Origin of the sequence: Pseudomonas sp. P9_35 (genome assembly GCF_034008205.1) — a bacterium.
Lineage (GTDB): Bacteria > Pseudomonadota > Gammaproteobacteria > Pseudomonadales > Pseudomonadaceae > Aquipseudomonas > Aquipseudomonas kilonensis.
On sequence record NZ_CP125373.1, the window covers coordinates 5,089,205 to 5,947,500 of the forward strand.

An 858,296-nucleotide genomic window follows, 5' to 3' on the forward strand; every position below is an offset into this window, starting at 1 on the left:
GTTCGGTGGCAAGGAAACCTACAGTGAGCTGCTAAGCCCGCGCCCGGCCACGGACAAACCCGGTCGATGCTGGCCCGGCGGTCACGCCGCTACCGGGTTCACGTTGTTTGCGCTGTTCTTCGTCCTGCGCGACCGCCGCCCACGCCTGGCCCGCCAGGCTCTGATATTCGCCTTCACGTTGGGAACGGTGTTCTCCCTGGGGCGAATGATGCAAGGGGCGCACTTCTTTTCCCACAATGTGTGGACAGCGGTGTTCTGTTGGCTGATCTGCCTGGGGTGTTACTACTACATCCTGTACCGACCGGCCGTCATGACTGATCGCGTAGCGCTGAGCCAGCCCGCCAACGCCTGAAAGCGTCTCGGACAAACCCTGTGGGAGCAAAGCTTGCTCGCGATCGCAATGGCAGCTTCAGCATCCTGGCAAGCTGACCCACCGCAATCGCGAGCAAGCTTTGCTCCCACAGAGGCAGCTGGGTCCAGCTCGATGCTGGGCAAACCCAAGGCAATAAAAAACCCCGCTTGCTTTCGCAGGCGGGGTTTTTCGCTACAGGGGTAAGGCTGGCTTACATCATGCCGCCCATGCCACCCATGCCGCCCATGTCTGGCATGCCGCCGCCAGCTGGAGCGTCTTCCTTGATTTCAGCGATCATCGCCTCGGTGGTGATCATCAGGCTGGCAATCGACGAAGCCGCTTGCAGAGCCGAACGAGTCACTTTGGCTGGGTCCAGGATACCCATTTCGATCATGTCACCGTATTCGCCGGTAGCAGCGTTGTAACCGTAGTTACCCGAACCCTGCTTGACCTTGTCGACCACAACGCTTGGCTCGTCGCCGGAGTTGGCAACGATCTGGCGCAGCGGCGCTTCTACAGCGCGACGCAGCAACTGGATGCCCACGTTCTGGTCATCGTTGTCGCCTTTGAGTTCGCTGATGGCTTGCAGGGCACGAACCAGTGCCACGCCGCCGCCAGGTACCACGCCTTCTTCAACGGCTGCGCGGGTAGCGTGCAGGGCGTCTTCAACGCGGGCTTTCTTCTCTTTCATTTCAACTTCGGAACCAGCGCCAACCTTGATCACTGCAACGCCGCCGGACAGCTTGGCCAGACGCTCTTGCAGTTTTTCACGGTCGTAGTCGGACGAAGTGTCGGCCACTTGCTGACGGATCTGCAGAACGCGAGCCTGGATGTCAGTCTCAACGCCGGCACCGTCGATCACGGTGGTGTTTTCCTTGGACAGGATCACGCGCTTGGCGTTACCCAGGTGCTCCAGGGTGGTGCTTTCCAGGCTCAGGCCGATCTCTTCGGAGATAACGGTACCGCCGGTCAGTACGGCGATGTCCTGCAGCATGGCCTTGCGACGGTCGCCGAAGCCTGGAGCCTTGACGGCTGCGACTTTAACGATACCGCGCATGTTGTTCACGACCAGGGTCGCCAGGGCTTCGCCTTCAACGTCTTCAGCCACGATCAGCAGTGGGCGGCCGGCTTTGGCAACGGCTTCCAGCACTGGCAGCATTTCGCGGATGTTGGAGATCTTCTTGTCGACCAGCAGGATCAGCGGACCGTCCAGCTCGGCAGTCATGGTCTCTGGCTTGTTGACGAAGTACGGGGACAGGTAGCCACGGTCGAACTGCATGCCTTCTACAACCGACAGTTCGTTTTCCAGGCCCGAGCCTTCTTCAACGGTGATCACGCCTTCTTTACCGACTTTTTCCATGGCTTCGGCAATGATGTCGCCGATGGAGTTGTCGGAGTTGGCGGAGATGGTGCCTACCTGAGCGATTGCCTTGGTGTCAGCGCATGGCTTGGACAGGGCCTTGAGCTCTTTGACAATGGCGATGGTCGCCTTGTCGATGCCGCGCTTGAGGTCCATCGGGTTCATGCCGGCAGCGACGGCTTTGAGGCCTTCGTTGACGATCGATTGAGCCAGGACGGTAGCGGTGGTGGTGCCGTCGCCGGCGTCATCGTTGGCACGGGAGGCAACGTCTTTGACCAGTTGCGCGCCCATGTTTTCGAAGCGGTCTTTCAGCTCGATTTCTTTGGCTACGGAAACGCCGTCCTTGGTGATGGTCGGAGCGCCGAAGCTCTTCTCGATGATCACGTTACGGCCTTTCGGGCCCAGGGTCGCTTTTACTGCGTCAGCCAGGACGTTGACACCGGCGAGCATTTTCTTGCGGGCGGAATCGCCGAATTTAACTTCTTTAGCAGCCATGATCGATATTCCTTAAATACTTTGTAGTAACGGGAAAATGGGCGGGGGAATCAGCCTTCGAGAACAGCGAGGATTTCGTTCTCGCTCATTACCAGCAGGTCTTCGCCGTCGACTTTCACTGTGTTGCTGCCGGAGTAAGGGCCGAACACAACCTTGTCACCCACTTTCACGGCCAGCGCACGTACTTCACCGTTTTCCAGTGCCTTGCCTGGGCCTACAGCGAGAACTTCACCGTGGTTGGCTTTTTCAGCAGCCGAACCTGGCAGGACGATACCGCCAGCGGTTTTCTTCTCTTCTTCGCTGCGACGGATGACGACGCGGTCATGCAGAGGACGAAGCTTCATTGTCGATCTCTCCTAATTTTTGGTTTTCATCGGCCGGTGTAGTCCCGGCGGGTTTAACAAAGCCGGCGGAGCCGGGTGCGGTTCGTCAGTCGAACCGCGGAAGTCTGTCCGGTGTCACCACCGGAAACCTTGCGGTGACCGTTACATAAGGGCGCACAAGTGGATTACAAGGGCGGGGACAGAAAATTTTTTACTCCGTGCCACCAAAACGAACACGGCGCCCGAAGGCGCCGTGCTGATGGTTTTACTTGGAATCGCGGTGTTCGAATTCGCCTTCGATCACGTTGGGCTCGCGGCCCACAGGCTCGCGCGGCGCCGGCCCGCCACGGGGTTGGAGGTCATCGGCGAAGGCGCGTTGACGCATCGCCTGCTCTTCGGCGCGCTGGCGCATTTTATTGGCCAGCAGCCTCCGGGTGAACGGCAACAGCATGACCAGGCCCAGCACGTCGCTGATAAAGCCTGGCAGGATCAACAGGCCGCCACCCAGGGCCAGCATCAGGCCTTCGAGCATGGTCTGGGCGGGCAGCTCGCCGCGGTTCAGGCTTTCACGGGCCCGCAATGCCGTGGCAAGGCCGGCGATACGCAGCACGAACACGCCGAGCATCGAGCCGAGAATGACCAGCAGCAGGGCCGGGAAAAACCCGATCGCACCGCTGACCTTGACGAATACGAACAGCTCCAACACCGGGAACAGCAGAAAGAGCAACAAAAAAGGGCGCATCAAATGGTTCCTCAACGCAAGAATGCCTTGCTATGAAACCCTAAATGACGTCGCCCTTTCGTGAATTCAAGCGTCGACTTCCGCATTTTTTGGCCATTGCTCGGCGTGAGCCAGATAAACCAAGGCTTCGCGCACTTGTGTCGGGGTGTTGCAAGGCGTCGGAAACGCCAGCCAGTGCAGGCCCTGGCCAATGCGCAAGTGCATGCCCTCGCTATCTATGCCCGCCAGTTGTGCCGGTTCGCTTTTCGGCAGGCCGGTCAATTCCACGTAATGGGCGATGGCCTTGGCGTGATCGGCATTCATGTGCTCGACCATGCTGGCTTCGGCTTTGCCGGCGAAGGGATTGGCCAGGGTGAGCTGGTCGATCCAGTGGATAGCGCCAAAGCCGCCGATGTAGCGATGGCGCACCGGCTCGAGCACCCAGAAATCGAAATCATGGGCCTTGTGGTAGTTCTGCGAGTCAGGGAAATAGCGGTAGTAACGCTCAGCGGCGGCCTCGATGGCGCCACTGTCTTCGAGTTTGCGGGCCTCGGCCAGGTAGGTCAGGCGCCCCACGGCCTGCACATCCTCGGCGCCCCGCTCGCCCACCAGCATCGAACACTTGGGGTCTTTCTGCAGATTGTGAGTGTGCTGGGCGATACGGCTGATCAAGATCAGTGGCCGGCCTTGTTCGTCCAGGCAATAGGGCACCACGGAGCCGAACGGAAAGCCGGGCATGGATTTGGAATGAGTGGCGAGCACTCCACGGTATTCCTTGAGCAGCAGTTCCCGGGCATGCTTGGCAGCTTCAACGCTCAACTTATGACTCCTTTAATGAAATCCGTCTAGAAAACGGTCAGGCGACTGGAGTAATGTTCCGGTACACCGATAGGACAGTTCTCGTGTGCAACCGGGCTACACCGTCGCCAATCGAGAGACGTCCCAAAAGGTCCCCTCCATCGCTGCGCCACCTGGACATGAGCATGCAACTCACTGACAAAGTAATCATTATCACCGGCGGTTGCCAGGGCCTGGGCCGCTCCATGGCCGAGTATCTCGCGGGCAAAGGCGCAAAGCTCGCCCTGGTGGACCTCAACCAGGAAAAACTCGACCAGGTAGTTGCCGCGTGTGTAGCCAAGGGCGTCGAGGCCCGGGCGTATCTGTGCAACGTTGCCAATGAGGAGCAGGTCAGCGACATGGTCGCCCGGGCCGCCGAGGACTTCGGCGCGATCCACGGCCTGATCAACAACGCCGGGATCCTGCGTGACGGCCTGCTGCTCAAGGTCAAGGACGGCGAAATGACCAAGATGAGCCTGGCCCAGTGGCAGGCCGTGATCGACGTCAACCTCACCGGTGTATTCCTGTGCACCCGTGAAGTGGCGGCGAAAATGGTCGAGCTGAAGAACAGCGGCGCCATCATCAATATCTCGTCGATCTCCCGCGCCGGCAATGTCGGCCAGACCAACTACTCGGCCGCCAAGGCCGGTGTGGCCGCCGCCACTGTGACCTGGGCCAAGGAACTGGCGCGCTACGGCATCCGTGTCGCCGGCATCGCACCGGGCTTCATCGAAACCGAGATGACCCTGGGCATGAAGCCCGAGGCCCTGGAAAAAATGACCTCGGGGATCCCGCTCAAGCGCATGGGCAAGCCTGAGGAGATTGCGCATTCGGCGGCGTATATCTTCGAGAACGACTATTACACCGGTCGGATTCTGGAGATGGATGGCGGGTTGCGGATCTAAACCTACCGCCTAACAAAATGTGGGAGCAAGCCTGTGGAGGGCAAAGCCTGTGGGAGCATAGCTTGCTCGCGATAGCGGTTTTAAAGCCAACAGAGATGTTGGGTGTGATGCCGTCATCGCGAGCAAGCTATGCTCCCACAGGTTTTGCTCCTACAGGCTTGCTCCCCACATGGATTGCAGTTCAGCCGATCAATCGTCGCTGACGGTGATGTTTGGCATCGCCGGTGACGCAGCCTCTTGCAACACGATCCGCGCGCCCACGTGGCGGGCCAGTTCCTGATAGACCATGGCGATCTGGCTGTCCGGCTCGGCGATGACCGTCGGCTTGCCGCCGTCGGCCTGTTCGCGGATCAGCATCGACAGCGGCAGCGAAGCCAGCAATTCGACGCCGTACTGGGTCGCCAGTTTTTCCCCGCCACCTTCGCCGAACAGGTGCTCGGCATGCCCGCAGTTCGAGCAGATGTGCACGGCCATGTTTTCCACCACGCCCAGCACCGGGATGTTGACCTTGCGGAACATTTCCACACCCTTGCGCGCGTCCAGCAAGGCCAGGTCTTGAGGCGTGGTGACGATCACCGCACCGGCCACCGGGACTTTCTGCGCCAGGGTCAGCTGGATATCGCCGGTGCCCGGTGGCATGTCGATCACCAGGTAATCCAGGTCGCCCCAGGCGGTTTGCGTAACCAGTTGCAACAGGGCACCGGAAACCATCGGCCCGCGCCAGACCATCGGCGTGTTGTCATCGGTCAGGAAGGCCATGGACATGACTTCCACGCCATGGGACTGGATCGGCACGAACCACTTCTGGTCCTTGACCTGCGGTCGGGTGCCCTCGGCAACACCGAACATGATGCCCTGGCTCGGGCCGTAGATGTCTGCATCGAGAATCCCGACCTTCGCCCCTTCACGGGCCAGGGCCAGGGCCAGGTTGGCCGCAGTGGTGGACTTGCCCACGCCGCCCTTGCCCGAGGCCACGGCGATCACGTTCTTGACGTTCGCCAGCCCCGGCACCTGCGCCTGGGCCTTGTGGGCGGCGATCACACTGGTGATGTCGACTTTGGCGGCGCTCACCCCGTCCAGGGCCTCGATCGCCATTTGCAGCATCTGCGCCCAACCGCTCTTGAACAGGTCGGCGGCGTAGCCGATTTCCAGCTGGACACTGACGCGATCGCCCTGGATGTCGATGGCGCGCACGCATCCGGCGCTGACCGGGTCCTGGTTCAGATAAGGGTCGGTGTACTGGCGAAGGACGGCTTCCACCGCTGCGCGATTGACGGCGCTCATGGGCAACTCCGATAGCAAGACTTGAAAACAGGCCGCTATCCTACGCCGCGCATGCTTTTGTGGCGACCCGATTAAGGGCGACGAACGCTCTTGTGGCGAGGGAGCTTGCTCCCGCTGTGTGGGAGCAAGGCTTGCCCGCGATGCAGGCGATGCGGTCTTTCAGAAATCGAGGCGCCTGTTTCGCGAGCAAGCTTTGCTCCCACAATCCCCTTGCCACAGGTTGTGCCTACGCTGTTACCAGACGATGCATCCCGAAACAGCCCCGAAGGGTGAAAAAAAGCCGCCAGCGCTTTATAGTGGCCGACCTCCGTTTCATCAAGTAGCCGAGCCCCATGTCCGAGCCACGCAAGATCCTCGTCACCAGCGCCCTGCCCTATGCCAATGGTTCGATTCACCTCGGCCATATGCTGGAGTACATCCAGACCGATATGTGGGTGCGCTTCCAGAAGCATCGCGGCAACCAATGCATCTATGTCTGCGCCGACGACGCCCACGGTTCGGCCATCATGCTGCGCGCAGAAAAGGAAGGCATCACCCCGGAACAACTGATCGCCAACGTCCAGGCTGAACACAGCGCCGACTTTGCCGAGTTCCTGGTGGACTTCGACAACTTCCACTCCACTCACGCCGAAGAAAACCGTGAGCTGTCGAGCCAGATCTACCTGAAACTGCGTGACGCCGGGCACATCGCCACCCGTTCGATCACCCAGTATTTCGACCCGGAAAAGAAAATGTTCCTGGCCGACCGCTTCATCAAGGGCACCTGCCCGAAATGCGGCACTGAAGACCAGTACGGCGATAACTGCGAAAAATGCGGCGCCACCTACGCACCGACCGACCTGAAAGACCCGAAATCGGCGATTTCCGGCGCGACGCCGGTGCTCAAGGACTCCCAGCATTTCTTCTTCAAGCTGCCGGACTTCCAGCAGATGCTGCAAGCCTGGACCCGCAGCGGCACCCTGCAGGACGCCGTCGCCAACAAGATCGCCGAATGGCTCGATGCCGGCCTGCAGCAGTGGGACATTTCCCGCGATGCGCCGTACTTCGGCTTCGAGATCCCCGACGAGCCCGGCAAGTATTTCTACGTGTGGCTGGACGCACCGATCGGCTACATGGCGAGTTTCAAGAACCTCTGCGACCGTACGCCGGAGCTGGACTTCGACGCGTTCTGGGGCAAGGACTCCACCGCCGAGCTGTATCACTTCATCGGCAAGGACATCGTCAACTTCCACGCACTGTTCTGGCCGGCAATGCTTGAAGGTGCCGGTTTCCGCAAGCCGACCGGCATCAATGTCCACGGCTACCTGACCGTCAACGGCCAGAAAATGTCCAAGTCCCGCGGCACCTTCATCAAGGCCCGGACCTACCTGGACCACCTGTCCCCGGAATACCTGCGCTACTACTACGCGGCCAAGCTCGGCCGCGGCGTCGACGACCTGGACCTGAACCTCGAAGACTTCGTGCAGAAGGTCAACTCCGACCTGGTGGGCAAGGTCGTCAACATTGCCAGCCGTTGCGCCGGGTTCATCCACAAGGGCAACGCCGGGGTCCTGGTCGCCGGCAATGCCGCGCCGGAACTGACCGACGCCTTCCTGGCGGCCGCGCCAAGCATCGCCGAAGCCTACGAGTCCCGCGACTTCGCCCGTGCCATGCGCGAAATCATGGCACTGGCCGACCGCGCCAATGCCTGGATCGCCGACAAGGCCCCGTGGTCGCTGGCCAAGCAGGAAGGCAAGCAGGACGAAGTCCAGGCGATCTGCGCCCTGGGCATCAACCTGTTCCGCCAACTGGTGATTTTCCTCAAGCCGGTGCTGCCGCTGCTGGCCGCCGATGCCGAGGCGTTCCTCAACGTCCCGCCATTGACCTGGAACGATCATCAGACGCTGCTGAGCAACCATCAGTTGAACGCGTTCAAGCCGTTGATGACCCGTATCGACGCGACCAAGGTGCAAGCCATGACCGACGCCTCCAAGGAAGACCTGGCCGCCAGCCAGACCGACACCGGCGCGCCTGCCGGGAACGGCGAACTGGCCAAGGACCCGCTGTCGCCGGAAATCGAATTCGACGCCTTTGCCGCCGTTGACCTGCGCGTGGCGCTGATCGTCAAGGCCGAGGCCGTCGAAGGCGCCGACAAGCTGCTGCGCCTGACCCTGGACATCGGCGACGAGCAACGCAACGTGTTCTCCGGCATCAAGAGTGCCTACCCGGACCCGGCCAAGCTCGAAGGCCGGTTGACGATGATGATCGCCAACCTCAAGCCGCGCAAAATGCGCTTTGGTATCTCCGAAGGCATGGTGATGGCGGCAGGCCCCGGCGGCGAGGAAATCTACCTGTTGAGCCCTGACAGCGGCGCCAAGCCGGGCCAGCGGATCAAGTAACGCGACCGCTTGCTGCACCGATCCCACAGTCGCCTTGCAGGTGGCTGTGGGATTTTCATATCTGGCCCACGCCCCCGGCGTGCCGGATAATGCCTAATCTTGTAACAGGTCCTTTGTCGCCAACACACCCATGACCGAAATCGTCCTCACGCTGTTCAGCGCTGCCCTGATCAACAACCTGGTGTTGCACTGGCCGCTGGGCGTCGATCCGCTGCTGGCGGTCAACGGCAGGAAGCAGGTACACGCCCTGGGCCTGGCGACGGCATGCCTGATGCTGATCGTCGGCACCCTGGGCTACCTGATCGATCATGGGCTGCTGGCACCGACCAACCTGGTCTCGCTGCGCCTGTTGGCCTGGCTGTCCTTGAGCGTGTTGCTGATTGGCCCCTTGCTGCGCCTGCTGGCACGCTGGCGGCCGGCAATGCCGTTCGAGGGGTTGTGGCCGCTGTTGCTGGGTAATGCCGGCATACTTGGCGTCACACTGCTCAACGGCCAGGATGACCGAGGCATGGGCCACGCCATCGCCCTGAGCCTGGGTGCCGGGCTGGGGTTCTGGCTGGTGCTGGGCCTGTTCGACGATCTGCGCCAGCGCACCTTCAATAACGATATTCCCCTGCCCTTTCGGGGCCTGCCGATTCAGTTGATCAGCGCCGGACTGATGGCGGTGGCCTTTCTCGGATTGCGTGGGCTGGTCAAAACATGAGCCTGATTCAACGTATCGACGCCCTGCTGCCGCAGACCCAATGCGGCAAGTGCGGCCATCCCGGGTGCAAACCCTACGCCGAAGGCATCGCCCAGGGCGAGCCGATCAACAAATGCCCGCCCGGGGGGCGCGAAACCATCGCCGCCCTGGCCGAGCTGATGAAAATACCGGTGTTGGAGCTGGACACCAGCCGCGGCGTGGCCCCGGCGCAAGTCGCCTTTATCCGTGAAGCCGAATGCATCGGTTGCACCAAGTGCATCCAGGCCTGTCCGGTGGACGCGATTGTCGGCGCCGCCAAGCTGATGCACACCGTCCTCATCGACGAATGCACAGGCTGCGATCTGTGCGTGGCGCCCTGCCCGGTCGATTGCATCGAAATGCATCCTCTGCCGACCGCAAACGTGCTGCCGATCGTCGGCGGCCTGGCCTTCAGCGTCGAAGAACAGCAGGCGCGAACCGCCAAGCGCAATCATGCCCGGCGCCGCTTCGAACAACGCAATGCGCGCCTGCGCCGCGAAGAAGAGCAGCGCCAGGCCGAACGCCTGGCTCGAACCCAACGGGCGGCGCAGGCCCAGGCTCAAACCCAGGACCCGGCACTCGACCCCGTGCAAGCCGCACTGGAGCGCGTACGCGCGCAAAAAGCCGCCACTGCCGATGCCGCCTTGAAAAAAGCCAAGGTCGACCTGGCCATGAGCCGGGCGCAGTTGAATAAATCCTTGAAAGCGTTCGGCCACCCGCCAACCTTCGAGCAGCAATCGCAACTGATCGTGCTGCAACGCCAGTTCGAAGCGGCCGAACAGGCGCTGAGCCAACTGGAAAACGCCGCACCCACACCCACGGCCGCGCCAGCCCCCGCACCGACGCAAAACGCCGAGCTGAAGCGAGCCAAGATCCAACTGGCGATGCGCCGCGCCGAACTCAGCAAAGCCCGGGCAGCTACAGCATCGGATGAACAACTGCAGGCATTGGAACAAGCGGTGAAGGATGCCGAACGCCAGGTGGACGTCCATGCCGCCTCTTGAGCCCGTGGACGAACGGCTGCGCCAAGCAATGACGCGAGTGTTGCTGGCAACGCTGCCCGGCGTGCTGGCGTTGCTGTGGTTCCATGGCTGGGGCGTGGCGCTCAACCTGCTGTTGTCCGGCGTCACTGCGCTGGCAATCGAGGCGTTGGTGCTGCGCTTGCGACGCCAGCCACTCAGGCCCGACCTGAGCGATGGCAGCGCGCTGGTCAGCGCCACGCTGCTGGCCCTGGCCTTGCCGGCCTATTGCCCCTGGTGGCTGACCGTCACGGCGGCCGCCTGCGCCTTGCTGTTCGGCAAGCACCTGTGGGGCGGCGTCGGCAGCAACCCGTTCAACCCGGCAATGCTCGGGTACGCCCTGGTACTGGTGGCGTTTCCTTCCCAGATGAGTCACTGGCCGGCGCTCCATGGCATGGGCCTGTCTGAAGGCTTGCAGCAGGTATTCGGCGCTCATCCAGCGCCCGATGCCTGGGCCGGGGCGACCGCACTGGACAGCCTGCGAATCAACACGAGCCTGACCGTCGATGAACTGTTCGCCAACGATCCGGCGTTCGGGCGTTTCGGTGGCCGGGGTGTCGAATGGGTCAACCTGGCCTTCCTGGGGGGCGGTCTGTTTCTGCTGCAGCAACGGGTGTTCAGTTGGCATGCGCCGGTGGGCATGCTGCTGAGCCTGTCCGTCGTCAGCCTGCTGTGCTGGAACGGTTCGGGCTCCGACTCCCATGGCTCGCCGCTGTTTCATCTGTTCAGCGGCGCAACCATGCTCGGCGCGTTTTTTATCGCGACCGAACCGGTCTCGGGTGCCAAGGCTCCTCTCGCCCGCCTGCTGTTTGGCGCGGGCATGGGATTGCTGGTCTATCTGATACGCACCTGGGGTGGCTACCCCGACGGCGTGGCGTTCGCCGTGTTGCTGATGAACCTCGGCGTGCCGGCGCTGGAGCGGTTTGCCGAGGCGCGACAACGGCGGCCACTGACATGAACAATCCCGTCGGCGTGGCAATCCTGACCTTATTGATCGGCCTGGGTATCGGTGCCACTTACCTCACGCACCTCGGCACCGCCGGGCGTATCGAGGCCCAGCAGCAAGCACTGGCGAACAGGGCCTTGCTCGAGGTGCTGCCCACCGACCACTATGATAACCAGCCGTTGGCGCACCCCGTTGTCACAACTTCGGTGCCCCTGGCCCATAGCACGCTGCTGGGTGGCTACCTGGCGACTCGCAGCGGCCAACCCAGCGCCGTGCTGCTGCGTAGCCAGGCGCTGGGCTATGAAGGCAGCATCGAATTGCTGGTCGCCATCGATCCACAGGGCCGGTTGCTGGGCGTCAAGACCCTGCGCCAATCCGAGACACCCGGATTGGGCGCGGCGATTGCCGGCTGGCCGAACGCCTGGTTGCAGACCTTCACGGGTAAATCACGCCAGGCACCTGATGACAGCGGCTGGGCCTTGAAAAAGGACCAGGGGCAGTTCGATCAACTGGCAGGCGCGACAGTGACGTCCCGGGCGGTCCTCCAGGCTGTTCACGATGCGCTGCGTTACTTCGACGAGCACAAGGCTCAGTTGACGGGGGTGGCGGCCAATGAATAAGCCATGGGGACTGATACACGGCCTGCTGCTCGTCCCCTTGGTCGGCGCGAGCGACTCGCTGGTTGGCGCGCTGGGGTTATGGCTGGCCTGGGCCCTGGTTCTTTTCAGCCATGGCTTGGCAATGGGGCTTGTCCGGCAACACCTGGCAGCCTGTCAACGGCTGCTCGCCTCCCTCGTGCTGGCCGCTACCCTGAGCACCTGCATTGGCCTTGTCGGCCAGGCCTGGGCACTGGAATTGTATCGACCGTTGAGCCTTTACGTTGGCTGGATCGCCCTGAGCTGCGTAGCGCTGGAGCATGAGGGCTTCTTCGTTGACTCTCGCTGGCCCGGACGCCTCAGGTTGGCCGGGCTGTTTGGCCTTTTGATGATCAGCCTGGGCGCCGTGCGTGGGCTGATCGGCAGCGGCCTGCCCCTGGCCTTGCTCGCCCCTGGCGGGTTCATTCTGCTCGGGCTGCTGTTGGCGGCCCGACAGGCCTGGAGGGCCGCCAAACCCCATTCATCCGCTGAGGAAATGCCGCGCCCATGAACGCCGCAAAACGCCTGGAAATATTTCGTCGCCTTCACGAGGACAACCCGGAACCGAAAACCGAACTGGCCTATTCCTCGCCGTTCGAGTTGCTGATCGCGGTCATTCTGTCAGCCCAGTCCACCGACGTCGGCGTCAACAAAGCCACGGCCAAACTGTTCCCGGTGGCCAATACGCCGGAGGCGATCCATGCCCTGGGCATCGAAGGACTGTCCGAATACATCAAGACCATCGGGCTGTTCAACAGCAAGGCCAAAAACGTGATCGAGACCTGCCGCCTGCTGATCGAGCGCCACGACAGTGAAGTCCCGCAGACGCGCGAAGCGCTGGAAGCCCTTCCGGGCGTCGGCCGCAAAACCGCCAACGTCGTGCTCAATACCGCGTTTCGGCAGTTGACCATGGCGGTCGACACCCACATTTTCCGCGTCAGCAACCGCACCGGGCTGGCCCCCGGCAAAAACGTGGTGGAGGTCGAGAAGAAATTGATGAAATTTGTTCCCAAGGAATTCCTGCTGGACTCCCATCACTGGCTCATCCTTCACGGCCGCTACGTTTGCCTGGCGCGCAAGCCTCGCTGTGGCAGCTGCCGAATCGAAGATTTATGCGAATACAAGCACAAGACCTCCGACGATTGAGGCGCTATTGCTTTTATCGATCCATCGATTGAAAAAATCTTTTTTACCCGCCCGTGGTTTATCGATATAAGGAGCGCCAATGGCAGTCTTAGCCTGGAGTCGAACCCATGAGTGCTGGCAAAGAACAACTGGATGTAGAAGACGAATTCATCGCCACTGAGGCCGACGACGTCGAACCTGTGGTCGTGGAAGTGGCGAAAACCAACCTGAGCAAGCGCCGCACCATTGATAACCTGCTGGAAGAGCGTCGCCTGCAGAAACAACTGGCCGATTATGATTTTGACCTCTGACACGTAAAAGCCTCCCTGATGGAGGCTTTTTACTGAGTACGCGTAACCCGAAAACTCACACCAAGCCATTGCGCTGCGCCAGTTCGATCAGGTCGACCAGCGAACGGGCATTGAGCTTCAATAACAGGCGCGTCTTGTAGGTACTGACGGTCTTGTTGCTCAAGAACATTCCATCGGCGATCTCCTTGTTGGTCTTTCCGCGCGCCAGTTGCTGCAAGACCATCATTTCCCGCCCCGATAATCGATCGACCATATCGGACTCACTGGCATTACCCAGACTCGACCGCACCGTATGCAATGCCTGGTTGGGAAAGTAACTGTAACCAGACAGTACTGCCTTGATTGCACTTAACAACTCGGTAAGATCCTGTTGCTTGCATACATACCCGGCCGCCCCTGTCTGCATGCAGCGCATCGAAAAATGTCCCGGCGCCTGGGAAGTCAGCACCAACACTTTCATGGGTGAAGGAATGGTCGTCAGGCGGGCAATGACTTCCAACCCGTCCAGCTTCGGAATACCAATATCGAGAATGACGATATCGGGCATAAGCTCGCGAGCAAACTGTAACGCATCGACGCCATTATCGGTTTCGGCAACGACTTCATAACCATGACGCTCCATCAGCAAACGTACAGCAAGACGAATGACGGGATGATCATCCACGATCAGCACTTTATTCATGGGCAAATCCAACTTCGCTGTTCGAATTTTTAGAGCACGCACAATAGCCTAGTCATTTCTACCTTGGCATGCTGCCCCCCCCTGAACGCTCGCACCGAGAGACAGAACCTACAAGCTATACAGAAAACTCCTACAAATCGCCGCAGAAAAAATGTGTCATGGATTTTTTTACTGAGAAGGAATGACCTTTCTTAACAATTCGGTAACCCTGTGAACAATGCGCTTTTCACCGCCCCACCCACCTATGGGCAGCCCATTGAAAAGTTATTCACTCATAGAAAGTAACTGAATTATTTACTGTTAAAACTGCCTTCCACTCACTTAAGGAAGGGAAATCCTATATAAAACATACTCAGGCGCCTGACATCCAACATGGGCAGCCATTGCGACCATGCCTATATTTATTCGGCATGGACAACCACTTTCCAACCCACTCACCGAGCACAAGTATTCCATGAGCATTAACCATGAACAAACCTTTGAAGACTATAACCAACCCCATGACCCTCATCGCCATATTCGCTACTTTATCCGAAACTTCCGCAGCGATTTCCCTGCCCTTTCTGGATGACCAGGATCGTGAATATTATCTGTGGTTCCTGATCAGCTTTCCTTTTTACCTATTGCTGCTTTTTTTCATAACGCTCAACTTCAATTACCGTTCCTTGTATTCACCTTCGGATTTTCGCAAGAACAAACACTTCATAAAGACCATGGATGATTCGCCCTGTCGACGCAAACGACAACTACGTCGGGCGGACGACGTCAAGGAACTGCTGGTGATACGTCTTCATCGACGCAGGCGCGAACCAGACACCCTTTGTATCGTATGCAGCCAATCGAAACGTCCGATCGAGACTTGTCGATCAAGACATTTGAAACACGCCGGCATCGTCGTGTACGTCATCTACAGCAACGCAGGCCTGGCAACGCACAGGCAGGATGAATGAGCGAGCGGGGGAAGCGCCGCAACAAAGGCCACACAAAAAAAAGGGCAAAAAAAACGGCCTGCTCATGGCAGGCCGTTTTTCATGTCACCAGGGTCAGAACAGCTTGCGACCCTTGTTCGCCGCGATGCGCATGCGCAGGGCGTTGAGCTTGATGAAGCCGGCCGCGTCAGCCTGGTTGTAGGCACCGCCGTCTTCTTCGAAGGTCGCGATGTTGGCATCGAACAACGACTCGTCGGACTTGCGCCCGGTGACGATCACGTTGCCCTTGTACAGCTTCAGGCGTACCACGCCATTCACGTGAGCCTGGGAGGCGTCGATCATCTGTTGCAGCATCAGGCGCTCTGGGCTCCACCAGTAGCCGGTGTAGATCAGGCTGGCGTACTTGGGCATCAACTCGTCTTTGAGGTGAGCCACTTCGCGGTCCAGGGTGATCGACTCGATCGCCCGGTGGGCGCGCAGCATGATGGTGCCGCCCGGGGTTTCGTAGCAGCCGCGGGACTTCATGCCCACATAGCGGTTTTCGACGATGTCCAGACGACCGATGCCGTGTTCGCCACCGATGCGGTTCAGGGTTGCCAGCACGGTGGCCGGGCTCATCTCAACGCCGTCCAGAGCGACGATATCGCCGTTGCGATAGGTCAGTTCCAGGTATTGCGGGGTATCGGGAGCCTTCTCCGGGGAGACGGTCCAGCGCCACATGTCTTCTTCGTGCTCGGTCCAGGTGTCTTCCAGCACGCCGCCTTCATAGGAGATGTGCAGCAGGTTGGCATCCATCGAGTACGGGGATTTTTTCTTGCCGTGGCGCTCGATCGGAATCGCGTGCTTCTCGGCGTAGTCCATCAGTTTTTCACGGGACAGCAAGTCCCATTCACGCCACGGGGCAATGACTTTCACGCCTGGCTTGAGGGCATAGGCACCCAGCTCGAAACGCACCTGGTCGTTGCCTTTGCCGGTGGCGCCATGGGAAATGGCATCGGCGCCGGTTTCGTTGGCGATTTCGATCAGGCGCTTGGCGATCAACGGACGGGCGATGGAGGTACCCAGCAGGTACTCGCCTTCGTAAACGGTGTTGGCGCGGAACATCGGGAACACGAAGTCGCGGACGAATTCTTCGCGCAGGTCATCGATGTAGATCTCTTTGACGCCCATGGCCTGGGCCTTGGCGCGTGCAGGCTCGACTTCTTCGCCCTGCCCCAGGTCAGCGGTGAAGGTCACCACTTCGCAGTTATAAGTGTCCTGCAGCCACTTGAGGATCACCGAAGTGTCCAGGCCGCCGGAATACGCCAGAACGACCTTGTTTACGTCCGCCATGCCATCACTCCACGGGTTGTACGGAAAGCCGGGAAGTCTAACGTCCAGCGCGGATAATTTACAGGGGCGCGACAGCTTATGACGACGAAGCGACAGATTATGTCGATTGCGCGACGGTCAAAATCGACTCAGGACGTCCGCGCCGTCGCCCCAGCGGGCGTCTTGGCCGGCGCTGCGGTTGGCGCCGGAGCCTTGGCGGGCGCCGCAGCGGGCGCGGGCTGCGCGGCGGGTGCCTGCGGTGCCGGCGCATCAGTCGGCGCCACGCGCTCCAGGCGCACGACTACGCGACGGTTCTTGGCTCGGTTGGCGGCGTTGGTGTTGGGCACCAGGGGATAACGCTCGCCGTGGAAGCGCAGGGTAATCTGCGACTCCTGGAAGCCATTGGCCTTGAAGAAGTCCTGGACCGCCAGGGCCCGGCGGCGTGACAGCTCACGGTTGGTCAGGCGGTTGCCGCTGTTGTCGGAGTGGCCGTCAAGCTCGACATGATTGACGCTTGGATCGGCCTTGATGAAGTCGAGCATCACCTGCAGCTGTGCCTTGGCATGGGCATCGAGCTCGACAGCTTCGCCAGGGAAGCCGATCTGTGTCTGCTTCACCTGCTCGAAATTCTTTGGCAACAGTTTTGCCACGCAGCCTTGATAGTCGTTGAAGGCCTTGCTGAAACGCACCGGCAGCAGGCGGACTTCCGAGACTCGCCCGTCCTCGGTGTTGCGGCGCACCACGGGGCTGCGACCTTCCATCAGCCCACTGATCAAACGGCCAGCCTGGACCTGGGAGCTGTTGAACAGTACGTCGCCGCTGCCGATGCTGACCGAGCCCAGGTTGATATCGCCCCGCCCCGGCTGCCATGGTGCGGCGGCCGCCAGCAAGGTTGCCGAACCGCCGCCAAGCATCGGGTTATAGGTCTTGAGGCGAAACGTCGCCTGTTCGCCCGCCCGGCGCACGAATTCGCCACTGCCAAAATCAGCGATCGGCTGGCTCAGCCGGCACTCGAACTTGTCACCTTCGACCGTCCACTCAATGCTCTCCAGACGGGTCTGGAAAGTGAGCGCCATGGCGGGAAGGCTGGCAAACACACTGAGCAAGGCTAGATAACGCTGGCGCACGGGAGGCTCCACTGACTTTTATACAAAGATCGACGCATGCCGAGGGCATGACGCCTGTCCGGCGCACTGCACGGATTCGTGGCACACCTGTAGGAGCTATCGGTAAGTTGTGCCAGAACTTGATAGCGGGTGCCTGAATCGGTCTTTTCCGGTAGCATTCCCACAGTTTGACCCGCCTGGAAGCCCCCCAATGTCCGACCGCCTGACCCTGCTGCGTCCCGACGACTGGCATATTCATCTTCGCGATGGTGCTGTGTTGACCCATACCGTCGCCGATGTCGCGCGCACCTTCGGGCGCGCAATCATCATGCCTAACCTGGTTCCGCCAGTGCGCAACGCCGCCGAGGCCGACGGCTATCGCCAGCGCATCCTCGCCGCACGCCCTGCTGGCAGCCGCTTCGAACCGTTGATGGTGCTTTACCTCACCGACCGCACCCAGCCCGAAGAAATCCGCGAGGCCAAGGCCAGCGGCTTCGTCCATGCCGCCAAGCTGTACCCGGCCGGTGCCACCACCAACTCCGATTCCGGCGTCACCAGCATCGACAAGATCTTCCCGGCGCTGGAGGCCATGGCCGAAGTCGGCATGCCGTTGTTGATCCATGGTGAAGTCACCCGGGGCGACGTCGACGTGTTCGACCGCGAGAAAATCTTCATCGACGAGCACATGCGCCGCGTCGTAGAGCGCTTCCCGACCCTCAAGGTGGTGTTCGAACACATCACCACCGGCGATGCCGTGCAGTTCGTCAACGAGGCCCCGGCCAACGTCGGCGCGACCATTACCGCCCATCACCTGCTGTACAACCGCAACCACATGCTGGTGGGCGGGATCCGGCCGCACTTCTATTGCCTGCCGATCCTCAAGCGCAATACCCACCAGGAAGCCTTGCTGGACGCCGCCACCAGCGGCAGCGCCAAGTTTTTCCTCGGCACCGACTCGGCACCCCACGCCCAGCACGCCAAGGAAGCGGCCTGCGGTTGCGCCGGTTGCTACACCGCCTATGCCGCCATCGAGATGTACGCCGAAGCCTTCGAACAGCGCAACGCGCTGGACAAACTCGAAGGCTTCGCCAGCCTGCATGGCCCACGCTTCTATGGCCTGCCGGTGAACACCGATCGTATTACCCTGGTCCGTGACGAATGGACCGCCCCCGCCAGCCTGCCTTTCGGCGATCTGGCTGTCATCCCGCTGCGCGCCGGTGAAAAACTGCGCTGGCGCCTGCTGGAGGAAAACGTGTGAGTGAAGATCATTTCGACGACGAACAGGACGGCAACGGTGGTTCGGGCGGCGCCCGTCACCCTATGGCTGCTCGGTTCCGTGGCTACCTGCCGGTCGTCGTCGACGTAGAAACCGGCGGTTTCAACTCCGCCACCGACGCCTTGCTGGAAATCGCCGCGACCACCATTGGCATGGACGAAAAAGGCTTTGTGTTCCCTGACCACACCTATTTCTTCCGTGTCGAGCCGTTCGAAGGCGCCAACGTCGAAGCAGCGGCCCTGGAGTTCACCGGGATCAAGCTCGATCACCCGTTGCGCATGGCAGTCAGCGAAGAAACGGCCCTGACCGACATCTTCCGTGGCGTGCGCAAGGCGCTCAAGGCCAACGGTTGCAAGCGAGCGATCCTGGTCGGCCATAACAGCAGCTTCGACCTGGGCTTCCTCAACGCCGCCGTCGCGCGCCTGGACATGAAGCGCAACCCGTTCCATCCGTTCTCCAGCTTCGACACCGCGACCCTGGCTGGCCTGGCGTACGGCCAGACCGTCCTGGCCAAGGCGTGCCAGGCCGCCGATATCGATTTCGATGGCCGTGAAGCCCACTCGGCCCGCTACGACACCGAGAAGACCGCCGAGCTGTTCTGCGGCATCGTCAACCGGTGGAAAGAGATGGGTGGCTGGCAGGATTTCGACGACTGACTAGTAGAGCCATTGTGGCGGCCCGTGGGAGCAAAGCTTGCTCGCGACACAGGCGACTCGGTTTTTGAAGACCGCATCGCTGCCATCGCGGGCAAGCCTTGCTCCCACAGATAAATCACCTCGCCATAAGGTTCTGTGTTTCAGCCGACAAGTTTGAAACACCCATAAAAAAACCGGCCCATCATGAGCCGGTTTTTTTATGCCTCGGTGCGCTTACAGCTTGTCGCTGTGCTCGCCCAGGTAAGCGGCAACGCCTTCAGGCGAAGCGGTCATGCCCTTGTCGCCTTTTTTCCAGTTGGCCGGGCAGACTTCGCCGTGCTCTTCGTGGAATTGCAGCGCGTCGACCAGACGGATCAGTTCTTCCATGTTACGGCCCAGTGGCAGGTCGTTGATGATCTGCGAACGGACAACGCCTTTGTCGTCGATCAGGAACGCGCCACGGAAGGCCACGCCGCCTTCGGATTCAACGTCATAGGCCTTGGCGATTTCGTGCTTCATGTCGGCAGCCATGGTGTATTTCACCTGACCGATACCGCCATTGTTGATCGGGGTGTTGCGCCAGGCGTTGTGGGTGAAGTGCGAGTCGATCGAAACAGCGACCACTTCGACGTTGCGCGCCTTGAAATCATCCATGCGGTGATCCAGTGCGATCAGCTCGGACGGGCAGACGAAGGTGAAGTCCAGTGGATAGAAGAACACCAGGCCGTATTTGCCTTTGATGGCCGAGGACAGGGTGAAGCTGTCGACGATTTCGCCGTTGCCGAGGACGGCTGGAACGGTGAAGTCTGGGGCTTGTTTGCCTACGAGTACGCTCATTGGATATCTCCTGATGTAATAGCGTGAAAACAAGGTCCGGGCCAGCCTGCCACCCTCAGGCGACAGCCCTGTGACACGAACCCGCTTGCAAGGGCCGATCATCATACACCGCGCATTTGGACTGTCTTCAACGGTTTTTCGGTGGTATCGAAAAATCGCCGTCCGGTTTCATGTCGCATCAGTCGTCCTGGATAAACCGTTCGTCAGCCCGGCAACGCTCTGGCGCAAGACCTTGAGAAACCACTTTGACAATCATTCTCGTTAACATTAAGATCCGTCTCAATTGAGTCACAACCAGCGACGGTTCTCACTTATGTATGTATGCCTCTGCACTGGCGTCACCGACGGGCAAATCCGCGAAGCGATCTACGAAGGTTGCTGCAGCTATCGCGAAGTCCGCCAGGCCACCGGCGTAGCCAGCCAATGCGGCAAATGTGCCTGCCTGGCCAAGGAAGTGGTTCGTGAAACCCTCGCCAAAGTGCAAACGGCACAGGCCTCGATCCCCTACCCGGTAGAATTTACCGCCGCGTAATAACGCGTAATAAATAGTTTTCAAGGAACCGGACCCAGTGTCCGGTTTTTTTATGCCTGCAAATCAAATGCTTAGCGTCCAGACGCGGAACACAAACATTCTTATTCCGATTAATTTTCATTTATTATTCAATAACTTAGGTTTGACACTCGTAAATGCGCGGCTCAAACTCTGCCTTATACACAGCTATTACAGGGCAGGCCTCATCATGAAAGGCGACATTACAGTCATCCAGCATCTCAACAAGATCCTTGCCAATGAGCTGGTCGCGATCAACCAATACTTCCTGCATGCGCGCATGTACGAGGATTGGGGCCTGAACAAGCTGGGCAAGCACGAGTACCACGAATCCATCGACGAGATGAAGCACGCGGACAAGCTGATCAAGCGCATCCTGTTCCTCGAAGGCCTGCCGAACGTCCAGGACCTGGGCAAGCTGCACATCGGCGAACACACCCGCGAGATGCTTGAGTGCGACCTGAAAATCGAGCGCGAAGGCCACAAGGACCTGAAAGTCGCCATCGCCCATTGCGAAAGCGTTGGTGACTTCGGCAGCCGTGAACTGCTGGAAGACATTCTCGAGTCCGAGGAAGAACACATCGACTGGCTGGAAACCCAACTGGGCCTGATCGACAAAGTCGGTCTTGAGAACTACCTGCAATCGCAGATGGGTGAAGAGTAAGTTTCTCCGAAAGCAAGCCACTAAAAAGCCCCGCCCTCTTTCGAGAGGCGGGGCTTTTTATTGCCTGGGTTTCCAGGCCCACCTAAATCCACTGTGGGAGCGAGCTTGCTCGCGATAGCGGTGGATCAGGTAAGAAATACTGACTGACCTACCGCTATCGCGAGCAAGCTCGCTCCCACATGGTTTCATACATCCATGAATCAGGCTTCGGTCTTGTTCGCCGCCGCTTTTTCTACCGCTTCCTTGATCGTGGCCTGCAGAGAGCCGTCAGCGGCCATCTCGGTCATGATGTCGCTACCACCGATCAGCTCACCACCCACCCACAGCTGTGGGAAGGTTGGCCAGTTGGCGTACTTGGGCAGGTTGGCGCGGATTTCCGGGTTCTGCAGGATGTCCACGTAGGCAAACTTCTCGCCACACGCCATCACAGCCTGAGCAGCCTTGGCCGAGAAACCGCACTGTGGCGCGTTCGGCGAGCCTTTCATGTAAAGCAGGATGGTGTTGTTGGCAATCTGGTCTTTAATCGTTTCGATGATATCCATGGAGCACCTCGGCTTAAAACTTTTGCGACTTAAGTTGTCGACACGGTGACGCATTGTAACGGAAAGCCGAACCTGCTCCAGAGACAATTTTACGCAGCGGCCACCTTCACCGGAACGCCGTTAAGCGCCGCGTTGCCGGACAACTCATCGAGCTGACAATCATCGGTCAGGTCGTTGGCGCTGGAGCCCGGTTGCCCGCTGGCAATGGTCATCTGCACGCCTGGCCGGGCATGACCCCAGCCATGGGGCAGGCTGACCACGCCTTTCATCATGTCCAGGCTGCCCAGCACCTCGACTTCGATGACGCCCACCCGCGAACTGACCGTCACGCGCTGCCCGTCCTCAAGACCGCGACTGGCGAGATCATCCGGGTGCATCAGCAACTGATGACGTGGCTTGCCCTTCACCAGTCGATGAAAATTATGCATCCAGGAGTTGTTGCTGCGCACATGGCGGCGGCCAATCATCAGCAACTCGTCCGGTTTTGGCGCCTGCAACGCGGCAAAGCGCACAAGGTCGGCAAGAATCACCGCTGGCGCGGCCTGCACACGTTGGTTTTCGGTTTTCAGGCGTGCTGCCAGGTTGGGCTTGAGCGCACCGAGGTCGATGCCATGGGGATGATCGAACAGGGTCGTCAGGGACAGCTTGTGCGGAGAGGCGTCGCCATACGCCCCGCTACGCAGGCCGAAATCGATCATCTGCGCCGGCGGCATGGTCGGCTTGAGTTCCTTGCCGGTTCGGGCGGCAAAGGCCTTGGCCAGGCCGACGAAGATTTCCCAATCGTGCAGCGCACCCTCGGGCTTGGGCAGGATCGCCCGGTTGAAACGGGTCACGTTGCGCACCGCGAACAGGTTGAACGTGGTGTCGTAATGATCGTTCTCCAGGGCCGAGGTCGAGGGCAGGATCAGGTCGGCGTAACGTGTGGTTTCGTTGATGTACAAATCGACGCTGACCATGAACTCCAGCCCGTCCAGGGCCTGTTCCAGTTGCCGCCCGTTGGGTGTGGACAACACCGGGTTGCCGGCCACGGTGACCAGCGCACGAATCTGGCCTTCACCCTCGGTGAGCATCTCCTCGGCCAGGGCCGACACCGGCAACTCCCCTGAGTACTCGGGACGCCCGGACACCCGGCTCTGCCAACGGTTGAAATGCCCGCCCGAGGTGGTAGCGACCAGGTCCACCGCCGGCTCGGTGCACAGCGCCCCGCCCACCCGATCAAGATTGCCGGTGACCAGATTTATCACCTGGATCAGCCAATGGCACAGCGTGCCAAACGCCTGGGTCGAGACCCCCATCCGCCCGTAGCACACCGCTGACGGCGCGGCGGCGAAGTCCCGGGCCAATTGCCAGATCTGCGCTGCCGGCACCGCACAGAGCGGGCTCATGGCTTCAGGCGTGAACGTGGCGACGGCCTCACGCACCTCGTCCAGGCCGTCCACCGGCAGGTGACTGTCACGGATCAGGCCTTCGCTGAACAATGTATTGAGCAAACCAGACAGCAGTGCAGCATCACCACCGGGGCGTACAAAGACGTGCTGGTTGGCAATGGCCGCCGTTTCGCTGCGGCGCGGATCGACCACCACCACCTTGCCGCCACGGGCCTGGATCGCCTTGAGGCGCTTCTCCACGTCCGGCACGGTCATGATGCTGCCGTTGGAAGCCAGCGGGTTGCCGCCCAGGATCAGCATGAAGTCGGTGTGGTCGATGTCCGGAATCGGCAGCAGCAGGCCGTGGCCGTACATCAAATAGCTGGTCAGGTGATGGGGCAGTTGGTCCACCGAAGTCGCCGAGAAACGGCTGCGGGTTTTCAACAGGCCCAGGAAATAGTTGCTGTGGGTCATCAGCCCATAGTTATGCACGCTGGGGTTGCCCTGGTAGACCGCCACCGCGTTCTGGCCGTGGCGCGCCTGGATATCCGCCAGGCGCTCGGCCACCAACGCGAAGGCGTCGTCCCAGGCAATGGGTTGCCATTCATTGCCAACGCGCTGCATGGGCTGGCGCAGCCGGTCTGGATCGTTCTGGATATCTTGCAGGGCCACCGCCTTGGGGCAGATGTGACCGCGGCTGAAGGTGTCCAGCGCATCGCCCTTGATCGAGGTGATCGCCAGGCCCTGGCCGTCGGTTTCGGTGGTTTCGAGGGTCAAGCCGCAGATGGCTTCACACAGGTGGCACGCACGGTGGTGGAGAGTCTTGGTCATGGCCAGTCTCTGTTTTATTCGTGGCGGGCGCTTTCGGCCGCGGGAACAAAACTATGGCGCGTGATTCCCGGCAGCGCCAGCGACGTTCGTCCTGTGAATTGCCGGGCATCAGGCCCACCGATGAGAGGGCGTCAAGGCTGATCGGAAGGCGGTGCCAGCATCTGGATTTCTTCGACGGTTTCCACCTGCTCCTGGGCAATGGGCACACCCGTGAGCTCGCCAATAAGCCGCCAATGCTCGTCGAGGCCGCTGCTGATAGTGGCCATGCGGTCGATCATCCGACGTCCCGCAGCCTTGGTCACCTCATCATCGCTGCGCAGCAATTCGAATGACATGGAAGTCACCGAAGCCGTCAGGTGCGTCAGCGAGCGTGCAGTCAGCCCCAGCAATTCCATCAATTGTTGCTCTTTCGAATCCATTTCGGGCTCCTGTGCCGCTGAGGCTCATTTATAACCCAGGCCTTTGCATTAGGAAATGTTTCACAGCCACCAGCAGACAGGCGAAAGGCTGGGACGCCACGGCGCAAACCGACTCTCATCCATGGCACGCCCGCCGCGCTTGATTGCCAAGCCAAGCAACGCCAGTGTACAAATGGGTCGCTGCTGTCAGGAAACCGGCCACAAATATGCCATCGCATTCGCGTGATGGCCTCGCTGAAATCCCCAAAAACCGTAGCCCTATTGGTAAGACGCGACATTTAATTATAAGATCGCGCCTTCCCCTATTTCGTCGCCCCGTGCGGCTTTTGCCGCAGGTCTCGCCCGTTTTTTGAATAAACAAGGCTTTGAGCATCTGCGGTCAGTTACAAAAAGGTAGTCAATCATGAGCGCAAGGCACTTTCTCTCCCTGATGGATTTCACGCCCGATGAGTTGCTCGGCGTGATCCGTCGAGGCGTGGAGCTCAAGGACCTGCGTAACCGCGGCGTACTGTTCGAGCCCTTGAAAAACCGCGTGCTGGGGATGATCTTCGAGAAGTCATCGACCCGCACCCGCATCTCTTTCGAAGCCGGCATGATCCAACTGGGCGGCCAGGCGATCTTCCTGTCGCCCCGCGACACCCAACTGGGCCGCGGCGAACCCATCAGCGATTGCGCCATCGTCATGTCGAGCATGCTGGACGCGATGATGATCCGTACCTTTGCCCACAGCACCCTGACCGAGTTCGCGGCCCATTCCCGCGTACCGGTGATCAACGGCCTGTCCGACGACCTGCACCCCTGCCAGTTGCTGGCCGACATGCAGACCTTCCTCGAGCACCGTGGCTCGATCCAGGGCAAGACCGTGGCCTGGATCGGCGATGGCAACAACATGTGCAACAGCTATATAGAAGCGGCGCTGCAGTTCGACTTCCAACTGCGCGTTGCCTGCCCCGAAGGTTTTGACCCCAATGCCGAGTTGCTGGCCAAGGCCGGGGACCGGGTGACCATCGTGCGTGATCCCAAACAGGCCGTGGCCGGTGCGCACCTGGTGAGCACTGACGTCTGGACCTCCATGGGCCAGGAAGAAGAAACCGCCAAGCGCCTCGAGTTGTTCGCGCCGCTGCAGGTCAACCGGGCTTTGCTCGACCTGGCGGATGCCGACGTGCTGTTCATGCACTGCCTGCCGGCCCACCGTGGCGAGGAGATCAGTTTCGATTTGCTGGACGATCCGCGCTCGGTGGCCTGGGACCAGGCAGAAAATCGACTTCACGCGCAAAAGGCACTGCTCGAGTTCCTTGTCGAGCCGGCGTATCACCACGCATGAGCCATTCGCTGCTGCTGAATTTGCATGACCTGGCCTGCGGTTACCAAAACCAGCGGGTCGTGCAGAACCTCAACCTGCACCTCAATGCCGGCGATATCGGTTGCCTGCTCGGTTCGTCCGGGTGCGGCAAGACCACCACGTTGCGTGCCATCGCCGGCTTCGAACCAGTGCACGAGGGTGAAATCCAACTGGCAGGGGAAACCATTTCCCGCGCCGGTTTCACCCTCGCCCCGGAAAAACGCCGTATCGGCATGGTGTTCCAGGACTATGCCCTGTTTCCCCACCTGAGCGTGGCCGAGAACATCGCCTTTGGCATTCGCAAGCATCCGGACAAGGATCGCGTCGTCGAAGAGTTGCTGGAACTGGTCAACCTGAAGCACCTGGGCAAGCGCTTTCCCCATGAGTTGTCCGGCGGCCAGCAACAGCGTGTGGCCCTGGCCCGCGCGCTGGCACCAGAACCACAACTGCTGTTGCTCGATGAGCCGTTCTCCAACCTCGATGGCGAGTTGCGACGCAAGCTCAGCCATGAAGTGCGGGATATTCTCAAGGCCCGCGGCACCAGCGCGATCCTGGTCACACACGATCAGGAAGAAGCCTTCGCCGTGAGTGATCATGTCGGGGTATTCAAGGAAGGTCGACTGGAACAGTGGGACACGCCCTACAACCTGTATCACGAACCGCTGACACCATTCGTCGCCAGCTTCATTGGCCAGGGCTACTTCATTCGCGGCCGGCTCGACAGCCCGGAATCGGTGCAAACCGAGTTGGGCACCCTGCGCGGTAACCGAGCCTACACCTGGCCCATCGGCGGAGCGGTGGATGTGTTGCTGCGCCCAGACGATATCGTCTACGCACCGGAGAGCACGCTCACCGCCAGCATTGTCGGCAAGACCTTCCTGGGCGCTTCAACCTTGTATCGCCTGCAATTGCCCACAGGCGCGCAACTGGAATCGATCTTCCCCAGCCACGCCGACCATCAGCTCGGGGACAGTGTCGGCATCCGCGTGGCGGCTGAACACCTGGTGCTGTTCCAGGCCTCAGGCAGCACCGCGGCGCACATCCCGCCGGTGGACAGCGGTGTGCGGCGCTATAGCCTGTAGGAGCTGACGAGTGGAACGAGGCTGCGATCTTTCCCCAGCCACTTGAATTTCAAGCGAAAGATCAAAAGATCAAAAGATCGCAGGCTTCGCCAGCTCCTACAGGGCGCAAACCAGCGGGGAATGCCATCAACCCAGCATCAACGTCCCACTGGCCACCAACGTCGCATTCCCGCCGATCTTCACCCGCTCACCCTCCAACCGGCAGAACAACGCCCCGCCCCGGGCCGAGCATTGGTAAGCCGTCAGCCCATGCTTGCCCAAGCGTTTGGACCAATAGGGAATTAGGCTGCAGTGGGTCGAGCCGGTGACTGGATCTTCGTTGATGCCGATCGCCGGGGCAAAATAGCGCGAGACAAAATCATGCTTGCTCCCCGGCGCGGTCACGATAGCGCCGGGCCAAGGCAGCTTTGCCAGGGCCGCCATGTCCGGCTTGCAATCGAGCACCGCTTGCTCCGACTCCAGCACCACGAACAGTTCGTTGGAGCTCAGCACGTCCACCGCTTCGACACCCAAGGCACTCTGGACGGCCAAGGACGCGCCCAACTCGGCAGGCACGACGGCCGGAAAATCCAGCCACAACCGGTCACCCTCGCGCGTAACGCTCAACGAACCGGACTTGCAGATGAAATCCAGTCGTTCGACCGTTTCGTGGTAGACCTCGAACAGTACATAAGCGCTGGCCAACGTGGCGTGCCCGCACAGAGGGACTTCGGTGGCGGGCGTGAACCAGCGGATATGCCAATGCTGGCCTTCACGCACCAGAAACGCGGTTTCAGCCAGGTTATGTTCGGCGGCGATCTTCTGCATCAAGTCATCGGCAAGCCAGCCGTCGAGGCGATAGACCATCGCCGGGTTACCGCCGAACGGCCGGTCACTGAACGCATCGACCTGATGAAACGCAAGCTGCATGGCACTTCTCCTTTTTTTGATGCGCCAGCATGCGGTGCAGCGGCGCAGCTTATCCAGTGACAGATCAGTAGAATTTTCACCCTACAGAGCCGATGAAAACACAGATAAAGCTCAAGCCTTACCCCTGTGGCGAGGGAGCTTGCTCCCGCTTGGCTGCGCAGCAGCCACCCGGCTCTATTCAAGCACGCCCAATATCGGCAAACACCGCCCCGGTGTGCTCCTTCAATACCGAAGGCGCCAACTCGACTTCCAAGCCGCGCCTTCCCGCACTGACAAACATACTGGCGAGCGGCTGTGCCGAACTGTCGATAAAAGTGCGCAGGCGCTTCTTCTGCCCCAGCGGGCTGATCCCACCCAGTAGATAACCGGTCGAACGCTGCGCAGCGGCTGGGTCGGCCATCTCGACCTTTTTCACCCCGGCGGCATGGGCCAGGCCTTTCAAATCCAGGCTTCCGGCCACGGGCACCACCGCCACCAACAGCTCACCCTTTTCGCTGGCCGCCAACAACGTCTTGAACACCTGCGCCGGATCCAGGCCGAGCTTTTCCGCCGCTTCCAGGCCGTAGGACGCGGCCTTGGGATCGTGTTCATAACTGTGGATACGATGTTCGGCGCGCACTTTCTTAAGCAGATCCAACGCGGGTGTCATGACTGCTCCTGACAAGGAAATGAAAAAAGAGTGGCCGGATTCTAAGCCATCGCCAATGAAAAGGCTTGGGACGGGGTCGCGAGTACCGGTACCCCACCGTCAGTGGAAGAGTCATTCACGCCACGAATAGTTGAAATGTGACCGACGGTTCACTTTCGACCTTTGACACCAGCGTTTCTTGTCTATATTTTTTCGAAACTGAAAGTCATATCGCAGGTCTCAAGCAGCAACCCGAGATCAGGATGGGGATCCTGCCTCGGCGGAGATCGCGCAATCGAGCTTTATCGAAGGCGCAGCAAAACAACAAAAAACCGAGGTTTGAATGACAACTGCTTTACAACAGCCGTCCCTGTCCAGCCAATGCCTGGCTGAATTCCTGGGCACTGCCCTACTGATTTTTTTCGGCACTGGTTGCGTCGCGGCCCTCAAGGTAGCGGGTGCCAGCTTCGGTTTGTGGGAAATCAGCCTCATCTGGGGTGTCGGTGTCAGCATGGCGATCTATCTGAGCGCGGGCATTTCCGGCGCCCATCTCAACCCCGCCGTCAGCATTGCCCTGTGCATTTTCACCGGCTTCGAAAAGCGCAAACTGCCTTTCTATATGCTCTCCCAAGTGGCCGGCGCTTTCTGCGGCGCACTTCTGGTCTACACGCTGTACAGCAACCTATTCTTCGATTTCGAACAGTCTCGGCACATGATTCGAGGCTCCGAAGCCAGCCTCGAACTGGCCTCGGTGTTTTCCACCTACCCGCACGCCGCACTGTCCACCGGCCAGGCCTTCCTCGTGGAGGTGATCATCACGGCCATCCTGATGGGAGTGATCATGTCCCTGACCGATGACAACAATGGTTTGCCTCGCGGCCCACTGGCGCCACTGCTGATCGGCCTGTTGATTGCGGTGATCGGCAGCTCCATGGGGCCGCTGACAGGCTTTGCGATGAACCCGGCGCGGGACTTCGGTCCTAAACTGATGACTTTCTTCGCCGGCTGGGGTGAAATTTCCCTCACGGGTGGACGCGACATCCCGTACTTCCTGGTTCCGATTTTTGCCCCGATTGTGGGTGCGTGCCTGGGTGCTGCGGCTTATCGCGGCCTGATTGCCCGCCACCTGCCCAGCGCCATAACTGCTACAAAGGATGCAGAACCGGCCATTGACGGCAAGCCCAGAACATCCTGAAACAGTCGGCGCAGGCTCCTGCCATTCCAGCCTGCACCGTGGCTTCTTCCCTAATTTACGTCCCAAGGCAATCGACATGACCGATATCCAGAACAAGAACTACATCATTGCCCTCGACCAGGGTACGACCAGCTCGCGGGCGATTATCTTCGACCGTGACGCCAACGTGGTCTGCACCGCCCAGCGCGAATTCGCCCAGCATTACCCGCAGGCCGGCTGGGTCGAACATGACCCCATGGAAATCTTCGCCACCCAGAGCGCGGTCATGGTCGAAGCCCTCGCCCAGGCCGGCCTGCACCATGACCAGGTGGCCGCCATCGGCATCACCAACCAGCGTGAAACCACCGTGGTCTGGGACAAGACCACCGGCCGGCCGATCTACAACGCCATCGTCTGGCAATGCCGCCGCAGTACCGAAATCTGCCAGCAGCTCAAGCGCGATGGCCACGAGCAATACATCAGCCAAACCACCGGCCTGGTCACCGACCCGTACTTTTCCGGCACCAAGCTCAAGTGGATCCTGGACAACGTCGAAGGCAGCCGCGAGCGTGCGCGCAACGGTGAACTGCTGTTCGGCACCGTCGACAGCTGGCTGATCTGGAAATTCACCGGCGGCAAGGTCCACGTCACCGACTACACCAACGCCTCGCGCACCATGCTCTTCAACATTCACTCGCTGGAATGGGACGCGAAGATGCTCGACATCCTCGACATCCCCCGCGAAATGCTCCCGCAAGTGAAATCGTCCTCGGAGATCTATGGCCGCACCAAGAGCGGCATCGCCATCGGCGGCATTGCCGGCGACCAGCAGGCGGCGCTTTTCGGCCAGATGTGCGTGGAGCCAGGCCAGGCGAAAAACACCTACGGCACCGGCTGTTTCCTGCTGATGAACACCGGCAGCAAGGCCGTCAAATCCAATCACGGCATGCTCACCACCATCGCCTGTGGCCCGCGCGGCGAAGTTGCCTACGCCCTGGAAGGTGCGGTCTTCAATGGCGGCTCCACGGTCCAGTGGCTGCGCGATGAGCTGAAAATCATCAACGATGCGCTGGATACCGAATACTTTGCCAACAAGGTCAAGGACAGCAACGGTGTGTACCTGGTGCCCGCCTTCACCGGCCTGGGCGCCCCGTATTGGGACCCCTATGCCCGTGGCGCGCTGTTTGGCCTGACCCGTGGCGTACGCGTCGACCACATCATTCGCGCAGCGCTGGAGTCGATTGCCTACCAGACCCGCGACGTACTCGATGCCATGCAGCAGGATTCGGGGGAACGCCTCAAGGCCCTGCGCGTGGACGGTGGCGCGGTGGCAAACAACTTCCTGATGCAGTTCCAGGCCGACATCCTGGGTACCCAGGTCGAGCGCCCGAAAATGCGTGAAACCACCGCCCTGGGTGCTGCGTATTTGGCCGGCCTGGCGTGCGGCTTCTGGGGCAGCCTGGAAGAACTGCGCGGCAAAGCGGTGATCGAGCGCGAATTCGAACCGCAACTGGACGAGCAGGCGAAGGAAAAACTCTACGCCGGCTGGCAGAAAGCGGTCAGCCGCACCCGCGATTGGGAACCCCATGAAGACGCTGAATAAAGCCTTATAAGGTTCTGAAACTGGTCGGGAGTGGATTCCTGCGGCATCATGGGCAAATTTTGTACGGCAGCCCAAAGGAAGCCCCATGAATCTGCCTCCCCGCCAACAGCAAATCCTCGAACTGGTCCGCGAACGCGGCTATGTCAGCATCGAGGAAATGGCGCAGCTATTCGTCGTCACCCCGCAAACCATTCGCCGCGATATCAACCAACTGGCGGAAGTGAACCTGCTGCGTCGCTACCACGGCGGCGCCGCCTACGATTCAAGCGTGGAAAACACCGCCTACGCCATGCGCGCCGATCAGATGCGCGACGAGAAGCAACGCATCGCCGAAGCCATCGCCGCCCAGATCCCCGATCATGCCTCGCTGTTCATCAACATCGGCACCACCACCGAATCCATTGCCCGGGCGCTGCTCAATCACAACCATCTGAAGGTCATCACCAATAACCTGCACGTGGCTTCGATCCTCAGCGCCAAGGACGACTTCGAAGTCCTGATCGCCGGCGGCAACGTACGGCGTGACGGCGGCGTGGTGGGCCAGGCCAGCGTCGACTTCATCAACCAGTTCAAGGTCGACTTCGCCCTGGTGGGCATCAGCGGGATCGATGAAGACGGCAGCCTGCTAGACTTCGACTACCAGGAAGTGCGGGTTTCCCAAGCCATCATCGCCAACGCCCGACAAGTGCTGCTGGCGGCGGACTCCAGCAAATTCGGGCGCAACGCCATGGTCCGCCTGGGGCCCATCAGCTTGATCGACTGCCTGGTGACCGACCAGCAACCCGTGCCGGCCCTGGCGCAATTGCTGAGCCAGCACAAGATTCGGCTGGAGGTGGTCTGACCACCTCCTCAATACCCTGTGGCAAGGCTGCTGTGGGAGCATGGCTTGCCCGCGATGAAGACGACACAGTTTCTACATAGAACGAGGCGCCTGTTTCGCGAGCAAGCTTTGCTCCCACAAATCCCTCTCGCCAGCGTGCCCAGGCACCTTCTTCTTCCTTACATGTTCGAAAATTTTCCTTTCAGCTTCTCTTGATCAGTATTTTCAATCGAAGTTAACTGGCTGTTGCCGTCTTTATGGGCTAGTATTTTCGCAAATGAACATTTATGTTCGAATTCAAATATTGCGAACAAGAGCCCGAGGCTAGCCGATGCCCACTTCTACCTTGCCTACGCCCCCTCTCGCCGAGGTTTACGACATCGCCGTCATTGGTGGCGGTATCAACGGCGTGGGGATTGCCGCGGACGCTGCCGGTCGCGGTCTTTCGGTGTTCCTTTGCGAAAAGGACGACCTGGCCAGCCACACATCGTCGGCCAGCAGCAAGCTGATCCACGGTGGCCTGCGCTACCTCGAACATTATGAATTTCGCCTGGTGCGCGAAGCGCTGGCCGAGCGCGAAGTGCTGCTGACCAAGGCCCCGCACATCGTCAAGCAAATGCGCTTCGTATTGCCTCACCGCCCGCATCTGCGTCCGGCCTGGATGATCCGCGCCGGCCTGTTCCTCTACGATCACCTGGGCAAGCGTGAGCAGCTCGCCGGCTCCAAAAGCCTGAAGTTCGGTGCCGACAGCGCATTGAAAAGCGAGATCACCAAAGGTTTCGAATATTCCGACTGCTGGGTCGACGATGCGCGGCTGGTGGTACTCAACGCCATGGCCGCCCGGGAAAAAGGCGCACATATCCACACCCGCACGCGCTGCGTGAATGCCCGCCGCAGCAAAGGCCTGTGGCACTTGCACCTGGAACGTGCCGACGGCAGCCTGTTTTCGATCCGCGCCAAGGCACTGGTCAACGCTGCCGGCCCGTGGGTCGCCAAGTTCATTCGCGATGACCTGAAGCTGGAATCGCCCTACGGCATCCGCCTGATCCAGGGCAGCCACCTGATCGTGCCGAAACTCTACGAAGGCGAACATGCGCACATTCTGCAAAACGAAGACCAGCGCATCGTGTTCACCATTCCGTACCTGAACCAGTTCACCCTGATCGGCACGACTGACCGCGAATACACCGGTGACCCGGCCAAAGTGGCGATCACCGAGGGCGAAACCGATTACCTGTTGAAGGTGGTCAATGCCCACTTCAAGAAGCAGATCAGCCGCGACGATATCCTGCACAGCTATTCCGGGGTGCGTCCGCTGTGCAATGACGAATCCGACAACCCATCGGCCGTGACCCGCGACTACACCCTGGCGCTGTCGGGTGGCGGTGAAGAAGCCCCCTTGCTGTCGGTGTTCGGCGGCAAGCTGACCACCTACCGCAAACTGGCCGAATCGGCGATGGCGCAACTGGCCCCGTACTTCACCCAGATGCGTCCGAGCTGGACCGCCGTAGAGGCCCTCCCCGGTGGCGAAAACATGACCACCCCGCAGGCGCTGTGCTCGGCGATCCGCGACAAGTTCGACTGGCTGCCAACCGACATCGCCCGCCGCTGGGCCACCACCTACGGCAGCCGCACCTGGCGCATGCTCGAAGGCGTGCACAACCTGGGCGACCTGGGTGAGCACATCGGCGCCGGGCTCTATACGCGCGAAGTCGACTACCTGTGCAGCGACGAGTGGGCCGTCGATGCCCAGGACATCCTGTGGCGCCGCAGCAAGCTGGGCTTGTTCACCACCCCGGTCGAGCAGGAGAAACTGCAGCAGTACCTGGACAAGGTCGAGCACAACCGCCGCAAGATCGAAGCGGCCTGAACGCTAGCCCGCTGAACCCAAAGCCCCTGAATCCTGCGATTCAGGGGCTTTTTGCATTCTGCAATACACCGCCGCCCCCTGTGGGAGCGAGCTTGCTCGCGATGAAGCCAGCACATTCAACCTCTGTGACTGACCCACCGCTATCGCGAGCAAGCTCGCTCCCACAATGGATTGATGCGGGCCCAAAGCATTCGGTTTTCCGAACACGACCCACCAGTCAGTTCGGCTAACCGGATGAAGCAGGTCGCAAAAAACCTGAAACAAAACATTAATTACCTTTAAAAACAATGTATTACGCAGATATGACTGGCCTGGCACGAGTCATGCTCTACACTCCTGGAGACGAATGCCTGTACGCCGACACAACAGGAGCTGCCAGGCACTTCGAAGTACTCAGGGCCGACAAACCGGCCGAAATAAAAAAAACAATGTCGAGGAAACATCGATGCGTATCGTTCCCCATCTCCTGGGCGCAGCCATGGCTGCCGCTCTGATCAGCACTCCGGTTTTCGCAGCCGAACTGACCGGCACACTGAAAAAGATCAAAGAGTCCGGCGTTGTCACGCTTGGCCATCGCGACGCTTCCATTCCGTTTTCCTACATCGCGGACGCTTCCGGCAAACCGGTTGGCTACTCCCACGATATCCAGATGAAAGTCGTCGAAGCGCTGAAAAAAGACCTGGACCTGCCCAACCTGCAGGTCAAATACAACCTGGTCACCTCGCAAACCCGTATCCCGCTGGTGCAGAACGGCACCGTGGACCTGGAATGCGGCTCCACCACCAACAACGTCGAGCGTCAGCAGCAGGTTGACTTCTCCGTTGGCATTTTCGAAATCGGCACCAAGCTGCTGTCCAAGAAAGATTCCAAGTACAAGGATTTCGACGACCTCAAGGGCAAGAACGTCGTGACCACCGCCGGCACCACGTCCGAGCGCATCCTCAAGGCGATGAACGCCGACAAGCAGATGGGCATGAACGTCATCTCCGCCAAGGACCACGGCGAATCCTTCCAGATGCTGGAATCGGGTCGTGCCGTCGCGTTCATGATGGACGACGCCCTGCTGGCTGGCGAAGCCGCCAAGGCCAAGAAAGCCGATGACTGGGCCGTGACCGGTACCCCACAGTCCTACGAAATCTATGGCTGCATGGTGCGCAAAGGCGACGAGCCGTTCAAAAAGGCTGTCGATGACGCCATCAAGGCCACCTACGCTTCGGGCGAGATCAACAAGATCTACGAAAAATGGTTCATGCAACCTATCCCGCCAAAAGGCCTGAACCTGAACTTCCCGATGAGCGACGAACTCAAGGCACTGATCGCCAAGCCGACCGATAAAGCGGCTGACGACAAGAAATCCTGATTTCTGACTAACCTTATCTCCTGAAGGGGCCCGGCCCTTTCAGGGGATGGTCACTCCCTGCTGGCAAATCTGGAAACACTCGAACCGGTGGCTGTCGAGCCGATCGCGTGTGCCTGGCCTTCAAGTCGGGCGGGAACGGAGTTTCCCCAGGCGGGCATTTGTACATCGAACGATCTGAGGGGAGACCCTAATGAATTACAACTGGGACTGGAGCGTGTTCTTCAAGTCCACCGGCGTGGGCAGCGAGACCTATCTCGACTGGTACGTGTCCGGCCTGGGCTGGACCATCGCCATCGCCGTCGTAGCCTGGATCATCGCCCTGCTGCTGGGCTCGGTGCTAGGCGTCATGCGCACCGTGCCGAACCGGCTGGTGTCTGGCATCGCTACCTGCTACGTGGAACTCTTTCGTAATGTGCCGCTGCTGGTTCAGCTGTTCATCTGGTACTTCCTGGTGCCGGACCTGCTGCCCGCCGATATGCAGGAGTGGTACAAGCAGGACCTGAACCCGACCACCTCGGCCTACCTGAGCGTCGTGGTGTGCCTGGGCCTGTTCACCGCCGCCCGTGTTTGCGAACAGGTGCGTACCGGTATCCAGGCGCTACCACGCGGCCAGGAATCCGCCGCCCGTGCCATGGGCTTCAAGCTGCCGCAGATCTACTGGAACGTGCTGCTGCCCCAGGCCTATCGGATCATCATTCCGCCGCTTACCTCGGAATTCCTCAACGTCTTCAAGAACTCCTCCGTGGCCTCGCTGATCGGCCTGATGGAATTGCTCGCGCAGACCAAGCAGACCGCCGAGTTCTCCGCCAACCTGTTCGAAGCCTTCACCCTGGCCACGCTGATCTATTTCACCCTGAACATGAGCCTGATGCTGCTCATGCGCATGGTCGAGAAGAAAGTCGCGGTGCCCGGCCTGATCTCCGTGGGGGGTAAATAATGGAACTCGACTTCACTGGCATCATCCCGGCCATTCCCGGTTTGTGGAACGGCATGGTGATGACCCTCAAGCTGATGGCCTTGGGCGTGGTCGGCGGGATCATCCTCGGCACGATCCTGGCGCTGATGCGCCTGTCCCATAACAAGCTGGTCTCCAATATCGCTGGCGCCTACGTCAACTATTTCCGCTCGATCCCGCTGCTGCTGGTGATCACCTGGTTCTACCTGGCGGTACCGTTCGTGCTGCGCTGGATCACCGGCGAAGACACGCCAATCGGGGCATTCGGTTCTTGCATCGTGGCGTTCATGATGTTCGAAGCGGCGTACTTCTGCGAAATCGTCCGGGCCGGCGTGCAGTCGATTCCCAAGGGCCAGATGGGCGCCGCCCAGGCACTGGGCATGAATTACGGCCAGACCATGCGCCTGATCATCCTGCCCCAGGCGTTTCGCAAGATGACCCCGCTGCTGTTGCAACAAAGCATCATCCTGTTTCAGGACACCTCGCTGGTCTACACGGTCGGCCTGGTGGACTTCCTCAATGCTTCGCGGGCCAGTGGTGACATCATCGGCCGCTCCAATGAGTTCCTGATCATCGCAGGTCTCGTGTACTTCACCGTCAGCTTTGCCGCCTCGCAGCTGGTCAAGCGTCTGCAAAAAAGGTTCGCCGTATGATCTCTATCAAGAACATCAACAAGTGGTATGGGGACTTCCAGGTACTGACCAATTGCAGCACCGAGGTCAGCAAGGGTGAGGTGGTGGTGGTATGCGGGCCGTCGGGTTCGGGCAAGTCCACGTTGATCAAGTGCGTGAACGCCCTGGAACCGTTCCAGAAAGGCGACATCGTGGTCGATGGCACGTCCATCGCCGACCCGAAGACCAACCTGCCGAAACTGCGTTCGCGCGTGGGCATGGTGTTCCAGCATTTCGAACTGTTCCCGCACCTGACCATCACCGAAAACCTGACCATCGCGCAGATCAAGGTGCTGGGTCGCAGCAAGGAAGAAGCCACCAAGAAAGGCCTGCAACTGCTTGAGCGGGTCGGCCTCTCGGCCCACGCCCACAAGCACCCGGGCCAGCTCTCCGGCGGCCAGCAGCAGCGCGTGGCGATTGCCCGTGCCCTGGCAATGGACCCGGTGGTGATGCTGTTCGACGAGCCGACCTCGGCCCTCGACCCGGAAATGGTCAACGAAGTGCTCGACGTGATGGTGCAACTGGCCCACGAAGGCATGACCATGATGTGCGTGACCCACGAAATGGGCTTCGCCCGCAAAGTGGCGAACCGGGTGATCTTCATGGACCAGGGCCAGATCATCGAAGACTGCAAGAAAGAAGAGTTCTTCGGCGACATCAGCGCCCGCTCCGAACGCGCGCAGCATTTCCTTGAGAAAATCCTGCAGCACTAAACAACACCGCTCCCCACTGTGGGAGCGAGCTTGCTCGCGATGACTGCCTACGGATCGACCATTGTGTTGCCTGACAGTCCGCTATCGCGAGCAAGCTCGCTCCCACATAGGGATCGGAGTTGGCTTGTCGATTTGTGTAGTGGTTGACCCAAGGCTTCTGTGATGAAATGCGACCCCACCCTCTATCGCGCCGCGCCGCCATCACTCGCCGTGAAACCCCGCCTGATCCGCCATCTGTTCCTGCCGCCACTGGTCATTGCCCTGATGATCGGCCTGGGTTACCTCGGCTTCTGGATCAGCGAGCACTATGGCGTACGCGGCCTCGCCGAGAATGGCGAGCGTCAGTTGGAACTGCACGCCCGTGCGGTCGAGAGCGAGATCAGCAAGTACACCTACCTGCCCAGCCTGCTGGAGCTTGAATCAAGTGTCTCGCAACTGCTCGACGACCCGACGCCCGAGCACCGCAGGACCGTCAATGAATACCTCGAAGGCCTGAACCGTCGCAGCCGCAGCCGGGCCATCTACGTGATGGACACCACCGGCCGGGTGATGGCCACCAGCAACTGGCGCGATGTCGACAGTTACCTGGGCGAAGACCTGTCCTTCCGTGCCTACTTCCAGAATGCCGTACGCGGCCAGCCGGGGCGTTTCTACGGCATCGGCAGCACCAACGGCGAACCCGGCTACTACCTGGCCCATGGCCTGGAGCAACAAGGCAAGATCATCGGCGTCGCCGTGGTCAAGGTGCGCCTCGAAGCCCTGGAGGAACGCTGGCAGCGTGCGCGGCTGGAGGCGTTCGTCAGTGATGAGAACGGCATCATCATCCTGTCCAGCGACCCGGCGCGGCGGCTCAAGTCGGTTCGCCCCCTGAGCGACGACACCAAGGAACGCCTGGCCCGCAGCCTGCAGTACTACTGGTTCCCGCTCAATGAACTGGTGCCCCTGGCCCGGGAACGCCTGGCCGAAGGCATGGAGAAGCTGACGTTCCCGGCCAACAGCGAACTGGTGTCCGACGAGCGCGCCATCAGCTACTTGTCGCAGACCCGGCCCTTGAGCGATACACCGTGGAATTTCACCCTGCTGACCCCACTTGAAGACCTGCGTCGCCAGGCGATCAACCAAGGCATCCTGGTGGCCGTGGCCTTCGCCCTGGTGGCATTCCTGTTGATCGCCTGGAACGAACGGCGCAAGGTCATCGCCACCCGTCTCGCGGCCCGGGAAGCCTTGCAGCAAGCCAACAACCAGCTCGAGCGTCGGATTACCGAACGCACCACCGACCTGCGCGCCAGCAACGAACGACTCAAGGGCCAGATCCGCGAACGGCGGCAGGCCGAAGAGACCTTGCGCCGGGCCCAGGACGAATTGGTCCAGGCCGGTAAACTGGCGGCCATCGGGCAGATGTCCACCAGCATCGCCCACGAACTCAACCAGCCGCTGGCGGCACTGCGCACCTTGTCCGGCAATACCGTGCGCTTCCTGGAACGCGGCCAGCTGGACATCGCCAGCGCCAACCTCAAGACCATCAACGATTTGATCGACCGCATGGGCCGGATCACCGCCAGCCTGCGCGCCTTTGCCCGGCGTGGGGACGACCAGGGCCAGGCCAGCCTCGGCAAAGGTGTCGAGGCCGCGCTGCAACTGCTGGGCGCTCGTCTTGAAAGCTTGAACATCCAGATTCATTCCAGCTTCGACGACGTCCAGGTGCAAATTGACCAGACGCGCCTGGAGCAGATCCTGGTGAACCTGATCGGCAATGCCCTGGACGCCATGCAGACGCAACCCGAACCGCAGCTGTGGCTCGAAGGCCAGGCCGGCGATGGCAAATATCGCCTGCGCGTGCGGGATAACGGCCACGGTATTGACCCAGAAGCACGCAAGCATCTGTTCGAACCCTTCTTCACCACCAAACCCGGCGAACAAGGCCTGGGCCTGGGCCTGACGCTTTCCGCCAGCCTGGCCGCCGCCACGGGTGGATACCTGGGCGTCGAACACCCGGTCGAGGGCAGTGGAACCACGTTTGTCCTCAGTTTACCGTTGGTAAGCCTATTACCTGCCGAGCCGCTATGAACAACGACCTGAGCGTACTGATCGTCGAAGACGACCCCCATGTCCTGCTGGGCTGCAAGCAGGCGCTGACCCTGGAAGACATTCCCTGCATCGGCGTGGGCAGCGCCGAAGAGGCCCTGGAGCGCGTCGACGATAACTTTGCCGGCATCGTCATCAGCGACATTCGCCTGCCGGGCATCGATGGCCTGGAACTGCTGACCCGCCTCAAGGCGCGGGACCGCAGCTTGCCGGTGGTGCTGATCACCGGCCACGGCGACATCTCCATGGCCGTCGGCGCCATGCAAAAAGGCGCCTATGACTTCATGGAGAAACCCTTCTCCCCTGAACGCCTGGTGGACGTCGCCCGCCGTGCCCTGGAGCAGCGCAGCCTCGCTCGGGAAGTGTCATCGCTGCGTCGGCAATTGGCCGAACGCGATTCCCTGGAAGGCCGGATCATTGGCCGCTCACCCGCCATGCAGCACCTGCGCGCGCTGATCGCCAACGTCGCCGACACCTCGGCCAACGTGCTGATCGAAGGTGAAACCGGCACCGGCAAGGAATTGGTCGCCCGTTGCCTGCATGACTTCAGCCGACGCCACGACAAGCAGTTCGTCGCGCTGAACTGCGGCGGCCTGCCGGAGAACCTGTTCGAAAGCGAGATTTTCGGCCACGAGGCCAATGCCTTTACCGGTGCCGGCAAACGCCGGATCGGCAAGATCGAACACGCCGACGGTGGCACGCTGTTTCTCGACGAAGTGGAAAGCATGCCCCTGCCCTTGCAGATCAAGTTGCTGCGCGTGCTGCAGGAACGCACCCTCGAGCGCCTGGGCTCGAACCAGAGCGTGGCCGTGGATTGCAGGGTCATCGCCGCCACCAAGTCCGACCTGGACGAAATGGGCCGGTCCGGGCAGTTCCGCAGCGACTTGTATTACCGCCTCAACGTGGTGACCCTGGAACTGCCGCCACTGCGCGAGCGGCGCGAAGACATCCTGCAACTGTTCAAGCACTTTCTCCAGCAGTCGTCCCTGCGCTTCGACCGCACGGTGCCGGAGTTGGACAACCAGACCCTGTCGAACCTGATGAGCCACGACTGGCCGGGCAACGTACGCGAACTGCGCAACGTCGCCGAGCGTTACGCCCTGGGCCTGCCGGCGTTCAAGCGCTCCGGTGCCAGCGGCGGCAACCAGGGCCTGGCCTTCGCCGAAGCAGTCGAAGCCTTCGAGCGCAACCTGCTGGTGGACGCCCTGCAACGCAGCGGTGGCAACCTGACCCAGGCCAGCCTGGAACTGGGCATGGCCAAGACCACGCTGTTCGACAAAGTCAAAAAGTATGGCTTGAGCCATTAATCAACTGGGCGGGAAACTGTGGATCTGATTTTCAAGGCAGCGCTCGGTGCAGCCGTGGTGGTCATCCTGGCGATGCTGGCCAAGACCAGGAACTATTACATCGCCGGGCTCGTGCCGCTGTTCCCGACCTTCGTCCTGATCGCCCATTACATCGTCGGCAAGGGCCGCTCGGTGGACGACCTGAAGACCACCATCGTGTTTGGGATGTGGTCGATCATTCCGTACTTTGTCTATCTGGCAACGCTGTACGTGATGGTCGACCGCATGCGCCTGGAGGCGTCCCTGGCCGTAGCGGCGGTGGCGTGGCTGATGGCCGCGACGGTGCTGGTCAGCGCCTGGGTAAGCATCCACGGCTAATCCCTGTAGGAGCTGCCGAGCAACGCGAGGCTGCGATCTTTCCTTGGACACTTGAGTTTCTAGCGAAAGATCAAAAGATCGCAGCCTCGCGTTGCTCGACAGCTCCTACACAGTTCCTACACAAACCTGTGATCAATAACCGACGGTAAATCGCGTCCGCGAAAACTGCGGTGTTTCCACTTCATCGATCATCGCGATGGCGTAGTCGGCAAAGCTGATCCAGCTACGCCCGGCATCGTCGAACAGCAGGTGATTCTTGCCGAGGCGAAACTGCTCGGTGCGCTCGGTTTCGACGAACTCTGCCGAAGGCGAAAGGAAGGTCCAGTCCAGGTCTTGCTCCTGGCGCAGTACGTCCAGGAACAATGCTCCGGCGCTGGCTTCGGCCAGGTATTCCTCCGGGAAGCCATCGCTGTCGATCACACGAGAGCCGTCCGGAAGCAACAACGAACCGGCCCCGCCGACCACCAGCAAACGCTTGACCCCAGCGGCTTTCACCGGCGCGATGAGCTTGTCGGCCGGCACGCTGGCAAAGTGGGCCGCGCTGATCACCACATCGTGATCGGTCACCGCCGCCGTCAATGCCTCGCTGTCCAATACATCCAGTTGCTTGCTGACCACCCCGGCCCTTTCACCGATTTTCGCGGTGTTGCGGGCAATGGCCGTCACGCTGTGACCACGGCGCAGGGCTTCTTCCAGCAATTGGCTGCCGGCGCGACCGGTGGCGCCGATGATTGCGATTTTGCTCATGGTGTTCTCCAGTGATTACACATAGGGGCTATTGAAGCTGTGCTCGAAACGGGCATGACAAATCTTTTCGGTATGTACACCGTTGTGGCGAGGGAGCTTGCTCCCTCGCCACAGAAGCGCAGAATCAGGGTTGTCACCACTTCATCTCGCCCTTTGCCACCTTGGCACTGAGCTCCAGGGAACTGTCTTCACCCAGGTTCGGGTAGCGTTGCTTCATGGCTGCGATCAGCGCGGCGGAATCCTTGGCCTTGGCGGTTTCTTCATCGAAGGCCTTGATGTAGCCCGCGGTGAATGTCACCGGGGCCAGGGACCGGGCGCTTTCACCCAGGTAGTGGCCCGGGATCACGGTGTTCGGTTGCAGCTTTTCAATACCGGCGAGGGTCGCCAGCCAGTCCTTGTGGGACTGCGGCGTCTGGGTGTCAGCCATCCAGACATGAATGTTTTCGGCCACCACCACACCGCCTACCACGGCCTTGATCGATGGAATCCACACGAAACTGCGGTCCGGCTGTGGGCCATCGAGGCCGACGATCTGCAAGCGCTGGCCTTCCAGGGTCAGGCTGTCGCCCTTGAGCACCTGGGGCACGATGGCTTTGGCCGGGGCATCGGTCTTCAGGATCGGCCCCCAATATTTCAGCTTGCCGTCCATGGTCTGCTTGATGTGCGCGACAGTCGGCGCGGACGCCAGCACCTTGGCCTCGGGGAACGCGGCGGTGAGGGTTTCCAGACCAAAATAGTAGTCCGGATCGCCGTGGCTGATGTAGATCGTGGTCAATCGCTTGCCGCTGGCGCGAATTTTTTCCACCACCTGTGCGGCCTGGGTCTTGCCGAACTGGGCGTCCACCAGGATTGCCTCTTTTTCACCGCTGACTAAAACCGAAGTCACCGGAAAAACCGCCGCCGCGCCGGGGTTGTAGACGTCCAGCGTCAGGCCGGCGGCCCAGGTCTGGGCGGTGAAGGCCAGGGCGGCGGTTGCCAACAGCAGGCGCTTGAGTGGGATAAATCCGGTCATGGTGTGCTCCGTTGTCCAAAAACCCGTCAGGGGAATGAGACTGAGCTTAGTGACCTGACTCGTTTCAAAAAATGCGATGATCGAACATAGTTTGTTTCTGAAATCGGGCAGATCATGGATCGTCTACAAGCAATGCGGGTGTTCGTCACGGTGGTGGACCTGGGCAGCCAGTCGGCGGCGGCCGAGCATCTGGACCTGTCGCGGCCGGTGGTGTCGCGGTATCTGGCGGAGCTGGAGGACTGGGTCGGTGCCCGGCTGATGCACCGCACCACTCGCAAACTGAGCCTGACGGCCGCAGGCTCCGAGATCCTGCCGCGGTGCCGGCAGATGCTCGAGCTGTCCGGCGACATGCAAGCCGCCGTCAGCACTCCGGACGATGCGCCACGGGGCATGTTGCGCATCAGTGCCAGTACCTCGTTCGGCCAGGCCCAACTGGCGAGCGCCATGGCCGAATACGTCAAGCGCTACCCAGGGGTGAGCGTCGACCTGCAAATGCTCGACCGCACCGTGAACCTGGTGGATGAGCGCATCGACCTGGCGATCCGCATGAGCAACGACCTGGACCCGAACCTGATTGCCCGTCGCCTCACGGTCTGCCGCTCGGTGATCTGCGCCTCGCCACAGTACCTGCGCGAGCACCCGACACCGCTGCGCGTGGAAGACCTGAGCCGGCACAACTGCCTGACCCACTCCTACGTCGGCAAGAGCCTGTGGCATTTCGAGCAGGACGGCGAGCAGGTCTCGGTGCCGGTGCAAGGTAATATCAGCGCCAACGAAGCCAGCACGTTGCTTCAGGCAACGATAGCCGGTGCCGGCGTGGCCATGCTGCCCAGCTACCAGGCCGGCGCCCACATCAAGAACGGCGAACTGACCCGCCTGCTGCCCCACGCCGAACCCCGCCGGATGAACATGTACGCGGTGTACGCCTCACGCAAACACATGCCGTCGGCACTGCGCAGCCTGCTGGATTTTTTGGTGCTGAAGTTTCCCGAGATGCCGGAGTGGGATGTGGGGTTGTAGCTGCCACTTGTGAACGCCTGTGTGGGAGCGAGCTTGCTCGCGATAGCGGAGTGTCAGCCACCCATTTAATGACTGATACACCGCCATCGCGAGCAAGCTCGCTCCCACAATGGAGATCGGCGTATGACCAGGATTTCACCATTAGCCCGCCCCAAGGCATACTTGCGGCCCTCCGAGTTCCAGAACCCATCGCCCCATGCGTATCCACGTCAGTTTCATCGACCGAGTTGGCATCACCCAGGAAGTCCTGGCCTTGCTCGGTGGGCGCAATCTCAATCTGGATGCGGTGGAGATGGTGCCGCCCAACGTCTACATCGACGCCCCGACCCTCAGCCCGCAAGTACTCGACGAGTTGCGCGAGGCGCTGTTCAGCGTGCGCGGCGTGCAGGCGGTCACCGTGGTGGACATCCTGCCGGGCCAGCGTCGGCACTTGCAGCTCGACGCCTTGCTCGCGGCCATGACCGACCCGGTGCTGGCCCTGGACAGTGCCGGCAAGGTGCTGCTGGCCAACCCAGCGCTGATTGCCCTGTACGGGCGTGAACCGGCCGGGGAAAGCGTGGCCGAGCTGTTCGGTGACGAGGCCTTGCTGGACGCCTTGCTGGAGAACGGTTTTCGCTTGCCGCTGCGGGAAATCACCCTCAACGGCCAGACCTTGCTGCTGGACGCCACGCCCATCACCGATGCCGGCGCGCTGCTGACGCTGTATCAGCCGAACCGCATCGGCGAGCGCCTGTCGGCACTGCATCACGATCACGCCGAAGGTTTCGACGCGCTGCTGGGCGAATCCCCGGCGATCCGCACCCTCAAGGCCCGGGCCCAGCGGGTCGCGGCGCTGGATGCACCGCTGCTGATCCAGGGCGAAACAGGCACCGGCAAGGAACTGGTGGCCCGGGCGTGCCACGCCATCAGCGCCCGTCATGGCGCACCGTTCCTGGCCCTGAACTGCGCGGCATTGCCGGAGAACCTGGCGGAAAGCGAACTGTTCGGTTATGCCCCCGGCGCCTTCACCGGAGCGCAACGGGGTGGCAAGCCAGGGCTGATGGAGTTGGCGAACCAGGGCACGGTATTCCTCGATGAAATCGGCGAGATGTCGCCGTACCTGCAAGCCAAGCTGCTGCGCTTCCTGAACGATGGCAGCTTCCGCCGGGTGGGCGGCGACCGGGAAATCAAGGTCAACGTGCGGATCCTCAGCGCCACCCACCGCAACCTGGAGAAAATGGTCAGCGAGGGCTCGTTTCGCGAAGACCTGTTCTATCGCCTGAACGTGCTCAATGTCGAAGTCCCGCCGCTGCGGGAGCGCGGCCAGGACATCCTGCTGCTGGCGCGTTATTTCATGCAGCAGGCCTGCGCGCAGATCCAGCGCCCGGTCTGCCGCCTGGCCCCCGGCACTTACCCGGCCCTGCTGGGCAACCGCTGGCCGGGCAACGTGCGGCAATTGCAAAACGTGATCTTCCGCGCCGCGGCCATCTGCGAAAGCAGCCTGGTGGACATCGGCGACCTGGACATCGCCGGCACCTCCGTGGCGCGCCAGGGCGATGTGGAAGTCGAAAGCCTGGAACAGGCCGTGGAAAGCTTCGAGAAGCACCTGCTCGAAAGCCTCTACGTCAACTACCCCTCCACCCGCCAGCTCGCCAGCCGCCTGCAAACTTCCCACACCGCGATTGCCCATCGGTTGCGCAAGTATGGGATTTCCAACAAGCCATAAACCCGCCGCAATCCCCTTGTGGGAGCGAGCTTGCTCGCGATGACGGTAGCCCAGTCAGCCATAGGTTGGCTGACACACCGCTATCGCGAGCAAGCTCGCTCCCACAGGGGTTCTGTGTTGTGGTTGAGAATCGCGTTAAAAACGACCTCCACCTGTACTGAAAGCGCTACAGCGGAACGATATCGATACACTCATCGCTAAGCAGCGCTGCGCAAGGCTTTGATCCCACAACGATTTTTTCCAGCCTCCCAGCTGTAGCGATTTCGCTACAGCGAAGTCGGTCCAAGCTTCGACAAAACCAGTCAAACCGTTGATATGTAAGCAATTATTAACATTGGCCGCATTCTTGCTATGGGTATTAGCATTCGGCCGGGCCAAGCCCCGCGCCTTTCTTCGCGTCCACCAGACGATTCTGGCCCCAGGAGTTTCCATGAGCGAGTTGCGTTTCACTGAAGATCACGAATGGCTGCGCACCGAAGTCGACGGCAGCGTCACCGTCGGCATTACCGCTTTCGCGCAGAACGCATTGGGTGACGTGGTTTTTGTGCAACTGCCTGAATTGCAGGCCTATGAAAAAGGCGCCGAAGCCTCCACCGTGGAGTCGGTCAAGGCCGCCAGCGGTGTGTACATGCCCCTGGACGGTGAAGTGCTCGAAGTGAACGACAAACTCGACGCCAGCCCGGAGCTGGTCAACGAAGATCCGATGGGCGAAGGCTGGTTCTTCCGCTTTAAACCGATCGACGTCGACGCAGTGGCTAAGCTGTTGGATCAAGACGCCTACGATCGCCTGATCAAAGCCAACGCCCAAGCCTGAGGAGCGCCATATGACCGTTAATCTCGGCACCGCCAACGAATTCATCGCCCGCCACATCGGCCCGCGTGCCAGCGACGAGCAAGCCATGCTCGAGCGCCTGGGCTACGACTCCCTGGAAGCCCTGAGCGCCAGCGTCATCCCGGAAAGCATCAAGGGCACCAGCGTGCTGGACATGGGCGACGGCCAGAGCGAAGCCGATGCACTGGCCTCGATCAAGGCCATCGCCGCCAAGAACCAACTGTTCAAGACCTACATCGGCCAGGGCTACTACAACTGCCATACGCCGTCACCGATCCTGCGCAACCTGCTGGAAAACCCGGCCTGGTACACCGCCTACACCCCGTACCAGCCAGAAATTTCCCAGGGCCGTCTCGAAGCGCTGTTGAACTTCCAGACCTTGATCAGCGACCTTACCGGCCTGCCGATCGCCAACGCGTCCTTGCTCGACGAAGCCACCGCCGCCGCCGAAGCCATGACCTTCTGCAAGCGCCTGAGCAAGAACAAGGGCAGCAACGCGTTCTTCGCCTCCGTGCACAGCCACCCGCAAACCCTCGACGTGCTGCGCACCCGTGCCGAGCCCCTGGGCATCGACGTAGTGGTCGGCGATGAGCGCGAACTGAGCGACGTCAGCGGCTTCTTCGGCGCGCTGCTGCAATACCCGGCCAGCAACGGTGACCTGTTCGACTACCGCGAACTGACCGAACGCTTCCACACGGCCAACGCCCTGGTGGCCGTGGCTGCGGATCTGCTGGCCCTGACCCTGTTGACCCCGCCAGGTGAGTTTGGCGCCGACGTGGCCATCGGCAGCGCCCAGCGCTTCGGTGTGCCGCTGGGCTTCGGTGGCCCGCATGCGGCGTATTTCTCCACCAAGGACGCCTTCAAGCGCGACATGCCGGGCCGTCTGGTCGGCGTTTCCGTGGACCGTTTCGGCAAGCCGGCCCTGCGCCTGGCGATGCAGACCCGCGAGCAACACATCCGCCGCGAGAAAGCCACGAGCAACATCTGCACCGCCCAGGTGCTGCTGGCCAACATCGCCAGCATGTACGCCGTGTACCACGGTCCCAAGGGCCTGGTGCAAATTGCCAATCGCATCCATCACCTGACCGCGATCCTCGCCAAGGGCCTGGGCGCGCTAGGGCTCAGCGTCGAGCAAGAGAGCTTCTTCGACACCCTGACCCTGCGCACCGGCGCGCAAACCGCTGCCCTGCACGACAAGGCCCGCGCACAGCGCATCAACCTGCGTGTGGTGGACGCGCAACGCCTGGGCCTGTCCCTGGACGAGACCACCAGCCAGGCTGACGTCGAAGCCCTGTGGAAGCTGTTGGCCGACGGCAAGGCGCTGCCGGACTTCGCGGTACTGGCCGCCAGCGTGCAAAGCCGCATTCCGGCCGAGCTGGTGCGCCAATCGGCGATCCTCAGCCACCCAGTGTTCAACCGCTACCACTCCGAAACCGAGCTGATGCGCTACCTGCGCAAGCTCGCCGACAAGGACCTGGCCCTGGATCGCACCATGATCCCGCTGGGTTCCTGCACCATGAAACTCAACGCCGCCAGCGAAATGATCCCGGTGACCTGGGCCGAGTTCGGCGCCCTGCACCCGTTCGCCCCGGCCGAGCAGAGCGCTGGCTACCAGCAACTGACCGACGAGCTGGAGGCCATGCTCTGCGCCGCCACCGGCTATGACGCGGTGTCGCTGCAACCCAACGCCGGTTCCCAGGGCGAATACGCCGGCCTGCTGGCGATCCGTGCCTATCACCAGAGCCGTGGCGAAGACCGTCGCGACATCTGCCTGATCCCGTCCTCGGCCCACGGCACCAACCCGGCCACCGCCCACATGGCCGGCATGCGCGTGGTCGTGACCGCCTGCGATGCCCGCGGCAACGTCGACATCGAAGACCTGCGGGCCAAGGCCATCGAGCACCGCGAACACCTCGCCGCGCTGATGATCACCTACCCGTCCACCCACGGTGTGTTCGAAGAAGGCATCCGCGAAATCTGCGGCATCATTCATGACAACGGCGGCCAGGTGTACATCGACGGCGCCAACATGAACGCCATGGTCGGCCTCTGCGCCCCAGGCAAGTTCGGCGGCGACGTGTCGCACCTGAACCTGCACAAGACCTTCTGCATTCCCCACGGCGGTGGCGGCCCGGGCGTCGGCCCGATTGGCGTCAAGTCACACCTGGCACCGTTCCTGCCGGGCCACGCCAACATGGAACGCAAGGAAGGCGCGGTGTGCGCGGCGCCGTTCGGCAGCGCGAGCATCCTGCCGATCACCTGGATGTACATCCGCATGATGGGTGGCGCCGGCCTCAAGCGCGCTTCGCAACTGGCGATCCTCAACGCCAACTACATCGCCCGTCGCCTGGAAGAGCACTACCCCGTGCTCTACTCCGGCAGCAACGGCCTGGTGGCCCACGAATGCATCCTGGACCTGCGTCCACTCAAGGACAGCAGCGGCATCAGCGTCGATGACGTGGCCAAGCGCCTGATCGATTTCGGTTTCCACGCGCCGACCATGTCGTTCCCAGTGGCCGGCACGTTGATGATCGAGCCGACCGAAAGCGAATCCAAGGAAGAGCTGGACCGTTTCTGCGACGCCATGATCTGCATCCGCGAAGAAATTCGCGCGGTGGAAAACGGCAGCCTGGACAAAGACGACAACCCACTGAAGAACGCCCCGCACACTGCGGCGGAAATCGTCGGTGAATGGACCCACCCTTACAGCCGCGAACAGGCGGTGTACCCGGTGGCGTCGTTGATCGAAGGCAAGTACTGGCCGCCTGTGGGCCGGGTCGACAACGTGTTCGGCGACCGCAATCTGGTCTGCGCCTGCCCGTCGATCGAAAGCTACGCTTGACCTGAAGGGGGCGGGTTTGCTCGCCCCCACCAGACACGCCGCATCCCTTGTGAAAACACTTTCCCAGGGGAAACCACAGCCCCTGTGGGAGCGAGCTTGCTCGCGATAGCGGTGTGACAGCTGACAGAGATGTTGACTGACACTCCGCTATCGCGAGCAAGCTCGCTCCCACAAGGAACCTGTACCCGACTTCATAATCGTCGATCCTCATAAAAAGAAACCGGAGAAACACCATGTCGTTAAGCGTGTTCGACCTGTTCAAGATCGGTATCGGCCCTTCCAGCTCCCATACCGTCGGCCCGATGCGTGCCGCTGCCCGTTTCGCCGAGGGGCTGCGTCGCGATGACTTGCTCAATTGCACCACCAGCGTCAAGGTCGAGCTCTACGGCTCGCTCGGCGCCACCGGCAAGGGCCACGGCAGCGACAAGGCCGTGCTGCTGGGCCTGGAAGGCGAGCATCCCGACACCGTGGACACCGAAACCGTCGACGCCCGCCTCCAAGCGATCCGCAGCAGCGGTCGCCTGAACCTGCTCGGCGAACACTCCATCGAATTCAATGAAAAGCTGCACCTGGCGATGATCCGCAAGCCGTTGGCCTTTCACCCCAACGGCATGATCTTCCGCGCCTTCGATGCCGCAGGGCTGCAAGTGCGCAGCCGCGAGTACTACTCGGTCGGTGGCGGCTTTGTCGTCGATGAAGACGCGGCTGGCGCCGATCGCATCGTCGAAGACGCCACGCCCCTGACCTTCCCATTCAAGAGTGCCAAGGACCTGCTGGGCCATTGCAGCACCTATGGCCTGTCCATCAGCCAGGTGATGCTGACCAACGAAAGCGCCTGGCGCCCCGAAGCCGAGACCCGTGCCGGCCTGCTGAAGATCTGGCAGGTGATGCAGGATTGCGTGGCGGCCGGCTGTCGCAACGAAGGGATTCTGCCAGGCGGGCTGAAGGTCAAGCGCCGCGCCGCGGCGTTGCACCGCCAGCTGTGCAAGAACCCCGAAGCCGCACTGCGTGATCCACTGTCAGTGCTGGACTGGGTCAACCTGTACGCCTTGGCGGTCAACGAAGAAAACGCCTATGGCGGCCGCGTCGTCACCGCGCCTACCAACGGGGCGGCGGGTATCGTCCCGGCCGTGCTGCATTACTACATGCGCTTTATCCCCGGGGCCAGCGAGGATGGCGTGGTGCGGTTCCTGCTGACCGCCGCCGCCATCGGCATCCTGTACAAGGAAAACGCCTCCATCTCCGGCGCCGAAGTCGGTTGCCAGGGGGAAGTGGGCGTGGCCTGTTCCATGGCCGCCGGCGCCCTCTGCGAAGTGCTCGGTGGTAGCGTGCAGCAAGTGGAAAACGCCGCCGAGATCGGCATGGAACACAACCTCGGCCTGACCTGCGACCCGATTGGCGGCCTGGTGCAGGTGCCATGCATCGAACGCAACGCCATGGGTTCGGTGAAGGCCATCAACGCGGTGCGCATGGCCATGCGCGGCGACGGGCATCATTTCGTCTCCCTCGACAAAGTCATCCGCACCATGCGCCAGACCGGCGCCGACATGAAAAGCAAATACAAGGAGACCGCCCGCGGCGGTCTGGCGGTCAACATCATCGAATGCTGATGCGGCCTCACTTCCACATTTTTTCCAGGAGCTGATATGTCCACCGAACAACTGCTGAAGACCCCGCTGCACGCGCTGCACCTCGAACTCGGCGCCCGCATGGTGCCGTTCGCCGGCTACGACATGCCGGTGCAGTACCCACTGGGGGTGATGAAGGAACACCAGCACACCCGTGATCAGGCCGGGCTGTTCGACGTGTCCCATATGGGCCAGATCCGCCTGACCGGCGCAGGCGCCGCCAAGGCCCTGGAAACCCTGGTGCCGGTGGACATCATCGACCTGCCGGTGGGCATGCAGCGCTACGCCATGTTCACCAACGAGAACGGCGGCATCCTCGACGACCTGATGGTCGCCAACCTGGGCAATGACGAACTCTTCCTGGTGGTCAACGCGGCCTGCAAGGACCAGGACCTGGCCCACCTGCGGGCCCACATTGGCGCGCAGTGCAGCATCGAGCCACTGTTCGAAGCCCGCGCCCTGCTCGCCCTGCAAGGCCCGGCCGCCGTCGCCGTGCTCGCACGCCTGGCGCCGGACGTGGCGAAGATGACCTTCATGCAGTTCCAGCGCGTCACGCTGTTGGGCATGGACTGCTTTGTCAGCCGTTCGGGCTACACCGGTGAAGACGGTTTCGAAATCTCGGTACCCGCCGCCGATGCGGAAAAACTGGCCCGCGCCCTGCTGGCCGAGCCGGAAGTCGCGGCCATCGGCCTCGGTGCCCGTGACTCCCTGCGCCTGGAAGCCGGCCTGTGCCTCTACGGCCACGACATGAACACCGAGACCACGCCGATCGAAGCCAGCCTGTTGTGGGCGATTTCCAAAGTACGTCGTGCCGACGGCGCCCGCGCTGGCGGTTTCCCCGGCGCTGAAACCGTATTCGCCCAACAACAGGGCGGCGTGAAGCGCAAACGCGTCGGCCTGCTGCCCCAGGAACGCACACCAGTGCGCGAAGGCGCAGAGATCGTCAACGAAGCGGGCGAGATTATCGGTGCGGTGTGCAGCGGCGGTTTCGGCCCGACCCTGGGCGGTCCGTTGGCGATGGGTTACCTGGACAGCGCCTATGTCGCACTGGATACGCCAGTCTGGGCCATCGTGCGTGGGAAAAAGGTGCCTTTACTTGTAAGCAAAATGCCATTCGTCCCACAACGCTACTACCGCGGCTGATTGACTGTTTCTATAAGTAACGCGATTGCGTTATACGTGCACTAATGTGTAACGCAACCGCCATAAAAAGGTGCATATCTTTAGACATTGAACAACGCTTATAACGGTCGCAAACAATTGAACTAGCCTATCGAATAAGCTCCGCCCGGTGGTGTATGTAAATGCTTGCAAGCTGAGCAAATACGGGGCTTCCCCGGGGGGTTGTTTTTTCATTCGTAGTTGGCGTAGAGTTTGGTCACTGTGTTTGCATGGGTCGCTTGGAATCGTGACCTGGGCAGTAGCTTATGAAGTTCGCTACATCCCGTTCGACGTCTCTTACTTTCCTGCAACCCAGCCCCAGTACTCTTTCATGCGAAAGAGGCTGTCATCAATTTTAGCGTCAAAGGAAATAAGAAAATGTCTCAACGTCAGAGCGGTACCGTCAAGTGGTTCAACGACGAGAAGGGTTTTGGTTTTATCACGCCTGAAAGCGGTCCGGACCTGTTCGTGCATTTCCGCGCCATCCAGGGCAACGGCTTCAAGAGCCTGAAAGAAGGCCAGAAAGTCACTTTCGTTGCTGTGCAAGGCCAGAAAGGCATGCAGGCTGACGAGGTTCAAGCAGAAGCCTAAGGCTTTCGCACACTAAAAAGCCCCTGATTGATATCAGGGGCTTTTTTATGGGCGTAAATCCGTAAAATGGCTTCTTTTTTCGTCCGAGGCCGTCATGCCGAAACACCTGCTCACCCCCCAGGGCGACTTTCCTCCCGCCGGCCTGGGTCGTCGCCTGGCCGCGATGTTCTATGACTTCTTACTGTGCACCGCGCTGCTGATCGTCACCAGCGGCGCCTACAAGATGATCCAGATGGCGATCATCGGCGAAGAAAAAATGCGTGCCCTGACCGAAGCCGGCGCACTGGACGGTGACCCGCTGCTATCCACCGTGCTGCTGTTCGTGCTGTTCGGCTTCTTCGCCAAGTTCTGGACCCACAACGGCCAGACCCTGGGCATGCAGGTGTGGTGCATCCGCGTACAGAATGCCGATGGCACGGCCATCAGCCTATGGCAGGCGCTGTTGCGGTTCGTGGTATCGATTGCGTCATTGCTGCTGGTGGGGCTGGGCTTCATCTGGGTGCTGTTCGACAAGCGCAAGCGCAGCTGGCATGACATCTACTCGGATACGCAGTTGGTGCGGATTCCCAAGAAGACCAAGTAAGAACACCACGTCAGTGGGTTTGATCGTTCCCACGCTCTGCGTGGGAATGTAGCCCGGGACGCTCTGCGTCCCAAAAAGCCGAACGCGGAGCGTCCGCGGAGGCGTTCCCACGCAGAGCGTGGGAACGATCAACGTCTTGAAGCCTCAGCCTTCCAACAGTCAGGCATTGCCCGCCAGCTTCATCCGCGCCGCCTGGGTGAAGTCCAGCATGCGCTTGAGCGGGCGAATCGCCTGGGGGATCAGCGCCGGGTCGACGAAGATCTCGTTGGCACCCTCCTGCAAGCTCTTGAGCGTACGCTCCAGGGTATTCATCGCCATCCATGGGCAGTGTGCGCAACTGCGGCACGCCGCGCCGTTACCAGCGGTAGGGGCTTCGATGAAGACCTTGTCCGGGCACAGCTGCTGCATCTTGTAGAAAATGCCCCGGTCGGTGGCGACGATCAGCGTCTTGTTCGGCAGCGTCTGGGCCGCGGCGATCAATTGGCTGGTGGAGCCCACGGCATCCGCCAGTTCGATCACCGACGTCGGCGACTCCGGGTGCACCAGGATCGCAGCGTCCGGGTACAGCGCCTTCATGTCCTCCAACTGTTTGGACTTGAACTCTTCGTGGACGATGCAGGCACCGTCCCAGAGCAGCATGTCGGCGCCGGTCTTGCGCTGGATGTAAGTGCCAAGGTGCTTGTCCGGGCCCCAGATGATCGTCTCGCCGTTGTCCATCAGGCTCTCGACGATTTCCAGCGCGCAACTGGACGTCACCACCCAGTCGGCCCGGGCCTTCACTGCCGCCGAGGTGTTGGCATACACCACCACGGTGCGCTCCGGATGCTGGTCGCAGAACGCCGAGAACTCGTCCACCGGGCAGCCCAGGTCCAGGGAGCAGGTGGCTTCCAGGGTGGGCATCAGCACACGCTTTTCGGGGTTGAGGATCTTGGCGGTCTCGCCCATGAACTTGACCCCCGCCACCACCACGGTCTTGGCGGGGTGGGCATTGCCGAAGCGGGCCATTTCCAGGGAGTCGGACACGCAACCACCGGTCTCTTCGGCCAGGGCCTGGATGATCGGGTCGCAGTAGAAGTGCGCGACCAGCACCGCGTCCTGAGCCTTGAGCTCGGCGGCGATGGCGGCGCGGTACCAGGCCTCTTGCTCGGCGGTCAGCGGCTTGGGCTGCTTGGCGTCGAGGTGGGCCTGGACCAGAAGGCGTTCGGAAATTTGCGTCATGTTCGCAAGACCTGCAAGCGCGTTTAGCGCGAAAGTCGAGTATACACCCGGCTCCGGACCACTCGGGTACCGCCGGGAAAGTGGGTATCAATCAGGCACGGGACAGCGTGAAGCCGGCAAGGCTACAGAATATCCCGTCGATGCAAAAGATCATTCTGACCTGTACCCGACCCTGGAACCGGACGCGCGCCCCAGCAAGGGCAAGCTGACCGAAATGTAATCACCTGCCCGGCCGGCTTATGTCATCTTCTTTTCAAAGCGACACAGGGGGATTGCCCCCGTGTTCGCTGCGAATCGACTGACGGACTTCCATCGTATGCAAACAAAAACTTCCCGGCGAACCTTCGTAAAGGGCCTGACTGCCGGCGGCATCCTTGGCGGCCTGGGCTTGTGGCGCGCGCCTGTCTGGGCGGTCACCGGGCCGGGCCAGCCCAACGTCCTGAGCGGCACCGAGTTCGATCTGTTCATCGGCGAAAGCCCGGTCAACTTCACCGGCCACCCACGTACCGCCCAAACCATCAACGGCGGCATTCCCGGCCCGCTGCTGCGCTGGCGTGAAGGCGACACCGTGACCCTGCGGGTGCGCAATCGCTTGAAGGATACAACCTCCATCCACTGGCACGGCATCCTGCTGCCAGCCAACATGGACGGCGTTCCGGGGTTGAGTTTCAAGGGCATCGAACCCGACGGCATGTACGTGTATCAGTTCAAGGTCCGGCAAAACGGCACCTACTGGTACCACAGCCATTCCGGCTTCCAGGAACAATCCGGGGTCTACGGCCCGCTGGTGATCGACGCCAGGGAACCGGAGCCCTTCCAGTACGAACGGGACTACGTGGTGATGCTCACCGACTGGACCGATGAAGACCCCGGCAACATCCTTCGCAAGCTCAAGAAACAGTCGGACTACTACAACTACAACAAACGCACCGTCGGCGACTTCATTGACGATGTGGGCAAGAACGGCTGGGCCAGCACCGTGGCCGATCGCAAGATGTGGGCCGAGATGAAGATGAATCCCACTGACCTGGCCGATGTCAGTGGCGCCACCTACACCTACCTCATGAACGGCCAGGCGCCGGACATGAACTGGACCGGCCTGTTCAGGCCTGGCGAACGTCTTCGCCTGCGCTTTATCAACGGCTCGGCCATGAGCTATTTCGACGTGCGCATTCCCGGCTTGAAGATGACGGTGGTGGCGTCCGACGGCCAATACGTCAAACCGGTGAGTGTCGATGAGTTTCGGATCGCCGTGGCCGAAACCTATGACGTCATCGTCGAACCGACCGAGGAGGCCTACACCCTGTTCGCCCAGTCCATGGACCGCACCGGCTATGCCCGCGGCACTCTCGCGGCCAGGGCCGGGTTGTCGGCACCGGTGCCGCCCCTGGACCCGCGGCCATTGGTGACCATGGACGACATGGGCATGGGTGGCATGGACCACGGCAGCATGGCCGACATGGGGCAAATGAGCGGCATGGACCACGGCTCGATGCAGGGCATGGCCGGGATGGACGACAGCTCGATGCAAGGTATGGATCACAGCCAGATGCAGGGCATGGGCGACATGGCCGGGATGGATCACGGTGCCATGCAAGGCATGGACGGCATGCTCTCGCACCCCGACACCGAGAAAGACAACCCCCTGGTGGACATGCAGGCCATGAGCGTCAAGCCCAAGCTCGACGACCCGGGTATGGGGCTGCGCGACAACGGCCGCAAAGTGCTGACCTACTCAGACCTGCGCAGCACCTTCCCCGACCCCGACGGCCGCGAGCCGGGCCGTACGATCGAGCTGCACCTGACCGGGCACATGGAGAAATTCGCCTGGTCGTTCAACGGCGTGAAATTTTCCGACGCCGCGCCGCTGCTGCTCAAGTACGGCGAGCGACTGCGCATCGTGCTGATCAACGACACCATGATGACCCACCCCATCCACCTGCACGGCATGTGGAGCGACCTGGAGGACGAGAACGGCCAGTTCATGGTGCGCAAGCACACCATCGACGTGCCACCGGGCGCCAAGCGTAGCTACCGCGTCACCGCCGATGCCCTCGGGCGCTGGGCGTACCACTGTCATCTGCTGTTTCACATGGAGATGGGGATGTTCCGTGAAGTTCGGGTGCAGGAATGAGGAGCCGACCATGACCAGTGTTTTTCAATACCCCATGGCACTCATTGCCAGCCTGACCCTCGGCGCCACCTCGGCCTGGGCGGCGGGCAACGACATGCAAGGCATGGATCACAGCCAGATGCCCGGAATGGACCATAGCCAGATGCAAGGCATGGACTCGATGCAGGGCATGGAACCCATGCAATCAGCGCCGACCAGCAGCCGCACGCCGATCCCGGAACTGACCGCCGCCGACCGCGCCGCCGTCTACGAGGATCATGGCGGACACGCGATGCACGACAGCGCTATCAATTCGTTTTTCCTCATCGACCAACTGGAGTGGCAAGACGCCGATGACGGCAGCGCCCTGAGCTGGGATGCCTCCGGCTGGATCGGTGGCGACATTGATCGTTTGTGGCTGCGCTCCGAAGGTGAACGCCTCAACGGCAAGACCGAAGAGGCGGAACTTCAGGCCCTGTGGGGCCACGCCATCAGTCCTTGGTGGGACGTGGTGGCCGGCGTACGCCAGGACTTCAAGCCGGGCGATGCGCAAACCTGGGCCGCCTTCGGCGTGCAAGGCATGGCGCTGTACAACTTCGAAGCCGAAGCCACCGCGTTCATCGGCGAAGGTGGCCAGAGCGCGGCGCGGCTGGAAGGCGACTACGACATCTTGCTGACCAATCGGTTGATCCTGCAGCCCACCGCCGAGGTCAACTTCTATGGCAAGAACGACCCCGCACGCGGCGTCGGCTCAGGGCTGTCGGACACCGAACTCGGCGTGCGGCTGCGTTATGAAATACGCCGCGAATTCGCCCCCTACATTGGCGTCACCTGGAATCGGGTCTACGGCAACACCGCCGACTACGCCCGTGAAGATGGCGAAGACCGCAGCGAAGCCCGCCTGGTGTTGGGCGTGCGCATGTGGTTCTGAGCCACTGACCTGTTTCACTCAAAACTAAAAAACCAAGCTGTAGGAGTCCTTGCATGTCATTCATCAAAACCGCTGTTGTCGCTGTCGCCTTGTCCACCGGCCTGTTGGTCTGTGGCCTGGCCCAGGCCCACCCGAAACTGCTGTCCTCTACCCCTGCCGAAGGTGCAGACGGGGCGGCACCGGCAAAAATCGAGCTGCATTTTTCCGAAAACCTGATGACCAAGTTTTCCGGCGCCAAGCTGATGATGACCGAGATGCCCGGCATGGCGGCGCATTCGCCCATGCCTATGCCAGCCAAGGTCTCCGGCAGCGATGACCCGAAAACCATGGTCATTGTCCCGAATGGTCCCCTCACCGCCGGCACCTATCAGGTCCAGTGGCGCGCGGTGTCGTCCGACACTCACCCGATCACCGGTAACGTCACGTTCAAGGTGAAGTGAGTTGATGAGCGACTCGATCAACATTGCCCTGCGTTTTGCCCTGTATTTGGATCTGATGTTGCTGTTCGGTCTGGCCGCGTTCGGGCTCTATAGCCTGCGAGGCCAGGAGCGGGTGTCGGGTGCGCAGTTGCCTTTCACACCGCTGCTGCTGATCTCGGCGGTGCTGGGCGGGTTGCTCTCCTTCGCCGCCATGGCGTGCATGGCCTGGGCCATGAGCGGTGTTTCAGACTGGGCCGAACTGTGGCCGCACATTGAAATGATGGTGTTGGAGACCGACGTCGGTTCGAGTTGGACACTGCGGATAGCGGCGCTGCTGCTGGCCGGTGTCGCCGTGACGCTCAATAAACGTTGGCCGACCGCCAGCCTGGGCCTGGTCATGCTCGGCGGAGCCGTGGCCTTGGCGACGCTGGCCTGGGCAGGGCACGGCGCCATGGACGAAGGCACACGCCGCAACTGGCACTTCATCACCGACTTCCTGCACCTGTGGGCGGCGGGTGGCTGGGTCGGGGCCTTGGCCGCGTTTGCCCTGCTGCTTCGCCAGGCCGAACCGCAGTTGGCGGTACTGGCCCGGACATTGACCGGGTTTGAAACCGCCGGGGCGGTGATCGTGGCGGTCATCAGTGTGACGGGAGTGGTGAATTATCTGTTCATCGCCGGCCCAAGCGTCGAAGGGTTGCTGGACAGCACCTACGGTCAGTTGCTGGCGCTCAAGCTCATCTTGTTCGCCGCCATGCTGGTGTTCGCCGCGTTGAACCGCTTTCACCTGAGCCCACTGCTGGAGCAGGCTCGACAGACCGGCCAGCACAGGGTCGCGGTGAATGCCCTGCGGCGCAGCATGGTCCTGGAGTTCGCTGTGGCGGTGACCGTCCTTGGGTTGGTGGCGTGGCTGGGGACGCTGAGCCCGACACCGGATTAAACCTTCCCCTCTGTGGGAGCGAGCTTGCTCGCGATGGCGGCAATACATCCACATCAATGTAAGCTGACCCACCGCTATCGCGAGCAAGCTCGCTCCCACAGGGATGGGCATCGAACATTTAATTCTCGGACAAGCGCCTGTAGCGCCATCGAATTTTTAAATACCTCTTTCCGATTTTCAATTTGCCCACAACGACTGCAGCCGGCCTAAATGCCCTTTTGTCCAGCAAAGGCGGCTCCATGGAAAACATTCGAACCTCAACCACCCACGCCATCTGGCTGATGGTCAGCATCGTCTTGGTGGCGCTGAACCTGCGGCCCTCGATGGCGGCGGTCGGGCCGTTGTTGTCGGCCATTCGCGGCGAGGTGCCCTTGAGTTTCAGTACCGCCTCGCTGCTGACCATGTTGCCCGTCATGGCGATGGGCCTGGCGATGTTCCTGGGCATGCGCATCGCCCTGCGCATCGGTGAACACCGCACCATCGTGCTGTCGCTGTTGATCATTGGCATCGCCACGGCCTCGCGCTTGTACCTGGACAGCGCCGCCGGGTTGATCGCCAGTGCGATCGTGGCCGGGCTCGGGATCGCCTTGATCCAGGCTGTGATGCCGGCACTGATCAAGTCGCGCTTCGCCGACAACGTCTCGCTGTTCATGGGTTTGTACGTCACCTCCATCATGGGCGGGGCGGCGATTGCCGCATCGTTTTCACCCTTTGTCCTGACGCAGACCGGCAGTTGGCGCGTCGGCCTGGCGATCTGGGCATTGTTGGCGCTGGTCGCCCTGGGCTGCTGGTACGCCCAGCGCTCGAACATCACGCCCTTGCCCGAAACAGCGTCCCGGCATCACGAAGCGTTTTCCAGCAACGCCCGGGCCTGGCTCCTGGCGATTTTCTTTGGCCTGGGCACCGCCTCCTACACCTGCGTGCTGGCCTGGCTGGCGCCGTACTACGTGGAAAAGGGCTGGAGCGAACAGCACGCTGGCCTGCTGCTAGGGTTCCTCACGGCAATGGAAGTGTTATCCGGCCTGGTCACTCCGGCGATTGCCAACCGCAGCCGGGATAAACGCCTGGTCCTGACCGTCCTGCTGGCCCTGATCATCGGCGGCTTCTGCGGCCTGATCCTCAGTCCGGAACGCTTCAGCCTGCTCTGGGCCTGCCTGCTGGGGCTGGGTATCGGCGGCCTGTTCCCCATGAGCCTGATCGTATCCCTCGACCACCTGGACAACCCACGCCGGGCCGGTGGCCTTACCGCGTTCGTGCAGGGTGTCGGCTATCTCATCGCCGGCCTCTCGCCATTGATTGCCGGGATGATCCGCGACCAATTGGGGAGTTTTGAGTGGGCCTGGTGGTCGCTCACGGCGGTCATGGCGTTGATGATGGTGATGGTATTGCGCCTGGACCCGAAACATTACGGACAGCACATCCGCTGAATTTCCAGTAGGAGGACTTGATAGGTTGAAGATTTAGCGGGTGCGACTTGGCGTTACTATACCTGCCAGGATTTTTACCTCGTAAGGGAGCTACGCCTTGTCCGTCACGCCTGACAGAACCTTCGCTGAAGTGCTAAAGCGAACCGTCAAACGCATTCTTTCCTACTGGACTCAAATTACGGTCACTTTCGGCCTGCTCGCGACGGGGTTAGGGTTCATCACGCTGTATCTCTATACCCGCACGATTGGACGTATCGACCTTTTCATGCCGTCGATTGATGTGAAGTCTGCGCTGTTGGTCTGGGTCGTGCTGGTCCTGCTGCTGATGCTTTCATATCTATTCATCCTTGGGGGAACCACGTGGATGTTCGGCTGCTCGGTTTTGCTTTTTTCTAATTTGAAAGATGATCAACCGAGAGTCCTGTTTTATCTGACGATCCTGACCGTGGTGGGGTTTAGCGCATTCATCTGGGCTACCTTCTTCCCACCCATACTATTGAACGCCTGGGAGACATTTATAGCGTTGCTCCTGATCGTCTTCGTTGTGTGCTGGCTCATGTACGCCGTCACACCTTTCAAGAGAATTGTCAGGAAAAGCACACTAGTCCAAGCCAGGCTGAATCGCGCCCGCTTGAAACGCTTGGAGACCCACAAGCAAACAAAGAAGAAGCGTTCGCCGCATAAGGCGACCCGCCCGCCGAAAGCCTGGCTGAAAAAATGGTACGCGTTTGCGCACGGAAATAAGACGGCGTCCGCACGGCTCTGGATAAAAGAAAAATGGCAGCGATTCCTGTCATGGATAAGGGCTCGCAAAGCACTCGGGCTCGTCACGCTGCTCTCGTTCTCCATATTCCTGACGGTGATCTTCGCCGCCTTTCCAATCCTTTTGACGATACGTTCCTATATGGAGAGGGAAACGCCCGACACCGTCCCCTACGTGGCGGGCGTTTCCTGGCTGACTCTCATCTTCACGCTGTTACCGGTCATCATATTTTATTGTTTCAAGGGGGATATCTACAGGCGGACCTTCAATGGCCTGGTCGCAATGATCCTGGCCTTCTGCGTCTTCACATTGCTCTCGCCAGGCAGTTTGAGCCAGATCACCTACATCGCAGCAGGAGGCTTATCGGTTCGCCAACAAACGGCGGAGCGATACGCCTTGCCAGAAGAGATAAAACTGCAAGACCTGAGCGCGACCATGTGGAAAACACGTCAGGTTGCTGCGCAAAAAATAGAAGTCGAGGCGTTCCAGTTGTATTCCTTTGGGGACGTACTGTTACTGTGCCCAAAAGACATGCTGTCACTTGAACTCAAAGAACTGAAAAACTACTCGAAGTTCTGTGTCAGCACGCTCAATAGCAAGGTTGTGCGCAAACCTCGGCTACCGGTATTCGCCAGGAAACCACAGAAAGAATGGGCTTGCCGGGTGCCCTCATGGCAGATCCAGGCAGGACGTTGGCTCGCATGGGAAGCGCTGGTTCCTGGCGTTCATCGCTCCGCGTCGGGCGAGAAAAAGGGCTGAAGGCCCTGGCAGTCGTGAGCATGGCGACTGCTCCACGACAGGACTACTGACTCCCTGCCCTTGGGCGGGGGGACGCTGAATTTCAGGCAAAAAAAAATCCGGAAATCCTCACTTTCGTGGGCCTTCCAGACTTTTAAAACTGCAAAAAATGGTGGGTCGTGTGGGATTCGAACCTACGACCAATTGGTTAAAAGCCAACTGCTCTACCAACTGAGCTAACGACCCGCTGTGTGGTGGCGCGTATAATACTGATTTCTAAGGACTATTCAACACCTAGTTTGAAATAAATCAAAAATAACGGGTTGGATCGCTCACACCCGCCGCCGCAAAGCCTTCTGCGCGCAGGCGGCAGCTGTCGCACTTGCCGCAAGCACGGCCCTGATCGTCGGCCTGATAGCAGGAAACAGTGAGCCCGTAGTCCACGCCAAGCTTCACACCGGCCTTGACGATGTCGGCCTTGCTGAGATTCTGCAACGGCGCCTGGATGCGGAAACCCTGCCCTTCTACGCCGGCCTTGGTCGCCAGGTTCGCCATGCGCTCGAAGGCTTCGACGAACTCCGGGCGGCAATCCGGGTAACCGGAGTAATCCACGGCATTGACGCCGATGAAAATATCACGGGCGCCCAGCACTTCGGCCCAGCCCAATGCCAAGGACAGGAATACGGTGTTACGCGCCGGCACATACGTCACCGGGATGCCTTCGCTAGGCGCCTGCGGCACGTCGATGGAGCTGTCGGTCAAGGCCGAGCCACCAATGCCGTTGAGGTTCAGGCCGATCACTTTGTGTTCCACCACGCCCAGGTCCCGGGCCACTCGCTCGGCAGCGTGCAGTTCTGCGCGGTGGCGCTGACCATAATCGAAACTCATGGTGTAGCAGCGGTACCCCTCGGCATGGGCCATGGCCACGACGGTGGCCGAATCCAGGCCGCCGGACAACAGGATGACCGCACGTTTTTCTGCAATGTTCGAATGTTCAGTCATATCAGCGCCCCGGCTCGTCGTTCCAAAGATATTTATGCAGCTGCAGTTGCAGGCGCACCGGCAGGTTATCCGCCACCACCCAGTCCGCCAGGTCCCGGGCGCTCAAATCGTGATGGCTCGGCGACAACAATACTTCGCCGGCCCGCTGGTCGAGCCCGTACTGGATCAGCTTGGACACGGCCCAGTCGTAATCTTCCCGTGAACAGATCACGAATTTGACCTGATCGTTGGGGGTCAGCAACTCGATATTCTCGTAACGGTTGCGGTGCGCTTCCTTGGAGCCTGGAGTTTTCAGGTCCACGACGCGACTGACGCGCGGGTCGACAGCCGAGATATCCAAGGCGCCGCTGGTTTCCAGGGAAACCTCGTAACCGGCATCACACAACTGCTTGAGCAAGGGGATGGCGTTGGGTTGCGCCAATGGCTCGCCGCCCGTGACGCAGACATAACGCGGACGATAACTGGCCACTTGCTCAAGGATATCGTCGAGGGTTCGCAAGGTGCCGCCGCTGAACGCATAGGCACTGTCGCAGTATTGGCAACGCAACGGGCAACCGGTGAGGCGCACAAATACTGTGGGCAGCCCAGCCGTCCGTGTTTCACCCTGCAACGAGTAAAAAACTTCGGTGATTCTCAATGTGTCTTGCATAGTCGCCACGGGCGTAACAGCTAAACAGGCTGTCCGCCTCCGTCAGGCACTTCAAGGAACCCCGCCAACGCGCAGATCCCAAAAAGCGTGTTTCATAAAAAGGGCGTGAATTCTAACGAAAAAACCCGCGACAGGCGCGGGTTTCTTCAAAACAGGTCAAGCCAGCTTACATGCGTTGCAGATCACGCTGGGCCAACTGGGCGGCAGATGTACCCGGATATTGGGCCACCACCTGCTGCAGAATGCCTTTTACCTTGTCGGTGTGACCGAGGCGGCGCTCTACATCAGCCAGCTTGTACAGCGAATCCGGCACCTTGGCGTGCTTGGGATACAGTTGCGAAACCTTGGCGAATGCCTGGCCGGCACCTTGCAGGTCGCCCTTGGCCAGGTTCACTTCGCCCAACCAGTATTGGGCATTGCCCGCGTACTGGCTGTTTGGGTATTTGCGCAGGAAAGCGGCAAAGGCCTGGCTGGCCTTGTCGAAATCCTTGGCCTTGATCAGGTCGAAGGCAGCATCGTAATAGAGCTTTTCCTTCGCCGGATCAGCCGGCTCGCCACCGGCGGCAGGTGCTGCGGGAGCAGCTGCCCCCGCGCCTGCGGCTGCACCGGGGGCGTTCAAGTCGCCACCGGCAGGAGAATTCTCAGGAGTCGCGGCAGGTGCAGGTGCAACGCCGGTTCCTATGCGCCGATCAAGATCCTGGTATCGCTCCAGGTTTTCCTGCTTCATGCGCGAAATATCATTCTGCAGAACTTCGATCACGCCTTGCTGGCGCGAAAGCTGATCCTGCATTTGCTGGAGCTGGTTGAACAGCTCGCCCTGTGCCGAGACAGGGGCCGAAACCCCTCCCCCGGCATAGGCGCCGTTCGTACCGTAACCTGCAGGCGGATAGCTGCTCCCGCTATTGTTATAGCCGGCATCGTTATCGACCACAGGAACCGCAGCCCACGCCGCAAGCGGCGCGAGGCTGAGAGCCAGAACAGTTACAGCACGACGGCACGTTCGCATGACGAATTACTTACGCAGTTCGACGCGACGGTTTTGAGCCCAGGACTGCTCGTCGTTGCCGGTAGCAACTGGACGCTCTTCGCCGTAGGAAACCAGTTCCAGCTGAGCTGGGGAAACACCTTGCAGTACCAGGTAGCGTTGAACGGCTTTCGCACGACGCTCGCCCAGTGCCATGTTGTACTCACGAGTACCACGTTCGTCGGTGTTGCCTTCCAGAACAACGCGAGCGCCGTTCGACTTCAGGTCTTTGGCGTGAACGTCCAGAGCGCGCATGGCTTCTGGCTTCAGGTCCGAGCTGTCGTATTCGAAGTAGAAGGTGGTGATTGCGCGCAGAGCAGCTTCTTCGCTCAGGGAGCCGTCAACTGCACCGGTGTTAGCGCCGTAACCAGCGTTTGGATCAACAGCGCCTTCACCGGCATTGTCGCCGCCTTTGGACGAGCAACCTACAGCTACAGCCATGGCCAGAGCCAGCGCAGCAAATTTACCAAACTTCAGCATTTCCATCGTGAAACTCCTAATGAACCCCAGTGTGTTAAGTAAAACGTATAGCGCCGCGTCAGTTCAGGTAAGGGGACCAGGACGGTTCTCTGACTTCGCCTTGAGCGGTAGGAAGCGGGAGCCTCACGCGTCCATTAATGGACACGAGCATCAAGACTCCCCGGCCCTGCTGGCGGGTGGCGTAGATTACCATGGTGCCGTTGGGCGCAACAGTGGGTGACTCGTCCAGAGTGCTATCAGTGAGGATTTTTACGCTACCGCGCTGCAAATCCTGGGCCGCCACCTTGAAATTAGTGAAACCATCCTGGCGATGGATCATCACCAGGGTCTTTTCATCTGCCGACAGTTTAGGGTTGGCGTTGTAGTTACCGACGAACGTCACGCGTTCGGCACCGCCACCACCAGCACTGGTCTTGTAGATCTGTGGTTTGCCGCCACGGTCGGAGGTGAAGTAGATGGTCGAGCCATCCTTGCCCCAGAACGGTTCGGTGTTGATGCCCGGGCCATTGGTGACGCGGGAGATCGAACGCGAAGCCAGGTTCATCACATAAATGTCCGGGTTACCGTCCTTGGACAGTACGAACGCCAGGCGCGAACCGTCCGGCGACCAGGCTGGCGCGCCATTCAGGCCTTCAAAGTTGGTGATCTGCTCACGACGACCAGTGTCGATGTGCTGCACGAAAATGCGCGGACGCTTCTGCTCGAACGAGACATAGGCGATGCGCTTGCCATCGGGGGCGAAGCGCGGCGACAGGATCGGCTCGCGCGATTGCAGCAAGGTCACCGCACGCGCGCCGTCATAGTCGGAGCGCTGCAGGGTGTAGCGGGTGTTGTTCTCGGAGAAGCGCTCGGCCGTCACGTAGAGCATGCGCGTGGAGAACGCACCCTTGATGCCGGTGAGTTTCTCGAACGACTGGTCGGCGATGTAGTGCGACATGTCGCGCAACTGATCGACACTGCCCGACACGCTGCCGGTCAGCACTTGCTGTTCGGTGGCGACGTTGAACAGGGCGTACTGCACCTGCAGGCGGCCGCCAGCCGGAACGATGCTGCCGACCATGATGTACTGGGCGCCCAGGGCCTTCCAGTCACGGTAGATGACTTCGCTGACCTGGGTCGGCAGGCTGATCATGTTCTGCTTCGGAATCGGCGCGTAGTAACCCGAGTTGCGCAGGTCGTTGCCGATGATTTCCGCCATGTCGTCCGGCAGGACGCTACCGCCCTGCCAGCCGAACGGTACGACGGCGATCGGGGTCGCCCGGTCGCTGCCGCTGGTGACCAGGATGTTCTTTTCCTCTGCTACCGCTATCCCTGCCAGGCAGCAGATAACGACCAGCATTGATCGAAGAAGGTTTCTCACAAGGCTAGATCCTCAGGTGTGAATGTCATCTTGAATGAACGATAGGGAGCAAAGTCGCTCGGTTTCATTCCTTGCATTTCCGTCAATCGCCCAATGTTCTTGACCGCTGCGACCGCCGAAGCGTCGAACGGACCGTCACCACTGGACTTGGCGACGCTGACCGAGGTAACCGTACCGTCGGGCAACATGCCGATTTGCAATACTACCGTCATGCCTTTGCGCGCCGAAGGGGGACGAGCCCAGCCTTCTGCCGCTCGTGCGCGAATCAAGTCATCGTAGCTGCCGGCGACTTCATCGCCCTGCTCATCAGCCAATGCCTGCTGGCGCTCCGGCGTGTCGGAAAGCAGATCTGCCAAGGCCTGGGCCTTTTTGTCTTCGGCGGATTTACGCGCTGCATCCTGGGCCTTTTTCTTGGCGGCGTCGGCGGCGGCTTTCTTCTTCGCGTCCTCGGCGACTTTCTTTTTCGCCTCGTCAGCTTCAGCTTTTTTCTTGGCGTCTTCGGCCGCTTTCTTCTTCGCGTCCTCGACGATCTTCTTCTTCGCTTCTTCAGCGGCCGCTTTCTTGGCCTCTTCTTCAGCAGCTTTCTTGGCTTCTTCTTCGGCTTTCTTCTTGGCTATATCAGCCAATTGTTTCTCTTCTGCCTTTTTGGCCTCGGCGGTTTTCTTCGCTTCGTCGGCTTTCTTGGCTTCGTCAGCCTTTTTCGCCTCGTCCGCTTTCTTCGCCTCATCGGCCTTCTTGGCTTCCTCGGCCTTTTGAGCCGCGTCCTCTTTCTTTTGTTCCGCAGCCTTTATCGCTTCCTGCTCGACCTTCTTCTGCTCCATCTGCTCGACTTCAGTCTGGCGCGCGGCGGATTTCTTCGCCTCACCGGCAAGCTTCTGGTTGGTCTGGGTGGTCGCCTGGCTTTTCGACTTGAGCTGGTACAACGTCGCCTGCACGATCGGCTTGGCCGGCGGCAGCTCAGGGGTCATGGCAAAACTGACGAACAGCATGCCGAACACCAGTACGTGCAGACCGATTGCCAGGACACTAGGCCAGAAGTAGCTTTCCGAGGCGGACGGCTCTCGCTGTTGCTGCATCAGGGGGCCTCGGTGATCAAGCCAACATTACCGACCCCGGCTTTCTGCAGGCCGCCCATGGCGCCCATCACGGCACCGTAGTCGACGGTCTTGTCACCGCGAATGAAGACCTGCGTGCGCTTGCCTGCATCGTTGCCGACACGAATGATCTTGGTCACCGCATCGGTCATCTGCGGCAAGGTCATGGCCCGGTCCTGCTGCTTCTCGGTGTCGACTTCGCTGCCAAGGTTCCAGTAGTAGGTCTTGTCAGCCTTGATCGAAATGGTCAGTACCTGGGTGTTGTTGTCCTGCGGCAAGGCTTCGCTGGAAACCTTGGGCAGATCGACCTTCACGCCCTGATTGAGCATCGGCGCGGTCACCATGAAGATGACCAGCAGCACCAACATCACGTCGATGTAGGGCACCACGTTCATCTCGGCAACCGGCTTGCGCTTGTTTCGGGCTCGAGCGATTAAAGCCATGGGGAAATACCTGCTTATTCTTCGCTGGTGTGCACTTTGCGGTGCAGGATCGCCTGGAATTCATCGGCGAAGGTGTAGTAACGGCTGGTCAGCGCTTCGCTACGGGCAGCGAAGCGGTTGTAGGCGATCACGGCTGGAATGGCCGCGAACAGGCCGATGGCGGTGGCAACCAGTGCCTCGGCAATACCCGGGGCTACGGTGGCCAGGGTCGCTTGTTGGGCAGAGGCCAGGCCACGGAAGGAGTTCATGATCCCCCACACGGTGCCGAACAGACCGATGTACGGGCTGACCGAACCGACGGTGGCGAGGAACGACAGGCCCTGTTCGAGTTTTTCTTCCTCGCGGGAGATGGCCACGCGCATGGCACGGGCCACGCCCTCCATCACCGCTTCCGGGTCAACCCCTGGCTGCTGGCGCAGACGGGAGAATTCCTTGAAGCCGGCACGGAAGATCTGCTCCACGCCCGAATCCGGGTCCGGGTTGCTCCCGGCCTGACGGTAGAGCTTGGACAGGTCGATGCCGGACCAGAAGCGCTCTTCGAAGCTCTCCAGGGCACGGCGACCGGCGCGCAGCATGTTGCTGCGCTGAAAAATCATGATCCATGAGGTCACCGATGCGGCTACCAGGATCAGCATTACCAACTGCACCACGACGCTGGCATTGCTGACCAAGCTCCACATGGAGGTATGGTCGACGACGTTAGCTTCCACGCTTTATCTCCTGCTCTGAGTGTGTACCCGCGCCGCTCACGCCGGCAAAGGCCGCACGTAGAGCTTCGGGAATGGCCCGGGGTTTCAAACTATGGGTGCGCACACAGGCCACCAAAAACTGCCCTTCACAGAGCAGCACGTTATCCGTAGCCCGCCTGACCTGCTGCTTGAAACGCAGGCTGACACGGTTCAATTCGATGACATCGGCACTTACCACCAGTTCGTCGTCCAGTCGCGCCGGCGCGTGGTAGCGCGCTTCGCTGGAATGCACGACGAATAACAGGTCCTCCCCTGCCAGCGCGGATTGGGCAAAACCCAGTTCCCGCAGCCGTTCGGTTCGAGCCCGTTCCATAAACTTGAGGTAATTGACGTAGTAGACGATGCCGCCAGCATCGGTGTCCTCGTAATAAACGCGACAGCGATGTGCGAACGACTCCAGCCCGTTTTGCGCGCGCATACTCTAGTGCTTACTCCTCAGGTTGCCAATCGGCCAGGCAACTGTTTTTTCATTCTCGAACGCATTGACGCTCCAGGCGTCGTCTGGGACAGCACGAACTGGAAAAAAGTCGGCGTACAGAGCTCGTTCAATCGTCCACGGCATCGAGGAATTCGTCTACCACCGGCATCTCACCCATTCGTGTCGGGATGTTTAAGCCAAAATGCAGATAAGCATGACGGGTCACCACGCGCCCGCGAGGGGTACGCATGATGTAGCCCTGCTGGATCAGGTACGGTTCCAGCACATCTTCAATGGTGTGGCGCTCTTCACTGATGGCCGCGGCCAGGCTGTCCACGCCCACCGGGCCACCGTCGAACTTCTCGATCATGGTCAGCAGCAGGCGCCGGTCCTGGTGGTCGAAACCACGCTCGTCGATGTCCAGCAGGTTCAATGCCAGGTCGGCAATCGGCTTGGTGATGTGGCCCTTGGCCCGGACTTCGGCAAAATCCCGGACCCGGCGCAGCAGGCGGTTGGCGATCCGCGGCGTGCCCCGGGCACGCCGGGCGATCTCATACGCACCGTCCGGATCCAGCGGCAACCCGAGGATGCCCGCCGAGCGGCTGACAATCGTCGCCAGGTCGGCGTTGTTGTAGAACTCCAGGCGCTGGACGATACCGAAGCGGTCCCGCAACGGGTTGGTCAGCATGCCAGCGCGGGTGGTGGCGCCCACCAGGGTGAAGGGCGGCAGGTCCAACTTGATGGAGCGTGCCGCCGGTCCTTCGCCGATCATGATGTCGAGCTGGAAATCTTCCATGGCCGGGTACAGCACTTCCTCGACGATCGGCGACAGCCGATGGATTTCGTCGATGAACAGCACATCATGGGGCTCAAGGTTGGTCAGCAGCGCCGCCAGGTCACCCGGCCGCTCAAGGACCGGCCCGGACGTGCTCTTGATCGAGACGCCCATTTCCTGGGCAATGATGTTGGCCAGGGTGGTCTTGCCCAGGCCCGGCGGGCCGAAGATCAAGGTGTGGTCCAGCGACTCGCTGCGCCCACGGGCGGCCTGGATGAACAATTCCATCTGCTCGCGCACGGTCGGTTGACCGATGTAGTCGGCCAGGCTGACAGGACGAATCGCGCGGTCCTGGATTTCCTCGCGGTCACGGGGCGCGCCCGTGGCGGCGATCAGGCGGTCAGCTTCAATCACTTAAATCATTCCCTTCAGGGCACGACGAATCATGTCTTCAGTGCTCAGGCCTTTTTCCTTGATAGCGGAAATCGCCTTGCTGGCTTCCTGCGGCTTGTAGCCCAGGGAGATCAGCGCGGTGACTGCATCGTTTTCGGCGCTGACCGCAGGCGCAGGCGCGTCCGGCTGGTTCGGCACCAGGGCGAACATCGCCGGCACCGCCTCCCAGGCCTTGAAGCGGTCCTTGAGTTCGACCAGCAGGCGCTCGGCGGTTTTCTTGCCCACACCCGGCACCTTGGTCAGGGCCGAGGTGTCCTGGGACTGCACACAACGCACCAATTCATCGACTTCCAGGCTCGACATCAAGGCCAGGGCCAGTTTCGGGCCGACGCCATTGAGACGGATCAGTTCGCGAAAGAAGTCCCGCTCGCGCTTGCCGACAAAGCCATAGAGTAACTGCGCATCCTCGCGCACGACCAAATGGGTGTGCAGGGTCAGCGGCTCGCCGACCGACGGCAAGCGATACAGCGTGGTCATGGGCACTTCCAGCTCATAGCCCAGGCCGTTTACATCCAGAATCAGGTGCGGCGGCTGTTTTTCAGCCAGGGTGCCGCGCAAGCGTCCAATCACGTTTCAGATCCTTGGGTGTTGGCCAGCCTGCTGGCTGGCGAGTAACAGCCCGTGCATGAAGGCCGACGACACAGGCGCAAGATGCTCGGGCTCACGAAAGATTGCGCTGATGCTATCAGAGACGCAGGCGCCCGCCACGACTGCGTGCGGTTCCCAGGCCGTGAGGCAACAGGCTGGAACGGGTATGGGCATGGCAAATGGCAATGGCCAGGGCGTCGGAGGCATCGATCTGCGGCTTGCTGACCAGTTTCAACAGGTGCATCACCATCATTTGCACCTGCTCCTTGTTCGCCGCCCCGGTTCCGACGACTGCCTGCTTGACCTGGGTCGCGCTGTACTCGGCGATTTCCAGGTTTTCCTCGGCGCCGGCAACGATTGCCGCGCCCCGGGCCTGTCCCAGCTTCAAGGCCGAGTCGGCGTTGCGCGCCATGAAAACCTTTTCGATGCCCATGGTGACCGGGCCGTAGGTCTGGATAACTTCGCGCACGCCGCGATAAACGATCTGCAAGCGCTCGTGCAGTTCACCCGCCCCGGTGCGGATGCAACCAGACGCGACGTACACGCAGCCGCGCCCGGTATCGCGAACCACACCGTAGCCGGTGATGCGCGAACCAGGGTCGATACCAAGGATTAAAGTCATAGCGCCTGCGGTTTGAAGGGGAGTTATCCAGACCTGTGGGAGCGAGCTTGCTCGCGATGGCGTCGGGTCAGCAAGCACTGTGTTGACTGACGTATCGCTATCGCGAGCAAGCTCGCTCCCACAGGTTGATCATTGGCAATCGTCAATATTTGAACAGGCCTTCTCAGCCGAGCTGTTCAGCCACCGACTCCGGGATATCCGCGTTAGAGTAGACGTTCTGCACATCGTCCAGGTCTTCAAGCATGTCGATCAGCTTGAGCACCTTCTCGGCGCCTTCCAGGTCCAGTTCGGCACTGGTGGTCGGCTGCATGACGATCTCTGCGTCGGCAGGCTTGAAGCCGGCCGCCTCCAGGGCGTTGCGCACGGCATAGAAGCTGGCGAACGAAGTGAACACGTCGAACGAGCCGTCTTCGTGGCTGACCACGTCATCGGCGTCGGCCTCCAAGGCCGCTTCCGTCAGGGCATCTTCATCGAGGCCCGGCGCGAAGCTGATCTGCCCCTTGCGCTCGAACAGATAGGCCACCGAGCCGTCGGTGCCCAGGTTGCCACCGCATTTGCTGAACGCGTGACGCACGGCGGCGGCAGTACGGTTGCGGTTGTCGGTCATGCATTCGACCATCACCGCCACACCGCCCGGGCCATAACCTTCGTAGGTCAGCTCTTCAACGTTGTCGGCCTCGGTCGCACCGGCGCCACGGGCGATGGCCCGGTCGATGATGTCACGGCTCATGTTGGCACCCAGCGCCTTGTCCAGGGCCAGGCGCAAGCGCGGGTTGGAACCCGGGTCGCCGCCACCCTGGCGGGCCGCGACCGTCAGCTCACGGATCCACTTGGTGAAGATCTTGCCTCTCTTGGCATCCTGACGTTCTTTGCGGTGCTTGATGTTCGCCCACTTGGAATGACCTGCCATAACTCGCTCCGTTTCTCTTTGGAACATTGCCCGCCCTGCGCGCACGCAGTGGCCGGCAATCAGAAATATCGACCCCAATGAAAAGGCGCATCCGAAGATGCGCCCTCTCAGGTGCCAGCCTTACTCAGCCTTTGGCTGTTCACGCAGACGAATGTGCAACTCGCGCAATGCCTTGGCGTCCACCACACCCGGCGCCTGGGTCATGACATCGGCCGCGCTCTGGGTTTTCGGGAACGCGATCACTTCACGGATCGACTGGGCGCCGGTCATCAGCATCACCAGGCGGTCCAGGCCGAAGGCCAGGCCACCGTGGGGCGGTGCACCGTATTTCAGGGCGTCGAGCAGGAAGCCGAACTTCTCTTCCTGCTCGGCTTCGTTGATGCCCAGCAGGCGGAACACGGCCTGTTGCATTTCCTTGCGATGGATACGGATCGAACCGCCACCCAGCTCGGTGCCGTTCAGGACCATGTCGTAAGCGCGCGACAGAGCGGTGGCCGGGTTGGCCTCCAACTCTTGCGGCGAGCACTTCGGCGCGGTGAACGGGTGGTGCAGCGCCGAGAAGCTGCCGTCGTCGTTTTCTTCGAACATCGGGAAGTCAACGACCCACATTGGCGCCCACTCGCAAGTCAGCAGCTTCAGGTCGTGACCCAGCTTGATGCGCAGCGCGCCCAGGGCTTCGCTGACGATCTTGGCCTTGTCGGCGCCGAAGAACACGATGTCGCCGTCAACCGCGCCCACCCGATCGAGGATCACATTGAGGTTGGCTTCAGGGATGTTTTTCACGATCGGCGATTGCAGGCCATCAACACCCGCGGCGCGCTCGTTGACCTTGATGTAGGCCAGCCCCTTGGCACCGTAGATGCCGACGAACTTGGTGTAGTCGTCGATCTGCTTGCGCGGCATGCTGGCCCCGCCAGGAACGCGCAGAGCTGCGATACGGCATTTCGGGTCGTTGGCCGGGCCGCTGAACACCTTGAAATCCACTTCCTTGAGCTGGTCAGCCACGTCCACCAGCTCCAGCGGGTTACGCAGGTCCGGCTTGTCGGAACCGTAGCGGCGCATGGCCTCTTCGAAGGTCATGTGCGGGAACTCGCCGAATTCCAGACCCAGCACTTCCTTGAACAGGTTGCGGATCATGCCTTCGGTCAGGCCCATGATGTCTTTTTCGTCGAGGAAGCTGGTCTCGATGTCGATCTGAGTGAACTCAGGCTGACGGTCGGCACGCAGGTCTTCGTCGCGGAAGCACTTGGCGATCTGGTAATAGCGGTCGAACCCGGCAACCATCAGCAGTTGCTTGAACAGCTGTGGCGATTGCGGCAAGGCGAAGAAGCTGCCGGGGTGGGTACGGCTCGGTACCAGGTAGTCGCGGGCGCCTTCCGGCGTGGCGCGGGTCAGGATCGGCGTCTCGACGTCGAGGAAGCCGTTCTCGTCCAGGTAACGACGGATGCTGGTGGTCATGCGCGAACGCAGGCGCAGCTTCTCGGCCATTTCCGGGCGACGCAGGTCGATGAAGCGGTAGCGCAGGCGGGTTTCTTCGCCCACGTCGGAGTATTCGTTGAGCGGGAACGGCGGGGTTTCCGATTCGTTGAGCACTTCCAGTTCGTAGCCCAGCACTTCGATCATGCCAGACGCCATGTTGGCGTTGCCGGCGCCAGCCGGGCGCAGACGCACCTTGCCGGTGACCTTGACCACGTATTCGCTGCGCACGCGGTCGGCGGCGGCGAAGGTTTCAGCGCGGTCCGGATCGAACACCACCTGGGCCAGGCCTTCACGATCACGGATATCGAGGAAAATCACCCCGCCATGGTCACGGCGACGATGGACCCATCCGCAAAGAGTAACTTCCTGACCTTCCAGGCTTTCGTTCAGTTGGCCGCAATAATGGCTGCGCATCATGATAGTGGTTTCACTTCTCGTAATTCGAAATTCGGTTGGAGGACCTGCCCGTGCAAGCACTCGCGCGTGTTCAACTCAATCAGCTTTGTCGCCACCGGCCAAATTCTTCTTGGCGCCGGTCTTGAAGTCGGTTTCATACCAGCCTGTGCCGCCGAGGCGGAAACCAGGCATGGACAGCATCTTTTTCAGTTCTGGCGCCTGGCAGGCAGGGCAGTCGACCAGCGGTGCCGCGCTGATCTTTTGAATGGCTTCCATCTGATGACCACAGGAAGCACATTGATAGTCGTACATCGGCATGGGGTTGTCTCGGCGATCAGGTTACTCGCGCAAAGGCTGGGCTTTGCGGCAAAGAGCGGGATTATATCCATTAAATGCGGCCTGTGCAGCCGTAAGACCGCGTGTAGGAGCTGACGAGTGCAACGAGGCTGCGATCTTGCCCCAGACACTTGAGTCGCAAGCGAAAAATCAAGATCAAGATCAAAAGATCGCAGCCTTCGGCAGCTCCTACGCCCCACCATGCTCCATCCCGGCGTCCTTCAAGCTGTGCACCACGCAGACCACACGCACCAGCGCGCTGAAATTGCGCACCCCGCCATGGCGCAGGTGCACCTCCCTGTCGACATGGGACAACAACGTACTGATGGAACAGCGGTTGAGCTGGGCCATGTCGCCGAGGATATCCCAATAGACCTGTTCCAGCCGCAGACAGGTGGCGAACCCGTTCAGACGAATGGATCGGGCCAGGGGACGCACCAGCTGCATGTCGAACCCCCTGACGAACGGATCGACGCGGATGGACTGAAAGCGTCCACGCACACCCTCCTCCGGTTCTTTTCCTTGAATCATACCGTTGACACTCCTTTGCCATACGAGCCTCTCAGTTGGAACACTCCATCTGTGGCTCTATGGAAGCTCAACGGCATCGCCAGTTCCAGACGACTTTATGACCATGGGCGTAGGACAAGCCAACAGCAGGCAGGCGACGAATTACGTCGTCCTACACGCCGCACGCTGGGAATGTGGCCCACGCCACGTCATCACTTGCCGGATCATGTCTTCGGCACCCGGCACGCCTCCCTCTTCTTTAATAGAAGAAAGGCGCGCGTACACCGAGTAAGCACCGGCGGGACTTTTCTGGCCGACGAACAGCGCGGTACGTGCCCGTAACGAGTTTGAGAAGGCCGGGGCTTTGCTGTTAAATAGGCAGTGTGTCGCTACGCTTATTTTCCCGGGTGTGGCGCATAGGCTGATTCGGGTACGTGTCCAACGCCTCTCATTGTTTCGAAGCGAACCGCCCCCGACCAGCTCTTCCTTGTGATCTGTCTTAACCGTGAGCCAATCAAAATGTTGAAAATCGTCCACTTGCTAATGGGCGCAGCTGCCCTGCTGCTGTCCTTCATCCCTAGCCTGGGTTCCGAAGCCACACCTTACCTGCAACACCCCGATGCACTGTACCTGGCCTTTTTCGGCCTGCTCAACCTGACCCTTGCACCCGTCATTCCTTACTGGAACAAAGGTCCACGTCACCAACTGCAAAACCTGGTCAGCGCCCTGCTGGTGCTGGCCGTCGCCCTGCAAACCCTGGCCCTGCTGGCGCCCATGCCGGAAATCGGTGGTCAACCGGCCATTCTGTTCAGCCTGGGCGCAGCACTGCTCGCCGTGGCACTGCACCTGGCCGTCAGCTTCTACAAGAAGTCGTCGCCGGCCGCCGCTGCGCAGAACTACGACATGTCCAACCGCGATACCGGCACGGTGAAGTGGTTCAATACGTCCAAGGGGTTCGGCTTCATCTCCCGCGACTCCGGCGATGACATTTTCGTGCATTTCCGGGCCATTCGTGGCGAAGGCCATCGCGTCCTGGTGGAAGGCCAGCGCGTGGAGTTCTCCGTAATGAACCGCGACAAGGGCCTGCAGGCCGAAGATGTGATCGCCGCGCTGCCGCGCCGCTGATCCCAGCGTAAAAAAACCGCGATGCAGCCTGGCTGCTCGCGGTTTTTTATTGCCCGTCAAACGAGAGTCGGGCCCAGTCAGTAGTGAGGCGGCGGCGCCTCTTCTTCGAACGACTCGAACTGCCCGACCATTTCTTCCTGGCGCTTGAGCAACGCCGCCATCTGCAGCTGCAGCCGCTCGACGATCCGCTGCTGCTCCACAAGCACATCGTTCAATGCCTGGATGGTGTCATCCTGAAACGCCAGGCGGCTTTCCAGATCGGTTACGCGGTCTTCAAGGTTCATGGTTCAACCCTCCAGAAACTTGAAATCATCGGTCAAGGCCACTCGCAACCGTTCACGAATGGCCGCGACCTGCCCTGCATTATAAGGCTGGGCCGAGTGCTTGCCCCAGACCGGCGCAGGCCAGGCGGCGTCATCACGCTTACGCACGATGACATGCATGTGCAATTGACTGACAACGTTACCCAAGGTTGCAACGTTCATCTTGTCGGCATCAAACGAATCCTTGAGGGTTTCGGCCAACGCCGTGGTTTCTTTCCACAGCTGCTGTTGATCAGCGTCATCCAATTGAAACAATTCGCTGATATCTTCCCGCCGCGGTACGAGGATGAACCACGGGTAGTTCGAATCGTTGGACAAGAGCAATCGGCACAACGGGAAATCACCGATGGGCAATGTGTCTTGTTGCAGTCGTGGATCTAAAGCGAACACCGCGTGTACTCCTCGCTCGTTATCGGTTCTGCCCGGTTTGGCGGCCCGCAGGCCTGCATCGGACTCAGACGCGCAGCATACCTGCGAACGCCGGATCGATCACTGCGTACCGTCCTGATGCCCGGTCTTCGAATGTTTTTTTCAACACACCGCATCAACCTGTGCAAGCTGACGCACCAACACGGCGCAGGCGGCACGACAGGGTCCTGACAGGACCGTGCCAGGGCTCGGGAAAGGCATCGAGGCTGTAAGATTTTCGTACAGCTTGAAAATTTTTTGCACCAAAACTGCACAGTGCGTCTACGCTCAGTGCACAAAGTATCCGTGATTTACTCACTGGGTAGGGTGAACCGGTAACGTTTTTGATTGTCTTGCCACGTTTGCCGGCGTCAAACACGAGAGCCGCACACGAGTCAACCCTATTTAAAACAAGGCCTTTGGAGCCCGGTTTCATGAGGTTTCACCGAGTCAATCGGTAAAATGTGAAAAAAATGTAAACGAAATCCGGGTTTGAGCATGCTTGTTGCATTCATCCCCGCACTGTCCAAAGGACCCGCCGGAAATGGGAACCTGCCGACATACAAATTAAAGTGGCAAGGCTGCCCTCAGGAGCTTCAAACGCGGTAATGACGGACTCTTTACACCGATGCCGGAAAAGAAAAAACAACATTAAAGTTGTGAATACGGTTGCGTCGGAACAGCTGAAATGCGACATGGATCGAGCCATTGGCGACATGGTCGTAAAGAAGCTGAAAGGTTGAATGGGCAAGTATCGCCAATAGGGTCGGCGTGATATAAGTTTGCGCCGACACAAAAAGAAAGAGCCGCCCAGATAATAAAACAGGTGGGACGGCAGTACTCTTCTAAAACCAAAGGAGCAAATCACGATGCGCGTGATGAAGTGGAGCATGATCGCACTGGCAGTTGCAGCAGCAGCCAGTACTCAAATGGCCTCGGCCGCACCTTTCGTAAGTGACCAGGCTGAAGCCAAAGGTTTTGTTGAAGATGCCAGCGCTAAACTGCTGCTGCGCAACTACTACTTCAACCGTGATCGCAAAGATGGCGCAACCGATCAGAAAGACTGGACCCAAGGTATCTGGGGCAACTTCAACTCCGGTTACACCCAAGGCACCGTAGGCGTCGGCGTTGATGCGTTCGGTTACCTGGCAGTCAAACTGGACGGCGGTGACGGCACTGGCGGCACCGGCAACATGAGCCGCGATGCCGATGGCCACGTCAACGACAGCCAAGGCAAAGCCGGCGCGGCGGTTAAATTCCGCGTCTCCAAGACCGAGCTGAAAGTCGGTGACCAGCAGCCAAGCACTGCCCCAGTGTTCGCTGTCGGTGGCTCCCGTGTCCTGCCTCAAACTGCCAGCGGTTTCCAACTGCAGAGCAGCGAAGTCAAAGACCTTGACCTCGAAGCCGGCCACTTCTACTCGGCAACCAGCCAGGACCGTAACGCTCGTGATGGCGGCCTGTTTGCAACCTACGCTGGCGTAGAAGCCAACACCATCGACTACGCTGGTGGTAAATATGCATTCAGCGACAACCTGAGCGCATCGATCTACGGCGCCCAGCTGGAAGACATCTGGAACCAGTACTACGGTAACCTGAACTACACCATCCCAATGGGTGGCGATCAGTCCCTGAACCTGGACGGTAACATCTACCGCACCACCGACACTGGCAGCTCCAAGGCTGGTGAGATCAGCAACACCGCGTTCTCCCTCGCAGCTGCTTTCTCGTTCCTGAAAGCGCACACCATCACCGTTGGCTTCCAGAAAATCAACGGCGACACGCCGTTCGACTACATCGGTGTAGGCAAGAACAACCGCGGCGGCGACTCGATCTTCCTCGCCAACTCCATCCAGTACTCTGACTTCAACGGTCCTAACGAGAAATCTGCCCAGGTCCGTTACGACATCAAGATGGCTGAGTACGGCGTTCCTGGTCTGAGCTTCATGACCCGTTACGTTAAAGGTTGGGACATCGACGGCACCAACACTCCAGCAGGCAGCCCTTACGCTGGTCTGTACGGTGCAGACGGCAAGCACAACGAAACCAACTTGGAAGCCAAGTACGTTGTTCAGTCTGGCCCGGCCAAAGATCTTTCCTTCCGTGTTCGTCAAGCCTGGCACTACGCTAACGCTGACGAAGGCGAAGGCGATATCAAAGAGTTCCGCCTGATCGTCGACTACCCGATTTCGGTTCTGTAATCACCGAAAGCTAGTTCGCGGTAATCAAAAAAAGGCCCATCCTCGGATGGGCCTTTTTTATTGGCTTTAGTTAACCGACCCACTCTTTCTAAAAATCTGATCAAGCGGTCAAACATGAGCCGAACGACTGATCGTTACACCGATGTCGATTCCTGAACCACCCGAATCACTCGCTGTGGAAACGGAATATCAATACCGGCGTCCTTCAAACGATCGCGCGCCTGCTCATTGAGCATGAAGATCACGCTCCAGTAATCCGCCGTTTTTACCCATGCCCGCAACGACACAGTGATCGAACTGTCGCCCAAGGTGGAAATCACCGCTTCCGGTGCTGGATCGGCCAGCACGCGCTCATCCTTGGCCAACGCCAACAACACCTCCCGGGCTTTCTGCAGGTCAGCCTGATAATCCACGCCGACATCGAACACTACCTTGCGGGTCGGCTGGCGATTGGTGTTGGTGATGATGCCGTTCGACAGATTGCCGTTTGGCACGATGACGGTCTTGTTGTCACCGGTGCGAATCACGGTGTGGAAGATCTGGATGCTGTCGACCGTACCGGCCACACCCTGGGCTTCGATCCAGTCACCGATGCGGAACGGGCGAAACAGCAGGATCAGCACGCCACCGGCGAAGTTCGCCAGGCTACCTTGCAGGGCCAGGCCAATCGCCAGGCCGGCCGCACCGATAGCGGCGACGAACGAAGTGGTTTCCACACCGATCATCGAAGCGACACTGACGATCAGCAATATCTTCAGGATGATGTTTGCCAGGGTACTGATAAACCCTTGCAGCGCCAGGTCGGCGTTACGCAAAGCCAGCAGCGCACCCAGTTTCTGCGTCACCTTGTTGATCAACCACCAGCCGATGGCCAGGGTGATGACGGCCAGCAGCACGCGGCTGCCGTATTCCATGATCATGGGGATCCAGGTCTGGGAAGCCTTGACCAGGTTGTCCACTTCAGCATTCAAATCCATCTTTCTCTCCTATTCCTGTTGCACGCGGCATTTTGTGGCGCGGAGATTTATCCCCGCGCCACAATGTTTAATACAACCCAGTATCAGTCGCGGAAGTTGTTGAATTGCAGCGGCATGCCGAATTCCTTGCCCCGCAGTGCCGCAATGGCTTCCTGCAAGTCGTCACGCTTCTTGCCGGTGACTCGCACCTGCTCGCCCTGGATGGCGGCTTGCACCTTGAGCTTGGCGTCCTTGATATGAGCGACGATCTTCTTCGCCAGCTCCTTGTCGATGCCTTCCTTGAGCACGGCTTCCTGCTTCATCAGCTTGCCCGAGGCATAGGCGTCCTTGACCTCAAGGCACTGCACGTCGATCTTGCGCTTGACCAGCGCCAGCTTGAGGATCTCGATCATCGCCTCGAGCTGGAAGTCGGCCTCGGCGGTCAGGTTCACGGTCAGGTCTTTTTCCTTGAACTCGAAACTGCCCTTGCCCTTGAGGTCATAACGACGGTCGAGTTCCTTGACGGCGTTTTCAACCGCGTTGGTGACTTCGTGCTTGTCCAGTTCGGATACCACGTCGAATGACGGCATGTAGTGTTCTCCAAATAAAAAGGCGCGCCAGTATCAACGGCGCGCGCTTGGCTTGTGGTTAAAATCGGGCTCATTATAACGGCTCTTTTCCTGCCGACACTGCGAGCCCTCAGATGCCTGCGCCAATCCGAGTAAAAAACTGATGTCTACCACCTGGCATGTCCTGGGGGCCGGCAGTCTCGGCACGTTGTGGGCCACGCGCCTGGCCCGGGCCGGGTTGCCGGTTCGGCTGGTGTTGCGCAACGAAGCCCGCCTGCAGGCCTACCGCAGCGCCGGCGGCCTGACGCTGGTGGAACAGGGCCAGGCGCAGAGCTACCCGATACCTGGCGAAACGGCGGACAACCCGGAACCGATCAGGCGCCTGCTATTGGCCTGCAAAGCCTACGACGCGGAAGCGGCCGTGGCCTCGGTGGCCCATCGCCTGGACGCCGAATCGGAACTGATCCTGTTGCAGAACGGCCTCGGCAGCCAGGATGCGGTGGCCAATTGCGTCCCCCAAGCCCGTTGCCTCAGCGCCTCCAGCACCGAAGGCGCGTTCCGCGACGGTGACTGGCGCGTGGTATTCGCCGGCCACGGCTACACCTGGCTGGGCGACCCTGCTCACCCAGTGGCGCCGTTCTGGCTCGACGACCTGGCCGCTGCCGGCATTCCCCACGAGTGGAGCGCCGACATCCTCACCCGGCTCTGGCGCAAGCTGGCGCTCAATTGCGCAATCAACCCGCTGACCGTGCTGCACCACTGCAAGAACGGCGGCTTGCAGGAACACCGCTGCGAAGTGGCGACCTTATGCGCAGAGCTCACCGACCTGCTCGAACGCTGCGGCCAGCCCGCGGCGGCCGAAGATTTGCAGCCGGAAGTCGAACGGGTGATCCAGGCCACCGCCGCCAATTACTCCTCGATGTACCAGGATGTCGCCAATCGGCGCCGCACCGAAATCAGCTACTTGCTCGGTTATGCCTGCAAGGTCGCCCAACGCCATGAACTGAGCGTGCCGCACCTGGAACAACTGCGACAGCGACTGATTGTCCACTTGCACAACCTCGGATTGCCCAGCGACTGAGCAGCGGCTACGCTGGCCCTCGTATTCCTTTTTAGCGACGAGTCTGATGCCATTGCGCCAGCGCCTTGAAAACCTCCCGGTCGGCCAGAAACTGCTGGCCGCCCTGTTGGTGTTGTTGACCACTGTCCTGCTGGTGGCCAACCTGACCTTTATCAGCGCCGCCTACTACATCTCCCAGGAAAGCATGGCACCCCAGGCCCTGCAGACCATTGGCCGACTGGTGGCCAATCCGAGCCTGATCTCCGACGCCCTGCAATCGCCACAAAGTGCCCAGCGCTTGCTCGACGAGCTCAACAGCTACGCACCGCTGCGGGCGGCGGCGCTGTACGACGGCCAGGGCGAACGCCTGGCACAACTGCAACAGGGCGAAAAGCTCAAGCTGCCGGACCAATACCGCAACATACAAACCTGGCAGGCGGGCGAATTTCGCAGCAACCAGGTCATTACCCTGCCCCGCCCCGGCACGCTGCCCGGCCATCTGTTACTGGTGGCCAGCAGCGAATTGCCGACCGCGTTCTACACCGGCACCCTGACTGCCAGCCTCGGCATCCTGATTTTCAGCGTGTTGCTGTGGCTGATCATTGCCCAGCAGATCAAGCGCCTGATCACCCAGCCGATTCATCAACTTGAAGAACTGTCACGCCAGGTCACTCGCGAAGAGAACTATGCCCTGCGTGCCGCACGCGGCAACCACGATGAGATCGGCAGCCTGGCCGAGGCGTTCAACACCATGTTGTCGCGGATCGAAGCCCGGGAGCAGCAACTCAAGCGCGCGCGGGACGATTCCCAGGCCGCCTACGACCAGGCCCAGGGCCTGGCGGAAGAAACCCGCCATACCAATCGCAAGCTGGAGCTGGAAGTCCAGGTGCGCAGCAAGATCGAGAAAAAGCTCACCGGTTTCCAGAATTACCTCAACAGCATCATCGACTCCATGCCGTCGGCGCTAATCGCCCTCGACGAGCAGCTCTACGTCACCCAATGGAACCAGGAAGCCAGCGCCCTCTCCGGCACACGGCTGGACGAGGCGCTGAACCAGCCGATCTTCCTCGCTTTCGAACCGCTCAAGCCGTACCTGCCCCAACTCAAGCAGACCGTCGAGCAGCACACGGTGGCCAAGATCGAACGCGTCACCTGGACCAAGGACGACGAAGCCCGCCACTACGCCCTCACCTTCTACCCACTGATGGGGGGCGCCGGGCGTGGCGTGGTCATCCGGATCGATGACATCACCCAGCGCCTGTCGCTGGAAGAAATGATGGTGCAATCGGAGAAAATGCTCTCGGTCGGCGGCCTCGCGGCGGGCATGGCCCATGAAATCAACAACCCGTTGGGCGCGATCCTGCACAACGTGCAGAACATCCGCCGACGCCTGTCGCCGGAACTGCCCAAGAACCTCGAACAGGCCGAGCTGCTGGGTATCCCGTTAGAGGAGGTCAATCGTTACCTCCAGGGTAGGGAGATCCCGCAGTTGCTCGACGGCATCCAGCAAGCCGGCGCCCGGGCGGCAAAAATCGTTACCCACATGCTCAGTTTCAGTCGGCGCAGTACCCGGCAAATGGCGCCTTGCGACCTGCCCGCGCTGATCGACCAGGCAGTGGAAATCGCCGGCAACGACTTCGACCTGGCCATCGGCTTCGACTTCAAGGGCCAGGCGATCACCCGTCAATTCGATCCGAACCTGGGCCCGGTACCCGGTACGGCCAACGAGCTGGAACAGGTGCTGCTCAATCTGCTGAAAAACGCCGCCCAGGCGATCCATCAACGCCAGGACGACAGCGAACCGGGGCGTATCATCCTGCGTACGCGGTTGAATCCACCGTGGGCGGAAATCCAGGTCGAGGACAACGGCATCGGCATGAGCGAGAACGTGCGCAAACGCACCTTCGAGCCTTTCTTCACCACCAAGGAGATCGGCCAGGGCACGGGCCTGGGGCTGTCGGTCTCGTACTTCATCATCACCAACAACCACAAGGGCCAGATGGAAGTGCAGTCGGCGCCGGGTCAAGGCACCTGCTTCACCTTGCGCCTGCCCCTGGCGGGCACTTCGATGGTGCCGCAGGAAAACAGACAACTGGAGCGCTGAGCATGGGTTTTCGCCTGTCGAAGATTTACACCCGCACCGGCGACAAAGGTGAAACCGGGTTGGGCGATGGTCGCCGCGTGGCAAAGGACCACCCACGGGTCGAGGCCATCGGCGAAGTGGATACACTGAATAGCCAACTGGGTTTATTGCTGGCCGGGCTCGCCACTGAAACGACCCGACATCCGGGGCTGAAGGAGGTCAGTGACGTGCTGGCGCCTTGTCAGCACCGTCTGTTCGACCTCGGCGGGGAACTGGCGATGCCGGCTTATCAGGCCTTGAACGTCGCGGAAATCGAGCGGCTGGAAGCGGCGATCGATGGGTGGAACGAGGAATTGGGCCCCCTGGAAAACTTCATCCTGCCCGGTGGCTCGACGCTGGTAGCCCAGGCCCACGTCTGCCGCAGCCTGGCCCGCAGCGCCGAGCGGCGTTGCCAGCAACTGAACGCCATGGAACCGCTGGCCGGGCCGGGGCTGGCCTATATCAATCGGTTGTCGGATCTGCTGTTCGTGGCCGCGCGGGTCATTGCCCGGCGGCAAGGGGTGGCGGAAGTGCTTTGGGTGGCGGCGGCCAAGCCTGGGGGCTGAATCGTTCTTGAGGCCGCCATCGCGAGCAAGCTCGCTCCCACACGGGATCTTCGACGCTCACAGAACCCCTGTGGGAGCGAGCTTGCTCGCGATGGCGTCAGCGGTTACACCACAAAATCAAGCCTCAGGCCAAAACGCCCGAATCCCCGCCACACCCTGCGCCCCGGCCTCCCAGGCTTTTTGTCGCTCGCCAGGCCCGACTCCGCCCAACAGATAAACCGGCCTGTTAAAGCCCTCGATCAACCGCGCCGCCTCTGCCCACCCCAACGGCTGTGCGTCAGGATGGGTCTGGGTCGGTTGCACCGGCGAGAGCGTGACGAAGTCCACGTCCATCTGCTGCGCCAGGGACAGTTCCTCGGCGTTATGGCAGGAGGCCGCCAGCCAGCGGTCCTTGCCGAACGGTCGACCGGCCGCAGCATGCTTGCGCAGTTGTGCGGCGGTAATGTGCCAGCCAGCGGAAGGAAAATCCCCCAGCCATTCGAACGGCCCCTTGAGCATCAGCTGGGCCTTGCCGGCACACAGCCCCGCCGCGTCCACCGCCAGATCGCGGTATTGCGGGTCGTAACCATTGGGGGCACGTAGCTGGACCAACTTGATCCCACCGGCAATCGCCTTCTGCATGCCGCGCAGCAAGGCCGGCGTCTCAAGACCTTCAGGGGTAATCAGGTACTCGCCCGGCAAACGGGCCGCCGCGACGATCGGCTGATTGGCGGCCGGAAACTCATAGTTCGTCAGGTCGCGGGCCGTCACCCAAGCCAACGGCTGCCCTTCGGCACCGTGGGGCTCACCGGTGAACGCAGAGACTTCCCAGACATCCAGCAACACCTGTTTGTCCGGGTAGTCGTGACGCACCTTGATCAACGGTCGAGCAGCCTCGACGACAATGCCCAGCTCTTCATGAAGTTCGCGGGCCAGGGCGGTTTCGACGGACTCATCGGCCTCGACCTTGCCACCGGGGAACTCCCACAGGCCGCCCTGGTGCTGGGTGTCGGCCCGTCGGGCGATCAGGATTTTACCGGCGGCATCGCGGATGACCGCCGCCGCCACATGGACTCGTTTCACCGCGCAGTGTCCTCCAGGCCAGCTTGTTGCCACGCCTTGAACGCTGGCCATTGATATAGGGTTTCGACGTAGGCCTCATCGACCTCCGACAGTTTCACCTGATAAGTGCGCAAGCGCACGGCAACAGGAGCAAAAAACGCATCGGCCAGGCTCACGCGGCCAAACAGATAGGGACCGGTTTCGGTCGCCGTGGCACGGCATTCGGCCCATAGCGCCAGCATCCGCTGGATTTCCGCCTGCACATCAGATGGCATCGGCGACAACGGCGCATCGTGCAGCAGGTCCATGGGCATGTGGCTGCGCAGGGCAAAAAAACCGCTGTGCATCTGCGCACAGGCCGAGCGTGCCTGGGCCCGGGCGGCCACATCCTTGGGCCAGAGACTGGCCTCGGGAAACTGTTCAGCCAGGTATTCGGCAATCGCCAGGGAATCGGCGATCACGCCGAACTCGGTCTTGAGCAACGGGACCTTGGCCGTGGCCGAATACTTGAGCAGCTTCTCGCGGGTGTCGGGTTGATCGAGCCTGACCAGCTCTTCGGTGTACTTCGCGCCGGTCAGCGCCAGGGCCAACGCGCCGCGCAGGGACCAGGAAGATAGATCTTTGTCGCCGATGATCAGGTGCAGGCTCATGTGGATTCCTTTCTTGTGGTTCTGAGGTGTCTGTTCTGGCGCCATCGCGAGCAAGCTCGCTCCCACAGTGGATCGGTGGTGTGAACACTTTCTAAGTCACCCAACAAATCCCTGTGGGAGCGAGCTTGCTCGCGATTGGAGCAGCTCGCTCCCGGGCCTGTTAAGTCCGGTACTCAGCGTTGATCTTCACGTACTCGTGGGACAGGTCGGTGGTCCAGATGGTTTCGCTGCAATCCCCCCGTCCCAGCTCGATACGGATGGTGATTTCTTCCTGTTGCATGACCGCCGCGCCCTGGGCTTCGGTGTAGGTCGCAGCGCGAGCGCCTTGGCTGGCGATGCAGACTTCACCGAGGAACACGTCGATCTTGCTCACGTCCAGCTCAGGCACGCCGGCACGGCCAACGGCGGCGAGAATGCGGCCCCAGTTCGGGTCGGAGGCGAACAGCGCGGTCTTGATCAGCGGCGAGTGGGCCACGGTGTAGCCAACATCCAGGCATTCCTGGTGATTGCCACCGCCGTTGACCTGCACGGTCACGAACTTGGTCGCGCCTTCGCCGTCACGGACGATGGCCTGGGCCACTTCCATGCACACTTCAAACACCGCCTGTTTCAGAGCCGCGAACAGCGGGCCGCTGGCTTCGGTGATTTCCGGCAGGCTAGCCTTGCCGGTGGCGATCAGCATGCAGCAGTCGTTGGTGGAGGTGTCGCCGTCGATGGTGATGCGGTTGAACGACTTGTTGGCACCGTCGAGCATCAGGTCTTGCAGCACCTGGCGCGAGACTTTGGCGTCGGTGGCGATGTAGCCGAGCATGGTCGCCATGTTCGGGCGGATCATGCCAGCGCCTTTGCTGATACCGGTGACCGTGATGGTCACGCCATCGTGCTCGAACTGGCGGCTCGCGCCCTTGGGCAAGGTGTCGGTGGTCATGATGCCGGTGGCGGCCGCGGCCCAATTGTTTTCCGACAGGTCATCGAGCGCGGCTTGCAGCGCGCCTTCGATCTTCTCGACCGGCAGCGGCTCGCCGATCACGCCAGTGGAATACGGCAGCACCTGGCTGGCATCGACACCGGTCAGCTCAGCCAGCTTGGCGCAAGTACGCTCGGCAGCGGCCAGGCCTGGCGCGCCGGTACCGGCGTTGGCGTTACCGGTGTTGGTCAGCAGGTAACGCACCGGCCCCTGCACGCGCTGCTTGGCCAGGATGACCGGCGCGGCGCAAAAGGCATTGAGGGTGAACACGCCAGCGACCGTCGAGCCTTCGGCGCAACGCATGACCACGACGTCCTTGCGCCCGGGGCGCTTGATGCCCGCCGAGGCAATACCGAGTTCAAAACCGGCAACCGGGTGCAACGTTGGCAACGGACCAAGACCAACAGCCATGAATGCGCTCCTAAATGAGATGTCTATCGACGCCGTCCTCATCGAGACGGCGAATCAAAATGGCAAAACGCCGCGACGGATAAAATCCGGTCGCGGCGCGGGTGGTTCAGCGTTGGAACGGGTTTATTGGATCTGCCCGTGGCAATGCTTGTATTTCTTGCCCGAACCGCAATAGCACAGTTCGTTACGGCCCAGCTTCTGCTCGTTGCGCACCGGTGCGGTCGCAAGGGCGACATCCACATCGACGCCCTCTTCGGCAACCACTTCCAGGCCCGGGGCTTCGGCGTGTTCGAACTGCATGCGCGCAGCCAGGGCTTCGGCTTCCTGGCGCAGGCGGGCTTCTTCTTCGGCCGGGTCTTCGCGGCGAACCTGAACGTGGGACAGCACACGGATCGAGTCGCGCTTGATCGAGTCGAGCAACTCGGAGAACAGCGTGTAGGACTCGCGCTTGTACTCCTGCTTCGGGTTCTTCTGGGCGTAACCGCGCAAATGGATACCGTGACGCAGGTGGTCCATGGTCGACAGGTGGTCTTTCCACAAGTCGTCCAGTACCCGCAGCACAATCTGCTTCTCGAAGGAACGCAGCGCCTCGGCGCCCGCTTGATCTTCCTTCTCGTTGTAGGCCGCGATCAGTTCGGCCAGCAGTTTCTCGCGCAGGGTTTCTTCATACAGGTGATCGTCTTCGTCGAGCCATTGCTGGATCGGCAATGCCACGCCGAAATCGTTCTGCAAGGCGGATTCCAGGCCGGCGACGTCCCACTGTTCCGGCAGCGACTGCGGCGGGATGTGGGCGCTGACAGTGGCGTTGAGCACGTCCTGGCGGAAATCGGCGATGGTTTCGCCAATGTTGTCGGCGGCCAACAAACTGTTACGCATGTGATAGATCACTTTACGCTGTTCGTTGTTGACGTCGTCGAACTCGAGCAATTGCTTACGGATATCGAAGTTGCGGCCTTCGACCTTGCGCTGGGCCTTCTCGATGGCGTTGGTCACCATGCGGTGCTCGATCGCCTCGCCTGGCTGCATGCCCAGGGCCTTCATGAAGTTCTTCACCCGGTCAGAGGCGAAGATGCGCATCAGGCTGTCTTCCAGGGACAGGTAGAAACGGCTGGAACCGGCGTCACCCTGGCGACCGGCACGGCCACGCAGCTGGTTGTCAATACGACGCGACTCGTGACGCTCGGAAGCGATCACCTGCAAACCGCCGGATTCGAGTACCTGCTGGTGACGTTTCTGCCAGTCAGCCTTGATCTGCGCGATCTGCTCTGGGGTCGGGCTTTCCAGGCTGGCGACTTCCACTTCCCAGTTGCCACCCAAGAGGATGTCGGTACCACGGCCCGCCATGTTGGTGGCGATGGTCAGCGCACCCGGGCGGCCGGCCTGGGCGATGATCTCGGCTTCCTTCTCGTGGAACTTGGCGTTGAGGACCTTGTGCTCGATGCCTTCCTTGTTGAGCAGGGCGGACATGTGCTCGGAGGTCTCGATGGTGGCGGTACCCACCAGGATCGGACGGCCCTGGGCCATGCCGTCCTTGATGTCGTTGATGATCGCCGCGTACTTCTCTTCGGCGGTCAGGAACACCAGGTCGTTGTAGTCTTTACGGGCCAGCGGCTTGTTCGGCGGAATCACCACCACTTGCAGGCCGTAGATCTGGTGGAACTCGAACGCTTCGGTATCAGCGGTACCGGTCATGCCGGACAGCTTGTTATACAGGCGGAAGTAGTTCTGGAAGGTGGTCGAGGCCAGGGTCTGGCTCTCGGCCTGGATGTTCAGGCCTTCCTTCGCTTCGATGGCCTGGTGCAGGCCTTCGGACAGGCGACGACCCGGCATGGTACGGCCGGTGTGTTCGTCCACCAGTACGACCTGGCCGTCCTGCACGATGTATTCGACGTTGCGATGGAACAGCTTGTGCGCACGCAGGCCAGCATAAACGTGGGTCAGCAGGCCCAGGTTGTGGGCCGAGTACAGGCTCTCGCCTTCGGCCAGCAAACCAATACGGGTGAGCATTTCCTCGACGAACTGGTGACCCGCTTCGTTGAGCTCGACCTGACGGGTCTTCTCGTCAACGGTGTAGTGCCCGGCCTGGGTCACTTCGCCTTCGACTTCCTCGACGTGCAACTTGAGCTGCGGGATCAGTTTGTTGATCTCGATGTACAGCTTGGAGCTGTCCTCGGCCTGACCGGAAATGATCAGCGGGGTACGGGCTTCGTCGATGAGGATGGAGTCGACTTCGTCGATCACGGCAAAGTTGAGTTCACGCTGGAATTTTTCTTCCATGCTGAACGCCATGTTGTCGCGCAGGTAGTCGAACCCGAATTCGTTGTTGGTGCCGTAGGTGATGTCGGCAGCGTAGGCGGCGCGCTTCTCTTCCGGCGGCTGGAACGGCGTGACGACGCCGACAGTCAGGCCGAGGAATTCGTAGAGCGGGCGCATCCAGTTGGCGTCGCGACGGGCCAGGTAGTCGTTGACCGTCACTACGTGCACGCCCTTGCCGGACAGCGCGTTGAGGTACACGCCCAAGGTCGCCACGAGGGTCTTGCCCTCACCGGTACGCATTTCGGCGATCTTGCCTTCGTGCAAGGTCATGCCGCCGATCAACTGAACGTCGAAGTGGCGCATGCCCATGATCCGCTTGCCGGCTTCACGGGCGACCGCAAAGGCTTCAGGCAGGAGCTGGTCAAGGGTTTCCCCCTTGGCGATGCGGTCCTTGAATTCGGCAGTCTTGGCGCGTAACTGATCGTCCGAAAGGGCCACCATTTGCTCTTCGAAGGCATTGACAGTCTGTACCGTCTTGAGCATGCGCTTGACTTCACGCTCGTTCTTGCTTCCAAAAAGTTTCTTTAACAAAGGCGCAAACATATCGGCAGGATCTTCCACACTAAAGGGATGGAGGGCGGCCCCGTGAGTCGCCCGTGCAGCCCTCATGGCCGCATGCGAACGAGCATTCTACCCGGAAACGATGGAGAGGAAAGTGGCGTTATTCCACGATGCTGGCACAGCGCTGTGACGGGGCTTGCATAAAATAAGGGCTTTTGCGCGAACTTCAACCCATCCAGAGCAGAAGTTACTCATTGATTGTGCAGCCAAAAGCCGCTGGGCGAGAGGGTCGAGGCGCATCCGGCGCTTTCTGCTACCATGGCGCCTCTGTCACTTGCGGTATTCATTCATGGCCTTTCGCCCTCTTCCAGCCAAGGCGCCCGCCGTTCTGCTGCGCGAAGCCAAGCCGCTGAAAGCCATCTTTGGCCACGCCAAACGCCTGGGTCACCTGCAACGCCTGCTCGACAGCCAGTTGCAACCGGCTGCGCGCAAGCATTGCCACGTGGCCTCCTGGCGCGAAGGCAGCTTGCTGCTGATCGTCACCGACGGCCACTGGGCCACACGCCTGCGCTATCAGCAAAAACGCCTGCTGCGCCAACTCCAGGTCTTCGAAGAATTCGCCAACCTGACACGGATCCTGTTCAAGGTACAACCGCCCACCGTCCAGGTCGGCGTCAAGGGGCACACGCTGGATTTGTCCACCGACGCCGCCGCAACCATTCAAGCCACGGCGGATGGCATCAGCGATCCCAACCTGCGGGCGGCGCTGGAGCGGTTGGCGGCGCATGCGCGGCCCAAGGATTGAGATTTTCGGCGGCAGTTAGATAGCTATCGCGAGCAAGCTCGCTCCCACAGGGGATCTGCGGCGGGCACCTGTTTCGTGCACGACGCCGATCCCTTGTGGGAGCGAGCCTGCTCGCGATAGCGGTGACTCGGTCCTGACTACCGGCGCTTGCTGCCCCCCAGCAACGACCCCATCAACCCACGCACCAATTGCCGGCCCAACTGATTGGCCGCCTGGCGCATTGCCGATTTAAGCGCCTGGCCGGCTGCCGTGCCGAGGAATTCCCCGGCCTTTTCGGTGAAGCTCGGTTCTTCCGCCGTCGGCTTGCCCGGCGCCTCTTCGGCCTGCGGTTCCAGCCCTTTGCGGCCCATCAGCACTTCATAGGCCGATTCGCGATCAATGGGCTTGTCATAGCGCCCTTGCAACGGTGAACTGGCGATCAACCCGGCGCGCTCGGCTTCGCTCAGCGGCCCGATGCGCGATTGCGGTGGCGCCACCAGCACGCGCTGGACCACTTCCGGCGTACCTTTTTCCTGCAAGGTGCCCACCAAGGCTTCACCGATGCCCAGTTCGGTCAGCACCGCCAGGGCATCGAACTGCGGGTTGGGCCGGAAACCGTCGGCCACCGCCCGCAGGGATTTCTGCTCCTTGGCAGTAAAGGCCCGCAACCCGTGCTGGATGCGCAAGCCCAACTGCGCCAGCACGTCGTCCGGCAAGTCGCCCGGCGACTGGGTCACGAAATACACCCCCACGCCCTTGGAACGGATCAGCCGCACCACTTGCTCCAGGCGCTCCTGCAAGGCCTTGGGCGTGCCGGCAAAAAGCAAATGCGCCTCGTCGAAGAACAGCGCCAACAGCGGTTTGTCTGCATCGCCGCGCTCGGGCAATTGCTCGAACAGCTCAGCCAGCAGCCATAACAGGAATGTCGCGTAGACCTTCGGCGCCTCGTGGACCAGGCGGCTGGCGTCGAGCAAGTGGATGCGGCCACGGCCATCGCTGGCCGGTTGCAGGATGTCTTCGAGCTGCAAGGCTGGCTCGCCGAACAACGCGTCCGCGCCCTGCTGTTCCAGGGTGGACAAGCGTCGCAACAACGCCTGGCTGGAACCGGTGGTCATCAAGGCCGCGTCGTCCCCCAGCAACTCGGGATTGTCCTTGAGATGGTTGAGCAGCGCCTTCAGGTCCTTGAGGTCCAGCAGCAACAGACCTTCGCGGTCGGCCACCTTGAACGCGGCGTAGAGCGCCGACTGCTGGCTGTCCGTCAGTTCCAGCAGACTGCCGATCAACAACGGGCCCATTTCACTCAAGGTGGTGCGCAGTGGATGACCGGACTGGCCATGGATATCCCACAAGGTCACCGGGTAAGCCTGGGGCTTGTGGTTGAGCCAAGGCATGCCGGCGATGCGCTCGGCGATCTTGCCCTGGGGGTTGCCCGCCGCGCCCAGGCCGCACAGGTCACCCTTGATGTCCGCCGCGAACACCGCCACGCCGGCATCGCTGAACATTTCGGCCAGGCGCTGCAAGGTGACGGTCTTGCCGGTACCGGTGGCACCCGCCACCAGACCATGACGGTTCGCCAGGCGCATGGCCTGGGCGATGGGCTGGCCGCTAAGGTCGGCCCCGATAACGAGTTGCGATGAGTCAGGCATGTGGTCACCCGTGGTGTTTGCGATATGACGCCATTTTGCACGTTTATATAAAAGCATGCCTGGCGCATTAAGCCCCTGGCGCCAGGAATAATAGCCGGCGAACCAGGACTGGCCCTATCGCGAGCAAGCTCGCTCCCACATGGGATCGGTGCCCCTCCTGTGGGAGCGAGCTTGCTCGCGATAGGGCCCTGTCAAACCCGGCAATACTCCACTGACACCCCACCCCCACAACCCCAACCGAACATCTATTCTTACTAAAGGTCAACACAGGAGAACACTGACCGGAGGGACGTTCATCGTGCATATAGCGGACATAACCATGTTCTACGCCCCCGCCAGCGGAGGCGTGCGCACTTATCTGGATGCCAAGCACCGGCGCCTGGGCGATCGGCCCGGTATTCGCCACAGCCTGTTGATCCCCGGCGCGCATTTGAGCGAGCACGATGGGATCTACAAGGTTCCTGCCCCTGCACTGCCGTTCGGCAAGGGCTATCGCTTCCCCCTTCGCCTGGCCCCCTGGCGCAATGTCCTGCGCGATCTACAGCCCGATCTGATTGAAGTCGGCGATCCCTACCTCACGGCCTGGGCCGCACTGGATGCCCGTCGCCAGCTCGACGTGCCCGTCATCGGTTTCTATCACTCCGACCTGCCACTGCTGGTCAGCAACCGCATGGGCAACTGGTTCACCCCCAACATCGAAGCTTATGTCAGCAAGTTGTACGGCAATTTCGACCGGGTCCTGGCGCCGAGCCAGGTCATGGCCGACAAACTGACCGGGTTGGGGGTCAAGAACGTCTACGTGCAACCGTTGGGCGTCGACCTGCAAACCTTCAACCCGGCCGCCCGCGACCCGGAGCTGCGCGCCGAGCTGGGCATCGCCGAAGACGCGCGCCTGCTGATTTTCGCCGGGCGCGGCTCCAAGGAAAAAAACCTGCCGGTGCTGCTCAAGTGCATGAAACGCCTGGGCGAGCGCTACCACCTGCTGCTGGTGGGCTCGTCGATGCCCGCCTTGGTGCCGGACAACGTCACGGTGATCGATGAATTCTGCCCGGCACCGCAAGTCGCCCGGCTCATGGCCAGCTCCGATGCCCTGCTGCACGCCGGCGACCAGGAAACCTTCGGCCTGGTGATCCTCGAAGCCATGGCCAGTGGCATTCCCGTGGTGGCGGTGGCGGCCGGGGCCTTTACCGAAATCGTCGATGAAGACTGCGGCCTGCTGTGCACACCCAACAATCCACAGGCCATGGCCAATGCCGTGCGCCAACTGTTTGCCGAAGGCTGCCAGCGCCGTGGTGTGCTGGCGCGCCAGCATGTGGAGCAGCATTACGCCTGGGATACCGTGGTCAACAGCTTGCTGGGGCACTACTACGCGGTGCTCGGCGGGCAGATGCCACTGCTGGCCAATGGTTGAGGTGAGGTCCGTGTCGATGAACCGCTCGCCCCGCGCGCTCCTGCTGGTGCTGCACGACGTGGCACCGCAAACCTGGCCCGACTACCAGCCCTTCGTCGAAGCCGTCGACGCCCTCGGCCAGGTGCCGATGACCTGGTTGGTGGTGCCTGACTTTCACCGCAACAACGCCCTGGAGGCTCACCCCGGCTTTCGGCGCCTGCTCGACAGCCGGGTCGAGCGCGGCGACGAACTGGTGTTGCATGGCTACTACCATTGCGACGACGGCCCTGTCGCCCGCCACCCCAAGGACTGGTTCATGCGCCGGGTCTATACCCATGAGGGTGAGTTCTACAACCTGTCCGAGGCCGCCGCCCTCGCCCGCCTGCGCGCCGGTATCGAAACCTTTGAACGCTACCACTGGCCGTTGGAAGGTTTCGTCGCCCCGGCCTGGCTGATGAGCGAAGGCACGCGCCAGGCCTTGCGCCAGTTGCCGCTGAGCTACACCAGCGACACCCGACACCTTTATCGCCTGCCTGACTTCACCGCCATCGATGCGCCGGGGCTGGTCTGGAGTGCCCGCAGCGCCTGGCGCCGTGGCCTGTCGAAAGTCATCAGTGACCAACGCGAACAGCGCTGGCGCCAGGCCCCGGTGATTCGCCTGGGCCTGCACCCGGTGGACATGCGCCATGCCTTTTCCCGGGACTATTGGCTGCGCACCCTCGAACGCCTGCTCAACGACGGTCGTGTACCCATGACCAAAGTCGACTGGCTGGCGACCCAGGGGCTGCGGGCCCGCAGCGCCGCATGAAACGGCTGATCTGGTTGGGCGCCGCCCTGCTCACGGCGCTACTGGTGCCGCTGCTGGTCGGTGGCGGGGAAATGTGGTCGCGGGTGCAGCGCTTTCCCTTGCCGCTACTGCTGGCCATGCTCGGCATGATCGTGCTGTGCTGGGGCTTGAACTCCGTGCGCTTGCGCCTGCTGCTGGGGGAGCACCGTGGGCGCATCGGCGCTCTGAAAAGCATCGGCGTGGTGATGTCCACCGAGTTCGCCATGTGCGCGACGCCCGGTGGCAGTGGCGGCCCACTGACGCTGATGGCCTTGCTGGCGCGCAACGGCGTGCGCCCGGCCCATGGCAGCGCGGTGTTTGCCATGGATCAGTTGAGTGACTTGCTGTTCTTCCTCTGCGCCTTGGTGGGCATTCTGTTTTACGCGCTGTTCCAGAACCTCAGCCAGCGCATGGAATGGATGCTGGCGTTAAGCGCGATTTCATTGTTTGGCGGGTTGTTCGGCTGCGTGCTGGTGGCCCGCTATCACCGCAGATTGATTCTGCTGGGCGCTCGACTGCTGCGCCACTTGCGTGTCAAAGCTGTCACCCGTCGGCGCTGGGCCCGCAAGATCCTGAGCTTTCTGGCGGCGTTCACCGACACCTTGAAACTGCCAAAACAGACACTGTTCCAGGTCTTCGGCCTGACCTGCCTGCATTGGGCGCTGCGCTACAGCGTGTTGTACCTGGCATTGAAGGGGCTGGGGGCAGATTTGCAGTGGGCCTGGAGTTTCCTGATCCAGATGCTGTCCCTGAGCGCGGGACAGTTCAGCCTGCTACCGGGCGGCGCCGGGGCGGCCGAATTGACTTCCGCGGCGCTGCTGGCACCCATGGTGGGCAAATCTACCGCGGCGGCGGCGATTCTGATCTGGCGGGCGGTGACCTATTACTTTTATCTGGTGGCCGGTGGGCCGGTGTTCTTCCTGATGGTCGGGCGGCCGTTGCTCAAGAAACTGATCAGGCTCAGACAGGCCTGACGTATCACGGCTTCTGCTCGGGCTCGTCCTGGGGATGCAGTTGTTCCCACAATTGCGCAGCATCGGGAAACTCAGTGCCGTCCTCCGGGCCCAACGCATCTGGGTCATAGCGGCTGAGGCAGCCCTCGCCCAGGGTCGCCGGCGCCTTGGAGGTGGCTTTGTCCAATGGATCGGTCATGGCGCAATGCTGCTCCCGTAAGAAGGTTGCATGAATGCTGCGCCTGTAGGAGCTGACGAGCGAAGCGAGGCTGCGATCTTTCCCCTACCGCTTGAGTCTCGAGCGAAAGATCAAAATCAAAAGATCGCAGCCTTCGGCAGCTCCTACAAGTGCCCAAAGCCAGTCAGAACACCACGGTCTTGTTGCCGTGCACCAGCACCCGGTCTTCCAGGTGATAACGCAGTCCCCGGGCCAACACCATCTTCTCTACGTCACGGCCGAAACGCACCATGTCTTCGATGCTGTCGCTGTGGCTGACGCGCACCACGTCCTGCTCGATGATCGGGCCGGCATCCAACTCTTCGGTCACGTAGTGACAGGTGGCGCCAATCAGCTTCACACCACGCATCGACGCCTGGTGATACGGCTTGGCACCGACGAACGACGGCAGGAAACTGTGGTGGATGTTGATGACCTTATGGGCGTATTCGCGGCACAAGGCCGGCGGCAGGATTTGCATGTAGCGGGCCAGCACCACCACCTCGGCATCGTGCTGCTTGACCAGCCGCGAGACTTCGGCGAACGCCGGCTGCTTGTCCTGCGGATTGACCGGCACGTGGTAGTAAGGGATGCCGTGCCATTCCACCATGCTGCGCAAGTCGTCATGATTGGAAATCACACAGGCGATGTCGCAATCGAGCTCATCGCTGTGCCAGCGGTGCAACAGGTCGGCCAGGCAGTGGGACTCACGACTGGCCATCAGCACCACGCGTTTTTTCTGCGCGGTGTCGGTGATACGCCAGTCCATCGAGAACTCTTCGGCAATGGGGGCGAATGCTTCACGGAAGGCTTCGATACCGAAGGGCAGCGAATCGGCACGAATCTCGTGACGCATGAAAAACCAACCACTTTGATTGTCCGAGTGATGGCTTGCTTCGGTGATCCAGCCGTTATGGGACGCCAGAAAGTTACTGACTTTAGCAACGATGCCGACGCGGTCCGGACAAGCAATCACCAGACGAAAAGTGCGCATTAGGGAAACTCCAGAACTTCGCAAAGGCGGCCATTCTAGCCATTGCGCGGCAAAACTGCAGTATCGATGAGACGCCAAATCTCGACGACGGCCCCAAAGCCACGACCGGCGTGGCCCGGGAAAGCAGGCTATATGTGTGAACAGATGTGAAGACTCTGTCGCGGTATTTAACTGCAACAGGCGTTTTTGTGGCGCAGCACTAATTAATTAAATAAAACACCGGTTAAATGTTTACTTGATGAAACTGTCTGATTACTATTGCCGCACTGTGTCCTTGTCACCCGCGTCCTACATAAGGTAGTCCACATGTCCTTGATCAATGAATACCGCGCCACAGAAGAAGCTATCAAAGAACTGCAAGCTCGCCTGAAAAACCTGTCCCAAGACGACAAACTGCAAACCGAGCTTGAATTCGAAGGCAAACTGCGCACTCTGATGGGCGAATACTCCAAGTCGCTGCGCGACATCATTGCCCTGCTGGATCCAGAAGCCAAGTCGAGCAAAGCACCACGTGGCGCCGTGAAAACTACTGGCACCAAACGCGCTCGCAAAGTTAAGCAATACAAGAACCCGCACAACGGCGAAGTCATCGAAACCAAAGGTGGCAACCACAAGACTCTGAAAGAGTGGAAAGCCAAGTGGGGCGGTGACGTGGTGGAAGGCTGGGCAACCCTGCTGGGCTAAGCCTCACCGGTTCGCACCGTTCTTAGCGAACAAAAAAACGCCAGCGATTGCTGGCGTTTTTTATGCCTGTCATCTTTTTACTTCATCACGGTTCAAGGCTTAAACGTTTGCGCAATTGCTGACTGTAGCCCTGCCACTCCCTGAGTACTTCTTGCTGCACGGGTGTAGACAGAGCCATCCACTCCCCCATCGCCGCATCAAAACTTTCCAAGGTATTAGGCGCGCCCCACTCCGGGGATGACAGCCGTTGTTGACAGAAAAGTCTCCAACGCGCCTGCTCTTCAGGACTCAACGTGTCTGGAAAGTTGCGCGCGCGATATCGGAACAATAGTTCTGGCAAACGCTCATCATCGAAAGGCCAGCGTTCTTGAGCCAATTGCGCGGGGTCAGCCATACGCACTTGTTCACATAAACGTCGATCGCGATCCCCCAGAAAGCCCGCGTATAACTGTTGCTCGGGATCCTCGCTGGCGGTGAAATCCTCCCGACCATAAATAGCCTGAAGTTTATCCTGCCAAACTTTCTGTGCGTCAGTTAGCCGCAATGCCCGTTGCTGATAGCCCTCCATGTCCAATTCCAGTCGCTGCTGGTCCTCGGCACGCAGCACCGACAATGGCGCGATCACCGGGCATTTGTTGATATGGATAAGCTTGAGCGGCACCGGCAACTCACCTTCGAGCAATTCTTCACGGCGGGTATATAAACGCTGGCGCAGGCTTTCGGCATCGTCGTCCAGCAGGCCCTGGGGGTCCAGGTGCAGGTCGCAGACGATCAGGGCGTTGCGATTTTTCGGGTGCCAGGCCAGCGGCAAGACCACACCGATGTAGTTGCGCGCCGCCGAGAAGCGACCGGAAATATGCACCATGGGCTGCAACAGGCGAATCTGGTCCATCACCTTCTGTTTGCTGCGTAACTGGAACAGCCAGTCGTAGAGCCGGGGCTGCTGCTGACGGATCAGCCGCGCCAGGGCGATGGTCGCGCGCACGTCCGACAACGCATCGTGGGCCTGGCCATGGTCGATGCCATTGGCGGCGGTCAGGCGCTCGAGCTTGAGGGTCACGCGACCGTCTTCTTGCGGCCAGACAATGCCTTGCGGGCGCAGCGCATAGGCCGCACGCACCAGGTCGATCAAATCCCAGCGACTGTTGCCGCCCTGCCATTCCCGTGCGTACGGGTCGAAGAAATTCCGATAGAGGCTGTAGCGGGTCATTTCATCGTCGAAGCGCAGGGTGTTGTAGCCGGCGCCACAGGTACCGGGCGCGGCCAGGTGGCCGTGGACACGGGTCATGAAATCGGCTTCGCTCAAACCTTTTTCGGCCAGGCATGTCGGGGTGATGCCGGTAATCGCACAGGCCGCCGGATGCGGCAGGATGTCATCGCTGGGCCGGCAATACAGGTTCACCGGTTCGTCGATTTCATTGAGTTCGAAATCGGTACGGATACCCGCCACCTGCAAGGGCCGGTCGCAACGCGGGTTGATGCCGGTGGTTTCGTAGTCGTACCAGAAAATGGAAGTCACGGGCTGTTCCTGAACTGAAGACTGGCGAAGTCTAGGCGCTCGAACCCGCCTGCGACCAGCAGTCCTGTAACTTTTGAATGCCAACACAGGGTTCCACCACCCACCCCATGTGGGAGCGAGCTTGCTCGCGATAGCGGTGGCTCGGCTTGCATCCATGTTGAATGGACTGCCGTCATCGCGAGCAAGCTCGCTCCCACAGTTGATCTGCGCTGCCCACTGACTCAATGCTCACCACCCTCCCATGTGGGAGCGAGCTTGCTCGCGATAGCGGTGGGTCGGCTTGCATTGATGTCGAATGGATTGCAGTCATCGCGAGCAGGCTCGCTCCCACAGTTGATCTGCGGTGCCCACGAATCCTGTTGCAAACCATAAATGACACACACAGCTCTATCGTTTGCCCGCACGAAGACTGCTAGCATCTGGGCCGAGATTGAACATTCGGTCTGGCCCATCACAGGTTGCCCATGCTCGAGACACCAGCACTGCAAAGGAACGCGACGCTGCCCGCGCCCCTGGACACGCGCTATCAGGTTGAAACGCCCGAAGGCATCGACCTGCCGCTGCGCCCGGCGGGACTGATGCCGCGTGCAATCGCCTTCTCCATCGACCTGGGCATACGCGGGCTGGTCCTGGGGCTTTTCTTCCTGGTCCTGGCGTTTTTCGGCGAACTGGGGATGGGCCTTGGGTCCATCCTGCTGTTTGTCGTCAGCTGGTGGTACATGGTGCTGTTCGAGGTGCTCAACCAGGGGCGCTCTCCCGGCAAGCAGATCATGGGGCTGCGCGTGGTGCAGGACGATGGCCGGCCCATCGGCTGGTCGGCGTCGCTGATCCGCAACCTGCTGCGTTTCGTCGACATGCTGCCCTTCGGCTACACCTTCGGGGCCATCAGTTGCCTGCAGCATCCGGCGTTCAAGCGCTTGGGCGATCTCGCGGCCGGCACGCTGGTGGTGTATCGCGAACAGCCGGTCAAACGCCCCGCCTTGCCGATGGCCCCGCCGATACGCACGCCTTTCACCCTCAGCCTGAATGAGCAACGCGCCGTGCTGGGCTTCGCCGAACGCCAGGCAGAACTGTCCCAGGCGCGGGTCAGCGAACTGGCTGCCATCCTGGCCGCGCCACTGAACGTCCAGGTGCCAAACGCCGCGGCCGAACTCAATGGCGTCGCCCGCGGCCTGCTGGGGCCAACATGAAGCAAAGCCTGTTCGAAAGCCGTCACCAAGGGGAATGGGAGCACCTGACCCGGCAACTCGACCAACTGGAGCGCAGCCGCAGCGTGCCCCAGAGCAGCGACTTCCCTGCCACCTACCGACGGCTTTGCCATCACCTGGCACTGGCCCAGGCCCGGGGCTACAGCAGCTTGCTGGTCGACACACTGCAACAATTGGCGTTGCGCGGTCACCAGCAACTCTATCGGGACCGCAGCCGGCCCTCGGCCAGTCTCTCGGCGTTTATCCTGGCCGGTTTTCCCCGACTGGTGCGTGAACAATGGCGATTCGTGCTGGCCGCCAGCCTGATGTTCCTGGGCAGCCTGGTGGGCATCGGGCTGCTGGTCTATCTGTTCCCGGAACTGGTCTACAGCGTGCTCGGCGCTGACGAAATCAGCCAGATCCGCAGCATGTACGACCCTGCGTCCGGGCACCTGGGGCGCTCGGTCGAGCGGGCCGCCAGCGAGGACTGGGTCATGTTCGGTTACTACATCATGCACAACATCGGCATTGCCTTTCAGACCTTTGCCAGTGGCTTGATATTTGGCCTGGGGAGCGCGTTTTTCCTGTTTTTCAATGGCCTGACCATTGGCGCGGTGGCCGGGCACCTGACCCAGATCGGCTCCGGGGGAACGTTCTGGTCGTTCGTGATTGGCCACGGCGCCTTCGAACTCACCGCCATCGCCCTGGCCGGGGCCGCAGGCCTGCAGCTGGGCTGGGCCTTGATTGCGCCGGGACGCCTGACCCGAGGCGAGGCCTTGCGGCTCGCGGCGGGCAAAAGCGTGCTGATGATCGGCGGTGTGATGCTGTTCCTGCTCATTGCCGCGTTCATCGAGGCCTACTGGTCTTCCAGCGCCGTGACGCCCGCCACCAAATACACGGTGGGCGCCTTGTTGTGGCTGTTGGTGATCAGCTATCTGTCGCTTGCCGGACGGGTCCGCCATGCGCCTGAGTGACGCCACCGTCGTCATCCGCCCACGCACCACCTGGGAAGCCATGGACCTTGGGGTGTTGATGAGCCAGCAGCATCGCCGCCTGCTGATGACCAGTTGGGCGCTCATCACGCTGCCGGTGTACCTGTTGCTGACCCTGCTGCTGTGGGACTCACCGTCGCTGGTGGTGATGCTGTTCTGGTGGTTGAAGCCGGCCTTCGACCGGCTGCCGCTGTACATTCTGTCCAAGGCACTGTTTGGCGAAACCCCCACCTTGCGCCAGGCGTTGCGCCAGTGGCCTGCGCTGCTCAAGCCGCAGTTGCTGGCCAGCCTGACCTGGCGCCGGCTGAGCCTGAGCCGCAGCTTCCTGATGCCGGTGGTGCAACTCGAGGGGCTTAGCGGTGAGGCGCGGACGCAGCGCTTGCGGGTACTGCTGCAACGCAACCGCGGCGCGGCGCAATGGTTGACCATCATCGGCGTGCACCTGGAAACCGCCTTGTGGTTCGGCCTGATGGCCCTGTTCTACCTGTTCGTGCCGCAACAAGTCGAACTGCAATGGGATTGGGAGACGCTGGTGTCAGCGGCCGAGCACGACTGGTTGTGGTTCGAACACCTGGTCAACTTCCTCTACCCGCTGCTGCTGATCTTGTGGGAGCCGGTGTATGTCGCCTGCGGCTTCAGCCTCTACCTGAACCGGCGCACGATCCTCGAGGCGTGGGACATCGAACTGGTGTTCCGGCGCCTGCGCCAGCGCCTGAGCGGCGTGGCCCCGGTGTTGATGCTGCTGGCGCTCATGCTGCTGCCGCTGACGCCCCCGGCATTTGCTGCAGAAGACAGCGACGCCCCCGATAGCCCGCGGCTGCTCAACCAGCCCCTCACCAGCGAAGCCTCCCGGGACGGTATCAAGGCAATCCTCGACGCCCCACCGTTCAAGAACCCCGAGACCGTCATCCGTTATCGTTTCGGCGAAGAAGCGACCGAATCCCCCGAGACCGAGACCGAGGCCAAACCGAGCTGGCTCAAGGACCTGTTCAAATGGCTCGGCAGCCAACGTTTCGACATCGCCGCCGCACTGATCCAGGTGGTGCTGTGGGCCTGCCTGGTGGCGGCAATCGTCTGGCTGGCCTGGCGCTACCGTGAAAGACTCAAGGCCCTGGCCAATCGCCGACCGAGGCAGCGCCTGCCGGTGGAACGCGCCGTACCGGCGCGCATGTTCGGCCTGGATATTCGCGAAGAGAGCCTGCCCGCCGACGTGGCCACCAGCGTCGAACAACTGTGGGCCACGCAACCCCGTGAAGCCTTGGGCCTGCTGTATCGGGCGCTGCTCAGCCGGTTGCATCATGACTTCAAGATCCCCTTGAAGCCGGCCGACACCGAAGGCCAGGTGCTGGAACGCGTCGAACAGCTCAAGCAGGACAACCTGCTGGGCTTCAGCAAAAACCTGACCCTGCATTGGCAGAACATTGCCTACGGGCATCGTCCACCGCCGACACACCTGCAACAGGAATTGTGTGACGGCTGGCGCCAACTGTTCGGTCCGGGAGCCTCTCGATGAGCCGGCACGCAGGGTGGCTGATCGGCGCCGTGCTGGCCGCGCTGGTGTGCGCATTCGGCCTCTACCTCTACACCAAGGCCGAGCCCTATGAAGAGGTCGTCGAGCACGGCCCCTCCCCTGAAGCCCAGGCCAATCCTTACCTGGCCGCCGAACTTTTCCTGCGCCAGCGGGGTATCAATGTCGAGCATGCCAACAGCCTGGACGTGCTGCCCACCCTGGAACCTCGCCAGCACAGCCTGCTGTTGCTGGGCGAGCGAACCCACATGACGCCACGGGAAGTCGAACAACTGATGAACTGGACCCGGGCCGGCGGGCGCTTGCTCTTCGTTGCCGAAGCCTTGTGGGACGACAGCACCGGCAGCAGCGGCGACCTGCTGCTCGACCGCGTGCGCCTGCGGCAACTTTTGAGCAAGGACCTCAAGGAACCGGCCCCTGAATTGATCAAGGACCATTACCCGGAACTGACCAAGCTCTACCTGGAAGACGAAGAGGCGCCGGCGTATATCGGCTTCGACACCGACTTCCACCTCGAAGACCCGCATAACCTGGCCCAGGCCTGGGCCAACAGCGCGCTGTCGACCCATATGATGCAGTTGAACCTCGGCCTCGGCTCGATCACCGTGATCACCGACGCCGAGCTGTGGAAGAACGAGTCCATCGACCAGTACGACAACGCCTGGCTGCTCTGGTATTTGAGCGCCGACACGGACGTCACGCTGCTGTTCAACAGCGACCACGACAACTTGCTGACCCTGCTGCTGCGCTATTTTCCCCAGGCATTGGTGGCACTGCTGGCCTTGATTGCCCTGTGGTTCTGGCGTTCAGCGGTGCGCCATGGCCCACTGCAACAACCGGCCTCCAAGGCGCGGCGTCAGTTGGAAGAGCATGTGCAGGCCGGCGCCGGTTTCCACCTGCGGCACAACGGCCAGGAGTACCTGTTGCATGCCTTGCAACAAGACGTGCTGCGCCGGGCACGTCATCTCCACCCAGGCTTCGAACAACTGGCCGTCGCCGAACAATGGCAGGTACTCGCCCGCCTGACCCGACAACCGACGCGAGCCATCAGCCAGGCCTTGAGCCCACGGCCGAAACAGCGCCCGTCCCGCGCCGATTTCTGCCGCCAGGTTGCCCATTTGCAAACCCTTAGGAATGCCTTATGACTGAACAGAACGAACCTGTCGACGGCCAGGCCCACGCCGCCCAACAGCGCCAGCGCGCCAGTCAGTTGGCCCAGGCCATCCGCACCGAGCTGCGTAAAGCGGTGGTCGGCCAGAGCGCGGTGATCGACGATGTGCTCACCGCGCTGATCGCCGGTGGGCACGTGCTGCTCGAAGGCGTTCCCGGGCTGGGCAAGACCTTGCTGGTGCGGGCCCTGGCCCGGTGTTTCAACGGCGAGTTCGCGCGTATCCAGTTCACCCCCGACCTGATGCCCAGCGACGTCACCGGGCACGCGGTGTACGACTTGCAGACCGAGCAGTTCAAGCTGCGCAAGGGCCCGGTGTTCACCAACCTGCTGCTGGCCGACGAGATCAACCGCGCACCGGCCAAGACCCAGGCCGCGCTGCTCGAAGCCATGCAGGAACGCCAGGTCACCCTCGAAGGCCGCGCCCTGCCCATCAGCCAGCCGTTCATGGTCCTTGCCACCCAGAACCCTATCGAACAGGAAGGCACCTACCCGCTGCCGGAAGCCGAGCTCGACCGGTTCATGCTCAAGGTGCGCATGGACTACCCGGACGCCGACCAGGAGCTGGACATGGTGCGCCAGGTCAGCCGCTCGACCCGCGCCGACATGCTCGACGTGCAGCCGCTGCGCATGGTGTTGCAGGCCAAGGACGTGCAAGCGCTGCAACGCATTGCCAGCGACCTGCCGATGGATGATCAGGTACTCGACTACGCCGTACGCCTGGCCCGCACCACCCGCAGTTGGCCGGGCTTGACCCTCGGCGCCGGCCCGCGTGCGTCGATTGCGCTGGTCCGTTGCGCCCGGGCCCGGGCGTTGTTGCGTGGCGGCGAGTTCGTCGTGCCGGATGACATCAAGGGCTGCGCCCTGGCCGTGCTGCGCCATCGCGTGCGCCTGGCGCCGGAACTGGACATCGAAGGGCTGTCGGTGGACCAGGTGCTGGGGCAACTGCTCGATCAAGTGCCGGCGCCGCGGTTGTGATGAGGGCGTCTGTGCCAAGCGTTCTTTTTGTGCCAGGAATACCTTCTATGGCAGGAATGTCTTCTGTACCAGGAATGCTATTTGTGCCAGGAAAATTCTTTGTGGCAGGCATGCTTTTTGTGGCGAGGGAGCTTGCTCCCGCTGGGCTGCGAAGCAGCCCCCAAGTTCTATCTGACACACCGCCAGGGGACGCTGCGCGTCCAGCGGGAGCAAGCTCCCTCGCCACAGGAAACCTCACTGCAGTAAATTTCCTTGCCAAGGCCAACATCCCCTGCAAGGGCACGCACCCATGAAACCCTCGCGCCTGCTGCTGACCTGGCTCGCCGTGCTGCTGGCCGTGAGTATCGTGCTCGGCGCGCTGCGGGCGTTGGGCATGGCGGTGCCATCGGCGCTGCTGTCGATCAACTGGGGGCTGCTGTTGGCCTTGCTGGCCCTGGCGCTGCTCGACGCGGTGCGCGTCAGGCGCCTGCCCTCGCCGCGGGTTCAACGGCAGATGCCCGGCAGCCTGGCCCTGGGACGCTGGGGGGAAATCCGCTTGAACATCAGCCATGACGTTGCCCAGCCGTTGCACGTGCAGCTCTTCGACCATGTACCCAACGGCCTGGACTTCGAAAACCTGCCGCTGTCGGTCGAGCTGCAACCCGACCAGCGCAGCCAGGTCGGCTACCGCCTGCGCCCGCTCAAGCGCGGGCACTTCGCCTTCGAACATTGCGAGATCAACCTGCCGAGCCCGCTAGGCCTGTGGACCGACAAGCGTCTGCTGGACGCGGTCGATGAGACTCGGGTCTACCCGGATTTCGCCAGGCTCTACGACGGTCAACTATTGGCGGTGGACAACTGGCTGAGCCAGCTCGGCATCCGCCAGCGGCAACGACGCGGCCAGGGCCAGGAATTCCATCAACTGCGCGAATTTCGCGAGGGCGACAGCCTGCGCCAGATCGACTGGAAAGCCACGGCCCGCCATCGCACGCCGATTGCCCGGGAATACGAAGACGAGCGCGACCAACAGATTATCTTCATGCTCGACTGCGGCCGGCGCATGCGCAGCCAGGACGGCGAGTTGTCGCACTTCGACCACGCCCTCAATGCCTGCCTGCTGCTCAGCTACACCGCGCTGCGCCAGGGCGATGCCGTGGGCCTGAACACGTTCGCCAGCGATCAGACCCGCTACCTCGCCCCGGTCAAAGGCACCGGCCAGCTCAACGTGTTGCTCAACACCGTGTACGACCTCGACAGCAGCCAACGCCCCGCCGACTACCAGGCCGCAGTCACCCAGCTGTTGGCCCGGCAAAAACGCCGGGCCCTGGTGGTGCTGGTGACCAACTTGCGGGATGAGGACGACGCGGATCTGCTCGCGGCCGTCAAACGCTTGGGCCAGCAGCATCGGGTGCTGGTGGCCAGCCTGCGGGAAGAGGCCCTCGACCGGTTGCGCCAGACGCCGGTGCAAACCTTGCCCGAGGCCTTGGCCTACTGCGGGACGGTGGATTATTTGAATGCACGGGCCGAACTGCACAAGCAGTTGGCCGCCCACGGCGTCCCGGCCCTGGATTCGCGTCCTAGTGAATTAGGTGCGGACCTGGTGACCCAATACCTGGCCTGGAAAAAGGCTGGGACGGCCTAGGTCCTACAGCGAGCCGGCAAAACTCCGGCTGACTACAGCGTCTTGCGCAACGGACTACAGATCCGCCAGAATCCGCCGGCTTGTGCGCTTTGACGTCGCCCCGTAACTTGATTCGCGTCGCTGATATCCAGCGATCGGGTTTAGTCGCCCGGGCAGTAGTAGCGTGTGCACAAGCGTCATCCAGTCAGGCCTCCCTATCCCTGCACTTGATGGTGGCTGTACGCAGGGCGCTCTCGGGCGCGCCGGTTTTGCTACTCCTCCCGGTCGACTAACCTGCGTATAGCCGCCACCCCCATCGTTTAGTCGCGAAAAAGTGACGGCTCCATTTCTAAAGGAGCAGTAAATGATCAAGCCGACCCCAAATCCACCCCACGAAACCCTCGACCCCGAAAAGCTCGACGAAGCCGCTCAAAGAGCCCTCGACTACTACCTCAAGCCCAACCACGGCCAACCCGACAAAAGGCCTTACAAACAACCGGACTACTTCATCGTCGCCCCCGACGCCGACCCCGAAGGCATGCTCGCGCACACCTACGAAACCTTCTGCTCGGTGAGCACGTTGATCCTGGATTTATCGGAAGACCTGGAAGGCGCCCCGCGCAACCTGGCCCTGGCGATTCACCAGATGGGCGAGATGGGGGTGTTGTTGCTGGAGAAGATGCTGGATAACGAGGCGAAGGTTCAGCGCTAGAAGAGGTGTATGAGAAACCTGTGGGAGCGAGCTTGCTCGCGATAGCGGTGGATCAGCTTGCAGCAATGCTGAATGTATCGCCGCCTTCGCGAGCAAGCTCGCTCCCACAAAGTGTTACGCCAACAAAAGTGACCGGGGCTCAGGCCGATTCCGGCAACGGATAAAAACTGAAATATTGCTGCAATGCGCTGATCAGTTGCCCGTACTCCGGCGGCGCCCATTTCAGGCTGAAACCGGCGTCGAAATGCTGCGGCGTCACGTCTTCGTGGCACCACAGGCAATTGGCCCTGAGCACAATGTTCTGCTGCGGTCCCTCATCGGCAGGGATTTTCAGGAGCAGGTCAAAGTCCGCGCCGACCATTAACGGTAAATGGCTGATCAGCATCAGGCCATCTGCGGAGACATTGCCCAGGAAACCGATAGGCCTGCCGTTGACACCATTGAACACTCTCAGGAAACACGGCAGCTGATGCCGTTCGATTCGCCGCTTTTTGTACATGTCCTGTATCGCTTTTTGAACGACCCCGAATCGGGGCAACCTGATACTTCGGAACGAGCACACGCCAGCTCGCTCTCCCCGATCCCGGTGCCAGACGCTCACAAGCGTTCAGGCCCTAGTGCTGCCGGTCACAGGTGCCGCTTGAAGTTAGAGATTTAGCTCTAATGACGATTTGTACAAATATAGCTCAAGGTGGTGTGGAGGCCAGTCCTTGTGCAAACCTTTCATAAACAAAAACATGCCAGGCGCTTGTGGCCGGGGATCGCCCCGGCCAATGGCTTGGTGAGCCTGTCAGGACGCCGTCGGGCGGATCGCCGAGGCGCTGCGGGTCGGATAATGGCCCAGGCTCTGCAGGGTCTCGAGCCGGGCGCGGGCGCGGAAGGCGTATTCACTGTTAGGGTATTGCATGATGATGAACTGGTAGGTCTGCGCCGCATCGACAAACAGCTTCTGCCGTTCCAGGCACTGGCCGCGCAGCATCGAGACTTCCGGCTGCATATAGCGGCGGGCACGGCTGGCGCGGTCGACCTGGGACAGTTCGAGCATGACCTGCTCGCAATTGCCGCGGTCATAGGCCTTGTAGGCCAGGTTCATGTGATGGTTCATCGACCAACGGGTGCAGCCCGTGACGCTCAGGGCCAGGGCAACAAAAAGCACGAATCGCATGGGAGGTTCTCCTGTCTTGAGCTCTGTATCGACCTGGCTGGGAAAATCTGTAGGAGCTGCCGAAGGCTGCGATCTTTTGATCTTCCGCTTGGGATCCAAGTGCCTGGGGAAAGATCGCAGCCTCGTTGCACTCGGCAGCTCCTACAGGATGAGTTCACATGACAAAGGGGTCACCGCGTCACAAAAGGCGCAAAAATTTTCAGGAATGTTCATTTCGAAAAACAAACGAAAAAGTAGTGCATATGAACAATGACTACACCCAAAGAGCATAGTAGCCTTCGCTGGCGCTTGAACTTGAGGAGTCTTGCATGTCCGTCCGTCGCACCAAAATCGTCGCTACCCTTGGCCCGGCCAGTAATTCGCCGGAAGTTCTCGAACAGCTGATTCTGGCTGGCCTGGACGTTGCCCGCCTGAATTTCTCCCACGGCACCCCCGACGAGCACAAGGCTCGTGCCAAGCTGGTGCGCGACCTCGCCGCCAAGCACGGCCGCTTCGTTGCCCTGCTGGGTGACCTGCAAGGCCCGAAGATCCGTATCGCCAAATTCGCCAACAAGCGCATCGAGCTGAAGATCGGTGACGCCTTCACCTTCTCCACCAGCCATCCGCTGACCGAAGGCAACCAGCAGGTGGTCGGCATCGACTACCCGGACCTGGTCAAGGACTGCGGCGTGGGCGACGAGCTGCTGCTCGACGACGGTCGCGTGGTGATGCGCGTCGAAACCGCCACCGCCACTGAACTGCACTGCGTCGTGACCATCGGCGGCCCGCTGTCGGACCACAAAGGCATCAACCGTCGCGGCGGTGGCCTGACCGCTCCGGCCCTGACCGAAAAAGACAAGGCCGACATCAAGCTGGCCGCGGAAATGGAAGTCGACTACCTGGCCGTGTCCTTCCCGCGTGACGCTGCTGATATGGAATACGCCCGTCAACTGCGCGACGAAGCCGGCGGTACTGCCTGGCTGGTGGCCAAGATCGAACGCGCCGAAGCCGTGGCCGACGACGAAACCCTCGATGGCCTGATCAAGGCGTCCGACGCCGTGATGGTGGCCCGTGGCGACCTGGGCGTGGAAATCGGCGACGCCGAGCTGGTGGGCATCCAGAAGAAGATCATTCTGCACGCACGCCGCCACAACAAAGCGGTGATCGTCGCGACCCAGATGATGGAGTCGATGATCCAGAACCCGATGCCGACCCGCGCCGAAGTGTCCGACGTAGCCAACGCCGTACTCGACTACACCGACGCCGTGATGCTCTCGGCCGAGAGCGCCGCCGGCCTCTATCCGCTCGAAGCGGTGCAGGCCATGGCACGCATCTGCATCGGCGCTGAAAAGCACCCGACCAGCAAGACCTCCAGCCACCGCATCGGCAAGACCTTCGAGCGCTGCGACGAGAGCATCGCCCTGGCGACGATGTACACCGCCAACCACTTCCCGGGCGTGAAGGCGATCATCGCCCTGACCGAAAGTGGCTACACGCCGCTGATCATGTCGCGCATCCGTTCCTCGGTGCCGATCTACGCGTTCTCCCCGCACCGCGAAACCCAGGCGCGCGCGTCCATGTTCCGTGGCGTCTACACCGTGCCGTTCGACCCGGCCGCCCTGCAACCGGGCGAAGTCAGCCAGGCGGCGGTGGATGAACTGGTCAAGCGTGGCGTGGTGCAGACCGGCGACTGGGTCATCCTGACCAAGGGCGACAGCTACCACACCATCGGCGGCACCAACGGGATGAAAATCCTGCATGTTGGCGACCCGATGGTCTGAGTGACCGAGCGCTGAAAAACAAAAGCCCTGCCATGTGAATGGCGGGGCTTTTTGGTTTTTGCTCTTGGAGAATGTAGTGCCTGAACTGCCGCTATCGCGAGCAAGCTCGCTCCCACAGTAGGTTTGTGGTGTTCATGAATAATGTATTCAACACAACCTCCCTGTGGGAGCGAGCCTGCTCGCGATAGCGGTGGGTCAGATTGCATTGGTGTTGAATGTGCCGCCGCCATCGCGAGCAGGCTCGCTCCCACATTGGGATTTGTGGTGTTCCGCGATTTTTCGACCGCCCCCCAATCCCCTGTGGGAGCGAGCTTGCTCGCGATAGGGCCAGTCCAGCCGCTGCAAAACCCAATGCCTGTTGATAGACCCCGACAACGCCGCTACCGCCTCGGGCGAGCGCAGCCGTTGGGTGAACCGCCTGTCAATCACCTCGCGCAACTGTTCCCGGCCTGGAAACGCTCAACCACGGGGCAGGAAGACGTCGGCCAGCAGTTGATTGCGCGGCAAACCGGCCAGGTACAAGCGCTTGGCAAAGGCCTCGACCCGGTCAGGATGGCCGCAGAGCAAGGCTTGGGTTTGCCGTGAAACAAGGCGCAGTTGCGCCAAGGCGGACGGCGCCTCGGCTGCGCTCAGCAGCTCCACGGTGAGGTTTTGATGCTTGGCCGCCAGCGCCGCCAGGGGTTTGGCCAGGTAATGCCCGGCCGCATCATGGGCCACGTGAATAAGGCGAATCGCGCCTTGATGCTGCTGGCGCAACGCTTCGCGCAGCAAGCCAAACAACGGCGCCAGGCCGGTGCCGGCGGCGAGCAGCCACAACGGCCTGTCGTGCCAGTCGGGGTCGTAATGCAGGGCACCGCCGCGCAACTCGCCCAGGCGGATCGGATCACCGGCCTTCATCTGCCGGGCCGCATCAATGAACTGGCCGGGCTCGCGGCAATCGAGGTGGAACTCCAGGAATCGGTCTTCCTCGGGCAGGCTCGCCAGGGAATACGGCCGGGCCACGTCACCAGTCCACAGCACCAGGTGCTGCCCGGCCTGATAACGCAGCGACCGCTCGGGGGTGATGCGCAGGCGCAGGACCTCGCCACCGAGCCAATCCACCGCAGCTACGTGAGCGGCCTGGCCGTCGCGTTGCGGGTCGAAGGTGTGGATCTGCACATCCTCGACCACCTGGCATTGGCAGGCCAGCCGCCAGCCCTGGTCGCGTTGCGCCGGGTTCAAGGCGTCGGGACGACTGTCGCGCACATCGCCGCCCACGCACTGCACCAGGCACGCGTGGCAACTGCCGGCACGACAACTGTAGGGCACTGCCACACCAGCGCCGTTCAAGGCGTCCAACAGGTTACTGCCCGCCGCCACCGTCCATTGCCGACCGGCGACTGTCAGTTCAGGCATCGACGTTCTCCCAGGCGGCAGCGCACCGATTTCGACCGTCTCGCTTGGCACGGTAAAGGGCCTGGTCGGCACGCTGCAACGCGTTGTCCAGGTCATCGCCCATTTCCAGCATCGTCATGCCCGCCGACAAGCTGAGGGCGCCGACCTGCAGGCCGATCAGCTCGACTTCAGTGAACGCCAGCCGCAGCCGCTCGCAGCAGGCCGTCAGGCGCTGGGGGTCGCAGGCGGGCAGCAGCATGACGAATTCCTCGCCGCCATAACGAGCCAATACATCGCCCTCGCGCAGGCACGCCGTGGCGACCGCGGCAAATGCCTGCAGCACCTGGTCGCCAGCAGCGTGGCCGTGCAGGTCGTTGATGCGCTTGAAATGGTCGAGATCGATCAGGGCCAGGCCATGGGCGATGCCGGGTCTGAGGGTGTTGAGTTCGCGCGAAGCGAGGCGCAGGAAGTGCCGGCGATTGAACAGCCCGGTCAGCTCATCGGTGGCCACCAGGTCTTCGAGCTGGCGCATCATCCCGCGCAAGGTGTCCTGGTGCGCCTGCAGGGCAAACCGCCGCTGGCGCATGCGCTGGCGTGAGGTCTGGACGTAGCGGGCGTAGAACACCAGCCACACCAGCACAAGAAACAGCACAGCCACCTGCAACCCGGCCAAGGTGGGATCGGGAAGCCGGAAGAAGTAACCGTCCCACAGGGTAATAGCGGTGAAGCTGATAAACACCAGCGCCGCGCAGCGCACAAAGGCCCGGCGTGACAGGTGAAACAGCCCGAACAGCAGGATCAATACATAAAACACCAGGAACACGCCCCGAGCCTGGTCCAGGTGCGCCATCATCCAGGTCTGCCAGCCCAGGCCGATCAACACCTGCGCTTCGGTAAGGCTGGGGTCGGCGAAGCGCAGGTTACGGTCGGTGATAAACAGCGCGAACAGTCCGGCCTGGCACAGCACCACCAACACGCTGCCGATGATGACATCGCGCAACGAATCGAGGTAATGACCACTGAAAAATGCCAGCCACAACAAAACCAGTGCCAGCGCGTACGTCGCGGTCGCCAAAGCGAAGCGTTTCAGCAAAAGACGTTGAATGGCGTTATGGGTCAATCGTTGACTCACCATGGGAAAGGAAACTGACAGGAGGCGTCCTACGCTACAGGCCAGACGCCACTTTAGTGGCGTGTAGGACAAATGACCATTCAATTCTGGAGCAGAAAAATGGCGTCAAAGCAATGGCCTATATTGACGCAGTGTTTTGAGGCCTGACACATAGCCTGCACATCGCCCTGTTGGGCTGTGGGAGCAAGGTTTCTGTGGGAGCAAAGCTTGCTCGCGATGCAGGCGCCTCGATTCCCCGGGAGACCGCGTTGTCTTCATCGCGGGCAAGCCTTGCTCCCACAGAAGCTTTGCTCCCACAGTCTTGCTCTCACAGCTCGCTCCCACAGGGGGCCGGCCTGCGATATACTGCCGCGCCTTTTTAGCGTCGCGCCAGCATGCCCGGCGTGCCTTATAGAGGTGCCGCCCGTCGACCGATGCACCCAAGCGGCCGGCACCTTATTGAATGTTCCCGTCTTTAGAGAGGAGCGCGACTCATGACCGTGATCAAGCAAGATGACCTGATACAGAGCGTTGCTGACGCTTTGCAGTTCATTTCCTACTACCACCCCGTGGATTTCATCCAGGCGATGCACGAGGCCTACCTGCGCGAAGAGTCGCCGGCAGCCCGTGACTCCATGGCGCAGATCCTGATCAACTCGCGCATGTGCGCCACCGGCCATCGGCCGATCTGCCAGGACACCGGCATCGTGACCGTGTTCGTGCGCGTGGGCATGGACGTGCGTTGGGACGGCGCGACCATGAGCCTGGACGACATGATCAACGAAGGCGTGCGTCGCGCCTACAACCTGCCGGAAAACGTCCTGCGTGCCTCCATCCTCGCCGACCCGGCAGGCGCACGCAAAAACACCAAGGACAACACCCCGGCGGTCATCCACTACTCCATCGTCCCGGGCAACACCGTGGAAGTGGACGTGGCGGCCAAGGGCGGCGGCTCCGAGAACAAGTCGAAGATGGCCATGCTCAACCCGTCCGACTCCATCGTCGACTGGGTGCTGAAAACCGTTCCGACCATGGGCGCCGGCTGGTGCCCACCGGGCATGCTCGGCATCGGCATCGGCGGCACCGCCGAGAAAGCCGCGGTCATGGCCAAGGAAGTGTTGATGGAATCCATCGACATCCACGAGCTCAAGGCTCGCGGCCCGCAGAACCGTATCGAAGAGATGCGCCTGGAGCTGTTCGAGAAGGTCAACCAACTGGGCATCGGTGCCCAGGGCCTGGGTGGCCTGACCACCGTGCTCGACGTGAAGATCATGGACTACCCGACCCACGCCGCCTCCCTGCCGGTGTGCATGATCCCCAACTGCGCCGCCACCCGTCACGCCCACTTCGTGCTCGATGGCAGCGGCCCGGCGTCGCTGGAAGCGCCACCGTTGGACGCCTACCCGGAAATCGTCTGGGAAGCCGGCCCGTCGGCCCGTCGCGTCAACCTCGACACCCTGACCCCGGAAGACGTGCAGAGCTGGAAACCGGGCGAGACCGTGCTGCTCAACGGCAAGATGCTCACCGGCCGCGATGCCGCGCACAAGCGCATGGTCGAGATGCTGAACAAGGGTGAAACCTTGCCGGTGGACCTCAAGGGCCGTTTCATCTACTACGTCGGCCCGGTCGACCCGGTAGGCGAAGAAGTCGTCGGCCCAGCCGGCCCGACCACCGCCACGCGGATGGACAAGTTCACCCGTCAGATCCTCGAGCAGACCGGCCTGTTGGGCATGATCGGCAAATCCGAGCGCGGCCCGACCGCCATCGAAGCGATCAAGGACAACAAGGCTGTCTACCTGATGGCCGTCGGCGGCGCCGCTTACCTGGTGGCCCAGGCGATCAAGAAATCCAAGGTCCTGGCGTTCGCCGAACTGGGGATGGAAGCGATCTACGAGTTCGAGGTCAAGGACATGCCGGTGACCGTTGCGGTCGATAGCAAAGGCGAGTCGGTACACATCACCGGTCCTGCCATCTGGCAGAAGAAGATCAGTGACAGCCTGGCGGTCGAAGTGCAGTAACAGGCATTTTGGCGCGGTGAAAAAGGCCGGTGGGGCGACAAGCCCACCGGCCTTTTTTTGTGCGCAGATACCGAAAAGGCGCTTGCGCCCTCCGAGGGCGTAGGTACGTAGGAGCGTAGGAGCTGTCGAGTGCAACGAGGCTGCGATCTTTCCCCAAACACTTGAGTCCCAAGCGGAAGATCAAAAGATCGCAGGCTTCGCCAGCTCCTACAGGGCTCAGGGCGAGCGATGGCGGTGGTACAGGCCCCAAGACGTTCCAACATGCTATCGTGCCCGCCCGACTTTCCACTGGTTTACGCCAGCATGCTGCCGACTACCCGTACCTTGCGTCTGTCGTTGTACACCTTGCTGATCCTCACCGGCGCGGCCGTTGCCGCCACCCTCGCCGTGCGCCACGCCGAACGCGCGGCCCTGGAAGAAGACGCCAGCCGGGCCAACCAGCAGTTGGCGCTGTACGCCACTTCGCTGCATACCCTGATCGAACGCTACCGCGCCCTGCCCGCCGTGCTGGCGCTGGACCCGGAGTTACGCTCGGCCCTCAAGGGGCCGGTCAGCGCCGCGCAGCAGGATGCGTTGAACCGCAAGCTGGAACAGATCAATGGCGCCGCCCAGTCATCCACCCTGGAATTGCTCGACCACACAGGCCTGGCCGTCGCGGCCAGCAACTGGCGCCTGCCCAGCAGCTATGTCGGGCACAACTATGGCTTTCGTCCGTATTTCCTCCAGACCCGCACCCAGGGCACCGGGCGTTTTTATGCGGTGGGCGTGACCAGCGGCATCCCGGGGTACTTTCTCTCCAGCGCCGTGACCGACGACAACGGCGAGTTCCTCGGCGCAATGGTGGTAAAGCTGGAGTTTCCGGAGCTTGAGCGCGAATGGCGCCAGGGCAGCGACACCCTGCTGGTCAGCGATGCCCGGAGCATCATCTTCATCGCCAACCGCCCGGGCTGGCGTTATCGCCACTTGCAGCCGCTGAGCGACAGCGACCGCGCCGAGCTCAAGGCCACCCGTCAATACGACAAGCAACCGCTGCAACCGCTGGTTTACGAGCCGTTACGGCGCTTTGACGACAATAGCCATCTGGCCCGGGTCGAGACCCCCGATGGCTCGACGGACTACCTGTGGGAATCCTTGCCGCTGACCGCCGAAGGCTGGACGCTGCACTTGCTGCGCCGTCCGCAGATCGCCTTCGAAGACCGGCGCAATGCCGGGCTCGCGGCCGCCGGGTCGTGGCTGGCGCTGGTGTTCCTGCTGCTGTTTCTCAACCAGCGCTGGCGCCTGGCAAAATTGCGCCAGCGCAGCCGCGAAGAGCTTGAACGGTTGGTCGAAGAACGTACCCGGGATCTGCGCACGGCCCAGGACGGGCTGGTGCAATCGGCCAAGCTGGCGGCACTGGGACAGATGTCCGCGGCCCTGGCCCATGAAATCAACCAGCCCTTGACCGCCCAACGCATGCAATTGGCGACCCTGCGCTTGTTGCTCGATCACGGCCGGGTCGATGACGCCTACAAGGCCCTCAAGCCGGTGGACGACATGCTGACGCGCATGGCCGCCCTCACCGGTCACCTGAAGACCTTTGCCCGCAAAAGCCCCAGCGGTCTGCGCGAACGCCTGGACCTGGCGGCGGTGGTCGACCAGGCGCTGCAATTGCTGGACACGCGCCTGCGCGACGAACAGATCAACACCGTGCTGCACGTGACTCGACCGGCCTGGGTGCGCGGCGATGCGATCCGCCTCGAACAGGTGTTGATCAACCTGCTGCGCAACGCCCTCGACGCCATGGCCGACCAACCCATCAAGCGCCTGGAAGTGCGCCTGGAGGCCGATGAGCAATTGTGGCGCCTGACCGTCAGTGACAGCGGCACCGGGATCGCCGAGGAACACCTGGCCCAGGTGTTCGATCCATTCTTCACCACCAAGGCGGTGGGCGATGGCCTGGGCCTGGGGCTGGCGGTTTCGTTTGCAATCATCCATGAATCCGGTGGACGACTGACGGCGGACAACCATGAGCACGGCGCGGTATTCTGCGTGACCTTGCCCATTGATCAGGAGGCGCAACTGCATGCTTGATTCAGTCATGGTCGTGGATGACGAAGGCAGCATCCGCAGTGCCGTCGAGCAGTGGTTGAGCCTGTCGGGGTTCCAGGTGCAGTTGTTCAGCCGCGCCGACGAATGCCTGGCCCGGTTGCCGGAGCATTTCCCCGGGGTGATCCTCAGCGATGTGCGCATGCCCGGCCTCAGCGGCCTGGAACTGTTGGCCGAAGTGCGCCGCCGCGATCCCGACCTGCCGGTGATTCTGTTGACCGGCCACGGCGACGTACCCATGGCCGTGGAGGCCATGCGCGACGGCGCCTACGACTTCCTGGAGAAACCCTTCAGCCCCGAAGCCCTGCTCGGCAGCCTGCGCCGGGCCCTGGACAAGCGCACCCTGGTCCTGGAAAACCGTCGCCTGCATGAACAGGCCGACGCCCGGGTCCGACTCGATGGGACGCTGCTGGGGGTTTCCCGTGCGTTGCAAAACCTGCGGCGCCAGGTGCTGGACCTGGCCGCACTGCCGGTCAACGTGTTGATCCGCGGCGAAACCGGCAGCGGCAAGGAACTGGTCGCCCGTTGCCTGCACGACTTCGGCCCGAGGGCGAGCAAACCCTTTGTCGCGTTGAACTGCGCGGCCATTCCCGAGGCACTGTTCGAAGCGGAGCTGTTCGGCCACGAAAGCGGCGCCTTCACCGGCGCCCAAGGCAAGCGCATCGGCAAGCTCGAATACGCCGACGGCGGCACGCTGTTTCTCGACGAAATCGAGAGCATGCCCCTGGCCCAGCAGGTCAAGTTGCTGCGGGTATTGCAGGAACAGAAGCTCGAACGCCTGGGCTCCAACCAGAGCATACAGGTGGACCTGCGCATCATCGCCGCCACCAAGCCCGATCTGCTGGACGAAGCCCGGGCCGGGCGTTTTCGCGAAGACCTGGCCTATCGCCTGAACATCGCCGAGCTGCGCCTGCCGCCGCTGCGTGAACGGCGCGAGGACATTCCCTTGCTGTTCGAACATTTCACCCACAGCGCCGCCGAACGCCTGGGCCGCCCCGCCGCGCCCCTGAGCGGCCCGCAGTTGAGCCATCTGCTCAGCCACGACTGGCCCGGCAACGTGCGGGAACTGGCCAATGTCGCCGAACGCCAGGTGTTGGGGCTCGATCAACTGCCCGTCCTGGAGACGGAGCCGGGCCAGTCCCTCGCGGCCCAGCAGGAAGCCTTCGAAGCCCAATGCCTGCGCGCCGCCCTGACCCGGCACAAAGGTGATGTGAAAGCCGTGCTTGAGGAACTGCAACTGCCGCGCCGCACCTTCAATGAGAAGATGCAGCGGCATGGGTTGAGTCGGGAGATGTTTTTGTAGGGCCGGCTGAATTTGCTGTGTCTGTACCGGCCTCATCGCGAGCAAGCTCGCTCCCACAGGGGCCTGTGTACACCGGCCAAAATGTGAGAGCAACTGTCTTGGATGGTTTATTTAGCCATCCTTTCCAGGGACAGCAAGACTCCCACAGGGGCATGTGTACACCGGGCAAAATGTGGGAGCGAGCTTGCTCGCGATGGGGCCAGTACAGACAACAGACCTCCCCTGCATAAGCGGATTCCCGCCCACACCCCCAACCACAATGAGCGGCTTTCCGCTCATCCAGCGCCATGCCCCCCTCTAAACCGGCCCTCCAGCAACTGGCACAGCTCCTGCTATAGCCCTGTCAGGCTGCGTTCCAACGCGCTCCACAAAAACAATTAAACGAAGGATCCTTCAATGGACAACTCCAACGCCCTGCCCATTGGGTCGGCTGCCGCGCCCGCCCGTGAAAGAACCACCGCCAGCCGCATCAAATCGATCTTCAGCGGCTCGGTCGGCAACATGGTCGAGTGGTATGACTGGTACGTCTACGCCGCATTCTCGTTGTACTTCGCCAAAGTCTTCTTCCCCAAGGGCGACACCACCGCCCAATTGCTCAATACCGCCGCGATCTTCGCTGTAGGCTTCCTGATGCGCCCGATCGGCGGGTGGTTGATGGGCCTGTACGCCGACCGTGCCGGTCGCAAACGTGCGTTGATGGCGTCGGTGTACCTGATGTGCTTCGGCTCGCTGATCATCGCCCTGAGCCCGAGCTACGAAACCATCGGCGTCGGCGCACCGATCCTGCTGGTGTTTGCCCGCCTGCTCCAAGGCCTGTCGGTGGGTGGCGAGTATGGCACCTCGGCGACCTACCTGAGCGAGATGGCGACCAAGGAACGTCGCGGCTTCTTCTCCAGCTTCCAGTACGTGACCCTGATCTCCGGCCAGCTCATCGCCCTGGGCGTGTTGATCGTGCTGCAACAGACCCTCACCACCGAACAGCTGTATGCCTGGGGCTGGCGCATCCCGTTCGCCATCGGCGCGCTGTGTGCGGTCGTGGCGCTGTACCTGCGACGCGGCATGGAAGAAACCGAGTCGTTCACCAAGAAGGAAAAAGCCAAGGAAAGCGCGATGCGCACCTTGATGCGCCATCCAAAAGAGCTGATGACCGTGGTCGGCCTGACCATGGGCGGCACCCTGGCGTTCTACACCTACACCACCTACATGCAGAAATACCTGGTGAACACGGTCGGCATGAGCATCTCCGACTCCACCACTATTTCCGCCGCCACGCTGTTCCTGTTCATGTGCCTGCAACCAGTGATCGGCGGGCTCTCGGACAAGATCGGACGTCGGCCGATCCTGATTGCCTTCGGCATCCTCGGCACCCTGTTCACCGTGCCGATCCTCACCACCTTGCACACCATCCAGACCTGGTGGGGCGCGTTCTTCCTGATCATGGCCGCGCTGATCATCGTCAGCGGCTACACCTCGATCAACGCCGTGGTGAAAGCCGAGTTGTTCCCCACCGAAATCCGCGCCCTGGGCGTCGGCCTGCCGTACGCACTGACCGTGTCGATCTTCGGCGGCACCGCTGAATACATCGCCCTGTGGTTCAAGAGCGTCGGCATGGAAACTGGCTACTACTGGTACGTGACGGCGTGCATCGCCGTGTCGCTGCTGGTGTACATCACCATGAAAGACACCCGCAAACACTCGCGGATCGTGACTGACTGATGAGTGTTCCTGCAGTTACTGCAACGGTGACTGCAATGGCCCCATCGCGAGCAGGCTCGCTCCCACAGGGTTGGCGTAAATCCCTGTGGGAGCGAGCCTGCTCGCGATTGGAAGCGACTCGGTTTCAAGTCAACTCAGCAGTGCCCTGCTTGCCATAACGGTTCTGCGCATAGGTTGCGCCAGCGATCATCGCAATCAATATCCCCGCCAGCACCGCCGACGAACCGATGGTGCCGAAGTCCAGGCCACCCTTGTCATGAGACTTGGTCATCAAGTCGCCCAGCGTCGCTCCCAGGGGGCGCGTCAGCACGAACGCGATCCAGAACAACACCACCGACGAAATACGGGTGAAGTACTTGAGCAGCACGACCACGGCAATGGTCGAGCCGATCAGCAATGCGCCGCCAGCAAAGCCCAGGCCCGAATCGTCGGCCAGGTAATCACCGAGTGCGGTGCCCAAGGTGTTGGAAAACAGAATCGCCATCCAATAGAACATCTCGCCGCGAAAGGTCTGCACCTTGGTGACGTTGAGCGAATCCCCACTCAAGCGCCAAGCCGCGAAAATCGCCAACAGAATCGCAATCAGGATCATCGACCCTGTGGCGTAACCCAGCTCAAGGGTGCGATCCATGAAATCGGACATCGTGGTGCCCGCAGTGCTGGTGGACAGGATCACGATCCAGTACAGCATCGGCTTGTAGGTCTTGGCCATCAGTTGCGTAACCAGCGTCAGGACGAACACGCTGATCAGAATCAGCGAGCTGATGGCGTAACCGACATCAAGGGTCATCGACAGCAAATCCCCTGCGGTTTCGCCCAGGGTCGTCGCGCAGATCTTCATGACCCAGAAGGCCAGGGTAATTTGGGGCAATTTATTCATCGCAGGGCAATCTCCAGTGTGTGACGGCAGGCTCTTGGTGGCCACGGGGGGCAGACTGGGGATGCGTGGGTGAAAAACAGGTCGGGAATGTATGAAAAATCTGTCACACACGCCAAAACAGCGATTAATCACCCGTTAATGCTGACGCCGCATCTTGGACTCACCTGATCGATGACCTGCGCGATGTTCGCTCCGACGATGGAAGCGAATGACATACGCCGCCCTTAATATCTATTTAATCGATTGCTTTTAGCATTAATTTGCACATTTTAATCAATTTAGTTGGCGTGGCATTCAATCCATGCAAGACACATCGCCAACGAATCCGGAGTGACCACCATGAAAACCAAACTGATTGCCGCCCTGACCTTTTCTGTACTGGCCAGTAGCGCCTTCGCCGACGATGGCTTCGACCGCACCGGCACAGCCGCTTTTATCGCCACTGCCCACGAACGCGTCGGTTCAGCCACCGTTGCCAAGAAAAATGAAAACCACGCCATTGAGCCCGCCGTCGCCGCCGATGGCTCGGACCGTGCGGATGCGGCGTCTACCAACTGATCCCATTCATCACTACACCCTGTGGGAGCGAGCTTGCTCGCGATGACGGTGTGTCAGCCAAAATATTTTTAGCCGATACGCCGCCATCGCGAGCAAGCTCGCTCCCACAGGGTTTTAGGCTGCTGACAAAACGGGTTGATCGCTGCACTATCGTCGGATCCCTCCCAATAGCACCGGACCTGTACATTCTCATGCCCGACGACATCCACTACTACGAACCCACCCAAGGCCACGGCCTGCCCCATGACCCGTTCAACGCCATCGTCGGCCCGCGCCCCATTGGCTGGATTTCGTCCCAGGATGCCGAAGGCCGCCTGAACCTGGCGCCCTACAGTTTCTTCAACGCCTTCAACTACATTCCGCCGATCATCGGGTTCTCCAGCGTCGGGCGCAAAGACAGCCTGAACAACATCGAACAGACCGGCGAATTCGCCTGGAACCTGGCCACGCGCCCGCTGGCCGAGCAGATGAACCAGAGCTGCGCGATGGTCGCGCCAGAGGTCAATGAGTTCGAACTGGCGGGTTTGATGCCGGCGGCGTCACGGGTAATCCAGGTTCCGCGCGTCGCCGAAAGCCCGGTGTCCTTCGAATGCAAGGTCACGCAGATCATTCAACTGCAGCGGGCGGACAAAGGGCTGGTGCCAAGCTGGCTGATCCTCGGCGAAGTGGTCGCCGTGCATATCGCCAAGTGGCTGTTGAAGGATGGGGTATACGACACCGCCGCCGCCGAGCCGATCTTGCGCGGTGGCGGGCCGGCGGATTATTTCCAGTTGGGGCCTGAGGCGTTGTTCAAGATGCATCGCCCAAAGTAGGAGCAGCGCGATCCCCTGTGGCGAGGGAGCTTGCTCCCGCTGGGCTGCGAAGCAGCCCCTTTTCTGGTGGGTGCTTCGCACCCAAGCGGGAGCAAGCTCCCTCGCCACAAAAGCATTCCCATCAATGCTGATTTACCAGACCAACCCGCCCTCCTCGTCGACACCCTTGAGGTGGGTCAGCTGCAGGGCTGCCGCTTCATCGGCTTTAACCGCGGTCTCGAAGGTCTGCTCTTCAAGGATCTTGTTGAAGCGCGGCGCACCTGAACCGCCGATGGCCTTGGTGGCAATGGCGGCATGGTAGCCGCCGCCTTCCTTGGGAACGACTGCGGAAACGGCTTCAAAGGTTTCAAAGGCTTTACGTGCCATGTCTTGTGCATCCTGGCGGTGGAAAATGACGCTCATTAAACCTTCAACCGGCCAGTTTGTGTACCTGCGCCCGGCACCCTTCGGTCGCCTGGGCGGCGGAGACTTCCCTGAAGGTATGAAAATCCAGGCTGCTCACCACCAGGTCCTGCACCAGCTCGGCGAAAATCGCCATGGCCGGTGAATTGAAGTAGGCATCCATCGACGACTGATTGACCCACAGCCCCGACACCAGCCACAAATCAGCGTCACATTGCGATTGCTGCAAGGCAAAGTGCAAACAACCGGGAGCCAGGCGCGAGGGCGCGATCAGCGTACTCAGGCGCGCCCCCAGTTGCCTGGAGCAACCGGTACGGGCCCGGACGAAAGCCATGTGACTGACGGGGATCTGTGTAGTCATGTTCAACCCTCCCAGGTAATCCGTTGTGCAGCCGGGGACAGCTGCGACAGGATCAAAGGTTAAGCGCCACGACGCCAGTTTCGTTAGTCGATTCCTGCCGACCCATTGCACAATCCTGCGCATCGGTATCACAGAATTTGCCATCGATCCGGTCGAAACCCGGGAAGTTGAAACAAAAGGTTTCAAGCAAGTTTCCATAGCATTGCAGCGTCATGGCCCCTTGCACCGTGCAGGATCAGGCAAGCTTTCAACAGGATGTTGCTATCGCTGCGCCTTGCACAAACATAAGCTTTTGTTCATCGCTCCCTATCGCCTGAGGATCCCGGCATGTCGCCACTCGACCACGCCCACGTCCCGCTGGACACGTACCTGGAACAACAGCGCGCCGAACTGGCGTCGATCATCGACCGCAACACCAGCGAAGACGGCAGCTACGCCACGGCCATCGGCTCGCTGAATCTGTCACGGCACAGCCAGCCGCATAAGTTCGCTCCGGTGTTGGCACAACCGGCGCTGTGCATCATGGCCCAGGGCAGCAAACAGGTGCGCCTGGCGGATGAGTTGTTCAACTACGACCCACTCCATTACCTGGTGGTCTCGGTCTCGATGCCGTTGAGTGGTTGCATTGCCGACGTTTCGCCCGAGCAGCCGATCCTGGCCCTGCGCCTGGATATCGACCCGACGGAAATCACCGCGTTGATCGCCGATGCCGGCCCCTTGGGCGTGCCGACCCGCCCCGCCGGGCGTGGGCTGTACGTCGAACGCCTGGACACGCCGATGCTCGACGCCGTACTGCGCCTGGCGCGGTTGCTCGATACACCGAAAGACATCGCCATGCTCGCGCCGCTGGTTCGCCGGGAAATCCTCTATCGTCTGCTGCGCAGTCCCCAGGGCTATCGGCTGTACGAAATCGCTATCGCCAACAGTCAGAGCCATCGCATCAGCCAGGCGATCAAATGGCTCAACGGCCATTTCGAACAGCCGCTGCGCATCGATGACCTGGCCCGGGAAGTGAACCTCAGCGTCTCGACCCTGCATCACCGCTTCAAGGCCATGACCGCCATGAGCCCGCTGCAATACCAGAAGCAACTGCGCCTGCAGGAAGCCCGCCGGCTGATGCTCGCCGAAGGGCTGGAAGCCTCGGCGGCGGGGTATCGGGTGGGTTATGAAAGCCCTTCGCAGTTCAGCCGCGAGTACAGCCGGTTGTTCGGCGCGCCGCCGTTACGGGATCTGGCGCGGTTGCGGATGACTGTTTGACCCTGGATTTTGTGTTGACTGGGCCGGCCCCATCGCGAGCAAGCTCGCTCCCACAGGGGCTCCCTGTTCACAACAATCTATTGTGGGAGCGAGCTTGCTCGCGATGAGGCCAGCAAAAACACCTCGTCTCTTGAACTCAGGCACCGAGCAACCGACACGCCTGCGCCGGTATGGTCACCGACACCGCATGCCCAATCCCCAGGTCCATGCCCTGGCAAGGCGTGCTCAGCGCCGTGAACGAGATTCCGGAACATTCCACCGTGGTCTCGACGGTCGCACCGATGTCCCGCACGAACGTCACCTTGCCCAGCAACCGGTTACCCGCCGTGGCCTGGGGCGAGGACAGTTGCAGGTCTTCGGGGCGCACCAGCAACTTGATCTTCTCGCCAGCGATGACGCTATGGCTGGCCGGCACGTCCAGCGTGTCCCCGCCCGGCAGCCCGACCCGGCCATTGCCCAGGGTGGTCGCCGGAAAAATGTTGCCTGAGCCGATGAAGTCGGCGACGAATTCATTGGCCGGGTGGCGGTAGATCTCGATCGGCGTACCGACCTGCTGCACCCGATGTTCCCCCAGCACCACGACGATGTCGGCCATGGTCATGGCTTCGCGTTGATCGTGGGTCACCAAAATAGTGGTGATGTTCAACCGCTGTTGCAGTTGGCGGATTTCCACTTGCATCGACTCGCGCAACTTGGCGTCCAGGGCCGACAGCGGTTCGTCCAGCAAGAGGATCTTCGGCCGGGCGGCAATGGCCCGGGCAATCGCCACGCGCTGGCGCTGGCCGCCAGACAGTTTCGCCACGGGCCGGTCGATCATCGCCTGGAGCTGGATCAGTTCCAGCAACTCCACCACCCGCGCCTGTTGCTCGGCCTTGCCCACGCCCCGCAATTTCAGCGGATAGGCAATGTTCTCGCCGACGGTCATGTGGGGAAACAAGGCCAACGATTGAAACACCATGCCGAAGTTGCGCAGGTGCGCCGGGGTGTGGCCGATGTCTTGGCCATCCAGGCGGATTTCGCCGCCGCTGAGGCTTTCCAGGCCGGCGATCATGCGCAGCAAGGTGGTCTTGCCACAGCCCGAAGGCCCGAGAAAACACACCAGCTTGCCCTCGGGCAAATGCAGATTCACGTCCGTGACCGCGCAGGCCGAGCCGTAATGTTTCTCGACGTTTTCCAGTATCAGTCCAGTCATGTCTTCACCTCGAAATCAAAAGGAAACGCCGCCCTCGCCCACCAGCTTCTCCAACGCCCAGATCAGCACGAAGTCGATCAGCACGATGAGCACGGCAAACGAGAAAACGGTGGGGTCCAGCGACGACACGGTGCGGCTGTACATCCAGATCGGCACGGTCATGACATCGATGGTGTAGAGGAAATAGGTCACGGTGAATTCGTTGAACGAGACAATGAACGCCAGCAGCATCCCGGCGAGAATCCCCGACTTCATCAACGGCACCACCACATCGACGATGGCCCGCCGTGGTGTCGCCCCGAGCATTCGCGCGGCTTCTTCGACTTCGCTGCCGATGCCGAGCATGGCGGCGGTGCAGTTCTTCACCACGAACGGCAAGGCGAGGATCACGTGGGCAATGACCAGCCGCGAGGTGGTCATCTGGAATGGCAGGCTGTCGAATACCAGCAGCAGCGCCAACCCCAGCACCACCATGGGAAACACCAGCGGCAGCGACATCAGTTGCAACGCCACGGCCTTGCCACGGAACTCGCAACGGGTCAGCGCGTAGGCCGCCGGCACTGCGATCAGCGTGGCGAAAATCATCGTCAGGCAGGCCACCAACAAACTGGTGCCCATGGCCTGGCCCAGGCTCAGTACATCGCTGGCATCCGGCGATACGAAGGTGTGCCAGGCGGCCCGATACCATTGCAGGCTGTAGCTGCTTGGCGGAAAATCCAGGTTCGCCGCGCCGCTGAAGGACATGACGATCATGGTCAGGATCGGCAGCACCGCCAGCAACAGGATGAAGCCCGACAGCAGCCCCACTGCGCGTCCGGTTTCACCGGGCAACAGCGCCTGGCGTTTTTTGCTCAACGCACTCATTGAGAAGCCTCCAGCATCCGCCGACGACGGCCGGTGAAATATTCGGACAGGGTCATGATCATCAACGTGGTGACAATCAGCACCACCCCGGCGGCGGACGCGGCGGGCCAGTTCATCAACGGGGCAATCTGGTCGTGGACCATCACCGCCAGCATCGGCACCCGCCGACCGCCCAACAGCAGCGGCACGACAAAGCTGCTGGCGTTGTAGGCAAACACCAGCGTCGCGCCAGTGATGATGCCCGGCAGGCTCATGGGCAGCACCACTTGGCGAAACACCTGGAAGCGGCTGGCGCCGAGGGTGGCGGCGGCCTCTTCATAGCTGCGGGCCACGCCACGCATGGCGCTGGCGATGGGCAGCACGGCCAGCGGGAAGGCCGTCTGGACCAGGCCCATCAACACACCATTCTGGTTGTACAGCAGCATGATCGGCCGCTTGATCAGGCCCAGGCCCATGAGTGCCTGATTGAGCATGCCGGCAGGGCCGAGGATCACCAGCCAGCCATAGCTTTGCAGCAGCAGGTTGACCAACAGCGGCAACAGCACCGCTGCCAGGAACACCCGCCGCAACAACGGCGAGGCCAGGCGCGACATGGTGTAAGCCACGGGGATCGCCAGCAGCACGGCGATCACCGCGCTGATCAATGCAAGGCGCAAGGTCAGCAGCAGGGACTTGAGGTAATAAGGCTCCAGCAACTGCCCGTAGCTGGCGAGGCTGAACCCACTCCACTCCGCGCCCTTGGTGCCGACGCTCATGCGCAGCACCAACAGGCTGGCAGCGATCAGCACACCGAGAAACAACATCGACGGCGACAGGAACAGCCAGGCTCGGCGGGTGGGTGAGCTCTCCCGGGGTGGACGCATGGGCGCGACGCTCTGGTGATGGGTTAACGGTAGGTGTTCCATGGCAAGATCTCGTCAGTGGAAAACGACAGAAAAAACACAATCTCAAAACAACCCAATTCCCTGTGGGAGCGAGCTTGCTCGCGAAGGCGACGGCACCGTCAGCATCTCCAGCAACTGAACCACCGCTATCGCGAGCAAGCTCGCTCCCACACTGGCTCTCGGATGGGCCGAAAGACCAATGCACACCGCAATTCCCCTGTGGGAGCGAGCTTGCTCGCGAAGGCGGCGGCACCGTCAACATCTCCAGCAACTGAACCACCGCTATCGCGAGCAAGCTGGGTCTCGGGCGGTCACAGAGGCCGCGTACCCCTCAATTTCTTATGCCGGGCAGGCGACGTGCAGCGTTTGTTTCAGGAAGAGAAGATTTCCGTGTACCGGCGAATCCATTGGTCATGCACCGTCGCCAGGAAGGCGTTGTCGTGCATGATCGCTTTGTCGGCGATTTGCTCCGGGGTGAGGATGTAGGGGCTCTTGCGCGCTTCGCTGGAGATGATGGCCTTGGCGTTGACCGGGCCGTTGAAGATATCTTCGGCCATCTTGCCCTGCACCAGCGGGTCGAGGGAGTGGTCGATGAAGGCGTAGGCCAGGTCGGTGTCGCCCGGGCGATTTTTCGGCATGACCGAGAGCATCAGGTCGGTGTAGAAACCTTCCTTCATGCCGAACGTCGCCCCCAGGCTGTAGGCCGGGTCGCGGATCTGCTTGGGGAAAAACGCCGGAGCGTACAAGCCGCCCATGTCCAGGGAGCCGGTGCGAAACAACTCGGCGATCTGGTTCGGGTTTTCCCCCAGGGTCACCACCCGGTCCTTGAGCTCGGCGAGTTTCTTGAAGCCGGGTTCGATGTTGTGTTCGTCACCACCGGCCAGCTTGGCAGCGATGATGATCAGGTCCATGGCCTCGGTCCAGTTCGGCGGCGGCAGGAAAATGTTCGGCGCCAGGTCCGCATCCCAAAGCGCGGCGTAACTGTCCGGCGCCTGACTCAAGGTCCGGGTGCTGTAGACCAGGCTGTTGCACCACAGCAGGTAACCAATGCCATGGCCGCCGGCACCCGTGCGGTATTGCGCCGGCACGTCGGCCAGGTTGGGAATGCGGTTGAGGTCGGGCTTTTCCAGCAACCCGGCGGCGGCCAGGCCCTCGGCGCCGACGCCGGCCAGGGTGATGATGTCGTACTGCGGCCGGTCGCCACCGGCCTTGAGCTTGGCGACCATTTCCGAGGTACTGCCGGTGCGGTCGGCAATGACCTTGGCCCCGGTCTTGGCCTCGAAGGTGGCTGCGATGTTGCGCAACGCCGCCAGCCCGGTGTCGTCGGACCAGGTGAGCAGGCGCAGGGTCTTGCCGACGAACCGCGTATCGCTGGCCCGGGCGCTGATGAAAGGCACGCTCATGGCGGCCGCCGCTACCGAAACCACACTTGCAGTCTTGATGAATTGACGTCTGTTCAGATCATGCTCGCCCATGGAGGACTCCCTTTATTCTTTTAAGTATGAGGTGGGTAAAAACCGTTGCGCCCGCACCGTTCGACGTCGAGCAAAGCCCCGTACCACAAGGGTTTCACCGCCGCCTGCGGCCATCCTGAGGTTGTGCAAAATCCCTGACTATCGAAAAAAACTCATTGGAGCCATGTTCCTGGCGCATGCCTTTTTTCGAGGCATGCGTGACCTGAGAACGTGCCGTCAGACCGCCCGGATCACATGCTTGATTTCCTGAAACGCGGCCAATCCCCAAGGCCCCAATTCGCGACCCAGACTGCTCTGCTTGTAACCGCCCCACGCCGCCTGGGGAAAAATCACCTGGGGCGCGTTGATCCACACCAGCCCTGCCTGCAAAGCGTTGGCCACCTGTTCGGCAGCCGTCGCATCACGGCTGACCACACTGGCCACCAGGCCGAAACGGCTGTCGTTGGCCTGGGTGATGGCCTGCGCCGGGGTGCTGAAACGGCGCACGCACAGCACCGGCCCGAAGATCTCTTCGCACCACAACGCACTGTCCAGGGGCACATCGGTGAAGATTGTCGGCTGTAAAAAAAAGCCGCGCGACAGATGCGCGGGCCGCTGCCCACCGCACACCAGCGTCGCTCCGGCGCTCAAGCCTCGGTCGATGTGCCCCAGCACCCGCTGGTATTGCGCCTGGTTGACCAGCGCACCCATCTCCACATCCGGGTCAAACGGGTCGGCCACGCGGATCGCCTCGGCGCGGGTCTTGAGCCGTTGCAGGAATTCATCGGCCAGTTCATCCGCGACCAGCACACGACTGGTGGCCGAACACATCTGCCCGGCATTGAAGAAACCGCCGCCACAGGCCAGCTCCACCGCCAAGTCCAGGTCAGCATCGGCCAGCACCAGCAGAGACGATTTGCCGCCCAATTCCAGGCTCACGCCCTTCACCGTTTCCGCCGCCCGTTGCATCACTTGCACACCCACCGTATTGCTGCCGGTGAAGGAAATCTTTGCCACGCGCGGGTCCGCCGCCAATGGCGCCCCCACTGCCAGGCCCGTGCCGCAGACCAGGTTGAACACCCCGTGGGGCAAACCGCATCCGGCGATGATCGAGGCCAGTTCCAGCTCCGGCAACGGCGTGACCTCCGAAGGCTTGAGCACCACGCAGCAGCCGGCGGCCAACGCCGGGGCGAGTTTCCAGGCCGTGGTGACCATCGGAAAATTCCACGGCACGATCAGGCCGACCACGCCGCAAGGTTCGCGGCGCAGGCGTGCGCTGAAATCAGCACTGGGCAATGCCAGCGGACTGTCTTGCCGAGCGTCCAGGCCTTCGGCCAGTTCGGCGTAATACTCGAAGGTGGCGACCACATCGTCGACATCGATGGCCGCTTCGAACAGCGGTTTGCCATTGTTGCTCGATTGCAGGTGCATCAACCGTTCACGAGCGTCCAGCACGCCAGCGGCAATCCGGCGCAGGACCGCGCCACGCTCGGCGCCGGTGGTGCTCGACCAGTGCGTGAAAGCCTGGGTCGCGGCGTTCAACGCCTGATCGACGGCGCGTTCATCGCCGCCATAAACGGTGGTCAGCAGCGCTTCGGTCGCCGGGTTGATCACCCGCAGCGGTTGATCGCCGGCCAGCCACTCACCGTTGATGTACAGCCCGTCTTGCGTCGTAGGGAAATTCATTTCGACACCTGCGCCATCCAGGTTGCCTGGTCGATTTCGATCAGCGTCGGGCCCTGCCGGTCGCAAGCGGCGAGTAACGCATCGTGCAGTTGCGCCACGCCGTCGATGGCTTCGGCAGCGCAGCCCAAGGCCTTGGCGACGCCGATGAAATCCGGGGTGTAGATGTCCACGCCCACCGGTTCGATGGCGCGGTTGACCATGTATTTCTTGATCTCTTCGTAGCCCTGGTTATTCCACAGCAGCACGATGACTGGCGTGCGCGCTTCCACGGCGCTGGCCAGTTCCGGCAGGGTGAACTGCAACCCGCCGTCGCCAATCAAACACACCACCGCCGGGCGACCATGGCCCTGGTCCTTGCCACCAAGCCAGGCGCCAATGGCCGCCGGCAAGGCGTAGCCGAGGGTGCCGTAGCCGGTGGATGAATTGAACCAGCGGCGTGGCTGCTCCGGGTTGAAGGTCAGGTTGCCGGTGTACACCGGTTGGGTCGAATCGCCGACGAACACCGCCTCCGGTAGCGCTTGCAAGACGGTGTCGAGAAACAAGGTCTGGGCGCGGGTCGCCTCGTCCCAACTGCCTTGAAGATCCGCGCGCAACCGGGCGGCACGCGTCGCTCCCCAATCGGCGCGGCGCTCGGCCAAGGGTTGCCGGTCCAGCTCATCAAGCAAGGCCCGGGCGGCGACACGGGCGTCGGCCACCAGCGCCAGATGCGGCGGGTAGTTGCGCACGGTCTGGTCCGCGTCGATGTCGATGCGCAGCAGCGCACCGGGGATCTCGAAGCCGCCGGCAAAGGTAATGTCGTAGTCGGTCTCGGCCAGTTCGGTGCCGATAGCCAGCACCACATCCGCCTCAGCCACCAACGCGCGAGTGGCGACCAGGCTCTGCGTGGAGCCGATCAGCAACGGATGCTGGGACGGCAACAGGCCCTTGGCATTGATGGTCAACGCCACTGGCGCGCCAAGACGTTCGGCCAGTTCGGTCAATTCGGCCGCCGCGTCGAGGGCGCCGCCGCCGGCCAGGATCAATGGCCGCTTGGCCGATGCCAGCCTCGCAGCCATTTGCGCCACGGCACTCGGCGCAGCACCGGCGCGGTTGATGTTCACCGGCACGCTGGCGAGCAAGGCATCGGCGTCTTCAACCAGAACATCCAACGGGATTTCAATGTGCACCGGCCGCGGGCGCCCAGCCTGGAACACGGCAAACGCCCGGGCCAGCACGCCGGGCAATTCAGCGGCGGACATCAGCGTGTGGGAAAACGCCGCGACACCGCCCACCAATACAGCCTGGTTCGGCAGTTCATGCAACTTGCCGCGCCCGCCGCCCAACTGGCTGCGCGACTGCACGCTGGAGATCACCAGCATCGGGATCGAATCGGCGTAGGCCTGGCCCATGGCGGTGGTGATGTTGGTCATGCCGGGGCCGGTGATGATGAAACACACGCCGGGCTTGCCGCTGACCCGGGCGTAACCGTCGGCCATGAAACCTGCGCCCTGTTCATGACGCGGCGTCACATGGCGGATGCTGGAACGGGCCAGCCCGCGGTACAACTCGACGGTGTGCACGCCAGGAATGCCGAACACCTGCTCCACGCCATATGCTTGGAGCAACTTGACCAATACTTCGCCGCACGTCGCCATTGCCATTGCCTTTTTCTTGTCGTGTAAAGGACCTCGCACAGCCTGCGGCGGGACCCTTTTTTGTCTTGGGAATGGCGTTATTGGAACGGGCAGGCCATAGCGGCAACAATGGATAAAAAGTCATACTAGCCATGTCCTCACGTCATGGCTTGGATCCGAAATGAAACGACTTCCCCCGCTGCCGGCGCTGCACACGTTTCTGATCACGGCCCAATGCTGCAACTTCACCCGGGCCGCCGAACAACTGCACATCACCCAGGGCGCGGTGAGCCGGCAGATCGCCGGGCTGGAAGATCACCTGGGTTATGCGCTGTTCCAGCGCCAGGCACGCGGCCTGAGCCTGACCGCCGAAGGCCAGGCATGGCTACCCCGGGTGCAGCAGGTGTTCAGCCTGATCGGGGACGCGGTCGAGCAGGTCGGCGAAAAACGCCAGACCCTGCAACTCAAGGCCCCCACCTGCGTGATGCGCTGGCTGCTGCCGCGCCTGTTGCAATGGCAGAAGGAACGGCCGGACGTGCCGGTGGAATTGACCACGACGGTCAGGCACGGCGTGGATTTCCAGCGCGAAGCCTTCGACGCCGCGGTGGTCTATGGCCCACCACCCGACGCCTCGCTGGCGTGCGTGCATCTGTTCGATGAACAACTGACGCCCGTCTGCTCCCGCACGATCCTGGAAGGCCCGGTGCCGCTGCGTGAACCCGCCGACCTGCAACAACACCTGCTGTTGCACCCCACCCGTGACGAGCGCGACTGGAACGCCTGGCTGAAGGCAGCCGATGTGCACTTGAGCAATGTCAGCAAGGGCCAGCATTTCGAAACCCTGGACCTGGCGATGTCCATGGCTTCCCAAGGCACGGGCGTGGCGATTGGCGACTGGTCGCTGATCGGTGACGACCTGAGCGCCGGCCGGCTGGTGATGCCGTTCGAGCTGAAGGTCAAGACCGGGCTGGGTTATCACCTGGTGCATCCGCACAAACCCCAGGTGTCAGGGCCGTTGCAGGAGTTGATGGGGTGGTTGGTGGAGCAGGCACGGGCGCGGTAGCAACTGCCCCCTTCAAGGGTGAATGAAACTGTGGCGAGGGAGCTTGCTCCCGCTTGGGTTGCACTGTAGGAGCTGCCGAAGGCTGCGATCTTTTGATCTTGATCTTTCGCTCTTGATTCAATTGCCAGGGGAAAGATCGCAGCCTCGCTTCGCTCGACAGCTCCTACAGGCCCAGCGGAAGCAAGCTCCCTCGCCACAAAAGCCGGGCAGGCCTCAAGCCATCAGGGTTATCAGAGCAGATTAGGCGCCTGCACCGGCTCGATCTGCGCCCAGTGCGACGTGTCTTCGCGGTGCTGCTGCAGATACGGCAACACGGCCCCCAGCAACGGCGCCTTGAACGCCTCCTGGAAACGATGGGCCAGGCCCGGGATCAGCTTCAACTGGCTGCCCTGGATATGCGCCGCCAGATGCACGCCGTGCATCACCGGCAGCAAAGGGTCGGCGGTGCCGTGGACCACCAGCGTCGGCACCCGCAGTTGATTGAGCAGTGCCACCCGACTCGGCTCGGCCATGATCGCCATGATCTGGCGCTTCACGCCTTCGGGGTTGAAGGCCCGGTCATAGGCCACGGCGGCCTGATGCAGCAGCACCTGGCGATCATCCACCACCATCGGGCTGCCCAACGCGGCCAGCAGATCGGCCTGCTGCTGCAGGGCCGCTTCACGATCCGGCGCACTGCGCCGCGACAGCAACTGCACCAGCGCGGCGCTGGGTGCGGGCAAGCCTTCGGCCCCGGAACTGGTCATGATCAGGGTCAGGCTTTCGACCCGCTGCGGCGCCATCGCGGCCATGTGCTGGGCGATCATCCCGCCCATGCTCACGCCCAATACGTGGAAGCTTTGCACCTGCAAGGCGTCCATCAGCCCCAGCCCGTCGTCGGCCATGTCGGTCAAGGTATAAGGCGCGGCCACGGGCAAGCCGAGTTTGTAGCGCAGGGCTTCGAAGGTCAGGTTGGCGCTGCCGGGGGCCTGGCGCCAGGTGGACAGGCCGACGTCGCGGTTGTCGTAGCGAATCACTCGGAAACCCTGCTCGCACAGGGCGACCACCACTTCGTCCGGCCAATGGATCAACTGCCCACCCAGGCCCATCACCAGCAACAACGCCGGATCCGAGGCACGACCAACGCTCTGGTAGGCCAGGCTCACCTGATCCAGATCGACCCGTTGGGTCGCAACATTGATGTCACACCGAGAAGCCGCCATCGACGGCAGGCCGAAAAACAACGCGGCCAGGAAAATGAATACACGCATGAAGAAACACCGAAACGCAGAACCCCAGTAGAGCGCGAGTCTGATGAAGTTTGTTCAAGCGCGCTGCCACAGTTGCGTGACAGTTTGATGAAGATTGCCGAATGGTTACTTTTGAAGCTATGTGGGCCCTCTGTGGCGAGGGAGCTTGCTCCCGCTGGACCGCGAAGCGGTCCCAAAACGCTTCAACCTCGAAATATGATCAAGGCATGGAATTTTGGGGCTGCTGCGCAGCCCAGCGGGAGCAAGCTCCCTCGCCACAAAAAGCTCCCTTGCCAGAAACATGGTGCTCGGCCACAACATCCGAGTCTCAGGCCAGCTGGCTACGCAACTGCCGCGCCGCCGCCACCATGTTCACCAGTGCTGCTTCCGTTTCCGGCCAGCCCCGGGTTTTCAACCCGCAGTCGGGGTTGATCCACAGCCGTTCGGCGGCGATCCGTTTTACCGCCTTGCTCATCAACGCAACCATCTCGGCCGTGTCCGGCACCCGTGGCGAGTGGATGTCGTAGACGCCCGGGCCGATGTCGTTCGGGTAGTCGAACGCCTCGAAAGCCTCCAGCAACTCCATGTCCGAACGCGAGGTCTCGATGGTGATGACATCGGCGTCCATGTCGGCGATGGCCTTGATCACATCATTGAATTCGCTGTAGCACATGTGGGTATGGATCTGGGTTTCATCAGCCACCCCCGACGCGCACAAACGGAACGCGTCAACCGCCCAATCCAGGTACTCCTGCCATTGCCCGCGACGCAGCGGCAACCCTTCGCGGAACGCCGCCTCGTCGATCTGCACAATCTTGATCCCGGCCTTTTCCAGGTCCAGCACTTCGTCGCGCAGGGCCAGGGCCAGTTGTCGGGCCTGGACCTGGCGCGACACGTCTTCGCGGGGGAACGACCACATCAGCATGGTCACGGGACCGGTGAGCATGCCTTTCATGACCTTGTCGGTCAGGCTTTGCGCGTAGCGGATCCAGTCGACGGTCATGGCGCTCGGCCGACTGATGTCGCCATAGATGATCGCCGGTTTCACGCAGCGCGAACCGTAGCTCTGCACCCAACCGAAACGGGTGAAGACGTAGCCGTCCAATTGCTCGGCGAAGTATTCGACCATGTCGTTGCGCTCGGCTTCACCGTGCACCAGCACGTCCAGGCCCAGGCGTTCCTGGATCTGCACGGCATGGCGGATCTCGGTGTGCATGGCGTCCTGATAGTCATTGGCCGATAGCTTGCCTTGCTTGTAGGCCTGGCGCGCCAGGCGAATCGCCGGGGTCTGCGGGAAGGAGCCGATGGTGGTGGTGGGAAAGGCCGGCAGTTTCAGACGGGCGCGCTGGTGTTCGATGCGTTTGGCAAACGGCGAACGCCGCTGGCTGTCCTGTGGCCCGATTGCCGCCAGGCGCGCCTGGACCGCGGGTTTGTGAATGCGCGCCGAGCTGGCGCGACTGGCCTGCACCACGCGGCTATCGGCCAAGGCCTGCTGCACAGCGGGGGCCTGTGGATCGTTCAGGGCATCGCGCAGCACCGCGACTTCACCACACTTCTGCACGGCAAAGGCGAGCCAGCTCTTGAGTTCCGGATCGAGCTGGTCTTCGCGCTCCAGGTCCACCGGGCTGTGCAGCAGCGAGCACGAGGTGCTGACCCAGAGATTGTCGCCAAAGCGCTCCTGGGCCGGTTGCAATTGCGCCAGCGCCTGTTCCAGTTCGCAGCGCCAGACGTTGCGCCCGTTGACCAGGCCCACCGAGAGAATCTTGTAGGTCGGCAGGCGGTCCAGCACTTGGCCCAGTTGTTCCGGGTCACGTACCGCGTCAATGTGCAAACCGTCCACTGGCAGGCTCACCGCCAGGCCGAGGTTGTCTTGCAGGCCACTGAAATAGGTGGCGACGAGCTTTTTCAATGGCGAGTACTGGAGGATGTGGTAAGCCCGCTCGAAGGCGCTCTTCCAGGCCAGGGGCAGGTCCAGGGTGAGGATCGGTTCGTCGATCTGCACCCATTCCACGCCCTGGGCCTTGAGGCGGTTGAGGATCTCACCGTAGACCGGCAGCAGGCGCTCCAGCAGGTCGAGCTTGTCGAACGCCTCGCCCTTGGCCTTGCCCAGCCACAAGTAGGTCAACGGACCGATGATCACCGGTTTGACCTGATGACCCAAGGCATGGGCCTCGTCCACTTCGTCGAACAACTGTTCCCAGCTCAGGGCGAAGGTCTGGTCGGCGGAAAACTCCGGGACCAGGTAGTGGTAGTTGGTGTCGAACCACTTGGTCAGCTCCTGGGCGTATTGCGCCTGGCCGTGGTCGGCACCGCAGCAACTGGTCGTGGCGCCACGGGCCATGGCGAACAGGGTGTCGAGGGTCGGCCGGCCCTGGGCATTCAAGGTGCTGTGGAAACGCTGTGGCACGGCGCCCAGGGTCAAGGAGTGGCTGAGCACCTGGTCGTACCAGGCAAAGTCGCCGACGGGCAGCAGGTCGATGCCGGCGTCTTTCTGCAATTGCCAGTGCCGGGCCCGCAGTTCGCGACCCACCGCCTGCAACGCGGCCGGGGCCAGGTCGCCCTTCCAGTAGGCTTCGAGGGCTTTTTTCAGTTCGCGGTCGGCGCCGATGCGCGGGAAACCGAGGGTGTGGGCCAGGGCCATGGTGTGCGTCCTCCTGTAAAAGATGGCGCCATTGTCGACAGCAGACCCTGCATGAGACAAACTCAACCTTTTCGTGTTGATCACAAGTTTTACTCATGGAGCAACTCCGGTGCTTGAACTCCGTCACCTCAAGACCCTGCACGCCCTGCGCGAAGCCGACAGCCTGGTCGAAGCCGCCGAACGCCTGCACCTGACCCAGTCCGCCCTCTCCCACCAGTTCAAGGAACTGGAAGAGCGCCTGGGCATGCAGTTGTTCGTGCGCAAGACCAAGCCGGTACGATTCACCAGCGCCGGCCTGCGCCTGTTGCAACTGGCCGATGCCGCCCTGCCCTTGCTGCGCGGCGCCGAACGGGACATCGCCCGCCTGGCTGGCGGCACCGCCGGACGGCTGCACATGGCCATCGAGTGCCATAGCTGCTTCCAGTGGTTGATGCCAACCATCGACCAGTTCCGCGATGCCTGGCCGGAAGTCGAACTGGACCTGGCCTCGGGCTTCGCCTTCGCGCCGTTGCCAGCCCTGGCCCGGGGCGACCTCGACCTGGTGGTGACCTCCGACCCGCTGGAGCTGGCCGGCATCACCTACGTGCCATTGTTCACCTACGAAGCGATGCTCGCCGTGGCCAACCAGCATCGACTGGCGGGCAAGCCCTACATCGTGCCCGAGGACTTGATCAGCGAAACCCTGATCACCTACCCGGTGGAGCGCGACCGGCTGGACATCTTCACCCGTTTCCTGGAACCGGCCGACATCGAACCGGCCCAGGTGCGCACCTCTGAACTGACGGTGATGATGATGCAACTGGTGGCCAGCGGTCGCGGCGTCTGCGGCATGCCGCACTGGGCCCTGCATGAATACAGCTCGCGGGGCTACGTGAAGGCCAAGCGGCTGGGGGAGAAAGGCTTGTTTGCCACGCTGTACGCGGCGGTGCGCACCGACATGCTCGACGCGCCGTACATGCGCGACTTTTTGCTGACGGCCAAGGACACGTCGTTTTCGACATTGGATGGTGTCAGTGCCGTGCGCTGACTGCTTTTGTGGCGAGGGAGCTTGCTCCCGCTTGGGCGCGAAGCGGCCACAAAACGGGTCTGCTGCGCAGCCCAGCGGGAGCAAGCTCCCTCGCCACAAAAGCTCCATCACTCAAATCAGTGGTCAGCTCAAAGTTCAAGCCACATATGGATTTTGTCGTGGTATTCGTCGCCCACGCAGATCGCCATCGGCTCAAGGCCATACAGGACGAAGCCGCAGCGCTGGTAGAGCTTGAGCGCCGGGTCGTTGCCGGCGGTGACGGTCAGTTGCACCAGGCGCAGGAAGGGATGGCGCCGGGCTTCGGCGAGGGCGGCTTGGACCAGTTGGTAGCCGAGCCCGCGGTGGCGCTGTTCATCGGCGACGTACATGCCGAACAGCAGCGCCTTGTGTCGGGCTTTTTCCCGAGGCTCCAGGGCCAGGCCGACGATGCCGACCAGCTCTTGCTCGACAAACGCCCCCAACAACACATCGAGCCGGCTGCCCAGGCGTGACTCCCACCAGTTGATAGGCAGCTTGGCCCGCTCGGTGACGCTGGAGGTGAAGGCCTGCGGGTGCAATGCGTATGCCTGGAGCATCAGCTGGCGATACGCCTGGGCATCGCCGGCCCTCAACCGTCGGATGCTCACGCCGAACGCCGTTGCTCAAACATCAGGCGCAACGCCAGCGCACCGAGGACAAACCCCATGAAGTAGCGCTGCGCCGCCAGCCAGGTCGGGTTGTGGACGAACCACGAGGCAATGCCGGCAGCGAACAGGGCGATCAACAGGTTGACGCTGAAACTGACGCTGATCTGGGTCAGCCCGAGGATGATGCTCTGGGTGAACAGCGAACCGTGTTCCGGGCTGATGAACTGCGGGAACACCGACAGATAGAACACCGCGATCTTGGGGTTCAGGGCGCTGGTGAGAAAGCCCATGGTGATCAACTTGCGCGTCGAGTCCGCTGGCAACTGCTGGGCCTCGAAAGGCGAACGCGCGCCCGGCTTGACGGCCTGCCAGGCCAGCCACAACAGGTACAGCGCACCGGCCCATTTCAATACTTCATAGGCCACGGGCACCGCCAGGAACACCGCCGTCAACCCGGCGGCCGCGGCGAACATGTGCACGAAGAACCCCGCCACCACCCCCAGCAGGGAGGTGACGCCGGCCTTGCGGCCCTGGCAGATCGAACGGGAGATCAGGTAGATCATGTTCGGGCCGGGCGTCAGTACCATCAGCAACGCGGCGGCGGCGAAAATCAACAGGTCCGGCAATGGAATCATGAGCATCAGTCCTTGAGGCGTGAATCAGCAGGTAGCGAGAAGTGTCGCTCGATAAAACGGCAGGATCACCTCGCCTGTCAACGGTGCCAGCAAAAGATTGCTGTCGAGGACCGGGTCGATCCAGCACACCTCTTCAATTTCGGCAGCCGGCGAAACCGGGGCGTCGATGCTCAGCAAAAACACCTCGGCCTGCACGGTAAACCCCGGTTCGTTGGCCGCCGGCGCGCTGAACACGCCCAGGTAACGGGCCTGTGCCGGGTCGATCTGCAACCCAAGCTCTTCTTCCAGCTCGCGGGCCAGCGCCTGCACCGGTTGTTCATGGGCCTCGATCTTGCCGCCCGGCTGCATGAAGGCCCGGGTGCCGCGCTTGCGCACCAGCAGGGTTCGACCGTCGGGCCCGAGCAACAGGGCGGCGGCGATGCGGATGAGGGAAGTGGTCATGGGTAATCGAAGCCTTGGCCGGGAAATGGCGGGGAGATTACAGCGCGTAGGGGTGGGAGCAAAGTCTGGTGCGGGACTAAAAATCAGCGCAGTTTCCCTGTGGTCAGTTTCGACCGATTGGGGTTGGTGTGTATATCCGTTGCTGCGGTCACGGCGACTTAGGGTTCCGCCCTGACGGCGGCTCACTTTTGAGAAGCGCAAAAGTAAGCAAAACGCTCATGCCCCACCACTCGGCACCTCGCTCAGGCTCGGTGTGCCCTCACTCCGGCATTGCTCCGTGGGCCCGCCGCGAAGGGCCATCCATGGCCCAGCGCGGCTACCTCGGCATCCATGCCGAGGTGCCCACTGCGCAACGCCTGCGTTCGGCCAGCGTGGTTAACGGGGCGCCGAGATCAACGTCCACCGCGAGGCGGCCTAGTAGCCGGCCTGGCTCTTGCGGTCGTACACCTCATCAGATCTGTGGGAACCATCAGATCTGTGGGAGCAAAGCTTGCTCGCGAGGCGGCCTGACAGCCGACCTGGCTCTCCCGGTCGTACTCCGGTCCAATTGTGGAAGCGAGCCTTCTCGCTTCTGCGCGCGGTGTGGTCAGGGTTGTGTATTGACGTTATCCAGCATCCGATTCGCCAATAAAGCGCCCAGCTCGATCAGTTGCTGAATGCCAAGGGCAACATGGCGTCGCGAGCCTTTAAGGTCGAAGGCAAGGTCGCTGACCATGGCATCGGCTGAGGCCAAAGTTTCGCTGAGGTTGGCCAGCAGGCTTTCGGTGTCGACACCGGCCACGACGGTGAACAGTTGACCTGAGGGCTTTTTCTTTTTGGCTTGAGGCTTGGGGTCGAGATAATGGTCGATGGCGCGCTTGGCGGCTTCATCGAGTTCTTGGGGATCGGTTTCGGGGGGATTGGGTGTGGCTTTGAACATAGGGTGACACTCCGTCTACAGGTTGGAGCTGCCACGTTCGTTTCCAAGCGAGGGGTGGCAGCCGTACGCAGGTTGGAAAACCGGGGTAAACGAGCCCGACAGACCCGAAGGTCTCCCGCGCACAGCCGCCATAACGAAAGCATGGTCAAAAAACGACCGCAAGCATACGTCATGAAGGGCGCTTTCGCGCCGTCTACTTATCGGGTTTCCAAGCCCGGCCGCTGAATTTGCAGCGACGGGAAAAGACTAGCGACAGCCCTTCCCACCCGGCAACCGCCAGAGTTCGTCGGAAAAATCTGCTGCAACCCGGAGGATTGTCCGACCATTCCCACAATCCTGGTCGGCTGTCAGGCCGCCATCGCGAGCAAGCTCGCTCCCACACAGGTTTTTGGTCGTTTATAAGATCCGTGTCCACCGCCGATCCCTGTGGGAGCCGAGCTTGCTCGCGATAGCGATGGGTCTGCTTGCATCCATGTTGAATGTGCCGCCGCCTTCGCGAGCAGGCTCGCTCCCACAGTTGGATTGAAGTACAGCCGCCAGAGACAGGTCGGCTGTTAGGCCGCCTTCGCGAGCAAGCTCGCTCCCACAATGGGATCGGGGTACGACCGGAAGAATCAGGTCGGCTGTAAGGCCGCCTCGCGAGCAAGCTTTGCTCCCACAGATCTGACGGGTGTACGACCGGGAGAACCAGGTCGGCTGTTAGGCCGCCTCGCGGTGGACGTTGATCTCGGGCGCCCCGTTAACCACGATGGCCGAACGCAGGCATTGCGCAGTGGGCACCTCGGCATGGATGCCGAGGTAGCCGCGCTGGGCCATGGATGGCCCTTCGCGGCGGCCCACGGAGCAATGCCGGAGTGAGGGCACACCGAGCCTGAGCGAGGTGCCGAGTGGTGGGGCAAAGCGCTTTTGGTTACTTTTGGCTGGTCCGGCTCCCGGCTCTTCCAAAAGTGACCCGCCGTCAGGGCGGAACCCTAAGCCGCCGTTACCGCAGCAACGGATATGTACCCAACCCAACCCAACCCAGACCCCAGTCACCCCAAAATCGGCTTCGGCGCCGTAGGGTCGGCCTGCTCTTCGGGGATCTTGACGAACACGCTATACCGCGCCCCCTCCATCGCTTCGAAGGCAATGAGTTTTTCGATCAACGGCCCGCTCAGGATTTTGCCAGCGTTGAGCAGCAACATGCCGTTGTCGGCATTGAGGTTGCGCGCCAGGATCATCCCCGCGGTCAACTCGCGCGTGGTGGAGACTTGTACCGTCGGGTCCGACAGGGTCACGTCTTCCAGGTATTCGGCACACGCCTGGATGAAATCCTCGATCATATCCGGGTCGTACAGCTTGCCCGCGTACTTGCGGATGTAGACCAGCGCTTCGTCGCTGTTCATCTGCCGCTCCAGGATCAACCCGCGCTGCAGCTCGATGAAGTCCACCGCCAGTTTCAACAGCCGCGAACCGAACGGAATGGCCTCGCCCCGAAGGTGCTCGGGGAAACCGCTGCCGTCCCAACGCTCCTGGTGATGGCGAATGATCCGCGCCGCGTCCTTCATCGGGTCCAGGGTCATCAGCAGCGATTCGCTCTGCTTCGGATAGGCCCGATAGAGCTCAAGTTCGTTGTGGTGCAGCAAGTCGGCAGGCGTGACCATCATGTTGTCGGTCCAGCTCAGCTTGCCGATGTTGTAGAGCGCCGCGGCCATGGTCAGGTCGCGGTCGGCGGACTCATCGAGGAAATGCAGCCGGCTATAGACCCTGATCAACTCGATGATCTGCCGGTTGGTCTGCTTGGCCTTGGGCAGGCGCAGGTTGGCGATCAGCGAAAACACCTCGGTGCTGGTCACATAACTGCGCTTGAGCTCGTCATAGGCCAAATCGAGCATGTCGGCGGTCTGCTGCAGCTCGGAGGTGCGCGACGCCACGCGTTTTTCCAGGGTGGCGTTAAGGGTCTTGAGTTGCTGGTTCTGCTCGCGGTTCAGCGCTTCGAGGCGCTGGCGCTCGCTTTCGGAATGCTGGTGGGACAGGGCCTGGCGCAAGGCCTGCACCAGTTCCTCATCGTTCCAGGGCTTGCTGAGGTAGCGATAGAGCTGCCCCTCGTTGATGGCCTTGGTCATCATGTCCACATCGGCATAACCGGTGAGCAGGATGCGCAAGGTCGATGGGTACAGCTTGCGGATTTCGGCCAGCAGCGTGGCGCCATCCATGTTCGGCATGCGCGCATCGGTCATCACCAGGTCGACCGGCCGCTCCTTGAGAATTTCCAAGGCCTTGGCGCCACTGTCGGCCAGCAGAATCTCGTACGGCTGGCTGCGCAATAGCCGACGCAGGCTATTGAGGATCGACTCTTCGTCATCGACCAACAGCACCGCTGGTTTCCTTACCGGAACATCCGGCGATTGATCTTCCATTTGAAACCCCCCTCCTATTCACGACAACCGTTCTACCTTACCCCCGAAATACAGGCTAGTAGATTGCGAACATTTAGACACATTTGCCATCACTGGCCGAGCGTATCCCGATGAGACGACTATGCTGTATCCCATGAAGGGCCAAGTACAGGCCGAATACTCATGCCAGCGAAAGGGATATCAGATGTTCCCAGGGTTCTATAGTCAGCATCAAAGTGGTGCACGGCCATGAGCCTGCCATTGGATAAAACCAATCGGCGGATCCTGATCGTCGACGACACACCGACCATCCATGAGGATTTTCGCAAGATCCTCAGCCCCCAGGCGGACGCCAATGACCATCTGAGCAGCGCCGAAGAAGCACTGTTCGGCTCGCCCGTGGCGGTCTCCGGCACGAGTTTCGTGCTCGATTCGGCGTTCCAGGGCATGGAAGCCCTGAACAAGGTCGAAACGGCACTGGCTCAAGGGCAACCCTTCGCCATGGCGTTCATCGACATGCGCATGCCGCCGGGGTGGGACGGCCTGGAAACCATCGAGCGGCTGTGGCGCGCCGACCCCAAGCTGCAAGTGGCCCTGTGCACCGCCTACTCGGACTATTCCTGGGAAGACATCGCCGACCGCCTTGAACTGGGCGATCGCCTGCTCATCCTGAAAAAACCCTTCGATGCCATCGAGATCCGCCAGATGGCCTGCACCTTGACCGTCAAATGGCAGATGACCGAAGACGCGGCGCTGAAAATGGACATGCTCGAGCGCGCGGTCGAGGAACGCACCCGCGAACTGGCCGACGCCAACATCATCGTGCAGAACAGCCCGACCATTCTCTATCGCCTGCGGGGCGAGCCACCGTTCGCATTGATGTACATCTCCCACAACATCACCAAGTTCGGCCATTCCGCAGCGCAACTGACCAACTCGCCGGACTGGGCGCAAACCCTGATCCACCCCGACGACCAGGAGAAGGTCCATGAGGCCATGGTCCGCGTCCTGGACCGCGATTCCGCAGGGGCGTCCATCGAGTTCCGCATGCACACCGGCGACGACACGTTCCGCTGGGTGGAGAACCGCTACATTCCGGTGCGCAACGAGCAAGGCCTGTTGCTGGAAATAGAAGGCATCATCCTCGACATCACCGAACGCAAGCTGGCCGAAGAAAAAATCGCCCTGCTGGCCCGCACCGACGGCCTGACCGGGCTGGCCAACCGCGCCACCATGATCGAGCGCCTGCACCAGGCCTTCGCCGCCGCTCGTCGGGGTGCCGCACCGTTTGCGATGTTCTACCTGGACCTGGACCACTTCAAACGCATCAACGACACCTTGGGCCACCCCATCGGCGACCTGCTGTTGCAGGAGGTCGCCGCTCGCATCAAGGCCTGCACCCGGGAAAACGACGTGGTGGCGCGCCTGGGCGGCGACGAGTTCGCCCTCCTGCAACTGGATGTCCATGAAGCGACCCATTGCGCCGCGTTGGCGGGCAAGGTCCGCGATGCCCTCGTGGCGCCGTATTCCCTGGACGGCAACGATGTGCGGATCTCGGTGAGCATCGGCATCGCCCTGTACACCCCGCAGAGCCTGAGTGCCGACAGCCTGATGGCGCAGTCCGACATGGCCCTGTACCGCTCCAAGGAAAAGGGCCGCAACCAGTACCACTTCCATAACGAGGAAATTAACCAGGAAGTCACCGACCGGGTCGCCCTCGCCAATGACCTGCGCCAAGCCATTGAAAACAACGAACTGCACCTGCACTACCTGCCGGAAGTCGACCTCGGCACCGGCAAGATCCTCGGCATGGGCGTGCAAGTACGCTGGAACCACCCCCAACGTGGCTGGCTGGAACCGGCGGCCTTCATGCCCGCCGCCGAGAAAACCGGGATCATCATCGGCCTGGGGCATTGGGTACTGGACCAGGCTTGCCAACAAATGCGCCAGTGGCGCGACCAGAGCATGGCGCCTCCCGTGATCGCCATCGACCTGTCCCTGACCCAGCTCAAGACCGGGCCGGAACTGATCTACGACGTGCTGCGCACCACCGCGCGCTGGGAACTGGCGCCCTGGGACCTGCGCTTCGACGTCACCGAAGCCACCCTGGCCCAGACCAAGTGGACCCACAACGACGTGCTGCCGCGTCTCTGTGAATTGGGCGTGCAGATCGCCATCGATGATTTCGGCACCGAGTACTCCTCGTTCGATTACCTCAAGACCTACCGGGTCAATCACCTCAAGCTCGCCCAGCGTTTCCTCGACAGCGCCAACGCCGACCCCGAGAACGCCACGACGTTGCGGGCGATCATCAACTTCGCCCGGGACGTGGGCATCGGGATCATTGCCGAAGGTGTCGAGACCCAGGAGCAACGCACCACGCTGATGTCCAGCGGTGGAGCGATGCAGGCCCAGGGGCATTACTTCAGCACCGTGGTCGACAGCGGCCAGGCCGCCGAACTGCTCAAGGCCGGCACCATCATTCCCGCGACAGACCACTGGACCCGACCGGCGAGCCAGCTATCGGAGAGCAATCCATGAACCCCATGTCGGTACCTGCCAACCGGCGAATCCTGGTGGTGGACGACACGCCCGCGATCCATCAGGACTTTCGCAAGATCCTCAGCCCCAGCGCCGGCAGCGATGACTCACTGGACGATACCGAGAGCCTGCTGTTCGGCACCCCACAGGTCAGCCGGCTGCAATTCCAGATCGACTCGGCCTACCAGGGCGAGGAAGCGCTGGAACTGGTCAAGCGCGCCCAGGCCGAAGGCCAGCCCTATGCGCTGGTGTTCGCCGACATGCGCATGCCACCGGGCTGGGACGGCCTGCAAACCATCGAGGCGCTGTGGGAGGCCGACCCGCGCCTGCAAATCGCCCTGTGCACGGCGTTCTCGGACTACACCTGGGAAACCATGTCCGAACGGATCGAGTTCGACGATCAGTTGCTGATCCTCAAGAAACCCTTCGACACCCTGGAAATCCGCCAGATGGCCAGCGCCATGACCTGGAAATGGCAGCTGGCCCAGGATGCGGCGAGAAAAATGCGCAGCCTGGAACGCACGATCGAAGAGCGCGTCCAGGAATTGCTCAAGGTCTCCCACCTGCTGCAATACGACGTGCTCACCGAACTGCCCAACAGCATGTTGCTCGGCGATCGGCTGACCCAGGCCATGGCCCAGTGCCGCCGGCACGATCGGCAGCTGGCGGTGATGTTCATCGGCCTGGACCGCTTCAAGCGTATCAATAACGCGCTGGGCCATCCCGTGGGCGATGAAATGCTCAAGCGCGTGGCCCGGGCGCTGGCGACCGTAGTGCGCGAATCCGATTCGGTGTTTCGCTACGGTTCCGATGAATTCGTGGTGATACTGGGAGATGTGGTCGACCCGCAACAGACCAAAGGCGTGGCCGACAAACTGCTGGCGGCCATCAGTTCCCCGCAACCCATCGACGGCCATGACCTGACCGTCACCGCGAGCCTGGGCATCAGCGTGTACCCCTCCGACGGTTTCGACGCCGTGGCGCTGATCAAGAAAGCCGAGACAGCGATGCGTAACGTCAAGGAAACCGGCCCCAACGACTACCGGTTTTTCACCGAAGACATGAACCGCCGGGCCCGTCAGCAACAGACCATCGAATCCGGCCTGCGACTGGGCCTGCAACGCAAGGAGTTCGTGCTGCATTACCAACCCAAGCTCGACCTCAAGAGCGGCAAGGTGGTCGGTGTCGAGGCGCTGGTGCGCTGGAACAGGCCGGATCATGGCCTGGTCTATCCCTCGGATTTCATTCCGGTGGCCGAGGACAGCGGCCTGATCGTTCCGCTGAGCCAATGGGTGTTGCAGGAAGCCTGCCAGCAGGCCTGCCGCTGGCAAGCCCAGGGCATGCGCCCGCTGTACCTGTCGGTGAACGTCTCGGCCATCGATTTTCGCCAGCGCGGCTTCGTCGAAGGCATCGCCCGCACCCTCAAGGAAACCGGCCTGGCTCCGACACAGTTGGAACTGGAGATCACCGAAAGCGTCCTGATGCAGAACGTCGATACCACGGTCGCCATCCTCAAGGCCATCAAGCAGCAGGGGATTCGCCTGGCCATCGACGACTTCGGCACCGGCTATTCGAGCCTGAGCTATTTGCAGAAATTTCCGGTGGATGTGTTGAAGATCGACCAGTCGTTCGTCGGTGACCTGAGCATCGACAGCAACGACGCCAAGCTGGTGAGCACCATCATCAGCCTGGGCAAGAGCCTGAACCTGCACATCATTGCCGAAGGGGTGGAAACCCGTGAGCAGCTTGAGTTTCTCAAACAGCACCACTGCGAGGAGGTCCAGGGTTATTACTTCAGCAAGGCCGTCGAACCGCAGGCCTTCGCCGATTGGATGACCGAGTGGGAAAAACGCCAGAACCCGTTTTCGTGAACACCTGAGTGTTATCAACCAAAGTTTCAAGGAAAGCATCCCATGGCGTTACATGGACTGATTCTGGCTCTCGGCCTGCTCGTGGGATCAAGCGTGACCGCTCACGCCGAACCACTGGACGAACCCCTCAAACCCCTGCCACCGGTTCCGGCCCTGGACCCCAAGCGCGTCCAACTGGGGCTTCGGCTGTTCAATGACCCGCGACTGTCGGTCAACAACACCCTGTCCTGCGCCAGTTGCCATCACCTGGACAAGGGCGGCGCCGACGACAAGCCGTTTTCCCTGGGGTTCGACGGCAAGCCCGTGGAGGTCAATACACCCACCGTGTTCAATGCCGGGCTGAACTTCCATCAGTTCTGGGATGGCCGCGTCGAAACGTTGGAAGAACAGGTGCACTTCGTGGTGATCAGCCCCACGGAGATGGCCAATACCTGGGAATCGGTGGTCAAGCGCATCGCCGATGACCCGGGTTATAGCAAGGACTTCAAGGCGGCCTACCCCGACGGGGTGAACGAGCCCAATATCCGCAGTGCCCTGGCCGATTACGAGCGCACCTTGCAGACACCCAATTCGCGCTTCGACCAATACCTGCAGGGCAATACCGACATCCTCACGCCCCGGGAAAAGTTCGGTTACCAGCGTTTCAAGGAGTACGGCTGCATCGCCTGCCACCAAGGCGTGAACATCGGCGGCAACATGTTCCAGAAGTTCGGGGTCATGGGCGACTACATCAAGGACCGGGGCAACCCCACCCGAGCCGACGAAGGACGCTACAACATCACTGGCGATGAGGCCGACCGCCAGGTCTTCAAGGTGCCGAGCCTGCGCAACGTGGCCGTCACCGCCCCGTATTTCCATGACGCGTCGGCGCCGACCCTGGAACACGCGGTGGAGGTCATGTTCAAGTACCAACTGGGCCGTGAGCCCCTCAAGAACGATACGACCCTGATCGTCGAGTTCCTCAAGACCCTGACCGGCGAATCGGAGGGCAAGCCTCTATGACCACTCTCCGTCGCCTCGGTCTTGCATTCATCGGTCTGTTGCTGGCATCGGTCCTGCTGTTCATGTACATCAATTCAGGGGCCCAGCAGGCCGCCTCGTACATTGAGTCCCGGGACCTGATCCGCCTGCTCAAGCAGCAAGACGCCATCTGGGACAACGAAGTACTCAAGTCGCGGATCGCCCTGACCCACAACTACGACCCGCTGGTCTCCCCCCTGCACGAAATGTCGCGCCTGTGGCAGCGCCTGGACGCCATCGAATCGGAACCGGGGCGCCATGGGCCGTCACTCTGGGAGGCCCAGCGCGACGAATACCTCAAGGCGGTCAAGGAAAAAACCCGTCTGGTAGAACAGTTCAAATCCCATAACGCGGTGTTGCGCAACTCCCTGGCCTTCCTGCCCACCGGCGAGGACGACATCCAGGGCCAGTTCGCCCGGCTGCCCGACACGTACAAACTGGAGTTGCAGAGCGTTGCCATCGACACTTACGACCTGTTGCTCAGCGCCATGGAGTTCGCGCAGCTCAGCTCCCCTGAGATAGCAGCCCAGGTCCTGTTGGGCTTGAACCAGCTGGATATCAACAAGGAGCGCCTGCCTGAGGGGTTGCTCAACTCCGTCGAAGTCCTGCGCAGACACATCGGGGTGATCCTGCGCGAACAGCCACGGGTCAATGAGTTGTTACTGGGCATCGAAGCGATCCCCTTGGCCAGTCGCCTGGACACCATCACCCAACTGCTCGAGAAAGACCAGGCAAAAGCCGCCGCCAAATACGAGCGCAACCACGTTTACCTGCTGGTGTTCGCCACGGTCCTGGTGCTGATCCTGATCTGGCTGGCAATCCGGCTGATACGCAGCTTCGCCGAGATCAAGCGGGTCAACAACGCCCTGCAAACCGCCAACGACGAGCTGGAGCAACGGGTCGAGGAGCGTACCCGCCAGCTCAAGGACACCCAGAGTGAATTGATGGACACCGCCCGCCAGGCCGGCATGGCGGAAATCGCGACCAACGTGTTGCACAACGTCGGCAACGTCCTCAACAGCGTGAACATCTCCGCCGACCTGGTCAGCCGTAAACTGCGCAGCAGCAAGGCCCTGGGGCTGGGCAAGGCGATGCAACTGTTCAACGAGCACGCCGATGACCTCGGGCACTTTCTCACCGAGGACGCCAAAGGCAAGCTGCTGCCCGGCTACCTCAACCAACTGGTCGAGGCCATCGCGCTCGAGCAACAGGGCCTGACCGACGAACTGGCCCAGTTGAGCAAGAGCGTGGACCACATCAAGGACATCGTCTCCACCCAGCAATCCTATGCCGGGGCCAACAGCCTGCTGGAACCTTTGGTAGTCAGCGAGCTGCTTGAAGATGCCCTGCGCATGAACTCCGGCGCACTGACCCGCCATCATGTTACGGTGATCAAGGAATACGGCGAAGTGCCGCGGATCATGGGTGACAAGCACCGCTTGCTGTTGATCCTGATCAACCTGATCAGCAACGCTAAATACGCCATGGCCGGAGTGTCCAACCATGCGCGGAACATGACCCTGAAGGCTGCCGTCGTCGATGGACAGACCCTGCAAATCAGTGTCAAGGATGAAGGCGAAGGCATCCCGGAGGAAAACATGACGCGTATCTTCGCCCACGGTTTTACCACGCGTAAGGAAGGCCACGGCTTTGGCCTGCACAGCTGCGCATTGGCGGCCATTGAAATGAACGGCCAACTCACCGCCCATAGTGAGGGGCCAGGCACGGGGGCAACGTTCCAACTGCAACTGCCCCTGAAACTTGCAGAAGGTGAGCCATGAATAGCATGAGTAACCGCCGTATCCTGTTGATCGACGATACACCCGCCATTCATGAAGATTTCCGCAAGATCCTCACCCCGGAGGATGACAGCAACGCTGACTTGCTGGACATGGAAAGCGCGCTGTTCGGCGATGCGCCAAAACCTGCCGCCACGGTGTTCGAACTCGACTCGGCCTATGGCGGGCAGGAAGGCCTGAACAAGTTGCTGGAGGCATCGGCAAAAGGGCGTCCTTATGCCCTGGCCTTTGTCGACATGCGCATGCCCGAAGGCTGGGATGGCGCCAAGACCATCGAAGAACTATGGAAACGCGACCCGTTGCTGCAAGTGGTGGTCTGCACCGCGTATTCGGATTATTCCTGGGATGAACTGCTCGACCGCCTGAACGGCCACGACCGTTTGCTGATCCTGAAAAAGCCATTCGACAACATCGAAGTCCAGCAGATGGCCAACACCCTGACCACCAAATGGGAAATGACCTCCCGTGCGCAACTGAAAATGAACAAGCTCGAAGATCTGGTGGAACAACGCACCCAGGCGTTCAAACAGGCCAGCGAGCTGCTGCAAATGGAGATCGACGAACGCAAGATGCTGGAAACCCAACTGGTGCAATCGGAAAAGCTCGCCTCGCTGGGCCAGTTGGCGGCCGGGGTGGCCCACGAAATCAACAACCCGATCGGTTTCATTTCTTCCAACCTGGGAGCGTTGGACGGCTACTTCGGCAAACTCCAGGAAATGCTCAGCGCCTACGGCAGCGCCGAGGAGGCCATCGCCTCGCCGGAACTGGTGGTGAGTTTGCGCAAGCTGCGTGAACAGGTGGAGCTGGACTTTCTCGTCGAGGACATCCCCCTGCTGATCAAGGAGTCCAAGGATGGCATTGGCCGGGTCGGGCAGATCGTCAAGGACCTGAAGGACTTCTCCCGCGTCGATTCCAGGCAGGAATGGCAGATGGCCAATTTGCAGCAGGGCATGGATTCGACGCTGAACATCGTCGCCAATGAAATCAAGTACAAGGCCGACGTGGTCAAGGAATACACGCCGTTGCCGGAAGTGGAATGCCTGCCGTCGCAGATCAACCAGGTGATCATGAACCTGATCGTCAACGCCGCCCAGGCCATCGGCCCCGAGCGCGGCACCATCACCCTGCGCAACGGTGTTGGTGACGAAACCGTCTGGATCGAAGTCGCCGACAACGGCTCGGGCATCCCCCCCGAGACCCTGCAGAAAATCTTCGACCCGTTCTTCACCACCAAACCCATCGGCCAGGGCACAGGGCTCGGGCTGTCGTTGTCCTACGGCATCGTGAAAAAACACAACGGCGAAATCACGGTACGCAGCGAAGTCGGCGTCGGCACTACCTTCCGCGTGGAATTGCCGGTGCGGCAGATGAAGCAGGCGAGCTGAGCCCCCCGGCAGTTCAAATTGTGGGAGCGAGCTTGCTCGCGATAGCGGTGGGTCAGTCAATGCAGGTGTTGAGTGTGCAACCGCCATCGCGAGCAAGCTCGCTCCCACAGGTTTTTCTGGCGCTCATAAACTGTGATTCCAGCCAATACGCAGCCCCTGTGGCGAGGGAGCTTGCTCCCGCTCGGCGGCGCAGCCGTCGCAAACCGGCTGACGCGGTCTACCTGAATGATCGCAGCGATCCAATTGGGGCCGCTTCGCAGCCCAGCGGGAGCAAGCTCCCTCGCCACAAGCTGCATTCCAAGCTAATGTCTCGCCAATCGCTCCCCCCAAGGAAACCGTATGAGCCTGTCTTTGCTGAGTCGTTACGCCTTCTTTGCCGGCTGTGTCATCTTCACCCTGGCCAGCCTGCCGTTCCTGCAACACGACTGGCTTTGGCCGCTCGCGCTGGTGACCGGGCTGTTGAGCCTGCTGGGGCTGTTCGACCTGCTGCAAAGCCGTCACGCCGTGCGTCGCAACTATCCGATCCTGGGCAATATCCGCTACCTGGTCGAAGGCATTCGCCCGGAGATCCGCCAGTACCTGCTCGAATCCGACAGCGATGCCCTGCCCTTCTCCCGGGCCCAGCGCTCGCTGGTGTATTCCCGGGCCAAGAACGAAAGCGCCGACAAACCGTTCGGCACCTTGATCGACGTCTACCAGACCGGCTTCGAATTCATCGGCCATTCCATGCGTCCGGCACCGTTGAGCGATCCCAGCGGTTTTCGCGTGACGGTCGGCGGCCCGCAATGCACCCAGCCGTACTCAGCGTCGGTGTTCAACATTTCGGCCATGAGTTTCGGCTCCCTGAGCGCCAACGCCATCCGGGCGCTGAACCAGGGGGCCAAGCTGGGCAACTTCGCCCACGACACAGGTGAAGGCAGCATCAGCCCCTACCACCGCGAACACGGTGGCGACCTGACCTGGGAACTGGGCAGCGGTTATTTCGGCTGCCGCACCAGCGACGGGCGCTTCGACCCGGAGCGCTTCGCCGCCCAGGCGCAGGACCCGCAGGTGCGGATGATTGAAATCAAGATGAGCCAGGGCGCCAAACCCGGCCACGGCGGGATCCTGCCCAAGCACAAGGTCACCCGGGAAATCGCCGAGACCCGGGGCATCCTCATGGGCGAGGATTGTGTTTCGCCGTCACGTCACAGCGCGTTTTCCACGCCGATCGAACTGATGCAGTTCGTCCAGCAACTGCGCGAACTGTCCGGCGGCAAACCGGTGGGCTTCAAGTTCTGCCTGGGGCATCCGTGGGAGTTCATGGGTATCGCCAAGGCCATGCTGGAAACCGGGATCCTGCCCGACTTCATCGTGGTCGACGGCAAGGAAGGCGGTACGGGCGCGGCGCCAGTGGAATTCACCGACCACATCGGCGTGCCGTTGCGCGAGGGCCTGCTGTTCGTGCATAACACGCTGGTGGGCCTGAACCTGCGGGACAAGATCAAGCTCGGCGCCAGCGGCAAGATCGTCAGCGCCTTCGACATCGCCAGCGTCCTGGCCATCGGCGCCGACTGGGCCAACGCCGCGCGCGGCTTCATGTTCGCCATCGGCTGCATCCAGTCGCAAAGCTGCCACACCAACAAATGCCCCACCGGCGTCGCCACCCAGGACACCCTGCGCCAGCGCGCACTGGTCGTCCCGGATAAAGCCCAACGGGTCTACAACTTCCACCGCAACACCCTCAAGGCCCTGGCCGAAATGCTCGCCGCCGCCGGGCTTGAGCATCCGTCGCAATTGCAGCCCAAGCATCTGGTACGGCGCATGTCGGCCACCGAGGTGAAGTTGTTCTCTCAGTTGCATGTGTTTTTGAAGCCGGGGGAATTGCTGACGGGTGAGGTCAATGGGGCGTTTTATTCGCGGATGTGGCAGATGGCGCGGGCGGATAGTTTTGAGCCGCTGGAAATAGCCGCGGCTTAAGCACCGGATATCTGCTGGTGCGCACCTGCTTTTGTGGCGAGGGAGCTTGCTCCCGCTGGGTTGCGCGTAGGAGCTGCCGAAGGCTGCGATCTTTTGATCTTTCGCTCAGGACTCAATAGTCTGGGGAAAGATCGCAGCCTCGTTGCACTCGACAGCTCCTACAGAGCCGAGCGGGAGCAAGCTCCCTCGCCACAAGGTCCTTACGCCTCTCAAGTGCACTGCATTACCCGACTTTTTACGCCGAACCCACAACGCACCTGTAAGTTCTGACAGTAGACGCCAACTTCCTCACGATTGACCATCCACCCCGATGGTTCGCTCGTCATGGAAGGTGCTTATGTTGACCCGACGCGATCTGGTTGGTTTTGCTTCGCTTTTTGTGGCATTGGGTTCGGTGAGGTTTGCCGTGCGGCGGCTGGACAATCGTCGCCAAGCGTACCGAAGGTCTAATCCCATGGACTGGACCCACCTGGTCTCGGCAATCTTGCTTGGTATGTTGATTGTCGCCACATGGCTTGCTTCCATTGCCCAAGCCAATGAACGCACTCAAAAATCACAAGAGGACGCGGCATTCATCGAACGGTTGATCGGGCAAATGACCCTTGAAGAAAAGGCCGATCAACTGACCCAACTGAGTGTACTCACCATACCCACCGGCCCAATCGAAGACGCCAATGACCCCAAAAAAATCGGCACCTCAAAGGCCGGTTCGCTATTAGGTGCCTATGGCGCCGAAAACACTCGAAGATTGCAGCACGAAGCAGTCCAAGGCTCGCGTCTGCATATTCCGCAGTTGTTCTCGTTCGATGTGATCCACGGTTTCCGCACGATATTTCCCGTCCCATTGGCCGAAGCGTCGGCCTGGGACCCAGACCTGTCGCAACGAACCGCCAGGGCCGCCGCAGTCGAAGCAACGGCCAGCGGCCTTCATTGGACCTTCGCCCCTATGGTCGATATCGCACGGGATTCGCGTTGGGGTCGAGTGATAGAGGGCGCCGGTGAAGATCCATTCCTGGGGGCTGCCCTCGCCGCTTCGCGTGTACGAGGATTTCGCGGTAAAGGTCCCCCCGACACCTCGTCAATACTGTCTACAGCCAAACATTTCGTCGCTTATGGCGCGGCCGAAGGCGGCCTTGACTACAACATTTCCGACCTGTCCGAGCGCACATTGGAAGAAGTCTATCTCACGCCCTTTCGGGCCGCTGTCGAAGCGGGCGTCGATACGATCATGCCCGGTTTCAATGAAGTGGACAGTATGCCGATGCACGCCAACAAGAAACTGCTCAAACAGAAGCTGCGCGATGAATGGGGCTTCCAGGGAGTCGTCGTCAGTGATTGGGCGGGCATAAGGGAATTGATACCGCACGGCGTTGCCTCCGTTCCCCGAGAGGCTGCGCGACTTGCTCTCAATGCGACTGTTGATATCGACATGGTCAGCGGTGACTACAACGCTGAACTACCGGCACTGGTGCGCAGCGGTCAACTTTCACAAGACGCTATTGATGGAGCCGTGCGTCGAGTGCTTCAAGCGAAGCAGCGTCTGGGCCTGTTCGACGACCCATATCGCTACAGCGACCCTACCCGCGAAAAAACGCAGTTGCTCCAGCCCCCCACACGCGCGCTGGCACGAGAGGCCGCGCAAAAATCCATCGTATTGCTAAAAAACGACGATGCGTTGCTGCCACTCTCAAAGAATCTACGCAAGCTCGTCGTGGTGGGCGCCCTCGCAAATGACGGTGTGTCCAGCTTGGGCTCCTGGAGCGCTGACGGTCGTGCCAGCGAATCAATCACCGTACTGGAGGGGATAAAGCGCGCCGTATCGCCCATGACGGAGGTTGTCTATGTCCCGGCGGCCTCTCCCGGCAGTACGGACACCTCCGGCATTGAAGAGGTTCAGCGTGCGGTCGTGGATGCCGATGTGATCGTGGCTGCGCTGGGAGAAACGGCAGACATGAGCGGCGAAGCACGAAGCCGTACTTCCCTTGGCCTGCCAGGAGCGCAAGATGCGCTGGTCGCGCAACTGATCAAAACAGGCAAACCTGTGGTAGTCGTCCTAATGAATGGACGTCCGCTGGCCATTCCCACCGTGGACGAACATGTTCCCGCGATACTTGAGGCTTGGTTTTTGGGTACCGAAATGGGCCACGCAGTGGCGGACGTACTTTTCGGTGATGTGAACCCCAGCGGAAAGCTACCTATTACCTTCCCGCGCACGGTGGGGCAAGTTCCTATCTATCTAGCCCGCAAAAACACTGGGCGACCGCCGAGCGGCACCAATGCATACGCCTCAAGCTACATCGATTCCAAGTGGACGGCTCTCTACCCGTTTGGTCATGGCCTGAGCTACACCACATTCACCTATGGAACCCCGAGACTCAGTAAACAGCGCTTGGCCTTCGATGAAACATTGACCATCCAAGTAGATGTTCAGAACAGCGGTCAACGAGCCGGAGAGGAAACCGTGCAGTTGTATCTACGGCAAGACGTCGCGAGCATCACGCGCCCGGTGCGCATGCTGCGCGGTTTTTCCAAAGTCAGACTCGCTCCAGGAGAAAGCACAACCGTCAGCTTTCTGCTCGATCAGGACGACTGGGCGTTGCTCAACCATGACCTCTTGCGATTCGTGGAGTCAGGCATTTTTACGGTGTTCATCGGCGGCACTTCTGCCACTGATAATCAGGCGAAGTTTGAAGTCATCACCAGTGCACAACTGACCGGCCCCGGTCCAGCCATCCCACGCACCTTGCGTGATTAATCGATGCGCTGAATGAGCCATCACGGCGTTTGCTGAGTTGCACGAACTAGTGACCGGCTGAACTCGTCTCGACCTGGGCGGGTGCCGCTTTAAGGGTAAACAGTGAGGCATTCATCTGCCCATCCACAAAGGTAACGGTCTTTTCCCAATCTTTTTCCGGGAGTGGGCTGGCATCAACTGACATCCCTACCCACCAAACCCTGTTTCCACCTTGAGTTAACACCTTCAACTGATTGAAATATATCCACTGACTTCCTTCGGAAATGAGGGCGTTCCCCCCCTGTTCCAAGGCGTCCAGATCATTGGCTTTGAATGATGAGATATAGAACTTCGGCTGTATGCCCGTGTGATTGTAATAAGCGAATGGCAAATACCAGATGGCATTATCCAATACGATCTGGTCGCCCGGCCGAGCCGCTTGCCTAACCTCAGCTGCCAACCCGTCAAGTCGGAAATCCGTTCTTAATTCAGTTCCATTCAGGCCGTCCGCTTGCCGATACACCGTCAGCAGTCCCTGTACTTCTGCTGCTGCCATAATCATGATGGCCAAGCACAAGGTCGTAGGTCGCAGCCCCACTGCATCCAGCGCGGCTGAGAGCAGAAGCGGCAACCCGACTGCAGCGAAGACCAAGTAGCGCGGAATGAATAGCGGGGCAATCAACGACATGAAGGCCAGCGCGAGGACGGGAATAAAAAAGTAACCGGTCAATAACACACTGAAGCGATGCAGACCGGTGTCTTTCCAGACCAGCAGCGCTGCGCAGGCGATCACCACCAACCAAGGCAAAACGCGAGTAAGCGACGATTGCCCCTCCCAGATTGTCATCACAGTGAACTGCCAGACAACATTCACAACCGCCTGCCAAGTGATAGCCGGTATCCAACCAAGCCCCGGCCGGCCTGAGAGATGATCGATGAAATGAGGTAGCCAGGGCAGAAACAGGACAAGGATTGCACAGCAGACCAAAATCCAGAGGCGCGCGGAGAGTACATTTGGACGCGCCTTCAAGCGACTCAGCCAATAGCACCCATGAACCAGCACGCCCAATGCGGCGAAATAATGCGTGTAAAAAGCGGCCGTCATCAACAGCACATAAATGGCTGGGAACCGCTTTTTTTCTGGTTCTTTAACCCAGCACACCAACGCCACGGTTGCGCCCATCAGCCAGAATCCGAGCAGGGTGTACATGCGCGCTTCCTGGCTGTAACGAATCGAAATCGGCAGCAACACCAATAGCAACGCAGCCATCCAGGTTGCTCTTCGCGTGGCAACCAGGCTCATCAACTTTATGCTCAGCAAAACCGAGCCCACGTCGGCTATCACACTGAGCGATCTAACAGCCAAGACCCCGTCGCCAAACAAAATCATCCAGTAGTGCAGCGCGAGGTAATAAAGCGGTGGGTGAATATCTCGTGCCGTAATAGACCAGATCTGCCACGGCTCGTGCCTGGCAAGCAGGATGCTAAAGGCCTCGTCGTACCAGATCGCCGGTGTTGTGATGCCGTAAAAACGTACGCACAGCGCCAGGACCACAACGGCTGCCAAGGCTGCGCCGTCGACGAATCGGCTGGGAGGCTTTCCTGAATAGGCTCGAAAGTTAGTCACGAATAATCACCGACCCGTTCGCAAATGCTCTCGTCAGTTCCACGCACGCCCGACTCTCCCCGAACTATTTCCCTGATGACGTACCTCGGACGATGCTTTGTCTCTAAATAGATCCGTCCGACGTACTCACCCAACACACCAATACCAATCAGCTGCACACCACCCAAAAACAAAATCGCGGTCATCAAGGATGGATAACCGGGCAGATCGTTTCCAAAGATCAGCTTGTCCAGCACCATGTACCCGGCATACACCAGCGAAACCAATGAAATGAAACCGCCGAGGTAAGTCCACAACCGCAACGGCACAGTGCTGAACGACGTGATGCCTTCGAGCGCCAAATTCCATAACTTCCAGCCGTTGAATTTGCTGCTACCAGCGGCGCGACCGGCGCGGTCGTATTCGACAATGACAGTGGTAAAACCGGCCCACGACAGCACACCCTTCATGAACAATTGATATTCGGGAAGGGTCTTGATCACCTCCACTACCTTACGGTCCATCAATCGGAAGTCCCCTACGTTACGCTCGATATGGGGAGAAGCGATCCGATCCAGCAAGCGATAAAACAGCGCAGCACATCCACGCTTCAGGTAACTGTCGGACGAGCGATCACGACGCTTGGCCAGCACTACCTCGGCGCCCTTTTCCCATTCGGCAACAAGCTTGGGAATAACCTCGATGGGGTCTTGCAGGTCGACGTCCATTGGAATGACCACGTCCCCGCTGGCGTGCTCGATCCCGGCAAACAAGGCGGGCTCCTTGCCGAAATTTCGGGAAAAACTGATCAACACAACCAGGTTATCGACCAGCACGATGTCACGGGCAAGCGCATCCGTCTGGTCAGCGCTGCCATCGTTTATGAATATGATTTCGACGCTGTAGCCGGCCAACGCCGGATGCTGACGGACACTCTTGTAGAACAGTCCCAGGGTCTGCTCTTCATTGAACACCGGAACGATCAGCGAGATCTTCATGGACGGTATCCACGAAACACCACGAACCGGGAGAGCAAAAATCCGAACACCAAGCTCAACAGCGAAAATACCGCCACCGTCAGCAATCCATGGAGCCGCCAGCGGTCTCCCAGATAACCCACGGCATAACTGAGCGCTCCAATGACACATAGGAAAGTGACATACCCCGTTACCGAGAGTTTGGCCTCGAAGGTATAGAGCGCATTGAGGTAATAGGAAAAGGAAGCCGCCACACAGAACGCAGCAAGATTGCTGGTCGACTGATCGAGACCGACCGCTACGCGCAGCACAAAAAATATCTGCCAATGAAGCAGCGTATTGGCGAGGCCGACCAGTGAATAAGTAAAAAAAGTGCTCCATCTTGCTTTTCGGGATTCGTTCATGGCTGCTGAGAGGCACGAAGCGATTTGAACCGGAACAAGCTGTACCCCATCGCCAGGTTCAATAGGCAATACAAAGCCACCGTCACCCATCCAGGCGAACCCAGGCCATCGCCCATCGAGCCGACCGCGTAACTCAATATCCCCATCAAACCATTGCACAGCAAATAGCTGCGCCATGACTCTCCGGGCTCGAAGATGTACAACGCATTCACATAAAACGAAAACGCCGCCGCCACGCCGAACGCCGCGAGGTTGCTGCTCCCCTGAGTCAGTCCAACAGCGCCATACAGCACGAAAAAAACCTGGCAATGAATCAATCCATTGACCAGTGCGATAACCATCAACGCAGAAAAACCGTTCATTGTGCAGCCTTGCCATTCGCCAATTGGCGGGCTTCCAAGCTAGGCCAGGGTCCTGCGGTGGTCTACTGTCAGATCTTACAGGTCGGGTACTGACTCCGACGGACGGTCAGGCTGACGCCTACAAAAAAGCCCCGGTCATCTGACCAGGGCTTTCTTTTTTACCTCGCGCTTTATCTTACGAAACCGAACGCACACCTCCCCGCACATCCTCAGTCGGTTGCAACTTGAAGGTATAAAACAACACCGTCAGCAACACCAGGAACGCCGGGCCGACATACAACGCCACGCGGGTATCCGGGAAGTACGCCATCAGGCCCACCACCAGCACCAGGAAGGCCAGCGCCAGGTACGAGCTGACCGGGTACAGCCACATGCGGTATTTCAGCGCCGCACGCTCTGAAGCGTTCAGGCTTTTACGGAACTTGAGTTGGGCCAGCAAGATCATCACCCAGGTCCAGATCGCGCCGAAGGTGGCAATGGACGTCACCCAGACGAAGACTTTCTCCGGCACCAGGTAGTTGAGCAGCACGCCCAGCAGCAACGCGGCGATGGACAGCAGCAATGCGCGGCGCGGTACACCGTTGGTAGAGGTCTTGGCGAAACCGGCCGGGGCCTGGCCGTTCTGCGCCAGGCTGTAGAGCATCCGCCCGGTGCTGAAGATCCCGCCGTTGCAGGACGACAGCGCGGCAGTGATCACTACGAAATTGATGATGCCGGCGGCGGTCTTGATGCCCAGGCGCTCGAAGGTCATCACGAACGGGCTGCCCTGGGTGCCAATTTCGTTCCACGGGTAGATCGACAGGATCACGAACAGCGCGCCGACGTAGAACAACAGGATCCGCCAGAACACCGAGCCGATGGCGTTGGGGATGGTTTTCTGCGGGTTCTTCGCCTCACCGGCAGTCAGGCCGATCATCTCCACGCCCAGGTAGGCGAACATGACCATTTGCAGCGACATCAACACGCCTTGCACGCCATTGGGCATGAAGCCGCCGTGGGTCCAGAGGTTGGAAATGCCCAGGGCCACGCCGTCGTTACCAAAACCGAAGGCGATAATGCCGACGCCGCCGATGACCATGGCGATGATGGTGACGATCTTGATCAGGGCGAACCAGAATTCGAACTCACCGAAGGCCTTGACCGCGATCAGGTTGATCGAGCCCATGCTGACCAGCGCGGCCAGGGCCCAGATCCAGCGGGGTACATCGGGGAACCAGATGCCCATGTACACCGCCACCGCGGTGATTTCCGCCACGCAGGTCACCAGCCACAGGAACCAGTAGTTCCAGCCGGTCAGGAAGCCTGCCAGTGGGCCGAGGTAGTCCTGGGCATAGCGGCTGAACGAACCGGCCACCGGGTTATGCACGGCCATTTCGCCGAGGGCGCGCATGATCACCAGGATCGCCAGGCCGCCAATGATGTAGGACAGCATGATCGCCGGACCGGCCATTTCAATGGCCTTGGCCGAACCGAGGAACAGCCCGACACCGATGCAGGCGCCGAGCGCCATCAGGCGGATATGCCGCTCACCGAGTTCACGTTTGAGCGGACCGCCCTGAGCGGTCTCGCCATGGGGCAGATGATTGCCGACAGGCATAGGGATACAACCTCGTCTTGTTATTGGATTAGCCCCCGAGCGTCCAAAGCCACAGGCCGATAGGCCTGCCACCTTGCCGAAGCCGGGTCTGTCTTGTGGACGGACCGTCCTGTGGAACGACAACCTCAGGATCAGCGGGCCATGCAGTATAAAAAGCCAGGGATAGAGAGTTTCACTGTAAAACCTGTGAAATTCAGGGATAAGCCTGCGCCACAAGTGGCTTTTGGAGAGGCGTTGTCTGGGATGACAGGTCATACGGAAACGGCGCCGAGTATTGCACAGCATTGGTGCAGCGTCATGTATGGACGCAGACCGATGGCTCTAGTACAAGGCTTTCAGGCACCACTTCACCTTGTGGCGAGGGAGCTTGCTCCCGCTCGGCTGCGCAGCAGTCGCCAGCTTTTAAAAGCTCAAAAACGAGGGCGGCTTCGCCACCCAGCGGGAGCAAGCTCCCTCGCCACAAGAGCTGCTAGAGCCATACTGTGTCCCAGAGCGGGTAATCGCCAATGCGATCCACCAGCCCCGCCCGAAGCGGATTGGCGATGATGTAGCGGGCGGAGGGCTTCAGATCTTCGTTGTCGCGGATCGCGCGGTCATGGAAGCCGCTTTGCCAGAAGGCGCCTTTTCTATTCATTGCTCGATTGATTGTGAGGGTGCTGCGGGATTTGACTACCTGCATCACATGCGTGAGCTGAGCTTGCTCTAGCTGCACCAACCAATGCAGGTGGTCCGGCATCACAACCCAGGCCAGCGAATTGACCTGACCTCGCTCATGAACCAGGCGCATTTCTGCCACCAATAAGCGGCCCAGTTGCAAGTCGTTGAAGATCGGTGTGCGTTGGTGAACGACCGCAGTGACGAGGTAGCCTCGCCCCGGTTCCGAAGAGCGTCCGTGACGCAAGCGATGAGAGTTTGGGCGTGAAGGATGCATTCCTTGGCTTCCTATGGTTGGAGGATCTACCTACGGTAGCTTCGCCTGCGACGATCCGACGCGATGATGGTTGAGCGACTTTTCCGAAAACGACGTAATCCCCGTGGCGAGGGAGCTTGCTCCCGCTGGGCGGCGAAGCCGCCCTCGCTTTTCAACCACTGAAACTCTTCAACCATGCCACCGTTGCGTCTGCTGCGCAGCCGAGCGGGAGCAAGCTCCCTCGCCACAAAAACGCCTCAGACCATGACGGCCGCAAGCACCTGTGCATTCTTCACGCAAGGCTGGCAACTCCCCATCCTGAAGGCACACCGACCGTGGCGAGGGAGCTTGCTCCCGCTGGGGGGCGAAGCCGCCCTCGCTTTTCAACCGCTGAAGCTCTTCAGCCATACCACCGTTGCGTCTGCTGCGCAGCCGAGCGGGAGCAAGCTCCCTCGCCACAAAAGCTCGTTGGCCAGCGGCATCCCACAAGTGCTTGTGTATGGACTTACCCATAATTTCCCCTCCCCCCACGCCAACCACCGTCTAAGCTTCAAGCAAGTCCGATCAATCTGCGTGAATGGATCAGTCGACTATGGGCGCTTTGTGGCAAACCGATTCGAATGAACCTGTGGTCCCGACTGAACGTATGGAAGAAGCGCCTTTACCTCAAAAAAAACGCCGCGCACGGCATGGCTGGCGGGCATTCTGGTTGTTGCTGCTGATTATCGTGGTGGTGGTCGGCCTGGCGGTGGCCAAGGAAATGCGCACCTCGCGGTTTCAGGCCCGGGAGATCAGCAAGTACGCCACGGCCCTGAGCTATGCGGTGCAGCCGGGGCCCAGCGATGCCATCGTCTATCCGGGCGCAGGCCCGTTCGACCGGCGCTTGGGCTACAGCGCGCTGGGGGAATTCCTGCCGCGCCTGCTCAAGCGCGACTACGTGATCCAGGCCCAGGCGCGGTTCTCGCCGGCCTTGATGGGCTACGTCGAGAAAGGCCTGTTCGTGCCCTATTCGGAAAAGATCCAGGCCGGCCTGACCATCACCGACTGCCGCGCCGCGCCGGTCTATCAGTTCAAGTACCCGCAGCAACTGTATGCGAACTTCGAAGCGATCCCGCCGGTGGTGGTGCAGAGCCTGTTGTTTATCGAGAACCGCTTCCTGCTCGACCCCAAGCAACCTCTGGCCAACCCGGCAGTGGACTGGCCGCGTTTCGGCATGGCGGCCTGGTCGCAAGTCGCCAAGCTGTTGAGCCTGCCGGGGCAGTCCGCCGGGGGCAGCACGTTGGCGACACAACTGGAGAAGTACCGTCACTCGCCTGAGGGCCTGACCGTGTCCGGCGCGGAAAAAATCCGCCAGATGATTTCCGCCAGTGTCCGCGCTTACCAACCCGGCCCGCAAACCCTTGAGGCGCGGCAGCGGATCATCCGCGACTACCTCAACAGCGTGCCGCTCTCCGCCGTGCCCGGGCATGGTGAAGTCCATGGCATGGCTGAAGGCTTGCGGGTCTGGTACGGCGCCGATTTCAAGCGGGCCAATGAACAGCTGTTCAGTACCGCCACCGACCCCAAGAGCCTGGCGGAAAAAGGCTTGGCCCTGCGGGAAATGCTGTCGTTGATGATCGCCCAGCGCCGCCCCTCCCATTACCTGTCCAAGGGTCACGATGAACTGGCGCGCCTGACCGACAGCCACATCCGGCTGTTGGCGCAGAACGGCGTGATCGATGCGGCGTTGTCCGAGGCGGCCCTGGCGAGCCAGGTCAGTTATCGCGACTGGATCCAGGACCCGACCGTCCAGCCCAACGAAACCAACAAAGGCATCAGCGCCGCCCGCAGTCGCCTCGCCGCCCTGCTCAATCGTCCGCTGTACGACCTCGATCGCCTCGACCTCTCCGCCACCAGCACCTTGCAAAGCGACTTGCAGGCCCAGGCCACCGACTACCTCAAGCGCTTGGCCGACCCGGCCTTCGCGACCGAGATCGGCCTGATGGGCGAACGCCTGCTGACCCCCACCAGCACCACCCAGGTGCGGTACAGCTTCACCCTGCTGGAACTGACCCCCGACGGCTCGCGCGTGCGAGTGCAGACCGACAGCACCGACCAGCCCTTCGACATCAACGAAGGCAGCAAGCTGGAACTGGGCTCCACCGCCAAGTTGCGGGTGCTCACCACGTATCTGCAGATCATCGCCGAGCTGCACGAGCGCTATGCCCAGCAAACCCCGGCGGCATTGAATAAAGTCGACATCGCCGAGCCGGACCGCCTCTCCCGCTGGGCCGTGGACTACCTGATCCAGAACACCGACCGCAGCCTGCCGAAAATGCTCGAGGCCGCGCTGGACCGGACCTATTCAGCCAGCCCCGGAGAAGCGTTCTTTACCGGTGGCGGGCTGCACACCTTCCACAACTTCCGTAACGAGGACAACGGCCGCATCCCCACGCTGCGCGACGCCCTGCGTGAATCGATCAACCTGCCGTTCATCCGCCTGATGCGCGACCTGGTGCGCTACGCCACCTATGCCGGCCCCAATAACAGTTCCGAGCTGCTCAAGGACGACAAGGACCCACGCCGCCAGGAATACCTGGCCCAGTTCGCCGACCGCGAAGGCACCTCGTTCCTGCTCAGGTTCTGGAAGAAGTACCAGAAAAAGGACACCGGCCAACGCCTGGAAACCTTCCTCGACGGCATGCGCCCTACGGCGATCCGCCTGGCCGCCGTACACCGTTATTTCTTTCCCAACGACAGCCAGGAAAATTTCAACCGCTTCGTACGCGCGCACTTGAAATCGGCCAAGAGCGCCGAAAAACTCACCGACGAACGCCTGGAACGGCTCTACCAGAGTTACGGCCCCGGCGCCTATGACCTGCCGGACCAAGGCTTTATCGCCAAGGTCCACCCGCTGGACCTGTGGTTGATGGGTTACCTGCTGAACAACCCCGACGCCAAGTTCAGCCAGATCGTCAAGGCCAGTGAGTTCGAGCGCCAGGAAGTCTACAGCTGGCTGTTCAAGAGCCGGCACAAGAGCGCCCGCGACAGTCGCATCCGCACCATGCTGGAGATCGAAGCCTTCCTGGATATCCACCAGCGCTGGCAACAAGTCGGCTACCCCTTCGACCACCTGGTGCCGTCGCTGGCCACCGCCATTGGCAGCTCCGGCGACCGCCCCGCCGCGTTGGCGGAACTGGTGGGCACTATCCTCAACGATGGCATCCGCAAGCCCGCGCTGCGCGTCGACAGCCTGGACTTTGCCGTCGGTACGCCTTACGAGACACGGCTGGTGAGCAATCCGGATAACGGCAAGCGCGTGATGCCGGTGGAAGTGGCCCAGGCCTTGCGCGGTGCGCTGTCCCAGGTGGTGGATGCCGGCACCGCGAAACGCGTGGCCGGCAGTTTCAAACTGGCCGATGGGACACCGTTGGCCATGGGTGGCAAGACCGGTACCGGCGACAACCGCATCGAAGCCATCGGCTCCGGTGGGCGGGTGATCAGTTCCAAGTCGATCAACCGCACCGCCACCTTCGTGTTCTACATCGGCGACAGCCATTTCGGCACCCTCACCGCCTTCGTGCCAGGCGCCTCGGCGCAGAACTTCAAGTTCACCTCGGCCTTGCCGGTGCAGGTTCTCAAAGGCATGGCGCCGTTTCTCTCGCCCTACTTGCAGCCGGGGACTCATACCCAGTGCAAGCCGTTGGTGGCGAGCGAATGACGTGTACAGGGATCCTGGATTAAAGAGTTACGCGAGGAACTGCATCGAAGATGACAGTGAAGTTCGCGGTGTACAGCCCCCCGGACCAGTGAGGGATGCCATAATTAACCGGGTTGATGACCATTTCCACCTGAGTCCCTGGCGTAGACGTGGCATCATCTACTACTTCTTGAGGCGCATAGCCCAACAATACGTTATTGAACCAGACGCGCAAAGGTCTGATCACGCTACCATTAGACAGATCAGGGCGTCCCTCAAGGTAAGCATGAACCGAGCCGTCGGTATTCTTTACATCAAAGGTATGGCGTATGGAACTCAACTCGTAGGTTACAGGGTTGTAATACATGTACTCATCGTTACCAAAATCCGGATTGCGTGGCTGCACATGAAACTGTTTATTAGGAATGTTCGCTGTAATATGAATAGCCGTCTGTGCGTTATCGGCAGCGAATATTAAAGAGGTATTCAAGGCCGCGACGCCAAGTACGGTCGCGCAGAGCAATTTTCCAAACATGTTTAACTCCTGTTGATAATATTTTAAACAATGAAAGGTACACACCCGCCTAAACGGCCAGCACCTTTTAGTTTTGACCTGCTTTGCAGGCCGGCGGGAGCAAGTGCTCTCGCCACGTGGGGCCAGATAGGCCAACGTTCTTCAAAGGGCTACGGCGCCACCGCATCGAACACCATGTGCACCGTGCCGTAATAGTCACCCGGTTTGTATTCATCGTCGGGCTTGATGGCGGCGATTTCCAACGGCACCTGACGTCCAGGCCGGGCCTCGATGGCCGATACGACCTGGGTCGAATCCAGGGTCAGTTCAACGTTGTTGAACTTCACCCGCAGGTCGATTCGTTCACGGCCATTGGACAAATACGCCTCTTCACTCAAGCGTGCGCCGATGGAGCCATTGCTGTTCTTCACCTCGTAGGTCGCCCGCAGTGGGCTGAGCTCATTGGTGATGGTGCTGAACGGCAAGCGTTGTTCGCGCTGGACTAGCTGCGGGTCGAGGGGCAGCACATAAAAATCCGCCGTCGGAATGGTCACGTAGAGCTCGAACGTCTCCCGCTCCACCGCCCCCCAAGCCGAAACCCAGGGTAACGTCAACGCCATCACTGCAAGAGGGCATACCGTTTTCTTGAACATTTTGATTACCTTTGGCATCAGCCTGGGTTCGACGAAGGTGATCGTCACCCCTTGATCTCGATGTTTTTGGTCACGCCGCCTTCGATCAACGTGAAGCGATATTCACGGCCCGCCTCCTTGTCGAACGAAAACGTGCGCCCGGCCATGACGTGGTGTTTGGTGGTGGGCCGGCAGTCGTTTTCCTGCTTCGCGACACAATCCTTGAACTCATCGATAATCAGGACGCTATTGCCGTTGTTGCGCATCAGGTAACGATCGGGGTTGTCATCGATCACGGTCTCGAAACGGGTATCCTTGGGCCGCACGAAAAACACCGTGCCGTAGCCCGCCAGGACCTTGACCCCCGCCTCCACGCGTTCCTTCTTGTACGCTTCGCGCTCTTGCTCGCTGACCGCGAACTCATCCTCCGCCTCCGGCACTACCGGCACAAAACGCACGCGGAAATAGCGCTCCTTGTCGCGGTTGCCCATGAACAGCAACCGCGTGCCCTGCACCCCGTTGGCCGGTACGATCAGCCGCGCCGGGCTGGCCATCAGGCCGTCCCTGGCCGTGACGCTGGCCTGGTTCTGCAAGGGAACTTCCTGATAGGTGCCATCCTGGTTGTAGATGATTTCCAGGATGTTGACCTTGACGAACGCCGTGGACGTCCCGCCGTTGAACACCCGTTTCATGTAGGTGCTTTTGTCGCCGTCGAGGTAGTCGTAGACCACCCCGACACCGATCTGCGGCCCGGCCTGGGCCACGCCGCAAAACAAAAAAACACCCATCCATGCCAATAACCGTTTCATCACTTTTTCAACCTCTGCACTAAACACAATTCACTGAATATTGCCGGCCCGCGGGCCCATCAAACTTCCGAATCCCAGATCACCGTGATATTGCCGATGTAGGTCCTGGCGCCACCGTCCAGCATCTCCTCGACACTCGCTTGGGCGATCTCGAAAGAAAGATTTCCCGGCTGGCGATCGACATAAACATTGGGCAAAAACAACTCTGTACCGCTGCCATCTCGCAGCAGGCGCCGTCGGTTGACCGGTTGACCGGCGAAGTCGGTCAACCCATCAGGCAGGCTTACCCGGACATCCACCGGTACGGCATGACCGGAGCCGGCTTCGGAGATCGCACACGTATTGCCACTGATGTATTGGCACTCGAGCGCCATCTTGAAGCGTGAGGACGTCGAGATATGAAAGCGCTGCTCACGAAACAGCCGAGTCGGTTTGTGCCCGCTGTTCAGCCAGGCTTGCCAGCCTTCCGATGGCACCAGTTCGACCCGGTTGCCGCCGGGCGGGATTTCCACTTTGAAGGCATGCTCCACATCGAGCTTGAAATTGAGCGTGAGCGCCGAATCGTTGGGCAGCATGACATCGCCCATGTCCAATTCCCGACCCGGCCCAATACCAATCGTCACATCTCCCGTGTACTGGCCTGCGGTCATTCGCATAGGGTTGGGCATGCGCAGTTCATAGGCAAAGTCCACGTAGGAATAGGCCATGCTGGGAATCAGATATTGGGCTTTTTTGGCGCACACAGTTTCCATCGGCGTCCTCCAGAAGAACTCGTAATAGTTCTCCCCGAAACGGCCAAAACCGCTCCAATGACAGCCTGTCGGGGGGTAACCCCAGTTGTCGGTCCACAATTTGGTGTGAGCGGTGCCTGGATCCACGCCCCCGCCCACCAGATCGACGACACTGCCGGGGAATTGGTATCGAGAGCCTATGCCGACCCAACGCACTTGAACGATCTCGGTTTCGCCCGTACCTGAATGAACGATTTGCGCCGTGCGCCAGTTGGCGGGCACTTGAAACATTGCCCCCTGCCGAGGATCTGTGTGCCCGGCCTGAATAGCCCTGATGGAATTGACACTCAGCGGCAGCCGGACACTGAACATCTTCCACATCTGGCATTGCGAAGGCAGTTCTGCACAATAACCACTCATAGGGGTGGTATTGAGAAAAGCAGCCTCCTGAGGCTTCGACGGATCCGGCCTGAACACCGCGCTGATGTCTTGGGTAACGGCATTGGCCATGGGCACGCAAGCAAACAAAAACGTTGAAACCACACAGCGCTCGACTAGCGGTGATCCTTTCATTGGTACGACCTCATTCAATTCCGTTGAATAGACCAAGTTCTTTTAAATCTCTGAATCCCAGATCACCGTGACGTCACCGGTATAGGCCTTGGCGCCGCTGTCCAGCATCTCTTCGACGCTGCTACGGGCCACTTCAAAGTGCAGGGTGCCCGGCCTACGATCGACGTAGAAACCCGGCAGGAACAGTTCGGTACCGCTGCCGTCACGCAGCAACCGGCGACGATTGACCGGTTGTCCGGCGGCGTCGGTCAAGCCATTGGGCAGGGTCACGCTGACGTCCACTGGCACGGCATGGCCGGTGCCGGCTTCGGAGATCGCGCAGGTATTGCCGCTGATGTATTGGCATTCGAGGCCCATCTTGAAACGTGATGAGGCGGAGATATGGAAGCTCTGGTCACGGAACAGGCGCGTGGGTTTGCGACCGCTGTTCAGCCAGGATTGCCAGCCTTCCTGGGGGACCAGTTCGACCCGGTTGCCGCCGGGGGGGACTTCGACTTTGAGGGTGTGTTCGACGTCGAGCTTGAAGTTGAGCGTGAGCGCCGAATCGTTGGGGATCATGACATCGCCCATATCAATGTCCTGCCCTGGCCCAACGCTATAGGTCAGCGACCCGGTGTATTGGCCGGACGACATTTTCAGTGGGTTGGGGGTGCGCAGCTCGTAGGCAAAGTCCAGATAGTTGTAGCTCATGGCAGGGATCAAGTATCGGGCCGTTTTCCCACACACACCTTCTGTCGGCACCTTCCAGAAAAAGGCATAACTCGTAATGTTATAGAGTGAAACACCGCTGTATTGACATGGCAAAGGCGCATACACCCATTCAAGACCGCTCCATAACGCCCGGTGGGCTCCCCAAACGCTCGCGCCGCCACCTACCAATTCGATCACACTATTGGAGAACAATTGTCTCGACCCAAAGCCGGACCAGCGCACTTCAACAGTTTCTATTTCGCCCGTCCCCGTATGGGTAACTTGTACCGGACGCCAACTGGCAGGCACTTTAAACATCGCACCTTGCCGAGGATCTTCATGATTCGCCTGGATAGGACTGATCGTATTGGCAGAGAGACGTAATCGAACGCTGAACATTCCTGTCGCCCTGCAGTCCGACGGTCTATCTGCGCAGTAACCACTGATAGGCGTGGTATTGAGAAAGGTATTCTCATTGGGCTTCGATGGGTCAGGCCTGAACAGAGCGCTGATATCCTGGGTCAAGGCATTGGCCGCAGGCACGCACGAAAACAACAACACCGAGACCACGCTGCGCACTGCAACCGATAAGGGTTTCATTTATACAACCTCATACATCAAGACAAATCACTGCAAATAGGTAGGTGAGCAATTCACTTGTGGGAGCAAGGCTTGCCCGCGATGCAGGCGCCTCGCTCTTCAGGTGAATTGCGCTATCGTTCATCGCGAGCAAGCTTTGCTCCCACAGTTTCAGGAGCAAGCTGTGCTCCCACACTCTCATGAGCGCTGCTTCGCCCCGGCCTCGGCCAGCGTCGTATCGGCCAGGGTGTCCGGCGTGCAGCGCAAGTCACCGATCATCAACACGTCGCCTTCGCGATCGGCGTTGTCCGGGTCGAGGCGGAAGCGGCAGAACAACTCGCTGCCATAACGCACCTCCAGGGTGGGCGAGCCGGCATTCATTTCCATGGAGAAGAACCCGTCCGCCTCGCTGACACCGCGACTGGCGTGATTGATGACGTGATGCCCCTTGAGCGGCTGCCCTTGTTCGTCCAACAGACGACCCAGCACGGTCACGGTTTTCATCACGCTGACCTTGCGGTAGTCCACCCCGCCCTTGTTCAGGTGATAACGGGTGCGGGACGGCTCGATGTTCGCCGCTGGCGGATGCACGCCGTCGAAATCGAAGGTCACCATGCTGTTCTTGTAGGCGGTGATCGGCACGAAATTGCGGCCCGGGTGCAAGGTGGTGCTGCCGCCGGTCAAGTCGTCGGCCCGCAGGATGATGTCGTCCAGGTCGGTTTCCACGTCGACGATCATGCCGGCACCGCGTCCCTGGGGCACGCCGGTGAAGGCGGCTTTCTGCCCGCCCACCGCCACCGTGCTGCTCAGGTTCAAACCGCCGGTGAGGTTGTCGTTGTAGGAGGAACGCTGGATGAAGCCATCGCCGTACATCGACTCGGTCATGAAGCTGGCGATACCCGACAGCCCCACGCCATAGGTGTCGGCCAGCGCCGTGGCGGAGACGCTTTGCAAGACGTGGTCTTCCAAGTTGCGGCGATATGAAACCGAGGCATTGTTGTCCCGCGCGCCATCGCGCGAAGTGCGGGTGCCAACGCTGCCCGACCAGTACTCACCCGGCCCGCCCAACGCCACGCTGACGCTCAGGTCCACGCCTCGATTGCGTCGGTCGTTGGTACTCGACGTGCCGGGGCGGTCGAACACGGACAGCCGCCAGTTGGCATCGCTGCCACGCAGCGCGGTGCGTTGGGTCCAGCCCAAGTCCAGGCCGGTGCCCTGGACGTTGCCTTCGCTGTAGGCCAACCGGCCGTTGATGGAGTTCTTGTTGCTCAAGCGATGATTGACCGACAGCGATGAATTGCTGGTCTGGCCGACGTAGACGTTGCGCTGGCGGATACGGGTGCCGTCCGACAAGGTTTCGTAGGTGTTGCGGGTGTCGAGCCAACTGCGGTTGTGACTGGCGACGATGCTGCCATGGCCGTAGCTGTACAGGCCTTGCAAGTCCATGCCGGTGCCGTACTGCTGGGTCTGGTAGACGTTGGCGTACAGGCTGGTGTTGCTGGCGAGCGTCCAGTCGATCGAAGTGCCCACTTGCAGTTTGTCCTGCACCTGGCGCGTGGACGCACCGAGGATCACCCGTGGGTGCAGCAGGTAGTTGACGCCGACGCCGGCGGTCGTGAAACCCGAGGGCTGATCTTCCCAGTTGCTCCACAGCCGGGTTTCGCGACCGGCGAACAGGTTATAGCGCCAGCGGTCCTCGGTACTGTTCCAGTTGTTGGGCTTGTAGACCAGCTCCTGGCTGGTGGCGGTGGTTTGCCCATCTTCAATCAGCCGCACTTCCACTTCATAGATACCGCCGGGCAACGGGCGGGTGTCCAGGCTCTGCAAGCCTGCGCTGACGGCCTGGGTATTGATCAGCAGGCCGCTGCGATAAATTTCCACCGACGCCTGGCGGCTGGCGGTGACATAAATGGGGTAGACGCTGGGCTTGGGATTGTCGATCACCAGGCTGTCGGAGCTGCCGTACATCACCCCCAGCGCGGTGTCCGGGTTGGCGCCGAACGAACGGATCTGGCGATTCAAGCCATCGGAACTGGGCGTGAAGTAACCCAGGCGGAAGAAATTGCCTTCCATTTCCCGTTGGGTATAGAGCTCATGGACCGCGTGGTAGAGCTTGTCGTCCGGCCCGCCAAGACGCGAGAGCTGAAGGTCCAGCGACTGGCTCCAGTTGCCCACGCTGGAACTGGCGTTGAGGCCATAACGTCCGCCGGTGTCCTGTTTCTGGCCACCGTTGATATTGAGTTGGTTATTGAAGATCAGGCCGAGGCTGCCGCCTTCCGGCTGATCGTAGAAACGCTTGGCTTCAGTTGCGCGCTCGACATCCTGGGTCAGGATCGACACCAATGAATTCTCGAGGCTGTAATGCACGGCCAACAGCCCGCCGGTGCAGTTGGTTTCACACGCGCCCAGCACTTGTCCCTGCTTGAGGCGTTGCTCCCATTGTTCGCGCTCGACGGCCTTTATCGTGCTGTCTTGCGTTTCGGTGAATTCCAGCAAGGTAATACGATCATCCCGCGTCAAGACCACCATGGCTTCACCGAGATACTGTTGATTGAGTTCAATACGAACCGCGAGTGGCACATCGAAGAAGTGGGCTTCAAACTCCGCCGGCAGGCCCTTGGCCTGGGACAACAGGCTTCTTGGCGTCGTACCGGGGGCGATTGGCGCGGCCAATGCTGTCGCGCACAAAAACAGCGCGAGCGCACCTGCGATGGGTGTCATCGGAAACATCAACGGATTCTCATATTCAGCGTGCTATCGGGGCGTTTCAGGTACAGGCCGACCGGCTGGGGAGGGCCGGTCGGCCTGCGGCGATGCCCATGGGCGAGGAGAGACTCACCGGGCAGCGAATGGCCTTACGGGCGCGGCACGGCGTCGAAGATGACGGTCATGTCAGCGGTGTACAGGCCGTTCTGGGTGTCCAGGGGCCTGGCCGGGACGATGGTCATGTCGGCCTGGGTGCCTGGCGTGGAGGTCGCATCGTCCACCACTTCCTGCGGTGTGGCGGTCAGGATGACGCCGTTGAAGGCGGTGGTCAGGGCGATGGAGTTGCTGCCGTTGTACAGCGCAGCCGGGCCGCCTTCGATGTAGGCGTTTACCGAACCTTCGGTGTTTTTCACGTCGTAGGTCTGGCGCAACGAAGTCAAGGTGCCGCTGACCGTGTTGTAGCTCATGACTTCGTTTTCACCGAAGTCAGGGTTGCGTGGCTGCACATGGAACTGCTGGGTCGGGATGTTCGCAGTGATGTGGATCGACGAGCGAGCATCACCGGCAGCAAATGCCAGCGAAGAACCCAGGGTGGCGGCGACCAGGGCAGTACTGGATACGAGTTGTTTGAGCATGTTGTTAACACCTGTTCTTGGCATAAAGAGAAAGGTTGAAGTAGCAGCTCAACAACAACTTGATCTGCTCCTCCAACGCCGGGGCATGATCGACTCTTTGCAACTAAAAAAAAGCAGGCAGATTCCCACAAGCGTGTAGTAAATCCGGCACACGAATGCGCGAAAAATACCCGACCTTTTATAAAACTTAAGTTTGTATGTCAGAAACTACCCACACGCCCAGCAGCAGCGCGGCGTCCTTCAAAGTCAAGAAAAACCGCAGCAAAATCCCATCATCCGCTGCCATATCGTATTCAGGTAAGGTCTTGTTTCATCAGAATTAGCCGGCAACGAAACTAGATATATCTTAGTTCCAAGGCATATCCAGCTTCAAAGATATATCTCACGGCAAAGTTATATCTCAGCCCTATCTTGCGCAGAACGGAGAACGCATATGACAGACCCTTATTCCCATTTCAAACGCGAATACGAACACGACGGTTTCGAACAACACCCGGTGCGCCGTGAACGTAACAGCCGTGCCCCCCGGGTCTTTGCCGCCGGTGACCTGAAGTCGCTGTCTCTGGCGCTGATTGCCGAACAACCTTGCCACGGTTATGACCTGATCCGCCGGATCGAAAACATGTTCGACGGCGCCTATAGCCCCAGCCCCGGTGTGATCTACCCGACCCTGTCCTTCCTGGAAATGAGTGCAATGGTCACCTGCGGTGTCGAAAACGGAAAAAAATGCTACAGCGTGACCGATGCCGGACGTCTATCACTTGAGGACCAGGCCCAAACGCTGGATGAGGTGCGCACGCGCATTGAAATCAGCAAGCGCATATTGCGCGGCCATGATCGTCCCCCGGAAATCCATGAAGCGGTGTATAACCTGCGCCATGCCCTGCAAAAGCACCCTGGCCACTGGAGCCCGGAAGAAATCCGGCGGGTGCGCGACCTGCTCAACGACACCGCCAAAGCCATCATCGACGGCCCCGACCGTCCACCTGTCTCGGAGTCAAGCCAATGACCGAAGTCGATCCAAACACCATTCACCGTGTCAGCCACGAGATTAAACGCCGTCGCCTGCAAGTGTTGCGTGTGGAAGACCTGACCCCACGCATGCGCCGCATCACCGTCGGCGGGCCGGAACTGGCCGGGTTCGCCAGCCTGGGTACGGACGATCACGTGAAATTACTGTTCCCGCAGAACGCCGAGGAACACGCCGCCCTGGAAAACTTCAGCCCCAGCATCGACAAGGCCCAGGGCCCGATGCCCCAGATGCGCGACTACACCCCGCGCCGCTATGACCTCGATACCCTGGAGCTGGACATCGATTTCGTGCTCCACGGCGACGGCCCCGCCGCGACCTGGGCGGCCCAGGCAACGCCCGGGCAATACCTCTACATCGCCGGGCCACGGGGCTCGATGATCGTGCCGGACATCTTCGACAGCTACCTGCTGATCGGCGACGAAACCGCCCTGCCCGCCATCGCCCGTCGCCTCGAAGGCCTGGCGTCCAACCGGCGTGCCCTGGTGGTGGTGGAAGTGGAAAACGGCGCCGAGCAGCAGATTCTCCAGAGCCCGGCGCAGGTGCACGTGATCTGGGTGCTGCGCGAGGGGCGCCAGGACAACCTGCTGCGCACCGTGCAACAGCTGGACATGCCCGGCGGCAAGCTGTACGCCTGGGTCGCGACCGAGAGCAAGGTGTCGCGGCAGATTCGCAAGGTGTTGCTGGAAGAGAAAGGCCTGGACCAGGATTTCGTAAAGGCGGTGGGGTATTGGAAGCTGGATGACAGTGAGGAAGATTGAGGGACTGACGGCGGCTGTAGGAGCTGTCGAGTGCAACGAGGCTGCGATCTTGTCCCAGACAGTTGAGTCGCAAGCGAAAGCTCAGGGTCAAAAGATCGCAGGCTTCGCCAGCTCCTACAGAGCCCAGCGCGAGCTTGCTCCCTCGCCACAGGGCCATCGCGGTCCTTTAATGTCTTGATCAACCTTCCACCAGGTACCCCGCCCCATGCTTTTCCTGCTCGCCTACATCAGCAGCGTCGTGCTGATCAACTTCGCGTTTTCCGCCGCGCCGCACCTGGACGTCATCTGGTCGGCCTGGGGCGGCCTGGTGTTTATTCTGCGGGACATGGTGCAGACCCGTTTCGGCCACGGCGCTATCGCGGCGATGCTGGCGGCGCTGGTGTTGTCCTATGCCACCTCGGACCCGACCATCGCCCTGGCCAGCGCGACGGCGTTCGCGGTGTCCGAGTGCATCGACTGGCTGGTGTTCACCATCACCAAGCGCCCACTGCATGATCGGTTGTGGATCAGTTCGGCCCTGAGCATTCCCCTGGACACGTTCATCTTCTTCGGCCTGATCGACGCCCTGACGCCCGCCGTGGTGATCACCGCCCTGCTCTCGAAATTCGCCGGGGTCACGGCCGTCTGGCTGATCATGGCCTGGCGTTTACGCAAACAGGCCATCGCCGGGCGGTTCATGTAAAATGCCGCGCTTTCTCCCATGGGAAGCTCGCCCGGCGCGCAACCCGCGATGATCCGCTCCTGTTTGAGGACCTTCAGATGACCCGTATCGGAACCCCATTGTCGCCCACCGCGACCCGCGTTTTGTTGTGTGGCAGCGGTGAGCTGGGCAAGGAAGTGGTAATCGAACTGCAGCGCCTGGGCGTCGAGGTGATTGCCGTGGACCGCTACGCCAACGCGCCGGCCATGCAAGTGGCCCACCGCAGCCATGTGATCAACATGCTCGACGGTGCTGCCCTGCGTGCGGTCATCGAGGCCGAGAAGCCGCATTTCATCGTGCCGGAAATCGAAGCCATCGCCACCGCCACCCTGGTGGAACTGGAAGCCGAAGGCTTCACCGTGATCCCCACCGCCCGCGCCGCGCAGTTGACCATGAACCGTGAAGGCATCCGTCGCCTGGCCGCCGAAGAGCTGGGTCTGCCGACCTCGCCGTACTTCTTCGCCGACACCGTGGAAGACTACCGCAAGGCCGTGGAAACCTTGGGTTTCCCATGCGTGGTCAAGCCGGTGATGAGTTCCTCGGGCAAGGGCCAGAGCCTGCTGCGCAGTACCGATGACGTGCAAAAAGCCTGGGACTACGCCCAGGAAGGCGGCCGTGCCGGCAAGGGCCGGGTGATCATCGAAGGGTTCATCGATTTCGACTACGAAATCACCCTGCTCACCGTGCGTCACGTCGGCGGCACCACGTTCTGCGCGCCGGTCGGCCACCGTCAGGAAAAGGGCGACTATCAGGAATCCTGGCAGCCACAAGCCATGAGTCCGGTGGCCCTGGCCGAATCCGAGCGCGTCGCCAAGGCAGTGACCGAGGCCCTGGGTGGTCGCGGCCTGTTTGGCGTCGAGCTGTTCATCAAGGGTGACCAGGTGTGGTTCAGCGAAGTCTCGCCGCGCCCACACGACACCGGCCTGGTGACGCTGATCTCCCAGGACCTGTCGCAGTTCGCCCTGCATGCCCGCGCCATTCTCGGCCTGCCGATCCCGCTGATCCGCCAGTTCGGCCCGTCGGCCTCGGCGGTGATCCTGGTGGAAGGCCAATCGACCCAGACCGCTTTCGCCAACCTGGGCGCGGCCCTGAGTGAACCGGACACCGCCCTGCGTCTGTTTGGCAAACCGGAAGTCAATGGCCAGCGCCGCCTGGGCGTGGCCCTGGCCCGCGATGAGTCCATCGAAGCGGCCCGTGCCAAGGCGACCCGCGCCTCGCAGGCCGTCAAGATCGAGTTGTAAAAACCCAAGGCTGAGCACAGTCCCCTGTGGCGAGGGAGCTTGCTCCCGCTGGATGCGTCAGCATCCCCTGCGGTGTGATGGCTGGCAAAGCAGGGGGCCGCTTCGCAGCCCAGCGGGAGCAAGCTCCCTCGCCACAAAAGCTCAGCACTGCGACAAAAAAAGGCGACACCCGCAAGGGTGTCGCCTTTTTCATGGTCGCCGGTTGAGCTTAATCCGGCAGTTTGTAGGCAATCACATAATCGCCCTGCTTGGTGCCCAGGGAACCGTGGCCACCGGCAACAACCAGCACATATTGCTTGCCGTCCTTGCCGGTGTAGGTCATCGGCGTGGTCTGGGCGCCGGCTGGCAGGCGGCCTTCCCACAATTGCTTGCCGTTTTTCACGTCATAGGCACGCAGGTACTGGTCGAGGGTGCCGCTCAGGAACGCCAGGCCGCTGGCGGTGGTGAACGTGCCACCCAGGCTCGGAACGCCCATGCTCAGCGGGATCGGTACCGGCGAGCTGTCACGCACGGTGCCGTTCTTGTGCTTCCACAGGGTCTTGTTGGTGGTCAGGTCCACGGCCGCCACATAACCCCACGCAGGCGCCTGGCAAGGCAGGCCCATTGGCGAGAGCAGCGCTTCGAGGATCACCCCATATGGCGCGCCCTTGTTCGGCTGCACGCCTTCGGTTTCGCTCTTGCGCCCCGGGCCACCAGCCACTTCGGCGGCCGGCACCAGCTTCGACTTGAACGCCATGTAGCTCGGGTTGACGAAGGCGATCTGGCGCACCGGGTCCACCGAAATGCCGCCCCAGTCGAACACGCCGAAGTTACCCGGGTAGACGATCGAGCCTTGCAGCGACGGCGGCGTGTACATGCCGTCATAGCGCAGCGACTTGAAGTCGATCCGGCAGAGCATCTGGTCGAACGGGGTCACGCCCCACATGTCGCGTTCCTTGAGGACCGGCGGCACGAAGTTCAGGTCGGACATCGGTTGGGTCGGCGAGGTGTGGTCGCCTTCCACCGCGCCCTGGGGCACCGGGATTTCCTTGATCGGGATGATCGGCTGGCCATTGCTGCGGTCCAGCACGTAGATGCTGCCCTGCTTGGTCGACGCCAGGACGGCCGGTTTCACGCCATCGGCAGTCTTCATGTCCATCAGGGTCGGTTGACCGCCGACGTCCATGTCCCACAGGTCGTGGTGGGTGAACTGGAAGTACCAGCGCACTTTACCGGTGGCGATGTCCAGGGCGGTCAGGCCGGCGGAGTATTTTTCCGATTCCGGCGTGCGCAGGCCTCCGAACTGGTCGGGGGTCTGGTTGCCCATCGGCAGGTAGAGCATGCCGAGTTTTTCATCGACGCTGAACATGGACCACATGTTCGGCGAATTGCGGGTGTAGGTCTTGCCCTCGGCAATCGGCGTGGTGTCGTCCGGGTTGCCGCTGTCCCAGTTCCACACCAGCTTGCCGGTATGCACGTCGTAGGCACGGATGACACCGCTTGGCTCGTCGGTGGAGACGTTATCGGTGACGTGGCCGCCGATCACCACCAGGTTCTGGGTGACCGCCGGTGGCGACGTGGAGTAGTAACCGCCGGCCGTGAAACCGCCGATGTTGGCGGTCAGGTCGACCTGGCCCTTGTCGCCGAAGTCTTCGCACATCTTGCCGGTGTCGGCATTGAGGGCGATCAGACGGGTGTCGGCGGTCGGCAGGAAGATCCGCCGTGGGCATACGGTGCTGGCCGGCGTGGTGCTGGCGGCACCCGTAGGGCTCTGCTCGGCAGAGGCGTACGCGGCGTCATCGTGATAGGTCACGCCACGGCAGGTCATGTGGGCCCAACCCTTGAAGTTCTGCGCTTTTTGCGTGGAAAGCTTCGGATCGAAACGCCAGATTTCCTTGCCGGTATCTGGCTCCAGGGCAATCACCTGGCTGTGAGGCGTGCACACGTAGAGCATGCCGTTGGCCTTCAGCGGGGTGTTTTCGGCAGTGGTTTCACCCGGATCGTTCGGCCCTGGCAGGTCGCCGGTGCGATAGGTCCAGGCCGGCACCAGTTTGCTGACGTTCTCGGGGGTGATCTGCGCCAACGGCGAATAGCGGTCGCCATGGGCACTGCGCCCGTAGGAGTTCCAGTCGCCGTCCGGCATGGCCGGTGCGGTGTTAGCCATGCCCGGCACGCTGTCGCGGTCCAGTTGACCCTTGACCTCACCCGGGGTGGTGAACTGGCTGGCGAGAGCGGCGATACCGGCGATGACCACGGCGGCGCCCAACGTGCGGGTGCCCATGGCCGAGGCATCGGCGGTCAACAGCGGGCGGCGGAACCACGGCAGCAACATGACGATGCCCAGGGCAAACAGCATCGCCAGGCGCGGCACCAGTTGCCACCAGTCCAGGCCCACTTCCCACAACGCCCACACGGTGCTGGCGAACAGCACCAGCGCGTACAGGCCCAGGGCCGCGCGACGGGCCATGATCAGCAACACGCCGGTCAGCGCCAGGCCGATACCGGCCAGCAGGTAGTACAACGAGCCGCCAAGCGTGCTCAGCTTGACTCCCCCGGCCAGCAGGGCCAGGCCCATCAATAGAAGCAGAATGCCGAGCAGACTCGGTAGCAGACGGCTTCGACTCAAAGCACCCTCAGTGCTCATAGTGTGTTTCTCCGTGACGTTTTAAGGAGTCCCGCGCAAGTAGTCACTGTAGATGACGATCTTGCGGGGGCATGGTTCAGTTGAAAAAAGGCAAATTCGGTTGCCGCGATCCCTTGTGGGAGCGAGCTTGCTCGCGATGGCGGCGTGTCAGTTGGCTTCGATGTTGAATGTGCAATGGCTATCGCGAGCAAGCTCGCTCCCACAGGAAGTCAACGAGACAGCGCTGTCTTTCAGGGTCAGGACATTGAGCATTCATCAGATCGTTTAGTGGGAATAAGCTGGACGCAGAGGCTTCGGCACAACAGAAGAAGCGTTTCAGCAGGCGGCGCAAGGATAATGTCCTGCTCTCAATAGAGAAAGGGCTTTTGCTGACATGAATCATCTCGGATTCGGTAACAGTGCGCCTGGCGCTGGCGGCCATGATGAAGGCTATGCTTCCACCAAAGGGGCACCTCGGCTAAGGTGCGCGGCTTTACACCTTTAGCGCGAAGGCCTCCCATGACCGAACCCAACAACAACCCGCTGCACGGCGTGACGCTGGAGCAGATCCTCAACGCCCTCGTGCAGCACTACGAATGGTCGGGCCTGGCCGAACGCATCGACATCCGTTGCTTCAAGAGCGACCCGAGCATCAAGTCGAGCCTGACCTTCCTGCGCAAGACGCCGTGGGCGAGGGAGAAGGTCGAGCGCCTGTACATCAAGTTGATGCGCACCAAACGGCCGGTCTGAGCCGTGGGAAGTGACCAGGGTCGTCACCTCACGCTGCGACAGCGTTTTGTCTGCGTGACGGCACTGCTGGGCTGGGTGGGATTGAGCATCCAGCTGTACCTGATCCTGCTGGGACGCTGGGAACTGGACGCGAGCCTGCTGGGCGGGCTGGTGAGTTTCTTCAGTTTCTTCACGGTCCTGACCAACACCCTGGTGGCCGTGGTACTGACCTGGGAACTGACCCCTCGGGAGTCGGCGGCCCGGCGCTGGTTCCTGCTACCCAGCGTGTGCAGCGGCATCGCCGTGAGCATCGCCCTGGTCGGCCTGGCCTACAACCTGCTGCTGCGCCACCTCTGGCAGCCCGAAGGCTGGCAGTTCGTGGCCGACGAGTTGCTGCACGACGTGGTGCCCTTGCTGTACGTCGCCTATTGGTGGCTGTGGGTGCCCAAAGGCACCTTGCGCCTGGGCCACGTTGGGCTTTGGGTGATCTACCCCTTGGTGTATTTCGCCTATGTCCTGCTGCGCGGGGATCTATTGGCGGCTTACCCCTACCCTTTCATCGATGTGGCGAACCTGGGTTATCCACAGGTGTTCATCAATGCCGGGGGGATATTGCTGGGGTTTATCGCGATTGCGCTGGGGGTGGTGGGGGTGGATCGGTGGGCATCGTTGAAATAGAGGCCTGCAGAGCACATAGCTGTGTGAGCCAAACCTGTGGGAGCAAGGCTTGCCCGCGATGAAGATCACGCGGTTTACCTGAAGACCACGGCGCCTGCATCGCGAGCAAGCTTTGCTCCCACAGGTAGGTGTCCCACAGGGGTTTGTATTCCATCTCCGGTATCACCGCCTGGCCGGCAACATCCACACCAACCCACTGGCCTTGGCCCGTTCATGACACAACGCCAAGACACCGCGGCGCTCCTCGTTGTCCATCCGGCTCCACCGGGTGATCTCCGCCACGGTGCGCTGGCAACCGGTGCAGACGTCGTCATCGTCCAGCGCGCAGATGTTCACGCAGGGCGAAGGCACCGGGCGTTCAGGGGCGCTCATGGTTCCTGCTCGAACAGGTCGCGGGCGTAGCGCTGGGAGTTGTGCACATAGTGCGCCGCGCTGGCCTCAAGCATGTTCTTCTGGGCCTCGGTCAGTTCACGCACCACCTTGCCGGGCGAGCCCATCACCAGCGAACCGTCGGGAATTTCCTTGCCTTCGCCGATCAGCGAGTTGGCGCCGATGATGCAGTTCTTGCCGATCTTCGCGCCGTTGAGAATCACCGCGTTGATGCCGATGAGGCTGTAGTCGCCCACCGTACAGCCATGGAGCATGGCGTTGTGGCCGATGGTCACGCCGGTGCCGATGGTCAGCGGATAACCCATGTCGGTGTGCATCACCGTGCCGTCCTGCACGTTGCTGTTCTTGCCGATCAGGATCAGTTCGTTGTCACCGCGCAATACGGCGTTGAACCAGACATTGGCGCCCTCTTCGAGGCGGACTTTGCCCACCAGCGTGGCGTTGGGCGCGACCCAGCTCTGTGGGTGGGTTTCGACACGGGCATCGCCCAGGCGGTATTTCATGAGGGTCCTCGGGTCATCAGGTATTGATGTAGCTTTTGGGCGGTGTGTGCAGGTCGATGTCGGCGTCGTACAGCAGGTTGACCAGTTCGACGATCATGATCGCCGTCAGGCCCCAGATCTTGTACTCGCCAAACCGATAGCTGGGCACGTACCAACTACGGCCCTGGTAATCGATCCGGTGCGTGTGTTCACGCGGATCCTTGCGGAAAAACTCCAGCGGCACACTGAATACCGCAGCGATCTCGGCATCGTTGGCCTGGTATTCGACGTAGTCCGGAATCACCCCGACATACGGCGTGACCTTGATACCGTGCAGCGAGATCAGCGGGCTGAGGGGACCGATCACCTCCACCAGGCCGGGCGGCAGGCCGATTTCTTCCTCGGCTTCGCGCAGGGCGGTGAAGATCAGGTCCGGGTCTTCCGGGTCACGGCGCCCGCCGGGGAACGCCACCTCGCCGCCATGGGTCGAGAGGCCGCTGGCGCGCAGGGTCAGTACCAGCTCCGGTTCATCGCTGCGGGTAATCGGCACCAGCACCGCGGCTTCAGGGAAACGTTGGTCGGTCTGCAGATCGTGCGGGGTATGGTTGCTTACTCGATGCAGTAGCTCGTCCAGCATGAGACTTCTCGATTTGTTCGCTACCTTGCATCATGCACCAATCGTTCAAGCGGCCCAACCCCCGCACCGCGCCGTGTCGCGAAACGACAACTTGCCGCACCGGCCTACGCACGCCAAGATAGGCGCAGCATTCAGGAACCCAAGCATGAAATTCTGCAGCCAGTGCGGTAACCCGGTGACCCAACGCATACCCGAAGGCGACTCGCGCCTGCGTTTTGTTTGCGACACCTGTCACACCATCCATTACCAGAACCCCAACATCGTGGCCGGTTGCGTACCGACCTGGGGCACTAAAGTCCTGTTGTGCCGGCGCGCCATCGAGCCGCGGCGCGGTTACTGGACGCTGCCGGCGGGCTTCATGGAGAACGGCGAAACCATCGAACAGGCCGCCGTACGCGAAACCGCCGAAGAAGCCTGCGCCCGGGTGCGAAACTTGAGCATCTATACGCTGATTGACGTACCGCATATCAGCCAGGTACATGTATTCTTCCGCGCCGAACTGGTGGACGAGGATTTCGCCGCCGGGCCCGAGAGCCTGGAAGTGCAGTTGTTCGAAGAAGCGGACATTCCTTGGGACGAGTTGGCTTTCCGTACGGTGGGCCGCACCCTGGAATACTTCTACGCGGACCGCCGGGCGGAGGATTACCCCGTGCGATCCGAATCGATCCCACCGCTGGCCCAACCTGCCAACACCTGAAAAAACCAATCCAATATAGCCGCGACACCTCCTAGGGATATCGTTTCAATGCGCTGGTTGCTTGTCCTGTTCTGCTTGTCGTTCACTGCTATGTCCCAGGCCGCTGCGGTGGGAACCTACAACGGCAAGGTCATCGAAAAAGTGCTGGTGCTCAAGTCCGCCCATCAATTGCAATTGATCAACGACGACAAGCCGCTCAAGACCTATCGCATCTCCCTGGGCAAGGGCGCCAAGAAAGGCCCCAAGCTGATCGAGGGCGACAAGCGCACCCCTGAAGGCTTCTATTGGCTGGACTGGCGCAAGACCAGCGACCGGTTCTATCTGTCGATGCACATTTCCTACCCCAACATCAGCGACGCCGCCCGCGCCCGCCGCGAAGGCGTGGAACCAGGGGGGATGATCATGATCCACGGCACGCCGGATTCGGAAGAGAACCCTGAGCAGTTGTTCCACACGCTGGACTGGACCGATGGCTGCATCGCCATGCGCAATGTGGACATACGCGAGGTGTGGAACCTGGTGCCGGATGGGACGATGATCGAAATCCGACCGTAACACCCTTTTTTGTGGCGAGGGAGCTTGCTCCCGCTGGGTTGCGCCTGTAGGAGCTGTCGAGTGCAACGAGGCTGCGATCTTGCCCCAGACACTTGAGTCTCAAGCGAAAGATCAAAAGATCAAAAGATCAAAAGATCGCAGGCTTCGCCAGCTCCTACAGAGCCCCGCGCGAGATTGCTCCCTCACCACAGGTTACGTGGCATCAAGTCCGAAGCTCTACCCGGTCCAAGGCTTTGTTCGCCAACAACGTTCCCAGCTCGATCATCTGCGCCACGCCCAACGCCACATGCCGCCGCGAACCGTCCAAGTCAAACAGGAGGTCGCTAAGCACCGCATTGGCCGAGGCCAGGGTTTCGCTGAGGTTGGCTAGCAAGGTTTCGGTGTCAACGTTGTCCGATACGCTGAACAACTGCACCGAGGGTTGGGGGTCTGGTTCGCTGTCGTCGGGCTTGAGGTAATGGTCCATCGCGCGGTCGGCGGCTTCTTTCAGCTTTTCGGGGGCGTAGTCGCCGTAGGGGAAGGTGGAGGTGGGTTTTGGCATGTCAGAATTATTTTTCAATTGAAGCTCCTTTAAATTAATGGAGCCCAGGACAAAACGTCCGGGCCTATTGCCCCTTGATTTTTTTCGGACGGTCAAACCCGGTCGCTGAATTGGCAGCGACACCCAAAGGCTAGAGCCCTACCTTCCGAGGGACAACCTTAAAAACATGTCGGAAACTTCGGTGCGTCTGACAGACCAAGCGGTGATCATTCACACAACAAAAAACCGGCCGAAGCCGGTTTTCGAGGATGGCGTTTGGGCTTACACAAACGCCGCGCGCTGCTCAGCCTCATAATGCCGGGTCTGGAAAGGCAAGAGGGTTTGCACCTTCAAGCCAAGACCTTCATTCAATCCCCAAGAGAGAGCGAGTTCATCACGGCGTCTGCGAAGCGCAACAGCGGTTTGTGAGGTTATGGCTTGCTTGGGTGTCGAGCGTAAAAATAGCTCGAGGGCTTTGAAGACTTCCAATGCACGACTGTCCGTGACACACGAAAATCGGGTGAGTCGTTCGAGCAGATAGCCTGCACGACGCAGCTCGATCTCATCAGTGTGCTGACTCAGAAAAGCTTGAGCTGCGCTTATCAAGTCCGAGTTGGAATACCAGACAGCCTTGGCCGCGCTCACGAGTGCGGCATCATCTGCGTGATCCAACGGGCTTTTGACCAATGTGTCCAGAGCGGCTGAGAGGACGTGGCCGTTAGCAGGCTTCGCCATCTGTATTCTCCAAATAATCTTGCAAAATTTGAGTAAGAACAGAAATTGGAGGCTCTTTGTTGCCAACATATACATCAATTGCCTGCAATGCCAGTCGACGCAGCTCAGTGGTCAATATGAAGCCGGCCCTTAGGAGCGCCATGATGTCGCCAATATCCTGATCCGTTGCTCTGCCCAACTTCGAAATCGCAATATCTACAGGGGCAGCAACGTGAACGTGTAGAGGAGACTCTACCGGGAACTCTTCAAGAGGGAGGCTTCGAGCCCAATAGTCCTCGTGAATCGGACCAAAGCTAGTGTTGTATTGGAGGTCGTAGTTGAGCTCCATCAATCGGCCGGACTTTTCGTCGACAAATTGCTCAGGCACTTCCGCAAGTAACGTTCGAAGATGAAAGCCTTCTGGAAGGCTAGCCTCATAAATTTCGGCGTCAACGTCCGTGGAGACACGATGGTTTGTATAAAGGTGCACTGCACACCCACCAAAAACGATGACTCTGACCACCCCAGGCACTGCATTCTCAGAAGTCAGCTCCGCTTCGACGGACTTGAACATTGAAACCAAAGCCTGTCCCAGCGCGGTACTTGTATTGAGGTGGGGGGCGATCGTATCCGGCATTTCCATGTTTGAACCTCAGAGGCTGATGTTGCTCCTTGAAACTGGGATCTGCCACTTGGCCTTGCCAAAGAGCAGTGAGCGATCCCTGCGTTTGGAGATGTAGGCCCCGAAAACTAGAGCCCCCGTTTCTGAGGGACAACCTTAAAAACATGTCGGAAACTTCGGTGCGTCTGACAGACCAGCCATCTGATCAGGGATGTTTCGCACAAATTCAGATTGGCTTTTTTTGGATTGAATTGGGTACATATCCGTTGCTGCGCTAACGGCCACTTAGGGTTCCGCCCTGACGGCGGGTCACTTTTGGAAAGAGCGCCAAAAGTAACCAAAAACGCTCTGCCCCACCACTCGGTGCCTCGCCTAGGCTCGGCATGCCCTCACTCCGGCATTGTTCCGTGGGCCCGCCGCGAAGGGCCATCCATGGCCCAGCGCGGCTATCCCGGCATCCATGCCGGGATGCCCACTCCACAATGCCTGCGTTCGGCCATCGTGGTTAACGGGGCGCCGAGATCAACATCCACCACGAGGCGGCCTGGTAGCCGACCTGGTTCTTGGTGGGACCGCGTTTCTCCTGTGGGAGCGAGCCTGCTCGCGATGAGGCTTGCAGACCAACATCCATGTGACTGAACCACCGCCTTCGCGAGCAGGCTCGCTCCCACATTGGATCTTCAGCAGACACAATATTCGTGTGCACCCGGAGTTCCTTTGTGGGAGCGAGCTTGCTCGCGATAAGGCCAGCAGCCCAACATCCATTTGACTGAACCACCGCCATCGCGAGCAGGCTCGCTCCCACATTGGATCTTCAGCAGACACGATATTCGTGTGCACCCGGAGTTCCTTTGTGGGAGCGAGCTTGCTCGCGATGAGGCCTGCAGCCCAACATCCATGTGACTGAACCACCGCCATCGCGAGCAAGCTCGCTCCCACATCGGATCTTCAGCAGACACAATATTCGTGTGCACCCGGAGTTCCTTTGTGGGAGCGAGCTTGCTCGCGATGAGGCCTGCAGCCCAACATCCATTTGACTGAACCACTGAGGTGGTCAACTTTTTCCGGACACCTCAATCGGTGTTTTCAGGCTGTTTGCCGCTCGTACTGATTGGGCGGCAAATAGTCTAACGATGAATGCATTCGTCGTTCATTGTAGAACCGCACAATGTAATCCGTGACGTCCTTGATTGCTTCATCATGGTTGGCATAGTCTTTCCTCCAAACGCGCTCCATCTTCAGGTTCAAGAAGAAACGCTCCATGACTGCGTTGTCCCAGCAGTTGCCCTTGCGGCTCATGCTGCAGCGCAAGCCATGTCGTGTCAGCAAGGTTTGGTAAGTAACGCCTGCATACTGGCTGCCCCGATCTGAGTGCGCGATCAGACCCGGTTCAGGCTGTCTCTGTGTGATGGCCAGTTGCATAGCGCCGCACACCAACTCTGCGCGCATATGCGGTGCCATGGCCCAGCCCACGATCTTGCGTGAATACAAATCCATGACAGCCGCCAAGTACAGCCAGCCGCTTCGGGTGCGAATATAAGTGATGTCAGCAACCCATGATTGGTTGATCTGCTCGGGATTGAACTGGCGGTTGAGCAGGTTCTCAGCTACCGGGAAATTATGATTACTGTCGGTGGTATGAACGAACTTGCGCTTCCAGATCGGGCGTAAATCCTGTTGTTTCATCAGCCGACGGACCTTGTGCCGCCCAATGGATACACCATCGCTACGCAGCGCTTTCATCACCCGACGACTGCCATAACAGTGCTCATTGGTCATGAACGTAGCTTTGACCCGAGCTGCAATCGGACAGACAGCTTTTGGCTTAAAAGACCGCTGACGAGCTTCATAGAACCCCGAACGGCTGATCCGCAAAACCCGGCAGATACGTATTAGCGGGTAGGCCTTGCATTGCATTTGGTGAACCAATTGGTGGATCACTTCAATTCGCGGGCAAAGAAGGCCGTAGCTTTTTTTAATATGTCGTTGTCCGTCTTCAGCTCGCGGATCTGCTGCTCAAGCTGACGAATACGCTGTTGCTCGCTGGTTAACGGTTTGCCAATCCCTGTACCACCTAACTGCTCGGCTTGGTACTGCTGGACCCAGCGGCGCACGGCCGTGTCACTCAAGTCTAAATCGGTACAAACGGAGTTCACGCTCAGGCCCTGGTCAACAATCATCTTGCAGACTCTTAGCTTGAAAGCGGCGTCGAATTTTCTGTACTTCTTGGTCATGGAATATTCCTCAATAGGTGTAGTTTCACCTATTGAGGTGTCCGGGACTATTAGACCAGCTCACACCGCCATCGCGAGCAAGCTCGCTCCCGCATTTAATCTCCAGTGAACACAAAATTTATGTGGGCTTGCTCGCGAAAGCGGTGGGTCAGCTTGCATCAGTATTGGGTGTACCGCCGTCTTCGCGAGCAAGCTTTGCTCCCACAGATCTGACGGGTGTACGACCAGGAGAGCCAGGCCGGCTACTAGGCCGCCTCGGCGTGGACGTTGATCTCGGGCGCCCCGTTAACCACGATGGCCGAACGCAGGCATTGCGCAGTGGGCAACCCGGCATGGATGCCGGGTTAGCCGCGCTGGGCCATGGATGGCCCTTCGCGGCGGCCCACGGAGCAATGCCGGAGTGAGGGCATGCCGAGCCTAGGCGAGGCACCGAGTGGTGGGGCAAGAGCGTTTTGCTTACTTTTGCGCTTCTCAAAAGTGAGCCGCTGTAAGAGCGGAACCGTCAGCAGCCGTGACCGCAGCAACGGATATACACACAAAACCCACACCCAATAAAAAACCCGCTGATCCAATCAGCGGGTTTTTCATTTAAGCGGAGAAGATCAAAAATCCTCCAACCGCCACACCTCATACGCCGGCGTCTCATAGGGATGGCTGAGCTTCAAAGCCACCACCACCGCACGAATCAACTCATCAGCAACGACAAGCTCCACCTTCCATTCCTCGACCTGCTCAACCTGCCCCGCCTCGCCAATGAACGGCTGGCTGCCGTCCAGAGGGCGAAACTGGCCCAGGCCCAACACTTGCCAGGCGCAGTGCTCATAGTCGCCGATTCGCCCGCCACCGGCAGCGAATACGGCGCTTTTGACCACGTCCAGATGGCTGGCCGGGACGAAGAAGCAGAGCTTGTACACCGCCTTAGTTCACCCAGACGCGCGCGTTGCGGAACATGCGCATCCAAGGTGCGTCTTCGTTCCAGTCATCCGAACGCCACGAGTTCTGCACCGCGCGGAACACACGCTCCGGGTGCGGCATCATGATCGTGACGCGGCCGTCGCGGCTGGTCAGGCCGGTGATCCCGCGCGGCGAGCCGTTCGGGTTGGCCGGGTAGGTTTCGGTGACCTTGCCGTGGTTGTCGACAAAACGCAGCGACACGCAACCGGACAAGTCGGCTTCGAGCAGCGCTTCTTCGCTTTCGAATTCCGCGTGGCCTTCGCCGTGGGCGATGGCGATCGGCATGCGCGAACCGGCCATGCCCTGCAGGAAGATCGAATTCGACTCCTGCACCTGGACCATCGCCACGCGGGCTTCGAACTGCTCGGAACGGTTACGCACGAAGTGCGGCCAGAACTCGCTGCCCGGGATCAGCTCGTGCAGGTTGGACATCATCTGGCAACCGTTGCACACACCGAGGGTGAAGCTGTCGGTGCGCTCGAAGAAACCCTGGAACGCATCGCGGGCGCGGCTGTTGAACAGCGCCGACTTGGCCCAGCCTTCACCGGCACCCAACACGTCACCGTAGGAGAAACCGCCACAAGCGACCATGCCCTTGAAGTCGTTCAGGTCGACACGACCAGCGAGGATGTCGCTCATGTGCACGTCGATCGCGTTGAAACCGGCGCGGTCGAATGCCGCCGCCATTTCCACCTGACCGTTGACGCCCTGCTCGCGCAGGACCGCCACTTGTGGGCGAATGCCTTTCTTGATGTAAGGCGCGGCCACATTTTCGTTGACGTCGTAGCTGAGCTTGGCGCTCAGGCCCGGGTTGTCTTCTTCCAGCAGCGCGTCGAATTCCTGCTCGGCGCAGTCGGCGTTGTCGCGCAGGCGCTGGATCTGGTAGCTGGTTTCCGCCCACTGGCGCTGCAACAGGCTGCGCTGGCCTTCGAAGACGGTGTCGCCGTTGAAGGTGATGTTGATGTGGGCGTTGTTGATCGGCTGGCCGATCACCGAGACGCAGTCGGCCAGGCCAGCCGCGCTGAACTGGGCGAGGATGTCCGGGGTGGCGTCCTGGCGAACCTGGATCACCGCGCCCAACTCTTCGTTGAACAGGATGGCCGGGATTTCGGCCTTGGACTCGGCAACGCTGTCGAGGGTCAGGCTCAGGCCGCAGTGGCCGGCAAAGGCCATTTCCACCACGGTGGTCAGCAAACCGCCGTCGGAACGGTCGTGGTAGGCCAGCAGATGACCGTCGGCGTTGAGGCCCTGGATGACGGCGAAGAACGCCTTCAGGTCTTCGGCATCGTCGACGTCCGGCGCTTGCGAGCCGAGCTTGCCATGCACCTGGGCCAGGATCGAAGCGCCCATACGGTTCTGGCCACGGCCCAGGTCGATCAGGATCAGGTCGGTGGTGCCCTTGTCCATGCGCAGTTGCGGGGTCAGGGTCTGGCGGATGTCGGTGACCGGGGCGAAACCCGTCACGATCAGCGACAGCGGCGAGGTCACGCTCTTGTCCACGCCTTCGTCGTTCCAGCGCGTGGCCATGGACATGGAGTCCTTGCCCACCGGAATGGTGATGCCCAGCTCAGGGCACAGCTCCATGCCGACGGCCTTGACGGTGTCGTACAGGCGCGCATCTTCACCCGGGTGACCGGCGGCGGACATCCAGTTGGCCGACAACTTGATGTCGGAAATCTTGCCAATGCGCGAAGCCACGATGTTGGTCAGGGTCTCGCCGATCGCCATGCGGCCCGACGCCGGGGCGTCCAGCAGTGCCAGCGGCGTGCGCTCGCCCATCGCCATGGCTTCACCGGTGTAGACGTCGAAGCTGGTGGCGGTCACGGCAACGTCAGCCACCGGCACCTGCCACGGGCCAACCATCTGGTCACGGGCCACAAGGCCGGTGATGGTGCGGTCGCCGATGGTGATCAGAAAGCTCTTGCTCGCCACGGCCGGGTGATGCAGCACGCGCTCGATGGACTCGGCGACATCGAGGGTCGACGGATCGAAATCGTCGCCCAGCTCTGCTTCGCGAACGGCCGAACGGTGCATGCGCGGGGCCTTGCCCAGCAGCACTTCCAGCGGCATGTCCACCGGGCTGTTGCCGAAATGGCTGTCGGTGACGGTCAGTTGCGGCTCGGCGGTCGCTTCACCCACTACCGCGAACGGGCAACGCTCGCGCTCGCAAATGGCCTGGAAACGTTCGAAGTCGGCCGGACCGACCGCCAGGACGTAACGCTCCTGGGATTCGTTGCTCCAGATTTCGTGCGGGGCCATGCCCGGCTCGTCGTTCGGAATGTTGCGCAGTTCGAAGCGGCCACCGCGGCCACCGTCGTTGACCAGTTCCGGGAAGGCGTTGGACAGGCCGCCCGCGCCGACGTCGTGGATGAAGCTGATGGGATTGTGTTCACCCAACTGCCAGCAACGGTCGATGACTTCCTGGCAACGGCGTTCCATTTCCGGGTTTTCCCGCTGGACCGAGGCGAAGTCCAGGTCTGCCGAGCTGGTGCCGGTAGCCATGGAGGAAGCGGCGCCGCCACCCAGGCCGATGAGCATGGCCGGGCCACCGAGGACGATCAGCTTGGAGCCGACCAGGATCTCGCCTTTCTGCACGTGTTCGGCGCGGATGTTGCCCATGCCGCCAGCGAGCATGATCGGCTTGTGGTAACCACGGACTTCCTCACCACGCGGGGTGGTGATGGACTGTTCGAAGGTACGGAAATAGCCGGTCAGGGCCGGACGGCCGAATTCGTTGTTGAACGCCGCGCCCCCCAGGGGGCCTTCGATCATGATGTCGAGAGCGTTGACGATGCGCTCAGGCTTGCCGTACGGCTTTTCCCACGGCTGTTCAAAGCCCGGGATCTGCAGGTTCGACACGGTGAAGCCGGTCAGGCCGGCCTTGGGCTTGGCGCCGCGCCCGGTGGCGCCTTCGTCGCGGATCTCGCCACCGGAACCGGTGGATGCGCCCGGGAACGGGGCAATCGCGGTCGGGTGGTTGTGGGTCTCGACCTTCATGAGGATGTGCACCGGCTCCTGGACCGCACCGTACTGGCGGGTCTCAGGGTTCGGGTAGAAACGACCGGCAACGTTGCCGACGATCACCGCCGCGTTGTCCTTGTAGGCCGACAGCACACCTTCGTTGTGCATCTGGTAGGTGTTCTTGATCATGCCGAACAGGCTTTTTTCCTGGTCCTGGCCGTCAATGTCCCAACTGGCGTTGAAGATCTTGTGGCGGCAGTGCTCGGAGTTGGCCTGGGCGAACATCATCAGTTCGATGTCGTGCGGGTTGCGCTTCAAGCCCTGGAAGGCGCTGACCAGGTAATCGATCTCGTCTTCGGCCAGGGCCAGGCCCAGCTCGACGTTGGCTTTTTCCAGCGCGGCACGGCCGCCGCCCAGTACGTCGATAGCGGTCAGTGGCTTGGGTTCGGCGTGGCTGAACAGGCCGGCAGCCTGCTCCAGGTTGCCCAGGACGACCTGGGTCATGCGGTCATGCAGGCCTTCGGCGATCAGTTGGGCCTCGGCCTCGCTGAACTCACCGGCGACATAAAAGGCAATACCACGCTCCAGGCGCTGGATTTTCGCCAGGCCGCAGTTGCGGGCGATGTCGCTGGCCTTGCTCGACCACGGCGAAATGGTGCCGAAACGCGGCAGTACCAGGAACAGGCGTCCGGCCGGCTCCTGGACAGGAACACTGGGACCGTACTTCAGAAGGCGCGCGAGCACCTGCTGTTCGTCGCCGGTCAAACCGCCGGTGACTTCGGCGAAGTGAGCGAATTCAGCATACAAGCCACTGACAGCCGGAACCTTCTGGCTCAGTTGCTCAAGGAGTTTGCTGTGGCGAAAGGCAGAAAGGGCAGGAGCGCCGCGCAGGATCAACATCTTCGGGACAGCCTCGGGAAGGGGTGTGCTTTGAGGCCGTGCATTCTAGCCTAAACCGCCGGCAACGGCACCCGAAACGGCACGCGCAGTGCTGGCCGAATGTCGGTCTTTGCGCGCACGGCGCAATTGGACACCCGCGCCAAGGTTTTCGCAGAGATATTTTTCAGCGATGCAAAGCCCTGCGCACCCCGGCCGGCCGGTGCTGCGGACATGTTTTGCAATGGCTAGCAGACTGGCCTTTTGCTGTCGAGATATGGCGGTAGGGGCCGTTTGCGTATACTGCGCAGATGTTTTCCCCAACGGCTTTGCGTCCGCGATATGCCAGATGGCTGATCGCAACCGGACTCTTCCTGGTGCTCAGTGGTTGTGTTGAGAAACCCAACACACTGGAGCGCGTAAAGGAGGATGGCGTGCTGCGGGTGGTTACCCGAAACAGCCCCGCCACCTACTTTGAGGATCGTAACGGTGAAACCGGCTTCGAATACGAGCTGGTGAAGCGTTTCGCCGACGATTTGGGGGTGGAACTGAAGATAGAGACCGCCGACAACCTCGACGACCTGTTCAGCCAGATCGGCAAGCCCAACGGTCCGGTACTCGCGGCCGCGGGCCTGGTCAGCAGCGAACAGCGCAAGAAGCAGGTACGGTTTTCCCGCTCCTACCTGGAAGTCACCCCGCAGATCATCTACCGCAACGGCCAGTCACGCCCCACCGACGCCGCCGCCTTGGCCGGCAAAAAGATCATGGTGCTCAAGGGCAGCACTCACGCCGAACAACTGGCACAGCTTAAACAGCAGTACCCGGGCATCGAATACGAAGAGTCCGACGCAGTCGAGGTTGTCGACCTGCTGCGCATGGTCGACGAGGGCCAGATCGACCTGACGCTGGTGGACTCCAACGAAGTGGCGATGAACCAGGTGTACTTCCCCAACGTGCGCGTGGCTTTCGACCTGGGCGATGCCCGCAGCCAGAGTTGGGCGGTCGCCCCCGGCGAGGACAACAGCCTGCTCAACGAGATCAACAGCTATCTGGACAAGGTGCAGAAGAACGGCACCCTGCAGCGCCTCAAAGACCGCTATTACGGGCACGTCGATGTCCTCGGCTACATGGGCGCCACCACGTTCGCCCAGCATTTGCAGCAACGCCTGCCCAAATACGAACAGCACTTCAAGGCCTACGCCAAGCAAGAGAAAGTCGATTGGCGCCTGCTGGCCGCGATCGGCTATCAGGAATCGTTGTGGCAACCGGCGGTCACGTCCAAGACCGGCGTGCGCGGCCTGATGATGCTGACCCAGAACACGGCCCAGGCCATGGGCGTGTCCAACCGCCTGGATCCGAAGCAAAGCATCATGGGCGGCGCCAAGTACCTGGCCTACATGAAGGACCAACTGGACGAAAGCATCCAGGAGCCCGACCGCACCTGGTTCGCCCTCGCCGCCTATAACGTGGGCAGCGGTCACCTGGACGACGCCCGCAAACTGGCGGCCAAGGAAGGGCTGAACCCGAACAAGTGGCTGGATGTGAAAAAGATCCTGCCGCGCCTGTCGCAGAAACAGTGGTACAGCAAGACCCGCTATGGCTACGCCCGGGGCGGCGAGCCGGTGCATTTCGTGGCGAACATCCGTCGCTACTACGACATCCTGACCTGGGTGACGCAGCCGCAGCTCGAAGGCAACCAGGTGGCCGAGGGCAACCTGCACGTGCCGGGTGTCGACAAGAGCAAGCCTAACCAGGAATCCCCGCAGCTATAAGCTGTACACAACTTCTGATGCTGTGAGATGAACCCGTGGCGAGGGAGCTTGCTCCCGCTCGGTTGCGTAGCGACCGCAAAATCTTGGGGCCGCTTCGCCCGAAGCGTCGGACCGGCCCAGCGGGAGCAAGCTCCCTCGCCACAATGGATCAGGCAAGCCTTAAGTAAGCTTTATGGGATGGGCTCAGGACTTGGCGGCAGCCAGGATCAGCGCTTTCATTTCCGACACAGCCGACTTGAACCCGACGAACAACGCATGGGCCACCAGCGCGTGGCCGATATTCAGCTCGTTGATGCCCTTGATGGCCGCGACGGCTTCGACGTTGTGGTAATGCAGGCCATGGCCGGCGTTGACGATCAAGCCCTGGGCCAGGCCGAAGGCGACGCCGTCAGCGACTCGCTGCAGCTCGTCGGCTACGTCCGTGGGGGTCTCGGCATCGGCGTAACGACCCGTGTGCAGCTCGATGGCTGGCGCGCCAACACGCTTGGACGCCTCGATCTGTCGTTCGTCGGCATCAATGAACAGCGATACCTCGGCGCCGATCTTCGACAGGCGCTCCACTGCCAAGCTGATCCGCGCCTCCTGCCCCGCCACGTCGAGGCCGCCTTCGGTGGTCAGTTCCTGGCGCGTCTCCGGCACCAGGCAGATGTGCGCCGGGCGGATGAGCTCGGCGAACGCCATCATTTCTTCGGTCACGCCCATTTCGAAGTTCATGCGGGTTTGCAGCACATCCTTGAGCAGCAGCACGTCACGCTCCTGGATGTGACGACGGTCTTCACGCAGGTGAACGGTGATGCCGTCGGCGCCCGCCTCTTCCGCGTCCAATGCGGCCTTGACCGGATCCGGGTAACGCGTACCGCGGGCCTGGCGCAGGGTGGCGACATGGTCGATGTTCACGCCGAGAAGAATGCGATTGCTGGTGCTCACGAAAAGGCTCCTGAATGGACGAATAGTCGGCCCACAGCATACGGGTTGATCAGGGCTTGCGAAACAACTCGCGACTGACCAGTGGCCGCCCGCCCAGATGCACAGCCAGGGCCTGGCGCATCAGCCGCTTGGCTGCCGACAAGGCGCCTGGCGCACTCCAGTCGGCCTCGGCCATCGCCAGCAGCTCGGCACCGTTGAACAGCCCCGGTTGCAACAGGTAGACCTGCTCCAGGCCGGCATCCACCTGTAAGCGGTAAAGACCGTCCGCCGCAATGGGTTCGCCGTGCAGATCAGTGTTCAGGGCGAAGCCGTAGCCCAGGTCATCCAGCAGACGCCATTCGAAGGAGCGCAGCAGCGGCTCCAGCGGCCGGCCTTCAGCCAGGGCCAGCAGCGTGGCGGCGTAGTGGTCGAAGACGGCCGGGTGGGGATCTTCGGCGGGCAGCAGGCGGATCAGCAGTTCATTGAGGTACAAGCCGCTGAACAATGCCTCGCCGTTGAGCCACGCCGCGACGCCATTGCTTTCCATGCGCCCGACATTTTTCAACTCGCCCCGGCCACGGAACTCGACTTCCAGCGGCACGAACGGCCGCGCCAGCGTCCCGGCCTTGCCCCGCGCCCCACGCAACACCGCCCGCAGCCGCCCTTGCGGCGTGAGGAAGTCCACCAGGGCGCTGCTTTCGCGGTAGGCGCGGCTGTGGAGGACGTAGGCGGATTGGCCGGTGGGTTGGGTTGGGGGCATGGGAATCAGAGTTCTCAATGGACGAGCAGAGTTTTAAACAGCCCCAAACCAATGTGGGAGCGAGCTTGCTCGCGATAGCGGTCTGTCAGTCAACATCCATGTTGAACATCAGGCCCTCATCGCGAGCAAGCTCGCTCCCACAATGGTTCTCGGTACATCCAGTCAGCTGATCAGAGGTCGCCGTAACCCAACGAACGCAACGCTCGCTCGTCGTCGGACCAGCCGCCCTTCACCTTGACCCACAGGTTGAGCATGATCTTGGAGTCGAACAGCAGCTCCATGTCCTTGCGCGCCTCGGTGCCGATGCGCTTGATGCGCTCGCCCTTGTCGCCAATGATGATTTTCTTCTGGCCGTCACGTTCGACGAGGATCAATGCATGGATGTGCAGGGTCTTGCCCTGCTGCTTGAACTCTTCGATCTCGACCGTGATCTGGTACGGCAGCTCGGCACCCATCTGGCGCATGATTTTCTCACGCACCAGCTCGGCGGCGAGGAAACGGCTGCTGCGGTCGGTGATCTGGTCTTCGGGGAAGAAATGATCGTTTTCCGGCAGGTGTTCGGCAATCACCCGTTCCAGCGCGTCGAGGTTATGGCCGTGCTGGGCAGAGATCGGGATGATCTGGGCGTTCGGCAACTGTTCCTGCAACCAGGTCAGGTGCGGCATCAGGTCAGCCTTGTCTTCGATGCGATCGGTCTTGTTCAACGCCACGATCAAGGGACCTGTCACGTACTGGACGCGTTCGAGGACCATCTGGTCCTCTTCGGTCCACTTGGTACGGTCGACCACGAAGATCACCACGTCGACGTCTTTCAACGCCGCCGAGGCAGTCTTGTTCATGTAGCGGTTCAGGGCCTTTTCGCCGCCCTTGTGCATGCCCGGGGTGTCGACGTAGATCGCCTGCACGGCGCCTTCGGTCTTGATGCCCAGCATGTTGTGGCGGGTGGTCTGGGGCTTGCGCGAGGTGATCGCCAGCTTCTGGCCCAGGATGTGGTTCAGCAGCGTGGACTTGCCCACGTTCGGCCGACCGACAATGGCGACATAGCCGCAGCGGGTGACGGTTGTATCAGTCATTGCCATTCTCCACACCCAGGGCAATCAGTGCTGCGGCGGCCGCTACCTGTTCGGCAATACGACGACTCACACCCTGACCCCGGCTTTTTTCATTCAATAGGACCACTTCGCATTCGACGAAGAAGGTACGGCAATGCGGCTCACCCTGGATATCCACGACTTCGTAGCGCGGTAGCTCGCAACTGCGCGATTGCAGGAATTCCTGCAAACGGGTCTTCGGATCCTTGTTGGTGTCCACCAGCGTCAGGCTGTCGATCTCGGAGGTCAGCCAGGCCAGCACGCGTTCGCGCGCCATTTCCATGCCCGCATCCAGGTAGATCGCGCCAATCAACGCTTCCAGGGCATCGGCCAGGATCGACTCACGACGGAAACCGCCGCTTTTCAACTCACCGGAACCCAGGCGCAGGTAGTCGCCCAGGTCGAAACCACGGGCCAGTACGGCCAGGGTCTCACCTTTTACCAATCGTGCGCGCAAACGCGACAACTGGCCTTCGCGGGCCAGCGGGAAACGCTCGAACAGCGCCTCGCCGGCCACGAAGTTGAGGATGGCATCACCGAGGAATTCCAGGCGTTCGTTGTTGCGCCCGGCAAAACTGCGGTGAGTGAGGGCCAGGAGCATCAGGTCCTGATCCTTGAAGGTGTAGCCGAGCTGACGCTCGAGACGGCTTAGAGAAACGCTCACGGTTTACCCACGCTGAGTTCGTGGCTGGATTCCACCGCCACGGCGGCAAGGCGCCGTTGGCTTGGGACAATTAACGCTGTGTTCAAAAATACGTCCTGACTATCGTTGGCTTCATGCCTTCGGGCAACCTTGCGCAGGCTCCAGAAAAGCATTCGGCGCTGTGTTCAACAGCGCCGTGGGTGATTACTTGATCAGGCCAACCCGCGAGAAATTCGGCAGGTGACTGAGTTTGGGTTCCGGCCAGCTCATCCAGACCGCAAAGGCCTTGCCGACGATGTTCCGGTCCGGGACCATGCCCAGCAGGTCCTTGGGAATGTTCGGATCATCCCAGTACCGGCTGTCGTTGGAGTTGTCGCGGTTGTCGCCCATCATGAAGTAGTGCCCCGCCGGTACGGTCCACGAATGGTCCGGTGTAGCGCGGTAGCGGCTCATTTCCTTGCGGATCAGGTGCTCGGCCTCGCCGAGTTTTTCCCGGTAGAGCTCGGCACTGCCCAGCGTACCCGGCTCGGAGCCGAGCAACTGTTCGGCCACCGATTCGCCATTGACGAACAGGCGCTTGTCGGCGGTGTAGCGAACCGTGTCGCCCGGCAGGCCGACGACACGCTTGATGTAGTTGACGTTCGGGTCGCTCGGGAAGCGGAACACCATGACATCGCCGCGTTGCGGGTCACCGACTTCGATGACTTTCTTGTCGATCACCGGCAGGCGGATCCCGTAGGAGAACTTGTTCACCAGGATGAAGTCGCCCACGTCCAGGGTCGGCTTCATCGAGCCGGACGGGATCTGGAAAGGCTCCACCAGGAACGAGCGCAGCACCAGCACGATGAACAGCACCGGGAAGAACGACTTGCCGTACTCGACCAGCAGCGGTTCCTTGTTGAGCTTTTCGACCACTACACCATCAGGCTGGCTGACGCTGCCCTGATAAGAGGCGATGGCCGCCCGGCGCCGAGGCGCCAGGAACAACAGATCAAGCAACGCCAACAGGCCGCAGACAAACACGGCGATAACCAGCAACAGCGGGAAATTTAGCGACATAGGACCTAACTATCCAACCTGAGCACCGCAAGGAAGGCTTCCTGTGGAATTTCCACGTTACCGACCTGCTTCATGCGTTTTTTACCGGCCTTCTGCTTTTCCAACAGCTTGCGCTTACGGCTGACGTCGCCACCGTAGCATTTGGCCAATACGTTCTTTCTGAGCGCCTTGACGGTTGTACGCGCCACAATCTGCCCGCCAATGGCGGCCTGGATTGCCACATCGAACATCTGCCGCGGAATCAGTTCCTTCATCTTCTCGGTCAATGCACGACCTTTGTAGTGCGCGTTGTCACGGTGCACGATCAATGCCAGGGCATCGACTTTCTCACCGTTGATCAGCACATCCAGCTTCACCAGATTAGCCGATTGGTAACGATCGAAATGATAGTCCAGCGAAGCATAACCGCGACTGGTGGATTTGAGGCGGTCGAAGAAGTCCAGTACCACCTCGTTCATCGGCAGGTCGTAGGTCACCTGGACCTGCGTGCCGAGGAACAGCATGTCGTGTTGTACGCCACGCTTCTCGATGCACAACGTAATGACGTTGCCCAGGTGCTCCTGAGGCACAAGGATGTTGGCCCGCACGATCGGTTCGCGCATGTCCTCGATGGCCGACAGGTCCGGCAGCTTGGACGGGTTGTCGACGTAGATGGTTTCGCCGTTCTTGAGCAGCAGCTCGAAGATTACGGTCGGTGCCGTGGTAATCAGGTCCAGGTCGTATTCGCGCTCCAGGCGCTCCTGGATGATTTCCATGTGCAACATGCCCAGGAACCCGCAGCGGAAGCCGAAGCCCAGGGCATCGGAGCTTTCCGGGGTGTATTGCAGGGACGAGTCGTTCAGGGTCAGCTTTTGCAGGGCTTCGCGGAAATCCTCGAAGTCGTCGGAGCTGACCGGGAACAGGCCGGCATAGACCTGCGGCTGGATGCGTTTGAAACCTGGCAGCACATCGACGTCGGGGGTGGAGCTCAAGGTCAGGGTGTCGCCGACCGGCGCCCCGTGGATGTCCTTGATACCGGCGATGATGAAGCCCACTTCACCGGCCTTCAGGTCTACGGTGGCGGTGTGTTTCGGGTTGAATACACCGACGCTGTCCACCAGGTGGATCTTGCCGGTGGACTTGACCAGGATCTTGTCGCCCTTCTTCACGCGGCCATGGCGCACGCGAACCAGGGACACCACGCCCAGGTAGTTGTCGAACCAGGAGTCGATGATCAACGCTTGCAGCGGATCTTCGATGTTGCCGGTCGGTGCGGGAATGGTGTGCACCAGGCGCTCGAGCACTTCGTCCACGCCCAGGCCGGTCTTGGCACTGCAGGTGACCGCGTCGGTGGCATCGATGCCGATGATTTTCTCGATTTCTTCCTTCACGCGGTCCGGATCGGCCTGGGGCAGGTCGATCTTGTTCAGTACCGGCATGACTTCCAGGCCCTGCTCGATGGCCGTGTAGCAGTTGGCAACCGACTGGGCTTCGACGCCCTGGCCGGCGTCGACCACCAGCAGCGCACCTTCACAGGCCGCCAGCGACCGGCTGACTTCATAAGTGAAGTCGACGTGGCCCGGGGTATCGATGAAGTTCAGCTGATAGGTGATGCCGTCGCGGGCCTTGTAGTAGAGGGTAACGCTGTGGGCCTTGATGGTGATCCCGCGTTCACGCTCCAGGTCCATGGAGTCCAGGACCTGGGCTTCCATTTCACGCTCGGCCAGGCCGCCGCACATCTGGATGAAGCGATCGGCCAGCGTCGACTTGCCATGGTCAATGTGGGCGATGATGGAGAAATTGCGGATATGACTCAAATCACTCACGGATCAACACTCAAAAAGGCTGCAGGCATAGCCCGCCGAAAAATAGCCGGGAATTGTACCTGATACACCGCGCGAGTGGGAGCAAAGCTTGCTCGCGAAACGGCCGCCCCGATCCATGAAAGACCGCAGGGCCTTCATCGCGGGCAAGCCTTGCTCCCACAGATTGCCACACAGCCTTGCTTCCACAGCCCCCTCGCTACACGTGCAATCAACCGGCCCGACGCAACAGCCAGAGCCCGGCCAACGCGCAGACACCGGCCGGCACCAGCACCGCAAACAGCGGCGAGAAGCCGAACACCAGGCTCGACGGCCCCAGCAGATCCTGGGCAATGCGGAAAGTGAAGCCCACCAGTACGCCGGTAAACACCCGCTGGCCAAGGGTCACCGAACGCAGCGGACCGAAAATGAAGGAAATCGCCATCAACACCAGGGCAGCGGTGACCAACGGCTGCAACACCTTGACCCAAAAAGCCAGCCAGTAGCGGCCGTTATTCAAGCCCTGGTCCGCCAGGTAGTGGATATACCCCCACAAGCCGGTAATCGACAGGGATTCAGGCGCCATCACCACGGTGCTGAGCAGCTGCGGGCTGATCGACACGTCCCAACGCTCCTGCGGGGCGGCGACCACCTCGGTGCGCTTGTCATGAAACAAGGTGGTCGTGACATCGCTCAACTGCCAGTGGTCCTCGGCGAAATTGGCGCGCTTGGCAAAGCTCGACGACAGCATGTGCCGCTGGTCGTCGAAGCGATAACGGGTCACGCCGTACAGAATGCCGTTGGGCTGGACCGAGTTGATATGGATGAACTCGTCGCCCTGGCGGTGCCACAGGCCGTGCTTGGCGCTTTGCGCATCGCCGCCGCCCTGGGCCAGGGAACGGTTGGCCTGGGCAGTATTTTCGGTGGCTGGGGCGATGTATTCGCCGATCAACACACCCACCAGCATCAACACCAGCATGGGCTTCATCACCGCCCAGACGATCCGACCAATGGACACGCCGGCGGCGCGCATGATGGTCAGCTCGCTGTTGCTGGCCAGGCTGCCCAGGCCGATCAGGCAACCGATCAGCGCGGCCATCGGCAGCATGTCGTACAAACGCCGTGGTGCCGTCAGCAGCACGTAGCTCGCCACGTCCGTCAGCGTGTAGGTGTCGCTGACATCGCTCATTTCATCGATGAAGGCAAACAGGGTCGCCAGGCCGAGGATGATCCCCAGCACCGCGAGGATCGCCATGAACACGCTGCTGCCGATGTAGCGATCGAGTTTAACCACGGGCCACCTCCAGCGCGCTGCGACGACTGGCCAGCTTCAGGCGTAGCGGCTCCCAATAGAGCAGCCCCAGGCCGATGGCCAGGAAGATCGAGTGCACCCACCACAGGCCCAAGGCTGGCGGGATCTTGCCTTTTTCCAACGCACCGCGAGCGGAAATCAGGATGGTCAGGTAAGCCATATACAGAAGAATCGCCGGCAGCAGCTTGAGGAAACGCCCCTGGCGCGGGTTGACCCGCGACAGCGGGACCGCCATGAGGGTCACGATAAACACCAGCAGCGGCAAGGACAGGCGCCATTGCAGCTCGGTACGGGCACGAATGTCCTTGTTGCCCAGCAGGCTGGCGGTGGGCATCGCGTCGCGATCAGTGACTTCGTCGCTGACCTCGGGCTTGGGCAACAGCACGCCATAGGTGTCGTACTGGATGGCCCGGTAATCGGCCTGCCCGGGCTTGCCGTCATAGCGATAGCCGTTTTTCAGGATCAGGTAGCGGTTGCCGTCGGGACTGATTTCCTGCCGGCCCTTCTCGGCCACCAGCACGGAAATGCCGCGGTCCTTCTTGGTATCCGAAGACAGGTTCTTTTGGGTAATGAAGACGCCACCCAGGTCGATCCGGTCGTCCGAGAGCTGTTCGGTGTAGGTCACCCGCGTACCGTCGCGCAGGGCCTGGAAACGCCCCGGCACCAGGGTGTCGAACTCGGTCATGGCGTCCTGCTGGTTGATCAGCAACTGGAACTGGTTGGCGCCCTGGGGGGCCAGGCTCAGGCTCAGCCAGGCCACCACCAGCGCCACCAACGTGGCCGGGAACAGCGTCATGCGAAACAGGCGCTGTTGGCTCATGCCGGTGGCCGACAGCACGGTCATTTCGCTGTCCAGGTACAAGCGCCCGTAGGCCAGCAGGATGCCGAGGAACAACCCCAGTGGCAGGATCAATTGCAAGAAACCCGGCAGGCGGAACCCCATGATCAGGAACAGCGAGCCCGGGTCCAGGGCGCCGGAGGCCGCCTGGGCGAGGTATTTGATGAAGCGCCCGCTCATGATGATGACCAGCAGCACGGCGCTGACGGCGCTCAGGGTCAGCAGGACTTCACGGGATAGATAACGAAAGACGATCAAACCAGACACTCCAGGGTTGTCAGGCTAAGGCGGCCAAACAAGAAACGTATCGAGTCGGCCCGCCAACGCGAGCCGCCGAAAAAAGAGCCGCATTATCCTGTGATTGGAGGCGCCTGTCACTTCGCACGCTTTAAGCCGGTGCTTAAAGCCAAAAGTTAGCGCCGTCGAGGGTTGTCAGGCTCGGGCGCCGGGGTTCAAACTGCGGCCTTTGTCGCCGGCAAGCACCGGCGCTTCTTTTATATAGAAGAAGCTCGCTCAGCGCGCCATTGTGTCGGCGCCTGGCCTCTTGACCATTGACTCAGGGATCCGGACATGGAACTGGTTGTAAAAAGCGTCAGCCCAGAAACGTTGAAAACCGCCACACTGGTAGTCGCCGTCGGTGAAAACCGCAAGCTCGGCGTAGTCGCCACCCAGCTCGATACCCTGAGCGGCGGGGCCATCAGCGCCGTACTCAAGCGCGGCGACCTGGCCGGCAAGGTCGGCCAGAGCCTGTTGCTGCACAACCTGCCCAATCTCAAGGCCGAGCGCGTGCTGCTGGTGGGCGTGGGCAAGGACGCTGAACTGGGCGATCGTCCGTTCCGTAAAATCATTGCCGGCGTGCTGGGCACCCTCAAGGGCCTTGGCGGCGCTGAGGCCGCCCTGGCGTTGGACGAATTGGTGATCAAGGGCCGCGACAGCTACGGCAAGAACCGCTTGCTGGCCGAAACCCTGGTAGACGGCGAATACCAGTTCGACCAGTTCAAGAGCCAGAAAGCCGAACCCCGCGCCCTGAAAAAAATCACCGTGCTGACCATCAAGGCCGCCCAGGCTGAAGTCCAGCGTGCCGTGACCCACGCCACCGCGATTGCCAACGGCATGGCGTTCACCCGCGACCTGGGCAACCTGCCACCGAATATCTGCCACCCAACGTTCCTCGGCGAACAAGCCAAGGCACTGGGCAAGGAATTCAAGGGCCTGAAGGTCGAAGTCTTCGACGAGAAGAAAATCAAGGACCTGGGCATGGGTTCGTTCTACTCCGTCGGCCAGGGCAGCGCCCAGCCACCGCGCCTGATCGTCATGCAATACAACGGTGGCAAGAAATCCGAGAAGCCGTACGCACTGGTCGGCAAGGGCATCACCTTCGACACCGGCGGCATCAGCCTCAAGCCGGGCGCAGGCATGGATGAGATGAAGTACGACATGGGCGGCGCCGCGAGCGTGTTCGGCACCCTGCGCGCCGTGCTCGAACTGCAACTGCCGATCAACCTGGTGTGCATCCTGGCCTGCGCCGAGAACATGCCCAGCGGCACGGCCTCGCGCCCAGGCGACATCGTCACCACCATGAGCGGCCAGACCGTGGAAATCCTCAATACCGACGCCGAAGGCCGCCTGGTGCTGTGCGATGCCCTCACCTACTCCGAGCGCTTCAAGCCGCAAGCAGTGATCGACATCGCGACCCTGACCGGCGCCTGCATCGTCGCCCTCGGCTCCCACACCTCGGGCCTGCTGGGCAACAACGACGAGCTGATCGGCCAACTGCTCAGCGCCGGCCAACAAGCCGACGACCGCGCCTGGCAGTTGCCGCTGTTCGACGAGTACCAGGAACAACTGGACAGCCCGTTTGCCGACATCGCCAACATCGGCGGCCCGAAAGCCGGGACCATCACCGCAGCCTGCTTCCTGTCGCGCTTTACCAAGAACCTGAACTGGGCGCACCTGGACATCGCCGGCACGGCGTGGACCAGCGGTGGCAAGGACAAGGGCGCCACCGGTCGTCCGGTGCCCCTGCTGACCCAGTACCTGCTGGACCGCGCCAAGGCCTGACACCAATGACCGTCGTTGGCGTCACCCTCGGGTGGCGTCAGCGGCGGCTCAGGAACCGCAATGACCAAAGTCGATTTCTATATCCTGCCCAGCGCCGACCCGTCGGCGCGGCTGGATTTCGCCTGCAAGCTCGTTGAAAAGGCCTGGCGCATGGGGCACCGCATCTACCTGCATTGCAGCGATGCCGCCCAGCGCGAGGACCTGGACGCACGCTTGTGGGCTTTCAAGGGCGAGAGCTTCGTGCCCCACGGCCCGGCCGAAAACGAACCCGAAGGGTTGATCGTGCTTGGGCTGGGGGATGACTGCGGCCAGCACCAGGACCTGCTGGTCAACCTCGACCTGAAAGTACCGGCCTTTGCCCAGCGCTTCGCCCGTGTGGCGGAAGTGGTGGTCGAAGACCCGGCCATCCGACAAGCCGCGCGGGAGAGTTTCCGTTTCTACCGCGAACAGGGCTATCCTCTGCAAGACCACCGTTTACAGCGACTCTGAGCCCTACGATGGACACTCCAAAACCGCCACAAAAGCCCGCGCACCTGCTGGATGACCTCGAGTCGATCCGCCAACTGCTCGGCGACGACAACCTGCAACCGCCGCTGCTGACCGACACGGTCGTGCACGAGCCGGTGCATGACGAACAGATCCCCCTGCTGTTCGACCCGATCAACGGCCAGCCGGAACCCAAGCCTGCTGCCAAGACCGAAGCCAAAGGACCCGACGCCCTGTTGCACCTGGACAGCGAACTGCGCGCTGCCGCGCAGTTGATCCTGCAAGACGTCATCGACGACTTCGCCCCGCACATCGAGACCGAGATCAAGCGTCGGCTGGATGCGCGGATGGAGCGGTTGCTCAGCCAGTACGAGTAACCCCCAGACTTACTGACCACCGAACACCTTGTGGGAGCGAGCTTGCTCGCGATAGCCGTGTGTCAGTCAACATCAATGTTGCTGATCTGCCGTTATCGCGAGCAAGCTCGCTCCCACATCGTTCCGTTGCGCCCACAAGCCATCTGCCAAGCTTCCAGCTTGCTGCATGTGGCTTGCACCAGCCCCGCCCGCTATACTTCCCGGCTTTTCCTGAATAAATGCCAATAGGGTCCCGCCGCGCATGGATAAGACCTACCAGCCGCACGCCATTGAAACTTCCTGGTACAACACCTGGGAGTCCGAGAATTATTTCGCTCCGCAAGGCGCGGGCGATTCCTACACCATCATGATCCCGCCGCCAAACGTCACTGGCAGCCTGCACATGGGCCACGGTTTCAACAACGCAATCATGGACGCGCTGATCCGTTTCCGGCGCATGCAAGGTCGCAACACCTTGTGGCAGCCGGGCACCGACCACGCTGGTATCGCCACGCAGATGCTGGTGGAACGCCGCCTCGAAGCCCAGGGCCAGAATCGCCATGACCTGGGTCGCGAGAAATTCCTCGAGAAAGTCTGGGAATGGAAAGACGAGTCCGGTGGCAACATCAGCCGCCAGATCCGTCGCCTCGGCTCGTCCGTGGACTGGAGCCGCGAACGCTTCACCATGGACGACGGTCTCTCGGAAGCGGTGAAGGAAGCCTTCGTGCGCCTGCATGAAGACGGGCTGATCTATCGCGGCAAGCGCCTGGTCAACTGGGACACCAAGTTGCACACGGCCATTTCCGACCTCGAAGTGGAGAACCACGACGAGAAAGGTTTCCTGTGGAACCTGAAGTACCCTCTGGCCGACGGCGCCAAGACCGCCGAAGGCAAGGATTACCTGATCGTTGCCACCACGCGTCCGGAAACCATGCTGGGCGACTCCGCCGTGGCGGTGAACCCGAACGATGAACGCTACCAGGCGCTGATCGGCAAGTTCGTCGAACTGCCGCTGGTTGGCCGTCGTATCCCGATCATCGGCGACGACTACTGCGACCCTGAATTCGGTACCGGCTGCGTGAAAATCACCCCGGCCCACGACTTCAACGACTACGAAGTCGGCAAGCGCCACAACCTGCCGCTGCTGAACATCTTCGACAAGAACGCCAACATATTGCCGGCAGCCCAGGCATTCAACCTCGACGGCACGCTGAACGAAAGCGTCGACGGCCAGATCCCGGCCGAATACGCCGGCCTGGACCGCTTCGAAGCACGCAAGCAGATCGTCGCGGCATTCGATGCCGCCGGCCTGCTGGTCAGCGTCGACGACCATGCCCTGAAAGTCCCGAAAGGCGACCGCTCCGGCACCATCATCGAACCGTGGTTGACCGACCAGTGGTACGTGTCCACCAAGCCGCTGGCTGAACCTGCGATTGCCGCCGTGGAAGACGGCCGCATCCAGTTCGTGCCCAAGCAATACGAAAACATGTACTTCTCGTGGATGCGCGACATCCAGGATTGGTGCATCAGCCGCCAGCTGTGGTGGGGCCATCGCATTCCGGCCTGGTACGACGAGTCGGGCAAGGTCTATGTCGGCCGCGATGAAGCCGAAGTCCGCGCCAAGCACAACCTCGGCCCGGACGTTGCCCTGGCGCAGGACAACGACGTCCTCGACACCTGGTTCAGCTCGGGCCTGTGGACCTTCTCGACACTGGGCTGGCCGCAGCAGACCGAGTTCCTGAAGAAATTCCACTCCACCGACGTGCTGGTCACCGGCTTCGACATCATTTTCTTCTGGGTCGCCCGGATGATCATGATGACCATGCACCTGATGAAGAACGAAGACGGCACGCCGCAAGTGCCGTTCAAGACCGTCTACGTCCACGGCCTGGTGCGCGACGGCCAGGGCCAGAAGATGTCCAAGTCCAAGGGCAACGTCCTCGACCCGCTGGACATCATCGACGGCATCGACCTGGAAACCCTGGTGCAGAAACGCACCTCCGGCCTGATGCAGCCGAAACTGGCGAAGAAAATCGAGAAAGCCACCCGCGAAGAATTCGCCGAGGGCATCGCCAGCTACGGCACCGACGCCCTGCGCTTCACCTTCTGCTCACTGGCGTCCACCGGTCGCGACATCAAGTTCGACATGGGCCGCGTCGAAGGCTATCGCAACTTCTGCAACAAGATCTGGAACGCCGCGCGCTACGTGCTGGACAAAGGCGAAGACTGCGGCCAGAACGGCGAAGCCTTTGAGCTGACCCTGGCCGATCGCTGGATCATTTCGCAGTTGCAACGCACCGAAGCCGAAGTGACCCGCCAGCTCGATCAGTTCCGTTTCGACCTGGCCGCGCAAGCCTTGTACGAGTTCATCTGGAACCAGTATTGCGACTGGTACCTGGAGCTGTCCAAGCCGGTGCTGTGGGACGAAAACGCACCGGTCGAACGCCAGCGCGGCACCCGTCGCACCCTGGTGCGCGTACTGGAAGTGGCCCTGCGCCTGGCGCATCCGTTCATGCCGTTCATCACCGAGGAAATCTGGCAGCGCATCGCACCGCTGGCAGGCGTCCAAGGCAAGACGATCATGCTGCAACCTTGGCCAGTGGCCAACGAAAGCCGCATCGATCCGGCGGCCGAAGACGACATCGAGTGGCTCAAGACCTTCATGCTCGGCCTGCGTAACATCCGCGCCGAAATGAACATCGGCCCGGGCAAGCCACTGGCCTTGTTCCTGAAGAACGCCAGCGCCGAAGACCTGCGCCGCCTCAACGAAAACGAGGCGCTGCTCAAGAAACTGGCGAAGCTTGAATCGGTGACGGTCCTGGCCGCCGGCGAAGAAGCACCACTGTCGGCCACCGCCCTGGTTGGCGAGATGGAAGTGCTGGTGCCGATGGCGGGCCTGATCGACAAGGCCGCGGAACTGGCGCGCCTGGACAAGGAAATCCTGCGCCTCAAAGGCGAAGTGCAGCGGGTCGGCGGCAAGCTGTCCAACGCCGGCTTCGTCGACAAGGCGCCGGCCGAAGTCATCGAGAAGGAACGGGCTAAACTGGCCGAGGCTGAACAGGCCTTGGGCAAGCTGGCCGAGCAACATGGGCGGATCTCCAGCCTGTAACGGCGGTTCGCAATGAAAAAGGAGGTCCTATTGGACCTCCTTTTTCATGCCCACCCCTTTCCTTTCAAGTACCGCAACCCCTGTGGGAGCGAGCTTGCTCGCGATAGCGGCGGGTCAGCCAACCCATATGCCAACTGACAAACTGCTATCGCGAGCAAGCTCCCTCCCACATTTAAATCGCGCAGCCATCAAGACCGGGCCGGATGTGGGACAATGCCCGCCACTTTTTGAACCATCCCCGAATCGACTCGCCCATGACCGCCCCCCGCACACCCAAACCTGCCCGCCAGAAGCCCAAGCCCGCCCCAGCGGCTAAAACCGTGGCGCCGCGTGAGAAGGCCAGCCTGCATCCGCGCAACCGCCACCAGGGCCGCTACGACTTCCCAGCGTTGATCAAGAGCACGCCGGAACTGGCAAAGTTCGTGATCACCAACCCCTACGGCAAGGAAAGCATCGACTTTGCCAGCCCCGACGCCGTACGGGTGTTCAACCGGGCGCTGCTCAAGGCTTTCTATGGCATCGCCCACTGGGATATTCCGGCCGACTACCTGTGCCCGCCGGTGCCAGGTCGGGCGGACTATGTGCACTTTCTCGCCGATTTGCTCGCCAGCCACAACGCCGGTGAAATCCCCCGCGGGGCGGCAGTCAAGGTGCTGGACATCGGCACCGGCGCCAACTGCGTCTATCCGTTGATCGGCTACAGCGACTACCGCTGGCACTTCCTCGGTTCGGAGATCGACCCGACGGCCATCGCCTCGGCCAAGGCCATCGTCCAGTCCAATGGTTTGAACAAGGCCATCCAGTTGCGCCAGCAAGCCAACCGCAAGCAGATCCTCCTGGGCCTGTTGGAGGATGGCGAACGGTTCGACCTGACGATGTGCAACCCGCCGTTCCATGCGTCCCTGGAGGAAGCCACCAAGGGCAGCCAGCGCAAGTGGCGGGCACTGGGCAAGGCCGATCCGAAGCGCAAGCTGCCGGTGCTGAATTTCGGCGGTCAGGCTGCGGAGTTGTGGTGCGAGGGCGGGGAAGCCCGGTTCGTGACGCAACTGATCGGCGAAAGCGCGCAGTTGGCCGGGCAAGTGCTGTGGTTCAGCACCCTGGTGTCGAAGGCGTCGAACCTGCCGGCGATTCAAACCGCGCTGAAAAAGGCCGGGGCGCTGCACAGCCAGGTGGTGGAGATGTCCCAGGGCCAGAAGCAGAGTCGTTTCGTGGCCTGGACCTTCCAGACCGAGGCCCAGCAACAAGCCTGGCGCCAGTCGCGTTGGGTTCGCAAGGATTAGAAAGACGCTGCTCTACTGTAGGAGCTGCCGAGCGAAGCGAGGCTGCGATCTTTTGATCTTTCACTTGAGATTCAACTGCCAGGGGAAAGATCGCAGCCTCGCTTCACTCGGCAGCTCCTACAGGTGGTTTCAAGGCAATAAAAAACCGTGCCCGGATCGCTCCGAGGCACGGTTTTTTTTACTTCGGTCTTACTTGTTGACCGCGTCGGTCAGGCCTTTGGCCACAACCAGCTTGATCACTTTCTTGGCAGCGATTTCGATGGCAGCGCCAGTCGAAGGGTTGCGGCCGGTACGGGCAGGACGCTCGGTGACTTTCAGCTTGCCAACACCTGGCAGAGTGATTTCGCCGCCATTTTCCAGCTGATCGGCAACGACTTGGCCCAGTTGGTCCAGCAGCGAACGCACGGTAGCTTTTGGTGCGTCTACAGATTCAGCCAAATCAGCGATCAGTTGGTCTTTAGTAAGAGCCATGTAGTGTTCCTTCCCTATCAAATTCATATGGATTGCAGAGTGCAGTGTCAGCCATCGAGCCCGATCTCTCTTGATCAGGCACCCTCGGCAATCACCGCGACGGATCGGGGTAATAGATGCCGAAAACCGGGTTTGGTTCGACCTGACAGATGCTGAATGCACGCTTAACGCAGTGACTTCGCGTAAGACCGGGCAAAACTAGCACAACGCCTCTGAAATATCCGCCTCTAGCTACCCATTTGGTCAGCTTTCTTGCGCTAAAACGTTAAAAAAATGCATATAGGGTGTCGGACGGGTCTGAAAGGGCCTTTGCCGGATTCCAAAACCAGTGATTGCGGTACACTGGGCCCTTTTTCGGGGAGCGCGCCCTCCTCTCTTTCAACAGCCGAGAAATCCATGCCGATCCGTCATTGCATCGTCCACCTGATCGACAAAAAACCCGACGGCACCCCAGCAGTGCTCCATGCCCGCGACTCCGAACTGGCAGAGTCCTCGGCCATCGAGAACATGCTCGCCGACCTCAACGAGAGCTATAACGCCAAGCAAGGCAAGGCCTGGGGCTTTTTTCATGCCGAGTCCGGGGCGCATCCGTTCAGCGGCTGGCTGAAGGAGTACCTGGACGGCGGCAAGGACTTCACCGCCTTCAGTCGCGTGGCGGTGGAACACCTGCAAAAGCTGATGGAAGAGTCCAACCTGTCGGTGGGCGGCCACGTGCTGTTCGCGCATTACCAGCAAGGCATGACCGACTACCTGGCCATCGCCCTGCTGCACCATAGCGAAGGCGTGGCGGTGACCGATGAGCTGGACGTGACCCCGTCCCGCCACCTGGACCTGGGCCAGTTGCACCTGGCGGCGCGGATCAACGTGTCGGAATGGCAGAACAACAAGCAATCGAAGCAGTACATCTCGTTCATCAAGGGCAAGAACGGCAAGAAGGTCTCGGAATATTTCCGTGACTTCATCGGCTGCCAGGAAGGTGTCGACGGCCCCGGCGAGACCCGCACCCTGCTCAAGGCCTTCAGTGACTTCGTCGAAAGCGAAGACCTGCCGGAAGACGATGCCCGGGAAAAGACCAAGACCCTGGTCGACTACGCCAGCAGCCAGGCCAAGCTCGGCGAGCCGATGGGCCTGGAAGAACTGTCCGGGCTGATCGATGAAGATCGCCCGAAAGCCTTCTACGATCACATCCGCAACAAGGACTACGGGTTGTCGCCGGAAATCCCGGCGGATAAACGCACCCTCAACCAGTTCCGCCGCTTCACCGGCCGCGCCGAGGGCTTGTCCATCAGCTTCGAAGCGCACTTGCTGGGCTCCAAGATCGAGTACGACGAAGAGGCCGGCACGCTGATCATCAAGGGCCTGCCCACGTCGCTGACCGACCAGCTCAAGCGTCGCAATTGATGTTTGGTGGGGTGCTGAAGAAATTCCTGCTGATTCTGCTGGTGGTGGTGGCCTATCAGAACTGGGGCAAGATCGAGCGGGTGTTCAACCCGTCACAGATGGTTTCCGAGCAGGTTCGCAGCAACGCCCGCGTCGTGCTGTATGCCACCGACTGGTGCGGCTACTGCAAGGCAACCCGGCGGTTCCTGGATGAGAAAGGCGTGCCGTTTCGCGAGTTCGATATCGAAAAGGACATCCAGGCGCGCAAGGCCTATGAGGCTCTAGGCGGTCGAGGGATTCCGATCCTGGACGTGAACGGCACGTTGATTCGTGGGTATGAGCCGGAGAATATTCTCAGGGCGTTGTCCGCGATATAGGTATGAGGGCCTCATCGCGAGCAAGCTCGCTCACGCACAGTGATTGGCGGCAAACGCAGATCCAGTCAACCACACACCGCCCCTGTGGGAGCGAGCTTGCTCGCGATAACGGACCGATATTCAACATCAATATCGACTGATCTGGCGCCATCGCGAGCAAGCTCGCTCCCACAGGGTCATTCGTTGTTCATCGAGCTTCGATCCGGAAGCCAAACCGCGGAAAGTGCACATGCACCACCCCGCCCCGCGCGTCTTCGCGACGCAGAATCAATTCTTCGCTGCCAGCAAACAACAACTCCCCGACCACCGGATCGACGCCATAGTCGGTCGCAGCGATACTCACCTGTTGCCCTGTCATGAACCCGTTCGGCTCGTCGAATGCCTCATCCGGCAGCGCTGCCGGCGTAGCGGTGCGGGCAACGTCCAAGGCTTCTTCGGCGCTCATCTGGCTCGAGGCACCATGGCCGAAACCCAACACCCGCGCCAGCCAGGCCGAGACAGCCGGATACGCATCCACCAGCGACGAGGTGACCGGAGTGCCCTTGAGGAACCACAGTGGATGGGCCATGGCGAAGTCGGCAATCGACGGATCACCCAACAGGAAATCGCCCTCCTCACGCTGCAACTGTTGCTCCAGCCGGGCCATGATCGTCGGCCATTGGTGCTTGGCCTGCTCGGCGGCCAAGCGTGTAGTCGTGCCGCCACTGAACAGCCCGGCACGATCACTGATGAACGCCTTGATCGCTTCGGGCGATAGCTTGGCGAACCGCACCGCCACCGACTCCGGCTGGAACACCAGGCTCACCGCATGCTGGAACACCACCGAATCGGCCCAGGCCGCAAAGGACGCGGCAAGCATTTCCCGGCCTTCGGGGAACAGCGCCGGCGAGGCTTTTTCCTGCTCCAGGCGGCGGGCCATCAGCGACGTATCGCAATAGATATCCGCGCCGACCTGCAATACCGGCGTCTTGCGGTAACCACCCGTCAGCGCCGTCAGGTCAGGCTTGGGCATCATCGGCGGGATGCTCACCGAACGCCAGGACAGCCCCTTGAAGCCCAGCAGCAGCCGGGCTTTTTCCGCGAAAGGAGACGTCGGGTAATGATGAAGGATCAGCTCTGACATGAGATTAGCCACTGCAGGAATGAAGTCCTACAGCTTAGCGCGCCTGATCGAGACAGCCTACCGGCCTGATAAAGGCCTATCAGCCCGGCTGATCGAGCGACAGCGCACTGGCCACCAGGCATTCCTTGGCGCTTTTCTTGAGTTTTTTGATCAGCCGCTCCTGGCGTAGGGCCTCGCCCTTGTCGCGACAGGCCTCGGTGTACACCAAAGCCACTGCCGGGCTGGACAGGAAGAAGCGTGCCCCCTTGCCGCTTTGATGCTTGGCGAAACGCCGCACCGGGTCATCACTGATGCCGCAGTACAGCGAGCCGTTGGCGGCCCGCACCAGGTAGACAAACCAGGTTTTGTCCGCTTCGGCTGGGCCTTGTGCAGGCAGATCGGGAGAGGGGGTGGCGGTCGTCACTAGATGTTCAACAGATCGGCAAAGACAAGCCGCGATCTTATCAGCGACTGGCCTGGAACGCCCGCAGCCCCTTGAGCGCCTGGGCCCTGACGGCGTTGCGCACCAGTGGTGTCCAGCCCAGCAACAGGCCCTTGGCACCTAATGCCTGGCGAGACCAGCGCCACAGATCGAAGCTGTCGTGGTGCTCGCAGATCTTGCCGTCGCGAAAAACGAAGCGCGCCTGAATGTCATTGATCACGACGTTGCCGGTCTGGCTGAACAAGTACGTCGCCACCCAATGAGCACCACCGGTACGCTCATCGCTGCGCACGTTATCGAAGGTCAGGGAAAAGTCCTTGGCCCGGGTCGTCAGCATGCGCCACATGTCGCCGGCATCGCGCCCGCGCAGCTCGCCGAACGCCGGGTCGCTGAACAGCACGTCGTCGGTGTAGCAAGCGCTCATGGCTTCGGCGTCCAGGCGTTGGAAGGCCTGATAAAAACGACTGATCAAGGCGTTGTGGGCATCACTCATGGACAGGCTCCGAAAAACGTTTCAGTAGGCCAGTACGATAATCTGCCGCCGCAGGGAAGACTATCGTCATTCGCCATGAAAATGATATCAACGAAGGTCAGTGACCCTTTCGCTGCTGACCCCGACGTAAAACGCCCGGCCTGCGCCGATGCCCGCGACGATCGCCCCCAGGCCAACCAGGCCGAAGATCCAGCCCAGGGCATTCCAGCCGCCGGTCAAGTCGTGGACCACACCCACCGCGAACGGCCCCAGGGACGCCAGCGTATAGCCGAAGCCCTGGGCCATGCTGGAAAGGTTGGCGGCCACGTGGGCGTCCCGCGAACGCAGCACGATCAGCGTGAGCGCCAGGCTGAATGATCCGCCCTGCCCCAGCCCCAGCAGGATCGCCCAGCCCCACAAGCCATCGAGCGGAGCGTAGAGGCAACCGAACAACCCGCCCAGGACCATGAGCATGACGATCACGATGGCCAGGCGTTGGTCCTTGCCACGTGTTGCCAACCAGGGCGCCGCGAGGGAACTGATCAACTGCACGATGACCGAACCGGACAGCACCAGCCCGGCCTGGGTTGGCGTCAGGCCGCGTCCAATCAGGATCGACGGCAGCCAGCCAAAGACGATGTAGGCCAGGGACGATTGCAGCCCCATGTACAAGGTTACTTGCCAGGCCAGGGGATCTCGCAGCAAACCGCGGACCCGGTACGCCACTTGGTGGGCACCGTGTTTCTCGCCCACTTGCGGTAACCAGAACATCGCGGCCAGTAGCGCCGGGACCACCCAGAAGCCCAGGCCCAAGGCCCAGCTGTGGCCAAGCTGCTCGCTCAGCGGCACGGTCGCCCCGGCCGCCATCGCCGCGCCCAGGCACAAAGCCATGGTGTAGACACCGGTCATGGTGCCAGCCTGCTTGGCGAAGTCACGCTTGACGATGCCCGGCAGCAGCACGCCGATCACACCGATACTCGCGCCGGCCAGGATGCTGCCGACAAACAGCCCGACCTGACCGAAGGCGCTGCGCAAGACAATCCCACCCGCCAGCGTCAACAAGATCCCCAGCACCACGCGCTCGGCACCGAAGCGCCGCGCCAGCACCGGCGCCAGCGGCGCGAACAGGCCCAGGCAAAGCACAGGCAATGTGGTCAGCAAACCGGCCTGGGCAGCCGACAGGCCGAGGCTTCTTGATACTTCGCTGAGCAACGGCGCCATGCTCGACAACGCCGGACGCAGGTTCAGCGCCACCAGGATCAACCCGAGCAGCAACAGCCAGGGACGACGCACCAACGGATGGCGCTGCTGGGCCTGCTCATCGTCGGCCTCGGCGTCAATCAACAGTTCTTCGAGTTCGGCGGCGCGTTTGGGCGCCGTCGAAGTGGCAGGGTCAAGCAGATCGCGGGACATGGAAAGCTCGGGTTCAGGGTTCATTGATCAACTGCCGGCAAAGGGCCTTGGCCTGCTCCGGATCCTGTCGTTCGACGGCCTCAAGGATTTCGACGTGCAGGTCGAACACATGTTGATGGCGGGGAATGATGTTGAGGCTCTGGCGCAGCTGTGCGCCGATGACGCTCGAAAAGTAGCGATACAGCTCGCTAAGTGCGGGGTTGTGCGCGGCATCCACCAATAGACGGTGGAACACCAGGTCGCAGGCGATGTAGTGCTCCAGGTCCCCGTGGTAATGCTCGGCACTGGTTCGCAACGCCTGGCGCAAGGCAAGCAAATCCGCCTCGGTGCGCCGTAGCGCCGCCAGGCCAATGGCTTCAACTTCGAGGATGTGCCGGGTTTCCCGGGCCTGTTCCAGAGAGCAGCGCGACAGCACCTTGAGGGTATCCAGCGGATCGACCACCGCACGCACGTAGCTGCCGTCGCCCTGACGGATCTCGATCAAACCGGAAAACGCCAGCACACGCATGGCTTCGCGCACGGTGTTGCGGCTGATCCCCAGCTCCGCGACCAACTCCGGTTCGGTGGGCAAGCGCTGGCCGACAGCCCATACCCCGTCGCTGATACGCCGACGCAATTGCTCCAGGGCCTGATCGACCAGGGAGCGTTTTATTAATGGAGAAATATCTGACATGGAGTTCGCCCTTTCATCCAATCATGGGATGAATTTTCTGACATGTTAGTCAGCTTCGCGTAGGACAGCAACCGCCTAGGGTCAATGGAGGGAAAAGAAACTAAATTTTTGATTAGTAAAAACTACCCTATAAGGGTAATTTTGGAACAAGACCTCATGGAAAAGAGCACACCCCATTACGACCTAGGCGTGATCAAGGCGGATATCAAGCGGCTTGGAAGAAAGACGTTCACCATCACCGCGACAAAAACCGCCGGGACGCTGGGTTTGGCAGTTTCGGACATGTTGGAGGTCGCTTGTGGGCTTCGGCGCCAGCAGTTCTACAAGTCCGTAACGACCTACGATGACCATCGGGTCTGGCACGACGTTTATCACACCGACTCACAGGGTCTGGAAATTTACATCAAGGTGACCTACCGCCCAAGCGGCGGCCCACCGGTGATTTCATTCAAGGAGAAAACCCCATGAAAGCTCAGCAGTGTTTCAGCTGCGGCGCTCCGCAGGGCATGTTGCATTTCGAGGGGCGCGCAGAGACCCTGTGCGTCAAGGGACTGGAACGCCGGATCGATGATTTGTCTGGCTGGGAATGCCAGATGTGTGGCGAGGTCGAACTCGACCCCGGTTGCTCGGATCGTTACACAGATGCGGGGGATGAACTGGTCATCGCCGCCAGGAAGATGATTGGCGAAGAGATGAAACGCATCCGTCGCAAACTGCATCTGTCGCAAAAAGAAGCGGTGTCGTTTTTGTCAGGTGGCGGGCACAACGCGTTTTCCCGCTACGAGCGCGGTGAGGTGTTGCCGCCAAGAGCGTTGATGCTGCTGATGCGCCTGCTTGATCGCTACCCGCATTTGCTTGCAGACGCGCGAGCCCTGGCTGAAGGTGCGGACTTGAGAGGGTTCAAGACTACGGTGCACAAAGAGCACGAGACCCTCACGACTCACTGAGTCTGCTGCAAAAAAATAAACCCGGACAAGTCCGGGTTTATTTCACTGCCTAAGGCCGGATCAATGCAGGATCTGGCTCAGGAACAGCTTGGTGCGGTCATTCTGCGGGTTGTCGAAGAAGTCGTTCGGCGCGGCCTGTTCGACGATTTCACCCTTGTCCATGAAGATCACGCGGTTGGCCACGGTACGGGCGAAGCCCATTTCGTGGGTCACGCAGAGCATGGTCATGCCGTCTTCGGCCAGACCGATCATGGTGTCCAGCACCTCTTTCACCATTTCCGGGTCGAGGGCCGAGGTCGGCTCGTCGAACAGCATGATTTTCGGCTTCATGCACAGGGCACGGGCGATGGCCACACGCTGTTGCTGACCGCCGGAGAGCTGGCCCGGGTACTTGTTCGCCTGCTCTGGAATGCGTACGCGCTCCAGGTAATGCATGGCGATTTCCTCGGCCTTGCGCTTGGGCATCTTGCGTACCCACATCGGCGCCAGGGTGCAGTTCTGCAGGATGGTCAGGTGCGGGAACAGGTTGAAGTGCTGGAACACCATGCCGACTTCACGGCGGATCGCTTCGATCTGCTTGAGGTCGTTGGTCAGTTCCACGCCGTCGACCACGATGCGACCCTGCTGGTGCTCTTCCAGGCGGTTGAGGCAGCGGATGGTAGTGGACTTGCCGGAGCCCGACGGACCGCACAGCACGATACGCTCGCCCTGCTTGACGTTCAGGTTGATGTCTTTCAACACGTGGAACTGGCCGTACCACTTGTTGACGCCCTGCATCTGAATAATGCCTTCAGGGCTCACAGGCTGTTTGATCGCTTCACTCATAAACTACGCTCCTAACGCTTGTGGCCAGTGTCCAGCTTGCGTTCCAAATGCATGGAATAGCGGGACATACCAAAACAGAAAATCCAGAACACCAGGGCGGCGAACACATAGCCTTCAGTGGCCATGCCCAGCCATTTCGGGTCGGCGGCAGCTTGTTTCACGCTGTTGAGCAGGTCGAACAGGCCGATGATGATCACCAGGCTCGTGTCCTTGAACAACGCAATGAAGGTGTTGACGATACCCGGAATCACCAGCTTCAGGGCTTGCGGCAGAATCACCAGGCCCATGCTGCGCCAGTAACCCAGGCCCATCGCTGCGGCCGCTTCGTATTGCCCCTTGGGAATGGCTTGCAGGCCACCACGCACCACTTCGGCAATGTAGGCCGACTGGAACAGAATCACCCCGATCAACGCCCGCAGCAGCTTGTCGAAGTTCATGCCTTCAGGCAGGAACAGCGGCAACATCACCGAGGACATGAACAGCACCGTGATCAACGGCACGCCGCGCCAGAACTCGATGAAGGTCACGCAGACTACACGAATCGCCGGCATGTTCGAACGACGGCCCAAGGCCAGGACGATACCTAGCGGCAGTGCACCGACGATACCGACGGTGGCGATCACCAGGGTCAGCATCAGGCCGCCCCATTGGCTGGTCGCCACGGCGTCCATGCCGAACACGCCGCCGTGCAGCAGGCACCAGGCGATGATCGGATACAGCACCAGGAAACTCAGGCCATAGATCGCCTTGCGCGGGAAGCGCGAGATGAACAACGGCGCCACACCGATCACTGCCAGCCACACGGTCAGGTCGACGCGCCAGCGCAGATCCGTCGGGTAATAGCCGTACATGAACTGACCGAAACGCTGCTGGATGAACACCCAGCAGGCGCCTTCCTTGGTGCAGTCGGCGCGGGTGGTACCGACCCAGTTGGCATCGAGGATCGCCCAGTGCAACAGCGGTGGAACGATCAGGTAGATCAGGTAGAACGCAAACAGGGTCAGCAGCGTGTTGATCCAGCTGGAGAACATGTTGGCGCGCATCCACGCCACCACGCCGATGCTGCTGCCCGGCGGGGGCATGTCTGGTTTGAAAGTATGAGTCGTCATGCGCGTTTCCTCACCGCTCGATCAGCGCAATGCGCTTGTTGTACCAGTTCATCAGCAACGAAATGCTGATACTGATCGCCAGGTACACACTCATGGTGATCGCAATCACCTCGATGGCCTGGCCCGTCTGGTTCAACACTGTGCCAGCAAACAGCGAAACCATTTCCGGGTAGCCGATACCGGCCGCCAGGGAGGAGTTTTTCGCCAGGTTCAGGTATTGGCTGGTCAACGGTGGAATGATCACACGCAGGGCCTGCGGGATGATCACTTTGCGCAGGGTCGGACCGTTGCGCAGTCCCAGGGAACGGGCGGCTTCGGTCTGGCCGTGGCTGACCGACTTGATGCCCGAGCGCACGATCTCGGCGATGAACGCCGCGGTGTACACGGTCAAGGCCAGGGTCAAGGCCAGCAGTTCCGGGATCAGCACCCAGCCACCGACGAAGTTGAAGCCCTTGAGCTCCGGCATTTCCCAATGCACCGGCGCACCAAAAAGCAGCGCGCTCAACGCCGGGATCACCAGGAACAACGCCAGGCCGACCCAGAACTTATGAAACGGCTCGCCAGTCGCTTCGAAACGCTTGTTGGCCCAACGCGTCATCAGCACGATGGCGACGATCGCCAGCACAACACTGATCACGAACGGCCAGAAGCCTTCGGCCATCAGCGCGGCAGGCATGTTCAGGCCCCGGCTGCTGACAAAGAAGGTATCGCCGAAGTTATGGGCGGCCCTCGGTCCTGGCATGCTCAGGAATACCGCGAAGTACCAGAACAGGATTTGCAGCAGTGGCGGGATATTACGGAAAACCTCGACATAAACGGTTGCCAGCTTGGAAATGATCCAGTTCTGCGACAGCCGTGCCACACCGATGATGAACCCCAGGATGGTTGCCAGGATCACACCGATGAACGTGACCAACAGCGTATTGAGCAACCCGATGAGAAAGACCCGGGCATAGCTGTCCGCTTCGGTGTAGTCGATCAGGTGTTGGGCGATGCCGAAACCGGCACTGCGTTCCAGGAAACCGAAACCGGAGGTGATGCCTCGGTGCTGAAGATTGGTTTGTGTGTTATCGAACAGAAACCAGCCCAGCGCGATAACCGCCACGACAGTGACGATTTGAAATACCCACGCACGCACTCGTGGATCGCTGAGGCTGAGCCTCTGCTTAGGTGCGCCGATTGAATTTTGCATGAAGTGCCCCGCAAAGAATGGAACAGAACATCACCCGGTGGTTGGCCCACCGGGTGATAGAACCATCAGCGCACTGGTGGTGCGTATTGAATGCCGCCAGCGTTCCACAGAGCGTTCAGGCCGCGATCGATTTCCAGCGGAGTGCCCTTGCCGAGGTTGCGCTCGAACATTTCACCGTAGTTGCCGACCTGCTTGACGATCTGCACAACCCAGTCTTTCGGCAGTTTCAGGTCTTTGCCGTATTCACCGTCAGCGCCGAGCATACGCGCGACGTCAGGGTTCTTGGTGGACTTGGCTTCGGCCTCGACGTTTTTCGAGGTCACGCCGGCTTCTTCTGCGTTGAGCATGGCGTAGCCAGTCCAACGGACAATGGCCAGCCACTCGTCGTCACCGTTACGCACGACTGGGCCCAGAGGCTCCTTGGAAATGGTTTCCGGCAGAACCACGTAGTCCTTTGGCGAAGCCAGCTTGCTGCGCTGGGCGAACAGCTGGGATTTGTCCGAGGTCAGTACGTCGCAACGACCGGATTCCAGCGACTTGGCGCTTTCATCGGAGGTGTCGAAAGTGATCGGGGTATACTTCAGGCCGTTGGCGCGGAAGTAGTCGGAAACGTTCAGTTCGGTGGTGGTACCGGCCTGGATGCAGATGGTTGCACCGTCCAGTTCCTTGGCGCTCTTGACGCCCAGCTTGTTGTTGGCCAGGAAGCCGATGCCGTCGTAGTAGGTGATGAAGCCTGGGAATTTCAAGCCCATGCCCGCGTCACGGGAGCTGGTCATGGTGGAGTTGCGCGAGAGCATGTCGATTTCGCCCGACTGCAGCGCGGTGAAGCGCTCCTTGGCGTTCAACTGGCTGAACTTGACCTTGGTCGCATCGCCAAATACAGCAGCGGCCACGGCACGGCAGAAGTCAGCGTCGATACCGACGATCTTGCCGGTCGAATCAGGCACCGAGAAACCCGGCAGGCCATCACTCACACCACATTGCACAAAACCTTTTTTCTGCACGGCATCCAGAGTTGCACCCGCCTGAGCGAACCCGCTGACACCAAGGACTGCTGCTGCAGTCATGACGGCCAGGGTGGATTTCAGTAACTTCATTCAAACCTCCAGTTTTGCTCTTGTTGTGTCGGAGCTCGAGTCCTGTCGCACCCTTTTGGGGCGTTGCCGACCCTTGTTGGCTTTTTTTAGGGTCAACCGACGTCTGGACCTTCGCTATGAGTCTAATAATGAGGATGTCCGTAAACAGTGGTCATGCCCATCTCTCACCAATCGGCCGAACGGGCTGTAGCCCTTCACGTTCGCGAAGCCCGTAGCGGCTGCTGGCGAACATTCATCACCGGATTTCTGATATCCCATGCGTAGCGGTGAACTGATAGTGTTACCGCACAGCGTAAGAATCATCACTCAGGTACACCCATAGCAAAGCCCGTACCAGACCGCTGCGCTTAGCCCTTGTAAAACACGTCAAGACAAAAACTTTCAATTTTGCGACATCTAATTAACTGAGACACCGGGCACGCACTGTAATCACGCACTGATAGGGCGCGCCCGCACAGATTTGGAGCACAACCATGACCGACCCCCTGATTCTCGAGCCCAGCAGCACTGCCGACGCGTGCGTTATCTGGCTTCACGGCCTGGGCGCCGATCGTTTTGATTTCCTGCCAGTCGCCGAAATGTTGCAGCAAAGTTTGCTCACCACACGTTTCCTTCTACCCCAGGCACCGACCCAACCAGTAACGATCAACGGCGGCTATGCCATGCCCAGTTGGTACGACATCCGGGCCTTGAGCCCGGCGCGGGCCATTGACGAACAGCAACTCGAAGCCTCGGCACAACGGGTCATCGACCTGATCGAAACCCAGCGAGCCAGCGGAATAGACGCCTCGCGGATTTTCCTGGCGGGTTTTTCCCAGGGTGGCGCAGTGGTCTATCACACGGCATTCGTGAAATGGCAGGGCCCGCTGGGCGGCGTGGTCGCGCTGTCTACTTATGCACCGACTTTCAGCGATGAACTGCAATTGTCGGCCAGCCAGCAACGCATTCCGGTCCTGGCGCTGCACGGGCAATACGACGAAGTGGTACTCAACCCCATGGGGCGGACCGCGAAAGAGTATTTAAAGCAGCATGGTGTCACCGTGACATGGCAAGAATACCCAATGGGCCACGAAGTGTTACCCGAGGAGATTCGCGACATCGGTACCTGGCTGGCCGAGCGGTTGCGCTAAGAGGCAGATCGCCACGCCGGTCCTTTGACGATCACACTACGCCGCGCCCGTTTCTTGCATTACACTGGCCGGCGTACATTCCTTAACCAATCGATGAGATGACCGTGCTCAAAGCACTCAAGAAGATGTTCGGTAAAAGCGAGGCCGAGCAACTCGCGCCTGGCTCCACTGCGCCGACCCACGGCCCGAGCCGTACCGATGCACAACAACCACGCCAGGCGGCACCCGTTGCACAAGCAACAAAAGAACCCGTCGCCCAGCCTGTTATGGCCCCCGAGCCCGAGAAACCACGCAACGAAGCCCCCAAGCCACGCCGCGAACGCGCACCAAAACCGCCGGTCGTCGCCTGGAAGCTCGAGGACTTTGCCGTAGAACCCCAGGAAGGCAAGACCCGCTTCCACGATTTCAAGCTCGCCCCGGAACTGATGCATGCCATCCAGGACCTGGGTTTCCCGTATTGCACGCCGATCCAGGCGCAAGTGCTCGGTTACACCCTCGCCGGCAAAGACGCCATCGGTCGCGCCCAGACCGGCACCGGCAAGACCGCCGCGTTCCTGATTTCCATCATCACCCAGTTGCTCCAGACCCCGCCGCCCAAGGAACGCTACATGGGCGAACCGCGGGCGCTGATCATCGCGCCGACCCGCGAGCTGGTGGTGCAGATCGCCAAGGACGCCGCCGACCTGACCAAGTACACCGGCCTGAACGTCATGACGTTCGTGGGCGGCATGGATTTCGACAAGCAGCTCAAGCACCTCGAGGCCCGTCACTGCGACATCCTGGTCGCCACGCCGGGCCGCCTGCTGGACTTCAACCAGCGCGGCGACGTGCACCTGGACATGGTCGAAGTGATGGTGCTGGACGAAGCCGACCGCATGCTCGACATGGGCTTCATCCCGCAAGTGCGCCAGATCATTCGCCAGACGCCACCGAAAAGCGAACGCCAGACCCTGCTGTTCTCCGCCACCTTCACCGAAGACGTGATGAACCTGGCCAAGCAATGGACCACCGACCCGGCCATCGTCGAGATCGAAGCCGAGAACGTCGCCAGCGAAAACGTCGAGCAACATATCTACGCAGTCGCTGGTGCCGACAAGTACAAGCTGCTCTACAACCTGGTCAACGACAACGGTTGGGAACGCGTGATGGTATTCGCCAACCGCAAGGACGAAGTGCGCCGCATCGAAGAACGCCTGGTGCGCGATGGCGTCAACGCGGCCCAGCTCTCGGGCGACGTGCCGCAGCACAAGCGCATCAAGACCCTCGAAGGCTTCCGCGAAGGCAAGATCCGCGTATTGGTCGCCACTGACGTGGCCGGTCGCGGCATCCACATCGACGGCATCAGCCACGTGATCAACTTCACCCTGCCGGAAGTGCCGGACGACTACGTGCACCGCATCGGCCGTACCGGTCGTGCCGGGGCCGCCGGGGTTTCGATCAGCTTCGCTGGCGAAGATGACTCCTACCAGTTGCCGTCGATCGAGGCGTTGTTGGGGAAAAAGATCAATTGCGAAACTCCGCCGACGCATCTGTTGCGGCCGGTTGAGCGCAAGCGTCCCTGACGGCCAATAAAAACCCGCTGATCCAATCAGCGGGTTTTTCATTTAAGCGAGGAAGATCAGAAGTCCTCCAACCGCCACACTTCATAAGCGGGCGTTGGAGGCGGTGGTGCTGAGTCGTCAGGCGGATGTCAAAGCCTGAGCTTTCGTTGTCTGAAAGTCCGCTATCGCGAGCAAGCTCGCTCCCACAGTGGAGTTGTGTTGTTCACAAAACGTGTGATCCACACCAGACCCTGTGGGAGCGAGCTTGCTCGCGATGAGGCCGGCACAAGCAAAACCAAATAACTGACACCCCCCAATCCCCGTGGCGAGGGAGCTTGCTCCCGCTCGGTTGCACAGCAACCACCAAAAAGCTTGGGGGCCGCTGCGCAGCCCAGCGGGAGCAAGCTCCCTCGCCACGGGTTTCGTCTTCACCCTGAATCGCGGCCAAACAGAAAGCGCAGCCACAAAGGCTGCGCTTTTTTTTCGCCCGGGATATTGCTCAAGCAAACTAAAAGTCCATAATGGACAAATTAGTTTATAAAAAGCGCTCCGGAGTCCAGGATGTCCAGCACGCCTTATGTCATCACCCAAGCCCAGGCCCGAGCACTGCTCGCGCAAGTCGATGTGCCGCAAATCCTGCGCAAGCTGTTCCGCGACCTCGCCGCCGGGCAAGCGGTCCAACCGTCTCAGCAGCTTGTGGAATTTCCCAAGGGCGCCGGGGACTTCATCAACTACCTGGGTGTGCTGGCTGAAGACCAGGTCTACGGGGTCAAGACCTCGCCCTACATCGTGCGCGAGCAAGGCCCGCTGGTGACTGCCTGGACCTTGCTGATGTCGATGCAGACCGGCCAGCCGCTGCTGTTGTGCGATGCCGCCGAGTTGACCACCGCCCGCACCGCTGCCACCACGGCTGTTGCCGTCGATGCCCTCGCCCCGCACAACGCCCGGCGCCTGGCGGTCATTGGCAGCGGCGCCGTGGCGCGGGCACACGTGCAATACGTCAAGGGCCTGCGGGACTGGCAAGGTATCAGCCTCTATTCGCCAGGCCTGAAGACCAAGTCGGCAGAAGAACTTGCCTCCATCACCGATCTGGACCCGCGCCTGCACATCGCCGCCAGCCTTGAAGCGGCGCTGCACGACGCCGACGTGGTGATGCTCTGCACCTCGTCCGCCAAAGCGGTACTCGACCCGCAGACCCTGGGCAAACCGTCGCTGATCACCTCCATCAGCACCAACGCTCCGCGCGCCCATGAAGTCCCCCCTCAAAGCCTCAACGACATGGACGTGTTCTGCGACTATCGTCAGACCACCCCAGGCTCGGCCGGTGAAATGCTGATAGCCGGCGAACAGCATGGCTGGGACGCGTCGCGCATTGTCGGCGATTTGCCCGACCTGCTCAGCGAACGGGTGGCGCGCCCAAGCTATGGACGCCATGTGTTCTTCCGCTCCATCGGCCTGGGGCTGGAAGACGTTGCGCTGGCGAATGCCCTGTATCGGTTGCATAACTGACACACCCATTTCCCCTTGTGGGAGCGAGCTTGCTCGCGATGGCGGTGGGTCAGTCACCTTCAATGTCGACTGTCAGGCCGCCTTCGCGAGCAAGCTCGCTCCCACAGGGGCCTTCGAGTTCCCGGGCACATTCTTCGCAGGAGAATTCATGAAACAAGCAGATTTCATCATCATCGGCGGCGGCATTGCCGGTGCATCCACCGGTTACTGGCTCGCCCCCCACGGCCGTGTGATTGTGCTCGAACGCGAATCCCATCCGGCCTACCACTCCACCGGACGCTCGGCGGCGCTGTATACCGCCGCCTACGGCACCCCTCAAGTGCGGGCGCTGACCCAGGCCAGCCGGGATTTTTTCGACGCCCCGCCGGCCGGTTTCTGCGAACACCCCTTGCTGACCCCACGGGGCGAAATGACCGTGGACTTTACCGGTGACCCGGCCGAGTTGAACAACCAGTACCTCAGCGCCAAGGCCACGGTGCCGCAGATGCAACTGCTCAGCGTCGACGAGGCCTGTGTGCGGCTGCCGATCCTGCGACGGGAGAAGGTCCACGGGGCGATCTACGACCCCACGGCCTGCGACATCGACACCGATGCACTGCACCAGGGCTATTTGCGCGGTATTCGGCGCAATGGCGGTGAAGTGCACACCGACAGCGAAGTGCAGCAATTGAGCCGCGATGATCAGGGGCAGTGGCAGGTGAAAACCGCCAACCAGACATTCACGGCACCGGTCCTGATCAATGCAGCCGGCGCATGGGCCGATCACATTGCCGAAATGGCCGGCGCCCGGAAGCTGGGGTTGCAGCCCAAGCGGCGTGCAGCGTTCATTTTTGCCGGGCCCGAGGGCGTGGATATCCATGACTGGCCGATGCTGGTGAGCCTGGACGAATCCTTCTATATGAAGCCCGACGCTGGCATGTTCCTCGGCTCGCCGGCCAACGCCGACCCGGTGGAACCCCACGACGTGCAGCCGGAAGAGCTGGACATCGCCATGGGCATCTACCAGATCGAAGAAGCCACCACCCTGACCATCCGCCGCCCGACCCGCACCTGGGCCGGCTTGCGCAGTTTCGTACCCGACGGTGATTTGCTGTCCGGCTTCGATCCACAGGTGCCCGGACTCTACTGGGTCGCGGCCCAGGGCGGCTACGGCATCCAGACCTCGCCGGCCATGGGCCAGGCCAGCGCGGCACTGGTGCGTGGCGAACCGCTGCCCAAGGCCCTGGCCCGCTTTGGTCTGAACAGCGCCATGCTGTCACCCGAGCGCCTGGGCTGAGCCACCTTGAGGTGACGCATCGCCGCGATTGCGGCACACTCCCCCGCGCCCCTGTTTCACGGGGCGCTGACGCTGCCTGGAGCCCTGTCATGACTGCCTCGCCACCCGATCCGGCGCTGGAAAACTTCCGCACCATCGCCGACGCTATCGCCACGCTGTTCTACCCCCACGCCGAAGTGGTGCTGCACGACCTGCGCACCCAGAAGGTCGATTACATCGCCAATAACCTGTCCAAGCGTGAAATTGGCGATGACTCGTCCCTGGAGGACATGCTCAGCGAAGACGTCAGCGAACGTAACATCGGGCCCTACGAAAAGCTGAACTGGGACGGACAGAAGATTCGCAGCCTCAGCAGCGTACTGCGCGACGCCGACGGGCATCCGCTGGCGGTGCTGTGCATCAACCTGAATATTTCGCTGTTCGAGAATGCCAAGGCCGCGCTGGATCTGTTCCTGTCGCCGAGCAAGTTGATCCCCCAGCCGGACTCACTGTTTCGCGATGACTGGCAGGAGCGAATCAACACCTTCCTGCATGCCTGGATGCGCGAGCGTCAGTTGAGCCTGAACCTGCTGACCCGCGACCACAAACGCGAGCTGGTGCTGGCGCTGCATGCCGAAGGCGCGTTCAAGGGCAAGAGCGCGTCCAACTATGTGGCCAATGTGCTGAATATGGGGCGGGCGACGGTGTACAAGCATTTGAAGGAGTTGAAGGGCTGAGGTTTGTGTTACCTGGCCTGACGCCATCGCGAGCAAGCTCGCTCCCACAGGGGACCTGGGTACAAAGATCCAGTGTGGGAGCGAGCTTGCTCGCGAAGGCGATGTATCAGTCGCCGTAGATGTCCGACTTGAAATACTTGCCCTGGATCTTCTGATACTCCCCATTGGCCCGAATCCCATCGATGGCCTTGTTCAAATCCGACACCAGTTGGGTATTGCCCTTGCGCACCGCGATACCGGCGCCTTCACCGACGTATTTGGGGTCCTTGAGCTCGGGCCCGACAAAGGCGTAGCCCTTGCCACGGGGCATCGACAGGAAGTCTTCCAGCGGGATGGTGTCGGCGAAAATCGCGTCGAGGCGACCGGACGCCAGGTCCATGTAGATTTCTTCGTTGTTGCTATAGCGCTTGACGATCACACCCTTGGGTTCGAGGACTTCAGTGGCGTAGCGGTCAGTGGTGGTGGCCCGCTGCACACCGACGGTCTTGCCCTTGAGGCTGGCGTACTGGTCATCGACCACCGCCCCTTCCTTCATGACCAGGCGCGATGAGGTGAAGTAGTACTTGTGGGTGAAATCCACCGATTTCTTGCGCTCTTCGGTGATGGTCATGGACGACAGCGCCAGGTCGATCTTCTTCACCTTGAGCGCCGGAATCAGCCCGTCGAACTCACCTTCGATCCACTCGCACTTGACCTGCATCTGCGCGCACAGGGCATTTCCGATGTCGTAGTCGAACCCCTCGATCTTCCCTTCCGAGGTCTTGGAAGCAAACGGCGGGTACGCCGCCTCGATGCCGATGCGCAAGGTTTTCTCAGCGGCGAACAGGCTGCTGGAGGCCAACAAGCTCAAGGCCAGGCCGGTGATAAGGGGGAGTTTCTTCATGATCGATCTCTCGCGGGTTGTTGTTGGTTTGGCAGAGAAAGGTGGAGCGATGACTTTATGTGTACTTATAAATCCATACTGGACTTTAATGTACATATCGTCAATCGGTAGGCAGGGGAATGTGATGGGAGGTTGATGGCCTCATCGCGAGCAAGCTCGCTCCCACAAGGATTCTGTGCGCAATGAGATCAAATGTGGGAGCGAGCTTGCTCCGGGCGGCGATCCGACGATGGCGACTTATGGCTTGCGAAAAAACAACAGGTTGCTTACTGCTTCCAGCGATCCGCCGCCGCATGATCACTGTCCCGCCCTTCAACCCAGCGCGGGCCGTCGACGGTGTTTTCCTTCTTCCAGAACGGCGCTCGGGTCTTGAGGTAGTCCATGACAAAGGCGCAGGCGTCGAATGCCGCCTGGCGATGGGCACTGGCGGCCCCGACGAAGACGATCGGCTCGCCCGGTTCCAGGGCGCCGATGCGGTGCAGCACCTCCAGCTTGAGCAATGGCCAGCGCTGCTCGGCCTCGCTGGCGATCTTGCCCAGGGCTTTTTCGGTCATGCCTGGATAATGCTCCAGGAACATCCCGGACACATCGAGGCCGTCATTGAAGTCACGCACGTAGCCGACAAAACTCACCACCGCCCCCACGCCGACATTGGCCGCGTGCATCGCGTTGACTTCGCCCCCTGCGTCAAACGGTTCGACCTGCACACGAATCGCCATGGTTCAGCCTCCGGTCACGGTGGGGAAAAACGCCACTTCGTCGCCGTCCGCCAGCGGTTCGTCGAGCTGGCAAAGGTCTTCATTGCGCGCGCACATCAGGTTTTGTTCCTTCAGCACTTCGGCCCCATCACGCTGGGCAAGCAGCACGCGCACATCGTCGACCGTGGCGAAATCACCTTCCACCTTTACCGAATCCACACCAAGCGCTTCACGGTAACGGGCAAAGAACTTCACGTTGATTTTCATGACGCATCCGCCTGGAAATGGCCGCTCTTGCCGCCGAGTTTTTCCAACACCCGCACGCCTTCGATGGTCATGCCACGGTCGACGGCCTTGCACATGTCGTAGATAGTCAGCGCGGCGACGCTGGCGGCGGTGAGGGCCTCCATTTCCACGCCGGTCTGCCCCGAGAGTTTGCAACGGGCGACGATGCGTACCCGGTCCTCGCCTTCGGCATTGAGCTCGACCTTGACGCTAGTGAGCAGCAGCGGGTGGCAGAGCGGAATCAGGTCACTGGTTTTCTTGGCCGCCTGGATGCCGGCAATGCGTGCGACGGCGAACACATCGCCCTTGGGGTGACCGCCGCTGACGATCATCTGCAGCGTGTCGGGCAGCATGCGCACAAAGGCCTCGGCCGTGGCTTCACGGAACGTCACGGCCTTGTCGGTCACGTCGACCATGTTGGCGCGACCTTGGGAATCGAGATGAGTCAGCACAGGGTTACTCCTGATCGGGAGTGTCGATTGTAAACCCGTGGGTCAAATTCCGGCAGGGCTGATTGTCGCACCTGCAATTTGCAGAACACCGGAGATCCCTTGTGGGAGCGAGCTTGCTCGCGATGAGGGTGTGTCAGATAAAAATAGGTGCCTGACTCGCCGCCATCGCGAGCAAGCTCGCTCCCACAGGGGTTATGTGTCAGGCATGAAAAACCGGGCGACCATAGGGTCGCCCGGTTTGGCTGGGGTTACAGGTGGGATTCGGCGTATTCGGCCAGGATCGAGCGCGGTACGCCCTGCAGGGTGATGTGGACCCCGTTGGGGAAGTCCTTGAAGCGTTCGGTCAGGTAGGTCAGCCCGGAGCTGGTCGCGGACAGATAAGGGGTGTCGATCTGCGCCAGGTTACCCAGGCACACCACTTTGGAGCCGGCACCGGCACGGGTGATGATGGTTTTCATCTGGTGCGGGGTCAGGTTCTGGCATTCGTCGATCAGTATCAGGCTCTGCTGGAAGCTGCGCCCGCGAATGTAGTTGAGGGATTTGAACTGCAACGGCACTTTGCTGAGGATGTAGTCGACGCTGCCATGGGTGCTTTCGTCATCCATGTGCAAGGCTTCGAGGTTGTCGGTGATCGCCCCCAGCCACGGCTCCATTTTTTCCGCTTCGGTACCGGGCAGGAAACCGATTTCCTGGTCCAGGCCCTGCACGCTGCGGGTGGCGATGATGCGCCGGTAGCGTTTGCTGACCATGGTCTGCTCGATGGCAGCGGCCAGGGCCAGGATGGTCTTGCCGGAACCGGCGGCGCCGGACAGGTTGACCAGGTGGATATCCGGGTCGAGCAAGGCGAACAGCGCCAGGCTCTGGTAGATGTCACGGGGCTTGAGGCCCCAGGCTTCCTGATGCAGCAAAGGCTCCTGGTGCAGGTCGAGGATCAGCAGCTTGTCGACCTGGATTTCCTTGATCCAGCCGACGAAGCCTTGTTCGTCGATGATGAACTCGTTGATGTGCACCGCCGGCAGGTTGTCGATCAATTGCACCTGGTGCCAGGTGCGGCCGTGGTCCTGGCGGGTCTCGACCTTGCTCACACGGTCCCAGAAGGAGCCGGTCATGTTGTGGTAGCCATTGGGCAACAGCGAGACGTCGTCGACCAACTGGTCGGTGCTGTAGTCCTCCGCCGCGATCCCGCAGGCGCGGGCCTTGAGGCGCATGTTGATGTCTTTGGTCACCAGCACCACGGCCTGGTCCTTGGTGCGCGCGTGCAGATCGATCAACTGGTTGATGATGATGTTGTCGTTCAGGTGTTCAGGCAGCACCAGGTTGGGTTCGGTGCGCTTGCTCATCAGGATCGAAAGCAGGCCCTTGGGACCACTTTTGCCGCGCTGGATCGGCACGCCGAGCTCAACGTCCTCCGGAGAGGCGTCACCCAGGGTCTTGTCGATCAGGCGGATCGCCTGCCGGCATTCGGCCGCAACGCTGTGGTGTCCGCTCTTGAGTTTGTCCAGCTCCTCAAGCACGGTCATCGGGATGGCAACGTGGTGTTCTTCGAAGTTCAGCAGGGCGTTTGGATCGTGGATCAATACGTTGGTATCGAGTACATAGAGGATTGGCTGGTTGGAGGAAGGGCTACGTCCGTGGTCATCCATACTCGGTCACCTATGTGGGGGCCATTCGACGCAATACCATGACAGTGCTGCGCCTCGAGGTAGCCACCGAATTCACCCGCGAGGATTCAGGTGAACTGCACACAATCTGGGTCTTGGAAGACGCCACCTGTGTTGCAGGTTTCGGCGGTCTGACTTCTTGATACTCCAAAAACCATGACAGGAAAAAGCACTTTGACGCTTTTTTGAAATTTATTTTTCAGAGTGACGAATAACGCTTGGCGTACCGCCGTTGCGCCGTTAAAGTCGGAAGTCAGGTTGTCATGAATGTGTACCGGTTTTTCCGCCATCCCCAATGTTTCCGGGCCTTTTCAGGTTTCAGCGAAACGCTTCCTGGCAGTCCGCCCAACCGATCCCGCTTTGCGCCGTCTGCGTCATCAACCAGGGCATCGCCGTTTTCACCCCATCCTGCTTGGCATTGAAATTGATCACCCCGTGGCGCCACAGCAGCATCAGGGTGAGCACACGCTGGGCGCTTTGCTCAGGCTTGAGTCGATTGTTGCTGTCCTGGGGATCGATGTCCCACAGCGCCACTTGCAAGCCCTGCTGCTCAAAGAACGCTTGCGCATCGCCACGACGCTGGCCCTGGGGCGGACGGAACAGCGGCACATAATTTTCGGGCAGCTTGCCCTTGACCAGCTCGACACTGCGCCGGACCGAGTCTTGCCAGTCCTGCCAATAACTGTGGGAGCGGAACTCCCAGCCCTGCACGCCCACGCATTGTCTCGAATACAACGCCTGGAGATTGTTGACCGAGCCCTCTTGCAGCCGCGCCTGGATGTCCTTGCCCAGCACGAAGAAGGTGCCGTTGATGTTCGCCTTGCGCAGGTATTCGGTTAGCCACGCAGTGTTGTCCGGCACAACGTTGGCGGCGCTGTCGAAGGTCAACAGGAACAGGCGGTCGTTCATGTCTTCGCCGTTGCGTTCGTAATCGCCAAAACGTGCGATTTCGCTGCTGGTTTGCGGAAAAAGCGCGGCTTTACGCAGCAGTTCGTCGCGGTATTGGGTATGAAATATCTGGCTCGGCGCGGCCCACTTGATGTAGTAGGAGTTGTCATCCAGATGAAACCTGCGCGCCTCTTCGCGCAGGGTCGCCATGTCCTCGACCAGGTAACAGAAGGACGCGTCCTGATCGCAACTGCGTTGGGCAAAGTTGTAGCTGGCCAACAACCGCCGCCACAGCCGGGCGCGAAGCGCGTCGATCGCAACCATGTTGACCGAGCGCAGCCCCAGGTACTGCTTGAGCGCGATCTCGTCCATGGCATCGACGTCCAGCAGGACCCGGGCGAACATCAGGATCTCGGCCCGCGAGGCCACGTCGAACAGCGTCGGGCTGGTGAGTTGTTCCGGCCAGGTGCTGCGGTCCAGGGTCGCGGCATCATTGGGCGCGGGCGCGGCCATGGCACCCAGGCTCAACAGCCAGGCCGATAACAGAAGAACGATACGCAAAAGGGATGTCTCCATAACGAAACCCGCGCGGCATCATAGCCGATCCTGGCCCAATACCCTTGTGGTCAGCGGACTTAGGGAGCAGACCTGTGGGAGCAAAGCTTGCTCGCGATGCAGGCGACAAGGTCCATCTGCAAGATTGCGTCATCGTTCATCGCGAGCAAGCTTTGCTCCCACAGACTTTGCTCCCACAGCTCCCTCGCCACAAAAGCACCACCACCGATCACCTATCACCCCAATAGCTGGAGTCCACCCGGACAACCCCCTAGAATCGCCGCACCCTCAAGGAGACGATTTCATGCTGATGGTGATTTCCCCCGCCAAGACCCTCGATTACGAAACACCGCCGGCCACCGAGCGTTTTACCCAGCCGCAGTACCTGGATCATTCCCAGGAACTGATCGAGCAACTGCGCGAACTCTCCCCGGCACAGATCAGCGAGCTGATGCATGTCTCCGACAAGATCGGCGGCCTCAATGCCGCGCGATTCGGCAGTTGGACACCGGCGTTCACTCCGGCCAATGCCAAACAGGCGCTGCTGGCCTTCAAGGGCGACGTGTACACGGGCCTCGATGCGCAAAGCTTTGGCGAAGCCGACTTCGACTACGCCCAGCAACACCTGCGCATGCTCTCTGGCCTCTATGGCCTGTTGCGGCCACTGGACCTGATGCAACCCTATCGCCTGGAAATGGGCACGAAGCTGGCCAATGCCCGGGGCAAGGACCTGTATGCCTTCTGGGGCACGCGCATCAGCGAATGGCTGAACGAAGCCCTCGCCGACCAGGGCGACGACGTACTGCTGAACTTGGCTTCAAATGAATACTTCTCGGCGGTCAAGCGCAGCGCACTGAAAGCGCGCGTCATCGATACCGAATTCCGCGACTTGAAAAATGGCCAGTACAAGATCATCAGCTTCTACGCCAAAAAAGCCCGGGGCCTGATGAGTCGTTTCATCATTGAAGAACGGATCAACGACCCTGCGGCACTTAGCCAATTCGATGTTCAGGGCTATCGTTTCAACGCACAACAGTCGAGCCAGGACAAACTAGTGTTCTTGCGCGATCACGCTCCCGAATAAAGCATAACCTTATATCGCCCCTGATCGGGGGCTTCGATCAAGCCCCGATCTATCATCTTAGTTCCCCGCCTGTTTCGACAGTTTCATGACGTCAATAAATCGCCCCACTCCCCCGCTAACTTTTCTTTCACTCGACACTCGTCAGTTTTTTGCGTAGTGGCACCAAAAATTTTTATCCGTAGTGGCACAAAACTATCTCACCCCCCTAACTCCCCATTAATAAAGGGCGAAACGGCAAGTGCCATCATATTGAGGGCAGTGCCATCTCCGATAATATTTCGAAAAATTACGAAAATCACGATGAGCGGATCGGAACTATGTGAAATTGCACGGCTCATACCACCCGTAACGATTCTCACGGAGCGTGTAAGAGATGACTTACACAGGCCGTCGATCCAAGTAACCAAGTTGTCATGGCAATTTAGCGAAACGGTCGCCTATTTGGATCCACCTTATAAAGGACAGGAGATAACGCACCATTACTATCCCCTACAAGGCCAAGGCTGCGCCCCTATAACGTGCTCACCCGAGCACACAAGCTTCTGATTTTGTGGGCTTTTGCCAGGGATCAGGGGTGAAAGACTTTTTGCACGAGCGTTCTTGATTTACAGGGACTGGCTGCATAACAGGGCAGGTCATAACAACTAGGCCGCTTTGCGCACAACTTGAGTGCACTTATTTAGACACTCGGAACTTAGTATGCCTGCACACGGCACTGTGGCGCCTGCATTCCACACTTCCGAGTGCTCGATGACCGCTGAACACTATTAACTCCGGCCATTTAATGGCGTGAAAACAGAGGTAAATGCGATGCGCATTAGCATATTTGGTTTGGGTTACGTCGGTGCAGTATGTGCCGGTTGCCTGTCTGCACGGGGCCATGATGTAGTTGGCGTAGATGTCGCCAAAGACAAAATCGACATGATCAACGCTGGCAAATCGCCAATCGTTGAACCAGGTCTTGGTGAGCTGTTGGCGCAAGGCATTCAAACAGGCCGACTGCGCGGCACGACCAACTTCGCCGAAGCCATTCGCGATACTGACTTGTCGATGATTTGCGTCGGTACTCCGAGCAAAAAGAACGGCGACCTGGAACTGAACTACATCGAGGCAGTGTGCCGCGAGATCGGTTTTGTCCTGCGTGACAAGACCACCCGCCACACCATCGTAGTGCGCAGCACCGTATTGCCGGGCACTGTGGCAAACGTTGTCATCCCGATCCTGGAAGACTGCTCCGGCAAGAAAGCCGGCGTCGATTTCGGTGTCGCAGTGAACCCTGAGTTCCTGCGCGAAAGCACCGCGATCAAAGACTACGACCAGCCGCCGATGACCGTTATCGGTGAGTTCGACACCGCCTCCGGTGACGTTCTGCAGTCGCTGTACGAAGAGCTCGATGCGCCGATCATCCGCAAGGACATCGCCGTCGCCGAGATGATCAAGTACACCTGCAACGTGTGGCATGCCACCAAGGTGACCTTCGCCAACGAGATCGGCAACATCGCCAAGGCCGTCGGCGTCGATGGTCGTGAAGTGATGGATGTGGTCTGCCAGGACAAGACTCTGAACCTGTCCCAGTACTACATGCGCCCAGGCTTTGCCTTCGGCGGTTCCTGCCTGCCCAAGGACGTTCGCGCCCTGACCTACCGCGCCGGCACCCTGGACGTGGAAGCGCCACTGCTCAACTCGCTGATGCGCAGCAACGAGTCCCAGGTACAGAACGCCTTCGACATCGTTTCCAGCCACGACAAGCGCAAAGTCGCCCTGCTGGGCCTGAGCTTCAAGGCCGGCACCGACGACCTGCGTGAAAGCCCACTGGTAGAACTGGCGGAAATGCTGATCGGCAAGGGTTTCGACCTGAAGATCTACGACAGCAACGTCGAATACGCCCGCGTCCACGGTGCGAACAAGGATTACATCGAGTCGAAGATCCCTCACGTCTCGTCCTTGCTCAACTCCGACTTCGACTCGGTGATCGACAGCTCCGACATCATCATCCTGGGTAACCGCGACGAGAAGTTCCGCGCGCTGACCGAAAACGTACCGGAAGGCAAGCAGGTCATCGACCTGGTCGGCTTCATGTCCAAGGCCACCAACCCGAGTGGCCGGACCGAAGGCATCTGCTGGTAAGTCTGTTTGCCGGCCGGGGCATGCTCCGGCCGGCCTTTCGCCTGCCTTAACCCATCGGGCCGCCCACAAGGCCCGCCCGAGATAGAGACGGATGCAGATTATGCACAGGCTAAAGCACGGCCTGCTTCAGGCCGCCGGTTGGCTGTTTTACTTGAGTTTATTGATGGGCATCGCCATGGCGCTGCCCACGTCCACGTTCGACTCCGAATCCAAGGACTTCATCTTCCTGATCGGCGCCGTGGGCATCTGGCGTTACTCCATGGGAGCAACGCATTTCGTGCGCGGCATGATCTTCCTGTACATCGTCTACCCGCACCTGCGCCGCAAGGTACGCAAGCTGGGCAAGGCGGCGGATCCGTCCCATGTGTACCTGATGGTCACCAGCTTCCGGATCGATGCGCTGACCACCGCCCAGGTGTATGGCTCGGTGATTCGCGAGGCCATCGAATGCGGGCTGCCCACCACCGTGGTCTGCTCCATCGTGGAAATGTCCGACGAACTGCTGGTCAAGAGCCTCTGGGCCCGCATGAACCCGCCAGCGCGGGTCAAGCTGGACTTCGTGCGTATCCCTGGCACCGGCAAGCGCGACGGCCTGGCCTACGGTTTCCGCGCCATCTCCCGCCACTTGCCGGACGACCGCGCCGTAGTAGCGGTGATCGACGGTGACACCGTGCTCGCCGAAGGCGTCGTGCGCAAGACCGTGCCGTGGTTCCAGCTGTTCGGCAACGTAGGCGGCCTGACCACCAACGAGTTCTGCGAAGTGCGCGGTGGCTACATCATGAGCGAATGGCACAAGCTGCGTTTCGCCCAGCGTCACATCAACATGTGTTCCATGGCCTTGTCCAAGCGCGTACTGACCATGACCGGCCGCATGTCGGTGTTCCGCGCCACCGTGGTCACCAACCCGGACTTCATCGCCGACGTGGAAAGCGACTCGCTGCAACACTGGCGCCTGGGTCGCTTCAAGTTCCTGACCGGCGATGACAAGTCGAGCTGGTTCAGCCTGATGCGCCTGGGCTACGACACGTTCTACGTGCCCGATGCGGCAATCAACACCGTTGAACACCCGCCGGAGAAGAGCTTCATCAAGGCCAGCCGCAAATTGATGTTCCGCTGGTACGGCAACAACCTGCGGCAGAACTCCCGGGCACTGGGCCTGGGTCTGCGTCGTCTGGGCCTGTTCACCTCGGTGGTGCTGTTCGACCAGCGTGTGTCGATGTGGACGTCGCTGCTGGGCCTGACCGTGGCACTGATCGCCAGCTTCAAGTACGGCACCGCGTTCATCCTGGTGTACCTGCTGTGGATCGGCATCACGCGGTTGATCCTGACCCTGTTGCTGTCGTGTTCCGGACACCGGATCGGCCCTGCCTACCCGGCGATTCTCTATTACAACCAGATCGTCGGTGCCCTGGTGAAGATCTACGTGTTCTTCCGCCTCGATCAACAGTCCTGGACCCGCCAGCCCACCCACCTGACCCGTGATCTCGCCAGCTTTCAACGTTGGTTCAACACTTGGTCGTCTCGGACCATGACCTTCTCCGCCGGCAGCATTTTTGTTGCCGTGCTGCTGACGATGGTCTGACCGGACTTGAATGAATTAACTAGGAAATCGCCCCTATGAACACCGCCGTGAATGTCAACGTAGTGCATGAATCCGAAGCCCAGCGCCAACACGCCCGGGTCAAAATCCCGGCCAAGCTGCGCTTCTTCGGTCCTGACCGTACGCCGATGGAAGTCAAGGTCCTGGACCTGTCTGCCGGCGGCCTGAGCTTCAACGCCGGCCAGATGCCCCTCAAGACCGGGGAGTCCTACAAAGGTCGCCTGCAGTTCGTCATCGACAACCTTGGCCTGGCCATGGACGTTGAATTGCAGATCCGTTCCTACGACCGCCAGACCGGCCGCACCGGTTGCCAGTTCCAGAACCTGGAGCCTCGGGACATCTCGACACTGCGTCACATCATCACCTCGCACCTGGCCGGCGACATCGTCGGTGTCGGCGACGTGCTGGCGACCCTGCAGCGCGATAACTTCACCAAGGCTCGCAAGCAGAAAGACGCAAACGGTGGCATGAGTGCCTTTGGCCGCCTGCGCGCCGTGACCTTCAGCCTGGGGGTCTTTGTCGTTGGCCTGGCGGCGTTCGGTTTCGTTTTCAAGTCGGTGTACGGCATGTACTTCGTCAGCCACGCCCAGGCCGGCCTGGTGAACGTACCGGGCATGGCCATCACCATGCCGCGCGACGGCACCGTGCAGAGCCTGGTCAAGGCCGACGGCGTGGCTGCCAAGGGCGCCCCGCTGGCGACCTTCAGCACCAGCATGCTCGACGTGCTCAAGGGTCACCTGGACGACAACCAGTTGCAGCCGGCCAAGGTCGAGGAGCTGTTCGGCAAGCAAATGACCGGCACCCTGACGTCGCCGTGCGACTGCATCGTGTCCCAGCAACTGGTCGCCAACGGCCAATACGCCAGCAAGGGTGACGTGATCTTCCAACTGGTCCCACGGGGCACCGAGGCCAACGTCGAAGCGCGCTTCTCCTATCGCCAGTTCGGCGACGTGCGCCCAGGTACGCCTGTCAGCTTCCAGGTTGCCGGCGAAGACACCACCCGTACCGGCAAGATCGTCAGCAGCACCAGCCTGAAAAGTGCCGACCTGTCCTCCGATATCCGTGTGCTGATCCAACCTGACGAACCCCTGGACAGCTCGCTGGCCGGCCGTCCGGTGGAAGTCACCAGCTCCCGTGGCCCTAACCTGAACTGGCTGATCGACAAAGCCATGGCCGTCGGTATTTAAGTCGAGGATATGCCCGTGACCATTATAAAAATCCTGAACACCCCACAGACTCTGTGGGAGCGAGCTTGCTCGCGAAAGGATCAACGCGGTCAGGATGCTATGCCGCAAACTCGTTCCCACATGGGAACACTGTGTGCCCTGGCACTGGCCGTCAGCCTGGCCGGTTGTGCCGGCCTGCCCGATCAACGCCTGGCCAACGAAGCCCTCAAGCGCGGCGACACGGCGCTGGCGCAGCAGAACTACCAGCAACTGGCCGACCTGGGCTACAGCGAGGCCCAGGTGGGCCTGGCTGACATCCAGGTGGACAGCCGCGACCCCGAGCAGATGAGAAAAGCCGAGGCGACTTACCGCGCCGCGGCCGACATCTCGCCACGGGCCCAGGCGCGCCTGGGTCGCCTGTTGGTGGCCAAGCCCGGTTCCACTGAAGCGGAAAAACACGAAGCCGAAGGCCTGTTGAAGAAAGCCTTCGCCAACGGAGAAGGCAACACCCTGATCCCGCTGGCGATGCTGTACCTGCAATATCCCCACAGCTTCCCGAACGTCAACGCCCAGCAGCAGATCAGCCAATGGCGCAGCGCCGGTTACCCGGAAGCGGGCCTGGCGCAGATTCTGCTCTATCGCACCCAGGGCACCTACGACCAGCACCTGGACGAAGTCGAGAAGGTCTGCAAGGCCGCGCTGGCGACCACGGACATCTGCTACGTCGAACTGGCCACGGTCTATCAGAAACGCGGCCAGCCGGAACAGCAGGCCGCGCTGCTCAAGCAAATGCAGGACGGTCACGCCCGTGGCGTCGTATCCGCCCAGCGCGTGGACAGCGTCGCACGTGTCCTGGCCGATGCCAGCCTGGGCAAGACCGATGAAAAGACCGCCCAGTCGTTGCTCGAAGGCATCGCTCCTGGCTACCCCGCTGCCTGGGTCAGCCTGGCGCAACTGCTCTACGACTTCCCGGAACTGGGTGACGTCGACAAGATGATGCAGTACCTGGAAAACGGCCGCGCCGCCGACCAGCCGCGCGCCGAGCTGCTGCTGGGCAAGCTTTACTACGAAGGCAAGTGGGTCCCGGCCGATGCCAAGGTCGCCGAGGCGCATTTCCAGAAAGCCGTTGGCCGCGAAGTGGCCGCCGACTACTACCTCGGCCAGATCTATCGCCGCGGTTACCTGGGCCAGGTGTACTCGCAAAAAGCCCTGGACCACCTGCTCAAGGCCGCTCGCAACGGCCAGAACAGCGCCGATTTCGCCATTGCCCAGCTGTTCTCCCAGGGCAAGGGCACCAAGCCCGACCCGGTCAACGCCTATGTGTTCAGCCAGCTGGCCAAGGCGCAGAACACCCCACAAGCCACCGAGCTTGCCCAAACTCTCGAAGCACAATTACCGCCGCAGCAACTTGCACAAGCCAAACGCCTGCTACAACAAGAGCAGGCCATTCGCGGCGCTATGAGCCCCGATACGCTTGAACTGCAAGCCCTAAAAGAAGATGACGGCGAGGAACCTCTATGAAGCTTTTGAAGCTCAATCCTTTTGTGCAGGCTGGTATTGGCCTGTCGTTTGCCCTGCTGTGGTCCTGTCCGACCCTGGCGGCACTGACCGATAGCAAGAATTTCGGCCTGGAAGTGAAGATCACCGGGCAGTCCGAAGATGACCGTGACCTCGGCACCCAGAGCGGTGGCGACGTCAACGGTGTCGGCCTGGACCTGCGTCCATGGGTCTACGGTGAAAGTGAAAGCGGCGCCTGGAGCGCCTACGCCATGGCCCAGGCCGTGACGTCCAGCGACATCATCGAGACCGACACCCTGCAACAGTCCGATGGCAGCACTCAGCAAACCGACAGCGGTGACCGCGAAGCCAAGAAAAGCTACCTGGCCATGCGCGAGTTCTGGATTGGCTACCGTGGCCTGACCCCCTACCCGGGCGAGCAGTTGAAGTTCGGTCGCCAGCGCCTGCGCAACGACGACGGCCAATGGCGCGACACCAACATCGAAGCCCTGAACTGGACCTTCGACACCACCTTGCTGCGGGCCAACCTCGGCGTTGCCGAACGGTTCAGCGAATACCGCACCGACCTCAAGGAATTGTCCCCCAAGGACAAGGACCGCCTGCACGTCTATGGCGACGTGGGCTACCAGTGGATGCCCGGCCAATGGGCCGGTATCCGTGCCCACCACTCCCATGACAACGGCAGCCTCGACTACCCGACCCCGGGCGAGCCCACCGACACCCTGGACAAGACCCAGAACGGCGACATCTCCTGGCTGGGCCTGGAAGCCAACAGCGACGCCTACAACTGGCGCAACACCAACACCGTCAACTACTGGGCCAGCATCACCGGCATGAGCGGCGAGCGCGACACCGTCAACCCGCTCAACGCCGATGGCACACGCCCGGCGCAAGCCAAGCACAGCGATGACGTGGACGGCTGGGCCACTGACCTGGGTATCCGCCTGCGCCTGGACCCACAATGGCAAGTCGGTGCGGCCTATGCCCGCGCCAGCGATGAGTACCAACAGAACGGCCTGCAAAGCAACCGCTCGAACTTCACCGGCACCCGCTCGCGCGTGCACCGTTTCGGCGAAGCGTTCCGTGGCGAAATGGCCAACACCCAGAGCGCCAGCCTGTTCGGTTCCTGGCAGCTGCGTGACGAATACGACGCCAGCCTTGTGTACCACAAGTTCTGGCGCGTGGACGGCAACAAGCCAGTGGGCAGCAACGGTATCAATGCCGTGGAAAACAACACCGACGACGTGACCGGCGCCATCCTGTCCACCTCGACCCTGCCGCTGAATGATGGCGACAAGGACCTGGGCCAGGAAGTCGATCTGGTCGTCACCAAGTACTTCAAGCAAGGCCTGCTGCCGGCCGCGCTGAGTCAGTCAATTGATGAGCCGTCGGCGCTGGTGCGCTTTCGTGGCGGCGTGTTCAAGCCAGGCGACGCCTACGGCAAAGAGGTCGATTCGTACATGCATCGCGCCTTTGTCGACGTGATCTGGCGCTTCTGATGCGAATGGCCATGGGAGTGCCCGAAATGAACCGCTACCTCAGGAACAGCCAGGCGATGAAAGGTTCGATCAGCCTGTTGGTCGCAGCGATGCTGCTGGCCGGCTCGCCGGCGTTCGCCAACGTTGAACCGGTGGTCAAGCCGGGCAACGTGGCCAAGGGCCTGCAACGGGCCAAGACCTACACCGTCAACAGTGCACCGACCGCGCCACTGGAGCTGGCCAAGCCAACCTTGCCCGACCTCTCCGGCTACACCGCCGAAGCGGCCGCGGCAAAAATTGTCCGCTCCAAGCCCGGCAAGGTCAGTGTGCGCCGGATGATGCAGGAAGACGCCTTGAAGGACTTCATCGGCGGCGACAACAAGATGGCCGAGTGGGTCGTGCGTCAGCACGGCATCCCACAGGCCATCTTCGTCGACGATGGCTACATGAACCTCAAGGAGCTGGCCAAGAAACAGCCCAAGTACATCATCGAATCTTCGCCAGGTGTCTACCTGGCGAAGATTCCGATCGTGGTCGGCCGCAAAGGCATCCTTGAAATCGACAAACAGACCCAGGAATTGCGCATGTCCCAGGAGGGCGGCGCGTTCCTGGTCAACGATGGCCAGATGTTCATCCGCGACACCAAGGTCACCGGCTGGCGTGAAAAGGACAACGGCCCTGCGACCTTCCGTTCACCCAAGGAATTCCGTCCATTCCTGCTGGCCTGGGGTGGCACCGAGACCTACATCGTCAACACCAAGATGGCCAGCTTCGGCTACGCCAACAGTAAGTCGTACGGGGTGAGTATTTCCCAGTACACGCCGAACATGGCCAAGGTCCTCAAGCGCCCGGAACCGACCGGTTGGATCATCGGTTCCGAGTTCTCGGACATGTGGTACGGCTTCTACTGCTACGAAACCCGCGACTTCGTGGTCAAGGGCAACACCTACAAAGACAACATTGTCTACGGCATCGACCCCCACGACCGTTCCCATCGGCTGATCATCGCCGACAACACCGTCTACGGGACCAAGAAGAAGCACGGGATCATTATTTCCCGTGAGGTCAACGACAGCTTCATTTTCAACAACCGCAGCTATGACAACAAACTCTCGGGCCTGGTGATCGACCGTAACAGCGTGAACAACCTGATCGCCTACAACGAGATCTACAAGAACCACACCGACGGCATCACGCTCTATGAGAGTGCTGACAACCTGTTGTGGGGCAACAAGGTGATCAGCAACCGCCGCCACGGCATCCGTATTCGTAACAGCGTGAACATTCGCCTCTACGAAAACGTGTCCATGGCCAACGGCCTGACCGGTATCTACGGTCACATCAAGGACCTGTCCGACACCGACCGTGACATCAAGCTCGACCCGTTCGACGCCGAAGTCTCGCTGATCGTGGTCGGCGGCGAACTGGCTGCCAACGGCAGCGGCCCGCTGTCCATCGACTCGCCGTTGAGCGTCGAGCTGTACCGCGTGTCCATGCTCGCGCCGACCAAATCCAGCGGCATCAGCTTCACGGGAATCCTTGGCGAGCGCCAGGATGAAATTCTCGACCTGCTGGTGCGCCAGCAGAAAGCCGTGCTGATCGACCCTGTCGAACGCCAGACCGAAATGCGGGACTGAGGATGACCTTTATGAACCCAAAGATGATCAAACTCCTGGGCCTGTCCGCCCTGACTGCCGGCATTCTCGCCGCTGCAAGCGGCGCCCGCGCCGATGAAATCAAGGCCCCGAGCTTCACCGCCGAGCCATGCTGCAACCTGTGCCCTGAAGCCCACGACGCAAAGAACTACACCACGCGCTACCAGCAGAACTTCACCACGCTGGTGCAGGCCCAGGGCGACTGGCTGTTCCGGACCCAGGAAGACCTGCGGACCGAATTCAACACCACCCCGGCCGGCTACAAGCGCCTGCAGCAGTTGCACGATGCGTTCAAGGCAAAAGGCGTCGAGCTGGTGCTCGTCTACCAGCCGACCCGGGGCCTGGTGAACCGCAACAAGCTCAACCCACAGGAAAAGGCCGCTTTCGACTATGAGAAAGCCCTGACCAACTACAAATCCATGCTCGGCCGTTTCGCCCAGATGGGTTACGTGGTGCCGGACCTGTCGCCGCTGACCAACGAAAACCTGCCCGAAACCCTGCCGGCCCACGATTTCTATTTCCGTGGCGACCAGCACTGGACGCCATACGGCGCCCAGCGCACCGCCAAGATCGTCGCCGAGAAGGTCAAGCAGCTCCCGGCCTTCGCCGACATTCCCAAGCGTGAGTTCGAGACCAAGAAGTCCGGCCGCATGGGCAAGACCGGCACCCTGCACAACATGGCCGGGCAGTTGTGCGGCACCAGCTATGCGATCCAGTACATGGACCAGTTCACCACCGAGCCTAAGGGCGAGGCAGGTGACGGCGACCTGTTCAGCGATTCCGGCAACCCGCAGATCACCCTCGTGGGCACCAGTCACAGCGGCAAGAACTACAACTTCGCCGGCTTCCTGGAAGAGTCCATCGGCGCCGACATCCTCAACGTAGCCTTCCCCGGCGGCGGTTTCGAGGGCGCGATGATCCAGTACCTGGGCAGCGAAGAGTTCCAGAAGAACCCGCCGAAAATCCTCATCTGGGAATTCTCGCCGCTGTATCGCCTGGACCAGGAAACCATCTATCGCCAGATGATGGCGCTGCTGGACAACAACGGTTGCGAAGGCAAGCCGGCATTGATGAGCAGCAAGACCGCGCTCAAGCCAGGCAAAAACGAATTGATGGTCAATAGCAAGAACATGGATCTGCGTAACGGCAGCCACCAGGTCGACATCCGCTTCGCCGATACCTCGGTGAAAACCTTGCAAGCCACCCTCTGGTACATGAATGGGCGCCACGAGGATATCAAGATCGAAAAACCGGATACCTCCGAAACCGACGGACGTTTCGCCTTCCAGCTGCGCACCGACGAGGACTGGGCTTCGCAAAACCTTCTGGCTGTCGAAGTCCAGGGCCCTGAAGCCGGTAAAGAGCCGCAGCAGATCGAAGCGAAAATCTGTAAACGCAACGCATCTCCGCAAGCCGAACAAACGGCTCAAATCGGACAATGAGGTCTCGTCTCATGACCAGTACCACGCGCACCCGAACGTTGAAAACGCTGCTGGCGCCCTCCCTGCTGACCCTGGCGATGTTCGCCGGGGCCACGCAGGCCGCGGCCCCGCTGCGCCCGCCACAGGGTTACTTCGCACCGATCGAAAAGGTCAAGGCCGGCGAAGCGGCCCAAGGCTGCGACGCCACGCCGACGCCCTACACCGGCTCCCTGCAATTTCGCAGCAAGTACGAGGGCTCCGACAAGGCCCGTGCGACCCTGAACGTGCAGTCGGAAAAAGCCTTCCGTGACAGCACCGCCGACATCACCAAGATCGAGCGTGGCGTCAGCAAGCAAGTGATGCAATTCATGCGTGACGGCCGTCCCGAACAATTGGAATGCACCCTCAACTGGCTGACCGCGTGGGCCCAGGCCGATGCGCTGATGTCCAAGGACTTCAACCACACCGGCAAGTCCATGCGCAAATGGGCGCTGGGCAGCATGGCGTCGGCCTATGTGCGCCTGAAGTTCTCCGAGTCCCGCCCACTGGCCAATCACCCGGAGCAGGCGCAACTGATCGAAGGCTGGTTCAGCCGGATGGCCGACCAGGTGGTCAGCGACTGGGACAACCTGCCGCTGGACAAGACCAACAACCACTCCTACTGGGCCGCCTGGTCGGTGATGGCCACCTCCGTGGCAACCAACCGTCGCGACCTGTTCGACTGGTCCGTCAAGGAATACAAGGTCGGTGTCAACCAGATCGATGCCGACGGTTTCCTGCCCAACGAACTCAAGCGCAAGCAACGCGCCCTGTCCTACCACAACTATGCCCTGCCGCCACTGGCGATGATCGCCAGTTTCGCCCAGGTCAATGGTGTGGACCTGCGCCAGGAAAACAACGGCGCCCTCAAGCGACTGGGTGACCGGGTGCTGGCCGGGGTCGAAGATCCGGACATCTTCGAAGAGAAGAACGGCGACAAGCAGGACATGAAGGACCTGAAGATCGATTCGAAATTCGCCTGGCTCGAACCGTTCTGCAGCCTCTACACCTGCAGCGAGGATGTGCTGGAGCGCAAGCACGAGATGCAACCGTTCAAGACCTTCCGCCTCGGCGGTGACTTGACCCGGGTGTACGACCCTTCGCGGGAAAAAGGTGAAAAAGGAAGCTGACACCGTGTTCCCTGCCTGGCAGGGAACCTGTGGGAGCGAGCTCGCTCGCGATTGCGGTCTGACATTCACCATGGATGTCGACTGACACTCCGTCATCGCGAGCAAGCTCGCTCCCACAGGGAATGTGGTCTGTTTCGAATGCATTAGCCCCCCGGCTTTCATGGGGGGGTTTGGGGGGGCTCTGGCCCTTGACTGTTGATTCAACATGGAGAGATCGGGATGGTATTTTCATCCAATGTGTTCCTGTTTCTGTTCTTGCCGATCTTTCTCGGCTTGTACTACTTGAGCGGGCAACGCTATCGCAACCTGCTGCTGCTGGTCGCCAGCTATGTGTTCTATGCCTGGTGGCGGGTGGACTTCCTGTTGCTGTTCGCCGGCGTCACCCTGTGGAACTACTGGATCGGCCTGAAAGTCGGCGCCGCCGGCGTGCGCACCAAACCGGCCCAGCGCTGGCTGTTGCTCGGCGTGGCGGTGGACTTGTGCATCCTGGGTTACTTCAAGTACGCCAACTTCGGCGTGGACAGCCTCAACGCGATCATGACCAGCTTCGGTCTCGAGCCGTTCATCCTGACCCACGTGCTGTTGCCGATCGGGATCTCGTTCTACATCTTCGAGTCCATCAGCTACATCATCGACGTCTATCGCGGTGATACCCCGGCAACCCGCAACCTGATCGACTTCGCAGCGTTCGTGGCCATTTTCCCGCACCTGATCGCCGGCCCCGTGTTGCGTTTCCGCGACCTGGCCGACCAGTTCAACAACCGTACCCACACGCTGGACAAGTTCTCCGAAGGCTGCACCCGCTTCATGCAGGGTTTCATCAAGAAAGTGTTCATCGCCGACACCCTGGCGGTGGTGGCCGACCATTGCTTCGCCTTGCAGAACCCGACCACGGGCGATGCCTGGCTCGGCGCCCTGGCCTACACCGCGCAGCTGTACTTCGACTTCTCCGGCTACAGCGACATGGCCATCGGCCTGGGCCTGATGATGGGTTTCCGTTTCATGGAAAACTTCAAGCAGCCCTACATCAGCCAGTCGATCACCGAGTTCTGGCGTCGCTGGCACATCAGCCTGTCCACCTGGCTGCGCGACTACCTCTACATCACCCTGGGCGGTAACCGCAAAGGCACGCTGATGACCTATCGCAACCTGTTCCTGACCATGCTGCTCGGTGGTCTGTGGCACGGCGCGAACATCACCTACATCATCTGGGGTGCCTGGCACGGTATCTGGCTGGCCATCGAAAAAGCCGTGGGCATCAACACCACGCCACGCAGCATCAACCCGATCCGCTGGGCGCTGACCTTCCTGCTGGTGGTGATGGGCTGGGTGATTTTCCGCTCCGAGAACCTGCACGTGGCCGGTCGCATGTACGGCGCCATGTTCAGCTTCAGCGACTGGTCGCTGTCGGAACTGACCCGCGCCAACCTCACTGGCCTGCAGATCGCCACGCTGGTGGTGGCCTACATCACCCTCGCCTTCTTCGGCCTGCGGGACTTCTACACCAACCGCCCACCGGTCAAGACCAAGCCTGAGGTCAATACCGAGGCCAACGGCCCGGCCACCGCACAGCCGGGGATGATCAAGGCCGTACCGGGTGACAATCCATCGACGATCCATGAACCGGGCTACACCGTGGGTGTCGAAGCCCAGGTGCAACCGGCCTACTGGACCGTGGACTGGTCACGCTACGTGATGCGCGCCCTGGTGCTGCTGCTGTTCATCGCCTCGATTCTCAAACTCTCGGCGCAAAGCTTCTCGCCGTTCCTTTACTTCCAGTTCTGAGGGATCTGAACATGACCCGCTCATTACGCATCTTTTACATCGCACTGTTCATGCTGATCCTGACAGCACTGGGCCTGTGGTCGATGCGCAGTTTCTTCGGCTTCAGCACCAACCCCGACGCCACCGTGCTCAACGGGCGCTGGGCCAAGGCCGTGGAAACGCACTACGACGACCAGTTCCCGATCAAGCGCCTGGGCACCAACATCTGGGCTGCGCTGGACTACAAGCTGTTCAACGAAGGCCGCAAAGGCGTGGTCCTGGGCCGCGACCAGTGGCTGTACAGCGACGAAGAGTTCAACCCGATCGTCAACGAAGAGCTGAACCTGCAAGGCAACTACGCGCTGGTCGAAGGCGTGCGCCAGAAGCTCAAGGAACAAGGCGTGACCCTGGTCATGGCGATCGTGCCGGCCAAGGCGCGGCTGTACCCCGAGCACCTGGGTGACGTGAAGCCATCGAGCATTCACGCCAACCTCTACCAGGATTTCCATGCTCGCGTAGCGGCCGACAAGATCCTCGCGCCAGACCTGCTCGGCCCGCTGCAACAGGCCAAGCAAGGCGGCCAGCAAGTGTTCCTGCGCACCGACACCCACTGGACTCCGGAAGGAGCCCAGGTCGCTGCCGAGAACCTGGCCAAGGCCATTGCCGAAGGCACACCGCTCAACGGTGAGCCACAACGCTTCGTCACTGAGCCTGCGGAAAAAATCACCCACAAGGGTGACTTGCGCCAGTTCCTGCCCCTGGACCCGCTGTTCGAAAACCTGATGCCAGCCCAGGAGCCACTGGTCAAGCGCAACACCCGCGAAGCCGACGACAAGCCGGCCGGCGACGACGCGCTGTTCGCCGACGCCCAGGTGCCCGTGGCCCTGATCGGCACCAGCTACAGCGCCAACCCCAACTGGAACTTCGTCGGTGCACTCAAGCAAGCCCTGCACAGCGACGTCGTCAACTACGCCGAGGACGGCCATGGCCCGATTCTGCCGATGCTCAGCTACCTCAAGAGCGATGCCTTCAAGAACAACCCGCCACAGGTGCTGATCTGGGAGTTCCCTGAACGTTATCTGCCCGTGAACAACGAAATCGGCGACGCCGACCCACAGTGGGTCGCAGAGCTCAAGCAAGCCGGCGCGCGCCAACAGAACGTCGCCGCCAACACCCCATCCGAGACGCCCGACCGGGCGCAAAACTGAAAGAGAGGTCCACCATGACTTTCAACACTACTCCTCGCCGTCTCGCTGCTCGCTCCTTCAAGGCCATTGCCCTCGTCGCCAGCATGAGCGCCCTCTCACTGTCGGCCTTTGCCGGTGATTCGGCCCTGTACGGCCCGGTCGCGCCAAAAGGCTCGAGCTTCGTGCGGGTCTATAACGCCGCTAACGCCGAAGTCAGCGCCACCGTCGGCAGCACCAACATCAGCGACGTAGCCCCCTTGGCCAGCAGCGACTTCAGCTTCATGCCCGGTGGCGACTACAGCGCCAAGGTCGGCAGCCAGACCGTGCCGGTGAAACTGGCTTCCGATCACTATTACACCCTGGTCAACAACGCCAGCGGCCAGCCGCAACTGATCGAAGAGCCGCCGTTCAAGAACAAGCAGAAGTCCCTGGTCCGCGTACAGAACCTCAGCGACAAGGCACTGACCCTCAAGACCGCCGACGGCAAGACCGAAGTGGTGCCGAACGTGGCCGCCAAGGGCCGTGGCGAGCGTGAAATCAACCCGGTGAAAGTGACCCTGGCGCTGTTCGAAGGCGACAAGAAAGTCGGCGACCTCAAGCCCGTGGCCCTGGAGCGCGGCGAAGCGGCCGTGCTGTACGTCACCGGTTCAGGCAGCAGCCTGTCGCCAGTGTGGGTGAAACGCCCAGCGTCGACCCGCTGATGAATTCACCTGAGGGCTGAACGCCTATTTGTGTAGCAGCTGCCGCAGGCTGCGATCTTTTGATCTTGATCTTTCGCTTGGGATTCAAGTGTTAGGGGAAAGATCGCAGCCTCGCTTCACTCGTCAGCTCCTACAACAAAGATCAGCCATTCGGGTACGGAACAAGAACAAGAGAGTGAAACGACAGAACGCAGTAGCTCTAACAACCATTTCGCTTCAAGGAGTAACAAACATGATTCCGGTGATCTTGTCAGGTGGTAGTGGCTCACGTCTTTGGCCGCTTTCGCGCAAGCAATTCCCTAAACAGTTCCTGGCCCTGACCGGTGAACACACCCTGTTCCAACAGACCCTCGAGCGCCTGGTGTTCGAAGGCATGGACACACCGATCGTGGTCTGCAACAAAGACCACCGTTTCATCGTCAACGAGCAGTTGAGCAACCGTAAGCTCGAAGTCCAGCGCATCCTGATGGAGCCGTTCGGACGCAACACCGCACCGGCCGTGGCGCTGACCGCGATGATGCTGGTCAACGAAGGCCGCGACGAGCTGATGCTGGTGCTGCCGGCCGACCACGTGCTGGAAGACCAGAAAGCCCTGCAACGCGCCCTGGCCCTGGCCACCGTGGCCGCCGAGCGTGGCGAAATGGTGCTGTTCGGCGTACCGGCGACCAAACCGGAAACCGGCTACGGCTACATCAAATCGACCAACGACGCGCTGCTGCCTGAAGGCGTGAGCCGCGTTTCGCACTTCGTCGAAAAACCCGACGTCAAGCGCGCCACCGAGTTCGTCGAGGCCGGCGGTTACTTCTGGAACAGCGGCATGTTCCTGTTCCGCGCCAGCCGTTTCCTCGAAGAGCTGAAAAAGCACGATCCGGACATCTACGACACCTGCCTGCTGACCCTTGAGCGCAGTGAGCAGACCCCGGACACCATCACGCTCGACGAAGCCACCTTCGCCTGCTGCCCGGACAACTCCATCGACTACGCCGTGATGGAAAAAACCCAGCGCGCCTGCGTGGTGCCACTGTCGGCAGGTTGGAGCGATGTCGGCTGCTGGTCGTCGCTGTGGGAAGTCAACCCCAAGGATGCCAACGGCAACGTCACCAAAGGCGACGTGGTCGTCCAGGACAGCCGCAACTGCATGATCCACGGCAACGGCAAGCTGGTGTCGGTGATCGGCCTGGACAACATCGTGGTGGTCGAAACCAAGGACGCCATGATGATCGCCCACAAGGACAAGGTCCAAGGCGTCAAGCAGATGGTCAACACCCTCAACGCACAGGGCCGCACCGAGACTCAGAACCACTGCGAGGTCTATCGTCCGTGGGGTTCCTATGACTCGGTGGACATGGGCGGTCGTTTCCAGGTCAAGCACATCTCGGTCAAGCCGGGCGCGTGCCTGTCGCTGCAGATGCACCACCACCGCGCCGAACACTGGATCGTGGTCAGCGGCACCGCCGAAGTGACCTGCGACGAGAACGTGTTCCTGCTCTGCGAAAACCAGTCGACCTACATCCCGATCGCGTCGGTCCACCGCCTGCGCAACCCGGGCAAGATCCCGCTGGAAATCATCGAAGTGCAGTCCGGCAGCTACCTGGGTGAAGACGACATCGAGCGTTTCGAAGACATCTACGGTCGCTCCACTCCGATCGAACGCGGCGTCTCGGTGAAGACCATCGCGCAGTAACAACTAGCAACGATCAGCCGTACAAGAAGCCCCCATCCAGCCCACTGCGTCCCCTATCCGCAGTGGGTTGGGTGGGGGCTTTTTTTTGCAGTCGGTGATGGGCAGGCATCATTGCTTCAACATTGCCCGCCCCCTTCGGTAGGATGTACCTACGGTAACGGAGGCTTCCACCATGCTTATCGGCGTCTTGCTGATCATCACCTGGCTCATCCTGCTGTTGCGCTACCCGGCCAAGGCCTTGCCGGTCTCCCTGGCGGCGTTCATCGGGCTGGGGCTGGTCGCCGCGTGGGTGCTCTGGCAGGAAAACCGCGAGACCCGGCAATTGGAGCGCCTGGAAATGCGCATTACCTATGCCCCCGGACAATGCCCCGCCGACCGACCGCTGTCGCTGAACCTGAAGAACACCAATGACGTGCCGCTGATCGAACTGCGCTGGCGGGTCGCGGCCTATGCACCTGGCGACACCATCAACCTGGCCGACACCCCCTACGACGCACCGCGCTACCGGGGCCCCGGCCAATTGCAGGCCGGCGCCGACTGGCAAGACTGCCTGCCGCTGCCGCCCCTGCGTCCGGGGTATCGCCCGCAGACCCTGGAGTTTCGCGCCGAGCGATTGCACGGCAGCTTTTCCAACTGATTACCTTCCCCCACTTTTTGCACAAGGAATGCGCCATGCCTGTTGCGCTGATTACCGGATGTTCCAGCGGCATTGGCCGCGCCCTTGCCGACGCCTTCAAGACTGCGGGTTATCAGGTCTGGGCCACGGCGCGCAAGGTTGAAGACGTAGCGACACTCAGCGCCGCCGGATTCACCGCCGTGCAACTGGACGTCAACGACGGCCACGCCCTGGAACAACTGGGCGAACGGATCAACCAGCAGCACGGCGGCCTGGATGTGCTGGTCAACAATGCCGGCTACGGCGCCATGGGCCCGTTGCTGGACGGCGGCGTACCGGCCATGCAGCGTCAGTTCGAAACCAACGTGTTCGCCATCGTCGGGGTCACCCGCGCGCTGTTCCCGGTGTTGCGCCGGGCCAAGGGGCTGGTGGTGAATATCGGCAGCGTTTCCGGGGTGCTGGTCACGCCGTTTGCCGGGGCCTACTGCGCCTCGAAGGCCGCGGTGCATGCCTTGAGCGATGCCTTGCGCATGGAACTGGCGCCGTTCGGCATCCGCGTGATGGAAGTCCAACCGGGCGCCATTGCTTCCAGCTTCGCCAAGAATGCCGGCCATGAAGCCGAACAGCTGATCAGCGAACAATCGCCCTGGTGGCCCCTGCGCGACGGTATCCGGGCCCGGGCCAAAGCCTCCCAGGACAACCCGACCCCGGCCCACGAGTTCGCCGCCGGCCTGCTCAAGGCCGCACAACAACCCAAGCCCCCCCGCCTGCTGCGCCTGGGCAATGGCAGCCGGGCATTGCCCTTGATGGCCGGCTGGCTGCCCAAGAGGTTGCTGGAAAAAGGGTTGATGAAGCGGTTTGGGTTGGGGAAATCGCTGTAATCATCGCGATTTGGTTTTTTGCTGTTGTGGCGAGGGAGCTTGCTCCCGCTCGACTGCGCAGCAGTCGCAGGCTGACTCAGCTTACGGTGTCTGTTTTTTGGGGCGGCTTCGCCACCCAGCGGGAGCAAGCTCCCTCGCCACAGGGCTGAACTTCAATTGCTGTGGTGTGCATCAAATCTCCATCCCCCCATCAGTAGCCAGTGATCTCAGCGCTTGTCATGGGGTTCTACCACCACCGTGCAGGTCATCCCCGCCGCCAGCAGCACCCCGTCGGGCACTTCGTCGAGATGAATGCGCACCGGCACCCGCTGGGCCAGGCGAACCCAGTTGAAGGTCGGGTTCACGTCGGCGATCAGTTCGCGGCTTTCGGGGTTGTCCCGGTCGTAGATGCCGCGGGAGATGCTTTCCACATGCCCCTTGAGCATCTCTCCGCTCATCAACTGCAACTGCGCTGGATCGCCGACCCGCACCTTGGGTAATTTGGTCTCTTCGAAGAAGCCATAGACCCAGAACGAATTCATGTCCACCACGGCCATCTTCGCCTCGCCGATGCGGGCGTAGTCGCCACGGTGCACGTTGAGGTTGGTGACGTAGCCGTCCACCGCCGCGCGGACTTCGGTGCGCGACAGGTTCAGCTCGGCGGCTTCCAGTTGCGCCTGGGCCTGCTGGTAATCGGCCAGGGCCGAGTCGGCGATGTTGCTGGCGTCGTCGCGGTTTTCCCGGGAGATCACCAGGCTGTCCAGGTCGGCACGCCGATGGGCGTTGACCTTGCGCATCTCCCAAGTGGCCTTGCGCGACGCCACCTGGGAGCGCGCCTGCTTCACGGCGATGCGGTAATGCTCAGGATCGATGCGCATCAACAGGTCGCCCTTTTTCACCGATTGGTTGTCGCGCACCGGCACTTCGACCACCTCGCCACTGACATCGGCGGCCACATTGATGATGTCGGCCCGCACCCGCCCATCGCGGGTCCAGGGCTCGTTCATGTAATGGACCCATAACGTACGGCCGATCCACAGCGCCAGAGCCAGAACCAACAGCGTCGCCAGCAGGCTGAAAAACTTTCTCATCGCATCGATCTCAACGGTAGACCGTCAGCGCCAGCGCGCCGAACAGACAGATAAACAGACTCAGGCGCAGCAACGCCGGGTGCCAGAAGAAGCGGTACAGGTCCAGCCCCGACAGGAAGCGGTCCAAGGCCCAGGCCAGGCCGGCGGCGATGAAAAACATCAAGGTCATGGTGGGCATGTACACACCATGGAAAGCGATCTCACGGGGCATGTTCAGGTTCCTGGGGAAGCGGTGTGGCATGCGGCATGGCCATGCGGTATGACATAGCCGGCCAAAGGCGATTGCGGGTCCAGCAACGAGGAGCGGATGAAATGCAGGTAGCTTTTCACCCGGCGCAGGGCCGAGGTGTCGAAATGCGGGGCGAAGGGTTCGTCGGAGGCCTGCACGCGGCCGATGGCGTGGTCCACCGCCACCAGGGCACGCTCCAGATTGCTCTGGCTCGGTTGGCGGAACAGCCGCACCAGCGCCCGCCCCATCACACGAATCGCCTGGCGCCACGGCTGGCTTTCGGCATACGCCGGATGCACCGGCAAAATCGCCTGCTCCTTGCGCAGCTCGATAATCGCGTGGCCGACCTCCAGCACCACGAACATCCAGCGCAGCAAGTCCCGTTGCACCCGGGGCTGCCCCGCTGCCAGCCCGTAGGCCTGGTGCAGCAAGTCGCGGGTACCACTTTCGAAGCTCGATGCCAGGCCCTTGAGCTTGCCACTGATGGCAAACACCACTTGCTCGCGCAAATCCTGTTCGAGCCGGCGCCACAACCAGCGACTGTTGGGCGGCAGAATGATTGCCCCGGCCGCGGCACACACCAGCATGCCGAGGATCATCGCGATGTAATCGTTGATGAAGGCGTAGGGGTTGTAGACCGTCAGGTTGTCCGGCACCGAACCGGTGCTGAAAAAGATCAGCAGCCCCAGCCCGACCCCGGCGTATTTCGGCCGCGAGCTGAGGAACGAACCGAGCATGATCACCGGCGCCAGCATCACGCAGAGCAAAGGGAAGCCGTCGATCAGCGGGAAGATGAAGAACATCTCGACAAAACCGATCAACGCCCCGAACAACGTGCCGCAGGCCATCTGGAAAGCCATGCGCTTGGGGTTCGGCGTCGCGGCCGACAAGCCCACGGTGGCAGCGGCGATCATCGTCATGGTCGCGCCGCTCGGCCAGGCCGTGGCGACCCAGTAACTCCCCAGCACCAACAGGATGAAGGCGGCGCGAACACCCGATGCCGTGGCGGCCAGCCAGTTGGTCTGCGGCACGAACGGTTCGTCCCAGCGCTCACGTTCGTGGCGATGATCGGCCAGCGAGGCGTGGGTCAGGGCATAGCCGTGCAAGTCGTCGACGAAGCGATAAAGCAGCTCGTAGGCGGTATGGAAATCCAGCTGCTGCCCATCACTGGGCGCCGTTTCCTGGAACAACGCCCGCAGCCTTCGTACCTGGGCCGGCAGCTCGGCCTTGTACTCGGCCAGCGCCGCCGCCAGACGGGCCGCATCGGCATCGGTCAGGGCGCGGCCACTGAAACCGTCGAGCAGTTCGGCCAACGTTTGCAAACCTGGCTTGATGGCATTGACCACGTGATCCGCCGCACTGCTGCGCAAGCGTTCCAGCAACTGGTGCAAGGCGTTGAAGCGGGTGGTGATGCCCATGAACTCGCTGTTCAAGCGACTGAGCCGGCCGTTGCGCCGACGCATGTGCGGGTCTTCGAACACGGTCACGCTGCGCAGGCTTTCCAGGCCCACCGCCTCGGCAATGAAGCCCACGTTGCGCGCTTCGAATGCCTCCCGCTTGCTGCGCCCACGCAGGTCATCGGTGACAAACAGGGCAAATACCCCAAAGCGCTGGTACAAGGCATTGCGCATGGCGGCACTGGCGGTTTGCGGCAGGATCGCGGCGCTGACCAGGGTGGCGCAGAGGATCCCCAGGGAAATCTCCAGCACCCGCCAGACCGCCGCCATGAACGCGCCTTCCGGATGGGCCAGGGCCGGCAGGCCGATCATCGCCGCGGTGTAGCCGGCCAGCACAAAACCATAGGCCCGGAAGTTGCGATAACGCGCCGCCCCTGCCGAACAGAGGCCAACCCAGACCGCCAGGCAAGCGAGGAACGGCTCGGTGTTCTGGGCAAACAAGGCGATCAGCGCCACCATCACCGCCGAGCCGGCCAGGGTGCCAAGCAAGCGATAGAAACTCTTGGCGAACACCTGCCCGCTCTGGGGCTGCATGACGATGAACACGGTGATCATGGCCGTGCGCGGTTGCGGCAATTCCAGGCGCATCGCCAGCCACAAGGTCAGGAACGCGGCAAACAGGACCTTGAAGATATAGACCCAGGTCACCCCGTCGCTGCGGGCCCAGTCGAAGAAACCCCGGCGCCATTCGAGACGGTACAGCCAGCGTGCGGGGGCAAGTGAAGACATCACAAAAGGCCTACTCAACATTGTGGCGAGGGAGCTTGCTCCCACTTAGGTTGTGCCTTGTAGACGCTGTGCGGGTGCTATGTAGGAGCTGTCGAGTGCAACGAGGCTGCGATCTTTCCCCAGACACTTGAGTCTCAAGCGAAAGATCGCAGCCTTCGGCAGCTCCTACAGTCTCAAGCCCGCCACCCAGCGCCGTCACCAGGTCGGCATGGGCACTCAAGCGCGCCGCCTGCACGTGCTGTTGCACCTGTTGCTGCTTGAACAACAGGCTTTGGGCATTGAGCACGTTGAGGTAGTCGGTGAGCCCGCGCTGGAACGCCACCATTGCGATGTCGTAGGTGCGCTGGGCAGCGGCCACCGATTCGGCGGCGAAAGCCTGCTGCTTGTCCATGGATTGGCGGCGGATCAGTTGATCGGAAATGCCCTTGAGGGCGTTCACCAGGGTCTGGTTGTAGTGCGCCACGGCGATGTCATAACCGGCCGCCGCCTCGCCCAACTGTGAACGCAAGCGTCCGCCGTCGAAGATCGGCAACGTGATCGCCGGCCCGACGTTGTAGGTGAGCTTCTTGCCCGTCAAGAACTCCAGCGCCCCACCGCCGGTGGCCATGTAGCCGAGGCTACCCACCAGGTCGACATTGGGATAAAAGCCGGCCCGGGCCACATCGATACCCCGGGCCTGGGCCGCTACTTGCCAACGCCCGGCCACCACATCCGGACGCTGGCCGAGCAGTTCGGCGGGCAAGGCCGACGGCAGCTTCAAGGGCGCGCCGAGGGCCAGGGTCGGACGTTGCAATTGCGCGCCCTCTCCCGGCCCCTGGCCGGCCAGGGCCGCCAACTGATTACGGCTCAAGGCGATGGCTTCGTCCAGCGCGTCGAGTTGGCGATGGGTCTCGGGCAGTGGTGCCTGGGCCTGGCTGACTTCGAAATGGGTGCCGATGCCGCCGTCCAGGCGCTTCTGCGCAAGGTCGAGAATCTGCTCTTGTTGGTGGAGGGTTGCGGCGACGATATCGCGCTGGGCGTAGTGCAGCGAAAACTGGATGTAGGCACGCACGATGTTGCTTTGCAGTTCCAGTTGCGCCTGGCGCGCCTCAGCGACACTGACATGGGCCAGGTCAACCGCCCGTTCGCTGGCATTGCGCTCGCGGCCCCACAGGTCCAGGGCGTAGCTCAAGCCCAGGGCGGCATTGTTGTCCCAGGTCGTGGTGTCGGCCAGCTCGCCCGGGCCATAGAACTGATCGGTGGGCCAGTCATGACGCTTGAGGGTCGCCTCGCCATTGATCTGCAGCGACTCGGCGGCCTCGGCAACACCGGCCATGGCCTTGGCCTGGCGCACCCGCGCGGCGGCCATGGCCAGGCTCGGGCTGTCCTGCATGGCCAGGTCGACCCAGCGATCCAGCTGCCGATCGCCATAGGCTTGCCACCACTGGCGGGTGGGCCAGTGGGCGTCGCGAGCCGCCTCGCGGATGGCGGCATCGGTCGCCAGTTGATTGGCCGGCAGTACCTGGCTTTGCGGCCCAATCCCGCCTGTCCCGATGCAACCGCTGATGGTTAATGTCAGAACCCAAACACTGAGAGTCTTCAGCTCTCTGCTGATGCAACGCGGCACTTGCGCAAAATTCCTGAGATCGAGCATGACGACGAGGATGGCTGCCTGTTAACGCAAAACTTGTGGGAGCGAGCCCTTGTGGGAGCCGAGCAAGCTCGGCTCCCACAAGGGCTCGCTCCCACAGGAATCAGTGACCCAGGATTGGTGGCAATTCTAGGCATCGCCCTCCCCGGCGATAAGCCGACCTTTCTGTGAATCTTTGTTACCGTTAACGCGATAATCCATTAGTCGGGTCCCGCTGCTCTGTAACTTCGTGTCACAATTTGCCACCTCCCAAGAGAGCCCTCCATGGACACCTTGCAAAACATGCGCGCGTTCAGTTGTGTTGCCGAAGCTGGCAGTTTCACCGCCGCCGCCGCGCAACTGGACACCACGACGGCCAACATCTCGCGCGCGGTTTCCAACCTGGAAGCCCACCTGCAAACCCGCCTGCTCAACCGTACCACTCGCCGCATTGCCCTGACCGAGGCGGGTAAACGCTACTTGTTGCGTTGCGAGCAGATCCTGGCTTATGTCGAAGAAGCGGAAGCCGAGGCCAGCGACGCCCATGCGCGACCGGCCGGGCAGTTGAAGGTCCACACGATGACCGGCATCGGCCAGCACTTCGTGATCGACGCCATCGCCCGTTATCGCAAGACCCATCCGGATGTGACCTTCGACCTGACCCTGGCCAACCGCGTGCCGGACATCCTCGACGAGGGCTACGACGTCTCCATCGTGCTCGCCAGCGAGCTGCCGGATTCGGGCTTCGTCTCCCAGCGCCTGGGGATCACCTACAGCATCGTCTGCGCATCGCCCGCCTACGTGAAAGCCAGCGGCTGCCCGCAAAAACCCGGCGACCTGCTCAACCACGCCTGCCTGCGCCTGGTCAGCCCGGTCATTCCGCTGGAAAAATGGGTGTTCGACGGCCCGGAAGGCCAGGAGATGGTCACCATCAACAGCTCACCGTTCCTGGTGAACTCCGCCGATGCGATGAAAACCGCGATCACCAGCGGCATGGGCGTGGGGGTATTGCCGGTGTACGCGGCCATTGAAGCTTTGCGCAACGGCACGCTGGTGCGGGTCATGCCCAACTACCGCTCCCAGGAACTGAACCTCTACGCCATCTATCCGTCGCGCCAATACCTGGATGCGAAGATCAAGACCTGGGTCGAGTACCTGCGAGGCTCATTGCCGGAAATCCTCGCGGCGCACCAGTCTGAGCTGGCGGCTTACGAATTGAGTGGAAGCCTGGCAGGCGCACGGGTCGCGAACTGAAGTCGAACCCGTGCGTGAAGGATGATGTCAGCGCTTGCCCATCGAACGACGCGTGCCGGGAGGCGCGGCGCCTGGGGTCTTGGTATGGCCATTCTTCGCGCCGTTCTTGTACCACGGCTGCTGGCCGGCGCCCTTGGCCGCAGCCAGTTCACCGGGTTTGAACGGGAATTTGAAGGCAGGGATCGCCGCTTTGGCGTCCTCGGCGTTGGAAACATCGCTGTCGGACAAATCGGCCTGTTCGCCGCCGGGGAGTTCATCCGCAGGCGAAGGTGTCGGGGAAGTCATGTAAGGCTCCGGGTCATGCATGCAAGTCGGGCCCGAAGGGCGAGCCGCGAAAGGCGGCAGTATACCTGCCCGATATCACCGCGCGCAGGGCAGTTTCATCTGGCACAACCATTCATCCGACAGCAAGCCAGGACAAAACTGACAAGCCTGTCAGTTAGCCGTCACCTTCCTGACCGGCTCGTAACGCTATATAAGAAAGCTCAGACTCCTGTGTCCCGAACCGGCCTTTCATATCCATGCACACCCAGAAGAAAACCGTCCTGCTCGTCGCGCTGTTGGTCGCCCTGGCGGCCCTCGTCCTCTGGTTTGTGCTCAAGCCCGTGACCGCCAAGCCCAGCGCTCCCGCCGCCGTTCCGGTGCGGGTCGTCAGCGTGGTGCAAAAGGATGTGCCGCGCTTTGCCAGCGGCATCGGTACGGTCCTGTCGCTGCACAGCGTGGTCATCCGGCCGCAGATCGACGGCATCCTCACCCGGCTGCTGGTCAAGGAAGGGCAACTGGTCAAGAAAGGTGACCTGCTGGCGACCATCGACGATCGTTCGATCCGCGCCAGCCTCGACCAGGCCCGGGCCCAGCTCGGCGAGAGCCAGGCGCAACTGGCGGTGGCCCAGGTCAATCTCAAGCGCTACAAATTGCTGAGCGTCGATGACGGCGTCTCGAAGCAGACCTACGACCAGCAACAGGCGCTGGTCAACCAGCTCAAGGCCACCGCCCAGGGTAACCAGGCGGCCATCGACTCGGCGCAGGTGCAACTGTCCTACACCCAGATCCGCTCCCCGGTGAGCGGTCGCGTCGGTATTCGCAATGTGGATGAAGGCAACTTCCTGCGCACCAGCGACACCAATGGCCTGTTCACGGTGACCCAGATCGACCCGATCGCCGTGGAGTTCTCCCTGCCCCAGCAAATGCTGCCCACCTTGCAACGCTTGATCGCGGCGCCCGAGCAAGCCTTGGTCAAGGCCTATATCGGTGCCGATGGCGCTACCGGGGAACTGCTCGGCGAGGGGCGCCTGAGCCTCATCGACAACCAGATCAACGCCAACACCGGGACCCTGCGGGCCAAGGCTGAATTCAACAACGCCGCGCAACGGCTGTGGCCCGGGCAACTGGTGACGCTGAAGATCCAGACCGCCCTCGACAAGGACGCCCTGGTGGTACCTCCCACCGTGGTCCAGCGCGGGCTGGAGCAACACTTCGTGTACCGGATCAAGGGCGACAAGGTCGAGAGCGTGCCGGTGGTCATGGTTTACCAGGACAGCGACATGCACATCATCAAAGGGGTGAACGCTGGCGATCAACTGGTGAGCGACGGTCAGTCGCGGCTCAAGCCAGGCAGCCACATCCAGGTGCTCAGTGATCCGCCCGCCCTGGCCAAGACCTCGGAGCCGCAACCGTGAAGGGCCGCGGCTCGGTTTCAGCGTGGTGCATCGACCACCCCATCGCCACGGTGCTGCTGACGTTTGCCCTGGTACTGCTGGGCGTGATCGCATTTCCTCGGCTGCCCGTCGCGCCGTTGCCGGAGGCCGAATTCCCGACCATCCAGGTTAACGCGCAGTTGCCTGGGGCCAGTCCCGAAACCATGGCCTCGTCAGTGGCGACGCCGCTGGAAGTGCAATTCAGTGCTATTCCCGGCATCACCCAGATGACTTCCAGCAGCGCCCTGGGCTCGACCAACCTGATCCTGCAATTCAGCCTCGATAAAAGCATCGACACCGCCGCTCAGGAAGTGCAGGCGGCGATCAACACCGCCGCCGGCAAACTGCCCAACGACATGCCGAACCTGCCGACCTGGCGCAAGGTCAATCCCGCCGACAGCCCGGTGTTGATCCTCAGCATCAGTTCCTCCCTGATGCCCGGCACCGAGCTGAGCGACTACGTCGAAACCCTGCTCTCGCGCCAGATCAGCCAGATCGACGGCGTAGGACAAATCTATATCTCCGGCCAACAGCGTCCGGCGATCCGGGTCCAGGCCTCGGCTGATCGGCTCGCCGCCATCGGCCTGACCCTGGCAGACATCCGCCTGGCGCTCCAGCAGGCCAGCCTCAACCTGGCCAAGGGCGCCCTGTACGGCGATTCGAGCATTTCCACCCTGTCCACCAACGACCAGTTGTTCCAGCCTGAGGAGTACGGCGAGCTGATCGTGTCCTACAAGGACGGCGCACCGGTTCACCTCAAGGACATCGCCAAGGTCGTCAACGGCTCGGAAAACGCTTACGTCCAGGCCTGGTCCGACAGCGAACCAGGGGTCAACCTGGTGATCTTCCGGCAACCGGGGGCGAACATCGTCGAGACCGTCGACCGCATCCAGGCGGCCCTGCCCACCCTGCAAGCCATGCTGCCCGCCGCCATGCAGGTCAAGGTCCTGATCGACCGCACCCAGACCATCCGCGCCTCGTTGCATGAAGTGGAGATCACCTTGCTGATCGCGGTGCTGCTGGTGGTCGCGGTGATGGCGCTGTTCCTGCGCCAGCTCTCGGCGACCCTGATTGTCTCGGCGGTGCTGGGGGTGTCACTGACCGCCAGTTTCGCCCTGATGTACGTGATGGGCTTCAGCCTGAACAACCTGACCCTGGTGGCGATCGTCATCTCGGTGGGGTTCGTGGTGGACGATGCGATTGTGGTGGTGGAGAACATCCACCGCCACCTGGAGGCCGGCGAAAGCATGCGCGAGGCGGCGATCAAGGGCGCCGGCGAAATCGGCTTCACCGTGGTCTCCATCAGCTTCTCGCTGGTGGCGGCGTTCATTCCGTTGCTGTTCATGGGTGGTGTGGTCGGGCGCCTGTTCAAGGAGTTCGCCCTGACCGCCACCTCGACCATCCTGATTTCGGTGGTGGTGTCGCTCACCCTGGCGCCGACCCTGGCCGCGCTGTTCATGCGTGCCCCGGTACATCATGCCCACAGCAAGATGGGATTCGGCGAGCGTCTGCTGGGCTGGTACGAGCACGGCCTGCGTCGGGCCCTGGCCCATCAAAAACTGATGATCGGCGTGTTCGGCCTGACCCTGGCACTGGCGGTGGTGGGCTACGTGTTCATTCCCAAGGGGTTCTTCCCGGTACAGGACACCGGCCTGGTACTGGGCACCAGCGAAGCCGCCGCCGATGTGTCGTTCCCGGACATGGTCGCCAAACACAAGGCCCTGGCCGACATCGTCGCCGCCGACCCGGCGGTGCAGACCTTCTCCCACTCCGTCGGTGTCTCGGGCAACAACCAGACCATCGCCAACGGCCGTTTCTGGATCGCCCTCAAGCCCCGGAACGAGCGTGACGTGTCGGCCAGCGGCTTCATCGACCGGATCCGCCCGCAATTGCTGAAAATCCCCGGCGTGGTGCTGTACCTCAGGGCCGGGCAGGACATCAACCTCAGCTCTGGTCCCAGTCGCGCCCAATATCAATACGTGCTCAAGAGCAACGACGGGCCGAGCCTCAACGCCTGGACGCAAAAGCTCACCGACAAGCTGCGTGGCAACCCGGCGTTCCGTGACATCTCCAACGACCTGCAACTGGGCGGCAGCATCACCCACATCAACATCGATCGCAGCGCGGCGGCGCGCTTCGGCCTCACCGCCACCGATGTCGACCAGGCCCTGTACGACGCCTTCGGCCAACGGCAGATCAATGAGTTCCAGACCGAGACCAACCAGTACAACGTGATCCTGGAGCTCGACACCCAGCAACGCGGCAAGGCCGAAAGCCTGGCGTACTTCTACCTGCGTTCGCCCCTGAGTGGGGAAATGGTGCCGCTCTCGGCCCTGGCCCGCTTCGATGCGCCGAGCAACGGTCCGCTGTCGATTGCCCACGACGGCATGTTCCCGGCCGCCAACCTGTCATTCAACCTGGCGCCCGGAGTGGCCCTGGGAGACGCGGTGCGCCTGCTCGACCAGGCGAAGAACGAAATCGGCATGCCGGCCGCCATCACCGGCAATTTCCAGGGCGCGGCCCAGGCTTTCCAAAGCTCGCTAAAAAGCCAGCCATGGCTGATCCTCGCCGCGCTGGTGTCCGTGTACATCATCCTCGGCGTGCTCTACGAGAGTTTCGTGCACCCGTTGACGATCATCTCGACCCTGCCCTCGGCCGGCCTCGGCGCGCTGATCATGCTCTGGCTGCTGGGCGAGGATTTTTCGATCATGGCCCTGATCGGGCTGGTGCTGCTGATCGGGATCGTCAAGAAGAACGGCATCCTGATGATCGACTTCGCCCTCGACGCCCAGCGCAATAAAGGTCTGGCGCCCCAGGAGGCGATTTTCCAGGCGTGCCTGACACGCTTCCGGCCGATCATGATGACCACTCTGGCGGCCCTGCTCGGTGCCTTGCCGCTGATGCTCGGCTATGGCCCCGGCGCGGAGCTGCGCCAGCCCCTGGGCATCGCGGTGGTGGGCGGCCTGCTGGTGAGCCAGGCGCTGACGCTGTTCACCACACCGGTCATATACTTGTGGCTGGAGCGACTGTTCCATCGGCCCACCCATCAGCCAGGGTCGGCGCCGACGGCGGCGCTGGCGAGCACAGACCACTGAGGCAGGGCCATGCGCGTTCTGATTATCGAAGACGAAGAAAAAACCGCGGACTACCTGCACCGCGGCCTGACCGAACAGGGCTATACCGTGGACGTGGCGCCGGACGGCATCGAGGGGCTGCACCTGGCCCTGGAAACCGACTATGCGGTGATCGTGCTCGACGTGATGCTGCCGGGCCTGGATGGCTTCGGCGTATTGCGGGCCCTGCGCGCCCGCAAGCAGACACCGGTGATCATGCTCACCGCCCGGGAACGGGTCGAGGACCGCATCAAGGGCTTGCGCGACGGCGCCGATGACTACCTGGGCAAGCCTTTCTCCTTCCTCGAACTGGTGGCCCGCCTGCAAGCCCTGACCCGCCGCAGCGGCGGCCATGAGCCGGTGCAGGTGAGCATCGCCGACCTGTGGATCGACCTGATCAGCCGCAAGGCCACACGGGCCGGCCAGCGCCTGGACCTGACGGCCAAGGAGTTCTCCCTGCTCAGCGTCCTGGCCCGCCGCCAGGGTGAAATCCTCTCGAAAACCGCCATTGCCGAAATGGTCTGGGACATCAACTTCGACAGTGACGCCAACGTGGTGGAAGTGGCGATCAAACGCTTGCGAGCCAAGCTCGATGGGCCGTTCGAACAGAAGTTGCTGCACACCATTCGCGGCATGGGCTATGTGCTGGAGAGTCGCGGCGATGAGCGTTCCTGACAGCATCGCCCTGCGCCTGAGCGGCATGTTCACGCTGGTGGCGGCGCTGGTGTTCCTGTTGATCGGTGGCGCTTTATACCAGCAGGTCGCCAAGGGCCTGGGCCTGTTGCCCGAAGCCGAGCTCGATGCCCGCTACAGTGTCCTGGAGTCCACCGTTGGCCGCTACGGCACGCCTGAACACTGGGTGAAGATCAACAACAAGCTGCGACTGCTCGGTGAAGAAGACAAACGCATCCATTTCTGGATCGTCAGCGACGATCCGCGCTTTGAATACGGCGCTCCCGATGCGCAGATCCGTGCCTTTGCCCAGGGCGCCCTGGGTAAGCGCGACCTGACCTTGCCCCGTCGGCACTACCCGATGAAAGTATTGGTGAGCCAATTCCCGGCCAAGGACCAGCGTCCGCCGCTGCGCTTCATGATCGGCATCGACACCCAGACCTTCTACCAGACCCAGCATCGCCTGCTGGTGGCGCTGGTGAGCCTGGCGATTGTCGGTGTGCTTCTGGCTTCATTGCTGGGCTACTGGGTCGCGCGCATCGGCCTCAAGCCGCTGATCAAGCTGTCCGACGAAGCCCGGCGCCTGGCCCCGCCCCGCCTGTCCGGGCGCTTGCAGCTGTCGCCCTTGCCGCCGGAGCTGAGCCAGTTTGTCAGTTCCTTCAACGCCACCCTCGACCGGGTCGAACAGGCTTACTCGCGGCTGGAATCGTTCAACGCCGACGTCGCCCATGAATTGCGCTCGCCCCTGACCAACCTGATCGGCCAGACCCAGGTTGCGCTGACCCGTGGGCGCTCGGCCGAACACTACTTCGAAGTGCTGCAATCGAATCTCGAGGAGTTGGAGCGGCTGCGTTCGATCATCAACGACATGCTGTTCCTGGCCAGCGCCGACCAAGGCAGCAAGGCCACCAAACTGACCAGCACCTCCCTGGCCGGCGAAGTGGCAACCACCCTCGACTACCTGGACTTCATTCTCGAAGACGCCCAGGTCCAGGTCCGGGTCAGCGGCGACGCCCAGGCCAACATCGAGATCGCCCACCTGCGGCGGGCGCTGATCAACCTGCTGAGCAACGCCGTACAGCACACCGCGCCCGGGCAAGTGATCGACGTGCACATCGAAGCCCTTGGCGACCAGATCACCCTCGCGGTCACCAACCCCGGCGAACCGATTGCCGGCGAGCACCTGCCACGCCTGTTCGAACGTTTCTATCGCGTCGATGCCTCGCGTAGCAACAGTGGCGCCAACCATGGGCTGGGGCTGGCCATCGTCAAGGCAATCGCGCTGATGCATGGCGGGGACGTATTCGTGCGCAGTGACCAGGGCACCAACACGTTCGGGATCCGCTTACCAGCCTGAGGCCGCCACAAGGTTCGATCTTTTCCAGCATTGAATGCTGGGCGAAAGCCAACTCGACCAAAATCGACAGATCGCAGCCTTCGGCCGCTCCTACCCGGTTATTGCGCAAACACTGATTGCCCGCCTTCACCGATCCAAGCACAATCAGCAAAAGGCCAGCATCTGGTTCATTGCCGGTTTGCAATCCTTTGGGACGGATCCCAGCCACATCACAATGCAGACATCGGACCCATGAGCGCGCGCAGTGCGACACCCGGCAACACCCCGTCTTCGATACGTTCAGAACGGGTACTCGTACTGGCCAGTTCGCTGGTTGTCATTGCGATCCTGAGCATCGTGACGTCCCTGCTGATTCGCGAACATGCCGCCGCACAACAGGCCGCAACACGTGCGGCGACCAATATCGTGCAACTGATTGACGCCGATGTGCTGCGTAACGCGGAGCTCTACGATCTGTCGCTGCAAGGTTTGGTCGCGGCCGCCAAACGCGAAGACCTGAAAGACGTTTCGCCGACGATCCGCCATCTGGCGCTATTCGACCGCGCCACCGCCGCCCCTTATAAAGGCGACATCCTGCTGCTGGACAAACACGGCAATGTGATCGCTGACTCCGCCTCGATCACGCCGCGTATAGGCAACTATGCCGATCGGGAGTACTTCCAGTCCCATATCCAGGATCCAAACCCGGGCATGATGATCAGCCGCCCGTTCCGCTCCAGAAGTCATGGGCAGGAATGGCGCATCAGTTTCAGCTATCGATTGAGCGATGAACGGGGTGAGTTCATGGGCGTGGCCGAGGCCGCGATGCGCCTGAGCTACTTCAACCAATTGTTCAAGAGCCTGAACATTGGTCATGGCGGCACGGTCAACCTGGTCAGCCGCGACGGGATTGTGTTGGCCCAGGAACCGCCTCTGGCCGACAACATGATTGGCAAGGATTTCAGCAACCGACCGAACTTCGTCCGCATCCTGCGCGAAGGTAACGGCAGTTTTACCAGCATTTCCAGTGTCGACCAGACACAGCGCCTGTACACCTTTTCCCAGGTGGGCAGCCTGCCATTGATCGTCGTGGTGGCGCTCTCCTCTCAAGAGGTGTTCGCGTCATGGCAGCGCACGGCCTTGTTGGTCAGTTGTGCTACCGGCGCGCTGTGCATCGGTTTGCTCTGGCTCACCTGGCTGCTGCGCCGCGAATTGCGACGCCGCTACAGAGCTGAACGGGAATTGGCCCAACTGGCATCCGTCGACTCCCTTACAGGACTGGCCAACCGACGAACACTGGACGAGACGTTGCAACAGGAATGGCTACGCGCCCAACGTTCGGGCCAACCGTTGTCTGTGCTGATGATCGATGCCGATCACTTCAAGGCATTCAACGACCGCCATGGCCATCAACAGGGTGACGAGGCCTTGCGAGCCTTGGCACAGTTAATCAGCAAACATGTTCGTCGCCCCGCCGACCTGGCGGCGCGCTACGGTGGTGAAGAGTTCTCGGTGGTACTGCCGGAAACCACCACCGCCGGTGCGTTCACCATGGCCCAGAACATTCGCGAAGCGGTTGAACAGCTGCTACCTGTGACCGAGGGGGAAGCGCCGATGACGGTCAGTATCGGCATCGCCACTTGGGTAAACGGGCCGTATGGCGAGCTCCAACAACTTTTGTTCGCCGCGGACAAGGCGCTTTACCAGGCCAAGGCCAGTGGGCGTAATCGTGTGGTTTGCGCGATGTGACGCTTCCCCCTGTGGCTGTTCACTTAGTGTGTATATCCGTTGCTGCGGTAACGGCCACTGGCGGTTCCGCTCTTACAGCGGGTCACTTTTGGAGGAGCCGGGAGCCGGACCAGCCAAAAGTAACCAAAAGCGCTTTGCCCCACCACTCGGTGCCTCGCCTAGGCTCGGCATGCCTGAACGAAGGCGTTGCTCCGTGGGCCGCCGCGAGGCGGCCTAACAGCCGACCTGGTTCTCCTGGTCGTACACCTGTCAGATCTGTGGGAGCAAAGCTTGCTCGCGATGAGGCCAGCAAGCCCAACATCCATGTGACTGAACCACCGGCATCGCGAGCAAGCTCGCTCCCACATCCAATCTTCAGCGGACACAAAATTCATATCCAAAACAGACCTCCTGTGGGAGCGAGCTCGCTCGCGATGAGGCCAGCAAGCCCAACATCCATGTGACTGAACCACCGCCATCGCGAGCAAGCTCGCTCCCACAGGTGGAACGCGGTCCAACCAAGAACCAGGTCGGCTGTTAGGCCGCCTCGCGGTGGACGTTGATCTCGGCGCCCCGTTAACCACGCTGGCCGAACGCAGGCATTGCGCAGTGGGCATCCCGGCATGGATGCCGGGATAGCCGCGCTGGGCCATGGATGGCCCTTCGCGGCGGGCCCACGGAGCAATGCCGGAGTGAGGGCACACCGAGCCTAGGCGAGGTGCCGAGTGGTGGGGCAGAAGCGTTTTGGTTACTTTTGCGCTTCTCAAAAGTGACCCGCCGTAAGGGCGGAACCCTAAGCCGCCATTACCAAAATAACGGATATACACACCAAAAAAGCGCCCATAAAAAAAGGCCACCCAAAGGCAGCCTTCAAAAACTAGAGAGGTTTTTTTGCCTACACGGCCGCAACAGGGCGCATGTAGGAGATTGGCGCGGTGCTGGCGTCTTCGAACGTCACGACTTCCCAAGCATCTTTCTGCTCAATCAACTTGCGCAGCAGCTGGTTGTTCAGTGCATGGCCGGACTTGAACCCCTTGAACTCACCAATCAGGCTATTGCCCAGCAGGTAGAGGTCGCCGATTGCATCGAGGATCTTGTGTTTGACGAATTCGTCTTCATAGCGAAGGCCGTCTTCGTTCAATACACCATCGGAATCGACCACGATCGCGTTTTCAACACTGCCGCCGAGTGCGAGGTTGTGCTTGCGCAGGTACTCGATGTCACTCATGAAACCAAAGGTACGGGCGCGGCTGACTTCTTTTACGAACGAAGTGCTGGAAAAATCCACGCTTGCACTCTGGGTGCGGTCACGGAAAACCGGGTGATCGAAATCGATCTCGAAGCTCACCTTGAAACCTTCGAAAGGGACGAAAGTGGCGCGCTTGTCGCCATCTTCCACTGTCACTTCCCGCAGGATGCGGATGAACTTCTTGGCTGCGTCCTGCTCTTCCAGGCCAGCCGATTGAATCAGGAATACAAAGGGTCCGGCACTGCCATCCATGATCGGGACTTCGGACGCGGAGAGCTCGACGTAGGCGTTATCGATGCCCAGGCCAGCCATGGCCGAGAGCAAATGCTCCACCGTATCCACTTTGGTGTCACCGTTGACCAATGTGGTCGACATAGTGGTTTCACCAACGTTTTCCGCGCGAGCAGGAATCTGCACCACAGGGTCGAGGTCGGCACGACAAAACACAATGCCGGTATCGATAGGCGCGGGCTTGAGGGTCAGGTAGACCTTCTCGCCGGAGTGCAAGCCGACACCTGTGGCACGGATAATATTCTTCAGGGTGCGTTGTTTAATCATGGCATGGGCCGCTTCAGCGCAAATTGCGAACTGGTATCAACAAAGGCTGGCGATGATAGCAGACCAGACCTTTGCTGAACACCAATCACCCGTATCCCCCTGATACATTTCATCAATCGGCCTGACGACGCAGGAAAGCCGGGATGTCCAGGTAATCCAGATCGTCTTGCGGATTCATCTTCGCGGCAGTCGCAGTACCGGCCTGGGCCTGGTTGCGCATGACGGTCGGACGGTCCAGGTCACGGTAGTTCACCGCAGGCGCTTCCTGACGCGAAGCCACTTGTTGTTGCGGTTGCGAAGCCATGGAAGTGTGAACGGTGTTGTCGATGACCTTCACAGGCTTCTCGATTTTCGCGCCCAGGCCCGTGGCAACCACGGTAACGTGCAGCTCGTCGCGCATGTCCGGATCGATAACGGTACCGACCTTGACCATCGCGTGCTCGGAAGCGAAGGCTTCGATGATGCTACCCACGTCGGAGTACTCACCCAGGGACAGGTCAGGACCGGCGGTGATGTTCACCAGGATACCGCGTGCACCTTGCAGGTTCACGTCTTCGAGCAACGGGTTGCGGATGGCCGCTTCGGTGGCCTCGCGTGCACGGTTCGGACCGCTGGCGCAGCCAGTGCCCATCATTGCCATGCCCATTTCGCTCATGACAGTCCGTACGTCGGCAAAGTCGACGTTGATCATGCCTGGACGCTTGATGATGTCGGAGATACCGCGAACGGCACCGGCCAGTACGTCGTCAGCCTTGGCGAAAGCCGACAGCAGGCTTGCGTCTTTACCCAGGATGGTCAGCAGCTTCTCGTTGGGAATGGTGATCAACGAGTCGACGCTTTCAGACAGCAGACGGATACCTTCGTCGGCGATCTGCATACGCTTGCGGCCTTCGAAAGGGAACGGACGAGTCACCACCGCAACGGTGAGGATCCCCATTTCCTTGGCCACTTCGGCAATGATCGGCGCCGCACCAGTACCGGTGCCGCCGCCCATGCCCGTGGTGATGAACACCATGTTGGTGCCTTGCAGGACTTCAGCGATGCGCTCACGGTCTTCGAGAGCGGCCTGACGACCGACTTCCGGGTTGGCGCCGGCGCCCAGGCCTTTGGTCACGCCAGTGCCCAATTGCAGGATGGTCCGCGCGCCGATGGATTTCAGCGCCTGGGCATCAGTGTTGGCGCAGATGAATTCAACGCCTTCAATGTTGCTCTTGACCATGTGGTTGACAGCGTTGCCGCCGCCACCGCCGACACCGATTACTTTGATAACCGGGCTAGCGGGGATGTTGTCTACGAGTTCGAACATTTTCCCTCTCCTTTCATTCTCTAGTTTTTTCGCCTACTGCGTTTGCCGCGTCTTCCAGCGCCAAGCCTGAAACTTGCCGCGTGAAGCTTTGAAACTGTTTAAAAGTTGCCTTTGACCCAAGCCTTGAGCTGCTCGAACAGCGGAGCCTTCGGCTCGTCGCTGCTGTAGCTGTCGCGGCTGCCAATCCCTGAAAACGAAATCCCGTCGGACTGTTTCTGCAGGCCGTACATCAACAGGCCCACGCCGGTGGAATAAATCGGGTTGCGGACCACGTCATCCAGGCCCTTGATGCCATGGGGCACGCCCAGGCGCACCGGCATGTGGAAAATCTCTTCGGCCAGCTCGACCGCGCCTTCCATCTTCGACGTACCGCCGGTCAGCACGATGCCGGCCGGGATCAGGTCTTCGTAGCCACTGCGACGCAGTTCGGCCTGGATCAGCGTGAACAGCTCGTCGTAACGCGGCTCGACCACTTCGGCCAGGGCCTGGCGCGACAGTTCGCGCGGTGGACGGTCGCCGACGCTTGGCACCTTGATGGTTTCGCCGGCACCGGCCAGCTTCGCCAGGGCGCAGGCGTAACGGATCTTGATTTCCTCGGCGTACTGGGTCGGGGTGCGCAACGCCATGGCGATGTCGTTGGTCACCTGGTCACCGGCAATCGGGATCACCGCCGTGTGGCGAATGGCGCCTTCGGTGAAGATCGCGATGTCGGTGGTACCGCCGCCGATGTCCACCAGGCACACGCCCAGCTCTTTCTCGTCGTCGGTCAGCACCGAGTAGGCCGAAGCCAGTTGCTCGAGGATGATGTCGTCGATTTCCAGGCCGCAGCGGCGCACGCATTTCTCGATGTTCTGCGCCGCGTTCACCGCACAGGTCACCACGTGGACCTTGGCTTCCAGGCGCACGCCGGACATGCCCAGGGGTTCGCGCACGCCTTCCTGGTTATCGATCACGTAATCCTGCGGCAGGGTGTGCAGCACACGCTGGTCGGCCGGGATCGCCACGGCCTGGGCCGCGTCGAGTACGCGCTCAAGGTCGGCGGAGCTGACTTCGCGATCACGAATCGCCACGATGCCGTGGGAGTTCAGGCTGCGGATGTGATTGCCCGCCACGCCGACGAACGCCGAGTGGATCCGGCAACCGGCCATCAGCTGCGCCTCTTCGATGGCGCGCTGGATCGATTGCACGGTGGACTCGATGTTCACCACCACGCCTTTTTTCAAGCCGCGGGACGGGTGTGTACCGATCCCGACGATGACCAGCGTGCCGTCGTCCGCGACTTCGCCTACCAGCGCCACCACCTTGGAAGTGCCGATATCGAGACCGACGATCATTTTCCCGCTTTGCACGTTTGCCATGGGTCCTGCCTCTTCTTAATTCTTCGCGACGGCGGGTGCGGCCGTCGTGGGCGCTACAGGTTCCCGCCAGCCAACAGCCAGGCCGTTGGCGTAGCGCAGATCGATGCGCGCAATGTTCGTAATCTGTTCTTTAAGCGTCTTGTCATAGATGGCGATGAAGCGGCGCATCTTTTCCACCAGGTTGCCGCGACCGAGCAACAGCTCGATGCCCGGCCCCGAGCTACCCGCGCCAGTGGTCAAAAACCAACTGCCGCGCTCACGCAATTCCAGGCGCGCGATGGAGAAGCCCAATGGCCGCAACATCTGGCTCAACACCTGGTATTGCTGCATCACTTGCTGCTGGGCCCGCTGTGGGCCGAACAGTTGTGGCAAATGTTCATAGTTGGCCAGTTCCCGCGGCGTAAACGCCTGGCCCTGGTTGTTCAACAACGACTCGTCGCCCCAACGGGCCACCGGCAATTGCTCTTCCAGGCGGATCGACACCTGGTCAGGCCACACCCGGCGGACTTCGGCGTGGGCGATCCAAGGCATCTGTTCCAGCTCCGTGCGCATGCCCGCCAGGTCGATGGTGAAGAAACTCGACGCGACGAACGGAGCGATCCGCTGCTGCACGGCCTGCTGACTGATGTAGCTCAGGTCGCCCTGGACGTTGATCCGGGCGATCGGCCGGTCGGCATAAGGCAGCAACCGTTGCGCGCCTTCATACGTACCGAACCCCAACGCCACCAGCAGCACCGGCCAGAACAAGCTCTTGAGAAAACCAAAATTGGCTTTCGGCAAGCGCGCCGACATCGGCTCTTTGGCCACCATTCGGCTGGCACCCCGCGGCACCGGCTTGCGACCGGGTGCGGATGGCTGATGACGAAGCGATGCGCCTTGCATGGCTTAACCTCTTGGCTCTTGATGGCCGACACTGGCGGCCAGGATCGACACCACCAGTTGCTGGAAATCCAGACCGGCGGCGCGAGCCGCCATCGGCACCAGGCTGTGGTCGGTCATACCAGGTGCGGTGTTGACTTCCAGGAACCAGAACTGCCCATCGGCGTCCTGCATCACGTCTGCCCTGCCCCAACCGGCAATACCCAGCGCCTCACAGGCCTTGGCCGTGAGGTCCATCAGTTGTTTTTCCTTGGCGGCGTCCAGCCCGCAGGGAATGCGGTACTGGGTATCGTTGGCGACGTACTTGGCGTCGTAGTCATAGAACGTGTGGGGCGTGCCCAGCGCAATCGGGGGCAACACCTGGTCACGCAGGGTGGCGATGGTGAACTCGGGACCGGAGATCCATTGTTCGACCAACACTTGCGAATCGTAGGAACTGGCGTCTTTCCATGCCGCGGTCAACTCAGGCAGCGAATTCACTTTCGCCATGCCGATACTTGAACCTTCATGGGCCGGTTTGACGATCAAAGGGAAGCCCAGTTCCGTGGCCGCCGAAATACAATCGGCCTCGGACGCCAGCACGGCGTGACGCGGTGTTGGAATGCCAAGGCTGTGCCAGACCTGCTTGGTGCGCAGCTTGTCCATCGCCAGGGCGGAAGCCAGGATGCCGCTGCCGGTGTAGGGAATGCCCAGGCACTCGAGCAGGCCTTGCATGCTGCCGTCTTCGCCGCCACGGCCGTGCAGGATGATGAACGCGCGGTCGATTTTTTCGCTCAGCAGGCGCTGCAGGAAATCGTCGCCCACGTCGATGCCGAATGCGTCGACACCGGCGCCTTGCAGGGCTTGCAGTACGGCGTTGCCGGACTTGAGGGACACCTCGCGCTCGGCGCTCTTGCCGCCGAACAGCACGGCAACGCGGCCGAAGGCTTTCGGATCAAGGGTCGAGACCAGGTTGGCGTAGGCAGCAGTCATTTCAATTTCCCCTCGCTGGAAGCCACGATTGCCCCGGCGAATAACGGACTGTTCAACAGTTTCGGGGCCAGGCCCCCAATGTCACCGGCACCCTGGCACAGCAAGATGTCGCCGGCGCGCAGCAGCGGCTTGACCAGCGGCGCGAGGTCCACGCCGCGTTCGATGTAGATCGGGTCCAACTGGCCGCGCTGGCGAATGCTGTGGCACAGCTGGCGGCTGTCGGCCCCCGGGATCGGCTCTTCACCGGCCGGGTAGACTTCCATCAACAGCAGTACGTTGGCGTCGGCCAGCACCTGGACGAAATCGTCGTACAGGTCGCGGGTGCGGCTGTAGCGGTGCGGCTGGTAGACCATCACCAGGCGCCGCTCCGGCCAGCCACCGCGCACGGCCTTGATCACCGCCGCGACTTCGGTCGGGTGGTGGCCGTAGTCGTCCACCAGCATCACGTTGCCGCCGTCCACCGGCAGTTCGCCGTAGACCTGGAAACGTCGGCCCACGCCCTGGAACCCGGACAGGCCCTGGACAATGGCTTCATCGCTGACGCCTTCGTCGGTGGCGATGCAGATGGTGGCCAAGGCATTGAGTACGTTGTGATTGCCGGGCATGTTCACCGACACATCCAACGGCTCGCGATCAGGGCGCAGCACGGTAAAGAACGTCTGCATGCCCTGCTGGCGCACGTTGATGGCGCGCACGTCGGCTTCTTCGCCAAAACCGTAGGTCATGGTCGGACGCTTGATCAGCGGAAGGATTTCACGCACCACCGGGTCGTCCAGGCACACCACCGCCAAACCGTAGAACGGCAGGTTGTGCAGGAACTCGACGAAGGTTTTCTTCAGTTTGTTGAAGTCACCGTCGTAGGTCGCCATGTGGTCGGCGTCGATGTTGGTGACCACGGCCACCAGCGGTTGCAGGTGCAGGAAGCTCGCATCGCTCTCGTCGGCTTCGGCGATCAGGTAGCGGCTGGTGCCCAGCTGGGCATTGGTGCCCGCAGCGTTCAGACGACCACCGATCACGAAAGTCGGGTCCAGGCCACCGGCCGCGAACACCGAGGCGATCAGGCTGGTGGTGGTGGTTTTGCCGTGGGTACCGGCGACGGCGATGCCGTGGCGATAGCGCATCAGCTCGGCCAGCATCTCGGCCCGTGGCACCACGGGGATACGGCGCTCCAGGGCAGTGGCGACTTCCGGGTTGGAGGTGTTCACGGCACTGGAAACCACCAGCACGTCGGCATTGGCGGCGTTCTCGGCACGGTGGCCGATAAAGATCTGCGCACCGAAGGATTCCAGGCGCTCGGTGACCGGGGAGGCCTTCAGGTCGGAACCCGAGACCTGGTAACCCAGGTTCAGCAGCACCTCGGCTATCCCGCACATGCCCACGCCGCCGATACCGACGAAGTGGATGCGGCGGATACGGCGCATTTCCGGTTGCGGCATGGCTTTGCGATTCTCAACCATGGGCCACCTCCAGGCAGGTATCGACCACTTGGGTCGTGGCATCGGGTTTGGCCAGGCGGCGTGCGGCGCGGGCCATGTCTTCAAGTCGTTGCGGCTGCATCAAAACCTCTGTCAGGCGGGCGGCAAGATCCGCGGCACCAGTCGTTCTTTGCGGCATCAGGAAGGCAGCGCCTTCACGGGCCAAATAATCGGCGTTACGGGTCTGGTGATCGTCGATGGCGTGGGGCAAAGGCACCAGCATCGAGGGCAGACCGGCGGCTGCCAGTTCACTGATGGTCAGCGCGCCTGCGCGGCAGACCACCAGGTCGGCCCAGCCATAGGCTTGGGCCATGTCTTTGATGAAAGGCTGCACTTGCGCCTCGACGCCAACGGCGCGGTAGCGCTCGGCGGTCACTTCATCGTGGTTTTTGCCGGCCTGGTGAAACACTTCCGGGCGCAGTTCGGGGGCGACCTGCGACAGGGCTTCGGGCAGCAATTTGTTCAACGGTTCGGCCCCCAGGCTTCCGCCCAGGACCAGCAAACGCGCTTTGCGTCCAGCCAGGGCCGGGCGCGGTGTATCGAAAAACAGCTCGGTACGCACCGGATTACCAGTGGTGCGGCGGCTGCCCGACAGGGTAAAGGTGTCGGGAAAGGCTTCACAGACCCGGGCGGCCAACGGCACCAGTAACCGATTGGCGGTACCGGCCACGGCGTTCTGCTCGTGAACGATCACCGGCACACCGGCCAATTTCGCCGCAACACCGCCAGGACCGGTCACATAACCGCCAAACCCGACCACGCACACCGGGCGCAACCGACGGATGATCGCCCGCGCCTGCCAGACCGACTTGAGCAGCATCAGCGGCGCCTTGAGCAACGACAACTTGCCCTTGCCCCGCAGGCCGCTGGCGTCGATCCGGTGCAGCTCAAGGCCGGCAGCTGGCACCAGTTCGTTCTCGATGCCCCGTGGCGTGCCCAGCCAGTGCACGGTGTAGCCGCGCGCCTGGAACTCCCGGGCACAGGCCAGCGCCGGGAATACGTGCCCGCCGGTACCACCCGCCATGATCAGCACATTAGCGCCCATGAGTCGGCTCCTCGGCGAAGTCGCTCTCTTGAAACTCCATCTCTTCGCTGCCCAGGTGGGTTCGACTCTCCCATTCGATGCGCAACAACAGGCCGAGACAGGCGCAGCAGATCACCAGGGAGCTGCCGCCATAACTGAGGAACGGCAGCGTCAAACCCTTGGTCGGCAGCAGGCCGACGTTCACGCCGATGTTGATCAGGAACTGGCCGATCCACAGGAACGACAAGCCATACGCCACGTAAGCGGCAAAAAACTGCTTGGCCTTCTCGGCCCACAAGCCGATGTACATCCCGCGCACGCAGACGAATACGAACAAGGCAACGGTGCACAAGGAGCCGACCACGCCCAGCTCTTCGGCCAATACCGAGAACACGAAGTCGGTGTGGGCTTCCGGCAGGTAGAACTGCTTCTGCACGCTGTTGCCCAGGCCTACGCCCAGCCATTCGCCGCGACCGAAGGCGATCAGCGCCTGGGTCAATTGATAGCCGGAACCGAACTGGTCGGCCCACGGGTCGGTAAAGGTGATCAAACGCGCCATCCGATAGGGTTGCGCCTGCACCAGCACCGTCACGGCGGCAACCGCCAGCGCCACCATCAGGGTGAACCGGAACAGCCCGACGCCGCCCAGGAACAGCATGGCCGCCGCCGCGCCCATCATCACCACCGTGGCGCCGAAGTCCGGCTCCATCAGCAGCAGGCCCGCCATCGGCAGCAACACGATGAATGGCTTGAAGAACCCCATCCAGCTCTCGCGCACTTCTTTCTGGCGACGCACCAGGTAACCGGCGAGGTAGATCACCACAAAGACCTTGGCGATCTCCGAAGGCTGAACGTTGAAGAAACTGAAGCCGATCCAGCGCATCGAGCCGTTGACCTCGCGGCCGATGCCCGGCAACAGCACCATCACCAACAGGCCGAAGGCACCGAGCAGCATCATCCAGCCCAGGCGCTGCCAGGTGGCGATCGGCACCATCATGGTGACGACGCACGCACCCAAGCCGATCACCAGGTAAACCAAGTGGCGGATCATGTGGTAAAGCGTGTTGCCCGACTGCACGGCGGCCACTTCCGACGACGCGGACGTGATCATCACCAGGCCAAGGCCCAGCAAGGCCAGGCAACCGGCAAGCATCGGGAAATCCAGGTCGATGCCGCGCCCAGTGATCAGCGGCGACGGGTACGGCTTGATGATATTCATCAGGCTCATGCCAAGTCCTCCGCGGCCCGGGCGAACAGCTGCCCGCGCTCTTCATAGTTCTTGAACATGTCGAAACTGGCGCAGGCCGGCGACAACAGCACCGCATCGCCTGGTTGCGCAAGGGCGCGGCACTGTTGCACCGCCTCGTCCAGCGAACCGACCCGAACCAGCGGCACGGCATCGCCGAGGGCCTGGGCGATCAATTCACGGTCGCGGCCCATCAGCACCACGGCACGGCAGTTGGCCGCCACCGGGTCGCGCAGGTCCTTGAAGTCGGCGCCCTTGCCGTCGCCGCCGGCGATCAGCACGAGCTTGCCTTCGATGTCCGCACCCAGCCCTTCGATAGCCGCCAGTGCGGCACCGACGTTGGTGGCCTTGGAGTCGTTGTACCAAGCCACGCCGTCCAGGTCGCGCACCCACTGGCAGCGGTGCTCAAGACCGGCAAAGGTACGCAGGGCCGAGAGCATGGCGTCGAACGGCAGGCCGACCGCATGCCCCAGGGCCAGCGCGGCCAGGGCATTGGCCTGGTTGTGGGCGCCACGAATCTTCAGTTCGCGCACCGGCATCAGGTTCTGGAATTCGAAGGCCAGGTATTTCTCGCCATTCTCTTCGCGCAGCCCGAAGCCTTTGAAGTCCGGCACGCCCAGGCCGAAGGACCAGCACGGCATGCCCTCGCCCAACAACGGACGAGTCAGGGCGTCCTGGCGGTTGAACACCACTTGCCGGGCACCACGGAAGATCCGGTGCTTGGCCAGGTGATAAGCCGGCAGGCCGCTGTAGCGGTCCATATGGTCTTCGCTGACATTGAGCACGGTCGCCACTTCGGCGCCCAGGTGGTCGGTGGTTTCCAGCTGGAAGCTCGATAGCTCCATCACGTACAGCTCGACGTCGTCACTGAGCAGGTCCAGCGCCGGGGTACCGAGGTTGCCGCCCACGGCGACGCGCTTGCCGGCCGCCGCGGCCATCTCGCCCACCAGGGTCGTGACAGTGCTCTTGGCATTGGAACCGCTGATGGCGACGATCGGCGCCTTGGCGTTACGCGCGAACAGCTCGATGTCGCCGGACAATTTCACGCCACGGGCAGCGGCCGCCTGCAGGGCTGGAGTCGCCAGGGCCAGGCCGGGGCTCACATAGAGCTCGTCGGCGCGGCACAGGAATTCGACGTCCAGCTCGCCACAACGCACGTCCACCTGCGGATAGTCACGGCGCAGCGTGGCCAGCTCAGGTGGATTTTCCCGCGTATCGGCGACGGCAAACGACACACCCCGGCTCGCCAGGAAGCGAACCAGGGACATGCCGCTCTTGCCGAGGCCGACAACGATGCGGAAGTGGTCAGAAGCGATCAGGGACACTCGTTCTACCTCAGCTTCAGGGTGGCAAGGCCGATCAGCACCAGAATCACAGTGATGATCCAGAAACGGACGATCACACGCGGCTCGGGCCAGCCCTTGAGTTCAAAGTGGTGGTGGATCGGCGCCATGCGGAATACGCGGCGGCCGGTCAATTTAAAGGAAGCAACCTGAATGACGACTGACAGGGTCTCCATCACGAACACACCGCCCATGATGAACAGGACGATTTCCTGGCGAACGATGACGGCGATGGTGCCCAGGGCCGCGCCCAGCGCCAGCGCGCCGACGTCGCCCATGAAGACTTGCGCCGGGTAGGTGTTGAACCACAGGAAGCCCAGGCCGGCACCGATCAGCGCTCCGCAGAACACGATCAGCTCGCCCGCCCCTGGCACATAGGGGATCAACAGGTATTCAGCGAATTTCACGTTACCCGACAGGTAGCAGAAAATCCCCAGGGCGCCGCCGACCATGACCGTGGGCATGATCGCCAGGCCATCGAGGCCGTCGGTAAGGTTGACCGCGTTGCTCGAACCGACGATCACCAGGTAGGTCAGCACGATGAAACCTGCGCCCAGTGGGATGCTGTAGTCCTTGAGCATCGGCAGGATCAGGGTGGTCTCCACCGGCGAAGCGGCGGTCATATAAAGGAAGATCGCCGCGCCGAGGCCGAACACCGACTGCCAGAAATACTTCCAGCGGCTTGGCAGCCCACGGGAGTTCTTCTCGATGACCTTGCGGTAGTCGTCGACCCAGCCGATGGCGCCGAAGAGCAGGGTCACCAGCAGCACGACCCAGACATACCGGTTCGCCAGGTCGGCCCAGAGCAGGGTGCTGATGCCGATGGACGACAGGATCAGCGCGCCGCCCATGGTCGGGGTGCCGGATTTGGACAGGTGCGATTGCGGGCCATCGTTACGAACCGACTGGCCGATTTGCAGGTTCTGCAGGGTGCGGATCATCCACGGGCCCAGGAACAGCGACAACGACAGCGCGGTCAGCACACCCAGGATCCCGCGCAGGGTCAGGTACTGGAAGACCGCGAAGCCTTTGTAGAACTGTTGCAGGTACTCCGCTAGCAGCAGCAGCATTAATGTTTCTCCGTGGAGGCGCCGCACAGTGCCGCGACGATGTTTTCCATCGCTGCGCTGCGTGAGCCCTTGATCAATAAGGTGGTGTTCGGATCCTGCTCGGCGACCAGGGCCTGGATCAGTTCGGCCTGAGTGGTGAAATGCCGTGCGTGTTCGCCAAACGCGGCGACTGCATGGGCCATCATCGGACCGACCGCATACAGCGCGTCGACCTTGCCGCGCGCATAGGCACCGACATCGTGATGCCCCTGTTGCGCCCACTCGCCCAGCTCACCGATATCCCCCAGCACCAATACGGTACGGCCGGAGAAACCGGCGAGGATATCCACAGCCGCGCACATGGACGACGGGTTGGCGTTATAGGTGTCGTCGATCACGCGCATGCCATTGCTGGCCAGTTGCGCAACAGAGCGCCCCTTGACCGGCTGCACGGCGTTCAGCCCGGCGACAATGCCCGGCAGCGACACGCCCAGCGCATGGGCGGCAGCCGCCGCGGCCAGGGCGTTGGCAACGTTATGAGTGCCGAGCAGGTTCAACTGCACCCGCTCGGCGCCATCCGGGCTGTGCAGGTTGAAGGCCGGGCAACCGCGGGCATCGCGGTCCAGGTCGCTGGCGTAGAAATTCGCGGCGAGGTTGCTCAGGGCAAAGGTCAGCACCTTGCGCTCGCCCGCCCGGGTCTTCCAGATTTCGAAGGCCTTGTCGTCGAGATTCAGCACGGCGACGCCATCGGCATCCAGCCCCTCGATGATCTCGCCCTTGGCCTCGACGATTTTTTCCGGGCCGCCGAACTCGCCGACGTGGGCAGTCCCGGCGTTGTTGAGCACCGCCACATGAGGCTTGGTCATGCCCACGGTGTAGGCAATCTCGCCGAGCCGCGAAGCACCCAGCTCGATGACGGCGGCGCTGTGTTCCGGCGCCAGCTCCAGCAGGGTCAGCGGCACACCAAGGTCATTGTTCAGGTTGCCGCGAGTCGCCAGTACCGGACCGCGGGTGCGCAGGATGCTGGCCAGCATTTCCTTGACCGTGGTCTTGCCGCTGGAGCCGGTGATGGCCGCGACCGGGTTGCCAAACGCCGCGCGGTTCAGCGCACCGAGCTGGCCCAGGGCCTGGCGGGTGTCGTTGACGAGTAATTGCGGCAGCGTGCTGTTGGTCACTTCGCGCTCGACCAGGGCCGCGACCGCACCTTTGCCCGCGACTTCGTTCAAGTAGTCGTGACCATCGAAACGTGGCCCAGCCAGGGCGACGAACAATTGTCCCGGCGCGATCGCCCGGCTGTCGATGCTGACGCCGTTGAAGGTGGCGTCCGCAGCGATGAGGCGCGCATTCAGGGCGTTGGTCAGTTCGCTGAGCTTCAGGGCCTTAAGCATGGGCCACCTCCCATGCGGTCAGGGCATGATCGGCTTCCACCAGGTCGGAAAACGCATGGCGTTCGCCGTTGATTTCCTGATAGTCCTCGTGGCCCTTGCCGGCCAGGACAACGACATCGTCCGCCGAGGCGCTGGCGATCAATTGGGCAATGGCCTGGCCGCGACCAGCCACGAAGGTGACGTTATCCACAGCCGCAAAACCGGCGCGGATGTCGTCGAAAATCCGCTGCGGGTCTTCGCTGCGTGGGTTGTCGTCGGTGACCAGCACGCCGTCTGCCAGCCGCTCCACCACTTCGGCCATCAACGGGCGTTTGCCGCGATCGCGATCGCCACCGCAGCCGAACAGGCACAGCAACTTGCCCTTGGCGTGAGGACGCAGGGCCGTGAGAACTTTTTCCAACGCGTCGGGGGTATGGGCGTAATCGACCACAACCAGTGGTTGAGTCCCACCGCCCAAACGCTGCATGCGACCGGCCGGGCCCTCGAGCTTCGGCAAGACCTTGAGAATTTCGTCCAGCGCGTAGTCCAGGCCGAGCAAGGCGCCGATGGCCGCCAATACGTTGCTCAGGTTGAAGCGGCCGAGCAAAGTGCTGCGCAAATGGTGCTCGCCCTGGGGCGTGACCAAGGTGGCGCGCACGCCTTCGTCATTGAATTGCGCCTGGCGTACATAAAGGTAGGCGCTGGCATCTTCCAGGCTGTAGGTGATCAATCGCGATTCGCGCTTTTCGGCAGCCAGTTGCCGACCGAATTCGTCATCGAGGTTGATGACCCGGCACTTCAGGTCATTCCAGGCAAACAGCTTGGCCTTGGCTTCACCGTAGGCCTGCATGGTGCCGTGGTAATCCAGGTGATCCCGGGACAGGTTGGTCAGCACCGCGACATCGAACGCCAGCGCGGTCACACGGCCCTGGTCCAAACCATGGGAAGAGACTTCCATCGCCACGGCCTTGGCACCAGCCTTTTTCAGGTCAGCCAGGGTCGCTTGCACGGCAATCGGGTTCGGCGTGGTGTGCAGGCCGCTTTCCAGCGCGCCATGGAAGCCGTTGCCCAGGGTCCCGACAATGCCGCAGTGCTGGCCGAGCAGGTCGAGGGCCTGGGCCACCAGTTGGGTCACGCTGGTCTTGCCGTTGGTACCGGTCACGCCCACCAGGTTCAGGTGACGGCTCGGTTCGCCATAGAAACGCCCGGCGATGTCCGACAGCTGCGCTGCCAGGCCCTTGACTGGAATCAGCGGAACATCGGTGATCGGCAGCACAGTCGCGCCTTGCACTTCATAAGCCACGGCAGCCGCGCCACGCTTCAGGGCATCGGCGATGTGGGCACGGCCATCGAAACGGGCACCCGGCACCGCCAGGAACAAATCCCCGGCGCGGACATTGCGGCTGTCCAGGGCCAGCTCACGAATCAGCAGATCGTGACCGGCGTGGGCAAAAATCTTGTTCAGGCTCAGGGACATCAGCCACGCCCTCCATCGGCTTTCAAGGGAACGACCGGCGCGGTATTGGCCTGCTGGGTCGGCGGCAGGTTATCCGGGGTAATGTTCATCAGGCGCAGGGTGCCGGACATCACTTTGCTGAACACCGGCGCCGAGACCAGGCCACCGAAGTAGCCCGCCTTGCTTGGTTCGTCGATGACCACGACGATGGCGTAGCGCGGGTCGCTCATCGGGCCGAAGCCGGCAAACAGCGAACGGTAGGAATTCTCGGCATAGCCTTTGGTGCCCACGGAGGTTTTACGGGCCGTACCCGATTTGCCTGCCACGTGATAGGCCGGCACCTGGGCACGATAGACACCGCGCGGCGCCTCGATCACCTGTTGCAGCATGCCCTGCATGGTCTTGGCGACATTCTCCGGGATCACCTGGGTGGTCTGCGGCGCCTTGTCGGTCTTGATCAGGGTCAGTGGTGCGATACGGCCATTGTTGGCCAGCGCGGAGAACGCGTGGACCAGTTGGATCGCCGTCACGGAAACACCGTAACCGTAGGACAACGTAGCCGTTTCAGCCTTGCGCCAATCCCGGTAGTTCGGCAGGTTGCCGACACGCTCGCCCGGGAAGCCCAGGCCGGTGTCCTGGCCGAGGCCGATTTTCTGGGCCAGGCGATAAATCGTCTCGCCGCCGATATCGAAGGCGATCTTGCTCATGCCCACGTTACTGGAGTTGATCAGGATGCCGGTCAGGTCGAGCACCGGGCCCTCGGTCTTGGACACGTCACGAATGGTGTACTTGCCGATCTGCAGGGTGCCCGGGTACACCTCGACGGTGTCGCTCGGTTTCCAGCGCCCGGTTTCCAGGGCAGCGGCCATGGACACGGCTTTCATAGTCGAACCGGGCTCGAACACGTCGATCATCGCGCGGTTGCGCATCATCGCCGGTTGCAGGTTGCGACGGTTGTTCGGGTTGTAGGTCGGCTGGTTGACCATCGCCAGGATCTCGCCGGTCTTCACGTCCATGATTACCAGGCTGCCGGCCTTGGCACCGTTCTCGACGATGGCATTGCGCAGCTCGCGGTTGGCCAGGTATTGCAGGCGCAGGTCAATGGACAACGCCAAGGGCTTGCCGGCCTTGGCGTTTTTGGTGACTTGGACATCCTTGATCAGCCTGCCGCGCCGGTCCTTGATGACCTGGCGCTTACCGGCGACCCCGGCGAGCCATTCGTCATAGGCCAGTTCGACACCTTCCCGCCCTCGGTCATCAATGTCGGTAAACCCGACCATATGGGCCGTGACTTCACCGGCCGGGTAGAAACGCCGGAACTCTTCGATGCCATAGACACCAGGTACTTTCAGGTCGAGCACGCTCTGGCCCTGTTCGGGCGTCAACCCGCGCACCAGATAGATGAACTCCTTGTTGGCCTGGGCTTCGAGGCGCTCGGCCAGGGCCTTGGGATCCTGCCCGAGGGCAGCGGCCAGTGCTGGCCATTTTTCCTTGGCCAGCTGCATTTCCTTGGCGTTGGCCCACAAGGTGGTCACCGGGGTGCTCACGGCCAGGGGTTCGCCATTGCGGTCGGTGATCAGGCCACGGTGAGCCGGGATCGGAATATGCCGCACACTGCGCGCATCGCCCTGCCCCTTGAGGAAATCACGGTCGACGACTTGCAGGTCGATGATGCGCCACGAAATCGCCGCCACCATGATCCCGAGCAAGCCCAGGACCAGACGAAACCGCCACGGGAACAGCGCCCCTTCGAGTTTCATCATGGCGCCACCATCTGCACTTCGGCAGCGCCGGGAATGCGCATTTTCAGCTGCTCGGTGGCCAACACTTCGATACGACTATGGGCGGTCCAGGTGCTCTGCTCCAGGATCAACCGGCCCCACTCGGCCTGCGCCTTGTCCCGCACGCTCAGCTCGTTGTAAAGGGAATTGAGAAGCTGCCGGTTCCAGTGCGCGCTATAGGACACGGCGATGGCCGACACGAGCACGCCGATAAACAGCAGCAGCATGAAAAAGCTGCCGCCGGGCAGTGGCTTGGCGAAGAGCTTGCTCACCGCAACTTCTCCGCAACACGCATGACGGCGCTACGGGCGCGCGGGTTGGCCTTGAGTTCAGCCTCGGAGGCGAACTGCGCTTTGCCATGGATCTTGATTTTTGGCACGAAGGCTTCGAAACGCACCGGCAGGTTGCGCGGCAGGTTATCGGCTTCGCCTTTGGTGAGTTTGCGCATGAACAGCTTGACGATGCGGTCTTCCAGGGAATGGAAGCTGATCACCACCAGCCGACCGCCGATCTCCAGCGCTTCAAGAGCCGCTTCAAGACCGACTTCCAGATCGCCCAGCTCGTTATTGACGTGGATGCGCAAGCCCTGGAACGCGCGGGTCGCCGGGTTCTTGCCCTTTTCCCAGGCCGGATTGGCAACTTTCAGCACCTCGGCCAGGTCGCCGGTGCGCTCGAACGGCTTGATGTCGCGCCGCTCGACCACGGCACGGGCCATGCGGCCGGAGAAACGCTCTTCACCGTATTCCTTGAAGACACGGGCGATTTCTTCCACCGGGGCGGTATTGACGAATTCGGCGGCACTGATGCCACGGGACGGGTCCATACGCATGTCCAGCGGACCGTCATTGAGGAAGCTGAAGCCGCGCTCCGGGTCGTCCAGTTGTGGCGAAGACACGCCCAGGTCGAGCAGCACACCACTGACCTTGCCGGCCAGGCCACGCTCGGCGACTTCCGAAGCCAGCTCGGCAAAGCTGCGTTGCACAATGACAAAGCGGCCGTCTTCGGCCGCCAGCGCTTGCCCGGTGGCAATCGCTTGAGGATCCTTGTCGAATCCCAGCAACCGGCCACCCGGACCGAGCTTGCTGAGAATCAACCGGCTGTGTCCGCCACGCCCGAATGTGCCGTCCAGATAGCAGCCATCAGGACGTACGGCGAGAGCCTCGACGGCTTCGTCAAGCAGTACGGTGATGTGGTTAAAGCCGCTATCAATAGTCACAGGATCAAATCACGCAGTTCATCAGGCATGGCGCCCGGTTGTTGAATAGCAGCGAGGTCGGCGGCAGAAACCGCATTCCAGGCATCTTCGTCCCACAGTTGGAACTTGTTCAGTTGGCCCACCAGCATCGCGCGCTTGTCCAGCTTGGCGTACTCGCGCAGGCGCGGTGGAACCAGGAAACGACCACTGCCATCGAGTTCGAGGTCGACGGCATTACCGATCAGCAAGCGTTGCAAACGGCGGTTTTCTTCCCGTAGCGAAGGCAGTGCGCGCAGTTTGGTTTCGATGATTTCCCACTCATCAAGAGGGTAAACACACAAACATGGGTCAACGGCGTCGATCGTGACGATTAACTGCCCCGAACTTCGCGAAACGAGCTCGTCACGATACCGGCTCGGCATAGCGAGACGGCCTTTTGCATCGAGACTGATAGCGTTAGCTCCGCGAAACACGTCTGCGTTTCTCCACTTTTTGGCGTTTTACCTTCAAAAAAACCCACTTCATGCCACTTTCCGCCACTTGCGCACACTATAGGAATGCGCCCACCGCACCGTCAAGGCGCGGATTGAAGGAAAAGCCTTATAGATCGGAGATTTAGGAGCGTTTCAGGAGGGGTAACAAGAATCTGACGTAGGAATTTTCGCCTCAACCCGAATGAGCACAGGCGGCTGCGCGCACAAGTTAAAGTGATTTATTAAGAGTAAGATTTTTTTGGTATTAGGAACTGCGTCTGCCAGTGATTCCGGCAGGGAGGGAAAAAGGTGGAGAGTCGATCTGTAAGCCGGGTTCTGTCTTGAACAGTCATTCGTCTACGATGGCCATCACTGGACATCTTTAGCAACCTACCCGGTCCCAGCGCGGGCCACGCCTTGGGACCCTATTTGGTCTTGCTCCAAGTGGGGTTTACCTAGCCACGAACTGTTGCCAGCCGTGCGGTGCGCTCTTACCGCACCTTTTCACCCTTACCGGCGCCGAAGCGCTTAGGCGGTTATTTTCTGTGGCACTTTCCGTAGGCTCACGCCTCCCAGGCATTACCTGGCACTTCGCCCTATGGAGCCCGGACTTTCCTCCCCCCCCTAATTCTCATAGAGGGCAGCGACTGTCCGATCGACTCTCCACCGCGAAGGTTAACGGTAGAGCGCTTGAAGAACAAGCGCTAAAAGCCTTGGGCCAGACCCTCACCTTGGTTTCACTGGCCTTTCTGTTTTTCCAGTGCGACCTGGTACAGCACATTCTTGCGCTCGCCAGTGATTTGCGCCGCAAGGGCCGCGGCACGCTTGAGCGGCATTTCCTCGAGTAGCAGGTCCAGGACGCGCATCGCTTCGCTGCTGACAGCGTCTTCACTTTCCGGGGCTGTCCATCCGGCCACCAGGACGACACACTCGCCGCGCTGCTGGTTGCTGTCGCCTTCGACGAAGGCTCGCAGCTCCGCCAACGGCAACCCCTTGAGGGTTTCGAAGGTCTTGGTCAACTCACGAGCCAGCAGCGCCGGGCGCTCGGCGCCGAACACCAGTTCCATGTCCTGCAGGCATTCCAGAATGCGGTGCGGCGCCTCATAGAAGATCAGCGTGCGCGGTTCTTCCTTTATAGCTTCCAGGCGCGCCCGTCGCCCCAACGCCTTGGCCGGCAGGAAACCTTCGAAGATGAAACGGTCCGACGGCAGGCCCGCCGCCGACAGCGCCGCGATCAATGCACAAGCGCCCGGCACCGGCACCACGCTGATGCCCGCCGCCCGAGCCTGACGCACCAGATGATAGCCAGGATCGGAAATCAGTGGCGTACCGGCATCGGAAATCAGCGCGACGTTATCGCCCGCCAGCAGCCGGGTAATGAAACGACTGCCTTCATCCCGTTCATTGTGTTCGTGACAGGCCGCCAACGGCGTGGAAATGCCAAAATGCTGCAGCAGGCGCTGGGAGTGGCGCGTGTCCTCAGCTGCGATCAGTGCAACTTCCTGCAGGATTTTCAGCGCCCGGGCACTGATATCGTCCAGGTTGCCGATGGGCGTCGCCACCACATAAAGCGAGCCGGCAGCGGAATTCAAAGCACCTGGAGCAGTCAAGACACATACCTCATGATCGGTAAAAACCGCCATTGTAGCGTGTAGCGGCCGTCTCGGCTGTTCGCGGTAACGGGTAACCCGAGGCAATGTCGCTCACTGGAAGGTTACACAAGCCCTTGTGGCGAGGGAGCCTGCTCCCTCGCCACGGAGGTCAATATCCCCGTCTTTTGTGGTGCACCGCACTCTTTGAAATACCTAAATTGATCGATTCACACCACTAACATCGCGCCCCGGCCAGCGCTTGGGTACAATTCGACGCTAATTTGATCTCGTATCAGGAACACTTACATGATCGCTTGCCTGCGGCTGCTCTCCGCCCTCTGCCTCGCTGCCCTCCTGGCGGCCTGCGCCAGCTCGCCCTCGTCCAGCCTTGGCGAACTTCCACGCACCCCGGATGCCAGTATCGAGCAGTTGCTCGAACAGGCCACTCAAAGCAAAAATCCGGAAAAAGCCGCCCTGCTGCGCCTGAGCGCTGCCGACCTGGCCTACCGCCAGGGCAATGCCGGCCAATCCGCACAGATCCTGCAACAAGTGCCGATGGAACAACTCAAGCCCGGCCAGCAGATTTTTGCCAGCACGCTGTCGGCCGAACTGGCGATGACCCGCAACCAGCCCAAGGCGGCACTGACCGCCCTGGGCCACCCAAGCCTGCAACACCTGAGCGAAATGCCGGTGGAACAGCAGGTTCGCACCGGTACCGTCCGCGCCCGCGCCCTGGAGGCCGATGGCCAGACCCTGGCCGCCGCCAAGGAGCGCATTTTCATCGCACCCCTGCTGGAAAACGACGCTGCGGCAAAGAACCACGAAGCCATCTGGTCGTTGATCGCCTCGCTGCCCACCGACCAGTTGCAGCCAAGCTCCAACGACGACCTTGGCGGCTGGCTGAGCCTGGCCCAGGCCGTCAAGACCGCCGGCACCCTGGAACAACAGCAGGCGGCGATCGACCACTGGCGCGAACAGAACCCCAAGCACCCCGCCGCCCTGCAACTGCCGACACCCCTGGTCAAGCTCAAGGAACTGGCGAGCCAGCCGCTGAGCAAGATCGCCCTGCTGCTGCCACAAAATGGCCAGCTGGCTGCGGTTGCCAAGGCCTTGCGTGAGGGCTTCATGGCCGCGCACTACCAGGCCCAGCAGGCCGGTCAGAAGCCGCCAAGCATCCAGTTCTATGACAGCTCCAGCCTGACCTCCATGGACGAGTTCTATCGCAAGGCCCAGGCCGACGGCGTGCAGCTGGTAGTCGGACCGCTGGAAAAACCACTGGTCAAGCAGATCAGCACCCGCCCGCAACTGCCGATCACCACCCTGGCGCTGAACTACAGCGAAGGCGAACAAGGGCCACCGCAACTGTTCCAGTTCGGCCTGGCCCCCGAGGATGAAGCCCGCGAAGTCTCCCGTCGCGCCCGCGCCGACGGCCTGCATCGTGCCGCCGCCATGGTACCGAAGGGTGAATGGGGCGATCGTGTCCTGAAAGCCTTCAGCCAGGACTGGCAGGCCAATGGCGGCACCATCATCGCAATCGAACGGGTCGACCAGCCGGTGCAACTGGCCCAGCAGATCGCCGACATGTTCCAACTGCGCCAGAGCGAAGGTCGCGCCAAGAGCCTGCAAAGCACCGTTGGCACCACGGTCGCAGCCCAGCCGTCCCGTCGCCAGGACATCGAATTCATCTTCCTGGCCTCGACGCCCCAACAGGCCCAACAGATCAAGCCCACCCTGAACTTCCAGTACGCAGGTGATGTGCCGGTCTACGCGACGTCTTCAGTGTTCAGCGCCAGCGGTGACCAGAACCAGTACAACGACATGAGCGGTATCCGCTTCTGCGAGACCCCGTGGCTGCTCGACGCCAATGACCCGCTGCGCAAGCAGGTCACCGCCCAGTGGCCCCAGGCAGGCGGCAGCCTGGGCCGGTTGTACGCGATGGGTGTAGACGCCTATCGCCTGGCACCGCGCCTGGGCCAGCTCAAGACGCTGCCGGACAGCCGCATCGAAGGCCTGTCGGGCAGCCTGGCAGTGTCTCCAACCCAGCGCGTACAGCGTCAACTGCCTTGGGCCGAGTTCGTCAACGGCCAGGTGCAGCGCCTGCCGGATACCCAGCGCTGATGCCCGACCGATCACGCCAGCAAAGCGGACGGGATGCCGAGGGCCAGGCCCTCGCGCATCTCCAGCAACAAGGCCTGCGGCTGGTGGCGCAGAACTGGTTGTGTAAACGCGGCGAGCTTGATCTGGTCATGCTTGACGGCGATACAGTAGTATTCGTCGAAGTCCGCTACAGAAAAAATACTCAATGGGGTGGCGCGCTCGACAGCATTGACGAGCGCAAGCGCCAGAAGCTGGTTTTTGCCGCGCAGTATTTTCTGCAAAGCGAGCCTCGCTGGGCCGATCATCCCTGCCGCTTCGACGTGGTTGCCATCGACAGCAACGCCGCCCAATTGAACTGGCTGCAGAACGCCTTCGACAGTTGAGCGCCCATGCCGAGCCGGACACCTTCACCTAACTTTTTTGCTCTTTGCTTTGCGCGCCGCACATGTTTGTGCCGATAAGCCGCGCTACTTAAGGTCACACAGATGGACATGCAATCGCGAATTCGCCAGCTTTTTCAGGCCAGTATCGACACCAAGCAACAGGCGATGGACGTACTTGCACCGCACATCGAGCAAGCCAGCCAAGTGATGGTCAACGCCCTGCTCAACGAGGGCAAGATGCTTTCGTGCGGCAATGGCGGTTCGGCCGGCGACGCCCAGCACTTCTCCTCGGAGCTGCTCAACCGCTTCGAGCGCGAACGCCCGAGCCTGCCGGCGATCGCCCTGACCACCGACAGCTCGACGATCACCTCGATCGCCAACGACTACAGCTACAACGAAATATTCTCCAAACAGATCCGCGCCCTGGGCCAACCCGGCGATGTACTGCTGGCGATTTCCACCAGCGGCAACTCGGCCAATATTATTCAAGCGATCCAGGCCGCACATGATCGCGAAATGATTGTCGTAGCATTGACGGGTCGTGACGGCGGCGGCATGGCGTCCCTGCTATTGCCAGAAGACGTTGAGATCCGCGTACCGGCCAATGTCACCGCACGTATCCAGGAAGTCCACCTGCTGGCGATCCACTGCCTTTGCGACTTGATCGACAGCCAACTGTTCGGGAGTGAAGAATGACCCCTAATCGCCTAGGCCTTCTGGCCCTGACCCTGTGCCTCGGCATCAGCGGCTGCACATCGGTGGTTAACGCCAGCCGGGAAAAGCCGATTGAAGATGACCGCGGCACCCGCACCTTCGGCAGCAAGATCGACGACTCCCTGATTGAAACCAAGGTAGGCGTGAACATCGCCAAGGCCGACCCGGATCTGGACAACAACTCGCACATCGTCGTCACCAGCTTCAATGGCGTCGTACTGCTGGCCGGCCAGACCCCGCGCGCCGACCTCAAGGCCAAGGCCGAACAGGAAGCCAGCGCTGTGCAACGGGTCAAGACTGTGCATAACGAACTGCAGGTCCTGCAACCCTCCTCGCTGCTGGCGCGCCAGAACGACGCCTGGCTGACCACCAAGATCAAGACCCAGATGCTCACCGACGCCAGCATTCCCGGCTCGCGTATCAAGGTTGTGACTGAGAATGGCATCGTCTATTTGCTGGGGTTGTTGACCAAGAAAGAGGCTGCGCAGGCGACCAACCTGGTGCAGGGTGTGTCTGGGGTGCAGAAAATCGTCAAGTTGTTTGAGTATATTGACTGATACTGAACTTCAGCTGCTCAAGAAAAACGGCGCTTCTTCCGAGATGGAAAGCGCCGTTTTTTTTGGAGGGCTCGGCGTGTATATCCATTGCTGCGGTAACGGCGGCTTAGGGTTCCGCTCTTACAGCGGGTCACTTTCGAAAAGCGCAAAAGTAAGCAAAACGCTCCTGCCCCACCACTCGGTGCCTCGCCTAGGCTCGGCATGCCTGAACGAAGGCATTGCTCCGTGGGCCGCCGCGAAGGGCCATCCATGGCCCAGCGCGGCTATCCCGGCATCCATGCCGGGTTACCCACTCCACAACACCTCCGTTCAGCCAGCGTGGTTAACGGGGCGCCCGAGATCAACGGCCACCGCGAGGCGGCCTGGTAGCCGACCTGGTTCTGGGTGATCGCGTTTCTCCTGTGGGAGCGAGCTTGCTCGCGATGGCGGTGGTTCAGTCACATGGATGCTGGGGCTGCTGGCCCCTTCGCGAGCAAGCTCGCTCCCACAGAGGGGCGGTGCTGGGCATAAGTTTTGTGCCCACTGAAGATCGAAAATGTGGGAGCGAGCCTGCTCGCGATGGCGGTGGTTCAGTCAGTATTAATGCTGCCTGACAGACCGCTATCGCGAGCAAGCTTTGCTCCCACAGATCTAACGGATGTACGACCGGGAGAGTCAGGTCGGCTGTTAGGCCGCCTCGCGGTGGACGTTGATCTCGGCGCCCCGTTAACCACGCTGGCCGAACGCAGGCATTGTGGAGTGGGCATCCCGGCATGGATGCCGAGATAGCCGCGCTGGGCCATGGATGGCCCTTCGCGGCGGGCCCACGGAGCAATGCCGGAGTGAGGGCATGCCGAGCCTAGGCGAGGCACCAAGTGGTGGGGCAAAAAGCGCTTTGGTTACTTTCGCGCTTTTCGAAAGTGACCCGCCGTCAGGGCGGAACCCAAAGCGGCCGTTACCGCAGCAACGGATATACACACCAACCATGACACAAAAAAAATGCCCACATCTCACGACACGGGCATTTTCTTAACCAAGTCACCAAGCTTTCAAACAGCCTGTATCTGGCACAGATCTACCTACTTCACCACTTTCAGACTAGGCCGACCGCTAGGACGCGGCGGCTCGTCATCCGGTGGCGGCAAGTCATCATCCGGCTCGAACTCTTCTTCGCCATCAATCGGCGCTTCCAGCTCAAACACCATGCCCTGGCCATTCTCCCGAGCATAAATCCCCAGGATCGCAGCAATAGGCACGTACAAAGTGTGCGGCACGCCACCGAAGCGCCCTTCGAAGCTGACGGCGTCGTTATCCATGTGCAGGTGACGCACTGCGGCTGGCGACACGTTCAAGACAATTTGCCCGTCATTGGCAAAACCCTGCGGCACCTGCACCGACGGAAACTCGGCGTTGACCAGCATGTGCGGGGTGCAATCGTTGTCCACAATCCACTCGTAGAGCGCGCGGACCAGATAAGGTCGACTGGAGTTCATAGCGGCTCCCTAAGCCTTAGCGCATGTCACGTTCGACGCCAGACAGACTCGCCTGGAAAGCCTCACGCGCGAATTGGCGCTCCATATAATCAAGCAGCGGCTTGGCCGGCCGCGGCAGTTCGATACCCAGAATCGGCAAACGCCAGAGTATGGGCAATAGGCAGCAATCCACCAGACTTTGTTCCTCACTGAGGAAAAACGGCTTATCGACGAACAGTGGCGATACGCCTGTCAGGCTTTCACGCAATTCCTTGCGTGCCACGACCCGCGCCGGCTCCTTGGTCCGAGAATCCAGGATCAGATCCACCAACCCGCACCAGTCACGCTGGATGCGATGGATCAGCAAACGGCTGTTGGCACGCGCGACAGGGTACACCGGCAGTAAAGGTGGATGCGGATAACGCTCATCCAGATATTCCATCACCACGGTCGACTCCCACAACGCCAGGTCACGATCGACCAGTGTGGGCAGGCTACCGTAAGGGTTCACCTCGATCAGCTTCGGCGGCTGACGGCCCGCTTCGACGTAAATGATCTCGGCGCTGACACCCTTCTCTGCCAGTACGATGCGTACCCGGTGGGAATAGTGGTCGGCGGGGTCGGAGTAACAGGCCAACCGATTGGTCACGCCCATGGCGATCCTCCTCGCTTGTTGAAATTATCGAAAAACGGAAAAACGAGCGCGCCCAGAGGGCGTCTCCCGTAACACCTGGCTGGCCAGGCTCGTTACATTAGAGACGCCCTTGGGCGCGCACGATTAACAGCAACGGCTTACAGCTTTATCAATGCACGTCTTTCCAGTATTCACGCTTGAGCAGGTAAGCGAATACGAAGAAGAACGCCAGGTACAGCAATACATAGGTACCGATGCGCTGATGCTCCAGCTTCACCGGGTTGGCCGAGTAGGCCAGGAAGGTCACAAGGTTCTTGACCTTCTCGTCGAACTGCTCCGGCGTCAGGCTGCCGGTGTTCGGCAATACAGTCAGCTGGTCGCAGGCTTCATGAGTCAAAGCGGTGCCGGTCAGCGGATCGAATTGCTTTTTGCCGCCCTCAACGATCTGAATCTGTTTGCAGCCTACCACCTGGCGCCCCTGGAGGCCGACCAGTACGTTAGGCATGCCGACGTTCGGGAAGACCTTGTTGTTCACGCCCCATGGACGTGCAGGATCTTCGTAGAACGAACGCAGGTAACCATAAAGCCAGTCAGTCCCACGCACACGAGCAACCAGGGTCAGATCCGGCGGCGCGGCGCCGAACCAGGTCTTGGCATCCGCAGGTTGCATGCCGACGGTCATGTGATCGCCCAGCTTGGCACCGGTGAACACCAGCTTCTCGAGCATCGTTTCATGAGGAATGCCCAGGTCATCGGCAACACGCTCGTAGCGCTGGAACTTGGCACTGTGGCAACCCATGCAGTAGTTCGCAAACGTACGTGCGCCGTCCTGCATGGCAGCTTTGTCGGAAACGTCGATGTCGACTTTTTCCAGCTCCGGACCACCGTGTTCAGCCGCGAAGGACAGTACAGGCATAGCAGCAAGAATCAGTACAGCAAATAGCTTTTTCATCAGCCAGTCACCCTTTCCGGAACCGGTTTGGTCTTCTCGAGCCTGGTGTAGAACGGCATCAGAATGAAGTAGGCAAAGTACAGGAAGGTGCAAACCTGCGACAGCAACGTACGCTCCGGTGTCGGGGCCAGTACGCCCAGCACGCCCAGGATCACGAACGAGATGCAGAACACCACGAGCCAGATCTTGCTCAGCCAGCCTTTGTAGCGCATCGACTTGACGGGGCTGCGGTCCAGCCACGGCAGGACGAACAGCACTGCGATGGCCGCGCCCATGGCGATAACGCCCATCAGCTTGTCCGGGATCGCCCGCAAAATCGCGTAGAACGGTGTGAAGTACCAGACCGGAGCAATGTGCTCAGGGGTCTTGAACGCGTTCGCCTGCTCGAAGTTCGGCTTCTCTAGGAAGTAACCACCCATTTCCGGGAAGAAGAACACGATGGAGCAGAAGATGAACAGGAAGACCACCACGCCGACGATATCTTTCACGGTGTAGTACGGGTGGAAGGCGATGCCATCCAGCGGTACGCCGTTCTCGTCCTTGTGCTTCTTGATGTCCACGCCATCCGGGTTGTTCGAGCCGACTTCGTGCAAGGCCAGGATGTGCAACACCACCAGGCCGAGGATCACGATCGGCAGGGCGACCACGTGCAGGGCGAAGAAGCGGTTCAGGGTAATGCCCGAGATCAGGTAGTCACCACGAATCCACTGGGTCAGGTCGTCACCGATGACCGGGATCGCACCGAACAGCGAGATGATCACCTGGGCACCCCAGTAGGACATCTGGCCCCACGGCAGCAGGTAGCCCATGAAGGCCTCGGCCATCAGCGCCAGGTAGATCAGCATGCCGAAGACCCACACCAGCTCACGAGGCTTCTGGTACGAACCGTAGAGCAGGCCACGGAACATGTGCAGGTAGACCACGATGAAGAACGCCGAAGCGCCGGTGGAGTGCAGCAGACGCAGGATCGAGCCGTACTCGACGTCGCGCATGATGTATTCGACGGAAGCAAACGCTTCTTCCGCCGACGGGGTGTAGCTCATGGTCAGCCAGACGCCGGTAACGATCTGGTTGACCAGAACGAGCAGCGCCAGGGAGCCAAAGAAGTAGAAGAAGTTGAAGTTCTTCGGAGCGTAATACTTGCTGAGATGGTCTTCCCACATTTTGGTCGCGGGAAAGCGCGCATCAACCCAATCCATGAATTTGCTCATCACGCTTTCTCCGTATCGACGCCGATGACAATGATGTCGTCGGTCTCATAGGAATGCGGGGGAACTGGCAGGTTCAGAGGTGCAGGCTGCGACTTGTAGACGCGACCAGCCAGGTCGTAGTGGGAGCCGTGGCAAGGGCAGAAATAACCACCGACCCAGTCCTTGCCCAGATCGGCAGGGGCCACTTCAGGACGGAACGTTGGCGAGCAACCCAGGTGCGTACAGATCCCGATCAGCAGCAAAACCTCTGGCTTGATCGAACGCGTTTCAGGATTGACGTATTCCGGTTGGACCGAGTTCTTGGAGGACGGGTCGGACAACTGACCCTCGATCTTTTTCAGATTCCCCAGGATTTCCTCTGTACGGCGGACGATGAACACCGGCTGGCCGCGCCACTCAGCAATCATCTGCTGGCCTGGCTCGATCTTGCTGACATTCACTTTCACCGGTGCACCTGCGGCTTTCGCCTTGGCACTGGGAAACCATGACCCCACGAACGGGACCGCAGCCCCCACCGCTCCTGCAGCACCCACCACGGATGTGGCTGCTACCAGGAAGCGACGCCGGCCTGCATTCACGCCGTCATTGCTCATTCAGTCCTCTCCCATCAGCTTTGTGGCCTGTTAGATCAGGCGTCTACTAAGTAAAAATCTGAACTTATAAAAATTTTGCCGAATGGTAATGAAAAGCCCCAATTCTGACAAGGTAATTACCAAGCGGCCAAACCGCCAAGCCTTGTAGTATAGGGGCTCTACGAATGTGGCAAGTTGTCACAGAGCAATTCTTTTGCCCATAAAAAAACGCCCAGCTCCGTGAGGAACTGGGCGCCTTTTGAAAGCGGAAGCGAAATTAACGCTTCGAGTACTGCGGACGCTTACGCGCTTTACGCAGACCGACTTTCTTACGTTCAACTTCGCGAGCATCGCGAGTTACGAAGCCGGCTTTGCGCAGAGCACCACGCAGAGTCTCGTCGTAATCCATCAGGGCGCGAGTGATACCGTGGCGGATTGCGCCAGCTTGACCACTTACACCACCACCGATAACGGTGACGTAGATGTCGAATTTTTCGACGGTCTCGGTCAGTTCCAGCGGCTGACGAACTACCATGCGGGCAGTTTCGCGGCCGAAGAAGTTATCCAGGGAGCGGTTGTTGATGGAGATGTTACCAGTGCCCGGACGCAGGAAAACGCGTGCGGTTGCAGTCTTGCGACGGCCAGTGCCGTAATTTTGAGTCGCCGACATAATGAACTATTCCGTTAAAACTTCAGTTCTTGGGGCTGCTGAGCAGTATGAGGGTGAGCAGCGCCCGCATAAACCTTCAGCTTACGATACATGTCGCGACCCAGTGGGTTTTTAGGCAGCATGCCTTTAACCGCGGTCTCGAGCACGCGCTCAGGGGCTTTGGCGATCAGCTTTTCGAAGTTGATCGACTTGATGCCGCCAGGAAAACCGGAGTGGGAGTAGTACATTTTGTCAGTGGTTTTAGCGCCAGTAACACGTACTTGCTCAGCGTTGATCACGACGATGTAGTCACCGGTGTCAACGTGAGGGGTGTACTCAGGCTTGTGCTTGCCACGCAGACGGCTCGCGATTTCGGTGGCCAGACGACCCAGGGTCTGACCAGCAGCGTCGACGACAAACCAGTCGCGCTTTACTGTTTCCGGTTTAGCAGTAAAAGTTTTCATTCTTTATAGCCTCAGGGGCCGCCCTGTAAATTAGACGGCGGATCTTACTGAATAGTGCGTACTTTGACAAGTCAAAGGCAGCCGGATACAGACGCTTTCGGGGGCTCGGGTCGGCGCGTCCGTTCAACGGCAAGATTCTTCGGCGGCGGCGCATCACTTCCACTGCAGAAAGAGGTGCGCAATTATGCAGATTGCGAAAAATATTTCAACCTGCTTTTATGATTGTTTTGCCCAAGGAGCTCCCGATGGACTATCGCCCGCTAGGCCGTACCGATCTGAACGTGAGTGCCCTGTGCCTCGGAACCATGACCTGGGGTGAGCAGAACAGCGAGGCCGAGGCCTTCGCCCAGATCGAACGCGCCAAGGCTGCCGGCATCAATTTCATCGACACCGCCGAGATGTACCCGGTGCCACCCAAGGCCGAAACCTACGCCACCACCGAGCGTTACATCGGCAATTATTTCAAGAGTCGCGGCGATCGTGCCGACTGGATCCTGGCGAGCAAGATCGCCGGCCCCGGCAACACCATCGACTACATCCGCGACAAGAACCTCAAGCACAACCGCCGCCACATCGTCGAAGCCGTGGACGCCAGCCTCAAGCGCCTGCAGACCGACTGGATCGATCTCTACCAGCTGCATTGGCCCGAGCGCAGCACCAACTTCTTTGGTCAACTGGGCTACCAGCACAAGGCCGACGAAACGTTCACCCCGCTGGAGGAAACCCTCGAAGCCCTGGACGAACAGGTTCGCGCCGGCAAGATCCGCCACATCGGCCTGTCCAACGAAACGCCGTGGGGCACCATGAAGTTCCTTGCCCTGGCCGAGGCCCGTGGCTGGCCGCGGGCGGTGTCGATCCAGAACCCGTACAACCTGCTCAACCGCAGCTTCGAGATCGGCCTGTCGGAAATCGCCATTCGCGAGCAATGCGGCCTGCTGGCTTACTCGCCACTGGCGTTCGGCTTTCTGTCGGGCAAATACGAAAACGGCGCACGGCCAGCCAAGGGCCGCCTGACGCTGTACAGCCGCTTCATGCGTTACTTCAACCCGCAATCGGAAGCGGCGTGCAGCCGTTATGTCGCCCTGGCCCGCGAATATGGCCTGGACCCGGCGCAGATGGCCCTGGCGTTCGTCACCCGGCAGCCGTTCGTGACCAGCAACATCATTGGCGCCACCACGCTGGAGCAACTGGACAGCAACATCGCCAGCCTCGACCTGAAACTGTCGGATGAAGTGCTGGCGGGGATCGAGGCGATTCACAAGGATCAGCCGAACCCGGCGCCTTGATTGATTCATAGCCCCCATCGCGAGCAAGCTCGCTCCCACAGGGGTTCGATGCTGATCACAAAATAGCGATCAAACACGAATCCATGTGGGAGCGAGCTTGCTCGCGATAGCGGACCCAAGCTCACCACTGCATCAAAGCGACCGCGCAATGATCTCCTTCATGATCTCATTGGTCCCGGCATAGATCCGCTGCACCCGCGCATCCGCCCACGCCCGGGCAATCGGGTATTCCCACATGAAGCCGTAGCCGCCATGCAACTGCACGCATTCGTCGAGCACCTTGCATTGCAGGTCGGTGCCCCAGTACTTGGCCATCGCCGCCGTCGGCACGTCCAGCTTCCCTTGCAGGTGCAATTCCAGGCAGCGGTCGACGAAGACCCGGCCGATCTGGATTTCGGTGGCCATTTCCGCGAGCTTGAAACGGGTGTTCTGGAAGTCCGCGATGGATTTGCCGAACGCCTTGCGCTCGCGGGTGTAGTCCAGGGTCCATTGCAGCGCCGCTTCGGCCGACGCCAGGCCGCCTATGGCGACGGTCAGGCGCTCCTGGGGTAGCTCCTGCATCAAGTAGGCGAAGCCCATGCCGGCCTGCCCGAGCAGGTTCTCCTTTGGCACACGGACATCCTGGAAGAACAATTCCGATGTGTCCTGGGCCTTCATGCCGACTTTTTCCAGGCGCTTGCCCTTTTCAAAGCCCGGTGTACCCGCCTCCACCAGGAACAGGCTGGTGCCCTTGGCGCCGGCCTTCGGATCGGTCTTGGCGACCACGATCACCAGGTCTGCCAGGAAGCCGTTGGTGATGAAGGTCTTCGAGCCATTGATGACATATTCATCACCGTCCAGCACCGCCGTGGTCTTCACCCCTTGCAGGTCGGAACCGGCGCCCGGCTCGGTCATGGCGATGGCCGTAACCATTTCGCCAGACACCAGCTTCGGCAGGTACTTGTGTTTCAGCGCTTCGCTGCCGTAATGCAGGATGTACGGTGCGACGATGTCGGAATGCAACGAAAACCCGATCCCCGTCAGCCCCAGGCGGCCGATCTCCTCGATCACCACCGTACTGTAGAGAAAATCTGCGTCCAGCCCCCCATAGGCTTCCGGGAGGTGCGAGCACAACATGCCCGCCTCCCCTGCCTTGTTCCAGAGCTGGCGATCGACATGTCCCTGTTTTTCCCACTGGCTGTGGTACGGCACCGCTTCTTTTTCAAGGAAGGTTCGTACGCTGTCGCGAAACAATTCGTGCTCGGGACTGAACAGTGTTCTTGGGATCATGGCGCACCTTTGGTTATTGTCGGGTGTGGTTATCCGACAGAGCCTAAGCCTGCGGGGTACGACAGGACACTGGACACATCCGACAAAAAATAAGACGATCCAGCCGTCTGATGACCACTTTCCCCTATAAAAATAAAGATGAATTATGTCTATGCACGCCTCCACGCCCTTGCGGCGCGTCAGCATCCTGGCAATCGACCGGGTCTTCGCCTCCACCCTCATGCAAGCCAAGGATTTTTTCCACCTGGCCAGCCTGCGCTATGGCAAGCAACTGGGCCACGGCCTGACGCCGGCCTTTGAAACCCGGCTGGTCAGCCCCGATGGCAAACCGGTGAACAGCTTCAGCGATGTGATCATGCCGGTGGATGGTGGCCTGGAAAACACCGATATCATCATCCTGCCGGCCTTCTGGGATGATTTCGCCACCCTCTGCCAACGTTATCCCCAGGTCCTGCCTTGGCTGCGCGAACAACACGCGCGCGGCGCGGTACTCTGCGGCGAAGCCACCGGGGTGTTCTGGCTGGCTGAGGCCGGGCTGCTCGACGGCAAGGAAGCCACCACCTACTGGCGTTTCTTCAATGCCTTCAAGGAACGTTTCCCCCAGGTATACCTGAACCAGGACAAGCACCTGACCGACGCCGACAACCTGTTCTGCGCCGGCGGCACGACCTCAGCCTGCGACCTCTACATTTACCTCATTGAACGCTTCTGTGGCGCCAACGTCGCCCAGGCCGTGGCGCGGGACATCTTGTATGAGGTGCAACGCAGCTATTCACCAGGGCGGATCGGCTTCGGCGGGCAGAAACTGCACCAGGACGTGATCATCCTGCAGATCCAGCACTGGCTCGAAGAGCACTTCGCCGATAAATTCCGCTTCGAGGACGTTGCCCGGGAACATGGCATGAGCATCCGCAATTTCATGCGCCGCTTCCAGACCGCCACGGGCGACAAACCGCTGCATTACCTGCAACGGCTGCGGATCGAAACCGCCAAGGGCCTGCTCTCCGGCAGCCGCAAGAGCATCAAGACCATCAGCTATGAAGTCGGCTACGACGACGCGAGCTTTTTCGCCCGGCTGTTCCGGCAACATACCGACCTGTCGCCGAACCAGTATCGGCAGCAGTTTCAGCAGGCGGCGTAGCCCTAGGCTGAATACAAATCCAATGTGGGAGCGAGCTTGCTCGCGATGGCGGTGGCTCAGCAGCACTGATGTTGAGTGACACGACGCCATCGCGAGCAAGCTCGCTCCCACAGGGTCGGGTGGGGAATCTGTACATACAAAAAAGGCCCGCAATCGCAGGCCTTTTTTGGTGTTGCGAATATCCCTACGGCTTATGCGCCCGCGCCAGGAATTCGTGGGACTGCATCTCCAGCAAGCGACTCAAGGTCCGCTGGAATTCGAAGGTCAAGCGACCGCCGGTGTAGAGGTCCTTGAGTTCGACTTCGGCCGAAATGATCAGCTTCACGTTACGGTCGTAGAACTCGTCGACCATGTTGATGAAACGACGGGCGATGTCGTCGGTGGTGACGCTCATCTGCTCGACATTGCTCAGCAGCACGGCGTGGAAGATCTTGCCCAGTTCGATGTAGTCGTTCTGGCTGCGGGGGCCGTCGCACAGTTCGCGGAAGTCGAACCAGGCCACGTCATCGCACGTACGCACGGCGCGGATTTCGCGATTTTCGATGACCAACACATCATTTTCCACGGCCTGGGTGCATTCCGGCGTCAGGGCGCGGAAGCTCTTGCGCAGGCTCTCCTGGGCAGCGGCATCCAATGGAAAGTGGAACAGCTCCGCTTGTTCGAGGTGACGCAGGCGGTAGTCGACGCCGCTGTCGACGTTGACGATTTCAGTGTGTTCCTTGATCAGCGCGATGGCCGGCAGGAAACGTGCCCGCTGCAGGCCGTCCTTGTACAGGCCGTCCGGCACGATGTTCGAGGTGGCGACCAGGGTCACGCCGTTCTTGAACAGCTCTTCCATCAAGGTGCCGAGGATCATGGCGTCGGTGATGTCGGAAACGAAGAACTCATCGAAGCAGATCACCCGGGTCTCGTCGGAAAAACGCTTGGCGATGATGGTCAGCGGGTTCTTCTCGCCGCCCAGGGTCTTCATTTCCTCGTGCACGCGCTTCATGAAGCGGTGAAAGTGCGTCCGTGTCTTCTCCTTGAACGGCAACGCTTCGAAGAAGGTGTCCACCAGGTAGGTCTTGCCACGGCCCACGCCACCCCAGAAATACAGGCCCTTGACCGGAGCCTGGTCTTTTTTGCCGAACAGTTTGCCCAACAGGCCGGGCTTGTTGTTCGCTGCCGCGACCAGGTCGTCGTACAGGCGCTGCAAATGCCGCACCGCCGTTTCCTGGGCTGCGTCGTGGAAGAACTCCGGGCGTTTCAGATCAGCTTGATATCGTTCTAGGGGCGTCATATTCGTTAGCAAGGCAACAAAAACGGGCCGTCACTGTAGCGACGGCCCAGAGGAATGGCAATCGGCCCTTATTCGGGCCGATGGTCGGGTGACGTGCCGGGATCAGTCCTGGGCAGGCGTCAAGGCAACGCGCAGCGCATCGACGGCGGCATCCCGCGCGGCGCTGTCAGCAAAGGCCGGGCTATTCGCCACGCACTCGCCGTCGAGCCAGACACTGAAACCCAGGTCGTCGCTGCGTACGTCCAAGGGCTGGCCGGACTGCAATTGCTTTGTCACCTGCCCGGCGGTCTTGCCGTCGGCAAAATTGTTCGACAGCAACAGCTGCTCGCCGTCGGCGGACAGCAGGCGGAAACGGAAACTGCCGTCGTCTTCGCGGAAACTGACGAAGCGTGCTGCCTTGGCGGCTTTCTTCTTGGTGCTGGCGGCCACCTGGACCTGGCTGACAAACGAACGCAAGCCAACGGCCTCGCGCAGTTCGTTGAGGAACGGCGTTGCCACGGCCCGGGCTTTTTTCGCGCCCAGTTGCAGGATGTCTTCAAGGTCCGCCGGACGCTCGATGAACTGGTGATAACGCTCGCGCGCTTCACCCAGCTCGCTGTCGAGCAACTGGAACAGGCGGTTCTTGGCTTCGCCCCAACCCAGCCCGTGCAGCAGTTCGCTGCGGAACTCGGCGGACTGTTCGGCAGTGGCGAAGGCCTGGAACAGGGTGAACAGATGCGAATTGTCCGGATCCTTGGCTTCGCCCGGGGCGCGGGAGTCGGTGACGATCCGCGAGATTGCGTCCTTCATGTCCTTGGCGCTGCTGAACAACGGGATGGTGTTGTCGTAGCTCTTGGACATCTTGCGGCCATCGAGGCCCGGCAGCGTGGCGACGCTTTCCTCGATCAGCGCCTCGGGCATGGTGAAGAACTCCTTGCCCTGGCCGAACAGGTGGTTGAAGCGCTGGCCGATGTCGCGGGCCATCTCCACGTGCTGGATCTGGTCGCGACCGACCGGCACCTTGTGGGCGTTGAACATCAGGATGTCAGCGGCCATCAACACCGGGTAGCTGTACAGCCCCATGGTGATGCCGGCGTCCGGGTCTTCGCCGGCCTCGACGTTCTTGTCCACCGACGCCTTGTAGGCGTGGGCACGGTTGAGCAGGCCCTTGGCGGCGACGCAGGTCAGCAGCCAGGTCAGCTCCGGGATCTCGGGAATATCGGACTGGCGATAGAACGTCACGCGGTCCACATCCAGGCCGCCGGCCAGCCATGTAGCGGCGATTTCCAGGCGCGAACGCTGGATACGCAGCGGGTCATCGCACTTGATCAGGGCGTGGTAGTCGGCCAGGAAGTAGAACGAATCGGCGTTGCTGTCGCGGCTGGCGAGGATCGCCGGACGGATGGCGCCGGCATAGTTGCCCAGGTGCGGAGTGCCGGTGGTGGTGATGCCGGTCAGGATACGGGTACGCGTCGTCATGGGTTATCGCTTGTCAGACTGCTGTCAATTCGAGAGGCGCGGCAGGATCAGATCCTTGAGATCGGTCAGCTTGCCATGAAAAAAGTGTCCGCATTCTGCCACTTTCAGCAGCTCATGGGGACGTTGGAGCGTGTCAGACCATTCGTAAACCAGCTGCGGATCGACGACTTCGTCGGTTTCCGGCTGGATCACGCTCAACTGGCCGCTCATCGGCAAGGTCGACTGCTCGTCCAGGCGCATCACCGCCGGGGCCACCATGAACAAGTGCTTGACCGGCTGACCCTGGGCTTCCAGGCGCCCGCCCAGGCTGGCGGCGACAAAGCCGCCGAAGGAAAAACCGAACAGGGTCAGGGGTAACTGCGGGTATTTTTCCCGCAGCCATTGGGCGACAGCCTGGGCGTCGTCCACTTCGCCGGTGCCCATGTCATGAGTACCGGCACTGGCACCCACGCCACGATAATTGAAACGCAACGTAACCAGGCCAGCATCGCGGGCAGTGCGTTGCAGGGTCGAGACCACTTTGTTGAGCATGGTCCCGCCCTGCACCGGGTTCGGGTGGCAGATCAGCGCCAGGCCACGGGGAGCCTCGCTGTCCAGGTACAAGGCTTCCAGTTGGCCCACCGGGCCATCGATGACTACAGGGGTTTCGCGCATAAGCAAGGGAAAGAACTCCGTGACCTCGAATTGGGTCGACTCGTCTAGCTAAAGTCTGTGCCTGGCATGATTGCGATGTTCTTCGCGGTATACAGCGCAGGTCCGAGCCGTTAACGTAAAGCAAAGCCGTTTATAGAGGAAGGACTCGTGGAACACTCGCTCTTAGTTTGGTTGTTGCCGACTCTTGCCCTGGTTGCCGGTGTCGCCATTGGATTCCTGCTTGCCCGACTGCTGCCCAACGCGGTGCCCAACAGCACGCAACGTCAGCTGGACGACATCCAGGAACGTTTCGACAGTTATCAGAATGAAGTGGTCACTCACTTCAACAGCACCGCGTCCCTGGTGAAAAAACTCACCCAGAGCTACCAGGAAGTCCAGGATCACTTGTCCGAGGGTGCCAATCGCCTGGCCCTGGACGAGCAGACTCGCCAACGCCTGTTGGCCGCCCTGCAAGCCGATTCGGCACAGACGCCACGGGAACGCCTGACCCCGCCAAAGGATCAGGAACCGCCCCGGGACTACGCCCCCAAGGCCCCGAATTCGCCCGGCATGCTCGATGAGCATTACGGTTTGAAGAAGTAATCTCCAGGCAACACCAAAAGCCCGCCCGATCACATGATCGGGCGGGCTTTTTTATTGCCTCAAATTCCACTCACTTCAATGTCTGATCCATTGTGGCGAGGGAGCTTGCTCCCGCTGGGCTGCGCAGCAGCCCTTATAGCAGCGAACTCGATTTTCCTGGCACACCGAGTTGCCTGGTTTTGGGGCCGCTTCGCAGCCCAGCGGGAGCAAGCTCCCTCACCACAGGGTATTTTTGTCCTGAAGTATTTTTACTCAGCCTAAGCCAACACTTCACCCGCCACCTGATCGACAGCACCTTTAGTGATGTCGACGATCAGGTCCGCATCCTCGCGGGTCAGGATCAGTGGCGGGGCGAAGCCCAGGATGTCGCCGTGGGGCATGGCGCGGGCGATCATGCCGCGTTCCAGGCAGGCGGCCGAGACCTTCGGGCCGACTTTGAGCGCCGGGTCGAATGCCGTGCGCTGTTCACGGTCGGCCATGAACTCCACCGCTGCCAGCATGCCGTCACCACGCACCTCGCCCACCAACGGATGACCTTCAAGGGTTTCACGCAGGCGACGATTCAGGTAGCCACCCACATCCTCGGCGTTGGCCGTGAGGTTTTCGCGTTCAAGAATGTCGAGGTTCGCCAGTGCCGCCGCCGCGCAAATCGGGTGCCCGGAATAGGTCCAGCCATGGCCCATGGCCCCTTCGGCCTGGGAGGCTTTTTCAATCACACTCCAGACCTTTTCCCCGATGATCACCGCCGACAAGGGTGCATAGGCACTGGTCAGGCCTTTGGCGGTGGTGATCAGGTCCGGCTTCATGCCGTAGCGCTGGCTGCCCATCTTCGAACCCAGGCGGCCGAACGCGCAGACCACTTCATCGGCAATCAGCAGTACGTCGTATTTTTTCAGCACGGCCTGGATCGCATCCCAATAACCGGCGGGGGGAACGATGATGCCCCCGGTGCCCATCAGCGGTTCACCAATAAACGCCGCCACGGTGTCCGGACCTTCAGCGAGGATCATTTTTTCCAGCTCGTCGGCGCAATACCGCACGAAGGCTGCTTCGTCCATGCCCGTCGGCGCCTTGCGATACCAGTGCGGGCACACGGTGTGCTTGACCCCTTCGACCGGCAGGTCGAAATGCTGGTGGAAGGTCGCCAGCCCCGTCAGGCTGCCGGTCATGATGCCCGAGCCATGATAACCACGGTCCCGTGAAATGATTTTCTTCTTCAGCGGCCGGCCCAGTACGTTGTTGTAGTAGCGCACCAGCTTGACCTGGGTTTCGTTGGCATCGGAGCCGGACAAACCGTAATAGACCTTCTTCATCCCTTCCGGCGCCCAGTCCATGATGCGACTGGACAGCTCGATGATCGCCTCGCTCGAATGGCCGACGTAGGTGTGGTAGTAGGCCAGTTCCTTGGCCTGTTTATAGATGGCGTCGGCCACCTCGGTGCGGCCGTAACCGATGTTCACGCAGTAGAGGCCGGCAAAGGCATCGATGAACTCACGGCCTTCATGGTCGCGAATGCGAATGCCTGACGCACTCTTGATGATCCGGCCCTTGAGCGCGCCGCTGGCGTGGTCGTGGGCGTGGGTCGAGGGGTGCATGAAATGCGCACGGTCTTGTTCGAACAGCGTGTTGAGTTCTTGGCTCATGCGGGCTCTCCTGGGAACTGGCCTTGATGGTGCAGGCAAAAATATTTGGTTTCGACAAAGGGCTCGAAGCCCTCGCTGCCCCCCTCGCGACCGAGGCCCGAGGCTTTCATGCCACCGAAGGGAATCGGGTGGCCGGTGAACTTGACGCCGTTGACCGCGACCATGGCGTGGTCGAGACGGCGGATCAGCGGATAAATGAGGTCCAGGCGATTGGAACAAATATAGGCCGCCAGCCCATACTCGGTGTCGTTGGCCATTTCGATGGCTTCGTCCAGGGTGTCGAACGGCATCACCCCGGCAATCGGCGCGAAGTTTTCTTCACGGTAGATGCGCATCTGCGGCGTGACGTCGGCCAGCACCGTGGGCTGATAAAACAACCCGCCCAAGGCATGGGCCTCACCGCCCACCAGGCGTTGAGCGCCAAGGGCCAGCGCATCGGCGACACGGTCAGCGGTCGCATCGAATGCCGCCTGATGCATCAACGGCCCGACGTCCACGTCCTGCTCCTGTTGATCAACCATCGCCGGCCCGACGCGCAAGGCGCGCACCGCGGCGGCGAAACGACTGAGGAACGCCTGGTACACCGGGCGCTGCACCATGATTCGGTTAGCCGCACAGCAGTCCTGGCCCGAGGTCTGGAACTTCGCCTCCACGGCGACTTTCACCGCCAAGGCGAGGTCGGCATCGGCGCAGACAATGAACGGCGCGTTGCCGCCCAATTCCAGCGCGACTTTCTTCACGTCATGGGCCGCCGCTTGCAGCACCAACTTGCCGACCCGGGTCGAGCCGGTGAAGCTCACCGAGCGTACGCGACGATCCTTGACCAGGGTTTCCATGGCCATTTGCGGCTCGCCCAATACCACGTTGAACACCCCGGCAGGAAAGCCTGCCTCCTCGGCCAGCTGCGCCAGGGCCAAGGCCGAGTAAGGCGTTTCGTGGGCCGGTTTGATCACCACGGTGCAACCGGCAGCCAGGGCAGCGGCGGCCTTGCGGGTGATCATCGCCGACGGGAAATTCCACGGTGTGAGTAGCGCGCAGACGCCTACCGGCTCCTTGACCGTCCCCAGATGCGCATTCGGGATATGGCTCGGAATGTTCTGACCGTACAGGCGCCGGGCTTGCTCGGCGAACCACGGAATGAAGCTGGCAGCGTAGGCGATTTCGCCACGGGACTCGGCCAATGGCTTGCCCTGCTCCAGGCTGAGAATGTGCGCGAGGTCTTCGCGGTGTTCGACGATCAGTGCCGCCCAGCGCCGCAGGATCGCGCCGCGAGTCTCCAGGCTCTGCTCGCGCCACGTTGGGAAGGCGCGATGCGCAGCGTCCACCGCCGCGACGATCTGCGGCTGATCGAGCATCGGCACATGGCCAATGACGGTGCGGGTGGCCGGGTTGTGGACAGCCACACTGTGGCCGCTGTCGCTGTGGACCCAATGGCCGTCGATGTAGCAAAGCGCTTTGAACAGCAGCGGATGTTGGTAAGGCATGACGTTCACTCCAGAGCGTGTGCGTGAATCCATGCTAGGGCAGCGGCGCTTGGGGAATTGGAGGTTTACCGTGGGTCAAACCCTGGTTTTTTTCTGAATCGAGGGCGGCAAACCGGGTTTTCTGCGGTGCTCAGGACGGCTCGGCCAACTCCGCCGGCAAGGCACCAGCGGTCTTGATGATCTTGGTGACGATGTAGGTGAAGTAGCGTTCGATGCCGAGGTCTTCGAGCAGCAGTTGGTCGACGAAACGCTGGTAGGCATCGACGTCCGGCGCCTGGATCATCGCCAGGTAATCCACACCGCCGCCCGTGGCGTAACAGAACGCCACTTCTGGCGCGGCGATCATGCGTTGCTCGAAACGGCGCATGTCCTGGGCGGTGTGGCGGGCCAGGGTGATTTCCACCAGCACCTGCTGACGCTTGAACACCGCGCCCCAATCGATCTGCGCCCGGTAGCCGATGATCAGGCCCGCCGCTTCGAGCTTGCGCACCCGCTCCCAGGCCGGCGTCACCGACAGGTTGATGGACTCGGCCAGGCTCGACTTGGTAATCCGCCCGTCCTCGGCGAGGATTTGCAGGATCTTGAGGTCGTAGCGATCGAGCTTGTGCATGGGCCGTGGACTCTCCAGACAATTCAGACATCACACCGATTACCGTGGCGAGGGAGCTTGCTCCCGCTGGGCCTGTAGGAGCTGTGTAGGAGCTGTCGAGTGCAACGAGGCTGCGATCTTTCCCCTGACGCTTGAGTCTCAAGCGAAAGATCAAAAGATCGCAGGCTTCGCCAGCTCCTACAGGGCCGAGCGGGAGCAAGCTCCCTCGCCACAGGGTGGTGTGTCAGTTGAGGTGTATCACGCCAACACATCCGCAATCACCGCCAAGGTATCGCCACACTGCACCAACCCGGGAAAGTGCCGGGCCGCCAGCAGGCCGCTGCGGGCGGCGCGGTATTCGACCGGGGCGACGCCGCTGCGGGTGGCGTCGTAGATGCGCGCCACCACCTCGCCCCGTGTCACGTGTTCCCCCAGGTCGCGGCACATTTCCAGCAAGCCGTCGTGTTCGCTGGCGATGAAACAACTGGCGTCCGGCATGTCGAGCACCAGCGAGGGCTGCAACTCGATCGTGCCCCGCAGGATGCCGGCATGGATCAACAGGTTGCGCACCCCACGCTCGGCAATCGCCACGCTACGGGCGGTCGACGAACCGCCGCCGCCCAGCTCGGTGGTGACGAACACCTTGCCTTGGGACTCGGCCGCCGTGTCGTACATCGCCCCGGCGTCCAGCTCCAGCATGCGCATGCAATACGGCGCGTTGAACGCCAGCATCCCGGCCTCGCAGCGCGCTTGCTGCGGTTTGTCCGGCAAGACGTGGCAGGCGGCAAACGGCAGGAAATCCAGGGTCCGCCCGCCGGAATGAATGTCCAGGACAATGTCGGCCAAGGGCAGCAGCGTGCGATTGAAATAGTCGGCGATTTTCTCGGTGACGGTGCCGTCCGGCCTGCCGGGAAAACTGCGGTTCAGGTTGCCCTTGTCGATGGGCGAAGTCCGGCGTCCGGCGCGGAAGGCCGGGGTGTTCATGAACGGCACGATGATCACCCGCCCGCTCACCTCTTCAGCCGTCAGTTGCTGTGCCAGTTTGCTCAGGGCCACCGGGCCTTCGTATTCATCGCCGTGGTTGCCACCGCTGAGCAGCGCCGTCGGACCGCTGCCGCGCTGGATCACGGTGATGGGAATCATCACCGCGCCCCAGGCCGAATCGTCCCGCGAATACGGCAGCTTGAGAAAGCCGTGCTGCACACCCTCGCGGGTGAAGTCGACCGTGGCGCTGATGGGATTATTAGGCAGATCGGGCATGGCTCAATCCTTCACGAACAATTGACGAGGCACGTCGCACAGCGTCTCGACGCCGGTCTCGGTGATCAGGATGCTTTCGGTGATTTCCAGGCCCCAATCGTCCATCCACAGCCCCGGCATGAAATGGAAGGTCATGCCCGGCTGCAACACGCTGTTGTCGCCGGGGCGCAGGCTCATGGTGCGCTCGCCCCAATCCGGCGGATAACTGATCCCGATGGGGTAGCCGCAACGGCTGTCCTTGTGAATGCCGAATTTCTCCAGCACCTTGAAAAACGCCACCGCGATATCGCCGGTGGTGTTGCCCGGCTTGGCTGCGTCCAGGCCGGCGGCGATGCCCTCGACCACGGCTTTTTCGCCGTCGAGGAAATGTTGCGGCGGCTTGCCCAGGTAAATGGTGCGCGACAGCGGGCAGTGATAACGCTTGTAGCAACCGGCGATTTCAAAGAAGGTGCCGGCGCCCTCCTCGAAGGGTGAATCGTCCCAGGTCAGGTGCGGCGCACTGGCGTCGGCCCCGGTGGGCAACAGCGGCACGATGGCCGGGTAGTCGCCGCCATGGCCGTCGGCACCGAGGATGCCGCAGCTGTAGATCTCGGCCACCAGTTCGTTCTTGCGCATGCCTGGTTCGATGCGCTCCAGGATCCGGCTGTGCATGTTCTCGACGATGCGCGCGGCGATGCGCATGTAGGCGATTTCCTGGGGCGACTTGACCGCGCGCTGCCAGTTCACCAGGCCCACCGCGTCCACCAGTTTTGCCTGGGGCAAATGCTTTTGCAGCGACAGGTAAGCGGCGGCGCTGAAGTAATAGTTGTCCATCTCCACGCCAATGGTCAGCGCGCCCCAGCCACGGGCGATGATCACCTCGCGGGACAGGTAGTCCATGGGGTGGCGCTCGCGGGACTGCACGTAGATGTCCGGGTAGCCGACGATGTTATCGGCCTGCATGAACACCGTGCGCTTTGCACCGTTGGCATCCTGGCCACGACCGAACCACACGGGTTCGCCCTCCAGCGCCAGCAGCACGCACTGGTGCACATAGAATGACCAACCGTCATAGCCGGTGAGCCAAGCCATGTTCGACGGATCGGTGACCAGCAGCAGCTCCAGGCCCTGGGCCTGCATGGCCGCGCGCACCTTCGCCAGGCGTTGGGTGTATTCCTCCCGCAGGAACGGAAGATTGACGACGATCTCAGACATCCACCTGCCCTCTGTTCAATGACTCATGAGAAAAATGATCTAGCGGCCGAACGCAAACCCCTTGCCCGCCGCCCGTGCCCGCTCGAACGCCAGGTTGGCGATGGCGGTGTCCTGGGCGCCGGTGCCGGTCAGGTCGCAAAGCGTCACTTGTGCGGCATCGGAACGCCCGGGGTGCTGTCCCGCCAGCACCTGTCCCAACTCCATCAACGCCAGGTCATCGCGAACGGCACCGGCCGCCAGGGCGTGGTGCAGTTCCCCGAGCACGCGGGTCTGGCTCAGGCGATCGGCGACATAACAGTCGACGGCCGCCAGGGCTTGCGGGGAAATTTCGTTCTTGTGTTCGGCGTCCGAGCCCATCGCCGTGATGTGCAGGCCGGGATGTAAATGGCGGGCTTGGATCAACGGCTCGCGACTGGGTGTGCAGGTGACGGCGATGTCCACGCCTTCCAGGGCATCGTCAATGGAGGCGCATGGCGTGACGGCAAGTCCAGTGTCACGCGCCAGCTCCTGACTGAACGCCTCGGCCTTTTGCGCATCACGCGCCCAGACCCGCACCTCGTCGATGGGTCGCACCAGGCGCAGTGCCTGAAGTTGCAACGCCGCCTGCTCGCCGGCACCGATCAGCGCGACGCTGCGGCTCTGCTCGCGGGACAGGCAACGCGCCGCCACCGCCCCGGCCGCGGCGGTGCGCACGGCGGTGAGGTAACCGTTGTCCAGCAGCAGGGCTTCCAGCAGGCCGGTGCGTGCCGAGAGCAACATCATCATGCCGTTGAGGCTGGGCAGGCCAAGCTTGGGGTTATCGAAAAAACCCGGGCTGACCTTGATGGCGAAGCGCTCCAGGCCCGGCAGGTAAGCGGTCTTCACATCCACTTCACCGTTGTGCTCGGGAATGTCCAACCGCAGGATCGGCGGCATCGCCACGGCGGCGGTGGCCAGGAGCACGAAGGCCTGTTCGATGGCGTCGATGCTGGCCAGGTCCTGGGCCACGCAGCTGCGCAGGTCGGCTTCGCTCAATAGGGTGACTTCACTCATGACTGGCTCCGTTAGGGTCATCAGGCGTTGGCGCCAGCGATCACGCGGGCATGGTGTGCGGTGTCGACGTTGCGCCCGCTGACCACCAGGACAATGGGGCCGCGTGGCTCGACCAGGCCGTCGAGCAGCGCCGCGATGCCCACCACGGCAGCGCCTTCGAGCACCAGGCGTTCGTGGTGATAGGCGTGGCGGATGGCATTGGCGATAGAGGCTTCCGAGAGCAGGTGTACGTCATCGCTCAGTTGCCGGGTCATGGCGAAGGTGTAGCGGTTGTCCAGGCCGATGCCGCCACCGAGGGAGTCGGCCAGCGTCGGCAGCTCTTCGATGTCCACGGGCTGCCCGGCGGCGAGGCTGGCGTGCATCGCGGCACCGCGGGCCATGCTGATGCCGTGGACTTGAATCGCTGGGTTCGCACTTTTGAGGGCCAGGGCAACTCCGGCGAACAGGCCGCCACCGGACAACGGCACCAGGACCTGGGCCACCTCCGGTTGCTGCTCGAGGATCTCCAGGCCGAGGGTGCCCTGCCCGGCGATAATCGCCGGATGATCGAAGGGCGGCAAAAAAGTCGCGCCCTGCTCCCGGGCGATGCGCTCGGCCTCGCGCTGGGCCTCGTCCTGGGACTGGCCGACGATGCACACCTCGGCGCCCAGGTCGCGGATCGCCTGCACTTTGTTGGCCGGCACCAGGTTCGACAGGCAGACAATCGCCCTGACGCCTTGTTGCGAAGCGGCATGGGCCAGTGCCCGACCATGATTGCCGGTCGAAGCCGTGACCACGCCCCGGGCCTTTTGCTCGGCGCTGAGCTGCGCCACTGCATTGCTCGCCCCGCGCAGCTTGAAGCTGCCGGTGATTTGCAGGGCCTCAAGCTTGAGGTACACCGCCACGCCCATCAACCGCGACAAACTCGGGGAATGCTCCATGGGTGTACGCCTGACCTGCGACTCGATGCGCTGGCGAGCGAGGTAAATGTCCTGAAGCTGCAACCCTGTCATGACTGCGTCCCGAGCGGATGTGTTGGGCGCAGTCTAAGAGGGCTGGATTGTGGTGATGAATGTACTAGGGCAATTTAGTGATGAAGTTCCAAAGTCACCACAAATCCCTTGTGGGAGCGAGCTCGCTCGCGATGGGGCCCTCACATTCAACATCTTTGCTGACTGCCACACCGCTATCGCGAGCAAGCTCGCTCCCACAGGGAAAGGTGTGGTGCATCAGAAATCATGAATCTGCGGGTACTGGTTGAAGATCTGCCGCATGCCGATCAGCGCATGGCGCATTTCTTCGTCACTGCATTCAGCGCCGACGCAGACCCGCACCGCGCGGGGCCTGGGGGTGCCGCGGACGGTGAACGGATCGGGGGATGTCACGGCGATGTGCTTGTGCCGCAGCGCCCGCACCAGGCTGTCCACTTCCCAATGGGACGGGATGCCAACCCACGCATTCAAGGCATGCGGGTGCTGGCCCAGCAGATGTTCGCCCATGTACTCGGTGACCATCGCCTGGCGCCCGGCCAGCAGTTGACGTTGCAATTGCACCAGCGACTCGGCGCGGCCATCGCGAATCCAGCGGGTGGCGATCTCCGAGACCATGGGTGTGGCCATCCAACTGTTGACACGCAGGATGCTCTCGGTGCGCAGGGCCAGGCGCTTGGGCACCACCAGATAACCGGTGCGCAGCCCCGTGAGCACCGACTTGGTCATGCTCGTGCAGTAGAACGACAGCTCCGGCAGGTAGTGGCTGATGGGCGGCGCCCGGCGTTCGTCCAGCAGCGGGCCGTACACATCGTCTTCGATGATGTGCACACCGAAGCGCCGGGCAATCTCGGCGATTTCCCGGCGGCGGGCGTCGGGCATCAGGCTGGTGGTGGGGTTGTTCAGGTTTGGCGTGCACACCAGCGCAGTGATGCGCTCGTTGCTGCACATGTCTTCGAAATGTTCGGGGTCGATGCCATAGCGGTCCATCTCCAGGCCCTTGAGGGTGAAGCCCAGCACCTGGGAGTTGCCGATCACGCCGTGGTCGGTCAAGCCTTCGCAGAGCACCACATCATCGGGGCCCGCCAGCGAAGCGAGAGCCAGGAAAATCCCGTGGGCCGCGCCGTTGGTGATCAGCACATCGTTACGGTCGACTTTCAGCCCTTGCCGACCGATCCACTGCGCCGCCGCTTCGCGATGGGATTCGAAACCGGCGATGGGGCGAAACGCATGAATCCACGGCTGGTCTTCTTCAGTGCTCAGCGCCGCGCAGGTATCACGCCAGGCCTGGTCATGCTCACGGGTGTGCAGGATGCGGGTGATGGAAAAATCCACCAGCGCTCGCTCGGGACTGTCGAGGATGTACGTCGCCACCCGGTCGCTCATGCGCCGCGAGACGAAACTGCCACGCCCAACCTCACAGCGCACCAGTCCCTGGCGCTCCAACTCCTTATAGGCGTTGGTGACGGTCTGCACGCTGATCCCCATGGCGTCGGCCACCTGCCGTTGCGGCGGCAGGCGCTGGTCATTGGCCAGGGTGCCCTGTTCGATATCGTCGGCAATGGCCTGCACCAGAATCTTGTATTTGGATTCACCGCTGCGGGCGAGGTCCAAGGCTGACTTCCACTTATCCATAACAGCTGCAACCGGCGTGTGTAGGGGTGCGCACAGCATTGCGCGGCCATCGCGGCAAAGCAATTGTCCTAGTGCAATACAATCGATGCCGGGGCTTTTGTATGCTCGGTCCAAGGTCGTCACCCAGGCGGGCTCATCGCCCTGACAAAAAGCCGGATCGACCTGTACCGGCGCCGTTCCCGATTCCAGGCCACGCCCGGATCCGCCGCTGTACGCTTTGCTCTTGTAACACTGCCTCCTACCACAGAGCCGTCAAACGACGGATCCACAAGAAACAGGAGATTTTATCGATGAGCAATTTTCTTCCCAGCACCGGTGCGCCCCTACGTCGGCTCTTGCTGACCTGTGCCGTACTGGGCCTGGCCGGCAGCGTTCAAGCGGCCACCCTGGATACGGTCAAAAGCACCAGTAGCATCCGGATCGGCTACGCCAACGAAACGCCGTTTGCCTTCACCGAAACCGACGGCACCGTTACCGGTGAGTCACCGGAAATCGCCAAGATCATCTTCGCCAAAATGGGCATCAAGCAGGTCAATGGCGTGCTCACCGAATGGGGCTCGTTGATCCCAGGCCTGCGCGCAGGTCGTTTCGATGTCATCGCCGCCGGCATGTACATCACCCCGGCGCGCTGCAAGCAAGTGTTGTTCACCGATCCGCAGTACCAGTTGCCCGATGCCTTGCTCGTGGCCAAGGGCAACCCGAAAAAACTCCACAGCTATGAAGACATCGCCAAGCAACCGGATGTGAAACTGGCAATCATGGCCGGCACGGTGAACCTGGCTTATGCCCGCGACTCCGGGGTCAAGGACGACCAGATCCTCCAGGTCCCCGACACCACCGCACAACTGCAAGCCGTACGTGCCGGACGCGCGGACGCTGCCGTCGGCACCCAACTGACCATGAAAGGCCTGGCCAGCAAGGGTGGCGACAAGGTGGAGGCGATGACCGAATTCAAGGACGACCCATCCCACATCGGCTACGGCGCCCTGGCCTTCCGCCCCGAAGACAAAGACTTGCGCGATGCGGTCAATGCCGAGCTGAAAAAGTGGCTGGGCTCCGAAGAGCATCTCAAGACGGTTGCGCCATTCGGGTTCGACAAATCCAACGTGACCAGCAAGACCGCGGCCGAGCTCTGCGCTCAGTAGTCGTCAAGACTGGCGTGCCGAAACGGGCATGACGCGCGGTGCGTGATGCCTGTTCCCTGCTTCACCGGACATTGGGTTGAACCATGGGCGAATTACTTCCGTTATTGATACAGGGGGCCTGGGTCACGCTCCAGGTGACCTTCTTCGGCTCGCTGCTGGCCATCGTCGCGGCGGTGCTGGCAGCTCTCGGGCGACTCTCGCCGTGGCGAGCGTTGCGCTGGTTTTCCATCACCTACATCGAAGTGTTCCGTGGCACCTCGCTGCTGGTGCAATTGTTCTGGCTGTTCTTTGTGCTGCCGCTGCCACCCTTCAACGTTGAGCTGAGCCCTTACGCCGTGGCGATTGTCGGCCTGGGCCTGCACATCGGCGCTTACGGGGCCGAGGTGATGCGCGGCGCCATCAGTTCGGTCGCCAAGGGCCAATACGAAGCCTGCACGGCGCTGAATTTCAGCGGCTTCACGCGCTTCAAGCGGATCATCCTGCCGCAGGCGTTGCTGGCGGCGATCCCACCGGGCACCAACCTGTTGATCGAGCTGCTGAAGAACACCTCGCTGGTGTCGCTGATCACCTTGTCGGACCTAAGTTTCCGCGCGCGGCAGTTGGATCAGGCGACCTTCCAGACCCTGGAGATCTTCAGCCTGGCCCTGGTGATGTATTTCATCCTCGCCCAAGCCATCAACTTCGGCATGCGCCACGTCGAACGACGACTGAGCCGGGGCCGGATGCGTGGAGGTCTGTCATGACGCTGTTCGATTGGTCCTACGCCACACAAATCCTGCCGGACCTGCTGCGCGCCTCCCTCAACACCGTGGGCATTACCCTGATCGGCTTCCTGATCGCGATTGTCCTGGGGCTGTTCCTGGCGATTGGCCGGCGCAGTCGCAAATTCTGGCTGTCGTGGCCGGCCACCGCGGTGATCGAGTTCATCCGCAGCACACCGCTGCTGATCCAGGTGTATTTCCTCTACTACGTACTGCCCAACTATGGCTTGAGCCTGACGGCCATGCAGGTTGGCATCCTCGGCATCGGCCTGCACTACGCCTGCTACATCGCCGAGGTCTATCGCAGTGGTCTCGACGCGGTGCCACGGGCGCAGTGGGAAGCGGTGACGGCGTTGAACATCGCGCCGTACGACGCCTATCGCAACATCATCCTGCCCCAGGCGCTGCGACCGATCGTGCCGCCACTGGGCAACTACCTGGTGGCGATGCTCAAGGACACGCCGGTGCTGTCGGCGATCACCGTGGTGGAAATCATGCAGCAGGCCAAGAACATCGGTTCCGAGAATTTCCGCTACCTGGAACCGATCACCATGGTCGGCCTGTTCTTCCTCGCCCTGAGCCTTGCCCTGGCTTATCTGGTACGGCGCCTTGAAACGCGCATGGAGCTACGCTAATGACTTTACCTCTGTCCACGCCCACCGATTTGTCCCGGCGCAGCACGCTGGCGTCGCAGCAGGAGGCCCCGGCCATGCAAGATCCAACAACGTCCCGGCCGATCGTGAGTTTCCAGGACGTGACCAAAAGCTATGGCAGCTTCACGGTGCTCGATCATCTGAACCTGGATGTCGTTCCCGGTGAAAAGGTCGCGATCATCGGCCCCAGCGGCTCGGGCAAGTCCACGCTGCTGCGGGTGTTGATGACCCTGGAAGGCATCGACCAGGGCCAGATCCGCGTCGAGGATGACTCCCTGACCCACATGCCCAACCGCAACGGCGTGCTGGTGCCGGCCAACGACCGACACATCCGCCGGGTGCGCGGCAAGATCGGCATGGTGTTCCAGAGTTTCAACCTGTTCCCCCACATGACCGCGCTGCAGAACGTGATCGAGGCGCCGGTGCAGGTGCTGGGCATGAACCCGAAAGAAGCCCGGGAGCGCGCCGCCGACCTGTTGGAGCTGGTGGGGCTGGGCAACAAGCTCGACCATTACCCGTCGCAGTTGTCCGGCGGCCAGCAACAACGGGTGGCGATTGCCCGGGCGCTGGCGATGCGACCCAAGGTGATGCTGTTTGACGAAGTGACCTCGGCGCTCGACCCGGAGCTGTGCGGCGAGGTGCTGAATGTGATCCGCAAACTGGGGGCCGAACATAACCTGACGATGCTGATGGTGACCCACCAGATGGGCTTCGCCCGGGAGTTCGCCGACCGGGTGTGTTTCTTCTACAAAGGGCAGATCCACGAACAGGGCACCCCGGCGCAGATCTTCGAAAACCCGCAGCAGGAACGTACGTGTGCGTTCTTGAGTGCGGTAAAAGAGGCGAATTGATCCCCTTGTGAACACCTTTGGGCGAGGAGACTTGTGGGAGCAAGGCTTGCCCGCGATGAAAGCGATGCGGTCTTTCAAAAGATCGAGGCGCCTGTTTCGCGAGCAAGCTTTGCTCCCACAAATCCCCTCGCCACAAGTGGCGGCATCAGGCGGATAGAAACTGACAACCATAAAAAAACGGGGGCCCTGTTGCCAGAGCCCCCGTTTCATTTGCCGCCCAGCCGTTATGGGTACTGCTGGTAAGTCTGGCCCTGCTGCGCCGGTGCCTGGTACTGCTGGCCAGGAATGGCCTTGAGGTTGACCTCGACACGACGGTTTTGCGCACGACCATTGACGTCGCCGTTGCTGGCCACCGGGTTGTCCGGGCCGGCGCCGCGGGCCGACAGGTTGGCACCGCTCACGCCCTGGGACGTCAGGTAAGTCGCCACGCTCTGCGCACGACGCTGGGACAGGTCCATGTTGTGCTGGCGGCTGCCGGTGCTGTCGGTGTAGCCGACGATTTCGATCTGGTTCTGGTTGAACTCCTTGAGGGAGTTGGCCAGGTTGTTCAACGGCTGGTAGAAACTGGAGGCGATGTTCGCCGAGTCGGTGGCGAAGGTGATGTTGCCCGGCATGATCAGCTTGATCTGGTCGCCCTGGCGCTGCACTTCAACGCCGGTATTGGCCATGCTGGCGCGCAGCTTCTTTTCCTGCTGGTCGGCGTAGTAGCCGTAACCGGCCGCGGAAGCCCCCACCACCGCTGCACCAATCAACGCACCCTTGCCGCGGTTATCGTGACCGATGGCCGCACCGGCCAACGCCCCCGCCAGTGCACCGAGGCCACCATACTTGGCGGTTTTGCTCATGCCCGAAGACTCGGTAGAGGCCTGGCCCTGGTTGTCATAGGGGTTAGGCGACGCACAGCCGGACAACAGGGCCACAGCAGTTGCGACAACGATCAAGCGACGCGAGGTGAACATGAAGATGCTCCTGGGTTTTCAGTCTGAATGCCAAAGTGTAGGCAATCGACTCTGGCAGGCGTTGGAACGCGGCAATCGTTAAAAATTCCGTCGCGCTGCGTTGCGCTTCGCCCGGCTGACCGATAAAAAACCGGCCTCCGGGCGAACGCCCCTCACCCCTGCGCCAGACAGCGGCTCACGCCCCGGACAATCATCTCCACTTCCCGCCCATCGATCGTCAACGGCGGCAGCAGGCGGATGGTCTGGCCCCGAGTGATATTGATCAGCAGGCCGTGGTCCCGGGCGGCGCGAAGGGCCAGGTCGCGAACCGGTTGCTTGAGTTCGATGCCGATCATCAAACCCTGGCCGCGAATCGCCAAGACATTCGGGTTGTCCGCCAACTCGGTGCGCAGCCGGCTCAGCAACTGTTCGCCCTGATGCCTGGCGTTGTCCACCAGCGCTTGTTGCTCAATGATCTCCAGCACCGTGCAGCCGACCCGACAGGCCAGTGGATTACCGCCAAAGGTGCTGCCATGGCTGCCAGGGGTAAACAGCTCGGCAGCCTTGCCCCGCGCCAGGCAGGCACCAATGGGTACGCCGTTGCCCAGGCCCTTGGCGAGGGTCATGACGTCCGGCACGATGCCCTCGTGCTGGAACGCGAACCATTGGCCAGTGCGACCGATGCCGGTCTGGATCTCGTCGAGCATCAACAACCAGGCGCGCCGGCTACACAGTTCGCGCAGGGCCTTGAGATAGCCCGGCGGTGCGAGTTGCACACCGCTTTCGCCCTGGATCGGCTCCACCAGTACTGCGACGATGCGCTCGGCATGAGCCTGCTGGATCGCTTCCAACGCCGCCAGATCACCGAACGGCACCTTGATGAAATCCCCCGGCAAGCGGTTGTAGCCCAGCCGCACGGACGGGCCGTCACTGGCGGACATCGTGCCCAATGTGCGCCCGTGGAACGCATTGTCCATGACCACCACCAACGGCTGCTCAATGCCCTTGTGCCAACCATAGAGGCGCGCCAGTTTCAGCGCGGTTTCGTTGGCCTCGGCCCCTGAGTTGCTGAAAAACGCCCGCTCCAGCCCCGACAGCTGAGTGAGCTTTTGCGCCAGGCGTTGTTGCCAATCGATGCTGTACAGGTTCGACGTGTGCAACAGCAGGCCGGCCTGCTCGCTGATGGCGGCCACCAGCCGTGGGTGGGAGTGGCCGACATTGGTCACCGCCACGCCCGCCACCGCATCGAGGTATTCGCGACCGTCCTGGTCCCACAGGCGCGTCCCCAAGCCGTGGGTGAAACTCAGCGCCAGGGGTTGGTAAGTGGTCATCAGGCAGGCAGCGGTCATGGCATCAAGCTCCATTGGGTTGGTTTTTTCCAGTATGGTTAGCCACCAAGGCTGGATAAACGCTGCTTTACTTCAATCATTTAAAAGCTGAGCTTGATAATGGACGTGTTCCAGGCGATGACCGTGTACGTGAAGGTGGTAGAAACCGGAAGCCTGACGGCGGCGGCCCAGGCGTGCGAAATGTCCACCACCATGGTGGGCAATCATCTTCGTGCACTGGAGCAACGTCTCGGCGTGCGCCTGATCAACCGCACGACGCGGCGCCAGCGCCTGACCGAGTTCGGCTCGACCTACTACCAACGCTGCCTGGAAGTGCTGGGGCTGGTGGCCGATTCCGAGCGCCTGGCCGAACAGACCCAAGGCGAGCCCAACGGCACCCTGCGCATCACCGCGCCCCTGACCTTCGGCACCGAACGCCTCGCGCCGGCACTGGCCGAATTCAGCCAGCGCTTCGTCCAGGTCAAGCTCGACGTGGTGCTGACCAACCAGCGGTTGGACCTGCTCGAACATGGATTCGATGTCGCCATCCGACTCGGCCATCCCGACCCGAAACTGATTGCCCGTCCGTTGATGGACTACACCCTGACCATCTGCGCCTCCCCTGCCTACCTGGCTCGGCGCGGCACACCGGAAAAACCTGCGGACCTGCAGCAGCACGACTGCCTGTCATTCGCCTATTCGGCAGCAGACGAATGGCGCTTCGCCCAGGATCACTGGCCGATCAACGGCCCGGAAGGCGAGATCAAGGTCCCGGTAAACGGCCCGATGCTGATCAACAGCTCCTCGGGCCTGCATCGCGCCGCCTTGGCCGGGATGGGCGTGGTCATGCTGCCCGATGCGCTGGTGGCCCAGGACCTGAAGGATGGACACCTGGTGGCGTTGTTGCAGGACTACCAGTTGCCACATCGTCCAATGAGCCTGATGTACGCGCAGGATCGCTACCGTTTGCCGAAACTGCGCAGTTTTGTCGAGTTCGCGTTGGAGAAATGGGGCAAAACCTGAGGATGGGCTCGATGAGCGTTGGATGAAGACAAATCCCGTGGCGAGGGAGCTTGCTCCCGCTGGGGCGCGAAGCGGCCCCGCTTTGGGGCTGCTACGCAGCCAGCGGGAGCAAGCTCCCTCACCACAGTTCAGGTGTTCACCCGAAGCGCCTCCCCGCTAGTGACCCCGCCCCCCATCAACTACTCTTCCTCCTTGGACGCGCATTTTGATATCAAGGCTGATTGAGGGAACGACGATGGGAGATGCCTCGAACATCGATATGCTGCGGTTCGACCTGTCCGATCTGGACGAAGGCGTACTGCACACCATCCTGGAACTGGTCAGCGATGGCATCTGGGACTGGAATGCCAACACCGGCTTCGTCTACCGCAACCCCGGCTGGTACACGATGCTTGGCTACCTGCCTCATTCTCTGGACAACACCGTGCTGACCTGGGAGAGCGTGATCCACCCGGATGACTATCCACGGGTCATGGCGTTGTTCGACGACTACCTGGAACACCGATCCCACGTCTACCAGGCCGAATACCGCTGCCGCACGCGCGATGGGGCCTACATCTGGATCGAGGATCGCGGCTATGTAATCGCCCGTAACCCGGACGGCACGGTGGCGCGCATGATCGGCGCCCATCGCAGTATCGATGACAAGAAACGCCTGTTCGAACAGCTGGAACGGCGCAACAAATCCCTGGAAGCCGTGATTGAAGAACGCACCCGCGAACTGTCCCGGGTCAACCATCAGTTACAGATCCAGCTCGACAAAAACCGCAAGCTTGCTGAAACCGACGCCCTGACCCGGGTCGCCAACCGTTATCGCCTGGACCAGGCGCTGCCGCTGGCCTGTGAGCGCGCGCAGCGTTTTCGCGAACCGTTGTCGCTGATCGCCATGGACGTGGATGATTTCAAGGACATCAACGATCGCTACGGCCACGCCTTTGGCGACGCAGCGTTGATACAAGTGGTGCAGAGCGTCAAGCGCTGCGAGCGCGGCGGCGACTTGCTGGTGCGCTGGGGCGGTGACGAATTCATCATGATCTTGCCCAACACCAGCCTGGCCGACGCCCGCCTGCTGGCTGAGAGCATTCGCCGGGGCCTGTCCGACCTGCTGCCGGTGGGCGACTTCCAGATCACCATGAGTTTTGGCGTGGTGCAGCGACTCGAGGACGAACAGCACGCGGTGTTGCTGCACCGGGCGGACCAGGCGCTGTATCGCTCCAAGATGTCGGGCAAGAATGTGATTTGTGAATGAGCTCCGACCGTGACAACACCGCCCGCGTCCAATAGATTAGGCGACCGGAAAAAAGCTCAATGCCTTTCTCGCCTCATCCCGCTAACAGAAGTAGTGAAATTTCAATGTCCGATTCCAACACCGCTGAATCCGTAGTCACCCTGTCGTCCAAAGCGGAATACGAAAACTCCATCAATCTTTCACAGCATCTGCCCCAGGCCAAAACCATCAGCGAAATGGTCCTCGATGCGTTCCAGTCGAATCGCGAAAGCGACCAGATCCGCGAACTGCGCAACGCCATCCGTCAGGCTCACGATGCGTTCGACGACGACAAGGCCTACGAACTGATGGGCCAGCTCAAACAACTCAAGGACGCCGAAACCGCCGATTTCGCGGCCCTGGAAGACCTGAGCAGCCGCTTCCCGATCAGCCGCATCCTCTCCAGCTACAAGGACGATCCGTCGTTCCAGGAACTGGTCTACGGCCTGGCCCTGAAAGTACTGAACCAGACCCACCAGGCCATCAGCAACCCGAGCGGCAGCAAGGGCAAGGCCTCGCGGGCCAAGAAGGAAGCCGAAGTGTTTGTCATCAGCAAGGACGGCATCAGCGTTACCCTGCCCCTGCGCACGCCACGCTCCAAGCCGAACGTCGACCGCGAGGCCTTCGAGTTCCTGGGCTTCAATTTCGTAGGCGAAGGCGACGAAGCCGAGCTGGAAAGCGAAACCTTCCTGGACAATGACGGCACCGAACAACCGATCACCCGCAAAAGCATCGTCACCGCCCTGCAACAGCAAAAGGCATTCGACGGCTACAGCATCGCCCAGCAATAAGCCCAGGTTGAGTTTCCCCTGTGGGAGCGAGCCCGCTCGCGATGACGCCGGCACATTCAGCATCCAGGCAAGCTGACCCACCGCTTTCGCGAGCAGGCTCGCCCCCACAGGAGTTCTGTGCCGAACATAGAATTCAAGCCCTCTGAAGCTCCAGTGTGGGAGCGAGCTTGCTCGCGATAACGCCGGCACATCCAGCATCCAGGCAAGCTGACACACCGCTATCGCGAGCAAGCTCGCTCCCACAGAAATCCGAAGTAACACCCAAGAAAAAGCCCCGCACTTCTCTCGAAGGCGGGGCTTTTCTTGTGGCGTCTGAAGCTTAAGGCGCGTAGGTCAGCAGCAGCTCACTTGGCACCTTGAAGTCCAAGGACATCATGACGCTCAGGGCGGTGATGGTGAAGATCGAGAACACGAACAGCTTGCGTGCCCAGACCGTGTCATCCACCGCCTTGTAGCCGGTCCAGGCCATGTACAGCCAGTACATGCCCATGGCGGCGGCGACGGCGAGGTAGCTCATGCCGGCGTAGCCGCTGAACGTCAGCATCAACGTCGCCACGAGGAAGGCCAGGATGTAGAGCAGGATGTGCTTCTTGGCCACCCGGATACCGCGCTTGACCGGCAACACCGGAATCGAGGCCGCCAGGTAGTCGTTGAAGCGGAAGATCGCGATGGCGTAGGAATGCGGCATCTGCCACAGGCTGAACATCACCAGCAGCGTCAGCGCAGCCATGTCGAAGCTGTTGCTGACCGCCACATAGCCGATCACCGGCGGCATCGCCCCCGACAGGCTACCCACCAGCGTGCCGTGGACCGACTTGCGCTTGAGGTACAGGCTGTAGAGGCCGACGTAGATGACAAAACCGATCACCGCGAACAACGCCGCCAGCGGATTGGCCACCCAGTACAACAGCGCCACGCCGGCCACGCCCAGCACCGTGGCGAACGCCAGGGCCAGTTGCACCGGAATCAGGCCCTGGACCAGCGCCCGATTCTTGGTGCGTTCCATCTTGATATCGATGTCACGGTCGATGCAGTTGTTGAACACACAACCGGACGCCACCACCAGGGAAGTGCCGATCATCGCCGCCAGGAAGATGGCCAGATCGACATGCCCTTTCGAGGCCAGGAAAAACCCGCCTGCCACAGAAAGCACGTTACCGAAAATGATCCCCGGCTTGGTGATTTGGATAAAGTGCTTCAGGGACATCCGGACTTTCCTCAGTGCGCCATCATGTTGGTGTGGATGCTGAACATGATCCACAACGACAGGCCAACCAGCAGGACAATCACGATCGCGGCAAAGACAAACGCGACCACGTTGTTACGTTGGGCGGCGGAGCGGTCCAGGTGCAGGAAGTACACCAGGTGCACCAGTACCTGGACCACGGCGAAGATCAGTACGATCCACAGGGTCAGGCTCTTGGGCAGCGATGGGTACATCACCAGGCCGAACGGAATGACGGTCAGGATCACCGACAGAATGAAACCGATGGCGTAGGACTTGACGCTGCCGTGGCCGGCGTCGTGGCCATCATGGGAATGTGCGTTAGCCATTTACAGGGTCCCCATCAGATAAACAACGGTGAATACGCAGATCCACACCACGTCCAGGAAGTGCCAGAACAGACTCAGGCAGCTCAGGCGCGTCTTGTTGGTGGCGGTCAGGCCGTTTTTCTGGACCTGGTACATCATGATCGCCATCCAGATCAGGCCGCTGGTCACGTGCAGGCCGTGGGTGCCGACCAGGGTGAAGAACCCGGACAGGAAACCGCTGCGGTTAGGGCCGTAGCCCTCGGAGATCAACATGTGGAACTCGTTGATCTCCATGCCGATGAAGCCGGCACCGAACAGGAAGGTCATGGCCAGCCAGCCCAGTACCTGGGTTTTCTTGCCCTTGAACAACGCCAGCATGGCGAAGCCGTAGGTGATCGAGCTGAACAGCAGCAGCGCGGTTTCGCCCAGTACGTACGGCAGTTCGAAGATGTCGTGGCCCGATGGGCCACCGGCGACGTTGTTAACCAGCACCGCGTACGCTGCGAAGATCGACGCAAACAGAATGCAGTCGGTCATCAGGTAGAGCCAGAAACCGAATACGGTCATCTCGCCCGAGTCGTGGTGATGGTCATCGTGCCCATGGTCATGACCATGGGCGTGTCCAACAGTGGTCACTAAGTTCGACATGGTTTAAGCCTGTTCCAACGAGGTTTCAACACGGGTGGCGGTGGCAGGGACTTTCCCGGCCGCTACCAGACGTTTGTGCTGCTCGGCTTCGATGCGCTCGATGACATCCACCGGCACCATGTAGCCCTGATCGTCACGGGCAGCATGGATAGCGAAATACACCACGGTGCCGACCAGGCTGGCGATGGCCAGCCACCAGATGTGCCAGATCATCGCGAAACCGAACACGGTCAGCAGCGCGCCCATGACCACACCGGTAGCAGTGTTGTTGGGCATGTGGATCGGCTCGTACTTGGCCGGGACCGGGTACGCGGTGCCGTTTTCCTTGGCTTCGGTGAACGGGTCGATGACGTCTGCTTTTGGCAGCACGGCGAAGTTGTAGAACGGCGGTGGCGAAGAGGTCGACCACTCCAGGGTATGGGCATTCCACGGGTCACCGTGGTCGCACATGTTCTCTGGCTTGTTGCGATCGCGCACGCTGACATACAACTGGATCAGCTGGCAGGCGATACCAACAGCGATCATCACCGCACCGAACATGGCGACGTACAGGTACGGCACCCACTCAGGGTTGGTGGTGGTGTTCAGGCGACGGGTCATGCCCATGAAGCCCAGTACATAGAGCGGCATGAACGCGACGAAGAAGCCGGTGATCCAGAACCAGAACGCTGCCTTGCCCCAGCCTTCGTGCAGCTTGAAGCCGAACGCTTTCGGGAAGTAGAAGGCGAAACCGGCGATGTAGCCAAACACGGCGCCACCGATGATCACGTTGTGGAAGTGCGCAATCACGAACAGGCTGTTGTGCAGCACGAAGTCAGCACCCGGGATGGCCAGCAATACGCCGGTCATGCCGCCGATGGCGAAGGTCACCATGAAGCCCAGGGTCCACATCACGTGGCTGGTGAAACGCAGACGGCCCTGATAGATGGTGAACAGCCAGTTGAACAGCTTCACCCCCGTCGGGATCGAAATCAGCATCGTCGCCAGGCCGAAGAAGGCGTTGACGCTGGCACCCGAGCCCATGGTGAAGAAGTGGTGCAGCCAGACCATGAAGCCCAGTACCGAGATCGCGCCGCTGGCGTAGATCATCGAGTGGTGGCCGAACAGTTTCTTGCCGGAGAAGGTCGAGATGACTTCGGAGAAAATCCCGAATGCCGGCAGGATCAGGATGTACACCTCAGGGTGACCCCAAGCCCAGAACAGGTTCACGTACATCATCGGATTGCCACCAAGTTCATTGGTGAAAATGTGGAAATCCATGTAGCGGTCAAGCGTCAGCAGGGCCAGGGTAGCGGTCAGGATCGGGAAGGAAGCGACGATCAGGACGTTGGCCCAGGTGCAGGTCCAGGTGAAGATCGGCATGTCCATCAGCTTCATGCCCGGGGTACGCATCTTGACCACGGTGGCCAGGAAGTTGACCCCCGTCAGCGTCGTACCCAACCCGGATAGCTGTAGCGCCCAGATGTAGTAATCCATCCCCACGCCCGGGCTGTATTGCAGGCCCGACAGCGGCGGATAGGCAACCCAACCGGTCTTGGCGAATTCGCCAACGCCCAGGGACAGGTTGATCAACACCACGCCGGATACCAGCAGCCAGAAGCTCAGGGAGTTCAGGAACGGGAAGGCAACGTCACGAGCACCGATCTGCAGTGGTACTGCAAGGTTCATCAGGCCGGTGAAGAATGGCATCGCCATGAAGATGATCATGATCACACCGTGGGCGGTGAAGATCTGGTCATAGTGTTCAGGCGGCAGGTAGCCAGGCGAACCCTCGGTGGCCATGGCCAGCTGGGTACGCATCATGATGGCGTCGGCAAAACCACGCAGCAGCATGACCATGGCGACGACGATGTACATCACGCCGATTTTCTTGTGGTCGACCGACGTCAGCCACTCGGTCCACAGGTAGGTCCACTTCTTGAAGTAAGTGATCCCCGCGAACAGCGCCAGACCGCCGAGTGCGATGATGGCGAGGGTCACCATGACAATCGGCTCGTGGAACGGGATCGCTTCCCAACTTAATTTACCAAACATCGTTTACTCCTCTGCCCCGGCAGCTGAATGCGAACTCATGTCCATCCCTTCCATGTTGTCGGCCACTTCCTTCTCGTTCTTCTCGTGGTGCATCGGCTTGCCCGGATTCATCCCTTCATACTTGTCGATGATGGTCTGGAACAGGTTCGGCGTAACCGACGAGTAGAGTTCGACTGGGTTGTTCTGGCTCGGTTTGGAAAGGGCTTCGTATTCAGCTTTTTCAAGCTGTTTAGGTGCCTTCTTCACATCGTTGACCCAGGCGTCGAAATCTTCCTGGGTCGTGGCGATTGCTTTGAACTTCATGCCGGTAAAACCCGCGCCACTGTAGTTGGCGGAGATACCGTCGAGTTCGGCGTTCTGGTTGGCGATCAGGTGCAGCTTGGTCTGCATGCCCGCCATCGCGTAGATCTGGCCGCCCAGGCCCGGGATGAAGAACGAGTTCATCACGGTGTCGGAAGTGACCTTGAAATTGATCGGCGTGTGGGCCGGGAACACGATCTTGTTGACCGTGGCAATGCCTTGTTCCGGATAGATGAACAGCCACTTCCAGTCCATGGAGACCACTTCAATGGTGATCGGCTTGACGTCGGAATCCAGCGGACGATACGGGTCCAGGGCGTGGGTCGACTTGTAGGTGACGTAACCCAGGGCAATGATGATCAGCACCGGAATGGTCCACACCGCGACTTCGATCTTGGTCGAATGCGACCACTTCGGCGTGTAGGTGGCGTTGGTATTGGTTGCGCGGTACTTCCAGGCGAACAGGAAGGTCATGACGATGACCGGCACAACGACCAGCAACATCAGCAGCGTAGCGGTGATGATCAGGTTTCGTTCATCCAGGCCGACCTGGCCCTTGGGATCGAGCAAGGTCATGTTGCAGCCTCCCAGCAGCAACGTGCCGAGCAGCGGCAACAAGCCTAGTAATCGGGGGTACCTGTTTTTACTCATCTCACGACCTCTAAAGCAGCTTGCGCAATGCAGTTGGGTTTTGATCGCCAACACTTCACCCTGCCAAGGGTTGGCATTTTCTTGGATTGAATAAGGGCTGCCCGTCGAACGTCAGCGGCTGTTCGACACATCCTGGGCCAGCAGTGAGTTCTTATTCGTTGGTCAAAGGCCTAGTTCAAGCCCAATTCCATTTGGTGCGGGTAGTTGGAGGCACCGACACCTGGGGTCGCATGGGGCGCTGGCGCCCTTCGACCACCCTCGTGCTCAAGCTTGAGCCGGGTCGGAAAATCGGTGCGGGCGATTGTAGTGAGCTGAGGCGCTGTAGACCATGTCTCATCTCGAAATAATTTTTATCCGATCCGGCAACAATCTTTCGCAGATATTGCAACAAGCCAGCATGTTATCGAAATTAATTCTCAACAAGAACCCCAAAAAACGTAGGGCTACTATGCCCGATTTAGACAGTTCGGGAGGATCGCGAGGAGGTTATTTACCCGGCAAACGCCCAGTTTTCGGGGGCTCTGGCACCTGACGCTTCGCTGTTAGAAATGCCTGCTGCAGGTAATAGGCAGGTTGCGAAGCCAGACGGTTTTTTATTACAGGAAGGAGCGTCTAATCGCCCCTGAAAAGGCTGAGCGCCTCAAGATATGTGACAACATGTCGCACATTGTCGCAGGCTATTCTTGCCTCGGATCAAGGACGGTCCGGCTCAAGAGTGAAACGCAAAACGCCCCGGTTCTCCAGGAGAGAAACCGGGGCGTTTCATCAAGGCGCTTCAGCGAATCTGTTTGCGGTTACGTGACACCAGCAACGGCACCAGCACCACCGTCAACACGAAGGCCACCAGTGCCCATTGCGCCAGGGACAGCCCCAGGATCGGTGGGTAGGGGGTGGAGCAAAAACCATCGACCTGGAACCCCAGCGGAAAGATCTTCGCCAGCGGCAGGTCATCGACAATCGGTTGCAACACGTCGATGCCGCAACTGACCGCCGGGAAGAACTGGGTGTACACGTGATGCCCTGCCACACCGGCACCGGCCAGGGCGCTGAGCACCACCAGGCCTTCGAAGATCGTCAGGCTGCGGCGGGTGCGCATGGCGGCACCGATGAAGGCGAAGATCGCGATCAGCAACAGCGCATAGCGTTGCAAGATACACAGCGGGCACGGCGCCTCACCGAGGGCCACCTGCATATACAGCGCGCCGCCGATCAGCGCCAGGCAGATCAGCCCCAGCAGCACCAGATAGCGCCGCTCACGGCCTAAGCGCATCATTTCCTCACTCATTGCGTTTCCCTTTGTCTGCATGGATCGACGCGCGGCACGGCAACACTCGGGCGCGCGGTCGGATGCCCGAAGTCTACACGCAGACCATGACAGTGAACGAGCAGCGGGCGTCGACATTGAAGGGGAATAGACCGCAAGAAGGTTAAGTGCGGATTAATTCTGGCAGTTGGACAAGGATGGACTTGCCGCCGCCATCGCGAGCAAGCTCGCTCCCACAGTTTTTTTGTGGTGTTCATAAGAATCGTATCCACCGCAGATCCCTTGTGGGAGCGAGCTTGCTCGCGATAGCGGTGGGTCAGCTTGCATTGATGTTGAATGTACTGACGCCATCGCGAGCAAGCTCGCTCCCACAGCTCTTTTGCGGTGTTCACGAGAATCGTGTCCACCACAGATCCCTTGTGGGAGCGAGCCTGCTCGCGATGAAGGCAACCCGGTCTCTCGGTTAGCGCGACCTTATTCCAGCGCCGCCGCCGGGCCGAAGAATTCGTAACGGCTCTGCTGGTCCGGCACGCCCAAGGCCTTGAGGTGGCGTTTGACGGCACCCATGAAGCCCTTCGGCCCGAGGAAATAGGCATCCAGGTCACGCTGTTGCGGCAGCCATTGCGCCAGTTGCTCCTGGCTCAACAACCCCACCTTGTCGGCGGCCGGGCTCAAGCCGTCGTCTTCGTCGTAGCAGTAGAAGCGCTTGAGCTGCGGATGCCGCTTGGCCAGGTCGTCGATCCAGTCGCGGAAGGCATGGGCACGGCCGTTGCGCGCGCAATGAATGAAATGCACCGGCCGCTCGGTTTGCAGCGCCGCCTGCAACATGGCCAGGGTCGGGGTGATGCCAACGCCGCCACTGATCAGCACCAGCGGTTTATCGCTGGCAGTCAGGTAGAAGTCCCCGGACGGCGGGAACAACTGGATGCGGCTGCCGACGTCGAAATGATGATGCAGATGGTTGGACACCCGTCCGCCCGGCTCGCGCTTGACGCTGATACGGTATTGACCATTGTCCGCCAGGGCTGACAGTGAATAGTTGCGGCGCACTTCCTCGCCATCAAGCATGAGCTTCATGCCGATGTACTGGCCCGGCTCGGCCAACAGGATCGGGCCCTTGTCCGTCGGTTCAAAGTAAAACGAAGTGATCTCCGAGCTTTCCTGCACCTTGGCCGTCAGGATGAATTCGCGCTCGCCACGCCAGCCGCCCGGCGCCTCGGCCTTCTTGTCGTACATGCCAGCTTCGGCGCCGATCAAGATATCGGCCAACTGGTTGTAGGCTGCGCCCCACGCTGCAATCACTTCGGGTGTGGCGATCTCCGCGCCCAGCACTTCGGCGATTGCTCGCAGCAGGCACGAACCGACAATCGGGTAATGTTCCGGCAGGATCTGCAGGGCAACGTGCTTGTTGACGATCTTCGCCACCAGGTCGCCCAATTCATCGAGTTGGTCAATGTGCCGCGCATACATCAACACACCGTTGGCCAGGGCCCGCGGTTGATCGCCACTGGCCTGGTGAGCCTGGTTGAACAACGGGCGCACCTGCGGGTATTCGGACAGCATCATGCGATAGAAGTGAGTGATCAGCGCCTCACCACCACTTTCAAGCAACGGAACGGTGGAGCGAATGATGGCGCGTTCTTCTCGACTGAGCATAAGGTGACTCCTGGCGTATGACCGATAACAGTTAGGTACGCCTTATCAGTTTTCATGCCATAAATTTTTTCATTTAAAATCAGCACGTTAAAAACAATGTAGTCATATCGACACGGCCAGTCTTATAGTCGTTACGACTACATGGAGTCATTATGACCGCAACCGCCCTGCTGACCTCCCTGCTGCCACTGGTGGCCGATCTGTCCCGCGAACTGCCTGAAGGCGAACGTTATCGGCGCCTGCTCGGCACCTTGCGAACCCTGCTGCCTTGCGATGCGGCGGCGTTGTTGCGCCTGGACGGCGACTGCCTGGTGCCGCTCGCCGTGGATGGCCTGAGCACCGATACACTGGGCCGGCGATTCCGGGTCAGCGAACACCCGCGCTTCGAAGCGCTGCTGGCCAACCCGCAGCCCACCCGCTTCGCCGCCGACAGCGGCCTGCCCGATCCGTACGACGGACTGGTCGAGGGACTCGCCGAGCATCTGGAAGTTCATGACTGCATGGGTTGCCCGCTGTTCGTCGACGAGCGGCCCTGGGGCCTGCTGACCCTGGATTCGCTGGATCCGGAGCGCTTCGAGCCCATCGACCTGAGTGCCCTGCAAGCCTTCGCCAGTCTCGCCGCCGCCACGGTCAGCGCCGCCGAGCGCATCGAGCGCCTGGCCCTGAAGGCCGAGGACGAGCACCGTCGCGCCGAGGTCTATCGCCAGGCCAGCGGCCAACAACCTCGCGACATGGTCGGCCAGAGCAAGGCCCACAAACGTCTGGTGGAAGAGATCGCGCTGGTGGGCAGCAGCGACCTGACGGTATTGATCACCGGCGAAACCGGCGTGGGCAAGGAACTGGTCGCCCAGGCCATCCATGCCGCGTCGAAACGTGCCGAGCAGCCACTCATCAGCCTCAATTGCGCGGCCCTGCCCGATACCCTGGTGGAAAGTGAACTCTTCGGCCATGTACGAGGTGCCTTCACCGGGGCCACGAACGACCGGCGCGGCAAGTTCGAACTGGCCGACGGCGGCACCTTGTTCCTCGACGAAGTGGGCGAGTTGTCCCTGACCGTCCAGGCCAAGTTGTTGCGGGTACTGCAAAGCGGCCAACTGCAACGCCTGGGCTCGGACAAGGAACACCGGGTCGATGTGCGCCTGATCGCGGCCACCAATCGCGACCTGGCCGAAGAAGTGCGCAACGGTCGTTATCGGGCCGACTTCTACCATCGCTTGAGTGTGTATCCGCTGCAGGTGCCGGCGCTGCGCGATCGCGGACGGGACGTGCTGCTGCTCAGCGGTTTTTTCCTGGAACACAATCGCTCGCGCATGGGCCTGGGCAGCCTGCGCCTGACCAGCGACGCCCAGGCCGCACTGCTGGCGTACGACTGGCCGGGCAATGTGCGCGAACTGGAACACCTGATTGGCCGCAGCGCCTTGAAGGCCTTGGGCCGGTGCGCGACGCGCCCGAAAATCCTCAGCCTCAGCGCCCAGGACCTGGATTTGCCCCAGGCACCTGTGGACAACCCCACACCTTCGTCCATCCTCCCGGTGCCGACCGCGCAGGGTGTAACGGGGGACTTGCGCGAAGCGGTGGACGCGTTCCAGCGCACGCTGATCGCTGCCTGCCTGGAGCGTCACCAACACAACTGGGCCAGCGCCGCCCGGGAGCTGGGGCTGGACCGGGCGAACCTGGGACGGATGGCAAAACGGCTTGGCCTGAAATAGTGGCTGGGGGTGCTTTTGTGGCGAGAGAGCAAGCTCCCTCGCCACAAAAAGCTATCCCGCACAAGGATCTTGTTACAACGATCCATGCTATTGACAAGCTTTCGTCCTAAAGCCTGTCCCCGACAAGTCGATAACCCAATATCACAAGCTGTTCTGGCGATCGCTATGCTCGCCCCACCTTTTTCCACAGAAGGTTTTTATGTCTTCCAACAAAGCCCGCGCAGATTCACTTTCGCTTCTGCTGTTTACTTTGCGCAGCGGCAAGCTGATGGCAATCAACCTGCTCAAGGTCAGCGAAATCATTCCCTGCCCACCCTTGACCAAGCTGCCGGAGTCGCATCCGCACGTCAAAGGCATCGCCACCCTGCGCGGGACATCGTTGTCGGTGATCGACCTGAGCCGCGCCATTGGCGAACGACCGCTGGAAGACCCGGATGGCGGCTGCCTGATCGTCACTGACGTCAGCCGCTCCAAACAGGGCCTGCATGTGCAAGCGGTGAGCAAGATCGTGCATTGCCTGACCACCGACATCAAACCGCCGCCCTACGGCTCCGGCGGTGTGCGCTCGTACATCACCGGCGTGACCTCGGTGGACGGCACGCTGGTGCAGGTACTGGACATCGAAAAGGTCATCCACGGCATCGCACCGGCACAGATCGAAACCGCGCCGACCGAACTGAGCATGGAAGACGCCGAAGTGCTGGGCAACGCACGGATCCTGGTGGTCGATGACAGCCAGGTCGCGCTGCAGCAATCGGTGCACACCCTGCGCAACCTGGGCCTGCAATGCCACACCGCCCGCAGCGCCAAGGAAGCCATCGAATGCCTGTTGGACCTGCAAGGCACGGCCGAACAGATCAACCTGATCGTCTCGGACATCGAGATGTCGGAGATGGACGGCTACGCCCTCACCCGGACCCTGCGCGAAACACCGGACTTCGCCCACCTCTACGTGTTGCTGCACACCTCGCTGGACAGTGCCATGAACAGTGAAAAAGCCCGGCTGGCCGGCGCCAACGGCGTGCTCACCAAGTTTTCCTCACCGGAACTGACCAAGTGCCTGATCACGGCGGCCAAGGCCGTTGCCGAGCAAGGTCACTGAGTCATATCGGTTGCTCGCTTCTGCGTTCCAGCGCGGGAGCGATCAGCGTCCGACAACCTCGGGCATACTCTTGTCCTGGCTTCCCGGAACAAGGCACCGAGTTGTGCCTCTACCGCAAAAAAAACCAAAACCGCCTACGTGACCGAGTGGGACTCGATCGGCCCTGCCGCTACCAACCGGTGAGTGGCGCATAACTTGCTTCGCACGGTCCATCACGGCGTTTTTCTGTCGCCGTCCCCAGCCTTCTGCGACCGGGCGCTCAATGAACACAACGTTTTCCTGTGTAGGGTGCGGCAAATGCTGCACCGATCACCACGTCCCCCTGACCCTCGACGAGGCCCGGATGTGGGCGGACGACGGCGGCCAGGTGATTGTCCTGGTAGAAGCCTTCCTGCCCAACGGCCTCGGCCTGCCGGCAGGGCAACGCGAGCATGCCGAGCGCCGCTCGGCGGTGGTCCGCAGCGGCAGCACCGAGGCCCTTGTGGCGATCACCTTTGCCGCCTACAACGTCGGCCGTTGTCGGAATCTTGACGAAGAAAACCTGTGCCGCATCTATGAGCGTCGCCCCTTGGTGTGCCGCATCTATCCGATGGAAATCAACCCGCACATCCCCCTCAATATCGCCGTCAAGGAATGCCCTCCAGAGTCATGGGAAACCGGGCCACAACTGATACTCGGCGGTGAACTGGTCGATCAGGAATTGGTTCGGTTGATCGAGCGTTCACGCCAGGCCGACCGTGAAGAGATCGCCATCAAGGACCGCATCTGCGCCGCCCTGGGCATCCGCACCACCGCGCTCAAGGGCGACGGCTTCACCGCGTATCTGCCGCAGATGAACGCATTCGTGGCCGCCCTCGATCAGGCACGCCTGCAACCTGCACAACAGCACGCCAGTGAATGGCAGTTCCACCTGTCTGGCGATGACGTGGCCCGCCAGGTATCGGCCAGCGGCGCGCGGGTGGTCACTGAGGCACCGGTCAATTACGCCTTTATTTCGCTGCGGGCGGCGTAGATATCCAAAGGATGAAGTAGAGCCCCTGTGGGAGCGAGCTTGCTCGCGATGGCGGACTGGCAGCCGACATCCATGTTGAATGGTCTACAGCGATCGCGAGCAAGCTCGCTCCCACAGGGGTTGGCTACATTCCCAATCAAACTCCCCCTCGCCTAACCCTCGCCAGGAATGTTAGCGTGCTTGGTATCTTCTCCCCGATGAGCCTTGCACGATGAAAAAAACCGTACTTGCCTTCAGCCGTATCACGCCCCAGGTGGTCGAGCGCCTGCAACAGGACTTCGACGTGATCGTGCCAAGCCCGTCCAAGGGCGATATCAACGCACAGTTCAACGAAGCCCTGCCCCACGCCCACGGACTGATCGGGGTCGGTCGCAAGCTCGGGCGCGAGCAACTGCAAGGCGCCGCGAACCTGCAAGTGGTATCCAGCATATCGGTGGGCTACGACAACTATGACCTGGCCTACTTCAATGAGCGCGGGATCCTGCTCACCAACACCCCCGACGTACTCACCGAAAGCACCGCCGACCTGGCCTTCGCCCTGCTGATGAGCAGCGCCCGGCGCGTGGCCGAACTGGACGCCTGGACCAAGGCTGGCCAATGGCAGGCGACAGTCGGCCCACAACTGTTCGGCAGCGATGTACATGGCAAGACCCTGGGTATCGTCGGCATGGGCAACATCGGCGCGGCCATTGCCCGGCGTGGCCGACTGGGGTTCAACATGCCGATCCTCTACAGCGGCAACAGCCGCAAGACTGAACTGGAAAGCCAATTGGGCGCACAATTTCGCGAACTGGACCAGTTGCTGGCCGAAGCGGACTTCGTCTGCCTCGTCGTGCCATTGAGCGAGAAGACCCGCCATCTGATCGGCCAGCGCGAATTGGGCCTGATGAAACCGAGCGCCATCCTGGTCAACATTTCCCGGGGCCCGGTGGTGGATGAACCGGCGCTGATCGAAGCCCTGCAGAACAATCGCATCTGCGGCGCCGGGCTGGATGTCTACGAGAAAGAACCGCTGGCCGAATCGCCGCTGTTCCAGTTGAAAAACGCCGTCACCCTGCCCCACATCGGCTCAGCCACCCACGAAACCCGCGCCGCCATGGCCGATCTGGCTGTGGATAACCTGCGCAGTGCATTGCTGGGCGAGCGACCGCAGAACCTGGTCAATCCGCAAGTCTGGAAATAGAACACACTGTGGCGAGGGAGCTTGCTCCCTCGCCACGGGATTATCGCTAGACGTTATGTCAGCGCGACTTTCGCGGCCACTGGCCGAGGCTTGCGAAACACCAGCACGTTACCCAGCATCACCAACACCAGCCCCACCAATGCCGGCGCCGTCCACTGGTAACCCTCGACAAACGCCGAGACGTTCAACGCCACCACCGGGAACAACACGGTGCAATACGCCGCCCGTTCCGGCCCCATGCGTCCCACCAACGTCAGATAGGCCGTAAAGCCGATCACCGAACCCGGGATCACCAGGTACAACAGCGAGCCGATGTAGCACGTGTTCCATTCCATGTCGAACGGGATGCCTTTGAACGCACACCACACCGCCAGCATCGCCGCGCCATAAGCCATGCCCCAGGCATTGGTGGTCAACGGCTTGAGACCGGCCTTCTGTTGCAGGCTCGACAGCATGTTGCCTGCCGAGAAACACAAGGTGCCCAGCAACGCCAGCGCCAAGCCAAGCAAGGTTTGCGGGCTTGCGCTATGGCCGGCCAGTTCCGGCCAGAACAGCAGCGCCAGCCCCGAAAGCCCCAGGGCGCCACCCAACAGCACGTTACGGGCAATCCGCTGACCGAAGAACACGCGGGCATTGAGGGCGTTCCAGAGCGTGGCGGTGGAAAACACCACAGCGACCAACCCACTGGGAATCCACTGGCTGGCGGTCAGGAAGCACATGAAGTTGATGCAGAACAGGCACAGGCCCTGGGCAACGCAAATCAAATGGCCGCGCCGGTTCATCACCTGCAAGCGCCGGCTGAGCAAGAGCATCGCAAACAGGATCAGGGCCGCAAGGCCGAAGCGATAGACAATCGACACGGGAATGGCGACGACGCCCAACTGCAATTTCAGGGCAATCCAGGTGGTGCCCCAGATGAGCACCGTAAGCAGATACAACGAGAGGTTCATGGGGACGGCTCCTGACAATGACGTTCAGTGTCCCGCTGCCATTGACCCGGCGCTTGCATAAACTTGCGGTTTTTTCCGCAGGCTGGCTGGCGTGGATCGGCCGACGGAGTAGGATGCAAGCGTTGGAGAACCGATCATGTCCACACTGCAAACCCTGCAAGTCTTTCAAGCCCTCAACAGCTCGCCCAATGCTCGCCTGGAGCACAGCGCCGAGCTCGGGGACGGCTTGGCGGCCGCTTTGTGGAGCAATCACCACGACGCCCAGGACTACGAGGCGCCGACTCACCATACGCTGTCATGCTACATCGCTGGCGGCACCGGTACGTTTCGCCGCGAGCGGCCCGACACCACGGGCGCGCCGGGCAAACTCTGCGTACTGCCCGCCGGACATCAATCGGCCTGGGTCATCAACGGCGACATTCGCCTTGCCCACCTGTATTTCAGCGCTGAACAATTCGCCCTGGGGTGCGTCACGCTGCTGGACCGCGAACCGCGGCAGGTGCAACTGCACGAGGAGACCTTCCTCGACGACCCGCGACAGGCACAGCGTTTTCGCCAGTTGATCGCGCTGAACTGGGACGAGCCCGGTGAACGCCTGCTGACCACTAGCCTGGCCCATGACTTGCTCAATCATCTGCTGCTCAGCCAGGTCGGCCAACGCCAGGGGCTTCGCCTCAAGGGCGGCCTGGCGGCTCACCTACGGCGGTTGCTGGTGGATTACGTCGACAGCCACTTGGCCGATGCCATCAGCCTCGGCCAATTGGCGGCGCTGTGCGCGTTGTCCGAATACCACTTCGCGCGGATGTTCCGCGAAAGCTTCGGGCTGCCTCCTCATCAATATGTGCTGGCCAGACGCTTGACCTGCGCGCGGCATTTGCTGCGCACCACTTCACAACCGTTGGGCGAGGTGGCATTGGCCTGTGGATTTGCCAGCGCCAGCCACTTCACCAATCGATTCCGTCAGGCCCTGGGCGCAACGCCTGGGGAGTATCGGCAGGCGTTCTTGCGCTAGCGCCGGCTATTGCCATCGCGAGCAAGCTCGCTCCCACACTTGATCCATGGCGTTCACAAAATCCCCACTCAACACAATCCCTTTGTGGGAGCGAGCTTGCTCGCGAAGGCGTCAGGACATTCAACAACCCTGCAAACTGACCCACCGCTTTCGCGGGCAAGCTCGCTCCCACAGGAGAATGTGATCAATGCAGAAGCGGAAACCAAACCAATAAAACAAAACGGGCCTGCGATTGCAGGCCCGTTTTTCAGTCGCAAGTGAAATGAACGAGGTTTCAGCCGTGAAGCGCGGCCCGTTCGTTCTCCAGGAATTCTTCTTCCAGCAGCGCATCGGCCAGGGCTATGGACTCAGTCGGCGTCGAATCGACGGCGCGCTTGCCGCGCAGTTTGCCGAACAAATGCTCCAGGGCATTTTCAAGTTTGGTGGCCGCGCCTTCGATCGCCAGTTCCAGCGATTCGGCCTTGTGCGTGACGGAAATCGGCTGATGGCCCTTCGGCCGTGCTTCAAGCTGGCAACGCAGGTCATGGGGACCCGGCTTATCGCCGTTCTCGTCCCGCAAATGAACCTCGACCCGTGTCAGGTCTTCTTCATAACGTTCGAGCGTGCTTTCGATGGTAGTACGTACCCACTCCTCCAGTCGGATGCTGCTTTGAATATGGTTATCGCTGTTGACTTGGATTTGCATAGTTCATCCCTTATTTCAGCTAGCTCGCCGGGGGCCGTCGACGTTGATGCAACGGCCCCTTGAATACAGAGTCGGGCTGGCGGAAGAACAATTCAACCCCTAAAAAAAGATAAATATTCATACGCAAATAAAGCCAGACAACAGGCAAAAGCGCTGTTAATGTCGGGAGTTACCCCTGCCCTGCCTACCCACCGTAAATCGCCTCCCCTCCTGCACCGTCAGCGAACATCCGCGCTTTATTGCCCCGAAACGGGCAGCGACCACAGCCGCATTCCAGAGCGTTTGGCGCCCAGGCTCCGTGATCATTGTCCGACAGTTTTTCCGGCATGCCACTTGCTAACTCCCTGCAGGAGCTGCCGCAGGCTGCGATCTTTTGATCTTGGGCCTGCCTGGCCCCTGGAATCTTGAGCTGAACACGATCATGGAATGGCCGGTGGTCCGGTGTTGCGAACTAATCCCGATCATGGCCGGTCAACAACTGCACGTTCAATCAGGCGGTGACGCATCATGGACAACCCTTTTCAGATCATTACCGACGCCTTTGCGCCGCATTATCAAATCAACCTGAGCATTCAGGGCCTGGACGGCAGCATCATGCTGACCCTGTCCAAGAGCGGGCGCATCGTCGCCAAACGCATGATCAGCGCCTTGCAGCGCAACGACCCGGAGCGCCTCAAGCGCCTGGTGCAAAGTATCCAGTTCGGCATCGCCATCGAGCAGGGCCACAGCGCCGTGGCCATCCTCGAAGCCATGACCGGCGGTGACAGCATCAAGCTGCCACCACCGCACGCGCAGGGGCCGGCGTCCTCTGCCGCCGGGATCTAGATTTCTCCTTTCTCCACCTCGGCATGTTCGCTGGAACCCGCGCCGACCTTACGGTGCGGGTGCTCGATCTTCACCGAGGGGAACTGCGACGAAGCGTAGCGCACCACCAGGATCGAAAACGCCAGCAGCAGGATGCCACCGCACAAGTAGATGATCCCCAGGTCTGGCGGGCTGTGATGGGAAACGTTGGAAATCAGCAGCCGCGTCAGCGCCGTGATCGCCACGTAGATCAGAAACCGCACCGGCATGTGGTTGGTCTTGAAGTAGATCCCGACCATCGCCCCCAATTCCAGGTAGATGAACAGCAGCAGGATGTCATCGATCTTGATGTGTCCTGCTTCGATCATCTGCAAGAATTCCATCACCGCCGCCCACGCGGTCACCGCACCGATGGCGAACAGCGCCAGGTAGTGGAAGGTCTCGACGAACAGGTTTCCCAGGGATTCGGCCAGTTGATGGACGTTCTGGCGCAGGTTCTCGGCCCAGTTGATTTTCACGATGTAGTTTCCTTAGGTCGGCTCGACCGGATGATGCGGGTTGGACGTGACGGTTGTTCTGCATGCAGAAAAAAGGCCAGCGACTGGGGTGAGATGGCGATAGGCTGGTATTCGGCACTTTGGGGAGCTTCATGCGCCTGATCGCGAGCAAGCTTTGCTCCCACACAAGCTTTACTCCCGCAAGCCTTGCACCCACAAGCTTTGCTCTCACATGCCGAAACCGGTCTACATTAAAAAGCCACTATCCAAAGCAAGAGGATTCGCTTATCCTTTTGCCTGTATATAAATACAGTAGTCACAAAGACAACCAATGTGAAGGCATGTGAGGTGGTGAATGGCCGTCGAAGTGGTATACCGCAGCAGCCGAGATCTGGAGCGCTTGTTCATGGATAAAGCCGAAGCTGACCGTCATGACAAAATGCTGGAACTCGCCGAATTGCTGGCAGAGGTGTTGCAAAAAGCCGTTCCATCGCTGAGCGAGCAACAGGTCGAGGAAGCCGGGATCTATATGGCGAAGAATCGTGATGTGTTCGCCAAGGCATTCAAGAGCCAGCCGGACGCCTTGTCCGAACTGCTCAATCCGTCGGACGAATAACTAAAAAAGATCGCAGCCTTCGGCAGCGCCTACACCGCGTAGGAGCTGCCGAAGACTGCGATCTTTTTCAGTAATAACGACGTGGGTCTGAATCGATCAGGCTCGCCAGTTTGGTCAGGGCGAAACGCAGTTCGTCCTGGCTGGTGGGGGACATCAACACCAGCCGTACACAGCGGGTGGTCCCTGAGCGCTCAGCCTGGAACTGGGTGCCGCTGAGCACCAATACGCCGTTGGCCCGGGCGAGCATGGTGAACTCGTCGCTGGTCCATGGCTCCGGCAGCGTCAACCAGACGTGATAGGAATATGGCTGGGTCTTGAGCTCGAAATTGGCAAAGATTTCCCGGGCGATCGCTTGTCGCCCCGCCGCCTCGTTGCGCTGGATGCGAATCAGTTTCTTGTCCAGGCCTTCGGTAATCACATTGCTGGCCAACTGCGCGGTCAATGGCGACGGCATCCAGACGCTGCTGCGCACCATCGAGGTCAGGCGCGACAGCAGTTTCGGCGGGCTGTAAATATAACCGACGCGAAGCGCCGGCATGACCGATTTCGACAGGCTGGTCAGGTACACCGAACGGTCCGGCGCAAAGGCCGACAGTGGCTTGATCGACGGATCGGTGGCCAGGAAGCCATAGATATCATCGTCCAGGATGATAAAGTCGAATTCCTCGGCAAGCGCGGCGATCTGGGCCCGACGCTTCTGCGACATGATCGCCGCCGTCGGGTTCTGGCAGGTCGCCACGCAGACCAGCATCGCCGGCTTCTCGCGCAGGCACAGTTCGCGCAACGCTTCGGGAATGATGCCTTCGTCATCCATTGGCACGCCACGCAGGCGACGCTCAAGACCGTGGGCCAGTGAAATGATGCCCGGGTAGCAAAGCGCTTCGCAGAGCACCAGGTCGCCGGCGTTGGTCAGGGCGCTCATCGCCACCATCAAGCCATGCTGGGCCCCTGCGGTAATCACCACTTGCTGCCATTGTGCGTCGGGCAATGAATGACGCAACCATTGCGCCCCCGCCTCGCGATGCGCCGGGTGACCGCCATCCGGCGCGTAATCCAGTGCGCGAGCGAAATCGGTGCTCTTGGCCATGCCCACCAGGGCGCCACGCAACCAGTACTCCAGGGTTTCGCTGTAGGGCTTGATGATCGAAAGATCGAGCAGTTCGGATTGCCCCAGGTTCAGTGGCGCGGCAGCACTGTTGCTGGCCGGCAGCTCCAGCTGCTTCTGGTTGAGCACGTAGGTGCCACGCCCCACTTCCCCCTGCACCAACCGACGCCGATGAGCCTCGCTATAGGCCCGGCTGATGGTGCCCGGCGTGACATTCAAGGTAGTGGCCAGCTCCCGCAAGGTCGGCAGGCGATCGCCCTCGTTCAGCACGCCGTTGTTGATATCGCGCGCCAACGCATCGGCAATCGACAAATACATCGGTTGGCTGAACTCGCTTAGCTGGGGAACCCACATGAATGATCACTGCCCATCGTAGAAATGATGAATATCCGAGCATATCACATGGAGGTTAGGCAACTAATAATTCGACACAATCGACACATTGAATCGATTGATACGATTATTGAATCGTTTCTCAATGCAACATTGAGAATTTTTTACAATAAAAAATATCAATTAAAATCAAATAGTTAACTCATGAAAAGCGCGAAAACAGCCCGTCATAGCAGAAAAATATCTCGTAACAATCCCGCCCCCTATTGAATCAACTCAATTCATTCAAATACACTGATCTCGAATCGAAGCAATCGACTCAATCATTCACTGCGCGCTCCTGTCGCGCCAAGTCGAGACATCATGGACACATTCAGAAAGGATCTATCCCTGTCGGCGATCATCGCGGGCTTCATCGCCGTGATCATTTCCTACGCTGGCCCGCTCATCATCGTGTTCCAGGCAGCCAAGGAAGCGCACCTGCCCAACGACGTGGTGTCTTCATGGATCTGGGCCATTTCCATTGGCAGCGGGATTACCGGCCTGTTCCTGAGCTGGCGCCTGCGTGTTCCGGTCATCACCGCATGGTCGACACCGGGTGCAGCGTTACTGGTGTCGATGCTGCCCACCGTGACCCTGCCCCAGGCTATCGGTGCCTATGTGGTGGCGTCGGTGATCATCGCGCTGGTCGGCCTGTCCGGTGCGTTCGACAAATTGATGAGCCGCCTGCCCAAGGCCATTGCCGCCGCCATGCTCGCCGGGATCCTGTTCCGCTTCGGCGCCGAGCTGTTCACCTCGATCAAACTGCAGCCGGCGCTGGTGTTGGCGATGATCGCGGCGTACCTGATCTTCAAGCGCTTTTCGCCACGCTACGCGATCCTGTCGGTGCTGATCGTCGGTTGCGCGGTGGCCGCCTCGTTCGGTGAACTCAACAGCACCTCGATCACCATCGCCGTGGCCCAGCCGGTCTTCATCGCCCCTGAATGGAACTGGCACGCAATCATCAACATCGGCCTGCCATTGGCGCTGGTGACCTTGACCGGCCAGTACGTGCCAGGCATGGCCGTGTTGCGCACCTCGGGCTACAACACGCCAGCACGCTCGATCATTTCGGTCACCGCGATTGGCTCGATCCTGATGGCCCCGTTCGGTTCCCACGGTTTGAACCTGGCAGCCATTACCGCAGCGATCTGCACCGGCCGCGAAGCCCACGAAGACCGCGACAAACGCTACATGGCCGGGATCGCCTGCGGGGTGTTCTACATCCTGATGGGCACCTTTGGCGCCACCCTGGCCTCGGTGTTCTCGGCACTGCCGAAAGAATTGATCGCCTCCCTCGCCGGTCTCGCCTTGTTTGGCGCGATCAGTGCCGGGCTGACCGGCGCCATGGCTGACGAGAAACAACGCGAAGCGGCACTGATCACCTTCCTGGTGACGGCTTCGGGCATGAGTTTCCTCGGCCTGGCCGCCGCATTCTGGGGCTTGATCTTCGGCCTCGTGGCGCACTTCGTGCTGAGCTACACCCGCGAACGCAAAGCCGCCGTTATCGCCGAGGGCAGCCGACCATGACCGCTCGTTACGACTTCATTGTAGTGGGTGGCGGCATCGCCGGCGTGTCTGCCGCTTATGAATTGGCAGCCCATGGCAGCGTCTGCCTGCTCGAACAGGAACAGCAACTGGCCTATCACACCACGGGGCGTTCAGCCGCGATCTCGATGGAAAGCTACGGCAACCAACAGATCCGCTCACTGACTTGTGCGTCCCGGCGCTTCTTCGAAAACCCACCCGAGGGCCTGGCCGAGCATCCGCTATGGTCGCCCCGGGGCGCGCTGATCGTGGCCCAGGCGGCACGGGTGGACAAACTCAAAGCGCGTTTCAGCGCCGTCCTGGGGCAAGTGCCCACGGCCGAGCTGCTCGACGACAAGCAAGTGCAGGAGCTGGTCCCCTACCTCGCCGAAGGTGCCTGGAACGCCGGGATCTACGAGCCCAGCGCCTTCGATCTGGATGTGCATGGCATCCACGGTGCCTACCTCGGTGGGCTGCGGGCCCGCGGTGGTGTGATCAAGCGCGAGACCGAAGTGCTGCGTGGCGAATATCGCGACGGGCACTGGCGCTTGCACACCCAGGACGGCCAGCAATTGCAAGCAGCCATCGTGGTCAACGCCGCCGGTGCCTGGGCCGATGAATTCGCCGAGCGCTGCGGCGTGCCCAAGGTCGGTGTCCGACCATTGCGGCGCACCGTGCTGGCGGTCGATCCACAATGCGACGTGCACCACACGCCTTACCTGGGCACGGTCGACGAGGACATTTTCATCAAGCCTGAAGCCGGGCGGCTGATCGTCTCCCCCTGCGATGAAAGCCCTTCATTGCCCTGCGACGCACTGCCGGAAGAACTTGACCTGGCCATCACCATGGATCGCCTGCAAAACACCACGCGCCTGCGCCCGCGCTCGATCATCAACAAATGGGCGGGCCTGCGAACCTTCGTCGCCGACCGCTCGCCGGTGCTCGGCCAGGACCCACAGCAAGAGAGTTTTATCTGGCTCGCCGCCCTCGGTGGCTACGGCATCCAGGCCGCGCCCGCCATTGCACGCCTGTGCAGCCATGCGGCGCTGGGCATCGCCATGCCGGACGACCTGGCGGCGCTGCAACTCAACTACCAGCATTTTTCCCCGGCCCGTTGCCGCGACGAGGAATTTTCCAGCCTGGCCGTCAAGCAGGTTGCCGATTTGCACTAACCCCCATCCACTTAACAAGGAACGTCACTATGCAAACCACCGCTCAAATCCAGCCCGCCGCCAAACCTTTCCTGGGCGAAGAGAACGTCATTTTCACCGACAAGGCACCATTGCCGCTGGGTACCTATTCCCAGGGCATCAAGGTCAGCCACGGGCAGACCATCTACCTGTCGGCACAGACCCCGGTCTCGGCGCTGAACAACGAAGTGCTGGCCAAGGATTTCGAAGGCCAACTGCGCCAGACCCTCGACAACCTGGTGCAAATGGCCGAAGCGGCAGGTGGCACCCTGGCGAACGTGGTCAAGGTCACGGCGTTCATCACTGACTTGAGTGAGTTCCCGACCCTCAACCGCGTCATGGAAGAGTACTTCACCAAGCCCTACCCGGCCCGCACCACCGCCGGCGCCAGTGCACTGGCACGCAACACCCTGGTTGCCATCGACGCCATCATGGTGATCTGAAACACCTTCTGTCAGCGGAGTGCCCGTCGGTCTGGTGAGCTGGACCGACGTTGGCAAGGAAAGCACCAGCACAGCGTACTTTCAGAGGGTGACATGAAAAATTCGTACAGAGAGTATGTATTGCAATGCCTGGTTTGCGATCGAAGCTACCAGCCCCATGAGGTCAGCTATTACTGCCCTCATTGCAAAGTCGATGGTGCCCTGGACGCGCTTTACGATTACCCGGCACTCAAGCGCGAATGGTCCCGGGACAGCCTGGCCCATGACCACGCCCGTGGCATGTGGCGCTATGACCGCTTGATGCCGTTGAGCTCGACGCAGTTCATTCCACCGTTACTGGTGGGCAACACGCCGCTGTACTCGCGCCCGGAATTGCTCGGCAAGGGCGCCCGGATCAAAGTCTTCGTAAAAGACGAATCGCGACAACCGACCGGGTCGTTGAAGGATCGCGCCAGCGCCCTGGCGGTGGCCCACGCCATGCAATCGGGTGCACGCACCGTGGCAGTGGCCAGCACCGGCAATGCCGCTTCGGCATTGGCCGGGATGAGCGCCAGCCTGGGCTTGCACAACGTCATTTACCTGCCCAAGAGCGCGCCCCGGGAAAAGCTCGCGCAGATGCAGGGCTACGGCGCCGAGATCGTGCTGGTCGACGGGCAATATGACGAAGCCTTCGAACAATGTCTCAACGCCTGCGAAGAGCACGGCTGGTACAACCGCACCACCGGGATCAACTCGTACATGAGCGAAGGCAAGAAAACCGTCGCCTTCGAGATGTGCGAACAGCTCAACTGGCAAGTGCCGGACCTGGTGTTCGTGCCCGTCGGCAACGGCTGCATCCTGGGCTCGGTCTACAAAGGCTTTTTCGACTTGCTGCAATTGGGCTGGATCGAACGCATCCCACGCCTGATCGGCGTGCAGGCCGAGCACAGCAACTTCATGTACCGCGCCTGGCGCAACGACCGCTCGATGCAAAAAACCGAACGCCGCCCCCCCACCAGCCTGGCCAGCAGCATCAATGTGGCGCTGCCGCGTGATCGCCTCAAGGCCATGCGTGCGGTCACCGCCAGTGCCGGCGAGTTCATTTGTGTCAGCGACCCGAGCATTGTCGCCGCCGCCTCGAGATTGGCCGCCAGCACCGGGGTGTTCCCAGAAGCCGGCGCAGCCAGTGCCTTCGCCGGCCTGCTCAAGTACGCCGAAACACACCCCGACACACCGCAAACCGCCGTGATCCTGATCACCGGCAGCGGTTTGAAAGACACCTCCATTTTTCTATCCGACTCGACCAAAAGCCAGCCACGGGTGTTGCCGCATCACGTGACTGCGCCGCTGGCCGAGGCGCTTATCTAGGGAATCACACCATGAGCCTGCAAAATTTCGACCCCACCATTGCCCGCCTGATCGACCGCGAGCGCAACCGCCAGGAAACCCACCTGGAGCTGATCGCTTCGGAAAACTATGTCAGCGAGGAAGTGCTCCAGGCCCAGGGTTCCGTGCTCACCAACAAATACGCCGAAGGCTATCCGGGCAAGCGTTATTACGGCGGCTGCAAGGTCGTCGATGAAATCGAGAACCTGGCCATCGAACGCGCTCGCAAGTTGTTCAACTGCGAATACGTCAACGTGCAGCCGCACTCCGGCTCCCAGGCCAACCAGGCGGTTTTCCTGGCGGTACTTGAACCCGGCGATACCATCCTGGGCATGTCCCTGGCCCATGGCGGCCACCTGACCCACGGCGCCTCGGTGAATTTTTCCGGCAAGATCTACCGGGCATTTTCCTATGGCCTGGACACGGAAACCGAAACCCTCGACTACGAAGAAATGGAAGCCCTGGCCAGGGAACACCGGCCGAAGATGATCATCGCCGGGGCCTCGGCCTATTCGCGGACCATCGACTTCCAACGCTTTCGCAAAATCTGCGATGAAATCGGTGCCTACCTGATGGTGGACATGGCGCACTACGCCGGGTTGATCGCTGCGGGCGTATATCCGTCGCCGGTTGGCATCGCCGACTTCATCACCTCCACCACCCACAAGACCTTGCGCGGCCCGCGCGGCGGTCTGATCCTGGCCAAGGCACAATATGGCGCCCTGCTCGACAAGACGATTTTCCCGGTGTACCAGGGCGGCCCACTGATGCACGTCATCGCCGCCAAGGCCGTGGCGTTCAACGAAGCCTTGGGCGATGGGTTCAAGCATTACCAGCAGCGGGTGATCGACAACGCCCGCGTCATGGCCGACGTCCTGACCCGACGCGGCTTGCGGGTGGTGTCCGGCGGTACCGATTGCCACATGTTCCTGCTCGATCTGCGCTCGATGAACATCACCGGCAAAGACGCCGAAGCGTTGCTGGAAAGCGCCCATATCACCTTGAACAAAAACGCGATCCCCAACGATCCGCAGAAACCGGCCATCACCAGCGGCATTCGCATCGGCACGCCGGCACTGACCACCCGTGGCTTTGGCGAAGCGGAATGTGCCGAAGTGGCGAACTTGATCGCCGACCTGCTGGAACAGCCGGACAACGCGGCGCGTCTGGAAAACACCCGACGCCGAGTGATGCATTTGTGCGAGTGCTTTCCGGTGTATCTGCTGAGGTAATGGCTGGATAAGGACAGCACGAAGCGCATATAGCGGCGAGCACAAACGGTGGCGAGGGAACTTGCTCCCGCTGGGCTGCGAAGCGGCCCCATTGGATCGCTGCGATCATTCAGGCAGACCGCATCAGCCGGTTTACGACGGCTGCGCCGCCGAGCGGGAGCAAGCTCCCTCGCCACAGGGTGAGTGTTTGCCTGAAATGATCAGTCTGTGAGCACCAGAAAAACCTGTGGGAGCGAGCTTGCTCGCGATAGCGGTGTGACAGTCGATGAAGACATTGAATGTACGGCCGCTATCGCGAGCAAGCTCGCTCCCACAATTGGATTTTCAGCGGTACAACAAACGCTCCGCCAGCTCATCGGCCACCCGCGCCGGTGAGCGCTTCTCCGCCTGGGCGTGGGCGAATACTTCCGTGAGCCGGGCACCGATCTTCGACAGGTGCGCGGTGATCGTCGACAGTTCTTCGCCGCGATGCTTCAGGGCGACGTAGATCAGCCCGCCAGAGTTGATCACATAATCCGGCGCATAGAGAATTCCCCGTCTTTCCAACTGGTCGGCCACTTGCAGGTTGCTCAACTGATTATGGGCCGAGCCGGCAACGGCCGAGCAGCGCAGTTGTGCCACGCTTTGGCTGTTGAGCACCCCACCCAGCCCGCAAGGAGCAAGGATGTCGCAGGGCGTGCTGAGCAACGCGTCGTTGGCGATCGGATGGGCGCCCAGTTGCTCCATCGCCAATTGCACCTTGCCAGGGTCGATGTCGCTGACCAGCAACTCGGCACCGGCCGCATGCAGTTGTTCGGCCAGGGCATAACCGACATTGCCCAGGCCCTGGATGGCCACCCGCAGGCTTTCGAGGTTATCGCTGCCCAGGCGGGCCATGGCGGTGGCACGGATGCCGGCAAAAACCCCCATTGCCGCGTGCGGTGCGGGGTCTCCCGAGGCGGTGGTGCTGGTGACATGACGAGTCTGCTGGGCGATGCAATCCATGTCGGCCACCGACGTGCCGCTGTCGATGGCCGTGATATAGCGACCGTCCAACTGCTCGATACAGCGACCAAAGGCTTCGAACAACGCGGCCCGACTCTCGACATGGGCCGGGCGCATGATCACCGCCACCCCGCCGCCCACGGGCAAGCCGGCCAGCGCCGCCTTGTAGCTCATGCCTTGGGCCAGGCGTACGGCATCGGCCACGGCACTTTCGTCGTCGGGGTAGGCAAGATAACGACAGCCCCCCAGGGCGGGCCCCGGACGACTGCAATGAATGGCAATCACCGCCTTCAACCCGGTTGCCGGGTCTACGCTTAGGTGCAGCGATTCAAGGCGGGAGCTTTGCATGAGAGCAAACATCGAAAGGCTCCCGAATCACTTTGGTTTGTTTCGCCAGTATAGGCGTGCAGTCGAAATTTGCTGGAGCACGCCGGAATAAGTCGCCGGGGTGGTCAGTCTTTTTCGGCATAACCTGTTACCGCCTCTGTCCGAGACTGGACGAAAATCCACGGCAGAGCTAAAACGGGAGCATAGCCCGGAGAGTTTGATGAAACCGCGCCAAGCCTTTTTTGATTGTCTGCACCGCTCGCCACCGGCGCTGTTCGAAGCGGCGCTGTGGATCGCTGCCGAACATGATCGCGAGGTCGACGTACCGGCCTTGCTGAAAGATTTCAAGGAGCTGCAACAACGGGTCAGCCATGGCCTGCCGATGCTGCCTGTCAGCGAACTGGGCCAGCCCTTGCTGCGACGGCTCAATGACTTGGGCTTCGCCCAGGACGACTTCACGCCTCTGCGACCACGAGCAGCGTTGCTGGACAAGGTCCTGGCACGCAAACGCGGGCAGCCCCTGGCCCTCGGCCTGATTGCCCTGGAACTGGCCCGAGGCCTGGAAATTCCGATGGTCGGTGTCAATTTCCCCGGGCATTTCCTGTTGAAGGTGCCCGGCGCCGATCACCTGCTCGATCCGTGCGGCGGCCGCCGGTTGTACCCCAATGACTGCCGGGAACTGCTACAGCGCCAATACGGCGCGAACATGCCGCTCAAGGCTGAACACCTGGTCAATGCCGAGCCGATGCAGATGCTGCAGCGCCTGTCGCGCAACCTGCGTCAACTGCATCTGGCGAACGACGATTACATCTCGGCCTTGATCGACGCCGAACGGGTACTGGAACTGGGCAACGCCAGCGCCGCCGACTACCTGGCTCGCGCCAGCCTGTATCAGCGACTCGATTGCCCCAACGCCGAACGCTTCGACCTGGAGCATGCCCTGATGCTCAGCGACGATCCGATCCAGCGGATCCGGCTGACGGAGCGGCTGGGGCATTTGCCGCCAAATTCGATTGTGCATTGAGCTGTCGTAGGGCTGCACATCGTTGTCGACGGTGAATCGCCTTCGCGAGCAAGCTCGCTCCCACATTGGATCTGCGCTGAACATCAAAAGTGAATTCAATGCGATCAACTGTGGGAGCGAGCTTGCTCGCGATGGCGCTTGTTCAGTCAGCACCTTCATGGCTGACACACCGCTATCGCGAGCAAGCTCGCTCCCACAGGGACAAGAGACGAGCCCTTATGGAGTATCCGGCTGCTTCGCCGGGTGCGCCTGTTGGAACGCTGCATGCCCGGCCGCCAACGCCGCAACGCGACGAATCCGCGGATACGCCAGCAACGAAACATTAAACCGCTCGGCCGCGTACAACTGCGGGATCAGGTACACATCCGCCAGCCCCGGCGCTGCACCGAAGCAATAGCCGTCGTCGCCAATCAACTGCTCCACCGCCGCCAATCCCTGGCTGATCCAGTGCCCGATCCACTCCGCCACCTGCGTTTCATCGTGGCCCCACTGCCGCAATTTGTTGAGCACGCTGACGTTATGCAGGGGATGAATATCACAACCGATCAGCGCGGCGACGCCACGCTCATGGGCGCGTACCGCCAGGTCGGCGCTGAGCAGCCGCACCTGTGGATAACGTTCTTCCAGGTATTCGATGATGGCGGGCGATTGCACCAGCAGCGCGCCCTCATCGGTACGCAACGTCGGTACCCGACCCTGGGGGTTGATCGCCAGGTAGGCCGGCTGGCGATGCTCGCCCCCGGGCGCAGCGATCAGGTTGACGGGCAAGGCCTGGTAATCCAGCCCCTTGAGCGCCAACGCAATGCGCACCCGATAGGACGAGGTGGAGCGGTAATAGGTATAAAGTTCCATGCCCTGCCCCTCAACGCGCCGGCAGGATCTTGCCCCGGCACTCGCCGAAGCCGATGGACGCGAAACCTTCGCGGCGGCAACGGGCCCGCAAGATGATTTCGTCACCGTCCTCGAGGAATCGGCGCACTTCGCCAGACGCCAGTTCGATCGGTTTTTTACCGCCTTCGGTGATTTCCAGCAGACTGCCGAATTGATGGCTTTCAGGGCCCGACAGGGTGCCCGAGCCAAACAGGTCGCCGGCCTGCAACTGGCAACCGTTGACGCTGTGGTGCGCAACCATTTGCGCCACGGTCCAGTACATGTACTGGGTGTTGCTCAGGGTCAGGCGCTGGGCCGGCAGGTTTTGCTCGCCCATGGCCTCGGTCAGCAACAGGACTTCCAGTTCGATGTCGAAGGCACCGCCGGCCTGGTCACGCTTGTCCAGCAGATACGGCAGCGGTTGCGGATCGCCTTGCGGGCGTGCCGGTTGCGGACGACGGAACGGTTCCAGGGCTTCGGCCGTCACCACCCACGGCGAAATACTGGTCAGGAAACTCTTCGACAGAAATGGTCCCAAGGGCTGGTATTCCCACGCCTGGATATCCCGGGCCGACCAGTCGTTGAGCAGGCAGAACCCGCCAATGTGCTCGGCGGCATCGCCGATGGGGATCGGGTCGCCCAGGGCATTGCCCTTGCCGATCCAGATGCCCAGCTCCAGCTCATAGTCCAGCCGCGCACACGGGCCGAAGGTCGGCTCGGTCTGGCCGGCCGGCAGGGTCTGGCCCTTGGGGCGGCGCACGTCGGTGCCGGACGGGCGAATGGTCGAGGCGCGACCGTGGTAACCGATGGGGACGTATTTGTAGTTGGGCAGCAACGGATTGTCGGGGCGGAACAGCTTGCCCACATTCTGCGCGTGCTCGATACCGACGTAGAAGTCGGTGTAGTCGTTGATCCTGGCCGGCAGGTGCATCTGGCAGTCGGCAGCGAGGATCAACAGTTTCGCGCCCTGGGCTTCGACCTTGCCCCGCAGGGGGCTGTCCTCGCGCAGCAGTTCCAGCAGTCGTTCACGCAGGGCAACCCGGGCGTCTCGGCCCAGGTCGAAAAATGCATTCAACTGGCCGTCGGCCATGGCTTCGACAGCCTGGCGTGCCGCACCGTCAAACAAACCCGCGTGCAGCGCCGCCTGCAGATCGAAAATCCGCTCGCCAATCGCCACGCCACTGCGCAGGGCACCGCCATCGACACTGAAGATACCCAAAGGCAGGTTCTGCAACGGGAAGTCCGTATGGCCGTTGGCGCAGGCGACCCAGCTACGGGCAGGGGAAAGTTGAGTCATGGGTTATCTCCGGGTCGGGTCGAACGTGACAGGCAGCGAGGCCCAACATGCATCGTAGTCGGTTTGCAGTTGCGGGCAGTCCAGGGCGAAACGGCTTGGACGCAGCACCTGGCTGGTCTCGAACATGAACGCCATGGTGTTGTCGATTTTCGCCGGCTGCAGTTCAGCGTTGATCGCCTTGGTACAAGTCTCGCCGTCCGGGCCATGGGCACTCATGCAGCTGTGCAAGGACGCGCCGCCCGGCAGGAAACCTTCGGCCTTGGCATCGTAGGCACCCTGGATCAGGCCCATGAATTCGTTCATCAGGTTGCGGTGGAACCACGGTGGACGGAAGGTGTTCTCTGCCACCATCCAGCGTGGCGGGAAAATCACGAAATCGAGGTTGGCCAGGCCGTGGACGCTGGTGGGCGAGGTCAACACGGTGAAAATCGACGGGTCCGGGTGATCGAAGCTGACCGTGCCGATGGTGTTGAAGCGGCGCAGATCATATTTATACGGCACGTTGTTGCCGTGCCAGGCCACCACGTCGAGGGGCGAATGATCCAGCTCGCAACCCCACAACTCGCCGAGAAATTTCTGCACCAGCGGGGTCGGTTGCGCGAGGTTCTCGTAATGGGCGACCGGCGTCAGGAAGTCGCGCGGGTTCGCCAGGCCATTGCTGCCGATGGGCCCGAGATCCGGCAGGCGCAGCGGCGCGCCATGGTTTTCGGCGAGGTAACCACGGGCCTGCGGGTCGAGCAGTTCAATGCGAAATTTCAGGCCCCGGGGCAGCACGACGATTTCCAGCGGTGCCAGTTCCAGCACGCCCAACTCCGTGATGATCCGCAGCCGTCCCAGTTGCGGCACGATCAGCCATTCACCGTCGGCATTGAAAAACACCCGCTCCATGGAGCGGTTGGTCCGATACTGATAAAGGCTGATGCCGGCCGGTTTGTCCGCACCGGCATTGGCCGCCATGCACACCAGCCCGTCGATGAAATCGGTGGGCTCGGCGGGGATCTCCAGCGGGTTCCAACGCAGGCGATTGGGCGTGACGTCGCCCAATGGGCCCCCCGCCAGTTGCCGTTCGAGCTTGGTGAAGGCCGGGTGATTGGCCGACGGCCGGATGCGATACATCCAGGTGCGCCGCGCTTCGCTGCGGGCCATGGTGAACGCCGTGCCGGAGAACAACTCGGCATAGAGACCGTACGGGGCTTTCTGCGGCGAGTTCTGGCCGACGGGCAGTGCGCCGGGTAAGGCTTCGCTGGCAAATTCGTTGCCCAAGCCTGATTGGTAAGCCAGGTCCGACGCTGGGGAATCGAGGTTCATGGAGCCTCCAGGAATGCGGCCCGTCACTCAACGGAGTGGTTGAGGCGCACCGGGTTATTTTTATCGTAATTCGATTACGCATAACGTAATTTGCTCGACAGCGACCGTCAAGCTATAAAGACGCCCATTCGCCTCTGGACCCAGCGCCTCCATGGAAACCCCGCTCAGCAACGGTAAACAGAAAGTCCGCTCGGCCGAAGTTGGCACCGACATACTCAAGGCCCTGGCCGAACTGTCGCCCTCCACGTCGCTGTCGCGGCTGGCCGAACACGTGCAAATGCCGGCGAGCAAGGTTCATCGGTATCTGCAGGCCTTGATCGCCAGCGGGTTTGCCGAGCAGAACGCCGCCACCAACCACTACGGCCTGGGCCGCGAGGCCCTGCGCGTAGGCCTGGCAGCGCTCAACGGCATGGACGTGCTGCAAGTGGCCGCCCTGCCCCTGGCCGAATTGCGCGACGACTTGAACGAAACCTGCTTCCTGGCGGTGTGGGGCAACCATGGCGCGACCGTGGTGCGCATCGAACCCGCGGTGCGGGCCGTGACCGTGGTGACGCAACTGGGCTCGGTATTGCCACTGCTCAGTTCGTCCACCGGGCTGGTATTCAGCGCTTATCTGCCGGAGCGCGAGACCATCGGCTTGCGCGAGCAGGAAGTACAAGGCAGCGAGCACCACGCCCTCGCCGATGACCGCGCTTATGCCGCGTTGTGCGAGCAGATTCGCAGTCGCGGCCTGCACCATGTACATGGTTTGCTGATGCCGGGCGTGGATGCCTTGTCCGCTCCGGTATTCAATGCCGTCGGTGAGGTGAAAGCGGTGATGACCATCGTTGGTCCGACCTCGCTGTTCCACGCCGACGAAAACGGCCCGGCGGCGCAACGCCTGTTGACGGCGACCCGGGCCGTGAGTTGGCGGATGGGGTATGAAGCGGGTCCGGGATCAGCCCAGTAAATCCGGGACAATCCTGATCACTAAATCATTGAGATGAGGGTGATCAGTTGCCGATGGGGACATTAGCCCATCACCCCCATGACCTTGGCTTTTGCCACCGCCTGCGTACGCCGCTGCACCCCCAACTTGCTGTGGATTCGCCGCGCATGGGTTTTCACCGTGTGCAACGAAATGAACAGTCGTTCGGCAATCTGTTGGTTTGAATGACCTTGCGCAATCAGCTCCAGGACCTCCAGTTCGCGATGACTGAGCAAGGTGTCCTCGGCGCAGGCAGGCGGCTCGACCTGCTCTGCCGATTGCGCCCAACGCACCAACTCGGGCTGGCGCAAGCGCAGCTCGCACAAGGCTTGCTGGGCCCGCCAGCAAGTGACTCGCTTGAGCCCTTCTTGCAGGAGTGTCCGGGCCTGGGAACGATCGCCGGACAACCAGACAACCTCCGTCAACACCAGGTGCAGTTCGGTTTCCAGGCTGTGCATTTCACTCTGCTGCGCCCGGGTGATCATGGCTTGCAGGCACGCCTGCGGCTCCTGTGCCCGTTGCAGGTAGACCTCAGCCAGCACCAGCAGGTATTCAAGTCGCGCAATCAATTCCAGCGTCGCGGGAGGCGCGTGCTTGGCCTGCGGCCCGCGAAAATGGCGCAAGACACGGGTCAAGGCTTCATGGGCCAGTTCCGCCCGCCCCTGTTGCAACCAGAACTGACAGCTGGTTTGCAGCAACACGCCACGGTAAACGGTGTCGGGGATGTGCCGCTGCTGCATGATCCGTTCGGCATCGCGCAGTTGCATGAAGGCCTCGCCATAGTCGCCCTGGTTGGCAGCCAGGCTGGCCTTGCCGAGAAATCCGTAGAGCACCTGTTTGTCCAGGCTGTGCAGGCCCGTTTCCAGACCCGCTTGAAACTGCTCGGCGGCGCGCTCTTCAAACCCCATGCGCAATGCCAGGCGCCCGCGCCGCAGGGCAATACGCCCCAACAACGGGGAAAAGTCCTGGCCTGGTTTATCCAGCAGCGCCTGGACGGCGGCCAGCAGATGATCGGCCCGGTGAGGCGCGCCACGTTGCTCCAGGACTTGGGCGTGGTCCAGTTCCAGCAATCCTTCGAATACCAGCGAACCCTGCGCACGCGCCAGGCACAGTGCCTGGCGGTTGATCCGATGCGCAGAAGCCAGTTCGCCTGCAAGCAGCGCCTGCTGCGTCAGCCCACCCAGGCACAGCACCCGTTGGGCCCAGGCCTCAGGGTCCAGGCTGGCCTGGGCCTGGAGGAAGTGCTCGCGCGCCTGTTCGCCATCGCCCGAGAGGTGCAGCAACCAGCCTTGCAAGACCTGCCACCTGGCCAGCACCTGTCGCTGCCGGCAGGCCGAAGGCTGCGGCATGAACCTGGCCAACTGCTCAATGCATGTCGACGCCTGGTCGAAGCGTCCGGCGAACAACAGCGCAGCGGTGACCAACCCCACCGATTGCGGCGTACAGAGGGTCAGCGCTTCGCCTTGTTGATCGTGCAGGCCCAGCAATAGCACCACGTTGCGACGCTGCAAGACATGCTCGAAGCTCAAATGCTGCAGGAAACTCACGGCAGTCTCGAACTCCTCGGCCAACATGGCTTGCTCGAACGCCATTTGCCAGTCCTGCTCGGCAGCAAACCACTGGCAGGCCCGTCGATGCCAGGAACGCCCCTGCGGCCAGGGCTCTTCACGTACCAGCCGGGCCAGGGCCGGAAAAATCTGCAACCAGTCCGACGTCTGCTCCCATGGCTCGATGAAACATCCCAGGTCCAGCAGCAAGGGCAGGCATTGCACGCCCACGGTGTCGCCGAACAGGTGCTCGCATAGCCGGGCATTGAAGCGCGGCAGGTGCGCCAGCACACGCCAGGCCTGCGCCAGATCCGGGGTCAGCGTGCTGAACAGTTCGTACTCCAGGTAGTCGACCAAGGTCCCCGGCCGTCCCGGCGTTGCATGACTGCGCGCCCATTCGCAACGCTCCAGCAGCGTGATGCGCACCCCGGCACACCAGCCGCCACTGCGCTGGATCACCTCGTGGGCAGTGCGGGCAGCCTGGGGACCGGGCAGGTGACGCAGCAATGGCAGGACATCGTCAGGGGTGAAGAACAACGCCTGCGCATCGAACTCGTGCAGCTCGTCATCGAGCAACAGCCGCGGCCAGTTGCAGTGGGGACGGCGGCGGCTATTCAGCCACAGGTGCAACGCTGGACTACTGGTGTTCAACAGACGGTCGAGCAACTGGTCCAGTTCGGGATTCGGCACCCGGCAGTAGTCATCCAGGAACAACCACGTGGGTGTCTGCAAACGCGCCAGGTGGGCCAGCAGTCCCGCTTCATCAAGCATCGGCAACCCGAGGGCCTGGGCCAGGCGCTCGCACATTTGCACCGCGCTCAACGCCGCGCCTCCCAATGGCAACCAATGCAGCCGACACCCGGCGGGAGCCTGCAGGAAGCACTCGGCGAACAACGCACTCTTGCCACTGCCCGCTGGGGCGCAAAGCAGTTTTACCCGCGCTTCGGACGTCAGCAAAGGCTCACTCAGGGACCGCCGCGGCACGTGCGTCGAGGACAGGCGAGGCAACAATCCTGGACGGTCCGGACACGGGGTCATGGCGGTCATGTGGGCAGATCCTGTTTATTGTTATCTCACCACCCTAGTCCTGTGTCGCCGAGCTTTGGAGAAGTATTCAGCGCGCTGATTGGCGCCCATAAAAAAACGACCGGCAGGGGCGCTGCCGGTCGATCACGATGATCAAGTCAGGCGCAACCTTGTGGGGAAAGGATTCACTGTGGGAGCAAGGCTTGCCCGCGATGAACGATAACGCGGTTCAGCTTTCAGACCGCGGTGCGGCCATCGCGGGCAAGCCTTGCTCCCACAGAGAAATCCCTTCGCCACAGTTACCTTTCAGGCCTTACCGAACCCCGGTCGACCGTAGCGCTGCCGGTGTGTAGTCGGCGGCCCGGGCTTCGAAGCCGTACTCGTAGCTGTGTTTCTCTTCGTTCTTCATGCCCAGCGCGATGTAGCGGCCGGCAATGATGTCGTAGAGCGCCTCGAGGGTGTAGCCCGGGTTCTGATGGTCGTAGTAGAACTGGGCATGACCTTCGGCCACCCGCCACAGCTGGCCGCGACCGTCGTAGTGATCCACCAGCGCCGCCTGCCAACTGTCCTCGTCGAAGTACATGTGGCGCTTGGCATAGATGTGCCGCTCGCTCGGCTTGACCGTGCCAACCACTTCCCAGACCCGGTGCAATTCATAGCGAGTCAGGTCCTGGTTGATATGGCCGGCCTTGATCACATCGTCGTACTTGAGGCTTGGCGAATCGAGCTTGTAGCTGTTGTACGGGATGTACATTTCCTTTTTGCCGACCAGTTTCCAGTCGTAGCGGTCCGGCGCACCGGAAAACAGGTCGAAGTTGTCGGAGGTGCGCAACCCGTCGGCGGCGGTGCCCGGGCCGTCGTAAGCCACTTGCGGGGCACGACGCACCCGGCGCTGGCCGGCGTTGTAGATCCAGGCCAGGCGCGGTTCCTTCACTTGGTCGAGAGTCTCATGCACCAACAGCACGTTGCCGGCCAGGCGCGCCGGCGCAGTCACCTCCTGCTTGAAATAGGTCAATACGTTGCCGGCCTTCTCCGGGTCGGCATCCTTGATCAGGAACGGCACGGCAATTTCTTCTTCAAAGCGGATCGGCGTGAAGCTGCCATTGGTCTGCGGCGTAGCCTGGGTGATGATGCGCCGCAGGTTGCCGCCGTGATAACGGGTGACGTGGTTCCACAGCACTTCCACGCCGCTCTTGGGAATCGGGAAGGCGTAGTAGCGGTTGCCGGTGAAATTGGCCAGGCCATTGCCGTCGTTGATGGCGTTCACGTTGAGGGCGCTGCGCTTGGCCGACTCGTAGATTTCCGGCGGCAGGCCCACGCTGCGGTGGGTCGGATAGACCGGGATCTTGTAGGTTTGCGGGTAGCGCTTGAACATCGCGACCTGGCCTTCGGACAGCTTGTCCTTGTACTTGTCCACGGTCTCGGCGGTGATGGTGAACAGCGGTTTTTCATTGGCGAACGGGTCGGCCAAAAAGCCCTTGCTGTCCACCGCACCGGCGTTTTTCGGGATGCCGCCGGTCCAGGCCGGAATCGAACCATCGGCATTGCCGGCTTTTTCCGCGCCCAACGGCGTAAGGCTGGTACCCAGTTTATTCGCTTCATCCGGCGAGACCGCCGCCATCACGTTCGCGGCCAGCAGGCTCAGGGCCAGGGCACCGCATTGCAGGATCATCTTGCGCATTGGGTTTTCCTTGTCAGCCAGATCAGAAGTTCACGCCGAAGCTCAACGCGAGGAAGTCGCGGTCTTCGAGAACGTTGTAATCGCCGCCAAAAAAGTCGGTGTAGCTCAGGCTGGCGGTGTAGGTGTTGCGGTAGTCGGCATCGACACCGACGCTGATAGCCTTGGCGCCTTCGTTGAACAAGCCGTTGGGACCGTAGCCGGCCACATCGTGAGACCAGGAAACGTTGGGCTTGAAGTTCACACCACCGATCACGTTGGCGTAGTCGAGAATCGCCCGGGCGCGATAGCCCCAGGAAGTCGAGGTAACGAAGCCATCGGTGTCGCCATTGAACCCGTACTGGCCGTAGACCGAATCGCGGCCGTAACGCAGCTTGTCCTTGGACTCCAGCCCGCCGACGTGCACCACCGCCGCCTCGCCCACCAGCGTCAGGCGTTCGGCGCCCAGTACCTGATCGACAAAATGCGTCAGGGTGCTCTGGACCTGGGTGACTTCCTTGCGCCGGTAGCCGGTGTTATCCGCCCCGGCCGAGGTCGCAATGGGTGAAGCCGCGCCACCGGCAATCGGGTTGAGCAGGGCCAGGGTCAGGTCGTTGGTATTGACCTGCACCGGTGCGTTGGGGCGGTAGCTGATTTCCCCGGTCCATGCGGTGCCGGTGGGCAGCGTGGTGGAGAAACTGGCACCGTACAGGCGAATGTCTTCCGGGTATTCAAGGTAATACTGGCCGCGTCCCAGCATGACGCTTCGCGCCAGGCCCGCACCGCTGCCGGGGGCCAGGCCGTTGGCAATCGTGACCATTCCCGGCAATGCCGCCAGCGTCGAGAGCCCCGCCGTGGTGGTCCCGACGGTAGGCGTACGGCTGTGGTAATTCATGAAGTACAGGCCGTACTCGGTGTCATCGCCGAGCCAGCGCAACGCCGTGCCCCACTGGCCGGAATCCCGCGCGTCGCGGTCACCGCCACGGGGAATAACCACCCCTTCGCTGGACACCTCAATGCCTTGGCCAAAGGCCTGAGTCAATGGCACGAACGGCGCAATCGCCGGGCTGCCCACGGTGTAGCCACTGGTGCAACCATCGGCCACCACATCGTTGCCGAAGAAGGTGCCGCAGTTATCCACCACGGTCTGGTCCCACTCCAACTGGTAGAAACCTTCGACGGTGAGCTTGTCGGTCAGGCCCTGGGACGCGAACAGCATGTTCACCGGGATCAGGCCTTCCTTGATCTCCGCACCGGGGCGACGGAACGCGGACACGTCCACCGGGTTGATGCTGTTGATCGAGTTGCCGATGAAGGTACTTTCCCCCCAACTGACCACCTGCTTGCCGGCGCGCACGGTGCCCGGCAAATCGGCAATGGAATAGTTGTGATAGACGAAGGCATCGAGAATCTGCGCCCCCGAGGACTTGGCGCCTTCCTTGCGATTGCTGTCGCTGATGTCCTTGAACTCGCGGCCTTCATCCTTGAGCTCGAAGTCATACCAGTACTTGCCGCGCACGAACACGCCGGTATCGCCGTACTTGAGTTCGAGGTCGTGCAGGCCTTTGAAGATTTTGGAAAAGGTCTCGCCCTTCTTGAAATTCAGCCGCCCATCATCACCGGTGGAGGATTGGCCCCGACCGCCGTTGACCGTGCCAACCAGGTCCTTGTCGGCATCGCGCATGCCCCAGCTTGCGCCCACGGACAACGACGAATCGAACTGACCCTCGATCTCGCCAATGTTGAATGAAACGGCCTGCGCCTGGGCACAGCAACCCAAGGCCACCGCGACGGCCAGCGCCTGCGGCTTGAAGATGGCGCGCATTGTTATTGTTGTCATGCGTCTTCCCCGGTGAGTGACAGAGGCTTCACCCTACTGCCGCACGCCAAGGGCGATAAGCGCACCAAGGAGGTATTCGCGCTGTACCTAAAAAGGATTACAGCCCATGCGGCGCGGGCCTTTGCGCCGTGCATGGATGGACTGGATGATGGGTCATCAGCGCCGCGCATACTCATGCCCGGCCTTCGACTGTTACGCGCCCTGCAACGGTGCATGTCCGGATCCGGGCTGTTTCCCGCAAGGCACGATGCCTATGCTGGCCGGGCTTTCAGGGCAACGGGCCTGCAAGCACAAGCCTCACGGCATCCCTCATGCCTGCCTGGCACACCGTCTTCGGATGGATTGGCGTATCGATCCATCATCCCGTGTTTACCGACGTTGGTTTGTAGCTCCTTTGCAACGTCACGCTTAGGCCGCTGCTTTTTGCAGCGGCCTTTTTTATGTGCGGCTATTTCCGAGTTAAAACTTCTTGTTTCCTACGTTGTTGTCGGAAAGGCTCACCTGCCTGCATTGAGAGTTCGAACTTATAGTTTCCTTGGTCGCCCGGGATGGGTGATTACGCAAATAGCCGTGAACGACCGCATGTGTTGAATGACGGCGTGGCTATTCAGATTCGATTCGAAAGGAACTCGATATGCAGCAAGAAAAAAATATCCTTGTGAATAGAGGTATACCTCGCACGCCACCTTCTTCTTCACCATCTCCCAACCATGGACATGGCGGCACGCCGGATCGTTCGGCAGGCAGGGCTCATATAGGCACCGATGGTGACAGTTCAGCTTCGCCGAGCTTTTCTGACTATAGCCATGCAGGTTTTGAACCTGCGATCGGTATGGTTTTGCATACGTTGAAGAGCACGACCAAAACTGCAGAAAGCACGTACCAAACCCAGCTCAGCAAGCTGCCGCAAACCATTGAGAACGATCTGGCGGCGATTAGGCTTGAGGGATCGACACGCTCTCTTCCCCCCGCAGCGGCAATCGCTCGCGAATTGAGCGTTCGCAATACACTGTTGGCGCGAAAAACCGCCCAATTCCATCAAAAAACAGCGCTTGCCAATAGTTTCTACGGCGTCGATCCAATCGGTAAGCCATTACAGGCGTTCTATCCGAAAGCCCTGACCCTAGAGAGGCTAGTCCCCCCGAACGGTATTGCGATAAAAGCGTGGGCCACATCGCTCAAGGCAGCGTACGAGGCAAGGCTGCTGTCCCAAGCCATCAATATGCTGAATCAGCAGCAAGTCGAAGTACTTAAATGGCTGGCTGCGGTACAGGCTCAGGAGCAGGTGCAAAAAGAAGTACAGCGTTTGGCCGCTGAAAAAGCACAAAAGGTGGCTCAAGCTCTACGTGAAGCGGAAGAACGGGCAAAGATTGCAGCTGTCGCGGCGACAAAAGCCCGACAACTGGCAGAAGCGGAAAAGGTCGCGGCCAAACAAGCCCACGATGCCGCCATGGCCTTATGGGAGGCCGAAAGATGGGCCGCTGCTGAAGAACTGGAGGCGGAGGAAGCGAGGCGTCAGGCAGAAGTTCAAAAGGCACGTCAACCAGCCCGGGCTACCCGTACATTTCCTGTATCGGGCTCCGCCGCAGCCGCTGGCCCAGTATTTACAATCGCAGGTGGGACCTTCGCCCCCAACCGGGTGACCGCCTCGAGCATCACGGATGAGTTGCGCACCGCGGTGTCGGCGATCCTAAAAACAGTTACCGCAAAGGCATTACCCGCTGTTGCATGGTTTGCGTCACTGATTGACCCGTCGGAGCTGGGCAACGAAGAACGCTACGCCCTGAGTGTTCCCCTATCAGAACTAGCTCCAGCCAACACCGATGATTTGCTGGCAATCGCAGCATCGAAAGGAGAAATCAATCTCCCGATTGTGCTGGGTTCCATGACCACCGACGACGAAATGATGTTCGTCGTCGCGAGTGCCGACGGAACATCGGTGCCCTCCAGCGTGCCGGTCAGGCTTGCAACACTCGACCCTCACAGCAACGTCTACAAATCCTACAGTCCAGATGGCTCATCCACCTTGATGACCTGGACGCCTATCGTAAAAGAAACGGATGCATCCACGACACTGCCATCGATCGTGCCGAAGATCGACCTCTATGAAGCCGGAACCCCCTGGGCCATAACCAGAGGGGTCGATAAGGATCCGGAGCTGGAGGATTACGATTTTGGTAATGGGTTCGTCACGGTGTTCCCGGTTGAGTCGGGTATTCCGCCCATCTATACCGTCTTTAACAATTCTTCTGAATGGGCTTCCGCGGAAGAGGCACGCAAGGCAGCCGAAGCCCAGATCCTACGCGTAGCCCAGGCACAAGCACTGGAACAAGTCCTGGCGGGGCGCGCCTATCCGATACCGGGCGCGGCAGCCGCAGCCGGTCCGGTGCTCACGCTTGTCGGCAGTAGCCTGGCCATAAGTTCTGAAGTGACCTTGGCAATCCAGGCTGCGCTACGAGCCGCAGTCGCCATGGCTATCGAGTCGCTCACCGCAGTGGCTGTGCCGACCTTGGCGGGTTTTGCGGCGCTGCTCTATTCACCCAAGCTGGCGAACGGTGAATTACCCGAGCGATATGCGTTCAGCACGCCACTCTCAGAACTCGCACCGATCCAACACCACGACTTTCATGCAATCGCAGCGGCCGACGGATTCGTTGACTTACCGGTACGCCTCACTTCTCAAGCGACCGTGGATAGCCAATCCGAAATCCTCGTGATCAACATCGACGGCGTAACCCATCCGTCGAAAGTCAGAGTGGTTCCGGTTACCTATGACGCACAACAAAACCTCTACATCGCTACAACTGAACAAACCCCACCCAGAACCTTGACGTGGACGCCGGTCGTTCAACCCGGCAACAGCTCCACGGCCCTTCCCGCCGAACCACCCGCCCCGCCTGTTTATACAGGCGCATCGGTAACGCCCATAGAGGGAAGGATCGATCCGTTCCCCGAAATAACCGCAGACAGCTTCGATGATTATGTTTTCGTTTTCCCAATCGACTCGGGCCTGCCGCCTCTGTACGTCATGTTCAGGGATCGAAGGGAAGACCCTGGGGTTGCGCTGGGAATGGGGGCTCCGGTTTCAGGCGTGTGGACGGATGCAGCATCGAAAGGTGAAGGGGCAGCCATTCCGTCGCAGATTGCGGATCAGTTGAGGGGGAGGGAGTTTAGGAATTTCAGGAAGTTTCGGGAGGCTTTTTGGAAGGCCGTTGCCGGAGATCCTATACTTTCTCAACAGTTTAATTTACGCAATCGGGTTCGTATGGAGAACGGACGCTCCGCCTACGTCAGGAAAGCTGAAAAAATTGGCGCCCGAATAAAGTATGAACTTCACCATAAACATTTCGTATCCTTAAATGGCCAAGTTTACGATATCGACAACATCACTCTCACCACCCCTAAAAGACACATTGAAATTCATAGAGAGCGCAAGCAATGAAAAAAATAACAACAGATATAACGGAAAAAGAATTTCTTGCCTTTGTTATAGAAATTTCAGAGGGGAATTACCCTTCAGAAGAAGCGGATATCGATGCAGTACTAGAGTTCGAGAGAATCTCAGAGCATCCCGCCGGGTCAGATTTACTATTCTATCCAGAGCCTGGCAAGGAAAGCTCTGAGGCGATAGTCGACGAGATAAAAAACTGGCGTGCAGCCAACGGTAAACCAGGCTTCAAGCAACCCTGACGCTCCAGATATTTGAACGCCCTTGCTGCTGAATAATCGGCAGCAGGGGTCTATCGACTCCGGCGTCATGATGTACCGAACCCAGCAGCATTTTGACCCTCCACTTCTCATCGGTAAGAAGCAATGCACCTCCTCTATCCTAGCGACCCATTTGATAAAAAACGTCCTGACGAGCAGTACGCTGAAGAGTACGAAGCGGTAATGACTGCGGGACTGAGGAGTGTGCTGTTCTCTTTTGAAGATTTCGAAGCGGGCCTTTTCAAGACTTCTGCGTCCCTCACGCCCGGAGACTCGATTTTGTACCGCGGGTGGATGCTGACACCCGACGCTTATGCTGCTTTGGTTAACCAACTGCGTGAAAAAGGCGTCATTGAAGTCACCAACGCCCCGCAATATCGACACTGTCATCACCTGCCACAGTGGTATCCGTTGTTGACTGCCTATACGAGCGAAACGGTGGTGCTGGACAGCGATGCAAACTTCGTTCAAGCGCTCGAAGGTCTGCAATGGCCAGGCTACTTCATCAAGGACTACGTAAAGTCACTTAACACCGGTGGTGGCAGCCTAGTGGACACTCCCGAAGGCATAGCTCCGCTTGTTGAAGAGATGCGCCAATACCGGGGGCAGATTGAAGGCGGTATATGCGTCAGGCGACGAGAGGATTACATTGAAGAAACCGAGCGTCGCTATTTTGTATTCCATGGGCAGACCTATGGCGTCACCGATGAGATTCCTGAGTTGGTGACCGAGTGCGCACGGCTGATTGACAGTCCTTTTTTCTCGGTCGACGTAGTACTCAGGTCAGACGGTGTGCTGCGGGTGGTCGAGCTCGGTGACGGGCAGGTATCAGACCGCAAGGAATGGCCCGCTGAGCGCTTTGCCTGGATGTTGAGCCGTGCGGGATAGGTCTGTGCCCTATCGAGACCGCCGCGAACCTGGCGGCCCTGGTGAAAAAATATTTTCCATGAGCACGGTTACCGCGACTGACGGCAACCGGCCCGGGCAATGAGGCTTAGATGGCGTGGCGTTGCAGGTTCGCCATCATTTCTTTCAAGGCTTCCAGGTTGTCGTTCGGGTGCACCGCATGCTCGAAGTCGCAGATCTGCTGCCAATGGGCGGCGACGTCTTCGGGCGAAAAACCTTTGCGCGGATCGAAGCCCGCCCCCAGGCTGCGTTCCCAGCGCACCTTGCCCATCCAGCCGCCGCCCACTTCGAACAGGCCGGAGGTTTCCTGGCAGGTCTCACTGGCCAGGTACACCACCAGCGGGCTGACGAGTTCGGGCTTGAGTTGTTCGAATACCTGCGGCGGGATCAGGCCTTCGGTCATGCGCGTGCCGCCGGTGGGGGCGATGGCATTGACCAGGATGTTGTTCTTGCGGCCTTCGATGGCCAGGGTCCGAGTCAAACCATAGAGGCCGAGCTTGGCCATGCCGTAGTTGGATTGGCCGAAGTTGCCGTAGATGCCCGAGGTAGACGCCGTGAAGATCACCCGCCCGTAGTTTTGCTCACGCAAGTGCGGCCACGCGGCCCGGGTCACCTTGTAGGCGCCCTCGACGTGGACGCGGTAGACCAGGTCCCAGTCGGCGTCGTCCATTTTGTGGAACGTCTTGTCCCGCAGGATCCCTGCGTTGTTGACCACCACATCGACGCGACCGAACGCGTCGAGGGCGTTTTGTACCAGCTTGTCGCCATCGGTCACCGAGTCGTGGTTGGCCTCGGCGATACCGCCCGCCTCGCGGATTTCGGCGACCACCCGGTCTGCTGCCGAGGCGTTGGCCCCTTCCCCTTGAGCCGAGCCGCCAAGGTCGTTGACCAGCACTTTCGCGCCTTGCCTGGCGAACAGCAGCGCATGGGCGCGTCCCAGGCCACCGCCGGCTCCCGTGACGATCACGACTTTATCTTCGAAGCGCACAGACTCACTCATGACAGAACTCCAGCAGGCGGACAGGACAATGGGCACGAGTGTCCGGCACAAGTCGGCCGGTCACAATCAACACGGTTGCCAGTGAATGGTGGGCGATAAGGTGAGGGGATGATGCAGGCCCAGGCCACGGCGGCACATTCAATTTCCGGCGCTGCCATCGCGAGCAAGCTCGCTCCCACAAGGGATTTTGTTACCCACAAATTCCGTATTCACAATCGCTCCCACACAAGCTAGCCCCCACAGGGTGTCGTCATGAACAGGCCATTTGTCTGCTCGGCGCGGCGATGGCTTCGCGAAACGCCAGGTAATGCTTGAGCACCTGCACCGGCGCCTCGATGTGCGGGTAATGACCAATGTCGGGCAACAACACCGTGTCCGGGTTCGGGATCAGGACCTCGTAGCGCGCCACCATGTGCTCACCGGAAATCGGGTCGAGCGCGCCGTCGATCACCCGCAACGGCACGTCGCCGCGCTGCATCGCCTGCACCCAGCGATCACGCTGCACACGGCGTTCGGGAATATAGGCGATGAGCTTGTGCATGATCCTCGGACCGTGATGGGCTTGCACCAGGCTCCAGAAATCATCCAACTCGCTTTCAGTGGGGGTGGTCCTGGGGCCGAAAATCTGCCGAAAGCTGCTGACCAGGCTTTCCCGGGAGAACGCCCGCCCCAACAGCCACCCCAGGGGGCTGAGCAAGAGTTTCTGGGCCCAGACCGGGCGGTGGGTTTCCGGGAACAGGCCGCCATTGAGAAAGACACAACTGGCGAGGTGGATGCGCGCTTCGTAATGCCGCGCCAGCAGTTCCTGGGCCACGCTGTCGCCGTAATCGTGGGCCAACACATGCAGCGCGCCCCGCACATTCAGGTGCGCCAGCAAGGCCTGCTGCAAATCGGCTTGCTCCAGCAGGCTGTAGACGTGATCCGTCGGTTTGGCGGAGTCGCCGAAACCGAGCATGTCACACGCGATCACCCGGTAGCGTTGCGCCAGCGGTTGCCACAGGTAATGCCAATCCCAACTGGCGGTGGGAAAACCGTGGATCAGCAGCAGCGGCTCGCCCTGCCCGGCCACCCAGTAACGGATGGCATGACCACGGAACATGAAGATCTGGCTGCGCTGGCGCCAGATACGCAGGGGAATCTGGGCCAGGGGCATCAGCTTCTATACCCGGCGTCTTGTTGATCGAGCTTGCGCAACAACGCCGGCCAGGCCAACGCGCCGCCCATGCCCTGGGCGCTTTTGGTCACCCCGGCGATCATCGCCCGGGCGCCAGCCAGGATCTGCGGCTCGATGGCAATCAGTTCGGCCCCGCCGCTCTGCGCCAGGACCTGAATGTCACAGGCCCGCTGAAAGGTGAACATCATCAGGAAGGTATCGGCGATGGTCCCGCCGCAGGTCAGCAAGCCATGGTTATGCAGCATCAGGAAGTTGCTCTCGCCCAGGTCCACCTGCAGGCGAGCCTTTTCTTCGTGATTCAAGGCCACCCCTTCGTAGGCGTGATAGGCCAGGCTCGACAGCACGAACAGCGATTGCTGGCTGATCGGCAGCACCCCCTGCTTCTGGGCCGATACCGCCACGCCAGCAGCGGTGTGGGTGTGCAGCACACAGGCCACATCATGGCGCACCTCATGCACCGCACTGTGGATGGTGTAGCCGGCCGGGTTGATCTCGTAGGGGCTGTCCATCAACTTGTTGCCGGCCTGATCGACCTTGACCAGGCTCGAGGCGGTAATTTCATGGAACATCATCCCGAACGGGTTGATCAGGAAATCCTCGGTACCGGGAACCTTTGCGGAAATATGGGTGAAGATCAGGTCATCCCAACCATGCAGCGCGACAAGCCGATAACAGGCGGCAAGGTCCACCCGGGTTTGCCATTCGGCCGCACTGACCTGATCCTTGATGCTGAGTGTCGTTTGGACGGGCGCTACGCTCACGGCTCTGACCTCTGGTTTCTTGTTATATGTCTCGATCGAAACGTCGTACGCAAGAAAATCAGTCTAGTCAGCTCTTTCAGAGGCGGTAGTTGCGTTGGCAGCCAGCTTACTGGCCGAACGAGTCAGCGCACCCGCGTCAAGCGCGCAACGTGTCGATCAACTCAGCGAGCCATGGCTCGGCGTCGGCTTCCGGCGTGACACTTTCGCTGGCATCCAGACGCAGCATCGGCAGCACCTCGCGTACGCCCAATTCGACGAACAGCTCGCACATCTGCTCGCCACCGGCGCAGAAAGTATCCCCATAGCTGGCGTCGCCCAGGCCGATCACCGCGCCAGGCAAACCACGAAAGAACCCGGGCAACTGGTCGCGGATGACCGAATACAACGGCATCAAATTGTCCGGCAACTCGCCCATGCCGGTCGTGGAAGTCACTGCCAGCACGGCCTCTGGGGCGAATGCCTGCACATCCGCCAGGGTCGCACGCGGGTCGTGCCAGGTTTCAAAGCCTGCCTCGCGAAGCAGTTTGGCGGCGTGCCGGGCGACTTCTTCGGCGGTGCCATACACCGAGCCGGAAAGAATGGCGACTTTCATCAATCTGATCCTGAACCTGAAAAAAGAGCCGGAATAGTACCAGTTGCGCCTGTCAGGCTGCGAATGGCTCTCAACGGCCCTAATGGCCAGTGGACAGCCTGTCGATTTCTTTTAGAATGCTGCTTCGACAAGGATGTTCAAAGGGTTCTCCCCATGATCAACGCTCAACTGATGCAACTGGTCATCAATGCTTCGAACGACGGGATTGTCATCGCCGAAAAAGAAGGCGAAGACAATATCCTGATCTACGTAAACCCGGCCTTCGAACGATTGACCGGTTATCACCGCGACGAAATCCTCTATCAGGATTGCCGGTTCCTGCAATCGGGTGATAGGGACCAGCCCTCGCTGGAGCTGATTCGCAAAGCCCTGAAAGAGGGTGGTACCTGTCGTGAGGTGCTGCGCAATTACCGCAAGGACGGCACGCCGTTCTGGAATGAGTTGTCACTGTCCACGGTAAAAAACCAGGCTGACGGACATACCTATTTCGTGGGTGTGCAAAAAGACGTCACGACCCAGGTCAAGGCTCAACAACGCGTCGCACAGCTGGAAAAGGAGCTGGCCGACGCGCGGGAGACAATTGCCCGGCTCGAAGCGACGAACGGTTCAAACAAAACCACGAATTAATGGTCAGTCACTACAATCACCAGTGAACACGTAAATAATCATTTCGAGCAGATCATGCAGCGCGATGCCCTTCTGACGCAGGATGAACTGGATTTCATCCGAACCATGCAACACAACCCGCAACTGAACGAGCGGGATGTCACGTCGAGCTTGCTGGTAAACGGTGGGTCGCAGATCCGTGACTTGCTGACACGTCTGGCGGCAAATGAGCAGGTTACGCTGCAAGCCAATTTCGAAAACCAGCAAATGACCTTTCCGCTGCATCTGGTGGAAGACGAATTCCATGCGATGCACCTGCGCTTGGGTGTACCGAGCATCTACGAGGACGGACCGAAGATACGCCCATGGCGTCTGGCGCTCGAAGAGCCGGTGGCGCTGGAAAATATCAAGGGTCAGCCGGGACCGCTGTGGGTCCACGAAGTCTCCTGCAAAGGCGTATTGCTGGAAAACCGCAGTCGGACCAAACCGCCGAAGCAGTTTGCCTTGTGGTTCAGCCCATCAGGCTACGAGAGAATTTCCTTGCGAGGAACCTTCGAACGGGAAACCGATCGCGGCCTGTTTGCCTACCACCTGAGCCAGAATGACCAGGACGAGACGGAGCGCCTGCGCCAGTACATCCTGCAGCAACATCGCCTGACCCATCCCTCCATGCATCTCTAGGTGTCGAGGTTGCCTGCCAGAAATTGACGCAGGCGCTGGCGCATCACCGCTCCTTCATTGCCCAGGCAACCGATCGACGATCCAACCAGGCTCTCCTGTGCCAGATCGGATGCATCACCGGCCAGCATCAACGGGCAATCCAGGCTCATTGCCAACTTCCCCAAGCGTTTAGGTAAATCGACCGCTGGCGCATGATTGGAAACCAGCACCAATGCCACCGGTTGGACCTTCTGGCACACCAGGGTCAATTCCTCGAACGGCAGGCCGATCGACAACAGCCTGACGCCCACTTCCTCCTTGGACAGGAACAGCGCCGTGACCAGCAACTCCAGTTCATGGCAATGATCGGCAATCGCGCAGACCAGGACACGCGGCGACGCACCTTCGCGCTTGAGCAAGAGCCGCTGGGCGATGCGCGAACGCAGGAAACCATCAAGAAACACCCATTCGCTGGCTTGCCCGAACGTCTGCTGGCGCTGCAATAGCTGTCGCCAAAGCGGCATCAGGATTTCCTGGAATACGATCGGCACGGTGTAGGTGGAAAAGACCTGCCCGTAGACGCGATCCAGTTCTACATCGTCAAAATTGCTAACCGCGTCCGCCACCTGTTGTTGCCAGCGGGCGTGATCGGTCCTGACCAGATCGGATGAGATCAGCGTGGAGACCGGTTGCACCGACTCGGTCTTCGCCAGGATCTTTCCCACTTTGCTGACGGCCACCCCGCGCTCGAGCCAGGCCAGGATGCTGCGCACCTTTTCGATATCGCTCAACGAGTACAGGCGATGCCCGCTTTCGGTGCGGGTAGGCTGGATCAGACCGTAGCGCCGCTCCCAGGCACGCAGGGTCACGGGGTTAACGCCGGTCATGCGCGCGACTTCGCGAATGGGAAACAGGTCCTCCCGCTTCAACGCACCTGATCCCTGGAAAACGAAGCCATCCTCGGTGATTACACTCATTTTGGCAGACAATTCCGGCTGGCAAATTGGACCCTAGTTTACCCCTCCCAGGACATGTCATGACAAGAATAAACGTACTCGATGTGCGGTTTTGTTGTTTTATGCGCAATCGGGAATAATTCTTGCCTGTTTTTTGGCGACCAGACGCTACCCACCACCCCGGGGCGTCCCCCGCGAACCTCCTACCCGGAGTACCGCGCCTGTCTTACGGAGATACATAATGTCTACCTCACCCGTCACCCTGATGGTTGCCCGCCGCGTTGCCAATGGACGTTATCAGGACCTGATCGCCTGGTTGCGCGAAGGCGAACAACTGGCAACCGACTTTCCCGGCTACCTGGGTTCCGGCGTGCTCGCTCCACCGCCCGAGGACGATGAATTCCAGATCATCTTCCGTTTTGCCGACGAGCAAACGCTGCACGCCTGGGAACACTCTGCTTCTCGCATGGCCTGGCTGGGACGGGGCAGTGATCTGTTTGCCCATCCCTCCGAACATCGGGTGCGTGGCATCGATGGCTGGTTCGGTGCGGTCGGCCAGCGTCCGCCCCGTTGGAAACAGGCAGTGGCCATCTGGCTGGCGTTCTTTCCCGTGTCGCTGTTGTTCAATTTCCTGTTGGGGCCGCTGCTGGGCGAACTGGGCCTGTTGAACCGGGTGTTCATCAGCACGCTGATCCTGACGCCACTGATGGTCTACCTGTTTATCCCGATGTCGACCCATCTGCTGGCGAACTGGCTCAACGGCGCGCCACAGCGGACGTTGCCGGCTACGCAGAATCATTGATGTCGCCAGCCTGCGCATTGATCCGTGTGGGAGCCCCAAACCTGTGGGAGCGAGCTTGCTCGCGATGAGGCCGGTACATCCACACCAAGTGTTGCCCGTCAGTCCGCTATCGCGAGCAAGCTCGCTCCCACAGGGGAACTCTGGATTCACCTTTGGACATAGGACGCGCACCGCGTCGCTGTTATAGTTTTGCTCTTGCCGTGAACCGAGCCGTCCTATGTCCAGCGCCATCGCCCCGATCCTGATCACTGGCGCAGCCCAGCGCGTCGGCCTGCATTGTGCCCGGCGATTGCTGGAAGACGGGCAACCGGTGATCGCGACCTATCGCACCGAACGCCCTGGCGTGCAGACGCTGCGGGACCTGGGGGCGGTGGTGCTGTTTGCCGACTTCTCCAGCGAAGCGGGGATCCTGGCCTTTATCGAACAACTCAAGCAGCACACCGACCGGCTGCGGGCCATCGTGCACAACGCCTCGGCCTGGTTGGCCGAAGAGCCCGGCAGCGAAGCGACGGCCTTCAACGCCATGTTCGGCGTGCACATGCTTGCGCCTTACCTGATCAACCTGCACGGCGCCGAGCTGCTGCAGCGTTCAACCCCGGCGGATATCGTGCACATCAGCGATGACGTGACCCGCAAGGGCAGCGCCCGGCATATCGCCTATTGCGCCACCAAGGCTGGCCTGGAAAGCCTGACCCTGTCGTTCGCGGCGAAGTTCGCCCCGGCGATCAAGGTCAACGGCATCGCCCCGGCCCTGCTACTGTTCAACCCCGAGGACGACGCGGCTTACCGCGCCAAGGCCCTGGCCAAGTCCGCGCTGGGCATCGAACCCGGCAGCGAAGTGATCTACCAGAGCCTGCGTTATCTGCTGGATAACCCTTATGTCACCGGCACGACCCTGACCGTCAACGGCGGGCGGCACGTCAAATAGCCTTGTTTCGAGGATGCACCATGACGCTATCCCTGCCCCAGAACTACCGAGAGATCCTTATAGGCCTGGGGGAAAACCCCGAGCGCGAAGGTCTGCTCGATACCCCGGTCCGTGCCGCCAAGGCCATGCAGTACCTCTGCCATGGTTATGAACAAAGCGTCGAGCAGATCGTCAACGGCGCGCTGTTCGCCTCTGACAGCGATGAAATGGTGATCGTCGCCGACATCGAGCTCTATTCACTCTGCGAACATCACCTGTTGCCCTTCATCGGCAAGGCCCATGTGGCTTATATTCCTACGGGCAAGGTCCTGGGGCTGTCGAAGATCGCCCGATTGGTGGACATGTTCGCCCGCCGCCTGCAAATCCAGGAGAACCTGACCCGGCAAATCGCCGACGCGGTGCAGCAGGTCACCCAGGCCGCCGGCGTGGCGGTGGTGATCGAGGCCCAGCACATGTGCATGATGATGCGCGGTGTCGAAAAACAGAACTCGACCATGAACACCTCGGTGATGCTCGGCGCCTTTCGCGATTCCAGCACCACGCGCCAGGAGTTCCTGCAATTGATTCGACGGAGCAATTAAATGCCACAACTTCAGCCATCCATGGCACGCATCAAGGTCAAGGACCTGCGCCTGCGCACCTTCATCGGCATCAACGAGGATGAAATCCTCAACAAGCAGGATGTGTTGATCAACCTGACCATCCTCTACGCTGCCCAGGAAGCGGTGCGCGACAACGACATCGACCACGCGCTGAACTACCGCACCATCACCAAGGCGATCATTGCCCACGTGGAAGGCAACCGCTTCGCCCTGCTCGAACGTCTGACCCAGGAATTGCTCGACCTGGTCATGGCCAACGAATCGGTGCTGTACGCCGAAGTCGAAGTCGACAAACCCCACGCCTTGCGATTTGCCGAGTCGGTGTCGATTACCCTTGCGGCAAGCCGGGCGGCTTCGTAGCCGCTACTGGCTTCAAGCGGTAAACTTCAAGCCTGATCAACGCCATCCAATTTGCAGCTTGAAGCTCGCCGCTTGCAGCTGCCCGTCAGGGAACACCATGAACGACCAACAACGCCTCGAACTCGAAGCCGCCGCTTTCCGTCGGCTGGTTGCCCACCTGGACAGCCGCAAGGATGTGCAGAACATCGACCTGATGAACCTCGCCGGCTTCTGCCGCAACTGCCTGTCCAAGTGGTACAAGGCCGCCGCCGATGAACGCCAGGTCGAGGTCAGCCTCGACGACGCCCGCGAAGTGGTCTACGGCATGCCGTACGCCGAGTGGAAAGCCCAATACCAGAAAGAAGCCAGCGCCGAACAACAGGCGGCGTTCGCCAAAGGAAAACCCGATGCCTGATCTCAATACCCTGCGTACCCGTCTCAAGAGCGGCGAACATGCCTTCGCCGACACCCTGGCCTTTATCGCCGCCGGTTACGACTACCAGCCCCAGGCCTTCGACAACGGTGGCGTGCACAACGCCGCCGGGCAGAACGAAGGTTCGTGCAAGACCCTGGGCCTGGCGCTGCTCGAAGGCTTGAGCGATGAAGAAGCGCTGCTGGCGTTTGGCGAACATTACCGTTCGGTGCTGGCCACGCCCGAAGGCAGCGATCACGGCAATATCCGCGCGCTGATGGCCCATGGGCTGGCCGGTGTGACGTTCGAGGCACAGCCGCTGCAGCGGCGCTGATCGTCCCGCTTTTGTGGCGAGGGCTCCCGCAGGACTCTGTAGGAGCTGGCGAAGCCTGCGATCTTTTGATCTTTCACTTGAGACTCAAGTGTACGGGCAAAGATCGCAGCCTCGCTTCGCTCGACAGCTCCTACAAGCCCAGCGGGAGCAACCTCCCTCGCCACGGGTTGCCCCCCCAAGTAAGCGGCACCTCACCACATCCCGACTTTTAAGATTGACCCGGCAACTTTATTTCGTTTGCCGGGCCCCTCTGCTCGCGGCTTAGATAACGGAAATTTCTCCATCGTCCGGGCCGTCATCCATGAGCAGCGAAACCATCAGCCAATCGATCTCCATCGTGCACCCCGTCAGCCTCAGCCACGGCAAGAATGCCGAGGTCTGGGACACCGACGGTAAACGCTACATCGATTTCGTCGGCGGCATCGGTGTGTTGAACCTCGGCCATTGCCATCCGCGCATTGTCGAGGCGATCCGTGAACAGGCCACCCGGCTGACGCACTACGCATTCAATGCCGCGCCCCACGCCCCCTACATTGAATTGATGGAGCGCCTGGCGGCGTTTGTCCCGGTGGATTATCCGGTCAGCGGCATGCTCACCAACAGCGGCGCCGAGGCAGCGGAGAACGCCTTGAAGATCGTACGCGGCGCCACGGGCCGTACCGCCGTGATTGCGTTTGATGGCGCCTTTCACGGCCGCACCCTGGCGACCCTCAACCTCAACGGCAAGGTCGCGCCTTACAAGCAGAAAGTCGGCGTACTGCCCGGGCCGGTGTATCACCTGCCGTACCCCAGCAAGGACAACGGCGTCACCGGCGAAGAAGCCTTGAAGGCCATGGAGCGGCTGTTCAGCGTCGAGATCGACGTGAATGACGTGGCCTGTTTCATTGTCGAACCGGTGCAGGGCGAAGCCGGTTTCCTGGCGATGGATGTGCCCTTCGCCCAGGCTCTGCGGCAGTTCTGCGACGACAAGGGCATTGTGCTGATCGTCGATGAGATCCAGTCCGGCTTCGGCCGCACCGGCCAGCGCTTTGCCTTCCCACGGCTCGGCATCGAGCCTGACTTGGTCCTGCTCGGCAAAAGCATCGCCGGCGGCGTGCCCTTGGGCGCGGTGGTGGGACGCAAGGCGCTGCTGGACAACCTGCCCAAGGGCGGCCTCGGTGGCACCTACTCGGGCAACCCCATCGCCTGCGCCGCCGCCCTGTCGACCCTGGATGAAATGACCGACGCCAACCTGCATGCCTGGGGCTCGCAACAGGAGGAGGCGATCGTCAGCCGCTACCAATCCTGGCGCAACCGTGGGCTGACGCCCTACCTGGGCCGCCTGACCGGCGTCGGCGCGATGCGCGGCATCGAGCTGACCCACGCCGACGGCACCCCGGCCTCGGCACAACTGACGCAACTGCTGGCCCTGGCGCGGGAATCGGGCTTGCTGCTGATGCCCAGCGGAAAATCGCGGCACATCATTCGGCTGCTGGCGCCGTTGACGACCGAGCCGGCAGTGCTGGAGGAAGGCTTGGATATCCTGGAGGCGTGCTTGGCGAAGCTGGCCTGAACACGGTCCTCTTGACCACACAGAACCCTGTGGGAGCGAGCTTGCTCGCGATAGCGTCAGGTCAGCCAACATCGATGTTGACTGATACACCGCCATCGCGAGCAAGCTCGCTCCCACAGGGGGCACCGGCAGGTATCCAGGCATTAAAAAACCGGCCGAAGCCGGTTTTTTTGTGCCCGCTGAATCAGAACGAAGCGTTCTGCAGGCCATCCAGGTAGCGCTCGGTGTCCAGGGCTGCCATGCAACCGGCACCGGCCGAGGTGATCGCCTGGCGGTAGACGTGGTCGGCCACGTCGCCGGCCGCGAAGATACCTTCGACGCTGGTGGCAGTGGCGTTGCCGTCGCGGCCGCCCTTGACCACCAGGTAGCCGTCCTTGAGTTCCAGCTGGCCTTCGAACAGCGAGGTGTTCGGGGTGTGGCCGATGGCGATGAAGACGCCGTCAACCTTGATCTCGTCAAAGCTGCCGTCGTTATTCTTCAAGCGGGCACCGGTCACGCCCATGTTGTCGCCCAGCACTTCGTCCAGGGTCGCGTTGAGCTTGAGGATGATCTTGCCTTCGGCGACGCGGGCATTGAGCTTGTCGATCAGGATCTTCTCGGCGCGGAAAGTCTCGCGACGGTGGATCAGGGTGACCGTGCTGGCGATGTTGGCCAGGTACAGCGCTTCTTCAACGGCGGTGTTACCACCACCGACCACTGCCACAGGCTTGTTGCGGTAGAAGAAACCGTCGCAGGTGGCGCAGGCGGAAACACCTTTGCCCATGAAGGCTTCTTCCGACGGCAGGCCCAGGTAACGAGCGCTGGCGCCGGTGGCGATGATCAGGGCATCGCAGGTGTAGGTCGCGCTGTCGCCGGTCAGGGTGTAGGGCTTGGCGGCGAAATCCACGGCATTGATGTGGTCGAAAACGATCTCGGTCTCGAAGCGCTCGGCGTGTTCCTTCATGCGCTCCATCAAGGCCGGGCCGGTCAGGCCGTGGACGTCGCCCGGCCAGTTGTCGACTTCGGTGGTGGTGGTCAATTGACCGCCGGCCTGCATGCCGGTGATCAGCAGTGGCTTGAGGTTGGCACGGGCCGCATAAACCGCAGCGCTGTAACCGGCAGGGCCGGAACCGAGAATAATCACTCGCGAATGACGCACTTCAGACATGACCTGCTCCTGTTGACCGGACCTTGCGGGCCGGAACGCCGGGTGAGCGGCGCGAATAAAAAAGGACCGTTGACGCACTTGGGGAAGGCTTGGGTTCGACAGTCCTGGAAAAGAATGGGTGCAGCGTATCGAGGGAGCGAAGATTAAGGAAATACGGTTTAACAATCCAGCTCATAGGTGAGCTCTATCCCCAGCGGTCCTTTCAATAGGCGCCTTCGCCTCAAGAAACGTTGTTACACGCCATGTCGCCGCTTTCCCGGGCGAGGCAAAGCCGGTAAGGTCGGCGCGTTCACCTTCGCTCGGAGCCACCTATGCCCGCCCCCGTCCTGTCCGGCCCGCAATATTTGCGAGAGGGTCTCAAGCTGGTCTTGAGCCCGGGCCTGCGCTTGTTTGTACTCTTGCCCCTGGCGATCAACCTGGTGCTGTTCGTCGGCTTGATTTACCTGGCCGGCCACCAGTTCAGCCTGTGGGTCGATACGCTGATGCCGTCGCTGCCAGACTGGCTCAGTTTCCTCAGCTATGTCCTCTGGCCGCTGTTCGTGGTGCTCGTCGTGCTGATGGTGTTCTTCACCTTCACCATGCTCGCCAACATCATCGCTGCACCGTTCAACGGCTTTCTCGCGGAAAAAGTCGAAGTGGTCATCCGTGGTACCGACGACTTCCCGGCCTTCAGTTGGGCCGAGTTGATCGCCATGATCCCGCGGACCCTCGGCCGGGAAGCGCGCAAGCTCGGCTATTTCCTGCCCCGCGCCCTGGGGCTGTTCGTGCTGTCGTTCATCCCCGTGGTCAACCTGGTGGCGGCACCACTGTGGCTGCTGTTCGGCGTGTGGATGATGGCGATCCAGTACATCGACTATCCGGCGGACAACCACAAGCTGGGCTGGAACGAAATGCTCGCCTGGCTGCGGGAAAAACGCTGGCAGAGCCTGGGCTTTGGCGGCAGCGTGTACCTGGTGCTGCTGATCCCGGTGGTGAACATCCTGATGATGCCGGCAGCGGTGGCCGGCGCGACGTTGTTCTGGGTCCGTGAGCAAGGCGCCGAGACCGCGCTGGCCCGCCAGGGCTGAGCCAGTCACAAATCCATCATCCTGGCGTCACAATGACGAAATGGCCCCGGTCGACACTGGGGTCATGACCACACCTCTGCACATTACCCTGATCACCGAAACCTTCCCGCCGGAAATCAATGGCGTGGCCAATACCCTGGGCCGCCTGTACGACGGCCTGCGCGCCCGCGGGCATCAGGTCGAGCTGATACGGCCGCGCCAGGTCGACGACCAACGCCAGGCCAGTGACGAGCAGTTGCTGCTGTGCCGGGGCTGGCCGCTGCCGGGCTATCCGGGTTTGCAGTGGGGCCAGGCGTCGATGCACAAACTGCTCAGGCGCTGGAAACGCCATCGTCCGGACGTGCTGTACATCGCCACCGAAGGGCCGCTGGGTTTGTCGGCGCTGCGGGCGGCACGGCGCCTGGGCATCTCGGTGGTCAGTGGTTTCCACACCAATTTCCAGCAATACACCCAACAGTACGGCCTCGGGCTGTTGAGTCGAGTGCTCACCCATTACCTGCGCTGGTTTCACAACCGCTCCAGCCTGACCCTGGTGCCCAGCCTCAGCCAGCGCCTGGAACTGGAGCGCCGACATTTCGAGCGCGTGGCGCTGCTGTCGCGCGGCGTGGACAGCCAACTGTTTCATCCGGTCAAGCGCTCGGCGAGCCTGCGTGAGGCGTGGGGCCTGGGCGACGATGACATCGCCGTGATCCACGTCGGACGCCTGGCTCCGGAGAAAAACCTCGGCCTGCTCAAGCGCAGTTTCGCCACGCTGTGCAGTGCTTTCCCAGGGCGACGGATGAAACTGGTGGTGATCGGCGACGGCCCGCAGCGGTCCGCGCTGGAGCAGGAGTTGCCCGAAGCGATCTTTTGCGGCCCGCAACGCGGCGAGGCGCTGGCCAGTCATTATGCGTCCGGGGATGTGTTTGTCTTTCCGAGCCTGACCGAAACCTTCGGCAATGTGGTGCTGGAGGCGCTGGCGTCCGGGCTGGGCGTGGTGGCCTACGACCAGGCCGCGGCGGCCCAACATATTCGCCACGGCTATAACGGCGTGCTGGCGATGCCGGGGGATGAGGAGGCGTTCTGCGATGCGGCCCGTTGGCTGCTGGAGAAGCGCGAGACTTTGCGTTGCGTGCGGCTCAATGCGCGCCAGCATGCCAGCCGTCAGGGTTGGGCGTCGGTGATCGAGCAGTTCGAGGCGCAGTTGCGCGGGGTTTGTGTGGGTGAGCAGGTGATGCCTGCTGCGCCGACAGTGCGCTGAATCTTCAGTGAAGCTGAGGCCGCCATCGCGAGCAAGCTCGCTCCCACATTCGGTCCCCAGGGAACACATATCTTGTGTTCACCCTAGATCCACTGTGGGAGCGAGCTTGCTCGCGATGGCGTCGGATCAGGCCCCGCTTAAACCAGGGTCATCAACGCCTCGCGACTGAACGGCAAGATCTCCTGCTCCCGACCTTCACGGACTTTCTGCGCCCAGTCCGGATCCACCAGCAGCGCACGCCCCACCGCCACCAGGTCGAACTCGTCGTTGTTCAGGCGCTCCAGCAGTTTTTCCAGGCTGGCCGGTTGCGCGATTTTGTCGGTGTTGACCATGAACTGCAGGAACTCGCCGTCCAGGCCGACGCTGCCGACGGTGATGGTGGGCTTGCCGGTGAGCTTGCGGGTCCAGCCGGCCAGGTTCAGCTCGGAGCCTTCGAACTCCGGCTCCCAGAAGCGCCGTGTCGAGCAGTGGAAAATATCCACGCCCGCCTCGGACAATGGCTTGAGGAATTCGCCCAGGGCTTCAGGGGTCTGCACCAGACGCGCGGTGTAGTCCTGCTGTTTCCATTGGGAGAAGCGGAAAATGATCGGGAAACCCTCGCCCACCGCCGCGCGCACGGCACGAATCAATTCGATCGCAAAGCGCGAACGATTGACCAGGCTGCCTCCGTAACCGTCGGTGCGCTGGTTGCTGCCTTCCCAGAAGAACTGGTCCACCAGGTAGCCGTGGGCGCCGTGGATTTCCACTCCGTCCATGCCGATGCTTTGCGCGTCTTTTGCCGCCTGGGCGAACGCGGCGATAACCTCGTCAATGTCCGCCTGGGTCATGCCGTGGACCACCACCTGGCCGTCCTTGAGCTTTTCGGTCGGGCCATAGCCCGGCACGCTGGCGTCCGGCTCGGTGCCGATGCGTCGCACACTGCCCACATGCCACAGTTGTGGAACGATCTTGCCGCCTTCGGCGTGTACCGCATCAACCACTTTTTTCCAGCCGGCCAACGCGGCGTCGCCATAGAAATGCGGCACGTTCGGGTAGCCGTTGGAAGCCTTGTGCCCCACCGTCGTGCCCTCGGTGATGATCAGGCCGACCCCGGCCGCCGCGCGGCGACGGTAATACTCGATGACCTTGGCATTGGGCACGCCGCCCGGCGAAAAGGAACGGGTCATCGGCGCCATCACCACCCGGGTCGGCAACTCGAACGCGCCGAGGTGGAAAGGTTTGAACAGGGCTTTTGCAGGCATGAGGCACTCCACGGAACGAAGTCACAGGTCGGATATGACGACGATAATATGGAGCATGGTAAGCGCTGGGTAGCACTATTGATTTGAATGATTAAGGATCAAAAGGACGCAGCGAGTATCACCGCCTTCGACTCGCTCAAGCGCATCCCTTGTGGCGAGAGAGCTTGCTCCCTAGCCACAAGAGATCATCATTATGGCTGCAACTTTTGAGGATCAGCCCAGCGCTTTTTCGATCGCCTGGATCACGGCAGGATCATCCGGCGCCGTGCGCGGCGAGAAACGCGCCAGCACCCGCCCGTCCTTGCCGAGCAGGAATTTTTCGAAGTTCCAGGTAATGTCTCCGGGAAACTCGGCCCCCTCGCCCGCCAGCAGGCGGTACAACTGGTGACGATCATGGCCGTTCACGTCCAGCTTGCTGGACAGCGGGAATGTCACGCCGTAGTTGAGGCTGCAAAAATCCTGGATTTCCTGCTCGGTCCCCGGCTCTTGCCCGGCGAACTGATTGCAGGGCAGGCCCAGCACGCTGAAACCCTTGGCCTTGTATTGCTGATAGAGATTTTCCAGCGCCGCGTATTGAGGCGTCAGGCCACATTTGGAGGCGACGTTGACCACCAGCACGACTTGCCCCTTGAACGGCGCCAGAGCAAGCTCCTGACCATCCAGGGCTTTGAGTTTAAGGTCGTGGAAAGCACTCATGACGAACTCCAGGTTTGCGGATCTTTTCGAAACAGCCATGGGTGATGCTAACAGCAACCGACTAAAAAGGCGCCGTATGGCGCCTTTCCAGTTCACTGGTCATTTGAGCGTAGCGCACAAATCAGTGGTGATGGCCGCCTTCGCCATGGACGTGACCATGGGCAATTTCTTCCTGGCTGGCGTCACGGATATCGACGATCTTGACTTGGAAGTTCAAGCGCTGGCCGGCCAACGGGTGGTTGCCGTCAACGGTGACGTCATCGCCTTCCAGGTCGCGGATGGTGACGATCTGCATCTGGCCATCGGGCGCCGAGGCGTGGAACTGCATGCCCACTTCCAGCTCATCCACGCCTTCGAACATGCTGCGGCTCAAGGTGCTGACCAGCTCAGCGGAGTATTCACCGTAAGCGTCTTCCGGCTCAACGGCCACTTTCAGCTCGTCACCGACGGCTTTGCCCTCCAGGGCCTTTTCCAGACCCGGAATGATATTACCTGCGCCTTGCAGGTAGACCAGCGGAGCGCCGCCGGCAGAGCTGTCGATGACCTCACCAGCGTCATTGGTCAGGGTATAGTCGATGGAGACAGCCTTATTGGCGGCGATCAGCATGGGGCGAGACCTTTTGCATAAGAATGAAGAACGGACAAGTCTAAACAAGGATTTGCCCGAAAGCGAACGGAACCCGGACAAACGGGCTAGCTCGAACAGACCGACGGTCACCGGTTTCCATCAGGACGAGGACGGGCACTGGGTGGCCGAGCTGTCCTGTGGCCACACTCAACACCTGCGTCACCAGCCACCGTGGCAGTCCCGGGCCTGGGTGCTGGACCCGGGGCAACGTATTGAAAAAATAGGCCAGCCCTTTGATTGCGGCTGGTGCGCTCAAGGCCCTGTTAGCGATAACCTTGGCGACTGAATTGTGGGTAGATGACCAGTCATAGGTCGCGCCATTGCCATGCTCCCTTAGAGAATCCGCATGCAAACTTTTTTTATCGCACCCACCGATTTTGGTGTGGGCCTGACCTCCATCAGCCTCGGGCTGGTGCGTACCCTTGAGCGGGCCGGACTGAAAGTCGGCTTTTTCAAACCCATTGCCCAACCTCACCCCGGCGACACCGGGCCGGAACGCTCCACCGAGTTGGTGGCCCGCACCCATGGCCTCAAGCCGCCGCAGCCCCTGGGCCTGGCGCACGTCGAGCGCATGCTCGGCGACGGCCAGCTCGATGAGCTGCTGGAAGAGATCATCACCCTTTACCAGCAGGCGGCCATCGGCAAGGACGTGCTGGTCGTCGAAGGCATGGTCCCGACCCGCAACGCCAGCTACGCCGCCCGGGTCAACCTGCACCTGGCCAAGAGCCTGGACGCCGAGGTCATCCTGGTGTCGGCGCCGGAAAACGAAGTGCTGACCGAACTGTCTGGCCGGGTAGAGCTGCAGGCGCAGTTGTTTGGCGGGCCGAAGGACCCGAAAGTTCTCGGGGTGATCCTGAACAAGGTCCGCACCGACGAAAGCATGGAGGCGTTTTCCGCACGGCTCAAGGAGCACTCGCCCTTGCTGCGCAGCGGCGATTTCCGCCTGCTCGGTTGCATCCCGTTTCGCCCCGAACTCAATGCCCCGCGCACCCGCGACGTGGCCGACCTGATGGGTGCGCAGGTGCTCAACGCCGGCGACTACGAAACCCGGCGCATGAGCAACATCATCATTTGCGCCCGCACCATGCGCAACACCGTGGAACTGCTCAAGCCCGGCGTGCTGGTGGTAACCCCCGGCGATCGCGACGACATCATCCTGGCCGTGAGCCTGGCAGCGATCAACGGCGTGCCGCTGGCCGGCTTGCTGCTGACCAGCGACACCCTGCCCGACCCGCGCATCATGGACTTGTGTCGCGGTGCCTTGCAGGCGGGGTTGCCTGTGCTGTCGGTGAGCACCGGCTCCTATGACACCGCCAACCTGCTCAACGGTTTGAACAAGGAAATCCCCATCGATGACCGCGAACGTGCGGAGATCATCACCGATTTTGTCGCCAGCCACCTGGACGCCAAGTGGCTGCACCAGCGCTGCGGCACGCCACGGGAAATGCGCCTGTCGCCAGCGGTGTTCCGCTATCAGTTGATCCAGCGCGCCCAGGCCGCCAACAAACGCATCGTGCTGCCCGAGGGCAGCGAACCGTTGACCGTCCAGGCCGCCGCCATTTGCCAGGCCCGGGGCATTGCCCGCTGTGTGTTGCTGGCAAAACCGGCCGACGTCGAAGCGGTGGCCCGCGCCCAAGGCATCGAACTGCCGCCGGGGCTGGAGATTCTCGACCCGGATTCGATTCGCGAACGCTACGTCGAACCCATGGTGAGGTTGCGCAAGAGCAAAAGCCTGAACGCGCCGATGGCCGAGCAGCAACTGGAAGACACCGTGGTCATCGGCACCATGATGCTGGCCCTGGATGAAGTGGACGGGCTGGTATCCGGCGTCATCCACTCCACCGCCAACACCATCCGTCCGGCGCTGCAACTGATCAAGACCGCGCCAGGATGCTCGCTGGTGTCCTCGGTGTTTTTCATGCTGTTTCCCGAAGAAGTGCTGGTCTACGGCGACTGCGTGATGAACCCGCACCCCAGCGCCGCGGAGCTGGCGGAAATCGCCCTGCAAAGTGCCGACTCGGCCGCGGCGTTCGGCATCACGCCGCGGGTGGCGATGCTCAGCTACTCCAGCGGTGAGTCGGCCAGTGGCGAAGAAGTGGAAAAAGTTCGCGAAGCCACTCTGCTGGCCCACGAGGCCCAGCACGGCCTGTTGATCGATGGTCCGTTGCAATACGACGCCGCCGCCAACGAAACCGTGGCACGGCAATTGGCGCCCAACAGCCAGGTGGCTGGCCGGGCGACGGTGTTCATCTTCCCGGACCTCAACACCGGCAACACCACCCACAAGGCCGTGCAGCGCAGCGCCGATTGCGTCAGCCTCGGGCCAATGCTGCAAGGCTTGCGCAAACCGGTGAATGACTTGCCGCGCGGCGCCCAGGTCGACGACATCGTGTACACCATCGCCCTGACCGCGATCCAAGCCGCCAACCGACCTTTGGACATTTAAATGCTGGACTTCCTGCCTGCCCCCTTGCGCGGCGTCATTGCCTCGCTGCTGTTGGCGCTGAACACCATCGCCTGCTGCACGCCGCTGTTCATCGTGGCGATCTTCAAGCTGTTGCTGCCCTTCCCCGCCGCCCAGCGCTTCACCAACTGGCTGATGGGCCACATCCACGAAGCCTGGATCAGCAACAACAAGGCCTGGATGAGCCTGCTGCGTCGTACCCGCTGGCACCTCAGCGGCCTGGAGGGCCTGGACTACCAGCATTCGTACCTGATCACCAGCAACCACCAGAGCTGGGTCGACATCATGGTGTTGCAGTACGTACTGAACCGACGCATCCGGCCGTTGAAGTTCTTCCTCAAGCAGGAACTGATCTGGGTGCCGGTGATCGGCCTGGCCTGGTGGGCGCTGGGCTTCCCGTTCATGAAACGCTACTCCAAGGCTTACCTGGAAAAGCATCCGGAAAAGAAAGGCAAGGACCTGGAAACCACCCGCAAGACCTGCGCGAAGTTTCGCGACAACCCCGTGGGTATTTTCAATTTCGTCGAAGGCACGCGTTTCACCGACGGCAAGCATGCCCAGCAGCAGTCACCGTTTCGTCACCTGCTCAAGCCCAAGGCTGGCGGCATCGCGTTTGTACTGGATGCCATGGGTGAGCAACTGGAGTCGATCATCAACGTGACCATTCATTATCCGGGCGGTCGTCCGGGGTATTGGGATTTGCTCTGCGGCAACGTTGGAGAGGTGGTGGTGCATTTCCAGGAACTGAAGATCCCAGCGCAGTTTATTGGCAAGAACTACGACCAGGACGGCGTGTATCGCCTGGAGTTCCAGGGCTGGATCAACCAGTTGTGGCAGGACAAGGATGCGTTGCTTGCGCAGATGCATCAGGAGTATCCCGCCAAGTCTTGAGGCGGCTGCACAGGCCTCATCGCGAGCAAGCTCGCTCCCACATTGGCTCCACCGCTGACCATTGTGGGAGCGAGCTTGCTCGCGATGGCGTCCCTCCAGACAACAAAAAAAGCCCGCAGATGATCACTCATCCGCGGGCTTTTTTATTTACCGCAGCGAGACTTAGATCGCCCCACGCTTGCGCAGCAGATCCAGCACCTGCTTGACACTCTCTTCCAGTGTCAGCGCCTGGGTGTCGATCACCAGGTCGGCATCCAGCGGCACGTCATACGGGAAGGACTCGCCCGGAATGTTGTCGCCAGCGGCGGCATACAGCCCTTGCGGATCACGCTGGGCGCACACCGCTGGCGAAGCCTGGACGTAGACCGTCAGCAGACGCTCCTTGCCGATCAGCGCCTTGGCCTGTTCGCGGCCTTCGGCATCCGGGGCGACAAACGCGGCGAGGGTCAGCAGGCCGGCTTCGTTGAACTGACGGGCGACATGAGCCGCACGGCGCCAGTTCTCGGTACGTCCGGAGCGATCCTGCGGCAAGCCCTTGTTCAGGTCATGACGCAGGTTCTGGCCATCGAGGACAAAGACCGCACGGCCCGAGTCGAACAACTTGCGCTCGACCGCATAGGCCAGCGTGCTTTTGCCAGCGCCCGACAGGCCACTGAACAGAACCGTGGCCGGCTGCTGGCCGAAGCGCTGGGCGCGTTCTTCCACCGACACATGGGCCAGCTTGCCGTGGTGCGTGCTGCTGCCGTGAGCCAGCGGCTGGGCGACGATCATGCCGGCACCGACCGTGCCGTTGGTCAGGCGATCGATGACGATGAACGCACCGGTGGTGCGGTTGCTCTCGTAACCGTCCAGGGCAATCGGTGCATCCAAGGCGATCTTCACCTTGCCGATTTCGTTGAGCTGCAACGCGCTGGCCGGACCTTCTTCAAGGGTGTTCACATCCACCTTGTTGACGATGCTGGCAATCGAACCCGGCACGTAGCTGGTGGCGCGCTTGATGTCGTATTTCTTGCCCGGCAGCATCGGCTCTTCGGCCATCCACACCAGCATCGCTTCAAAGCTGTCGGTGACCGGTGGCACGTTGTCGGCATGCACCAGCAAGTCGCCACGGGAGATGTCGATTTCGTCTTCCATGGTCAGCGTTACCGCCTGGCCAGGACCTGCATGCTCCAACTCGCCCTCGAAGGTGACGATGGATTTCACGCGGCTGCTCTTGCCCGACGGCAGCACCACCACTTCGTCGCCCTTGTGCACGATGCCGCTGGCGAGGGTGCCGGCGAAACCGCGGAAGTTCAGGTTCGGACGGTTGACGTACTGCACTGGGAAACGCAGGTCGGTGAAGTTACGGTCGCCCGCCACTTCCACGGTCTCGAGGATTTCCATCAGCGACTGGCCGGTGTACCACGGCGAACGCTCGGACTTGTTCACCACGTTGTCGCCCTTGAGGGCGGACATCGGCACGAAGTGCATGGTGGTGGGCTTCATCTTCAAGCCTTCGGCGAACTTCAGGTAGTCGGCCTTGATCGACTCGAACACGCCCTGGTCGAAGTCCTTGAGGTCCATCTTGTTGATGGCCACGACGATGTGCTTGATGCCCAGCAACGAGGCAATGAAGCTGTGGCGACGAGTCTGGGTCTGCACGCCGTAGCGGGCGTCCACCAGGATGATCGCCAGGTCACAGGTGGAGGCACCGGTGGCCATGTTGCGGGTGTACTGCTCATGGCCTGGGGTATCGGCGATGATGAATTTACGCTTGGCGGTGGAGAAATAGCGGTAGGCGACATCAATGGTGATGCCTTGCTCGCGCTCGGCCTGCAGGCCGTCGACCAGCAACGCCAGGTCGATATCGTCACCGGTGGTGCCGACTTTCTTCGAATCGCGGGTGATGGCTTCCAGGTGATCTTCGTAGATCATCTTGGAGTCGTGCAGCAGGCGCCCGATCAGGGTGCTCTTGCCGTCGTCGACGTTACCGCAGGTCAAAAAGCGCAGCAGCTCTTTACGCTCGTGCTGGCCCAGGTAGGCGAGGATGTCCTCGCTGATCAAATCAGATTGATGCGACATGACAGCCCCTTAGAAATAACCTTGACGTTTTTTATCTTCCATCGAGCCTGCGCCATCGTGGTCGATGACCCGGCCCTGGCGCTCGGAAGTTCGCGTCAGGAGCATTTCCTGGATGATGTCCGTCAGGCTTTCGGCCTCGGACTCCACCGCGCCCGTCAACGGGTAGCAGCCAAGAGTACGGAAACGCACTTTCTTCTTGACGATACGGGCTTTGTCTTCGTCGGACAGGTGCTCGAGGATGCGCTCGTCGTCGATCATGATCAGCGTGCCGTTCTTCTCGATCACTTCACGCTCGGCGGCAAAGTACAGCGGCACGATCGGGATGCCTTCGAGGTAGATGTACTGCCAGATGTCCAGCTCGGTCCAGTTCGACAGCGGGAATACCCGGATCGACTCGCCCTTGTTGACCTTGCCGTTGTAGACGTTCCACAGCTCCGGGCGCTGGTTCTTCGGGTCCCAGCGGTGCTTGCTGTCGCGGAACGAGTACACGCGCTCCTTGGCGCGGGATTTCTCTTCATCGCGACGGGCACCGCCGAACGCGGCGTCGAAACCATATTTGTCCAAAGCCTGCTTGAGGCCTTCGGTCTTCATGATGTCGGTGTGCTTGGCACTGCCGTGGGTGAACGGGTTGATGCCCTGCGCCACGCCGTCCGGGTTCACATGGGTGATCAGGTCCAGGCCCAGCTCCTCGACCATGCGATCACGAAACTTGTACATTTCCTGGAATTTCCAGCGGGTGTCGACGTGCATCACCGGAAACGGCAGCTTGCCGGGGAAGAACGCCTTGCGTGCCAGGTGCAGCATCACGGCGGAGTCTTTACCGATGGAGTACAGCATCACCGGGTTATCGAACTCGGCGGCCACCTCGCGGATGATGTGGATGCTTTCCGCCTCCAGCTGTTTCAGATGCGTCAGTTTGTCGACCATGGCTACTCACGAAAACTTTCTTATGAACGGCCAGCGGGCCGTGTTCGAGCGGGGAATCCTAGCACAGCGACCTCTTCTAATCAGGGCGCCAACTAGATCGAAACAGCATATGGATATGCCCAGTGGTTCGGGCATTGCGGTGAGTTCTGGGGGAGCCAGTGAACTCTGTGGGAGCAAAGCTTGCTCGCGATAGCGGCGTTGCATGTGCCGACGTCATCGCGAGCAAGCTTTGCTCCCACAGGCCCGCTTCCACAGTTGGTTCAGCGCTAGTCAGATGGGATTCGGGCAATCGATGAAGATGTGCTCCAGGGCAAAGCGGCGCGCCAGGTAGTCACCCAGCGCCTGGACGCCATAGCGTTCGGTCGCATGATGGCCGGCGGCGATGAAACTGATGCCGTTTTCCCGCGCGCTGTGGAACGTCTGCTCCGACGCCTCGCCGCTGAGGTACAGGTCGACGCCAGCCAACACCGCCTGATCGATATAGCCCTGGCCGCCACCGGTGCACCAGCCAACCCGGCGGATCATCTGCTCGCCTTCGATCAACAACGGCTCACGCCCCATGGTTTCCTGGACCTTGCGCGCGAAATCCCGCGCCGTCATCGGTTCGGACAGGGAGCCGACCAGGCCGACGATCTTGGGGTTGTCCGGATCCAGCGGTCCCTCGACGGTGATGTCCAACTGGCGGGCCAATTGCACGTTATTGCCCACCTCCGGGTGCAGGTCCAACGGCAAGTGATAAGCCAACAGGCTGATATCATGCTTGAGCAACGTCCTGAGACGACGCTGTTTCATGCCGGTGATGCAAGGGTTTTCGCCCTTCCAGAAATAACCGTGATGCACCAGCACCAGGTCGGCCTCAGCCTCGACGGCAGCGTCAAGCAAGGCCTGGCTGGCGGTGACACCACTGACGATGCGCATCACCTGGGGCGCACCTTCGACCTGCAGGCCGTTGGGGCAATAATCGGCAATCCGGCTGCTGGCCAGGTAACGGTCCGCTTCTTCGACCAGGGTGTTCAGGGCTACGGCCATGAAAAGACTCCTAAATATCCCGTTCAGAGGCACGCGCGGCCTCGTATAATGCGCGACATTATGGGCGGTCTCATACCGCCTGCAACCTCTGTAGGACGTGCTTAATGCTCAAGGCGCTGCGTTTTTCCGGCTGGCCGCTGTTGGCCGGCGTGCTTGTCGCTCTACTGATTATCCAGCGCTACCCGGAATGGGTGGGCCTGCCGAGCCTCGACGTCAACTTGCAGCAGGCGCCGCAAACCAAGGCGGTGCAACAGGGGCCGGTGTCCTATGCCGACGCCGTGACCACCGCGGCGCCAGCCGTGGTGAACCTGTACACCACCAAGGTCATCAACAAACCCAGCCATCCGTTGTTCGAAGACCCGCAATTCCGGCGCTTCTTCGGCGACAACTCGCCCAAGCAGAAGCGCATGGAGTCGAGCCTGGGGTCGGGCGTGATCATGAGCCCGGAAGGTTATATTTTGACCAACAACCACGTCACCAGCGGTGCCGACCAGATCGTGGTGGCCCTCAAGGACGGCCGCGAAACCCTGGCCCGGGTGATCGGCAGCGACCCGGAAACCGACCTCGCGGTACTGAAGATCGACCTCAAGAACCTCCCGGCCATCACCATCGGCCGCTCCGACAGCATCCGCATCGGCGACGTGGCCCTGGCCATCGGTAACCCGTTCGGCGTCGGCCAGACCGTGACCATGGGCATCATCAGCGCCACCGGGCGCAATCAGTTGGGCCTGAACAACTACGAGGATTTCATCCAGACCGACGCCGCGATCAACCCCGGCAACTCCGGCGGCGCGCTGGTGGATGCCAACGGCAACCTGACCGGGATCAATACGGCGATCTTCTCCAAGTCCGGCGGCAGCCAGGGCATCGGTTTCGCCATTCCGGTGAAGCTGGCGATGGAGGTGATGAAGTCCATCATCGAGCACGGCCAGGTGATTCGCGGCTGGCTGGGTATTGAAGTCCAGCCGCTGACCCAGGAACTGGCGGAGTCCTTCGGCTTGTCCGGGCGGCCCGGCATCGTGGTGGCGGGGATTTTCCGCGACGGCCCGGCGCAGAAGGCCGGCCTGCAACTGGGCGATGTGATCCTGAGCATCGATGGCGAGCCGGCCGGCGATGGCCGCCGCTCGATGAACCAGGTGGCGCGGATCAAGCCCACCGACAAGGTGACGATCCAGGTCATGCGCAACGGCAAGGAGCTCAAGCTCACCGCTGAAATCGGCCTGCGCCCACCGCCGGCACCGGTGGTGCTCAAGGAAGAGCAGTAAGGCGCGTCAAGCCTTTCCCCCTGTGGCGAGGGAGCTTGCTCCCTCGCCACAAAGAAAGGCGCTCGATTGGCAAATCAGCAATAGCATGAATTCTCACTAGTAGTGTTATATTGTTTCAATTATAAGAATTGGAACAATATAACATGCCGCATCTAAAACGGATGTCCCTCGCCGGCCTGGCTTTGGGCCTGCTGGGCGATCCGGCCTGCGCCGAAGACATCCAGCCGCTGGAACTGGACGCCGTCAACGTGACGTCCGACTACGAATCCCCCACCGGGCCCGTCACGGGCTATCGCGCTACCCGCTCTGCCAGCGCCACCAAAACCGACACGGCCCTGCGCGACATCCCGCAATCGATCAGCGTGATTCCCGCCAGCGTGCTCAAGGACCTGGGCAGCACCAACGTCGAACGGGCATTGGAATATGCCGGCGGTGTATCGAAGCAGAACAACTTCGGTGGCCTGACGCTCTACGAATACAGCGTGCGCGGCTTCACCACATCGGAGTTCTACAAGGACGGCTTCAGTGCCAACCGTGGCTATCCGAGCACGCCGGACACGGCGAACATCGAACGCATTGAAGTGCTCAAGGGCCCAGCCGCCAGCCTGTATGGACGGGGCGATCCCGGCGGTACGGTGAACATCGTCACCAAGAAACCCCAGCCCGAAGCCTTCACCACCTTGCAAACCAGCGCCGGCAGTTGGGATCGCTACCGCACCGCGCTGGACGTCAACACGCCACTGGATACCGAAGGCAACCTGTTGTCGCGGGTCAACCTGGCGATCGAGGACAACCACAGCTTTCGCGATCACGTCGACAGCCAGCGCGTCTTCATCGCGCCTTCCATCAGTTGGCAATTGAACCCCGACACCCGGTTGCTGGTGGAAAGCGAAATCGTGCGCCACAGCTCGACGTTCGACCGTGGCATCGTCGCCCCGAACAACCGCTGGAGTGGCGTTTCCCGCTCGACCTTTCTGGGCGAACCCAACGACGGCGACATCGACAATCACAACAACATGCTCCAGGCCGCCCTCGAACATCAGCTCAACGACACCTGGCAACTGCGCCTGGCCAGCCATTACAAGCAGGGTGAACTCTGGGGTTTTGCCTCCGAAGCACGACCACTGAACGCCGACGGCAACACGGTGGACCGCCGCTATCGCGAGCGCGACAACAATTGGCACGACAGCATCACCCAACTGGAATTGCGCGGCTTGTTCGACCTCGGGCCGTGGCGGCATGAGCTGCTGATCGGCAGCGAATACGAGGATTACCGCAAGAACGAGCGCGTGACCAACATCGCCGGCGCTTACCCCATCGACATCTATCAGCCGGTCTACGGCCAGCCAAAACCCAATGGCGCTCGGACCGGCACCGACTTCTTCGAACATGTGCAAAGCCGCGCGCTGAACCTGCAGGACCAGATCGTCTTCACCGACAAGCTGCGGGGCATGCTCGGCGTACGTTATGAGCATTTCGAGCAGAGCATCGACGATCACACCCGCAATCGCACCAACCGCCAACGTCACGATGCCCTGACGCAGCGGGCCGGCCTGCTGTATCAACTGACGCCCGAGGTTGGCCTGTTCGCCAACGCCTCCACCTCGTTCAAGCCCAACAACGGCCTGGATGCCGGTGGGAAAACCTTTGATCCCGAGGAAGGGGTTGGCTATGAAGTGGGGATCAAGAGCGAGTTGTTCGACGACCGCCTGAGCACCACCCTGGCGGCGTTCCATATAGAGAAGGAAAACGTCCTGGCGCAAATCGCCGGGACTGATTTCTACAGTGCCATGGGTAAGGCCCGCAGCCAGGGCATCGACCTGCAATTCACCGGGCAGGTGACCGACGCCGTGCGGGTGATCGGAGCCTATGCCTACATCGATGCCGAAGTGACCCAGGGTGACGAGCAAATCCCCACGGGCAGCCGGATCCTCGGCGTCGCCAAACACAGCGCCAGCCTGCTGGGCGTCTACGAATTCCAGGACGGGCACCTGCGCGGTTCGGATGTTGGCGCGGCGTTCACCTACGTCGGCGATCGCTCGGGCGAAGCTGGCAAGGATTTCGAACTGCCGGCCTACCACACCGTGGACCTGCTGGCCCATTACAAGGCCAGCGATGACGTCACCGTGGGGCTGAACCTGAACAACGTCTTCGACGAAAAATACTACGAGCGCGCCTACAGCAACTACTGGGTCACCCCCGGCGAGCCGCGCAACTTCACCGTCAGTCTCACCTTCGCTCTGTAAAAGGAAAATCCGCATGAAATACCCCAAGACCTTCGCCCTGCTCGGCCTGCTCCTGGCCACACAGGCCTCGGCCCATGGCCTGTGGACCGAACAGCGTCGCGACAACATCGAAGTGATCTACGGCCACGGCGCCGAAGACAATGCCTTCAAGGCGCAGAAAATCAGCGGCGCCTGGGCCTACGACCTGGGCGGCAAGATGATCCCGGTCACCGTAGAGCGCCTGCCGGACCACGCCCGCCTGCAACCGCTCAAGCCGCCCGCGGTGCTGGCCGTGGCGCTGGACAACGGCATGTGGTCCCAGACGGCCGACAAGAAGTGGATCAATGAAGGCCGCAGCAAAGTGCCCGGGGCGATCGAGTCGACCCACACGTTCAAGTACAGCCTGGCGATCTATGAGCCGGGAGCGAAACTGCCGACGCTTGCACCGATCAAGTTCGTGATCCTGCCGGAAGTCGACCCGCTGACCGTTGGCCCGGGCCAGTCATTGCCGGTACGGGTACTGCTGGACGGCAAACCGGCGGCCGGTGTGAAACTGGTGGGCGACTACCGCAGCGCGCCGAACACCGTATCGACTGAAACCGACGCAGAAGGCCGGGCCAAGGTGCTGGTGCGCAACGAAGGCTTGAATGTGATCGCGGCGCAGATGGAAATTGCACTCAAGGACAACAAGGACGTGGCCACCCGCGGCGTGTTCACCTCGTTGACCTTCCTGGGCGAGCCACATCACGAGTAACGCCCAGAACCTAATGTGGGAGCGAGCCTGCTCGCGATGGGGCCAGCACAATCACCGCAACACTCAAGCCGGAGTCAAGCACTCCGGCCCATTGAGTTTCGGATCATTGACCATGTTGGCCAGCACTCGCTCGCGCAGTGCCGCCGGCTCGCTTGCCAGCAGCCCTTGCAAGGCATGCAGCGGTGTCTCGGGGTCGAGCCACAGGCGCTGGCCTTCTTCGTCCAGGATCAACGGCCGGCGCTGACCCGCCGCCGGTTGGGTGATGACCGCCGTGCTCAGCCACACCTGTTCCTGTACCGGATACGCCTCCCAGATCGCGGCAAAAAACAGTGATGAACCCTCCCCCGGCGTCAACCAGTACGGACGCTTGCGCGTGCCGCCGCGCCACTCATAGAAACCATTGGCCGGCAGCAGGCAACGGCGCAGGCGCAAGGCCTCGCGGAACATCGGTTGTTCGGCCACGGTTTCAGCCCGAGCATGGGCCGGGGTGCGGGACAGGTCGGTCAGCCACGGCGGCGTCAGGCCCCAGCGCGCCCGGGCCAGTTCGCGCTGGCCCTCGGCGCCGGCCCGCAGGATCAGCACCGAATCGTTGGGCGAAATATTCCATTGGGCCTTCTGATCGGCGGGGAAACCGGGCAGGGCCGCGAAGCTGGGGTTCCAGCGAAACAGGGCAAAACGTCCACACATGGGGCAACACGACTCTTGATCGAACAAACGACCGCCAGCCTAACAGACCAGCGTGCCGGGGTAGCTGTCCGGTTCATCGCCGGGCAACGGCAGTGCGGCATTGTACGCGGCGATCAACTCCCGGGCGTATAGCGCCTGGTCGTCCTCCACCGCCAGTCCCAACAGGCCTTGCATGGGCAACTCCCCCGCACCGCCCAGCAAATCACGTCCCACCAGATGCGCCGTGATGCCTTCGCTCGCCAGCATCCCTTGCAACAACTCACCTTCCATCAGGTTTTCCAGCTCGTAGATTCGCTGCATGGGCGCCCCCTTCACTCGTTTTCGCTGCGGACCTCGAGATGCCACTCATCTTCATGGACCTGCAGCACGAAGGTTATCGGTCGGCAACACACCGGACAGTCCTCAATATAGGTCTGGTCGCCGCCGGACAAATCCAGAACCGCTTCCGCTGGTTCGCCGCAATAAGGACATTCGTAGCGTTCGGTTTCCAGCATCGCGGTCTCCCAAGTGACTTGTGCGTATAATCGCCGGTCTATTTGCAGGGCTATTTTTGTCTGGCTTATCTTCCAGACCGTGCCCTGTCGTTTTTTCGTTAGAACCTTTACTTACCCTAGCCGTTTCCAACAAGAGAGCATGATGGGCGAATTCGATGCCATCCGACCTTACGACGACAGCGAAGTCCCAGCGGTGCTGGCACGACTGCTTGGCGACAAGGCGTTTCTAGATATCCTCACCCACTTCCGCTTCCCACGCCTGGCCGGCGCCTTCGGCTGGATGCTCAAACCTCTTATAGCGCAAAGATTGCGCCGTGAGTTCGCCGGAGTGACGTCGGTTGCCACGTTGCAGGACAAGGTGGAGTTCTACGTCGACCACACCATCGAGCGCGCCACCGATGGCGTGACCTACACCGGGGTCGAGCAATTCAAGTCCGGCAGTGCGTACGTGTTCATCGCCAACCACCGCGATATCGTGATGGACCCGGCCTTCGTCAACTACGCCGTGTACCACGCCGGCCTGCCGACCCCGCGCATCGCCATTGGCGACAACCTGCTGCAAAAGCCTTTTGTCAGCGACCTGATGCGCCTGAACAAGAGTTTCATCGTGCACCGCTCCATCACCGGGCGACGGGAAAAAATGGCGGCGTACCAGTTGTTGTCGGCGTACATCAACCATTCGATCCGCAACGATTGCGCCTCGATCTGGATCGCCCAGGCCGAAGGACGGGCCAAGGACGGTGACGACCGGACCGAATCGGCGATCCTCAAGATGTTCCACATGAGCCGCAAGGACGAGCCGTTCGGCGAGGTGATCCAGTCACTGAACCTCACACCGGTGTCGATCAGCTACGAATACGACCCGTGCGACCAGGCCAAGGCCCGCGAGTTGTACATCCGCGCCACCACCGGCACCTACACCAAGGCCCCGGGCGAGGACGACGTGAGCATCGCCAAGGGCATCACCGGCTACAAGGGCCGGGTCCACGTGAACTTCGCCGCGCCCATCACCGAGCTGTTCGAGGACACCAAGCAATTGGCCCAGGAGATGGACCGGCAGATTCTCGGCGGCTACCGCCTGTTCCCGGTGCACTACCTGGCTTACGCCCAATGGGCCGACGCCGACCCGCAGTTGCAGGTGCCTAAGGCGGCCGAGGTGTTCGGTGCCGAGGAGCTGGCCAAGGCCCAGGAAGAATGGCAGCGCCGGCTGGACGCTTGCCCGCCGGAGCACCGGCCGTTCCTGGTGCTGCAATACGCAACGCCGGTGCGCAATCAGTATCGGGTCAAGGCGGGGTTGGCGCTTTAAAGCCGGGCTTGCGAGGGCCTGGTGTGGCCTCTGTGGCCTCTGTGGCCTCTGTGGCCTCTGTGGCCTCTGTGGCCTCTGTGGCGAGGGAGCTTGCTCCCGCTCGATTGCGCACAGCAATCGCAAAACGGGATTGGGGGTTATGACCGTTCGAGGGGGGCTGCTGCGCAACCCAGCGGGAGCAAGCTCCCTCGCCACAAAAAGCGTCTTTGCCTGGCAACCTCCTTTGCCCCCTGCAAACGCTTTTGCCGCAGCGACTTCATCAGAACTGCGTACTGATCCACGACACCAGCAACGCCAACGCCAGGCAACCAAAGCCAAACCGGTAGAAAAACCGGTTCATCCGCTGAGTGGCCAGGTCCAGCAGCGCTTCGAATCGTTCGTTGCCATCGCGATTGCGCGCTTCAAGGCAGGCCCGCGCCCGTTGTTCACGGCGGCGCGTCGCATGCAGCACCCAGCCGCCCGGGCAGGCAAACAGCAACGCGAACAGGTTGATCAGTTTGGCGGGGTGGGCGGCGAACAACGAAAGCAGATGCAGCGACATCACGAACCTCAAGCGAAAAACGGACAGGACACGCCCGTGACCTACGAACAGGGCGCGGATTCTACCGAAAGCCTGCCGCCCTGCACCGTTTTTTCCGACCAGTAACGATCCCGCCGCAGCGCTGGGTTCTTTCATGACGAAGGAGCAAGCCCAGGGTTAATTTCACCCGTCACGGTTTCGTCATCTGATTAGGCCACTCTGTCGCCCTTCAAACCTGCACGGAACCCCTCATGTTGCACGCCGAAAACCAGGATCGCCTCTATCTCATCAGCCCAAGCGACGAACAGCAAAACCTCGTCGACAGTCTGTCCTTCAACGTGCAGGACCGACATTGGCTGGTGTATTGCGCCCTGGGCGGCCATCAACATGCCGACCTTCCGGAGACAGACCTGCTGACCGGGATCAGTGTGCTGGAGTTCTATTCCCAGGCCGCCTGAAAAAACTGTGGGAGCGAGCTTGCTCGCGATAGCGGTGGATCAGCCAACATTGAGGTGGCTGACACTCCGCTATCGCGAGCAAGCTCGCTCCCACAGGGTTTATGAGGCCTTGTTACTTACTCGGCCAGCACCTGGCCAATGGTCGGGTCCTTGAACAGCCGGGTCAGGGCATCGCTCAAGACATCGCTGACCAGCTTGGTGTTGGTGTCCTGGTTAGGCGCCATGCCGAAGCGCTGGTCCAGGGAAGCACCGTAACGACCGCTGTAGCGGCGGCTGGCGTTCTGCACGTCGGAGCGGAAGGTCGCACCGATGGTGGCTTCGGTCACGTACATGCCTTCCTTGGGCGACTGGTACTTGAGCTCGGCCAGGGTCACGGTCAGTTGCGGCGCATTCAAGGCATTGGCGGTCGGCGTGAAGCCCAGCAAACGCACGGCGGCTTCAGCCTGGGCCTGCAGCTTGGGCAGGATCTGCGCGCCCTGCACCGTGATCACACTGGTTTCCGGATACAGGCCGCCACGGGTGCCGAGCGTCGGCGACGGACGACCGTCCACCACCCGCACCACCACCGGCTGGCCACGACCCACAGGCGCCAGCTGGGCATTGAGCTTGGGCTCCGGGTTAAGTTGTTGCGGGCTGTGGGCGCAGCCGACGAGGGTCAGACTGGTCACAGCGATCAAACCGAACAACAGGCGTTGCAACATGCTCTTCTCTCCAGAATCGGGCACAAACAGGCCGGCAGTATAGCGGTGCGCCATCGCCGTGAACTAGCGTCGCACGATGAATACTGAAATGTCTGACACGGGCCGTGGTTGCCGGTTCCTGTCACCCCATTGTCACGGTCCTTACACCGGCATGTCATGGGCCGCTGTCAGGCTTATCCCAAGCTCCCTGACCCGGTATCCGATCATGCGCTTCCTTATTTCCCTGTTCACCCCTCGCCCTCATCACCGCAGCTTCGCCTTGCTCGATCGCAACGGCCGTTGCCAGGCATTCAAGCAGTGCAGCCTGCAACCCATGGGCGAAGGCTGGGTGGAAATCGAAGAGATCCGTCTCAACTGGCTGCACCAGCCATTGCCCGCCAGCGCCCGCGTGCAACCGCTTCCTGCCCGCGCACGTAACCGGCAGCTGTTGACCATCTGACCGGACGGCTAATAAAAGTCATTAAACACGACCATTTCCCTGCGTTTCTTCGATACAATCTCCCCCCGATTATAAGGACGTCTCCTGATCGGGCCTCGCAACACCGCTGATGCGCTGGTATTGGCACCCCGCAACGCCCACAGAGAGCCGCCCACACAGATCGAGTGAAGCTGGCGTGCTTGCTGTTCCTCCAGGCAAATCACCACTTTTCGCGAATCTGCAGAGCTGTCATTACGCTCGGTCACTGAGCTGTCTGCCCGTTTTGCCTGTCATGTACTACATGGGGGCAACCAAACCGGGCGCAGTGCCAGGCTGGGACAGCCCTTTTTTGAGGTTCACGTCTTCAAAAGAGCGTGAAAAAACGGGTTTTCACAACTTCACGAGAGTGTGGCGAGCAAATGAAGAGTTTTGCGTCTGAACAAGCACCATTAGCGTCTGAAACAGCCCAACGACACAGGACCGGATATCGCTCAAGAACCGGCGCCTGAAGCCTGTCCGCTACGGATTTGGTTGCACGAACGGATGTCTCGGCCATAAGTCGAATTGCCTGCCCGGCGCTTAAATGAGTTCATGTGACTCTTGAGGCCAGGCTGCATGCATCCGCAGTAGGTGCGAAAAATTGCGAAGATTCGGACATGGCGATCCTGGCCATGGATAACTGGGGCGCAACTGACCTGCCCCGCCACTCCTGGCCGCTATGCCGACAATTTGGTGCTGCAGATTTTGGAGACGCGTTAAATGGCGCATAACGAAGCAGTCGATGTAGTTCTGGTAGGGGCCGGTATCATGAGTGCCACCCTGGCCGTACTGCTCAAGGAGCTCGACCCCGCGATCTCGCTGGAAGTCGTCGAGCTGATGGATTCCGGTGCCGCGGAGAGTTCCAACCCTTGGAACAACGCCGGCACCGGTCACGCCGGGCTGTGTGAGCTCAATTACACGCCCCAGGCGGCCGACGGCAATGTCGACATCAAGAAAGCCGTGCACATCAACACCCAGTTCGAGGTGTCGAAGCAGTTCTGGACGTACCTGACCAAAAAAGGCACGTTCGGCTCCTCCAAGTCCTTCATCGCCTCGGTGCCACACCTGAGCTTCGTGCAAGGCGAGAAAGGCGTGTCGTTCCTGAAGAAGCGCTTCGAGCTGATGCACCAGCATCACGCCTTCGCCGACATGGAATACACCGAGGACAAGGCCCGGATGGCCGAGTGGATGCCGCTGATGATGCCTGGCCGGCCGGCCGATGAGGTCATCGCCGCCACCCGCGTCATGAACGGTACCGACGTCAACTTCGGCGCCCTGACCAACCAGTTGCTCAAGCACCTGACCAGCGCCCCGGACACCCAGGTCAAATACTGCAAGCGCGTCACCGGCCTCAAGCGCAACGGCAGTGGCTGGACCGTGAGCATCAAGGACGTCAATTCCGGCAGCAGCCGCGATGTCGACGCCAAGTTCGTGTTCCTCGGTGCCGGCGGTGCGGCGTTGCCGCTGCTGCAAGCCTCGGGCATCGAGGAAAGCAAGGGCTTCGGCGGCTTCCCGGTCAGTGGCCAGTGGCTGCGTTGCGACAACCCGGAAGTGGTCAAGCACCACCAGGCCAAGGTCTACAGCCAGGCCGCCGTGGGCTCGCCACCGATGTCGGTACCGCACCTGGACACCCGCGTGGTCGATGGCAAGAAATCCCTGCTGTTCGGGCCATACGCCGGTTTCACCACCAAGTTCCTCAAGCACGGCTCGATCATGGACCTGCCGCTGTCGGTACGTGCCGGCAACATCGGCCCGATGCTGGCCGTGGCCCGGGACAACATGGACCTGACCAAGTACCTGATCAGCGAAGTGATGCAGTCCATGGAACAGCGCCTGGAATCCCTGCGTCGCTTCTACCCCGAGGCGAAAGCCGAGGACTGGCGCCTGGAAGTGGCCGGCCAACGGGTGCAGATCATCAAGAAAGACCCGAAGAAAGGTGGCGTCCTGCAGTTCGGTACCGAACTGGTGGCGGCCAAGGACGGCAGCCTCGCCGCCCTGCTCGGCGCATCGCCGGGTGCTTCGGTGACCGTGTCGATCATGCTGGAACTGATCGAGCGCTGCTTCCCGGACAAAGCCAAGGGCGAGTGGGCTGCCAAGCTCGCAGAGATCTTCCCGGCCCGGGAAAAAGTGCTGGAAACCGACGCGGCGCTGTATCGCAAGATCAATGCACAGAACAACATCGCGCTGGAGCTGGTTGAAGAAAGCAGCGAGACCCAAAGCTACGCTTGATTTGATCGCATAAAAAAACGCCCCGTTCTCCATGAGAGCGGGGCGTTTTTTATGGGTGACGCTTTCGTGGCGAGGGAGCTTGCTCCCGCTGGCCTGCGAAGCAGGCCCAGGATCAATCAGCCACGCGCCTTCTCGATCAATTCGATGTAATCCTCAGCATTACGCTGGTCGCGAACCAGCGCAACGAAATCATTGCCGTGCTCATCCTTGCCGTTGAGGTCATGGCCGGCCTCGACGAAGAACGTCAGGAAGCGTTCAAAGTCATCGACCCGCAGGCCGCGGTAGGCCTTGATCAGTTTGTGCAACGACGGCGACGTGGCATCGACCGGTTCGAAATTGAGGAACAGCTTGATCTGTTCATCGCCAATCTCGTCGCCAATCACTTGTTTCTTGTCTTTACGCATTGCCGGCTCCAGCTCGCACAGTTCACGGGGCGGGCAGTTTACCCCCGGCAGGCCTCGGGGCTCAACGCGGGCGTTCGGCACCAGTGTGCAGGTCCGCCCAGATATGACCGTTGGCGTAAGTGAGAAACTGCACATAGACCGTGTTGTTGCGCAGCAGATCGATGACCACCCGGTACTGGGCCTGTGGATAAGACAGCGTCAGGGTCTTGCTCGCCTCGTCGAAAACCGGTTTCTTCAGGCTTTTGCTTTCGCCGTCGAAGTTAAGGATCACCTGGCTGAGGGTCGCGCCCTTGTTCATCGGCTTGCCCTTGAGGCGGACCAGCAGCGGCGAAGTAACCGGAATCGGTTGCTGATTGGACTGACGCTGGTTACCCAGCACCACCGAATACTCGGTCACTTGCAGCAACTGCTGCTGTTCAGGCTGCTCCTGTCGCACCACCAGGTCATCAGGCGGCAGGAACTGACTGTGCATCGGCGCAGCCTCGGCCGCCAGGGGCAGGCTGGAGATCAACAGCAAAGTAGCGCAGCGGCGGATCGATACACGCATGACAAGCTCCAGGGTCTTGGCCGGGCACTCTAGCATGAGCCTGGGCGGTAAAAATAACGATCCAGATCAATACATCCGCGCAACGAGCACGGCATACTCAAAGAGCCATCAGCCCCGGTCTAGCGACGCATGCCTTTGTGGCGAGGGAGCTTGCTCCTGCTGGTTTTGTGTAGGAGCTGCCGAAGGCTGCGATCTTTTGATCTTTCGCTTGAGACTCAATTGCCTGGGAAAAGATCGCAGCCTCGTTGCACTCGGCAGCTCCTACGGGCCCAGCGGGAGCAAGCTCCCTCGCCACAGGGCCAGTGCCAGCCCCACCTTGCGAGGAGTATCCATGTCTTTCTCCGCCCCACCATTGTTTGCCGCCTGGCGCCAAACCTGGCGCGCCGGTTACACCCTTGAACGCCTGCGTGGCGACCTGGTGGCCGGGCTGACCGTCGGCATCATCGCCATCCCACTGGCCATGGCCCTGGCGATTGCCGTCGGCGTGCCGCCGCAACATGGCTTGTACACGGTGTTGGTGGCCGCGCCCTTGATCGCCCTCACCGGCGGCTCGCGCTTTAACGTCAGCGGGCCGACGGCGGCGTTCGTGGTGATCCTGCTGCCCATCACCCAACAATACGGCCTCGGCGGCCTGTTGTTATGCACCATGCTCGCCGGCCTGATTCTCGTCACCCTGGGATTGATGCGCGCCGGACGGCTGATCCAATACATCCCCTACCCGGTGATCCTCGGCTTTACCGCCGGGATCGGCGTGGTCATCGCCACCTTGCAACTCAAGGATCTGCTGGGGCTGACCACCGTCGGGCAAGCCAAGCACTACATCGAACAGTTGGGCGAACTGATCGTGGCACTGCCCAGTGCCCGGCTCGGCGATGGCATCATCGGCGTCACGTGCCTGGCGGTACTGATTGCCTGGCCACGCTGGGTACCGCGGGTTCCCGGGCATTTGGTGGCCTTGCTGGTCGGGGCGCTATTGGGACTGGCGCTGGAGCGCGGCGGTTGGCCGGTGGCGACATTGGGTGAGCGTTTCAGCTACGTGGTCGATGGCGTCAGCCACCCCGGTATCCCGCCGTTTTTACCGAGTTTCGAGTGGCCATGGAACCTGCCAGATGGCCAGGGTCATCCCTTGACGCTTTCCTATGACCTGATCCGCCAATTGCTGGGCCCGGCCTTCGCCATTGCCATGCTTGGCGCCATCGAATCGCTGCTGTGCGCCGTGGTGGCGGATGGGATGACCGGCAGCAAGCACGACCCCAATGCCGAGCTGATCGGCCAAGGCCTGGGTAACCTCGTGGCGCCGCTGTTCGGCGGTATCACCGCCACGGCGGCCATTGCCCGCAGCGCGACCAATGTGCGCAGCGGCGCTTCTTCACCGCTGGCCGCGATCATTCACAGCCTTGTGGTGCTACTGGCGATGGTGCTGCTGGCGCCATTGTTCAGCTACCTGCCCATGGCCGCACTGGCGGCGCTACTGGTGATAGTGGCCTGGAACATGAGCGAAGCCGGACACGTGTTGCATACCTTGCGCATCGCCCCGCGCAGCGACGTACTGGTGCTGCTGACCTGCCTTAGCCTGACCGTCCTGTTCGACATGGTCATGGCCGTCGCCGTCGGTCTGCTGCTGGCCGCCGGGCTGTTCATCAAGCGCATGAGCGAACTGACCGACAGCGCCGAACTGCCCCGCCACTTCCACCAGGCCCTGCTGGACATGCCCGAGCATGTACGCTGCTACGCAATTCGTGGGCCGCTGTTCTTCGGTGCGGCAGAAAAAGCCCTCGACGTGCTGCGCAAGTTCGATCCGGGGGTGCGCGTGGTGGTGGTGGAAATGAGCGCCGTGCCCATGCTGGACATGACCGCGCTGGCTGCGTTTGAAAACATCCTCAAGGATTACCGCAAGCAGGGCATCGGCCTGATCCTGGTCGCGACGGCGCCAAGGGTGCGCCTGAAGCTGCGCCGTGCCGGTATCCATCGCGAGCAGCGGCAATTGGCGTATGTGCAGACCCTGGAGCAGGCGCGGGTCAAGAGCGAGCAATGGCTGGCTGCTGGCAGCACCGCTCACGCAAGCCCTGCCTGACCGTGGCGAGGGCGGATACCAAAACTGTGGGAGCGAGCTTGCTCGCGATGACGGCGGCACGTCCGACACCCAGGTAATCTGACACTCCGCTATCGCGAGCAAGCTCGCTCCCACTCTCGGGAACAAGCTCCTCGCTACGGCGTACTAGTCGAACTGGGCGCGCATCCAGGCGTGGTATTGCGCCACGCCGGCCTCGCCTTCACGGGGTGCCCAGTGGGCCAGTTCGCCCTCGCCCACGGGCCGGTAGGGGCCGGCCTTGCATTCGAACATCAGGCTGTCGGCTTCCAGCACCACCAATCCGTGATACACGCCGGCCGGCAGGTCGACGCCGAGGCAATCGCCACCGGCCTGCAAGATGCGCTTGTCCACCACCGCGCCGGCTTCATCAAAGATCAACACCCCCAACCGCCCCTTGAGCACCAGCAAGGTTTCCGCCTTGTCGGCGCTCAGATGGCGGTGCGGCGGGATGTAGGTCGAAGGCTGCAAGCCCACCGCCATGCGGTGGCACGGCTCATCCATCTCGTGGAAGTTATGGTGCTGCCGCCCACGAGGGCTGGCCGCAGCTTTTTCGGCCAATTCATCGAACAGCGCATGGTCCAGAAAGCTTGGCCGGATCATCGATTACATTCCCTTGACGGCGAAAATGCCATTGGCGTTGCGCCAGTAACCTTTGTAGTCCATGCCGTAGCCGAAGATGTAGCGGTCGATGCACGGCAGGCCGACGAAATCGGCTTTCAAGTCCGGACGGGCCTTGCGGTCGTGGTCCTTGTCGATCAGCACGGCGGTGTGCACGGCGCGGGCACCGGCGTGTTTGCAGAAGTCGATGATCGCGCCCAGGGTGTGACCTTCGTCGAGGATGTCGTCGATGATCAGCACGTCGCGGTCGATGAACGAGACTTCCGGCTTGGCTTTCCAGAACAGGTCGCCGCCGCTGGTTTCGTTGCGATAACGCGTCGCGTGCAGGTAGGACGCTTCCAGGGGGAAGTTCAGGTAGGTCAGCAGCTTGCCGGAGAAAATCAGCCCGCCGTTCATGACACAGAACACCACCGGATTGGCATCGGCCAGTTGCTCGTTGATTTGCGCACCGACACGGGCGATAGCCGCTTCGACTTCGGCTTCGGTGTACAGGCAGTCAGCCTCTCGCATGATTTGACGGATATGCTCGAGATCAGCGGACATGGCGCTCTCCAGGGGAAGTTGAGGGGAGGGACGGGTTCGGAAAAACGGGCAAAGGTACGCATCCCGCCCGGCCAGATCAAGCGTTTGTGGACTAACGTTCTGTATTGTCTATAGGACAACACCCTCGGATAGATTAATCTAGACCGGTTTTTTTGCCCGCCGTCGGAGCCTTCCCCATGCCCATCCTCGAGATCCGCCATCCGCTGATCAGACACAAACTCGGCCTGATGCGCCGCGCTGACATTAGCACGAAGAACTTCCGTGAACTCGCCCAGGAAGTCGGTGCCCTGCTCACCTACGAGGCCACCAAGGACCTGCCGCTGGAGTCTTATGAAATCGACGGCTGGGCCGGTACGGTCCAGGTCGAGAAAATCGCCGGCAAGAAAATCACCGTGGTGCCGATCCTGCGCGCCGGTATCGGCATGCTCGAGGGCGTACTGAGCCTGATCCCGGGGGCCAAGGTCAGCGCCGTGGGCGTGGCTCGCAACGAGCAGACCCTGCAGGCGCACACCTACCTGGAAAAACTGGTGCCGGAAATCGACGAGCGCCTGGCGATGATCATCGACCCGATGCTCGCCACCGGCAGCTCCATGGTCGCCACCATCGACCTGTTGAAAAAAGCCGGTTGCCGGGACATCCGCGCCATGGTGCTGGTCGCGGCCCCCGAAGGCATCAAGGCCGTGCACGATGCCCACCCGGACGTGACCATCTACACCGCGTCCATCGATCAGAAACTCAACGAACACGGCTATATCATCCCGGGCCTGGGCGATGCCGGCGACAAGATCTTCGGCACCAAGCAGAAGGACGCTTGAGCATGCAGGATGAGTTCAACGATCCGCTCTGGCGCCAGGTGTTGTCCGGCGCGCAGATGCTGTTCGTCGCCTTCGGCGCGCTGGTACTGATGCCGCTGATCACCGGGCTGGACCCTAACGTGGCCCTGTTCACGGCCGGCCTGGGAACGATCCTGTTCCAAATCGTCACCGGGCGCCAAGTGCCGGTGTTCCTGGCCTCGAGCTTTGCCTTCATCACCCCGATCATCCTCGCCAAGGGCCAGTTCGGCCTGGCCGCGACCATGGGCGGCGTGATGGCGGCAGGTTTCGTCTACACCTTTCTGGGCCTGGCGGTGAAGATCAAGGGCACCGGGTTCATCGACCGTCTGCTGCCGCCGGTGGTGATTGGCCCGGTGATCATCTCCATCGGCCTGGCCATGGCGCCGATTGCCGCCAACATGGCGATGGGCAAGGCCGGCGACGGTACCGAGCTGATTCATTATCAAACCGCGATGCTGATTTCGATGCCAGCCCTGCTCACCACCCTGATCGTGGCGGTGTTCGGCAAAGGTATTTTCCGCCTGGTGCCGATCATTTCCGGCGTGCTGGTGGGCTTTGCCATGGCATTTTTCTTTGGCGTCGTGGACACCGCGAAAATCGCCGCCGCGCCGTGGTTCGCCCTGCCGCACTTCACCGCACCGGAGTTCAACTGGCAGGCGATCCTGTTCATCGTACCGGTCGCCCTGGCGCCGGCCATCGAGCACATCGGCGGCGTGATAGCCGTGGGCAGCGTGACCGGTCGCGACTACCTGAAAAAACCCGGCCTGCACCGCACACTGCTCGGTGACGGCATTGCCACCACCGCCGCCGGCCTGTTCGGCGGCCCGCCCAACACCACCTACGCCGAAGTGACTGGCGCGGTGATGCTGACCAAGAACTACAACCCGAAGATCATGACCTGGGCGGCGATCTTTGCCATCAGCCTGGCATTCATCGGCAAGTTCGGTGCGCTGCTGCAAAGCATCCCGGTGCCGGTGATGGGCGGGATCCTGTGCCTGTTGTTCGGTTCGATTGCGGCAGTGGGCATGAACACCCTGATCCGCCACAAGATCGACCTGGGCGAAGCGCGCAACCTGGTGATCGTTTCGGTCACGCTGGTGTTCGGCATCGGTGGCGTGCTGGTGGGCACCGGCACTGGGCCGGACGACTTCGGCCTCAAAGGCATCGCGCTGTGCGCGGTGGTGGCGATCGCGCTGAACCTGCTGCTACCGGGCAATGACAGCTGGAAGCAGAAGCAGGCGGATGAGCCGCTGATCTGAAGCACTTTGTTGTCAGTCAGAAAGCCATCGCGAGCAAGCTCGCTCCCACAAGGGGATCTGTTGTGAACACAAATTTTGTGATCACTCGAGATCCACTGTGGGAGCGAGCTTGCTCGCGATGAGGCCCTTGAACCTCACAAAGCTATCGGCGCCCGTTCGCAGAGAGTGCTCAACGCCTGCGCCCACTGCCGCTCATCATTGAGGCAAGGCACCAGCACCAACTCTTCCCCCCCCGCCGCACGGAACTGCTCGCGGCCGCGATCGCCGATTTCCTCCAGGGTTTCAATGCAGTCGGCCACGAACGCCGGGCACATCACCAAGACTTTCTTCACGCCGCTTCTGGCCAGTTCCTCCAGGCGTGCTTCGGTATAGGGTTCGATCCACTTGGCCCGGCCCAATCGCGACTGGAACGACACCGACCACTGGCCAGCCTTGAGCCCCATGCGTTGGGCGAACAGCTCGGCAGTGCGAATGCATTGCGCGCGGTAACAGGTCGCCATGACCTCCGGCGGCGCGTTCTTGCAGCAGTCGGCATCCTTGAAGCAATGGAACCCTGTGGGGTCGAGCTTGGTCAGGTGTCGCTCCGGCAAGCCGTGGAAACTCAACAACAGATGATCGTGCTCCTGCATCAGGTACGGCTTGGCACTGGCCACCAGGGCGTCGAGGTATTCGGGCTGGTCGTAGAATGGCTGGAGAATCGAGAACTGCACATCGAGTTTCTTTTCTCGCACGACCCGCTTGGCCTCCTCGATCACCGTGGTCACGGTGCTGTCGGCGAACTGCGGATACAACGGCGCCAACGTGATCTTCTTGTGACCCTGGCTCGCCAGCCGCACCAACGCCGACTCAATGGACGGCTCGCCATAACGCATTGCCAGCTCTACCGGCCCCTGGGTCCACTGCGCGGTCATAGCCTGTTGCAGTCGGCGGCTGAGCACCACCAGCGGCGAACCCTCCTCCCACCAGATCGAGGCGTAGGCATGGGCCGATTGCTCGGGACGCTTGATCAGGATCAGCGACACCAGCAAGCGCCGCACCGGCCATGGCAGGTCGATGACATACGAATCCATCAGGAATTGATTGAGGTAGCGGCGCACATCGGCCACCGAAGTGGAGGCAGGCGAACCCAGATTCACCAGAAGCAACGCGTGATCGGTCATGCAACGTCCTATTTCAAAGGCGGCTGGACAAGTCTTCCAGGGCCGCAGGCAAATCAGTGAACCGGAATGTGAAACCCGCCGCCTGCAATCGGGCCGGCGTGGCGCGCTGGCCGCCGAGCAACAGCAATGACAACTCCCCCAGCGCGACTTTCAACGCAAGTTCCGGCATCGGCACCACGGCAGGCCGATGCAATACACGCCCCAGGGCCTTGGCAAAATCGCGGTTGCGCACCGGGTTCGGAGCGCACGCATTATAAGGACCGCTGGCCTCAAAGCGGTGCAGAAGAAAATCAATCAGGGCGATTTGATCGTCAATATGAATCCACGGCATCCACTGCCGACCATTACCGATACGCCCGCCCAGCGCCAGTTTGAACGGCAGCAGCAGCCGCGACAAAAAGCCGCCCTCGGCAGACAGGACCAGGCCGGTACGAACCAGCACCACGCGCATGCCCAACGCCTCGGCCCGTTGCGCGGTTTCTTCCCAGGCGATGCACAACTGGCTGGCGAAATCTTCACTCACCGGCCCCGATTCCTCGGTCAACTCACGCTCGCCACCGTCGCCATACCAGCCCACCGCAGAACCGGAAATCAACACCTGTGGTTTCTGCTCGCAACGCTCCAGCCACGCCAGCAAAACTTCCGTCAACGTGATGCGACTGCTCCACAACAACATCTTGCGCTTGTGGCTCCAGGGCCGGTCGGCAATCGGCGCTCCCGCGAGGTTGACCACCGCGTCCACCGGCTCGACAACTTCATCGAGCCTGGCAACGCCTCGCACGTCTGCCCCACAGATTTTCGCCACCTCTTCGGGTCGGCGACTCCATACCGTCAAGCGATGTCCCTGCCCCAACCAGAGGCGGCAGAGCTGACGTCCGATCAAACCAGTACCGCCGGTCAGCAATATGTGCATGAGATGTTCCTCGTATCGCGTTTTACCCGGCCCATTAGTCTATTTTTATAAGCAGGGATTTTTCGTATCGGACAGGGTCTGTGTTTAACAATAGGACAAGCTGTCCAAACGCGAACGGTAAAACTTATACCAAAAACCCGAATTGTACAGGTTTAAACGACGGCGTAGTCTGTACAGAAAGGTAAACGAGGCCCTCATGACTGTACCTATCGCAATCATCGGCACCGGCATCGCCGGACTTTCAGCCGCCCAGGCCCTGACGGAGGCCGGGCATATCGTTCAACTCTTCGATAAAAGCCACGGCAGCGGCGGACGCATGTCGAGCAAACGCAGCGACGCCGGCGCATTGGACATGGGCGCGCAATACTTCACCGCCCGCGATCGCCGCTTTGTCACCGAGGTCCAGCGCTGGCAAACCAACGGCTGGGCGGCGGAATGGAACCCGCAGCTCTACAACTTCCAGAACGGACAACTGAGCCCATCGCCTGACGAACAGACCCGTTGGGTCGGCACGCCGCGCATGAGCGCCATCACCCGCGCCTTGCTCGACAAGTTGCAGGTGCAGTTTTCCTGCCGGATCACCGAGGTGTACCGCGGCCAGGAACACTGGCATTTGCAGGACGCCGAAGGTTTCACCCACGGCCCCTTCGGCCAGGTGGTGATCGCCACGCCCGCGCCCCAGGCCACCGCATTGCTGGCGGCCGTACCGAAGCTGGCCGCAGTGGCCGCCGGCGTGAAGATGGACCCGACCTGGGCCGTGGCGCTGGCCTTCGAAACACCGCTGGATACGCCCATGGAAGGCTGCTTCGTACAGGACAGTCCCCTGGACTGGCTGGCGCGCAACCGCAGCAAGCCGGGACGCGACAACACGCTCGACACCTGGGTACTGCACGCCACCAGCGACTGGAGCCGGCAGCACATCGACCTGTCCAAGGAAGCGGTGATCGAACATCTGCACGGCGCCTTCGCCGAACTGCTGCACAGCGCGATGCCCGCACCGAGCTTCAGCGTGGCCCATCGCTGGCTCTACGCCCGCCCCGCCGGCAACCACGAATGGGGCGCCTTGGCCGATGCCGACCTGGGCCTGTATGTGTGCGGCGACTGGTGCCTGTCCGGCCGGGTCGAAGGCGCATGGCTCAGCGGCCAGGAGGCTGCACGCCGCCTGCACGCAAGCCTGCAGTAAAGCGCGTCACCCATCGCTATCCGCTGCTGTCGAAAGAGACAGCAGCCTGCCTGCGACACAGACTGACGTCGCCTCGCCACATAATCCGGTTGACTTGCGCACGTTCGGACCTATGATGAAAATATTGTACAGAAATACAAAACTGTACAAGATTTAGCAATCAGAGGTCGCCCATGCCCAGCACAGCCATCGCCAAACCCAGAATCGCCATCAGCGCCTGCCTGATGGGGGCTGAAGTTCGCTTTAACGGCGGGCACAAGCAATCGCAGTTGTGCAGCCGCACCCTCGTCGACTATTTCGATTTCGTGCCGGTGTGCCCCGAAGTCGCCATCGGCCTGGGTATCCCCCGGGAGCCGATTCGCCTGGTGGGCGACCCCGAACATCCCGAGGCGCTCGGCACGGTGAATCGCGACCTCAACGTGACCAGGCCACTGGCCGACTACGCAAAGCAAATGGCTGGGGAACTGGATGATATCTGCGGCTATATCTTCATGCAGAAATCGCCGTCCTGCGGACTGGAACGGGTCAAGGTCTATGACCACAACGGCGTGACCCAGGACGGCGGCGGGCGCGGCATCTATGCCCAGGCCTTCTGCGAACGCCACCCCGACCTGCCGGTGGAGGAAGACGGCCGCCTCAACGACCCGGTGCTGCGCGAGAACTTCCTGACCCGGGTGTTCGCCTATGCCGCCTGGCAACCTTTGCGTCGCGACGGACTGACCCGTCGCGACCTGATCGAATTCCACGCGCGCTACAAATACCTGCTGATGGCCCACAACCCGGTGCAATACAAGGCCCTGGGCAATTTGCTGGGCAACATGGGCAAGGCCGACCCCAATGAGTTGGGCCCACGCTATTTCAGCGCATTGATGGCCGCCTTGAAGAAATGCGCCACCCGCCGCACCCACACCAACGTACTGCAACACCTGAGCGGTTACCTCAAGCGCGCCATCGACGCCGATGACAAACAGGAAGTACAGCATCTGATCGAGCAATATCGCCTCGGCATCGTGCCCTTGGTGGTGCCACTGACACTGCTCAAGCATCACTTGCGCCTGCACCCCGATCCTTACCTGGCGCAGCAGGTCTACCTGCAACCACACCCGGAAAACCTCAGCTTGCGAAACGCTATTTGATGAAGATCGAACCCGACTCCAGCGCCAGCGAAGACCTGGGGGCCGACTTTGCCAAGGCCTTGGCGCAAGGCTGGCTGCCCATACGCGAGGTCGCCCGGCAAACCGGTGTCAACGCCGTCACGCTGCGAGCCTGGGAACGCCGTTATGGCCTGATCGTGCCGCACCGCACGCCCAAGGGCCACCGACTGTTCAATGCCGACCATGTGCAACGGATCCTGAGCATTCTCACCTGGATCGACCGTGGCGTTGCGGTGAGCAAGATCAAGCCGTTGCTGGACACGCCGCAGCCAACGAGCGAACCCGCACCGGTGCCGGAGAATGACTGGCAGCGTCAGCGCCACGCCCTGGTGCTGGCGGTGACGCAACTGGCCGAGCGCCAGATCGATGACCTGGTCAACCAGGCGATGGCGCTGTACCCACCCTGGACCGTGTGCGAGCAGTTGCTCTTGCCGTTGCTGGCCGAGCTGCACCTGCGCTGGCAAGGCCAGTTCGGTGCGCAGCTGGAACGGATCTTCCTGTTCTCGTGGCTGCGCAGCAAGTTCGGCAGCCGGATCTACCACAACAACCGTCAGTTGCGCGGCGCGCCACTGTTGCTGGTCAATCATTCGGACTCGCCCCAGGAGCCGCACTTGTGGCTCACCGCCTGGCTGGCCAGCAGCGCCGACTGCCCGGTGGAAGTGTTCGACAGCCCGCTACCGGCGGGAGAACTGGCCCTGGCGGTCGAGCGCCTCAAGGCCCGCGGCGTCCTACTGTATGCCAGTCACGCACTCAACCTGTCCCAACTGCCCAGGCTACTGGGTGGAATCGATTGTCCGATCGTCATTGCCGGCCCGGCCGCGTCGATCCACCAAGCCAGGTTATCCACAGGCGTGTCGATGATTGACGTCTCTTGGGCCGAAGACCCGTTATCGGCTCACCGCGAACTGAGTCGCCGAGAACTCCTCTAGATGGAAGACAGCATGCAACTGATCTGGCTGCGCAACGACTTGCGCCTGCACGACAACACCGCCCTTGCGGCGGCCGCAGCCCAAGGCTCCTGCGTGGCGGTGTACCTGACCAGCCCCGAACAATGGCGCGCCCATGACGACGCACCGTGCAAGATCGATTTCTGGCTGCGCAACCTCGGCGCGTTGAGTGCGGTCCTGGCCGAATTGAACATCCCACTGCTGATCCGCGCCGCTGCGCATTGGCACCAGGCACCGCAGGTACTGCTCAAGCTGTGTCGTGAACTGAACGTCGGCGCCGTGCATGTCAACGAAGAGTACGGCCTGAATGAAACGCGACGCGACGCCGAAGTCGCCCGCGCGTTGAATGACCTGGGCGTTGAATTTCACAGCCACCTCGATCAATTACTGTTCAAGCCTGGCAGCGTACTGACCAAGACCGGCAACTATTTCCAAGTGTTCAGCCAGTTCCGCAAGGTCTGCTACAGCCGTCTGCACTTTTCATTGCCAAGCCTGGTCGCCACGCCTGCCCGGCAGGCCCCCACCGGCATTGCCCGTGACCCGGTGCCGACGCAAGTCGATGGGTTCGTCCCGCCCGGCGAAGCGCTACGAGCGCTCTGGCCCGCCGGGGAAATCGAAGCCTGTCGGCGCCTGGACGCCTTTGTCGAGCAGCACATCGACGATTACCAAGGCGAACGGGATTATCCCGCCAGGCCCGGCACCAGCCAGCTATCGGCCTATCTGGTGGCCGGCGTGGTGTCGCCGCGTCAGTGCCTGCACGCCGCGCTGCAAGCCAACCAAGGTGAATTCGAGAGCGGAAGTGCCGGTTCTGTGACCTGGATCAATGAATTGCTCTGGCGCGAGTTTTATAAACACATATTAGTGGGCTATCCACGCGTGTCGCGCCATCGTGCGTTTCGCCCCGAAACCGAGGCGCTAGCCTGGCGCAAGGCCCCAGCAGAACTGGAAGCCTGGAAGCAAGCACGCACCGGCCTGCCGATTATCGATGCAGCCATGCGTCAATTGTTGGAGACCGGTTGGATGCACAACCGCTTGCGGATGGTCGTAGCCATGTTCCTGACCAAGAATCTGTTGATCGATTGGCGCGAAGGCGAGCGCTTTTTCATGCAGCACCTGATCGACGGCGACCTCGCCGCCAACAATGGCGGCTGGCAGTGGAGCGCCTCCACCGGCACCGATTCGGCGCCCTGGTTCCGCATCTTCAATCCGTTGAGCCAGTCGGAAAAATTTGACCGCGAGGGCCTGTTCATCAAACGCTGGCTACCTGAACTGAACGATCTGGACAGGCAACAGGTCCATAGCCCAAATACCCAGGGTGGCTTGTTTGGTGCCGTGGATTATCCGGCACCGATTGTCGACTTGAGCCAATCCAGGGCTCGCGCGCTGGCAGCGTTCAGAAACCTGCCGGCGCGACAGGACGCAGCCTTTGAAGGCATGGGCGATTAGCGAACATGAAATTACCAGCCTGCGGGATGCATTGTTTACCCGATAACATATAGTCTTACTAGTCGTACGGACTCTACTGAAAAGCTGCGAATCAGTGCGCTGTCCAATCGAAAGGAGCAGGGAATGGGTCTAAGACTGCCACGGCGCTATTGGCTCACCGGGGCTGGCAACGGAATCGGCGCTTCGTTGGCGGAAGCGATACTGCAGACGGGTGCATACCTGGCCGTCAGTTCGCGCTCGACCCAATCATGCGAAACCCTTTCGGTACGTTATCCAGGACAAGTGCTGACCGTGCCCGGCAATTTGACCGACAGCCAGGCCGTGCGCGAGATCGGCGAACAGATCGCCCGGCAATGGGGCGCCCTGGATCAGGTGATCGTCAATGCCGGGACGGCTGAGTACGTTGACGGGCAGCCGGCTGATCACACATTGATCGAGCATATTGTGCGCAGCAATCTACTGGCTGCCAGTTTCTGCATCGAAGTGGCCATGCCCTTGCTGCGCGCCGGGACCGAACCTCATCTTGTGGGTATTGCCAGCCCGGCAACTTACCTGCCCCCTTCACAAATAGAAGCGGGTGGCAGCGGGATGCGTCATCTGTTCGAATCGGCTCGGGCAGACCTGGCATACGCGGGTGTCGATGTGACGTTGGTACACCCTGGCTACGACGCCCCATTGCTGGGGCCCGACGATTGCCCCCAACCCCCGATTCACTGGTCGGCGGACGAAACAGCGCGGCACGTGCTGAATCAGTTGGTCGAGCGCCCGCGGGAAGTCGCGCTTCCCATCGCGTCCATGACCGCACTCTGGCCTTTGCCTTCGTCGACCGAATGCGTGCCGACCGATATTGGCTCATGCCAGGCGAAAAACGGCTATCCGATCAAGGGACAACCCTGAGCCGCTGATTGCCTTACACTGCGCGCCATGAAAACCATCCCTGTCCGTGAAATCCCGACACCGGCCGTCACGTGTTCGACGTGCGCGGCGTGCTGCTGCCAGTTGGAAGTGATGCTGATCACCGACACCGGGGTCCCGGAGCGCTTTATCGACACGGACGACTGGGGTGGAGAGGTGATGCTGCGGCTGGATGACGGTTGGTGCGCGGCCCTGGATCGCGACAGCATGATGTGCACCATCTACGAAAAGCGCCCGCTGATCTGCCGCGAGTTCGAGATGGGCGCGCCGGAATGCCTGGAAGAACGCCAAGGGATTGCGACGGCGTATCGATAAAGCGCTGGCCTGATCTACTGTGGGAGCGAGCTTGCTCGCTCCCACAGTTCTCAAACTGTTTTGTTACAGCGGCATCGTGTAGTGCAGCGAGTAGCTTTCTACACCGTCGTTGGTCGACTTGATGCCGGCGTTGGAGTAATGAGTGGCGCGAATGCCCACTTCATGTCCACCGTTGAAGCGCAGGCCGAAGCCGATACGATCTTCAAATTGGAAAGCCGTACCGAGCTTGTTGTCTTCCACTTCGGTATTGGCGAACAACGCCACCCCAACACCCGCCTCGATGTAAGGCTTAACGTTCTGGCCGGAAAATTCATAGACAAACACAGGCGAAAACGAAAGGCTGTGATTGCTGGATGTCTCGTCCCCTTCCCAATAGGTGTAGGCGCCGCTCCAGTAGCCGGTCAGGCGACCGACATCACTTTGCAGCCAACTCTTGTCCCAGTCGAACTGCATGCCCAGGCGATAGGTCATGGTCGAATCGCTGGTCTGGCCAACCCCAAATTCCACACCCGCTGCTTGTGCAGTGTAAGTGTGCCCCAACAATGCAGCCGCAAACGCGGCAAAGCAGAATAAGCGCTTCATTAGAAACATCCTTTTCCGAACAGACTTAGTTAGTTTTGTTACAAACAGACAAAGTTATAGAAATCCGTACCCAAACAGAAGTTCAGCCCGTTTCACACGGTTTTCACATTCTTCTTACAGATCGAAGCTTCGCACAACGCCGGACGAATGCCATAGCGTCGGTAGGATTTTTCTTAAATGTATCGGGTCTGCACTCGTCCAGAAATACGTTTCGTCGGCTGGCCCCTCAGCCAGCAGCTCTCGCTCAGCCAAAAGGCGCTGAAGTTGCCGGGCCACGGCGGCACCGGTGTCGATCAGGCTGATGTGCTCCGGAATCATCCGCGCGAGCAATGGCTTGAGGAACGGATAGTGCGTGCAGCCCAGGATCAGCGTATCGCAGCCGGCTGCCAGCAAGGGGTCGACGTAATGTTGCAGCAATTGATACAAGGCCGGGCTGTGCAAATCACCCGTCTCGATCAGTTCAACCAGGCCCGGACACGGTTGCGTGATGACTCGCACATCGGTGGCGAAACGGTCGAGCAAAGCGGCGAACTTGGCGCTCTGCAAGGTGCCGGTGGTGGCCAGCACACCGACGATACCGCTGCGGGTCGCGGCAGCCGCCGGCTTGACCGCCGGCTCCATCCCGACGATGGGCCAATGGGGGAAATCACGGCGTAGATCGGCAACGGCAGCAACCGTTGCGGTGTTGCAGGCTACAACCAGCGCCTTGGCACCCTGGCCCAGGAGAAAGTCGGCAATGATCGCGCAGCGTTGTCGGATGTATTCCGGGGTCTTCTCGCCGTAGGGAATATGCCCACAGTCGGCCACATACAACAGCGACTCATTGGGCAGCAACTGGCGAATTTCCCCCAGCACCGACAACCCGCCGACACCCGAGTCGAGCACACCGATCGGCGCTTCACTCATGTTGGCCACCGCAGACGCTGCAACCTGGGTCGCGCTTGACCCGCAGTTCACGGAATCGCGTACCTAAGGCATCGATCAACAGCAGGCGCCCCACCAGCGGCTCACCGAAACCGGCCAGCAACTTCAAGGCTTCAAGGGCTTGCAGGCTGCCCACCAATCCCACCAGCGGTCCGATCACGCCGGCCTCGCTGCAGGTCAGCTCGGCTTCGCTGCCGTGGCCGTAAAGGCAGTGGTAGCAAGGGCTTTCGGGGCGGCGTGGGTCGAACACCGACAACTGCCCTTCCAGGCGAATCGCCGCGCCACTGACCAGCGGTTTACCCGCCGCAACACAGGCCGCGTTCACCGCTTCGCGGGTCGAGAAATTGTCGGAACAGTCGAGCACCACATCCACTGCCGCGACTGCCGCGGCCAGGCTGTCTTCGTCCATGGCCGCCCGGTGAGGCACCAGCCGAACCTCGGGGTTGATCGCCCCCAGGCGTCGCATCGCCGAATCGACCTTGCTCAGGCCGACGCTGTCAGTGTCGTGAATGATCTGGCGTTGCAGGTTGGTCAGGTCGACGGTGTCGAAATCCGCCAGGTGCATTTCACCCACCCCGGCGGCGGCCAGGTACAACGCCACCGGGGCGCCGAGACCGCCAAGGCCGATGATCAGCACGCGGCTTTGCTTGAGACGTAATTGGCCGTCGATGTCGACGTGCTGCAACAGAATCTGCCGGCTGTAGCGCAACAACTCCTGATCGTTCAGCACGGCAGGCACCCCAGGCTGATGCGCTCATGACCGCCCAGGTCCTTGCGGCTGTGGACTTCGACAAAGCCTTGGCTGCGCAGCAAATCGCGCACCGCTTCGGCCTGGTCGTAGCCGTGCTCGAGCATCAGCCAGCCGCCCGGCTCGAGATGAGTCGGTGCCTGGGCAACGATCTGGCGCAAATCATCGAGCCCGTCCGGCCCGGCAACCAAGGCACTGGCCGGCTCGAAACGCACGTCACCCTCGGCCAGATGCGGATCGCTGGCTGCAATGTACGGCGGGTTGCTGATGATCAACTCGAAACGCGTGTCTTCCAGCGCACTGAACCAGTGGCTGCTCAGCACCGTGACGTTGCGCAGGTCCAGGCGCTGGCGATTGCGTTCGGCCAGGGCCACGGCCTCCAGCACCCGGTCGACCGCGGTGACTTTCCAGGCCGGGCGCTCGCTGGCCAATGCCAGGGCAATCGCGCCGCTGCCGGTGCCCAGGTCCAGGACCCGGGCCGGTGTGGCCGGCAACAAAGCCAGCGCGGTTTCCACCAGCAGCTCGGTGTCGGGACGCGGGATCAAGGTATGAGGCGCGACTTCCAGGTCGAGTTTCCAGAAGCCCTGTTGCCCGAGGATGTACGCCACCGGCTCGCCGGAGCGACGCCGCCGCAGGTATTCGGAGAACAGCAACGCTGCTTCACTGGGTACGATCCGCTCGGGCCAGGTGTGCAGGAAGCTGCGGGGCTTGCCCAAGGCTGCGGCCAGCAACAACTCGGCGTCCAGCCGTGCCGTGGGCGAATCCGGTAACTCGGCAGCGCGTAACAGACTGGCGATGATGGTCATTTGTTCACCTGTGCTTACTCGCCAATCGCAGCCAACTGGTCGGCCTGGTATTCGGCCAGCAACGGCTCGATTACCGCATCGACACCACCGGCAAGGATCTCGTCCAGGGAATACAGGGTCAGGTTGACGCGATGGTCGGTGACCCGGCCCTGGGCGAAGTTGTAGGTACGGATCCGCTCGGAACGGTCGCCCGAGCCCACCAGCAATTTGCGCTCGCTGGCGATGGCATTGGCAGCGGCGCTGGTCTGCTGGTCGTTGAGCTTGGCCGACAACCAGGCCATGGCCCGCGCGCGGTTCTTGTGCTGGGAACGTTCTTCCTGGCACTCGACCACGATGCCCGAGGGCAAGTGCGTGATGCGGATCGCCGAGTCAGTCTTGTTGACGTGCTGGCCGCCCGCGCCGGAGGAACGATAAGTGTCGACCCGCAGGTCCGCCGGATTGATCTCGATGGCTTCCTGCTCGTCCGGCTCGGGCAATACCGCCACGGTGCAAGCCGAGGTGTGGATGCGCCCTTGGGATTCGGTGGCCGGCACGCGTTGCACGCGATGGGCGCCGGATTCGAATTTCAGCTTGCCGTAGACATTGTCGCCTTCGACCCGGGCGATGACTTCTTTATAGCCACCGTGTTCGCCTTCGTTCTCCGAGAGGATCTCCACCCGCCAACCGCGACGTTCGGCGTAGCGCGAATACATGCGAAACAGGTCACCGGAAAAAATCGCCGCCTCATCGCCGCCGGTACCGGCACGGATCTCCAGGAACACATTGCGCCCGTCATTCGGGTCCTTGGGCAACAGCATGCGCTGCAGGCTGCTTTCCAGTTCAACCAGTTGATCCTTGGCTTCGCGGACTTCCTCCACGGCCATTTCGCGCATGTCCGGATCGCTGTCCTTGAGCAGCGCCTGGGCGCCTTCAAGGTCGCCCTGCACTTTGAGCAACTGTTTATAGGCGGCGACAATCGGCTCGACTTCCGCGTATTCCTTGGAATAGGTGCGGAATTTGTTCTGGTCGGAAATGACTTCGCCGTCGCCCAGCAAGGCGGTCAGTTCTTCGAAACGGTCCTGGAGGATATCCAGCTTGTTGAGCAGTGACGCTTTCATTGCGGTTTTTTATCCGAAAAGCTATCCGGTGAGCCCTCACCGAGGGCGAAGAGTTCCTGGGCCATGGCCAGCGCATCGAGGCGGCCTTCGGCGGTCAGCTTCTTGAGCTGGACACTGGGGGCGTGGAGCAATTTGTTGGTCAGGCCGCGGGCCAGTTGTACCAGCACCTCTTCGGCACTGCCGCCGTTGGCCAGCAGGCGCTGGGCTTTTTGCAGTTCCTCGTCGCGCAGGCGTTCGCTCTGCTGACGATACGCCTTGAGCACATCCACCGCCGCCAGCTCGCGCAGGCGCACCATGAAGTCGTCGGCACCGACGGTGATCATCTCTTCCGCCGCCTGGGCCGCGCCCTGTCGGCTCTTGAGATTCTCGGCGACCACCTCGTGCAGATCGTCGACGCTGTAGAGATACACGTCGTCCAGCTCGCCGACTTCAGGCTCGATGTCCCGGGGAACAGCAATGTCCACCATGAAAATCGGCTTGTGCTTGCGCAGTTTCAGGGCACTTTCCACGGCGCCCTTGCCAAGGATCGGCAACTGGCTGGCGGTGGAACTGATGACGATGTCGCTGTGCACCAACTCTGCGGGAATGTCCGACAGCAGCACCGCATGGGCGCCGAACTGCTCGGCCAGGGTACTGGCCCGCTCCAGGGTCCGGTTGGCGACGACTATGCGCTTGACCCCCAGGTCGTGGAGATGGCGGGCGACCAGGGTGATGGTCTCACCAGCGCCGATCAGCAGCGCCTGGCTGCGTTGCAAATCACTGAAAATCTGTTTCGCCAGGCTGACAGCGGCAAACGCCACGGACACCGGGTTCTCACCGATAGCGGTGTCGGTACGCACCTGCTTGGCGGCGTTGAACGTCGCCTGGAACAGGCGCCCCAGCAGCGGGCCGACGGTGCCGGCCTCGCGGGCCACGGCGTAGGCCGATTTCATCTGGCCGAGAATCTGCGGCTCGCCCAAAACCAGCGAGTCGAGCCCCGAGGCGACCCGCATCATGTGACGAACGGCCGCATCGTCTTCGTGCACATAGGCACTGGCGCGCAGCTCTTCAAGGCTCAGGTTGTGATAGTCGGCCAGCCAGCGCAGGACTGAATCGGCCGAAACGTGATCCTGTTCTATATAAAGCTCGCTGCGATTGCAGGTGGAGAGGATCGCAGCTTCGCGGCTGTCGGTCAGTCGGCAGAGCTGCTGCAAGGCCTCAACCAGCTGCTCAGGCGTAAAGGCCACGCGCTCGCGGACGTCTACTGAAGCAGTCTTGTGGTTTATACCGAGTGCAAGGAAGGCCATTCAAGGTCGCTGATAGTGACGTGAAGCCGGCAATTGTCCTACTTCGTCAGATTCAGAACAACCACTCGATCTCTATCGCCCTGCCCTGGGTTGTAAATCGACGGGGCGGTTATGTTTGACCGAAGGCTTGTGTCATGATGATCTGACCGCAGGTTAGTCGTCCTCTTCCTATATGAATAGATCTTCCGCGTTGCTCCTCGCTCTTGCCTTGCTCAGCGGCTGCCAGTCCATGGCCCCCGTTTCGACGGACGGTACGCCGCCGGTCGAAGACAGCGTGCAGGTACCTGAAAAACCCAAGGTCTACGGCTCGTTCAGCGAAGAAACCATCTTCAGCCTGTTGAGCGCCGAACTGGCAGGCCAGCGCAATCGCTTCGATATTGCGCTGGATAACTACGTGACCCAGGCCATCAATACCCAGGACCCGGGGATCTCCGAGCGGGCATTTCGCATTGCCGAATACCTGGGCGCCGACCAGCCCGCGCTGGATACCGCGCTGATCTGGGCCAAGAATGCCCCGGACGACCTCGAAGCACAGCGCGCCGCCGCCGTGCAACTGGCCCGGGCCGGGCGCTACGACGACTCCATGATGTATATGGAGAAGGTCCTGCTGGGCAAGGGCGACACCCATTTCGACTTCCTGGCCCTGTCCGCCGCCGATACCGACCAGGAAACCCGCAACGGCCTGATGAAAAGCTTCGATCGCCTGTTGCAGCGCCACCCGAACAACGGCCAGCTGATTTTCGGCAAGGCCCTGCTGCTGCAACAGGATGGGGACACCCAGGGCGCCCTCACGCTCTTGGAAGACAACCCGCCGGAAGCTGGCGAAGTGGCGCCGATCCTGCTGCGCGCACGCCTGCTGCAAGGCTTGAACCGTGGCGACGAAGCGCTGCCGCTGCTGGAAAAAAGCATCAAGAAGTACCCGGACGACAAACGCCTGCGCCTCACCTACGCCCGCATGCTGGTGGAAAACAACCGCATGGACGACGCCAAGGTGGAGTTCTCCAGCCTGGTCCAGCAATACCCGGAAGACGACGAGCTGCGCTATTCACTGGCACTGGTCTGCCTGGAAGCCAAGGCCTGGGAAGAAGCCAAGGGTTACCTGGAAGACCTGATCGCCCGGGAAAGCCACGTCGACTCGGCCCACCTGAACCTGGGACGCATCGCCGAGGAACGCAATGACCCTGAGAGCGCACTGATCGAGTACGCCCAGGTTGGCCCGGGCAACGACTATCTGCCGGCGCAGTTGCGCCAGGCCGATATCCTGATCGGCAATGGCAAGACCGCCGAAGCCCAGAGCCGCCTCGCGGTACAACGCGACTCCCAACCGGACTACGGCATCCAGTTGTACCTGATCGAAGCCGAAACCTTGTCGGCCAACAATCAGGGCGACAAGGCCTGGAACGTGCTGCAAAAAGCCTTGAAGCAGTACCCGGACGACCTGAACCTGCTGTATACCCGCGCCATGCTGGCGGAGAAACGCAATGACCTGGCACAGATGGAAAAAGACCTGCGTCTGATCATCCAGCGTGACCCGGACAACGCCATGGCTCTCAACGCCCTGGGCTATACGTTGTCGGATCGCACCACCCGTTATGACGAAGCCAAGCTGCTGATCGAACAGGCCCACCAGATCAATCCGGAAGACCCGGCGGTGCTCGACAGCCTTGGCTGGGTGAATTTCCGCCTGGGCAATCTCGACGAAGCCGAACGCCTGTTGCGCCAGGCCCTGGAGCGCTTTCCCGACCAGGAAGTCGCCGCGCACCTGGGCGAGGTCCTGTGGGCCAACGGCAAACAACGCGAAGCCCGGCAGATCTGGAGCCGATTCCTCAAGGATCAGCCTGACAGCCCAATCTTGCGCAGCACCATCAAACGCCTGACCGGATCCGAGACTCTTTAAGATTATGTTTTTGCGCCATCTCATCGTTTTCAGCTTCATTGCCCTGCTCGCCGGCTGCGCGGGCTTCGGCGCCCGTGAATCCGTCCAGGGCCAGGGCAACCAGGCCCAATGGCGCGAGCACAAGCAACAACTGAGCGGCCTCGACGGCTGGCAGATCGACGGCAAGATCGGCATTCGCGCCCCGAAAGACTCCGGCAGTGGCACGCTGTTCTGGCTGCAACGCCAGGACTACTACGACATTCGCCTGTCTGGCCCATTGGGTCGCGGTGCGGCCCGCCTGACCGGCCGGCCGGGCCAGGTGTCGCTGGAAGTCGCCAACCAGGGACGCTACGAGGCGCCCACGCCCGAAGCGCTTCTGGAAGAACAACTGGGCTGGAAGCTGCCGGTCTCCCACCTGACCTGGTGGGTTCGCGGGTTGCCGGCACCGGACAGTAAAAGCCGCCTGACCCTCGACGCCGACAGCCGCCTGTCCAATCTGGAACAGGATGACTGGCAGATCGAATACCTCAGCTACGCCCAGCAGAACGGCTATTGGCTACCCGAACGCATCAAGCTGCACGGCAGCAACCTCGACGTCACGCTGGTGATCAAGCAATGGCAGCCGCGCAAGCTGGGGCAATGACATGAGCGCCGCACGCCTGACCCTGCCCTCCCCGGCCAAGCTCAACCTGATGCTGCACATCCTCGGTCGTCGCCCGGACGGCTACCACGAGTTGCAGACGATTTTTCAGTTCCTGGACTACGGCGACGAAATCACCTTTGCCGTACGCGATGACGGCGTGATTCGCCTGCACACCGAATTCGACGGTGTTCCCCACGACAGCAACCTGATCGTCAAGGCCGCGAAAAAACTCCAGGCACAATCCGGTTGTCCGCTGGGCATCGATATCTGGATCGAAAAAATCCTGCCCATGGGCGGCGGCATCGGTGGCGGCAGCTCGAATGCGGCGACGACTTTATTGGGCCTAAACCACTTGTGGCAGCTTGGCTGGGACATCGATCGCCTGGCGACCCTGGGCCTGACACTGGGCGCCGACGTGCCGGTTTTCGTGCGTGGCCACGCCGCTTTCGCCGAGGGCGTCGGGGAAAAACTCACCCCAGTGGAACCCGAAGAACCCTGGTACTTGGTGCTGGTGCCGCAAGTATCTGTAAGTACAGCAGAAATTTTTTCAGATCCACTGTTGACACGTAACTCTCCTCCCATTAAAGTGCGCCCCGTTCCCAAGGGAAACAGTCGAAATGACTGCTTACCGGTGGTAGCAAGGCGTTATCCAGATGTTCGTAACGCTTTGAATTTGTTAGGTAAATTTACCGAAGCAAAACTCACCGGAACTGGAAGTTGTGTGTTTGGGGGCTTCCCAAGCAAAGCTGAAGCTGATAAAGTCTCGGCCCTTCTGACAGAGACCCTTACAGGGTTTGTAGCAAAAGGAAGCAACGTTTCGATGTTGCATCGCAAGCTGCAAGACCTGCTCTAAAGGAATCGAGTGCTGGGCACTCGCAGCAACAGATACAGGGGCGTCGCCAAGCGGTAAGGCAGCAGGTTTTGATCCTGCCATGCGTTGGTTCGAATCCAGCCGCCCCTGCCATTTTCCTATACTCATCCAGGTATACCCTCAGCCTTCAGGTACTGCGCGTGTCCAAGATGATGGTCTTTACGGGGAACGCTAACCCCGATCTGGCTCGGCGTGTCGTACGTCAGCTGCATATCCCTCTCGGTGACATTTCTGTCGGTAAGTTTTCCGACGGCGAGATCACTGCCGAGATCAATGAAAACGTTCGCGGTAAAGACGTCTTCATTATTCAGCCGACTTGCGCTCCGACCAACGATAACCTGATGGAACTCGTCGTGATGGCTGATGCCTTCCGTCGCTCCTCGGCTACTCGTATCACTGCTGTTATTCCTTACTTTGGTTATGCCCGTCAGGATCGCCGTCCGCGTTCCGCACGTGTGGCAATCAGCGCGAAAGTCGTGGCTGATATGCTGACCGTAGTCGGCATCGACCGTGTCCTCACGGTTGATCTGCATGCTGACCAGATTCAGGGTTTCTTCGATATTCCCGTGGATAACATCTACGGCTCCCCGGTCCTGGTGGATGATATTGAAGATCAGCGCTTCGAAAACCTCATGATCGTGTCCCCGGACATTGGCGGCGTCGTGCGTGCACGAGCGGTTGCCAAATCCCTGGGCGTGGATCTGGGTATCATCGACAAACGCCGTGAGAAAGCCAATCACTCCGAAGTGATGCATATCATCGGCGACGTCGAAGGGCGTACCTGTATTCTGGTCGATGACATGGTCGATACCGCCGGCACCCTGTGCCACGCGGCCAAGGCCCTGAAAGAGCATGGCGCTGCCAAGGTCTTTGCCTACTGCACACACCCTGTGCTGTCGGGTCGAGCGATCGAGAACATTGAAAACTCCGTGCTGGACGAGTTGGTGGTCACCAATACCATCCCGCTGTCCGCTGCAGCACAAGCCTGTGTGCGTATCCGCCAACTGGATATCGCACCGGTTGTTGCCGAAGCGGTTCGCCGCATCAGCAACGAAGAATCGATCAGTGCGATGTTCCGCTAAGGGCCCTGCCCTTTCCAGGAGATCTCGTTGACGAAAAGCGCCCCGCCCCAACACTCATGTTGGGGCGGGGCTTTTTTGCCCATACCGCTTTGGCGTCGGTCGCAGACGTCATTCGGAAATGGCTATTTTGGAGATACAACATGAACGATTTTACTCTGAATGCTGAAGTGCGTTCCGACCTGGGGAAAGGTGCGAGCCGCCGCCTGCGTCGTCTCGCAAGCCTGGTTCCAGCTGTAGTCTACGGTGGCGAGAAAGCCCCTGAGTCCATCAGCATGCTGGCCAAAGAAGTTGCCAAACTGCTCGAAAACGAAGCGGCCTACAGCCACATCATCGAGCTGAACATTGGCGGCACCAAGCAGAACGTCGTGATCAAGGCCCTGCAGCGTCACCCGGCTAAAGGCCACGTGATGCACGCTGACTTCGTACGCGTAGTAGCTGGCCAGAAACTGACCGCTATCGTGCCTGTGCACTTCGTTGGCGAAGCTGCTCCGATCAAGAAAGGCGGCGAAATTTCGCACGTTGTTTCGGAAATCGAAGTGACCTGCCTGCCGAAAGACCTGCCTGAATTCATCGAAGTCGACCTGGCTGACGCCGAAGTCGGCACGATCATTCACCTGTCCGACCTCAAGGCTCCTAAAGGCGTTGAGTTTGTTGCTCTGGCACACGGCGATGACAAGGCTGTTGCCAACGTCCACGCTCCACGTGTTGCTCCAGAAGCCACTGAAGAAGGCGCTGCAGAGTAATTTCACTCTGTCGCCGGAGTGACTGGAAACATCGCGGACTGGAACGTAGCGAGACAGCGGGCGAGAACGCGAAGTTTACTTAACGGTAAATCCGCCATTTTCGTCCACTGTCGCAACACCGCCTGATTGCGACATCGTTATCCACACTCCAGGAAGGGCCCCTATCGTGACTGCCATTAAACTGATCGTTGGCTTGGGAAATCCAGGCGCTGAATACGAACAGACCCGGCATAACGCAGGGGCCCTTTTTGTTGAGCGCATCGCGCAGGCACAAGGCGTCAGCCTGGCAGCCGATCGCAAGTATTTCGGCCTGACCGGTCGCTTCTCGCACCAGGGTCAGGATGTTCGTCTGTTGATTCCCACCACCTACATGAACCGCAGCGGCCAGGCCGTAGCGGCATTGGCCGGCTTCTTTCGCATCAAGCCTGAAGAAATCCTGGTGGCCCACGACGAACTCGACCTGCCTCCGGGCGTCGCCAAGCTCAAGCAAGGCGGCGGCCATGGCGGTCACAACGGGTTGCGCGACATCATCGCGCAACTGGGTAATCAGAATACCTTTCACCGCCTGCGGCTCGGCATCGGCCACCCAGGCGTTGCCAGTATGGTTTCAAACTTTGTCCTGGGTCGTGCGCCTCGCGCCGAACAGGAAAAACTCGATGCCAGCATCGACTTTGCCCTCGGCGTGCTGCCGGATATCCTCGCCGGTGAATGGAACCGCGCGATGAAAAACCTGCACAGCCAGAAGGCCTGACACTTATCCGAGGGGAAACACCATGGGATTCAATTGCGGCATCGTCGGCCTGCCTAACGTCGGCAAGTCCACCCTGTTCAACGCCCTGACCAAATCCGGTATCGCGGCCGAGAACTTCCCCTTCTGCACCATCGAGCCGAACAGCGGCATCGTGCCGATGCCCGATCCGCGCCTGGAAGCCTTGGCAGCTATCGTCAATCCCAAGCGCATCCTGCCGACCACCATGGAATTCGTCGACATCGCAGGCCTGGTGGCCGGTGCGTCGAAAGGCGAAGGCCTGGGCAACAAATTTTTGGCCAACATCCGTGAAACCGATGCCATCGCCCACGTGGTGCGCTGCTTCGAAGACGAGAACGTGATTCACGTCTCCAACAGCGTCGACCCGAAACGCGACATCGAAATCATCGACCTGGAACTGATTTTCGCCGACCTCGACAGCTGCGAAAAACAACTGCAGAAAGTTGCCCGCAACGCCAAGGGTGGTGACAAGGACGCAGTCGTCCAGAAAGGCCTGCTGGAGCAGTTGATCACCCACTTCACCGAAGGCAAGCCTGCGCGCAGCCTGATGAAGAACATGAGCACCGACGAGAAGCTGGTGATCAAGGGCTTCCACCTGCTGACCACCAAGCCGGTCATGTACATCGCCAACGTCGCTGAAGACGGCTTCGAGAACAACCCGCACCTGGACGTGGTCAAGGCCATTGCCGAAGAAGAAGGCGCCATGGTCGTTCCGGTCTGCAACAAGATCGAAGCGGAAATCGCCGAACTGGATGACGGTGAAGAGAAAGACATGTTCCTCGAGGCCCTCGGCCTGGAAGAGCCTGGCCTGAACCGCGTAATCCGTGCCGGCTACGAGATGCTCCACCTGCAGACCTACTTCACCGCCGGAGTCGAAGAAGTCCGCGCCTGGACCGTCCGCGTCGGTGCCACCGCACCGCAAGCCGCTGGCGTGATCCACACCGACTTCGAAAAAGGCTTCATCCGTGCCGAAGTCATCGCCTACTCGGATTTCATCCAGTACAAGGGTGAAGCGGGCGCCAAGGAAGCGGGTAAATGGCGTCTTGAAGGCAAGGAATACATCGTCAAGGATGGTGATGTGATGCACTTCCGCTTTAACGTCTGAGTGGACTAGCTGCTTTCGTGGTGTTTCATGAAACACCACGAAAATGGCAAAAAACCTTTAAAGCCGCGCATTCGCGCGGCTTTTTCGTTTCATAATGTCCCTAAGTGTTTCGGCGCGGCCGGCTATGTCGGTCCAAACCAGCCCAAGCCCGACTTTTTTTCGCCCGAATGGCCGATGGTACGGTTGATGTCAGTTGTGCCAAAAGCACGGGGCCATGGCGTTGGCCAGGCTCTACTCGACGAATGCATCAACCGCGCGAAGCGCGATAGCACGACGTTAATCGCATTACATAGAACCCCGATAATGGAAGCTGCGCAGTACTTATACCAGCGAGCCGGCTTCGCGGTGGTGCGCAATCTGCCAGACATGTTTGGCGTGCCTTATGTGCTGATGACCCGACTGTTTTAACCAGTTGGAATAGTCACGAAGCAGGCAAAAACGGCACGCTGCAAGATCCGCAAGAGTCGACTGCAGCCCTTCGCGACTTGCTCAGAATGCACATGCGGCTTAGCGGCGATTCAGTCGCGCAACTCAGAAATTGTGCGCCAAAGGACAGGAAGCTAACTGCCAATTGTCTCGCCCATCCATGCAGCGAAGATTCGATGAAATGAAAGCGCGAGAAATCGGCAACGTCGACCAACTGCACGCCATCCAAAGAATGATCCAGATGAGCATCGGTGTAGTTGAGCATGCGGTTCATGCCCCGCGTGTACTCGGCGCGCGATGCCTGGGCGCAAGGTTTGGTGGTCATAGTGCCTGGAATCCAAAGCCGTCTTTATTCTGTCAATGATTTCTTATCGAGTAGTTTTTGGAAAAGAAAGACGAGGCTGGATTGCTGCTCACCCAGAGCTGCAAAAAATTTGCGATCGACTTCCTCCACTACGACGATTGCCTTGTGTGCGATATCACGCCCCGCTTCGGAGACTGAAATAATCTTGGCCCGCGTGTCGGTAGGATGGACATCTCTTACAAACAGCCCGTTTGCAAGAAGCGCCCTGACCACCTGAGAGGTGGTCATCGGGTCGCTGCCAGTCAGTTGCGAAAGGCGCGCCTGGGTAAGCGGCTCTTGTGAACCGAACCAGGTGGTGACTGCAAGCATGACAAACTGAGTATGGGTCAGGCCCAACGGCTGCAAAGCGGCGCGTTGCTCGCGCTGCCAGGTGTTGGAGATGCGCCAGAGCAAAAAACCTGGACTATCTGACGGTCCGCTATGGCTGGTTGGCAGCGGTTTCGACTTCATCGGTTACGCCTCAGCTCAGCCAGATCTACATCCATTGCGCTGGCAATCAAGCGAATATCTTTTTCGGTCAGTGGAATCAAACCGCGTCTAAGCACAATGCCCCAGTTTGGCGGGGAACACAGGTCCAGATCTCCACGCAATTTTTCCAGGGGTACTTCTTGTGCCACGGCATATCGAACCCGGCGACGAAACGGCACGAACCCCTCGCCCATATCGAATTCGAACACCTCATCGTCCTGGATTTCCCCCAAGGCTGTGAAGGCTTTCAGCGGCGCACCGTGCATCTCAACAGTCGGGGAGTAATAAACGAAAATATCGCCCTTCTTCATCTTGCGTAGAGGCTGGACCTTGCCGTGACAGACCTGCGCAAAGCCGCCCTCCACACCTCGCCAGACGTGTGAGCGCGATACAACACCCAGCCACGCCTGGCTCATACGCTCACCGTACTTTCTGCGCGGGCCACCAGTGCACGCAGGACTTCAGGAAAGTCGGAAGACACTTGCGCGCAGATATCCTCGGCGCCCTCTCCCGCGACATCAATCGAATAGGCGATTGAGTGGTTGCCATTCGGGAGCGCAATGATTTCGTGCTTGACGCGAACGGTTACATCGCCAAGCAGGGTTTCATCCGTAAACCCAATCGGCGCATTGACCTCGACCAGCTGCGACTTGATAACCTCCTGGTCAGGCAACACCATCGTCATCCACACACCCTCGACGAACGGGCCGTCAAGCACGCATGAATAGACACCTGCGTTCCAGTCCTTCCATAGGTGAACGGCTTCAAAAAAATCCCAGACTGTTGCCGCAGGTGCGCTGGTTTCGTGACGGTATGAAGCACTGGCGTGCATGCGATTGGACATGTCGACTCCTTTTTGTAAGTGAATTTATCATAAGCGCACATACAATAATCATCAACCGAATAACGCACATGAGGAAGCGCGCTAGCGGTCGCTATCCGACGCAAAGCATCGTGGGCCGATCTTCCGGGCCTGTACCCAGCGATGCCACCGACAGCAAAGAAGCGACTTTCACGCGCGTCGGTGGGGCCTGCGCAGCCTTGAGAAACATCGTCTGCAGAGTGTGATCCGCGCTTGGCCTTTCAGATAAAACGATACAAACTATCGATAATCACGTGTATATTCTCGATTAAATGATAGTGAGTATATAAATCTATGAAACCCAAGCAGCAGCAAAACCAGCGGCTTCTCCTGCAGGCCGCTGTCGAGTTGATGTCGGTGCACGGCTTCGACGGCACCAGCATGAAGCAGATCGCCCGTGCTGCCGGCCTGGGCGATGCCACCATCTACAAGTACTTCTCCACGAAGGAAAAGCTGGTACTGGGCTATTTCGAGCAGGCCCTGGCCGACGCCCTCGCCGAGACCCTGGCCACGGCTGGGTTCGACAGTTTCAGCCTGCAAGAACGCCTGCAGCGTCTCGTCGATGCGCTGTTGGAACTGTTGCTGCCCGATCGCGAGTTCGTGGCCCTCGCCCGAGCCCTGGTGGGTAAGTCGCCGATGTTATTGATGGGCGATACCCTGCCGGGCAAGCGCGCCATCAAGGAGGCCGTGACCGGGTTTCTCGAGGCCGCCGAGGCCGACGGCAGCATCGCCGCCTGCGACTTCAAGCCGCTTATTGGCGGCCTTTTCGCCGACTACCTGTTCACGGTGGTGGTCTATTGGCTCAACGACAGCTCGGACGAGTTCTCCGACACCACCCGGCTGGTCGACCTCACCCTGGCGGTGCTGGCGCAGACCCTGGAAAGCGGCCTGCTCAACAAGCTGTCGGATCTGGGCGGGTTTCTGCTGCGCAGCCAGTTCTCGCGCCTGATGCAGAACGGCTCGTCGCTGATCGAATTGGTCAAGCTCGCCCGTCCGCTGGTCAAGCGCTGATGGACATGGGAAATCCCCTCAATCCGATGCTGGTGCTGGCCGCCGGCCTCAGTGCAGTAGCCTCGTTGCTGCATCTGATGATCATCCTCGGTGGCGGGCCCTGGTACCGGTTTTTCGGCGCAGGCGAACGTTTTGCCCGTGCGGCAGACGCCGGCCGGGTGTATCCGTCCCTGGTGACGGCCGGCATCGCGGCGGTGCTGGGGCTGTGGGCGGCCTATGCCCTGGCGGCAGGTGGACTCCGTCTGGCGCTGCCTTGGGTGCCCCAGGTGATGTGCGCGCTGACGGCCGTCTACGTGGTGCGCGGCCTGGCCATAGTTCCGCTGATACTGTTCAGCCGGGCCGCTGTCACGCCGTTCCTGCTGTGGAGCTCGGGGGTGTGCATGCTGGTCGGGCTGGTGCATCTGGTCGGGTTGTACCAGGCCTGGCCACGGATGATGGGGGCTTCTGTATGAGCTGCCGTCGCCCCCTCACTGACATGCCGCACCGAAGGAAGTCCCATGGCCACTGATCCCAAACTCCGCACCGGGCGTATGGCCCGGGGCGCCATCACCGGCCTGGCCGTCGCCCAGGCCGGCGTGGCCCACCTGGGTCACCTGGTGCGCCGCAAACCGGCACCGGGTGAAGTCGATGCGCGCCAAGCCGAACATGAAGCCGAATTGGGTCGCATCTTCTTTGGTGCCCTCAACCAGCTCAAGGGCACGGCGCTCAAGGCCTCGCAACTGCTGAGCATGGAAGCCAGCCTGCTGCCGGAGGGGGTGCGCCGCGAGTTGGCGCGCGGCTTCCACCAGGCCACGCCACTCAACCGAGCCCTGGTGCATAAAGTCTTCCGCCAGGAGTTCTCGCGGGACGCCGACGAACTGTTCCAGCGCTTCGACCCGCAGGCCTTCGCCGCGGCCAGTCTCGGCCAGGTCCACCATGGCGAGCTGCACGGTGGCGAACGGGTGGTGGTCAAGGTGCAATACCCCGGCATCGCGGCCTCCATCGGCAGTGACATGGGCCTGATCCGCCACCTGCTGCAGGGCCTACGGCTGACGTCCGACCTGCTGCCCGGCCACGACATCGTCGACCGGATCATGACCGACATCGAACACAGGCTGGCCGAGGAAGTCGACTACACCCATGAGGCCGGACAGTTGCAATGGTTCGGCGAGCATGCGCAGCTGGCGGATGTGGTGGTACCGCAGCCGGTGCTCAGCCACACCACCCGGCGCGTGCTGACCATGCAGGCGGTGGGCGGCCTGCACCTCGATGCCTGGCTGGCCACCCAACCCGCCCAGGCGGCGCGCAACCGTGCGGGCCAGTGCTTATTCGACTGGTTTATGCACAGCGTGTTCGGATGGCATCGGTTGAATGCCGATCCTCATCCCGGCAATTTCCTGTTTATGCCGGATGGCCAGTTAGGGGTGATCGATTTCGGCTGCACCAAGCCGTTGTCGCCGGCCTTTACCGACAGGATCGCCCGGGTCTGGTGTATAGGCCTGAGTAAGGTGGCGGGTGGCGACAGCACACCGCTGCGCCAGGCCTATGTCGATCTCGGCCTGATTTCGCCCAGCCTGTCGGATGCCGATTTCGAACAGCAGCTGATGCCGGCCCTCGCCGCGATACGGACCTGGCAGATCGAGCCGTTCCGGCAGGCCCGCTTCGACTTCGCGAACCGCTCTGCCTTTCCGGTCTTGACGGCCGCACATCGCCAGGTCCTCACACGGGCCCTGATCGCCGTGCCACCGGAGCTGCCGTATTTCGACCGGGCATTCCTGGGCATCAACCAGCTGCTGAAAACCCTGGGCGCCGAGGTGGTCACCATAACCCCCTGGATCCATTCATCCTTCAAGGAGTCACGTCATGTCTGAGCGCTCTCACACCCCCAGGGCCTGGATTGGCCATTGTTTGATGGGGGTTGCCGTCCTGCACACCTTCGCCGCCGGATTCATGTTTGCCGACCCACTGCTCGACATCCTCCACCTTGGGATTTTCGACAGCATCAACCGCGATCCGCGCAAGGGAGTGGCAGTGTGGTTCGTGATGTTCGGTGTGCTACTTGCCCTGCTGGCGCTGACCGTGACCTCGCTCGAACGGTGCGATGACACGGCCACGCTGCATGCGGTGGGTGTCGGCATGCTGCTGCTCGCGGCCCTGGGCATCGTGCTGATGCCCATGTCCGGCGTCTGGCTGGCCATCCCGCCGGGCATCGCCTTGGTGACGAGGCGTCGCGTCGAGGCGGCCGGCGTGTCGCCGAGGGGTGCATGAGCAAGTTTTTTTGTATCTCAGTCATTCATTTTTCAACTTCACAGGAAATCCAACATGTTCGCCAGAGTCATGACTATTCAGATCCAATCCGGGAAGCTTGAGGAAGCCACCGCCGTCTACCGCGACTACGTGCTCCCGGTAGCCAGGCAGCAGAAGGGTTTCGTCAGCGCCTTGCTGTTGACCGATGCGAGGACCGGAAAAGCCGTTTCGACCACCGTCTGGGAGACGGAGGCCAACCAGAATGCCGATGCGGCCAACGGCTATATCCAACGCGAGCTGGCCAGGATCGGCACCCTGATAGTCGCCCCGCCGACCCAGGAGGCGTTCGAAGTCAGCGTGCACACCTACAGCTGAAACCGACAATGCGAGGGGCTCCGGGGGTGGGCAGCCACCGGATATCTGTATGTTTATCTGAAAGATGTCCTTATGCGCCTGCCACGCACCAGGCTAGTGATATCGCGCAACTGCTGCCGCATAGGTGGCAACTGGTGTTATTAGGCGGAACGAGGTTCCCGGCGCATCAGACCACCACATTCCCTTACTACGACGAAAGAGCTAAATCCCCATGAAAACGACTGTTAGCTGCACGTTTAGATAACTGGCTGGGACGAGAAGCCGTCTCAAGAACTTGAGGAAACTCCGAAGCTCTCATACGCCAAAGTCACGCAGTCCTATGCTGGCGCCATCGAGAGAACAAGTAGCGTCGAATACCTCATGTCTTATTACGTTGACGGCACAGCTCTTGGGAAGGTCTGAAGTAGTCAGCGATTTTTAATGCCCTCCTTGGTTGAGGTTCAGGTAGCTTTGGATTCGAGCCAAAGATCGAGATCATGCTCAAACCAGCCCACTACCCCCCCACCGCTTAATTGCACGGAAGCTGGGGTGACAGCCGACCTGGCTTTTTTGCGAACGCGTTTTTCCTGTGGGAGCGAGCCTGCTCGCGAAGGCGGTTTCACGGCCAATGAAGATATTGGATGTGCCGGCCTCTTCGCGAGCAAGCTAGCTCCCACAGTGGTTTTGTGTTGAACATAAATTTTTTGTTCACTGGAGATTGAATGTGGGAGCGAGCTTGCTCGCGATAGCGGTGGTTCAGTTGCAATGATGTTGGATGTGCCGACGTCATCGCGAGCAGGCTCGCTCCCACAGGGGAAACGCGGTCCCACCAAGAACCAGGTCGGCTATCAGGCCGCCTCGCGGTGGACGTTGATCTCGGGCGCCCCGTTAACCACGCTGGCCGAACGCAGGCATTGTGCAGTGGGCATCCCGGCATGGATGCCGGGATAGCCGCGCTGGGCCATGGATGGCCCTTCGCGGCGGCCCACGGAGCAATGCCTTCGTTCAGGCACACCGAGCCTAGGCGAGGTGCCGAGTGGTGGGGCAAAGCGCTTTTGGTTACTTTTGGCTGGTCCGGCTCCCGGCTCTTCCAAAAGTGACCCGCTGTAAGAGCGGAACCGCCAGTAGCCCTTACCGCAGAAACGGATATACCCACCATCCCAAACCGCTTCTATCGCACTCAAGAGATCATCGACTCTTTGAAATCACACCCCCCATATACTGATTCAAATCGCGAAAATCCTGAACACTCCAAGGATGCGGCGATAGCTTCACACCATTCTCTCGCAAGGTCCTCGGAATCAAATCCCCATTGGGTCGCAGTATTATCGACGACACAATGACACCCGGATAATCACTCAGTCGTTTCTTGAAAGCAGACGTTGTAAGGTCAGGCGTAGGAGGATTGCTTTTATGAGCCAACGGCCCTGTCCCCTTGATATCTGCGCCGTGACACATGGCACATCTCTGTAAATAGAGATTTTTCCCATTGGCACTATCCGCAAAGGATAGTGATGTTTGAATGAGCGATAAAAACCCTAGCGAAGCGATGACTAATATTTTCATTATGCTTTCGGCACATGCCATTTTTTATGGGCGCAACGCCCTGCGGGAACAAACTCATTCCCACAGGATTTAGATGCCGGGATTGTTGTCTGTTCGCACAATCTGACTAGAACAGGTAGCCCATGTAGATCGCCGCGCCACCACCAGCCTGCAAGCCAGCGTTCATCCCGGCCATGACCACCGCGCCCTTGGCCGAACGCGCCAGTTGCCGGTTGACTGTGGTCGAAGCAATGAGCGAGGTTGCCGGGTTGGAACTCAGGACCACCGACAACGCCAGCAACTTGGGATCGAGCCCGAACAGCAGCGCTGTAGCCGAACCGCCGATCCCCAGGCCCAAGCCCACTTCGGTATACATGCAAGGGCCGGTGATGTCGTCACTGGTCAGGTCGCGATCGACCAGGGCGTCGCTGACAAACACTCTGCCAACGCTGTAAAAAGACTCCGCCGCACCGGCCGCACTGACGCCCTTCCCCTTGATCTGGATATTGATCTTGCCGAAACGCGGCAGCCTGGCGCCAAACCCGACACCCACGCCGACCCCGCCATAGCGGTAGCTGACGTCTTCGCCCTGGGGCGAGCGCAGGATAATCGAGCCACCACTGCCAGCCACCATGACCACGGTCAGGCCACCACCGCTAGCGGTCTGGTACTGCCAGCGACTCTCATTAACCGGAAGTGGGATGTTGTAGCTCATACGTTCAAAGTCCTTTATGTGAATGAACCGCATCGCGACCGCGTTGGCGGGTGGCTTTCAGCAGACCGACAAGGGTGAAGAACAGCCCCATGGCACCCAACATCACTGGTGTCCCCCACAGTGCACCTCGATCCACGACGAGGGGGTTGGCGGCCGGCTGCTCGGGCAAATAATAAACTCGCACCGGCTGCCCCGGCTCATAGCCGAAGATGAAGCCACCCTGGGGGTAGGAAATTTTTTCACCTTTGCCAGTGGTGAACGCGATTTCGGGGTGAGAACCACCGGCGTTCAGCCTACTAACGATGCCATCGGCGGTCTGTGCACGGGCGAGGAAGTCGCGACGGTCGAGGGTGAGATTGACGGCAATGCCCAGCAAGCCAATGCCAATCAGCGCAAAAAGCAGGCCCAGCAGTATCGTCCCGATGCGTGACGGGGTGTCGTTAGCCATAGCTTGTCCCGGTATTCATCCATGAAAGAAGGCGGCGAGGATAACAAAAAGCCTGCTATGCCGTAATGCTGTTCATTCGAGGTTTGTGACCGCCGTGGCAAGGGAACTTGCTCCCTCGCCACGGACGCCCATTAGCCTCTTTTGACTTTGAAGCGTCCCAACACCCGCTGCATCAGCGAGGCTCGCTCCGAAAGGTCCTTGGCCGCCACGGCGCACTCTTGCGAGTTCGACTGGTTTTTCTGCGTCACTTCGTCGATCTGCTCAAGCCCGATGCTGGCCTGCTGCAAACCTGAAGCCTGCTCGCTGGAGGCCTGGTAGATCAGCGAAACCAGGCTCGACACCGCACCGGTTCCACTGACGATGTTCTTCAGCGATTCGGCGGTCCGGCCGGCGATGATCATGCCGCGTTGGGTCTTGCTCGAGGAATCGGCGATCAGCGCGGCAGTCTGCTGGGCGGCCTCGGCACTGCGGGCGGCCAGGCTACGTACTTCGTCGGCCACCACGGCAAAACCGCGCCCAAGCTCACCAGCCCGGGCAGCTTCGATCGCCGCGTTCAAGGCCAGCAGGTTGGTTTGTGCGGCAATGTTGTCGATGGTGGTGATGATCGCCGTGATGTCCTTGCCCGAGTTGTCGATTTCGGCCATGGCGGCAATCAGTTCGCTCATCAATTTGTCGCTTTCCCCGGCATCGGCCCGCGAGGCCTGGGATTGCTCATCGGCCTTCTTGGCGTTGGCGGCATTGTCCCGGGTCTGAGCGGCCATCTGCGTCATCACCGCGCTGATTTCGGTGATGGACGAGGCGGAATTGGAAGCCCCGTCGGAGAGTGACTGACTCAAGTCGGTGACCTGCGCCGAGCTGCCAGTGATCTGGGTGGCGCTGACTTGAACCTCGGAAATCAGCTGGTTCAGGTTGCTGACCATTTTCTCCAACGACTTGCCAAGGGTGTCATGGGGCGAAGACAAGCGGACCTCCAGATCCAGGTCACCTTCGGAAATGCGCTCGGCCACCCGCACCTGCCGTTGCAGGCTTTCAGACATGTCGTTGAGGGCTGCAGACAACTGCCCAACCTCATCCTCGGATTTCTGCACCAGGCGACGAGAGAAATCTCCCAGGCTGATGGTCGCTGCCAAGGCGGCGGCTTCGCGAATCGGCCCAACGATTTTTGCCGCGGCATACCACAGGGCGGCCAGGGCCAACAACGAAATGACCAACCCTACCGATACCTGCCAGATGCTGTTGTTGAGGCTGCGCGCCTGCAGTTCCTGCTCCAGGGCGATGGCCTGGCTCATGACCACAGCCTTGGGCAGGCGAATCAACACCGCCCAGGGCTTGCCCGTGCGACCGAGCGCAATGGGCATCAGCACTTCGATGTTCTGTGTTTGCGCATTGAGCAGGCCATCACCCCGACCGCCCTGGATATCGCGGAGCACTTTTTCCCAGGAGTCAGGCAACAAGGCCTTGATCGGCTGGCCAATCAGGTCGGTCCGCTGGCTGTCCGCGACCACCAAGCCCTGGTTACTCAAGATCGAAACCGTGCCTTTGCCGCCGTAGAGATCGGCAGACATCTGCTCGCTGAGTTTCTGGATAAACGCGATATCGAAGTCAGCCCCGACCACACCGTAGAACTTGCCGTTGGACACGATGGGCACCGACAAGGTGGTCAGCCAGACGTTTTTACCCTGGACCACATAAGGAATGGGGTCCAGCACGCTTTCCTTGAGGGTGTCGCGCGGGCCGCTGTACCAGCCGCCCTTGGGTACACCGTTGGGATGACGGTCCGGGGAGTCATACTCGACCAATGGCTGCACCGCGACGTGGCCATCGGCGCTGCGCGTCCAGTAAGGCGTGAAGCGCCCGGTCAGCGGGTTATTGCCATCCTCTGCATTGCGGAACGCCGGATCCTGCCCATCCAACGCATTCGGTTCCCAGCAGGAATAGGTGCCGTTGAAGTCAGGGTTATCCTTGAGGACGCTGAGCAGTACGCTGTTGATCTGTTCGCGGCCCAATACCAGGGGGCTTTGCGCGGCCTTGCTGGCGGCAAAGGCATTGGCCATGGTGCGGGCTGCATCCAGCGCATTCTGCAACTTGGCCTGGATGGCGTTGGCCCGGGATTCGGCCAGGTTCTGAATTTCCCGGATGGTTGATTTTTCAACCAGTGCGCTGACCTCGGTCGAGACATATTGCTCGTTGGCCCGGGCGCTAAAGAGCCCGTAGACAATCAGGCTGATGGATGAAACAAACAGGCATACGCCTGCCGTGACACAAATACGTGCCTGCAATGACTTGAACTTCATATCATTCCCCGCCTGATTCTATTTATGGCCAACGTCAAAAGACGGCAGCATCTAACGTGTGCACGACACGGCATAACAATCGATCACGGCTGCTACGCCGCCCCCAAGGCAAACACCTTGGAAGAACTTGGCGATACAGCTCTTTATAAGAATTTCAATATGGCAGGTGGGGGGCGCAACCCCTGTCCACCCGCAGCGCAGAAGAGGTCGTCAAACCAAGAACCGAAGGCCTTATGTCCGCGACAATAAGGGCGATAGGTGGAAAGAATGCGAAAGCCTGCTTTTCCAGTCACCACAGGGGTCACCCTTGAATAATGCTGCAGATTCCCTTCTAACCATTAACCACAACAGCAAATTAACACGACCAACCTTTATACAAATACCCACTTAAGGCTTATACAAACCAGTACTTTAGTCGCAACAGTAACGTACTCATCAAGTACAAGATTAAAATTGAGACTCTCTCTTTGCATCGCACTGGCCACCACCCCGCAAGAGGGAGCTCAGGCAAGATATGAGCGCCGGGCTACACTTCATGCGCGTCCTGCAAGGCACAACGCTCAAGCGCCTTCTTCCGCATGGATAGGGAGATTCTCATGCACAGTCTCGCAAACTACGGATATACGAAGAGACCCGCCCCCGCCCCCGCCATTCGTGCAGTGCTGCCAGCCACTGGCGACATTGAACGGCACCCTCCTGGCTGAGTATTCCCTCGGCCACCTCAAGTCCGGGAGCGGTTGATTCGCTCCGGGACCTGTTCGCGACCCAACACTTGAAAAGACTTCCCGATCAATTGCATCGGCGTAGCAGGCACAGGCGCGCCGGATTCCTGGGAGCGCAGCCGTGCCCATGTACTGCCCTCTCTCACGTGCGAAAACAACCGCAAGGCGTCCACCCAATGTCGTGAAAAGGAGATCAACATGAACAACCTGAGCGATATAACGCTGGCAACATCCACCAACCCCAGCACCTTCCTCACGGTCCCGCTCGGCGATCCGGTCCAGGCTGACAACGGCAACATTCCACCCAACACGCGGATGCTGCCCGGCCAGTGGGCGGCAGCGGCCGGCAACGGCTATGTGTTGCTGCTGCAGCCTGATGGCAACCTGGTGCTGTACCAGGTCGTCACTGGCCCCGTGGCGGCCAACAGCTCGTTCACCGGTAGCGCGATCTGGGCCACGGGCACCAACAACGGTGCCTACTTCGATGTCCAGACCGATGGCAACCTGGTCCTGGGCACCAGCGACGGCAACGTGGCATGGTCGCCCTACACCAACGGCATCGACCCTCAGGAACTGCTCGTCCAGACCGACGGCAACCTCGTGCTGTACAACACCCTCAACCAAGCCTGCTGGGCCTCGAGCAGCAATCACTATCAGGTTTGGCCGCCAACTCGATGGGTCAATGTACAAAGCCGCCTCGTCGCACCCGAGAAAGGCGTGCCCTTTGTACTCACCTCCAGTTCCGACGGCGTGACGTTGAGCCCCTTCGTAGCTGGTTCGCCCAACCAGATCTGGCAAGTCACCGCCGATGGACGGCTGCTCAGTGGCCTGCTCGCCGGGTTGGTGCTGGGTCAGGATGCCGGCAGCAGTACGCCAACCAACACCACACAGAGCGTACCCGTCCCGGTCGAGCAGACCTGGCTCTGGGGAACGGGACTCGGCCCCACGGCCATCCAGAACAGCGCTTCGAACCAGTATCTGAGTGTCGACATCGCGGGGGGCTCGGTACAGATGCAAGACACCGACACCTCGAGCCAATGGTACTTCATGCCTACCACGCCCCTGGACAGCATCATGGCCTTGCCGGCGTCCGACCCGGCCTTCCCGGCCTTTACGCCTGACCAACAGGCTGTCTATGACTGGATCAACAACAAACTGGCGGCCATGAACAATCAGCCCCATTTGATCCTGCGCGAGCAGTACACCAACGGCGCCAGCACCCTGGACACTTACCGGCAAGACATGCTCGGCCTGGACTACAACGCGTTCCCAGCGCAAGTCTGGCACCCCGTAGTGGACCAGTTGAAGTTGGAGCTCAGCGCAGCGAGCGCCGTCAACAGCCTGTTCGCCTGCTATACCAGTTTCCACACCCTGTTGTTCGTGGACCAGGGGGCGCTGCTCTCCGAACTGGGTCAGGATGCCGGCTTCGAGGACGGTGACTCGACCAACATCGGCGGCATCATCCTGGCGGTGCTCTCGGGCGTCATCTACACCGTGCTCTCGGCTGAAACGATGGAAGGTGACATCAATTATTTCGCCGTCGCGGCCAACGTTCTCCAGAGCGGCATCAATGTGGCGGTCGCGGCCCAGAGTTCGAATGTTTCTCCCAGCCTGTTCCAGGTGGCCTATGCCGACCTGTGGGGGCAATTGAGCGCCACCTTCGAAGGGCTGTTGGACACTTTCGACACCATGGGAACCGCGATCCTGACCGACTGGGCCAAGCTGAAGATCAGCTATACGCTGATCGCTTCCACAGGGCCCGACGGGTTGTTCTGGAACTCCGGTGAAACCGGAAATATGGTGAAAGCCGCCAAGCAGGGTTACGTGTTGTCGGTGATGCAGATGCTGCTGCCGGCCAAATACCAGATCTACCAATATCTGGACGTCAATAACAACCCCATCGACGGTGTGCCCGCCTATGCGCAGTACATCACACCCGCGATCGACGGGACCTACTTCAAATACTGGATCGCCGATTCGACGGACTGGTCAATCTATCCGGAAGAAATCGCGCTCACCCAGGTCTGGGACAACGGCGGCTCGAAGGACAACTTCTTTAACAGCAGGAACGGTTGGGCGTTCGCCATGACGCGGCCCTACACCTACGGCGGCAATGACGCCAATTACCTGGTCATCGCGCTTACCAACCTGAGCCCGAACACGCTGGTGGCCACGGTGTTCAATCCGTCCCCCACTTCCGCCGGGCCGTCCCCACAGACCCTGTATCCCTACGAGACCGTGTTGATCGAGGCCGAAGCAGCATTTCCTGGTGGCGTAGCAATCACTCTCTCGATCTTCGACCCTTCCCGTGGCAACTACTTCGACGAGCCAATCGCCTCGTTCGATGCCTTTCAGGATTACTCTGGGTTCGCGGCCGGTAATGTACGCACCGCCAACGCCACGACGGCGGGCGACTACCAATTGTCGACACCGCTGTGCAACACGGGCGGGTTCAGGCAATACCCCGGCGCGATCCAGGCCAGTGTCTACCGTCCTTGAGGGGTGAATCGCAGGCATGACGAGCAGGAGTTCCGCTCGAAGAAAAAGCCTTGTTAGCTCCCACAACCCCATGTGGGAGCGAGCTTGCTCGCGATAGCGGAGGGTCAGTTTGCATTGATGCTGGATGTGCCGACGCCTTCGCGAGCAAGCTCGCTCCCACAGGGTTTTGTGTCGTGTGTAGATACCTTGAACACCCGAGAACACATGTGGGAGCGAGCTTGCTCGCGATAGCGATGGCTCAGCTACATCGATGCTCCCCCGCCTCAAGCCTTTCGAGTCCTCGGCAAGAAAATCGCCAACACCCCGAACAGCGGCAGGAACGAGCACAACCAGTACACATACTCGATGCCACGGATGTCCGCCAGGTGCCCCAGCAGCGCGGCGCCAATCCCGCCGAAACCGAACATCAGCCCGAAGAACACGCCGGCGATCATCCCGACATTGCCCGGCACCAGTTCCTGGGCATACACCACGATGGCCGAGAACGCCGAGGCCAGGATGAAGCCGATGACCACGCTGAGGATGCTGGTCCACAACAGGTCGACATGAGGCAGGATCAGGGTGAACGGTGCCACGCCGAGAATCGAGAACCAGATCACTGCCTTGCGCCCGATCCTGTCGCCAATCGGCCCACCGAAGAAGGTCCCCGCCGCCACTGCCCCGAGAAACAGGAACAGGTGCAATTGCGAAGAGGCCACCGACAGGTCGAACTTTTCGATCAGGTAGAACGTGAAATAGCTGGTGAAACTGGCCATGTAGAAATACTTGGAAAACACCAGCAGCCCCAGCACCACCAGCGCACTCAAGACCCGGCCTTTGGATAGGCCATGTGTGGCCGCCTGGCCTTGCTTGAGCTTGAACAGGTTCAGGTGGTTGGCGTACCAACGGCTGATGCGGTACAGCACGAACAGCGCAAACAAGGCGAACAACCCGAACCAGGCCACATTGCCTTGCCCATAAGGAATGATGATCGCCGCCGCCAGCAGCGGGCCAAAGGCTGAGCCGGCGTTACCGCCCACCTGGAACGTCGATTGCGCCAGCCCGTAACGGCCGCCCGAGGCCAATCGCGCCACCCGCGACGCTTCCGGGTGAAAGGTCGACGAGCCAATGCCGATCAATGCCGCCGCCAACAGGATCAAGGCAAAACTGCCGACCATGGACATCATCACAATGCCGATCAGCGTGCACACCGTCCCGGCCGGTAGCAGCCAGGGCTTGGGGTGCCGGTCAGTGTGATAGCCGACCCAAGGCTGCAACAAAGAGGCGGTCAACTGGAACGTCAGCGTGATCAAGCCAACCTGAGTGAACGTCAGGCCATAGCTGTCCTTGAGCATTGGATAAATCGAGGGCAGCACGGCCTGGATCAAGTCGTTGATCAAGTGCGCCAGCGCCACGGCGCCGATGATCCGCATAACCAACGGGCTGCTTTGCGCAGTGGCGGCAATGGGTGGGATCTCGGCCTGGGTATTGCTGATAGCCATGGGAGTTTCCATACGACAGAGGGTGCACACGGGCAGGTGCGTCAATGTGCCATTTTTCGGTGCAGCAAGGCTATCCCCTTAGCTAGCTATCGACTTCGAAAAATTGTCGAAATCCAAGGTGATAGCCCTACGCCATGGTCTGAATCTTGCCTTGTTAATGGCCTACGACGCGGCTCCTTACAAAGGGGACCGAGAATGGGAAGTTTCGCTACAGAGCTGGCCTACTGAGCCGATTTGGACAAACTTTCGAGGCCTTTTAAAAGGGCACCTGTTTCGGCACTTGTGTAGAAAACGCACAAAAACAGTGCAGGGTGTTCAGGGGAGTATGGGCATGCAGGCTTTTTTATCACCGGGAATCAGATTGTTGGGGCATTTCGGCTTCGCCCGCAAATTCCAATTGCTGTTCCTGCTTTTTATCCTGCCGCTCATGGGCAGCCTGTGGCTCATCGGCCAGGACTATCGCGACAAACTCAGCCTGATTTCCGGGGAACGCGCCGGGGTGCGCCAATTGCTGGCCCTGGATAACCTGGACAACCTGCTCACCGCCCAGCGCAACCGCGCCGCCCGCTGGCGCGCCACCGAAACCAATCGGCAGCCGACACCCGCGACGCTGGCCGCCATGGCGGCGTACGACGCAGTGCAACCGGCCCTCACCCAGGCCGCCAGTGACCTGGGCAACGCCCTGCAAACCGAAGGGGCCGAAGCCGATACCCTCGCCCGCTATCAAGCCCTGCAAACCAGCCTCAACGGTCTGGATTCGAAAAGCCTGGGCAGCGTGGGCTGGTGGCCGGATGGCTACGACCGCTTCACCGCCGCCCTCAGCGCCCTGCAAGCCTTGCGCGAGCAGATGGTCATGGACAACCGCCTGACCCTCGCCTCCTGGCTGGAAACGTATTTGCTGACGCAGATTTCCACTCAGCAGACGCCAGACCTGATCGAACGGGTCGGTCGCCTGGCCAGCGTTGGACAGGCTTCCGTGGTATCAGGCCAGTTCACGTTGCAGAGCCGCCTGCAACTGCGGGACCTGCGCAGCCGTATCGGCGACGCGCGGGACCAACTGGTCAAGACCGGAGCGCTGCTGGAATCCCGCCTGCCCAGCGATCTGCAAACCTGGGCCGGACAATACCAGGGCAGCCTCAAGCACTTGGATGCCGGCCTGAAAGTGTTGGATGACGGCGTGTTCGGCGGTTCCATCAATCTCAAGCCCGAAGACTTCGAGAAACACATGGACGCCCTCCTCGCCGAGCTGGCGACCCTGCGGCAACAGTCACTGGTGGCACTGGATACGCGCCTGGACCACTACCACGGTTCGGCGATTCGCCAGTTCACCCTGGTAGCGACGGTACTGGGCTGCCTGCTGCTGGCGGCGCTGTATCTTTTTGTTTGCCTGCAAGCGTCGATCCGGCGCAGCGCCAGCGGCATCACCCTGCTGGCCGAAGCCCTGCGCGACGGCAATCTCAGCCTGCAAGTGCCGGTGCAAGGGCGCGATGAACTGGCGGCCATCAGCACCGCCCTCAACGTCGCCGTGGTGCAGTTGCGCAACAGCCTGCTGGGGGTCGACCACGAAACGCTGCAGTTGAGCAACGCCGTACGCACCCTCAATACCCACTCCAGCGGCGCCCTGGGCGAAGTCGAAGCCCAGCAGATGCAGATCAGCCAGATCGCTGCCGCAGCGACACAACTGGCCGCCACCTCCCAGGGTGTGGCGAAGAGTTGTGAACAGGCCTCCGATAGCGCCCAGCAGACCCGCCGCATCGCCACCGACAGCAGCCGCGACAGCCAACGCACCACGGCCAGCATCCAGCAGCTCAACCAGCGCCTCAACGAAACCGCCGCCGCACTGGGACGGGTCAGCGAACAGGGGCAACAGATCCAACTGGTGGTCGATACCATTCGTGGCGTGGCCGAGCAGACCAATCTTCTGGCCCTCAATGCCGCCATCGAAGCCGCTCGCGCCGGGGAACAGGGCCGTGGTTTCGCGGTGGTGGCCGACGAGGTACGCAGCCTGTCGCAACGCACCCAATCCTCCACGCAACAGATTGCCGCCACCGTCGACAGCCTGCGCGCCACGGTCAACGAAGCCGTCAGCCTGATGGAAGCCGCCTGCGGCCAGGCCCAGACCGACGCTCAAGCAGTCACCGGCCTTGGCGAACGGCTGGGAGAAATTGCCAGCGCGGTGCAAAGCGTCACCGACACCCTGGCGCAAATCGCCACTGCCGTGGATGAACAAGCCAGCACCGCCGACGAGGTCAGCGGCAATATCCAGCAGGTCGACCAGGCAGCGATGCGTTTGCTTGAAGGCGCACGGGCCGTGAATTTGGCGGCGGACACCCTGAGCCAGGGAAGCCGGGCCCTGAGTGCCAACACAGGGAGATTTCAGCTCGGTTGATAGCGATTTGCAGCGAGGATTGTTAAGCGGTTGAAAGCGCAGAGAAATATTTCAGATTTACGCTTGACACATCTTCGTTACCGGCGAATAATGCGCGCCACTTGGCTACATAGCTCAGTTGGTTAGAGCATAGCATTCATAATGCTGGGGTCCGGGGTTCAAGTCCCTGTGTAGCCACCAAGTACCGATCCATAGATGTCTACAGCAGTCTATGAATCACCTCAAGAAGCCCGCCTAGTGCGGGCTTTCTTGTTTCTGGCTGTTCACCTCTGTCTACCCCTATCCTTCCCCACCGTGTATGCCCACGTGTATGCTTCAGAACTAATTGAACTGGAGGCATACACGGATGAAACGCGCCGATATCAAGCGACGCCCTCTCGCTGATACAACACTTTCCAGCCTGGAGCCGGAGGCCGGGGCATACCGCGAACTAGACAGTCCTGGGCTGTATTTCAGAGTCAAACCAAACGGCCAAAAATCTTGGGAATTACGCTACAAGAAACCGGACGGCAAATGGTCTTGGCTAGGTCTCGGCGGCTATCCAGAAGTAAGCGGCGCCTTCGCTCGACAGAAAGCGGCAGAGCTGAGAGCTGACGCCTCAGAGGGCAAGAACCCAATCATCTCCAAGAAGGCTCGTCAGGCGGCTGACATTGACGCAGCCAATGACACCTTCGAATCACTAGCCAGGGAATGGCATACGTCTCGCCTCAGCGGCTGGGATGCTGGAACTGCCAAAAGGATACTCGGCGCACTCGAACGCCACGTGTTCCCCTCGCTCGGTAAACGTCCCTATACCTCGATCATGTCTATGGAGTGGATGGAGCTATTGAGAGGGCTTGAGCGCCAGGGGATTTTGGAACAGATGAGCCGCGTGAGGGCTTACTGCAAAGATATCTATGACCTGGCTCGCGTAACCGGCAGAGCCGTCAACAACCCCTTGGAGGGCGTGCATAAGTTTCTGTCATCGGGAAAGGCGGAGAACTACGCTCATGTCTCACCTGACGAGCTTCCTCAGTTACTCAGAGCGATACGTTCCTATCCGCATGCCAAAGATGTTCAGCTTGGATTGCGGCTGTTGACCCTGATGGCAGTCCGTCCCAGCGAACTTCGCGAAGCTCATTGGGTGGAGTTCGACTTCGGCAAGAAACTGTGGACAGTGCCTGTCGAACGTAAGGGACGTAAAAAAGGCCGCGAACATCTGGTGCCGCTATGCACTCAAGCCGTAGATGCCCTATTGGAGCTTCGGCAACTTACCGGTGCATACCCTCTCCTGTTTCCAGGTAGAAGCGACCGCACCAAACCCCGAAGCGACACCGTGTTTCTCATGGCACTCAGGCGTCTTGGTTACGAAGGCCGCCAGACCGGTCATGGCTTCCGCCACATCGCCAGCACCATCCTCAATGAGCATGGTTACCCCGCTGACCATATCGAGGCCCAACTCAGTCACAAGGCACAGGGTGTCCGAGGTATTTACAACAAAGCTCAGTACCTCGAGCAACGCGTGAAAATGATGCAGTGGTATGCGGATCACCTTGATGCCCTAGAGGCAGGCAATGTCGTGCAAGGCCAATTTGGAAAGGCGGTATGAGAACGCATACCCAGCCCCCCTCCAAAACCGGTGTAACGCGTGTGACACGTGTAACGAACGACATCAACCAATTGAATTTATTATGTTTTTTTCGAGTTACACCGCGACCACCTCAACGATACACCGAGTGTAACAACACCAAGTCGTGTAACGAAAATCCGCCTCCTTCAGCCCTGCGGGCAATGCCGGTTTCACATGTGCATCGCTGCAACTGCCCCCCAGCTCCGGGGCGACGGGGTGCCCAACGTGCACATTGAACCGAGCGCTGGCATAGAGGAGCTGGAAATTGCAGGGATCGACGTAACGTGCTTAATCCAGGACATGGACGACGTCGAACGAGCCATTCGTGAATTGGCCCTCTATCGCCAGTTCAGCGAGCACTTTCGACAAGCATTCGACCTTATCGACGACGCCACTTCATTCTGGCTTGAGGATGGCTCCTACGCGCTGTGTGCTGAGCCAGTCACAACAACGATCTTTGAACTACGTGACGTCATCGATGACCATGCCAGCGTCGCGGGAGCAGCCTCATTGCCAAATGTCATTCGACATCTCCCTGGCTTCAATCATCAAGCTACAGACTCGCAACTGGCAGCGACCTTTGCTCTCGTGCTTGGCACCGAAGCTGTAGAGGTACTCGGAAACTGGTTGTTCGAACTTGAGCTTGCGACATACGACATCGATGCAGAACTGCTAGAGCAGTTGAGAAATGACTCGCCCCGCCAGTATCTAGTCTTGGTCGAAAAAGAACGATTCCGCCGCAGTGGAACCGAAATCAAAGCGCGAGAGCGATTCGCTGAATTGTTGGGTGAAGCCAAACAGACCCTATCGATGGCAGTACTGTACAGGCAAGCAGAGAACATCGACGTATTCAAGACTGGCTTCAACACATCCAGCCTGATGCACCAAATGCTCGACGAGGCCTTCTCGGCAAAAGCATCAAAGCGGGGTCATGAAGCCGGTAAGGGAAATCGAGACCCTGAATCAAAAATACAATCGGACACGATGTATAGGCGCGCAAATATCAAGGCAGCAGCCGAAAAAATCATTAGTGGCCGCTTGATTGAAAAGCGCAGTCTGAGCGATGCAGAGCTAACCAATCTGCTTTTCGACCAGAACGTTCATGGAACCAAAAAAACCATCAGGGACCACCTGACCATCCTGGGTCTTAGACCACTCAAATAAAAAAAGGGGAGCGGACACAGTCCGTTCCCCCTCCCCTACGTAGCGTATGGCCTGTTGTCTCATTTCACACAGGTTAGGCTCGCTATGAATACCGCATCAAAAACCATCGCTTCTCATGACCCAGCATCGACCCTCATTCGAATGCCCGAGGTCATTTCAATCGTAGGGCTCGCACGTCCAACCATCTACAAGCTCATGCGCCAACCGGACAGTGGATTCCCAATGCCGGTGAAGCTCAGCAACAGCAACGCCCGAAGCGCTCCGGTTGCATGGGTTTTGGCAGAAGTTCAAGCATGGACACGAGCACGCATCGCTGCCCGTGATCAGGTGGCCGCATGAGCCGCAAGATCGCCAACAAAGCCCTGATGCACCCGTTTTCCATTCTTCGCCAGATCGGCTTTTCGCCCCGCCTCATGCAGCGCCTGGAGCGCTACCGCAGCCTGCAGGACAAACAAGGGCGTGTGGTCAGCGTACTCAGCTGGGCCGACGGCACCTGGTGCGCGCTCTCCCTCCACTGCGAAAAGACCGGGGCGGTGATCGTCGACGAAGGCCAGCAAGCAGAAGCCTACGAAGACGCCCGCTCAATGCTCCAAGGCGGCTTTCTGCCCCTGCTTTCCCTGCGCTTTGAATTTCATGCCTGAAACGAAAACGCCTCCGGGAGCGATCCGGAGGCGTTGAGGTAAATCTACATGCCCGAACAATTTATGCCACACCTGAAAAATCCGCAAGCCACCCGCGTAGTTGCACTTTCGAAAAACGAGCGGTACTCTCTGGTCGTCGCTGCAAATTCAGCGAATGGGCTTGGCGGCCCAAACAGTACAAGGCGCAACAGCGCCCCCATTACGATTGCAGGCGCTTTTTTTGTGTCTGCATTCCCGTGTTATGGCGGGTTGCGTAGGAGCACCCTCGGGTGCGCCGGTCTCCTTGTACGCCGGTCCGCCAATCCTGCGCAATCCGTCACCCTAATCTGCTTGGCGGCAGACGGTGGCGGTTCCTCAGTACAAGGAGCCTTCACAAATGCAACACGCCCTCAATCCGTCCAAAATTCGCGCCGCTGCACACCGTGCAATGGCTCTCGCCGCTCTACACGCCAACTCCAGCCTCGCTACTCGTCTTGCCCGTTACAACGCCCATATGGTCAAAGCTCGCGCTCTCGAAGCCGCAGGCGGTGCCCAATGAATTCCTCCCTCAGCTTCGCCTTGCCCGAAGACCTGCTCTGCGTCAGCAAAGACATCGAAAAGGGTGTCCCGGTTGATGCAATCACCTGCGCTATCAACCGCGCAGAGTCCGTACTGATGTTGCTTGAGGACCATTTCGAAAGCGAAAGCGACAGACCACGCCTAGCCAATCACGTCCTCGCCGCAGTTATTTGGGATGTCCGGGGCACCCTGGGATTGATCAAAACTCTCACCCTGCACGGTGACACCACGTCTGTTCCGATGGATCAGAAAGGCGGTGCCGTATGAGCGCGCACACCACACTAGGCCGAGCGTCGTTTTTCAATAAAACATCCGGCCAGGGCGTGTTTCGGGTGAATGCGGGCATTCCTATTGAGGATGCACTCGAAACGGTTTCGCTCCTCCAGCATTACGCCAATCAACTCTCCCTCGATGCCGCCATGAGCGATAAGGGCGAGCGCTACAGTTGGTGCGCGCTCTACCTCGGCGAAATGGCCAAAGCCCTGATCGATGACGTAAACGATGCGATGTTTATGCCGGGGGCCGATACATGACCCAGCGCACGAACAGCCCAACCAAACGCCCCAGCTTTGCCGACGTGAAAAGCGCCGCACTCAAGGACATTGATCGCGTGCTGTCTCACTGGCTCCCCAACGGCAAGCGTGTCGATGGCGGCAAGGAATACACCGCCCCCAATCCGACCCGCACGGACAAACGTGCCGGGTCGCTCAAGGTCAACTTGAGCAAAGGCACCTGGGCGGATTTTGCTACCGGTGACAAGGGCGGCGACCTGATCGATCTGGTGCGCTACCTAGACGGCGGCACAGACGTCGAAGCCTGCAACAAGCTAGCGGATCTGCTGCACGTATCGGCAGGCGCCGCGCAATCGAAGCCTGTACCGAGCAAAAGCAAAGCACCGGAATGGATCGCCATCCAGCCTGTCCCGATCGAGGCCATGAACAAGTGCCCGGCCAAACACCGGCAACACGGTGCGCCCTCCAAGGTGTGGATCTATCGCGATGCGCAAGGCCAGCCCCTCATGGCGCTTTATCGCTTCGACCTGAGGCCGGACGAAGACGGCAAGCCAAGGAAAGTCTTTGCACCGTTGACCTGGTGCCACCGCGCCGACGGCCAAACCACTCAATGGCGGTGGCAAGGTCTGCCCGATCCGCGCCCTCTTCTGCGCCTGGACGAACTATCGCAACGGCTCGATGCGCCGGTCGTACTGTGCGAAGGCGAGAAAGCAGCCGATGCCGCTGCCGAGCTGATGCCGAGTTACGTGGCGACTTGCTGGCCGAACGGTTCCAACTCTTGGCACAAGGCCGACCTGACACCGCTCAAAGGACGGTCTGTCTTGTTGTGGCCGGACAACGATTCCAGCGGTCAGAGCTGCATGGACGCCGTCGCGGAAAAGCTGCGTGAAATCGGCGCCGCCTCAGTGCAAGCAATCGCCCTGGACGTCTTCAAACGCAAGCCCACGCTGAAGAATGGCGAACCGATCTTTGCCAAGGGCGGTCAATGGGACGATGGCGATGATGCAGCCGACGCACTCGCCAAGGGCTGGACATCGGCCCACCTCGCCGAGCTGGAGCGCACTGGCGAGCTGTTTGGCTCGGCACCCGCCCCCGCTCCGACCGGAGAAATCGAAACAAAGACGCAGCCCAAAACCAAGCGGCCAGCAAAATCAAAAAATGACCTGCTGCCCGGCGGTTTTCGCCTGACGTCAGAAGGCGTGTTTTATTCCGGCGACGACGGTGAAGCTCGGCCTGTATGTTCGCCTCTGGAGATCCTCGCACGCACCCGTGACGACAAGGGCCACAACTGGGGCTTGCTGGTCGAGTTCGACGACCCGGACGGACAGAAGAAGCGCTGGAACATTCCGGCCCGCACCATGACCGGCGACTTTGGCAAGGACGTCCTTGGCCCGCTGGTGGACATGGGGCTACGTCTGGCGGGCAGCCGCTCAGGACGCAACGCACGCAACGACCTGCAAAGTTATTTGCAGGGCTTTGACAGTGCGCAACGGGCTCGTCTGGTCACTCGGTTGGGCTGGCACGGAAACGCCTTCCTGTTACCCGAACGCCAGATCGGCTCGCATGACGAACATCTGCACTTCTATGAGGCTGGGGCACAACTCCCACCGATCAGCGAGTCCGGCACGCTGGAGCAATGGCAGGAGCAAATTGGCGCACTGTGCATCGGCAACCATCGCTTGGCGTTCGTCGTCAGTGTGGCTTTTGCTGGACCATTGCTGAACATGCTGGGTCACGAGTCGGGCGGGTTTCACCTCTACGGCGACAGCTCCGGCGGCAAGACCACGCATCTGCAAGTCGCCGCCTCCGTCTATGGCGGGCCGCGTGTGGTGCGTTCCTGGCGCTCGACAGACAACGCCCTGGAATCCATCGCCGCCGCGCACTCGGACGGGCTCCTGGTGCTGGATGAAATCGGCATGTGCGACCCGCGCATCATCGGTGAAACGGTGTACATGCTGGGCAATGGCACCGGTAAGGCTCGCGCCAATGATCGAGGACAAGCGGGCCGACAGGTACAGGAGTGGCGCTTGCTGTTTCTTTCGACGGGCGAGAAGACGTTGGCGCAGCACATGGCCGAGGCCAACAAGGAGCTGAAAGCCGGCATGGAAGTGCGCATGTTGGCCGTGCCAGCGGACGCCAGTAAAGGCCTCGGCATGTTCGATGTGTTGAGTGGTTTCGACGACGCAGCGGCCCTCTCTGACGCGCTCAAGGCTCGGGTAGCCAAATACTACGGCACGCCACTCACCGCGTTCCTGGCGGCCCTTTGCGAGCCCGGCAAGATGCATGGATGGTCAACCATCCTCCGCCGTACTCTGGAAGGCTTTGTTTCCAAAGCGCTCCCCGCTTCGGCCAGTGGGCAGGCACACCGAGCCGCCGCACGCTTTGGGCTGGCCGCCGCTGCCGGAGAGCTGGCGACCGCTCTCGGCATTACCGGCTGGCCCGACGGCACCGCGACCACAGCGGCACGTGTGTGCCTGAACGCGTGGCTGAATGAGCGTGGCGGTGCCGGAAACCTTGAAGGCGATGCGATTTTGGCCCGTCTGCGCCAGATCATCGAGCGCTTTGGTGAAAGCCGCTTCACACGCTGGGAAACCGCCGCCGCGAAGATCGATGAGCACGGGCCCCGCACCATTGATCGGCTGGGCTTTCGCAAAACCCTGGAGCACGGCATGGGCGACACCATGCACACCACCCACACCTACTACGTGCTGCCCGAGGCATGGCGATCCGAAATATTTCGGGGCATGAACATCAACGCCGTGAACAAGGAGCTGCTGCACCGGGGGGTGTTGGAACCTGGCAGCGATGGAAAGGCATCGAGCTTGGTCCGGTTACCCGGTTTAGGCCCGCAACGCTGCTACATCGTGAAGACGATACCGGGAACGGATGAGAGCGAGGCTCGGGCTGCCTGAAGGCATCCCTACTGATCGAGGTAGCGCCGGCTCACTCCCGGCCTCGCCAGCCGCTCAACCGACCCAAAATCAAATTTCAAGGAACAAGACAGATGACCGATTTCCAAGCTAACACCGAACAATGCGAACTACTGACCGATGAGCGGGAAAGCCGTGAGGTTACAGACCTTGCCCGGCCTATTTCGGACGGCACCGAAGCAACCGGCCATTGCAAAAAGAAACAGTTACTACTCGACGAAATCGAAAAGCTGAAGATCAGCCGCGACAAATACCTGAGTGAAGCCGAGCAACTGTATACCGAGATGGCCCCGCTGGAAGCGCTATTGGAAGGCGACGAGGTCATGGATGCTCATCGTCAATATGAAGTCCGGAAACAATACAACGACCTGAAACGCCCTTATGACTCGCGAAAACACCACGCCAGCATTATTACTAGCCAAATTACACGACGCGAGAATCTCGCCAATCACGAGACCTTGATGGCGGGTTACACCGAAGCGATGGCGAACTGGAAAGCCGACGAGCAAGAACTCAACGAAAAGCGGAACAGTCTCAGTAGCCGTTTGGAACAGATTCGGCGGCAAGCAAACGAGGACATGGCATCAGCCCGAGAAGCCGAAACCGATGCAGCAACTGCCTATGCCCAAGCCGTGGCATGGGGTGACACGGAAGGCGAAAAAAATGCCAGTGCAGACGCACAAAAGGCTGCGAAAAATCTTGCAACTGCAACCGAGCACAACCGTCGACAGCACTTGATCATGAGCGCATTGGAGCAGGAGCTCGTCACCGTCGATAAATATATCGTCGAAGCTCAAAAAGAACATAAAGCCATTGAAAGACACGCCCTGCTCCTAGCGCATACGGTGCTGGAAGAACAGTGGAACGCAAAAGCTGAGGAACTTCTGGATATGGGAGGCAAGCTTTGGGCTTCTTATCGGCTCATCGATCGCGATCAAGTCTCTCTCAGAAAGCTGGTGCTTCCGTTCGAGGGTGAAAGATTCGGTCACTGGAACAGCAATGATTTGGTAGAGCGTTCCTACAAGCACACCGTACAAGACGTACTCTCTTCGTAATATACAGAGCCACCTGAAACGGCCTACGCATGTAGGCTGTTTGGAGCCCGCCAGGACAAACATCATGAGCATTCAAATACAAAGCAGCGCGAGCTGGACCGAGACCTTAAGGTCGCGCAAAAACCATCTGACCGCATTACTCAAGATCATGGATATGAAAACCGGAAAAACTACGAAAGTCCAATCACTCACTGTCGATTTGATCAAGGCTGAAATGAGCCGCGTCGATAGCCAGCTGAGCGGACGAAAGTAATACTATACCTGTTAGCTGTAATACAATCCGATCAATATATGCAATACGTACCCGAGGAGAATTCTCATCAGGCGCTCTTAATACCGTATTAATGAAAAGCGCTTGATCGAGCAGCTTTATGCGCTGGAGGCATTGAAAGGTAACGCTCCACCTAAGAAAGAAACGGAGTTCTGGACAAGCTTGAAAGATGACTGGCTAAATATCGCTAGCCTGCTAAGGCCTCCTAGAGGCCTTTTCCTTTATACGTTCCCGCTATTTTTACGCCCCCCCCAACGTTGATGCGTGCATTGAGCTTGGTGCCGCAATACCAAGCTAATACTTACCGAAATCAAACGAACCATTTCCATTAATCCTTAGTAAGCCGTTCGATTCACCGAGCCAGCGCGCCTCTCTAGGAGACGTATTATATTTTAACGCGCTCCTCAAGGATCCTTGCCGCAACCCCATCTTTGAAGTGGAAGTAACTGGCAAGCCCGAACAAAATTAATTGAGCAACCCCAAGCTTCAAGGTTGGCTGTGCGATCATTCCAAAGTAGAACAATAAAGACACCGCCACCATGAAGAAGCGCTTGGAAGCGTACCACCCCAAAAACCTATCATCCGTGGAACGGTGTTTGATCGCCGACCTCGTCATTCTGACTGCGACCTGACCGAAAATAATGCAAGACCCTAACGACCAATCAGCCGAAAGTACGATTTCTTGCCATGTGTATGCATAGAGTTTTATTAATACCAGCATCGTGAACGGAATCACGATAAAAAGGTACTCGGACATAAGCTCGGCTAAAATAGCCTTGCGGTTTCTAGAAGAGAGGTCTGGGTTCATGTTGAAGCCCTACATCTCGGTGAATGTCTATTACTCTTTTTATTTTTGCACTGGATATGAAAGGCTTACCTTTCCCGGCAGGCGGGGTGTAAATCTCATAGGCAACTTCAGCCTCCATAACATCTTTGGGTCCAATAGGCCTTATCAACCCATCTTGATAACCTTCTAGCCAGGCAAGATCAAAAATATTCGCATTATACCGACTGCCGGTGCTAACACTAAGCATCGACCACGCACCCTTTCCGATATTCACTGGAGCTCTGACATAAAGTTTGTCGACGCCAACATGACTATCCTTTACTCCCAAAAACATATCTTTTGGATTGGCATTAAATCGCCAGTGCGTGTTGATCGAAGTAACGCTTTGAGCCTCCACGAGAGTAGCCGTTGCGCTCTCCTCCGGAAGTAAACGTTTGTTTGCTTCCGAAAACTTACTCAAAGCGATTGCTAAAGCCTTTCGATCAATCATAGGGTCCGCAGTTTGCCCAAGATTAAGCTTGCTCAATTGAGCTTCCAGCTTCGTCGCCAAGAGATCTACTTCCTCTTCAGTACTAGTAGAGTCGACTTCAGAAAGTTCGCCGGCTAACTTCACGCCTGCATCAAACACGGCATCTTCAACCCATGTTCTGACTCTACCTGGAACAGACTTGAGTAAACTCGCTATCGACCCTGTCTCTACATTTTCCAGTCGAAGCTCGAAGTCGTCTGCCGCGCCAACGCTTACCGCAATAACCTGTCCAAGTGCTTGGTAAGCCTCTATGTAACCGCTCATAGCCTGGAATATCTCAGCGGGCCTACGTCGTTCCCTAGCGAAATCGATCTTGATCCTCAGCGTCTCTTGCATTTCGGCCTACTTCCATGAGTGATAATGGCACCTGGGCTGCATGAAAGCTCTCGTCGGCACGATCATTGCGCCTTTAAGCGAGCTGAGCAACCAAACTACAAGCGTTGTCTCCCTGAGCCACAGATACACCGATTTTAATTCCAATGATGGCAAAATGTCTCCGGTGGTCACAGGTTAACTTGGTCTTCCTTTCCCGTTTTAGAAGCCTTTGCCTTCCGACACTGTTCATCCGCACAGTATATCAAATTGGGAAGTCTGACAAATTTCTTTAGGTTTGCAGCGCGCATCGTGGCTCTGGAGGCAATGAAACGACAATCCCCACTGCGAGTGTAGGGTGGCGTTTTTGACTTTGGCACTCGACAGGTTTGACTGTTGCCTAAAGTAGGCGGGCGCTGCGGGAGCTAAAGAGACTTCGGTCTATCACGCAGAAAGCGTAGTCTGCCCCGAAAACATAATAACCGAAACTGTAGCAAACCTATTTTAATACAAGTTGCACTCAGAGTAGAAAAAATACACGAGCTTGCGCAGCAGCAAAAGATTTAGAGGACACCAGGGCCAGATAACCACTTAATTCTAGAAATAATAATGGAACACATTACCCCCCCTATAGTTTAAGCATTGTTCAAAACCTAACGAGGCACGCTGTATAATTATCTGATGCAGCAGACAATGTACCAGAAAAACCCTCAACCGAAAGAACCCCTGACATCAAATCCACAATAAGCGATCGATTTAGATGTTCCCAAAAACCATCACTACACAATAAATAATTGCTTTCACCACAATAACTGAAGATAACTTCCTCCGCAGCATGCAGGGGCCGCGGAAACTCCAGGAATTTATTTAGAACACGCCGCCCAGGGTGTTTTTTCACCAATTCAGCGATTCTAGCCTGATCCATACCACGGGCGACCAGATCATCCCACGCGTTAGTATGATCTAACGTTAAAAGCTCCCCACACTCAGAGTAAGCTCGGCAGTCTCCCAGGCTACTTAGAGATACATTGTCATAATTTTTTGCAATGCAAACAACAGACATTTTTATATTGAAATCAACGCTAATTCGCCCCAGCAACTCACTTGCGGAGGAAACACCATCAATAGAAAAACTCTTCATTTCCATTGCAAAAAGTTCGACGTCATGCTGCTTACAACCATAGGCATCAACGACGAGAACTGCACTAAAGCCTTCAGCTTGAAATTCGATTATACAATCTAAATTTTCAAGGCGTCCGCCTCTGCCACAAATTGCTGAGATTATCATTCCTCAAAAAGCTCCCAGGGTAAGTTCCTATAAAAATCCGACACCCTTTTATAAGACTCTTCAAAATCGGGAAGTACCTTAACGGTCGCCTGTAGGTCTGCGTACCGCTCAAATGACCTTTCCTTGATGCGAGGATCGTCCATGCCCGCTGCATTTAAGAATTCGCATACATCTTTTCCTTCACTTTTTCGGATCAAGGAATCAAGAATATTATATCTATCTTCAGCCGTTGGCTCTTCTATGGTAGTCAGTAGATAATTCACGTCATAGATGTCTTGCTCTCGGTTTCTTTCCCTCACAACTTGCTGGAGTATCGACCTATACTTCTCAGCAAGCAGATCAAATATTCCGTAGACTTTGAGCTGCCCGTCGTCAATTTCGAGAATTTCGAGATTATAACTTCTTTCATTAAAACTATAATCGATGCTAATTAAATTTGTCCCTCCCCTACTCTCAAGCCTTTTCATTTGAGCCTGATCATTTTTATAGGCATAAGCCACCTTCAACTTTACGGTCGGGAAAGTTCCCTGTGCATTGGGTTGAATCTTGTACGACTGCAATTTGCATTTCATGCCATAAGCTAGCTCAGCCTCAGCAACATCAAGCGAATCATTGAAACTCCCTGTGAACTCTTCTAGACTCACCTCCGCCAAACGCAAGTCTGTAGAAAAGTCTATGTCCGTTGTGTATCTACTACTCCCATATCTCAACCCTAACAGGGCGCCTCCCTTCATAACCATCTTAGCGCTTAGCTCATCGCTTCCAGATATTGCCTTCAATATCATATGAGTTGCGTGCCTAATAGCTTTCTGGTCTAGAGGCGAATCGTTAACCCACTGTTCAATGTGCATTTCCATATTTTTTTGCCATATCCACGTTCAAAGATAATGACCAGTCTTCATCATATTCTGATGCGAACGGCCTATTCGGACTCAAAACTTTAGAACTACCTCGAGTTTTGCTTGATTCTAAACGAAGGAATTCGAGCTTTGAGCTTTTAATGCCGAGCATTTTATCCAAAACAAAACCGGTTCGAGCCCGATCTATCTTACGACCGTACTTTTCCAATGCAGTGATAATCAAAGACGAATACTTCTTTCCATGCTCTAAGAAAACCTCCAGCACATGTTCCTCTCCTCCGCTTTTCTGAGGATCTCGCAACATATCGATAAATGTTTTGCCAATTGCTGAAACCCTAAGTGGCGACTCGCTAACCTCTAGCGGCTCCACATAATGCGTTTCGCTACTTATAACAATCTGCCGCCCGTCAAGCTTTATATTTCTTGGATATTTAGCCGCAAAACTTTTCGGATCGAAGAGATGAGCATCTTCTATATCAATGTCTTCTGCTGCGCGATGACGCCAGTCAGAAGGAGAGCATGTTGTAAAATAAATATCTACAGGAATTTTGTCAGTCAGCCCGTACCACTCCATTGCACTCAGATGCGATATATAGCCGTATGGATAAAGAGCGCATAAGGTTTCCTGCGGAGTATATTCACGCTTCCCTTTGATTACGTAACACTCCTGCAACTGATTTGTGGAGAAGTGATTGTACTCAGCGTCAATTGGACTAAGCACGCCTGATCGCTGAAGCTTATGAATATTATTTTCATAATCTTTTGGAGCAGCATACTCTTTACGAATTTGTTGTATCCGCTCGCCTTTATAACTTTTATCGAGATAAAATTTATAAATTTGGAGAGCTATTTTTTCTTTACTTATAACTGAATAGGGATAGTCATCAAGCACCCACGACGTTAAAGCCTCTTCGATAAAAATCATTTCTTACTCCGAAGGTAACGACCTGTGCCGTGTATACGTCCTTAGGACGTATACACGGCACAGGCCTATATGTCAAGCGCAGAGCCTGAAGATGAATGAGCTAAGACTTTTTAGAATTATCTGCCGATAAAATAAATCCTTAGGATTTATTTTATCGGCATTAAGGTATGTTGTCAATAGGCTTCCATCAACGGCAGATAGGCAGATAGGCAGATAGGCAGATAGGCAGATAGGCAGATAGGCAGATAGGCAGATAGGCAGATAGGCAGATAGGCAGATAGGCAGATAGGCAGATAGGCAGATAGGCAGATAGGCAGATAGGCAGATAGGCAGATAGGCAGATAGGCAGATAGGCAGATAGGCAGATAGGCAGATAGGCAGATAGGCAGATAGGCAGATAGGCAGATAGGCAGATAGGCAGATAGGCAGATAGGCAGATAGGCAGATAGGCAGATAGGCAGATAGGCAGATAAGCAGATAGGCAGATAGGCAGATAGGCAGATAGGCAGATAGGCAGATAGGCAGATAGGCAGATAGGCAGATAGGCAGATAGGCAGATAGGCAGTAGATATTCGCTTTTCAGCTATATACGTCCTTAGGACGTATATAGCTGAAAAGTATAAATGTCAAGCAAACACCTGAAAATATTGAGCTTTATCGCTGATGACTACTTAATATGGGTAAAATAAATCCTTAGGATTTATTTTACCCATAGTTAGCAATTCTTTCAACACTTTTTTCCGCTAATTTCTAGCATCGCCCATCCAGCTGAAGCAGATCCAACGGTCTATTACGGAGATACACTCCCCTCTGATTGACTCGCCGCATGTGCCATAGATTTGTGATTCGGTGCTTGGGCTACGGCCTGGCGGAGCCATGGGAGGTGGACGAGGGGTGCTCGGTTTAGAAACAGAAGCTTTCAATAGTGGACTTTCGCTGCCATTAAAATGGCGGGGTATCAGATTTTAATTTCGCACCAATCATTATTGCCTGTAGCGATGGTCAGCTTTTAGCCATAGCAGCCGCTTATATGACCGAAATTAGCCCTAACCACCCGCTAGAAATAATCACCCCTCAGCCTAAGCGTTACACGATCCAAACCAGTAACACAGCACTTTACCGACTAAGAGAGCTCGTGTTACTCATAAATATCAATAAAATCAATGTCTTGCATTAATCGTTACACCAGTAACCTCCGTAACACTAATTTTAAGACCAGTTAGCAACCCCAGCTCCCCGGAAGCTCAATTCCCCCCAGCGAAGGGCAGGGGAATCCAATAAGATGCCGAGGCCCCGGAGGTTTCCATATGGACACGAGACCGGAAATCTGCGTGATCATGTCAGCGGAAAGGTGCCCAGCTTAATGAACCAGGTTAGCTGCTGTTCGCCAGGGCTTTTTCACTATGGATCTGAACCTCGCTAGGGCCCCTGGCATTTCGGAAAGACACGGGGTCGGAAACCCGCGTGATCGTGTTAGCGAAGAAGTGCACAGCTTAGTGAACAGGTGAACCTGATGAACTGATGGTTCACCTGTGCATTTGCCCTATCGCTTGGTGGCTCGCCGGGGACCCTGGGCATTTCGAATGGGTACGGGGCAAAGAACCCGCAGCATCTTGTTAGCGACTGAGTTTTCTACGTCGGTTGACAGGTTGACGTGGTTGACACCACCTCGAAGGTTGACCGGGCGCAACCGTTCGCTATCAACAACACAATGGCTCACCTTTACCGTTGCGGTAACGATCCCCTTTTTTCGTCAGGATCCTTTCAATTTCAACGTTGAAATTTCAGTAAGCTGCAATCTCTGTCGCTATCAAGATCCCGCGGGTTTCCGACCCCGTGCAGAAGAAAACGCCCAGGGTCCCCAGCAGTTTTTTGATCGACTACCATTGGATCGTTGCGCTTTCGACAGTTTGGCTGTTGTATGTCTGGACCTCATCGTCAGTGCTGAAGGGATGTCATGGGACGGAATGATCGGAACTACCTATTTTCTGATGGCGATCTAGCTACGACACTGGATCAGCAAACACGATCTATCAAGGGGCTAGTCGAACAAATACCTCAGAGCCAATTCCTAGCGACTAGCGCAGAGACCCTAATTGAAAATATCGTAGATCGACTAACAGTTTCTCCCCTTGTGCTTCATGAAGACCAAATGCAAATGGAGCAAGCCGAGGTAAAAGTAGATGTCGCCGGCCGCTTTGATTTCGACGATGTTCCTGGGGGAGCCAAAGCGGATGGTCATCAGCTTCGTTTCTTCGTCCCCTTTTCGGGAGACGCTGGGCTTTGGAAATGCCAACCGAATGTGTGGAGCTCGAGGCCCCCTCAAGGAGAAATCGATGCACGGAGAAATTTGCTCATTCTCTCTTTTCAAAATACCAGCAACACAGCCCCTGAATGGTATCGACAGGAACTCGATAGCAGCCTGCAACTAATTCGACAATCAATCACTGCTCAAAGCTCGATGCTGTCGCAATTCCATTCCGCCCTTCCTGACTCAGTACGAAAATCAGTGCAGCACCGACGACAAGAAGTAGAGAAACTCCACGGCTTGGCTTCGGCGTTCAATATTCCGATGGTCAAAAAGCCAGGCATGCCTGAGTTCACCCTCGTAGACGTTAAGAAAAAGACTGTTCGAGCCCTTCCGAAAGCTCCCGCTGCTGGCTACAAGCCCGAACCTGCTATAACTGCCGAGCTCTACACAGAAATCCTCAGCAACATTCGCCACATGGGTGCCACCTTTGAAGGAACACCTCAAACGTACTTATCATTAGGCGAGGAAGGGCTTCGAGACATTCTGTTGGCTAGTTTGAACGGTGTGTATCAGGGGGCCGCAGCAGGAGAAGCGTTTCGTAAGTACGGCAAAACTGATATCCGAATCGAGGAGGAAACTCGCTCTGCCTTCGTGGGTGAATGCAAGCTTTGGGGTGGCGAAAAAGTTCTCGTTGCAGCTCTCGACCAGCTGTTGGACTACTTGACTTGGAGAGACTGCAAAGCAGCATTGATTCTCTTCAATAAATCGGTATCAGGCTTCGCCGGCATACAGGAAACGATTTCTCAATCGCTGCCTCAGCATGAGCTTTTCATTCGGTCTTCTCCGTCAGAGCAACTAGGAGAATGGAGGATGACATTCAGGGCCAAAGAGGATGAGGGACGCGAAGTCACCATCCATGTATTCTGTTTCAACCTTTACGTGTCTGATGAGCGTGCAGGTAAGAAGCGCTGAGATCAAGCTGTACCCCGCAACTCAATGACTACAGGAATTTACAATCCTAGTTAAAATGCCCTCGGCTCGGGAGAACGCTCATGGAAGATGTCTCGCTGCTCGCATCATTGCTTAAGCGTATGAATGAAAACCAGTTGGCGTTGGGGGCTGCTATTGAGGAACTATCGAACTGGGTTGAGCAACGTGGATCTACAGAAGTGGCACAGAATATCCGTGGGGCACTGGAGACGCTGGATAGAAACTCAGGATTCATCACCCTAGCCCTGGCCTCTCTGGCAGCCGAAGGACGTTCAAAAGAATAGCGTACTCGCTTCCCACTTCAGCCAGCCATGCTTGGTTGACGCACGCAGCTCAACGTCTGGTGGTGCCTTCATGGAAGGGGATGCAAGCAAAACCAGTAGCCAGAAACGAGCGGCTTGTATGCCTCGCTGTATGCCACACCTTAAGACGTTACTTTAAATCTATATATTTCAATAGCTTACAGAACAAGTTCAAATGACTGTGTACCACCAAGTACTAAAAACGGCCTATCGAAAGATAGGCCGTTTTTTTATGCCCCAGGAAAAGTGCCTGCCCTCTCAGGATTTGGTTGCACGCCCCCCCGTGGCAAGAAGCCTTGTTGATTTGCGCCCCACGCCTCGCGTCGCTACAGTCGTTCTCTATCTCCCTGGCCCACGGATGGAGCGACACGTGCTTATAGACCTGAAACCGAACCTTCATCGCCTGTCAGCCGTTTCGTTGCTGGCTGTCGCCCTGACACTCATCGCCTGTAAGGCCCCGCCCTCCTCCACTGCCACACCGGCATTACCTTCCCCGCCGGAAATCACATCCGGCTACCGCGCCGACGTGCAGACCCGTTACGCCGACAAGCACATGGCGGCCGCGGCCAACCCGTTGGCGGCCGAGGCCGGGCGGGAGATGTTGCGGCGCGGCGGCTCGGCCATCGACGCGGCGATTGCGATGCAAGCGGTGCTGACGCTGGTGGAACCGCAATCTTCAGGTATCGGCGGCGGCGCGTTCATTGTGCTGTGGGATGGCAAGGCCGTGCGCACCTACGACGGTCGCGAAACGGCACCGGCTGGCGCCACCGAAAAACTTTTCCTGCAAGTCGACGGCAAACCCATGCCGTTTACCACCGCTCAGATCGGCGGCCGCTCCGTGGGTACGCCAGGGGTATTGCGCGCCCTGGAACTGGCCCACCGCAAACACGGACGCCTGAAATGGGCGACGCTGTTCGAGCCGGCCATCGCGCTGGCAGAGCAAGGTTTCGCGATCTCGCCCAGGTTGCATTCGTTGATCGCGACCGATCCGTCCCTGCCGGGCTCGCCGGACATGGCCGCCTACTTCCTGAACGCCGATGGCAGCCCGAAAGCCGTCGGCACGACACTGAAGAATCCGGCCTTGGCCGGCGTCCTCAAGCGCATCGCCAACGAAGGCCCGGATGCGTTGTACAAAGGGCCCGTGGCCGAGGAGATGGTCGCCAAGGTGCGCGGCCACGCCAATCCCGGCAGCCTTTCGCTCAATGACCTCCAGGGCTACGCCGCCCGGGAGCGTGCGCCGTTGTGCTCCGACTACAAGCGCTGGCAAGTGTGTGGCATGGCGCCCCCGTCTTCTGGCGGGATTGCCTTGGCGCAGATCCTCGGGACATTGCAGGCCCTCGAACAGCGCGACAGCCACAATGCCCTCGCGCCGTTGAAACCCCTCAAGACCGATAAACCCGCCGGCCTCGAGCCCGCGCCCGAGGCGGCGCACTTGATCGCTGAAGCGGAACGCCTGGCCTACGCCGACCGCGCCCAGTACGTCGCCGACGCGGATTTTGTTCCCGTGCCGGTCAAAGGCCTGGTCGACCCGGGCTATCTGGCCAGCCGCGCAGGCCTGATCGGCCCACGCAGCATGGGCGTCGCCAAGCCCGGGACACCGCCGGGCATTCAGGTGGCCTATGCGCCGGACCGTTCGCCACTGCGCATTTCCACCTCGCAAGTGGTGGCGGTGGATGACCAGGGAGGTGCCGTATCCATGACCACCACAGTGGAATCGGCATTTGGCTCGCACTTGATGGTCCAGGGTTTCATGCTCAACAACCAGATGACCGACTTCTCGTTCATCCCTGAAGAAAACGGGCAAAAAGTCGCCAACCGCGTCGAACCCGGCAAGCGCCCGCGCTCGTCCATGGCACCGACGCTGATCTTCGATCGTCAAAGTGGTGAGCTGCTCGCCGCCGTTGGTTCACCGGGTGGCTCGCAAATTATCGAATACGTCGCCAAGTCAGTGATTGGCCTGCTCGACTGGAACCTGGACCCGCAAACCGCCATCAACTTCCCAAACTTCGGCAGCCGCAATGGCCCCACCGAACTGGAAAAGGGGCAGTTCAGCCCGACGCTGATCCAGGCGCTGAAAGACAAAGGCCATGCGGTGAGCGAGATCGACATGAACAGCGGCACCCAGGCGATCGTGCGCGTGCGTGATGCGCAAGGGAAAACGTCTCTGGCCGGCGGCGCGGACCCGCGGCGCGAAGGCGCAGCGCTAGGAGATTGAACGCTCGCCTATCAAATTGAGGCAGCTTGCTCGGGTGTTGAATGTGCCGCCGCCATCGCGAGCAAGCTCGCTCCCACAGGGGGTGGCGGCGAACACAATATCAAGGCTATTCAGGGAGAACTGTGGGAGCGAGCTTGCTCGCGATAGCGTTGGGTCAGCTTGCACAGATGTTGAATATGCGACCGCCATCGCGAGCAAGCTCGCTCCCACAGGGGATGGCGGCGAACACAATATCAAGGCTATTCAGGGAGAACTGTGGGAGCGAGCCTGCTCGCGATAGCGGCGGCTCGCTCAGCAGGTTTCTCAGGTCGATAGCTGGTTGGCAAACTGGCTTACCGCATCGACCACTTTCTTCGCCCCGTCCTGGATCTCGACGATCACCGTCCCCGCCTCGGCGGCCAGGGCCAGGCCGTGTTCGGCCTGGTGCTGGCCGTCGGTCATCAGTGCCACGGCGTTACGGGCCATGTCCTGGTTCTGGCGGACCACGCCAACGATTTCATCGGTCGCCTGGCTGGTGCGCGATGCCAGTTGGCGCACTTCATCGGCCACCACCGCAAAGCCACGGCCTTGCTCGCCGGCCCGGGCCGCTTCGATCGCGGCGTTGAGCGCCAGCAGGTTGGTTTGTTCGGCGATGCCGCTGATGGTCTTGACAATGGTACCAATCACTAGAGATTGCTCGTTCAACGCCTCGATGCCTTCGCCAGCGGTTTGCATGTGCCGGGCCAAGTCGCGCATCACCTCCACGGCCTGGGTCACCACCGTCGTGCCACGCTGGGCGGTGTTGTCGGTCTGCCGCGAAGTGCTGTAGGCGATGCCGGCCGCCTCGGCGACGGCTTTTTCCTGGTTGACCTGGTCGGTGATGTTGGTGGCGAACTTGACCACTTTATACAGTCGATCGTTGGCATCGACCACCGGGTTGTAGGAGGCTTCCAGCCAGACCTCACGACCATTGCTGTCGATACGCTTGAAGCGGCCGGCCACGAATTCACCGCTGTTCAGGCGCTTCCAGAACTGCTGGTAGGCCGCGCTGTTGTATTCCTCAGGTTCGCAAAATGTGCGGTGATGCTTGCCCTTGATCTGCGCAAGGCTGTAACCCATGGCGTTGAGGAAACGATCATTGGCCGTCAGCACGTGACCGCCCAGATCGAATTCGATCACCGCCGTTGAGCGCACCAATGCACCGATGAGGTTTTCATGCTCGCGAGAGGCCTCGATGGTGCGGGTCAGGTCATTGGAGTACATCGAAAAATAGCGGATCCGCCCGTCAGCCCCCCGTACAGGCTGGAGGATCGAACGCAGCCAGGCTTCCTGGCCATTGCTTCGCAGCAGGCGCACGGCACCGGAAAAGTGCTCGCCACGGGTCAACGCCGACTTGAAGCGAACCTGGAACTCATTGGATTTCAAATATGCAGGAACCAGTTCATCCACAGGCCGGCCAATCAAGTCCTGGCTCTTGTAACGCATCTCGTCGAGGAAATTCTGATTGACTGATTGAATCCGTCCATCGGCATCCAGAGTGAGGCCAAGCATCTCGCGATCCAGGCTTTCCTTGACTTGCGCAAGGCTGGACAGTTCTTGGCGAAGAGCCAACAGCTCCTGCTTCAGGCGGTTGTTGAACATGGGCAGCTCCGACAGCAGGAGAATGAAATGCTGTTCCCTAGCCATCGGCCTGGCGTTTTTTTTCTAAAGAGCAGCGCGAGCCCCTGGTGAAAATATTCCAGGACGCCCTCGAACCCGATAAGCCTCCCATGGTCACTGGATTGTTCTACTGTTGCGCCTGACCTTTGAAGCCTTTGCCGCCATCAATACCCATAACCATAAAAACGAGGTAATTGCCGTGACCACCGACATCGAAGACAGCCGTTCCGCCCGCTTCGCCTTGCGCTGTTCCAGTTTCGCCGAGCGCTGGTTCCCCGACTCCTGGGTCTTCGCCGCGCTGGCGGTGCTGGTGGTCGCCGTGGCGACACAATTCATCGGCGCCACGCCCACGGCGGCGGCCATGGCGTTCGGCGACGGTTTCTGGAGCCTGATCCCGTTCACCATGCAAATGGCCTTCGTGGTGATCGGCGGATACGTGGTCGCCAGCTCGCCACCGGCCGTCAAATTGATTGACCGCCTGGCACGGATTCCGACCAACGGCCGCTCCGCCGTGGCATGGGTGGCGCTGATCTCCATGGTCGCGTCGTTGCTCAACTGGGGCCTGTCGTTGGTGTTTGGCGGTTTGCTGGTGCGCGCCCTCGCCCGGCGCACCGACCTGAAGATGGATTACCGCGCCGCCGGCGCCGCCGCGTACTTGGGCCTGGGCGCAGTGTGGGCCCTGGGGTTGTCTTCGTCGGCAGCGCAATTGCAAGCCAACCCGGCCAGCCTGCCGCCCTCGATCCTGTCGATTACTGGCGTCATTCCTTTCACCCAGACGATTTTCCTCTGGCAGTCTGGCGTGATGCTGCTGGCGCTGATCGTGATCTCGTTGATTGTCGCCTACGCCACCGCTCCCGGGCCGAACAGTGCCCGTGACGCCGCCGCTTGTGGCATCGACCCGAGTTTCAGCATGCCGGCGTTGCAGCCCCGTACCCGCCCAGGGGAATGGCTGGAGCACAGTCCGCTGCTGACCATTGCACTGGTGCTGCTGGCAGCCGGCTGGCTGTTCCACGAGTTTTCGACCAAGCCTGCGATCAGTGCCATTTCCGGGCTCAACACGTATAACTTCCTGTTCATCATGCTGGGCGCCTTGCTGCACTGGCGGCCGCGCAGCTTTCTCGACGCCGTCGCCCGCGCGGTGCCGACCACCACCGGCGTGTTGATCCAGTTTCCGTTGTACGGCTCGATCGCCGCACTGCTGACCACGGTCAAAGGCGGCGATGCCCAGACCCTGGCCCACCACATCTCGACCTTTTTCGTACAAATTGCCTCCCATGACACCTACGCCTTGTTGATGGGCGTCTATTCGGCGGTCCTGGGCTTCTTCATTCCTTCTGGCGGCGGCAAGTGGATCATTGAAGCGCCCTACGTCATGCAGGTGGCCAACGACCTGAACTATCACCTGGGTTGGGCGGTGCAGATTTATAACGCCGCCGAAGCGCTGCCGAACCTTATCAACCCGTTCTACATGCTGCCGTTGCTCGGGGTCTTGGGGCTGAAGGCCAGGGACCTGATCGGTTTTTCCTTCGTCCAGTTGCTGGTGCATACGCCGCTGGTGCTGGCGCTGCTATGGGCACTGGGGACGACATTGAGTTATTTGCCGCCAGTGATGCCATAAAGCCATAAAAAAGGGCCGATATTTCCATCGGCCCACTTCTTCTTCGGCCCGGTCTGTTTCAGTATGGATGCGCCCTGTTTCGAGGGGCCCACACGCTGAAAAGGATCTGAGCATGTCCAAACTCGCCGCACTTTCTTTTGCCGCCCTGGCCTTCAGTGCCACCGCCCACGCCACCGACATTGACGTACAACTGGGCAGCACCGAACGCGTCACCCGCCTCTTTGCCTACCCCAACAACTGCAACGTCATCTGCTTTCGCGACTGGACCCTGGAACAGACCGTCGAGCACTACCTGACCCAAAGCGTGCAGCGCGACGGCTACGGCACGGCCAAGGTCCACGTCAAAATCGATAACGACAAGGTCTATGCCAACATCAGCGGCGTACCGAAGAGCTATGGCCAACCGCTCAAGGCCCTGCTTGACGCCGGGGACCTGGCGTACAACGGTGCCTCGAAACTCAACAGCGAAAAAAAATGGTCCTACAACTGGTACCTGTTCCTGCCGCTGGGCATGGCCCTGGAAAACCGCAAGAGTGTCGAGTTGCTGCACTTCCCGCCGGACTACTCCCTGACCCAGGCCCAGGACTATCTGGAGTCGGCGACCACCGATCGTTGGGCCACGCTGCTGACCGTCAACGGCATTGCGGTTGAACAGACGCCGGCCTACCAGACCATCATCGACATCGCGCCCATCGCAGCGCCGTCCAATGCTGGCAGCACATTGGAGGGACTCTATAGCTACTTCAACGATTACCAAACCACCATGGTCACACAGGTCACCCAAACCGCCAGCGGCGCCGCGTTGCCGATGGTGGCCTTCGGAGCGCCCGTTCGGAACTGGATCAAGACCCAGTACGGCCAGACCGTGGATGTGCTCGGCTTGGCGACCATCACAACCGGCAGCGGGGCCAGGGTTCCGGTCCTGGGCTCCAACCATCCGAGCTATATCTGGTACGCCGCCGACAAGGACAGCTACGACGGTGACGAAGCCAAGGCCGATGCCGCTGGTTTGAAAGTCATGGGCCAGGACCTGAGCGCTGCATGCTGGCAGGCCGGTATGGGCAGCAAGCCGGGCACCGACCCGAACACCCTGCTGAACCAATGCACGCAGACCTGGCAGGTCACGCAGAAGGAGAAAACCTGCGAGTTGTTCTACACCTCGATCCGCAAACTGAGCGAGGAAGACGCAGAGAAACAATGCGAAACACCGGCGATCAAGTCGCAACTTCCGCAACTGAAGGTACCGATGCCGCTGCCAGCCGAGGCGGTCTAAACCTTGAGGTGCTTTCCCGCGCAGGCTGGCGCTGACGCGGGAAAGCGCCTTTGGCACCTGTCAGAGTCGACAGTAGATGACGCACCCGACTTGGGCGAAGCTATCAGGGTTTTTTCAACGACCGCCGGCAGGATCGCCAGCGCCAGAAAGTCGAGTGTTTAGCACCGACAAGGACTGTCATGACCACGTTCATTACAGATCGCGCCTGTTCACAGCACCGGGATTGCATCTACCCGGAAAAACAACTCGGCACCCGCCTGGGCTACCCTTCTGTGCGCGATTTTGAAGTGCACCAGACGACCGACGGGCGCGGCCACGGCATCATCGCCCGCAAGCCTTTCGCGCCCATGACGCGGATGTGCAGGGTGTCGGGGTTGCTGGTGAGCCGACGGCGCCTGCACACGCTGCAGATCCTGCCGGACGTCCACATGTATGACCCACGCTTCGCTGGATTGCTGCTGCATTCCTGCAACCCGAATGTCTTCCTCGACATGAGCGAACTGTGGCTGTGGTCACTGGCCCGTATCGATGAAGGTGACTCCCTGACGATGGACTACGCCAGTACCGAACAGAAACTGTATCGACAGTTCGCCTGCCGGTGCGGCTCATACAACTGTCATGGCTGGATTACCGGCTATGACGAGCCGCCCAATGAGCAGGGAATGACATTTCTACGGCACTGGCGTCGTCAGTGTCATCGCGACTGACGAGCCGACGTCAGGGCGCGCCGACCGGACGCAGCCGATACTGCGGCGGCAACTGTTCGAAACCGCTGATCGTGGTGTCCAGGCTCTTCCAGCGTCCGTCCTTGATGCCGTAGATGCAGCCATGGATAGACAGTTTCTGCCCGCGGTGCCAGGCGTTCTGCACGATGCTGGTATGGCCGACGTTGGCCACCTGCTGGATCACGTTCAGCTCGCACAGGCGGTCGACACGTTCCTCCTCGGTCGGCAATTGGCCCAACGCCTCGCGATGCTCGTAGTACAGGTCGCGAATCGAGCGCAGCCAGCCGTCGATCAGGCCCAGTTGCCGGTCCTGCATCGAGGCACGCACGCCGCCACAGCCGTAATGGCCGGTGACCAGGATGTGTTTGACCTTGAGCACGTCCACTGCGTACTGGATCACCGACAGGCAGTTGAGGTCCGTGTGCAGCACCACGTTGGCCACGTTGCGGTGTACGAACAGATCGCCCGGCAGCATGCCGACGATCTCGTTGGCCGGCACCCGCGCATCGGAACAGCCGATCCACAGGTATTCCGGGGTTTGCTGACGAGCCAGCTTGGAGAAGAAGTCAGGATCTTCCTGCTTGATCGCATCGGCCCAACGCGCGTTGTTATCAATCAGATCTTGTAATTCGTTCATGCTGTCTAGCCTCGATTGAGAGTGCGCAACTGTGACAAACGACCGTCGGTCGAGGTCACGTCGGCGATGCATTGGAATTCCTGGATGCGCTGCCGGTCGACACCAGTAAGGCCCACAGTATGAGGAATTGCCATGAATGATTCACGACGTCCCTTCGATGCGACGCAACCGGAACCCATTGACGACAATGAGGATCGCATGGGCTCGATGCATGAACTGGAGTTCGACGAAGAAGAACCCAGCGCGAAGATCGGTGACGAACTGCCGGAAAACGAACGCGAGCACCTGATGCCTCGCGAACGCGTCCGAGAAGCCGGGCTGACCGGGGCTTCGACGGGTGATCACGAATCGACCGACGACGACATGAGCCCGGAAACCCTCATTCGCGAAGACGGCGCCCGGGACGCCCACGAGACCGGGGACGACGAACAGGCGGACTGGGACCTGAGCGTGGTGGATGAAAATGATATTGGCGGGGGCGATGGGCTGGACGAGGCGGAAATGGCCGATATCGATCCGCTGGATGGCAAGCGCTGACCCGACGATCGCCATCGCGAGCAAGCTCGCTCCCACAGTGGTTTTGTGTATGACCTAGGATTTAATGTACGCCACCCAGCCCTGTGGGAGCGAGCTTGCTCGCGATAGCGGTGGATCAGTTTGCATCAATGTCGCATGTACCGCCGTCTTCGCGAGCAAGCTCGCACCCACATGGGGTCGCGGCGCTTCAGTCCACCAAGGTACACGCCATGACCACCGCATCCTCACGCCCGCCCACTGCCGGGTAGTAATCCCGGCGCCGGCCAATTTCATTGAAGCCATAGCGCTCATACAGCCGGAACGCCGTGCGGTTGCTGTCGCGCACTTCCAGGAAGCACTCCCGGGCCTCGGCCTTGTAGGCAATCGACATCAAGTGCTCCAACAGGCGCAAACCCAGGCCACGGCCCTGGTTTTCCGGTTTGACGGTGATATTGAGCAGGTGCGCCTCATCCAGGATGATCTGCACCACGCCATGGCCCACTTGCTGCTGGCCTTCGAACATCAGCCAGATCTGGTATTTGCCCAGCCCGTCGAGAAATATCCCGCGGGTCCAGGGGTGGCTGTAGGCGGCGTATTCGATTTTCAGTACAGCGTCGAGGTCCGCCTCGGTCATCGGGCGGAACAATACAGCGTCACTCATTCGATTCTTTCCAGCGCGCCATCAGCCGGCGCATGGCTTGCCAGACATCAGCCTTGCGCTGTGGCGTTTCCATTAACAGTTCCAACCCGGGCAACGCCCAGGCCGAGCCCAGGCCTTCGACCTGCAGTTCACGATTGAACGCCTCGGCATCCGCCTCGCCGGCAAACTTCACCGCCGGCAGGCCGATCAGCCACAGGCACACACAGGGCTCGTCTTCGAGGCGCGCCGAAACGAACCCCTGGACAAAATCCCGCGCCGCTTCGGGCCCCTGGTCCATGGTGCCGCGCGACAACAGCGGCCAGCGCACCGGCTCGCCGATGATCTGCGGGCTGTCCGGCAGACCGGCGGCGCGCAGCATGTCCTTGAGCAGCAAGTAGGCTGGATCGCGGCTTTGAAACGGCTCACCCGTGGGCAACTCCACCAACAGCAGGCAACGCCCGGCCCGCAAAAGCTGCAGGGCGAAACGCGGCGGCGCGATGTAGGGCGCCTTAGGCGGCGCCTCGACAACCTCCTCCACCGGCTTGGCGTTGGTACGGGTCGAGGCCAGGCTTGGACGCGGCACTTCGATTTTCGGCCGCTCGGCCACGGGCGCCACCGGCTCGGCGACCGTCTTGGCCACAGGCGCGGTCACGACCGGCGCGATGTACTCGGGCTCGGGCGTTTCCAGCAGCTCGGGCCGCGACGGGGCGGCGAACGGCAATTCGGTACGCGGCAGCCAGTTGACCACCTGCATGGCGGTCAGATAGGCGCGGCGACGGGACTCGATAAGCAAGGGTCGGCCACTTGTGGATAACTGAAAGTGGGAGGGATTCTACCGCCCTTCGGCGCGGATCGCTTCCCTGTTGAGCCAATAGTTGATCGATAGCAAACGACAGTCCGTCCAAGGGGTGAATCGCAAGCGGCCCGATGCAGTACAATCGCCGCTTTTAATTGCCAACCCGACGGCCATTGCGATGATCGAACCCAAGCGCGTCTTGCGCGCCCTCGCTGAACACTGGGCATTGCTGGAACCTTTGTGCGAGCACTTCGACCAGGGCACCCTGAGCCTCAACGAATTGCGTTCACAGCTGGCCGCCCAACAACTGGACAGCACGCCCCAGGACATCACCAGCCTGCTGGATGTGTGGATCCGCCTGGACATTCTCGTACCGGTGGCGAAAAGCCCGAACCGCTTCGAGCTCAACGCCCAGATCCATGACTTCCTCGCCTACCTGCGCCGCGAACACCGCCTGGGCCTGTGCCTGGAGATCGAAGCCTACCTGCGTCACCTCGAGCGCCTGGCCGGCTACATCCAGGACGCCTTCGACATTCGCGACGGCAACGACCTGGCCCGCCAACTGCGCCTGCTGGACATGCGCGTGCGCGATGTGCTCAAGAAACTCGCCAACGACGAACAGGCCCTGGTGGCCGTGGCCGAACGGGCCAAGACCAGCGACCGGCAGATCCCGCTGCGCCAGCGCTACGCCGAAGTGCTGGCGACCTGGGACGAATACGTCGAGCCGATGATCCAACTGGTGAATGCCGACGGCGCCTTCGAGCAGGGCGTGCGCAAGGTCGAGAACGTGCTGTTGCGCATGCTCACCGAACAGCAGCGCCTCGGCCACCTGGTGGACGACGACATGCTGCTGCGCACCCATGCGCGCATCCTTGAGATGCAGACCAGCGCCCAACTAACCTTGCGGCACGCCCGTGAACTGCTCCTGCCGCTGCGCGAAGAGGCTCGCCGTCACAACGCCGTGACCCGTGGCGCCGCCCTGGCCCTGGCCGCCATTCGTCGCAAAGGCATCGATGCCGTGCCGCAGGCCGCCATGCCGCTGTTCACCCGGCCGCAAAGCACCTTCCTGGGCAGCGCCAGCCAGGTCGAAGCCTACGTCTATGCGCTGGCCCGTTTCGAGCCGAAACCGGCGCGCTTCCCCAAGTCCCACAAGACCCACAAAGGCGGCGAGGCACCGCGTGCGCCACGCACCGTGCGCGAGATGGTGGAGCGCTGCGAAGACGCCCTGCCGATGCCGGACCTGATGACCTGGCTGCTGGAACAGGAACCGGACGGCGCCACCGACGAATTGCTGTATTGGTTCTCGCGCCTGTCGCGGGAAAAACGTTTCAAGCGCGAGCGTCTGGAACGCCGCGACTATCACACTCACGAGCATCAGGTCAGCCTGCGCTCCTTCGCCCTGCTCTCGGCCGGCGACACCGCCGCCGAGGATTCTGCGAGCATCCCCCATGCATCTTGATCTATCCGAACTGTCCCAGCTGGCGCCGATCTTTCGCGAGCTGTTCAAGGGTTACCACGTCAGCCGCCGCGACCCGGAGCTGTACGCGCAACTGTCGAACTTCCAGGACCAGTACCGCACGCTGTTCAAGGCCCTGGGCTTCGAACTGGTGTGCGACACCCGTGGCTTCTATTACTTCGTACCGGACCTGGCCGCCGCGGCAGTCAACAAGACCGCCCAGCGCCTGGCCCTGTTCACCTTCATTCTGGTAGAGCACCTGGCCGACCAGGGTCGCGACCCGATTGCCGTGCTGGACGGCGGCAGCCTGGGCCGCGATGAGCTGCCTTCGTTGCTGGAAAAATACCGCGACCTGTTCATCCAGGCCGAAGTACAGACCCAGGAAGAGCTGGAAGAAAAAATCATGCGGCGCATGACCCAACTGGGTTTCGCCAACGAAGAAAACGGTGTGTACCGCTTCCTGCCGCCGATGCATCGCTTCCTCGACGTGTGCCTGTCGGTCCAGCAGGACCGCGACCTGGCCGCCAGCCTGCACAGCGTGTTGCCGTTGCCAGTGCCGGTGCTGATCGACGAAGACAGCGACGAGAAGCTGCTGCAGACCGACGATCCGCTGGACCTCAGCCCCTTTGATGCCGAGAGCGAAGAAGACGCACTGGCCCGCGCCATTGCCGAAGAACAGGAGACCGACGCATGAGCAAGGAACGCTACGGTATCCGCCGCTTTGCCCTTTTGAACACCGCCGGCTACAGCCTCGGTCTGTTCCCGCTGGAAGAACCGCTGTCGGTGTACGGCGCGAACAACCTCGGTAAATCCGCCTCGATCAACGCCTTGCAGTTCCCGATCCTGGCGCGCATGTCGGACATGAGCTTCGGCAAGTACAGCCTGGAGCAATCCCGGCGCTTCTACTTTGCCTCGGACACCAGCTACATCCTGGTGGAAGTCGCCCTGCCCCACGGCCCGCACGTGATTGGCGTGGTCGGTCGCGGCCCTGGTGGCGGTTTCGGTCACCAGTTCTTTGCCTACGCCGGCAAACTGGACCTGGCCCACTATCAGAAAAATGACACCTGCCTGCGTCAGAAAGAGCTGTTCACCAACCTGGAGCGCGAAGGCCTGAAAGCCTACGAACTCAAGCCGGATGAACTGCGACGCCTGCTGGTGGGTGGCCACACCTCGATCCCGCTGGACCTGACGCTGATCCCGCTGCGCTCCACCAGCGAACAAAGCCTCAAGACCTTCCGCGCACTGTTTATCAACCTGCTGCACATGCGCGAAATCACCGCAGCCAAGCTCAAGCAACTGTTCCTCGACGCGTTCGAGCACAGCCTGCGCTCCGGTAGCGTGGACTACATCGCCGCGTGCGAAGAAGCCTTCCGCGACGTACGCCGCATGGAGCAGGACTACAACTCCCTGGTGGCGGCCGGTCCGCTGGTGGAAGCCCTGGCCAATGGCGTAAAGCAGCGCGATATCCTGCGCGGCAAATTGCATCGCCTGTCGCCATTGCTCGATTCGTTGCTCGGCACCTGGTCGGACTACGCCAGTGCGCGCAAGGAAGAGCTGACCATCCAGGCCGAACACTACCGCAACGAACAGGATTCGCTGCAGAACGACCAGCGCGGCGGCACTCAGGAGCTGATGCGCCTGGAACGGGAAATCAGCGGCATCCAGCGTTGGCTCGGCGAACTGTCGGTGCTCAAGCATCGGTTTGCCCTGGTGGATGACGTCAAGGTCCTGGAGCAACAACTGCTCGCCGCCAAGGACGCCCACGACGAACTGGCCGGCGCCCTGGCCCAGTCCCGGCAGTTCAGCGCCGAGGACTTGGAAGAGCGCCTGCGGGACCTGGAAAAACGCCTGAAGTCGGTCAAGCTGCAACTCGATCACGCCGACAACAACAGCTACGCCCGCCTGCGGGAAGAGTTCTCGCAGCAGGACGTCGAACGCCTGATGCGCCTGTTCAACAGCGCCCTGTTCAGCCTGCCGCTGGGCGAACACGGCATCGCGCTGGACGAGAATGGCGAGTGGGTCAAATCCATGGAACTGATCCTCGACGGCTTCAAGGGCGAGCGTTTCGAAGTGCCGGGCCTGTCCATCGACCTGTCCCACATCGAGCCGCCTGCCCTGCAAGCCCTGGCCGACCGTGCCGCGTTGCGCGACCAGAAGGAACGCCTGGAAAAAGAACTCAAGCAGCTCAAGACCCAGCAAGCCGTGGCCGCCGACCGCGCCGCGAGCAAGACCCAGACCGAGGCGCTGTACCAGCAGGTCCTGGATGCGCAGAAAGCCCTGGAAGACTTCCGTCGCAGCCAGACCCTGAGTGCCGAAGAAGGCGAGAAGCTCGAGCAATTGGCGCAGATGGAAGCCGCCCAGGACGAACTCAAGCGCTCCAGCGATGCCTTCACCGAACGCGTCCAGCAGTTGTCCGCCAAGTTGCAGTTGGTGGGCCGGCAGATCGCCGACATGGAAGCCAAGCAACGCACCCTCGACGACGCCCTGCGCCGTCGTCAATTGCTGCCGGCGGACCTGCCCTTCGGCACGCCGTTCATGGACCCGGTCGACGACTCCATGGACAACCTGCTGCCGCTGCTCAATGACTACCAGGACAGCTGGCAAGGGCTGCTGCGGGCCGACGGCCAGATCGAAGCGCTGTATGCCCAGGTGCGCCTCAAGGGTGTGGCCAAGTTCGACAGCGAAGACGACATGGAGCGACGCCTGCAACTGCTGATCAACGCCTATGCCCACCGCACCGACGAAGCCCTGACCCTGGGCAAGGCGCGCCGTGCGGCGGTGACCGACATCGCCCGGACCCTGCGCAACATCCGCAGCGACTACGACAGCCTCGAGCACCAACTGGCGCTGTTCAACCGCGAGATCAACAAGCGTCAGGTGTCCAACCTGCAGAGCTTCCGGATCGTCCTCGCGCCGAACAAGGAAGCGCTCAAGCACATCGACCAGATCATCCACAGCGCCGGCCAGTACGAGGAAGGCGAGACTCTGTCGGTGTTCGACCTCAGCCAGAGCGCCGAGCAGGACAACAAGAACGAAGAAGCCAAGGAATACCTGGCGCGGCTGGTGGCGGCGAACCACAACCAGCTCGGCCTCAAGGACCTGTTCGAACTGGCGTTCGAGATCACCAAGGTCAACGGCCAGCCAGTGATCCACACCGACATCGACGGCGCGGCGTCCAACGGCACCACCATGACCATCAAGGCGCTGACCAACATGTACTTGTTGCTGCACCTGATGGACCGCGAACAGGCCGGCCGCGTGCGCCTGCCGTACTACCTGGACGAAGCCGCGGACATCGACGAGAAAAACCAGGCCGCACTGCTGGAAACCAGCCTGCAACTGGGCTTCGTGCCGATCCTGGCCAGTGTGAAGCCGCAAGTCTGCGCCAGTGTCGCCATCGACCTGGAAGGCGGCAGCGGGCCGAACGGTATCTACATCGACGAAGCGGACTGGAAGTACATCCGTCGTCACGATGCAGTGAAGGCCACGGTGAACGTCCAGGCCGACGAGCCGGAGCTGGATCCGGTGTGAGGTGAATAGCCGGACATGAAAAAGGCCGCGATCCATTGGATCGCGGCCTTTTTTATTGCGCTGGTTTTGAGTCTTCAATGCGAGGATGGCCTCATCGCGAGCAAGCTCGCTCCCACATGGGAATGCTTTGGATGAACGATCCTGCATCCCTGTGGGAGCGAGCTTGCTCGCGATAGCACCACAACTACTTGTTGCCAAGACTGATCTTCGGCGCCCAGGTCAGCCATTCATCTTCAAACTTGTCGAACAGCGGGAAAGTCTGCTCCGGTCGAGCCGGATTGCCCATTCGTTCGCCATCCGGCGTTGCAAACGCAATGCCGCCCTGGATAAGCGTTTCAAGCGACTCGGTGCGCACCGTCGCGCCCTTGAACAGACCGAAGTCCAGACCGAAGCCACTGCTATTCCAGAAACGTGTGCCACTGCGCACCAGCGGCGCATACTTGGACTCGATCAGGATATGGATCAGCACCCGGTCCGCGGTCTGGCCCAGTTCATAACCAGTGACCTTGCCCACCGTAATCTCGCGGTAGGTCACCGGTACGCCGATCTTCAACGAACCACGGCGGGCCGCGCTCAGCACCAGGCTCAATCCCGCTTCGGGCACAGCGCTTTCCGGTGGGTTGGCCAGGGCCACGAAGCTTTTCTGCGGCCCGAGGTTTTTCGCCGAAGGCTGCACCTCAATGTATTGGCCGGTTACCAGCGTTTCCAGGTTGGAGGTCTTCATCAACCCCAACTCCGGCTTGACCACCCAGAATTGGGACCCGACCCGGGCGATGCGCTCGGGCACTTCGGTGATACGCGCCGTGAGTAGCACCGATTGCATATCGGCGCTGAGATCAACATCCTCGATCTTGCCCACATCCAACCCTTTGAACCGGATCGGCGTACCACTGCGCAAACCATCGGCGCGATCGACCTTGATCGTGATCTCAGTGCCGCGCTGTTGTGCGGCTTCGTGATCGGCGAACAGGCGGAAACGTGGAATACGTCTTTTCAGCGGCACATTCGGTTCCGGAGTTTCGAAGGCAATCCCGCCGGCCATCAGGCTTTGCAGGGACTCGCTCTTGACCTGGATCCCGCCCGTCAAACCGCCCGTAAGGGTGATGCCACTGGCGTTCCAGAAACGTGTCGAGCCGTTGACCAGCCCTTCGTATTCTTTCTCGATGTGCACACCAATGATCAGCTGCTTCTTCTTGCGGGAGAACTGATAGCTCTGCACCGACCCGACCTTGACCTGCTTGTAGAGAATCGGACTGCCGACCTCCAGCGATCCGAGGTTTTCGGTCAGCAGGACCAAGTGCAGCCCCGGGGAACGCAAGTCCAGCGGTGGAGCTTTTGCCCGGGCTTCGAACTCGCGTTGCGGCGCGCCGCCCTTGTCACCCGGTCGCACGGCAATGTAGTTGCCCTTGACCAACGCTTCCAGGCCGGTAATACCCGCCAGCGAGATCGATGGCTTGACGACCCAGAACTGCGTGCCGGTTACCAGGTAATCTTCGGCCAAGGGGTCCAGGGTCAATTCAGCCGTGGCGCTGGCCAGGTCCGGATCGACCTTGAGATTCTTCAGGCTGCCGACCTGGATACCTTTGTACATGACCGGCGTACGACCGGCCTGCAACCCTTCGAAATCGCTGAGCTTGACCTTCACTCGAATGCCCGCCGCGGCGGCGTCAAAGTCTTCGTAAAGACGGAACGGCAGGCTTGGGTCCGTCGGCGGGCTATCCTGGCGGCTTTCCGGCGTGGCGAAGGCAATCCCTCCGGCCACGATGCTGGCCAGGGACTCGCTGCGCACTTTGACGCCCGAGAGGTTGGCATCGATGCTGATGCCACTGGCGTTCCAGAAACGCGTGTGTTTGCGCACCAGGTTGGCATAGGTCGGCTCGATGAAGATTTTGATTTCGACCTTGCTCTGATCCTCGGACAGCAGGTAGCTCTTCACCTGACCGACCTGGATCTGTTTGTAGAACACCGGGCTGCCACGGTTCAGCGACCCCAACCGATCAGCCTTGAGGGTCAGGTGCAAACCCGGCTTGGCGTCCGACAGCGGCGGCTCTTCGGCCAGGGCCTTGAATTTACGGGTCGACTCCCCTTCTCCTGGGCTGATAGCCACATAGTTACCCGATACCAGGGTTTCCAGACCCGTGATCCCGGCCAGGCTCACGCTCGGCTTGACCAGCCAGAAACGTGTTCCGGTCTTGAGGTATTGCTCGACGTCCTTGTTCATCTCGATGGTCGCGACCACTCCCTTGGAGCTGCCTTCGTCATCGAGGGTAAGGGCCGTCACTTTGCCGACCGTCATCCCTTTGTAGACGACTTCGGTTTTGTTGACCTGGATGCCTTCGCCGCTCTCAAAGCGCACATTGATCTCGATTCCGGTCTCGTTATAAGCCCGCCAGCCGAGCCAGCCGCCGATGATCAAGGCAATCAACGGCAGGACCCAGATGGCCGACCAGTTCGAAGCCGGTCGAGTTTTAGCGGTAGGCAAATCAGTCATGGTCGTCATCCGACTCCGTGTTATCCCAAATCAGTCGGGGATCGAAGGTTACTGCGGCAATCATTGTCAAAATCACTACGCTGGCGAAAGCGATCGCGCCGAGACCGGCTTCGACACTGGCGAGCCGTCCGAAATTCACCACGGCCACCAAAATGGCGATCACGAAAATATCCAGCATCGACCAGCGACCAATGAACTCGATGAAACGGTACATAAGGATGCGTTGCTGCGCCGACATAGGCTGATGCCGCTGAACGGAAAACAACAACAAGGCGATGCCCACCAGTTTGAAAGTGGGTACAACGATGCTGGCGATGAACACCACGGCGGCAATAGGAATCATGCCGTGTTGAACCAGCTCGATGACGCCAGCCATGATGGTGCTCGGGGCGCCCTTGCCCAGCGAGTTGATAGTCATGATCGGCAACATGTTGGCCGGAATATAAAGAATCGCGGCCGTGATCAACAATGCCCAGGTCCGCATCAAGCTGTTCGGGCGACGGGGGTGAACCAGCGCGCCGCAGCGAGTACAGGTTTGGTTGTCGGCCTCAGCATCCTGCCGATTCAACTCGTGGCACTCCATACAGATCAGAATCCCTGCATCAATCGCCCGCATGGGCATCTTCTCCTGATAACGCCTGCCAGATCTGATGGGGTGACATCACCACCTCCAGCCAGACCTGGACCAGCAACAAACTGATGAAGCACACCAGGCCAAGGCCTATGGTCATGGCCGCCATGTCTGCCAACTTGACGATGGCCACCAGCACGCCCATGAGGTAGACCTCAAGCATTCCCCAGTCTCGTAGATGGTGATAAATGCGATACAGCAACAAACCGTAACTACGGCCAAAGTCCAAGCGAATGGACAACAGCACCACCAACTGACAGAGCAACTTGAGTAGTGGAATGCCCATGCTGCATAGGAACACCACTGCCGCGATGCCTTGCATGCCGGTATCAAACAGGCCGACTACCCCACTCCAAACGGTGTCCTGGGAGGACTGCCCGAGCAGATTGAGTTCCATGATGGGTAAGAAGTTGGCCGGCACATATAACAGCAGGGCCGCGATAACCAAGGCAAGGCTGCGTTCAACTACATTGTACCGGTGAGCATAGAGCTCATAGCCACAACGGGGGCACTCGGCTTTTTCACCATGGGCCAGCTGAGGCTTGCGCATCAACAGGTCGCACTCATGACACGCCACCAGATCGCTCAGGGGCAGATCTGACAACCTATCAATGTCTGACGGATCGGGCATAAACAGCTCTGGCTCAGCTAAGGTGGGGCTATTCTAGTGCTCCGGCTCGGAAATAACTGTGCAAATTTATCACGAGCTTTCGCAGACTTTCCTGGGGATAAAAACAAAACCCCTACCTGCATCAGCAGATAGGGGTTTCGGAATTTAATCTTGACGATGACCTACTCTCACATGGGGAAACCCCACACTACCATCGGCGATGCATCGTTTCACTGCTGAGTTCGGGATGGGATCAGGTGGTTCCAATGCTCTATGGTCGTCAAGAAATTCGGGTACTGAGTCGTGGCCAGTTGGCCCCGCTTCAGCAAATTGGGTATGTGATAGCGTCGGTGTTTTGTGAGATTCGAACTTTCGGTTCGTTTCGTCTTCACACACCGCAATCTGGTCTCTTTCGAGTTCACAAATTGCTTGGGTGTTATATGGTCAAGCCTCACGGGCAATTAGTACAGGTTAGCTCAACGCCTCACAGCGCTTACACACCCTGCCTATCAACGTCGTAGTCTTCGACGGCCCTTCAGGGGACTCAAGGTCCCAGTGAGATCTCATCTTGAGGCAAGTTTCCCGCTTAGATGCTTTCAGCGGTTATCTTTTCCGAACATAGCTACCCGGCAATGCCACTGGCGTGACAACCGGAACACCAGAGGTTCGTCCACTCCGGTCCTCTCGTACTAGGAGCAGCCCCTCTCAAATCTCAAACGTCCACGGCAGATAGGGACCGAACTGTCTCACGACGTTCTAAACCCAGCTCGCGTACCACTTTAAATGGCGAACAGCCATACCCTTGGGACCGGCTTCAGCCCCAGGATGTGATGAGCCGACATCGAGGTGCCAAACACCGCCGTCGATATGAACTCTTGGGCGGTATCAGCCTGTTATCCCCGGAGTACCTTTTATCCGTTGAGCGATGGCCCTTCCATACAGAACCACCGGATCACTAAGACCTACTTTCGTACCTGCTCGACGTGTCTGTCTCGCAGTCAAGCGCGCTTTTGCCTTTATACTCTACGACCGATTTCCGACCGGTCTGAGCGCACCTTCGTACTCCTCCGTTACTCTTTAGGAGGAGACCGCCCCAGTCAAACTACCCACCATACACTGTCCTCGATCCGGATAACGGACCTGAGTTAGAACCTCAAAGTTGCCAGGGTGGTATTTCAAGGATGGCTCCACGCGAACTGGCGTCCACGCTTCAAAGCCTCCCACCTATCCTACACAAGCAAATTCAAAGTCCAGTGCAAAGCTATAGTAAAGGTTCACGGGGTCTTTCCGTCTAGCCGCGGATACACTGCATCTTCACAGCGATTTCAATTTCACTGAGTCTCGGGTGGAGACAGCGCCGCCATCGTTACGCCATTCGTGCAGGTCGGAACTTACCCGACAAGGAATTTCGCTACCTTAGGACCGTTATAGTTACGGCCGCCGTTTACCGGGGCTTCGATCAAGAGCTTCGCGTTAGCTAACCCCATCAATTAACCTTCCGGCACCGGGCAGGCGTCACACCCTATACGTCCACTTTCGTGTTTGCAGAGTGCTGTGTTTTTAATAAACAGTCGCAGCGGCCTGGTATCTTCGACCGGCGTGGGCTTACGCAGCAAGTGCTTCACCCTCACCGGCGCACCTTCTCCCGAAGTTACGGTGCCATTTTGCCTAGTTCCTTCACCCGAGTTCTCTCAAGCGCCTTGGTATTCTCTACCCAACCACCTGTGTCGGTTTGGGGTACGGTTCCTGGTTACCTGAAGCTTAGAAGCTTTTCTTGGAAGCATGGCATCAACCACTTCGTCACCCAAAGGGTAACTCGTCATCAGCTCTCGGCCTTAGAATCCCGGATTTACCTAAGATTCCAGCCTACCACCTTAAACTTGGACAACCAACGCCAAGCTGGCCTAGCCTTCTCCGTCCCTCCATCGCAATAACCAGAAGTACAGGAATATTAACCTGTTTTCCATCGACTACGCTTTTCAGCCTCGCCTTAGGGACCGACTAACCCTGCGTCGATTAACGTTGCGCAGGAAACCTTGGTCTTTCGGCGTGGGTGTTTTTCACACCCATTGTCGTTACTCATGTCAGCATTCGCACTTCTGATACCTCCAGCAAGCTTCTCAACTCACCTTCACAGGCTTACAGAACGCTCCTCTACCGCATCACTTACGTGATACCCGTAGCTTCGGTGTATGGTTTGAGCCCCGTTACATCTTCCGCGCAGGCCGACTCGACTAGTGAGCTATTACGCTTTCTTTAAAGGGTGGCTGCTTCTAAGCCAACCTCCTAGCTGTCTAAGCCTTCCCACATCGTTTCCCACTTAACCATAACTTTGGGACCTTAGCTGACGGTCTGGGTTGTTTCCCTTTTCACGACGGACGTTAGCACCCGCCGTGTGTCTCCCATGCTCGGCACTTGTAGGTATTCGGAGTTTGCATCGGTTTGGTAAGTCGGGATGACCCCCTAGCCGAAACAGTGCTCTACCCCCTACAGTGATACATGAGGCGCTACCTAAATAGCTTTCGAGGAGAACCAGCTATCTCCGAGCTTGATTAGCCTTTCACTCCGATCCACAGGTCATCCGCTAACTTTTCAACGGTAGTCGGTTCGGTCCTCCAGTTAGTGTTACCCAACCTTCAACCTGCCCATGGATAGATCGCCCGGTTTCGGGTCTATTCCCAGCGACTAGACGCCCTATTAAGACTCGCTTTCGCTACGCCTCCCCTATTCGGTTAAGCTCGCCACTGAAAATAAGTCGCTGACCCATTATACAAAAGGTACGCAGTCACCCAACAAAGTGGGCTCCCACTGCTTGTACGCATACGGTTTCAGGATCTATTTCACTCCCCTCTCCGGGGTTCTTTTCGCCTTTCCCTCACGGTACTAGTTCACTATCGGTCAGTCAGTAGTATTTAGCCTTGGAGGATGGTCCCCCCATATTCAGACAAAGTTTCTCGTGCTCCGTCCTACTCGATTTCACTTCTAAGATCCTTTCGCGTACAGGGCTATCACCCACTATGGCCGCACTTTCCAGAGCGTTCCGCTAAAATCAAAGAAGCTTAAGGGCTAGTCCCCGTTCGCTCGCCACTACTAAGGGAATCTCGGTTGATTTCTTTTCCTCAGGGTACTTAGATGTTTCAGTTCCCCTGGTTCGCCTCTTGCACCTATGTATTCAGTACAAGATAACCATCTTATGATGGCTGGGTTCCCCCATTCAGACATCTCCGGATCAAAGTCTGTTTGCCGACTCCCCGAAGCTTTTCGCAGGCTACCACGTCTTTCATCGCCTCTGACTGCCAAGGCATCCACCGTATGCGCTTCTTCACTTGACCATATAACCCCAAGCAATCTGGTTATACTGTGAAGACGACATTCGCCGAAAATTCGATCTTGCTCATGAGAGCAACTCACAAATTTTACCTTAGCCTGATCCGTTACCAGTGAAAGTAACGTTCAGTCTATCTTTCTATCACATACCCAAATTTTTAAAGAACGATCTAATCAAAAGACTAGAAATCAACATTCACCATCACCTTGATGGAATGCTCATTTCTAAGCTTTCAGAAGCAGTTTATGGTGGAGCCAAGCGGGATCGAACCGCTGACCTCCTGCGTGCAAGGCAGGCGCTCTCCCAGCTGAGCTATGGCCCCATTACAAAATTGGTGGGTCTGGGCAGATTCGAACTGCCGACCTCACCCTTATCAGGGGTGCGCTCTAACCAACTGAGCTACAGACCCAATTTCGAGCTTGTAACTGTTAGCTGTGAGCTATCAGCTTGGAGCTTAAAGCTGCTTCTATCGTCTTCTTCAATGAATCAAGCAATTCGTGTGGGAGCTCATGAAGCAGCTGCGGTCGTCGATTAAGGAGGTGATCCAGCCGCAGGTTCCCCTACGGCTACCTTGTTACGACTTCACCCCAGTCATGAATCACACCGTGGTAACCGTCCCCCCGAAGGTTAGACTAGCTACTTCTGGTGCAACCCACTCCCATGGTGTGACGGGCGGTGTGTACAAGGCCCGGGAACGTATTCACCGCGACATTCTGATTCGCGATTACTAGCGATTCCGACTTCACGCAGTCGAGTTGCAGACTGCGATCCGGACTACGATCGGTTTTGTGGGATTAGCTCCACCTCGCGGCTTGGCAACCCTCTGTACCGACCATTGTAGCACGTGTGTAGCCCAGGCCGTAAGGGCCATGATGACTTGACGTCATCCCCACCTTCCTCCGGTTTGTCACCGGCAGTCTCCTTAGAGTGCCCACCATTACGTGCTGGTAACTAAGGACAAGGGTTGCGCTCGTTACGGGACTTAACCCAACATCTCACGACACGAGCTGACGACAGCCATGCAGCACCTGTCTCAATGTTCCCGAAGGCACCAATCCATCTCTGGAAAGTTCATTGGATGTCAAGGCCTGGTAAGGTTCTTCGCGTTGCTTCGAATTAAACCACATGCTCCACCGCTTGTGCGGGCCCCCGTCAATTCATTTGAGTTTTAACCTTGCGGCCGTACTCCCCAGGCGGTCAACTTAATGCGTTAGCTGCGCCACTAAGAGCTCAAGGCTCCCAACGGCTAGTTGACATCGTTTACGGCGTGGACTACCAGGGTATCTAATCCTGTTTGCTCCCCACGCTTTCGCACCTCAGTGTCAGTATCAGTCCAGGTGGTCGCCTTCGCCACTGGTGTTCCTTCCTATATCTACGCATTTCACCGCTACACAGGAAATTCCACCACCCTCTACCATACTCTAGCTCGACAGTTTTGAATGCAGTTCCCAGGTTGAGCCCGGGGATTTCACATCCAACTTAACGAACCACCTACGCGCGCTTTACGCCCAGTAATTCCGATTAACGCTTGCACCCTCTGTATTACCGCGGCTGCTGGCACAGAGTTAGCCGGTGCTTATTCTGTCGGTAACGTCAAAACACTAACGTATTAGGTTAATGCCCTTCCTCCCAACTTAAAGTGCTTTACAATCCGAAGACCTTCTTCACACACGCGGCATGGCTGGATCAGGCTTTCGCCCATTGTCCAATATTCCCCACTGCTGCCTCCCGTAGGAGTCTGGACCGTGTCTCAGTTCCAGTGTGACTGATCATCCTCTCAGACCAGTTACGGATCGTCGCCTTGGTGAGCCATTACCCCACCAACTAGCTAATCCGACCTAGGCTCATCTGATAGCGCAAGGCCCGAAGGTCCCCTGCTTTCTCCCGTAGGACGTATGCGGTATTAGCGTCCGTTTCCGAGCGTTATCCCCCACTACCAGGCAGATTCCTAGGCATTACTCACCCGTCCGCCGCTCTCAAGAGGTGCAAGCACCTCTCTACCGCTCGACTTGCATGTGTTAGGCCTGCCGCCAGCGTTCAATCTGAGCCATGATCAAACTCTTCAGTTCAAACATCTTTGGGTTTTGAGAAAACCCTAAACTTGGCTCAGCAATCGTTGGTTACATCTTTGATTTCTCGCGGAGTAACTTGTGATGCTGATAATCTGTTGACTAGCAGTCTGACTCCACAAGCACCCACACGAATTGCTTGATTCAGTTGTTAAAGAGCGGTTGGCTGAGTCTTTCGTCTCAACCGAGGCGCGCATTCTACAGCGCCCCGTGTATCTGTCAAGCGGTTATTTTCAGAAGTTTTCAAAGTTTCGCTTCGGAAACATCAACAACTTCAACCACTTGCGCTTCCGATCTCTCGTTAGCGGGAGGCGAATTCTACAGCGTTACTCGCTGCTGTCAACACCTCTTTTTCACCGCTTTCGACCGAGAAGATCGAACCGCCGATAGAGCCAAACAACACCGCTCTACCTGCTCCTTCCGGGCCTCGATGAACTGAAGCCCAACACCTTCGAAACTTACTTAACTCATTGAATCTCAAGGAGTTTTCCGTTTCGACTGCGCCGGAAGTGGGGCGAATTATAGACTTCCAGAATCTGCCGTCAACACTTAATTACGCTTTTGTTGCAGAAGGGACTTTCCCACCCAGCAAACGCGGGATCCGGCGCATAACCGGCGGGACTCTTAGCATCAACAGTACAGCCCCTATAAAGGCGTATATCGCCCACTCCTTCAGATCTGCCCGCACGATCCACAGCATATGCAGCAACCCAAGCCCCAGGATCAGATAAACCAGGCGATGCAATTTCTTCCAACGCACGCCAAGCCGCCGCTGACTGTAGCGATTGGATGTAACCGCCAGCGCCAGCAGACCGAGAAACCCAAGCGCCCCGACAATAATGTAAGGCCGCTTGCTCAACTCGACGCCCAGCTGCGACCAGTCGAACCCCAATATGAAGGCCGCATACCCACTCAAATGCAGCACCACATAAGTAAAGCACCACAACCCCAACTGCCGCCTGACCGCAATCCACCCCGCCCATCCCGTCAGCTTTTGCAGCGGCGTCATGCTCAAGGTGATCAACAACAGGATCAACGTGCCCAACCCGAGCCGATCCACCAGCACCTTGCCCGGGTCAGGACCCAGCGAGTTCATCAAGGCTTCGTAAAGCCAGAACAAGGGCCAGACCGCCGCCGCGATGAAGATGCCGACTCGCCAGACTGGAAAACGCATCAGTAATCCTTCCTCAGGTCCATCCCTGCATATAAAGAAGCGACTTCATCCTGATAGCCGTTGAACATCAACGTATCGCGAACATTGGGACTGAACAGCCCGCTTGGTAAACGACGCTCATGCGCCTGGGTCCACCGCGGATGATCGACCGTCGGATTGACGTTGGCATAGAAACCGTATTCGTCAGACGCGATGCTCTGCCAAGTCGTCTTCGGCTGCTCACTCACCAGACTGATACGCACGATGGACTTCACACTTTTGAAACCGTATTTCCATGGGACCACCAACCGCAGCGGCGCGCCGTTCTGGTTCGGCAACTCCCGCCCGTACATTCCCACCGCCAGGATGGCCAACGGGCTCATGGCCTCATCCAATCGCAAGCCTTCGACATACGGCCAGTCGATCAAGGCGAAACCGGAACGCTGCCCCGGCATGACCTTGGGATCCTGCAGGGTTTCGAAGCGGATGTACTTGGCCTTGGAGGTCGGCTCGACCTGCTTGAGCAATGCAGAGATGGGGAAGCCAATCCACGGAATGACCATCGACCAGGCCTCGACACAGCGCAATCGATAGATACGTTCTTCCAGTTGATAAGGCCTCATGAAGTCTTCCAACCCGTAGCGTCCTGGCTTGCCCACCTCCCCGTCCACGACCACGCTCCAGGGTTCGGTCTTCAACGACCCAGCATTGGCTGCCGGGTCTCCCTTGTCGGTTCCGAACTCATAGAAGTTGTTGTAATGGGTCGCGTCCTTGAACGGCGTGATGGGCTCATTCTTGACCGTGACCGCGCCCCATTGGACTGAAGGCAGTTTCTCGGCAAACCAGGACGGCGCCTTGCCGGGCTCGACATCGGCATAACGCGCCGCATCGGCAGCACTGGCCCATTGAGGCAAGCTGCTGACGGCGAGGCCAGCCAGGGTTGCACCGAGCATTTGCCGACGGGATAGATAGAGGGATTCGGGCGTGACGTCCGATTCACGGCAGTCGGACGACTTGGGGATCTTGATCAGCATGACAACTCCGCAGTATTGGAGGGCAGGTGCACCAATAGACTGCGGAGTATGGGGGAAATTACATTAAGGCAACGTTTAGCGTCGACGAAGGCGCAACAAGTATTGCACCGGTCCGGAGGCGGCATAGCCCAGGAACACCAACAACAGGATACGCGGCGGATCACTGAACACCACTGCGAACACCAGCACCACCGCCAGAATCGCCACGAACGGCACACGGCCCTTCAGGTCGAGCTCCTTGAAGCTGTTGTACTTGATGTTGCTGACCATCAACATCCCGGCCGCCGCAACCAGCAACGCCACCAGGAACGACATTTTCGACCCCTGGATGCCGTAGTCGCTGAATGCCCAGACAACACCTGCCACGACACCCGCCGCGGCCGGACTGGCCAGGCCGATGAAGTAACGCTTGTCAGCCTTGCCAACCTGGGTGTTGAAACGAGCCAGGCGCAACGCCGCCCCCGCCACATAGATAAAGGCAACCATCCAGCCGACCTTGCCCATGTCTCCCAGTGCCCAGCCGAACGCCAGCAAGGCGGGAGCCACGCCAAAGGCGACCATGTCGGACAGTGAATCATACTCGGCGCCAAACGCACTCTGGGTATTGGTCATGCGGGCCACACGCCCGTCAAGGCCATCGAGCACCATGGCGACGAAGATCGCGATGGCGGCGAACGCGAAGTAACGGCTCGCCCCTGCGCTATCCCCAGCGCTCAAGGCAGCCTGGGCACTCATGGAGTTGATGATGGAATAGAAACCGGCGAACAGGTTCGCGGTGGTGAACAGGTTCGGCAACAGATAGATGCCACGATGCCGGACCTTACGGCCTTCAGCGTCATGGCCTTCTTCGACGTGCTCATCGATGGGCAACAGGCTTTCGGCGTCAGGAGCCTGGTTTGGCTCGTCGGGACGTTCGCTCATGGACAATACCTTGCAACGGTGTGAAAAAATTTGACAGATGTCTGGGACGACGGTTCGGCCGCAAACGATGCAGCTTTATACCAGAAGCCACCGCCCAAACGAAAAAACGCGGCCGAGGCCGCGTTTTTCGATCAAGTTCGCGACTTAGTTCTTGGCTTTGTCGACGATCTTGTTGGCACCGATCCACGGCATCATCGAGCGCAGTTGCTCGCCGATGATTTCGATACCGTGAGCGGCGTTGTTGCGACGCTTGGCGGTCATCGAAGGATAGCCGGTAGCGCCTTCGCTGATGAACATCTTGGCGTATTCGCCATCCTGAATACGTTTCAGGGCGTTGCGCATGGCCTGACGGGATTCGGCGTTGATGACTTCCGGACCGGTCACGTACTCGCCGTATTCGGCGTTGTTGGAGATCGAGTAGTTCATGTTGGCGATACCGCCTTCGTACATGAGGTCAACGATCAGCTTCAGTTCGTGCAGGCATTCGAAGTAGGCCATTTCTGGCGCGTAGCCAGCTTCAACCAGGGTTTCGAAACCGGCCTTGACCAGCTCGACGGTACCGCCGCACAGAACGGCTTGCTCGCCGAACAGGTCGGTTTCAGTCTCGTCCTTGAAGGTGGTTTCGATGATGCCGGTACGACCGCCACCCACGCCAGCAGCGTAGGACAGGGCCACGTTCTTGGCGTTGCCGGACGCATCCTGGTAGATCGCGATCAGGTCAGGGATACCGCCGCCTTTCACGAACTCGGAACGCACGGTGTGACCCGGGGCCTTCGGCGCGATCATGATCACGTCGAGGTCGGCACGTGGCACAACCTGGTTGTAGTGGATCGCGAAGCCGTGGGAGAAGGCCAGGGTGGCGCCTTTCTTGATGTTCGGTTCGATTTCGTTCTTGTACAGCGCCGATTGGAACTCGTCCGGGGTCAGGATCATGACCAGGTCGGCCGCAGCAACGGCAGAAGCCACGTCGGTCACTTTCAGGCCATGGGCCTCGGCCTTGGCAACGGTGGCCGAGCCTTTACGCAGGCCGACAGTCACGTCAACGCCGGAATCTTTCAGGTTGCACGCCTGGGCGTGACCTTGGGAGCCGTAGCCGATGATGGCGACTTTCTTGCCCTGGATGATCGACAGGTCGCAGTCTTTATCGTAGAAAACTTTCATGAATTTCCCCTATATCCGGCCGTTCAGGCCATTCGCTAATTTGGTTTAGATGCTCAGTACTTTGTCGCCACGGGCAATCCCGGTGACACCACTGCGTACGGTTTCCAGAATCGAGGCAGTGCCGATCGATTGAATGAAGCTGTCGAGCTTGTCGCTGGTACCGGTCAACTGAACGGTATAGACGCTGGCGCTGACATCGACGATCTGCCCACGATAAATATCGGTAGTGCGTTTGATCTCGGCGCGTTGGGCGCCGGTGGCCTTGACCTTGACCAGCATCAGTTCACGCTCGATGTGAGCGCTTTCCGACAGGTCCACCAGCTTGACCACCTCGATCAGCTTGTTCAGGTTCTTGGTGATCTGCTCGATGATTTCATCGTGCCCTACGGTGGTCAGCGTCAGACGCGACAGGGTCGGGTCTTCGGTTGGCGCCACGGTCAGGCTTTCGATGTTGTAGTTGCGCTGCGAGAACAGGCCCACTACACGAGACAGCGCACCCGGTTCGTTTTCCAGAAGCAGGGAAATAATATGTCGCATGATTAGGTACGCTCCGTCTTGCTCAGCCACATATCGCGCATGGAGCCGTCTTTGATCTGCATCGGGTAGACGTGCTCGCTGGTGTCGACCGCAATATCGATCACCACCAGGCGATCCTTCATGGCGAACGCTTCCTCCATCTTCGACTTCAAATCCTTCGATTCGGTGATGCGCACGCCAACGTGACCGTAGGCCTCTGCCAGCTTGACGAAATCAGGCAACGATTCCATGTACGAGTGCGAGTGACGGCTGCCGTAGCTCATATCCTGCCACTGGCGAACCATCCCCAACACGCCGTTGTTCAGGATCACGATCTTTACCGGCAAACCGTATTGCAGGCAGGTGGACAGTTCCTGGATGTTCATCTGGATGCTGCCTTCGCCCGTGACGCAGGCGACATCAGCCTCTGGGAAGCTCAACTTGATGCCCATGGCCGCCGGGAAACCGAAGCCCATGGTGCCCAGGCCGCCGGAGTTGATCCAGCGATTGGGTTTGTCGAACTTGTAGTACTGCGCAGCGAACATCTGGTGCTGGCCCACGTCGGAGGTCACAAAGGCATCGCCCTTGGTCACTTCGCACAGGGTTTCGATCACGGTCTGCGGCTTGATCACACTGCCGTCACCCTTGTCATAAGGGAACAGGCCACGATCGCCGCGCCATTCATCAACCTGCTTCCACCAGCTGGCCACGGACTCCTTGTTTGGAACCTCGCCGATTTCCTTGAGGATGGCGACCATTTCGGTCAGCACGCTCTCTACAGGACCGACAATCGGCACGTCTGCCTTGATGGTCTTGGAGATGGACGCTGGGTCGATATCGATGTGGATGATCTTGGCGTTCGGGCAGAATTTCGCCGGACCATTGATGACGCGGTCGTCGAAACGTGCGCCGACCGCCAGGATGACATCGGCGTGGTGCATCGCCAGGTTGGCGGTGTAGCTGCCGTGCATGCCGAGCATACCGATGAACTGACGGTCGGTGCCAGGGAACGCACCCAGGCCCATCAGCGTATTGGTGACCGGCAGGTTAAGCATTTTCGCCAGTTCGGTCAGCGGCGCGGAGCCACCGCCGAGGATCACGCCACCACCGGAGTACAGCACCGGGCGCTTGGCCGCCAGGAGCATTTCGGCTGCCTTGCGGATTTGCCCGGAGTGGCCGCGTACGGCCGGGCTGTAGGAACGCAGCTTGGCTTTTTTCGGGAAGATGTATTCGAACTTCTCGGCCGGGTTGGTCATGTCCTTCGGAATATCGACCACGACCGGGCCCGGACGACCGGATTCAGCCAGGTAGAAGGCCTTCTTCATGACTTCCGGGATCTCCGACGCATGCTTGATCATGAAGCTGTGCTTCACGATTGGCCGGGAGATACCGATCATGTCGGTTTCCTGGAATGCATCGGTCCCCACCAGGGTGCTGGGCACCTGGCCGGAAATGATCACCATCGGGATGGAGTCCATGTACGCGGTGGCGATACCGGTGATGGCGTTCGTGGCGCCTGGACCGGAAGTCACCAGTACCACGCCGGCCTTGCCGGTGGCACGGGCATAGCCGTCAGCCATATGCGTGGCCGCCTGCTCGTGACGAACCAGGATGTGGGTCACTTCCGGTTCTTTGAACAGGGCATCATAGACATGAAGAAGAGCACCACCGGGGTACCCGTAGATATATTTGACGCCTTCGTCACGCAAAAAGCGGACGAGCATCTCACCGCCAGATAAAAGCTCCACGTTGTTCACCTCTAAAACGCCAGAATACCGACCCACAAAAAAGGGGACGGGTCTTAATAGGTTTACTTCTCGGCAGAGCATGAGCGACGGTGGTCGCCGACTACGTCAGCACTGACTGAGCAAGTATTGGGATCGTCCCAAGTGTTGCGGGCCTTTCCCACCCAGCGCGAGGTAACGCGTTGCGGGTGTAACAGGTCGGCGCGGATGTGCGCCTCATGATCTGCTGAGTGGGTCTGCTTCTGGCAGTCCCTCTACAGCGGACTTTGGATTCTTCTGTTTCGCCTCCTTCAAGTCAAGTCGTCTATGTGCTTTATTCGAAGTAAGCGCATGAGAACGCAAGAAAAAACCTTTAAACGGCAACTGTGTTAGCTTCAATTGCGCAACCCATGACAAGGAAACAGCATGCGAATGATTTTCTTGACGGCCAGCCTGCTGGTTGGCCTGAGCCCGATGTGCATGGCCGGTCAGGTCTACAAATGGGTGGACGCCCAGGGCGTTACCCACTTCGGCGCCCAGCCGCCCGAAGGCACGGAGGCCACGACCGTGATCAAGTCCGCCCCGCCGCCCGCCAAACCGGCGGCACCGCCGTCTGGCGGAGTCATTGGCGACCAAAAGGCCATCGACCAACAGGTCAAGAAACAGATTGCCGAGCAGGAAGCCCAACTCAAGGCGTTCTGCGAACAGGCCCGGACCAACCTGGCGCAATTGCAGAACAATCCCAGGGTGCGGGAAGACGTGGAGGGGGAAATGCGCCGCCTCACCGATGAGGAGCGGCGCCTGCGGATCGACGAGACCCGCAAGCAAATCGAGGAGAACTGTCAGTAACGCCGGTCAGCCGGCGTTGCTGATCAACTGATCGAACTGCGCCAGCAGCCGCTGCAACTCGATGCCCTGCCCTGGCCGCTGGGCATAGACCATCTCGGCCATGGCAAGGATGCCCGAGGCGTTGGGCAGCGGCAGGTCGTTTTCCAGGATGGCTTTCATCCTGGGCAGGAAAATCCATTGCAGCCATTGCTCGAAGTCCAGGGTGTCGACCGCGAACGGCTCGACACTGGCCAGCGCCTGCGTCGAAGGAGACACATCGCTCCACCAGCCCTGGACCCGCAGTTCCCGCTCGATCAACAGCAACTGATCGGCGATCTGAGGAAAACGCGTATCCATCAGAGCGAAACCTTGGCCTTCTGACGGGCCAATGCCGCGCCAGCGGAATCGCCCTGTTTCTCACGGGCCTGGGCGATCAATCCCCACAGGCTGGCCTGAAGCGCCGGACGACCACTGGAGAATGTCAGGCCACGACGGGCCAGCTGTTCGGCTTGCGGCGCATCGCCTTGGGCCATGCGCACCTGGGCCAGGCGATAAAGCACCTGAGGTTCGCGCGGCGCGACACGTTGGGCACGCTCCAGGCTGGAAGACGCACCGTTGAGGTCACCGCCGGCCTGTTGTTGTTGCGCGGTGGTCAGCAGGGCCAGCACCGGGCCGTCGAGCTGTTCATCGGCGGACAGGCCACCGGCGCCTGCCGACGGGATGCTGCTCGGCGTCGAAGGCATGCTGTAGCTGCCCTGATCGATCGGCGAGGTTTCGATTGGCCCGGGGGTGATCGGGCCCGGCGTGATCGGTGTGCTGCTGATCGGCGCCGAGGTCGTCGCGCCGCCACCTGGCACCATCACGACAACACCGGTGTCGCCCTGCGGGATTGCCTGGACCTGACCCTGCGCCGGCCGCTTCACCGTCGTCTGACGGAAACCGCCGTTGGCAGAAACCCGCTCACTGTTGGAAACAGCGGTGCCGGAGTCAACGACCGGAATCGAACCACGTTGTACGGTAGAGCAACCACTGAGCAAAGCCACGGCCGTTACCGCTGGAATCAACCACTTGTTCACTTGAAACCCTCTTTGCTTAATTCATCCAGTCCTTGACCCAATCCATCACCGATTCGGCGGGATTCGTGCCGCCACAGGCAGCACCGGGTGGCGGTTCGCTACCGCGAATATACGGCATCTGCACAGCGCCCGGGCAATTGGCATCGGAGCCTTGCCCCGTGCGCGAATCGACCCACGCCTGGACGATGTTGTCCGGTTGCGGCATGTCCAGCGGCAACGGGTCGGCCTTGCGCATGAAACTGGTCCAGACCTGCAGCGCACCGGTGGCACCGGTGAACGGGGTCTTGCCGTTGTCATCACGTCCGAGCCAGACCACTGCCAGCAGGTCCTGGCTGAAACCGGCAAACCAGCTGTCGCGCGAGTCGTTACTGGTGCCGGTCTTACCCGCCAGGGTCAGGGTCCGAGGCAGCACGTTATAGACCGAACTGCCGGTGCCTTCACGCATGACTCGCTGCATCGCGCTCTGGATCAGGTAAATGGAGGCTGGATCGAAACGCTGCTGGATCTGGAATGGATAACGCTTGAGCGGCTCGCCATCGGCGGTCAGCACGCTGCGGATCCCGCGCATCGGCGTATTGAAACCGCCGTTGGCCAGCGTCTGGTACATGGCCGCCACTTCGATCGGCGTAAGGCCACCGGCGCCCAACAACATCGATGGGAACGCCGGGAGTTCGCGACTCACCCCCAGGCGCGCCAAGGTCTTGAGTACGTTCGGGACGCCGACTTCAAGCCCGAGGCGAGCCGTCGACAGGTTGTAGGAATGCGCCAGCCCCTGGTACAGGAACACCGTGCCATGGGAGCGTCGATCATAGTTCTGCGGTTTCCAGACCTGGCCATCGGCACCCTTGACGGAGAACGTCTCGTCCGACAACCAACTGGTCAGCGTGTATTGGCTCGGCTTTTCCAGGGCGGTGAGGTAAACCGCCGGCTTGATCAGCGAGCCAATCGGGCGCACCGCATCCAGCGCCCGGTTGAAACCGGCGAAACTGGCCTGCCGGCTGCCGATCATGGCCTGGACTTCGCCGGTTTCCGGGTTGGTCACCACCATGGCCGCTTCGACTTCGTCGGCGCCCTTGCGCCCACCCAGTCGCTTGAAGGTGTCCTCGACCGAGGCTTCGGCCTTCATCTGCAGGATCGGGTCGAAACTGGTGAAGATGCGCAGGCCTTCTTCGGTCAAGTCTTCGTCGCGGTAGTCTTCCCGCAGCTGACGCTTGACCAGGTCCATGAAGCCGGGGAACGAACTGTCTGCCAGGCTGCCACGCTTGGTCACGCCCAACGGCATCTTTTTCGCCGCCTCGACTTGCTCGGCCGTCGCCACACCCTGTTGTTGCAGCAGGTCGAGCACCAGGTTGCGCCGTTCGAGGGCGCGTTCCGGATTACGACGCGGGTTATAGGAAGACGGTCCCTTGACCATGCCCACCAACAACGCCACCTGATGCAACTTGAGCTCGGACAGCGGTTGGCTGAAGAAGAACTGGCTGGCGAGGCCGAAACCGTGCACCGCCCGCTGACCGTCCTGGCCGATAAATACCTCGTTGAGGTACGCCTCCAGGATCTCCGGCTTGTCGTAGTGCAGCTCCAGCAACAACGCCATCATGGCTTCGGTGAGCTTGCGGGTCAGGCTGCGTTCGTTGGTCAGGTAGAAGTTCTTGACCAACTGTTGGGTCAGCGTACTGCCGCCCTGGCGCATGTGGCCCGAGGAGGTATTGACCCAGATGGCCCGGGCAATCGACTTGGGCGAGACGCCGAAGTGATGGTAGAAGTCGCGATCTTCGACGGCGATCAGCGTATCGAGCAGGAACGGCGGCACCTGGTCGATCTTGATCAGGATCCGGTCTTCGAGGTTCTTGGGGTACAGGCCACCAATGAGCAGCGGCTCAAGGCGCACCACCGACAGGCTTGCGTTGTTGGCGCCGGTCAGCGCAGCGACATAATCGCCGGAAAAGCGCACCCGCACCGGTTGCGCCTGCTCCATGCCCTCATAGAACTGGAAGCCACGGGTATTGAGGTCGATGGTATTGCCATTGACCGAGGCCGCACCCGGGCCATTGGCCACGCTTTCACGGCGATAACCCAAGGCATCGAGCTCGGTCAGGAAATCATCCTTACTCAGCTTCTGTCCGACGAACAGCTCCAACGGCCGGGCATAGACCTTGGCCGGAATGGTCCAGCGCTTGCCGGAGAACTTCTCCTGGACCACGGCATCGAGATAGACCGCAAAACCGGCGAGCACGACGAGGCCCACCAGGCTGAGTTTAAGGGCCCAGCCCAGCCAGGGCCGCAGGCGGCTGGCGGGTGGTTTCTTGGGGGTACGGGGGGATCGGGTACGAGTCATGGCGGCGGATTATACGCACTTTGCCTCGGTTCAACATGAGCCCTCCACGCGGTTTGCGTTAGCGCGGCTTGCGGCCATAATGACGGCCTTGAATTTTTCCAGTCTATGAAGGACCGCCCGTGAGCCAATCCCTGATCGCTGCCCTGCAAAACCCGGCCCTCTACCCGCATCCCGTCGAAGGGTTCCAGGTCATCGAGACCCACATTTCCTGGGTATTGCTCACTGGGCCGTACGCCTACAAATTCAAAAAACCGGTCAACTTCGGCTTCCTCGACTTCACCAGCCTCGAGGCGCGAAAGCACTTCTGTGGTGAGGAGTTGCGCCTCAACCAACGCCTGACCCAGGACCTGTACCTGGACGTCCTGCCGATTACCGGCAGCGCCGAAGCGCCACAGCTGGGTGGCGACGGCCCGGCCATCGAGTACGCCCTGAAGATGCGTCAGTTCCCGCAGAGCGAACTGCTCAGCACGTTGCAAGCCAACGGCGAACTGACCACCGCGCACATCGACGAGATGGCCGCGCAGATCGCCCAGTTCCACCTCTCCACGCCCAAGGTACCAGCTGACAACGACGCTGGTACCCCGCAAAGCGTGATGGCACCCGTGCTGCAGAACTTCGAACAGATCCGCCCGTTCCTCAGCGACAAGGCCGACCTGTTGCAACTCGAAGCCCTGCAAGCCTGGGCCGAAAGCAGTTTCGAACGCCTCAAGCCGCTGTTCACCCAACGCAAGGCCGAAGGTTTCATCCGCGAATGCCACGGTGATATCCACCTGGGCAACGCCACCGTGATCGACGGCAAGGTGGTGATTTTCGATTGCATCGAGTTCAACGAACCGTTCCGTTTCACCGACGTCTACGCCGACACTGCGTTCCTGGCGATGGACCTGGAAGACCGCGGCCTGAAATCGCTGGCACGGCGCTTCGTCAGCCAGTACCTGGAACTGACCGGTGACTACCAGGGCCTGGAGCTGCTGAACTTCTATAAAGCCTACCGCGCCCTCGTCCGGGCCAAAGTCGCGCTGTTCAGCATGCCGGCCGAAGCCGATCCGGTACAGCGCGCCACCACCCTGCGCCAATATCGTAACTACGCCAACCTGGCCGAAAGCTACAGCACCATTCCTTCGCCTTTCCTGGCCATCACCCACGGTGTTTCGGCTGTCGGCAAAAGCCATGTCGCAATGCGCCTGGTCGAGGCACTGGGTGCCATTCGCCTGCGTTCGGACGTGGAGCGCAAGCGCCTGTTCGGCCAGCAACAGGTCCCCAACGATCCACAGGCCGGCATCTATAGCAGCGACGCCAGCAGCGCCACCTACGCCCGCCTGCATGAAATCGCCGCGGCGATCCTGCGCGCCGGCTTCCCGGTCGTGATCGATGCCACCTACCTCAAGCACGATCAGCGCGACGCCGCGGCAAAAGTCGCCGAGGCCACCGGCGCTCCGTTCCTGATCCTCGACTGCGATGCGCCGCAAGCGGTCATCGAAAGCCGCCTGGCACAACGTCAGGCCGACCAGAAAGACCCCTCCGATGCGAATCTGGCGGTCATTGCCGCACAACAATCCAGCCGCGAAGCCCTGACCCCGGCGGAAATTCTCTGCAGCAAACGGGTCCAAACCAACGAAAGCGGCACACTCGACATCGTGGTCGCGCAGATCCGTCAGCGCCTGCCAAGCCTGTAACTATTTCGGCCGTGAAGCGATGCCCGGCTTCACGGCCGCCAAATAGTGGCACTATACTGGCGTCATAAAACCAACAGGTGATATGAAATGAGTCTCCCCAAGCTTCTCACTACCCCGCTTTATGCCCTGCTGCGCAAAGACGATATCGCCGGATTCAACAGCGAACGCCCACAAGGTCCGGTCGACATGCGCGGCGGCGATTTTCGAGGCCTTGATCTGCGGGAACTGAACGCGGACGACGTTGATTTCAGCGACGCCTACTTCCGCTCCGCCGATCTGCGTGGCATCGATTTTCGCAAATCGTCACTGGAAGGCGCGAGCCTGGCCCACGCGCAAATCTCCGGTGCCTACTTCCCGCCGGAGCTGTCTGCGGACGAGATCCTGATGTCGATGAACTTCGGCACCCGGTTGCGCTACCGCACTCGCTGAACCTGTTTGAAGCGGGTCGGCCAGCGAGCGGACCTGCCACAGACTGAAACGGATCTCCAGCGCCCCCGCTTGCGCTGGAGCATGTAGTTTGCAGCCTTTTCCCACCCCATCGTGCGTAATGCCTTAGAAGCTTTTGCGTCGAATCCGACCAAACAATCACGCTTTTCCTACTGACCGCTACACTGCTCAGAAGCTTGCCCACTGCACCAATCGGCCATCGCAAGGAGGCTCGATGAATGATGAACTGCAACACCTGAAGAATCTGGGCAAGACATCAGCCCAGTGGCTGCACGCCGTGGGCATTCACAGTGCCTCGGATCTACGCCGGCTTGGCGCGGTGGACGCCTATCGCGCCGTGCGCACTCGGGGCTTCCGGGCCTCCAAGGTGTTGCTGTACGCCATCGAGGGCGCGTTGATGGATGTGCATTGGAATGACATCCCCGCCGAGCGCAAAGAAGCCCTGAATAAACAGCTGGACGCCATTTCAACGCGCCATAAGCCCTGACGCCCCTTTCGTTTCCAGCGCGAACCCTGGCCGCGAGGTTATTTCGGCGAATCGCAAAACAATGTTTGACATGGTAATGAGAATCGCTATGATTACCACATCCGGTCGCGAGACTGGTCGATATTTGAACAGCCCTTGGTTCGGACTCTCAGATATCTCCTCATCAGGCTAATCACGGTTATTTGACCCGGCTTTTGCCGGGTCTTTTTTTGCCTGTAGAAAATCACTTCCCGGCGTGTTCGCGCATCTGCGCACAATAATCCTGTGGCGGCATGGCCGGCGTGTACCACACGTAATCCGCCATGGCCGACGTCACCTCGCTGCCCTCCTCGGCCAGCATCAGGACGACCGGTGCCTCGCTCGCGCCAAGATCCAGCGCATGCAGCGGCACGCCGACATCCTTTCGCGCATGCCAGGCACCGGCGAACAGCAGTGCCGGTGTCGGCGCTTGCAGCAGGCGTTCGGTCATGCGTCGGTCACGCTGCTGCTGCACGGCCAGCATCGCCGGCATCTGCGACTCAGGCAGCAAACCGCAGTGGGATTCACGGATTTGCCCCAACAACGCGTCCTTCACAGTGGCTGCATTGGAGCGAGTGCCCATCAAGCTGGGGGCTTGTCGATAGAAACGCTGGATCTCGGCGGTGTCCAGATTGGCGGCCAGCAACGGATAGCGTTGCGCCAGGGCAAACTCGACGACGGGGCCATACAGGCTCCAATCCCAGCCGGGCGACCAGTCCAGTGCGCCGGGCAGGTCTTTCGGCAAGGCGGGTAACTGGCGGACCGAATCAACGCGTGGCTGCTGGGCGGGGGTGAGCATTTCCAGCAACAGGCTGCCCTGGGCCCGCTGCCCGGCCAGGGCCTGGAGCAGCCAGGCCTGCAGTGCGTGGTGATCGCGATTGTCGTGCCGCTCCCCCACCACCACCCGAGGCGCCGTTGCCAAGCGTTCGACCAATGCCTGGGGTGTCACGGCCTGGCCATTGTGCAAATCACGGATTCGTCCGCCGAGTGGGGGCAGTGCGATGCTCTGACACGCCGTCAGTACACTCAATGCCAGAATCAGGAGCAGGCGCACGGCCATATCCTCCAGGGCGCCCTCAGCGGGCAATGATCAATGGATGCCCGCGCTCCGGATGGTCTTGCACCAGCACGTCCAGGCCAAACACCGCCTTGAGCGGTTCCGGGCGCAGGACGTGCCGGGGCGTGTCCAGGGCCACCGGCCGACCGGACGCGAGCAGTAACAGGCGATCACAGTAACGCGCCGCCAGGTTCAGGTCATGCAGGATCACCAACACGGCAGCGCCGCGACTGGCGAACTCACGCACCGCCTGGAGGATGGTGTGCTGGTGCAGCGGATCAAGCATCGAGGTCGGCTCGTCCAGCAACAGGGTTTGCCCCGCTTCACCCGGCCACAACTGCGCCAACACCCGCGCCAGGTGCACCCGCTGACGTTCGCCGCCGGACAACGCCAGGTAACTGCGACCGTGCAGATGCGCAGCGTCTGCCGCTTGCAGCGCCAAGGCGACGATTTGCTCGTCGCGCACTCGACCACTCTGGTGCGGCAGGCGCCCCATGCCGACGACCTCCTCGACACGGAAGGCGAAATCCAGGGTCGAGGACTGCGGCAAGACCGCCAGGCGCCGGGCGCGCTCGGCACCCTGCCACTGGGCGAGTGGCCGATCATCGAGCCAGACCTGCCCCTGGGCCGGGCGCAATTCGCCGCACAGGCCCGCCAGCAAAGTACTTTTACCTGCGCCGTTGGGCCCAAGCACTCCGAGTACTTCGCCAGGGTTGAGCGCGAGATCGACGTCCGCCAGCACCGTCTTGCGGCCACGTTGAATGTGCAGGTTCTGCGCTCGCAGCATCAGGCGCGCCCTCGCACCAATAGATAAAGGAAGAACGGCGCGCCGATGAAGGCCGTGACGATGCCGATTGGCAATTCCGCAGGGGCCAGTGCCAGGCGCGCCACCAGATCGGCGAACAACAGCAGGCTTGCGCCCGCCAACACCGAAGCAGGCAGCAACACCCGGTGGTCGGGGCCGGCCACCAGCCGCACCAGATGCGGCACTACCAGCCCGACGAAGCCGATCATGCCCGCAGCCGCCACCGCCGCGCCAACCCCCAAGGCCGTACAAAACACCAGTTCACGCTTGAGGCTTTCGACGTTAACGCCCAGGTGGGCAGCCTCGGACTCCCCCAGCAACAGCGCATTGAGCTCCCGGGCCCGGCGTGGCAGCCAGAGCGCCACGCCGGTGCTGACCAGCAACAGCGGCCACAACCGCGCATAGCTCGCGCCGTTGAGACTGCCCAGGTTCCAGAACGTCAGGGTGCGCAGGGTCGCGTCATCCGCCAGGTAGGTGAACAGACCGACGGCCGAACCGGACAGTGCGGTCAGGGCAATACCGGCCAGGAGCATGGTTGCGACATGGGTCTGGCCGTTGCGTCGTCCGAGACGATAGACCAGCGCCGTAACGCCGAGCCCGCCAAGGAATGCACACAACGAAAGCACGTAGGGGCCAAAGGCTTCGGGCCACCCACCCAGCGCCGAGCCACCGACAATGGCGAACGCGGCGCCCAGCGCCGCACCGCTGGACACGCCCACCAGCCCCGGGTCCGCCAGTGGGTTGCGAAACAGTCCCTGCATCGCCACACCGGACAACGCCAACACTCCGCCCACCGCCAACCCCAGCAAGGTGCGCGGCAAACGGATCTGGCCGAGGATCAGTTCGGCCTGCTCCAGGCCGTCGACGGCCACCGGCAAGCCCAACAGGCGCAAGGCGGCGCGCAAGGTGTCGAGCAGCGGCAAGCTCACCGGCCCCAGGGCCAGGGACAGCCAGGTTGCCAGCAGACACAGCAGGCCCAGGCCGATGAACAAGGTGCGTGGTTTGATCAACGAGGTCATGGCGCCGTGGCCGACGCAACCGGATAGAAGCCTGCTGTCAGTGTCACCAGGCTTTGTGGCAACCGCGGGCCCAATCCGCCTACCAACAGCGTCGACTCGCCCCCCAGCGCACCGACCCACTCCGACACGGCGCCGCCGGCACTGACCCAGCGCTGCGGCAATTGGGCCGCGCTGGCCCCCTGGTTGAGCAACAGTGCGACACAGAGCGCAACAACGCGGATGTTCAGGCGCATCGGGCAGCTTTCCTCAAAGAAGTTTTTCACAGGACCGGGCATGGCCAAGTATCCTCAGCCACCTGTGAAGAAGGCGCCATTTGATAATTGTGTTTATTTGACCGTCAAGCGTGAACCTTTTGCCACACGAAACCTTGTGGGAGCGAGCTTGCTCGCGATAGCGGCGTGTCAGTCACGGAGATGTTGAATGTGTCGCCGTCATCGCGAGCAAGCTCGCTCCCACAGTTTTTTACCAAGGACACACATGAAGTTTCTCTGTACCGCCGCCCAATTGCCCGACAACGGCAGTCGCGGTTTCGACCTCGATGGGCGCAAAGTACTGGCCGTGCGACGCGCCGGCCAGGTGTATGCCTATCTCAACCGCTGCCCGCACCGGGGCGTGCCGCTGGAATGGCAACCCGACCAGTTCCTCGACGCCAGCGCCAGCCTGATCCAATGCGCCACCCACGGCGCGCTGTTTTTGATCGAGAGCGGCGAATGCGTGGCGGGCCCCTGCGCCGGTCAGTTCCTGGCAGCCCTAGACAGCCGGGAGGACGAGCAAGGCATCTGGATCAAGTTGTAGCGGTTCGAGCAATACCGGCAACGCACGGTCCACCCACATCTGCTCGGGCGTCAGCGTGACCCCGTAGGCCAGCACCTCCACACCCGCCGCCACCGCATCACGCAGGGCAGCGGCGTACACCGGATCGATTTCCTCTGCCGGGCGCACCGCTTCGATGCCGCTCAGGTTCACACAATACAGCTGTACCGCCCGCACACCTTCCCGAGCCAGGCAAGCGAGTTCCCTCAGATGCTTGGCCCCGCGCAGGGTCACCGCATCGGGAAACGCCGCCACATTCGTGCCATCGAACCCCAGCGTGACACTTTTGACTTCGACCCAGGCCGAGCCTCGGTCGTAGTCCAGGCGAAAATCGATACGGCTGTTTTCCACCCCATAAGCCACTTCACGCTTGAGCCCGGTAAACCCGTTCAGTTCACTGATGACCCCGGCGCGCAAGGCTTCTTCGATCAACGCATTGGCCCGCGCGGTATTGATGCAGGCGAGCCGCCCTTGAGGGGTCTCGCCGATTTCCCAGGTGCCGGGCAACTTGCGCTTGGGGTCGCTGGAGCGACTGAACCAGACACGCGCACCTTCAGCCATGCAATTGAGCATCGAGCCAGTGTTAGGGCAGTGAATAGTGAGCAGTTCGCCATGAACGGTCTCGATATCGGCGAGAAAACGCTTGTAACGTCGAATCAAGCGACCTTCTTCCAACGCAGGGGAAAAATGCATCAGCCTTGCCAGCTCCGTAGTCCGCGTTCGATTCGTGCCACCGCTTCCTGTAGCCGCGGCAGGCTCTGGGTGTAGGCGAAGCGCACGTGGTGACCGGCCTGATGGCGACCGAAATCCAGGCCCGGCGTGAAGGCCACGTGTTCGGTTTCCAGGAAGTGCTGGCAAAACGCAAAGGCATCGCCGCCGAACGCGCTGATATCGGCATAGAGGTAAAATGCCCCTTCCGGCTCCACCGCAATACCGAAGCCCAACTCACGCAGTGCCGGCAGTAGAAAGTCACGGCGCCGTGCAAACTCGGCCCGCCGCTGCTCGAAGATCTCGATGGTCGCGGGCTCGAAACAGGCCAGGGCGGCGTACTGGGCCATGCTCGGCGCACTGATGTAGAGGTTTTGCGCGAGCTTTTCCAGCTCGCCGACAGCCGCCGAAGGGGCCACCAGCCAGCCAAGTCGCCAGCCGGTCATGCCGAAATACTTGGAGAAACTGTTAAGGACAAAGGCGTCGTCATCGACTTCCAGCACGCTGGCGGCGTCGGTGCCGTAGGTCAGGCCATGATAGATCTCGTCCACCACCAGATGGCCGTTATGGCCCTTGATGGCCTTGGACAGCCCCGCCAGCTCGTCCCGGGTGAGAATCGTCCCGGTCGGGTTGGCCGGTGAGGCCACCAACGCACCGACGCTGTCCTGGTCCCAATGGCGGTTCACCAGGTCTGGCGTCAATTGGTAACGCACCTCGGGCCCCACCGGCACCAATTGCGCCGTCCCTTCGACCAGGCGCAGGAAATGCCGGTTGCACGGATAACCGGGGTCGGCCAGCAGCCAGTGCTTGCCGGGGTCCACCAGCAAGGCGCTGGCCAGCAACAGCGCGCCAGACCCGCCCGGGGTCACGAGGATGCGCCGTGGGTCAATCTCCACCCCATAACGCTGGCCGTAGAAACCGGCGATGGCCTCGCGCAGTTCTGGAATGCCACGGGCCGCGGTGTAACGGGTCTTGCCAGCCGCCAGCGCGGCCTGGCCGGCCTGGATGATTGGCTCGGCGGTGGTGAAGTCCGGTTCACCGATCTCCAAGTGGATGACGTCATGCCCGGCGGCCTGCAGTTCGTTGGCACGGGCCAGCAACGCCATCACATGGAAAGGTTCGATGGCGCGGCTGCGCGCACTGTAGGGCTGAGCCATTGGCCTTCCTTCAGGGGGAAAAAGGACTGATTCTACCCAAGTCCGGAACAACTGAGGGAACGAGCGCGAACCCAAAGCGGTCTGAGCCCTCGGATTGCAGGAAATGACTCCCGCGATTGGCCCAGGCTTGACTAGAATCAAGCATTGAGCAGGTTTAAATCCCCACCGAAGCGAACCCGGTCACGTTTTACAAGCCCCGGCCGCCGCAGGCTCGACAACCGGGAGTAGCGCGGCCCGATTTGATCTGGTAAGTTCGCCCGCTTGCAGCCGCAGGGCCGGCAGGTGTCGGTGATGGAGCAATCCTGCGTAGTGGATTACAAGAGTAGAGGCGGTCCATTCATGCCCACCCAAGCAAAGCAAAATCAAAATCAGTCGCTCAGCGGGTTTGAGCCTTACGTCCCGCAAGCTGGCGAAGAGTACATGGGTGCCCCCATGCGCGCGCACTTCACCAAGATCCTGAACAAGTGGAAACAGGACTTGATGCAGGAAGTCGACCGCACCGTGGATCACATGAAAGACGAAGCGGCCAACTTCCCCGACCCGGCCGACCGTGCCAGTCAGGAAGAAGAGTTCAGCCTCGAGCTGCGCGCCCGTGATCGCGAGCGCAAGCTCATCAAGAAAATCGACAAGACCCTGCAACTGATCGAAGACGAAGAATACGGTTGGTGCGAGTCCTGCGGCGTCGAGATCGGCGTCAAGCGACTCGAAGCCCGTCCGACCGCCGACATGTGTGTCGACTGCAAGACCCTGGCGGAAATCAAGGAAAAACAGGTCGGCAAATAATCGCCGGGGCTGTCACCGAAACGGAGCGTTCATACGCTCCGTTTTTTGTTTCCGATGCTTTCAATATCCCTGTGGGAGCGAGCTTGCTCGCGATAGCAGCGGGTCAGCCCGCATTGATGTGACAGGTACACCGCTATCGCGAGCAAGCTCGCTCCCACAGGGGATATGCTTCGGCATCAAGATTTGTATTCCTACCGCCCGGACTCAGTAACATTCGCCCTATGACTGCCACCGCCCCCTACATCGGCCGCTTCGCCCCCACCCCCAGCGGCCACTTGCACTTCGGCTCACTGGTCGCCGCACTGGCGTCGTACCTGGATGCCCGCGCCGTGGGCGGGCGTTGGTTGCTGCGCATGGAAGACCTCGACCCGCCCCGGGAAGAACCGGGCGCACAAGCGGCGATACTCAAGGCACTGGAAAGCTACGGGTTCGAATGGGACGGCGAGATGGTTCGCCAGAGCGAGCGCCATGACGCCTACGATCAGGTCATCAACCGACTGTTCAGCCAAGGCCTGGCCTACGCCTGCACCTGTTCGCGCAAACAACTGGAAGCGTATCAGGGCATTTATCCGGGGCTGTGCCGCAATGCCGGGCACGGCACCGAGGACGCCGCCATCCGTCTGCGCGTCCCCGAGCTTGAGTACCACTTCACCGACCGGGTCCAGGGCGAGTTCCGCCAGCACCTGGGCCGTGAGGTCGGCGACTTCGTGATCCGCCGCCGCAACGGGCTCTACGCCTATCAACTGGCCGTGGTCCTGGACGATGCCTGGCAAGGCGTGACCGATATCGTGCGCGGCGCCGACCTGCTGGACTCCACGCCGCGCCAGCTCTACCTGCAAGAACTGCTCGGGTTGCCGCAACCGCGTTACCTGCACGTGCCGCTGATCACCCAGCCTGATGGGCACAAGCTCGGTAAATCCTACCGCTCACCGCCCCTGGCGGCCGATCAGGCCACGCCATTGCTGTTACGGGCGTTGCGCGCGCTGGGCCAGCAACCGGGCCTCGAACTGGTCGATGCCAGCCCACGCGAACTGCTGGCTTGGGGCATTCGCCACTGGGATGCAGGCAAGATCCCGCGCACACTGAGCCTGCCCGAAGCGCAAATACGTTGACGGCCCTTGCAGCTTGGCGCCCATCCGTTACCATCGCCGCACGTTTTTTGGGCACGCGCATAAATTAGAGAGGCCGGGATGTATATCTATCGCTTGGTCCTGCTCCTGGTAGTGGGGATTTATCTGTTCTCCCCGGCCATCATGGATTGGTGGATCGACGCCACGGGTGCCTGGTATCGGCCGTATCTGCTCTGGCTGATCCTGATTGTCGTGACCTTCATCCTGCAGAGCCAAAAAGATGCCGATGAGCTTTAGCCTGACCCAGATGGTCCTGATCAGCGCTGCCTACCTGGCAGTGCTGTTCGGCGTAGCCTGGATCAGCGAACGAGGCATGATCCCCCGGGCGATCATCCGCCACCCGCTGACCTACACCCTGTCGCTGGGTGTCTATGCCAGCGCATGGGCGTTCTATGGCACGGTCGGGCTGGCCTACCAGTACGGCTATGGTTTCCTCTCCAGTTACCTGGGGGTGTCAGGGGCGTTCCTGCTGGCGCCGGTGTTGCTCTACCCGATCCTGAAAATCACCCGCACCTACCAACTGTCGTCGCTGGCCGACCTGTTCGCCTTTCGCTTTCGCAGCACCTGGGCCGGCGCGCTGACCACGATCTTCATGCTGGTCGGGGTGTTGCCGCTGCTGGCCCTGCAGATCCAGGCCGTGGCCGACTCCATCAGCATCCTGACCCGCGAGCCGGTGCAGCACCGGGTGGCACTGAGCTTCTGCGTACTGATCATCCTGTTCACGATTTTCTTCGGCTCCCGACACATCGCCACGCGGGAAAAACACGAAGGCCTGGTGTTCGCCATCGCTTTCGAATCGGTGATCAAGCTGATTGCCATCGGTGGGGTCGGCCTCTATGCCCTGTATGGCGTGTTCGATGGCCCGCAACAGCTGGAAGTGTGGCTACTGCAAAACCAGACGGCCCTCGCCGCCCTGCACACACCGTTGCAGGAAGGCCCATGGCGCACGCTGTTGCTGGTGTTCTTCGCATCGGCCATCGTGATGCCGCACATGTACCACATGACCTTTACCGAAAACCTCAACCCGCGCTCGCTGGTAAGCGCCAGTTGGGGCCTGCCGCTGTTCCTGCTGCTGATGAGCCTGGCGGTACCGCTGATCCTCTGGGCCGGCTTGAAGCTGGGCGCCAGTACCAATCCGGAATATTTCACCCTGGGCATCGGCATCGCCGCCAACAGCAAGGCCCTGGCGTTGCTGGCGTATGTCGGCGGCCTGTCGGCGGCCAGCGGCTTGATCATCGTCACCACGCTGGCATTGTCGGGCATGGCCCTCAACCACCTGGTGCTGCCGCTCTACCAGCCACCGGCCGAAGGCAATATCTACCGCTGGCTGAAATGGACACGGCGGGCGCTGATCGTCGCGATCATCATGGCCGGCTACGGTTTCTACCTGATGCTGGGTGAGGGACAGGACTTGGCCAACCTGGGCATCGTCGCCTTCGTTGCCACCTTGCAGTTCCTGCCCGGCGTACTGTCGGTGCTGTATTGGCCGACCGCCAACCGCCGCGGCTTCATCGCCGGCCTGCTGGCAGGGATCCTGGTGTGGCTGGTCGCGATGCTGTTGCCGCTGTTGGGCAACCTGCAGGGCTTCTATATTCCGCTGCTGAACATGATCTACGTGCTCGACGACACCAGTTGGCATATGGCGGCCATCGCCTCCCTGGCGGCGAACGTGCTGATGTTCACCCTGATCTCGCTGTTCACCAACGCCAGCAGCGAAGAGGCCAGCGCCGCCGAAGCTTGCGCGGTGGACAATGTCCGCCGCCCGCAGCGTCGCGAACTGCACGCCGCCTCGCCCCAGGAATTCGCCACGCAACTGGCCAAGCCCTTGGGCGCCAAGGCCGCGCAAAAAGAAGTCGAACAGGCCCTGCGCGACCTCTACCTGCCCTTCGATGAACGTCGCCCGTATGCCTTGCGTCGCCTGCGGGACCGGATCGAGGCCAACCTGTCCGGCCTGATGGGCCCCAGCGTAGCCCAGGACATGGTCGAGACGTTCCTGCCCTACAAGGCCGGCGGCGAGAACTACGTCACCGAAGACATCCACTTCATCGAAAGCCGCCTTGAGGATTACCATTCGCGCCTCACGGGCCTTGCCGCCGAACTGGACGCCTTGCGCCGTTACCACCGCCAGACCCTGCAGGAACTGCCGATGGGCGTGTGCTCCCTGGCCAAGGACCAGGAAATCCTGATGTGGAACAAAGCCATGGAAGAGCTCACCGGGATCGCGGCCCAGCGCGTGGTCGGTTCACGCCTGAGCACCCTGGGCGAGCCGTGGAAAGGCTTGTTGCAAGGTTTCATCGACCTGCCGGACGAGCACTTGCACAAACAGCACCTGGCCCTCGACGGCCAGACCCGTTGGCTGAACCTGCACAAGGCGGCGATCGACGAGCCGCTGGCACCCGGTAACAGCGGCCTGGTGCTGCTGGTCGAAGACCTGACCGATACCCAGATGCTCGAAGACAAGCTGGTCCACTCCGAACGACTGGCAAGCATCGGCCGGTTGGCCGCCGGGGTGGCCCACGAAATCGGCAACCCGATCACCGGCATCGCCTGCCTGGCGCAGAACCTGCGCGAAGAACGCGAGGACGACGGCGAGCTGACGGAAATCAGCGGCCAGATCCTCGAACAGACCAAGCGCGTATCGCGCATCGTCCAGTCGCTGATGAGCTTCGCCCATGCCGGCGGTCACCAGCACAATGACGAGCCCGTCTGTCTGGCCGAAGTGGCCCAGGATGCCATTGGTCTGCTGGCGCTCAACCGGCGCAATTTCGAAGTGCAATTCTTCAACCTGTGCGATCCGGATCATTGGGTCGACGGCGACCCCCAGCGGCTCGCCCAGGTGTTGATCAACCTGCTATCCAACGCGCGGGACGCCTCACCGGCCGGCAGCGCGGTGCGGGTCAAGAGTGAAGCCTTCGAACACACGGTCGACCTGATCGTCGAAGACGAAGGCAGCGGTATCCCACAGAACATCATGGACCGATTGTTCGAACCTTTCTTCACCACCAAGGATCCTGGCGAAGGCACCGGTCTGGGCCTCGCACTGGTCTATTCCATCGTTGAAGAGCATTATGGACAAATCACCATCGACAGCCCGGCCGATGTACAAAGCCAACGCGGCACCCGTATCCGGGTGACCTTGCCGCGTCATGTCGAAGCGACGTCCGCTGTGAACTGAGACCGTCGAGAGAATCGAATCAATGCCGCACATTTTGATCGTCGAAGACGAAACAATTATCCGCTCCGCCTTGCGCCGCCTGCTGGAACGCAACCAGTACCAGGTCAGCGAAGCCGGTTCAGTGCAGGAAGCACAAGAACGTTTCAGCATTCCAACGTTTGACCTGATCGTCAGCGACCTGCGCCTGCCTGGCGCCCCGGGTACCGAGCTGATCAAGCTCGGCCAGGGCACACCCGTGCTGATCATGACCAGTTACGCCAGCCTGCGCTCGGCGGTCGACTCCATGAAAATGGGTGCGGTGGACTACATCGCCAAACCGTTCGACCACGACGAGATGCTCCAGGCCGTGGCCCGCATCCTGCGTGACCGACAGGCGGCGAGCAGCAACCCGGCGGAACCCGTCGGCAAGGCCAGTGCCTCGGCGAAAGCCGGCGCCAGCAACAATAATGGCGAAATTGGCATCATCGGTTCCTGCCCGCCCATGCAGGACCTGTACAGCAAGATCCGCAAAGTGGCGCCGACCGACTCCAATGTCCTGATCCAGGGCGAGTCCGGTACCGGCAAGGAGCTGGTAGCCCGTGCCCTGCACAATCTGTCACGCCGGGCCAAGGCGCCGATGATCTCGGTGAACTGCGCGGCGATTCCGGAGAGCCTGATCGAGTCCGAACTGTTCGGCCACGAGAAAGGTGCGTTCACCGGCGCCAGCGCCGGGCGCGCCGGGCTGGTGGAAGCGGCGGACGGCGGCACGCTGTTCCTCGATGAAATTGGCGAACTGCCACTGGAAGCCCAGGCGCGGTTGCTGCGGGTGCTGCAGGAAGGCGAAATCCGCCGCGTCGGCTCGGTGCAGTCGCAAAAGGTCGATGTGCGCCTGATCGCGGCCACCCACCGTGACCTCAAGAGCCTGGCGAAGATCGGCCAGTTCCGCGAAGACTTGTATTACCGCTTGCACGTGATCGCCTTGAAGCTGCCCGCCCTGCGCGAGCGTGGCGCGGACGTCAATGAAATCGCCCAGGCATTCCTGGCTCGCCAGAGCGCGCGGGTCAACCGCACCGATCTCAAGTTCGCCCCGGACGCCGAACAGGCCATCCGTCATTACGCCTGGCCGGGTAACGTTCGCGAGCTGGAAAACGCGGTCGAGCGGGCGGTGATCCTGTGCGAGAGCCCGGAAATCTCTGCCGAGCTGCTGGGCATCGACATCGAACTGAGCGACCTGGACGACGAAGAGTTCATCGGCCTGGCCCCGCAACAGGGCGGCGCTGCCAACAACACCAGCCACGAGCCCACCGAAGACCTGTCCCTGGAAGACTACTTCCAGCACTTCGTCCTGGAGCACCAGGACCACATGACCGAGACCGAACTGGCACGCAAACTGGGCGTAAGCCGCAAGTGCCTGTGGGAACGTCGCCAGCGCCTGGGGATTCCACGGCGCAAGACCGGTGCGACCAGCGAAAGCTGAGGTGTGGGGGTAACACCGCTGAATGTGAAAAAACTGTTACCTCAGCTTTTTCACGTAACAGAAGCCGGGGTTTACGGTAACGAAACCCCGGCTTTTTTTCGCCCCGAAAAAATGGTTATAACCCTAGAACCCCCGGTTCCGCTGGGCCTCGCAAAAGTTGGCACGCCCCCTGCTATAGCTTTGGTACAAGAACAATAACAAGCAATGCAAAAGACAATAAAAATAAGACGAATCGACTCACGCACAATAAAAACAAGACGGCGAGAGGCGCAGCTAACTGATTCTTTTGGAGAGGCGTTGTATTTGGGGCTTGCCCCACAACCAGGCCGAGAACAATAAAAACTGTCTCAAGACAGGTGCCTGAACTGGTTGGATCGATAGATCACTGCAACACAGCGATCAAAGCAATCCGTTTGCTCTTGGCTCCCGATTGGGAGGGTCACGAAGGGAAAACCTCGTGACGCGGGCACTCAACAAAAACAAGAAGCCCAAAACCAATAATAAAAACAGAGCACGTAACTAATTCTGGGGGAGCTTCGGCTCCCCTTGTGGTTTCTGTCGTTCCGACTCCCCGCAGCCTACAAGGCTTGTCGCTGAAGCTTGCAGCTCTAAACTGCTCCGTCCTACACCATCCCTCGACTAAATGCTAGAATCTCGGCCCATCATGCGGTCATTCTTCGTTTTTGGCCGAATATTCCTTCAAACAGTGCATCCCATGCTGAAGAAGCTGTTCCAGTCATTCCGTTCTCCCTTGCGTCGTACGCAACACATTCGCAGCACGCCTGAAGTGCTCAACAGCGGCCAGCATTCACTGCAAAAGGCCCAGTTCAGCCGGTATGCGGTGAACATCGTCGAACGTTTGCAGAACGCCGGTTACCAGGCTTACCTGGTCGGTGGCTGCGTGCGCGACATGCTGCTCAACATCACCCCCAAGGATTTCGACGTCGCCACCAGCGCCACGCCGGAACAGATACGGGCCGAATTTCGCAACGCGCGGATCATTGGCCGGCGCTTCAAGCTGGTCCACATCCACTTCGGTCGCGAAATCATCGAAGTGGCGACCTTCCGCGCCAATCACCCGCAAAACGATGAAGAGGAAGACAGCAACCAGTCTTCCCGCAACGAAAGCGGGCGCATCCTGCGCGATAACGTCTACGGCACGCTGGAAGAAGACGCGCAACGCCGCGACTTCACCATCAACGCCCTGTATTACGATCCGGTCAGCGAGCGCATCCTCGATTACGCCAACGGCGTACACGACATTCGCAATCGCCTGATCCGCCTGATCGGCGACCCCAAGCAGCGCTACCAGGAAGACCCGGTGCGAATGCTGCGGGCCGTGCGTTTCGCCGCCAAGCTGGATTTCGGCATCGAAAAACACAGCGCCTTGCCGATTCGTGAACTGGCGCCGATGCTGCGCGAAATCCCTTCGGCGCGCCTGTTCGAGGAAGTGCTCAAGCTGTTCCTGTCGGGCAACGCCGCAGACACCTTCGAGATGCTGGTGGACCTGCAGTTGTTCGATCCGCTGTTCCCCGCCAGTGCCGAGGCCCTGGAGCACAACCCGACCTACACCCACACCTTGATCAGCGAAGCACTGACCAACACCGACCTGCGCATCAAGCAGAACAAGCCGGTGACGCCTGCGTTCCTGTTCGCCGCGTTGCTCTGGCCTGCCCTGCCGGCTCGGGTGCTGCGCCTGCAAGAGCGTGGCATGCCGCCGATCCCGGCGATGCAGGAAGCCGCCCACGAGCTGATTGCCGAACAGTGCCAGCGCATCGCCATTCCAAAACGCTTCACGATGCCGATCCGCGAGATCTGGGACATGCAGGAGCGCCTGCCACGGCGCAGCGGCAAGCGTGCCGACCTGCTGCTGGACAACCCGCGTTTCCGCGCCGGCTACGACTTCCTGCTGCTGCGTGAAAGCGCGGGCGAGCAGACCGATGGCCTGGGTGAATGGTGGACCGATTACCAGGACGCCAACGACAGCGAGCGCCGCGACATGATTCGCGACCTCAGCGGCAAGGATGACGGCGCCAGCGGCCCGCGCAAGCGCCGTCGCAGCAGCGGTGCCAAGCGCAAGCGTGCCGGTGTACCGAGCGCATCGGGCGAGTAATCGATGGAACGCATCTACATCGGCATGGGCAGCAACCTGGCCGAACCCGCCGAACAATTGCGCAGCGCCGTCCAGGCGCTGGCGCAATTGCCCGACACCCAACTGCTGGGGGTCTCGGCGTTTTATCAGAGCGATTCCCTGCTGCCCGGCCAGCCGCGCTACACCAACGCGGTGGCGGCGCTGGACAGCCGCCTGGCACCGCTGGACCTGCTCGATGCGCTGCAAGCCATCGAAACCGGACAAGGTCGCGAACGCCTGGAACGCTGGGGCCCGCGCACCCTGGACCTGGACATCCTGCTGTTCGGCGATCGCCTGATCGACGAGCCTCGCCTCAAGGTACCTCACTACCACATGCAAGCCCGAGCCTTCGTGCTGTACCCACTGGCCGAGTTGGCGCCCGCCGACCTGCTGCTCGCCGATGGACGCTCACTCAAGGATCTCCTCGCGGCGTGCCCATTCGCCGGTCTGGAACGCCTGCCGCCTATCTGACGAAGACCATCCCCTGTGGGAGCGAGCTTGCTCGCGATAGCGTCGGCACATCCAGCATCCAGGGTGACTGACATACCGCCATCGCGAGCAAGCTCGCTCCCACAGGATCCGGGACCCAGCCGTCAGATCCGAAACACGCCTCTACGCTGAAACGCATCAGTAACCCCGGTAACACCCGGCGGTAACACATCCAATTGACTTCCCGAGTGCTCCTCACGACTATAGGCGTCCCGTTGCCGCCAATACGGCGCTGAAGGGCGCAATCCAGGCCTTACAAGCACCACACATAAGAAGGTGCGCCTGTATCGATAACGAATCATGCGCGTTACTTGCAGTAATTCACGAGCGCCTAATGAGGACTTTTTCATGCCAGCTATTACCCTGACCACGCTGCAAGGTCTCAAGCAAAAAGGTGAAAAAATCACCATGCTGACCTGCTATGACGCAACTTTCGCCCACGCCTGCAATGAGGCCGGTGTCGAAGTGTTGCTGGTGGGCGATTCCCTCGGCATGGTGCTGCAAGGTCACGACAGCACACTGCCGGTGACCACCGCCGAGATGGCCTACCATGTGGCCGCCGTCAAACGCGGTAACACCGATGCACTGATTCTCGCCGACCTGCCGTTCATGGCCTACGCCACCCTCGAACAAACCATGACCAACAGCGCCATGCTGATGCAGGCCGGTGCCCACATGCTCAAGGTCGAAGGTGCGTTGTGGCTGGCCGATTCGATTCGGCTGCTGGCCGAGCGGGGTATCCCGGTATGCGCGCACATGGGCCTGACCCCACAATCGGTCAATATCTTCGGTGGCTACAAGGTCCAGGGTCGCAATGAGAACCAGGCACGGCAGATGCGCGCCGATGCGATTGCGCTGGAGCAGGCTGGCGCCGCGATGTTGCTGCTCGAATGCGTGCCCAGCGAGCTGGCGGAAGAAATCACCCAGGCGGTGAAGATCCCGGTGATCGGGATCGGCGCCGGCCACGCCACCGATGGCCAGGTACTGGTGCTGCACGACATGCTCGGCCTGTCGATCACCGGTCGCGTGCCCAAGTTCGTGAAGGACTTCATGGCCGGGCAGACGTCCATCCAGGGCGCGTTGAGTGCCTACGTCGCCGAAGTCAAGGCCGTAACCTTCCCTGGCGCCGAGCACGGGTTTTCTGCATGAACACCGTCAAAACCGTACGCGAACTGCGGGCCGCCGTGGCCCGTGCCCGCGGCGAAGGCAAACGCATCGCCTTCGTGCCGACCATGGGCAACCTGCACAGCGGCCACGTGGCGCTGGTCACCAAGGCCGCGCAACGGGCCGATTTCGTGGTGGCGAGCATTTTCGTCAACCCCCTGCAATTCGGCGCTGGCGAAGACCTGGACAAATACCCCCGCACCCTGGCGGCCGACCAGGAGAAACTGCTCCAGGCCGGCTGCCATCTGCTGTTCGCGCCCAGCGTCGAAGAGATGTACCCCGACGGCATGGCCGGGCAGACCCGGGTCAGCGTCCCGCAATTGTCCGAAGGCTTGTGCGGTGCCAGCCGTCCAGGGCATTTCGAAGGCGTGGCGACGGTGGTCAGCAAGCTGTTCAACATGGTCCAGCCTGACCTGGCGGTGTTTGGCCAGAAAGACTTCCAGCAACTGGCGGTGATTCGCGCACTGGTCCATGACCTGAACATGCCGATCCAGATCATCGGCGAGCCGACCGTTCGCGCCGAGGACGGCCTGGCGCTGTCCTCGCGCAACGGCTTCCTCAGCCCGGATCAACGTGCCGTCGCGCCCGTGGTCTATCGCGTCCTGAGCCAGATCGCCGAGGCCATCAAACAGGGCCGACGAGATTTCCCGGCACTGATCGACGAGCAGCTCAAGCAACTCGAAGCCGCCGGCCTGCGTCCCGATTACCTGGAAATCCGTCACGCCAAGACCTTGCGCCCGGCATTGAGCGAGGACCGTGACCTGGTGATTCTGGTGGCGGCCTTCCTCGGCACCACACGCCTGATCGACAACCTGCACCTGGACCTCGACACCCCCGCCTGAACCCACACCCGTCCCAATCTGGGGGTGGGCCTTGTGGGAGCAAAGCTTGCTCGCGATAGCGGTCTGATATTCGACGTACGTGTCGAATTTGACCACGTCATCGCGAGCAAGCTTTGCTCCCACATACCGACTGCACTTGCAAATCCCTCGCGTATTGCCGCCCCACAAGGCTTCAGGCAGACTGCCCGCCGTTCGGACCCGACCAGAGGAAACATTCATGCATGCCATCATGCTCAAGGCCAAGCTGCACCGCGCCGAAGTCACCCACGCCGTGCTCGATTACGAAGGCTCCTGCGCCATTGATGGTGAGTGGCTGGACCTGTCGGGAATCCGCGAATACGAACAGATCCAGATCTACAACGTCGACAACGGCGAACGCTTCACCACCTACGCCATCCGCGGCGAGGAAGGTTCACGGATGATCTCGGTGAACGGCGCCGCAGCGCACAAGGCCAAGGTGGGTGATCGTGTCATCATCTGCGCCTACGCCCACTACAGCGAAGCTGAGCTGGTCAACTTCAAGCCCCGCATGCTGTACATGGCGCCAGGCAATGAACTGAGCCACACCAGCAATGCGATTCCGGTGCAGCTCGCCTGATCGAACCCGAACGATATCTGTGTACAAGCCTGTGGGAGCAAAGCTTGCTCGCGATAGCAGTGTGTCAGGTGACATCCATGCAACTGGTCCATTGCAATCGCGAGCAAGCTTTGCTCCCACAGCGAACCATTCCCGCCCCCTGCTGTATAAAAAAGTACCGGGAATCGGTCAGACAAAGCCAAGACAGATCGCAACACGAGGTTTACTGTAGTCGCCCTGTGTCCGGCGATCATGTCGATGCAGTGTCCGGACGCCCACCTCAAGCCGCGCCGGAGTTTTTAGTGTACAAAAGGCCGTTCAAGTAAAAAGGAAACCCGCAGCGATGGCGTATTACCGAACCCCTCATGACGTGACCGCTCTGCCAGCCTGGCAAGCGCTGAATGACCACCGCAAAGCCATGCAGGATTTCAGCATGCGCGAAGCGTTCAATGCCGATCCGCAGCGTTTTACTCAATTCACCCTGTCGAGCTGCGGCCTGTTTCTCGACTACTCGAAAAACCTGATCAACGCCCAGACCCGCGATCTGCTGGTGGGCCTGGCCAACGAAGTCGACCTCAAGGGCGCGATCAAGTCACTGTTCGAAGGCGAAATCGTCAACGCCTCGGAAAACCGCCCTGCCCTGCACACCGCCCTGCGTCGGCCGGTGGGCGACAAGTTGCTGGTCAACGGCGTCAACGTGATGCCGGACGTGCACAAAGTGCTGAACCAGATCACCGACCTGGTGGGCCGCATTCACGACGGCCTGTGGCGCGGCTACACCGAAAAGCCGATCACCGACGTGGTGAACATCGGCATCGGTGGTTCTTTCCTCGGCCCGGAGCTGGTGTCCGAAGCGCTGTTGTCCTACGCGCAAAAAGGCGTTCGCTGCCACTACCTGGCGAACATCGACGGCAGTGAGTTCCACGAACTGACCATGAAGCTGCGCGCCGAGACCACGCTGTTCATCGTCTCGTCGAAATCCTTCAACACCCTCGAAACCCTGAAGAACGCCCAAGCCGCCCGCGCCTGGTACCTGGCCCAGGGTGGCTCCGAAGCGGAGCTGTATCGCCACTTCATCGCCGTGTCGAGCAACAATGCCGCCGCCGTGGCCTTCGGCATCCGCGAAGAAAACATCTTCCCGATGTGGGACTGGGTTGGCGGGCGTTACTCGCTGTGGTCGGCCATCGGCCTGCCGATCGCCCTGGCCATCGGCATGTCGAACTTCAAGGAATTGCTCTCCGGCGCCTATTCCATGGACCAGCATTTCCAGAGCGCCCCGTTCGAGCAGAACATGCCGGTGCTGCTGGCACTGCTGGGCGTGTGGTACGGCAACTTCTGGGGTGCGCAGAGCCATGCGATCCTGCCGTATGACCACTACCTGCGTAACATCACCAAGCATTTGCAGCAGTTGGACATGGAATCCAACGGCAAGAGCGTGCGCCTGGACGGTACGCCGGTGTCGACCGACACAGGCCCGGTGATCTGGGGCGGCGTTGGCTGCAACGGTCAGCACGCCTACCACCAGTTGCTGCACCAGGGCACCCAGTTGATCCCGGCCGACTTCATCGTGCCGATCGTCAGCTTCAACCCGGTTTCCGATCATCACCAGTGGCTGTACGCCAACTGCCTGTCCCAGAGCCAGGCACTGATGCTCGGCAAGACCCGCGCCGAAGCCGAAGCCGAGCTGCGGGACAAGGGCGCCAGCGAAGAAGAGGTGCAGAAACTGGCCTCCCACAAGGTGATCCCGGGCAACCGTCCGAGCAACACCCTGGTGGTCGAACGCATCAGCCCACGTCGCCTCGGCGCGCTGGTGGCGCTGTATGAACACAAGGTGTTCGTGCAGAGCGTGGTCTGGGGCATCAACGCCTTCGACCAATGGGGCGTGGAACTGGGCAAGGAACTGGGCAAGGGCGTCTACAACCGCCTGGTGGGCAGTGAAGAAAACCCGGCCGAAGATGCTTCGACCCAGGGCTTGATCAACTACTTCCGCGGTCGTCACCGCGGCTGATCGTCCCCACGCTCCCACAGCTCACCGCTGATCCCTGTGGGAGCGAGCCTTGTGGGAGCAAAGCTTGCTCGCGATAGCGGTCTGACATCAACCTATCTGTTGAATGTGACGCCGTCATCGCGAGCAAGCTTTGCTCCCACCAAGCTCGCACACAGTTGCTTTGTGCATGACTTGAACCCCCAGGCGACTGGGCGCATCTTTATGACTTGTCGCAAAACAAGAATAAGGAACCGTCATGTTCGATATCAGCCAGTACCCCCAAGCCGATGCCGTCCGCCGGGCTGCGCAACTGAGTCAGGACGAGTACAAGCGGCTCTATAAAGAATCCATCGAACACCCCAGCGCCTTCTGGGCCGAGCAGGCCACCCGCTTTCTCGACTGGATGACGCCCTGGCAAACCGTCCAGCGCTATGACCTCAAGAACGGCGACGCGACCTGGTTCGCCGGTGGCAAGCTGAACGTCAGCGCCAATTGCATCGACCGTCACCTGCAAACGCGCGGCGACCAGACGGCAATCATCTGGGAAGGCGACGACCCCGCCGAGTCGGCAGAAATCACCTACAAAAAACTACACAACCATGTGTGCCGCCTGGCCAACGTGCTGAAAAGCCGTGGCGTGAAGAAAGGCGACCGGGTCTGCATCTACATGCCGATGATCCCCGAGGCCGCCTACGCCATGCTCGCCTGTACCCGCATCGGCGCGGTGCATTCAGTGGTATTCGGCGGTTTCTCACCGGACTCGCTGCGCGACCGGATTCTCGATGCCGACTGCCGCACCGTGATCACCGCTGACGAAGGTGTGCGCGGCGGGCGCTTCGTACCGCTCAAGCGTAACGTCGACAAGGCCCTGGAAAGTTGCCCGAACGTCAGCACCGTGCTGGTGGTCCAGCGCACCCAAGGCGAGGTGGGCTGGGTAGAAGGCCGTGACCTGTGGTACCACCAGGCCATGCACGAGATGAGCGACGACTGCCCACCGGAACCGATGGACGCCGAAGACCCGTTGTTCATCCTCTACACCTCCGGCAGCACCGGCAAACCCAAGGGCGTGCTGCACACCACGGGCGGCTATCTGCTGCAAGCGGCGATGACGTTCAAGTACGTGCTCGATTACCGCGACAACGAAGTGTTCTGGTGCACCGCCGATGTCGGCTGGGTCACCGGCCACAGCTACATCGTCTACGGCCCGCTGGCCAATGGGGCCACCACGTTGATCTTCGAGGGCGTGCCGAGCTACCCGAGCAGTTCGCGCTTCTGGCAGGTGATCGACAAGCATCAGGTCAACATCTTCTACACCGCACCGACCGCCCTGCGCGCGCTGATGCGCGAAGGTCCCGGACCGTTGCAGGAAACGTCCCGCAAAAGCCTGCGATTGCTCGGCACCGTTGGTGAGCCGATCAACCCGGAAGCGTGGGAATGGTATTTCAACACGGTAGGCGAACAGCGCTGCCCGATTGTCGATACCTGGTGGCAGACCGAGACCGGCGGCATCATGCTCAGCCCGTTGGTGAGTGCCCCACGGCTCAAGCCAGGCTGCGCCACCCGGCCGATGTTCGGCGTGCAACCGGTCTTGCTGGATGAAGTGGGCAAGGAAATCAACGGCGCCGGCAGCGGCGTCCTGGCGATCAAATCCAGTTGGCCCGGGCAGATTCGCAGCGTCTACGGCGATCATCAACGCATGGTCGACACCTACTTCAAACCCTACCCTGGCTATTACTTCACCGGCGACGGCGCGCGCCGCGACGAAGACGGCGACTACTGGATCACCGGACGCATCGACGACGTGATCAACGTCTCCGGGCATCGCATCGGCACCGCCGAGGTGGAAAGCGCCCTGGTGCTGCACGACAACATTGCCGAAGCCGCCGTCGTCGGCTATCCCCATGACCTCAAGGGCCAGGGCATCTATGCCTTTGTCACGCCGATGAATGGTGTGGAGGCCAATGACGAGCTGAAGAAAGAACTGCTGGCCCACGTCAGCAAGGAAATCGGCAGCTTCGCCAAGCCGGAACTGATCCAGTGGGCGCCGGCGTTGCCCAAGACCCGTTCGGGCAAGATCATGCGACGCATCCTGCGCAAGATCGCCTGCAACGAACTCGACAGCCTTGGTGACACCTCGACCCTGGCCGATCCCAGTGTGGTGGAGGGGCTGATCGACAAACGCCTCAATCGCTGAGGATTCCTGTGGGAGCGAGCTTGCTCGCGATGGGGCCCTGTCAATCTAGACCGCCATCGCGAGCAAGCTCGCTCCCACAGGGACCACGCCGGCCATAACTGCTAAACTCCCGCGCCTCATTTCTCTAAGGCGCGCCCGGCATGTCTTCCTTGAATCAGGCGCTGCGCGCCGCCCTCGACCAGCGCCAGGAGCTGCTCGGCCAACTGCATCAGCAAGGCACCGACTGCTATCGCCTGTTCCATGGCAGCCAGGAAGGCGCCCCCGGCCTGACCATCGACCGCTACGGCCCGCAACTGCTGGTACAGAGCTTCCATCAGTCGCTGGAGCGCGACGACCTGCTGCAACTGCACGGCATCGTCAACGAACGGCTGGGACTGGAGACTTTGTTGGTCTACAACGACCGCGCCCGGGGCAATTCGCGCGTCGACCGCCAGGACACTGTCTATCAGGCGGACGAGGCCGCCCTGCAAGACCTGGTCGGGCATGAATGGGGCTTGAATTATCGCGTCCGCGGTCGCCATGCCGGGCAGGATCCACTGCTGTTTCTCGACCTGCGCAACGCCCGGGGCTGGGTCAAGGCACACAGCCACAATAAAAGCGTGCTGAACCTGTTCGCCTACACCTGCGGCGTCGGCCTGAGCGCCGCGGCCGGTGGTGCGCGGGAGGTGTGCAATCTGGACTTCGCCGAAGGCAACCTGGCGGTGGGCCGCGAAAATGGCCTGCTCAACCCCGATTTGCCGCCGATGGAATTCGTGCAGTCGGATTACTTTCCGGCGATTCGCCAACTGGCCGGCCTGCCCATCAGCCAGCGCCGCGGGCAGAAACTACCCAGCTACGTGCGCCTGGAGCAACGCCAGTACGACCTGGTGCTGCTCGATCCACCGGCCTGGGCCAAAAGTGCGTTCGGCACCGTCGACCTGTTGCGCGATTACCAAAGCCTGCTGAAACCGGCCCTGCTCACCACCGCCGACGATGGTGTGCTGATCTGCTGCAACAACCTGGCAAAAGTGCCCATGGACGACTGGCGCGAGCAGGTGTTGCGTTGTGCGGAAAAAGCCGGTCGCCCGGTGCGCGAGTGGAGCGTGCTGACGCCCGGCAGCGATTTCCCTTCCCGGGATCAGCAGCCGCCGCTCAAGACGCTGATCCTCCAGCTCTAAGTCCGCGTCGGGATTCTCACCGAGAAAACCAGACAATTCTCATAAATCACAGTGGCTTCGGAACCGTAAACGCGTGCCATACTCCAAGGCATTCCGAATTCACACCAAGATGAAGCCGCACATGCCCAAAGGATTGATTCGCGCCATCGGCGCTCTGTTGACCGCACTGGCCCTCTACAGCCTGTTGGGCTTTCTGATTTTGCCGGGCATCGCCTTGCGCATCGCCAACCAGCAACTGGCCGCCCTTGCGACGGTGCCGGCGCAGATCCAGCGCATCGAACTCAATCCCTTCAGCCTTGAAGTCACCCTCTGGGGCCTGAATATCGGCGAACCAGGCAAGGAACAGGTCGGCTTCGAACGGCTGTATGCCAATCTGCAGCTCGACAGCCTGTGGTCCGGCGCCTTGCACCTGGTCGACATCGAGCTGGACAAGCCCAAGACCGAAGTGATGTTCGCCAAGGACGGTCAGTTGAACCTGCTGGGCCTGTTCAAGCTGCCGGCCAGCGAACCGACGCCTGCCAACCCCGAGGCCAAGCCGTTCCCCCTGCGGGTCGAGCGAATCAAGTTGGCCGGCGGCTATGTGCATTTCCAGGACCTGCGCCCCAGCGAACCCATTGAGTTTCTCTACGACACCCTCGATTTCGAGCTGAAAAACCTCAGCACCCTGCCCGACGACAATGCCGACATGACCCTGGTGGCTGCTGGCCCCGAAGGCGGACAGATCGACTGGACCGGTAATTTCAGCCTCACGCCGATTGCCTCCCAAGGCACGCTCAAAGTCACTGGCGGCCAAATGAAAGCCTGGTGGCCCTATGTGCGCGACGCCGTGCCGCTGGTTCTGGAAAACGGCGTCCTGAACCTCAGCACCGACTACAAGCTCAACCTGGCCAAGGGCACCGAACTGCTGCTCAACAACGCCGCGGTCAGTGTCGCGCCCTTCGCCATCAAGACACCCGATGGCCGTCCATTGGTAAAGCTCGAACGCCTGGACGTGAGCGAAACCTCGGTAGACCTGGCCAAGCAGCAAGTCATCGTGGGCAAGATCCGCAGCCAGAAGCTGGAAACCTGGGCCGCTCGCGAGGCGGACGGGCAGCTGGACTGGCAGAAACTCTTCGCCAGCCAGCCGGCCAAACCGCAGGTCAAGGCTGAACCGGCATCCGCCCCGGCAGCGGCAGACTCGCCAAAAGCTGAACCGGCACCGCCCAGCAAACCCTGGCAGGTGATGTTGAAGGATGTGCAACTGCGCGACTATAAGGTGCACTTGGCCGACCGCCAGGCCCAGCCCGCCGTGGCACTGGAGGTCGGCCCGCTGAACCTCGACCTGCAGAACTACGACACCCTCAACGGCTCACCCTTTGCCCTCAAGCTGGACACCGGGATAGGCAAGCAGGGCAAGATCCTGGCCGACGGCGAGGTCAACCTGAACCCGATCACCGCCAAGCTCAAGGTCAAGACACAGGACGTCGACCTGCGCGTCGCCCAGTCGTACATCAACCCGTTCATTCGCCTGGAGCTGCGCTCCGGGATGCTCGGCAGTGACCTGGCGGTCGACCTCAAAAGCACCGAACCGCTGGCATTTGCCGTCACCGGCCGTGCCCAGGTCGATCAGTTGCACACCCTCGACACGCTCAAGACCCGCGACTTCCTCAAGTGGCAGAGCCTGGTCCTCGAAGGCCTGAATTATCAGCACGGGGACAGCCTGTCCATCGACAAGGTCAACCTGTTCCAGCCTTACGCGCGCTTCATGATCAACGACGACCGCACCACCAACGTCGATGACCTGCTGATCCCGCAACCGGCCGACAGCGGCACCAAGAAAGCCGCGGCAAAACCGCCGTCCCAGGAAAAACCGCTGGGCATCCACATCGGTGGTATCGCCATCAATGACGGTTCGGCCAACTTCGCCGACTTCAGCCTGACGCCCAATTTCGCCACGGCCATCCAGCAGCTCAATGGCCAGATCGGCACCATCGACAGCCGCCAGGCCAAACCGGCCAGCGTCGACATCAAGGGCAAGGTCGATCGCTATGCACCGGTCACCATCAAGGGCGCGGTCAACCCCTTCGACCCGATGGCCAGCCTCGACATCGCCACCAGTTTCAAACGGGTCGAGCTGACCACCCTGACGCCCTACTCCGGCAAGTTCGCCGGCTATCGCATCCGCAAGGGTCGGCTCAATCTCGACCTGCATTACCAGATCACCAAGGGCAAGCTCCAGGCGGAAAACAAAGTGGTGGTCGAGCAACTGCAACTGGGGGAGAAAGTCGACAGCCCGGACGCCGTGAGCCTGCCACTCAAACTGGCGGTCGCCTTGCTCAAGGATTCCGACGGTAAGATTTCCATCGAACTACCCGTGTCCGGCGATCTCAACGACCCGCAATTCAGTATCATGCCAATCGTCTGGCAGACCCTGCGCAACCTGTTGGTACGAGCGGCCCAGGCGCCGTTCAAACTCATCGGTGGGCTGGTGGCCGGTGGCGGCTCGGAAGACCTGGGCAGCGTGGCGTTTGCGCCGGGCTCCAGCGACCTGAGCAAGGACAATGAAGGCGTGCTGCTCAAACTGTCCGAGGCCCTTGGCAAACGTCCGGAGCTGCGCCTGGAGATCGAAGGCACCGCCGCCGAAAGCAGCGACGGCCCACTGCTCGCCGCCCAGCGCCTGGAACGCGAATACCAGTACAACTACTACAAGATGCTGCAGCGTCGGGGCGACAAAGTACCGGCCCAGGCCTCGCTGATACAGGTGCCCGAGGATGAAAAGGCACCGCTGCTCGAAGGCATCTACCGCACCCGCCTCAAGACCCAACCGCCCGCCGAATGGACGCAATTGGACAAAAAGACGCGCATCGAGAAACTGCGTGAAGGCGTGATCAAGTTCTGGAGCGGCAGCGACGTGCTGCTGCGTCAACTGGGGCAGGAACGGGCCAGCAGCATCAAGGACTTCCTGGTGGACAAAGGCCAGTTGGCCGACGACCGCGTGTATTTCATTGACGCCAACCTCGGCCAGGCCGAGAGCGATGGCCGGGTGATTACCCCGATGCATCTGGATGCCGAATAAGATGAAACCCTGGTGCGGGCTCAGCCTGGGTCTATTGCTCGCCACCGGCCAGGCCGCGGCTGCCGACACGCTGCGTTGCGGCAGCCAGTTGATCAGCGTCGGCGACCGCTCCAGCGAAGTGCTGCAAAAGTGCGGGGAGCCAGCGGCGCGGGATGACCTGGGCTACAAACGCAGCGTCAATCGCCGGGAGGAATATCCGGTGGAAGAATGGACCTACGGCCCCAACAGCGGCATGTATCAGTACCTGCGCTTCGAGGGGAATCGGCTGGTGCAGATCAACAGCAAGCGGGGGCGGTGAATGTACCACCGCCATCGCGAGCAAGCTCGCTCCCACATTTTGATCGCATTCCTGCTGGAAGAACTCGGGTCGCGGCGCAAGCAAGCTTGATCGCTGTTTCCTGAAAGAACCCGCCCCCCTGTGGGAGCGAGCTTGCTCGCGATAAGCGCAACTCGGTTTCCCAGCCTGCTCCACAAACCTCACCCGCACTTTTCCTCTCCCGGAATAGAACAGGCCCCCGGCACGAATGCCGGAGGCCTGTAATGGCCACGTCCGTGTGGCCTTTCGCATGAACTCCAAAGCAACGGCAAACGTATATCCTGGCCCGCTTGCCGCGCCTTCTCCCAGTCCAGGCGAGAAGTATTAGCCTTACTCGGCTTTCAGGCCGTCAGCCGATACGGCCTTGACGCCTTTGATTTTCTTGGCGATTGCCACAGCGGTGTCTTTTTGTGCATCAGTGACTTTGGTCATCGAAGACAGGGACACAACACCTTTGTTGGTTTCGACTTTGATATCTGTGCCTGGAATGCCTTTTTCAGTGACCAGATCAGCTTTGACCTTGGTGGTGATCCAGGTATCGGAAACGTCTTCCTTGGCCTCTGTCACTTCGCCCGCAGCCAGCATCATTGGCGCCTGAGTTGCTTGAGTGGTCTCGGCGAATGCGCTAGCCATAGTCAGGGTCAGAGCGGTAGCAGCGGCGGCAGTGATAGCGAACTTCTTCATACGAGTAACTCCTGTTTTTCTCAGAAACTGTCGGAGGTGGATCCCGGCAGGGTTAGCAGGAGTAGTGCGAAGGTTGTGCCAGTTTTAAGAAATTAATTAATTCCTTATAAATCAATTAGTTAAGCGAAGCGGCGAAATTCAGAATCATGCAAATTGCATGAGCCTCCCATTTTCAACATGCAACATGCCGATCCTGCCTTGCCGCTTAGCTGATAAATCAAGAAGGGTTTGCACGGCAAGGGAGCGGGCCCCCTTCGCCGCGCGAGTATCAGGTGCCAGGGCAAGAGATCGGCAGGTATTCCTTGGCTGCGGTGGATCCGCATGTCCAGAGGCCGTTGACATCACGGCTGAGGGTGATCGTCTTACCTACTACGGAGGCAGGGGCGTTCAGGAGGGTACAAACGATGGTGCCTGCCGTCGTAGCCGTACCTGTTACCGAAATTGTGCAGTTGCTGGTTGTGGTCGGGGCGTTCATGAGGGTCAACGTTGGAGTAACGCCCTGATTCATCTGATCCTCGTACGCCACCTTCAGCGCCGAGATTTCCCCCAGCCCGGCGGTAGCCTTCGCCCGCGCTTGGTACCTGGAATATTGCGGCAACGCAAACGTCGCCAGAATGCCGATGATCGCCACGACGATCAGCAGCTCGATCAGCGTAAAACCCTTCTGCTTATTCATAGACATCTCCATAGCATGAGTCGAAATCTCATGACCTGAAACGGCCATTGCAGGGCACATGCCAACCCTCAAGTCTCATCAATAAAGGGGGTTGAACCCGCCCAACGGCGACGTCCTACCTCAACAACCGCACTATCTGACGTTTTTTGTCACCCTGCCCCGCTGGTTTGGCGCCAAGCCTTGACTAGGCTATAAGTCATGAATCGTTCGCCGTCGGGATTCCCATGAATGACATCGCCCTCAGCGGCCTGACCAAGCAATTGGTGTTGGCCGAACTGCTCACCGAGCAAAGTGCGCAACAGGCGTATCAACAGGCTCAACGCAGCCGCATCCCCCTGGTCAGCTATCTGGTGCAGAACAAACTGGTCCAGAGCCGCCAGGTCGCGGAGATTGCCTCGGAGCATTTCGGCGTCGCCCTGCTGGACCTCAACAGCCTGGACAAAGAAACCCAACCCAGCGGCCTGGTCAGCGAAAAACTGGTGCGCCAGCACCACGCCCTGCCGCTGTGGCGGCGTGGCAACAAACTGTACGTGGGCATCTCCGACCCCACTAATCACCAGGCCATCAACGACATCCAGTTCAGCACTGGCCTGACCACCGAAGCCATCCTGGTGGAGGACGAAAAGCTCAGCGAGGCCATCGAAAAGTTCTTCGAATCCAGCAGCACCGGCCTGGAAGGCATGGGCGATGTCGACCTCGACGGCCTGGACATCGAATCGATCGACGACACCAAGCAGGATGCCATCGGCAGCCAGGACGCCGACGACGCGCCCGTGGTGCGCTTCGTCAACAAGATGTTGCTGGACGCCATCAAGGGCGGCTCTTCCGACCTGCACTTCGAGCCCTATGAAAAGATCTATCGGGTGCGGGTGCGCACCGACGGCATGCTGCGGGAAGTGGCCCGCCCCCCGATCCAACTGGCCAACCGTATCGCCGCCCGCCTGAAAGTCATGGCCAGCCTGGATATTTCCGAGCGGCGCAAACCCCAGGACGGCCGGTTGAAAATGCGCCTGTCAAAAACCAAATCCATCGACTTCCGGGTCAACACCCTGCCCACGCTGTGGGGCGAAAAGGTGGTGATCCGGATCCTTGATCCGTCCAGTGCGCAAATGGGCATCGATGCCCTGGGCTACGAACCGGACCAGAAAGACCTGTACATGGCCGCCCTCAAGCAACCGCAAGGGCTGATCCTGGTGACCGGCCCGACCGGCTCGGGCAAGACCGTGTCGCTGTACACCGGGCTGAATATCCTCAACACCGTGGACATCAACATTTCCACCGCCGAAGACCCGGTGGAGATCAACATGGAAGGCATCAACCAGGTCAACGTGAACCCGCGCCAGGGGTTGGACTTCGCCCAGGCCCTGCGTTCGTTCCTGCGCCAGGACCCGGACGTGATCATGGTCGGCGAGATCCGCGACCTGGAAACCGCCGAGATCGCCATCAAGGCCGCTCAGACCGGGCACCTGGTGCTCTCCACCCTGCACACCAACAGCGCCGCCGAAACCCTGATCCGCCTGCAGAACATGGGCATTCCAGGGTTCAACATCGCCACCGCCGTGCACCTGATCATCGCCCAGCGGCTGGCGCGCAAGCTGTGCAGTCACTGCAAGAAAGCCATCGAGGTTCCCGAGGAAACCTTGCTCAAGGAAGGTTTCCCTCGGGAACGCATTGGCACATTCACGATCTATGAGCCGGTCGGTTGCGAACAGTGCAACAACGGCTACAAAGGGCGCGTGGGGGTTTACGAAGTGGTCAAGAACACGCCCGAGCTGCAACGGTTGATCATGGCCGAGGGCAACTCGCTGGAAATCGATCTGCAAATGCGCAAGGACGGTTTCAATGACCTGCGCACGTCGGGGCTGCTCAAAGTGATGCAGGGCGTCACCAGCCTCGAAGAAATCAACCGGGTCACCAAGGATTGAACATGGCGGTCAAGGCAGTCAAAACCGATGTTTACACTTGGGAAGGCAAGGACCGCAAAGGCACAAAAATGAGTGGCGAGCTGACGGGCCAGAGCCCGGCGCTGGTCAAGGCACAACTGCGCAAACAAGGCATCAACCCGCAGAAGGTGCGCAAGAAATCCACCTCGATATTCAGCAAGGGCAAGCGCATCAAGCCGCTGGATATCGCCCTCTTCACCCGCCAGATGGCCACGATGCTCAAGGCTGGTGTGCCGCTGTTGCAGGCGTTCGACATCATTGGCGAAGGCTTCGACAACCCCAACATGCGCAAGCTGGTGGACGAGGTGAAGCAGGAAGTCGCCGCCGGCAACAGCTTCGCCGCGGCGCTGCGCAAGTGCCCGCAATATTTCGACGAGCTGTACTGCAACCTGGTGGACGCCGGCGAACAGGCCGGTGCCCTGGACACGCTGCTGGACCGGGTCGCGACCTACAAGGAAAAGAGCGAAGCGCTCAAGGCCAAAATCAAGAAAGCCATGACCTACCCTGCGGCCGTGGTCCTCGTTGCCGCAGTGGTCACGGGGATCCTCTTGGTCAAGGTTGTGCCGCAATTCGAATCGGTATTCTCCGGGTTCGGCGCGCAGCTGCCAGCCTTCACGGTAATGGTCATAGGCCTGTCGGAAATCATGCAGCAATGGTGGTGGGTGATGCTTGGCGGGTTGGTAGGGGCATTTTTTGGCGTGAAGTACGCGCTCAGGCGTTCGGAGCCCTTTCGCGACTGGCGCGACAAATGGCTGCTCAAGCTGCCGCTGATAGGCACCTTGCTGTACAAATCCGCCGTGGCCCGCTACGCCCGCACGCTTTCCACCACCTTCGCCGCCGGCGTGCCGCTGGTGGAGGCCCTGGATTCGGTGTCTGGTGCCACCGGCAATGTGGTGTTCAAACGTGCCGTGCTGCGCATCAAGCAGGAGGTCTCGACCGGCATGCAGTTGAATTTCTCCATGCGTGCCTCAGGGATCTTTCCGAACCTGGCGATCCAGATGACCGCCATCGGCGAGGAATCCGGCGCGCTGGACGACATGCTCGACAAGGTGGCGAGCTTTTATGAGGCCGAGGTGGACAATCTGGTGGACAACCTCACCAGCCTGATGGAACCCTTCATCATGGTGGTCCTGGGGGTGGTCGTCGGTGGCCTGGTGGTCGCCATGTACTTGCCCATCTTTCAACTCGGCTCTGCGATCTGACATGCCCCTGAGCGAATTCTTCGTGCTGTATCCCCTGGCTTTCGTGCTCGTTGCAGCACTGCTCGGCCTGATCATCGGCAGCTTCCTCAACGTGCTGGTGTGGCGCCTGCCGAAGATGCTCAACCGCGAATGGCGCCTGCAGGCTCACGACCTGCTGGGCCTGCCGGCCGAAACCCCTGGCCCGGTCTACAACCTGATGCTGCCACACTCCCAGTGCCCGCACTGCGGCCATCGCATCCGCGCCTGGGAAAACATTCCGCTGCTCAGCTACCTGATGCTGCGCGGCCGCTGTTCGGGCTGCGCCGCGCCCATCGGCAGGCGTTACCCCCTGACCGAATTGGCCTGCGGTGCGTTATCGGCGTTCGTCGCCTGGCATTTCGGCTTTGGCTGGCACGCCGCGATGGTGATGGTGTTGACCTGGGGCCTGCTGGGCATGAGCCTGATCGACGCCGAGCATCAATTGCTGCCCGATACCCTGGTGCTGCCGTTGTTGTGGCTGGGTTTGATCATCAACAGCTTCGGGCTCTTCGTGTCCTTGAACCAGGCGATGTGGGGCGCGGTGGCCGGCTATCTGGCGCTGTGGTCGGTGTTCTGGGTGTTCAAGCTGATCACCGGCAAGGAAGGCATGGGCTACGGGGATTTCAAGCTGCTGGCGATGCTCGGCGCCTGGGGTGGCTGGCAGATCCTGCCGCTGACGCTGCTGCTGTCGTCGCTGGTGGGCGCCGTTGTCGGGGTGATTGTGCTGCGCTTGCGTGATGCCCCGGGGTCGACGCAGATCCCCTTTGGACCCTATCTGGCCATTGCCGGCTGGATTGCCTTGCTCTGGGGTGGTCAAATAACCGACTTCTATTGGCAGTCTGTCGGTTTTTAATGAATACCTCAGTGAAAAAACCCTGGATTCTCGGCCTGACCGGTGGCATCGGCAGCGGCAAGAGCGCGGCGGCCCAGCACTTTATCGACCTGGGCGTGCACGTCATCGACGCCGATCATGCGGCGCGCTGGGTGGTCGAGCCCGGGCGCCCGGCCCTGGCGAAAATCGCCGAGCACTTCGGCCCCGGCGTATTGCAGGCCGACGGCGCCCTGGACCGGGCGGCGTTGCGCAAGCTGATCTTCGAGAATGCCGATGAACGCCGCTGGCTCGAGGCGCTGCTGCATCCGCTGATCGCCGAGGAAATCGCCCATCATCTGGCCCAGGCACAATCGCCCTATGCGATCCTGGTATCGCCGCTGCTGATCGAGTCAGGGCAGTACGCCACGACCCAGCGGATCCTGGTGATCGATGCGCCGGAACAATTGCAGATCGAACGTACGTTGCAGCGCGACCAGACCAGCGAACAGCAGGTCCAGGCGATTCTCAAGGCCCAGTCCAGCCGCCAGGATCGCCTGAGCCATGCCGACGACGTGGTGGTCAATGATCGCGACCTCGCCTGGCTGCACAGCGAGGTCGAGCGCCTGCATCACTTTTACCTTACTTTGCGTGGAGGCCAATCATGAGCCAGACCCCAACCGTTGATTGCCCAACCTGCGGCGCCCCTGTGGAATGGACCCCGGAGAGCAAATTCCGGCCGTTCTGCTCTGACCGCTGCAAGCTGATCGACCTCGGCGCCTGGGCGTCGGAAGAACACAAGATTCCGGTCAGCCCCGACGCCGAGGACGAGCTGTTCAGCGAAGACTTCGAGCCTCGCTCACATCATTAAGGCCGCATGAAACCGTAGTCCTGTTCATCGTCGAGGTTCTCCGCCAGGAAACTCAACTCATCGGCCAGGTCTTCAGCGCTGCGCACTGTCTTGCTCTGTTGCACGATCGCACTGAGCAAGGCGCGCAGGCTCAAGCCCGGGTCAAAACCGATCTCCATTGCGGCATCGTGGCTACGCCTGATCTCTTGTCTCGCCCACTCATAAACACTCATGGTTGTGCTCCTGGAAATTTTCCAAAGCATGAAGGGCGTGTGGTGGTGCAGCCTTGACGTGAATCAAGGCTTGTCATCATCGTTCCACGGCGCCGACAGGTAGCGCGTGCGGTTGAAGGTCTCCAGCCATTCGGGACTGAACACCACCAACGCGCTGATCACCATGCCGTTGATGAAGGCCTCGGGGAAGATGATCAACCAGAGGTAGCCGACAAAATCTTCCAGCCAGTAAGGCATGGCGAATATACCGTCGTACCACAGCAGGCCAAGCCCCAGCAGCAGGCACGCCAACGCCGAAAGCGCGGCCGCGAGAAAACCCGAACAGAAGATATACACGAACAGATTGCGCGGCTGGGCGCGCTCCACCAGGATCGCGCAGCACTCGGTGACCAGCACCGGCAACAGGATCAGCAGCGCACCGTTGACCCCTACCGCGGCCATGTCCTGACGGCCCAGCAGTACCAGCACGAGCTGCGCGCACAAACCACCGAGGATTGCCAAGGGCCAGTCCAGCAACAGCGTCACGGCAGTCATGCCGATGAAGTGATACGAGACACCCGTATCGAAATCCCGGCGCACCAGCCACAGCATGAACAACGCCAGCACTGTGCCGAACAACAGGTGCTGGCGACGGCTGTCGGTGAACAGCTCGACCCACGGTGCCCGTACCACGGCCCAGACCAACACCGGCACATACATCAGCCAACCGGCCGCCAGGGTCTGCGGTGAAAGCAGTTCGGCACCGATCATGGGCTACTCCTGCGAGAACTTGAACGCCGTCCGTGCGCTACTCGATAGCGACACTTCCCGGCTGTTGTACCAAGGCCATTGCAAACTTACCAAAGCCTACCGACCAATCCGAATAGTCATTCTCGTGCATGAAGATGAAAACGTCTTGCGGACGAACCTGGGCTTGAACCCCGAGATTGTCCGCGATTTTTTTGTAGAGCTCGCGCTTCATCGCATCACTGCGGCCCCTGCGCATCGTAATCTCAATCACGATCAAATGGTCTGAACGAGCCACACCGTTAAACGTGCTGCTGTAGAAAAACTGTTCAGGGTCGTAGTCCGTGACCAGGTTGAACAATTCATCCTCGGGCATACCAATGCTCTCGACCAGCGCTTGATGTATGCCATCGACGATGCGCTGACGTTGTTGCTGGCTGGTGCCCTTGATGACGGCGGTACGAACGAATGGCATGTGAGGTGCTCTCAATTTGATAGGGAATGCCCCTCAATCCTGGCGACCCGGAACAGTCGGCAAACACTGCAGGAACTGGGGAATTCTGCAAAATCCGCGCGATACCTGATATCGATTTATACGCGCGATGTAATTGAGTTAAAGTCACTTTATGAAACGTCGCCTCCCCCCATTGAATGCACTGCATACCTTCGAGGCCGCTGCCCGACTGGGCAAAATGATCGCGGCCGCCGAGGAGCTGTCTGTCACGCCTGGCGCCGTGAGTCGCCAGGTACGCCAGCTGGAGTTGAGTCTTGGTGTGGACCTGTTCGAAGGCCCAAAAAACAAACCTCAGCTCACCGCAGCCGCAAGAGAACTGCTGCCGGAACTAACGGCCGCACTGGATCAGATCGAGGCTGCGGTGAGCAGGATCCGAGACACGGCGACAGGCACCTTGGACGTGTCCTGCTTCAGCACGTTTACGGTCAAGTGGCTGATACCGCGTCTTTTCGACTTCAATACGACTTACCCAGAGATCAAGATTCGCCTGAGCTCACCGGTTCATGGGAGCGATCCGGGCCGGGATCGCTATGACGTGATGATCACGGCTGAACAGGGCATCGTGGGCGAACCAAAAAACACCGTCCGGCTATTTCCTGAACGATTGGGCGTCGTGTTGTCGCCCACCTTATCGGCGCGTATTCAATTAACCGACTTGGGCTCGATTTTCAGCCATCCCCTCCTGCATACCAAAACCCGTCCGGATGCCTGGGCAAACTGGGGGGATGCGATTGGACACCAGGCCACGGCGCCGGCCGGGCTGGAATACGAGCATTATTACTTTACGTTGGAGGCGGCGATTGCCGGGCTGGGGATTTGTGTCGCCCCGTGGCATCTGGTGGCTGACGACATTCGTCTTGGCCGCCTGGTGGCACCGTTTGGGTTTCGCCCGAGTCGCTACGTCTATGTCGCCAAGCGCAGCGCGCAGCAGAGCAAGAAGTTGGATTTGTTTTGCGCTTGGTTGGCGTGTCAGGCTGAACAGGATGATCTATTGGGTCCTGCCTGGGGGTAATGCTGTTCACTTGAGCGGTTATCGGAGATTGGGCCTTCCATTCTGAGGTCTGTTTCAGCGTAGGTGTGTATATCCGTTTCTGCGGTAACGGCTGCTTATGGTTCCGCTCTTACAGCGGGTCACTTTCGAAAAGCGCGAAAGTAACCAAAGCGCTTCTGCCCCACCACTCGGTGCCTCGCTTAGGCTCGGCATGCCTGAACGAAGGCATTGCTCCGTGGGCCGCCGCGAAGGGCCATCCATGGCCCAGCGCGGCTAACCCGGCATCCATGCCGGGTTGCCCACTGCGCAATACCTTCGTTCAGCCAGCGTGGTTAATGGGGCGCCGAGATCAACGTCCACCGCGAGGCGGCCTGGTAGCCGACCTGGTTCTTGGTGGGACCGCGTTTTTCCTGTGGGAGCGAGCTTGCTCGCGATAGCGGTGGTGCAGTTTACGGTGATGTTGGATGTGCCGGCCTTATCGCGAGCAAGCTCGCTCCCACAGTTTTTTGTATCGTATGTAAATGTTGTGAACATCCGAAAATCCCTGTGGGAGCGAGCCTGCTCGCGATAGCGGTGGTGCAGAGGCATAGAGGCTCGACCCCTTGCTTTAGGCTCCAAGTGAATAGCATTACCTGGCCTGAGCGGAAATTTGCTCCCATCACAGCAGCTTTATTTTTTTTGATCACATTTGAACGCTAAGCTTGGGCTCATGGATGACTCCGATTACTTACGCCTGCTGACCATCGCGGCCGAGCAAGCCAACGCCTTTCTCTCCAATGCCCGCAAATGGGAGCGTGAGCGTTGGGTCTGTCAGCGCCTGCTGCAAGGGCTGAACGTGCCTTATCGCGCCGACGAGTTCGCGCCGGCCGGCGAGCCGCCGGACGTGTTGTTTCGCGATGCCAATTTCGAGGTGTTTTTTGTGCTCGACGAAGGTCGACGCCTCAATGACGAATGGCGCGATGAACTGCAACGCCGCCGCAGCGCCTTCTCCCTGAGCCAGCTAGTGCGTCGCGAGGCCAAGCCACGGCGGATCCCGGCCAATGAGTTCCTGATGCGGCTGGCCCCGACCCTGCGCAAGAAAGCTCACAACTACACCGAGCGCGGCATGGACCTGGGTGACCTGGACATCATCGCCTTCGCCAGCCTCAAGCGCGAAGTGCTGGACCTCAACAGTCACTTCCCACCGCCGACCGAATACCTGCGCCAGGGCTGGCGCTCGCTGTCACTGGTGGGGCCGACGTTTGCCCGGGTACTGTTCGCCCACCCCGACGCGCCGGACTTCCTGCGCAGCAACCTGGGTCGCAGCATCGTGTTCGATGTCGGGATCAGCCTGTGAGCCCACTGCAGGAACTGATTGCCGCTGTGCCCCAGCAAGGCCGCGTACGCTGGATTGGCGTACGACCCCAGGGCCATGCACCCATGATCGAACTGGACGCCGTGGAAGCCCGCCTGGAGGCTGGATTGACCGGCGATCATGCCCGCCCCGGCGTGCGCAATGCGCGGCAAGTGACGCTGATCCAATGGGAGCACCTGGCCGTGATCGGCTCGCTGATGGGCCGCCCCGAGGGCCGGCCCCTGCTGCCACAGGAGCTGCGACGCAATATTGTGGTCAGCGGCATCAATCTGTTCAGCCTCAAGGGCCGGCGCTTTCGCATTGGCCAAGCCATTTTCGAAACCACCGGCTGGTGCCAGCCGTGTGCCCGATTGGAGCGAAACCTCGGCGAAGGTACGTTCCAGGCGGTACGCGGCCATGGCGGAATCACCGCCCGGGTGTTAAAAAGTGGAATCATTCGCCTGGACGACAGCCTGATCGTCGAACCCGTTCCGGCGAGCGGCTACGCTGCTTTCAATGCCGGCTAGCCGGACGCTGTAACGTCTTCACATTCCGCAACGTCTACCTGACGAGGCCTTTTATGACCAGCCGCCTGAACCCAGAAGACCAGAAGCATGTCGAAGAGTACCTGCAACTGTCCCAGCACCGAGTCGAGCGCCGGCCTTTCCGGCCGTGGATGCTCCTGGTGGTGGTACTGGCCGTGACCATCGGCCTGGGCCTGTTGAGCCGACTGATCAGTTACCTGACGCTATGAGCCGCGTTTCGCTCGCTCGGGTAACGGCACCGATTTCCTTTAGCCTTGCGAGATATCCCCATGACTCATCGTATTGTCATCGTTGGCGGCGGCGCCGGCGGTCTGGAGTTGGCTACCCGTCTGGGTAAGACTCTGGGCAAGCGCGGCACGGCCAGTGTGATGCTGGTCGACGCGAACCTGACCCACATCTGGAAACCGCTGCTGCACGAAGTGGCCGCCGGCTCCTTGAACTCCTCCGAAGACGAACTCAACTATGTCGCCCAGGCAAAATGGAACCACTTCGAGTTCCAGCTGGGGCGCATGAGCGGCCTGGACCGCGAGCGCAAGAGAATCCAACTGGCCGCCACCTATGACGAGACCGGCGTCGAGCTGTTGCCGGCCCGGGAACTGGGCTACGACACCCTGGTGATTGCCGTCGGCAGCACCACCAATGACTTCGGCACCGAAGGCGCGGCGCAGCACTGCCTGTTCCTCGACACTCGCAAACAAGCCGAGCGCTTCCATCAGCAACTGCTTCATCACTATCTGCGCGCCCACGCCGGGCAGACCGATATCGTCGAGCGCATCAGCGTCGCCATCGTCGGCGCCGGTGCGACCGGGGTCGAACTGGCCGCCGAGCTGCATAACGCCGCCCACGAACTGCATGCCTACGGCCTGGACCGGATCAAACCGGAGAACATGCACATCACCCTGATCGAAGCGGGCCCACGCGTCTTGCCGGCCCTGCCGGAGCGTATCGGCAGACCGGTGCACAAGACTCTGGAAAAACTCGGGGTCAACGTCATGACCAACGCCGCCGTCAGCCAGGTGACCGCCGACAGCCTGATTACCGCGGATGGCAAAGTGATCGACGCGAGCCTGAAAGTCTGGGCCGCCGGGATTCGCGCCCCGGACTTCCTCAAGGATATCGACGGGCTGGAGACCAACCGGATCAATCAGCTGCAAGTGCTGCCTACATTGCAGACCAGCCGCGACGAGAACATCTTTGCCTTCGGCGACTGCGCCGCCTGCCCGCAACCCGGCAGCGAGCGCAACGTCCCGCCCCGCGCCCAGGCCGCGCACCAGCAGGCCTCGCTGCTGGCCAAGTCCTTGAAACTGCGGATCGAGGGCAAGGCCCTGCCCGAATACAAATACACAGACTACGGCTCGCTGATCTCGCTGTCGCGGTTCTCGGCGGTGGGCAACCTGATGGGCAACCTGACCGGCAGCGTGATGCTCGAAGGCTGGCTGGCGCGGATGTTCTACGTGTCGCTGTACCGCATGCACCAGATGGCGCTGTACGGCATGTTTCGCACGGCCATGCTGATGCTGGGCAGCAAGATCGGGCGTGGGACTGAGCCTCGGCTGAAGTTGCACTGAGGCCTTACTGACGATCGTTCCCACGCTCTGCGTGGGAATGCAGGCCGGGACGCTCCGCGTCCTTTGTGACGCAGAGCGTCACTGGATTCACTCCCACGCAGAGCGTGGGAGCGATCATCCCTTCATGTCCCTTCAATAATCAAACCTGAAACCGCTGCACCATCGTGCGCAGCGAGTTCGCCAGCTGCGACAACTCATGGCTGGACGCGCTGGTCTGGTCCGCGCCGGACGCCGAGCGCACCGACAAATCACGAATGTTCACCAGGTTGCGATCCACCTCGCGGGCCACTTGCGCCTGCTCTTCGGCGGCGCTGGCGATTACCAGGTTGCGTTCGTGGATTTCATTGACCGACGCCGTGATGGTCTGCAACGCGTCCCCCGCCCGCTCCGCCATGGCCAGGGTACTGGCGGCACGACTGGAGCTGGCCTGCATGGAGTCGAGTGCCTGGGTGGCACCGCTGCGCATGCCCTGGACCATTTGCTCGATTTCCTGGGTCGATTGCTGCGTGCGATAAGCCAGCGCCCGCACCTCATCGGCCACCACCGCAAACCCACGCCCGCTCTCACCCGCCCGGGCCGCTTCGATGGCCGCGTTGAGGGCCAGCAGGTTGGTCTGCTCAGCGATGGCGCGGATCACGTCCAGCACCTTGCCGATATCCTGCGATTGGTTGGCCAGGGATTGCACCAGGCCGCCAGTCACTTGCACGTCGCTGGCGAGAGCGCCGATGGCGTCGACCGTGTCGCTGACCCGCTGCTGCCCAAGGGACGCCGACTCACTGGACTGACGCGTGGCATCGGAGGTGGAAACCGCATTGCGCGCGACTTCTTCCACGGCAGTGGTCATTTCGGTGACGGCGGTGGCGGCCTGTTCGATTTCGTTGTTCTGCTGTTGCAAGCTTTGGGTGCTGTCGAGCGTGACGGTGTTCAGCTCATCGGCTGCGGTGGCCAGTTGCGCGGCCGAAGCGCTGATGCCCTGCAACGTCTCACGCAGATTCTGCTGCATGGCCGCCAACGCCTTGAGCAAGCGGCTCACTTCGTCGTTGCCATGGGTCTCGATTGGCCGGGTCAGGTCACCCCGGGCGATGTTCTGCGCAGCATTGAGCGCCTCACCCAAGGGTTTGACGATACTGCGCGTAAGCAGCATGGCCAGGGCCACCGTGGCCAGGGCGGCGAGCACAACGAACAGGCTGACGATCATGCGGGAATTGGCGTAGTGCTCCTGGGACTTCTGACTCTCGATGGACACCTGCTTGGAGAACAGCTCCGCCAGGTCGTTGAGCTGTTTGCCGGAACCGTCCACCACGGTCTTCATGTCCACCAGCAGCAGCTTGATCAGCTCGTCCCGACGCCCTTGTTCGGCCAGGGTGAAGGATTGGGCGATACCCGTACGGTAAGCGGCGAAGGTTTGCTTGAACTGGTCATAAAGCGCCTTGCCTTCAGGCGTCACGACGAGCTTTTCGTAGGCCGCAATTTTTTCGCTCAGTTCCTTGTCGCGCGTGTCCATCTGCCCGCGATACACCGCAACGTTCTTCGGGTCCTGGTCCAGGGCCATGCGCAGGGAAATGGTGCGGATCCGCAGCATCCACTCGCGGATCTCATCACCGCCGCGAATGCTCGGCAGCCACTGGGTTTCCACCGCGACTTCACTGTCACGAATACTCGACATCTGTCCCAGCGCGAACACCCCGAGCAACGCCACCAGCACGGCGATCAAGGCAAAACCCAACGCGGCACGAGGGGCGATATTCAGCTGACGAAGAACCATAGGGAATGCCTTTTTTTATTGTTGGCCTGAAGTGGGGCAAGGCCCCTGTCGGCGGGTTATCGGCAAGTTGTACGATGTCTTAAGTCCAATCCACTTTATCGCAGGCAAAAAAAATCCCCGTATCTTTCGATACGAGGATTTTTAATATGGTCGGGGTAAGGGGATTCGAACTCCTGACATCCTGCTCCCAAAGCAGGCGCGCTACCGGACTGCGCTATACCCCGGTAAAAAAAAGGCGACCTTTGCAAGTCGCCTTCTCGATCAGCGCTTTTGGCCTCTGATCTTAAGATTCGATTCCAGCGAGCTGGTTTCAAAAATGGTGGGTCGTGTGGGATTCGAACCTACGACCAATTGGTTAAAAGCCAACTGCTCTACCAACTGAGCTAACGACCCAAAAATGGTCGGGGTAAGGGGATTCGAACTCCTGACATCCTGCTCCCAAAGCAGGCGCGCTACCGGACTGCGCTATACCCCGATTGAAATGGCTCCGTGACCAGGACTCGAACCTGGGACCCAATGATTAACAGTCATTTGCTCTACCGACTGAGCTATCACGGAACTGATATTTCAAGTTGCAACGTTGAAGCTAGCTTCAACCTCTTCTACCCTTACGCATCGCTGCGTTCGTGTGTCTGAGGCGCGCTATTCTACAATCTTAAAAACCTCTGTCAACCCCTTAAATTGCTTTCAAGACAATGATTTGCAACTTATTTTGGATTCCTTCTCAGCGAGAAGTAACCCTTGGGGTAACTGACTGCGGGGCGCACTTTACAAGCCTTTTCCTTTGAGTTCAACGGCCTGATGAAAAAAATGGCCTCGCCAAGCAAACACGCCCTGTGGCAAGCGATGGACTGTGTAGGAGCTGCCGAAGGCTGCGATCTTTTGATCTTTCGCTTCAGACCCTGGCGTCAGAGGAAAGATCGCAGCCTCGTTGCACTCGACAGCTCCTACACAGCTCCTACAGCACCCTCCAGCGGGAGCAAGCTCCCTCGCCACAAAAGCCCAGTCAATCGGCTCAGTTGAAGACGATTTCGTCGTTCTCCACCGTACCGGTCACGGTTTCGCCCGGCATGAAGCGACCCGACAGGATCAACTGCGCCAGCGGGTTTTCGATCCAGCGCTGGATCGCCCGCTTCAGCGGCCGTGCGCCATAGACCGGGTCGTAACCCACCGCAATCAGCTTGTCCAACGCCTCGCCGCTCAACTGCAGTTTCAGCTCACGTTCGGTGAGGCGACTGCGCAGGCGACCCAACTGGATCTCGGTAATGCCGGCAATCTGATCACGGGCCAATGGCTCGAAGATCACCACTTCGTCGACCCGGTTGATGAACTCCGGCCGGAAGTGCGTAGAGATCGCGTCCATCACCGCCGCGCGCTGCGCCTCGCGGTCGCCCACCAGTTCCTGGATCTGCGTCGAGCCCAGGTTGGAGGTCATCACGATCACCGTGTTGCGGAAGTCCACCGTGCGCCCGTGGCTGTCGGTCAAGCGACCATCCTCCAGCACTTGCAGCAGGATGTTGAACACATCCGGGTGCGCCTTCTCGACCTCATCGAGCAGGATCACCGAGTACGGCTTGCGACGCACTGCCTCGGTCAGGTAACCGCCCTCTTCATAACCGACATAACCCGGTGGCGCACCGATCAACCGTGCCACGGAATGTTTCTCCATGAACTCGGACATGTCGATGCGCACCATGGCCTCTTCAGTGTCGAAGAGGAACTCGGCCAGCGCCTTGCACAGCTCGGTTTTACCGACACCCGTAGGGCCGAGGAACATGAACGAACCGCTCGGCCGGTTCGGGTCCGACAGCCCGGCACGGGAACGGCGCACGGCGTTGGACACCGCCACCACCGCCTCTTCCTGACCGATCACGCGCTGGTGCAGCAGGCTTTCCATCTTCAGCAGCTTGTCACGCTCGCCTTCGAGCATTTTCGAGACCGGAATGCCGGTCCACTTGGAGACCACTTCGGCAATCTCTTCCTCAGTGACCTTGCTGCGCAGCAACTGGTTTTCGCTCTTGCCATGCTGGTCGACCATTTGCAGGCTGCGCTCCAAGTCCGGGATCACCCCGTACTGCAGCTCGGCCATGCGGTTGAGGTCGCCCTTACGACGGGCCGCTTCCAGTTCCTGGCGGGACTGTTCGATCTTCTGCTGGATCTGCGCCGAGCCCTGGACTTCGGCTTTCTCCGAGTTCCAGATTTCCTCGAGGTCGGAATACTCACGCTCGTGACGAACGATCTCTTCCTGCAACCTTTCCAGACGCTTCTTCGCCGCTTCGTCGCTTTCTTTTTTCAGGGCCTGGGACTCGACCTTGAGTTGAATCAGGCGCCGCTCCAACCGATCCAGCACTTCGGGCTTGGAGTCGATTTCCATGCGGATGCGGCTGGCGGCCTCGTCGATCAGGTCGATGGCCTTGTCCGGCAACTGACGGTCAGTGATGTAGCGGTGGCTGAGCTTGGCCGCCGCGATAATCGCGCCATCGGTGATCGCCACCTTGTGGTGAACTTCGTAGCGTTCTTTAAGGCCGCGCAGGATGGCGATGGTGTCTTCCTCGCTCGGCTCCTCCACCAGCACTTTCTGGAAGCGCCGCTCAAGGGCTGCGTCCTTCTCTATATATTGGCGGTACTCGTTGAGCGTGGTCGCGCCGACGCAGTGCAACTCGCCACGGGCCAACGCGGGCTTGAGCATGTTGCCGGCGTCCATCGAGCCTTCGCCCTTGCCCGCACCGACCATGGTGTGCAGTTCGTCGATGAACAGGATGATCTGCCCTTCCTGCTTGGACAGCTCATTGAGCAGCGCCTTGAGCCGCTCTTCGAACTCGCCACGGTACTTGGCACCGGCGATCAAGGCGCCCATGTCCAGGGACAACAGGCGTTTACCCCTGAGGCCGTCCGGCACTTCGCCGTTGATGATGCGCTGGGCCAGGCCCTCGGCGATGGCGGTTTTACCCACGCCTGGCTCACCGATCAGCACCGGGTTGTTCTTGGTGCGGCGTTGCAGCACCTGGATCGTGCGGCGGATTTCATCGTCGCGACCGATCACCGGGTCGAGCTTGCCTTCCTCGGCGCGCTTGGTCAGGTCGACGGTATATTTGTCCAGCGCCTGGCGCGACTCTTCGTGGTTGGCGTCGTTGACCGCTTCGCCGCCACGCAGGTTGTTGATGGCATTTTCCAGGGCTTTCTTGCTCACGCCCTGGCCGAGCAACAATTTGCCGAGCTTGCTGTTCTCGTCCATGGCGGCGAGCAGCACCAGCTCGCTGGAAATGAACTGGTCGCCCTTCTGTTGGGCCAGGCGATCGGCCTGGTTGAGCAGCCGCGCCAGGTCCTGGGACATGTTCACGTCACCGGTGGGATTCTGGATCTTGGGTAACTGGTCGAGTTCCTTGGCCAGCTCTTTGCGCAGGCTGTTGACGTCAAAGCCGACCTGCATCAGCAGGGGCTTGATGGAACCGCCCTGCTGTTCGAGCATGGCCTGCATCAAATGCGCCGGTTCGATACCGGGATGGTCCAGGCCGACGGCCAGGGACTGGGCATCGGACAGCGCCAACTGTAATTTGCTGGTTAAACGATCAATACGCATGGGTCACCTTCCTAATGAGCAGGCCGGACCGTGGAAACATCCTGAATGAAGAAACCTGCCAGATACCGTTATAGATGTGGTCGATTCTGGAAGATTCAAGCCGGGCGCCCTTGATACAGATCAGAGAAGTCTAGCGTTCGATCCAGATCAGCGAAGCGAAGCGACCGGTGCGCGGGTTGCGGCGGTAGGAAAAGAAACGAGGGTCGGTCACGGTGCAGAGGCCGCCACCGTAGACGGCCGTGACACCTCGTGCGGCCAGGCGCAGCCGGGCCAACGCGTAGATATCGGCCAGGAACTTGCCGGCGTTGGGGCTCGCGACGAAGGCTTGGGCGGCCTGGGGCAGTTGCGCGATGAAGACTTTACGCACTTCCGGCCCGACTTCAAACGCTGGCGGACCGATGGCCGGGCCGAGCCAGGCGAGGATTTCATCCGCGGGCACGGCAAGGCTGTCGAGGGTGGCTTCCAGCACGCCGTTCGCCAGCCCGCGCCAGCCAGCATGAGCCGCCGCGACGCGAGTACCGGCACGGTTGCAGAACAGCACAGGCAGGCAGTCCGCCGTCATCGCCGTGCAGGCGATACCGGGCGTGTCGGTCCAACTGGCATCGGCGGTCGCCACCTGGGCCGGATCAGCCTCGACCACGGCAATGCCGTGGACCTGCTGTAGCCAGGCCGGGGTGATGGCGAATTGATCGGTGAGGCGACGGCGGTTTTCGGCGACGGCCGCAGGATCGTCGCCCACATGGTCGCCCAGGTTGAGGCGGTCGAACGGCGCCAGGCTGACGCCGCCCGCACGGGTCGTGACGCAGGCCTTGACCCGGGCCGGCGCGGGCCAGTCGGGTGTCAGCCAGTCACTCATCCGATGAACGCCTCGCGGTCCTGCTTGAGCAACGTCAGCAACCAGACGAAGTCATCCGGCAACGGAGATTCCCAGCTCATGCGTTTGCCGGTCGTCGGATGATCCAACTCCAGGAAACGTGCATGCAACGCCTGGCGCGGGAAATTCTTCAGCGATTCGACCATGGTCTGGCTGGCAGCCGGCGGAATGCGGAAACGACCGCCGTAGGCCGGGTCGCCCACCAACGGGAAGTTGATGTGGGCCATGTGCACACGGATCTGGTGGGTCCGGCCGGTTTCCAGCTTGACCCGCACATGGGTGTGGGAACGGAAACGCTCGAGCACGCGATAATGGCTGATCGCCTGCTTGCCGCCCTCCATCACCGCCATGCGCTGGCGCTGCTGGCCGTGACGACCGATGGGGGCGTTGATCTTGCCACCGGCGGTGACGACCCCGATCACGATGCATTCATAGATGCGGCTGACGCTGCGGCTTTGCAGCTGTGTGACCAGCTGTGTCTGCGCCTGGATGGTCTTGGCCACCACCATCAGGCCGGTGGTGTCCTTGTCCAGGCGATGGACGATGCCGGCACGCGGCACATTGATAATGTCCGGTACGTGGTGCAGCAAGGCGTTGAGCAACGTGCCGTCGGCATGGCCAGCGGCCGGGTGCACCACCAGGCCCGCAGGCTTGTTGATCACCAGGATGTCATCGTCTTCATAGACGATGTCCAGGGCGATGTCCTGGGCGACCCATTCTCCCTGGGCCTCCTGTTCGGCAGTCAGTTCAAGAATGGCACCGCCGTGGACGATGTCGCGCGGACGGATCACCGCCCCATCCACAGTCAGGCGGCCGTCCTTGATCCAGGCGGAAAGGCGCGAGCGAGAGTGCTCGGCAAAGAGTTGTGCGGCGACTTGATCGAGGCGTTGGCCGCCCAATTCGGACGGCACCTCTGCGCGAAGTTCTATTTTATCGGACATGCTCGGACTGGGCGTCGGCACAGCCTTTGGTTTCGGCTGCGCGCTTGTGGTTAAATACGGCGTCTTTTGCCCCGAGGCTTTCAACGGGGCGCTCATCATAACAGGACGGCCCCGCCCAAGACAGCGGCCGTCATAGGGACGCAAGCCGCCATGCAAGTGAAACACCTGCTGCTGATCGCCATCCTCGCATTGACTGCTGCTTGCTCGTCGAAGGAAGTCGTAGACGAAAACCTGAGCGAAGTCGAACTGTACCAACAGGCGCAGAACGACCTGGATAACAACAGCTATACCAGCGCCACCGCCAAGCTGAAGGCGCTGGAGTCGCGGTATCCGTTCGGGCGCTACGCCGATCAGGCCCAGTTGGAGCTGATCTACGCCAACTACAAGAACGCCGAGCCGGAAGCCGCCAAGTCCGCCGCCGAGCGGTTCATTCGCCTGCACCCGCAGCACCCGAATGTCGATTACGCCTATTACCTCAAGGGCCTGACCTCCTTCGATCAGGACGTTGGCCTGCTGGCGCGTTTCCTGCCGCTGGACATGACCAAGCGTGACCCGGGCGCCGCGCGCGACTCCTACAATGAGTTCGCCCAACTGACCAGCCGCTTCCCCAACAGCCGCTACTCGCCGGACGCCAAGCAGCGCATGATCTACCTGCGCAACCTGCTGGCCTCCTACGAAATCCACGTGGCCGACTACTACCTGACGCGTCAGGCCTACGTCGCCGCCGCCAACCGTGGCCGCTACGTAGTGGAAAACTTCCAGGAAACCCCTTCGGTGGGTGATGGCCTGGCCGTGATGACCGAAGCCTACCAGCGCCTGCACCTGGACGAACTGGCGGCCACCAGCCTGGAAACCCTCAAGCTGAACTACCCGGATCACCCATCCCTGGTCGATGGCCAGTTCACCCCACGGGTCGACGAAGCGGACAACCGTTCGTGGCTGAGCAAGGCGACCCTGGGCCTGATCGAGTCCCGTCCACCGCTGCCGCCAGGCGAGACACGCGCCAACCAGGACGTACAGCGCCAGTTCCAGGATGCCAAGGAAGCCATCCCGAACGAACTCAAGCCTAAAGATGAAAATGGCGACGTGATCGAGGAAGAAGAGCCTGAAAGCGAGTCCGGCGACCGCTCCTGGTTCAGCCACCTGACCTTTGGTCTGTTCGACTGAGACCAAGGCATTCAAAAAAGGGAGACCCGACGGTCTCCCTTTTTTGTGCCTGGGTTTTATTGCGCTGTGCGCCGTTCCTGTCCTTGGCTAAACTGCCTGATCTCTAGCCAAAAAGCCGCCCATCATGCTTCGTCTACTGTTCTGGATCGCCCTGATTGCCGCCGCGGTATGGTTCTGGCGCAAGTTCAAGAGCACCTCCTCCGCGCCGAACGCTCCCCGCGAGCAGGATGCACCGCCCATGGTTCGCTGCGCCCATTGCGGCGTACACCTGCCCCGTGACCGGGCGCTGGCCCTCGAACAACAATGGTATTGCAGCCAGGCTCACCTTGAGCAAGGCCCGGGCACTCGTGAGCGCTGAGGCCTCAAGCCCACGCGAAAAACAGGCGCAGCGCCTGCTGCGTCTCTATCACCTCTATCGTCTGAGCATCGGCATCACCCTGGTGCTGCTGATCTCCAGCAAACTGGACAACCGCCTGCTGGAGTTCGCCAATGACGACCTGCTGCGCAGTGGCAGTTGGTTGTACCTGGTGCTGAATATCCTGCTGGTGGTGTTCCTGGAGAACACCCGCCGCCCTGCCCGGCTGTTCGGCCTGGCCCTGACTGACGTGCTGCTGCTCTCGTGGCTGTTCTTCGTCGCGGGCGGTGTGCCCAGTGCCATCGGCAACCTGCTCATTGTCTCGGTGGCCATCGGCAACACGCTGCTGCGAGGCCGCATCGGCCTGTTGATCGCGGCCGTCGCCACCCTTGGCATCGTCGGTTCGAGTTTCTTTCTTGGCTTGAGCGACTCGAACCGTCCCAGCAGTTATTTGCAGGCTGGCACCCTCGGGGCACTGTGCTTTGCCGCCGCGCTGTTGGTGCAAGGCCTGACCCGACGCTTGGAAGCCAGCGAAACCCTGGCCGAGCAACGGGCCAGCGAGGTGATAGGCCTGGAAGCGCTCAACGCCCTGATTCTGCAACGCATGCGCACCGGCATCCTGGTGCTTGACCGTGAGCGTCGGGTGCAATTGGCCAACGAAAGCGCGCTGAACCTGCTGGGCATGCACGACCTGGCGGGCCAGCAGCTCGACGATTACTCCACCGCCCTGGTCGAACGCATGCAATTGTGGCGAAACAACCCCAGCCTGCGCCCTTCCAGCCTGACCGTTACCGGCACGGGCCTGACCCTGCAACCGAGCTTCATCGCCTTGGGGCATCAAGATCAGCAGCAGATCCTGGTGTTCCTTGAAGACCTGGCCCAGGTTGCCCAGCAGGCCCAGCAGTTGAAACTCGCTTCCCTCGGGCGCCTCACTGCTGGCATCGCCCATGAAATCCGCAACCCCTTGGGCGCCATCAGCCACGCGGCGCAATTACTGCGCGAATCCGAGGAACTGAACGACGCGGATCGGCGTCTGACGCAGATTATTCAAGATCACTCCCAACGAATGAACCGCGTCATTGAAAACGTCCTGCAGCTGTCTCGCCGCCAGCAAACCACCCCCCAACGCCTCGACCTGCGGACCTGGCTCGACCAGTTCGTCCGGCAGGCCCGCGAAAGCATGGCCGAGCACCAGCACTTGCACCTGAGCATCGACCCGGGTGACTACACCACGCTGATGGACCCCGACCAGTTGACCCAGGTACTCGACAACCTGCTGCGCAACGCCTGGCGCCACAGCGCCATGGCCCACGAACAGGCCGAGGCCTGGCTGAAACTGTTCATCGACCCCCACAGCCAGCTGTCCACGCTGGACATCATCGACAACGGCCCCGGTGTAACCCCCGAGCAGCAGGCGCATTTGTTCGAACCCTTCTTTACCACCAGCAGCCAGGGCACCGGCCTTGGGCTCTATCTGTCCCGTGAGCTGTGCGAAAGCAACCAGGCCCGCCTAGACTTCAAACCACGCCAAGGCGGCGGTTGCTTTCGCATCACCTTTGCTCACGGACGGAAACAGATTTGAATAATCGCTCACGGCAACGAATCCTGATCGTCGATGACGAACCGGACATCCGCGAACTCCTGGACATCACCCTGGGCCGGATGAAACTCGACACCCGCAGCGCCAAGAACCTTGCCGAGGCCCAAGCCCTGCTGGCGGGGGACACCTTCGACCTGTGCCTGACCGACATGCGCCTGCCCGATGGCACCGGCCTGGAACTGGTGCAACACATCCAGCAACGCTACCCCCAACTGCCCGTGGCGATGATCACCGCCTATGGCAGCCTGGAAACCGCCATCGACGCCCTCAAGGCTGGCGCCTTCGACTTCCTGACCAAGCCGGTAGACCTGGGTCGGCTGCGGGAGCTGGTCACCAGCGCCCTGCGCCTGCCGCCGGTCGCCACGCCAGGCACCACCCTCGAGCGCAGCCTGCTGGGCGACTCGCCGCCGATGCTCAGCGTGCGCAAGCAGATCGAAAAACTCGCCCGCAGCCAGGCACCGGTGTACATCAGCGGGGAATCGGGCTGCGGCAAGGAGTTGGTCGCCCGTCTGATCCACGAACAAGGCCCCCGGGCCAACCTGCCCTTTGTACCGGTCAACTGTGGGGCAATTCCCACGGAGCTGATGGAAAGTGAGTTTTTCGGCCATCGAAAAGGCAGCTTCAGCGGCGCCATCGAGGACAAGCCCGGGCTGTTCCAGGCTGCCCATGGCGGGACCTTGTTCCTCGATGAAGTGGCCGATCTGCCCTTGGCGATGCAGGTCAAGCTGTTGCGAGCCATCCAGGAAAAAGCCGTGCGCGCCGTTGGCGGCCAGCAGGAAGAAGTGGTGGATGTGCGCATCCTCTGCGCCACCCACAAGGACCTGGACGGCGAAGTCGCCGCCGGGCGCTTTCGCCAGGATTTGTATTACCGGCTGAACGTCATCGAACTGCGCGTCCCGCCGTTGCGCGAACGCCGCGAAGACATCGAGCTGCTGGCCAATCACATGCTTCAGCGCCTGGCAGCCAACGCCGGTAGTCCACCGGTCAAGTTGCATCCCCAGGCGTTGGACGCTCTCAGGAATTACCGCTTCCCGGGCAACGTGCGGGAACTGGAGAACATGCTTGAACGGGCCTACACCCTTTGCGAACAGCAGCAGATTGAAGCGGATGACCTGCGCCTGGCCGAGGGCAATAGTACTACTGAGGCAGGCAATCCCGATTTGATGCAGGTCGACAACCTGGAGGATTACCTGGAAGACGTTGAGCGCAAGCTCATCCTCCAGGCGTTGGAGGAAACCCGCTGGAACCGCACGGCGGCGGCGCAGCGGCTGAAGTTGTCGTTTCGGTCGATGCGGTATCGGTTAAAGAAGCTTGGGCTGGATTGAGCCACGGTTTTGAAACTCACGCTTACCCCTGTGGCGAGGGAGCTTGCTCCCTTGCCACAGGTTCGGCGTTCACCCTCTGTAACGCCGCTCTCTAGCCCTCCGGCACAGGTACCCGCTCGTCCAGAACACGATTGGCCAATAATTCACTCAACTCAATCAATTGCTGTACCCCCAAGGCGATATGCCGCCGCGAGCCTTCAAGCTCAAAAGCCAGGTCGCTGATTGTTGCGTTGGCGGAAGCCAGGGTTTCGCTGAGGTTGGTGAGGAGGCATTCGGTGTCGATGCCGGCCACGACAGTGAATAACTGGTTTGAGGCGGGTTTCTTTTTGGTTTCGGGCTTTGGGCCGAGGTAATAGTCGAGGGCGCGCTTGGCGGCTTCATCAAGCCCTTTGGGGTTAAGGCTGGAGTCAGGAGAAGCGTTATTGGTTTCTGAAGGTGGTAGGGATTTGTCACTCATTGCGGTACTCCAAAGAGGGAATGGATTACCAAGTTTTCGGGCCGCGACGCCCGGACGCTGAATTGGCAGCGACGGGAAAAGGTTAGCCAGAGTTCTTCCCACCCGGCAACCGCCAGAACTCGTCGGAAAATTCTTTTTGAATCAGATTTTTGTCCGACCATTCCCACAAAGGGTGGTTGGCTGTGAGGGCGGTGTGTATATCCGTTTCTGCGGTTACGGCGGCTTAGGGTTCCGCCCTGACGGCGGGTCACTTTCGAAAAGCCCGGAAGCCGGCCCAGTCGAAAGTAACCAAAGCGCTTTTGCCCCACCACTTGGCACCTCGCTTTGGCTCGGTGTGCCCTCACTCCGGCATTGCTCCGTGGGCCCGCCGCGAAGGGCCATCCATGGCCCAGCGCGGCTATCCCGGCATCCATGCCGGGATGCCCACTCCACAACGCCTGCGTTCGGCCAGCGTGGTTAACGGGGCGCCCGAGATCAACGTCCACCGCGAGGCGGCCTGATAGCCGACCTGGTTCTTGATGGGGACCGCGTTCCTCCTGTGGGAGCAAAGCTTGCTCGCGAAGGCGATGGTTCAGTCACATGAATGTTGGGCTTGCTGGCCTCATCGCGAGCAAGCTCGCTCCCACAGGAGGCCCGGGCGCACATGAAATTTTGTGTCTACTGAATGAAGATCCAATGTGGGAGCGAGCTTGCTCGCGATAGCAGTGGGTCAGCTTGCATCAGCGTTGGATGTGCCGCCGCCTTCGCGAGCAAGCTTTGCTCCCACAGGTCCTGCTCAAACAGATCTGATGGGTGTACGACCAGGAGAACCAGGTCGGCTACTAGGCCGCCTCGGGGCGGACGTTGATCTCGGGCGCCCCGTTAACCACGATGGCCGAACGCAGGCATTGCGCAGTGGGCACCTCGGCATGGATGCCGAGGTAGCCGCGCTGGGCCATGGATGGCCCTTCGCGGCGGCCCACGGAGCAATGCCGGAGTGAGGGCATGCCGAGCCTAGGCGAGGCACCGAGTGGTGGGGCAAGAGCGTTTTGCTTACTTTCGACTGGGCCGGCTTCCGGGCTTTTCGAAAGTGACCCGCCGTCAGGGCGGAACCCTAAGCCGCCGTTACCGCAGCAATGGATATGTACTCGATCAACAAGGCCAACTGTAAGGCCGCCATCGCGAGCAAGCTCGCTCCCACAATTGGATCTGAGTATAGGAACAGTATCAAAGCCGGACCTTACAAGCGCCCCGCCGGCGCATACGGCGCAGGATCAATCACCGGCTCACGCCCTAACATCAAATCCGTAAACAACTGACACGACGCCGGCGCCAACACCAACCCATTGCGATAATGCCCACAGTTCAACCACAGCCCCGCAACCCCCGGCACCTCGCCGATATAGGGAATGCCCTCAGGCGAGCCTGGCCGCAACCCAGCCCAATGCCCAACCACCTCGGCACCGCCCAACGCTGGAATCAACTGCTGTGCCGAAGCCTTCAGGCTCTCCAGCGCAGTATCGGTCGGGGTCTTGTCGAAGCCTTCGCGCTCCAGCGTACTGCCAACCAGAATATGCCCATCACGACGCGGAATCGCATAACGCCCCTTGGCCAGGACCATGCTCGACAGAAAATCCGACGCGCACTTGTACAGAATCATCTGGCCCTTGACCGGCTCGACCGGCAACTTCAAGCCCAAGGTCTTGAGCAACTCGCCACTCCAGGCACCGGCGGCCAGCACCACCTCATCGCCACGAATTTCACCGGCAGAACTGTGCACACCTACCACGCGCCCGCCGTCACGAATGAACCCGCTGACTTCGCAATGCTCATGAAGCGTGACGTTCGGCATCGCCAGCAACGCAGCCTTGAGGGACTTCACCAACCGCGGATTGCGCACGTTGGCCACGTCGGCCATGTAGATCGCTCGGGAAAAACCCGCGCCCAGCACCGGCACGGCATCGTGGACAGCCGAGATATCCACAGCCCGCATCGGGCGGCCTTCCCGTTCGGCCCAGGCCAGCGCTTCGTCCTGATCGTCCAGGTCCAACCAATACAGACCGGTGACATGCACTTGCGGATCGATCCCGGTAGTGGCGAACAAGCGCTCGCCCAGCTGTGGATAAAAATCCTGCGACCAATGGGCCAGCGCCGTGACCGCCGGGCTGTAGCGCCAGGGGTACAACGGCGACACGATACCGCCGCCAGCCCAGGACGATTCCTGGCCGACACTGGAACGGTCCAGCAGCACCACACGTTGCCCTTCGGACGCCAGATTGAACGCCGTCAGCAGGCCGATGACTCCGCCACCGACAATCACCACTTGCTGTTGCCTGGTCATGTTCTGATTCGACTCATAAGACAGAGGGCACAAGGCTGCACCCCAAAAAAAGAAACTCAGCGGCCCCAGCAATCCTTGGCGGTCAGCCCGGCAGCCTGGTTGACCACGTCTCGCGTGCCCGTGTTGTTGATCCTGAAATCACCGCACTTGTCCGTCGCCATGGACGAACCGCTCTTGCGCACGGCGATCAGGGTGAAGCTCTGGTCCGCCAGCGTCGGGGTAATGGTGTAGAAATCGTTACCGCCGCTCAGGCCGGTCGCATTGGTGTAGACGTTATTCTTCGAGTAATAGCGCTCGAGAATCTGCGCCTGCTCCGATAACAGCCCGGCGATTTCGGTACGCCGGCCCTTCTTCATGTATTCGGTCAGGCTCGGATAGCCGATGGTGATCACGATACCGATGATCGCGATCACGATCATGATTTCGATCAAGGTGAAACCTCGGTTGGATCTGCGCATGCCTTGCCTCTTCTATTGTATTTGCCGCCACATGATGCGGCGGCTGCCGCCGACGGACTTGCCCACCAGGTCGGTGATACCACCACTGGAGTCGTTCACGATCATGTTAGTGGCGCCGTTGGCACTGACGACGGCGCTCAGGGTCGGGATGCCGCCCGTGAACACCACACCGGCGGAAATCGTGTCGAGGCTGGTGAGCGAACCATCGTTGTTGGTATCGAGTACCGCATAGTTGAGCATCTTACCGTTGAATGCATCCAGTTCGATCAGTTTGCCGGTACCGAAGCTGGCGCAAGGGTCGGTGGTGTCCACGGCGGCCGTGGTAAAGACTACCCGCCCAAGCACCAGGTTGGCCGGGTTGATGACCCGCTCTCCGGTCAGCACATTGTTGTACACCAAAGGCAGGTACCAGCCCTTCTTCGTCGTATACGTCACGTCGGTCTGGCTGGTGGTCACGAACTGCCCCGTGCTGCCTGAAAACACCCCCGTGATCGACTGGGCCTGCAGGCTCGACACAGTGATTTGCCCTGCGCCGCCGGTGGCGTCCCAGATCGAATAGAACGCCTGTAGATCCTTGTTGAGCTTGTCTGCCGCTTCGTTGAACTTGCCGGTGCCGAAAAACACCTGGGTGCCACCCTGGGGGTTGTCTGCCAGCAGTGGCTGCACGGTGATCGGCTGGGTTGCCCCACCGGGTGCGGTGAACAACGGCTGGCCAGCAAACGCCATCCCCCACGCGGTCGGAGAGGTACCACTGAGGTCGAACTTCCACATCCGTCCCTTCAGGTCGCCGCCGTACGCGGACTGCACCACGTTCTGGGAGTTGACCCGCAGCTTGACCGACGACAGGCCGTTATCAGTCTCGCTGCTGTTAATGACGATTTTTTTGATCAGCGAACCGTCGCGGATATCCACCACATACAACGCCGCCACACCACTGTTGCTGCCATAGCCATTGCCGATGAACGCCGCCCAGCGACCGTCCGCCAGGCGCGCGACTTCAGGGCGTGCGTAGGCGTAGCCCAAGTCATTGAAGACGTTAGCCGTGTTGGCAACGGTGGGAGCGCTGATTTCCCACAACGCCCGCAACGCATTGCCCGCCGCCGCATCGAACAGTTGCACCGCATAGAACGTCTTGCCGCCAGCCCCCGTTCCGCCAAGGGCGACGGTCTTCCAGGCGCTGCCCGATTGCACATCGAACACGCCGACCTGCCCGTCCACCAAAAACTGATGGCTCACGCCATTGATGTAGTTGATGTCGGCGATATCTTCCAACGAGGACAGCACGCTCGAAGGCATATAGGCATAGCGCCGCGTGCCATTGGTGCTGTTGATGACGCTGAAGAAGCCGTCATTGGCATTCACCACCAGGTTGGCATTCATGTTCGTTGCCTTGGTCGCCAGGTAGGTGCTGTAGCTGGTGTCGTTGAGTAAATCCGCAGCGGTCTGGTCATTGGGCGATGCCAGCACCAACGGCGAATTGATGATGTCCCCCAGCAACACACTGCGTACCTTCAGGCCGGTTTTATTGACGCCCTTGCTCCACTCCACCAGGTCATTGCCGGTGATCCCCGTGGGCAGGTTCTGGCTGAGGCTGGTTTGCTGGGCCGGCGAAAAGTTGCCATAGGCCAGGGTCACCGGCACATTGGTCGCGGTGTTCCAGGATTGATAGATCGGCGCCGTGGCGCTGGGCACGATGGCCGTGTCGGTGGTCCATTGCACCGCTGCCGTGTTGACCGTTCCGGTCGAGTTGAAGCCGAACGCCTTGATGGTGCCGCGCCAATCCTTGGGATCATAGGTGGTCTGGTAGTAGCTGGAGGTGCTGGACAGTGTCGCGGCATTGGTCGTGCCGCCGCCCCCGGAGCCGGCCTTGGAAGTGATGTCGCTCAAGGCCGATGACAGCGCTGAGTTCAGGCCTTCGCTGTCGGTCGCCTGGTAATACTTCCCGGTGCCGTAGCGGGCAGCGTCGGACAACATCGGGTTGGCGGCGGTAAAACCCACGGTATAGGTATTGAGGTATTGCCGGGGAAAATCCGTGGCGTTCCAGCTCTTGCCGGTGGCGTCGGTGCCGGTGGTGCGCATGTCGATATCGAAAGCGAACTTGGCGATGTCGTCCAGGTAAAGCGTGTCGCCCTCGCCATCACCATTGAGATCGTCGCCATCGTTGTTGATGCCATCCCAATTCGGCAACCGGGCCAAGCCCTGCGGGTCGTTGGTGGGAAACGTTCGGTCAAAGGTGGGCAAGCCGTCGGTGATCACTACACCGAAGTTCTTCTGGCAACGGTACTGGATCGGGCTGGTGTAGGTGGCCGGTGTGCTGTTGTAGTACGGCGCCATTCCCCTGAAATAGCGGGTGACTTCGTAATAGCTCTCGGCCAACGGTGTATTGGCGACCGCACCCAAGGCGTTGATCGCGTTGATCAGGGCGCTGTAGTTGCTGTTGGCCTGGGTCTGGGTCACGCTGCCGCTGACCGGTGACAGGTCGCTGATGGCGCGAGCGATGTAGCCCCCGGGGCCGGAGTTGCTGAAATTAGGTGGATTGAACGTGGCGAGGCCAATACGCAGGGCACGGTTATTGGCGACCAAGTCGTTGGAGACATCCCGTGCCACGTTGATTCGATAGTCGGTGGGGATAGTGCCGGTGGTGAAGTCCCGGCTCGAGCCGTTGGCCAGGGTCACCAGATACGCCAGGTATTGGGCCGTGTATCGAGTGTCCCCATTACCCACCGGATCGGGTAGCTTCAAGCATACCCGACCGAGGTTGGGTCGATAGAAACCATACCAACCGCTCGAACAGCCCCCACGGAACAGGCTCGCCAGCAAAACATTGCCATCGGTCATATCCAGCTCAAAGACGCTGCTGCAGTTATTCGAGGCGCTGCATCCGTATGTGCGCACCTGAGTGGCAGAGGGATCAAACCCCGCCGCCCAGATAATGTTGTTCATACTCCCCGAATCATCGATCAGCAGCATCACGTTCGGCGTGACGGCAGCCGCACTCAACAGCGGTGAATCCGAAGGCGTGAAGGCATAAGCCGGGGCCATCAGGTAAAGGCTGAGCAACACCCCCCACAACATCGCTATCCAGCCACGGCGAGCCTCAGTATTTCGCATAGATGCTCTCCACCACGCTGCGCTGGTTATTGCCCACCACCGCCACCGCCGTGATCCGGTACAGCGTCGCCGAGGTATTGACCGGCACGTTGACCGCAGCAAGTGTAGTGCCGATGTTCTGCACGCCATAAAACCCGCCGGCAGCGGCAACCCAGAGCACCCCGGACGACGAATTGCGCCCCGCCGCAGTGATGGTCGCCGACTCGGCCGGCGGCGCGCATTGAGTCGCGGTGGTGCAGACCGCCAGTGAATAGGTCTCGACCTGCACCGCACTCTCACCCATCCTCAACGCAGCCTCGGCGATCTGGAAGGACTGGTTGCGTTGCATGACGCTGCTGGTCATTTTTTCCTGAAGAGTGGCGCTCTGCATCGACGACAGGCCGATCAGCGTCAGCAGCAACAGGAAAACCAGGCTGACCAGCAGTGCCATGCCACGCTGGCGATGCTTGAGATCCATCGAGATCATCGATCGCCCCCTCATAGAAGCCGGTTGCGCAAGGCGGCAACCACATTGAAGGTCTGCTCGCGCACCGTGTTCCTTGGATCAAAGAGCGTCAGGCTCAGGCGCACGCTGCGGATCAGTGCCGGGTCTGCCGGGTTGCCGGTGTAGCTCGACGCTGCGATGTCCGTGGCGCTGGCGGCCATGCCGAACGTCACATCGAATGCCCGCACGTTGTCCACCAGCACCGACAGCGTCGGCGGATTGCCGGTGCCGCTGCCCAACAGCAATTGGTTGTTGTTGAAGCTGTAGACCAGTCGACGGATCGGGAACGCCAACTGCCCCGTCGCTGGCGCCCGGGCGTTCGAGTAGGCCGTCGCCGAGGTACGGCAATCGGAGACGACGGTCCAGGTCGGCAGGCTACCGCCACCCCCAATGTCCGCGGTGACCAGCGTCAGCCTCCGGTTGGCGTTATCCCAACGGATTGGAGTGGTCTGGCTGGCAGCGAAACTGTTATCCGTCGAGGCATCGATGATGGTCGCCAGGCAGCCGAACATGCCCACCATGCGAATTTCCTGGACCATTTTGCTCAAGGCAAACCGCGCGTCCTCCTGAATCACCGCGGCGGCATTCTGGCTGACGTAGGTATTTTTGGCGGCAATGAAAATCTGCACGACACCCAGGATGACGATCAGGCTGAGCACCAGCGCGATCATCAACTCGATCAGGCCAAAACCGCGACTGTACCGGTTCATGGCGGCGTCCCCGCCGGATCGACAGCGACGCGGCTGGTCAGTACGAAGCTGCGTCGCGCCTCAGCGGCGTTGGTGGTGTTGGCGGCCCGGGCGTCGTCCCAGGAGATGGTAATCGTGTAGACCCGCTGGTTCAGGGCAATGGTGCCGGTGGCCGTGGCGCCGCCGAAGGCGATGATGTTGGTCTTGAAATCGTAGAGATCCTGGTCCCGGGCCACGTTGAGGTTCGGCGAGCTGGGCGGTGTGATGGTGTAGTCGGCGCCGGAGTTGGCGCGAATGCGGTCCAGCAGGTCATAGGCAATGAAACTGGCCTGGCTGGTCATGCGCGAACTGTCGGTGTACTTGAGCGCATTGAGCTGGATCATCGCCGCCCCCAGCAAGCCGACGCCGAGAATCAGCACCGCCACCAGCACCTCGATCAACGTCATGCCGGCCTGCGCCCTTTTACTGCAACCCTTCATCCGCAATTTCCACCCAATACGATTCGTCCATTGAGGCAAACATTCAGCGTCCTGCTCTGCGCTCCTCTTACGTAATTGAAGCTCACTGGCGTGGCCGGTGCCGATAACCCGCCGAGGTTGTTGAAATCGATGCTAGTCACGTCTGAGGGTAGCGTCAGAGTCACGCCACTGCCCATCGCTGGAACAACCCGCAATATAATGGGCGACGAGCCAGTACTGTCATACACCGTGAGTTCGCCGCTCCAGGCACCGCCTTGGGTCGTGGGACGAATTCGCGTGGTGATACCACGGTCGATCGCCTCCATCCGGGCAAAGTTCAGCGCCCGGCGCAAGTCGCCGATCTCGGTATCGGCCTTGGTGCTCTGCAGCGAGCCCGTGAATGACGGCACCGCCATGGTAATCAGGATCAGCAGCACGCCAAGGGCCACCAGCACCTCGATCAGCGTGAAACCTTTTGTACGAAGATCCATCGATGCCCTCCGTTGCCGTCGGCTATACCTGCCTCTACACGCTAGAACAAACCACCGCCTTGTGTGCGGTTGTTTCGGTTCACGGCGCTCGTCGTTTTCGTACTCCAGGGAGGAGACGTCATGTATCAACAGGGTTTCAGCCTGATCGAACTGCTCATGGGACTGGCAATCGCCGCAATTGTTCTGCCGTGGGCCGGCGCGAGCTACAAAGAGCTGATCGAATCCATCGAACGCGAGGACACCGCGCAGTTGCTGATCAGCGGATTGCGCATTGCCCGCAGCGAAGCCATCACGCGTAACCGCCGCGTATTGATACAAGGGATAGACAACGATTGGGGCCGGGGTTGGCGGATCATGCTGGACAACAAGGAAAAAACCTTGCTGATGGAACGCACCGCAAGCGCTCGTGTGGTCGGCAACCAGCCGATGAGACGCAGGGTGAGGTTCGGCAACCAGGGCGAAGCACTGCAAACCAGCGGCGCCTTCCAGGCCGGCAGGCTGCATGTCTGCGCCAAACGCGGGCCGGTCAGCCACCATCAAGTGATACTGGCGCCTTCCGGCCGCGTCCGCCTGGAAAGCGTCGCGGCCGAACAGGCGCTGTGCGAGAAAGGACTTAAAGCAAGGAGCGCACGCGCAACTCTTTCGGCATCGAGAACGTGACGTTCTCCTCGCGACCGGCCAGTTCATCGGCACCCGTTGCGCCCCAGGCCTGCAATTGCTGGATCACACCGCGCACCAGCACTTCCGGCGCGGAGGCACCGGCAGTGATGCCGATGCGCTCGACCCCATCGAACCAGCTGCGTTGCATGTCTTCGGCACCGTCGATCAGGTAGGCCGGGGTGGCCATGCGCTCGGCCAGCTCACGCAAGCGGTTGGAGTTGGAGCTGTTGGGGCTGCCGACGACCAGCACCACATCGCACTCATCGGCCAGTTGCTTGACCGCATCCTGACGGTTCTGGGTGGCGTAGCAGATGTCATCCTTGCGCGGGCCGCCGATGGCCGGAAAGCGCGAGCGCAGGGCGTCGATCACACGGCTGGTGTCGTCCATGGACAGGGTCGTCTGGGTAACAAAAGCCAGGCTCTCAGGGTTGCGAACCTGCAGGGCCGCCACGTCTTCCTCGTCTTCGACCAGGTAGATCGCACCGCCGTTGCTGGCATCGTATTGACCCATGGTGCCTTCGACTTCCGGATGGCCTTCATGGCCGATCAGGATGCATTCGCGACCATCACGGCTGTAGCGCGCCACTTCGATGTGCACCTTGGTCACCAATGGGCACGTCGCGTCGAAAACCTTCAGGCCACGGCCGGCGGCTTCAGTGCGTACGGCCTGGGAAACCCCATGGGCGCTGAAGATCACGATGACGTCGTCCGGCACCTGGTCCAGTTCCTCGACGAAAATCGCCCCACGGCTACGCAGGTCTTCGACGACGAATTTGTTGTGGACCACTTCGTGGCGCACGTAGATCGGCGGCCCGAAGACTTCCAGGGCGCGGTTGACGATTTCGATCGCCCGGTCCACACCGGCGCAGAAGCCACGGGGGTTGGCGAGTTTGATTTGCATGCTGTGCCTCGTGTCTTGCGCGCAAGAATTGAATGCTTGCCTGTTAATCGAGCGAAAGGCCCGAAAACAATGGAGATCCCATGTGGGAGCGAGCTTGCTCGCGATGGCGATGGGGCAGTCACCCCTGGACTAAAAGGGTCTGCGCAATCGCGAGCGAGCTCGCTCCCACAGTAAATCGAGTGGCAGCAGGAACTGCCTGTAAAACCTTAAACCGCCTTCACTTCGAGGATTTCCACTTCGAAGTTCAAGGTCTTGCCCGCCAGCGGATGGTTGAAGTCCACGGTCACCTGGGCGTCGTCGAAAGCCTTCACCACACCCGGCAACTCGGTATTGGCCGCGTCGTTGAAGATCACCAGCAGGCCCTGGGACAGTTCCATGTCCTGGAACTGGGAGCGTGGCATGGTCTGCACGTTTTGCGGGTTGGGCTGACCAAAGGCGTTTTCTGGCGGTACGACCACAGTGCGCTTGTCGCCGGCCTTGAAGCCGAAGATCGCCGCTTCGAAGCCTGGTAGCAGGTTGCCATCACCGACCTTGAACACCGCCGGAGCCTTGTCGAAGGTGCTGTCGACGGTGTCACCGTTTTCCAGGTACAGGGCGAAGTGAAGCTTCACTTCAGTGTTTTGAGCGATACGCTGCTCAGTCATGGACGGCTTCTCCGGTTTTCTTGCTCTTGAACATATCCAGGGCGAGCATCACGGCGCCCACGCTGATGGCGCTGTCGGCAAAGTTGAACGCCGGGAAATACCAGCGGTTCTGCCAATGCACCAGGATGAAATCGATGACATGGCCCAGGGCGATGCGGTCATAGAGGTTGCCCAAGGCACCACCGAGCACCAAGGCCAGCGCCACGGCCAGCCAGGTCTCATTGCGCCCCAGGCGCTTGAGCCAGACCACCAGCACGGCGCTGACCACGACGGCGATCAGGGCGAACAGCCAGCGCTGCCAGCCCGAACTGTCGGCCAGGAAGCTGAATGCCGCACCAGTGTTGTAGGCCAAGGTCCAGCTGAAGTAGTCGGGAATGATCACGATCTGCTGGTACATGGTCAGCGAGTTCTCGAAGTAGTACTTGCTGGCCTGGTCGATGACCAGTACCAGCACACTCAACCAGAGCCAGCCCAGCCGCCCGAAGCGGCCCGCCGCGTTAGGCATAATGACGAACCTCACCGGTGCCGCTGATGTTGTCGACGCAACGACCGCAGATTTCCGGATGCTCCGGATTCACGCCGACGTCTTCACGGCAGTGCCAGCAACGGGCGCACTTGGTGTGGTTCGACTTGACGATCTTCAGCTTCAGGCCGCTGACTTCAGTGATCACCGCATCGGCCGGCGCCTGCACGAAAGGTGCAACGCTGGCGGTGGAGGTGATCAGCACGAAGCGCAGCTCGTTGCTCAGCCTGGCCAGATCGGCACTCAGGTCATCTTCGGCATAGAGGGTCACTTCGGCCTGCAGGTTGCCACCGACGGCCTTGGCCGCACGCTGGATCTCCATTTCCTTGTTGACCGCCGCCTTGACCGCCATCACGCGATCCCAATACGCACGATCCAGCTCGAAGCCTTGCGGCAGTTCGGTCAGGCCTTCGTACCAGGTGTTGAGCATCACCGATTCGTTACGCTCGCCCGGCAGGTACTGCCACAGCTCGTCGGCGGTGAACGCCAGGATCGGTGCGATCCAGCGCACCAGGGCCTCGCTGATGTGGAACAGCGCGGTCTGGCACGAACGACGGGCCTTGCTGTTGGCGCCAGTGGTGTACTGGCGGTCCTTGATGATGTCGAGGTAGAAACCACCGAGCTCCTGCACGCAGAAGTTGTGGATCTTGGAGTAGACGTTCCAGAAGCGGTATTCGCCGTAGTGCTCCTGCAATTCGCGTTGCAGCAGCAGGGTACGGTCCACGGCCCAACGGTCCAGCGCGAGCATTTCTTCGGCCGGCAGCAGGTCGGTGGCCGGGTTGAAACCGGTCAGGTTGGAAAGCAGGAAGCGCGCGGTGTTACGGATCCGCCGGTAGGCGTCCGCGCTGCGCTGCAGGATCTGCTCGGAAACGGCCATCTCGCCGGAATAGTCGGTGGACGCAACCCACAGGCGCATGATGTCGGCGCCCAAGGTGTCGTTGACCTTCTGCGGCGCGATCACGTTGCCCAGGGACTTGGACATCTTGCGACCGGACTCGTCGACCGTGAAGCCGTGGGTCAGCAACTCGCGATACGGCGCGTGGTTGTCGATGGCGCAACCGGTCAGCAGCGACGAGTGGAACCAGCCGCGGTGCTGGTCCGAGCCTTCCAGGTACAGGTCGGCACGCGGGCCCGTCTCGTGGCCCATCGGGTGCGAACCGCGCAGCACGTGCCAATGGGTGGTGCCGGAGTCGAACCAGACGTCCAGGGTGTCGCTGATCTTGTCGTACAGCGGCGCTTCGTCACCCAGCAGCTCGGCGGCATCCATCTTGAACCAGGCTTCGATGCCTTCGGACTCGACGCGCTTGGCCACGATTTCCATCAGTTCGACGGTGCGCGGGTGCAACTCGCCGCTTTCCTTGTTCAGGAAGAACGGGATCGGCACGCCCCAGTTGCGCTGGCGGGAGATGCACCAGTCCGGACGGTTGGCGATCATCGAGTGCAGGCGCGCCTGGCCCCAGGCCGGCACGAACTGGGTCTCTTCGATGGCCTTGAGCGAACGCTGGCGCAGGGTGTCGCCGCTGGTTGGCTGCTTGTCCATGCCGATGAACCACTGCGCGGTGGCGCGGTAGATCAGCGGGGTCTTGTGCCGCCAGCAGTGCATGTAGCTGTGTTCGATGACGGTGGTGTGCAGCAGCGCGCCGACTTCTGTCAGTTTGTCGACGATGGCCGGGTTGGCTTTCCAGATGAACTGGCCGCCAAAGAACTCCAGCGACGGCGCGTACACGCCATTGCTCTGCACCGGGTTGAGGATGTCGTCGTTGACCATGCCGTATTTCTTGCAGGTCACGAAGTCGTCGACGCCATAGGCCGGCGCGGAGTGAACCACGCCAGTACCTGCGCCCAGTTCCACGTAGTCGGCCAGGTACACCGGCGACAGGCGGTCATAGAACGGATGACGGAAATTGATCAGCTCCAGCGCCGAACCTGGCGCGGTGGCGACCACCGAACCTTCGAGGTTGTAGCGGGCCAGGCAGGATTCGACCAGTTCTTCGGCCAGCACCAGCAGTTTGTCGCCGACGTCGACCAGGGCGTAGTTGAATTCCGGGTGGACGTTCAGCGCCTGGTTGGCCGGGATGGTCCACGGGGTGGTGGTCCAGATCACGATCGAGGCCGGCTTGGCCAGCTTGCCCAGGCCGAAAGCTGCGGCGAGCTTGTCTTCATCGGCGATCGGGAACGCGACGTCGATGGTCGAGGACTTCTTGTTCTCGTACTCGACTTCCGCCTCGGCCAGGGCCGAACCGCAATCGAAGCACCAGTTCACCGGCTTGAGGCCCTTGAACACGAAGCCGCCCTCGACGATTTTCGCCAGGGCACGGATTTCGCCGGCTTCGTTCTTGAAGTCCATGGTCTTGTACGGGTTGGCGAAGTCGCCCAGCACGCCGAGGCGGATGAATTCGGACTTCTGCCCTTCGATCTGCTCGGTGGCGTAGGCACGGCACAGTTCGCGGGTCTTGTCCGCGCCCAGGTTCTTGCCGTGGGTCACTTCGACCTTGTGTTCGATCGGCAGGCCATGGCAGTCCCAGCCCGGGACGTACGGCGCATCAAAACCCGACAGGGTCTTGGAGCGGATGATCATGTCCTTGAGAATCTTGTTCAGCGCATGACCGATGTGGATAGTGCCGTTGGCGTACGGAGGGCCGTCGTGCAGGACGAACTTCGGACGATCCTTGCCAATTTCGCGCAACTTTCCGTACAGGCCAATGCTGTCCCAACGCTGCAGAATCTGTGGTTCGCGCTGAGGCAGGCCGGCCTTCATTGGGAAGGCGGTGTCCGGAAGGTTTAGCGTGGCTTTATAGTCGGTCATTTAAGGCTCTTCATTAGCGATTGGCGCTGGTTGCGACAAGGGCACGGGCGGCGGCGATATCTGCATGGATCGCCGTCTTGAGCGCCTCCAGAGAGGCAAAACGCTGCTCTTCACGCAGCTTATGGTGGAAAACCACCGTCAAACGCCGGTCATACAGATCGCCGGCAAAATCCAGAACATGTACTTCGAGGTGGGCCTTGCCATCCCCTTGGACCGTAGGTCGTACGCCGATATTGGCGACACCGGGCCAGGTTTTGCCGTCGATCTCGACACTCACCAGGAACACCCCGGTCAGCGGCACACGACGACGCTTGAGTTGCACGTTGGCCGTTGGCGTGCCCAATTGGCGCGCCAGTTTCTGCCCGTGCAGGATCCGCCCGGCAATCCGGTACGGCCGGCCAAGCAAGCGCTCGGCCAATTCAAAGTCGGCAGCCGCCAGGGCATTGCGGACCTGGGTGCTGCTGACGCGCAAGCCGTCCATCTCGACAGTCTGCGCCGCTTCGACGGTAAACCCATGGGCGATACCGGCTTGTTGCAGGTAGTCGAAATCCCCGGAGCGGTCGCAGCCGAAACGGAAATCATCGCCGACTTCCAGATGATTCACATCCAGGCCGTCCACCAGGATGGTCTTGACGAACTCAGCAGCGCTGAGCTTGCTCAGGCCTTGGTTGAAGGCCAGGCACAGGACCCGGTCGACGCCTTCGGCGGCCAGCAATTGCAGTTTGTCGCGCAACCGGGCCAGACGGGCCGGGGCGGTATCCGGGGCGAAAAACTCCCGCGGCTGCGGCTCGAAAATCACCACGCAGCTGGGCACGCCCAACTCCAGTGCACGCTCGCGCAGTCGCGCCAGAATAGCCTGGTGGCCACGGTGAACACCGTCGAAGTTGCCAATAGTGGCGACACAGCCCCGATGCTGGGGGCGCAGGTTGTGGAGGCCTCGGACCAGCTGCATAACGCGCTTCTTGCTCATAAAGTGGCCGATTATAACCACACCCGGCGGCCGACGACAGGCAACACCGCACCCCAAAGTGATCGAACCGACAAAACCACTGCCCGGCCCGGGATTATCGGGTGCTTGCCCTCAGCTCAAGGCCTTGCGATTGAAGTCACGCAGACGGAACCCCATCAGCAGCAACATGCCGAAATACGCCACCACGCCGGCAACCACCAGCACACCCAAGCGCAGGAACCGCTCGAGCATCTGCCCTTCGCCCCAGGCCGGCATGAAATGCATCGCCCCCAGCAAAACCGCCGACATCACCGCCACGGCCACCACCAGCTTGAGGCCGAATTTGCCCCAGCCCGGCTGCGGCTGATACATCTTCTGCTTGCGCAACTGGTAAAACAGCAGCCCGGCATTGAGGCACGCGCCAGCGCTGATCGCCAGGGCCAGGCCGGCGTGGGCCAACGGGCCGATGAGCATCAGGTTGAACAATTGGGTCATCACCAGGGTGAAAATGGCGATTTTCACTGGCGTGCGAATGTTCTGCTGGGCATAGAACCCCGGCGCCAGCACCTTGATCACGATGATCCCGAGCAGGCCCACCGAGTAGGCAATCAGCGCACGCTGGGTCATCAAGGCGTCGAAGGCGTTGAATTGACCGTATTGGAACAGCGAAACCGTCAGCGGCTCAGCCAGGATTCCCAGTGCCAGGGAACAGGGCAAGACCAGCACGAAACACAGGCGCAGGCCCCAGTCGAGGATGCGCGAGTACTCCTGGCGGTCCTGACTGGCGTAGGTCTTGGCCAGGGTTGGCAGCAGGATCGTACCCAGGGCCACACCCAGCACGCCGGACGGCAGCTCCATCAAGCGGTCGGCGTAATACATCCACGACACCGAGCCGGCCACCAGGAACGAGGCAAAGATGGTGTTGATGATCAGGGAAATCTGGCTTACCGACACCCCGAGGATCGCCGGCAACATCTGCTTCATCACCCGCCACACGCCGCTGTCGCGCAGGTTCAGCCGTGGCAGGACCAACATGCCGATCTTTTTCAGGTGCGGCAGTTGATAAAGTAATTGCGCCAGGCCACCCACCAGCACTGCCCAGCCGAGGGCCATCACCGGCGGATCGAAGTACGGCGTCAGGAACACCGCGAACACGATCATGCTGACATTGAGCAGGGTCGGCACAAAGGCCGGTACGGAAAAGCGGTTCCAGGTATTGAGGATCGCCCCGGCCAGGGACGACAGGGAAATCAGCAATATATAAGGAAAGGTCACCCGCAGCAGGTCCGAGGTGAGCTGGAATTTTTCTGGCGTATCGGTGAAACCCGGGGCCGTGGCCCAGATTACCCAGGGTGCGGCGAGCATGCCGGCCGCCGTGACCAGCGCCAGCACCAACGTCAGCAGGCCGGTGACGTAGGCAATGAACGTGCGGGTCGCTTCGTCGCCCTTCTGGCTTTTATATTCCGCCAGGATCGGCACGAAGGCCTGGGAGAACGCCCCTTCGGCGAAGATCCGCCGCAGCAGGTTGGGCAACTTGAAGGCGATGAAGAAGGCGTCGGTGGCCATCCCGGCGCCGAATATCCGTGCGATCAACGTATCGCGAACGAACCCCAGGACGCGGGAAAGCATCGTGATAGAGCTGACGGCGGCCAACGATTTGAGCAGATTCATGAAAAGAGTTTTTGCCTGTCGATAAACAGCAGGCGAACAACGCGCCCACTTGTGCGATACTCCGCGCCGCTAAACAGTGCAGAGCCAAAGTCCGCGAGTTTACAGGTCGCACGCCGGAAAGAAATCCTTCGGTGCGCAGCACCTGCCATTCAGCGGAACGCGTCACCCGCCCTTGACAAGACTTCAACTCATCGGCATGATTCGCGGCCTATTTTGTTTGCTATTTCCCAAAAAGTCTTTCGAGGAGCTCGACGGTGGCCAACACACCTTCCGCCAAAAAACGTGCAAAACAGGCTGAGAAGCGTCGCAGCCACAACGCCAGCCTGCGTTCCATGGTCCGTACCTACATCAAGAACGTAGTTAAGGCCATCGACGCAAAAGACGCTGAAAAAGCTCAAGCTGCTTACGTTCTGGCTGTGCCAGTTATCGACCGCATGGCCGATAAAGGCATCATCCACAAGAACAAGGCTGCTCGCCATAAGAGCCGTTTGAATGGCCACGTAAAGGCCCTGAACGTTGCCGCTGCTGCCTAAGCGACGCGCTCGTTAAAAAACCGACCTCAGGGTCGGTTTTTTATTGCCTGCGATTTAACACCCCTCCTTGCGGAAGCAGTGGATCAGCTTGCCTTAATACTGAATGCACCACCGCATCGCGAGCAGGCTCGCTCCCACATCGATTCCGAGGCGCTCACACAAATCGCATCCACCACAAATCCCTGTGGGAGCCGAGCTTGCTCGCGATGGCGGAGAGTCAGCCTGCATCCATGCTGGGCGTGCCACCGCTATCGCGAGCAAGCTCGGCTCCCACATCGATTCTCGGTGCGCTGCATATCCACTGCCCACCAGAGACCCCTTATGGGAGCGAGCCTGCTCGCGATGGCGTCAGTGAAAACAGATACCTCCACTAAAGCCCCGCACTATTCGCCAAAGTTGAAAACCACCGGCTTCGGCGGAGGACAGCCTCCCGGTGGTGGGAAATTCTGCACCCCCGCCTCGTCGTAGCCGGTGTAACAACCCACTATCTTGTCACCCTTGAAGTTCATACGGCGTTCAACCACACCCGTCGGGTAGTAGTAGACCGTCTCACCTTCGCGCTTGGCGTACGAGTAGTCCTTGTATTCGCGCCCCTCGACCGTTATCAGGCGAAAGCCCTGCTTGGCTTCAGAGAACTTCAACTGGCCATTGGGGTAGTAGTCGTTACGAGTCACGCGATCATCAGGCCCCAACAGCACCTCCCGGACCTTGCGCCCATCCTGGGTGTGGCGGGCACTTTGCTCATTACCGAACAGGTAATCACTCTCCGAGTCGAAATGCCCATTGTTGAAAGCCCCGCGCTGTTTGCCGCAAAGCTTGATACGGGTGTATTTCCCATCAGGCACGTGGCAATAGTTCCTGTCCGCGATCAGCACCCCAGTCGCATCAAATGACTGCAGGTTGCCAATGGGCTCATCCCCCTCGTACGTCGCCACCGTATCGGGCTGGCCATTGGGATGATAGAGACGAAAGGCGCCCTCTCGCGAACCATGGCGCCACGAGATATCCGACAGCAGCACGGCACCATCATCGGTGTAGGTCAGCGCCCGCCCTTCGATCTGGCCGTTGACATAGCTGGCCGAATAGATGAGTTTGCCATTGGCCGCATAGGCTTCTTTCAATCCATCCAACACACCCGCGCGGTAATGCTCGACGAGCCGCAACACACCTGCGGCATCCACTTCACGCAATTCGCCTTGCTTCTTGTCGGCGACGAAATCGACGGTCTGGACACCACCGCCTTCCACCTTCAATGTCCAACGGCCTTCTCGAACACCTTGCACGTAACGCCCCTCACCCCACGGCATTTTCCAGCCACCGTACTGCATCCCCGCCACGAAATCGCCGCGCTGGACCACCTCACCATGGCGCACGCGCTCGGAAGGCCCGTCAAAATCGCCGTGTTTGTATGTATCGAAGCCGGACATCGCCCCCTCATCGTCCTGCGCCTCGATCGTCCAGCGCCCCTCATAGAAATCGTCGACGATCATGCCCTTGGAAACCGTGCCGCCATCACTGACGACCCACGGCCCCTGGCGCAGTCCATCCACATAGGCGCCGGTGGACGCGTAGCCCGACTCGTCGAACTCCGCCCACTTGCCCGACCTCTTGCCCTGGACATAGGCACCCAGCGCCCAGAGCCGCCCGTTACCCAAGAACGCCCACGCCCCATCCTCGGAGCCCTGGTACACCTCTGGACGGGTTTCCCAGGCCATCCTGCTGACACGATAGGCAGAGCCCACATCCTCGTCCTGAGGCGGCACGCGCTCATAAGTCAGCGTGAGCCAGCGTCCTTCGCGCTGCTGAAAAGTCTTTTTGTAGGTGTCGCGATGAGGGTCCTCTGGCGGCTGCCCCACTGACGCCGGGACACCGTCGACGCCAAAGTACCCCACCAGCGTGCCACTCGCGGGCTCCAGCGTGTCGAACTCGGCGATACCGGTCTTGGGCAAAACGGCGCTGTAATCGTAGGGCGGCAACTTGCCCAGCTCTTTCTGGACCAGCGCGGCAGTGAGGACCTTGCGATCAGCGGCGATACGATCCAATACCGACTGCAATGTCTCGAGCCGGCGATAACCACCAGTGGACGGCACGAACCGATAACCATGAAGGGCATACTGCCCCTTTGCCCGCGACAGCACGACCAGCGTCTGGAGATCACTGTCGAGGCTGGCGTAGAACACCGACTCGACACTCGCATCGCCATATCTGTCGAGCACTTGCGGGACGCCATCCGGCGAATCACACAGACATGAGTAGCCCACGACACCCTCGGCCTCGCGGATAAATGCCAGCGTCGCCCCACTCTCCTGGGAAGTTTTTATCAGCGGATGGGCCAGGATTTTTTCGCTATAAAACGGCTCGGCCAAAGCCCCGACGGACACCGAACAGCCCAATACAAACAACAGCAAAAACGCACGCATACGAATCCCTTCGCGCCAAAAGCACAACAAATCCATGGAGATAAAAAAAGCGAGCCGATCGGCTCGCCCGTCATTCGCTACTTAACGCCAAGGCAAGATCGGAATAGCCGTCACCGCGTTCTGCGGGCTGCCCTCGATCACGCGATCGCTGTAGACCAGGTACACCAGCGTATTGCGCTTCTTGTCGAGGAATCGCACCACTTGCATGGTCTTGAACACCAGCGAAGTGCGCTCACGGAACACCTCTTCGCCATCCTTGAGCTCACCCTTGAAGCTGATGGGCCCCACCTGGCGGCAGGCGATGGACGCCTCGGCGCGATCCTCGGCCAGACCCAGGCCGCCCTTCACGCCGCCGGTCTTGGCCCGCGACAGGTAACAGGTCACGCCATCCACCTTGGGATCGTCGAACGCCTCGACCACGATCCGATCGTTCGGCCCGACAAACTTGAACACCGTCGACACTTGGCCAATTTCTTCGGCCGAAGCCAGCAGCGGCACAGCCAGCAGCAAGCCGATCAATCCTTTTGCCAAACCCATGATTTTTCCTTAGACGAGGATCAGGTTGTCACGGTGAACCAGCTCGGGCTCCGCCATGTAACCCAACAGACCGACAATCGCATCAGACGACTGACCGATGATTTTCTGCGCTTCCAACGCACTGTAGTTGGCCAGGCCACGGGCGATCTCGCGACCGTCCGGGGCCACGCACACCACCATTTCGCCCCGACGGAAACTGCCTTGTACCAACTTCACACCCACCGGCAGCAGGCTTTTGTTGCCTTGGGACAGGGCCGTCACAGCACCAGCATCCAGCACCAAGGTGCCACGGGTCTGCAGATGCCCAGCCAGCCACTGCTTGCGCGCCGCCAACATGCCACGCTCCGGAGAGAGCAAGGTGCCGATCCGTTCGCCAGCTTTCAGGCGATCCAGCACCCGCTCCAAGCGCCCACCCACGATGATGGTGTGAGCCCCGGACCGCGCCGCCAGACGCGCGGCGCGCAGCTTGGTCTGCATGCCACCACGGCCCAGCGCACCACCCGTGCCACCCGCCACCGCGTCCAGCGCCGGATCGTCGGCGCGGGCTTCGTAGATCAGCTTGGCATCGGGATTGTTGCGCGGATCGGCATCGAACATGCCGTCGCGATCCGTGAGGATCACCAGCAGATCCGCCTCCACCAGGTTCGCCACCAGCGCGGCCAGGGTGTCGTTATCGCCGAAACGGATCTCGTCGGTGACCACCGTGTCGTTCTCGTTGATCACCGGGATGACTTTCAGCTCCACCAGCGCGCGCAAGGTACTGCGGGCATTGAGGTAGCGCTTGCGGTCGGACAGGTCATCGTGGGTCAGCAGGATCTGCGCCGTATGGCGACCGTGCTCGGCGAAGCTTGATTCCCAAGCCTGCACCAGGCCCATCTGGCCGATGGCGGCGGCAGCCTGCAGCTCATGCATCGCGCTGGGTCGCGACGTCCAGCCCAGGCGGCTCATACCGGCGGCCACAGCCCCGGAAGAGACCAATACCAGCTCGACGCCAGCCTCATGCAAGGCCACCATCTGCTCGACCCACACCGCCATTGCCTGGCGGTCCAGGCCCTTGCCATCTGCCGTCAGCAGTGCGCTGCCGATCTTCACGACCCAGCGCTGCGCACCCGTCACCTTGCTCCGCATCATCTTCAACCTTTGCCAGCGAACGGCGCGACCCAGCGCCGCCCATGGGATTATTCGTATTTGCGTTTTACAGATACCAAAACGCCGCTCGAATGAGCGGCGCCTTGGAAACCGGCTGATTGCGATGATAACACCGCACTGGACCAGTTAATGCCAGCCACCCGAGAATCCTTGGGGGGATCAAGCCTGTGGGAGCAAAGCTTGCTCGCGATGGCCTCGTCACACTCAACACCTTGGCTGACTGCAAACCGCTATCGCGAGCAAGCTTTGCTCCCACAAATTCGCCCACACAGGTACTGGCTTCAGCTAAGTGGCATCAGCACAAGATCAGTCGCGGACGTAGATGATTTCCGGACCGTCTTCGTCATCCACATCTTCTTCATCCCAATCGTCGTCACCGATGTCATGGACCGACTTGACGCCGCTGCGACGCAGGGCACGCTGGTCGTCCAGCGCCTGCAACTGGGCACGAGCCTCGTCTTCGATGCGCTGGTCGAGCTCGGCCAGCTCTTCCTTGTAGGCCGGATCGTTGGCCAGGCGGTCGGCGCGATCTTCCAGGTAACGCATGATGTCATGGCACAGGCGCTCGGTGCCGTCTTTGGCGATGGCCGAGATCACGTAGACCGGACCTTCCCACTCCAGGCGATCGACGATTTCCTTGACCCGCTCCTCATGCTCTTCTTCAAGGATCTGGTCGCACTTGTTCAGCACCAGCCAACGGTCGCGCTCAGCCAGGGCCGGGCTGAACTTGGTCAGTTCGTTGACGATGACTTCGGCGGCATCGGCGGCACTGGTTTCATCCAGTGGCGCCATGTCCACGAGGTGCAGCAACAGACGGGTACGGGACAAGTGCTTGAGGAAACGAATCCCCAGGCCTGCGCCCTCGGAAGCCCCTTCGATCAACCCTGGAATGTCGGCGATTACGAAACTCTTCCAGCGGTCGACGCTGACCACGCCCAGGTTCGGCACCAGGGTGGTGAACGGGTAATCGGCCACCTTCGGCTTGGCCGCCGACACCGAGCGAATGAAGGTACTTTTACCGGCGTTCGGCAAGCCCAGCAGGCCCACGTCAGCCAACACTTTCATTTCCAGCTTCAGGTCACGCTGCTCGCCTGGCTTGCCTGGCGTGGTCTGGCGTGGCGCACGGTTGGTACTGGATTTGAAACGGGTGTTGCCCAGGCCGTGCCAGCCGCCATGGACGACCAGCAGACGCTGGCCGGCCTTGGTCAGGTCGCCAATCACTTCCTGGGTGGCCGAATCGATCACCGTGGTGCCGACTGGCACGCGCAGGATCAGGTCTTCGCCCTTCTTGCCGGTGCAGTCGGTGCTGCCGCCGTTGGAGCCACGCTCGGCATCGAAGTGCCGGGTGTAACGGTAGTCCACCAGGGTGTTGAGGTTTTCGTCGGCGAGCATGTAGATCGAGCCGCCGTCGCCCCCGTCACCGCCGTTCGGGCCACCGTTTTCAATGAATTTTTCCCGACGGAAACTCATGCAACCATTGCCGCCGTCGCCGGCCTTTACTCGAATCGATACTTCATCAACAAACTTCATGACACACGCCTCTCGCCATACGGACGAGCCAAAAAAACAAGACATAAGACTCTTGCAAAAATGAGCGCAGCGACCTGATGACACGCCCCAACCGCAGCGCCGACAGCCCATACAAACAGTTTTGCAAGAGACTCACCCCACAAACGAAAAAGCCCCGTCGCAAGACAGGGCTTTTCCAGCGATCTCGCAATTAAGCTGCGACAACGCTCACGTAACGGCGGTTGAACGCGCCCTTTACTTCAAACTTGATCACGCCTTCGATTTTCGCGAAGAGGGTGTGATCTTTACCCATGCCAACACCGTAACCGGCGTGGAATTGGGTGCCGCGCTGACGCACGATGATGTTGCCCGGAATGATTTTCTGGCCGCCATACATCTTCACGCCAAGGCGTTTGGCTTCTGAGTCGCGACCGTTACGGGTACTACCACCAGCTTTTTTGTGTGCCATGAGTTCAATTCTCCTAGTGAGGAATTAGGCTGAAATTAAGCCTGAATACCGGTGATTTTGATCTCGGTGTACCACTGGCGGTGGCCCATACGCTTCATGTGGTGCTTACGGCGACGGAACTTGATGATGCGGACTTTATCGTGACGACCTTGGGAGATCACTTCAGCCACAACGGTAGCGCCAGCAACGACTGGAGCGCCGATATTCACGTCGTCGCCATTGGCGACCAACAGAACGCGATCAAAAGTCACGGATTCGCCAGTAGCGATTTCCAGTTTTTCGATCTTCAGGTATTCACCTGGGGCGACCTTGTATTGCTTGCCACCAGTAACAATTACTGCGTACGACATGGTATTTCTCCGATAATCCTGCTCACCCAGCGCTTTATAAGAAGAGGTATTGGCTGGCATGGCTGCATGGGCTGGAAGGCCCTGATGCAATTGCGTAAGGCAGGTGCTGCCCAGGAAGTTCAGGGTGCGCGATTGTACGCAAGGCGCAACAGCCTTGCAAGTAGCCGTCCATCGCGCCTTGACAGGCCTGGGTGGGGGTCCTAGCATGCCGCGCAACCCTTCTGGAGCACCTGTCGCTGATGCAACCCCAAGCTTTCTACCGCACGGTGGCGGACGATTTTAGCGCCGTCGACGGCATCATCAAGAAGCAGCTGACTTCCCGAGTGCCGCTGGTATCGAAAATCGGCGACTACATCACATCGGCCGGCGGTAAACGCCTGCGGCCTTTATTGGTGCTGTTGTGCGGCAAGGCCCTGGGTCGCGAAGGCGACGACATGCGCCTGCTGGCCGCCACCATCGAATTCCTGCACACCGCGACCCTGCTGCACGACGACGTGGTCGACATGTCCGGCATGCGGCGTGGTCGTTCGACCGCCAACGCCATGTGGGGCAATGCCCCGAGCGTGCTGGTGGGCGACTTCCTGTATTCGCGCTCGTTCGAAATGATGGTCGAGCTGGGCTCGATGCCGGTGATGAAGATCCTGTCCCAGGCCACGCGCATCATCGCCGAAGGCGAAGTGCTGCAGTTGTCCAAGGTACGCGATGCCAGCACCACCGAAGAAACCTACATGGAAGTCATCCGCGGCAAGACCGCGATGCTCTTCGAAGCCTCGACCCACAGCGCTGCCGCCCTGGCCGGTGCCAGCGCCGAGCAGAGCGAAGCGCTGCGCACCTTCGGTGACCACCTGGGCGTGGCCTTCCAGTTGGTGGACGACCTGCTCGACTACAAGGGCGATGCCGAGACCCTGGGCAAGAACGTCGGTGACGACCTGGCCGAAGGCAAGCCGACCCTGCCGCTGATCTACACCATGCGCGAGGGCACGCCTGAACAGGCAGCACTGGTTCGCCAGGCGATCCAGAAAGGCGGGATCGAAGACCTGGAAAGCATCCGTGTCGCGGTCGAAGCGTCCGGCTCGCTGGACTACACCGCGAACCTGGCCCGGGACTACGTTGCCCGCGCGATCAAATGCCTCGACGCCCTGCCGGCCAGCGAATACCGCGATGCGCTGGTGGAACTGAGCGAGTTTGCGGTCGCCCGTACGCACTGACACACAGGGCTTTTTGTGGGAGCAAGGCTTGCCCGCGATACAGGCGACTCGGTTTCTGAAGGACCGCATCGCCCCCCATCGCGGGCAAGCCTTGCTCCCACAAATTCTCCCTCGCCACAAAAGCCCCGCATCACCCCCCTCGCCACAAAACCCTATATAATGTGCGCCCTTTTGCCCTCCTGATACCCAAGGAACCTTAGTGAGCACGTTGCCTCCCTGCCCGAAATGCAATTCCGAATACACCTACGAAGACGGTACTCAACTGGTCTGCCCGGAGTGTGCCCACGAATGGTCCGCCAGCGGCGAAGCTGAAACAGTGTCCGACGATACCGTGAAGAAAGATTCGGTCGGCAACGTCCTGCAGGACGGCGATACCATCACCGTGATCAAGGACCTCAAGGTCAAGGGCACGTCGCTGGTGGTCAAGGTCGGCACCAAGGTCAAGAACATCCGCCTGTGCGATGGCGACCACGACATCGACTGCAAGATCGACGGCATCGGCCCGATGAAACTCAAATCCGAGTTCGTAAGAAAAGTCTGATACTGCGGCATTCCATCCCACGCCCCGCGTGTGGGATGGAGCTTCGCCCTCTCCGCTTCGTCCCCCATTTCCTGGACATCAGCCAAGTGCCAGCCATCCTGAGCTGCCATAACCCATCGTCAGAAAAACAATCGCAACGCCAATAGAGACTTGCTATTTAGCGAATAAGAATTATTCTCATCGAACCCCATCAAGGAGATGAGAACCATGACTTATTTGATCGATGCCTGGCTGGACCGCCCACATCCCTACCTCAGGATCCTGCATCGGGAAACCGGGGAAGTCTGTGCGGTACTTGAAGAAGAAGCCCTGAACGAGCTGCAGGACCAGGGGGATCTGGACCTCAACAGCCTCAATTCCAGCGAGCCGTTGGTGCTCAAGGAGCTGGTGCGCAATCTGTTCCTGTTCTGCTACGCCCGGGCGTTGCGCCCGACGGGTGATTTCAGCGGCAGGTTCCACGGATGAGCGTAGAAATCATGTGGGAGCGAGCTTGCTCGCGATGGCGGTGTATCAGTCACGAAAGTGTCGACTGACAGTCCGCTTTCGCGAGCAAGCTCGCTCCCACAGTTTTTTGTCCGGCTGTAAAACCGGACAGGGTCTTACAGTACGTCCAACAACTCGACGTCAAACACCAATACGCTGTGCGGTGGAATGCTGCCAACGCCTTGAGCGCCGTAAGCCAGTTCGCTCGGCACGTACAGGCGCCATTTGCTGCCGGCGTTCATCAGTTGCAGGGCTTCGGTCCAGCCTGGGATCACGCCGCCTACCGGGAATTCGGCTGGCTGGCCACGATCGTAGGAGCTGTCGAACACAGTGCCGTCGATCAGGGTGCCGTGGTAATGGGTACGCACCTGGTCTTCACGGGTCGGCTTGGCGCCTTCACCCTGGGTCAGCACTTCGAATTGCAGGCCGGAAGCCAGGGTGGTGATGCCTTCACGCTTGGCGTTTTCGGCCAGGAATGCACGGCCTTCGCCAGCGGCGGCTTCAGCCTTGGCAGCGGCTTCAGCTTGCATGATTTCACGGATGACCTTGAAGCTGGCGGACATTTCGTCCTGGCCCACGCGGCTTGGCTTGCCGGCGAACGCGTCGGTCAGGCCGGCCAGGATGGCGTCCAGGCTCACGCCCGGTGGCGGGTTGTCGCGCAGTTGGTCGCCCAACTGACGGCCAATGCCGTAGCTGACGCGGGTTTCGTCGGTGGACAGGTTAACTTCGGACATGATGCTGCTCCGCTGTGCGGACGGCTCGAGAATTGCCGTGTGTGCCACAGCGCCTCCCGGAGCGCCCGGAACCAAAAGGGCGAGCAGACTAGCACAGATGCCACCACGGGTGACGAGCCCCCTGCGCCAAAGCAAGCCGCCAGAAACGACAACGCCCGCCTGCAATTCTACAGGCGGGCGTTGCGCCAGGGCGGTGAACGGACCTCAGTGCTTGGTCAGTTTGTCCAGATAGCCCATGGCAAATGCCGAGACCACAAAAGTCATGTGGATGATCACGTACCACATCAGGTGCTCGGGATCGACGTTCTTGGCGTCCATGAAAATGCGCAGCAGGTGGATGGAGGAAATGGCCACGATCGAGGCAGCGACTTTCATCTTCAGCGACGAAGAGTCCATCGTGCCCAGCCAGTTGAGCTTTTCCTTGTCGTCGGCGATATCCAGTTGCGAGACGAAGTTCTCGTAGCCGGAAATCATCACCATCACCAGCAGGCCGCCCACCAGCGCCATGTCGATCAACGACAGCAGCACCAGGATCAGGTCGGACTCGGCCATGGAAAACACGTTGGGGATGACGTGAAAAACTTCCTGGAAGAACTTCAGCGCCAGGGCCAGCAAGCCCAGGGACAACCCGAAGTAGATCGGCGCCAGCAGCCAACGGGAGGCGTACATTGCGTTTTCGATAAAGCGTTCCATTGAATCTCATACCAGGGCTGAAAAATCGCGGCGAGTATATCAGCCACGACCGGCCCCACAAACGCCGGGCCCCTCCCTGGTCCCTGCCCTTGTGACAAAATTTTACTGCCGGTGCCCGTGCGGTGATGGCCTTCAATGCAGCGGACGAAACTCGAAGCCGCCGACGTTGCGACAACGGCCTCCATTGATCTCACGCAGTTGGGCTTGCATGTGCAGGGACCAGATCTGCGGGTCGTCGGCCAGCTCGTAGCCGTGCAGCGTCAGGCTTTGCACAATGGTATCGAGGATGGTTTCGGCGGCAGTCGGGCCGGGGAATGGCCCTTGGGCCTTGATGGCAGAAGGTTGTTCACCGGCCATTCCGGCGGCGAAGAGCAAGGTCCACATACCGGTATCTCCCGCCAGGGGGCGGATGGCGCATTCGATACGGGTGACAAGGCCCAGGCATTGACGAGTGAGGCAAAGGTTGCGCGACATGGCGGCGCCCCTCGGTAGATCCGGTATTCAGCCCCGGGAGGAGGCTGTTTCGATCCGATGATGACTCTCGTTATCCTTGAGCTGAGGATAGAAGAAAAGTTCCGGCCGCAAGGACTTTCGAGACCAGAATACGCCGAGCGGTCACAGTGTGAATATTGACGCCAAAGTGGTGGCGTTTTTTAGTGATAACCCACAAAACATTGATTGTGAGAGCAAGCCTGTGGGAGCAAAGCTTGCTCGCGATGGGGTTGTCACATGCAACACTTCTGTTGACTGGACAAACGCTATCGCGAGCAAGCTTTGCTCCCACAGGCTGTTCTCCCACAAGCTCGCTCCCACTTGCTGCGGTCAGGAAAACATCAAGCCGGCTTGGCCTCCGCCAATGCCTGCTGTGCCAGTTCCTTTTCCGCTTCCTTGATGTCGTCTTCGCTGATCATCTCCGCGATCACCCGCAGCCGCTCCACCACGCGGGCGTTGACGCTGCCCTCGGGGAACTCGCCGTTTTCGTCCGGCTCGCCAGCAGGCTCGCCCACCAACAGGCTCAGGGCTTCATCGGCCTGACGCACCGCATAGACATGGAACTGCCCGGCGCGCACGGCGGCCAGCACTTTCTCGTCGAGCATCAGGGTTGCGACGTTGGCCTGGGGAATGATCGCCCCTTGCTCACCGGTCAACCCGCGGGCTTCACAGAGGCGGAAGAAGCCTTCGATCTTCTCGTTGACCCCGCCCACCGCCTGCACTTCACCGAACTGGTTGATCGAGCCGGTAATGGCGAAGCACTGCTTGAGTGGCGTCTTCGACAGGGCCGAGATCAGCGTACACGCCTCGCCCAGGGACGCGCTGTCGCCGTCCACGTAACCGTAGGACTGCTCCAGCGCGATGCTGGCCGAGATCGCCAGCGGGAATTCCTGGGCATAACGACTGCCCAGGTAGCCGGTCAGAATCATCACGCCCTTGGAGTGGATCGGCTGGCCGAGGTTGACCTCCCGCTCGATGTCGACGATACCGCTGCCGCCCGGGTACACCGTGGCGGAAATCCGCGCGGGCACACCAAACGCCGAGTCGCCGACCTCAAGGACTGTCAGCCCGTTGCATTTGCCCACGGCCGCGCCGGCAGTGTCGATCAGGATGATCCCCGCCAACATGTCGTCAAGGATTCGCGCCGAGACACGCCCGGTGCGGGTGGCCTTGGCCTTGAGGGCGCGTTCGATGTGGCCGGCGTCGGTCATCTCGTCACCGGCCAATTGGCGAATGAAATCCGCCTCGCTGACCAGTTGGAACAGATCACCGATACGCGCCGACAAGCGCCCCTGGTGTTCGGCCAGACGCGCACTGTAGGTCGCCAGGCGCGCTACCGCGTCGGCGGTCAGCGGCGCCATGCCCTCTTCCGAAGTGCGGGTCTTGAGCAACTGGGCGAACTGCTCCAGGCTCTCGTCGCCCATCGGGATGTCTTCGTCGAAATCCACCAGCACGCGAAACATTTCCTGGAAGTCCGGATCCAGGTCCTGCAAGGCATAGTAGAGCTGGCGGGCACCGATGATCACGACCTTGACCTGCAGCGGAATGTGCTGCGGCGTCAGGGTCACCGTGGCCAGCCGGCCCAGCTCACCCAGCGGCGATTCCATTTTCAGCTTGCGCGATTGCAGGGCACGCTTGAGCGCATCCCACACGAACGGCTCACCGAGCATTTTTTCCGCTTCCAGAATCAGGAAACCGCCGTTGGCCCGGTGCAAGGCGCCCGGACGCAACTGCCGGTACGTGGTGTAGAGCGCGCCCTGGTCGGTGCTGTATTCGATGCGACCAAACAGGTTGTCGTAGGTCGGGTGCGGCTCGAACACCACTGGCGCGCCGCCGCTGAACGGATGCCCGACCACCAGGCTCGGGGCGTACTGTTCCTCCAGCAGCTTGCGGGCGATGGCGTCGGTCTTGCTGTCGTCCACCAATTGCTCGACCACGGTCTTGAGCAGATAGACCTGCATGGCCTGCAGGTAGCCGCAGACCGCAGCGTTCTCTGCGTATTTCTCCGACAGTGGTGCCAGCAACGGTTGCAGGGCCAGGGTGATGGTTTCTTCATTGAGCTGGCGCAGCTGGTTGCTGGACTCGCGCTTCCATTGCGGCAGGCTGGCGAGCTCCTCGTTCAAGCGCTCTTCCAGGCCCGAGATGTCCTCATGGAAACGCTCGCGCTCGGCTTCCGGCAACTGGGCGAATTCCGCTTCATCCAGGGCCTTGCCTTCGCTCATCGGCGTGAAGGCGATGTTGCTGCTGTCACGGTACAGCGCGACATCCTTCTCCAGCGCCAGGCGCTCGATCACGTCCAAGGCGCGGTCATAGCGCTGGTTGAAGGCGCGGTCGATGGCACTTTTCTTCTGCTGGTAGGACGGGTGTTCGAATACCGCCGGGAATGTCGCCAGCAAGTTGTCGATCAGGCCGTTGATGTCGGCGATGAAAGCACCGGCCGTGCCTGACGGCAGTTCCAGGGCACGGGGTTCGCGAGGCTCATCGAAGTTGTTGACGTAGACCCAGTCCGCCGGGGTCTGCAGGCGCTTGCCTTCGGCCTTGAGGTAGCGTTTGACGAACGAAAACCGGCCAGTGCCGGGCTCGCCCATGACGAATACGTTGTAACCGGGGCGCGGCATGGCCACGCCGAACTGCAAGGCTTCGACCGCACGTTCCTGGCCAAGCACACCGCGGAAGGGCTCCAGATCATTGGTGGTAGAGAAGCTGAACTGTTCAGCGGAAAACGGACGGGTCAGCGCTTCGGGCGCTAGACGCAAGCTGGCAGCAACAGGATCAGGCATCGGGCTTCCTTACATCAGGCGGGGCAGATAGCGGCATTCTGGCGCTGCCTGTACCTGACTGGCAAGGAGCGCCTCTGCCCAAAGCATAGTCAAAGGGGAAACCACGGGCGGGGCCCAGTAGACAGGCGATCTCCCAGTAATGTTTTTGCAAAATGTCACGGAACCCCTGGATCGTGCCTAAACTCCAAATTGCGCGGCTGGAACAATAACCGGCCCACTGGCTGCTATAGGGCCAGACCCTGTCCATCGGTATGCACATAAAGAGAACATAGCTATGAAACGGATTCTTCTCGGTACTCTCTTCACCGCTGTATCCATCAACGCCATGGCTCAGGCGCCGGGCGGCCCGGATTGCGGCTGGGGCAACATGCTGTTCGAAGGTCAGCGTGGCACTCCGGCACACTTCCTGGCATCCACTACCAACGGCACGTCCGGTAACGCTACCTTCGGCATGACATCCGGCACCAACGGTTGCTCGACCAACGCGGCACTGACCTACGGTGGCAAGTCCTGGCTGGCCATGAATGGCATGATGAACGAGCTGTCCGAAGACATGGCCAAGGGTCAGGGCGAAGCGCTGACCACCTATGCCGTGGTACTGGGCGTGGCGCCGGAAGACCGCGCACACTTCTCCGCTGTGACCCACGAGCACTTCCAGCAGATCTTCAGCAAGGCTGACGTGACCGCCGAAGACGTGCATACCAACACCCTGGCCGTGCTGAAAAGCGATCCTCGCCTGGCCAAGTACGCCACTCAAGCTTAAGCTCGACACCACTCGCTCCTCTCGGGGAGCGGGTTTTCTTTTTGGGGCCCCTTCGGTCTTTATTTTTCGCCTTTCCAAGTAGCCGACTATGCTCAAACGCCTTGCCTGGCTGGCGCTCTGCGTGTGCGCCCCGCTGTCCGCCGCGCCTCATGTCGACCCTCAACGTTTGCAGCAACTGGCCAATGACCGCTTCTGGATTTCCCTGGGCCACTACGAAACCGCCAAGCTTGGCGGTTGGCGCAGCTATATCAGCGACAAAAAATTCTTCCTCGCGCCCGATGGCAACGAACATCCCGAGCGTGAACTGAGCGCCACGCTAAAAGCCCTGTACGGCCCGGCCAGCGCCGGCCAGCAGCATGCCCAGTGCGTGTACCCGGCGCGAACGCGCTGGCTCAAGGCCCAGCTCAACCTGACGGATCTGCCGGCCGTTACCTGCAGCGACTTCAACCAATGGTTCAAGGACGTCTCGCCCCACAGCGCGGTGATGATCTTCCCCGCCGCGTACCTGAACAGCCCGTCCTCGATGTTCGGCCACACCCTGCTGCGCATCGACCAGGCCGATGTGCAAAGCGACAAGACCGCCCTGCTCAGCTATGCGATCAATTTCGGCGCCTACATCGAAGGCTCGGACAACAGCATCCTCTATGCCTGGAAGGGCCTGATGGGCGGCTATCCCGGCCTGTTCGCCCTGGTGCCGTACCAGGAAAAACTCTCCGAGTACCGTAGCCTGGAGAACCGCGACCTGTGGGAATATCGCCTGAACCTGAGCCAGGCGGAAACCGAGCGCATGGTCGAGCACGTCTGGGAACTCAAGCAGATTCAGTTCGACTATTTTTTCTTCGACGAAAACTGCTCCTATCGCCTGCTCGAATTGCTGCAAGTGGCTCGCCCCAGCCTGCGCCTGACCGAACAATTCCCGCTGACCGCGATTCCCACCGACACCGTCAAGGCAGTGAAAGAATCCGGCCTGGTGGAAAGCATCCAGTATCGACCGTCCCGTGAACGGGAACTGCTCAGCCGCGCCGAACCGCTCAGCGATGATGAACAGCAATGGGTACTGAAAGTCAGCGCCGACCAGCAGCAACTGCAAGCCCTCGGCTTCAAGGCGCTGCCGCGCGAACGCCAGGCGCTGATCATCGATGCGGCCTATCGCCTGGAGCGCTATCGCGCCAACGGCCAGGAACGTGATCCGCAGCGCTCCCAGCGCAGTTTCGAACTGTTGCGGGCGATCAACCAGAACCCCGCGCCGGAACTCGATATCCCGCAACCGGGCCTGCCCGAGGACGGTCATCAATCGCGCACCTGGCAGGCTGGCCTCGGCACGCGAGGCGACCGGGCGTTCGGCGAGTATGGCTTGCGCATGGCCTATCACGATCTCAACGACAACGCCGAGAGCTTCCCCTTGGGCGCGCAGATCGAAATCCTGCAATTGAAACTGCGCCAGTACGAAGGCAATGACTGGCAGGTGCAACAACTGGACCTGGCGACCATTCGCTCCCTGACCCCACGCAATGAGCTACTGCAACCGCTGTCCTGGCAGGTCACCGGCGGCCTGGAGCGGGTGCCGGGCAAACACGACGACGAAACCCTGGTCAGCCACGTCAACGGTGGCGCGGGTGGCACCTGGGCGCTGGGCGAAGAGGTGCTGGGTTTTGCCCTGGGCACGGTGCGGGTCGAGCACAACAATGACTTCGCCCAATTCATCGCCCCGGCTGCCGGTTTCAACAGCGGGGTACTGTGGAAAAACCCGCTGGGCAACCTGAGCCTGGAAGCCAAGGGTGATTATTTCGTCAACGGCGAAGTGCGTCGCAGCCTGAGCTTGAATCAACAATGGGAATTGTCCCGCAACCTCGGCCTGCGCCTGAGTGCACAGCGGGAATTCAGCCAGTTGGCCTCGCCGGAAAACGAAGTGATGCTTGAGGTGAAGTGGTACCACTACTGACCATGGCCTGCGCAACGAACGGATTAATCACCACGCTTTCACGCCTTACTGACGAATCCACTTCTAGACTTATCGTATGAGCGGGATTCGGCAGGAAAGCAGAAATGAAGCGCACGGCAGTGGTCCTGGGTATGTTGATGTTGCTCGGTGGCTGTGAAACCACCCACGAAGACCTGATCGCCCGGGGTTATCCGCCAGCGTTCGCCGACGGCTACGACGACGGTTGCAGCAGTGGCCGGCAAGCCGCCGGGGTGATCACCGGCCAATTCAGGAAAGACGTGCCGCGTTACCTCAAGGATCCGCGTTATGCCGAGGGCTGGAGCGATGGCTTCCGCCAGTGCCAGGCCATGCGCGAGAGCGAAGAGCGTAATGCCTATCGCGAGCGCCATTGGGACGAGCGTGAACGGGCCTGGCAGCAACAAAAAGACCAGGACGCCGCCCGGGCTTATCGCTCGCCATAAGTCGCGTACAGACATCCGTCGAAACCAAAACCCTGTGACCATGGCCCAAACTCCAATGCAGAGGAGCAAATGTCATGAGCCGCGCCTTCGTCAACGAAGATAATGCCGCTGCCCAGGCCGACCAGCCGGTCGAACGCCAGGTCAGCGCGCAACCCAACTACGTCACGCCCACCGGACTTGCCCAGCTACAGGCCCGGGTCGCCGAGTTGCAGGCGCTGCACACCCAGCAGGCGAGCCGAGGGGAGCTGGCGGACAAGCAGCGGATCGCCGACCTTGAACGGGATCTGCGCTATTTCACGCAGCGCCTGCAAAGCGCCCAGGTCGTTGCGCCGACTTCATCCGATCAAGTGCGGATCGGACACTGGGTGACCTTTGTCGATGAGCATGATCATGAGCAGCGGGTGCAATTGGTCGGGGAAGACCAGGCCGATGCGGCCAGTGGGCTGATCAACTGGGGCTCGCCGCTGGGACGGGCGCTACTAGGGGCGAAGGTTGGGGATGAGGTGACATGGGAGCGACCATTGGGAAATCTCGTTATCGAGGTCGTTGCGATAGATCTCCAGTGATACTACCGACCGGTTTAAACATGCCTGAAGCTTCTAACAAGGCCCGATATTACGCGGTGCTCGGGTAGCCCCATCAATTAAGCCTTACATACTGTGGGAGCGAGCTTGCTCGCGATGAGGGAGTGCCAGTCAACATTTCCACTGACTGTCACACCACTATCGCGAGCAAGCTCGCTCCCACAATGGATTTACATGCATAAAAAAACGGAGCCTTCGAAGGCTCCGTTTTTCATGCAACCGACCGAATCAGGCCAATTTCTTGTGCCGTACGCGATGCGGCTGGGCAGCAGCCTCGCCGAGGCGTTTCTTGCGATCGGCTTCGTACTCGGTGTAGTTGCCTTCGAAGAACACCGCTTGCGAGTCGTCTTCGTATGCCAGGATGTGGGTCGCCACGCGGTCGAGGAACCACCGATCGTGGGAGATCACAATGGCGGCGCCCGGGAAGTCCAGCAAGGCTTCTTCCAGGGAACGCAGGGTTTCGACGTCGAGGTCGTTGGACGGTTCGTCGAGCAGCAGGACGTTGCCGCCCTCCTTCAAGGTCAACGCCAGGTGCAAGCGACCGCGCTCACCACCGGACAAGTCCTTGACGAACTTCTGCTGGTCGCCGCCCTTGAAGTTGAAGCGGCCCACATAAGTGCGCGACGGGATTTCATAGTTGCCGATGCGGATCTGGTCGGAACCGTCGGAGATCTGCTGGAACACGGTCTTGCTGCCGTCCAGGTCTTCGCGGCTCTGATCGACGCAGGCCAGTTGCACGGTCTCACCGATTTCGATGCTGCCCGAATCCGGCGTTTCCTTGCCCATCAGCATGCGGAACAGCGTGGATTTACCCGCGCCGTTACCGCCGATCACACCGACGATGGCGCCTTTTGGCATGGAGAACGAGAGGTTGTCGATCAGCACGCGGTCGCCATAACCCTTGGTGACGTTCTTGAACTCGATGACCTTGTCACCCAGGCGCGGACCGGCCGGGATGTAGATCTCGTTGGTTTCGCTGCGCTTCTGGAATTCCTGGGATTGCATTTCCTCGAAGCGTTGCAGACGGGCCTTGGATTTGGACTGGCGGGCCTTGGCGCCTTTGCGCACCCACTCCAGTTCTTCCTTCATGGCTTTTTCATGGGCCGACTGCTGCTTGGATTCCTGGGCCAGACGATCGGACTTGGCTTCCAGCCAGCCCGAATAGTTGCCCTCGTACGGAATGCCTGCGCCGCGGTCGAGTTCCAGGATCCAGCCGGCGACGTTGTCCAGGAAGTAACGGTCGTGCGTGATCGCAACCACGGTGCCTGGGAAGTCGTGCAGGAAGTGTTCGAGCCAGGCGACGGAATCGGCGTCCAGGTGGTTGGTCGGTTCGTCGAGCAGCAGCATGTCCGGGGCCGACAGCAGCAGGCGGCACAGGGCCACGCGGCGCTTTTCACCACCAGACAGGTGTTCGACCTTCGCGTCCCAGGCCGGCAGGCGCAGCGCATCGGCGGCGACTTCCAGCTGGCGATCCAGGTTGTGGCCGTCGCTGGCCTGCAGGATCGCTTCGAGCTTGGCCTGTTCGGCGGCCAGCTTGTCGAAGTCGGCATCCGGATCGGCGTAGGCGGCATAGACCTCGTCGAGGCGCGCCTGGGCGTCCTTGATCACGCTGACCGCTTCCTCGACCACTTCACGGACGGTCTTGCTCGGGTCCAGCTGAGGTTCCTGGGGCAGGTAGCCGATGTTCAGGTCCGGCATCGGGCGGGCTTCGCCGTCGAATTCGTTATCGACGCCGGCCATGATTTTCAGCAGCGTGGATTTACCCGAACCGTTGAGGCCCAGTACGCCGATCTTGGCGCCGGGGAAGAAGGACAGTGAAATATTTTTCAGGATTTCCCGCTTCGGCGGAACAACTTTGCTCAGCCGATGCATGGTGAAGACGTATTGAGCCATGGTGAACCTAGCGTCAGTGACAGGTGAAAAGAACGAGCCAGGCCATGCGCGGCGCCGGCTCTTGACGGTCATCAATGCCTGCGCGCGGATAGAGCCTGGGAATCTGGAGCTGGAACGCTCTTGTTTGACCGGCAAAGCTACCTCAACCGTCGGTCAAGGTCCAGCCGCCAAGGGCTGGCACTTTGCCACAAGTCAAGGCATGCTAGCCGCCCTTCGGGCGTCCGGCTTATAGTGCACGTCGCGCCAGTCCAGCAAACTGCAGGATTACAGCTTGTCCAACGTCACTCCGCCCCTGTCCCCTCGCGCACCCGCTGTCGTGCCCGGCTCGCCCCTGCGCGGGACATTGAAGAGTGCGCTGGCCACACTGGTGTTGCTGTTGCTCGGCTTGCTGTTCTGGCAATTGCTCGACCAACTGCGCGAAACCCAACAGCAACAACGCCAATACACCATCGACTACACCGCCGATCTCGCCGCGCAGGTCAGCCTGAACATGGCCCTGAACGCGCAAATCGCCCTCAACCTGCTACCAATCGTCGAACAACCACAAACGACCGACGAACAGCAGGCACTGGTGCGCAAACTCCAGCAATCGCTGCCTGAACTGCGCAGCCTGGCCCTGCTGAGCCCCTCCGGCCGAGTACTCAGTGACAGCGACGCCGACAGCCCCGACGCCGATTACCTCGGCGAGCTGGTGCGGCGCAGCCGGGCCCAGGCCCATTATTTCAGCAATGCCGAAGACGGCTCCGTGGTGCATCTATTGTTGCATCAGGCCAGCGGCAGTAGCCGTGGCTACTGGGCCCTGCGCCTGAACCCGAATTTTTTCTCCACCCTGACCAAGCAGACCGATATGGGGCTGCGCCCGCTGTGGCTGGTGGAAAACCGTCTCAACCAGCAGATCATCAGCCGCGACGAAAACCTGCCCTCGAGCAGCCCTACCCATTTGTCCCCGGATGACCTGGAGAACACCGTACTGACCGTGCCCTTGAGCAGCAGCGACTGGCAACTGCGGGGGCTGTTCGACCGTCGCCAGGTGATCGAACAACTGCTGCCGGCCTTCATCGGCAAATGCCTGCTGGGCCTGGCGTTTTCGTTGTTGCCGGTGATTGCGCTCCTGAACATGCGCCGGCGTCAGCGGCAGTTGCATGAAGGTCGGCGGCGCTACCAGGATATTTTCGAAGGCACTGGCGTGGCCCTGTGCGTGCTTGACCTATCGGGGCTCAAGGCCTTTTTTGAGCGGGCCGGCCTGCACACGGGCGATCAATTGCGCGCCTGGACGAAAACCTCCCATCAACTCGAGCAATTGCGCCAGGAAGTCCACGTCACCGAAGTCAACCAGATGGCGTTGAAGCTGCTCAATGTCGATTCCTGCGACCAGGCCTGGCAACTGCTGGTCGGCAAAGGTGCGCAGGACAACAACCCCGTCGGCTCGAAGCTGCTCGAAGCGCTGCTCGATCAACACAAGCAACTGGAACTGGAAATCAAGCTCCAGGACGCCCATGGCCGCGACCAGTACCTGTGGCTGGTGCTGCGCCTGCCGGAAAAACAGCAAGACCATAACGCGGTCATCCTGAGCATCAGCGACATCACCAGCCGCAAGCTGATCGAGCTCTCGCTGCTCGAACGCGAGGGTTTCTGGTCCGACGTGGTGCGCACCGTGCCGGATCATCTCTATGTGCAGGACGTCATCAGCCAGCGGATGATCTTCAGCAACCACCACCTGGGCCAGACCCTGGGGTACGACCGCACCGAACTGCACCAGATGGGCGAGTACTTCTGGGAAATCCTGCTGCACAGCGACGATGCCGATCATTACCACAGCCTGCGCCAGGCACAACGGCGGGGCGGGTACACGCAATTGTTGCAATGCCAACTGCGCTTTCGCCATCGCAATGGCAAATGGCGCTGCTTCGACATCCGCGAACAGGCCCTGGCCCGGGACCGGGAAAACCAGGTGACACGAATCATCGGCGTAGCCAAGGACATCACCGAGCAGATCGAGGCCAGCGAATCGCTGCGTGACAGCGAGCAACGCTACCGGATGCTCGCCGAAAGCATCAGCGACGTGATTTTCTCCACCGACAACAAGCTTTCGCTCAACTACGTCAGCCCGTCGGTGCAAGCGGTGCTGGGCTACACCGCCGACTGGATCTTCCAGAACGGCTGGCAATCGATCATCGCCAACCCGCAACAACTGACCGGCATCTACAGCATGATGGACCGGGTCAGCAAAGCCCTCGACAAGCCCGACCAACTGGCCGAGCTGCGCAACCAGATGCAGACCCAGTTGTTCCTGTTCGACTGCCTGCGTGCCGACGGGCGCAAGATTCCCATCGAGCTTCGGCTGGTACTGGTGTGGGATGAACACGGCGCGTTCGAAGGCGTGCTCGGCGTCGGTCGCGACATCAGCCAGCAGCGTCGCGCCGAAAAAGACCTGCGCATGGCCGCTACGGTCTTCGAGCACTCGACCTCGGCGATCCTGATCACCGACCCGGCCGGCTACATTGTCCAGGCCAACGAAGCCTTCAGTCGCGTCAGCGGTTATGCCGTGTCGCAAGTGCTGGACCAGTTGCCCAACATGCTGACCGTGGACGAACAGCAGGAAGCCCACTTGCGCTACGTGCTCAAGCAGTTGCAACAGCACAGCACCTGGGAAGGCGAAGTCTGGCTCAAGCGCCGCAATGGCGAGCATTACCCGGCCTGGGTCGGCATTACGGCCGTGCTGGATGACGAAGGCGACCTGGCCAGCTATGTATGCTTCTTCAGCGACATCAGCGAGCGCAAGGCCAGCGAGCAGCGCATTCATCGCCTGGCCTATTACGATGCCCTGACTCACCTGCCCAACCGCACGCTGTTCCAGGATCGCCTGCACACCGCGCTGCAATCGGCCGAGCGGCAGAAGTCCTGGGTCGTGCTGATGTTCCTCGACCTGGACCGCTTCAAGCCGATCAACGACTCCCTCGGCCATGCCGCCGGCGACCGGATGCTCAAGGAAATGGCCACGCGCCTGCTCGGCTGCGTCGCCGACGACGACACCGTGGCACGCATGGGTGGCGATGAATTCACCCTGCTGCTGCAACCACGCGCCAGCCGCGAAATGGCGCTGAACCGGGCAATCAACGTAGCCGAGCAGATCCTCGCCAGCCTGGTCCGGCCATTCGTGCTCGAAGGCCGGGAGTTCTTCGTCACCGCCAGTATCGGTATCGCCCTGAGCCCCCAGGACGGCAACGAACTGAGCCAATTGATGAAAAATGCCGACACCGCCATGTATCACGCCAAGGAGCGTGGCAAGAACAACTTCCAGTTCTATCAAGCGGACATGAACGCCAGCGCCCTGGAGCGCCTGGAGCTGGAAAGCGACCTGCGCCACGCCCTGGAACAGAACGAGTTCGTGCTGTATTACCAGCCGCAGTTCAGCGGCGATGGCAAACGTTTGACTGGCGCCGAAGCCCTGCTGCGCTGGCGCCATCCACGACGCGGGTTGGTGCCGCCGGGGGATTTCATCCCGGTACTCGAAGAACTCGGCTTGGTGGTGGACGTCGGCGACTGGGTCATCACCGAGGCCTGTCGGCAGCTCAGAACGTGGCACCAGGCCAAGGTCCGGGTGCCGAAGGTCTCGGTCAACATTTCGGCCCGGCAGTTCTCCGACGGCCAGTTGGGCACGCGCATCGCCAATATCCTGCGCAGCACCGGCCTGCCGCCAGCCTGCCTGGAGCTGGAACTGACGGAAAGTATCCTGATGCGCGAAGTCAGCGAGGCGATGCAGATCCTGGCCGGGCTGAAAAACCTGGGCCTGAGCATCGCCGTCGATGATTTCGGCACCGGTTATTCGTCGCTCAACTACCTCAAGCAATTCCCCATCGACGTGCTGAAGATCGACCGCACCTTCGTCGACGGCCTGCCGTCCGGCGAGCAGGATGCACAGATCGCCCGGGCGATCATCGCCATGGCTCACAGCCTCAACCTGGCGGTGATCGCCGAGGGTGTCGAGACCCACGAGCAACTGGACTTCTTGCGCGAACACGGTTGCGACGAAGTCCAGGGCTACCTGTTCGGCCGGCCGATGCCGGCCACCCGGTTTGAAGCGCAGTTCAGCAATGATGCGTTGTTCATGCTCGACTGAGGCCCTTCAGCGCCTGTAGCGGCCTCATCGCGAGCGAGCTCGCTCCCACAGGTTATGTGTACGCAGGTCCAATGTAGGAGCGAGCTTGCTCGCGATGAGGCCCGCCAGGGCAACGCAGAATGGCGCGTGAAACCCATTCGTCCGCGACATGACGCCCTTTCATATGCCTTCCAAAACCGGTTGAGGTAGAATGCCCCCCTTTTCTGCCCCCGATCCTTGAGGACCGCCATGTTCAGCCGTGATTTGACTATTGCCAAGTACGACGCCGATCTCTTTGCCGCCATGGAGCAAGAAGCTCAGCGCCAGGAAGAGCACATTGAGCTGATCGCTTCGGAAAACTACACCAGCCCCGCGGTGATGGAAGCTCAAGGCTCGGTACTGACCAACAAGTACGCCGAAGGCTACCCAGGTAAGCGTTACTACGGTGGTTGCGAGTACGTCGACGTGGTCGAGCAACTGGCCATCGACCGCGCCAAGCAACTGTTCGGTGCCGATTACGCCAACGTCCAGCCGCACGCAGGCTCCCAAGCCAACTCCGCCGTGTACCTGGCGCTGCTGTCGGCCGGTGACACCATCCTGGGCATGAGCCTGGCCCACGGCGGTCACCTGACCCACGGCGCCAGCGTTTCCTCCTCCGGCAAGCTGTACAACGCCGTCCAGTACGGCATCGACGGCAACGGCCTGATCGACTACGACGAAGTCGAGCGCCTGGCCCTCGAGCACAAGCCGAAAATGATCGTGGCCGGTTTCTCCGCCTACTCCCAGGTCCTCGACTTCCCGCGCTTTCGCGAGATCGCCGACAAGGTCGGTGCCTACCTGTTCGTCGACATGGCCCACGTTGCCGGCCTGGTCGCCGCTGGCGTCTACCCGAACCCGGTGCCATTCGCCGACGTGGTCACCACCACCACCCACAAGACCCTGCGCGGTCCACGTGGCGGCCTGATCCTGGCGCGCGCCAATGCCGACATCGAGAAGAAGCTGAACTCCGCCGTCTTCCCAGGCGCCCAGGGTGGCCCACTGGAGCACGTGATCGCAGCCAAGGCGATCTGCTTCAAGGAAGCGCTGCAACCTGAGTTCAAGGCTTACCAGCAACAAGTGGTGAAGAATGCCAAGGCCATGGCCGGCGTGTTCATCGAGCGCGGCTTCGACGTGGTGTCCGGCGGTACTGAAAACCACCTGTTCCTGCTCTCGCTGATCAAGCAAGAGATCTCCGGTAAAGACGCCGACGCGGCGCTGGGCAAGGCGTTCATCACCGTCAACAAGAACTCGGTGCCAAACGACCCACGCTCTCCGTTCGTCACCTCGGGCCTGCGCTTCGGCACCCCGGCCGTGACCACTCGTGGCTTCAAGGAAGCCGAGTGCAAGGAACTGGCTGGCTGGATCTGCGACATCCTGGCGGACCTGAACAACGAAGCGGTCATCGACGCCGTGCGTGAGAAGGTCAAGGCCATCTGCAAGAAGCTGCCGGTCTACGGCGCTTAATCAGCCCGCCAGAGCGCAGTTGAACAAGGCCCGCATCGAAAGATGCGGGCCTTTTTTATTGCCTGCTCGGATGCACGCCGAAGACCAGGGTGTGCATAGCTGTTATTTCCTTACTGACTCGCTCAGGCAGCTGGCGACTTTTTTCCTGCCGAGAAAACGCTCAAGCACAGGGCTTTCACCCCAACTGGTAAGACCGGCCAAGCCAAATCATCACAATCGAGCTTGCATCCCCGCGAAAACAGCGCCTAGACTGCGCCTGCACTGGACAAACCGGTAAGACCAAAATAATGAAGTCCCGACGCCAGCCCTCCCCTGGCGAACAAGGACACCGAACCAGGAATCCCTCCCATGCTCAAATGGTGCTCGCGGTCGATCTTCCTTCAAGTTGTCCTCGGACTGGTGCTCGGCATCGTCTGCGGGCTTACCCTTCCAGAATATTCTGCACAGCTCAAACCCCTCGGCGACGGTTTTATCAAGCTGATCAAGATGCTCATCGGCCTGATCGTGTTCTGCGTGGTGGTCAGCGGCATCTCCGGCGCCGGCGATCTCAAGAAGGTCGGGCGCATCGGCCTCAAGTCGGTCATCTACTTCGAAATACTCACCTCCATTGCCCTGGTCATCGGCCTGGTCCTTGCTTTCAGCACAGGCATTGGCAGCGGCGCGAACATCCACCTGGAGCAGCTCTCCAGCGCTGATGTGAACGATATCGCCCAGCGCGGCCAGCACATGGTCACCACCACCCAGTTCCTGATGAACCTGATCCCGACCTCGGTGATCGGCGCGTTCGCGGAAAACAACATCCTGCAGGTGCTGCTGTTTGCCGTGCTGTTCGGCAGCGCGTTGAACCTTGTTGGTGACGCTGCTTCCGGCATTTCACGCCTGATCAACGAACTCAGCCACGTGATCTTCCGCATCATGGGCATGATCGTGCGCCTGGCCCCGATCGGCGTCTTCGGGGCCATTGCCTTCACCACCAGCAAATATGGCCTGGATTCGCTACAGCACCTGGGCAGCCTCGTCGGCCTGTTCTACCTGACCTGCAGCGCTTTTGTCGCGGTGATCCTGGGTGCGGTGATGCGCGTGTCGGGCCTGCCGATGCTGCCATTCCTCAAATACCTGCGCGAAGAGCTGCTGATCGTACTCGGCACCGCATCGTCCGATGCCGTGCTGCCACAGATCATGCGCAAGCTCGAACACCTGGGCATCGGCAGCTCTACCGTGGGCCTGGTCATTCCAACCGGCTACTCGTTCAACCTGGATGGTTTTTCGATCTACCTGACCCTGGCCATTGTCTTCATCGCCAACGCGACCGGCACGCCCCTGGCCATGAGCGATCTGTTGACCATCCTGCTGGTCTCGCTGATCACCTCCAAGGGTGCCCATGGGATTCCCGGCTCGGCGCTGGTGATCCTGGCAGCGACGCTGACGGCGATCCCGGCAATCCCGGTGGTCGGCCTGGTGCTGGTGTTGGCCGTGGACTGGTTCATGGGCATCGGTCGTGCCCTGACCAACCTGATTGGCAACTGCGTGGCCACCGTGGCGATTGCCCGCTGGGAAAAAGACATCGACATCCCTCGGGCGCGCAAGGTGCTGTCCGGCCAACAAGGCTATACCTTCCAACCCAGGAAACCGGTGGGCAGTGCCCATCACCAGCAATTCTGAAAGACGGCGATGCCGGCCCGCGAACCGGCATCGCCTGATCGATTTTCAAGGAGTCACATGTGATCAGTTCATCGACCGTCGTCAATTCCGTGGTGGAGAAACTCCGCGCCGCCCTCGCCCGGGGCCAGTGGCGCTCGGGCGACATGCTGCCCGGCCAGCGCGAGCTGGCCGAGCAACTGGGCATCAGCCGACCCAGCCTGCGTGAAGCGGTGATTGTGCTGGAGACCCTGGGCCTGGTGCGCTCGATGCCCGGCAAAGGCGTCGTGGTGCTGGAGGCCCATCTCAACGATGCTGCCGGTGAAGGCAGCGCCATGGCCGGCGCGAGCCTGGAAGACCTGCTGCAACTGCGCTACACCCTGGAACCGTTCATCGTCGGCCTGGTGGCCCAGTCCATCAGCAGCAAGGAGGTCGGCCAGTTGCGCCTGACCCTCATGGACATGCGCGAAGCCCTGGAAGCCAACGACAGCGATGCCTGCGCCAACGCCTACATCGCTTTCCATGAAGAATTGTTTGCCCTGACGTCCAACCCGATTTTCCAGAACGTGGTCCAGCAGACCAGTAACGCTCTCAAGCAGAGCGCCGATGTGTTGCGCAATTCGCCCGAGCACCTGGCCGAACGCCTGGAAGAGAACGAAGCCGTGGTCCGTGCCATCCGGGGCAAGAACAGCGCCCAGGCCAGCGCCGAAATGCGCCGGCATATTCTCCGGGAAGGCCAGCGCATGGGCATCGAATTGAACATTCCGGACGACAACCTCGGCACCTGAGCCATTGCCTGTGGAGACCGCCATGAACAACCTCATGCCCCATCAACCCCAGCACAACCACAACGTGCTGGCCACCCTGCCCCTGCCCGGCCGGATCGGCAAACCGTCGGTGGACGATATCTATCCGCAGATCTTCGACGCCATCCTCGAACAACGCATTGCCCCGGCCAGCCGCTTCACCGAGGAAAGCCTGGGGGATGTGTTCGGCGTCAGCCGCAGCGTCATTCGCCGCGTTCTGGCACGCCTGTCCCATCAGCAAGTGGTGATCCTGCGGCCCAACCACCGGCCACAGGTTGCCGCGCCAGACCTGGAGCAGACCCGGCAGATCCTCCACGCTCGCCGCCTGGCAGAGCAGACCCTGGTGCGCCTGGCCTGCAAGGCGCCGCAGCCCAAGGACCTGCAACAGCTGCGCGATCTGGTGGAGCGCGAGCGCCAATGCCTGGCTCGTGGCGAGCGTGGCCCGGCGATCCGCCTGTCCGGCGAGTTTCACCTGCAACTGGCCGCCATGGCCGGCAACGCGCCGTTAATGCAATTTCTCGGCAGCCTGGTGCCGTTGACCTCGTTGGCCCTGGCCCGACACGAGATCAAGTCTCGCAGGCACTGTGCCTGGCAGGAACACCTGGCAATCGTCGACGCCGTGGAAGGCCGCAACGTCAACGAAGCGGTGCGGCTGATGGACGAGCACCTGGACCATCTGGAGCAAAAACTGCTGCTGGCCGCAGGTACGGGTTCGTCAAAGTAGCGCGGCTTCGAAGCCGGCGCGGATCTTCTCTTCCGGCAGTTCGTCGGCGATGAATACGATCACGCTTTCCCGGGCCTCGCCGGGGGCCCATTCGGTGTCCCAATCGAAACCGTACAACTTGAGCACGCCCTGGAATACCAACCGACGGGGTTCGCCGGCGATGTTCAGCACGCCCTTGTAGCGCAGCAATTGCTTGCCGTGTTCTTCCAGCAACTGATTCATGAACTCGCTGAGCTTGTCGATATCCAGCGCCTTGTCGGTACGCAGCACCAGGCTGCTGATGCGATCGCCCGGGGTGGCCTTGCCGACCGGTCGCAGGCTGAACCCTGCGCCCAGGTCCGCATTGAGATTGAAGCCACGAATATCGAGCAGTTCGGCCAGGTCGATCTTGCCGTGTTCCACCACCCTGATGGGTGCCCGCCGGTTGATGCGCGTCAGGCGCTCGCCAAGGGCCTGGACCTGGGCCGTGTCCACCAGGTCGGTCTTGCTCAGGAGCAGGCGATCGGCAAACCCGACCTGGGCCTGGGCGATGGCCTGGGCCAGGTGGATCTCGGCATGAGCTGCGTCCACCAGCGTAAGAATGCCGTCGAGGATATAGCGCTCGCGCAGGTCCTCGTCGATGAAAAAAGTCTGCGCCACCGGGGCCGGGTCGGCCAGGCCGGTGCATTCGATCACCAGGCGATCGAAGGCAATCTCGCCGCTGTCCAGCCGCTCGAGCAACAGGTACAGGGCCTTGGTCAGGTCGGTGTGGATGGTGCAGCACACGCAACCGTTGGCCAGGGTCATGACTTGCACCGGCTCGTCGCCCAGCAGTTGGGTGTCGATGCCGGCATCGCTGAATTCGTTCTCGATCACGGCGATTTTCAGGCCGTGCTCGGCCTTGAGTAGATGGCGCAACAGCGTGGTCTTGCCGGCGCCGAGGAAGCCGCTGAGGATGGTGACCGGGATGGGAGAGGACAACATGATTCTCCTGTTTCGAAATTAAAGAAAAGCACAAACCAATGTGGGAGCGAGCCTGCTCGCGATAGCGGTAAGTCAGTCAACACCAATACTGCTGACCCGACGCTATCGCGAGCAAGCTCGCTCCCACAAGGGGATCGACCTCAGTTCAACAGCACTTGGGCCCACCCTTGCCGCCGTAACGGGCCTCCTGGCGTTCGCGAAAGAACGCCTCGTAGTCCATCAACGGTTTGTCCGGGTGCTTGGTTTGCATGTGCTCGACGTAGTTGTCGTAGTCGGGCATGCCGACCATCAGGCGGGCGGCCTGACCGAGGTATTTACCGAGGCGACTCAAGTCATTGAACATCGTTGCAATCCCCTATCAAGCGTCCGGCAAGGCCTGGAATGGCGCTTCCTTGTCCGTGCGTTCCTTGGTGCCCCAGGCGGCGACGCCGACCTTGAGCGCGTAGAACAAAATGCTGAAGACCACGAACAGGAACAATGCCGTCAGCGTCGCGTTGGTGTAGGCGTTGAACACCACGTGCTGCATCTGCTCGATGCTCTTGGCCGGGGCCAGGACCTGGCCGGCGGCCAGGGCATCGTTGTATTTGCGCGCCAGGGCCAGGAAGCCGATCGCCGGGTTGGCGTCGAACAGCTTGATCAGGCCCGCGGTGGTGGTGCAGATCAGCAGCCAGGCCGCCGGCAGCAGCGTGACCCAGACGTAGCGCTGGCGCTTCATCTTGATCAGGACCACGGTGGCGAGCATCAGGGCGATACCGGCCAGCATCTGGTTGGAGATGCCGAACAGTGGCCACAAGGTATTGATGCCGCCCAGCGGATCGATCACGCCCTGGTACAGCAGGTAGCCCCACATCGCTACGCAACCGGCGGTGGCGATCAGGTTGGCCGGCCAGGATTCGGTGCGCTTGAGCGAAGGCACGAACGAGCCGAGCAAGTCCTGCAGCATGAACCGCCCGGCACGGGTGCCGGCGTCCACGGCGGTGAGGATGAACAGCGCTTCGAACAGGATCGCGAAGTGGTACCAGAACGCCATGGTGTTCTCACCCGGCAGCACCGAGTGCAGGATCTGCGCAATACCGACCGCCAGGGTCGGCGCACCGCCGGCACGGGCCAGCACGGTGGTCTCGCCGATGTCCTTGGCCACCGCTTGCAGCGCCTCGGGGGTGATTGCAAAACCCCAGCTGCTGACGGTCTGGGCCACGGCCACCACGTCACCGCCGACGATCGCCGCCGGGCTGTTCATGGCGAAGTACACGCCCGGCTCGATGACCGAAGCCGCGACCATGGCCATGATCGCCACGAAGGACTCCATCAGCATGCCGCCGTAACCGATGTAGCGGGCGTTGGTTTCGTTATCCAAGAGCTTGGGCGTGGTGCCCGAGGAGATCAGCGCGTGGAAACCCGAGACCGCGCCGCAGGCGATGGTGATGAACAGGAACGGGAACAGACCGCCCTTCCATACCGGCCCGGTGCCGTCGGTGAACTGGGTCAGCGCCGGCATTTTCAGCTCGGGCATGGTGACCAGGATGCCGATCGCCAGGGCGACGATGGTGCCGATCTTGAGGAATGTCGACAGGTAGTCCCGCGGCGCCAGGATCAGCCACACCGGCAGCACCGCCGCGACAAAACCGTAGCCGATCAGCATCCAGGTGATCTGGATCCCGGTGAAGGAAAAGGCCTTGGCCCAGACCGGATCGGCAGCAATTTGCCCGCCCAGCCAGATCGAGCCCAGCAGCAACAGCACGCCAATCACCGAGATTTCACCGATGCGGCCCGGGCGGATGTAGCGCATGTAGATGCCCATGAACATCGCGATCGGGATGGTCGCCATCACCGTGAAGATGCCCCACGGGCTCTCGGCCAGGGCCTTGACCACGATCAGCGCCAGCACCGCGAGGATGATGATCATGATCAGGAAGCAGCCGAACAGCGCGATGGTGCCAGGGACGCGGCCCATTTCCTCACGGACCATGTCCCCAGGGAACGCCCGTTGCGGCGGGTGGACAGGAACAGGACCATGAAGTCCTGCACCGCACCGGCCAGCACCACGCCAGCGATCAGCCACAGCGTACCGGGCAGGTAGCCCATCTGCGCCGCCAGCACCGGCCCGACCAGCGGCCCCGCGCCGGCAATGGCCGCGAAGTGGTGACCGAAGAGAATGTGTTTGTTGGTCGGGACGTAGTCCAGGCCATCGTTATTGAGCACGGCAGGGGTGGCCCGGCGCGCATCGAGTTGCATCACGTTGTTGGCGATGAAGAGGCTGTAGTAGCGGTAGGCGACCAGGTAGATGGCCACGGCTGCGACGACGATCCAGAGGGCGTTGATCGCCTCGCCTCGACGCAATGCCACGACGCCCAGGGCGCACGCTCCTACGACGGCCAGCAGTAGCCAGGGCAGATGGCGTAGCAGGCTATTATTATTTTTCATTTTTATATTCCAGCCAGGGTGGACAAGAAAGATTGCCATTGGAGTTTAGCGCTAACCCAGGCAAAGGCCATACTCGACATTCGTCTGTCGATTGCCAAATGGTGACGAGGCTCCCTCAGTAGGGTCTATAGTCAATGAATCTTCAGAGGGAATGCGTAATGAGCGAACGTCGCCGCTTCGTACGAGTTGACTTCCATGCCAGGACCGAGCTGAGCCAGGGCCCGTTCATCTGGCCGGTAGAATTGCTGGATCTGTCCCTCAAGGGTTTGCTGATCAAGAAACCCGAACCCTGGCTTGGCGATATCGAACAACCTTTCATGGCCGATATTCATTTGAGCCCTGATGCTGAGATCAAGATGGAAGTTCGGTTGGCCCATGATGACCATGGTCACCTGGGCTTTGCCTGCGAGCACATTGACCTGGACTCCATCGCACACCTACGCCGGCTGGTAGAGCTGAACCTGGGCGACCATGACGAGTTGGAGCGGGAGTTGGCGGCGTTGATTCATATCTGACAGCACCGAGATCCCCTGTGGCGAGGGAGCTTGCTCCCGCTGGGCTGCGTAGCAGCCCCAAAAGCAGCAATTCAATCAGCCTGACACACCGAGATGCAGATTTCAGGTCTGCTGCGCAGCCCAGCGGGAGCAAGCTCCCTCGCCACAAAAGCCTGCACAAGCCTCTGTACTATTCGAACAACGCATCCAACGCCTGTTCCAGGCGCGTCACGGCAATGATCTGCAACCCCGGCGGGGCTTCCTTCGGCGCGTTGCCCTTGGGCACGATGGCGCGTTTGAAACCGTGCTTGGCCGCTTCCTTGAGTCGCTCCTGGCCACTGGGCACCGGCCGTACTTCGCCCGACAGCCCCACTTCGCCGAACACCAACAGGTCGTGGGGCAGCGGCCGGTTGCGCAGGCTGGACATGACTGCGGCCATCAACGCCAGGTCGGACGCGGTTTCCAGCACCTTGACCCCGCCCACGACGTTGAGGAACACGTCCTGGTCGTGCGTCGGAATCCCGCCGTGTCGATGCAGCACCGCCAGCAACATGGCCAACCGATTCTGATCCAGGCCCAGGGTGACCCGGCGCGGGTTCGCCAGGTGACTGTCGTCCACCAGCGCTTGCACTTCGACCAGCATCGGCCGGGTGCCTTCCCACGTTGCCATGACCACGCTACCAGGGACTTCTTCCTGGGCACGCGTCAGAAAGATCGCCGAAGGGTTTGAGACTTCTTTCAAGCCTCTGTCGGTCATGCCGAACACACCCAGTTCGTTCACGGCACCAAAGCGGTTCTTCACCGCCCGCAGCAAACGCAGGCGACCATCGGATTCGCCTTCGAAATACAACACGGTATCGACCATGTGCTCCAGCACGCGTGGCCCCGCCAGCGCGCCTTCCTTGGTGACGTGGCCCACCAGGAAAATCGCCGTGCCGCTCTGCTTGGCGTAGCGCACCAGCAACGCCGCACTTTCGCGCACCTGGGACACGCCGCCCGGGGCCGATTGCAGCTGTTCGGTGAAAATGGTCTGGATCGAGTCGATCACCATCACCTTGGGTTTTTCCAGGCGCGCCGTGGCGATGATGGTCTCGATGCAGGTCTCGGTCATGACCCGCAACTGGTCCTGGGGCAAGCCCAGGCGCCGGGCGCGCATGGCGACCTGCTGCTGGGATTCTTCGCCAGTGACGTACAGCGCCGGCATGCGGGTGGCGAGGTTGCACAAGGTTTGCAACAAGATGGTGGATTTGCCGATGCCCGGATCGCCGCCGATCAGCACCACCGAACCGTCCACCAAACCGCCGCCGAGCACGCGGTCCAGTTCTCCGGATGCAGTGGAGAAACGCGGAATTTCTTCGACACTGACTTCGGCCAGGGTCTTGATCTGCGCCTGCTGACCGGCCCAGCCCGTGCGACCGGTGGGTGCCGCCGCGCCGCCGCTTTCCACCATGGTTTCAGTCAGGGTGTTCCAGGCCCCGCATTCGCTGCACTGGCCGGCCCATTTGGGAAAGGTCGAGCCGCACTCGGTGCAGCCGTACATGCGCTTTGCCTTGGCCATCTGAACTCCGGAGAAAAACCGCGATGATAGCCTAGGGGACGTCAGCGCGGGGCCGGCATTCTGATTTCACCCCTCGCCAGATCCACCGCGGTATTGCCCAACGGGTCCTGGGCCTGCAGATCGGCGCCCTTGGCCTTCAAGGCGTCGAGCAACTCATCGCGCTTGAACAGGCCGGCATACATCGCCGCGGTCTGCCCGGCACCGTTGCGTTGGTCCGGGCTGCAATCGGTGGACAACAAACGCCGCGCAATCTGCACTTCGCCCTTGAAAATCGCGCCCATCAACGCCGTGTTGCCACGTTTGTCCTGGGCACAGGCATCGGCACCCGCGGCCAGCAGCCGCTCCACCGCGGGGCCGTGGCCGTGATAAGCCGCCAAAATCAGCGCGGTGTAGCCCTTTTCATCCTGGGTATTGAGCGAATAACCGGCCTCGATAAAAGTCTCGAGCATCGGCACATCGCCGCGGCGAGCGGCATCGAAGTAATAGTTTTGCAACTGCTCTTGTACGGCGGCCGGTTCAGTGGGTATTGGCTGATCGGCCAGTACGCTCATTGACCAGGTCGCAAGCATCGATAAAAAAAATCTGCGCATCATGACGTCTCCTCTGGCAGATGACTGTGGGGGCATGGTTGTGGGAGCAAGGCTTGCCCGCGATGCAGACAACTCGGTCTGGTTTCAGACCCCAGCACCTGTTTCGCGAGCAAGCTTTGCTCCCACAGGTCATGCACCTGCCTGGCTGTGGATCAGTCAGTCAGTTTTTCCGCCAGGGCCTTGACCCGGGCCAAGTCACCTTTGGCGACACGAGCCACGCCAGTGCCGTACTCAGGGTCAGCCTTGTAGAGGAACGACAGGATGATGTGCTTGCTCTCGTCATCGGTGGTCGCCAAAGAGCCGCCGAAGCTGTCGATCAGGTCATCACGCTCTTTCTTGCTGAACGAACGATACAAATCACCGGCCTGCTTGAAGTTCTGCTCACGCTGGATCTTCGCTTGCTGGGTGCTGCCGCTCAGCGCGGCCTGGCTGTAGCGTGCCGCTTGCGGTTCTTCACGCGGCGTCAGGCGGCTCGGCTGATAATTCACTCCGGTGCTGGTGCTGCCAGGGTTCATCGCGCCGTCCTGGTTACCGTTGTTCACCGCCACCTTGGGGGCGTTGATCGGCAGTTGCAGGGCATTGGCACCCAGGCGATACATCTGCGTGTCAGCGTAGGAAAATACTCGTCCCTGGAGCAAACGATCCTCGGAAGGTTCGATACCCGGTACAAGATTGGCCGGCGCCATGGCCACCTGCTCGGTTTCCTGGAAGACATTCGCCGGATTGCGGTTCAAGACCATTTGCCCGACTTTGCGCTCAGGCACACCCGGCCAGATCTTGGTCGCGTCCAGTGGGTCGAAGTCAAACTTGGCAAGGTCCTCTGGATTGAGCACCTGGACGTACAAGTCCCACTTCGGGAAGTCGCCCTTATTAATATGATTCACCAGATCATTTGTCATATGGCTGTAATCTTGACCCTGAACTTTCACAACTTCTTTCGGATCGAGATTTTTCAGGCCCTGCAAACTTTTCCAATGAAATTTCACGTAGTGAACTTCACCCTTGGTGTTAACCAGTTTGTAGGCATGTACACCGTTACCGTCCATCTCGCGGTAACTGGCCGGCGTCCCGGAGTTGGAATACAACTCGGTCAGGGTGCGGGTCGATTCTGGAACATGGGAGAAGAAATCGAAGCGGCGTGAGTCATCGTCCAGGTTGGTCCGAGGGTCGGGTTTGAAGGCGTGGACCATGTCCGGAAACTTGATGGCATCGCGGATGAAGAAGGTCGGGAAGTTGTTACCCACCAAGTCCCAATTACCGTCGGCAGTGTAGAACTTCGTGGCGAAACCACGGGGGTCGCGCAGGGTTTCCGGCGAATGATTGCCATGCACCACGGCAGAAAAACGCACGAACACTGGCGTGACCTGGCCTGCGGCAAAAACCTTGGCCTTGGTCAGGTCGCTGAGATCCTCGGAAACCGTGAAGGTACCGTGGGCGCCGGTCCCACGGGCATGCACCACGCGCTCAGGGATGCGCTCACGGTCAAAGCGCTGGAGCTTCTGGATCAACTGCACGTCTTGCAGCAAGGTCGGGCCGTTGGGGCCTGCCGTTTGCGAGTTCTGGTTGTCGCCGACAGCCGCACCGTTGTCCCGGGTCAGGGTGGCCGCGTTGACAGACAAGGACAAAAGGCTCGCGGTCAGCACAAAAAAAGCGCGGCGATGGGAATAAGCCCCGTGGCCAAGGGAAGTGTTCATAGGCGTGTTCCTCTGATGTTATAGAGCGCATCCATGTGCGCCATCCAGAGGCTAGTGCTCGATAAAGGAAAACCTAAATAGAAATGCCGTACCGCGTCGATAGAAAAAACGTTGTGGGGTGCCAGGCTGAAACCGCGTATCACGCGCGATTGATGGCACTTTGAAAACTTTTCACCCAGGACCAGGTCGATAATTGAAGCTTTGTAAGCAGGCGTTTCGAGCAAGACTCGTTGGGCTGACTTACACTGCCACTCATCTTTAATCTGTCACAAGGAATAACTCATGGGCGTGCTAAGCGAGTTCAAGGCCTTCGCGGTCAAAGGCAATGTCGTCGACATGGCCGTCGGGATCATCATCGGTGCCGCTTTCGGCAAAATCGTTTCGTCATTCGTTGGCGACGTGGTCATGCCTCCCATCGGCCTGCTGATTGGTGGAGTGGACTTCAGTGACCTGGCCATCACCCTCAAGGCCGCCCAGGGTGATGCGCCTGCCGTTATGCTGGCCTACGGTAAATTCATCCAGAGCACCATCGACTTCATCATCGTGGCGTTCGCCATTTTCATGGGCGTCCAGGCGATCAACCGCCTCAAGCGCGAAGAAGCCGTGGCCCCCAGCGCGCCTCCTGTTCCGACCAAGGAAGAACTGCTGCTCACCGAAATTCGCGACCTGCTCAAGGCCCAGAACGAGCGGCCCTGAACCTCCCTCCATCGATAGAACCTGTGGCGAGGGAGCAAGCTCGCGCTGGGTTTTGTAGGAGCTGGCGAAGCCTGCGATCTTTTGATCTTTTGATCTTTTGATCTTTTGATCTTTTGATCTTTTGATCTTTTGATCTTTTGATCTTTTGATCTTTTGATCTTTCGATCTTTCGCTTGAGACTCAAGTGTCTGGGGAAAGATCGCAGCCTCGTTGCACTCGACAGCTCCTACACAGCTCCTACACAGCTCCTACATGCGTGGGTTTCCTACCAGTAGTTTTCCACCGCCACCTGCCCCGGCCGACGGGTCAGGCTCAACTGCAGCCCCCTGGTCTTGAGCAGCTTGCGTGTCTCGTCGATCATTTGCGGGTTGCCGCACAGCATCACTCGCGAATGCTCCGGCGCCAGCGTCGCGCCGGCCGCCCGCTCCAGTTCGCCATTTTCGATCAGCGTGGTGATCCGCCCATTGAGCGCCCCCGGATGCTGCTCACGGGTGACGGTCGCAATGAAACGAAACTTATGAGCGTACTCGGCCAGGTAGTCGCGCTGGGACAGTTCCTTGATCAACGCCTGATACGCCAGCTCCTGCGCCTCGCGCACGCTGTACACCAGGATGATCCGCTCGAATTTTTCCCAGACCTCAAAATCCTGGAGGATAGAAAGGAACGGCGCCACACCCGTCCCGGTAGACAGCAGCCACAAATCCCGACCATCGACAAAGCGATCCAGCGTCAGGTAGCCGAAAGCCTGGCGATCCACCAACAGTTCGTCACCCGGCTGCAGGTGGCTGAGCTCACTGGTGAACTCGCCATCGGGAACCACGATGGAAAAGAATTCGAGGAACTCGTCGAACGGCGACGACACCATGGAGTACGCCCGCCAGACAGTGGTCCCATCCGTCTTGACGACGCCCAGCCGGGCGAACTGTCCCGCCCGAAAGCGAAAGCCGCGATCCCGGGTCGTGCGCAACGTAAACAGATGAGGCGTCAACGGCTGGACATCGAGCAGGGTTTGGCGGGTGAACTTCTCTGCGCTGTCGGTCATGAGCCACTCCTATGGGACAAGACATACAGTGTCCCGCAAAGTGAACCTTTTCACCACCGACGGGCAAGTAATAGCATTTTAGTTGCACTCGCCCCATCTAAAACTTTTACCAAAACTGTACAAAGTTAGAGCACTGCAAAAGAAATCAATCTACAGAACTAATACATTACAATTCTGTAAGCTAGTTAAAAAAAATCTCACTACAAGTTAGGAAAAGTCCTACAATAAAAATTCGCATCAGGGATTGGATCCGCATGGACGAATCAAACCCAGGAGAAAGCGATGGACAGGTGGAAGGACTTGTTGCTGAGGAAGTTATCCTGTGAAAAAGACCTGCAGACGGCCTATCGTCTAGTAGTGAATTTCTTTAACAATCAAGGATTTGACTATTGTGCATTTTCAGCCTACTTAGGCAGCCCCAACAATCACACCAGTAAGGTGAACCTGAATAATTACCCTTATGGATGGGAGCGGCTTTATGAACAAAATGGTTATGCATCGAACGACCCAATAGTAGCACACTGCAATCAATCACCACTTCCGATCATGTGGAATGAGAATGTTTTCGCTCAGGCCCCTAAGTTATGGCGAGAACTTAATCGACAAGGACTCAAGTACGGCTGGACCCAGGCCGTTCATGACGAACAAGGGGCACAGTCCAGCCTGTTCAGCCTTGCACGAACCCATTGTCCCATTGATATCGAGGAGCATTATGGCAATCTCGGCTACGCCATCTTCGCCAGTCAAAAGCTGCATGCGCTTGCCAGCAAAAAACTGGCGGACGCCACCGCAGTCCAGCCAAAATGTCACTTGTCCCCCAGAGAGATCGAAGTATTGAGGTGGTCTGCCGAAGGCAAGACGGCCTCGGAAGTGGGCAGGATCCTTTGTCTTTCCGAACGGACCGTGAATTTCCATGTGTGCAGTTGCATGCGAAAACTGAACGTCAGCAATAAGATTTCAGCGGTGGCTAAAGCCGCCCAGATCCATGTGATCTGACCCGTGGCACGACACTGTCGAGCTGAAAAACCCACGAGTAATGTGCGACAAAAAAACGTACCATTTACGGTTCCACTTGGATGATGCCGCTTCTTGCACGCGACGCCGTTCATTCAGGAGGTCCCGCACAGACACCTATCTCCAGGCAGCGGGACACTCGTTGATCTCCAGAGTCCCCAGCCATGCCCCTGCTCGACAGCCCCTTCGCTCAACTCGACCTGATCCGCCAACCCGAACAGCAGAACGAACCGCTGCAAGCCTTCGATGCGGCCGACGAATACCTGCTCGCGCACCTGGCCGAACAACAGCCGAGCGCGCAGACTCGGGTCCTGGTGCTCAATGACGGCTTCGGCGCCCTGGCGGCCAGCCTGGCGGGCAACGTCCTGGTGACCAGCAGCGGTGACTCCTTCCTTGCTTTGCAGGCGCTGGAGAAAAACCTGGTGCGCAACGGCCGCCCCTTCGATGCGGTGCCAACGCTACCTGCCAGCGAGCCACTGACCGGCCCGTTCGATCGCGTCCTGATCAAAGTACCGAAAACCCTGGCCTTGCTGGAGGAACAGCTGATTCGCCTGCAAGGCCAACTCGCGCCAGGCGCCCAAGTGATTGCCGGGGCCATGATCAAGCACCTGCCCCGGGCCGCTGGCGATTTGCTGGAGCGGTATATCGGCCCGGTGCAGGCCTCCCTGGCGGTGAAAAAAGCACGGCTGTTGATCGCTACGCCACAACCCGGCTCTTCACAAGGCAGTGCGCCGATCATATCGCCCTACCCCACGCGTTACTGGCTGGACGAGCCGAAGATCGAGCTGCTCAACCACGCCAATGTGTTCTGCCGCGAAGGCCTGGACATCGGCACCCGCGCGTTCCTGCCACATCTGCCGAAAAACCTCGGGACGGCCCGGGTCGCGGACCTGGGGTGCGGCAACGGCGTGCTGGCCATCGCCAGCGCCCTGCAAAACCCCGAGGCCCACTACACCCTGGTGGACGAGTCGTATATGGCCGTGCAATCGGCCGCCGATAATTGGCGTGCAGCCCTGGGCGAACGCGAAGTGACCCTGCGGGCCGATGATGGCCTGGCCGGACAAGAGGCACAGTCACTGGACGTGGTGCTGTGCAATCCGCCCTTCCACCAGCAGCAAGTGGTGGGCGATTTCCTCGCCTGGCGGATGTTCCAGCAGGCTCGCGAAGCGCTGGTGGTGGGCGGCGCGCTGTACATCGTCGGCAACCGGCACCTGGGGTACCACAGCAAACTGGCGCGGTTGTTCCGCGGTGTCGAGCAAGTGGCCGCCACGCCGAAATTCGTGATCCTCAAAGCCCGCAAATAAATCGTCTGTGGGAGCAAAGCTGGCTCGCGATGCAAGCACCTCGGCTCCTGCGAGCCTGCATTGTCCTCATCGCGAGCAAGCTCGCTCCCACAGGGCGATCAGTGAGTCGTCAGCCCCGCGGCATTCATGAACATCCGCATCAGGCTGGCGACGATGAACAGCGCCAGCACACTACCGGTCCAGATCGTCACCAGCCAGCCGAGTCGCAGCCAGAGCGGCTTGCGTTCGGCGGCCTCGATGTCTTTCAAGTCAGGTTTGCCCATGCTCGACGCCCTCAATGGTAGCCGTCGTCGTGGGTCACCTTGCCGCGGAACACGTAGTAGCTCCAGAAGGTGTACACCAGGATCAACGGAATGATGAACAGCGTGCCTACCAGCATGAAACCCTGGCTCTGGGGCGGTGACGAGGCGTCCCAGATCGAGATGGACGGCGGCACAATGTTCGGCCACAGGCTGATGCCCAAGCCGCTGTAGCCGAGGAAGATCAGCACCAGGGTCAGGATGAAGGGCGTGTAATTGGCGTTGCGCGCCACGGCGCGGAACAATCCGTACATGGTCACCAGCACCAGGATCGGCACCGGCAGGAACCAGAACAGGTTCGGCAAGGTGAACCAGCGGGCCGCGATGTCCGCATGGGCCAGCGGGGTCCAGATGCTGACGATGCCGATCACCGCCAGCACCACGAACGCCAGCGGGCGGGCCAGGTCATGCATCTGCTCTTGCAACTTGCCCTCGGTCTTCATGATCAGCCAGGTGCAGCCGAGCAGCGCGTAGGCGGCGATCAACGCCAGGCCACAGAACATCGTGAATGGCGTGAACCAGTCCAGGGAGCCGCCGGCGAACTGGCGATTGACCACCTCGAAGCCGTCGATGAACGCCCCCAGCGCCACACCCTGGAAGAAGGTGGCCGTCAGCGAGCCACCAATGAATGCCTTGTCCCAGAGGTGGCGCTTCTCAGCCGTGGCCTTGAAGCGGAATTCGAAGGCCACGCCGCGGAAGATCAGGCCGATGAGCATCAGGATCAACGGCAGGTACAGCGCCGAGAGCACCACCGAATAAGCCAGTGGAAACGCTCCGAACAGCCCGGCACCGCCCAGCACCAGCCAGGTTTCGTTACCGTCCCAGACCGGTGCCACGGTGTTCATCATCACGTCGCGGTCGCGCTCGCCCTTGACGAAGGGGAAGAGAATGCCGATCCCCAGGTCGAAGCCGTCCATGATCACGTACATCATGATGCCGAAGATGATGACCACGGCCCAGATCAGCGGAAGATCAATACCCATGACTCAATTCCCCTTGTTCGAGCGGTCGTTGTGGTCCACATCGTCGCCGTCATCGGCGGCCGACAATGGCCGCGCCGGCGTACGTTTCTGGCCCGGGCCACCGTCGCTCGGCTCGGCTTCGTGGGCCTCCGGCCCCTTGCGCACCAGGCGCATCATGTAGCTCAGGCCCGCACCGAACAGCGCGAAATACACCACGACGAACAGCACCAGGGTGATGCTCATCTGAGCGAAGCTGTGGCCGGACGAGGCATCGGCCGTGCGCATCAGGCCATAGACCACCCACGGCTGGCGGCCGATCTCCGTGGTAAACCAGCCGGCCAGGATCGCGACCAGTCCGGACGGCCCCATCCACAGCACCATGTAGAGGAACGGCCGGGATTGATAGATTCGATCGTTGCGGCGCAGCCACAGGCTGCACAGCCCAGTGAAAATCATCAGCAAGCCGAGGCCGACCATGACCCGGAACGACCAGAACACGATGGTCGAGTTCGGTCGGTCCTCGGGCGGGAACTCCTTGAGGGCCGGCACCTGCTTGTCCAGGCTGTGGGTCAGGATCAGGCTGCCCAGGTAAGGAATTTCCACGGCGTATCTGGTCTTCTCTGCCTTCATGTCTGGCAGACCGAACAGGATCAGCGGGGTCGGTTCATTGCCGACGTTTTCCCAGTGGCCTTCGATGGCGGCGATTTTCGCCGGTTGATGCTTGAGGGTGTTCAGGCCATGGAAATCGCCGATGACCGCCTGTATCGGCGCCACCAGCAAGGCCATCCACATCGCCATCGACAGCATCCGGCGGATGGCCGGGGTATCGCGGCCGCGCAGTAAATGCCAGGCCGCCGACGAGCCGACGAAGAACGCCGTGGCGACGAACGCAGCGGTGGACATGTGCAGCAATCGATAAGGGAACGAGGGGTTGAACACCACCGCCAGCCAGTCCACCGGGATCACCCGGCCGTCGATGATTTCGTAACCCTGGGGGGTTTGCATCCAGCTGTTGGAGGACAGGATCCAGAAGGTCGAGATCAGGGTGCCGATCGCCACCATGACCGTGGAAAAGAAATGCAGCCCGCGGCCGACACGATTCCAGCCGAACAACATCACGCCCAGGAAACCCGCCTCGAGGAAAAACGCCGTGAGCACCTCGTAGGTCAGCAACGGCCCGGTCACCGCACCGGCGAAGTCCGAGAAACGACTCCAGTTGGTCCCGAACTGATAGGCCATGACCAACCCGGACACCACTCCCATGCCGAAGTTGACGGCAAAGATCTTCGACCAGAAGTGGTACAGGTCGCGGTAGGTGTCATCGCGGGTCTTGAGCCACAGGCCTTCGAGTACCGCCAGGTAACTCGCCAGGCCAATGGTGATGGCCGGGAACAGGATGTGGAACGAGATGGTGAACGCGAACTGGATTCGGGCGAGATCGAGCGCCTCCAAACCGAACATAAGTCTTCCTCTGTCAGGTAAAACCGGCTGCGGGCGGGGCCTGCATCACTATCCCCAGGGATATGGAGTGCGATGCTTTTCAAATCGTTCTTTTTTAAAACCGTCACAACGCAGGACTCTGGCCGGGTGGCCGCCAGCCCAACGCCCTGGAAGGTGTTGATCTGGATCAAGCAATGATCAAAGAGTAGCCGCATTCTCGTCGATGAACGGCGTGGTCGTTTGTCGCGTGACAGGTTGTCTCAGTGTCGCAATAGCGCTCTAAATGCACGCAATCCCCTGTGGCGAGGGAGCTTGCTCCCGCTGGGCTGCGCAGCGGCCCCCAAGATTTTGCGGTCGCTGCGCAACCGAGCGGGAGCAAGCTCCCTCGCCACAAAAGCCCGCGTCAGCTTGAAATCGATGTCTGGCTAACTATTTTTCCAGCCATTGCAACTTCCGGTTACAGCTCGGTGATAATCTCGAGGCCTTCATCACCGGACCCGTCATAGATGCCCAGCCAAGCGCCGCTGCTGCTCCGTCACCATCGTCCCTTCATCGCCTTCTGGCTGGCCCGGATATTCACCGCCAGCGGCTTCCAGATGCTCACCGTGGCCATCGGCTGGAACCTCTATCAACTGACCGGCAACGTCCTGGACCTTGGCCTGGTGGGGTTGGTGGAATTTGCCCCGCGCGTGCTGTTCATGCTCCACACCGGGCATGTGGCCGACCGCTATGACCGGCGCAAGGTGGCGGCCATCTGCCAGTCATTGCAGGCGATGATTGCCCTGGCACTGGTGATCGGCAGCGCCACTGACAACGTCACGCGGGAGATGATCTTCATCCTCGCTTTCCTGCTGGGCGCCGCCCGCTCCTTCGAAATGCCGACCACCCAGGCGCTGCTGCCGAGCATCGTGCCGGCTGCGCTGTTTCCCCGTGCCGTGGCCGCCGCGCAATCGGCCCAGCAGTCGGCCACCATCGTCGCCCCGGCGCTCGGCGGCTTGCTCTACGCCTTCGGCAGTGTCTGGGTCTACGGGCCGACGGTGCTGCTTTACCTCATCGCCTGCGGCCTGATGCTCAACCTGCCCGCCCGGCAGACGCCGCTGAACAAAGGCAAGGCGACGCTGGATTCGTTGCTGGCCGGGATTCGCTTCATCCGCAGTCGCCCGGACATTCTCGGGGCGATCTCCCTGGACCTGTTCGCGGTGTTGCTCGGCGGCGCGACGGCGTTGCTGCCGGTGTTTGCCAAGGACATCCTGCTCACCGGCCCCTGGGGCCTGGGCCTGTTGCGCTCGGCACCGGCGGTCGGGGCCTTGCTGATGTCGCTGTGGCTGGCGCGGTTTGCCGTGGAGCGCAAGGTCGGCCGGGTGATGTTCACGGCGGTGGGCGTGTTTGGCGTCGCCACCATTGCATTCGGCCTCTCCACCTCGTTCTGGTTTTCCCTGGCGGTGCTGGTGGTGCTGGGCGCGGCGGACATGATCAGCATGGTGATCCGCGCCTCCTTCGTACAGCTGGAAACACCGGATGAAATGCGCGGTCGGGTCAGCGCGGTGAACGGGCTGTTCATCGGCGCCTCGAACCAGTTGGGCGAGTTCGAGTCCGGCCTCACCGCCCACTGGTTCGGCACCGTGCCGGCGGTGGTCATGGGCGGCGTCGGCACGCTGCTGGTCACCGGAACCTGGATCAAACTGTTCCCGACCCTGGCCAACCGTGACCGGATGCACGAACCGGTGGATGAAGCAAAAGCCTAGAGCAGCTTGTCGAGGGTGATGGGAAAGTCCCGCACCCGCTTGCCGGTGGCATGGTAAATCGCATTGGCCACCGCCGCAGCCACTCCGACGATGCCAATTTCACCCACGCCCTTGGACCCGAGCGCATTGACGATCTCGTCATGTTCCTCGACGAAAATCACCTCAATGTCGCCAATGTCGGCGTTAACCGGCAGGTGATACTCGGCCAGGTTGTGATTCATGTGGCGACCCAGGGCGTGGTCCGTCAGGGTTTCTTCGTGCAAGGCCATGCCGACGCCCCACACCACGCCACCGAGAATCTGGCTGCGGGCGGTTTTCGGGTTGACGACCCGGCCGGCGGCGATGGCGCTGACCACTCGGTTGACCTTCACCGTCCCCAGGTCTTCATCCACTCGCACTTCGACGAACACCGCCGAGTGAGTGGCCGTGGCGTAGGCCTGGCGTTTTGCATCCGGCTCGGCAGTGACCTGGGCTTGCAACGGCGTCTCGCCGCTTTTGTGCGCCAGCTCCGCTAATGCAACACTCGCTTCGCCCAGCCGTAACTGCCCCTCCATGAACGTCACTTGCTCAAGGGTCGCGCCACTGAAGGCAGGACACGCCTGGCGAGCCACGGCCAGGAGTTTTTCCTTCAGCGCTTCACAGGCCTGCTGCACAGCGGTGCCCACCGACGATACGGTGAACGAGCCGCCCTGCAGCGGCGCGGTGGGCAACGACGAATCCCCCAGGACAAACGTGACGTCCTCAAGGGAAACGCCTGACGCCTCGGCGGCGATCTGGGTCATGACCGTGTAGGTCCCGGTGCCGATGTCAGTGGTGGCGCTGCTGACGGTCAGCTTGCCATTGGTATCCAATGACGCCTGGGCGCTGGCCTTCTGCTGCATGGCCTCCCACACACCACCGGCCATGCCCCAACCCACCAGTTGCCGGCCTTCACGCATGCTGCGCGGTTCCGGGTTGCGCTTGTCCCAGCCGAAACGACGGGCACCTTGGGCATAACACTCACGCAGTTCCTTGCTGGAATACGGCTTGCCTTCGTTCTCGTTGCGTTCGGCGTAGTTGATCAACCGCAATTGGACCGGATCGATCGCCAGGGCACAGGCCAGTTCATCCATGGCGCACTCCAGGCCGATCAAGCCGAGGGCGGCACCGGGTGCGCGCATGTCCAAAGGCGTGTAGACGTCCAGTGGTACCAGTTTGTAAGTCAACTCGACGTTGTCGCAGTGATAGAGCATGCCGCTCCACTCCACCACATGCTCGGTGAAATCCTCGAAGCGCGAGGTCTGGCCGACGGCGCTGTGCGCCACGGCCAGCAAGCGACCGTTGGCCGCCGCCCCCAGTTGCACGCGCTGGAGGGTTCGCGGCCGATAGCCAAAGGTAAACATCTGCTGGCGCGTCAGGCTGACCCGCACGGAACGCTTGAGGGCCAGTGCCGCCATCACGGCCAACGGCAATTGATATTGCGGGCGCAACCCGGAACCGAAGGCGCCGCCGACAAACGCGGCAAACACTCGCACTTGCTCTTTCTCGAGCCCGAAGACTTTTTGCACATAGGCCTGACCGTTTTGCGTACCTTGGGTCTTGTCGTGGATGTGCAGGCTGCCGTCAGGCTGATACAGCACGGTGGAGGCATGTGGCTCCATGGGGTTGTGGTGTTCAATCGGCGTGCTGTAGGACACATCCACACTGAGCGCGGAGCTGGCGTACTCGCCCTGAAAATTCCCACGGGGCTTGGGTAATTCAGCCGGTGCTGGGTGGGCGTCGTTTTGCAGGGTTATCAGATCGGTCTGATGCTCTTGGGCTGCGTATTCGATGTCTATCAGCGAACCGGCATACCGGGCCAACTCAAGATTTTCCGCCACCACCAGGGCCAGGGGCTGGCCGCTGTAGAGCACCTGGTCGTTGTACAGCGGCCGGAACGGCGAGCCGTCCGCCGCATCGGCATCCTGGTAGGGTTCGTCGTAGCTGGCGATCCTCGGCCGGTTGGTGTGGTCGATGACCGCGACCACGCCAGGCAGCGCCAGGCAGCGCCAGGGCGCGGGAAGCATCGATGCGCAGCACGCGACCACGGGCGACCGTACCGGACACGACGCTGCCGTGCAGCAAGCCGTCCTCGGGGTATTCGCCGGCATAACGGGCCTGGCCCGTCACCTTGAGCAGGCCATCGACCCGATCGAGTGGTTGCCCTATGGATTTGCTCGGAGCGTTCATCAGGCTTGTCCTCCCTGCGGTGCGCAACCCAACGCGGCATCGCTCAAGGCGCGGATAATTGCCCGGCGCGCCAATCGGATCTTGAAGCCGTTGTGCGCCAACGGCTCGGCGTCTTGCAGCAGTGAATCGGCGGCGACGGCGAAGGCTTCGCGACTGACGGTCTGTCCGACCAGCCAGCTCTCCACGGCCCGGTCGCGCCACGGTTTGTGCGCCACGCCACCGAGGGCCAGGCGCGCCTGGCGAATCACCGACCCATCCAGTTCCAGCGCCGCCGCCACCGAGACCAGCGCAAACGCGTAGGAGGCGCGGTCCCGGACCTTCAGGTAGTGGCTATGCTCGGCAAAACCGGCGACAGGCAACTCGATGGCGGTGATCAGCTCATCGTCGGCCAGTTGGTTATCGCGCTCCGGGGCGTCGCCGGGCAGGCGGTGGAAGTCGGCGAACTCGATGGTCCGCGCCCCGCCCCGCCCCAGGACATGGACCACCGCCTCCAGAGCGGCCAAGGCCACGCACATATCGGAGGGATGGGTGGCGACACATTGATCGCTGGCACCGAAAATCGCGTGGATCCGGTTCAAACCGTTCCGGGCCGGGCAACCGCTGCCGGGCCGGCGTTTGTTGCACGGTACGCTCGCGTCATAGAAGTAATAGCAGCGGGTGCGTTGCAGCAGGTTGCCGCCGGTGCTGGCCATGTTGCGCAGTTGCGGCGAGGCGCCCGCCAGGATGGCCTGGGCCAGCAGCGGATAGCGGCGCTCGATCCACGGGTGCCAGGCCAGGTCGGCATTGCTCACCAAGGCCCCGATCATCACTCCGCCAGACGGCGTTTCACTGAGGTCCGCCAGGGGCAACCCGGTAATGTCGATCAGGTGCTCGGGGCGGGTCAGGTTCTCTTTCATCAGGTCCAGCAGGTTGGTGCCACCGGCGATGAAGCGGGAAACCGGGCTCGACAAATCGACGGCCGCCTGCACGGTGTCGGGCTTGCTGTACTGGAAGGGATTCATTGATCACCTCCCGGTTGCCGGCAAAGCGGCAATGCCTCTTCGATGGCATCACAAATGTGGGTGTAGGCCCCGCAGCGGCACAGGTTGCCACTCATCAGTTCACTGATTTGCGCGCGGGTCTGCGCCCTGCCCTCATTGGCCAGCCCCACCGCCGAACAAATCTGCCCCGGCGTGCAGTAACCGCACTGGAACGCGTCATGGGTGATGAAAGCCTGCTGCATGGGATGCAATGCGTCATCACCGGCCAGGCCTTCGATGGTGGTCAATTCGGCACCGTCGCACATCACCGCCAGGGTCAGGCAGGCATTGATCCGCTTGCCATCGCGCAGCACCGTACAGGCGCCGCATTGGCCGTGGTCGCAGCCTTTCTTGCTGCCCACCAGGTCCAGTTGCTCACGCAGCAGGTCCAGCAACGTGGTCCAGGCCAGCACTTGCAACTCACGCACCTGGCCATTGAGTGTCAGGCGGATCGGATGACGGACGAAGGACGCCGGCGTCGCTTCGGACAGGGTCGCGCTCATGGAACACCTCACGGTTGGTCATACTCGCGGCGTTTTGGGAAACCGCCGTCATAAGGGGTACGACTTCAGGGTGAGGCGAAGCGTTCAAGGCAAATGATTGACGTTGGAAGCCAGCGCTTTCAGTGGGTTCGCTCGCATTGAAGTTGAATGCGCTGACGCCATCGCGAGCAGGCTCGCTCCCACATTGGTTCTCGGGTGCTCATAAGTCCTGCATCCACCATAAATCCCTGTGGGAGCGAGCCTGCTCGCGATAGCGGTAGGTCAGATTGCATTGAAGTTAACGGGAACAAGCTCCCTCGCCACAGGCCGGTGCCCGCTGAAGAGTGTCAGGCCAGCAACTCCGCCGCCACCACGCTCCTCACACCCTTGCCGCTGAGTTGTTCCACCAGCGTCAAGGCAAACGCCAGGGCGGCGGCCGAGCCCTGGGCTGTGATGCAGTTGCCATCCACCACCACGGGTTGATCGACGAAACTGCAACCGGACAGTTGCTGGCTCACCGCTGGCAGGCAGGTCATGCGTCGCTGGCGCAGGACGCCAAAGGCCTGTAGCGCCAGGGCAGGGGCTTCGGCGATGGCGGCGAAGAAACGTCCGGTGGCGGCCTGGCCCTTGATCAGTTGTTGCAGCGGCTGATGGGCCGCCAGGTGTTGGGCGCCGATGATGCCGCCCGGCAGGACGATCAGGTCGAAATCCTGCACGAGTACGTCCACCAGCATGCCGTCGGCCGTCAGGCGCGTGCCGCGGGCGCAGGTGAGCATCCGTCGCCCTTCGATGCTCGCCACCACGGTTTCGATCTGCGCTCGACGCAGCACATCGATCAGGGTGACCGTCTGCAAGTCGTCGACACCCTCGGCGACAGCTATCAGGGCTCGGGGGATCTTGGTTCCAGGAATCATGGGCGCTCTCTCCACTGGGTGATGCCTGTAGTGTAGGAGCTGCCGAAGGCAGCGATCTTTTGATAGGCGCTTGAGATTCAAGCGTCAGGGGAAAGATCGCAGCCTCGCTGCGCTCGACAGCGCCTACACAGCGTTTATGCAATTCCCACGCAGGAGGCGAGCTACTTGATGTACAGCTGGGTCGACATCCGGTTGCCCGGTGCGTTGATCGAGATGTTGCTGAAGCTGAAGGTGCCCTCTTGCTTGCCCTTCAGGTCGAAGATGTACACATAGCCGACGACTTTGGTCCGCACGGAGCAGTCGTTAAGGTTGCCGTTACTGTACGCACACACGGGCGAGCGGGTGCCGTCGACTTCAAAGCCGTCCAGGGTGACATTGGGCTGGCGGCCATAACCGACCTCCAGCACGTAGACCTTGATATTCGGGCCGCTGTGATCGCAGCGCGTCTGTGCCTGCCCCGGGACGATGTCCTCGAAGCCACAGGCCGGCGACTCGACCTTGAGCACCTTGACCTCGCTCAAGGGCGGTGCCGACGCGGCATTGGCGGTCTGGCCGGACAACCACCAGCCCAGCATGCAACCCACCGCCGCCAGCAGCTTTTTATTCATGCAATACATAGAGACCTCCCGGAACCGCGCGCAGTATGGCCCACTTGGCGCGTTGGCAAAACATCGACGACGATCGCAGCCACAACGCTACGCTGCTGGTATGATGCGCGGCTTTTTCCGACCCATAGAAAATTCCCGGGCGCCGCTGGCGACCTGTGCTTTGCTGTTGAGGTCGATACATTCACGGCGCCGGGCGCGCCACGGGGAGCAGACATGCTGGAAAGGCTGTTTCAACTCAAGGCACATAACACCAACGTGCGGACCGAGATCCTGGCGGGCGTCACGACCTTCCTGGCCATGGCCTACATTCTGTTTGTCAACCCGAGCATCCTCGGCGAAACCGGCATGGACAAGGGCGCGGTGTTCGTCGCCACCTGCCTGGCAGCGGCCATTGGCTCCACGGTCATGGGCCTGATCGCCAACTACCCGATCGCCCTCGCACCGGGCATGGGCCTGAATGCCTTCTTTACCTACACCGTGGTCCTGCACATGGGCCACACCTGGCAAGTGGCGCTGGGCGCAGTGTTCATCTCCGCCGTGCTGTTCTTCATGTTGTCGATCTTTCGCATCCGCGAATGGATCATCAACAGCATCCCGCTGCCGCTGCGCTCGGCCATTGCCGCCGGCATCGGCCTGTTCCTGGCGCTGATCGCCCTGAACAACGCCGGCATCGTGGTGAAAAACCCGGCGACCATGGTCGGCCTCGGCGACTTGAAACAACCGGCGCCGATCCTCGCCACGCTGGGCTTTGTCCTGATCGTCGCCCTCGAAGCCTTGAAAGTACGCGGCGCGGTGCTGATCGGCATCCTGGCGGTCACCATCGTTTCGATCCTGATGGGCTTCACCCCGTTCAACGGCGTTATCTCCGCGCCACCATCCCTGGCCCCGACCTTCCTGCAACTGGACATCAAGGGCGCCCTGGACATCGGCCTGGTGAGCGTGATCTTCGCCTTCCTGTTCGTCGACCTGTTCGACAACTCCGGCACCCTGATCGGCGTCGCCAAGCGCGCCGGGCTGATGGGCAAGGACGGCCACATGCCGAAGATGGGCCGTGCGCTGATCGCCGACAGCACCGCCGCCATGGCCGGTTCGCTGCTGGGCACCTCCACCACCACCAGCTACATCGAATCGGCGGCGGGCGTCAGTGCCGGCGGCCGCACCGGCCTGACCGCCGTCGTCGTGGCGATCCTGTTCCTGCTGGCGCTGTTCTTCTCGCCACTGGCCGCCAGCGTCCCGCCCTTCGCCACCGCTCCAGCCCTGTTGTTCGTCGCCGTACTGATGACCTCGGGCCTGGCGGAAATCGACTGGGACGACATCACCGTCGCTGCGCCCGTGGTGGTGACCGCCCTGGCAATGCCGTTCACCTATTCCATTGCCAACGGCATCGCTTTCGGTTTCATCGCCTGGACCGCCATCAAACTGGCGTCTGGCCGTGGTCGTGAGCTGAACCCGGCGCTGGTCATTCTGTCGATCCTGTTCGTGATCAAGTTGGGTTGGTACAACGCATGACTTTTGATTCCCAGGCCTACGCCGCTCAGCTCCAGGACAAAGTCACCCGCTTGCGTGACCTGTTGGCGCCGTTCGATGCACCAGAACCTGCGGTGTTCGATTCGCCCCTGAAGCACTTCCGCCTGCGCGCCGAATTCCGTCTCTGGCGCGAGGCCGGCGAACGGCATTACGCCATGTTCTCCCAGGACGACAAGCGCACACCGATCCTCATTGAAGAGTTTCCCATCGCCAGCCTGCGCATCAACCAGTTGATGCCGCAACTCAAGGCCGCCTGGCAAGCCAGCGCGCCCCTGAGCCACAAGCTGTTCCAGGTGGAGTTCCTGACCACCCTGGCGGGCGATGCGATGATCACCCTGTGTTATCACCGCCCGCTGGACGAGCACTGGCACGCTGCGGCCTCGAAGCTGGCGGCAGACCTGGGCGTGAGCATCATTGGCCGCTCCAAGGGCAAACGCGAAGTGATCGGCCATGACTACGTGGTGGAGAAGCTCGAAGTGGGCGCTCGCACCTTCAGCTATCGCCAACCCGAAGGCGCCTTCACCCAGCCCAACGGCACGGTGAACCAGAAGATGCTCAACTGGGCCTATGACGCGCTGGGCGATCGTAGCGACGATCTGCTGGAGTTGTACTGCGGCAACGGCAACTTCACCCTGCCCCTGGCCACCCGCGTGCGCAAAGTGCTGGCCACCGAAATCAGCAAGACCTCGGTGAACGCCGCGCTGAGCAACCTCAGCGAAAACGCGGTGGATAACGTCACGCTGGTGCGCCTGTCCGCTGAAGAGCTGACCGAAGCCCTGAACGAAGTCCGGCCGTTCCGTCGCTTGCATGGTATTGACCTGAAAAGCTACGAGTTCGGCAGCGTCTTCGTCGACCCGCCTCGCGCCGGCATGGACCCGGATACCTGCGAGCTGACCCGGCGCTTCGACAATATCCTGTACATCTCCTGCAACCCGGACACCCTCGCCGCGAATATCGCGCAACTGAACGACACCCACCGCATCACGCGCTGCGCGTTGTTCGATCAATTTCCCTGGACCCATCACATGGAGTCCGGGGTGTTGTTGACTCGGCGGTAGGAGCTGACGAGTGCAACGAGGCTGCGATCTTTCTCCAGACACTTGAGTCTCCAAAAGATCGCAGCCTTCGGCAGCTCCTACATGGGGATAATCCCCTCCCTCCTCTCTTGGCAAAGGTCATGTTCGATCATCGAACACTTATTGGCCGACGTCGGCTGCTTTATTTGACCAAATTAACCATCTAGTACAATTTATCTCCAGCGGCTGAAATCCCGCCGACACCAACAATAAAAATGTGGAGAAATTGCGATGCCTCCGATCGTTCTGGTGCTCAACGGCCCGAACCTGAACCTGCTCGGCACCCGCGAGCCGGCAACCTACGGCCATGAAACCCTGGCTGACATCTCCGCACTGTGCGGCCGCGCCGCTGAAGAGTTCGGCCTGGCGGTGGAGTTTCGCCAGACCAACCAGGAAGGCGAGCTGCTGGACTGGATTCACGGCGCCCGCGGCCGGTGTGCCGGTATCGTCATCAACCCGGCGGCCTGGACCCACACTTCCGTGGCGATCCGCGACGCCCTGGTCGCGAGCGAAGTGCCGGTGATCGAAGTCCACCTGTCCAACGTCCACGCCCGTGAAACCTTCCGTCATCACTCCTTCGTCTCATCCGTCGCCATTGGCGTGATGTGCGGGTTTGGCAGCCATGGTTATCGCCTGGCCCTTGAACATTTCAGTCAGCGGTTGAAGGGTTGATGAGCATGTCGAATATCACTGTGCTGGCCGGCCTGATCGGCGCGGGCATCCAGGCCTCTCGCACGCCAGCGCTGCATGAGCATGAGGGCGATGCCCAAGGCATGCGTTACCTCTATCGGCTGATCGACCTCGATGCGCTGAAACTCGACAGCGGCGCCCTGGCCGATCTACTGGCGGCCGCCGAACGCATGGACTTCACCGGCCTGAACATCACCTTCCCCTGCAAGCAGGCGATCATCCCGCTGCTCGATGAGTTGTCATCCGAGGCCCGTGGTATCGGCGCGGTCAATACCGTTGTGCTCAAGGACGGCAAGCGCATCGGCCACAACACCGATTGCCTGGGGTTCGCCGAAGGTTTTCGTCGCGGCCTGGGGGATGTGGCGCGCAAGCGTGTGGTCCAGATGGGCGCCGGTGGCGCCGGCGCGGCGGTAGCCCACGCGCTGTTGATGGAAGGCGTAGAAACCCTGAGCATTTTTGACGTCGAGGTCAGCCGTGCCGAGGCGCTGGCCAACAACTTGAATCAACACTTCGGCGCTGGCCGCGCCCGCGCCGGGCATGACCTGCCCACCGCCATGGCCGAGGCCGATGGCCTGGTGAACACCACGCCCATGGGCATGGCAAAACTACCGGGCATGCCGGTGCCGGTCGAGCTGTTGCGCGGCACTTTGTGGGTCGCGGAAATCGTCTACTTCCCACTGGAAACCGAACTGCTGCGCAACGCCCGCGCGGTCGGCTGCCGCACACTGGATGGCGGCAACATGGCCGTGTTCCAGGCGGTGAAGGCGTTCGAATTGTTCAGCGGCGTGGCACCCGATGCGCAGCGGATGCTGGCGCATTTCCAAAGTATGAACCACTAAAGCCGGTGATAAATCCCTTGTGGGGAATTACTTGTGGGAGCGAGCTTGCTCGCGATGGCGGTGTGTCAGTCGCAATCGATGTTGGCTGATCGACCGCTATCGCGAGCAAGCTCGCTCCCACAAGGTTTCAGGCTTGCAGATAGCGCAACACCGACTCGCAGACCATCTGCCGATGCCGCTGCTTGACCGCTTCATCCGACAGGTCGATCTGAAAGATCTCACCGAACGTCTGGCGATTGGATACGCGGTAAAAACAGAACGAACTGATCAGCAGATGCACATCCAGCGGCTCGAGGCCGGCACGGAACACACCCTCTTCAGCGCCGCGCCGCAGGATCACGCCCAGGGAATCGAGGATGGTATTGGTCATCGCCTTGATCGCGCCTGACTGCTTCACGTACTCGGCGTTGTGGATGTTCTCGATGCAGACGATGCGCACGAAATCCACATTGCGATCGTGGTGGTCGAAGGTGAACTCCACCAGGCGCCGGATCGCGTCGACCGGGGCCAGTTCCGCCAGGTGCAGGCGGCTCTCGGTGGTGCGGATATCGCCGTAGAGTTTTTCCAGCACCTCGACGTACAACTGCTCCTTGCTGCCGAAGTAGTAGTAGATCATGCGCTTGGAGGTGTGGATGCGCTCGGCGATGGCATCGACCCGGGCACCGGCCAGGCCTTGCTGGACGAACTCGACGATGGCTTCCTGAAGAATGTTTTCCCGGGTCTTCTCCGGGTTGTTCTTGCGACTCTTGCGCGGCGCGGCGACGGGTTCGTCGAGCGCTGCGGAAAGCTCTGGATTCATAGTCATTGCGGGGCTCACGGCCATCACTGCACAGGCTGGCGATTATGGGCCGCACCGTGCACTGAAGGAAGTCACGACACGGCCCATTACCGCCACGTTTACGATTTCCCTACAACTTGGCGTGTCGCAAACCACCGCTGCGGGACTTGGCCATGGCCGCCAGGCGCACCGCGACATTGGCGGCGCCATAACCGACGTAACCGTTCTTGCGCTGGATGATCTCGAAGAAAAACCGCCCTTCGAACGGCTCGGTGTAGACATGGAACAGCTCGCCACCCTGGGCATCACGGTCGTACAGCACGTTGAAATACGCCAGCTCGCTGAGAAATTCATCGTCGAAATCGAAACGCGCCGCCAGGTCGTCGTAGTAATTGAGCGGGATGTCCAGCAACGGTACGCCCGCCTCTTTGGCACGACTGACCTGGGCGAAGATGTCGTCGCAGTCGAAGGCGATGTGATGCACGCCGGAGCCGCGATAACTCGACAGCGCGTGTGAGATCGCGGTGTTGCGGTTCTCGGAAATGTTCAGCGGCAAGCGGATCGAACTGCAACGGCTGCGCAGCGCACGGCTTTTTACCAGGCCATAAGGGTCGGGCAGGACCACTTCGTCATCGGCCTCGAAATCCAGCAGGCTCTTGTAGAACAGCACCCAACTGTCGAGGCTGTCGGCCGGCAGCGCCATCGCCATGTGGTCGATGCGCTTGAGCCCGGCCCCAATGACCGCACCCGGCTGCAGGTTGAAATCGGTGCCATAGACGTCGGCCTGCTGGTCCACCAGGTAAATCAGGCTACCGTCCGGTGCGCGCACCGCCGCCAGCTCCAGTTCATTGGGGCCCACCAACCCCCGATAAGGCTGGCCTTTGTAGGCAACGGCCCGCTCCAGGGCGCTGGCACTGTTTTTCACGCGCACGGCGGTGGCGCACAACGAAGGTCCGTGGGCTTCGAAAAAACTGTGGGCGAACGAGTACGGTTCGCTGTTGAGGATCAAGTTGATATCGCCCTGGCGCAGCAGGCTGACATTCTTGGAACGATGCTGGCCGGCCTTGACGAACCCCAGCCGTTCCAGCCAATGGGAGAGCTTGGCGCCGAGGTTATCGTCCACGGCGAACTCGAGGAATTCGATGCCGTCGTATTCGCTGGCCGGCGGCGTGGCGAACAGGATGTCGGCATTGCCCATGGAGGGCGCTTCTTCAGCCAGGCGCTGACGGGTTTTTTCTTCCAGGTACAGCAGCGAGCGCAGCCCGTCGGCGGCATTGGCCCGTGGCGGTGCGGCGCGGAAACCGTCGTTGAAGATTTCCAGCGACAGCGGTCCGGTGTAGCCACTCTTGATGATCGGCGCCAGGAAACCCGGCAAGTCGAACTCGCCCTGCCCCGGGAAACAACGGAAATGCCGGCTCCATTCCAGGACATCCATGGCCAGGATCGGCGCGTCGGCCATTTGCACGAAGAAGATCTTGTCGCCGGGAATCTCGGCGATCGCGCTCGGATCGCCCTTGAGGGACAAGGTATGGAAGCTGTCGAGCAACACGCCGAGGCTGGGGTGATCGGCCTGGCGCACGATGTTCCAGACCTGTTGATAAGTATTCACGTGCCGGCCCCAGGCCAGCGCTTCATAACCGATCCGCAAGCCCCGCGCACCGGCGCGTTCGGCCAGCAGGCGCAGGTCATCGATGAGAATCTGTTCGTCGCCGACGCTGTCGGCCGAGGCGTTGCTGCACACCAGCACCAGGTCAGTGCCCAGTTCCTGCATCAGGTCGAACTTGCGCTCGGCCCGCTCCAGGTTGCGCGACAGGCGATCGCGGCGGCAGCCTTCAAAGTCACGAAACGGTTGGAATAAGGTGATGGCAATGCCCAGGTCGGCGCACATCTGCCTGATTTCCCGAGGGCTGCCATCGTAGTAGAGAAGGTCGTTCTCGAAGATTTCCACCCCATCAAAACCGGCGGCGGCAATGGCTTCGAGTTTTTCCGGCAAGGTACCGCTCAAGGACACGGTGGCAATGGAACGCTGCATGACTTCGGCTCCCGGGACAGGCATCGGCTACAGAAGCTGCGCCGCTTTTGAAAATGCTTTTAAAAGAGTGAGCCGATTATTGAGCTGCCGGTTTCTTTCAGCAATTTAATATGTACCATCCGGTTAGTTTTTTGGGCGATTATCGAACAAAATGGCCATTGCCGAATTGACGATTTTTTGCTCACTGCGCACCATCGTTCCCACATTGACGCCGGCCCGACCGACCTCGATGGACAGACCCAGACCAACCATAAGAATTTCAAAAACGGGTACACGCTATGATCCCTTCCCAAAGTTCCCGCCTGGCCCCCGGCCTGGGTGTCTCCTCCAGCGGCATCGGCGACAAGATCCGCGGCGCCATGGCCGTGGGCAAGACCCGTTGGGGCATGCTCGCCCTGGTGTTTTTTGCCACGACCCTGAACTACATCGACCGCGCCGCCCTGGGCGTGATGCAGCCGATCCTGGCCAAGGAAATGAGCTGGACGGCGATGGACTACGCCAACATCAACTTCTGGTTCCAGGTCGGTTACGCCGTCGGCTTCGTGTTGCAAGGACGGCTGATCGATCGGATCGGCGTCAAGCGCGTCTTCTTCTGCGCCGTGCTGCTCTGGAGCCTGGCGACCGGCGCCCACGGCCTGGCCACCTCGGCGGTGGGCTTCATGGTCTGCCGCTTTATCCTGGGCCTGACCGAAGCTGCCAACTACCCGGCCTGCGTGAAGACTACGCGGCTGTGGTTCCCGGCCGGTGAACGGGCCGTGGCGACTGGCATTTTCAACGCCGGGACCAACGTCGGCGCGATGTTCACCCCGATGCTGCTGCCACTGATCCTGCACGTGTGGGGCTGGCAGGCGGCGTTCTTGTGCATGTCGGCGCTGGGCGGGATCTGGCTGCTGTTCTGGGGGCTGAAATACTTCAACCCCGAAGACCATCCCAGCGTCAAACAGTCGGAACTGGACTACATCCAGGCCCAGGACGAACCGGACCAGGTCCGCGTGCCGTTCTCACGCATCCTGCGCATGCGCGGCACCTGGGCGTTCGCCCTGGCCTACTCGATCACCGCCCCGGTGTTCTGGTTCTACCTCTATTGGCTGCCGCCGTTCCTGAACCAGCAGTACAACCTGGGCATCAACGTGACCCAGATGGGCATCCCGCTGATCATCATCTACCTCACCGCCGACTTCGGCAGCGTGGGCGGCGGCATCCTGTCTTCGTTCCTGATCGGCCGTGGCCTCAATCCGATCAAGGCGCGACTGGTGTCCATGCTGCTGTTCGCCTGCTGCATCATCGGCGTGATCATGGCCGCCGGCGCAAGCAACCTGTGGATGGCGGTGTTCGCCATTTCCCTGGCCATCGGCGCGCACCAGGCCTGGACCGCCAACATCTGGAGCCTGGTCATGGACTACACGCCCAAGCACATGATGAGTACGGTGTTTGGCTTCGGCGGCATGTGCGCGGCCATCGGCGGGATGTTCATGACTCAACTGGTGGGCCACATCCTCACGATCACCAATAACAACTACACCGTGCTGTTCACCCTGATCCCCGCGATGTACTTCATTGCCCTGACCTGGCTGTACTTCATGGCACCGCGCAAGGTGCCTACGCTGGAAAACTGACTGTCCACAAGCTGACGGACAGCGGCTCACCTGTGGCGAGGGAGCTTGCTCCCGCTCGATTGCGCAGCAATCGCTAAAGGGCGAGGGCTGCTTCGCAACCCAGCGGGAGCAAGCTCCCTCGCCACAAGCGTCCGCGTATAGCCAGTGATTACGCCCGCCGCTGTTGCCACGCCGCCGCCAACCCACTCAAGCAGATCAAGGTGATGCCCACCACGGTGGTCAGCGTCGGCGTGTGGTTGAACAACAACCAGCCCAGCAGCCCGGCAAACACGATCTGGCAATACCCGAACGGCGCGAGCAGCGCCGGGGCGGCAAAGCGGAAGGCCTGGGTCAGCATCAGGTGCGCCGTCATCCCGCAGGCGCCCAGCGCCAGCATCATCGCACCGTGCAACAGGCTCGGCACTTGCCAGAAGAACGGCACCAGCGCGCTCATCACCAAGGTGTTGCACAGGCCGGCGAAGAAGTTGCTGGTGGTCGGGCTGTCGATCTCGCTGAGCTTGCGCGTGAGCAGTTGGTAGAAACAGAAGAACAGTGCCGAACAGAACGGCAATATCACCGCTGGGGTGAACAGATCCCCGCCCGGATGGACGATGATCAACACTCCGATAAAGCCGAAGATCACCGCGATCCATTGCCCGCGCGTCACGTGTTCGCCCAGCAATGGCACCGACAACGCGGTGACCAGCACGGGCGCGAGAAAGTTGACCGCCGTCGCCTCGGCCAGCGGGATATACAACAGCGCCGTGGTGAAGAACAGGCTGGTGCCCAGCAGGCACAGCGCCCGGGCCAGTTGCCACAAAGGACGCTTGGTCCGCAGGACCCGCAGCCCCGAGCGCGGCAGGAAAATACCCGCCATCAACAACGTGTGCACCACGTAACGTGCCCAGACCACCATGATGATCGGGTAGAAACCCGAGAGGTATTTCGACAAGGCGTCATGACTGGAGAACAGAAACGTCGCCACCAGAATAAGCAGGATGCCCTTGAAAGCCTGATTGACGCCGGAAAGCGGAGTGCTGACGGTCATGTAGGAATCCTGCGTTGCGTGATGTAGGGAGCAAGGCTTGCCTGTGGCGGATGAGACCGCATTCAGCTGAACAACTCCGAGGCCTGACTGGCTTGCGATAACTCCTCGACAAACGCCAGCAAGGTCGGTGCCAGCTCATGCAACCGCGCCCGCGTCATCCGTGCGCTGGGGCCGGCAACACTCAACACGCCGATGACCCGGCCGTCCAATGGATGACGGACCACAGCGGCAATGGCCGACGTGCCGATCGCCGAGCTTTCCTCGACACAGGCATAGCCGTGTTCGCGGGCCTGGTGCAGGTACTGGAGCAGTTCAGCCGGGCCGCGTGGAGCGTTTGGTCCGGCGTCCGCCGGCACTTGCACGGCCTGGCGCGCCACCAGCGCCAACGCCTCGGCGTCACTCATGCAAGCCAGCCAGGCATGGCCCGACGCGGTATAGGACAACGGCGTTTCACGTCCCATGTCCGGGTCGTAGCGCAAGCCGGAACGGGCCCCCTGAGATTTGGCGATCCAGGTCTGGCACTCCCCTTCGATGACACCCAGGCGCACCAGTTCACCCGTTTCCTGCGCCAGGCGATCGAGCACTGGCTGGACGATGTCGGCACCGCTTCGCGACAGATAACGAAAGCCCATGGCGACCAGGCGGGTCGACAAGTGATAACGCAGGTTCTCGGGATTCTGGCGCACATAGCCCAGGCGCATCAGTTCGGCGAGCAAACGGTGGGTAGCACTCTTGGGAATCTGCAACTGTTCGGCCAAGCCTAGCAGCGGCCAGCCGCGAGGGTCGCTGGCGAGGCTTTCCAGCACATTGAAAACCCGTTCGATTTGACTGCCGGCCATGAGCGATCCAAAGGTAAGTTCGTCGATTCTAGAATATGCAAAGTGTAATGCAAATTCTGGAACTGGCGCGCCATTCGTTCATGCCCTGATGAACCAAACCCCGCGCCGGTTGCCTGAAAGCTCAGGTATCACGCGCATCCTGACGCCCCAAAAGCTAGACTCACCGCAACGGCAGTACAGTGACACCCCGGCCAATCAGAGGAACGCCTACATGTTATGGAAAAAAGGTCGCCGCAGTGACAACGTGGTGGACGCTCGCGGTGACGGTGACGGTGGGGGCGGCGGCGGAATGCGTTTCGGCGGCGGCAAGGGATTGAGCCTGACGGCCGTCCTCCTGATCGTCGGCATCGGCTGGATCACCGGCCAGGACCCGATGCAGATTCTCGGGCAACTGGCCGGGCAGATGGACCAGTCCGCGCCTGCCACTTCACAAACCCGTCAGGCGCCACCGGCCAACGATGAACAGGCCGAGTTCGTGCGCTCGATCCTCGGCGACACCGAAGACACCTGGGGCCAGGTGTTCCAGCAGGCCGGACGCCAGTACCAGCAACCCAAACTGGTGTTGTTCAGCGGCCGGGTCAACTCGGCTTGCGGCCTTGCCTCGTCGGCGACCGGTCCGTTCTATTGCCCGGCAGATCGCCAGGTCTACCTGGACATGAGTTTCTTCAAGGAAATGTCCCAACGTTTCGCTGCCGCCGGCGACTTCGCCCAGGCCTACGTCATTGCCCACGAAGTCGGCCACCATGTGCAGACGCTGCTCGGCGTGTCGGCGAAAATCCAGGAAGCGCGCCAGCAAGGCCGGCAGATGGAGGGCGATGGCGGCTTGCTGGTACGCCAGGAGTTGCAGGCCGATTGCCTGGCGGGTGTGTGGGCCAACCATGCGCAAAAACGCCTAAACTGGCTGGAGCCGGGGGACATCGAAGAGGCCTTGAACGCCGCCAATGCCATCGGCGATGACCGCTTGCAGCAACAAGGCCAGGGTCGCGTGGTGCCGGACTCCTTCACCCACGGCACGTCGGCGCAGCGCGTGCGCTGGTTCAAGACCGGGTTCGCCCAGGGCCAGGTCAGCCAGTGCGACACGTTCGCGGCGAAAAACCTGTAGATGAAGTGGGGGGCGTTGATCGGGCTGGTGCTGTGCTGCGCCGTCGCCCAGGCCGAGGAACACGGCGTCAACGTGGTCGCCCAAGGGCGACTGCAGTTCAAGGGCGGCGCCATGGCCGTCGGTGTAAGCCCACCGCCGGCGTCCATCCAGCGCGTGTTGATCATCCTCCACGGTCGGCTGCGCAATGCCGACACCTACCTGCACAGCGCCGAAAAGGCTGCCGGGCAGGCCGGACAACTGGGCACCACCCTGATCATCGCCCCGCAGTTTCTCAACGAACAGGACGTGGCGCGCCATCAATTGCCCAATGACCTCCTGCGCTGGCAAGGCAACGACTGGATGGCCGGTGGCTTATCCACAGGGCCCAATCCAGTCAGTTCCTTCCAGGTACTCGACGACATCGTCGCGCGAGTCAGTGACCGGCAGCAGTTTCCCGAAGTGAAAGAGATCGTCATCGCCGGCCATTCCGGCGGCGCCCAGGTCGTGCAGCGCTATGCCCTGCTCGCCCACGGCCAATACCGGATCAGCCCACGCTTTGTCATCGCCAACCCGTCGTCCTATGCCTACTTCGATGCGCAACGGCCCATGGCGTTCGACCCTGCCAGTTGCCCTGGCTTCAATCGTTGGAAATACGGCCTGCAGAACTTGCCAGCCTACGCGGCGGGGCAAACACCTGCGCAACTGGAAGATCACTACGCCAAGCGCGACATCGTCTATTTGCTCGGGCAACAAGACACCGACCCGGAACATCCGGCGCTGGATAAAGGCTGTGAAGCACAAACCCAGGGACCGTATCGGTTACTGCGCGGGCATTTCTTTTTCGACTACCTGACCCGGCGTCATCCCGAGGGGTTGAACCAGCGGCTGATCGAAGTGCCCGGGGTGGGGCACGATGGGAGTGGGATGTTCAATTCGCCCGAGGGGTTGAAGGTTATGTTTGGTCAGTAAGTTTTGTCGCGAATGACAGGGACCTATCGCGAGCAAGCTCGCTCCCACAGTAGATCGGGTGTGGACACAAATTTCGCGACCAACAGAAATCCCCTTGTGGGAGCGAGCTTGCTCGCGATAGCGATCGATCAGTCAACCCAGCCCTCAAGCCAACAGCATCTGCCGCAACACCCCACAATCGCGCGCATGCCAATCCGTCAGTTCCGGCCATGGATTGTCCGGCAGGTTCACCAGCACCGTCCGCGCCCCCGCCGCACGCCCGCAGTCCAGGTCAAAGCGGTAATCGCCCACCATCACCATCGCCTCGGGCGCCACGTTCCAGGCCTCGGCCAGCTTCAACAGGCCACCGGGGTGAGGCTTGGGCGGTGCTTCGTCGCGGCCCAGCACATCTTCCACGGCAAAACAGTCCGCCAGGCCGATGGCTTCGAGGGTGACGTGGGCCAGCTCGCGGGCGTTACGGGTGAGGATACCCAGGCGATAACCGCGCCCGGCCAGTTCGCGCACCAGCTCAACCGCCCCCGGCGCGGGCCTGGAGCCCAGCGCCAGGTCCCGTTCATGCTCCAGCAGCCAGGCATGCTTGGCCGCCGCTTCCTCGGCGGGCAACCCTGCCAGATGGGTGAGGATGTCGTCTTCGGCCGGAATCGCCAGGGCCACGCGAATCGCCGCGAAGTCATGCACGGCGATCGTCAGCGTGCCATCCATGTCGAACACCCAGTGACGAACCTCGGCCAGGCTCATGCCCAGTCCTTGCGATGACGAATCAGGCCTTCCTGGGTCACCGAGGCCACCAGTTGTCCGGCGCGGTTGAACACGCTGCCACGGGAGAACCCGCGCGAGTTACCGGCCCACGGGCTGTCCATGGCGTAGAGCAACCAGTCATCGGCGCGCAGGTCGGCATGGAACCACAAGGCGTGGTCGAGGCTGGCGACCTGCATATCTTTGTGCCACACCGATTTACCGTGGGGCAGCAGCGAAGTGGTCAACAGGCCGAAGTCCGACGCATAGGCCAGCAGGTATTTGTGCAAGGCCGGCGAATCCGCCAGGGCGCCATCGGCACGGAACCACACGTATTTGACCGGGTCGGCCGGTTGCGGGTTGTAAGGGTCTTTTTCGGTGACCGGGCGTACTTCGATCGGCTTGGGGCACAGCAGTTTTTCGCGCATGTGCTCGGGCAGCAGGTGCGCGCGCTGCTGGGTCAGTTCCAGCTCGGACGGCAGGTTCTCCGGCCCGACGACTTGCGGCATGCTGCTCTGGTGCTCAAAGCCCTCTTCGTCGTACTGGAACGACGCGCTGCAGGTGAAAATCGGGTTGCCCTTCTGGATCGCCGTCACCCGGCGAGTGCTGAAGCTGCCACCGTCACGTACCCGGTCCACCTGGTAGACCACCGGCAACGCAGCGTCGCCCGGACGCAGGAAGTAACCGTGCATCGAATGCACATGGCGCGCCTCTTCCACGGTCTGGCTGGCCGCCGACAACGACTGGCCCAGTACCTGGCCGCCGAACAACTGGCGAAACCCCAGGTCCTGGCTACGCCCGCGAAACAGGTTCTCTTCGATCGGTTCCAGGGTCAGCAGGTCGACCAGATCTTCCAACACGTGGCTCATTCAGACTTTCCTCACACAGCGCAAAAACCGCGCAGTCTATGATAGTGGCCCAGGCCATTCTGGCGGGCATTGTAAACGTCCGTGTCGGCTAACCGTGCAGGGTCTGCAACCACTGCTCACGATTGATGCGATAGAGCACATGGTGACGCAATGGATGACCAACGGCGAGTGTCGGGTGTTCGAAGTCGTCAGCCGGGTCGTGCAGCATGCCAATGGCCTGCATGACCTTTTGCGATGGCAGGTTGTCGACGGCGGTGAACGCCACTACTTCGTCCAGCGTCAACTGGTCGAATGCACAACGCAGGGCCGTCCACGCCGCTTCGCTGGCATAGCCCAGGCCCCAGTGCTCCCGGGCCAGGCGCCAACCGATCTCGATAGCCGGTGTGAAAGGCGCATCGAACCCGACCACACCCAGCCCGGTGAAGCCAATGAAGGCGCCAGTGTCCTTGCGTTCCAGGGCCCACAAACCAAAACCATGCTCGGCGAAATGCCCCCGCACGCGACCGATCAGGGCAGCGCTTTCCAAGCGGCTCAGGCGCGCCGGGAAATAACGCATCACCTGCGGGTCTGCGCACATGGCGGCAAATTCCGGCAAGTCATCATCGCGCCACTGCCGCAAGAGCAGCCGTGCGCTTTCCAGCTCCAGTATCGGCTCCATTTTCACTCCTCTTCCATGCCCCAGAGTCTACATCGCTGGTAGGATCCGTCACTCACTCACCGCTGAAAACACTATGCCTCTGCCGCTTATCTATCACGAAGACTACAGCCCCGACTTCCCGGCGGAACACCGTTTCCCCATGGACAAGTTTCGCCTGTTGCGCGATCACCTGGTGGACAGCGGCCTGACCCGCGACGCGGACCTGCTGCGCCCGTCGCTGTGTCCGCCGGACATTCTCGCCCTGGCCCACGACCGTGCGTATATCGAACGCTACATGGGCGGTGAGTTGTCCCGTGAAGACCAACGGCGACTTGGCCTGCCCTGGAGCGAAGCCCTGGCCCGTCGCACGGTGCGTGCCGTGGGCGGCTCGCTCCTGGCCGCCGAACAAGCCCTTGAGCACGGGCTGGCCTGCCACCTCGCCGGCGGCACCCATCACGCCCACTACGACCACCCGGCCGGCTTCTGCATCTTCAACGACCTGGCGGTGATCAGTCGCTATTTCCTGGCCAGCGGCCGGGTCTCACGGGTGCTTATTTTCGACTGCGACGTGCACCAGGGCGACGGCACCGCCCGAATACTCCATGACACCCCGGACGCCGTGACAGTTTCCTTGCACTGCGAAAAGAATTTTCCTGCACGCAAGGCGCAAAGCGACTGGGACATCCCCCTGCCGATGGGCATGGAAGACGCGGCTTATTTGAAGGTGGTGGACGATGCGCTCAACTACTTGCTGCCGCTCTATCAGCCGGACCTGGTGCTGTATGACGCCGGCGTCGACGTACACAAGGATGACGCCCTCGGTTACCTGAAGCTGACCGACGAAGGCCTCGCCGCCCGGGACGAGAGCGTCATGCGCCATTGCCTGGGACGCGACATCCCGGTGGTCGGCGTGATCGGTGGAGGCTACAGCAAGGACCGCAAGGCCCTGGCCCGCCGCCACGCAATCCTGCACCACAGCGCACAAAGGGTCTGGACGTCATCAGGTTGTCACTGAAACCTGGGCTTTACCCACAATGCCTGTGGAGCGGCCTGTGGATAACCTGAGCGAAACGGCCTACAGCCTATGCTGCCTGTAGCGTACAGAGGCTTGGCTGTTTTTTGATCACTTCCTGAAAAGCGCCACCCACCCCCTGTGGGAGCGAGCTTGCTCGCGATAGCGGTGTATCAGTGACATTCATGTAGCTGACCCTGCGCTATCGCGAGCAAGCTCGCTCCCACAAAGAGTTGTGCTGGTAGAATGCCCCGCCTACCCCAGCCCCCACAGTTCAAATCATGACCTCGACCGCCAAGCCTTCCGCCCCAAACATCGCCATCATCGGCGGCGGCCCCGCCGGCCTGATGGCGGCCGAGGTGCTAAGCCAGGCGGGCCTTCAAGTCGACCTGTACGACGGCATGCCCTCGGTGGGCCGCAAATTCCTGCTGGCCGGCGTCGGCGGCATGAACATCACCCACTCCGAAGCCTTCCCGGCCTTCCTCTCCCGCTACGGCGAACGTGCGCCGAACATTGCCCCGCTGCTGCGGGCATTCGGCGCCGAGCAATTGTGCGAATGGATTCACGGGCTGGGCATCGACACCTTTGTCGGCAGCTCCGGACGGGTATTTCCCACCGACATGAAAGCCGCGCCACTGCTGCGCGCCTGGCTCAAGCGCCTGCGCGATGCCGGCGTGGCGATCCACACGCGCCATCGCTGGCTCGGCTGGAACCCCGATGGCAGCTTGCGCATAGCGAGTCCGGAAGGTGAGAAAACGCTACGCCCCGACGCGATACTGCTGGCCCTGGGCGGCGGCAGTTGGTCACGCCTGGGCTCCGACGGCGCCTGGATGCTGCCGCTGGAACAACGCGGCGTGGCCCTGGCGCCGTTGCAACCAAGCAACTGCGGGTTCGAGGTAGAAGCCTGGAGCGACCTGATGATCAGCAAATTCGCTGGCGCCCCGCTCAAGAACATCGCCATCGGCCTGAACGACGATGTACCGCGCCTCGGCGAATGCGTGATCACCGCCACCGGCATCGAAGGCAGCCTGATCTACGCCCTGTCGGCAGCGATTCGCGAAGCCATCAACCAACATGGCAGCGCGACCCTCCATCTAGACCTGCTGCCCGGACGGCCTGTGGATAAAATCCTCCAGGCCCTGAACAAGCCTCGCGGTTCCCGTTCGATGGCCAAGCACTTGCACAGTCAGTTGGGGATCGACGGCGTCAAGGCTGCGCTATTGCGTGAGCTCACGCCGGCCGAGTGTTTCACTGACCTGGCGCGGCTGGCCCGGGCGATCAAGGCCTTGCCAGTCACCCTGGTGAAGACCCGCCCCTTGGACGAAGCCATCAGCAGCGCCGGTGGCGTGACCTTCGAGGCCCTGGATGAACGCCTGATGCTCAAGCAATTGCCCGGCGTGTTCTGCGCCGGGGAAATGCTCGATTGGGAAGCACCGACCGGCGGTTACCTGCTCACGGCGTGTTTTGCCAGTGGCCGCGCGGCGGGGTTGGGAATCCTGGAATTCTTGAACGGTTGAACCCGTAGGAGCTGACGAGTGAAACGAGGCTGCGATCTTTCCCCAGACACTTGAATCTCAAGCGTAAGATCAAAAGATCGCAGCCTCGCTTCGCTCGACAGCTCCTACAGTTCCCATGTGGCCTTTGATATCAAGGCTTACGCTTACGCGGCCCGGTATTGAACACCGGCACTTTGCGCACAGGCTTGACCGAAGGTTCAACAGGCGAGGCATCGCCGCTGTCCACCCACTTGCCCAGGTTGCGCTTGCCGCCGCCACCGGAGGTTTTCGGTTTCTTCGGCTTTTTCGGTTTCTTGATCACCTGGCCGCTGGCATCGGTGTCCGGTACCCGATGTTCAGGCTCGAAGTCCTGTTCCATCTGACGAGTCAGCGCCTGGCGCGTCAGCATCTCGATGGCCGACAGCAGGTTCACTTCGTCGGCGCAGACCAGGGAAATCGCTTCCCCGGTCGAGCCCGCCCGACCGGTACGGCCGATGCGGTGGATGTAGTCCTCGGCGACGATCGGCAGGTCGAAGTTCACCACCAACGGCAAGTCTTCGATATCCAAGCCACGGGCAGCGACGTCGGTCGCCACCAGGATCTGCACTTCGCTGGCCTTGAAGCGGTCCAGTGCGCGCTGGCGGGTGGCTTGGGGTTTGTCACCGTGGATGCCGTCGGCGTTGACGCCCAGGCCCTGGAGTTTTTCCACCAACGCATCAACGCCATTGCGTGTCTTGGCAAAGACCAGCACCTGCTTCCACTTGTTCTTGCGCATCAGGTGCACGAACAATTCCGGCTTGCGCTTCTTGTCCACCGTCACCACCCATTGCTTGACGGTGTTGGCGGCGACGTTGCGCGGGCTCACTTCAATGCTCAGCGGATCGTTGAGCATCTGCCCGGCCAGCAGGCGGATGGCGTCGGAGAAGGTCGCCGAGAACAGCAGCGTCTGGCGCTTCTTCGGCAGGGCCTTGTAGATATTCGCCAGTTCCTCGGAGAAGCCCAGGTCGAGCATGCGGTCGGCTTCGTCCAGCACCAGGGTCTGCAACTGGTTGAACTTCAGCGCGTTCTGGCGGAACAAATCGAGCAGACGCCCAGGCGTGGCGACCAACAGGTCGACGCCTTTGCGCAATTTCATCATCTGCGGGTTGATGCTGACGCCGCCGTACACGGCGTAGGTGCTCAGCGGCAGGTTTTGCGCGTACTGACGCACGCTTTCATGGACCTGCTCAGCCAGCTCACGGGTTGGCACCAGGATCAGCGCCCGCACCGAGTTGGCCGCGACCTTCGGCCCTTCGGTGGTCAGCAACTGCAACAGCGGCACGGCGAAACCGGCGGTCTTGCCGGTGCCGGTCTGGGCCGCGGCCATCAGGTCACGACCGGCCAGCACCGCCGGCATGGCTTGCGCCTGCACCGGGGTCGGGGTCTGGTAGCCGAGCGTCTCAAGGGCGCGCAGCAAGGGTTCGATCAGGCCAAGGGTGGCGAAAGTCATGGAAGTACCGTAGGAGAAATCAGCGCAAGATGTGCAATGCGCGGAAGTTTACCCTAAATCAGGAAGCGGCCGGCGCAGGCTTGGGTTTGCGCCACTGCGGCAAACCGATCAACACCACGGCACTGATGATCACCAACATCGCCACACTTTCTTCAGCGCCAATGGTTTCACCCGCGAACACGATCCCCAGCAACACTGCCACGGCTGGGTTGACGTAGGCATAACTGGTGGCCGCCGCCGGGCGCACATGCTTGAGCAGGTACATGTAGGCATTGAAGGCAACGATCGAACCGAAGCAGGTCAGGTAAGCCAAGGCAAGCCAACCTTCCAGCGGCGGCACGCTGTCCAGGTGCTCGCCGCTGGCCACACTGCCGATCAACAGCACCACACCGCCCACCAGCATCTCCACGGCACTGGCCATCGCCCCTGCCGGCAACGGCACGTGTTTGCTCAGCACCGAACCGAAGGCCCAGGACGCCGCCGCGAATACCAGCAAGGTCGCACCCAACGGGCTGGACTGCAGGTTGGAGCCCAGGTTGAGCATCGCGATACCAATCAACCCCAGCACAATCCCCGCCCATTCCAGACGAGTATTACGCGCACCCCAGAAATATCCGCAGAGCAAGGTAAACAAAGGCACCGTTGCCACCGCCAGGGCCGCCACCCCGGACGCCACGCCAGTGTGCTCGGCCACACTGACCGCGCCGTTACCAAAACTGAGCAACAGTACGCCGATGATGGCCCCGGCCTTCCATTGCGCCCAGGTCGGCGCCGGTGCCCCGCGCCAGCGCAGGAAGCCATACATCAGCGAACCGGCCAGCACAAAACGAATCCCGGCCAGCAACAGCGGCGGCCAATGCTCCACACCGATGCGAATCACCAGGTAGGTCGAACCCCAGATGACATACAAGGCAAAGAAGGCAGCGATCAATGGCAGGGGGAAGCGGCGTGTGCCAGGCATGGTCAGCTCGAAGTCAGGACAATGAGAGACGCTATTCTAGAAAGGCGAAGGGCGGAAATTAAGCTACAAAACCTGTTTATCCGGGCCATACACTTTTCAAAACACGGCGTTCGGCGCTATAAGTCGCGCTTTCGAAAGCCACGTCATTTGGAAGCCTACCTGTGGATAAATACGACCGCATGCTGCTCAGCGCCCTGTTGGAAAACGGTCGTGCGTCCTACGCCGAACTGGCCCGCAAAGTGAACCTGTCAGCCCCCGCCGTGGCCGAGCGGGTCAGCAAACTGGAAGCCAGCGGCGTCATCACCGGTTATCAAGCCAAAGTCGACATGGCGAAGATCGGCCTGCCGGTGCAGTGCGTCATCGAATTGCGGATGAACCAGCATGGCAACCAGAAGACCTACGACGAACTGTGCAAGATCCCACAACTGACCGAGTGCCACCGGGTCACCGGGGACCCGTGCGTGATCATGCAAGCGGCGGTGAGCTCGATGCCGGAACTGGAAGAGCTGATCAACCGCATCGCCAAGTTCGGCTTCAGCAAGACCTCGATTGTGCTATCCAGCGCCATTGAAAAGCGCGTGCCGTTGGGGCAGTTGGAAGGCAACGGCAAATAATCCGCTCAACACAGACCAACCCTGTGGGAGCGAGCTTGCTCGCGATAGCCTTGGATCAGCCAACATTAATGTCGACTGACAGACCGCAATCGCGAGCAAGCTCGCTCCCACATTGGATCTTCAGTGAGCACAGGGTCAGTGTGTTGCCGGGATATGGTGTGGGAGCGAGCTTGCTCGCGAAAGCGGTCTGTCTGACACATCACTCCCACAGTTGCTTTGTGGTGTGTTTAGAACCCGCGATGCCGCTTGAGGTGCTCGTTGATCTTCGCCGCCGGCACTTTCTGCAAACTGCACAGCAGATCATGGGACAACTCCCGCAGCCCGTGCTTTTGCCGCAATTGCGAAGCCAGGTGCGCGGTGAGGTTGGCGGCCATTTCGGCGTCGGCCATGGCCCGGTGAGCCTGGCCGGTATGGGGCAGGCCGGCGAAAGCGTTGAGCGTGCCGAGCTTGTGGTTCGGCGCCGCCGGCATCAGGCGTCGGGCCAGCAACAGTGAGCAGGCAAAATTCTGCAGGCGGGTGCGCTTGATTCGCCCCAGTTCGAAGTCCCAGAACTTCTGGTCGAACGCGGCGTTGTGGGCCAGCAGCGGCGTGATGCCAACGAACTCGTTGACCTCGTTCATCACTTTTTCCGCCGACGGGGCGCTGCGCAGCATGGCGTTGCTGATGCCGGTCAATTGCTCGATAAATGCAGGGATACGCACACCGGCATTCATCAGGCTCTGGTAGCGGTCGACGATCCGGCCTTGTTCGAGCATCACCACCGCGATTTCAGTGGCCCGGCAACTGCTGCTCGGGGTGATCCCGGTGGTTTCAAAGTCGATGACTGCGATGCGTTCCAAACCTTTTGAACTCCGTGAAAATCAATTCTTGAGCAACAACGCGCCTTCGATGGGCACGTAGCGGCTGGCGGCGCGGATCAGCGAGTTGGCGGTCAACCCCGGCACGCCATAGGCCACCGCTTGTACACCATGCTTCTGGATGATGCGCTCGAGCAGCATGTCGAAATCACCGTCGCCGGAGGCCAGCACCACTTCGTCGACGTGGTCGGCGGCGTCCATGATGTCCAGCGTGATGCCCACGTCCCAGTCGCCCTTGGCCGAGCCGTCGCTGCGCTGGATGTAGGGCTTGAGCTTCACGACAAAACCCAGGTTGCGCAGGATCTGCTGGAATTGCTGCTGCTTGCTGTCACCGCGATCGATCGCGTAGGCATACGCCTCGACGATCTGCCCCTGCTTGCTGACATCAGCCCACAGCGCGGCGTAGTTGAAATGGCAACCGTAGGCTTGGCGCACGGTGTAGTAGAGGTTCTGGACATCGGCGAACACTGCAATTTTTTTCACCGCGTTTCCTCTTGGATGCACACGCACACAGGCCACCAGGGCCGAAAAGTCGCCCAGTATGCCAGCCCGAAGGATTGTTCCGCGAATAATCGGCCCGAGGCACCAAGGCGCCCCGGACGAATGGCAGGTCAGACGAAGGAGTCGTCGTCGCCGAAGAAAGAAGAATCGTCGCTGTAGTCCGCGTCGCTGAAACCGCCCTGGTCGTTGCCGTAGGCGTCGTTATCGGCCACCCGCGGCTCATCGCCCCAGCCGTTGTCTGCGGTGTCGTTGACCGGTTGCGCCGGTTCCTCCTTGATGACCTCGACGATTTCCTGCGGTTGCTGGTTACTGTGGAACAGGCTGCTGATGCCTTGGGCCAGCATCACGCCGCCGGCCACTCCTGCCGCGGTTTTCAGGGCGCCGCCCAGGAAGCTGCCCGCTGCCGGGGCCTGCTGCTGAGGTGCGCCATAATTGCCGGGCGAGGCGCCGAAGCCTTGTTGGGGCTGGGGCTGGGCATTGAAGGACGGCTGTGACGGTTCGCGCCAGCCTCCCCCACTGGAAGCCGGCGCGCTTGCCGGGCGTGAATCCCGGGCACTGCCACCAAAAATGCTCGACAGAAAGCCTGCGCCACCGCTGGGTGCCGATGGCTGGGAACGGGCCCGTTGCAGCTCGGCCTGCAACTGCTCGACTTGCTGGGTGAGTTGCTTGTTCTGTTCATCGAGGCGCTTGATCGCGGCCTCCTGCACCAGAATCGCCTGGGCCATGAAATAGCCCGCCGCTGGCTGGCTGGCCAGGTGTTCCTTGATCCGCGCCTCGGCCTGGACGTCACGCGGGGCTGAATCCTTTTCGGCCTGTTGCAGCCGTGAAAACAGTCCATCGATCAGGGTTTGTTCTTCGCTGTTCATGGCGACCTCATTAGATTGCCGGGTAGAAACCATTCCGGTCCTGAAGACCGGTGCCCACCAGTAATGGGGCTCGTCGCAAAGGTTTCAATGGTCTTTACCTGATGTTTACGTTTGCTTGTGCGGGCGCCTGATCGGTTAAAGTGTCGGACCGCTTTTGAACTGCGATACCGACTCATGAATCCGTTTGACGTGCTGCGCGACTCTTTGTATTTCTTCAAGCGCCATCTGGGCCGGATCGCCCAGCTGTGCCTGCCGCTGGTCATACTCGAGGCTTTGCTGCAGCAAGGCGTGGACAGCGCCGTCGGCCCCGAGGGTTTCCCCGGCTACAGCGTGATCGTCGGGCTCTTGGTGTACCCCTTGTACACCGCCGCGTTGATCCTGTTTCTCGACGCCCGCAGCCGCGGCGAAGCACCACGCACCCGTGACCTGCTCGCAACGGCCCTCACCCTGTGGCCACGCTTTGCCTTGCTGACGGCCCTCAACACACTGTTGATCCTGGTGGGGCTGTCGTTGTACTTCCTGCCGGGCCTGTGGCTGATGGTGACCCTGGCCTTCAGTGAATACCTGTTGGTCCTCAGGGGCCTGACACCCCTGGCGGCGATGAAGGAAAGCCTGAACATGTCCCGCGGTAACTTCTGGCGGGTCCTGCTGTGCATCCTCTGTGTGATGGGCCCGCTGTGGCTGCTCAAGGGCGTCAGCGTCTCGGTGTATCCACCGCCTCAGAACCCTGTGCTCAGCCTGCTGATCGAGAGCGTCCACAGCTTCTTGCAACTGTTCACCAGCGTGGTGCTGTTCCGCATGTTCATGTTGATCGAAGCCAAGCCTGACAACCGCTGATCGCACACTGCGAAGGCCCTGGGCTTGGGCTTGAGAACCGCTCTCGGTTATGCTCGGGATCACTTTCGCGTTTCGCCCATAAGCCGAGCCATGACCCGTCTACTGCGCTACACCTTGCTGGGCCTGCTGTCGATCGTCAGCCTGGCCGCCCTGTCGATCTACGGCCTGACCTGGCGGCCGCAGCCCCGGGAAACCCTGCCGGTCAGTTGCACCGCCAACGCAGCACCGCTGGTGCCCGGCCAGGCCTTGAAGGTGATGACCTGGAACGTGCAGTTCCTCGCCGGCAAACGCTACGTGTTCTGGCACGACCTGGCCCAGGGCAACGATGAAAGCCCGACCCAGGAAGACATGGCCTTCAGCCTCGACGAAGTGGCACGGGTCATCCGCGATGAGCAACCGGACGTCGTGCTGCTCCAGGAACTGGACAAGGGCGCCAAGGCCAGCGATTACCAGGACCAGCTCAAGCTGTTACAGGAGCGGCTGGCCGACCTCTATCCGTGCGGCACCAGCGCCTTCGACTGGAAGGCCGACTTCATCCCCGACCCGCACATCTTCGGCAGCGTCGGCCGGCAACTGGCGACCCTGAGTCGCTACCGCATCGACCATGCCGAACGGGTACAACTGCCGGTGGCAGACGCCAATATCATCAGCCGTCAGTTCCAGCCAAAAAACGCCTTGTTGGTGAGCTATCTGTCGCTGAGCGGCGGCGGCCAACTGGCGGTGCTCAACACCCACCTGGAACGGGCCAGCGAGCCGGACGAAACCCTGCCCAGACAAATCACCGCCGTGGCCAAGGCCTTGGATAAATTCGAATCCGCGGGCACACCCTGGCTGATCGGCGGCGACTTCAACCTGCTGCCCCTGGGCCAGTACCGGCGCCTGCCGTCCGAGCAACGCACGCCCTACTCCGCTGACAGCCCCTTGCACCTGTTGTGGGACAAATACCCGATGATCCCCACCAACAACGAGGCCAGCGGCATCGATCGCGCACACTGGCTGACCCACTACCCGAACGACCCCGGCCTCAACGGCCCCGACCGCACCGTCGACTACCTGTTCTACAGCCCGCGCCTCAAACGAGTCGAAGCCCAGGTAAGACAGGACGACACCTTGCGCATCTCCGATCATTTGCCGGTGATTGCGCGGTTTTTGTTGCCGCCTGCGCCTTAGTACGACTCGCCGCAGAATAACTGTGGGAGCGAGCTTGCTCGCGATAGCAGTGGATCAGCCACATGACTATTGGCTGACACACCGCCATCGCGAGCAAGCTCGCTCCCACAGTGGATCTATGTCGCAATTCCAGTGCCGGTTTGGGATAACGCCCGGCCGACACGAGCAGTACGCTCTGACTGTCCTGATGGTATTGCTCTGAGGCCTTCTCAGACTGAACACCCATTTCAAGGAGAGATCCATGAGCGACACCCAGATTCGCCTGGCCGAACACAACGACGTTGAAGCGGTTGGTGTGTTGTTTGATGCGTATCGGCAGTTCTACAGAATGGATGCCGACGTGCAGCGGGCGACCGCCTATGTCAGGGCGCGAATTGAACAGGGTGAGTCCCTGGTGTTCGTTGCAGAGAACGCCGCCAAGGAGATTGTGGGGTTCTGCCAGCTCTACCCAACCTTTTGCTCGGTTTTCACGGCGCGCATCTTCACTTTGTATGATCTTTTCGTTGATTCGAACGTGCGCCAACGGGGTATAGGCAAAAAGCTGCTTATGGCCGCCGAAGCATATGCCAGGCAACAAGGGGCAGTCCGTATGGACTTGCGCACGGCCAAGACCAATCAATCCGCCCAGGCGCTCTATGAGTCTGCAGGTTGGATACGCGACGAGATGTTTTTCAGCTACAGCAAGTTTCTTGAGAAAGACTGACTCTGTGTTGAATCTGGAATCAGCTCACTTACGCGGCTTGACCCGCGCCGTCGCCTCCGCCACCAGCGGGTCGTCCGGCCAGTAATGTTTGGGATAACGCCCCTTGAGGTCTTTCTTCACCTCGGCGTAGGTGCTGCGCCAGAAGTTCGCCAGGTCCTGGGTGACCTGCACCGGCCGGCGCGCCGGTGACAGCAGGTGCAACTTGACCACCTGCCGCCCGCCAGCAATGCGCGGGGTATCGGCCAGGCCGAAGAGCTCCTGCAGGCGCACCGCCAGGATCGGCGGATGCTCGCTGTAGTCCAGGCGGATCGACGACCCCGAGGGCACGCTCAAATGGTGCGGCGCCAGTTCATCCAAGCGTTGCGGCAGGGGCCAGGGCAACAGGTTGTGAACGATGCTAGACAAGTCCAGGTTGGCAAAATGGCTGAGGCGCGAGACGCGCCCCAGATACGGCATCAACCAATGTTCGAGGCTGCCCAGCAATGCGCTATCGCTGACATCCGGCCATTCACTCTCGCCCTTGGCGTCCAGGTCCAGGCGACGCAGCAGCGCCACCCGCGCCTGCCATTGCCGCAGTTCCGGGGTCCAGGGCAATAATTCCAGGCCCTTGCGCCGCACCAGGTTCACCAGGGCCTGGCTACGGGCCGACTCATCCAGGCCGGTCAGCGGTTCGCGGCTGAGCACCAGTTCGCCAACCTTGCGCTGGCGCTCGGCGCGCAGCACGCCTTCGCGCTCGTCCCAATCCAGTTGATCTACAACACGGACTTGTTCGGCCAGCACCGAATCGAACAGCGCCGGGTCGAAATCCGTCGCCAGGTAGATCCGTTCTTCGCGCTGGCCCTGACGGCTGCCCAGGTCGGCGATCACCAGCCACGCTTGTTTCATCAGGCTGTCCGCCTCGGCAAACAGCGCCGCACGGCCATTGGCCAAACGATATTCGGCGCCGCCGGGCCGGCGTTGCTGGGCGACGCGGTCCGGGTAGGCCAGCGCCAGCAACGCGCCGAGCCAGCGCGGATGATCGGGATCGGCCACGGCTTCTTCGGCCTTGCCCCGCAGGTAACCGCGATATTGCCGGGCCAGTTGTCGCGCCCGCGGCACCCCGCCCTGGGTGCCGCGCGCTGCTCGTTCTTCGCCGGACAGCAAGGCCAAGCGACTGTGCAGATCCGCGCCGGCGCCGCGCAGAATATCGCGCTCGCCCAACAGTGCGGCGACGTTGCAGGCCATGTCCGCCAGCCCCAACGCCTGGCCGCGCAACAGCAGATGAGCGATACGCGGGTGGGCCGGCAGTTCAGCCATGGCCTGCCCGTGGCGGGTCAGTTGCTCGCCCTCCAGCGCGCCCAGGCGTTGCAGCAGGTCCTGGGCCTGGGCATATGCGGCGGTGGGCGGAATGTCGAGCCAGACCAATTGCTGCGGCGTCACGCCCCAGCGTCCCAACTGCAGGGCCAATCCGGCCAGGTCCGCCGACAGAATCTCCGCGCTGCCATAGGCGGCCAATTGTTCATGCTGGTCTTCGGACCACAATCGATAGCAGACACCAGGCTCCAGACGCCCGGCCCGACCGGCCCGCTGGGTGGCGCTGGCTCGGGAAATGCGCTGGGTGTCGAGCCGGGTCATGCCGCTGCCCGGGTCGAAACGCGGCACCCGGGCCAGTCCGGCGTCGATCACCACCCGCACGCCATTGATGGTCAGGCTGGTTTCGGCGATGTTGGTGGCCAGCACCACTTTGCGCTGGCCGGGCGGCGCGGGATCGATGGCAGCGCGCTGGGCGGCGAGGTCCAGTTCACCGTGCAGCGGACAGAGCAACACATTGCCGCCCTCGCCCAAGGCCTCGGCCAATTGCTGATGGACCCGGCGGATCTCCGCCTGCCCGGGCAAGAACACCAGGACGCTGCCGGTTTCATCGTGCAGTGCGTCCAGCACGGTCTGCACCAGCCGCGGCTCGATGAACTCGCCGGGCTGGAACGGCCGGCCCCAGCGTACCGTCACCGGGAACATGCGGCCTTCGCTGCGCAGGATCGGCGCATTGTCCAGCAACCCGGCCAGGCGCTCGCCTTCCAGGGTCGCGGACATCAGCAGGATCTTCAGTGGCTGGTCTTCGCGAAACAGCTCCCGACCGTTGAGGCTCAAGGCCAGGGCCAGGTCGGCGTCGAGACTGCGCTCATGGAATTCATCGAAAATCAGCAGCCCCACGCCTTCCAGCGCCGGATCGTCCTGCAAGCGCCGGGTGAGGATGCCTTCGGTGACCACTTCAATACGGGTCTTGGGGCCGACCTTGCTGTCGAGGCGAATCCGGTAGCCGACGGTTTCACCGACCTTTTCCCCCAGCTCGCTGGCCAGTCGCTCGGCCGCCGCCCGTGCCGCCAGGCGCCGGGGTTCGAGCATCAGGATGGTCTGCCCGGCCAGCCAGGGCTCGTTCAGCAAGGCCAGGGGAACACGGGTGGTTTTACCGGCACCGGGCGGCGCTTCGAGCACGGCTTCGTGGCGCGATGCCAAGGCTTGACGCAGGGCGGGTAAAACTTCATCAATCGGCAAAGAAATCATGCTGGCTCCAAAACAGAGGGCCGAGTATAACGGCGAACTGTTTAGCGTGGTCTGGACTCCAACCAGCAACGCCTTTACCTGTTCAGGAGATTGCTATGCGTATTCCCTTTCGCGTGATCGGTGGCGTCCTGGTCGCCGCCCTGCTGACTCAAATCAGCGCCTGCGGCTCGATCTTCTACCCGGACCGTCGCGGCCAGATCGACGGCAAGATCGACCCGGCGATTGCCGCGCTCGATGCCGTCGGCCTGCTGTTCTACATCATCCCCGGCCTGATCGCGTTCGCCGTGGACTTCGCCACCGGCGCCATTTACTTCGAGCCGGGCAAGAGTGTCCAGATCGAGCCAGAGAAACTCAAGCCGGCCATCAACCCCGACGGCACCGTCAATAACCAAAAATTGCAGGCGATCCTGGAACGCGAACTGGGCCGCAGCTTCCCGCTGGACGATCCTCGGCTGATCCAGCACAAGGGCAGCGCGCAACAACTGGCCGCCCTCGGCCTCAAGCCCGCCGCATGACAAGCGCTATTGAAGGAACGACCGCGCCATGACCACCAGCACCGAACACGCCCGTCTGCTGCGCCTGGCCACCCGGGCGTCAGTGGCCGTGGCGCTTATCCTGGTCGTCGCCAAGGCCCTGGCCTGGTGGCTGAGCGGCTCGGTGAGCATGCTTGCCGGCCTGACCGACTCGGCACTGGACGGCGTCACCTCGCTGCTCAATCTGCTGGCGGTGCATTACGCCCTGCGCCCCGCCGATGATGATCATCGTTACGGTCATGGCAAGGCCGAATCCCTGGCCGGCATGGCCCAGGCGCTGTTTATCGGCGGCAGTGCGGTATTGATTGCCTTGCAGGCTTTCGAGCGGCTGAAAAACCCGGTGCCGGTGGATGCCCCCTGGCTGAGCGTCGGCGTGATCGTGTTTTCCCTCGGGCTGACCCTGGCGCTGCTGGCGTTGCAGCATCGGGTCATCCGCGCCACCGGCTCCAACGCCGTGCGCGCCGACTCGCTGCACTATCGCTCCGACTTGTTGCTCAACGGCAGCATCCTGGTGGCGCTGGTGTTGGCCGGGTTTGGCTGGTATCAACTGGACGCCTGGTTCGGCCTGGGGATCGCCATTTACATTCTGTGGAGCGCCGTCCAGATCGCCCGGGAAAGCTTCGCCGTGCTGATGGATCAGGAACTGCCGCCCGACGTCAGCCAGCACATGCTGGAACTGGCCTGCGCCGTGCCCGGCGTGCTCGGTGCCCATGACTTGCGTACGCGGATCTCCGGCAACCACTGGTTCGTGCAGCTGCACTTGGAGTTGCCGGGGGAACTGACCCTGTCAGTGGCCCACGGCATCAGCGACCAGGCCGCCGATGCGATCCATGATGTCTATCCGAAGGCCGAAGTGCTGGTGCATGCCGATCCGTCGGAAGTGGTGCAGCGCGCCAGCGCTTGATGTCCGAACCCGTGGCGAGGGGGCTTGCTCCCGCTCGGTTGCGCAGCGACCGTAAAAATCCTGGGCCTGCTGCGCAGTCCAGCGGGAGCAAGCTCCCTCGCCACAAGAGCGGCATCCTGTCTCCCGCCAGAACTCAGTACGTCACCTGATACCCACGACTACTCAAGCAACTGCCCTGGGCCTGGCGATAGGTCTGCACCACTTCCGGCGCCGGTGGGTAGCTGTAGTTGCGCGGATCGAAACCGCTCTGCTGCACGGCCCAGCGATAGCAGTCATAGCCATCCTGATTGACCTGCTCGGGCGACTGGCCGTTGGCCGGGTAGGCCACCACGTCAAAGCTGTTGCCTTGCGGTTGAGGCTGCGGGTTGGCCACGGGCGGCTCGACCACGACGTAGTCCTGGGTGTTGGCTTCGTAGATGTAATAGGCGCCGGCAGCGAGAAAGAACAGCGAGCTGCCGATCCACACTTCCCTGGCGTAATCGGGCAGGTAACGGGTACGGATGCCCCGCGGTGGCTCGACCACGATGTAACGCGGCCCTTGAGGGCGATACCAGTAGCCGCCCGAGTAGAAATAATCCTGGCCGCGATAGGGCACGCGGTAGTTGCGATCCGGGAAACGGTCGATCACATAACCCGGACGGTATTGCGGCCCCGAGCCCCAGCCGTTGCCATGGCCGTCCGGCCGACCGGGCCAATGCTGCTCGGGACGGTTGTCGTGGCTTGGGCGTGGCCCGCCGTTTGGATAACCGTCGTTGCGACGCGGGACATCGCGGTAATACCCCGGTTGCGGTTCGCGGGTCTGGGTCACGCTGTCGGGCCGGCCCTGGATCGGCAGGTTGTTGCCGGACTGCGGCTGAGGCTGCGGACGCCCATGGCCGTTGGGGTCTTGGGGGCCACGATCGTAGCGCTGGCCGTTGGGGTCTTGAGGCCCACGATCATAGCGCTGGCCGCCCTGGTACTGCGGCTGTGGCTTGACCTCGAACTGACGACTGTTATCGCCCCGAATGATTTCGTTGCTCTGCGGCCGCGGCTGGACCGAGTGACCCTGGCCGTTGCCGCCGCGCCCGTCCTGCCCGCGACCGCCGTCGGGGCCGCCACGGTTTTGCTGATCGTCGGCCATTCCCTGCGCACTGACACTTGCCCACAACAGACCAACACCTGCCAAACGCCAGATGCGCGACTTCATGAAATTCCTCACAACGGTTCAGGGCCTGATAGTAAGACTGGAAAAGCCCAGGCCGGTTCTGCGACAGGTTATCAGCCACGGGGTTTATTTCGCAGGCAGCTGAAAGTTTTCCTCTAAGATGCCTATCGATTTCGCCGGTTGACAGGGACTTCCATTCACCCGTAGCGACTACCGGCATCTGTCGCAATGAGCCAATCAAGGGAGTGAAGGCATGTCAATTCCATCCAGACAGGGTCAGGGGCACCTCGTGCGGTACCTCGTCACGAGGATCCGCCTTGTTGGCCTGATACTGCTGCCCGTAGCCCTGTGGGGCTGCGCGCCCGCGCCGCTGGTGCATGAAGATGATAAGCGGCTGAGCCGAATGCTGTGTGAAGTGGGGGAACTACGGGTGACCCTGAGCCCACGGTTCTCCTACGACCTGCCAGGGCCATTGCGGCACACGCCGTGCGGCTCTATCGAAAGTGGCTTCGACTACGACAAGCGGCGCGATATACAGTCGGCGGGCACCTCCGGCACCTTTCGCTCCGGCGAGCTCGAAGTGCTGGCTTCATCGCTTTCCATCGTCGTCGAGGGTTTACTCGACGGCAAAGAGGAAGGAACGCTTTATCCCCCCGAACAATTCCTGCAATACCAACTCGCCTTGATGGACCTTACCCCAAGCAAAGCGCGTCCAGAGTTGATCGACTGGGTAACCCGACAAGGCATGCAATGCCTGCGCTTTCATAACGTATGGCACAGCCCGACGGACTCCTGGGAAGAGGTCGTCAAATACTGGTGTTGGGAAAACCAGAGCGGCCTGACACAGCCGTTCTCGGTACGCGCAGGCCAACGCTTGCCCGAAGGCACCAAAGGCTATGACCTTGAGCAGGCCTTTATCCTGCCGTTCTTCCAGAGTCTGAAAATCAATCGCCTCCCCGAGGCCGCCCTGGCCGAGGCGGACGCAAAAATCAAGGCCGCCTGCGCCCACGTCAAATCCCGTTATGACCAGCACCTGAATTGGGGCAGCGATTACCCCGACAAGCGCCTGACCCGCCAGCGCCTGCGCTCCTGCGGTTATGACGTGCCCTAGCCGAAGCAAATTCTTGCGCCCATAAAAAAGGGAGGCCCGTCGGCCTCCCCTTGAGAATTTCGTCCGTGCTCGACGCTTATGACGTCGGCTCACCTCACGCCGTCTTCTGGACAGTGTGTAGCTCGGGGGCCTGCCAGTACCGGTGGGTACTGCGACCGCAGCCGGCCTGATTGGGCGGGCTGCACTGGACTGTTTGTCCGAGCAGTGATCTTGGTAATAAGAGTAAACCTGAGGTGCCGACAGATGATTGCTAAGATTGCGGAAATAAACATTACTTGCGCAATTTTTAACCCCGGATAGATAATCTGCCGCAATTATCAAGATAAAGGCCCGACCGATGAGCAAACTCGACCGTTACGACCTGAGCATTCTGGCGGAATTGCAGCGCGACGCGCGCATCTCCAACCAGGAACTGGCCGAACGCATCGGCCTGTCGCCCTCCCCCTGCTCACGCCGGGTCAAGCAGTTGGAAGATGACGGCTACATCACCCGCCAGGTCGCCCTGCTCGACCGCAAGCTGCTGGGCCTGAGCCTGACGGCTTATGTGCTGATCGGCATGGACCGCCACACACCCGAGCGCTTCGAGAACTTCGAAGCCGCCATCCGCAACCTGCCGCAAGTGCTGGAGTGCAGCCTGGTCACCGGCATGGACGCGGACTATCAGCTCAAGGTGGTGGTACCGGACATGGACCATTACCAGAAACTGCTGCTGGGGCACCTGACCCGGATCGATGGCGTCACCAGCGTGCGTTCGAGCTTTGTGCTGAACCAGGTGCTCAACAGCACCGAACTGCCGTTGACGCATCTGCGCAGCTGAAGACGCCATTGCGAGCAGGCTCGCTCCCACAGGGGCCCGGGGCGATCCAGATGTTGCGTTTGTCCGGATCCCATGTGGGAGCGAGCTTGCTCGCGATAGCGGCGGTTCAGCTTGCATTGACGTTGGATGTGCTACCGCCATCGCGAGCAAGCTCGCTCCCACATGGGTCGATGGCGTCAGCCCAGCCGATGAATAGCTGCGACACACCGCCGCAGGCCAATCCCGCGCCCGCGCCTCATGCCTTATACTCGCCGCGCCTTTTCAACCCCGCCCACGCCGGAGTGTCCTGATGGATCCTGCTGTTTTCGAAGAGTGGATGATGACCGGCCTGGTCAGCATCCTGATCATTTTCATGGGTTTCATCGTCTGGGATCTGGCGAAGAAGTCCAAGGCCGGGCGTTTCGGCTCGTTCATCCTGTTTTTCGTGCTGGGCCTCGGCGTGGCCGCGTTCGTCATCAAGAGCGTAGTGATCGGCCTGATCGAGTCCGGGGCGTTATAAGCGCGCTGGCACTTCCTTCCACTGGCCCTGATCGAGCCCTTCGATCGTCCAGTCGCCGATCCTGACTCGCACCAGGCGCAATGTCGGCAAACCCACGGCGGCCGTCATGCGTCGTACCTGGCGATTGCGCCCCTCGCGTATCACCAGCTCCACCCAGCTCGTGGGCACGCTTTTACGAAAACGTACCGGCGGGTTGCGCGGCCACAGTTGCGGCTCATCCAATGAGCGCGCCTCGGCCGGCAGGGTCATGCCGTCGTTCAACTCCACCCCATCGCGCAATCGCTGCAACTGTTCGGCACTCGGCTCGCCCTCCACCTGCACCCAATAGGTCTTGGCCAGCTTGTGCTTGGGGTCGGCAATACGTGCCTGCAACTGCCCATCATTGGTCAGCAACAGCAGGCCTTCGCTGTCGCGATCCAGCCGTCCGGCCGGATAGATGCCCGGTACGTCGATAAAATCCTTGAGCGTCGCCCGCCCTTCACCGTCACTGAATTGCGTCAGCACATCGAAGGGTTTGTTGAACAGGATCAGCTTCGGCTCGGCCGGCGGGGCCTTGGCCACACGGCGCGGGGCGGCGGCGGGAAGCTTCGCGCCAGGGCGACGGGAAGCAGGGCGTGGAGGACGGGGCATGGCGAATACAACATTTAACGTTCGGGCCGACCATGCTAGTGGCCCGACCGTTAAATAACCACCACCCCCTTCAACAGCGCATCAGCGGAACGGCGGCTCGTCGAAGCTGCGCAGCTTGCGCGAATGCAACGAGTTGAGTTCGGTGCGCAACAGGTCCAGCGCCTCGATGCCGATCTTCAGGTGCTGGTTGACCGCTCGCTCATAGAACGCGTTGGCCGAGCCCGGCAGCTTGATTTCGCTGTGCAACGGTTTGTCCGAGACGCAAAGCAACGTGCCATAGGGCACCCGCAGACGATAGCCCTGGGCGGCGATGGTGCCGCTTTCCATGTCCACCGCCACGGCGCGAGACAGGTTGATCAGCGGACGTTCCTGGGCCCAGCGCAGCTCCCAGTTGCGGTCGTCGTAAGTCAGCACGGTGCCGGTGCGCAGGCGTTTTTTCAGCTCGTCGCCCTTCTCGCCAGTGATGTTCGCCGCGGCCTGTTGAAGTGCCATCTGCACTTCGGCCAGGGCCGGAATCGGAATGTTCGGCGGCACCACCCGGTCGAGAATGCCATCGCGGCGCATGTAGGCGTGGGCCAGCACGTAGTCGCCAATGGTCTGGGACTGCCGCAACCCGCCGCAGTGACCGATCATCAGCCAGCAATGCGGGCGCAGCACGGCCAGGTGGTCGGTGATGTTCTTGGCGTTGGACGGGCCGACACCGATGTTCACCAGGGTCACGCCATGGCCATCATTGGTCTGCAAGTGATAGGCCGGCATCTGGTAGCGGTGCCAGACCACACCGGCGGCGATGGCCGACGCTTCGCTGTGCTCCATGTTCTTGTCGATGATCACGTTGCCCGGCAGGACCATGCGTACAAAGCGCGGGTCGCTGCGCAGTTGCTCCAGGCCATGGACGATGAACTGGTCGACATAGCGGTGGTAGTTGGTCAGCAGGATCCACGGCTGTACATGGCGCCAGTCGCTGCCGGTGTAGTGCACCAGCCGGCGCAGGGAAAAGTCCACCCGCGCGGCGTCGAACAGCGCCAAGGGCAGCGGGTCGGTGTTTTCCCAGTCATAGAGGCCGTCGGCGATGCCGTCGGTGGCGGCCGACAGGTCGGTGCTGGGGAAAACCCGCGCCAGCACGGCGGCGGTCACGCCGGAGCCGGCCAGTTCGTCGCCCTGCTCCACCACGTACGGGTACGGGATGTTCTGCTCGCTGACGCCCACTTCCACGGTGACGGTAAAGTCGTGCATAAGCGGGACCAGCTGTTCCAGCAGGTATTTACGGAAGGCGGCGGGGTGGGTGACGGTGACACTGTAGGTGCCGGGCAACTGGACCTTGGCATAGGCACGCGTGGTTTGCGGGACTTCGCCGTGGCAGTGATAGGTCAGGCGCAAGGCCGGATAGCGAAACAACGCACGCTGCTCGGCATCCGGCTCGACGCGGTCCTTGAGATAACGCATCAGCGCCTGGTTCAACGCGGTGGTCGCACGCTCGTGCAGGGCCGCCAGACGATCCACGGCTTGTTCGGCGGTTTGAACGACAATAAACGCTTCGGTCACGATCAGCTTCCTGTGTTCTGACTTGCAGGCCTTCATCTTGCCTGCATCGCCGCCTGACGGGAACAGTGGCGTAGTGGACTCGATCGATTCCCTGTGGGAGCGAGCTTGCTCGCGATAGCGGTGTGTCAGTCACCACAGATGCTGGATGGGCCGACGCCATCGCGAGCAAGCTCGCTCCCACCCTTGATCGCCGGGGGCCGTGGAATCTTCATTCACCGCAGAACCCCTGTGGGAGCGAGCTTGCTCGCGATGGCGGTGTATCAGTCACCACAGGTGCTGGATGGGCCGACGCCATCGCGAGCAAGCTCGCTCCCACCCTTGATCGCCGGGGGCCGCGGAATCTTCATTCATCGCAGATCCCCTGTGGGAGCGAGCTTGCTCGCGATAGCGGTGTGTCAGTCGCCACAGAGGCTCGATGGCCCGAAGCCTTCGCGAGCAAGCTCGCTCCCACAATAGATCTTCAGGGACCCAGGACTGCCATTCACCACAGGATTCAATGGGGTGTTTCTAGAAGCCGTGTGGGGTGGAGCGCGTCACGATCGCCTCGACATTCAAGCCCCGAGGCAAGGCACCGTACACCCGGCCGGCCGAACCCAGGCGACTGGCGATGAAGGCATCGCTGACTTCACTGTTCCCCACCTCGAGCAACAGCTTGGCTTGCAGGCCCAGGGCGATGTCTTCGGTCAATTGCCGGGCGCGGTACTGGATGTCGTCGGTGTCCTTGAACGCGGCGTGCAATTGCTGGATGTGGCCAGCCAGGCGCTTGTCGCCGTGGCCGTCGCCCAATTCGCTGAACAAGACCTCCAGCACGCCGGGCTCCTTGGACAAGGCGCGCAGCACATCCAGGCATTGCACGTTGCCGGAGCCTTCCCACGTCGAGTTGACCGGCGCTTCGCGGTACAGGCGCGGCAGGATGCTGTCTTCGACGTAGCCGGCACCGCCCATGCATTCGGCGGCTTCATTGATCATCGCGGGGGCGCGCTTGCAGATCCAGTACTTGCCCACCGCCGTCACCAACCGGGCGAACTTGGCCTCGTGCTCGTCATTCAAGTGGTCCAGCGCCCGGCCCATGCGCAGGCTCAAGGCCAATGCGGATTCGCTTTCCAGCGCCAGGTCAGCCAGGACGTTTTGCATCAGCGGCTGTTCACTCAACAACTTGCCACCGACCTTGCGGTGCGCGCAGTGATGGCTGGCCTGGGTCAGCGCCTGGCGCATCAGGGCGCTGGAGCCGACCATGCAATCGAAACGGGTCATGGCGACCATCTCGATGATCGTCGGTACGCCCCGCCCTTCTTCACCGACCATCCAGGCCAGTGCACCACGGAACTCGACTTCGCTGGAGGCGTTGGAACAGTTGCCCAACTTGTTCTTCAGCCGCTGGATGTAGAACTGATTGCGGGTGTCGTCGGGGCGATGGCGCGGCAGCAGGAAACACGTCAGGCCCTTGTCGGTCTGGGCCAAGGTGAGGAAGGCATCGCACATCGGCGCCGAACAGAACCATTTGTGCCCAACCAGCTCATAGGCCTGGCCCGGGCCGCTGGCGCCCACTGGATAGGCCTTGGTGGTGTTGGCCCGCACATCGGTGCCACCCTGTTTTTCGGTCATCGCCATGCCCAGGGTCACGCCGGCCTTGTGAGCCATGCCGACGTTGCGCGGGTCGTACTCGGTGGCCAGCACCTTGGGCAGCCAGTGCTCGGCCAGGTCCGGCTGCAAGCGCAGCGCCGGCACGCTGGCGAAGGTCATGGTCAGGGGGCAGCCGGTGCCGGCTTCGGCCTGGCTGTGCAAATAGGTCATCGACGCCCGGGCGACATGCGCGCCGGGTTGCGGATGCGCCCAGGGCAAACTGGGCAGGCCGTGCTCGACGGCGGTGCGCATCAACTGGTGATAAGCCGGATGGAACTCCACCAGGTCGATGCGATGGCCGTAACGGTCATGGCTGGAGAACACCGGTTTATTCTGGTTGGCCAGGAAGCCCGCTTCCATCAACGGCCCGCCGGCCAGCGCCCCATACGCATCGATCCGCGCCTGTGCCCAGCCCGCCCCAAAGCGCTGCGACCACTGCTGCAGCGGCAGGTCGATGCGGTACAGGTTGGCGCCATCCAGGGACGGCGGCTGGTTGGTGACGTCGTGGGTTTCAGCGAACTGGTGCAGGTTCATGACAGGGCTCCTCGATCGGCCAGGGATTCAGTTAAGCACCGCCTCCAGGCCGAACAAAGTGTCATATCCGCCTAAATGTCGGCGCTTTCACCCTGTCTCGGGCAAAGCACCCGGCGCTGGAGCATCGCCTGCAGTGCCTCGAATTTCACGGGTTTGTTCAGGTAATCGACCGGCGCGCCCGAAGGACAGCACTCACGCCCCACGTTCGGGCTGACCACCAGCACCGGCAGTTCCTCGCAGCCGGACAAGGTGTGGATCTGGCAGCAGAGCGACACGCCGTCCAGCGGCGGCAACTGGCAATCGAGCAGCACCGCATCAAAGCGCTCGCCGTGCAGCAGATCCAGCGCGGCGCGGCCACTGTCGGCGGTGCGCACCCGATAACCGAGCTTGAGCAACATGCCGCGCATGACCAACTGATCGATGTTGTTGTCATCGGCCAGTAGCACCGTGCAATCCTGCGGCAGGCGCGAGCCTTGGCGGCCACCGAAGGAAAACGGCGTCGGGACCGCCGCTGGCGAGGCCACGTCAAACTCCACGTCCAACTGGAAACGGCTGCCACGACCGGGTTCGGAGGTGTGGGTCAGGCGTCCACCCAGCAGTTCCACCAGTTGCCGGCAGATCGCCAGGCCCACGCCGAGGCCGCCGTATTCACGGGTCATCGAGCCGTCGAGTTGGAAGAAGCGCTGGTACAAGGTCGCTTCCCCCAGGTCGGTAAAACCGATTCCGGTGTCGATGACGGCAAAGGACAGCACCAGCCGATCAAGCGCCGTCGGCCTGCCGCTGACTCGCAGGGCCAGGCCGCCAACCCGGGTGAACTTGATGGCGTTGTCCAACAGGCATTCCAGGCTCTGGGCCAGTTTGCCGCTGTCGCCGAGCAACCGGTCCGCCAGGCCTGGGGATACGTCGACCTTGAAATCCAGGCCCTTGGCCGCCGCATTGGCGCCGAACTGCACCTGCAGCGCATCGACCACCCCACGCAGGCTGAACGGTGCCGGATAGACCTTGAGCTTGCCGGCCTGCAACTCGGTCAGGGTGAGGATGCCGTTGACCATGCGCATCATGTCCCGCGCCGAACCGGCGGCGGTCTGTTGATACTGGGTCAGTTCCTCGTCCATCTCGACGGTTTCCATCAGCTCAAGGGAACCGATCACGCCATTCATCGGCGTGCGCAGTTCATGGGTCAAGGTGGCGAGGAATTCATCCTTGAGCTTGTTGCCGTGGGCCAGTTGCTGGTTGAGCACTTCGAGTTTCTGCCCGGCGTCCAACAGGGTCTGGGCCTGCTGTTCGCGCATGGCATTGATGCGGTCGGCCAGGGCCAGGGACAGCAGCGCCACCTCGATGGCCGAGCCGATCTGGCTGGCGTACATGGTCAGGAAGACGTTCGGCAGGTAACCGAGCACCATCAACGTATTGACGATGCCCCCCAGCAGAAACGCCGACCAGGCAATGATGAAATAACGCGCCACCCGCAGGCCACGCCACCAGGCAAACAACCCGGCGGCGAAGATCGCCACCGTGAACAGCAGCGCCAACACCGTCGCCAGGCGCAGCGCCAGGGCATAACTGGTCATCAGCGACAGGCCGACCACCACGGCGCTGTAGGCGATCAGCGCCAGCAGCAAGCGGTCCAGCCAATGGCTGTGCTGGGCGGTTTGCAGGAAGCTGCGGGCGAACTGGCTGCCAAACAGGCCCGCACAGCCGATGAAGAACGGCGTCGCGGCATTGGCCCACCAGGGGTTATCCGGCCAGAAGTACTCCACGGCGGCACCGTTGACCGACAACTGGTACAGGCCGAACGAGGCAATGTAGAAGATGTAATAGAGGTAGCTGGTATCGCGCACGCTCAGGTAGATGAACAGGTTGTAGACCAGCATCCCCAGCAGCACGCCATAGATGATCCCCAGTACATACAAACGCACGGGCTGTTGTTCGAGGTAAGCGGTGCTCGACCACAGCGTCAGCGGCGCCTGGATCGAACCCTGGCTTTGCAGGCGCAGGTAGAGGGTCTGCTGTTGTTCGGGCTTGAAAGCCAGGCTGAACAGGTAGTTGTTCTGGCGGATCTCGCGGCTGGCGAACGGCAACGCATCACCGGTCTGGCGAACCAGGCGATAGCCCCCCGCCGCATCGGGCAAATACAAGTCGAGGTGGTCCAGCGGCGGGTACGCCAGCTCCAGCAGCCAGGTGCGCTGGGCGTCCGGATTGGCAGGACGGTAGTGCAGGTCGATTTTCAACCAGAAGGCTGATCGCGAGTAACCGGCGTTCAGGGTGGCTTGGTCATGGGGCTTGAAAGCACCAGCGGCAGCCTGGGCCAGGACATCGTCAATGGAGGCCGTGCCGCCCGCATCTTCGAACACCTGCAGGGCATGGCCCAAGGGCAGGTTTTGGGTGAATTCATCGAATTCGAGAGCACTTGCCAAAGGAGACAAGCACAGCAACAACATCAGCAAATAGCGCATTTAAGCCCCAGCGCGGCCTGTCCGGTTGAGTCAGGAAGCCCCCCATTCCCTGAGTAGACGTAAAACCGGCATTACCTGTTATGAGTTGGATCCATCTCTAGCATAGCCGCTGATGGCCAATTTGCACCATTGAAATCTTTCCTACAGAAGGCTCTAGAACGGGCGTTTCAGAGCAAAGCCTTGAGATAGAGCTGTTGCCTTGGTCAGGTCGGCAACTGGCGGATCAATGTGGCGAGGGAGCTTGCTCCCGCTGGACCGGGCTGGCGCTCCAGTGCGCAGCGCTCCCAAAAACCAGGGCCGCTTCGCCCGAAGCGTCGGACCGGCCCAGCGGGAGCAAGCTCCCTCGCCACATAAAGCAACCGCCAATGTTGCTCATACACCAGAAACCCGCTGAACCCGAGCACCGACAAAAGAGGTTTGGTGGTAAGCTCGCGCACCATGAATATCTACAGTTCTCGCCCCGTTGTCCTCTGTCTCTCCGGCCACGACCCCAGTGGTGGCGCCGGTTTGCAGGCAGATATCGAAGCCCTGCTTGCCCAGGGTTGTCATGCCGCCCCTGCCGTTACCGCATTGACCGTGCAAGACACCGTCAACGTCAGCGATTTCCGCGTGCTCGACCGCGAGTGGGTGCTGGCACAAGCCAATGCCGTGCTCAACGACGCCCAGGTGGCAGCGGTCAAGCTGGGGATGCTTGGCTCACTGGAAATGGTCGACACGGTGGTCGAACTGCTCCAGGCGCACCCGCACCTGCCCATGGTCTGCGACCCGGTGCTGCGCGCCGGCGGTGGCGGGCGCCTGGGCAAGGATGAGGTCGGCTACGCCATGCGCGAACGCCTGCTGCCCCTGGCAATCATTGCCACCCCCAACCTGCCTGAAGCACGCATCCTCGCCGAACTGCCCGAGGGCAGCGCCGACGAGTGCGCGGAAAAACTGCTGCCCTTCGTCAAACACCTGTTGATCACCGGTGGTCACGGCGACGAACATGAAGTCCATAATCGCCTGTACAGCCGCGACGGCGGGCGCGAAACCTTTACCTGCCAGCGTCTGCCCGGCAGTTACCACGGTTCCGGCTGCACCCTGGCCAGCGCCCTGGCCGGTCGGCTGGCCCAGGGCGAACAGCTCGCCAGCGCCGTCAAGACGGCGCTGGATTACACCTGGCGCACCTTGCGCGATGCCGAACAACTGGGCAAAGGCCAGTTCGTACCGCGTCGCCTGCCGCTGGATTTCTGCTCGTAGCACCGGAGGCCTGTGGAATGAAATTACGTGGCCTTTACGCCATCACCGATAGCCAATTGCTGGCCGGCAAGTTCCTCGCTTATGTCGAAGCGGCGCTGGAAGGTGGCGTCACCCTGCTGCAATACCGCGACAAAAGCAGCGACGAGGCCCGCCGCCTGCGGGAAGCCGAAGCACTGCGCAACCTGTGCGAGCGCTACAAGACCCAGTTGATCATCAACGACGACGCCGAGTTGGCCGCACGCCTGGGCGTCGGTGTGCACCTGGGCCAGACCGATGGCCCGTTGGCGCCAGTGCGGGCACTGCTCGGGCACAAGGCGATCGTCGGTGCCACCTGCCACGCCAGCCTGGCACTGGCCGAACAGGCCGCCAGCGAAGGTGCCACTTATGTCGCGTTCGGGCGTTTCTTCAACTCCAACACCAAGCCCGGCGCCCCCAGCGCAAACTTTGAACTGCTCGAACAGGCGCACCTCAAACTGCATATCCCGGTGTGCGCCATTGGCGGCATCACCCTGGACAACGCCGCCCCGCTGGTGGCCCACGGGGTCGACCTGCTGGCGGTGGTCCACGGCCTGTTCGGCGCCGACAGCACCACTGAAGTGACACGCCGCGCCCGCGCCTTCAATGAGCTGCTGCAGATCAAATAGTCTATTTTCCGTTTTCGAGAGCCCAACCATGTCCCGTTCCGAAACCCTGTTTGCCGATGCCCAGAAACACATCCCCGGCGGCGTGAACTCGCCTGTTCGTGCGTTCAAGAGCGTCGGCGGCACCCCGCTGTTCTTCAAGCACGCCGAAGGCGCATACGTCACCGACGAAGACGACAAGCGCTATGTGGATTACGTCGGCTCCTGGGGCCCGATGATCCTGGGCCACAGCCATCCGGACGTGCTGGATGCGGTGCGCAAGCAACTGGTACACGGCCTGTCCTACGGCGCCCCGACCGCGATGGAAACCGAGATGGCCGACCTGGTCTGCTCGATCGTGCCGTCGATGGAAATGGTGCGCATGGTCAGCTCCGGCACCGAAGCGACCATGAGCGCGATCCGCCTGGCGCGGGGTTTTACCGGCCGCGACAGCATCATCAAGTTCGAAGGCTGCTACCACGGCCATTCCGACAGCCTGCTGGTCAAGGCCGGTTCTGGCGCACTGACCCAGGGCGTGCCGAGCTCGGCCGGCGTACCGGCAGCGTTCGCCAAACACACCCTGACCTTGCCGTTCAACGACCTCGAAGCCGTCGAGAAGATGCTCGGCGAAGTCGGCCAGGAAGTGGCGTGCATCATCGTCGAGCCAGTGGCCGGCAACATGAACTGCGTACCACCGGCACCGGGTTTCCTCGAAGGCCTGCGCAGCCTGTGCGACCAGCATGGCGTGGTGTTGATTTTCGATGAAGTGATGACCGGTTTCCGCGTCGCCCTCGGCGGCGCCCAGGCCCATTACGGCGTCACGCCGGACCTGAGCACCTTCGGCAAGATCATCGGCGGCGGCATGCCGGTGGGCTGCTTCGGCGGCAAGCGCAAGATCATGGAATGCATCGCGCCGCTGGGCCCGGTCTACCAGGCCGGCACCCTGTCGGGCAACCCACTGGCCATGGCCGCCGGCCTGACCACGCTGCGCCTGATCAGCCGCCCGGGCTTTCACGCCGAACTGACCGACTACACCACCCGCCTGCTCGACGGCTTGCAGGTTCGCGCTGACGCGGCAGGCATTCCGTTCGTGACTACCCAGGCCGGCGGCATGTTCGGCCTGTATTTCAGTGGCGCCGATGACATCGTCACCTTCGAAGACGTGATGGCCAGCGACACCGACCGCTTCAAGCGCTTCTTCCACCTGATGCTCGATGGCGGCGTGTACCTGGCCCCGAGCGCATTCGAGGCAGGCTTCACTTCCATCGTCCATGGCGAGACCGAGCTGAAGATCACCCTCGATGCGGCCGAACGGGCCTTTGCTGCGCTGAAATAAGCCTGTGGATAACTGACGCCGGCTGAAGCTGGCGTCAGTGATTGCCGACAACCTCCCGCCTTTTTCCTACGTATTTATGCCCCAAGCAGCTATTAGCATTCCCTCGCAGCAGAAAAACGAGTAAAGACTTTGTAAGGATGGCCCTGCTTATTTCATAATGCGCGCTTATTGGATCCCCCGGAGGGTCCGCGCGCCCCTCAGAGGTAAGTCGATTCCCATGAACCGCACCGGCCGCACCCTTGCCTTGGGCTGCCTGTTGCTCCTTCAGCCCCTGCTCGCGAATGCACAGGCAGGCGGTAACTCGTTGTTGATCCCGGCGCTGGGCCGTTGCACGCTCAATACCCAGCCACAAGATCTCGCACCGGCACTCGACGCCTGTCAAAAAGCGGCGGACGCAGGTGATGCACAAGCGCAATACGAGTTGGGCGAGTTCTACTACGAAGGCAAGGCTGCACCGCGCGACCTCAAAAAAGCCCTCGACTACTTCGAAAAAGCCTCACTGCAAGGCCATGCCCAGGCGCAATTCAAGCTCGGCGGCATGTTCTTCCATGGCGAAGGCGTGCCAGCCAACAACGTCCAGGCCTATATCGTCCTGAAGATGGCCGCGGTCAACGGCGCCGAAGAAGCCCTGGACACCGCCGACGAAGTCGCCGAGCAAATGCCCCGCGACGAATTGGAAGTGGCAACCCAGGTGCTGGGGCAGATCTTTCGCAAATACCTGATGGAATTGCAGAACGCCGATGGGCGTACGCCCTTCTCACCATTGCCTTGATTATTGAGCAGGCTTTAATGGCCCCATCGCGAGCAAGCTCGCTCCCACACTGGATCGCTGGTGTACACAAATCTTGTGTTCACAGAGAACCCACTGTGGGAGCGAGCTTGCTCGCGATTGGGGCAACTCGGTCCTGAGCCTTACTTCTCAGGCATCGGCATCGGAAACGGCATCACATTGCCGACCGCACCGCGGGCTTCGCTGATTTTCGGGGTGCCCAGGCGTTCGACTTCGTCGATGCGCACGATCGAATGCATCGGCACGAAGCTGCGCACCACGCCTTCGAACTGCGCCTTGAGCTTTTCCTCGCTCGGATCGACGACCACTTGCGTGCGCTCGCCAAAGACGAATTCTTCCACTTCCAGGAAACCCCACAGATCACTTTGATAGATCTGCTTGGCGTACATTTCGAACACCTGGCCCTGGTTGAGGAAAATCACCTTGTAGATTGGAGCTTCACGTTTGGTCATGGCTGGCGAAACACATCGGCGGGTAAAAATGAGGGCGCGAACTATAGCATAGCCACTGCTCGCACAGCGGTGGGAACCCAGGGACTTGTTCTCTATAATGCGCGGTTCTTTGAATCACGTGATGATCCCGTCCATGGCCAAGAAGCTTTACATCGAAACCCACGGTTGCCAGATGAACGAGTACGACAGCTCGCGCATGGTCGATCTGCTGGGTGAACACCAGGCCCTGGAAGTCACCGCACGCGCTGAAGACGCGGACGTGATCCTGCTCAACACCTGCTCGATTCGCGAACGCGCCCAGGACCGGGTGTATTCCCAGCTCGGCCGCTGGCGCGAACTGAAGTTGGCCAACCCGGAAATGGTCATCGCCGTGGGCGGTTGCGTAGCCAGCCAGGAAGGCGCCGCCATTCGTGATCGCGCACCCTACGTGGACGTGGTCTTTGGCCCGCAGACCTTGCACCGCCTGCCGGAGATGATCGATGCCGCGCGCAGCACCAAGCTGCCGCAAGTGGACGTCTCGTTCCCGGAAATCGAAAAATTCGACCACCTGCCCGAACCGCGCATCGACGGCCCGAGTGCCTATGTGTCGGTGATGGAAGGTTGCAGCAAGTACTGCACGTTCTGCGTGGTGCCCTACACCCGCGGCGAAGAAGTCAGCCGACCATTCGACGACGTGATCGCCGAAATCATCCACCTGGCGGAACACGGCGTGCGCGAAGTGACCCTGCTGGGGCAGAACGTCAACGGCTATCGCGGCCTGACCCATGACGGGCGCCTGGCGGATCTCGCCGAACTGATCCGCGTCGTGGCGGCAGTCGATGGCATCGACCGCATCCGCTACACCACGTCTCACCCGCTGGAGTTCTCCGACAGCCTGATCCAGGCCCACGCCGAAGTCCCCGAACTGGTCAAGCACCTGCACCTGCCGGTGCAATCGGGCTCCGACCGGATCCTTGCGGCCATGAAACGCAATCACACGGCGCTGGAGTACAAATCCAAGCTGCGCAAGTTGCGCGCGGCAGTGCCGGGGATCTGCATCAGCTCGGACTTTATCGTCGGCTTCCCTGGCGAAACCGAGAAAGACTTCCAGCAGACCATGAAGCTGATCGAAGACGTGGGCTTCGACTTCTCCTATTCCTTCGTCTACAGCCAGCGCCCTGGCACTCCGGCGGCCGACCTGGCGGACGACACCCCCGAAGAACTGAAAAAGGAACGGCTCAACGCCTTGCAACATCGCCTCAACCAGCAAGGTTTCGAGATCAGCCGACAAATGGTCGGCTCCGTCCAGCGGATTCTGGTGACCGATTACTCGAAAAAGGACCCGGGCGAGTTGCAGGGCCGGACCGAAAACAACCGCATCGTCAACTTCCGCTGCGACACCCCGGCCCTGATCGGCCAGTTCGCCGACGTGCACATCGACGCCGCGCAACCGCACTCCCTGCGCGGTTCGCTGATCCAGTAACCGCGATTACCTGTGGGAGCGAGCTTGCTCGCGATGGCGGCATGACAGTCAATACTCATGTTGAATGTGAGGCCCCCATCGCGGGCAAGCCTTGCTCCCACATGGGTTGTGCCAAGCCCTGTGATCCGATTCGCCTGTTTAAGAGCTTTCGCACCCAGCCTACTGGCGTTATCCTTGATTTCACCTTAATTGCCCCCGGGCGGCTAAAAACGACCTTGAACGCACCCATCGAACCACATCGCTTTATTCTCGAGCCCTTTGAGGCTCGCCGCTTCGCCAATCTGTGCGGGCAATTCGACGAGCACCTGCGCTTGATCGAACAGCGCCTGGCCATCGAGATCCGCAACCGCGGAAACCAGTTCGAACTGATCGGCGAACCCAAGCACACCACCTCCGCGGAAAACCTGCTGCGCCGTCTCTACCGGGAAACCAAGGGGAGCGAGCTGTCGCCGGATACGGTCCACCTGTTCCTGCAGGAGTCGGCTGTCGAAGAACTCGACAACCACGCCCCGTCGGAACCTGCCGTGGCCCTGCGCACGAAAAAAGGCATGATTCGCCCGCGCGGCTTGAATCAGCAGCGCTACGTGAAGGAAATCCTGGGCAACGACATCAACTTCGGCATCGGCCCGGCCGGTACCGGCAAGACCTACCTGGCCGTGGCCTGCGCCGTCGATGCACTGGAACGCGAACAGGTGCGGCGCATCCTGCTGGTGCGCCCGGCGGTCGAAGCGGGTGAAAAACTCGGCTTCCTGCCCGGCGACCTGGCCCAGAAGATCGACCCGTATCTGCGCCCGCTCTATGACGCGCTGTATGAAATGCTCGGCTTCGAATACGTCGCCAAGCTGATCGAGCGCCAGGTCATCGAGGTCGCGCCGCTGGCCTACATGCGCGGTCGTACCCTGAACAACAGCTTCATCATCCTCGACGAAAGCCAGAACACCACGGTCGAGCAGATGAAAATGTTCCTGACCCGGATCGGCTTCGGCTCCACCGCCGTCATTACCGGGGACATCACCCAGGTCGACCTGCCCAAGGGCACCAAGTCCGGGCTGAACCATGTGATCCAGGTCCTCAAGGACGTGCCGGGCATCAGCTTCACGCACTTCATGCCCAAGGACGTCGTGCGCCATCCGTTGGTGCAACGCATTGTCGAAGCCTACGAGCGTTTCGAGAATCGCGCCGATGAAGACTCGGCCGAAAGCAAAGGCAATCGTCACAATGCTTGAACTCGACCTGCAAGTGGCCTGCGAACACGCCGCCCCCAGCGAAGCCCAGTTCCGCCAATGGTGCGAACTGGCCCTGCGCCAGCGCAGTGCCGACTCGGAGCTGACGATCCGCCTGGTGGACGAACCCGAAGGCCGTGAACTGAACCACACCTGGCGGCAGAAAGACTACGCCACCAACGTGCTGTCGTTCCCCGCCGACGTACCCGACGAACTGCTCGACATCCCACTGCTGGGCGACCTGGTGATCTGCGTCCCGGTGGTGGAGCGTGAAGCGGCGGAACAAGACAAGACCCCTGAGGCCCACTGGGCCCATCTGGTGATTCACGGCTGCTTGCATCTACTGGGTTACGACCATATAGAAGATGACGAAGCCGAAGAAATGGAAGCACTGGAACGAACGTTGCTTGCAGAGCTGGGTCATCCCGACCCCTACGCCGGCGACGAACACTGATACATCAACCTGTAACGACAAAGGATTCAGAGTAATCGCTATGAGCGAAGATCGATCGAGCAACGGGCAGAAGTCATGGCTGGGCAAGCTCACCCAGGCTTTTGCCCATGAGCCGAAAAACCGCCAGGAGCTGCTGGAGCTGCTGCGCGACGCACACCAGAACAAACTGCTGGACAGCGAAGCGCTGGCCATCGTCGAAGGCGCCATCCAGGTCGCTGACCTGCAAGTCCGGGACATCATGGTCCCGCGCTCGCAGATGGTCAGCATCAAGGCGACCCAGACCCCTCGCGAATTTTTGCCCGCCGTGGTCGACTCCGCTCACTCGCGCTATCCGGTCGTCGGCGAGAGCCATGACGACGTCATGGGCGTGCTGCTGGCCAAGGACCTGCTGCCGCTGATCCTTCAGGAAAACGGCGACAGCTTCAACATCAAGGACCTGTTGCGCCCGGCCACCTTCGTGCCCGAGTCCAAGCGCCTGAACGTGCTGCTGCGTGAATTTCGCGCCAACCACAACCACATGGCCATCGTCATCGACGAATACGGCGGCGTGGCCGGCCTGGTCACCATCGAAGACGTGCTCGAGCAGATCGTCGGCGACATCGAGGACGAGCACGACGTCGAGGAAGACAGCTACATCAAGCCCCTGCCCAGCGGCGACTTCCTGATCAAGGCCCTGACGCCGATCGAGAACTTCAACGAGTTCTTCGACAGCCAATTCTCCGACGATGAGTTCGACACCGTCGGCGGCCTGGTGATGAGTGCTTTCGGGCATCTGCCCAAGCGCAACGAAACCACGGAAATCGGCTCCTGGCGCTTCCGCATCCTGAATGCCGACAGCCGTCGGATTCACTTGCTGCGCCTGTCGCCCATTAGCCGATAACCCCTGCGAGACCCGCTAAGGACAAAAATGCGCTGGATAACCCGCCCCGGCTGGCCCGGTAACCTGCTGGCCATGGCGGCCGGTGCGATCACCACCTTGGCCCTGGCGCCGTTCGACCTCTGGCCGCTGGCATTGCTGGCGGTCGGCTTGTTCTACGCCGGGCTACGCGAACTCTCGCCACGCCAGGCCCTGGGCCGAGGCTGGTGTTTCGGTTTTGGCCTGTTTGGTGCCGGCACTAGTTGGATCTACGTCAGTATCCACAACTTCGGCGGCGCCTCGGTGCTGCTCGCCGGGTTGTTGATGCTGCTGTTCATCGCCGCCATCGCCTGGTTCTTCGCCCTGCCCGCCTGGCTGTGGGCACGCTGGTTGCGCCGCAACGAGGCGCCGCTGGCCGATGCCCTGGCGTTCGCCGCGCTGTGGTTGGGCCAGGAAGCTTTCCGCGGCTGGTTCCTCACCGGGTTCCCCTGGCTGTATTCCGGTTACAGCCAGCTCAACGGCCCGCTGGCCGGCCTCGCGCCGCTGGGCGGGATGTGGCTGATTTCCTTCACCCTGGCCTTGACCGCCGCGCTGCTGTACAACGCGCCGCGGTTGATCCGCACCGGGCGCAAGGGCTTTATCGCCGCGGGCGTGGTGCTGCTGATCGGCCCATGGGTGGCCGGCCTGGCCCTCAAGGGCCATGCCTGGACCAACCCCTCGGGCGACCCGCTGAGCGTCGCGGCGATCCAGGGCAACATCGAACAAAGCATGAAGTGGGACCCCGAGCAGCTCAACGCGCAGTTGGCGCTGTACCGCGACATGAGCTTTGCGTCCAAGCGCGTCGACCTGTTGATCTGGCCGGAGACCGCAGTACCGGTGCTCAAGGAATCTGCGCAGGGTTACCTGGACATGATGGGCAGCTTCGCCGCCGAGCGGCATTCGGCGTTGATTACCGGCGTACCGATTCGCCAATTGGTGCGTCACGAGAAGCGTTACTACAACGGCATCACCGTGACCGGCGAAGGTGACGGTACTTACTTGAAGCAAAAACTCGTGCCGTTCGGCGAGTACGTACCGCTACAGGACATCCTGCGCGGCCTGATCGCCTTCTTCGACCTGCCCATGTCGGACTTCGCCCGGGGCCCGGCCGACCAGCCACTGCTGCAAGCCAAGGGTTACCAGATCGCGCCGTTCATCTGCTATGAAGTGGTCTACCCGGAATTTGCCGCCAGCCTGTCAGCGCGCAGCGACCTGCTGCTGACCATCAGCAACGACACCTGGTTCGGCACTTCGATCGGCCCGCTGCAACACCTGCAAATGGCCCAGATGCGTGCCCTGGAAGCCGGCCGCTGGATGATCCGCGCCACCAACAACGGCGTGACCGGGCTGATCAACCCCTTCGGCCAGATCACCGCACAGATCCCGCAATTCGAGCGCGGCATCCTCTACGGCGAAGTGGTGCCGATGCATGACCTGACGCCTTACCTGCAATGGCGCTCGTGGCCGCTGATCATCTTGTGCGTGTTGTTGCTGGGCTGGGCGTTGATGGCGGGACGGATGGCCAGGACCGTCTGATCCCGCTGCGGGCAAACCTCTTGAGGTCAACGAGTTTCCTGTGGGAGCAAGGCTTGCCCGCGATGAAATTGACACGGTCCTGCCGTGGGAACAGGGCGCCTGCATCGCGGGCAAGCCTTGCTCCCACAGATGTCCCACACCCAAATACTCAGCGGTAGAACAACCAATACCCCACCAGCCCCGCCGCCTCATTCATCAACTGCCCGGATTGCCAGATCGACTTGAACTCCGGCATCCAGCCGCCCAACGGCCGGGCATTGTCCTGCCCCAGGAAACCCACCGGCGCCGGTACCACTTCAAACCCCGCGCGCTCGAAACTCCAGACCGACCGCGGCATGTGCCAGGCCTGGGTGATCACCACGACCCGCTTGATGCCTTCCGGCAACAGGATCTCGGCGCTCATCTGGGCGTTTTCCCAGGTGGTGCGGCTACGCCCCTCCTGCCAGCGCACGTTGACGCCGAAATCATCCAGCATCGAGTCGGCCATCAACTTGGCCTCGCTGGGTGGGGTGCCGTAGTGCAAGCCACCGGTGGTCAGTACGGGCAAGCCCGACGCCTTGGCCAGCCGCGCCGCATAACGCTGGCGCTCAAGGCCAACACCGGTGGGTTGGTCGGCGCCCCAGGCCAGGTCGCCGCGCTCGCGACCGGAACCCAGCACCACGATGGCGTCGGCACGCTGGGCCAGGGTCGCCCATTCACTGCGCAGCAGCGGCGGCTCACGCTCCAATGCCTTGGCAGTCCACTGCACCACCACCGGCAGGCTCATCAACCAGAACCCGCCCAGGCCCACGGCGAAACACAGCCGGGCCAGGCGCGGCCGAGATTGGCGCCACCACCAGGCCAGCGCCAACAGCAGCAAAAGAATGCCGGGCGGCAATAAAAGTTGTTTGATGAAATAGCGAAACGGCATCGGGCATCTCCATAGATGCCCGAAGCCTAAGTGGGTTGACGCAAAGCGACAACAGATTCGAAAAAGCCTTGAACCAAAAAAGCGACACGCGTGAATCCGGCTTTACTTGAACTGCAGCGACCGGATCTTTACAGCATCCTTATCAGGCGTCCGGTCCTTGAGCCACACAACCTTGGCCGAACGGGGCGTATCGAGACGCTTGAGTACCTGGGCCCCACTGGTGGAGGTTTGATGTCCGACCTGTTCGAGGTAAGCCTCGACCAGTTCGAACTCCGCGGGGCTCAAGCCTCGCAGTTCCAGCTCTACCGGGCGTTCATCACGCAAGCGACCGGCGGTTCTTGCAGCGTCCAGGGCCACCCCGAGACGATCGATCAGTTTTTCGTACAACTCAGGTGTAGCGACTTTTCGTTGTGATTCAACCATCCCTCACCTCATTGAAGATAAGACTCACTCCCCATTGAGAAGCTTAGCTTCGCTGGGCAAACCGGCAGGGCGCCGCGACCAACGGCCCTGAACACGGGTCATCGCCGATGATCGGCAATGGCTCGGCGGTGGTTCGGCAGCAATCAGGGTTTCCCTCGGCAGAGCGCGGTCATGTATGCTACGGCGCTTCCTGTAACTCCACTTCCAGCTTGGCTGGGCATCGAAAACGCCGCATTCGGCGTCGTCTGCGTCCAGCATGGCAACGAAGAGGATTGGGCCACCCCATTCAGTACAAAAGTAGCCATGCACGAACACTACCAGCCCCGTGAAATCGAAGCCGCCGCCCAGTCGTTCTGGGACGAGCAAAAGTCCTTTGAAGTCAGCGAACAGCCAGGCAAGGAGACTTTCTACTGCCTGTCGATGTTCCCTTACCCCAGCGGCAAGCTACACATGGGGCACGTGCGCAACTACACCATCGGCGACGTGATCTCCCGCTACCAGCGCATGCAAGGCAAGAACGTCCTGCAACCCATGGGTTGGGACGCCTTCGGCATGCCGGCGGAAAACGCCGCGATGAAGAACAACGTGGCCCCCGCCAAGTGGACCTACGAAAACATCGCCTACATGAAGACCCAGCTGCGCAGCCTGGGCCTGGCGGTGGATTGGTCCCGCGAGGTCACCACCTGCAAGCCCGACTACTACCGCTGGGAACAATGGCTGTTCACCCGCCTGTTCGAAAAAGGCGTGATCTACCGCAAGAACGGCACCGTGAACTGGGACCCGGTGGACCAGACCGTACTGGCCAACGAGCAAGTGATCGACGGTCGCGGCTGGCGCTCGGGCGCGCTGATCGAAAAGCGCGAAATCCCGATGTACTACTTCAAGATCACCGCCTACGCGGATGAGCTCCTGGAGAGCCTCGACGAACTGACCGGCTGGCCCGAGCAGGTCAAGACCATGCAGCGCAACTGGATTGGCAAGTCCCGAGGCATGGAAGTGCAGTTCCCCTACGACGTCGCCTCCATTGGCGAAGCCGGCACCCTGAAAGTCTTCACCACCCGCCCGGACACGCTGATGGGCGCCACGTATGTGGCCGTGGCCGCCGAGCATCCGCTGGCCACCCTGGCGGCACAGAACAACCCTGAGCTGCAGGCGTTCATCGCCGAATGCAAGGGCGGCAGCGTCGCCGAAGCCGACGTCGCCACCCAGGAGAAGAAAGGCCTGCCAACCTCGCTGTTCGTCGAGCACCCGCTCACCGGCGAGAAACTGCCGGTGTGGGTCGCCAACTACGTGCTGATGCACTACGGCGACGGCGCTGTCATGGCAGTGCCGGCCCACGACGAGCGCGATTTCGAATTCGCCCACAAGTACAACCTGCCGGTCAAAGCCGTGGTGCGCACCAGCGCCGGCGACCAGACCCCGGAACCTTGGCAGGACGCCTATGGCGAACATGGCGAGCTGATCAACTCCGGTGAGTTCAACGGCCTGGATTTCCCTGGCGCGTTCGATGCCATCGAAGTTGCCCTGATCAAGAAGAACCTCGGTGCCTCGCGCACCCAGTTCCGCCTGCGGGACTGGGGCATCAGCCGCCAGCGCTACTGGGGCTGCCCGATCCCGATCGTGCATTGCGACACCTGCGGTGACGTACCGGTGCCGGAAGATCAACTGCCCGTGGTCCTGCCGGAAGACGTCGTACCCGACGGCGCCGGTTCGCCCCTGGCGCGCATGCCCGAGTTCTATGAGTGCAGCTGCCCGAAATGCGGCGCACCGGCCAAGCGTGAAACCGACACCATGGACACCTTCGTCGAGTCGTCCTGGTACTACGCGCGCTACGCCTCGCCGCACTATCAAGGCGGCCTGGTGGAAAAATCCGCGGCTGACCACTGGTTGCCAGTGGACCAGTACATCGGCGGCATCGAACACGCCATTCTCCACCTGCTCTACGCACGCTTCTTCCACAAGCTGATGCGTGACGAAGGCCTGGTGAGCTCCAACGAGCCATTCAAGAACCTGCTGACCCAAGGCATGGTGATCGCCGAGACTTACTACCGCCGAGAAGCCAACGGTGCCTACACCTGGTTCAACCCGAGCGACGTCGAGCTCGAACGCGACAGCAAGGCCAAGGTCATCAGCGCCAAGCTGATCGCCGACGGCCTGCCGGTGGAAATCGGCGGCACCGAGAAAATGGCCAAGTCGAAGAACAACGGCGTCGACCCACAGTCGATGATCGACCAGTTCGGCGCAGACACCTGCCGCCTGTTCATGATGTTCGCCTCGCCACCTGACATGAGCGCAGAGTGGTCCGATTCGGGCGTCGAGGGTTCGCACCGTTTCCTCAAGCGCGTCTGGCGCCTGGCGCAAGCCCACGTCACCCAGGGCCTGCCGGGCAAACTGGACGTCGCCAGCCTGAACGACGAGCAGAAAGCCATTCGCCGCTCGATCCACCTGGCCATCAAGCAGGCCAGCCATGACGTCGGCCAGAACCACAAATTCAACACCGCCATCGCCCAGGTGATGACGCTGATGAACGTGCTGGAAAAAGCCGCGCAAGGCACCGAGCAGGATCGCGCTCTGGTTCACGAAGGCCTGGAAGCCGTGACGTTGCTGCTCGCGCCGATCACCCCGCACATCAGCCACGAACTGTGGAATCAACTGGGTCACGCCGATCCGGTGATTGACGCACGCTGGCCGCTGGTGGACGAAACCGCGCTGGTGCAGGACAGCCTGACCCTGGTCATCCAGGTCAACGGCAAGCTGCGCGGCCAGATCGAAATGCCGGCCGCCGCCACTCGCGAAGAAGTCGAAGCCGCTGCACGGGCGAATGAAAACGTACTGCGCTTCGTCGATGGCCTGACGATTCGCAAAGTGATCGTCGTGCCCGGCAAGCTGGTCAACATCGTCGCAAGCTAATTGGATCGGGCGCGGGCTTGAGCCTGGCGCCGAATACAACCTGCGGGGTCGCATGATCGACCCCCATAGGGTTCAAGGGGAGCAACAAGATGATCAAACGTAATCTGCTGGTAGTGGGCCTGGCGGTCCTGTTGAGCGCCTGCGGCTTCCAACTGCGCGGCACCGGCACCACCGAGCTGGCGATCAAGGAACTGGACCTCAGCGCACGGGACGCCTATGGCGAAACCGTGAAAATGCTGCGCCAGACCCTGGAGAACAGCGGCGTCAAGGTCTATAGCGGTGCACCGTACAAGCTGGTGTTGGCGAGTGAACAACAAAGCCAGCGCAGCCTGAGCTATGCCGGTGCCGGCCGTTCGGCCGAATACGAGCTGACCAACGTGCTGAGCTATGAGATCCGTGGCCACAACAACCTGTCGCTGCTGGATGACAAGCTCCAGGTGCAGAAGGTCTACCTGCACGATGGCAACAACATCACCGGCTCCGACCAGGAGTCCATCGAAGTGCGCGGCGAAATGCGTCGTGAGCTCGTACAGCGCATGATGTTGCGCCTGCAACAGTTGAACCCGGCCCAACTGGAGCAACTGCAGCAGACCGCCGACGCCCGCGCCAAGGCCGAAGCCGATGCGCTGGAAGCGGCACGCAAGGCTGAAGCGGAAACCCCGCAACAGTCGCCGATGCAGATCCCGGCTGAATAAGCCTTGCGGGGCGTTCCGGCGCCCCGCTCGCCTTCTCTTATGAAGCTCGCTCCCGCCCAACTCGGCAAACACCTGCAAGGCGCCCTCGCGCCGGTCTACATCATCAGTGGCGATGACCCGCTGCTGTGCCAGGAAGCCGCCGACGCCATCCGCGCCGCTGCACGCCAGCAAGGCTTCGACGAACGCCAGGTCTTCGCCGCCGACGCCAGTTTCGACTGGGGCACGCTGCTGCAGGCCGGGGCGAGCATGTCGTTGTTCGCCGAAAAACGCCTGCTGGAACTGCGTTTGCCGTCTGGCAAACCCGGTGACAAAGGCGCCGCTGCGCTGATCGAATATTGCTCACGCCCGGCCGAGGACACGGTACTGCTCATCAGCTTGCCGAAACTCGACGGCAGCGCGCAGAAGACCAAATGGGGCAAGGCCCTGGTCGAAGGCCCGCAGACCCAGTTCGTGCAAATCTGGCCGGTGGATGTCAGCCAGTTGCCCAGTTGGATCCGCCAGCGCCTGTCCCAAGCCGGTCTCTCGGCCAGCCAGGACGCAGTGGAGCTGATTGCCGCCCGGGTCGAAGGCAACCTGCTGGCCGCCGCCCAGGAAATCGAGAAGCTCAAGCTGATGGCCGAGAGCGGGCAGATCACCGTGGAAACGGTGCAGGCTGCCGTGGCCGACAGTGCGCGCTTCGATGTCTTCGGGCTGACCGATGCGATCCTCAACGGTGAGGCCGCCCATGCCCTGCGCATGCTCGAAGGCCTGCGGGGCGAAGGCGTCGAGCCGCCGGTGATCCTCTGGGCCCTGGCCCGGGAATTGCGCCTGCTGGCCAACCTGTCGCTGCAATACAGCCAGGGCGTACCGCTGGACAAGGCCTTCAGCCAGGCCCGCCCGCCCGTCTGGGACAAACGCAAACCGCTGATGAGCAAGGCCCTGCAACGTTATTCCGCGTCGCGTTGGGCGCAGTTGCTGCTCGAAGCCCAGCGCATCGATGCGCAGATCAAGGGCCAGGCCGCTGGCTCACCATGGATGAGCCTCAGTCGCTTGTCGCTGTTGATGGCTGGGCAGCGACTCCCTTTGCCCGCTGAATAACACAGTACCTGTGGCGAGGGAGCTTGCTCCCGCTGGACTGCGTGTAGGAGCTGCCGAAGGCTGCGATCTTTTGATCCTGATCTTTCGCTTGCGACTCAACTGCCTGGGACAAGATCGCAGCCTCGCTGCGCTCGACAACTCCTACAGTCGCAGCCCAGCGGGAGCAAGCTCCCTCGCCACAAAAGCGCTTCATCTCAGATGAAATTTCCTACGCAATGCAGGGACTGGACAACCACCCAACTCTGTCCCATGATTTGCCCCGCAAAAACCACCCCACGAGAGTACCCATCATGAGCAAAAAGCCATCCAAGCATGGCCCCAACAAGGCCAAATCCATCGTCGCCCAGCCCCTGTTCCGCAGCCGCCAGGAACGACCCGCCAAGGGCAAAGGCAGCTACCGCCGCGAAGCCTTCCAGTCTGACAACTGGGAGGCTTCTTGCTTTCTGGCCGCTTGAAACAACCGGACAAGCCCTACGCCCCTTTCGCATGTTAAGGTCAGCACCTGATTTGTATTTCTGGACCCGTGCATGCCCTTCTGTCTTTCCCATCGTTGGCCACTGCGCCAAATGATTGTTGCCGCAAGCGTTGTCCTGCTTGTCGCCTGCGCCGAAAAACCTACCGCCGCCGACGCCCAACCGCTCCAGACCGCTCCCGCCGTGACCGCTCCGGCCATCGTGCCGCCCTTGGTGCCGACCGGTGAAGACCTGGCCATTGCGCCCACCCAGACCTTCGCGCAATGGCAAGCCGGGTTTCGCAAGGAGGCACTGGCCGCCGGGATCCGTGGCGACCTGTTCGACCGTGCGTTCATCGGCGTCAGCCCGGACATGAGCGTGATCAAGGCCGACCGCAGCCAGCCGGAATTCACCCGTCCCGTGTGGGAATACCTCGATGGCGCGCTGTCACCACTGCGGGTCAACAAAGGCAAGAGCCTGATCCAGCAGAACGCCCAGATCCTGCAAAGCATCGAGCAGCGTTATGGCGTCGATCGTGAGGCGCTGGTAGCGGTGTGGGGCATGGAGAGCAACTTCGGCCAGTTCCAGGGCAGCAAGTCGGTGATCAACTCACTGGCGACCCTGGCCTACGAAGGACGGCGCCCGGGTTTTGCCCATGCACAACTGATCGCCGCGCTGCAAATCCTGCAACAGGGCGATATCACACCGGAAAAAATGCTCGGTTCCTGGGCCGGCGCCATGGGCCAGACCCAGTTCATTCCCACCACGTACAACACCCATGCAGTGGATTTCGACGGCGACGGTCGCCGCGACATCTGGGGCAGCTCCACCGACGCCCTGGCCTCGACCGCCCACTACCTGCAAAGCTCCGGCTGGCAGCGTGGCCAGCCGTGGGGGTTCGAGGTCGATCTCCCAGAAAGCTTCGACTACACACTGGCCGATGGCACGATCCGCAAGCCTGTTGCTGAATGGGAGCGACTGGGGGTTTCAGAATATGGTGGCCTGCCAATAACCCCGGATGACAAACAGCTGTCGGCGTCCCTGCTCCTGCCGGCCGGCCATCGCGGCCCGGCATTCCTGATCTTCGATAACTTCCGCGCCATCCTCAAGTACAACAACTCGTCGTCCTATGCCTTGGCGGTCGGGCTGTTGTCAAAACGCTTTACCGACGGCGGGCTGGTCTATGGCCAGTGGCCCAAGGAGGACCTGCCCCTGAGCCGCAGCGAACGCATCGAGCTGCAAACCCTGCTGGGCAAGCACAACTACGACGCGGGCAACCCCGACGGCATCATCGGCGCCAACACTCGCAAGGCCATCCGCAGCGCCCAGCAGTTCTTCGGCTGGCCGGCGGATGGGTATCCGACGCACCAGTTGCTGGAGGCGTTGCGTAGCCGCTGAATTGGGTTCTGGCGGCTACCGCTATCGCGAGCAGGCTCGCTCCCACATTCGATCAACCTGTGGGAGCGAGCTTGCTCGCGATGACTGAGTGACAGACGCTACACGACTAGCGACCGACCACCACATCCTGCTCCAGCACCAACCTCTTCTCCCCCGCATCCAATCCCACCAACGCCCCCATGGGCAAGGTCAGGTTCGGATCGCAGTGCCCGCTGCGCCAGCCGGACAGTACCGGGATGCGCAATGGCTCGAAGGTCTGCTTGAGCAAGCGGTTCAACGCCTCGACGTCGACCCCGGCCACATCCCCCACCAAAACGCCGCGTAGCTGGTGCAACGTGCCGGCCAACCGCAGCTGCGTCAGCAGTCGGTCGATGCGGTACAGCGGCTCGTTGACGTCTTCGATGAACAGGATCACCCCTTCGGCGTCGATCTGATAAGGCGTGCCCATGGTCGCGCCAATCATCGACAAATTGCCGCCCAGCAGACGCCCGTGGGCGATGCCTGGCTCGACGGTGGTCAATGGGTAGGCAGCGGGGTGGTTCAGCGTGCTGCCGGACTTCAACTGTCCATGCAGCAGGCTGAAAAACGAGGTGACGGTTGGGGGTTCCTTGTCGCCCAGCAGATCGGCGTTGAGCAACGGCCCGTGGAAGGTCACGAAGCCTGCGTAGCGGCTGATGGCCAGGTGCAGGGCGGTGATGTCGCTGTAGCCTACGAATGGTTTGGGGTTGCGTTTCAAGAGCTCGAAATCGATACGATCGAGTAGACGGGGGGTGCCGTAGCCGCCGCGTAGGCAGATGATGGCTTTGACTTCTGGGTCGGCGAAGGCGGTGTGCAGGTCGTTGAGCCTTGTCTCGTCGCTGCCGGCCAGGTAGTCGTTCTTTTCATAGACGCCTGGGAATATTCGCAGCTCATGGCCCCGGGCTCGCATCCATTGGATGGCTTTTTCCGTGTCCAGGGGGACGGGACCGGCGGGGGCGATCACTGCGATCAGGCCTTCTTGAGGGAGGGCTGGGACGGGGTGGTGTGGGGTTAGGGCCATGGGGTTCCCGGTTTTTTTGATCGTGTGTATATCCGTTTTTTTTGTAACGGCGGCTGGCGGTTCCGCTCTTACAGCGGGTCACTTTTGGAAAGAGCGCCAAAAGTAACCAAAAACGCTCTGCCCCACCACTTGGCACCTCGCCTAGGCTCGGTGTGCCCTCACTCCGGCATTGCTCCGTGGGCCGCCGCGAAGGGCCATCCATGGCCCAGCGCGGCTATCCCGGCATCCATGCCGGGATGCCCACTCCACAATGCCTGCGTTCGGCCAGCGTGGTTTAACGGGGCGTCCAAGATCAAAAGCCAAAGCGCGGCACATCCAGCATTTATGTAGCTGCACCACCGCTATCGCGAGCAAGCTCGCTCCCACATTGGATCTTCAGCAGTCACAAAACCGATATACACCGCAGCCCCTGTGGGAGCGAGCTTGCTCGCGATGGGGCCAGCAGACCCAATATTCATGTGACTGAACCACCGCCATCGCGAACAAGCTCGCTCCCACAATTGGATCGGAGCACGACCGGGAGAACCAGGTCGGCTCTAAGGCCGCCTCGCGGTGGACGTTGATCTGGGGCGCCCCGTTAACCACGATGGCTGAACGCAGGCATTGGTTCGTGGGCAACCCGGCATGGATGCCGGGTTAGCCGCGCTGGGCCATGGATGGCCCTTCGCGGCGGCCCACGAACCAATGCCGGAGTGAAGGCATGCCGAGCCTAGGCGAGGCACCGAGTGGTGGGGCAGAAGCGCTTTGGTTACTTTCGCGCTTTTCGAAAGTGACCCGCCGTAAGGGCGGAACCATAAGCCGCCATTACACAAATAACGGATACACACCCCACCCAAAAACTCAGGAACCCAAAAGCTCAGCCTTGACCAACTTAGCCTGCTCATCCGCATGATACGAAGACCGCACCAACGGCCCCGAAGCCACGTTCTTGAAGCCCATCTTGTACCCTTCCTCGGCAAACCAGGCAAAGGTATCCGGATGCACAAAACGCTGCACCGGCAGGTGACTACGCGAAGGCTGCAGGTACTGGCCCAAGGTCAGCATGTCGATGTCATGCTCACGCATGCGCTTCATGACCTCGATGACTTCCTCGTCAGTTTCACCCAGGCCCAGCATCAAGCCAGACTTGGTCGGAATGTGCGGCATCATCTGCTTGAAGCGTTGCAGCAAGGTCAACGACCACTGGTAATCCGAACCCGGACGCGCGGCCTTGTACAGGCGCGGCACGGTTTCCAGGTTGTGGTTGAACACATCCGGTGGCTCGGCGGCGGTGATTTCCAGGGCGATGTCCATGCGGCCACGGTAATCGGGCACCAGGGTTTCCAGCTGGACGTTCGGCGACAGCTTGCGGATCTCGCGGATGCAGTCGGCAAAGTGCTGGGCACCGCCGTCACGCAGGTCGTCGCGGTCCACCGAGGTGATGACCACGTACTTGAGCTTCAGGTCGGCGATGGCGATGGCCAGGCTTTCCGGCTCGTTGGTGTCCAATGGTTTCGGACGGCCGTGGCCGACGTCACAGAATGGGCAGCGACGGGTGCAGATGTCGCCCATGATCATGAACGTGGCAGTGCCGCCGGAGAAGCACTCGCCCAGGTTCGGGCAGGAGGCTTCTTCGCAGACGCTGTGCAGCTTGTGCTTGCGCAGCAGGGCCTTGATCCGGTCGACTTCCGGGGACACCGGGATGCGCACGCGGATCCAGTCAGGCTTCTTCGGCAATTCGGTGGTCGGGATGATCTTGACCGGGATGCGTGCAACCTTCTCGGCGCCGCGCAGCTTGACGCCGGCCTCTACCTTGGCACGTGGGGCCGGACGCTCGGTGACGTCCTGCGTCGGGATAATGGTTTGCACTGCATCAGTAGTCATATCAGTCGATTCCGCCCGTGAGGGTCGTCTGCTCAGCATAGTCGAGGTGTTTGACGAGCTGCGCGCGCAGCCGGGCACTTACCTCGGCAAATTCAATCGATCCTGCATGCTCGCTCAACTGGGTCATCGCCAGTCCCGCGTAGCCACAGGGATTAATCCGTCGAAATGGCGCAAGGTCCATGTCCACGTTCAGCGCCAGGCCATGAAACGAACAGCCGTGGCGGATTCGCAATCCCAAGGAGGCGATCTTCGCCCCGTCGACATAGACGCCCGGCGCATCCGGCTTGGCCGCCGCCGTCACACCGTAGCTGGCCAGCAGCTCGATCAGGCATGTCTCCATGCGGGTGACCAGCTCGCGCACGCCAAACCCCAGCTTGCGCACATCCAGCAACAGGTAGGCGACCAGTTGGCCAGGGCCATGGTAGGTCACCTGCCCGCCCCGGTCGACCTTCACCACCGGGATATCCCCCGGCAGCAACAGGTGCTCGGCCTTGCCGGCCTGGCCCTGGGTGAACACCGGTGGGTGTTCCACCAGCCAGACTTCATCGTCGGCGGTGGTGCCGCGTTCGTTCGTGAAGCGTTGCATGGCATGCCAGACCGGCTCGTAAGCCATCGTGCCCAGCTCGCGAAAGCCCAGCGTGCCCGGCATCACAACACCATGTGCACGAAACCGGTCGCACGCAGCTCGCTGTTGATGTCGTAGAGCTGTTCCTGGCCGGTGGCAATGATGTGCAACTGGATCGTCGTGTACTTGCCGTTGGTACTCTGGCGCTCGGCCAGGGTCTTGTGGTCAACGGTGGCATGTTTTTCAAGGATCGCAATGATCCGATCCTTGAAACCCACACCGGTGTCGCCGATGACCTTGATCGGATAATCCGCGCAGGGGAATTCGATCTTTGGCGCTTTTACTTCAGAGTCTGTCATGGGGTAACGGCCTCGTAAGCCGTGGTAACGCACATGGCCCCGCTCCGGATGGGAACGAGGCCATGCAGGTCAACACTTCAATCAGTTGAACAAGCCGTAGAAGAATAGACGGATGCTATCCCACATGCGGCGGAAGATACCACCTTCCTCGACCGCGTCCAGAGCGATCAGGTCGGCGCTGTGCACCACTTTGTCGTCCAGTTTGACTTCGACTTTACCGATCACGTCGCCCTTGGCGATGGGAGCGGTCAGTTGCGGGTTCATGGTCATGCTGGCAGCGAGCTTCTTGAGCTGGCCTTTAGGCAAGGTCATGGTCAGGTCTTGGGCCAGACCGGCCTTCACTTGATTGGTGGTGCCTTTCCAGACCTGGGCCTGGGCCAGTTCGGTGCCCTTCTGGTAGAAGGTCTGGGTTTCGAAGAAGCGGAAACCGTAGGTCAGCAGCTTCTGGGTTTCAGCGGCCCGGGCCACTTCGCTGCTGGTGCCGAAGACGACGGCGATCAGGCGCATGCCTTCACGGACAGCCGAGGACACCATGCAGTAGCCGGCCTCGTCGGTGTGGCCGGTCTTCAGGCCATCGACGGTCTTGTCGCGCCACAGCAGCAGGTTGCGGTTAGGCTGCTTGATGCCGTTCCAGAAGAATTCCTTCTGGGAGTAGATGGCGTAGTGCGCCGGGTCTTCGTGAATGATCGCCCGTGCCAACAGCGCCATGTCGTGAGCCGACGAGTAGTGCTCAGGGTTCGGCAGACCGGTAGGGTTCATGAAGTGGCTGTTGGTCATGCCCAGGTCGGCCACGGTTTTGTTCATCATGTCGGCGAACGCATCTTCGCTGCCGGCGATGTGCTCGGACAGGGCGACGCTGGCGTCGTTGCCGGACTGGATGATGATGCCGTGCAGCAGGTCGCTGACGGTCACTTGCGAACCGACCTTGATGAACATCCGCGAACCGCCGGTACGCCAGGCGTTTTCGCTGACGGTCACCGGATCGTTTTCACCGATCTGGCCGCGACGAATTTCCAGGGTGGCGATGTAGGCGGTCATCAGCTTGGTCAGGCTGGCCGGTGGCAGGCGCTGGTCACCGTTGTTCTCTACCAGGACCTCGCCGCTGCTGGCATCCATGAGCACAAAGGATTTGGCGGCCAATTGAGGAGGCGCAGGCATCATCTCGACCGCGAACGCGGCTGGGGAGAGAAGCAGCGGGACTAGCAGGCAAAGGCGTTTGGCAAAGGTGGTGATGTTCATCCGTCTCTCGAAATCGCTAATGGGACTGCCCGAAGGCAAAACTAAAACAGGCAACCTTCTAACGGGTCGCCGCGTATTTAAGTTGCTCACTCACAACCCTTGCCGGGCTTTTATTATTCATGGAGCCAACAACCTGACCCGCTCCAACCGCAAGCGGGCCTCAATCAATTACTCGGCGGTGACCAGGCTCGGCGAACCGAGATTGGCCAGGCGCACACTGTTCTGCACTTGCTGGACTTCACCCGGAGAACCGATTGGCCCCAGGCGCACCCGATGCAGTGTCTGCTGGTTGCGCACGATCGAGCTGATGAACACCGGAGCGCTCACCATCGAGCTGAGCTTCGACCTCAGCAGCTCGGCAGCGTCCGGGTTGGCGAACGCGCCCACTTGCAGAAACTGGCCAGACGCTGTTGCAGAAGCGTTTTTTTTTGCGTCGAGCTGAACGGGCACTACGGCCGCCGCGTGCTGCTGCGGCGGTGGCGTCCACTGCTCGACCGTACCGGTGGACGCCGTTACGGTCGGCGCGGCATTTTGCGCCACTTTCGGCTCGTTGAGCATCAAAGGCGCCGGACGGCCGCGTTGGGCCCACCATTCCTGCGGGTCGATACCTTCAACCTTGACCCGCGCGGTGCCGATTTCAGCGTAACCAAGTTTTTTCGCCGCCGCATACGACAAGTCGATGATGCGGTCGGAATAGAACGGCCCACGGTCATTGACCCGCAGGATCACGCTCTTGTTGTTGTCCAGGTTGGTCACCCGCACATAGCTGGGCAGCGGCAAGGTCTTGTGGGCCGCGCTCATGCCATACAGGTCATACACTTCGCCGTTGGCGGTGTTCTGGCCGTGGAACTTGGTGCCATACCAGGACGCCGTGCCCGAGGCCACGTAGCGCTTGGAGTCGGACAGCGGGAAATAGGTCTTGCCCAGCACCGTGTACGGGTTGGCCTTGTAGGGGCCAGTGTGCAGGGTCGGCGTGGCGTCGGGAATGCGCGAGACATCCACGTCCCACCACGGCGCGCCGTCCTTGTGGGCCCGGTTGATGTCCAGGCCGGGCGTCGCGCGCACGGCGGTGGAGTTTTTCTGGGCCGGCGCGCGGCTGGTCGAACAACTGACGACCAACAGCGACAGCGCGGCCAACGCCACGAGCTTGAGGGGCTTGGCTTTCAGGGGTAGATAGGTAGGCAATGCCCGCATTATTTGACGCCCCGTGCTTTGACCAGCTCTTCAGACAGTTGATATACGGCCATGGCGTACATCACGCTGCGGTTATAACGCGTAATCGCGTAGAAATTCTTCAGGCCCATCCAGTATTCGGGGCCTTGTTCGCCTTCCAGGCGTATCGCGGTGACCGGCATGTCGTCACGCAGCGCATCATGACTCGACCAGCCCAACGCCCGCAACTCCCCGACGGTTTTCGTCGGCTCGATGCCCTCGGTCAGGCCCTCGTCCACCTGCTCGCCACGCACGTCGGCACGGCTGACCACCGGCTGGCCGGCTTCCCAGCCGTGGCGCTTGAAATAGCTGGCAACACTGCCGATGGCATCGGTCGGGTTGGTCCAGATATTGATGTGGCCGTCGTCGTCGAAGTCCACCGCGTAAGCGCGAAAACTGCTGGGCATGAATTGCGGCAAGCCCATGGCCCCGGCATAGGAACCCTTGAGGGTCAGCGGGTCGACCTGCTCTTCGCGGGCCAGCAGCAGGAACTCGCGCAGCTCCTTGCGGAAGAATTCGGCGCGCGGCGGGTAATCGAAGCCCAGGGTCGACAGCGCGTCGATCACCCGGAAATTCCCGGTGTTACGGCCAAAGAAGGTCTCGACGCCAATGATCGCCACAATGAACTGGGCCGGTACGCCGTATTCCTGCTCGGCACGGGCCAGGGCCGCCTCGTGCTGGCGCCAGAAGTCCACGCCCCGGGCGATACGCGCCTCGGTGATGAACATCGGCCGGTACTCGCTCCACTGCTTGACCCGCTCGGCGGGTCGGGAGATGGCGTCAAGGATCGACTGCTTGCGCTCGGCCTCGCGAAACACTCCCATCAGTTGCTCACCGGCAAAACCGTAGTCGCGGGTCATCTCACCGACGAATTCGGCCACCTGCGGCGAGCCTTCGTATTCGCCGGCCTGGGCATGGGACGCACCGCCCAGGAAGCCGACCAGGCCGATCCACGGCGCATATCGCGTCGACCAGCCACGCATTGCTTGCATTGAACTCTTCACCTTATTCAAACCTGCGCGATCCACTTGCGATGCGTATGAATCGACATCAAGACCCCAAACGCTGACAGTAGTGTCACCAGCGAAGTTCCTCCGTAGCTAATGAATGGCAACGGCACCCCCACGACCGGCAACAGGCCACTGACCATACCGATGTTGACGAAAACATAAACAAAAAACGTCATGGTCAGGCTGCCCGCCAGCAACTTGCCGAACAACGTCTGGGCCTGGGCGGTGATCACCAGCCCCCGGCCGATCAGCAGCAAATAGATCAGCAGCAACACGCAGATGCCCACCAGGCCGAACTCCTCGCCCATCACGGCGATGATGAAGTCGGTGTGGCTTTCCGGCAGAAAGTCCAGGTGCGACTGGGTGCCCATCAGCCAACCCTTGCCGAACACCCCGCCGGAGCCAATGGCGGCCTTGGACTGGATGATGTTCCAGCCGGTGCCCAGCGGATCGCTCTCCGGGTCTAGGAAGGTCAGGATGCGTTGCTTCTGGTAGTCGTGCATCACGAAGTACCACATGGCCACCGAGACCGGCACGGCGATGGCGACCACGCTGAGGATCCAGCGCCAGCGCAACCCGCCCATGAACAGCACGAAGGCGCCGCCGGCCAGGATCAGCAGCGAGGTGCCGAGGTCCGGCTGGCGCACGATCAGGATGAACGGGATGCCGATCAGCAACAGGCTGATGCACACGTGCTTGAGCTGCGGCGGCAGGGTGCGCTTGGACAGGTACCAGGCGATGGTCGCCGGCATGATGATCTTGAGGAACTCCGATGGCTGGAAGCGGATCACCCCGGGAATGTTGATCCAGCGAGTGGCGCCCATGGCGTTGTGGCCCATCACGTCCACCACCACCAGCAGGCTCACGCCCACCACATAGGCCAGCGGCACCCAGCGGGCCATGAAGCGCGGCTCGAGCTGGGCAATGACGATCATCGACACCAGGCCGATGCCGAACGAGGTGGCCTGCTTGCCCAGCAGGTCCCAGTTCTTGCCACTGGCCGAATACAGCACGAACAGGCTGCCTGCGGCCAGGGTCAGCAGCAGGATCAGCAACGGACCATCGATGTGCATGCGCTGCAACAAGGTGGCACGGCGGCGCATCACATCTTCGCTGGAGAGGATCCGGTCGAAATTATTCTTCACGGGCCGTAGCCTCCGCAGTGGTGGGGCTTGCGTATTCAGGCTTGAGCTGGCCGTGCTCGTCCAGCAGCCAGGCGTCCATGATCTGGCGCACCACCGGCGCGGCGACGCCGGAACCCGACTCACCGTTCTCGACCATCACCGACACGACGATCTTCGGGTTGTCGGCCGGCGCGAAGCCGACGAACAAGGCGTGGTCGCGATGGCGTTCCTGGACCTTGGAGCGGTCGTACTTCTCGCCCTGCTTGATGGCGACGACCTGGGCCGTACCGCTCTTGCCGGCAATGCGATAGGGCGAGCCGATGGCCGCCTTGCGGGCGGTGCCCCGGGCGCCGTGCATCACTTGCTGCATGCCGTTGTTGACCTTCTGCCAGTCCGACGGATTGCGCAGGATGATGTCTGGCATCGGGTCCGGGTCCACCGGTTTCTGGCCTTCGATGGTCTTGGCCAGGTGCGGGCGATACCACTTGCCCTTGCTCGCCACCAGCGCCGTGGCCTGGGCCAGCTGCAAGGGCGTGGCCTGCATGTAGCCCTGGCCGATCCCCAGGATCAGGGTTTCGCCGGGGAACCAGGCCTGGCGCCGGGTCACGCGCTTCCATTCCCGGGACGGCATCAAGCCAGGCGACTCTTCGAACATGTCCAGGGAGACCTTCTGGCCGATGCCGAACTTGCCCAGGTAGGACGACAACCGATCGATCCCCAGCTTGTGGGCCAGGTCATAGAAATAGGTGTCGTTGGAACGCATGATGGCCGTTTCCAGGTCCACATAACCGTCACCGGTGCGGTTCCAGTTGCGGTACTTGTGGTCGTAGTTGGGCAGCATGTAATAGCCGGGGTCATAGACCCGGCTCGACGCGGTCACCACGCCGGAGTCCAGCCCGGCAATCGCCACGGCCGGCTTGATGGTCGACCCCGGCGGATAGAGGCCGCGCAGCACACGGTTGAACAGCGGCCGATCGATCGAATCGCGCAAATCGGCGTAGGCCCTGAAGCTGATACCGGTGACGAACAGGTTCGGGTCGAAACTCGGCTGGCTGACCATCGCCAGCACCTCGCCGGTGTTCGGGTCCAGCGCCACCACAGCACCACGCCGACCGCCCAGCGCCGCTTCGGCGGCCTCTTGCAGCTTGATGTCCAGGCTCAGGACGATGTCCTTGCCAGGAATCGGGTCGGTGCGCTTGAGCACCCGTAATACGCGGCCGCGGGCGTTGGTTTCGACTTCCTCGTAACCCACCTGGCCATGCAGCTCGGGCTCGTAGAAACGCTCGATGCCGGTCTTGCCGATATGGTGGGTGCCGCTGTAATTGACCGGATCGAGGGTCTTGAGCTCTTTCTCGTTGATCCGCCCCATGTAGCCGACCGAGTGGGCAAAGTGCGGCCCCTGGGGATAATGACGCACCAACTGCGCCACCACTTCGACGCCGGGCAGGCGGAACTGGTTCACGGCGATCAGGGCGATCTGCTCTTCGGTCAGCTCGAACAGGATCGGCACCGGCTCGAACGGACGGCGGCCCTGGCGCATGCGCTTCTCGAAGATCGCCCGGTCCTCGGGCGTCAGTTGCAGCACTTCGACGATCACGTCGAGCACGTGCTGCCAGTCGCCGGAGCGCTCGCGGGTCATGCTCAGGCTGAAACTGGGCCGGTTATCCGCCACCACCACGCCATTGCGGTCGAAGATCAACCCGCGGGTCGGCGGAATCGGCTGCACATGCACCCGGTTGTTTTCCGACAGGGTCGAGTGGTACTCGTACTGGATCACCTGGAGGAAATACAAGCGCGCAATCAGCACGCAGATCAGCGTCACCACCGTAATAGCGCCGAACACGACGCGACCCCGCACCAGACGGGCGTCTTTTTCGTGGTCCTTGATGCGGATCGGCTGGGGCATGGGGCAGGATTACTTGTGGTAAGGGTGCCCGGACAGAACTGTCCAGGCACGATACAGCTGTTCGCCGATCAGGATCCGCACCAGCGGGTGTGGCAACGTCAACGGCGACAATGACCAGCGCTGATCGGCCCGGGCACAGACTTCCGGCGCCAGCCCTTCCGGGCCACCGACCATGAAATTGACCGTGCGCGAATCCAACCGCCAACGATCGAGCTCAACCGCCAGTTGCTCGGTGCTCCAGGGCTTGCCATGGACTTCGAGGGTGACAATGCGCTCGTTCGGCCCGACCTTGGCCAGCATGGCTTCGCCTTCCTGGCGGATGAAGCGCGCCACGTCGGCGTTCTTGCCACGGGTGTTGAGCGGAATTTCCACCAGTTCCAGGGCCAGCTCGGACGGAAGACGCTTGGCATATTCATGCCAGCCTTCTTCCACCCACTTGGGCATGCGAGAACCGACGGCGATCAGGCGCAGTCGCACAGCGGTCCCTTATTGCTGGTCTTTGTTGAGCTTGGTGAAGTGCTCATGGGGGTTTTCCGGGCTGTGGTGCGCGGCGCTGGCCGAACGGCTCTGCTCGGCACCGGCCCACAGGCGCTCCAGGTCATAGAACTGGCGCGCCGAGGCAGTCATCATGTGCACGATGACGTCGTCCATATCCAGCAGTACCCAGTCGCTGTCGCCCTTGCCTTCTTCACCCAGCGGCTTGACGCCCTGGGCCTTGACCGCTTCGCGGACCTTGTCCAGCATCGCGCCGATCTGGCGGTTGGAGGTACCGGTGGCGATGATCATGTAGTCCGTGATGCTCTGCTTTTCACGAACGTCGATCACCTGGATGTCCTGGGCCTTGACGTCTTCCAGGGCCGCCACGGCCACCTTGACCAGTTCTTCACCGGCAAGTACGACGCCGGTGTGGGCCTCTACCGGCAGCGGGGCGCTTTTGAACGTGCCTTTGCGCTTTACTTTGCTTACGTCTTTGTCAGTCATATAAAACTCGTTTTGCTCGTATGTTCGGGCGCTTCGCTACACGCATTCACGTGCCTTGAAGCACACCTTTTTCAGTTCGACGCACGGTAAAGCCCGTGCGCATCGATGTAGGCCAGGACCGCGTCGGGCACCAGGAAACGTACCGACTTACCGCTGGCCAGCAGTTGACGGATCTGGGTGGCGGATACCGCGAGCGGCGTCTGCCAGACGAATGCAATCTGTCCGCTCGGCCCTTTCAGGGCCAGCGGGTCGCTCACCGAGCGGGCCGCCAGCAGGTTGCGCAAGGCATCCGGCGGCTCGCTGTCGGCATCCGGGCGTTGCAGCACCAGGATGTGGCAATGCTGGAGCAACTCTTCCCAGCGATGCCAAGTGGGCAGGCCGCAAAACGCGTCCCAGCCCAGAAGCAGAAAAACCTGGGCATCAGCGGCCAGTTCGGCGCGCATCAGCTCCAGGGTATCAATGGTGTAGGACGGTTTGTCCCGCTGCAATTCGCGGGCGTCCACCACCAACGGTGCCACACCGGCCACCGCGCACTCGACCATCGCCAGGCGATCCTGCGCCGACACCTGCGGCGTATCCCGGTGAGGCGGCCGGGCGCTGGGCGTCAGGCGGAGCTCATCGAGGGCCAGGGCGTCGGCGACTTCCAGCGCACCGCGCAAATGGCCGATGTGCACCGGGTCGAACGTGCCGCCCAGGATGCCAATGCGCTTTGGCGCGGTGGTCGCCGTCACAGCGGTCGTAGTCATAGAGGCCGGCGGGTCGAGATCGCCCAAGTCAGACCGACTCCTGTCCGCGCAACTGGCCGTCACCGACCACGATGTACTTCTCGCAGGTCAGGCCTTCGAGGCCTACCGGGCCACGGGCGTGCAGCTTATCAGTAGAAATGCCGATCTCGGCACCCAATCCGTATTCAAAGCCATCGGCGAAGCAGGTCGGGGTGTTGATCATCACCGACGCCGAGTCCACCTCGGCCACGAAGCGCCGGGTTTCCCCCAGGTTTTCACTGACAATGGAGTCGGTGTGGTGCGAGCCGTGGCGATTGATGTGCTCGATGGCTTCCTCCAGCCCGTCGACCACACGGATCGACAGGATCGGCGCCAGGTATTCGGTGTCCCAGTCTTCTTGCGTGGCCGCGACGGCCTCGATGATCGCCCGGGTGCGCTCGCAACCGCGCAGTTCGACGCCTTTTTCGCGGAACTGGGCAGCCATCGACGGCAGGAAGTCCTTGGCCACGGCCTGGTCCACCAGCAGGGTTTCCATCGCGCCGCAGATACCGTAGCGGTAGGTCTTGGCGTTGAAGGCAATGCGCTGGGCCTTCGGCAATTCGGCGTGGGCGCTGACGTAGACGTGGCAGATGCCGTCCAGGTGCTTGATCACCGGCACGCGGGCGTCACGGCTGACCCGCTCGATCAGGCCCTTGCCGCCACGCGGCACGATGACATCGACGAACTCGGGCATGGTGATCAACGCGCCGACTGCGGCACGGTCGGTGGTTTCCACCACTTGCACCACGGCCGCCGGCAGATCGGCCTCGGCCAGGCCGCGCTGGATGCAGGCGGCAATGGCACGGTTGGAATGGATCGCCTCGGAGCCGCCACGCAGGATGGTCGCGTTACCCGACTTCAGGCACAGGCTGGCGGCGTCGATGGTCACGTTCGGCCGCGACTCGTAGATGATCCCGACCACGCCCAGGGGCACGCGCATCTTGCCGACCTGGATGCCCGACGGCCGGTAGCTCATGTCGCGGATCGCCCCGACCGGGTCCGGCAGGGCCGCGACCTGGCGCAGGCCGACGATCATGCCGTCGATGCGTGCCGGGGTCAGCGCCAGGCGCTCGAGCATGGCCGGCTCCAGACCATTGGCCCGGCCGGCGGCCAGGTCCAGTTCGTTGGCAGCGGACAACTCGGCACGCGCAGCGTCCAGCGCATTGGCGGCGGCCTGCAGGGCGCGGTTTTTCTGCGCGGTGCTGGCCCGGCCGATGATGCGCGACGCTGCACGAGCGGCGCGACCCAGGCGGGTCATGTAGTCAAGAACGGACTCAGTCATGGTCTGTGTGGTCTTGGCGATGAGGAAAGCGGCAGATTATAGCTGTCGTAACCCTCGACTAACAGCATGGACTCACAGTGGTGACCGGCGGAGGAGCAAAACAGGCGTAAACAGCCGGTTGAAGCGACTGTTCAGCGGTGATTAAGCTTTCCATTGCTATCATCGCGCTTCCTTTGGCCTCACTTCGTTTATCGCCATGACCGATTTGCCATCGCCCAACGCCCTGCCCCACGCCTTTTTCGATCGCGACGCCCAGGTGCTTGCCAAGGACCTGCTGGGCAAAGTCATCCGTCACAAGGTCGGTGACCTGTGGCTCAGCGCGCGGATCATCGAGACCGAGGCGTATTACTTCGCCGAAAAAGGCAGCCACGCCTCGCTGGGCTACACAGAAAAACGCAGGGCTCTGTTTCTGGATGGCGGCCACATCTATATGTACTACGCCCGGGGCGGCGATTCGCTGAACTTCAGCGCCCAAGGGCCTGGCAATGCGGTGCTGATCAAATCGGCGTACCCGTGGGTCGACGCCCTTTGCGGGCCGGCGAGCCTGGCGCAGATGCTGCTCAACAACCCCGACGCCCAAGGTCGGCCGCGCACACCGCAAAAACTCTGTGCCGGCCAGACCTTGCTGTGCAAAGCCCTGGGGCTGAAAGTGCCGGACTGGGACGCCAAACGCTTCGACCCCGAGCGCTTGCTGGTGGAAGATGTCGGCGTGCCGACGGTCAATGCGATCCAGACCACCCGCCTGGGTATCCCCCAGGGACGCGACGAGCACCTGCCCTACCGCTTCGTCGACGCCGCCTACGCCCCGTGGTGCACCCGCAACCCGTTGCGGCGCGGACAGGTCGAAGGGCGTGATTACTTTTTACTTTCATGAACACAAACACCGCATCCCCCTGTGGGAGCGAGCTTGCTCGCGATGGCGTCGGGTCAGCAGAATGGGGGCCGACTGATACACCGCCATCGCGAGCAAGCTCGCTCCCACAGTTGATCTTCAGTGGCCGCAGGTTTTGTGTTCACAACAGAACCCCACAGGGGGGTTCGGTGCATGCCAATCACTATTCAATGGAGTTGTATTTATGGGCCCATGGCTCGATAGCATCACCGGCTGGTTGACCGTCAACCCGCAATGGCTGGCGGTGGCGGTGTTCATCGTCGCCTGCGTGGAGTGCCTGGCCATCGCAGGCCTGATCGTGCCGGGTACCGTGCTGTTGTTTGCGATTGCCGTGCTGGCCGGCAGCGGCGCGTTGTCCTTGGGCGAGACGTTGCTGCTGGGCCTGCTTGGCGGGCTGCTCGGGGACCTGGTGTCGTATTTCCTGGGCCGGCATTTCCATCAGAACATCCGGCGCCTGCCGGGGCTGCGGCATCACCCGGAATGGATGAGCGCGGCGGAAAACTATTTCCAGCGCTACGGCATCGCCAGCCTGCTGGTGGGCCGTTTCATCGGCCCGCTACGGCCGATGTTGCCGATGGTGGCCGGGATGTGCGACATGCCATTCCCACGCTTCGCCGCCGTCAGCGTGTTGGCTGCGGCGGGCTGGACCGTGGCGTACCTGCTGCCGGGCTGGGCCACCGGGGCGGCGTTTCGCCTGCCGCTGCCCGAAGGTTTCTGGCCACAGGCCGGCGTGGTCATCGGCAGTATCGCGGTGATGATCGGGCTGAGCGTCAACAGCAGCATGCGCCGCCATCGCCATGCCACGGCACTGATCGCAGGCCTGGGCCTGGTGATCCTGATCGGCCTGTTCATCGGCTTTCGCTACCTGACGGCGTTCGACCAGGGCTTGATGGCCCTGGTCCAGGAGCACCGCAGCGCGACGCTGGATGAAATCGCCGTGACCTTCACGCTGATCGGCGAATTCCGCTACATGTTGATTGTCTGCAGCCTGGTGACCGGGTTGCTGCTGTTGGCACGGCAATGGCGCCAGGCGATCTTTGCCGGGGGCACGATGCTGATCACCGCCCTGGCCAATGCCGGCTGCAAACACTTCTTTGCCCGCGTGCGCCCGGAAATCCTCACCGACCCGCTGACCAGCTACAGCATGCCCAGCGGCCACTCCTCCGGGGCCTTCGCGCTGTTCCTGACTCTCGCCGTCCTGGCCGGCCGCGGCCAACCACCCCGCCTGCGCCTGACCTGGCTGTTGCTGGGCTGCTTGCCGGCGCTGGCCATCGCTCTGTCGCGGGTCTACCTGGGCGCGCATTGGCCGAGCGACATCGCCGCCGGGGCGATGCTCGCCGCCAGCATCTGTGCGGCCGCCCTGTGGTTGAGCCAGCGCCAGAGCCCGCTACCGGCCATGCCGCCAAAAGTCTGGTGGCTGCTCCTGCCGGCGCTGGTGGCGGTGTTCAGCTTCTTCGCCCTGCGGCACTTGCCGCATGCGATGTTGCGGTATGCCTATTGAATACACTATCTGTGGGCACTGGAGATCCCATGTGGGAGCGAGCTTGCTCGCGATGACGGCGGCACAGTCAACATGGATGCAAGCTGACCCACCGCTATCGCGAGCAAGCTCGCTCCCACAGGGGGGCGGTGTTGTTCAGTGGATATGAGGGGTGTCAGGCAAAGAGTTCGCCCTGCAACTCATCCAGCAACGCCTGGATCGCATCCAGCCGCTGCTGGGGATCATCGAGTTGCAGCAGGTCGATCTTGTCCAGCTCATTGAACGGCAGCAGGTAGGCCAGTTGATTGGCCAGCGATTGCTGGCCGGTCGCTTCGGTGCCCATGTTCAAGGCTTCGACCATCGGGTGCTCGGCCAGGGCCTTGAGCAGCGCCACCAGGTCGGCGTCTTCCTCTTGCAGCGGTTGCTCCGGCTCTTCTTCCAGCCACTCGACCTCGGCGACCGTCAGTTGGTCCGCCTGGACGCTGCTGCCATGGACGATAAAGCGCCGCCCGCCCTGCACGCGAATGCCCAGCAGACCATTGTCCTGCTGGGAGAAATCGGTGATGCGCGCCTCACAACCGACCCGCGCGTAGCCTTCAGGCGCGATGCCGACTTCCTCGCCATCGAGGATGCACACCACGCCGAAGCCTTCGCCCTTTTTCATGCAGCGCCCGATCATGTCGAGGTAACGCGCCTCGAAAATCTGCAAGTCGAGGATGCAACCGGGGAACAGCACGGTGTTCAACGGGAAAAGCGGCAAGCTCATAACCAGTTCCTTAAACCGTCATCGACACCACCAACGGCAGCAACACCGCCGTGGCCACGCCCATCAGACTCATCGCCAGCGCCGCAAAGGCGCCGGTTTCCTCGCTTTCCTGCAACGCCACCGACGTGCCCACCGCATGGGCCGCCAGCCCCAGGGCCATGCCCCGGGCTTCTGGGCTATGGACACCCAGCCTGGTCAGGATGCTCGGGCCGAGGATCGCCCCGAGCACACCGGTGATCAACACGAACACCGCCGCCATCGCCGCCACACCGCCGATCTGCTCGGCCACCAGCATGGCGATCGGCGAGGTCACGGACTTGGGCGCCATGGTCATCAGGATCATGTGTTCGGCGCCAAAAGCCCAGCCCAACACCACCGCAGAGCCCGTGGCAAACACCCCAGCTATCACCAGAGTAGTAAAAATCGGCCAGAACAACTGCCGGATCCGTCGCAAGTTCAAATACAACGGCACGGCCAGGGCGACCGTGGCCGGGCCCAGCAGGATGCTGAGGATCTCGGTGCTCTTGCGGTATTCGGCATAGTCGATGCCGCAACCGACCAGCACGACGATCAACAGCACCATCGACATCAGCACCGGTTGCAGGAACACCCAGCGGGTCTTTTCGAACGCCGCCAGCACCAGTTGATAGGCGCCCAGGGTAATGCCGATGCCAAACAACGGATGATGGATCACCGAGGCCCAGGCACCTTGCCAGTCGAGCATCATTGACTGTCCTCCGGGGCGGCGACGTGACGCCGGGCCAGGCGCTGCATCAGCACCCCCGTCAACGCCACGGACAGCACCAGCGACAAGGTCAACGCACCGACGATGGCCCAGAAATCGGCGGCAATCGCCCGGGCATAGACCATCACCCCCACCGCGGGCGGCACCAGCAGCAATGGCAGATAACGCAGCAGGCTGCTGGCGGCCAGGTTCAGCGGCTCGCTGACTTCGCCGCGCATGACCAGATAGCCCAGCAACAGCAGCAGGCCAATGATTGGGCCCGGCAACACGGGCAGGAACAAATGATTGATCGCAGTACCCAGCAATTGAAACAGCACCAGCCAGGTCAGGCCCCGTAGCAACATCCGCTCTCTCCCCCACAAACACCCATAAACCCCGCCCCGTAGAAACCACCTGCCGAAACTGCCTGTAGGAGCTGTCGAGTGCAACGAGGCTGCGATCTTTCCCCTGCCAATTGAGTCTGAAGCGAAAGATCAAAAGATCGCAGCCTTCGGCAGCTCCTACAGGGAGTAACCAGACGACACATTTAAACACGCCCGCGCTATGGTTCGGCATTCGTAAAAAGCATGGTCGATGACCTTCCCGGCGCGCCATGTTGATCTACAGTGGTTCTCCGGGGATGCCGATCCCCGCTCCAGAAAAAGTAAAACCGATGAACCCAAGGAGAGTCTCAATGCCCTACGTCCCCGTTGCAGCGCTCAAAGATTATGTCGGCAAGGAACTTGGACGTTCCGAATGGCTCACCATCGATCAGGAGCGTATCAACCTGTTCGCCGAAGCCACTGGCGACTTTCAGTTCATCCACGTCGATCCGGTCAAGGCCGCGCAGACCCCGTTTGGCAGCACCATTGCCCACGGTTTCCTGTCGCTGTCACTGATGCCCAAGCTGATGGAAGACATCCTGATCCTGCCCGAGGGCGTGAAGATGGTCGTCAACTACGGGCTGGACAGCGTGCGTTTCATCCAACCGGTGAAGGTCGATTCCAAGGTCCGGCTCAAGGTCGACCTGGTGGAAGTCACCGAGAAAAAACCTGGCCAATGGCTGCTCAAGGCCACCGCCACGCTGGAGATCGAAGGTTCGGAAAAACCGGCCTACATCGCCGAGCCGCTGTCGCTCTGCTTCGTGTAAACCTGCGCGGTCGCGAAACCGCTCGTGCAGTTTCGCATCGCTTCTCTGTATCTAAAGCGCATAGCTGCGGCATACTCGTGGCCTGATGACCTGGATCCCGTTATGCGCTTATTCGTCCCACTGACCCTGACCCTGCTGCTCACCGCCTGTGGCAACGGCGAATCGCCGTTGCCTCCCGACGCGCGCCTGCCCGACGGCGGCCGCTATCGCGGCGACTTGGTGGACGGGTTGCTGCAAGGCCAGGGGCGCATCGATTATCCCAATGGCAGCTGGTACGCCGGGCAGTTCGACAAAGGCCAGTGGCACGGCGCCGGGGAATGGCATGGCAGCAATGGCGAGGTCTATCGCGGCCAGTTCCAGCAGGGCCTGTTCCACGGCCAGGGCAGCCTGACGACACCGACCAGCAGCTACACCGGCGGCTTCAAGCTCGGGCGGCGGGACGGTGAAGGGACGCTCAAGGAAAACGGCATGACCTACCGGGGCGAGTTCAAGGCCGACCGCTATTCCGGCCTCGGACGCCTGGAACTCGACGACGGCAGCCAGTACCAAGGCCCGTTCGCCAACGGCAAGCCCAACGGTGAAGGCCAGCGCTTCGACGCCAGCGGCAACCAGTTCACCGGGCATTTTGTCGACGGGCAACTGCAGGGCAAGGGCACCTTCAACAGTGCCGATGGCGATGTCTACATCGGCGGCTTCAAGAACAACCAGCTCAACGGTCGCGGGCGCTACGAAAATGCCGACGGCGATGTCTGGATCGGCCGGTTCAAGGACGGCGCGCTGACCGGCAAGGGCGAACTGATCGGCGCTGACGGCAGCCACTACCTCGGACAATTCAATGATTGGCGCTTTACCGGCGATGGTCGCCTGAACCTGCCCGACGGCAGTTTTTACGTCGGCCAGTTCGAAAGCGACAGTTACCACGGGCGCGGCACCCTGGTGCTGACCGACGGCACCGTGCAAAGCGGCACCTGGGCCAACGGCCAACGGGTGCGCGACGCGGACGGCAGGTTGCTGCCGGATGTGCTCGAACTCGGCTTGCTGGCCCAAGGCCGCCTGCTGGACGATGCCCTCGCCAACATCCCGGCCTCGACCCCGGCGGTGGAGCTGTACAGCCTGACCCTGGGCGGCGACGGCAAGCAAAGCGTGTTCCTGCGCGAGTCCGACTATGTCGCCAACATGCTCGCCAGCCGTTTCGGCGCGTTCGGACAGATCCGCCTGGTCAACCACCGCGATCACCTCGGCGACCGGCCCATGGCCAGCCGCGAAAGCCTGCGCCGCGCCGCCGCCACCCTGGCCGAACGCAGTGGTCCGGAAGACTTGATTTTCATCTACCTGACCAGCCACGGCACCAGCGAACATGAACTGGTGCTCGACCAGCCGCGCATGGAACTGGCCGACCTGCCCGCCGATGAACTGGCCGTGGTGCTGGCACCGTTGAAGAACCGCGACAAGATCGTGGTGATTTCGGCCTGTTATTCCGGCGGCTTCATCCCGGCGCTCAAGGATGAACGCACCCTGATCATGACCGCTTCACGGGCCGACCGGGTGTCCTTCGGCTGCTCCGAGGAAGCCAACTTCACCTATTTCGGCGATGCGCTGTTCGCCCAGGCGTTGAACCAGACCGACGACCTGGAGCAGGCCTTCAAGCGGGCCAAGGCCACCGTGGCCGAGCGCGAACAGGCCGACAACTTCGAAGCGTCCGAACCACAGATGTGGGCGCCGAGGACGGTCCTTTCCCACTGGCAACTGCTGCGCAAACAGCAGGCACGTAAAGCATTGCAAAGTGCTGCATTGAACGACGGAGCCACAAAGAGCAACTAAGCTGAATCGTATCAAGGGGGAAACACTATGTACTTGACGCCTCAGCATGTTTTGCTCGCCGGTGCTACCGGGCTGACCGGAGAACATCTACTGGACCGGCTGCTCAACGAGCCGACCATCACTCGCGTATTGGCGCCTTCACGCCGGCCACTGGCTGAGCATCCACACCTGGAAAACCCGGTTGGGGAGCCGGCCCAGGTGCTGCCTCAACTCAGTGGCCAGGTGGACATCGCCTTCTGCTGCCTCGGCACGACCATCAAGAAAGCCGGCTCTGAAGCAGCCTTTCGCGCGGTGGACCTGGACCTGGTCGTGACGTTTGCCAAGCGCGCCCGGGAACTGGGTGCACGGCACCTGGTGGTGATCAGCGCGCTGGGGGCCGACGCCAAGTCATCAATCTTCTACAACCGGGTCAAAGGTGAAATGGAGGCGGCACTCAAGGCCCAGGGCTGGCCGCAACTGACCATTTGCCGCCCTTCCCTGTTGCTGGGCGACCGGGTTGAACCGCGCCTGGCCGAGCAACTGGCCGGGCCCTTGTCCAAGTTGATCCCGGGCAAGTACCACGGCATCGAAGCCTGCCAACTGGCCCGGGCCATGTGGCGTCTGGCGCTGGAAGAGCAGGATGGGGTGCGGGTGGTGGAGTCGGATGAGTTGCGTAAGCTCGGCAAATGATTCTGCTGCGCCTGGACGGGCGCCCTGTAGGAGCTGCCGAAGGCTGCGATCTTTTGATCTTTTGATCTTTCGCTTGGAACTCAAGTGGCTGGGGAAAGATCGCAGCCTCGTTCCACTCGACAGCTCCTACACAGCGTCTACACAGCTTCCATGCGCAGCCCAGCGGGAGCAAGCTCCCTCGCCACAGGTTCTATGGTGTTCGCTACATCCCGCCCGTAGCTTGAAACCCTACACCAATCGCCGTGAACAACGACAACGGCAACAACAAGGTATCCAGCAACGCACTGCCCGGCAGATCCACACCCGGGTAGCTCGGCGCCTCGGCGCCAAAGCGGTCCTTGGCGCAGCAGCCACCGTTGAGGGCGTACAGATCCAGGCGCGTCCCGGCGTACACCACCGGCGCGCCGGGCTTGGCGGCGTCGAGGGTGCGTGCGGTGGCGCAGCCGGTCAGTTGCAGCGCCAACAGCACGATCAGCAGCTTATTCATCACTGCTCAAATGATGCTCGCCCCAGCGCGGCAACATGTCCTGGGGGATGTTCAGCAGATTGAGGATCCGCGCGACCACGAAATCGATCAGGTCATCAATGGTCTGCGGCTGGTGATAGAACCCCGGCGAGGCCGGCAGGATGCTCACGCCCATGTTCGACAGCTTGAGCATATGTTCCAGATGAATGCTCGAATACGGTGTCTCTCGCGGCACCAGGATCAACTGGCGGCGCTCCTTCAGCGTCACGTCCGCCGCCCGTTCGATCAGATTGTTGCAGGCCCCGGTGGCAATCGCCGACAGCGTGCCAGTGGAACACGGCACCACCACCATGGCAGCCGGTGCGCCGGAGCCCGAGGCCACCGGCGACATCCAGTCTTCCTTGCCATACACGCGAATCTGCCCCGCCGCCGCACCGGTGTATTCGGTGAGGAAGGCTTGCATCATCTGGGTCTTGGCCGGCAGGGTCACGTCGGTCTCGGTGGCCATCACCAGTTGCGCGGCCTTGGAGATCAGGAAGTGCACCTCGCGGTCTTCGCGTACCAGGCAATCGAGCAGGCGCAAGCCGTACTGGGCGCCGGACGCACCGGTCATCGCCAGCGTGATGCGTTCCGGACCATTGCTCATTTCAGCGCCTCGGCCAGTTTGCCGTGCAGCCCGCCGAAGCCGCCGTTGCTCATGATCACCACGTGAGTGCCGGGCTGGGCCTGGCTCTTCACGCGCTCGATGATGCCTTCCAGGGAATCGCTGACAATCGACGGCACTGTGCACAGCGCGGCGGTGGCGCCGAGGTCCCAGCCCAGGTTGGCCGGTGCGTACCAGATCACCTGGTCGGCATCGACCACGCTTTCTGGCAGGCCGTCACGGTGCGCGCCGAGCTTCATGGAGTTGGAACGCGGCTCGATGATCGCAATCAGCGGCGCCTCGCCGATGCGCTTGCGCAACCCGTCGAGGGTGGTGGCGATGGCAGTCGGGTGGTGGGCGAAGTCGTCATAGATGGTGATGCCGCGCACTTCGGCGACCTTCTCCATCCGCCGCTTCACGCTCTTGAACGCGCTCAACGCGGCAATGCCCATGGACGGCACCACGCCGACATGCCGGGCCGCCGCCAGGGTCGCCAGGGCGTTGGCGACGTTGTGCTGGCCGGTCATGTCCCACTCGACCACGCCTTGGGACACGCCTTCGAACATGACTTCGAACTGCGAACCGTCATCCTTGAGCAACTTCACCTGCCACTGGCCACCCGCACCGGTGGTTTGCACCGGGGTCCAGCAGCCCATCTCGATCACACGCTGCAAGGCCGGTTCGGTGGTCGGGTGAATCACCAGGCCCTCGCTGGGGATGATGCGCACCAAATGGTGGAACTGTCGCTCGATGGCCGGCAGATCGGGGAAGATGTCCGCATGATCGAACTCAAGGTTGTTGAGGATCGCGGTGCGGGGACGGTAGTGGACGAATTTCGAGCGCTTGTCGAAAAACGCGCTGTCGTATTCGTCGGCCTCGATCACGAAGAACGGCGTGCCGCCCAGGCGCGCCGACACCGAGAAATTCTGCGGCACGCCACCGATCAGGAAACCCGGGCTCATGCCGGCATGCTCTAGGACCCAGGCGAGCATGCTGCTGGTGGTGGTCTTGCCGTGGGTACCGGCCACAGCCAGGACCCAACGGCCCTGCAACACGTGATCGGCCAGCCACTGCGGCCCGGACACGTATGGCAGGCCTTTGTTGAGCACGTACTCCACCGCCGGGTTGCCACGGGACATGGCGTTGCCGATGACCACCAGGTCCGGCGCCGGGTCCAGTTGCGCCGGGTCATAGCCTTGGGTCAGTTCGATGCCCTGGGCTTCCAGCTGAGTGCTCATCGGCGGGTAGACGTTGGCGTCGGAGCCAGTCACGTGATGGCCCAGCTCCTTGGCCAGGACCGCCATCGAACCCATGAAAGTGCCGCAAATACCGAGAATATGGATGTGCATAGTCGACCTCGTAAAACATGGCCGCAGGTTAGCGTAGGGAGGGGGAAATCGCACCTTGTGTTTCGAACTTACCACCACCAGAACACCGCAACTCCCCTCTGTGGGAGCTTGCTCCCACAGTTGAATGTACAACCCGGCTTTTGTGGCGAGGGAGCTTGCTCCCGCTCGACTGCGCAGCAGTCGCCTTCGGTTTCAGGCTGGAAAGAAAGCTTGGGGCTGCTGCGCAGCCCAGCGGGAGCAAGCTCCCTCGCCACAACAGCAGTCAGCAGTCAGCAGTCAGCAGTCAGCAGTCAGCAGTCAGCAGTCAGCAGTCAGCAGTCAGCAGTCAGCAGATTAATTATCAGTGGCTCAGCGGGCAATCGCGTGTTTGCGCAGCTTTCGGTAAAGGGTATTGCGGCTGATCCCCAGTTGTTCCGCCGTGTGGGTCATGTGCCAGCGCTGGCGCTCCAGCGCATCGAGCAATGCCAGCCGCTCGGCATCCTCCAGCGGCCGCTCCGCCACCGCCTCAACCAGCGCAATCGACGGACGCTGGCGGATCATGGCTGGCAAGTCCTCCAACCCGATGCGCCCGTCGTCACACAGCGCGGCAAGGGTCCGCAGCACGTTGCGCAGTTGCCGCACGTTGCCCGGCCAGTCAAACGCCAGCAACGCCTGGCGCGCCGGCTCTTCGATGGACACCGTCTCGGCCCCGCTCTCTTCAGCCAGCAGAAAATCCAGCAACTGCGATTTGTCGCTGCGTTCGCGCAACGCCGGCAGCGGGATTTCCAGGCCGTTGAGGCGGTAGTACAAATCCTCACGAAAACTGCCGTCCTGCACCCGCTCCAGCAACTGCCGATGGGTGGCGCTGATGATGCGCACGTTCACTGCCTCGGGCTCGCCACCGATGGGCACCACCTGGCGGTCTTCCAGCACCCGCAGCAAACGGGTCTGCAAGGCCAGGGGCATGTCGCCGATTTCATCGAGGAACAGCGTGCCGCCGTCGGCCTGTTGCAACTTGCCACGCATGCCTTCCTTGCGTGCGCCGGTGAAGCTGCCGCCGCGATAGCCGAACAGCTCGCTCTCGATCAGGCTTTCCGGGATGGCCGCGCAGTTGAGGGCGACGAAATGCTTGCCGGCGCGCAGGCTGGCGTGGTGCACGGCCTTGGCAAACGCCTCCTTGCCAGAGCCGGTTTCACCCTGGATCAGCAGCGGCACATCGCGCTCGAACACCCGCAGCGCCTTGCGAAAATGCTCCTGCAACGCCGCATCCCCCAGGCAGATGCCTGGCAGGCGGGCGGGCTCGATGATCTTGAGCGCTGGTGCAACCGGCACCGGCACGCTGCGCGGCTGCCCGCGCAGCACGGCGAACAAATGCCGACCGTCACGGGTGCGCAGCGGCCAGCTCGCACTGGCATTTACACTCGCGCGGCCGAGCAACTCGTCCAACGAACAATCGAAAAAGTCCTCCACCCGCTGGCCCAGCAAGCGGCCGCGAATATGCCCCAAGAGGTTCAGCGCGCTCTGGTTGACGGCGCTGATCCGCCCTTCGCCGTTGAACGCCAGCAAGCCTTCGCTGAACAGCCCTACGGACTCGGCCTGCAAGTGGAAGCGCAGCAGCCATTGATTGTCGAAGCAACGCAGGAAATAGCAGCTCTCGATCATCTTCGCCGAGAGATTGACCAGGGCCATGGTGTGGAACTGGCTCTGGCGCGACACGTCCGGCCGGGCCGAAGACACGTCGAGCACCGCCAGCAGTTCGCCCTGAGGGTCGAAGACCGGGCTGGCCGAGCAGGTCAGGCCGGTATGGCGGCCACGAAAATGTTCTTCCTGGTGGATGGTCAGGGCCTGGCGCTCCACCAGGCAGGTGCCGATGCCGTTGGTGCCTTCGCAGGCTTCGCTCCAATCGGCGCCGAGCCAGAGGCCGGCCCGTTCGAAAATCTTCCGCTCGCTGGGGGCCGTGACGCAGTTGAGGATCACGCCCCGGGCGTCGGTCAGCAACACCGCGTGGCCAGCGCCGGAGAGTTGCTGGTGCAGGCTGGTCATTTCATTGCCGGCGATGTGCAGCACCTGCTGCAAGCGCTCGCGACTTTCCAGCACCCGGCCATGTTCGAGCACCGTCGGCGCCAGGTTCTGGGCCGGGTCGAGGTGATAGTCCTCGAGGCAGCGCAGCCAGGAACGGGCAATCGACGGATCGCTGCCAGGGCCCTGCAAATGGGCCTTGCCCTGGGTGACCGTCAGGACTTGCTGGGCATGGCGACTCAAATGGTTGCTGTGCATTTCTTATTGTTCTCCCCTGAAGGACCTTTTGGACCTGCCGACACATTACCCCGTGGCGAGGGAGCTTGCTCCCGCTGGGCTGCGCCGTAGGAGCTGACGAGTGCAACGAGGCTGCGATCTTTCCACTGACAATTGAGTCGAGAGCAAAAGATCAAAATCAAAAGATCGCAGGCTTCGCCAGCTCCTACAGAGCCCAGTGGGAGCAAGCTCCCTCGCCACAAAAGCGGTCCGTCCATGGCCTCGCCGTCGAGGCCCAGCATCCTCCAGCCCAACCGCCTTTGCAATGCTGGCGCGACCTGTCAGTCACAGACTGTCTCGCATCTGGCACAAACTGTCACACCCGCTGTATCGCAAGCGTCACACAACCCATCCGTTTGTCCGACCAACTCCTCCTAAAGTCTTGATTTATGGGCCCTGCAAGGCAATGGCCCAACCTTTGCTCTAGGCTTAATTACCAGCGCTCAATTTTGCGCGGCCCTCCCGTATAAGCACAAAAGCCAAGGAGAACTCATCATGCGTTACGCTCACCCCGGTACTGAAGGCGCTATCGTTTCGTTCAAGAGCAAATACGGTAACTACATCGGCGGCGAGTTCGTCGCGCCTGTCAAAGGTCAGTACTTCACCAATACTTCCCCGGTCAATGGCGAAGTCATTGCCGAATTCCCGCGCTCCACAGCCGAAGACATCGAAAAGGCCCTGGACGCCGCCCACGCTGCCGCAGATGCCTGGGGTGCCACGTCGGCCCAGGCGCGTTCGCTGGTCCTGCTGAAAATCGCCGACCGCATCGAAGCCAACCTCGAAGTGCTGGCGATCACCGAATCCTGGGACAACGGCAAGGCCGTGCGCGAAACCCTCAACGCCGACATCCCCCTGGCCGCCGACCACTTCCGCTACTTCGCCGGTTGCCTGCGGGCCCAGGAAGGCAGCGCCGCCGAGATCGACGGCAACACCGTGGCTTACCACATCCATGAACCGCTGGGCGTGGTCGGGCAGATCATCCCGTGGAACTTCCCGCTGCTGATGGCCGCCTGGAAACTCGCCCCGGCCCTGGCCGCCGGTAACTGCGTAGTGCTCAAGCCGGCCGAGCAAACCCCACTGGGCATCAGCGTGCTCATGGAGCTGATCGGCGACCTGCTGCCGCCCGGCGTGCTGAACGTGGTGCAAGGTTTCGGCAAAGAAGCCGGCGAAGCCCTCGCCACCAGCAAGCGCATCGCCAAGATCGCCTTCACCGGGTCCACCCCGGTGGGCTCGCACATCATGAAATGCGCCGCCGAAAACATCATCCCGTCTACCGTGGAACTGGGCGGCAAGTCGCCGAACATCTTCTTCGAAGACATCATGCAAGCCGAGCCGAGCTTCATCGAGAAAGCCGCCGAAGGCCTGGTGCTGGCGTTCTTCAACCAGGGCGAAGTCTGCACCTGCCCATCCCGCGCCCTGGTGCAGGAGTCGATCTACGACGAATTCATGCAAGTGGTGATGAAGAAAGTCCTGCAGATCAAACGCGGCGACCCGCTGGACACCGAGACCATGGTCGGCGCCCAGGCGTCCGAGCAGCAATTCGACAAGATTCTTTCGTACCTGGAAATCGCCAAGGGCGAAGGCGCCGAGCTGCTGACCGGCGGCAAGGTGGAAAAACTCGAGGGCAACCTGGCGACCGGGTATTACATCCAGCCGACCCTGCTCAAGGGCACCAACAAAATGCGCGTGTTCCAGGAAGAAATCTTCGGCCCAGTGGTGAGCATCACCACCTTCAAGGACGAAGCCGAAGCCCTGGCGATCGCCAACGACACCGAGTTCGGCCTCGGTGCCGGCCTCTGGACCCGCGACATCAACCGCGCCTACCGCATGGGCCGGGCGATCAAGGCCGGTCGCGTGTGGACCAACTGCTACCACCTGTACCCGGCGCATGCCGCGTTCGGTGGCTACAAGAAGTCCGGCGTGGGTCGTGAGACGCACAAGATGATGCTCGACCATTACCAGCAGACCAAGAATTTGCTGGTGAGCTACGACATCAATCCGTTGGGGTTCTTCTAAGCCCTGGGGGCGAGGCAGGTCAGACTGCTTCGCCCTTTAGATAGCTATCGCGAGCAAGCTCGCTCCCACAGGGATCTGTGGATAACTCGTTTCCAGGGTTGGCAACAGATCCACTGTGGGAGCGAGCTTGCTCGCGATAGCGCCCTCACTGACAACATCAAACTACCGTCCCACCGCTCTGGCATGAGCCTTGCGTGCCCGCTCCACAGCAATCCCGAAAGTCCAACAGATCAAACAATAAAAAAGAAAGAGAGGACTTATGACTTCTACCACTCAACTCAAACCCACACTCGGCACCCTGCATTTATGGGGCATTGCCGTCGGCCTGGTGATTTCCGGTGAATACTTCGGCTGGAGCTACGGCTGGGGCACCGCAGGGACCCTCGGGTTTCTCGTCACCGCCCTCATGGTGGCGTTGATGTACACCTGCTTCATCTTCAGTTTCACCGAACTGACTACCGCAATTCCTCACGCTGGCGGGCCTTTTGCCTACAGCCGACGGGCCTTCGGCGAGAAAGGCGGGTTGATCGCCGGGATCGCCACCCTGATCGAATTCGTCTTTGCGCCCCCGGCCATCGCCATGGCGATTGGCGCCTACCTCAACGTGCAATTTCCCGAGCTGGACCCCAAGCTGGCGGCGGTCGGCGCGTACATCGTGTTCATGACCCTGAACATCCTCGGCGTCAGCATCGCCGCGGCGTTCGAGCTGGTGGTCACCGTGCTGGCGGTCGCCGAGTTGCTGGTGTTCATGGGCGTGGTCGCGCCGGGCTTCAGCTTCAGCAACTTCGTGCTCAACGGCTGGTCGGGCTCCAATGAGTTCACCCTCGCCTCGATCCCGGGCATTTTCGCGGCGATCCCCTTCGCGATCTGGTTCTTCCTCGCCATCGAAGGCGCGGCCATGGCCGCCGAAGAAGCCAAGGACCCGAAACGCACGATTCCCCGCGCTTACGTCAGCGGCATCCTGACCCTGGTGTTCCTCGCCATCGGCGTGATGATCATGGCCGGCGGCGTGGGCGACTGGCGCACCCTGTCGAACATCAACGACCCGCTGCCCCAGGCCATGAAGGCCGTGGTCGGCAACAATTCAACGTGGATGCACATGCTGGTATGGATCGGCCTGTTCGGCCTGGTGGCGAGTTTCCACGGGATCATCCTCGGTTACTCGCGGCAGTTCTTCGCCCTGGCCCGGGCCGGCTACCTGCCCCGTGGCCTGGCGAAACTGTCACGCTTCCAGACCCCGCACCGGGCAATCCTGGCCGGCGGCGTGATCGGCATCGCGGCGATCTACAGCGATGGCCTGGTCAACCTGCAAGGCATGACGCTGACGGCGGCGATGATCACCATGTCGGTGTTCGGCGCCATCGTGATGTACATCATCAGCATGCTCAGCCTGTTCAGGCTGCGTAAGACCGAACCAAACCTGGAACGCACCTTCCGCGCCCCGGGCTATCCGATTGTGCCGGGCATTGCGCTGTTCCTGGCGGTGGTGTGCCTGATCGCGATGGCCTGGTTCAACACCGTGATCGGGCTGGTTTTCCTTGGCTTCATGATTGTCGGCTACCTGTATTTCCAACTGACCGCCAAGCAACGCTCCGATGCACCGGCGGACGCTATGCTCACAGGTATCTGAAGTTGCACCGGCACCGGGCCCAAGGTCCGGTGCCTGCCATATAGAAGTGCACGCGGTTTTGCTCTTCTGTGGGAGCGAGCTTGCTCGCGATAGCGGTGGGTCAGCAGAGTATTTGTCGACTGACATTCCACTATCGCGAGCAAGCTCGCTCCCACAGGGTTGGATCTGCGGTGTATTTGAGTTATTTAGAGAACCAGGAGGACACCGCCCCATGGCCGCATTCGCCCATTCCGTCGGCGCCCAGACCTACCGCTTCGACAGCCTCAAAGACCTGATGGCCAAGGCCAGCCCGGCGCGTTCCGGGGATTTTTTGGCCGAGGTCGCGGCGCTCAACGATGGCGAGCGCGTGGCCGCGCAAATGGCGCTGGCCGACCTGCCCCTCAGCCATTTCCTGCAAGAAATGCTGATTCCTTACGAGGTCGACGAAGTCACCCGGCTGATCGTCGACACTCACGATAAACAAGCTTTCGCCACCGTCAGCCACCTCACCGTCGGCGGCTTTCGCGATTGGCTGCTCAGCGACGCCGCCGATGAACAGAGCCTGCGGGCGCTGGCCCCGGGCCTGACGCCGGAAATGGTCGCCGCCGTGTCGAAAATCATGCGCGTGCAAGACCTGGTGCTGGTAGCGCAGAAAATCCGCGTGGTGACCAAGTTCCGCGGCACCCTCGGCCTGCGCGGGCGCCTGTCGACCCGCCTGCAACCCAATCACCCCACAGACGAACCGGCCGGCATCGCCGCGAGCATCCTAGATGGCCTGCTCTACGGCAACGGCGACGCCATGATCGGCATCAACCCGGCCACCGACAGCACCGCTTCGATCTGCGCCATGCTGGAAATGCTCGACGCCATCATCCAGCGCTACGACATCCCCACCCAGGGCTGCGTGCTGACCCACGTCACCACCTCCATCGAAGCGGCGAACCGCGGCGTGCCCCTGGACCTGGTGTTCCAGTCCATCGCCGGCACCGAAGCGGCCAACGCCAGTTTCGGCATCAGCCTGAGCGTCTTGAAAGAAGGCTACGACGCCGGGCTCAGCCTGAATCGCGGCACCTTGGGCAACAACCTGATGTATTTCGAAACCGGCCAGGGCAGCGCGCTGTCAGCCAACGCCCACCACGGCGTCGATCAACAGACCTGCGAGACGCGGGCCTACGCCGTGGCACGGCATTTCAACCCGTTCCTGGTGAACACGGTTGTAGGATTCATCGGCCCGGAGTACCTGTACAACGGCAAACAGATCATCCGCGCCGGCCTCGAAGACCACTTCTGCGGCAAGTTGCTGGGCGTGCCGATGGGTTGCGACATCTGCTACACCAACCACGCCGAAGCCGACCAGGACGACATGGACACCCTGCTGACCCTGCTGGGCGTGGCCGGGATCAACTTCATCATGGGCATCCCCGGCTCCGACGACATCATGCTCAACTACCAGACCACCTCGTTCCACGACGCCCTCTACGCCCGCCAGACCCTGGGCCTGAAGCCGGCGCCGGAATTCGAAACATGGCTGGCGAACATGGGCATCTTCACCCAGGCCGATGGCCGGGTGCGGTTTGGCGACAACCTGCCACCGGCGTTCCGTCACGCCCTCGCGCATTTGGGATAAGTGAGCTGCCCATGGATAAATCACCTGTCGACCCACAAAACCCTTGGCTGAACCTGCGCAACCTCACCCCGGCGCGCATCGCCCTGGGCCGCACCGGCACCAGCCTGCCGACCCAGGCGCAACTGGACTTCCAATACGCCCACGCCCAGGCCCGCGATGCCGTGCACCTGGCGTTCGATCACCAGGGCATTCGCGCGCAACTGAGCGAGCGCGGCCGTGAGAGCCTGTTGCTCCACAGCGCGGCGGCCGACCGACACAGCTATCTACAGCGTCCGGATCTGGGCCGACGGCTCGACGACGCCTCAGCGCAGGTCCTGCAGGATTACGCGGCGGCCCACCCTGGCGGCGTGGATCTGGCCATCGTCGTGGCTGACGGCCTGTCGGCGCTGGCGGTGCATCGCCATACGCTGCCGTTCCTGGCGCGGCTGGAAGAGCAGATCGCTGCTGACGGTTGGTCTGTGTCGCCAATAGTTTTGGTGGAGCAAGGTCGCGTTGCCGTGGCCGATGAAGTGGCACAGCGGCTCGGCGCGAAAATGTCGGTGATCCTGATCGGCGAACGCCCCGGCCTCAGCTCCCCCGACAGCTTGGGGCTGTATTTCACCTACGCCCCCAAGGTCGGCCTGACCGATGCCTATCGCAACTGCATCTCCAATGTCCGCCTCGAAGGTTTGAGCTACGGCATGGCGGCCCATCGCCTGATTTACCTGATGCGCGAAGCCTGTCGCCGCCAGCTCTCGGGGGTCAATCTGAAGGACGAAGCCCAGGTTCACACTCTGGATTCGGAAAACGCTGCCGATATGAAAGGTAATTTCCTACTGGCGCCGCCCCGAAACTGATCCGTTTATCCGATTGCGTTTTTGATCCGCTTTCAGGCAGCATCAAAAGCACGGCAGCGCGACATTGTTGTCTGAATATCTGTCGACCTTTGCAGACGAGACCTACCATGCGGATTATCCAAGCGACCCTGGAACACCTGGACCTGCTGACCCCATTGTTCGTCAAGTACCGGGAATTCTACGGCTCCCTGCCCTACCCGGATTCGTCCCGAGCTTTCCTCGAAAAACGCCTGCGCCGCAAGGAGTCGGTGATCTACCTGGCCCTGGCCGATGACGATAACCACCGGTTGCTGGGCTTCTGCCAGCTCTACCCGAGCTACTCATCCCTGTCCCTCAAGCGCGTGTGGATCCTCAACGACATCTACGTCGCCGAAGACGCCCGCCGCCAACTGGTAGCCGACAACCTGATTCGCACCGCGAAAAAAATGGCCAAGGAAACCAACGCCGTCCGCATGCGCGTCTCCACCAGCAGCAACAACGAAGTGGCGCAGAAGACCTACGAATCGATTGGGTTCAAGGAAGACACCGAGTTCAAGAACTACGTGTTGCCGATCAGCGACGGGATTTGAGCCGTTCAGAGCAATGATCGGGGACATATCCATTGCTGCGGTGAGGGCGGCTTAGGGTTCCGCCCTGACGGCGGGTCACTTTCGAAAAGCCCGGAAGCCGGCCCAGTCGAAAGTAACCAAAGCGCTTTTGCCCCACCACTCGGCACCTCGCCTAGGCTCGGTGTGCCTGAACGAAGGCATTGCTCCGTGGGCCGCCGCGAAGGGCCATCCATGGCCCAGCGCGGCTATCCCGGCATCCATGCCGGGATGCCCACTCCACAATGCCTGCGTTCGGCCAGCGTGGTTAACGGGGCGCCCGAGATCAACGTCCACCGCGAGGCGGCCTAACGGCCGACCTGGCTCTCCTGGCCGTACACCCGTCAAATCTGTGGGAGCAAGGCTTGCTCGCGAGCCGGCCTGACAGCCGGCCTGGCTCTCCCAGTCGTACCCGATCCCATTGTGGGAGCGAGCTTGCTCGCGAAGGCGGCCTACCAGCCAGCCTGATTCTCCCGCTCATACACCCGTCAGACCTGTGGGAGCAAAGCTTGCTCGCGAGGCGGCCTGACAGCCGGCCTGGCTCTCCCAGTCGTACCCGATCCCATTGTGGGAGCGGGCTTGCTCGCGAAGGCGGCCTACCAGCCAGCCTGATTCTCCCGCTCATACACCCGTCAGACCTGTGGGAGCAAAGCTTGCTCGCGAGGCGGCCTGACAGCCGGCCTGGCTCTCCCAGTCGTACCCGATCCCATTGTGGGAGCGAGCTTGCTCGCGAAGGCGGCCTACCTGCCAACCTGATTCTCCCGCTCATACACCCGTCAGACCTGTGGGAGCAAAGCTTGCTCGCGAGGCGGCCTGACAGCCGGCCTGGCTCTCCCAGTCGTACCCGATCCCATTGTGGGAGCGAGCTTGCTCGCGATAGCGATCCACCAGGCAACATCAATACTGACTGCCCCGCCGCCATCGCAAGCAAGCCCACCCCCACAAAGAGCTCCACCGCCCACAAATCCACCGAAATCCCCCGCTACAAACTCAACACGCGCTTCACAATCCTCGCCGTATAATGCCGCTCTTCCCGGCTTGTAAGAAAAAGCTACACACTCTGTAGCCATACTCAAAGCCAGACCCACAAGCCTGCCGAGTCGGGCCGCCACCACAGGTGCTTTGCATGGATTTCAATCCCCTCGACCTCATTCTGCATCTCGACGTCTACCTCGACATGCTGGTGACCAACTACGGGACGTGGGTCTACGCCATCCTGTTCCTGGTGATCTTCTGTGAAACCGGCCTGGTGGTCACACCCTTCCTGCCCGGCGATTCCCTGCTGTTCATCGCCGGCGCCGTAGCCGCCGGTGGCGCCATGGACCCCCTGCTACTGGGCGGCCTGCTGATGCTCGCCGCGATCCTCGGCGACAGCACCAACTACCTCATCGGCCGCACCGCTGGCGAAAAACTGTTCAGCAACCCCGACTCGAAAATCTTCCGCCGCGACTACCTGCAGCAAACCCACGACTTCTACGACAAACACGGCGGCAAAACCGTGACCCTGGCGCGTTTCCTGCCGATCATCCGCACCTTCGCACCCTTCGTCGCCGGCGTCGGCAAGATGAATTACCTGCGCTTCTTCGGCTTCAGCGTCCTCGGCACCGTCCTCTGGGTCGGCGGCCTGGTGACCCTCGGCTACTTTTTCGGCAACGTGCCCTTCATCAAGCAGAACCTGTCGCTGCTGGTCGTCGGCATCATCCTGGTGTCGCTGCTGCCGATGATCATCAGCCTGGTGCGCAGCAAACTGAGCCAGCGCGCCTCGAAAGCCCAACCGCGCTGATCGTTATGTGGTCCCTGAGCAACTGGCGCCGTCGACGCACCCTCGCCAAACACCCCGTGGCCGAGGACACCTGGCAGCGGGTGCGCCAGCAATTGAGCTTCCTCGACGGCATCAGCGCCGCCGAGGACCAATGGCTGCGGGAAGCCTGCGTCCTGTTCCTGCACGACAAACACCTCAGCGCCCTGCCCGGCGTCGAACTGCACCAGGAACAACGCCTGCTGCTCGCCGCCCAAGCCCAATTGCCACTGATGCACCTGGGCGAACTGAACTGGTACCAGGGCTTCCACGAAATCGTCCTCTACCCCGACGACTTCCTCAGCCCCCAGCGCTACCGCGACGCCAGCGGCATCGAGCACGAATGGGACGGCGAACACAGCGGCGAAGCCTGGCCCCAAGGCCCGATCATCCTGGCCTGGGACGGCGTGATGGCCAGCGGCGGCTGGGACGGCTACAACCTGGTGATCCACGAACTGGCGCACAAACTCGACATGCTCAACGGCGACGCCAACGGCCTGCCACCGCTGCACGCCGACATGCGCGTCAGCGACTGGGCCGAAGCCATGCAACAAGCCTTCGACGACCTCGACCGCCAACTCGACCACAACCCCGACGCAGAAACCGTCATCGACCCCTACGCCGCCGAGAACCCGGCGGAGTTCTTCGCCGTCACCAGCGAATACTTCTTCAGCGCCCCAGACCTGCTGCACCAGGCCTATCCCAAGGTCTACGAACAGCTCAAGGCGTTCTACCGCCAGGACCCATTGGCCCGGCTGCGGCAACTTCAGGCCGAAGATCCGGTCTATCAGGCGTCATACTAAGGTCTCTACGACCCTGGTAACGTGGCAACAGCGGCTGAATATGCCTATAATCGCCGCCACTTTTTGGTCAATCCGACCAGTCATTTGGTCAACTAACGGGGGCACCGCCCAATGAGCTACAGCAAGATTCCGGCTGGCAAAGACCTGCCGAACGACATCTACGTCGCGATCGAAATCCCGGCCAACCACGCCCCGATCAAATACGAAATCGACAAAGACAGCGATTGCCTGTTCGTTGACCGTTTCATGGCCACCCCCATGTTCTACCCGGCCAACTACGGTTACATCCCCAACACCCTGGCCGACGACGGCGACCCCCTCGACGTGCTGGTCGTGACCCCTTACCCAGTGGCCCCAGGCTCGGTCATCCGCGCCCGTCCAGTTGGCATCCTGAACATGACCGACGACGGCGGCGGCGATGCCAAAGTCATCGCAGTGCCACACGACAAACTGTCGCAACTGTACGTCGACGTGAAGGAATACACCGACCTGCCACCGCTGCTGATCCAGCAGATCGAGCACTTCTTCGCGAACTACAAAGATCTCGAAAAAGGCAAGTGGGTCAAGATCGAAGGCTGGGCCGGTGCAGACGCCGCCCGCGAAGCGATCATCAAGTCGGTTGCCGCCTACAAAGGCTGATACAAACTTGATAAAGAACCCCGGTTTGCCCCGGGGTTTTTTTATGCCTTAATGCTTCCTAATACGAAACTGTATTAACACCGTTTAAGCACGTTTAGCCCGCACCTTTCAGATCCCGCAAATGGAAAGATTGTCTTATATATTTGAACGACTTGTTTATTGCCGAAAACACAGTCGCCCCTAAACTTTCCGTTTATGAAAATACTTTCCAGTGGCGACCGCTTCCGAGCCCTTCTAAAAGAAGCGAATATCCGTTCCGCCGACTTCGCGAAGTTATACGGCGTGAAATCCCAACACGTGAACAACTGGTTCAACCGTGGCATCCCACCCGGGCGCATCCACAGCATCGCCAGCCTGCTGACCGTCAGCCCGCAATGGCTCGCCCACGGCGAAGGCCCACAAACCCCATTAGGCCTGGGCCCCGGCACCACCTATGAGGCGGCCGAAAACGATGGCGTCTACAGCGTGGTGGAACCCACGGACATCGAACTGCCCTTCTACAAGGAAGTCCCCATCGCCCCCGGCGAAACCAAAACCCACATCACCGAAATCCCCGACCAATCCATCCGCCTGCCCCGCAGCCACCTCGAATCCCTGGAAATAAACCCCAGCGACGCCATCTGCATCACCATGGTCGGCGACAGCATGGCCGAACGCATCGCCGACGGCTCCACCCTCGCCATCGACCGCGGCCTGACCCAAATCGTCGACGGCCAAATTTATGCCCTAGAACACGACGGCATGCTCCGCATCAAATACCTGCACAGAATCCCCGGCAACCGACTGCGCCTGCGCAGCCACAACAGCGCTGCGTATCCCGACGAGGTCTTCAGCGCCGAACAAATCGACGCGCAACACATCCACGTGATCGGCTGGGTGTTCTGGTGGTCCACCCTCAACAAACAGAGACCGCCCGTATTCGACTAACCCACCCAAGACCAGAAACCGTGGCAGGAACTGCAGTAGGCGCTGTGGCAGGAGCTTTTGTGGCGAGGGGATTTATCCCCGCTGGGCTGCGCAGCAGCCCCCTGCTCTTTATCTGAATCACCCCTAACCCAATGATTCCACACCACTTACCACTGGGCTTCCAAAGAAAACCCGCGTATCCTCCGCCCCACATTTGCGAGCCCACGCCTCGCACCGACAAGGCAGATCACTTTCTGACCAAGTCCCACAGCCGGCCGCAAGAGCCGGATGTACGTTTTGAAGGCTGGTAAGGTTTGTCAAAAACGAGCTGAATCAGTCAACGAGAAGCCGGCCATAAGCCGGCTTTTTAATGTCTGGTGGAAAGTTTTTACACCTATCGAAGGCACCCGCAGCACTTTTTTCCTCTATGGATCCACGGAAAGAAAGGGGCTAAAAGCCTATATCAGAGCCTTTTCTGAACAGTTCCCCCAGCTGGTTGGGAGAGCCAAGTGCACGTTTTTGCCAATCAATGCATGCATTTCATAATGCGTGAACTCGGCCGACACCATAGCAAGCTAAAAAAAAGAGTCATTGCGGGTAAAAATCTCAGAAGTGACAGGCAACGACAGGCTAGCTCTGAATCCACAATTGGATACACATCTGTACATCCACATGCTACCCTTCGCTGCATGGCTATCAAAGACTCCGGAATGCGAATTAGGGTTGAGAGAGATTTGCGCGAAGCTTTCGTGCAGGCCTGCCGCGCCCAAGATCGTGTAGCAGCAGACGTGTTGCGGGATTTTATGCGCGCGTTTGCAGAGAAACAGCACAGCGGTCAAGGCTATCTCTTCTCAGACCCAAAACGAAAGTGAAAATGACAATGCAGACAGAACGAGACGTGATCTCCATGTGCCTCGCCCTACTGCAAACTGGGCAAGACAGCCTTTCCAAGGCGGAACAAAAACTCGCAAAAACAGCAGAAGCGTCTGAGCTCCGTGTATCCAAGATTGAGCTCAACGCCGTCCGCAAAGCCATTTTGCGCGGTGCCGATCCTCTTGGAGAGGCCTTCTCCGCCATTCGGTCGCCCTTCGAGCGTCGTGCTACTGGCGCGGTATACACTCCCCACCCAATTGTACGCTCGATGATGACTTGGCTCTCACGCCACGGAGATCCGGCTCGTATTGTCGACCCAGGAGCGGGATCTGGACGATTCATTCTGGCGGCTGGCGCCGCGTTCCCAGCCGCACAACTGATAGCCGTTGAGATGGACCCTTTGGCTGCACTCATGCTGCGAGCAAATCTTAGCGTGCGCGGCTGGGATGACCGTTCTACCGTACTAGTCAAAGATTATAGGGAGGTCAAACTACCTCGATGCAAGGGTATGACTGCTTTTATTGGCAACCCCCCTTACGTCCGACATCACGACATTAGTACTGACTGGAAAGAATGGTACGCCTCCCGCTTCGCCGGATTAGGTATTAAAGCAAGTGCCTTGGCCGGACTGCATGTACATTTCTTCTTGCAGACACGCCTCTTGGCAAAGAAAGGAGACATAGGAGCTTTCATCACCTCAGCGGAATGGATGGATGTCAATTACGGTTCTGCGCTACGCAAGTTACTATTGGAAGAGCTTGGAGGCATTGCTCTACATGTACTTGAACCAACTATTGAGGCTTTCCCAGGGACCGCGACCACTGCTGCTATAACCTGTTTTCAGGTTGGCGAAACCAGCAAACCCATACGAGTTCACTCTGTAGCAGAACTGGCCCGTCTCAAAGGTTTAACCAAAGGGACAGATGTTCCCCGAGAACAACTGCAGGCTGCAGCTCGCTGGTCAATCATTGTTCGCCCATCGGCGACGACAAAAGCTGGTGAAATTGAACTCGGCGAGTTGTTCCGTGTGCATAGAGGACAGGTAACAGGGGCAAATAGTATTTGGATTGCTGGTGATCATGCGAGGGACTTGCCAGAGCGCGTGATGCTACCTGCTGTTACTAAAGCCCGGGATTTGATCGAAGCAGGAGCAAACTTGAGCTCCTCTGACGTTTTGCGTCGAGTAATCGATTTACCGCCAGATCTTGATGACTTTAGCCATGAAGAACGTAGACGTATCAACGACTTTTTGTTGTGGGCAAAAAATCAAGGCGCAGATCAGAGCTATATAGCTCAACACCGTAGAGCATGGTGGTCAGTGGGCCTCAAGGCTCCAGCGCCCATTCTTTGTACCTACATGGCGAGGCGGCCACCTCAGTTCACACTAAACACCTGTGCCGCAAGACACATCAACATAGCCCATGGTCTTTACCCTCGTGAAACCCTAGCCCCACATGCTCTACCTAGGCTGGTTAAGTGGCTTAACGAGAACATCAACACAGGAAGTGGCAGAACATATGCCGGTGGCTTGACTAAGTTCGAGCCGAAGGAAATCGAACGTCTGCGTGTTCCCAGCCTGGAATTTTTAACGGCATGACTAGCTCACCCGCTCGATGGACAACCGAGGAACTAGCCGAGGAAGCCACTGTATCTGCATCATTGTTTAGGACAGAACGATTATCTGTTTCGGGTGCCTGGGAGTCACATTATCAAAATGCCCGCAATAAATTCGAGTTGCTATTTCAAAAACTAAACAACCTGAATCCCGACGAAATCACGGACGCAAACCTAGCCGACGCCTACGGTTCTGGTCTGGGTGAGGCTCTGCGCTATCTGGCTGGACCGCCAATTTCGGACGATGATCTTCAGGTAATCGCCGACGTGGACTCGATTGCTCCTGGAGTTCTGAAAAAAAAGCCCGAAGACGTCAGAAAGCTTTTTGAGGTAATCGAGCGAGTAATTGACGTCCATCGCTTCCCATGGCTTGACGCGGGGAGCACTCCCACGGACCAAGAGCGTGAGGCCGCTCTACTTGCATCCTCCGTGCTTCTTGCAGCCCAGCGAATTGCCACCGAAAGAAGAATTGTCGGAAAAGACGGGCAGGAAACTCGAGTAAAGGACTACCTACGAAGCCAGGGCTTTACTGAAGTTACTGCTGCGACGATAACAACGATTGTAAAAGGCCCGCAACCAATGCAGTTTTGCGCGGAGTGCCTGCTAGGTGAGCGTAAAGCCGATGTCGTGGTGCGCCTACATGACTCTCGCCTAATGGCTATCGAGTGCAAGGTGTCGAATAGCGCGACCAACAGTGTCAAGCGACTTAATAATGACGCAGCGGTAAAGGCTGAGTATTGGCTCAAGATGTTTGGTACCTTACAAGTCGTACCGGCAGCTATGCTTTCAGGTGTATTCAAGGTTATGAACCTAGAGCAAGCTCAGCAACGTGGCCTCGCCCTTTTTTGGGCGCATGACCTGGATAAGCTGGGCGCATTCATAGGATCCACCAAGTAGAGAAGTCTTTCCCTGAGAACATCGGACAGAGGACGCTTACCTTTATTCACACGCGGGTGCACAGGTTTCAAACCTTCAATAAAACAGCACCCGCGCTCGTCCTCGCAGCGCCAAACACCTTGAAAAACGGTGCAGCCGTACAGAAGTTTCCACGCAACATACCCGCCATACCTATGCTTACTCTGGCAACTAAGCGAAAATTTAGCGTTTTTTATGCCCGGTAGTTTTTCAGTAAGTCAGCCAACGCAGTTGCCCTGTTCAAACAGCGCAGACTAATTACTCAGGATGCAGGGTAAAGCGCATTGCTTTCTCAAAGCAGTCAGTTCCTTTCGCCTCACACTCCACCAAGGCCATCCAGGCCAAAGTTATCCATAGAAAACTGGCGCACGCCTTCAACGATGATCCCGCCAATGTGCCGCAGATACACATAAAGGGACAAACGTGGTCGCAAGGCACCAGCTTGAACGCACGACAACCACGATCCGCACCTGCTTTAATACGCCCCGGCAACTGAACAGGAAGTTATTCATGCCCATCCCTGATTTCCAGAGCGTCATGCGACCGATACTGGCCACCGTCGCCGACAATACTCCGCTAGCCCTAAGCGAACTTCGCGAGCGCATCGCCAACGAGTTTCAGCTCAGCGAGGAGGAGCGCAGTGAACGCCTGCCTTCCGGCAAGCAAACGGTCATTAACAATCGAGTCGGTTGGGCGCGCACCTATCTGAATAAGGCGGGGCTGCTGAGCATTCCGGCAAAGGGACTGGTGCAAATCACCGAACGCGGTCGAGAGGCGCTGAACAGCGGGCCGGCACGTATTACTGTTAGGTGGCTCAAGCAATACCCTGAATTCGCCGCGTTCCATACGACCAGTCCCGCCGATGACCCAGCGTTAGCCTTGCAGAGCGAACCGGTCGAACAAGCTACTCCCGACGAGCAACTGGCCGCAGCGCACCAGGCGCTGACGCAATCATTGGCGGATGAACTGCTAGCCCTGGTGCGTGCAGCTTCACCAACTTTTTTCGAGCAACTGGTAGTCGATCTGATGATCGCCATGGGCTACGGTGGCTCACGCAAGGAAGCAGGTCGAGCGACGCAACAAACCAACGACGACGGCATCGACGGCATTATCAAGGAAGACAAACTCGGCCTGGACGTCATCTACCTGCAAGCCAAGCGTTGGACTAATACCGTACACCGCCCGGAAATCGATAAGTTCATCGGCGCCCTCACCCGCCAACGCGCACGCAAGGGTGTGTTCATTACTACTTCGGACTTCTCCAACGGAGCCCGTGAGGCCGCCATGAGCCTGGATATCAAAGTGGTCTTGATCGATGGGTTGGAGCTGGCGCGGCTGATGGTCGAAAACAATCTCGGTTGCAACGTCAAACAGGTTTACGAAGTGAAGCATTTGGATAGTGATTACTTCGTAGAGTACTGAGCGGTCTCTCATCTCCCAACAATAGATATCCGCTATTCCTTGATAAATCGGGTGTACTTATCGCGTGCGCCCCTCCGAAAGAGACGGCATATGCTCGATCAAGACCTGTTGAACGACTTCTCCACTTTATTTGCCTACAGCTGGTATCGAGACTTCCCTATGGACGGTTATAGCCGTGACATCGGCTCGCTCTCAGATTGGAACGTCCATACCGGATACACCGTGCGACGCGTCGCCGACCTAATGGGCTATTTCGCACACTTCGAGTCTGGCAATCGTACTGACGCGGTGATACGCGACACCCAACGAATCCCCATTGTTTTCGCCGAATGGGAATGGTTAAGTCCCTATGAGAACAATATCAACGAACCAGAAAAGCTCTCCGATGCGGCCTTCAAGGAGCGACCAAGGTTCTGCTTCCTGTTCAGCTATGCGCCGGCAGGAACAATCGAAAGGCAGTTGGGATATATCGCCAGCAAATGGCTCGCTGACGTACCACTGTTGGTATCACTTGTGGAGTTCGAAGGCAGCACTACGCGGGTCTTCAAGGGCATGTCCCTGCATCGTTTGCACGGCGGAGTCTGGCAGTTACTGCGTGAGCAACAGGCATTAGCGTGGAATGTACAAGGTACTCGTTGGGCATAAAAAAGGCCTTGCCATGCAAGACCTTTTTTTCATACCTGGGGTAAGCGCGGCCCCTTGCTACCTCACCTCAACAATATCCAAAGCCCGATTCGCCAGCAGCTCACTCACCTCAATCACCTGCAAAATCCCCAACGCAAAATGCCGTCGTGAGCCCTCAAGACCAAACGCCAAATCACTGATCATGGCATTGGCCGAAGCCAGGTTTTCACTGAGATTGGCAAGCAGACACTCTGAATCAACATCCGGTGCGATACGGAAGATGGTGTTGGGTTTGTCAGACGTTTCGTCCTTCGGCGTAGGCTTCAGGTAGTAATCCAACGCCCGGTTGGCAGCGTCATCAAGCTTATTGTTGCGAGCGGACTGAGCGCGAGATACATGCTCATCTGCAGACGGAGGGTTCGGTGTAATTTTGACCATAGCCTTAACTCTCTTTGGTGAGGCCACAACCCTCTCGCTGCTAAACGAGTGGGAGGCAGCTGTACGCGGGTTAGCAGACCGACGAGTTAAGAAATCGGCGCGCCCGGGGGCGCCCCACGCACAGCCACCATCAAGTGCAGGGATGGGAATACCTGACTGATGAAGCTTGATGCGACTCAACTCGACGGGCTGCTAAACCCGATCACTGATGGGCAGTGACAGGATCAAAGCTACCGACGCGGCCAAGGGCGCACAAGCCGGCGGATTCTGGCGTAGTTGTAGGCAATGGCGCAAGGCGATGTCGGTCGTGGCTGGTCTCGTGGAGTCACGATAAACAGCGGGCCGGAATGTGGCTGATGCACCGCTATCGCGAGCAAGCTCGCTCCCACAGGGGAGCTTGTGTACATATGTCGAAGGGGAATGCATTCGCGACCGGCTGCATCCTTGCAGCCAGTCGCGAAGAGGGTTACGACGCGTTGTTCAATGGGGCTTGCGAGCAATGTCGCAATGAATCAGGCGGGATATCTCGATCATATCCACAACGGTTTTGTCATCGACCGCAAAACCGCTGCCTGAAACCCCGGTGTTGCTGTTACTTGAGTGTGACGTCGAGCATCGGCGGGATGTAACCGTAGTCGTACTCGCCCACCACGAATGTCTGCAGCCCTTTTATTTTCATGCCCACCGTGGGCGCCTCGGTGCCACCGACACGAATCTGCGTGCCGGTTTCGTCGGTCGGTACGCTGTCGATGAAGGAGGTCACCAGGCCGTTTGGCATTACATAGTGCGAGTAGGTCTGGAATGGCTGGGAGGACGGGTTGCCCAGCACCAGGCCGGAACCGTTCAGCGGCACGTAAGGGCCGAACAGCGAGTCCGCGACGAAACCGTACACCCCGTCCGGCCCGGTTACACCGTCGGCGTAGGTGAAGGTATGGCTAATCGTGAACAGGTAGTACTTGCCATCCTGGAACACGAAGTGCGGGCGCTCGGTCTGGTCGTTTACCCCGACGGCGGTCAGCAGTGGCGGCAACATTTCCCAGTCGTCACCGTCCGCGTCGCGGGCTACGGCGATGCCGACACAGGCGGTCTGGAAGCGCGAGTTGCCGACATCTTCATAACCCGGCGGCACGTCGCCGATTTCTGCCTCGCCTACTTTGTGCGAGCCGCGCTCACCGGCCACGTTGCCCTCGAACAGCATGTACAGCTTGCCGTCTTTCGGGTCGCGGAAAGGCCATGGGTCGCGGAAACCCCAGAACGCGTTTTGTGCTTCGGTCTGATACATCTTGCCGTCAGCCTCGAACAGCGGCTTGACCTTCTCGAAGCCGACCATGCTGACACCGTGTTCAGTGGTCACTACCCGACCGCGCACCTTGACGATGGTCGCGCCTGGGGTGACGGCGGTGTAATACAGGTCCACTTCACCTCGGTCGTTCAACAGGATCGGCGTACCGGCCCATTCACGAGCGGTCGGCGAAACGCCTTCGGCCATCACACGACCACCGAATTCCCAGTTCTTGCCGGTACGAGAAAACCAGTAGTACATCTTTGCCCGACCGTGGCGATCGTTCCAATCGCGGAGGATGTCGTAGTTGCCGTCCTCGTCGAGGTACTGCGGGTCGTTTGGATGACGATCGGCCGTCAGGGTGAAGATCACCGACCAGCCATCGACGGACGTCACGTTACCGTCCAAGTCGCGCAGGGGCATGGTGTCCCAGATGAACACGTCGTTGTTCAGTGTCGGGAAATCCGCGCTGACCAGCGGTTGAGTGGTGGTGGGATCGTCTGCCCGGACTTTCAACGCGTCGGCGCGGGTCCAGAGGCTGGGTTGATGGGGGGTTACACCGAATTTTTCAGTGGTGGTTTTCATAAGGTAATACCTCGTCCATGAATGGATTCAAATAAATAGCGATTTAGAAATACTGTATGTGCATACAGTTAAGCCACCTTATAGGGGGTTATGCATGTGGGTCAAGCATAAAAATGCATTTGTGCATAATTTGAGTTTTTGTTGGGGCTGATACGTTTCAGCCGTGAACGTTTGAAGAAGTTAGATCATGGGGAGATTGACGACGTTGGCTGCACGGTCGGTGCTTTGAACGCAGCTCGGTGGAAGGCGTGCGTAACTGGGCAATGGGTGGAAGCAGTGCATAGGGGGATTGGTTAACTGAGGCTGCGGGTTTTGCGCAAAGGCCAATGCAAGGTGGGGAGCCGAACAAAAAGCTTTGATTTGTCGCCGTCGGCGATATGAAAGGAATCGGGTCGTCTTGAGCTATTCGTGAGGTGGAGAGTCAGCGGTAGTGATGTTGACTGGTGTGCCGCCATCGCGGGCAAGCCTTGCTCCCACAGGGGTTTGACTTGGTTGCGGGGTTGGGTTTACTGGCCTTTTCGTGAACAAGCCCGCTTCCACAGAGGGCTGCCACAACGTGTCGCTGTTTTTTGATTTCTGCGACACGTTCTCTTCTCATGTCGCTGCCGGCGACATGAGAAGAGAACGTGTCGTCAAAATGGCGTTTTAGCAACATGAAAGGTAAAGCGACTCCTTCGGACTGACTCGCCCCTCACCCCAACGTATTCAAACAAACCACCTTCGGCTGGGTCATTTCCTCGTACGCGAAGCGCACCCCTTCCCTGCCCAAACTGCCGTACTTGGAACCGCCGAACGGCATCGCATCAAACCGGAAATCCGACGAATCATTGATCATCACACCCCCCGCTTCGATCCGCCGTGCAGCGCTCATCGCGGTGTTGAGATCGTTGGTGAAGATCCCGGCGTGAAGCGCGTACTCAGGTTCGTTCGCCAACGCGATGGCTTCATCGAACGTGTCGAACGGCTGCAACACCACCACCGGGGCGAAGGCTTCATTGCGCCAGAGTCGGCTGGAATGATCGACGTTTTCCAGGACGGTGGCGGCGTAGCAGGTGCCTTGGCGGCGGTGGCCGCAGAGTAAGGTGGCGCCTTGTTGCAGGGCTTCGTTGACGACCTGTTCGGCGTTTTGCGCGGCTTGTTGGGTGATCATCGGGCCGATGTCGGTGTTGGCGAGCAGTGGGTTGCCGACGACGAGGGCTTGGGCCTGGTTGACGAAGCGTTCGCGGAAGGCGGCGTAAATCGGTGCGTGGATGAGCAGGCGTTGGGTGCCGATGCAGTTTTGCCCGGCGGCCCAGAAGGCGCCTGAGATGCAGCTGTCGACGGCGGCGTCGAGGTTGCAGTCGCCCATGACGATGACGGGGGCGTTGCCGCCGAGGTCCATGGCGAGTTTTTTCAGGCCGGCGGTGCGGGCGATTTGTTCGCCGGTGACGAAGCCGCCGGTGAAGGAGATCATCCGCACGTCGCGGGCGGCGACCAGGGCTTTGCCCAGTTCGGCGCCGCCGGTGGCGACGGTGACCACGGTTTCAGGCAGGCCCGCCGCGACCAGGTACGAGACCAGTTTGAGCGCCGACAACGGCGCCAGCTCGGACGGTTTGAGGATCACCGCGTTGCCGCCGGCGATGGCCGGGCCGAGTTTGTGGGCGACCAGGTTCAGCGGGTCGTTGTAGGGGGTGATGGCGACGATCAGCCCCAAAGGTTCGCGGGTGAACCAGCCCTGGCGCGATTCGGCGCCTTCGTAGGCATCGAACGGCACGATTTCGCCGGCGTTGCGTTTGGCTTCTTCGGCGGAGAGTTTGAGGGTGTTGACGCAGCGTTTGACTTCTTTTTCGGCCTGTTTGAGGGTCTTGCCGGCTTCGTCGACGATCAGTCGGGCGAAGGCTTTGGCGTCGCGTTCGATGTTCAGTGCGGCTTGTTCGAGGATGCTGGCGCGGCGATGACGTGGGAGTGCGGCGCAGGCTTTTGCGCCGTTGCGTCCGGTCTCGAGCAGGTGTGGGACTTCTGAGGCGCACACGTCGGCGACGATGCTGACGATGCTGCCGTCAAACGGGTTGAGGACTTCGATGTGCGGTTCGACGACCGCCAGGGCCAGGCGCGATACGTTCACAGGGTGTGCTCCTGTTTGCGGGTTGCCGATTGGTGGATGTGGATGATGTCCGACAGCAGTGCGAAGGCGGTTTCGGTGCGGCCTGCGCCCGGGCCGGAGACGGTGACGGCGCCGAGCAGTTCGCTGGTGAACGACACGGCGTTGGTGGCGCCGCTGATGCTCGCCAGTGGGTGGTCGTTGCTCAGCAGGCGCGGCTCGACGCTGGCGCTGATGGAGCCGTCGGCCTGGCGTGTGGCAGCGCCGATGAGTTTCCAGCGGGCGCCGTCGTGGCGGGCTTTTTCGATGTCGGCGAGGCTGAGGGCGGAGATGCCGCGGCAGGTGACGTCGTTGACGGTGAGTTTGGCGTCCAGCAGTTCGTTGGCGAGGATCACCACTTTGAGGCGCACGTCGTGGCCTTCGACGTCTGCCGTTGGGTCGGCTTCGGCGTAGCCCAGGGCTTGGGCCTGGCTGACGGCTTCGGCGAACCCGAGGCCGCCTTCCATGCAGGTGAGGACGAAGTTGGAGGTGCCGTTGAGGATGCCTTCGAAGCCTGTGATCGAGCTGCCGGCCAGGGATTGTTTGGCGAGGCGAATGACCGGGGTGCCGCTCATGACCGAACCTTCGTATTCGAAGGCGACGTTGTTGCGTTGGGCCAGGGCTTTGAGCTCGGCGCCGTGCAGGGCGATGGGGCCTTTGTTGGTGGTGACCACGTGTTTGCCGCGCTCCAAGGCCCAGCGGCAGAACGAGGTGGCGGGCTCGCCGTCCACCGGGTTGGTGAAGGTGGCTTCGGCGATGATGTCGGCGCCGCAGTCTTTGATCACCGCTTCATTGAGGGCATCGAGGGTGCCGCCGGGGAGCTGGGCCATGGCGCCCTTGGTGGTGGGCAGTTTGGCCAATGAGGCGGCGTCGAGGCCGTGACGGTCCATCACCGAACCGAGGAACAGATCGGTCACGCCGACGATTTTCAGGGTGAAGCCGAGTTCGGTTTTCCACTGCTGGTTGCGCTCGGCAATCAGTTGAGCCAATGCCCGGTTCACACCGCCGAAGCCGACCAGCGCCAGTTTGTATTCAGTCATTTTTGTTATGTCCTTGATCCGGGTGATGAGGTTGTTGGGATCTAGGTTAGGGGGGCGGGGTTGGCAGTGAAATATGCCAATTTGCTCTATTTCTTGGGCGTTTTGACCAGGGGGTGGGCAAAGCGTCAGGCATGAAAAAAAACAACAGGAATCGTTTGGCCAGACACAACCCTTTGTGGGAGCGAGCTTGCTCGCGATGGGGCCAGCTCAGGCAACATTGATGTCGACTGGTGTACCGCTATCGCGAGCAAGCTCGCTCCCACAGGTTTTTTTCAGTGTTTGGGCTATTGGTGTCAGGGCATGCACCTCCGCCGGTTCTTGTGGCGAGGGAGCAAGCTCCCGCTGGGCTGCGCAGCAGGCCCCAAACCATGCGGCGCGGTGGGTCAGGTTGATTGAGGGTGACCAGGTTGGGGCTGCTTCGCAGCCCAGCGGGAGCAAGCTCCCTCGCCACAGGTTTGTGGTGGCTGGGGTGTCTGCGGACATCAGTAGCAGCGGTGAGCGTGCTTGACCCATTGGCCGGGCACATTCTCCTGTGGGAGCGAGCTTGCTCGCGATGGGGCCTGGTCAGGCAACATTGATGTCGACTGGTCTACCGCTATCGCGAGCAAGCTCGCTCCCACAGGTATTTTCAGTGTTTGGGCTATTGGTGTCAGGGCATGCACCTCCCGCCGGTTTTTGTGGCGAGGGAGCTTGCTCCCGCTGGGCTGCGCAGCGGCCCCAAATCATGCGGCGCGGTGGGTCAGGTTGATTGAGGGTGACCAGGTTGGGGCTGCTTCGCAGCCCAGCGGGAGCAAGCTCCCCCGCCACAGGGTTCACTGTTGTGACGGATAGCGCGCCTAGACCACCGACGACAACACAAACGACGTCACGGTGTTCTCCACCCCCGGCAACGCCGAGATCTCTTTCCACACCTTGTGCACCCGCTCCGGGTTCGCCGCGCCGACTCGCAGCATCAAATCAAATTCGCCGCTCATCACATCGCACTGCAGCACTTCGGGCATGGCCTGCAACGCCTGCAACACCTCGGCGCCGCGCATGCGGTCGTAGCGGTAGACGAAGATCACCGCGTTGATGTTCGACGACGCGTGAGCGCCCTCCCCGGTGCGCACCGTGTAGCCCTGGATCGCGCCGTCGCGTTCGAGGCGTTCGATGCGTTGGCGCACGGCGTTGCGCGAGAGGTTGACCTTGGCCGCCAGTTCGGCGTGGGCGGCGCGGGCGTTGAGGCGCAGTTCGGCGATGATGCGTTCGTCGAGGGGGTCGAGAATTCGCTTCATGGGGCCTCCGGTTATAGGGCGCCGAGCAGTTGATGGAGGGCACCGAGGTCGTCCGGCTGGATGCGATGAATCTGCGCCGGGCCGTGTTCGGAAATAGGACGTTGTTGCGCCGCCACGGGGATCCCCAACTCACCGAGCAACACCGCCGATTTAATAGGTGAGATCTCGCCCAAGGTCACCATCGGCGCCACCAGGCTTCGCCGGTACAAACGCGCCGCGAGCACGCCGGTGGCGGTGTGTGGGTCGATGACGTAACCAGTGTCGCGATGCAGTGAAGTGATCTCCTCCAGCGTCTGCTCATCGCTGACCGCGTACGAGTCGATGATCATCCGCGCCTGCAACCAGAACTCGTTGGCGATGGTCATTTCACCCTGGGTTTCGAAGGTGTGCATCAACGCGCTCACGGCCTGGTCGTCGTGCCCATAGAGTTCCCAGAGAAACCGTTCCAGGTTGGAAAAAATCGACAAATCCATGGCCGGCGACAGGGTCTTGCTGGCGCGCAATCGCGAGTAGTGGTTCTTCAAAAAGAACTGATGCAGCGCGTCATTCTGGTTGGTGGCGACGATCATCTGCGTGATCGGTAAGCCCATCTTCTGCGCGATGTAGCCGGCATAGACTTCGGCAAAACTCGCCGCTGGCACGCTGAAGCCAATGGGCCGCTGACCGCCGCCCAGTTGCAGCACGGCGTGGAAATAAAACACCAACTGCGCCATGACGCTGACCCAGTTGCTGGAATTGAAACTGATCGCCTCATGCTGCCGGAACAGCTGGGTGACCAAGGTCTGGCATTCATCGAAACTGCCATCGACGGCCACTTGATGAACCCGCGGATGCGCCGTCGCTTGCAGGTCTTGAAGCTGGTCTTGCGGTACGCCGGCCTCGGGATAAATCACCACCACGTCGGTCTCGTCGCAGTGCTTGAAGGCCTCGATGGCGGCCAGGCCGGTGTCGCCGTTGGTGACGCCAATCACCACGGCGCGACGCCCGCGTTTACGCAGGAAGTACTGCACCAGCCGCGCCTGCAACTGCGCGGCAAAATCCTTCGAGGAGCGGGTCGGCCCATGGAACAATTCCAGGACCCATTCGTTGCGATCCACCTGATGCAACGGCGCCAACGAGCGATGGCTGAACTGGCTGCCGGCCTCCTTGAGCACCCGCTTGAAATCGGCCTCGGGGATCGCCTCGCCCACGAACGGACGCATCACTCGATAGGCCAGTTCGTCGTAGGACAAGGTCGACCAATTGGCGATGTCCTGGGGTTCGAAGTGCGGCAATGTGACGGGGACAAACAGGCCGCCATCCTCGGCGATGGCCGACAGCACGACTTTTTCGAAATCGACCTGCACGGCGGAATTTCGGGTACTCACATAGCGCATGGTCAACTCCGTAAAACAGTTCATTTAAAGCGATGCGCCTGCTCCACCAGCCAGGTGGAAAACCGCGCCGCGTCCGGGTGTTGCTCGGCCCCGGAACTGCGCACCAGGTAAAACGATTCGCTGGCTTCGATGCGCTGGGCGAAGGGCTCGACCAGGCGTCCGTCGTCGAGCATGTCACTCACCATCGATGACCGCGCCAGGGCGATGCCCTGCCCCAGTTCAGCCATGCGCAAGGTGCAGACCAGCGTGTCGAATTGCATGCCGGTCGAGGAATCCACCGAGTCGACACCGACCATTTTCAGCCAGTAGCCCCAGCCCTCTTCGTAGCCCAGCACATGCAGCAATGGATGCTTGGCCACGTCCGCCGGCACTTTCAGCGTCGCCATCAAGGCAGGTGAACACACCGGAAACAAGGTGTCCCAGGTCAGCCGCTGGGACACCAGGCCGGGCCATTGGCCGTGGCCCCAGCGGATTTCCATGTCGTCTTCGCCATCCAGCTCCTTGACCCAGATGTTGCTGATGTAGCGGATGTCGACGTGCGGATGCGCCTGGCGAAAATCCACCAGTTTCGGCGCCAGCCAGTGCACGAAAAACGCCAGGCTGCCGCGCACCTTGATTGGCCGGCGTTTGTGCTGGCCAAAGATTTCGTTAGTGCCCACCGCCAGTCGCGTGATTGCATCCTGCACCACCGGCAGGTACGCCTGGCCTTCTTCGGTCAGGCCCAGGCCACGGGGCAAGCGCTTGAACAGCGCCACCCCCAGGTGACTTTCCAATTGGCGGATCTGTTGGCTGACCGCGCCCTGGGTCAAGAATAATTCGTCGGCGGCGTGGGTGAAGTTCAGGCAGCGGGCCGACACTTCGAACGCCCGCAGCCAGTTCAACGGGGGCAACGTTTTTTGCTTCATGGTCTTACCTCGTTAACCCCCACGCACCGGGCACGTTTGCCCGCCCCATCGACGCGGTTTAGAACGCGTCGGACGGTTGTGCCACGAGGGCAACCGACAAGCGTCGCTCGCGGCTTTTGCGGGTAATGTAATACACGAAGTAACACCAGGCGATGAACGGCAAGCCGAAGTACAGCGCCACCCGCTGTTCAGGGTCGAAGGCGATCCCGACACACGCCAGGCTGCAGCACACCAGCGCCCCCAGCGGCACCCACGGATAACCGCGAACGCGGAACTTGAGGTCACGAATGTCGCCGCCGTTGGCCACATAGTGACGACGGAAAGCGATCTGGCTCGCGGCGATGCTCATCCACACCACCACCACGGCCAGGCCGGAAATCGACACCAGCGCCAGGTAGATGGTGTCGGCGGCAAATACGCTGCTGAGCAACGACGCCGCACCGCCGGCCATGCTGACGATGATCGCGTTGAGCGGCGTGCCCATGCGGGTCAGGGCCGAGAACTGCTTGGGCAGGTGACCTTGGTCGCTGAGGGTCCAGAGCATCCGCGAGGCGGCGTACAACCCGGAGTTGGCCGCCGACAACAGGGCGGTGATGATCACGAAGTTCATGATGTCGGCGGAGTACGGAATGCCGATGTAGGTGAACACGGTGACGAAGGGGCTTTCGACCAGACCGGCTTGCTCGCGGGGTAACAAGGTCGCCAGGACAAAAATGGTCCCGACGAAAAACACCGCCAGGCGCAGCACGGTGGTGCGGATGGCGCGTGGCACATTGCGTTGCGGGTCTTTGGTTTCGCCAGCAGCGATGCCGATCAGTTCAGTGCCGGAGAACGCGAAGGAGACCGCCAGCAGCGTCATCACGATGGGCATGAAGCCGGTAGGAAACAGTCCTTCGCGGGTGAAGTTGCTCAAGCCGATGCTGTGGGCCTGGTCGATGTTCAGCAGGCCGAGAATCGCGCCACCGCCGATCAGCAGGAACACCACCACGGTCAGCACTTTGATCAACGACAACCAGAACTCGGTCTCGGCGAACAAACGCACCGAAATCACGTTGGTGAGGAACACCACGCCGGCAAACAGCGCGCTCCAGATCCACACCGGCGTGTCGGGAAACCAGCGCGACATGAGGATGCCGGCAGCGGTGAATTCGGAACCGATCGCCACCGTCCACGTCAGCCAATACAACCAGGCCACGGTGTAGCCGGTGCCCGGGCCTAGAAACCGCGTGGCGTAGGTGCTGAACGAACCGGTTTCCGGCATCTGCACCGCCAGTTCCCCCAGGCACATCATCACCATGTAGACCATGAGCGCGCCGATGATGTAGGCGATCACCGCCCCCATCGGGCCGGCCTGGTTAACGGTGTAGCCGGAGGTCAGGAACAGGCCGGTGCCGATCACGCCGCCCAAGGCCAGCATGACGATATGGCGCGTCTGCATTTCCTGCTTGAAGCCGGCCCGCGTACTCGTTTGTTGTTCTGTTATGGACATGGTTGTTCTCATGAAATGTCAGGGCGCGCATCTACGTCTACGCGAGTCAGACAAGCGCCGCTGAGCTTTTATTATTATTCCTATTCATGAACGCCCCATTCACAGCCTTGTTATGGGGTACCAACTTTCAAACTTCAGTTTGCGGTCTCGATGTGGACTTCATTGAGTTGCGGATCGAGGGTCTTTTTGACGAAGGCGAAGGCCTGTTTCAGATCGTCCAGTAGATCGTCCGTGTCTTCGATGCCGACCGAAACCCGCACCAGGCCTTCGGAGATGCCCAGGGCCAGGCGTTCTTCCAAGGTGTTCTCGACATGGCTGGTGGTGCGGGCCGGGCCGTAGATGGTTTCCACCGCGCCCAGGTTGCCCGCGCAATGGGCGAAGCGCAGGCGCGGCAACAGCAGCTTGACCGTGTCCATGCCACCGACCAGGACAAAACTGACGATGGCGCCGAAGCCGGACATCTGCGCGCAGGCCACGGCGTGGTTCGGGTGGCTCGGCAAGCCCGGGTAATTGACCGCCTCTACCAGCGGTTCGGTGCAGAGGAATTCGGCCAGGGCCCGGGCGCTGTGTTGTTGCTGGCGCATACGCAGCGCCAGGGTCTTCATGCCCCGAATGATCAGGTAGGCCGAGAACGGGTCGAGGCTCGCGCCGTTGATTTCCCGGTAATGCCGCACCTGGGCCATCAAGGCTTCGCTGCCGCACACCAGGCCACCGAGCACGTCGCCATGGCCGCTGAGGAACTTGGTCGCGCTATGAATTACCACGTCCACCCCCAAGGCCAGCGGGCTCTGGTTCAGCGGTGTGGCGAAAGTATTGTCCGCCACGACCACGGCGCCGACACGCTTGGCCGCCGCCACCAGGCGCGGGATGTCGAGGATTTTCAGGGTGGGGTTGGTGGGGGTTTCCAGGTACAGCACCTGGCAACCCTTGGCGATTTCACGCTCGAGGTCGTCGTGGTCGAAGGTCTCGCACAAGGTCACCGCCACACCGGTGCGCGGCAGGAACTCTTCGAAAATCTTGTTGGTGCCGCCGTAACTGTCCTTGGTCGACACCACGCGATCGCCATGGGCCAGGAAGGTGTAGAGCACGCTGCTGATCGCCGCCATGCCACTGCTGAAAGCCACGGCGGACTCGGCCATTTCCAGCTCGCGAATCTTGGCTTCGAGGGTCTCGACGGTCGGGTTGCTCATGCGGCTGTAGATAAAACCGGGGGCCTTGCCCAAGGCGACGTCGTACCAGACGTCGATGTCGTCGTAACCATACGCGGCGCTGGCCACGATAGGGGTTTGCGTGGCGTTGTAGGGGTGCCTGACTTGCTCCCCACCCCAAACCGCCCGGGTTCCTGCTCCCGCGTTATCAAGCCCTGTGCTGTCAGGTTTATTGTTCATTGAGGCTACTCACACTGAGGGGGTGGACGTTGAGCCATCCACCGAATCTGAGGGCCAATATAGGGAAAAGCCGCGCGCCCGAGAAACGATGTTATCGGTGCCAAAGGGGTGGTTTTTTTAATGGCTGAAGGCGAAGCCGCGACCTGTAAGTCACTGATAAACCTGTGGGAGCGAGCTTGCTCGCGATGGCGGTGGGTCAGCTGCCATTGAGGGTGACTGACACTTCGCTATCGCGAGCGAGCTCGCTCCCACACTGGAAATTGTGGTGACGTCGGGAATGCGTGAGCGCCAGCCCTACAGGCGACCGTTGACTTAAAGGCTGTGTGAATCATCGTGGCGAGGGAGCTTGCTCCCGCTCGGCTGCGCCGTAGGAGCTGCCGAGCAAAGCGAGGCTGCGATCTTTCCAAAGCCAGTTGAGTATCAAGCGAAAGATCAAGATCAAAAGATCGCAGCCTTCGGCAGCTCCTACCACAGCCCAGCGGGAGCAAGCTCCCTCGCCACAGGTTATCGATCGTTCCCACGCTCCTGCGTGGGAATGTCGCCAGGGACGCTCTGCGTTCCGCTTCTGGATGTGACGCAAAGCGTCACGGGATGCATTCCCACGCGGGAGCGTGGGAACGATCAATAACACTGGGGGCGGCGTTGATTTTTTGCTGTGTGGGCCGCCCTCGTTGATTTATTTTCGACACTTAACTCAACCAATACTTACCTCACGCAACCTTGACTTGTTTTAACGTATCTATCAAAGCACCTTCTAGTTCAGCCCAACTCTTAGCCTCTGTAGAACATACAGGAGAGCCCCAGTTGCAGCCCGACACAAGAAGAACCCTGAAGCATCCACTCTCACAGAACTCAGGATACCAACCAATATCTATTATTTGCTCAAACGAAAAAGAAGCCTGGAACAGATCTTCCTTTAAATCGTCTATACCAAGCAGAACATCCCTTGACTGATCCAATCTTGAAAGATCATCAAAAACCACAGCCCCGCCAAGCTTAGTTACTTCATGCAAACCCACACACTCCCCCTTCATTTTATAAGCTTCCCTGAATGCATCTTCGATGTACGCAGAGCGTCACTGGTTGCATCATTCTTCCAGCTCACAAATTAGCTGGGCAAAGGGTTAATTTTTCGAAACTTAGACTTATAAAAAACGGAGGTCGCATAAGACAGCCCTCCAACTCAATCATTGTTTTCGTTCCATTGATATCAATTATCGCAACCCCATCCTCAGCCATGGAGACTAGAGACGCGCTTAGAAAAATGACCCTATCCTTTATGCTCAATGAAAAACGACCACCGGAAACATCGACATTATTTCCCCACGCAAACTCTTCATCTATCTCAAATTCCACATCATGTTGTTCACCGACTTTCGGAATATCGGCCGACCAAGTCGCGACCGCGCTTCCAAAATCTGTCGAAAAAGCTACTGAGATATTGCCACTGACGCTCCTAACTTCATCTATTTTTATTTTCATTTTTTGCCATTCGCCAAAGGAACGCGCACAACTGTATTGTCAACACCCATCACATTCCCCTTCAACTCATACGTCCATACCCCCTCATGATAATGGTGCTTGGTTGGCTTGCTGTTCATTTCATAGGCACCGTAACGAAAAATCTATTAGGGCTTCCAGAAATTAATACCCTCCATACGCCGCTCGATATCGTCCATATCATCTTCGCCTAGAGTTGTATCAAACCCTTCACTGATGATCTTTCTAATTTTAGCGAGCTTCTGGGTTACTTTTTCATTATCTATGAACTCCGTGGTGGCGCGCTGGTACTTTTCAATTGGCTTATCACCGTAGTAGCTACCCATCTTGTGTAGCGATATCAAAATAAACTCAATTTCAGCTAGAGCTTCAAGTGCAGACTCCCCGGAAATAACGATTTCCTTATTTCTCTCTAACATTACTTTCTCCGCTTAAAGGTTGGATTTTCTAATTTTAGATTCCGCTTGATGGTCAGCTCCATCGTGCCATGCCTTGGGTTTTTGACCCATTCCAGTTTAGATTCGATCATTCCCACGCAGGAGCGTGGGAATGATCGAAGGGGTGGTTTTTTTAATGGCTGAGGGCAAAGCCACGACCTGTAAGTCACTGATAAACCTGTGGGAGCGAGCTTGCTCGCGATGGCGGTGGGTCAGCTGCCGTTGAGGGTGACTGACACTTCGCTATCGCGAGCAAGCTCGCTCCCACACTGGAAATTGTGGTGACGTCGGCACGTGGTTTCGCCCTTGGAAACGCAGCGGTTGCTCCAGTCGCTTGCCGTCGCCGTGCCGGAGCTCGGTGAGTTTGCCGTAGCCGTTGTAGCGCGCGGCCCAAACGACTTCACCTCAGTCTGCCAATCTGCATACGGCTACTTCTTCTAGTTACCATCAAGCGGAGAGGTATCAGTGCGACTCATTACGTCCAGAATATGCTTTAGCCACATTTCACCAGACTCCCAATCCATCCAATAGCAATAATTGCAAGGCATTTTATCCATAATGAATCCTCTCATTTTCTCATCACAAAATTTAATTGTTAATAGTGTCGAGATTTCATTTTTAACCATGTCAACGATTTCAGGCGCAGAGTCCGAAACAAAATTTCTTATTATTTCATCAGGATCTGATGACTCGCACATCCAATCTTGATGAAAGTAGCATCCAAAGAAATGGAAAAGCTCTGGGTATTTATCTTTCATTTTTTTCAATAAATCCTGTAAGTAAATTATATCCGGTTGGTGACCTGTCAGATTTTCTAATAACCAACACCACAACCGACAGTGGTTCTAGATTTCCAGTTTGACGTACAACGCCGACTCCTACTGGAGAAGAGAAGGGTTGCCGTAGAGCAAGTGATGTTCTCAATCTACTACTTAGAAATTCGTCTATCTCTAATTTTCTTGTTTTTAATACACTGGAAACAGCTGACTCTGCCGTAGCCCTATCAGGGAATGTCGACGCAGTAGGTACGCGAGGCTCCAAATCAAGGCGCCTCCTCAGTTGATCTTCAGAGCGCCCCACATGTTTCTCTATTAAATGCCCACCACGAGCCTCATGCGCAGCCAACCCTCCTCCCGGCACAATTTCGCTGAACGGCCCATCAGCCTCAATATCACCAGGACACTGACATGCCAACCCCAACGGATCCACCCACCCCGTCGGGTTCAGGGTGTACCGATACCCATTGAGCCCACCCACCAACTTGCTCGGGTCGGGCGTCAGGTAACGGCCGGTCTCGGGATTGTAGTAGCGGTGCCGGTTGTAGTGCAGGCCGCTTTCGGGGTCGAAGTATTGGCCCTGGAAGCGCAGCGGTTGCTCAAGCTGTTCGCCGCCACCGTGCGTGAGTTCAGTGAGTTGGCCGTAGCCGTTGTAGCGCGCCGACCAGACGATCTGGCCGCTGTAGCTGGTCAGTTCCTGGGGCGTGCCCAGGTGGTCGAGGTGGTAGTAGAACGGCGTGGCTTTTTCCGGGCCTTCGCCATCGAGCATCGCCAGCGGGCGGAATGTGCCGGGTTCGTAGACGTAGCTGCGGTGGTGGCGCGGGCTGTTTTCGGCGACGACCTGGTCGCCCTGCCAGAAAAACTCCGTGGTCAGGCCGTCCACGGTCTTGCTGATGCGTCGGCCAAAGGCGTCGTAGCGGTAGGACGTTTCGCGGCCGTTGGCCGTGGTGACGCCAATCAGGCGGTGCTGGCTGTCGTAGCGGTAGGCGCTGACCAGGGCCTGGTCGCGGCGTTCGCGGATCAGGTTGCCGAAGGCGTCGTAGTCGTAGTGGCGGTCGCCCTCCTTCAGCAGGCGGTTGCCCTTGAGGGTGGTCGGGCCGGGGCGGTCCTGCATCATCAGGTTGCCGGCCGGATCGTGGCAGAAGTGTTCCGGCGGTTCGCTGTGGGAAAAGTCGATGCGGGTCAGGCGATCCAGCGGGTCGTACTGGTAGCTGCGGCGGCTTCGGTTGTCGGAAAGGGTTTGCAGGTTGCCCTTGGCGCTGTAGGCATAATCGCGCCAGAACAGTTGTTGCTGTTGGCTCTGCCACACGGTCTGGGCCTTGAGGCGGCCCTGTTCATCGTAGGTGTAATTACTGAGCAGCCGGCCCTGCTGGCGTTGCCGTTCGCGTCCGCCGACAAAGCGGTGTTCGGTCAGGCGCGTGCCGTTGAGGTCGATGGCGGTCAGTGCGCCACCTGGGGCATGGTGGTAGTCGAGCTGGCTGTCGTCCGGCAGGCGCAGGTGGTTGAGGCGCCCGCAAGCGTCGTAGCGATAACGCAGGGTGCCCCAGCCCTGGTGTTCGCAAACCAGCCGATCCTGGGCGTCGTATTCGAAGGCCAGGGGATGATCGCTGCCGTCGTTGACGTGGACCAGCCGGCCCAGTTCGTCGTAGCGGTACTCGATGACCTGGCCGTCGGGCAAGGTCTTGACCCGCAGCCGCCCAGGCGCATCGCGCTGGTACTGGGTGAGCCGTTGCGAACCGTCCTCGCCGTACCTCGGTTTTTTCCAGCAGGTGGCCGTTGAGGTCGTAGGCGTAGGCGGTGCGTTGGCCGTCGAAGCCGACTTGCTGTCGGATCAAACCGTTGGGTGTGTAGTCCAGCTGATATTTTTCGCCGGATTCGTTTTCGATTTCGGTCAGCAACAGCCGCGCCGAGTCGTAGCGGTACTTCAGCTCGCTGCCGTCGGGGTTCAGGCGACGGCTGACCAGGTGCAAGTCGTCGGCGTATTCGTAGCGGGTGACCCGCCCTTGTTCATCGCATTCGGCGGTGACCTTGCCGTAGGCGTTGTAGCGCCAGGTCCGGGTGGCACCGTTGGGTAAGGTCACCTGCAGCAGGCGGCCGACGGCGTCCCATTGGTAGTGCGTGAGCGCGCCGTGTTCGTCCTGGCGGCTGAGTAAACGCCCCAGGGCGTCGTAGGAAAAACACCGGCGACTGCCGTCGGGCAGCATCTCTTCGGTCAGTTGGCCCAGGCGACTCCAGGTGAACCGATGTTCACCGCCATCCGGGTCGTACGTCGCCAGCAGTTGCCCATGGGCGTCGTAGGCATATTCCGTGCGCCGGCCGTCCGGATCGATGAGGACGATCACCTCGCCGCGGGCATTGCGCCGGTAGCTCCACACGGCCTTGCCGCGCGCACGGCGGTGCAGGAAACCGTTGCGGTATTCGTAGGACGTCGGCGTCTCGTCTGGGGGAAGCAGCGCCACCAGCCGTCCGACGTCGTCGTAGCGGTATTCGGTCACGGCGCCCAGCGGGTCCTGCTCGGCGATCAAGCGACCTTGTTCGTCGTAGGCCTTGAGGTGCTCGCCGCCGTCGGGCTCGACCTTGCGCACCAGCCGCGCCCGCTCGTCGTGGACATACACCTTCTGACTACCATCCAGGTGCCGGACCGTGACGCTGCCGTCTTCGCCCCAGGTGTAGCGACTGTCCATCTGCGCAAACGAGGCCCAATGCCGTACGCAGCGGGACGCCGGTCCGACGCCTTGCCATTCCCAATAAAAACTCGCGCCACCGGCCAGTTGTCGCTGGAGGATGACGTGTTGGTCGTCGTAGTCGTAGCGTTCGCTTTCACCAGCGGCATTGGTCGCTTCGATCAGTCGGAAACGTCCGTCGTAGCGGTAGGAAACCAGCGTCTGTTCGGTCCGCCAGGCTTCGTCGAGGGTAATAGCGGGATGGAAGCTCTGGTAATCGACGGCGATCAGGTGGCGCTGCTCGTAACGCAGGCGCAGGGCGCGCCCGGCGCCGTTGTCCAAACGGCAGATGTCGCCATGGATGTTGCGCTGGAGGGTCAGGCGGTTGTCGTAGCGGTCGCTGAGGGCGCTCAGGTGGCCGTCGCGAAAGTGCAGAAATGCTGCGTTTTCGCCGGGCTGGGCGACGATCAGTTCGTCTGCCTCGGCCCCCAGGTAGATCGCCGCGCGAGCCAGGCTGTTGTGGATCGCCGGACGCTGGGCGCTGGGCAGTGGAAAGGTCGTGCGGCGGTTTTCCTGATCGACCCAGGTGACCTGCTCGCCCTCAAGTTCCAAGCGATGGGCCAGGGCATGGCTCCAACCGCGCCCGAGGCCGACGTCCAGGTCAGCGGCGCTGGTGCGGTACAAACGGGTGAAGACGAACGGCAAGCGGCCATCGAGGGTGCCGTCGTCGAGGGTCAGCAGTTCTTCGCCGGTGACCATCGACACCGGGCAGCCGCTGGTCTGGGTCTGGGACGCGGTATCGGCGGGGTCGCCGTTGGGGTTTTTCGACTGGGTGGGGGCGTCGTCGTGGGGTTCGTATTTACTCAGTCGCGTAGATGCCTGGGATTTTTCCCGCACGATCGGAGCCGGGTTGCTGACCGACAGCGGCGCGGAATCCCCAGTGGCGATCTGTAACGGTCTGACAGGCGCCGGCCCCACCGACGGTCCTTGACCGGCGATTACTACTGGCTTCAGTACATCGGCATGTTTGTTGAGGCTGTCGCCGCCAAGTTGGCCCAAACGCTGACTCGATGCCTGCAACCACTCGCGGGCGCGCTCCGAGCGGACATGGCGCAACACTTTGCCGCTCATACGAAGCCCAACGCCCAGCCCACCGGTCACACGCGCCAAGAGGAAGTTGATCAAAATCGAGGCGCGCATTTCCCCCAGGAGTTCGGCCAGGTACTGCGGCGGCAGCATCCGCAGCCAACCGATGAACGCCGCGGTGTAGACGAAGAGCAAGGGCTCGTCGCTGAGGATCATCAGGCCTTTGGCAATTGCCTCCGATGAGGCTTTCAGCAGTTGCTCAAGCTCAGTCTCGGTGAGGTATTCCAGCAGTTTTTCACTGTTGGCCTGTAGATCCGCCAACAGATCGAAGACCTGTTTTACGTCGTCCCATAGCCCAAACAGGGCGTTTTCAAAGCCACGTAGCTGGGCGTCCTGCAATGCGTTGAAGCGCTTTACAAAACCGCTCTCGGAAGACGCCTTCCACAACGGTTGAAACTCGTTCCATTCCGCTTTCAGCCAACCTTCGAGCTCGACGATCTCGAGCTGGTAGGACGCGTACAGCGCCTTGACATGATCGGTCGTGATACCTGGAAAAAAACTGATGCGGTAACGCTGTCCGCGGTCGCATTCGGGTACTTCCAAAATGCCGCTGGGGCCAATGACATGAGGGATCGGATCGCCAAAGATTTCCTTCCCCCGCTCGTCTTTAGTGATCGGTTCCAACACCACTGGTGTGTCGCCGATCGGCACGAAACGCGAGGCTTGGAACATGTGCACCAGCGTCAGCGGGCCTTGTGCCGGACACCTCGCCACCACGGCGCTGACCTGCTTGCCATCGTCTTTCGCGGGTGCGAGCGACACCTCCTTGCCAACTTTAAACACCTGCTTAATGTCTAGCGTCCGATTGGTCCAGAATCTTTCCGCCCAACTGTCGTAGTCACCCAGGCAGCGGCGAAAGTCCTGCAGTACTTCCTCGACATCGGGCGAGTTCATGGCGGCCAAGACCAGCGAACCGATGGCGCCGGTTAATGACGGGATCTTGTCAGGGAACTTCATGCAGGCAGCTCGCGGCGCGGGAGTGGGCGCGAGACTGTGCCGGGGATGGCAGAGGAAATAAGTCAGGTAAAGAAGCGGGGGGTGTAGGGCAATTCTCTAAATTAGGCCAACGTTGCCAGAATTTCGCCAAAACCCCTTGGTTTCTGTCGCGGTGTTTATAGTCATCGACGGGGTTCGCACGCCAAGCGTTTGAATTTAGCGAATCGCCCTACATCCTTTGTCCCCTTCCACTGACTGAATTCAACTGTCATCCACGGCAGAGTCTCGCGTCCGCCCCCGCACCGAGATTCCTGCATGCCCAACTACGACAAAATTCTTGCCCAGGGCAATGTCATTGGTTCGCTGGTGATGGCAGTCATGGACTCGGATCACCCGGATGTCGAGGCGGTGCTGCACGACTTTCGCCACTGCCTGAACGACTACGACGCTTGGGCGGAAGACTTCTGGACCGGCCAAGCGCTAGACATCGAGCAGGTGTTCAAGGTGGGCAACGAGGTGTCCCTCGCGCCCGCAAAAAATGACAGCGAGCAGTTCAGCGCCGTAGTGGCGAGGTGTCCGGCACAAGGCCCGCTGACGTTGGTGCACATGTTTCAGGCCTCGCGTTTCGTCCCGATCGGCAACACGCCGGTGACGCTCGAACCGATTATTGAGGGCGAGCCGGGGAAGGAAACCTTTGGCGAGCCAGTCCCTCACGTCATCGGCCCTAGCGGTATTTTGGAAATACCCGAATGCGACCGAGGCCAGCGTTACCGCATCACCTTTTTTCCAAATGTCACGACCGATCATGTCAAGGCGCTGTACGCGTCCTACCAGCTCGTGATCGTCGAACTCGAAGGTTGGCTGAAAACCGAGTGGAACGAGTTTCAACCGCTCTGGAAGGAATTTTCTGAAGGCGGCTTCGTGAAGCGCTTCAACGTGTTGCAACAAGCTGAGCAGCGTGGTTTTGAAAGAACTGTGTATGGGCTGTGGGACAGCGTCAAACAGGTCTTCGATCTGTTGGCGGATTTGCGGGCCAACAGTGAAAAGCTGCTGGAATTCCTCACCGAGGCCGAGCTTGAGCAACTGCTGAAAGCCTCATCGGAGGCGATTGCCAAAGGCCTGATGATCCTGAGTGATGAGCCCTTGCTCCTCGTCTACACGGCGGCCTTCACCAGTTGGTTGCGGATGATGCCGCCGCAGTACAGAGCCGAGGTCATGGGAGAAATGCGCGCCTCGGTGCTGATCAATTTCCTCTTGGCGGCAGTCACCGGTGGCCTGGGCGTAGGCCTGCACCTGAGCGGCAAGGCGCTGCACTTGATCCGCTCGGAACGGGCCCGCGAGTGGTTGCAGGCATCGAGCCAGCGCTTGGGCCAACTTGGCGGCGACAGCCTCAACAAACATGCCGATGCACTGAAGCCGGTAGTCATCGCCGGCCGAGGGTCGTCAGTGGGGCCAGCGCCTGTCAGGCCGTTGCAGATCACCGCTGGGGATTCCGCGCCGCTGTCGGTCAGCAATCCGGCCCCAATCGTGCGGGAAAAATCCCAGGCCGCTGCGCGACTGAGCAAATACGAACCCCACGACGACGCTTCCACCCAATCAAAAAACCCCAACGGCGACCCCGCCGACAGCGCCGCCCAGACCCGCACCCACGGCTGCCCAGTATCGATGGTCACCGGCGAAGAACTGCTGACCCTGGAAGACGGCACCCTCGACGGACGCCTGCCGTTTGTCTTCACCCGCCTCTACCGCACCAGCGCCGCCGAACTGGACGCAGGCCTCGGCCTCGGCTGGAGCCATGCCCTGGCCCATCGCCTTTTGATCGAAGGCGAGGAAGTCATCTGGATCGACCAGGAAAACCGTCGCACCTCGTTCCCCCGACCGAACCTGCAACGTCCGGCGATCCACAACAGCCTGGCCCGCGCGGCGATCTACCTGAGCAGCGAGCCGGACGAACTGATTGTCGCCCAGCCCGGCGAAGGCCCCCCTTTCCTACACTTTCGCAACGGTCATCTGATCGCCCTGAGCGATCGGTACGACAACCGCCTGACCATCCAACGCAACATCTACGGCGATATCAGCCGCCTGGACAACGGTGCCCAGCGCAGCCTGCGCCTGCGTTACGAGCATCGTCACCTGGTCGCCATCGACTACCAGAGCTTTCACCCCGAACGGCTGCCAGATGAAGCCTGGCGCACCGAACAGACGCTGGCGACCTACCGCTACGACGCGCGTTGGCGACTCATCGAAGCGACCAACGCCGCCGGTGAAAGCGAACGCTACGACTACGACGACCGACACATAATCCTGCAGCGACAACTGGCCGGTGGCGCGAGTTTTTATTGGGAATGGCAAGGCGTCGGCCTGGCGGTCCGCTGCGCTCGGCACTGGGCTTCGTTCGCGCAGATGGACAGCCGCTACACCTGGAGCGAGGACGGCAGTGTCATTGTCCAGAACCTCGATGGCAGCCAGGAAGTGTACGTCCACGACGAGCGGGCGCGGCTGGTGCGCCAGGTCGACCCCGATGGCGGCGAGCACCTCAAGGCCTATGACGAACAGGGCCGATTGATCGCCGAACAAGACCCGCTCGGCGCGGTAACCGAATACCGCTACGACGAAGTCGGACGGCTGGTGGCGCTGATTCCGCCTGAAGGCGAGCCCACTTCCTACGAATACCGCAACGGTTTCCTGCACGCCCGGCAGCGGGGCAAAGCCGTGTGGACCTACCGGCGCAATACCCGAGGGGACGTGATCGTCCTCATCGAGCCGGAAGGCCGGCGCACGGAATATGCCTACGACGCCCATGGGCAACTGCTGGCGACGTACGACCCGGACGGCGGCGAACATCGCTTCACCTGGAGTCGCCTGGGCCAACTGACCGAAGAGATCCTGCCCGACGGCAGTCGCCGGTGTTTTTCCTACGACGCCCTGGGGCGTTTACTCAGCCGCCAGGACGAACACGGCGCGCTCACGCACTACCAATGGGACGCCGTCGGCCGCCTGCTGCAGGTGACCTTGCCCAACGGTGCCACCCGGACCTGGCGCTACAACGCCTACGGCAAGGTCACCGCCGAGTGCGATGAACAAGGGCGTCTGACCCGCTACGAATACGCCGACGACCTGCACCTGATCAGCCGCCGCCTCAACCCCGACGGCAGCGAGCTGAAATACCGCTACGACTCGGCGCGGCTGTTGCTGACCGAAATCGAAAACGAATCCGGCGAAAAATATCAGCTGGACTACACGCCCGGCGGACTGATCCGACAGGAAACCGGCTTCGACGGCCAGCGCACCGGTTATGCCTACGACCTCAACGGCCACCTGCTGGAAAAAACCGAGTTTGGCGCCGATGGCAACCAACGAATCACCGCGTACCAACGCGACACCGCCGGCCGCCTGCTGCGCAAAACCTTGCCGGACGGCGCGACGATCGATTACCGCTACGACGCTCTCGGACGCTTGGTCAGCGTCGACGACGGCCACTGGCCGCTGGCCTACGAATACGACGCGCAAGACCGGCTCGTCGTCGAACACCAGGGCTGGGCCACCCTGCGCTATCGATATGACAGCGTTGGCCGCTTGATCCATTGCCGCCTGCCCGACCACAGCACCCTCGACTACCGCCACGCACCGGGCGGCGCGCTGTTTGCCATCGACCTCAACGGCACGTGCCTGACCGAACACCGTTACAAAGGCGGGCGCGAACGGCAACGCCAGCAAGGCCTGCTGCTCAGCGATTACACCTACGACGAACAGGGTCGCCTCAAAGCCCAGACCGTGTGGCAAACCCAGCAGCAACAACTTTTCTGGCGCGACTATTCCTACAGCGCCAATGGCAACCTCGCCGCGCTGTCCGACACACGAAACCGACGCAGCTACCAGTACGACGCGCAAGATCACCTGCTGCGCATCGACTACACCCACAGCCAAGCCCCGGAACATTTCGCCCACGACCCAGCGGGCAATCTGCTGATGATGGACCGCCCCGGCCCGACCACCCTCAAGGGCAACCGCCTGCTGATGGAGGGCGACCGCCACTACGACTACGACGCCTACGGCAACCTAGCTCGCGAACGCCGCGGCAAAGCCCAGTGCCTAATTACCGAGTACCGCTACGACAGCCAGCACCGCCTGATCGGCGTCACCACCCCGGACGGCAACGAAACGTCCTACCGCTACGACGCCTTCGGCCGACGCATCAGCAAGACCGTGGACAGCCAGACCACCGAATTCATCTGGCAAGGCGACCAAGTCATCGCCGAAAGCAGCAACAGCCACTACCAAAGCTACGTCTACGAGCCCGGCACCTTCCGCCCCCTCGCACTGCTCGAAGGCGAAGGTCCGGAAAAAGCCACGCCGTTCTACTACCACCTCGACCACCTCGGCACACCGCAGGAACTGACCAGCCACCAAGGTGAAGTGGTTTGGGCGGCGCGCTATAACGGCTACGGCAAACTCACCGGACTGCTGCACGGCGACGGCAAGCGACTGGAGCAACCGCTGCGCTTCCAAGGGCAGTACCACGACCGGGAAAGCGGCCTGCATTACAACCGGCACCGGTACTACAATCCGGAGACAGGGCGGTATCTGACGGCGGATCCGAGCAAGCTCAAGGGAGGGCTTAACGCCTATCGCTACACCCTGAACCCGACGGGGTGGGTGGATCCGTTGGGGTTGGTGGATTGTCCGGGGAATGATGGGTGTAAAAAGCCGGCGGTTGGGGAGCAAGATCCGGCGGCTAAAGTCGGGGTGGATGAGGGATCTCCACCACCTCCGGCACCACCAAAACCAGACAAATGGAGTCGGCACCCTAAAAGTATCCAAGACCAGATGGCCCTAGAGTCTGCGAAAGCGGACAAAGGCCTTGTAATTATTGAAGAACTAGACGATCCAAATTACTACAAAATGGAGAAAATGGAACTAAAAGTAAAATCAAAAAACAGGAATGACTCCGTAGTGCATTATGTTCGTGACCCGAGCACAGGCAAACTGATGGACTTTAAATTTAAAAAGCACAGTACCGACGACATAAAGCCATGGGGCAATGACCCCTCGGTACCACCTGGGATTTTTGAGAAATGAAAGCCACATGCATATTGAACAATCTAAGTAGTAGCGCTCTGACGCCAGAAACAGCTGCCCGTCTGAAACGATATATATCCTTCCCCGATGGTGAGTTGAATCTCGTGATTGGCAAAGAATATATTGTTTATGGGGTGGAGTTTCGAGACAACTGCCCTTGGTTATACATCTGCATTGATGAGTACGATGAGTACCCAATACCGCTTGCAGCAGACTTCTTCAAAATCACTGACGGACGCCTTTCATCCCACTGGCAGCTCAACTTTAAAGTGACCAATACCGGAAGAAACAAAACCCAGTTAGTTTTTTTTGAATGGGCTACTGATAACTTATTTTATGAAAACCTTATCTCGGGCGACGATCACGCTGAGGTCATTTTCGACAAGTATAGAAAAATTATGGACGCAGAGTAGCTAGGACAGTTTACTGATGCGCACTTCCGGCAGGCAATCCCATAAAATGATCGCCAAAAAAATAACTATTGAGCTTCACGGAAAAATCAATCACGCAACTCTTGAATACGACAGAGGAGATATAGCTCTGACAGTAAAAATTCCTGGAAAATCAGAGAAAACATACACAGGCCTTGATTACTACACATGCCTCGGCAAGGTACGACAAGATTTCCCCAACATTAAATTTCTGTGCAAGGGTTCGAAAATCAACGTCTACCCTTCGCGTATGTGCTCGCAAATGGCTAGCGGACTAGTAGCTTACGAAGTCTCTTGGGGCAAAGCCGCAGGCAGGGAGAACATAGTCCAAATCTTTGATTACGAGGACAAAAATTTAGTCACCGACATTAACATTCAGCTAGATTATCACAAGCGATGGCTGCTATCTCTACACGAAGACTCGTGACACCTGCAATGATATTGATGGTTCATTATGCACGTGAATTCTCAAGTGTAGGACTCTAACCGCGTAAAAAATTATGCCATTGCATGCCGGGGGGAGCACACATACCGCAATCACAAACACCGCGCCATAAGCCACTGCTCTTCCCCCCAAGCCTCAAAACGCTCCAGCACGTCCCAACCCAGCTTGGCGTAATAATCACGTTGGCTGTGGGTGTGCAGGAACAAGGTGATGATTCCAGCCTCTCGCGCATGGCTGCAGATGCCTTCGATCAACTGCGCTGCAAGCCCTCTGCGTCGAGCCTCTGGGGTGATGAACACACACGCCAGCCACGGGCCCAGCTCAGGCTGGTCAGGCAGGTCGTGGCTGGCAAGTGAAGCGCCGCCGAGCAACTGGTCGTGTTCCATGGCGATCAGGCACTTCCAGCGGCCATCGTGCTGCCCCGCAGCGAATTCCTGCTGCCAACTGGCGAGGGATTGCTGGGCGAATTCATAACTGAACTCCCGATGGAGCCACTCGGCCATCTGGTCGCTTTTATCCATGTGGTTAGTGAGCCAATCCATCTGCAGCATTTGAAACACTCCTTGTATTTAGTCAGCCGGCTGCTGACCCGCTTTGCTCGAAAGAAGACACCCGCGAGCAGGGTCCGTTAACCCGTTTATGATCCGAGAGTGTTACAGCGTCCGAATCAACGCTTCGGCGTGCAGACGAAACACAACATAAGCTTCATCAAAGCTCGGGCGGACATTGCCAAAAATCAGCGGCATGAGCTTCGCGTCATACTGGCTACGAATCTGCGCATCCGAACTCGCCTGATGGAGAGCGCACTGCATGACATTTCCCGGATCGTCAGCAAATGGAGGAAACTGCCGACCAAATTCGAGCGCATCAAACTCCACCAGACGTTTGAAACCGAGAGCGGCTCGTTCGCCGACAGCCAGATCGCCACGGCTTATGCAGTAAACATCATAGATATGCCGCACCAACGTATCGTCCCACGGCTGGAGCATCGCTCCGGCTTGGTGTTGGGCGTAGCGGCGAAGAAACGAAATGACTTTCTCCGCAAGCGTTTCCTCAACCGCTACGCAGGCAATATCACCCAATCGCCCAGACCTGGCGGCGAGTCGATTGACCAGGTACTCCAGCGGCTGCTGAGTCACTTCAAACTGTGGGATTCGCGCAGTCAGCTCAAGGCTTAGATAAGGGCGCAAACTGGTGTCGTGAGGGTATTGCGGAGCATATTGCCAACGACTGGCGAAGTATCGGTTTTCATTCCGGGCAACACGCGCTTCCACTATTGCCTCGAAACCGAGCTCGGCGAGGACATGACAAACCTGAGCCTTCAGGTTGCTGAGATGCCGCTTCTGAGCCGAGGCACTTAACGCATCAGGCTCGTCCAAAACGATCTTTAAGTCGACGTCCTCCGACATACGCTCGATCAGTTGGTAAGCCTTCGACAGGCTTGTGCCGCCGCAAAACACCAGGCGAACACCTGGAAACCGCATCCCCATCAGAGCTTGCAAAGCATCCGTCAGGGGACGTCTTTTTCCAGGATGCTAGCCGTAAGCAGCCCGACATCGACCTCAGCCAACACCGCATCGATTAACTCGACCTGTTCAGGCGTGATGATTTTCATAAACGACGTACCGACCACCGAAGCCGAGCTTGCGATTAATACGCCGTGAACCTGTGTCAAAAACGATGCCGGCGGGTAGCTGCAAGCTATCGCTGGCGTTGTATTCACGCACTGCGCGTCCCGCCGTGATCTTCACGCCAAGCTTTTGCAGAACCAAAGGTGCCAAGACTTCAAGGGGGCGAACCGGTATCGGCTTGCCCGTAAGCACACTGGCCTTGGCCTTTGCGAAGACACCCACGCCGAGCTTGACCAATACACCGTTGGCCACCAGATGACGCAGCGCTCGGGATACCTGCGCGGGGCTGCCGAAGTCGGAAAACTCGGAGCGTAGAAACACATCGTCCTTTCGCAAGGCGATTGATCTTTTAAGCCGCTCTTCGATAACCATGGCTTACCTCCCGGCAGCACCTAACAAAAATTAACTCTCAACAGATTGTTTTATAAGGAGATTTAAATACAAATAGTGCTCATAGCTCGCTCAGTATAAATCAGAGTCAAAACATCGGCCAATGCAGCCTTGAAACAGGATCGCATGCACAGCGCACAATTCATTTCAGGCACAAAACCTGTGGGAGCGAGCTTGCTCGCGAATGCGGTGGGTCAGCCGCCATTGAGGTTGACTGAAACACCGCATTCGCGAGCAAGCTCGCTCCCACATTGGTTATTTCTTGCACAGATCACTGGTTTTAGATGCCTATCCGCGCTCATTCTCGAGAAATACCCGCCTGCAAGCCCTCAACCTATCGTAATCTCGCACCTGTATAAGCCCAGCCCCGCAACCGGCCGAGATCTCACCCCGATGCCCTCCATCTACCAACTCAAGCCCGCCTTTCAAAACCTGCTGCGCCCCATGGTCCAACGCCTCTACAACAACGGTGTCACCGCCAACCAGGTCACGGTGCTCGCCGGCATCGTTTCGGTATTGGTCGGCGCGGTCATCGCCTGGTTTGCCAACCATCCGTGGATCTTCGTCCTGGTACCAATCTGGATGTTCCTGCGCATGGCGTTGAATGCCGTGGACGGCATGTTGGCGCGGGAGTTTGGCCAGCAATCGCATCTGGGCGCCTACCTCAATGAGCTATGCGATATCATCGCCGACGCTGCCCTGATCCTGCCTTTTGCCCTGTTTGCCGATTCCAGTCTATTGCTCGTGTTGTTGGTCACGCTGTTGGCGTTGTTCAGCGAATACGCCGGCGTGCTCGGGGCAATGGTGGGGGCTTCGCGGCGCTATGACGGGCCGATGGGCAAGAGTGATCGCGCCTTTGTGTTGGGCGTGTTGGCGACCGGCATTGCCCTGGGTTGGCTCGGGGCGCTCTGGGTCGATGGTGTGATGGCGGTAGTTGCCGCCCTGCTGGTTTATACCTTGGTCAATCGGGTCCGTCATGGCCTGGGCCAAGTGAAGGAAAACGCTCCCTCAGCATAAAGGAACTTGCAATGCGCGAAGCCCAGGAACTGACGTTCACCACCCACGATGGCGTGGAGTTGTTCTACCGGCACTGGCCGGCTGTCGACGCGGCCGCGGGTGAGCCCCGCCAGGCTGTGTTGTTGTTTCATCGTGGTCATGAACACTCCGGGCGCATTGCGCACCTGGTGGATGAACTGGACCTGCCCGGGTTCGACTTCTTTGCCTGGGACTCGCGCGGCCATGGCCAGTCGCCTGGCGAACGGGGCGACAGCCCGAGTTTTGCCACCAGTGCCCGGGATGTGCAGACCTTCTGCGATAACATCGGCGCGGCGCATCAGATCGACGAAGCGAACATCGCCGTGGTCGCACAAAGCGTCGGCGCGGTGATCGCGTCCACCTGGGTCCACGACTACGCGCCGCGCATTCGCTCGCTGGTGCTGGCGTCGCCAGCGTTCAAGGTCAAGCTCTACGTGCCGTTCGCCCGTTCGGGCCTGGCGCTGATGCGCAAGTTCCGTGGCAATTTCTTCGTCAACAGCTACGTCAAGGCGAAATTCCTCAGCCATGACCCGGAGCGCGTGGCGTCCTACGACAGCGATCCGTTGATTACCAAGGCCATTTCGGTGAACGTGCTGCTGGGCCTGTACGAAGCCGCCGACCGCGTGGTGGCCGATGCCCAGGCGATCCAGGTGCCGACGCAACTGTTGATCTCCGGATCGGACTTTGTCGTGCACCGCAAACCCCAGGAGCAGTTCTTTGAGCGCCTGGGCAGCCTGCACAAAGAGAAGCACATCCTGCCGGGCTTCTTCCACGACACCCTCGGCGAGAAGAACCGCGCGCCGGCCGTTGCCAGTGCCCGCCGCTTCATCCTGCAGAACTTTGCCCGACCGCTGGACCGCCCTTCCCTGCTCGACGCCGATCGCCTGGGCGCGACCTGCGCCGAAGCCGAAACCCTGGCCACGCCGCTGCCGCACAACTCGCTGCGCGACCTCTACTGGCGCATGACCCGCGCCAGCATGCGCTTTGGCAGCAAGTTGTCGGCCGGGGTGAAGCTGGGCTTCGACACCGGGTTCGACTCCGGCAGCACCCTGGATTACGTCTACCGCAACCGCCCCACCGGCACGTCGGCGCTGGGCAGGATGATTGACCAGAACTACCTGAACTCCATCGGCTGGCGCGGCATTCGCCAGCGCAAGCTGAACGTCGAGGAGCTGCTGCGCCTGGCGATGGCCGAATTGCGCGCCCAAGACCGCGAGGTGCGCATCGTCGACATCGCCGCCGGCCATGGCCGCTACATTCTCGAAGCGCTGCAAGGCGTCAGCCCGTTGCCCGAGTCGATCCTGCTGCGCGACTACAGCGACATCAACGTGCGCGACGGCAGTGCACTGATCGTGGAAAAAGGCTTGGGCGATATCGCCCGATTCGTCAAAGGCGATGCCTTCGACCGCCAGGATCTGGCGGCGCTGGAGCCGAAACCAACCCTCGCCGTGGTGTCGGGCCTGTACGAGCTGTTTGCCGATAACCAACTGGTCGGCGGCTCCCTCGCCGGCCTGGCCGAAGCTGTGGAGCCTGGCGGTTTCCTGGTCTATACCGGCCAGCCGTGGCACCCGCAACTGGAACTGATCGCCCGCGCCCTCACCAGCCACCGCGCAGGTCAGGCCTGGGTGATGCGTCGACGTACACAGGCGGAAATGGATCAATTGGTTGAGGCGGCGGGCTTCCGCAAGATCACCCTGCGGGTCGATGAATGGGGCATTTTCAGCGTTTCGCTGGCCCAGCGAGTGCAGTAATGAGCGCCGTCATCGCCCCGGCCCGCGAGCCCGCACTGCTGAAACCGGCGGTGCTGTGGCTGCTGTTGCTGGCGCCGCTGTTCTTCACCACCTATGGCTTCGCCACTTGGGTCACGTCCCAGCGTGACGACGTCGGCACGCTGGTGTTCGCCTGGGAAAGCCACATGCCGTTCATGGCCTGGACCATCGTGCCGTACTGGTCGATCGATCTGCTGTACGGCCTGTCCTTGCTGTTGCCCACCAGCCGCGAAGAACTCAAGCGCCACGCCTTGCGCCTGCTCACGGCGCAGGTGATTGCGGTCAGTTGCTTTTTGCTCTGGCCATTGCGCTTCACCTTCCCCCGCCCGGAAATGGACGGGGTGTTCGGTTGGTTGTTCGAAGTGCTGGCGGGTTTCGACAAGCCGTTCAATCAAGCGCCGTCGCTGCACATCGCGTTGCTGGTGGTGCTGTGGGTCTGCTATCAGCGGCATCTGCAGGGCTTCTGGCGCTGGGTGATGCACGGTTGGTTCGCGTTGATCGGCGTGTCGGTGCTGACCACTTATCAACATCACTTCATTGACCTGCCCACGGGCGCGTTGGCCGGTTGGCTGTGTGTCTGGTTGTGGCCGCTGGACCGTCCGAGTCCGCTGCTGAGTGCGCGGCTGGCGACGGATCCTGCCTGCCGACGCTTGGCCCTGCGTTATGGCTTGGGCGCGGCGGTGCTGTTCATCCCGGCGTTTGCCTTGGGCGGCGCGTGGCTCTGGCTGATCTGGCCGGCGGTCGCGGTGCTCGTGGTGGCGCTGAATTACCTGCTGTTCGGTGCCGACGGTTTCCAGAAGCGTGCCGACGGCCGCTTGAGTCCGGCGGCGCGCTGGTTGCTGGCGCCTTACCTGGCGGCGGCGTGGATCAATTCGCGCGGCTGGACGCGCAAGCATCCGCAGCCGGACCAGGTGGCGGATAACGTCTGGCTGGGGCGAATCCCCACGCCGATGGAGTTGAAGGACAGCGCGTTTACCGGCGTGCTCGACCTCTGCGCAGAACTGTCCATGGACAGTACGGGCGTTGCCTATCGCTCGTTGCCAGTGCTCGACCTGACCGCACCGACCGCCGAGCAATGCCTGAAAGCCGCAGAGGCCATCGAAAGCCTGCGCCAGCACGGTCCGGTGCTGGTCTGCTGCGCCCTGGGTTATTCGCGCAGCGCCACGGCGGTGGTTGCCTGGTTGTTGCACAGTGGGCGGGCAGCGAACGTTGACGCGGCAATCGTGCAAATCCAGCGCGCTCGGCCGCGTATCGTCTTGCACGCGGCACACCGTCGCGCGCTGGAGCAGTTATCCACAGCACAGGGGAATGTCCATGATCACTGATATGGAGCTCCACACCGTGGCGAGCCTGTTGCGCCGGGGGCATTCGCTGGACCAGCTGTCCACCGGGCTGACGCTGCTTGGGGCGCTGCTGGGGTTGGGGCAGTGGCTGGTGGGCGTTATCGATCCGTGGTTGCTGCTGTTGAGTGCCACACTGATCGTCCTCGGCGTGCTGGAGAAATACTGGGCGCTGCGCGTGGCATTCGATGCCGATCTGTTCCAGCGCATGGCTGACAGCACCCAATCCCTGGCCGAACGCACCTATACCTTGGACCAGGCCCTCACCTCGCTGGGCCTGCAACCGGCCGCACGTGCCGGCCGTCTCTGGACCGAACGCCGGCACGGCGCGTTGTTGCTGCTGCGTCGGCAATCGCGGTTGCTGGCCATACAAGTTGTCTTGGTACTGGGCTTCATCCTGGCCAGTCCCTGGTTAGCTTCAGGTATGTAGGAGCTGGCGAAGCCTGCGATCTTTTGATCTTGATCTTCTGCTCTCGACTCAATGGGCTGTGGAAAGATCGCAGCCTCGCTTCGCTCGACAGCTCCTACAAGAGCCCAGCGGGAGCAAGCTCCCTCGCCACAGTTATGCTTATGTTTCTCAGGACAAGGAATCCTCATGTTCGAACCCGTGGTCGCTAACCTCATCACCTCCGCCGCCCGCATGGTCACGGGCGCTCGCAGCCTGTGGCTCGGCTGCGCGCCGACGCCGGTGCAACGGATCTACTTCGCCAACCACAGCAGCCACGGTGACTTCGTGTTGCTCTGGGCCTCGCTGCCGCCGGCGCTGCGCAAGCTCACCCGCCCGGTAGCGGGGGCCGATTACTGGCAAACCAGCCCGATGCGTCGCTACATCATCAACCGGGTGTTCAACGGCGTGCTGGTGGACCGTGAGCGCAAGGATCCTTCCTACAGCCCATTGCAGCCGATGCTCGATGCGCTGGAAAACGGCGACTCGCTGATCATCTTCCCGGAAGGCACACGCAATCCGGAGGAAGGCCTGTTGCCCTTCAAGAGCGGAATTTATCACTTGATGAAAAAACACCCCGAGGTCGAGGTGATCCCGGTGTGGATCGCCAACCTCAACCGCGTCATGCCCAAAGGCCGCGTCCTGCCTCTGCCGCTGTTGTGCACCACCAGTTTCGGTGCGCCGCTGTGCATCGAGGAAGGTGAAAGCAAAGAGCAATTTCTTGAACGCAGCCGCGCCGCGCTGCTGGCACTGGCCCCGGAGCACGTCTGACATGGATCGATATACCCTGATGTTGTTTGGCGGGATCGGCGCCATTCTGGTGCTGGCTTCGTTGATCGGTTTCATTCTCAGGCTGCGGACCAAAGGCGCGCCGAACTCGGTTATCGATAACCTCAACGCCCGGATCAATGCCTGGTGGATCATGGTGCTGGTGATCGGCATCGCGTTCTGGCTCGGCAATGCCGCGGTGATCCTGTTGTTCTACGCGGTGTCGTTCTACGCCCTGCGGGAATTCCTGACCCTCACACCCACCCGACGCAGCGATTATCCAGCCCTGGTGGCCGCGTTCTACCTGGCGCTGCCGCTGCAATACCTGTTGATCTACTACGACTGGTACGGGCTGTTTTCGATCTTCATTCCGGTGTATGTGTTCCTGCTGCTGCCGATCCTGGCGTCCCTGGGCGGCGACAGCACGCACTTCCTGGAGCGCGCTTCCAAGGTTCAGTGGGGCTTGATGATCGCGGTGTTCTGCATCTCCTTCGTGCCCGCCTTGCTGACGCTGGACATCGCCGGTTTCGAAGGGCGCAACCTGTTGCTGATCGCGTACCTGGTGATCGTGGTGCAGCTCTCGGATGTGTTGCAGTACGTCTGCGGCAAGCTGTTCGGCAAACACAAGATCGCGCCGAACCTGTCGCCCTCGAAAACCGTGGAAGGGTTTGTCGGCGGCATTTTCCTGGCCTCGCTGATCGGTGGCGCGTTGTGGTGGATCACGCCGTTCAATCCTTGGCAGTCGTTCCTCATCGCCTTGCTGATCAACTTGCTGGGGTTTGCTGGCGGCATCGTCATGTCAGCGATCAAACGCGACCGCGGCGTCAAGGACTGGGGCCACATGATCGAAGGCCACGGCGGCATGCTCGACCGGTTGGACTCGGTGTGCTTCGCGGCGCCGATCTTCTTCCACCTGGTTCGGTACTGGTGGACCTGAGAAAACAGCGGGCTGCCTGACCCTGTGGGAGCGAGCTTGCTCGCGATAGGGCCAGGTCAGCCGACATCGAATCGGCTGATCCACCGCCATCGCGAGCAAGCTCGCTCCCACAGGGGGTTGGGTGTGGAGGGGGTAATCAGTCGAGGATCAGATGCGGCAGAAACCGGCTTGAATCCTTGGTGATCAGGCTGTTGTCTTCCCGCACGCCGATGCCGGCGGCCTGGTCGCCGATGACCCAGGAGCCAACCAGCGTGTAGCTGTCGCCAAAGCGTGGCAGTGGCGCGAATTCCTGGAGGATGAACGGCGCGTCGGTGTAGGGGCCGTCTTCTTTTACGATCAGGCCATCAGCGGTTTGCAGCTCGATGTTGGCGCCTTCCCGGGAAAAGAACGGCTTGCGCACCCAGCCCTTGGGCACCGCTTTGCTGGTGTCGGTATCCAGGTGGGCCGCGAGCAGGTTCGGGTGGCCTTTGTTGAATTCCCACAGCAGCGGCAGGATGCCTTTGTTCGAGATGATCGACTTCCAGGCCGGCTCGAAAAACTGCGTATCGCACTGGGCAATCGCTTCACCAAACGGCTCGTGGAAGATGAACTCCCAGGCATGCAGCTTGAACAGGTGCGGAATCCAGCGCTCTTCCAGGTCGACAAAACGCCCGTCACTGTTGAGGCCGATGTCTTCGATATCGATGTGCCGCGATTCAATGCCGACTTTTTCCGCGATCAGGCGCAAGTAGTCCGTGGTGCCCTTGTCTTCCACCGAGCCTTTCATCGAGGCGAAATAAAACGGCTCTTTGAGCTGCAACTGGGCAAAGGCCTGGTGCAGCTTGGTGTCGATGCTGTTGAACTGGTCGGCATGCTTGGGCAGCAAACCGCGCTCGATGCATTGCTCCAGCCAGCCCCACTGAAACGCCGCCGCCTCATAGAGGCTGGTCGGCGTGTCGTAGTTGAGTTCCAACAGCTTGGCGGGGCCCGTGCCGTTGTAGGAGAAGTCCATACGCCCATACAAATGCGGGTGGCCTTCGAGCCATGAAGTGCGCACCAGGTCGAAGAACGGCGCGGGAATGCTCAGGCGCTCCAGCAATTCTTCGCTCTGGACCACGCGGGCCACGAGGTCCATGCACATGTCATGGATCTCGGTGGTCGGGTCTTCCAGGTCGTCCTCGATCTGCTTGAGGGTGAACTGGTAGTACGCGCTTTCGTCCCAATAGGGTTCGTCGTCGATGGTGTGGAACAGAAAGCCGAGCTGCTCGGCGGTCTGTTTCCAGTCATGACGTTCTGCGCAATGGATCTTCTTCATGGCGCTGGTTCCTCAACCGCCGGAGCTGCTCGAACCGCCCCAACCGCTGCGGGCACTGGACTTGCTGCCGAAACCGCCACGAGACGTGGAGGACGCGACGGCCATCGCCTTGCTGCTCTTGATGGAATCGGTGTAGCTGCCGTACCGCGCCTGGTTGGACTTGGTAAAGGTCGAGCCACTGGACACACGCTGGCTGAGGGTCGAGGACCCGTAGTCGCCGCGATCATCGCGGTAGCGGTAGACCGGCTCGGAGTAATAACTGCTGCGGTTGCCGCTCAACATATTGCCGATCAGCATGCCGGTCAGCAGATTGCCGAAGCCTGAACCACCGACGTTCGCTTCCGAAGCCGGCAACTTGGCCCGGGCGGCATCGACCTCGGACTGCGTGACTTCGCCATCGGCGTTCAGCTCGAAACCACCCAGCTTGGGAAGGAACTTGCCGGCCGAGTCCTGCTGGCACCAATCGGGCACGAAGTCGGCATCGCAATCAGCCTGGCTGTCGTACACCGGCGCGATGCGACGATGCTCACCCATGGCGGTCATGTAGGCGGTGGAGCAAATATCCACCGGCAGCTTTTCATCGACACATTGCTGGACCGACTGGAAGTTGTACTTCTTCTGCAACTTGTAGGTTTTTTCCGTTGGCCCGCAGCCGGATATCGCCAGGGCGACCGACGCGGCCAGCGAAAGCTGGACGTACTTGCTTCGTTTCATCGGGTTCTCCGTGGCGCAATCAGTTCGTGGAAGGCGTCATGCACGCGGCGTTCAACATGCCGACGCTGATGGCCACGGCGGCGATGTAGATACCCGCGGCGATTTCACCGTTCTTGATCCGCGCGGAAGCGCCCTTGAGCACCAGGCTGGTCACCAGGAACGCCAGCAATTGAACGACAGCGGCGATCACCGCCCAGACAACGAAATCCAGCATGCTGATCGAATAGGCAATCACGTTGCTGGCCGGAATCGCGAAACCGATGACGGCGCCGCCCAGGGCGATGGCCGCCGCCACGTTGCCCGAACGGATCAGCTCGAACTCTTTGTGCGGCGTGACGCGGGTGTAGATGAACTGGAACAGCGCGAACAGCACGGCGGCGCCGAGGATGTACATGACAAAGCCAAGCACGGCGGCTTTGTTCAGGGAAATGGAGAGCGCTTCAAGCATGGACTTCTTCCTTATTCAAAGAGTGTTCAGGTCAGTGGTGTACAGCGAAATACCCAGCGAAGTGCTCAGGCTGACGGTGCCTTCGGCGTCCTCTTCGACGGAGAACAGCAAGAACTCCCGGCGATCCGTCAGGCCAGTGTCGCGGGCGTACAGCATCGAACGGTGCTCGACGCTGTAGGACTCATCCGGATTGCTCACGCGCTCGCTCAACGTCACCAGTTCTGTCTGGCCAGCCTCGGTGCCCCATTCGCGGGTGTACTCGACGCCGTCGTGGGTGTAGGTCGGCAGGCCGATCAGGCTTTCAGGACCGGCCAGGCGCCGCAACTCCGCTTCACTGTTGATCGTGACGTAGCTGAGGTAGTTGAACAGGATCACCGACTCGATCTGCCCGGCGATATCGCCACTGGTGTGTACTTGCAGCCAGTAGTCTTCGTCGTTCATGTAGCAGCGCGACAGCCAGTTCGACTGCCCGAGGTCGACGATGCCCAGGCTCCAGATCTGTTGGGAGCCGGGGATGACCACGCTGCTGTTGCCGTCGAGCAGCAACTTGAGCGTGGAGTCGAACATGACTTGCTTGCCGGAGGCCAGGCCCAGCGGCCCGGTGACAGGCGAGTTATTGCTGGCTGTCGTGTTCGCGTTCGGGGCCTCAAGCCCCATCAACTGTTTAAACCACCCCATGGGAAATTTCCTTGAGACGCGTGGAGGCGATGTAGAAGAGTTCTCCGCCCACGACGCGGGTGGCGCCGGGCGGGTTGATCGACGGGTGTCGGGCGCCCTTGGCGCGGTAACCAATCAGCGTAGCGTTGTGCTGTTCTTTCATTCGGGCATAAAGGTCGCCGAACGTCGCTTCAAACGCCTCGGGCAGTTTCATCAGGTACTGGGTGGCGCCTTGGCCGACACAGAGCAATTCATTGATGACCACCGACGAGCCCGGGTCCTGGGAGGCACGCACCAGCATTTCGATGGCCATGCTGGAGGTGCATTCCAGGCTCGGCGCATAGGCGCTGGCGAGGGCGGCGATTTCGCTGTCATTGAAATGCGCGACCACATGTCCTGCAGGGCCCAATTGATTGACCGCCAGCACGGTGGCCAGGGTCAGGTCGTCGGAATGGGTGCGCACCAGCACGCGTTCGGCACCCGGCACGCCGGCACGCTGCAACAGCGCGACGGAGGACAGGCTGTCGCCCTTGATGAACACTGTCTTGCCGGGCATGGGGTTTTCTTCGAGATCGCAATCGCAGATGACGATCAGGTTGTCATTGGAGGTTTCGTCCTGCAGCAGCAGTTCGATGACCCGCTCGCTGGAGGCGCCCTCCCAACCGATGAGCACCGTATGGCCGACCTTGCCGGTGAAATCGCCTTTGCCCTTCATGCCTTTTCTCCATACATCGATGACGCTGCTGGTGGTTTTGCCGATGACCGTCGTCAACAGGGCAATGCCCCCGAGCATGATCCAGGTCGCCACGAAAATTCGCCCGGCGGATGTCTGTGGCAACAGATCGCCATAGCCGACGGTGAGCGTGGTGGTGAGATAGAAGTAGATAAACGTGGCGGCGGCGATGAGGTGTTGCTCGCCCAGCAGCACCAGGCCGATCCAGGCCGTGGCCAGGTGCACGCCCAACGCAATGGCCAGGCCCGCCCAGCCGAACCGATGGAAGAAGGACGACGCGTACGTGCGCAACAAAAGGAAAATCGACATTCGTCCCTGACTCCGTGGGGCTTCGTTCCTGGCGGGATCATCACTCTGGCGTCTGAGGGCTCGAGCGTAGTGGCCGGACAGCATTAAACCTGTTGCGCGGCGTGGATAAAAGTACCCGCACCACAATTAAATCCATGGCGTGCCGGAGACTATTGTGGCGAGGGAGCAAGCTCCCTCGCCACGGGTTCACTCAGGACAACGTGTACCGATCACTCAGCCGATTTTTTCTTCAAGCGTTCCAGGATCGCATTGGCGCTGCCTTCGTTCGGCGTGATGCCGGCGTCGCGCAGCTTGCGCTCCAGGTCGGAGCCGGTCGAAGCCTCGGCCAGTTCGTCCTGGGCTTGCAGCTCAGCGGCACGTTGCTGTTGCTTGGCTTGCAGGCGGTTGAGCGTACCGACGGCGGTTTCCAGCTTGCCATTGGCGCCGCCGCTGGCGATCGAAGCACTGACCTGGGCCTTCTGCACGCTTTCGCGGGCCTTGGCCATGTCCACTTGCTGACGCAGGCTCTTGATCCGGCTTTCGGCCTTGGTGATGTCTTTGCGCATGTTGTCCGCGTAACCGCCGAATTCGGTCGCGTGCTTCTGCTCGGCGTCCAGTTCGTTGGTCAGGGTCGAAATGGCTTCGGCCACTTCCAGCGCCAGGTCTTCGCGGTTGGCCTGGATCGCGGCCAGGGCCTTGGCTTCCAGGTCCTTGATCTTGGCGTTGTATTCGCCGACGCGATCAGTCGCCAGCTTGTGTTTGGCCATGATGGTGACCAGCTCACGCTTGGCGTTGGCCAGCGCGCTGTCGGCATCACGGATTTCCTGGTCGAGGATGCGCAGGGCCTGTTGGTCGACGATCGATTCACCGACTTCGCTGGCACCGCCACGCAGTGCGGTGAACAATTTGCTCCAGATGGACTGAGTCATTGGATAGTTCCTGTTCGGTGAATTAATTGAAGAAGCGTTCGAAGGCTTCGCTGGCGCGCTGGACGTTGTCGACGAGGGTTTTGACCTCGGTCACGACGTTGGTCAGGCTGGAGTCGGAGCTCAACGCACCGAACATGTTGTAGACGACCTGTCCGTTGGGCATGGTCTCGATGCCGATGGACGACAGCGGGAACATTTCCCGGCTGCGCAGCACGGCGTCATTGAATGCCGCGACATCGTTGATCGACTCGACGTCCACCAGAACGGTATCGACGATGATCTGGTCGCCCACCACTGCGATGTAGATCGGCAGGCCACCAAAATCATTCATTTCCAGCTTGATGCTGGACTCGGAACCTTGGACGAGAGAAAGAGTGATGTCGTTCGCGACCACGTCGTCCAGGGCCTGAAGGGCGCTGTAGAGGCGATCGATGTTCCAGTTATTACCTGCGCTCATGTAATCCTCCGACATGAATGAGCCAGCCAGAATCGGTTGGCGTAGCTGTTTCTCCATTTGCTTGAGCAGGCTTCGGTTTTCGGGAAGCACCCAAGTCTCGTGTTTCACATACCCGGCGGCACTCAGGCCCGCGCGCATCTGCTTCATGTAGAAGCTCGACGGTTTTTTCGCGGAGGGTTTGGCGCGCTCTCCCGTGCGGCTCGCTGAATCGGTTACAGACCCGTCTGGCGGATCTGATGGAGAGCTGGTTGACATGGTACTGACCCCACTGTGAAAAACTCACGCGTGAGAAACACTACAGGTACTTTCCAAACCTCACAATAGCTCACGCGTGAGATTTTTTTAGCAACTGATCCCCCCCTGTGGGAGCGAGCTTGCTCGCGATAGCAGTACATCAGTTTGCAGAGATGTTGGACTGACCGACGCCATCGCGAGCAAGCTCGCTCCCACAGGTCATTCCAGGCTGACCGCTCTTTGTGGCGAGGGAGCAAGCTCCCTCGCCACAGGGTCCACAGCATCCGGTCTACGGATAGCTAAAGCTTTTAACCAACGTCAGCTCGCCCACCGCCCGCATCGGCACCACGAAGGTTTCCATCTTCTCGTTCGGCGTGCCTTCTTCGGTGATTACGGTGACTTGTGCGGTGGTCAGGGCTTGTTGCGCTTGTTCTCCACCGCCCTCGCCCTCTTCGTCGCCCTCCTCACTGCGATAACCGCCGCCGTAGTAGTTCACATACACCAGGTACTGGCCTTTGATCGGCGCGGGCATGGCGAAGATTTCCGGGCCGTAGCCGGTGGTGACGTCGACGTCGAGGGCGGCGCCGTTGGCAGCGGTGCGGTCGCCGTACCAGATGTGGGCGCCGTCCGGGGTGAGCAGGTGCAGGTCCAGGTCGGTGCCGTCGCTGTCCCAGGTCAACAGGACCCGCAGCTTGGCCGGTGTGGCGCCGCCGCTGGTGTTGAGAAATTGCGTACGGTGGCGCTGCTGGCCATCGGCACTGCGCACTTCAACGCTGTTGCTGCCATTGGGGAACGAGAACGGCCGGTCGAAGCGACCTTCCTCATCCAGCTTCAGCGGCAGGCTGACGCCGTTGACGATGAGTTGGCCCGGCGCGTTGCTGTCCTTGGGTGCGCTTTTGATCTGCCCAGTAATGCGCGCGGTGTTGGCCTGGCCTGGGGGCGTGTTGACCGACGAAGCCGGGTAGTTGACGGTCTGGCTGAAACTTTCGCCTTCACCGCCCGGCGCACCGCTGCGCCAGCCGCCAATCGGAGTGTCGAGCTTGACAGTGTCGGCGGCCATGGCCGAGGGCAACGCGGTCAGGGCGCAGAGCAACAGCAAGACCTGTGGATAACGGAGTGTCATGGTCTATTCCAGCAAGAGGTGACGGGCAAGCCCTTCGATATAGGTTTCGTCCTGGCCGTTGGGATGAGCTTCGAAGGCCAGGTGCAGATATTCATGTGTCAGGTCGAGACGATCCTGCAGCGACAGCACGCCGCGCACGTAGATGCGCTGGCGCTCGCGGTCGACATAAGGCCGGCCGAAGGCGACGCGGCAGACGGCGAAAGCGCTGATTTCGTTGTAGCCCACTTCACTTTCCAACCGCTCACGCCAGCCCCGGCGCTGCTTCAGCAGCCAGTCCTGGGCGGCAGGCAGCGCTTCGCAGGATGCCACCGGGTTGTCCCAGCGGCTGAGGCTGGCACGTGGGTAGGCGTGCAGCAGAATGGCGTCGTAGCGTTGGCCGGCGCTGGCTTGCTCCACCGCTTGTGCCCAGGACAGTTTGTCCGGCCCAGACTGGTCGGAGTGGTAGGTGACATCGGTGCCGGCCAGGACCAGGTCGCTGGTCCAGGCGGCAATGGCGCGGGTTTCGGGCGCCGCCGGGCGTGGCGCGACACGCTGGCGATGGCTGCTGTCGTCGATGCTCAGGCAATCGCCGTTACGCTGGGCGTTCTGCAGCAAATAGGTGCGGATCGCCACGGCCAGGGCCTTGGCGGCTTCGGCAGGCTCGGCCTTGGCTTCGCGCTGCAAGACCCGGGCGACGTATTCCTCCCGGTCCAGACGCGCCACCAGCTTGCCGGGCATCAGGAACAGCTCGCCATCGCTGTGGATGTCCAATTGATTGCCGTTGCTGAATTCGACGCGGTAATCGCCGCGCAGTTGGCCCGGCGAGGCCGGACGGTCACCGGACATCACCCGTTGCAACGGATAGCGGGCAAACAGGCCGACTTCCACGCAACGCCCGGTTTCCGTCGGCCAGCGCACTGGCAATGCCGCCGCCAACCCTTCGCCGTAGACCTTCAGGACCTGCTGGCTGGTGCCGCGGCCACCGGCCCACACCGGGGTGCCATCGGCCAGCCAACCGGCGAAACCGCCCTGTCGCGATGAAGGCCCCTGGTCACCCAGCCAGCTCCAGGTCTTGACCCGCAGGCGACTGCCCAATTCGCCGACCAGCCGCCCGTCGGCCGCGCTAAGTGCCACATCCAGCAGCACCCGGCGGGCCTGCTCCTGGGCCGGTAGCGTGGCCAGGGCCTTGAGCAACTGCGCGACGGGCACTTGCGTCTGGGGTTGCAAGGTCGGCAGATCCAACAACCATGCCGGCGCCTGACGGGCCTGCCAGTAATCACGCCAGTTCGAAGCCGACAACCCGAGCCGCTGCGGCTCGAAATACAAGCCGCAGGATTTCACCAGGGCCTGGTCACGACCGATGCTCTGCCCGGCGTTGCAGCAATAGACTTCTTCCTTCGACTCGCCGCGGCACTCATAGACCGGTTCGCGAGCGTCGGTGTCCACCAGCCAGGCGTAGACAAACAGCTTCCACAGACTGCCCAGTGGCGCCTGCAAAGTGTCGGGCAATGGTTGGCGATCCAGCACCTGGGTCTGGCTCACGCGCAGCAATTGACCGTCGAAGGCCAGGCGCAACGGCTCGTCCTGCGCTGTTGCCAGCGCAGGGATCAAGCACAACAACCACCCAACCCACAGCCTGCGCATGTCAGTTGACCGTGATCTGACCGAGCGCCGGTTTCTGTTCCCGCGCCTGATGTTGCGGCGCGTAGACCTGGGTGAAGCGCACCGGTGGCAAGCTGAACTGGCCTTTCTGGGAGAAACGCACCAAGTGCCGCAGGCGCAGCTCGCCACTGAGGGCATCCACCGGCACCGCATACGCCATCTGGCCGGGCTCGAAGCGGGCTTTTTCCAGGGACGTCGGTTCGCTGTCGGCCTTGCCCATCAACTGGATACCCCAGGTGGTGCGCTCCACATCGGCACCCGGCGGCAGCGGCACTTCGAGCATGCCGTAGCGCAGTGGCGTCGGCGCCTTGCTGTTGATGATCACTTCATCCAGGTAGAGGCTGTCGCTGGACAACGGTTTGTTGCCCACAGCTTCGAGCTTGAAGGTGAAGGCCTCGTCGCCCGGCACCAGACGCGACAAGCGCCGGGTGATGGACACGGCCATCGGCGCTACCGGCGGTTGCTGGCTCTGGAAGCTCAGTGCCGCTTGCAACGGACGCTCCTGGGCGCCGGTCAGGGTCAGCATCGTTGGAAGCTGAGCGCCCTGCCACTGCCAGTAGGTTTCACCGGTCGCGCCCTGCTTGGCTACCCAGCCTTCGCCCGGTGCCAGGGCCACGGCCGGTGCCGCCTGTTCAATGCTGCGCTGCAACCAGGTCAGGGCCAGGGCCCGTTCCAAGGTGGACTGCTGCGGCAACACGCGCTCCAGCAATGCAGTGGCGCGGGCCTGATCGAAGCTCTGCAACGACAACACCAGGGCTTCGACGAACGGCTGCGAGCTGAGCTCCAGTTGCTGTTGCGCCGCATCGGCTTGACGGCTGAAGGCCGCCGGCAACGGTACCTTGGCCTGTTTTGCCAGGGACGCGGTCAGGACACGGGCACTGGCCAAGCCAAGGGCCGAGTCCGGGGCGTTCATGACCAGGCTGTCTTCGCCACTGTCCAGCACACTCTCGGTACTGTCTTCACTGGCCTTGGCCAGGTCATCCATCAGACCGCTGAGCAAGGTGTTCACCGGCAATTGCATCTGCTTGGCGAACGACAGGATCAGCGCACGCTGCAGCAGCGGCGTATCGCCGGCCTGCTTGGCGTAGACCTCCAGCACCCGTTGCCAGTGTTCCGGCGGCAGGCTCAGGTCCAGGGCCTTGCTGGCGTGCCAGTCGGCGTAATAGGCATAGGCGGTGAGGAATGCATCCGGTTCACCGTCCTGGCCCCACCAGGTGAAGCTCGCCGAGGGGCCGGCCATCTGCACCAGGCGCAAGCGACTGTTTTGCATGATCAACCGCAAGCGGTCGCGGATCTGCGGATTCGACGCCAGGGTCGGATAGGCAATGCTCAACGGCAACAGACGGCTGGCGGTCTGCTCGACGCCACCGTATGGGTAGCTCAGCAGGTCATCCAGGGCCGAACGGAACAACGCTTGCGGACTGTCATCCAGGTGCAGGCGAATATCGCTGGCGTCGGCCGGCAGGGTCAGCGGGGTGTCGCCGCTTGCCACATCGAGGCGCTGGCTCTGGGTGACTTGCCAGCCATTGCCGCTGGCGTTCAAGCGCATGGCCAGGGCGTCCTGGGTTTCGCCGTTCAATTGCAACTGCACGTTCAAGTCGCCACTGCTCAGCTCCAGGGCCGGCAGCGCCACGTAGTTGATGCCGTTTTTCAGGTCCACCACCATGCGCTGTTCAGCGCCGGCGTAGCGGATCAGCAGTTCGGCCTTCAGTGGTTTTTCAGACTGGCTGAACGCGAACAGGCCCAGTTGCGGCTTGTCGCCCGTGCGGAAACGGGTCGGGCCGCTCCATTTCAGGTACAGCGGTTTTTCCGAGGCGATGAACTGCTTTTTCTGGCCCACTTGGCCGTCGTCGGCAATGGCCTTGACCGTGATGCGCCAGCGAGTCAGGGAGTCCGGCATCTTGAAGGTGAACCGGGCCTTGCCGTTGGCGTCGGTGACCAGCTCCGGTTGCCATGCAGCGGTGTCGACGTCTTCACGACGTGGCCGCTCCAGCACCTTGACCCCGCGTTCGCTGCGGTTGGCCTTGCCCGGCGCGCCAGGGCTGCCTGGCAGCGCCACGTCGTAGCTGATGAACGACAGGCTGGCACTGGTGCGCACATTGTTGCGACGCGGGTGATAGAAGAACTGATCGATGGTCGGCGCCACTTCCGGTTGCAGGGCGTAGACCATTTCGTCCACCACGCTGACCGTCAGGTGCGCCGGGATCGCCTTGCCGGCGAACTGGGTGCTCAGGTCCACGGTCACCGTGTCGCCCGGGCGGTAGGTGGCTTTGTCGGTGACGACGGCAACGTCGATCTGCGGCGTGACCACCTTGATGCCGGCGTTCTGGAAGCTGTACTGGCCGCCCTTGGTGTACAGCACCGAGAAGGTCAGGTTGGGCGCAAAGTTATCCTTCACGGCAATGCGCGCGCGGTATTGGGTGTCGCTGAGTTTTTCCATCTTCAGCCAGTCGCCGCCCTTGGACAGCAGCGCCGTGGCCTCGACCTTGTCCCGCTCAAGCGACAGCAGCGCATCGCTGACCGGCTCCGGGAAGGTGATCAGCGCCAGCGCTTCGTCACCGGTCTTGTATTCAGGCTTGTCGAAGACGATCTCGACCGTGCCCGGCACGGCCTTGATGCCTTCACCGGTCACTGCATGGGCGGCGGCGCCAATGACCCGGCCGTGGTCGTCCTTGAGCGTCAGGTTGTAGGTGCCAGGGCGGTCGAAGGTCAGACTGAAGCCCTTGTCCTTGGCCGCCAGCTTGCCTTCGCCAGTGCTCTGGTCTTCCAGGCGCACCCAGGCATAGCTGCCTGGCGTCACGGCTTTGGCTTGTTCGTTGCCGCCTTCGTTGGCGTAGCTGAACGACACCTTCTGGCCGACGGCGCTGAACCGCTGGGGAGCGCTCAGGCGGAAATTCGCCGCGCCACGGTCGATGAGGATTTCCTTGGTGGTCTTGACCCGATACGCCGCGCCATCGCTGGCGAACACGGTGAGCGTGTAGCGGCTCGGTTTGTCGGCGGCCGGCAGGTCGAGGGTCGCGTTGCCCTTGGCATCGGTGGTCACTTCGCTGCTGGTCAGCTCGACCGGGAATTGCCCCAGGTATTGCAGCTCGTTATCGACCATCGACAGTTGCTGGGCGCGCAGACTCAGGCTCACCGTGGCATTCACCACAGGTTTGCCGTCCGGGTACAGCAGCACGAGGTTGCCCTTGACCGGCTCGCCGGTGCGGTAGTCCTGCTTGGCCAGGTTCAGGGCGATCTCGAAGTGCGGCTTGATGTATTCGGCTACACGAAAGGCGCTGCTGTAGAGCTGGTCCTTATAGCTGAAGCGCAGTTCATAGCCGCCGGCCACGGCGTTTTCCGGCAGTTGGAAGCGGCCTTGGGTGCCGGCCTTGGAATCGAGTTTCAGGGCCAGGGTTTGCAGCTCGGTGCCGGTGGCGTCCAGCACGCTGACATTGACGTCGGCGGCGCTCGGTTGCACCGAATCACGGGCGTTCTTGAACTCACGACCAACGATTTTCAGCGATACCCAATCCCCTGGCCGGTACAGCGGCCGGTCGGTGAAGGCATAGAGCTTGGTGTCGTAGATTTCGCTGTCGTAGTAGAAGTTTTCCGAGACGAATACCCCGCCCTCCTCGTCTTCACCAATGACGAACGAACGCTCCGGGCTGACGTGCTTGAGGCGCAGCAAACCATCTTCATCGGTGGCACCGCTGCTCATCACGCCCAGGCCGTCGGTCCACAGTACGTTGACCTTGGGCACCGAACGCCCTTCATGCTTGCGTGCGGCCCAGACCAGCAACTCATCACCGGCAATCTTGCTCACTGCCACGGTGTTGGAGACGAAGACCATGGTGGTTGCGCGGTATTTGCCGATCAGCGCTTCCACCAGGTACAGGCCTGGCTTCAACTGGCCCAGCGGCACGTAGACGTTGCCCGGCGCGACGTTGACGAACTCGCTCGACGAGCCGGCCAGGTTGACGCCCGCAGGCGGCTGGATCGGCTTGGCTTCCCAGAGCGGATAACGGAACTGGCTGACCACCGGCAAGCCCGGGATCAAGGCGAACTGTGGCGGTGCGTCGTACGGGGTCGGCGCGACCAGGGCGTCACCGATCTTCAGCTCCGGCACTTCTTCGGTAACTTGTTGGCGCGATTCGTAGGAAAACGCCCGTTGCATCACTCGACGAGACTTGCGGTACCAGTTGTCCCACAGGTACGCGAGGGTGTTCGACAGGCCTTCGCCCTTGAACTGGCCGTCGCTGACCACGCGGTGCAGGTTCTTCTGGCGCTTGAGGAATTCCAGCGGCTTGTCGATGCGATAGACGCGGATATCGGCGCCGCCGTAGGGCTCCATGCGGAACCGGCGGTAGTCGCGGCCCGGCGCTTCGAGGCGAACCATGGCCTGCTCGTCGCTGGCAAAGCTGCTATCGGCCAGCAGGAAGAAACTTTCACCGGACACCGGCGTGTAGCCGCTGGGCTCCACCGTGTCTTCGGCGTTCACGACAGGTGCCAGTAACAAGGCAAACAGCAGGGGCAATTTTGAACACAAGCGCAGCATGCGGGCACCGGTCATTGGGAGAGAAAGTTGAGTCGATAGACGCCGATGAAGTTGGGGTTGGCTGCGTCGGGTATCCATCGGGTGTCCTTCCAGTTCATGAGTTGTTGCAGGCTTGCGGAGCGCATGCCGTTGTCGGTAGGGGTTGTGGTGCCGGTGTGATAGGCGATGTAGCGGCCCATCCAGATCATCAGGTGCTGGTCGTCGCCCTGATCGAAGAACATCAGGTCGCCGGGACGGGCCTGGGCCACATCGCGGCCCACCAGGTGACTGTTGAACTGGATCAGCTTGATGGCGTTGACGTAGGGCCCGAGCTTGCCGCCGCCCTGCTGCCATTGCTGGGCGAGGCGCCGTTGCGCATCGCTCAGTGGCAGTTCCGGCGGCAGGTAGCGATTGGACAGGCCATTGCTGCGCAGCCATTTTTCATCGTGGACCTTCAGCGCTTCATTGGCGGCAAAGCGCACCAGCCCGGCACAGTCCTGCTGATACCAGCGCGGGCTCGGGCCTTTGGTCAGCTGTTCCTGGGCGATGCGCACGAACCAGGCGCGAAAGACCTGGGATTGCTGCACGTCCAACGCCGGCGCCTCGACGGCAAGCGCAGGCCCGCCGAGCAGCAACGCCAGCAGCAGCGTCAACGCGGGGTTGCGGATCAGTGCTGTCACAGCGCTTTCCATTCCAGCGGCAGCCATTGCCAGTGGCCATCCGGCTCGCTGCCTTCAGGCAACGTCAGGGCGTATTTGCCGTAGCCGCCGAGGGTGCGCAGTTTCGGGATCAGGTAGGTTTGCGCGGCGTTGTAGAACACCGGTTCCATGTCCTGGGGCAAGCTGTCGAGGGTTTCGCGCTGCATCAGTTGCGCCATGGAGTCCGGGCCGAAGTAGACCGGCATCAGCAGGTCCTTGGGCACCACGTCGGCCATGGGCGGGAAGCGTTTGTCGAGGGTGCCGAGGGCCTTGTCCACGAGTTTGTCATCGAGGGAGAACAGCAAGGTCGAACCGTGGCGCGCCAGGCTGACCCGCAGGAAGGCCTTGCCGGTAATCGCGTCAGGCTGTTCCGCTTCCTTGGCCAGGTAGGGACCGAAATTGGAGCTGACCTGACGCAGCCACTGATGCGTCGGGCCTTGCTGCTTCTCGACCACCGGGAATGCATGTTCGGCGACGTTGTTTTCATAGGAGCCGACCATCGAACCGAACAGGTTGCCCAGGTCGGCGTCGAGCTTGCCGTCGTCTTCATTCAGGCTCGCCACCAACAGCGGCGTGTACAGCCGCGAATCGGCGTACCAGCACAGGCCTGCTGCGCCGGCCACATGGTCAACCATGGCCTGGGCGGCTTTTTCGTCGGCGCCGAGTTTTACCAGCAACGGTTTCTGCTGCTCGGAGGCCAGGGGCAAGGCCACGCAGGCACTGGCGCCCATGGGCATGGCTTGCCAGATTGGCTTGAAGTCGAAGTCCCGCTGGTTTTCCAGCTCGTCCATCGCCAGGAAGCTGTGCCAGCCCTTGTCGTCCATGTCGAAACGCAAGCCGGCGAAGTTCGGGATGAAACGCTGGTAGCCCATGGCGAGCACGCTGGCGTTGACCGAGATGCGTTGCTTGACCTCCGGCGCCTTGGGCGGCAGGCCGAAGGCTTCGGGGAACAGTTTGTCGCCGTTGAGCAAGGCGGCCAGGGCGGTCGTCGAAACGCTGCCCGGCTCAACCGCGGAGCCGCTGGCCGGGTCATACAGCTTGGTCGGGTTGGACAGCACCACCAGCTTGTCGCCATGGGAGGCGAAGACCAGGGATTTGCTGGCGTTGTAGCTGAGCTGGTAGAGCGCGACGTCGTCACCGCCCACCTTCAGGTCGCTGAGCTTGCTCAACTGAGTATCGTCCAGGGCGACTTTCGCCAACGGCTCCAGGACCTTGGCCAGGCCACCGCGGTCCATCACCAACAGGAAGTCCTTGAGGCGACCGTCCGCACCGCGCCACAGCGCGACATCGGCCGGCTGGTCGAAAAGTTCTTCGATCAGGCTGTCCTGCAGCTTGAGGTCGTGCTCGTAGATAATCCGGCGCAGGCTGCCGATCAGCCCGAGACGGTCGGCATGAGCCTCATAATAGAAGACGAAGTCCTCGGTGAGCGTGGCCTTGAGAAACGGTACCGCCAACAGGTCCTTGGGCAACTGGCTCAGGGAATGGGCCTCGAGCAAGCCGTCGGGACGGCTCAAGCCGAGTTTCTCCAGCGCCAACTCCATGGGTGGCGCCTTGGGCTTGTTCATGAACCAGCCCAGCCCGGCGGCCACACCGGTTACCAGGCACAGCCCGATCAGTATCGCCGGCCAGCGGCGCACAGGTTTGGCGACAGGTGTCGGCGTGGTCGGGGAAGCAGTGTTGTCGCTCATATTCACAAGGGCCTGTTCATCCGAGGAGCGGATACTTAGTAATTGAAAGTCTTGACCAGCAACAGATCGCCAATGGCGCGCAGGGGCACGACAAAGGTCTCGCGTTTTTCATTGACGGTGTTTTCGTTGAGCACCAGGTTGATCTGCGAGGTGATCACCTCGTTCTGGTTGCTGGATTCGTCGAAGTTGTAGCCGCCGTCGCCGTAGTTGCCCCAGTAGTTCACATAGACCAGGTAGGTGCCGTGCATCGGCGCAGTCATGGTGAACATTTCAGGGCCGGGGCCATCGACGCCATCCGGGTCGAGACCGCCACCGTTGCTCAGCGCCGGCTGGCCGAAGAACGCATGTTGGCCGTCGGGTGTGACGATATGCAGATCGAGTTCGGCATTGGGGTCGTCCCAGCCCAGCACCACGCGGATCTGCGCCGGGGTGCGCAGATTGTTGGCTTCATAGAATTGCACGCGCTTGAGGGACTGGCCTTCGGAGCTGCGCACCTCGACGCTGTTGGAACCGGCGCCGAACGCATACGGCCGGGCGAAACGCCCCTCGTCGTCGGTATAGAGGTTCAGTGGATTGCCGTTGACCGCCAGGCTATGGGGCTGGCGAGCCGTGCCCATATCCTTGATCCGGCCCTCGATCATCGTGCGGTTGCGCTGCACGCCCCGGTCGATGGGCGGGGTGGGATAGGCGACCTGCGGGTTTTCGGTGCGATCGAGCAAGCCGCTGTAGCGCCAGCCGCCCACCGGCTCCGACATCTCGGCAGAAGGCTGCGCCCACGCCAACGGCGCGCCGAGCAACACGATCAATAAAGAAAGAAAACGCACGTATGCCTCCTGCCATGCACGACGCAACCCGGCGCCAATCCTCAGCGCTGCTTGTCATTATTCGGGCTTCGTCTGAAGGCCCCGTCGCAAGGGGGCCGTAGATGGCGCGAAGAGTATCGATTTGACGGTTTTTTCACAATCGGGGAACGCGCGATTCTGTGTGGGAAATCACGTACTGAGGGGGGCGTGAGCCGAATAGAGGGTTTATTCGGCTCACCAGATGAGCCGAATAGCGCTATTATTCGGCTCATTCATCTTTGGACAGGCGCATGACCCCCTATTGGATTTGGCAACGGCCCGACTGGCCTGACTTCCGCTGGCAAGCTGAAGCATTGGCGCCCCTGTTACGCGAATGCGTGCAGACCCAAGGTCAATTGCTTGGCATGACGGGCGCGGTCACGGCTTCGCTCAGTGCCCAGAGCGAACTGGATGCCTTGCTGCAAAACATCGTGACCTCTTCGGCTATCGAAGGAGAACAATTGAATGTCGGCTCGGTGCGCTCGTCCCTCGCTCGCCGCCTGGGCCTCGAGCACGTCGACGACACGCCGGCCAGCCAACGCAGCGAAGGCTTGGCTAACCTGTTGCTGGACGCGACCCGGCACTTCACCCAGCCCCTGACGGTCGAACGCTTGCTGGAATGGCACGAGTGGTTGTTTCCTGATCAAACAAGCGACCTTGCCTATCGACAGATCCGCGTAGGCGCGCTGCGCGGTGACGAACCGATGCAAGTGGTTTCGGGCAGGCTGGACCGACCTATCGTTCACTTCGAGGCACCGCCTCGCCAGGGCCTTGAGCAGCAATTGCAAACGTTCGTCGACTGGTTCGAAGCCAGTCGCCATCAGGCCAGCCTCGATCCGCTACTGCGTGCCGGCGTTGCTCATTTCTGGTTTGTTACCCTGCATCCATTCGACGATGGCAATGGTCGCCTGACCCGCACCTTGACCGATTTGGCATTGGCCCAGGGTGAGGCTCAGGCGATCCGTTTCTACGCCATGTCCGTGAGCATCCTGGACGACCGCAGCGGTTATTACCGAATCCTGGAAAACAGCCAGAAAGGCACGCTGGATATCACCGACTGGCTGACTTGGTTCCTGCAGACACTGTTGCGCAGCCTGCATAAAGCGATGACACAGATCGAAAGCGTACTGGGCAAGACCCGGTTCTGGCAGGCCCATCGCGCTTCGGCACTCACGCCTGAACAGACCAAAGTGCTGAACCGGTTGCTCGATGGCGGCGAAAAAGGCTTCGGGCAGGGGATCAGCGCCGCTCAATATCAAGCCGTGGCCAAGGTCTCCAAGGCGACAGCAACGCGACACCTGGCGGAACTGCTGGAGAAAGGTTGTCTGGAGCGGATGCCCGGCGGCGGGCGCAGTACCCGTTACCGAATCAACTATCCAGCCAACTGAATACCCGGTAAGCCGATGGGATACCTTGTGGCGAGGGAGCCTGCTCCCGCTGGACTGCGAAGCAGGCCCCAAGCATTTGCGACCGCTGCGCTCGAGCGGGAGCAAGCTCCCTCGCCACAAAAGCAATGGATCATGGCAGGCGTTTACCCCGTCCTGATTTGCCCCAATACCCCATGTCTGCTAGTGTCGCGCCGGTTTAACAGTCAACCGGAATAGCCGCCATGGCCCGCAAAAAAGCTGCACTGGATTTCGAACAATCTCTGGCCGACCTGCAAACGCTGGTCGAACGGCTGGAGAACGGCGAATTGTCGCTGGAAGACTCGCTGACCGCCTTCGAGCAGGGTATCGGCTTGACTCGCGACTGCCAGGCGGCGCTGGCCCAGGCCGAGCAGAAGGTGCAATTGCTGCTCGAGCGTGACGGTGAGCTGACCGAAGAACCTTTCGACGCGGAACAGCCTGAATGATCGGCGCCTATCAGGCCAGCAGCCAGGCCCGGGTCAATGCTGCATTGGATAGCTTGTTCAGCGCCCCGAGCCCGGAACTGGCACGGCTGTACGAAGCGATGCGCTATAGCGTGATGAACGGCGGCAAGCGTGTTCGGCCGCTATTGGCCTACGCCGCGTGCGAAGCCTTGGGCGGCCAGGCCGAGCAGGCCAACGGCGCTGCCTGTGCGGTGGAGTTGATCCACGCGTATTCGCTGGTGCACGACGATTTGCCGGCCATGGACGACGACGACCTGCGTCGCGGCCAGCCCACTACTCACAAGCAATTCGACGAAGCCTGCGCGATCCTGGCCGGCGACGGTTTGCAGAGCCTGGCCTTCACCGCCCTGCTGGATCCGGCCCTGAGCGATTGCCCGGCACAGGTTCGCCTGGACATGGTCAGCGCCCTGGCGCTGGCGGCAGGCCCTGCGGGGATGGTCGGCGGCCAGGCCATCGATTTGGGCTCAGTGGGCCTGAAGCTGGACCAGAGTGCCCTGGAATACATGCACCGGCACAAGACCGGCGCCTTGATCGAGGCCAGCGTCCGGCTCGGCGCCCTGGCCAGCGGCCGGGCCACGCCCGCCCAGTTGCAAGCCTTGCAGACCTACGCCCGAGCCATCGGCCTGGCGTTCCAGGTGCAGGACGACATCCTCGACGTCGAAAGCGATACCCAAACCCTGGGCAAACGCCAGGGTGCCGACATCGCGCGCGACAAGCCGACCTACCCGGCCCTGCTCGGCCTCGACGCCGCCAAAGCCTACGCCCTGGAGTTGCGCGACCAGGCCCTGGCCGCGCTGCGACCCTTTGACGCGGCGGCCGAGCCGTTGCGCGACTTGGCGCGATATATCGTCGAACGACGCAGCTGATACAGGGTCAACCCATTCATAAGTGCGTATCGGCCAAGTTCCGGCCAACGCGTGGGCAGCTTGCGATGCATAAGGTAAACTGCCGCCTCTTTCTATACCTATAACGATTCGCCTGATGCCCACGACGTTTCAAGAGATTCCCCGCAAGCGCCCGACCACGCCCCTGCTGGACCGCGCCAACACGCCGGACGGCCTGCGTCGCCTGGGTGAAGCCGAGCTGGAAACCCTGGCCGATGAGTTGCGCCTGGAGCTGCTCTACACGGTCGGCCAGACCGGTGGGCACTTCGGCGCGGGCCTGGGCGTCATCGAGCTGACGATCGCGTTGCATTACGTGTTCGACACCCCGGACGACCGGCTGGTGTGGGACGTCGGGCACCAGGCCTACCCGCACAAGATCCTCACCGGTCGTCGCGAGCGCATGGGCACGCTGCGTCAGAAGGACGGTATCGCCGCCTTCCCGCGCCGCTCCGAGAGCGAATACGACACCTTTGGCGTCGGTCACTCCAGCACCTCCATCAGCGCCGCCCTGGGCATGGCGATTGCCGCTCGCCTGCAAAACAGCGAGCGCAAGGCCATTGCCGTGATCGGCGACGGCGCACTGACCGCGGGCATGGCCTTCGAGGCGCTGAATCACGCGCCGGAAGTCGACGCCAACATGCTGGTGATCCTCAACGACAACGACATGTCGATCTCGCGCAACGTTGGCGGTTTGTCCAACTACCTGGCGAAGATCCTCTCCAGCCGCACCTACGCCAGCATGCGCGAAGGCAGCAAGAAAGTGCTGTCGCGCCTGCCCGGCGCCTGGGAAATCGCCCGCCGTACCGAAGAATACGCCAAGGGCATGCTGGTCCCCGGCACGCTGTTCGAGGAACTGGGCTGGAACTACATCGGCCCCATCGACGGCCATGACCTGCCCACGCTGATCGCCACCCTGCGCAACATGCGCGACCTCAAGGGCCCGCAGTTCCTGCACGTGGTCACCAAGAAAGGCAAAGGCTTCGCCCCGGCGGAAGTCGACCCGATCGGCTACCACGCCATCACCAAGCTCGAACCCCTGGACGCTCCGGCGGCCGCGCCGAAAAAGGCCGGCGGACCGAAGTACTCCGGCGTCTTCGGCCAATGGCTGTGCGACATGGCCGCCGCCGACCCACGCCTGGTGGGCATCACCCCGGCGATGAAGGAAGGCTCGGACCTGGTGGCCTTCAGCGAACGCTACCCGCAACGCTATTTCGACGTGGCGATTGCCGAGCAGCACGCCGTGACCCTCGCCGCCGGCATGGCCTGTGAAGGCGCCAAGCCGGTGGTGGCGATCTATTCGACGTTCCTGCAACGGGCCTACGACCAATTGATTCATGACGTCGCCGTACAGAACCTCGACGTGCTATTTGCCATCGACCGCGCCGGCCTGGTGGGCGAAGACGGCCCGACCCACGCCGGCAGCTTCGACCTGTCGTTCCTGCGCTGCATCCCCGGCATGCTGGTGATGACCCCGAGCGATGAAAACGAGCTGCGCAAGATGCTCACCACCGGCCACCTGTTCAATGGCCCGGCGGCAGTGCGCTACCCACGTGGCACCGGCCCGAACGCGACGATCTCGACCGACCTCGAGCCGATCGAGATCGGCAAGGGTGTGATCCGCCGCCAGGGCAAGCAAACCGCCCTGCTGGTGTTCGGCGTGCAACTGGCCGAAGCCCTGAAAGTCGCCGAGACCCTGGACGCCACCGTGGTGGACATGCGCTTCGTCAAACCCCTGGACGAAGCCCTGGTGCGCGAGATGGCCGGCAGCCATGACCTGCTGGTAACGATCGAGGAAAACGCCATCATGGGCGGCGCCGGCGCGGCGGTCAGCGAATTCCTGGCGCGGGAGAACATCCTCAAGTCCGTGCTGCACCTGGGCTTGCCGGACCTCTATGTCGAACACGCCAAGCCGGCGCAGATGCTGGCCGAATGTGGGTTGGATGAGGTGGGGATCGAAGCGGCGGTGCGCCAGCGGCTGCAACTGCTGGGCCTGTAATTTTCAGACCACACAGTTCCCCTGTGGGAGCGAGCCTGCTCGCGATAGCGGTAGACCAGTCGATATCTACACTGACTGACACACCGCTATCGCGAGCAAGCTCGCTCCCACATTGGTTTTTGTGTGGACCCAGTCATCACGGAACACCCATGAAACTGCGCCTAGCCCTCACCCTCTCCCTGCTCCCCACCCCCGACCTGCTGGCTGACACCTTCGAGCGCGACCAGGCCCTGAAGTTGCCCGACATCGTGATCAGCGCCAACCGCCAGGTCGAAGCCCGCAATGACAGCAGTGCCGCCAATACCGTATTCACCCGCGACGACATCGAGCGCTTGCAACCGGCCAGTGTCACCGACTTGCTCAGCCGGGTGCCAGGCGTGCAAGTGGCGCCGCTGGGTGGGCGTGGCAGCCTGCCGGGGATTTACATTCGCGGCACCAAATCGGCCCAGAGCCTGGTACTGGTGGACGGTCAGCGCATCGGCAACGCCACCTCCGGCGACAGCAACCTACAACGCCTGAACATCAACCAGATCGAGCGCGTGGAAGTGCTGCGCGGTTCGCGTTCGGTGATCTACGGTGCCGATGCGGTGGGTGGGGTGATTCAGATTTTCACCCGCCGCGGCAACGAGCAAGGCCTGCAACCGCGCCTGCATGTGGGGGTCGGCAACCATAAGACCTGGGAACGCAGCCTGGGCCTGTCCGGCGGCGACGACCAGACCCATTTCAACCTCGGCGCCAGCCTCGACGAGAGCGCCGCAAACAATCGGACCCGCGAGTCCTACGCCAGCGACCGCGACGACGACGCCAACCGCAACCAATCCTTCAGCCTGAGCCTGAGCCATGCGGTCAGCGATGACCTGGAAGTCGGCCTGAACCTGCTGGATAACCGCGGCAAAAGCGAATACGACAACCCGTTCGGCCGCTTCGACCCGACCACTTTCGAATCCCTGCCCCAGCAACCCTACAGTGAGTTTGCGGTGAGCAGCTTCAGCACCTATGTGGACGGGCGAATCAACGAGGCCTGGAAATCACGCCTGGAACTGGGCCACAGCGAGAACCGTGAAAAGACCTTCGACAAGCTCAGCGACGTCCGCGAAGTGTTCAACACCTACCGCGATTCCGTGACCTGGCAGAACGACGTGACGCTGAACGAGCGCAACAGCCTGATCGTCGGCGGTGACTGGTATCAGGACCGGGTCAACAGCAGCACGCCGTTCGACGAAGACAGCCGCTGGAACCGTGCCGCGTTCATCCAGCACCGCTTCCAGGCCGAAACCTTCTCCACCGAACTGGGCCTGCGTCGCGACCAGAACCAGCAATTCGGTGGCCAGAACAGCTGGAGCGGCACGCTCACCCTGCCGATCAACCCGGACAACGACGTATTGCTGACCTACAGCGAAAGCTTCCGCGCGCCGACCTTCAACGACCTGTACTACCCGGACTTCAGCAACCCCGACCTGAAACCCGAAACGGCCAAGAGCTACGAGCTGCAATGGCGCAGCCAGCTGAGCGACAGCGCCCGCCTGGAGACCTCGCTGTACCGAACGGACCTGGAAGACGCGATCATCTTTGGCAGCAACTCACGCCCGCAGAACGTCGCCTCGGCGCGGATCAACGGTTTTGAGATGGCCTACCTGCAGGATGTGTTCGGCTGGCAGGGCAACCTGGGCCTAGCCATCATCGACCCACGCGACCGCGACAGCGGCCACACCCTGGCCCGCCGCGCCCGGCGGACCTTGAGCCTGGACCTGGACCGCCAATTCGATCGCCTGGGCCTGGGCACCACCTGGCAAGCGGTGAGTGGCAGCTACGACGATGAAAACAACCGCAATGCCCTGGGTGGCTATGCCCTGCTCGGGCTGCGCGGCAGTTGGGCGTTGACCCGGGAGGTCAAGCTGGAGATGAAGGTGGATAACCTGCTGGACAAGAGTTACAGCCGGGCGTTGTATAGCCATGAGGGTCAGCAGTATGGGTATCGGGAAGAAGGTCGGGCGTGGTTGCTTGGGGTGACGTGGACCCCGGAACTCTGATCCAGAGCCAGCCGCGCCTGGGCTGGCCTCATCGCGAGCAAGCTCGCTCCCACAGTTGATCTTCAGTGGCCACAGGTTTTGTGTTCACAACACAATCCATGTGGGAGCGAGCTTGCTCGCGATGGCAGGCACCGCGGTCTATCTGTCTGGCGCAATCAACTCACACAACCGCGCCGTCGCCTCGATCATCTGCCCACTGGGCCGCTCCAGCCCTTTGTCATTGACCAGCAACAACCGCCCCTGCGCCACCGGCCAGGTTTTCCAGGCATCGAGCTGCGCCTGCTCCGTGGCCAGGATGACCTGAGGGTTGCGTTGCAGCACCGCTTCCACACTCACCTGCGGGGCTGGCACGCTCAGGTCGGCAAAGACGTTGCGGGCCCCGCACACCGCCAGCGCATCACTGATGATCTGCCCGCCCCCGACGGTGTACAGCGGCCGGTCCCAGACCTGGTAGAACACCGGCAACGGCGGGTCCCGTCGATAGCGCTGGCGTAAGGCCTCAAGACGCACACGCAACTGCGCCGCCCGGTGCACGCCCCGCTCCGGGCGGCCGAGCTGCAGGGCAATGTCTTCAATTTGCGCGATGAGTTGGTCGAGGCTGCGGGGCTCGGCGACATAAATGGGAATACCCAAGCCCTTGAGCTGCTCGCGCTGGGCCGGGCCGACACTGCCGGGCCAGAGCAGGAGCAGGTCGGGCTGGAGGCTGAGCAAGCGCTCCATGTCCAGTTGGCCGTATCGCCCTACGGAAGGCAGGTCTTTAAGGATTGGCGGACGATCGCCGCCATCCAGCACGCCCACCAAGAGGTCGGCGGAGCCCAGTTCAACGACGATTTCCGACAACGACGGCGCGAGGCTGACGACCCGCGAAGCCGCCATCGTCGAGGCGCTGACGGCCAGCAGCAAGACCGCCAGCCAGCGGTTCATCAGCCGAGTTGGCGCGGGATGCGGTACAGGTAGAACAACACGGCGGTCGACAAGGCCAGCAGCATCAACGGCACCGCTTCCAGGCCAACGAACACCGCAAGGGCACCGACCCAGGCCGGTAGCCCGGCCACCAGGAAGGCAGCCCGACGACGGGCCGCCAGGTCAATCCAGGCCTGAGGTTCTTCGGGCGTGTCGAGGGCTTTCTGGGTGGTGATCAAGGCTTTTTTATAAGGTCCGAAGAATCGCAGGCTGACAAACATCGACGCCACGCCGGCAATGAACAGCGGCATTGCCAGCACCGGCAGAATCGCTTCGCCCTGGCCGAACACCGCATTGATCACGAACAGTGGCAGCAAGGCCAGGGCCAGGTATTTCCACCAACTGACGGACAGCCGCCGCCGGACCTGACCGCGCGTCACGCCCGGTCAACCTCGCCTTGGTGCTCGTTACCCATCATGTGGTCGAGCTTGCTGGCCTTGGTCGCCAGGTAGAGTTTGTTGTGGGGGTTGTGGCCGGTGTGCAGCGGCACACGCTCAGCCACAACGATGCCCATGTCGGTCAAGGCCTTGACCTTGCGTGGGTTGTTGGTCATCAGCCGCAGGGACTTGATACCCAGGTGTTCGAGCATCGGCAAGCAAATGCTGTAGTCACGCAGGTCGGCGGCAAAGCCCAGGCGCTCGTTGGCCTCCACGGTATCGGCGCCGCCATCTTGCAGTTCATAGGCGCGGATCTTGTTCAGCAGGCCAATACCACGCCCTTCCTGACGCAGGTACAGCAACACACCACGGCCTTCACGGGCAATGGCCTGCAGCGCGGCCTCGAGTTGCGAACCGCAATCGCAGCGCTGGCTGAACAGGGCGTCGCCGGTCAGGCATTCGGAATGCAGGCGGCCCAGCACCGGCGCACCGTCGGCGAAATCACCCAGGCTCAGCACGACGTGCTCGCGGCCGGTGGCTTCATCGAGAAAACCATGCATGGTGAATTGCGCAAAGGGCGTTGGCAGCTTGGAAGCGGCAACAAAAACGACAGGCACCGGTGTGCTCCTGATCTAGTACTGGAGATTCGCAGAGGCGGGCATTGTAACAGCACGATCCGACCGACGCTTAGGCTGAATTATCGCTAGTGATCATCGATAAGATTGATCATGGCTTCGGTGGCTTGCCATTCTCGTCGAAAGGATAGGGTTGCTTCCAGCGTTCGAAAATCGGTTTCAACTCGCCGCTCTTCACCAGCACTTCCATGCGTCGGTCGAACAGCGCCCGCAACGTACGGCCGTTTTCGTTGTTGGCGAAACCCAGGTACAGCGGCAAATTGATCAGCGGCGAAAGCTTGAATTGCTTGGGATCGTCGGCCTTGGCGAGCACATCCTGGATTTCCATCAACGCATCGATATAAAAATCGGCACGATCATGGGCCAGCATCGGCAAGATACCCACGGCGCGGTGAATCTCATTGAAACGCCGGATGTTGGGCAGGTAGTTGTTGTATTCGTACCCGCGCATCCACACCAGTCGATAGTTGCCAATCGTCGCCAGCGTCGGTGAAGGCTTGGAGGCCAACCCCAGGGCATAGATATGATCGACGTCGTAGTGCCAATGCGGGTAAAGCAGCCCTTCGGTTTCATCGCGATAAGCGCCGACCTGTGCATCCATCTCCCCACGCTGCACCAACCCGATCGAGCGGGTGTAGGGCACGCTGCGGATCTCCAGCTTGACGCCTTCAGGCTCGAAGACCGCGCGCAAGATGTCCCAGCCCATGCCCCGGCCATCGGCCTGGGTGTAATCGGCCCACTCTTCGCTGGCCGCACGGATCTTGTCAGGCAGCGGCGTCGACTCGGCCACCCTTGTACCCACACAGGTTCCTAAACACAGCAACAGCAGTAGTGCGCGGCTTACGCCCATGCCTGACTCCCTCAGGTGAAACACCACACCAATCCTTGCATTGCCAACCAGGCGAAAACCCCGGCCAACACATCATCGAGCATGATACCGACACCTCCGTGTACGTGCCGGTCAATCCAGCGGATCGGCCACGGCTTGAGGATATCGAAGAAACGGAACACCAGGAAACCCGCCAGCAACCAATACCAGCCTTCCGGTACCAGCCACAAGGTGATCCACATGCCGACCATTTCGTCCCAGACGATGCCTTCATGATCGTGCACCCGAAGGTCGTCCGCCACTTTGCCACACAGCCAGAAGCCAAACAGCATGGTGATGCCCAGCATCAGCCAGTAGCCCCAGTCCGGCAACATCTGCCACAACGGTATGAAGGGTAGCGCAACCAGCGAGCCCCAGGTACCCGGGGCCTTGGGCAACGTACCCGAACCGAAGCCAAATGCCAGGAAATGCCAGGGATTGCGCCAGACCGAAGGCGGAACGAACTCTGCCGGGACCTGGTTGGGATGATCTGTCACGGTGTCTCCCGAAAATGTTGATAGCCCCGCACTGGCGGGGTGATGTCGTGCCCGACGCTGTCGACCAGCGTGACGCCTTGCCCGGCCAGTACGCTGCCGATCACGTGGATCGGCCAGCCGGCGGCTTGCAACGCCGACAATCGGCTCGGTGGCACGGCGAACAACAGCACGTAATCGTCACCGCCGCTCAGGGCGACCTGCTCGGCATCCGCCTGGCCAAGAAACGCTACCAGAGCATTGGACAACGGCAGTCGGTCCCGTTCAACCTGCAAGGCCACCCCGGACGCCAGGGCGATATGCCCGCAATCGGCCAGCAGGCCATCGGAAATATCCATCGCCGCGCTGGCCTTGCCCCGCAACGCCAGGCCCAGGTCGATCTGCGGACGTGGCGACCAATAATGGGCCAGCAACGGCTCGGCAATCGCAGGTTCGGCGCTGCGCTGGCCGAGCACCAGCGGCAACGCGCCGGCGGCATTACCCAATTCGCCGCCCACACACAGCAGGTCGCCGGGCCGCGCGCCGCTGCGGGTCAGGGCCTGGCCGGACGGTACGTGGCCAAACACCGTCATGGTCAGGCTCAGGGGCCCCCGTGTGGTGTCCCCCCCCACCAGCGCCACGCCACAGGCCTGGGCCATCTGGTTCAAACCGCGGGCATAGGCTTGCAGCCAATCGGCGGTCACCGTCGGCAAGGTCAGGGCAAGGGTAAAGGCGAAAGGCTTGGCGCCCATGGCGGCCAGGTCACTGACCGCCACGGCCAGCGAGCGCTGACCGAGCAGGAACGGCTCGCAAGGGTCTGGAAAATGCACACCGGCCACGAGCGTGTCGGTGGACACCGCCAGCTGTTCCCCGGGAGGAACGGCCAGCAGGGCGCAGTCGTCGCCGATCCCCAGTGCAACGCCCTCGCCGCCCTGCGCGCAAGGCGCGGCGGCGAAGTAGTCACGGATCAGCTCAAATTCACCCATCAAGTGTCGTTCAAACGCCAATCAGCGCTTGAACGCCTTCACTTCAGCTTCACGCAGACGTGGGGCGAGCTTGTCGAGCACACCGTTGACGAATTTGTGGCCATCGGTGGATCCGAAGACTTTCGCCAGCTCGATCCCTTCGTTGATCACCACGCGGTACGGTACGTCGACGCGCTTGAGCAGTTCCCAGGTGGACAGGCGCAACACCGCCAGCTCAACCGGATCCAGCTCTTCGATGGTCAGGTCCAGGCAAGGCGTGAGCGCGGTGTCGATTTCGGTCTTGAACTGCGGGACCCCGTGCAGGATCTCGCGGAAGTAAGCGCCATCGACATCACTGAAATCGTTGTCGACCCGAAACTGCGCTTCGATCTCGTTCAGCGATTGCTTGGCCATGTGCCATTGGTACAGTGCCTGGGTCGCGAGCTGACGGGCTTCGCGACGCTTGACGCTTTTCGATGGCTTGCCGGCATCCGCAGGCTTTGGATCGCGCGGGTTGAAACGATCGCTTTCGTCGCTAATCACTTGGCCTCCAACTGCGCCAGCAGGCTGACCATTTCCAGGGCGGACAGGGCAGCTTCGGCACCTTTGTTACCGGCCTTGGTGCCGGAACGTTCGATGGCTTGCTCGATGGAGTCAACGGTCAGTACGCCGAAAGCGACTGGCACGCCGAATTCCATGGACACCTGGGCCAGGCCCTTGGTGCATTCGCCGGCCACGTATTCGAAGTGCGGAGTACCGCCACGAATGACCGCGCCCAGGGCGATGATCGCCGCATATTCGCCCTTTTGAGCGACTTTCTGCGCAACCAGCGGAATTTCGAAGGCGCCAGGGGCACGGATGATGGTGATGTCGCTTTCGCTCACGCCATGGCGAACCAGGGCATCAACCGCACCGCCAACCAGGCTCTCGACCACGAAACTGTTGAAGCGGCCCACTACCAGAGCGTAGCGGCCTTTGGGGGCGATGAAGGTACCTTCGATGGTCTTCAGGGTCATTCGTCAGATCTCTTAAAGAGCCGGAGCGCGTTCTATAACGCGCTCCTCAGTGATATTAGCCACGAATACTGCACCGCAAATCCCGTCATGCTGTTCATTTCAAGCTTTTGTGGCGAGGACACTAACTCCCGCCGAACCACGTCGTAGGAGCTGTCGAGTGCAACGAGGCTGCGATCTTTCCCCAGACACTTGAGTCCCAAGCGAAAGATCAAAATCAAAAGATCGCAGCCTTCGGCAGCTCCTACACCCGCCAGGAGCAAGCTCCCTCGCCACAATGAATCCAACAAGCCTTAAGTGAACAACAATGCCGAAATCTCCGGGCTATTATTCGGAGGGCACGTATTCTACAACTTCCAGATCGAAACCGGATATCGCATTAAATTTCATCGGTGCGCTCATCAGGCGCATTTTACGCACGCCCAGGTCACGAAGGATCTGCGAACCGGCACCGACAATGCTGTAGGTGGTCGGTTTTTTCACCGCCGCCTGGTCGCCGGTTTCGCGGATGTGCGCCAGCAGCACGTCGCCATCGAGCGGGTGACCGAGCAGCAGCACCACGCCGCTGCCGGCCTCGGCTACCGCAGCCATGGCGGCCCGCAAGCTCCAGCGGCCGGGTTGCTTGACCATCAACAGGTCACGCAGCGGGTCCATGTTGTGCACCCGCACCAGGGTCGGCTCTTCGGCACACACGGTGCCCAGGGTCAGCGCCATGTGCACGTCGCCTTCCACCGAGTCGCGGTAGGTCACCAGGTTGAACTGGCCCAGTTCGCTGTCCAGCGGCTGCTCGGCAATCCGCTGAACGGTACGTTCGTGGATCATCCGGTAGTGGATCAGGTCGGCGATGGTGCCGATCTTGATGTTGTGTTCGGCGGCGAAGGTTTCCAGCTCCGCACGACGGGACATGGTGCCGTCGTCGTTCATCACTTCGCAGATCACGCCGCTGGGTTCAAAGCCCGCCATGCGCGCCAGGTCGCAGGCCGCTTCGGTGTGGCCGGCGCGGGCCAGGGTGCCACCAGCTTGGGCCATCAGCGGGAAGATGTGGCCGGGGCTGACGATGTCTTCGGCCTTGGCGTCCCGGGCGGCAGCGGCCTGCACGGTGCGCGCGCGGTCGGCAGCGGAAATACCGGTGGTCACGCCCTCGGCGGCCTCGATGGACACGGTGAACTTGGTGCCGAATCCCGAGCCGTTGCGCGGCGCCATCAGCGGCAGCTTCAGCAGCTCGCAGCGCTCGCGGGTCATCGGCATGCAGATCAGGCCACGGGCGTGCTTGGCCATGAAGTTGATGTGCTCGGCCTTGCAGCATTCGGCGGCCATGATCAGGTCGCCTTCGTTCTCGCGGTCTTCGTCATCCATGAGGATGACCATCTTGCCTTGGCGGATGTCTTCAACCAGTTCTTCGATGCTATTGAGCGCCACGCGGCACCCCCTTGGGTCAGGATTTGAGGTAGCCGTTGGCGGCCAGAAAACTTTCAGTGATGTTACCCGGCTTTTGTGGGGAGCCCGGCTCTGCGGCCTTGTCGCCCAACAACAGGCGCTCCAGGTAACGGGCCAGCAAGTCGACTTCCAGGTTCACCCGGCGACCTGGCCGGTACGAGGCCATGATGGTTTCGCTCAGGGTGTGGGGAATGATTGTCAGCAGGAATTCGGCGCCATCCACCGCGTTGACCGTCAGGCTGGTGCCGTCGACGGTGATCGAGCCTTTGTGGGCAATGTACTTGGCCAGTTCCTTCGGCGCGCGAATGCGAAACTCCACGGCCCGGGCGTTATCCGTGCGCGAGACCACTTCACCGACGCCGTCCACGTGGCCGCTGACCAGGTGCCCGCCCAGGCGAGTGGTGGGGGTCAGGGCTTTTTCCAGGTTGACCGGGCTGCCGCTCTTGAGGTCGTTCATGGCCGTGCAGTCGAGGGTTTCGCGGCTGACGTCCGCCAGGAAACCGTTGCCCGGCAATTCGACGGCCGTCAGGCACACGCCGTTGACCGCAATGCTGTCGCCCAACTTGACGTCGCTCAGGTCGAGCTTGCCGGTTTCGACGTAGACCCGCACATCGCCGCCCTTGGGGGTGAGTGCACGGATGCTGCCGATGGATTCGATGATGCCGGTAAACATGGAGTCCTCCTCGAGAACGGGCCGCCGCTTGCGCGAAAGCCGGGAATTATACGCTCGCCTGCGCAACGGGAACGGCGATGACTCGCCAGTCATCGCCCACGGCGCGGATTTCGGTGATTTTCAGCTGCGGGGCATCTTTCATCTGCGCCAGTGGCCAGTCCAACAGCGGCCGCGCCGAAGAACCGAGGAACTTGCCGGCGATGAAAATCTGGAACTCGTCGACCAGCCCCTGCTGGGCAAAAGCCCCCGCCAGGCGCGGACCGGCTTCCACCAGCACCTCGTTGACGCCACGGCCCGCCAGCTCCACCAGCAGGCGATGCAGATCGACCTGGCCGTCATCGCCTGCCACGATCATGCATTCGGGGCCGTTGGCGTATTGTTCTTCTACCGCCATACAGGTAGCGACCAGCGCCGGGCCAGCCTTGAAAAACGCGGAGTCCAGCGGCACCCGCAGACGCCCGTCCACCAACACCCGCAGCGGCGGACGGCTCATGACCAACGCCGTCTGCTCGGCATCGAGCCCCAACTCATCGGCGCGCACGGTCAACCGGGCGTTGTCCGCCAGCACCGTGTCGGCGCCGGTCAGCACCACGCTGGCCTGGGCGCGCAGGCGTTGGACCGCCGAGCGTGCAGCGGCGCCAGTGATCCACTGACTTTCGCCGCTTTCCATGGCGGTGCGGCCATCGAGGCTCATGGCGAGTTTGACCCGCACGAACGGCAGCCCCTGCTCCATGCGCTTGAGGAAACCTTCATTGAGCTTGCGTGCTTCACCCTCCAGCACGCCGCTTTCGGTGGCGATGCCGGCCTGGGCCAGCCGTTGCAGGCCACGCCCGGCGACTTCCGGGTTGGGGTCCTGCATCGCCGCCACCACCCGCGCCACGCCGGCGTTGACCAGCGCATCGGCACACGGCGGCGTACGCCCGTGATGGCTGCACGGCTCAAGGGTCACGTAAGCCGTGGCGCCGCGGGCCTGTTCGCCAGCGGCGCGCAGGGCATGGACTTCGGCATGGGGCTCACCGGCGCGGATGTGCCAACCTTCGCCGACAATCTGCCCGTCACGCACGATCACGCAACCGACCCGGGGATTGGGGTGGGTGGTGTAGTGACCGCGCCGCGCCAACTCCAGGGCACGGGCCATGTAGTGGGCGTCGAGGACGGCCTGCTGCGCCGAGGCGGTCATTCTTTCACCGGTTCGCGGGCCAGGCGGTCGATTTCTTCGCGGAACTCGTTCAGATCCTGGAAGCGCCGGTACACCGAGGCGAAACGGATGTAGGCGACTTCATCGAGCTTCTGCAGCTCGGCCATCACCAACTCACCGACCACCAGGGATTTGACCTCGCGCTCGCCGGTCGCCCGCAACTTGTGCTTGATGTGCACCAGCGCCGCTTCCAGGCGCTCGACGCTCACCGGGCGTTTTTCCAGGGCGCGCTGCATGCCGGCGCGCAGTTTTTCTTCGTCGAACGGCTGGCGGCTGCCGTCGGTTTTGATCAGGCGCGGCAACACCAGTTCAGCGGTCTCGAACGTCGTGAAACGTTCGCCGCAAGCCAGGCATTCGCGGCGGCGGCGGACTTGTTCGCCCTCGGCGACCAGTCGCGAGTCGATGACCTTGGTGTCGTTGGCACCGCAGAAGGGACAGTGCATGGTGGCAGGCAACAAAAAAAGGGAGGGCCATGGTAGCGCATCCCACTGGCAAGACAAGCCATAGGGTTTACGGTATACAGACGGGCTTACCGTCAGATCCATGGAATTCACCTTGCTGGAGCCACACATGCCGCTACGATCGCTCGTTTTGCTCAGTCTTTTCAGCCTGCTGATGGCGTGCAGCAGCGACGCCCCCAAGCCCGCCGCTCCCGCCCCGGCCCCAGCGCCGAAACAGGCCCAGGAAAAAGCCCGCCAGGCGGCCGAGCTGGGGCCGCTGCCGGCGTATCAGCGCGAATTGAGCGGCACCTTGCAAGGCGTGCCGGCCGGGGCCGAGGTCGAACTGGCGTTGCTGGTGATCGATGACAAGGACCGCCCACAGCAATTGCTCGCCAGCTCCAGCCTGATCGGCACCAACCAGGCCCTGCCCTTCCGCCTGCGCTTCAACCCCGACGCCTTCCCGGTCGGCGCCCGCGTCGAGCTGCGCGGCCGCGCCAGCCAGTCGGGCCAGTTGATCCTGCACCTGCCGGAGCAGCGCATCAGCCAACCAACCACCCAGGCACTGGGCGCCCTGCAATTCGTCAAAGCGCCATGAGTGCACCGCAGGACCTGCAACGGGCGCTGAGTGAATTGCTCGGTGACGCGCGCCTGGTCGCTTGCCCGCTACCCGGCGCCGACTTGAAGTTGTGGCTGATCGACGGCGACAACATGGACCGTGCCTTCAGCCCGGAAGAAACCCGGCGCATTCTCCACGAGCCGCCCTATTGGAGCTTCTGTTGGGCCAGCGGCCTGGCGATGGCCCGCTACCTGGCCGAACAGCCGCAGTGGGTCGAGGGCAAGCGCATATTGGATTTTGGCGCCGGTTCCGGCGTGGCGGGCATCGCGGCGGTCAAGGCCGGGGCGCTGGAGGTGGTGGCCTGCGACCTCGACCCGTTGGCGATTGCCGCGTGCCGGGCCAATGCCGCGCTCAATGGCGTGGAGCTGGGGTATTCAACGGATTTCTTCGCCGAGGCCGATCGCTTCGACCTGATCCTGGTCGCCGATGTGCTCTACGACCGGGCCAACCTGCCGCTGCTCGATCAATTCCTCAGCCGTGGCCGCGAGGCGCTGGTGGCCGACTCCCGGGTGCGGGATTTCCAGCATCCGCTGTACCGACGCATCGACATGCTCCAGGCCATGACCTTGCCGGACCTGGCCGAGCCTGAAGAGTTTCGGCATGTGAGCCTGTACCACGCGCGGCGCTAGCCTTAAAAGCATCGCGAGCAAGCTCGCTCCCACGGGGGTCGCATGAACACTTGAGATCTCTTGTGGGAGCGAGCTTGCTCGCGATGAGGCCCTACCAACCAATACACCTCTCACTGCCACCCGCTTTCAGCCACCCCCACCAAGCCGTATAGTTGCCCCATTCAAGCGCTCTACGAGATTGCCCATGACTCAGGAAACGCCCTACATCTTCGACGCCACCACCGCCGATTTCGACCAGTCGGTGATCGCGAACTCTTTCCACAAACCGGTGCTGGTGGATTTCTGGGCCGAGTGGTGTGCGCCGTGCAAGGCGCTGATGCCGATGCTGCAAACCATTGCCGAGAGCTATCAAGGCGAACTGCTGCTGGCCAAGGTCAACTGCGACATCGAGCAGGACATTGTCGCCCGCTTCGGCATTCGCAGCCTGCCAACGGTGGTGTTGTTCAAGGACGGCCAACCCGTCGACGGCTTTGCCGGTGCCCAGCCGGAATCGGCCGTGCGAACCATGCTCGAACCCCATGTGCAGATGCCGCCTCCGGCTGCGGCCGACCCATTCGAACAGGCCCAGGCGCTGTTCGACGACGGTCGCTTCGCCGACGCGGAAGCCCTGCTCACGGTATTGCTGGGTGAAGACAACACCAACGCCAAGGCCCTGATCCTGTATGCCCGCTGCCTGACCGAGCGCGGTGAGTTGGACGAAGCGCAGACCGTGCTCGACGCGGTGAAAAGCGACGAGCACAAGGCCGCCCTCGCCGGCGCCAAGGCGCAGATCCAGTTCCTCGGCCTGGCCAAGCACCTGCCGGACGCCGCCGACCTCAAGGCGCGCCTGGCGAAAGACCCGCAGGACGATGAAGCGGTGTACCAACTGGCGATCCAGCAACTGGCGCGCCAGCAGTACGAAGCGGCCCTCGATGCACTGCTCAAGCTGTTCATGCGTAACCGCAGCTACAGCGAAGGCTTGCCGCACAAGACTTTGTTGCAGGTGTTCGAACTGCTGGGCAACGATCATCCGCTGGTGACGACTTATCGTCGCAAGCTGTTCGCCGCGTTGTATTGATTCCTCTGTAGGAGCTGCCGAGCGAAGCGAGGCTGCGATCCTTTGATCTTTCGCTTGAGATTCAAGCGTCTGGGTAAAGATCGCAGCCTCGCTTCGCTCGTCAGCTCCTACACGCTCCTACACGCTCCTACGCGTTTTCGTGCCAGCTGTAGAGCGGTGTGTCACCGCCGCTGATCACTTTTACATCCGGGCTATGGCGCAAGCGCACCAACAGGCGCTTGCCCGCCGAGGCGCTGCCGGTCAGGCCTTCCAGCTGTTCCAGCAAGTCCGGGCCGCTCAATTGCCCGGCCTTGCGCAGCAGCTCCTTGGCGATCTGCCACTGGGCATCGTCCTGACTCACTGGATTGGCCACCGGTTTGGTCGCCGGGGCCGCCACACTCTCGGACTTGGCCACTTGCAACTGCGCGCCGAGCTGCGCCCAGTCTCCCTCATCCATTTCGATCGACAAGTCCACCGGCCAATCGCCGACGGTTCCGCGTATCCGCAACATCACCGTGCTCCTGAATATTTCATGTTCGCATGCTCCCATGGCCCTTGCGCGACGCCAAGCAGACGGTCAAACTCTCCGCACTTTCGTTATAAGATTACATAACCTTTTCGGAGACTCGTCATGCGTCGTCTGCTTCTCGCTTTGCCGTTCGCCCTGCTGCCATTAGCTGTCGCTCATGCGGCGGTCGAGCATGATCATGACCACGAGCACGGCAGCCTGGGCGCCCATGAACACGGTGTGGGCCGGTTGAACGCCGCCCTGGACGGTCAGACCCTGGAGCTGGAACTGGAAAGCCCGGCGATGAACCTGGTGGGCTTCGAACATGCCGCCACCAGCGATGCCGACAAGGCCAAGGTCGCTGCCGTACGCGCGCAGCTGGACAAGCCACTGGCGTTGTTCAACCTGCCGGCCGCCGCCAAATGCACCGTGGCCCAACAGGAACTGGAAAGCCCGCTGTTCGGCGATGAACCGGACCACGAAGAGCATGACGAAGACGCCGACGAGCACCACGGCGAGCACAGTGAGATCCATGCCCATTACCAATTCACCTGCGCCGCCCCGGGTGCACTGAAGAACCTGGACCTGGCGACCCTGTTCAAAACCTTCCCGGCCACCCAGAAAATTCAGGTACAACTGATCAGCCCGAGCGGCCAGCAAGGCGTGGAAGTGACGGCCAAGGCGCCAGCCCTGAAGTTCTGATCCACCGCAAAACCCAATGTGGGAGCAAGCCTGGTGGGAGCAAAGCTTGCTCGCCATAGCGGTCCGACAGTCAACATCCAAGTTGAATGTAATGACCTCATCGCGAGCAAGCTCAGCTCCCACAGGTGTTCCACAGGTTCCACTATTTGAAGCGGCAAACATGACCCAAGCACTCATCGAACTCTCCGACCTGGGCTTCAGTTGGCCCGGGCATCTACCGTTGCTGGATATCCCGGCATTTCGCCTGGAGGCCGGTGAGACGCTGTTTCTCAAGGGCCCGAGCGGCAGTGGCAAGACCACCTTGCTGGGGCTGCTCGGCGGTGTGCAGACGCCGGATCGCGGCAGCATCCGCTTGCTCGGCCAGGAACTCACCGAACTGGGCGCCGGCAGCCGCGATCGCTTTCGCGTCGACCACACCGGCTACATCTTCCAGCAGTTCAACCTGCTGCCATTTCTCTCTGTGCGCGAGAACGTCGAACTGCCCTGCCACTTCTCCAAGCTGCGCGCACAACGGGCCATCCAGCGCCACGGCAGCGTCAATCAGGCCGCCGCCACGCTGCTGGCCCACCTGGGCTTGACCGACCCGAACCTGCTGGAACGGCGCGCCGACTCGTTGTCCATCGGCCAGCAACAACGGGTCGCCGCCGCCCGGGCGCTGATCGGCCAGCCGGAACTGGTGATCGCCGACGAACCGACTTCGGCCCTGGACTACGACGCCCGGGAAAACTTCCTGCGGCTGCTGTTCGCCGAATGCCGCGAGGCCGGGTCGAGTCTGTTGTTCGTCAGCCACGACCAGAGCCTGGCGCCGCTGTTCGACCGCAACCTGTCGCTGGCCGATCTCAATCGCGCCGCCACGCCACTCGAGGTTTGAGATGTATTTGTTCCGTCTAGCCATGGCCAGCCTGGCGAACCGCCGCTTCACCGCGATCCTCACCGCGTTTGCCATCGCCCTTTCTGTTTGTCTGTTGCTGGCAGTGGAGCGGGTACGTACCGAGGCGCGGGCCAGTTTCGCCAGCACCATCAGTGGCACCGACCTGATCGTCGGCGCCCGCTCCGGTTCAGTGAACCTGCTGTTGTATTCGGTGTTTCGCATCGGCAACGCCACCAACAACATCCGCTGGGACAGCTTCGAACACTTCGCCAGCAACCCGAAAGTGAAGTGGGCGATCCCCATGTCCCTCGGCGACTCCCACCGCGGTTATCGGGTGATGGGCACCACCGAGGCTTACTTCGAGCATTACCAGTACGGCCGCCAGCAGCATCTGGAACTGGCCGACGGCCGGGCTTTCGCAACCGATCCGTTCGAAGTGGTGCTCGGTGCCGAAGTGGCCGAGGCGCTGCACTACAAGCTCGGCGACAAGCTGGTGCTGGCCCACGGTGTGGCAGTGGTCAGCCTGGTCAAGCACGACGACAAGCCCTTCACCGTGGTCGGGATTCTCAAGCGCACCGGCACCCCGGTGGACCGCACGCTGCACATCAGCCTCGGCGGCATGGAGGCGATCCACATCGACTGGAAGAACGGTGTGCCGGCCCAGGGCAATGGCCGCATCAGCGCCGACCAGGCCCGCAACATGGACCTCACGCCCCAGGCAATTACCGCGTTCATGCTCGGCCTCAATAGCAAGATTTCCACCTTTGCCTTGCAACGCGAGATCAATGAATTCCGCGGCGAGCCGTTGCTGGCTATCCTGCCGGGCGTGGCGCTGCAGGAATTGTGGAGCCTGATGGGCACGGCGGAAAAAGCCTTGTTCGTGATTTCGTTGTTCGTGGTCCTGACCGGGTTGATCGGCATGCTCACCGCGATCCTCACCAGCCTCAACGAGCGTCGTCGGGAAATGGCGATCCTGCGTTCGGTGGGCGCGCGGCCGTGGCACATCGCTACGCTGCTGGTGCTCGAAGCCTTCGCCCTGGCGCTGGCCGGGGTCACCGCCGGGCTGGCCTTGCTGTACATCGGCATCGCCGCCGCCCAGGGTTACGTGCAGTCGGCCTACGGCTTGTACCTGCCGCTGAGCTGGCCGAGCGAATATGAATGGACGCTGCTGGCTGGCATCCTGGTCGCCGCCCTGCTGATGGGCAGCGTGCCGGCCTGGCGCGCCTATCGCCAATCGTTGGCCGACGGCCTGTCGATTCGTCTATGAGGACCTTGAAGATGCCCCGCGCCCTGCTTGCGCTGTTGATGATGGTCGCCCTGCCACTATGGGCGGCCGAGCCGAGGGACTTGGCCTGGTCGGAAATGATCCCGCCGGACGCGCCGCCGGAAGTGCCGAACATGACCCCGCTGCACGACTTGTCGAAGATGAGCGATGCCCTGGCCGCCGAGTCCGCCCCAGCGGCCAAGCAGGATTTGCCCAACGCCCCGGTGGTCAAGGCCCTCGATGGTCAGCAGATTCGTTTGCCGGGCTACATCGTGCCGTTGGAAGTCAGCGAGGAAGGTCGCACCACGGACTTCTTGCTGGTGCCGTATTTCGGTGCCTGCATCCACGTACCGCCACCGCCGTCCAACCAGATCGTGCATGTGAAAAGCGAAGTCGGGGTCAAGCTCGACGAGTTGTATCAACCGTACTGGGTCGAAGGGCCGATGCAGGTCAAGCCGTCCACCAGTGAACTGGCCGATGCCGGGTATCAGATGGAGGCCGAGAAGATTTATGTGTATGAGCTGCCGGAGTGAATCCGGGAGTGATGCGTGGTTTTGAGATCGCTATCGCGAGCAAGCTCGCTCCCACAGTTGATCGTGTTTCCTCGAATAATGTGGGAGTGAGCTTGCTCGCGATGGTTCCCTCGAATTTTCCCATCAGCGCTTTTATTGAGCTGAGTCAATTAAACACCCCCTGACTCATTGAGCTGTGTCAAAAGACCGGACCAGACGGCTTCGTAACATGGGACATCTAATTTCGATGCCCTCTGGAGCCCTCATGAACAAGTCCTTGCTCTGCGCTTCCCTCGCGGCCCTCGCGCTCGCGGCCCCACTCGCCCAGGCCCACACGGCCGGCGATATCATCGTTCGCGCCGGTGCCATCACCGTCAACCCGGAAGCCGACAGCTCCAGCGTCAAGGTCGACCGTGGCCCGCTGGCCGGCGCCGACCTGGGCGGCAAGGCGACCATGAGCAGCGACACGCAGTTGGGCTTGAACTTCGCCTACATGATCACCAACAACCTGGGGATCGAACTGCTGGCGGCCTCGCCGTTCGAGCACGACGTGAAAATCAAAGGCACCGCCCTGGGCGCGGCCAATGGCAAGCTCGGCACCCTCAAACACCTGCCGCCGACCCTGAGCCTGGTCTACTACCCGCTCGACGCCAAGTCGGCGTTCCAGCCTTATGTCGGCGCCGGCATCAACTACACCTGGATCTACGACGAACACGTCGGCAGCGAAGCCAGCGCCAACGGCTTCAGCAATTTCCGCGCGAGCAATAGTTGGGGCATGGCGTGGCAAGTGGGTGCTGACTACATGTTGACCGACAACATTATGATCAACGGCCAGATCCGCTACATCGACATCGACACCACCGCGTATGTGGACAACAACGCCGTGGCCGGCGGTACCCGGGCCAAGGTGAATGTCGATGTGGACCCATGGATCTACATGGTGGGCTTGGGCTACAAGTTCTAAGCCGAACCTGAAGATACAAAAATCCCTATGGGAGCGAGCTTGCTCGCGATAGCGGTGGGTCAGTCAACATGATTGCTGGCTGACTCACCGTCATCGCGAGCAAGCTCGCTCCCACAGTTTTTTGGGTAGCGGGAAAATCAGCGTCCCAACAACCGCGCCAACCCCACGCTCATCGGGGTTTGCGGGGGAAAGCTGAAGCGCTGCAACAGCCGATGGTTGTCAGCCCGCGAATGGCGGATGTCGCCGGAGCGCGCCGGGCCGTAGCTGATCGGCGGCAGATCGCCCACCACGGCGGCGAGGGCCTGGAGCATCTGCTTGAGGGTCGTGGCCTGGTTCCAGCCGACGTTCACCGCGCCCACTTCCACCTCGGGCTTTTCGATGGCCTGCACCAGCAAATCCACCAAATCTTCGACATAGACAAAATCCCGAGTCTGCTCACCGTCGCCAAACACAGTGATTGGCAGGCCTTTCTGCGCCCGTTCGCTGAAGATGCTGATGACCCCGGAATACGGCGAGGACGGATCCTGGCGCGGGCCGTAGATGTTGAAGAAGCGGAACACCACCGGCTCCAGGTCGTGCTGGCGGCGATAGAAGTCGAAGTAGAACTCGCTGGCCAGTTTGTCCGAGGCATACGGCGTGAGCGGGGCCTTGGGGGTTTCTTCGTCGATGGACTCGCCTTCGCCGTTGTTGCCGTAGACCGCTGCGCTGGAGGCGAACAGCACCCGCTTCACACCGCTCTGGCGCATGGCTTCGCAGACATTCAGGGTGCCGATGAAATTGCTCTGGTGGGTGCGCACGGGGTCGTCCACCGAAGCTTGCACCGAGGCCACCGCCGCCAGGTGCGCCACGGCGCTGCAACCGGCCATGACCCGCGCCACCAGCGCGGCATCGGCGACGTCACCTTCGATCAGTTCGAGCGCCGGATTGTCCAGCGGCAGGTTGCTGCGCTTGCCGGTGGACAGATCATCGAGGATGCGCACCGAATGGCCCTTGGCGAGCAAGGCGTCGGTCAGGTGCGAACCAATGAAACCCGCGCCGCCGGTGATTAAAACAGGGCCTTCAGCCATGGCGATAAAACCTATCCAGTAAGCCCGGGAGTGCCGCGCGCCAGGCGCGGGGCTTGATCCCGAAAGTGTGCAGAATTTTCTTGCAGGCCAGTACCGCGTGCTGCGGTTCTTCCGCGGCGTCCGGCCGTGCGGCGTGAGCCTGGGGGGTGGGTGACTCGATGGCCAGCGGATGCAGGGCGCGGGCTTCGGTGAGGATCGCCTGGCCCAGCGCCAGCGGCGTAGTCGCCTCGTGGCCGGCGTAATGGTAGGTGCCCCACAGCGGCGCCGCGCAATCGAGTTGCTTGAGCACCGAGATGATCACGCGCGCGGCATCGTCCACCGGCGTCGGATTACCGCGACGGTCGTCGGCCAGCAACAGCTCTTCAGGCTGTTCGGCCCGGGCCAGGAAACGCCCGAGGATGCCATCGGCGCTGTCGTCCAGCAGCCAGCCGAACCGCAGCAGCACATGTTGCGGGCAGGTGGCGCGCACGCTTTGCTCGATCCGCCACAGCGCCTGGCCGCGTACGCCCAGGGGTACGGGCTCGTCTTTCTCGCTGTAGGCCGTGGCGCGGGAGCCATCGAACACGCGATAGCTCGACGGTTGCAGCAAGACGATGTTGTGATGCTGGCACAGCCCGGCCAGGCGCTCGACAGCGCGCTCCTGGCTGGCCAGGCGCTGCTCGCTGACGGCCTCGGCCTGGAACCAGTCGAAGTAGTACGCCAGGTTGATCAAGGCGTCCGGGCGGGTGTCGTCGAGCAGTTGCGTCAGGCTCGCGGCATCCCAACCGTCTTCGGGCGGGCGGGGGGCAAGAAAACCGATGTCTTCTTCTGCACCGAGGCGAATCAGCGCCTGCCCAAGGGCATTTCCGCCGCCCAGTAACATAAGGCGCATTCGCATAAAGTCAGCAGGCCCAGTCTATTGGCACAAGAATTTGGTCGACAACGCCCGCGGGCGTTGTCGGAATCGTTGCATTTTGCGGGTTTAGTGTGCAACCGTCATCCGTAAAGTGCAGATCGCCGGGTTTGTGCAGGTCTTGAGGCCCTCATCGCGAGCAAGCTCGCTCCCACAGGGGATCTCAGGTGCCCATGCTATCCCTGTGGGAGCGAGCTCGCTCGCGATAGCGGCCTGGCAGGCAATGAAGGTTTCAAGTGGTACTTGCATCTTCCCCACCCCACCCGCCTAAACTGCCCCCATGAATCTGCCCCTTGCAGCCAACCACGCCATGGCCGGCTTTCACCCCGCCGTTCGCGCCTGGTTCAGCCAGACCTTCCCGGCGGTCACGGCCGCACAGGCCCGGGCGTGGCCGTTGATCGGCCAGCGTCGTTCGACCCTGGTGGCGGCGCCTACCGGCTCGGGCAAGACCCTGACGGCGTTTCTTGCCGTGCTCGATGACCTGGTTCATCGCGGCCTGGAACAGGGCGGCCTGCCGGACCAGACCCTGGTGGTCTATGTCTCGCCGCTCAAGGCCCTGAGCAACGATATCCAGATCAACCTGCAGAATCCCCTGGCCGGCATCACCGAGCAATTGCAAAAAATGGGCTTGCCGCCCCTGCACATCACCACCGCCGTGCGTACCGGCGACACGCCGCAGAAAGAACGCTCGGCGATGCGCAAGGCCGCGCCGCACATTCTGGTGACCACCCCCGAATCGCTCTACGTGCTGCTCGGCTCCGATTCCGGCCGACAGATGCTCGCCAGCACCCGCACGGTCATCGTCGACGAAATCCACGCCATCGCCGCCAGCAAGCGTGGCAGCCACCTGGCCTTGAGTCTGGAGCGCCTGCAAGCCCTGTGCGCCGAGCCGCTGATGCGCATCGGCCTGTCCGCCACGCAAAAGCCCATCGAAGCGGTGTCGCGTTTTCTCGTCGGTGAGGGACGCACCTGTGAAATCGTCGACATCGGCCACGCCCGCCCCCGGGACCTGGACATCGAGGTGCCACCAGTGCCGCTGTCGGCGGTGATGGCCAATGACGTGTGGGAACTGGTCTACAACCGCCTCGCCGAGCTGGCCCGGGAACACCGCACCACGCTGGTGTTCGTCAACACCCGGCGTTTGGCCGAACGCCTGACCCGTCACCTGAGCGAACGCTTGGGCAAGGACGCCGTGGCCGCCCACCATGGCAGCCTGGCGAAGGAGTTTCGCCTCGACGCCGAACAACGCCTCAAACGCGGCGAGCTGAAGGTGCTGATCGCCACCGCGTCCCTGGAGCTGGGCATTGATATCGGCGATGTCGACCTGGTGTGCCAGATCGCCTCACCCCGCTCGATCTCGGCATTCCTGCAACGGGTCGGTCGTTCCGGCCACCAAGTCGGTGGCACGCCCAAGGGACGCCTGTTCGCCACCACCCGCGATGACTTGATCGAATGCGCCGCCCTGCTCGACTGCGTACGCCGTGGCGAACTCGACATCCTGCACATCCCCACGGCGCCGCTGGATGTACTGGCCCAGCAGATCGTCGCCGAGGTCAGTTGCCAGGAATGGCAGGAGCAGGCGCTGCTGGAGAATTTCCGCCGCGCGGCGCCCTACACAGACCTGGACGACCACCACTATCAGGCCTTGTTGCAGATGCTCGCCGAAGGCTTCAATGGCCGCCAAGGCGTGCGCAGTGCCTACCTGCACCGGGACGCTGTTGCCCGGACCTTGCGCGGGCGCCGGGGCAGCAAGCTGACAGCGGTGACCAGCGGCGGCACCATTCCGGACAATGCCGACTACAGCGTGCTGCTCGAACCCCAAGGGCTGAACATCGGCAGCGTCAACGAAGACTTCGCGGTGGAAAGCATTGCCGGCGATGTGTTCCAGTTGGGCAATACGTCGTATCGCATCATTCGCGTCGAGACCGGCCGCGTGCGGGTCGAGGACGCCCAGGGCCAACCGCCGACCATCCCGTTCTGGCTCGGCGAAGCGCCGGGGCGCAGCGCCGAATTGTCTTTCGCCGTGGCGCGCCTGCAAGCCCAGCTCGACCAACTGCTGGCCGCTACGCCGGGCCACCTGCAACCGGCCCTCGATTGGCTCACCGACACCCTGCAACTGAACCTGGCCAGCGCCGAACAACTGGTGGATTACCTGGCCCCGGCGCGCCTGGCCTTCGGCGCATTGCCGTCCCAGGACACGCTGCTGATGGAGCGGTTTTTCGACGAGTCCGGCGGCACGCAACTGATCATCCACACGCCCTTCGGCAGCCGTATCAACCGCGCCTGGGGCCTGGCCTTGCGCAAGCGCTTCTGCCGCACCTTCAACTTCGAATTGCAGGCCGCTGCCAGTGAAGACGCCATCGTGCTCTCGCTGTCCACCAGCCACAGCTTCGAACTGGACGAAGTGTGGCGCTACCTCAACAGCCACAGCGCCGAGCAGATCCTGGTCCAGGCGGTGCTGGATGCGCCGCTGTTCGGCGTGCGCTGGCGCTGGAACGCTGGCGTGGCCCTGGCCTTGCCGCGCTACGCCGGCGGGCGCAAAGTCGCCCCGCAGATCCAGCGCATGAAAAGCGAAGACCTGATCGCCAGCGTGTTTCCAGACCAGATCGCCTGCCTGGAAAACCTCGCCGGGGAGCGTGAGATCCCCGACCATCCGCTGGTGGAACAGACCCTCGACGATTGCCTGCACGAAGCCATGGACAGCGAAGGCTGGCTGACGCTGTTGCGGCGCATGGAAGCGGGCGAGATTCGCCTGATCAGCCGCGACCTGCCGGCGCCGTCACCGCTGGCGGCGGAAATCCTCAGCGCCCGGCCCTACACCTTTCTCGACGACGCGCCGCTGGAAGAACGGCGCACCCAAGCGGTGATCAACCGGCGCTGGAGCGATCCACAGGCCACCGACGACCTTGGCGCACTGGACGCCGAAGCCATCCAGTCGGTCCGCGATGAGGCCTGGCCGACGCCAGCCAATCTCGATGAGATGCATGAAGCCTTGATGAGTCTGGCCTGCATCGCCGACAGCGAAGCCGACGCCCACGCGCCGTGGCTGGATTGGTTGCAGGCATTGGCCGCCAGTGGTCGCGCCAGTCACCTGCAGATCAGCGCCGAGCGTGGTCTGTGGGTGCCGCTGGAGCGCCTGACCTGCCTGCAAGCCCTTTATCCACAGGCCCGCTGGCAGCCGGCGCTGACGCCCCTGGCCGGTTTCGATGAAGCCTGGGCCAGCGACGAAGCCCTGGTGGAAGTGCTCCGCGCCCGGCTCAGTGCCTTTGGCCCGTTGCCGTTGAAGGCCATCGCCTACCCGCTGGGGTTGTCGACGCCGCAGGTCACCCAGGCCCTGGCGCAGCTTGAACAACAAGGCTATGTGCTGCGCGGACGGTTCACGCCGGGCACCGGCCAGGAGGAATGGTGCGAACGGCATTTGCTGGCGCGGATCCATCGCTACACGGTCAAGCGCCTGCGCCGGGAAATCGAGCCGGTGATGCTGCAGGACTTCATGCGCTTCCTGTTCGACTGGCAACACCTGTCATCGTCCAGCCAAGGTCGGGGCAATGCCGTGCTGCCGTCGATCCTCGGCCAGTTCGAAGGCTTCCCGGCCGCTGCGTCAGCCTGGGACAGCGACCTGCTGCCGGCGCGGATCAAGGACTATTCGCCCAGTTGGCTCGATGAGTTGTGCCGCAGTGGCAAGTGGGTATGGACGCGCCTGAGCGCGCGCCAGAAGCCTTCCGCCAGCGCCCTGCGCAGCACGCCGGTGGTGTTGCTGCCGCGCAGTCAGGTGGCGTTGTGGAGCAGCCTGGCCGGACAAACGGCCCTGGATGAGTTGTCACCCAAGACGCAAAAAGTCCATCAGGCCCTCAGCGAACACGGCGCGCTGTTTTTCGACGAACTGGCCCACGAAGCCCACCTGCTGCGCAGCGAACTGGAAATCGCCTTGCAGGAACTGGTGGGCACCGGGTGGGTGAATGCCGACAGCTTCGCCGGCTTGCGCGCGCTGATCACCCCCGCCAGCAAACGCCAGGCCCGCAGCAGCCGGCGCGGGCGCGGCGCGTTTGTCGGCGGCATGGACGACGCCGGTCGCTGGGCCTTGTTGCGCCGCAGCCAGCCCGCGCCTGCGGAGGGCAATCGTCCCGCGCCCACACCGCCCGACACCTTGGAACACATCGCCATGACCCTGCTGCGCCGTTACGGCGTGGTGTTCTGGCGCTTGCTGGAGCGGGAGGCGGATTGGCTGCCAAGTTGGCGCGAGCTGCTGCGCACCTTTCATCGCCTGGAGGCGCGGGGCGCGATTCGTGGCGGGCGTTTTGTCAGCGGCCTGGCGGGCGAACAATTCGCCCTGCCCGAAGCCATCCCGCTGCTGCGCGAAACCCGCCGCCGCCCCACCGATGGCAGCCTGGTGGCGGTGTGCGGCGTCGACCCGCTGAACTTGGCCGGCACCTTGCTGCCGGGGGCGAAAGTGCCGGCATTGGCGAGTAATCGGCTGGTGTATCGGGATGGGTTGCCGGTGGCGGCACAGATTGCCGGCAAGCAGCATCTTTGGGTGGAGTTGGATGCCCAAGGGATGATTGAGGTCAGGAACAAGCTGATTCAGAAAGGTTGAGGGTGTCTGGGCCGGCCCTATCGCGAGCAAGCTCGCTCCCACAGGGATTATTCATTCACCACAAACCTACTGTGGGAGCGAGCTTGCTCGCGATGAGGCCATAAGCCCCACCACAGCCCCAGGCAATCATTGAGCTTGATCGGGCAGCTCATCCCCCGCTTTTTGCTCCTCGACCAACCGCTTGGGCAACACCACCTGCTGTGGATAAGTCTGCGCAAAATGCACCGCCGGATGGTTATCCACAAGCTTCTTCAACTGCTGGTTGAATGCCCGGCTCACCGCATATTGCCCACCCGACACAGTACGGAACTGCGCCGTGAGTACCACGCCGTTGAGGTCCATCTTGTCCACGCCAAACACATCCAACGGCCCTTGCAGGTTGAACTTGAGGAACGGGTCTTCGGCGATCGAACGCCCGGCTTCGCGGATCAGTTCGATGGCCTGGTCCACGTCGGTGTCGTAGGTGAACTGCACGGAGAAGAACGCAAAGGCAAATTGCCGGGACTGGTTGGTCACGGCCTTGATCTGGCCGAACGGCACCGAATGCACGAAACCCTTGCCGTCGCGCAGGCGCAGGGTGCGGATGGTCAGGCCTTCGACAGTGCCGGCGTGGCCGGAGCTGAGCACCACCCAGTCGCCGATGGACAGCGTGTCTTCGATGATGATGAACAGCCCGGTAATCACGTCCTGCACCAGTTGCTGGGAACCGAAACCGATCGCCAGCCCCACCACCCCGGCACCGGCCAGCAACGGCGCGACGTTGATGCCCAGGTTGGCCATGGTGGTGATTGCGCAAATCACCACCAGGATGATTTTCGCCGCGTTGCGCAACAGCGGCAGGATGGTCTTGACCCGGGTGCTGGGCTGGCGGGCCCCGCGCTTGTTCAGCGGCGGTTTCAGGGCTTCCTGGATCGCCGTGTCGAGCACCACCCACGTGAGCCAGGTCATCAGGAAGATCAGGCCGATGCGGCTCAAGGAATCACTGATCGCCCGGCCTATGGCGTTGCGCGAGGCGAACTCGAACAGGGAAATGCCCCAGATCCGCCCGAGGACCTCAATGAATACCACCGCCATGACGATGCGCAACAACGCGTGCAGCAGGCTCAACAGGCGGCCCTTGTAGGCGCTGTTGCGCTGGATGGCCTCGGCCTTGGGCGACTTGAAGACGTGCTGGAACACGGTGCTGAGGAACACCGTAGCGATCAGCAGGATGGTGGTGAACAGCGCACAACGCAGGGCTTTCTGGTTGTCCTCGCCGACACCGATCAGGCTCACCGCCGACACCAGCACCATCAACAGGATCGGCCAATACCAGAGCCCGGAGAAAATCCGCAGCGACTCCTGCAAGGCCGGTTGCTTCAAGCGCTGGGCCAGCGGGCGGTTGCGGATCAGGTGCGCCACGGGCCGGCGCATGCGAATCACCAGCCAGCCAAAGATCACCGAGGCGAACAGGCCAGTGAACACCGCGATGCTGCTGGTGATGTTACCGCCCAGTTGCCGGGCGATCTGCGGGCTGGTCAGGGCATCGCTGAGGGCAGCGAGAAAACCGATCAGGAACAACGGCCGCGGGCTGAAACGCCGGATCATCGCCACCGCCCGGCGTTTGTGGCCAGCGTTGAACATCACGATCACGCACAGCAACACCGAAGTGGAGAAAATACCGCTGCTGGTGGCGTAGGCGAAACACAGCGCCAGGGCGCGACCGACCGACACCTGCAGGAAGTGGCTGACGTACAGGGTCAGCGGCAGGCAGATCAACGCCGCAGCGGTGTACGGCAGCAGATAACCGAGCAGGTCGCGCAGGCGCTGGCGGCTGCGCAACCAGCGGCGCCGACCCAGATGGCGCAGCAGCAGCCGCGCGGCCGACCAGATCAGTGCGAAAGCGCCGATCCAGACGCTCGACAACAACAGGAAATCCCCCGCCACGCGCCAGGAAGAACGGGACGTCTGGTCCACCAGCCGGTCCACCTCATCCGCCGCCCGATCCGCCCGCAGGCGCCAGGCATCCACCAGGCTCTGGTTGAGGTCGAGCTTGTCCTGGACATCGTCGATGCTCGAGCTGATGGCCCCCAATAAACCGCCCTGCACCAGCGGCGCGGGTTCGGCGGGTGCTTCGCTGGGCTGGGAGGTGCCAGGGACAGCGGCGGTCCCGTAGGCGCTGGTGCCGGTCATCGCCAGCAGGAACAGCAGCAATACAGTGCTCAATCGAGACAAAACGCGAGGCTCCTTCACACGGGATCGGTAAGGAACTGATCAATAACGGGCGGGCAAGTTCGGTTTTGGCGGAATGTAAAGGTCTGTAGGAGCTGCCGAAGGCTGCGATCTTTTGATCTTGAGCTTTCGCTTGCGACTCAACTGTCTGGGACAAGATCGCAGCCTCGTTGCACTCGGCAGCTCCTACAGGCGCAGTCCTGCAGGAAGATAGCCTCGCCTCAATAGGCTTTCTCGCCGCTGGGCACTCCATCGAAACTTTCCGGGCCGCACGACAGTCATCAAAAGACACAGGCAGTACGAGGTCATTGGCACGGGAGGGATTCATGACGGCGATCCACATTGGTATTTCCGGCTGGCGCTACACGCCTTGGCGGGGGGATTTCTACCCCAAGGGGCTGACCCAGAAACGGGAATTGCAATTCGCCTCGCGAGCGGTCAATAGCATCGAAATCAATGGATCGTTCTACGCCCTGCAACGCCCCGAACGGTATGCCCAGTGGTACGCCGAGACACCGCCCGGCTTCGTGTTCAGCGTCAAGGCGCCGCGTTTCATCACCCACATCAAGCGCCTGCGGGACATCCGCAAGCCCCTGGCCAATTTCTTCGCCTCCGGCGTGCTGGAGCTCAAGGAGAAGCTGGGTGCGATCCTCTGGCAGTTTCCGCCCAGCTTCAAATTCGACCCCGAGCTGTTCGAAGACTTCCTCAAGCAACTGCCCCACGACACCGAAGGTGCCGCCGCCCTGGCCCGCGAGCACGAGCCGCGCCTGGACGGCCACGCCAGCACCACCACTGACAAAAAGCGCCCACTGCGCCACGCCGTGGAAATACGCCATGACAGCTTTGTCGACCCGCACTTCGTCACGTTGCTCAAGCGCTACGACGTGGCCCTGGTGATTGCCGACACCGCCGGTAAATGGCCCTATCGCGAAGACGTCACCAGCGATTTCGTCTACCTGCGCCTGCACGGCGCCGAGCAGCTGTACGCCAGCGGCTATACCGACGAGGCGTTGAAGCGCTGGGGCGACCGGATCGAGGCCTGGAGCCACGGCAAGCAACCCGCCGACGCCCACCTGATCGACCCCGACAAGAAGCCCCGGGCCCGCAAAAGCCGGGAAGTGTTCTGTTATTTCGACAACGACATCAAAGTCCGCGCGCCCTATGACGCACGCCACCTGCTGGAACACTTCCACCTGGACAAGGACCTCGCCACCGCGCCCGGCGAGCGCCCGGCCGAAGGGGTATTGCCATGAACCGCCCGGAAACCAGCGCAGCGACCCACGAGCCGCCCCAGCAACAGGCCCAGGCTCTCGACCGGGTCAGCCGTTTCACCGTACTGACGGTCAACACCCACAAGGGCTTCACCGCCCTGAACCGGCGCTTCATCCTGCCGGAACTGCGCGAAGCAGTGCGCAGCGTGTCTGCCGATGTGGTGTTCTTGCAGGAAGTCCACGGCACCCACGAACACCACCCCCAGCGCTACAGCAACTGGCCGAGCATGCCGCAGTACGAGTTCCTGGCCGACAGCCTCTGGCCGCAGTTCGCCTACGGGCGCAACGCGGTGTACCCGGCGGGCGACCACGGCAACGCGCTGTTGTCGAAATTCCAGATCATCCGCCACGACAACCTGGACGTGTCCATCAGCGGCCATGAGAACCGCGGCATGCTCCACAGCGTGCTGCGCCTGCCGGGCGATGGACCGCAAGTGCATGCCATTTGCGTGCACCTGGGACTGCGCGAAGGTCATCGTGTCGAGCAACTCAAGCTGCTTTGCCAGCGCTTGAGCGAACTGCCGCCCGACGCGCCAGTGATCGTCGCGGGCGACTTCAACGACTGGCGCGGCAAGGCCAGTGAACTGCTCGAACCCTGCGGCCTGCGGGAAGTGTTCGCCGAACAGTGGGGCAAACCGGCCCGCAGCTTTCCGGCACGCCTGCCGGTCCTGCGCCTGGACCGCATCTACGTGCGCAACCTCAAGGCCCGCCATCCCAAGGTGTTGAGCGTACGCCCCTGGTCGCACCTCTCCGACCACGCACCGCTGTCGGTAGAGATCGAATTATGAGCGCGACGATGAACAAGGCGACGGTAGAGCAGGTCGAGGCGTCACCCACCGAGCGCAACCCGGCGCTGGCCGATATCGAATACGGCTGGCACGGCAACAATCGCGTCAAGCTGCTGGAAAACGGCGAAGAGTATTTCCCCAGGGTCTTCGAAGCCATTCGCCGGGCCGAGGCAGAAATCCTCCTGGAGACCTTCATCCTGTTCGAGGACAAGGTCGGCTATGAACTACGGGACCTGTTGGTCGAAGCCGCCGCGCGTGGCGTGCGCATCACCGTCAGCCTCGATGGCTTCGGCTGCGGTGAGCTGACCACCGGTTTCCTGGCCTCGTTGAGCGACGCCGGGGTGCGCTTGCAGATGTTCGACCCGGCGCCCCGGCGCCTGGGGATCCGCACCAACTGGTTCCGCCGCCTGCACCGCAAGATCGTGGTGGTGGACGGGGTGATTGCGTTTATCGGCGGAATCAACTTTTCCGCCGACCACCTGGGCGATTTCGGCGCCGAGGCCAAGCAGGACTATTCCGTGGAGGTCAAAGGCCCGGCGGTGGTGGATATCCACCACTTCGCGCTGTTGCAGAGTGGCCGGCCCGCCCGGGCCAAATACTGGTGGCAACGCCGCCGCAGCCGCCGCAACGAGCTGGCGTTCAACGACCACGACGGCCAGGTGCGCCTGGTCTACCGGGATAATCACGAACACCAGAGCGACATCGAAGAGGTCTACCTGCAAGTGCTGCGCAGTGCCCAGCGGCGGGTGGTGATCGCCAACGCCTATTTCTTCCCTGGCTACCGGTTGCTGCGCGAGATCCGCAACGCGGCACGGCGCGGCGTGGAAGTCCGGCTGATCCTGCAGGGCCAGCCGGACATGATGATCGCCAAGCTCGCCGCACGCATGCTCTACAGCTACCTGCTCAAGGCCGGCGTGGTGATCTACGAATATTGCGAGCGCCCGCTGCACGGCAAGGTCGCCCTGGTGGATGAGGACTGGAGCACGGTGGGTTCGAGCAACCTCGACCCACTGAGCCTGTCCCTGAACCTGGAGGCCAACGTGCTGATCCGCGACCGGGCGTTCAACCGCGAGTTGTTCGAGCGCCTCGACTACCTGAGCCGCAACCATTGCACCGCGATGCCCAAGGACCACGCCCCCCGGGGCCTGTTGTGGCGCATGACCATCGGTTTCATGGTGTTCCACTTTTTGCGCCATTTCCCGGCCTGGGCCGGCTGGCTGCCGGCCCATAAACCGCGTCTGAAACCATTTTCGCCGCCGACGGCGGTCCGGAGCGAACCCCATGAACCACTCTGAAGCGCACGCCGCGCCGAGAGATGCCCATGCGCCGGAACAGTCCAAGCCAAAATCCCGCTGGAGCCGCTGGAAAAGACCGCTGACCCTGGCGTTTTTCCTGCTGTTGATCGTGCTGTTCACCACCCTGGCCCGACGCATCGACTGGTCGGAGGTGTTCGCCACCCTGGCCGATTTCAAGGTGCGCACCTTGATCATCGCCGCCGCGCTGACCATCACCAGCTTCATCACCTATGCCTGCTTCGACCTGATCGGCCGCACCTACATCCGCCAGAAACTGGGTTGGCGGCAGATCTTGCCGGTGGGGGTGATCAGTTACGCGTTCAACCTCAACCTCAGCGCCTGGGTCGGTGGCATCGCCATGCGCTACCGGCTGTATTCGCGGCTGGGGGTCAGCACCGGAAACATTGCCAAGATCCTCGGCCTGAGCCTGGCCACCAACTGGTTCGGCTACATGACCCTGGCCGGCGCGGTGTTCAGCAGCGGCCTGGTGACCATGCCACCGGGCTGGAAACTCAGCAGCGATGCGCTGCAAGGCGTCGGCGCGCTGTTGCTGCTGGTGAGCGCGGGTTACCTGGTGGCCTGCCGATTTTCCAAGCGCCGGGCCTGGACGATTCGCGGCATGGAAATCAACCTGCCTTCACTGCGCATGGCGGTGCTGCAACTGGCGCTGGGCGCGCTGAACTGGTCGTTGATGGCGGCGGTGATCTTCACGTTGCTGCCCAGCAAACTGGATTATCCGGTGGTGCTCGGGATGTTGCTGATCAGCAGCATTGCCGGGGTCATCACCCACATTCCGGCGGGGCTTGGGGTGTTGGAAGCGGTGTTCGTTGCGCTGCTGCAACATGAAGTTTCGCGGGGCAGCCTGCTGGCGGGCTTGATCGCCTACCGGGCGATCTACTTCATCCTGCCGTTGCTGATTACCGTGGTGATGTACCTGGTGATCGAGGCGAAGGCCAAGGCGTTGCGGGTCAAGCCCGGGCTCAAGTGATGGGTTGCCTGGTTTGGCCCCATCGCGAGCAAGCTCGCTCCCACAGGGGATTTGTAGCGTTCATTGTGGGAGCGAGCTTGCTCGCGATGAGGCCCGCCTGAACACCACACATCTACCGCTCCTGGATAATGCTCAACCGCTCTCCCACCACCATTTCCGTGATCCAGTCCACCAGGATCGAGGTGTAGGCCTGCTGTGACACGGGGTCGCTCAAGGCATGGTCGGCACCGTCGATGATCCGGTGAGTCAGCGAATGGGTCTGCTGGCACGCCGCCCGGTAGCTCATGATGGTGGCATGGGGCACGTAGGCATCGGTCTCGGACTCCACCAGCAATACATCGCCGGTGAACTGCGAACACGCATGCAGGGCGCGATTGGTTCCGGCGTGCACCAGGGTGCTGCGGTAATCCAGCAGGTCGGTCTTGTCCAGGTCGCGCTTGGGCGTGTGCCATTGCTCGTCGCGGTACAGCGCCGGTACCCGCAGGGCCAGCCAGCGTACCGGACGCAACGAAGTCAGGATCGAAGCCAGGTAGCCGCCATAACTGGTGCCCACCACGGCAATCGCCGAGGTATCCAAGGCCGGGTGGGCGAGCAGTCGGTCGTATGCCGCCAACAGGTCTCGCAGGTTGTCCTCGCGGGTGACTCGCGCCAACGGGATCCCCGCCCCGCCGGTGTGCCCACGCAAGTCGAAGGTCAGGCACACGCAGCCCAGGCCGGCGATGCCTTTGGCCCGTTCCAGGTCCCGCTCCTGGCTGCCACCCCAACCGTGCACGAACAACACGCCAGGGACCTTCGACTTGGGACTCAGGAATGTCCCGTTCATGCGTTCATCGTCAATCTCGATCTGAATGGTTTCACTTCTAGCCGTCATAGGATTGAACCGTTACGTATTTGAGAAGGAAGTCGCCGTTGTGCGCCGCGCCGCGATAGACCTCCCTCGCGCCGGGCGGCAGCGGTTGCTCGGTGTAGGTCTCCACCGAGGACACCCGCACCGCGCTGGTTTGCGGCGTTTCGACGAACACCTGCAACGCCGCCAGTTCGGCGCTGCTGGCGCCGCCCATGCGCCATGACTGTTCCAATACGCCGCCACGGGGCTGGCCGGCGGCATCCAGGCCCTGGGCAATGTCGTAATTACGCCGCGATGCAAAAAAGCTCGGGTAGGCCTGGTTGGCGGCGTCATCGAACACTTGCGCCAGGCGCACCGCCTCGCGCACATCGTCGGGCAGTTCGAGCCTGAGCAACTCGATATAGCCGCCCTGCACCACCAGCAGGTCCGATCCGCCGTACACCTCCAACCCTTCGCTGTCGTGGGTCAGGTGTTGCACACCGCAATAACTCAGGACCTTGCCGTTGATGAAGCTCTGGCCGACGCTCTGGGTCTTGACCTCGTTGAGGTGCTGTTCCAGCGCCACCCCATCGCGAAACAGCGCCTGGGCATCGGGCTCGGCGACGATTTCATCGAACTGCGCCAGGCTCTTGATCAGCCGTTGCCCACGTCCGGCACAGGCATGGATCGGCTTGAGGCGAATCGGCCCGGAGTACAGCAAATGTTCGGCGGCCGGGCGCGCATCCTTGAGCGAAAAGACCGTCACGCCATCGAGTACCGCGCCTCGCGTGAGCTTGGCAAACAGCGGCGACCAGCCTTTGGGCGCCACGGCGTCCTTATTCAACAGACCGTGGGTAACCGCCTTGGTGCAGATAAAATCATGCTCGACATACCCGCCCCACACATCCTCCGGCCCCTTGACCCCCAGGCGCATCAAGGTTTCGCTGCCGATCAGGGTTTGCGTGGGCAACAGATAAGGATCATGAGCGACCTGAGGGTCATGACTGTCGCCGTACTCCCATCCCAGGATCTGTGCCAGCCACTGGGCCAGTGCACGGTTGGTCTCGACCTCATGGCGCGGCGCTTGTGGATTGACCGAATAGGCCACTACCCGCTTGTTGCGATTGACTGGTGTCATGCGTTGCCCTTTTTCCTGTGCTCGATGGCTTTAGATAAGGGAAGGTGCAGAGATCAGGCCAACGAGGTAATGGCGATGAGGGTCAGCCAAGCGGGCGCGTCGGGAGCAATTGATAGCACCGGGCCTGTTTCATTCTGCACGACACATGGCAGGCATCCGGCAAATTGCACGATCTCCAGCAACATACGCCCCCTCCTGTGGCGAGGGAGCCTTGCTTCCACAAATCCCCTCGCCACAAGGGTTCAGTGTCAGCCCTTGGGAGCATTCGGCGGGCTTACCCCAAACCGCGCCCGGTAATCGCTCGGCGCCAACCCGGTGATTTTCTTGAACGTCGCGCGAAAGGCGCTCGGGTCCTGGTAACCGACGGTCCAGGCAATGTGGTCGATGGTGCCATTGGTGAATTCCAGCATTTCCCGGGCCTTGCCGACGCGCAGGTGCTGGCAGTATTCGGTGGGCTTGAGCCCGGTGGCGGCGCGAAACCGGCGCAGGAAAGTACGTTCTTCCAGAGCGGCGCGTTCGGCCATCGCAGCGAGGGAAACCTCCACCGCGCCGCTGCTCTGCAACCAATGCTGGACCTTGAGAATCGCCGGGTCGCCATGGCCGAGGATGGGCGCAAAATTACTGCCGCACTGGCTCGCGCTGTCGCTGTGCTCGACCACCAGAAATTGCGCGGTGCGCGTGGCGATGCTGGGCCCGAGCAGGCGGTCCACCAGGCGCAGCCCCAGTTCCGACCAGGCCATCAGCCCGGCGGTGGTGATCAGGTCACCGTCGTCGACGATGGGTTTGTCGGCGTTGAGCTTGATCTTCGGGTAACGCGCGGCAAAGGTCTTGGCCGAAGTCCAGTGGGTGGTGGCGCTGCGTCCGTCGAGCAGGCCGCTTTCGGCCAGCAGGATCGAGCCCACGCAAACCCCGCCCAGCACTGTGCCGTCGGCATGCTGCGCTCGCAGCCAATCCATCAGCGCCTGGGAGACCAAGCCTGCACTGAAACCGGCAAGGGACGGTGGAATCAACAACGCCACCAGCTTGCCCGCCGGGCCGGTTTCGCTGTCGAACACCCGCAGCGGAGCCTCGCCCTCCTCCGCCCGCCAATGACTCACCCGCAGCGTTGGCAACTGCACGCTGGCATGCTCGGCCGCGATCCGCTGCGCCACGGCAAACAGATCGGTCAAGCCATGCACCGCCGCCAGTTGCGCGCCAGGGTAAATGAGCACCCCAAGCTCGGCGACTGCCCTTTGCTGCGTCATTGTCAGTTTTCCCTCGCTTATTGTCGTTGCGGCCAATCCTCGAAGCGACGGCAAAAGCCAATACTGGCTTCACACCCAATCTGATCGAGGAAGCCCCCATGTCCAAGCAAGCGCTCATCGTAGTCGATATCCAGAACGACTACTTCCCCCAGGGCAAATGGCCGTTGGTCGGCGCCCACGCCGCCGCCGATAACGCCGCACGCTTGATCGAAGCCTTTCGCCAGGCCGGCGACAGCGTGGTGCATATCCGCCACGAATCCACCTCCGACGACGCGCCCTTCTTCACCCCAGGCTCCGAAGGCGCACAGTTGCACCCCAAGGTGCTCAACCGCGCCGATGAACCGGTAGTGCTCAAGCACTTCGTCAATTCGTTTCGCGAAACCGAACTGCAAGCCATCCTCGACCAGCACGGCATCGAACAACTGGTGGTGGTCGGCAGCATGAGCCACATGTGCGTTCACGGCGTGGTGCGGGCGGCAGCGGACCTGGGCTACGGCGTCACGGTGGTCCATGATGCCTGCGCCACCCTCGATCTGGAATTCAACGGCGTCGTCGTGCCTGCTGCCCAGGTGCATGCGGCGTTCATGGCCGCGCTGGTTTTTGCCTACGCGAGTGCGGTGAGCACCGAGCAATTCCTGGCGGCCAATCGCTGAATACACGGCACATCGAAAAAACCGCAAAAAAACCGCGCTTCGTCGGCGAAGTGCGGTTTTGCCTCAAGCATCAACGCTGTGCCTGGAAGCGCTCACACATCCAGCACTTGCAGCAACCTCGGCATCGTCGCCACGAATCCCATCTGCTGCGCTTCGCGCGCCATCCCTTTCAACTTCTCGCCGCTGGCTTGATCGGCGCTGCGCAGCCACTGCCCCGCCACGTCGATCAACCGCACATGGTGGGTGATCCAGGCGCATGACGCCGACTCGGGCAATGCCGCCATCTGTTGCCCATGCCAGATCGCCTGTTCGGTATTGCCCGCCAACAGGCAGGTTTCAGCGGCGGCCACGCGAAAGCGCAAAGCGTTGTGGGCCAGGCAGGCCAGGGTGAGCTGGGCTTCGCCCGTCGCCAAGGCCTGCTGGCTGAGCGGCCCATCGTCGCTGATCATCGCCAGGCTGCCGTAGACCCACGGCCCGATGTAGCGCTGCAGCTCGAAGCGCTCCACCAGGCTCGCCGCCTCCATGATCAAGGTCTGCGCCAGCCCGCGCTCGCCCTGGCGCAACGCCACCCGCGCCAACCCTTCCAGCAGGATCGCTTCGAAACGGCTGGCGCCGAGGTTGCGCGCCAAGGCCAGGGCGCAGGTCAGCTCTTGCTCCGCCAAGGCATCCTCGCCGCCCGCCACCAGCACCCAGGCCGCCGTGAGCCGCGAGAAAACCTGTGCCCGATGATTGCCCAGCCGGGTGCTGCATTCGATGGCCTCCATGGCGTCACGCAAAGCCTGCTCCGGCTGGCCCAGGTACAACTGCGCCGATCCACGGGCGCTGCGATTGCCCGCCTCCACGTGCGCCAGCCCATTGCGCTCGCACAGGCGTACGCATTGATCGAACACCTCGTAGGCGGTCTGCATGCGCCCTTGTGCGTAATAGGAGTCGCCAATGCCACTCAGGGCCTTGGCCTCGGTTTCCAGATCCCGGCCGATGCGGGCACAGGACAAGGCCTCTTCATGGAGCCGGCGACACTCAGCGTAATCGCCCCGTGGAAAATAGATGTTCCCGTGCAAGTGATTCAACCGGGCCAGCGCCGTATGCGCCTGCATGGCCCGGGCGATGGGCAGCATGTCCTCGATCAGGCGCTCCTCCTCGTCCAGGCAATCGAGGGTATTGAGGACCGCTGCCAGCCCCAGCGCAGCCTCGATCTGATCCCGTGGCTGCTCGGCCAATACCAAGGCCCGCTGGAAATGCGCCCGGGCCTCCAAGGTCTGGCCCAGGCCCGAGCACGCCTGGCCGCACAGCAACGCGAAGGAAAAATCGCCCTGCGTACGCTCGGCAAACGCCGCGCACTGCCGCGCCAGCGCAAGGACACCGTCGTACTGGCAGGCCAGGCGCTTTTCGCCCATGGCAAGCAACAGCGCGTCGAACGCCGCCGGATCGTTGGCCCGCAGCAAATGCTGGGCATAGAGCACCCGGTCGCGCTCGCGGTAGAGGCTCGCCACCTCACCGTGCAACTGCTCGCGAAGCAACGTGGGCATCGCGTCGTAGAGGCAGTGCATGACCAGGTCATGGACAAACAGATAGCTGCCTGGCTCGACTTCCCGCAGCAGCCCCTGGCGCATGTCCGCCGTCGGCAGATAACCGGGCTGCCCCAGCGCTTGGCGCCACAGCGTCAGCTCGAAACGATTACCCAGCACCGCGGCGTAATGCAGGGCACGACGTTGCTCGGGGGCCAACTTGTCAAAGCGGGTCTGGACCAGATGGCGCAGACTGTCGGGGAAAATACCTTCCTGGCTCGACAGCAGTTGCGTCAAGTACAGCGGATTGCCCTGGGCGCGGGCAACACATTCAGCCCGGTAGCGCGGATCGACATCGATGAATTGCTCCGCCAGGACCGTGGCCTCCCGCGCCCGGATCGGCGCGATGTCGAGCAGACTCATGGGGCTGGAGGAATACGAGCGGATTTCGCCGCCCAGCGGGTCATCTTCGGGACGGGACGTGAGCAGCCAGACAACCGGGGCTTCGTCAGTCGCATCGAGCAGCTTGCCCAACAGCGTAAACAGCGTGGTGTCGCCCCAGTGCAGGTCTTCGAAGCAGATCACCAAGGGTTGTTGCACCGCGACGCGCAGCAACACGTCGAGCAAAGCCTGGAACAGCCCCTGGGTACGGGCCTGGTTGCTCATTGCGCCATACAGGATGGGCGGCTCGGCAGACGACACGCCCGTCAGCACTTGCAGGAACATGCGATGCTCGGCGGCCACTTTCAGGCGGGACAGGGCCGCGTCCAACAACGATGCGCTGATGGGCGGCGCCCCACCGAGGTTGAGCAGGCTGGCCACCAATTGCCCCAGGGGCCACAGACTGTTGTCCATGCCGAAATCCAGCACATCGCCGCGATGGCAGGCAAAGCCACGCTGCCGAGCCATTTCGAGAAACTCGCTGACCAACCGGGTCTTGCCGATGCCCGCCATGCCGCGCACATAGACGACGTGCCCGTCCTGGCATTCCTGGGTGGCTTCGATCACTGCCTTGAACTGCAACAGCTCAATGGCTCGCCCCACCAATGGACGCGGTGCGTTTTCGTCGAGGCTGCGCGGGCGCAGGCATTTGCGATAGGCCTGAAACTCATCGTCGGAGGCGGAAAACTCAAACCGGGCAGCGAGTTGTTCCAGCAGGTTCTGCGCAACATACACCGGCGCATTCCCATGACGATCCAGCAACGGCTTTTGTGCGAGCAAAGCAGGCTCAACATGGGGGTATGTCGCTTCAGCACTCAAGCGCACAAGCCTCAGCACCAAGGCATGCCCGGGCGTGACGAATTGCTCGCGGCTCAGCGCCAACGCGCAGAGCAGGCCTCGTTCGCTATCGCTGCGATACGCCTGCGGAGAGCCGAATTGGGCGATCACAACATCCTGCGTCATCCCTAGTGGAACGCCACCGAACTGACGCACCAGACGCTCGACTTCATCCATGAACGTCGCCCCTGGCAACCCATCGATACGAAAGGACAGTTCAAGTACATAGCGAATGACGCTGTCATCGACCTGTTTCTGCGCCTGTTGCGCAAAGGCCACCTGGTGCAGTTCGGTCATCGTCTGTTGGATGTGCACCAAAGCCGCCGAGGCGGGATCGCCCAGCAGCGCACTCACATCGACCCCGAAGGCCGTCGCCAGGTGCCGAGCGGTGCGATAAAGCACTGGCTTGCCGGTTTCAGCGCGCTTGATGGAGGCGATCGAGACGCACAAATGCCGGTTCAGGCAGGCCTCGGCCAGGGTTTCCTGACTCAGTCCATGCTGTTTGCGCAGTCCTTTCAACGACACCGCGTCCAGCAGCACACGACCGTCGGATATCGAGGCATCACGCTTGGGCAGGGCAGCAAAGGTATTGTGTCGGGAGTCCATGTCGATAACCCTTCTACCCTGGGACAACGGCAGCCGATCGAGTGTACTCCAGCACCTCTCTGCGGGTTAATGAAAAGATGGCATTTGGCCTGATACCAAACTGATACCGGACTGACACTGCTCTGGACTGTCCGGTTATCACGGCCCTCCCGATACTCACTCCCATCAATTGGCACCCAGTTGATACAACCTGAACGATGGGAGAAAGGCGATGAACGATGGACTGAAGGGCACCGCAGGCGACGACTTGCGCGATATCGGCGGTTCGCAACTGCTGGGGCGTGGACTGAACCGGCTCGATTGGGCCGGCGACAGCAAGGAGTGTCAGAAGGTCGGTGATACCGAGTCGGGCAAACGTGCCGTGCCGTACCGGAAAACAGCCTACAACGTAGGGAAAAACGTCACCATGTCCACCGTCGTGGCCACCGAAAATTTCTCAACCGAGACGTTTTCCTCCCGCGACGAGTTCGAAAAACATACCCAGACCAGTGTCGAAGCCTCCGGTAAATACGGCGCCTTTTCCGCCGGTTTCAAAGTCACCTTCGGCAGTGACATCAAGACGCTCGAAGAGCGCGAAGCCGCGCTCTACAGTCACACGGTGCGGTTATGGAAACTGACCTTCGAAGTCAATCCGGCCAATGCGACTGAAGCGTTCAAGAAGCGTGTCGATGACCTGCCCAAGGCGTTCGATCCGGGCAATCCGACAGCGTTTTTCAACTTCCTCGTCGATTTTGGCGCCGATATCGTCAGCGAAGTGACCGTCGGCGGCTCGCTGAACTATGCGATGACCGCGCTCAAGAGCTTCCTCAGCCAGACCAACACCCTCGATGCGATGGTCAAGGCCGAATACGGCGCCTTTGTCAGCGGTAGCGCGACCACCTCGATCTCGGAAACGGTCAAGAAAAACATCGCCCACCGCAACGCCAACCTGACCACCCAGGGCGGTACGCACGCTATCGCGTTCAATGCAGTGGACCCCAGCAACTGCAACGTGGAGTTCGGTAAATGGCGTGAATCGCTGTCGGACGACCCTACGGTCGTGGAGTTGAAAATCTCGCCGGTCTATCGTTTCGTCAAGGAAGGCGAGGCCCGTACGGCACTGGAGCAGGCCTACCAGTGGTACACCAGCTACAAGGCGGAAATCGAAGCCAATTGGCAGGAGTCGGTGGTGGTCCTCGGTCGCTCCGGGCGGCAAACCACACCCAAGGCAGCGGCAACCGGCCCGGCCTTGCGAATGGTGTTCGTCGACAACAAAAGCAAGGAAACCAGCGAGAGCTTCCACTACCCTCCCGCCGCGAATGCATCGACCACGGAATTTGAACAGTTCTGGGATGGGCTGGCCCTGCTGCTGAGACAAAAAAGCGGGCAGAAACTGCTGATGGCCACTGAACGCTGGCCGCGCGACTCACGCTACTACCCGGGGTACGCCATGCGCGAGGCCCTGCTGGCCAACGGCGCCAGCGAAGTGTCGCTCGCACGTTGGGAGACGCTGACCAAGCACATGCAACCCAACCCGTTGTCCGGCCTGACCTATGTGCTGGCAGGGAATGACTTCGAGGTGCCTGGTGTCGATGGCCTCATTGCCGGTTTCGGCCAGGCAGGCAAAGACCTCAACCCAACGGTGAAGATCAAGGCTCGGCTTTCCCACGACTCGTTCGGCAAGGTCAAGCTGGTCAAAACGGCAAGTACCGAGCAAGACCCTCGCACCGCGCTGTACATCGTGCGCAACAATACTGGAGACAAACCGGCGCTGGCAGTCGATCCGCAAAACCGGACCCGTATCGCCATGCAGACGCCGGACAGGTGCAACCCAGGGCAATTCTGGTACATGCCCGAGTTGGAAAAACCCTACCCGGAAATCAACCACCCGGTACTGCTGATCAACTACGAGACGGGAACCTGCCTGCAGGGCATGCATGACCAGGGCGACTGCCGGCTCAAGCCCATCGAACCAGGTCGCCAGCAGGACGACGTCATTTGGGACCGGCGCGGCGATGAGGTGTTTCACCTGTTGATGGTCTACTACTGGATGGACGCCTTGTGCCTGACCCAGGTTGAAAAGCGCGCCGCCGTCCGGGCTTGGCGCCAGCCTCACGGCATGGATTGGTTGCGCGAGCAGCATCGTCCGTATAGTTGATACCCGATAGTTACCCCCCTGTGGGAGCGAGCTTGCTCGCGATGGCGCTGGTTCAGCTTGCTTCAATGTTGAATGTGCCGCCGCCATCGCGAGCAAGCTCGCTCCCACAGGTTTCGTGGCTTGATTGACTGCCATTCCCTCTAGCCCTCTTGCGTGCGTGGTCCCCATACGATGCAAGTCTTCAACAGTGTTCCCTTTATTGGCGACGGCGTGGAAACAGCCCTCGATCCCCGCCGCTTTCCCTATCTGTTCAACGACCATGGGTTGGCGCAGCCGAGTGTCCAGGTGCGCGGCAACCTGATCCCGCTCAGCCCCGAGAATCCATCCCTGTCCTTGGGCACTCGCTACTCCGGCATCAGTTGGAGGGACCGTGAGGTTCCAACGAACAGCGGCTCCTACTGGATCAAGACGTTCGACTTCCACGCCAGCGAAGTGCACTACGCCCCCATCTGGGCAACCAGGGAAACGGCGCAAGCCTTCGGCATGACCCTGCTCGGCAACGGCGAATGCCTGCGTTTCGAGTACGACCAACTGATCCTGGGCCAATACACCTACGGCAAATGGGCCGGCCACCAATCGCCCTACCTGGGCCCGGCGCGCCAGCGCGAGCTGCTGACCTACAACCCGACCGACCTCGAATACCACGACTTCCCCCACGCGTTCTTTTCCCGCTACGGACGCTTGCCGCTGGTGATCAGCGTCGCCCGCTGGCGTCCTGCGGCCAGGGAAATTTATCTGGCTGACCTGTGGCTGCGGCCCGGTGATGCATTGGTCCTGCCGCCCAAGCATTACCCCGACATTGCCCCCAGTGACGCCTACGGCGTCGAAAACTGGCCGGCCGTCGTGGACATGCACGGCAACCGAAACTCGGCGCTGGCCTGCTGGTTCTGGGAAGGCGAGGACTGTTTGCTGACGGAGACGATCCTGGCCAATTCGACCTTGATGAACTCCCCCCAGGGCAAACCGCACTATCACGAAGAGAAGACGCCGACACGGCATGAGTTACCGGCAAATTACCGACCGTGAGGGTGATAGCACGGCAGGCAAGAAATCTGGGCGGCGGGGGCCAGGAAGAACCCAACCTCGGGCGAACTGTTTTTTACTAGGCGTACTTGAGCAATAACGATAAGAATGGCCGGGTATTTTTCCCAAGAGCCAGCCGCATGAAACGCAGACGCCCGCCGCGCCTGGTCGAATCCCCGTTCCCGACCGCTACATCAGCGTCACGGCACCCGCCCACGTGGGATTGCTCAAGCGACGTATCCAGGCCGGGATTCCTGGGCACCATGATTTACGTTGCGGGGATGTTGCTGGCCCTGCCCGTCTACGGGCTGGCAGTGTTTACCATGATGCTGTTCAAGGTCGAAGGCCTGTCGTCCATTCACATGAGAATGATCGAAGATCCGCTGGTTCTAGCGCTCATGTTCATCAGCGCATTCGCGGCCGTCTGCGTGATCAACTGGCTCGCCTCCGGGCCCACGGTGCTTGGCTTCTGCTTCGACGAACGCCAGCAACGCCTCACCTTCACCCAGCGCCGCCCTGCCCGGCAAACCACCGAAGAATGCGTGCCGTACAGCGATATCCACTCCATCAGGCCCTACATAACGACCGCTTCCGCCCACTTTTGTCACTTTGTGGTGTGCTTCGCCGGGGCCAATGGCAAGCCGATCGAACTTCGGTTTTCGGATGTAACGGTGCGGGACATGGCGTTCCATGCCGAGTGGTTGAGGCAGTCGATTGGCGAGAGGATGCAGGAAGTATTGGATCTGGATTTGTGAGCATGACCGGGATTGCCCGGTGTCCTCAAGTCATGAACCTGGCCTGCGCCAATAAATAAAAAAGCCCCAAGGGCAGAGTGCGCTTGGGGCCTTTTTTCAAACTATTGGCTGAGTAGTCTCAACCAGTAATCAGAACGGAATATCGTCATCAAAGCTGTCGAAATCCGGAGCCGGTTGCGGCGCGGCCTGTTGTGGGGCCGGGCGTTCGCGCTGTGGCTGTGGCGCCGACTGCGGACGAGGCGCCTGTTGACGCGGGGCCGGAGCCGACTGCTGGTAGTTGTTGCCACCTTGTTGCTGGTCGCCCTGTGGACGGCCGCCCAGCAGTTGCATGGTGCCTTGCATGTCGACCACGATTTCGGTGGTGTAACGCTTGATACCGTCTTTTTCCCACTCGCGGGTCTGCAACTTGCCCTCGATGTACACCTGCGAACCCTTGCGCAGGTATTCGCCGGCGATCTCAGCCACCTTGCCGAACATCGACACGCGGTGCCATTCGGTCTTCTCGACCTTCTGGCCGGTCTGCTTGTCGGTCCACTGTTCGCTGGTCGCCAGACTCAGGTTGGTCACGGCGTTGCCGTTCGGCAGGTAGCGAACTTCGGGATCCTGGCCGCAAGTACCGACCAATATGACTTTGTTAACCCCACGGGCCATAACGTTCTCCTAGGCTTCGCACGTAGTCGGGGCCGGGTTGTTCACCAGGCGCTCGAGCGTCGCGCGATCCAATAATTCGGTGTCGAGTTTGATATACACGGCCGCTTCGTCGGCGACCACCACTGCATCGGTTACTCCAACGACGGCCTTCAGACGCTCGGTCAGGCCAGCCTCACGAATCGCCTCGGGCGATAAGGGCAAGCGCAGGCTCGTCACATAGGGAGGTTCGCGCATGGTAACAGCAAAGGCGAACCAAAGTGCAGCCAGCGCGGCACAACCCAGGAACACAACCGACAAACCGCCATGCTGGAACAGCCAGCCGCCGAGGATCCCGCCCAACGCCGAACCCAGGAACTGGCTGGTGGAATAGACCCCCATCGCCGTGCCCTTGCCGCCCGCCGGTGAAACCTTGCTGATCAACGACGGCAGCGATGCTTCCAGCAGATTGAACGCGGTGAAGAACACCACCGTGCCGATCACCAGGGCCCGCAAGCTATCGCCGAACTGCCAGAAGAATAGCTCAGTGAGCATCAGCGTCATGACGGCGCCGAGCAAAACTCGTTTCATTTTGCGTCGTTTCTCGCCATAGATGATGAACGGGATCATGGCGAAGAACGAAATCAGCAGCGCCGTCAGGTAGACCCACCAGTGCTGCTCCTTGGGCAGGCCGGCCTTCTCGACCAGCGCCAGCGGCAAGGCTACGAAGCTGGACATCAGCATGGCGTGGAGCACGAAAATGCCCAGGTCCAGGCGCAACAGGTCCGGGTGCTTGAGCGTCGGGATCAGTGCCTGGCGCGCCACCCCGGATTCCCGGTGCTGCAACGGCCCGGTGGCGTGCGGCACCATGAATGCCACGATCAGGATCCCCACCAGCGCCATGGCGCCGGTTGCCAGGAACAGGCCGGACAAGCCAAAGGCACGGGTCAGCAAGGGACCTACCACCATGGCCACGGCAAACGACAGACCAATGGTCATGCCGATCATGGCCATGGCCTTGGTCCGATGCTGTTCGCGGGTCAAGTCTGACAGCAGCGCCATGACGGCCGCGGAAATAGCCCCGGCACCCTGCAGGATGCGTCCGGCGATCACGCCCCAGATCGAGTCGGCATTGGCCGCCAGCACACTGCCCAGGGCGAAGACGATCAGCCCCAGGTAGATGACCGGACGCCGGCCGATGCGGTCGGAAATGACCCCGAACGGGATCTGGAAGATCGCCTGGGTCAGGCCATAGGCGCCAATCGCCAACCCGATGAGGGCCGGGGTCGCGCCAGCCAGGTCCATGCCATAGGTCGCCAGCACCGGCAACACCATGAACATGCCCAGCATACGGAAGGCGAACACCAGGGCCAGACCGCTTGCTGCGCGTGTCTCGCCACTACTCATGCGTTCGCTGTGGGGATCTTGCATGGAAAAACCTCATGTGAACCGGCGGCGATTCTACCAGTCCCATCGATTGAGAGGGTATATGGCGACCGTTTGCCGCGCAGTCTTCATGTATGGCTGCAATCGCACCTTCAATAGTGTGCATCCATCCAGTATTTGCCCGTATACTCCTACGTTTTCGACGCCCGCCGAGCGAGGCCACTTTGGACAAGATCCTGATTCGTGGGGCCCGTACCCACAACCTGAAGAACATCGACCTGACCCTGCCACGGGACAAGCTGATCGTCATCACCGGCCTGTCCGGATCCGGCAAATCATCCCTGGCCTTCGACACGTTGTACGCTGAAGGCCAGCGACGCTATGTCGAATCGCTGTCGGCCTACGCCCGGCAGTTCCTGTCGATGATGGAAAAACCCGACGTCGACACCATCGAAGGCCTGTCGCCGGCCATTTCCATCGAACAGAAGTCGACCTCCCATAACCCCCGGTCGACGGTCGGCACCATCACCGAGATCTACGACTACCTGCGCTTGCTGTATGCGCGGGTCGGTATTCCCCGTTGCCCCGATCACGACATTCCCCTGGAAGCCCAGACCGTCAGCCAGATGGTCGACCTGGTGCTGGCCCAGCCGGAAGGCAGCAAGCTGATGCTGCTGGCGCCAGTGATTCGCGAGCGCAAGGGCGAACACCTGATGGTTTTCGAAGAACTGCGCGCCCAGGGCTTCGTGCGGGCCCGGGTCAACGGCAAGCTGTGCGAACTGGACGAATTGCCGAAGCTGGATAAACAGAAGAAGCATTCGATCGATGTGGTGGTCGACCGCTTCAAGGTCCGGGCCGACCTGCAACAGCGGCTGGCCGAGTCCTTCGAGACGGCGCTGAAACTGGCCGACGGCATCGCCCTGGTCGCACCGATGGACGACGAGCCTGGCGAGGAAATCATTTTCTCCGCGCGCTTCGCCTGCCCGATCTGCGGCCACGCCATCAGCGAGCTGGAACCCAAGCTGTTTTCCTTCAACAACCCAGCTGGCGCCTGCCCAACCTGCGACGGCCTGGGGGTCAAACAGTTCTTCGACACCAAGCGGCTGGTCAATGGCGAGCTGACCCTGGCCGAAGGCGCGATTCGCGGCTGGGACAGGCGCAACGTCTATTACTTCCAGATGCTCGGTTCGCTGGCGGCCCATTACAAGTTCAGCCTGGACAAGCCGTTCAACGAGCTGCCCGCCGACCAGCAGAAATTCATCCTGCAGGGCAGCGGCTCGCAGAATGTCGACTTCAAATACCTCAACGACCGTGGCGATATCGTCAAGCGCTCCCACCCGTTCGAAGGCATCGTGCCGAACCTGGAGCGACGCTACCGCGAGACCGAATCGGCCAGCGTGCGCGAAGAACTGGCCAAGTTCCTCAGCACCCAGCCCTGCCCGGATTGCCGTGGCACCCGTCTGCGTCGCGAAGCGCGGCATGTGTGGGTCGGCGAGAAGACCCTACCGGCGGTGACCAACCTGCCGATTGGCGACGCCACCGAGTATTTCGGCGGCTTGAAGCTCACCGGTCGTCGGGGCGAAATCGCTGACAAGATCCTCAAGGAAATCCGCGAGCGCCTGCAGTTCCTGGTGAACGTCGGCCTGGATTACCTGACCCTCGATCGCAGCGCCGACACCCTGTCCGGCGGCGAAGCCCAGCGTATCCGCCTCGCCAGCCAGATCGGCGCCGGCCTGGTGGGGGTGATGTACATCCTCGACGAGCCGTCCATCGGCCTGCACCAACGGGATAACGACCGACTGCTCGGAACTCTGAAGCACCTGCGGGACATCGGCAACACGGTGATCGTGGTCGAGCACGACGAGGACGCCATTCGCCTGGCCGACTACGTCGTGGACATCGGCCCGGGCGCGGGCGTGCATGGCGGGCATATCGTCGCCCAGGGCACCGCCGCCGAAGTCATGGCGCACCCTGACTCGCTGACGGGCAAATACCTGTCGGGCCGGGTCAAGATCAAGGTCCCGGCCAAACGTACGCCGCGCAACAAGAAGTTGTCGCTGACACTCAAGGGTGCTCGCGGCAACAACTTGCGCAACGTCGACCTGGAAATCCCGATCGGCCTGCTGACCTGCGTTACCGGTGTGTCCGGCTCCGGCAAGTCGACGCTGATCAACAACACCCTGTTCCCCCTCAGCGCCACGGCCCTGAACGGCGCCACCACCCTGGAAGCGGCCGCCCACGACAGCATCAAGGGCCTGGAGCACCTGGACAAGGTGGTCGACATCGACCAGAGCCCGATTGGCCGTACCCCGCGCTCCAACCCGGCGACCTATACCGGGTTGTTCACACCGATCCGTGAACTGTTCGCCGGCGTGCCGGAGTCCCGTTCGCGTGGCTACGGCCCGGGGCGTTTCTCGTTCAACGTCAAGGGCGGGCGCTGCGAAGCCTGCCAGGGCGATGGCCTGATCAAGGTGGAAATGCACTTCCTGCCAGACATCTACGTGCCGTGCGATGTGTGCAAGAGCAAGCGCTACAACCGCGAGACCCTGGAGATCAAGTACAAGGGCAAGAACATCCACGAAACCCTCGAGATGACCATCGAGGAGGCCAGGGTGTTCTTCGACGCGGTGCCGGCCCTGGCGCGCAAGCTCCAGACGCTGATGGATGTCGGCCTGTCGTATATCAAGCTGGGGCAGTCGGCGACGACGTTGTCCGGCGGTGAAGCCCAGCGGGTCAAGTTGTCCCGCGAGCTGTCCAAGCGCGACACCGGCAAGACCCTGTATATCCTCGACGAGCCGACCACAGGCCTGCACTTCGCCGATATCCAGCAATTGCTCGACGTGCTGCACCGCCTTCGCGACCACGGCAACACCGTAGTGGTGATCGAACACAACCTGGACGTGATCAAGACCGCTGACTGGCTGGTGGACCTGGGGCCGGAAGGCGGCTCCAAGGGTGGCCAGATCATCGCCGTAGGGACGCCGGAACAAGTGGCCGAGATGAAGCAGTCCTACACCGGCTACTACCTCAAGCCGCTGCTGGAACGTGATCGGGACTGATTTCACCCGAGCACGAAAAAGCCCCTGTCATCTCATCGATGGCAGGGGCTTTTTGTTGTTTCCCTGTGGGAGCGAGCTTGCTCGCGATCAGTATGTCAGCCACATTTCTGCTGACTGACCCACCGCTATCGTCGGATCGCCGCCCGGAGCAAGCTCGCTCCCGCAATCAATACATCAGAACTGCGATTGCAGGTAGTTCTCCAACCCGATCAACTTGATCAGACCCAACTGCTTCTCCAGCCAGTAGGTGTGGTCTTCTTCGGTGTCGTTGAGCTGGATCCGCAGGATCTCGCGGGTCACATAGTCGTTGTGCTGCTCGCAGAGCTCGATGCCTTTGCACAATGCAGCGCGGACTTTGTATTCCAGGCGCAGGTCGGCGGCGAGCATGTCGGGCACCGTGGTACCGACGTCGAGATCATCGGCGCGCATGCGTGGCGTGCCTTCGAGCATCAGGATCCGGCGCATCAGCGCATCGGCGTGCTGGGTCTCTTCTTCCATCTCGTGATTGATACGTTCGTAGAGCTCGGTAAAACCCCAATCCTCGTACATCCGCGAATGGATGAAATATTGATCACGGGCTGCCAGCTCGCCTGTCAGCAACGTGTTGAGGTAATCGATTACGTCTGGGTGACCTTGCATCGCCCTACATCTCCACAAGCTTTTAAAGGTTGTAGTTTGAACCAAGCTGACCGCAAGGTCACTGTCTCAACGCTACAAAAGCAAAGAAAATCCGAGAAAACCAGGTTAAATAACGCAAAAACCGCCCTAATGAGGGCGGTTCTGCTTCTCGTTTAGACTTAGTTAAGCGCTACACCCAAGGCTTTTGCGATGCCCTCTCCATAGGCAACATCGGCCTTGAAGAAATGCTGCAACTGACGGTCAACCACATCTGCCGACACGCCTCCCATTGCACCGGCGATGTTGCTGATCAACAGCGCCTTCTGCTCATCGCTCATCAAGCGGAACAGCGCACCGGCGTGGCTGTAGTAGTCGGTGTCTTCGCGATGATCGTAGCGGTCAGCCGCGCCACTGAGGGCCTGTGCTGGCTCTGCGTAACGTGGGGCTTGCTTCGGTGCTTCCACGTAGCTGTTAGGCTCGTAGTTCGGTGCCGCCCCGCCATTGCTGCCGAACGCCATGGCACCGTCGCGCTGGTAGGTATTGACCGGACTGCGCGGCGCATTCACCGGCAATTGCTGGTGATTGGTGCCCACACGGTAGCGGTGCGCATCAGCGTAGGCGAAGACACGGCCCTGCAGCATACGGTCCGGCGAGAGGCCAACCCCTGGCACCATGTTGCTAGGGCCAAACGCCGCTTGCTCGACTTCGGCAAAATAATTCAGCGGGTTACGGTTGAGCTCGAGCACACCGACTTCGATCAGCGGAAACTCTTTCTGCGACCAGGTCTTGGTGACGTCGAACGGATTCTCGTAATGGGCTGCGGCCTGGGCCTCGGTCATGACCTGGATGCAAACGCTCCATTTCGGGAAGTCACCGCGTTCGATGGCGCTGAACAAATCACGCTGGGCGTAATCCGGGTCGGTACCTGCCAGGCGTGCTGCCTCTGCCGGTGCGAGGTTCTTGATCCCTTGCTGGGTCTTGTAGTGCCACTTCACCCAGTGGCGCTCACCCTGTGCGTTGATCAGGCTGTAGGTGTGACTGCCGAAGCCGTGCATGTGGCGGTAGCCATCCGGAATACCGCGATCGGAAAACAGAATGGTGACCTGGTGCAACGCCTCAGGCGAATGTGACCAGAAATCCCACATCGCCTGGGCGCTTTTCAGGTTGCTTTGCGGCAGACGTTTCTGGGTGTGGATGAAATCTGGAAACTTCAACGGATCACGGATGAAAAATACCGGGGTGTTGTTGCCGACGATGTCCCAGTTGCCTTCCTCGGTGTAGAACTTCAGGGCGAACCCGCGCGGGTCGCGTTCAGTGTCGGCCGAACCACGCTCGCCACCCACGGTGGAGAACCGCAGGAAGGTGGGCGTCTGCTTGCCGATCGACTCGAACAACTTGGCGCTGGTGTACGGGGTAATGTCCTGGGTGACGGTGAATGTGCCGTAGGCGCCCGAGCCTTTGGCGTGCACACGGCGCTCAGGAATGTTCTCGCGATTGAAGTGAGCAAGCTTCTCGATCAGGTGGAAATCGTCGAGCAGCAGCGGGCCGCGCGGGCCGGCGGAGCGAGAGTTCTGGTTATCGGCGACAGGAGCGCCGCTGGCGGTCGTAAGCGTTTTGGTCTGGCTCATGCTCAATCTTCCTAGGTCGGTCTTCGAACTGCCGGCTAATCGGCTGGAAAGGAGTATTGATCATATTAATGACAGTATCCAAATTCATTAAATCATGGACATCGATAGTCATTATCTAACACTGAATACTTGCCAATAACCAAGCCGGTCGAAGCGGCTTGCCGGCTTTTTCCTTCAGGCAACAAAAAACCGGGCACAAGGCCCGGTTTTTTGTATGTTGCCGACTTACTCAGCGGATACAGCTTCACCGCTGGTAGCACGATCAACCAACTCGACGTACGCCATAGGCGCGTTGTCGCCAGCGCGGAAACCGCACTTGAGGATGCGCAGGTAGCCACCCTCACGGGTAGCGTAACGCTTGCCCAGGTCGTTGAAGAGCTTACCAACGATAGCTTTCGAACGAGTACGGTCGAAAGCCAGACGGCGGTTAGCCAGGCTATCTGTCTTGGCCAGAGTGATCAGCGGCTCAGCAACGCGACGCAGTTCTTTGGCTTTCGGCAGTGTAGTTTTGATCAGCTCGTGCTCGAACAGCGACACCGCCATGTTTTGGAACATGGCCTTGCGGTGCGAGCTGGTGCGGCTCAGGTGACGACCACTTTTACGATGACGCATGGTTCATTCCTTACCAAACACAACGTTCGGTGATTACGACGATCAGGCAGTCGCCTTGTCGTCCTTCTTAAGACTTGCAGGCGGCCAGTTGTCGAGGCGCATGCCGAGGGACAGACCGCGGGAGGCCAGAACGTCCTTGATTTCAGTCAAGGATTTCTTGCCAAGGTTCGGAGTCTTCAACAGCTCTACTTCGGTACGCTGAATCAGGTCGCCGATGTAGTAGATGTTTTCCGCCTTAAGGCAGTTAGCCGAACGTACAGTCAGTTCCAGATCGTCAACCGGGCGAAGCAGGATCGGATCGATCTCGTCTTCCTGCTCGACAACCACTGGCTCACTGTCACCTTTGAGGTCGACGAACGCAGCCAACTGCTGTTGCAGGATGGTTGCAGCACGGCGGATAGCCTCTTCAGGATCCAGGGTACCGTTGGTTTCCAGATCAATAACCAGCTTGTCCAGGTTGGTACGCTGTTCGACACGGGCGTTTTCCACCACGTATGCGATACGGCGAACTGGGCTGAACGAAGAGTCAAGCTGCAAGCGACCGATGCTGCGGCTTTCGTCTTCATCGCTCTGACGCGAGTCTGCCGGTTCATAACCACGACCACGAGCTACGGTGAGCTTCATGTTCAGGGCGCCGTTAGACGCCAGGTTAGCGATTACGTGATCGGGGTTAACGATCTCGACATCATGATCCAGCTGAATATCGGCAGCGGTAACCACCCCCGAACCCTTCTTCGACAAGGTCAGCGTAACTTCGTCACGACCGTGCAGCTTGATAGCCAGACCTTTAAGGTTCAACAGGATTTCAATTACGTCTTCCTGTACGCCTTCGATGGCGCTGTACTCGTGGAGCACACCGTCAATCTCGGCCTCGACTACTGCACAGCCGGGCATTGAGGACAACAGGATGCGGCGCAGCGCGTTGCCCAGGGTGTGGCCGAAACCACGCTCGAGAGGCTCGAGTGTGATCTTGGCGCGGGTTGGACTGACAACCTGCACATCAATATGGCGGGGTGTCAGGAACTCATTTACCGAAATCTGCATGGATGCACCTATTTTCTAGCCCTTACTTGGAGTAGAGCTCGACAATCAGGCTTTCGTTGATGTCGGCGGACAGATCACTGCGAGCAGGAACGTTCTTGAAAACGCCCGACTTCTTCTCAGTGTCTACTTCTACCCATTCTACGCGGCCACGTTGGGCACACAGATCGAGAGCTTGGACAATGCGAAGTTGGTTCTTTGCTTTCTCGCGAACAGCAACCACGTCACCAGCACGAACCTGGTAGGACGGAACGTTTACGGTCTGACCGTTAACGCTGATCGACTTGTGCGATACCAGCTGACGAGATTCGGCACGAGTAGAACCGAAACCCATACGGTATACAACGTTGTCCAGGCGGCATTCGAGCAGCTGCAACAGGTTTTCGCCGGTTGCGCCTTTCTTGCCAGCAGCTTCTTTGTAGTAGCCGCTGAATTGACGCTCGAGAACGCCGTAGATACGACGGACCTTCTGCTTTTCACGCAGTTGGGTGCCGTAGTCGGACTGGCGACCGCGGCGTTGGCCGTGGATACCAGGTGCTGCTTCAATGTTGCACTTCGATTCGATCGCGCGCACGCCGCTCTTCAGAAAAAGATCGGTGCCTTCGCGACGAGCGAGTTTGCATTTTGGACCAATGTAACGAGCCATTCTTTACAATCTCCTGGATTACACGCGGCGCTTCTTCGGCGGACGGCACCCGTTGTGCGGGATTGGCGTCACGTCGGTGATGCTGGCGATCTTGTAGCCACAGCCGTTCAAAGCGCGGACTGCGGATTCACGACCTGGACCTGGACCTTTGACGTTGACGTCGAGGTTTTTCAGGCCGTATTCCAGCGCAGCTTGACCAGCACGTTCAGCAGCTACTTGAGCAGCGAACGGGGTGGACTTGCGGGAACCGCGGAAACCCGAACCACCGGAGGTAGCCCAGGAAAGAGCGTTACCTTGACGGTCGGTAATGGTCACGATGGTGTTGTTAAAAGAAGCATGGATGTGGGCGATGCCATCAACCACTGTCTTTTTAACTTTTTTACGAGGACGAGCAGCAGGTTTTGCCATGATTAAATTCCTGTCGATTCGCTGGGGCGATTACTTGCGGATCGGCTTACGCGGACCTTTACGGGTACGCGCGTTGGTCTTGGTACGCTGACCGCGTACTGGCAGACCACGACGATGACGCAGACCGCGATAGCAACCGAGGTCCATCAAGCGCTTGATTTTCATGTTGATTTCGCGACGCAGGTCACCTTCAGTGGTGAACTTCGCCACTTCGCCACGCAGCTGTTCAATCTGCTCGTCGCTCAGATCTTTGATCTTTGCCGCTGGGTTTACCCCAGTCACTGCACAAATTTTCTGTGCAGTAGTGCGACCAACACCATAGATGTAGGTCAGCGAGATAACAGTATGCTTGTTATCTGGAATGTTGACGCCTGCAATACGGGCCATTCAGTGGGACTCCAATTGACAGCTACCTACGCCCCGGAAGCCAAGAAATAGGGCGCGAGATAATATCGCTGTAATAACAAATAATCAACCCGGCAGCGCACTAGCTGCCGGGCTTAAAGCACAATCACACTCAGCCTTGGCGCTGTTTGTGACGCGGTTCCGCGCTGCAAATTACCCGAACAACACCTTCGCGGCGAATAATCTTGCAGTTACGGCACAGCTTTTTCACCGATGCACGAACTTTCATCACCAACTCCTCGAACCTTATGGACGCTACTCAGCGCAACATGCCGCTGCCGTAGCCCTTCAGGTTGGCTTTCTTCATCAGGGATTCGTACTGGTGCGAAACGAGGTGCGATTGTACTTGGGACATGAAGTCCATCACAACCACGACCACGATCAGCAACGAGGTCCCGCCAAGGTAGAACGGTACGTTTGCCGCAACCACCAGGAACTGGGGCAACAGACAGACGGCCGTCATGTAAAGAGCACCGAACATGGTCAAGCGAGTCAGAACGCCATCAATGTAGCGCGCAGACTGCTCACCTGGACGGATGCCCGGAATAAAGGCACCGGACTTCTTCAGGTTTTCCGCTACGTCTTTCGGATTGAACATCAACGCCGTATAGAAGAAGCAGAAGAAAATAATCCCTGCACTAAACAGCAGAATATTCAACGGCTGACCAGGAGCGATCGACTGCGAGATGTCCTGCAACCAGCCCATACCTTCAGACTGGCCGAACCAGGCACCCAACGAAGCCGGGAACAGCAGGATGCTGCTCGCGAAAATAGCCGGAATTACGCCGGCCATGTTCACCTTCAACGGCAAGTGGCTGGTCTGCGCAGCAAATACCTTGCGGCCCTGCTGACGCTTGGCGTAGTGAACAGCAATACGACGCTGACCACGCTCAATGAACACCACGAAACCGATAATCGCTACTGCCAGCAGACCGATGGCAACCAGGGCGAAAATGTTGATATCACCCTGACGCGCAGACTCGAAAGACTGCCCGATCGCTCTCGGAAGACCGGCGACGATACCTGCGAAGATCAACATCGAGATACCGTTGCCAACACCACGCTCAGTAATCTGCTCACCCAGCCACATCATGAACATCGCGCCCGCCACAAAAGTGGTTACCGCAACGAAATGAAAGCTGAAGTCAGCAGTGAACGAAACGCCCTGCCCCGCCAAGCCGATGGACATGCCAATGGCTTGAACGAGAGCGAGGACGACAGTGCCGTAGCGGGTGTACTGGCTGATCTTGCGACGGCCAGCTTCACCTTCCTTCTTCAACTGCTCCAGCTGCGGGCTAACGGCGCTCATCAATTGCATGATGATCGATGCCGAAATGTACGGCATGATCCCCAGTGCAAAGATGCTCATCCGCTCCAGCGCGCCGCCGGAAAACATGTTGAACAAGCTAAGAATGGTCCCCTCATTCTGTCGAAACAGGTCCGCGAGTCGGTCCGGGTTGATACCTGGAACCGGGATGTGTGCGCCTATTCGGTAGACGATAATCGCCAGGAACAGAAAACGCAGACGAGCCCAGAGTTCAGACATACCGCCTTTGCCGAGCGCAGAGAGAGCACCTTGCTTAGCCATTTATTCCTCGAACTTGCCGCCAGCTGCTTCGATAGCCGCACGCGCACCTTTGGTGGCGCCGATTCCCTTTCCGATGGTGACAGCACGAGCAACTTCGCCCGACAGCATGATTTTCACACGCTGAACGTTCTGGTTGATCACGTTGGCATCCTTCAGGGACTGCACGGTGACGATGTCGCCTTCCACTTTGGCCAGCTCGGACAGACGCACTTCTGCGCGGTCCATGGCTTTCAGGGAAACGAAACCGAACTTCGGCAGGCGACGATGCAGCGGCTGTTGACCGCCTTCAAAGCCTGGAGCAATGGTGCCACCGGAGCGGGAGGTCTGACCTTTGTGGCCACGGCCACCGGTCTTGCCCAAACCACTACCGATACCACGGCCCGGACGATGCTTTTCGCGACGGGAACCCGGCGCTGGACTCAGATCATTGAGTTTCATCGATTAACCCTCGACACGCAGCATGTAGTAAGCCTTGTTGATCATCCCGCGATTCTCGGGAGTATCCAGGACTTCTACAGTGTGACCGATGCGACGCAGACCCAGACCCTTAACGCACAGTTTGTGGTTAGGGATGCGGCCGGTCATGCTTTTGATCAGCGTAACTTTTACGGTAGCCATGATCAGAAGATCTCCTTGACGCTTTTGCCACGCTTGGCGGCAATGGATTCAGGAGACTGCATTGCTTTCAAACCCTTGAAAGTGGCGTGAACCACGTTTACTGGGTTAGTCGAGCCGTAGCACTTGGCCAGAACGTTCTGAACGCCAGCAACTTCGAGGACAGCACGCATAGCGCCGCCAGCGATGATACCGGTACCTTCAGAAGCAGGCTGCATGTACACCTTCGAAGCGCCATGGGCAGACTTCATTGCGTACTGCAGAGTGGTGCCGTTCAGATCAACCTGGATCATGTTGCGGCGAGCAGCTTCCATTGCCTTCTGGATCGCAGCAGGCACTTCACGCGACTTGCCACGGCCGAAGCCAACACGGCCTTTACCATCACCCACTACGGTCAACGCAGTGAAAGTGAAGATACGGCCGCCTTTAACGGTTTTGGCTACGCGGTTAACTTGAACCAGCTTCTCGATGTAGCCTTCGTCGCGCTTTTGGTCGTTATTTGACATAACTTAGAACTCCAGCCCAGCTTCACGAGCAGCATCAGCCAGCGCCTTGACGCGACCGTGGTACTTGAAGCCAGAGCGGTCGAAAGCCACCTGCGAGACGCCAGCGGCTTTTGCACGCGTAGCGACCAGCTGGCCAACCTTAGTGGCCGCGTCGATGTTGCCAGTGGCGCCATCACGCAGTTCTTTATCCAAAGTCGAGGCACTTGCCAGGACTTTGTTGCCGTCGGCCGAAATGACCTGGGCGTAGATGTGCTGCGACGAGCGGAACACGCAGAGACGCACGACTTCGAGTTCGTGCATTTTCAGGCGTGCTTTGCGAGCGCGACGCAGTCGAGTAACTTTTTTGTCGGTCATTTGCTATGCCCTACTTCTTCTTGGCTTCTTTACGACGGACGACTTCGTCCGCGTAGCGCACACCTTTGCCTTTGTACGGCTCTGGTGGACGGAAGTCGCGGATCTCGGCGGCCACTTGACCTACCAGCTGCTTGTCGATGCCCTTGATCAGGATATCGGTCTGGCTAGGAGTCTCAGCGGTGATGCCTTCCGGCAGTTCATAATCCACTGGGTGCGAGAAGCCAAGAGCCAGGTTCAGCACTGTGCCTTTTGCTTGCGCTTTGTAACCAACACCGACCAGCTGGAGCTTGCGCTCGAAGCCTTGGCTTACGCCTTGGACCATGTTGTTTACCAACGCACGAGTGGTACCAGCCATTGCGCGAGTCTGTTGATCGCCATTGCGAGCAGCAAAACGCAGCTCACCAGCTTCTTCAACGATCTCAACGGACGAATGGATGTTCAGTTGCAGAGTGCCCTTGGCACCCTTCACCGAAAGCTGTTGGCCTGCGAATTTGACTTCGACACCGGCTGGCAGCTTAACGGGGTTCTTAGCGACGCGTGACATGCTTATCCCCCCTTAGAACACAGTGCAAAGAACTTCGCCGCCGACACCGGCAGCGCGCGCAGCACGATCCGTCATCACACCTTTGTTGGTGGAGACGATAGACACACCGAGACCGCCACGAACTTTTGGCAGATCATCGACGGACTTGTACTGACGCAGGCCTGGACGGCTAACGCGCTTCACTTCCTCGATGACCGGACGGCCTTCGAAGTACTTCAGCTCGATGGACAGCAGAGGCTTGATTTCGCTGCTGATCTGATAACCCGCAATGTAACCTTCGTCCTTCAGGACTTTGGCAACAGCTACCTTCAAAGTAGAAGATGGCATGCTTACGACGGACTTTTCAGCCATCTGGGCATTACGGATACGAGTTAGCATGTCCGCTAACGGGTCCTGCATACTCATGGGCTAGACGCTCCTAATACACAAAAAATTAGCCTTTCGGCTAGTACGTGTCGCCGAGCTCATCCGTGCAATAAAAACACGGGCTCAGGCGAGCCGGGTATTCTAGACACACCCCACAAATGAATCAAGCCCCAAAAGGGGCTTGATTCAAGTTCAAGGCCACCGACGGTCAGGATCTTGCGATCCCGAACGCCGCGACTTTGACAGTGCTTACCAGCTGGCTTTAACCAGACCTGGAACGTCACCACGCATTGCAGCTTGACGCAGCATGTTACGGCCAAGGCCGAACTTGCGGTACACGCCGTGCGGACGACCAGTCAGGCGGCAGCGGTTACGCATGCGCGAGGCGCTTGCGTCACGTGGCTGCTTCTGCAGGGCTACGGTAGCTTCCCAACGCGCTTCTGGACTTGCGTTCAGATCAACGATGATAGCTTTCAGCGCTGCACGCTTGGTGGCGTACTTGGCAACGGTGAGCTGACGCTTCAGCTCACGGTTCTTCATGCTCTTCTTGGCCATTTTCCTACTCCAATCAGTTGCGGAACGGGAATTTGAAAGCGCGCAGCAGTGCGCGACCTTCGTCATCCGTCCGAGCAGTGGTGGTCAGGGTAATGTCCAGACCGCGGAGAGCGTCGATCTTGTCGTAATCGATTTCCGGGAAAATGATCTGCTCTTTAACGCCCATGCTGTAGTTACCACGACCATCGAAGGACTTGGCATTCAGGCCGCGGAAGTCGCGAACCCGAGGCAGGGAGATCGACAGCAGACGATCCAGGAACTCGTACATACGCTCACGGCGCAGGGTCACTTTGACGCCGATCGGCCAACCTTCACGGACTTTAAAGCCAGCGATGGATTTCCGAGCGTAAGTCACAACGACTTTCTGACCGGTGATCTTTTCCAGGTCGGCAACAGCGTGCTCGATGACTTTTTTGTCGCCGATCGCTTCGCCCAGACCCATGTTCAGGGTGATTTTGGTAACGCGCGGAACTTCCATCACGTTCGAAAGCTTAAGTTCTTCCTTAAGTTTCGGTGCGATTTCCTTCCGGTAAATCTCTTTTAGTCGTGCCATGGTCTTCTACCTAGCAGTGTTCAAGCATCAACCGCTTTTTGGGTCGACTTGAAGACACGAATTTTCTTACCGTCTTCTACTTTGAAACCAACGCGGTCAGCCTTGTTGGTTTCGCCGTTGAAGATGGCGACGTTGGAAGCGTGCAGTGGCGCTTCTTTCTCGACGATACCGCCTTGTACGCCCGACATCGGGTTTGGCTTGGTATGGCGCTTGACCAGGTTCAGACCACCAACGACCAGACGGTCATCAGCGAGAACCTTAAGCACCTTACCGCGCTTACCTTTGTCTTTGCCGGCGATCACGATGATCTCGTCGTCACGACGAATCTTTTGCATGTCGGATCTCCTTACAGCACTTCTGGGGCGAGCGAGACGATCTTCATGAACTTCTCAGTACGAAGTTCACGGGTCACTGGCCCAAAGATACGGGTGCCGATCGGCTCTTGCTTGTTGTTCAACAGAACAGCAGCGTTGCCATCAAAGCGGATAATGGAGCCATCAGCACGGCGAACACCGTGACGAGTGCGGACTACAACAGCAGTCATCACTTGGCCTTTTTTCACTTTACCGCGAGGAATTGCTTCCTTGACGGTAACCTTGATGATGTCACCGATACCAGCGTAACGACGATGGGAGCCACCCAGCACCTTGATGCACATAACGCGGCGAGCGCCGCTGTTATCGGCCACATCGAGCATGGATTGAGTCTGAATCATATAATTTCTCCGACCCCTAGTCCTTAGACTTCCACAGCGCGTTCGAGAACATCAACCAGCGCCCAAGACTTGGTCTTGGCCAAAGGACGAGTTTCACGAATAGTGACTTTGTCGCCGATGTGGCACTGATTGGTTTCGTCGTGCGCGTGCAGCTTAGTCGAACGCTTAACGTATTTACCGTAGATCGGGTGCTTAACGCGACGCTCGATCAGAACGGTGATGGTTTTGTCCATCTTGTCGCTGACAACACGGCCAGTCAGCGTACGGACAGTTTTTTCGGCTTCAGCCATGATTACTTACCTGCCTGCTGGTTGAGCACAGTTTTCACGCGAGCGATGTCACGCTTAACTTGCGAGAGCAGATGAGACTGCCCCAACTGGCCAGTTGCTTTCTGCATACGCAGATTGAACTGGTCGCGCAGCAGGCCGAGCAGTTGCTCGTTCAGCTGCTGTGCTGATTTTTCACGAAGTTCATTCGCTTTCATCACATCACCGTCCGTTTAACAAAGGAGGTGGCGAGCGGCAGCTTTGCAGCAGCCAGGGCGAAAGCCTCACGCGCCAGCTCTTCAGAAACACCCTCGATTTCATACAGGACTTTGCCTGGCTGAATCTGGGCAACCCAGTACTCCACGTTACCCTTACCTTTACCCATCCGAACTTCGAGTGGCTTCTTGGTGACAGGCTTGTCCGGGAATACACGGATCCAGATCTTGCCGCCACGTTTTACGTGACGGGTCAGAGCACGACGCGCTGACTCGATCTGACGAGCGGTGAGACGACCACGAGCAACAGACTTCAGCGCGAACTCGCCGAAGCTGACTTTGCTACCGCGCAATGCCAGGCCACGGTTGTGACCGGTCATCTGCTTGCGGAACTTCGTACGCTTTGGTTGCAACATTTGGCGTACCCCTTACTTAGCAGCTTTTTTACGAGGCGCTGGTGCTTGTGGCTTCAGTTCTTCTTGGCGACCACCAATTACTTCGCCTTTGAAGATCCAAACCTTTACACCGATCACACCGTAGGTGGTGTGAGCTTCGTAGTTGGCATAGTCGATGTCGGCACGCAGGGTGTGCAGTGGCACACGACCTTCGCGATACCATTCAGTACGTGCGATTTCAGCACCGCCGAGACGACCGCTCACTTGGATTTTGATGCCTTTGGCACCAATGCGCATTGCGTTCTGTACAGCGCGCTTCATAGCGCGACGGAACATTACGCGACGCTCCAGCTGCTGAGCTACGCTCTGCGCAACCAGCATACCGTCGAGCTCCGGCTTGCGGATCTCTTCGATATTGATGTGCACAGGCACACCCATTTGCTTGGTCAGGTCCTGACGCAGTTTCTCAACATCTTCACCTTTCTTCCCGATAACGATACCTGGACGAGCGGTGTGGATGGTGATACGTGCAGTCTGCGCCGGACGATGGATATCGATACGGCTTACGGACGCGCTTTTTAGTTTGTCTTGGAGATACTCACGCACCTTCAGATCAGCGAACAAGTAGTCCGCATAAGTCCGACCGTCTGCGTACCAGACGGAGGTGTGCTCCTTGACGATTCCCAGGCGAATGCCAATGGGATGTACTTTCTGACCCATCTCTTCGACTCCGTTACTTGTCAGCAACCTTGACAGTGATATGGCAAGACCGCTTGACGATGCGATCAGCACGGCCTTTGGCACGTGGCATGATGCGCTTCAGCGAACGCCCTTCGTTGACGAAAACGGTGCTGACCTTCAGGTCATCAACGTCTGCGCCTTCGTTATGCTCGGCGTTGGCTACGGCCGACTCCAGCACTTTCTTCATGATCTCGGCGGCTTTCTTACTGCTGAAAGCCAACAGGTTGAGCGCTTCGCCCACCTTCTTCCCGCGGATCTGGTCGGCGACCAAGCGGGCTTTCTGGGCGGAGATTCGAGCGCCCGACAACTTAGCGGCTACTTCCATTTCCTAACCCCTTAACGCTTGGCTTTCTTGTCTGCCACGTGCCCGCGATAAGTGCGGGTACCGGCGAACTCGCCCAGTTTGTGGCCGACCATGTCTTCGTTAACGAGAACTGGGACGTGTTGACGACCGTTGTGTACTGCGATGGTCAGACCGACCATTTGTGGCAGGATCATCGAACGACGCGACCAGGTCTTAACTGGTTTGCGATCGTTCTTTTCCGCCGCCACTTCGATCTTCTTCAGTAGGTGAAGATCAATAAAAGGACCTTTTTTCAGAGAACGTGGCACTGTCGTATCCCTCTATTTACTTGCGACGACGGACGATCATTTTGTCGGTACGCTTATTACCACGAGTCTTCGCGCCCTTAGTCGGGAAGCCCCATGGCGATACCGGATGACGACCACCAGAGGTACGACCTTCACCACCACCATGTGGGTGGTCAACCGGGTTCATGGCAACACCACGAACGGTTGGGCGAACGCCACGCCAGCGCTTGGCACCAGCTTTACCCAACGAACGCAGGCTGTGCTCGGAGTTCGAGACTTCGCCCAGGGTCGCACGGCATTCAGCCAGTACTTTACGCATCTCACCAGAACGCAGACGCAGGGTCACGTAGACACCTTCACGAGCGATCAGCTGAGCCGAAGCACCAGCGGAACGAGCGATCTGTGCGCCTTTACCTGGCTTCAATTCGATGCCGTGTACGGTGCTACCAACTGGAATGTTACGCAGTTGCAGAGCGTTGCCCGGCTTGATCGGTGCTAGGGCACCTGCGATCAGCTGGTCGCCAGCACTCACGCCTTTAGGGGCGATGATGTAGCGACGCTCGCCATCTGCGTACAGCAGCAGAGCGATGTGAGCAGTACGGTTTGGATCGTATTCGATACGCTCGACGGTGGCAGCGATGCCATCCTTGTCGTTGCGACGGAAGTCGACCAGACGATAATGCTGCTTATGACCACCACCGATGTGACGAGTGGTAATACGGCCATTGTTGTTACGACCACCAGACTTCGATTTTTTCTCGAGCAGCGGTGCGTGAGGAGCGCCTTTATGCAGCTCCTGGTTGACCACCTTGACCACAAAACGGCGGCCAGGGGAAGTCGGTTTGCATTTAACGATTGCCATGATGCACCCCTTCCTTACTCAGCACTGCTGCTGAAATCGAGATCTTGGCCTGGCTGAAGGGAGATAACTGCCTTCTTCCAGTCATTACGCTTGCCCAGACCGCGAGCAGTGCGCTTGCTTTTACCCAGAACGTTCAGGGTAGTCACGCGCTCTACTTTCACGCTGAACAGGCTTTCGACGGCCTTCTTGATTTCCAGCTTGGTTGCGTCGGTCGCAACCTTGAAAACGAACTGGCCTTTCTTGTCTGCCAGAACCGTAGCCTTCTCGGAAACGTGCGGGCCAAGCAGAACTTTAAATACGCGTTCCTGGTTCATCCCAGCAGCTCCTCGAATTTCTTCACGGCCGACACGGTGATCAACACCTTGTCGTATGCGATCAGACTGACCGGATCGGAACCCTGCACGTCACGAACGTCGACGTGTGGCAGGTTGCGAGCAGCCAGGTACAGGTTCTGATCAACAGCGTCAGACACGATCAGGACGTCAGTCAGGCCCATGCCGTTCAGCTTGTTCAGCAGATCTTTGGTTTTCGGTGCTTCAACAGCGAAGTCCTGAACCACGACCAGACGATCAGTACGCACCAGCTCAGCAAGGATGGAACGCATTGCTGCGCGATACATCTTCTTGTTCAGCTTCTGGGAGTGATCCTGAGGACGAGCTGCGAAAGTGGTACCGCCGCCACGCCAGATTGGGCTACGGATAGTACCGGCACGAGCACGGCCAGTACCTTTCTGACGCCATGGGCGCTTGCCGCCACCGGAAACGTCGGAACGGGTCTTTTGCTGCTTGCTACCTTGACGGCCGCCGGCCATGTAGGCCACGACTGCTTGGTGAACCAGCGTCTCGTTGAATTCGCCGCCAAATGTCAGTTCGGAAACTTCGATCGCTTGAGCGTCATTTACATTTAATTGCATGTCAGCTTCCCCTTAACCGCGAGCCTTGGCTGCTGGACGTACAACCAAGTTGCCGCCAGTAGCGCCAGGAACAGCGCCCTTGACCAACAACAGATTGCGTTCAGCGTCCACGCGCACTACTTCGAGGGACTGCACGGTCACGCGCTCAGCGCCCATATGACCGGACATTTTTTTGCCCTTGAATACACGACCAGGAGTCTGGCACTGGCCGATAGAGCCTGGAACGCGGTGGGATACGGAGTTACCGTGGGTATTATCTTGCCCGCGGAAGTTCCAACGCTTGATCGTACCCTGGAAGCCTTTACCCTTGGACTGACCGGTTACATCAACCAGTTGACCAGCGGCGAAGATTTCAGCGTTGATCAGATCGCCGGCCTGGTACTCGCCTTCTTCAAGGCGGAATTCCATTACGGTACGACCAGCGGCAACGTTCGCCTTGGCGAAGTGGCCAGCCTGAGCTGCTGTTACACGCGAAGCGCGACGCTCGCCGACAGTGACTTGCACTGCACGATAGCCATCGGTCTCTTCAGTTTTGAACTGGGTGACGCGATTCGGCTCGATCTCAATGACCGTGACCGGAATGGAGACACCTTCTTCGGTGAAAATACGGGTCATACCGCATTTACGACCGACTACACCAATAGTCATGTTGTAAACCTCATGAGTGTACGGGGCTTTCACCCGCTATGGCCGCCCATTTCAGAGCGTTACACGACTAAGACCGAGTCTTAGCCGAGGCTGATCTGCACTTCCACACCGGCCGCAAGATCAAGCTTCATAAGTGCATCAACGGTTTTATCCGTTGGCTGGACGATGTCCAGAACGCGCTTATGAGTACGGATCTCGTACTGGTCACGCGCGTCTTTGTTGACGTGCGGGGAGACCAGAACGGTGAACCGCTCTTTACGGGTAGGCAGTGGAATTGGACCACGCACTTGAGCACCAGTACGTTTCGCGGTTTCCACGATTTCCTGGGTGGATTGGTCGATCAGGCGATGGTCAAAAGCCTTCAACCTGATACGGATTTGCTGATTTTGCATTGGATTTCAGACTCCGGCTGCTATTCCCACCGAGCGCAATACGCCCGTTAAAAGGAGGCGCAATTCTATAGACGCCCCATATAGGTGTCAACCCAATAAAAAAGCCCCCGCTGGGCGGGGGCTTTCTCAACTCATCGAAGCTGACTCAAAAAGAGCTTACTCGATGATTTTGGCTACGACGCCAGCGCCGACGGTACGACCGCCTTCACGAATAGCGAAACGCAGACCGTCTTCCATTGCGATGGTCTTGATCAGGGTGACAACCATTTTGATGTTGTCGCCTGGCATTACCATTTCAACGCCTTCCGGCAGTTCGCAGTTACCGGTCACGTCAGTGGTCCGGAAGTAGAACTGTGGACGGTAGCCTTTGAAGAACGGAGTGTGACGACCGCCTTCTTCTTTGCTCAGAACGTACACTTCAGCTTCGAACTTGGTGTGCGGCTTGACCGAACCCGGCTTAACCAGAACCTGGCCACGCTCAACGTCGTCACGCTTGGTACCACGCAGCAGAACGCCGCAGTTCTCGCCAGCACGACCTTCGTCGAGCAGTTTACGGAACATTTCAACACCGGTGCAGGTGGTGACGGTGGTGTCACGCAGACCTACGATTTCCAGTGGATCCTGAACCTTGACGATACCGCGCTCGATACGACCAGTCACAACAGTACCGCGACCAGAGATCGAGAATACGTCTTCGATTGGCATCAGGAACGGCTTGTCGATAACACGAACTGGTTCTGGGATGTAGCTGTCCAGAGTTTCTACCAGACGCTTGACAGCGGTGGTACCCATTTCGTTGTCGTCTTGGCCGTTCAGAGCCATCAGAGCCGAACCGATGATGATTGGAGTGTCATCACCTGGGAAGTCGTAAGTGCTCAGCAGATCGCGCACTTCCATCTCAACCAGTTCCAGCAGCTCAGCGTCGTCAACCATGTCAGCCTTGTTCAGGAAGACAACGATGTACGGAACGCCTACCTGACGGGACAGCAGGATGTGCTCACGGGTTTGCGGCATCGGACCATCAGCGGCCGAGCAAACCAGGATCGCGCCGTCCATCTGGGCAGCACCAGTGATCATGTTCTTCACATAGTCAGCGTGACCTGGGCAGTCAACGTGAGCGTAGTGACGAATCGAAGAGTTGTACTCAACGTGCGCGGTGTTGATGGTGATACCACGAGCCTTTTCTTCCGGAGCGCTGTCGATCTTGTCGAAAGCAACAACGGCCGAACCGAAAACTTCGGAGCAGACGCGAGTCAGAGCAGCAGTCAGAGTGGTTTTACCGTGGTCAACGTGACCAATGGTGCCAACGTTGACGTGCGGTAGGGAACGATCAAATTTTTCTTTAGCCACGACAATTAACTCCTTGCCTAAAGGGCTGAATCAGCCTTGTTTTTTGGTAACAGTCTCGACGATATGCGACGGAGCTGTATTGTATTTTTTGAATTCCATAGAGTAGCTTGCGCGACCCTGAGACATGGAACGAACGTCGGTCGCGTAACCGAACATTTCACCCAACGGAACCTCGGCACGAATAACCTTGCCGGAAACCGTATCTTCCATACCCAGAATCATGCCACGACGACGGTTAAGGTCGCCCATGACATCACCCATGTAGTCTTCAGGCGTAACGACTTCTACTGCCATGATCGGCTCGAGCAACTCACCACCGCCCTTCTGGGCCAGTTGCTTGGTTGCCATGGAAGCAGCCACCTTGAACGCCATCTCGTTGGAGTCGACGTCGTGGTAAGAACCATCAAACACAGTCGCCTTCAGGCCGATCAGCGGATAGCCGGCAACAACGCCGTTCTTCATCTGCTCTTCGATACCCTTCTGGATCGCCGGGATGTATTCCTTAGGAACCACACCACCTACGACTTCGTTCACGAATTGCAGACCTTCCTGACCTTCGTCAGCCGGTGCAAAACGGATCCAGCAGTGACCGAACTGGCCACGACCGCCGGATTGGCGAACGAACTTGCCTTCGATTTCACAGTTCTTCGTGATGCGCTCACGATAGGAAACCTGAGGCTTACCGATGTTGGCTTCGACGTTGAACTCACGGCGCATCCGGTCAACCAGGATGTCCAGGTGCAACTCGCCCATGCCGGAGATGATCGTCTGACCAGTCTCTTCATCAGTCTTGACGCGGAAAGACGGGTCTTCCTGAGCAAGCTTGCCCAGAGCGATACCCATTTTTTCCTGGTCGTCCTTGGTCTTAGGCTCAACGGCAACCGAAATAACCGGCTCCGGGAAGTCCATGCGAACCAGGATGATTGGCTTGTCGCCATTGCACAAGGTTTCACCAGTGGTGACGTCCTTCATGCCGATCAAGGCCGCGATGTCACCAGCGCGCACTTCCTTGATCTCTTCGCGGGCGTTTGCGTGCATTTGCACCATACGGCCTACGCGCTCTTTCTTGCCTTTTACAGAGTTGATCACGCCGTCGCCGGAGTTCAACACGCCCGAGTAAACTCGAACAAAGGTCAAGGTACCCACGAATGGGTCGGTAGCGATCTTGAACGCCAGAGCCGAGAACGGCTCGTTGTCGTCTGCATGACGCTCCAGCTCGATAGTCTCGTCATCCGGGTCGGTACCCTTGATGGCAGGAATATCGGTTGGCGCAGGCAGGAAGTCGATAACGGCGTCGAGAACCAGGGGAACACCCTTGTTCTTGAAGGAAGAACCGCAAACAGCCAGGACGATTTCACCAGCGATAGTACGCTGACGCAGAGCGGCCTTGATTTCCTCGTTGGTGAGCTCTTCACCCTCGAGGTACTTGTTCATCAGCTCTTCGTTGGCTTCGGCCGCAGCCTCAACCATGTTGCCGCGCCACTTCTCGGCTTCTTCCAGCAATTCAGCAGGAATATCCTTGCGAACAGGGACCATGCCCTTGTCAGCATCGTTCCAGTAGACAGCTTGCATGTTGATCAGATCGATCTGACCCTGGAAGTTGTCTTCGGAACCGATAGCCAGCTGGATAGGCACCGGAGTGTGGCCCAGACGCTGCTTGATCTGACCGATCACGCGCAGGAAGTTGGCACCAGCACGGTCCATCTTGTTTACATAAACAAGACGCGGAACGCCGTATTTGTTGGCTTGACGCCATACGGTTTCCGACTGAGGCTCAACGCCCGAGGTACCGCAGAATACAACCACAGCGCCGTCGAGTACGCGCAGGGAACGTTCTACTTCAATGGTGAAGTCAACGTGGCCCGGGGTATCGATGACGTTGAAGCGGTGCTCGTCCTTGTACTGCTTCTCGGAACCCTTCCAGAAAGCGGTAATGGCAGCAGAAGTAATGGTAATACCACGCTCCTGCTCCTGCACCATCCAGTCGGTGGTCGCGGCGCCATCATGCACCTCGCCCATCTTGTGACTTTTGCCGGTGTAAAAAAGGACGCGCTCAGTGGTGGTGGTTTTACCAGCATCCACGTGAGCAACGATACCGATGTTACGGTAGCGGTTAATCGGTGTAGTACGAGCCATAAAGCCCTCGCAAATTGAGTGACGCTAAAATTAGAAGCGGTAGTGCGAGAAAGCCTTGTTGGCTTCAGCCATACGGTGCACGTCTTCACGCTTCTTAACTGCAGCACCTTTACCTTCAGCAGCGTCCAACAGTTCGCCAGCCAAACGCAGGGCCATGGACTTCTCGCCGCGCTTGCGGGCGAAGTCTACCAACCAGCGCATTGCCAGGGCGTTACGACGGGACGGACGAACTTCGACCGGAACCTGGTAAGTAGCACCGCCTACACGGCGCGACTTCACTTCGACCAGCGGAGCGATGGCGTCGAGAGCTTTCTCGAAGATTTCCAGGGGATCGCTGTTCTTGCGTTCCTTAACTTTGTCCAGTGCGCCATAAACGATACGCTCGGCAACGGCTTTCTTGCCGCTTTCCATTACGTGGTTCATGAACTTGGCGAGAATCTGGCTTCCGTATTTCGGATCGTCCAGAATCTCACGTTTGGCTGCTACGCGACGTCTTGGCATTGATAAGCCCTCAAACGGTCTTCAGGTTAGCCCGGGACAGCAGATGCGTGCCCGACCTTACTCTTATCGACTCAATAAAATTAAAAACTGCAAAACGGCCGATTATTTCGGACGCTTGGTACCGTACTTCGAACGACCTTGGTTACGACCTTTAACGCCGGAAGTATCCAAAGAGCCGCGAACGGTGTGGTAACGAACACCTGGCAAGTCTTTTACACGACCGCCGCGGATCAGTACCACGCTGTGCTCTTGCAGGTTGTGGCCTTCACCGCCGATGTACGAGGAAACCTCGAAACCGTTGGTCAGACGCACACGGCATACTTTACGCAGTGCCGAGTTAGGTTTTTTCGGCGTGGTGGTATACACACGGGTGCATACGCCACGACGTTGCGGGCAGTTCTGCAGCGCAGGCACGTCGGATTTCTCGACGATACGCTTACGCGGCTGACGTACCAGCTGGTTGATAGTTGCCATCTACTAGCTCCACTGTTGTCTTGCGACGCTATTGTCTTACAAGAAAAGCAAAATGGCAGGAACGAATTCCCGCCAAATTTAGGGGATCAAGAGTCTAAAGAGGATCTTGTCCCCAGTCAAGGCAAGGCCCCGACCTCCCCGCCCGCCGGATCTCGACAATTTGTCTCGATCCGCCGAACGGGGTGACCAGGGCCAGGCACTCAATTACCGCAGAACTCAGTTACCACTCGAGTTCAGTGCTTCGGTCAGTGCAGCTTCCACTTCACTGGCGCTTACGCGCAACGGCTTGTCAGCTTCACGGCGACGCTTGCGTTCGCTGTGATAGGCCAAACCGGTACCGGCCGGGATCAGACGACCCACGACCACGTTTTCTTTCAGGCCGCGCAGGTAATCGCGCTTGCCGGTTACCGCCGCTTCGGTCAGTACGCGAGTGGTTTCCTGGAAGGAAGCCGCCGAGATGAACGATTCGGTGGACAACGACGCCTTGGTGATACCCAGCAGAACGCGAGTGAACTTGGAGACAAACTTGTCTTCGCCGCTCAGACGCTCATTCTCTACCAGTACGTGAGTCAATTCCATCTGGTCGCCCTTGATGAAACTGGAATCGCCGGATTCAGCGATCTCAACTTTACGCAGCATCTGACGCAGGATGGTCTCGATGTGCTTGTCGTTGATCTTCACGCCTTGTAGACGGTAAACGTCCTGGATCTCGTTCACGATGTACTTGGCCAGCGCACTCACACCCAGCAGACGCAGGATGTCGTGTGGATCGCTCGGACCGTCCGAGATAACTTCGCCGCGGTTTACCTGTTCGCCTTCGAACACGTTCAGGTGACGCCACTTCGGAATCAGCTCTTCGTACGGATCGGTACCGTCGTTCGGGGTGATAACCAGACGGCGTTTGCCTTTGGTCTCTTTACCGAACGCGATGGTGCCGCTGACTTCAGCCAGAATCGAGGCTTCTTTCGGACGACGGGCTTCGAACAAGTCGGCAACACGCGGCAGACCACCGGTGATGTCGCGAGTTTTCGAAGTCTCTTGCGGGATACGAGCGATAACATCACCGATCGCGATCTTCGCACCATCCGCTACACCGACCAGGGCGTTGGCTGGCAGGAAGTACTGAGCGATAACGTCAGTGCCTGGCAGCAACAGATCCTTGCCGTTGTCGTCGACCATCTTCACAGCAGGACGGATATCCTTGCCGGCAGCTGGACGATCTTTCGCATCGAGTACTTCAATGTTGGTCATACCGGTCAATTCGTCGGTCTGACGCTTGATCGTGATGCCTTCTTCCATGCCCACGTAGGTCACGGTACCTTTCATTTCGGTAACGATCGGGTGAGTGTGCGGGTCCCACTTGGCCACGATGGCGCCAGCGTCGACCTTGTCACCTTCTTTAACCGAAATCACAGCACCGTACGGCAGCTTGTAGCGCTCGCGCTCGCGACCGAAGTCGTCAGCGATGGCCAGCTCACCGGAACGGGACACAGCAACCAGGTGACCATCCACTCGCTCAACGTGCTTCAGGTTGTGCAGACGGACGGTACCGCCATTCTTCACCTGAACGCTGTCGGCCGCGGAGGTCCGGCTTGCCGCACCACCGATGTGGAACGTACGCATCGTCAGCTGGGTACCCGGCTCACCGATGGACTGGGCAGCGATAACGCCGACCGCTTCACCGATGTTCACTTGGTGACCACGTGCCAGGTCGCGACCGTAGCACTTGGCGCAGATGCCGTAGCGAGTTTCGCAGCTGATCGGCGAACGTACGATCACTTCGTCGATGCTGTTGAGTTCGATGAACTCGACCCACTTCTCGTCAACCAGGGTGCCCGCAGGAACGATCACGTCCTCGGTACCCGGCTTGAATACGTCACGGGCGATGACACGACCCAATACGCGTTCACCCAACGGCTCTACAACGTCACCGCCTTCAATGTGCGGAGTCATTACCAGGCCATGTTCGGTGCCGCAATCGATCTCGGTCACGACCAGATCCTGGGCAACGTCTACCAGACGACGAGTCAGGTAACCGGAGTTCGCCGTTTTCAAGGCGGTATCCGCAAGACCCTTACGAGCACCGTGAGTGGAGATGAAGTACTGAAGTACGCTCAAACCTTCACGGAAGTTCGCGGTAATCGGGGTCTCGATGATGGAACCGTCCGGCTTGGCCATCAGGCCACGCATACCGGCGAGCTGACGGATCTGCGCAGCAGAACCCCGTGCGCCCGAGTCGGCCATCATGTACATCGAGTTGAAGGACTCCTGGTCGACTTCGTTGCCATGACGGTCGATGACTTTCTCTTTCGAGAGGTTGGCCATCATCGCCTTGGAAACTTCGTCGTTCGCCTTGGACCAGAGGTCGATCACTTTGTTGTACTTCTCGCCCTGGGTTACCAGGCCGGAGGCGTACTGACTTTCGATCTCTTTCACTTCTTCGGTAGCTGCACCGATGATGCGGGCTTTTTCATCCGGGATAACGAAGTCGTTAACACCGATGGAAACGCCGGAAATGGTCGAATAGGCAAAACCGGTGTACATCAACTGGTCAGCGAAGATCACAGTCTCTTTCAGACCAACCACGCGGTAGCACTGGTTGATCAGCTTGGAGATCGCCTTTTTCTTCATCGGCAGGTTGACGACGTCGTAGGACAGACCTTTTGGCACAACCTGGAACAACAGCGCACGGCCGACGGTAGTGTCGACAATACGAGTGTTGGTCACGCTGCCGCCGTCACGATCGTTCACGGTTTCGTTGATCCGCACCTTGACCTTGGCGTGCAGTGCGGCTTCGCCGGCACGGAACACACGGTCAACTTCTTGCAGATCCGCGAACACACGACCTTCGCCCTTGGCGTTGATCGCTTCACGCGTCATGTAGTACAGACCCAATACAACGTCCTGCGACGGAACGATGATTGGCTCACCGTTGGCTGGCGACAGGATGTTGTTGGTCGACATCATCAACGCACGCGCTTCCAACTGGGCTTCCAGTGTCAGCGGTACGTGCACGGCCATTTGGTCGCCGTCGAAGTCGGCGTTGTACGCAGCACAGACCAACGGGTGCAGCTGGATAGCCTTACCTTCGATCAGTACCGGTTCAAACGCCTGGATACCCAGACGGTGAAGGGTCGGTGCACGGTTGAGCAGAACCGGGTGTTCGCGAATCACTTCGGCGAGAACGTCCCAGACCTCTGGCAGCTCGCGCTCGACCATCTTCTTGGCGGCCTTGATGGTAGTCGCGAGACCACGCATTTCCAGCTTGCCGAAAATGAACGGCTTGAACAGCTCCAGAGCCATTTTCTTAGGCAGACCGCACTGGTGCAGACGCAGGGTCGGGCCTACGGTAATTACCGAACGACCGGAGTAGTCAACACGCTTACCGAGCAAGTTCTGACGGAAACGACCCTGCTTACCCTTGATCATGTCAGCCAGGGATTTCAGAGGACGCTTGTTGGAACCGGTGATAGCGCGGCCACGACGACCGTTGTCGAGCAGTGCGTCGACCGCTTCCTGCAACATACGCTTTTCGTTGCGCACGATGATGTCCGGAGCGGACAGATCGAGCAGACGCTTCAAGCGGTTGTTACGGTTGATCACTCGACGATACAGATCGTTGAGGTCGGAAGTCGCGAAACGACCGCCATCGAGCGGAACCAGTGGACGCAGATCTGGCGGCAGAACCGGCAGAACGGTCAGCACCATCCACTCTGGCAGGTTGCCGGAACCCTGGAAGGCTTCCATCAACTTCAGACGCTTGGACAGCTTCTTGATCTTGGTTTCGGAGTTGGTTTGCGGAATTTCTTCGCGCAGACGGCCAATCTCGTGTTCCAGGTCGATAGCGTGCAGCAGTTCGCGGACAGCTTCGGCACCCATGCGGGCATCGAAATCGTCGCCGAACTCTTCCAGCGCTTCGAAGTACTGCTCGTCGTTGAGCAGCTGACCTTTTTCAAGGGTGGTCATGCCTGGATCGATAACGACATAGCTCTCGAAGTAGAGAACGCGTTCGATATCACGCAGGGTCATGTCCATCAGCAGGCCGATACGGGACGGCAGCGATTTCAGGAACCAGATGTGAGCAACCGGCGAGGCCAGCTCGATGTGCGCCATGCGCTCACGACGAACTTTTGCCAGCGCGACTTCAACGCCGCACTTCTCGCAGATCACACCACGGTGCTTCAAGCGCTTGTACTTACCGCACAGGCACTCGTAATCCTTGACCGGGCCAAAGATCTTGGCGCAGAACAGGCCGTCACGCTCAGGTTTGAACGTACGGTAGTTGATGGTTTCCGGCTTTTTAACTTCACCGAACGACCACGAACGGATCATCTCAGGCGATGCCAATCCAATACGGATGGCGTCGAACTCTTCGACTTGACCCTGGTTTTTCAGCAAATTCAGTAGGTCTTTCAAGGCCTTTCCTCCTGGCGGAGCAGAGAGCGGGCAAAACAGCCCCGCTCTCGATTCGCGTCACGTGTTATTCGGTTTCCAGATCGATATCGATGCCGAGGGAACGAATTTCCTTGATCAACACGTTGAAAGACTCGGGCATGCCCGGCTCCATACGGTGATCGCCGTCCACGATGTTTTTGTACATCTTGGTCCGGCCGTTCACATCGTCCGACTTCACTGTGAGCATTTCTTGCAGAGTGTATGCAGCACCGTACGCTTCCAGTGCCCAGACCTCCATCTCCCCGAAACGCTGACCACCGAACTGCGCCTTACCACCCAGCGGCTGCTGGGTAACCAGGCTGTAAGAACCGGTAGAACGAGCGTGCATCTTGTCGTCTACCAAGTGGTTCAGCTTCAGCATGTACATGTAGCCAACGGTAACCGGGCGCTCGAACTTGTTGCCGGTACGGCCGTCGAACAGCTGCATCTGGCCGCTTTCTGGCAAGTCTGCCAGTTTCAGCATGGCCTTGATTTCGCTTTCCTTGGCACCGTCGAACACCGGAGTAGCCATTGGAACGCCGCCGCGCAGGTTCTTCGCCAGATCCAGGATTTCCTGGTCGGTGAAGGTGTCCAGCTCTTCGTTGCGGCCGCCGATCTCGTTGTAGATCTCGTGCAGGAACTTACGCAGGTCAGCGACCTTGCGCTGCTCTTCGATCATACGGTTGATCTTCTCGCCCAAGCCCTTGGCCGCGAGGCCCAGGTGGGTTTCAAGGATCTGACCAACGTTCATACGCGAAGGTACGCCCAACGGGTTGAGGACCACATCGACCGGGGTGCCATTGGCATCGTGCGGCATGTCTTCAACCGGCATGATCACGGAGACCACACCCTTGTTACCGTGACGACCGGCCATCTTGTCGCCCGGCTGGATGCGGCGACGGATTGCCAGGTAAACCTTGACGATTTTCAGCACGCCTGGAGCCAGGTCATCGCCCTGCTGCAGTTTGCGCTTCTTGTCTTCGAACTTGTCGTCCAGCAGACGGCGGCGATCAACGATGTAGGCCTGAGCCTTCTCGAGTTGCTCGTTCAGAGCATCTTCAGCCATGCGCAGCTTGAACCACTGGCCATGCTCAAGACCGTCGAGAACTTCGTCGGTGATTTCCTGACCTTTCTTCAGGCCGGCGCCGCCTTCGGCTTTGTGGCCGACCAGAGCGGAGCGCAGACGCTCGAAAGTTGCGCCTTCGACGATACGGAACTCTTCGTTCAGGTCCTTGCGGATCTCGTCGAGTTGAGTCTTCTCAATGGACAGTGCACGAGCATCACGCTCAACACCGTCGCGAGTGAAGACCTGTACGTCGATGACGGTACCCTTGGTGCCGGTAGGCACGCGCAGGGAGGTGTCTTTAACGTCGCTGGCTTTTTCACCGAAGATGGCACGCAGCAGTTTTTCTTCCGGAGTCAGCTGGGTCTCGCCTTTCGGAGTGACCTTGCCCACCAGGATGTCGCCTGCGCCTACTTCAGCACCTACGTAAACGATACCGGCTTCGTCCAGCTTGTTCAGTGCAGCTTCACCCACGTTCGGGATGTCCGCAGTGATTTCCTCTGGGCCAAGCTTGGTGTCACGGGCCACACAGGTCAGTTCCTGGATGTGGATCGTGGTGAAGCGGTCTTCCTGAACCACACGCTCGGACAGGCAGATGGAGTCTTCGAAGTTGAAGCCGTTCCATGCCATGAACGCGATGCGCATGTTCTGACCCAACGCCAGTTCACCCATATCGGTGGACGGACCGTCGGCCATGATGTCGCTGCGCTGAACCCGATCACCCTTGCTCACCAGCGGACGCTGGTTGATGCAGGTGTTCTGGTTGGAGCGGGTGTATTTGGTCAGGTTGTAGATGTCAACACCGGCTTCGCCAGTTTCAACTTCGTCATCGGCAACACGAACCACGATACGGCTGGCGTCGACGGAGTCGATCACGCCACCACGACGAGCCACGACGCAAACGCCGGAGTCACGGGCAACGTTACGCTCCATGCCGGTACCTACCAGCGGCTTGTCGGCACGCAGGGTGGGTACAGCTTGACGCTGCATGTTCGAACCCATCAACGCACGGTTGGCGTCGTCGTGCTCGAGGAACGGGATCAGCGACGCTGCAACCGAAACTACCTGCTTCGGCGATACGTCCATCAAGGTGACGTCTTCCGGCGCCTTGACGGTGAACTCGTTCAAGTGACGAACAGCTACCAGCTCGTCGATCAGGACTTTCTTGTCGTTCATCGTGGCCGAAGCCTGAGCGATCACGTGATCTGCTTCTTCGATGGCGGACAGGAACACGATCTCGTCGGTCACCAGGGCGTCTTTCACCACACGGTACGGGCTCTCGAGGAAGCCGTACTGGTTGGTGCGCGCATAGGCAGCCAGGGAGTTGATCAGACCGATGTTCGGACCTTCCGGCGTTTCGATCGGGCATACACGACCGTAGTGCGTCGGGTGTACGTCACGAACTTCGAAGCCTGCACGCTCACGGGTCAGACCGCCCGGGCCGAGTGCGGAGACACGACGCTTGTGGGTGATCTCGGACAGCGGGTTGTTCTGGTCCATGAACTGGGACAGCTGGCTCGAACCGAAGAACTCCTTCACCGCCGCAGCCACAGGCTTGGCGTTGATCAGGTCTTGCGGCATCAGGCCTTCGCTTTCAGCCATCGACAGACGTTCCTTGACCGCACGCTCTACGCGCACCAGGCCAACACGGAACTGGTTCTCGGCCATCTCGCCTACACAGCGAACACGACGGTTACCCAGGTGGTCGATGTCATCGACGATGCCCTTGCCGTTACGGATGTCGACCAGGGTCTTGAGGACAGCAACGATGTCGTCCTTGTTCAGTACACCCGAACCTTCGATTTCGGTACGACCGATACGACGGTTGAACTTCATCCGGCCGACCGCAGACAGGTCATAACGCTCAGGGCTGAAGAACAGGTTGTTGAACAGGGTCTCGGCTGCATCCTTGGTTGGCGGCTCGCCAGGACGCATCATGCGATAGATCTCGACCAGGGCTTCCAGTTGGTTGCCGGTGGAGTCGATCTTCAGCGTGTCGGAGATGAACGGGCCGCAGTCGATGTCGTTGGTGTACAGCGTCTCGATGCGAACGACCTGGGCCTTGGCGATTTTTGCCAGGATCTCGGTGTTCAGCTCGGTGTTGCACTCTGCCAGGATTTCGCCGGTGGCCGGATGCACGATGACCTTGGCCGTGGTGCGACCCAGGACGTAGTCCAGAGGCACCTGCAGCTCTTTGATCCCGGCTTTTTCCAGCTGGTTGATGTGGCGAGCGGTGATACGACGACCCTGCTCGACAATAACCTTGCCTTTGTCATCCTGGATATCGAGGACAGCGATTTCACCGCGCAGGCGCTGAGGCACCAGTTCCAGGCTGAGGTTTTCACCTTGCACATGGAAAACGTTGGTGGTGTAGAACGCGTCCAGCACTTCTTCGGTGGTATAGCCGAGCGCGCGCAGCAGTACCGATGCAGGCAGCTTGCGACGACGGTCGATACGCACGAATACGCAGTCTTTCGGGTCGAACTCGAAGTCCAACCACGAACCGCGGTAAGGAATGATGCGCGCGGAGTAAAGCAGTTTGCCGGAGCTGTGCGTCTTGCCACGGTCGTGGTCGAAGAACACGCCCGGAGAACGGTGCAGCTGGGAAACGATTACACGCTCGGTACCGTTGATTACGAAGGTACCGTTCTCAGTCATCAGGGGGATTTCACCCATGTAGACTTCTTGCTCTTTGATGTCCTTGATCGCTTTGTTCGACGATTCTTTGTCGAAAATGATCAGGCGCACTTTTACCCGCAAAGGTACGGCGTAAGTAACACCGCGCAATACGCATTCTTTGACATCAAATGCCGGTTCGCCCAGGCGATAACCGACGTACTCCAGCGCAGCATTGCCGGAGTAGCTGATGATCGGGAAAACGGATTTGAAGGCCGCATGCAGGCCCACGTCGCGGAACTGATCTTTAGTCGCTCCCGCTTGCAAGAATTCACGATACGAATCCAGCTGGATGGCCAGGAGGTACGGCACATCCATGACGTCCGGCAACTTGCTAAAGTCCTTGCGGATACGTTTTTTCTCAGTATATGAGTAAGCCATCAGCGTTCCCCAGCTTGGTCACCTGCTTGTTTGGCCCCTCCCGACGGGAGCAGCCAGAAAATCGTGCAAACCCCATGGTTTGCGCCACCACATCGGGTGGTTACAGCTCGCGATCAGCACCGACCCAGTCGGCTGCCAATAACGGAAAAAGGCCGGTGGCAAGAGCCACCAGCCATCAGCCTGTCGCTTAACGCTCGGGCTGGAGACGCAAAGTCGATGCTTACTTCAGCTCGACTTTAGCGCCTGCTTCTTCCAGAACTGCTTTGGCTTTGTCAGCTGCGTCTTTGGCAACAGCTTCCAGAACCATGGCAGGAGCGCCGTCAACTACAGCCTTGGCTTCTTTCAGGCCCAGACCGGTCAGTTCACGTACTGCCTTGATCACGTTTACTTTCTTCTCGCCAGCTTCGGTCAGCATGACGTTGAATTCGGTTTGCTCTTCAACAACGGCGGCAGCAGCAGCTGGGCCAGCGGAAGCAGCGGCAGCGGAAACGCCGAATTTCTCTTCGAAAGCTTTGATCAGCTCAACAACCTGCAGAACCGACATTTCAGCTACGGCGTTGAGGATATCGTCTTGGGAGATAGACATTACTGTATTTCCTGAATTGGGGGACGGCCTACGCGGCCATCGAAATAAACAAAAAAGCGCGAGAGGAAGTGCTCAGCCTTAGGCTGCGGCAGCTTCTTTTTGCTCGCGAACTGCAGCCAGAGTACGAGCCAGCTTGCTGGTAGCGCCTTGAATCACGCTCATCAGCTGCGAAATGGCTTCGTCGCGGGTCGGCAGTGTTGCCAGTACATCGATCTGATTAGCTGCGAGGAACTTGCCCTCGAACGCAGCTGCCTTGATCTCGAACTTATCCTGACCCTTGGCGAATTCCTTGAACAAACGGGCAGCAGCGCCTGGATGATCTTTGGAGAACGCGATCAGGGTCGGGCCGGTGAACACGTCGTTGAGAACACTGTATTCAGTGCCAGCAACAGCGCGCTTGAGCAGGGTGTTACGTACGACACGTACGTAAACGCCAGCTTCACGAGCCTCTTTACGGAGTCCGGTCATTGCGCCTACTGTTACGCCACGGGCATCAGCCACGACAGCGGACAGAGCGACTTTGGCAGCCTCGTTGACTTCAGCGACGATGGCCTTCTTGTCTTCGAGATTAATTGCCACGGGTTTAACTCCTGCTTGTTACCGTTTCATTCAGTCGAAACCGAATGTCGTTTTGGTGTCTGATTCGGTAAGGAACCGGGAGCACCATCTGCGTAGGCTTGTGGTTTAAGACTTGCGCCGCCTACGGTCTTGGACAGCCCCCGCCAGGCAGGGACCCCAATTTTTTGATTGGCGCAATTACTTGCGCCAATCTGAGTCTTACGCGTCGAGCGAGCTCTGATCGATGACCAGACCTGGGCCCATAGTGGTGCTCAGGGTAACGCGCTTGACGTAGATACCTTTCGAAGAAGCTGGCTTGATACGCTTCAGATCAGCGATCAGGGCTTCAACGTTTTCCTTCAGCTTGACGGCGTCGAAGCCGATCTTGCCAACGGAAGTGTGGATGATGCCGTTTTTGTCGGTGCGATAACGAACCTGACCAGCCTTGGCGTTTTTAACCGCGGTGGCTACGTCTGGGGTTACGGTGCCGACTTTAGGGTTAGGCATCAGACCACGTGGACCGAGGATCTGACCCAACTGACCTACAACGCGCATGGCATCCGGAGATGCGATCACTACGTCATAGTTCAGGTCGCCGCCCTTCATTTCAGCAGCCAGATCGTCCATGCCTACGCGATCAGCACCAGCAGCCAGAGCAGCTTCAGCTGCTGGGCCCTGGGTGAAGACAGCTACACGGACGGTCTTGCCAGTGCCGTGTGGCAGCACGGTAGCGCTACGAACGACCTGGTCGGATTTACGTGGGTCAACGCCCAGGTTTACAGCAACGTCGAACGACTCGCTGAACTTGACAGTCGACAGCTCAGCCAGCAGAGCGGCGGCGTCTACAAAGTTGTAGGCCTTGCCTGCTTCGATTTTGCCGGCGATAGCCTTTTGACGCTTGGTCAGCTTAGCCATTACACACCCTCCACGTTAAGGCCCATGCTACGAGCAGAACCGGCGATAGTACGCACGGCTGCATCCATATCAGCTGCAGTCAGATCCGCGTTTTTGGTTTTCGCGATTTCTTCCAGCTGAGCACGGGTAACGGTGCCAACCTTAACGGTGTTTGGACGAGCGGAGCCGCTGGTCAAACCTGCAGCCTTCTTCAGCAGAACCGAAGCTGGGGTGCTTTTTGTTTCGAAAGTGAAGCTACGGTCGCTGTAGACAGTGATGATCACTGGAGTCGGCAGACCTGGCTCAAGACCCTGAGTACGGGCGTTGAAGGCCTTGCAGAATTCCATGATGTTCACGCCGTGCTGACCCAGGGCAGGACCAACAGGTGGGCTTGGGTTAGCCTGAGCGGCCTTCACTTGCAGCTTGATGTAAGCGGTAATTTTCTTGGCCATGAGGCACTCCAATTACGGGTTCGAACGCCTCGAAAGGCTCCCCGGTTACTTGCGCGTTTATCCCAGTGACGACAAAACCCCACAGCCTTGGGCTGCGGGGTTGGGATGCCTGCTCAATCAGACCTTTTCGACCTGACTGAACTCTAGCTCTACCGGAGTAGAGCGACCGAAAATGAGCACTGCCACTTGGATCCGGCTCTTTTCGTAGTTAACTTCTTCAACCGTGCCGTTGAAATCAGCGAATGGACCGTCGGTGACGCGTACAACCTCACCCGGCTCAAACAGTGTCTTCGGCTTCGGCTTGTCGCTACCATCAGCGACGCGACGCAGAATCGCTTCTGCCTCTTTATCCGTGATCGGTGCAGGCTTGTCGGCGGTACCGCCAATGAAGCCCATCACCCGAGGGGTATCCTTGACCAAGTGCCAAGTCCCTTCGTTCATATCCATCTGTACCAGCACGTAGCCCGGAAAGAACTTACGTTCACTTTTGCGCTTCTGGCCATTACGCATCTCAACCACTTCTTCAGTGGGGACCAGAATCTCGCCAAAGCCATCTTCCATGCCAGCCAGCTTTACGCGCTCTACCAGCGAGCGCATAACATGCTTCTCGTAACCCGAGTAAGCATGCACAACGTACCAACGCTTAGCCACGGGACACCCTTAGCCAACAATCAAGGAAACAAGCCAGCCGAGCAGGGAATCGAGCCCCCACAACAGCAACGCCATTACCAGAACAACAGCCACAACGATCAACGTGGTCTGCGTGGTTTCTTGGCGAGTCGGCCATACGACTTTACGAATCTCAGTGCGAGCTTCCTTAGCGAGTACAAAGAAAGACTTGCCCTTGGCTGTCTGCAGGCCTACAAAGGCAGCAACAGCAGCAATGGCGAGCAATGCAAGTACGCGGTACAGGATCGGCGAAGCAGAATAATACTGATTGCCAACAACGCCAATAACCACCAAAGCAACTACCACTAGCCACTTGAGCAGATCGAAGCGAGAGCCTTGAGCTTCAGCTTTAGGAGTCATCTATGAAGATCCTGTGAAAAGAAAGCCAGACACACTGAGTGAATCTGGCAGGTCAGGAGGGAATCGAACCCCCAACCTACGGTTTTGGAGACCGTCGCTCTGCCAATTGAGCTACTGACCTAAAACAAAATCAGGCCGACCATTATGCCGGCCCGAAAAAGACATTACAACTGTTTACTCGATGACTTTGGCTACGACGCCAGCGCCGACGGTACGACCGCCTTCACGGATAGCGAAACGCAGACCGTCTTCCATCGCAATGGTCTTGATCAAGGTAACAGTCATCTGAATGTTGTCACCTGGCATTACCATTTCAACGCCTTCTGGCAGCTCGCAATTACCAGTCACGTCAGTTGTACGGAAGTAGAACTGTGGACGGTAGCCTTTGAAGAACGGAGTATGACGACCGCCTTCTTCCTTGCTCAGAACGTAAACTTCTGCGGTGAACTTGGTGTGCGGCTTGACGGTGCCCGGCTTGACCAGAACCTGGCCACGCTCAACGTCGTCACGCTTGGTGCCGCGCAGCAGCACGCCGCAGTTCTCGCCAGCACGACCTTCGTCGAGCAGCTTGCGGAACATTTCAACACCAGTGCAGGTAGTTTTCTGAGTATCGCGCAGACCGACGATCTCAACTTCTTCCTGGATACGGACGATGCCACGCTCAACACGACCAGTCACAACAGTACCGCGACCGGAGATCGAGAATACGTCTTCGATCGGCATCAGGAACGGCTTGTCGATAGCACGCTCCGGCTCTGGGATGTAGCTGTCCAGAGTTTCCACCAGCTTCTTGACAGCAGTGGTGCCCATTTCGTTGTCGTCTTGGCCGTTCAGAGCCATCAGAGCCGAACCGATGATGATTGGAGTGTCATCACCTGGGAAATCGTAAGTGCTCAGCAGATCGCGCACTTCCATCTCAACCAGTTCCAGCAGCTCAGCGTCGTCAACCATGTCAGCCTTGTTCAGGAAGACAACGATGTACGGAACGCCTACCTGACGGGACAGCAGGATGTGCTCACGGGTTTGCGGCATCGGACCATCAGCGGCCGAGCAAACCAGGATCGCACCGTCCATCTGGGCAGCACCGGTGATCATGTTTTTTACGTAGTCGGCGTGACCTGGGCAGTCAACGTGTGCGTAGTGACGCACGGCCGAATCGTATTCAACGTGAGCGGTGTTGATGGTGATACCGCGAGCTTTTTCTTCCGGGGCGCTGTCGATCTTGTCGAAGTCAACCTTGGCCGAACCGAAAACTTCGGAGCAGACACGGGTCAGAGCAGCGGTCAGCGTGGTTTTACCGTGGTCAACATGACCAATGGTACCAACGTTGACGTGCGGCTTATTACGTTCGAACTTTTCCTTAGCCATCGAAATCACCCCTAGGAGAAGAATTTAGCGAGTCACACAAGCCATTAAAACAAAGGCAGATATTTTCATATCTGCCTTGTTATATGGAGCTCTTGAGCGGATTTGAACCGCTGACCTCACCCTTACCAAGGGTGTGCTCTACCAACTGAGCTACAAGAGCGAAACACTTTGCACAACCTGCAAACTTGGAGCGGGTAGCGGGAATCGAACCCGCATCATCAGCTTGGAAGGCTGAGGTTCTACCACTAAACTATACCCGCGGAGCTTGCAGCTCACGCTAAAAATGGTGGAGGGGGAAGGATTCGAACCTTCGAAGTCGTAGACGTCAGATTTACAGTCTGATCCCTTTGGCCGCTCGGGAACCCCTCCTAAGCGAGCCGGCATTCTATACCATGCCAGCCTTCTGTCAAGCATTTTCTCATTAAAAACCTGAGGTTAGCTGCGTTGACGTCGCTTCGTACCGCTAACCTTTAAAGGTCTTCGCTGCGAAGCGGGCGCCATTCTATGCAAACTACCCAGCGGGTGCAACCCCCTCGCATGGCATTATTTTATGTTTTAACTCATTGAATTCTTTAGAAAGGTTTTGAAGCAACGTTTCATTCACCTTTCCTGCGCTTTCCTGGGAAACCTGAACCCAGAATCCCCCACCCTCAGGGACATTTGGCGAGTTTGGCGCTGCAGAACGACCCGCGACGCCCGAGGCAGCCAATCGCTGCTCCAGCTGCCTGGCCAGCTCCGGACGAACAAAACCACCTAAGTAAACACAAGTTTTTTGCGCCTCACCGGGTTTACCCAGGTCGCGCCTGACAAGTGCATCCGCCGTCTCGCTCAACAGGTGAATATCCTGCTGAGAACCACGGTATAAACTGAGTGGAGTCACATCCTTGGCGCGAAGTGGGGCCTCCTGTTGATGCCAGATGTAGTAGAAGACATTCAAAACCAGCAACAACAGAAACAACCACCGCATAGAAACCTCAAGACAAAGGACAGGCCATCGCCAAACCGACAAAAACCAGGTCGGGCACCACCTTGGCATCAGGAACAACCCCGGAAACCAGATTGGCGTCCCCACCCGTGAGAAACACCACGAAATCCTTTCCCCAATATTGCTGCGCCAATTCAAGCTGAGTCAGGACAAACCCTCTGAGCATCAACATGCAACCGCGCTCGACCGCTTCGACAGTTGTCCGACCTGGAGCGAGACTCTCATGGGCTCGCTCGGCGGCCATATCGTCATAGCGAATTCTTCGCGTATGAGTACGCAATTGGTTACGCATCAAAGGCATGCCCGGACAAATGAATCCGCCGAGATGCTCACCGTCCGCCGCTACAAAATCAGCCGTAATGGCAGTACCAAAATCAAGGACCAGGCACGCACCTGAAGCAAGATGGTACCCACCAAGCAAGGCCAACCATCGATCAAGCCCCAACCGCTCGTAATCCTGATAGCCGTTTTTCACCCCTGCCATTTCTCGGGCAGGCACAGCGCGAGTCACCGACACCCCAAACACATCAACGAGAGAGGCGACCAATGAATCCGTCTCCTCCGGGGTCCTTACACTAACAAGACGACATTTCTTGAGTTGGAACTTCTCGGCATTACTCAGGCTCACCAGCAAATCGCTGTCTGAGCTGACCACGCCACCTTCGACCGGCGTCACCCCATCGGCACGAAGAACACGCCATTTGATAAAGCTATTGCCGCAGTCAAGCTCAAGAATCATCACGCAACCTCAGGCTGAGCTCACCACCGCTAAAGTTTTTTTCCACACCGTCTACCTTCAAACGCAGCGCACCCTGGTGATCAATGCCCAGCACAATACCGTCAATCTTATTAACACCGGCAATCAAGGAGACAGCCCTGCCCTGCCAAAGATGGTATTGCTCCCACTCCGACTGTATTGCGGCAAACCCCGATGCGTGATGAAGCCTCAGATAGTGCTGAAGCTTCGCACCCAATCGTGCCACCAGCTCATTTCGATCAAAATCCCTTCCAGCCTCAAGGCACATGGATGTCCACTGCTGGTCGACCTCATCAGTCGATTGCATATTCACATTAATCCCCACGCCAAGGACAACATGGCAAACGTCCGCAGGATCCCCCACCAACTCAAGCAAGATGCCGGCGATCTTTTTCTCTCCCACCAGGACATCATTAGGCCATTTCAGCCCCGCCTCAGCGATCCCCATATCACGCAGGGCATGCATGACAGCAAGTCCGACGACCAGGCTCAGCCCTTCGATCTGCCGCATGCCACCGTCAATGCGCAGAACCAGGCTGTGATAGAGGTTTTCGGCAAACGGACTGACCCACTTACGACCACGACGACCGCGCCCAGCGGTCTGTCGCTCGGCCAAAACCATGAACGGCGCCGCCGCTCCCGGCTCGATCAAACGCAACGCCTCGGCGTTGGTCGAATCGATAGCGTCGAAGATATGGACAGGCCACTCATGAAGGCCCTTTGCGTAAATCTCTGCAGCATCCAAAAGCACCAGAGGCTTAGCCAACTGATACCCCCTACCTCGAACCTTATGAACAGACAGCCCTATTTCTGCTTCCAAGTGCTGCAATTGCTTCCACACAGCACTACGACTGATACCCAACGCAGCACCCAGCGCCTGCCCTGAATGAAAGCGACCATCCTTCAGAAGTTTTAGCAACGTGAGCATGCGGAGTGCGCCCTGATAATGAGGCCCGCATGATAGCCATGCACAAGACAGTTGCATAGAAACACAAAATGACTTTCCTGCGGGCAAAACAAAACCCCTACCTGCATCAGCAGATAGGGGTTTCGGAATTTAATCTTGACGATGACCTACTCTCACATGGGGAAACCCCACACTACCATCGGCGATGCATCGTTTCACTGCTGAGTTCGGGATGGGATCAGGTGGTTCCAATGCTCTATGGTCGTCAAGAAATTCGGGTACTGAGTCGTGGCCAGTTGGCCTCGCTTCAGCAAATTGGGTATGTGATAGTTTCGGTGTTTTGTGAGATTCGAACTTTCGGTTCGTTTCGTCTTCACACACCGCAATCTGGCCTCTTTCGAGTTCACAAATTGCTTGGGTGTTATATGGTCAAGCCTCACGGGCAATTAGTACAGGTTAGCTCAACGCCTCACAGCGCTTACACACCCTGCCTATCAACGTCGTAGTCTTCGACGGCCCTTCAGGGGACTCAAGGTCCCAGTGAGATCTCATCTTGAGGCAAGTTTCCCGCTTAGATGCTTTCAGCGGTTATCTTTTCCGAACATAGCTACCCGGCAATGCCACTGGCGTGACAACCGGAACACCAGAGGTTCGTCCACTCCGGTCCTCTCGTACTAGGAGCAGCCCCTCTCAAATCTCAAACGTCCACGGCAGATAGGGACCGAACTGTCTCACGACGTTCTAAACCCAGCTCGCGTACCACTTTAAATGGCGAACAGCCATACCCTTGGGACCGGCTTCAGCCCCAGGATGTGATGAGCCGACATCGAGGTGCCAAACACCGCCGTCGATATGAACTCTTGGGCGGTATCAGCCTGTTATCCCCGGAGTACCTTTTATCCGTTGAGCGATGGCCCTTCCATACAGAACCACCGGATCACTAAGACCTACTTTCGTACCTGCTCGACGTGTCTGTCTCGCAGTCAAGCGCGCTTTTGCCTTTATACTCTACGACCGATTTCCGACCGGTCTGAGCGCACCTTCGTACTCCTCCGTTACTCTTTAGGAGGAGACCGCCCCAGTCAAACTACCCACCATACACTGTCCTCGATCCGGATAACGGACCTGAGTTAGAACCTCAAAGTTGCCAGGGTGGTATTTCAAGGATGGCTCCACGCGAACTGGCGTCCACGCTTCAAAGCCTCCCACCTATCCTACACAAGCAAATTCAAAGTCCAGTGCAAAGCTATAGTAAAGGTTCACGGGGTCTTTCCGTCTAGCCGCGGATACACTGCATCTTCACAGCGATTTCAATTTCACTGAGTCTCGGGTGGAGACAGCGCCGCCATCGTTACGCCATTCGTGCAGGTCGGAACTTACCCGACAAGGAATTTCGCTACCTTAGGACCGTTATAGTTACGGCCGCCGTTTACCGGGGCTTCGATCAAGAGCTTCGCGTTAGCTAACCCCATCAATTAACCTTCCGGCACCGGGCAGGCGTCACACCCTATACGTCCACTTTCGTGTTTGCAGAGTGCTGTGTTTTTAATAAACAGTCGCAGCGGCCTGGTATCTTCGACCGGCGTGGGCTTACGCAGCAAGTGCTTCACCCTCACCGGCGCACCTTCTCCCGAAGTTACGGTGCCATTTTGCCTAGTTCCTTCACCCGAGTTCTCTCAAGCGCCTTGGTATTCTCTACCCAACCACCTGTGTCGGTTTGGGGTACGGTTCCTGGTTACCTGAAGCTTAGAAGCTTTTCTTGGAAGCATGGCATCAACCACTTCGTCACCCAAAGGGTAACTCGTCATCAGCTCTCGGCCTTAGAATCCCGGATTTACCTAAGATTCCAGCCTACCACCTTAAACTTGGACAACCAACGCCAAGCTGGCCTAGCCTTCTCCGTCCCTCCATCGCAATAACCAGAAGTACAGGAATATTAACCTGTTTTCCATCGACTACGCTTTTCAGCCTCGCCTTAGGGACCGACTAACCCTGCGTCGATTAACGTTGCGCAGGAAACCTTGGTCTTTCGGCGTGGGTGTTTTTCACACCCATTGTCGTTACTCATGTCAGCATTCGCACTTCTGATACCTCCAGCAAGCTTCTCAACTCACCTTCACAGGCTTACAGAACGCTCCTCTACCGCATCACTTACGTGATACCCGTAGCTTCGGTGTATGGTTTGAGCCCCGTTACATCTTCCGCGCAGGCCGACTCGAC

General features: G+C 60.7%; 784 protein-coding genes, 13 tRNA genes, 5 rRNA genes, 1 other RNA gene and 9 pseudogenes (2 of these 812 running past the window's edge). 358 read left to right on the plus strand and 454 right to left on the minus strand.

Annotation, left to right across the window (positions count from 1 at the left end; translation table 11 throughout):
• A protein-coding gene (locus tag QMK47_RS22490; protein ID WP_320389354.1) for a phosphatase PAP2 family protein crosses the window boundary here: on the plus strand, positions 1-352 show its 3' portion. The gene continues 392 nt to the left of window position 1, outside the view; the window shows 352 of its 744 coding nt (coding positions 393-744); its start codon lies beyond the left edge, outside the window; its stop codon occupies positions 350-352.
• A 211-nt stretch (positions 353-563) separates the two neighbouring features.
• On the opposite strand, the gene groL is transcribed toward QMK47_RS22490, so the two are convergent.
• The 4 genes from groL to QMK47_RS22510 form a co-directional block, all read right to left on the minus strand.
• A complete protein-coding gene (groL, locus tag QMK47_RS22495) occupies positions 564-2,207 on the minus strand; it encodes a chaperonin GroEL (protein ID WP_014339862.1) in 1,644 nt (547 codons plus the stop codon).
• A 50-nt stretch (positions 2,208-2,257) separates the two neighbouring features.
• Positions 2,258-2,551 (minus strand): co-chaperone GroES, encoded by a 294-nt coding sequence (locus QMK47_RS22500; RefSeq protein ID WP_003204913.1) that lies wholly within the window; start codon positions 2,549-2,551, stop codon positions 2,258-2,260.
• Positions 2,552-2,795: 244 nt separating this feature from the next.
• Positions 2,796-3,272 carry an FxsA family protein gene (locus QMK47_RS22505; protein WP_014339863.1) on the minus strand — a complete coding sequence of 159 codons (477 nt, stop codon included), beginning with the start codon at positions 3,270-3,272 and terminating at the stop codon, positions 2,796-2,798.
• Between the two features lie 66 nt (positions 3,273-3,338).
• Positions 3,339-4,070, minus strand: a complete 732-nt coding sequence (locus QMK47_RS22510) for a HugZ family protein (protein WP_186650416.1) — start codon at positions 4,068-4,070, stop codon at positions 3,339-3,341.
• Positions 4,071-4,234: 164 nt separating this feature from the next.
• Here QMK47_RS22510 and QMK47_RS22515 point away from each other — a divergent pair, with 164 nt between their 5' ends.
• Entirely contained in the window at positions 4,235-4,993 is a 759-nt protein-coding gene (locus QMK47_RS22515; protein WP_320389355.1) for an SDR family oxidoreductase, read from the plus strand.
• 189 nt (positions 4,994-5,182) lie between these two features.
• Here QMK47_RS22515 and apbC read toward each other — a convergent pair whose 3' ends face one another.
• Entirely contained in the window at positions 5,183-6,277 is a 1,095-nt protein-coding gene (gene apbC, locus QMK47_RS22520; protein ID WP_253477422.1) for an iron-sulfur cluster carrier protein ApbC, read from the minus strand.
• A gap of 332 nt (positions 6,278-6,609) precedes the next feature.
• On the opposite strand from apbC, the gene metG reads away from it, so the two are divergent.
• The 8 genes from metG to QMK47_RS22560 all read left to right on the plus strand — a co-directional run bounded on the left by metG (position 6,610) and on the right by QMK47_RS22560 (position 13,412).
• A complete protein-coding gene (gene metG / locus QMK47_RS22525) occupies positions 6,610-8,655 on the plus strand; it encodes a methionine--tRNA ligase (protein WP_320389356.1) in 2,046 nt (681 codons plus the stop codon).
• Between the two features lie 130 nt (positions 8,656-8,785).
• Positions 8,786-9,358 (plus strand): Rnf-Nqr domain containing protein, encoded by a 573-nt coding sequence (locus tag QMK47_RS22530; protein WP_320389357.1) that lies wholly within the window; start codon positions 8,786-8,788, stop codon positions 9,356-9,358.
• Positions 9,355-10,380: an electron transport complex subunit RsxB gene (gene rsxB, locus QMK47_RS22535; RefSeq protein WP_320389358.1), complete on the plus strand. Its 1,026-nt coding sequence runs from the start codon at positions 9,355-9,357 to the stop codon at positions 10,378-10,380. Before QMK47_RS22530 ends, rsxB begins: the two co-directional genes overlap by 4 nt.
• The gene (locus tag QMK47_RS22540) at positions 10,367-11,353 is read left to right on the plus strand and encodes an RnfABCDGE type electron transport complex subunit D (protein WP_253477434.1); all 987 of its coding nucleotides are present in this window, start codon (positions 10,367-10,369) and stop codon (positions 11,351-11,353) included. Before rsxB ends, QMK47_RS22540 begins: the two co-directional genes overlap by 14 nt.
• Positions 11,350-11,961, plus strand: a complete 612-nt coding sequence (locus QMK47_RS22545; RefSeq protein ID WP_320389359.1) for an RnfABCDGE type electron transport complex subunit G — start codon at positions 11,350-11,352, stop codon at positions 11,959-11,961. Before QMK47_RS22540 ends, QMK47_RS22545 begins: the two co-directional genes overlap by 4 nt.
• Positions 11,954-12,487: an Rnf-Nqr domain containing protein gene (locus QMK47_RS22550; RefSeq protein ID WP_253477440.1), complete on the plus strand. Its 534-nt coding sequence runs from the start codon at positions 11,954-11,956 to the stop codon at positions 12,485-12,487. Before QMK47_RS22545 ends, QMK47_RS22550 begins: the two co-directional genes overlap by 8 nt.
• Entirely contained in the window at positions 12,484-13,122 is a 639-nt protein-coding gene (gene nth, locus QMK47_RS22555) for an endonuclease III (RefSeq protein WP_320389360.1), read from the plus strand. The genes QMK47_RS22550 and nth overlap by 4 nt, the downstream gene beginning before the upstream one ends.
• A 107-nt stretch (positions 13,123-13,229) precedes the next feature.
• The gene (locus QMK47_RS22560; RefSeq protein WP_214509446.1) at positions 13,230-13,412 is read left to right on the plus strand and encodes a PA3496 family putative envelope integrity protein; all 183 of its coding nucleotides are present in this window, start codon (positions 13,230-13,232) and stop codon (positions 13,410-13,412) included.
• Positions 13,413-13,467: 55 nt separating this feature from the next.
• On the opposite strand, the gene QMK47_RS22565 is transcribed toward QMK47_RS22560, so the two are convergent.
• Positions 13,468-14,094 carry a response regulator transcription factor gene (locus tag QMK47_RS22565; RefSeq protein WP_057452503.1) on the minus strand — a complete coding sequence of 209 codons (627 nt, stop codon included), beginning with the start codon at positions 14,092-14,094 and terminating at the stop codon, positions 13,468-13,470.
• Between the two features lie 467 nt (positions 14,095-14,561).
• Between QMK47_RS22565 and QMK47_RS22570 the strand changes: the two genes are divergently transcribed.
• On the plus strand, positions 14,562-15,044 hold the full coding sequence (locus QMK47_RS22570) for a hypothetical protein (protein ID WP_253477499.1): 483 nt from the start codon (positions 14,562-14,564) through the stop codon (positions 15,042-15,044).
• 93 nt (positions 15,045-15,137) lie between these two features.
• On the opposite strand, the gene QMK47_RS22575 is transcribed toward QMK47_RS22570, so the two are convergent.
• Both QMK47_RS22575 and QMK47_RS22580 read right to left on the minus strand, forming a co-directional pair.
• A complete protein-coding gene (locus QMK47_RS22575) occupies positions 15,138-16,355 on the minus strand; it encodes an argininosuccinate synthase (protein ID WP_003204943.1) in 1,218 nt (405 codons plus the stop codon).
• Between the two features lie 128 nt (positions 16,356-16,483).
• A complete protein-coding gene (locus QMK47_RS22580; protein ID WP_253477502.1) occupies positions 16,484-17,461 on the minus strand; it encodes a flagellar protein MotY in 978 nt (325 codons plus the stop codon).
• A 190-nt stretch (positions 17,462-17,651) separates the two neighbouring features.
• On the opposite strand from QMK47_RS22580, the gene pyrC reads away from it, so the two are divergent.
• Complete coding sequence (gene pyrC / locus QMK47_RS22585; protein ID WP_214509444.1) at positions 17,652-18,698, plus strand: dihydroorotase; 1,047 nt, start codon at positions 17,652-17,654, stop codon at positions 18,696-18,698.
• The gene (gene rnt / locus QMK47_RS22590; protein ID WP_253477505.1) at positions 18,695-19,372 is read left to right on the plus strand and encodes a ribonuclease T; all 678 of its coding nucleotides are present in this window, start codon (positions 18,695-18,697) and stop codon (positions 19,370-19,372) included. Before pyrC ends, rnt begins: the two co-directional genes overlap by 4 nt.
• A 213-nt stretch (positions 19,373-19,585) precedes the next feature.
• On the opposite strand, the gene QMK47_RS22595 is transcribed toward rnt, so the two are convergent.
• Positions 19,586-20,188: a peroxiredoxin gene (locus QMK47_RS22595; RefSeq protein WP_003204949.1), complete on the minus strand. Its 603-nt coding sequence runs from the start codon at positions 20,186-20,188 to the stop codon at positions 19,586-19,588.
• 313 nt (positions 20,189-20,501) lie between these two features.
• Between QMK47_RS22595 and QMK47_RS22600 the strand changes: the two genes are divergently transcribed.
• Both QMK47_RS22600 and bfr (QMK47_RS22605) read left to right on the plus strand, forming a co-directional pair.
• Positions 20,502-20,720, plus strand: coding sequence for a bacterioferritin-associated ferredoxin (locus QMK47_RS22600; protein WP_003178704.1), 219 nt, complete (start codon positions 20,502-20,504; stop codon positions 20,718-20,720).
• Between the two features lie 208 nt (positions 20,721-20,928).
• Entirely contained in the window at positions 20,929-21,402 is a 474-nt protein-coding gene (gene bfr / locus QMK47_RS22605; protein ID WP_018614169.1) for a bacterioferritin, read from the plus strand.
• A gap of 200 nt (positions 21,403-21,602) precedes the next feature.
• Here bfr (QMK47_RS22605) and grxD read toward each other — a convergent pair whose 3' ends face one another.
• The 3 genes from grxD to QMK47_RS22620 form a co-directional block, all read right to left on the minus strand.
• The gene (gene grxD, locus QMK47_RS22610) at positions 21,603-21,944 is read right to left on the minus strand and encodes a Grx4 family monothiol glutaredoxin (protein ID WP_003204956.1); all 342 of its coding nucleotides are present in this window, start codon (positions 21,942-21,944) and stop codon (positions 21,603-21,605) included.
• Positions 21,945-22,033: 89 nt separating this feature from the next.
• Positions 22,034-24,142 carry a molybdopterin oxidoreductase family protein gene (locus QMK47_RS22615; RefSeq protein WP_320389361.1) on the minus strand — a complete coding sequence of 703 codons (2,109 nt, stop codon included), beginning with the start codon at positions 24,140-24,142 and terminating at the stop codon, positions 22,034-22,036.
• A gap of 131 nt (positions 24,143-24,273) precedes the next feature.
• A complete protein-coding gene (locus QMK47_RS22620; protein WP_072348410.1) occupies positions 24,274-24,561 on the minus strand; it encodes a hypothetical protein in 288 nt (95 codons plus the stop codon).
• A 403-nt stretch (positions 24,562-24,964) separates the two neighbouring features.
• On the opposite strand from QMK47_RS22620, the gene argF reads away from it, so the two are divergent.
• Positions 24,965-25,885, plus strand: a complete 921-nt coding sequence (gene argF, locus QMK47_RS22625) for an ornithine carbamoyltransferase (RefSeq protein WP_253477509.1) — start codon at positions 24,965-24,967, stop codon at positions 25,883-25,885.
• Complete coding sequence (locus tag QMK47_RS22630; RefSeq protein ID WP_320389362.1) at positions 25,882-26,985, plus strand: ABC transporter ATP-binding protein; 1,104 nt, start codon at positions 25,882-25,884, stop codon at positions 26,983-26,985. The genes argF and QMK47_RS22630 overlap by 4 nt, the downstream gene beginning before the upstream one ends.
• Before the next feature lie 126 nt (positions 26,986-27,111).
• Here the strand turns inward: QMK47_RS22630 and QMK47_RS22635 are convergent, their stop codons facing one another.
• Positions 27,112-27,894 (minus strand): PhzF family phenazine biosynthesis protein, encoded by a 783-nt coding sequence (locus tag QMK47_RS22635; RefSeq protein ID WP_320389363.1) that lies wholly within the window; start codon positions 27,892-27,894, stop codon positions 27,112-27,114.
• A gap of 178 nt (positions 27,895-28,072) precedes the next feature.
• Entirely contained in the window at positions 28,073-28,543 is a 471-nt protein-coding gene (ybaK, locus tag QMK47_RS22640) for a Cys-tRNA(Pro) deacylase (protein WP_320389364.1), read from the minus strand.
• 322 nt (positions 28,544-28,865) lie between these two features.
• Between ybaK and QMK47_RS22645 the strand changes: the two genes are divergently transcribed.
• From QMK47_RS22645 to QMK47_RS22695, 11 genes are all read left to right on the plus strand, one after another.
• Positions 28,866-29,717 carry an MIP/aquaporin family protein gene (locus QMK47_RS22645; RefSeq protein ID WP_320389365.1) on the plus strand — a complete coding sequence of 284 codons (852 nt, stop codon included), beginning with the start codon at positions 28,866-28,868 and terminating at the stop codon, positions 29,715-29,717.
• 76 nt (positions 29,718-29,793) lie between these two features.
• Positions 29,794-31,299 carry a glycerol kinase GlpK gene (glpK, locus tag QMK47_RS22650; RefSeq protein WP_057452514.1) on the plus strand — a complete coding sequence of 502 codons (1,506 nt, stop codon included), beginning with the start codon at positions 29,794-29,796 and terminating at the stop codon, positions 31,297-31,299.
• An 85-nt stretch (positions 31,300-31,384) separates the two neighbouring features.
• Entirely contained in the window at positions 31,385-32,140 is a 756-nt protein-coding gene (locus tag QMK47_RS22655; RefSeq protein WP_003204973.1) for a DeoR/GlpR family transcriptional regulator, read from the plus strand.
• A gap of 310 nt (positions 32,141-32,450) precedes the next feature.
• Positions 32,451-33,989 (plus strand): glycerol-3-phosphate dehydrogenase, encoded by a 1,539-nt coding sequence (gene glpD / locus QMK47_RS22660; RefSeq protein WP_320389366.1) that lies wholly within the window; start codon positions 32,451-32,453, stop codon positions 33,987-33,989.
• A 445-nt stretch (positions 33,990-34,434) separates the two neighbouring features.
• The gene (locus tag QMK47_RS22665; protein WP_253477535.1) at positions 34,435-35,349 is read left to right on the plus strand and encodes a glutamate/aspartate ABC transporter substrate-binding protein; all 915 of its coding nucleotides are present in this window, start codon (positions 34,435-34,437) and stop codon (positions 35,347-35,349) included.
• Between the two features lie 190 nt (positions 35,350-35,539).
• On the plus strand, positions 35,540-36,286 hold the full coding sequence (locus tag QMK47_RS22670; protein ID WP_212799251.1) for an amino acid ABC transporter permease: 747 nt from the start codon (positions 35,540-35,542) through the stop codon (positions 36,284-36,286).
• Positions 36,286-36,957 carry an amino acid ABC transporter permease gene (locus QMK47_RS22675; RefSeq protein WP_214509434.1) on the plus strand — a complete coding sequence of 224 codons (672 nt, stop codon included), beginning with the start codon at positions 36,286-36,288 and terminating at the stop codon, positions 36,955-36,957. The genes QMK47_RS22670 and QMK47_RS22675 overlap by 1 nt, the downstream gene beginning before the upstream one ends.
• Entirely contained in the window at positions 36,954-37,688 is a 735-nt protein-coding gene (locus QMK47_RS22680) for an amino acid ABC transporter ATP-binding protein (protein WP_003204983.1), read from the plus strand. Before QMK47_RS22675 ends, QMK47_RS22680 begins: the two co-directional genes overlap by 4 nt.
• A gap of 162 nt (positions 37,689-37,850) precedes the next feature.
• Positions 37,851-39,755 carry a sensor histidine kinase gene (locus QMK47_RS22685; RefSeq protein ID WP_253477538.1) on the plus strand — a complete coding sequence of 635 codons (1,905 nt, stop codon included), beginning with the start codon at positions 37,851-37,853 and terminating at the stop codon, positions 39,753-39,755.
• On the plus strand, positions 39,752-41,080 hold the full coding sequence (locus QMK47_RS22690; protein ID WP_320389367.1) for a sigma-54 dependent transcriptional regulator: 1,329 nt from the start codon (positions 39,752-39,754) through the stop codon (positions 41,078-41,080). The genes QMK47_RS22685 and QMK47_RS22690 overlap by 4 nt, the downstream gene beginning before the upstream one ends.
• A gap of 27 nt (positions 41,081-41,107) precedes the next feature.
• Positions 41,108-41,437 (plus strand): GlpM family protein, encoded by a 330-nt coding sequence (locus QMK47_RS22695; RefSeq protein WP_320390547.1) that lies wholly within the window; start codon positions 41,108-41,110, stop codon positions 41,435-41,437.
• A 132-nt stretch (positions 41,438-41,569) separates the two neighbouring features.
• Here the strand turns inward: QMK47_RS22695 and QMK47_RS22700 are convergent, their stop codons facing one another.
• Both QMK47_RS22700 and QMK47_RS22705 read right to left on the minus strand, forming a co-directional pair.
• A complete protein-coding gene (locus tag QMK47_RS22700; RefSeq protein ID WP_053181297.1) occupies positions 41,570-42,184 on the minus strand; it encodes an NAD(P)-dependent oxidoreductase in 615 nt (204 codons plus the stop codon).
• A gap of 133 nt (positions 42,185-42,317) precedes the next feature.
• Positions 42,318-43,196: an MBL fold metallo-hydrolase gene (locus QMK47_RS22705; RefSeq protein ID WP_003204993.1), complete on the minus strand. Its 879-nt coding sequence runs from the start codon at positions 43,194-43,196 to the stop codon at positions 42,318-42,320.
• A 114-nt stretch (positions 43,197-43,310) separates the two neighbouring features.
• Between QMK47_RS22705 and QMK47_RS22710 the strand changes: the two genes are divergently transcribed.
• From QMK47_RS22710 to QMK47_RS22745, 8 genes are all read left to right on the plus strand, one after another.
• Positions 43,311-44,216: a LysR family transcriptional regulator gene (locus tag QMK47_RS22710; RefSeq protein ID WP_253477544.1), complete on the plus strand. Its 906-nt coding sequence runs from the start codon at positions 43,311-43,313 to the stop codon at positions 44,214-44,216.
• Between the two features lie 196 nt (positions 44,217-44,412).
• Positions 44,413-45,921 (plus strand): sigma-54-dependent transcriptional regulator, encoded by a 1,509-nt coding sequence (locus QMK47_RS22715; RefSeq protein WP_018614208.1) that lies wholly within the window; start codon positions 44,413-44,415, stop codon positions 45,919-45,921.
• Between the two features lie 430 nt (positions 45,922-46,351).
• A complete protein-coding gene (gcvH, locus tag QMK47_RS22720; RefSeq protein ID WP_320389368.1) occupies positions 46,352-46,735 on the plus strand; it encodes a glycine cleavage system protein GcvH in 384 nt (127 codons plus the stop codon).
• A gap of 10 nt (positions 46,736-46,745) precedes the next feature.
• On the plus strand, positions 46,746-49,595 hold the full coding sequence (gcvP, locus tag QMK47_RS22725) for an aminomethyl-transferring glycine dehydrogenase (protein ID WP_258689201.1): 2,850 nt from the start codon (positions 46,746-46,748) through the stop codon (positions 49,593-49,595).
• A gap of 233 nt (positions 49,596-49,828) precedes the next feature.
• Entirely contained in the window at positions 49,829-51,205 is a 1,377-nt protein-coding gene (locus tag QMK47_RS22730) for an L-serine ammonia-lyase (RefSeq protein WP_018614215.1), read from the plus strand.
• Between the two features lie 36 nt (positions 51,206-51,241).
• Positions 51,242-52,366, plus strand: a complete 1,125-nt coding sequence (gene gcvT / locus QMK47_RS22735) for a glycine cleavage system aminomethyltransferase GcvT (RefSeq protein WP_258689202.1) — start codon at positions 51,242-51,244, stop codon at positions 52,364-52,366.
• A 396-nt stretch (positions 52,367-52,762) separates the two neighbouring features.
• On the plus strand, positions 52,763-52,975 hold the full coding sequence (locus QMK47_RS22740) for a cold-shock protein (RefSeq protein ID WP_003175786.1): 213 nt from the start codon (positions 52,763-52,765) through the stop codon (positions 52,973-52,975).
• A gap of 94 nt (positions 52,976-53,069) precedes the next feature.
• On the plus strand, positions 53,070-53,558 hold the full coding sequence (locus QMK47_RS22745; protein WP_212799240.1) for an RDD family protein: 489 nt from the start codon (positions 53,070-53,072) through the stop codon (positions 53,556-53,558).
• A gap of 159 nt (positions 53,559-53,717) precedes the next feature.
• Here QMK47_RS22745 and nadA read toward each other — a convergent pair whose 3' ends face one another.
• The gene (gene nadA, locus QMK47_RS22750; RefSeq protein ID WP_003205010.1) at positions 53,718-54,776 is read right to left on the minus strand and encodes a quinolinate synthase NadA; all 1,059 of its coding nucleotides are present in this window, start codon (positions 54,774-54,776) and stop codon (positions 53,718-53,720) included.
• A 316-nt stretch (positions 54,777-55,092) separates the two neighbouring features.
• Between nadA and QMK47_RS22755 the strand changes: the two genes are divergently transcribed.
• From QMK47_RS22755 to QMK47_RS22780, 6 genes are all read left to right on the plus strand, one after another.
• Positions 55,093-56,910: a copper resistance system multicopper oxidase gene (locus tag QMK47_RS22755; RefSeq protein ID WP_320389369.1), complete on the plus strand. Its 1,818-nt coding sequence runs from the start codon at positions 55,093-55,095 to the stop codon at positions 56,908-56,910.
• 10 nt (positions 56,911-56,920) lie between these two features.
• Positions 56,921-57,820 (plus strand): copper resistance protein B, encoded by a 900-nt coding sequence (locus QMK47_RS22760; protein WP_253477558.1) that lies wholly within the window; start codon positions 56,921-56,923, stop codon positions 57,818-57,820.
• A gap of 53 nt (positions 57,821-57,873) precedes the next feature.
• Positions 57,874-58,260: a copper homeostasis periplasmic binding protein CopC gene (copC, locus tag QMK47_RS22765; protein WP_253477561.1), complete on the plus strand. Its 387-nt coding sequence runs from the start codon at positions 57,874-57,876 to the stop codon at positions 58,258-58,260.
• A gap of 4 nt (positions 58,261-58,264) precedes the next feature.
• Positions 58,265-59,176: a copper homeostasis membrane protein CopD gene (gene copD, locus QMK47_RS22770; RefSeq protein WP_253477564.1), complete on the plus strand. Its 912-nt coding sequence runs from the start codon at positions 58,265-58,267 to the stop codon at positions 59,174-59,176.
• A gap of 239 nt (positions 59,177-59,415) precedes the next feature.
• Positions 59,416-60,603, plus strand: coding sequence for a cyanate transporter (locus QMK47_RS22775; RefSeq protein WP_214509421.1), 1,188 nt, complete (start codon positions 59,416-59,418; stop codon positions 60,601-60,603).
• Between the two features lie 97 nt (positions 60,604-60,700).
• A complete protein-coding gene (locus QMK47_RS22780; protein WP_320389370.1) occupies positions 60,701-62,125 on the plus strand; it encodes a hypothetical protein in 1,425 nt (474 codons plus the stop codon).
• A 149-nt stretch (positions 62,126-62,274) separates the two neighbouring features.
• Here the strand turns inward: QMK47_RS22780 and QMK47_RS22785 are convergent.
• The 18 genes and pseudogenes from QMK47_RS22785 to QMK47_RS22870 form a co-directional block, all read right to left on the minus strand.
• Positions 62,275-62,350 (minus strand) — tRNA-Lys (locus QMK47_RS22785).
• Between the two features lie 63 nt (positions 62,351-62,413).
• On the minus strand, positions 62,414-63,088 hold the full coding sequence (queC, locus tag QMK47_RS22790; protein WP_320390548.1) for a 7-cyano-7-deazaguanine synthase QueC: 675 nt from the start codon (positions 63,086-63,088) through the stop codon (positions 62,414-62,416).
• Positions 63,089-63,107: 19 nt separating this feature from the next.
• The gene (gene queE / locus QMK47_RS22795; RefSeq protein WP_003205025.1) at positions 63,108-63,755 is read right to left on the minus strand and encodes a 7-carboxy-7-deazaguanine synthase QueE; all 648 of its coding nucleotides are present in this window, start codon (positions 63,753-63,755) and stop codon (positions 63,108-63,110) included.
• 166 nt (positions 63,756-63,921) lie between these two features.
• Positions 63,922-64,761: a tol-pal system protein YbgF gene (gene ybgF / locus QMK47_RS22800; RefSeq protein WP_038856000.1), complete on the minus strand. Its 840-nt coding sequence runs from the start codon at positions 64,759-64,761 to the stop codon at positions 63,922-63,924.
• A 6-nt stretch (positions 64,762-64,767) separates the two neighbouring features.
• Positions 64,768-65,265: a peptidoglycan-associated lipoprotein Pal gene (gene pal, locus QMK47_RS22805; protein ID WP_003205029.1), complete on the minus strand. Its 498-nt coding sequence runs from the start codon at positions 65,263-65,265 to the stop codon at positions 64,768-64,770.
• A gap of 52 nt (positions 65,266-65,317) precedes the next feature.
• Positions 65,318-66,619: a Tol-Pal system beta propeller repeat protein TolB gene (tolB, locus tag QMK47_RS22810; protein WP_408980818.1), complete on the minus strand. Its 1,302-nt coding sequence runs from the start codon at positions 66,617-66,619 to the stop codon at positions 65,318-65,320.
• A complete protein-coding gene (gene tolA, locus QMK47_RS22815) occupies positions 66,616-67,695 on the minus strand; it encodes a cell envelope integrity protein TolA (RefSeq protein WP_253477570.1) in 1,080 nt (359 codons plus the stop codon). The genes tolB and tolA overlap by 4 nt, the downstream gene beginning before the upstream one ends.
• Complete coding sequence (gene tolR, locus QMK47_RS22820) at positions 67,695-68,147, minus strand: protein TolR (RefSeq protein ID WP_161796096.1); 453 nt, start codon at positions 68,145-68,147, stop codon at positions 67,695-67,697. The genes tolA and tolR overlap by 1 nt, the downstream gene beginning before the upstream one ends.
• A gap of 23 nt (positions 68,148-68,170) precedes the next feature.
• On the minus strand, positions 68,171-68,866 hold the full coding sequence (gene tolQ, locus QMK47_RS22825) for a protein TolQ (RefSeq protein WP_003205035.1): 696 nt from the start codon (positions 68,864-68,866) through the stop codon (positions 68,171-68,173).
• Positions 68,856-69,323, minus strand: coding sequence for a tol-pal system-associated acyl-CoA thioesterase (gene ybgC, locus QMK47_RS22830; protein ID WP_003205037.1), 468 nt, complete (start codon positions 69,321-69,323; stop codon positions 68,856-68,858). The genes tolQ and ybgC overlap by 11 nt, the downstream gene beginning before the upstream one ends.
• A 127-nt stretch (positions 69,324-69,450) precedes the next feature.
• A complete protein-coding gene (ruvB, locus tag QMK47_RS22835; protein WP_003178599.1) occupies positions 69,451-70,512 on the minus strand; it encodes a Holliday junction branch migration DNA helicase RuvB in 1,062 nt (353 codons plus the stop codon).
• Positions 70,513-71,121, minus strand: a complete 609-nt coding sequence (ruvA, locus tag QMK47_RS22840) for a Holliday junction branch migration protein RuvA (RefSeq protein WP_058542614.1) — start codon at positions 71,119-71,121, stop codon at positions 70,513-70,515. It abuts the gene before it with no gap.
• Positions 71,122-71,236: 115 nt separating this feature from the next.
• The gene (ruvC, locus tag QMK47_RS22845) at positions 71,237-71,761 is read right to left on the minus strand and encodes a crossover junction endodeoxyribonuclease RuvC (protein WP_003178595.1); all 525 of its coding nucleotides are present in this window, start codon (positions 71,759-71,761) and stop codon (positions 71,237-71,239) included.
• Positions 71,762-71,924: 163 nt separating this feature from the next.
• On the minus strand, positions 71,925-72,671 hold the full coding sequence (locus QMK47_RS22850) for a YebC/PmpR family DNA-binding transcriptional regulator (RefSeq protein ID WP_018614256.1): 747 nt from the start codon (positions 72,669-72,671) through the stop codon (positions 71,925-71,927).
• A gap of 120 nt (positions 72,672-72,791) precedes the next feature.
• Positions 72,792-74,567, minus strand: coding sequence for an aspartate--tRNA ligase (aspS, locus tag QMK47_RS22855; RefSeq protein WP_014339921.1), 1,776 nt, complete (start codon positions 74,565-74,567; stop codon positions 72,792-72,794).
• A gap of 75 nt (positions 74,568-74,642) precedes the next feature.
• Positions 74,643-74,864, minus strand: a complete 222-nt coding sequence (locus QMK47_RS22860; protein ID WP_003178589.1) for an FmdB family zinc ribbon protein — start codon at positions 74,862-74,864, stop codon at positions 74,643-74,645.
• 207 nt (positions 74,865-75,071) lie between these two features.
• A complete protein-coding gene (locus QMK47_RS22865; RefSeq protein ID WP_214509416.1) occupies positions 75,072-75,413 on the minus strand; it encodes a ribbon-helix-helix domain-containing protein in 342 nt (113 codons plus the stop codon).
• Between the two features lie 147 nt (positions 75,414-75,560).
• A pseudogene (locus QMK47_RS22870) lies at positions 75,561-75,689 on the minus strand (hypothetical protein); the annotation flags it as partial.
• A gap of 222 nt (positions 75,690-75,911) precedes the next feature.
• Here QMK47_RS22870 and QMK47_RS22875 point away from each other — a divergent pair.
• Positions 75,912-76,517: a cold-shock protein gene (locus QMK47_RS22875; RefSeq protein ID WP_003205048.1), complete on the plus strand. Its 606-nt coding sequence runs from the start codon at positions 75,912-75,914 to the stop codon at positions 76,515-76,517.
• Positions 76,518-76,594: 77 nt separating this feature from the next.
• Here QMK47_RS22875 and QMK47_RS22880 read toward each other — a convergent pair whose 3' ends face one another.
• The gene (locus QMK47_RS22880) at positions 76,595-76,801 is read right to left on the minus strand and encodes a SlyX family protein (RefSeq protein ID WP_253477576.1); all 207 of its coding nucleotides are present in this window, start codon (positions 76,799-76,801) and stop codon (positions 76,595-76,597) included.
• 3 nt (positions 76,802-76,804) lie between these two features.
• Positions 76,805-77,230: an HIT family protein gene (locus QMK47_RS22885; protein WP_253477579.1), complete on the minus strand. Its 426-nt coding sequence runs from the start codon at positions 77,228-77,230 to the stop codon at positions 76,805-76,807.
• A gap of 887 nt (positions 77,231-78,117) precedes the next feature.
• Between QMK47_RS22885 and QMK47_RS22890 the strand changes: the two genes are divergently transcribed.
• The gene (locus QMK47_RS22890; protein WP_214509413.1) at positions 78,118-79,446 is read left to right on the plus strand and encodes an OprD family porin; all 1,329 of its coding nucleotides are present in this window, start codon (positions 78,118-78,120) and stop codon (positions 79,444-79,446) included.
• Positions 79,447-79,580: 134 nt separating this feature from the next.
• Here the strand turns inward: QMK47_RS22890 and QMK47_RS22895 are convergent, their stop codons facing one another.
• Both QMK47_RS22895 and QMK47_RS22900 read right to left on the minus strand, forming a co-directional pair.
• On the minus strand, positions 79,581-80,423 hold the full coding sequence (locus QMK47_RS22895) for a mechanosensitive ion channel family protein (RefSeq protein ID WP_214509412.1): 843 nt from the start codon (positions 80,421-80,423) through the stop codon (positions 79,581-79,583).
• A gap of 83 nt (positions 80,424-80,506) precedes the next feature.
• Positions 80,507-80,992 carry a YajQ family cyclic di-GMP-binding protein gene (locus tag QMK47_RS22900; RefSeq protein WP_003205057.1) on the minus strand — a complete coding sequence of 162 codons (486 nt, stop codon included), beginning with the start codon at positions 80,990-80,992 and terminating at the stop codon, positions 80,507-80,509.
• Between the two features lie 142 nt (positions 80,993-81,134).
• Between QMK47_RS22900 and QMK47_RS22905 the strand changes: the two genes are divergently transcribed.
• From QMK47_RS22905 to QMK47_RS22915, 3 genes are read left to right on the plus strand one after another with little or no spacing between them, the layout of a single operon-like run.
• Complete coding sequence (locus tag QMK47_RS22905; RefSeq protein ID WP_320389371.1) at positions 81,135-82,052, plus strand: putative 2-dehydropantoate 2-reductase; 918 nt, start codon at positions 81,135-81,137, stop codon at positions 82,050-82,052.
• A gap of 46 nt (positions 82,053-82,098) precedes the next feature.
• Positions 82,099-84,135 (plus strand): ATP-binding protein, encoded by a 2,037-nt coding sequence (locus tag QMK47_RS22910; RefSeq protein WP_214509410.1) that lies wholly within the window; start codon positions 82,099-82,101, stop codon positions 84,133-84,135.
• 2 nt (positions 84,136-84,137) lie between these two features.
• Positions 84,138-84,719: a cob(I)yrinic acid a,c-diamide adenosyltransferase gene (locus QMK47_RS22915; protein ID WP_258689213.1), complete on the plus strand. Its 582-nt coding sequence runs from the start codon at positions 84,138-84,140 to the stop codon at positions 84,717-84,719.
• A 117-nt stretch (positions 84,720-84,836) separates the two neighbouring features.
• Here the strand turns inward: QMK47_RS22915 and QMK47_RS22920 are convergent, their stop codons facing one another.
• The 4 genes from QMK47_RS22920 to secA form a co-directional block, all read right to left on the minus strand.
• Positions 84,837-85,781 (minus strand): Nudix family hydrolase, encoded by a 945-nt coding sequence (locus QMK47_RS22920; protein ID WP_253477589.1) that lies wholly within the window; start codon positions 85,779-85,781, stop codon positions 84,837-84,839.
• The gene (locus QMK47_RS22925) at positions 85,778-86,410 is read right to left on the minus strand and encodes a glutathione S-transferase family protein (protein WP_253477592.1); all 633 of its coding nucleotides are present in this window, start codon (positions 86,408-86,410) and stop codon (positions 85,778-85,780) included. The genes QMK47_RS22920 and QMK47_RS22925 overlap by 4 nt, the downstream gene beginning before the upstream one ends.
• Positions 86,411-86,570: 160 nt before the next feature.
• Positions 86,571-87,788 carry a bifunctional glutamate N-acetyltransferase/amino-acid acetyltransferase ArgJ gene (argJ, locus tag QMK47_RS22930; RefSeq protein WP_057452545.1) on the minus strand — a complete coding sequence of 406 codons (1,218 nt, stop codon included), beginning with the start codon at positions 87,786-87,788 and terminating at the stop codon, positions 86,571-86,573.
• A gap of 123 nt (positions 87,789-87,911) precedes the next feature.
• Positions 87,912-90,647, minus strand: coding sequence for a preprotein translocase subunit SecA (gene secA, locus QMK47_RS22935; RefSeq protein WP_253477597.1), 2,736 nt, complete (start codon positions 90,645-90,647; stop codon positions 87,912-87,914).
• Between the two features lie 307 nt (positions 90,648-90,954).
• Here secA and QMK47_RS22940 point away from each other — a divergent pair, with 307 nt between their 5' ends.
• The gene (locus tag QMK47_RS22940; RefSeq protein WP_320389372.1) at positions 90,955-91,410 is read left to right on the plus strand and encodes a DUF721 domain-containing protein; all 456 of its coding nucleotides are present in this window, start codon (positions 90,955-90,957) and stop codon (positions 91,408-91,410) included.
• A gap of 137 nt (positions 91,411-91,547) precedes the next feature.
• Here the strand turns inward: QMK47_RS22940 and QMK47_RS22945 are convergent, their stop codons facing one another.
• Entirely contained in the window at positions 91,548-93,035 is a 1,488-nt protein-coding gene (locus QMK47_RS22945; protein ID WP_003205079.1) for a helicase HerA-like domain-containing protein, read from the minus strand.
• 319 nt (positions 93,036-93,354) lie between these two features.
• Here QMK47_RS22945 and QMK47_RS22950 point away from each other — a divergent pair, with 319 nt between their 5' ends.
• The 3 genes from QMK47_RS22950 to QMK47_RS22960 are packed head-to-tail and all read left to right on the plus strand — an operon-like array spanning position 93,355 to position 96,225.
• Positions 93,355-94,446 (plus strand): glycosyltransferase family 4 protein, encoded by a 1,092-nt coding sequence (locus QMK47_RS22950; protein ID WP_253477602.1) that lies wholly within the window; start codon positions 93,355-93,357, stop codon positions 94,444-94,446.
• A gap of 16 nt (positions 94,447-94,462) precedes the next feature.
• Positions 94,463-95,233 (plus strand): DUF2334 domain-containing protein, encoded by a 771-nt coding sequence (locus QMK47_RS22955; protein WP_258689215.1) that lies wholly within the window; start codon positions 94,463-94,465, stop codon positions 95,231-95,233.
• On the plus strand, positions 95,230-96,225 hold the full coding sequence (locus tag QMK47_RS22960; protein ID WP_258689216.1) for a lysylphosphatidylglycerol synthase transmembrane domain-containing protein: 996 nt from the start codon (positions 95,230-95,232) through the stop codon (positions 96,223-96,225). Before QMK47_RS22955 ends, QMK47_RS22960 begins: the two co-directional genes overlap by 4 nt.
• A gap of 4 nt (positions 96,226-96,229) precedes the next feature.
• Here QMK47_RS22960 and QMK47_RS22965 read toward each other — a convergent pair whose 3' ends face one another.
• Positions 96,230-96,403, minus strand: coding sequence for a hypothetical protein (locus QMK47_RS22965; protein WP_003205087.1), 174 nt, complete (start codon positions 96,401-96,403; stop codon positions 96,230-96,232).
• 163 nt (positions 96,404-96,566) lie between these two features.
• On the minus strand, positions 96,567-97,415 hold the full coding sequence (purU, locus tag QMK47_RS22970) for a formyltetrahydrofolate deformylase (RefSeq protein WP_003205089.1): 849 nt from the start codon (positions 97,413-97,415) through the stop codon (positions 96,567-96,569).
• Positions 97,416-97,721: 306 nt separating this feature from the next.
• On the opposite strand from purU, the gene mvaT reads away from it, so the two are divergent.
• Entirely contained in the window at positions 97,722-98,099 is a 378-nt protein-coding gene (gene mvaT, locus QMK47_RS22975; protein ID WP_003205091.1) for a histone-like nucleoid-structuring protein MvaT, read from the plus strand.
• 85 nt (positions 98,100-98,184) lie between these two features.
• Here mvaT and sbcB read toward each other — a convergent pair whose 3' ends face one another.
• Positions 98,185-99,618: an exodeoxyribonuclease I gene (gene sbcB / locus QMK47_RS22980; protein ID WP_253477611.1), complete on the minus strand. Its 1,434-nt coding sequence runs from the start codon at positions 99,616-99,618 to the stop codon at positions 98,185-98,187.
• Between the two features lie 464 nt (positions 99,619-100,082).
• Here sbcB and QMK47_RS22985 point away from each other — a divergent pair, with 464 nt between their 5' ends.
• From QMK47_RS22985 to QMK47_RS23015, 7 genes are all read left to right on the plus strand, one after another.
• The gene (locus tag QMK47_RS22985; protein ID WP_253477614.1) at positions 100,083-100,808 is read left to right on the plus strand and encodes an RDD family protein; all 726 of its coding nucleotides are present in this window, start codon (positions 100,083-100,085) and stop codon (positions 100,806-100,808) included.
• The gene (locus tag QMK47_RS22990; protein WP_320389373.1) at positions 100,805-101,779 is read left to right on the plus strand and encodes a stage II sporulation protein M; all 975 of its coding nucleotides are present in this window, start codon (positions 100,805-100,807) and stop codon (positions 101,777-101,779) included. The genes QMK47_RS22985 and QMK47_RS22990 overlap by 4 nt, the downstream gene beginning before the upstream one ends.
• Positions 101,766-103,310, plus strand: coding sequence for a DUF4129 domain-containing protein (locus QMK47_RS22995; RefSeq protein ID WP_320389374.1), 1,545 nt, complete (start codon positions 101,766-101,768; stop codon positions 103,308-103,310). Before QMK47_RS22990 ends, QMK47_RS22995 begins: the two co-directional genes overlap by 14 nt.
• Positions 103,307-104,470, plus strand: coding sequence for a DUF4350 domain-containing protein (locus QMK47_RS23000; RefSeq protein WP_320389375.1), 1,164 nt, complete (start codon positions 103,307-103,309; stop codon positions 104,468-104,470). The genes QMK47_RS22995 and QMK47_RS23000 overlap by 4 nt, the downstream gene beginning before the upstream one ends.
• Positions 104,467-105,471 carry an AAA family ATPase gene (locus QMK47_RS23005; RefSeq protein WP_077508509.1) on the plus strand — a complete coding sequence of 335 codons (1,005 nt, stop codon included), beginning with the start codon at positions 104,467-104,469 and terminating at the stop codon, positions 105,469-105,471. The genes QMK47_RS23000 and QMK47_RS23005 overlap by 4 nt, the downstream gene beginning before the upstream one ends.
• 289 nt (positions 105,472-105,760) lie before the next feature.
• The gene (locus QMK47_RS23010) at positions 105,761-107,092 is read left to right on the plus strand and encodes a DUF58 domain-containing protein (RefSeq protein ID WP_320389376.1); all 1,332 of its coding nucleotides are present in this window, start codon (positions 105,761-105,763) and stop codon (positions 107,090-107,092) included.
• Positions 107,093-107,435: 343 nt separating this feature from the next.
• Positions 107,436-107,783, plus strand: a complete 348-nt coding sequence (locus QMK47_RS23015; RefSeq protein ID WP_258689224.1) for a DUF6124 family protein — start codon at positions 107,436-107,438, stop codon at positions 107,781-107,783.
• A gap of 139 nt (positions 107,784-107,922) precedes the next feature.
• Here the strand turns inward: QMK47_RS23015 and QMK47_RS23020 are convergent, their stop codons facing one another.
• Together QMK47_RS23020 and QMK47_RS23025 are read right to left on the minus strand one after the other, a co-directional pair.
• Positions 107,923-108,282, minus strand: coding sequence for a PilZ domain-containing protein (locus QMK47_RS23020; RefSeq protein ID WP_024617542.1), 360 nt, complete (start codon positions 108,280-108,282; stop codon positions 107,923-107,925).
• 291 nt (positions 108,283-108,573) lie between these two features.
• Entirely contained in the window at positions 108,574-108,948 is a 375-nt protein-coding gene (locus QMK47_RS23025) for a tetratricopeptide repeat protein (RefSeq protein WP_092223455.1), read from the minus strand.
• Positions 108,949-109,256: 308 nt separating this feature from the next.
• Between QMK47_RS23025 and pyk the strand changes: the two genes are divergently transcribed.
• On the plus strand, positions 109,257-110,708 hold the full coding sequence (pyk, locus tag QMK47_RS23030) for a pyruvate kinase (RefSeq protein WP_018605630.1): 1,452 nt from the start codon (positions 109,257-109,259) through the stop codon (positions 110,706-110,708).
• Between the two features lie 351 nt (positions 110,709-111,059).
• Here the strand turns inward: pyk and QMK47_RS23035 are convergent.
• The 3 genes and pseudogenes from QMK47_RS23035 to QMK47_RS23045 all read right to left on the minus strand — a co-directional run.
• Positions 111,060-111,161, minus strand: a pseudogene (locus tag QMK47_RS23035) (enoyl-CoA hydratase); the annotation flags it as partial.
• A gap of 6 nt (positions 111,162-111,167) precedes the next feature.
• Entirely contained in the window at positions 111,168-112,103 is a 936-nt protein-coding gene (locus tag QMK47_RS23040; protein ID WP_320389377.1) for an iron-sulfur-binding ferredoxin reductase, read from the minus strand.
• Positions 112,096-113,202, minus strand: coding sequence for a sensor domain-containing diguanylate cyclase (locus tag QMK47_RS23045; RefSeq protein WP_214509394.1), 1,107 nt, complete (start codon positions 113,200-113,202; stop codon positions 112,096-112,098). The genes QMK47_RS23040 and QMK47_RS23045 overlap by 8 nt, the downstream gene beginning before the upstream one ends.
• Positions 113,203-113,687: 485 nt before the next feature.
• Here QMK47_RS23045 and QMK47_RS23050 point away from each other — a divergent pair, with 485 nt between their 5' ends.
• The 4 genes from QMK47_RS23050 (at position 113,688) to QMK47_RS23065 (ending at position 120,315) form a co-directional block, all read left to right on the plus strand.
• Positions 113,688-115,211 carry a fumarate hydratase gene (locus QMK47_RS23050; RefSeq protein WP_053189777.1) on the plus strand — a complete coding sequence of 508 codons (1,524 nt, stop codon included), beginning with the start codon at positions 113,688-113,690 and terminating at the stop codon, positions 115,209-115,211.
• Between the two features lie 303 nt (positions 115,212-115,514).
• Entirely contained in the window at positions 115,515-117,281 is a 1,767-nt protein-coding gene (locus QMK47_RS23055) for a sensor histidine kinase (protein WP_258689227.1), read from the plus strand.
• On the plus strand, positions 117,274-118,599 hold the full coding sequence (locus QMK47_RS23060; protein ID WP_253477634.1) for a sigma-54-dependent transcriptional regulator: 1,326 nt from the start codon (positions 117,274-117,276) through the stop codon (positions 118,597-118,599). Before QMK47_RS23055 ends, QMK47_RS23060 begins: the two co-directional genes overlap by 8 nt.
• A 396-nt stretch (positions 118,600-118,995) precedes the next feature.
• A complete protein-coding gene (locus QMK47_RS23065) occupies positions 118,996-120,315 on the plus strand; it encodes an MFS transporter (protein ID WP_320389378.1) in 1,320 nt (439 codons plus the stop codon).
• A gap of 124 nt (positions 120,316-120,439) precedes the next feature.
• Here the strand turns inward: QMK47_RS23065 and QMK47_RS23070 are convergent, their stop codons facing one another.
• A complete protein-coding gene (locus QMK47_RS23070; protein WP_320389379.1) occupies positions 120,440-121,195 on the minus strand; it encodes a hypothetical protein in 756 nt (251 codons plus the stop codon).
• 339 nt (positions 121,196-121,534) lie between these two features.
• Here QMK47_RS23070 and QMK47_RS23075 point away from each other — a divergent pair, with 339 nt between their 5' ends.
• On the plus strand, positions 121,535-121,753 hold the full coding sequence (locus tag QMK47_RS23075) for a hypothetical protein (protein WP_320389380.1): 219 nt from the start codon (positions 121,535-121,537) through the stop codon (positions 121,751-121,753).
• 191 nt (positions 121,754-121,944) lie between these two features.
• Entirely contained in the window at positions 121,945-122,565 is a 621-nt protein-coding gene (locus tag QMK47_RS23080; protein WP_253477641.1) for a flavin reductase family protein, read from the plus strand.
• A 132-nt stretch (positions 122,566-122,697) separates the two neighbouring features.
• On the opposite strand, the gene QMK47_RS23085 is transcribed toward QMK47_RS23080, so the two are convergent.
• Entirely contained in the window at positions 122,698-122,931 is a 234-nt protein-coding gene (locus QMK47_RS23085; protein ID WP_253478649.1) for a hypothetical protein, read from the minus strand.
• 43 nt (positions 122,932-122,974) lie between these two features.
• Positions 122,975-123,328, minus strand: a complete 354-nt coding sequence (locus QMK47_RS23090; RefSeq protein WP_253477644.1) for a putative quinol monooxygenase — start codon at positions 123,326-123,328, stop codon at positions 122,975-122,977.
• Positions 123,329-123,655: 327 nt separating this feature from the next.
• On the opposite strand from QMK47_RS23090, the gene QMK47_RS23095 reads away from it, so the two are divergent.
• Complete coding sequence (locus tag QMK47_RS23095; protein WP_253477647.1) at positions 123,656-124,585, plus strand: AraC family transcriptional regulator; 930 nt, start codon at positions 123,656-123,658, stop codon at positions 124,583-124,585.
• A 136-nt stretch (positions 124,586-124,721) separates the two neighbouring features.
• Here QMK47_RS23095 and QMK47_RS23100 read toward each other — a convergent pair whose 3' ends face one another.
• The 6 genes from QMK47_RS23100 to QMK47_RS23125 form a co-directional block, all read right to left on the minus strand.
• Positions 124,722-125,777: an ABC transporter ATP-binding protein gene (locus QMK47_RS23100; RefSeq protein ID WP_230151197.1), complete on the minus strand. Its 1,056-nt coding sequence runs from the start codon at positions 125,775-125,777 to the stop codon at positions 124,722-124,724.
• Between the two features lie 15 nt (positions 125,778-125,792).
• Positions 125,793-126,641: an ABC transporter permease gene (locus QMK47_RS23105; protein ID WP_258689235.1), complete on the minus strand. Its 849-nt coding sequence runs from the start codon at positions 126,639-126,641 to the stop codon at positions 125,793-125,795.
• The gene (locus QMK47_RS23110) at positions 126,638-127,546 is read right to left on the minus strand and encodes an ABC transporter permease (RefSeq protein ID WP_214509383.1); all 909 of its coding nucleotides are present in this window, start codon (positions 127,544-127,546) and stop codon (positions 126,638-126,640) included. The genes QMK47_RS23105 and QMK47_RS23110 overlap by 4 nt, the downstream gene beginning before the upstream one ends.
• A gap of 350 nt (positions 127,547-127,896) precedes the next feature.
• On the minus strand, positions 127,897-129,000 hold the full coding sequence (locus QMK47_RS23115; RefSeq protein ID WP_258689236.1) for an ABC transporter substrate-binding protein: 1,104 nt from the start codon (positions 128,998-129,000) through the stop codon (positions 127,897-127,899).
• Between the two features lie 216 nt (positions 129,001-129,216).
• Entirely contained in the window at positions 129,217-130,665 is a 1,449-nt protein-coding gene (locus QMK47_RS23120) for an aldehyde dehydrogenase family protein (RefSeq protein WP_320389381.1), read from the minus strand.
• Entirely contained in the window at positions 130,662-132,299 is a 1,638-nt protein-coding gene (locus QMK47_RS23125; RefSeq protein ID WP_320390549.1) for a 5-guanidino-2-oxopentanoate decarboxylase, read from the minus strand. Before QMK47_RS23125 ends, QMK47_RS23120 begins: the two co-directional genes overlap by 4 nt.
• A 160-nt stretch (positions 132,300-132,459) precedes the next feature.
• Here QMK47_RS23125 and QMK47_RS23130 point away from each other — a divergent pair, with 160 nt between their 5' ends.
• Complete coding sequence (locus QMK47_RS23130; protein WP_320389382.1) at positions 132,460-133,341, plus strand: LysR substrate-binding domain-containing protein; 882 nt, start codon at positions 132,460-132,462, stop codon at positions 133,339-133,341.
• Positions 133,342-133,571: 230 nt separating this feature from the next.
• Here QMK47_RS23130 and QMK47_RS23135 read toward each other — a convergent pair whose 3' ends face one another.
• A complete protein-coding gene (locus QMK47_RS23135) occupies positions 133,572-134,591 on the minus strand; it encodes an alpha/beta fold hydrolase (RefSeq protein WP_214509379.1) in 1,020 nt (339 codons plus the stop codon).
• 307 nt (positions 134,592-134,898) lie between these two features.
• Complete coding sequence (gene metE, locus QMK47_RS23140; protein WP_320389383.1) at positions 134,899-137,211, minus strand: 5-methyltetrahydropteroyltriglutamate--homocysteine S-methyltransferase; 2,313 nt, start codon at positions 137,209-137,211, stop codon at positions 134,899-134,901.
• 109 nt (positions 137,212-137,320) lie between these two features.
• Between metE and metR the strand changes: the two genes are divergently transcribed.
• Entirely contained in the window at positions 137,321-138,238 is a 918-nt protein-coding gene (gene metR / locus QMK47_RS23145; RefSeq protein WP_058546066.1) for a transcriptional regulator MetR, read from the plus strand.
• A 128-nt stretch (positions 138,239-138,366) separates the two neighbouring features.
• Here the strand turns inward: metR and QMK47_RS23150 are convergent, their stop codons facing one another.
• From QMK47_RS23150 to QMK47_RS23175, 6 genes are all read right to left on the minus strand, one after another.
• A complete protein-coding gene (locus QMK47_RS23150) occupies positions 138,367-138,864 on the minus strand; it encodes a GNAT family N-acetyltransferase (RefSeq protein WP_100264215.1) in 498 nt (165 codons plus the stop codon).
• Complete coding sequence (locus tag QMK47_RS23155) at positions 138,861-139,499, minus strand: LysE family translocator (RefSeq protein WP_013694135.1); 639 nt, start codon at positions 139,497-139,499, stop codon at positions 138,861-138,863. Before QMK47_RS23155 ends, QMK47_RS23150 begins: the two co-directional genes overlap by 4 nt.
• 24 nt (positions 139,500-139,523) lie before the next feature.
• A complete protein-coding gene (locus tag QMK47_RS23160) occupies positions 139,524-139,940 on the minus strand; it encodes an NUDIX hydrolase (RefSeq protein WP_253477659.1) in 417 nt (138 codons plus the stop codon).
• Positions 139,941-140,526: 586 nt separating this feature from the next.
• Positions 140,527-140,859 (minus strand): DUF6124 family protein, encoded by a 333-nt coding sequence (locus tag QMK47_RS23165; protein ID WP_253477662.1) that lies wholly within the window; start codon positions 140,857-140,859, stop codon positions 140,527-140,529.
• Positions 140,860-141,558: 699 nt separating this feature from the next.
• On the minus strand, positions 141,559-141,699 hold the full coding sequence (locus tag QMK47_RS23170) for a hypothetical protein (protein ID WP_258691296.1): 141 nt from the start codon (positions 141,697-141,699) through the stop codon (positions 141,559-141,561).
• 191 nt (positions 141,700-141,890) lie between these two features.
• On the minus strand, positions 141,891-143,258 hold the full coding sequence (locus tag QMK47_RS23175; protein ID WP_320389384.1) for an HD domain-containing phosphohydrolase: 1,368 nt from the start codon (positions 143,256-143,258) through the stop codon (positions 141,891-141,893).
• Between the two features lie 228 nt (positions 143,259-143,486).
• On the opposite strand from QMK47_RS23175, the gene QMK47_RS23180 reads away from it, so the two are divergent.
• The 8 genes and pseudogenes from QMK47_RS23180 to QMK47_RS23210 all read left to right on the plus strand — a co-directional run bounded on the left by QMK47_RS23180 (position 143,487) and on the right by QMK47_RS23210 (position 156,567).
• Positions 143,487-145,778, plus strand: a complete 2,292-nt coding sequence (locus QMK47_RS23180) for an EAL domain-containing protein (RefSeq protein ID WP_320389385.1) — start codon at positions 143,487-143,489, stop codon at positions 145,776-145,778.
• Positions 145,775-147,649 (plus strand): putative bifunctional diguanylate cyclase/phosphodiesterase, encoded by a 1,875-nt coding sequence (locus QMK47_RS23185; RefSeq protein WP_320389386.1) that lies wholly within the window; start codon positions 145,775-145,777, stop codon positions 147,647-147,649. The genes QMK47_RS23180 and QMK47_RS23185 overlap by 4 nt, the downstream gene beginning before the upstream one ends.
• Before the next feature lie 42 nt (positions 147,650-147,691).
• Positions 147,692-148,651 (plus strand): cytochrome-c peroxidase, encoded by a 960-nt coding sequence (locus tag QMK47_RS23190; RefSeq protein ID WP_320389387.1) that lies wholly within the window; start codon positions 147,692-147,694, stop codon positions 148,649-148,651.
• A complete protein-coding gene (locus QMK47_RS23195) occupies positions 148,648-150,450 on the plus strand; it encodes a DAHL domain-containing protein (protein ID WP_320389388.1) in 1,803 nt (600 codons plus the stop codon). The genes QMK47_RS23190 and QMK47_RS23195 overlap by 4 nt, the downstream gene beginning before the upstream one ends.
• Positions 150,451-151,040: 590 nt before the next feature.
• Positions 151,041-151,127: pseudogene (locus QMK47_RS28805) on the plus strand (hypothetical protein); the annotation flags it as partial.
• 291 nt (positions 151,128-151,418) lie between these two features.
• Positions 151,419-151,853 carry a sensor histidine kinase gene (locus tag QMK47_RS28810; RefSeq protein WP_413817783.1) on the plus strand — a complete coding sequence of 145 codons (435 nt, stop codon included), beginning with the start codon at positions 151,419-151,421 and terminating at the stop codon, positions 151,851-151,853.
• A 339-nt stretch (positions 151,854-152,192) separates the two neighbouring features.
• Positions 152,193-153,812 (plus strand): FMN-binding glutamate synthase family protein, encoded by a 1,620-nt coding sequence (locus tag QMK47_RS23205; RefSeq protein ID WP_253477684.1) that lies wholly within the window; start codon positions 152,193-152,195, stop codon positions 153,810-153,812.
• Between the two features lie 337 nt (positions 153,813-154,149).
• Positions 154,150-156,567: a glycoside hydrolase family 3 N-terminal domain-containing protein gene (locus tag QMK47_RS23210; protein ID WP_320389389.1), complete on the plus strand. Its 2,418-nt coding sequence runs from the start codon at positions 154,150-154,152 to the stop codon at positions 156,565-156,567.
• A 46-nt stretch (positions 156,568-156,613) separates the two neighbouring features.
• Here the strand turns inward: QMK47_RS23210 and QMK47_RS23215 are convergent, their stop codons facing one another.
• From QMK47_RS23215 to QMK47_RS23240, 6 genes are all read right to left on the minus strand, one after another.
• The gene (locus QMK47_RS23215) at positions 156,614-158,173 is read right to left on the minus strand and encodes a glycosyltransferase family 39 protein (protein WP_320389390.1); all 1,560 of its coding nucleotides are present in this window, start codon (positions 158,171-158,173) and stop codon (positions 156,614-156,616) included.
• Positions 158,170-159,150 carry a glycosyltransferase family 2 protein gene (locus tag QMK47_RS23220; protein WP_253477693.1) on the minus strand — a complete coding sequence of 327 codons (981 nt, stop codon included), beginning with the start codon at positions 159,148-159,150 and terminating at the stop codon, positions 158,170-158,172. Before QMK47_RS23220 ends, QMK47_RS23215 begins: the two co-directional genes overlap by 4 nt.
• Positions 159,147-159,533, minus strand: a complete 387-nt coding sequence (locus QMK47_RS23225) for a GtrA family protein (RefSeq protein ID WP_253477696.1) — start codon at positions 159,531-159,533, stop codon at positions 159,147-159,149. Before QMK47_RS23225 ends, QMK47_RS23220 begins: the two co-directional genes overlap by 4 nt.
• A complete protein-coding gene (locus QMK47_RS23230; RefSeq protein WP_320389391.1) occupies positions 159,530-159,895 on the minus strand; it encodes a GtrA family protein in 366 nt (121 codons plus the stop codon). The genes QMK47_RS23225 and QMK47_RS23230 overlap by 4 nt, the downstream gene beginning before the upstream one ends.
• A gap of 175 nt (positions 159,896-160,070) precedes the next feature.
• Positions 160,071-161,492: an amino acid permease gene (locus QMK47_RS23235; RefSeq protein ID WP_253477702.1), complete on the minus strand. Its 1,422-nt coding sequence runs from the start codon at positions 161,490-161,492 to the stop codon at positions 160,071-160,073.
• Positions 161,493-161,961: 469 nt separating this feature from the next.
• The gene (locus QMK47_RS23240; protein WP_253477705.1) at positions 161,962-162,423 is read right to left on the minus strand and encodes an REP-associated tyrosine transposase; all 462 of its coding nucleotides are present in this window, start codon (positions 162,421-162,423) and stop codon (positions 161,962-161,964) included.
• A 571-nt stretch (positions 162,424-162,994) separates the two neighbouring features.
• Between QMK47_RS23240 and QMK47_RS23245 the strand changes: the two genes are divergently transcribed.
• Positions 162,995-166,102 carry a transglycosylase domain-containing protein gene (locus QMK47_RS23245; protein WP_253477708.1) on the plus strand — a complete coding sequence of 1,036 codons (3,108 nt, stop codon included), beginning with the start codon at positions 162,995-162,997 and terminating at the stop codon, positions 166,100-166,102.
• A 19-nt stretch (positions 166,103-166,121) separates the two neighbouring features.
• Here the strand turns inward: QMK47_RS23245 and QMK47_RS23250 are convergent, their stop codons facing one another.
• The 7 genes from QMK47_RS23250 to QMK47_RS23280 all read right to left on the minus strand — a co-directional run bounded on the left by QMK47_RS23250 (position 166,122) and on the right by QMK47_RS23280 (position 173,950).
• Positions 166,122-166,616, minus strand: a complete 495-nt coding sequence (locus tag QMK47_RS23250) for a CS1 type fimbrial major subunit (protein WP_253477711.1) — start codon at positions 166,614-166,616, stop codon at positions 166,122-166,124.
• A gap of 149 nt (positions 166,617-166,765) precedes the next feature.
• Positions 166,766-167,248: a CS1 type fimbrial major subunit gene (locus tag QMK47_RS23255; RefSeq protein WP_253477713.1), complete on the minus strand. Its 483-nt coding sequence runs from the start codon at positions 167,246-167,248 to the stop codon at positions 166,766-166,768.
• Positions 167,249-167,292: 44 nt separating this feature from the next.
• Positions 167,293-168,036, minus strand: a complete 744-nt coding sequence (locus QMK47_RS23260; RefSeq protein ID WP_258689252.1) for a molecular chaperone — start codon at positions 168,034-168,036, stop codon at positions 167,293-167,295.
• 59 nt (positions 168,037-168,095) lie between these two features.
• Positions 168,096-169,340 carry a hypothetical protein gene (locus QMK47_RS23265; protein ID WP_258689253.1) on the minus strand — a complete coding sequence of 415 codons (1,245 nt, stop codon included), beginning with the start codon at positions 169,338-169,340 and terminating at the stop codon, positions 168,096-168,098.
• A 42-nt stretch (positions 169,341-169,382) separates the two neighbouring features.
• Positions 169,383-170,630: a hypothetical protein gene (locus QMK47_RS23270; protein WP_258689254.1), complete on the minus strand. Its 1,248-nt coding sequence runs from the start codon at positions 170,628-170,630 to the stop codon at positions 169,383-169,385.
• Positions 170,631-170,807: 177 nt separating this feature from the next.
• On the minus strand, positions 170,808-173,339 hold the full coding sequence (locus QMK47_RS23275) for a CS1-pili formation C-terminal domain-containing protein (RefSeq protein ID WP_253477720.1): 2,532 nt from the start codon (positions 173,337-173,339) through the stop codon (positions 170,808-170,810).
• Positions 173,340-173,464: 125 nt separating this feature from the next.
• A complete protein-coding gene (locus QMK47_RS23280) occupies positions 173,465-173,950 on the minus strand; it encodes a CS1 type fimbrial major subunit (RefSeq protein ID WP_253477722.1) in 486 nt (161 codons plus the stop codon).
• Between the two features lie 433 nt (positions 173,951-174,383).
• On the opposite strand from QMK47_RS23280, the gene QMK47_RS23285 reads away from it, so the two are divergent.
• The 4 genes from QMK47_RS23285 (at position 174,384) to purT (ending at position 177,682) form a co-directional block, all read left to right on the plus strand.
• A complete protein-coding gene (locus tag QMK47_RS23285) occupies positions 174,384-174,959 on the plus strand; it encodes a helix-turn-helix transcriptional regulator (protein ID WP_320389392.1) in 576 nt (191 codons plus the stop codon).
• Positions 174,956-175,741 (plus strand): siderophore-interacting protein, encoded by a 786-nt coding sequence (locus QMK47_RS23290; protein ID WP_024618488.1) that lies wholly within the window; start codon positions 174,956-174,958, stop codon positions 175,739-175,741. The genes QMK47_RS23285 and QMK47_RS23290 overlap by 4 nt, the downstream gene beginning before the upstream one ends.
• Before the next feature lie 205 nt (positions 175,742-175,946).
• Positions 175,947-176,423, plus strand: a complete 477-nt coding sequence (locus QMK47_RS23295; protein ID WP_024618489.1) for a VUT family protein — start codon at positions 175,947-175,949, stop codon at positions 176,421-176,423.
• A gap of 77 nt (positions 176,424-176,500) precedes the next feature.
• Positions 176,501-177,682, plus strand: a complete 1,182-nt coding sequence (gene purT, locus QMK47_RS23300; RefSeq protein ID WP_018603333.1) for a formate-dependent phosphoribosylglycinamide formyltransferase — start codon at positions 176,501-176,503, stop codon at positions 177,680-177,682.
• 208 nt (positions 177,683-177,890) lie between these two features.
• On the opposite strand, the gene QMK47_RS23305 is transcribed toward purT, so the two are convergent.
• Positions 177,891-180,305: a glucose/quinate/shikimate family membrane-bound PQQ-dependent dehydrogenase gene (locus QMK47_RS23305; RefSeq protein ID WP_258689258.1), complete on the minus strand. Its 2,415-nt coding sequence runs from the start codon at positions 180,303-180,305 to the stop codon at positions 177,891-177,893.
• Positions 180,306-180,803: 498 nt separating this feature from the next.
• Between QMK47_RS23305 and QMK47_RS23310 the strand changes: the two genes are divergently transcribed.
• Both QMK47_RS23310 and QMK47_RS23315 read left to right on the plus strand, forming a co-directional pair.
• Positions 180,804-181,034 (plus strand): VF530 family DNA-binding protein, encoded by a 231-nt coding sequence (locus QMK47_RS23310; protein WP_003205228.1) that lies wholly within the window; start codon positions 180,804-180,806, stop codon positions 181,032-181,034.
• 3 nt (positions 181,035-181,037) lie between these two features.
• Complete coding sequence (locus QMK47_RS23315) at positions 181,038-181,691, plus strand: Pr6Pr family membrane protein (RefSeq protein ID WP_320389393.1); 654 nt, start codon at positions 181,038-181,040, stop codon at positions 181,689-181,691.
• Between the two features lie 162 nt (positions 181,692-181,853).
• On the opposite strand, the gene QMK47_RS23320 is transcribed toward QMK47_RS23315, so the two are convergent.
• The 3 genes from QMK47_RS23320 to QMK47_RS23330 are packed head-to-tail and all read right to left on the minus strand — an operon-like array spanning position 181,854 to position 183,200.
• A complete protein-coding gene (locus tag QMK47_RS23320) occupies positions 181,854-182,063 on the minus strand; it encodes a DUF1289 domain-containing protein (RefSeq protein ID WP_258689262.1) in 210 nt (69 codons plus the stop codon).
• The gene (locus tag QMK47_RS23325) at positions 182,060-182,584 is read right to left on the minus strand and encodes a gamma carbonic anhydrase family protein (protein ID WP_214512414.1); all 525 of its coding nucleotides are present in this window, start codon (positions 182,582-182,584) and stop codon (positions 182,060-182,062) included. The genes QMK47_RS23320 and QMK47_RS23325 overlap by 4 nt, the downstream gene beginning before the upstream one ends.
• A 16-nt stretch (positions 182,585-182,600) precedes the next feature.
• On the minus strand, positions 182,601-183,200 hold the full coding sequence (locus QMK47_RS23330; RefSeq protein ID WP_214512413.1) for a CoA pyrophosphatase: 600 nt from the start codon (positions 183,198-183,200) through the stop codon (positions 182,601-182,603).
• Positions 183,201-183,345: 145 nt separating this feature from the next.
• Between QMK47_RS23330 and QMK47_RS23335 the strand changes: the two genes are divergently transcribed.
• Both QMK47_RS23335 and QMK47_RS23340 read left to right on the plus strand, forming a co-directional pair.
• Positions 183,346-183,897 (plus strand): NUDIX hydrolase, encoded by a 552-nt coding sequence (locus QMK47_RS23335; RefSeq protein WP_320389394.1) that lies wholly within the window; start codon positions 183,346-183,348, stop codon positions 183,895-183,897.
• Positions 183,898-183,945: 48 nt separating this feature from the next.
• Positions 183,946-184,452 carry a L,D-transpeptidase family protein gene (locus tag QMK47_RS23340; protein ID WP_253477741.1) on the plus strand — a complete coding sequence of 169 codons (507 nt, stop codon included), beginning with the start codon at positions 183,946-183,948 and terminating at the stop codon, positions 184,450-184,452.
• Between the two features lie 202 nt (positions 184,453-184,654).
• Here QMK47_RS23340 and QMK47_RS23345 read toward each other — a convergent pair whose 3' ends face one another.
• From QMK47_RS23345 to purL, 6 genes are all read right to left on the minus strand, one after another.
• Positions 184,655-184,993 (minus strand): DUF6124 family protein, encoded by a 339-nt coding sequence (locus tag QMK47_RS23345; RefSeq protein WP_253478654.1) that lies wholly within the window; start codon positions 184,991-184,993, stop codon positions 184,655-184,657.
• Positions 184,994-185,254: 261 nt separating this feature from the next.
• Positions 185,255-185,707, minus strand: a complete 453-nt coding sequence (locus tag QMK47_RS23350; RefSeq protein ID WP_186652437.1) for a hypothetical protein — start codon at positions 185,705-185,707, stop codon at positions 185,255-185,257.
• Positions 185,691-186,329: a DUF6036 family nucleotidyltransferase gene (locus tag QMK47_RS23355; protein ID WP_258689266.1), complete on the minus strand. Its 639-nt coding sequence runs from the start codon at positions 186,327-186,329 to the stop codon at positions 185,691-185,693. The genes QMK47_RS23350 and QMK47_RS23355 overlap by 17 nt, the downstream gene beginning before the upstream one ends.
• A gap of 1,065 nt (positions 186,330-187,394) precedes the next feature.
• Positions 187,395-188,542, minus strand: a protein-coding gene (locus QMK47_RS23360; protein WP_253470795.1) for an IS3 family transposase whose coding sequence is annotated in 2 segments (ribosomal slippage) — positions 187,395-188,287 and positions 188,287-188,542 — 1,149 coding nt in all. Because the reading frame shifts where the segments join, the coding sequence is not laid out codon by codon here.
• Between the two features lie 602 nt (positions 188,543-189,144).
• Positions 189,145-189,456, minus strand: a complete 312-nt coding sequence (locus QMK47_RS23365) for a YqfO family protein (protein WP_046064858.1) — start codon at positions 189,454-189,456, stop codon at positions 189,145-189,147.
• Positions 189,457-189,460: 4 nt separating this feature from the next.
• A complete protein-coding gene (purL, locus tag QMK47_RS23370; RefSeq protein WP_320389395.1) occupies positions 189,461-193,357 on the minus strand; it encodes a phosphoribosylformylglycinamidine synthase in 3,897 nt (1,298 codons plus the stop codon).
• A 287-nt stretch (positions 193,358-193,644) separates the two neighbouring features.
• On the opposite strand from purL, the gene mltF reads away from it, so the two are divergent.
• Positions 193,645-195,105, plus strand: a complete 1,461-nt coding sequence (gene mltF, locus QMK47_RS23375; protein ID WP_072345608.1) for a membrane-bound lytic murein transglycosylase MltF — start codon at positions 193,645-193,647, stop codon at positions 195,103-195,105.
• Between the two features lie 183 nt (positions 195,106-195,288).
• Here mltF and pdxJ read toward each other — a convergent pair whose 3' ends face one another.
• From pdxJ to lptF, 8 genes are all read right to left on the minus strand, one after another.
• The gene (gene pdxJ, locus QMK47_RS23380; protein ID WP_253477755.1) at positions 195,289-196,032 is read right to left on the minus strand and encodes a pyridoxine 5'-phosphate synthase; all 744 of its coding nucleotides are present in this window, start codon (positions 196,030-196,032) and stop codon (positions 195,289-195,291) included.
• Positions 196,033-196,081: 49 nt separating this feature from the next.
• A complete protein-coding gene (recO, locus tag QMK47_RS23385) occupies positions 196,082-196,771 on the minus strand; it encodes a DNA repair protein RecO (protein ID WP_003205262.1) in 690 nt (229 codons plus the stop codon).
• A 170-nt stretch (positions 196,772-196,941) separates the two neighbouring features.
• On the minus strand, positions 196,942-197,844 hold the full coding sequence (gene era, locus QMK47_RS23390; RefSeq protein WP_253477758.1) for a GTPase Era: 903 nt from the start codon (positions 197,842-197,844) through the stop codon (positions 196,942-196,944).
• Positions 197,837-198,526, minus strand: a complete 690-nt coding sequence (gene rnc / locus QMK47_RS23395; RefSeq protein WP_003205268.1) for a ribonuclease III — start codon at positions 198,524-198,526, stop codon at positions 197,837-197,839. The genes era and rnc overlap by 8 nt, the downstream gene beginning before the upstream one ends.
• Positions 198,527-198,709: 183 nt before the next feature.
• Positions 198,710-199,564: a signal peptidase I gene (lepB, locus tag QMK47_RS23400; protein WP_003205272.1), complete on the minus strand. Its 855-nt coding sequence runs from the start codon at positions 199,562-199,564 to the stop codon at positions 198,710-198,712.
• Positions 199,565-199,569: 5 nt separating this feature from the next.
• Complete coding sequence (gene lepA / locus QMK47_RS23405) at positions 199,570-201,369, minus strand: translation elongation factor 4 (protein ID WP_003205274.1); 1,800 nt, start codon at positions 201,367-201,369, stop codon at positions 199,570-199,572.
• 208 nt (positions 201,370-201,577) lie between these two features.
• Positions 201,578-202,639 carry an LPS export ABC transporter permease LptG gene (lptG, locus tag QMK47_RS23410; protein WP_060740808.1) on the minus strand — a complete coding sequence of 354 codons (1,062 nt, stop codon included), beginning with the start codon at positions 202,637-202,639 and terminating at the stop codon, positions 201,578-201,580.
• Positions 202,632-203,753: an LPS export ABC transporter permease LptF gene (gene lptF / locus QMK47_RS23415; RefSeq protein ID WP_214512406.1), complete on the minus strand. Its 1,122-nt coding sequence runs from the start codon at positions 203,751-203,753 to the stop codon at positions 202,632-202,634. The genes lptG and lptF overlap by 8 nt, the downstream gene beginning before the upstream one ends.
• Before the next feature lie 312 nt (positions 203,754-204,065).
• Here lptF and QMK47_RS23420 point away from each other — a divergent pair, with 312 nt between their 5' ends.
• The 5 genes from QMK47_RS23420 (at position 204,066) to rlmF (ending at position 210,787) form a co-directional block, all read left to right on the plus strand.
• Positions 204,066-205,556 carry a leucyl aminopeptidase gene (locus QMK47_RS23420; protein ID WP_253477761.1) on the plus strand — a complete coding sequence of 497 codons (1,491 nt, stop codon included), beginning with the start codon at positions 204,066-204,068 and terminating at the stop codon, positions 205,554-205,556.
• 60 nt (positions 205,557-205,616) lie between these two features.
• Positions 205,617-206,045, plus strand: a complete 429-nt coding sequence (locus tag QMK47_RS23425) for a DNA polymerase III subunit chi (protein ID WP_014340012.1) — start codon at positions 205,617-205,619, stop codon at positions 206,043-206,045.
• 8 nt (positions 206,046-206,053) lie between these two features.
• Positions 206,054-206,419 (plus strand): DNA polymerase III subunit chi, encoded by a 366-nt coding sequence (locus QMK47_RS23430; protein ID WP_253477768.1) that lies wholly within the window; start codon positions 206,054-206,056, stop codon positions 206,417-206,419.
• Positions 206,420-206,660: 241 nt separating this feature from the next.
• Positions 206,661-209,507, plus strand: a complete 2,847-nt coding sequence (locus QMK47_RS23435; protein ID WP_253477785.1) for a valine--tRNA ligase — start codon at positions 206,661-206,663, stop codon at positions 209,505-209,507.
• A gap of 254 nt (positions 209,508-209,761) precedes the next feature.
• On the plus strand, positions 209,762-210,787 hold the full coding sequence (gene rlmF / locus QMK47_RS23440) for a 23S rRNA (adenine(1618)-N(6))-methyltransferase RlmF (protein ID WP_320389396.1): 1,026 nt from the start codon (positions 209,762-209,764) through the stop codon (positions 210,785-210,787).
• A gap of 189 nt (positions 210,788-210,976) precedes the next feature.
• On the opposite strand, the gene QMK47_RS23445 is transcribed toward rlmF, so the two are convergent.
• Entirely contained in the window at positions 210,977-211,258 is a 282-nt protein-coding gene (locus tag QMK47_RS23445; RefSeq protein ID WP_003205289.1) for an HU family DNA-binding protein, read from the minus strand.
• A 396-nt stretch (positions 211,259-211,654) separates the two neighbouring features.
• Here QMK47_RS23445 and yejK point away from each other — a divergent pair, with 396 nt between their 5' ends.
• Together yejK and QMK47_RS23455 are read left to right on the plus strand one after the other, a co-directional pair.
• On the plus strand, positions 211,655-212,659 hold the full coding sequence (yejK, locus tag QMK47_RS23450) for a nucleoid-associated protein YejK (RefSeq protein ID WP_253477790.1): 1,005 nt from the start codon (positions 211,655-211,657) through the stop codon (positions 212,657-212,659).
• Positions 212,659-213,015 (plus strand): glutaredoxin family protein, encoded by a 357-nt coding sequence (locus QMK47_RS23455; protein ID WP_253477794.1) that lies wholly within the window; start codon positions 212,659-212,661, stop codon positions 213,013-213,015. The genes yejK and QMK47_RS23455 overlap by 1 nt, the downstream gene beginning before the upstream one ends.
• A gap of 187 nt (positions 213,016-213,202) precedes the next feature.
• Here the strand turns inward: QMK47_RS23455 and QMK47_RS23460 are convergent, their stop codons facing one another.
• The 5 genes from QMK47_RS23460 to QMK47_RS23480 form a co-directional block, all read right to left on the minus strand.
• The gene (locus QMK47_RS23460) at positions 213,203-214,138 is read right to left on the minus strand and encodes a glutathione S-transferase family protein (RefSeq protein ID WP_320389397.1); all 936 of its coding nucleotides are present in this window, start codon (positions 214,136-214,138) and stop codon (positions 213,203-213,205) included.
• Positions 214,139-214,217: 79 nt separating this feature from the next.
• Positions 214,218-214,541, minus strand: a complete 324-nt coding sequence (locus tag QMK47_RS23465) for a GIY-YIG nuclease family protein (protein WP_413817746.1) — start codon at positions 214,539-214,541, stop codon at positions 214,218-214,220.
• Positions 214,542-214,581: 40 nt separating this feature from the next.
• Positions 214,582-215,052, minus strand: a complete 471-nt coding sequence (locus QMK47_RS23470; RefSeq protein WP_063324522.1) for a nuclear transport factor 2 family protein — start codon at positions 215,050-215,052, stop codon at positions 214,582-214,584.
• An 87-nt stretch (positions 215,053-215,139) separates the two neighbouring features.
• Entirely contained in the window at positions 215,140-216,468 is a 1,329-nt protein-coding gene (locus QMK47_RS23475; protein ID WP_408980819.1) for a CynX/NimT family MFS transporter, read from the minus strand.
• The gene (locus tag QMK47_RS23480; RefSeq protein ID WP_258689274.1) at positions 216,458-217,117 is read right to left on the minus strand and encodes a FadR/GntR family transcriptional regulator; all 660 of its coding nucleotides are present in this window, start codon (positions 217,115-217,117) and stop codon (positions 216,458-216,460) included. Before QMK47_RS23480 ends, QMK47_RS23475 begins: the two co-directional genes overlap by 11 nt.
• 156 nt (positions 217,118-217,273) lie before the next feature.
• On the opposite strand from QMK47_RS23480, the gene QMK47_RS23485 reads away from it, so the two are divergent.
• Both QMK47_RS23485 and QMK47_RS23490 read left to right on the plus strand, forming a co-directional pair.
• The gene (locus QMK47_RS23485) at positions 217,274-217,585 is read left to right on the plus strand and encodes a type II toxin-antitoxin system MqsR family toxin (protein WP_320389398.1); all 312 of its coding nucleotides are present in this window, start codon (positions 217,274-217,276) and stop codon (positions 217,583-217,585) included.
• Positions 217,582-218,064: a type II toxin-antitoxin system MqsA family antitoxin gene (locus QMK47_RS23490; RefSeq protein WP_253477813.1), complete on the plus strand. Its 483-nt coding sequence runs from the start codon at positions 217,582-217,584 to the stop codon at positions 218,062-218,064. The genes QMK47_RS23485 and QMK47_RS23490 overlap by 4 nt, the downstream gene beginning before the upstream one ends.
• A gap of 60 nt (positions 218,065-218,124) precedes the next feature.
• Here QMK47_RS23490 and QMK47_RS23495 read toward each other — a convergent pair whose 3' ends face one another.
• The 4 genes from QMK47_RS23495 to QMK47_RS23510 form a co-directional block, all read right to left on the minus strand.
• Positions 218,125-218,889: an amino acid ABC transporter ATP-binding protein gene (locus QMK47_RS23495; RefSeq protein WP_003205299.1), complete on the minus strand. Its 765-nt coding sequence runs from the start codon at positions 218,887-218,889 to the stop codon at positions 218,125-218,127.
• Between the two features lie 11 nt (positions 218,890-218,900).
• A complete protein-coding gene (locus QMK47_RS23500; protein ID WP_214512393.1) occupies positions 218,901-219,998 on the minus strand; it encodes an amino acid ABC transporter permease in 1,098 nt (365 codons plus the stop codon).
• Positions 219,999-220,008: 10 nt separating this feature from the next.
• Positions 220,009-221,190 (minus strand): amino acid ABC transporter permease, encoded by a 1,182-nt coding sequence (locus QMK47_RS23505; protein ID WP_214512392.1) that lies wholly within the window; start codon positions 221,188-221,190, stop codon positions 220,009-220,011.
• A 65-nt stretch (positions 221,191-221,255) separates the two neighbouring features.
• Complete coding sequence (locus QMK47_RS23510; protein WP_253477816.1) at positions 221,256-222,287, minus strand: amino acid ABC transporter substrate-binding protein; 1,032 nt, start codon at positions 222,285-222,287, stop codon at positions 221,256-221,258.
• Between the two features lie 473 nt (positions 222,288-222,760).
• Between QMK47_RS23510 and QMK47_RS23515 the strand changes: the two genes are divergently transcribed.
• From QMK47_RS23515 to QMK47_RS23535, 5 genes are all read left to right on the plus strand, one after another.
• Positions 222,761-223,417 (plus strand): alpha/beta hydrolase, encoded by a 657-nt coding sequence (locus QMK47_RS23515; protein ID WP_214512390.1) that lies wholly within the window; start codon positions 222,761-222,763, stop codon positions 223,415-223,417.
• Positions 223,418-223,515: 98 nt separating this feature from the next.
• Positions 223,516-224,979: an ATP-dependent RNA helicase RhlB gene (rhlB, locus tag QMK47_RS23520; RefSeq protein ID WP_258689277.1), complete on the plus strand. Its 1,464-nt coding sequence runs from the start codon at positions 223,516-223,518 to the stop codon at positions 224,977-224,979.
• A 540-nt stretch (positions 224,980-225,519) separates the two neighbouring features.
• Positions 225,520-226,467: an ornithine cyclodeaminase family protein gene (locus QMK47_RS23525; protein WP_253477821.1), complete on the plus strand. Its 948-nt coding sequence runs from the start codon at positions 225,520-225,522 to the stop codon at positions 226,465-226,467.
• 148 nt (positions 226,468-226,615) lie between these two features.
• Positions 226,616-227,743, plus strand: coding sequence for an FAD-binding oxidoreductase (locus QMK47_RS23530; protein ID WP_320389399.1), 1,128 nt, complete (start codon positions 226,616-226,618; stop codon positions 227,741-227,743).
• An 89-nt stretch (positions 227,744-227,832) separates the two neighbouring features.
• Positions 227,833-228,459, plus strand: coding sequence for a transcriptional regulator (locus QMK47_RS23535; RefSeq protein ID WP_003205307.1), 627 nt, complete (start codon positions 227,833-227,835; stop codon positions 228,457-228,459).
• Positions 228,460-228,565: 106 nt separating this feature from the next.
• Here the strand turns inward: QMK47_RS23535 and QMK47_RS23540 are convergent, their stop codons facing one another.
• The 7 genes from QMK47_RS23540 to QMK47_RS23570 form a co-directional block, all read right to left on the minus strand.
• Positions 228,566-229,342 (minus strand): ABC transporter substrate-binding protein, encoded by a 777-nt coding sequence (locus QMK47_RS23540; protein ID WP_253477842.1) that lies wholly within the window; start codon positions 229,340-229,342, stop codon positions 228,566-228,568.
• A 266-nt stretch (positions 229,343-229,608) separates the two neighbouring features.
• Positions 229,609-230,061 carry a molybdopterin synthase catalytic subunit MoaE gene (gene moaE, locus QMK47_RS23545; RefSeq protein ID WP_077505778.1) on the minus strand — a complete coding sequence of 151 codons (453 nt, stop codon included), beginning with the start codon at positions 230,059-230,061 and terminating at the stop codon, positions 229,609-229,611.
• A gap of 3 nt (positions 230,062-230,064) precedes the next feature.
• Positions 230,065-230,307 (minus strand): molybdopterin converting factor subunit 1, encoded by a 243-nt coding sequence (moaD, locus tag QMK47_RS23550; protein WP_053189805.1) that lies wholly within the window; start codon positions 230,305-230,307, stop codon positions 230,065-230,067.
• Entirely contained in the window at positions 230,304-230,777 is a 474-nt protein-coding gene (gene moaC, locus QMK47_RS23555; RefSeq protein ID WP_003205311.1) for a cyclic pyranopterin monophosphate synthase MoaC, read from the minus strand. Before moaC ends, moaD begins: the two co-directional genes overlap by 4 nt.
• Positions 230,778-231,025: 248 nt before the next feature.
• Entirely contained in the window at positions 231,026-232,420 is a 1,395-nt protein-coding gene (locus QMK47_RS23560) for a PhoH family protein (RefSeq protein WP_018606162.1), read from the minus strand.
• Positions 232,421-232,506: 86 nt separating this feature from the next.
• Positions 232,507-232,728, minus strand: a complete 222-nt coding sequence (locus tag QMK47_RS23565; RefSeq protein WP_320389400.1) for a hypothetical protein — start codon at positions 232,726-232,728, stop codon at positions 232,507-232,509.
• A gap of 28 nt (positions 232,729-232,756) precedes the next feature.
• Positions 232,757-233,887: a polysaccharide deacetylase family protein gene (locus QMK47_RS23570; protein ID WP_320389401.1), complete on the minus strand. Its 1,131-nt coding sequence runs from the start codon at positions 233,885-233,887 to the stop codon at positions 232,757-232,759.
• Between the two features lie 298 nt (positions 233,888-234,185).
• Between QMK47_RS23570 and yaaA the strand changes: the two genes are divergently transcribed.
• From yaaA to QMK47_RS23645, 15 genes are all read left to right on the plus strand, one after another.
• Complete coding sequence (yaaA, locus tag QMK47_RS23575; RefSeq protein ID WP_253477851.1) at positions 234,186-234,965, plus strand: peroxide stress protein YaaA; 780 nt, start codon at positions 234,186-234,188, stop codon at positions 234,963-234,965.
• Between the two features lie 810 nt (positions 234,966-235,775).
• On the plus strand, positions 235,776-237,092 hold the full coding sequence (locus QMK47_RS23580) for a nucleotide sugar dehydrogenase (protein ID WP_214512381.1): 1,317 nt from the start codon (positions 235,776-235,778) through the stop codon (positions 237,090-237,092).
• 100 nt (positions 237,093-237,192) lie between these two features.
• A complete protein-coding gene (gene alg8, locus QMK47_RS23585; protein ID WP_003205316.1) occupies positions 237,193-238,674 on the plus strand; it encodes a mannuronan synthase in 1,482 nt (493 codons plus the stop codon).
• Between the two features lie 35 nt (positions 238,675-238,709).
• Positions 238,710-239,879, plus strand: coding sequence for an alginate biosynthesis protein Alg44 (locus QMK47_RS23590; RefSeq protein WP_214512380.1), 1,170 nt, complete (start codon positions 238,710-238,712; stop codon positions 239,877-239,879).
• A 15-nt stretch (positions 239,880-239,894) separates the two neighbouring features.
• Positions 239,895-241,379 (plus strand): alginate biosynthesis TPR repeat lipoprotein AlgK, encoded by a 1,485-nt coding sequence (gene algK, locus QMK47_RS23595; protein ID WP_309475803.1) that lies wholly within the window; start codon positions 239,895-239,897, stop codon positions 241,377-241,379.
• 5 nt (positions 241,380-241,384) lie between these two features.
• Positions 241,385-242,875 (plus strand): alginate export family protein, encoded by a 1,491-nt coding sequence (locus tag QMK47_RS23600; RefSeq protein WP_253478657.1) that lies wholly within the window; start codon positions 241,385-241,387, stop codon positions 242,873-242,875.
• Positions 242,876-242,901: 26 nt separating this feature from the next.
• Positions 242,902-244,491, plus strand: coding sequence for a mannuronan 5-epimerase AlgG (gene algG / locus QMK47_RS23605; protein WP_253477854.1), 1,590 nt, complete (start codon positions 242,902-242,904; stop codon positions 244,489-244,491).
• Between the two features lie 11 nt (positions 244,492-244,502).
• Positions 244,503-245,951 (plus strand): alginate O-acetyltransferase, encoded by a 1,449-nt coding sequence (locus tag QMK47_RS23610; protein ID WP_214512377.1) that lies wholly within the window; start codon positions 244,503-244,505, stop codon positions 245,949-245,951.
• An 11-nt stretch (positions 245,952-245,962) separates the two neighbouring features.
• Entirely contained in the window at positions 245,963-247,099 is a 1,137-nt protein-coding gene (locus QMK47_RS23615) for a mannuronate-specific alginate lyase (RefSeq protein WP_214512376.1), read from the plus strand.
• A 219-nt stretch (positions 247,100-247,318) separates the two neighbouring features.
• Complete coding sequence (locus QMK47_RS23620; RefSeq protein ID WP_253477856.1) at positions 247,319-248,884, plus strand: MBOAT family O-acyltransferase; 1,566 nt, start codon at positions 247,319-247,321, stop codon at positions 248,882-248,884.
• Between the two features lie 11 nt (positions 248,885-248,895).
• On the plus strand, positions 248,896-250,071 hold the full coding sequence (locus QMK47_RS23625; protein WP_258689284.1) for an alginate O-acetyltransferase: 1,176 nt from the start codon (positions 248,896-248,898) through the stop codon (positions 250,069-250,071).
• Between the two features lie 14 nt (positions 250,072-250,085).
• Entirely contained in the window at positions 250,086-250,751 is a 666-nt protein-coding gene (locus QMK47_RS23630; protein WP_258689285.1) for an alginate O-acetyltransferase AlgF, read from the plus strand.
• Positions 250,752-250,983: 232 nt separating this feature from the next.
• Complete coding sequence (locus tag QMK47_RS23635) at positions 250,984-252,435, plus strand: mannose-1-phosphate guanylyltransferase/mannose-6-phosphate isomerase (protein WP_253477864.1); 1,452 nt, start codon at positions 250,984-250,986, stop codon at positions 252,433-252,435.
• 172 nt (positions 252,436-252,607) lie between these two features.
• Positions 252,608-253,072 carry a multidrug transporter gene (locus tag QMK47_RS23640; protein WP_258689286.1) on the plus strand — a complete coding sequence of 155 codons (465 nt, stop codon included), beginning with the start codon at positions 252,608-252,610 and terminating at the stop codon, positions 253,070-253,072.
• 35 nt (positions 253,073-253,107) lie between these two features.
• Positions 253,108-253,932 (plus strand): SDR family oxidoreductase, encoded by an 825-nt coding sequence (locus QMK47_RS23645; protein ID WP_258689287.1) that lies wholly within the window; start codon positions 253,108-253,110, stop codon positions 253,930-253,932.
• A 206-nt stretch (positions 253,933-254,138) separates the two neighbouring features.
• Here the strand turns inward: QMK47_RS23645 and QMK47_RS23650 are convergent, their stop codons facing one another.
• From QMK47_RS23650 to QMK47_RS23665, 4 genes are read right to left on the minus strand one after another with little or no spacing between them, the layout of a single operon-like run.
• Positions 254,139-255,002: an HlyD family secretion protein gene (locus QMK47_RS23650; protein ID WP_253477873.1), complete on the minus strand. Its 864-nt coding sequence runs from the start codon at positions 255,000-255,002 to the stop codon at positions 254,139-254,141.
• Positions 255,003-255,012: 10 nt separating this feature from the next.
• Positions 255,013-255,213, minus strand: a complete 201-nt coding sequence (locus tag QMK47_RS23655; protein ID WP_258689288.1) for a DUF1656 domain-containing protein — start codon at positions 255,211-255,213, stop codon at positions 255,013-255,015.
• 2 nt (positions 255,214-255,215) lie between these two features.
• Entirely contained in the window at positions 255,216-257,417 is a 2,202-nt protein-coding gene (locus QMK47_RS23660; RefSeq protein ID WP_320389402.1) for an FUSC family protein, read from the minus strand.
• 10 nt (positions 257,418-257,427) lie between these two features.
• Positions 257,428-259,023: an efflux transporter outer membrane subunit gene (locus tag QMK47_RS23665; protein ID WP_320389403.1), complete on the minus strand. Its 1,596-nt coding sequence runs from the start codon at positions 259,021-259,023 to the stop codon at positions 257,428-257,430.
• Between the two features lie 288 nt (positions 259,024-259,311).
• Between QMK47_RS23665 and QMK47_RS23670 the strand changes: the two genes are divergently transcribed.
• On the plus strand, positions 259,312-260,280 hold the full coding sequence (locus QMK47_RS23670) for a LysR family transcriptional regulator (RefSeq protein ID WP_320389404.1): 969 nt from the start codon (positions 259,312-259,314) through the stop codon (positions 260,278-260,280).
• 27 nt (positions 260,281-260,307) lie between these two features.
• Here QMK47_RS23670 and QMK47_RS23675 read toward each other — a convergent pair whose 3' ends face one another.
• Positions 260,308-260,565, minus strand: a complete 258-nt coding sequence (locus QMK47_RS23675) for a hypothetical protein (RefSeq protein ID WP_320389405.1) — start codon at positions 260,563-260,565, stop codon at positions 260,308-260,310.
• A gap of 236 nt (positions 260,566-260,801) precedes the next feature.
• Here QMK47_RS23675 and QMK47_RS23680 point away from each other — a divergent pair, with 236 nt between their 5' ends.
• The 5 genes from QMK47_RS23680 (at position 260,802) to QMK47_RS23700 (ending at position 268,847) form a co-directional block, all read left to right on the plus strand.
• On the plus strand, positions 260,802-261,959 hold the full coding sequence (locus QMK47_RS23680) for an efflux RND transporter periplasmic adaptor subunit (RefSeq protein ID WP_253477881.1): 1,158 nt from the start codon (positions 260,802-260,804) through the stop codon (positions 261,957-261,959).
• A complete protein-coding gene (locus QMK47_RS23685) occupies positions 261,956-265,072 on the plus strand; it encodes a multidrug efflux RND transporter permease subunit (protein ID WP_320389406.1) in 3,117 nt (1,038 codons plus the stop codon). The genes QMK47_RS23680 and QMK47_RS23685 overlap by 4 nt, the downstream gene beginning before the upstream one ends.
• 9 nt (positions 265,073-265,081) lie before the next feature.
• The gene (locus QMK47_RS23690; RefSeq protein WP_253477886.1) at positions 265,082-265,765 is read left to right on the plus strand and encodes a heavy metal response regulator transcription factor; all 684 of its coding nucleotides are present in this window, start codon (positions 265,082-265,084) and stop codon (positions 265,763-265,765) included.
• Positions 265,752-267,119 (plus strand): heavy metal sensor histidine kinase, encoded by a 1,368-nt coding sequence (locus QMK47_RS23695; RefSeq protein ID WP_253477889.1) that lies wholly within the window; start codon positions 265,752-265,754, stop codon positions 267,117-267,119. Before QMK47_RS23690 ends, QMK47_RS23695 begins: the two co-directional genes overlap by 14 nt.
• A 231-nt stretch (positions 267,120-267,350) precedes the next feature.
• Positions 267,351-268,847, plus strand: a complete 1,497-nt coding sequence (locus QMK47_RS23700) for a sensor domain-containing diguanylate cyclase (protein ID WP_320389407.1) — start codon at positions 267,351-267,353, stop codon at positions 268,845-268,847.
• An 874-nt stretch (positions 268,848-269,721) separates the two neighbouring features.
• On the opposite strand, the gene lpxC is transcribed toward QMK47_RS23700, so the two are convergent.
• The 18 genes from lpxC to rsmI all read right to left on the minus strand — a co-directional run bounded on the left by lpxC (position 269,722) and on the right by rsmI (position 289,200).
• Positions 269,722-270,633, minus strand: a complete 912-nt coding sequence (gene lpxC / locus QMK47_RS23705) for a UDP-3-O-acyl-N-acetylglucosamine deacetylase (protein ID WP_003178240.1) — start codon at positions 270,631-270,633, stop codon at positions 269,722-269,724.
• A gap of 112 nt (positions 270,634-270,745) precedes the next feature.
• Positions 270,746-271,939, minus strand: coding sequence for a cell division protein FtsZ (gene ftsZ / locus QMK47_RS23710; protein WP_003205341.1), 1,194 nt, complete (start codon positions 271,937-271,939; stop codon positions 270,746-270,748).
• A 98-nt stretch (positions 271,940-272,037) separates the two neighbouring features.
• Positions 272,038-273,297 carry a cell division protein FtsA gene (gene ftsA, locus QMK47_RS23715; RefSeq protein ID WP_253477895.1) on the minus strand — a complete coding sequence of 420 codons (1,260 nt, stop codon included), beginning with the start codon at positions 273,295-273,297 and terminating at the stop codon, positions 272,038-272,040.
• A 15-nt stretch (positions 273,298-273,312) separates the two neighbouring features.
• Positions 273,313-274,179, minus strand: a complete 867-nt coding sequence (locus QMK47_RS23720) for a cell division protein FtsQ/DivIB (protein WP_025215394.1) — start codon at positions 274,177-274,179, stop codon at positions 273,313-273,315.
• Between the two features lie 3 nt (positions 274,180-274,182).
• On the minus strand, positions 274,183-275,148 hold the full coding sequence (locus QMK47_RS23725; RefSeq protein WP_253477898.1) for a D-alanine--D-alanine ligase: 966 nt from the start codon (positions 275,146-275,148) through the stop codon (positions 274,183-274,185).
• Positions 275,145-276,605, minus strand: coding sequence for a UDP-N-acetylmuramate--L-alanine ligase (gene murC, locus QMK47_RS23730; protein ID WP_003205345.1), 1,461 nt, complete (start codon positions 276,603-276,605; stop codon positions 275,145-275,147). Before murC ends, QMK47_RS23725 begins: the two co-directional genes overlap by 4 nt.
• On the minus strand, positions 276,598-277,668 hold the full coding sequence (gene murG, locus QMK47_RS23735) for an undecaprenyldiphospho-muramoylpentapeptide beta-N-acetylglucosaminyltransferase (protein WP_214512361.1): 1,071 nt from the start codon (positions 277,666-277,668) through the stop codon (positions 276,598-276,600). The genes murC and murG overlap by 8 nt, the downstream gene beginning before the upstream one ends.
• A complete protein-coding gene (ftsW, locus tag QMK47_RS23740) occupies positions 277,658-278,875 on the minus strand; it encodes a putative lipid II flippase FtsW (RefSeq protein ID WP_408980820.1) in 1,218 nt (405 codons plus the stop codon). Before ftsW ends, murG begins: the two co-directional genes overlap by 11 nt.
• Positions 278,872-280,218 (minus strand): UDP-N-acetylmuramoyl-L-alanine--D-glutamate ligase, encoded by a 1,347-nt coding sequence (murD, locus tag QMK47_RS23745; protein ID WP_214512360.1) that lies wholly within the window; start codon positions 280,216-280,218, stop codon positions 278,872-278,874. The genes ftsW and murD overlap by 4 nt, the downstream gene beginning before the upstream one ends.
• 5 nt (positions 280,219-280,223) lie before the next feature.
• Positions 280,224-281,306 carry a phospho-N-acetylmuramoyl-pentapeptide-transferase gene (gene mraY, locus QMK47_RS23750; RefSeq protein ID WP_253477901.1) on the minus strand — a complete coding sequence of 361 codons (1,083 nt, stop codon included), beginning with the start codon at positions 281,304-281,306 and terminating at the stop codon, positions 280,224-280,226.
• Positions 281,306-282,673, minus strand: coding sequence for a UDP-N-acetylmuramoyl-tripeptide--D-alanyl-D-alanine ligase (locus tag QMK47_RS23755; RefSeq protein ID WP_253477904.1), 1,368 nt, complete (start codon positions 282,671-282,673; stop codon positions 281,306-281,308). The genes mraY and QMK47_RS23755 overlap by 1 nt, the downstream gene beginning before the upstream one ends.
• A complete protein-coding gene (locus tag QMK47_RS23760; protein WP_253477907.1) occupies positions 282,666-284,129 on the minus strand; it encodes a UDP-N-acetylmuramoyl-L-alanyl-D-glutamate--2,6-diaminopimelate ligase in 1,464 nt (487 codons plus the stop codon). The genes QMK47_RS23755 and QMK47_RS23760 overlap by 8 nt, the downstream gene beginning before the upstream one ends.
• On the minus strand, positions 284,129-285,868 hold the full coding sequence (locus tag QMK47_RS23765; protein WP_258691268.1) for a peptidoglycan D,D-transpeptidase FtsI family protein: 1,740 nt from the start codon (positions 285,866-285,868) through the stop codon (positions 284,129-284,131). The genes QMK47_RS23760 and QMK47_RS23765 overlap by 1 nt, the downstream gene beginning before the upstream one ends.
• Positions 285,868-286,161: a cell division protein FtsL gene (ftsL, locus tag QMK47_RS23770; protein WP_072348519.1), complete on the minus strand. Its 294-nt coding sequence runs from the start codon at positions 286,159-286,161 to the stop codon at positions 285,868-285,870. Before ftsL ends, QMK47_RS23765 begins: the two co-directional genes overlap by 1 nt.
• Positions 286,158-287,105: a 16S rRNA (cytosine(1402)-N(4))-methyltransferase RsmH gene (gene rsmH / locus QMK47_RS23775; RefSeq protein ID WP_003205354.1), complete on the minus strand. Its 948-nt coding sequence runs from the start codon at positions 287,103-287,105 to the stop codon at positions 286,158-286,160. The genes ftsL and rsmH overlap by 4 nt, the downstream gene beginning before the upstream one ends.
• Entirely contained in the window at positions 287,102-287,557 is a 456-nt protein-coding gene (gene mraZ, locus QMK47_RS23780; protein WP_003205355.1) for a division/cell wall cluster transcriptional repressor MraZ, read from the minus strand. Before mraZ ends, rsmH begins: the two co-directional genes overlap by 4 nt.
• A gap of 309 nt (positions 287,558-287,866) precedes the next feature.
• An RNA gene (gene rnpB, locus QMK47_RS23785) (RNase P RNA component class A) lies at positions 287,867-288,220 on the minus strand.
• A gap of 74 nt (positions 288,221-288,294) precedes the next feature.
• Positions 288,295-289,200, minus strand: a complete 906-nt coding sequence (gene rsmI / locus QMK47_RS23790; RefSeq protein WP_320389408.1) for a 16S rRNA (cytidine(1402)-2'-O)-methyltransferase — start codon at positions 289,198-289,200, stop codon at positions 288,295-288,297.
• A 255-nt stretch (positions 289,201-289,455) separates the two neighbouring features.
• Here rsmI and QMK47_RS23795 point away from each other — a divergent pair, with 255 nt between their 5' ends.
• From QMK47_RS23795 to QMK47_RS23815, 5 genes are all read left to right on the plus strand, one after another.
• Entirely contained in the window at positions 289,456-291,267 is a 1,812-nt protein-coding gene (locus QMK47_RS23795) for a penicillin-binding protein activator (protein ID WP_214512355.1), read from the plus strand.
• Positions 291,267-291,629, plus strand: a complete 363-nt coding sequence (locus tag QMK47_RS23800; protein ID WP_058545587.1) for a YraN family protein — start codon at positions 291,267-291,269, stop codon at positions 291,627-291,629. Before QMK47_RS23795 ends, QMK47_RS23800 begins: the two co-directional genes overlap by 1 nt.
• A 102-nt stretch (positions 291,630-291,731) precedes the next feature.
• Complete coding sequence (locus QMK47_RS23805) at positions 291,732-292,325, plus strand: phosphoheptose isomerase (protein ID WP_007904374.1); 594 nt, start codon at positions 291,732-291,734, stop codon at positions 292,323-292,325.
• Positions 292,322-292,900, plus strand: coding sequence for a BON domain-containing protein (locus QMK47_RS23810; RefSeq protein ID WP_003178201.1), 579 nt, complete (start codon positions 292,322-292,324; stop codon positions 292,898-292,900). The genes QMK47_RS23805 and QMK47_RS23810 overlap by 4 nt, the downstream gene beginning before the upstream one ends.
• 201 nt (positions 292,901-293,101) lie before the next feature.
• Positions 293,102-293,269 (plus strand): nucleoid-structuring protein H-NS, encoded by a 168-nt coding sequence (locus QMK47_RS23815; RefSeq protein ID WP_258691287.1) that lies wholly within the window; start codon positions 293,102-293,104, stop codon positions 293,267-293,269.
• 689 nt (positions 293,270-293,958) lie between these two features.
• On the opposite strand, the gene QMK47_RS23820 is transcribed toward QMK47_RS23815, so the two are convergent.
• From QMK47_RS23820 to rplM, 7 genes are all read right to left on the minus strand, one after another.
• On the minus strand, positions 293,959-294,372 hold the full coding sequence (locus tag QMK47_RS23820; RefSeq protein ID WP_018604290.1) for a ClpXP protease specificity-enhancing factor: 414 nt from the start codon (positions 294,370-294,372) through the stop codon (positions 293,959-293,961).
• A gap of 16 nt (positions 294,373-294,388) precedes the next feature.
• Positions 294,389-295,006 (minus strand): glutathione S-transferase N-terminal domain-containing protein, encoded by a 618-nt coding sequence (locus QMK47_RS23825; protein ID WP_003178195.1) that lies wholly within the window; start codon positions 295,004-295,006, stop codon positions 294,389-294,391.
• A 148-nt stretch (positions 295,007-295,154) separates the two neighbouring features.
• On the minus strand, positions 295,155-295,937 hold the full coding sequence (locus QMK47_RS23830) for a cytochrome c1 (RefSeq protein WP_253477913.1): 783 nt from the start codon (positions 295,935-295,937) through the stop codon (positions 295,155-295,157).
• Entirely contained in the window at positions 295,937-297,148 is a 1,212-nt protein-coding gene (locus tag QMK47_RS23835; RefSeq protein ID WP_003205362.1) for a cytochrome b, read from the minus strand. Before QMK47_RS23835 ends, QMK47_RS23830 begins: the two co-directional genes overlap by 1 nt.
• Positions 297,148-297,741 (minus strand): ubiquinol-cytochrome c reductase iron-sulfur subunit, encoded by a 594-nt coding sequence (gene petA / locus QMK47_RS23840; RefSeq protein WP_003205363.1) that lies wholly within the window; start codon positions 297,739-297,741, stop codon positions 297,148-297,150. Before petA ends, QMK47_RS23835 begins: the two co-directional genes overlap by 1 nt.
• 256 nt (positions 297,742-297,997) lie before the next feature.
• Positions 297,998-298,390 carry a 30S ribosomal protein S9 gene (gene rpsI / locus QMK47_RS23845; protein WP_003205364.1) on the minus strand — a complete coding sequence of 131 codons (393 nt, stop codon included), beginning with the start codon at positions 298,388-298,390 and terminating at the stop codon, positions 297,998-298,000.
• Positions 298,391-298,404: 14 nt separating this feature from the next.
• Positions 298,405-298,833 carry a 50S ribosomal protein L13 gene (rplM, locus tag QMK47_RS23850; protein WP_003178186.1) on the minus strand — a complete coding sequence of 143 codons (429 nt, stop codon included), beginning with the start codon at positions 298,831-298,833 and terminating at the stop codon, positions 298,405-298,407.
• Positions 298,834-299,078: 245 nt separating this feature from the next.
• Between rplM and QMK47_RS23855 the strand changes: the two genes are divergently transcribed.
• On the plus strand, positions 299,079-300,119 hold the full coding sequence (locus tag QMK47_RS23855) for an NADP(H)-dependent aldo-keto reductase (protein ID WP_320389409.1): 1,041 nt from the start codon (positions 299,079-299,081) through the stop codon (positions 300,117-300,119).
• 132 nt (positions 300,120-300,251) lie between these two features.
• Here QMK47_RS23855 and QMK47_RS23860 read toward each other — a convergent pair whose 3' ends face one another.
• On the minus strand, positions 300,252-301,388 hold the full coding sequence (locus QMK47_RS23860) for an acyl-CoA dehydrogenase family protein (protein ID WP_003205367.1): 1,137 nt from the start codon (positions 301,386-301,388) through the stop codon (positions 300,252-300,254).
• Positions 301,389-301,632: 244 nt separating this feature from the next.
• On the opposite strand from QMK47_RS23860, the gene QMK47_RS23865 reads away from it, so the two are divergent.
• A complete protein-coding gene (locus QMK47_RS23865; RefSeq protein ID WP_320390551.1) occupies positions 301,633-302,529 on the plus strand; it encodes a GlxA family transcriptional regulator in 897 nt (298 codons plus the stop codon).
• A 184-nt stretch (positions 302,530-302,713) separates the two neighbouring features.
• On the opposite strand, the gene zapE is transcribed toward QMK47_RS23865, so the two are convergent.
• The 3 genes from zapE to QMK47_RS23880 form a co-directional block, all read right to left on the minus strand.
• Positions 302,714-303,808: a cell division protein ZapE gene (gene zapE / locus QMK47_RS23870; RefSeq protein WP_041476132.1), complete on the minus strand. Its 1,095-nt coding sequence runs from the start codon at positions 303,806-303,808 to the stop codon at positions 302,714-302,716.
• Between the two features lie 102 nt (positions 303,809-303,910).
• Positions 303,911-305,266 (minus strand): tryptophan--tRNA ligase, encoded by a 1,356-nt coding sequence (locus QMK47_RS23875; protein WP_214513013.1) that lies wholly within the window; start codon positions 305,264-305,266, stop codon positions 303,911-303,913.
• A 24-nt stretch (positions 305,267-305,290) separates the two neighbouring features.
• Entirely contained in the window at positions 305,291-305,920 is a 630-nt protein-coding gene (locus QMK47_RS23880; RefSeq protein ID WP_253478669.1) for an alpha/beta hydrolase, read from the minus strand.
• A 147-nt stretch (positions 305,921-306,067) separates the two neighbouring features.
• Between QMK47_RS23880 and QMK47_RS23885 the strand changes: the two genes are divergently transcribed.
• Positions 306,068-306,502: a YhcB family protein gene (locus QMK47_RS23885; protein WP_014340085.1), complete on the plus strand. Its 435-nt coding sequence runs from the start codon at positions 306,068-306,070 to the stop codon at positions 306,500-306,502.
• A gap of 257 nt (positions 306,503-306,759) precedes the next feature.
• On the opposite strand, the gene QMK47_RS23890 is transcribed toward QMK47_RS23885, so the two are convergent.
• The 8 genes from QMK47_RS23890 to QMK47_RS23925 all read right to left on the minus strand — a co-directional run bounded on the left by QMK47_RS23890 (position 306,760) and on the right by QMK47_RS23925 (position 316,307).
• A complete protein-coding gene (locus QMK47_RS23890; protein ID WP_024616383.1) occupies positions 306,760-308,145 on the minus strand; it encodes an aspartate aminotransferase family protein in 1,386 nt (461 codons plus the stop codon).
• Complete coding sequence (locus tag QMK47_RS23895; RefSeq protein WP_320389410.1) at positions 308,142-309,629, minus strand: NAD-dependent succinate-semialdehyde dehydrogenase; 1,488 nt, start codon at positions 309,627-309,629, stop codon at positions 308,142-308,144. Before QMK47_RS23895 ends, QMK47_RS23890 begins: the two co-directional genes overlap by 4 nt.
• Positions 309,630-309,759: 130 nt before the next feature.
• Positions 309,760-310,239 carry an Lrp/AsnC family transcriptional regulator gene (locus tag QMK47_RS23900; RefSeq protein WP_320389411.1) on the minus strand — a complete coding sequence of 160 codons (480 nt, stop codon included), beginning with the start codon at positions 310,237-310,239 and terminating at the stop codon, positions 309,760-309,762.
• A gap of 237 nt (positions 310,240-310,476) precedes the next feature.
• Complete coding sequence (gene doeB, locus QMK47_RS23905; RefSeq protein ID WP_320389412.1) at positions 310,477-311,478, minus strand: N(2)-acetyl-L-2,4-diaminobutanoate deacetylase DoeB; 1,002 nt, start codon at positions 311,476-311,478, stop codon at positions 310,477-310,479.
• Positions 311,479-311,481: 3 nt separating this feature from the next.
• Complete coding sequence (gene doeA, locus QMK47_RS23910; RefSeq protein WP_320389413.1) at positions 311,482-312,672, minus strand: ectoine hydrolase DoeA; 1,191 nt, start codon at positions 312,670-312,672, stop codon at positions 311,482-311,484.
• Between the two features lie 39 nt (positions 312,673-312,711).
• A complete protein-coding gene (locus QMK47_RS23915) occupies positions 312,712-313,704 on the minus strand; it encodes a cyclodeaminase (RefSeq protein WP_320389414.1) in 993 nt (330 codons plus the stop codon).
• Positions 313,705-313,724: 20 nt separating this feature from the next.
• Positions 313,725-314,696, minus strand: a complete 972-nt coding sequence (eutB, locus tag QMK47_RS23920; RefSeq protein WP_320389415.1) for a hydroxyectoine utilization dehydratase EutB — start codon at positions 314,694-314,696, stop codon at positions 313,725-313,727.
• A gap of 216 nt (positions 314,697-314,912) precedes the next feature.
• Positions 314,913-316,307 (minus strand): PLP-dependent aminotransferase family protein, encoded by a 1,395-nt coding sequence (locus QMK47_RS23925; protein WP_258689312.1) that lies wholly within the window; start codon positions 316,305-316,307, stop codon positions 314,913-314,915.
• Positions 316,308-316,597: 290 nt separating this feature from the next.
• Between QMK47_RS23925 and ehuB the strand changes: the two genes are divergently transcribed.
• The 4 genes from ehuB (at position 316,598) to ehuA (ending at position 319,717) form a co-directional block, all read left to right on the plus strand.
• A complete protein-coding gene (gene ehuB / locus QMK47_RS23930) occupies positions 316,598-317,452 on the plus strand; it encodes an ectoine/hydroxyectoine ABC transporter substrate-binding protein EhuB (protein ID WP_253477946.1) in 855 nt (284 codons plus the stop codon).
• An 83-nt stretch (positions 317,453-317,535) separates the two neighbouring features.
• Complete coding sequence (gene ehuC, locus QMK47_RS23935; protein WP_204127525.1) at positions 317,536-318,195, plus strand: ectoine/hydroxyectoine ABC transporter permease subunit EhuC; 660 nt, start codon at positions 317,536-317,538, stop codon at positions 318,193-318,195.
• A complete protein-coding gene (ehuD, locus tag QMK47_RS23940) occupies positions 318,192-318,848 on the plus strand; it encodes an ectoine/hydroxyectoine ABC transporter permease subunit EhuD (protein WP_253477950.1) in 657 nt (218 codons plus the stop codon). Before ehuC ends, ehuD begins: the two co-directional genes overlap by 4 nt.
• Before the next feature lie 74 nt (positions 318,849-318,922).
• The gene (gene ehuA / locus QMK47_RS23945) at positions 318,923-319,717 is read left to right on the plus strand and encodes an ectoine/hydroxyectoine ABC transporter ATP-binding protein EhuA (protein WP_024616393.1); all 795 of its coding nucleotides are present in this window, start codon (positions 318,923-318,925) and stop codon (positions 319,715-319,717) included.
• A gap of 224 nt (positions 319,718-319,941) precedes the next feature.
• On the opposite strand, the gene QMK47_RS23950 is transcribed toward ehuA, so the two are convergent.
• Positions 319,942-320,676: an OmpA family protein gene (locus QMK47_RS23950; protein ID WP_253477953.1), complete on the minus strand. Its 735-nt coding sequence runs from the start codon at positions 320,674-320,676 to the stop codon at positions 319,942-319,944.
• 152 nt (positions 320,677-320,828) lie between these two features.
• Positions 320,829-322,004, minus strand: a complete 1,176-nt coding sequence (locus QMK47_RS23955; protein ID WP_320389416.1) for an aspartate aminotransferase family protein — start codon at positions 322,002-322,004, stop codon at positions 320,829-320,831.
• Positions 322,005-322,103: 99 nt separating this feature from the next.
• Here QMK47_RS23955 and QMK47_RS23960 point away from each other — a divergent pair, with 99 nt between their 5' ends.
• From QMK47_RS23960 to QMK47_RS23970, 3 genes are all read left to right on the plus strand, one after another.
• Positions 322,104-323,006 (plus strand): LysR family transcriptional regulator, encoded by a 903-nt coding sequence (locus QMK47_RS23960; RefSeq protein ID WP_320389417.1) that lies wholly within the window; start codon positions 322,104-322,106, stop codon positions 323,004-323,006.
• Positions 323,007-323,241: 235 nt separating this feature from the next.
• Positions 323,242-324,255, plus strand: a complete 1,014-nt coding sequence (locus tag QMK47_RS23965; RefSeq protein WP_320389418.1) for a sensor domain-containing diguanylate cyclase — start codon at positions 323,242-323,244, stop codon at positions 324,253-324,255.
• A 104-nt stretch (positions 324,256-324,359) separates the two neighbouring features.
• Entirely contained in the window at positions 324,360-325,064 is a 705-nt protein-coding gene (locus QMK47_RS23970; protein ID WP_253477979.1) for a hypothetical protein, read from the plus strand.
• 319 nt (positions 325,065-325,383) lie between these two features.
• On the opposite strand, the gene cyoE is transcribed toward QMK47_RS23970, so the two are convergent.
• The 7 genes from cyoE to hmpA form a co-directional block, all read right to left on the minus strand.
• A complete protein-coding gene (gene cyoE, locus QMK47_RS23975; protein WP_003178131.1) occupies positions 325,384-326,271 on the minus strand; it encodes a heme o synthase in 888 nt (295 codons plus the stop codon).
• Positions 326,272-326,282: 11 nt separating this feature from the next.
• Positions 326,283-326,618, minus strand: a complete 336-nt coding sequence (gene cyoD, locus QMK47_RS23980) for a cytochrome o ubiquinol oxidase subunit IV (protein ID WP_003205394.1) — start codon at positions 326,616-326,618, stop codon at positions 326,283-326,285.
• Entirely contained in the window at positions 326,619-327,245 is a 627-nt protein-coding gene (locus QMK47_RS23985; RefSeq protein WP_003205395.1) for a cytochrome o ubiquinol oxidase subunit III, read from the minus strand.
• A gap of 3 nt (positions 327,246-327,248) precedes the next feature.
• Positions 327,249-329,279 carry a cytochrome o ubiquinol oxidase subunit I gene (gene cyoB / locus QMK47_RS23990; protein WP_003205396.1) on the minus strand — a complete coding sequence of 677 codons (2,031 nt, stop codon included), beginning with the start codon at positions 329,277-329,279 and terminating at the stop codon, positions 327,249-327,251.
• A 3-nt stretch (positions 329,280-329,282) separates the two neighbouring features.
• Entirely contained in the window at positions 329,283-330,230 is a 948-nt protein-coding gene (gene cyoA / locus QMK47_RS23995; protein WP_253477985.1) for a ubiquinol oxidase subunit II, read from the minus strand.
• Positions 330,231-331,005: 775 nt separating this feature from the next.
• Complete coding sequence (locus QMK47_RS24000) at positions 331,006-331,515, minus strand: disulfide bond formation protein B (RefSeq protein ID WP_003205398.1); 510 nt, start codon at positions 331,513-331,515, stop codon at positions 331,006-331,008.
• Positions 331,516-331,968: 453 nt separating this feature from the next.
• Positions 331,969-333,150 carry an NO-inducible flavohemoprotein gene (hmpA, locus tag QMK47_RS24005; protein ID WP_258689319.1) on the minus strand — a complete coding sequence of 394 codons (1,182 nt, stop codon included), beginning with the start codon at positions 333,148-333,150 and terminating at the stop codon, positions 331,969-331,971.
• Between the two features lie 152 nt (positions 333,151-333,302).
• On the opposite strand from hmpA, the gene norR reads away from it, so the two are divergent.
• From norR to QMK47_RS24025, 4 genes are all read left to right on the plus strand, one after another.
• Positions 333,303-334,859, plus strand: a complete 1,557-nt coding sequence (gene norR, locus QMK47_RS24010) for a nitric oxide reductase transcriptional regulator NorR (protein WP_258689320.1) — start codon at positions 333,303-333,305, stop codon at positions 334,857-334,859.
• A gap of 199 nt (positions 334,860-335,058) precedes the next feature.
• A complete protein-coding gene (locus tag QMK47_RS24015; protein WP_014340109.1) occupies positions 335,059-335,961 on the plus strand; it encodes a chemotaxis protein CheV in 903 nt (300 codons plus the stop codon).
• Positions 335,962-336,223: 262 nt separating this feature from the next.
• On the plus strand, positions 336,224-336,973 hold the full coding sequence (locus QMK47_RS24020) for a YkgJ family cysteine cluster protein (RefSeq protein WP_320389419.1): 750 nt from the start codon (positions 336,224-336,226) through the stop codon (positions 336,971-336,973).
• Positions 336,974-337,184: 211 nt separating this feature from the next.
• Positions 337,185-338,156 (plus strand): D-glycerate dehydrogenase, encoded by a 972-nt coding sequence (locus tag QMK47_RS24025; protein ID WP_320389420.1) that lies wholly within the window; start codon positions 337,185-337,187, stop codon positions 338,154-338,156.
• 53 nt (positions 338,157-338,209) lie between these two features.
• Here the strand turns inward: QMK47_RS24025 and QMK47_RS24030 are convergent, their stop codons facing one another.
• Positions 338,210-339,106, minus strand: coding sequence for a DMT family transporter (locus QMK47_RS24030; protein ID WP_320389421.1), 897 nt, complete (start codon positions 339,104-339,106; stop codon positions 338,210-338,212).
• A gap of 136 nt (positions 339,107-339,242) precedes the next feature.
• Here QMK47_RS24030 and QMK47_RS24035 point away from each other — a divergent pair, with 136 nt between their 5' ends.
• The gene (locus QMK47_RS24035; protein ID WP_253478001.1) at positions 339,243-340,118 is read left to right on the plus strand and encodes a helix-turn-helix domain-containing protein; all 876 of its coding nucleotides are present in this window, start codon (positions 339,243-339,245) and stop codon (positions 340,116-340,118) included.
• A gap of 274 nt (positions 340,119-340,392) precedes the next feature.
• Here QMK47_RS24035 and QMK47_RS24040 read toward each other — a convergent pair whose 3' ends face one another.
• A complete protein-coding gene (locus tag QMK47_RS24040; protein WP_253478003.1) occupies positions 340,393-340,803 on the minus strand; it encodes an HPF/RaiA family ribosome-associated protein in 411 nt (136 codons plus the stop codon).
• Positions 340,804-341,310: 507 nt separating this feature from the next.
• On the opposite strand from QMK47_RS24040, the gene QMK47_RS24045 reads away from it, so the two are divergent.
• Positions 341,311-341,628, plus strand: a complete 318-nt coding sequence (locus tag QMK47_RS24045) for a DUF3509 domain-containing protein (RefSeq protein ID WP_214512505.1) — start codon at positions 341,311-341,313, stop codon at positions 341,626-341,628.
• Here the strand turns inward: QMK47_RS24045 and QMK47_RS24050 are convergent.
• A complete protein-coding gene (locus QMK47_RS24050) occupies positions 341,625-342,125 on the minus strand; it encodes a phosphate-starvation-inducible protein PsiE (RefSeq protein ID WP_047699631.1) in 501 nt (166 codons plus the stop codon). The two genes, QMK47_RS24045 and QMK47_RS24050, sit on opposite strands and share 4 nt — an antisense overlap.
• 334 nt (positions 342,126-342,459) lie before the next feature.
• On the opposite strand from QMK47_RS24050, the gene QMK47_RS24055 reads away from it, so the two are divergent.
• The gene (locus QMK47_RS24055) at positions 342,460-342,720 is read left to right on the plus strand and encodes a YebG family protein (RefSeq protein ID WP_003205410.1); all 261 of its coding nucleotides are present in this window, start codon (positions 342,460-342,462) and stop codon (positions 342,718-342,720) included.
• Positions 342,721-342,787: 67 nt separating this feature from the next.
• Here QMK47_RS24055 and QMK47_RS24060 read toward each other — a convergent pair whose 3' ends face one another.
• Entirely contained in the window at positions 342,788-344,179 is a 1,392-nt protein-coding gene (locus QMK47_RS24060; RefSeq protein ID WP_058543599.1) for a PLP-dependent aminotransferase family protein, read from the minus strand.
• A gap of 342 nt (positions 344,180-344,521) precedes the next feature.
• Between QMK47_RS24060 and QMK47_RS24065 the strand changes: the two genes are divergently transcribed.
• The 5 genes from QMK47_RS24065 to glyA (QMK47_RS24085) all read left to right on the plus strand — a co-directional run bounded on the left by QMK47_RS24065 (position 344,522) and on the right by glyA (QMK47_RS24085) (position 349,954).
• Positions 344,522-345,727 carry a benzoate/H(+) symporter BenE family transporter gene (locus QMK47_RS24065; RefSeq protein WP_214512504.1) on the plus strand — a complete coding sequence of 402 codons (1,206 nt, stop codon included), beginning with the start codon at positions 344,522-344,524 and terminating at the stop codon, positions 345,725-345,727.
• The gene (locus QMK47_RS24070; protein WP_320389422.1) at positions 345,724-346,896 is read left to right on the plus strand and encodes an FAD-dependent oxidoreductase; all 1,173 of its coding nucleotides are present in this window, start codon (positions 345,724-345,726) and stop codon (positions 346,894-346,896) included. Before QMK47_RS24065 ends, QMK47_RS24070 begins: the two co-directional genes overlap by 4 nt.
• A 29-nt stretch (positions 346,897-346,925) precedes the next feature.
• Positions 346,926-347,357, plus strand: coding sequence for a Rid family detoxifying hydrolase (locus QMK47_RS24075; RefSeq protein ID WP_003205417.1), 432 nt, complete (start codon positions 346,926-346,928; stop codon positions 347,355-347,357).
• Between the two features lie 93 nt (positions 347,358-347,450).
• Positions 347,451-348,704, plus strand: a complete 1,254-nt coding sequence (gene thrC, locus QMK47_RS24080) for a threonine synthase (RefSeq protein ID WP_253478006.1) — start codon at positions 347,451-347,453, stop codon at positions 348,702-348,704.
• Between the two features lie 11 nt (positions 348,705-348,715).
• Entirely contained in the window at positions 348,716-349,954 is a 1,239-nt protein-coding gene (gene glyA, locus QMK47_RS24085) for a serine hydroxymethyltransferase (protein ID WP_214512501.1), read from the plus strand.
• Positions 349,955-350,278: 324 nt separating this feature from the next.
• Here the strand turns inward: glyA (QMK47_RS24085) and QMK47_RS24090 are convergent, their stop codons facing one another.
• Positions 350,279-351,298 carry a Glu/Leu/Phe/Val dehydrogenase family protein gene (locus tag QMK47_RS24090; protein ID WP_003205422.1) on the minus strand — a complete coding sequence of 340 codons (1,020 nt, stop codon included), beginning with the start codon at positions 351,296-351,298 and terminating at the stop codon, positions 350,279-350,281.
• 187 nt (positions 351,299-351,485) lie between these two features.
• Here QMK47_RS24090 and QMK47_RS24095 point away from each other — a divergent pair, with 187 nt between their 5' ends.
• Positions 351,486-352,289 (plus strand): SirB1 family protein, encoded by an 804-nt coding sequence (locus QMK47_RS24095; protein WP_214512500.1) that lies wholly within the window; start codon positions 351,486-351,488, stop codon positions 352,287-352,289.
• A gap of 216 nt (positions 352,290-352,505) precedes the next feature.
• On the opposite strand, the gene maiA is transcribed toward QMK47_RS24095, so the two are convergent.
• The 3 genes from maiA to hmgA are packed head-to-tail and all read right to left on the minus strand — an operon-like array spanning position 352,506 to position 355,764.
• Positions 352,506-353,141 (minus strand): maleylacetoacetate isomerase, encoded by a 636-nt coding sequence (gene maiA, locus QMK47_RS24100; RefSeq protein WP_258689324.1) that lies wholly within the window; start codon positions 353,139-353,141, stop codon positions 352,506-352,508.
• Positions 353,142-353,151: 10 nt separating this feature from the next.
• Positions 353,152-354,456: a fumarylacetoacetase gene (gene fahA / locus QMK47_RS24105; RefSeq protein ID WP_253478026.1), complete on the minus strand. Its 1,305-nt coding sequence runs from the start codon at positions 354,454-354,456 to the stop codon at positions 353,152-353,154.
• A gap of 3 nt (positions 354,457-354,459) precedes the next feature.
• Positions 354,460-355,764 (minus strand): homogentisate 1,2-dioxygenase, encoded by a 1,305-nt coding sequence (gene hmgA / locus QMK47_RS24110; protein ID WP_253478029.1) that lies wholly within the window; start codon positions 355,762-355,764, stop codon positions 354,460-354,462.
• Positions 355,765-355,915: 151 nt separating this feature from the next.
• On the opposite strand from hmgA, the gene QMK47_RS24115 reads away from it, so the two are divergent.
• Positions 355,916-356,713: an IclR family transcriptional regulator gene (locus QMK47_RS24115; protein WP_320389423.1), complete on the plus strand. Its 798-nt coding sequence runs from the start codon at positions 355,916-355,918 to the stop codon at positions 356,711-356,713.
• Positions 356,714-356,775: 62 nt separating this feature from the next.
• Here the strand turns inward: QMK47_RS24115 and QMK47_RS24120 are convergent, their stop codons facing one another.
• From QMK47_RS24120 to QMK47_RS24130, 3 genes are all read right to left on the minus strand, one after another.
• On the minus strand, positions 356,776-359,325 hold the full coding sequence (locus tag QMK47_RS24120) for a LuxR C-terminal-related transcriptional regulator (protein ID WP_320389424.1): 2,550 nt from the start codon (positions 359,323-359,325) through the stop codon (positions 356,776-356,778).
• Between the two features lie 292 nt (positions 359,326-359,617).
• Complete coding sequence (locus QMK47_RS24125; RefSeq protein WP_253478038.1) at positions 359,618-360,985, minus strand: DUF1329 domain-containing protein; 1,368 nt, start codon at positions 360,983-360,985, stop codon at positions 359,618-359,620.
• Positions 360,986-361,007: 22 nt separating this feature from the next.
• Positions 361,008-362,801, minus strand: coding sequence for a DUF1302 domain-containing protein (locus QMK47_RS24130; protein ID WP_253478041.1), 1,794 nt, complete (start codon positions 362,799-362,801; stop codon positions 361,008-361,010).
• 634 nt (positions 362,802-363,435) lie between these two features.
• Between QMK47_RS24130 and QMK47_RS24135 the strand changes: the two genes are divergently transcribed.
• From QMK47_RS24135 to QMK47_RS24145, 3 genes are all read left to right on the plus strand, one after another.
• Positions 363,436-366,243: an S-type pyocin domain-containing protein gene (locus QMK47_RS24135; protein ID WP_320389425.1), complete on the plus strand. Its 2,808-nt coding sequence runs from the start codon at positions 363,436-363,438 to the stop codon at positions 366,241-366,243.
• Positions 366,240-366,491 carry a bacteriocin immunity protein gene (locus QMK47_RS24140; RefSeq protein WP_253478047.1) on the plus strand — a complete coding sequence of 84 codons (252 nt, stop codon included), beginning with the start codon at positions 366,240-366,242 and terminating at the stop codon, positions 366,489-366,491. The genes QMK47_RS24135 and QMK47_RS24140 overlap by 4 nt, the downstream gene beginning before the upstream one ends.
• Before the next feature lie 123 nt (positions 366,492-366,614).
• Positions 366,615-367,397: an ATP-grasp domain-containing protein gene (locus tag QMK47_RS24145; RefSeq protein ID WP_320389426.1), complete on the plus strand. Its 783-nt coding sequence runs from the start codon at positions 366,615-366,617 to the stop codon at positions 367,395-367,397.
• Positions 367,398-367,503: 106 nt separating this feature from the next.
• Here the strand turns inward: QMK47_RS24145 and QMK47_RS24150 are convergent, their stop codons facing one another.
• The 4 genes from QMK47_RS24150 to QMK47_RS24165 form a co-directional block, all read right to left on the minus strand.
• Entirely contained in the window at positions 367,504-368,415 is a 912-nt protein-coding gene (locus QMK47_RS24150) for an SDR family oxidoreductase (RefSeq protein WP_053125096.1), read from the minus strand.
• A 250-nt stretch (positions 368,416-368,665) separates the two neighbouring features.
• Positions 368,666-369,568, minus strand: coding sequence for an alpha/beta fold hydrolase (locus QMK47_RS24155; RefSeq protein ID WP_258689338.1), 903 nt, complete (start codon positions 369,566-369,568; stop codon positions 368,666-368,668).
• Entirely contained in the window at positions 369,568-370,350 is a 783-nt protein-coding gene (locus QMK47_RS24160; RefSeq protein WP_320389427.1) for a class II aldolase/adducin family protein, read from the minus strand. The genes QMK47_RS24155 and QMK47_RS24160 overlap by 1 nt, the downstream gene beginning before the upstream one ends.
• A 136-nt stretch (positions 370,351-370,486) precedes the next feature.
• Positions 370,487-370,942 carry a flavodoxin gene (locus tag QMK47_RS24165; protein WP_320389428.1) on the minus strand — a complete coding sequence of 152 codons (456 nt, stop codon included), beginning with the start codon at positions 370,940-370,942 and terminating at the stop codon, positions 370,487-370,489.
• A 153-nt stretch (positions 370,943-371,095) separates the two neighbouring features.
• Between QMK47_RS24165 and QMK47_RS24170 the strand changes: the two genes are divergently transcribed.
• Together QMK47_RS24170 and QMK47_RS24175 are read left to right on the plus strand one after the other, a co-directional pair.
• Positions 371,096-371,569 carry a PAS domain-containing protein gene (locus QMK47_RS24170; protein WP_253478063.1) on the plus strand — a complete coding sequence of 158 codons (474 nt, stop codon included), beginning with the start codon at positions 371,096-371,098 and terminating at the stop codon, positions 371,567-371,569.
• 54 nt (positions 371,570-371,623) lie between these two features.
• Entirely contained in the window at positions 371,624-372,229 is a 606-nt protein-coding gene (locus tag QMK47_RS24175; protein WP_018604184.1) for a hypothetical protein, read from the plus strand.
• Here the strand turns inward: QMK47_RS24175 and QMK47_RS24180 are convergent.
• Entirely contained in the window at positions 372,226-373,185 is a 960-nt protein-coding gene (locus QMK47_RS24180; RefSeq protein ID WP_258689341.1) for a MerR family transcriptional regulator, read from the minus strand. The genes QMK47_RS24175 and QMK47_RS24180 overlap by 4 nt on opposite strands.
• A gap of 220 nt (positions 373,186-373,405) precedes the next feature.
• Here QMK47_RS24180 and QMK47_RS24185 point away from each other — a divergent pair, with 220 nt between their 5' ends.
• From QMK47_RS24185 to QMK47_RS24215, 7 genes are all read left to right on the plus strand, one after another.
• On the plus strand, positions 373,406-373,966 hold the full coding sequence (locus QMK47_RS24185; RefSeq protein ID WP_258689342.1) for an antibiotic biosynthesis monooxygenase: 561 nt from the start codon (positions 373,406-373,408) through the stop codon (positions 373,964-373,966).
• A gap of 217 nt (positions 373,967-374,183) precedes the next feature.
• On the plus strand, positions 374,184-374,894 hold the full coding sequence (folM, locus tag QMK47_RS24190) for a dihydromonapterin reductase (protein WP_253478071.1): 711 nt from the start codon (positions 374,184-374,186) through the stop codon (positions 374,892-374,894).
• Between the two features lie 20 nt (positions 374,895-374,914).
• Positions 374,915-375,475 (plus strand): GTP cyclohydrolase I FolE, encoded by a 561-nt coding sequence (gene folE / locus QMK47_RS24195; RefSeq protein ID WP_003205453.1) that lies wholly within the window; start codon positions 374,915-374,917, stop codon positions 375,473-375,475.
• Positions 375,476-375,856 carry a dihydroneopterin triphosphate 2'-epimerase gene (gene folX, locus QMK47_RS24200; RefSeq protein WP_214512482.1) on the plus strand — a complete coding sequence of 127 codons (381 nt, stop codon included), beginning with the start codon at positions 375,476-375,478 and terminating at the stop codon, positions 375,854-375,856.
• Between the two features lie 97 nt (positions 375,857-375,953).
• Positions 375,954-376,250 carry a DUF1244 domain-containing protein gene (locus QMK47_RS24205; RefSeq protein ID WP_003205454.1) on the plus strand — a complete coding sequence of 99 codons (297 nt, stop codon included), beginning with the start codon at positions 375,954-375,956 and terminating at the stop codon, positions 376,248-376,250.
• Positions 376,243-376,581 (plus strand): HopJ type III effector protein, encoded by a 339-nt coding sequence (locus QMK47_RS24210; protein WP_253478074.1) that lies wholly within the window; start codon positions 376,243-376,245, stop codon positions 376,579-376,581. Before QMK47_RS24205 ends, QMK47_RS24210 begins: the two co-directional genes overlap by 8 nt.
• 301 nt (positions 376,582-376,882) lie before the next feature.
• Positions 376,883-378,133 carry an aspartate aminotransferase family protein gene (locus tag QMK47_RS24215; RefSeq protein ID WP_253478077.1) on the plus strand — a complete coding sequence of 417 codons (1,251 nt, stop codon included), beginning with the start codon at positions 376,883-376,885 and terminating at the stop codon, positions 378,131-378,133.
• Positions 378,134-378,317: 184 nt separating this feature from the next.
• Here the strand turns inward: QMK47_RS24215 and trxB are convergent, their stop codons facing one another.
• The gene (trxB, locus tag QMK47_RS24225) at positions 378,318-379,280 is read right to left on the minus strand and encodes a thioredoxin-disulfide reductase (RefSeq protein WP_003205459.1); all 963 of its coding nucleotides are present in this window, start codon (positions 379,278-379,280) and stop codon (positions 378,318-378,320) included.
• Between the two features lie 311 nt (positions 379,281-379,591).
• On the opposite strand from trxB, the gene cysZ reads away from it, so the two are divergent.
• The gene (gene cysZ / locus QMK47_RS24230) at positions 379,592-380,347 is read left to right on the plus strand and encodes a sulfate transporter CysZ (protein WP_214512479.1); all 756 of its coding nucleotides are present in this window, start codon (positions 379,592-379,594) and stop codon (positions 380,345-380,347) included.
• 40 nt (positions 380,348-380,387) lie between these two features.
• On the plus strand, positions 380,388-381,587 hold the full coding sequence (locus QMK47_RS24235; protein ID WP_253478080.1) for a glycosyltransferase family 4 protein: 1,200 nt from the start codon (positions 380,388-380,390) through the stop codon (positions 381,585-381,587).
• Between the two features lie 137 nt (positions 381,588-381,724).
• On the opposite strand, the gene QMK47_RS24240 is transcribed toward QMK47_RS24235, so the two are convergent.
• The 3 genes from QMK47_RS24240 to QMK47_RS24250 form a co-directional block, all read right to left on the minus strand.
• Complete coding sequence (locus QMK47_RS24240) at positions 381,725-382,828, minus strand: NADH:flavin oxidoreductase (protein ID WP_320389429.1); 1,104 nt, start codon at positions 382,826-382,828, stop codon at positions 381,725-381,727.
• A 213-nt stretch (positions 382,829-383,041) separates the two neighbouring features.
• A complete protein-coding gene (locus tag QMK47_RS24245) occupies positions 383,042-383,524 on the minus strand; it encodes a glutathione peroxidase (protein WP_018612606.1) in 483 nt (160 codons plus the stop codon).
• Positions 383,525-383,645: 121 nt separating this feature from the next.
• Positions 383,646-384,131, minus strand: a complete 486-nt coding sequence (locus QMK47_RS24250) for an FKBP-type peptidyl-prolyl cis-trans isomerase (protein WP_018612607.1) — start codon at positions 384,129-384,131, stop codon at positions 383,646-383,648.
• Here QMK47_RS24250 and QMK47_RS24255 point away from each other — a divergent pair.
• From QMK47_RS24255 to QMK47_RS24265, 3 genes are read left to right on the plus strand one after another with little or no spacing between them, the layout of a single operon-like run.
• On the plus strand, positions 384,100-384,438 hold the full coding sequence (locus QMK47_RS24255; protein WP_018612608.1) for a DUF3565 domain-containing protein: 339 nt from the start codon (positions 384,100-384,102) through the stop codon (positions 384,436-384,438). The two genes, QMK47_RS24250 and QMK47_RS24255, sit on opposite strands and share 32 nt — an antisense overlap.
• Before the next feature lie 60 nt (positions 384,439-384,498).
• A complete protein-coding gene (pta, locus tag QMK47_RS24260) occupies positions 384,499-386,598 on the plus strand; it encodes a phosphate acetyltransferase (RefSeq protein ID WP_214512476.1) in 2,100 nt (699 codons plus the stop codon).
• On the plus strand, positions 386,599-387,507 hold the full coding sequence (locus QMK47_RS24265) for an acyltransferase (protein ID WP_320389430.1): 909 nt from the start codon (positions 386,599-386,601) through the stop codon (positions 387,505-387,507).
• 162 nt (positions 387,508-387,669) lie between these two features.
• Here QMK47_RS24265 and cysN read toward each other — a convergent pair whose 3' ends face one another.
• From cysN to QMK47_RS24280, 3 genes are all read right to left on the minus strand, one after another.
• The gene (gene cysN / locus QMK47_RS24270) at positions 387,670-389,568 is read right to left on the minus strand and encodes a sulfate adenylyltransferase subunit CysN (RefSeq protein WP_214512474.1); all 1,899 of its coding nucleotides are present in this window, start codon (positions 389,566-389,568) and stop codon (positions 387,670-387,672) included.
• A 9-nt stretch (positions 389,569-389,577) separates the two neighbouring features.
• Positions 389,578-390,495 carry a sulfate adenylyltransferase subunit CysD gene (gene cysD, locus QMK47_RS24275; protein WP_003178041.1) on the minus strand — a complete coding sequence of 306 codons (918 nt, stop codon included), beginning with the start codon at positions 390,493-390,495 and terminating at the stop codon, positions 389,578-389,580.
• A gap of 270 nt (positions 390,496-390,765) precedes the next feature.
• Positions 390,766-391,524 (minus strand): Nif3-like dinuclear metal center hexameric protein, encoded by a 759-nt coding sequence (locus QMK47_RS24280; protein WP_253478103.1) that lies wholly within the window; start codon positions 391,522-391,524, stop codon positions 390,766-390,768.
• A 104-nt stretch (positions 391,525-391,628) separates the two neighbouring features.
• Here QMK47_RS24280 and algW point away from each other — a divergent pair, with 104 nt between their 5' ends.
• From algW to QMK47_RS24295, 3 genes are all read left to right on the plus strand, one after another.
• Positions 391,629-392,789 (plus strand): Do family serine endopeptidase AlgW, encoded by a 1,161-nt coding sequence (algW, locus tag QMK47_RS24285; protein ID WP_072344423.1) that lies wholly within the window; start codon positions 391,629-391,631, stop codon positions 392,787-392,789.
• Between the two features lie 143 nt (positions 392,790-392,932).
• Complete coding sequence (locus QMK47_RS24290) at positions 392,933-395,035, plus strand: TonB-dependent receptor (RefSeq protein WP_320389431.1); 2,103 nt, start codon at positions 392,933-392,935, stop codon at positions 395,033-395,035.
• A gap of 13 nt (positions 395,036-395,048) precedes the next feature.
• Positions 395,049-395,768: a DUF4198 domain-containing protein gene (locus tag QMK47_RS24295; RefSeq protein WP_258689348.1), complete on the plus strand. Its 720-nt coding sequence runs from the start codon at positions 395,049-395,051 to the stop codon at positions 395,766-395,768.
• Positions 395,769-395,831: 63 nt separating this feature from the next.
• Here the strand turns inward: QMK47_RS24295 and QMK47_RS24300 are convergent, their stop codons facing one another.
• The 3 genes from QMK47_RS24300 to QMK47_RS24310 are packed head-to-tail and all read right to left on the minus strand — an operon-like array spanning position 395,832 to position 396,949.
• Positions 395,832-396,455: an SOS response-associated peptidase gene (locus QMK47_RS24300; RefSeq protein ID WP_214512471.1), complete on the minus strand. Its 624-nt coding sequence runs from the start codon at positions 396,453-396,455 to the stop codon at positions 395,832-395,834.
• Positions 396,456-396,494: 39 nt separating this feature from the next.
• Complete coding sequence (locus tag QMK47_RS24305; protein ID WP_253478109.1) at positions 396,495-396,755, minus strand: putative signal transducing protein; 261 nt, start codon at positions 396,753-396,755, stop codon at positions 396,495-396,497.
• A gap of 11 nt (positions 396,756-396,766) precedes the next feature.
• Positions 396,767-396,949, minus strand: a complete 183-nt coding sequence (locus tag QMK47_RS24310; protein WP_053181855.1) for a CPXCG motif-containing cysteine-rich protein — start codon at positions 396,947-396,949, stop codon at positions 396,767-396,769.
• A 139-nt stretch (positions 396,950-397,088) separates the two neighbouring features.
• On the opposite strand from QMK47_RS24310, the gene QMK47_RS24315 reads away from it, so the two are divergent.
• Positions 397,089-398,255: a 1-acyl-sn-glycerol-3-phosphate acyltransferase gene (locus QMK47_RS24315; RefSeq protein ID WP_214512469.1), complete on the plus strand. Its 1,167-nt coding sequence runs from the start codon at positions 397,089-397,091 to the stop codon at positions 398,253-398,255.
• 259 nt (positions 398,256-398,514) lie between these two features.
• Here the strand turns inward: QMK47_RS24315 and QMK47_RS24320 are convergent, their stop codons facing one another.
• Positions 398,515-398,796: a hypothetical protein gene (locus tag QMK47_RS24320; protein ID WP_253478112.1), complete on the minus strand. Its 282-nt coding sequence runs from the start codon at positions 398,794-398,796 to the stop codon at positions 398,515-398,517.
• A gap of 230 nt (positions 398,797-399,026) precedes the next feature.
• On the opposite strand from QMK47_RS24320, the gene QMK47_RS24325 reads away from it, so the two are divergent.
• Positions 399,027-399,233: a hypothetical protein gene (locus QMK47_RS24325; protein WP_003185312.1), complete on the plus strand. Its 207-nt coding sequence runs from the start codon at positions 399,027-399,029 to the stop codon at positions 399,231-399,233.
• A 116-nt stretch (positions 399,234-399,349) separates the two neighbouring features.
• Here QMK47_RS24325 and QMK47_RS24330 read toward each other — a convergent pair whose 3' ends face one another.
• Positions 399,350-399,934 carry a YajG family lipoprotein gene (locus tag QMK47_RS24330; RefSeq protein ID WP_003185314.1) on the minus strand — a complete coding sequence of 195 codons (585 nt, stop codon included), beginning with the start codon at positions 399,932-399,934 and terminating at the stop codon, positions 399,350-399,352.
• 205 nt (positions 399,935-400,139) lie between these two features.
• Between QMK47_RS24330 and QMK47_RS24335 the strand changes: the two genes are divergently transcribed.
• Positions 400,140-400,373, plus strand: a complete 234-nt coding sequence (locus QMK47_RS24335) for a hypothetical protein (protein WP_072344449.1) — start codon at positions 400,140-400,142, stop codon at positions 400,371-400,373.
• Positions 400,374-401,111: 738 nt separating this feature from the next.
• Positions 401,112-402,620 (plus strand): malate dehydrogenase (quinone), encoded by a 1,509-nt coding sequence (mqo, locus tag QMK47_RS24340; RefSeq protein ID WP_258689349.1) that lies wholly within the window; start codon positions 401,112-401,114, stop codon positions 402,618-402,620.
• Positions 402,621-402,736: 116 nt separating this feature from the next.
• Here mqo and QMK47_RS24345 read toward each other — a convergent pair whose 3' ends face one another.
• Together QMK47_RS24345 and QMK47_RS24350 are read right to left on the minus strand one after the other, a co-directional pair.
• Positions 402,737-403,024 carry a PA4642 family protein gene (locus QMK47_RS24345; RefSeq protein ID WP_014340173.1) on the minus strand — a complete coding sequence of 96 codons (288 nt, stop codon included), beginning with the start codon at positions 403,022-403,024 and terminating at the stop codon, positions 402,737-402,739.
• A 61-nt stretch (positions 403,025-403,085) separates the two neighbouring features.
• Positions 403,086-403,571: a hypothetical protein gene (locus QMK47_RS24350; RefSeq protein ID WP_214512466.1), complete on the minus strand. Its 486-nt coding sequence runs from the start codon at positions 403,569-403,571 to the stop codon at positions 403,086-403,088.
• Positions 403,572-403,902: 331 nt separating this feature from the next.
• On the opposite strand from QMK47_RS24350, the gene dauA reads away from it, so the two are divergent.
• The gene (gene dauA / locus QMK47_RS24355) at positions 403,903-405,645 is read left to right on the plus strand and encodes a C4-dicarboxylic acid transporter DauA (RefSeq protein WP_253478117.1); all 1,743 of its coding nucleotides are present in this window, start codon (positions 403,903-403,905) and stop codon (positions 405,643-405,645) included.
• 144 nt (positions 405,646-405,789) lie between these two features.
• On the opposite strand, the gene QMK47_RS24360 is transcribed toward dauA, so the two are convergent.
• Complete coding sequence (locus QMK47_RS24360; protein WP_253478120.1) at positions 405,790-406,263, minus strand: WbuC family cupin fold metalloprotein; 474 nt, start codon at positions 406,261-406,263, stop codon at positions 405,790-405,792.
• A 3-nt stretch (positions 406,264-406,266) separates the two neighbouring features.
• Entirely contained in the window at positions 406,267-406,824 is a 558-nt protein-coding gene (locus tag QMK47_RS24365) for a hypoxanthine-guanine phosphoribosyltransferase (protein ID WP_053125250.1), read from the minus strand.
• A 176-nt stretch (positions 406,825-407,000) separates the two neighbouring features.
• Here QMK47_RS24365 and upp point away from each other — a divergent pair, with 176 nt between their 5' ends.
• The gene (gene upp / locus QMK47_RS24370) at positions 407,001-407,639 is read left to right on the plus strand and encodes a uracil phosphoribosyltransferase (protein WP_018606486.1); all 639 of its coding nucleotides are present in this window, start codon (positions 407,001-407,003) and stop codon (positions 407,637-407,639) included.
• A 2-nt stretch (positions 407,640-407,641) separates the two neighbouring features.
• Positions 407,642-408,916: a uracil-xanthine permease family protein gene (locus QMK47_RS24375; protein WP_214512462.1), complete on the plus strand. Its 1,275-nt coding sequence runs from the start codon at positions 407,642-407,644 to the stop codon at positions 408,914-408,916.
• A 134-nt stretch (positions 408,917-409,050) separates the two neighbouring features.
• Here the strand turns inward: QMK47_RS24375 and hemH are convergent, their stop codons facing one another.
• Together hemH and QMK47_RS24385 are read right to left on the minus strand one after the other, a co-directional pair.
• Positions 409,051-410,076, minus strand: coding sequence for a ferrochelatase (gene hemH / locus QMK47_RS24380; protein WP_320389432.1), 1,026 nt, complete (start codon positions 410,074-410,076; stop codon positions 409,051-409,053).
• A gap of 13 nt (positions 410,077-410,089) precedes the next feature.
• Positions 410,090-410,989, minus strand: coding sequence for a TIGR01777 family oxidoreductase (locus QMK47_RS24385; protein WP_253478126.1), 900 nt, complete (start codon positions 410,987-410,989; stop codon positions 410,090-410,092).
• Positions 410,990-411,185: 196 nt separating this feature from the next.
• Here QMK47_RS24385 and QMK47_RS24390 point away from each other — a divergent pair, with 196 nt between their 5' ends.
• From QMK47_RS24390 to QMK47_RS24415, 6 genes are all read left to right on the plus strand, one after another.
• On the plus strand, positions 411,186-412,172 hold the full coding sequence (locus QMK47_RS24390) for an NAD(P)/FAD-dependent oxidoreductase (RefSeq protein ID WP_063324394.1): 987 nt from the start codon (positions 411,186-411,188) through the stop codon (positions 412,170-412,172).
• Positions 412,173-412,345: 173 nt separating this feature from the next.
• Positions 412,346-413,308: a YbgA family protein gene (locus QMK47_RS24395; protein WP_214512459.1), complete on the plus strand. Its 963-nt coding sequence runs from the start codon at positions 412,346-412,348 to the stop codon at positions 413,306-413,308.
• Entirely contained in the window at positions 413,308-414,255 is a 948-nt protein-coding gene (locus QMK47_RS24400) for a MerR family transcriptional regulator (protein WP_320389433.1), read from the plus strand. The genes QMK47_RS24395 and QMK47_RS24400 overlap by 1 nt, the downstream gene beginning before the upstream one ends.
• Positions 414,256-414,267: 12 nt before the next feature.
• Positions 414,268-415,719 (plus strand): deoxyribodipyrimidine photo-lyase, encoded by a 1,452-nt coding sequence (gene phrB, locus QMK47_RS24405; protein WP_258689354.1) that lies wholly within the window; start codon positions 414,268-414,270, stop codon positions 415,717-415,719.
• 123 nt (positions 415,720-415,842) lie between these two features.
• A complete protein-coding gene (locus QMK47_RS24410) occupies positions 415,843-416,616 on the plus strand; it encodes an SDR family NAD(P)-dependent oxidoreductase (protein ID WP_258689356.1) in 774 nt (257 codons plus the stop codon).
• Positions 416,617-416,643: 27 nt separating this feature from the next.
• Positions 416,644-416,949 carry a YkgJ family cysteine cluster protein gene (locus QMK47_RS24415; RefSeq protein WP_258689357.1) on the plus strand — a complete coding sequence of 102 codons (306 nt, stop codon included), beginning with the start codon at positions 416,644-416,646 and terminating at the stop codon, positions 416,947-416,949.
• 63 nt (positions 416,950-417,012) lie between these two features.
• On the opposite strand, the gene QMK47_RS24420 is transcribed toward QMK47_RS24415, so the two are convergent.
• The 6 genes from QMK47_RS24420 to hemA form a co-directional block, all read right to left on the minus strand.
• Positions 417,013-417,531: an acyloxyacyl hydrolase gene (locus QMK47_RS24420; RefSeq protein WP_092149578.1), complete on the minus strand. Its 519-nt coding sequence runs from the start codon at positions 417,529-417,531 to the stop codon at positions 417,013-417,015.
• 114 nt (positions 417,532-417,645) lie between these two features.
• Complete coding sequence (gene murI / locus QMK47_RS24425; protein ID WP_258689358.1) at positions 417,646-418,437, minus strand: glutamate racemase; 792 nt, start codon at positions 418,435-418,437, stop codon at positions 417,646-417,648.
• Complete coding sequence (locus QMK47_RS24430) at positions 418,430-419,185, minus strand: molybdopterin-synthase adenylyltransferase MoeB (RefSeq protein WP_003205517.1); 756 nt, start codon at positions 419,183-419,185, stop codon at positions 418,430-418,432. Before QMK47_RS24430 ends, murI begins: the two co-directional genes overlap by 8 nt.
• On the minus strand, positions 419,179-420,009 hold the full coding sequence (gene prmC, locus QMK47_RS24435) for a peptide chain release factor N(5)-glutamine methyltransferase (RefSeq protein WP_258689359.1): 831 nt from the start codon (positions 420,007-420,009) through the stop codon (positions 419,179-419,181). The genes QMK47_RS24430 and prmC overlap by 7 nt, the downstream gene beginning before the upstream one ends.
• Before the next feature lie 14 nt (positions 420,010-420,023).
• The gene (gene prfA, locus QMK47_RS24440) at positions 420,024-421,106 is read right to left on the minus strand and encodes a peptide chain release factor 1 (protein WP_018606464.1); all 1,083 of its coding nucleotides are present in this window, start codon (positions 421,104-421,106) and stop codon (positions 420,024-420,026) included.
• On the minus strand, positions 421,103-422,392 hold the full coding sequence (gene hemA, locus QMK47_RS24445; RefSeq protein ID WP_214512453.1) for a glutamyl-tRNA reductase: 1,290 nt from the start codon (positions 422,390-422,392) through the stop codon (positions 421,103-421,105). Before hemA ends, prfA begins: the two co-directional genes overlap by 4 nt.
• Positions 422,393-422,564: 172 nt before the next feature.
• Between hemA and QMK47_RS24450 the strand changes: the two genes are divergently transcribed.
• From QMK47_RS24450 to QMK47_RS24490, 9 genes are all read left to right on the plus strand, one after another.
• Positions 422,565-424,289 (plus strand): tetratricopeptide repeat protein, encoded by a 1,725-nt coding sequence (locus QMK47_RS24450; protein WP_214512452.1) that lies wholly within the window; start codon positions 422,565-422,567, stop codon positions 424,287-424,289.
• Between the two features lie 4 nt (positions 424,290-424,293).
• Entirely contained in the window at positions 424,294-424,911 is a 618-nt protein-coding gene (lolB, locus tag QMK47_RS24455) for a lipoprotein insertase outer membrane protein LolB (protein WP_003205525.1), read from the plus strand.
• Position 424,912: 1 nt separating this feature from the next.
• On the plus strand, positions 424,913-425,764 hold the full coding sequence (gene ispE, locus QMK47_RS24460; RefSeq protein WP_214512451.1) for a 4-(cytidine 5'-diphospho)-2-C-methyl-D-erythritol kinase: 852 nt from the start codon (positions 424,913-424,915) through the stop codon (positions 425,762-425,764).
• A gap of 36 nt (positions 425,765-425,800) precedes the next feature.
• Positions 425,801-425,875 (plus strand) — tRNA-Gln (locus QMK47_RS24465).
• A 47-nt stretch (positions 425,876-425,922) separates the two neighbouring features.
• Positions 425,923-426,864, plus strand: a complete 942-nt coding sequence (locus QMK47_RS24470; RefSeq protein WP_003205529.1) for a ribose-phosphate pyrophosphokinase — start codon at positions 425,923-425,925, stop codon at positions 426,862-426,864.
• A 140-nt stretch (positions 426,865-427,004) separates the two neighbouring features.
• Positions 427,005-427,607 (plus strand): 50S ribosomal protein L25/general stress protein Ctc, encoded by a 603-nt coding sequence (locus tag QMK47_RS24475; protein WP_018606432.1) that lies wholly within the window; start codon positions 427,005-427,007, stop codon positions 427,605-427,607.
• A 166-nt stretch (positions 427,608-427,773) separates the two neighbouring features.
• On the plus strand, positions 427,774-428,358 hold the full coding sequence (gene pth, locus QMK47_RS24480) for an aminoacyl-tRNA hydrolase (protein ID WP_003205533.1): 585 nt from the start codon (positions 427,774-427,776) through the stop codon (positions 428,356-428,358).
• A gap of 22 nt (positions 428,359-428,380) precedes the next feature.
• Positions 428,381-429,481: a redox-regulated ATPase YchF gene (ychF, locus tag QMK47_RS24485; protein ID WP_320389434.1), complete on the plus strand. Its 1,101-nt coding sequence runs from the start codon at positions 428,381-428,383 to the stop codon at positions 429,479-429,481.
• Positions 429,482-429,508: 27 nt separating this feature from the next.
• On the plus strand, positions 429,509-429,889 hold the full coding sequence (locus QMK47_RS24490; RefSeq protein ID WP_320412946.1) for a GNAT family N-acetyltransferase: 381 nt from the start codon (positions 429,509-429,511) through the stop codon (positions 429,887-429,889).
• Between the two features lie 13 nt (positions 429,890-429,902).
• On the opposite strand, the gene QMK47_RS24495 is transcribed toward QMK47_RS24490, so the two are convergent.
• From QMK47_RS24495 to QMK47_RS24510, 4 genes are read right to left on the minus strand one after another with little or no spacing between them, the layout of a single operon-like run.
• On the minus strand, positions 429,903-430,232 hold the full coding sequence (locus tag QMK47_RS24495) for a hypothetical protein (RefSeq protein WP_320389435.1): 330 nt from the start codon (positions 430,230-430,232) through the stop codon (positions 429,903-429,905).
• Positions 430,233-430,256: 24 nt separating this feature from the next.
• Complete coding sequence (locus QMK47_RS24500) at positions 430,257-430,721, minus strand: MarR family winged helix-turn-helix transcriptional regulator (protein WP_053180418.1); 465 nt, start codon at positions 430,719-430,721, stop codon at positions 430,257-430,259.
• Positions 430,718-431,155: an EVE domain-containing protein gene (locus tag QMK47_RS24505; protein WP_320389436.1), complete on the minus strand. Its 438-nt coding sequence runs from the start codon at positions 431,153-431,155 to the stop codon at positions 430,718-430,720. Before QMK47_RS24505 ends, QMK47_RS24500 begins: the two co-directional genes overlap by 4 nt.
• Complete coding sequence (locus QMK47_RS24510; protein ID WP_320389437.1) at positions 431,152-431,583, minus strand: SRPBCC family protein; 432 nt, start codon at positions 431,581-431,583, stop codon at positions 431,152-431,154. Before QMK47_RS24510 ends, QMK47_RS24505 begins: the two co-directional genes overlap by 4 nt.
• Before the next feature lie 312 nt (positions 431,584-431,895).
• On the opposite strand from QMK47_RS24510, the gene QMK47_RS24515 reads away from it, so the two are divergent.
• The 6 genes from QMK47_RS24515 to QMK47_RS28815 all read left to right on the plus strand — a co-directional run bounded on the left by QMK47_RS24515 (position 431,896) and on the right by QMK47_RS28815 (position 435,615).
• Complete coding sequence (locus QMK47_RS24515) at positions 431,896-432,612, plus strand: TetR/AcrR family transcriptional regulator (RefSeq protein ID WP_283552639.1); 717 nt, start codon at positions 431,896-431,898, stop codon at positions 432,610-432,612.
• Positions 432,613-432,617: 5 nt separating this feature from the next.
• Positions 432,618-433,064: a hypothetical protein gene (locus QMK47_RS24520; RefSeq protein WP_320389438.1), complete on the plus strand. Its 447-nt coding sequence runs from the start codon at positions 432,618-432,620 to the stop codon at positions 433,062-433,064.
• Positions 433,065-433,109: 45 nt separating this feature from the next.
• Positions 433,110-434,462 carry an AarF/ABC1/UbiB kinase family protein gene (locus QMK47_RS24525; RefSeq protein WP_320389439.1) on the plus strand — a complete coding sequence of 451 codons (1,353 nt, stop codon included), beginning with the start codon at positions 433,110-433,112 and terminating at the stop codon, positions 434,460-434,462.
• Positions 434,455-434,859, plus strand: coding sequence for a DUF6463 family protein (locus QMK47_RS24530; RefSeq protein ID WP_320389440.1), 405 nt, complete (start codon positions 434,455-434,457; stop codon positions 434,857-434,859). The genes QMK47_RS24525 and QMK47_RS24530 overlap by 8 nt, the downstream gene beginning before the upstream one ends.
• Positions 434,860-434,913: 54 nt before the next feature.
• Positions 434,914-435,213: an antibiotic biosynthesis monooxygenase family protein gene (locus QMK47_RS24535; protein ID WP_253478173.1), complete on the plus strand. Its 300-nt coding sequence runs from the start codon at positions 434,914-434,916 to the stop codon at positions 435,211-435,213.
• Between the two features lie 240 nt (positions 435,214-435,453).
• Positions 435,454-435,615 (plus strand): DUF3224 domain-containing protein, encoded by a 162-nt coding sequence (locus tag QMK47_RS28815; RefSeq protein ID WP_367399821.1) that lies wholly within the window; start codon positions 435,454-435,456, stop codon positions 435,613-435,615.
• A 425-nt stretch (positions 435,616-436,040) separates the two neighbouring features.
• Here QMK47_RS28815 and QMK47_RS24540 read toward each other — a convergent pair whose 3' ends face one another.
• The 6 genes and pseudogenes from QMK47_RS24540 to QMK47_RS28825 form a co-directional block, all read right to left on the minus strand.
• Positions 436,041-436,181, minus strand: coding sequence for a hypothetical protein (locus tag QMK47_RS24540; RefSeq protein ID WP_258691288.1), 141 nt, complete (start codon positions 436,179-436,181; stop codon positions 436,041-436,043).
• Between the two features lie 199 nt (positions 436,182-436,380).
• Entirely contained in the window at positions 436,381-436,758 is a 378-nt protein-coding gene (locus QMK47_RS24545; protein ID WP_253478176.1) for a c-type cytochrome, read from the minus strand.
• Between the two features lie 106 nt (positions 436,759-436,864).
• On the minus strand, positions 436,865-437,452 hold the full coding sequence (locus QMK47_RS24550) for a hypothetical protein (protein ID WP_214512448.1): 588 nt from the start codon (positions 437,450-437,452) through the stop codon (positions 436,865-436,867).
• Positions 437,453-437,456: 4 nt separating this feature from the next.
• On the minus strand, positions 437,457-437,900 hold the full coding sequence (locus QMK47_RS24555) for a DUF3592 domain-containing protein (protein ID WP_214512447.1): 444 nt from the start codon (positions 437,898-437,900) through the stop codon (positions 437,457-437,459).
• Between the two features lie 131 nt (positions 437,901-438,031).
• On the minus strand, positions 438,032-438,937 hold the full coding sequence (locus tag QMK47_RS28820) for a methyl-accepting chemotaxis protein (RefSeq protein ID WP_408980872.1): 906 nt from the start codon (positions 438,935-438,937) through the stop codon (positions 438,032-438,034).
• Positions 438,932-440,194 (minus strand): annotated as a pseudogene (locus QMK47_RS28825) (HAMP domain-containing protein); the annotation flags it as partial. The gene QMK47_RS28820 and the pseudogene QMK47_RS28825, both read right to left, overlap by 6 nt.
• A 920-nt stretch (positions 440,195-441,114) precedes the next feature.
• Between QMK47_RS28825 and QMK47_RS24565 the strand changes: the two are divergent.
• Positions 441,115-443,415, plus strand: coding sequence for a hypothetical protein (locus QMK47_RS24565; RefSeq protein ID WP_258689371.1), 2,301 nt, complete (start codon positions 441,115-441,117; stop codon positions 443,413-443,415).
• A gap of 263 nt (positions 443,416-443,678) precedes the next feature.
• Here the strand turns inward: QMK47_RS24565 and QMK47_RS24570 are convergent, their stop codons facing one another.
• The gene (locus QMK47_RS24570) at positions 443,679-444,896 is read right to left on the minus strand and encodes an MFS transporter (RefSeq protein WP_320389441.1); all 1,218 of its coding nucleotides are present in this window, start codon (positions 444,894-444,896) and stop codon (positions 443,679-443,681) included.
• A 331-nt stretch (positions 444,897-445,227) separates the two neighbouring features.
• Between QMK47_RS24570 and QMK47_RS24575 the strand changes: the two genes are divergently transcribed.
• The 11 genes from QMK47_RS24575 (at position 445,228) to QMK47_RS24625 (ending at position 456,007) form a co-directional block, all read left to right on the plus strand.
• Positions 445,228-447,285: a methyl-accepting chemotaxis protein gene (locus QMK47_RS24575; protein WP_253478187.1), complete on the plus strand. Its 2,058-nt coding sequence runs from the start codon at positions 445,228-445,230 to the stop codon at positions 447,283-447,285.
• A gap of 103 nt (positions 447,286-447,388) precedes the next feature.
• Positions 447,389-447,465 (plus strand) — tRNA-Met (locus QMK47_RS24580).
• A gap of 166 nt (positions 447,466-447,631) precedes the next feature.
• Positions 447,632-448,873 carry a tyrosine-type recombinase/integrase gene (locus tag QMK47_RS24585; RefSeq protein WP_256453736.1) on the plus strand — a complete coding sequence of 414 codons (1,242 nt, stop codon included), beginning with the start codon at positions 447,632-447,634 and terminating at the stop codon, positions 448,871-448,873.
• A 195-nt stretch (positions 448,874-449,068) separates the two neighbouring features.
• A complete protein-coding gene (locus QMK47_RS24590; RefSeq protein ID WP_320389442.1) occupies positions 449,069-450,058 on the plus strand; it encodes a hypothetical protein in 990 nt (329 codons plus the stop codon).
• Between the two features lie 84 nt (positions 450,059-450,142).
• Positions 450,143-450,397 (plus strand): helix-turn-helix transcriptional regulator, encoded by a 255-nt coding sequence (locus QMK47_RS24595; protein ID WP_082097993.1) that lies wholly within the window; start codon positions 450,143-450,145, stop codon positions 450,395-450,397.
• Positions 450,394-450,699 carry a hypothetical protein gene (locus QMK47_RS24600; protein WP_320389443.1) on the plus strand — a complete coding sequence of 102 codons (306 nt, stop codon included), beginning with the start codon at positions 450,394-450,396 and terminating at the stop codon, positions 450,697-450,699. Before QMK47_RS24595 ends, QMK47_RS24600 begins: the two co-directional genes overlap by 4 nt.
• Positions 450,700-451,233: 534 nt before the next feature.
• Complete coding sequence (locus tag QMK47_RS24605) at positions 451,234-451,524, plus strand: hypothetical protein (protein ID WP_010457912.1); 291 nt, start codon at positions 451,234-451,236, stop codon at positions 451,522-451,524.
• Positions 451,521-451,790 (plus strand): DUF3077 domain-containing protein, encoded by a 270-nt coding sequence (locus QMK47_RS24610; RefSeq protein WP_009045449.1) that lies wholly within the window; start codon positions 451,521-451,523, stop codon positions 451,788-451,790. Before QMK47_RS24605 ends, QMK47_RS24610 begins: the two co-directional genes overlap by 4 nt.
• Positions 451,787-454,681, plus strand: a complete 2,895-nt coding sequence (locus QMK47_RS24615; protein ID WP_320389444.1) for a DUF927 domain-containing protein — start codon at positions 451,787-451,789, stop codon at positions 454,679-454,681. The genes QMK47_RS24610 and QMK47_RS24615 overlap by 4 nt, the downstream gene beginning before the upstream one ends.
• A 92-nt stretch (positions 454,682-454,773) precedes the next feature.
• Positions 454,774-455,754 (plus strand): chromosome segregation protein SMC, encoded by a 981-nt coding sequence (locus QMK47_RS24620; RefSeq protein ID WP_320389445.1) that lies wholly within the window; start codon positions 454,774-454,776, stop codon positions 455,752-455,754.
• A gap of 64 nt (positions 455,755-455,818) precedes the next feature.
• Positions 455,819-456,007 carry a hypothetical protein gene (locus QMK47_RS24625; protein WP_320389446.1) on the plus strand — a complete coding sequence of 63 codons (189 nt, stop codon included), beginning with the start codon at positions 455,819-455,821 and terminating at the stop codon, positions 456,005-456,007.
• A 403-nt stretch (positions 456,008-456,410) separates the two neighbouring features.
• Here the strand turns inward: QMK47_RS24625 and QMK47_RS24630 are convergent, their stop codons facing one another.
• The 5 genes from QMK47_RS24630 to QMK47_RS24650 form a co-directional block, all read right to left on the minus strand.
• Positions 456,411-456,833: a hypothetical protein gene (locus tag QMK47_RS24630; RefSeq protein WP_320389447.1), complete on the minus strand. Its 423-nt coding sequence runs from the start codon at positions 456,831-456,833 to the stop codon at positions 456,411-456,413.
• On the minus strand, positions 456,811-457,677 hold the full coding sequence (locus tag QMK47_RS24635; protein ID WP_320389448.1) for a hypothetical protein: 867 nt from the start codon (positions 457,675-457,677) through the stop codon (positions 456,811-456,813). The genes QMK47_RS24630 and QMK47_RS24635 overlap by 23 nt, the downstream gene beginning before the upstream one ends.
• A 622-nt stretch (positions 457,678-458,299) precedes the next feature.
• Positions 458,300-458,941 (minus strand): hypothetical protein, encoded by a 642-nt coding sequence (locus QMK47_RS24640; protein WP_320389449.1) that lies wholly within the window; start codon positions 458,939-458,941, stop codon positions 458,300-458,302.
• Positions 458,938-459,798, minus strand: coding sequence for a nucleotidyl transferase AbiEii/AbiGii toxin family protein (locus QMK47_RS24645; RefSeq protein ID WP_320389450.1), 861 nt, complete (start codon positions 459,796-459,798; stop codon positions 458,938-458,940). The genes QMK47_RS24640 and QMK47_RS24645 overlap by 4 nt, the downstream gene beginning before the upstream one ends.
• Positions 459,782-460,726 (minus strand): hypothetical protein, encoded by a 945-nt coding sequence (locus QMK47_RS24650; protein ID WP_320389451.1) that lies wholly within the window; start codon positions 460,724-460,726, stop codon positions 459,782-459,784. The genes QMK47_RS24645 and QMK47_RS24650 overlap by 17 nt, the downstream gene beginning before the upstream one ends.
• A 2,152-nt stretch (positions 460,727-462,878) precedes the next feature.
• On the opposite strand from QMK47_RS24650, the gene QMK47_RS24655 reads away from it, so the two are divergent.
• The 3 genes from QMK47_RS24655 (at position 462,879) to ggt (ending at position 466,484) form a co-directional block, all read left to right on the plus strand.
• Positions 462,879-463,949 (plus strand): hypothetical protein, encoded by a 1,071-nt coding sequence (locus QMK47_RS24655; RefSeq protein WP_320389452.1) that lies wholly within the window; start codon positions 462,879-462,881, stop codon positions 463,947-463,949.
• An 80-nt stretch (positions 463,950-464,029) separates the two neighbouring features.
• On the plus strand, positions 464,030-464,251 hold the full coding sequence (locus QMK47_RS24660; protein ID WP_320389453.1) for a hypothetical protein: 222 nt from the start codon (positions 464,030-464,032) through the stop codon (positions 464,249-464,251).
• A gap of 376 nt (positions 464,252-464,627) precedes the next feature.
• Positions 464,628-466,484, plus strand: coding sequence for a gamma-glutamyltransferase (gene ggt, locus QMK47_RS24665; protein ID WP_320389454.1), 1,857 nt, complete (start codon positions 464,628-464,630; stop codon positions 466,482-466,484).
• Positions 466,485-466,787: 303 nt separating this feature from the next.
• Here the strand turns inward: ggt and QMK47_RS28830 are convergent, their stop codons facing one another.
• Both QMK47_RS28830 and QMK47_RS28835 read right to left on the minus strand, forming a co-directional pair.
• A complete protein-coding gene (locus QMK47_RS28830) occupies positions 466,788-467,243 on the minus strand; it encodes a methyl-accepting chemotaxis protein (protein WP_413817784.1) in 456 nt (151 codons plus the stop codon).
• An 84-nt stretch (positions 467,244-467,327) separates the two neighbouring features.
• A pseudogene (locus tag QMK47_RS28835) lies at positions 467,328-468,149 on the minus strand (PAS domain-containing protein); the annotation flags it as partial.
• Between the two features lie 172 nt (positions 468,150-468,321).
• On the opposite strand from QMK47_RS28835, the gene QMK47_RS24675 reads away from it, so the two are divergent.
• From QMK47_RS24675 to QMK47_RS24685, 3 genes are all read left to right on the plus strand, one after another.
• Positions 468,322-469,740, plus strand: a complete 1,419-nt coding sequence (locus QMK47_RS24675; RefSeq protein ID WP_258691271.1) for a short-chain fatty acid transporter — start codon at positions 468,322-468,324, stop codon at positions 469,738-469,740.
• A gap of 112 nt (positions 469,741-469,852) precedes the next feature.
• Positions 469,853-471,013 (plus strand): hypothetical protein, encoded by a 1,161-nt coding sequence (locus QMK47_RS24680; protein ID WP_258689374.1) that lies wholly within the window; start codon positions 469,853-469,855, stop codon positions 471,011-471,013.
• Between the two features lie 179 nt (positions 471,014-471,192).
• On the plus strand, positions 471,193-471,720 hold the full coding sequence (locus tag QMK47_RS24685) for a lysine methyltransferase (RefSeq protein WP_253478211.1): 528 nt from the start codon (positions 471,193-471,195) through the stop codon (positions 471,718-471,720).
• A 10-nt stretch (positions 471,721-471,730) separates the two neighbouring features.
• Here QMK47_RS24685 and can read toward each other — a convergent pair whose 3' ends face one another.
• Both can and QMK47_RS24695 read right to left on the minus strand, forming a co-directional pair.
• Positions 471,731-472,375, minus strand: a complete 645-nt coding sequence (can, locus tag QMK47_RS24690) for a carbonate dehydratase (protein WP_058546018.1) — start codon at positions 472,373-472,375, stop codon at positions 471,731-471,733.
• A gap of 5 nt (positions 472,376-472,380) precedes the next feature.
• Positions 472,381-472,509, minus strand: coding sequence for a hypothetical protein (locus tag QMK47_RS24695; RefSeq protein WP_258689375.1), 129 nt, complete (start codon positions 472,507-472,509; stop codon positions 472,381-472,383).
• On the opposite strand from QMK47_RS24695, the gene QMK47_RS24700 reads away from it, so the two are divergent.
• Positions 472,508-472,912, plus strand: a complete 405-nt coding sequence (locus QMK47_RS24700; RefSeq protein WP_320389456.1) for a serine kinase/phosphatase — start codon at positions 472,508-472,510, stop codon at positions 472,910-472,912. The two genes, QMK47_RS24695 and QMK47_RS24700, sit on opposite strands and share 2 nt — an antisense overlap.
• 187 nt (positions 472,913-473,099) lie before the next feature.
• Here the strand turns inward: QMK47_RS24700 and rimI are convergent, their stop codons facing one another.
• Together rimI and QMK47_RS24710 are read right to left on the minus strand one after the other, a co-directional pair.
• Positions 473,100-473,552 carry a ribosomal protein S18-alanine N-acetyltransferase gene (rimI, locus tag QMK47_RS24705; RefSeq protein ID WP_214512436.1) on the minus strand — a complete coding sequence of 151 codons (453 nt, stop codon included), beginning with the start codon at positions 473,550-473,552 and terminating at the stop codon, positions 473,100-473,102.
• Positions 473,545-474,324 (minus strand): energy transducer TonB, encoded by a 780-nt coding sequence (locus QMK47_RS24710; protein ID WP_320389457.1) that lies wholly within the window; start codon positions 474,322-474,324, stop codon positions 473,545-473,547. Before QMK47_RS24710 ends, rimI begins: the two co-directional genes overlap by 8 nt.
• 181 nt (positions 474,325-474,505) lie before the next feature.
• Here QMK47_RS24710 and mksB point away from each other — a divergent pair, with 181 nt between their 5' ends.
• Genes mksB through mksF form a run of 3 tightly spaced genes read left to right on the plus strand, consistent with a single transcriptional unit; the run spans position 474,506 to position 479,314 of the window.
• Positions 474,506-475,786 carry an Mks condensin complex protein MksB gene (gene mksB, locus QMK47_RS24715; protein WP_063325220.1) on the plus strand — a complete coding sequence of 427 codons (1,281 nt, stop codon included), beginning with the start codon at positions 474,506-474,508 and terminating at the stop codon, positions 475,784-475,786.
• Positions 475,776-476,477, plus strand: a complete 702-nt coding sequence (gene mksE, locus QMK47_RS24720) for an Mks condensin complex protein MksE (protein ID WP_024618905.1) — start codon at positions 475,776-475,778, stop codon at positions 476,475-476,477. The genes mksB and mksE overlap by 11 nt, the downstream gene beginning before the upstream one ends.
• Positions 476,474-479,314 (plus strand): Mks condensin complex protein MksF, encoded by a 2,841-nt coding sequence (gene mksF / locus QMK47_RS24725; protein WP_258689376.1) that lies wholly within the window; start codon positions 476,474-476,476, stop codon positions 479,312-479,314. Before mksE ends, mksF begins: the two co-directional genes overlap by 4 nt.
• A gap of 184 nt (positions 479,315-479,498) precedes the next feature.
• Here the strand turns inward: mksF and QMK47_RS24730 are convergent, their stop codons facing one another.
• From QMK47_RS24730 to QMK47_RS24795, 14 genes are all read right to left on the minus strand, one after another.
• The gene (locus QMK47_RS24730; protein ID WP_320389458.1) at positions 479,499-481,805 is read right to left on the minus strand and encodes a PqiB family protein; all 2,307 of its coding nucleotides are present in this window, start codon (positions 481,803-481,805) and stop codon (positions 479,499-479,501) included.
• Entirely contained in the window at positions 481,798-482,421 is a 624-nt protein-coding gene (locus tag QMK47_RS24735; protein WP_320389459.1) for a paraquat-inducible protein A, read from the minus strand. The genes QMK47_RS24730 and QMK47_RS24735 overlap by 8 nt, the downstream gene beginning before the upstream one ends.
• The gene (locus QMK47_RS24740; protein ID WP_253478277.1) at positions 482,408-483,067 is read right to left on the minus strand and encodes a paraquat-inducible protein A; all 660 of its coding nucleotides are present in this window, start codon (positions 483,065-483,067) and stop codon (positions 482,408-482,410) included. Before QMK47_RS24740 ends, QMK47_RS24735 begins: the two co-directional genes overlap by 14 nt.
• 148 nt (positions 483,068-483,215) lie before the next feature.
• A 5S ribosomal RNA gene (gene rrf, locus QMK47_RS24745) occupies positions 483,216-483,331 on the minus strand.
• Positions 483,332-483,486: 155 nt separating this feature from the next.
• Positions 483,487-486,378: ribosomal RNA gene (locus tag QMK47_RS24750) — 23S ribosomal RNA — on the minus strand.
• Positions 486,379-486,620: 242 nt separating this feature from the next.
• A tRNA-Ala gene (locus QMK47_RS24755) sits at positions 486,621-486,696 on the minus strand.
• A 10-nt stretch (positions 486,697-486,706) separates the two neighbouring features.
• Positions 486,707-486,783 (minus strand) — tRNA-Ile (locus QMK47_RS24760).
• Between the two features lie 123 nt (positions 486,784-486,906).
• A 16S ribosomal RNA gene (locus tag QMK47_RS24765) occupies positions 486,907-488,443 on the minus strand.
• Together the 16S, 23S and 5S rRNA genes with 2 tRNA genes alongside form the textbook arrangement of a ribosomal RNA operon.
• A 553-nt stretch (positions 488,444-488,996) precedes the next feature.
• Positions 488,997-489,617 (minus strand): protein-methionine-sulfoxide reductase heme-binding subunit MsrQ, encoded by a 621-nt coding sequence (gene msrQ / locus QMK47_RS24770; RefSeq protein WP_320389460.1) that lies wholly within the window; start codon positions 489,615-489,617, stop codon positions 488,997-488,999.
• Positions 489,617-490,630, minus strand: coding sequence for a protein-methionine-sulfoxide reductase catalytic subunit MsrP (msrP, locus tag QMK47_RS24775; protein WP_253478283.1), 1,014 nt, complete (start codon positions 490,628-490,630; stop codon positions 489,617-489,619). Before msrP ends, msrQ begins: the two co-directional genes overlap by 1 nt.
• Before the next feature lie 75 nt (positions 490,631-490,705).
• Positions 490,706-491,551, minus strand: a complete 846-nt coding sequence (gene pssA / locus QMK47_RS24780; protein WP_212798970.1) for a CDP-diacylglycerol--serine O-phosphatidyltransferase — start codon at positions 491,549-491,551, stop codon at positions 490,706-490,708.
• A 144-nt stretch (positions 491,552-491,695) separates the two neighbouring features.
• Positions 491,696-492,712: a ketol-acid reductoisomerase gene (gene ilvC, locus QMK47_RS24785; protein WP_003185459.1), complete on the minus strand. Its 1,017-nt coding sequence runs from the start codon at positions 492,710-492,712 to the stop codon at positions 491,696-491,698.
• A 45-nt stretch (positions 492,713-492,757) separates the two neighbouring features.
• A complete protein-coding gene (ilvN, locus tag QMK47_RS24790; protein ID WP_003205610.1) occupies positions 492,758-493,249 on the minus strand; it encodes an acetolactate synthase small subunit in 492 nt (163 codons plus the stop codon).
• Between the two features lie 2 nt (positions 493,250-493,251).
• Positions 493,252-494,976, minus strand: coding sequence for an acetolactate synthase 3 large subunit (locus QMK47_RS24795; protein WP_253478285.1), 1,725 nt, complete (start codon positions 494,974-494,976; stop codon positions 493,252-493,254).
• Positions 494,977-495,378: 402 nt separating this feature from the next.
• Here QMK47_RS24795 and QMK47_RS24800 point away from each other — a divergent pair, with 402 nt between their 5' ends.
• On the plus strand, positions 495,379-495,801 hold the full coding sequence (locus tag QMK47_RS24800) for a DUF4124 domain-containing protein (protein ID WP_024618735.1): 423 nt from the start codon (positions 495,379-495,381) through the stop codon (positions 495,799-495,801).
• Between the two features lie 6 nt (positions 495,802-495,807).
• On the opposite strand, the gene QMK47_RS24805 is transcribed toward QMK47_RS24800, so the two are convergent.
• Genes QMK47_RS24805 through mrcB form a run of 3 tightly spaced genes read right to left on the minus strand, consistent with a single transcriptional unit; the run spans position 495,808 to position 499,191 of the window.
• Positions 495,808-496,137: a YqcC family protein gene (locus tag QMK47_RS24805; RefSeq protein WP_253478288.1), complete on the minus strand. Its 330-nt coding sequence runs from the start codon at positions 496,135-496,137 to the stop codon at positions 495,808-495,810.
• Positions 496,137-496,856, minus strand: coding sequence for a tetratricopeptide repeat protein (locus QMK47_RS24810; RefSeq protein ID WP_214512632.1), 720 nt, complete (start codon positions 496,854-496,856; stop codon positions 496,137-496,139). Before QMK47_RS24810 ends, QMK47_RS24805 begins: the two co-directional genes overlap by 1 nt.
• Positions 496,857-496,872: 16 nt before the next feature.
• Entirely contained in the window at positions 496,873-499,191 is a 2,319-nt protein-coding gene (gene mrcB, locus QMK47_RS24815; protein WP_214512631.1) for a penicillin-binding protein 1B, read from the minus strand.
• Between the two features lie 119 nt (positions 499,192-499,310).
• On the opposite strand from mrcB, the gene QMK47_RS24820 reads away from it, so the two are divergent.
• The 3 genes from QMK47_RS24820 (at position 499,311) to QMK47_RS24830 (ending at position 501,801) form a co-directional block, all read left to right on the plus strand.
• A complete protein-coding gene (locus QMK47_RS24820) occupies positions 499,311-500,867 on the plus strand; it encodes an AAA family ATPase (protein WP_253478291.1) in 1,557 nt (518 codons plus the stop codon).
• An 87-nt stretch (positions 500,868-500,954) separates the two neighbouring features.
• Positions 500,955-501,296: a pentapeptide repeat-containing protein gene (locus QMK47_RS24825; protein WP_072411725.1), complete on the plus strand. Its 342-nt coding sequence runs from the start codon at positions 500,955-500,957 to the stop codon at positions 501,294-501,296.
• 232 nt (positions 501,297-501,528) lie between these two features.
• Complete coding sequence (locus QMK47_RS24830; protein ID WP_214512629.1) at positions 501,529-501,801, plus strand: TfoX/Sxy family protein; 273 nt, start codon at positions 501,529-501,531, stop codon at positions 501,799-501,801.
• A 223-nt stretch (positions 501,802-502,024) separates the two neighbouring features.
• Here the strand turns inward: QMK47_RS24830 and QMK47_RS24835 are convergent, their stop codons facing one another.
• The 4 genes and pseudogenes from QMK47_RS24835 to QMK47_RS24850 all read right to left on the minus strand — a co-directional run.
• Positions 502,025-502,879, minus strand: a complete 855-nt coding sequence (locus tag QMK47_RS24835) for a ChaN family lipoprotein (protein WP_320389461.1) — start codon at positions 502,877-502,879, stop codon at positions 502,025-502,027.
• Positions 502,880-502,895: 16 nt separating this feature from the next.
• Entirely contained in the window at positions 502,896-503,663 is a 768-nt protein-coding gene (locus tag QMK47_RS24840) for a heme ABC transporter ATP-binding protein (RefSeq protein ID WP_258689383.1), read from the minus strand.
• Positions 503,663-504,646 (minus strand): iron ABC transporter permease, encoded by a 984-nt coding sequence (locus QMK47_RS24845; protein ID WP_320390552.1) that lies wholly within the window; start codon positions 504,644-504,646, stop codon positions 503,663-503,665. The genes QMK47_RS24840 and QMK47_RS24845 overlap by 1 nt, the downstream gene beginning before the upstream one ends.
• A 77-nt stretch (positions 504,647-504,723) precedes the next feature.
• Positions 504,724-504,933: pseudogene (locus QMK47_RS24850) on the minus strand (hemin ABC transporter substrate-binding protein); the annotation flags it as partial.
• A gap of 244 nt (positions 504,934-505,177) precedes the next feature.
• Here QMK47_RS24850 and QMK47_RS24855 point away from each other — a divergent pair.
• Entirely contained in the window at positions 505,178-505,495 is a 318-nt protein-coding gene (locus QMK47_RS24855; protein ID WP_253478302.1) for a Rieske (2Fe-2S) protein, read from the plus strand.
• On the opposite strand, the gene sfsA is transcribed toward QMK47_RS24855, so the two are convergent.
• Together sfsA and QMK47_RS24865 are read right to left on the minus strand one after the other, a co-directional pair.
• Positions 505,451-506,206 (minus strand): DNA/RNA nuclease SfsA, encoded by a 756-nt coding sequence (gene sfsA / locus QMK47_RS24860; RefSeq protein ID WP_214512625.1) that lies wholly within the window; start codon positions 506,204-506,206, stop codon positions 505,451-505,453. The two genes, QMK47_RS24855 and sfsA, sit on opposite strands and share 45 nt — an antisense overlap.
• The gene (locus tag QMK47_RS24865; RefSeq protein WP_320389462.1) at positions 506,206-507,378 is read right to left on the minus strand and encodes a pyridoxal phosphate-dependent aminotransferase; all 1,173 of its coding nucleotides are present in this window, start codon (positions 507,376-507,378) and stop codon (positions 506,206-506,208) included. Before QMK47_RS24865 ends, sfsA begins: the two co-directional genes overlap by 1 nt.
• Before the next feature lie 339 nt (positions 507,379-507,717).
• On the opposite strand from QMK47_RS24865, the gene dksA reads away from it, so the two are divergent.
• The 15 genes from dksA to QMK47_RS24940 all read left to right on the plus strand — a co-directional run bounded on the left by dksA (position 507,718) and on the right by QMK47_RS24940 (position 527,816).
• Complete coding sequence (gene dksA / locus QMK47_RS24870) at positions 507,718-508,161, plus strand: RNA polymerase-binding protein DksA (RefSeq protein WP_047229844.1); 444 nt, start codon at positions 507,718-507,720, stop codon at positions 508,159-508,161.
• A gap of 221 nt (positions 508,162-508,382) precedes the next feature.
• On the plus strand, positions 508,383-509,273 hold the full coding sequence (gene gluQRS / locus QMK47_RS24875) for a tRNA glutamyl-Q(34) synthetase GluQRS (protein ID WP_320389463.1): 891 nt from the start codon (positions 508,383-508,385) through the stop codon (positions 509,271-509,273).
• A gap of 78 nt (positions 509,274-509,351) precedes the next feature.
• Positions 509,352-509,528, plus strand: coding sequence for a hypothetical protein (locus QMK47_RS24880; RefSeq protein ID WP_003176118.1), 177 nt, complete (start codon positions 509,352-509,354; stop codon positions 509,526-509,528).
• Positions 509,512-512,466 carry a sensor histidine kinase gene (locus tag QMK47_RS24885; protein WP_214512622.1) on the plus strand — a complete coding sequence of 985 codons (2,955 nt, stop codon included), beginning with the start codon at positions 509,512-509,514 and terminating at the stop codon, positions 512,464-512,466. Before QMK47_RS24880 ends, QMK47_RS24885 begins: the two co-directional genes overlap by 17 nt.
• A 22-nt stretch (positions 512,467-512,488) precedes the next feature.
• Positions 512,489-513,922 (plus strand): sigma-54 dependent transcriptional regulator, encoded by a 1,434-nt coding sequence (locus QMK47_RS24890; protein ID WP_320389464.1) that lies wholly within the window; start codon positions 512,489-512,491, stop codon positions 513,920-513,922.
• Positions 513,923-514,637: 715 nt separating this feature from the next.
• A complete protein-coding gene (locus QMK47_RS24895; RefSeq protein WP_253469434.1) occupies positions 514,638-516,035 on the plus strand; it encodes a polynucleotide adenylyltransferase PcnB in 1,398 nt (465 codons plus the stop codon).
• Positions 516,036-516,038: 3 nt separating this feature from the next.
• A complete protein-coding gene (folK, locus tag QMK47_RS24900; RefSeq protein ID WP_320389465.1) occupies positions 516,039-516,524 on the plus strand; it encodes a 2-amino-4-hydroxy-6-hydroxymethyldihydropteridine diphosphokinase in 486 nt (161 codons plus the stop codon).
• 366 nt (positions 516,525-516,890) lie between these two features.
• Positions 516,891-517,691: a 3-methyl-2-oxobutanoate hydroxymethyltransferase gene (gene panB, locus QMK47_RS24905; RefSeq protein ID WP_018609283.1), complete on the plus strand. Its 801-nt coding sequence runs from the start codon at positions 516,891-516,893 to the stop codon at positions 517,689-517,691.
• Complete coding sequence (gene panC / locus QMK47_RS24910) at positions 517,688-518,548, plus strand: pantoate--beta-alanine ligase (protein ID WP_092225307.1); 861 nt, start codon at positions 517,688-517,690, stop codon at positions 518,546-518,548. The genes panB and panC overlap by 4 nt, the downstream gene beginning before the upstream one ends.
• A gap of 217 nt (positions 518,549-518,765) precedes the next feature.
• Complete coding sequence (gene panD, locus QMK47_RS24915; RefSeq protein ID WP_003205654.1) at positions 518,766-519,146, plus strand: aspartate 1-decarboxylase; 381 nt, start codon at positions 518,766-518,768, stop codon at positions 519,144-519,146.
• A gap of 322 nt (positions 519,147-519,468) precedes the next feature.
• Complete coding sequence (gene pgi, locus QMK47_RS24920; protein ID WP_014340245.1) at positions 519,469-521,133, plus strand: glucose-6-phosphate isomerase; 1,665 nt, start codon at positions 519,469-519,471, stop codon at positions 521,131-521,133.
• A gap of 235 nt (positions 521,134-521,368) precedes the next feature.
• Positions 521,369-523,306: an acetate--CoA ligase gene (gene acs, locus QMK47_RS24925; protein WP_258689392.1), complete on the plus strand. Its 1,938-nt coding sequence runs from the start codon at positions 521,369-521,371 to the stop codon at positions 523,304-523,306.
• Positions 523,307-523,446: 140 nt separating this feature from the next.
• The gene (locus QMK47_RS24930) at positions 523,447-524,463 is read left to right on the plus strand and encodes a class I SAM-dependent rRNA methyltransferase (RefSeq protein ID WP_258689394.1); all 1,017 of its coding nucleotides are present in this window, start codon (positions 523,447-523,449) and stop codon (positions 524,461-524,463) included.
• Between the two features lie 121 nt (positions 524,464-524,584).
• The gene (locus tag QMK47_RS24935; protein WP_258689396.1) at positions 524,585-527,518 is read left to right on the plus strand and encodes a DUF748 domain-containing protein; all 2,934 of its coding nucleotides are present in this window, start codon (positions 524,585-524,587) and stop codon (positions 527,516-527,518) included.
• 1 nt (position 527,519) lies between these two features.
• Positions 527,520-527,816 carry a DUF2845 domain-containing protein gene (locus tag QMK47_RS24940; protein WP_253469448.1) on the plus strand — a complete coding sequence of 99 codons (297 nt, stop codon included), beginning with the start codon at positions 527,520-527,522 and terminating at the stop codon, positions 527,814-527,816.
• Between the two features lie 348 nt (positions 527,817-528,164).
• Here QMK47_RS24940 and QMK47_RS24945 read toward each other — a convergent pair whose 3' ends face one another.
• Together QMK47_RS24945 and QMK47_RS24950 are read right to left on the minus strand one after the other, a co-directional pair.
• The gene (locus tag QMK47_RS24945; RefSeq protein WP_003205664.1) at positions 528,165-528,518 is read right to left on the minus strand and encodes a BON domain-containing protein; all 354 of its coding nucleotides are present in this window, start codon (positions 528,516-528,518) and stop codon (positions 528,165-528,167) included.
• A 268-nt stretch (positions 528,519-528,786) separates the two neighbouring features.
• Entirely contained in the window at positions 528,787-529,194 is a 408-nt protein-coding gene (locus tag QMK47_RS24950; RefSeq protein ID WP_214512613.1) for a pilin, read from the minus strand.
• A 224-nt stretch (positions 529,195-529,418) separates the two neighbouring features.
• Here QMK47_RS24950 and pilB point away from each other — a divergent pair, with 224 nt between their 5' ends.
• The 5 genes from pilB to yacG are packed head-to-tail and all read left to right on the plus strand — an operon-like array spanning position 529,419 to position 534,036.
• Positions 529,419-531,119 carry a type IV-A pilus assembly ATPase PilB gene (gene pilB / locus QMK47_RS24955; RefSeq protein WP_258689399.1) on the plus strand — a complete coding sequence of 567 codons (1,701 nt, stop codon included), beginning with the start codon at positions 529,419-529,421 and terminating at the stop codon, positions 531,117-531,119.
• A 2-nt stretch (positions 531,120-531,121) separates the two neighbouring features.
• A complete protein-coding gene (locus tag QMK47_RS24960; RefSeq protein WP_214512611.1) occupies positions 531,122-532,339 on the plus strand; it encodes a type II secretion system F family protein in 1,218 nt (405 codons plus the stop codon).
• Position 532,340: 1 nt separating this feature from the next.
• A complete protein-coding gene (locus QMK47_RS24965) occupies positions 532,341-533,210 on the plus strand; it encodes a prepilin peptidase (RefSeq protein ID WP_253469458.1) in 870 nt (289 codons plus the stop codon).
• Positions 533,210-533,833, plus strand: coding sequence for a dephospho-CoA kinase (gene coaE / locus QMK47_RS24970; protein WP_258689400.1), 624 nt, complete (start codon positions 533,210-533,212; stop codon positions 533,831-533,833). Before QMK47_RS24965 ends, coaE begins: the two co-directional genes overlap by 1 nt.
• Positions 533,830-534,036, plus strand: coding sequence for a DNA gyrase inhibitor YacG (gene yacG, locus QMK47_RS24975; protein WP_214512608.1), 207 nt, complete (start codon positions 533,830-533,832; stop codon positions 534,034-534,036). The genes coaE and yacG overlap by 4 nt, the downstream gene beginning before the upstream one ends.
• Here the strand turns inward: yacG and QMK47_RS24980 are convergent.
• The 3 genes from QMK47_RS24980 to QMK47_RS24990 all read right to left on the minus strand — a co-directional run bounded on the left by QMK47_RS24980 (position 534,033) and on the right by QMK47_RS24990 (position 535,449).
• Positions 534,033-534,248 (minus strand): hypothetical protein, encoded by a 216-nt coding sequence (locus QMK47_RS24980; protein WP_053125334.1) that lies wholly within the window; start codon positions 534,246-534,248, stop codon positions 534,033-534,035. The genes yacG and QMK47_RS24980 overlap by 4 nt on opposite strands.
• Positions 534,249-534,311: 63 nt before the next feature.
• A complete protein-coding gene (locus tag QMK47_RS24985; protein ID WP_258689401.1) occupies positions 534,312-534,998 on the minus strand; it encodes an energy-coupling factor ABC transporter permease in 687 nt (228 codons plus the stop codon).
• Positions 534,999-535,035: 37 nt separating this feature from the next.
• Positions 535,036-535,449, minus strand: coding sequence for a tautomerase family protein (locus QMK47_RS24990; RefSeq protein ID WP_253469466.1), 414 nt, complete (start codon positions 535,447-535,449; stop codon positions 535,036-535,038).
• A gap of 151 nt (positions 535,450-535,600) precedes the next feature.
• On the opposite strand from QMK47_RS24990, the gene QMK47_RS24995 reads away from it, so the two are divergent.
• The 5 genes from QMK47_RS24995 (at position 535,601) to QMK47_RS25015 (ending at position 539,925) form a co-directional block, all read left to right on the plus strand.
• Positions 535,601-536,500: a LysR substrate-binding domain-containing protein gene (locus tag QMK47_RS24995; protein ID WP_258689402.1), complete on the plus strand. Its 900-nt coding sequence runs from the start codon at positions 535,601-535,603 to the stop codon at positions 536,498-536,500.
• 688 nt (positions 536,501-537,188) lie between these two features.
• Positions 537,189-537,815, plus strand: a complete 627-nt coding sequence (locus QMK47_RS25000) for a DUF1780 domain-containing protein (protein WP_003205682.1) — start codon at positions 537,189-537,191, stop codon at positions 537,813-537,815.
• On the plus strand, positions 537,812-538,339 hold the full coding sequence (locus QMK47_RS25005) for an MOSC domain-containing protein (protein ID WP_253469472.1): 528 nt from the start codon (positions 537,812-537,814) through the stop codon (positions 538,337-538,339). The genes QMK47_RS25000 and QMK47_RS25005 overlap by 4 nt, the downstream gene beginning before the upstream one ends.
• Before the next feature lie 53 nt (positions 538,340-538,392).
• Positions 538,393-538,566, plus strand: coding sequence for a DUF3094 domain-containing protein (locus QMK47_RS25010; protein ID WP_003205686.1), 174 nt, complete (start codon positions 538,393-538,395; stop codon positions 538,564-538,566).
• A gap of 60 nt (positions 538,567-538,626) precedes the next feature.
• The gene (locus QMK47_RS25015; protein WP_320389466.1) at positions 538,627-539,925 is read left to right on the plus strand and encodes an NAD(P)/FAD-dependent oxidoreductase; all 1,299 of its coding nucleotides are present in this window, start codon (positions 538,627-538,629) and stop codon (positions 539,923-539,925) included.
• 139 nt (positions 539,926-540,064) lie between these two features.
• Here QMK47_RS25015 and QMK47_RS28840 read toward each other — a convergent pair whose 3' ends face one another.
• The 9 genes and pseudogenes from QMK47_RS28840 to rluD form a co-directional block, all read right to left on the minus strand.
• Complete coding sequence (locus tag QMK47_RS28840; protein ID WP_413817785.1) at positions 540,065-540,928, minus strand: methyl-accepting chemotaxis protein; 864 nt, start codon at positions 540,926-540,928, stop codon at positions 540,065-540,067.
• Positions 540,920-541,690 (minus strand): annotated as a pseudogene (locus QMK47_RS28845) (MCP four helix bundle domain-containing protein); the annotation flags it as partial. The gene QMK47_RS28840 and the pseudogene QMK47_RS28845, both read right to left, overlap by 9 nt.
• A 147-nt stretch (positions 541,691-541,837) precedes the next feature.
• A tRNA-Pro gene (locus QMK47_RS25025) sits at positions 541,838-541,914 on the minus strand.
• 93 nt (positions 541,915-542,007) lie between these two features.
• Positions 542,008-542,083, minus strand: a tRNA-Lys gene (locus tag QMK47_RS25030).
• A 5-nt stretch (positions 542,084-542,088) separates the two neighbouring features.
• A tRNA-Pro gene (locus QMK47_RS25035) sits at positions 542,089-542,165 on the minus strand.
• A gap of 7 nt (positions 542,166-542,172) precedes the next feature.
• Positions 542,173-542,248: transfer RNA gene (locus QMK47_RS25040), tRNA-Asn, on the minus strand.
• Positions 542,249-542,705: 457 nt separating this feature from the next.
• On the minus strand, positions 542,706-545,270 hold the full coding sequence (gene clpB, locus QMK47_RS25045) for an ATP-dependent chaperone ClpB (RefSeq protein ID WP_214512602.1): 2,565 nt from the start codon (positions 545,268-545,270) through the stop codon (positions 542,706-542,708).
• Positions 545,271-545,400: 130 nt separating this feature from the next.
• Positions 545,401-546,126, minus strand: coding sequence for a peptidoglycan editing factor PgeF (gene pgeF / locus QMK47_RS25050; RefSeq protein ID WP_320389468.1), 726 nt, complete (start codon positions 546,124-546,126; stop codon positions 545,401-545,403).
• Entirely contained in the window at positions 546,123-547,085 is a 963-nt protein-coding gene (gene rluD, locus QMK47_RS25055; protein WP_320389469.1) for a 23S rRNA pseudouridine(1911/1915/1917) synthase RluD, read from the minus strand. The genes pgeF and rluD overlap by 4 nt, the downstream gene beginning before the upstream one ends.
• 150 nt (positions 547,086-547,235) lie before the next feature.
• Here rluD and QMK47_RS25060 point away from each other — a divergent pair, with 150 nt between their 5' ends.
• From QMK47_RS25060 to QMK47_RS25075, 4 genes are all read left to right on the plus strand, one after another.
• Positions 547,236-548,252 (plus strand): outer membrane protein assembly factor BamD, encoded by a 1,017-nt coding sequence (locus QMK47_RS25060; RefSeq protein ID WP_320389470.1) that lies wholly within the window; start codon positions 547,236-547,238, stop codon positions 548,250-548,252.
• Positions 548,253-548,376: 124 nt separating this feature from the next.
• Entirely contained in the window at positions 548,377-548,610 is a 234-nt protein-coding gene (locus QMK47_RS25065; protein ID WP_014340265.1) for a PP0621 family protein, read from the plus strand.
• On the plus strand, positions 548,600-550,189 hold the full coding sequence (locus tag QMK47_RS25070; RefSeq protein ID WP_320389471.1) for a two-component system sensor histidine kinase NtrB: 1,590 nt from the start codon (positions 548,600-548,602) through the stop codon (positions 550,187-550,189). The genes QMK47_RS25065 and QMK47_RS25070 overlap by 11 nt, the downstream gene beginning before the upstream one ends.
• Positions 550,186-551,532 carry a sigma-54-dependent transcriptional regulator gene (locus QMK47_RS25075; RefSeq protein ID WP_253469484.1) on the plus strand — a complete coding sequence of 449 codons (1,347 nt, stop codon included), beginning with the start codon at positions 550,186-550,188 and terminating at the stop codon, positions 551,530-551,532. Before QMK47_RS25070 ends, QMK47_RS25075 begins: the two co-directional genes overlap by 4 nt.
• Before the next feature lie 91 nt (positions 551,533-551,623).
• On the opposite strand, the gene QMK47_RS25080 is transcribed toward QMK47_RS25075, so the two are convergent.
• On the minus strand, positions 551,624-551,989 hold the full coding sequence (locus QMK47_RS25080) for a DUF6124 family protein (protein ID WP_253469487.1): 366 nt from the start codon (positions 551,987-551,989) through the stop codon (positions 551,624-551,626).
• A gap of 311 nt (positions 551,990-552,300) precedes the next feature.
• Between QMK47_RS25080 and QMK47_RS25085 the strand changes: the two genes are divergently transcribed.
• The gene (locus tag QMK47_RS25085) at positions 552,301-552,489 is read left to right on the plus strand and encodes a nucleoid-structuring protein H-NS (RefSeq protein WP_253478679.1); all 189 of its coding nucleotides are present in this window, start codon (positions 552,301-552,303) and stop codon (positions 552,487-552,489) included.
• A gap of 321 nt (positions 552,490-552,810) precedes the next feature.
• Here QMK47_RS25085 and QMK47_RS25090 read toward each other — a convergent pair whose 3' ends face one another.
• The 8 genes from QMK47_RS25090 to QMK47_RS25125 form a co-directional block, all read right to left on the minus strand.
• Complete coding sequence (locus QMK47_RS25090) at positions 552,811-552,975, minus strand: hypothetical protein (RefSeq protein WP_253478682.1); 165 nt, start codon at positions 552,973-552,975, stop codon at positions 552,811-552,813.
• A 233-nt stretch (positions 552,976-553,208) separates the two neighbouring features.
• Entirely contained in the window at positions 553,209-554,309 is a 1,101-nt protein-coding gene (gene thiO / locus QMK47_RS25095) for a glycine oxidase ThiO (protein ID WP_258689405.1), read from the minus strand.
• 56 nt (positions 554,310-554,365) lie between these two features.
• Positions 554,366-554,767, minus strand: a complete 402-nt coding sequence (locus tag QMK47_RS25100; protein WP_018600956.1) for a type IV pilin protein — start codon at positions 554,765-554,767, stop codon at positions 554,366-554,368.
• 12 nt (positions 554,768-554,779) lie between these two features.
• Positions 554,780-557,878, minus strand: coding sequence for a pilus assembly protein (locus tag QMK47_RS25105; protein WP_258689408.1), 3,099 nt, complete (start codon positions 557,876-557,878; stop codon positions 554,780-554,782).
• Positions 557,865-558,335 carry a PilX N-terminal domain-containing pilus assembly protein gene (locus tag QMK47_RS25110; RefSeq protein WP_258691273.1) on the minus strand — a complete coding sequence of 157 codons (471 nt, stop codon included), beginning with the start codon at positions 558,333-558,335 and terminating at the stop codon, positions 557,865-557,867. The genes QMK47_RS25105 and QMK47_RS25110 overlap by 14 nt, the downstream gene beginning before the upstream one ends.
• 20 nt (positions 558,336-558,355) lie before the next feature.
• Entirely contained in the window at positions 558,356-559,072 is a 717-nt protein-coding gene (locus QMK47_RS25115; RefSeq protein WP_253469499.1) for a PilW family protein, read from the minus strand.
• The gene (gene pilV / locus QMK47_RS25120; protein WP_214512592.1) at positions 559,069-559,530 is read right to left on the minus strand and encodes a type IV pilus modification protein PilV; all 462 of its coding nucleotides are present in this window, start codon (positions 559,528-559,530) and stop codon (positions 559,069-559,071) included. Before pilV ends, QMK47_RS25115 begins: the two co-directional genes overlap by 4 nt.
• Positions 559,527-560,000: a GspH/FimT family pseudopilin gene (locus QMK47_RS25125; RefSeq protein ID WP_253469501.1), complete on the minus strand. Its 474-nt coding sequence runs from the start codon at positions 559,998-560,000 to the stop codon at positions 559,527-559,529. The genes pilV and QMK47_RS25125 overlap by 4 nt, the downstream gene beginning before the upstream one ends.
• Before the next feature lie 120 nt (positions 560,001-560,120).
• Between QMK47_RS25125 and QMK47_RS25130 the strand changes: the two genes are divergently transcribed.
• Positions 560,121-560,660, plus strand: a complete 540-nt coding sequence (locus QMK47_RS25130) for a GspH/FimT family pseudopilin (RefSeq protein ID WP_320389472.1) — start codon at positions 560,121-560,123, stop codon at positions 560,658-560,660.
• On the opposite strand, the gene ispH is transcribed toward QMK47_RS25130, so the two are convergent.
• The 6 genes from ispH to murJ all read right to left on the minus strand — a co-directional run bounded on the left by ispH (position 560,614) and on the right by murJ (position 568,154).
• A complete protein-coding gene (gene ispH, locus QMK47_RS25135) occupies positions 560,614-561,561 on the minus strand; it encodes a 4-hydroxy-3-methylbut-2-enyl diphosphate reductase (RefSeq protein ID WP_253469507.1) in 948 nt (315 codons plus the stop codon). The genes QMK47_RS25130 and ispH overlap by 47 nt on opposite strands.
• Positions 561,562-561,767: 206 nt before the next feature.
• On the minus strand, positions 561,768-562,205 hold the full coding sequence (gene fkpB / locus QMK47_RS25140) for an FKBP-type peptidyl-prolyl cis-trans isomerase (protein ID WP_063324306.1): 438 nt from the start codon (positions 562,203-562,205) through the stop codon (positions 561,768-561,770).
• Positions 562,198-562,710: a signal peptidase II gene (gene lspA / locus QMK47_RS25145; protein ID WP_003205724.1), complete on the minus strand. Its 513-nt coding sequence runs from the start codon at positions 562,708-562,710 to the stop codon at positions 562,198-562,200. Before lspA ends, fkpB begins: the two co-directional genes overlap by 8 nt.
• Positions 562,703-565,534 carry an isoleucine--tRNA ligase gene (ileS, locus tag QMK47_RS25150; protein ID WP_253469511.1) on the minus strand — a complete coding sequence of 944 codons (2,832 nt, stop codon included), beginning with the start codon at positions 565,532-565,534 and terminating at the stop codon, positions 562,703-562,705. The genes lspA and ileS overlap by 8 nt, the downstream gene beginning before the upstream one ends.
• A 13-nt stretch (positions 565,535-565,547) precedes the next feature.
• Positions 565,548-566,486: a bifunctional riboflavin kinase/FAD synthetase gene (ribF, locus tag QMK47_RS25155; protein ID WP_320389473.1), complete on the minus strand. Its 939-nt coding sequence runs from the start codon at positions 566,484-566,486 to the stop codon at positions 565,548-565,550.
• Positions 566,487-566,615: 129 nt separating this feature from the next.
• Positions 566,616-568,154 carry a murein biosynthesis integral membrane protein MurJ gene (gene murJ / locus QMK47_RS25160; protein ID WP_214512587.1) on the minus strand — a complete coding sequence of 513 codons (1,539 nt, stop codon included), beginning with the start codon at positions 568,152-568,154 and terminating at the stop codon, positions 566,616-566,618.
• 254 nt (positions 568,155-568,408) lie between these two features.
• Between murJ and rpsT the strand changes: the two genes are divergently transcribed.
• On the plus strand, positions 568,409-568,687 hold the full coding sequence (gene rpsT, locus QMK47_RS25165) for a 30S ribosomal protein S20 (protein WP_003185593.1): 279 nt from the start codon (positions 568,409-568,411) through the stop codon (positions 568,685-568,687).
• Positions 568,688-569,070: 383 nt separating this feature from the next.
• Here rpsT and QMK47_RS25170 read toward each other — a convergent pair whose 3' ends face one another.
• From QMK47_RS25170 to rplU, 6 genes are all read right to left on the minus strand, one after another.
• Positions 569,071-571,107 (minus strand): hypothetical protein, encoded by a 2,037-nt coding sequence (locus QMK47_RS25170; protein ID WP_320389474.1) that lies wholly within the window; start codon positions 571,105-571,107, stop codon positions 569,071-569,073.
• Between the two features lie 81 nt (positions 571,108-571,188).
• Entirely contained in the window at positions 571,189-571,644 is a 456-nt protein-coding gene (locus tag QMK47_RS25175) for a CreA family protein (protein ID WP_003205733.1), read from the minus strand.
• Between the two features lie 9 nt (positions 571,645-571,653).
• Positions 571,654-572,772: a glutamate 5-kinase gene (gene proB / locus QMK47_RS25180; protein ID WP_018600988.1), complete on the minus strand. Its 1,119-nt coding sequence runs from the start codon at positions 572,770-572,772 to the stop codon at positions 571,654-571,656.
• A 327-nt stretch (positions 572,773-573,099) separates the two neighbouring features.
• Positions 573,100-574,323 carry an Obg family GTPase CgtA gene (gene cgtA, locus QMK47_RS25185; protein ID WP_018600990.1) on the minus strand — a complete coding sequence of 408 codons (1,224 nt, stop codon included), beginning with the start codon at positions 574,321-574,323 and terminating at the stop codon, positions 573,100-573,102.
• A gap of 190 nt (positions 574,324-574,513) precedes the next feature.
• Positions 574,514-574,771, minus strand: coding sequence for a 50S ribosomal protein L27 (gene rpmA, locus QMK47_RS25190; protein ID WP_003176049.1), 258 nt, complete (start codon positions 574,769-574,771; stop codon positions 574,514-574,516).
• A gap of 35 nt (positions 574,772-574,806) precedes the next feature.
• On the minus strand, positions 574,807-575,121 hold the full coding sequence (gene rplU / locus QMK47_RS25195; RefSeq protein WP_003176051.1) for a 50S ribosomal protein L21: 315 nt from the start codon (positions 575,119-575,121) through the stop codon (positions 574,807-574,809).
• A gap of 239 nt (positions 575,122-575,360) precedes the next feature.
• Here rplU and QMK47_RS25200 point away from each other — a divergent pair, with 239 nt between their 5' ends.
• From QMK47_RS25200 to QMK47_RS25210, 3 genes are all read left to right on the plus strand, one after another.
• On the plus strand, positions 575,361-576,329 hold the full coding sequence (locus QMK47_RS25200) for a polyprenyl synthetase family protein (protein WP_024617321.1): 969 nt from the start codon (positions 575,361-575,363) through the stop codon (positions 576,327-576,329).
• A gap of 199 nt (positions 576,330-576,528) precedes the next feature.
• Positions 576,529-576,870 (plus strand): zinc ribbon domain-containing protein YjdM, encoded by a 342-nt coding sequence (locus QMK47_RS25205; protein ID WP_003205741.1) that lies wholly within the window; start codon positions 576,529-576,531, stop codon positions 576,868-576,870.
• Between the two features lie 207 nt (positions 576,871-577,077).
• Entirely contained in the window at positions 577,078-577,335 is a 258-nt protein-coding gene (locus QMK47_RS25210; RefSeq protein ID WP_003205743.1) for a hypothetical protein, read from the plus strand.
• Between the two features lie 134 nt (positions 577,336-577,469).
• On the opposite strand, the gene QMK47_RS25215 is transcribed toward QMK47_RS25210, so the two are convergent.
• The 4 genes from QMK47_RS25215 to QMK47_RS25230 form a co-directional block, all read right to left on the minus strand.
• A complete protein-coding gene (locus QMK47_RS25215; RefSeq protein ID WP_003205746.1) occupies positions 577,470-578,087 on the minus strand; it encodes an FKBP-type peptidyl-prolyl cis-trans isomerase in 618 nt (205 codons plus the stop codon).
• Between the two features lie 204 nt (positions 578,088-578,291).
• Positions 578,292-578,780, minus strand: a complete 489-nt coding sequence (locus QMK47_RS25220) for a TIGR00645 family protein (protein ID WP_014340287.1) — start codon at positions 578,778-578,780, stop codon at positions 578,292-578,294.
• 132 nt (positions 578,781-578,912) lie between these two features.
• Entirely contained in the window at positions 578,913-579,254 is a 342-nt protein-coding gene (locus tag QMK47_RS25225; protein WP_186730510.1) for a hypothetical protein, read from the minus strand.
• Positions 579,255-579,613: 359 nt separating this feature from the next.
• A complete protein-coding gene (locus tag QMK47_RS25230; protein WP_253469518.1) occupies positions 579,614-582,052 on the minus strand; it encodes a Lon protease family protein in 2,439 nt (812 codons plus the stop codon).
• 274 nt (positions 582,053-582,326) lie between these two features.
• Between QMK47_RS25230 and QMK47_RS25235 the strand changes: the two genes are divergently transcribed.
• The 4 genes from QMK47_RS25235 to QMK47_RS25250 all read left to right on the plus strand — a co-directional run bounded on the left by QMK47_RS25235 (position 582,327) and on the right by QMK47_RS25250 (position 585,784).
• Positions 582,327-582,815 (plus strand): DUF3015 domain-containing protein, encoded by a 489-nt coding sequence (locus tag QMK47_RS25235; RefSeq protein ID WP_003185616.1) that lies wholly within the window; start codon positions 582,327-582,329, stop codon positions 582,813-582,815.
• A gap of 88 nt (positions 582,816-582,903) precedes the next feature.
• Positions 582,904-584,757 carry a DUF4105 domain-containing protein gene (locus tag QMK47_RS25240; RefSeq protein ID WP_320389475.1) on the plus strand — a complete coding sequence of 618 codons (1,854 nt, stop codon included), beginning with the start codon at positions 582,904-582,906 and terminating at the stop codon, positions 584,755-584,757.
• 104 nt (positions 584,758-584,861) lie between these two features.
• Positions 584,862-585,218: a hypothetical protein gene (locus QMK47_RS25245; protein ID WP_253469524.1), complete on the plus strand. Its 357-nt coding sequence runs from the start codon at positions 584,862-584,864 to the stop codon at positions 585,216-585,218.
• Positions 585,219-585,292: 74 nt separating this feature from the next.
• A complete protein-coding gene (locus QMK47_RS25250; RefSeq protein ID WP_258689417.1) occupies positions 585,293-585,784 on the plus strand; it encodes a GreA/GreB family elongation factor in 492 nt (163 codons plus the stop codon).
• A 246-nt stretch (positions 585,785-586,030) separates the two neighbouring features.
• Here the strand turns inward: QMK47_RS25250 and ettA are convergent, their stop codons facing one another.
• The gene (ettA, locus tag QMK47_RS25255; protein ID WP_018601028.1) at positions 586,031-587,695 is read right to left on the minus strand and encodes an energy-dependent translational throttle protein EttA; all 1,665 of its coding nucleotides are present in this window, start codon (positions 587,693-587,695) and stop codon (positions 586,031-586,033) included.
• A 271-nt stretch (positions 587,696-587,966) separates the two neighbouring features.
• Between ettA and QMK47_RS25260 the strand changes: the two genes are divergently transcribed.
• From QMK47_RS25260 to QMK47_RS25280, 5 genes are all read left to right on the plus strand, one after another.
• Positions 587,967-591,815 (plus strand): EAL domain-containing protein, encoded by a 3,849-nt coding sequence (locus QMK47_RS25260; RefSeq protein WP_253469530.1) that lies wholly within the window; start codon positions 587,967-587,969, stop codon positions 591,813-591,815.
• 228 nt (positions 591,816-592,043) lie between these two features.
• Positions 592,044-593,297 carry a serine hydroxymethyltransferase gene (gene glyA / locus QMK47_RS25265; protein WP_072347783.1) on the plus strand — a complete coding sequence of 418 codons (1,254 nt, stop codon included), beginning with the start codon at positions 592,044-592,046 and terminating at the stop codon, positions 593,295-593,297.
• A 348-nt stretch (positions 593,298-593,645) separates the two neighbouring features.
• Positions 593,646-594,959 carry a C4-dicarboxylate transporter DctA gene (locus tag QMK47_RS25270; protein ID WP_214512574.1) on the plus strand — a complete coding sequence of 438 codons (1,314 nt, stop codon included), beginning with the start codon at positions 593,646-593,648 and terminating at the stop codon, positions 594,957-594,959.
• A gap of 59 nt (positions 594,960-595,018) precedes the next feature.
• A complete protein-coding gene (locus tag QMK47_RS25275) occupies positions 595,019-595,723 on the plus strand; it encodes a FadR/GntR family transcriptional regulator (RefSeq protein ID WP_014340296.1) in 705 nt (234 codons plus the stop codon).
• A gap of 22 nt (positions 595,724-595,745) precedes the next feature.
• Positions 595,746-596,465 carry a GntR family transcriptional regulator gene (locus QMK47_RS25280; protein WP_413817752.1) on the plus strand — a complete coding sequence of 240 codons (720 nt, stop codon included), beginning with the start codon at positions 595,746-595,748 and terminating at the stop codon, positions 596,463-596,465.
• On the opposite strand, the gene yjiA is transcribed toward QMK47_RS25280, so the two are convergent.
• From yjiA to QMK47_RS25295, 3 genes and pseudogenes are all read right to left on the minus strand, one after another.
• On the minus strand, positions 596,457-597,425 hold the full coding sequence (gene yjiA, locus QMK47_RS25285; RefSeq protein WP_258691275.1) for a GTPase: 969 nt from the start codon (positions 597,423-597,425) through the stop codon (positions 596,457-596,459). The two genes, QMK47_RS25280 and yjiA, sit on opposite strands and share 9 nt — an antisense overlap.
• Before the next feature lie 148 nt (positions 597,426-597,573).
• Positions 597,574-597,771, minus strand: coding sequence for a YbdD/YjiX family protein (locus QMK47_RS25290; protein WP_003201656.1), 198 nt, complete (start codon positions 597,769-597,771; stop codon positions 597,574-597,576).
• A 15-nt stretch (positions 597,772-597,786) separates the two neighbouring features.
• Positions 597,787-599,852, minus strand: a pseudogene (locus tag QMK47_RS25295) (carbon starvation CstA family protein).
• A gap of 158 nt (positions 599,853-600,010) precedes the next feature.
• Between QMK47_RS25295 and QMK47_RS25300 the strand changes: the two are divergent.
• Complete coding sequence (locus tag QMK47_RS25300) at positions 600,011-600,367, plus strand: PilZ domain-containing protein (protein ID WP_253469541.1); 357 nt, start codon at positions 600,011-600,013, stop codon at positions 600,365-600,367.
• Between the two features lie 169 nt (positions 600,368-600,536).
• Here the strand turns inward: QMK47_RS25300 and radA are convergent, their stop codons facing one another.
• The 3 genes from radA to katB all read right to left on the minus strand — a co-directional run bounded on the left by radA (position 600,537) and on the right by katB (position 604,188).
• Positions 600,537-601,904, minus strand: a complete 1,368-nt coding sequence (gene radA, locus QMK47_RS25305; RefSeq protein WP_003185644.1) for a DNA repair protein RadA — start codon at positions 601,902-601,904, stop codon at positions 600,537-600,539.
• Positions 601,905-601,945: 41 nt separating this feature from the next.
• Positions 601,946-602,494 (minus strand): ankyrin repeat domain-containing protein, encoded by a 549-nt coding sequence (locus QMK47_RS25310; RefSeq protein ID WP_320390554.1) that lies wholly within the window; start codon positions 602,492-602,494, stop codon positions 601,946-601,948.
• A gap of 152 nt (positions 602,495-602,646) precedes the next feature.
• Entirely contained in the window at positions 602,647-604,188 is a 1,542-nt protein-coding gene (gene katB / locus QMK47_RS25315; protein WP_320389477.1) for a catalase KatB, read from the minus strand.
• Positions 604,189-604,470: 282 nt separating this feature from the next.
• Here katB and mscL point away from each other — a divergent pair, with 282 nt between their 5' ends.
• Positions 604,471-604,884, plus strand: a complete 414-nt coding sequence (mscL, locus tag QMK47_RS25320; RefSeq protein ID WP_214512867.1) for a large-conductance mechanosensitive channel protein MscL — start codon at positions 604,471-604,473, stop codon at positions 604,882-604,884.
• A 265-nt stretch (positions 604,885-605,149) separates the two neighbouring features.
• On the opposite strand, the gene QMK47_RS25325 is transcribed toward mscL, so the two are convergent.
• Positions 605,150-605,926 (minus strand): ferredoxin--NADP reductase, encoded by a 777-nt coding sequence (locus QMK47_RS25325; RefSeq protein ID WP_320389478.1) that lies wholly within the window; start codon positions 605,924-605,926, stop codon positions 605,150-605,152.
• A 282-nt stretch (positions 605,927-606,208) separates the two neighbouring features.
• Here QMK47_RS25325 and QMK47_RS25330 point away from each other — a divergent pair, with 282 nt between their 5' ends.
• The gene (locus QMK47_RS25330; RefSeq protein ID WP_253469550.1) at positions 606,209-606,922 is read left to right on the plus strand and encodes an autoinducer binding domain-containing protein; all 714 of its coding nucleotides are present in this window, start codon (positions 606,209-606,211) and stop codon (positions 606,920-606,922) included.
• Positions 606,923-607,104: 182 nt separating this feature from the next.
• Positions 607,105-608,244, plus strand: a complete 1,140-nt coding sequence (locus QMK47_RS25335; RefSeq protein WP_320389479.1) for a methyltransferase — start codon at positions 607,105-607,107, stop codon at positions 608,242-608,244.
• A gap of 98 nt (positions 608,245-608,342) precedes the next feature.
• On the opposite strand, the gene QMK47_RS25340 is transcribed toward QMK47_RS25335, so the two are convergent.
• Genes QMK47_RS25340 through QMK47_RS25350 form a run of 3 tightly spaced genes read right to left on the minus strand, consistent with a single transcriptional unit; the run spans position 608,343 to position 610,966 of the window.
• The gene (locus tag QMK47_RS25340) at positions 608,343-608,507 is read right to left on the minus strand and encodes a DUF2474 domain-containing protein (protein WP_258689430.1); all 165 of its coding nucleotides are present in this window, start codon (positions 608,505-608,507) and stop codon (positions 608,343-608,345) included.
• 11 nt (positions 608,508-608,518) lie between these two features.
• Entirely contained in the window at positions 608,519-609,526 is a 1,008-nt protein-coding gene (cydB, locus tag QMK47_RS25345; RefSeq protein WP_320389480.1) for a cytochrome d ubiquinol oxidase subunit II, read from the minus strand.
• Positions 609,527-609,529: 3 nt separating this feature from the next.
• On the minus strand, positions 609,530-610,966 hold the full coding sequence (locus tag QMK47_RS25350) for a cytochrome ubiquinol oxidase subunit I (protein WP_253469558.1): 1,437 nt from the start codon (positions 610,964-610,966) through the stop codon (positions 609,530-609,532).
• A gap of 485 nt (positions 610,967-611,451) precedes the next feature.
• On the opposite strand from QMK47_RS25350, the gene QMK47_RS25355 reads away from it, so the two are divergent.
• A complete protein-coding gene (locus tag QMK47_RS25355) occupies positions 611,452-612,690 on the plus strand; it encodes an MFS transporter (protein ID WP_014340310.1) in 1,239 nt (412 codons plus the stop codon).
• Here QMK47_RS25355 and QMK47_RS25360 read toward each other — a convergent pair.
• The 5 genes from QMK47_RS25360 to QMK47_RS25380 form a co-directional block, all read right to left on the minus strand.
• Positions 612,687-614,819 (minus strand): xanthine dehydrogenase family protein molybdopterin-binding subunit, encoded by a 2,133-nt coding sequence (locus QMK47_RS25360; RefSeq protein ID WP_413817753.1) that lies wholly within the window; start codon positions 614,817-614,819, stop codon positions 612,687-612,689. The two genes, QMK47_RS25355 and QMK47_RS25360, sit on opposite strands and share 4 nt — an antisense overlap.
• A gap of 78 nt (positions 614,820-614,897) precedes the next feature.
• Positions 614,898-615,899 (minus strand): FAD binding domain-containing protein, encoded by a 1,002-nt coding sequence (locus QMK47_RS25365; RefSeq protein ID WP_253469563.1) that lies wholly within the window; start codon positions 615,897-615,899, stop codon positions 614,898-614,900.
• The gene (locus QMK47_RS25370) at positions 615,896-616,420 is read right to left on the minus strand and encodes a (2Fe-2S)-binding protein (protein ID WP_057451874.1); all 525 of its coding nucleotides are present in this window, start codon (positions 616,418-616,420) and stop codon (positions 615,896-615,898) included. Before QMK47_RS25370 ends, QMK47_RS25365 begins: the two co-directional genes overlap by 4 nt.
• 326 nt (positions 616,421-616,746) lie before the next feature.
• Positions 616,747-617,313, minus strand: a complete 567-nt coding sequence (locus tag QMK47_RS25375) for a DJ-1 family glyoxalase III (RefSeq protein ID WP_003205801.1) — start codon at positions 617,311-617,313, stop codon at positions 616,747-616,749.
• Between the two features lie 161 nt (positions 617,314-617,474).
• On the minus strand, positions 617,475-617,930 hold the full coding sequence (locus tag QMK47_RS25380; RefSeq protein WP_320389481.1) for a DUF4879 domain-containing protein: 456 nt from the start codon (positions 617,928-617,930) through the stop codon (positions 617,475-617,477).
• A 204-nt stretch (positions 617,931-618,134) separates the two neighbouring features.
• On the opposite strand from QMK47_RS25380, the gene QMK47_RS25385 reads away from it, so the two are divergent.
• The 4 genes from QMK47_RS25385 to QMK47_RS25400 all read left to right on the plus strand — a co-directional run bounded on the left by QMK47_RS25385 (position 618,135) and on the right by QMK47_RS25400 (position 622,053).
• The gene (locus QMK47_RS25385) at positions 618,135-619,430 is read left to right on the plus strand and encodes an NCS2 family permease (protein ID WP_214512876.1); all 1,296 of its coding nucleotides are present in this window, start codon (positions 618,135-618,137) and stop codon (positions 619,428-619,430) included.
• On the plus strand, positions 619,427-620,506 hold the full coding sequence (gene trmA / locus QMK47_RS25390; protein ID WP_014340319.1) for a tRNA (uridine(54)-C5)-methyltransferase TrmA: 1,080 nt from the start codon (positions 619,427-619,429) through the stop codon (positions 620,504-620,506). The genes QMK47_RS25385 and trmA overlap by 4 nt, the downstream gene beginning before the upstream one ends.
• 249 nt (positions 620,507-620,755) lie before the next feature.
• Positions 620,756-621,196 carry a type II 3-dehydroquinate dehydratase gene (gene aroQ / locus QMK47_RS25395; RefSeq protein ID WP_003205806.1) on the plus strand — a complete coding sequence of 147 codons (441 nt, stop codon included), beginning with the start codon at positions 620,756-620,758 and terminating at the stop codon, positions 621,194-621,196.
• 5 nt (positions 621,197-621,201) lie between these two features.
• On the plus strand, positions 621,202-622,053 hold the full coding sequence (locus QMK47_RS25400; RefSeq protein WP_408980822.1) for a shikimate dehydrogenase: 852 nt from the start codon (positions 621,202-621,204) through the stop codon (positions 622,051-622,053).
• A gap of 127 nt (positions 622,054-622,180) precedes the next feature.
• On the opposite strand, the gene QMK47_RS25405 is transcribed toward QMK47_RS25400, so the two are convergent.
• Positions 622,181-622,858, minus strand: a complete 678-nt coding sequence (locus QMK47_RS25405) for a TetR/AcrR family transcriptional regulator (protein WP_320389482.1) — start codon at positions 622,856-622,858, stop codon at positions 622,181-622,183.
• 103 nt (positions 622,859-622,961) lie between these two features.
• Positions 622,962-624,863, minus strand: coding sequence for a 3-dehydroshikimate dehydratase QuiC (gene quiC, locus QMK47_RS25410; RefSeq protein ID WP_214512879.1), 1,902 nt, complete (start codon positions 624,861-624,863; stop codon positions 622,962-622,964).
• A gap of 278 nt (positions 624,864-625,141) precedes the next feature.
• Here quiC and QMK47_RS25415 point away from each other — a divergent pair, with 278 nt between their 5' ends.
• Positions 625,142-626,479, plus strand: a complete 1,338-nt coding sequence (locus tag QMK47_RS25415) for an MFS transporter (protein ID WP_258689439.1) — start codon at positions 625,142-625,144, stop codon at positions 626,477-626,479.
• 148 nt (positions 626,480-626,627) lie between these two features.
• Here QMK47_RS25415 and QMK47_RS25420 read toward each other — a convergent pair whose 3' ends face one another.
• Both QMK47_RS25420 and QMK47_RS25425 read right to left on the minus strand, forming a co-directional pair.
• Entirely contained in the window at positions 626,628-627,506 is an 879-nt protein-coding gene (locus tag QMK47_RS25420; RefSeq protein WP_003205814.1) for a DMT family transporter, read from the minus strand.
• Between the two features lie 62 nt (positions 627,507-627,568).
• Positions 627,569-628,345, minus strand: coding sequence for an IclR family transcriptional regulator (locus QMK47_RS25425; RefSeq protein WP_253469580.1), 777 nt, complete (start codon positions 628,343-628,345; stop codon positions 627,569-627,571).
• A 211-nt stretch (positions 628,346-628,556) separates the two neighbouring features.
• Between QMK47_RS25425 and QMK47_RS25430 the strand changes: the two genes are divergently transcribed.
• Entirely contained in the window at positions 628,557-629,447 is an 891-nt protein-coding gene (locus tag QMK47_RS25430) for a neutral zinc metallopeptidase (RefSeq protein WP_214512882.1), read from the plus strand.
• Positions 629,448-630,395, plus strand: a complete 948-nt coding sequence (locus QMK47_RS25435) for an alpha/beta hydrolase (RefSeq protein ID WP_320389483.1) — start codon at positions 629,448-629,450, stop codon at positions 630,393-630,395. It begins immediately after the preceding gene.
• A 144-nt stretch (positions 630,396-630,539) separates the two neighbouring features.
• On the opposite strand, the gene QMK47_RS25440 is transcribed toward QMK47_RS25435, so the two are convergent.
• From QMK47_RS25440 to QMK47_RS25450, 3 genes are all read right to left on the minus strand, one after another.
• Positions 630,540-631,133: an HAD family hydrolase gene (locus tag QMK47_RS25440; RefSeq protein WP_320389484.1), complete on the minus strand. Its 594-nt coding sequence runs from the start codon at positions 631,131-631,133 to the stop codon at positions 630,540-630,542.
• On the minus strand, positions 631,130-631,999 hold the full coding sequence (tesB, locus tag QMK47_RS25445) for an acyl-CoA thioesterase II (RefSeq protein ID WP_003205823.1): 870 nt from the start codon (positions 631,997-631,999) through the stop codon (positions 631,130-631,132). The genes QMK47_RS25440 and tesB overlap by 4 nt, the downstream gene beginning before the upstream one ends.
• Before the next feature lie 88 nt (positions 632,000-632,087).
• Entirely contained in the window at positions 632,088-632,657 is a 570-nt protein-coding gene (locus QMK47_RS25450; RefSeq protein WP_253469588.1) for a GNAT family N-acetyltransferase, read from the minus strand.
• Between the two features lie 73 nt (positions 632,658-632,730).
• Between QMK47_RS25450 and QMK47_RS25455 the strand changes: the two genes are divergently transcribed.
• Together QMK47_RS25455 and QMK47_RS25460 are read left to right on the plus strand one after the other, a co-directional pair.
• Positions 632,731-633,651: a histone deacetylase gene (locus QMK47_RS25455; RefSeq protein ID WP_258689441.1), complete on the plus strand. Its 921-nt coding sequence runs from the start codon at positions 632,731-632,733 to the stop codon at positions 633,649-633,651.
• A 278-nt stretch (positions 633,652-633,929) separates the two neighbouring features.
• The gene (locus tag QMK47_RS25460; protein ID WP_320389485.1) at positions 633,930-635,165 is read left to right on the plus strand and encodes a TIGR03862 family flavoprotein; all 1,236 of its coding nucleotides are present in this window, start codon (positions 633,930-633,932) and stop codon (positions 635,163-635,165) included.
• Between the two features lie 130 nt (positions 635,166-635,295).
• Here QMK47_RS25460 and QMK47_RS25465 read toward each other — a convergent pair whose 3' ends face one another.
• Positions 635,296-636,633 (minus strand): DEAD/DEAH box helicase, encoded by a 1,338-nt coding sequence (locus QMK47_RS25465; RefSeq protein ID WP_253469597.1) that lies wholly within the window; start codon positions 636,631-636,633, stop codon positions 635,296-635,298.
• A 58-nt stretch (positions 636,634-636,691) separates the two neighbouring features.
• Complete coding sequence (gene yedA / locus QMK47_RS25470; protein WP_253469600.1) at positions 636,692-637,594, minus strand: drug/metabolite exporter YedA; 903 nt, start codon at positions 637,592-637,594, stop codon at positions 636,692-636,694.
• A 161-nt stretch (positions 637,595-637,755) separates the two neighbouring features.
• Between yedA and QMK47_RS25475 the strand changes: the two genes are divergently transcribed.
• Positions 637,756-638,208 carry an Lrp/AsnC family transcriptional regulator gene (locus QMK47_RS25475; RefSeq protein ID WP_320389486.1) on the plus strand — a complete coding sequence of 151 codons (453 nt, stop codon included), beginning with the start codon at positions 637,756-637,758 and terminating at the stop codon, positions 638,206-638,208.
• 227 nt (positions 638,209-638,435) lie between these two features.
• On the opposite strand, the gene QMK47_RS25480 is transcribed toward QMK47_RS25475, so the two are convergent.
• The 3 genes from QMK47_RS25480 to QMK47_RS25490 all read right to left on the minus strand — a co-directional run bounded on the left by QMK47_RS25480 (position 638,436) and on the right by QMK47_RS25490 (position 640,432).
• A complete protein-coding gene (locus tag QMK47_RS25480; protein ID WP_092173958.1) occupies positions 638,436-639,047 on the minus strand; it encodes a PolC-type DNA polymerase III in 612 nt (203 codons plus the stop codon).
• Between the two features lie 21 nt (positions 639,048-639,068).
• Entirely contained in the window at positions 639,069-639,548 is a 480-nt protein-coding gene (locus QMK47_RS25485) for an NYN domain-containing protein (RefSeq protein ID WP_053182045.1), read from the minus strand.
• A 128-nt stretch (positions 639,549-639,676) separates the two neighbouring features.
• Positions 639,677-640,432, minus strand: a complete 756-nt coding sequence (locus QMK47_RS25490) for a DUF2076 domain-containing protein (RefSeq protein WP_253469604.1) — start codon at positions 640,430-640,432, stop codon at positions 639,677-639,679.
• Between the two features lie 174 nt (positions 640,433-640,606).
• Between QMK47_RS25490 and QMK47_RS25495 the strand changes: the two genes are divergently transcribed.
• The 3 genes from QMK47_RS25495 (at position 640,607) to QMK47_RS25505 (ending at position 643,142) form a co-directional block, all read left to right on the plus strand.
• Positions 640,607-641,269, plus strand: a complete 663-nt coding sequence (locus tag QMK47_RS25495) for a YciC family protein (protein ID WP_214512890.1) — start codon at positions 640,607-640,609, stop codon at positions 641,267-641,269.
• Positions 641,270-641,359: 90 nt separating this feature from the next.
• Positions 641,360-642,439, plus strand: coding sequence for an endonuclease/exonuclease/phosphatase family protein (locus QMK47_RS25500; RefSeq protein WP_258689447.1), 1,080 nt, complete (start codon positions 641,360-641,362; stop codon positions 642,437-642,439).
• A gap of 241 nt (positions 642,440-642,680) precedes the next feature.
• A complete protein-coding gene (locus QMK47_RS25505; protein ID WP_258689448.1) occupies positions 642,681-643,142 on the plus strand; it encodes a GNAT family N-acetyltransferase in 462 nt (153 codons plus the stop codon).
• A 24-nt stretch (positions 643,143-643,166) separates the two neighbouring features.
• On the opposite strand, the gene hrpB is transcribed toward QMK47_RS25505, so the two are convergent.
• The gene (gene hrpB / locus QMK47_RS25510; protein WP_320389487.1) at positions 643,167-645,683 is read right to left on the minus strand and encodes an ATP-dependent helicase HrpB; all 2,517 of its coding nucleotides are present in this window, start codon (positions 645,681-645,683) and stop codon (positions 643,167-643,169) included.
• Positions 645,684-645,778: 95 nt separating this feature from the next.
• Between hrpB and QMK47_RS25515 the strand changes: the two genes are divergently transcribed.
• Both QMK47_RS25515 and QMK47_RS25520 read left to right on the plus strand, forming a co-directional pair.
• Positions 645,779-646,198: a hypothetical protein gene (locus QMK47_RS25515; RefSeq protein WP_053182066.1), complete on the plus strand. Its 420-nt coding sequence runs from the start codon at positions 645,779-645,781 to the stop codon at positions 646,196-646,198.
• 28 nt (positions 646,199-646,226) lie between these two features.
• Positions 646,227-647,120: a cation diffusion facilitator family transporter gene (locus QMK47_RS25520; RefSeq protein WP_214512894.1), complete on the plus strand. Its 894-nt coding sequence runs from the start codon at positions 646,227-646,229 to the stop codon at positions 647,118-647,120.
• Between the two features lie 133 nt (positions 647,121-647,253).
• Here the strand turns inward: QMK47_RS25520 and QMK47_RS25525 are convergent, their stop codons facing one another.
• Positions 647,254-648,306: a DUF6515 family protein gene (locus QMK47_RS25525; protein WP_320389488.1), complete on the minus strand. Its 1,053-nt coding sequence runs from the start codon at positions 648,304-648,306 to the stop codon at positions 647,254-647,256.
• Between the two features lie 247 nt (positions 648,307-648,553).
• On the opposite strand from QMK47_RS25525, the gene QMK47_RS25530 reads away from it, so the two are divergent.
• The 3 genes from QMK47_RS25530 (at position 648,554) to QMK47_RS25540 (ending at position 650,691) form a co-directional block, all read left to right on the plus strand.
• Complete coding sequence (locus QMK47_RS25530) at positions 648,554-649,375, plus strand: hypothetical protein (RefSeq protein ID WP_320412947.1); 822 nt, start codon at positions 648,554-648,556, stop codon at positions 649,373-649,375.
• A gap of 337 nt (positions 649,376-649,712) precedes the next feature.
• Complete coding sequence (locus tag QMK47_RS25535; RefSeq protein WP_003185723.1) at positions 649,713-650,192, plus strand: Lrp/AsnC family transcriptional regulator; 480 nt, start codon at positions 649,713-649,715, stop codon at positions 650,190-650,192.
• 289 nt (positions 650,193-650,481) lie between these two features.
• Positions 650,482-650,691 (plus strand): DUF2788 domain-containing protein, encoded by a 210-nt coding sequence (locus tag QMK47_RS25540; protein ID WP_003185724.1) that lies wholly within the window; start codon positions 650,482-650,484, stop codon positions 650,689-650,691.
• Here QMK47_RS25540 and QMK47_RS25545 read toward each other — a convergent pair.
• From QMK47_RS25545 to QMK47_RS25560, 4 genes are all read right to left on the minus strand, one after another.
• On the minus strand, positions 650,686-651,252 hold the full coding sequence (locus tag QMK47_RS25545; protein ID WP_161796661.1) for a pseudouridine synthase: 567 nt from the start codon (positions 651,250-651,252) through the stop codon (positions 650,686-650,688). The genes QMK47_RS25540 and QMK47_RS25545 overlap by 6 nt on opposite strands.
• A 150-nt stretch (positions 651,253-651,402) precedes the next feature.
• Entirely contained in the window at positions 651,403-652,902 is a 1,500-nt protein-coding gene (gene amn, locus QMK47_RS25550; RefSeq protein WP_161796662.1) for an AMP nucleosidase, read from the minus strand.
• Positions 652,903-653,373: 471 nt separating this feature from the next.
• Entirely contained in the window at positions 653,374-655,023 is a 1,650-nt protein-coding gene (locus tag QMK47_RS25555; RefSeq protein ID WP_253469622.1) for an acyl-CoA dehydrogenase family protein, read from the minus strand.
• Positions 655,024-655,094: 71 nt separating this feature from the next.
• Positions 655,095-657,479 (minus strand): hybrid sensor histidine kinase/response regulator, encoded by a 2,385-nt coding sequence (locus QMK47_RS25560; RefSeq protein ID WP_320389490.1) that lies wholly within the window; start codon positions 657,477-657,479, stop codon positions 655,095-655,097.
• Positions 657,480-657,917: 438 nt separating this feature from the next.
• Between QMK47_RS25560 and QMK47_RS25565 the strand changes: the two genes are divergently transcribed.
• From QMK47_RS25565 to QMK47_RS25580, 4 genes are all read left to right on the plus strand, one after another.
• Positions 657,918-658,715 (plus strand): hydroxymethylpyrimidine/phosphomethylpyrimidine kinase, encoded by a 798-nt coding sequence (locus QMK47_RS25565; RefSeq protein WP_003205858.1) that lies wholly within the window; start codon positions 657,918-657,920, stop codon positions 658,713-658,715.
• Positions 658,716-658,732: 17 nt separating this feature from the next.
• Positions 658,733-659,359 (plus strand): thiamine phosphate synthase, encoded by a 627-nt coding sequence (gene thiE, locus QMK47_RS25570; RefSeq protein WP_320389491.1) that lies wholly within the window; start codon positions 658,733-658,735, stop codon positions 659,357-659,359.
• 28 nt (positions 659,360-659,387) lie between these two features.
• Positions 659,388-660,671 (plus strand): glutamate-1-semialdehyde 2,1-aminomutase, encoded by a 1,284-nt coding sequence (hemL, locus tag QMK47_RS25575; protein WP_320389492.1) that lies wholly within the window; start codon positions 659,388-659,390, stop codon positions 660,669-660,671.
• Between the two features lie 217 nt (positions 660,672-660,888).
• Positions 660,889-661,443, plus strand: coding sequence for a tetratricopeptide repeat protein (locus QMK47_RS25580; RefSeq protein ID WP_003205863.1), 555 nt, complete (start codon positions 660,889-660,891; stop codon positions 661,441-661,443).
• 140 nt (positions 661,444-661,583) lie between these two features.
• On the opposite strand, the gene QMK47_RS25585 is transcribed toward QMK47_RS25580, so the two are convergent.
• Positions 661,584-661,913 (minus strand): DUF1820 family protein, encoded by a 330-nt coding sequence (locus QMK47_RS25585; RefSeq protein WP_003185742.1) that lies wholly within the window; start codon positions 661,911-661,913, stop codon positions 661,584-661,586.
• Positions 661,914-662,046: 133 nt separating this feature from the next.
• Between QMK47_RS25585 and miaB the strand changes: the two genes are divergently transcribed.
• The 5 genes from miaB (at position 662,047) to lnt (ending at position 667,483) form a co-directional block, all read left to right on the plus strand.
• On the plus strand, positions 662,047-663,375 hold the full coding sequence (gene miaB, locus QMK47_RS25590) for a tRNA (N6-isopentenyl adenosine(37)-C2)-methylthiotransferase MiaB (RefSeq protein ID WP_003205865.1): 1,329 nt from the start codon (positions 662,047-662,049) through the stop codon (positions 663,373-663,375).
• 215 nt (positions 663,376-663,590) lie between these two features.
• Positions 663,591-664,601 (plus strand): PhoH family protein, encoded by a 1,011-nt coding sequence (locus tag QMK47_RS25595; protein ID WP_253469631.1) that lies wholly within the window; start codon positions 663,591-663,593, stop codon positions 664,599-664,601.
• Complete coding sequence (gene ybeY, locus QMK47_RS25600; RefSeq protein ID WP_003205868.1) at positions 664,594-665,052, plus strand: rRNA maturation RNase YbeY; 459 nt, start codon at positions 664,594-664,596, stop codon at positions 665,050-665,052. The genes QMK47_RS25595 and ybeY overlap by 8 nt, the downstream gene beginning before the upstream one ends.
• A gap of 40 nt (positions 665,053-665,092) precedes the next feature.
• The gene (locus QMK47_RS25605) at positions 665,093-665,932 is read left to right on the plus strand and encodes an HlyC/CorC family transporter (RefSeq protein WP_253469634.1); all 840 of its coding nucleotides are present in this window, start codon (positions 665,093-665,095) and stop codon (positions 665,930-665,932) included.
• Between the two features lie 27 nt (positions 665,933-665,959).
• Positions 665,960-667,483: an apolipoprotein N-acyltransferase gene (gene lnt, locus QMK47_RS25610; RefSeq protein ID WP_320389493.1), complete on the plus strand. Its 1,524-nt coding sequence runs from the start codon at positions 665,960-665,962 to the stop codon at positions 667,481-667,483.
• A 148-nt stretch (positions 667,484-667,631) separates the two neighbouring features.
• On the opposite strand, the gene QMK47_RS25615 is transcribed toward lnt, so the two are convergent.
• Positions 667,632-668,393 (minus strand): YdcF family protein, encoded by a 762-nt coding sequence (locus tag QMK47_RS25615; RefSeq protein ID WP_320389494.1) that lies wholly within the window; start codon positions 668,391-668,393, stop codon positions 667,632-667,634.
• A 102-nt stretch (positions 668,394-668,495) separates the two neighbouring features.
• Positions 668,496-668,816 (minus strand): hypothetical protein, encoded by a 321-nt coding sequence (locus QMK47_RS25620; protein ID WP_253469640.1) that lies wholly within the window; start codon positions 668,814-668,816, stop codon positions 668,496-668,498.
• Between the two features lie 303 nt (positions 668,817-669,119).
• Here QMK47_RS25620 and leuS point away from each other — a divergent pair, with 303 nt between their 5' ends.
• From leuS to QMK47_RS25645, 5 genes are all read left to right on the plus strand, one after another.
• Positions 669,120-671,726: a leucine--tRNA ligase gene (leuS, locus tag QMK47_RS25625; RefSeq protein ID WP_320389495.1), complete on the plus strand. Its 2,607-nt coding sequence runs from the start codon at positions 669,120-669,122 to the stop codon at positions 671,724-671,726.
• A gap of 89 nt (positions 671,727-671,815) precedes the next feature.
• Positions 671,816-672,421, plus strand: a complete 606-nt coding sequence (lptE, locus tag QMK47_RS25630; RefSeq protein WP_320389496.1) for an LPS assembly lipoprotein LptE — start codon at positions 671,816-671,818, stop codon at positions 672,419-672,421.
• Positions 672,422-672,460: 39 nt separating this feature from the next.
• Complete coding sequence (holA, locus tag QMK47_RS25635; protein WP_320389497.1) at positions 672,461-673,498, plus strand: DNA polymerase III subunit delta; 1,038 nt, start codon at positions 672,461-672,463, stop codon at positions 673,496-673,498.
• Positions 673,499-673,788: 290 nt separating this feature from the next.
• The gene (gene arfA, locus QMK47_RS25640) at positions 673,789-673,953 is read left to right on the plus strand and encodes an alternative ribosome rescue factor ArfA (protein WP_003205882.1); all 165 of its coding nucleotides are present in this window, start codon (positions 673,789-673,791) and stop codon (positions 673,951-673,953) included.
• 72 nt (positions 673,954-674,025) lie between these two features.
• Positions 674,026-675,348, plus strand: a complete 1,323-nt coding sequence (locus QMK47_RS25645) for a lytic murein transglycosylase (protein WP_320389498.1) — start codon at positions 674,026-674,028, stop codon at positions 675,346-675,348.
• A gap of 106 nt (positions 675,349-675,454) precedes the next feature.
• Here the strand turns inward: QMK47_RS25645 and QMK47_RS25650 are convergent, their stop codons facing one another.
• From QMK47_RS25650 to QMK47_RS25710, 13 genes are all read right to left on the minus strand, one after another.
• Positions 675,455-676,387 carry an LD-carboxypeptidase gene (locus QMK47_RS25650; protein WP_320389499.1) on the minus strand — a complete coding sequence of 311 codons (933 nt, stop codon included), beginning with the start codon at positions 676,385-676,387 and terminating at the stop codon, positions 675,455-675,457.
• An 840-nt stretch (positions 676,388-677,227) separates the two neighbouring features.
• Positions 677,228-678,250 carry a lipoyl synthase gene (gene lipA / locus QMK47_RS25655; RefSeq protein ID WP_003205886.1) on the minus strand — a complete coding sequence of 341 codons (1,023 nt, stop codon included), beginning with the start codon at positions 678,248-678,250 and terminating at the stop codon, positions 677,228-677,230.
• Between the two features lies 1 nt (position 678,251).
• On the minus strand, positions 678,252-678,899 hold the full coding sequence (lipB, locus tag QMK47_RS25660; RefSeq protein WP_003205887.1) for a lipoyl(octanoyl) transferase LipB: 648 nt from the start codon (positions 678,897-678,899) through the stop codon (positions 678,252-678,254).
• Positions 678,899-679,174: a DUF493 domain-containing protein gene (locus QMK47_RS25665; RefSeq protein WP_003185772.1), complete on the minus strand. Its 276-nt coding sequence runs from the start codon at positions 679,172-679,174 to the stop codon at positions 678,899-678,901. The genes lipB and QMK47_RS25665 overlap by 1 nt, the downstream gene beginning before the upstream one ends.
• An 81-nt stretch (positions 679,175-679,255) precedes the next feature.
• A complete protein-coding gene (locus QMK47_RS25670; protein WP_214512948.1) occupies positions 679,256-680,413 on the minus strand; it encodes a D-alanyl-D-alanine carboxypeptidase family protein in 1,158 nt (385 codons plus the stop codon).
• A 168-nt stretch (positions 680,414-680,581) separates the two neighbouring features.
• A complete protein-coding gene (locus tag QMK47_RS25675; protein ID WP_063324229.1) occupies positions 680,582-681,607 on the minus strand; it encodes a septal ring lytic transglycosylase RlpA family protein in 1,026 nt (341 codons plus the stop codon).
• Positions 681,607-682,617: a lytic murein transglycosylase B gene (gene mltB / locus QMK47_RS25680; RefSeq protein ID WP_003205890.1), complete on the minus strand. Its 1,011-nt coding sequence runs from the start codon at positions 682,615-682,617 to the stop codon at positions 681,607-681,609. The genes QMK47_RS25675 and mltB overlap by 1 nt, the downstream gene beginning before the upstream one ends.
• A gap of 17 nt (positions 682,618-682,634) precedes the next feature.
• Positions 682,635-683,738 (minus strand): rod shape-determining protein RodA, encoded by a 1,104-nt coding sequence (gene rodA, locus QMK47_RS25685; RefSeq protein WP_214512977.1) that lies wholly within the window; start codon positions 683,736-683,738, stop codon positions 682,635-682,637.
• A 31-nt stretch (positions 683,739-683,769) separates the two neighbouring features.
• Positions 683,770-685,665: a penicillin-binding protein 2 gene (gene mrdA, locus QMK47_RS25690; protein ID WP_214512949.1), complete on the minus strand. Its 1,896-nt coding sequence runs from the start codon at positions 685,663-685,665 to the stop codon at positions 683,770-683,772.
• Between the two features lie 9 nt (positions 685,666-685,674).
• The gene (gene rlmH / locus QMK47_RS25695) at positions 685,675-686,142 is read right to left on the minus strand and encodes a 23S rRNA (pseudouridine(1915)-N(3))-methyltransferase RlmH (protein ID WP_003185785.1); all 468 of its coding nucleotides are present in this window, start codon (positions 686,140-686,142) and stop codon (positions 685,675-685,677) included.
• 9 nt (positions 686,143-686,151) lie between these two features.
• On the minus strand, positions 686,152-686,646 hold the full coding sequence (rsfS, locus tag QMK47_RS25700) for a ribosome silencing factor (protein ID WP_214512950.1): 495 nt from the start codon (positions 686,644-686,646) through the stop codon (positions 686,152-686,154).
• Between the two features lie 71 nt (positions 686,647-686,717).
• Positions 686,718-687,392: a nicotinate-nucleotide adenylyltransferase gene (gene nadD / locus QMK47_RS25705; RefSeq protein ID WP_092150587.1), complete on the minus strand. Its 675-nt coding sequence runs from the start codon at positions 687,390-687,392 to the stop codon at positions 686,718-686,720.
• A 28-nt stretch (positions 687,393-687,420) separates the two neighbouring features.
• The gene (locus QMK47_RS25710) at positions 687,421-688,692 is read right to left on the minus strand and encodes a glutamate-5-semialdehyde dehydrogenase (protein ID WP_053189916.1); all 1,272 of its coding nucleotides are present in this window, start codon (positions 688,690-688,692) and stop codon (positions 687,421-687,423) included.
• A 196-nt stretch (positions 688,693-688,888) separates the two neighbouring features.
• Between QMK47_RS25710 and QMK47_RS25715 the strand changes: the two genes are divergently transcribed.
• Together QMK47_RS25715 and QMK47_RS25720 are read left to right on the plus strand one after the other, a co-directional pair.
• Positions 688,889-689,566 (plus strand): DNA-3-methyladenine glycosylase, encoded by a 678-nt coding sequence (locus QMK47_RS25715; protein ID WP_214512952.1) that lies wholly within the window; start codon positions 688,889-688,891, stop codon positions 689,564-689,566.
• Between the two features lie 202 nt (positions 689,567-689,768).
• Entirely contained in the window at positions 689,769-691,085 is a 1,317-nt protein-coding gene (locus QMK47_RS25720; protein ID WP_320389500.1) for a bifunctional DedA family/phosphatase PAP2 family protein, read from the plus strand.
• A 154-nt stretch (positions 691,086-691,239) separates the two neighbouring features.
• Here the strand turns inward: QMK47_RS25720 and QMK47_RS25725 are convergent, their stop codons facing one another.
• Genes QMK47_RS25725 through QMK47_RS25735 form a run of 3 tightly spaced genes read right to left on the minus strand, consistent with a single transcriptional unit; the run spans position 691,240 to position 692,919 of the window.
• Complete coding sequence (locus tag QMK47_RS25725; protein WP_014340384.1) at positions 691,240-691,830, minus strand: LON peptidase substrate-binding domain-containing protein; 591 nt, start codon at positions 691,828-691,830, stop codon at positions 691,240-691,242.
• Positions 691,831-691,840: 10 nt separating this feature from the next.
• Complete coding sequence (locus tag QMK47_RS25730) at positions 691,841-692,557, minus strand: LrgB family protein (RefSeq protein ID WP_253469675.1); 717 nt, start codon at positions 692,555-692,557, stop codon at positions 691,841-691,843.
• Entirely contained in the window at positions 692,554-692,919 is a 366-nt protein-coding gene (locus tag QMK47_RS25735; RefSeq protein ID WP_253469678.1) for a CidA/LrgA family protein, read from the minus strand. The genes QMK47_RS25730 and QMK47_RS25735 overlap by 4 nt, the downstream gene beginning before the upstream one ends.
• A 329-nt stretch (positions 692,920-693,248) precedes the next feature.
• On the opposite strand from QMK47_RS25735, the gene QMK47_RS25740 reads away from it, so the two are divergent.
• The 3 genes from QMK47_RS25740 (at position 693,249) to QMK47_RS25750 (ending at position 696,194) form a co-directional block, all read left to right on the plus strand.
• The gene (locus QMK47_RS25740; RefSeq protein WP_003205908.1) at positions 693,249-693,704 is read left to right on the plus strand and encodes a MaoC family dehydratase; all 456 of its coding nucleotides are present in this window, start codon (positions 693,249-693,251) and stop codon (positions 693,702-693,704) included.
• A gap of 102 nt (positions 693,705-693,806) precedes the next feature.
• The gene (locus tag QMK47_RS25745; RefSeq protein ID WP_253469681.1) at positions 693,807-695,525 is read left to right on the plus strand and encodes a C13 family peptidase; all 1,719 of its coding nucleotides are present in this window, start codon (positions 693,807-693,809) and stop codon (positions 695,523-695,525) included.
• A 27-nt stretch (positions 695,526-695,552) separates the two neighbouring features.
• Positions 695,553-696,194 carry an oxidoreductase gene (locus QMK47_RS25750; protein WP_018611240.1) on the plus strand — a complete coding sequence of 214 codons (642 nt, stop codon included), beginning with the start codon at positions 695,553-695,555 and terminating at the stop codon, positions 696,192-696,194.
• A 202-nt stretch (positions 696,195-696,396) separates the two neighbouring features.
• Here the strand turns inward: QMK47_RS25750 and QMK47_RS25755 are convergent, their stop codons facing one another.
• From QMK47_RS25755 to QMK47_RS25770, 4 genes are all read right to left on the minus strand, one after another.
• Complete coding sequence (locus QMK47_RS25755; protein ID WP_053125688.1) at positions 696,397-696,681, minus strand: YceK/YidQ family lipoprotein; 285 nt, start codon at positions 696,679-696,681, stop codon at positions 696,397-696,399.
• Positions 696,674-697,306 carry a flavin prenyltransferase UbiX gene (gene ubiX, locus QMK47_RS25760; protein WP_024619363.1) on the minus strand — a complete coding sequence of 211 codons (633 nt, stop codon included), beginning with the start codon at positions 697,304-697,306 and terminating at the stop codon, positions 696,674-696,676. The genes QMK47_RS25755 and ubiX overlap by 8 nt, the downstream gene beginning before the upstream one ends.
• Positions 697,303-698,652, minus strand: a complete 1,350-nt coding sequence (gene mpl, locus QMK47_RS25765; RefSeq protein WP_320389501.1) for a UDP-N-acetylmuramate:L-alanyl-gamma-D-glutamyl-meso-diaminopimelate ligase — start codon at positions 698,650-698,652, stop codon at positions 697,303-697,305. Before mpl ends, ubiX begins: the two co-directional genes overlap by 4 nt.
• Before the next feature lie 348 nt (positions 698,653-699,000).
• Positions 699,001-700,908 (minus strand): sigma-54-dependent Fis family transcriptional regulator, encoded by a 1,908-nt coding sequence (locus QMK47_RS25770; RefSeq protein ID WP_320389502.1) that lies wholly within the window; start codon positions 700,906-700,908, stop codon positions 699,001-699,003.
• Positions 700,909-701,421: 513 nt separating this feature from the next.
• Here QMK47_RS25770 and QMK47_RS25775 point away from each other — a divergent pair.
• From QMK47_RS25775 to QMK47_RS25840, 14 genes are all read left to right on the plus strand, one after another.
• On the plus strand, positions 701,422-702,942 hold the full coding sequence (locus tag QMK47_RS25775; protein ID WP_214512960.1) for an aldehyde dehydrogenase family protein: 1,521 nt from the start codon (positions 701,422-701,424) through the stop codon (positions 702,940-702,942).
• Between the two features lie 259 nt (positions 702,943-703,201).
• On the plus strand, positions 703,202-704,572 hold the full coding sequence (eat, locus tag QMK47_RS25780; protein WP_253469690.1) for an ethanolamine permease: 1,371 nt from the start codon (positions 703,202-703,204) through the stop codon (positions 704,570-704,572).
• A gap of 211 nt (positions 704,573-704,783) precedes the next feature.
• Positions 704,784-706,178, plus strand: a complete 1,395-nt coding sequence (locus QMK47_RS25785; RefSeq protein WP_003205921.1) for an ethanolamine ammonia-lyase subunit EutB — start codon at positions 704,784-704,786, stop codon at positions 706,176-706,178.
• Between the two features lie 11 nt (positions 706,179-706,189).
• The gene (eutC, locus tag QMK47_RS25790; protein WP_320389503.1) at positions 706,190-707,014 is read left to right on the plus strand and encodes an ethanolamine ammonia-lyase subunit EutC; all 825 of its coding nucleotides are present in this window, start codon (positions 706,190-706,192) and stop codon (positions 707,012-707,014) included.
• Positions 707,015-707,121: 107 nt separating this feature from the next.
• Positions 707,122-707,583 carry a GNAT family N-acetyltransferase gene (locus QMK47_RS25795; RefSeq protein ID WP_253469696.1) on the plus strand — a complete coding sequence of 154 codons (462 nt, stop codon included), beginning with the start codon at positions 707,122-707,124 and terminating at the stop codon, positions 707,581-707,583.
• Between the two features lie 186 nt (positions 707,584-707,769).
• Positions 707,770-707,910, plus strand: coding sequence for a hypothetical protein (locus QMK47_RS25800; protein ID WP_320390564.1), 141 nt, complete (start codon positions 707,770-707,772; stop codon positions 707,908-707,910).
• A gap of 814 nt (positions 707,911-708,724) precedes the next feature.
• The gene (locus QMK47_RS25805) at positions 708,725-709,381 is read left to right on the plus strand and encodes a DedA family protein (protein WP_320389504.1); all 657 of its coding nucleotides are present in this window, start codon (positions 708,725-708,727) and stop codon (positions 709,379-709,381) included.
• A 5-nt stretch (positions 709,382-709,386) separates the two neighbouring features.
• A complete protein-coding gene (locus QMK47_RS25810) occupies positions 709,387-710,199 on the plus strand; it encodes a zinc-dependent peptidase (RefSeq protein WP_077505390.1) in 813 nt (270 codons plus the stop codon).
• A gap of 111 nt (positions 710,200-710,310) precedes the next feature.
• Positions 710,311-710,838: an inorganic diphosphatase gene (gene ppa / locus QMK47_RS25815; RefSeq protein WP_320389505.1), complete on the plus strand. Its 528-nt coding sequence runs from the start codon at positions 710,311-710,313 to the stop codon at positions 710,836-710,838.
• Between the two features lie 195 nt (positions 710,839-711,033).
• Entirely contained in the window at positions 711,034-711,765 is a 732-nt protein-coding gene (locus tag QMK47_RS25820) for a helix-turn-helix transcriptional regulator (protein WP_253469702.1), read from the plus strand.
• A gap of 853 nt (positions 711,766-712,618) precedes the next feature.
• Positions 712,619-714,214 (plus strand): Eco57I restriction-modification methylase domain-containing protein, encoded by a 1,596-nt coding sequence (locus QMK47_RS25825; protein ID WP_320389506.1) that lies wholly within the window; start codon positions 712,619-712,621, stop codon positions 714,212-714,214.
• Entirely contained in the window at positions 714,211-715,128 is a 918-nt protein-coding gene (locus QMK47_RS25830) for a XamI family restriction endonuclease (RefSeq protein WP_072411981.1), read from the plus strand. Before QMK47_RS25825 ends, QMK47_RS25830 begins: the two co-directional genes overlap by 4 nt.
• Positions 715,129-715,656: 528 nt before the next feature.
• Positions 715,657-716,568, plus strand: coding sequence for a restriction endonuclease (locus tag QMK47_RS25835; protein WP_320389507.1), 912 nt, complete (start codon positions 715,657-715,659; stop codon positions 716,566-716,568).
• Between the two features lie 90 nt (positions 716,569-716,658).
• Positions 716,659-717,213 (plus strand): hypothetical protein, encoded by a 555-nt coding sequence (locus QMK47_RS25840; protein WP_320389508.1) that lies wholly within the window; start codon positions 716,659-716,661, stop codon positions 717,211-717,213.
• A 57-nt stretch (positions 717,214-717,270) separates the two neighbouring features.
• Here the strand turns inward: QMK47_RS25840 and QMK47_RS25845 are convergent, their stop codons facing one another.
• From QMK47_RS25845 to QMK47_RS25910, 14 genes and pseudogenes are all read right to left on the minus strand, one after another.
• Positions 717,271-717,630: a DUF6124 family protein gene (locus tag QMK47_RS25845; RefSeq protein WP_253469724.1), complete on the minus strand. Its 360-nt coding sequence runs from the start codon at positions 717,628-717,630 to the stop codon at positions 717,271-717,273.
• Between the two features lie 592 nt (positions 717,631-718,222).
• The gene (locus tag QMK47_RS25850; RefSeq protein WP_253469727.1) at positions 718,223-719,497 is read right to left on the minus strand and encodes a glycoside hydrolase family 68 protein; all 1,275 of its coding nucleotides are present in this window, start codon (positions 719,495-719,497) and stop codon (positions 718,223-718,225) included.
• Between the two features lie 691 nt (positions 719,498-720,188).
• Positions 720,189-721,601: an aldehyde dehydrogenase family protein gene (locus tag QMK47_RS25855; protein ID WP_320389509.1), complete on the minus strand. Its 1,413-nt coding sequence runs from the start codon at positions 721,599-721,601 to the stop codon at positions 720,189-720,191.
• Positions 721,598-722,656 (minus strand): homoserine dehydrogenase, encoded by a 1,059-nt coding sequence (locus QMK47_RS25860; RefSeq protein ID WP_253469733.1) that lies wholly within the window; start codon positions 722,654-722,656, stop codon positions 721,598-721,600. Before QMK47_RS25860 ends, QMK47_RS25855 begins: the two co-directional genes overlap by 4 nt.
• An 836-nt stretch (positions 722,657-723,492) precedes the next feature.
• Positions 723,493-723,930 (minus strand): Lrp/AsnC family transcriptional regulator, encoded by a 438-nt coding sequence (locus QMK47_RS25865; RefSeq protein ID WP_003205952.1) that lies wholly within the window; start codon positions 723,928-723,930, stop codon positions 723,493-723,495.
• 11 nt (positions 723,931-723,941) lie between these two features.
• The gene (gene thrC / locus QMK47_RS25870) at positions 723,942-725,306 is read right to left on the minus strand and encodes a threonine synthase (RefSeq protein WP_320389510.1); all 1,365 of its coding nucleotides are present in this window, start codon (positions 725,304-725,306) and stop codon (positions 723,942-723,944) included.
• Between the two features lie 20 nt (positions 725,307-725,326).
• Positions 725,327-726,211: a LysR substrate-binding domain-containing protein gene (locus QMK47_RS25875; protein WP_258689474.1), complete on the minus strand. Its 885-nt coding sequence runs from the start codon at positions 726,209-726,211 to the stop codon at positions 725,327-725,329.
• 58 nt (positions 726,212-726,269) lie between these two features.
• Complete coding sequence (locus tag QMK47_RS25880) at positions 726,270-727,700, minus strand: amino acid permease (RefSeq protein WP_253469742.1); 1,431 nt, start codon at positions 727,698-727,700, stop codon at positions 726,270-726,272.
• A 134-nt stretch (positions 727,701-727,834) separates the two neighbouring features.
• Positions 727,835-729,088, minus strand: a complete 1,254-nt coding sequence (locus QMK47_RS25885; protein ID WP_320389511.1) for a cystathionine gamma-synthase family protein — start codon at positions 729,086-729,088, stop codon at positions 727,835-727,837.
• Positions 729,089-729,798: 710 nt separating this feature from the next.
• On the minus strand, positions 729,799-730,107 hold the full coding sequence (locus tag QMK47_RS25890; protein ID WP_258689476.1) for a hypothetical protein: 309 nt from the start codon (positions 730,105-730,107) through the stop codon (positions 729,799-729,801).
• An 82-nt stretch (positions 730,108-730,189) separates the two neighbouring features.
• Positions 730,190-730,570, minus strand: a complete 381-nt coding sequence (locus QMK47_RS25895) for a hypothetical protein (RefSeq protein ID WP_156395727.1) — start codon at positions 730,568-730,570, stop codon at positions 730,190-730,192.
• A 146-nt stretch (positions 730,571-730,716) separates the two neighbouring features.
• Positions 730,717-731,007: a hypothetical protein gene (locus QMK47_RS25900; protein ID WP_258689477.1), complete on the minus strand. Its 291-nt coding sequence runs from the start codon at positions 731,005-731,007 to the stop codon at positions 730,717-730,719.
• Between the two features lie 455 nt (positions 731,008-731,462).
• Positions 731,463-731,783, minus strand: coding sequence for a contact-dependent growth inhibition system immunity protein (locus tag QMK47_RS25905; protein WP_320389512.1), 321 nt, complete (start codon positions 731,781-731,783; stop codon positions 731,463-731,465).
• Positions 731,773-736,567 (minus strand): annotated as a pseudogene (locus QMK47_RS25910) (RHS repeat protein). The gene QMK47_RS25905 and the pseudogene QMK47_RS25910 overlap by 11 nt, the downstream one beginning before the upstream one ends.
• 294 nt (positions 736,568-736,861) lie before the next feature.
• On the opposite strand from QMK47_RS25910, the gene QMK47_RS25915 reads away from it, so the two are divergent.
• From QMK47_RS25915 to QMK47_RS25925, 3 genes are read left to right on the plus strand one after another with little or no spacing between them, the layout of a single operon-like run.
• The gene (locus QMK47_RS25915; RefSeq protein ID WP_320389514.1) at positions 736,862-741,625 is read left to right on the plus strand and encodes an RHS repeat-associated core domain-containing protein; all 4,764 of its coding nucleotides are present in this window, start codon (positions 736,862-736,864) and stop codon (positions 741,623-741,625) included.
• Positions 741,622-742,038: a hypothetical protein gene (locus tag QMK47_RS25920; RefSeq protein WP_258689481.1), complete on the plus strand. Its 417-nt coding sequence runs from the start codon at positions 741,622-741,624 to the stop codon at positions 742,036-742,038. Before QMK47_RS25915 ends, QMK47_RS25920 begins: the two co-directional genes overlap by 4 nt.
• Positions 742,039-742,054: 16 nt before the next feature.
• A complete protein-coding gene (locus tag QMK47_RS25925) occupies positions 742,055-742,483 on the plus strand; it encodes a hypothetical protein (RefSeq protein ID WP_258689482.1) in 429 nt (142 codons plus the stop codon).
• A gap of 110 nt (positions 742,484-742,593) precedes the next feature.
• Here QMK47_RS25925 and QMK47_RS25930 read toward each other — a convergent pair whose 3' ends face one another.
• From QMK47_RS25930 to QMK47_RS25940, 3 genes are all read right to left on the minus strand, one after another.
• On the minus strand, positions 742,594-743,052 hold the full coding sequence (locus QMK47_RS25930) for a GNAT family N-acetyltransferase (protein ID WP_214512520.1): 459 nt from the start codon (positions 743,050-743,052) through the stop codon (positions 742,594-742,596).
• 102 nt (positions 743,053-743,154) lie between these two features.
• Positions 743,155-744,003, minus strand: coding sequence for a nucleotidyl transferase AbiEii/AbiGii toxin family protein (locus QMK47_RS25935; protein ID WP_258689483.1), 849 nt, complete (start codon positions 744,001-744,003; stop codon positions 743,155-743,157).
• A gap of 93 nt (positions 744,004-744,096) precedes the next feature.
• On the minus strand, positions 744,097-744,504 hold the full coding sequence (locus QMK47_RS25940) for a DUF6088 family protein (RefSeq protein WP_003205962.1): 408 nt from the start codon (positions 744,502-744,504) through the stop codon (positions 744,097-744,099).
• Positions 744,505-744,915: 411 nt separating this feature from the next.
• On the opposite strand from QMK47_RS25940, the gene QMK47_RS25945 reads away from it, so the two are divergent.
• The 6 genes from QMK47_RS25945 to QMK47_RS25970 all read left to right on the plus strand — a co-directional run bounded on the left by QMK47_RS25945 (position 744,916) and on the right by QMK47_RS25970 (position 750,816).
• Positions 744,916-745,539, plus strand: coding sequence for a CDP-alcohol phosphatidyltransferase family protein (locus QMK47_RS25945; RefSeq protein WP_024619064.1), 624 nt, complete (start codon positions 744,916-744,918; stop codon positions 745,537-745,539).
• An 11-nt stretch (positions 745,540-745,550) separates the two neighbouring features.
• Complete coding sequence (locus QMK47_RS25950; RefSeq protein WP_320389515.1) at positions 745,551-747,308, plus strand: bifunctional alpha/beta hydrolase/class I SAM-dependent methyltransferase; 1,758 nt, start codon at positions 745,551-745,553, stop codon at positions 747,306-747,308.
• A complete protein-coding gene (locus QMK47_RS25955; protein ID WP_320389516.1) occupies positions 747,308-748,651 on the plus strand; it encodes a phosphatase PAP2/dual specificity phosphatase family protein in 1,344 nt (447 codons plus the stop codon). Before QMK47_RS25950 ends, QMK47_RS25955 begins: the two co-directional genes overlap by 1 nt.
• A complete protein-coding gene (locus QMK47_RS25960) occupies positions 748,641-749,096 on the plus strand; it encodes a hypothetical protein (RefSeq protein WP_253469763.1) in 456 nt (151 codons plus the stop codon). The genes QMK47_RS25955 and QMK47_RS25960 overlap by 11 nt, the downstream gene beginning before the upstream one ends.
• A 165-nt stretch (positions 749,097-749,261) precedes the next feature.
• Complete coding sequence (locus QMK47_RS25965; RefSeq protein WP_214512525.1) at positions 749,262-749,882, plus strand: lysophospholipid acyltransferase family protein; 621 nt, start codon at positions 749,262-749,264, stop codon at positions 749,880-749,882.
• A gap of 1 nt (position 749,883) precedes the next feature.
• Entirely contained in the window at positions 749,884-750,816 is a 933-nt protein-coding gene (locus tag QMK47_RS25970; protein WP_003205974.1) for a phosphatidate cytidylyltransferase, read from the plus strand.
• Positions 750,817-750,952: 136 nt separating this feature from the next.
• On the opposite strand, the gene QMK47_RS25975 is transcribed toward QMK47_RS25970, so the two are convergent.
• From QMK47_RS25975 to QMK47_RS26035, 13 genes are all read right to left on the minus strand, one after another.
• Positions 750,953-752,110, minus strand: a complete 1,158-nt coding sequence (locus QMK47_RS25975) for a glutathionylspermidine synthase family protein (protein WP_253469765.1) — start codon at positions 752,108-752,110, stop codon at positions 750,953-750,955.
• Between the two features lie 12 nt (positions 752,111-752,122).
• Positions 752,123-752,824: a DUF1190 domain-containing protein gene (locus tag QMK47_RS25980; RefSeq protein ID WP_253469768.1), complete on the minus strand. Its 702-nt coding sequence runs from the start codon at positions 752,822-752,824 to the stop codon at positions 752,123-752,125.
• Between the two features lie 19 nt (positions 752,825-752,843).
• The gene (locus QMK47_RS25985; RefSeq protein ID WP_014340424.1) at positions 752,844-753,272 is read right to left on the minus strand and encodes a DUF350 domain-containing protein; all 429 of its coding nucleotides are present in this window, start codon (positions 753,270-753,272) and stop codon (positions 752,844-752,846) included.
• A gap of 15 nt (positions 753,273-753,287) precedes the next feature.
• Positions 753,288-753,950 carry a DUF2491 family protein gene (locus tag QMK47_RS25990; RefSeq protein ID WP_320389517.1) on the minus strand — a complete coding sequence of 221 codons (663 nt, stop codon included), beginning with the start codon at positions 753,948-753,950 and terminating at the stop codon, positions 753,288-753,290.
• Entirely contained in the window at positions 753,937-754,971 is a 1,035-nt protein-coding gene (locus tag QMK47_RS25995; protein WP_253469771.1) for an ion channel, read from the minus strand. Before QMK47_RS25995 ends, QMK47_RS25990 begins: the two co-directional genes overlap by 14 nt.
• A 209-nt stretch (positions 754,972-755,180) precedes the next feature.
• Positions 755,181-755,879 carry a PspA/IM30 family protein gene (locus QMK47_RS26000; RefSeq protein WP_003205987.1) on the minus strand — a complete coding sequence of 233 codons (699 nt, stop codon included), beginning with the start codon at positions 755,877-755,879 and terminating at the stop codon, positions 755,181-755,183.
• A gap of 22 nt (positions 755,880-755,901) precedes the next feature.
• Positions 755,902-756,483 (minus strand): YjfI family protein, encoded by a 582-nt coding sequence (locus tag QMK47_RS26005; RefSeq protein ID WP_214512530.1) that lies wholly within the window; start codon positions 756,481-756,483, stop codon positions 755,902-755,904.
• Positions 756,484-756,859: 376 nt separating this feature from the next.
• The gene (locus tag QMK47_RS26010) at positions 756,860-757,693 is read right to left on the minus strand and encodes a YfaP family protein (RefSeq protein ID WP_320389518.1); all 834 of its coding nucleotides are present in this window, start codon (positions 757,691-757,693) and stop codon (positions 756,860-756,862) included.
• Between the two features lie 3 nt (positions 757,694-757,696).
• The gene (locus tag QMK47_RS26015) at positions 757,697-759,316 is read right to left on the minus strand and encodes a DUF2300 domain-containing protein (RefSeq protein WP_320389519.1); all 1,620 of its coding nucleotides are present in this window, start codon (positions 759,314-759,316) and stop codon (positions 757,697-757,699) included.
• Position 759,317: 1 nt separating this feature from the next.
• On the minus strand, positions 759,318-763,886 hold the full coding sequence (locus tag QMK47_RS26020) for an alpha-2-macroglobulin (protein WP_320390555.1): 4,569 nt from the start codon (positions 763,884-763,886) through the stop codon (positions 759,318-759,320).
• Positions 763,883-764,542, minus strand: a complete 660-nt coding sequence (locus QMK47_RS26025; RefSeq protein WP_214512533.1) for a DUF1175 domain-containing protein — start codon at positions 764,540-764,542, stop codon at positions 763,883-763,885. The genes QMK47_RS26020 and QMK47_RS26025 overlap by 4 nt, the downstream gene beginning before the upstream one ends.
• On the minus strand, positions 764,527-766,236 hold the full coding sequence (locus tag QMK47_RS26030) for a DUF2138 domain-containing protein (protein ID WP_320389520.1): 1,710 nt from the start codon (positions 766,234-766,236) through the stop codon (positions 764,527-764,529). The genes QMK47_RS26025 and QMK47_RS26030 overlap by 16 nt, the downstream gene beginning before the upstream one ends.
• 35 nt (positions 766,237-766,271) lie before the next feature.
• Positions 766,272-767,060 (minus strand): YfaP family protein, encoded by a 789-nt coding sequence (locus tag QMK47_RS26035; protein ID WP_214512535.1) that lies wholly within the window; start codon positions 767,058-767,060, stop codon positions 766,272-766,274.
• A gap of 269 nt (positions 767,061-767,329) precedes the next feature.
• Between QMK47_RS26035 and QMK47_RS26040 the strand changes: the two genes are divergently transcribed.
• From QMK47_RS26040 to QMK47_RS26060, 5 genes are all read left to right on the plus strand, one after another.
• On the plus strand, positions 767,330-768,466 hold the full coding sequence (locus tag QMK47_RS26040) for a Fic family protein (RefSeq protein ID WP_320389521.1): 1,137 nt from the start codon (positions 767,330-767,332) through the stop codon (positions 768,464-768,466).
• A gap of 221 nt (positions 768,467-768,687) precedes the next feature.
• Positions 768,688-768,930, plus strand: a complete 243-nt coding sequence (locus QMK47_RS26045) for an exodeoxyribonuclease VII small subunit (protein ID WP_003185917.1) — start codon at positions 768,688-768,690, stop codon at positions 768,928-768,930.
• Positions 768,927-769,814: a (2E,6E)-farnesyl diphosphate synthase gene (gene ispA / locus QMK47_RS26050; protein WP_214512537.1), complete on the plus strand. Its 888-nt coding sequence runs from the start codon at positions 768,927-768,929 to the stop codon at positions 769,812-769,814. The genes QMK47_RS26045 and ispA overlap by 4 nt, the downstream gene beginning before the upstream one ends.
• Before the next feature lie 115 nt (positions 769,815-769,929).
• Positions 769,930-771,828, plus strand: coding sequence for a 1-deoxy-D-xylulose-5-phosphate synthase (gene dxs / locus QMK47_RS26055; RefSeq protein WP_258689491.1), 1,899 nt, complete (start codon positions 769,930-769,932; stop codon positions 771,826-771,828).
• Positions 771,829-771,977: 149 nt separating this feature from the next.
• Positions 771,978-773,858, plus strand: coding sequence for a TonB-dependent receptor domain-containing protein (locus tag QMK47_RS26060; protein ID WP_320389522.1), 1,881 nt, complete (start codon positions 771,978-771,980; stop codon positions 773,856-773,858).
• Positions 773,859-773,996: 138 nt separating this feature from the next.
• Here QMK47_RS26060 and QMK47_RS26065 read toward each other — a convergent pair whose 3' ends face one another.
• The 12 genes from QMK47_RS26065 to nrdR all read right to left on the minus strand — a co-directional run bounded on the left by QMK47_RS26065 (position 773,997) and on the right by nrdR (position 782,903).
• Positions 773,997-774,782 (minus strand): cobalamin-binding protein, encoded by a 786-nt coding sequence (locus QMK47_RS26065; RefSeq protein ID WP_258689494.1) that lies wholly within the window; start codon positions 774,780-774,782, stop codon positions 773,997-773,999.
• A complete protein-coding gene (locus tag QMK47_RS26070; protein WP_258689496.1) occupies positions 774,782-775,201 on the minus strand; it encodes an MFS transporter in 420 nt (139 codons plus the stop codon). The genes QMK47_RS26065 and QMK47_RS26070 overlap by 1 nt, the downstream gene beginning before the upstream one ends.
• The gene (gene ribA / locus QMK47_RS26075) at positions 775,198-775,815 is read right to left on the minus strand and encodes a GTP cyclohydrolase II (protein WP_030140454.1); all 618 of its coding nucleotides are present in this window, start codon (positions 775,813-775,815) and stop codon (positions 775,198-775,200) included. Before ribA ends, QMK47_RS26070 begins: the two co-directional genes overlap by 4 nt.
• Before the next feature lie 109 nt (positions 775,816-775,924).
• Positions 775,925-776,683 (minus strand): substrate-binding periplasmic protein, encoded by a 759-nt coding sequence (locus tag QMK47_RS26080; protein ID WP_253469793.1) that lies wholly within the window; start codon positions 776,681-776,683, stop codon positions 775,925-775,927.
• An 11-nt stretch (positions 776,684-776,694) separates the two neighbouring features.
• The gene (locus QMK47_RS26085) at positions 776,695-777,198 is read right to left on the minus strand and encodes a phosphatidylglycerophosphatase A (protein WP_003206020.1); all 504 of its coding nucleotides are present in this window, start codon (positions 777,196-777,198) and stop codon (positions 776,695-776,697) included.
• Complete coding sequence (gene thiL / locus QMK47_RS26090; protein WP_253469795.1) at positions 777,195-778,160, minus strand: thiamine-phosphate kinase; 966 nt, start codon at positions 778,158-778,160, stop codon at positions 777,195-777,197. The genes QMK47_RS26085 and thiL overlap by 4 nt, the downstream gene beginning before the upstream one ends.
• Before the next feature lie 21 nt (positions 778,161-778,181).
• On the minus strand, positions 778,182-778,682 hold the full coding sequence (nusB, locus tag QMK47_RS26095) for a transcription antitermination factor NusB (RefSeq protein ID WP_003185935.1): 501 nt from the start codon (positions 778,680-778,682) through the stop codon (positions 778,182-778,184).
• Positions 778,679-779,155, minus strand: coding sequence for a 6,7-dimethyl-8-ribityllumazine synthase (gene ribE, locus QMK47_RS26100; protein ID WP_003206025.1), 477 nt, complete (start codon positions 779,153-779,155; stop codon positions 778,679-778,681). Before ribE ends, nusB begins: the two co-directional genes overlap by 4 nt.
• Before the next feature lie 324 nt (positions 779,156-779,479).
• Positions 779,480-780,571: a bifunctional 3,4-dihydroxy-2-butanone-4-phosphate synthase/GTP cyclohydrolase II gene (gene ribBA / locus QMK47_RS26105; RefSeq protein WP_003206026.1), complete on the minus strand. Its 1,092-nt coding sequence runs from the start codon at positions 780,569-780,571 to the stop codon at positions 779,480-779,482.
• Between the two features lie 16 nt (positions 780,572-780,587).
• On the minus strand, positions 780,588-781,262 hold the full coding sequence (locus tag QMK47_RS26110) for a riboflavin synthase (protein WP_018600195.1): 675 nt from the start codon (positions 781,260-781,262) through the stop codon (positions 780,588-780,590).
• Between the two features lie 46 nt (positions 781,263-781,308).
• Positions 781,309-782,442 (minus strand): bifunctional diaminohydroxyphosphoribosylaminopyrimidine deaminase/5-amino-6-(5-phosphoribosylamino)uracil reductase RibD, encoded by a 1,134-nt coding sequence (ribD, locus tag QMK47_RS26115; protein WP_258689501.1) that lies wholly within the window; start codon positions 782,440-782,442, stop codon positions 781,309-781,311.
• Positions 782,439-782,903, minus strand: a complete 465-nt coding sequence (nrdR, locus tag QMK47_RS26120) for a transcriptional regulator NrdR (protein ID WP_013694316.1) — start codon at positions 782,901-782,903, stop codon at positions 782,439-782,441. The genes ribD and nrdR overlap by 4 nt, the downstream gene beginning before the upstream one ends.
• A gap of 127 nt (positions 782,904-783,030) precedes the next feature.
• Here nrdR and QMK47_RS26125 point away from each other — a divergent pair, with 127 nt between their 5' ends.
• The 3 genes from QMK47_RS26125 (at position 783,031) to trxA (ending at position 785,202) form a co-directional block, all read left to right on the plus strand.
• Positions 783,031-783,495, plus strand: coding sequence for a YbaY family lipoprotein (locus tag QMK47_RS26125; protein ID WP_092225533.1), 465 nt, complete (start codon positions 783,031-783,033; stop codon positions 783,493-783,495).
• On the plus strand, positions 783,492-784,145 hold the full coding sequence (locus QMK47_RS26130; RefSeq protein ID WP_253469804.1) for a class I SAM-dependent methyltransferase: 654 nt from the start codon (positions 783,492-783,494) through the stop codon (positions 784,143-784,145). The genes QMK47_RS26125 and QMK47_RS26130 overlap by 4 nt, the downstream gene beginning before the upstream one ends.
• Before the next feature lie 184 nt (positions 784,146-784,329).
• Positions 784,330-785,202 (plus strand): thioredoxin, encoded by an 873-nt coding sequence (trxA, locus tag QMK47_RS26135; protein WP_013694317.1) that lies wholly within the window; start codon positions 784,330-784,332, stop codon positions 785,200-785,202.
• A 127-nt stretch (positions 785,203-785,329) separates the two neighbouring features.
• Here the strand turns inward: trxA and QMK47_RS26140 are convergent, their stop codons facing one another.
• Positions 785,330-785,692: a hypothetical protein gene (locus QMK47_RS26140; RefSeq protein WP_258689503.1), complete on the minus strand. Its 363-nt coding sequence runs from the start codon at positions 785,690-785,692 to the stop codon at positions 785,330-785,332.
• Between the two features lie 120 nt (positions 785,693-785,812).
• On the opposite strand from QMK47_RS26140, the gene QMK47_RS26145 reads away from it, so the two are divergent.
• The 5 genes from QMK47_RS26145 (at position 785,813) to QMK47_RS26165 (ending at position 790,002) form a co-directional block, all read left to right on the plus strand.
• The gene (locus QMK47_RS26145) at positions 785,813-786,391 is read left to right on the plus strand and encodes a DUF2796 domain-containing protein (RefSeq protein ID WP_320389523.1); all 579 of its coding nucleotides are present in this window, start codon (positions 785,813-785,815) and stop codon (positions 786,389-786,391) included.
• Between the two features lie 160 nt (positions 786,392-786,551).
• Positions 786,552-787,262 (plus strand): ABC transporter ATP-binding protein, encoded by a 711-nt coding sequence (locus QMK47_RS26150; protein ID WP_258689506.1) that lies wholly within the window; start codon positions 786,552-786,554, stop codon positions 787,260-787,262.
• 1 nt (position 787,263) lies between these two features.
• A complete protein-coding gene (locus QMK47_RS26155; RefSeq protein WP_003206044.1) occupies positions 787,264-788,529 on the plus strand; it encodes an ABC transporter permease in 1,266 nt (421 codons plus the stop codon).
• Between the two features lie 11 nt (positions 788,530-788,540).
• Positions 788,541-789,059 (plus strand): DUF3299 domain-containing protein, encoded by a 519-nt coding sequence (locus tag QMK47_RS26160; RefSeq protein ID WP_013694320.1) that lies wholly within the window; start codon positions 788,541-788,543, stop codon positions 789,057-789,059.
• A gap of 244 nt (positions 789,060-789,303) precedes the next feature.
• The gene (locus tag QMK47_RS26165) at positions 789,304-790,002 is read left to right on the plus strand and encodes an OmpW/AlkL family protein (RefSeq protein WP_003206048.1); all 699 of its coding nucleotides are present in this window, start codon (positions 789,304-789,306) and stop codon (positions 790,000-790,002) included.
• A gap of 137 nt (positions 790,003-790,139) precedes the next feature.
• Here the strand turns inward: QMK47_RS26165 and QMK47_RS26170 are convergent, their stop codons facing one another.
• Both QMK47_RS26170 and QMK47_RS26175 read right to left on the minus strand, forming a co-directional pair.
• On the minus strand, positions 790,140-791,069 hold the full coding sequence (locus QMK47_RS26170) for an NAD-dependent epimerase/dehydratase family protein (protein ID WP_003206051.1): 930 nt from the start codon (positions 791,067-791,069) through the stop codon (positions 790,140-790,142).
• Entirely contained in the window at positions 791,062-791,946 is an 885-nt protein-coding gene (locus QMK47_RS26175; protein ID WP_122566165.1) for a sugar nucleotide-binding protein, read from the minus strand. The genes QMK47_RS26170 and QMK47_RS26175 overlap by 8 nt, the downstream gene beginning before the upstream one ends.
• Before the next feature lie 295 nt (positions 791,947-792,241).
• On the opposite strand from QMK47_RS26175, the gene QMK47_RS26180 reads away from it, so the two are divergent.
• The gene (locus QMK47_RS26180) at positions 792,242-796,555 is read left to right on the plus strand and encodes a DEAD/DEAH box helicase (RefSeq protein ID WP_320389524.1); all 4,314 of its coding nucleotides are present in this window, start codon (positions 792,242-792,244) and stop codon (positions 796,553-796,555) included.
• A gap of 126 nt (positions 796,556-796,681) precedes the next feature.
• On the opposite strand, the gene QMK47_RS26185 is transcribed toward QMK47_RS26180, so the two are convergent.
• Entirely contained in the window at positions 796,682-798,769 is a 2,088-nt protein-coding gene (locus QMK47_RS26185; RefSeq protein WP_258689510.1) for a mechanosensitive ion channel family protein, read from the minus strand.
• Between the two features lie 323 nt (positions 798,770-799,092).
• Here QMK47_RS26185 and QMK47_RS26190 point away from each other — a divergent pair, with 323 nt between their 5' ends.
• The 4 genes from QMK47_RS26190 to QMK47_RS26205 are packed head-to-tail and all read left to right on the plus strand — an operon-like array spanning position 799,093 to position 803,108.
• On the plus strand, positions 799,093-800,019 hold the full coding sequence (locus tag QMK47_RS26190) for a DUF72 domain-containing protein (protein ID WP_253469821.1): 927 nt from the start codon (positions 799,093-799,095) through the stop codon (positions 800,017-800,019).
• The gene (locus QMK47_RS26195) at positions 800,016-800,825 is read left to right on the plus strand and encodes an endonuclease/exonuclease/phosphatase family protein (protein WP_320389525.1); all 810 of its coding nucleotides are present in this window, start codon (positions 800,016-800,018) and stop codon (positions 800,823-800,825) included. Before QMK47_RS26190 ends, QMK47_RS26195 begins: the two co-directional genes overlap by 4 nt.
• A complete protein-coding gene (gene clsB, locus QMK47_RS26200) occupies positions 800,822-802,120 on the plus strand; it encodes a cardiolipin synthase ClsB (RefSeq protein ID WP_320389526.1) in 1,299 nt (432 codons plus the stop codon). The genes QMK47_RS26195 and clsB overlap by 4 nt, the downstream gene beginning before the upstream one ends.
• Positions 802,107-803,108, plus strand: a complete 1,002-nt coding sequence (locus tag QMK47_RS26205) for a lysylphosphatidylglycerol synthase domain-containing protein (protein WP_320389527.1) — start codon at positions 802,107-802,109, stop codon at positions 803,106-803,108. Before clsB ends, QMK47_RS26205 begins: the two co-directional genes overlap by 14 nt.
• 112 nt (positions 803,109-803,220) lie before the next feature.
• Here the strand turns inward: QMK47_RS26205 and QMK47_RS26210 are convergent, their stop codons facing one another.
• The 4 genes from QMK47_RS26210 to QMK47_RS26225 all read right to left on the minus strand — a co-directional run bounded on the left by QMK47_RS26210 (position 803,221) and on the right by QMK47_RS26225 (position 806,316).
• The gene (locus tag QMK47_RS26210) at positions 803,221-803,979 is read right to left on the minus strand and encodes an alpha/beta hydrolase family protein (protein ID WP_003206064.1); all 759 of its coding nucleotides are present in this window, start codon (positions 803,977-803,979) and stop codon (positions 803,221-803,223) included.
• A complete protein-coding gene (locus QMK47_RS26215) occupies positions 803,969-805,072 on the minus strand; it encodes a DUF3182 family protein (protein WP_320389528.1) in 1,104 nt (367 codons plus the stop codon). Before QMK47_RS26215 ends, QMK47_RS26210 begins: the two co-directional genes overlap by 11 nt.
• A 53-nt stretch (positions 805,073-805,125) precedes the next feature.
• Positions 805,126-805,257, minus strand: a complete 132-nt coding sequence (locus QMK47_RS26220; RefSeq protein ID WP_301300286.1) for a hypothetical protein — start codon at positions 805,255-805,257, stop codon at positions 805,126-805,128.
• Between the two features lie 63 nt (positions 805,258-805,320).
• Positions 805,321-806,316 (minus strand): GlxA family transcriptional regulator, encoded by a 996-nt coding sequence (locus QMK47_RS26225; RefSeq protein ID WP_253469838.1) that lies wholly within the window; start codon positions 806,314-806,316, stop codon positions 805,321-805,323.
• A 98-nt stretch (positions 806,317-806,414) separates the two neighbouring features.
• On the opposite strand from QMK47_RS26225, the gene QMK47_RS26230 reads away from it, so the two are divergent.
• Complete coding sequence (locus QMK47_RS26230; RefSeq protein ID WP_253469840.1) at positions 806,415-806,969, plus strand: cysteine hydrolase family protein; 555 nt, start codon at positions 806,415-806,417, stop codon at positions 806,967-806,969.
• Positions 806,970-807,061: 92 nt separating this feature from the next.
• Here the strand turns inward: QMK47_RS26230 and QMK47_RS26235 are convergent, their stop codons facing one another.
• Entirely contained in the window at positions 807,062-810,361 is a 3,300-nt protein-coding gene (locus QMK47_RS26235; RefSeq protein WP_258689519.1) for an AAA family ATPase, read from the minus strand.
• Between the two features lie 211 nt (positions 810,362-810,572).
• Between QMK47_RS26235 and QMK47_RS26240 the strand changes: the two genes are divergently transcribed.
• From QMK47_RS26240 to QMK47_RS26250, 3 genes are all read left to right on the plus strand, one after another.
• Positions 810,573-812,498, plus strand: coding sequence for an MAC/perforin domain-containing protein (locus tag QMK47_RS26240; RefSeq protein WP_320389529.1), 1,926 nt, complete (start codon positions 810,573-810,575; stop codon positions 812,496-812,498).
• Positions 812,499-812,669: 171 nt separating this feature from the next.
• The gene (locus QMK47_RS26245) at positions 812,670-813,524 is read left to right on the plus strand and encodes a hypothetical protein (protein ID WP_320389530.1); all 855 of its coding nucleotides are present in this window, start codon (positions 812,670-812,672) and stop codon (positions 813,522-813,524) included.
• Between the two features lie 260 nt (positions 813,525-813,784).
• On the plus strand, positions 813,785-814,276 hold the full coding sequence (locus QMK47_RS26250) for a hypothetical protein (protein ID WP_258689520.1): 492 nt from the start codon (positions 813,785-813,787) through the stop codon (positions 814,274-814,276).
• Between the two features lie 129 nt (positions 814,277-814,405).
• Here QMK47_RS26250 and QMK47_RS26255 read toward each other — a convergent pair whose 3' ends face one another.
• Together QMK47_RS26255 and QMK47_RS26260 are read right to left on the minus strand one after the other, a co-directional pair.
• Positions 814,406-814,927: a single-stranded DNA-binding protein gene (locus QMK47_RS26255; protein WP_003206078.1), complete on the minus strand. Its 522-nt coding sequence runs from the start codon at positions 814,925-814,927 to the stop codon at positions 814,406-814,408.
• Positions 814,928-814,936: 9 nt separating this feature from the next.
• Complete coding sequence (locus QMK47_RS26260; protein ID WP_018612247.1) at positions 814,937-816,334, minus strand: MFS transporter; 1,398 nt, start codon at positions 816,332-816,334, stop codon at positions 814,937-814,939.
• 179 nt (positions 816,335-816,513) lie between these two features.
• Here QMK47_RS26260 and uvrA point away from each other — a divergent pair, with 179 nt between their 5' ends.
• On the plus strand, positions 816,514-819,348 hold the full coding sequence (uvrA, locus tag QMK47_RS26265) for an excinuclease ABC subunit UvrA (RefSeq protein ID WP_253469856.1): 2,835 nt from the start codon (positions 816,514-816,516) through the stop codon (positions 819,346-819,348).
• A gap of 174 nt (positions 819,349-819,522) precedes the next feature.
• Here uvrA and bfr (QMK47_RS26270) read toward each other — a convergent pair whose 3' ends face one another.
• The 52 genes from bfr (QMK47_RS26270) to QMK47_RS26525 form a co-directional block, all read right to left on the minus strand.
• Complete coding sequence (gene bfr / locus QMK47_RS26270; RefSeq protein WP_014340470.1) at positions 819,523-819,987, minus strand: bacterioferritin; 465 nt, start codon at positions 819,985-819,987, stop codon at positions 819,523-819,525.
• A gap of 158 nt (positions 819,988-820,145) precedes the next feature.
• Positions 820,146-821,594, minus strand: coding sequence for a catalase (locus tag QMK47_RS26275; RefSeq protein WP_253469859.1), 1,449 nt, complete (start codon positions 821,592-821,594; stop codon positions 820,146-820,148).
• A 225-nt stretch (positions 821,595-821,819) separates the two neighbouring features.
• Complete coding sequence (gene rplQ, locus QMK47_RS26280; RefSeq protein ID WP_003186009.1) at positions 821,820-822,206, minus strand: 50S ribosomal protein L17; 387 nt, start codon at positions 822,204-822,206, stop codon at positions 821,820-821,822.
• A 42-nt stretch (positions 822,207-822,248) separates the two neighbouring features.
• On the minus strand, positions 822,249-823,250 hold the full coding sequence (locus QMK47_RS26285) for a DNA-directed RNA polymerase subunit alpha (protein ID WP_003186012.1): 1,002 nt from the start codon (positions 823,248-823,250) through the stop codon (positions 822,249-822,251).
• 22 nt (positions 823,251-823,272) lie between these two features.
• Positions 823,273-823,893 carry a 30S ribosomal protein S4 gene (gene rpsD, locus QMK47_RS26290; RefSeq protein ID WP_003176404.1) on the minus strand — a complete coding sequence of 207 codons (621 nt, stop codon included), beginning with the start codon at positions 823,891-823,893 and terminating at the stop codon, positions 823,273-823,275.
• 18 nt (positions 823,894-823,911) lie between these two features.
• Positions 823,912-824,301, minus strand: a complete 390-nt coding sequence (gene rpsK, locus QMK47_RS26295; RefSeq protein ID WP_002555466.1) for a 30S ribosomal protein S11 — start codon at positions 824,299-824,301, stop codon at positions 823,912-823,914.
• A 30-nt stretch (positions 824,302-824,331) separates the two neighbouring features.
• A complete protein-coding gene (gene rpsM, locus QMK47_RS26300) occupies positions 824,332-824,688 on the minus strand; it encodes a 30S ribosomal protein S13 (RefSeq protein ID WP_003186020.1) in 357 nt (118 codons plus the stop codon).
• Between the two features lie 130 nt (positions 824,689-824,818).
• Positions 824,819-824,935 carry a 50S ribosomal protein L36 gene (rpmJ, locus tag QMK47_RS26305; protein ID WP_002555468.1) on the minus strand — a complete coding sequence of 39 codons (117 nt, stop codon included), beginning with the start codon at positions 824,933-824,935 and terminating at the stop codon, positions 824,819-824,821.
• Between the two features lie 30 nt (positions 824,936-824,965).
• Positions 824,966-826,294 (minus strand): preprotein translocase subunit SecY, encoded by a 1,329-nt coding sequence (secY, locus tag QMK47_RS26310; RefSeq protein ID WP_003186029.1) that lies wholly within the window; start codon positions 826,292-826,294, stop codon positions 824,966-824,968.
• Positions 826,295-826,732, minus strand: a complete 438-nt coding sequence (gene rplO / locus QMK47_RS26315; protein WP_063324140.1) for a 50S ribosomal protein L15 — start codon at positions 826,730-826,732, stop codon at positions 826,295-826,297. It abuts the gene before it with no gap.
• A gap of 3 nt (positions 826,733-826,735) precedes the next feature.
• Positions 826,736-826,912, minus strand: coding sequence for a 50S ribosomal protein L30 (rpmD, locus tag QMK47_RS26320; protein ID WP_003186033.1), 177 nt, complete (start codon positions 826,910-826,912; stop codon positions 826,736-826,738).
• 2 nt (positions 826,913-826,914) lie between these two features.
• On the minus strand, positions 826,915-827,415 hold the full coding sequence (gene rpsE / locus QMK47_RS26325) for a 30S ribosomal protein S5 (protein ID WP_003186035.1): 501 nt from the start codon (positions 827,413-827,415) through the stop codon (positions 826,915-826,917).
• Positions 827,416-827,418: 3 nt separating this feature from the next.
• Positions 827,419-827,769: a 50S ribosomal protein L18 gene (gene rplR, locus QMK47_RS26330; protein ID WP_003186037.1), complete on the minus strand. Its 351-nt coding sequence runs from the start codon at positions 827,767-827,769 to the stop codon at positions 827,419-827,421.
• 10 nt (positions 827,770-827,779) lie between these two features.
• Positions 827,780-828,313 carry a 50S ribosomal protein L6 gene (rplF, locus tag QMK47_RS26335; protein ID WP_003186039.1) on the minus strand — a complete coding sequence of 178 codons (534 nt, stop codon included), beginning with the start codon at positions 828,311-828,313 and terminating at the stop codon, positions 827,780-827,782.
• A gap of 12 nt (positions 828,314-828,325) precedes the next feature.
• Entirely contained in the window at positions 828,326-828,718 is a 393-nt protein-coding gene (rpsH, locus tag QMK47_RS26340) for a 30S ribosomal protein S8 (RefSeq protein WP_003186040.1), read from the minus strand.
• Positions 828,719-828,928: 210 nt separating this feature from the next.
• A complete protein-coding gene (rpsN, locus tag QMK47_RS26345) occupies positions 828,929-829,234 on the minus strand; it encodes a 30S ribosomal protein S14 (RefSeq protein WP_003186042.1) in 306 nt (101 codons plus the stop codon).
• Between the two features lie 13 nt (positions 829,235-829,247).
• Positions 829,248-829,787: a 50S ribosomal protein L5 gene (gene rplE, locus QMK47_RS26350; protein ID WP_003186044.1), complete on the minus strand. Its 540-nt coding sequence runs from the start codon at positions 829,785-829,787 to the stop codon at positions 829,248-829,250.
• A 20-nt stretch (positions 829,788-829,807) separates the two neighbouring features.
• Positions 829,808-830,122 carry a 50S ribosomal protein L24 gene (gene rplX / locus QMK47_RS26355; RefSeq protein ID WP_007896770.1) on the minus strand — a complete coding sequence of 105 codons (315 nt, stop codon included), beginning with the start codon at positions 830,120-830,122 and terminating at the stop codon, positions 829,808-829,810.
• Positions 830,123-830,133: 11 nt separating this feature from the next.
• Complete coding sequence (gene rplN, locus QMK47_RS26360; protein ID WP_002555479.1) at positions 830,134-830,502, minus strand: 50S ribosomal protein L14; 369 nt, start codon at positions 830,500-830,502, stop codon at positions 830,134-830,136.
• Between the two features lie 23 nt (positions 830,503-830,525).
• Positions 830,526-830,792: a 30S ribosomal protein S17 gene (rpsQ, locus tag QMK47_RS26365; protein ID WP_003176419.1), complete on the minus strand. Its 267-nt coding sequence runs from the start codon at positions 830,790-830,792 to the stop codon at positions 830,526-830,528.
• A gap of 2 nt (positions 830,793-830,794) precedes the next feature.
• On the minus strand, positions 830,795-830,986 hold the full coding sequence (gene rpmC, locus QMK47_RS26370; protein ID WP_002555481.1) for a 50S ribosomal protein L29: 192 nt from the start codon (positions 830,984-830,986) through the stop codon (positions 830,795-830,797).
• Entirely contained in the window at positions 830,986-831,399 is a 414-nt protein-coding gene (rplP, locus tag QMK47_RS26375) for a 50S ribosomal protein L16 (RefSeq protein WP_003186052.1), read from the minus strand. The genes rpmC and rplP overlap by 1 nt, the downstream gene beginning before the upstream one ends.
• A gap of 12 nt (positions 831,400-831,411) precedes the next feature.
• Positions 831,412-832,098: a 30S ribosomal protein S3 gene (gene rpsC / locus QMK47_RS26380; RefSeq protein ID WP_003176422.1), complete on the minus strand. Its 687-nt coding sequence runs from the start codon at positions 832,096-832,098 to the stop codon at positions 831,412-831,414.
• Between the two features lie 13 nt (positions 832,099-832,111).
• Entirely contained in the window at positions 832,112-832,444 is a 333-nt protein-coding gene (rplV, locus tag QMK47_RS26385) for a 50S ribosomal protein L22 (RefSeq protein ID WP_003103908.1), read from the minus strand.
• An 11-nt stretch (positions 832,445-832,455) separates the two neighbouring features.
• Entirely contained in the window at positions 832,456-832,731 is a 276-nt protein-coding gene (rpsS, locus tag QMK47_RS26390; RefSeq protein WP_002555486.1) for a 30S ribosomal protein S19, read from the minus strand.
• A gap of 16 nt (positions 832,732-832,747) precedes the next feature.
• Positions 832,748-833,572 carry a 50S ribosomal protein L2 gene (rplB, locus tag QMK47_RS26395; protein WP_003186055.1) on the minus strand — a complete coding sequence of 275 codons (825 nt, stop codon included), beginning with the start codon at positions 833,570-833,572 and terminating at the stop codon, positions 832,748-832,750.
• 14 nt (positions 833,573-833,586) lie between these two features.
• Positions 833,587-833,886, minus strand: a complete 300-nt coding sequence (gene rplW / locus QMK47_RS26400; RefSeq protein ID WP_002555488.1) for a 50S ribosomal protein L23 — start codon at positions 833,884-833,886, stop codon at positions 833,587-833,589.
• Positions 833,883-834,485, minus strand: a complete 603-nt coding sequence (gene rplD, locus QMK47_RS26405; RefSeq protein WP_003186057.1) for a 50S ribosomal protein L4 — start codon at positions 834,483-834,485, stop codon at positions 833,883-833,885. The genes rplW and rplD overlap by 4 nt, the downstream gene beginning before the upstream one ends.
• A gap of 12 nt (positions 834,486-834,497) precedes the next feature.
• Positions 834,498-835,133, minus strand: coding sequence for a 50S ribosomal protein L3 (rplC, locus tag QMK47_RS26410; protein ID WP_003186059.1), 636 nt, complete (start codon positions 835,131-835,133; stop codon positions 834,498-834,500).
• Positions 835,134-835,213: 80 nt separating this feature from the next.
• Complete coding sequence (rpsJ, locus tag QMK47_RS26415; RefSeq protein WP_003186070.1) at positions 835,214-835,525, minus strand: 30S ribosomal protein S10; 312 nt, start codon at positions 835,523-835,525, stop codon at positions 835,214-835,216.
• Positions 835,526-835,681: 156 nt separating this feature from the next.
• Complete coding sequence (gene tuf, locus QMK47_RS26420) at positions 835,682-836,875, minus strand: elongation factor Tu (protein WP_003186071.1); 1,194 nt, start codon at positions 836,873-836,875, stop codon at positions 835,682-835,684.
• Positions 836,876-836,905: 30 nt separating this feature from the next.
• The gene (gene fusA / locus QMK47_RS26425; protein WP_214512566.1) at positions 836,906-839,011 is read right to left on the minus strand and encodes an elongation factor G; all 2,106 of its coding nucleotides are present in this window, start codon (positions 839,009-839,011) and stop codon (positions 836,906-836,908) included.
• A 30-nt stretch (positions 839,012-839,041) separates the two neighbouring features.
• Entirely contained in the window at positions 839,042-839,512 is a 471-nt protein-coding gene (gene rpsG / locus QMK47_RS26430; RefSeq protein WP_003186074.1) for a 30S ribosomal protein S7, read from the minus strand.
• Between the two features lie 102 nt (positions 839,513-839,614).
• Positions 839,615-839,986 (minus strand): 30S ribosomal protein S12, encoded by a 372-nt coding sequence (gene rpsL, locus QMK47_RS26435; RefSeq protein WP_003186084.1) that lies wholly within the window; start codon positions 839,984-839,986, stop codon positions 839,615-839,617.
• Between the two features lie 216 nt (positions 839,987-840,202).
• Positions 840,203-844,402 carry a DNA-directed RNA polymerase subunit beta' gene (gene rpoC, locus QMK47_RS26440; protein ID WP_018611969.1) on the minus strand — a complete coding sequence of 1,400 codons (4,200 nt, stop codon included), beginning with the start codon at positions 844,400-844,402 and terminating at the stop codon, positions 840,203-840,205.
• A gap of 64 nt (positions 844,403-844,466) precedes the next feature.
• On the minus strand, positions 844,467-848,540 hold the full coding sequence (gene rpoB / locus QMK47_RS26445) for a DNA-directed RNA polymerase subunit beta (protein WP_024619109.1): 4,074 nt from the start codon (positions 848,538-848,540) through the stop codon (positions 844,467-844,469).
• Positions 848,541-848,760: 220 nt separating this feature from the next.
• Positions 848,761-849,126, minus strand: a complete 366-nt coding sequence (gene rplL / locus QMK47_RS26450; protein ID WP_053125869.1) for a 50S ribosomal protein L7/L12 — start codon at positions 849,124-849,126, stop codon at positions 848,761-848,763.
• Positions 849,127-849,204: 78 nt separating this feature from the next.
• Entirely contained in the window at positions 849,205-849,705 is a 501-nt protein-coding gene (gene rplJ / locus QMK47_RS26455) for a 50S ribosomal protein L10 (RefSeq protein ID WP_214512567.1), read from the minus strand.
• A gap of 198 nt (positions 849,706-849,903) precedes the next feature.
• Positions 849,904-850,599 carry a 50S ribosomal protein L1 gene (rplA, locus tag QMK47_RS26460; protein WP_003186095.1) on the minus strand — a complete coding sequence of 232 codons (696 nt, stop codon included), beginning with the start codon at positions 850,597-850,599 and terminating at the stop codon, positions 849,904-849,906.
• Positions 850,599-851,030 carry a 50S ribosomal protein L11 gene (rplK, locus tag QMK47_RS26465; RefSeq protein ID WP_003176435.1) on the minus strand — a complete coding sequence of 144 codons (432 nt, stop codon included), beginning with the start codon at positions 851,028-851,030 and terminating at the stop codon, positions 850,599-850,601. The genes rplA and rplK overlap by 1 nt, the downstream gene beginning before the upstream one ends.
• 117 nt (positions 851,031-851,147) lie before the next feature.
• Entirely contained in the window at positions 851,148-851,681 is a 534-nt protein-coding gene (gene nusG / locus QMK47_RS26470) for a transcription termination/antitermination protein NusG (RefSeq protein WP_003186097.1), read from the minus strand.
• A gap of 9 nt (positions 851,682-851,690) precedes the next feature.
• On the minus strand, positions 851,691-852,059 hold the full coding sequence (gene secE / locus QMK47_RS26475) for a preprotein translocase subunit SecE (protein WP_003206102.1): 369 nt from the start codon (positions 852,057-852,059) through the stop codon (positions 851,691-851,693).
• Positions 852,060-852,104: 45 nt separating this feature from the next.
• A tRNA-Trp gene (locus QMK47_RS26480) sits at positions 852,105-852,180 on the minus strand.
• Between the two features lie 53 nt (positions 852,181-852,233).
• Positions 852,234-853,427, minus strand: coding sequence for an elongation factor Tu (tuf, locus tag QMK47_RS26485; RefSeq protein WP_003186103.1), 1,194 nt, complete (start codon positions 853,425-853,427; stop codon positions 852,234-852,236).
• 84 nt (positions 853,428-853,511) lie between these two features.
• Positions 853,512-853,587, minus strand: a tRNA-Thr gene (locus QMK47_RS26490).
• Between the two features lie 26 nt (positions 853,588-853,613).
• Positions 853,614-853,687 (minus strand) — tRNA-Gly (locus QMK47_RS26495).
• A gap of 24 nt (positions 853,688-853,711) precedes the next feature.
• Positions 853,712-853,796, minus strand: a tRNA-Tyr gene (locus QMK47_RS26500).
• A 142-nt stretch (positions 853,797-853,938) separates the two neighbouring features.
• Positions 853,939-854,394, minus strand: a complete 456-nt coding sequence (locus QMK47_RS26505) for a hypothetical protein (RefSeq protein WP_320389531.1) — start codon at positions 854,392-854,394, stop codon at positions 853,939-853,941.
• Positions 854,395-854,401: 7 nt separating this feature from the next.
• The gene (locus QMK47_RS26510; protein WP_253469865.1) at positions 854,402-855,151 is read right to left on the minus strand and encodes a pantothenate kinase; all 750 of its coding nucleotides are present in this window, start codon (positions 855,149-855,151) and stop codon (positions 854,402-854,404) included.
• On the minus strand, positions 855,141-856,097 hold the full coding sequence (gene birA / locus QMK47_RS26515) for a bifunctional biotin--[acetyl-CoA-carboxylase] ligase/biotin operon repressor BirA (protein WP_253469868.1): 957 nt from the start codon (positions 856,095-856,097) through the stop codon (positions 855,141-855,143). Before birA ends, QMK47_RS26510 begins: the two co-directional genes overlap by 11 nt.
• Positions 856,098-856,230: 133 nt before the next feature.
• Positions 856,231-856,346: ribosomal RNA gene (rrf, locus tag QMK47_RS26520) — 5S ribosomal RNA — on the minus strand.
• 155 nt (positions 856,347-856,501) lie between these two features.
• A 23S ribosomal RNA gene (locus QMK47_RS26525) occupies positions 856,502-858,296 on the minus strand (it continues 1,097 nt past the right edge of the window).

Coding starts and splice junctions, on each gene's coding strand:
- groL (WP_014339862.1), bottom strand. CDS start 2,207: ATGGCTGCTAAAGAAGTTAAATTCGGCGATTCCGCCCGCAAGAAAATG.
- QMK47_RS22500 (WP_003204913.1), bottom strand. CDS start 2,551: ATGAAGCTTCGTCCTCTGCATGACCGCGTCGTCATCCGTCGCAGCGAA.
- QMK47_RS22505 (WP_014339863.1), bottom strand. CDS start 3,272: ATGCGCCCTTTTTTGTTGCTCTTTCTGCTGTTCCCGGTGTTGGAGCTG.
- QMK47_RS22515 (WP_320389355.1), top strand. CDS start 4,235: ATGCAACTCACTGACAAAGTAATCATTATCACCGGCGGTTGCCAGGGC.
- apbC (WP_253477422.1), bottom strand. CDS start 6,277: ATGAGCGCCGTCAATCGCGCAGCGGTGGAAGCCGTCCTTCGCCAGTAC.
- metG (WP_320389356.1), top strand. CDS start 6,610: ATGTCCGAGCCACGCAAGATCCTCGTCACCAGCGCCCTGCCCTATGCC.
- QMK47_RS22530 (WP_320389357.1), top strand. CDS start 8,786: ATGACCGAAATCGTCCTCACGCTGTTCAGCGCTGCCCTGATCAACAAC.
- rsxB (WP_320389358.1), top strand. CDS start 9,355: ATGAGCCTGATTCAACGTATCGACGCCCTGCTGCCGCAGACCCAATGC.
- QMK47_RS22540 (WP_253477434.1), top strand. CDS start 10,367: ATGCCGCCTCTTGAGCCCGTGGACGAACGGCTGCGCCAAGCAATGACG.
- QMK47_RS22545 (WP_320389359.1), top strand. CDS start 11,350: ATGAACAATCCCGTCGGCGTGGCAATCCTGACCTTATTGATCGGCCTG.
- QMK47_RS22550 (WP_253477440.1), top strand. CDS start 11,954: ATGAATAAGCCATGGGGACTGATACACGGCCTGCTGCTCGTCCCCTTG.
- nth (WP_320389360.1), top strand. CDS start 12,484: ATGAACGCCGCAAAACGCCTGGAAATATTTCGTCGCCTTCACGAGGAC.
- QMK47_RS22560 (WP_214509446.1), top strand. CDS start 13,230: ATGAGTGCTGGCAAAGAACAACTGGATGTAGAAGACGAATTCATCGCC.
- QMK47_RS22565 (WP_057452503.1), bottom strand. CDS start 14,094: ATGAATAAAGTGCTGATCGTGGATGATCATCCCGTCATTCGTCTTGCT.
- QMK47_RS22570 (WP_253477499.1), top strand. CDS start 14,562: ATGAACAAACCTTTGAAGACTATAACCAACCCCATGACCCTCATCGCC.
- QMK47_RS22575 (WP_003204943.1), bottom strand. CDS start 16,355: ATGGCGGACGTAAACAAGGTCGTTCTGGCGTATTCCGGCGGCCTGGAC.
- pyrC (WP_214509444.1), top strand. CDS start 17,652: ATGTCCGACCGCCTGACCCTGCTGCGTCCCGACGACTGGCATATTCAT.
- QMK47_RS22595 (WP_003204949.1), bottom strand. CDS start 20,188: ATGAGCGTACTCGTAGGCAAACAAGCCCCAGACTTCACCGTTCCAGCC.
- QMK47_RS22600 (WP_003178704.1), top strand. CDS start 20,502: ATGTATGTATGCCTCTGCACTGGCGTCACCGACGGGCAAATCCGCGAA.
- bfr (WP_018614169.1), top strand. CDS start 20,929: ATGAAAGGCGACATTACAGTCATCCAGCATCTCAACAAGATCCTTGCC.
- grxD (WP_003204956.1), bottom strand. CDS start 21,944: ATGGATATCATCGAAACGATTAAAGACCAGATTGCCAACAACACCATC.
- QMK47_RS22615 (WP_320389361.1), bottom strand. CDS start 24,142: ATGACCAAGACTCTCCACCACCGTGCGTGCCACCTGTGTGAAGCCATC.
- QMK47_RS22620 (WP_072348410.1), bottom strand. CDS start 24,561: ATGGATTCGAAAGAGCAACAATTGATGGAATTGCTGGGGCTGACTGCA.
- argF (WP_253477509.1), top strand. CDS start 24,965: ATGAGCGCAAGGCACTTTCTCTCCCTGATGGATTTCACGCCCGATGAG.
- QMK47_RS22630 (WP_320389362.1), top strand. CDS start 25,882: ATGAGCCATTCGCTGCTGCTGAATTTGCATGACCTGGCCTGCGGTTAC.
- QMK47_RS22635 (WP_320389363.1), bottom strand. CDS start 27,894: ATGCAGCTTGCGTTTCATCAGGTCGATGCGTTCAGTGACCGGCCGTTC.
- ybaK (WP_320389364.1), bottom strand. CDS start 28,543: ATGACACCCGCGTTGGATCTGCTTAAGAAAGTGCGCGCCGAACATCGT.
- QMK47_RS22645 (WP_320389365.1), top strand. CDS start 28,866: ATGACAACTGCTTTACAACAGCCGTCCCTGTCCAGCCAATGCCTGGCT.
- glpK (WP_057452514.1), top strand. CDS start 29,794: ATGACCGATATCCAGAACAAGAACTACATCATTGCCCTCGACCAGGGT.
- QMK47_RS22655 (WP_003204973.1), top strand. CDS start 31,385: ATGAATCTGCCTCCCCGCCAACAGCAAATCCTCGAACTGGTCCGCGAA.
- glpD (WP_320389366.1), top strand. CDS start 32,451: ATGCCCACTTCTACCTTGCCTACGCCCCCTCTCGCCGAGGTTTACGAC.
- QMK47_RS22665 (WP_253477535.1), top strand. CDS start 34,435: ATGCGTATCGTTCCCCATCTCCTGGGCGCAGCCATGGCTGCCGCTCTG.
- QMK47_RS22670 (WP_212799251.1), top strand. CDS start 35,540: ATGAATTACAACTGGGACTGGAGCGTGTTCTTCAAGTCCACCGGCGTG.
- QMK47_RS22675 (WP_214509434.1), top strand. CDS start 36,286: ATGGAACTCGACTTCACTGGCATCATCCCGGCCATTCCCGGTTTGTGG.
- QMK47_RS22680 (WP_003204983.1), top strand. CDS start 36,954: ATGATCTCTATCAAGAACATCAACAAGTGGTATGGGGACTTCCAGGTA.
- QMK47_RS22685 (WP_253477538.1), top strand. CDS start 37,851: ATGAAATGCGACCCCACCCTCTATCGCGCCGCGCCGCCATCACTCGCC.
- QMK47_RS22690 (WP_320389367.1), top strand. CDS start 39,752: ATGAACAACGACCTGAGCGTACTGATCGTCGAAGACGACCCCCATGTC.
- QMK47_RS22700 (WP_053181297.1), bottom strand. CDS start 42,184: ATGAGCAAAATCGCAATCATCGGCGCCACCGGTCGCGCCGGCAGCCAA.
- QMK47_RS22705 (WP_003204993.1), bottom strand. CDS start 43,196: ATGACCGGATTTATCCCACTCAAGCGCCTGCTGTTGGCAACCGCCGCC.
- QMK47_RS22710 (WP_253477544.1), top strand. CDS start 43,311: ATGGATCGTCTACAAGCAATGCGGGTGTTCGTCACGGTGGTGGACCTG.
- QMK47_RS22715 (WP_018614208.1), top strand. CDS start 44,413: ATGCGTATCCACGTCAGTTTCATCGACCGAGTTGGCATCACCCAGGAA.
- gcvH (WP_320389368.1), top strand. CDS start 46,352: ATGAGCGAGTTGCGTTTCACTGAAGATCACGAATGGCTGCGCACCGAA.
- gcvP (WP_258689201.1), top strand. CDS start 46,746: ATGACCGTTAATCTCGGCACCGCCAACGAATTCATCGCCCGCCACATC.
- QMK47_RS22730 (WP_018614215.1), top strand. CDS start 49,829: ATGTCGTTAAGCGTGTTCGACCTGTTCAAGATCGGTATCGGCCCTTCC.
- gcvT (WP_258689202.1), top strand. CDS start 51,242: ATGTCCACCGAACAACTGCTGAAGACCCCGCTGCACGCGCTGCACCTC.
- QMK47_RS22740 (WP_003175786.1), top strand. CDS start 52,763: ATGTCTCAACGTCAGAGCGGTACCGTCAAGTGGTTCAACGACGAGAAG.
- QMK47_RS22745 (WP_212799240.1), top strand. CDS start 53,070: ATGCCGAAACACCTGCTCACCCCCCAGGGCGACTTTCCTCCCGCCGGC.
- nadA (WP_003205010.1), bottom strand. CDS start 54,776: ATGACGCAAATTTCCGAACGCCTTCTGGTCCAGGCCCACCTCGACGCC.
- QMK47_RS22755 (WP_320389369.1), top strand. CDS start 55,093: ATGCAAACAAAAACTTCCCGGCGAACCTTCGTAAAGGGCCTGACTGCC.
- QMK47_RS22760 (WP_253477558.1), top strand. CDS start 56,921: ATGACCAGTGTTTTTCAATACCCCATGGCACTCATTGCCAGCCTGACC.
- copC (WP_253477561.1), top strand. CDS start 57,874: ATGTCATTCATCAAAACCGCTGTTGTCGCTGTCGCCTTGTCCACCGGC.
- copD (WP_253477564.1), top strand. CDS start 58,265: ATGAGCGACTCGATCAACATTGCCCTGCGTTTTGCCCTGTATTTGGAT.
- QMK47_RS22775 (WP_214509421.1), top strand. CDS start 59,416: ATGGAAAACATTCGAACCTCAACCACCCACGCCATCTGGCTGATGGTC.
- queE (WP_003205025.1), bottom strand. CDS start 63,755: ATGCAAGACACATTGAGAATCACCGAAGTTTTTTACTCGTTGCAGGGT.
- ybgF (WP_038856000.1), bottom strand. CDS start 64,761: ATGCGAACGTGCCGTCGTGCTGTAACTGTTCTGGCTCTCAGCCTCGCG.
- pal (WP_003205029.1), bottom strand. CDS start 65,265: ATGGAAATGCTGAAGTTTGGTAAATTTGCTGCGCTGGCTCTGGCCATG.
- tolA (WP_253477570.1), bottom strand. CDS start 67,695: ATGCAGCAACAGCGAGAGCCGTCCGCCTCGGAAAGCTACTTCTGGCCT.
- ybgC (WP_003205037.1), bottom strand. CDS start 69,323: ATGCGCGCGCAAAACGGGCTGGAGTCGTTCGCACATCGCTGTCGCGTT.
- ruvC (WP_003178595.1), bottom strand. CDS start 71,761: ATGACTTTAATCCTTGGTATCGACCCTGGTTCGCGCATCACCGGCTAC.
- QMK47_RS22850 (WP_018614256.1), bottom strand. CDS start 72,671: ATGGCAGGTCATTCCAAGTGGGCGAACATCAAGCACCGCAAAGAACGT.
- aspS (WP_014339921.1), bottom strand. CDS start 74,567: ATGATGCGCAGCCATTATTGCGGCCAACTGAACGAAAGCCTGGAAGGT.
- QMK47_RS22860 (WP_003178589.1), bottom strand. CDS start 74,864: ATGCCGATGTACGACTATCAATGTGCTTCCTGTGGTCATCAGATGGAA.
- QMK47_RS22865 (WP_214509416.1), bottom strand. CDS start 75,413: ATGATTCAAGGAAAAGAACCGGAGGAGGGTGTGCGTGGACGCTTTCAG.
- QMK47_RS22875 (WP_003205048.1), top strand. CDS start 75,912: ATGTTGAAAATCGTCCACTTGCTAATGGGCGCAGCTGCCCTGCTGCTG.
- QMK47_RS22880 (WP_253477576.1), bottom strand. CDS start 76,801: ATGAACCTTGAAGACCGCGTAACCGATCTGGAAAGCCGCCTGGCGTTT.
- QMK47_RS22890 (WP_214509413.1), top strand. CDS start 78,118: ATGCGCGTGATGAAGTGGAGCATGATCGCACTGGCAGTTGCAGCAGCA.
- QMK47_RS22895 (WP_214509412.1), bottom strand. CDS start 80,423: ATGGATTTGAATGCTGAAGTGGACAACCTGGTCAAGGCTTCCCAGACC.
- QMK47_RS22900 (WP_003205057.1), bottom strand. CDS start 80,992: ATGCCGTCATTCGACGTGGTATCCGAACTGGACAAGCACGAAGTCACC.
- QMK47_RS22905 (WP_320389371.1), top strand. CDS start 81,135: ATGTCTACCACCTGGCATGTCCTGGGGGCCGGCAGTCTCGGCACGTTG.
- QMK47_RS22910 (WP_214509410.1), top strand. CDS start 82,099: ATGCCATTGCGCCAGCGCCTTGAAAACCTCCCGGTCGGCCAGAAACTG.
- QMK47_RS22915 (WP_258689213.1), top strand. CDS start 84,138: ATGGGTTTTCGCCTGTCGAAGATTTACACCCGCACCGGCGACAAAGGT.
- QMK47_RS22925 (WP_253477592.1), bottom strand. CDS start 86,410: ATGAGCCTGCACCTGATCATCGGCGACAAAGATCTATCTTCCTGGTCC.
- argJ (WP_057452545.1), bottom strand. CDS start 87,788: ATGGCTGTTGGTCTTGGTCCGTTGCCAACGTTGCACCCGGTTGCCGGT.
- secA (WP_253477597.1), bottom strand. CDS start 90,647: ATGTTTGCGCCTTTGTTAAAGAAACTTTTTGGAAGCAAGAACGAGCGT.
- QMK47_RS22940 (WP_320389372.1), top strand. CDS start 90,955: ATGGCCTTTCGCCCTCTTCCAGCCAAGGCGCCCGCCGTTCTGCTGCGC.
- QMK47_RS22945 (WP_003205079.1), bottom strand. CDS start 93,035: ATGCCTGACTCATCGCAACTCGTTATCGGGGCCGACCTTAGCGGCCAG.
- QMK47_RS22950 (WP_253477602.1), top strand. CDS start 93,355: ATGTTCTACGCCCCCGCCAGCGGAGGCGTGCGCACTTATCTGGATGCC.
- QMK47_RS22955 (WP_258689215.1), top strand. CDS start 94,463: ATGAACCGCTCGCCCCGCGCGCTCCTGCTGGTGCTGCACGACGTGGCA.
- QMK47_RS22960 (WP_258689216.1), top strand. CDS start 95,230: ATGAAACGGCTGATCTGGTTGGGCGCCGCCCTGCTCACGGCGCTACTG.
- QMK47_RS22965 (WP_003205087.1), bottom strand. CDS start 96,403: ATGACCGATCCATTGGACAAAGCCACCTCCAAGGCGCCGGCGACCCTG.
- purU (WP_003205089.1), bottom strand. CDS start 97,415: ATGCGCACTTTTCGTCTGGTGATTGCTTGTCCGGACCGCGTCGGCATC.
- mvaT (WP_003205091.1), top strand. CDS start 97,722: ATGTCCTTGATCAATGAATACCGCGCCACAGAAGAAGCTATCAAAGAA.
- QMK47_RS22985 (WP_253477614.1), top strand. CDS start 100,083: ATGCTCGAGACACCAGCACTGCAAAGGAACGCGACGCTGCCCGCGCCC.
- QMK47_RS22990 (WP_320389373.1), top strand. CDS start 100,805: ATGAAGCAAAGCCTGTTCGAAAGCCGTCACCAAGGGGAATGGGAGCAC.
- QMK47_RS22995 (WP_320389374.1), top strand. CDS start 101,766: ATGCGCCTGAGTGACGCCACCGTCGTCATCCGCCCACGCACCACCTGG.
- QMK47_RS23000 (WP_320389375.1), top strand. CDS start 103,307: ATGAGCCGGCACGCAGGGTGGCTGATCGGCGCCGTGCTGGCCGCGCTG.
- QMK47_RS23005 (WP_077508509.1), top strand. CDS start 104,467: ATGACTGAACAGAACGAACCTGTCGACGGCCAGGCCCACGCCGCCCAA.
- QMK47_RS23010 (WP_320389376.1), top strand. CDS start 105,761: ATGAAACCCTCGCGCCTGCTGCTGACCTGGCTCGCCGTGCTGCTGGCC.
- QMK47_RS23015 (WP_258689224.1), top strand. CDS start 107,436: ATGATCAAGCCGACCCCAAATCCACCCCACGAAACCCTCGACCCCGAA.
- QMK47_RS23020 (WP_024617542.1), bottom strand. CDS start 108,282: ATGTACAAAAAGCGGCGAATCGAACGGCATCAGCTGCCGTGTTTCCTG.
- QMK47_RS23025 (WP_092223455.1), bottom strand. CDS start 108,948: ATGCGATTCGTGCTTTTTGTTGCCCTGGCCCTGAGCGTCACGGGCTGC.
- pyk (WP_018605630.1), top strand. CDS start 109,257: ATGTCCGTCCGTCGCACCAAAATCGTCGCTACCCTTGGCCCGGCCAGT.
- QMK47_RS23040 (WP_320389377.1), bottom strand. CDS start 112,103: ATGCCTGAACTGACAGTCGCCGGTCGGCAATGGACGGTGGCGGCGGGC.
- QMK47_RS23050 (WP_053189777.1), top strand. CDS start 113,688: ATGACCGTGATCAAGCAAGATGACCTGATACAGAGCGTTGCTGACGCT.
- QMK47_RS23055 (WP_258689227.1), top strand. CDS start 115,515: ATGCTGCCGACTACCCGTACCTTGCGTCTGTCGTTGTACACCTTGCTG.
- QMK47_RS23060 (WP_253477634.1), top strand. CDS start 117,274: ATGCTTGATTCAGTCATGGTCGTGGATGACGAAGGCAGCATCCGCAGT.
- QMK47_RS23065 (WP_320389378.1), top strand. CDS start 118,996: ATGGACAACTCCAACGCCCTGCCCATTGGGTCGGCTGCCGCGCCCGCC.
- QMK47_RS23070 (WP_320389379.1), bottom strand. CDS start 121,195: ATGAATAAATTGCCCCAAATTACCCTGGCCTTCTGGGTCATGAAGATC.
- QMK47_RS23075 (WP_320389380.1), top strand. CDS start 121,535: ATGAAAACCAAACTGATTGCCGCCCTGACCTTTTCTGTACTGGCCAGT.
- QMK47_RS23080 (WP_253477641.1), top strand. CDS start 121,945: ATGCCCGACGACATCCACTACTACGAACCCACCCAAGGCCACGGCCTG.
- QMK47_RS23085 (WP_253478649.1), bottom strand. CDS start 122,931: ATGGCACGTAAAGCCTTTGAAACCTTTGAAGCCGTTTCCGCAGTCGTT.
- QMK47_RS23090 (WP_253477644.1), bottom strand. CDS start 123,328: ATGACTACACAGATCCCCGTCAGTCACATGGCTTTCGTCCGGGCCCGT.
- QMK47_RS23095 (WP_253477647.1), top strand. CDS start 123,656: ATGTCGCCACTCGACCACGCCCACGTCCCGCTGGACACGTACCTGGAA.
- QMK47_RS23100 (WP_230151197.1), bottom strand. CDS start 125,777: ATGACTGGACTGATACTGGAAAACGTCGAGAAACATTACGGCTCGGCC.
- QMK47_RS23105 (WP_258689235.1), bottom strand. CDS start 126,641: ATGAGTGCGTTGAGCAAAAAACGCCAGGCGCTGTTGCCCGGTGAAACC.
- QMK47_RS23110 (WP_214509383.1), bottom strand. CDS start 127,546: ATGGAACACCTACCGTTAACCCATCACCAGAGCGTCGCGCCCATGCGT.
- QMK47_RS23115 (WP_258689236.1), bottom strand. CDS start 129,000: ATGGGCGAGCATGATCTGAACAGACGTCAATTCATCAAGACTGCAAGT.
- QMK47_RS23120 (WP_320389381.1), bottom strand. CDS start 130,665: ATGAATTTCCCTACGACGCAAGACGGGCTGTACATCAACGGTGAGTGG.
- QMK47_RS23125 (WP_320390549.1), bottom strand. CDS start 132,299: ATGGCGACGTGCGGCGAAGTATTGGTCAAGTTGCTCCAAGCATATGGC.
- QMK47_RS23130 (WP_320389382.1), top strand. CDS start 132,460: ATGAAACGACTTCCCCCGCTGCCGGCGCTGCACACGTTTCTGATCACG.
- QMK47_RS23135 (WP_214509379.1), bottom strand. CDS start 134,591: ATGCGTGTATTCATTTTCCTGGCCGCGTTGTTTTTCGGCCTGCCGTCG.
- metE (WP_320389383.1), bottom strand. CDS start 137,211: ATGGCCCTGGCCCACACCCTCGGTTTCCCGCGCATCGGCGCCGACCGC.
- QMK47_RS23155 (WP_013694135.1), bottom strand. CDS start 139,499: ATGATTCCATTGCCGGACCTGTTGATTTTCGCCGCCGCCGCGTTGCTG.
- QMK47_RS23160 (WP_253477659.1), bottom strand. CDS start 139,940: ATGACCACTTCCCTCATCCGCATCGCCGCCGCCCTGTTGCTCGGGCCC.
- QMK47_RS23165 (WP_253477662.1), bottom strand. CDS start 140,859: ATGTTCAAAGCCACACCCAATCCCCCCGAAACCGATCCCCAAGAACTC.
- QMK47_RS23175 (WP_320389384.1), bottom strand. CDS start 143,258: ATGGAAGATCAATCGCCGGATGTTCCGGTAAGGAAACCAGCGGTGCTG.
- QMK47_RS23180 (WP_320389385.1), top strand. CDS start 143,487: ATGAGCCTGCCATTGGATAAAACCAATCGGCGGATCCTGATCGTCGAC.
- QMK47_RS23185 (WP_320389386.1), top strand. CDS start 145,775: ATGAACCCCATGTCGGTACCTGCCAACCGGCGAATCCTGGTGGTGGAC.
- QMK47_RS23190 (WP_320389387.1), top strand. CDS start 147,692: ATGGCGTTACATGGACTGATTCTGGCTCTCGGCCTGCTCGTGGGATCA.
- QMK47_RS23195 (WP_320389388.1), top strand. CDS start 148,648: ATGACCACTCTCCGTCGCCTCGGTCTTGCATTCATCGGTCTGTTGCTG.
- QMK47_RS28810 (WP_413817783.1), top strand. CDS start 151,419: ATGGATTCGACGCTGAACATCGTCGCCAATGAAATCAAGTACAAGGCC.
- QMK47_RS23205 (WP_253477684.1), top strand. CDS start 152,193: ATGAGCCTGTCTTTGCTGAGTCGTTACGCCTTCTTTGCCGGCTGTGTC.
- QMK47_RS23210 (WP_320389389.1), top strand. CDS start 154,150: ATGTTGACCCGACGCGATCTGGTTGGTTTTGCTTCGCTTTTTGTGGCA.
- QMK47_RS23220 (WP_253477693.1), bottom strand. CDS start 159,150: ATGAAGATCTCGCTGATCGTTCCGGTGTTCAATGAAGAGCAGACCCTG.
- QMK47_RS23225 (WP_253477696.1), bottom strand. CDS start 159,533: ATGAACGAATCCCGAAAAGCAAGATGGAGCACTTTTTTTACTTATTCA.
- QMK47_RS23230 (WP_320389391.1), bottom strand. CDS start 159,895: ATGAACGGTTTTTCTGCGTTGATGGTTATCGCACTGGTCAATGGATTG.
- QMK47_RS23235 (WP_253477702.1), bottom strand. CDS start 161,492: ATGCCTGTCGGCAATCATCTGCCCCATGGCGAGACCGCTCAGGGCGGT.
- QMK47_RS23240 (WP_253477705.1), bottom strand. CDS start 162,423: ATGCATCCTTCACGCCCAAACTCTCATCGCTTGCGTCACGGACGCTCT.
- QMK47_RS23245 (WP_253477708.1), top strand. CDS start 162,995: ATGGGCGCTTTGTGGCAAACCGATTCGAATGAACCTGTGGTCCCGACT.
- QMK47_RS23250 (WP_253477711.1), bottom strand. CDS start 166,616: ATGTTTGGAAAATTGCTCTGCGCGACCGTACTTGGCGTCGCGGCCTTG.
- QMK47_RS23255 (WP_253477713.1), bottom strand. CDS start 167,248: ATGTTCAAGAAAACGGTATGCCCTCTTGCAGTGATGGCGTTGACGTTA.
- QMK47_RS23260 (WP_258689252.1), bottom strand. CDS start 168,036: ATGAAACGGTTATTGGCATGGATGGGTGTTTTTTTGTTTTGCGGCGTG.
- QMK47_RS23265 (WP_258689253.1), bottom strand. CDS start 169,340: ATGAAAGGATCACCGCTAGTCGAGCGCTGTGTGGTTTCAACGTTTTTG.
- QMK47_RS23270 (WP_258689254.1), bottom strand. CDS start 170,630: ATGAAACCCTTATCGGTTGCAGTGCGCAGCGTGGTCTCGGTGTTGTTG.
- QMK47_RS23275 (WP_253477720.1), bottom strand. CDS start 173,339: ATGTTTCCGATGACACCCATCGCAGGTGCGCTCGCGCTGTTTTTGTGC.
- QMK47_RS23280 (WP_253477722.1), bottom strand. CDS start 173,950: ATGCTCAAACAACTCGTATCCAGTACTGCCCTGGTCGCCGCCACCCTG.
- QMK47_RS23285 (WP_320389392.1), top strand. CDS start 174,384: ATGACAGACCCTTATTCCCATTTCAAACGCGAATACGAACACGACGGT.
- QMK47_RS23290 (WP_024618488.1), top strand. CDS start 174,956: ATGACCGAAGTCGATCCAAACACCATTCACCGTGTCAGCCACGAGATT.
- QMK47_RS23295 (WP_024618489.1), top strand. CDS start 175,947: ATGCTTTTCCTGCTCGCCTACATCAGCAGCGTCGTGCTGATCAACTTC.
- purT (WP_018603333.1), top strand. CDS start 176,501: ATGACCCGTATCGGAACCCCATTGTCGCCCACCGCGACCCGCGTTTTG.
- QMK47_RS23305 (WP_258689258.1), bottom strand. CDS start 180,305: ATGAGCACTGAGGGTGCTTTGAGTCGAAGCCGTCTGCTACCGAGTCTG.
- QMK47_RS23310 (WP_003205228.1), top strand. CDS start 180,804: ATGACCGAACCCAACAACAACCCGCTGCACGGCGTGACGCTGGAGCAG.
- QMK47_RS23320 (WP_258689262.1), bottom strand. CDS start 182,063: ATGAGCGCCCCTGAACGCCCGGTGCCTTCGCCCTGCGTGAACATCTGC.
- QMK47_RS23325 (WP_214512414.1), bottom strand. CDS start 182,584: ATGAAATACCGCCTGGGCGATGCCCGTGTCGAAACCCACCCACAGAGC.
- QMK47_RS23330 (WP_214512413.1), bottom strand. CDS start 183,200: ATGCTGGACGAGCTACTGCATCGAGTAAGCAACCATACCCCGCACGAT.
- QMK47_RS23335 (WP_320389394.1), top strand. CDS start 183,346: ATGAAATTCTGCAGCCAGTGCGGTAACCCGGTGACCCAACGCATACCC.
- QMK47_RS23340 (WP_253477741.1), top strand. CDS start 183,946: ATGCGCTGGTTGCTTGTCCTGTTCTGCTTGTCGTTCACTGCTATGTCC.
- QMK47_RS23345 (WP_253478654.1), bottom strand. CDS start 184,993: ATGCCAAAACCCACCTCCACCTTCCCCTACGGCGACTACGCCCCCGAA.
- QMK47_RS23350 (WP_186652437.1), bottom strand. CDS start 185,707: ATGGCGAAGCCTGCTAACGGCCACGTCCTCTCAGCCGCTCTGGACACA.
- QMK47_RS23355 (WP_258689266.1), bottom strand. CDS start 186,329: ATGGAAATGCCGGATACGATCGCCCCCCACCTCAATACAAGTACCGCG.
- purL (WP_320389395.1), bottom strand. CDS start 193,357: ATGTTGATCCTGCGCGGCGCTCCTGCCCTTTCTGCCTTTCGCCACAGC.
- mltF (WP_072345608.1), top strand. CDS start 193,645: ATGTTTTCCCCAACGGCTTTGCGTCCGCGATATGCCAGATGGCTGATC.
- recO (WP_003205262.1), bottom strand. CDS start 196,771: ATGCCCCCAACCCAACCCACCGGCCAATCCGCCTACGTCCTCCACAGC.
- era (WP_253477758.1), bottom strand. CDS start 197,844: ATGACTGATACAACCGTCACCCGCTGCGGCTATGTCGCCATTGTCGGT.
- lepB (WP_003205272.1), bottom strand. CDS start 199,564: ATGTCGCTAAATTTCCCGCTGTTGCTGGTTATCGCCGTGTTTGTCTGC.
- QMK47_RS23420 (WP_253477761.1), top strand. CDS start 204,066: ATGGAACTGGTTGTAAAAAGCGTCAGCCCAGAAACGTTGAAAACCGCC.
- QMK47_RS23425 (WP_014340012.1), top strand. CDS start 205,617: ATGACCAAAGTCGATTTCTATATCCTGCCCAGCGCCGACCCGTCGGCG.
- QMK47_RS23430 (WP_253477768.1), top strand. CDS start 206,054: ATGGACACTCCAAAACCGCCACAAAAGCCCGCGCACCTGCTGGATGAC.
- QMK47_RS23435 (WP_253477785.1), top strand. CDS start 206,661: ATGGATAAGACCTACCAGCCGCACGCCATTGAAACTTCCTGGTACAAC.
- rlmF (WP_320389396.1), top strand. CDS start 209,762: ATGACCGCCCCCCGCACACCCAAACCTGCCCGCCAGAAGCCCAAGCCC.
- QMK47_RS23445 (WP_003205289.1), bottom strand. CDS start 211,258: ATGGCTCTTACTAAAGACCAACTGATCGCTGATTTGGCTGAATCTGTA.
- yejK (WP_253477790.1), top strand. CDS start 211,655: ATGCCGATCCGTCATTGCATCGTCCACCTGATCGACAAAAAACCCGAC.
- QMK47_RS23455 (WP_253477794.1), top strand. CDS start 212,659: ATGTTTGGTGGGGTGCTGAAGAAATTCCTGCTGATTCTGCTGGTGGTG.
- QMK47_RS23460 (WP_320389397.1), bottom strand. CDS start 214,138: ATGTCAGAGCTGATCCTTCATCATTACCCGACGTCTCCTTTCGCGGAA.
- QMK47_RS23470 (WP_063324522.1), bottom strand. CDS start 215,052: ATGAGTGATGCCCACAACGCCTTGATCAGTCGTTTTTATCAGGCCTTC.
- QMK47_RS23475 (WP_408980819.1), bottom strand. CDS start 216,468: ATGAACCCTGAACCCGAGCTTTCCATGTCCCGCGATCTGCTTGACCCT.
- QMK47_RS23480 (WP_258689274.1), bottom strand. CDS start 217,117: ATGTCAGATATTTCTCCATTAATAAAACGCTCCCTGGTCGATCAGGCC.
- QMK47_RS23485 (WP_320389398.1), top strand. CDS start 217,274: ATGGAAAAGAGCACACCCCATTACGACCTAGGCGTGATCAAGGCGGAT.
- QMK47_RS23490 (WP_253477813.1), top strand. CDS start 217,582: ATGAAAGCTCAGCAGTGTTTCAGCTGCGGCGCTCCGCAGGGCATGTTG.
- QMK47_RS23495 (WP_003205299.1), bottom strand. CDS start 218,889: ATGAGTGAAGCGATCAAACAGCCTGTGAGCCCTGAAGGCATTATTCAG.
- QMK47_RS23500 (WP_214512393.1), bottom strand. CDS start 219,998: ATGACGACTCATACTTTCAAACCAGACATGCCCCCGCCGGGCAGCAGC.
- QMK47_RS23505 (WP_214512392.1), bottom strand. CDS start 221,190: ATGCAAAATTCAATCGGCGCACCTAAGCAGAGGCTCAGCCTCAGCGAT.
- QMK47_RS23510 (WP_253477816.1), bottom strand. CDS start 222,287: ATGAAGTTACTGAAATCCACCCTGGCCGTCATGACTGCAGCAGCAGTC.
- QMK47_RS23515 (WP_214512390.1), top strand. CDS start 222,761: ATGACCGACCCCCTGATTCTCGAGCCCAGCAGCACTGCCGACGCGTGC.
- rhlB (WP_258689277.1), top strand. CDS start 223,516: ATGACCGTGCTCAAAGCACTCAAGAAGATGTTCGGTAAAAGCGAGGCC.
- QMK47_RS23525 (WP_253477821.1), top strand. CDS start 225,520: ATGTCCAGCACGCCTTATGTCATCACCCAAGCCCAGGCCCGAGCACTG.
- QMK47_RS23530 (WP_320389399.1), top strand. CDS start 226,616: ATGAAACAAGCAGATTTCATCATCATCGGCGGCGGCATTGCCGGTGCA.
- QMK47_RS23535 (WP_003205307.1), top strand. CDS start 227,833: ATGACTGCCTCGCCACCCGATCCGGCGCTGGAAAACTTCCGCACCATC.
- QMK47_RS23540 (WP_253477842.1), bottom strand. CDS start 229,342: ATGAAGAAACTCCCCCTTATCACCGGCCTGGCCTTGAGCTTGTTGGCC.
- moaE (WP_077505778.1), bottom strand. CDS start 230,061: ATGGCGATTCGTGTGCAGGTCGAACCGTTTGACGCAGGGGGCGAAGTC.
- moaD (WP_053189805.1), bottom strand. CDS start 230,307: ATGAAAATCAACGTGAAGTTCTTTGCCCGTTACCGTGAAGCGCTTGGT.
- QMK47_RS23560 (WP_018606162.1), bottom strand. CDS start 232,420: ATGGATGACCACGGACGTAGCCCTTCCTCCAACCAGCCAATCCTCTAT.
- QMK47_RS23565 (WP_320389400.1), bottom strand. CDS start 232,728: ATGGCGGAAAAACCGGTACACATTCATGACAACCTGACTTCCGACTTT.
- yaaA (WP_253477851.1), top strand. CDS start 234,186: ATGCTGATGGTGATTTCCCCCGCCAAGACCCTCGATTACGAAACACCG.
- QMK47_RS23580 (WP_214512381.1), top strand. CDS start 235,776: ATGCGCATTAGCATATTTGGTTTGGGTTACGTCGGTGCAGTATGTGCC.
- alg8 (WP_003205316.1), top strand. CDS start 237,193: ATGCACAGGCTAAAGCACGGCCTGCTTCAGGCCGCCGGTTGGCTGTTT.
- QMK47_RS23590 (WP_214512380.1), top strand. CDS start 238,710: ATGAACACCGCCGTGAATGTCAACGTAGTGCATGAATCCGAAGCCCAG.
- algG (WP_253477854.1), top strand. CDS start 242,902: ATGAACCGCTACCTCAGGAACAGCCAGGCGATGAAAGGTTCGATCAGC.
- QMK47_RS23610 (WP_214512377.1), top strand. CDS start 244,503: ATGAACCCAAAGATGATCAAACTCCTGGGCCTGTCCGCCCTGACTGCC.
- QMK47_RS23615 (WP_214512376.1), top strand. CDS start 245,963: ATGACCAGTACCACGCGCACCCGAACGTTGAAAACGCTGCTGGCGCCC.
- QMK47_RS23620 (WP_253477856.1), top strand. CDS start 247,319: ATGGTATTTTCATCCAATGTGTTCCTGTTTCTGTTCTTGCCGATCTTT.
- QMK47_RS23625 (WP_258689284.1), top strand. CDS start 248,896: ATGACCCGCTCATTACGCATCTTTTACATCGCACTGTTCATGCTGATC.
- QMK47_RS23630 (WP_258689285.1), top strand. CDS start 250,086: ATGACTTTCAACACTACTCCTCGCCGTCTCGCTGCTCGCTCCTTCAAG.
- QMK47_RS23635 (WP_253477864.1), top strand. CDS start 250,984: ATGATTCCGGTGATCTTGTCAGGTGGTAGTGGCTCACGTCTTTGGCCG.
- QMK47_RS23640 (WP_258689286.1), top strand. CDS start 252,608: ATGCTTATCGGCGTCTTGCTGATCATCACCTGGCTCATCCTGCTGTTG.
- QMK47_RS23645 (WP_258689287.1), top strand. CDS start 253,108: ATGCCTGTTGCGCTGATTACCGGATGTTCCAGCGGCATTGGCCGCGCC.
- QMK47_RS23650 (WP_253477873.1), bottom strand. CDS start 255,002: ATGAGAAAGTTTTTCAGCCTGCTGGCGACGCTGTTGGTTCTGGCTCTG.
- QMK47_RS23655 (WP_258689288.1), bottom strand. CDS start 255,213: ATGCCCCGTGAGATCGCTTTCCATGGTGTGTACATGCCCACCATGACC.
- QMK47_RS23660 (WP_320389402.1), bottom strand. CDS start 257,417: ATGTCTTCACTTGCCCCCGCACGCTGGCTGTACCGTCTCGAATGGCGC.
- QMK47_RS23670 (WP_320389404.1), top strand. CDS start 259,312: ATGGACACCTTGCAAAACATGCGCGCGTTCAGTTGTGTTGCCGAAGCT.
- QMK47_RS23675 (WP_320389405.1), bottom strand. CDS start 260,565: ATGACTTCCCCGACACCTTCGCCTGCGGATGAACTCCCCGGCGGCGAA.
- QMK47_RS23680 (WP_253477881.1), top strand. CDS start 260,802: ATGCACACCCAGAAGAAAACCGTCCTGCTCGTCGCGCTGTTGGTCGCC.
- QMK47_RS23690 (WP_253477886.1), top strand. CDS start 265,082: ATGCGCGTTCTGATTATCGAAGACGAAGAAAAAACCGCGGACTACCTG.
- QMK47_RS23695 (WP_253477889.1), top strand. CDS start 265,752: ATGAGCGTTCCTGACAGCATCGCCCTGCGCCTGAGCGGCATGTTCACG.
- QMK47_RS23700 (WP_320389407.1), top strand. CDS start 267,351: ATGAGCGCGCGCAGTGCGACACCCGGCAACACCCCGTCTTCGATACGT.
- lpxC (WP_003178240.1), bottom strand. CDS start 270,633: ATGATTAAACAACGCACCCTGAAGAATATTATCCGTGCCACAGGTGTC.
- ftsZ (WP_003205341.1), bottom strand. CDS start 271,939: ATGTTCGAACTCGTAGACAACATCCCCGCTAGCCCGGTTATCAAAGTA.
- ftsA (WP_253477895.1), bottom strand. CDS start 273,297: ATGGCAAACGTGCAAAGCGGGAAAATGATCGTCGGTCTCGATATCGGC.
- QMK47_RS23720 (WP_025215394.1), bottom strand. CDS start 274,179: ATGCAAGGCGCATCGCTTCGTCATCAGCCATCCGCACCCGGTCGCAAG.
- QMK47_RS23725 (WP_253477898.1), bottom strand. CDS start 275,148: ATGACTGCTGCCTACGCCAACCTGGTCTCGACCCTTGATCCGAAAGCC.
- murC (WP_003205345.1), bottom strand. CDS start 276,605: ATGGTTGAGAATCGCAAAGCCATGCCGCAACCGGAAATGCGCCGTATC.
- murG (WP_214512361.1), bottom strand. CDS start 277,668: ATGGGCGCTAATGTGCTGATCATGGCGGGTGGTACCGGCGGGCACGTA.
- ftsW (WP_408980820.1), bottom strand. CDS start 278,875: ATGAGCCTGATGAATATCATCAAGCCGTACCCGTCGCCGCTGATCACT.
- mraY (WP_253477901.1), bottom strand. CDS start 281,306: ATGCTGCTGCTGCTAGCGGAGTACCTGCAACAGTTCTACAAAGGCTTC.
- QMK47_RS23755 (WP_253477904.1), bottom strand. CDS start 282,673: ATGCTTAAGGCCCTGAAGCTCAGCGAACTGACCAACGCCCTGAATGCG.
- QMK47_RS23760 (WP_253477907.1), bottom strand. CDS start 284,129: ATGTCCCTGAGCCTGAACAAGATTTTTGCCCACGCCGGTCACGATCTG.
- QMK47_RS23765 (WP_258691268.1), bottom strand. CDS start 285,868: ATGAAACTCGAAGGGGCGCTGTTCCCGTGGCGGTTTCGTCTGGTCCTG.
- rsmI (WP_320389408.1), bottom strand. CDS start 289,200: ATGGCGGTTTTTACCGATCATGAGGTATGTGTCTTGACTGCTCCAGGT.
- QMK47_RS23795 (WP_214512355.1), top strand. CDS start 289,456: ATGATCGCTTGCCTGCGGCTGCTCTCCGCCCTCTGCCTCGCTGCCCTC.
- QMK47_RS23800 (WP_058545587.1), top strand. CDS start 291,267: ATGCCCGACCGATCACGCCAGCAAAGCGGACGGGATGCCGAGGGCCAG.
- QMK47_RS23805 (WP_007904374.1), top strand. CDS start 291,732: ATGGACATGCAATCGCGAATTCGCCAGCTTTTTCAGGCCAGTATCGAC.
- QMK47_RS23810 (WP_003178201.1), top strand. CDS start 292,322: ATGACCCCTAATCGCCTAGGCCTTCTGGCCCTGACCCTGTGCCTCGGC.
- QMK47_RS23815 (WP_258691287.1), top strand. CDS start 293,102: ATGCCTGAACGAAGGCATTGCTCCGTGGGCCGCCGCGAAGGGCCATCC.
- QMK47_RS23820 (WP_018604290.1), bottom strand. CDS start 294,372: ATGAACTCCAGTCGACCTTATCTGGTCCGCGCGCTCTACGAGTGGATT.
- QMK47_RS23825 (WP_003178195.1), bottom strand. CDS start 295,006: ATGGGCGTGACCAATCGGTTGGCCTGTTACTCCGACCCCGCCGACCAC.
- QMK47_RS23830 (WP_253477913.1), bottom strand. CDS start 295,937: ATGAAAAAGCTATTTGCTGTACTGATTCTTGCTGCTATGCCTGTACTG.
- QMK47_RS23835 (WP_003205362.1), bottom strand. CDS start 297,148: ATGAGCAAATTCATGGATTGGGTTGATGCGCGCTTTCCCGCGACCAAA.
- petA (WP_003205363.1), bottom strand. CDS start 297,741: ATGAGCAATGACGGCGTGAATGCAGGCCGGCGTCGCTTCCTGGTAGCA.
- rpsI (WP_003205364.1), bottom strand. CDS start 298,390: ATGTCGGCGACTCAAAATTACGGCACTGGCCGTCGCAAGACTGCAACC.
- rplM (WP_003178186.1), bottom strand. CDS start 298,833: ATGAAAACTTTTACTGCTAAACCGGAAACAGTAAAGCGCGACTGGTTT.
- QMK47_RS23855 (WP_320389409.1), top strand. CDS start 299,079: ATGGACTATCGCCCGCTAGGCCGTACCGATCTGAACGTGAGTGCCCTG.
- QMK47_RS23860 (WP_003205367.1), bottom strand. CDS start 301,388: ATGATCCCAAGAACACTGTTCAGTCCCGAGCACGAATTGTTTCGCGAC.
- zapE (WP_041476132.1), bottom strand. CDS start 303,808: ATGACGCCCCTAGAACGATATCAAGCTGATCTGAAACGCCCGGAGTTC.
- QMK47_RS23875 (WP_214513013.1), bottom strand. CDS start 305,266: ATGACGACGCGTACCCGTATCCTGACCGGCATCACCACCACCGGCACT.
- QMK47_RS23880 (WP_253478669.1), bottom strand. CDS start 305,920: ATGCGCGAAACCCCTGTAGTCATCGATGGCCCGGTGGGCCAACTGGAA.
- QMK47_RS23890 (WP_024616383.1), bottom strand. CDS start 308,145: ATGAGCCAAGAACTCAACACGCTGTTCGAACAAGACCGTGCGCATTTC.
- QMK47_RS23895 (WP_320389410.1), bottom strand. CDS start 309,629: ATGCCTTACCAACATCCGCTGCTGTTCAAAGCGCTTTGCTACATCGAC.
- QMK47_RS23900 (WP_320389411.1), bottom strand. CDS start 310,239: ATGCACAAGCTCGATCGCTACGACCTCAAGATCCTGCAAATCCTCGCC.
- doeB (WP_320389412.1), bottom strand. CDS start 311,478: ATGCCCGATCTGCCTAATAATCCCATCAGCGCCACGGTCGACTTCACC.
- doeA (WP_320389413.1), bottom strand. CDS start 312,672: ATGTCTGAGATCGTCGTCAATCTTCCGTTCCTGCGGGAGGAATACACC.
- QMK47_RS23915 (WP_320389414.1), bottom strand. CDS start 313,704: ATGAGTGAAGTCACCCTATTGAGCGAAGCCGACCTGCGCAGCTGCGTG.
- eutB (WP_320389415.1), bottom strand. CDS start 314,696: ATGACAGGGTTGCAGCTTCAGGACATTTACCTCGCTCGCCAGCGCATC.
- QMK47_RS23925 (WP_258689312.1), bottom strand. CDS start 316,307: ATGGATAAGTGGAAGTCAGCCTTGGACCTCGCCCGCAGCGGTGAATCC.
- ehuB (WP_253477946.1), top strand. CDS start 316,598: ATGAGCAATTTTCTTCCCAGCACCGGTGCGCCCCTACGTCGGCTCTTG.
- ehuC (WP_204127525.1), top strand. CDS start 317,536: ATGGGCGAATTACTTCCGTTATTGATACAGGGGGCCTGGGTCACGCTC.
- ehuD (WP_253477950.1), top strand. CDS start 318,192: ATGACGCTGTTCGATTGGTCCTACGCCACACAAATCCTGCCGGACCTG.
- ehuA (WP_024616393.1), top strand. CDS start 318,923: ATGCAAGATCCAACAACGTCCCGGCCGATCGTGAGTTTCCAGGACGTG.
- QMK47_RS23950 (WP_253477953.1), bottom strand. CDS start 320,676: ATGTTCACCTCGCGTCGCTTGATCGTTGTCGCAACTGCTGTGGCCCTG.
- QMK47_RS23955 (WP_320389416.1), bottom strand. CDS start 322,004: ATGACCGCTGCCTGCCTGATGACCACTTACCAACCCCTGGCGCTGAGT.
- QMK47_RS23960 (WP_320389417.1), top strand. CDS start 322,104: ATGGACGTGTTCCAGGCGATGACCGTGTACGTGAAGGTGGTAGAAACC.
- QMK47_RS23965 (WP_320389418.1), top strand. CDS start 323,242: ATGGGAGATGCCTCGAACATCGATATGCTGCGGTTCGACCTGTCCGAT.
- QMK47_RS23970 (WP_253477979.1), top strand. CDS start 324,360: ATGTCCGATTCCAACACCGCTGAATCCGTAGTCACCCTGTCGTCCAAA.
- cyoE (WP_003178131.1), bottom strand. CDS start 326,271: ATGTCCCTGAAGCACTTTATCCAAATCACCAAGCCGGGGATCATTTTC.
- cyoD (WP_003205394.1), bottom strand. CDS start 326,618: ATGGCTAACGCACATTCCCATGATGGCCACGACGCCGGCCACGGCAGC.
- QMK47_RS23985 (WP_003205395.1), bottom strand. CDS start 327,245: ATGTCGAACTTAGTGACCACTGTTGGACACGCCCATGGTCATGACCAT.
- cyoB (WP_003205396.1), bottom strand. CDS start 329,279: ATGTTTGGTAAATTAAGTTGGGAAGCGATCCCGTTCCACGAGCCGATT.
- cyoA (WP_253477985.1), bottom strand. CDS start 330,230: ATGAGTAAAAACAGGTACCCCCGATTACTAGGCTTGTTGCCGCTGCTC.
- QMK47_RS24000 (WP_003205398.1), bottom strand. CDS start 331,515: ATGAGTGAGGAAATGATGCGCTTAGGCCGTGAGCGGCGCTATCTGGTG.
- hmpA (WP_258689319.1), bottom strand. CDS start 333,150: ATGCTCAGTCGAGAAGAACGCGCCATCATTCGCTCCACCGTTCCGTTG.
- norR (WP_258689320.1), top strand. CDS start 333,303: ATGACCGCAACCGCCCTGCTGACCTCCCTGCTGCCACTGGTGGCCGAT.
- QMK47_RS24015 (WP_014340109.1), top strand. CDS start 335,059: ATGTCTTCCAACAAAGCCCGCGCAGATTCACTTTCGCTTCTGCTGTTT.
- QMK47_RS24020 (WP_320389419.1), top strand. CDS start 336,224: ATGAACACAACGTTTTCCTGTGTAGGGTGCGGCAAATGCTGCACCGAT.
- QMK47_RS24025 (WP_320389420.1), top strand. CDS start 337,185: ATGAAAAAAACCGTACTTGCCTTCAGCCGTATCACGCCCCAGGTGGTC.
- QMK47_RS24030 (WP_320389421.1), bottom strand. CDS start 339,106: ATGAACCTCTCGTTGTATCTGCTTACGGTGCTCATCTGGGGCACCACC.
- QMK47_RS24035 (WP_253478001.1), top strand. CDS start 339,243: ATGTCCACACTGCAAACCCTGCAAGTCTTTCAAGCCCTCAACAGCTCG.
- QMK47_RS24040 (WP_253478003.1), bottom strand. CDS start 340,803: ATGCAAATCCAAGTCAACAGCGATAACCATATTCAAAGCAGCATCCGA.
- QMK47_RS24045 (WP_214512505.1), top strand. CDS start 341,311: ATGGACAACCCTTTTCAGATCATTACCGACGCCTTTGCGCCGCATTAT.
- QMK47_RS24055 (WP_003205410.1), top strand. CDS start 342,460: ATGGCCGTCGAAGTGGTATACCGCAGCAGCCGAGATCTGGAGCGCTTG.
- QMK47_RS24060 (WP_058543599.1), bottom strand. CDS start 344,179: ATGTGGGTTCCCCAGCTAAGCGAGTTCAGCCAACCGATGTATTTGTCG.
- QMK47_RS24065 (WP_214512504.1), top strand. CDS start 344,522: ATGGACACATTCAGAAAGGATCTATCCCTGTCGGCGATCATCGCGGGC.
- QMK47_RS24070 (WP_320389422.1), top strand. CDS start 345,724: ATGACCGCTCGTTACGACTTCATTGTAGTGGGTGGCGGCATCGCCGGC.
- QMK47_RS24075 (WP_003205417.1), top strand. CDS start 346,926: ATGCAAACCACCGCTCAAATCCAGCCCGCCGCCAAACCTTTCCTGGGC.
- thrC (WP_253478006.1), top strand. CDS start 347,451: ATGAAAAATTCGTACAGAGAGTATGTATTGCAATGCCTGGTTTGCGAT.
- glyA (WP_214512501.1), top strand. CDS start 348,716: ATGAGCCTGCAAAATTTCGACCCCACCATTGCCCGCCTGATCGACCGC.
- QMK47_RS24090 (WP_003205422.1), bottom strand. CDS start 351,298: ATGTTTGCTCTCATGCAAAGCTCCCGCCTTGAATCGCTGCACCTAAGC.
- QMK47_RS24095 (WP_214512500.1), top strand. CDS start 351,486: ATGAAACCGCGCCAAGCCTTTTTTGATTGTCTGCACCGCTCGCCACCG.
- maiA (WP_258689324.1), bottom strand. CDS start 353,141: ATGGAACTTTATACCTATTACCGCTCCACCTCGTCCTATCGGGTGCGC.
- fahA (WP_253478026.1), bottom strand. CDS start 354,456: ATGACTCAACTTTCCCCTGCCCGTAGCTGGGTCGCCTGCGCCAACGGC.
- hmgA (WP_253478029.1), bottom strand. CDS start 355,764: ATGAACCTCGATTCCCCAGCGTCGGACCTGGCTTACCAATCAGGCTTG.
- QMK47_RS24115 (WP_320389423.1), top strand. CDS start 355,916: ATGGAAACCCCGCTCAGCAACGGTAAACAGAAAGTCCGCTCGGCCGAA.
- QMK47_RS24120 (WP_320389424.1), bottom strand. CDS start 359,325: ATGACCGCCATGACCCCGTGTCCGGACCGTCCAGGATTGTTGCCTCGC.
- QMK47_RS24125 (WP_253478038.1), bottom strand. CDS start 360,985: ATGCGCAAGATGATCCTGCAATGCGGTGCCCTGGCCCTGAGCCTGCTG.
- QMK47_RS24130 (WP_253478041.1), bottom strand. CDS start 362,801: ATGACAACAATAACAATGCGCGCCATCTTCAAGCCGCAGGCGCTGGCC.
- QMK47_RS24135 (WP_320389425.1), top strand. CDS start 363,436: ATGCAGCAAGAAAAAAATATCCTTGTGAATAGAGGTATACCTCGCACG.
- QMK47_RS24140 (WP_253478047.1), top strand. CDS start 366,240: ATGAAAAAAATAACAACAGATATAACGGAAAAAGAATTTCTTGCCTTT.
- QMK47_RS24145 (WP_320389426.1), top strand. CDS start 366,615: ATGCACCTCCTCTATCCTAGCGACCCATTTGATAAAAAACGTCCTGAC.
- QMK47_RS24150 (WP_053125096.1), bottom strand. CDS start 368,415: ATGAGTGAGTCTGTGCGCTTCGAAGATAAAGTCGTGATCGTCACGGGA.
- QMK47_RS24155 (WP_258689338.1), bottom strand. CDS start 369,568: ATGCCCCTGGCCCAGATTCCCCTGCGTATCTGGCGCCAGCGCAGCCAG.
- QMK47_RS24165 (WP_320389428.1), bottom strand. CDS start 370,942: ATGAAAGTCGCCATTCTTTCCGGCTCGGTGTATGGCACCGCCGAAGAA.
- QMK47_RS24170 (WP_253478063.1), top strand. CDS start 371,096: ATGATCAACGCTCAACTGATGCAACTGGTCATCAATGCTTCGAACGAC.
- QMK47_RS24175 (WP_018604184.1), top strand. CDS start 371,624: ATGCAGCGCGATGCCCTTCTGACGCAGGATGAACTGGATTTCATCCGA.
- QMK47_RS24180 (WP_258689341.1), bottom strand. CDS start 373,185: ATGAGTGTAATCACCGAGGATGGCTTCGTTTTCCAGGGATCAGGTGCG.
- QMK47_RS24185 (WP_258689342.1), top strand. CDS start 373,406: ATGTCTACCTCACCCGTCACCCTGATGGTTGCCCGCCGCGTTGCCAAT.
- folM (WP_253478071.1), top strand. CDS start 374,184: ATGTCCAGCGCCATCGCCCCGATCCTGATCACTGGCGCAGCCCAGCGC.
- folE (WP_003205453.1), top strand. CDS start 374,915: ATGACGCTATCCCTGCCCCAGAACTACCGAGAGATCCTTATAGGCCTG.
- folX (WP_214512482.1), top strand. CDS start 375,476: ATGCCACAACTTCAGCCATCCATGGCACGCATCAAGGTCAAGGACCTG.
- QMK47_RS24205 (WP_003205454.1), top strand. CDS start 375,954: ATGAACGACCAACAACGCCTCGAACTCGAAGCCGCCGCTTTCCGTCGG.
- QMK47_RS24210 (WP_253478074.1), top strand. CDS start 376,243: ATGCCTGATCTCAATACCCTGCGTACCCGTCTCAAGAGCGGCGAACAT.
- QMK47_RS24215 (WP_253478077.1), top strand. CDS start 376,883: ATGAGCAGCGAAACCATCAGCCAATCGATCTCCATCGTGCACCCCGTC.
- trxB (WP_003205459.1), bottom strand. CDS start 379,280: ATGTCTGAAGTGCGTCATTCGCGAGTGATTATTCTCGGTTCCGGCCCT.
- cysZ (WP_214512479.1), top strand. CDS start 379,592: ATGCCCGCCCCCGTCCTGTCCGGCCCGCAATATTTGCGAGAGGGTCTC.
- QMK47_RS24235 (WP_253478080.1), top strand. CDS start 380,388: ATGGCCCCGGTCGACACTGGGGTCATGACCACACCTCTGCACATTACC.
- QMK47_RS24240 (WP_320389429.1), bottom strand. CDS start 382,828: ATGCCTGCAAAAGCCCTGTTCAAACCTTTCCACCTCGGCGCGTTCGAG.
- QMK47_RS24245 (WP_018612606.1), bottom strand. CDS start 383,524: ATGAGTGCTTTCCACGACCTTAAACTCAAAGCCCTGGATGGTCAGGAG.
- QMK47_RS24255 (WP_018612608.1), top strand. CDS start 384,100: ATGGAGACAGCCTTATTGGCGGCGATCAGCATGGGGCGAGACCTTTTG.
- QMK47_RS24250 (WP_018612607.1), bottom strand. CDS start 384,131: ATGCTGATCGCCGCCAATAAGGCTGTCTCCATCGACTATACCCTGACC.
- pta (WP_214512476.1), top strand. CDS start 384,499: ATGCAAACTTTTTTTATCGCACCCACCGATTTTGGTGTGGGCCTGACC.
- QMK47_RS24265 (WP_320389430.1), top strand. CDS start 386,599: ATGCTGGACTTCCTGCCTGCCCCCTTGCGCGGCGTCATTGCCTCGCTG.
- cysN (WP_214512474.1), bottom strand. CDS start 389,568: ATGTCGCATCAATCTGATTTGATCAGCGAGGACATCCTCGCCTACCTG.
- cysD (WP_003178041.1), bottom strand. CDS start 390,495: ATGGTCGACAAACTGACGCATCTGAAACAGCTGGAGGCGGAAAGCATC.
- QMK47_RS24280 (WP_253478103.1), bottom strand. CDS start 391,524: ATGGCCGTAGCCCTGAACACCCTGGTCGAAGAAGCGGACCGTTACCTG.
- algW (WP_072344423.1), top strand. CDS start 391,629: ATGCTCAAGGCGCTGCGTTTTTCCGGCTGGCCGCTGTTGGCCGGCGTG.
- QMK47_RS24290 (WP_320389431.1), top strand. CDS start 392,933: ATGCCGCATCTAAAACGGATGTCCCTCGCCGGCCTGGCTTTGGGCCTG.
- QMK47_RS24295 (WP_258689348.1), top strand. CDS start 395,049: ATGAAATACCCCAAGACCTTCGCCCTGCTCGGCCTGCTCCTGGCCACA.
- QMK47_RS24300 (WP_214512471.1), bottom strand. CDS start 396,455: ATGTGTGGACGTTTTGCCCTGTTTCGCTGGAACCCCAGCTTCGCGGCC.
- QMK47_RS24305 (WP_253478109.1), bottom strand. CDS start 396,755: ATGCAGCGAATCTACGAGCTGGAAAACCTGATGGAAGGTGAGTTGTTG.
- QMK47_RS24310 (WP_053181855.1), bottom strand. CDS start 396,949: ATGCTGGAAACCGAACGCTACGAATGTCCTTATTGCGGCGAACCAGCG.
- QMK47_RS24315 (WP_214512469.1), top strand. CDS start 397,089: ATGATGGGCGAATTCGATGCCATCCGACCTTACGACGACAGCGAAGTC.
- QMK47_RS24320 (WP_253478112.1), bottom strand. CDS start 398,796: ATGTCGCTGCATCTGCTTTCGTTGTTCGCCGCCCACCCCGCCAAACTG.
- QMK47_RS24325 (WP_003185312.1), top strand. CDS start 399,027: ATGTTGCACGCCGAAAACCAGGATCGCCTCTATCTCATCAGCCCAAGC.
- QMK47_RS24330 (WP_003185314.1), bottom strand. CDS start 399,934: ATGTTGCAACGCCTGTTGTTCGGTTTGATCGCTGTGACCAGTCTGACC.
- QMK47_RS24335 (WP_072344449.1), top strand. CDS start 400,140: ATGCGCTTCCTTATTTCCCTGTTCACCCCTCGCCCTCATCACCGCAGC.
- mqo (WP_258689349.1), top strand. CDS start 401,112: ATGGCGCATAACGAAGCAGTCGATGTAGTTCTGGTAGGGGCCGGTATC.
- QMK47_RS24345 (WP_014340173.1), bottom strand. CDS start 403,024: ATGCGTAAAGACAAGAAACAAGTGATTGGCGACGAGATTGGCGATGAA.
- QMK47_RS24350 (WP_214512466.1), bottom strand. CDS start 403,571: ATGCGTGTATCGATCCGCCGCTGCGCTACTTTGCTGTTGATCTCCAGC.
- dauA (WP_253478117.1), top strand. CDS start 403,903: ATGTCTTTCTCCGCCCCACCATTGTTTGCCGCCTGGCGCCAAACCTGG.
- QMK47_RS24360 (WP_253478120.1), bottom strand. CDS start 406,263: ATGATCCGGCCAAGCTTTCTGGACCATGCGCTGTTCGATGAATTGGCC.
- QMK47_RS24365 (WP_053125250.1), bottom strand. CDS start 406,824: ATGTCCGCTGATCTCGAGCATATCCGTCAAATCATGCGAGAGGCTGAC.
- upp (WP_018606486.1), top strand. CDS start 407,001: ATGCCCATCCTCGAGATCCGCCATCCGCTGATCAGACACAAACTCGGC.
- QMK47_RS24375 (WP_214512462.1), top strand. CDS start 407,642: ATGCAGGATGAGTTCAACGATCCGCTCTGGCGCCAGGTGTTGTCCGGC.
- hemH (WP_320389432.1), bottom strand. CDS start 410,076: ATGACCGATCACGCGTTGCTTCTGGTGAATCTGGGTTCGCCTGCCTCC.
- QMK47_RS24385 (WP_253478126.1), bottom strand. CDS start 410,989: ATGCACATATTGCTGACCGGCGGTACTGGTTTGATCGGACGTCAGCTC.
- QMK47_RS24390 (WP_063324394.1), top strand. CDS start 411,186: ATGACTGTACCTATCGCAATCATCGGCACCGGCATCGCCGGACTTTCA.
- QMK47_RS24395 (WP_214512459.1), top strand. CDS start 412,346: ATGCCCAGCACAGCCATCGCCAAACCCAGAATCGCCATCAGCGCCTGC.
- QMK47_RS24400 (WP_320389433.1), top strand. CDS start 413,308: ATGAAGATCGAACCCGACTCCAGCGCCAGCGAAGACCTGGGGGCCGAC.
- phrB (WP_258689354.1), top strand. CDS start 414,268: ATGCAACTGATCTGGCTGCGCAACGACTTGCGCCTGCACGACAACACC.
- QMK47_RS24410 (WP_258689356.1), top strand. CDS start 415,843: ATGGGTCTAAGACTGCCACGGCGCTATTGGCTCACCGGGGCTGGCAAC.
- QMK47_RS24415 (WP_258689357.1), top strand. CDS start 416,644: ATGAAAACCATCCCTGTCCGTGAAATCCCGACACCGGCCGTCACGTGT.
- QMK47_RS24420 (WP_092149578.1), bottom strand. CDS start 417,531: ATGAAGCGCTTATTCTGCTTTGCCGCGTTTGCGGCTGCATTGTTGGGG.
- murI (WP_258689358.1), bottom strand. CDS start 418,437: ATGAGTGAAGCGCCGATCGGTGTGCTCGACTCGGGTGTCGGCGGGTTG.
- prmC (WP_258689359.1), bottom strand. CDS start 420,009: ATGACCATCATCGCCAGTCTGTTACGCGCTGCCGAGTTACCGGATTCG.
- prfA (WP_018606464.1), bottom strand. CDS start 421,106: ATGAAAGCGTCACTGCTCAACAAGCTGGATATCCTCCAGGACCGTTTC.
- hemA (WP_214512453.1), bottom strand. CDS start 422,392: ATGGCCTTCCTTGCACTCGGTATAAACCACAAGACTGCTTCAGTAGAC.
- QMK47_RS24450 (WP_214512452.1), top strand. CDS start 422,565: ATGAATAGATCTTCCGCGTTGCTCCTCGCTCTTGCCTTGCTCAGCGGC.
- lolB (WP_003205525.1), top strand. CDS start 424,294: ATGTTTTTGCGCCATCTCATCGTTTTCAGCTTCATTGCCCTGCTCGCC.
- ispE (WP_214512451.1), top strand. CDS start 424,913: ATGAGCGCCGCACGCCTGACCCTGCCCTCCCCGGCCAAGCTCAACCTG.
- QMK47_RS24475 (WP_018606432.1), top strand. CDS start 427,005: ATGAACGATTTTACTCTGAATGCTGAAGTGCGTTCCGACCTGGGGAAA.
- ychF (WP_320389434.1), top strand. CDS start 428,381: ATGGGATTCAATTGCGGCATCGTCGGCCTGCCTAACGTCGGCAAGTCC.
- QMK47_RS24490 (WP_320412946.1), top strand. CDS start 429,509: ATGAAACACCACGAAAATGGCAAAAAACCTTTAAAGCCGCGCATTCGC.
- QMK47_RS24495 (WP_320389435.1), bottom strand. CDS start 430,232: ATGACCACCAAACCTTGCGCCCAGGCATCGCGCGCCGAGTACACGCGG.
- QMK47_RS24500 (WP_053180418.1), bottom strand. CDS start 430,721: ATGAAGTCGAAACCGCTGCCAACCAGCCATAGCGGACCGTCAGATAGT.
- QMK47_RS24505 (WP_320389436.1), bottom strand. CDS start 431,155: ATGAGCCAGGCGTGGCTGGGTGTTGTATCGCGCTCACACGTCTGGCGA.
- QMK47_RS24510 (WP_320389437.1), bottom strand. CDS start 431,583: ATGTCCAATCGCATGCACGCCAGTGCTTCATACCGTCACGAAACCAGC.
- QMK47_RS24515 (WP_283552639.1), top strand. CDS start 431,896: ATGAAACCCAAGCAGCAGCAAAACCAGCGGCTTCTCCTGCAGGCCGCT.
- QMK47_RS24520 (WP_320389438.1), top strand. CDS start 432,618: ATGGGAAATCCCCTCAATCCGATGCTGGTGCTGGCCGCCGGCCTCAGT.
- QMK47_RS24525 (WP_320389439.1), top strand. CDS start 433,110: ATGGCCACTGATCCCAAACTCCGCACCGGGCGTATGGCCCGGGGCGCC.
- QMK47_RS24530 (WP_320389440.1), top strand. CDS start 434,455: ATGTCTGAGCGCTCTCACACCCCCAGGGCCTGGATTGGCCATTGTTTG.
- QMK47_RS24535 (WP_253478173.1), top strand. CDS start 434,914: ATGTTCGCCAGAGTCATGACTATTCAGATCCAATCCGGGAAGCTTGAG.
- QMK47_RS24545 (WP_253478176.1), bottom strand. CDS start 436,758: ATGAAAATATTAGTCATCGCTTCGCTAGGGTTTTTATCGCTCATTCAA.
- QMK47_RS24550 (WP_214512448.1), bottom strand. CDS start 437,452: ATGAGCTACAACATCCCACTTCCGGTTAATGAGAGTCGCTGGCAGTAC.
- QMK47_RS24555 (WP_214512447.1), bottom strand. CDS start 437,900: ATGGCTAACGACACCCCGTCACGCATCGGGACGATACTGCTGGGCCTG.
- QMK47_RS28820 (WP_408980872.1), bottom strand. CDS start 438,937: ATGTCTGAAAGCCTGCAACGGCAGGTGCGGGTGGCCGAGCGCATTTCC.
- QMK47_RS24565 (WP_258689371.1), top strand. CDS start 441,115: ATGAACAACCTGAGCGATATAACGCTGGCAACATCCACCAACCCCAGC.
- QMK47_RS24570 (WP_320389441.1), bottom strand. CDS start 444,896: ATGGCTATCAGCAATACCCAGGCCGAGATCCCACCCATTGCCGCCACT.
- QMK47_RS24575 (WP_253478187.1), top strand. CDS start 445,228: ATGCAGGCTTTTTTATCACCGGGAATCAGATTGTTGGGGCATTTCGGC.
- QMK47_RS24585 (WP_256453736.1), top strand. CDS start 447,632: ATGAAACGCGCCGATATCAAGCGACGCCCTCTCGCTGATACAACACTT.
- QMK47_RS24590 (WP_320389442.1), top strand. CDS start 449,069: ATGTGCATCGCTGCAACTGCCCCCCAGCTCCGGGGCGACGGGGTGCCC.
- QMK47_RS24595 (WP_082097993.1), top strand. CDS start 450,143: ATGAATACCGCATCAAAAACCATCGCTTCTCATGACCCAGCATCGACC.
- QMK47_RS24600 (WP_320389443.1), top strand. CDS start 450,394: ATGAGCCGCAAGATCGCCAACAAAGCCCTGATGCACCCGTTTTCCATT.
- QMK47_RS24605 (WP_010457912.1), top strand. CDS start 451,234: ATGAATTCCTCCCTCAGCTTCGCCTTGCCCGAAGACCTGCTCTGCGTC.
- QMK47_RS24610 (WP_009045449.1), top strand. CDS start 451,521: ATGAGCGCGCACACCACACTAGGCCGAGCGTCGTTTTTCAATAAAACA.
- QMK47_RS24615 (WP_320389444.1), top strand. CDS start 451,787: ATGACCCAGCGCACGAACAGCCCAACCAAACGCCCCAGCTTTGCCGAC.
- QMK47_RS24620 (WP_320389445.1), top strand. CDS start 454,774: ATGACCGATTTCCAAGCTAACACCGAACAATGCGAACTACTGACCGAT.
- QMK47_RS24625 (WP_320389446.1), top strand. CDS start 455,819: ATGAGCATTCAAATACAAAGCAGCGCGAGCTGGACCGAGACCTTAAGG.
- QMK47_RS24630 (WP_320389447.1), bottom strand. CDS start 456,833: ATGAACCCAGACCTCTCTTCTAGAAACCGCAAGGCTATTTTAGCCGAG.
- QMK47_RS24635 (WP_320389448.1), bottom strand. CDS start 457,677: ATGCAAGAGACGCTGAGGATCAAGATCGATTTCGCTAGGGAACGACGT.
- QMK47_RS24640 (WP_320389449.1), bottom strand. CDS start 458,941: ATGATAATCTCAGCAATTTGTGGCAGAGGCGGACGCCTTGAAAATTTA.
- QMK47_RS24645 (WP_320389450.1), bottom strand. CDS start 459,798: ATGGAAATGCACATTGAACAGTGGGTTAACGATTCGCCTCTAGACCAG.
- QMK47_RS24650 (WP_320389451.1), bottom strand. CDS start 460,726: ATGATTTTTATCGAAGAGGCTTTAACGTCGTGGGTGCTTGATGACTAT.
- QMK47_RS24655 (WP_320389452.1), top strand. CDS start 462,879: ATGCAAATGGAGCAAGCCGAGGTAAAAGTAGATGTCGCCGGCCGCTTT.
- QMK47_RS24660 (WP_320389453.1), top strand. CDS start 464,030: ATGGAAGATGTCTCGCTGCTCGCATCATTGCTTAAGCGTATGAATGAA.
- ggt (WP_320389454.1), top strand. CDS start 464,628: ATGGAGCGACACGTGCTTATAGACCTGAAACCGAACCTTCATCGCCTG.
- QMK47_RS24680 (WP_258689374.1), top strand. CDS start 469,853: ATGTCCAAACTCGCCGCACTTTCTTTTGCCGCCCTGGCCTTCAGTGCC.
- QMK47_RS24685 (WP_253478211.1), top strand. CDS start 471,193: ATGACCACGTTCATTACAGATCGCGCCTGTTCACAGCACCGGGATTGC.
- can (WP_058546018.1), bottom strand. CDS start 472,375: ATGAACGAATTACAAGATCTGATTGATAACAACGCGCGTTGGGCCGAT.
- QMK47_RS24700 (WP_320389456.1), top strand. CDS start 472,508: ATGAATGATTCACGACGTCCCTTCGATGCGACGCAACCGGAACCCATT.
- QMK47_RS24695 (WP_258689375.1), bottom strand. CDS start 472,509: ATGGCAATTCCTCATACTGTGGGCCTTACTGGTGTCGACCGGCAGCGC.
- rimI (WP_214512436.1), bottom strand. CDS start 473,552: ATGAGTGACGCTGTATTGTTCCGCCCGATGACCGAGGCGGACCTCGAC.
- mksB (WP_063325220.1), top strand. CDS start 474,506: ATGATCGAACCCAAGCGCGTCTTGCGCGCCCTCGCTGAACACTGGGCA.
- mksE (WP_024618905.1), top strand. CDS start 475,776: ATGCATCTTGATCTATCCGAACTGTCCCAGCTGGCGCCGATCTTTCGC.
- mksF (WP_258689376.1), top strand. CDS start 476,474: ATGAGCAAGGAACGCTACGGTATCCGCCGCTTTGCCCTTTTGAACACC.
- QMK47_RS24730 (WP_320389458.1), bottom strand. CDS start 481,805: ATGACTGATTTGCCTACCGCTAAAACTCGACCGGCTTCGAACTGGTCG.
- QMK47_RS24735 (WP_320389459.1), bottom strand. CDS start 482,421: ATGCGGGCGATTGATGCAGGGATTCTGATCTGTATGGAGTGCCACGAG.
- QMK47_RS24740 (WP_253478277.1), bottom strand. CDS start 483,067: ATGCCCGATCCGTCAGACATTGATAGGTTGTCAGATCTGCCCCTGAGC.
- msrQ (WP_320389460.1), bottom strand. CDS start 489,617: ATGCGTTTTCCAGTCTGGCGAGTCGGCATCTTCATCGCGGCGGCGGTC.
- msrP (WP_253478283.1), bottom strand. CDS start 490,630: ATGCTGATCAAGATCCCCAAGTCGTCCGACTGCCGTGAATCGGACGTC.
- pssA (WP_212798970.1), bottom strand. CDS start 491,551: ATGAGCGAACGTCCCGACGAGCCAAACCAGGCTCCTGACGCCGAAAGC.
- ilvC (WP_003185459.1), bottom strand. CDS start 492,712: ATGAAAGTTTTCTACGATAAAGACTGCGACCTGTCGATCATCCAGGGC.
- ilvN (WP_003205610.1), bottom strand. CDS start 493,249: ATGCGACATATTATTTCCCTGCTTCTGGAAAACGAACCGGGTGCGCTG.
- QMK47_RS24800 (WP_024618735.1), top strand. CDS start 495,379: ATGCGAATGATTTTCTTGACGGCCAGCCTGCTGGTTGGCCTGAGCCCG.
- QMK47_RS24805 (WP_253478288.1), bottom strand. CDS start 496,137: ATGGATACGCGTTTTCCTCAGATCGCCGATCAGTTGCTGTTGATCGAG.
- mrcB (WP_214512631.1), bottom strand. CDS start 499,191: ATGACTCGTACCCGATCCCCCCGTACCCCCAAGAAACCACCCGCCAGC.
- QMK47_RS24825 (WP_072411725.1), top strand. CDS start 500,955: ATGAGTCTCCCCAAGCTTCTCACTACCCCGCTTTATGCCCTGCTGCGC.
- QMK47_RS24830 (WP_214512629.1), top strand. CDS start 501,529: ATGAATGATGAACTGCAACACCTGAAGAATCTGGGCAAGACATCAGCC.
- QMK47_RS24835 (WP_320389461.1), bottom strand. CDS start 502,879: ATGGCCGTGCGCCTGCTCCTGATTCTGGCATTGAGTGTACTGACGGCG.
- QMK47_RS24840 (WP_258689383.1), bottom strand. CDS start 503,663: ATGCTGCGAGCGCAGAACCTGCACATTCAACGTGGCCGCAAGACGGTG.
- QMK47_RS24855 (WP_253478302.1), top strand. CDS start 505,178: ATGAAGTTTCTCTGTACCGCCGCCCAATTGCCCGACAACGGCAGTCGC.
- sfsA (WP_214512625.1), bottom strand. CDS start 506,206: ATGCATTTTTCCCCTGCGTTGGAAGAAGGTCGCTTGATTCGACGTTAC.
- QMK47_RS24865 (WP_320389462.1), bottom strand. CDS start 507,378: ATGGCTCAGCCCTACAGTGCGCGCAGCCGCGCCATCGAACCTTTCCAT.
- dksA (WP_047229844.1), top strand. CDS start 507,718: ATGCCCACCCAAGCAAAGCAAAATCAAAATCAGTCGCTCAGCGGGTTT.
- gluQRS (WP_320389463.1), top strand. CDS start 508,383: ATGACTGCCACCGCCCCCTACATCGGCCGCTTCGCCCCCACCCCCAGC.
- QMK47_RS24880 (WP_003176118.1), top strand. CDS start 509,352: ATGTATATCTATCGCTTGGTCCTGCTCCTGGTAGTGGGGATTTATCTG.
- QMK47_RS24885 (WP_214512622.1), top strand. CDS start 509,512: ATGCCGATGAGCTTTAGCCTGACCCAGATGGTCCTGATCAGCGCTGCC.
- QMK47_RS24890 (WP_320389464.1), top strand. CDS start 512,489: ATGCCGCACATTTTGATCGTCGAAGACGAAACAATTATCCGCTCCGCC.
- QMK47_RS24895 (WP_253469434.1), top strand. CDS start 514,638: ATGCTGAAGAAGCTGTTCCAGTCATTCCGTTCTCCCTTGCGTCGTACG.
- folK (WP_320389465.1), top strand. CDS start 516,039: ATGGAACGCATCTACATCGGCATGGGCAGCAACCTGGCCGAACCCGCC.
- panB (WP_018609283.1), top strand. CDS start 516,891: ATGCCAGCTATTACCCTGACCACGCTGCAAGGTCTCAAGCAAAAAGGT.
- panC (WP_092225307.1), top strand. CDS start 517,688: ATGAACACCGTCAAAACCGTACGCGAACTGCGGGCCGCCGTGGCCCGT.
- panD (WP_003205654.1), top strand. CDS start 518,766: ATGCATGCCATCATGCTCAAGGCCAAGCTGCACCGCGCCGAAGTCACC.
- pgi (WP_014340245.1), top strand. CDS start 519,469: ATGGCGTATTACCGAACCCCTCATGACGTGACCGCTCTGCCAGCCTGG.
- acs (WP_258689392.1), top strand. CDS start 521,369: ATGTTCGATATCAGCCAGTACCCCCAAGCCGATGCCGTCCGCCGGGCT.
- QMK47_RS24930 (WP_258689394.1), top strand. CDS start 523,447: ATGTCTTCCTTGAATCAGGCGCTGCGCGCCGCCCTCGACCAGCGCCAG.
- QMK47_RS24935 (WP_258689396.1), top strand. CDS start 524,585: ATGCCCAAAGGATTGATTCGCGCCATCGGCGCTCTGTTGACCGCACTG.
- QMK47_RS24940 (WP_253469448.1), top strand. CDS start 527,520: ATGAAACCCTGGTGCGGGCTCAGCCTGGGTCTATTGCTCGCCACCGGC.
- QMK47_RS24945 (WP_003205664.1), bottom strand. CDS start 528,518: ATGAAGAAGTTCGCTATCACTGCCGCCGCTGCTACCGCTCTGACCCTG.
- QMK47_RS24950 (WP_214512613.1), bottom strand. CDS start 529,194: ATGAATAAGCAGAAGGGTTTTACGCTGATCGAGCTGCTGATCGTCGTG.
- pilB (WP_258689399.1), top strand. CDS start 529,419: ATGAATGACATCGCCCTCAGCGGCCTGACCAAGCAATTGGTGTTGGCC.
- QMK47_RS24960 (WP_214512611.1), top strand. CDS start 531,122: ATGGCGGTCAAGGCAGTCAAAACCGATGTTTACACTTGGGAAGGCAAG.
- QMK47_RS24965 (WP_253469458.1), top strand. CDS start 532,341: ATGCCCCTGAGCGAATTCTTCGTGCTGTATCCCCTGGCTTTCGTGCTC.
- coaE (WP_258689400.1), top strand. CDS start 533,210: ATGAATACCTCAGTGAAAAAACCCTGGATTCTCGGCCTGACCGGTGGC.
- yacG (WP_214512608.1), top strand. CDS start 533,830: ATGAGCCAGACCCCAACCGTTGATTGCCCAACCTGCGGCGCCCCTGTG.
- QMK47_RS24980 (WP_053125334.1), bottom strand. CDS start 534,248: ATGAGTGTTTATGAGTGGGCGAGACAAGAGATCAGGCGTAGCCACGAT.
- QMK47_RS24985 (WP_258689401.1), bottom strand. CDS start 534,998: ATGATCGGTGCCGAACTGCTTTCACCGCAGACCCTGGCGGCCGGTTGG.
- QMK47_RS24990 (WP_253469466.1), bottom strand. CDS start 535,449: ATGCCATTCGTTCGTACCGCCGTCATCAAGGGCACCAGCCAGCAACAA.
- QMK47_RS24995 (WP_258689402.1), top strand. CDS start 535,601: ATGAAACGTCGCCTCCCCCCATTGAATGCACTGCATACCTTCGAGGCC.
- QMK47_RS25000 (WP_003205682.1), top strand. CDS start 537,189: ATGGATGACTCCGATTACTTACGCCTGCTGACCATCGCGGCCGAGCAA.
- QMK47_RS25010 (WP_003205686.1), top strand. CDS start 538,393: ATGACCAGCCGCCTGAACCCAGAAGACCAGAAGCATGTCGAAGAGTAC.
- QMK47_RS25015 (WP_320389466.1), top strand. CDS start 538,627: ATGACTCATCGTATTGTCATCGTTGGCGGCGGCGCCGGCGGTCTGGAG.
- QMK47_RS28840 (WP_413817785.1), bottom strand. CDS start 540,928: ATGCAGCAGAATCTGCGTGAGACGTTGCAGGGCATCAGCGCTTCGGCC.
- clpB (WP_214512602.1), bottom strand. CDS start 545,270: ATGCGTATTGATCGTTTAACCAGCAAATTACAGTTGGCGCTGTCCGAT.
- pgeF (WP_320389468.1), bottom strand. CDS start 546,126: ATGAGTGACTGGCTGACACCCGACTGGCCCGCGCCGGCCCGGGTCAAG.
- rluD (WP_320389469.1), bottom strand. CDS start 547,085: ATGTCCGATAAAATAGAACTTCGCGCAGAGGTGCCGTCCGAATTGGGC.
- QMK47_RS25060 (WP_320389470.1), top strand. CDS start 547,236: ATGCAAGTGAAACACCTGCTGCTGATCGCCATCCTCGCATTGACTGCT.
- QMK47_RS25065 (WP_014340265.1), top strand. CDS start 548,377: ATGCTTCGTCTACTGTTCTGGATCGCCCTGATTGCCGCCGCGGTATGG.
- QMK47_RS25080 (WP_253469487.1), bottom strand. CDS start 551,989: ATGAGTGACAAATCCCTACCACCTTCAGAAACCAATAACGCTTCTCCT.
- QMK47_RS25090 (WP_253478682.1), bottom strand. CDS start 552,975: ATGCCCTCACTCCGGCATTGCTCCGTGGGCCGCCGCGAAGGGCCATCC.
- thiO (WP_258689405.1), bottom strand. CDS start 554,309: ATGACCAGGCAACAGCAAGTGGTGATTGTCGGTGGCGGAGTCATCGGC.
- QMK47_RS25100 (WP_018600956.1), bottom strand. CDS start 554,767: ATGCGCAGATCCAACCGAGGTTTCACCTTGATCGAAATCATGATCGTG.
- QMK47_RS25105 (WP_258689408.1), bottom strand. CDS start 557,878: ATGCGAAATACTGAGGCTCGCCGTGGCTGGATAGCGATGTTGTGGGGG.
- QMK47_RS25110 (WP_258691273.1), bottom strand. CDS start 558,335: ATGGATCTCAAGCATCGCCAGCGTGGCATGGCACTGCTGGTCAGCCTG.
- QMK47_RS25115 (WP_253469499.1), bottom strand. CDS start 559,072: ATGAACCGGTACAGTCGCGGTTTTGGCCTGATCGAGTTGATGATCGCG.
- pilV (WP_214512592.1), bottom strand. CDS start 559,530: ATGAAGGGTTGCAGTAAAAGGGCGCAGGCCGGCATGACGTTGATCGAG.
- QMK47_RS25125 (WP_253469501.1), bottom strand. CDS start 560,000: ATGGATCTTCGTACAAAAGGTTTCACGCTGATCGAGGTGCTGGTGGCC.
- QMK47_RS25130 (WP_320389472.1), top strand. CDS start 560,121: ATGTATCAACAGGGTTTCAGCCTGATCGAACTGCTCATGGGACTGGCA.
- ispH (WP_253469507.1), bottom strand. CDS start 561,561: ATGCAAATCAAACTCGCCAACCCCCGTGGCTTCTGCGCCGGTGTGGAC.
- fkpB (WP_063324306.1), bottom strand. CDS start 562,205: ATGACTGAGCAGCGTATCGCTCAAAACACTGAAGTGAAGCTTCACTTC.
- lspA (WP_003205724.1), bottom strand. CDS start 562,710: ATGCCTAACGCGGCGGGCCGCTTCGGGCGGCTGGGCTGGCTCTGGTTG.
- ileS (WP_253469511.1), bottom strand. CDS start 565,534: ATGACCGACTATAAAGCCACGCTAAACCTTCCGGACACCGCCTTCCCA.
- ribF (WP_320389473.1), bottom strand. CDS start 566,486: ATGCAGCTGGTCCGAGGCCTCCACAACCTGCGCCCCCAGCATCGGGGC.
- murJ (WP_214512587.1), bottom strand. CDS start 568,154: ATGAATCTGCTCAAATCGTTGGCCGCCGTCAGCTCTATCACGATGCTT.
- QMK47_RS25170 (WP_320389474.1), bottom strand. CDS start 571,107: ATGCGTGCGTTTTTGCTGTTGTTTGTATTGGGCTGTTCGGTGTCCGTC.
- QMK47_RS25175 (WP_003205733.1), bottom strand. CDS start 571,644: ATGGGTTTGGCAAAAGGATTGATCGGCTTGCTGCTGGCTGTGCCGCTG.
- proB (WP_018600988.1), bottom strand. CDS start 572,772: ATGCGGAGCAAGGTGACGGGTGCGCAGCGCTGGGTCGTGAAGATCGGC.
- cgtA (WP_018600990.1), bottom strand. CDS start 574,323: ATGAAGTTTGTTGATGAAGTATCGATTCGAGTAAAGGCCGGCGACGGC.
- rpmA (WP_003176049.1), bottom strand. CDS start 574,771: ATGGCACACAAAAAAGCTGGTGGTAGTACCCGTAACGGTCGCGACTCA.
- rplU (WP_003176051.1), bottom strand. CDS start 575,121: ATGTCGTACGCAGTAATTGTTACTGGTGGCAAGCAATACAAGGTCGCC.
- QMK47_RS25200 (WP_024617321.1), top strand. CDS start 575,361: ATGCAACCCCAAGCTTTCTACCGCACGGTGGCGGACGATTTTAGCGCC.
- QMK47_RS25210 (WP_003205743.1), top strand. CDS start 577,078: ATGACTTATTTGATCGATGCCTGGCTGGACCGCCCACATCCCTACCTC.
- QMK47_RS25215 (WP_003205746.1), bottom strand. CDS start 578,087: ATGTCCGAAGTTAACCTGTCCACCGACGAAACCCGCGTCAGCTACGGC.
- QMK47_RS25220 (WP_014340287.1), bottom strand. CDS start 578,780: ATGGAACGCTTTATCGAAAACGCAATGTACGCCTCCCGTTGGCTGCTG.
- QMK47_RS25225 (WP_186730510.1), bottom strand. CDS start 579,254: ATGTCGCGCAACCTTTGCCTCACTCGTCAATGCCTGGGCCTTGTCACC.
- QMK47_RS25230 (WP_253469518.1), bottom strand. CDS start 582,052: ATGCCTGATCCTGTTGCTGCCAGCTTGCGTCTAGCGCCCGAAGCGCTG.
- QMK47_RS25235 (WP_003185616.1), top strand. CDS start 582,327: ATGAAACGGATTCTTCTCGGTACTCTCTTCACCGCTGTATCCATCAAC.
- QMK47_RS25240 (WP_320389475.1), top strand. CDS start 582,904: ATGCTCAAACGCCTTGCCTGGCTGGCGCTCTGCGTGTGCGCCCCGCTG.
- QMK47_RS25245 (WP_253469524.1), top strand. CDS start 584,862: ATGAAGCGCACGGCAGTGGTCCTGGGTATGTTGATGTTGCTCGGTGGC.
- QMK47_RS25250 (WP_258689417.1), top strand. CDS start 585,293: ATGAGCCGCGCCTTCGTCAACGAAGATAATGCCGCTGCCCAGGCCGAC.
- ettA (WP_018601028.1), bottom strand. CDS start 587,695: ATGGCTCAATACGTCTTCACCATGCATCGGCTGAGCAAAGTTGTTCCG.
- glyA (WP_072347783.1), top strand. CDS start 592,044: ATGTTCAGCCGTGATTTGACTATTGCCAAGTACGACGCCGATCTCTTT.
- QMK47_RS25270 (WP_214512574.1), top strand. CDS start 593,646: ATGCTCAAATGGTGCTCGCGGTCGATCTTCCTTCAAGTTGTCCTCGGA.
- QMK47_RS25280 (WP_413817752.1), top strand. CDS start 595,746: ATGAACAACCTCATGCCCCATCAACCCCAGCACAACCACAACGTGCTG.
- QMK47_RS25290 (WP_003201656.1), bottom strand. CDS start 597,771: ATGTTCAATGACTTGAGTCGCCTCGGTAAATACCTCGGTCAGGCCGCC.
- QMK47_RS25300 (WP_253469541.1), top strand. CDS start 600,011: ATGAGCGAACGTCGCCGCTTCGTACGAGTTGACTTCCATGCCAGGACC.
- radA (WP_003185644.1), bottom strand. CDS start 601,904: ATGGCCAAGGCAAAGCGCATGTACGGCTGCACCGAGTGCGGCTCGACC.
- QMK47_RS25310 (WP_320390554.1), bottom strand. CDS start 602,494: ATGCGCAGATTTTTTTTATCGATGCTTGCGACCTGGTCAATGAGCGTA.
- katB (WP_320389477.1), bottom strand. CDS start 604,188: ATGAACACTTCCCTTGGCCACGGGGCTTATTCCCATCGCCGCGCTTTT.
- mscL (WP_214512867.1), top strand. CDS start 604,471: ATGGGCGTGCTAAGCGAGTTCAAGGCCTTCGCGGTCAAAGGCAATGTC.
- QMK47_RS25325 (WP_320389478.1), bottom strand. CDS start 605,926: ATGACCGACAGCGCAGAGAAGTTCACCCGCCAAACCCTGCTCGATGTC.
- QMK47_RS25330 (WP_253469550.1), top strand. CDS start 606,209: ATGGACAGGTGGAAGGACTTGTTGCTGAGGAAGTTATCCTGTGAAAAA.
- QMK47_RS25335 (WP_320389479.1), top strand. CDS start 607,105: ATGCCCCTGCTCGACAGCCCCTTCGCTCAACTCGACCTGATCCGCCAA.
- QMK47_RS25340 (WP_258689430.1), bottom strand. CDS start 608,507: ATGGGCAAACCTGACTTGAAAGACATCGAGGCCGCCGAACGCAAGCCG.
- cydB (WP_320389480.1), bottom strand. CDS start 609,526: ATGGGTATTGATCTTCCGCTGATCTGGGCCGTGGTCATCATCTTCGGC.
- QMK47_RS25350 (WP_253469558.1), bottom strand. CDS start 610,966: ATGTTCGGTTTGGAGGCGCTCGATCTCGCCCGAATCCAGTTCGCGTTC.
- QMK47_RS25355 (WP_014340310.1), top strand. CDS start 611,452: ATGCCCAGCCAAGCGCCGCTGCTGCTCCGTCACCATCGTCCCTTCATC.
- QMK47_RS25360 (WP_413817753.1), bottom strand. CDS start 614,819: ATGCCGGCGAATACCCCGAGGACGGCTTGCTGCACGGCAGCGTCGTGT.
- QMK47_RS25365 (WP_253469563.1), bottom strand. CDS start 615,899: ATGAATCCCTTCCAGTACAGCAAGCCCGACACCGTGCAGGCGGCCGTC.
- QMK47_RS25370 (WP_057451874.1), bottom strand. CDS start 616,420: ATGAGCGCGACCCTGTCCGAAGCGACGCCGGCGTCCTTCGTCCGTCAT.
- QMK47_RS25375 (WP_003205801.1), bottom strand. CDS start 617,313: ATGATTCCTGGAACCAAGATCCCCCGAGCCCTGATAGCTGTCGCCGAG.
- QMK47_RS25380 (WP_320389481.1), bottom strand. CDS start 617,930: ATGTATTGCATGAATAAAAAGCTGCTGGCGGCGGTGGGTTGCATGCTG.
- QMK47_RS25385 (WP_214512876.1), top strand. CDS start 618,135: ATGCTGGAAAGGCTGTTTCAACTCAAGGCACATAACACCAACGTGCGG.
- trmA (WP_014340319.1), top strand. CDS start 619,427: ATGACTTTTGATTCCCAGGCCTACGCCGCTCAGCTCCAGGACAAAGTC.
- aroQ (WP_003205806.1), top strand. CDS start 620,756: ATGCCTCCGATCGTTCTGGTGCTCAACGGCCCGAACCTGAACCTGCTC.
- QMK47_RS25400 (WP_408980822.1), top strand. CDS start 621,202: ATGTCGAATATCACTGTGCTGGCCGGCCTGATCGGCGCGGGCATCCAG.
- QMK47_RS25405 (WP_320389482.1), bottom strand. CDS start 622,858: ATGACTATGAATCCAGAGCTTTCCGCAGCGCTCGACGAACCCGTCGCC.
- quiC (WP_214512879.1), bottom strand. CDS start 624,863: ATGCAGCGTTCCATTGCCACCGTGTCCTTGAGCGGTACCTTGCCGGAA.
- QMK47_RS25415 (WP_258689439.1), top strand. CDS start 625,142: ATGATCCCTTCCCAAAGTTCCCGCCTGGCCCCCGGCCTGGGTGTCTCC.
- QMK47_RS25420 (WP_003205814.1), bottom strand. CDS start 627,506: ATGACCGTCAGCACTCCGCTTTCCGGCGTCAATCAGGCTTTCAAGGGC.
- QMK47_RS25425 (WP_253469580.1), bottom strand. CDS start 628,345: ATGGCCGGCAGTCAAATCGAACGGGTTTTCAATGTGCTGGAAAGCCTC.
- QMK47_RS25430 (WP_214512882.1), top strand. CDS start 628,557: ATGTTATGGAAAAAAGGTCGCCGCAGTGACAACGTGGTGGACGCTCGC.
- QMK47_RS25435 (WP_320389483.1), top strand. CDS start 629,448: ATGAAGTGGGGGGCGTTGATCGGGCTGGTGCTGTGCTGCGCCGTCGCC.
- QMK47_RS25440 (WP_320389484.1), bottom strand. CDS start 631,133: ATGAGCCTGGCCGAGGTTCGTCACTGGGTGTTCGACATGGATGGCACG.
- tesB (WP_003205823.1), bottom strand. CDS start 631,999: ATGAGCCACGTGTTGGAAGATCTGGTCGACCTGCTGACCCTGGAACCG.
- QMK47_RS25450 (WP_253469588.1), bottom strand. CDS start 632,657: ATGGAGCCGATACTGGAGCTGGAAAGCGCACGGCTGCTCTTGCGGCAG.
- QMK47_RS25455 (WP_258689441.1), top strand. CDS start 632,731: ATGCCTCTGCCGCTTATCTATCACGAAGACTACAGCCCCGACTTCCCG.
- QMK47_RS25460 (WP_320389485.1), top strand. CDS start 633,930: ATGACCTCGACCGCCAAGCCTTCCGCCCCAAACATCGCCATCATCGGC.
- QMK47_RS25465 (WP_253469597.1), bottom strand. CDS start 636,633: ATGACTTTCGCCACCCTTGGCCTGATCGAACCCTTGCTGCGCGCCCTT.
- yedA (WP_253469600.1), bottom strand. CDS start 637,594: ATGCCTGGCACACGCCGCTTCCCCCTGCCATTGATCGCTGCCTTCTTT.
- QMK47_RS25490 (WP_253469604.1), bottom strand. CDS start 640,432: ATGAACAGCGAAGAACAAACCCTGATCGATGGACTGTTTTCACGGCTG.
- QMK47_RS25495 (WP_214512890.1), top strand. CDS start 640,607: ATGAATCCGTTTGACGTGCTGCGCGACTCTTTGTATTTCTTCAAGCGC.
- QMK47_RS25500 (WP_258689447.1), top strand. CDS start 641,360: ATGACCCGTCTACTGCGCTACACCTTGCTGGGCCTGCTGTCGATCGTC.
- QMK47_RS25505 (WP_258689448.1), top strand. CDS start 642,681: ATGAGCGACACCCAGATTCGCCTGGCCGAACACAACGACGTTGAAGCG.
- hrpB (WP_320389487.1), bottom strand. CDS start 645,683: ATGATTTCTTTGCCGATTGATGAAGTTTTACCCGCCCTGCGTCAAGCC.
- QMK47_RS25515 (WP_053182066.1), top strand. CDS start 645,779: ATGCGTATTCCCTTTCGCGTGATCGGTGGCGTCCTGGTCGCCGCCCTG.
- QMK47_RS25520 (WP_214512894.1), top strand. CDS start 646,227: ATGACCACCAGCACCGAACACGCCCGTCTGCTGCGCCTGGCCACCCGG.
- QMK47_RS25525 (WP_320389488.1), bottom strand. CDS start 648,306: ATGAAGTCGCGCATCTGGCGTTTGGCAGGTGTTGGTCTGTTGTGGGCA.
- QMK47_RS25535 (WP_003185723.1), top strand. CDS start 649,713: ATGAGCAAACTCGACCGTTACGACCTGAGCATTCTGGCGGAATTGCAG.
- QMK47_RS25540 (WP_003185724.1), top strand. CDS start 650,482: ATGGATCCTGCTGTTTTCGAAGAGTGGATGATGACCGGCCTGGTCAGC.
- amn (WP_161796662.1), bottom strand. CDS start 652,902: ATGAAGGCCTGCAAGTCAGAACACAGGAAGCTGATCGTGACCGAAGCG.
- QMK47_RS25555 (WP_253469622.1), bottom strand. CDS start 655,023: ATGAACCTGCACCAGTTCGCTGAAACCCACGACGTCACCAACCAGCCG.
- QMK47_RS25560 (WP_320389490.1), bottom strand. CDS start 657,479: ATGCGCTATTTGCTGATGTTGTTGCTGTGCTTGTCTCCTTTGGCAAGT.
- QMK47_RS25565 (WP_003205858.1), top strand. CDS start 657,918: ATGAATATCTACAGTTCTCGCCCCGTTGTCCTCTGTCTCTCCGGCCAC.
- thiE (WP_320389491.1), top strand. CDS start 658,733: ATGAAATTACGTGGCCTTTACGCCATCACCGATAGCCAATTGCTGGCC.
- hemL (WP_320389492.1), top strand. CDS start 659,388: ATGTCCCGTTCCGAAACCCTGTTTGCCGATGCCCAGAAACACATCCCC.
- QMK47_RS25580 (WP_003205863.1), top strand. CDS start 660,889: ATGAACCGCACCGGCCGCACCCTTGCCTTGGGCTGCCTGTTGCTCCTT.
- QMK47_RS25585 (WP_003185742.1), bottom strand. CDS start 661,913: ATGACCAAACGTGAAGCTCCAATCTACAAGGTGATTTTCCTCAACCAG.
- miaB (WP_003205865.1), top strand. CDS start 662,047: ATGGCCAAGAAGCTTTACATCGAAACCCACGGTTGCCAGATGAACGAG.
- ybeY (WP_003205868.1), top strand. CDS start 664,594: ATGCTTGAACTCGACCTGCAAGTGGCCTGCGAACACGCCGCCCCCAGC.
- QMK47_RS25605 (WP_253469634.1), top strand. CDS start 665,093: ATGAGCGAAGATCGATCGAGCAACGGGCAGAAGTCATGGCTGGGCAAG.
- lnt (WP_320389493.1), top strand. CDS start 665,960: ATGCGCTGGATAACCCGCCCCGGCTGGCCCGGTAACCTGCTGGCCATG.
- QMK47_RS25615 (WP_320389494.1), bottom strand. CDS start 668,393: ATGCCGTTTCGCTATTTCATCAAACAACTTTTATTGCCGCCCGGCATT.
- QMK47_RS25620 (WP_253469640.1), bottom strand. CDS start 668,816: ATGGTTGAATCACAACGAAAAGTCGCTACACCTGAGTTGTACGAAAAA.
- leuS (WP_320389495.1), top strand. CDS start 669,120: ATGCACGAACACTACCAGCCCCGTGAAATCGAAGCCGCCGCCCAGTCG.
- lptE (WP_320389496.1), top strand. CDS start 671,816: ATGATCAAACGTAATCTGCTGGTAGTGGGCCTGGCGGTCCTGTTGAGC.
- holA (WP_320389497.1), top strand. CDS start 672,461: ATGAAGCTCGCTCCCGCCCAACTCGGCAAACACCTGCAAGGCGCCCTC.
- arfA (WP_003205882.1), top strand. CDS start 673,789: ATGAGCAAAAAGCCATCCAAGCATGGCCCCAACAAGGCCAAATCCATC.
- QMK47_RS25645 (WP_320389498.1), top strand. CDS start 674,026: ATGCCCTTCTGTCTTTCCCATCGTTGGCCACTGCGCCAAATGATTGTT.
- QMK47_RS25650 (WP_320389499.1), bottom strand. CDS start 676,387: ATGGCCCTAACCCCACACCACCCCGTCCCAGCCCTCCCTCAAGAAGGC.
- lipA (WP_003205886.1), bottom strand. CDS start 678,250: ATGACTACTGATGCAGTGCAAACCATTATCCCGACGCAGGACGTCACC.
- lipB (WP_003205887.1), bottom strand. CDS start 678,899: ATGCCGGGCACGCTGGGCTTTCGCGAGCTGGGCACGATGGCTTACGAG.
- QMK47_RS25665 (WP_003185772.1), bottom strand. CDS start 679,174: ATGACAGACTCTGAAGTAAAAGCGCCAAAGATCGAATTCCCCTGCGCG.
- QMK47_RS25670 (WP_214512948.1), bottom strand. CDS start 680,413: ATGAACATCACCACCTTTGCCAAACGCCTTTGCCTGCTAGTCCCGCTG.
- QMK47_RS25675 (WP_063324229.1), bottom strand. CDS start 681,607: ATGCGGGCATTGCCTACCTATCTACCCCTGAAAGCCAAGCCCCTCAAG.
- mltB (WP_003205890.1), bottom strand. CDS start 682,617: ATGCAAGCAATGCGTGGCTGGTCGACGCGATATGCGCCGTGGATCGGC.
- rodA (WP_214512977.1), bottom strand. CDS start 683,738: ATGCGCCGCCGTGCCACCTTGTTGCAGCGCATGCACATCGATGGTCCG.
- mrdA (WP_214512949.1), bottom strand. CDS start 685,665: ATGCCCCAGCCGATCCGCATCAAGGACCACGAAAAAGACGCCCGTCTG.
- rsfS (WP_214512950.1), bottom strand. CDS start 686,646: ATGACTGACAAAGACGTAAGCAAAGTAAAGCGCAAAGGCACGTTCAAA.
- nadD (WP_092150587.1), bottom strand. CDS start 687,392: ATGACTACGACCGCTGTGACGGCGACCACCGCGCCAAAGCGCATTGGC.
- QMK47_RS25710 (WP_053189916.1), bottom strand. CDS start 688,692: ATGACTGAGTCCGTTCTTGACTACATGACCCGCCTGGGTCGCGCCGCT.
- QMK47_RS25715 (WP_214512952.1), top strand. CDS start 688,889: ATGACCGATTTGCCATCGCCCAACGCCCTGCCCCACGCCTTTTTCGAT.
- QMK47_RS25720 (WP_320389500.1), top strand. CDS start 689,769: ATGGGCCCATGGCTCGATAGCATCACCGGCTGGTTGACCGTCAACCCG.
- QMK47_RS25725 (WP_014340384.1), bottom strand. CDS start 691,830: ATGAGCTTGCCGCTTTTCCCGTTGAACACCGTGCTGTTCCCCGGTTGC.
- QMK47_RS25730 (WP_253469675.1), bottom strand. CDS start 692,557: ATGATGCTCGACTGGCAAGGTGCCTGGGCCTCGGTGATCCATCATCCG.
- QMK47_RS25735 (WP_253469678.1), bottom strand. CDS start 692,919: ATGTTGCTACGGGGCCTGACCTGGCTGGTGCTGTTTCAATTGCTGGGT.
- QMK47_RS25740 (WP_003205908.1), top strand. CDS start 693,249: ATGCCCTACGTCCCCGTTGCAGCGCTCAAAGATTATGTCGGCAAGGAA.
- QMK47_RS25745 (WP_253469681.1), top strand. CDS start 693,807: ATGCGCTTATTCGTCCCACTGACCCTGACCCTGCTGCTCACCGCCTGT.
- QMK47_RS25750 (WP_018611240.1), top strand. CDS start 695,553: ATGTACTTGACGCCTCAGCATGTTTTGCTCGCCGGTGCTACCGGGCTG.
- QMK47_RS25755 (WP_053125688.1), bottom strand. CDS start 696,681: ATGAATAAGCTGCTGATCGTGCTGTTGGCGCTGCAACTGACCGGCTGC.
- ubiX (WP_024619363.1), bottom strand. CDS start 697,306: ATGAGCAATGGTCCGGAACGCATCACGCTGGCGATGACCGGTGCGTCC.
- mpl (WP_320389501.1), bottom strand. CDS start 698,652: ATGCACATCCATATTCTCGGTATTTGCGGCACTTTCATGGGTTCGATG.
- QMK47_RS25770 (WP_320389502.1), bottom strand. CDS start 700,908: ATGCACAGCAACCATTTGAGTCGCCATGCCCAGCAAGTCCTGACGGTC.
- QMK47_RS25775 (WP_214512960.1), top strand. CDS start 701,422: ATGCGTTACGCTCACCCCGGTACTGAAGGCGCTATCGTTTCGTTCAAG.
- eat (WP_253469690.1), top strand. CDS start 703,202: ATGACTTCTACCACTCAACTCAAACCCACACTCGGCACCCTGCATTTA.
- QMK47_RS25785 (WP_003205921.1), top strand. CDS start 704,784: ATGGCCGCATTCGCCCATTCCGTCGGCGCCCAGACCTACCGCTTCGAC.
- eutC (WP_320389503.1), top strand. CDS start 706,190: ATGGATAAATCACCTGTCGACCCACAAAACCCTTGGCTGAACCTGCGC.
- QMK47_RS25795 (WP_253469696.1), top strand. CDS start 707,122: ATGCGGATTATCCAAGCGACCCTGGAACACCTGGACCTGCTGACCCCA.
- QMK47_RS25805 (WP_320389504.1), top strand. CDS start 708,725: ATGGATTTCAATCCCCTCGACCTCATTCTGCATCTCGACGTCTACCTC.
- QMK47_RS25810 (WP_077505390.1), top strand. CDS start 709,387: ATGTGGTCCCTGAGCAACTGGCGCCGTCGACGCACCCTCGCCAAACAC.
- ppa (WP_320389505.1), top strand. CDS start 710,311: ATGAGCTACAGCAAGATTCCGGCTGGCAAAGACCTGCCGAACGACATC.
- QMK47_RS25820 (WP_253469702.1), top strand. CDS start 711,034: ATGAAAATACTTTCCAGTGGCGACCGCTTCCGAGCCCTTCTAAAAGAA.
- QMK47_RS25825 (WP_320389506.1), top strand. CDS start 712,619: ATGACAATGCAGACAGAACGAGACGTGATCTCCATGTGCCTCGCCCTA.
- QMK47_RS25830 (WP_072411981.1), top strand. CDS start 714,211: ATGACTAGCTCACCCGCTCGATGGACAACCGAGGAACTAGCCGAGGAA.
- QMK47_RS25835 (WP_320389507.1), top strand. CDS start 715,657: ATGCCCATCCCTGATTTCCAGAGCGTCATGCGACCGATACTGGCCACC.
- QMK47_RS25840 (WP_320389508.1), top strand. CDS start 716,659: ATGCTCGATCAAGACCTGTTGAACGACTTCTCCACTTTATTTGCCTAC.
- QMK47_RS25845 (WP_253469724.1), bottom strand. CDS start 717,630: ATGGTCAAAATTACACCGAACCCTCCGTCTGCAGATGAGCATGTATCT.
- QMK47_RS25850 (WP_253469727.1), bottom strand. CDS start 719,497: ATGAAAACCACCACTGAAAAATTCGGTGTAACCCCCCATCAACCCAGC.
- QMK47_RS25860 (WP_253469733.1), bottom strand. CDS start 722,656: ATGACTGAATACAAACTGGCGCTGGTCGGCTTCGGCGGTGTGAACCGG.
- QMK47_RS25865 (WP_003205952.1), bottom strand. CDS start 723,930: ATGAAGCGAATTCTCGACCCCCTCGACGAACGCATCATCGCCGAACTG.
- thrC (WP_320389510.1), bottom strand. CDS start 725,306: ATGCGCTATGTGAGTACCCGAAATTCCGCCGTGCAGGTCGATTTCGAA.
- QMK47_RS25875 (WP_258689474.1), bottom strand. CDS start 726,211: ATGAAGCAAAAAACGTTGCCCCCGTTGAACTGGCTGCGGGCGTTCGAA.
- QMK47_RS25880 (WP_253469742.1), bottom strand. CDS start 727,700: ATGTCCATAACAGAACAACAAACGAGTACGCGGGCCGGCTTCAAGCAG.
- QMK47_RS25885 (WP_320389511.1), bottom strand. CDS start 729,088: ATGAACAATAAACCTGACAGCACAGGGCTTGATAACGCGGGAGCAGGA.
- QMK47_RS25895 (WP_156395727.1), bottom strand. CDS start 730,570: ATGAAAATAAAAATAGATGAAGTTAGGAGCGTCAGTGGCAATATCTCA.
- QMK47_RS25900 (WP_258689477.1), bottom strand. CDS start 731,007: ATGTTAGAGAGAAATAAGGAAATCGTTATTTCCGGGGAGTCTGCACTT.
- QMK47_RS25905 (WP_320389512.1), bottom strand. CDS start 731,783: ATGAAAGATAAATACCCAGAGCTTTTCCATTTCTTTGGATGCTACTTT.
- QMK47_RS25915 (WP_320389514.1), top strand. CDS start 736,862: ATGCCCAACTACGACAAAATTCTTGCCCAGGGCAATGTCATTGGTTCG.
- QMK47_RS25920 (WP_258689481.1), top strand. CDS start 741,622: ATGAAAGCCACATGCATATTGAACAATCTAAGTAGTAGCGCTCTGACG.
- QMK47_RS25925 (WP_258689482.1), top strand. CDS start 742,055: ATGCGCACTTCCGGCAGGCAATCCCATAAAATGATCGCCAAAAAAATA.
- QMK47_RS25930 (WP_214512520.1), bottom strand. CDS start 743,052: ATGCTGCAGATGGATTGGCTCACTAACCACATGGATAAAAGCGACCAG.
- QMK47_RS25940 (WP_003205962.1), bottom strand. CDS start 744,504: ATGGTTATCGAAGAGCGGCTTAAAAGATCAATCGCCTTGCGAAAGGAC.
- QMK47_RS25945 (WP_024619064.1), top strand. CDS start 744,916: ATGCCCTCCATCTACCAACTCAAGCCCGCCTTTCAAAACCTGCTGCGC.
- QMK47_RS25950 (WP_320389515.1), top strand. CDS start 745,551: ATGCGCGAAGCCCAGGAACTGACGTTCACCACCCACGATGGCGTGGAG.
- QMK47_RS25955 (WP_320389516.1), top strand. CDS start 747,308: ATGAGCGCCGTCATCGCCCCGGCCCGCGAGCCCGCACTGCTGAAACCG.
- QMK47_RS25960 (WP_253469763.1), top strand. CDS start 748,641: ATGATCACTGATATGGAGCTCCACACCGTGGCGAGCCTGTTGCGCCGG.
- QMK47_RS25965 (WP_214512525.1), top strand. CDS start 749,262: ATGTTCGAACCCGTGGTCGCTAACCTCATCACCTCCGCCGCCCGCATG.
- QMK47_RS25970 (WP_003205974.1), top strand. CDS start 749,884: ATGGATCGATATACCCTGATGTTGTTTGGCGGGATCGGCGCCATTCTG.
- QMK47_RS25975 (WP_253469765.1), bottom strand. CDS start 752,110: ATGAAGAAGATCCATTGCGCAGAACGTCATGACTGGAAACAGACCGCC.
- QMK47_RS25980 (WP_253469768.1), bottom strand. CDS start 752,824: ATGAAACGAAGCAAGTACGTCCAGCTTTCGCTGGCCGCGTCGGTCGCC.
- QMK47_RS25985 (WP_014340424.1), bottom strand. CDS start 753,272: ATGCTTGAAGCGCTCTCCATTTCCCTGAACAAAGCCGCCGTGCTTGGC.
- QMK47_RS25990 (WP_320389517.1), bottom strand. CDS start 753,950: ATGGGGTGGTTTAAACAGTTGATGGGGCTTGAGGCCCCGAACGCGAAC.
- QMK47_RS25995 (WP_253469771.1), bottom strand. CDS start 754,971: ATGTCGATTTTCCTTTTGTTGCGCACGTACGCGTCGTCCTTCTTCCAT.
- QMK47_RS26000 (WP_003205987.1), bottom strand. CDS start 755,879: ATGACTCAGTCCATCTGGAGCAAATTGTTCACCGCACTGCGTGGCGGT.
- QMK47_RS26005 (WP_214512530.1), bottom strand. CDS start 756,483: ATGAAGCAGATGCGCGCGGGCCTGAGTGCCGCCGGGTATGTGAAACAC.
- QMK47_RS26010 (WP_320389518.1), bottom strand. CDS start 757,693: ATGACACTCCGTTATCCACAGGTCTTGCTGTTGCTCTGCGCCCTGACC.
- QMK47_RS26015 (WP_320389519.1), bottom strand. CDS start 759,316: ATGCGCAGGCTGTGGGTTGGGTGGTTGTTGTGCTTGATCCCTGCGCTG.
- QMK47_RS26020 (WP_320390555.1), bottom strand. CDS start 763,886: ATGACCGGTGCCCGCATGCTGCGCTTGTGTTCAAAATTGCCCCTGCTG.
- QMK47_RS26025 (WP_214512533.1), bottom strand. CDS start 764,542: ATGGAAAGCGCTGTGACAGCACTGATCCGCAACCCCGCGTTGACGCTG.
- QMK47_RS26030 (WP_320389520.1), bottom strand. CDS start 766,236: ATGAGCGACAACACTGCTTCCCCGACCACGCCGACACCTGTCGCCAAA.
- QMK47_RS26040 (WP_320389521.1), top strand. CDS start 767,330: ATGACCCCCTATTGGATTTGGCAACGGCCCGACTGGCCTGACTTCCGC.
- QMK47_RS26045 (WP_003185917.1), top strand. CDS start 768,688: ATGGCCCGCAAAAAAGCTGCACTGGATTTCGAACAATCTCTGGCCGAC.
- ispA (WP_214512537.1), top strand. CDS start 768,927: ATGATCGGCGCCTATCAGGCCAGCAGCCAGGCCCGGGTCAATGCTGCA.
- dxs (WP_258689491.1), top strand. CDS start 769,930: ATGCCCACGACGTTTCAAGAGATTCCCCGCAAGCGCCCGACCACGCCC.
- QMK47_RS26060 (WP_320389522.1), top strand. CDS start 771,978: ATGAAACTGCGCCTAGCCCTCACCCTCTCCCTGCTCCCCACCCCCGAC.
- QMK47_RS26065 (WP_258689494.1), bottom strand. CDS start 774,782: ATGAACCGCTGGCTGGCGGTCTTGCTGCTGGCCGTCAGCGCCTCGACG.
- QMK47_RS26080 (WP_253469793.1), bottom strand. CDS start 776,683: ATGGGCGTAAGCCGCGCACTACTGCTGTTGCTGTGTTTAGGAACCTGT.
- thiL (WP_253469795.1), bottom strand. CDS start 778,160: ATGGGTGAATTTGAGCTGATCCGTGACTACTTCGCCGCCGCGCCTTGC.
- ribE (WP_003206025.1), bottom strand. CDS start 779,155: ATGACCCTGAAGACCATCGAAGGTACCTTCATCGCCCCCAAAGGCCGC.
- QMK47_RS26110 (WP_018600195.1), bottom strand. CDS start 781,262: ATGTTTACCGGCATCATCGAATCCATCGGCAGCATCCGTGCACTCACC.
- ribD (WP_258689501.1), bottom strand. CDS start 782,442: ATGACCGCCTCGGCGCAGCAGGCCGTCCTCGACGCCCACTACATGGCC.
- nrdR (WP_013694316.1), bottom strand. CDS start 782,903: ATGCACTGTCCCTTCTGCGGTGCCAACGACACCAAGGTCATCGACTCG.
- QMK47_RS26125 (WP_092225533.1), top strand. CDS start 783,031: ATGCCGCTACGATCGCTCGTTTTGCTCAGTCTTTTCAGCCTGCTGATG.
- QMK47_RS26130 (WP_253469804.1), top strand. CDS start 783,492: ATGAGTGCACCGCAGGACCTGCAACGGGCGCTGAGTGAATTGCTCGGT.
- trxA (WP_013694317.1), top strand. CDS start 784,330: ATGACTCAGGAAACGCCCTACATCTTCGACGCCACCACCGCCGATTTC.
- QMK47_RS26140 (WP_258689503.1), bottom strand. CDS start 785,692: ATGTTGCGGATACGCGGAACCGTCGGCGATTGGCCGGTGGACTTGTCG.
- QMK47_RS26145 (WP_320389523.1), top strand. CDS start 785,813: ATGCGTCGTCTGCTTCTCGCTTTGCCGTTCGCCCTGCTGCCATTAGCT.
- QMK47_RS26150 (WP_258689506.1), top strand. CDS start 786,552: ATGACCCAAGCACTCATCGAACTCTCCGACCTGGGCTTCAGTTGGCCC.
- QMK47_RS26155 (WP_003206044.1), top strand. CDS start 787,264: ATGTATTTGTTCCGTCTAGCCATGGCCAGCCTGGCGAACCGCCGCTTC.
- QMK47_RS26160 (WP_013694320.1), top strand. CDS start 788,541: ATGCCCCGCGCCCTGCTTGCGCTGTTGATGATGGTCGCCCTGCCACTA.
- QMK47_RS26165 (WP_003206048.1), top strand. CDS start 789,304: ATGAACAAGTCCTTGCTCTGCGCTTCCCTCGCGGCCCTCGCGCTCGCG.
- QMK47_RS26170 (WP_003206051.1), bottom strand. CDS start 791,069: ATGGCTGAAGGCCCTGTTTTAATCACCGGCGGCGCGGGTTTCATTGGT.
- QMK47_RS26175 (WP_122566165.1), bottom strand. CDS start 791,946: ATGCGAATGCGCCTTATGTTACTGGGCGGCGGAAATGCCCTTGGGCAG.
- QMK47_RS26180 (WP_320389524.1), top strand. CDS start 792,242: ATGAATCTGCCCCTTGCAGCCAACCACGCCATGGCCGGCTTTCACCCC.
- QMK47_RS26190 (WP_253469821.1), top strand. CDS start 799,093: ATGACGGCGATCCACATTGGTATTTCCGGCTGGCGCTACACGCCTTGG.
- QMK47_RS26195 (WP_320389525.1), top strand. CDS start 800,016: ATGAACCGCCCGGAAACCAGCGCAGCGACCCACGAGCCGCCCCAGCAA.
- clsB (WP_320389526.1), top strand. CDS start 800,822: ATGAGCGCGACGATGAACAAGGCGACGGTAGAGCAGGTCGAGGCGTCA.
- QMK47_RS26205 (WP_320389527.1), top strand. CDS start 802,107: ATGAACCACTCTGAAGCGCACGCCGCGCCGAGAGATGCCCATGCGCCG.
- QMK47_RS26210 (WP_003206064.1), bottom strand. CDS start 803,979: ATGACGGCTAGAAGTGAAACCATTCAGATCGAGATTGACGATGAACGC.
- QMK47_RS26215 (WP_320389528.1), bottom strand. CDS start 805,072: ATGACACCAGTCAATCGCAACAAGCGGGTAGTGGCCTATTCGGTCAAT.
- QMK47_RS26220 (WP_301300286.1), bottom strand. CDS start 805,257: ATGTTGCTGGAGATCGTGCAATTTGCCGGATGCCTGCCATGTGTCGTG.
- QMK47_RS26225 (WP_253469838.1), bottom strand. CDS start 806,316: ATGACGCAGCAAAGGGCAGTCGCCGAGCTTGGGGTGCTCATTTACCCT.
- QMK47_RS26230 (WP_253469840.1), top strand. CDS start 806,415: ATGTCCAAGCAAGCGCTCATCGTAGTCGATATCCAGAACGACTACTTC.
- QMK47_RS26235 (WP_258689519.1), bottom strand. CDS start 810,361: ATGGACTCCCGACACAATACCTTTGCTGCCCTGCCCAAGCGTGATGCC.
- QMK47_RS26240 (WP_320389529.1), top strand. CDS start 810,573: ATGAACGATGGACTGAAGGGCACCGCAGGCGACGACTTGCGCGATATC.
- QMK47_RS26245 (WP_320389530.1), top strand. CDS start 812,670: ATGCAAGTCTTCAACAGTGTTCCCTTTATTGGCGACGGCGTGGAAACA.
- QMK47_RS26250 (WP_258689520.1), top strand. CDS start 813,785: ATGATTTACGTTGCGGGGATGTTGCTGGCCCTGCCCGTCTACGGGCTG.
- QMK47_RS26255 (WP_003206078.1), bottom strand. CDS start 814,927: ATGGCCCGTGGGGTTAACAAAGTCATATTGGTCGGTACTTGCGGCCAG.
- QMK47_RS26260 (WP_018612247.1), bottom strand. CDS start 816,334: ATGCAAGATCCCCACAGCGAACGCATGAGTAGTGGCGAGACACGCGCA.
- bfr (WP_014340470.1), bottom strand. CDS start 819,987: ATGCAAGGTCACCCAGACGTAATCGATTACCTCAACACGTTGCTGACA.
- QMK47_RS26275 (WP_253469859.1), bottom strand. CDS start 821,594: ATGAGCCAGACCAAAACGCTTACGACCGCCAGCGGCGCTCCTGTCGCC.
- rplQ (WP_003186009.1), bottom strand. CDS start 822,206: ATGCGTCATCGTAAAAGTGGTCGTCACCTGAGCCGCACCAGCTCGCAC.
- QMK47_RS26285 (WP_003186012.1), bottom strand. CDS start 823,250: ATGCAGATTTCGGTAAATGAGTTCCTGACACCCCGCCATATTGATGTG.
- rpsD (WP_003176404.1), bottom strand. CDS start 823,893: ATGGCTCGTTACATTGGTCCAAAATGCAAACTCGCTCGTCGCGAAGGC.
- rpsK (WP_002555466.1), bottom strand. CDS start 824,301: ATGGCAAAACCTGCTGCTCGTCCTCGTAAAAAAGTTAAAAAGACAGTG.
- rpsM (WP_003186020.1), bottom strand. CDS start 824,688: ATGGCCCGTATTGCAGGCGTCAACATTCCAGATAACAAGCATACTGTT.
- rpmJ (WP_002555468.1), bottom strand. CDS start 824,935: ATGAAAGTTCGTGCATCGGTGAAAAAGCTGTGCCGTAACTGCAAGATT.
- secY (WP_003186029.1), bottom strand. CDS start 826,294: ATGGCTAAGCAAGGTGCTCTCTCTGCGCTCGGCAAAGGCGGTATGTCT.
- rplO (WP_063324140.1), bottom strand. CDS start 826,732: ATGAAACTCAATGATCTGAGTCCAGCGCCGGGTTCCCGTCGCGAAAAG.
- rpmD (WP_003186033.1), bottom strand. CDS start 826,912: ATGGCTACCGTAAAAGTTACGCTGATCAAAAGCATGACCGGCCGCATC.
- rpsE (WP_003186035.1), bottom strand. CDS start 827,415: ATGTCAAATAACGACCAAAAGCGCGACGAAGGCTACATCGAGAAGCTG.
- rplR (WP_003186037.1), bottom strand. CDS start 827,769: ATGACCGACAAAAAAGTTACTCGACTGCGTCGCGCTCGCAAAGCACGC.
- rplF (WP_003186039.1), bottom strand. CDS start 828,313: ATGTCACGCGTCGCTAAGAACCCCGTTAAGCTGCCAGCCGGTGTCGAA.
- rpsH (WP_003186040.1), bottom strand. CDS start 828,718: ATGAGTATGCAGGACCCGTTAGCGGACATGCTAACTCGTATCCGTAAT.
- rpsN (WP_003186042.1), bottom strand. CDS start 829,234: ATGGCCAAGAAGAGCATGAAGAACCGTGAGCTGAAGCGTCAGCTCACC.
- rplE (WP_003186044.1), bottom strand. CDS start 829,787: ATGGCACGACTAAAAGAGATTTACCGGAAGGAAATCGCACCGAAACTT.
- rplX (WP_007896770.1), bottom strand. CDS start 830,122: ATGCAAAAGATTCGTCGTGACGACGAGATCATCGTGATCGCCGGCAAA.
- rplN (WP_002555479.1), bottom strand. CDS start 830,502: ATGATTCAGACTCAATCCATGCTCGATGTGGCCGATAACAGCGGCGCT.
- rpsQ (WP_003176419.1), bottom strand. CDS start 830,792: ATGGCTGAAGCCGAAAAAACTGTCCGTACGCTGACTGGCCGTGTTGTC.
- rpmC (WP_002555481.1), bottom strand. CDS start 830,986: ATGAAAGCGAATGAACTTCGTGAAAAATCAGCACAGCAGCTGAACGAG.
- rplP (WP_003186052.1), bottom strand. CDS start 831,399: ATGTTGCAACCAAAGCGTACGAAGTTCCGCAAGCAGATGACCGGTCAC.
- rpsC (WP_003176422.1), bottom strand. CDS start 832,098: ATGGGTCAGAAAGTACATCCCATTGGCATTCGCCTGGGAATCGTCAAG.
- rplV (WP_003103908.1), bottom strand. CDS start 832,444: ATGGAAGTAGCCGCTAAGTTGTCGGGCGCTCGAATCTCCGCCCAGAAA.
- rplB (WP_003186055.1), bottom strand. CDS start 833,572: ATGGCAATCGTTAAATGCAAACCGACTTCCCCTGGCCGCCGTTTTGTG.
- rplW (WP_002555488.1), bottom strand. CDS start 833,886: ATGAACCAGGAACGCGTATTTAAAGTTCTGCTTGGCCCGCACGTTTCC.
- rplD (WP_003186057.1), bottom strand. CDS start 834,485: ATGCAATTAAATGTAAATGACGCTCAAGCGATCGAAGTTTCCGAACTG.
- rplC (WP_003186059.1), bottom strand. CDS start 835,133: ATGACTATTGGTGTAGTCGGTCGTAAATGCGGTATGACCCGTATTTTC.
- rpsJ (WP_003186070.1), bottom strand. CDS start 835,525: ATGCAAAATCAGCAAATCCGTATCAGGTTGAAGGCTTTTGACCATCGC.
- fusA (WP_214512566.1), bottom strand. CDS start 839,011: ATGGCTCGTACTACACCGATTAACCGCTACCGTAACATCGGTATCGTT.
- rpsG (WP_003186074.1), bottom strand. CDS start 839,512: ATGCCAAGACGTCGCGTAGCAGCCAAACGTGAGATTCTGGACGATCCG.
- rpsL (WP_003186084.1), bottom strand. CDS start 839,986: ATGGCAACTATCAACCAGCTGGTACGTCAGCCGCGTAAGCGTATCGTC.
- rpoB (WP_024619109.1), bottom strand. CDS start 848,540: ATGGCTTACTCATATACTGAGAAAAAACGTATCCGCAAGGACTTTAGC.
- rplL (WP_053125869.1), bottom strand. CDS start 849,126: ATGTCTATCTCCCAAGACGATATCCTCAACGCCGTAGCTGAAATGTCG.
- rplA (WP_003186095.1), bottom strand. CDS start 850,599: ATGGCTAAGCTGACCAAGCGTCAAAAGGCTATCGCCGGCAAAATCGAA.
- rplK (WP_003176435.1), bottom strand. CDS start 851,030: ATGGCCAAGAAAATTACCGCTTACATCAAGCTGCAAGTGAAGGCCGCT.
- secE (WP_003206102.1), bottom strand. CDS start 852,059: ATGACTCCTAAAGCTGAAGCTCAAGGCTCTCGCTTCGATCTGCTCAAG.
- tuf (WP_003186103.1), bottom strand. CDS start 853,427: ATGGCTAAGGAAAAGTTCGAACGTAATAAGCCGCACGTCAACGTTGGT.
- QMK47_RS26505 (WP_320389531.1), bottom strand. CDS start 854,394: ATGCGGTGGTTGTTTCTGTTGTTGCTGGTTTTGAATGTCTTCTACTAC.
- QMK47_RS26510 (WP_253469865.1), bottom strand. CDS start 855,151: ATGATTCTTGAGCTTGACTGCGGCAATAGCTTTATCAAATGGCGTGTT.
- birA (WP_253469868.1), bottom strand. CDS start 856,097: ATGCTCACGTTGCTAAAACTTCTGAAGGATGGTCGCTTTCATTCAGGG.